Annotated in this window: 779 protein-coding genes, 29 tRNA genes, 13 pseudogenes and 1 riboswitch (2 of these 822 only partly in view); of the genes and pseudogenes, 379 read left to right on the top strand and 442 right to left on the bottom strand. The window is 44.8% G+C overall.

The features are described 5' to 3' along the window. The 3 genes from radA to ONT19_RS05225 all read left to right on the top strand — a co-directional run. Positions 1 to 1,450, top strand: the 3' portion of a protein-coding gene (gene radA, locus ONT19_RS05235; RefSeq protein ID WP_118080753.1) for a DNA repair protein RadA. It extends 35 nt beyond the left edge of the window; only the last 1,450 of its 1,485 coding nucleotides appear in the window; its start codon lies off the left edge, out of view; it ends in the stop codon at positions 1,448 to 1,450. 45 nt (positions 1,451 to 1,495) lie between these two features. Then, positions 1,496 to 2,149 (top strand): 7-cyano-7-deazaguanine synthase QueC, encoded by a 654-nt coding sequence (gene queC, locus ONT19_RS05230; protein WP_022121784.1) that lies wholly within the window; start codon positions 1,496 to 1,498, stop codon positions 2,147 to 2,149. 75 nt (positions 2,150 to 2,224) lie between these two features. Then, entirely contained in the window at positions 2,225 to 3,349 is a 1,125-nt protein-coding gene (locus tag ONT19_RS05225) for a redoxin domain-containing protein (protein ID WP_264953001.1), read from the top strand. 76 nt (positions 3,350 to 3,425) lie between these two features. Here ONT19_RS05225 and ONT19_RS05220 read toward each other — a convergent pair whose 3' ends face one another. The 5 genes from ONT19_RS05220 to ONT19_RS05200 all read right to left on the bottom strand — a co-directional run bounded on the left by ONT19_RS05220 (position 3,426) and on the right by ONT19_RS05200 (position 10,954). After that, positions 3,426 to 4,871, bottom strand: coding sequence for an HU family DNA-binding protein (locus ONT19_RS05220; RefSeq protein WP_264953002.1), 1,446 nt, complete (start codon positions 4,869 to 4,871; stop codon positions 3,426 to 3,428). After that, on the bottom strand, positions 4,868 to 5,158 hold the full coding sequence (locus ONT19_RS05215; RefSeq protein WP_006846479.1) for an HU family DNA-binding protein: 291 nt from the start codon (positions 5,156 to 5,158) through the stop codon (positions 4,868 to 4,870). Before ONT19_RS05215 ends, ONT19_RS05220 begins: the two co-directional genes overlap by 4 nt. 57 nt (positions 5,159 to 5,215) lie before the next feature. Beyond that, the gene (gene rimO / locus ONT19_RS05210) at positions 5,216 to 6,517 is read right to left on the bottom strand and encodes a 30S ribosomal protein S12 methylthiotransferase RimO (RefSeq protein ID WP_022121781.1); all 1,302 of its coding nucleotides are present in this window, start codon (positions 6,515 to 6,517) and stop codon (positions 5,216 to 5,218) included. Positions 6,518 to 6,520: 3 nt separating this feature from the next. Beyond that, positions 6,521 to 7,474 (bottom strand): signal recognition particle-docking protein FtsY, encoded by a 954-nt coding sequence (ftsY, locus tag ONT19_RS05205; protein ID WP_006846481.1) that lies wholly within the window; start codon positions 7,472 to 7,474, stop codon positions 6,521 to 6,523. 246 nt (positions 7,475 to 7,720) lie between these two features. After that, positions 7,721 to 10,954: a S41 family peptidase gene (locus ONT19_RS05200; protein WP_264953003.1), complete on the bottom strand. Its 3,234-nt coding sequence runs from the start codon at positions 10,952 to 10,954 to the stop codon at positions 7,721 to 7,723. Positions 10,955 to 11,204: 250 nt separating this feature from the next. Between ONT19_RS05200 and ONT19_RS05195 the strand changes: the two genes are divergently transcribed. Further along, a tRNA-Arg gene (locus ONT19_RS05195) sits at positions 11,205 to 11,279 on the top strand. Between the two features lie 310 nt (positions 11,280 to 11,589). Here the strand turns inward: ONT19_RS05195 and ONT19_RS05190 are convergent. The 6 genes from ONT19_RS05190 to ONT19_RS05165 all read right to left on the bottom strand — a co-directional run bounded on the left by ONT19_RS05190 (position 11,590) and on the right by ONT19_RS05165 (position 15,330). Further along, the gene (locus tag ONT19_RS05190; RefSeq protein WP_117693746.1) at positions 11,590 to 12,030 is read right to left on the bottom strand and encodes a ribonuclease H; all 441 of its coding nucleotides are present in this window, start codon (positions 12,028 to 12,030) and stop codon (positions 11,590 to 11,592) included. A gap of 2 nt (positions 12,031 to 12,032) precedes the next feature. Beyond that, the gene (locus ONT19_RS05185) at positions 12,033 to 12,713 is read right to left on the bottom strand and encodes a DNA alkylation repair protein (protein WP_234564508.1); all 681 of its coding nucleotides are present in this window, start codon (positions 12,711 to 12,713) and stop codon (positions 12,033 to 12,035) included. Beyond that, entirely contained in the window at positions 12,673 to 13,485 is an 813-nt protein-coding gene (locus tag ONT19_RS05180; protein WP_264953004.1) for a carboxymuconolactone decarboxylase family protein, read from the bottom strand. Before ONT19_RS05180 ends, ONT19_RS05185 begins: the two co-directional genes overlap by 41 nt. Positions 13,486 to 13,583: 98 nt before the next feature. After that, complete coding sequence (locus ONT19_RS05175) at positions 13,584 to 14,474, bottom strand: helix-turn-helix domain-containing protein (RefSeq protein ID WP_418326966.1); 891 nt, start codon at positions 14,472 to 14,474, stop codon at positions 13,584 to 13,586. 52 nt (positions 14,475 to 14,526) lie between these two features. After that, positions 14,527 to 15,087, bottom strand: a complete 561-nt coding sequence (locus ONT19_RS05170; RefSeq protein ID WP_117728334.1) for a GNAT family N-acetyltransferase — start codon at positions 15,085 to 15,087, stop codon at positions 14,527 to 14,529. Between the two features lie 144 nt (positions 15,088 to 15,231). Continuing rightward, a complete protein-coding gene (locus ONT19_RS05165) occupies positions 15,232 to 15,330 on the bottom strand; it encodes a DUF1294 domain-containing protein (protein WP_228113679.1) in 99 nt (32 codons plus the stop codon). A 319-nt stretch (positions 15,331 to 15,649) separates the two neighbouring features. Here ONT19_RS05165 and ONT19_RS05160 point away from each other — a divergent pair, with 319 nt between their 5' ends. The 6 genes from ONT19_RS05160 (at position 15,650) to ONT19_RS05135 (ending at position 19,563) form a co-directional block, all read left to right on the top strand. Further along, positions 15,650 to 16,150, top strand: coding sequence for a hypothetical protein (locus ONT19_RS05160; RefSeq protein WP_234564510.1), 501 nt, complete (start codon positions 15,650 to 15,652; stop codon positions 16,148 to 16,150). A gap of 5 nt (positions 16,151 to 16,155) precedes the next feature. Then, the gene (locus ONT19_RS05155; RefSeq protein WP_264953005.1) at positions 16,156 to 16,617 is read left to right on the top strand and encodes a hypothetical protein; all 462 of its coding nucleotides are present in this window, start codon (positions 16,156 to 16,158) and stop codon (positions 16,615 to 16,617) included. 78 nt (positions 16,618 to 16,695) lie between these two features. Next, entirely contained in the window at positions 16,696 to 17,967 is a 1,272-nt protein-coding gene (locus ONT19_RS05150) for an MBL fold metallo-hydrolase (RefSeq protein ID WP_264953006.1), read from the top strand. Positions 17,968 to 17,978: 11 nt separating this feature from the next. After that, complete coding sequence (locus ONT19_RS05145; protein ID WP_234564512.1) at positions 17,979 to 18,632, top strand: hypothetical protein; 654 nt, start codon at positions 17,979 to 17,981, stop codon at positions 18,630 to 18,632. After that, positions 18,629 to 19,222 (top strand): metallophosphatase domain-containing protein, encoded by a 594-nt coding sequence (locus ONT19_RS05140; protein ID WP_234564513.1) that lies wholly within the window; start codon positions 18,629 to 18,631, stop codon positions 19,220 to 19,222. The genes ONT19_RS05145 and ONT19_RS05140 overlap by 4 nt, the downstream gene beginning before the upstream one ends. Then, the gene (locus ONT19_RS05135) at positions 19,219 to 19,563 is read left to right on the top strand and encodes a hypothetical protein (RefSeq protein WP_234564514.1); all 345 of its coding nucleotides are present in this window, start codon (positions 19,219 to 19,221) and stop codon (positions 19,561 to 19,563) included. The genes ONT19_RS05140 and ONT19_RS05135 overlap by 4 nt, the downstream gene beginning before the upstream one ends. 10 nt (positions 19,564 to 19,573) lie before the next feature. Here the strand turns inward: ONT19_RS05135 and ONT19_RS05130 are convergent, their stop codons facing one another. The 10 genes from ONT19_RS05130 to ONT19_RS05080 all read right to left on the bottom strand — a co-directional run bounded on the left by ONT19_RS05130 (position 19,574) and on the right by ONT19_RS05080 (position 25,654). Beyond that, entirely contained in the window at positions 19,574 to 19,771 is a 198-nt protein-coding gene (locus ONT19_RS05130; RefSeq protein WP_118119579.1) for a hypothetical protein, read from the bottom strand. A 267-nt stretch (positions 19,772 to 20,038) separates the two neighbouring features. Further along, complete coding sequence (locus ONT19_RS05120) at positions 20,039 to 20,554, bottom strand: pyridoxamine 5'-phosphate oxidase family protein (protein WP_264953007.1); 516 nt, start codon at positions 20,552 to 20,554, stop codon at positions 20,039 to 20,041. Between the two features lie 2 nt (positions 20,555 to 20,556). Then, positions 20,557 to 21,225, bottom strand: a complete 669-nt coding sequence (locus ONT19_RS05115) for an AlkZ-related protein (protein WP_264953008.1) — start codon at positions 21,223 to 21,225, stop codon at positions 20,557 to 20,559. Between the two features lie 177 nt (positions 21,226 to 21,402). Further along, a complete protein-coding gene (locus tag ONT19_RS05110; RefSeq protein WP_117728317.1) occupies positions 21,403 to 22,233 on the bottom strand; it encodes a nucleotidyl transferase AbiEii/AbiGii toxin family protein in 831 nt (276 codons plus the stop codon). Further along, positions 22,230 to 22,856 carry a type IV toxin-antitoxin system AbiEi family antitoxin domain-containing protein gene (locus ONT19_RS05105; protein ID WP_264953009.1) on the bottom strand — a complete coding sequence of 209 codons (627 nt, stop codon included), beginning with the start codon at positions 22,854 to 22,856 and terminating at the stop codon, positions 22,230 to 22,232. The genes ONT19_RS05110 and ONT19_RS05105 overlap by 4 nt, the downstream gene beginning before the upstream one ends. 366 nt (positions 22,857 to 23,222) lie before the next feature. Next, positions 23,223 to 23,963 carry a YczE/YyaS/YitT family protein gene (locus ONT19_RS05100; protein WP_264953010.1) on the bottom strand — a complete coding sequence of 247 codons (741 nt, stop codon included), beginning with the start codon at positions 23,961 to 23,963 and terminating at the stop codon, positions 23,223 to 23,225. Beyond that, positions 23,964 to 24,203: a hypothetical protein gene (locus ONT19_RS05095; protein ID WP_134843386.1), complete on the bottom strand. Its 240-nt coding sequence runs from the start codon at positions 24,201 to 24,203 to the stop codon at positions 23,964 to 23,966. It abuts the gene before it with no gap. 14 nt (positions 24,204 to 24,217) lie between these two features. Beyond that, entirely contained in the window at positions 24,218 to 24,511 is a 294-nt protein-coding gene (locus ONT19_RS05090) for a DUF1294 domain-containing protein (protein ID WP_264953011.1), read from the bottom strand. A 40-nt stretch (positions 24,512 to 24,551) separates the two neighbouring features. Then, positions 24,552 to 24,851 (bottom strand): thioredoxin, encoded by a 300-nt coding sequence (gene trxA, locus ONT19_RS05085; RefSeq protein ID WP_264953012.1) that lies wholly within the window; start codon positions 24,849 to 24,851, stop codon positions 24,552 to 24,554. A gap of 2 nt (positions 24,852 to 24,853) precedes the next feature. After that, positions 24,854 to 25,654 carry a YqiA/YcfP family alpha/beta fold hydrolase gene (locus ONT19_RS05080; protein ID WP_264953013.1) on the bottom strand — a complete coding sequence of 267 codons (801 nt, stop codon included), beginning with the start codon at positions 25,652 to 25,654 and terminating at the stop codon, positions 24,854 to 24,856. Between the two features lie 365 nt (positions 25,655 to 26,019). Between ONT19_RS05080 and ONT19_RS05075 the strand changes: the two genes are divergently transcribed. The 3 genes from ONT19_RS05075 to ONT19_RS05065 are packed head-to-tail and all read left to right on the top strand — an operon-like array spanning position 26,020 to position 28,537. Beyond that, on the top strand, positions 26,020 to 26,991 hold the full coding sequence (locus tag ONT19_RS05075; protein ID WP_153138692.1) for a hypothetical protein: 972 nt from the start codon (positions 26,020 to 26,022) through the stop codon (positions 26,989 to 26,991). Continuing rightward, on the top strand, positions 26,985 to 27,761 hold the full coding sequence (locus ONT19_RS05070) for a hypothetical protein (RefSeq protein ID WP_153081696.1): 777 nt from the start codon (positions 26,985 to 26,987) through the stop codon (positions 27,759 to 27,761). The genes ONT19_RS05075 and ONT19_RS05070 overlap by 7 nt, the downstream gene beginning before the upstream one ends. A gap of 2 nt (positions 27,762 to 27,763) precedes the next feature. Beyond that, on the top strand, positions 27,764 to 28,537 hold the full coding sequence (locus ONT19_RS05065) for a metallophosphoesterase (RefSeq protein ID WP_153138688.1): 774 nt from the start codon (positions 27,764 to 27,766) through the stop codon (positions 28,535 to 28,537). A gap of 394 nt (positions 28,538 to 28,931) precedes the next feature. Here ONT19_RS05065 and ONT19_RS05060 read toward each other — a convergent pair whose 3' ends face one another. The 4 genes from ONT19_RS05060 to ONT19_RS05045 all read right to left on the bottom strand — a co-directional run bounded on the left by ONT19_RS05060 (position 28,932) and on the right by ONT19_RS05045 (position 32,368). Next, positions 28,932 to 29,021 carry a smalltalk protein gene (locus ONT19_RS05060; RefSeq protein ID WP_153082247.1) on the bottom strand — a complete coding sequence of 30 codons (90 nt, stop codon included), beginning with the start codon at positions 29,019 to 29,021 and terminating at the stop codon, positions 28,932 to 28,934. A gap of 91 nt (positions 29,022 to 29,112) precedes the next feature. Further along, positions 29,113 to 29,787, bottom strand: a complete 675-nt coding sequence (locus tag ONT19_RS05055; protein ID WP_264953014.1) for an HU family DNA-binding protein — start codon at positions 29,785 to 29,787, stop codon at positions 29,113 to 29,115. A 1,388-nt stretch (positions 29,788 to 31,175) separates the two neighbouring features. Continuing rightward, the gene (locus ONT19_RS05050; RefSeq protein WP_153084010.1) at positions 31,176 to 31,397 is read right to left on the bottom strand and encodes a hypothetical protein; all 222 of its coding nucleotides are present in this window, start codon (positions 31,395 to 31,397) and stop codon (positions 31,176 to 31,178) included. A gap of 155 nt (positions 31,398 to 31,552) precedes the next feature. Beyond that, positions 31,553 to 32,368: a helix-turn-helix domain-containing protein gene (locus tag ONT19_RS05045; protein ID WP_228113385.1), complete on the bottom strand. Its 816-nt coding sequence runs from the start codon at positions 32,366 to 32,368 to the stop codon at positions 31,553 to 31,555. Positions 32,369 to 32,513: 145 nt separating this feature from the next. On the opposite strand from ONT19_RS05045, the gene ONT19_RS05040 reads away from it, so the two are divergent. The 3 genes from ONT19_RS05040 to ONT19_RS05030 are packed head-to-tail and all read left to right on the top strand — an operon-like array spanning position 32,514 to position 34,991. Next, positions 32,514 to 33,161, top strand: coding sequence for a flavodoxin (locus ONT19_RS05040; RefSeq protein WP_153084011.1), 648 nt, complete (start codon positions 32,514 to 32,516; stop codon positions 33,159 to 33,161). Between the two features lie 42 nt (positions 33,162 to 33,203). Beyond that, complete coding sequence (locus tag ONT19_RS05035; RefSeq protein WP_153084012.1) at positions 33,204 to 34,049, top strand: SDR family oxidoreductase; 846 nt, start codon at positions 33,204 to 33,206, stop codon at positions 34,047 to 34,049. A 15-nt stretch (positions 34,050 to 34,064) separates the two neighbouring features. After that, positions 34,065 to 34,991, top strand: a complete 927-nt coding sequence (locus tag ONT19_RS05030; RefSeq protein WP_264953015.1) for an aldo/keto reductase — start codon at positions 34,065 to 34,067, stop codon at positions 34,989 to 34,991. A 107-nt stretch (positions 34,992 to 35,098) separates the two neighbouring features. Here the strand turns inward: ONT19_RS05030 and ONT19_RS05025 are convergent, their stop codons facing one another. Further along, positions 35,099 to 36,358 (bottom strand): AAA family ATPase, encoded by a 1,260-nt coding sequence (locus ONT19_RS05025; protein ID WP_264953016.1) that lies wholly within the window; start codon positions 36,356 to 36,358, stop codon positions 35,099 to 35,101. Between the two features lie 743 nt (positions 36,359 to 37,101). Here ONT19_RS05025 and ONT19_RS05020 point away from each other — a divergent pair. From ONT19_RS05020 to ONT19_RS04925, 20 genes are all read left to right on the top strand, one after another. Beyond that, on the top strand, positions 37,102 to 37,326 hold the full coding sequence (locus ONT19_RS05020) for a DUF3791 domain-containing protein (protein ID WP_264953017.1): 225 nt from the start codon (positions 37,102 to 37,104) through the stop codon (positions 37,324 to 37,326). A gap of 157 nt (positions 37,327 to 37,483) precedes the next feature. Beyond that, complete coding sequence (locus ONT19_RS05015; protein ID WP_264953018.1) at positions 37,484 to 37,711, top strand: ABC transporter; 228 nt, start codon at positions 37,484 to 37,486, stop codon at positions 37,709 to 37,711. 966 nt (positions 37,712 to 38,677) lie between these two features. Beyond that, positions 38,678 to 39,055 (top strand): single-stranded DNA-binding protein, encoded by a 378-nt coding sequence (locus ONT19_RS05010; RefSeq protein WP_264953019.1) that lies wholly within the window; start codon positions 38,678 to 38,680, stop codon positions 39,053 to 39,055. Positions 39,056 to 39,371: 316 nt separating this feature from the next. Next, positions 39,372 to 40,514: a metallophosphoesterase gene (locus tag ONT19_RS05005; protein WP_264953020.1), complete on the top strand. Its 1,143-nt coding sequence runs from the start codon at positions 39,372 to 39,374 to the stop codon at positions 40,512 to 40,514. Between the two features lie 330 nt (positions 40,515 to 40,844). After that, the gene (locus tag ONT19_RS05000; RefSeq protein WP_264953021.1) at positions 40,845 to 41,195 is read left to right on the top strand and encodes a hypothetical protein; all 351 of its coding nucleotides are present in this window, start codon (positions 40,845 to 40,847) and stop codon (positions 41,193 to 41,195) included. Between the two features lie 159 nt (positions 41,196 to 41,354). Then, a complete protein-coding gene (locus tag ONT19_RS04995) occupies positions 41,355 to 42,107 on the top strand; it encodes a ParA family protein (RefSeq protein ID WP_264953022.1) in 753 nt (250 codons plus the stop codon). 5 nt (positions 42,108 to 42,112) lie between these two features. Next, positions 42,113 to 42,457 (top strand): hypothetical protein, encoded by a 345-nt coding sequence (locus tag ONT19_RS04990; protein ID WP_264953023.1) that lies wholly within the window; start codon positions 42,113 to 42,115, stop codon positions 42,455 to 42,457. A gap of 140 nt (positions 42,458 to 42,597) precedes the next feature. Next, positions 42,598 to 43,104, top strand: coding sequence for a hypothetical protein (locus tag ONT19_RS04985; protein ID WP_264953024.1), 507 nt, complete (start codon positions 42,598 to 42,600; stop codon positions 43,102 to 43,104). A gap of 216 nt (positions 43,105 to 43,320) precedes the next feature. After that, on the top strand, positions 43,321 to 44,448 hold the full coding sequence (locus tag ONT19_RS04980) for an AAA family ATPase (protein WP_264953025.1): 1,128 nt from the start codon (positions 43,321 to 43,323) through the stop codon (positions 44,446 to 44,448). 4 nt (positions 44,449 to 44,452) lie between these two features. Next, the gene (locus tag ONT19_RS04975; RefSeq protein ID WP_118312294.1) at positions 44,453 to 45,007 is read left to right on the top strand and encodes an RloB family protein; all 555 of its coding nucleotides are present in this window, start codon (positions 44,453 to 44,455) and stop codon (positions 45,005 to 45,007) included. Between the two features lie 345 nt (positions 45,008 to 45,352). Then, positions 45,353 to 45,437, top strand: a tRNA-Ser gene (locus ONT19_RS04970). 6 nt (positions 45,438 to 45,443) lie between these two features. After that, a tRNA-Arg gene (locus ONT19_RS04965) sits at positions 45,444 to 45,518 on the top strand. Positions 45,519 to 45,525: 7 nt separating this feature from the next. Then, positions 45,526 to 45,611, top strand: a tRNA-Ser gene (locus tag ONT19_RS04960). 6 nt (positions 45,612 to 45,617) lie between these two features. Next, a tRNA-Gln gene (locus ONT19_RS04955) sits at positions 45,618 to 45,688 on the top strand. A 9-nt stretch (positions 45,689 to 45,697) separates the two neighbouring features. Beyond that, a tRNA-Phe gene (locus ONT19_RS04950) sits at positions 45,698 to 45,770 on the top strand. Positions 45,771 to 45,779: 9 nt separating this feature from the next. After that, positions 45,780 to 45,881: transfer RNA gene (locus ONT19_RS04945), tRNA-OTHER, on the top strand. A 7-nt stretch (positions 45,882 to 45,888) separates the two neighbouring features. Next, positions 45,889 to 45,959 (top strand) — tRNA-Pro (locus tag ONT19_RS04940). A 13-nt stretch (positions 45,960 to 45,972) separates the two neighbouring features. Continuing rightward, positions 45,973 to 46,044, top strand: a tRNA-Arg gene (locus tag ONT19_RS04935). Between the two features lie 5 nt (positions 46,045 to 46,049). After that, positions 46,050 to 46,122, top strand: a tRNA-His gene (locus ONT19_RS04930). A 5-nt stretch (positions 46,123 to 46,127) separates the two neighbouring features. Beyond that, positions 46,128 to 46,199 (top strand) — tRNA-Thr (locus ONT19_RS04925). Between the two features lie 244 nt (positions 46,200 to 46,443). Here ONT19_RS04925 and ONT19_RS04920 read toward each other — a convergent pair. Then, positions 46,444 to 46,723, bottom strand: a pseudogene (locus ONT19_RS04920) (hypothetical protein); the annotation flags it as partial. Positions 46,724 to 47,982: 1,259 nt separating this feature from the next. Between ONT19_RS04920 and ONT19_RS04915 the strand changes: the two are divergent. The 3 genes from ONT19_RS04915 to ONT19_RS04905 all read left to right on the top strand — a co-directional run bounded on the left by ONT19_RS04915 (position 47,983) and on the right by ONT19_RS04905 (position 49,499). Next, positions 47,983 to 48,360: a DUF2958 domain-containing protein gene (locus ONT19_RS04915; protein ID WP_264953027.1), complete on the top strand. Its 378-nt coding sequence runs from the start codon at positions 47,983 to 47,985 to the stop codon at positions 48,358 to 48,360. A 63-nt stretch (positions 48,361 to 48,423) separates the two neighbouring features. Further along, positions 48,424 to 49,005: a ribonucleotide-diphosphate reductase subunit alpha gene (locus ONT19_RS04910; RefSeq protein WP_203040482.1), complete on the top strand. Its 582-nt coding sequence runs from the start codon at positions 48,424 to 48,426 to the stop codon at positions 49,003 to 49,005. Beyond that, the gene (locus tag ONT19_RS04905; RefSeq protein ID WP_264953028.1) at positions 49,002 to 49,499 is read left to right on the top strand and encodes a DUF1273 domain-containing protein; all 498 of its coding nucleotides are present in this window, start codon (positions 49,002 to 49,004) and stop codon (positions 49,497 to 49,499) included. The genes ONT19_RS04910 and ONT19_RS04905 overlap by 4 nt, the downstream gene beginning before the upstream one ends. Before the next feature lie 214 nt (positions 49,500 to 49,713). On the opposite strand, the gene ONT19_RS04900 is transcribed toward ONT19_RS04905, so the two are convergent. The 3 genes from ONT19_RS04900 to ONT19_RS04890 are packed head-to-tail and all read right to left on the bottom strand — an operon-like array spanning position 49,714 to position 50,659. Continuing rightward, the gene (locus ONT19_RS04900; RefSeq protein WP_118141133.1) at positions 49,714 to 49,920 is read right to left on the bottom strand and encodes a DUF3791 domain-containing protein; all 207 of its coding nucleotides are present in this window, start codon (positions 49,918 to 49,920) and stop codon (positions 49,714 to 49,716) included. 2 nt (positions 49,921 to 49,922) lie between these two features. Next, positions 49,923 to 50,429, bottom strand: a complete 507-nt coding sequence (locus ONT19_RS04895) for a DUF3990 domain-containing protein (protein WP_118141131.1) — start codon at positions 50,427 to 50,429, stop codon at positions 49,923 to 49,925. Beyond that, positions 50,426 to 50,659 (bottom strand): DUF3791 domain-containing protein, encoded by a 234-nt coding sequence (locus ONT19_RS04890; protein ID WP_006846555.1) that lies wholly within the window; start codon positions 50,657 to 50,659, stop codon positions 50,426 to 50,428. Before ONT19_RS04890 ends, ONT19_RS04895 begins: the two co-directional genes overlap by 4 nt. 348 nt (positions 50,660 to 51,007) lie before the next feature. On the opposite strand from ONT19_RS04890, the gene ONT19_RS04885 reads away from it, so the two are divergent. From ONT19_RS04885 to tnpC (ONT19_RS04875), 3 genes are all read left to right on the top strand, one after another. Next, complete coding sequence (locus tag ONT19_RS04885; RefSeq protein ID WP_153087481.1) at positions 51,008 to 51,418, top strand: hypothetical protein; 411 nt, start codon at positions 51,008 to 51,010, stop codon at positions 51,416 to 51,418. Continuing rightward, positions 51,406 to 51,753: an IS66 family insertion sequence element accessory protein TnpB gene (tnpB, locus tag ONT19_RS04880; RefSeq protein WP_117588063.1), complete on the top strand. Its 348-nt coding sequence runs from the start codon at positions 51,406 to 51,408 to the stop codon at positions 51,751 to 51,753. Before ONT19_RS04885 ends, tnpB (ONT19_RS04880) begins: the two co-directional genes overlap by 13 nt. Before the next feature lie 100 nt (positions 51,754 to 51,853). Continuing rightward, positions 51,854 to 53,434 (top strand): IS66 family transposase, encoded by a 1,581-nt coding sequence (gene tnpC / locus ONT19_RS04875; RefSeq protein WP_264964876.1) that lies wholly within the window; start codon positions 51,854 to 51,856, stop codon positions 53,432 to 53,434. Positions 53,435 to 53,569: 135 nt separating this feature from the next. Here the strand turns inward: tnpC (ONT19_RS04875) and ONT19_RS04870 are convergent, their stop codons facing one another. From ONT19_RS04870 to ONT19_RS04825, 10 genes are all read right to left on the bottom strand, one after another. Beyond that, positions 53,570 to 54,775, bottom strand: a complete 1,206-nt coding sequence (locus ONT19_RS04870; protein ID WP_118082176.1) for an IS256 family transposase — start codon at positions 54,773 to 54,775, stop codon at positions 53,570 to 53,572. Between the two features lie 154 nt (positions 54,776 to 54,929). Beyond that, a complete protein-coding gene (locus ONT19_RS04865; protein ID WP_153081430.1) occupies positions 54,930 to 55,370 on the bottom strand; it encodes a ribonuclease H in 441 nt (146 codons plus the stop codon). A 13-nt stretch (positions 55,371 to 55,383) separates the two neighbouring features. Then, positions 55,384 to 55,947 carry a type IV toxin-antitoxin system AbiEi family antitoxin domain-containing protein gene (locus ONT19_RS04860; RefSeq protein ID WP_264953031.1) on the bottom strand — a complete coding sequence of 188 codons (564 nt, stop codon included), beginning with the start codon at positions 55,945 to 55,947 and terminating at the stop codon, positions 55,384 to 55,386. 122 nt (positions 55,948 to 56,069) lie between these two features. Then, positions 56,070 to 56,750, bottom strand: a complete 681-nt coding sequence (locus ONT19_RS04855) for a DNA alkylation repair protein (RefSeq protein ID WP_264953032.1) — start codon at positions 56,748 to 56,750, stop codon at positions 56,070 to 56,072. Between the two features lie 45 nt (positions 56,751 to 56,795). Beyond that, on the bottom strand, positions 56,796 to 57,311 hold the full coding sequence (locus tag ONT19_RS04850; RefSeq protein WP_264953033.1) for a pyridoxamine 5'-phosphate oxidase family protein: 516 nt from the start codon (positions 57,309 to 57,311) through the stop codon (positions 56,796 to 56,798). 169 nt (positions 57,312 to 57,480) lie between these two features. After that, positions 57,481 to 58,311, bottom strand: coding sequence for a nucleotidyl transferase AbiEii/AbiGii toxin family protein (locus ONT19_RS04845; RefSeq protein WP_117695759.1), 831 nt, complete (start codon positions 58,309 to 58,311; stop codon positions 57,481 to 57,483). Beyond that, complete coding sequence (locus tag ONT19_RS04840; RefSeq protein WP_094440158.1) at positions 58,308 to 58,934, bottom strand: type IV toxin-antitoxin system AbiEi family antitoxin domain-containing protein; 627 nt, start codon at positions 58,932 to 58,934, stop codon at positions 58,308 to 58,310. The genes ONT19_RS04845 and ONT19_RS04840 overlap by 4 nt, the downstream gene beginning before the upstream one ends. A 175-nt stretch (positions 58,935 to 59,109) precedes the next feature. Continuing rightward, entirely contained in the window at positions 59,110 to 59,487 is a 378-nt protein-coding gene (locus tag ONT19_RS04835) for a YccF domain-containing protein (RefSeq protein WP_264953034.1), read from the bottom strand. Between the two features lie 4 nt (positions 59,488 to 59,491). Next, positions 59,492 to 60,127 (bottom strand): HAD-IA family hydrolase, encoded by a 636-nt coding sequence (locus ONT19_RS04830; protein WP_264953035.1) that lies wholly within the window; start codon positions 60,125 to 60,127, stop codon positions 59,492 to 59,494. Between the two features lie 16 nt (positions 60,128 to 60,143). Beyond that, positions 60,144 to 60,947, bottom strand: a complete 804-nt coding sequence (locus tag ONT19_RS04825; RefSeq protein WP_264953036.1) for a YqiA/YcfP family alpha/beta fold hydrolase — start codon at positions 60,945 to 60,947, stop codon at positions 60,144 to 60,146. Positions 60,948 to 61,062: 115 nt separating this feature from the next. On the opposite strand from ONT19_RS04825, the gene ONT19_RS04820 reads away from it, so the two are divergent. Next, positions 61,063 to 61,233 (top strand): hypothetical protein, encoded by a 171-nt coding sequence (locus ONT19_RS04820; protein ID WP_264953037.1) that lies wholly within the window; start codon positions 61,063 to 61,065, stop codon positions 61,231 to 61,233. A gap of 110 nt (positions 61,234 to 61,343) precedes the next feature. Here ONT19_RS04820 and ONT19_RS04815 read toward each other — a convergent pair whose 3' ends face one another. Both ONT19_RS04815 and ONT19_RS04810 read right to left on the bottom strand, forming a co-directional pair. Next, the gene (locus ONT19_RS04815; protein WP_153082247.1) at positions 61,344 to 61,433 is read right to left on the bottom strand and encodes a smalltalk protein; all 90 of its coding nucleotides are present in this window, start codon (positions 61,431 to 61,433) and stop codon (positions 61,344 to 61,346) included. Positions 61,434 to 61,528: 95 nt separating this feature from the next. Continuing rightward, positions 61,529 to 62,203 (bottom strand): HU family DNA-binding protein, encoded by a 675-nt coding sequence (locus tag ONT19_RS04810; protein ID WP_119230337.1) that lies wholly within the window; start codon positions 62,201 to 62,203, stop codon positions 61,529 to 61,531. 1,137 nt (positions 62,204 to 63,340) lie between these two features. Between ONT19_RS04810 and ONT19_RS04805 the strand changes: the two genes are divergently transcribed. Next, a complete protein-coding gene (locus ONT19_RS04805; protein ID WP_264953038.1) occupies positions 63,341 to 63,481 on the top strand; it encodes an N-acetylmuramoyl-L-alanine amidase in 141 nt (46 codons plus the stop codon). Between the two features lie 266 nt (positions 63,482 to 63,747). Next, the gene (locus tag ONT19_RS04800) at positions 63,748 to 64,548 is read left to right on the top strand and encodes a KilA-N domain-containing protein (RefSeq protein WP_006846641.1); all 801 of its coding nucleotides are present in this window, start codon (positions 63,748 to 63,750) and stop codon (positions 64,546 to 64,548) included. A 101-nt stretch (positions 64,549 to 64,649) separates the two neighbouring features. Here the strand turns inward: ONT19_RS04800 and ONT19_RS04795 are convergent, their stop codons facing one another. Further along, the gene (locus tag ONT19_RS04795; protein WP_235305293.1) at positions 64,650 to 65,090 is read right to left on the bottom strand and encodes a hypothetical protein; all 441 of its coding nucleotides are present in this window, start codon (positions 65,088 to 65,090) and stop codon (positions 64,650 to 64,652) included. A gap of 380 nt (positions 65,091 to 65,470) precedes the next feature. Beyond that, positions 65,471 to 65,746 carry a hypothetical protein gene (locus ONT19_RS04790; protein WP_118141880.1) on the bottom strand — a complete coding sequence of 92 codons (276 nt, stop codon included), beginning with the start codon at positions 65,744 to 65,746 and terminating at the stop codon, positions 65,471 to 65,473. Between ONT19_RS04790 and ONT19_RS16300 the strand changes: the two are divergent. From ONT19_RS16300 to ONT19_RS04705, 16 genes and pseudogenes are all read left to right on the top strand, one after another. Next, a pseudogene (locus tag ONT19_RS16300) lies at positions 65,739 to 66,107 on the top strand (helix-turn-helix domain-containing protein); the annotation flags it as partial. The gene ONT19_RS04790 and the pseudogene ONT19_RS16300 sit on opposite strands and share 8 nt — an antisense overlap. Positions 66,108 to 66,432: 325 nt before the next feature. Beyond that, on the top strand, positions 66,433 to 66,642 hold the full coding sequence (locus tag ONT19_RS04780) for a hypothetical protein (protein WP_203069180.1): 210 nt from the start codon (positions 66,433 to 66,435) through the stop codon (positions 66,640 to 66,642). A gap of 218 nt (positions 66,643 to 66,860) precedes the next feature. Next, positions 66,861 to 67,283 (top strand): hypothetical protein, encoded by a 423-nt coding sequence (locus tag ONT19_RS04775; protein ID WP_264953039.1) that lies wholly within the window; start codon positions 66,861 to 66,863, stop codon positions 67,281 to 67,283. A gap of 563 nt (positions 67,284 to 67,846) precedes the next feature. Continuing rightward, entirely contained in the window at positions 67,847 to 68,209 is a 363-nt protein-coding gene (locus ONT19_RS04765; protein WP_238405602.1) for a hypothetical protein, read from the top strand. A 43-nt stretch (positions 68,210 to 68,252) separates the two neighbouring features. Next, positions 68,253 to 68,450 (top strand): hypothetical protein, encoded by a 198-nt coding sequence (locus tag ONT19_RS04760; RefSeq protein ID WP_203069174.1) that lies wholly within the window; start codon positions 68,253 to 68,255, stop codon positions 68,448 to 68,450. Positions 68,451 to 68,490: 40 nt separating this feature from the next. Continuing rightward, positions 68,491 to 69,114: an XAC2610-related protein gene (locus ONT19_RS04755; RefSeq protein WP_264953040.1), complete on the top strand. Its 624-nt coding sequence runs from the start codon at positions 68,491 to 68,493 to the stop codon at positions 69,112 to 69,114. After that, complete coding sequence (locus ONT19_RS04750; RefSeq protein ID WP_264953041.1) at positions 69,114 to 69,515, top strand: hypothetical protein; 402 nt, start codon at positions 69,114 to 69,116, stop codon at positions 69,513 to 69,515. Before ONT19_RS04755 ends, ONT19_RS04750 begins: the two co-directional genes overlap by 1 nt. Positions 69,516 to 69,550: 35 nt before the next feature. Then, positions 69,551 to 69,724 (top strand): annotated as a pseudogene (locus tag ONT19_RS04745) (recombinase family protein); the annotation flags it as partial. A gap of 35 nt (positions 69,725 to 69,759) precedes the next feature. Then, entirely contained in the window at positions 69,760 to 70,452 is a 693-nt protein-coding gene (locus tag ONT19_RS04740; protein WP_264953042.1) for an XAC2610-related protein, read from the top strand. 768 nt (positions 70,453 to 71,220) lie between these two features. Beyond that, positions 71,221 to 71,703 carry an energy transducer TonB gene (locus tag ONT19_RS04735; protein WP_264953043.1) on the top strand — a complete coding sequence of 161 codons (483 nt, stop codon included), beginning with the start codon at positions 71,221 to 71,223 and terminating at the stop codon, positions 71,701 to 71,703. Positions 71,704 to 71,784: 81 nt separating this feature from the next. Then, entirely contained in the window at positions 71,785 to 72,153 is a 369-nt protein-coding gene (locus ONT19_RS04730; RefSeq protein ID WP_264953044.1) for a hypothetical protein, read from the top strand. A gap of 329 nt (positions 72,154 to 72,482) precedes the next feature. Continuing rightward, the gene (locus ONT19_RS04725; protein WP_264953045.1) at positions 72,483 to 72,707 is read left to right on the top strand and encodes a hypothetical protein; all 225 of its coding nucleotides are present in this window, start codon (positions 72,483 to 72,485) and stop codon (positions 72,705 to 72,707) included. A 336-nt stretch (positions 72,708 to 73,043) separates the two neighbouring features. Beyond that, entirely contained in the window at positions 73,044 to 73,187 is a 144-nt protein-coding gene (locus ONT19_RS04720; RefSeq protein WP_182429251.1) for a hypothetical protein, read from the top strand. 424 nt (positions 73,188 to 73,611) lie between these two features. Next, a complete protein-coding gene (locus ONT19_RS04715; RefSeq protein WP_254953927.1) occupies positions 73,612 to 74,826 on the top strand; it encodes an ORF6N domain-containing protein in 1,215 nt (404 codons plus the stop codon). Positions 74,827 to 75,081: 255 nt separating this feature from the next. After that, the gene (locus ONT19_RS04710; protein WP_264953046.1) at positions 75,082 to 76,002 is read left to right on the top strand and encodes a hypothetical protein; all 921 of its coding nucleotides are present in this window, start codon (positions 75,082 to 75,084) and stop codon (positions 76,000 to 76,002) included. A 36-nt stretch (positions 76,003 to 76,038) separates the two neighbouring features. Beyond that, positions 76,039 to 76,220 (top strand): annotated as a pseudogene (locus ONT19_RS04705) (tyrosine-type recombinase/integrase); the annotation flags it as partial. 277 nt (positions 76,221 to 76,497) lie between these two features. Here the strand turns inward: ONT19_RS04705 and ONT19_RS04700 are convergent. The 5 genes and pseudogenes from ONT19_RS04700 to ONT19_RS04680 all read right to left on the bottom strand — a co-directional run. Continuing rightward, positions 76,498 to 77,568, bottom strand: coding sequence for a DUF6371 domain-containing protein (locus ONT19_RS04700; RefSeq protein ID WP_264953047.1), 1,071 nt, complete (start codon positions 77,566 to 77,568; stop codon positions 76,498 to 76,500). Between the two features lie 85 nt (positions 77,569 to 77,653). Continuing rightward, entirely contained in the window at positions 77,654 to 79,048 is a 1,395-nt protein-coding gene (locus ONT19_RS04695; RefSeq protein ID WP_118120312.1) for a YfjI family protein, read from the bottom strand. Between the two features lie 11 nt (positions 79,049 to 79,059). Then, the gene (locus ONT19_RS04690) at positions 79,060 to 79,428 is read right to left on the bottom strand and encodes a helix-turn-helix domain-containing protein (RefSeq protein WP_218413618.1); all 369 of its coding nucleotides are present in this window, start codon (positions 79,426 to 79,428) and stop codon (positions 79,060 to 79,062) included. A gap of 99 nt (positions 79,429 to 79,527) precedes the next feature. Beyond that, the gene (locus ONT19_RS04685) at positions 79,528 to 80,322 is read right to left on the bottom strand and encodes a hypothetical protein (protein WP_147347193.1); all 795 of its coding nucleotides are present in this window, start codon (positions 80,320 to 80,322) and stop codon (positions 79,528 to 79,530) included. A gap of 163 nt (positions 80,323 to 80,485) precedes the next feature. Then, positions 80,486 to 80,650: pseudogene (locus tag ONT19_RS04680) on the bottom strand (tyrosine-type recombinase/integrase); the annotation flags it as partial. 290 nt (positions 80,651 to 80,940) lie between these two features. Between ONT19_RS04680 and ONT19_RS04675 the strand changes: the two are divergent. The 5 genes from ONT19_RS04675 to ONT19_RS04655 all read left to right on the top strand — a co-directional run bounded on the left by ONT19_RS04675 (position 80,941) and on the right by ONT19_RS04655 (position 86,376). After that, a complete protein-coding gene (locus tag ONT19_RS04675) occupies positions 80,941 to 82,170 on the top strand; it encodes a site-specific integrase (protein ID WP_118355076.1) in 1,230 nt (409 codons plus the stop codon). Positions 82,171 to 82,201: 31 nt separating this feature from the next. Continuing rightward, positions 82,202 to 83,425 (top strand): site-specific integrase, encoded by a 1,224-nt coding sequence (locus ONT19_RS04670; protein WP_264953048.1) that lies wholly within the window; start codon positions 82,202 to 82,204, stop codon positions 83,423 to 83,425. Further along, entirely contained in the window at positions 83,422 to 83,784 is a 363-nt protein-coding gene (locus tag ONT19_RS04665; protein WP_119238501.1) for a hypothetical protein, read from the top strand. Before ONT19_RS04670 ends, ONT19_RS04665 begins: the two co-directional genes overlap by 4 nt. Positions 83,785 to 84,010: 226 nt before the next feature. Next, positions 84,011 to 85,063: a transposase gene (locus ONT19_RS04660; RefSeq protein ID WP_203069454.1), complete on the top strand. Its 1,053-nt coding sequence runs from the start codon at positions 84,011 to 84,013 to the stop codon at positions 85,061 to 85,063. Positions 85,064 to 85,329: 266 nt separating this feature from the next. Continuing rightward, complete coding sequence (locus tag ONT19_RS04655; protein ID WP_007896893.1) at positions 85,330 to 86,376, top strand: IS110 family transposase; 1,047 nt, start codon at positions 85,330 to 85,332, stop codon at positions 86,374 to 86,376. A gap of 396 nt (positions 86,377 to 86,772) precedes the next feature. Here ONT19_RS04655 and ONT19_RS04650 read toward each other — a convergent pair whose 3' ends face one another. Both ONT19_RS04650 and ONT19_RS04645 read right to left on the bottom strand, forming a co-directional pair. Then, positions 86,773 to 87,081, bottom strand: coding sequence for a helix-turn-helix domain-containing protein (locus ONT19_RS04650; protein WP_025066990.1), 309 nt, complete (start codon positions 87,079 to 87,081; stop codon positions 86,773 to 86,775). A gap of 74 nt (positions 87,082 to 87,155) precedes the next feature. Beyond that, the gene (locus ONT19_RS04645; RefSeq protein WP_008656559.1) at positions 87,156 to 87,467 is read right to left on the bottom strand and encodes a helix-turn-helix domain-containing protein; all 312 of its coding nucleotides are present in this window, start codon (positions 87,465 to 87,467) and stop codon (positions 87,156 to 87,158) included. Positions 87,468 to 87,864: 397 nt separating this feature from the next. On the opposite strand from ONT19_RS04645, the gene ONT19_RS04640 reads away from it, so the two are divergent. The 4 genes from ONT19_RS04640 (at position 87,865) to ONT19_RS04625 (ending at position 90,133) form a co-directional block, all read left to right on the top strand. Continuing rightward, complete coding sequence (locus tag ONT19_RS04640) at positions 87,865 to 88,347, top strand: DUF3408 domain-containing protein (protein ID WP_203055038.1); 483 nt, start codon at positions 87,865 to 87,867, stop codon at positions 88,345 to 88,347. A 184-nt stretch (positions 88,348 to 88,531) separates the two neighbouring features. Beyond that, a complete protein-coding gene (locus ONT19_RS04635; RefSeq protein WP_264952178.1) occupies positions 88,532 to 88,945 on the top strand; it encodes a MobC family plasmid mobilization relaxosome protein in 414 nt (137 codons plus the stop codon). Then, positions 88,942 to 89,892, top strand: a complete 951-nt coding sequence (locus tag ONT19_RS04630) for a relaxase/mobilization nuclease domain-containing protein (RefSeq protein WP_264952179.1) — start codon at positions 88,942 to 88,944, stop codon at positions 89,890 to 89,892. The genes ONT19_RS04635 and ONT19_RS04630 overlap by 4 nt, the downstream gene beginning before the upstream one ends. A 31-nt stretch (positions 89,893 to 89,923) precedes the next feature. Beyond that, complete coding sequence (locus ONT19_RS04625; RefSeq protein WP_117664386.1) at positions 89,924 to 90,133, top strand: hypothetical protein; 210 nt, start codon at positions 89,924 to 89,926, stop codon at positions 90,131 to 90,133. Between the two features lies 1 nt (position 90,134). On the opposite strand, the gene ONT19_RS04620 is transcribed toward ONT19_RS04625, so the two are convergent. The 13 genes from ONT19_RS04620 to rho all read right to left on the bottom strand — a co-directional run bounded on the left by ONT19_RS04620 (position 90,135) and on the right by rho (position 102,995). Further along, positions 90,135 to 90,593 (bottom strand): hypothetical protein, encoded by a 459-nt coding sequence (locus ONT19_RS04620; RefSeq protein ID WP_228115612.1) that lies wholly within the window; start codon positions 90,591 to 90,593, stop codon positions 90,135 to 90,137. A gap of 19 nt (positions 90,594 to 90,612) precedes the next feature. After that, the gene (locus ONT19_RS04615; protein WP_264952180.1) at positions 90,613 to 91,443 is read right to left on the bottom strand and encodes an immunoglobulin-like domain-containing protein; all 831 of its coding nucleotides are present in this window, start codon (positions 91,441 to 91,443) and stop codon (positions 90,613 to 90,615) included. A 144-nt stretch (positions 91,444 to 91,587) separates the two neighbouring features. Next, positions 91,588 to 92,208, bottom strand: coding sequence for a hypothetical protein (locus ONT19_RS04610; protein WP_134843831.1), 621 nt, complete (start codon positions 92,206 to 92,208; stop codon positions 91,588 to 91,590). Between the two features lie 400 nt (positions 92,209 to 92,608). Continuing rightward, positions 92,609 to 93,460, bottom strand: a complete 852-nt coding sequence (locus ONT19_RS04605) for a hypothetical protein (RefSeq protein WP_264952181.1) — start codon at positions 93,458 to 93,460, stop codon at positions 92,609 to 92,611. Positions 93,461 to 93,503: 43 nt separating this feature from the next. Next, positions 93,504 to 93,944: a hypothetical protein gene (locus ONT19_RS04600; RefSeq protein ID WP_187360506.1), complete on the bottom strand. Its 441-nt coding sequence runs from the start codon at positions 93,942 to 93,944 to the stop codon at positions 93,504 to 93,506. Between the two features lie 49 nt (positions 93,945 to 93,993). After that, on the bottom strand, positions 93,994 to 94,395 hold the full coding sequence (locus tag ONT19_RS04595; protein WP_254971841.1) for a hypothetical protein: 402 nt from the start codon (positions 94,393 to 94,395) through the stop codon (positions 93,994 to 93,996). 26 nt (positions 94,396 to 94,421) lie between these two features. Continuing rightward, positions 94,422 to 95,249, bottom strand: a complete 828-nt coding sequence (locus ONT19_RS04590; RefSeq protein ID WP_134844615.1) for a hypothetical protein — start codon at positions 95,247 to 95,249, stop codon at positions 94,422 to 94,424. After that, the gene (locus ONT19_RS04585; RefSeq protein ID WP_117662222.1) at positions 95,227 to 95,436 is read right to left on the bottom strand and encodes a helix-turn-helix domain-containing protein; all 210 of its coding nucleotides are present in this window, start codon (positions 95,434 to 95,436) and stop codon (positions 95,227 to 95,229) included. The genes ONT19_RS04590 and ONT19_RS04585 overlap by 23 nt, the downstream gene beginning before the upstream one ends. Positions 95,437 to 95,764: 328 nt before the next feature. Beyond that, a complete protein-coding gene (locus ONT19_RS04580) occupies positions 95,765 to 96,847 on the bottom strand; it encodes a site-specific integrase (protein WP_118119345.1) in 1,083 nt (360 codons plus the stop codon). Between the two features lie 124 nt (positions 96,848 to 96,971). Further along, on the bottom strand, positions 96,972 to 97,904 hold the full coding sequence (locus tag ONT19_RS04575) for a helix-turn-helix domain-containing protein (protein WP_264952182.1): 933 nt from the start codon (positions 97,902 to 97,904) through the stop codon (positions 96,972 to 96,974). Positions 97,905 to 98,214: 310 nt separating this feature from the next. Beyond that, positions 98,215 to 99,630: a tRNA uridine-5-carboxymethylaminomethyl(34) synthesis GTPase MnmE gene (gene mnmE / locus ONT19_RS04570; RefSeq protein ID WP_264952183.1), complete on the bottom strand. Its 1,416-nt coding sequence runs from the start codon at positions 99,628 to 99,630 to the stop codon at positions 98,215 to 98,217. 11 nt (positions 99,631 to 99,641) lie between these two features. Continuing rightward, complete coding sequence (locus tag ONT19_RS04565) at positions 99,642 to 100,514, bottom strand: nucleoside phosphorylase (protein ID WP_264952184.1); 873 nt, start codon at positions 100,512 to 100,514, stop codon at positions 99,642 to 99,644. 261 nt (positions 100,515 to 100,775) lie between these two features. Then, positions 100,776 to 102,995, bottom strand: coding sequence for a transcription termination factor Rho (rho, locus tag ONT19_RS04560; protein WP_264952185.1), 2,220 nt, complete (start codon positions 102,993 to 102,995; stop codon positions 100,776 to 100,778). 151 nt (positions 102,996 to 103,146) lie between these two features. Here rho and ONT19_RS04555 point away from each other — a divergent pair, with 151 nt between their 5' ends. From ONT19_RS04555 to ONT19_RS04530, 6 genes are all read left to right on the top strand, one after another. Then, complete coding sequence (locus tag ONT19_RS04555; RefSeq protein WP_264952186.1) at positions 103,147 to 104,967, top strand: ABC-F family ATP-binding cassette domain-containing protein; 1,821 nt, start codon at positions 103,147 to 103,149, stop codon at positions 104,965 to 104,967. A 90-nt stretch (positions 104,968 to 105,057) separates the two neighbouring features. Continuing rightward, positions 105,058 to 105,663, top strand: coding sequence for a ribosome biogenesis GTP-binding protein YihA/YsxC (yihA, locus tag ONT19_RS04550; protein WP_022120663.1), 606 nt, complete (start codon positions 105,058 to 105,060; stop codon positions 105,661 to 105,663). A 29-nt stretch (positions 105,664 to 105,692) separates the two neighbouring features. Then, entirely contained in the window at positions 105,693 to 106,676 is a 984-nt protein-coding gene (locus ONT19_RS04545; protein ID WP_022120662.1) for a Gfo/Idh/MocA family protein, read from the top strand. A gap of 156 nt (positions 106,677 to 106,832) precedes the next feature. Beyond that, positions 106,833 to 107,906: a DUF4421 domain-containing protein gene (locus ONT19_RS04540; RefSeq protein WP_218458678.1), complete on the top strand. Its 1,074-nt coding sequence runs from the start codon at positions 106,833 to 106,835 to the stop codon at positions 107,904 to 107,906. 18 nt (positions 107,907 to 107,924) lie between these two features. Beyond that, positions 107,925 to 108,785, top strand: coding sequence for a DUF1460 domain-containing protein (locus ONT19_RS04535; protein ID WP_264952187.1), 861 nt, complete (start codon positions 107,925 to 107,927; stop codon positions 108,783 to 108,785). 25 nt (positions 108,786 to 108,810) lie between these two features. After that, positions 108,811 to 109,347, top strand: coding sequence for a hypothetical protein (locus tag ONT19_RS04530; RefSeq protein WP_117694203.1), 537 nt, complete (start codon positions 108,811 to 108,813; stop codon positions 109,345 to 109,347). A 62-nt stretch (positions 109,348 to 109,409) separates the two neighbouring features. Here the strand turns inward: ONT19_RS04530 and ONT19_RS04525 are convergent, their stop codons facing one another. From ONT19_RS04525 to dnaN, 6 genes are all read right to left on the bottom strand, one after another. Then, positions 109,410 to 111,056 carry a tetratricopeptide repeat protein gene (locus tag ONT19_RS04525; RefSeq protein ID WP_264952188.1) on the bottom strand — a complete coding sequence of 549 codons (1,647 nt, stop codon included), beginning with the start codon at positions 111,054 to 111,056 and terminating at the stop codon, positions 109,410 to 109,412. A gap of 4 nt (positions 111,057 to 111,060) precedes the next feature. Next, the gene (gene recN, locus ONT19_RS04520) at positions 111,061 to 112,734 is read right to left on the bottom strand and encodes a DNA repair protein RecN (RefSeq protein WP_264952189.1); all 1,674 of its coding nucleotides are present in this window, start codon (positions 112,732 to 112,734) and stop codon (positions 111,061 to 111,063) included. A 98-nt stretch (positions 112,735 to 112,832) separates the two neighbouring features. Next, entirely contained in the window at positions 112,833 to 113,762 is a 930-nt protein-coding gene (locus ONT19_RS04515) for a DUF4835 family protein (protein WP_082231212.1), read from the bottom strand. Continuing rightward, on the bottom strand, positions 113,698 to 114,954 hold the full coding sequence (coaBC, locus tag ONT19_RS04510; protein ID WP_153082837.1) for a bifunctional phosphopantothenoylcysteine decarboxylase/phosphopantothenate--cysteine ligase CoaBC: 1,257 nt from the start codon (positions 114,952 to 114,954) through the stop codon (positions 113,698 to 113,700). Before coaBC ends, ONT19_RS04515 begins: the two co-directional genes overlap by 65 nt. Positions 114,955 to 115,033: 79 nt before the next feature. Next, on the bottom strand, positions 115,034 to 115,897 hold the full coding sequence (locus ONT19_RS04505) for a 3'-5' exonuclease (protein WP_117586197.1): 864 nt from the start codon (positions 115,895 to 115,897) through the stop codon (positions 115,034 to 115,036). A gap of 51 nt (positions 115,898 to 115,948) precedes the next feature. Then, entirely contained in the window at positions 115,949 to 117,076 is a 1,128-nt protein-coding gene (dnaN, locus tag ONT19_RS04500) for a DNA polymerase III subunit beta (protein ID WP_022120654.1), read from the bottom strand. Between the two features lie 210 nt (positions 117,077 to 117,286). Here dnaN and ONT19_RS04495 point away from each other — a divergent pair, with 210 nt between their 5' ends. Beyond that, complete coding sequence (locus tag ONT19_RS04495) at positions 117,287 to 117,733, top strand: DUF3127 domain-containing protein (protein ID WP_117727805.1); 447 nt, start codon at positions 117,287 to 117,289, stop codon at positions 117,731 to 117,733. Between the two features lie 113 nt (positions 117,734 to 117,846). Here ONT19_RS04495 and ONT19_RS04490 read toward each other — a convergent pair whose 3' ends face one another. From ONT19_RS04490 to ONT19_RS04480, 3 genes are all read right to left on the bottom strand, one after another. Next, entirely contained in the window at positions 117,847 to 119,022 is a 1,176-nt protein-coding gene (locus tag ONT19_RS04490) for an MFS transporter (RefSeq protein WP_228112362.1), read from the bottom strand. Between the two features lie 44 nt (positions 119,023 to 119,066). Further along, entirely contained in the window at positions 119,067 to 119,840 is a 774-nt protein-coding gene (nudC, locus tag ONT19_RS04485; RefSeq protein WP_264952190.1) for an NAD(+) diphosphatase, read from the bottom strand. Between the two features lie 64 nt (positions 119,841 to 119,904). Continuing rightward, on the bottom strand, positions 119,905 to 121,668 hold the full coding sequence (locus ONT19_RS04480) for a bifunctional metallophosphatase/5'-nucleotidase (protein ID WP_117727802.1): 1,764 nt from the start codon (positions 121,666 to 121,668) through the stop codon (positions 119,905 to 119,907). A gap of 148 nt (positions 121,669 to 121,816) precedes the next feature. Between ONT19_RS04480 and ONT19_RS04475 the strand changes: the two genes are divergently transcribed. Continuing rightward, entirely contained in the window at positions 121,817 to 122,632 is an 816-nt protein-coding gene (locus ONT19_RS04475) for a J domain-containing protein (RefSeq protein ID WP_254970787.1), read from the top strand. 127 nt (positions 122,633 to 122,759) lie between these two features. On the opposite strand, the gene ONT19_RS04470 is transcribed toward ONT19_RS04475, so the two are convergent. The 6 genes from ONT19_RS04470 to ONT19_RS04445 all read right to left on the bottom strand — a co-directional run bounded on the left by ONT19_RS04470 (position 122,760) and on the right by ONT19_RS04445 (position 129,785). Continuing rightward, the gene (locus ONT19_RS04470) at positions 122,760 to 124,088 is read right to left on the bottom strand and encodes a zinc ribbon domain-containing protein (RefSeq protein ID WP_264952191.1); all 1,329 of its coding nucleotides are present in this window, start codon (positions 124,086 to 124,088) and stop codon (positions 122,760 to 122,762) included. 116 nt (positions 124,089 to 124,204) lie between these two features. After that, the gene (locus ONT19_RS04465; protein ID WP_117694179.1) at positions 124,205 to 124,891 is read right to left on the bottom strand and encodes a glycoside hydrolase family 25 protein; all 687 of its coding nucleotides are present in this window, start codon (positions 124,889 to 124,891) and stop codon (positions 124,205 to 124,207) included. A gap of 116 nt (positions 124,892 to 125,007) precedes the next feature. Then, complete coding sequence (locus ONT19_RS04460) at positions 125,008 to 125,703, bottom strand: hypothetical protein (protein ID WP_117694176.1); 696 nt, start codon at positions 125,701 to 125,703, stop codon at positions 125,008 to 125,010. A gap of 100 nt (positions 125,704 to 125,803) precedes the next feature. Then, a complete protein-coding gene (locus ONT19_RS04455) occupies positions 125,804 to 127,114 on the bottom strand; it encodes a Na+/H+ antiporter NhaC family protein (RefSeq protein ID WP_006846596.1) in 1,311 nt (436 codons plus the stop codon). 19 nt (positions 127,115 to 127,133) lie between these two features. Next, positions 127,134 to 128,630, bottom strand: coding sequence for a UxaA family hydrolase (locus ONT19_RS04450; RefSeq protein WP_153085917.1), 1,497 nt, complete (start codon positions 128,628 to 128,630; stop codon positions 127,134 to 127,136). A 90-nt stretch (positions 128,631 to 128,720) separates the two neighbouring features. Continuing rightward, on the bottom strand, positions 128,721 to 129,785 hold the full coding sequence (locus ONT19_RS04445; RefSeq protein WP_117694166.1) for a LacI family DNA-binding transcriptional regulator: 1,065 nt from the start codon (positions 129,783 to 129,785) through the stop codon (positions 128,721 to 128,723). A 394-nt stretch (positions 129,786 to 130,179) separates the two neighbouring features. Here ONT19_RS04445 and ONT19_RS04440 point away from each other — a divergent pair, with 394 nt between their 5' ends. From ONT19_RS04440 to ONT19_RS04420, 5 genes are all read left to right on the top strand, one after another. Continuing rightward, positions 130,180 to 131,202, top strand: coding sequence for a PfkB family carbohydrate kinase (locus ONT19_RS04440; protein WP_203052902.1), 1,023 nt, complete (start codon positions 130,180 to 130,182; stop codon positions 131,200 to 131,202). 106 nt (positions 131,203 to 131,308) lie between these two features. Continuing rightward, entirely contained in the window at positions 131,309 to 131,980 is a 672-nt protein-coding gene (locus ONT19_RS04435; protein ID WP_022121226.1) for a bifunctional 4-hydroxy-2-oxoglutarate aldolase/2-dehydro-3-deoxy-phosphogluconate aldolase, read from the top strand. Positions 131,981 to 132,030: 50 nt separating this feature from the next. Continuing rightward, entirely contained in the window at positions 132,031 to 135,375 is a 3,345-nt protein-coding gene (locus ONT19_RS04430; protein ID WP_264953066.1) for a DUF5112 domain-containing protein, read from the top strand. 20 nt (positions 135,376 to 135,395) lie between these two features. Then, a complete protein-coding gene (locus ONT19_RS04425; protein WP_117694157.1) occupies positions 135,396 to 136,121 on the top strand; it encodes a DUF5932 domain-containing protein in 726 nt (241 codons plus the stop codon). 27 nt (positions 136,122 to 136,148) lie between these two features. Then, positions 136,149 to 136,736, top strand: coding sequence for an AbgT family transporter (locus ONT19_RS04420; RefSeq protein ID WP_264952192.1), 588 nt, complete (start codon positions 136,149 to 136,151; stop codon positions 136,734 to 136,736). A gap of 46 nt (positions 136,737 to 136,782) precedes the next feature. Here the strand turns inward: ONT19_RS04420 and ONT19_RS04415 are convergent, their stop codons facing one another. Further along, positions 136,783 to 137,334, bottom strand: coding sequence for a DNA-binding protein (locus ONT19_RS04415; protein WP_118065066.1), 552 nt, complete (start codon positions 137,332 to 137,334; stop codon positions 136,783 to 136,785). A gap of 260 nt (positions 137,335 to 137,594) precedes the next feature. Between ONT19_RS04415 and ONT19_RS04410 the strand changes: the two genes are divergently transcribed. Both ONT19_RS04410 and ONT19_RS04405 read left to right on the top strand, forming a co-directional pair. Further along, on the top strand, positions 137,595 to 137,942 hold the full coding sequence (locus tag ONT19_RS04410) for a helix-turn-helix domain-containing protein (RefSeq protein ID WP_118067409.1): 348 nt from the start codon (positions 137,595 to 137,597) through the stop codon (positions 137,940 to 137,942). Positions 137,943 to 137,947: 5 nt separating this feature from the next. Next, positions 137,948 to 138,901 (top strand): IS3 family transposase, encoded by a 954-nt coding sequence (locus ONT19_RS04405; protein WP_264952012.1) that lies wholly within the window; start codon positions 137,948 to 137,950, stop codon positions 138,899 to 138,901. A gap of 116 nt (positions 138,902 to 139,017) precedes the next feature. On the opposite strand, the gene ONT19_RS04400 is transcribed toward ONT19_RS04405, so the two are convergent. The 11 genes from ONT19_RS04400 to ONT19_RS04350 form a co-directional block, all read right to left on the bottom strand. Then, positions 139,018 to 139,215 carry a hypothetical protein gene (locus ONT19_RS04400; RefSeq protein WP_264952193.1) on the bottom strand — a complete coding sequence of 66 codons (198 nt, stop codon included), beginning with the start codon at positions 139,213 to 139,215 and terminating at the stop codon, positions 139,018 to 139,020. 303 nt (positions 139,216 to 139,518) lie between these two features. Next, on the bottom strand, positions 139,519 to 139,740 hold the full coding sequence (locus ONT19_RS04395; protein ID WP_118065070.1) for a DUF4248 domain-containing protein: 222 nt from the start codon (positions 139,738 to 139,740) through the stop codon (positions 139,519 to 139,521). 16 nt (positions 139,741 to 139,756) lie between these two features. After that, positions 139,757 to 140,851, bottom strand: coding sequence for a CHC2 zinc finger domain-containing protein (locus ONT19_RS04390; RefSeq protein WP_264952194.1), 1,095 nt, complete (start codon positions 140,849 to 140,851; stop codon positions 139,757 to 139,759). Continuing rightward, on the bottom strand, positions 140,848 to 142,293 hold the full coding sequence (locus ONT19_RS04385; RefSeq protein WP_264952195.1) for a hypothetical protein: 1,446 nt from the start codon (positions 142,291 to 142,293) through the stop codon (positions 140,848 to 140,850). The genes ONT19_RS04390 and ONT19_RS04385 overlap by 4 nt, the downstream gene beginning before the upstream one ends. A gap of 299 nt (positions 142,294 to 142,592) precedes the next feature. Beyond that, complete coding sequence (locus tag ONT19_RS04380; protein WP_264952196.1) at positions 142,593 to 142,988, bottom strand: hypothetical protein; 396 nt, start codon at positions 142,986 to 142,988, stop codon at positions 142,593 to 142,595. A 372-nt stretch (positions 142,989 to 143,360) separates the two neighbouring features. Next, positions 143,361 to 143,825: a hypothetical protein gene (locus tag ONT19_RS04375; protein WP_118152465.1), complete on the bottom strand. Its 465-nt coding sequence runs from the start codon at positions 143,823 to 143,825 to the stop codon at positions 143,361 to 143,363. A gap of 41 nt (positions 143,826 to 143,866) precedes the next feature. Continuing rightward, positions 143,867 to 145,258 carry a hypothetical protein gene (locus tag ONT19_RS04370; protein ID WP_264952197.1) on the bottom strand — a complete coding sequence of 464 codons (1,392 nt, stop codon included), beginning with the start codon at positions 145,256 to 145,258 and terminating at the stop codon, positions 143,867 to 143,869. A 181-nt stretch (positions 145,259 to 145,439) separates the two neighbouring features. Then, a complete protein-coding gene (locus ONT19_RS04365) occupies positions 145,440 to 145,640 on the bottom strand; it encodes a hypothetical protein (protein WP_264952198.1) in 201 nt (66 codons plus the stop codon). After that, positions 145,631 to 146,797 carry a hypothetical protein gene (locus ONT19_RS04360; RefSeq protein ID WP_264952199.1) on the bottom strand — a complete coding sequence of 389 codons (1,167 nt, stop codon included), beginning with the start codon at positions 146,795 to 146,797 and terminating at the stop codon, positions 145,631 to 145,633. The genes ONT19_RS04365 and ONT19_RS04360 overlap by 10 nt, the downstream gene beginning before the upstream one ends. Before the next feature lie 227 nt (positions 146,798 to 147,024). Next, positions 147,025 to 148,119 (bottom strand): 5-methylcytosine restriction system specificity protein McrC, encoded by a 1,095-nt coding sequence (locus tag ONT19_RS04355; protein ID WP_264952200.1) that lies wholly within the window; start codon positions 148,117 to 148,119, stop codon positions 147,025 to 147,027. A 1-nt stretch (position 148,120) separates the two neighbouring features. After that, entirely contained in the window at positions 148,121 to 149,317 is a 1,197-nt protein-coding gene (locus ONT19_RS04350) for an AAA family ATPase (protein WP_153114191.1), read from the bottom strand. A 175-nt stretch (positions 149,318 to 149,492) separates the two neighbouring features. Between ONT19_RS04350 and ONT19_RS04345 the strand changes: the two genes are divergently transcribed. Both ONT19_RS04345 and ONT19_RS04340 read left to right on the top strand, forming a co-directional pair. Then, complete coding sequence (locus ONT19_RS04345) at positions 149,493 to 149,726, top strand: hypothetical protein (protein WP_217744227.1); 234 nt, start codon at positions 149,493 to 149,495, stop codon at positions 149,724 to 149,726. Beyond that, positions 149,723 to 150,001, top strand: a complete 279-nt coding sequence (locus ONT19_RS04340; protein ID WP_264952201.1) for a hypothetical protein — start codon at positions 149,723 to 149,725, stop codon at positions 149,999 to 150,001. The genes ONT19_RS04345 and ONT19_RS04340 overlap by 4 nt, the downstream gene beginning before the upstream one ends. A gap of 99 nt (positions 150,002 to 150,100) precedes the next feature. Here the strand turns inward: ONT19_RS04340 and ONT19_RS04335 are convergent, their stop codons facing one another. The 5 genes from ONT19_RS04335 to ONT19_RS04315 all read right to left on the bottom strand — a co-directional run bounded on the left by ONT19_RS04335 (position 150,101) and on the right by ONT19_RS04315 (position 158,444). Beyond that, on the bottom strand, positions 150,101 to 151,867 hold the full coding sequence (locus ONT19_RS04335) for an ATP-binding protein (RefSeq protein WP_264952202.1): 1,767 nt from the start codon (positions 151,865 to 151,867) through the stop codon (positions 150,101 to 150,103). Between the two features lie 337 nt (positions 151,868 to 152,204). Then, complete coding sequence (locus tag ONT19_RS04330; RefSeq protein WP_264952203.1) at positions 152,205 to 153,485, bottom strand: TolC family protein; 1,281 nt, start codon at positions 153,483 to 153,485, stop codon at positions 152,205 to 152,207. 20 nt (positions 153,486 to 153,505) lie between these two features. Continuing rightward, positions 153,506 to 156,664 carry an efflux RND transporter permease subunit gene (locus tag ONT19_RS04325; protein WP_264952204.1) on the bottom strand — a complete coding sequence of 1,053 codons (3,159 nt, stop codon included), beginning with the start codon at positions 156,662 to 156,664 and terminating at the stop codon, positions 153,506 to 153,508. 50 nt (positions 156,665 to 156,714) lie between these two features. Next, the gene (locus tag ONT19_RS04320; protein WP_264952205.1) at positions 156,715 to 157,935 is read right to left on the bottom strand and encodes an efflux RND transporter periplasmic adaptor subunit; all 1,221 of its coding nucleotides are present in this window, start codon (positions 157,933 to 157,935) and stop codon (positions 156,715 to 156,717) included. 104 nt (positions 157,936 to 158,039) lie between these two features. Then, on the bottom strand, positions 158,040 to 158,444 hold the full coding sequence (locus ONT19_RS04315; protein ID WP_264952206.1) for a hypothetical protein: 405 nt from the start codon (positions 158,442 to 158,444) through the stop codon (positions 158,040 to 158,042). 195 nt (positions 158,445 to 158,639) lie between these two features. Here ONT19_RS04315 and ONT19_RS04310 point away from each other — a divergent pair, with 195 nt between their 5' ends. Next, the gene (locus tag ONT19_RS04310; protein WP_264952207.1) at positions 158,640 to 160,724 is read left to right on the top strand and encodes a protein-disulfide reductase DsbD family protein; all 2,085 of its coding nucleotides are present in this window, start codon (positions 158,640 to 158,642) and stop codon (positions 160,722 to 160,724) included. Positions 160,725 to 161,174: 450 nt separating this feature from the next. Here the strand turns inward: ONT19_RS04310 and ONT19_RS04305 are convergent, their stop codons facing one another. After that, complete coding sequence (locus ONT19_RS04305) at positions 161,175 to 162,782, bottom strand: OmpP1/FadL family transporter (protein WP_264952208.1); 1,608 nt, start codon at positions 162,780 to 162,782, stop codon at positions 161,175 to 161,177. 29 nt (positions 162,783 to 162,811) lie between these two features. Then, complete coding sequence (locus tag ONT19_RS04300) at positions 162,812 to 163,786, bottom strand: hypothetical protein (protein WP_264952209.1); 975 nt, start codon at positions 163,784 to 163,786, stop codon at positions 162,812 to 162,814. 282 nt (positions 163,787 to 164,068) lie between these two features. On the opposite strand from ONT19_RS04300, the gene prmA reads away from it, so the two are divergent. Continuing rightward, positions 164,069 to 164,941, top strand: a complete 873-nt coding sequence (gene prmA, locus ONT19_RS04295) for a 50S ribosomal protein L11 methyltransferase (protein WP_264952210.1) — start codon at positions 164,069 to 164,071, stop codon at positions 164,939 to 164,941. A 111-nt stretch (positions 164,942 to 165,052) separates the two neighbouring features. Here the strand turns inward: prmA and ONT19_RS04290 are convergent, their stop codons facing one another. Beyond that, positions 165,053 to 165,904, bottom strand: coding sequence for a glycoside hydrolase family 25 protein (locus ONT19_RS04290; RefSeq protein ID WP_118139723.1), 852 nt, complete (start codon positions 165,902 to 165,904; stop codon positions 165,053 to 165,055). A gap of 66 nt (positions 165,905 to 165,970) precedes the next feature. Next, complete coding sequence (locus ONT19_RS04285) at positions 165,971 to 167,620, bottom strand: diphosphate--fructose-6-phosphate 1-phosphotransferase (protein WP_144153154.1); 1,650 nt, start codon at positions 167,618 to 167,620, stop codon at positions 165,971 to 165,973. A gap of 194 nt (positions 167,621 to 167,814) precedes the next feature. Between ONT19_RS04285 and ONT19_RS04280 the strand changes: the two genes are divergently transcribed. The 5 genes and pseudogenes from ONT19_RS04280 to ONT19_RS04260 all read left to right on the top strand — a co-directional run. Continuing rightward, entirely contained in the window at positions 167,815 to 168,087 is a 273-nt protein-coding gene (locus ONT19_RS04280; protein WP_203068594.1) for a hypothetical protein, read from the top strand. Between the two features lie 42 nt (positions 168,088 to 168,129). Then, the gene (locus ONT19_RS04275) at positions 168,130 to 168,687 is read left to right on the top strand and encodes a 1-acyl-sn-glycerol-3-phosphate acyltransferase (RefSeq protein ID WP_022121200.1); all 558 of its coding nucleotides are present in this window, start codon (positions 168,130 to 168,132) and stop codon (positions 168,685 to 168,687) included. A gap of 90 nt (positions 168,688 to 168,777) precedes the next feature. Continuing rightward, entirely contained in the window at positions 168,778 to 171,426 is a 2,649-nt protein-coding gene (locus tag ONT19_RS04270) for a fibronectin type III domain-containing protein (protein ID WP_264952211.1), read from the top strand. 34 nt (positions 171,427 to 171,460) lie between these two features. Beyond that, entirely contained in the window at positions 171,461 to 171,802 is a 342-nt protein-coding gene (locus tag ONT19_RS04265; RefSeq protein ID WP_022121198.1) for a hypothetical protein, read from the top strand. A gap of 10 nt (positions 171,803 to 171,812) precedes the next feature. Continuing rightward, a pseudogene (locus tag ONT19_RS04260) lies at positions 171,813 to 173,874 on the top strand (YgiQ family radical SAM protein); the annotation flags it as partial. 436 nt (positions 173,875 to 174,310) lie between these two features. Here the strand turns inward: ONT19_RS04260 and hisC are convergent. The 3 genes from hisC to hisG form a co-directional block, all read right to left on the bottom strand. Further along, positions 174,311 to 175,345 (bottom strand): histidinol-phosphate transaminase, encoded by a 1,035-nt coding sequence (hisC, locus tag ONT19_RS04255; RefSeq protein WP_264952212.1) that lies wholly within the window; start codon positions 175,343 to 175,345, stop codon positions 174,311 to 174,313. Between the two features lie 50 nt (positions 175,346 to 175,395). Then, positions 175,396 to 176,682 carry a histidinol dehydrogenase gene (gene hisD, locus ONT19_RS04250; RefSeq protein ID WP_264952213.1) on the bottom strand — a complete coding sequence of 429 codons (1,287 nt, stop codon included), beginning with the start codon at positions 176,680 to 176,682 and terminating at the stop codon, positions 175,396 to 175,398. 94 nt (positions 176,683 to 176,776) lie between these two features. Next, a complete protein-coding gene (gene hisG / locus ONT19_RS04245; protein WP_118255556.1) occupies positions 176,777 to 177,628 on the bottom strand; it encodes an ATP phosphoribosyltransferase in 852 nt (283 codons plus the stop codon). A gap of 73 nt (positions 177,629 to 177,701) precedes the next feature. On the opposite strand from hisG, the gene ONT19_RS04240 reads away from it, so the two are divergent. Then, positions 177,702 to 178,994 carry a transglycosylase SLT domain-containing protein gene (locus tag ONT19_RS04240; protein ID WP_437183778.1) on the top strand — a complete coding sequence of 431 codons (1,293 nt, stop codon included), beginning with the start codon at positions 177,702 to 177,704 and terminating at the stop codon, positions 178,992 to 178,994. A 100-nt stretch (positions 178,995 to 179,094) separates the two neighbouring features. Here the strand turns inward: ONT19_RS04240 and tnpC (ONT19_RS04235) are convergent, their stop codons facing one another. The 3 genes from tnpC (ONT19_RS04235) to ONT19_RS04225 all read right to left on the bottom strand — a co-directional run bounded on the left by tnpC (ONT19_RS04235) (position 179,095) and on the right by ONT19_RS04225 (position 181,522). After that, positions 179,095 to 180,675, bottom strand: coding sequence for an IS66 family transposase (gene tnpC, locus ONT19_RS04235; RefSeq protein WP_264952447.1), 1,581 nt, complete (start codon positions 180,673 to 180,675; stop codon positions 179,095 to 179,097). Positions 180,676 to 180,776: 101 nt separating this feature from the next. After that, entirely contained in the window at positions 180,777 to 181,124 is a 348-nt protein-coding gene (gene tnpB / locus ONT19_RS04230; RefSeq protein ID WP_119236911.1) for an IS66 family insertion sequence element accessory protein TnpB, read from the bottom strand. Then, positions 181,112 to 181,522 carry a hypothetical protein gene (locus ONT19_RS04225; protein ID WP_144021577.1) on the bottom strand — a complete coding sequence of 137 codons (411 nt, stop codon included), beginning with the start codon at positions 181,520 to 181,522 and terminating at the stop codon, positions 181,112 to 181,114. Before ONT19_RS04225 ends, tnpB (ONT19_RS04230) begins: the two co-directional genes overlap by 13 nt. Before the next feature lie 1,120 nt (positions 181,523 to 182,642). Between ONT19_RS04225 and ONT19_RS04220 the strand changes: the two genes are divergently transcribed. The 4 genes from ONT19_RS04220 to ONT19_RS04205 all read left to right on the top strand — a co-directional run bounded on the left by ONT19_RS04220 (position 182,643) and on the right by ONT19_RS04205 (position 184,865). Continuing rightward, entirely contained in the window at positions 182,643 to 183,302 is a 660-nt protein-coding gene (locus ONT19_RS04220) for an HU family DNA-binding protein (RefSeq protein ID WP_264904091.1), read from the top strand. A 96-nt stretch (positions 183,303 to 183,398) separates the two neighbouring features. Beyond that, positions 183,399 to 183,494, top strand: coding sequence for a smalltalk protein (locus tag ONT19_RS04215; protein WP_153072405.1), 96 nt, complete (start codon positions 183,399 to 183,401; stop codon positions 183,492 to 183,494). Positions 183,495 to 183,764: 270 nt separating this feature from the next. Next, positions 183,765 to 184,157: a rhodanese-like domain-containing protein gene (locus tag ONT19_RS04210; RefSeq protein WP_215652734.1), complete on the top strand. Its 393-nt coding sequence runs from the start codon at positions 183,765 to 183,767 to the stop codon at positions 184,155 to 184,157. Between the two features lie 261 nt (positions 184,158 to 184,418). Beyond that, the gene (locus tag ONT19_RS04205) at positions 184,419 to 184,865 is read left to right on the top strand and encodes a PepSY-like domain-containing protein (protein WP_228112360.1); all 447 of its coding nucleotides are present in this window, start codon (positions 184,419 to 184,421) and stop codon (positions 184,863 to 184,865) included. Between the two features lie 164 nt (positions 184,866 to 185,029). Here ONT19_RS04205 and ONT19_RS04200 read toward each other — a convergent pair whose 3' ends face one another. Beyond that, entirely contained in the window at positions 185,030 to 185,383 is a 354-nt protein-coding gene (locus ONT19_RS04200) for a hypothetical protein (protein WP_118152866.1), read from the bottom strand. Between the two features lie 328 nt (positions 185,384 to 185,711). Between ONT19_RS04200 and ONT19_RS04195 the strand changes: the two genes are divergently transcribed. From ONT19_RS04195 to aroC, 3 genes are read left to right on the top strand one after another with little or no spacing between them, the layout of a single operon-like run. Further along, positions 185,712 to 185,996 carry a hypothetical protein gene (locus tag ONT19_RS04195; RefSeq protein WP_006846647.1) on the top strand — a complete coding sequence of 95 codons (285 nt, stop codon included), beginning with the start codon at positions 185,712 to 185,714 and terminating at the stop codon, positions 185,994 to 185,996. An 8-nt stretch (positions 185,997 to 186,004) separates the two neighbouring features. Then, on the top strand, positions 186,005 to 186,607 hold the full coding sequence (locus tag ONT19_RS04190) for an FKBP-type peptidyl-prolyl cis-trans isomerase (protein WP_153085523.1): 603 nt from the start codon (positions 186,005 to 186,007) through the stop codon (positions 186,605 to 186,607). A gap of 27 nt (positions 186,608 to 186,634) precedes the next feature. Next, entirely contained in the window at positions 186,635 to 187,759 is a 1,125-nt protein-coding gene (gene aroC / locus ONT19_RS04185) for a chorismate synthase (protein WP_153088991.1), read from the top strand. 68 nt (positions 187,760 to 187,827) lie between these two features. Here the strand turns inward: aroC and nth are convergent, their stop codons facing one another. The 3 genes from nth to ONT19_RS04170 are packed head-to-tail and all read right to left on the bottom strand — an operon-like array spanning position 187,828 to position 189,318. Then, positions 187,828 to 188,475 (bottom strand): endonuclease III, encoded by a 648-nt coding sequence (gene nth, locus ONT19_RS04180; protein WP_264952215.1) that lies wholly within the window; start codon positions 188,473 to 188,475, stop codon positions 187,828 to 187,830. A gap of 5 nt (positions 188,476 to 188,480) precedes the next feature. Then, positions 188,481 to 189,092, bottom strand: a complete 612-nt coding sequence (locus tag ONT19_RS04175; protein WP_040552750.1) for an OmpH family outer membrane protein — start codon at positions 189,090 to 189,092, stop codon at positions 188,481 to 188,483. A 31-nt stretch (positions 189,093 to 189,123) separates the two neighbouring features. Beyond that, complete coding sequence (locus ONT19_RS04170) at positions 189,124 to 189,318, bottom strand: hypothetical protein (RefSeq protein ID WP_006846653.1); 195 nt, start codon at positions 189,316 to 189,318, stop codon at positions 189,124 to 189,126. 120 nt (positions 189,319 to 189,438) lie between these two features. Between ONT19_RS04170 and ONT19_RS04165 the strand changes: the two genes are divergently transcribed. Next, the gene (locus ONT19_RS04165; protein WP_264952216.1) at positions 189,439 to 190,899 is read left to right on the top strand and encodes an aminoacyl-histidine dipeptidase; all 1,461 of its coding nucleotides are present in this window, start codon (positions 189,439 to 189,441) and stop codon (positions 190,897 to 190,899) included. Positions 190,900 to 190,965: 66 nt separating this feature from the next. After that, a complete protein-coding gene (locus tag ONT19_RS04160; RefSeq protein ID WP_254971053.1) occupies positions 190,966 to 191,352 on the top strand; it encodes a hypothetical protein in 387 nt (128 codons plus the stop codon). Positions 191,353 to 191,417: 65 nt separating this feature from the next. On the opposite strand, the gene ONT19_RS04155 is transcribed toward ONT19_RS04160, so the two are convergent. From ONT19_RS04155 to ONT19_RS04140, 4 genes are all read right to left on the bottom strand, one after another. After that, positions 191,418 to 191,942, bottom strand: a complete 525-nt coding sequence (locus tag ONT19_RS04155; protein WP_153093056.1) for an RNA polymerase sigma factor — start codon at positions 191,940 to 191,942, stop codon at positions 191,418 to 191,420. 205 nt (positions 191,943 to 192,147) lie between these two features. Continuing rightward, on the bottom strand, positions 192,148 to 194,205 hold the full coding sequence (htpG, locus tag ONT19_RS04150) for a molecular chaperone HtpG (protein WP_022120204.1): 2,058 nt from the start codon (positions 194,203 to 194,205) through the stop codon (positions 192,148 to 192,150). Between the two features lie 203 nt (positions 194,206 to 194,408). Further along, complete coding sequence (locus ONT19_RS04145) at positions 194,409 to 195,623, bottom strand: L-serine ammonia-lyase (protein WP_119238171.1); 1,215 nt, start codon at positions 195,621 to 195,623, stop codon at positions 194,409 to 194,411. Between the two features lie 85 nt (positions 195,624 to 195,708). Further along, on the bottom strand, positions 195,709 to 196,485 hold the full coding sequence (locus ONT19_RS04140) for a peptidylprolyl isomerase (protein WP_264952217.1): 777 nt from the start codon (positions 196,483 to 196,485) through the stop codon (positions 195,709 to 195,711). Between the two features lie 148 nt (positions 196,486 to 196,633). On the opposite strand from ONT19_RS04140, the gene ONT19_RS04135 reads away from it, so the two are divergent. Continuing rightward, on the top strand, positions 196,634 to 197,533 hold the full coding sequence (locus tag ONT19_RS04135) for a hypothetical protein (RefSeq protein WP_264952218.1): 900 nt from the start codon (positions 196,634 to 196,636) through the stop codon (positions 197,531 to 197,533). Between the two features lie 191 nt (positions 197,534 to 197,724). Here the strand turns inward: ONT19_RS04135 and ONT19_RS04130 are convergent, their stop codons facing one another. The 4 genes from ONT19_RS04130 to ONT19_RS04115 all read right to left on the bottom strand — a co-directional run bounded on the left by ONT19_RS04130 (position 197,725) and on the right by ONT19_RS04115 (position 201,312). Continuing rightward, positions 197,725 to 198,834, bottom strand: coding sequence for a UDP-N-acetyl glucosamine 2-epimerase (locus tag ONT19_RS04130; protein ID WP_022120200.1), 1,110 nt, complete (start codon positions 198,832 to 198,834; stop codon positions 197,725 to 197,727). 116 nt (positions 198,835 to 198,950) lie between these two features. Beyond that, positions 198,951 to 199,901 carry an SPFH domain-containing protein gene (locus ONT19_RS04125; RefSeq protein ID WP_117694779.1) on the bottom strand — a complete coding sequence of 317 codons (951 nt, stop codon included), beginning with the start codon at positions 199,899 to 199,901 and terminating at the stop codon, positions 198,951 to 198,953. A 47-nt stretch (positions 199,902 to 199,948) separates the two neighbouring features. Then, positions 199,949 to 200,398 (bottom strand): NfeD family protein, encoded by a 450-nt coding sequence (locus ONT19_RS04120; RefSeq protein WP_217314627.1) that lies wholly within the window; start codon positions 200,396 to 200,398, stop codon positions 199,949 to 199,951. A gap of 32 nt (positions 200,399 to 200,430) precedes the next feature. Then, positions 200,431 to 201,312, bottom strand: coding sequence for a M48 family metallopeptidase (locus ONT19_RS04115; protein ID WP_117694783.1), 882 nt, complete (start codon positions 201,310 to 201,312; stop codon positions 200,431 to 200,433). 309 nt (positions 201,313 to 201,621) lie between these two features. Here ONT19_RS04115 and ONT19_RS04110 point away from each other — a divergent pair, with 309 nt between their 5' ends. From ONT19_RS04110 to ligA, 3 genes are all read left to right on the top strand, one after another. Beyond that, the gene (locus ONT19_RS04110) at positions 201,622 to 202,926 is read left to right on the top strand and encodes a CobW family GTP-binding protein (RefSeq protein ID WP_264952219.1); all 1,305 of its coding nucleotides are present in this window, start codon (positions 201,622 to 201,624) and stop codon (positions 202,924 to 202,926) included. 173 nt (positions 202,927 to 203,099) lie between these two features. Continuing rightward, positions 203,100 to 203,630 carry a GNAT family N-acetyltransferase gene (locus ONT19_RS04105; RefSeq protein WP_117694785.1) on the top strand — a complete coding sequence of 177 codons (531 nt, stop codon included), beginning with the start codon at positions 203,100 to 203,102 and terminating at the stop codon, positions 203,628 to 203,630. A gap of 52 nt (positions 203,631 to 203,682) precedes the next feature. After that, entirely contained in the window at positions 203,683 to 205,653 is a 1,971-nt protein-coding gene (ligA, locus tag ONT19_RS04100) for an NAD-dependent DNA ligase LigA (protein WP_264952220.1), read from the top strand. A gap of 100 nt (positions 205,654 to 205,753) precedes the next feature. On the opposite strand, the gene ONT19_RS04095 is transcribed toward ligA, so the two are convergent. Both ONT19_RS04095 and ONT19_RS04090 read right to left on the bottom strand, forming a co-directional pair. Continuing rightward, complete coding sequence (locus tag ONT19_RS04095) at positions 205,754 to 207,046, bottom strand: serpin family protein (RefSeq protein WP_264952221.1); 1,293 nt, start codon at positions 207,044 to 207,046, stop codon at positions 205,754 to 205,756. A gap of 199 nt (positions 207,047 to 207,245) precedes the next feature. Next, positions 207,246 to 208,406 carry a hypothetical protein gene (locus ONT19_RS04090; protein ID WP_118415376.1) on the bottom strand — a complete coding sequence of 387 codons (1,161 nt, stop codon included), beginning with the start codon at positions 208,404 to 208,406 and terminating at the stop codon, positions 207,246 to 207,248. A gap of 168 nt (positions 208,407 to 208,574) precedes the next feature. Here ONT19_RS04090 and ONT19_RS04085 point away from each other — a divergent pair, with 168 nt between their 5' ends. From ONT19_RS04085 to ONT19_RS04075, 3 genes are all read left to right on the top strand, one after another. Beyond that, a complete protein-coding gene (locus ONT19_RS04085; protein ID WP_264912668.1) occupies positions 208,575 to 209,765 on the top strand; it encodes an ATP-binding protein in 1,191 nt (396 codons plus the stop codon). A gap of 262 nt (positions 209,766 to 210,027) precedes the next feature. Next, positions 210,028 to 213,606 (top strand): pyruvate:ferredoxin (flavodoxin) oxidoreductase, encoded by a 3,579-nt coding sequence (nifJ, locus tag ONT19_RS04080; protein WP_118190767.1) that lies wholly within the window; start codon positions 210,028 to 210,030, stop codon positions 213,604 to 213,606. Between the two features lie 1,216 nt (positions 213,607 to 214,822). Beyond that, complete coding sequence (locus ONT19_RS04075) at positions 214,823 to 216,460, top strand: ABC-F family ATP-binding cassette domain-containing protein (RefSeq protein WP_264952222.1); 1,638 nt, start codon at positions 214,823 to 214,825, stop codon at positions 216,458 to 216,460. Between the two features lie 155 nt (positions 216,461 to 216,615). Here ONT19_RS04075 and ONT19_RS04070 read toward each other — a convergent pair whose 3' ends face one another. The 14 genes from ONT19_RS04070 to ONT19_RS04005 form a co-directional block, all read right to left on the bottom strand. Next, positions 216,616 to 218,649, bottom strand: coding sequence for a M13 family metallopeptidase (locus ONT19_RS04070; RefSeq protein WP_264952223.1), 2,034 nt, complete (start codon positions 218,647 to 218,649; stop codon positions 216,616 to 216,618). A gap of 32 nt (positions 218,650 to 218,681) precedes the next feature. Next, positions 218,682 to 220,664: an ABC-F family ATP-binding cassette domain-containing protein gene (locus ONT19_RS04065; RefSeq protein WP_264952224.1), complete on the bottom strand. Its 1,983-nt coding sequence runs from the start codon at positions 220,662 to 220,664 to the stop codon at positions 218,682 to 218,684. A 53-nt stretch (positions 220,665 to 220,717) separates the two neighbouring features. Beyond that, positions 220,718 to 221,992, bottom strand: coding sequence for an S-adenosylmethionine:tRNA ribosyltransferase-isomerase (locus tag ONT19_RS04060; protein WP_264952225.1), 1,275 nt, complete (start codon positions 221,990 to 221,992; stop codon positions 220,718 to 220,720). Between the two features lie 33 nt (positions 221,993 to 222,025). Beyond that, positions 222,026 to 222,730, bottom strand: coding sequence for a phosphatase PAP2 family protein (locus ONT19_RS04055; RefSeq protein WP_022121984.1), 705 nt, complete (start codon positions 222,728 to 222,730; stop codon positions 222,026 to 222,028). Between the two features lie 30 nt (positions 222,731 to 222,760). Further along, complete coding sequence (locus ONT19_RS04050; protein ID WP_264952226.1) at positions 222,761 to 225,361, bottom strand: BatD family protein; 2,601 nt, start codon at positions 225,359 to 225,361, stop codon at positions 222,761 to 222,763. 38 nt (positions 225,362 to 225,399) lie between these two features. Further along, the gene (locus ONT19_RS04045) at positions 225,400 to 226,131 is read right to left on the bottom strand and encodes a tetratricopeptide repeat protein (RefSeq protein ID WP_264952227.1); all 732 of its coding nucleotides are present in this window, start codon (positions 226,129 to 226,131) and stop codon (positions 225,400 to 225,402) included. Between the two features lie 30 nt (positions 226,132 to 226,161). Then, complete coding sequence (locus ONT19_RS04040) at positions 226,162 to 227,199, bottom strand: vWA domain-containing protein (protein WP_022121981.1); 1,038 nt, start codon at positions 227,197 to 227,199, stop codon at positions 226,162 to 226,164. A 147-nt stretch (positions 227,200 to 227,346) separates the two neighbouring features. After that, complete coding sequence (locus tag ONT19_RS04035; protein WP_006846684.1) at positions 227,347 to 228,345, bottom strand: vWA domain-containing protein; 999 nt, start codon at positions 228,343 to 228,345, stop codon at positions 227,347 to 227,349. Between the two features lie 86 nt (positions 228,346 to 228,431). After that, entirely contained in the window at positions 228,432 to 229,508 is a 1,077-nt protein-coding gene (locus tag ONT19_RS04030) for a BatD family protein (RefSeq protein ID WP_264952228.1), read from the bottom strand. Between the two features lie 28 nt (positions 229,509 to 229,536). Beyond that, complete coding sequence (locus tag ONT19_RS04025; protein WP_006846686.1) at positions 229,537 to 230,406, bottom strand: DUF58 domain-containing protein; 870 nt, start codon at positions 230,404 to 230,406, stop codon at positions 229,537 to 229,539. Positions 230,407 to 230,474: 68 nt separating this feature from the next. Further along, entirely contained in the window at positions 230,475 to 231,470 is a 996-nt protein-coding gene (locus ONT19_RS04020) for an AAA family ATPase (protein WP_117586534.1), read from the bottom strand. Between the two features lie 188 nt (positions 231,471 to 231,658). Next, on the bottom strand, positions 231,659 to 232,879 hold the full coding sequence (locus ONT19_RS04015) for an MFS transporter (RefSeq protein ID WP_254971016.1): 1,221 nt from the start codon (positions 232,877 to 232,879) through the stop codon (positions 231,659 to 231,661). Positions 232,880 to 232,948: 69 nt separating this feature from the next. After that, a complete protein-coding gene (gene panB / locus ONT19_RS04010) occupies positions 232,949 to 233,767 on the bottom strand; it encodes a 3-methyl-2-oxobutanoate hydroxymethyltransferase (protein ID WP_022120572.1) in 819 nt (272 codons plus the stop codon). Between the two features lie 36 nt (positions 233,768 to 233,803). Further along, a complete protein-coding gene (locus tag ONT19_RS04005) occupies positions 233,804 to 234,487 on the bottom strand; it encodes an HAD family hydrolase (RefSeq protein WP_264952229.1) in 684 nt (227 codons plus the stop codon). Positions 234,488 to 234,672: 185 nt separating this feature from the next. Between ONT19_RS04005 and rsmG the strand changes: the two genes are divergently transcribed. From rsmG to ONT19_RS03980, 5 genes are read left to right on the top strand one after another with little or no spacing between them, the layout of a single operon-like run. Next, positions 234,673 to 235,299, top strand: coding sequence for a 16S rRNA (guanine(527)-N(7))-methyltransferase RsmG (rsmG, locus tag ONT19_RS04000; protein WP_040552760.1), 627 nt, complete (start codon positions 234,673 to 234,675; stop codon positions 235,297 to 235,299). 44 nt (positions 235,300 to 235,343) lie between these two features. Further along, positions 235,344 to 235,988, top strand: a complete 645-nt coding sequence (locus ONT19_RS03995; protein WP_264952230.1) for an MBL fold metallo-hydrolase — start codon at positions 235,344 to 235,346, stop codon at positions 235,986 to 235,988. A 39-nt stretch (positions 235,989 to 236,027) separates the two neighbouring features. Beyond that, positions 236,028 to 236,603 carry a crossover junction endodeoxyribonuclease RuvC gene (ruvC, locus tag ONT19_RS03990; protein ID WP_006846693.1) on the top strand — a complete coding sequence of 192 codons (576 nt, stop codon included), beginning with the start codon at positions 236,028 to 236,030 and terminating at the stop codon, positions 236,601 to 236,603. A 5-nt stretch (positions 236,604 to 236,608) separates the two neighbouring features. After that, positions 236,609 to 238,099 carry an ATP-binding cassette domain-containing protein gene (locus ONT19_RS03985; RefSeq protein ID WP_264952231.1) on the top strand — a complete coding sequence of 497 codons (1,491 nt, stop codon included), beginning with the start codon at positions 236,609 to 236,611 and terminating at the stop codon, positions 238,097 to 238,099. Positions 238,100 to 238,129: 30 nt separating this feature from the next. Next, on the top strand, positions 238,130 to 238,639 hold the full coding sequence (locus ONT19_RS03980; protein ID WP_117727923.1) for a hypothetical protein: 510 nt from the start codon (positions 238,130 to 238,132) through the stop codon (positions 238,637 to 238,639). Between the two features lie 67 nt (positions 238,640 to 238,706). Here ONT19_RS03980 and ONT19_RS03975 read toward each other — a convergent pair whose 3' ends face one another. The 5 genes from ONT19_RS03975 to ONT19_RS03955 all read right to left on the bottom strand — a co-directional run bounded on the left by ONT19_RS03975 (position 238,707) and on the right by ONT19_RS03955 (position 243,891). Continuing rightward, entirely contained in the window at positions 238,707 to 239,267 is a 561-nt protein-coding gene (locus tag ONT19_RS03975; protein ID WP_264952232.1) for a DUF5675 family protein, read from the bottom strand. A gap of 31 nt (positions 239,268 to 239,298) precedes the next feature. After that, complete coding sequence (locus tag ONT19_RS03970; RefSeq protein WP_264952233.1) at positions 239,299 to 241,878, bottom strand: hypothetical protein; 2,580 nt, start codon at positions 241,876 to 241,878, stop codon at positions 239,299 to 239,301. A gap of 126 nt (positions 241,879 to 242,004) precedes the next feature. Continuing rightward, entirely contained in the window at positions 242,005 to 242,394 is a 390-nt protein-coding gene (locus ONT19_RS03965; protein WP_117588149.1) for a hypothetical protein, read from the bottom strand. A 138-nt stretch (positions 242,395 to 242,532) separates the two neighbouring features. Next, complete coding sequence (locus ONT19_RS03960) at positions 242,533 to 243,129, bottom strand: hypothetical protein (RefSeq protein WP_264952234.1); 597 nt, start codon at positions 243,127 to 243,129, stop codon at positions 242,533 to 242,535. Positions 243,130 to 243,531: 402 nt separating this feature from the next. Beyond that, positions 243,532 to 243,891 carry a hypothetical protein gene (locus ONT19_RS03955; protein ID WP_264952235.1) on the bottom strand — a complete coding sequence of 120 codons (360 nt, stop codon included), beginning with the start codon at positions 243,889 to 243,891 and terminating at the stop codon, positions 243,532 to 243,534. Positions 243,892 to 244,257: 366 nt separating this feature from the next. On the opposite strand from ONT19_RS03955, the gene ONT19_RS03950 reads away from it, so the two are divergent. After that, positions 244,258 to 245,421 carry an IS4 family transposase gene (locus ONT19_RS03950; protein WP_203042184.1) on the top strand — a complete coding sequence of 388 codons (1,164 nt, stop codon included), beginning with the start codon at positions 244,258 to 244,260 and terminating at the stop codon, positions 245,419 to 245,421. Between the two features lie 69 nt (positions 245,422 to 245,490). On the opposite strand, the gene ONT19_RS03945 is transcribed toward ONT19_RS03950, so the two are convergent. From ONT19_RS03945 to ONT19_RS03905, 9 genes and pseudogenes are all read right to left on the bottom strand, one after another. Beyond that, positions 245,491 to 246,051, bottom strand: coding sequence for a hypothetical protein (locus ONT19_RS03945; protein WP_264952236.1), 561 nt, complete (start codon positions 246,049 to 246,051; stop codon positions 245,491 to 245,493). 247 nt (positions 246,052 to 246,298) lie between these two features. Next, positions 246,299 to 246,421 carry a hypothetical protein gene (locus ONT19_RS03940; protein WP_259323075.1) on the bottom strand — a complete coding sequence of 41 codons (123 nt, stop codon included), beginning with the start codon at positions 246,419 to 246,421 and terminating at the stop codon, positions 246,299 to 246,301. 528 nt (positions 246,422 to 246,949) lie between these two features. Further along, positions 246,950 to 247,414, bottom strand: coding sequence for a hypothetical protein (locus tag ONT19_RS03935; RefSeq protein WP_118192559.1), 465 nt, complete (start codon positions 247,412 to 247,414; stop codon positions 246,950 to 246,952). Beyond that, positions 247,401 to 247,589: a hypothetical protein gene (locus ONT19_RS03930; protein ID WP_264952237.1), complete on the bottom strand. Its 189-nt coding sequence runs from the start codon at positions 247,587 to 247,589 to the stop codon at positions 247,401 to 247,403. The genes ONT19_RS03935 and ONT19_RS03930 overlap by 14 nt, the downstream gene beginning before the upstream one ends. Before the next feature lie 1,033 nt (positions 247,590 to 248,622). Next, positions 248,623 to 248,745, bottom strand: a complete 123-nt coding sequence (locus tag ONT19_RS03925) for a hypothetical protein (RefSeq protein ID WP_264952238.1) — start codon at positions 248,743 to 248,745, stop codon at positions 248,623 to 248,625. 71 nt (positions 248,746 to 248,816) lie between these two features. Continuing rightward, entirely contained in the window at positions 248,817 to 249,224 is a 408-nt protein-coding gene (locus ONT19_RS03920; protein WP_264952239.1) for a hypothetical protein, read from the bottom strand. A gap of 31 nt (positions 249,225 to 249,255) precedes the next feature. Beyond that, positions 249,256 to 249,774, bottom strand: a complete 519-nt coding sequence (locus ONT19_RS03915) for a hypothetical protein (RefSeq protein ID WP_264952240.1) — start codon at positions 249,772 to 249,774, stop codon at positions 249,256 to 249,258. Between the two features lie 68 nt (positions 249,775 to 249,842). Further along, on the bottom strand, positions 249,843 to 250,148 hold the full coding sequence (locus ONT19_RS03910; protein WP_264952241.1) for a hypothetical protein: 306 nt from the start codon (positions 250,146 to 250,148) through the stop codon (positions 249,843 to 249,845). A 764-nt stretch (positions 250,149 to 250,912) separates the two neighbouring features. Continuing rightward, positions 250,913 to 251,209: pseudogene (locus tag ONT19_RS03905) on the bottom strand (ORF6N domain-containing protein); the annotation flags it as partial. A 408-nt stretch (positions 251,210 to 251,617) separates the two neighbouring features. On the opposite strand from ONT19_RS03905, the gene ONT19_RS03900 reads away from it, so the two are divergent. From ONT19_RS03900 to ONT19_RS03890, 3 genes are all read left to right on the top strand, one after another. After that, positions 251,618 to 252,769 (top strand): hypothetical protein, encoded by a 1,152-nt coding sequence (locus ONT19_RS03900; protein ID WP_264952242.1) that lies wholly within the window; start codon positions 251,618 to 251,620, stop codon positions 252,767 to 252,769. Positions 252,770 to 253,390: 621 nt separating this feature from the next. Next, on the top strand, positions 253,391 to 254,065 hold the full coding sequence (locus ONT19_RS03895) for a DNA-binding protein (RefSeq protein WP_437183779.1): 675 nt from the start codon (positions 253,391 to 253,393) through the stop codon (positions 254,063 to 254,065). Between the two features lie 96 nt (positions 254,066 to 254,161). Next, on the top strand, positions 254,162 to 254,257 hold the full coding sequence (locus ONT19_RS03890) for a smalltalk protein (protein WP_153072405.1): 96 nt from the start codon (positions 254,162 to 254,164) through the stop codon (positions 254,255 to 254,257). 318 nt (positions 254,258 to 254,575) lie between these two features. Here ONT19_RS03890 and ONT19_RS03885 read toward each other — a convergent pair whose 3' ends face one another. Beyond that, positions 254,576 to 255,562, bottom strand: coding sequence for an IS110 family transposase (locus tag ONT19_RS03885; protein ID WP_264963867.1), 987 nt, complete (start codon positions 255,560 to 255,562; stop codon positions 254,576 to 254,578). A gap of 471 nt (positions 255,563 to 256,033) precedes the next feature. On the opposite strand from ONT19_RS03885, the gene ONT19_RS03880 reads away from it, so the two are divergent. Continuing rightward, positions 256,034 to 257,062, top strand: coding sequence for a PDDEXK nuclease domain-containing protein (locus ONT19_RS03880; protein WP_264952244.1), 1,029 nt, complete (start codon positions 256,034 to 256,036; stop codon positions 257,060 to 257,062). Between the two features lie 62 nt (positions 257,063 to 257,124). Here the strand turns inward: ONT19_RS03880 and ONT19_RS03875 are convergent, their stop codons facing one another. Beyond that, entirely contained in the window at positions 257,125 to 258,225 is a 1,101-nt protein-coding gene (locus ONT19_RS03875; RefSeq protein ID WP_264952245.1) for an AAA family ATPase, read from the bottom strand. A gap of 225 nt (positions 258,226 to 258,450) precedes the next feature. On the opposite strand from ONT19_RS03875, the gene trxB reads away from it, so the two are divergent. The 11 genes from trxB to ONT19_RS03820 all read left to right on the top strand — a co-directional run bounded on the left by trxB (position 258,451) and on the right by ONT19_RS03820 (position 267,092). Next, positions 258,451 to 259,383 carry a thioredoxin-disulfide reductase gene (gene trxB, locus ONT19_RS03870; protein WP_203068938.1) on the top strand — a complete coding sequence of 311 codons (933 nt, stop codon included), beginning with the start codon at positions 258,451 to 258,453 and terminating at the stop codon, positions 259,381 to 259,383. 109 nt (positions 259,384 to 259,492) lie between these two features. Further along, a tRNA-Ser gene (locus ONT19_RS03865) sits at positions 259,493 to 259,581 on the top strand. Positions 259,582 to 259,634: 53 nt separating this feature from the next. Then, the gene (locus ONT19_RS03860; RefSeq protein WP_264952246.1) at positions 259,635 to 260,510 is read left to right on the top strand and encodes a DUF4468 domain-containing protein; all 876 of its coding nucleotides are present in this window, start codon (positions 259,635 to 259,637) and stop codon (positions 260,508 to 260,510) included. Between the two features lie 11 nt (positions 260,511 to 260,521). After that, entirely contained in the window at positions 260,522 to 260,872 is a 351-nt protein-coding gene (locus ONT19_RS03855; protein ID WP_264952247.1) for a mechanosensitive ion channel protein MscS, read from the top strand. Next, positions 260,872 to 263,223, top strand: a complete 2,352-nt coding sequence (locus ONT19_RS03850) for a putative porin (protein ID WP_264952248.1) — start codon at positions 260,872 to 260,874, stop codon at positions 263,221 to 263,223. The genes ONT19_RS03855 and ONT19_RS03850 overlap by 1 nt, the downstream gene beginning before the upstream one ends. 55 nt (positions 263,224 to 263,278) lie before the next feature. Further along, positions 263,279 to 264,196, top strand: coding sequence for a 1,4-dihydroxy-2-naphthoate octaprenyltransferase (menA, locus tag ONT19_RS03845; protein ID WP_264952249.1), 918 nt, complete (start codon positions 263,279 to 263,281; stop codon positions 264,194 to 264,196). 65 nt (positions 264,197 to 264,261) lie between these two features. After that, positions 264,262 to 264,891 (top strand): HD domain-containing protein, encoded by a 630-nt coding sequence (locus tag ONT19_RS03840; protein WP_117694903.1) that lies wholly within the window; start codon positions 264,262 to 264,264, stop codon positions 264,889 to 264,891. A gap of 524 nt (positions 264,892 to 265,415) precedes the next feature. Then, positions 265,416 to 265,502 (top strand) — tRNA-Ser (locus ONT19_RS03835). 28 nt (positions 265,503 to 265,530) lie between these two features. Further along, a tRNA-Glu gene (locus tag ONT19_RS03830) sits at positions 265,531 to 265,602 on the top strand. A 70-nt stretch (positions 265,603 to 265,672) separates the two neighbouring features. Continuing rightward, a tRNA-Glu gene (locus tag ONT19_RS03825) sits at positions 265,673 to 265,744 on the top strand. Positions 265,745 to 265,847: 103 nt separating this feature from the next. Beyond that, a complete protein-coding gene (locus ONT19_RS03820) occupies positions 265,848 to 267,092 on the top strand; it encodes a DUF5103 domain-containing protein (protein ID WP_264952250.1) in 1,245 nt (414 codons plus the stop codon). Positions 267,093 to 267,169: 77 nt separating this feature from the next. Here ONT19_RS03820 and ONT19_RS03815 read toward each other — a convergent pair whose 3' ends face one another. Genes ONT19_RS03815 through metA form a run of 4 tightly spaced genes read right to left on the bottom strand, consistent with a single transcriptional unit; the run spans position 267,170 to position 273,610 of the window. After that, positions 267,170 to 269,623: a TonB-dependent receptor gene (locus tag ONT19_RS03815; protein ID WP_264952251.1), complete on the bottom strand. Its 2,454-nt coding sequence runs from the start codon at positions 269,621 to 269,623 to the stop codon at positions 267,170 to 267,172. A 42-nt stretch (positions 269,624 to 269,665) separates the two neighbouring features. Next, positions 269,666 to 270,592 carry a zinc ribbon domain-containing protein gene (locus ONT19_RS03810; protein ID WP_264952252.1) on the bottom strand — a complete coding sequence of 309 codons (927 nt, stop codon included), beginning with the start codon at positions 270,590 to 270,592 and terminating at the stop codon, positions 269,666 to 269,668. Next, positions 270,593 to 272,656 (bottom strand): peptidase U32 family protein, encoded by a 2,064-nt coding sequence (locus tag ONT19_RS03805; RefSeq protein ID WP_264952253.1) that lies wholly within the window; start codon positions 272,654 to 272,656, stop codon positions 270,593 to 270,595. 36 nt (positions 272,657 to 272,692) lie between these two features. Continuing rightward, positions 272,693 to 273,610, bottom strand: a complete 918-nt coding sequence (gene metA, locus ONT19_RS03800) for a homoserine O-acetyltransferase MetA (protein WP_264952255.1) — start codon at positions 273,608 to 273,610, stop codon at positions 272,693 to 272,695. Positions 273,611 to 273,959: 349 nt separating this feature from the next. On the opposite strand from metA, the gene ONT19_RS03795 reads away from it, so the two are divergent. From ONT19_RS03795 to ONT19_RS03740, 12 genes are all read left to right on the top strand, one after another. Then, positions 273,960 to 275,294, top strand: coding sequence for a TolC family protein (locus tag ONT19_RS03795; protein WP_264952256.1), 1,335 nt, complete (start codon positions 273,960 to 273,962; stop codon positions 275,292 to 275,294). A gap of 66 nt (positions 275,295 to 275,360) precedes the next feature. Next, a complete protein-coding gene (locus ONT19_RS03790; RefSeq protein WP_153083121.1) occupies positions 275,361 to 276,542 on the top strand; it encodes an efflux RND transporter periplasmic adaptor subunit in 1,182 nt (393 codons plus the stop codon). Between the two features lie 11 nt (positions 276,543 to 276,553). Further along, entirely contained in the window at positions 276,554 to 277,330 is a 777-nt protein-coding gene (locus tag ONT19_RS03785; RefSeq protein ID WP_117694878.1) for an ABC transporter ATP-binding protein, read from the top strand. A gap of 105 nt (positions 277,331 to 277,435) precedes the next feature. Beyond that, positions 277,436 to 278,674: an ABC transporter permease gene (locus ONT19_RS03780; protein ID WP_264952257.1), complete on the top strand. Its 1,239-nt coding sequence runs from the start codon at positions 277,436 to 277,438 to the stop codon at positions 278,672 to 278,674. 174 nt (positions 278,675 to 278,848) lie between these two features. Continuing rightward, positions 278,849 to 279,592 carry a 3-deoxy-manno-octulosonate cytidylyltransferase gene (kdsB, locus tag ONT19_RS03775; RefSeq protein WP_264952258.1) on the top strand — a complete coding sequence of 248 codons (744 nt, stop codon included), beginning with the start codon at positions 278,849 to 278,851 and terminating at the stop codon, positions 279,590 to 279,592. 34 nt (positions 279,593 to 279,626) lie between these two features. Next, positions 279,627 to 280,976: a tRNA lysidine(34) synthetase TilS gene (tilS, locus tag ONT19_RS03770; protein ID WP_264952259.1), complete on the top strand. Its 1,350-nt coding sequence runs from the start codon at positions 279,627 to 279,629 to the stop codon at positions 280,974 to 280,976. Then, positions 280,973 to 282,643 carry a GH25 family lysozyme gene (locus ONT19_RS03765; protein WP_264952260.1) on the top strand — a complete coding sequence of 557 codons (1,671 nt, stop codon included), beginning with the start codon at positions 280,973 to 280,975 and terminating at the stop codon, positions 282,641 to 282,643. The genes tilS and ONT19_RS03765 overlap by 4 nt, the downstream gene beginning before the upstream one ends. Before the next feature lie 116 nt (positions 282,644 to 282,759). Continuing rightward, positions 282,760 to 283,632, top strand: a complete 873-nt coding sequence (locus ONT19_RS03760; RefSeq protein WP_006846722.1) for a sigma-70 family RNA polymerase sigma factor — start codon at positions 282,760 to 282,762, stop codon at positions 283,630 to 283,632. A gap of 64 nt (positions 283,633 to 283,696) precedes the next feature. Beyond that, on the top strand, positions 283,697 to 285,823 hold the full coding sequence (locus ONT19_RS03755; RefSeq protein WP_264952261.1) for a DUF5686 family protein: 2,127 nt from the start codon (positions 283,697 to 283,699) through the stop codon (positions 285,821 to 285,823). A gap of 71 nt (positions 285,824 to 285,894) precedes the next feature. Further along, on the top strand, positions 285,895 to 289,107 hold the full coding sequence (locus ONT19_RS03750; protein ID WP_264952262.1) for a UvrD-helicase domain-containing protein: 3,213 nt from the start codon (positions 285,895 to 285,897) through the stop codon (positions 289,105 to 289,107). Positions 289,108 to 289,183: 76 nt separating this feature from the next. Beyond that, entirely contained in the window at positions 289,184 to 292,171 is a 2,988-nt protein-coding gene (locus ONT19_RS03745; RefSeq protein WP_264952263.1) for a PD-(D/E)XK nuclease family protein, read from the top strand. Positions 292,172 to 292,273: 102 nt separating this feature from the next. Further along, positions 292,274 to 292,891: a sigma-70 family RNA polymerase sigma factor gene (locus ONT19_RS03740; protein WP_006846726.1), complete on the top strand. Its 618-nt coding sequence runs from the start codon at positions 292,274 to 292,276 to the stop codon at positions 292,889 to 292,891. 95 nt (positions 292,892 to 292,986) lie between these two features. On the opposite strand, the gene ONT19_RS03735 is transcribed toward ONT19_RS03740, so the two are convergent. Then, entirely contained in the window at positions 292,987 to 293,355 is a 369-nt protein-coding gene (locus tag ONT19_RS03735; RefSeq protein ID WP_228023599.1) for a helix-turn-helix domain-containing protein, read from the bottom strand. A 237-nt stretch (positions 293,356 to 293,592) separates the two neighbouring features. Between ONT19_RS03735 and ONT19_RS03730 the strand changes: the two genes are divergently transcribed. From ONT19_RS03730 to ONT19_RS03710, 5 genes are all read left to right on the top strand, one after another. Next, positions 293,593 to 295,503: an LTA synthase family protein gene (locus ONT19_RS03730; protein ID WP_264952264.1), complete on the top strand. Its 1,911-nt coding sequence runs from the start codon at positions 293,593 to 293,595 to the stop codon at positions 295,501 to 295,503. 70 nt (positions 295,504 to 295,573) lie between these two features. Continuing rightward, positions 295,574 to 296,272: a phosphatase PAP2 family protein gene (locus tag ONT19_RS03725; protein ID WP_264952265.1), complete on the top strand. Its 699-nt coding sequence runs from the start codon at positions 295,574 to 295,576 to the stop codon at positions 296,270 to 296,272. 77 nt (positions 296,273 to 296,349) lie between these two features. Next, positions 296,350 to 296,724, top strand: a complete 375-nt coding sequence (locus tag ONT19_RS03720) for a hypothetical protein (RefSeq protein ID WP_022121194.1) — start codon at positions 296,350 to 296,352, stop codon at positions 296,722 to 296,724. Positions 296,725 to 297,002: 278 nt separating this feature from the next. Continuing rightward, complete coding sequence (locus ONT19_RS03715) at positions 297,003 to 298,718, top strand: glutamine--tRNA ligase/YqeY domain fusion protein (protein WP_218458349.1); 1,716 nt, start codon at positions 297,003 to 297,005, stop codon at positions 298,716 to 298,718. 63 nt (positions 298,719 to 298,781) lie between these two features. Then, the gene (locus ONT19_RS03710) at positions 298,782 to 299,423 is read left to right on the top strand and encodes a DedA family protein (RefSeq protein WP_264952266.1); all 642 of its coding nucleotides are present in this window, start codon (positions 298,782 to 298,784) and stop codon (positions 299,421 to 299,423) included. A gap of 117 nt (positions 299,424 to 299,540) precedes the next feature. On the opposite strand, the gene ONT19_RS03705 is transcribed toward ONT19_RS03710, so the two are convergent. Both ONT19_RS03705 and ONT19_RS03700 read right to left on the bottom strand, forming a co-directional pair. Then, positions 299,541 to 301,103, bottom strand: coding sequence for an ATP-binding protein (locus ONT19_RS03705; RefSeq protein ID WP_264952267.1), 1,563 nt, complete (start codon positions 301,101 to 301,103; stop codon positions 299,541 to 299,543). A gap of 99 nt (positions 301,104 to 301,202) precedes the next feature. Beyond that, the gene (locus ONT19_RS03700) at positions 301,203 to 301,367 is read right to left on the bottom strand and encodes a hypothetical protein (protein WP_153083135.1); all 165 of its coding nucleotides are present in this window, start codon (positions 301,365 to 301,367) and stop codon (positions 301,203 to 301,205) included. Between the two features lie 419 nt (positions 301,368 to 301,786). Between ONT19_RS03700 and ONT19_RS03695 the strand changes: the two genes are divergently transcribed. From ONT19_RS03695 to ONT19_RS03675, 5 genes are all read left to right on the top strand, one after another. Continuing rightward, on the top strand, positions 301,787 to 302,557 hold the full coding sequence (locus ONT19_RS03695) for a hypothetical protein (protein ID WP_264952268.1): 771 nt from the start codon (positions 301,787 to 301,789) through the stop codon (positions 302,555 to 302,557). A 20-nt stretch (positions 302,558 to 302,577) separates the two neighbouring features. Further along, the gene (locus ONT19_RS03690; protein WP_264952269.1) at positions 302,578 to 303,471 is read left to right on the top strand and encodes a FimB/Mfa2 family fimbrial subunit; all 894 of its coding nucleotides are present in this window, start codon (positions 302,578 to 302,580) and stop codon (positions 303,469 to 303,471) included. A gap of 27 nt (positions 303,472 to 303,498) precedes the next feature. After that, positions 303,499 to 304,392, top strand: coding sequence for a fimbrillin family protein (locus ONT19_RS03685; RefSeq protein ID WP_264952270.1), 894 nt, complete (start codon positions 303,499 to 303,501; stop codon positions 304,390 to 304,392). 8 nt (positions 304,393 to 304,400) lie between these two features. Further along, complete coding sequence (locus ONT19_RS03680; RefSeq protein WP_264953069.1) at positions 304,401 to 306,182, top strand: fimbrillin family protein; 1,782 nt, start codon at positions 304,401 to 304,403, stop codon at positions 306,180 to 306,182. Positions 306,183 to 306,247: 65 nt separating this feature from the next. Then, on the top strand, positions 306,248 to 307,942 hold the full coding sequence (locus ONT19_RS03675) for a fimbrillin family protein (protein ID WP_264952271.1): 1,695 nt from the start codon (positions 306,248 to 306,250) through the stop codon (positions 307,940 to 307,942). Between the two features lie 122 nt (positions 307,943 to 308,064). On the opposite strand, the gene ONT19_RS03670 is transcribed toward ONT19_RS03675, so the two are convergent. The 5 genes from ONT19_RS03670 to ONT19_RS03650 all read right to left on the bottom strand — a co-directional run bounded on the left by ONT19_RS03670 (position 308,065) and on the right by ONT19_RS03650 (position 311,016). Beyond that, positions 308,065 to 308,616 (bottom strand): GNAT family N-acetyltransferase, encoded by a 552-nt coding sequence (locus tag ONT19_RS03670; RefSeq protein WP_117726893.1) that lies wholly within the window; start codon positions 308,614 to 308,616, stop codon positions 308,065 to 308,067. A 2-nt stretch (positions 308,617 to 308,618) separates the two neighbouring features. Then, entirely contained in the window at positions 308,619 to 308,771 is a 153-nt protein-coding gene (locus ONT19_RS03665) for a hypothetical protein (protein ID WP_181975234.1), read from the bottom strand. A 198-nt stretch (positions 308,772 to 308,969) separates the two neighbouring features. After that, positions 308,970 to 309,191, bottom strand: coding sequence for a hypothetical protein (locus ONT19_RS03660; RefSeq protein WP_264952272.1), 222 nt, complete (start codon positions 309,189 to 309,191; stop codon positions 308,970 to 308,972). A 66-nt stretch (positions 309,192 to 309,257) separates the two neighbouring features. Continuing rightward, positions 309,258 to 309,422 (bottom strand): hypothetical protein, encoded by a 165-nt coding sequence (locus ONT19_RS03655; protein WP_264952273.1) that lies wholly within the window; start codon positions 309,420 to 309,422, stop codon positions 309,258 to 309,260. After that, on the bottom strand, positions 309,415 to 311,016 hold the full coding sequence (locus ONT19_RS03650) for an ATP-binding protein (protein ID WP_264952274.1): 1,602 nt from the start codon (positions 311,014 to 311,016) through the stop codon (positions 309,415 to 309,417). Before ONT19_RS03650 ends, ONT19_RS03655 begins: the two co-directional genes overlap by 8 nt. A gap of 944 nt (positions 311,017 to 311,960) precedes the next feature. On the opposite strand from ONT19_RS03650, the gene ONT19_RS03645 reads away from it, so the two are divergent. The 5 genes and pseudogenes from ONT19_RS03645 to ONT19_RS16385 all read left to right on the top strand — a co-directional run. Next, positions 311,961 to 312,434 (top strand): hypothetical protein, encoded by a 474-nt coding sequence (locus tag ONT19_RS03645; protein ID WP_264952275.1) that lies wholly within the window; start codon positions 311,961 to 311,963, stop codon positions 312,432 to 312,434. Then, on the top strand, positions 312,431 to 314,746 hold the full coding sequence (locus ONT19_RS03640) for a BT4734/BF3469 family protein (protein ID WP_264952276.1): 2,316 nt from the start codon (positions 312,431 to 312,433) through the stop codon (positions 314,744 to 314,746). The genes ONT19_RS03645 and ONT19_RS03640 overlap by 4 nt, the downstream gene beginning before the upstream one ends. 144 nt (positions 314,747 to 314,890) lie before the next feature. Continuing rightward, positions 314,891 to 315,103 carry a DUF4248 domain-containing protein gene (locus ONT19_RS03635; protein WP_006846744.1) on the top strand — a complete coding sequence of 71 codons (213 nt, stop codon included), beginning with the start codon at positions 314,891 to 314,893 and terminating at the stop codon, positions 315,101 to 315,103. 184 nt (positions 315,104 to 315,287) lie between these two features. Further along, positions 315,288 to 315,656, top strand: a complete 369-nt coding sequence (locus ONT19_RS03630; RefSeq protein ID WP_119238579.1) for a DUF1016 N-terminal domain-containing protein — start codon at positions 315,288 to 315,290, stop codon at positions 315,654 to 315,656. Continuing rightward, positions 315,649 to 315,861, top strand: a pseudogene (locus ONT19_RS16385) (PDDEXK nuclease domain-containing protein); the annotation flags it as partial. The gene ONT19_RS03630 and the pseudogene ONT19_RS16385, both read left to right, overlap by 8 nt. Positions 315,862 to 316,037: 176 nt before the next feature. Here ONT19_RS16385 and ONT19_RS16295 read toward each other — a convergent pair. Together ONT19_RS16295 and ONT19_RS03620 are read right to left on the bottom strand one after the other, a co-directional pair. Then, a complete protein-coding gene (locus ONT19_RS16295; protein ID WP_367400510.1) occupies positions 316,038 to 316,127 on the bottom strand; it encodes a hypothetical protein in 90 nt (29 codons plus the stop codon). Positions 316,128 to 316,228: 101 nt separating this feature from the next. After that, positions 316,229 to 317,416 carry a clostripain-related cysteine peptidase gene (locus tag ONT19_RS03620; RefSeq protein WP_264952278.1) on the bottom strand — a complete coding sequence of 396 codons (1,188 nt, stop codon included), beginning with the start codon at positions 317,414 to 317,416 and terminating at the stop codon, positions 316,229 to 316,231. A gap of 664 nt (positions 317,417 to 318,080) precedes the next feature. Between ONT19_RS03620 and ONT19_RS03615 the strand changes: the two genes are divergently transcribed. The 3 genes from ONT19_RS03615 (at position 318,081) to ONT19_RS03605 (ending at position 320,449) form a co-directional block, all read left to right on the top strand. Further along, positions 318,081 to 319,037, top strand: coding sequence for an ORF6N domain-containing protein (locus ONT19_RS03615; RefSeq protein ID WP_264952279.1), 957 nt, complete (start codon positions 318,081 to 318,083; stop codon positions 319,035 to 319,037). A 53-nt stretch (positions 319,038 to 319,090) separates the two neighbouring features. Then, positions 319,091 to 319,780, top strand: coding sequence for a DUF4840 domain-containing protein (locus ONT19_RS03610; protein ID WP_264952280.1), 690 nt, complete (start codon positions 319,091 to 319,093; stop codon positions 319,778 to 319,780). A gap of 255 nt (positions 319,781 to 320,035) precedes the next feature. Continuing rightward, entirely contained in the window at positions 320,036 to 320,449 is a 414-nt protein-coding gene (locus ONT19_RS03605) for a hypothetical protein (protein WP_264952281.1), read from the top strand. A 165-nt stretch (positions 320,450 to 320,614) separates the two neighbouring features. Here ONT19_RS03605 and ONT19_RS03600 read toward each other — a convergent pair whose 3' ends face one another. Beyond that, positions 320,615 to 320,944 (bottom strand): helix-turn-helix transcriptional regulator, encoded by a 330-nt coding sequence (locus ONT19_RS03600; RefSeq protein ID WP_153081462.1) that lies wholly within the window; start codon positions 320,942 to 320,944, stop codon positions 320,615 to 320,617. Positions 320,945 to 321,191: 247 nt separating this feature from the next. Between ONT19_RS03600 and ONT19_RS03595 the strand changes: the two genes are divergently transcribed. The 3 genes from ONT19_RS03595 to ONT19_RS03585 all read left to right on the top strand — a co-directional run bounded on the left by ONT19_RS03595 (position 321,192) and on the right by ONT19_RS03585 (position 322,576). Then, entirely contained in the window at positions 321,192 to 321,746 is a 555-nt protein-coding gene (locus tag ONT19_RS03595; RefSeq protein WP_264952282.1) for a DNA-binding protein, read from the top strand. A gap of 286 nt (positions 321,747 to 322,032) precedes the next feature. Next, positions 322,033 to 322,122: a smalltalk protein gene (locus tag ONT19_RS03590; RefSeq protein ID WP_153081463.1), complete on the top strand. Its 90-nt coding sequence runs from the start codon at positions 322,033 to 322,035 to the stop codon at positions 322,120 to 322,122. Positions 322,123 to 322,138: 16 nt separating this feature from the next. Continuing rightward, complete coding sequence (locus ONT19_RS03585; protein ID WP_006846748.1) at positions 322,139 to 322,576, top strand: N-acetylmuramoyl-L-alanine amidase; 438 nt, start codon at positions 322,139 to 322,141, stop codon at positions 322,574 to 322,576. 103 nt (positions 322,577 to 322,679) lie between these two features. Here the strand turns inward: ONT19_RS03585 and ONT19_RS03580 are convergent, their stop codons facing one another. Both ONT19_RS03580 and ONT19_RS03575 read right to left on the bottom strand, forming a co-directional pair. Then, a complete protein-coding gene (locus tag ONT19_RS03580) occupies positions 322,680 to 324,308 on the bottom strand; it encodes an ATP-binding protein (RefSeq protein WP_264952283.1) in 1,629 nt (542 codons plus the stop codon). 196 nt (positions 324,309 to 324,504) lie between these two features. After that, the gene (locus ONT19_RS03575; RefSeq protein ID WP_006846749.1) at positions 324,505 to 325,404 is read right to left on the bottom strand and encodes a YitT family protein; all 900 of its coding nucleotides are present in this window, start codon (positions 325,402 to 325,404) and stop codon (positions 324,505 to 324,507) included. Positions 325,405 to 325,585: 181 nt separating this feature from the next. Between ONT19_RS03575 and ONT19_RS03570 the strand changes: the two genes are divergently transcribed. After that, on the top strand, positions 325,586 to 326,182 hold the full coding sequence (locus ONT19_RS03570) for a phosphoribosyltransferase (RefSeq protein ID WP_006846750.1): 597 nt from the start codon (positions 325,586 to 325,588) through the stop codon (positions 326,180 to 326,182). A gap of 63 nt (positions 326,183 to 326,245) precedes the next feature. Here the strand turns inward: ONT19_RS03570 and ONT19_RS03565 are convergent, their stop codons facing one another. From ONT19_RS03565 to dapA, 4 genes are all read right to left on the bottom strand, one after another. Further along, on the bottom strand, positions 326,246 to 327,562 hold the full coding sequence (locus ONT19_RS03565; RefSeq protein WP_264952284.1) for a YihY/virulence factor BrkB family protein: 1,317 nt from the start codon (positions 327,560 to 327,562) through the stop codon (positions 326,246 to 326,248). 105 nt (positions 327,563 to 327,667) lie between these two features. Continuing rightward, complete coding sequence (gene uxaC, locus ONT19_RS03560) at positions 327,668 to 329,071, bottom strand: glucuronate isomerase (RefSeq protein WP_117586887.1); 1,404 nt, start codon at positions 329,069 to 329,071, stop codon at positions 327,668 to 327,670. A 136-nt stretch (positions 329,072 to 329,207) separates the two neighbouring features. Further along, complete coding sequence (locus ONT19_RS03555; RefSeq protein WP_264952285.1) at positions 329,208 to 330,095, bottom strand: AraC family transcriptional regulator; 888 nt, start codon at positions 330,093 to 330,095, stop codon at positions 329,208 to 329,210. Between the two features lie 31 nt (positions 330,096 to 330,126). Further along, positions 330,127 to 331,014: a 4-hydroxy-tetrahydrodipicolinate synthase gene (gene dapA, locus ONT19_RS03550; RefSeq protein ID WP_153081476.1), complete on the bottom strand. Its 888-nt coding sequence runs from the start codon at positions 331,012 to 331,014 to the stop codon at positions 330,127 to 330,129. Positions 331,015 to 331,239: 225 nt separating this feature from the next. Between dapA and truA the strand changes: the two genes are divergently transcribed. After that, on the top strand, positions 331,240 to 331,983 hold the full coding sequence (truA, locus tag ONT19_RS03545) for a tRNA pseudouridine(38-40) synthase TruA (RefSeq protein ID WP_264952286.1): 744 nt from the start codon (positions 331,240 to 331,242) through the stop codon (positions 331,981 to 331,983). Between the two features lie 67 nt (positions 331,984 to 332,050). After that, positions 332,051 to 332,968, top strand: coding sequence for a DMT family transporter (locus ONT19_RS03540; RefSeq protein WP_117586885.1), 918 nt, complete (start codon positions 332,051 to 332,053; stop codon positions 332,966 to 332,968). 64 nt (positions 332,969 to 333,032) lie between these two features. On the opposite strand, the gene ONT19_RS03535 is transcribed toward ONT19_RS03540, so the two are convergent. The 11 genes from ONT19_RS03535 to ONT19_RS03485 all read right to left on the bottom strand — a co-directional run bounded on the left by ONT19_RS03535 (position 333,033) and on the right by ONT19_RS03485 (position 341,795). Beyond that, positions 333,033 to 335,060, bottom strand: a complete 2,028-nt coding sequence (locus ONT19_RS03535) for a M13 family metallopeptidase (RefSeq protein WP_264952287.1) — start codon at positions 335,058 to 335,060, stop codon at positions 333,033 to 333,035. Beyond that, positions 335,060 to 336,496, bottom strand: coding sequence for a sodium:solute symporter (locus ONT19_RS03530; RefSeq protein ID WP_117726904.1), 1,437 nt, complete (start codon positions 336,494 to 336,496; stop codon positions 335,060 to 335,062). The genes ONT19_RS03535 and ONT19_RS03530 overlap by 1 nt, the downstream gene beginning before the upstream one ends. 58 nt (positions 336,497 to 336,554) lie before the next feature. Next, positions 336,555 to 336,628: transfer RNA gene (locus ONT19_RS03525), tRNA-Asp, on the bottom strand. 41 nt (positions 336,629 to 336,669) lie between these two features. Then, positions 336,670 to 336,743 (bottom strand) — tRNA-Asp (locus tag ONT19_RS03520). Positions 336,744 to 336,778: 35 nt separating this feature from the next. Further along, positions 336,779 to 336,852, bottom strand: a tRNA-Asp gene (locus tag ONT19_RS03515). 99 nt (positions 336,853 to 336,951) lie between these two features. Beyond that, positions 336,952 to 337,461, bottom strand: a complete 510-nt coding sequence (locus ONT19_RS03510; RefSeq protein WP_153085512.1) for a GNAT family N-acetyltransferase — start codon at positions 337,459 to 337,461, stop codon at positions 336,952 to 336,954. 58 nt (positions 337,462 to 337,519) lie between these two features. Then, positions 337,520 to 338,632, bottom strand: a complete 1,113-nt coding sequence (locus ONT19_RS03505) for a glycosyltransferase family 2 protein (RefSeq protein ID WP_264952288.1) — start codon at positions 338,630 to 338,632, stop codon at positions 337,520 to 337,522. Between the two features lie 30 nt (positions 338,633 to 338,662). Beyond that, positions 338,663 to 339,097, bottom strand: coding sequence for a hypothetical protein (locus ONT19_RS03500; RefSeq protein WP_144155377.1), 435 nt, complete (start codon positions 339,095 to 339,097; stop codon positions 338,663 to 338,665). A gap of 14 nt (positions 339,098 to 339,111) precedes the next feature. Then, positions 339,112 to 339,723, bottom strand: a complete 612-nt coding sequence (gene recR, locus ONT19_RS03495; protein WP_006846762.1) for a recombination mediator RecR — start codon at positions 339,721 to 339,723, stop codon at positions 339,112 to 339,114. Positions 339,724 to 339,732: 9 nt separating this feature from the next. Continuing rightward, positions 339,733 to 340,224: a porin family protein gene (locus tag ONT19_RS03490; RefSeq protein WP_218487750.1), complete on the bottom strand. Its 492-nt coding sequence runs from the start codon at positions 340,222 to 340,224 to the stop codon at positions 339,733 to 339,735. 38 nt (positions 340,225 to 340,262) lie between these two features. Further along, a complete protein-coding gene (locus ONT19_RS03485; protein ID WP_264952289.1) occupies positions 340,263 to 341,795 on the bottom strand; it encodes a carbon starvation CstA family protein in 1,533 nt (510 codons plus the stop codon). A gap of 135 nt (positions 341,796 to 341,930) precedes the next feature. Here ONT19_RS03485 and ONT19_RS03480 point away from each other — a divergent pair, with 135 nt between their 5' ends. From ONT19_RS03480 to ONT19_RS03460, 5 genes are all read left to right on the top strand, one after another. Next, entirely contained in the window at positions 341,931 to 343,631 is a 1,701-nt protein-coding gene (locus ONT19_RS03480) for a glycoside hydrolase family 10 protein (protein WP_264952290.1), read from the top strand. A gap of 93 nt (positions 343,632 to 343,724) precedes the next feature. Next, positions 343,725 to 343,797 (top strand) — tRNA-Lys (locus ONT19_RS03475). A 15-nt stretch (positions 343,798 to 343,812) separates the two neighbouring features. After that, positions 343,813 to 343,886: transfer RNA gene (locus ONT19_RS03470), tRNA-Arg, on the top strand. 36 nt (positions 343,887 to 343,922) lie between these two features. After that, a tRNA-Arg gene (locus ONT19_RS03465) sits at positions 343,923 to 343,999 on the top strand. A gap of 10 nt (positions 344,000 to 344,009) precedes the next feature. Continuing rightward, a tRNA-Lys gene (locus ONT19_RS03460) sits at positions 344,010 to 344,082 on the top strand. Between the two features lie 211 nt (positions 344,083 to 344,293). On the opposite strand, the gene ONT19_RS03455 is transcribed toward ONT19_RS03460, so the two are convergent. After that, positions 344,294 to 344,443, bottom strand: coding sequence for a sulfate transporter (locus ONT19_RS03455; protein ID WP_117586877.1), 150 nt, complete (start codon positions 344,441 to 344,443; stop codon positions 344,294 to 344,296). 48 nt (positions 344,444 to 344,491) lie between these two features. Further along, on the bottom strand, positions 344,492 to 345,352 hold the full coding sequence (locus ONT19_RS03450) for an RluA family pseudouridine synthase (RefSeq protein ID WP_203054330.1): 861 nt from the start codon (positions 345,350 to 345,352) through the stop codon (positions 344,492 to 344,494). Positions 345,353 to 345,669: 317 nt separating this feature from the next. On the opposite strand from ONT19_RS03450, the gene ONT19_RS03445 reads away from it, so the two are divergent. The 16 genes from ONT19_RS03445 to rpiB all read left to right on the top strand — a co-directional run bounded on the left by ONT19_RS03445 (position 345,670) and on the right by rpiB (position 367,247). Beyond that, positions 345,670 to 347,286: an ABC-F family ATP-binding cassette domain-containing protein gene (locus ONT19_RS03445; RefSeq protein ID WP_118139545.1), complete on the top strand. Its 1,617-nt coding sequence runs from the start codon at positions 345,670 to 345,672 to the stop codon at positions 347,284 to 347,286. A gap of 140 nt (positions 347,287 to 347,426) precedes the next feature. Beyond that, positions 347,427 to 348,047 (top strand): nucleotide exchange factor GrpE, encoded by a 621-nt coding sequence (locus ONT19_RS03440; protein WP_022122109.1) that lies wholly within the window; start codon positions 347,427 to 347,429, stop codon positions 348,045 to 348,047. Between the two features lie 84 nt (positions 348,048 to 348,131). Continuing rightward, on the top strand, positions 348,132 to 349,295 hold the full coding sequence (gene dnaJ / locus ONT19_RS03435) for a molecular chaperone DnaJ (protein ID WP_022122110.1): 1,164 nt from the start codon (positions 348,132 to 348,134) through the stop codon (positions 349,293 to 349,295). Between the two features lie 100 nt (positions 349,296 to 349,395). After that, a complete protein-coding gene (locus ONT19_RS03430; protein WP_153081485.1) occupies positions 349,396 to 350,634 on the top strand; it encodes a bifunctional folylpolyglutamate synthase/dihydrofolate synthase in 1,239 nt (412 codons plus the stop codon). A 111-nt stretch (positions 350,635 to 350,745) separates the two neighbouring features. Beyond that, on the top strand, positions 350,746 to 351,831 hold the full coding sequence (locus ONT19_RS03425; RefSeq protein ID WP_006846772.1) for an aldose epimerase family protein: 1,086 nt from the start codon (positions 350,746 to 350,748) through the stop codon (positions 351,829 to 351,831). Positions 351,832 to 352,083: 252 nt separating this feature from the next. Next, positions 352,084 to 353,409 (top strand): MFS transporter, encoded by a 1,326-nt coding sequence (locus ONT19_RS03420; RefSeq protein WP_006846773.1) that lies wholly within the window; start codon positions 352,084 to 352,086, stop codon positions 353,407 to 353,409. Between the two features lie 96 nt (positions 353,410 to 353,505). Further along, entirely contained in the window at positions 353,506 to 354,666 is a 1,161-nt protein-coding gene (gene galK, locus ONT19_RS03415; RefSeq protein ID WP_022122112.1) for a galactokinase, read from the top strand. Positions 354,667 to 354,877: 211 nt separating this feature from the next. Beyond that, positions 354,878 to 356,065, top strand: a complete 1,188-nt coding sequence (locus tag ONT19_RS03410; protein WP_264952291.1) for an aldose epimerase family protein — start codon at positions 354,878 to 354,880, stop codon at positions 356,063 to 356,065. A 182-nt stretch (positions 356,066 to 356,247) separates the two neighbouring features. Beyond that, on the top strand, positions 356,248 to 357,972 hold the full coding sequence (locus ONT19_RS03405; RefSeq protein ID WP_218458369.1) for a sodium:solute symporter: 1,725 nt from the start codon (positions 356,248 to 356,250) through the stop codon (positions 357,970 to 357,972). 204 nt (positions 357,973 to 358,176) lie between these two features. Continuing rightward, entirely contained in the window at positions 358,177 to 358,857 is a 681-nt protein-coding gene (locus ONT19_RS03400) for an NUDIX hydrolase (protein WP_040552774.1), read from the top strand. 27 nt (positions 358,858 to 358,884) lie between these two features. Next, positions 358,885 to 359,583, top strand: a complete 699-nt coding sequence (locus ONT19_RS03395; RefSeq protein ID WP_006846778.1) for an L-ribulose-5-phosphate 4-epimerase — start codon at positions 358,885 to 358,887, stop codon at positions 359,581 to 359,583. Positions 359,584 to 359,649: 66 nt separating this feature from the next. Beyond that, on the top strand, positions 359,650 to 361,191 hold the full coding sequence (gene araA / locus ONT19_RS03390) for an L-arabinose isomerase (RefSeq protein ID WP_117693122.1): 1,542 nt from the start codon (positions 359,650 to 359,652) through the stop codon (positions 361,189 to 361,191). 81 nt (positions 361,192 to 361,272) lie between these two features. Beyond that, on the top strand, positions 361,273 to 362,865 hold the full coding sequence (locus tag ONT19_RS03385) for a xylulokinase (protein WP_264952292.1): 1,593 nt from the start codon (positions 361,273 to 361,275) through the stop codon (positions 362,863 to 362,865). Positions 362,866 to 362,944: 79 nt separating this feature from the next. After that, entirely contained in the window at positions 362,945 to 364,519 is a 1,575-nt protein-coding gene (locus tag ONT19_RS03380; protein WP_006846781.1) for an alpha-N-arabinofuranosidase, read from the top strand. Between the two features lie 106 nt (positions 364,520 to 364,625). Then, the gene (locus ONT19_RS03375; RefSeq protein ID WP_264952293.1) at positions 364,626 to 366,647 is read left to right on the top strand and encodes a transketolase family protein; all 2,022 of its coding nucleotides are present in this window, start codon (positions 364,626 to 364,628) and stop codon (positions 366,645 to 366,647) included. Positions 366,648 to 366,803: 156 nt separating this feature from the next. Then, entirely contained in the window at positions 366,804 to 367,247 is a 444-nt protein-coding gene (rpiB, locus tag ONT19_RS03370) for a ribose 5-phosphate isomerase B (protein WP_006846783.1), read from the top strand. A gap of 490 nt (positions 367,248 to 367,737) precedes the next feature. Here the strand turns inward: rpiB and ONT19_RS03365 are convergent, their stop codons facing one another. Both ONT19_RS03365 and gyrA read right to left on the bottom strand, forming a co-directional pair. Beyond that, entirely contained in the window at positions 367,738 to 368,946 is a 1,209-nt protein-coding gene (locus tag ONT19_RS03365) for a hypothetical protein (RefSeq protein WP_118065550.1), read from the bottom strand. A 54-nt stretch (positions 368,947 to 369,000) separates the two neighbouring features. Beyond that, complete coding sequence (gyrA, locus tag ONT19_RS03360) at positions 369,001 to 371,637, bottom strand: DNA gyrase subunit A (RefSeq protein WP_264952294.1); 2,637 nt, start codon at positions 371,635 to 371,637, stop codon at positions 369,001 to 369,003. 284 nt (positions 371,638 to 371,921) lie between these two features. Between gyrA and ONT19_RS03355 the strand changes: the two genes are divergently transcribed. The 10 genes from ONT19_RS03355 to ONT19_RS03310 all read left to right on the top strand — a co-directional run bounded on the left by ONT19_RS03355 (position 371,922) and on the right by ONT19_RS03310 (position 385,206). Next, a complete protein-coding gene (locus ONT19_RS03355; protein ID WP_264952295.1) occupies positions 371,922 to 374,600 on the top strand; it encodes an ATP-dependent Clp protease ATP-binding subunit in 2,679 nt (892 codons plus the stop codon). A 164-nt stretch (positions 374,601 to 374,764) separates the two neighbouring features. Next, positions 374,765 to 374,837, top strand: a tRNA-Thr gene (locus ONT19_RS03350). A 32-nt stretch (positions 374,838 to 374,869) separates the two neighbouring features. Next, positions 374,870 to 374,940: transfer RNA gene (locus ONT19_RS03345), tRNA-Gly, on the top strand. 129 nt (positions 374,941 to 375,069) lie between these two features. After that, positions 375,070 to 377,673, top strand: a complete 2,604-nt coding sequence (locus ONT19_RS03340) for an SLBB domain-containing protein (RefSeq protein WP_264952296.1) — start codon at positions 375,070 to 375,072, stop codon at positions 377,671 to 377,673. A 34-nt stretch (positions 377,674 to 377,707) separates the two neighbouring features. Next, positions 377,708 to 379,246 carry an ATP-binding protein gene (locus tag ONT19_RS03335; protein ID WP_264952297.1) on the top strand — a complete coding sequence of 513 codons (1,539 nt, stop codon included), beginning with the start codon at positions 377,708 to 377,710 and terminating at the stop codon, positions 379,244 to 379,246. A gap of 72 nt (positions 379,247 to 379,318) precedes the next feature. Further along, entirely contained in the window at positions 379,319 to 380,362 is a 1,044-nt protein-coding gene (locus ONT19_RS03330) for a chain-length determining protein (RefSeq protein WP_264952298.1), read from the top strand. A gap of 12 nt (positions 380,363 to 380,374) precedes the next feature. Beyond that, a complete protein-coding gene (locus ONT19_RS03325; protein WP_264952299.1) occupies positions 380,375 to 381,904 on the top strand; it encodes a lipopolysaccharide biosynthesis protein in 1,530 nt (509 codons plus the stop codon). Positions 381,905 to 381,907: 3 nt separating this feature from the next. Further along, a complete protein-coding gene (locus ONT19_RS03320; RefSeq protein ID WP_264952300.1) occupies positions 381,908 to 382,966 on the top strand; it encodes an EpsG family protein in 1,059 nt (352 codons plus the stop codon). Positions 382,967 to 383,000: 34 nt separating this feature from the next. After that, on the top strand, positions 383,001 to 384,149 hold the full coding sequence (locus ONT19_RS03315; RefSeq protein WP_264952301.1) for a glycoside hydrolase family 99-like domain-containing protein: 1,149 nt from the start codon (positions 383,001 to 383,003) through the stop codon (positions 384,147 to 384,149). A 7-nt stretch (positions 384,150 to 384,156) separates the two neighbouring features. Next, complete coding sequence (locus ONT19_RS03310; RefSeq protein WP_203068256.1) at positions 384,157 to 385,206, top strand: glycosyltransferase family 4 protein; 1,050 nt, start codon at positions 384,157 to 384,159, stop codon at positions 385,204 to 385,206. A 97-nt stretch (positions 385,207 to 385,303) separates the two neighbouring features. Here ONT19_RS03310 and ONT19_RS03305 read toward each other — a convergent pair whose 3' ends face one another. The 3 genes from ONT19_RS03305 to darT are packed head-to-tail and all read right to left on the bottom strand — an operon-like array spanning position 385,304 to position 387,955. Then, on the bottom strand, positions 385,304 to 386,209 hold the full coding sequence (locus ONT19_RS03305; RefSeq protein ID WP_203068255.1) for an ATP-grasp fold amidoligase family protein: 906 nt from the start codon (positions 386,207 to 386,209) through the stop codon (positions 385,304 to 385,306). A 37-nt stretch (positions 386,210 to 386,246) separates the two neighbouring features. Further along, positions 386,247 to 387,311, bottom strand: a complete 1,065-nt coding sequence (gene darG / locus ONT19_RS03300; RefSeq protein ID WP_118191185.1) for a type II toxin-antitoxin system antitoxin DNA ADP-ribosyl glycohydrolase DarG — start codon at positions 387,309 to 387,311, stop codon at positions 386,247 to 386,249. Between the two features lie 2 nt (positions 387,312 to 387,313). Beyond that, positions 387,314 to 387,955: a type II toxin-antitoxin system toxin DNA ADP-ribosyl transferase DarT gene (darT, locus tag ONT19_RS03295; RefSeq protein ID WP_264952302.1), complete on the bottom strand. Its 642-nt coding sequence runs from the start codon at positions 387,953 to 387,955 to the stop codon at positions 387,314 to 387,316. Positions 387,956 to 388,200: 245 nt separating this feature from the next. Between darT and ONT19_RS03290 the strand changes: the two genes are divergently transcribed. From ONT19_RS03290 to ONT19_RS03255, 8 genes are all read left to right on the top strand, one after another. Further along, positions 388,201 to 389,037, top strand: coding sequence for a glycosyltransferase family 2 protein (locus tag ONT19_RS03290; protein WP_264952303.1), 837 nt, complete (start codon positions 388,201 to 388,203; stop codon positions 389,035 to 389,037). A 34-nt stretch (positions 389,038 to 389,071) separates the two neighbouring features. Continuing rightward, positions 389,072 to 389,740, top strand: coding sequence for a sugar transferase (locus ONT19_RS03285; protein WP_264952304.1), 669 nt, complete (start codon positions 389,072 to 389,074; stop codon positions 389,738 to 389,740). A 344-nt stretch (positions 389,741 to 390,084) separates the two neighbouring features. Beyond that, complete coding sequence (locus tag ONT19_RS03280) at positions 390,085 to 390,432, top strand: helix-turn-helix domain-containing protein (protein ID WP_117695123.1); 348 nt, start codon at positions 390,085 to 390,087, stop codon at positions 390,430 to 390,432. 5 nt (positions 390,433 to 390,437) lie between these two features. Beyond that, the gene (locus ONT19_RS03275; RefSeq protein ID WP_117695121.1) at positions 390,438 to 391,391 is read left to right on the top strand and encodes an IS3 family transposase; all 954 of its coding nucleotides are present in this window, start codon (positions 390,438 to 390,440) and stop codon (positions 391,389 to 391,391) included. A gap of 178 nt (positions 391,392 to 391,569) precedes the next feature. After that, positions 391,570 to 392,007 carry a transposase gene (locus tag ONT19_RS03270; RefSeq protein WP_089543290.1) on the top strand — a complete coding sequence of 146 codons (438 nt, stop codon included), beginning with the start codon at positions 391,570 to 391,572 and terminating at the stop codon, positions 392,005 to 392,007. 2 nt (positions 392,008 to 392,009) lie between these two features. Continuing rightward, the gene (locus ONT19_RS03265; protein WP_153083943.1) at positions 392,010 to 392,912 is read left to right on the top strand and encodes an IS3 family transposase; all 903 of its coding nucleotides are present in this window, start codon (positions 392,010 to 392,012) and stop codon (positions 392,910 to 392,912) included. A gap of 379 nt (positions 392,913 to 393,291) precedes the next feature. Further along, a complete protein-coding gene (locus ONT19_RS03260; RefSeq protein WP_264952305.1) occupies positions 393,292 to 394,662 on the top strand; it encodes an ATP-binding protein in 1,371 nt (456 codons plus the stop codon). A gap of 801 nt (positions 394,663 to 395,463) precedes the next feature. Continuing rightward, positions 395,464 to 396,627 carry a DegT/DnrJ/EryC1/StrS family aminotransferase gene (locus ONT19_RS03255; protein WP_264952306.1) on the top strand — a complete coding sequence of 388 codons (1,164 nt, stop codon included), beginning with the start codon at positions 395,464 to 395,466 and terminating at the stop codon, positions 396,625 to 396,627. Here ONT19_RS03255 and ONT19_RS03250 read toward each other — a convergent pair. From ONT19_RS03250 to ONT19_RS03190, 13 genes are all read right to left on the bottom strand, one after another. Further along, the gene (locus ONT19_RS03250) at positions 396,624 to 397,349 is read right to left on the bottom strand and encodes a hypothetical protein (RefSeq protein ID WP_264952307.1); all 726 of its coding nucleotides are present in this window, start codon (positions 397,347 to 397,349) and stop codon (positions 396,624 to 396,626) included. The genes ONT19_RS03255 and ONT19_RS03250 overlap by 4 nt on opposite strands. Continuing rightward, positions 397,330 to 398,145 (bottom strand): metallophosphoesterase family protein, encoded by an 816-nt coding sequence (locus ONT19_RS03245; RefSeq protein ID WP_264952308.1) that lies wholly within the window; start codon positions 398,143 to 398,145, stop codon positions 397,330 to 397,332. Before ONT19_RS03245 ends, ONT19_RS03250 begins: the two co-directional genes overlap by 20 nt. 46 nt (positions 398,146 to 398,191) lie before the next feature. Continuing rightward, complete coding sequence (locus ONT19_RS03240; RefSeq protein WP_228121596.1) at positions 398,192 to 398,905, bottom strand: tetratricopeptide repeat protein; 714 nt, start codon at positions 398,903 to 398,905, stop codon at positions 398,192 to 398,194. A 241-nt stretch (positions 398,906 to 399,146) separates the two neighbouring features. Further along, positions 399,147 to 400,208, bottom strand: coding sequence for a 3-isopropylmalate dehydrogenase (leuB, locus tag ONT19_RS03235; RefSeq protein WP_264952309.1), 1,062 nt, complete (start codon positions 400,206 to 400,208; stop codon positions 399,147 to 399,149). 240 nt (positions 400,209 to 400,448) lie between these two features. Further along, positions 400,449 to 402,047, bottom strand: a complete 1,599-nt coding sequence (locus tag ONT19_RS03230) for an alpha-isopropylmalate synthase regulatory domain-containing protein (RefSeq protein WP_117693072.1) — start codon at positions 402,045 to 402,047, stop codon at positions 400,449 to 400,451. A 2-nt stretch (positions 402,048 to 402,049) separates the two neighbouring features. Then, a complete protein-coding gene (gene leuD, locus ONT19_RS03225) occupies positions 402,050 to 402,640 on the bottom strand; it encodes a 3-isopropylmalate dehydratase small subunit (RefSeq protein ID WP_006846819.1) in 591 nt (196 codons plus the stop codon). A 33-nt stretch (positions 402,641 to 402,673) separates the two neighbouring features. After that, positions 402,674 to 404,068 carry a 3-isopropylmalate dehydratase large subunit gene (leuC, locus tag ONT19_RS03220; RefSeq protein WP_264952310.1) on the bottom strand — a complete coding sequence of 465 codons (1,395 nt, stop codon included), beginning with the start codon at positions 404,066 to 404,068 and terminating at the stop codon, positions 402,674 to 402,676. A gap of 23 nt (positions 404,069 to 404,091) precedes the next feature. Further along, positions 404,092 to 405,594 carry a 2-isopropylmalate synthase gene (locus ONT19_RS03215; RefSeq protein WP_118066228.1) on the bottom strand — a complete coding sequence of 501 codons (1,503 nt, stop codon included), beginning with the start codon at positions 405,592 to 405,594 and terminating at the stop codon, positions 404,092 to 404,094. A 457-nt stretch (positions 405,595 to 406,051) separates the two neighbouring features. Next, the gene (gene dnaB / locus ONT19_RS03210; RefSeq protein WP_117693067.1) at positions 406,052 to 407,551 is read right to left on the bottom strand and encodes a replicative DNA helicase; all 1,500 of its coding nucleotides are present in this window, start codon (positions 407,549 to 407,551) and stop codon (positions 406,052 to 406,054) included. A 2-nt stretch (positions 407,552 to 407,553) separates the two neighbouring features. After that, positions 407,554 to 410,025, bottom strand: coding sequence for a hypothetical protein (locus ONT19_RS03205; RefSeq protein ID WP_264952311.1), 2,472 nt, complete (start codon positions 410,023 to 410,025; stop codon positions 407,554 to 407,556). A 7-nt stretch (positions 410,026 to 410,032) separates the two neighbouring features. Next, positions 410,033 to 410,944, bottom strand: a complete 912-nt coding sequence (locus tag ONT19_RS03200; protein WP_264952312.1) for an ABC transporter substrate-binding protein — start codon at positions 410,942 to 410,944, stop codon at positions 410,033 to 410,035. 21 nt (positions 410,945 to 410,965) lie between these two features. After that, positions 410,966 to 412,147, bottom strand: coding sequence for a class I SAM-dependent rRNA methyltransferase (locus ONT19_RS03195; RefSeq protein WP_022120962.1), 1,182 nt, complete (start codon positions 412,145 to 412,147; stop codon positions 410,966 to 410,968). A gap of 54 nt (positions 412,148 to 412,201) precedes the next feature. Next, positions 412,202 to 412,822, bottom strand: a complete 621-nt coding sequence (locus ONT19_RS03190) for a 3'-5' exonuclease (protein WP_118141596.1) — start codon at positions 412,820 to 412,822, stop codon at positions 412,202 to 412,204. Positions 412,823 to 412,932: 110 nt separating this feature from the next. On the opposite strand from ONT19_RS03190, the gene ONT19_RS03185 reads away from it, so the two are divergent. The 4 genes from ONT19_RS03185 (at position 412,933) to ONT19_RS03170 (ending at position 417,662) form a co-directional block, all read left to right on the top strand. Then, positions 412,933 to 415,560, top strand: coding sequence for an FtsK/SpoIIIE family DNA translocase (locus ONT19_RS03185; RefSeq protein ID WP_264952313.1), 2,628 nt, complete (start codon positions 412,933 to 412,935; stop codon positions 415,558 to 415,560). Positions 415,561 to 415,733: 173 nt separating this feature from the next. Then, positions 415,734 to 416,333: a LolA-like putative outer membrane lipoprotein chaperone gene (locus ONT19_RS03180; protein ID WP_264952314.1), complete on the top strand. Its 600-nt coding sequence runs from the start codon at positions 415,734 to 415,736 to the stop codon at positions 416,331 to 416,333. 272 nt (positions 416,334 to 416,605) lie between these two features. Beyond that, a complete protein-coding gene (locus tag ONT19_RS03175) occupies positions 416,606 to 417,055 on the top strand; it encodes a Fur family transcriptional regulator (protein ID WP_118141600.1) in 450 nt (149 codons plus the stop codon). A 46-nt stretch (positions 417,056 to 417,101) separates the two neighbouring features. Beyond that, positions 417,102 to 417,662 carry an NADH peroxidase gene (locus ONT19_RS03170; RefSeq protein WP_022120967.1) on the top strand — a complete coding sequence of 187 codons (561 nt, stop codon included), beginning with the start codon at positions 417,102 to 417,104 and terminating at the stop codon, positions 417,660 to 417,662. 131 nt (positions 417,663 to 417,793) lie between these two features. Here the strand turns inward: ONT19_RS03170 and ONT19_RS03165 are convergent, their stop codons facing one another. From ONT19_RS03165 to ONT19_RS03090, 16 genes and pseudogenes are all read right to left on the bottom strand, one after another. Continuing rightward, positions 417,794 to 419,428: a dipeptidase gene (locus ONT19_RS03165; RefSeq protein WP_437181463.1), complete on the bottom strand. Its 1,635-nt coding sequence runs from the start codon at positions 419,426 to 419,428 to the stop codon at positions 417,794 to 417,796. A gap of 117 nt (positions 419,429 to 419,545) precedes the next feature. Then, complete coding sequence (nadC, locus tag ONT19_RS03160) at positions 419,546 to 420,397, bottom strand: carboxylating nicotinate-nucleotide diphosphorylase (RefSeq protein WP_006846832.1); 852 nt, start codon at positions 420,395 to 420,397, stop codon at positions 419,546 to 419,548. 17 nt (positions 420,398 to 420,414) lie between these two features. Then, positions 420,415 to 420,639: a hypothetical protein gene (locus ONT19_RS03155; protein ID WP_117586629.1), complete on the bottom strand. Its 225-nt coding sequence runs from the start codon at positions 420,637 to 420,639 to the stop codon at positions 420,415 to 420,417. A gap of 16 nt (positions 420,640 to 420,655) precedes the next feature. Next, positions 420,656 to 421,615 carry a DUF4296 domain-containing protein gene (locus ONT19_RS03150; RefSeq protein ID WP_118141670.1) on the bottom strand — a complete coding sequence of 320 codons (960 nt, stop codon included), beginning with the start codon at positions 421,613 to 421,615 and terminating at the stop codon, positions 420,656 to 420,658. Between the two features lie 2 nt (positions 421,616 to 421,617). Then, positions 421,618 to 422,334, bottom strand: coding sequence for a lipoprotein signal peptidase (locus tag ONT19_RS03145; protein ID WP_118141672.1), 717 nt, complete (start codon positions 422,332 to 422,334; stop codon positions 421,618 to 421,620). Positions 422,335 to 422,337: 3 nt separating this feature from the next. Continuing rightward, a complete protein-coding gene (locus ONT19_RS03140) occupies positions 422,338 to 422,721 on the bottom strand; it encodes a TraR/DksA family transcriptional regulator (RefSeq protein WP_022120972.1) in 384 nt (127 codons plus the stop codon). A gap of 111 nt (positions 422,722 to 422,832) precedes the next feature. Then, entirely contained in the window at positions 422,833 to 426,444 is a 3,612-nt protein-coding gene (gene ileS, locus ONT19_RS03135; RefSeq protein ID WP_264952315.1) for an isoleucine--tRNA ligase, read from the bottom strand. A 224-nt stretch (positions 426,445 to 426,668) separates the two neighbouring features. Then, entirely contained in the window at positions 426,669 to 430,013 is a 3,345-nt protein-coding gene (locus ONT19_RS03130; protein WP_264952316.1) for an alpha-amylase family glycosyl hydrolase, read from the bottom strand. 290 nt (positions 430,014 to 430,303) lie between these two features. Beyond that, on the bottom strand, positions 430,304 to 431,431 hold the full coding sequence (locus ONT19_RS16290) for a starch-binding protein (RefSeq protein WP_264953070.1): 1,128 nt from the start codon (positions 431,429 to 431,431) through the stop codon (positions 430,304 to 430,306). A gap of 1,365 nt (positions 431,432 to 432,796) precedes the next feature. Further along, positions 432,797 to 433,423: pseudogene (locus tag ONT19_RS16285) on the bottom strand (alpha-amylase family glycosyl hydrolase); the annotation flags it as partial. A 15-nt stretch (positions 433,424 to 433,438) separates the two neighbouring features. Next, positions 433,439 to 433,621 carry a hypothetical protein gene (locus ONT19_RS03115; protein WP_264952317.1) on the bottom strand — a complete coding sequence of 61 codons (183 nt, stop codon included), beginning with the start codon at positions 433,619 to 433,621 and terminating at the stop codon, positions 433,439 to 433,441. Positions 433,622 to 433,948: 327 nt separating this feature from the next. Further along, complete coding sequence (locus ONT19_RS03110; protein ID WP_264952318.1) at positions 433,949 to 434,719, bottom strand: starch-binding protein; 771 nt, start codon at positions 434,717 to 434,719, stop codon at positions 433,949 to 433,951. Then, positions 434,655 to 437,306 (bottom strand): alpha-amylase family glycosyl hydrolase, encoded by a 2,652-nt coding sequence (locus tag ONT19_RS03105; RefSeq protein ID WP_264952319.1) that lies wholly within the window; start codon positions 437,304 to 437,306, stop codon positions 434,655 to 434,657. Before ONT19_RS03105 ends, ONT19_RS03110 begins: the two co-directional genes overlap by 65 nt. Before the next feature lie 223 nt (positions 437,307 to 437,529). Beyond that, positions 437,530 to 440,844, bottom strand: coding sequence for an alpha-amylase family glycosyl hydrolase (locus tag ONT19_RS03100; RefSeq protein WP_264952320.1), 3,315 nt, complete (start codon positions 440,842 to 440,844; stop codon positions 437,530 to 437,532). A gap of 325 nt (positions 440,845 to 441,169) precedes the next feature. Beyond that, a complete protein-coding gene (locus ONT19_RS03095; protein ID WP_264903910.1) occupies positions 441,170 to 443,164 on the bottom strand; it encodes an NAD(+) synthase in 1,995 nt (664 codons plus the stop codon). Positions 443,165 to 443,170: 6 nt separating this feature from the next. Beyond that, positions 443,171 to 444,310 (bottom strand): DUF2027 domain-containing protein, encoded by a 1,140-nt coding sequence (locus ONT19_RS03090; RefSeq protein ID WP_118141458.1) that lies wholly within the window; start codon positions 444,308 to 444,310, stop codon positions 443,171 to 443,173. Between the two features lie 177 nt (positions 444,311 to 444,487). Here ONT19_RS03090 and ispE point away from each other — a divergent pair, with 177 nt between their 5' ends. Further along, entirely contained in the window at positions 444,488 to 445,348 is an 861-nt protein-coding gene (ispE, locus tag ONT19_RS03085; RefSeq protein WP_264952321.1) for a 4-(cytidine 5'-diphospho)-2-C-methyl-D-erythritol kinase, read from the top strand. Between the two features lie 27 nt (positions 445,349 to 445,375). Beyond that, complete coding sequence (locus tag ONT19_RS03080; RefSeq protein WP_118141462.1) at positions 445,376 to 445,990, top strand: DNA alkylation repair protein; 615 nt, start codon at positions 445,376 to 445,378, stop codon at positions 445,988 to 445,990. A 147-nt stretch (positions 445,991 to 446,137) separates the two neighbouring features. Here the strand turns inward: ONT19_RS03080 and ONT19_RS03075 are convergent, their stop codons facing one another. Beyond that, entirely contained in the window at positions 446,138 to 446,638 is a 501-nt protein-coding gene (locus tag ONT19_RS03075) for an NUDIX hydrolase (RefSeq protein WP_264952322.1), read from the bottom strand. Between the two features lie 110 nt (positions 446,639 to 446,748). Next, positions 446,749 to 448,755 carry a dipeptidyl peptidase 3 gene (locus ONT19_RS03070; RefSeq protein WP_264952323.1) on the bottom strand — a complete coding sequence of 669 codons (2,007 nt, stop codon included), beginning with the start codon at positions 448,753 to 448,755 and terminating at the stop codon, positions 446,749 to 446,751. A 207-nt stretch (positions 448,756 to 448,962) separates the two neighbouring features. On the opposite strand from ONT19_RS03070, the gene recQ reads away from it, so the two are divergent. Further along, positions 448,963 to 450,825 (top strand): DNA helicase RecQ, encoded by a 1,863-nt coding sequence (gene recQ, locus ONT19_RS03065; protein ID WP_264952324.1) that lies wholly within the window; start codon positions 448,963 to 448,965, stop codon positions 450,823 to 450,825. A gap of 224 nt (positions 450,826 to 451,049) precedes the next feature. Here the strand turns inward: recQ and ONT19_RS03060 are convergent, their stop codons facing one another. The 17 genes from ONT19_RS03060 to ONT19_RS02980 all read right to left on the bottom strand — a co-directional run bounded on the left by ONT19_RS03060 (position 451,050) and on the right by ONT19_RS02980 (position 470,710). After that, on the bottom strand, positions 451,050 to 451,838 hold the full coding sequence (locus ONT19_RS03060) for a hypothetical protein (RefSeq protein WP_264903907.1): 789 nt from the start codon (positions 451,836 to 451,838) through the stop codon (positions 451,050 to 451,052). Beyond that, positions 451,819 to 453,150: an ATP-binding protein gene (locus ONT19_RS03055; protein ID WP_264903906.1), complete on the bottom strand. Its 1,332-nt coding sequence runs from the start codon at positions 453,148 to 453,150 to the stop codon at positions 451,819 to 451,821. The genes ONT19_RS03060 and ONT19_RS03055 overlap by 20 nt, the downstream gene beginning before the upstream one ends. A gap of 232 nt (positions 453,151 to 453,382) precedes the next feature. After that, positions 453,383 to 455,329 (bottom strand): polysaccharide biosynthesis protein, encoded by a 1,947-nt coding sequence (locus ONT19_RS03050; RefSeq protein ID WP_264903905.1) that lies wholly within the window; start codon positions 455,327 to 455,329, stop codon positions 453,383 to 453,385. A gap of 26 nt (positions 455,330 to 455,355) precedes the next feature. Then, a complete protein-coding gene (locus tag ONT19_RS03045) occupies positions 455,356 to 456,636 on the bottom strand; it encodes a DegT/DnrJ/EryC1/StrS family aminotransferase (RefSeq protein WP_264903904.1) in 1,281 nt (426 codons plus the stop codon). Between the two features lie 11 nt (positions 456,637 to 456,647). Beyond that, positions 456,648 to 457,301, bottom strand: a complete 654-nt coding sequence (locus ONT19_RS03040) for a sugar transferase (RefSeq protein ID WP_264903903.1) — start codon at positions 457,299 to 457,301, stop codon at positions 456,648 to 456,650. Between the two features lie 80 nt (positions 457,302 to 457,381). Continuing rightward, on the bottom strand, positions 457,382 to 459,280 hold the full coding sequence (locus ONT19_RS03035; protein WP_264952325.1) for a hypothetical protein: 1,899 nt from the start codon (positions 459,278 to 459,280) through the stop codon (positions 457,382 to 457,384). Positions 459,281 to 459,282: 2 nt separating this feature from the next. Continuing rightward, positions 459,283 to 460,107 carry a glycosyltransferase gene (locus ONT19_RS03030; RefSeq protein ID WP_264903901.1) on the bottom strand — a complete coding sequence of 275 codons (825 nt, stop codon included), beginning with the start codon at positions 460,105 to 460,107 and terminating at the stop codon, positions 459,283 to 459,285. 12 nt (positions 460,108 to 460,119) lie between these two features. After that, positions 460,120 to 461,415, bottom strand: coding sequence for a hypothetical protein (locus ONT19_RS03025; RefSeq protein WP_264963855.1), 1,296 nt, complete (start codon positions 461,413 to 461,415; stop codon positions 460,120 to 460,122). After that, on the bottom strand, positions 461,391 to 462,275 hold the full coding sequence (locus ONT19_RS03020; RefSeq protein ID WP_264903899.1) for an alpha-1,2-fucosyltransferase: 885 nt from the start codon (positions 462,273 to 462,275) through the stop codon (positions 461,391 to 461,393). The genes ONT19_RS03025 and ONT19_RS03020 overlap by 25 nt, the downstream gene beginning before the upstream one ends. A 205-nt stretch (positions 462,276 to 462,480) precedes the next feature. After that, positions 462,481 to 463,506, bottom strand: a complete 1,026-nt coding sequence (locus ONT19_RS03015) for a glycosyltransferase family 4 protein (protein ID WP_264906776.1) — start codon at positions 463,504 to 463,506, stop codon at positions 462,481 to 462,483. After that, the gene (locus ONT19_RS03010; protein ID WP_264903898.1) at positions 463,506 to 464,927 is read right to left on the bottom strand and encodes a lipopolysaccharide biosynthesis protein; all 1,422 of its coding nucleotides are present in this window, start codon (positions 464,925 to 464,927) and stop codon (positions 463,506 to 463,508) included. Before ONT19_RS03010 ends, ONT19_RS03015 begins: the two co-directional genes overlap by 1 nt. Continuing rightward, complete coding sequence (locus ONT19_RS03005) at positions 464,924 to 465,808, bottom strand: hypothetical protein (RefSeq protein WP_264952326.1); 885 nt, start codon at positions 465,806 to 465,808, stop codon at positions 464,924 to 464,926. Before ONT19_RS03005 ends, ONT19_RS03010 begins: the two co-directional genes overlap by 4 nt. After that, positions 465,808 to 467,013 carry an EpsG family protein gene (locus ONT19_RS03000; RefSeq protein WP_264952327.1) on the bottom strand — a complete coding sequence of 402 codons (1,206 nt, stop codon included), beginning with the start codon at positions 467,011 to 467,013 and terminating at the stop codon, positions 465,808 to 465,810. The genes ONT19_RS03005 and ONT19_RS03000 overlap by 1 nt, the downstream gene beginning before the upstream one ends. Positions 467,014 to 467,024: 11 nt before the next feature. Further along, positions 467,025 to 467,585: a serine O-acetyltransferase gene (locus tag ONT19_RS02995; RefSeq protein ID WP_264952328.1), complete on the bottom strand. Its 561-nt coding sequence runs from the start codon at positions 467,583 to 467,585 to the stop codon at positions 467,025 to 467,027. 14 nt (positions 467,586 to 467,599) lie between these two features. Continuing rightward, on the bottom strand, positions 467,600 to 468,667 hold the full coding sequence (locus ONT19_RS02990) for an NAD-dependent epimerase/dehydratase family protein (protein ID WP_264952329.1): 1,068 nt from the start codon (positions 468,665 to 468,667) through the stop codon (positions 467,600 to 467,602). 2 nt (positions 468,668 to 468,669) lie between these two features. Then, the gene (locus ONT19_RS02985) at positions 468,670 to 470,043 is read right to left on the bottom strand and encodes a UDP binding domain-containing protein (RefSeq protein WP_264952330.1); all 1,374 of its coding nucleotides are present in this window, start codon (positions 470,041 to 470,043) and stop codon (positions 468,670 to 468,672) included. Between the two features lie 403 nt (positions 470,044 to 470,446). Further along, positions 470,447 to 470,710, bottom strand: coding sequence for a hypothetical protein (locus ONT19_RS02980; protein ID WP_117692840.1), 264 nt, complete (start codon positions 470,708 to 470,710; stop codon positions 470,447 to 470,449). Between the two features lie 279 nt (positions 470,711 to 470,989). Between ONT19_RS02980 and ONT19_RS02975 the strand changes: the two genes are divergently transcribed. From ONT19_RS02975 to ONT19_RS02955, 5 genes are all read left to right on the top strand, one after another. Beyond that, on the top strand, positions 470,990 to 473,263 hold the full coding sequence (locus ONT19_RS02975; protein ID WP_264952331.1) for a BT4734/BF3469 family protein: 2,274 nt from the start codon (positions 470,990 to 470,992) through the stop codon (positions 473,261 to 473,263). A gap of 101 nt (positions 473,264 to 473,364) precedes the next feature. Further along, the gene (locus tag ONT19_RS02970; protein ID WP_117692838.1) at positions 473,365 to 473,574 is read left to right on the top strand and encodes a DUF4248 domain-containing protein; all 210 of its coding nucleotides are present in this window, start codon (positions 473,365 to 473,367) and stop codon (positions 473,572 to 473,574) included. 161 nt (positions 473,575 to 473,735) lie between these two features. Continuing rightward, positions 473,736 to 474,257 carry a DNA-binding protein gene (locus ONT19_RS02965; RefSeq protein ID WP_117692837.1) on the top strand — a complete coding sequence of 174 codons (522 nt, stop codon included), beginning with the start codon at positions 473,736 to 473,738 and terminating at the stop codon, positions 474,255 to 474,257. A 50-nt stretch (positions 474,258 to 474,307) separates the two neighbouring features. Continuing rightward, positions 474,308 to 474,820, top strand: a complete 513-nt coding sequence (locus ONT19_RS02960; protein ID WP_117692836.1) for an N-acetylmuramoyl-L-alanine amidase — start codon at positions 474,308 to 474,310, stop codon at positions 474,818 to 474,820. 70 nt (positions 474,821 to 474,890) lie between these two features. Further along, complete coding sequence (locus tag ONT19_RS02955; RefSeq protein ID WP_153073356.1) at positions 474,891 to 474,983, top strand: smalltalk protein; 93 nt, start codon at positions 474,891 to 474,893, stop codon at positions 474,981 to 474,983. A gap of 32 nt (positions 474,984 to 475,015) precedes the next feature. On the opposite strand, the gene ONT19_RS02950 is transcribed toward ONT19_RS02955, so the two are convergent. The 15 genes from ONT19_RS02950 to ONT19_RS02880 all read right to left on the bottom strand — a co-directional run bounded on the left by ONT19_RS02950 (position 475,016) and on the right by ONT19_RS02880 (position 490,479). Continuing rightward, complete coding sequence (locus ONT19_RS02950; RefSeq protein ID WP_220429005.1) at positions 475,016 to 475,732, bottom strand: tyrosine-protein phosphatase; 717 nt, start codon at positions 475,730 to 475,732, stop codon at positions 475,016 to 475,018. A gap of 34 nt (positions 475,733 to 475,766) precedes the next feature. Then, positions 475,767 to 478,259, bottom strand: a complete 2,493-nt coding sequence (locus ONT19_RS02945; RefSeq protein WP_264952332.1) for a GumC family protein — start codon at positions 478,257 to 478,259, stop codon at positions 475,767 to 475,769. 55 nt (positions 478,260 to 478,314) lie between these two features. Then, on the bottom strand, positions 478,315 to 479,112 hold the full coding sequence (locus tag ONT19_RS02940) for a polysaccharide biosynthesis/export family protein (RefSeq protein WP_264952333.1): 798 nt from the start codon (positions 479,110 to 479,112) through the stop codon (positions 478,315 to 478,317). A gap of 6 nt (positions 479,113 to 479,118) precedes the next feature. Further along, positions 479,119 to 479,778: a UpxY family transcription antiterminator gene (locus tag ONT19_RS02935; protein ID WP_264903886.1), complete on the bottom strand. Its 660-nt coding sequence runs from the start codon at positions 479,776 to 479,778 to the stop codon at positions 479,119 to 479,121. A 395-nt stretch (positions 479,779 to 480,173) separates the two neighbouring features. Continuing rightward, on the bottom strand, positions 480,174 to 481,148 hold the full coding sequence (locus tag ONT19_RS02930) for a F0F1 ATP synthase subunit gamma (protein WP_264952334.1): 975 nt from the start codon (positions 481,146 to 481,148) through the stop codon (positions 480,174 to 480,176). Between the two features lie 6 nt (positions 481,149 to 481,154). Then, positions 481,155 to 482,741, bottom strand: coding sequence for a F0F1 ATP synthase subunit alpha (atpA, locus tag ONT19_RS02925; RefSeq protein WP_117692831.1), 1,587 nt, complete (start codon positions 482,739 to 482,741; stop codon positions 481,155 to 481,157). A 23-nt stretch (positions 482,742 to 482,764) separates the two neighbouring features. Then, positions 482,765 to 483,301, bottom strand: coding sequence for a F0F1 ATP synthase subunit delta (locus tag ONT19_RS02920; protein WP_118066550.1), 537 nt, complete (start codon positions 483,299 to 483,301; stop codon positions 482,765 to 482,767). An 8-nt stretch (positions 483,302 to 483,309) separates the two neighbouring features. Continuing rightward, a complete protein-coding gene (gene atpF / locus ONT19_RS02915; RefSeq protein WP_264952335.1) occupies positions 483,310 to 483,810 on the bottom strand; it encodes a F0F1 ATP synthase subunit B in 501 nt (166 codons plus the stop codon). Between the two features lie 137 nt (positions 483,811 to 483,947). Next, a complete protein-coding gene (atpE, locus tag ONT19_RS02910) occupies positions 483,948 to 484,187 on the bottom strand; it encodes an ATP synthase F0 subunit C (protein WP_006846851.1) in 240 nt (79 codons plus the stop codon). Positions 484,188 to 484,267: 80 nt separating this feature from the next. Beyond that, complete coding sequence (atpB, locus tag ONT19_RS02905; RefSeq protein WP_264952336.1) at positions 484,268 to 485,377, bottom strand: F0F1 ATP synthase subunit A; 1,110 nt, start codon at positions 485,375 to 485,377, stop codon at positions 484,268 to 484,270. 48 nt (positions 485,378 to 485,425) lie between these two features. Next, positions 485,426 to 485,869 (bottom strand): hypothetical protein, encoded by a 444-nt coding sequence (locus ONT19_RS02900; RefSeq protein WP_117692825.1) that lies wholly within the window; start codon positions 485,867 to 485,869, stop codon positions 485,426 to 485,428. Positions 485,870 to 485,923: 54 nt separating this feature from the next. Next, positions 485,924 to 486,163, bottom strand: a complete 240-nt coding sequence (gene atpC, locus ONT19_RS02895; protein ID WP_022121941.1) for an ATP synthase F1 subunit epsilon — start codon at positions 486,161 to 486,163, stop codon at positions 485,924 to 485,926. Between the two features lie 18 nt (positions 486,164 to 486,181). Beyond that, positions 486,182 to 487,708 (bottom strand): F0F1 ATP synthase subunit beta, encoded by a 1,527-nt coding sequence (gene atpD / locus ONT19_RS02890; RefSeq protein WP_264952337.1) that lies wholly within the window; start codon positions 487,706 to 487,708, stop codon positions 486,182 to 486,184. A gap of 208 nt (positions 487,709 to 487,916) precedes the next feature. Further along, the gene (gene pfkA, locus ONT19_RS02885) at positions 487,917 to 488,894 is read right to left on the bottom strand and encodes a 6-phosphofructokinase (RefSeq protein ID WP_117692823.1); all 978 of its coding nucleotides are present in this window, start codon (positions 488,892 to 488,894) and stop codon (positions 487,917 to 487,919) included. Between the two features lie 136 nt (positions 488,895 to 489,030). Beyond that, positions 489,031 to 490,479, bottom strand: coding sequence for an SLC13 family permease (locus ONT19_RS02880; protein ID WP_264952338.1), 1,449 nt, complete (start codon positions 490,477 to 490,479; stop codon positions 489,031 to 489,033). A gap of 450 nt (positions 490,480 to 490,929) precedes the next feature. Here ONT19_RS02880 and rpsA point away from each other — a divergent pair, with 450 nt between their 5' ends. The 4 genes from rpsA to ONT19_RS02860 all read left to right on the top strand — a co-directional run bounded on the left by rpsA (position 490,930) and on the right by ONT19_RS02860 (position 496,759). Further along, positions 490,930 to 492,714, top strand: a complete 1,785-nt coding sequence (gene rpsA, locus ONT19_RS02875; protein WP_117586285.1) for a 30S ribosomal protein S1 — start codon at positions 490,930 to 490,932, stop codon at positions 492,712 to 492,714. 364 nt (positions 492,715 to 493,078) lie between these two features. After that, entirely contained in the window at positions 493,079 to 494,239 is a 1,161-nt protein-coding gene (locus tag ONT19_RS02870; RefSeq protein ID WP_264952339.1) for a PCMD domain-containing protein, read from the top strand. An 81-nt stretch (positions 494,240 to 494,320) separates the two neighbouring features. Beyond that, entirely contained in the window at positions 494,321 to 495,085 is a 765-nt protein-coding gene (locus tag ONT19_RS02865) for a porin family protein (RefSeq protein WP_117726964.1), read from the top strand. A gap of 84 nt (positions 495,086 to 495,169) precedes the next feature. Then, entirely contained in the window at positions 495,170 to 496,759 is a 1,590-nt protein-coding gene (locus ONT19_RS02860) for a calycin-like domain-containing protein (RefSeq protein ID WP_264952340.1), read from the top strand. A 220-nt stretch (positions 496,760 to 496,979) separates the two neighbouring features. On the opposite strand, the gene rplT is transcribed toward ONT19_RS02860, so the two are convergent. The 4 genes from rplT to thrS all read right to left on the bottom strand — a co-directional run bounded on the left by rplT (position 496,980) and on the right by thrS (position 500,422). Then, the gene (rplT, locus tag ONT19_RS02855; protein WP_006846863.1) at positions 496,980 to 497,324 is read right to left on the bottom strand and encodes a 50S ribosomal protein L20; all 345 of its coding nucleotides are present in this window, start codon (positions 497,322 to 497,324) and stop codon (positions 496,980 to 496,982) included. Positions 497,325 to 497,363: 39 nt separating this feature from the next. Beyond that, complete coding sequence (gene rpmI / locus ONT19_RS02850) at positions 497,364 to 497,561, bottom strand: 50S ribosomal protein L35 (RefSeq protein ID WP_006846865.1); 198 nt, start codon at positions 497,559 to 497,561, stop codon at positions 497,364 to 497,366. A gap of 77 nt (positions 497,562 to 497,638) precedes the next feature. Then, positions 497,639 to 498,325 carry a translation initiation factor IF-3 gene (infC, locus tag ONT19_RS02845; protein WP_117692814.1) on the bottom strand — a complete coding sequence of 229 codons (687 nt, stop codon included), beginning with the start codon at positions 498,323 to 498,325 and terminating at the stop codon, positions 497,639 to 497,641. Between the two features lie 144 nt (positions 498,326 to 498,469). Then, positions 498,470 to 500,422, bottom strand: coding sequence for a threonine--tRNA ligase (thrS, locus tag ONT19_RS02840; protein WP_264952341.1), 1,953 nt, complete (start codon positions 500,420 to 500,422; stop codon positions 498,470 to 498,472). A 285-nt stretch (positions 500,423 to 500,707) separates the two neighbouring features. On the opposite strand from thrS, the gene ONT19_RS02835 reads away from it, so the two are divergent. Next, positions 500,708 to 501,739 carry an asparaginase gene (locus ONT19_RS02835; RefSeq protein ID WP_117586279.1) on the top strand — a complete coding sequence of 344 codons (1,032 nt, stop codon included), beginning with the start codon at positions 500,708 to 500,710 and terminating at the stop codon, positions 501,737 to 501,739. Positions 501,740 to 502,407: 668 nt separating this feature from the next. On the opposite strand, the gene ONT19_RS02830 is transcribed toward ONT19_RS02835, so the two are convergent. Beyond that, the gene (locus tag ONT19_RS02830) at positions 502,408 to 503,985 is read right to left on the bottom strand and encodes a DUF4301 family protein (RefSeq protein ID WP_118151869.1); all 1,578 of its coding nucleotides are present in this window, start codon (positions 503,983 to 503,985) and stop codon (positions 502,408 to 502,410) included. A 674-nt stretch (positions 503,986 to 504,659) separates the two neighbouring features. Between ONT19_RS02830 and ONT19_RS02825 the strand changes: the two genes are divergently transcribed. Further along, positions 504,660 to 506,879, top strand: coding sequence for a RelA/SpoT family protein (locus tag ONT19_RS02825; protein WP_153093366.1), 2,220 nt, complete (start codon positions 504,660 to 504,662; stop codon positions 506,877 to 506,879). 59 nt (positions 506,880 to 506,938) lie between these two features. Here the strand turns inward: ONT19_RS02825 and ONT19_RS02820 are convergent, their stop codons facing one another. The 4 genes from ONT19_RS02820 to ONT19_RS02805 all read right to left on the bottom strand — a co-directional run bounded on the left by ONT19_RS02820 (position 506,939) and on the right by ONT19_RS02805 (position 510,500). Beyond that, on the bottom strand, positions 506,939 to 508,903 hold the full coding sequence (locus ONT19_RS02820; protein ID WP_264952342.1) for a tetratricopeptide repeat protein: 1,965 nt from the start codon (positions 508,901 to 508,903) through the stop codon (positions 506,939 to 506,941). Positions 508,904 to 509,007: 104 nt separating this feature from the next. Continuing rightward, on the bottom strand, positions 509,008 to 509,565 hold the full coding sequence (gene def / locus ONT19_RS02815) for a peptide deformylase (RefSeq protein WP_022121616.1): 558 nt from the start codon (positions 509,563 to 509,565) through the stop codon (positions 509,008 to 509,010). After that, complete coding sequence (gene ruvX, locus ONT19_RS02810; RefSeq protein ID WP_006846875.1) at positions 509,565 to 509,978, bottom strand: Holliday junction resolvase RuvX; 414 nt, start codon at positions 509,976 to 509,978, stop codon at positions 509,565 to 509,567. The genes def and ruvX overlap by 1 nt, the downstream gene beginning before the upstream one ends. 36 nt (positions 509,979 to 510,014) lie before the next feature. After that, positions 510,015 to 510,500 (bottom strand): SPOR domain-containing protein, encoded by a 486-nt coding sequence (locus tag ONT19_RS02805; protein ID WP_006846876.1) that lies wholly within the window; start codon positions 510,498 to 510,500, stop codon positions 510,015 to 510,017. A 263-nt stretch (positions 510,501 to 510,763) separates the two neighbouring features. On the opposite strand from ONT19_RS02805, the gene ONT19_RS02800 reads away from it, so the two are divergent. From ONT19_RS02800 to ONT19_RS02790, 3 genes are read left to right on the top strand one after another with little or no spacing between them, the layout of a single operon-like run. Continuing rightward, entirely contained in the window at positions 510,764 to 510,976 is a 213-nt protein-coding gene (locus ONT19_RS02800) for a YtxH domain-containing protein (protein ID WP_006846877.1), read from the top strand. A 15-nt stretch (positions 510,977 to 510,991) separates the two neighbouring features. Then, entirely contained in the window at positions 510,992 to 511,345 is a 354-nt protein-coding gene (locus ONT19_RS02795; protein ID WP_118065445.1) for a phage holin family protein, read from the top strand. A 15-nt stretch (positions 511,346 to 511,360) separates the two neighbouring features. Next, the gene (locus tag ONT19_RS02790) at positions 511,361 to 511,624 is read left to right on the top strand and encodes a hypothetical protein (protein ID WP_118065427.1); all 264 of its coding nucleotides are present in this window, start codon (positions 511,361 to 511,363) and stop codon (positions 511,622 to 511,624) included. 256 nt (positions 511,625 to 511,880) lie between these two features. Here the strand turns inward: ONT19_RS02790 and ONT19_RS02785 are convergent, their stop codons facing one another. From ONT19_RS02785 to ONT19_RS02775, 3 genes are read right to left on the bottom strand one after another with little or no spacing between them, the layout of a single operon-like run. Beyond that, positions 511,881 to 512,660 carry an MBL fold metallo-hydrolase gene (locus ONT19_RS02785; RefSeq protein WP_203068228.1) on the bottom strand — a complete coding sequence of 260 codons (780 nt, stop codon included), beginning with the start codon at positions 512,658 to 512,660 and terminating at the stop codon, positions 511,881 to 511,883. Positions 512,661 to 512,697: 37 nt separating this feature from the next. Beyond that, positions 512,698 to 513,753, bottom strand: coding sequence for a UDP-N-acetylmuramate dehydrogenase (gene murB / locus ONT19_RS02780; protein WP_264952343.1), 1,056 nt, complete (start codon positions 513,751 to 513,753; stop codon positions 512,698 to 512,700). Positions 513,754 to 513,785: 32 nt separating this feature from the next. Continuing rightward, entirely contained in the window at positions 513,786 to 514,643 is an 858-nt protein-coding gene (locus ONT19_RS02775) for a DUF4348 domain-containing protein (RefSeq protein ID WP_264952344.1), read from the bottom strand. Between the two features lie 114 nt (positions 514,644 to 514,757). On the opposite strand from ONT19_RS02775, the gene pheS reads away from it, so the two are divergent. The 10 genes from pheS to ONT19_RS02725 all read left to right on the top strand — a co-directional run bounded on the left by pheS (position 514,758) and on the right by ONT19_RS02725 (position 523,976). Continuing rightward, positions 514,758 to 515,798: a phenylalanine--tRNA ligase subunit alpha gene (pheS, locus tag ONT19_RS02770; RefSeq protein WP_118079092.1), complete on the top strand. Its 1,041-nt coding sequence runs from the start codon at positions 514,758 to 514,760 to the stop codon at positions 515,796 to 515,798. A gap of 32 nt (positions 515,799 to 515,830) precedes the next feature. After that, positions 515,831 to 516,409, top strand: a complete 579-nt coding sequence (locus ONT19_RS02765) for a DUF3332 domain-containing protein (protein WP_437183485.1) — start codon at positions 515,831 to 515,833, stop codon at positions 516,407 to 516,409. A gap of 785 nt (positions 516,410 to 517,194) precedes the next feature. Then, positions 517,195 to 519,606, top strand: a complete 2,412-nt coding sequence (locus ONT19_RS02760) for a TonB-dependent receptor (RefSeq protein WP_264952346.1) — start codon at positions 517,195 to 517,197, stop codon at positions 519,604 to 519,606. A gap of 177 nt (positions 519,607 to 519,783) precedes the next feature. Continuing rightward, positions 519,784 to 521,349, top strand: a complete 1,566-nt coding sequence (locus ONT19_RS02755; RefSeq protein WP_264952347.1) for an acyl-CoA carboxylase subunit beta — start codon at positions 519,784 to 519,786, stop codon at positions 521,347 to 521,349. A gap of 24 nt (positions 521,350 to 521,373) precedes the next feature. Further along, positions 521,374 to 521,523, top strand: a complete 150-nt coding sequence (locus ONT19_RS02750) for a hypothetical protein (protein WP_176425588.1) — start codon at positions 521,374 to 521,376, stop codon at positions 521,521 to 521,523. 10 nt (positions 521,524 to 521,533) lie between these two features. Then, on the top strand, positions 521,534 to 521,959 hold the full coding sequence (locus ONT19_RS02745) for a biotin/lipoyl-containing protein (RefSeq protein ID WP_264952348.1): 426 nt from the start codon (positions 521,534 to 521,536) through the stop codon (positions 521,957 to 521,959). Positions 521,960 to 522,143: 184 nt separating this feature from the next. Next, the gene (locus ONT19_RS02740) at positions 522,144 to 522,953 is read left to right on the top strand and encodes a HesA/MoeB/ThiF family protein (RefSeq protein ID WP_006846891.1); all 810 of its coding nucleotides are present in this window, start codon (positions 522,144 to 522,146) and stop codon (positions 522,951 to 522,953) included. A gap of 220 nt (positions 522,954 to 523,173) precedes the next feature. Then, a complete protein-coding gene (locus ONT19_RS02735) occupies positions 523,174 to 523,461 on the top strand; it encodes a hypothetical protein (protein ID WP_153079509.1) in 288 nt (95 codons plus the stop codon). Then, positions 523,449 to 523,778 carry a type II toxin-antitoxin system RelE/ParE family toxin gene (locus ONT19_RS02730; protein ID WP_117692777.1) on the top strand — a complete coding sequence of 110 codons (330 nt, stop codon included), beginning with the start codon at positions 523,449 to 523,451 and terminating at the stop codon, positions 523,776 to 523,778. The genes ONT19_RS02735 and ONT19_RS02730 overlap by 13 nt, the downstream gene beginning before the upstream one ends. A 12-nt stretch (positions 523,779 to 523,790) precedes the next feature. Further along, positions 523,791 to 523,976, top strand: coding sequence for a hypothetical protein (locus ONT19_RS02725; protein ID WP_264952349.1), 186 nt, complete (start codon positions 523,791 to 523,793; stop codon positions 523,974 to 523,976). 269 nt (positions 523,977 to 524,245) lie between these two features. Here the strand turns inward: ONT19_RS02725 and ONT19_RS02720 are convergent, their stop codons facing one another. The 4 genes from ONT19_RS02720 to ONT19_RS02705 are packed head-to-tail and all read right to left on the bottom strand — an operon-like array spanning position 524,246 to position 530,635. Further along, positions 524,246 to 525,478, bottom strand: coding sequence for a GIY-YIG nuclease family protein (locus ONT19_RS02720; RefSeq protein WP_264912559.1), 1,233 nt, complete (start codon positions 525,476 to 525,478; stop codon positions 524,246 to 524,248). Between the two features lie 33 nt (positions 525,479 to 525,511). After that, the gene (locus tag ONT19_RS02715; RefSeq protein WP_006846896.1) at positions 525,512 to 525,772 is read right to left on the bottom strand and encodes a hypothetical protein; all 261 of its coding nucleotides are present in this window, start codon (positions 525,770 to 525,772) and stop codon (positions 525,512 to 525,514) included. 45 nt (positions 525,773 to 525,817) lie between these two features. After that, positions 525,818 to 527,866: a DEAD/DEAH box helicase gene (locus ONT19_RS02710; RefSeq protein WP_264912558.1), complete on the bottom strand. Its 2,049-nt coding sequence runs from the start codon at positions 527,864 to 527,866 to the stop codon at positions 525,818 to 525,820. Positions 527,867 to 527,881: 15 nt separating this feature from the next. Further along, a complete protein-coding gene (locus ONT19_RS02705) occupies positions 527,882 to 530,635 on the bottom strand; it encodes a class I SAM-dependent DNA methyltransferase (protein ID WP_264952350.1) in 2,754 nt (917 codons plus the stop codon). Positions 530,636 to 531,253: 618 nt separating this feature from the next. On the opposite strand from ONT19_RS02705, the gene ONT19_RS02700 reads away from it, so the two are divergent. Next, positions 531,254 to 531,394, top strand: coding sequence for a hypothetical protein (locus tag ONT19_RS02700; protein ID WP_153073764.1), 141 nt, complete (start codon positions 531,254 to 531,256; stop codon positions 531,392 to 531,394). A gap of 249 nt (positions 531,395 to 531,643) precedes the next feature. Here the strand turns inward: ONT19_RS02700 and ONT19_RS02695 are convergent, their stop codons facing one another. The 5 genes from ONT19_RS02695 to ONT19_RS02675 all read right to left on the bottom strand — a co-directional run bounded on the left by ONT19_RS02695 (position 531,644) and on the right by ONT19_RS02675 (position 533,410). Next, positions 531,644 to 531,769: a hypothetical protein gene (locus tag ONT19_RS02695; RefSeq protein ID WP_256614020.1), complete on the bottom strand. Its 126-nt coding sequence runs from the start codon at positions 531,767 to 531,769 to the stop codon at positions 531,644 to 531,646. A gap of 30 nt (positions 531,770 to 531,799) precedes the next feature. Then, positions 531,800 to 531,934: a hypothetical protein gene (locus tag ONT19_RS02690; RefSeq protein ID WP_264952351.1), complete on the bottom strand. Its 135-nt coding sequence runs from the start codon at positions 531,932 to 531,934 to the stop codon at positions 531,800 to 531,802. A 29-nt stretch (positions 531,935 to 531,963) separates the two neighbouring features. Beyond that, positions 531,964 to 532,362 (bottom strand): HEPN domain-containing protein, encoded by a 399-nt coding sequence (locus tag ONT19_RS02685; protein WP_264952352.1) that lies wholly within the window; start codon positions 532,360 to 532,362, stop codon positions 531,964 to 531,966. Next, positions 532,356 to 532,694 (bottom strand): nucleotidyltransferase domain-containing protein, encoded by a 339-nt coding sequence (locus tag ONT19_RS02680; RefSeq protein WP_264952353.1) that lies wholly within the window; start codon positions 532,692 to 532,694, stop codon positions 532,356 to 532,358. Before ONT19_RS02680 ends, ONT19_RS02685 begins: the two co-directional genes overlap by 7 nt. A gap of 77 nt (positions 532,695 to 532,771) precedes the next feature. Beyond that, positions 532,772 to 533,410, bottom strand: a complete 639-nt coding sequence (locus ONT19_RS02675; protein ID WP_022120916.1) for an HU family DNA-binding protein — start codon at positions 533,408 to 533,410, stop codon at positions 532,772 to 532,774. Positions 533,411 to 533,848: 438 nt separating this feature from the next. Between ONT19_RS02675 and ONT19_RS02670 the strand changes: the two genes are divergently transcribed. Beyond that, the gene (locus ONT19_RS02670) at positions 533,849 to 535,156 is read left to right on the top strand and encodes an exonuclease SbcCD subunit D (protein WP_264952354.1); all 1,308 of its coding nucleotides are present in this window, start codon (positions 533,849 to 533,851) and stop codon (positions 535,154 to 535,156) included. After that, positions 535,153 to 538,608: an AAA family ATPase gene (locus ONT19_RS02665; RefSeq protein WP_264952355.1), complete on the top strand. Its 3,456-nt coding sequence runs from the start codon at positions 535,153 to 535,155 to the stop codon at positions 538,606 to 538,608. Before ONT19_RS02670 ends, ONT19_RS02665 begins: the two co-directional genes overlap by 4 nt. A 252-nt stretch (positions 538,609 to 538,860) precedes the next feature. Here the strand turns inward: ONT19_RS02665 and panD are convergent, their stop codons facing one another. Both panD and panC read right to left on the bottom strand, forming a co-directional pair. Continuing rightward, a complete protein-coding gene (gene panD / locus ONT19_RS02660; RefSeq protein WP_117692769.1) occupies positions 538,861 to 539,205 on the bottom strand; it encodes an aspartate 1-decarboxylase in 345 nt (114 codons plus the stop codon). 61 nt (positions 539,206 to 539,266) lie between these two features. After that, positions 539,267 to 540,118, bottom strand: a complete 852-nt coding sequence (gene panC, locus ONT19_RS02655) for a pantoate--beta-alanine ligase (RefSeq protein ID WP_264953071.1) — start codon at positions 540,116 to 540,118, stop codon at positions 539,267 to 539,269. A 174-nt stretch (positions 540,119 to 540,292) separates the two neighbouring features. Between panC and ONT19_RS02650 the strand changes: the two genes are divergently transcribed. Genes ONT19_RS02650 through ONT19_RS02640 form a run of 3 tightly spaced genes read left to right on the top strand, consistent with a single transcriptional unit; the run spans position 540,293 to position 542,810 of the window. Beyond that, positions 540,293 to 541,105, top strand: a complete 813-nt coding sequence (locus ONT19_RS02650) for a glycogen/starch synthase (protein WP_264952356.1) — start codon at positions 540,293 to 540,295, stop codon at positions 541,103 to 541,105. A 35-nt stretch (positions 541,106 to 541,140) separates the two neighbouring features. Continuing rightward, positions 541,141 to 542,628, top strand: a complete 1,488-nt coding sequence (locus ONT19_RS02645) for a DUF4270 domain-containing protein (RefSeq protein ID WP_264952357.1) — start codon at positions 541,141 to 541,143, stop codon at positions 542,626 to 542,628. Between the two features lie 35 nt (positions 542,629 to 542,663). After that, positions 542,664 to 542,810, top strand: coding sequence for a hypothetical protein (locus ONT19_RS02640; RefSeq protein ID WP_022120923.1), 147 nt, complete (start codon positions 542,664 to 542,666; stop codon positions 542,808 to 542,810). Positions 542,811 to 543,452: 642 nt separating this feature from the next. Here ONT19_RS02640 and ONT19_RS02635 read toward each other — a convergent pair. The 3 genes from ONT19_RS02635 to ONT19_RS02625 are packed head-to-tail and all read right to left on the bottom strand — an operon-like array spanning position 543,453 to position 547,491. After that, positions 543,453 to 545,987 (bottom strand): ATP-dependent helicase, encoded by a 2,535-nt coding sequence (locus ONT19_RS02635; protein ID WP_264952358.1) that lies wholly within the window; start codon positions 545,985 to 545,987, stop codon positions 543,453 to 543,455. Between the two features lie 43 nt (positions 545,988 to 546,030). Continuing rightward, positions 546,031 to 546,765 (bottom strand): monofunctional biosynthetic peptidoglycan transglycosylase, encoded by a 735-nt coding sequence (mtgA, locus tag ONT19_RS02630; protein ID WP_118140705.1) that lies wholly within the window; start codon positions 546,763 to 546,765, stop codon positions 546,031 to 546,033. 36 nt (positions 546,766 to 546,801) lie between these two features. Then, the gene (locus ONT19_RS02625; protein WP_119229376.1) at positions 546,802 to 547,491 is read right to left on the bottom strand and encodes an OmpA family protein; all 690 of its coding nucleotides are present in this window, start codon (positions 547,489 to 547,491) and stop codon (positions 546,802 to 546,804) included. 288 nt (positions 547,492 to 547,779) lie between these two features. On the opposite strand from ONT19_RS02625, the gene proS reads away from it, so the two are divergent. The 3 genes from proS (at position 547,780) to ONT19_RS02610 (ending at position 550,280) form a co-directional block, all read left to right on the top strand. Beyond that, positions 547,780 to 549,261 carry a proline--tRNA ligase gene (proS, locus tag ONT19_RS02620; protein ID WP_264952359.1) on the top strand — a complete coding sequence of 494 codons (1,482 nt, stop codon included), beginning with the start codon at positions 547,780 to 547,782 and terminating at the stop codon, positions 549,259 to 549,261. Between the two features lie 47 nt (positions 549,262 to 549,308). Beyond that, positions 549,309 to 549,731, top strand: a complete 423-nt coding sequence (locus ONT19_RS02615; protein WP_022120929.1) for a hypothetical protein — start codon at positions 549,309 to 549,311, stop codon at positions 549,729 to 549,731. Between the two features lie 156 nt (positions 549,732 to 549,887). After that, positions 549,888 to 550,280 (top strand): hypothetical protein, encoded by a 393-nt coding sequence (locus ONT19_RS02610; RefSeq protein WP_264952360.1) that lies wholly within the window; start codon positions 549,888 to 549,890, stop codon positions 550,278 to 550,280. 77 nt (positions 550,281 to 550,357) lie between these two features. On the opposite strand, the gene ONT19_RS02605 is transcribed toward ONT19_RS02610, so the two are convergent. From ONT19_RS02605 to ONT19_RS02580, 6 genes are all read right to left on the bottom strand, one after another. Continuing rightward, the gene (locus ONT19_RS02605; protein ID WP_181976423.1) at positions 550,358 to 551,221 is read right to left on the bottom strand and encodes a helix-turn-helix domain-containing protein; all 864 of its coding nucleotides are present in this window, start codon (positions 551,219 to 551,221) and stop codon (positions 550,358 to 550,360) included. 103 nt (positions 551,222 to 551,324) lie between these two features. Next, positions 551,325 to 553,019 carry an MFS transporter gene (locus ONT19_RS02600; protein WP_118416121.1) on the bottom strand — a complete coding sequence of 565 codons (1,695 nt, stop codon included), beginning with the start codon at positions 553,017 to 553,019 and terminating at the stop codon, positions 551,325 to 551,327. 29 nt (positions 553,020 to 553,048) lie between these two features. Then, a complete protein-coding gene (locus tag ONT19_RS02595; protein WP_118253515.1) occupies positions 553,049 to 554,161 on the bottom strand; it encodes an HlyD family secretion protein in 1,113 nt (370 codons plus the stop codon). Between the two features lie 98 nt (positions 554,162 to 554,259). After that, complete coding sequence (locus tag ONT19_RS02590; RefSeq protein ID WP_022120934.1) at positions 554,260 to 555,588, bottom strand: TolC family protein; 1,329 nt, start codon at positions 555,586 to 555,588, stop codon at positions 554,260 to 554,262. Between the two features lie 205 nt (positions 555,589 to 555,793). Next, on the bottom strand, positions 555,794 to 557,233 hold the full coding sequence (locus ONT19_RS02585) for an amidophosphoribosyltransferase (RefSeq protein WP_153082001.1): 1,440 nt from the start codon (positions 557,231 to 557,233) through the stop codon (positions 555,794 to 555,796). A 208-nt stretch (positions 557,234 to 557,441) separates the two neighbouring features. Continuing rightward, entirely contained in the window at positions 557,442 to 559,193 is a 1,752-nt protein-coding gene (locus tag ONT19_RS02580; RefSeq protein ID WP_022120938.1) for a phospho-sugar mutase, read from the bottom strand. 242 nt (positions 559,194 to 559,435) lie between these two features. Between ONT19_RS02580 and ONT19_RS02575 the strand changes: the two genes are divergently transcribed. From ONT19_RS02575 to uvrA (ONT19_RS02565), 3 genes are read left to right on the top strand one after another with little or no spacing between them, the layout of a single operon-like run. Then, positions 559,436 to 559,774, top strand: a complete 339-nt coding sequence (locus ONT19_RS02575) for a DUF4491 family protein (RefSeq protein ID WP_118189898.1) — start codon at positions 559,436 to 559,438, stop codon at positions 559,772 to 559,774. 18 nt (positions 559,775 to 559,792) lie between these two features. Next, positions 559,793 to 560,263 carry a 23S rRNA (pseudouridine(1915)-N(3))-methyltransferase RlmH gene (gene rlmH, locus ONT19_RS02570; RefSeq protein WP_006846932.1) on the top strand — a complete coding sequence of 157 codons (471 nt, stop codon included), beginning with the start codon at positions 559,793 to 559,795 and terminating at the stop codon, positions 560,261 to 560,263. Positions 560,264 to 560,297: 34 nt separating this feature from the next. Then, entirely contained in the window at positions 560,298 to 563,195 is a 2,898-nt protein-coding gene (uvrA, locus tag ONT19_RS02565) for an excinuclease ABC subunit UvrA (protein WP_264952361.1), read from the top strand. 265 nt (positions 563,196 to 563,460) lie between these two features. Here uvrA (ONT19_RS02565) and ONT19_RS02560 read toward each other — a convergent pair whose 3' ends face one another. Further along, the gene (locus tag ONT19_RS02560; protein WP_153087059.1) at positions 563,461 to 563,598 is read right to left on the bottom strand and encodes a hypothetical protein; all 138 of its coding nucleotides are present in this window, start codon (positions 563,596 to 563,598) and stop codon (positions 563,461 to 563,463) included. 180 nt (positions 563,599 to 563,778) lie between these two features. Between ONT19_RS02560 and ONT19_RS02555 the strand changes: the two genes are divergently transcribed. Continuing rightward, entirely contained in the window at positions 563,779 to 565,824 is a 2,046-nt protein-coding gene (locus ONT19_RS02555; protein WP_264952362.1) for a VapE domain-containing protein, read from the top strand. 350 nt (positions 565,825 to 566,174) lie between these two features. Further along, the gene (locus tag ONT19_RS02550) at positions 566,175 to 566,384 is read left to right on the top strand and encodes a DUF4248 domain-containing protein (protein WP_006846942.1); all 210 of its coding nucleotides are present in this window, start codon (positions 566,175 to 566,177) and stop codon (positions 566,382 to 566,384) included. Positions 566,385 to 566,681: 297 nt separating this feature from the next. Here ONT19_RS02550 and ONT19_RS02545 read toward each other — a convergent pair whose 3' ends face one another. The 3 genes and pseudogenes from ONT19_RS02545 to ONT19_RS02535 form a co-directional block, all read right to left on the bottom strand. Then, a complete protein-coding gene (locus ONT19_RS02545) occupies positions 566,682 to 567,263 on the bottom strand; it encodes an N-acetyltransferase (RefSeq protein ID WP_264952363.1) in 582 nt (193 codons plus the stop codon). Positions 567,264 to 567,285: 22 nt separating this feature from the next. Continuing rightward, positions 567,286 to 567,447, bottom strand: coding sequence for a hypothetical protein (locus tag ONT19_RS02540; protein WP_171479883.1), 162 nt, complete (start codon positions 567,445 to 567,447; stop codon positions 567,286 to 567,288). A gap of 133 nt (positions 567,448 to 567,580) precedes the next feature. Continuing rightward, positions 567,581 to 567,763 (bottom strand): annotated as a pseudogene (locus tag ONT19_RS02535) (RteC domain-containing protein); the annotation flags it as partial. 401 nt (positions 567,764 to 568,164) lie between these two features. On the opposite strand from ONT19_RS02535, the gene ONT19_RS02530 reads away from it, so the two are divergent. Continuing rightward, positions 568,165 to 569,310: a PDDEXK nuclease domain-containing protein gene (locus ONT19_RS02530; RefSeq protein ID WP_264952364.1), complete on the top strand. Its 1,146-nt coding sequence runs from the start codon at positions 568,165 to 568,167 to the stop codon at positions 569,308 to 569,310. A gap of 385 nt (positions 569,311 to 569,695) precedes the next feature. On the opposite strand, the gene ONT19_RS02525 is transcribed toward ONT19_RS02530, so the two are convergent. The 5 genes from ONT19_RS02525 to ONT19_RS02505 form a co-directional block, all read right to left on the bottom strand. Continuing rightward, positions 569,696 to 569,863, bottom strand: a complete 168-nt coding sequence (locus ONT19_RS02525; protein WP_264952365.1) for a hypothetical protein — start codon at positions 569,861 to 569,863, stop codon at positions 569,696 to 569,698. A 27-nt stretch (positions 569,864 to 569,890) separates the two neighbouring features. Beyond that, positions 569,891 to 572,428: a hypothetical protein gene (locus tag ONT19_RS02520; protein ID WP_264952366.1), complete on the bottom strand. Its 2,538-nt coding sequence runs from the start codon at positions 572,426 to 572,428 to the stop codon at positions 569,891 to 569,893. A 28-nt stretch (positions 572,429 to 572,456) separates the two neighbouring features. Beyond that, complete coding sequence (locus ONT19_RS02515) at positions 572,457 to 572,720, bottom strand: hypothetical protein (RefSeq protein ID WP_153093107.1); 264 nt, start codon at positions 572,718 to 572,720, stop codon at positions 572,457 to 572,459. 116 nt (positions 572,721 to 572,836) lie between these two features. After that, on the bottom strand, positions 572,837 to 574,006 hold the full coding sequence (locus ONT19_RS02510) for a helix-turn-helix domain-containing protein (RefSeq protein WP_264952367.1): 1,170 nt from the start codon (positions 574,004 to 574,006) through the stop codon (positions 572,837 to 572,839). Positions 574,007 to 574,011: 5 nt separating this feature from the next. Then, a complete protein-coding gene (locus ONT19_RS02505; RefSeq protein WP_437183484.1) occupies positions 574,012 to 575,664 on the bottom strand; it encodes an RNA-binding domain-containing protein in 1,653 nt (550 codons plus the stop codon). 490 nt (positions 575,665 to 576,154) lie between these two features. Between ONT19_RS02505 and ONT19_RS02500 the strand changes: the two genes are divergently transcribed. From ONT19_RS02500 to ONT19_RS02475, 6 genes are all read left to right on the top strand, one after another. Beyond that, positions 576,155 to 576,706 (top strand): DNA-binding protein, encoded by a 552-nt coding sequence (locus ONT19_RS02500; protein ID WP_117587305.1) that lies wholly within the window; start codon positions 576,155 to 576,157, stop codon positions 576,704 to 576,706. A gap of 215 nt (positions 576,707 to 576,921) precedes the next feature. Next, positions 576,922 to 577,014, top strand: a complete 93-nt coding sequence (locus tag ONT19_RS02495; RefSeq protein WP_167529916.1) for a smalltalk protein — start codon at positions 576,922 to 576,924, stop codon at positions 577,012 to 577,014. Between the two features lie 26 nt (positions 577,015 to 577,040). Beyond that, a complete protein-coding gene (locus ONT19_RS02490; RefSeq protein ID WP_022121070.1) occupies positions 577,041 to 577,475 on the top strand; it encodes an N-acetylmuramoyl-L-alanine amidase in 435 nt (144 codons plus the stop codon). 302 nt (positions 577,476 to 577,777) lie between these two features. After that, positions 577,778 to 578,161, top strand: coding sequence for a DUF1573 domain-containing protein (locus ONT19_RS02485; RefSeq protein WP_022122030.1), 384 nt, complete (start codon positions 577,778 to 577,780; stop codon positions 578,159 to 578,161). A gap of 29 nt (positions 578,162 to 578,190) precedes the next feature. Then, entirely contained in the window at positions 578,191 to 579,042 is an 852-nt protein-coding gene (locus tag ONT19_RS02480; RefSeq protein WP_264952368.1) for a ferredoxin family protein, read from the top strand. A gap of 22 nt (positions 579,043 to 579,064) precedes the next feature. Next, the gene (locus ONT19_RS02475; RefSeq protein WP_264952369.1) at positions 579,065 to 580,783 is read left to right on the top strand and encodes a M6 family metalloprotease domain-containing protein; all 1,719 of its coding nucleotides are present in this window, start codon (positions 579,065 to 579,067) and stop codon (positions 580,781 to 580,783) included. Between the two features lie 255 nt (positions 580,784 to 581,038). Here ONT19_RS02475 and ONT19_RS02470 read toward each other — a convergent pair whose 3' ends face one another. Together ONT19_RS02470 and ONT19_RS02465 are read right to left on the bottom strand one after the other, a co-directional pair. After that, the gene (locus ONT19_RS02470) at positions 581,039 to 581,710 is read right to left on the bottom strand and encodes a YggS family pyridoxal phosphate-dependent enzyme (RefSeq protein ID WP_264952370.1); all 672 of its coding nucleotides are present in this window, start codon (positions 581,708 to 581,710) and stop codon (positions 581,039 to 581,041) included. A 7-nt stretch (positions 581,711 to 581,717) separates the two neighbouring features. After that, complete coding sequence (locus ONT19_RS02465; RefSeq protein ID WP_203068793.1) at positions 581,718 to 582,218, bottom strand: DUF4494 domain-containing protein; 501 nt, start codon at positions 582,216 to 582,218, stop codon at positions 581,718 to 581,720. A gap of 263 nt (positions 582,219 to 582,481) precedes the next feature. Here ONT19_RS02465 and ONT19_RS02460 point away from each other — a divergent pair, with 263 nt between their 5' ends. From ONT19_RS02460 to ONT19_RS02445, 4 genes are all read left to right on the top strand, one after another. Then, a complete protein-coding gene (locus ONT19_RS02460) occupies positions 582,482 to 583,693 on the top strand; it encodes a pyridoxal phosphate-dependent aminotransferase (RefSeq protein ID WP_006846964.1) in 1,212 nt (403 codons plus the stop codon). A 134-nt stretch (positions 583,694 to 583,827) separates the two neighbouring features. Then, positions 583,828 to 585,075 carry an ABC transporter permease gene (locus ONT19_RS02455; RefSeq protein ID WP_264952371.1) on the top strand — a complete coding sequence of 416 codons (1,248 nt, stop codon included), beginning with the start codon at positions 583,828 to 583,830 and terminating at the stop codon, positions 585,073 to 585,075. 142 nt (positions 585,076 to 585,217) lie between these two features. Beyond that, on the top strand, positions 585,218 to 586,885 hold the full coding sequence (locus ONT19_RS02450; protein WP_264952372.1) for an AMP-binding protein: 1,668 nt from the start codon (positions 585,218 to 585,220) through the stop codon (positions 586,883 to 586,885). Between the two features lie 108 nt (positions 586,886 to 586,993). Next, positions 586,994 to 588,658, top strand: a complete 1,665-nt coding sequence (locus ONT19_RS02445) for an AMP-binding protein (protein WP_264952373.1) — start codon at positions 586,994 to 586,996, stop codon at positions 588,656 to 588,658. A 77-nt stretch (positions 588,659 to 588,735) separates the two neighbouring features. Here the strand turns inward: ONT19_RS02445 and ONT19_RS02440 are convergent, their stop codons facing one another. Together ONT19_RS02440 and lepA are read right to left on the bottom strand one after the other, a co-directional pair. Next, complete coding sequence (locus ONT19_RS02440) at positions 588,736 to 589,335, bottom strand: Crp/Fnr family transcriptional regulator (protein ID WP_117729167.1); 600 nt, start codon at positions 589,333 to 589,335, stop codon at positions 588,736 to 588,738. A 40-nt stretch (positions 589,336 to 589,375) separates the two neighbouring features. After that, on the bottom strand, positions 589,376 to 591,169 hold the full coding sequence (gene lepA / locus ONT19_RS02435; RefSeq protein WP_022120308.1) for a translation elongation factor 4: 1,794 nt from the start codon (positions 591,167 to 591,169) through the stop codon (positions 589,376 to 589,378). Positions 591,170 to 591,271: 102 nt separating this feature from the next. On the opposite strand from lepA, the gene ONT19_RS02430 reads away from it, so the two are divergent. Further along, positions 591,272 to 591,658, top strand: coding sequence for a hypothetical protein (locus ONT19_RS02430; protein ID WP_264952374.1), 387 nt, complete (start codon positions 591,272 to 591,274; stop codon positions 591,656 to 591,658). A 68-nt stretch (positions 591,659 to 591,726) separates the two neighbouring features. Here ONT19_RS02430 and ONT19_RS02425 read toward each other — a convergent pair whose 3' ends face one another. The 4 genes from ONT19_RS02425 to ONT19_RS02410 form a co-directional block, all read right to left on the bottom strand. Next, entirely contained in the window at positions 591,727 to 592,005 is a 279-nt protein-coding gene (locus ONT19_RS02425) for a TIGR03905 family TSCPD domain-containing protein (protein ID WP_006846971.1), read from the bottom strand. A gap of 5 nt (positions 592,006 to 592,010) precedes the next feature. Continuing rightward, on the bottom strand, positions 592,011 to 592,754 hold the full coding sequence (locus ONT19_RS02420) for a YebC/PmpR family DNA-binding transcriptional regulator (RefSeq protein WP_117587314.1): 744 nt from the start codon (positions 592,752 to 592,754) through the stop codon (positions 592,011 to 592,013). 71 nt (positions 592,755 to 592,825) lie between these two features. Next, positions 592,826 to 595,294: a phenylalanine--tRNA ligase subunit beta gene (pheT, locus tag ONT19_RS02415; RefSeq protein WP_264952375.1), complete on the bottom strand. Its 2,469-nt coding sequence runs from the start codon at positions 595,292 to 595,294 to the stop codon at positions 592,826 to 592,828. 175 nt (positions 595,295 to 595,469) lie between these two features. Next, positions 595,470 to 597,800 carry a penicillin-binding protein 1A gene (locus tag ONT19_RS02410; RefSeq protein ID WP_264952376.1) on the bottom strand — a complete coding sequence of 777 codons (2,331 nt, stop codon included), beginning with the start codon at positions 597,798 to 597,800 and terminating at the stop codon, positions 595,470 to 595,472. A gap of 115 nt (positions 597,801 to 597,915) precedes the next feature. On the opposite strand from ONT19_RS02410, the gene pyrB reads away from it, so the two are divergent. From pyrB to ONT19_RS02390, 4 genes are all read left to right on the top strand, one after another. Continuing rightward, positions 597,916 to 598,863, top strand: a complete 948-nt coding sequence (pyrB, locus tag ONT19_RS02405; protein WP_118062888.1) for an aspartate carbamoyltransferase — start codon at positions 597,916 to 597,918, stop codon at positions 598,861 to 598,863. Positions 598,864 to 599,052: 189 nt separating this feature from the next. After that, positions 599,053 to 599,517, top strand: a complete 465-nt coding sequence (gene pyrI, locus ONT19_RS02400) for an aspartate carbamoyltransferase regulatory subunit (protein WP_117587317.1) — start codon at positions 599,053 to 599,055, stop codon at positions 599,515 to 599,517. 132 nt (positions 599,518 to 599,649) lie between these two features. Beyond that, the gene (glyA, locus tag ONT19_RS02395; protein ID WP_119226701.1) at positions 599,650 to 600,930 is read left to right on the top strand and encodes a serine hydroxymethyltransferase; all 1,281 of its coding nucleotides are present in this window, start codon (positions 599,650 to 599,652) and stop codon (positions 600,928 to 600,930) included. Positions 600,931 to 601,020: 90 nt separating this feature from the next. Further along, positions 601,021 to 601,800 carry a DUF5020 family protein gene (locus ONT19_RS02390; RefSeq protein ID WP_260849523.1) on the top strand — a complete coding sequence of 260 codons (780 nt, stop codon included), beginning with the start codon at positions 601,021 to 601,023 and terminating at the stop codon, positions 601,798 to 601,800. A gap of 101 nt (positions 601,801 to 601,901) precedes the next feature. Here the strand turns inward: ONT19_RS02390 and ONT19_RS02385 are convergent, their stop codons facing one another. After that, positions 601,902 to 602,768 carry a DUF2807 domain-containing protein gene (locus ONT19_RS02385; RefSeq protein ID WP_264952377.1) on the bottom strand — a complete coding sequence of 289 codons (867 nt, stop codon included), beginning with the start codon at positions 602,766 to 602,768 and terminating at the stop codon, positions 601,902 to 601,904. A 266-nt stretch (positions 602,769 to 603,034) separates the two neighbouring features. On the opposite strand from ONT19_RS02385, the gene ONT19_RS02380 reads away from it, so the two are divergent. The 9 genes from ONT19_RS02380 to ONT19_RS02340 all read left to right on the top strand — a co-directional run bounded on the left by ONT19_RS02380 (position 603,035) and on the right by ONT19_RS02340 (position 617,837). Further along, positions 603,035 to 603,904: an Rpn family recombination-promoting nuclease/putative transposase gene (locus ONT19_RS02380; protein WP_264952378.1), complete on the top strand. Its 870-nt coding sequence runs from the start codon at positions 603,035 to 603,037 to the stop codon at positions 603,902 to 603,904. A 1,429-nt stretch (positions 603,905 to 605,333) separates the two neighbouring features. After that, positions 605,334 to 607,775: a hypothetical protein gene (locus ONT19_RS02375; RefSeq protein WP_264952379.1), complete on the top strand. Its 2,442-nt coding sequence runs from the start codon at positions 605,334 to 605,336 to the stop codon at positions 607,773 to 607,775. 127 nt (positions 607,776 to 607,902) lie between these two features. Continuing rightward, positions 607,903 to 610,410 carry a PQQ-like beta-propeller repeat protein gene (locus ONT19_RS02370; RefSeq protein WP_264952380.1) on the top strand — a complete coding sequence of 836 codons (2,508 nt, stop codon included), beginning with the start codon at positions 607,903 to 607,905 and terminating at the stop codon, positions 610,408 to 610,410. Positions 610,411 to 610,558: 148 nt separating this feature from the next. Beyond that, entirely contained in the window at positions 610,559 to 611,896 is a 1,338-nt protein-coding gene (locus tag ONT19_RS02365; RefSeq protein WP_264952381.1) for a hypothetical protein, read from the top strand. Between the two features lie 18 nt (positions 611,897 to 611,914). After that, the gene (locus ONT19_RS02360; protein ID WP_264907731.1) at positions 611,915 to 613,096 is read left to right on the top strand and encodes a multidrug transporter; all 1,182 of its coding nucleotides are present in this window, start codon (positions 611,915 to 611,917) and stop codon (positions 613,094 to 613,096) included. Between the two features lie 3 nt (positions 613,097 to 613,099). Beyond that, positions 613,100 to 614,719, top strand: a complete 1,620-nt coding sequence (locus ONT19_RS02355; RefSeq protein WP_264952382.1) for a hypothetical protein — start codon at positions 613,100 to 613,102, stop codon at positions 614,717 to 614,719. Positions 614,720 to 614,745: 26 nt separating this feature from the next. Next, positions 614,746 to 616,062 carry a glycosyltransferase family 2 protein gene (locus tag ONT19_RS02350; protein WP_119236536.1) on the top strand — a complete coding sequence of 439 codons (1,317 nt, stop codon included), beginning with the start codon at positions 614,746 to 614,748 and terminating at the stop codon, positions 616,060 to 616,062. A gap of 89 nt (positions 616,063 to 616,151) precedes the next feature. Beyond that, entirely contained in the window at positions 616,152 to 617,408 is a 1,257-nt protein-coding gene (locus tag ONT19_RS02345; protein WP_118085738.1) for a nucleotide sugar dehydrogenase, read from the top strand. A 45-nt stretch (positions 617,409 to 617,453) separates the two neighbouring features. Beyond that, positions 617,454 to 617,837: a response regulator gene (locus ONT19_RS02340; protein WP_117586483.1), complete on the top strand. Its 384-nt coding sequence runs from the start codon at positions 617,454 to 617,456 to the stop codon at positions 617,835 to 617,837. On the opposite strand, the gene pflA is transcribed toward ONT19_RS02340, so the two are convergent. From pflA to ONT19_RS02320, 4 genes are all read right to left on the bottom strand, one after another. Next, the gene (gene pflA / locus ONT19_RS02335; RefSeq protein ID WP_264964875.1) at positions 617,834 to 618,580 is read right to left on the bottom strand and encodes a pyruvate formate-lyase-activating protein; all 747 of its coding nucleotides are present in this window, start codon (positions 618,578 to 618,580) and stop codon (positions 617,834 to 617,836) included. The genes ONT19_RS02340 and pflA overlap by 4 nt on opposite strands. Before the next feature lie 205 nt (positions 618,581 to 618,785). Then, a complete protein-coding gene (locus tag ONT19_RS02330; RefSeq protein WP_117586485.1) occupies positions 618,786 to 619,013 on the bottom strand; it encodes a DUF6722 family protein in 228 nt (75 codons plus the stop codon). A gap of 160 nt (positions 619,014 to 619,173) precedes the next feature. Beyond that, positions 619,174 to 621,420: a formate C-acetyltransferase gene (gene pflB / locus ONT19_RS02325; protein WP_118253622.1), complete on the bottom strand. Its 2,247-nt coding sequence runs from the start codon at positions 621,418 to 621,420 to the stop codon at positions 619,174 to 619,176. A gap of 376 nt (positions 621,421 to 621,796) precedes the next feature. Beyond that, positions 621,797 to 622,486, bottom strand: a complete 690-nt coding sequence (locus ONT19_RS02320) for a thiamine phosphate synthase (protein WP_254973526.1) — start codon at positions 622,484 to 622,486, stop codon at positions 621,797 to 621,799. A gap of 198 nt (positions 622,487 to 622,684) precedes the next feature. Here ONT19_RS02320 and ONT19_RS02315 point away from each other — a divergent pair, with 198 nt between their 5' ends. Next, positions 622,685 to 624,349: a formate--tetrahydrofolate ligase gene (locus tag ONT19_RS02315; protein ID WP_264952384.1), complete on the top strand. Its 1,665-nt coding sequence runs from the start codon at positions 622,685 to 622,687 to the stop codon at positions 624,347 to 624,349. A 64-nt stretch (positions 624,350 to 624,413) separates the two neighbouring features. Here the strand turns inward: ONT19_RS02315 and ONT19_RS02310 are convergent, their stop codons facing one another. After that, positions 624,414 to 625,019 (bottom strand): epoxyqueuosine reductase QueH, encoded by a 606-nt coding sequence (locus ONT19_RS02310; protein ID WP_264952385.1) that lies wholly within the window; start codon positions 625,017 to 625,019, stop codon positions 624,414 to 624,416. 262 nt (positions 625,020 to 625,281) lie between these two features. Then, entirely contained in the window at positions 625,282 to 626,415 is a 1,134-nt protein-coding gene (locus ONT19_RS02305; protein WP_264952386.1) for a metallophosphoesterase, read from the bottom strand. A 194-nt stretch (positions 626,416 to 626,609) separates the two neighbouring features. On the opposite strand from ONT19_RS02305, the gene ONT19_RS02300 reads away from it, so the two are divergent. Then, the gene (locus ONT19_RS02300) at positions 626,610 to 627,923 is read left to right on the top strand and encodes a serine hydrolase domain-containing protein (protein ID WP_118151183.1); all 1,314 of its coding nucleotides are present in this window, start codon (positions 626,610 to 626,612) and stop codon (positions 627,921 to 627,923) included. A gap of 83 nt (positions 627,924 to 628,006) precedes the next feature. Here ONT19_RS02300 and ONT19_RS02295 read toward each other — a convergent pair whose 3' ends face one another. The 8 genes from ONT19_RS02295 to ONT19_RS02260 all read right to left on the bottom strand — a co-directional run bounded on the left by ONT19_RS02295 (position 628,007) and on the right by ONT19_RS02260 (position 641,256). Beyond that, on the bottom strand, positions 628,007 to 631,213 hold the full coding sequence (locus tag ONT19_RS02295) for a TonB-dependent receptor (protein WP_264952387.1): 3,207 nt from the start codon (positions 631,211 to 631,213) through the stop codon (positions 628,007 to 628,009). A 271-nt stretch (positions 631,214 to 631,484) separates the two neighbouring features. Continuing rightward, positions 631,485 to 634,817 (bottom strand): TonB-dependent receptor, encoded by a 3,333-nt coding sequence (locus ONT19_RS02290; RefSeq protein WP_264952388.1) that lies wholly within the window; start codon positions 634,815 to 634,817, stop codon positions 631,485 to 631,487. 279 nt (positions 634,818 to 635,096) lie between these two features. Next, a complete protein-coding gene (locus ONT19_RS02285) occupies positions 635,097 to 636,296 on the bottom strand; it encodes an ABC transporter permease (RefSeq protein ID WP_022121166.1) in 1,200 nt (399 codons plus the stop codon). After that, positions 636,293 to 636,937, bottom strand: a complete 645-nt coding sequence (locus ONT19_RS02280) for an ATP-binding cassette domain-containing protein (protein ID WP_144150513.1) — start codon at positions 636,935 to 636,937, stop codon at positions 636,293 to 636,295. Before ONT19_RS02280 ends, ONT19_RS02285 begins: the two co-directional genes overlap by 4 nt. Before the next feature lie 136 nt (positions 636,938 to 637,073). Next, positions 637,074 to 638,471: a DUF4836 family protein gene (locus tag ONT19_RS02275; RefSeq protein WP_200758453.1), complete on the bottom strand. Its 1,398-nt coding sequence runs from the start codon at positions 638,469 to 638,471 to the stop codon at positions 637,074 to 637,076. A gap of 14 nt (positions 638,472 to 638,485) precedes the next feature. Continuing rightward, on the bottom strand, positions 638,486 to 639,241 hold the full coding sequence (locus tag ONT19_RS02270; protein WP_118189867.1) for a 16S rRNA (uracil(1498)-N(3))-methyltransferase: 756 nt from the start codon (positions 639,239 to 639,241) through the stop codon (positions 638,486 to 638,488). A gap of 64 nt (positions 639,242 to 639,305) precedes the next feature. After that, positions 639,306 to 639,866, bottom strand: coding sequence for a UvrB/UvrC motif-containing protein (locus ONT19_RS02265; RefSeq protein ID WP_264952389.1), 561 nt, complete (start codon positions 639,864 to 639,866; stop codon positions 639,306 to 639,308). A gap of 88 nt (positions 639,867 to 639,954) precedes the next feature. Continuing rightward, positions 639,955 to 641,256, bottom strand: coding sequence for an MFS transporter (locus ONT19_RS02260; RefSeq protein WP_118139602.1), 1,302 nt, complete (start codon positions 641,254 to 641,256; stop codon positions 639,955 to 639,957). A 173-nt stretch (positions 641,257 to 641,429) separates the two neighbouring features. Here ONT19_RS02260 and ONT19_RS02255 point away from each other — a divergent pair, with 173 nt between their 5' ends. Continuing rightward, positions 641,430 to 641,963, top strand: a complete 534-nt coding sequence (locus tag ONT19_RS02255; protein WP_118416094.1) for a chromate transporter — start codon at positions 641,430 to 641,432, stop codon at positions 641,961 to 641,963. Positions 641,964 to 641,987: 24 nt separating this feature from the next. Beyond that, entirely contained in the window at positions 641,988 to 642,560 is a 573-nt protein-coding gene (locus tag ONT19_RS02250) for a chromate transporter (RefSeq protein WP_022121159.1), read from the top strand. 207 nt (positions 642,561 to 642,767) lie between these two features. Here ONT19_RS02250 and ONT19_RS02245 read toward each other — a convergent pair whose 3' ends face one another. The 3 genes from ONT19_RS02245 to ppdK all read right to left on the bottom strand — a co-directional run bounded on the left by ONT19_RS02245 (position 642,768) and on the right by ppdK (position 646,649). After that, on the bottom strand, positions 642,768 to 643,415 hold the full coding sequence (locus ONT19_RS02245) for a DUF3256 family protein (protein ID WP_181975245.1): 648 nt from the start codon (positions 643,413 to 643,415) through the stop codon (positions 642,768 to 642,770). Between the two features lie 111 nt (positions 643,416 to 643,526). Further along, on the bottom strand, positions 643,527 to 643,754 hold the full coding sequence (locus ONT19_RS02240) for a hypothetical protein (protein WP_217315205.1): 228 nt from the start codon (positions 643,752 to 643,754) through the stop codon (positions 643,527 to 643,529). A gap of 174 nt (positions 643,755 to 643,928) precedes the next feature. After that, positions 643,929 to 646,649: a pyruvate, phosphate dikinase gene (gene ppdK, locus ONT19_RS02235; RefSeq protein WP_264952390.1), complete on the bottom strand. Its 2,721-nt coding sequence runs from the start codon at positions 646,647 to 646,649 to the stop codon at positions 643,929 to 643,931. Positions 646,650 to 647,501: 852 nt separating this feature from the next. On the opposite strand from ppdK, the gene rlmD reads away from it, so the two are divergent. Then, on the top strand, positions 647,502 to 648,953 hold the full coding sequence (rlmD, locus tag ONT19_RS02230; RefSeq protein WP_264952392.1) for a 23S rRNA (uracil(1939)-C(5))-methyltransferase RlmD: 1,452 nt from the start codon (positions 647,502 to 647,504) through the stop codon (positions 648,951 to 648,953). Positions 648,954 to 648,978: 25 nt separating this feature from the next. Further along, positions 648,979 to 650,196: an OprO/OprP family phosphate-selective porin gene (locus ONT19_RS02225; RefSeq protein WP_264952393.1), complete on the top strand. Its 1,218-nt coding sequence runs from the start codon at positions 648,979 to 648,981 to the stop codon at positions 650,194 to 650,196. A gap of 68 nt (positions 650,197 to 650,264) precedes the next feature. Here the strand turns inward: ONT19_RS02225 and ONT19_RS02220 are convergent, their stop codons facing one another. Further along, positions 650,265 to 651,548 carry a DUF3078 domain-containing protein gene (locus tag ONT19_RS02220; protein ID WP_264952394.1) on the bottom strand — a complete coding sequence of 428 codons (1,284 nt, stop codon included), beginning with the start codon at positions 651,546 to 651,548 and terminating at the stop codon, positions 650,265 to 650,267. A 138-nt stretch (positions 651,549 to 651,686) separates the two neighbouring features. On the opposite strand from ONT19_RS02220, the gene ONT19_RS02215 reads away from it, so the two are divergent. From ONT19_RS02215 to ONT19_RS02195, 5 genes are all read left to right on the top strand, one after another. Then, positions 651,687 to 653,291, top strand: a complete 1,605-nt coding sequence (locus tag ONT19_RS02215; RefSeq protein ID WP_117727054.1) for a CTP synthase — start codon at positions 651,687 to 651,689, stop codon at positions 653,289 to 653,291. Positions 653,292 to 653,346: 55 nt separating this feature from the next. After that, positions 653,347 to 655,284, top strand: coding sequence for a membrane protein insertase YidC (yidC, locus tag ONT19_RS02210; RefSeq protein WP_203054961.1), 1,938 nt, complete (start codon positions 653,347 to 653,349; stop codon positions 655,282 to 655,284). A 219-nt stretch (positions 655,285 to 655,503) separates the two neighbouring features. After that, positions 655,504 to 655,710, top strand: coding sequence for a helix-turn-helix transcriptional regulator (locus ONT19_RS02205; protein WP_022111675.1), 207 nt, complete (start codon positions 655,504 to 655,506; stop codon positions 655,708 to 655,710). Between the two features lie 12 nt (positions 655,711 to 655,722). Continuing rightward, positions 655,723 to 656,091 carry a HipA N-terminal domain-containing protein gene (locus tag ONT19_RS02200; protein WP_118416100.1) on the top strand — a complete coding sequence of 123 codons (369 nt, stop codon included), beginning with the start codon at positions 655,723 to 655,725 and terminating at the stop codon, positions 656,089 to 656,091. Between the two features lie 3 nt (positions 656,092 to 656,094). Then, positions 656,095 to 657,036, top strand: coding sequence for a HipA domain-containing protein (locus tag ONT19_RS02195; protein ID WP_264952395.1), 942 nt, complete (start codon positions 656,095 to 656,097; stop codon positions 657,034 to 657,036). 130 nt (positions 657,037 to 657,166) lie between these two features. On the opposite strand, the gene ONT19_RS02190 is transcribed toward ONT19_RS02195, so the two are convergent. After that, entirely contained in the window at positions 657,167 to 658,630 is a 1,464-nt protein-coding gene (locus tag ONT19_RS02190; RefSeq protein WP_264952396.1) for a DUF1846 domain-containing protein, read from the bottom strand. A 198-nt stretch (positions 658,631 to 658,828) separates the two neighbouring features. On the opposite strand from ONT19_RS02190, the gene ONT19_RS02185 reads away from it, so the two are divergent. Both ONT19_RS02185 and ONT19_RS02180 read left to right on the top strand, forming a co-directional pair. Next, entirely contained in the window at positions 658,829 to 660,112 is a 1,284-nt protein-coding gene (locus ONT19_RS02185; RefSeq protein WP_022120665.1) for an O-acetylhomoserine aminocarboxypropyltransferase/cysteine synthase family protein, read from the top strand. 53 nt (positions 660,113 to 660,165) lie between these two features. Next, on the top strand, positions 660,166 to 662,328 hold the full coding sequence (locus ONT19_RS02180; RefSeq protein ID WP_264952397.1) for a S9 family peptidase: 2,163 nt from the start codon (positions 660,166 to 660,168) through the stop codon (positions 662,326 to 662,328). A 63-nt stretch (positions 662,329 to 662,391) separates the two neighbouring features. Here ONT19_RS02180 and ONT19_RS02175 read toward each other — a convergent pair whose 3' ends face one another. Further along, positions 662,392 to 663,918: a peptide MFS transporter gene (locus ONT19_RS02175; RefSeq protein WP_264952398.1), complete on the bottom strand. Its 1,527-nt coding sequence runs from the start codon at positions 663,916 to 663,918 to the stop codon at positions 662,392 to 662,394. Positions 663,919 to 664,220: 302 nt separating this feature from the next. On the opposite strand from ONT19_RS02175, the gene ONT19_RS02170 reads away from it, so the two are divergent. Then, positions 664,221 to 665,096 (top strand): sigma-70 family RNA polymerase sigma factor, encoded by an 876-nt coding sequence (locus ONT19_RS02170; protein ID WP_006847025.1) that lies wholly within the window; start codon positions 664,221 to 664,223, stop codon positions 665,094 to 665,096. A 167-nt stretch (positions 665,097 to 665,263) separates the two neighbouring features. Here ONT19_RS02170 and ONT19_RS02165 read toward each other — a convergent pair whose 3' ends face one another. The 4 genes from ONT19_RS02165 to ONT19_RS02150 form a co-directional block, all read right to left on the bottom strand. Continuing rightward, positions 665,264 to 665,938: a hypothetical protein gene (locus tag ONT19_RS02165; RefSeq protein ID WP_264952399.1), complete on the bottom strand. Its 675-nt coding sequence runs from the start codon at positions 665,936 to 665,938 to the stop codon at positions 665,264 to 665,266. A 42-nt stretch (positions 665,939 to 665,980) separates the two neighbouring features. Next, a complete protein-coding gene (locus ONT19_RS02160) occupies positions 665,981 to 667,357 on the bottom strand; it encodes an MFS transporter (RefSeq protein ID WP_264952400.1) in 1,377 nt (458 codons plus the stop codon). Between the two features lie 63 nt (positions 667,358 to 667,420). Next, on the bottom strand, positions 667,421 to 668,182 hold the full coding sequence (locus tag ONT19_RS02155; RefSeq protein WP_118190313.1) for a porin family protein: 762 nt from the start codon (positions 668,180 to 668,182) through the stop codon (positions 667,421 to 667,423). A 41-nt stretch (positions 668,183 to 668,223) separates the two neighbouring features. Next, positions 668,224 to 669,618: a PBP1 and LysM peptidoglycan-binding domain-containing protein gene (locus tag ONT19_RS02150; RefSeq protein WP_264952401.1), complete on the bottom strand. Its 1,395-nt coding sequence runs from the start codon at positions 669,616 to 669,618 to the stop codon at positions 668,224 to 668,226. Between the two features lie 239 nt (positions 669,619 to 669,857). On the opposite strand from ONT19_RS02150, the pseudogene ONT19_RS02145 reads away from it, so the two are divergent. After that, positions 669,858 to 670,166 (top strand): annotated as a pseudogene (locus tag ONT19_RS02145) (T9SS C-terminal target domain-containing protein); the annotation flags it as partial. Positions 670,167 to 670,193: 27 nt separating this feature from the next. Continuing rightward, positions 670,194 to 673,034: an excinuclease ABC subunit UvrA gene (gene uvrA, locus ONT19_RS02140; protein ID WP_264952402.1), complete on the top strand. Its 2,841-nt coding sequence runs from the start codon at positions 670,194 to 670,196 to the stop codon at positions 673,032 to 673,034. Positions 673,035 to 673,502: 468 nt separating this feature from the next. Here the strand turns inward: uvrA (ONT19_RS02140) and ONT19_RS02135 are convergent, their stop codons facing one another. The 24 genes from ONT19_RS02135 to ONT19_RS02020 form a co-directional block, all read right to left on the bottom strand. Continuing rightward, positions 673,503 to 673,673, bottom strand: coding sequence for a hypothetical protein (locus tag ONT19_RS02135; RefSeq protein ID WP_153092398.1), 171 nt, complete (start codon positions 673,671 to 673,673; stop codon positions 673,503 to 673,505). 25 nt (positions 673,674 to 673,698) lie between these two features. Beyond that, positions 673,699 to 674,118, bottom strand: a complete 420-nt coding sequence (locus tag ONT19_RS02130; protein WP_153092400.1) for a hypothetical protein — start codon at positions 674,116 to 674,118, stop codon at positions 673,699 to 673,701. A gap of 46 nt (positions 674,119 to 674,164) precedes the next feature. Further along, the gene (locus ONT19_RS02125) at positions 674,165 to 674,701 is read right to left on the bottom strand and encodes a hypothetical protein (protein WP_264952403.1); all 537 of its coding nucleotides are present in this window, start codon (positions 674,699 to 674,701) and stop codon (positions 674,165 to 674,167) included. A 2-nt stretch (positions 674,702 to 674,703) separates the two neighbouring features. Beyond that, positions 674,704 to 676,848 carry a DUF3450 domain-containing protein gene (locus ONT19_RS02120; RefSeq protein WP_264952404.1) on the bottom strand — a complete coding sequence of 715 codons (2,145 nt, stop codon included), beginning with the start codon at positions 676,846 to 676,848 and terminating at the stop codon, positions 674,704 to 674,706. Positions 676,849 to 676,850: 2 nt separating this feature from the next. Next, on the bottom strand, positions 676,851 to 677,063 hold the full coding sequence (locus ONT19_RS02115; protein ID WP_153092405.1) for a hypothetical protein: 213 nt from the start codon (positions 677,061 to 677,063) through the stop codon (positions 676,851 to 676,853). A 12-nt stretch (positions 677,064 to 677,075) separates the two neighbouring features. Beyond that, on the bottom strand, positions 677,076 to 679,250 hold the full coding sequence (locus ONT19_RS02110) for a DEAD/DEAH box helicase family protein (protein WP_264952405.1): 2,175 nt from the start codon (positions 679,248 to 679,250) through the stop codon (positions 677,076 to 677,078). 2 nt (positions 679,251 to 679,252) lie between these two features. Next, positions 679,253 to 682,072 (bottom strand): DNA-directed RNA polymerase subunit alpha C-terminal domain-containing protein, encoded by a 2,820-nt coding sequence (locus tag ONT19_RS02105; protein WP_153092409.1) that lies wholly within the window; start codon positions 682,070 to 682,072, stop codon positions 679,253 to 679,255. Continuing rightward, entirely contained in the window at positions 682,066 to 682,461 is a 396-nt protein-coding gene (locus ONT19_RS02100; protein ID WP_153092410.1) for a DndE family protein, read from the bottom strand. Before ONT19_RS02100 ends, ONT19_RS02105 begins: the two co-directional genes overlap by 7 nt. Further along, on the bottom strand, positions 682,461 to 684,581 hold the full coding sequence (locus ONT19_RS02095) for an AAA family ATPase (protein WP_264952406.1): 2,121 nt from the start codon (positions 684,579 to 684,581) through the stop codon (positions 682,461 to 682,463). Before ONT19_RS02095 ends, ONT19_RS02100 begins: the two co-directional genes overlap by 1 nt. Then, on the bottom strand, positions 684,568 to 685,926 hold the full coding sequence (dndC, locus tag ONT19_RS02090; protein ID WP_264952407.1) for a DNA phosphorothioation system sulfurtransferase DndC: 1,359 nt from the start codon (positions 685,924 to 685,926) through the stop codon (positions 684,568 to 684,570). The genes ONT19_RS02095 and dndC overlap by 14 nt, the downstream gene beginning before the upstream one ends. A 658-nt stretch (positions 685,927 to 686,584) precedes the next feature. Continuing rightward, the gene (locus tag ONT19_RS02085) at positions 686,585 to 687,088 is read right to left on the bottom strand and encodes a DUF6169 family protein (protein ID WP_264952408.1); all 504 of its coding nucleotides are present in this window, start codon (positions 687,086 to 687,088) and stop codon (positions 686,585 to 686,587) included. Beyond that, complete coding sequence (locus ONT19_RS02080) at positions 687,088 to 687,237, bottom strand: hypothetical protein (RefSeq protein WP_006847038.1); 150 nt, start codon at positions 687,235 to 687,237, stop codon at positions 687,088 to 687,090. Before ONT19_RS02080 ends, ONT19_RS02085 begins: the two co-directional genes overlap by 1 nt. Before the next feature lie 780 nt (positions 687,238 to 688,017). Next, positions 688,018 to 688,911 (bottom strand): YitT family protein, encoded by an 894-nt coding sequence (locus ONT19_RS02075; RefSeq protein WP_117587070.1) that lies wholly within the window; start codon positions 688,909 to 688,911, stop codon positions 688,018 to 688,020. Positions 688,912 to 689,059: 148 nt separating this feature from the next. Then, entirely contained in the window at positions 689,060 to 689,245 is a 186-nt protein-coding gene (locus ONT19_RS02070; RefSeq protein WP_006847041.1) for a DUF4250 domain-containing protein, read from the bottom strand. 153 nt (positions 689,246 to 689,398) lie between these two features. After that, entirely contained in the window at positions 689,399 to 690,850 is a 1,452-nt protein-coding gene (locus tag ONT19_RS02065) for an NADH-quinone oxidoreductase subunit N (RefSeq protein WP_118081960.1), read from the bottom strand. A 15-nt stretch (positions 690,851 to 690,865) separates the two neighbouring features. Further along, entirely contained in the window at positions 690,866 to 692,365 is a 1,500-nt protein-coding gene (locus ONT19_RS02060; protein WP_117692674.1) for a complex I subunit 4 family protein, read from the bottom strand. Between the two features lie 33 nt (positions 692,366 to 692,398). After that, the gene (gene nuoL, locus ONT19_RS02055) at positions 692,399 to 694,354 is read right to left on the bottom strand and encodes an NADH-quinone oxidoreductase subunit L (RefSeq protein WP_264952409.1); all 1,956 of its coding nucleotides are present in this window, start codon (positions 694,352 to 694,354) and stop codon (positions 692,399 to 692,401) included. 6 nt (positions 694,355 to 694,360) lie between these two features. Beyond that, on the bottom strand, positions 694,361 to 694,669 hold the full coding sequence (gene nuoK, locus ONT19_RS02050) for an NADH-quinone oxidoreductase subunit NuoK (RefSeq protein WP_006846356.1): 309 nt from the start codon (positions 694,667 to 694,669) through the stop codon (positions 694,361 to 694,363). Continuing rightward, positions 694,666 to 695,193 carry an NADH-quinone oxidoreductase subunit J family protein gene (locus ONT19_RS02045; RefSeq protein WP_117587066.1) on the bottom strand — a complete coding sequence of 176 codons (528 nt, stop codon included), beginning with the start codon at positions 695,191 to 695,193 and terminating at the stop codon, positions 694,666 to 694,668. Before ONT19_RS02045 ends, nuoK begins: the two co-directional genes overlap by 4 nt. 15 nt (positions 695,194 to 695,208) lie before the next feature. Next, complete coding sequence (locus ONT19_RS02040) at positions 695,209 to 695,739, bottom strand: NuoI/complex I 23 kDa subunit family protein (RefSeq protein ID WP_117692678.1); 531 nt, start codon at positions 695,737 to 695,739, stop codon at positions 695,209 to 695,211. A gap of 34 nt (positions 695,740 to 695,773) precedes the next feature. Then, positions 695,774 to 696,859, bottom strand: a complete 1,086-nt coding sequence (gene nuoH, locus ONT19_RS02035; RefSeq protein ID WP_117692680.1) for an NADH-quinone oxidoreductase subunit NuoH — start codon at positions 696,857 to 696,859, stop codon at positions 695,774 to 695,776. Between the two features lie 2 nt (positions 696,860 to 696,861). Next, complete coding sequence (locus ONT19_RS02030) at positions 696,862 to 698,433, bottom strand: NADH-quinone oxidoreductase subunit C (RefSeq protein ID WP_117727079.1); 1,572 nt, start codon at positions 698,431 to 698,433, stop codon at positions 696,862 to 696,864. Between the two features lie 19 nt (positions 698,434 to 698,452). After that, positions 698,453 to 699,178, bottom strand: a complete 726-nt coding sequence (locus tag ONT19_RS02025; protein WP_022120134.1) for an NADH-quinone oxidoreductase subunit B — start codon at positions 699,176 to 699,178, stop codon at positions 698,453 to 698,455. Next, complete coding sequence (locus ONT19_RS02020; protein ID WP_022120133.1) at positions 699,169 to 699,519, bottom strand: NADH-quinone oxidoreductase subunit A; 351 nt, start codon at positions 699,517 to 699,519, stop codon at positions 699,169 to 699,171. The genes ONT19_RS02025 and ONT19_RS02020 overlap by 10 nt, the downstream gene beginning before the upstream one ends. 155 nt (positions 699,520 to 699,674) lie before the next feature. On the opposite strand from ONT19_RS02020, the gene ONT19_RS02015 reads away from it, so the two are divergent. Beyond that, positions 699,675 to 699,947 (top strand): hypothetical protein, encoded by a 273-nt coding sequence (locus ONT19_RS02015; protein ID WP_118139176.1) that lies wholly within the window; start codon positions 699,675 to 699,677, stop codon positions 699,945 to 699,947. 617 nt (positions 699,948 to 700,564) lie between these two features. Here ONT19_RS02015 and ONT19_RS02010 read toward each other — a convergent pair. The 7 genes from ONT19_RS02010 to ONT19_RS01980 form a co-directional block, all read right to left on the bottom strand. Continuing rightward, positions 700,565 to 701,191 carry a deoxynucleoside kinase gene (locus ONT19_RS02010; RefSeq protein WP_117587062.1) on the bottom strand — a complete coding sequence of 209 codons (627 nt, stop codon included), beginning with the start codon at positions 701,189 to 701,191 and terminating at the stop codon, positions 700,565 to 700,567. Positions 701,192 to 701,227: 36 nt separating this feature from the next. Then, positions 701,228 to 701,845, bottom strand: coding sequence for a deoxynucleoside kinase (locus ONT19_RS02005; RefSeq protein WP_022121469.1), 618 nt, complete (start codon positions 701,843 to 701,845; stop codon positions 701,228 to 701,230). A 178-nt stretch (positions 701,846 to 702,023) separates the two neighbouring features. Continuing rightward, entirely contained in the window at positions 702,024 to 703,205 is a 1,182-nt protein-coding gene (locus ONT19_RS02000; RefSeq protein WP_181975246.1) for an AGE family epimerase/isomerase, read from the bottom strand. A gap of 41 nt (positions 703,206 to 703,246) precedes the next feature. Next, complete coding sequence (locus tag ONT19_RS01995) at positions 703,247 to 704,590, bottom strand: MFS transporter (RefSeq protein WP_118139177.1); 1,344 nt, start codon at positions 704,588 to 704,590, stop codon at positions 703,247 to 703,249. A gap of 124 nt (positions 704,591 to 704,714) precedes the next feature. Then, entirely contained in the window at positions 704,715 to 705,887 is a 1,173-nt protein-coding gene (locus tag ONT19_RS01990) for a glycoside hydrolase family 130 protein (protein ID WP_153112835.1), read from the bottom strand. Between the two features lie 116 nt (positions 705,888 to 706,003). Then, complete coding sequence (locus tag ONT19_RS01985; protein ID WP_264952410.1) at positions 706,004 to 707,164, bottom strand: glycoside hydrolase family 26 protein; 1,161 nt, start codon at positions 707,162 to 707,164, stop codon at positions 706,004 to 706,006. 4 nt (positions 707,165 to 707,168) lie between these two features. After that, complete coding sequence (locus ONT19_RS01980) at positions 707,169 to 708,458, bottom strand: acetylxylan esterase (RefSeq protein WP_264953073.1); 1,290 nt, start codon at positions 708,456 to 708,458, stop codon at positions 707,169 to 707,171. Positions 708,459 to 709,268: 810 nt separating this feature from the next. On the opposite strand from ONT19_RS01980, the gene ONT19_RS01975 reads away from it, so the two are divergent. Continuing rightward, positions 709,269 to 710,321, top strand: a complete 1,053-nt coding sequence (locus ONT19_RS01975; RefSeq protein ID WP_203069454.1) for a transposase — start codon at positions 709,269 to 709,271, stop codon at positions 710,319 to 710,321. 266 nt (positions 710,322 to 710,587) lie between these two features. Then, positions 710,588 to 711,634 carry an IS110 family transposase gene (locus ONT19_RS01970; RefSeq protein ID WP_007896893.1) on the top strand — a complete coding sequence of 349 codons (1,047 nt, stop codon included), beginning with the start codon at positions 710,588 to 710,590 and terminating at the stop codon, positions 711,632 to 711,634. Between the two features lie 340 nt (positions 711,635 to 711,974). Here ONT19_RS01970 and ONT19_RS01965 read toward each other — a convergent pair whose 3' ends face one another. The 8 genes from ONT19_RS01965 to ONT19_RS01930 form a co-directional block, all read right to left on the bottom strand. Beyond that, a complete protein-coding gene (locus tag ONT19_RS01965; protein ID WP_264952411.1) occupies positions 711,975 to 713,261 on the bottom strand; it encodes a glycoside hydrolase 5 family protein in 1,287 nt (428 codons plus the stop codon). Between the two features lie 142 nt (positions 713,262 to 713,403). Continuing rightward, the gene (locus tag ONT19_RS01960) at positions 713,404 to 714,717 is read right to left on the bottom strand and encodes a glycoside hydrolase family 5 protein (protein ID WP_264952412.1); all 1,314 of its coding nucleotides are present in this window, start codon (positions 714,715 to 714,717) and stop codon (positions 713,404 to 713,406) included. 216 nt (positions 714,718 to 714,933) lie between these two features. After that, positions 714,934 to 716,748, bottom strand: a complete 1,815-nt coding sequence (locus ONT19_RS01955; RefSeq protein ID WP_264952413.1) for a cellulase family glycosylhydrolase — start codon at positions 716,746 to 716,748, stop codon at positions 714,934 to 714,936. A 30-nt stretch (positions 716,749 to 716,778) separates the two neighbouring features. After that, positions 716,779 to 718,899 carry a hypothetical protein gene (locus ONT19_RS01950; protein WP_264952414.1) on the bottom strand — a complete coding sequence of 707 codons (2,121 nt, stop codon included), beginning with the start codon at positions 718,897 to 718,899 and terminating at the stop codon, positions 716,779 to 716,781. Between the two features lie 34 nt (positions 718,900 to 718,933). Further along, positions 718,934 to 720,835 (bottom strand): hypothetical protein, encoded by a 1,902-nt coding sequence (locus ONT19_RS01945; protein WP_264952415.1) that lies wholly within the window; start codon positions 720,833 to 720,835, stop codon positions 718,934 to 718,936. A 26-nt stretch (positions 720,836 to 720,861) separates the two neighbouring features. Next, the gene (locus tag ONT19_RS01940) at positions 720,862 to 722,562 is read right to left on the bottom strand and encodes a RagB/SusD family nutrient uptake outer membrane protein (protein WP_264952416.1); all 1,701 of its coding nucleotides are present in this window, start codon (positions 722,560 to 722,562) and stop codon (positions 720,862 to 720,864) included. An 18-nt stretch (positions 722,563 to 722,580) separates the two neighbouring features. After that, complete coding sequence (locus ONT19_RS01935; protein ID WP_264952417.1) at positions 722,581 to 725,754, bottom strand: SusC/RagA family TonB-linked outer membrane protein; 3,174 nt, start codon at positions 725,752 to 725,754, stop codon at positions 722,581 to 722,583. Positions 725,755 to 726,043: 289 nt separating this feature from the next. Next, a complete protein-coding gene (locus tag ONT19_RS01930; RefSeq protein WP_118065655.1) occupies positions 726,044 to 726,994 on the bottom strand; it encodes an ATPase in 951 nt (316 codons plus the stop codon). Between the two features lie 176 nt (positions 726,995 to 727,170). On the opposite strand from ONT19_RS01930, the gene ONT19_RS01925 reads away from it, so the two are divergent. The 5 genes from ONT19_RS01925 to ONT19_RS01905 all read left to right on the top strand — a co-directional run bounded on the left by ONT19_RS01925 (position 727,171) and on the right by ONT19_RS01905 (position 733,425). Further along, positions 727,171 to 729,531: a mechanosensitive ion channel family protein gene (locus ONT19_RS01925; RefSeq protein WP_264952419.1), complete on the top strand. Its 2,361-nt coding sequence runs from the start codon at positions 727,171 to 727,173 to the stop codon at positions 729,529 to 729,531. Between the two features lie 75 nt (positions 729,532 to 729,606). Then, positions 729,607 to 730,356: a 3-deoxy-8-phosphooctulonate synthase gene (kdsA, locus tag ONT19_RS01920; protein ID WP_117692122.1), complete on the top strand. Its 750-nt coding sequence runs from the start codon at positions 729,607 to 729,609 to the stop codon at positions 730,354 to 730,356. Between the two features lie 75 nt (positions 730,357 to 730,431). Next, a complete protein-coding gene (locus ONT19_RS01915) occupies positions 730,432 to 731,412 on the top strand; it encodes a KpsF/GutQ family sugar-phosphate isomerase (protein ID WP_117692157.1) in 981 nt (326 codons plus the stop codon). Positions 731,413 to 731,469: 57 nt separating this feature from the next. Next, complete coding sequence (gene cls, locus ONT19_RS01910; RefSeq protein WP_117727100.1) at positions 731,470 to 732,741, top strand: cardiolipin synthase; 1,272 nt, start codon at positions 731,470 to 731,472, stop codon at positions 732,739 to 732,741. Positions 732,742 to 732,807: 66 nt separating this feature from the next. Continuing rightward, on the top strand, positions 732,808 to 733,425 hold the full coding sequence (locus ONT19_RS01905) for a response regulator transcription factor (protein ID WP_264964874.1): 618 nt from the start codon (positions 732,808 to 732,810) through the stop codon (positions 733,423 to 733,425). A 132-nt stretch (positions 733,426 to 733,557) separates the two neighbouring features. Here the strand turns inward: ONT19_RS01905 and ONT19_RS01900 are convergent, their stop codons facing one another. After that, positions 733,558 to 734,514: a LuxR C-terminal-related transcriptional regulator gene (locus ONT19_RS01900; RefSeq protein ID WP_264952421.1), complete on the bottom strand. Its 957-nt coding sequence runs from the start codon at positions 734,512 to 734,514 to the stop codon at positions 733,558 to 733,560. 362 nt (positions 734,515 to 734,876) lie between these two features. Between ONT19_RS01900 and ONT19_RS01895 the strand changes: the two genes are divergently transcribed. The 6 genes from ONT19_RS01895 to ONT19_RS01870 all read left to right on the top strand — a co-directional run bounded on the left by ONT19_RS01895 (position 734,877) and on the right by ONT19_RS01870 (position 744,707). Continuing rightward, positions 734,877 to 736,172, top strand: a complete 1,296-nt coding sequence (locus ONT19_RS01895; RefSeq protein ID WP_264952422.1) for a hypothetical protein — start codon at positions 734,877 to 734,879, stop codon at positions 736,170 to 736,172. A 66-nt stretch (positions 736,173 to 736,238) separates the two neighbouring features. Continuing rightward, positions 736,239 to 737,567 carry an imelysin family protein gene (locus ONT19_RS01890; protein ID WP_153088440.1) on the top strand — a complete coding sequence of 443 codons (1,329 nt, stop codon included), beginning with the start codon at positions 736,239 to 736,241 and terminating at the stop codon, positions 737,565 to 737,567. Positions 737,568 to 737,683: 116 nt separating this feature from the next. After that, positions 737,684 to 739,486 carry a di-heme oxidoredictase family protein gene (locus tag ONT19_RS01885; protein ID WP_264952423.1) on the top strand — a complete coding sequence of 601 codons (1,803 nt, stop codon included), beginning with the start codon at positions 737,684 to 737,686 and terminating at the stop codon, positions 739,484 to 739,486. Positions 739,487 to 739,654: 168 nt separating this feature from the next. Then, positions 739,655 to 741,919, top strand: coding sequence for a cytochrome c biogenesis protein CcsA (gene ccsA / locus ONT19_RS01880; RefSeq protein ID WP_264952424.1), 2,265 nt, complete (start codon positions 739,655 to 739,657; stop codon positions 741,917 to 741,919). A gap of 296 nt (positions 741,920 to 742,215) precedes the next feature. Beyond that, positions 742,216 to 743,859, top strand: coding sequence for a hydroxylamine reductase (hcp, locus tag ONT19_RS01875; RefSeq protein WP_117727107.1), 1,644 nt, complete (start codon positions 742,216 to 742,218; stop codon positions 743,857 to 743,859). Positions 743,860 to 744,038: 179 nt separating this feature from the next. Next, entirely contained in the window at positions 744,039 to 744,707 is a 669-nt protein-coding gene (locus ONT19_RS01870) for a Crp/Fnr family transcriptional regulator (protein ID WP_264952425.1), read from the top strand. 208 nt (positions 744,708 to 744,915) lie between these two features. Here the strand turns inward: ONT19_RS01870 and ONT19_RS01865 are convergent, their stop codons facing one another. The 5 genes from ONT19_RS01865 to ONT19_RS01845 form a co-directional block, all read right to left on the bottom strand. After that, complete coding sequence (locus tag ONT19_RS01865; RefSeq protein ID WP_437183489.1) at positions 744,916 to 745,677, bottom strand: tRNA 2-thiocytidine biosynthesis TtcA family protein; 762 nt, start codon at positions 745,675 to 745,677, stop codon at positions 744,916 to 744,918. Between the two features lie 54 nt (positions 745,678 to 745,731). Continuing rightward, positions 745,732 to 747,267 carry a ribonuclease Y gene (gene rny, locus ONT19_RS01860; protein ID WP_117586134.1) on the bottom strand — a complete coding sequence of 512 codons (1,536 nt, stop codon included), beginning with the start codon at positions 747,265 to 747,267 and terminating at the stop codon, positions 745,732 to 745,734. Positions 747,268 to 747,295: 28 nt separating this feature from the next. After that, on the bottom strand, positions 747,296 to 747,595 hold the full coding sequence (locus tag ONT19_RS01855; protein ID WP_022120985.1) for a cell division protein ZapA: 300 nt from the start codon (positions 747,593 to 747,595) through the stop codon (positions 747,296 to 747,298). An 11-nt stretch (positions 747,596 to 747,606) separates the two neighbouring features. After that, the gene (locus tag ONT19_RS01850) at positions 747,607 to 747,900 is read right to left on the bottom strand and encodes a hypothetical protein (protein WP_022120986.1); all 294 of its coding nucleotides are present in this window, start codon (positions 747,898 to 747,900) and stop codon (positions 747,607 to 747,609) included. Between the two features lie 89 nt (positions 747,901 to 747,989). Then, positions 747,990 to 748,640: a hypothetical protein gene (locus ONT19_RS01845; RefSeq protein WP_006846432.1), complete on the bottom strand. Its 651-nt coding sequence runs from the start codon at positions 748,638 to 748,640 to the stop codon at positions 747,990 to 747,992. Between the two features lie 227 nt (positions 748,641 to 748,867). Here ONT19_RS01845 and rfbA point away from each other — a divergent pair, with 227 nt between their 5' ends. The 3 genes from rfbA (at position 748,868) to ONT19_RS01830 (ending at position 752,866) form a co-directional block, all read left to right on the top strand. After that, a complete protein-coding gene (gene rfbA / locus ONT19_RS01840) occupies positions 748,868 to 749,743 on the top strand; it encodes a glucose-1-phosphate thymidylyltransferase RfbA (RefSeq protein ID WP_264952427.1) in 876 nt (291 codons plus the stop codon). Positions 749,744 to 749,807: 64 nt separating this feature from the next. Further along, positions 749,808 to 752,354, top strand: a complete 2,547-nt coding sequence (locus ONT19_RS01835; protein ID WP_264952428.1) for a GumC family protein — start codon at positions 749,808 to 749,810, stop codon at positions 752,352 to 752,354. Positions 752,355 to 752,437: 83 nt separating this feature from the next. Then, a complete protein-coding gene (locus ONT19_RS01830) occupies positions 752,438 to 752,866 on the top strand; it encodes a BT0820 family HAD-type phosphatase (RefSeq protein WP_006846429.1) in 429 nt (142 codons plus the stop codon). A 143-nt stretch (positions 752,867 to 753,009) separates the two neighbouring features. Here ONT19_RS01830 and ONT19_RS01825 read toward each other — a convergent pair whose 3' ends face one another. The 4 genes from ONT19_RS01825 to ONT19_RS01810 form a co-directional block, all read right to left on the bottom strand. Next, a complete protein-coding gene (locus ONT19_RS01825; protein WP_203054770.1) occupies positions 753,010 to 755,160 on the bottom strand; it encodes a peptidylprolyl isomerase in 2,151 nt (716 codons plus the stop codon). A gap of 176 nt (positions 755,161 to 755,336) precedes the next feature. Beyond that, a complete protein-coding gene (locus ONT19_RS01820; protein WP_117727113.1) occupies positions 755,337 to 756,608 on the bottom strand; it encodes a hemolysin family protein in 1,272 nt (423 codons plus the stop codon). Between the two features lie 19 nt (positions 756,609 to 756,627). After that, positions 756,628 to 757,293: an LPS export ABC transporter periplasmic protein LptC gene (gene lptC / locus ONT19_RS01815; RefSeq protein WP_022120994.1), complete on the bottom strand. Its 666-nt coding sequence runs from the start codon at positions 757,291 to 757,293 to the stop codon at positions 756,628 to 756,630. A 43-nt stretch (positions 757,294 to 757,336) separates the two neighbouring features. Further along, positions 757,337 to 758,617, bottom strand: coding sequence for a hypothetical protein (locus tag ONT19_RS01810; protein WP_264952430.1), 1,281 nt, complete (start codon positions 758,615 to 758,617; stop codon positions 757,337 to 757,339). A 165-nt stretch (positions 758,618 to 758,782) separates the two neighbouring features. On the opposite strand from ONT19_RS01810, the gene ONT19_RS01805 reads away from it, so the two are divergent. The 4 genes from ONT19_RS01805 to feoB all read left to right on the top strand — a co-directional run bounded on the left by ONT19_RS01805 (position 758,783) and on the right by feoB (position 766,772). Beyond that, on the top strand, positions 758,783 to 760,060 hold the full coding sequence (locus tag ONT19_RS01805) for an Lnb N-terminal periplasmic domain-containing protein (RefSeq protein ID WP_234564548.1): 1,278 nt from the start codon (positions 758,783 to 758,785) through the stop codon (positions 760,058 to 760,060). A 67-nt stretch (positions 760,061 to 760,127) separates the two neighbouring features. After that, positions 760,128 to 760,487 (top strand): hypothetical protein, encoded by a 360-nt coding sequence (locus ONT19_RS01800; RefSeq protein ID WP_234564549.1) that lies wholly within the window; start codon positions 760,128 to 760,130, stop codon positions 760,485 to 760,487. A gap of 169 nt (positions 760,488 to 760,656) precedes the next feature. Beyond that, a complete protein-coding gene (gene secA, locus ONT19_RS01795; protein ID WP_022120998.1) occupies positions 760,657 to 763,995 on the top strand; it encodes a preprotein translocase subunit SecA in 3,339 nt (1,112 codons plus the stop codon). A gap of 245 nt (positions 763,996 to 764,240) precedes the next feature. Continuing rightward, positions 764,241 to 766,772 carry a ferrous iron transport protein B gene (feoB, locus tag ONT19_RS01790; protein ID WP_118065608.1) on the top strand — a complete coding sequence of 844 codons (2,532 nt, stop codon included), beginning with the start codon at positions 764,241 to 764,243 and terminating at the stop codon, positions 766,770 to 766,772. A gap of 276 nt (positions 766,773 to 767,048) precedes the next feature. Here feoB and ONT19_RS01785 read toward each other — a convergent pair whose 3' ends face one another. Beyond that, positions 767,049 to 768,209 carry an MFS transporter gene (locus ONT19_RS01785; protein WP_220431723.1) on the bottom strand — a complete coding sequence of 387 codons (1,161 nt, stop codon included), beginning with the start codon at positions 768,207 to 768,209 and terminating at the stop codon, positions 767,049 to 767,051. 171 nt (positions 768,210 to 768,380) lie between these two features. Between ONT19_RS01785 and ONT19_RS01780 the strand changes: the two genes are divergently transcribed. Next, positions 768,381 to 769,247, top strand: a complete 867-nt coding sequence (locus ONT19_RS01780; RefSeq protein ID WP_264952431.1) for an SGNH/GDSL hydrolase family protein — start codon at positions 768,381 to 768,383, stop codon at positions 769,245 to 769,247. A gap of 126 nt (positions 769,248 to 769,373) precedes the next feature. On the opposite strand, the gene ONT19_RS01775 is transcribed toward ONT19_RS01780, so the two are convergent. The 6 genes from ONT19_RS01775 to ONT19_RS01755 form a co-directional block, all read right to left on the bottom strand. Then, positions 769,374 to 771,617, bottom strand: coding sequence for a restriction endonuclease-like protein (locus ONT19_RS01775; protein WP_264952432.1), 2,244 nt, complete (start codon positions 771,615 to 771,617; stop codon positions 769,374 to 769,376). 5 nt (positions 771,618 to 771,622) lie between these two features. After that, on the bottom strand, positions 771,623 to 773,659 hold the full coding sequence (locus ONT19_RS01770) for an McrB family protein (protein ID WP_264952433.1): 2,037 nt from the start codon (positions 773,657 to 773,659) through the stop codon (positions 771,623 to 771,625). A gap of 7 nt (positions 773,660 to 773,666) precedes the next feature. After that, the gene (locus tag ONT19_RS01765; protein ID WP_264952434.1) at positions 773,667 to 774,713 is read right to left on the bottom strand and encodes a DNA cytosine methyltransferase; all 1,047 of its coding nucleotides are present in this window, start codon (positions 774,711 to 774,713) and stop codon (positions 773,667 to 773,669) included. Further along, the gene (locus tag ONT19_RS01760; protein WP_256625006.1) at positions 774,710 to 775,504 is read right to left on the bottom strand and encodes a DNA-methyltransferase; all 795 of its coding nucleotides are present in this window, start codon (positions 775,502 to 775,504) and stop codon (positions 774,710 to 774,712) included. The genes ONT19_RS01765 and ONT19_RS01760 overlap by 4 nt, the downstream gene beginning before the upstream one ends. A 591-nt stretch (positions 775,505 to 776,095) precedes the next feature. After that, positions 776,096 to 776,284, bottom strand: coding sequence for a hypothetical protein (locus tag ONT19_RS16280; protein ID WP_367383875.1), 189 nt, complete (start codon positions 776,282 to 776,284; stop codon positions 776,096 to 776,098). Between the two features lie 201 nt (positions 776,285 to 776,485). Next, on the bottom strand, positions 776,486 to 776,767 hold the full coding sequence (locus ONT19_RS01755; protein ID WP_264952435.1) for a hypothetical protein: 282 nt from the start codon (positions 776,765 to 776,767) through the stop codon (positions 776,486 to 776,488). Next, a riboswitch (SAM-I-IV-variant riboswitch) is annotated at positions 776,767 to 776,878 on the bottom strand. It overlaps the preceding gene by 1 nt. Before the next feature lie 296 nt (positions 776,879 to 777,174). Between ONT19_RS01755 and ONT19_RS01750 the strand changes: the two genes are divergently transcribed. Further along, complete coding sequence (locus ONT19_RS01750) at positions 777,175 to 778,338, top strand: AAA family ATPase (protein ID WP_153084465.1); 1,164 nt, start codon at positions 777,175 to 777,177, stop codon at positions 778,336 to 778,338. Between the two features lie 43 nt (positions 778,339 to 778,381). Beyond that, positions 778,382 to 778,795 carry a secondary thiamine-phosphate synthase enzyme YjbQ gene (locus ONT19_RS01745; protein ID WP_006846346.1) on the top strand — a complete coding sequence of 138 codons (414 nt, stop codon included), beginning with the start codon at positions 778,382 to 778,384 and terminating at the stop codon, positions 778,793 to 778,795. A gap of 52 nt (positions 778,796 to 778,847) precedes the next feature. Here ONT19_RS01745 and ONT19_RS01740 read toward each other — a convergent pair whose 3' ends face one another. Both ONT19_RS01740 and ONT19_RS01735 read right to left on the bottom strand, forming a co-directional pair. Continuing rightward, positions 778,848 to 780,173: an MFS transporter gene (locus ONT19_RS01740; RefSeq protein ID WP_119228742.1), complete on the bottom strand. Its 1,326-nt coding sequence runs from the start codon at positions 780,171 to 780,173 to the stop codon at positions 778,848 to 778,850. Between the two features lie 9 nt (positions 780,174 to 780,182). Next, the gene (locus tag ONT19_RS01735; RefSeq protein WP_264952436.1) at positions 780,183 to 783,965 is read right to left on the bottom strand and encodes a DUF4922 domain-containing protein; all 3,783 of its coding nucleotides are present in this window, start codon (positions 783,963 to 783,965) and stop codon (positions 780,183 to 780,185) included. A gap of 136 nt (positions 783,966 to 784,101) precedes the next feature. On the opposite strand from ONT19_RS01735, the gene rlmN reads away from it, so the two are divergent. The 9 genes from rlmN to ONT19_RS01690 all read left to right on the top strand — a co-directional run bounded on the left by rlmN (position 784,102) and on the right by ONT19_RS01690 (position 790,829). Beyond that, on the top strand, positions 784,102 to 785,169 hold the full coding sequence (gene rlmN / locus ONT19_RS01730) for a 23S rRNA (adenine(2503)-C(2))-methyltransferase RlmN (RefSeq protein WP_022121005.1): 1,068 nt from the start codon (positions 784,102 to 784,104) through the stop codon (positions 785,167 to 785,169). Positions 785,170 to 785,186: 17 nt separating this feature from the next. Further along, positions 785,187 to 786,122 (top strand): DUF4837 family protein, encoded by a 936-nt coding sequence (locus ONT19_RS01725; protein WP_264952437.1) that lies wholly within the window; start codon positions 785,187 to 785,189, stop codon positions 786,120 to 786,122. A gap of 8 nt (positions 786,123 to 786,130) precedes the next feature. Next, on the top strand, positions 786,131 to 787,228 hold the full coding sequence (locus tag ONT19_RS01720) for a PdxA family dehydrogenase (RefSeq protein ID WP_264952438.1): 1,098 nt from the start codon (positions 786,131 to 786,133) through the stop codon (positions 787,226 to 787,228). Between the two features lie 161 nt (positions 787,229 to 787,389). Beyond that, positions 787,390 to 788,718, top strand: coding sequence for a sigma-54 interaction domain-containing protein (locus ONT19_RS01715; protein WP_264952439.1), 1,329 nt, complete (start codon positions 787,390 to 787,392; stop codon positions 788,716 to 788,718). Then, complete coding sequence (locus ONT19_RS01710) at positions 788,715 to 789,236, top strand: LptE family protein (protein WP_006846339.1); 522 nt, start codon at positions 788,715 to 788,717, stop codon at positions 789,234 to 789,236. The genes ONT19_RS01715 and ONT19_RS01710 overlap by 4 nt, the downstream gene beginning before the upstream one ends. Before the next feature lie 117 nt (positions 789,237 to 789,353). Beyond that, positions 789,354 to 790,133, top strand: a complete 780-nt coding sequence (locus tag ONT19_RS01705) for a hypothetical protein (protein ID WP_022121009.1) — start codon at positions 789,354 to 789,356, stop codon at positions 790,131 to 790,133. Positions 790,134 to 790,169: 36 nt separating this feature from the next. Then, on the top strand, positions 790,170 to 790,565 hold the full coding sequence (gene secG, locus ONT19_RS01700; protein ID WP_006846337.1) for a preprotein translocase subunit SecG: 396 nt from the start codon (positions 790,170 to 790,172) through the stop codon (positions 790,563 to 790,565). A gap of 78 nt (positions 790,566 to 790,643) precedes the next feature. After that, positions 790,644 to 790,719: transfer RNA gene (locus ONT19_RS01695), tRNA-His, on the top strand. A gap of 34 nt (positions 790,720 to 790,753) precedes the next feature. Continuing rightward, positions 790,754 to 790,829: transfer RNA gene (locus ONT19_RS01690), tRNA-His, on the top strand. Between the two features lie 198 nt (positions 790,830 to 791,027). Here the strand turns inward: ONT19_RS01690 and ONT19_RS01685 are convergent. From ONT19_RS01685 to ONT19_RS01660, 6 genes are all read right to left on the bottom strand, one after another. Continuing rightward, the gene (locus ONT19_RS01685; RefSeq protein WP_118253812.1) at positions 791,028 to 791,600 is read right to left on the bottom strand and encodes an L-threonylcarbamoyladenylate synthase; all 573 of its coding nucleotides are present in this window, start codon (positions 791,598 to 791,600) and stop codon (positions 791,028 to 791,030) included. Positions 791,601 to 791,637: 37 nt separating this feature from the next. Next, positions 791,638 to 792,732 (bottom strand): methionyl-tRNA formyltransferase, encoded by a 1,095-nt coding sequence (fmt, locus tag ONT19_RS01680; RefSeq protein WP_215652391.1) that lies wholly within the window; start codon positions 792,730 to 792,732, stop codon positions 791,638 to 791,640. Between the two features lie 80 nt (positions 792,733 to 792,812). Then, positions 792,813 to 794,627, bottom strand: coding sequence for a chloride channel protein (locus ONT19_RS01675; protein ID WP_437183490.1), 1,815 nt, complete (start codon positions 794,625 to 794,627; stop codon positions 792,813 to 792,815). 15 nt (positions 794,628 to 794,642) lie between these two features. Then, positions 794,643 to 796,229: a peptide chain release factor 3 gene (locus ONT19_RS01670; protein ID WP_153094468.1), complete on the bottom strand. Its 1,587-nt coding sequence runs from the start codon at positions 796,227 to 796,229 to the stop codon at positions 794,643 to 794,645. Positions 796,230 to 796,287: 58 nt separating this feature from the next. Next, the gene (locus ONT19_RS01665) at positions 796,288 to 796,842 is read right to left on the bottom strand and encodes a DUF4924 family protein (protein WP_006846332.1); all 555 of its coding nucleotides are present in this window, start codon (positions 796,840 to 796,842) and stop codon (positions 796,288 to 796,290) included. 82 nt (positions 796,843 to 796,924) lie between these two features. Beyond that, positions 796,925 to 797,602 (bottom strand): LysE family translocator, encoded by a 678-nt coding sequence (locus ONT19_RS01660; RefSeq protein WP_118253816.1) that lies wholly within the window; start codon positions 797,600 to 797,602, stop codon positions 796,925 to 796,927. Positions 797,603 to 797,911: 309 nt separating this feature from the next. Here ONT19_RS01660 and ONT19_RS01655 point away from each other — a divergent pair, with 309 nt between their 5' ends. Next, positions 797,912 to 798,892 (top strand): ROK family protein, encoded by a 981-nt coding sequence (locus ONT19_RS01655; protein WP_118253817.1) that lies wholly within the window; start codon positions 797,912 to 797,914, stop codon positions 798,890 to 798,892. Between the two features lie 242 nt (positions 798,893 to 799,134). Here the strand turns inward: ONT19_RS01655 and ONT19_RS01650 are convergent, their stop codons facing one another. The 7 genes from ONT19_RS01650 to trpD all read right to left on the bottom strand — a co-directional run bounded on the left by ONT19_RS01650 (position 799,135) and on the right by trpD (position 805,863). Then, positions 799,135 to 799,701: an anthranilate synthase component II gene (locus ONT19_RS01650; RefSeq protein ID WP_118079021.1), complete on the bottom strand. Its 567-nt coding sequence runs from the start codon at positions 799,699 to 799,701 to the stop codon at positions 799,135 to 799,137. Positions 799,702 to 799,725: 24 nt separating this feature from the next. After that, positions 799,726 to 801,165, bottom strand: coding sequence for an anthranilate synthase component I family protein (locus tag ONT19_RS01645; protein WP_264952440.1), 1,440 nt, complete (start codon positions 801,163 to 801,165; stop codon positions 799,726 to 799,728). A 22-nt stretch (positions 801,166 to 801,187) separates the two neighbouring features. Next, a complete protein-coding gene (gene trpB, locus ONT19_RS01640) occupies positions 801,188 to 802,387 on the bottom strand; it encodes a tryptophan synthase subunit beta (RefSeq protein ID WP_264952441.1) in 1,200 nt (399 codons plus the stop codon). 77 nt (positions 802,388 to 802,464) lie between these two features. Continuing rightward, positions 802,465 to 803,241 carry a tryptophan synthase subunit alpha gene (gene trpA, locus ONT19_RS01635; RefSeq protein WP_118253821.1) on the bottom strand — a complete coding sequence of 259 codons (777 nt, stop codon included), beginning with the start codon at positions 803,239 to 803,241 and terminating at the stop codon, positions 802,465 to 802,467. Positions 803,242 to 803,269: 28 nt separating this feature from the next. Beyond that, positions 803,270 to 803,890, bottom strand: a complete 621-nt coding sequence (locus tag ONT19_RS01630) for a phosphoribosylanthranilate isomerase (protein WP_119237142.1) — start codon at positions 803,888 to 803,890, stop codon at positions 803,270 to 803,272. A gap of 5 nt (positions 803,891 to 803,895) precedes the next feature. Then, entirely contained in the window at positions 803,896 to 804,708 is an 813-nt protein-coding gene (trpC, locus tag ONT19_RS01625) for an indole-3-glycerol phosphate synthase TrpC (RefSeq protein WP_118151989.1), read from the bottom strand. Between the two features lie 150 nt (positions 804,709 to 804,858). After that, a complete protein-coding gene (gene trpD / locus ONT19_RS01620; protein WP_182429546.1) occupies positions 804,859 to 805,863 on the bottom strand; it encodes an anthranilate phosphoribosyltransferase in 1,005 nt (334 codons plus the stop codon). 574 nt (positions 805,864 to 806,437) lie between these two features. On the opposite strand from trpD, the gene ONT19_RS01615 reads away from it, so the two are divergent. Together ONT19_RS01615 and rpe are read left to right on the top strand one after the other, a co-directional pair. Next, the gene (locus ONT19_RS01615) at positions 806,438 to 806,566 is read left to right on the top strand and encodes a hypothetical protein (RefSeq protein ID WP_022120798.1); all 129 of its coding nucleotides are present in this window, start codon (positions 806,438 to 806,440) and stop codon (positions 806,564 to 806,566) included. A gap of 16 nt (positions 806,567 to 806,582) precedes the next feature. Then, entirely contained in the window at positions 806,583 to 807,236 is a 654-nt protein-coding gene (gene rpe, locus ONT19_RS01610; protein WP_117727141.1) for a ribulose-phosphate 3-epimerase, read from the top strand. Here rpe and ONT19_RS01605 read toward each other — a convergent pair. Next, positions 807,233 to 807,829, bottom strand: coding sequence for a sigma-70 family RNA polymerase sigma factor (locus ONT19_RS01605; RefSeq protein ID WP_118253824.1), 597 nt, complete (start codon positions 807,827 to 807,829; stop codon positions 807,233 to 807,235). The two genes, rpe and ONT19_RS01605, sit on opposite strands and share 4 nt — an antisense overlap. Positions 807,830 to 808,108: 279 nt before the next feature. Here ONT19_RS01605 and ONT19_RS01600 point away from each other — a divergent pair, with 279 nt between their 5' ends. Continuing rightward, positions 808,109 to 810,730, top strand: a complete 2,622-nt coding sequence (locus ONT19_RS01600; protein ID WP_264952442.1) for a glycoside hydrolase family 88 protein — start codon at positions 808,109 to 808,111, stop codon at positions 810,728 to 810,730. A gap of 112 nt (positions 810,731 to 810,842) precedes the next feature. Then, positions 810,843 to 812,660 carry a pectate lyase gene (locus ONT19_RS01595; RefSeq protein WP_264952443.1) on the top strand — a complete coding sequence of 606 codons (1,818 nt, stop codon included), beginning with the start codon at positions 810,843 to 810,845 and terminating at the stop codon, positions 812,658 to 812,660. 73 nt (positions 812,661 to 812,733) lie between these two features. Here the strand turns inward: ONT19_RS01595 and ONT19_RS01590 are convergent, their stop codons facing one another. From ONT19_RS01590 to ONT19_RS01565, 6 genes and pseudogenes are all read right to left on the bottom strand, one after another. Next, positions 812,734 to 813,363 carry a hypothetical protein gene (locus tag ONT19_RS01590; protein WP_153094465.1) on the bottom strand — a complete coding sequence of 210 codons (630 nt, stop codon included), beginning with the start codon at positions 813,361 to 813,363 and terminating at the stop codon, positions 812,734 to 812,736. A gap of 297 nt (positions 813,364 to 813,660) precedes the next feature. Further along, positions 813,661 to 813,936, bottom strand: a pseudogene (locus ONT19_RS01585) (IS4 family transposase); the annotation flags it as partial. Positions 813,937 to 814,062: 126 nt separating this feature from the next. Then, positions 814,063 to 815,094 carry a site-specific integrase gene (locus ONT19_RS01580; protein ID WP_264952112.1) on the bottom strand — a complete coding sequence of 344 codons (1,032 nt, stop codon included), beginning with the start codon at positions 815,092 to 815,094 and terminating at the stop codon, positions 814,063 to 814,065. Beyond that, the gene (locus ONT19_RS01575) at positions 815,078 to 816,082 is read right to left on the bottom strand and encodes a tyrosine-type recombinase/integrase (RefSeq protein WP_264952113.1); all 1,005 of its coding nucleotides are present in this window, start codon (positions 816,080 to 816,082) and stop codon (positions 815,078 to 815,080) included. Before ONT19_RS01575 ends, ONT19_RS01580 begins: the two co-directional genes overlap by 17 nt. Then, on the bottom strand, positions 816,075 to 817,283 hold the full coding sequence (locus tag ONT19_RS01570; RefSeq protein ID WP_264952114.1) for a site-specific integrase: 1,209 nt from the start codon (positions 817,281 to 817,283) through the stop codon (positions 816,075 to 816,077). The genes ONT19_RS01575 and ONT19_RS01570 overlap by 8 nt, the downstream gene beginning before the upstream one ends. 151 nt (positions 817,284 to 817,434) lie before the next feature. After that, on the bottom strand, positions 817,435 to 818,358 hold the full coding sequence (locus ONT19_RS01565) for an IS4 family transposase (RefSeq protein WP_264964873.1): 924 nt from the start codon (positions 818,356 to 818,358) through the stop codon (positions 817,435 to 817,437). Between the two features lie 164 nt (positions 818,359 to 818,522). On the opposite strand from ONT19_RS01565, the gene ONT19_RS01560 reads away from it, so the two are divergent. The 4 genes from ONT19_RS01560 to ONT19_RS01545 all read left to right on the top strand — a co-directional run bounded on the left by ONT19_RS01560 (position 818,523) and on the right by ONT19_RS01545 (position 829,307). After that, positions 818,523 to 821,942: an Ig-like domain-containing protein gene (locus tag ONT19_RS01560; protein WP_264952445.1), complete on the top strand. Its 3,420-nt coding sequence runs from the start codon at positions 818,523 to 818,525 to the stop codon at positions 821,940 to 821,942. A 433-nt stretch (positions 821,943 to 822,375) separates the two neighbouring features. Beyond that, the gene (locus ONT19_RS01555; protein ID WP_437183491.1) at positions 822,376 to 825,624 is read left to right on the top strand and encodes a SusC/RagA family TonB-linked outer membrane protein; all 3,249 of its coding nucleotides are present in this window, start codon (positions 822,376 to 822,378) and stop codon (positions 825,622 to 825,624) included. 19 nt (positions 825,625 to 825,643) lie between these two features. Then, positions 825,644 to 827,587 (top strand): RagB/SusD family nutrient uptake outer membrane protein, encoded by a 1,944-nt coding sequence (locus ONT19_RS01550; RefSeq protein ID WP_203055459.1) that lies wholly within the window; start codon positions 825,644 to 825,646, stop codon positions 827,585 to 827,587. Between the two features lie 28 nt (positions 827,588 to 827,615). Continuing rightward, entirely contained in the window at positions 827,616 to 829,307 is a 1,692-nt protein-coding gene (locus ONT19_RS01545; RefSeq protein WP_264952446.1) for a DUF5123 domain-containing protein, read from the top strand. A gap of 128 nt (positions 829,308 to 829,435) precedes the next feature. On the opposite strand, the pseudogene ONT19_RS01540 reads toward ONT19_RS01545, so the two are convergent. From ONT19_RS01540 to ONT19_RS01525, 4 genes and pseudogenes are all read right to left on the bottom strand, one after another. Then, positions 829,436 to 829,777: pseudogene (locus tag ONT19_RS01540) on the bottom strand (group II intron maturase-specific domain-containing protein); the annotation flags it as partial. 1,028 nt (positions 829,778 to 830,805) lie between these two features. Then, complete coding sequence (gene tnpC, locus ONT19_RS01535) at positions 830,806 to 832,386, bottom strand: IS66 family transposase (protein ID WP_264952447.1); 1,581 nt, start codon at positions 832,384 to 832,386, stop codon at positions 830,806 to 830,808. 100 nt (positions 832,387 to 832,486) lie between these two features. After that, complete coding sequence (gene tnpB, locus ONT19_RS01530; RefSeq protein ID WP_117588063.1) at positions 832,487 to 832,834, bottom strand: IS66 family insertion sequence element accessory protein TnpB; 348 nt, start codon at positions 832,832 to 832,834, stop codon at positions 832,487 to 832,489. Continuing rightward, positions 832,822 to 833,232: a hypothetical protein gene (locus ONT19_RS01525; RefSeq protein WP_264952448.1), complete on the bottom strand. Its 411-nt coding sequence runs from the start codon at positions 833,230 to 833,232 to the stop codon at positions 832,822 to 832,824. Before ONT19_RS01525 ends, tnpB (ONT19_RS01530) begins: the two co-directional genes overlap by 13 nt. A gap of 595 nt (positions 833,233 to 833,827) precedes the next feature. On the opposite strand from ONT19_RS01525, the gene ONT19_RS01520 reads away from it, so the two are divergent. From ONT19_RS01520 to ONT19_RS01505, 4 genes are all read left to right on the top strand, one after another. After that, the gene (locus tag ONT19_RS01520) at positions 833,828 to 837,103 is read left to right on the top strand and encodes a SusC/RagA family TonB-linked outer membrane protein (RefSeq protein ID WP_264952449.1); all 3,276 of its coding nucleotides are present in this window, start codon (positions 833,828 to 833,830) and stop codon (positions 837,101 to 837,103) included. A 24-nt stretch (positions 837,104 to 837,127) separates the two neighbouring features. Further along, positions 837,128 to 838,837 (top strand): RagB/SusD family nutrient uptake outer membrane protein, encoded by a 1,710-nt coding sequence (locus ONT19_RS01515; RefSeq protein ID WP_264952450.1) that lies wholly within the window; start codon positions 837,128 to 837,130, stop codon positions 838,835 to 838,837. A 242-nt stretch (positions 838,838 to 839,079) separates the two neighbouring features. Further along, positions 839,080 to 841,065, top strand: coding sequence for a glycoside hydrolase family 28 protein (locus ONT19_RS01510; protein WP_264952451.1), 1,986 nt, complete (start codon positions 839,080 to 839,082; stop codon positions 841,063 to 841,065). 21 nt (positions 841,066 to 841,086) lie between these two features. After that, positions 841,087 to 842,877, top strand: a complete 1,791-nt coding sequence (locus ONT19_RS01505; RefSeq protein WP_264952452.1) for a glycoside hydrolase family 43 protein — start codon at positions 841,087 to 841,089, stop codon at positions 842,875 to 842,877. Between the two features lie 112 nt (positions 842,878 to 842,989). Here the strand turns inward: ONT19_RS01505 and ONT19_RS01500 are convergent, their stop codons facing one another. From ONT19_RS01500 to ONT19_RS01490, 3 genes are read right to left on the bottom strand one after another with little or no spacing between them, the layout of a single operon-like run. After that, entirely contained in the window at positions 842,990 to 844,420 is a 1,431-nt protein-coding gene (locus ONT19_RS01500; RefSeq protein WP_264952453.1) for a glycoside hydrolase family 57 protein, read from the bottom strand. A 37-nt stretch (positions 844,421 to 844,457) separates the two neighbouring features. After that, a complete protein-coding gene (locus ONT19_RS01495) occupies positions 844,458 to 845,726 on the bottom strand; it encodes a glycosyltransferase family 4 protein (RefSeq protein WP_022121648.1) in 1,269 nt (422 codons plus the stop codon). Between the two features lie 18 nt (positions 845,727 to 845,744). After that, complete coding sequence (locus ONT19_RS01490; RefSeq protein WP_118190386.1) at positions 845,745 to 847,688, bottom strand: glycogen debranching enzyme N-terminal domain-containing protein; 1,944 nt, start codon at positions 847,686 to 847,688, stop codon at positions 845,745 to 845,747. A 212-nt stretch (positions 847,689 to 847,900) separates the two neighbouring features. On the opposite strand from ONT19_RS01490, the gene ONT19_RS01485 reads away from it, so the two are divergent. After that, positions 847,901 to 848,605, top strand: coding sequence for a Crp/Fnr family transcriptional regulator (locus tag ONT19_RS01485; RefSeq protein WP_118079039.1), 705 nt, complete (start codon positions 847,901 to 847,903; stop codon positions 848,603 to 848,605). 77 nt (positions 848,606 to 848,682) lie between these two features. On the opposite strand, the gene ONT19_RS01480 is transcribed toward ONT19_RS01485, so the two are convergent. From ONT19_RS01480 to ONT19_RS01465, 4 genes are all read right to left on the bottom strand, one after another. Beyond that, positions 848,683 to 849,612 carry a diacylglycerol/lipid kinase family protein gene (locus ONT19_RS01480; protein WP_022121645.1) on the bottom strand — a complete coding sequence of 310 codons (930 nt, stop codon included), beginning with the start codon at positions 849,610 to 849,612 and terminating at the stop codon, positions 848,683 to 848,685. A gap of 106 nt (positions 849,613 to 849,718) precedes the next feature. Next, positions 849,719 to 850,687, bottom strand: coding sequence for a tRNA (adenosine(37)-N6)-dimethylallyltransferase MiaA (gene miaA, locus ONT19_RS01475; RefSeq protein ID WP_022121644.1), 969 nt, complete (start codon positions 850,685 to 850,687; stop codon positions 849,719 to 849,721). Positions 850,688 to 850,820: 133 nt separating this feature from the next. Then, a complete protein-coding gene (gene gap / locus ONT19_RS01470) occupies positions 850,821 to 851,852 on the bottom strand; it encodes a type I glyceraldehyde-3-phosphate dehydrogenase (RefSeq protein ID WP_022121643.1) in 1,032 nt (343 codons plus the stop codon). A 12-nt stretch (positions 851,853 to 851,864) separates the two neighbouring features. After that, complete coding sequence (locus ONT19_RS01465) at positions 851,865 to 852,098, bottom strand: hypothetical protein (protein WP_264952454.1); 234 nt, start codon at positions 852,096 to 852,098, stop codon at positions 851,865 to 851,867. A 108-nt stretch (positions 852,099 to 852,206) separates the two neighbouring features. On the opposite strand from ONT19_RS01465, the gene mscL reads away from it, so the two are divergent. Next, positions 852,207 to 852,635, top strand: a complete 429-nt coding sequence (gene mscL, locus ONT19_RS01460; RefSeq protein ID WP_006846294.1) for a large-conductance mechanosensitive channel protein MscL — start codon at positions 852,207 to 852,209, stop codon at positions 852,633 to 852,635. A gap of 46 nt (positions 852,636 to 852,681) precedes the next feature. On the opposite strand, the gene guaA is transcribed toward mscL, so the two are convergent. From guaA to ONT19_RS01425, 7 genes are all read right to left on the bottom strand, one after another. Then, positions 852,682 to 854,292 (bottom strand): glutamine-hydrolyzing GMP synthase, encoded by a 1,611-nt coding sequence (gene guaA, locus ONT19_RS01455; protein ID WP_022121641.1) that lies wholly within the window; start codon positions 854,290 to 854,292, stop codon positions 852,682 to 852,684. An 81-nt stretch (positions 854,293 to 854,373) separates the two neighbouring features. Beyond that, entirely contained in the window at positions 854,374 to 855,117 is a 744-nt protein-coding gene (locus ONT19_RS01450; protein ID WP_264952455.1) for a nucleotidyltransferase family protein, read from the bottom strand. Between the two features lie 76 nt (positions 855,118 to 855,193). Then, the gene (locus ONT19_RS01445) at positions 855,194 to 856,738 is read right to left on the bottom strand and encodes a RapZ C-terminal domain-containing protein (RefSeq protein ID WP_118085972.1); all 1,545 of its coding nucleotides are present in this window, start codon (positions 856,736 to 856,738) and stop codon (positions 855,194 to 855,196) included. Further along, on the bottom strand, positions 856,722 to 856,937 hold the full coding sequence (locus ONT19_RS01440) for a hypothetical protein (RefSeq protein ID WP_006846290.1): 216 nt from the start codon (positions 856,935 to 856,937) through the stop codon (positions 856,722 to 856,724). Before ONT19_RS01440 ends, ONT19_RS01445 begins: the two co-directional genes overlap by 17 nt. A 365-nt stretch (positions 856,938 to 857,302) precedes the next feature. Beyond that, positions 857,303 to 858,931 carry a chaperonin GroEL gene (gene groL / locus ONT19_RS01435; RefSeq protein WP_006846289.1) on the bottom strand — a complete coding sequence of 543 codons (1,629 nt, stop codon included), beginning with the start codon at positions 858,929 to 858,931 and terminating at the stop codon, positions 857,303 to 857,305. 77 nt (positions 858,932 to 859,008) lie between these two features. After that, entirely contained in the window at positions 859,009 to 859,281 is a 273-nt protein-coding gene (locus tag ONT19_RS01430; protein ID WP_006846288.1) for a co-chaperone GroES, read from the bottom strand. A 150-nt stretch (positions 859,282 to 859,431) separates the two neighbouring features. Further along, positions 859,432 to 860,775 (bottom strand): sugar phosphate nucleotidyltransferase, encoded by a 1,344-nt coding sequence (locus ONT19_RS01425; protein WP_264952456.1) that lies wholly within the window; start codon positions 860,773 to 860,775, stop codon positions 859,432 to 859,434. A gap of 431 nt (positions 860,776 to 861,206) precedes the next feature. On the opposite strand from ONT19_RS01425, the gene ONT19_RS01420 reads away from it, so the two are divergent. Then, a complete protein-coding gene (locus ONT19_RS01420) occupies positions 861,207 to 862,634 on the top strand; it encodes an undecaprenyl-phosphate glucose phosphotransferase (RefSeq protein ID WP_182433071.1) in 1,428 nt (475 codons plus the stop codon). 371 nt (positions 862,635 to 863,005) lie between these two features. Here ONT19_RS01420 and ONT19_RS01415 read toward each other — a convergent pair whose 3' ends face one another. Further along, complete coding sequence (locus ONT19_RS01415) at positions 863,006 to 863,815, bottom strand: alpha/beta hydrolase (RefSeq protein WP_264952457.1); 810 nt, start codon at positions 863,813 to 863,815, stop codon at positions 863,006 to 863,008. A 265-nt stretch (positions 863,816 to 864,080) separates the two neighbouring features. Between ONT19_RS01415 and sppA the strand changes: the two genes are divergently transcribed. The 6 genes from sppA to ONT19_RS01385 all read left to right on the top strand — a co-directional run bounded on the left by sppA (position 864,081) and on the right by ONT19_RS01385 (position 870,657). Beyond that, entirely contained in the window at positions 864,081 to 865,865 is a 1,785-nt protein-coding gene (gene sppA / locus ONT19_RS01410) for a signal peptide peptidase SppA (protein WP_264952458.1), read from the top strand. A 64-nt stretch (positions 865,866 to 865,929) separates the two neighbouring features. Continuing rightward, positions 865,930 to 867,105 carry a tetraacyldisaccharide 4'-kinase gene (gene lpxK, locus ONT19_RS01405; RefSeq protein ID WP_117727747.1) on the top strand — a complete coding sequence of 392 codons (1,176 nt, stop codon included), beginning with the start codon at positions 865,930 to 865,932 and terminating at the stop codon, positions 867,103 to 867,105. Continuing rightward, positions 866,990 to 867,799, top strand: a complete 810-nt coding sequence (locus ONT19_RS01400) for a purine-nucleoside phosphorylase (protein ID WP_119226860.1) — start codon at positions 866,990 to 866,992, stop codon at positions 867,797 to 867,799. The genes lpxK and ONT19_RS01400 overlap by 116 nt, the downstream gene beginning before the upstream one ends. Before the next feature lie 23 nt (positions 867,800 to 867,822). Next, the gene (thiL, locus tag ONT19_RS01395; protein ID WP_040552461.1) at positions 867,823 to 868,935 is read left to right on the top strand and encodes a thiamine-phosphate kinase; all 1,113 of its coding nucleotides are present in this window, start codon (positions 867,823 to 867,825) and stop codon (positions 868,933 to 868,935) included. Positions 868,936 to 869,046: 111 nt separating this feature from the next. Next, positions 869,047 to 869,119: transfer RNA gene (locus ONT19_RS01390), tRNA-Phe, on the top strand. 134 nt (positions 869,120 to 869,253) lie between these two features. Continuing rightward, positions 869,254 to 870,657, top strand: a complete 1,404-nt coding sequence (locus tag ONT19_RS01385; RefSeq protein ID WP_117692003.1) for a glycoside hydrolase family 28 protein — start codon at positions 869,254 to 869,256, stop codon at positions 870,655 to 870,657. A 25-nt stretch (positions 870,658 to 870,682) separates the two neighbouring features. Here ONT19_RS01385 and tsaA read toward each other — a convergent pair whose 3' ends face one another. After that, on the bottom strand, positions 870,683 to 871,363 hold the full coding sequence (gene tsaA / locus ONT19_RS01380) for a tRNA (N6-threonylcarbamoyladenosine(37)-N6)-methyltransferase TrmO (protein ID WP_006846275.1): 681 nt from the start codon (positions 871,361 to 871,363) through the stop codon (positions 870,683 to 870,685). A gap of 111 nt (positions 871,364 to 871,474) precedes the next feature. Between tsaA and ONT19_RS01375 the strand changes: the two genes are divergently transcribed. From ONT19_RS01375 to ONT19_RS01295, 17 genes are all read left to right on the top strand, one after another. After that, positions 871,475 to 872,350 (top strand): FAD-dependent thymidylate synthase, encoded by an 876-nt coding sequence (locus ONT19_RS01375; RefSeq protein ID WP_022121629.1) that lies wholly within the window; start codon positions 871,475 to 871,477, stop codon positions 872,348 to 872,350. Between the two features lie 333 nt (positions 872,351 to 872,683). Then, a tRNA-Ser gene (locus ONT19_RS01370) sits at positions 872,684 to 872,768 on the top strand. 181 nt (positions 872,769 to 872,949) lie between these two features. Further along, on the top strand, positions 872,950 to 873,852 hold the full coding sequence (locus ONT19_RS01365; RefSeq protein ID WP_264952459.1) for a radical SAM/SPASM domain-containing protein: 903 nt from the start codon (positions 872,950 to 872,952) through the stop codon (positions 873,850 to 873,852). Between the two features lie 8 nt (positions 873,853 to 873,860). After that, positions 873,861 to 874,682: a bifunctional hydroxymethylpyrimidine kinase/phosphomethylpyrimidine kinase gene (gene thiD, locus ONT19_RS01360; RefSeq protein ID WP_264952460.1), complete on the top strand. Its 822-nt coding sequence runs from the start codon at positions 873,861 to 873,863 to the stop codon at positions 874,680 to 874,682. Between the two features lie 41 nt (positions 874,683 to 874,723). Further along, entirely contained in the window at positions 874,724 to 875,404 is a 681-nt protein-coding gene (locus ONT19_RS01355) for a thiamine phosphate synthase (protein ID WP_264952461.1), read from the top strand. 106 nt (positions 875,405 to 875,510) lie between these two features. Then, the gene (locus tag ONT19_RS01350) at positions 875,511 to 878,084 is read left to right on the top strand and encodes an endonuclease MutS2 (RefSeq protein WP_119226866.1); all 2,574 of its coding nucleotides are present in this window, start codon (positions 875,511 to 875,513) and stop codon (positions 878,082 to 878,084) included. A 192-nt stretch (positions 878,085 to 878,276) separates the two neighbouring features. Continuing rightward, positions 878,277 to 878,350: transfer RNA gene (locus ONT19_RS01345), tRNA-Thr, on the top strand. 208 nt (positions 878,351 to 878,558) lie between these two features. After that, positions 878,559 to 879,173 (top strand): DUF4199 domain-containing protein, encoded by a 615-nt coding sequence (locus ONT19_RS01340; RefSeq protein WP_264952462.1) that lies wholly within the window; start codon positions 878,559 to 878,561, stop codon positions 879,171 to 879,173. A gap of 35 nt (positions 879,174 to 879,208) precedes the next feature. After that, positions 879,209 to 880,180: a glycosyltransferase family 2 protein gene (locus tag ONT19_RS01335; protein ID WP_117691989.1), complete on the top strand. Its 972-nt coding sequence runs from the start codon at positions 879,209 to 879,211 to the stop codon at positions 880,178 to 880,180. Next, positions 880,168 to 880,647 carry a DUF6452 family protein gene (locus tag ONT19_RS01330; protein WP_118152946.1) on the top strand — a complete coding sequence of 160 codons (480 nt, stop codon included), beginning with the start codon at positions 880,168 to 880,170 and terminating at the stop codon, positions 880,645 to 880,647. Before ONT19_RS01335 ends, ONT19_RS01330 begins: the two co-directional genes overlap by 13 nt. Position 880,648: 1 nt before the next feature. Beyond that, on the top strand, positions 880,649 to 881,293 hold the full coding sequence (locus tag ONT19_RS01325) for a DUF6048 family protein (RefSeq protein WP_118254948.1): 645 nt from the start codon (positions 880,649 to 880,651) through the stop codon (positions 881,291 to 881,293). A 21-nt stretch (positions 881,294 to 881,314) separates the two neighbouring features. Next, on the top strand, positions 881,315 to 882,334 hold the full coding sequence (locus ONT19_RS01320) for an FAD:protein FMN transferase (protein ID WP_264952463.1): 1,020 nt from the start codon (positions 881,315 to 881,317) through the stop codon (positions 882,332 to 882,334). Between the two features lie 6 nt (positions 882,335 to 882,340). Then, a complete protein-coding gene (locus ONT19_RS01315) occupies positions 882,341 to 883,015 on the top strand; it encodes a Crp/Fnr family transcriptional regulator (RefSeq protein WP_264952464.1) in 675 nt (224 codons plus the stop codon). Between the two features lie 95 nt (positions 883,016 to 883,110). Next, positions 883,111 to 885,198 carry a M3 family metallopeptidase gene (locus ONT19_RS01310; RefSeq protein ID WP_264952465.1) on the top strand — a complete coding sequence of 696 codons (2,088 nt, stop codon included), beginning with the start codon at positions 883,111 to 883,113 and terminating at the stop codon, positions 885,196 to 885,198. Positions 885,199 to 885,202: 4 nt separating this feature from the next. Then, positions 885,203 to 885,655 carry a deoxycytidylate deaminase gene (locus ONT19_RS01305; protein ID WP_200757265.1) on the top strand — a complete coding sequence of 151 codons (453 nt, stop codon included), beginning with the start codon at positions 885,203 to 885,205 and terminating at the stop codon, positions 885,653 to 885,655. A 45-nt stretch (positions 885,656 to 885,700) separates the two neighbouring features. Beyond that, positions 885,701 to 887,428, top strand: a complete 1,728-nt coding sequence (locus ONT19_RS01300; protein ID WP_264952466.1) for a S41 family peptidase — start codon at positions 885,701 to 885,703, stop codon at positions 887,426 to 887,428. A 3-nt stretch (positions 887,429 to 887,431) separates the two neighbouring features. After that, positions 887,432 to 887,977 (top strand): 5-formyltetrahydrofolate cyclo-ligase, encoded by a 546-nt coding sequence (locus ONT19_RS01295; protein ID WP_117586694.1) that lies wholly within the window; start codon positions 887,432 to 887,434, stop codon positions 887,975 to 887,977. Positions 887,978 to 887,995: 18 nt separating this feature from the next. Here ONT19_RS01295 and ONT19_RS01290 read toward each other — a convergent pair whose 3' ends face one another. Further along, positions 887,996 to 888,286: a DUF721 domain-containing protein gene (locus ONT19_RS01290; protein WP_264952467.1), complete on the bottom strand. Its 291-nt coding sequence runs from the start codon at positions 888,284 to 888,286 to the stop codon at positions 887,996 to 887,998. Positions 888,287 to 888,290: 4 nt separating this feature from the next. After that, positions 888,291 to 889,388 (bottom strand): DNA replication/repair protein RecF, encoded by a 1,098-nt coding sequence (gene recF / locus ONT19_RS01285; protein WP_117691976.1) that lies wholly within the window; start codon positions 889,386 to 889,388, stop codon positions 888,291 to 888,293. A gap of 209 nt (positions 889,389 to 889,597) precedes the next feature. Between recF and ONT19_RS01280 the strand changes: the two genes are divergently transcribed. From ONT19_RS01280 to ONT19_RS01270, 3 genes are read left to right on the top strand one after another with little or no spacing between them, the layout of a single operon-like run. After that, the gene (locus ONT19_RS01280; protein WP_264952468.1) at positions 889,598 to 890,293 is read left to right on the top strand and encodes a tetratricopeptide repeat protein; all 696 of its coding nucleotides are present in this window, start codon (positions 889,598 to 889,600) and stop codon (positions 890,291 to 890,293) included. Positions 890,294 to 890,321: 28 nt separating this feature from the next. Then, a complete protein-coding gene (gene ribH, locus ONT19_RS01275) occupies positions 890,322 to 890,798 on the top strand; it encodes a 6,7-dimethyl-8-ribityllumazine synthase (RefSeq protein WP_006846254.1) in 477 nt (158 codons plus the stop codon). 56 nt (positions 890,799 to 890,854) lie between these two features. After that, entirely contained in the window at positions 890,855 to 891,235 is a 381-nt protein-coding gene (locus ONT19_RS01270; RefSeq protein WP_006846253.1) for a hypothetical protein, read from the top strand. A 166-nt stretch (positions 891,236 to 891,401) separates the two neighbouring features. Here ONT19_RS01270 and ONT19_RS01265 read toward each other — a convergent pair whose 3' ends face one another. Together ONT19_RS01265 and ONT19_RS01260 are read right to left on the bottom strand one after the other, a co-directional pair. Further along, complete coding sequence (locus tag ONT19_RS01265; protein WP_118192531.1) at positions 891,402 to 891,626, bottom strand: DUF4248 domain-containing protein; 225 nt, start codon at positions 891,624 to 891,626, stop codon at positions 891,402 to 891,404. Between the two features lie 14 nt (positions 891,627 to 891,640). After that, entirely contained in the window at positions 891,641 to 892,762 is a 1,122-nt protein-coding gene (locus ONT19_RS01260) for a replication initiation protein (protein WP_264952469.1), read from the bottom strand. A gap of 1,093 nt (positions 892,763 to 893,855) precedes the next feature. Here ONT19_RS01260 and ONT19_RS01255 point away from each other — a divergent pair. The 7 genes from ONT19_RS01255 (at position 893,856) to ONT19_RS01225 (ending at position 900,094) form a co-directional block, all read left to right on the top strand. Beyond that, entirely contained in the window at positions 893,856 to 894,440 is a 585-nt protein-coding gene (locus ONT19_RS01255) for an HU family DNA-binding protein (RefSeq protein ID WP_264952470.1), read from the top strand. Between the two features lie 25 nt (positions 894,441 to 894,465). Next, positions 894,466 to 894,570 carry a smalltalk protein gene (locus ONT19_RS01250; protein ID WP_181977238.1) on the top strand — a complete coding sequence of 35 codons (105 nt, stop codon included), beginning with the start codon at positions 894,466 to 894,468 and terminating at the stop codon, positions 894,568 to 894,570. Positions 894,571 to 894,580: 10 nt separating this feature from the next. Beyond that, positions 894,581 to 895,009: an N-acetylmuramoyl-L-alanine amidase gene (locus ONT19_RS01245; RefSeq protein ID WP_218435565.1), complete on the top strand. Its 429-nt coding sequence runs from the start codon at positions 894,581 to 894,583 to the stop codon at positions 895,007 to 895,009. A gap of 235 nt (positions 895,010 to 895,244) precedes the next feature. Further along, positions 895,245 to 896,156 (top strand): Rpn family recombination-promoting nuclease/putative transposase, encoded by a 912-nt coding sequence (locus ONT19_RS01240; RefSeq protein WP_264952471.1) that lies wholly within the window; start codon positions 895,245 to 895,247, stop codon positions 896,154 to 896,156. Between the two features lie 190 nt (positions 896,157 to 896,346). Then, positions 896,347 to 897,564, top strand: coding sequence for an ATP-binding protein (locus ONT19_RS01235; RefSeq protein ID WP_264952472.1), 1,218 nt, complete (start codon positions 896,347 to 896,349; stop codon positions 897,562 to 897,564). Between the two features lie 198 nt (positions 897,565 to 897,762). Next, entirely contained in the window at positions 897,763 to 898,686 is a 924-nt protein-coding gene (locus tag ONT19_RS01230; RefSeq protein ID WP_264952473.1) for an Rpn family recombination-promoting nuclease/putative transposase, read from the top strand. A 190-nt stretch (positions 898,687 to 898,876) separates the two neighbouring features. Beyond that, positions 898,877 to 900,094, top strand: a complete 1,218-nt coding sequence (locus ONT19_RS01225; protein ID WP_264952474.1) for an ATP-binding protein — start codon at positions 898,877 to 898,879, stop codon at positions 900,092 to 900,094. A gap of 85 nt (positions 900,095 to 900,179) precedes the next feature. On the opposite strand, the gene ONT19_RS01220 is transcribed toward ONT19_RS01225, so the two are convergent. Further along, positions 900,180 to 901,385, bottom strand: a complete 1,206-nt coding sequence (locus tag ONT19_RS01220; RefSeq protein ID WP_118082176.1) for an IS256 family transposase — start codon at positions 901,383 to 901,385, stop codon at positions 900,180 to 900,182. A gap of 437 nt (positions 901,386 to 901,822) precedes the next feature. Then, positions 901,823 to 901,966 carry a hypothetical protein gene (locus tag ONT19_RS01215; RefSeq protein WP_153082491.1) on the bottom strand — a complete coding sequence of 48 codons (144 nt, stop codon included), beginning with the start codon at positions 901,964 to 901,966 and terminating at the stop codon, positions 901,823 to 901,825. A 307-nt stretch (positions 901,967 to 902,273) separates the two neighbouring features. On the opposite strand from ONT19_RS01215, the gene ONT19_RS01210 reads away from it, so the two are divergent. Beyond that, positions 902,274 to 902,576: a hypothetical protein gene (locus ONT19_RS01210; protein WP_234564896.1), complete on the top strand. Its 303-nt coding sequence runs from the start codon at positions 902,274 to 902,276 to the stop codon at positions 902,574 to 902,576. 157 nt (positions 902,577 to 902,733) lie between these two features. Here ONT19_RS01210 and ONT19_RS01205 read toward each other — a convergent pair whose 3' ends face one another. The 8 genes from ONT19_RS01205 to ONT19_RS01170 form a co-directional block, all read right to left on the bottom strand. After that, positions 902,734 to 904,248 (bottom strand): fimbrillin family protein, encoded by a 1,515-nt coding sequence (locus ONT19_RS01205; protein WP_264952475.1) that lies wholly within the window; start codon positions 904,246 to 904,248, stop codon positions 902,734 to 902,736. Positions 904,249 to 904,259: 11 nt separating this feature from the next. Then, positions 904,260 to 905,249 (bottom strand): fimbrillin family protein, encoded by a 990-nt coding sequence (locus ONT19_RS01200; RefSeq protein WP_264952476.1) that lies wholly within the window; start codon positions 905,247 to 905,249, stop codon positions 904,260 to 904,262. A gap of 32 nt (positions 905,250 to 905,281) precedes the next feature. Next, positions 905,282 to 906,193 carry a fimbrillin family protein gene (locus ONT19_RS01195; protein WP_264952477.1) on the bottom strand — a complete coding sequence of 304 codons (912 nt, stop codon included), beginning with the start codon at positions 906,191 to 906,193 and terminating at the stop codon, positions 905,282 to 905,284. A gap of 61 nt (positions 906,194 to 906,254) precedes the next feature. Beyond that, positions 906,255 to 907,169 carry a FimB/Mfa2 family fimbrial subunit gene (locus ONT19_RS01190; RefSeq protein WP_264952478.1) on the bottom strand — a complete coding sequence of 305 codons (915 nt, stop codon included), beginning with the start codon at positions 907,167 to 907,169 and terminating at the stop codon, positions 906,255 to 906,257. A 20-nt stretch (positions 907,170 to 907,189) separates the two neighbouring features. Beyond that, the gene (locus ONT19_RS01185; protein ID WP_264952479.1) at positions 907,190 to 907,960 is read right to left on the bottom strand and encodes a hypothetical protein; all 771 of its coding nucleotides are present in this window, start codon (positions 907,958 to 907,960) and stop codon (positions 907,190 to 907,192) included. A 384-nt stretch (positions 907,961 to 908,344) separates the two neighbouring features. After that, the gene (locus ONT19_RS01180; RefSeq protein ID WP_153113849.1) at positions 908,345 to 908,914 is read right to left on the bottom strand and encodes a GNAT family N-acetyltransferase; all 570 of its coding nucleotides are present in this window, start codon (positions 908,912 to 908,914) and stop codon (positions 908,345 to 908,347) included. Continuing rightward, complete coding sequence (locus ONT19_RS01175; protein WP_153113850.1) at positions 908,911 to 909,066, bottom strand: hypothetical protein; 156 nt, start codon at positions 909,064 to 909,066, stop codon at positions 908,911 to 908,913. Before ONT19_RS01175 ends, ONT19_RS01180 begins: the two co-directional genes overlap by 4 nt. Before the next feature lie 328 nt (positions 909,067 to 909,394). Next, a complete protein-coding gene (locus tag ONT19_RS01170) occupies positions 909,395 to 909,973 on the bottom strand; it encodes a DUF4738 domain-containing protein (RefSeq protein ID WP_264952480.1) in 579 nt (192 codons plus the stop codon). 371 nt (positions 909,974 to 910,344) lie between these two features. On the opposite strand from ONT19_RS01170, the gene ONT19_RS01165 reads away from it, so the two are divergent. The 3 genes from ONT19_RS01165 to ONT19_RS01155 all read left to right on the top strand — a co-directional run bounded on the left by ONT19_RS01165 (position 910,345) and on the right by ONT19_RS01155 (position 913,061). Next, a complete protein-coding gene (locus ONT19_RS01165) occupies positions 910,345 to 911,016 on the top strand; it encodes a DUF4230 domain-containing protein (RefSeq protein WP_118152970.1) in 672 nt (223 codons plus the stop codon). A 17-nt stretch (positions 911,017 to 911,033) separates the two neighbouring features. Further along, positions 911,034 to 911,606, top strand: a complete 573-nt coding sequence (locus tag ONT19_RS01160; RefSeq protein WP_254969542.1) for a DUF4230 domain-containing protein — start codon at positions 911,034 to 911,036, stop codon at positions 911,604 to 911,606. A 78-nt stretch (positions 911,607 to 911,684) separates the two neighbouring features. After that, positions 911,685 to 913,061 (top strand): alanine/glycine:cation symporter family protein, encoded by a 1,377-nt coding sequence (locus tag ONT19_RS01155; protein WP_264952481.1) that lies wholly within the window; start codon positions 911,685 to 911,687, stop codon positions 913,059 to 913,061. Between the two features lie 247 nt (positions 913,062 to 913,308). On the opposite strand, the gene ONT19_RS01150 is transcribed toward ONT19_RS01155, so the two are convergent. The 4 genes from ONT19_RS01150 to ONT19_RS01135 all read right to left on the bottom strand — a co-directional run. Beyond that, positions 913,309 to 913,884, bottom strand: coding sequence for a GNAT family N-acetyltransferase (locus tag ONT19_RS01150; protein WP_022120562.1), 576 nt, complete (start codon positions 913,882 to 913,884; stop codon positions 913,309 to 913,311). A gap of 658 nt (positions 913,885 to 914,542) precedes the next feature. Next, positions 914,543 to 917,044: a glycoside hydrolase family 2 TIM barrel-domain containing protein gene (locus ONT19_RS01145; protein ID WP_264952482.1), complete on the bottom strand. Its 2,502-nt coding sequence runs from the start codon at positions 917,042 to 917,044 to the stop codon at positions 914,543 to 914,545. Position 917,045: 1 nt separating this feature from the next. Further along, positions 917,046 to 920,000, bottom strand: a complete 2,955-nt coding sequence (locus ONT19_RS01140; RefSeq protein WP_264952483.1) for a TIM-barrel domain-containing protein — start codon at positions 919,998 to 920,000, stop codon at positions 917,046 to 917,048. Between the two features lie 114 nt (positions 920,001 to 920,114). Beyond that, positions 920,115 to 922,746: the 3' portion of a hybrid sensor histidine kinase/response regulator transcription factor gene (locus ONT19_RS01135; RefSeq protein ID WP_264952484.1), read on the bottom strand. It continues 1,505 nt past the right edge of the window; the window shows 2,632 of its 4,137 coding nt (coding positions 1,506–4,137); its start codon lies off the right edge, out of view; it ends in the stop codon at positions 920,115 to 920,117.

Here is a 922,746-nt window from a genome sequence, read left to right as displayed (position 1 = left end):
TTGCGGACAGGAAAGTGCCAAATGGATGGGCAAATGTCCTAGCTGCGGACAATGGAATACATTTAAGGAAATTCGTATTGCTGCTGATTCCGGATCGCAGGCTGCGAAGAATGCCGGAATGACCATGCGTCATGGTGGGGCTGCCACGATGTTTGGCGGGCAGCACAGCGAGCATGACGCTGCGCCGATGAAGCTTCGCGATATTTCTGCGATTGATGAACCGCGCATCGATATGAGGGACGAGGAGCTGAACCGTGTGCTGGGTGGCGGAATGGTTCCTGGCAGCATCACGCTCTTGGGCGGTGAACCGGGAATCGGTAAGAGTACGCTCACCTTGCAGACCATTCTGAACATGACTGACCGCCGCATCCTGTATGTGAGCGGAGAGGAAAGTGCCCATCAGATTAAACTCCGTGCCGACCGGTTGGCTAAAGGACAGGCGATGCTCAGAGAGGGTTCTTCTGCGGACACACAGAAAACGGCTTCTCTTTCATCAGAAGGAGCCTTTGATCATATTACGGTTCTCTGCGAAACGCAGTTGGAGAAAATCTTCAGCCATATTCAGGAAGTGGCTCCACAGTTGATAGTTATAGATTCTATACAAACTATTGCTACGGAAGAAGTAGACAGTTCGCCGGGTTCTGTTTCCCAAGTTCGCGAGTGTGCAGCCTCCCTGCTCCGATTTGCCAAGACGAGTGGCATTCCGGTTATTCTGATAGGACATATTAATAAGGAGGGAACGCTTGCCGGACCAAAGATTCTAGAGCACATCGTAGATACGGTGATTCAGTTTGAGGGCGACCAGCATTACATGTACCGCATCTTGAGAAGCATCAAAAACCGATTCGGAAGTACTTCAGAGTTGGGAATCTATGAGATGATGCAAGGTGGACTCCGACAGGTGAGCAATCCTTCAGAGTTGCTGCTTACTGAAGATCATGACGGGCTTTCGGGTGTTGCCATCAGCGCAGCCATCGAGGGTGTCCGTCCGTTCCTGGTAGAGACGCAGGCTTTGGTTTCAACAGCTGCCTATGGAACTCCGCAGCGTTCGGCAACTGGTTTTGACCAGCGCCGTTTGAACATGCTCCTGGCGGTTCTAGAGAAACGTGTGGGGTTCAAACTGATGCAGAAGGACGTGTTCCTGAATATTGCCGGAGGATTGAGAGTAACCGATCCTGCCATGGACTTGAGTGTGTTGGCAGCCGTATTGAGCAGCAATGTTGACACACCTATCGAGCAAGGTTGGTGTATGGCGGGCGAGGTAGGTCTGAGCGGTGAAGTCCGTCCGGTGAGCCGTATCGAGCAGCGTATTGCTGAGGCCGAGAAACTCGGATTCCAGCACATCATCATTCCGAAGTACAACAATCATGGTTTCGACCATAAGAAATATAAGATAGAAATTCATCCCGTAAGGAAGGTGGAAGAAGCATTCCGCTGCCTGTTCGGGTGAAGTAAAAAGTAATCATACAGTTCAAAATTCAAAATTCAAAGTAAAATGAAGGATTCAGTAATCATTGTGAGCGGTGGCATGGATAGCATCACGCTGCTCTACGATAAGAAAGACGAGATTGCACTCGGCATTAGTTTTAACTATGGAAGTAATCATAACGAGCGTGAAATACCTTTTGCCAAGATGCATTGTGAGCGTTTGGGAATCAAGCATATTACGATTGATTTGGGTTTCATGCATCAGTATTTCAAAAGTTCTCTTCTTGAAGGTGCTGATGCGATTCCTGAAGGTCATTATGCTGCTGATAATATGAAGAGTACGGTGGTTCCTTTCCGTAATGGAATCATGCTGAGCATTGCCATCGGCATTGCAGAGAGTAATAATCTGAAGAAAGTTTTCATCGCTAACCATGGTGGCGATCATACGATTTACCCAGACTGCCGTCCGGAGTTTATCAAGGCGATAGATGAGGCTGCTGAAGCAGGAACGTTCGTTGATGTGCGCGTAGTGGCTCCTTATACGAATATTACCAAAGGGCAGATTGCTGAGATAGGTAAGAAGTTGGGCATTGACTATGCTGAAACCTGGAGCTGCTATAAGGGCGGAGAGAAGCATTGTGGCAAATGCGGAACCTGCGTTGAGCGCAAGGAGGCTTTGGCCGAGGCGGGTATTGAGGATACTACCGAGTATGAAGAATAAGGATGACGACGAACCAGGCGTTCTTCGTTCCCTATATATAATAAGGTGTAATCAGAATAAATATAATAAAAGAAAATGAAAACAGCGATTTTATCTGCGGCGTTGATGCTTGCATCAACTGTTGCGATGGCTCAGAAGAGCAACTTCCAGTTGAAGGTGGATTTGAAGAATTTCAATTCCGATTCTGTACTTGTTTACAAGGGCAGAAATGTTAAGATGGATACGGTTTTGGTGAAGAATGGCAAGTTTACCTATTCTGCAAACCTTGATAAGGCAGCCGGATACGTTTTCCTCTCACCTGAAACTTATCGTGGTGCAGGTCAGTTTATGTTCAACCTGCCTTGTGTTCCTGGCGAGAAGGCTGAAGTTAAGGGCGATGCAAAGACCCGCTTCGATATTTCGGGTTCTAAGTTCTATCAGCAGTATCATGAAGTAGATGTTCTGCTGGAGAATGCTAATAAGGAGTTGAGAGATTACGAAGCTTCCCTGAACCAGAGAATCAAGAATGGTGAAACCCAGCAGACTGTCATGGCAGAATATGAGCAGAAGGCTCCTGCCCTGCAAAAGGCAAAGGACGATAAGATTTTCGATTTCGTAAAACAGCATCCTGATTATGAGGCTTGTGCTACTATCTTAGAGCAGTTTGATGATGTCAGCAAGATGGAGAAACTGCTGGGCTTGCTCTCAGAGAATGTGAAGAACGGCAGAATGAAGGCTTTCTACCAGCCAATGATTGATATGGCTAAGAAGCGTGCTGAGGCTGAGGAGAAGGCTAAGAAGGTGCAGGCTGCCGGTGTTGAGGCTCCTGACTTTACGCTGAAGGATATTAAGGGAAATGATTTCAAACTTTCCAGCCTTCGCGGTAAGATTGTAGTTCTCGATTTCTGGGGTTCATGGTGCGGATGGTGCATCAAGGGAATGCCTAAGATGAAGGAGTATTACGAGAAGTACAAGGGTAAGTTTGAAATTCTTGGTGTAGATTGTAATGATACAGAGGCTAAGTGGAAGGCTGCTGTTGAGAAGCACCAGTTGCCATGGATTCATGTTTACAATCCGAAGGACAGCAAGGTTCTCAGCGACTATGCTGTTCAGGGTTTCCCTACAAAGATTGTGATTGATGCTAATGGTAAGATAATCAAGACTATCGTTGGCGAGGATCCTGCTTTCTACACTTTGCTTGATGAAGTGTTGGGCAAGTAATGTAACATCAAACAATGTCGCCCTGTAAGTGCAAAATTACATTTGCTCTTACAGGGCGTTTTTTTTGTTTGTATTTTTATTTCTTTTTCTTCTTCAATTCCAGTTTCGGAATCTTGATTTTCTGTCCGGCTTTTATGGTGCTTGTACCATTCAGGGCTTCTACGTAGCATTCCATGCCCGAACCTAAATAGCGGGTGCTGATCTGTTCGAGGGTCTGACCGGCGCCAACCGTAACGGTCTGGGCAACTCCTATGATTCGGTAAGCTCCCGTGCGTACGCGAGCATCCTTATCATACTGGGATGATGCTATTTTCGAAGTAGCCTTTTCTTCGGCTTTATCTTTAGCCTTTTCTTTTGCTTCAGCCTTAGCTTTTGCTTCAGTCTGCTTAGCTTTTTCAGCGCTAGCACTTTCCTCATCCGAATTTTCAGCCAGTTTTACTGCTTCTGCAGTTTTAGCCATACGGATGCTGTCTTCCATCGCTTTCTGGCGGAGTTTCTGTTCCTGAGAGAGTGGGGCGGCAGCTGGTTTGGCTGGGACTTTCTTGGCTGGAGCCTGGTGATACTGGTTTAGCTGCATGGCTAGATGATCGCGCTGGGCAGTCATCTGACCATAGTTGAAGGCAAACCATCCCATTCCGCCAATCAAAGCTACTACGATGAGACAGACTGCAACGACCAGATAGCGAGGAATAACAATATGATGAGAATTGGAAGGTTCTTCTTCCTCCTCCTCCTCTTCTTCTTCAGATTCATCTGATGCAGGTACTGCGGGTTCAACAACTGCTTTCAGGGCTTGCTGTTGCTGGGCTAATTCAAGCTTCTCTTGCTCCAGTCTTTCCTGCTCCAGTTTTTCCTGCTCCAGTCTTTCCTGCTCCAGTCTTTCTTGCTCAAGTTTCTCCTGCTCAAGTCTTTCCTGTTCCAGCCTTTCCTGCTCCAGTCTTTCCTGCTCTTGCTTTTCTTTCTGTATTCTTTCCTGCTCCAGTTGGGCTTGTTTTAATCTTTCCAGTTTAGCTTGTTCAATAGCAATTTGCTTTGCCAGTTCGTCTTCGGCTTCTTTTTCCTTTTCCTTTTCAGATCCGATTACGACAACCTCCGGATTTGGAGTTGCAGTTTTTTCTTCGTCCAGAAAATCGATTACTTGTGCAGGAGCATCTTCTGTCTGTTCTTCTCCAAACTTCTCATCTATTTCATCGAAATCTACGCCGTCATTTACCACCACCGTTTCAAATTGGGCGAATGGCTTGTTCACGATTTCTTTCAGGATGTTGTCAGGCGTGAAGGTGAGTTTGTCTCTACCTTCAATGGTGAAGCGCTCGCCCGTGTTCACATTGATGCTTTCACGGTCTTTCGTGGCCTGTACCTTAAAGGTACCCAGCCATTTTATCTTCACCTGCTTGTCGGCATCTAGTCCCTGGTTGCACACATCAAACATCTTCCGGATGAAGAGTTCTGCTTCCACCTGGCTCAGCCCGCTTTTATCTGCAAGCAGTTTTCCGAGTGTATTTAAACTGAATTTGCTCATTGCTCATCCCCTCCATTCTTTAGTTTTTCCTTGACCGAAGCAACCGGTCGGAAACCCAACACCAACTTAGGCGGCACCAGCTGGCGCTTCTTGGTAGTAGGATTAACCACCACTCGCTCCATGCGCTTCTTCACTTCGAAGGTGCCAAAATTGGGGATAGAGACAGCTTCTCCATCCTCAAACTCGGCAATCATAGCGTCTATCGCCTTGCGCACCAACTTCTGGGTGTCTTCCTGCGAATAGCCGGTTTGCTGAGCCAGTTCAGCGATGTATTCCTTATTGTTCATATTTATTTAATATGTAGTCAAAATTTCTAAAACTCCAGGCTATGGGAGAGAGAATGATTATTTCACCACCTTGCCATAGAGGTCAAATTCCTCGCTTGCAGTAATTTCTACCTGATAGAAACAACCCACGCGCAGACGCTTCTCATCGGCACGGATCAGAACCTCAGGGTCTACTTCCGGAGAGCAGAACTCTGTTCGTCCGATGTAGTAATCGCCTTCCTTGCGGTCGATGATAACGGTCATGGTTTTGCCCACCTTATCAGCCTCAATCTCAGAGCTGATGTCTTGCTGCAGAATCATCAGTTCGTCCAGTCGGCGCTGCTTTACCTCGGCAGGCACGTTATCTTCGTAGTGGGTGGCGCTGTAGGTTCCTTCTTCCTCAGAGTAGGCAAAGGCGCCCATGCGCTCAAATCTCTGTTCGCGTACAAAGTCGAGGAGCTCGTGGAAATCCTCATCTGTCTCGCCTGGGAAACCAACCATCAGCGTAGTGCGGATGTGAATGCCTGGCACGCGTTCGCGGATGGCCTTCAGCAGATTGATGGTTTCCTGCTTCGTTACGTGGCGGTGCATGCTGGTGAGCATGTGGTCGCTGATGTGCTGGAGGGCAATGTCGAGATATTTGCATACGTTTGGCTTCTCGCGCATCACGTCCAGAAGATCCATTGGGAACTGGTTTGGATAAGCGTAATGCAGGCGAATCCATTTCACGCCCGGAATGTCAGCCATCTCGCTGATGAGTTCGGTAATATGATGCTTGCCGTCAATATCTACACCGTAGTAGGTGAGTTCCTGAGCGATAATCTGAAACTCCTTCACGCCTTCTGCCACCAGTTCGCGCACCTCCTGCAGAATCTCTTCCTTCGGACGGGAAACGTGCTTGCCGGTGATGATAGGAATGGCGCAGTAGGCACAGTGGCGGTTGCAGCCCTCAGCTATCTTGATGTAGGCATAATGGCGCGGAGTGGTGAGATGACGCTGGCCGTTGCAGGATGAAACTTCCGCCTTGCCGAGTTCCTGCAGAAGCTGCTTGTAGTTGAATTTGCCGTAGAACTTATCCACTTCGGGCATTTCTTCTTCCAGTTCCTTCTGGTAGCGCTGCGAGAGGCAGCCCATTACGTAGAGCTTTCTGAGTCGGCCTTCTTCCTTAGCCTGGATAAACTCCAGGATGGTGTCGATGCTTTCCTGCTTTGCATCCTCGATGAATCCGCACGTATTGATGACGGCTATCTCGCCCTGAGGGCGCTTTGAATCGTGAACGCAATGGTAGCCGTTTGCCTCAAACTGCTTCATCAGCAACTCGCTGTCAACGAGGTTCTTCGAGCAGCCCAGGGTAATAATATCTATCTGATTTTTCTTCATTTTCTAATTTTTAAAGAGCGAGTCTACGAATTCTGTCTTGTTGAAGAGCTGCAGATCTTCCATACCTTCGCCTAGTCCGATGTATTTTACAGGCACCTTGAGCTGGTCGCTGATGCCGATTACAACGCCGCCCTTAGCGGTTCCGTCGAGCTTGGTGATGGCGAGCGAGGAGATGTTGGTAACGGCAGAGAACTGCTTAGCCTGCTCGAATGCATTCTGTCCGGTACTTCCGTCGAGCACGAGCATTACCTCGTCTGGTGCCTCAGGCATTACCTTCTTCATCACTTCCTTTATTTTCTTGAGCTCATTCATCAGGTTCACCTTGTTGTGCAGTCGGCCTGCCGTATCGATGAGCACCACGTCGGCGCCGTTTGCCTTGGCGCTCTGCAGGGTGTCGAACGCCACGCTTGCCGGGTCGCTTCCCATCTGCTGTTTCACTACAGGCACACCCACGCGCTCGCCCCAGATGCAAATCTGCTCTACGGCAGCGGCACGGAAGGTGTCGGCAGCTCCCAGAACAACCTTCTTGCCAGCCTTCTTAAACTGGTAAGCCAGCTTGCCGATGGTGGTTGTCTTGCCCACGCCGTTTACGCCTACTACGAGGATAACGTAAGGCTTATGGTCGGCAGGAAGTTCCCAGTCTGCCAGGTCATCGCTGTGATTCTCGGAGAGGAGAATGGCGATTTCCTCGCGCAGAATGCGATTGAGCTCGCTGGTTGAAACATATTTATCGCGGGCCACACGTTCTTCGATGCGGCGGATAATCTTGACCGTGGTTTCTACACCTACGTCTGAAGTGATGAGTACCTCTTCGAGATCGTCGAGCACATCATCATCGACGGTAGACTTTCCGGCAACGGCGCGCGCCAGTTTGCCAAACACACTCTCCTTGGTTTTTTCAAGTCCCTTATCGAGAGTTTCTTTCTTTTTGTTGCTGAATAATCCGAATAATCCCATAATCTTGTTTTTTATCTTCTGCAAAGATACTCATTTTTTTTTATTTTATGGCTTTTTCACTTGCTTTTTCGCCCTTTTCAAGAAAAAAAGTAAAGATTTAGAGGGTTTTATGTCATGACAGAAGGGTTTTCGCCGATAATGTGGGTTAATAAGGTTTAATAAATTAATGTTGTCTGCTACAAAAAACAATTCGCCCTGCAAAGGACAGAAGCGGTTTGGCTTCTGGACCCTTGCAGGGCGTTCTGTTTATTTCTTCATCATTTCCTTTACGGCTCTTTCGAGCTGGGTATCATGGCCATTGATGAAATCTTCTGGACTGTTGTAAACCTCGATGTCTGGGTTCAGCTGGGTATTCTCACCGAACACGCCACGCATGTCGCGGCAGCCTACCTGAGGAATACCGAATACCAGCGTGTTGTCCATCAGCGTTTCCCACCATACAGCTGTCATGGTTCCTGCTACTGGAGCACCGATCAGCTTGCCGATTCCGAGTTCCTTGTAAACCCATGGGAAACCATGACCGTTGCTGTAATCGTTCTCGCAGATCATGACGCAAGATGGCTTCACCCATTTGTTGAACGGATCGCGGCCAACTACCTTGCCGTGAGGCACAAACTCCTGATACTGCTTGCCGTTGAGTAGGGTGCAGAGATCATCGTGCAACCAGCCGCCACCATTATGGCGCTCGTCTACGATTACAGCGTCTCTGTTTCGGTTCTTGTCGCTCAGCAGTTCGCTGTAAACGGTGCGGAAACTCTCCGAATTCATCGCCTTAACGTGAACATAAGCGATGCGTCCGCCTGAAATGCTGTCAACGAAAGCGCGGTTGCGGTCTACCCATCGCTTGTAGAGCAGATTGTTGAGGTTGCCCTGAGAGATAGCCTTCACCGTAACCTCCAGCTTCTTGCCCTTGGCGTTTCTGATGCCGAGTCGTACATTCTTGCCAACCTTTCCGTCGAGCAATGGGAAGTAGTCCATTCCGGCTTTAATCTCCTCTCCGTCGATGCTCTCGATGATGCAGCCGGCTGTTACGCCCGTATTCTTCACATCGAAAGGACCACGCTTGATAATCTCCTGAATCTTCAGGCCGTCGCCCTGGTACTGAGGGTCGAAGAATACTCCCAGATTGGCGGTGGTAAGCGCGCTGTTCGAAGCGTAGTAGCGGGCTCCTGTATGCGAAGCGTTCAGCTCGCCAAGCATTTCGCTCAACATCTCCTGGAAGTCGAAATTGTTGTTGATGTAAGGCAGGAACTTCTCATAGGTCTTGCGGTAACCTTCCCAGTCAACACCATGAATCTTAGGGTCGTAGAACTTGTCTTTCACCTGTCGCCATACGTGGTCGAAGAGATACTGGCGCTCCTCGGCTGGCTTATAGTTGAAGTTAGCCTCAAAGCTGATGTTCTTGGTGCTGAATCCGCTCAGATCCACCTTCTTGATGCTGCTTCCGTTGCAGATGAAGAGGTTCTTCACATCCTTGTCAGTCTGCAAGTTGCCCTGGCCTACGCCCTTCATCACGAGCTTGGTAGAGCCGTCCTTCAGGTCGTGCTGCCAGAGGTCGTAATCATCCTCGAAGGCTGCCTGGTAGTAGAGCTTGTCGCCGTCTTTAGAGAGCACAGCATCGCCCATGTGCGAAGAGTTTGCGGTGAGGCGTACGATTCTGTCGCGGCAGTTTTCGATGTCCAGCTCCAGTGGCTTCACTTTTTCCACCTCTATCTTTCCGGTCTTCTTCTGCTTTTCGTCAGCCTTCTTTTTAGCCTCTTCCTTCTTCTCGTCTTCCTTCTTTTCCTTTTCGTCCTTGTTGGCGTCAGCCAGTTCTATTTCTTCCTTGCTCATGTTGAAGCGGTTGTAGGCGTCCAGGTCGAAGAACATGATGTAGGCGTCGTCTTCAGCTCCCCAGCTTCCATGACTGCGGTAGCCGGCTCTGTCGCTCTGGAAGAGCATTGCCTTGCCGTCGAGCACCCATTTGCCGTTGCTGTCGCTGTAGCCGGAATTGGTCAGGTTGTGAACCTCCTTGCCGTCAGCCTTTACCAGCGCAATATCCTGGTTGTTCCAGCCGCCGTTGCCGATATAGGTTGAAAGGAGCCATTTGCTGTCTGGTGACCATTCGAAAGCGATGTCTCCATCGCTGTAAGAGTAGACGTATTTCCCGTCGAGCACAGTGCGGATTTTCTTTGATTTCAGATTGACGATGCGAAGTGCAGCGCGGTCTTCGAAGAAAGCCACTTCCTTGCCGTCAGGAGAGTATTGCGGATACTGCGATGTAATGCCTGTTTTCACCAGCTGCTCTTCCTCGATATCGGTAGCGTAGGTGAAGTTCTTCTCTTTCTCGTTCTTGATCTTAGACTGGTAAATCTGCCATACGCCGTTGCGCTCGGCTGCATAGACCAGGGCTCTGCCGTCTGGCGAGAAACTCAGGTCGCGCTCCTGCTGCGGTGTGTCGGTAATGCGCTTGGTAGTGGTGTATTCTACAGAAGTTACGTATACGTCGCCATGCATCACGAAAGCCACTTCCTTGGCGTCTGGCGAAACGGAAATCTCTGTAGCTCCCCAGCTTTTAATCTGACGTACGAGGCTTGGAGCGTCATTATCTGTTGTAATGGAGATGTTCACCTTCTGAGGCTCTCCACCTTCTTTCACGGTGTAGATTTCGCCATCATATCCGTAGCAGAGCAGGTCGGTGCTGGATGCAGTGAGGAATCTTACCGGATTGCCTTTGTGGTGGGTAATCTGCTTGTCGCTTGAACTGTTGAGGCTGCGGCGGTAGATATTGAATGTGCCGTCCTGCTCGCTCAGATAGAAGAATGATTTCTCGTCTGATGTCCATACTGGCGTGCGGTCTTCGCCGGCAAAGGTAGTCTGCTTGGCAAACTTTCCGTTGCTCTTCAGCCAGATGTCGCGAGCGATAGGTGATTTCTGGTGTTTGCGCCAAGGGTCTTCGTATCCCTTTTTGTCGTGGTAGAGAATGTCGCCGTTCTTGGCGATGCTGATATCCTCCATGGTGAGGGTAGAGAAGAGTTCCGGTCTTCCGCCCTTGGTGCTTACCTTATATACTTGTGGGAATGTGTTGTCGCCGAAGATGATGCTCTGGGCTGTAGGCTGCAGACTGGCTGAGTAGAGCACATGGTCGTTGTCTGCAAAGGCGATAGGTGTTTCGCTGCCGCTGTTGGTAGTGAGTCGGGTAGGAGCACCGCCTTTTGCATCGATTACGAAGATGTCGAGACTTCCTTCGCGGTTAGACTGGAAGGCAATTTTTTTGCTGTCAGGGCTCCATACAGGGTGCGAATCGAAGGCTGCATGGGTTGTGAGCTGTCGTGCTTCACCGCCGTTGACAGAAACACTGTAGAGATCGCCTTTATAAGCGAAGGCGATGGTTGTGCCATCGGGTGAGATGGCTGGGTAGCGCATCCAGAGCGGATGATCTTCTGCGCTGGCAGAGAGTGCTGCCGAGAGCAGGGCTACTGAAAAGATTAACTTTTTCATTTGCGTATGTTTTATGTTTCAATATGCGTTATAAAAATCTCTTCTCTTTCGGGGTCAGAATGCTGTTTCTTGCTCCTAACGGATGCAAAGGTAGTGATTTTTTGCGATATTTAAGCATAAAAAAAGAAAAAAGTGAGAAAAAGTTTGGCGTATTCAAAAAATATATGTACCTTTGCAGCCGCAAATAAGAAAATGGCTAATAGATTGCCCAATGGCGCTGGTTAGACAATTTTGCGATTTGAAAAGTGTTGGTTCCGTAGCTCAGTTGGATTAGAGCAACAGCCTTCTAAGCTGTGGGTCTTGGGTTCGAACCCCAACGGAATCACTATAATAAGCAAAATGAAACTTATTTGTACAAAATTAGCATGGGAGAACAATGGTAGTAAGTTGCTTATTTATAGGCACTTACCTCTGTTGTTCTATTTTGTTTTTAAATATATTTTATCGTTTATTCCTCTTTTATGTACTCTTTTCGTAAATAGCTGTTAATCAATATGTTATGAATTTGGCGTATTGGAAAATCATCCATGTGTGTTACAAATGTGTTATCAAAAAGCGCTAATGTGTTACCAGAATAGAGAAGTTGAAATCCTTAATGACCGTGACCTTAATGACCGGAAAACGCCCCTAAACATTTATTTGTTTTTCTGATGAAACTCCTTCCTTGTCTTAGCCATTGCTTCCGTAGCCCTATCGTGGGTCTCTATCAGCAATGGACTCTTGTGATATTGCACAATCTTGACTCCGACAAAGTTGTGCCTTTTCTTTTCCTCGATGCATTGAACAATCAAGTCTGGATTGGCAGACTTTGAGGTTGGAGTCTTGTCAAAGTTCTGAATATAGGCGGCATTGGTCAGGAAGAGAATGTCGGAACCTTCCGGTATTTCCTGCATTACCTTCACCATGAGGGTTAGCATCATGCGGAACTCCGTGGTGTGCAAGTCGCTGATTACATCACGGCTGATGATGTTGCCGTTATGCTCAATCACAACGGCAGCACCACCAGCTCGCTCTTTATGACCATAATCACATGAGCCACCTATCCAAACGTAATATGTAGATGTATCTTGTGTCATAATTATTTTATCTTCAATGTCCGCAGATATTCCTTCTGCTCGGGCGTGATTCTGTAGCTCTCGATGGCCTTCTGGATGGTCTTGTTGTGCGTCCATGGAGCAAGGCGGCGTTGCTCGATGTAGGGAATCGTTGCGTCCCATTGCTTGGCAAGAGCCGTGGCGAAGAACCAGGCTATCATCATTTTTACGTAATACTCTTCGCTCCTTACTGATGCAGGAATTTCAAGATATTCTGCCTTGAAGTCTTTATCCAGGTAATAAGACATAAGTGTCTCTATTCCAAAGCGACAAGTATAAACGTGCGATGATTTACTCCAAGTCTTGATCTTTGCCAATAGTTCCTTCTTGTGTTTGGCAAACACCTTCGGAGACATGATGTCGCACACTGCCCAGTTGTCCACGAAAGGCAGGAAACTGTCTGTAAGACGAATGCATTCTTCGTAGTCCTTCACCTCGGAAATGAGGAGACCGTGAAGCATGTTCTCATCGTAGTATTCGTGAGGAAGCTGATGAAGGAAATCCTCGCAATCTGCTTCCTTTGTAAATTCTTTTGTGAACTTGCGAAGCACGGGCACACGAATGCCTATGAAACTTTCCATAGGCACTCCCGGTGTCAGTTTGGCCTGGAAAGCAGCATACTGCTTATCCTGCATGGCGAACAGTCTTTCTTGAAGTGAAGTCATAAATCTTATTGATATTTTTTATCTTGTTATATTCCTCATCGCTCACAGCCTCCTGCCACTCGTTGGAGCTGTTCTCGCCAGGTATTTCAAAGGCGAGGTGGGCAAACCAGCTGTCTTTTGCAGCACCATGCCAATGCTTCACGTTGGCAGGAATATGGATGACTGTGCCGGGGAGGATTTCCTGCGCAGGCTTTCCTTCTTCCTGATACCAGCCACGTCCGGCTACACCTACCAGCATTTGTCCGCCGCCCTTTGTGGCGTAGTGCGTATGCCAGTTGTTACGGCAACCAGGCTCAAAGGTTACGTTGAAGAAAGGTATCTGACTATCGGATATTTGTGCCAGATAACTGTTGCCCTTGAAGTACTTGGCATAAGCGGTGTTAGGCTCACCGATAGGGAAGATCATCTCGCGCTGGAATGCAGCCTTCGCATCGTCGCCTTTTACATCTTCGTTCCATACCTCCTTTGCCAGATTGAAGGCAGCCCAGGCCTTTGGCCAACCTGCGTAGAAGGCGATGTGGGTGATGATCTCTGCCGCTTCCGTGCGAGTAATTCCATTGTTCTTTGCTGACTGCAGGTGATATTTCAGCGAGCTGTCGGTGATTCCTTGACTGATGAGCGAAGTGATGGTTACCAAACTGCGGTCACGCAATGAAAGCAGGTCATTGCGGCTCCATACTTCTCCGAAGAGGATGTCGTCGTTGAGGTGAGCGAACTCTGGGGCAAACTCACCCAGTTGGGTGCGCCCTGCTGTCTGTACTATTTTCTTCATTGTATCATTTTTTTAATTCTTCTCCATATTTTCAAATTCTTCTCCAGGAAACATCTTCGATGTAAAAAAACAGTTATTCTATATATGCTTCATTATATTTAAGCAGTCTTGCGGTACTCGCTTGGAGTCTTTCCCGTCTGTGCCTTGAAAAAGCGGACGAAGTGCTGAGAATATTCAAAGCCGAGGCGCTGGCTGACTTGCGTAATGGTTAAGGTTTCATCTACAAGTAGTTGGCGGGCTGCAGAAAGCAGTCGGTCGTTGATCAGACTCTTTGCGGTTCTGCCAGTCTCTGTCTTGACTAATTCACCGAAATATTTAGGCGAATAGCAGCATTTGTCGGCAAAGTAGGCTACGGTAGGCAGCCCTTCATGCTCCGCTTTCCGGGCAATGTATTCATCGAGCAGAGAAATGAATTTCCTAACCACCGAATGGTTTATTTCCTCGCGTGTGATAAACTGGCGATCATAGAAGCGCAGACAATAGTTCAGCAGCAACTCGATGTTAGAAACGATGAGTTCACGCGAATGCCTATCTATAGGATGCTCGAGTTCCTGGCCAATCATTGAAAGCACGTCACGGAAGATATTAACCTCGGCAGCGGATAGATGTAGTGCTTCGTTGCTTGTATAGTCGAAGAACTCATAGCGGGAGATGTTCTTGCCAAGCTGGGTGCGGTTGAGCAACTCGGGATGGAAAGCCAATACCGTATATTTGGCAAACGGTACTCCTGGAATGGGTTCAACCTTAATCGACTGACCTGGAGCAAACGAGGTTACAGTCATTTCGTCAAAGTCATATTCTGTTCTGCCGTATGACAATTTGCAGCCCTTGTTTTCCTTCAGGAAGAGGGCGTAAAGTCCGTAGTGATGCACAGCCTCCTGAATAGGAGAGGTGTTCTCTACACGTGCAATGCTTACCAGAGGATGAAGTGTTTTCACCCCTATGAAGTCATTGAACTCCTGTATTGTATTAAAGAATAATTCCTTCATAATCCTATTCATTTTAAATTTTTGCAAAGATACGCACATTCTCCAAAAGAGCTTATACCTGGTTTTCGGAAGATTTTACCATTATCGGAGATTTATTCCATTCTTTGTACTTAAACACTTTAACCATATCCCTGTCGCCACCCACAAGCTGGCTACATTTATTCAACATACCAGTATCGACGAAACCGCATTTCTCCATGACTCTTCCTGATGCAGGATTTCCGGTGAAGTGGTCTGCCCAGATGTTTTTGAACTGCTTCTCGTGGATGCAGTAGTCGAGCATCAGCTTCAAGGCTTCGGTGCAGATTCCCTTGTTCCAATAAGGCTTTCCTACCCAGTAGCCCACCTCGCAGTCGTTTTCTCCGATAGGGATGTTGCTGTTTTCATGGGTGTAGTAGCCGATGCAGCCGATTGCCTCGCCAGTTTCTTTCAACACAATCGCCCAAGTCGTTTCATTATGGAAGAAAGTCCGGATTATCTCCCGACTTTCTTCTACAGACTTATGCGCCGGCCATCCAGCACGTGGTCCTACGTCAGGGTCGGAGGCGTACTTGAAGAGTGCCTCTGCATCTGATTCCTGCCAATAGCGAAGTAAAATTCTTTCTGTTTCCATCAGTTTATATCAATGTTTTGCTGTCTATTTATTATGTGTGCTTACCCCAGCCAGTCGGTAAAGATAAGTATACATTCGTGCACCTTCTCAAAGAATCTCCCTATCCGTTGCTTAATGCCCTTCCAATAAATCCCATTCATTGTATTACTCATATGCTTCGTTCTTTAATTTGAATTTCTTGTGCATTGTCTTATGGTGCCAGACTTTCATTCCCATCCATGCCCCGATGCTGCAAAAATACAAAAAATATTCAGAAAAGTGATTATATGGATGGATTTTGTTTGCAGGGCGAACTTGATTTAACCTTATTTATAAGCTAGAGAGGCATTGAGGGACAACTTGGGGACATCTTGAATAACCGGAAATCCTTAATGACCGGAAAAAAGCCCCTAATCATTATAGTTAAACTTTGTGAAATCCTTGCTCATTTCTTGTAAAAGTGTGCAGAAATAGAGACTTTTCGAAAATTATTACATTGGGATTATCGTATTATAGAAATATAAGGAGCACATGAAAAAGATGCTTCTTATGATATTGTAGAACTTAAAATACATAATGAACAATGAACAAAAAACAGAAACGCAAGGTGCAACTGCAACAGAGAACACTCAACGAGTCGTTGACATTCCAAACTATGTTTGGTGCAAAGCAGAAATTCGATTCCCTGACACCTGAAATCGAAACCCGAATAAAAGAGGAGTTGCTAGTATTTGCAAACTTGGGTATTGCTAAGGACCTAATGACATTGAGAGATGTAATGGATAAAGTAAAAGAACAATTAGGATACAGTGCTGAGCCTTCCAAGGGAATATTGGCTGGCAGCTATGTGGCATACTGCCTTGGGCTTGAACCTAGCAACCCAATGGTGACAGGCAAGGAAATCGAACCAAAAGATTTTCAAGTAACTCTTCCTTTAGGTCTCACCATCTGCTATGACAACGAGGTTAGAAATGAGGTGGTGAATTGGATGAAGGAGCACGGCTGTGAGTTTACCACCTATATGTCTCAGCCGATGCTGAAATTGGAGAATACGAGAGTCATTATACGAAGAGTATTGAAGTGAAATCAATGATAAGCAATATTGAAATAATAAAGGGTCTGATGAGGGAGTTTTATCAGACCCGTATGGTGGTAAGCATTGATAATGATGACTTTGAGTCCTTCTTTCTTACAAAAGGCAAACTTGTAGCCTTTGATTGTGAGGAGTTTGATTTATGGAATAAGCCATATAAATTGGTTTGCAAAATGACGCAAGATAAGCTTGAATCCTTGTGTGGGGGGCGTAAGATAGCTCGTGTACTCTTTCTTGTCTTCCAGCCAACTGGCCATGAATTGCAAATGACAGATATGGAAAGTTTGCATCTGGTAAGTAAGTCCTTTGAAACTGTAACGTGGGGAATAGGCTCTTGGCATGAGGATTCTGTGAGATTAGTAACCTTAGTTGAAGTTGTATCAGATGACCATTTGATGAATGAACAACAACTAAAGGAATTGTTGGGGGATAAGTTCTCCGAATTGTCTTTAATATGAAGGGGAAAAAAGATGGATTTAAGACAATATTTCTAATAAGTATACGTTTTTCTAATAACACAATGAAATTGAATGACGATGGCAAGATTTCAAACATATCTAAAAGATAGCGATGTTGTAGTTACGATTCATCGTGGAATAGACCAAATAGGTGGATGTATTACTGAAATATCAACGAAGACTTCTCGTGTCTTTGTGGATTTCGGTCAGAACTTGCCTGGTTGTACTGTTCCTACTACACCTGAGCAAGATGAAGCTCAGGTGCGTGACATCTTTGCGCAAAATGTTAAGCAGCACCAAGCGGTGTTATATACTCATGCACATGAAGATCATGTCGGCTTGTTTGACCTAATTCCTTGCGATGTGCCTCAATATATAGGAGTGGGAGGTCAAGAACTAATGCTTGCGAAGTATGACCTGTTGAAAATAGCTCATGAGCAAGAATGGAAAGATTCGGAAGAAAAAAGTAAGATATTGATAGATGATGAGCAGAAAATAAGGAAGATAAAAGATTTTCATATATGGGAGCGTACAGCACCGCATACTCGGCCAAAATCTTTTATGATAGGGGATATCCGTATCACTCCTTTTTTTAATAGCCATAGCATCTATGACTCCTATATGTTTCTTATCGAAGCTGACGGAAAACGCATATGGCATACTGGTGATTATCGTGACCATGGCTATCTTGGCAAAGGATTATATCCTACGCTTCATAGATATGCTTCTAATATAGACTTGCTTATCACAGAAGGAACTACACTGAAGCGTGGAGACCTTTGTATTCAAGAAAGTGAGGTGTCTAGACGTATGGCTTGTGTGATGAGTGCTTTCAAGTATGTGATAGTCTTGACTTCTGCCACGGATATTGAGAGATTGGCTAGTGTGAAAACGGCAGCTCTCAAAGCTCGTAAGGGACTATACTACACTGGTGGAATGATGGGCAGGGCGATGAGAATCTTTACACATCGAGAAGCAAAATCTTCAAAGGGCTTGTTTGCTTTTCACTTTAAGTATGTGGGGGAGGATGATCCTAAACTCGGTGAGATGCAAAAGAAAGGCTTTGTCTTGGTAACAGGGGCTAGCCATTTGGATTTTGTGAAGAAAATGTGTCAAGGATTATCTTCGTCAGAGGTTCTTCTCATCTATTCTGCTTGGGATGGTTATTACAAAGACCCATTGCAAGTAAAGCAAAATCCTGCTTACAGAGACTTTCGAGAGGCATTTCCCAATGTGGTGGATATTCATACCTCAGGACATGCTTCGAGAGAGTGCATCAAGAAAGTTATAGATATTGTTAAACCCAAGGAGGTCATCTGCATCCATAAGGAGGCTGGGGCTGAATTATAAACTTCATAATTGTGACAGACAGAGAACGTATAGAAAAAATTATTAAAGACACTTTTGATGTTATCCAAAAAGTGTATCATACGCAAAGAGAAGGGGATGGAAATCATAAAGATTTTTGTGAATCACAATCAAGAATTATCTTCCCCAAATACAGTGAGCAATATCGTGATAGTGAAACTCGCATCAGCGAGCAAGAGTTGAGATTTATATTTGTTGAGCAATTCAACAAGTATTGTGAAGCTAATCAGTGGAATGCATATTATTCTGTGGAAACCCCAACTGAAGAAAAATATGTTTTTAGTAAAGAGCATATAAAAGTTGTCCCATACAAAGCTGATGGAAAAGAAAAAACGGGACAGTCAGCCATGATAGACCTCAGTATCCACAATGATAAATTCGACAGAATTGCTCTTATCGAGTTCAAGGCTCTAAACCCAGAAGAGTCTGCCTTCGCCAAAGACTTCTGCAAGTTGAGTAATGAGCCTACTTGCCTAACCTTTTTTATCATGATAGTAAAAAGCCATGACAATGGAACTATCACAAATATCCATAAAAAAATTGAGTCAAAAGGCGCTGAAACAGAGTTTTATTGTTTTGACTTAGAAAAAGGAGAAGACATCTCTAAGAAAATAATAGATGGAATTTCCTCTTCCGAAAATAAATGAAGATACTTCACATTTCCGACACTCACAGCCAGCATCGTCAGCTGCAGGATCTTCCTGCAGCTGACGTGATAGTTCATTCCGGTGACTTCACGATGGTAGGAACTGAAGCCGAAGTTATCGACTTTATGGAATGGTTCTGTGCCTTGCCATACAAACACAAAGTTTTCATAGCAGGAAACCATGACGACTGTCTTTTCGGAGCCGATATCAATGGTCTGCCCGAAAACTGCCATTATCTTTATGGTAACGGTGTAACGATAGAAGGCATAAAGTTCTTCGGCATCCCGATGTTCGTGGAAGATGATATAAGTGGTAACTATACTAAAATGTTGGAGAACATTCCTTCCAATACCGACGTGCTTATCACTCATCAGCCACCCTATCTCATTATGGATGAAAGTGCAGGTTTACATTATGGCAGCAGAACATTGCTAGATGCAGTTAAACGCATCAAGCCGGAGGCTCATCTCTTCGGGCACATTCATAATGCCTATGGGATGAGCGAATGCAGCACTGTGTTGTTTTCCAATGCCTCGATTGTTACTGAGAATTATGAGTTTTGTAATCAACCAAATATGATCAATTTATGATTATTCCAAGAAAAGACAAGCCTTACTTTTACCCTCCCTTTTTTGACATTTCATGTTTCTGGCAAGAAAGCATAGGGCTTAGTCATAAGATCAGAGTTTATATTCCTTTTGAAACGACTATGACTTTCACGCCCTTTCTAGGTGTAATGGTTAACCGAAAGCAATTTGAATATTTTACGATAGAGGATAATCCGATGAGAAAACCTAATGCAAAGTTGCTTTCTGATGAAGATGCAGAGAGTGTGATTGCTTGGATAAAATTAAATCGTGTAGCTTTGCTCCAGCATTGGTACCAAGAGATTGGTACGGACACCCTTTGCTTCAGTTTGAAGAAAATTTGAAAAAATCATTTTAACCAATTACATTCCTCTTCCTCAGCAGCTCGCGAGCTTTGCCTGATATTTCCATGTCGTTGAGGGGATATCCCAGTCTCAAACACTCGAATATCGCTTCGGTCGCTATTTGCCTGTATTTTTTGCTCACGTTCATAAGATACTGCAGAGCTGTTTGACCGTTTACCAAATATATAGTCGATAATTTTTCTTCCATAATTCTCCATCCTAATGATTTTTATGCAAATGTTCAGATTCTCTTGCATTCGTTCCTTATGAACAGTCTTCGGGATGATGATTACATCGCTCTGCAACAGCCAGTGCAAGGCTACCTGTGCAGCAGTCTTGCCGTATTTCTCGCCTATCTGGGTGAGGGTAGGGTTGGATCAGGTTCCACCTGATAAACACCATAACCCAGTTGCGGCATTTCCACGCCATTGCTTAACTTTATCTTTACCATAATCAAAATGTTTTAAAAGTTCGTTTATTCCATTCTTCCATATTTCATCTCCACGCCTTCCTTATCATACTGCTTGCGCTTGCCGGTTGGTGGCTCAGTAAGTGTGATGCGAACTACAGCCGTGCGTGAAAGGGAACGGGCGATGCTCTCGTCGAAAGCATCCATGTGTTGAGGAAGGAAACGTTCACTGATTAGTCGGAGACCATGAATCTTCTCAGCATCCTCGGTCACGATTTCTGCCTTGCCGAATGCAATGGCTGATTTGAATTGCAGGGTGAAACTGCCGTCTTTCGGACCAACCGTAGGCGTACAACGGGTTACGGCTGAAAGGCAAACCTCAGGATGAGCCTTGATTGCCTCCAACTTCTTGCCTTCCAAGGCACCATGAAAATACCAGTTCACATCATCATCTGATGCGAGTGACAGGGGTAAACCATAAGGCTTGCCGTCTTCGTCAATGAAACTGACAGTTATATACGGAGCCTTGTGCATTACTTCCAATGCCCACCCACTATCCATTGCTCTTGATTCCTTTCTCATTTTTATCCTATTAATTTAATAATCTGTTTATCCGAAGCGTCAGGCAGGATTTCTTTCAGATGTTTGAAAATCTTCTGGTAAGATTCCTGGGGAGTACGGTTGCATTGGCAAGCCTCCCTGCCATAGAGATCTTCGGGAGTGTTGAGCAGCGACCATCCCCAGCCATATTCATGATTGTGCTTGTCACGAGGGTAGATGAAATCCTCGGTCACGATGTAAGTCGCCATTTCCAGTCGGGTGAGATAACCGTCAAACTTGCTTCTCATTCCCTTGCCGGTGAAACCGCAGGCTGCCCGAAGTTCTCTTGTGATGAGACTACCGGTAGATTGAAGCGTGCTGAGAATGGCTCCTTCTATCGATTCTTCATCTGGATGGGGGCATTTGCTTCTTCTGTAATTGCAGAAGTCCGGCCACCATTCCTGGCTGATGAATCCTGCTTTCTTGTTAAAGAACTTTCCGTACATACACGGCATTTCCTGCACAATCTCGCCCTTCCATTTCCATAGCGGCCAGTCCCAACCGCCTTCAGGAAGTCTTACGTAACCGCAGTCTTCCGCCACGATGTCTTCGGCAGAGAATCCTTCAATGCCACTATCAAGGAGAGGGAGGAAGCCGATCTGCTGAATCAGTTCCATCATGCCTGTTGCTGAATATATTTCTGGAAAATTCATGTTCATTTATTTTTATCCTTTGTACTTAAACACTTTAACCATATCCTTGTCACCACCCACAAGCTGGCTGCATCTGTTCAGCATTCCGGTGTCGGAGAAACCGCATTTCACCATGACCTTTCCTGATGTTGGGTTTCCGGTGAAATGATCTGCCCGGATGTTTTCTAAATGTTTCTTTCATTCAAATCTGATCATTTTTGCAAGTTCCATAAAATAGTCATTCGACCAAATATCTAACTCTTTGGGATTCCTGACAAAAGGCAACACATCTGCCTTTATTTGATTCATGTCTGCCATGGCAAGTCTTTCATTCAGTTTTTGAAGGAACGTCTCCTTGTCAAGCTCTTCGTGATTGAACTGCAAGGCTCTTTCGCACAAGTGAGTAAAGTCAAGAGGAACATTGTGGCGAACATACCATTCGAAGTCATACCAATCACGTCCCTTAACTCTGTTCTTCCAGGCACGATACACCAGTGCATGCATCTTTCCTGCAAAGAGGGCTGGCAAAGTGAAACATCGTGTCATGAAAGATTGGGGGAGCAGAAGCAACTTCTGTTCTGTTTGAAATTTCAAAGGAGGTTGAGTATCAACTTCAATCTTGATCTTGACAGATTTCTCAGTTTGGAATGTAATGTCATATACATCTGTGTTGTCTTTCAGAAAGGCAGACTCCACTTTTCCAAAGTTCTTTTTGTCCTTCTTTCTGATTTCAACCTCTCTACCCACCATAGCGAATTGGTCAATGATGGGCTGAAAATAATGTGTAAAATCAAAGTTTTCATTCGGAGCAAGCAGGGAAAAATCCATATCCTCAGAGAAACGATGCAATCCATGGAATATACGCAGACATGTTCCACCATAGAAAGCTGCCTCGTTGAAAAAGCCACCATTGTAAAGACCAGAAAGAATAATCTGCTGGTTGACCTCAAATATAGCATTGCGCTTTTGCAGCTCGGTCGTTATGTCATAGCTCGAAAGCATTTGATTGAATATCTCGTTTGTGTTCATTTCCTTAAATATTTAATTAGAGTTTCTATGGATTTAGACTTTTTTCCAACCTGAGCATATCGTTCAAATATACTTATGTCCATATTTCTGAAATCATCTATTTCCATTCGGATGTCCTCCTCCAGATAGTTCTCTACCTCCTTCTGGTAACGTAAATTAACCTTCGGAGAATTTGCGATTAAGTCACAGAGCGCTTTTTCTGGTGTTGCCATCAGAAAGGCGTAACTCTGCATGTTGATGCTTGTGATCCCTATAGAAAAGGCTTCTCTTGACATGTTCTTATACTCAAAACGCCCGACAGGAGTATCAAAACTACGGGAGTGCTTTAGTGTCATAGACTGAGTAGTGTAAACAGCTTCTGGTATTAATCCATAATAACGTAATGCTGTCTGCATTGACACATACGAAGGGGCATAAAGATGATTGGCTATCAGTTCTGTGGATAGAGCAACACGAGACACATTTGGGGCTACCACATAAAGCCCCTTCTTGAGTCGGATAATTTTATGAGCCGCCTCAAGACTGCGTACTTTCTGATTCCCTGCTTCAATATTTGTAAACAATGAAGCTATAGCTGAAGTACTGACGGGTATGTTACCTATATGTTCTAAATCCATTATCATGGTGCAAAAATAGTAAAAATTGGAATAGAAAACGAACTTTTATTTGTTTTTCTGTTCTATTTTTGACTATTTTAACAAGTCGCTTAGTCAGACCGTTAAACATTGATGCAGAAATCAGACTACATACTCCGAGTCTGAATAGTGCTCCTATTCCATAGCTTTCTCATTGCCCACATCAGAATTGCATCTTCGGCTGAGCCTTGCCAGATAGGATAATGTACTCCATCTGGTTCAAACAACTTCTTTTGAAGATGTGAACAGAGATTTATTTTTATCCTTTGTACTTAAACACTTTAACCATATCCTTGTCACCACCCACAAGCTAAAATTCTTTCTGTTTCCATTTTTATTCATATTTAGAAAAACTTACATCTGTTTTCTTATGTATCGGGCAAGACCGTAAACATATCTGCGGCAACCTGGACGATAGTGGAGCAGGCGGTCGAACCATGCAAGATGTTTGTTGAATAGGCGAACTGTAACACCTACATAGACCATGGCGAAGAGCGTTCCGATGCCCACGATCTCCCATTTCCATGTACCGAGAAGCAGGAAACAGAACAAGACGGCCAAGACCACGAGCGTGATGTCCACCCGAATCTTGGCGTTAGGGAAAGGCCAGCCGGTAACCTTGTGAATGGCGATGGAAATGCCCTCGCCAGGCATGGTTACTGAGCCGCACTTCACCTCCATGGCAATTCCGAAACCGAGAATGGTGCAACCGGCAATCTGCACAAGGGCATTGACCAGGATATTTCCTGAAACCATCCACTGTGTAAGCACCATATTGAGGTCTATGAACATTCCGAAGATAAAGCCGATAGCGAGCTGGAAGAGTTGTACCCACTCGAAGTTTCTTCTCAGAATCAGAATCTGCAGCACCACGAAGATCGCATTCATCATGATGGTGTAGCCGCCGATAGTCCATCCTGGGATGTAATCAAGCATCTTACCTGCCGAAGCCATCACGTAAGGGATGGTGGAAATAACGCTTGAACCTAACTGACTTCGCACACATGCTGCGACTCCGAAAGTCATTACATAGAGCGAAACGAGCAGCAGAATATGCTGCCATACAAAAGATATAACTTCTTCTTTCTTAATCATTTATATTATTTTCTTAATCAATTCGTTCAGTTTGTCCTCTCTGATAATCTTCGGCTGAGCCTTGCCAGCGAGAATGAGAATCTTTTTACCATTACGATAAATATGAAGCTGTCGTGAGCGAACCGCGGCAGTCAACTCCTCATCGTTCTGCATGGCTTGCCAGATAGGATAATATACTCCCTCAGGTTCAAACAACTTTTTTTGAAGATGCGAACAGAGGTTTGTTGTATCAATTGTCATTGCCATAATTTTCTTCAAACTATTTGTTTCCAAAGATTCATGTGCAAATACGCCATCAGCGCAATCTGTATCAGCAGAATGGCAGGAATGCCGTATTTGAATTTCTTGTGCATCGTCTTATGGTGCCAGACTTTCATTCCCATCCATGCCCCGATGCTTCCTCCAATGACAGCCAGCAATAAAAGCGTTACTTCCGGAATGCGCCATTTGGCTTTCTTTGCCTTGTACTTATCAATGCCGTACACGATGAATGCAACTGCATTGATAGCAAGGAGATAGTAGGCGAGGTAACTATGTAATGTATTCATGCTCATTTTCTTGTTGTTACTCCTTTATTCTTTTCATCTGTTATGTCAAGAATGGATCAAGCGTAGCCAGAAGTTCGGCTTTATCTACCACACCGCTTGTGCGCCACAATACTTCTCCGTTTCTGAAAAGCATCAGCGTAGGCACGGATTGGATGCGGTATTGGCTTGCTGTTACGCCGTACTTATCTACATCCACCTTGATGATTCGGATGCGGTCGTCCAATACACTCTTCACCTGCTGCAGAATGGGGTGCATCGCCTTGCAAGGTTGGCACCATGTAGCAAAGAAATCGACCAGAACAAGCTGGCCACTGTTTATTACATTATTAAATGTCTCCATAATTATCTGTCTATTTCCGTGAAACGATTAAAAGTTCTGCCGTCCCTCGTAACTTTCCCGAAGAACATATCTTCCGGTCTTACCCAATAGGCTTTGTCTCCATAGAGAGCCTGATAAACCACCATGCGCTCCTGAGTCTCGGAGTCGAAGGCAGAATGGATGAACTTGTATTTACCGCCCTTAAAGTGCTGGAAATATCTTTCTTCCTTTGCAGAAAACTCCATCAGCATTTTCTGGGCAAGGGGAGCGTACCAGGTCTTCACCTCCTGCTCTGTAGGCGTATGACCGCCTGGGAAATGGAAGGCTTGGTTGTAATGCTTCAGGAAGAGAGGGGAGAAGTGAGCCAGGGCGTCCTGCTCACCAAAAAGACCCCACACACGATCCTTATAATAGGGGTTGCAATGGTCAAACTGCACGGCTTCCAGCTCCGCAAACTCCTCTATCAGAGCCTCGTCAATCACAAGCCGCTGATTGCCGTCCCTTCTCGGAGCCTTGTATTCATGCTCGCCGATGCGCTCCTTCAGAAACTCCGTCATCATGAAATACGGATTGCCGAGCAAGGCAGGGATGCCCACCACAGGAGCCAGCATCTGGGCGAGGAAAGAGCCGCAGCTGTTGCCCAGAAGCAAGTCGGGCTGTTCCCGGTCGATGATGGAGCGAATCTCCTTCAGTGCCTCCTTGGGGTGCAAAGGGAGGTCGGGAGTCAGCACCACCGCCGTCCCTTCAAACGCCTCTTTCAAGGCTCTCGCCATCGGACAACTGCCCGTAGCGAAGAATCCGTGTAGGAATAATATCTTCTTCATGCTCTAATCATTTGATAATGATGCGCCTGTAATCTAGGAGGGTAAGCCATGCTCAAACCCCATGTTGGCGCATTTTATTTCTGCAAAAATACAAAAAATATTCAGAAAAGTGATTTTATGGATGGATTTTGTTGGCAGGGCGAACTTGATTTAACCTTATTTTATAAGATAGAGGGATATTTTGATAATCAGAAATCCTTAATGACCGGATTCATGAATATATGTACACATATACACCAAGGGGAGTTTGCTCGTGATGAGTAAACTCCCCTATAATTATCTTAAAAAATCTTATTTATTCTATAGAAAGTTTTGATATTCAGAATATAATCATTATATTTGCACGTAATATTAGTGGTGTTATTATGTGCAATATTAAATATTATATAGCTGAAACTGCTGCATATTTCGGCAACATGTTGGGCGAAAAAGTAGCTTTGGAACCAGCAGATAAAGATTTGCTGGAAGGAATCCCTATGAATGTTTCTTCCAGGTTCTCTTTTTATAAAGGATGTATTTGGGGGCAGCACATTTTGATGGCTTACCTAAAGGATGGTGACTCTGTGCCACCTGCCCAGTTGAAGAAACAATTGGATATTATAGGTCGACAGACACAGCTCGTCGTCGTATTAATCACTCCATCCATTTCATCTTATAATAAGGTAAGATTGGTGGCACAAAAAGTTAACTTTGTTATCCCCAACAGGCAAATGTTCCTGCCATCTCTTTTGCTTGACATCAAGCCAGACAGGAAGGTTGGCTTGGATTTGAAAGAAACCATTCCTCCCTTTGCCCAATGTTTGTTGCTTTATCATTTGCAGATTGAATCCATTGTTGGGACAACTGGTTATGGACTGAGCGATAAGTTTGGCGTTTCTTATGCGACCGCAAACAAATCATTGCGCTGGCTTGTCTCCAAAGATCTGATTAAGTTGGAAGGAACAAAGACCAAGACGGTGCAAATTGATATAAGCAATAGGGAACTTTGGAATAAAGCATTGCCAATGTTGGTTTCTCCGATTGAGCAGCTTTATTATACGGATGCAGTACTTGAAGGACAACAGATAAGTGGGGTGAATGCGCTGGCTTTCTACACGATGCTTAATGAAGAATCATGGCAGTGTTGGACTGTTACAAAGAAAGAGCTGAAAACTCTGGCCATCGTAACCGACAAGCAGTTCGGAGAAAATGAAATTCAAGTATGGAAGTATAACCCAAAAATGTTAAGTACTGAAGGAGTGGTTGATAAGCTTTCGCTTTATCTGTCATTGAAAGACAATGAAGATGAGCGAATACAAATAGAGTTAGAACGATTAATAAATGAAATGTCATGGTAAGAGGAATAGATACTTTCAAGGAGTTCTTCAAAGGTTTTGAGGACAATTATGTTATAATAGGTGGCACGGCATGCGAAATTCATGAGGATTTGTATGCTCAGGTACCTCGTGCTACTAAGGATATTGACATTATCTTAGTGGTTGAAGCTTTGTCGGCTGAGTTTGTTGCTAAATTCTGGGAGTTTGTAAAAAAAGGCAATTATGAGCAGCGAAACAAGGGTGTTAATGAGAATGTTGAGCCCAAACATGAATATTTCCGCTTCATGAAGCCTGCTAATTCTGCTTTCCCATATCAGGTTGAACTCTTCTCACGTAGTCTTGGCTTGATGAATTTCCCAGAGGAGGCTCGTATCACACCGATTCCAGTGGATGAAGACCTTTCAAGTTTATCGGCAATACTCATGGATGAAGACTATTATCGTTTCACGATAGAACATAGCTTGCAGGAAGATGGCGTGCATATCGCCAATATCGAGAGTCTTATCTGTTTGAAAAGCAAGGCTTTCTTGGATTTAAGTCAAAGAAAAGCTAAAGGTGAAAGTGTTGATAGCAAGCATATTGCAAAGCATAAGAAAGATGTCTTTCGTCTTGCAGCAATGCTTACTCCAGCAAGTAGATATGAACTGCCCGACATATTAAAAACAGATGTTAGTGACTTTTGTGATGCTATCATGCAGGATTTGCCAAATGCCGATTTCATCAAGTCTGCAGGTCTTGGCAATGTTACAAGCCTGCAGATTATAGAACAACTTAAGAAATCAATGTTGTAGTTATGGTTAAGATACAATATGCTTCAGATTTGCATCTGGAATTCATGGAGAATACCCTGTATTTGGAGACTCATCCTCTTCAGCCTGTTGCTGACATCCTGGTGTTGGCTGGAGATACTGGCTATTTAGGTGATGAAGGCTTTGTCAAGCATCCATTCTGGGATTGGGCTTCAGAGAATTTCAAGGAAGTAATAGTAATACCAGGTAATCATGAGTTTTATTTGGGTTATGACTTGGGGCAACTCTATGATGGATGGTGTATGCAAATTCGGCACAATATCAGATGCTATTATAATGCTGTAATACATCTTTCGGATGATACAGACCTCATCGTTTCTACACTATGGGGATATATAGAGCCGCAGGATGCTTTTTCAACCGAGCGCAGAGTAAATGATTTCTACCGTATTAAGGATTGTGGCGTTGTGATAAACAGTGAACGGTTTAATCAAGAGCATGCTAAGTGCCGCGCTTTCATAGAAAAGGCTGTTAGTGAAAGCCAGGCAGAGCATATTGTTGTGGCAACGCATCATGTTCCATCATTTCAACTGGTGTCTCCGGATTTTAAGGGAAGTCCGATAAACGGTGCTTTCACAGCAGAGCTGGGGAACTTCATTGCTTATAGCCGAATAGACTATTGGATTTATGGTCATTCTCATCGTAACATAGACAGGATAATAGGAAATACTCAATGTGTTTCGAATCAGCTTGGGTATGTGAATCATGGAGAATCTGAGTCTTTTGATTCAAAGAAATGTATTAATTTAATGCTTTAGTTGAGGCTCTACATTATATAGAGAAGCAATAGCGTCCGTACTGCGGACGCTATTGGCTTAAGCTCATAAAAAGACACTGCCCCTTCATGACACCCTTGGAAATTCGTAATTTGGCACTTAAGTTATACGTGTCGAATGGCATTCTGTTAGTTACCAGTGTATTCGCATTTTGCCCCCCAAAAAATCCTTAATGACCGAAAATGACCGTGACCTTAATGACCGGACCCTTTGGGGGGATTGAAAATGAAAATGACCCTTAATGACTTTGACCCTTCATGACCGGAATTCTCGGTAGAACGAAAACGGCCGCTCTCCTCATGATTTTTACTCAGAGGTGAGCGGTCTATTTTTATGGTTGAGTCTCCTTATTATAATAAGGTAGACTCCATGTTCTTTATCCCATGCAGCTCGTTACTCCGAGCGTAGTAGCGATAGCGGTCAGAATGCTGATGGCTATCTGCAGAATTGTTTTCCAAGTTTTCATTTTTTTTTGAATGTTGAATGTTGAATGTTGAATTTTTTGTGGGCGGACAGTCTGGGCTAGGGGCTAGCACCCTAGCCAGTCTATCCTTGGGCTATTCAAGGCCGTCGCCAGTATCGTCCTTGCCGGTAGTACCGCCGCCAGATTCAGAGCCTTGGCCGTCGCTGCCGGTCTGACCGGTGTTTGAACCACCTGGGGTAGAACCGCCTGGCGTATTATTCGGAGTGGTTGGGGCGTTGAGGTCAACGTTGGTCTTACCCTCCTTAATCGCCTTGATAACGGCTGCCTGAGCGCTGCGGCTGGCTACGAGGTTGAACTCGGCATCATCGCGAAGGTTCTTGAACTCCTGACCTGGCTCCCACTGAACCTTCACACCGGTGATGTTCTGTGCGGTGAACTTGTCAGCATCCTCAGCACCCTTCGAAGTGAGAAGGAGAGAGAAATCACCAAGATCGCCCAGACGAATCTTCTTGCCCTCAAGCAACATCTCACGCATGCAGTCTACGGCGATGTAGAGGATGGCGCTGATGTCAGCTCTCGAATAAACACTTCCATGAGAAGTGATGTGCTTGGCAAATTTCTCGATGGTCATGATGTCAGTGTACTGTGAGATGGCAAAAGCGTTCTGCTTCTCGGTCTTCACGAGTTCCAGGTCCTTTGGGTCAGGGGTCTTACCCTCCTTCTTTGCCTGGTTGATGCGTGACTTAGCCTGGTTGATTTCCAGAAGATTTGCGTTCACGCTACGCATTACGATGCTGTAATTAATCATAGTCGTTTGTAGTATGTTTAGAGTCCTTTGTTTTGCAACTCCCCAGAACGCCCCGTTTCTGCCGTTTTCGGGGTCTTCATTGATGACCGGCGTCTGCCATCATTTATAACCCGTGTTGGTCTTAATAGAAGACCCGAGCAAGGCACAAAAGGCTGTTCTTTCGATTGCCGGTGCAAAGATACAACATATTCGGACAGAATGCAAGCTTTCACCCTAACTTTCTATACTGAAAATGACGTAAGTGTCTGATAGATAATACTTTCTATCGTTTTTTGTCAGAACTTTATTGCAGAAACATAGCAAAACAGGAAAATACGCATTGAAGGTAGCTGAAGAAACGTGAAAAAGCGGTCATTAAGGTCAAGGTCATTAAGGTCATTAAGAAAATGGGAATCGGTCATTTTGAGCTATAGTATATATAAATATTATTTATATATACTATAGGAAAATGTTTTTCCCCCGAAACCTTAATGACCTTAATGACCTTGACCTTAATGACCGGATAGAATATTTCTGTTTTAAAGACTTGCAGTAAATAAGGTAACGTATCGTAATTAGTTGTTTATTACACATTTATACCAGTATATTAAAGTTGCTATTAATGTTTTTATGTATAAGTATAATCTACATTCTCTAGTGCCGGAAATGAGTTCTTGCATTGCTTTTTCTCCTCTCTTTACCTCATTCTACCCCTTATTTACCCCTCGAATTTGTCAAAAATACGTCAAGTCTGAGACAGATTTATGTCTGAGGAGGGGCATTTTTCATCCTTTGGAGAGGGGGTAAAACATCTTCCTAACCTCCATATTTTGCATTTTCCGTTAAATAACGTGATAAAATTCTTTGGTTTGCCTGCTTTTTATTATCTTTGCTAGTAATTAACAAATTATTGACGTATCAATAGTTCGGAAAGCTAGAAACTACATAACAACAATGCTGAGATGGAAATGGGTAATCTATTGTCATATAGCTATTTAGTATGTATATTTCGTGTGTAAAGTGAAGTCTGTATGTTGGGTTACGAATGGAATATATATTTACTTTTTAAATCATAGCGCTCGCTTTTTATGCATTCTCCCAATACCTGTTTTCAGCGATGAAAAACGGAAAAATTAGAGTTTCCTGATTACATAAACCCCTTTTTAGCCCATGAATAGCCGATTTTGCCCTTTAATTCATGCCCTCATTGAGCAGCTGAAGGAGGAATATCCATTAGCCACGATTCATGGTCATAATGAATTTGCCAACAAAGCCTGTCCCTGCTTTAATGTGAAATCTTTAAAAAGATTATTCCACAGTTGCTTTTTTCGATAATTTTAATCGCACCACTTCATGTATCTTCATGTTGCAATTTATTCAGATATAAATGTAATCCTTACTTCTATCAATTATTTGTCCGGCTCCAATTCCTCTATTGCGCAAATGGCTTGTAGCTCGACCTTTTTAATGTGAGGATAAGTCTTCTTATAATTATCTGTCACATCTTTAAAGATACTCTCACCGTCACTAAAGAATGTAGCCAAGACAACTTCTCTATAATCTTCGAAAGGCAACAAATGCCAAACTTCAGAATTATCAGCATTTTGTTGGATGTTAAGAACTTCCTCCATACGTATATTTCCTTCACTGTCAGTTATGGTAAGTCATCAGAAGAAGTTGCGGATACTTTACCTTTAGCTCCATTAACATTCACCTTGCTGCCACTAGGCAAGGACAATACGATAACATATGTGCTAAATAAACAGCAAACAAATAAGATCTCGTATTATTTCGGTTGAAGACTCTGCCGGTATTCGCTGGGGGACTGGCCAAGATGCTTGGTGCAGTAGCGGCTGAAGTAAGAGAGTGACGTGAAGTTCATCAGGTCGGCTATTTGGGTGAGGGACAGGCGTTCATCATTCAGATAGTCTTTCAATATAGGTATGGTGTGTCGGTCGATGTATGAGGTGACACTGTGTCCTGTCACGCGTTTGATGGTGGCGGAGAGATACTTTGGCGATACGTTTAGTCGCTCTGCATAGTAGTTCACATTACGTTCCGTTCGGCTAATGCCGGTAGAAAGTAGTGTCATCAGCTGTTTAACGATATAAGCTGTGCGGTCGGTATGGGGAACTGTGGATTCTTGTTGGGCATGGGCTTCGAATATGTCGTACATCATCGTCAGGCAGAGACTGCCCATCAGTTCGCGATAGAACTGTACATGGCTGTCGTCCTTGCGGTCACGAAGACGATGGAAGTCATCAAGCAGATGTCGTGCTTGTTCATTTGTCAGTTTGATAACGGGGTCTTGGTTCAGCGAGATACTGCCACCGATGCTGTAGTTGTTCGACGGCAGCAGGTTCTGAAGAAACTTATAATCAGCAGCAAACCATTCTACCTGCAAGTCATCATGTGCCGCCAGATTGCTGATACGGTCAGGCATCGGTATCACCACCATGTCGTTTTTGATAATGTGGTAGCAATGCTCGTTGAACACAAAACTTGCCTCACCTGCCAAGCAAAGCAGGTGCATGCAGGTGTGGCTCAACTCACGGGAATTCATCCCGTAGAAGTCTGTAGAATATTGAAAATCTGTACTCATATCTTGCTATTTTCTGCAAAAATACACTTTATTTTATAAATAAACGAACAATTTGTGCAAAAAGTGAAAATTGTGACGCAATTTATGAAAGTAAAGTACCTGAAAAACGTCGTAACTTTGTACCGTGAAATTTAAAAACGATAATATGGGTAAATCATTGAAACTGATACTTGCATCAGCTCTGTGTATGCTGGTTTCCACTGCATGCGGTGGAAACAGCAAGAAAGAGATTGCTGCGAATGAACAAACAACGACAAACGGGAAAACAGTTATGGCAAAAGACGGAAAGGCAATTGTAGTGTTCTTCTCGCATGCGGGAGACAACTACGCAGTAGGAAACATTGAGGTAGGTAACACGAAGATTGTGGCAGACTACATCACAGAAGTGACAGGTGCAGAGCAGTTTGAAATCGTTACCCACAAGTACGACGGCATGGCTTATACACCACTCATCAATCTGGCAAAGGAAGAAGTTAAAAACGGTGAGTTGCCTGAATATGAAGGCGACATCGACCTAAATAAATACGACACTGTGTTTATCGGTGGCCCCGTATGGTGGGGCACTTATCCTCAAGTAATGTTTACCTTCTTCAAGAAGCATGTTAATGACCTGAAGGGCAAGACCGTCATTCCTTTTACCACTCATGAAGGTTCTGGATTGGCCAACTGTGTAGAGGATGTGAAGGATGCATTCCCTGGTGCAGATGTTACAAAGGGATTCAGCATCTATGGCCACGAAGTGCGTACGGAAAAGAAAAAGGTCGAGAAGTGGTTGAATGGTTTAGGATATTAACGACAAAGATTCACGATTAAAAGAATAAAAGGAGAACAAATTATGATTTTCGACAGAAACGAACAGAAACAGGTAGTGGCACTATTGGGTGCCGGTAGTATGGGAACAGCCATTGTGCGCCGTATTGGTGCCGGTAAGAAGATTCTGTTGGGCGACATCAGCGAGAAGGCATTGGAACGTGTCGGTGACGATTTCCGCCGCTGTGGCTATGATGTAGAGACTTTGCAGGTAAATGCTTTGCAGAAGGAAAGCGTGGAGGCATTAGCAAGGAAGGCAGCAGAACTGGGCCCCGTGATGTACTTCATTGATACAGCAGGTGCATCGCCCAATCAGGCCAATCCTGAACACATCGTTAACCTCGATATGCTGGGCACTGGCTATGCCGTAGATGCCTTCGGAGAGGTAATGGCCGAGGGTGGTGCAGGACTAATCATTTCGAGTCAGGCAGCCTATATGTACCCCATCCCCAACGACATTGAACTGCAACTGGTGAACACTCCGACCGCTCAGCTGAAGGACGTGAAGTTCGTTCAGGAGGTGGCCATGCAGAACTCAGGCTTTGCCTACATGATTGCCAAGCGCATGAACCATCTGCAGGCACAACGCGCCGCAGCTACAAGTTGGAAGAAACGTCGTGCCCGTATCAACACCATCAGCCCTGGTGTCATCGTTACCCCGCTGGCTTACGATGAGTTCAATGCCAATGGTGAGGGCTATCAGCGCATGATTGATGCCTCTGCCGCCCAGCGCACAGGCACCAGCGACGAGATTGCCGAGGCAGCAGCCTTCCTGCTGGGAGAGCATGCCAAGTTTATTACAGGTACCGACCTGCTCATCGACGGTGGTGTCATCGCTGCTATCCGCATGGGTGAATATCAATTAGGATAAAGAACAAAGACAACAATGAAAAAGCTAATATTTAGTTTAATCGCATTGATGACAGCAATGGTTATGAACGGACAAGTGAAGCAGACGTATCTGACGTTGAACAATGGAATACAGATGCCACAATTCGGACTCGGAGTGTATAGCATTCCCGACGGTGACGAGACCTACAATTCTGTGATGACAGCGTTGAAGTGCGGCTACCGCCATATCGACACGGCACATGCCTATCAGAACGAACGTAGTTTGGGACGCGCTGTGAAGGACAGCGGCATTGACCGCTCCGAGATTTGGATTACAAGCAAGCTGTGGCCTAATGAGTACGGTGAGGGTAAGACACTGAAGGCCATCGACCGCATGTGCGGACGCTTGGGTGTTGACTATATTGACCTCGTGTATTTCCATCAGCCTGTTGGCGACTTCGTTGGAGGCTGGAAAGAAATGGAAAAGGCGCTAGAAAGCGGAAAGGTTCGTGCCATCGGCATTTCGAATTTCGACGTGAACGACAGCATCTGGAACTCCATCGTCGAGAACTGCCGTATCGTGCCGCAGATTGTACAGATTGAATGTCATCCCTATGCTCAGCGCGAGCACTGGCAGAAGATGGCTGCCAAGCACAACATCCAGATAGAGTGCTGGTTCCCACTGGGCGGACGTGAATCAAAGGGTGAACTGTTGCGCGACCCCGTCATCTGCGAGATTGCCAAGGCTCATGGCAAGAGTCCCGCACAGATCATCATTCGGTGGCACATGCAGATGGGCTTCTCGGTCATCCCTGGTGCCTCGAATCCTGACTATATCCAAGAAAACATCGAGACCTTCGACTTCGCCCTTTCCAACCACGAGATGGAGCGCATCCACCAGTTGAACAAGGAGAAACGCTACTTCAATATGTCGTATGAAGACCAGGTGAAATGGTTCTCACAATTCAATCCAACTGACTAATAAATCAGACGACAAAATACGTTGGAATCATTAAGAAAGGATAAACGAATCCGTAATTTGGGTATAACCAGATTGCGGATTTCTTTGTAATCTATAGCAGTCTGTATTTACCACTTCATGGCATCCTTAGGAAGCAACGGAATGGCTCCGTAGCGTCCTAATAGATATCCCTTGCGGACATCTTCACGAGGCTTGAATTCTGCCAAGGATGTAAGATGAGATGCTCCATCCTTTCCCTTCTCGACAAACCATACTTCGTCAGCTCTGATAAGGTCGAGGTTGAGCAGGTTACATTCATGGGTGGAGAAGATGAACTGAGTGTCTCTTCCTGACTCCAGTCCTGAGAAATAGCACTCTAAGATTTTCTGCGAGAGCATAGGGTGCATACTGCGGTCAATCTCATCGATGAGATAATCAACTTCATTTTGCTTCAAATCGATGAGCATTGGGATGAAGTCGAGCAATCGGATGCAGCCATCTGATTCTTCGCTCAGATCAAAAACAACCTCGGTGCCGGAAGTAAGATTCCGGTGAACAGCCTTCTGCTTGTAAATCTCATATCCTCCGTTGGCATTTACCTCGAAAAGAAGCATTTCGCCTCCAACTGTGGCAGCCATGCTGTACGCCTTGCCGTTCTTTGCCTTGCTGAGTATGTTGTCAAGTAAATCGGAAGATAAGTTCACATCCTCTTTCTTGATTTTGTACAGGCGCACGTCTGAAATGCCCGTGTTGAAGTAGGCAAGAAGCGAGCGAGTCGTTTCCTGCAGCTCGTCATTGTTTTCAGTAAGGAAAGAAATTCCCTGCAGGCGTGTGCTTGGGAAGATGATCTTCAATCCGTCTGCAAACCAGTTCTTGGCCATGCGTATGGTTTCAAGTCCCTTGCCGTTTCTGCGTACATACTCTGAAAGGAAGCTGGAATCAGAAGGTGTACTGTGGGCGATGAACTTCAGAAGCATGGATGTTTCTTCATTTCCATCCACCTTGCCAAACGTGAACTCGTTGCCATCTGCAGTAACCTTTCTTGTGAAAACTTCCTTGTCGGTACGGCTGTTGATTTCAAACAGCCATTCCTCCTTGATTCCTCCGACGGTGAACTCCATGCCATAGGCAAAGCACTTACCCTTGGTCTTGAACTCGATTTCTACCTTAGAGTTTTTCTCTTCGGTATCAGCAAGCTTGAAAGGTTCCACCTTGCTTTGCGGAAAGCTTCCATTGGCAATCTGCTGGAGCAGTGCAATGGCCTTGATAACGTTACTCTTTCCGGAAGCATTGGCTCCATAAACGATACCAGCCTTCAGAACAGAAATGTCATCACGCTTCTCTGCACGGGAAACGTGAGACGGATGGGCATTGCTCTTACCAGCCACAAAGCTGATTTGAGTCTCACCCTTGATGGAATATATATTTTCAATGTAGCTCTAAGTATCATAACAATGTCATTTTCTTATTAATACAGATGCAAAGATAAGCTTTTTCTTCGAAAAATGTGTTTGTTAATGTCGAATACTTGCAAGAGTATTGCGTGTTTAACACACGTTAGTATGCTTGTGGCTAAGTCTCTTATGTAATCGTTATGATTATGTTCTGGTGTTGTACTATAATAAATGTAAATAAACCTTGCAGATAAAAAGAGTTAGGTTGCTAGTTAAAAAAGGATAAATATAGGCGAGCATTTCAACCACGTGGTTGAAATGCTTAATTTTGTATTTGCTTGTGATTCTTTAAATTATGACTTTAGAGAATTGCCAAAATGGGCAACTTGTAGAAAAATTTGGATAGTTCAAACTGGAGGAAGCTATAGTGTTAAACATACCTCGTTGTTTAATAATTTCGATTTTAATGTCGATATGGATCTTACTTCATCTCTTTGGATCTGCATTTCCATAAAGCCATAGGGTGACTTGTTATTCGTTAAACGATTGAACTTTCATTAAATAGTAGAATATGTGTCAATGTTTAATCAAGTTCAATGTAAAATGGCTACGATTCAGACACTTATCGGTATTCTGGTGTGACATTTTTTCTTTTTATAAAAGAAAGTGCCGGAAAAAGTTGGTGATTTCGAAATATTTCATTATATTTGTAATTAAAAATTTTATAAGCGGAGAATATGGATTTGACTCATAATATAATTGAATACGTGAACTGCTGCGTTGGTGCTTTTGCGAATCGTTTTAAGCTTTCATTGGCAGATTCGTACGCCTATTTGCGTAGATTTGAAGGAATAGACTTCCTTATTGATTGCTATGCAGCTGAGCATACTCTTTCTATAGAGGATGCGGTGGAGGATATTGCCATATTGTGCCAAAAGAATGGAGGACGAATAGGTTGCTAAAATTATGTCATGGTAGCAATGTCGTGATAGATAAAATAGATTTATGAATGAAGATATTCAGTTTCAGATAGAATGCCTCTCTACAGAATTGGTTGAGATGCTGATGCAGAAGGTAAAATAATGGTAATTTTAGGAAGTAATTTGAAATTCAGAGAATATGGCAATCAAGGAAAAGAATGGAAATACGTTCCCTCATGAGCTATTCAAGGTTGGTGACTTAGTCACATTTCAATGGGATGATACGTTGAAGGAAGGCATTGTCTTAGTTGTAGATGCTTATGGGGCATTTGAATCTCCCAATATTCCTTCTTATGATATTATGGTAGAGAATGAGAATATGTTGTATAAGCATGTAAAATGCGATTTGGTAAAATCGAAAATCTAAAGATAATGTGTCGATAAGTCGTGGAAATCTATTGAAATACGATAGATTTCCACGGCTTATCGGTATGTTTTTTCAAATTCCATCCTAATATGGATGAGTTTCCCTCTCCATTTTGTATAACTATTCTTGCATTTCAGCAAGGAAAAATAGATTCTCCCAAAATCCTTAACTATATGTTAATAAACAAGTTTATTTCGGCATATATACATATATGGTTTTCTTAAACTTGTAAACTATCTGGTTTGAGTGGTTAGAAATCGGTAGAGGTTTACTATTTGAGTTTGAAAGTACATGTATAATACATGGGTAAACTTAAACCTTAAACTTGTATGCTGTATGCGCCGTAAGCTTTGCCTTGGCAGCTGCTCTTTAGCTGGTTCAAGGCTTTACCTTCTTCTCCTTGCTGAAATTTCGACGTTCTTCTCTTCAACTTCGCTTGTTGCCAGGAGATTTGGTTGAACTTGCCTCTTGTGTCAGGCATCATGCTTCTCTGATCAGCTTCCCTCTACATGCTGATGCTTACCCTTGGCAGTCATAGGCCTGATTGTTCTGTCCTTGGCTTAACCTTATTCATGTTCATGATGAAGTTTGAGTTTTCCTGCCAATCTCTTGAACTTATAAGCCATCTTGCGCAACCAGTTTGCTTGAACAACATTGAGGAGGAGGTTGCTTTCCTTTACCCAACCAACTGCAGATATTTTCTACTCATCCTTTTCATTCATATTTTTGGACGAAGCATCCACACTTACTTTTTCCGCTGCAAAGTTAGTGCAAGCCACATTTCTGCAAGTACCAGGTGCCTTATTCTCTGAATTTTTTCAAAAACTTTTCCGTCTGCTGCTCATCCAAAAAACTTTTCCTGCCCAAGGGTGAAATAATTCGATAATTCCTTGCTTCCTATGCTTCCCTTGCCAACTCTGATAGCACCGTAAAAAATAAATGTTTCACTTCTAAAAATATTGAATTATGAAAAAGATGGAAAATTCTTTCGCAGTAACTGGTTTCGTAGGTAAGGATGCAAGCATCCATCAGTTTACAACCGCAAGTGTAGCTCGCTTCTCACTGGCCATCAGCCGCAATGAGAAGAATGGCGATGAAAACTCTCGCATTTCCGCCTTCATGAATGTAGAGGCTTGGCGCAAGAACGAGAACACCTCTTCATTCGACCGCCTGGTCAAGGGAGCACTCCTCACAGTAGAGGGCTACTTCAAGCCAGAGGAATGGCAGGATGCCGAGGGAGTCAAGCACAACCGAGTGATTCTCGTAGCCACCAAGTTCTACGAAGCTGTAGAGAAGGAGAACGCTCCTGATTCTCAGCAGGGCAAGCCCCAGAAGGATAAGTAAATCCTTCTCTCCTCATAAAAGAGCGGCCTTCGGGTCGCTTTTTTGTGCTAATACTTCTATGTTATTTTAATCATTCTGCTTCATTTTAATACCCTATTAAAACGATGCAAAATTATAAAAAATGAACTGATAAAACCAAAGGTTTTTCGCTTTATAGTACCTTTCGCTCAGAAGAAAGGTTAAACAATGTGCAAAAACCAGATATTCTTTGAGATAAACATGGTTATTTCCAAATAAAAGAGTATTTTTGCACTTTACATAAATATACGTAAAATATAAGGATAGAGCCGTGATGCGGCTTAGCAATATAGTAATAATGAAATATATTTGGTTGATTATCTTTCTGATATTGCCGATAGTCGGTGTTCTTTATACCGCTTGGCGAATGTGGCATTTACTGCCTTTTTCCATTGCCATGAAATGGGTGGCAGTGGGAGTTTTAGTTATGTGGTTCAGTACCATATTCATCGCCTTTTCGGGAGCGTTAGAGAAAATGCCACTTTTTGCTGCAACTGCAGTTTATGAAGTGGGCTTTTCCTTTATCTTCATCCTGTTGTATCTGGTGATGCTGTTTCTCGTGCTCGACGTTGGCCGCCTTGTTCATATTGTGCCAAAAGCATGGCTTTTCGACAATGGTCATACATCCATCGGCATTTTTGCCGTCATGCTGCTGCTTTTCGGCTATGGCAACATACACTATAATAATAAGGTGAGAGAACAGATTGATATCAAGACCAATAAGGCTATCTGCTCAGATAAGAAGCGTACTAAGATAGTGCTCCTTAGCGATCTTCATCTTGGTTATCACAACCGCCGTTCTGACTTCAAGAAATGGGTGGACATGATCAATGCTGAGCAGCCCGACCTCATATTGATAGCTGGAGACATCATAGACAACAGCGTCCGTCCTTTGATGGAAGAGAACGTAGCTGAAGAGTTTCATCGACTGAAAGCCCCTGTCTATGCTTGTCTTGGCAACCATGAGTATTACAGCAACCAACCAAAGGCAAGGCGATTTTATCGTGAAGCAGGCATTACGTTGCTGCAGGATAGCGTGGCAAAGATAGGCAATCTGTGCATCATCGGCAGGGACGACCGCACGAATATGCAGCGCAAATCCCTAGCGATGATTATGGAAGAGGCAAGAAAGAAGGGCTTCATTTCTGACTTGCATCATGGAAAATATTCGAATGAGTTTCTCGTTCTTCTCGACCACCAGCCTTATCATTTGGAAGAAGCTGAACATGACGGCATTGACTTCCAGTTTAGTGGTCACACCCATCACGGACAGGTTTGGCCTGTCTCCTGGGTTACCGATGCATTATACGAGAAAGCCTATGGCTCACTTCAAAAGGGCAATACCCGATACTACATCAGTTCTGGCATGGGAATCTGGGGTGGAAAATTCCGCATAGGCACTCAGTCGGAGTATGTAGTGCTGACGATTGAACATAAGTAAAATATAAGATCTGTGTATTTATTAAGAGCGGCCTTCGGGTCGCTTTTTTTATGCCTATACTTTTCCTTGCTGAAAAGATTGTCCTGTTATAGGAGGATTTCATTCATCGACTTCTGGGAATCGGTAAGAATTCTGTTGCGAAGGTAACGGTTCTGTCTTATCTTTACAAGGTCAGGGCGCTGCTTTGCTGAAAAATCTCCACACCTATCGGGTAGTATTTTGCAGACAAAACCTTGTATAGATAGCCATAACACCTTCTGAATGCAACATAATTTTTAACCATCCCCGAAGTAGTTGATCTACGAAAGGGAGATAAAATCAGATGGCATTATGACAACAATGAAATCAATTCTCAGCCGACTTACCCAGGCGGTGAGCGGCACAGACAAGGAACTCTTCAGTGAGCAGGAATTGAACCAGTTTGCTTCATTCTATCTTGACAAGTGGGATGAAAACACAAGCGAGGACGTGGTGGCAGAGTCTTTCGTGGACTATTGGTGGAACACCGACAGGGCTTGCAGACGATGCTCGGAATGTGGCAAGCTGATGCATGAGGGTTATTGCGCAGACATGGGAGTAGCCTATTATTGCAGCAAAGACTGTCTGCATAGCGACTTCACAGATGAGGAATGGGCAGAGGAATGTGAATCCAACGACCAGAGTTATTATACAGAATGGTAATCCTGACGTTTCCCCTGACACTTTGGGTTGTTAGGGGAAGCGTGAAGGAACTCTCGCCAGATACCCGTACCTTTGTACACGTTAATACATGTAGCCACGTACACGTGGAGCCATGTACACATGAATACGTTAATACATATATACAAAAGATTTTATATTATGTCATTGAAAATCATTACATTCGCCAATCATAAAGGTGGTGTTTCGAAGACCACCTCTACAGCCTCCATCGGGGCTTGCATGGCACGTATGGGCAAGAAAGTCCTACTCATAGACCTTGACGGTCAGGCAAATCTTACCCTGTATTTTATCCCGAATGAAGATGAGGTGCAGGCAAGCATCTTTGACTCTCTGGTTGATGGCGCACCCCTGCCAGTGAAGCACATCAGGGAGAACCTCGACCTCGTTCCTTCCTCTCTCGAAATGGCAAGCGCAGAGATTGCCCTCACCAATCTCCTGGCAAGAGAACAACTGCTGAGCCGACTGCTCGAACCCGTGAAGCAGAACTATGACTACATTCTCATAGACTGTCCTCCATCTTTGGGAATCGTCACCACAAACGCTTTCCTCGCAGCTGATGAAATCATCGTTCCGATGACTCCAGAGCTTCTTCCTCTGAAAGGAATGAGAATGCTCGATTCCTTTGTCTCGACGTTGCAGCGAGTGAAGCCGAACCTCAGACTGGGAGGAGTCTTTATTGCCAGATTCAACCATCGCAAGTTGAACAAGGTGGTTGAGCAAGCCGTGAAGTCCCGTTATGAGACTATTACCATGCAGACTCGCATCCGTGAAAACATCGCCCTGGCAGAATCGGCAGGCAGCGGTCAGAGCATCTTTGAATACGACCCTCAGTCGAACGGAGCGAAGGACTATCAGGCATTGACAGAAGAAATTATCTCACGTAATCATTAAAGACTATGGCAAAGAAGAATATGGACATTCTGCTTGGCAACATTCTCGGTAAGGCTGCCATTCATCCGCAGGACAGATTTGACAAGTCTCCTGGGTGTTCTCAGGAGAAGCAGAACCCTGCTCCAAGCCCTCAGACAGAGAGCGATTCGCCCAATGATGAACCATGGCGACATTTCTCCTTTATCTGCTCAAAGGAACTCGTTGACAAGGTTCAGACCATCGCCCGAAAGGAAGGTTTCACCATCCGCTCGTTCATGGAATACGTCATGAAACAAGGCGTTGAAGCGTATGAGTCGAAATATGGTAAGGTCAAGAAAATCAGAACTAAAACCATTAGGGAAGTCATGTAGAAAATGTGGATGTGTAGCCATGTACACATGAATACATTGATACACGTACACGTTGATACATATAGACATATAGACGTTGATACATGTCCACATGTGGATATGAATACAATGAAATTAAATAACATCAAAAACGAAAAGTCATGAAAATGAAAAAGTATCTTTCAATCGCCATCCTTCTGATGATGATGGCTTCACCAGTAGTATTCACCTCTTGCGACAATGATGACCCGATGGAGGAGGTCGAGAGTCCGGAAACAAAACTGGACGTTTGGACAGAGCCTTACCATATCATGGGTGCAAATGTGGATGAGGCCAAGAGCTATATGGCTCAATCCATGAAGCGTTACCGCCAGGTAGCTGAGACTTCCGGCGACAACATCCAGTTGACCTTTATGACTGGGCAGGGTAGTGAAGGCGTTCTTTACAGTTTCTCCCGTCTTAACGGTTCTCTTTATTCTGTCATTGATACGGAGCGAAGTGTGAACCGTGGGCTTGTCATTGACTATCTGATGAAGTACTACACGCTTGTTTCTGCCGATGAAGCCAGCCTGCAGTACTGCTTCACCAACCAGGACAAATCCATGGTTATTACAACCATGAAGATTTCAGATTCCTATTTCAATGTGAACTATTCATTGGTTTATTGATAGAGAAAAATAATATTGCCACCATCAGAACTTCGTGCTCTGGTGGTGGTAGTTTTAGATGTCTGTGCGTGCTTGAAGGGGCATCCAGCTCTTTGTTGTGCTAAATAATAATAAAAATAACGTCTGATGAATATAAAAACAAGTTTTATTTCTTATATTTGCAATCAAATTACAAATATCGAGGTTAAAATGGTTTTAGAGATACGTATAAGCAATATGTTCTCGTTTCGTGACGAGGTGACTTTGGACTTGCAGGCTGCCAAGATTCAGACAAAGAAGGCAAGGGTGCTTGAAGGTAATCTGTTTTCTGTGGATGGAGAACAGATGTTGAAGAGCGTTGCCTTATTTGGAGCCAACGCTTCGGGTAAAAGCAATGTGATTAAAGCCATCAGAGCTTGTGTGAACATGGTTCGTTCATCACATAACTATAATGTTGACACCAGGTTTGCCATTTCACCTTTCAAGTTTGAGGATTATGCCAACAAGCCAAGCTCTTTCTACATCCGTTTCCTGCTGAATGGAGTAGAGTATGAGTATTCCTTCTCCTTTATGCATGATGAAATCATCACCGAGACTTTGTACTATTATCCGAATGGTCGCAAGTCGCTGGTATTCAGCCGTGATGAAAGCAGAGGAACAGAGAAGAAAGACATCTATGAGTTTAAGACTGTCATCAAGCGTCCTTTCGATGTAGCTGACAATACATCGAAGAAGACACTCTATATTTCTCGTGCCAGTCAGATGGACAGGGAAATAGCCCAAAAGATTTTCCTGTTCTTCTGTAATGACATCGTGCTTGATTATCAGGTGGCTAACATTGATTCTCTGGATAATTTGTTCAAGGAACGAAAGGAGAAGATGCTGGAGGTGTTGAGAACGGCAGATAGCGACATCATTGACTTCAAGATTCAGAACAATGCCATCACGACGTTTCATCGTACCAACCCTTCCGTTGCGTTTGATTTCGAGACGGAAGAGTCGGAGGGAACCAAGACATTGTTCCGAATGATGGTGAGGATGATTGGTATTATCCATGAAGGAAAGATGCTCCTTGTCGATGAGATAGATAACAGTCTCCATACCCAGCTGGTGGAATTTGTGATAGGTATGTTCAATCATAGCGACCATGCCCAGCTCATCTACACCACTCATAACACCCATTTGCTGAACACCGATTTCCAGCGAAGGGATCAGGTGTATTTCGTGAACAAGCGAGAGGATGGAAGCAGTGATTTGTATTCTCTGTTTGATTTCAAGGATTTCCGGGACACGCTGGATATGGAGAAGGCTTATCTGCAGGGACGCTTTGATGCTATTCCTTATATTTCGACTCTAACACTTTAGGATTATGGCAAGAGTACAAAGAACTTCTAAAGGGAAGACAATGAAGCCCAACTATTTCGTTTTTTGTGAGGGTGAAACAGAGGTCGCTTATGTTGAAATGCTGAGAGCGCATTATCGTCTTCCTATTCATATCATACCTAAGCGTACATTGCTTAATGTTACACCTGCTCTGATAAGTAGGTGCAAGGCTAATTATGTGGAGACAAAGCATGATATGACATTCTTGATGTATGATTTGGATGTGCCTTCTGTTCTTAGCAGATTACAGAAGATACCTGGGGCTATACTGCTTTGCTCCAATCCTTGTGTTGAATTATGGTTGCTGTTACATTATACAGACCAACGTGCTGAAATCGGAAGTGCCGATTGCGTATCTAAGTTGTCTGGATATATTAAGCAATACAAGAAAGGCAAGTTATCCATTGAGGATAAATTAAGTTTGATGGACAATGTTACGATTGCCAGTAAAAGGGCAAAAAAGTTGTCCCCATATAAGAATCCTTCAACTACAATTTATGAGTTGATAGAAGAACTTGATAAGTTGAAGGGTAAAAATTAAAGGTTAGAGTCGGCTTTGTTTATATATAAAGCCGACTTTAATCTATTTAGATATTCGTCTATTTTTCTTCCGTACATTCCGCACACAGTGTATTCGCAATTGGAATTAGTTATGGATTTCCCCCATTCCATATATTATTTCATTGTATTCATGTGGACGTGAATACATGTATATATGTATAGGTGTGTACATGAATACACATTCAAAAGCCGTAAAATGCCGAAAAAGAGACTCTTTAAAGCCTTTTTTCTGGAAAAATGCCCCAAAAACAACTTTTTTGAAACTTTTTTCTTGCTACGAAAAAAGACTTCACTTTCCCTTTCTACCTTTGCATCGTCAAAACAAGGAAGTATGGGTGAGCGGCTTAAACCAGCACACTGCTAACGTGCCGAACCGAAAGGTTCCGAAGGTTCGAATCCTTCTGCTTCCGCACATTGGCTCGTTAGCTCAGTTGGATCAGAGCACGACGCTACGAACGTCGGTGTCGGGAGTTCGAGTCTCTCACGAGTCACAATATTGGAGGTTTGGCAGAGTTGGTCTATTGCACCGGTCTTGAAAACCGGCAGGCGGCAACGTCTCAAAGGTTCGAATCCTTTAGCCTCCGCAAACTTGCCCTATCGCATAACGGTAGTGCGGCAGATTCTGGATCTGCAAGTGGTGGTTCGATTCCATCTGGGGCAACATCAGTAAGGAGCTTTGGCAGACTTGGTGTATGCGCGGGACTGAAAATCCCGAGAACGTGGTTCGACTCCACGAGGCTCCACTTTAAAATTCGGGAGTGCTCCAGTGGCAACGAGGGTGGACTGGAGTTCCTTGAGCTTGCGAAAAAATCCGCTGTCTGATGACTTCGTAGGTTCGAGTCCTACCTCCCGAACTCAACTTGCCCTATGGTATAATGGTAGCACAACGGGTTTGGGTCCTGTTAGCGAAGGTTCGATTCCTTCTGGGGCGACAAGTTAAAAAACAACTCCATGGTGTAATTGGTAGCATGCCAGATTTCGGTTCTGGAGGTGGTGGTTCGAATCCATCTGGAGTTTATATGGAGTTTGTAGCTCAGTTGGTAGAGTGCCAGATTGTGGCTCTGGTGGTCATGGGTTCGATCCCCATCAAACTCCCAAATGCTTCAATAGCACAGTGGTAGTGCAGCTCCCTTGTAATGAGCAGGTCGTAGGTCCGAATCCTACTTGAAGCTCTATATAAGAAAGGCTTCTCTTCAGGCAGTTTTGCTTGAAAAGAAGCCTTTCAACTTTCTTGTAAGACGATGTCTCGTTGATGTTCGTTCATAATTTTCCTCCTTTATCCTTACACAAAGTTCAGAATAGATTTGAGTCTATCCTGTACCTTGTTGAGCACCTGGATGGTGTCTTCGTTATTCTTATCCTTCTTGTTTTCAAGAAGAATGATAGCCTTCTTTATCAGCTTGCAGTCCTCTATGGATAAAGGCATTTCAGTGATAGAGTAGTCTGGATCAGCGTATCTGTAGTATATTCTATCATAAACCTCTATAGGAGCATTGTAGCCAAGTTTGTCAGATCTCATAATCTGTATGTCCATCTGAACAGTTCTGGCGCATACTCCTTTGGTGATTCCCTCCATGTCGTAGAGAGCATCGCTACATGCCTCCACGAGATCATCGAGAGTCCATCTTCTGTATCTGTTTCTTAAACAGTTGCCTATAGTTTTGTACCTTATTAAGGCATTCTTATTTGCTGGCATAGTTCTTTCATTTTAAGCGTAAAAAAATGGTTGGATTTCATCCAGCTTTTTCTCTTTATGTCAGAGCAGATGCAAGCATTTGGCTAAAATGAAAAAGTTGGATTCTCCCGGCAAGGAAACTCCAACTCTTTCGTATTATCTTTGTTCTCTGTGGGGCACGCTGCTACGATGCCCGATAGAAATAACTATGCGAATAATGATGTGGGAATCCTATACCGGCTGTATCTGATGTACTTGATGTATGTACATAACTATTCCGCTCAAAGCGTCGATAGCTCTGAACGAATGATTGTGATGTTATGTGCATATTTAAATTCATTTCCGTATAGGATTTTTATTGTATTTTACTTCTAAATTCTTTTAACGGGTGCAAAGATACAAAATTAGTGCGAAATCTTTTTGCGTAGCAGCAAAAAAATGGTATAAACATGCGTATTTTAACCTAAATGAGCTGTTCTTATAGTGATAATCGGCTGATTTTCCCTTTATAATGCTTCGCCCACACCATGAAGGATGCTACTGGAGTTCCACCTGATAGACTTTGCAGTTATGTCAGCAGAGCTTGACGTAAGTGCATAGTCCTTCAGTCGGAAGGTGCCCACGAAACGACATCCGGTTGCTTACAAACTGAGTAGGTGGGACGCAAGCGATTCCCACTTAATCAGTTTGCCACTACTGCATGTCCATTCGTCGAGAAGGGCACTGGCTCACAGCATCCTCCTTCATTTTCCCTCCCTTCCACCTTTTATAATATCCTGGTCTTCCTCTTTATAAGCATTCTGTCTTTCCTAAATAAATCTTTCGGCTTTCCTTCTTTATAATCTTTGCCCACGCCATAGTCCAGTAAGCATGAACAGTTTGCCAGGGTGTTGTTCTTTCGCAGGCCGATTTTATCGACTTACGAAGGAACAACACGCTGGCTTTTAAAACTGTTGATACTTGCTTGGACTATTCCCACCCAGCTTTTCTATCCCTGCAGTCATTCCCTGTTATACTTTTTCTTCTTACTGAAACCAGAAGGCTTTGATTCCGTATCGTCTTTGGGATTTCGGGATTCTTTTTCTGCAAAGTTATCGCGTATCTGGCAAATAGCAAGTCGTGATTCGGTAACAATCTTCCTTTTCCATGTAACATGCAAAAGAGTATTCTTCCCATCAGACTTGCCTTATTGCCTTGTACGCACTTTGAAAAGCAGAAAAAGCTTCCCGATCCCAAGTCCGAAAGGACTTAACGAAAGGGAGATAATAAATTTAGAGACTATGGCAAAAGATTTCAACAACCGCCTGATTACTCCAGAATTGGAGAAGGCAATGCAGGACTATCCGCTCTATTCCCAGGATAGCAAGAAGAAGGATGCAGTTTGCATCGCAGTGTTTTTCATCGGCAACGCTCGCTGGTACATTCTTGAAGGACAGCGAGAGAATGATGATTTTGTGCTCTTTGGCATCGTTGTAGGTTTGGCTGAGACTGAGTACAGCTACATTTCTGCCAATGAAATGGCAAGTGTGGAGTTGGACGCAACCAAGTTCGGACTCGGCAAGGTCAGAGTGGAGCAGAGAAAGCCATTCCAACCATGTCAGCTTTCTGAAATCATCGACAGAGAGTTGCGGTCTTTCCTCAACAGACTTTACGATTGAAACATTTTTCTCGGTTGGTAGTGGCTGATGGCTGCTACCTGCCAAGTAACAACAATTAAAGCTATGAACATGGTACAGGTTTACATCAAGGGACAGGAGGATAAGGAGTTGAGCAGCTTTTTGCGCTATTATCCGGTACGTATCAAGAACATCGGTATGGATGCTTTCTTCGACCGCCAGGTTATCTATGATTTCAAGGATGGTCGAAACCATGCTGATGTGGCGAAGTGCGTGGCAAAGATGCTTGTCAAGAAGTTTGGTCGCAAGGTTCGCAGCGTTGTCTTCTCTTGCGTTCCTGCAAGCAGCCAGGAGCGTAACGAGGCACGCAACAAGAATTTTTCTGAACTTGTCTGCAAGTTTTCAGGAGCAATCAACGGCTTTTCCCATGTCAAGGTTGTTGGCGAACGTACCGCAGTTCATGGCACAAAGGTCAAGAAGGAAGAGCGAGAAAAGCGCTTGAAGGAAAGGGATAATATTGAGGTGGATGCGAACTTCTTCAAAAACAAGATAGTCTGCATTTGGGACGATGTGGTTACTACTGGCACTTCATTCTGTGCCTACACCGCACAATTGGAACAAGTCGGGGCGCACGTAACAAACGGCATTTTCCTCGGCAAGACATCTTATAAATACGTACAACAATGAAAAGAAAGAATATGACAAAGTTTGACAAGGCTATTTCGGCAGCCTTTACAGGTCATCGCTTTTACAACTTCTCGCAGCAGGAGGTCATAAGAGAGCGATTGACCAAAGCCATCCTCGAAGCTTACGAGCATGGCATCAGTAATTTTATTTCGGGATTCGCCATCGGTATTGACTTGATGGCAGCCCAGACAGTGCAGTCGCTGAAACCTTCCTGCCCGGGAATGACGCTTACCGCAGCCATTCCTTTCAGAGGTCAGGCAGATAGGTTCAAGCCCGGCGATAGGATAGTTTATGATGAACTGATGGCTTCAGCAGATGAGGTGATCATCCTTTCAGAATACTATTACACTCGATGTTTTCTTGACCGAGACGAGTTCATGGTTGAGAATGCATCCCTCCTCATTGCCTTCTATGATGGGAGAGAGAAGGGTGGAACCTACTACACTTTCAAGAAAGCCAACTGTTTGGGCATTCCGGTTGTGAATATATATTGAATAACTCGCTAAATATCAAGCTTATGAATGAATTTGTTGACATCATCGTTATCTACGTCGTTCTCCGTGCCATCCTTGCTTTTCTGGGCGCATGGTGGCATGGAGACGGACGCAACGATTTCAGACGAGACCGATAAATTAGCCGGAAATGTAAAAAGTTACGGAGATAATTCATATTCTCCGTAACTTTTTACATAACCACTCACTTTTGGTCTTATTGAGTTTCTCTCAGTTCTTCTATGAGATTTTCAAGAATATAATCATCACTCATAAGCTGTAAACCATATTTGGGGTCAGACAGTTGCTGGTACACCTTAGTAGTGTAAAACAAGTTGAGTGCCCTTTCTGCATCAATATGCAGAGTTTCTGCCAGCATCATTATTATTCGGCTTTGTTTGCGCCATAATACAGAATCCCTCATAGTCAATCCTCCTTTTCTATTTGTTCTGACGAAATAAACGACAGATAGTTGTCAACAATCTCTTGGTTCAATATGCAGAGTTGATGATTTACAGCCTTGTATTTCAATTGTCCTAGGGCTTGCTCGGCTGTAATGACATTGTTCTCGTAGTCTTCTACTGTATCAATGACATTATCGTTGGCAACACCACCTTCCACGATGTCATACATGGTTTGCTTTGTACCTCCTTTGCGGCAATCTACAACATATTCCAGCCATTCAAGGTTGTAACTGTCGAAGATTTTAATGCGATAATCCTTATTCTTTACTGCGTCATAATCAAATGAATATATAGATAAAGTCGGTAGGGCGTTGCGTCCTTTTCTTTCAGCAATAGTTTTTGCCCATGAGGAAGCCTGTTGGCGCAATTTGGTAAGGTAGAAACCTTGCCCAAAGTCCACCTTCTTTCTTCCTAATTTTACAAGTGGTTTTCCAACTTGTATATAAGAGCCATGATATAGTGTAATCATACTTCTTTCTCCCAGTTTAATAATGTTTCACTAATGTCGTCTGCCACCCAGTCAAGGCTTTGCGTATGCAGGTCTTCATACCGTTTAATCAGCCTACGGTGAATCAGTCCCTGCTTCAGCAGGCGGTCGTGCATCTCCTTTCCGGAAATGCCCAGTTTCCGTGCTCCACTCTCTATTGCCATAACGGCGAAGTGAATATGTCTGTATGTATCGTTGTCTGTATATGCCATATTCTGTATTCCGTTAATTTTGTATTCATTATTGTTTCTTCATGCTCTAATCATTTGATAGATATGCGCCTGAATCTATGGTATAAGCCAAGTTAAACCCCATATTGGCACTATATATCTGCAAAAATACAAAAAATATTCAGAAAAGTGGTTTTATGAATGAATTTTGTTTGCAGGGCGAACTTGATTTAACCTTATTTATATGCTAGATAGGCATTGAGGGACAACTTGGGGGCATCTTGAATAACCAGAAATCCTTAATGACCTGTAAGCGGCTCCGCATTTATACCTTGCCCTTTATCGTAAAAGTTCTTACCTTTGCACCATAATTTTAAAAGCAACGAAATTATGAGAGCAACAGAACGTTATGAGAGGGCATGGAATGCCTTCCAGATTCATTTGAATCATAATCCAAAAGCCAGTTTGATTCCTTTTTTAAAGGAACGGCATGTAAGCCATCGCTCGATGCATAGATGGATGTCAGAGAAAGGTTATTCTGTTAGGTTAGCCAAACAACAGATTCGTCTGCTTCAGGCCGAAGCCCGTAAGGAATGTTCCGAAGCAACAGCCAAGGACACTGGGATGATGTTCCTTCCCATGGAAATGCCATCCGATTCCGTCTGTCCAGAGAACTATCTTTTCGGCATAACCTTAACCTTTCCCAATGGAACGATAGTTACCATCAAGAAAGGTAGTGCCAAATCAGTCATGCATCTGATGAAACTTTACGAGAAGGAGGACTTGCTATGTTTGGATTAAACGAAAACACCCAGTATTACGTCTGCCAGCGATATGTCCGAATGAACATGGGCATAAATGGCCTGTACCAGATTGTGAGGACGGAGATGGAGCTGCCGCCACTCGGTGGTGCCGTCTTCATCTTCTTCTCAAAGAATCGCCAGCAGGTAAAAATGCTAAAATGGGATGGCGACGGTTTCTTGCTGTATCAGAAGCGACTGGAGCGAGGAACCTTTGAATTACCATTCTTTGATCCCCAAAGCAAACAATGCAAAATGCCGTACAAGACGCTATCTGCCATCATGAGCGGAATTTGCCTGAAAAGTATGAGATATAGGAAACGGCTTAATCTATAGGCGCATAAGATTATATTTAATGAACTGTGTATCAGCAAGATAGAAAAATAAATATCTAAAAATCCTTGCATATCTCGATATTTTTTCGTACCTTTGCACTATGAAAAAGGACGAAATTATAGTACTTTTAAAGGAACAGCTTCAGCTTGCAAACGAGCAGCTTCAGCAAGCTAATGCTACGGTGAGTTCGTTGACTACACAGGTCAACGAACTCATTGAACGTATAAAGTCATTAGAAGAATTACTCGTCCAGAAAGGAATCGCCATTGACAAAGCGAATCGTCAGAACAAGGCACTCGGCAAGCTCGTTTCAGGCAAGAAGTCCGAACGTCAGGAAAAGAATCCACAAGATTCGATGACCCAGGAGGAATTTGACAAGAAGAAAACAGAGCAGGCCGAAAAGAGAAAGGCACGCAAAAACAACGGAGCCAAGCGTGACATGCATTACGAGATGAAAGAGGTGCATGTTACGATAGATCCTGTCATGGATGCAGAGTTTTTGAAGACGTTGCGTCTCTTCGGAACTCGTACCTGTATACGTTACAGCATGGAACCCATCAAATTCATCAAGACCGTGTATCACATCAACACTTATACTGATGGAAGTATCATGTATCCGGGGAAAACTCCGCCGGCTCTGTTGTTGAATTCTTCCTATTCACCTTCCTTTGCAGCAGGACTCCTGCAGATGCGATACATCTATTCCATGCCGGTAGAGCGAATTACCAAATACTTTGCCGACAATGGGTTTACGTTAAGGAAAGCTACGGCAAACAAGCTGATTGCCAGAAGTGCTGATGTACTGGAAAACTTCTATAAGGCTATCTGCCAAGTAGTGTTGCAGCAGGATTATGTCTCGGCAGACGAGACATACCATAAAGTGCTGTTAGCCAAGACAAAGCCTACAGACAAGGGGTCGAAGAAAGGCTACCTCTGGGCTGTAAGTGCGCCTGAACTGGGACTTGTCTTCTTCGTATATGAGGATGGTTCACGCTCTGAGCAGGTCATACTTAACGTATTCTCAGATTATAAAGGTACCATACAGAGTGATGCATATGCTCCTTACCGGAAACTGGAGTCGGATGCTTATCCTGACATTATGAGAATCGCCTGTCTACAGCATGTCAAGAGAGACTTCATCGACTGCGGCAAGGAAGACAAGGATGCTCAGGAAGTCGTAGATATCCTCAACAGATTTTATCGAGAAGACAAAAAACATAAGGTTGGGGTAAATGGATGGACCGTTGAAGGCCATCTAGCCTATCGGCAGTCATATGCACCGGACATTTTACAGGATTTATTGGAGAAACTGGAGGAAATATCTTCCAGGAAGGATTTGCTGCCCAAGTCTACCTTGGCGCAGGCGGTCGGTTATGCCCTTAATGAATATAATGCCATTTGTGACATCTTCAAAAGAGGTGATACGGCTCTCGATAACAACTATATTGAGAGAATCCAGAGGTACATATCACTATCAAGAAGAAACTCAATGTTCTTTGGTTCGCACGAAGGAGCAAGCCGGGCGGCTATCCTATATTCCATCGCCATCTCATGCAGGCTGAATGGCATTAATCTGTTTGAATACATATGCGACGTAATAGAAAAGACTGCAGAATGGCAACCCAATACCCCATTGAAAAAATATAGAGACTTACTTCCTGACCGATGGAAAAAGCAGTAACAGCATTAGTTTAATCAGCTGTTACTGCTTTTTTGGGGGGTGTAATTTAAACTGTGTCAAGGCTTGTTCTTAACTTTCATTCCCACTCCCTGCTGGGGGCATGCCCCCAGCAGGGAAGCCTTTTCGGCTGCAAAGTTACATAATTTTAAATCTATCTCCAAATTTTATTGCCAATTGTTGAGAAAGTTGTCCCCAATTTGCCAGTGGCATAGTCCATTTCTTACGGATGTTGCGGTAAGCTAAGTACACAAGCTTCTCCAAAGAATTATCCGTAGGAAAGACCCCTTTAGTCTTTGTGACCTTTCTTACCTGTCTGTGATACCCCTCAACCGTATTGGTCGTATAAATGAGTTTACGGATGGCTGGAGTATATTGGAAATACTCTGTCAGACGTTCCCAATTGTCACGCCATGACTTGATGACAATTGGGTACATCTCTCCCCACTTAGACTCTAACAGGTCTAAATTAGCAGCAGCGGAGTCTTTGTTTACTGCACCATATACTGTTCTTAAATCCTTGATAAACTCCTTTTGATGCTTACTGCCAACATACTTGATAGAATTGCGTATCTGATGGACAATACAGAGCTGCACAGAACTCTCAGGAAATACGCTTTGGATGGCATCTGGGAAGCCTTTGAGACCATCAATACAACAAATCAAGAGGTCTCGAACACCACGGTTCTGAAGATCCGTAAGAACTTCTAGCCAGAAGTTAGCTCCTTCACTCTTAGACACATACATACCTAACAGTTCTTTTTGGCCTTCCTTGTTGATACCAAGAATGTTGTAAATGGCTCGTGTGACAGCTCTGCCATTCTCATCCTTTACCTTATAATGGATAGCATCAAGCCAGCAAATGGCATATACAGGATCGAGCATGCGAGACTTCCAGGCGGTGATTTCGGGTAATACACGGTCTGTTATAGAGCTGATAGTATCGGCTGATAGAGTTGTGTTGAACTCACGCTCAAAGTAGCTGCTGATGTCACGTGTGCTGGTGCCCATGGCGTACATCTCAATAATCTGGTCTGCCATGCCATTGGCAAGAATAGTCTCACGCTTCTTTACGGTCTCAGGTTGGAAAGTTCCGTCTCGGTCACGAGGAGTCTCTATAGTGACCTCACCATATTTTGTTTGAACCTTCTTACTCATCTTACCATTACGACGGTTGCCGGAAGAGCGTTCCTCTTCACTTAAATGAGCGTCCATCTCACCTTCGAGAGCTGAGTTGAGAATACGCTCTAACAATGGAGCTAATGCTCCGTCCTTGCCAAATAAGGCTTCACCACTACGCAACTGCTGAGCTGCTTTCTTGTAATCAATTTCTAAGTTGTCCATAATATAAAAACTGTGTTAAACTACTTTTATTGTAGCTTGACACAGTTTAGTTTACACTCTCCTTTTTTTTGAATTATGCAAGGTATAAACGCGGAGACGCTTACAATGACCTTAATGACCGTGACCTTAATGACCGGAAAACGCCCCTAAACATTTACTTGTTTTTCTGATGAAACTCCTTCCTTGTCTTTGCCATTGCTTCCGTAGCCATGTTATGGGTTTCTATCAGCAATGGACTTTTGTGATATTGCACAATCTTGACTCCGACTGATTTGTGTCTTTTCTTTTCCTCGATGCATTGAATGATCAAGTCCGGATTAGCCGACTTTGATGTTGGAGTCTTGTCAAAATTCTGAATATAGGCAGCGTTGGTCAGGAAGAGAATATCAGAACCTTCCGGGATTTTCTGCATTACCTTCACCATGAGGGTTAGCATCATTCGGAACTCCGTGGTGTGTAGGTCGCTGATTACATCACGGCTGATGATGCTTCCATTGTTCTCAATCACAACGGCAGCACCACCAGCTCGCTCTTTATGGCCATAATCACATGAGCCACCTATCCAAACGTAATATGTAGAAGTATCTTGTGTCATAATTATTCTTTACTTACAGTTTCATTTGTAGATAAATTCCCAGGATGTTGCCAACACGCAATTGTCGGGCATAATCCATTAATTTACTGATATTTCTTCCTGGTCTGGAAAGATAGTTATCGATGATTTCAGAACAGACATCAATGCCCACCTTATTGCGGAACTTTACTGCATCGCATACGCATCGTTCTACATCATATACCTTTACCTTAAATCCATCTATGACTTTCTCCATCACGCCGATTTCAAGAATGTTGGAAGTATAGTGATGGAGCTCTATCTTTGGGAATGAAGGAACTTTTACTTTTCTATCCCTTTTGATAGCGACATGATAAGCTTGCGGCATGGATGTCGTAAGCTGATGGATATTCCAGGCAGACCAAAGGCAGAGGATTCCGCTGGGAACAATAGACTCAATATCAACCATACATGCTGACAATTGGTCTATGTTAGCATATACGCCACGGCAAACCTGAATCAGTTCACCTTGATGAACGGCTTCCAGCATCTTGTAGTAAGCTGTTCGTCCTTGTACTTTGACACTTGCAGATGATATGAATGAATTCTTTGTTTCCATAATTGTTCTCCTAATTTTGGTACAAAAGTACCACAAATATTGCTAAGTGTGGTAGTTTTGTACAGGATATTAAAAAGGCTCTTTCTCCAATGTATGGTTATTCGTTTTCTAAATTTTTCCTTTTATTTTATCTTCAACGTCCGTAGGTATTCCTTCTGCTCAGGCGAGATTCTGTAGCTCTCGATTGCTTTCTGGATGGTCTTGTTGTGCGTCCAGGGAGCAAGACGGTTTTGCTCGATGTAGGGAATCGTTGCGTCCCATTGCTTGGCAAGGGCTGTGGCAAAGAACCAGGCTATCATCATTTTTACGTAATACACTTCGCTCCTTGCTGATGCAGGAATTTCAAGATATTCTGCCTTGAAGTCTTTATCCAGGTAATGAGACATAAGTGTCTCTATTCCAAAGCGGCAAGTATAAATGTGTGACGATTTACTCCAAGTCTTGATCTTCGCCAACAGTTCCTCCTTGTGTTTGGCAAACACCTTCGGCGACATGATGTCGCAAACTGCCCAGTTGTCCACGAATGGCAGGAAGCTGTCTGTCAGACGAATGCATTCCTCGTAGTCCTTTACCTCGGAAATGAGGAGAGCGTGAAGCATATTCTCATCGTAGTATTCGTGAGGAAGCTGATGAAGGAATTCTTCGCATTCTGCCTCCTTTGTAAACTCTTTTGCGAACTTGCGAAGCACAGGCACACGAATGCCTATGAAACTTTCCATAGGCACTCCCGGTGTCAGTTTAGCCTGGAAAGCAGCATACTGCTTATCCTGCATGGCGAACAGTCTTTCTTGAAGTGAAGTCATAAATTCTTTGTTTTATAATGCAACATAGAAGGAGCAATTGCCTCTTTATTCCATTCTGCCATATTTCATTTCCACGCCTTCCTTATCATATTGTTTGCGCTTTCCGGTTGGAGGCTCAGTGAGCGTGATGCGAACAACAGCCGTGCGTGATAGGGAACGGGCGATGCTCTGGTCGAAAGCATCCATGTGTTGAGGAAGAAAGCGTTCACAGATTAGTCGGAGACCATGAATCTTCTCTGCTTCATCTGTCACGATTTCTGCCTTGCCGAATGCAATGGCTGATTTGAACTGCAGGGTGAAACTGCCGTCCTTCCGACCAACCGTAGGCGCACAACGTGTTACGGCTGAAAGGCAAACCTCGGGATGAGTCTTGATTGCCTCCAGCTTCTTGCCTTCCAAGGCACCATGAAAATACCAGTTCACATCATCATCAGATGCGAGCGAAAGAGGTAAACCGTAAGGATTGCCGTCTTCGTCAATAAAACTGACCGTTATATACGGAGCCTTGTGCATTACTTCCAATGCCCACTCACTATCCATTGCTCTTGATTTCTTTCTCATTTTTTTATCCTTTGTACTTAAATACTTTAACCATATCCTTGTCGCCACCCACAAGCTGGCTACATCTGTTCAGCATTCCGGTGTCAGAGAAACCGCATTTCACCATGACCTTTCCTGATGCTGAATTTCCGGTGAAATGATCTGTCCAGATATTTTCTAAATGTTTCTTTCATTCAAATCTGATCATTTTTGCAAGTTCCATAAAATAGTCATTCGACCAAATATCCAACTCTTTGGGATTCCTGACAAAAGGCAATACGTCTGCCTTTATTTGATTCATGTCTGCCGTGGCAAGTCTTTCATTCAGTTTTTGAAGGAACGTCTCCTTGTCAAGCTCTTCGTGATTGAACTGTAAGGCTCTTTCGCACAAGTGAGTAAAGTCAAGAGGAACATTGTGGCGAACATACCATTCGAAGTCATACCAATCACGTCCCTTGACTCTGTTCTTCCAGGCACGATACACCAGTGCATGCATCTTTCCTGCAAAGAGGGCTGGCAAAGTGAAACATCGTGTCATGAAAGATTGGGGGAGCAGAAGCAACTTCTGTTCTGTTTGGAATTTCAAAGGAGGTTGAGTATCAACTTCAATCTTGATCTTAACAGATTTCTCAGTTTGGAATGTAATATCATATACATCTGTGTTGTCTTTTAGAAAGGCAGACTCCACTTTGCCAAAGTTCTTTTTGTCCTTCTTTCTGATCTCAACCTCTCTACCCACCATAGCGAATTGGTCAATGATGGGCTGAAAATAATGTGTAAAATCAAAGTTTTCATTCGGAGCAAGCAGGGAAAAATCCATATCCTCAGAGAAACGCTGCAATCCATGGAATATACGCAGACATGTTCCACCATAGAAAGCTGCCTCGTTGAAAAAGCCACCATTGTAAAGACCAGAAAGAATAATCTGCTGGTTGACCTCAAAGATAGCATTGCGCTTTTGCAGTTCGGTCGTTATGTCATAGCTCGAAAGCATTTGATTGAATATCTCGTTTGTATTCATTTCCTTAAATATTTAATTAGAGTTTCTATGGATTTAGACTTTTTCCCAACCTGAGCATATCGCTCAAATATACTTATGTCCATATTTCTGAAATCATCTATTTCCATTCGGATGTCCTCCTCCAAATAGTTCTCTACATCCTTCAGGTAACGTAAATTAACCTTCGGAGAATTTGCGATTAAGTCACAGAGAGCTTTTTCTGGTGTTGCCATCAGAAAGGCGTAACTCTGCATATTGATGCTTGTAATCCCTATTGAAAAGGCTTCTCTTGACATGTTCTTATACTCAAAACGCCCGACAGGAGTATCAAAACTACGGGAGTGCTTTAGTGTCATAGACTGAGTAGTATAAACAGCTTCTGGTATTAATCCATAATAACGTAAGGCTGTCTGCATAGACACATACGAAGGTGCATAAAGATGATTGGCTATCAGTTCTGTGGATAGAGCAACACGAGACACATTTGGGGCTACCACATAAAGCCCCTTCTTGAGTCGGATAATTTTATGAGCCGCCTCAAGACTGCGTACTTTCTGATTCCCTGCTTCAATGTTAGTAAACAATGAAGCTATAGCTGAAGTACTGACTGGTATGTTACCTATATGTTCTAAATCCATTATCATGGTGCAAAAATAGTAAAATCTGGAATAGAAAACGAACTTTTATTTGTTTTTCTGTTCTATTTTTGACTATTTTAACAAGTCGCTTAGTCAGACCGTTAAACTTTGATGCAGAAATCAGACTACATACTCCGAGTCTGTTATGTACAAATACGTCATCTGCGCAATCTGTATCACTTTAAAATCCCAACTCCACATCCTTTCCGAATGGTGCGAGCGAAAGTCCGGCCATCTTGAAATGCTGTTTTCCCCAAGGAATGCCGATGATCGTTATACATAAGAGAAAGCCGAAGAACAGATGCATGATGCAAGCCCACAATCCCCCGAAAATCAGCCAGAGTAAATTCAGCAGAATACGAATGCAACCAGTTGGACTATTCGTTTCTCTTACTGTAGAGCCAAAAGGCCATAGGCAGAGCAGACCAATCTTGAATGTCTGTATTGCAAAGGGAATGCCGATGATGGTACATGCAAGAGCCAGACTTCCGGTGAAATAACCGATGGCAGCTTCGAGACCTCCGAAGAGCCACCAAAGTAAGTTTCCTATTATGCGCATAAGATTATTCTTTTATATTCTTGTTAATTTCTTGCCATTCCTGATGCTCTTCCAGATGATTGGTCTTTACCAGTACGCTCTGGAAACCAAATCGCTTGCCTGCCTCGGCATTCTCTGTGCGGTCATCGAAATAGAGCGTAGTGGCAGGATTCAATCCAGTCTGTTGCGTCATCTCTTCATAGATTTCGATAGATGGCTTTTCCTTTCGCATGGCGTATGAGAGGAACACTTCATCAAACAGTTCGTCTGTGGAATATCCCAGCTGATTCATCTGACTAACTGATTTCTGCCAAAGCGTATCGTTGATGTTGCTGAGTAGATAGACCTTATATTGCTTCCGAAGCTTGACCAATGCCTCCAGTCTTTCCACGGGCAGATTGCCACACAACTCTTCCAGGACTTTCTCAATATCCCCGGTTGTGGTTCCTTTGCGGCAAAGGCTCAGCATCTCTTGCAAAGTCTCAGCTTCCGCCACCAGACCATTAATATATTGGTGCATCAGTCTCTTGATTTTGCGGACATGGATTAGCCGCTTGAACGCCGTAACGCCCAGGCTCTCCATGGCTTTCACAACAGAGGCATCATCAATGTTCACGATGACACCTCCATAATCAAAAACGAGTGTTTCTATCTGTTTCATGCTCATTTTCCTGTTGTTAGAATTTATCTATTTCTGTGAAACGATTGAAAGTTCTGCCGTCCCTCGTAACTTTCCCGAAGAACATGTTTTCCGGTCTTACCCAATAGGCTTGGTCTCCATAGAGAGCCTGATAAACCACCATGCGCTCCTGGGTCTCGGAGTCGAAGGCTGAATGGATGAATTTGTATTTGCCGCCCTTAAAGTGCTGGAAATATCTTTCTTCCTTTGCCGAAAACTCCATCAGCATTTTCTGGGCAAGTGGAGCATACCAGGTCTTCACCTCCTGCTCAGTAGGCGTGTGACCACCAGGGAAATGGAAGGCTTGGTTGTAGTGCTGCAGGAAGAGAGGAGAGAAGTGAGCCAGGGTGTCCTGCTCACCAAAAAGTCCCCACACACGATCCTTATAATAGGGGTTGCAATGATCGAACTGCACGGCTTCCAGCTCCGCAAACTCCTCAATCAGCGCCTCGTCAATCACCAGCCGCTGATTTCCGTCCCTTCTCGGCGCCTTGTATTCATGCTCTCCGATTCGCTCCTTCAGAAACTCCGTCATCATGAAATACGGATTGCCGAGCAGGGCAGGAATGCCCACCACTGGAGCCAGCATCTGGGCGAGGAAAGAGCCGCAGCTGTTGCCCAGAAACAAGTCGGGCTGCTCCCGGTCGATGATGGAGCGAATCTCCTTCAGTGCCTCCTTGGGGTGCAAAGGGAGGTCGGGAGTCAACACCACCGCCGTCCCCTCAAACGCCTCTTTCAAGGCTCTCGCCATCGGACAGCTGCCCGTGGCGAAGAATCCGTGTAGGAATAATATCTTCTTCATGCTCTAATCATTTGATAATGATGCGCCTGTAATCTAGGAGGGTAAGCCATGCTCAACTCCCATATCAGCGCAATATATCTGCAAAAATACAAAAAATATTCAGAAAAGTGATTTTATGGATGGATTTTGTTGGCAGGGCGAACTTGATTTAACCTTATTTTATAAGATAGAGGGCTATTTTGATAATCTGAAATCCTTAATGACCTTAATGACCATGACCGGAAATGACCGGAATCTTTGGGGGGTGAAAATGATGATGACCCTTAATGACTTTGACCCTTCATGACCGGATTTTAGGTAGAAACAAAAAGACCGCTCTCCTCATAATGAGGTGAGCGGTCGATTTTCATTTTATGACTGAGTCTGCTTATAATAATAAGGTAGACTCCATGTTCTTTATCCCATGCAGCTCGTTACTCCGAGCGTAGTAGCGATAGCGGTCAGAATGCTGATGGCTATCTGCAGAATTGTTTTCCAAGTTTTCATTTTTTTGAATGTTGAATGTTGAGTGTTGAATGTTGACTTTTTGTGGGCGGATAGGCTGGGCTAGGGGCTAGCACCCTAGCCAGTCTATCCTTGGGCTATTCAAGGCCGTCGCCAGTATCGTCCTTGCCGGTAGTACCGCCGCCAGATTCAGAGCCTTGGCCGTCGCTGCCGGTCTGACCGGTGTTTGAACCACCTGGGGTAGAACCGCCTGGCGTATTATCCGGAGTAGTTGGGGCGTTGAGGTCAACGTTGGTCTTACCCTCCTTAATCGCCTTGATAACGGCTGCCTGAGCGCTGCGGCTGGCTACGAGGTTGAACTCGGCGTCATCGCGAAGGTTCTTAAACTCCTGACCTGGCTCCCACTGAACTTTCACACCGGTGATGTTCTGAGCGGTGAACTTGTCAGCATCCTCAGCACCCTTCGAGGTGAGAAGGAGAGAGAAATCACCGAGGTCGCCCAGACGAATCTTCTTGCCCTCAAGCAACATCTCACGCATGCAGTCTACGGCGATGTAGAGGATGGCGCTGATGTCAGCTCTCGAATAGACACTGCCATGAGAGGTGATGTGCTTGGCAAACTTCTCGATGGTCATGATGTCGGTGTACTGTGAGATGGCGAAAGCATTCTGCTTCTCGGTCTTCACGAGTTCCAGGTCCTTTGGGTCAGGGGTCTTACCCTCCTTCTTTGCCTGGTTGATGCGTGACTTAGCCTGGTTGATTTCCAGAAGATTTGCGTTCACGCTACGCATTACGATGCTGTAATTAATCATAGTCGTTTGTAGTATGTTTAGAGTCCTTTGTTTTGCAACTCCCCAGAACGCCCCGTTTCTGCCGTTTTCGGGGTCTTCATTGATGACCGGCGTCTGCCATCATTTATAACCCGTGTTGGTCTTAATAGAAGACCCGAGCAAGGCACAAAAGGCTGTTCTTTCGATTGCCGGTGCAAAGATACAACATTTTCGGGCAGAATGCAAGCTTTCACCCTAACTTTCTATGCGAGAAAGGCTATAAGTAGCTGTAATACAATAAGTTCTATTGATTTTCTATCTGAACTTTATTGCAAATAACAGAAAAACGCAGAAAAAATACAATGGAGAACAAAGAAAGGCAAAAGCGGTCATTTCCGGTCATGGTCATTTTCGGTCATTTTCAAAATGAGTTGGGTCATTTTGAGCTATAGTAAATATAAATATTATTTATATTATACTATAGATGACCTTTTCTCCCCCGAAACGAAAATGACCGGAAATGACCATGACCGAAAATGACCGGAATATAATCTTCATAGTGATGGGAGATAATAAATTGTTAGATGCGCTAAAGTGTTGGCTATTAATGTTATATATGATTTGTGTGTAGTCTTGCTATAATTGTGTATGTATAAAATAATCTACATTCATCAGGCTCATATTTGTACCTTATTGTTCTTCTTTTGCCCTTTTTCTACCTGTCATTTCTTCTATTTTTGTCAAAAATACCTACCTTTGGAGCATGGTTTCACGTCCGAGGAGGGACATTTTACACCCTTAGGAGAGGGGGTAAAACATCTTCCTAACCTCCATATTTTGCATTTTTCCGTTAAATAACGTGATAAAATTCTTGGGTTTGCCAACTTTTTATTATCTTTGCTAGCAATTAACAAATTATTGACGTAGCAATAGTCTGGAAAGCTAGAAACTACATAATAACAATACTAAGATGAAAAGATATAACTTATTGTTATATAACTATTTAATTTGTATATTTCGTGTATGAAGTAAAGTCTGTATGTTGGATTAAGGATGAAATATATATTTACATTGGAGATGCTTGAATCCGCTTTTTATGCATTCTCCCAATACCTGTTTTCAGCGATGAAAAACGGAAAAATTAGAGTTTTCTGATTACATAAACCCGTTTTTTAGCCCATGAATAGCCGATTTTGCCCTTTAATTCATGCCCTCATTGAGCAGCTGAATGAGGAATATCCATTAGCCACGATTCATGGGCACAATGAATTTGCCAACAAAGCCTGTCCCTGCTTTGATGTGAAGAAGGAGTGGGGCTAACAGATAGGGAACGCGCTGCGTTCCCTATTTATACTTATTTTCCGATGCAACATGTGAATGTTGCTGATAGTATAGCTCTCTCTTGGATTTTTGGCTAAATGATATGCTAAATAATAATAAAATTGCTGCAAAGTAAGTCTGTTTTCAAAATTTTCAATTATCTTTGCTGATAGCAATTAAAATAGATAAAAGATATTAATCGAATAAAAGTCGTGTTGGTTATCAATATGTAACCACCGATTTGTATTATCTAAAAACTAAGGATTATGGCAAAGATAAAAGTTGAAAATACAGAAATATCTGTTGTTAATGTTCAAAATGAGGATTATATCTCTCTGACAGATATGGCACATAGCCAAATGCAAGAGCATATTATTTTCAGATGGATGAGCCTCAAAAGTACAATAGAATACCTCGGTGAATGGGAAAAGCTATATAATCCGAATTTTAATTGTACCGAATTCGATACAATTAAAAATGCAGCAGGAAGCAACAACTTCGTACTTTCTGTAAAGGCATGGATTCAAAGAACAGGTGCAATAGGCATCATGGCAAAAGCTGGCCGATATGGTGGAACTTATGCTCATCGAGACATTGCGTACCACTTTGGAATGTGGATTAGTCCTCGTTTCCAACTTTTGTTGGTAAAAGAGTATCAACGTCTTAAAGCTGATGAGCAGAAACAATTGTCATGGTCTGCCAAGCGGGAACTATCAAAGATAAACTATCGCATTCACACGGATGCTATCAAAGTAAATCTCATTCCTGCGGAAGTGACTCGTGAGCAAGCTGCCATGAAATATGCTGATGAAGCGGATGTACTCAACATAGCCATGTTCGGCATGACTGCGAAACAATGGCGTGAGCAGAATCCCGACAAGAAAGGCAACATTCGTGACTATGCCAGTATTAATGAACTTATCTGTCTCTCAAATATGGAGAATCTCAACGCTGTATTTATCAATGATGGTATGGCGCAGTCTGAGCGACTTATCAAACTCAATCAGATTGCCATTCAGCAGATGAAAATTCTTGAAGATACAGGAGGAAGAAACTTATTAAAATAAAGATTAATTTGGCAATAAAGGATAAGGATGGAAATACGGTGGGATGCATTTTTTATCAGATGCATCCCCCTATGTAAATCCATATATTTCTTGTAGCGGCTTTAAACTTTGTCTTCTATCTTTGTGAATAGGCATTTCCCTTTTCTATAATCGTTGGGAGAAATTCTTTTTTTGTCATCAAATTCTAATTTATAGTCTTCAACATCCCATTCCCAAGCTTCTAGCATTACATAATGTTGGTCATATAGAATCCAAATGAGTTTATCCCAAAGATAATTCGTTGCTTTAGGAACCATTGTGACTTTACTTCCGGGCTTACCACTTGGTCTATTTGCTTTTACCTGGTATCTTTGATGATTAAAAACAAAATCTGCACCTTTACTTACTGCGGTTTTATCCTGCATGTAATCAGAATAATCACTTTCTGACATTCCAACTAACATCGCTGCATCAAATTCAGATATAACAGAAGTAATCTGTGGCGCAACACCATATTTTGATTGCCATTGCAAGGCAATCTCAACAAGTTTATCTCTTAACATAATAATCCATTTCTTGATATTTGCTATATATTAAAAAACAGCAAAATTATTTCCCGATGCAACATGTGGATGTTGCTGATAGTTAAGCTTTTATCTTTTAAACGGTACAACTACCCTTTTTACAAGTGCAGAGAAAATGAACAACAAATGTAATATGCTTATTCTCAGCCTGTTAGCGATAAAGTTGTACCGCTTCTTTTTAGCCTTTTTTGTAAGATTCTGGAAACAAATGCAATGCATTGTTTCTCTGCCTCTTCCGTTTCTTGTGTTACAGAACGCTTATCTGGTTGCAAAGATACAGATTTATATTGGATTAGTGCAAACGATTATCTTAAAAAATATTATTTTATTCCTTGTGTTATTTCATCAATACAGGCTTATTATCGTAGCCGTTCATCTTGTTTGTCACTATTGTCGTTCCAAATAACCTCTGGTTCATGTATAGTTTGCAATGGTACTTTAACAATAGAGTCAGAAGCCACTTTCTCATAGTCATTTGGTGAGTGATTGGTTTGCTCTACAAAGGTTTTAAAGAGAAAATTTCTTCCCATACCATTACCGAATATTACATCCAATGGTTCTCCTGTATCTTTCCATATTCTGACTCTTGCTGCAAAACCAAAATCAAATTTAACGGCACATTGTCTGCAACTCATTGACTGTGGCATTAACCTCTACATTCAAAAGGAACAGCTTATATTATTGGACGATGAAGGACATCCGTCCCTCTTTGCCCCGATAATGATAGCCACGCTTTCAACCTGTGCGCAATTGGAACGTGAAAATATCTCATTCCGATTGCAGTCAGGAAGGAAGCGGTATATAGAGAAAGGTGGAAAACTCGGACGCAATGTAGGCTCTGTAAAAACGGCAGAACAGATGAAAGCCGAATATAGGGAAGTTATTAGTTTGCTCCGCAAGGGGTATTCCATTCGGGATGTGGCGAAGTTAAGTGGAAGGGGCGTGAGTACGGTGCAACGAGTTAAGCGATTAATAAAAGTGCAATCACCGCAATAATACTATTGATTTTACGTTCTTTTCAAAGAAAGGGGTTTGTGCAATAGTGGCTTATAGGCTAACAGCACTACCTTTGAATGCTGTTAAATATGAAATGTTCAAAGTCGCAATTTGTGATTTTGGAAAAATGAATATAAATATGACAGATAAAATAGAAAAAAGGAGAGCAGCGAACTGTGTATATCACATAGGTGCATCCATTAAGGACTTAGTCAAAAAGCTGTTTGGTTTCTCCAAGATGGAGATATATAGTATTAAGGCGCATCGCCAGTAAACGTCCTTTGTTATTTGATCCAAAATAGAACACTTTAAAAACGGAGGTAGAATGAATAGATATTTCGACTCTTACGGTTCTGACCCACGCCGCATCCAGTATGCAGGTAGCGAGACTGATGGACTTTCTGTTGACTATAAGCAAAAATATGTTCAGCAGTTGCAGGTTATCAAGGATAATTATGCAACCTTTGATATGATGGCAGGCTATAAAGCTGGTGCATCGGGGCTGGAAATGGTCAGATGTAGAAAATGCTTTTGATATGTATCAATCACGCTCTATTCATGTTATTCAGCATGAGGGATTTTCAACTAAAAATGCTGAAAAATATGGGTATATGTTAGGAAGACATTCATTGCCTAAGCATGGTCGTGATAAAACTATCAATTTTGCCGCATTATTTTATTCTTTGTTTAGTCATTAAAGTTTTATGAGGATGGGAATTCCCATCCTCATAATTATAAAATCGAAAAATCAATATGAAAAAAGTAATATTTATAATTATTGTCATTATCTCAGTTTTATTACAATATTTTTTTGGTAAAACACGATTATACTATTATAATAGTTATAATTTGTTTTTATTAATAAATGAGAAGAATATCACAAATGGAGAACTAAAAATAAGCAAAAATATATTTAGTTTTAAAAACAAAATAGATTTTGGACATTACGGTGAATTGCCTATATTTTATATGGTACCTAAAAATGGACAAATATACATATGTGATTACCGTAATAATATAACGAAGATACATAGCGAAGATATTTACTTATATTATACAAAAAATGATGTAAAAACAAAACTGTCAGACAAGATAATCTATATAACCTGGGACGTGATACCTGTAATTTATGATGCAGAGAAGAAAACAATTTTAAATGTCCAAAGATTGTTATAGAGCTTTATTAAGAAGGGCGTACCTTCTATGTTTTTTCTTGTGGAATAATCATAGAAGGCACACCTTTTTTATCCTTTCTTCTTCAGAGTATAGTTCTTGCTATCCTCTCTTTTAGGTTCATTGTCAAATGAATCCAGCAAAATAACACTTTTATTCTCTCTCACCTTATAGAAAATGTTGTCACCACTCAAAGGATGCACAAGCATCAGGATATTGTAGTCAAGTATTTGAAAAGTTCCTCTTAACCTTTCCTGTTTGTTCTACTTTTCATTGTATGACTGTATCAACAAATAGGTACCATCAGCATTTAATGTGAGTGTTGTTTCAACATCAGGTGGTAACACTCCGTAATATGTTCCAACATTTGTGGTTAAAGCTACAATTCAATGCAATAAAATCAAATGTCTATCGTTCTTTAGATAAAACATAAAATAAAGACGTATGAAAGTATCAACAAAACAAGGCTATAAACCGCCTTAAAATTCGTCAGGGCTTATCAGAGGATATTTCCCTTGTATCTTTGAAAGTTTTTCCATATAAAATCCAAGCACTACGGGTTAGAGATGATTTATCCAGACGAGGAGAAGATTACCTATTCTTACAACCTCGGCGGTCAGCTTGAAAAGGTGCATGGCTACAAGTCATACGGCTACGACTATGTGAGCAAGATTGACTATGACAAGTTCGAGCAGCGCACATATTTGAAGTATTGCAATGGTGCGGAGACGTTCTACACCTACGTCCCACAGCGTCGCAGATTGCAGAACCTCACGGTGAACAGTGGTGGCAACGCCATTATGGACAATGCCTATACATACGATGCGGTGAGCAATGTGCTCAGCGTTGTAAATGGTACGTCAGTTCCACAAAGTGGCAAGGCTGGCGGAAAGATGGCGCATACCAATACATACTCTAACAGTAGCTAAGGCTCGGAATATTTCGACCAAGCTTACGCATGCAGGAGCTGTTTTGATAGGAGCTGATATACTCCTTTCAGGAGAGATTAAGCCTTCACATTTAATAAATGGAGCTATGCTTGGTGTTTCAACAACTGGTGTTGGAACTATTATTGCTGGAGTATGGTTTATAGCAGGCTATGGTACAATGAGAATTAATTATATTTTTACAGGAGAAGCTAAAGGCATAAGTGATATTTATCTTATATAAGAAAATTAACGCAATGAAATGATCAAAATATTTAAAGACAATGAAAAGAATTATCGATAGTACATTAGTAATACTTTCTTTGATGTTGATCTTCGGTTGCAAGGAAAGTAAGGTGGGGCAGGGAAACCCTACCAAAGACAGCATGTCTATTGACACCGATAGTGTGATTTCGGGCAAAGTCTTTAACAAGCAAGATATTGCATCGGAAGATACGCTTAACGCTGTTATAAGAACACAATCTCCCAAGTCCAAGGATTTCGATTTTGAAGTATTTATTATGCGAGGGGAGAAAACAGTACAAATTATACCTTTCTCTTATCCAAAGGACGATACTTTTGACCCAAATGGTGGCCGGAAGGATAGCTGTCTGATGACTGATGTGACGTTTGATGGCAATAAAGATCTGTTGGTATATTTGGGACAATTCGGAAATCAAGGTGTGGAATATTGGGATGCTTATGTCTGGAATGAAGTCAAGCAGAAGTTCTTGTTTGTTCCATCATTCCATGATATTCCCAATCCTACGCTTAACGAAAAAGAAAAGATTATTGAATCTTTCAGCCGTGGTTCTGCCGTTGATTATGAGTTTGGAAAATGGAAGTTCGAGAAAGGAGTGTTTGTACAAAAAGAACTTCTGTCACACCCTCCGAGAGAGTGTGAATAATGTTATTCTCCGTTCATCACCACTTCATGGCCTCCTTGGGAAGCAACAACTTCGTGCTTTCTCTAAAGGTATGGATTCAAAAAACAGACGCAACAAGTGATAAAAAGATAGAGAACGCAGTGCGTTCCCTATTTTCGTTTCTATTACTTGCCGATGCATACAGTGAAGGAAATACACGTATGGAGGGAGTTCTTAACATCCAACAAAATGCTGATAATACAGAAGTTTGGTATTTGTTGCCTTTCAAAGATTATAGAGAAGTTGTCTTGGCTACATTCTATAGTGACGGTGAGAGTATCTTTAAAGATGTGACAGATAATTATAAGAAGACTTATCCTCACATTAAAAAGGTTGAGCTACATGCCATTTGCGCAATAGAGGAATTGGAGCCGGACAAATAATTGATAGAAGTAAGTTACATTTATATCTGAATAAATTGCAACATTGTGGCATTAACCTCTACATTCAAAATGAACAGCTTATATTATTGGACGAAGAAGGACATCCGTCCCTCTTTGCCCCGATAATGATAGCCACACTTTCGACCTGTGCGCAATTGGAACGTGATAATATCTCATTCCGATTACAGTCAGGAAGGAAGCGGTTTGTATCTTTGTCGCAATAAAAATAAAAATAAAAAGAAGTATGAAAAAGATAGTTTTTATTCTACTCATTTTTTGTAGTTTTCTTGTAGTATGGGGATGCAATAAGAATAAAACGAAATGTGTTCCACAGAAAGAAGCAACTTCTGATTCTTCTATGAGAAGTAATGACGACACTCTAAGCCTTATGATAGAGCATGAGGTTGACGATGTTGATTATGGAGTGATTATAAAACGTGGCGACAAGACCATTCATCGCTTCGGATACAAATATCCTGAAGATGATGATCTTGTACCAAATGAAGAACGTATTGATAGTTGTCTGTTGACTGACTTGAATTTTGACGGTATAAAAGAAGATGTGCTGTTTTATTTGGGTAGCTTTGGTGCTTCTGGCACTGAACATTTTGATGCATATGTTTGGAATCCTAATACTGAGCATTATGACAAAATTGAAGAATTCAAAGATATTCCAAACCCCAAAATCAGCGACAAATACAAGTGTATTCTTTCAAGAGTGTATGTTTCTTCCGCAGAGAACGAATATGTAAAATATGTATGCACCAATGGACATCTCATTAAGGTTGCCGAATTGAGACAATATTGGAAAGGGAACATTTATCCAGAGCGAGACAGGGCTGTTTATGAAGAGCATTTTATTAAAGCTAATGTTTGGAAGAGAAACTTGAAACTAAATCAAATTAGCGATTTCTGGAAACCGGTCGTACCGTTTTGATTATATCCAATTGGAGTTGGTGGGGTCATATAAAAATAAAAGGAATTATGGGCAAATATCGCTTTCCATAATTCCTTTCTAATATTTTTTCTTTTTAATGAGTTGTAGATATTACCTTTTTCCCATTAATAATATATATGCGTCCGTTCTCTATGCTTGTTACCTTTTTTCCAGACAAATCATATATCTGTTCTTCCTTTTGTGGGCTTATAGTAATGTTATCGACTCCTGTTGTCGGGAAATCATCCGTTTAAGGGGTAAATACCGTACAACGAGTGAAGCGATTAATAAAAGTACAATCATAGCAATAAAACTATTGATTTTACGTTCTTTTCAAAGAAAGGGGTTGTGCAATAGTGGCTTAAAGGCTAAAAGCACTACCTTTGAATGCTGTTAAATATGGTAATGTTCAAAGTCACAATTTGTGATATTGGAAAAATGAATATAAATATGACAGATAAAATAGAAAAAAAGGAGAGCAGCGAACTGTGTATATCACATAGGTGCATCCATTAAGGACTTAGGCAAAAAGTGTTTTGGCTTCTCCAAGATGGCAACAAAATAGTTCAAAGAGCGAATCGCCCCACTTTGGGGCTATATTTAGGCTACAGGAGGCATTTTCACGTTGCATAAACAACTCGTTCGCCAACTGGTTGTCAGAGTTAGTTAACGCCGAGGATTGCATAAAGGCTTTCCAAGGCATATGTTTAATTCAAATTTAATCCACTTTTTAAAGTGGAGTCATAGATAAAATCATATAGAATAAAGATGAAGGAATTAGTGGGTATTATATTATTGACAGTTTTGGTAGTATTTGGTTCATGCAACTCCAATACTAATGTGTCTCTTGTGGGAACATCTCCGCAACTATTTGATGTATGCCAAGTAAGCACAGGTAATCCTGGCTATAGAAATAGAGAGTTGTTCATAAACGAATTGGAAAACAAGTGTAAATATCCTATTGAGTTTCAAAAAAATAATTTGGAAGCATACGTTGCTGTTGAATACAAGACTGACCAACGAGGATATATTGTAAAAAAAAGAGTGGTTATTTGCGACAATAAAAAATTCAAAAAGATAACAATGGAAATATTCAATCAAGTTAAAACTCTCAAAATAGCCACAACAGAGAAAATAGATACAATCTACTTCCAATACAAGATACAAGGTTCACCAACTTTAATCCATTCAAAAGTAGATGTAAAGATTATCGGCTATGGCTACAATAATAAATCAATTTTAATGAAGTAACTCGATTTGTCATAATTCACTACTGTCCAATAAAAAAGGCAATTCAAATTATAGAATATTATAAAAACAATAATAGTCGAAATGAACAGAAGAAAAAATAGATCCCAAAATAGGAAAAAAGGCATTTGCAGTAAAATTACTGCTGCAAATGTCTATTTTACAATTTGTGCATGTGTTCTTATTTATACCATTGCTATTCCTGTGTTAGCAATGATATTAGAACATTGCGGTGAACAAACTGAAGCGATAATAACATCAAACACATCAACATGGCTTCATAGATGGAGTGTAAGTTGCTATATGTATGAGTTTGGGTTAAATGGACAAATTTATACAGGAAACTCTTTAATAAAAGAGGGGGAGAGTGATAAAATAGGAACAAAAATTAAAATTTACTATTTTAAAAATTTCCCATCTTTTAACAGACCATTAAGTTATTATGATGATTAAGTTGTAAAAGCTAAAATAAAAATGAGGGTATGTTAGTTTTCATACCCTCATTTTATGATAGTTATAGTCAAATTGAAATGGTTTGAGGAAATCTTAAGGTTTCATGTTCGATGGATAAAACAGTTCATGAATAGCATATTAGAACAATTCTATGCAATAAAATCAAATGTCTATCGTTCTTTAGATAAAACATAAAATAAAGACGTATGAAAGTATCAACAAAACAAGGCTATAAACCGCCTTAAAATTCGTCAGGGCTTAACAGAGGATATTTCCCTTGTATCTTTGAAAGTTTTTCCATATAAAATCCAAGCACTACGGGGTTAGAGATGATTTATCCAGACGAGGAGAAGATTACTTACTCTTACAATCTCGGCGGTCAGCTTGAAAAGGTGCATGGCTATAAATCTTACGGCTACGACTATGAGAGCAAGATTGGCTACGACAAGTTTGAGCAGCGCACATATTTGAAGTATTGCAACGGTGCTGAGACGTTCTACACCGTAAGTTATCATGCTTACATACCTTTACTAAAATTTAAAATATTGTTATGAACAAAATGATAAAAATAATATCAAGCATAATTTGTTTTGTTTGCTTCGTCATTCATGATTGGATCGATTATTTTAATGGTTTTTTGTTTTTTTTGCCAAATCTTCCAGAATCATTAATATCTGAAAAAAAGTGGGAAAAAAGATTACGCAAATTAATCAAAAAATCATAACATTATGAATGTGAAATAACCAGTCTTTTTAGGGGATTTTGATTAGGGCACGAAAAACCGCAAAGAAATTTTTAGGTATCACTGAAAATTTCAAAAGAGTCCAAAGACAAAGCAATTCAACTTGTTCAGTTCTCCTTCAGGGCTGATGTGCAAGCGAGAGAGTCGTATGTACGACGATGAGTCAGCATGGCATAACAAGTTCTACAAGGAAGTAACCTCCAAGGTTGACGAAGACATTTTCAAACCGCTCTATACAACAGAGCGAGAGGATAATCGTGTCGGGTGTCCTCCTGAACGGGCTCCGTTATAAGTTCCAGCTATGGAATCCAAGCTAGCTCTGTTTCTCAAAACTGCCGTATATTCTTCAAACTTATCAGCACACCTGCCTCCAGCGTAATGAGGTTGGCGAACGAGTGTCGTCCCGAATGGTAGGAATAGGTAAGTCCGTTCTCTTTTCCACAAGCACATCGAAAGCCTTTTGGATGGAAAGCAACAACTGCTCGATGTACTTGTTGGTCTCCACGGCTTCCTTGCTCTTGTCCTCCTTTGGCTGCTTTAGAGCTTTATGTTAATAAAACTACAATCATAGCAATAAAACTATTAATTTTACGTTCTTTTCAAAGAAAGGGGTTGTGCAATAGTAGCTTAAAGGCTAAAAGCACTACCTTTGAATGCTGTTAAATATGGTAATGTTCAAAGTCACAATTTGTGATCTCAAAAATAAAGATAGAAATATGGCAGACATAACGGAAAAGACAGGAAACGGCGAACTGGTCACAAATCGTGACCAGTTGGTTGTTGTTGACAATATAGAGCCTCTAATAAAAGTAATTAGAGGACAGCAAGTTATGCTTGACCGTGACCTTGCCACACTTTATGGCGTTGAAACAAAGCGTCTTAATGAGCAAGTAAAGCGTAATATTAAACGATTTCCAGAAGATTTCATGTTTCAATTGACCAAGGACGAATGTTTAAGGTCGCAAATTGCGACCTTAAACGAAGGACGCGGACAACATTTGAAACACATGCCTTACGTATTTACTGAAAACGGAGTCGCTATGCTTAGTAGTGTTTTACGTTCTGACACTGCGATTGAGGTGAATATTCGAATAATGCGAGCTTTCACTTCAATGCGTTACTTTCTACAGAACAATGCCGAAGTGTTTCAGCGTCTCTCGACTATGGAATACCATCAATTGGAAATGCAACAACACTTGCAAGAATCCGACAAGCGCATAGACGAGGTGTTTCGCAGATTGGACGAGGGCAACGCAAAGCCGAAACAAGGTGTGTTCTACAGAACTATCTTTTGGAAAGGAACTAAACAAAAGTTAGTAATGAGATTTTGCGCGATATTAATACTTTCTGTGATTTCAATTCTAAACAGTTTGGAATTGAAATCACAGACTGTTGTAAACATTTTAAGTAATGGTTATAAGTTAGAGAGAAGTTTATTTCTACACGGGAAAAAAATCGGGGTATATAATAAAAAGGGTAGATTGATTAAATTGTCCACAGATGACAAAACGCGTCAAAAGATATTTTTAAATCAATCTAATAGCCTAACAGATTATGGAATAAAGCTAAAATATCCCGAGGTCATATATAAGGATGCATGTGTTATTGCTGATATTTTATCAAGTTATGACCCAAGCGAAATCTTGTCATTTACAAAGCCAATAGGGGAACAAAAAAAGATTTCTATACAAAATATCAATAAGTATTACACATATCTTGATGCCAGTGTTGACTATGTGTTAAGTATTGAAATTATAGTCAAGGATTGTCTTATTACTCAATATAGTTATACATATAAGCCAAACATGTCTGACGTCATTATTTCATATACATGTGTCTTTACTTATGATAAGAATAATAGGGTCGTAAAATTAAAAAAAGAATATAGGAAACACTATGAAACAATAGAATTCATATATGAAACCAAATAAGACATGTTTCTTGCCAAGTCATATTGTGACATAGGTAATTCACGAAGTTCATCCAGCATAGTGGCCCCGGATGGTGAGATTACCACCACATTCGAGTACGACGATCACATAGGAGCATCCATTAAGGACTTGGGCAAGAAGTGGTTTGGTTTCTCCAAGATGGAGATACTTACACCAGACGAATGGTGGAAAGGATCAATAGAGAGTAATCAATACGCAATATTTCAAGAATATAAATATTAAAAATTACGAATTATGAAAAAAATACCATCTATAATGATTGTAGTTTGGGGAATAGCGGTATTATGTACACTATTCTTGAGTTCATGCAAGCGACCAGAGGTTTTAGACAATAGTACTCTTGTAAATAGCGCAAGAAACGTGGCTTTGACCTTTGGTCCTGCGTATGTTCCATTTTTTAAAGAGGCTAACGTATCGGATGTTCAAGTTTTTAAAAAGAAGGATTACGGAGGAGACAGCCGCCCTCAAATAAGAAAACAGATAGGAAGAAAGTTCTATACTGTAACTTTTACATATGATAGTACTGCCGTTAAATTTGATTTCGGATTTGCAGCAAGAGTCAGAATATGGAAAGATACAGGGGAACCATTAGATGTTATATTTGGTAATGGTTGGGGAAGAAATTTTTTCTTTTTAAGTTTTAAGGAACAAACAGATCATTCTGCAAATGACTATGAGAAAGTGGCTTCTGACTCTATTGTTAAAGTTCCATTGCAAACTGTACATGAAACAGAGAACATTTGGAATTCCAATGCTGACAACAAACAAGACAGCCTATCAACGAGGGTTTTTCTAACAAATACAGAGAAAGAGAAAATAAAAGAATTGGCTTCACATGTTCCAGATAGCATAAGAAATCGTTTTGCAGTTTTAGTGGATAAATGGAATTTTGCAATAGACCATAATCCTAAGACACGATATAGTGCAAGCACATATTCATATGCAAAATTGCCTGAGTTCATTCCTCTCAAATCAATGGGAAAACAAATAGTTCCACTAATTATGGAACGAATGATAAACTCTTCCGATTTTTATTTTCTTGTTCTTTATGAAGCTGTTCTGGAAGGAAATGAAACGAATGACGATTCTAAGTTTAGCGAAAGCGAACAAATCAGAGCTATAAGGTGTGTAAATAAATGGCTGGAAAAACAATAATGGGCAAGTTCTTCTATTATAATTGAATCTACAAAGGACTACTATGTTCTCACGAACAACACAAAACCGACTGAGCCAAGAACGTATCGCAACTATTTTAACAAGCTATTGAGCAGTTGGATATTCCGCGATTAAAATTCCATGGGCTATGCCACAGTTTTGCTACTCGCTGTATTGAGAGTCATTGCGATTACAAGACTGTGAGTGTTCTTTTGGGGTTACCGTTAGAACGTTCTAACGTTTGTTCAAATGAATGATATACATATAAACATATATACAATACTTTCTGTCTATATATCAATACGACAATGAATCAGTACGTCAGTAAGTCATTATCATATTTGCAAATCAATACTTACCGATAGGTTGATTCTGATACTCGACTTTGGAGAGGTATCTACCGATAGGCAAGTGCTTTCGAGAGTAACTCGAAAGGTTTTGAGTAACTCAAAACATAACTTGCTATCGTCAGATACCTCGATTTTTCAAATCATCTCAGAGTCTGAAACCACGTTGCCTTTTAGGAGTGCGGAAACGTGGTTGAGGCTCGTCAACAATTTCGAGTTTGAAGACATCTATCAACTTCCGAATGGCAGGATTCTGTTTGATGAGGGCTTGAAGTTTTGCTTCTGCAGGCTTGATTTTGAGCAAATAATCAGCAATGTCCAAGCCTTTAGCTTTATCTTCTTCGCAGGCTTGATGCTCTAAAAAGTCGAAAAGTGTTGCACGGATGCCGAGAACTTGCATCATTGGCAGCTTGTCTTGCCAAACTGTTGTCGCTCCCAAATCAGGGAATAAGATCACATCTCTGTTTTTCAGAACAGATAGCGACTTCGTGTTAAAGCAACCATTCTTACCACCACTTGCTATCCATAAGAATTGAGGAAGATAGTAGGAGGCTATCAAAGCTGTCTTCTCACTTTCAACCAATGCTATGGGCTTGGTCTTGGCTACATTGATAAGATGTTCACCAAAAAAGCATTGACAGAGATTGAAATCCTTGTGGGGGATAAGCGAGTGTACCCATGAAACATGGTTGTATGGTTCTTTTACTCGCTTACCTGTCTCTGGATTATAGAGCATTACCTTACCAGTTCTTACCTTGCCTTGATTGTCAACTTGCCAAAATACCGTGGCACCAGTCCAGTGTTTGGAAGTTCCGACATGATATTTCTCCATCAAAGAAAGAGTAGCTGTTTCACCGAATTGAGAAGATAGAAACAAGAAAAGGTTGTTCGCCTCATAACATTTCAGAGAACTTCGCATGATGTTCTCGTCTATATAAGAAGTGGGTAATGGCTTCGGCATTTCTCTCTTCTTATATGAAATAGTATCATCCTTTGTGAATGTCTCATTCTTCTCGGGATTCTTCACAAAAAAATCCTTGGGAGTGAAGTGATAACCACAACTTTGCTCATGGTTGCAGCGCCCCACGTAAGGAGGAAACTCAATCTTCCCTTCTGTGTCAATATATCGAGCGAAGTTACGTTTCTTATGGCATTCTGGACATGTATGTCGGGTAGCGATGCCTTTGTATGGCTCTAATATGAATCTATGTGTACTCATTTCATTTCTTTTTTATGTGGCGGTTCTGTCGGTTTTGTCGCTTTTGGTATTGAAACCGTCAAAAGCGACAATTCCGACAATACCGTCACGAGTTAATCTTTGAATATTCCCCATGCTTCTCTTTGCGAAATAGGACTCCGATGTTATCATTCAGAAATCTTTCCAATGTCCTTGACTTCATGTCGTTCTCTTTGGCGACATCATGAGCTTGGGCAGTAGTGAATGTTGCAGGAAGATGGTTGACGATTGCTTGTTGTTGAGCTGTAAGCATATTCTCGTTGAGGATATTTTGTACTGATATGGCAGAGTTCTTGAAATAATCTGTCAATCGGATGGCTCGCTCTACACTCAGCAGGTCGATGGCTTCCTTATCACATTCTCCACACGTCCATCGTGCCAATTGAATAATCAGACAGAAACGGATGATGTATATCTCCAACTTGCAATAGATGCTGACAATGGTATCATTTGTTTCATTGTCGCATTGCTCGGAGAAATGATGCTGCCATTCATAGAGCCTTGCCTTAGCTTCTTCAGTGAATGATAAGACATGAGGCTCGATTTCCTGTTGCTCATTTATTGGACACTCCATATCAATAAGGTGTTGAATGATGGCTTGCCAATCTCGCTCTATATTATCGGGCAACTCTCGGTCACTCCATCTCGCTTTCTGCTGAAGGTTAGGCATGACGAACAAAATGCGATCGATAAAGCCGTTGCTGGAGCGTTCGCCTTTCGCCAACTCACTAAGTATCTTCTTTTGGATGGTTCCGATTACTGAGATATAGGGGCGTTTAATGAAAATGGAACTCTTGGAACTTCTTCTGTCTGATATGGTTGTCTTGGCGCTAAAGACAGATAGCCAGAACTGTTCCTCTGAACCATTGTTATAGCGGTTGAAGTTCTTGAACCATGCAGATAGCTCGTCTGTCCATAGGCACAAACCCCTCTTGTTCTGCGCATGAATATAGCTCAAGCCTTCTGGTGTGACATCAGAGACCAAGAAACGTTTGCGTACAGGTTCTTGCGGGAATCCATCCTCTCCATTTTCAATGCGTTCCTTGCGAGACATGCACATCTTTTCCTCAAACTTACTGTATTGCTCCTCGAACAACTTGTTTTGCTCATAGTCGTAATCGAGGAATGGCTTCATAGCGAAGCTAAGTGGGTGGCTCTTGTTGGCTCCTGGTCTTCCGATAAGAGCCATGTATAAGATAGGACTTTCAAGCCAACCTTGTTTCATCTGTGCCAAGTGCGTGTTGCCGATACCAACAGCCAATGCAGTGAGTATGGCTGCTGATATATAGTCGGTAGGAAAACTGTGGCATTCGTGTACCTCCTTGATGATTCTCTGAATCTTGGCAGGAAAGATGCTTACGGGAAACTGGCTTCCTGATAGGCGAGTACTCATATCAATAGCCTTATCCATGATAATCATTGGATTGATGGAAGTTTCCTTATTGTTATTTAAAGCTGTCATTTGGCATAGAGTTAAAAATTATACATTGACTTGGGTTTGCGCTTCATTCCTCCTTGCATGGCTTTTAGCATTTCAGAATGGTTCTGCTCCTTGGTAGCTTTTCGACCATTCTCAATCCATGCAAGCAGCTCATCCTTATAGAAGTATAGCTTCTTACCTTTTTTATAGGATGGCAGAATGCCATGGTTAACCAATCGATAAATGGTTGGCTTCGACTTCATTATAATAATAGCAGCCTCATCAATCTCAACCAATATATGGTTATTTGCTGATGATGTAGGTTGAAGTGCTGATACCATTTGCTTCAACTCGATAACTTGTTCTGTTAAATAAGATACCGCTTGTGGTAGCTTATCAAAGGTGATACTTTCATTTATCATATCTGTTCATTTTTTATTATTCGGGTACAAAGTAAATGAGTTATGTGATGGAGATAAATATCACTGAGATATAACCTCTGAATAACTGCTCAATGCTTATCAGCAACAATAATGTGTCTTGATTCCGCCTTGAACATCTAAGCTTGGTAGTAATTCTATGATGCAGGTACCTTCCATTCTTAACTTCCTTATAATAGTGGATATTTCCACATCAACCAATGCATCTGCAAAAACTTGTTTTATAAAGGTTGCTGTATCAATGCCTTTCTTCTTGAAAAGGTTTCCTATATTCCAAGCATAATGCATTAAGTCAATAGTACGAATAGCCTTGTCAACAATCAATGAATGATGTCTCATGTGTGTAGAGGCACAACACTGGAAAATAGCGATGTTGTCACAAAGTTGGTTCAAATGCTCCTCTTTCATGTAGGCAGCAAAAGTTCTTCTGGTATAATCGATAGCTGAGTTTAACAAGACCTTTTCCTTTTTGGCTTTGTCTTCCAATGCTTCCTGTCTCAACTGTTCATAGCTTGTAATACAAGAAGAGGCTTCATCTGCATAGACGAAAGTTACATCTTCCAGGTTTAGCTCTTCCCCCTCGTCATATGTATTTGTTTCATTGATGGCAATAGAAGACAGACGCTTTCTTTCTGTATTGTTTACTGTATTACAAAAGATATGCTTAAACCATGGGGCAAGCAATCGTACGATACTATCTAATGCATGGAGATAAACAACCATCAGTATGGTGGTTGAGATAACGAACGTCAAGTTGCAGCTAAAGGTGTCTACACCATATTGCATAGCTTCGTTGCGAACAAGTGCACCAATGATAGACATTGCACACAAAACCAATAAATGCTGTGTCAAAAATTCTTTTTTAAACTGTTTCATATTGCGTATTATTAATCATTTGTGGCGCAAAAATAGGAAAAACTGCAGAAACAGACACGTGAGTCACGCGTGACTCACGTAAAACTTTTAGGAGCCTTTAACTAAAAAGCCCGATATTGAACATTTTTTCAATATCGGGCACCATGAAATGAATGCAATGGTTTTATTTAAGAGAAATCTTATTTGCAGTCTCTCTTTTCTTTGCGTTCACGAGGTCGGCATATATCTGTGTTGTGCTTACATTCTTATGGGTAAGCATTTTCGAAACCGTGTAAATGTCTGTGCCTAAGGCGATTTGAATTGTTGCATATGAGTGCCGGCTCATGTGCACAATTTAAGCAAAAGCAACGGAAAGTGAATATGAGATAAATGAGCTGCAAGTGGTTGAGAATGAGCAATATTTCATAATTCTACCAATTGGCTGCAAAGCAAAGCCGAGCAGGATATTGAGTTATTTCAGTTACCAAACCGTTAGCGGTCAGTTACCGAAACCAACACTGCTAACGAGGTGAAAAACAAATAGTTTGTCACCAGTGTTTGTTGCACTGTTCTGCACAACTTTCAATGACGGAGAATGCTTACTGATTGATTATTTTTGCAAACTAAAAAAGTAAGCAGATGAAAGTTGAAAAATTCAAGGTGCTGCTCTACCTCAAAAAGAGCGGATTGGACAAGAACGGTAAGGCTCCCATCATGGGACGCATCACCCTCAACCGAACAATGGCGCAGTTCGGTTGCAAGTTGTCATGTACGCCAAAGTTATGGAATCCACGTGAGAGCAGACTTGACGGCAAGAGCAAGGAGGCAGTGGAAGTGAACGCCAAGATTGACAAGCTGTTGCTGGCAATAAACTCAGCCTACGAGTCACTTGTGGAGCGCAAGACGGATTTTGACGCAAAGGCGATAAAGGATCTGTTTCAATGCAGTGCAGACACTCAGATGACCTTGTTGAAGCAGCTTGACGCCATCATTGCGGACATTGAGTCAAGAATCGGCATCGACTACAAGAAAGGCACGCTCCCAAACTACCAGTACACTCGCCTGACATTGGTATTGTTCGTCAAGAAGCGTTATGGAACTGACGATGTGGCATTCGGTGAGCTTGACGAGCAGTTTATCCGTGAGTACATGGACTTTTGCTTGGACGAGAGAGGTCTTGCACTTGATACAGTCCGCCACTATCTCGCCATCTTGAAGAAGACCTGCCGAATAGCTTTCAAGGCAGGACACTCCGAGCGTTATCATTTCATGCACTTCAAGCTACCTCAAAAGAAAGAGAATCCACCAAAGGCATTGACACATGAGGACTTCCTGAAAATTCGTGACCTCGAAATACCAGAGCGAAGAAAATCGTTGGCTTTGACCCGTGACCTTTTTCTTTTCGCTTGCTATACAGGCACGGCTTATGCCGATACTGTTTCTATCACGGAAGAAAACCTCTTTCGTGATGAGGAGGGCAGCCTTTGGCTGAAATACCACAGAAAGAAGAACAAGATGCTTGCACGTGTGAAGTTACTGCCAGAGGCGCTTGCCATGTTGGAGAAATACAAAGACCCGACAAGACCTACTCTTTTACCGCCACAGGAATTTCGAGTGCTGAGAGGTAACATGAAAAGTCTCCGAGTACTATCTGGCATAAGTATGGATTTGGTCTATCATGTTGGACGGCACAGTTTCGCATCGCTCGTTACGCTCGAAGAAGGTGTTCCGATAGAGACTATCAGCAGAATGCTTGGTCACAACAACATTCAGACCACGCAAATCTATGCACGTGTCACCCCGAAAAAGCTATTTGAGGATATGGACAAGTTCATCGAAGCCAACAAGGACTTCAAGTTTGTCCTGTAATATTATCACAAAATAAGAAAGGAACATAACAATGAGAAGTACATACAAGCAGTTTTATTATATCAACCGTGGCAGAGTAAAGGCAGACGGAACCACATCTATATTTTGCCGTATCACGATTGACGGCAAAGTGTCAGCCATAGCAACAGGTCTTTACTGTGCTCCCGAAGAATGGGACACGAAAAAAGGTGAAGCCAAGAATGCAAGAGTGAACGGACAACTGCAAGCGTTCAGACTAAGAATTGACGAAGCCTACGAGCAGGCAACAAAGGAAAAGGGCATCGTTACCGCCGAGATCCTGAAGAATGTTATTGTTGATGCAAATACTATCCCGATGACATTGCTTGCCACTGGCGAGGAGGAGCGTGAACGCCTTAGGCTGCGCTCCATCCGTATTAACTCAACATCTTCTTATCGCCAATCTAAGACATCGCAGCTAAACTTGCGAGAGTTCATCGGGTTACGAGGAATGAATGACATTGCATTTGAAGATTTGACTGAGGAATTTGGCAAATCTTATAAATTGTTCTTGATTGGCAAAGGGTATAGTGCATCCAATACGAACCATAATCTCTGTTGGCTGCAACGCTTGGTTTATATTGCTGTTGACAGAGGTCTGCTGAAATTCAATCCATTGGAAGATGTCGGATATGAAAAGAAAGGCTCACCAAAGCGTAGACATATATCCAGAAATGACTTGCTGCTCATTATGGAGACTCCTATGGAGGATAAGGCTTTGGAGTTGGCACGAAGAATGTTTATTTTCTCCAGCCTTACAGGTTTGGCTTATGTCGATTTACGTAACCTGTATCCACACCATATCGGGATGACGGCAGACAGTAGAAAATACATCCGTGAGAAAAGAGCAAAGACCAACAACGAAGCGTTCATTCCCTTGCACCCGATAGCTGAACAAATAATGTCGCTATACAATACAGCGGATGATAGCAAACCTGTTTTCCCTCTTTCTTCACGTGATTCCATGTGGTTTGAATTTCATTCACTCGGTGTGGCTTTGGGTATCAATGAGAACCTTACCGCACATGTTGCAAGACATACATTCGGAGTAAACATGGTTACTTCGGGCATATCAATGGAAAGCATCGCCAAGATGATGGGGCATTCCAACCTGCGAAGCACCCAGGTCTATGCCGTCATCACCGATGACAAGATATCCAAGGACATGGACAAGCTGATGCAGCGCAGAGAAACAAAAGAAACTGACCAGAATAAAAATAAGGAGGACGGGAAATGAACAGAGGGATAATAACTATCAGCGAGAGCGGAACGGTATCCATGCCGACCGATACTGTATGGATGACCATGCAGGAGATTGCCGACATGTATAATGTATTCGGCTGCTATGTGCGCAAGGCTGTTAAGGCTATATTCAAGGATGGCATTCTGAAAGAGCAGGGTGTACGCCGTCATGTCAGGAAGAACGACCGCATCAGCTATGATGTGTATAGTCTTGAACTCGTCATTGCGGTAGCCTTCCGTATTGACAGCATTGAGAGCCGAGCCTTTCGGGAGTTCATCATGCAGTCCGTCATCGGCAGACAGACAAGCCGCACTAAACTGGTCTGTATCTTTACAGAGAATGCAATGGCGTAGACCTACCATAAAGCAACGTTCCTTGGAGGCTTTGCGCCTCCAGCCACTTGGGCGAACCACCGCAGTGTTTTTTTTACCTTTGCACCCAGGAATCAAGTTAGGATATTTGGTTAATGGGTGTTAAGGTGAACTATCTTTCTTTCAAGGTATGCCCTTTCTCATGTCATAGTCCTTATATAATCCAGCCAACTTTCTTGATTCCATTTAACTATTAAATGTCAAAATTATGGATAAAGAACTTTACATAGGCGTGGATGTCTCAAAGCAGACTCTCGACCTTGCTTATTATGACGGAGAAAGCATTGATTGGAAGAAAGCCCATATAAAGGTGAGCAACAACAATGCAGGTTTCAAGAAAATTGGTTCATGGGTGGCAAAGGTAAGCAAGGGGTTTGATATAGTCTTGTTCTGTATGGAATATACAGGACTTTACACCCAAAACTTTAGACTGTGGTTGGAAGAGAAACATTATATTTATAGGATGGTGGAACCTCGCAAGATGCATCGCTTTGAGCCAGACTTGGATGATGGACTGCGTTCGCTCGACCGCATCAAGACTGACGAGCTTGATTCTTTCCGCATAGCCATTTACTGTGAGCAGAACCACAGAAAGATTCTTCGCAACCCATCAAAACTTCCTCCTCCTGTATATTTTAAGTTGAAGAGGCTTTTGGCGGAACGCAAGCAGACAGTCAAGCAGTCAGTCCTTTACAAGCAGCAGCTTCATGATATATGTGCGTATGACACAGATTTGTCTGTGGAACGTAAGAATGGGCAACTTAAAACGCTCAATGATGCACTTAAAGGCATAGACAATGAAATTGACATGTACATAAAAGAAGATGCGGACATCAGCAAGAACTTTTCCCTGCTGACATCAATACCTGGTATTGGGCGTGTTGTCGCACTTGAAACCATTGTCTTGACCGAAAACTTCATGGCAATAGATAACCCACGTAAATACGCTTGCTATATTGGTGTCGCTCCTTTCAAGAAAGAATCTGGTACATCTGTGAGAAAAGGCTCGTCAGTCTCTAAGAAAGGTTTTAAACAGGCAAAGGCAGATTTGTCCATTGCCTGTTTGGTTTGCATGCAGCACATTCCGAACATCAGAGATTACTGGGAACGCAAGAGAAAGGAGAAATGCAGTGGAATAGTGTTTAATGCAATCAAGTTTAAGATGATACTCCGTATGTTTGCCGTTATAAAACGAGGTACTCCGTATGTGGAGACGGACAATTATCGAAATGGGAAAAACAAGCAACCAGGAGTGAACTAACAGTGTTTTAAGACCATCACTATACCATGATAGAGTCTCTTGGTTGCTTTTGGCACTACCTTTGCGAGGAATCCTCAAAAGGAAGGAACTCCAGACAGAGGTAGTGAACTTTTTAATCTTAGGCAAAGCCCTTTCCCTTGATATAGTCTCCTCTGCCCGAAATGTCAGACTCAGTGCCTTTTAGGGAATTAGCTGTCCGTCCCAGCTTTTAAAAGATTTGGCTTATCCTGACATAGAGAGTTCCTTTCGTAAAGCGGTGCAAAGATATGAAAAATAAATCATTTGTAGGCATTGACATCTCTAAAAATGTCATAGATGTATCTATATTTCGTGAGGATACCAACATCAAAATGTTCCCTCATGAGGTGTTCAACAACACTCGCAAGGGATTTGGCGATATGTGCTCATGGCTCAAAAAGAGCCGTGTGGTACTTTCCCAAGCCCTGTTTGGCATGGAATTTACAGGTTGCTACTCCTTGGACTTGGAAAAATTCCTCACGTCCAAGAATTACTCTTTCTGTATGCTTAGTACACGTATAGTAAAACATCATCCTATGGGGACAATAGATAAGCGAGACAAGAATGACTCTGCAAAGATAGCTGACTTCCTCTATCGTTATGATGGCACGGAATGTGCCAAGCCATACAAGTTGCCAAGCAAGGCTATGCAACAATTGAAGCAACTTGTCAATGAGCGTAAGTTCCTTGTGGAGCAACGGACAAACTTTATGAACCGAATGCAGATGTTTGAAACGAAAGAGGATTCTGCCATGTATGAGAGCTACATTAAAAAACTCAATCATGACATTGAGAAGATAGATCAGGAAGAGTGTGAATTAATGTCCAAGGAGGAAGATGTCTTTGACACTTTTCAGAATCTGTTGACGATACCAGGAATTGGTTTTGTCAATGCAACAAACATAATTGCCATCACACGAAACTTTACCGCTTTTGACACAGCTCGGCAATATGCGAGATATGTTGGCGTAGCTCCATGCAGTCACACTTCTGGTACCAGTGTGAAATGGCGTGCCCGACCTTCCGCACACTGTAACGGTCAAGTGAAAGCTGACCTGTCTATGGCGGCATTGAGAGCTGTTGAGTACGATGTGGAAATGCAAATGTTTTATAATCGAAAGTTAGGAGGCAGAAAAGATTCTGATACTAAGCGTAAGGCATTGAATGCCGTCAAGTTTAAGCTCATTTGCAGAATGTTTGCCATAGGCAAGCAAAAGAGAAAATGGGAAGTGTTGAACACCTCTGACGACAGAAAGAACTTACATATTGAAAAGTCCAAAGCAAGTGAACTATGACAATGTACCATTGTCTCTTATAGTCTTGTGAGGACAGATACGGATAACTAATTAGGAATCGAGCAAAAAGCTATTAAAAGAAAGAGTTCCGTATCGTTTTTTTTTTGTAACAGAAAAGTCAAAAAATGTCTTCTTCTGCTACAGGGGTAGGTATGACTATATGCTTTCTGGGGGCTATTTTGCTTATTTTAACACAAAAAAGCTCTCAAAAATTTGGTGATGTCTTAGGAATCATGGTATTAGATTTTATACAGACCATACGGAGAACACTCGGCAAACACGACCAACTCGGTATAGCCAATAAAACGAGGCGACAACCTATAACAGCCACGCTCGGTAAGTTATACGTTGTCGCCTTGTTCATTTCACCCCACTCATCAAGGACATGCATTTCTCCTACAAGCCCTTCATTCTGTACGCCTCACGATAGTTAGCCATCAGAATCTTCTGAATGTCGGACTCGCGGTAGAGTATCTTTCCGCCAAGCTGGATATACGGGATGACACCGTTGTTTCGGTAGTCCTGCAGGGTTCTTCGGCTCAGTTGCAGCCTGGCACAAAGCTCCTTGTCCGTCATGAAGCGCTCACCGTCAAGCATGGGGCGGTAGTTCATCACGGCACGTTCAAAATTGTCAACCATTCGGTTGAGGTGGTTCACGATGTGGTTCATCCACTCGCTGTTTCTTGTCATTACTTCATTGCTCATAGTTTTATTGTTGATACTTACGTTACTCGGTTTACTTGCTGCATTGGATAAAGTGGCTGTTGTATATTGACAGCCTAACCTGTGCGCTTGCGAAAGCGCATGTCCTTTTTCTTGTCCTCCACTACTGCTACGATAGCCATCACGTCCTCCGGCTTGTAGTAGGTCTTGTGGCTGATTTGCGTATAAGCCAAAGTTCCGTTGTCCCGAAGCGTCTGCACTGTCCGTGGGCAGATGTTGAGCGTCTGACACACGTCCTGCGTGTCGAGCCACTTGTTCATGGTCTTGTCCTCACTGCGCTCACGGATTCTGTCCATGCGCTTCACGAAGTTCTCCAACTGGGCATCAAGATAGTTGAATGCCTCTTCCTCGAATACGATGAATCCCATACTTTTCTTTTTTCTAAGTTAATACTATGTTATATGTCGCAAAGCTCCACGCATATGCTGTGCTCCACGTTTGTGAGTGCAAAGATAAGGCACGGCAATCTAAAAACAAGCGTTTTCAATTTCTGTGGCAGTATGTTGCCGGGGTTTGCCGACTTCAACGCCAAAAACAACAAGAAAAACTTGCACGACTGCAACGAATACATGAACTATGATGAGTTGAGAAATACGTTGAAGTTCTCACAACTATCTCGGTATGCAAATAAGCAAGCCACAACTAAATTGCCACGTTACACCCAATCAGTTGCATGGCTGCACTCAGTACACTTACTTTGCACCCGACAATCGGTCAATGGTGCAAACCGTGACCACTATACTAACAAATAAAACAGCATAAGCTATGGCAAGAACAAAAGATGCAGTCTTGGCTCCTGAGCAAAAGGAGCTGATGGAAAAAGAGTATTTGGATTTTGTTAAACCCTCTACGTATGGCAACAAAGCCAATCCAAGTAGTTGTGATTCTCTCTATGATGATGTAGAGAACCCAGAGTTGAGAGCAATTGTAGAGAAAGTTGCTGCAACAACTCCCTATAGAGAGGAAACATCAACGAACGAGGCTCAATCGCCACCGAATCCGCAGAAGCGCATCAGTGGCAAGCAGCGCAAGGCGACATTGGAGGAGTATCAGCAGACCTTCCTCCAGGTTCCAAGGATTGACGACCGCAAGCCAGTCTTCGTCAGTTCCGATGTACGAGACCGTCTTGATCGTGTCGTCCGCATCCTCGGAGGGAGACGCATGAGCGTATCGGGCATCATCGAGAACATCGTGCGCCACCACCTAAGCCTTTATGAAGAGGACTTCGAGGCTTGGCGCAAATTGTGAGAATTAAGGTCTGCGACCTTGGACGTGGATAGCTGAAAGGCTGTAGTTCCAACTAACGTGTTCTGAGAGGGAGCGAGGTTATGTTTTGGGAACCCCAAAACGCCTCGCTCCACCATGAGGGTGGAGGAATTTTGCTCCCGATGGTCGCAGAAAGTGAGTGTACCAACTGTAAACAGTGTATAGAATGACAAGCATACATGAACAGGACAAGAAAAAGGACGGAAGACCGCCCACAGGCAGGGTTCGCAAGCTGTCGAAGTCTGTTACGGTGAAGTTCTCGAAGCCAAGCTACGAGGCATTGAAACTGAGGGCAAGAAAAGCCAATCGCAAGTTGGCGGAGTATATCCGTGAGTCAGCCTTGAATGGCGAGGTGGTCAGCGGACACAATGCAGAGACGGTAGCCATTGCCAAGAACCTCATCGGTATGGCGAACAACCTCAACCAACTTGCCAAGCTGTCGCATCAGAGAGGTTTCCATGAAACCCATGTATATGTGGTGGACTTGTTGAGAAGATTAAAAGAAATCCTTGGCGAGTATCGCCAAGCAAGTCCAAAATCGAAGCCATGCGGAATAGGCAGAAAGGAGGATGCTACATGATAGGCAAGCTAAAGAAGGGCAGCTCATTTGCTGGTTGCATCCGCTATGTTACAGGCAAGGACGAGGCGAAAATCCTTGCCTCTGATGGTGTGTTACTCGGCACGAATACCGAGATGACGCAAAGTTTCGAGCTACAAAGGCAACTAAATCCAAGGATTAAGAAGCCTGTGGGGCACATAGCTTTGAGCTTCAAGCCCGAGGACAAGCCACGTTTGACGAATGAATTCATGGCTAAGATAGCCCTTGAATACATGCAGATGATGGGGATAAAAGATACTCAATTCATCATCGTAAGGCATCACAACACCGACAATCCACATTGTCATATCGTGTATAACCGCATCAATAACGAGGGCAAGCTCATATCAGACAGGAATGATTACAGGCGTAATGAGCAAGTGACCAAGGCTCTTAAATCCAAGTATGGGCTTACTTACGGAACTGACAAGAGCAAGACTAATACTCGCAAGTTACGCAATGCTGAGCGTGCCAAATATGAGATTCACAATGCAGTCAAGGATGCCTTGAAAGTCGTAGAAAATTGGCATAAGTTCAAGAATGAACTTGCAAAGCGAGGTGTTCACTTGGAGTTAGTCTATAAGGACAAGGAGAGAACCAAGGTGCAAGGTATCCGTTTCTGCAAGGATGGATATAGTTTCAAGGGGACACAGATTAGCCGAGACTATAGCTTTGGCAAACTGAATGCGAGATTTGAGGGAATGGAGAAACACGTTTCATCAAGAGACAACTCTACTCTGCAATACGAGCAAGGCCATCACAAGAGCAACGATGAGCCATCCATGTCGGATAGCAGCCAAGACCTTTGGTACGGCATTTCTTCCATTGGACTTTTTGCTCCAGCTAATGCTCAGACCTTTGAGTCATTCCCAGAGGATGAATCAGCCAAGAAGAAAAAGAAGAAACGCAGAAGAGGCTTTAGCCTTTGATGCAAGTTACAAACCAAACAACATCAGAAATATGAAAGAAGAAATATTGGAAGCCATCTACGGCACAGTTGAGAGATTGGAGCAGAAAGTCGATGAACTTTCTGCTTCACCAAAGAACGCAGGAGCGGAAACAGTTCTTAGCCCTGCAAGTGTTGACACAAGCAAACTTGAAAAAGCCATCCTTTCTGTGCTGTACAAAAATTCCGTGGAAACGCAATTCGTTCCACGGAATTTTCCTTAAGTTATTTTATCGTATCTCCATAATCAGCTTCCTCTTCTTCCTGTAAATATAAGCATATTACATTAAGATAATCTACAATTTCCTTGTGTGTTAAATTTAACTTTTTAATACAAGAGCAGAATTCCATAATAACACCTTCTGGATTATAGTCCCCTCGGCTATTAAAGATGAAAATTTTCTCTCTCTTATAGACAAAAATTTGTCTTGGAAAATGTGGTCCCATGCCTTTGAAAGCATATATTCCATCCACAAAATTATAATTATTAGGAGAGATGAGGTTTACAACATTTTTACTTGCATTTGTATATTTATCTTCATAGTTATTTTCTATTTGTTCCGCTATACTATCAGGTAAGCACACACTTTTTAGTGAATCTAAGCATTGTCCCTTAATTGATATGTAAGGAACAATGCTACAGATAAAACATAATAGGATTTTATTGATTATCGTTATTTTCATTGTTATTTCTTAATTTACCTCACAAAGTTACACCATAAAAACGGCAATTCTCCGATTTTGTTTCTCTCAACTCAAAGGTTGCCATAAGCAGCACCTTATTGCCATCTATGTTATCTTCGTAGAAGAAGCGATAGACGCCTGGTTTGTTGGGAAGAATATCGGGAAAAAGATGGGCAGTAATGGTGCCGCTTTGACCATCGTTTAAAACATGACCGATGGCCGTGAACAAGCAATCGGTGGGCACAACAAACCAATTGCCATCCGCTCCTTGGGCTGTGATGCTATAGGCATCGCCATACACAAATTCCTCGCCACTATGGTTGGTAATCGTGAATCTGATTTCCGTGGTGCCCAATGGATAGGAAGGCTTCTCCGCCTTGAGGGAGATGCCTTGGTAGGTGCTCACGCCTTCCCTGTTGTCGATGATAGGGTCCAACTTGCCCTCAAACCTGATGGCGGGCGAGTTGTAAATCTGCCTACGAAACTCCAGCTGCTTCTCCTTCGTGTTCCAACGGAGCGCAACATCAATGGAGTTGGATCCCATTCCAAATCCAACAACATTTCGCAAGGCCGGGGTCTTGTCTTCCGACAGGAACTTCCGCTCAAGTATCCGCATAATGGCGTTCAGTTCCCTATGCGAATATTTACGCGCCGAAGCCTTGCGATAGGTTCTCTTCTTGCTCTTGACAACTCTCTTTTTGCTAATGGCAACCCTCTTTTTGCCAACAGTTGCCACTTTCTTTTGCTGAATGGCCATTGATGGGTTGCAAGCAGCACAAGTGGTTTGCATTGAAAGGAACATTGTCAATCCTAATATTATTGCATTGAGGAGTTTTGGCTTCAGTCTCATAGTTATCAGCAATTAATAATTTAACATGTAGAGATATGAACTCTTATAGTATATTTCTTTTCAAGGATGAAAATAATTGTCATAAGGAAAAATCACTTTGCCTTATGACAATTATACACAGTTAGAATACTTAAAACAGATATTCTATTTCAACAGACTATCAAAAGTCCTTATTAACGAAATAGGATCTTTATAAAATTCTTTCGTATCTAAATTAGACACAGTTTCTTTCATCACAGGATATGGCTTAAATACAATTTTAAGCAACATTTTCGCACCAATACTACTTCCCATACAATAACCCTTTGCCACATCTTCATTCTTTACCTTAAAATAGAAAACATAGTTTGTGCCTTCCAAATGTAATGTTTTGGTATTTGTTATTGTTGAGATATAGTGTATATAGGCAGACACATTTTCCCCTTCATACACAGGTTTGAGGAATATCGGAGTTTTGTATGGTTTTGGATTTTTGTTCCAAACGCTTGGCAATGATTTTTGCGCCATAAGCGGAACGAACTTTATCCACTTTTTAGATTTTGAATCGTAGTACTTAATGCTCTTTATCTCTGTAGATTTGTATTCTTTCTTTTCTTTAGAGTTGGAATCTTTAGTAACAACGACATCACCATCATCAAGCATAAATAAAGTTTTTGTGACTCCCTTAACCACATTTCCGTTGTTTAAGGTAATTTCAACATTGTCCTGTGCTTGTACCATTACACACAACAAGAGGGCAAGAAACATAAAAAATAGTCTTTTCATACTCATGTTATTTTACGGTTTGACTTAATATCACAAAAATACTATTTTTTTCTTTGCTATCCAGAAAAAACACATTTTTTAACTTATTTATCCGTGCAAATAGTAATATTTAACGCTTGAAACGAAAAATGGTTTATGGAAACTGTTATCTGTTATCTGTTATTTGTTATCTGTACAGCAAAAAAAATCGTTTTTGGAAACTGTCAACTGTAACGCTTGGGGATGATGTTATTGACCTGTCATGTGACATTTTACTCTTGTATAGACTACACCCTTTATCCAAGTCTTCAAAAGAGACATTTGAGATAGTGTTACTTATAAGAAGTTTTTTAACTCGTAGAGAACAAACAGTTGCCCCGGAATCTTTCAAATAAAATAGCTCCTCACCGTTCTCCAATGATTATGATTCGCATAAATCCTTGTATTTCTCCCAATAGGCATCGAATTCCTCTTTGCTAACCAACATATTGGTTTCTATCGAATACAAGTCATATTGCAGGATGATGGACATCGGAGGATTGTGTTTGATGAAATCTTCTGGAAAGCAACCATCTATTTCGACATTAGCTACGCAATAGTTGCCATCCGCAGAAATTGTAATAGCCCTTGATACTCTCACGCAATCAAACTCGCCATAGCAAACCGTGTCGAACACCTTTATCTTGAAATAGAACTTGTATATCAATATTCTATTGTTGCATGGAAGTTGTTTTCTCAGACGGATGCACAAATGAGCCAAGGACAACAAAAAACTTTTCTTGGCATCCTTTGGAGACATTATCAGCGTGAAGTACTTGCCAAGCTGACCTACGGAATGCACTTCAACTTCTGTTTCTGGGGCTTCCTTGGAGACAAGTATCTTGACTTCATTCACCGCCTTGCTCCAAATCTCGACGTAATCAGGAAAAATAAGGTAATAGTAGCTGCTGAAAAAGAACTCCTTCGTCTCAGGCTTGTACTGTATGAAGAAGTTGGCAGAATCAAAAGATTCGGTAAACTTTTCTTCGTGCATGATGTAAGAATCATCGGGCGACTTCTCACAAACCGTACTAAGCATCTTGACTCGCCTCTTGAACCATATTTTGTATCTTTTGGCAAAGAGAACAAAAGCAATCGAGACAACAGCCCAAACGCCAAGTACGACAACACCGATAATATCCGAGCAGATATGAGTGATGACACCTATGCCATATATGATGACAATGCACCATAAAACGACCATTCCAAGTTTAGACATTATTTTTTCTATCATAAAGCTATTCGTTTTTGTGGTTTTTTGAATCCACGATTTTCTGTTATCTATGATACAGGCAGTGCCCTTTTCTGTAGTCTTCGGGAGATAATCTTTTTTTGTTTTCAAACGCCATTTTATAGTCTTTCATATACCATTCCCATGCTTCTTGCATTACATAGTCCTTGTCATATAATATCCAAATTAACCTGTCCCATTCGTAGTTCGAGGCTTTGGGAACCATCGTTACTTTACTTCCTTTTTTACCGCTTGGGCGATTGGCTTTTACTTGATACCTTATATTTCTATAAACGAAATCCGTCCCTTTGGCAACAGCAGTTTTATCTCTCATGTAATCAGAGTATTCTTTTTCTGACATACCAACCAACATTGCTGCATCATATTCAGAAATGGAACTTGTAATAGACGGTGCAACTCCAAAACTTGCTTGCCATTGCAAAGCAATATCTACAAGTTTATCTCTTAGCATTATTTTTTCTTCCATAGTCGTGAAAAATTGAATTTACGAATTTGCAGTTCACAGAAAGTGAATATTAATGTCTATTTTTCTTTTTGTTGGCATTTTTATTTGCCTCTAACCAAAGCAGGAAAGACAACAGGAAACATATAAGAGCAACATATTTTCCTCTATTTATTCCCGAATCACGACAAAAGACTCTATCAAGTTTCTCATCGTAGAAGAACGTGGTGTTGTTAAACCCAAGCTGTAAACTGTCACTCTTGTTTATGACAGTATCGTATTTTTTACCTTGGTAAATAATGTCTGCCGATGGGTGATGTCTTGAGCCACTTCGCAAATCCAAATTTATTATCTCACAAGCGATATTGCTTTGTGTTGTAGAGATTTTAGTTTCTCTATCAGATACTATAAACATATATGCAGTAAAAAGTCCGACAGCTATGTTTATCATAGCCACAACTATTTTTCTTCCCATAGCTTTCCTTATTTGTCCTTGCGGATTTATAAATTATTGCATTGTTCCATGAGAATTTTATCTATCATAGAACATTTCTTGAAAAAGGGATATGTATGATAAAAGTCCTTCGGGTCAATGGAGTCAGAATCTTGCTCCATCATCCATGCCGAAACGATTAAGACCATCATTTCGTAGTTCGCCTTTTCTTTCTGCCGTGGAGACAATCGTTTCAATGCTTTCCGAAGCCCTTCTATCTTTTGGGGATATTTCCGCAACATTCGGCTTAATCCTTCAGAAAGGGTCTCGTCATACGTCTCATCGGTATGCGACAAGCAATGCCTTATCACCAATATGTAGTCCTGCTCTTCGGAATGTTCTTGGGCAAAGAAATCACCATCTATGATTCGGCTGAGAAATAGGCTGTCGGTATTCGTTTCTTTCTTGCCTTTCAATTCTATCCTTCTTATGCTTTTGTCACAGAAAAGGACTCCATCAGTAGAAGCGTTTAGTGGATAGATATAACATTTTTCTCGCCCTCTTTTAAACAAGTATTTTATATCATAGAAGATTTCGCCAGTCACAGTTAGCGTATCAGCCTCTAATGAAGCAAAGTAAAATTCTTCGATTTTATTTTTGCCAAGTGCTTTGTTACTTTTGGAGATTTCCAATGTGCCAGTGGTGTCATTATCAAATGTAAGTTTTACAGATATTGTTGTGTCAGAAAGTTTCACATCTCCGACATAACAACATATACCTTTTCCAAAAGTAGCTGATTGACATCCCATACTGCATAGAAACAGTATGGTGATGCTTGTCAAAATGATAGCTTTTCTTCTTCCCATAATCACTTTAAACATTACGTTCTTTTTCATTCGTAATAAGTTCTTTCATATCCACAGACAGTAATTGTGCAATTTCAAGAAGTGTGGTAAGGTTAGGTTGAGAGCGGTTGCATACGTAAGCATTGACCGTACTGAAACTTCTTCCCAACTTCTTTGCAAGCCATGTTTGGCTTATCCCTTTGTCCTCTAAGACTGCTCTTATGCGATTTAACTTCATCTTTTTATCGTTTTTATGCTACAAAAATAACGTTTTATTTTGATAATCCATCCAAATCCCTTGAATATCTGCTGTATTCCGTCGTAATTTAGACAAAATAGAAATATAATCTGCAAAAATGGAACTAAGCAATTGATTTCCCAATATGGGAAGATACATATATGCGTTTATGAATATGTTCTTTTTGCCATACTCTTAAAATGACATTACATGAAAATTACTGTTGGTAACTACTCTTTTACCTTTGCAAAGACTAATCTTAATATTTTGTAAAATCACAGCATAAAATGTTGTTTTTCAGAAATTAGATTTAACTTTGCACTCGAAATCAAAGCGTTCTTTGTATATTGCAAAGTTGTGAAAGAAAAAGAATATAGCTCGTTTCTAAATCGTTAGCAGTCACATTCTTTAAAATACTCAACTCGCTGATATTCAATAAATAAAAGAATTTACTGTGACTCAAGCAATGGAATGAAAATGGCTTGGTGATTCCTGCCTTCTTCAACCATGCTTTAAGGGGATGGTTAATCATGCTGCGCTTCAATCCCTTGAACACGATACCCGTGCTTGGTTCACCACATAGTTCGTATGCCTCGTTGCTGATAGGCAAGGTTGCCTCGGTCTGAGTTTTCTGGGTACGAATACGCAAGCAATAGCCTTGGTCGGGAGCTATCTCGAAGTCTTCCCAACGCAATTTTAAGATGTCGCTGATTCGCAATCCAGTGAGGCAAGCAAAGAGGGAGGCAGACTTCAGTACAGGTATATCGCAAGGTGTAGCTGCCAACTGCTTTACTTCATCGAGGGTAAGAAACTCCTTCTTTACATCTTGTGGCTCAATCTTGTCCAGATAGTCATTGATGTTCTCACGAAGCCACTTGTCACGATAGGCGATTTTTAAGAGACCACGGAAAGTAGAGTAGTAACCTGCTGCAGAGTTGAGAGATACCTTTTGTTTTGTTCGATTCAACTGATTTGCATTCAGAAGATACTCTCTGAACTTTTTGCAAAGTTCCACTGTCACATCCCCAAATGTACAATGACCTTGAACAAATTTGAAGAAATGCTTGTAGACACATGTCCACTTGTCATCTTTCTTATGTGTCATCTTCTCAAAGTATGCCAAAAAATCAGCTTTCTGTCGTGTTTTGTCCAAAAAACCAAATTCTTCGTTGATGAGTGATTGGGTTCTGATACAACGGATGGCCTCTGCTTTGTTGAGCATATCTGTATTAAACTCACGTTCCATCTCATTCTTTGGATGAGCATAGATATAGATACCTAAATATTCCCTGCGACTCATTTGCATAGTCTCAGGGTTGCGTACTGGTGGATAGAAATCCAAATAAAGAGAAATACGGTCGTTTTTAATCGCTCTTTGGCGAAGAGAAACTCTTGTACATGTATTTACCATGATGTTTACTTTTTATAATGTGATACTTATGTTTCATATATGATCCCGTATTAAGAGATCTTTGAAATCGATTGCAAAATAATAGAGTTATGTAATGGGGTACAACTTAACCTTTTGAAAACCGCTAAATAACCTTAGGCTTGCCGATAGCTTTCTCTAAATCTCGCTTGGAAATCTTGATATACTTGCCAATCTTCACCTTTTCAATAGCGAATTTCTTGATACGCTTATAGATCTGGTCCTGACTTAAACCATACAACTTCATGGCCTCCGGTATTGTATAATAAAGTTGGTCTTCTACGGATTCACCTTTTGCCAATTGTACATGACGCTTGGAATACAGAACATTGTTACCTTCCATTTTTCTTGGAATAGCATTGTGACTAACGAAACTATATACGGCCGTTTTCGTCATACAATATTTCTGTTGAATGTCCATAACAGTCATCCATTCACTGATGGTTGGATCTGGAGACAGGTGTGCAAAATAATCATCCACCTCTTTCTTGTTCCAATATACTCTTCCTTGTATGGATATTCTTGAAATCTTGACTTTCTTGACTATCTCATAGATGGCGGTCTCGTAAGTGTTGTGGACTTCTGCAATTTCCTTGGCAGAGTAATATTCTGGAACAGGTAGCTCTCGGTTTGCATGAACAGCTTCTTTTGAAGCACTTTTTTTTGTGGTGTATGGCAAACTATCAACAAGATAATCTATATCTCGCTTTCTGATTAAAGATAAACGAGAAGTAATCTTGGATGCTCGCAACTTACCACTATACACCATATTATATATGGTCTGTCTGCTTAGTCCCAAAAGTATAGCGACCTCTTGAATAGTGAGGTATTCTTTCATGAGGATTTCAGACATGGATTTCTCGGAAGCTTTTCGGTGGCTCATTGTCTCAGCCATCTTTACTTTCTCCTCACGCCTTGCTGCCTTATAGGCATAACTGTTGCATTGCTTGGAGCAATAACGAGTTGTGGATTTTGATGCATAGAAGCTCTTACCACAATACTCGCAAATTTTTAGAATTCTTTCTTTGCTTGCTGTCATTTGTACGCTTTTTATACATTTTTACTTAATTTATTGTAGAAAAAGTCGTCTGTCATTACTCCGTTTATTTTCAATAGTCTTATATCATCGTCCATCATTGTCCAAAACTCTCGGCAATCTTGCACTCATTTGCCAAAAATGGAATCTCAAATTATTACTTTTGAAAAGTGGAGGTACAAGAGCGGTACAAAAAGGTGCTAAAAAAACCTTACCATTGATTATAACCAATAGTAAGGCTAAAAAGAAAGGTGCTCAAAATGAGCACCTTAACTATCATTTGTTATCGATATTAATCGTTGTTTATCACGACTTATTTTCCGATGCAAAAGTGCTTGAAGATATTATTTAGCGTTTCCTGGCTACTGATCTGTCCGCCAGTGATTTCACCCAATTCTTCCAATACCATTTTCAGGTCTTCGGCGATGATGTCGCCGCTCATGCCCATTTCCATCGACTCCAATACTCGGGAGAGGGAATCATGGGCACGGAGAAGGGCCTCGTAATGGCGGGCACTCGTTATGATGACGTCGTTCTCGGTAATCTCAGGAATATCAGCGGCTCTTACTAATGCCTGCTCCAGGGATGAAACGTTCTCGCCCGTGCGGGCACTGATGAAAAGTGGGGATTCTGCTTCAGTGGATTCTGATTCACTGGAATCTGAGCCACAGGAATGGGTGAATTTATCGAACGCAAGTTTATCATTCTCAAGTTTATCCATCTTATTAAATACCACCAGCAGCTTCTTGCCCTGGTTCTTCAGCTTCATCTCCTCGATTTCTGAGGCTGACGGCTGCTCATCTAATAGCCAGATTACTATCTTCGCCTCTTCCATCTTCTGGAAAGTGCGCTCTATTCCGATGTTTTCTACCACATCATCCGTCTTGCGGATTCCGGCTGTGTCAATAAAGCGGAAGGTGATTCCGTCGATGAGGGTGGTGTCTTCGATTACATCTCGGGTGGTTCCATGAATGTCGCTCACGATTGCCTTCTCCTCGTGGAGCAGACGGTTGAGCAGGGTGCTCTTGCCCACATTCGTCTTGCCTACGATGGCTACGGCTACTCCCTGCTTTAGGGCATTGCCGGTTTCGAAGGAGTGGGCGAGGGTGGTAATCTTGTGATTGATTTCTTCGGCTAGTGCCTGGAGTTCGCTGCGGTCGGCAAACTCCAGTTCTTCGTGGTCGCTGAAGTCGAGCTCCAACTCAAGGAGCGAAGTCATCTTTAATAATTTTTCGCGCAGCAGGGAGAGTTCGTTGCTGAAATGACCCTTCAGTTGGCTGAGCGCCATCTTGTGGGTTGCCTTGTTGGTAGAGGCGATGAGATCAGCTACGGCTTCTGCCTGAGAGAGGTCCATCTTTCCGTTGAGATAGGCACGACGGGTGTATTCGCCCGGTTCTGCCTGGCGACATCCTACCTCTGTAAAGCGATGGAGAACCTGCTGAAGAATGTATCGGCTGCCATGACAGGAAATCTCGGTGGAGTTCTCGCCTGTATAACTGTGGGGTGCACGGAACACGCTCACCAGTACATCATCGATGGTGTTGCCATCCTTATCCTTGATTTCGCCATAATGCAGAGTGTAGGGCTTGGCTTCTTCCAGGGATTTGCCGTTGGCAGACTGGAAGATTTTGTCGGTGATGGTAATGGCGTTAGAGCCACTGAGTCGGATGATTCCGATGGCACCGCCGGCTGGGGTTGCCAGGGCGCAGATACATTCTTCTTGATTCATTTTTTTATTGTTTAAATTCTATCTAATACAACCTTGATGAGATTGCCGATGGTGCTCTTGTAGCCGGTGTTGGCGCTGAGGGCACGGCGGTTGGCGATGACCATGCAGCAGGTTAATGCCTTATGACCGAGGAGAAGGGAAAGACCGGCGAGGGCAGAACTCTCCATCTCGAAGTTGTTGACGCGCAGACCGTTATACTCGAATGCTTCAATCTTCTGATTAAGTTCCGGGTCGGCAAGTGGGGCACGGAGTTCGCGGCCCTGAGGTCCGTAGAAACCGCCACAGGCTATGGTGATTCCGCGTACCATATCATCGCCGGCTATCTGGTTGAGCAGTTCCTGATTGTTGTCTACACAGTATGGGTTGCCAATCTGGTCGTTCCATTTTACCTGGCGCTTGAATTCTGCCTCTGTTTCGAGGTCGCAGATTTCGTTGCGACGGGCATAGAAGTTGATGAGTCCGTCAAAACCGATGCTCTTCTGCGAGGCTACGAAGGTTCCGGCAGGGCAGTTGAGCTGCAGGCCGCCGCAGGTTCCGATGCGCACGAGGGTGAGCGTGGTGTGCTCGGGTTTCTCGGTGCGGGTTTTGAAATCGATGTTCTTCAGCGCATCGAGCTCGTTGACTACGATATCGATATTATCGCATCCTATTCCGGTGCTCTGCACGGTGATTCGCTTGCCTTTATATGTGCCGGTGATGGCGTGGAATTCCCGACTTGAAACTTCGCATTCCTTCTCATCGAAATGGGAGGCTACGAGGGCTACGCGACCTGGGTCGCCAACGAGGATTACTTTATCAGCCACTTGTTCCGGGCGTAGATGAAGGTGGAAGCAGCTTCCGTCTTCATTGATAATCAATTCAGATTCTGCAAAATATTTGCTCATGGTTCTTTTGATTTTAAGTTATACATTATTTATATTGGGGCTTTGCGCCCCTCTGTGTTTAAGATTAGCAAAGATACGAATAAAAAATGAAATGGAATATTTTTTTAATGATTTTAAACAGTAAAAAAGCACGAAGGGCAAATCCCGAAAATGGAACTTGCCCTTCTCTTTCAAATCTCTCTTCTTTTATATCTAGTAAAGACTGCCGATGAACGGAGCCTTTTGCCGGATATTCAGATATGGTTAAACCCGGATGAGGGGTTATGAATTCATAGAGAGCAGGAACTCGTCGTTGTTGCGAGTATGCTGCATATTCTTGTGGATGGTGCTCATCGCCTCGATAGCGTTCATATCTGACAGATACTTGCGCAGAATCCACATGCGGTCGAGCGTTGTCTTGTCCTGCAGCAGATCGTCGCGACGGGTAGACGAAGAAATGAGGTTGACAGCAGGGAAGATGCGCTTGTTGCTGAGTGAGCGGTCGAGCTGCAACTCCATGTTGCCGGTTCCCTTGAACTCCTCGAAGATGACTTCATCCATCTTACTACCTGTATCGATGAGGGCAGTAGCGATGATGGTGAGCGAACCGCCGCCTTCGATGTTACGCGCAGCACCGAAGAAACGCTTAGGCTTCTGGAGGGCGTTTGCATCTACACCACCGGTAAGCACCTTACCAGATGCAGGAGCTGTGGTGTTGTAGGCACGGGCGAGACGGGTGATGGAATCGAGGAAGATGACAACATCGTGTCCGCATTCTACCATTCTCTTAGCCTTCTCGAGCACGATTCCGGCAATCTTGACATGGCGCTCTGCTGGCTCGTCGAAGGTAGAGGCGATAACCTCTGCATTCACGGTGCGTGCCATGTCGGTAACCTCCTCAGGACGCTCGTCGATGAGCAGCATCATGAGGTAAGCCTCAGGATGGTTGGCTGCGATGGCGTTGGCAATATCCTTCATGAGGATGGTCTTACCGGTCTTAGGCTGAGCCACGATGAGCGCACGCTGACCCTTACCGATTGGCGAGAAGAGGTCTACGATGCGGGTGCTGAGATTGGTGGTGCGGCGGTCGCCACAGAGATTGAACTTCTCATCAGGGAAGAGTGGGGTGAGGTGCTCGAAAGGAACACGGTCACGAACCTCTGACGGGTCACGGCCATTGATCTTGATGATGCTGGTGAGCGGGAAGTATTTCTCGCCCTCGTGAGGCGGACGCACCTTGCACTCGATGACATCGCCAGTCTTCAGACCGAACTTCTTGACGAAGCTGGATGCTACATAAACATCGTCCGGTGAAGAAAGGTAATTGTAATCGCTGCTGCGCAGGAATCCGTAGCCCTCTGAAATCACTTCGAGCACACCGTTGGATTTCACGAGATTGCTGAAATCGTAAGCTGGTGCTTCCTGCTTGTTCTTGGCTGCAGGGGCAGCAGCAGGTGTGTGCTGGTGAGAAGTCTGTGGAGTGGTAGGACGGTCGAAGATGTCGACAGTAGGAATGGCAGCCTGGTCTTCGATAGGAATGTCGACTACCGGGATGAAATCGGTTCCATCGCCCGGATCACCCTTCCAGGTTCCGTCTGCATCGAGTTCTACCTTCATACCTTCAGTATAGTGGATAGGAGCTGACTCCTGTTTCTTATCGTTTGCAGTTTTTTCAGTAGCTTCTTCCTTTGCCTCCTCAGCTGGAGCCGGAGCTGCTGCCGGAGCTGGAGCTGCTGCTGCGTTCTGTGCATTCATCTTAGCCTGGAGCATCGCCTGCAAATCGCCGCTGATGTCAGCGCTCTCAGCGTTTCCTGCAGAGAACTGCTCTTCAGGAACGGCAGCTTGCTCAGGTGCTGCCTGCTCAGGAGCAGTCTGCTGGTTATCGGCTGTTGCCTCTTCCGGCTGTTCTGCCTCAGTAGCAGCCTGCTGGTTAGCCGTCTCCTGTGCATCTTTCGCCATCTGCGCTTCTATCTCGGCTTTTACCGCCTGATGCTTTCTGATGGCAGCTGCTCTGGCTTCTGCAATGGCTTCGAGTTCAGCCTTGCTTCTTCTGCCGCGGTGTTTCGGGAAGTTGGCAAGTACCTGAGCCTCGATGTCTTCGCCTGATTGGTTTAGAGTCTGCTTCTGGGCAGATGATTGTAAACTCTGCTCTGCCGGGCTGAACTGGATTTCTTCCTCAACCGCTGGGGCTGGGGCAGTTTCGTTCATAGCCTGAGGAGCAGTCTCGCCGCCGTTAGGACCCAATACCTGGTTCTTCTGCACGTCGAAATTCTCTCCTTCATTACCGTGTACGGAATAAACACGGTCTTCTTTCTTGGTTGCAATGCGGGTGCGCTTGCGCTTAGGGGCTGCTTCAGAAGCTGGCTGTTCTGCCTGGGCGTCGAGAATGGCGTAGACGATAGTTCCCTTGTTATCGCTCTTCTTTACCTTGGCTCCAAGTTCCTTGGCAATGTCCTTCAACTGAATGACACTCTTTGCTTGTAATTCTTCTTTGCTATACATATATTATATATTGTATATTAATGATTTTCTTTCTGAAATGTCGCGTTTCTGAATGGAAACACGGTATTGATTGATAAATTCGTGTGCAAAGATAATTAAAAAATTTGTTTCTGCCAAATATTTTGCCTATCTTTGCACAAAAAAAATAAAAATGGCTAGTCAAATACCCTATTTAGACGTTCAAAACCTCACCAAACGCTTTGGTGCACAGGTTCTTTTTGATAATATTTCCTTCTCTATCGCTGAAGGACAGAAAGTGGGACTCGTGGCGAGAAACGGCACGGGAAAGTCTACGCTCATGTCGGTGCTGATGGATAAAGAGGGACACGAGAGCGGAGACATCATCTACCGACGCGACTTGAAGGTGGGCTATCTGGAGCAGTCGCCGCAGTTTGATCCGGAGGAAAGTGTGCTGCAGGCATGCTTCAATCATGAGGATGATCCGGAGAAGGTGCTGAAGGCGAAACAGATTCTCACACAGCTGCACATTACCAACCTGGAACAGCCGATGGGACAGCTCAGCGGCGGACAGCAGAAGCGAGTGGCGCTGGCGAATGTGCTGATTACGGAACCCGACTTCCTGATGCTGGACGAGCCGACCAACCACCTGGACCTGGAGATGATAGAGTGGCTGGAAGGTTATCTGAACCGCGGCAACAAGACCATCTTCATGGTAACGCACGACCGATTCTTCCTGGACAAGGTGTGCAATACGATTCTGGAACTAGACGACCGCACCATCTACACCTACCGCGGCAATTATGCCTACTATCTGGAGAAGAGGCAGGAGAGAATGGACAATCTGAGAGCCGAAATTCAGCACTCGAAGAATCTCTACCGCAGGGAACTTGACTGGATGCGCCGCCAGCCTCAGGCGCGCGGACACAAGGCAAAATACCGCGAGGATGCTTTCTACGAGCTGGAGAAGGTGGCGAAGCAGCGCATAGAAGACAGGCAGGTAAGCCTGAAGGCTTCTACCGTTTATATAGGTTCGAAGATTTTTGAATGCCAGTATGTGAGCAAGGCTTTCGACGACAGGGGACAGAAGAAGGTGATTCTCGACAACTTCTACTACAACTTTGCCCGCTTCGAGAAGATGGGTATTGTGGGTAATAACGGAACGGGAAAATCGACCTTCATCAAGATGCTGCTGGGCGAGGTTCAGCCCGACAGCGGCAAGTTTGACATCGGCGAGACGGTTCGCTTCGGCTATTTCTCGCAGGAGGGACTGAAATTCCGTGAAGACCAGAAGGTGATTGACGTGATTACGGAGATTGCCGATTACATAGATCTGGGCGGCAAGCACATGACGGCTTCGCAGTTTCTGCAGTTCTTCCTCTTTACGCCCGAGGAGCAGCACAACTACGTTTACAAGCTGAGCGGCGGCGAGAAACGCAAGCTCTACCTCTGTACGGTGCTGATGAGAAATCCGAACTTCCTGGTGCTGGACGAGCCGACTAACGACCTCGACATCCAGACGCTGCAGGTGTTGGAAGAATATCTTCAGGATTTTGCGGGTTGCGTCATCGTGGTGAGCCACGACCGCTATTTTATGGACAAGGTAGTAGACCATCTGCTTGTTTTCAAGGGCGAAGGCGAAATACAGGATTTCCCTGGCAACTATACGCAGTACAGGGAATGGAGCCGGATGCAGGCGAAGGACGAGGCGGAACAGGCGAAACCGGCAAAGAGCGGAAATGCAACGGCAGAAAGTGACGGAGCAGGCACGGCCAAGCGCGACGCCAACTTTGAGAACAAGCGCAAGATGAGCTACAAGGAGAAGCGCGAATATGAGCAGCTGACCCAGGAAATAGACGCGCTGACCGAGGAACAGAAGAAGCTGGAAGAGGAACTCTGCAGCGGAAATCTATCGGTTGAGGAACTGACGGAGAAAAGCAAGCGCCTGCCTGAAATCAAGGATGAACTTGATGAGAAGGAAATGAGATGGCTGGAACTGGCTGAAATGCTCTAGACTTTGAACTTTGAGCGTTGAACATTGAACTTTATGATTAGTTGATGTGCGGCCGTTAATAATAAACATTTATAAAAGAAAATAGAAAGAATGGAAATTAAGAAATCAGAATTTACAATATCGGCTCCACGAGTGAGCATGTGTCCGAAAGATACGAAGGCTGAATATGCTTTCATCGGCAGAAGTAATGTGGGAAAATCGAGCCTCATCAATATGCTCTGCAACCACAAAGGTTTGGCTAAGACTTCAGCCACACCGGGTAAGACGCTGCTTATCAACCACTTCATCATCAACAACGAATGGTATCTGGTTGACCTTCCTGGCTATGGTTTCGCCAAGCGTTCGAAGACCGTACAGAAGCAGCTGGAACAAATGATAAGCAGTTATATTCTGCAGCGCCAGCAGTTGGCTAATGTCTTTGTGCTCATCGACGTGCGCCACGACCAGCAGAAGATAGACCGCGAGTTTGTAGACTGGCTGGGCGAGAGCGGCGTTCCTTTCTGCATCGTCTTTACCAAGGCCGACAAGTTGGGTCCGGTCAAGGCTCGCATGAATGCGGAGAAATGGATGCATGCGCTGGAAGACCGCTGGGAAGCACTTCCACCTTATTTCATTACCAGTAGTGAAAAGAAGATGGGACGCGACGAGGTGCTCGACTATATTGACGAAATCAACAAATCGCTCGCCGGAGAATAATCTTTCGGGAGAGAATAAACCAATAGAGAATGAAACAGATTAATTGGGGATTTATCGGCTGCGGAGAAGTAACCGAAAAGAAAAGCGGACCGGCTTTCAACGAAGTGGAGGGTTCGCAGGTGGTGGCTGTGATGAGCCGAAGCGAGAACAAGGCACGCAGCTATGCTGAGCGCCATCATGTGCGCAAATGGTACACGGATGCATCGGAATTGATAGAAGATCCCGATGTGAATGCTGTTTACATCGCCACGCCACCTTCTTCTCACGCCACCTTCGCTATCATGGCGATGCGTGCGGGCAAACCCTGCTATATAGAGAAACCGCTGGCAGCGAGCTACAACGACTGCATCCGCATCAACCGCATCAGCGAGCAGACGGGTGTTCCCTGCTTTGTAGCTTACTATCGCCGTTATCTTCCTTACTTCCAGAAGGTAAAGGAGATTATCGAGAGCGGAACCATCGGTAACGTGGTGAATGTTCAGGTGCGCTTCTCGGTTCCTCCGCGCGATCTCGACTTTCAGAGCGGCAAGGAAATGCCTTGGCGACTGCAGCCGGATATTGCGGGCGGCGGCTATTTCTACGACCTGGCTCCTCATCAGATAGATTTGCTCCAGAATCTGTTTGGTGTGATTACCCGTGCGCACGGCTATCCTGCCAACAGAGCGCATCTTTATCAGGCTGAAGATACGCTCTCGGCGTGCTTCTTCTTTGAGAGCGGAATTCCGGGCAGCGGAAGCTGGTGCTTCGTGGGACATGAGAGTGCGAAGGAAGACTGCATCGAGGTGATTGGCGAGAAAGGTTCGCTCTCATTCTCGGTGTTCACTTACCAGCCGATAGAAGTGATTACGAGCGAAGGAAAGAACTTGATTACGGTTCCGAATCCGCCTTATGTGCAGCTGCCGCTCATCAAGAGTGTGATTCAGCATCTGCAGGGAATAGGAAAATGCGACTGCACCAGCGTTTCGGCTACGGCTGTCAACTGGGTGCTGGACCGAGTATTGTGGAAGAACTGATTTTTTTACAAAATCATCATCAGGATTAGAGCGTAAGTTATGAAGAGATGTTTCTGTATAGTAGGATTTATCTGTTCCCTCGCCTGCACTTCGGCAAGGGCTGGGGAGCCCGTGGATTCTACCATGCTGGGAACGCTCTTCAACAAGACTATGTTCATGTCCAATTCCCAGGACAGCCTCGTGAAAGAGCGCCATCGCAAAACCTTCTTCCATCAGGTGGGAGATGTGTTCACCCGGTTCTTCAGAGAATTCAACAGTACGGATTCGGCTTATATCGAAGACCAGCATTACAATTATACGGTGATGCTGCAGAACACCAATACCTACGAGGAATATACGCTCAGGAACAGCGAAGGACAGAGCATTTCCTTCTCGCCTGATCCTTCTTACCGCCTGGGGCCTTATCTGGGCTGGCGATGGGTGTTTCTGGGTTATACGTTCGACCTGAAACACATTAATTTCAGGAATAACCACACTAATAAAAAGGAGTTTGACCTGAGCCTCTACAGCAGTCTGCTGGGAATAGACCTGTTCTGGCGACAGACGGGAAATGACTATCATGTTCTGCGGATGAATCTGGGTGAGCACATCGATTGTGACCCTATCCGCAAGGCTCCTTTCGACGGTTTCAAATCGAGCATCAAGGGATTCAATCTTTATTACATCTTCAACCATCGCCGCTTCTCTTATCCTGCCGCCTATTCGCAGAGTACGGTGCAGCGGAGAAGTGCCGGTTCCATGCTTCTGGGAATCGGTTACACGGAGCATGAACTGGAGGTGAACTGGGATAAACTGACCAATCTTGTAGATGAACGGCTGAACAAAAATCTGACAAACGGGGGAACTCCGGAAGCCAAGATAGACAGTTCGCTGATGTTCAGCAAGGTGAAATACAGCGATGTGAACGTAACCTGCGGCTATGCTTACAACTGGGTTTTCGCCAAGAACTGGCTCTTCAACGCTTCGCTCTCGGTAGGTGTGGCTTACAACAGCTCGAAATCGGATAATGAAAGGGAACATCTGGACATTACCAACTTCAGTTTCAAGAATGTGAACCTGGATGGAATAGGCCGCTTCGGTATTGTGTGGAACAACACGCATTGGTACGCGGGCGCCAGCACCATCATCCATTCCTACAACTATAAGAAAAAACAGTTTTCTACCAACAATTCGTTTGGCTCACTCAATATTTATGTGGGTGTGAACTTCGGCAGGAAACGTCATCATTAACATATTAAAAGAGAAGAGATGAAAATATTTACGAAAATGGCAGCTGTCGTGCTGGCTTGCGTGCTGGCTGTTCCGGGAGAAGCCAGGGTGAATGTTGTTTATCAGCGGCAGGACAGTCTGCGGATTGTAGAACTGCTGCAGCAGGCAAGGGCGATGAAGAAGAAACCAGCCAGTTGGATGCTCTGGTTTGGCAAGCAGATGGCGGGCGTTCCTTATGTGGGCGGCACGTTGGACCGGACGAAGGAAGAGGTGCTCATCGTGAACACCCGTGAGCTGGACTGCACCACATACGTAGAGATGGTTACGGCGCTCACCCTGTGCGCCAAGAAGAACGAGACTTCTTTCTTGGCTTTCTGTGAACATCTCCGAAATGTGCGTTATGTGAACGGAGAGATTTCCTATGTGAAGCGCCAGCATTATTTCACGATTTGGATGGATGCAAACGAGCGCGAGGGAATCGTGAAGAATATTGCGCCCAATCCTCCTTTCTCGGCCGTTCAGACCGTGAACATCAACTTGATGAGTACGCATGTTTCGAGCTATAAGATGCTTAAGGCTCATCCGGAATGGAAATCGGGAATCAGAAAATTGGAACAGAGTGTGAACGGCAAGCGTTACCGTTATGTTCCGAAGGGCAAGATTGCCAACACGGCAGTTTTCCGCAACGCTATTCACGATGGTGACATTATCGCCATCATTACCAACAAGAAGGGGCTCGACACGACCCACATCGGTATTGCTTCCTGGCACAAAGACGGATTGCATCTGCTCAATGCCAGCAGCATTCACAAGAAGGTGATTGATGAACCCATGACACTTTATACTTACATGCACAAACATCCGGTTCAGATAGGAATCAGGGTTTGCAGAGTTCAGTAAAAAAATATTAGAAAAGAAAAGATAAATGGAAGAGAAAAAGAATTTTGAAGCGATCTTCAAGGAAGATCTTTATCAATATCTGCTGGGTATTGATAAGGTAGATGCTCATTTGCCGGAAGCTCCGGATTTGGAAGAGCTGTGGCAGAAAGTAGGCGAGAGTTATCTGCCTGATGCGATTCGCGAGTTTGCCAAATATCCTACGGTTTCATTGGGTTGGATCATGTATGTAGGAATGGCGCTTGCCAAGTATTGGGATGAGGATTGGGAACTCTACAGCAAGGTAGAGAATCATTATGAATATCTTCGTGACAGAATAGATTTCGACCACATGGACGATTACATCTGCGAAAAGGTTCTGCTGCTGAATGAGGAAGCGCATAAGGCTGTTACGAATGTGGTTGCAGAATGTGCTTCGCGCTCTTACAGCAAGCTGATTCATCTGAATCTGCAGCCTGGAAGCGAGGAAGCCTTCCGGGGGTTCGTTGCCGCCCTTCACCAGATGTTCCTCATGGGAATAGCCGTAGAGCTAAAAATGCTGGGTTACCACATGACTAAAATGTAAAAGAAAGTCCGTAGGCGTTCTGTTAAAATGCCTACGGACTTTCTTACTTATTACTAAAATAATTACTTCATTTTCTTGAGATATTCTCCAGCGCGGGAATCGCCGAGTTCCTGGGCTTTCTTCAGGTTCTTGATGGCCTCTTCCTTATTTCCTTTCTCCTTCTGGAGCAGACCTAAGAGAAGGTAGCCGTCAGCATATTCAGGAGCTAACTCTATGCAATGGGTGGCTGCGCTGATTCCTTCATCATAACGCTTTACACGCAAGTCAAGACTTGCCCATTCTGCAAAATATGTAGGCTCTTTAGGAGCCAGGTAACAGGTGCGGGCAATATCAAGCAGGGCTGGCTGCCACATGCGTAACTTGGTTTCGCATTGGTAACGGGTGTAGAAGAAGGCTGGCGAAACAGGACGGGCAATGGAATCGTACATATTATAATCCTGAATAGCGCGGCGGAATTCACCCTGCTCCTTCAGAAATTCTGCACGAGCCAGATAGTAATTCGCAACCATTCCGGTCTTGCTTCCAACGCTTACCGCACTATCGAGCAAAACTTCAATCTCCTTGGCAGGAGCCTTGAGATTCTTCTTAGCCTGGGCAGCCTCAAAATAGAGTTCGCCGCTGAGAAGTGAAGTATTGGTCAAATCCATGAAAGTATCGTAAGCTTTCTGATACTCACCCTTTACAAAATTAATCTGCGCTTCCTGATGGCGGTAAATAGGCTGAGCCTTGATTTCGTATGCCTTCTGAGCCTCAGCTATGGCCTTGTTAAGCGTCCAGTCCTTATAAACAGAATCGCCCTTGTAAATAATCTTCTGATAAATCAGGTCGGCATAGTTGGAATGAGCCTCATCCTTGGCAGCCGATTTCTTAATGCTTTCTTCCATCAGTTTGGCAGCTGCATCATATTCTGCCTTATCCGTCAGATAAGCGGCTTTCTCCTTGTAACCGAAGGCTGAAGTAGGGAATTTGCTGATAAACTCATCGCTATATTTCGCATACTCATCAGCTGTAGTCTGGCCTTTCTTCAGAGTCATCATCGTCATCGCTTCGTTCTCTGTATCAGGAAGAGCTGTACGGATGGTGGTTTCGCGAAGGGCTGCATCAAGACTCGAAAGACCGGTTACCTTCAGTTGCTTGGCGTAGTTGGCGTCGATGGCCGTAACCTGTCCATTGCTGTGCATCAGACCGATGACCTGGCCGTTCTTGTTGGCAAACGGACAACCTACTGCATTTTCGGGAGCACTATTCGAGAAGATGTAATAGTTGTACGTAGTCTTGAACTTCTCTACGCTGCTGATATCCTCCTGCTGGTAAGCCGGCTTCTTGATAGAATAAGGAACCAGCCAGACCTTGTCGCCAGCAGCCGATTCCTTGGTTGCAATAGGGGCTGCAACTGTAGAGGCGTTGATACGGAATTTAGCCACATCGTAGAGCTCGTCGGCTCCCATGATAGCCTCAACAGGAATCGATTTGCCGGAAGCGTCAACAACGCTTGCCTTTACAGCTCCGACAAATGGCTTAAAGGTGCTGATAGCCGTTCCCTTGTTGTCGATAAAAACACCTTGGGTAGAGGCGATAATGTCGCCTTTCTGATTGAAAGTAGTCAAGGTGAAAACGCTCTTAGCCAGTTTCTGGACCGAACCCGGCTGGGCATAGAGGGACGATGCTCCGAGCATCAGTCCCATCATGATCATATTTATTTTTTTCATAATCTTATTTGTGTTGCTTGTGTTTATTGAGCAACTCCTTAGCATTTGCCAGGGCAGCAGGCGTAATGTCGCTTCCGCTGAGCATCTGGGCGATTTCTTCTATACGCTGCTGCTCGTTGAGTTCCTTCATGTGAGAAAGAGTTCCCTCTTCGGTTTCTTCCTTCAGAACCTTGTAATGATGGGTTCCCATGGAAGCAATCTGCGGCAGGTGGGTGATGGAAATAACCTGGCGGTTCAGGTTGCCCATCTCTGTCATGATTTCCGCCATCTTTTCAGCAATCTTACCGCTTACTCCCGTGTCGATTTCATCAAAGATGATGGTTGGCAGTTTTACGGCGCCGCTGATCATGGCCTTCAGAGAAAGCATGACGCGGGCAATTTCTCCACCGGAAGCAACCTGGCTGACCGGCTGGAGAAGCGTGCTCTTGTTGGCGCTGAACAGGAAATTGACCTTGTCAACACCATCAGAACTGAGCGGCTTGGCGGAGAATGAAATTTCGAAGCGGACGTTTGGAATTCCCAGAGGAATGAGACGTTTCTTCATTTCTTCTTCTATCTTTCTTGCCGATTTCGTTCGGATGGCAGTCAGTTCGCTAGCTTGCTTTTCAGCCTTGACAAGCAGAAGGCCAACTTGCTTTTCCAGCTCTTCTATGTCTTCATCTCCATTATCGATGTGCTGCAACTGTTCGTTGATTCGCTCGCGAGTGTCGATGAGTTCTTCTACATTTTCCACATGGAATTTCTGCTGGAGCGAGTAGAGCTGGTCAAGCCGGGAATTGATGGTTTCAAGCCGGTTCGGGTCAAACTCTATATTGTCAACGCTTCCGCTTATTTCCTGGGCAATATCCTTGAGTTCTATATAGCTGCTCTGCATTCGTTCAGCCACCTCCTTCACATCCGGATAAACCTCCTTGATGTTGTCAATCTGCTGGGCTGCATTCTTCAGTTTGTCAAGAATGCTGCCGTCTTCGCCCGAGAGTGCATTATCTGCTTCATAGAGCGCAGTCTTGATGTCTTCAGAATGGCTCAGGGTTTCTGCTTCCTGTTCCAGTTGCTCAAGTTCGCCTTCCTGCAGGTTTGCATCATCCAGTTCCTTAAACTGGAAGCGCATGAATTCCTCGTTCTCCCTGTTCTTTGCGATTTCCGCTTTCAGGTCTTCCAGCTGTTGCTTAGCCTTTTTATAGTTCTTGTATTCGGCAAGATAAGCCTTCTTCTGCTTTTCATCGTGGGCAATAATGTCGACCACGCTGAGCTGGAAGTCTTCCTTCTGCAGTAGGAGGTTCTGGTGCTGCGAATGAATATCGACGAGCTGTTCGCCCAGTTCTCTCATCTTGCTCAGGGGGACGGGCGTGTCGTTGATGAAGGCACGGCTTTTTCCGGCAGCTGTCAGTTCGCGGCGGATGATGGTGTCTTCTGCATCATAATCAATATCGTTAGCATCGAAGAAATCCTGCATTCCGTATTTTGACAGGTCGAAGTGGGCTTCTATCACGCATCGGTCTCTTCCTGCCTTGATGGCCTTGCTGTCAGCACGGTTGCCCAGTAGCAGTCCGATGGCTCCGAGAATGATGCTCTTTCCGGCACCCGTCTCGCCCGTGATGACTGAGAATCCTGGATAAAGAGGAATGTCCAACTCGTCAATCAACGTGAAATTCTTGATGTATAATTGCTTGAGCATAATTTCTTATCTTATTGTTTTTAAGGAACTTAACCTTTCTAGGAAGATTCTTTGCTTTATCATTCGAGAAGTTGCCTCGAATCATTCTGCATGTAGCCTTATTCCTTGATTTTGTCCCAATATGAGTTTTGAGAAGGATTGATGGAGAAGAGCAGCTCATAAATGCTTTCTTTCTCTTTCTGAGTGCCATGTTTCTGATAGATGTTAGCAAGCTCGTCCTTCTTATAGTCGGTCCAGATTTGTGGCAGCAGACTGAGCGGTCTGTCCGTACGTGCCTTCTTCAGATCCTGGAGCAGGGTGTTGGTGATTTCAGTTCTGCCACGTTCCACATTATTCGCCATTTCATCGAGCCCTTTTCTGTAATAGTTGTATTGCAGCATTCTGAAAGGTTCCATGGCTCCGTCGAGATAATCGGAAATGATGGCGAACCGGTTTCTGTTATCACTAAACGCTTTCCAGCCCGGAAAATCAAGATTCTGGGCGTTGTTGGTGAGGTTCATGCAACGTTGCAGAATGTCCTCCCCACCTTTAGGCGCAAAACTGTCAAGATCTAAACCGATGATGAGGTAAGCATAGTAGGCGAGCAAAGCCGTTAGCTGGTTGTCAATCCGCTCTTCGGTAAACTCCAGCTGGTCGAACTCGGCAAACTTGAACGTGAAGTTTTCATCCACATTATTATATAAGGTGGACGTATAGGCTGAATTGTAGACGGGACGGTTGGCCTGGATGAGCGCCTTGCAGGTAAAGATATTCTGGTCTTTATCATACTTGCTTACCGTGATATTGAAGTTGCACACGATGCGCTCGTTCTTCCTGAATTGAAGATTCGTCCATTGCCTGTCGTTCACAAACTGCTCAAGAGTTTGCTGCAGATTATCGAATACCCGGTTTTCCGTGCCCTGAATCTGTGCATGGTTGATGGTAATCTTAGCCTGCAACTCCTGAGCGGCTGATGTGATGGGACTACAAGAGATGAGCCAGCTCGTTGATAATGTCGCGAGCCACTTCAGTTTTCGGTTTCTTCTCATATTCTTTCTTACCCTCTTCAGAAATAATCGTTATCTGGTTATCATCCGTACGGAATGTGGTTCCCGGATTGCGAGTAGAGTTAAGCACGATGAAATCGGCATTTTTCTTTTTGCGTTTTTTCTGTGCATTAGCCTCTTCATCGTTGGTTTCCAGGGCGAAAGCCACAATTCGCTGATGTTTTTGTTTCATTTTGCCAAGGGCTGCGGCAATATCGTGAGTAGGGACGAGGCGGAGTTCCAGATCATCTTTCTCGCGCTTGATTTTCCTGTCAGCAATCTCGCTTGGCTTGAAATCAGCAACAGCAGCACAGAGAATGGCTGCATCGGTAGAGGCAAAAGCTTTAGTGGCTGCCTGATACATTTCCTCGCAACTTTCTACATCGATGCGATGAATGGCTTCGGAACAGCTGAGCGAAACCGGACCTGCAACCAGCGTAACCTCAGCACCACGACGGCAGCACTCTTCAGCAAGGGCAAAGCCCATTTTGCCGGAAGAATAATTGCCGATGAAACGTACCGGGTCAATCTTTTCGTAAGTTGGTCCGGCTGTAATCATGATCTTCTTGCCTTTCAAATCGAGCTTATCGCTTTCTTTTTCCTTGCAGTTTTCTGATGCAGCTTCAGCGGTCTCTGCATTCTGCTGAGCCTGTTCATCGAAGAATCTGTCGAGGCATTCTACGATAATATCAGGTTCTTCCATGCGTCCCTTTCCTTCCAGTCCGCTTGCCAGGAATCCCACTTCGGGTTCTATGATGTGATTTCCATAGCCCAGAAGTGTTTTCATGTTGGCTTGGGTAGAAGGATGCTTATACATGTCGAGGTCCATGGCTGGAGCGATGAAAACAGGCGCTTTCATCGACAGATAGGTTGTGATGAGCATGTTGTCAGCAATTCCGTGAGCCATCTTTCCCATGGTAGAGGCTGTGCAAGGAGCGATGAGCATGGCGTCGGCCCACAGACCCAAGTCTACGTGCGAATTCCAGGTTCCATCGCGCTGCGAGAAGAATTCGCTTACCACAGGCTTATGCGTAAGAGCCGAAAGGGTGATGGGAGTGATGAACTCCTTTCCTGCAGGCGTAATGACCACCTGCACTTCGGCTCCGCGCTTGATGAGACCTCGTATGATGAGGCAAGACTTGTAGGCTGCAATAGAGCCCGTAATGCCCAATACGATTTTCTTTCCTTTTAACATGAATTTTTCTAACTGTTAAGAAATAAATCCGAATTTCGCAAGGTTTGTTCTTCAACTGCTTGCGAAAGTCCGGTAACAATTATTTTCCCATTCTCTTGTTGAATTCACGAAGGCGGATGCGGGTAAGCACCTGCTTGGTATTGTTGGTGAAATCGCTTCCCAAGACCCATGTAAAATAACCCGGGTCTTTGGTCAGAATCTCAGCCACATCCCATCCTTTGTATTTTCCGAAGTTGAATACTTCGTGCTTCAAAGGATTTCCGTTCTCATCGTTTACAACGTTGCCCTGGGCGTCTTTTACCTCTTCCCAAACGATGCGTCCGGCGAAATCTACATTATCCTTTTGCTTAGAGAAATCGGCAAGTTCATCCATGTTGTTGTTGAGCACGCGCTCAGGTTCATCCTGCACGCCTGGAGCATACTTGTCGAGCTCGCCCATGAGCACGCGGTAAGTAGCCTCTGTATCCTGATCTGCACGATGAGCTTCGAAATCTTCCTCCATCTTTCTGCCGCAATAGAACTTGTAGGCAGCAGCCAGGTTACGGCGTTCCATCTTCATGAAGATGGTCTGCGCATCGATGAGACGGCACTTGTTGAAATCGAAGTCGATTCCAGCACGCAGGAATTCTTCTGCGAGCATCGGTACATCGAAGTGGTTGGAATTGTAGCCTGCGAAATCGCAACCTGTAAATTCCTTCTCTAATGTGGCAGCCAGCTGCTTGAAGGTTGGCGCATCTTTTACATCTTCGTTGCTGATGCCTGTAAGGGCAACTACTTCTGCAGGAATCTCCTTGCAAGGATTTACGAAGAGGTTCTTGCGGTCTTCAGTTCCATCAGGCATTACCTTGATGTAAGAAATCTGTATAATACGATCCTTGATCATGTCAAGACCCGTTGTCTCCAGGTCGAACACGATCAGAGGCTTTGTCAAATTGAGTTTCATTTTTGTAGAAATACTTTTCTTTTTGTTGTTTCAGAGAAAGCCCGTGCTCCTTTAGTCGTTAAGGAGCATAGGCATGATGAGCATCAGAATATCTTCGTTCTCTGGCTGTTCTGCTGGTACGATGATTCCGGCACGGCTTGGGTCTGCCAGCTGGATGATGATGTTGTCGCTGGTAAGATTGCTCAGGATTTCCATCAGACTGCTTCCCTTGAAGCCGATGCTGATAGGTGAGCCGTTGTATTCGCAAGACAACTGTTCCTTTGCAGATGTTGAGAAGTCAATATCCTCAGAAGAAACCTCGAATCGACCTGACTCGATGTGGAAACGGATGAGCTGGCTGCTCTCGCTTGCAAATGGCAATACGCGGCGCAAAGCACTCTGCAAGCCTCTGCGGTCTACTGTAACCTCGTTAGGGTTGTTTGGAATAACAGAGTTGTAGTTAGGGTAGCGGCCATCAATCAGTCTGCATCTCATAACGCCGTCAGTAAACTGGATTTCTGCGCTTCGGTCATCAAACTTGATGATAGCGTCGTCGCCGTCCTTGCTCAGAATGTTCTTCAGCAGAGAAGCTGGCTTCTTAGGCAAGTTGAATGCTGAAGGAGATTCGCTCTTGATAGTGAAGTTCTTGCTGCGAACCAGCTTGTGACCATCGCTTGCTACGATAGCGAGAGCATCTGCTGTCAGGTCGAAGTAAATACCGTTCATGACAGGGCGCAACTCATCGTTGGCTGTAGCGAAGAGCGAGCGTGAAATGTTGTTGATCAGCATTTCTGTAGGCAAAGAAACGGTGGTGCAAGCATCGTTCATGCTCTGTGTGCGAGGATATTCCTCTGCGCTCTGACCTGTGAAGTTGTAAAGACCGTTCTGGTAAACAATCTTGATGGCAACGGCTTCTCCGGCAGCATCTACATCGAAGTGAAGAGGCTGCTCAGGCAGTTCCTTCAGCGCATCGAGGATAACGCGGTTAGGCACACAAAACTCACCTTCTCCATCGTGGTCGGTAAGAGCGAGTGTACTCTTGATGACATTATCACTATCGCTAGCCGTGATGCTCATTTCACCGTTAGCAACTTGGAAAAGGAAACAATCGAGGATTGGCAACGAATTCTTGCTTCCAATCACTTTTGCGAGCATGTTGAGCTTGCTGCTCAATGCAGAACTTGATACTGTAAATCTCATGAGTATTTTATTTAAATTTTATTTTGTTTTCTGTTTCACCTTAATTTAATTAGGCAATATCACCTAATTGAGCACAAAAATACAAAAAATATCGCTGATAAGCAAAAATAATTGGAGAAAAGTTCTAGTTTTTGAACTATTTTTAGTAATTTCGCAGTCAGAAAGAAAAAAACACCCTTTAAACAAAGGAAAAACTTTAAATATTATCATATGGAATTACAAGGAAAGGTTATTGCCGTTTTGCCTGAAAGAAGCGGCGTCTCTGCAAGAGGAGAGTGGAAAGCTCAGTCGTTCGTAATTGAAACCCACGAGCAGTATCCAAAGAAATTGTGCTTTGATGTTTTCGGAGCAGACCGTCTGGCTCAGTTCAACATTCAGAGTGGTGAGGAACTCCTGGTTTCTTTCGATATTGATGCTCACGAGTATCAGGGCCGTTGGTTCAACAGCATCCGTGCCTGGAACATCCAGCGTGTTGACCCTAACGCCGTAGCTGGTGCTATGGGCGGAATGCAGCCAGGTGCGTTTCCTCCAGTAGGTGCTCCTGTAGCTCCTGCTCAGCCAGCAGCTCCTGCTAATGGCGCAACTGCAGCATTCCCTCCAGTTCAGCCTGCAGCTCCTGCAGCAGAGGGTGGTAGCGCAGATGATCTTCCTTTCTAAAAACAGAAAAGTAAGATAAAAATAAGAGCACTTCGCCTGAGACTTTCTTCTGTCTCGGATGAAGTGCTCTTTTTTTTATTCGTAATCTTATATTTCTCTTTATCAACTGTTTTCTATTCTCTGCGTCTCTTCTCAAAGAATTGTTTCGAAGCGGCAAAGAAGAGGAGAACGGAAGCTGCATTTTCTATAGCAACCATCCAGAATGTTCCGTTGTAACCGAAATGTTCTGCCACAACTCCGCCTAGCAGACAGCCGATTCCGAAGCCCAAATCCCAACCTGTAAGAATGCTGCTGTTTGCCGTTCCACGCTGGTTGTGACGAGCTACATTAATGAACATGTTGAGAAAGGCTGGGTAAAGATGACCGTTGCCCAGGCCGATAAGACAAGCCGAAAGATAATAGGCTACCGGGTGCTTGACGGCAACAAAGATGATGAAACCAACAAGCGAAAGCAGCATTCCTTCGGCCGCATTCTGGGTAAGTTTGCCCTGGCTCAAGGCTTTTCTGCCTTGCAGTCTTGAGAGGAACAGACCCATGGAAAGAAGGGCGAAATAAGTGCCCGTTCCACCCGTAATTCCGAGTTCCTCCTTGCTGTAGATTGCAAGATAATTGCTCAGAACGCCCCAGCAGAAACCGAACATGGCGATGTTGATGGCAAGGAGCCAGGCACGCGTCAGGAAGAAGCGGTCGAGAGAAAGCTTCTCCTTGTTCTTAACGATTTCCTTTTCGGGGAGGCGGATGGTTCCTGCAATCACAACTGAGGCTATCGCCACGATGAAAGCTATCCAGAAGAGAATCATGTAACTGTCTACCGCATTATGGAGATAGATTCCGATGGATGGAGCAATTGCCATGGCAAAATTGTTGCTCAGTCCGTAGAGTCCGATTCCTTCATTTCTCCTACTTGCCGGAAGAACGTCGATGGCGCAGGTGCTGTTGGCAACCGTTACGGCTCCGAATGGACCTCCGTGCAGGGTTCTGCAGATGGCAAACATCAGGATGGTGCTGGCTGCAATATAGCCGGCAAAGAAGATTGCGAAGGCCGAGAGACAGACCATCAGAACCTTCTTGCGCGAAAAGCTGTCAACCACATATCCGCTGAACGGACGAATGATGAGGGCGGCAACCGTATAGCCGCTCAGCACAATTCCAATCACATCTTTCGTGGCTCCAAAATTTTCGCTCAGATAGAGAGGGAGCAAAGGTGTGAGCAGATAGAAGGCGAAATACAACAGAAAGTTGGTAGTCATCACCTTGATGTAGTTTGCATTCCAAAGTTTCTCTTTCATCATTTTTTAGAGTTTATCCCCACTTTTAGAGTTTGTCCTCATTATTAGAGTTTGTCCGCCAGCCAGGCGTCGATGAGTTTTCGGGCGATGGAAAGTTTCTCTGGGAGAATAGGGAGATTCTCTTTCGTGAACCATTTACCACGAGAGAGTTCTTCCTTCTGAAGATGAATTTCTCCATCTACATATTCTGCCGAGAAGCCAATCATCAGACCGCTTGGATAAGGCCAAGGCTGGGAGCCGAAATATTTCAAGTTCTTGATAGTCAGACCGGTTTCTTCCATTACTTCACGATGAACCGCCTCTTCCAGATTCTCGCCAGTCTCTACGAAACCAGCCACGAGACTGTCGAAATTTCCCTTGAAATTGCGAGCGTGTACCAGCAAAACCTGATCATCTTTCTTAATCAGAACGATGATGGCTGTGGCAAGCGAAGGCCAGACCTGTTTGCCGCATTCTGTACATTTCTTACTGATGTCGGTTGCCATTTTCATCGGAGCTCCGCACACGCCGCAGAATTGGGTATTCATATTCCAATAGTTGAGTTCCTGACACTTTCCTGCTTTCTGGTAAAGGGCAGGAGAGAGTTTGTAGAAACTAGGGCGCAAGCCGCACATTTCGTACTTCGGATTGCCGGTAACGGGCTCAGAAATGGTGAAGGTCTTCACCTCTGTTCCGTCTTCCATCGGAGTAATGTTGAGAATGTGAGTCCAAGGCTTTGTTGGGATTGGACTCTCTTCTGAACAAGGAATCGTATAGGTTCCGTCTTCTTTCTTTTCGAGCAAGAGATCAGTCTTGCAAAATATAAACCAATACTTCATTCTTTATTTTGAACTTATTTACTTTGAACTTTTTAATATGCTTTTCCAGAAGCGTTTCGAGGTGCTATTTCTTCTTACCGAACAGCAATTCGAAATCGCGCTGGGCAGCAGGCTTGGTCCATGCTTCCGGCACAAACTTCCAGTTGTTGTTTGGTTTTGCATCAACCGTTCCCATCTTTTCAATTTCTTCCATCAGATAGTAGCGCTGGTCGAGCTTGCTGCGGTAGATGATTCGGCTGTCAAGACTGTCTTTCGGGATTCCGGCACCCTTGGTAAGGAGTTCGCCGCCGCCATTTCCACGATAGCTGTTAACGGCTACCTTGTACCATTTTTTCTCATCGAAAGGTTCGCCGTTGCTCATGCGTAGAATCTTCACCTTCTCGCCATCTGGCTTCGTTACGTCAACTTCGTAATCGATTCCCGCAGCACTATCAAAGTTGAACGAGAGATTCTTGAAACCGAGGCGTTGCTGGTCGCCAACGGTCTTCTCATCGAGCAGCAGGAGATGGTCGTCCGGGCTCTTCATGGTGTTCACCCAGAGGTCGTAACTCATTTCCAGATGCTTTCTGATTTCTTCGCCCGTCATGCGCATTACGTAGAGCTGGTTCTCATATTTATAGAGATTGAACATGTCGCTCACGTAGATTGGGCCGGCTTTCAGAACCGCGTTGAACTGAAGGGGAGCGTTGAACGAAATGTCGGCTTTTGTAATCTGCAACTGGAGGTTGAGGATGAAATCGTTGAAGGCAGAACTGCCGAAGAACTGGTCGCGGCTGTAGATGGTAGTCTTGAAGTTGCCAATCTGCTTGCCCACATATTTCTTTACTTCTGCAATCTGAGGTTCGAAAGTCTTCATGAAATCCTCGTCGATAGGACAATCTGTCACATCCACAATCTTGCCTGTCACCTTTTTGTCAGTTACTACCAGCTGCTTCTTTCCGTTCACCTTTTTCTTGTTGAGGGTGAGGGTTATTTCAGCATCAGCCACGCTAATGGCGTTGTTGGCAGGATCCAGGCAAACCACCTGCTTTCCATCAGTATTGGTTACGGTTTCGTTGTCGCGCGTATGGTCGTGGCCGAAGAGAATGAGGTCGAAGCCCGGCACTTCTTTTGCCACCTTGATAGAGGCGTCTTCATCATATTCGGCAGTCTGAATGCCTCCGTCTTTTCCGCTGTGGAAGAGGCCGATGATAACATCCGGTTTTTCATTTTCCTGGAGATACTTCACCCATTTGCGGGCGTTTGTTACCATATTTTCAAATTTCAGTCCGCTCCAGAGATTCTCCGTGAGCCAGTTTGGAATGGCAGGAGTAATCATTCCCAAGACAGCCACCTTCACGCCTTCGCGGTTCAGGATGAGATAAGGCTTAACGTATGGCTCGCCTGTAGAAGTGCTGATGATGTTGGAACCAAGAACTGGGCAGTTGAGTTCTTTTATCCATTTGTCGTAAACTGGATGACCCGTTTCAACATCATGATTGCCAAACACTTGCGCATCATACTTCATGTAGTTGACCACATCGGCAGCCACGTTTCTAGCCTCTGTGTTTACATAATTATAATAATAACAGGTAGGCTGTCCCTGCAGAATATCGCCATTTTCCAAGAGGATGAGGTTATCCTTGTAGTCTTTTCGCAAATTATTGACGTAGGAAGAAACGCGCGCCAAGGTTCCTGCTTTTGGCTTACGGTTGATGAAATCGTAAGGGAAGAAAGAGCCGTGCACATCGCTTGTCTCTATCACTCTCAGTTTTACGGTACGTTGTTGTGCCATCGCTTGTGAATTGAAAGTTAGCGCCAGAAGAAGCGCAGCAAATAATTGTTTCATATTAATTAATGTATATCTTTTGAGTAATGAAAGCCCATCAGTTGAGCTCTGTTTCTTATTTTCTCTGCAAAAGTACAAAAAAGAACTTAAATAGGCATACTTTTTGTTGGATATTTTTTAAAAACTAAAAAATAGGAGGTTTTATAATATGGCATTTGTTGATTATTACAAGATTCTCGGCGTAGACAAGAACATTCCGCAGAAGGATGTGAGAGCTGCGTATCGTAAACGTGCAAAACAGTTTCACCCAGATTTGCACCCTAACGACCCGAAGGCGAAGGCTAAGTTCCAGGCGCTGAACGAGGCGTATGAGGTGATTTCTGACCCAGATAAGCGTGCTAAATACGACCAGTATGGCGAACAATGGAAGAATGCTGATGCATTCGGCGGTTTCGGCGGAGCTGGTGGCGCAGGCGGTTCCGGAAGCTATGGTGGAGCCGGTGGAAATCCATTCGAGGGTTTCGACTTCAGCCAGTTTGGCGGAGGCGGAGGTTTCTCCAGCTTCTTCGAAAATCTCTTCGGAGGTCGTGGCAGAAGCCAGCAGTCTGCTGATGGATTCGGTTCCGGCAATTTTGGCGGTTTTAATGGTTCTGACGGTTATGGTAGCGGCTTTAATGGGGCTGGCTACGGAGCTGGTGCTGATTTCGGTACTGGTGGTTGTGGCGGCGGTTGCGGCCAGAATGGTCGTGCCAATAACGGCGAAATGAACATGAATGTGAATATCGACCTTTATACGGCTCTGCTGGGCGGCGAAGGAATCATTAAATTGAGTAATGGTTCTAAAATCAAACTGAAGATTAAGCCGGAAACGCAGAATGGCACGAAGGTTCGTGTTCGCGGAAAAGGATACGACCGAGGTGACGGAACCTTTGGCGACCTGATGATTACTTACAACGTGAAGTTGCCAACCGGGTTGAATGATAAGCAGAAAGATTTGCTCCGTCAGATGAAGGATGCAAAGTAATTTCTAAAAGAAGGGAACGGGTTCTCGGACATGAGACCTTTCCCGAAACATGAAGGTAAAAAGAAACGCCCTGCAAGAAGGGAACATTCAGAAATGATGTTCCTGATCTTGCAGGGCGTTTTTTATTCTATTCTGCGGCATTAATCTTCGACATGTTGAACGCAGAAACCTTGCCGTCTGGCGAAACGGTTGCGTTGATTTTGAAATGGTTGGTTTTCTTAGTACCGTCGGTAAGCTGAACTTCCTCACGTGCTGAGAACTGAACCTGATATTCATAATCTTCGTCACCCACCTCGCGCTTCTTAATCTTATAATCGTTTGTGAGGAACCAGTTCAGGTTGGTCACATCTTCCTTATAAAGCTTATTCATAAAGGTAACAACATCTGCCTTGGTAGCAGAATTCTTACCCAGAAGCGAAGAGAGAATGTCCTCGCATGAAGCCTGCAAACCATCAGCATCGCGGGTATTGATGCTTTGGAAGAAATGGCGGAACAGACTGCTTACCATATCTTTCTCTTCTGGCTGCAAATCTCTGCTCTTGGCTTTCTTCATCGCATTCTCAGCCTCTTCGATATGCGAACCGTTAGCATGAGCGGCTAGATAAGCCTGATAAGCTTCCACATTATCAGCATTCTTGGCCACATTCCAGTCGATGGAATCTATCTTGTTCAAAACCTCCTGCTTGTGCGGACTGTCTGGGTATTTGTCGAGATAAGCCTGCAGGGCCTCTTTCGAACCGCTTACTACGGCGTTGGTCCAGTCCTGATCGGTCTGTTTCAGAAGTTCGAGGTGAGCCATGATGGAATCACGATGCGCCTCGTCAGCATCTTTGTAAGTATCTAGGTAACTCTGCAGAACCATCGGGTCGCTACTCTGCATCGCATACTCGTAAGCTTCCAGTTCCTTATTCTTATTGGCACTATCATAGAAATAGTAGAAAATGCCACAAACGAGGAAGGCGAAAATCAGAGAGATGATGATGACGCCACGGTTGCTTTTTTTCTTTTCCTGGGTTCCCTCGCCGTTTCCGCCGTTCTGAGAATTAGATTGCTGTGGGCGAACCGGAGGAACGGGTGGAGTAGGAGGTGTTGTTGTTCTGACAGGTGTCTGAGGACGAGCCTGCTGCCTGAGAGCGTCCTGTCTGAGAGCGTCCTGACGGCGGATTTCTTCTTGTCTGATTGCATTCTGTCTGGCTGCGTTTTCTGCTTCTTGCTGCTGAGCCATAGAAGCCTGGCTGGCAGGAGTCTGCTGGCTCATTCCTGTCGGAGGCGTCATTCTTGTGAGCGAAGGATTCAGCTCATGGCAGTTAGGACACATTTCCAGGTTGCTGAAATAAATCTCGCCACAATTTGGGCATTTGGTAATTTTGCCTGCTATTTCTACTCCGCAACTAGGGCAGGTAGGTGCTTTATCGCTAATTTGGCGTCCGCATTCCGGACATTTTATAATTGCCATAATTCTATTTTGTGTTTATTAATTTACTTATATAATTCATGCTTCTCTACTTCCAGACCTTATCCACTCTTTACCTTGAAGCTAATCATCAAGTTCCAAGTTCAAGGTTTAAAGTACTATCGATGTCTGAATCTGATTTCTCTGAGCTTGTGGCGCCCCATGAAACGGCTTTTGTCAACATAGCCGTTTATTCCGTTGAGTCTGCCCTTACCCGTATATTGCCACATTTCGAAATCTCTACCATCGCGCAATACAGGGATGCGCTTCGTATACTGGGCAATCATCAGCTTGTAGCTGTCGAGCTTGCCCAGAAGATAGTTGTCATAGAAATTGGCTCCCGTATAGATGAGGGGTTTCTGCTTGTATGCTTTCTCTACGAGATGCAGAAACTTAAAGAGCGAATCGCAGAATTCTTCTGTATTCATGCCGCTTTTCGTCTCCACATCAATCATAGGCAAGAGGTCCTGATCTCCCGGACGGCATTGGGCCATGAAATTTTCCAGCTGCGTCTGCTGTGGGATGCGGGGTCTGTAGAAATGATAAGAACCTACTTTCATTCCGTAGCGATGAGCCAGGTCGATATTCTTCTTGTATTTGCTGTCGATGTTGGTTCCTCCCTCGGTAGCTTTCAGATAAACGTAAGCCATCTTAGAGTTGTCGCCCACGGTTTCCCAGAACACGTTGCCCTGATAATGACTCAAGTCGATGCCGTGAACGTGCCGACAAGTGTCTTCGCATTGCACCTGGGCATGGGCTCCCAAGGCAATAATGGATGCTATAATAGAGATAAATAACTTTTTCATAGATGCAAAGATACGAAAATCAGATGAAAATCGTACTACTAAGAGATTAATTTTATAGATATTTTACTCTTCGTCCTGATGAATCCCAGATTAACCCCTTCAATCCTTACTGAAATTTACTCTTCAATCTCAGATAATGACCGGAAGAAATTGTTCATGAAATTGCTCATGGTTTCTATCGGAGCGTATTGCAGATAGCGCATGCTGCGGCGCAGATTCTTGCGCATGGTTCCACCCGTGGTGCGTACAAAGCCGCTGCTGGTCTGCTCAAACTGAATGGCCTGCTGGTCCATGATATTATAGTAGAGCGAACGGAGCGTCAGCTTGTAGGCGCCTCTTTCTATGTGATGAACGAACGGGATTTCGTCCTGCTCAAAATCGAAGAAGGTGATGAGCACGCTTCCTTCCAGCTGGGCGATGCGCTGGATGCGGAGCTTGGCAAGCCACTTCTCCAGTTTCACGAAATCTACCTTGTCGCCTCGGGTTCTCAGGTAGTCTCCCAACTGGATGATTCCTCTGAGATTGATTCCGTTAGCCAGCATTCCATTTACGTTTGCCACGATGATGCGCAGCAGATAAATGGTCTCTATAGAGGTATCGATGGCGTGGCGTTCATCTTCCTGAATCTTGTTGAGCCGTCGGTTCAGAAAACTGTTGTTCATCTTCACCTCTCCGGCAGGAACATCATTCACATTCTTGAGCATCTGAGCTATCTTTTTCTTCTTAAAGGTAGTCATCGGTTCCATTTCTTCCTTGATGCCGAAGTTGTCGGCACGGAGCTTAGTAAAAAGGTTGCGCTGAAGAAAATTCATATGCCTTGTTCTTATTAATAGTCAATAATAAAGTTTTGTTCTTCCTGTCAAGAAATCTCTAACGCAGAAGGAGACCCTCCTCTGATTTTGAGAAGTCTTCCTAACTGTATCTCTTAGGATAGCGCAAGAGGATGGCCAGCAGGGCTGCCACACCTATCGCCAGCGGATAGTAGAGATAAGGAAGAATGTCCATCGGACTGAGATTGGCCAGACCGGCTGCCAGGAGCATCTGCACGCCATAAGGAATCAATCCCTGAACCATGCATGAGAAGGTGTCGAGAATGCTGGCTGCCTTGCGGTTGTCTACGCCAAACCGGTCGCCTATCTTTTTCGAAATATTTCCTACTGTCAGAATCGCTACCGTATTATTTGCCGTACAGATGTTTACCATCGAAACGAGGGCGGCGATAGAAAGTTCGGCTCCACGCTTGCTGTTTACGTGGGCTGTAATCTTGTTGATGATGAAATCGATTCCGCCGTTTTCGCGGATGATTTCGAGCATACCACCTGCCATCATGGCGATGATAATGAGTTCGCCCATGCCGATAATGCCGTTGCCCATGGCTGAGAACCAGCCAAAGAGGTCGTAGCTTCCGGAGGCACCCAGAAGATGACTGCCTATGCCGATGGCGCCACAGAGTAGGGTGCCCAGAGTGAGAACAGCCATTACATTCATGCCGGCAATAGCGGTAACGAGGACGGTGAGGTAAGGCAATACTTTCATGTATTCTACCTCGTTGATGTGGGTTGGGGCCTGAAGACCGACTCCCATGACAGAATAGGCGATGAGTACGAGTACGGCGGCCGGAACCACAATCATGGAGTTGACCTTGAACTTATCACTCATCTTACAGTTCTGCGTCTGCGTAGCAACAACAGTCGTATCGGAGATGAACGAGAGGTTGTCGCCGAAATAAGCGCCACCTACGATGATGGCGGTCATCATGCCTACGTTAGCATCCATCGAGTGGGCCAGTCCGGCGGCTATTGGAACCAGAGCCACTACGGTTCCCACACTTGTTCCGATAGATACGGAGATAAAGCAGGCAGCCAGAAAGAGTCCTGGCAGAATCATGCTGGCTGGCAGGATGCTGAGCGCCAGGTTGACGGTTGCATCAACGGCTCCCATCGCCTTGGCTGATGCGGCAAACGAGCCAGCCAGCACGTAAATCCAGAGCATGAGCATCAGGTTGTTGGCGCCGGCACCCTTGCTGTATGTGTCCACTCGTTTCCTGACAGGCATTCCGCCGGAAATAGCCACGGCATAAATGCTCGAAATCATGAACGCTACTGTGAGCGAGAGGCTGGTGTCCTGATGGCTGCTGTCTACCGAATATACGGTAAAAGCCACGATGAGGACAATCAGCAAAAATAATGGCGACAACGCCAGCAAACCTTTTTTATTACTCATACTTCTTTTTTCTTCTTAATTAAAGAGTTACTCCATTCTTGAAGATGGAGATTTCACGATAGCCATTATACTCGTTGCGAGCCTCCTCGCCACTTGCTACGGCTATAATCTTATCAATAAACTTGCTTACCAAGTCTTTCATTTCTACACCTTCTACCAGAGCGCCGGCGTTGAAGTCAATCCAGTTTGGCTTGTTCTTTGCCAGATTGCTGTTGGTAGAAATCTTCATCGTTGGCACGAAGGTTCCGAATGGGGTTCCGCGACCTGTGGTGAAGAGAACGAGCTGGCAACCTGCTGAAGCCAGAGCTGTGGCTGCTACAAGGTCGTTACCCGGAGCTGAAAGCAGGTTCAAACCGGTTGTCTCCAGACGGTCGCCATACTGGAGCACGCCGCTTACCGGAGCACGACCGCACTTCTGGGTACAACCCAAAGCCTTATCTTCGAGGGTTGAGATACCACCTGCCTTGTTACCTGGAGAAGGGTTCTCGCCAACTGGTTCACCATGGCTCAGGAAGTACTCCTTGAAGTCGTTAATCAGGTGAACGGTCTTGTCGAAGAGTTCCTTATTTTCGCAACGGTTCATCAGAATGGTTTCTGCGCCAAACATTTCCGGTACCTCTGTCAGGATGCTTGTACCGCCCTGAGCTACGAGCCAGTCGCTGAATTCACCTACCAACGGGTTGGCTGTAATTCCGCTGAAGCCGTCAGAACCGCCACACTTCAAACCTACGCGCAGTTTGCTTACCGGAACTTCCTCGCGCTTGTCTTCCTTAGCCTGGGCATAGAGGTTGCGCAGAATCTTCATACCTTCCTCTAGCTCATCGCCTTCAACCTTCTGTGTTACAAGAAGTTTGATGCGGTCGTGATCATAGTCACCGAGCATCTTCATGAAATCATCTGGCTGGTTGTTCTCGCAGCCGAGAGAGAGAACGAGCACGGCACCTGCGTTTGGATGCAGACAGATATCGCGAAGCACCTTGCGGGTATTCTCATGGTCGCCCGAGAGCTGTGAGCAACCGAAGTTGTGGTGCCATGCGTGGATGGCGTCGATGCCTTCGCAGCCTGTTTCTTTCTTGAGGAGTTCTACCAGTTTCTCAGCCACGCCGTTAACGCAGCCCACGGTAGGAACTACCCATACTTCGTTTCTTACGCCTACTTCGCCATTCTTGCGAACGTAGCCCATGAAGGTGCGGTTTTCCTTAGCGATGTTCAGCTGCTCGTTAACCGGGTTATAGGTATATTCGAGCGTACCGGCAAGATTGGTCTTGAGGTTGTTCTCGTTTACCCATTCGCCCGCCTTGAGACCGGTCTTTGCATGACCGATAGGGTAGCCATACTTCAGGATATCTGTACCCTCGGCAGCATCGTTGATGAGCACCTTGTGTCCTGCAGGAGTATCCTGCAATAATGTGATGGTCTTGCCATCTACTTCAATCGTTTCACCCTTCTTCATAGGGCGCAAGCAAACCACTACCGAGTCGGCAGGGTTAATCTTGATAAAACTTGATTGTTCCATACGTAGTCTGTTTTTTATTTATTGTTTATAATTTATAATGTTCCTGTAAGAATATTCTTCCATGCGGAAACCCTGTTCTGCCCGATAGCCTTAGAGCTGGGTTCTGCGATAGAAATCTACGTTTTCCTTCATCAGCAGCTCGATAGGCATATAGTTTACCGGCGTAACTTTCTTCTTCAGCACGATGGCCTGGAAGAGCGTGTCTACGCAGGAGTAACCCTGCATGTAGGCGTGCTGGGCGATGAGGAAGGAAATGCTTCCTTCGCGCAGACAGCGGGCGTTTTTCTCTACCATATCATAGCCCATGATCTGAACGTCGCGGCGGTTGGTCTTCAGCAGGAAGTCGCCCACGATGTGCGCCTTCGAAGTCATGGTGATGCAATGGTGGATGTTCGGATGCACGGCAAAGAACTTCTCCAGCATTTTGACGAATTCAGCACGTGTGCCGCTCAACGGCAGGTCGAGCAAGGTAATCTTCACGTTAGGGAAGTGGTCGTGCATGTAATGGCGGAATCCTACCTCTCGGTTGTCCTGCTGCTTGCTGACCACTCTTCCGTCTTTGGTCTGCCTCATGAGCAGGATTTCATCTTCCTTTGCTGCAAGCATCATCAGCATCTTGGCTGCGAAGAAACCGGAACAGAACGAATCCTGGCCGAAGAAAGAGAGCGGACGCAGATCGGGCATGTAGGAGTCGAGCAGGATGAATGGGATGCTTTTGTGGTGCAACGCCTCGGTAAACTCGCGGGTTACATCGAGCGATGAAGGCACCACTATGACTCCTTCCGGACTGGCCTCAAGAATCTTGTTGCCTTCTTCGCGGAACGATTCCTCGCTGGAACGCTCATAGAAACGAATCTCTACATCGATATGGAAGTCACGTCGGGTATCTTCACATTTTCTTGCGCCTTCCTCTATCTCCTCCCAGTAAGCCTCCGATTCGTGTTTCGGAATCAGCAGGTAGAAGGTATAGGATTTGTTGTAAGCCAGAGCGCTGGCGTACACATTAGGCTGGTAATTCATTTCCTTGAGGGCTTTCTCGACCTTGTCGCGTGCAGTTTTCGACACGTTAGGACGGTCGTGCAGAACTCGGTCTACGGTTCCAACGGATACGCCAGCTCTCTCGGCAATATCCTTGATTCTGATTTTTTCGGCCATTGTTTTTTAGCATTACGGGTCTGGTTGCCTCGCGTGTACTTATTATATAAGGAGCCTCTCCTGGGGGCTACGATAGATAAAACGTCGCAGGTACTTCCTAGCTGTGCACAGACCACAATTAGTATTAAGCAATTCTGTTGTGTGCGACCACAAGTACGAATTTTGCCGCAAATATACAACATTTTTTTGAATTGTGCGAAGACACAGCAACTTTTTTGCACGAAAAACAAAAAAAAATGCGATTTTATTTCGTTATTCGAGAAATTATGGTTATTTTTGCCCTCGAAATTGAACGACAACTGATAATTGAACTTCATTTCTCTACTGAAAAGTGGAATTTAATTTGTTACTCATAACAAACAAAATAAAAACAAAAAAATTAAAACTATCAAACATGGCAAAAATTGTAACATTAGGCGAGATCATGCTTCGTTTATCACCAGAAGGCAATGATCGTTTCATTCAGAGTGAATCACTTCGCATCATCCCTGGTGGTGGTGAGGCTAACGTAGCTGTAAGCTTGGCTAACTATGGTCATGATGCTTACTTCGTATCTAAGCTCCCTAAGCACGAGATCGGTCAGATTGCTGTCAACGGTCTCCGTCGTTACGGCGTTAACACAGAGTTCATCGCTCGTGGTGGCGACCGCGTAGGTCTCTACTATGCCGAGACTGGTGCTTCTATGCGCCCATCCAAGGTAATCTACGACCGTGCACACAGCGCAATTGCTGAGGCTGACCCATCTGATTTCGATTTCGACAAGATTATGGAGGGTGCCCAGTGGTTCCATTGGAGCGGTATTACTCCAGCTATTAGCGACAAGGCTGCTGAGCTTACCAAGTTGGCTTGTGAGGCTGCTAAGCGTCACGGCGTAACTGTTTCTGTTGACCTCAACTTCCGCAAGAAGCTCTGGACTTCAGAGAAGGCTATCTCTGTTATGCGTCCTCTGATGAAGTATGTTGATGTTTGTATCGGTAATGAGGAAGATGCTCAGCTCTGCCTGGGCTTCAAGCCAGATGCTGACGTAGAGGGCGGTAAGACTGATGCTGAGGGTTACTACGGAATCTTCAAGGGCATGATGAAGGAGTTCGGATTCAAGTATGTTGTTTCTACTCTCCGCGAATCTCTCTCTGCTACACATAACGGCTGGAAGGCTCTTATCTATGATGGTAAGGAGTTCTATCAGAGCAAGCACTACGACATCAACCCTATCATCGACCGCGTTGGTGGTGGCGACTCTTTCTCTGGTGGTCTGATCCACGGTCTTCTTACTAAGGAGACTCAGGGCGAGGCTCTTGAGTTTGCAGTAGCTGCTTCTGCTTTGAAGCATACTATCCCTGGCGACTTCAACCTGGTATCTGTTGACGAGGTAGAGAGCCTGGCTGGAGGTAACGCTAATGGTCGAGTTCAGAGATAATTATAGTTTAAAGTTTATAGTTGATAGTTGATAGTTTATAGGCAGTCTTGCTTACGGCGTAGCTCTTATAAACTATAAACTATTCATTATTAATTCATATAAGATAATGGCAAAGTTTAGCAAAATGCAGGTTATGGCAGCCATGAAAGAGACTGGTATGGTACCTGTTTTCTTCAATAAGGATGTTGAAATCTGCAAGAACGTCATCAAGGCTTGTTACGAGGGTGGCGTACGTGTTTTCGAGTTTACTAACCGTGGTGACTTCGCTCACGAGATTTTCGGAGAGTTGGTAAAGTGGGCCGACAAGGCTTGTCCTGAGATGATCTTGGGTGCAGGTACAGTTGTTGATGCCGGTACAGCTTCTCTGTATCTCCAGCTCGGCGCTAACTTCATCGTAGGTCCTAACTTCAACCCAGAGATTGCTCCAGTTTGCAACCGTCGTTTGGTTCCTTATTCACCAGGTTGCGGTTCTGTAACTGAAATAAATAATGCTCAGGCTGCCGGTTGCGACGTAACCAAGGTATTCCCAGCAGGTAACGTAGGCGGTCCTTCATTCGTCAAGAACGTAATGGCACCTTTGCGTTGGAGCAACATCATGGTAACAGGTGCGGTAGAGCCAACAGAGGAGAATCTTACTCCTTGGATCAAGGCTGGCGTTCTCTGTGTAGGTATGGGCTCTAAGCTCTTCCCTAAGGAGACTGTTGCTGCTGGCGACTGGGCTGCCATCACAGCCAAGTGTCAGGAGGCTCTCGGATACATCGCGAAGGCTCGCGCTTAATTTAGAGACTATTTTTCATCTAGATGCAAATTTCAGCATCCTTTTTTTCCATGTCGCCATCATCAGTTCTGGTGGTGGCGACACTTTTTCTTTCAGCTTGTTCTCCTGCGAATAAGGCTAGGGTAGATGAGCTGAACGAGCAATCCTATGCTTATCATTATCGTAACCTCGATTCTACTAAAGTGCTGGCTGAGAGGGCTTTGAAGCTTTCAGAAAATTATTCCTCAGGCCGTGCTGAAGCCTATAACAACCTTGCTTTCGTCTGTATAGCCAAGATGGATTACAAGGGTGCCAAGGGATGGCTGAGGAAAGTTGAAGAGGAGAGCGATAATCAGATAGAACTCGCTATTGCCGATGTTCAGAACATGCGACTCTGCCAGAGAGAATCGCACAACAAAGATTTTTATGCTTATCGCGAAAAGGCGATGAGGCGTTTGCGCAGAATTCGCGAAGAGGTGAATTCCATGCCCCCGAGGGAAAGCAAACGCGTGATTTATGCGAAATCTGAATTCAGTATTGTTGCCGCCACCTATTTTTATTATGTGGGCTTAGACGAGCCGATGCTTCAGGAGCTTAACCGTCTGGACCCAGATGAGCTGGAACAGGATTCGGCACAATATCTCAACTATCTTTATAATATAGGTTCGGGCGGAGCTATTGTCAAGGGAACCGAAAACGAAATCAATCAGGCGGAATTCGACCGGCTGATCAGCTGCTACATGTTGGCTAGCGACCCTGCCCATCCTTATCCTTACTGGCAGGCTAACGCCCTGCAGTCTATTAGCGAGCACCTCAGAAAAGGAGAGGTGAGCGAATTCCTCATACGCAACAACCTGCCTGCCTTCCAGTATCTCAACATCGAGCAGATGCCAAACAATCTGCTGGCAGGCAACTTTGCCCAGCGTGCCCTCAACATTTTTTCGAGCTACGGAGATGTTTATCAGACTGCCGGAGCCAACCGTACGCTGGCTGAATGTTTCTGGGATATCCATGATTATTCTTCGGCGCTCGACTGCCTGAATCATGCCCTGAACGACAACAAGGCGATAGAGCAGGCACCCGACCTCGTAGCGTCGATACGTGAAAGACTCTGCCTGGTTTATTCGGCTATAGATGATAAGCAGCAGAGCGATTACAACCGCAATATCTATCTGGATTTGCAGGACCGTTCGCGTCAGGATCGCCAGCTGGAGGCACGTGCCGCGGCACTCGACGAGAACGCCCAGCAGCTCAACCTGATGATTGCTGCTGTGGTGGCGATGATTGTGCTCGTGGTGGTTCTGCTCTACGTTTTCGACCACATGAAGCGCAAGAAGATGAAGAACCAGTCGATGGATGAACTGCTTGCACCTTTGCGTGAGTGGAGCGAGAATAATACTAAGAAAATCAACGAATTAAAAGATAAGCAGGAGGAGGTTCAGGATGAACTGAACGTAACCCGACTGCATATCGAAGAAAACAAGAAACGCAATCTGGAACAAAGGGCTAAGATTTCGCTCGTAAATAGCATTACGCCTTTCATCGACCGCATGATTCACGAGGTAAACCGACTCGCCGAAGGGGGCGAAAGCGATGAGGTGCGGCAGGAACGTTACCAGTATATCGCCGAACTCACAGATAAGATTAACCAATATAATAACGTGCTTACGGAGTGGATTCAGATGCGCCAGGGCTCACTCAACCTGCGTATCGAAAGTTTCCCGCTCCAGCAGCTTTTCGATATTGTAAGCAAGGGAAAGATGAGCTTCCAGATGCAGGGCGTGAAACTCGATGTAGAACCTACAGATGCCGTGGTCAAGGCCGACCGCATCCTTACGCTCTTCATGATCAATACCATAGCCGATAATGCCTGCAAGTTTACACCCGAAGGCGGAAAGGTAACCATTAGCGCCAAGGTTTCTGACTTCGTGGAAATCAGCATCTCAGATACCGGAAAGGGTATGGACGAGGAGCAGCTGGCGCATGTCTTCGACCGGACCTATACGGGCGGTCACGGCTTCGGACTGCTCAACTGCAAGGGCATCATCGAGAAATATAAGAAGGTGAGTTCGCTCTTTGCCGGCTGCCAGATCAAGGCAGAAAGCAAGTTGGGCGAGGGGAGCCGCTTCAGTTTCCGTCTGCCTAAGGGCATCGCCCGCCGAACCCATCAGCTTCTGAGCATCATCATGCTCTTCGTGCTGCTGTCGGTTTCGGTCCAGCCTTGCGAGGCTAAGAAGACCAACGGCATCCGTCAGCGCCACAATCATCTCAAGACGAACGTAGATGCCAATCTCCAGCGTGCCGACGATTTTGCAGATAGTGCCTACTTCAGCAATATCAACCGTACCTACCAGCGCACCCTGGCTTTTGCCGATTCTTCGCGCCATTATCTCAACGCGTTCTATCTATCGAAGTATCCCGACGGCAAGTATCTCATGGTGGCTCATCCGGAGGTGGGAATGGCGGCAGAACTCTCCTGGATACGCTCCGGACTGCCAACCAATTATCACGTCATCCTGGACCTGAGAAACGAGTGTGCCGTGGCTGCCCTGGCGTTGCACCAATGGTCGCTCTACCAGAGCAACAACAAGGTTTATACCCAGCTGTTCCGCGAGATAAGTGCCGATAATACGCTCGATAATTACGTGCACACGATGCAGCAGAGCGAGAACTCGAAGACCGTGGCCGTGGTGCTGCTCATCCTGTTGCTGCTGCAGTTGCCGCTGGCTTATTATCTGCTCTATTACCGCCACGTGCTGAGCTACCGGTTTGCCATGATTGAGCAGACCAAGGCTAAGCGTACCGACGAGGCTGAGCAGGAATCCCTGAAACTGGAGCTGATGACCGATGAGCTGCATAGGGCTGAATATGAGAACGATAAGCTTCATATCTCCAATTCCGTGCTCGACAACTGTCTGTCTACGCTCAAGCACGAAACGATGTATTATCCGTCGCGCATCCGCCAGCTTATCGATTCGCAGCCCGATGATGTAGATTCGCTCAAGGAACTGGTAGCTTATTATAAATCGCTCTATTCTCTGCTCAGCGCCCAGGCGATGGAGCAGGTAGAAGGCAACATCAAGGCGGATGATTTCCTGAACCGCTATCTTGTTTCTCTGATGCGCGGCAATTCCAAGGATTACCATACCGGAGTGGCTGAGATTCCGGGTTCTGCCTACGTGAGATATTGGATTGACCAGCAGGATGTGGCCTATGATGCTGCGCTCCATGCCCAGCTCTTCACCCCTCTGACGGGCGATTTGCGCTATCTCCTGTGCCGTCAGATTGTGAGGGAACTGGGCGAGATTACCAATCTGCGCGGCTGCGGCATCAAGGCTTGCCAGGGCGATAAGGGTTGCCTCAGGATAGAGGCCGTGCTGCCGGCACGCATCAAATGGAAAAGTTTAAAATCATAAGAAAATAAAAATATCAGAAAATGGAAAATTTTAAAGTCATCATAGTAGAAGACGTGCCCCTGGAACTGAAGGGCACAGAGGGTATCTTCAAGAATGATATTCCAGAGGCTGAAATCATCGGTACTGCCGAGAGCGAAATAGCCTATTGGAAACTCATCAAGCAGCAGTTGCCCGATCTGGTTCTGCTCGACCTCGGTCTGGGCGGTTCCACCACGGTAGGCGTAGAAATCTGCCGTCAGACCAAGGAGAAGTATCCTGACGTGAAGGTGCTCATCTTTACAGGAGAAATTCTGAACGAGAAACTCTGGGTAGATGTGCTTGATGCGGGCTGCGACGGCATCATTCTGAAGAGTGGCGAACTCCTTACGCGTGGCGATGTGGCGAGCTGCATGGGCGGTAAGAAACTGGTGTTCAACCAGCCTATCCTTCAGAAGATAGTAGACCGTTTCAAGCGGAGCGTAAACAGCCAACTGATGCGTCAGGAGGCTCTGGTGAATTATGAGATTGATGAGTATGACGAGCGTTTCCTGCGCCATCTTGCGCTGGGCTATACCAAGGAGCAGATTACCAACCTGCGCGGAATGCCTTTCGGCGTAAAGAGTCTGGAGAAGCGACAGGCAGAACTGGTTCAGAAACTCTTCCCTGACGGCAACCACGGCATGGGCATCAACGCCACCCGCCTGGTGGTAAAAGCCTGCGAGCTCCGCATCCTCGATATCGACCATCTGCAGGCAGATGAAGAATAACTCGTTTCAATAAGCGCTTTTTAAAAAATGTATAAGAAAGTATTGGCCTATCTGGCATTATCGTTGGGAATAGCCGAAGTAGTGGTGATTCTGGTTTCGTGGCTGCTTACAGCTGCGATGCCCGAGTCGTTCACCCATTCGCTTACCAGCCCCGAGGGCATCCGCTGGTTTATGGGCCATTTTGTAGACCATCTCACCTCAGTATGGCTCGTATGGCTGGTGCTCATCAGCATCACCATCGGGGTGGTAAAGCAGAGTAGGGTGCTCCATTTCGACCATACCCAGTATCGCCAGCGCACGGCCTTGCGCCTGATGCTCATAGAGTTGTGCATCTCTGCGGGTATCATGCTGGCGCTCACCCTCTTGCCCCATGCCATTCTGCTGAATGCCGTAGGAACCCTCTTTCCGGGTCCGTTCACGCATAGTCTCATTCCGTACATCTGTTTCTCGGTCATGGTGATGGGCATGAGTTACGGCATCATGAGCGAGAGCATCAAGGGCATCAGTCAGGTTTATGATGCGATGAATCAAGGCATCCGCCTCCTGTCGCCCTGCTTTCTTTTCTACATTCTCGTGATGCAGCTCTATACAGCCATCCTCTATGTAATGGAGTAAGATAAAAGCCCCCGATGCTCGTTTCCTTGCATCAGGGGCTCTTTTTTTACTCCAAACCGTCGCCCTCATTACCGCCGGTGGTTCCGCCGCCTTCAGTATTTCCGCCGCCCTGAGTGTTATCCGAACCGCCGCCACCTGGGTTATTGTCTGGGTCTTCCACATCACCCTTATCGTCGGAAGTAACGTTTTTCACCACCTTGCCGTTGCGGTCGTAACAGGTAATCTGGATGGAGGTTTCCTGCAGCTCGCGCTTGATGTCAACGCTTGGGGTGAAGATAACACGGCGGTTGGTAATCAGACTGGTAGCCACTTCGCCTACGGTAGGCACACTCTTGGCTCTTACGCCGAATCGCATGGTTCCCAATCCCGGAACGGCTACGGAATGGCCTTCGGTACACCACGCCTTGATAACCTCGCCTGCTGCATCCCAGCAAACCTGCATCACGCCCACGCTAACGCCGCTTCTGATGGCAGCCTCCTTGATAACCTTGCTCTCTGAGAGCTTGTTGTAAAGTTCGGTACCGAGGATGAATCTGTACTGACCCTTCATTTCGCCTACTTGGATAAGGGTCTCCTTTGCTTTCAAATTAATTGCCATAATCTCAATAAATTTTAATGGTGAATACTATAAACTATTAACTATCAACTCTAAACTACCTGATGGTGATGGTTGGCACGTAGTTGCTGCCCCTCAAAAAGTAGACACAGAAAGGTGGAAAACTGATGGAAAATGATTACCTTTGCAAGCAGATAGAGTTGTGTGCCCTGTAGAGAGGGCGTAGCCCGAACGTAAGGGCACACAACTTGCCGAAGCACGGTTATCTTATCGTCAAGTATTCACCAGAAAGGAAACTTTTTATGGCAAAGCATTTAAATCCATTGGAAAAGGAGTTCTTGATTCGTAAGTTCAAGGGAAACTCCAAAGTTAAGCTCGGTGATTTCTGCAGGGCAAACAATGTCTCGGAAACTTCTTTTAAGAAGTGGCTGAAGCAATATGAAGAAGCAGGCATAGAGGGGTTGGCTCGTGCTGATGCTGAGATTGGGAACATACTTCCTGAGGGCATTGACAAAACCAAGGAGGGGTATAAGCGAGAAATCCTACGCTTGCGTATTGAGAATGAACGGCTCAAAAAAAAATATCTGGTGAGGCAGAACGAGGATGGGCAAACGGAGTATGTTCGTTTAAAAATGAAGAGTTCAAAATAGTGGACATGCTATCGCACGAGTATCCTGTCAAGGATATCTGCAAGATGATGGGAGTAAGTCGGTCGGGGTATTACAAGTGGCTTAGAAGAGAGCCTTCATCCCGTGAGATCAATCGTGAGTTCATGGTGGGTGTGGTTGAGGACATACACTCGGAACACCCAACACATGGCTACAGGTGGGTGGCGGCGTACATAAGAATCAATTTACAGTTGAGTATCAGCGACAATTTCTCTTATAAATGCTTCCAATATCTTGGTATTCAGTCACAAACGAGACACAAGATACATTACAAACCACGTAAGGTAAAGGATAAGTACCCCAACCTCATTTATTCCACGTGGGACACGGTAGACAGACCTCGACAAGTTATCGTCTCTGACATGACAGTCATCAAATACTCTTGGTTCTTCTTTGAGTTGACCATGTATTTCGATGTCTTTACGAAAGAAATCCTAACGTGGCATGTGGCTGAGAGACGTGGACATAGAGACCAGTACATTGATGGGCTAAATGATGTCATCAACCTGTTGAAGGGCACAGATGAGCCAACTGTTCTTCATACGGACCAAGGTAGCGTGTATGCTTCACTCGCCTATAATGAGCTGATAAAGGACACGTTGATTGTGAGGTCTATGTCCAGGGCAGGAAAGCCTACAGACAACCCTGTGAACGAATCCCTCAACGGATGGATAAAAGAGGAATTGTTCATAGACTTCAAGATTGAGACATGTAATTCAAGAGAGGAGTTCGAGGAGGCCTTGGACGCATACGTGGATTATTACAATGAGAAAAGACCATGTTGTGCTATCGGCTATGATACGCCAAATAATTACAGGAAGAGGTTTTATAAAGGGGAGCTTCCAAGAAAGGACACTTTTGGGAAGCGAGAGGCTAATGCTACACCGAAGTTCGTCACAGAACGGAAGAAAATGGCTGGAAATGAGAAAAATAAAGAATAATGTTCACTTTTATAAAGAAAAACTTGCAAATATGGATGAGATTGTCTACTTTTGCAAATGAAAAGGAACGAAATTTGATAGATATGTGTACTTTTAAAAATATAAATAATTAATAATCATTTTTTGTGTCCACTTTGGGGAACTGCTACATAGTAGGTAGAATCTACTTTGGTGGAGATGTTGTTCTCCTGATGTTGCCGCTGGTTCTTTCCGATTACGAGTCCTGCCGTGCAGGAGCTGGATAGGAAGGTGACGATGGCTGAGCAAATCGCCACGATGAGATACCGGATGAATGCCTTCATGTTCTGGTTCATGATTTTTTCTGCCCCCTGCTAAGTTTCGCTAGCGAAACGACTCGTTTCGAGGCTTGGAGTCTTGTTTTCATTACTTTTGTTTTCTTCTGAAAAGCCTTGCCGTGAGAGAATCGTGGTTGTTCTCTTGTTTTCCTGTGCTTCCTCGTTCTCTTCTTCAGGCCTTTTAATTTTCCCAATTAGGGAGATATTTTTCTCCAACTGGGCAAGTGATTTTGCGCGCTTTCTGAATCACGATGCAAAGATACGAAATCCCGATTTATCAGGTGTGCGATAGCGTGCGATACCATGCGATATCGGAACATTTTATCCCGGTTCCCCGAGGTTATCGAAAATAGCCTTCACCTGCTTGGGCGTGAACGACTTGCAAGTCTTTTCATACCCCATCTCCTGCAATTCATCCCAGAGCGGTTGGCAACGCCGAATCCAACTCATAAGATGATTCACGGCCGTGCGTGGCATACTCTCAGGAAAGTACATCAGTCCCAGTTCCTTCTTCGTATACGTGCGGTTTATAAAATCTTCCATAATCTTAATTTTTTAATCATTTGTTTATCGGCTCCTTGCTCCCGGAAGTTGCAGCAGCCCCTAAAAGATAGTATTCGCTGAAATCCTTACAGCCCGGTGGCAACTGATGGTGAACCAGCTGGGGGAGCATCTCCCTGAGTTGCATGAAGAGGCTTTCGCCCGGCACATCCTGATCAGGAAACATATGGAATTCCACCTGATACAGTCTTCCGATATCCGTCAGCAGCTGCTTATCCTCGGGCTTGAGAAGCGTGGCAGAAGGGATGGCAATCGCCTTATGTCCGGCAGAAAGCATCGCCCAGCAGTCGCTACATCCCTCTGTAATAAACAGCCTCTCGCCCGGTTTTAGTCTCTTCACAACCGGCAGGTTATAGATGCTGCATCTTGCGCCGTAAGGGAACCGGAAGCGGGGAGCATCCTGCTCCTTTTCTTCGCCCGGACTTTTTTCTTCAGAAGAAACATTCCCCTCAGAAGAACAACCTCCCGATGAAGATTTTTTCTTCTTGTAATCCAGGTTCCGGTTCTGGATTCCTATAAGCCGCCTATCGGTATCGAAGTAAGGAATCTGCAGCCAGTTGATGCCCTTCTTATCCGTCCATGAAGTCAGTCTACACCAGTTCACCACTCTCCAGTCAATCTTCCTCTCCTCGAAGAGAAATCTCCGAGCTGCCTGGTTGAGCCAGGGATGCTCAAAGAATCTCGCATACCTGCTTGCATCGAAGGAAGATTTCCCCGAATTATCACCCGAAGAAGAATCACCGGATGAAGAGCCCGAAGAAGCCCCTCTGCCCGAAGACCCCCCAAAGGAAAAGTTTTTCCCCGAAGAAGAATCCTCCTCCAGCTGAATCTGATGTTCCCCAGCGAGCCATCGGCAAGCCGACGGGAAATCCTTCCCCAGGTATCTCATCGCCAGGTCGATGGTGCCGATAGAACTCCTCATGCAGACATAGCATCTGCAGCTGTTCTTGATCTTGTTGAACGTAAGGCTGGCGTGGTGGTCGTCATGGAAGGGGCAGAGCGCCTTATGGTGCTCTACCTTCATCCCCATCTCTTTCGCGACCTTCTCTATCGGAAGCTCGCGCAGTTTCTGAATCTCATATTTCTCCATCATATCCCTTTCCCTTTCTTTTTCTTGGCATCAGCAGCCATCTCCTTCTGCCCGTCATCAGCCTCTTCCTTCTTTCTTCTAGAGCCGCCACTCTTGCCCCCGTTCCGAGCGATTCCATCGCTCGTCCCGCTTCCAGTCAAGTACTCCTCAGTCTTAGTATAAAGCCCCGTTTCTGCCGAAAAGGTGATAAACTTGCGGAACACCCATTTCCTGATTTGCCCCTTCGTGCCATCTTTCGATTTCCCCAGCTGCAAGCGGAGCGATTCCAGCTGCGCCTCGTTGAAAGGGTTTGGCAGGTCGTCAAGCAGGTTCTTAGGTCCTCTTCGCTGCGCCTCGCTTACCGAGTCAGCATCCTGGTTCAGCAGGTCGGCGAATAGCTGCATCTTGCTCCAGATATCATGATAAACCAGCCACTCCACAAGCTCACCCATCGCCTTCGTCCAAGTCTGGTCGTTCAGCACCCAGAGCAGGCAGCCCGCCTTCCATGCCGACACGATGGAGCGCTTTGAGATATCCCACAGCACATCATCATCCGTCAAGTCAGCAAGCGTAGCCATATCTGCCGCCAGACGGTCGGTAAGCGAGTTCAGAGGCTTGATGATAAACCGTCCCTTACAGATGCTGAGTTTCACCAGATACTCATCCAGCTTTTCAAAGAAACCGGCATCATATTCACCCTGTCTTGGGATCTTTCCCACTCGCGCCTGGCGCGCCTTATAAGAGAATACCATTCGGCCGAAAGTACCATTGAAGAGCTCGTTCTTGTAAAACTTGCGGGCTGCAAATGGGGTAGAAGAGAGCGTGAGATTGGCTCGCAGAACCGGATTACCTGTTATGCCGTCTGCCGTTGCTCTCAGAGCTCCGGCTCGCTGGCGGTCGTAGATATTGCGCAGCATCTGAGATATCTGCTTATGTCCGCCACACATCCGGTCCGCCATCTCCACCTCGGGCAGATTGAGGTATTGCGTTCTCTCGCCCAACTTCTCGCATCCCATGGCATTCTGGATGAAGGCGGCGTTGGTGACATCTGAGGGTGGAAACCAGAAACTCACATCCGGACGTGCTGGTTTCTCCTTGTTGGCAGACTTCGTTTTCATCTGTCTCTGCCATTCCACAAGCTTATCAAGTTCCTTTTCATCATGTTCACGGAAGTTGTGACAGATAGCTTCCACGATGTTGGACAGTTGTCCCTTATTACAGCCCGAATCGGCCACGAGATTGGCCATCATGCCACATAATTCCTTCCAACTGAGGTCGGGATATTGAAATTTCGCCTCACTTACCTGCGCTCCGAGTATCGGAAAGAGCATCGGAACTAAGGGCTCATGCATGTCTTTTGATACCTGAGAGAGCAAAAGTTGCACACATTCGGTGCCTTTTCCCAGCTTTGGCATCGTCGGAGCGGTTGAAATTGTGATATTATACTTCAAATTTTTTGTCTTCATTTCTTCTTAATTTATTGATTATGAGCTTTTTAGAGAGAAGTGGAGTTGGGAGGAGCGTTCCAGTTCCAGTTGTTCCAATTAATTTTTTGAGCGTTCCATTCCACCTTCTTATATATATAACTATCTATATATTAAGTAGTTATAGAGTCTCTATAAAGGGATATTGTCCTATGAAAACCTATTTGGAACAATTGGAACAACTGGAACAACTGGAACGCTTGCCCGAAAATCACTTCAGTTTTAATCCTGTTACCAGCCTCCCCAAAGTCCCCATTTCCTCTAGAAAGCCTCAACTCCGTTTATCTGTCATCACTCTTGCCGCTAATGATGCGCAGCTCGTTGGCGGCACCCTGGCAGAAGTCCTGGAAGGTGAAACGCTCTGAGAACTGCGGGCGGTTGAAGGTAGGGTAGAGCGTACCGTCTTTCTTCCGGTTCACGTTGATGTACGTTCCCAAATACACGTGCGGATTTCTCTGCTCCACCTTCTGCAGTTTCTTCTCCTGGTCATTCTGTACAAAGGTGAAGTGATCTTCTCCATCGTGCGTAATAGCTCCATCCAGATACTCGCCAACAGCCATGCGCCCTGGCTCCTTAGTCATCAACTTGAGGTCGATACCCAATTCTGTGTTTGGGTAGAATCCCTTTCCTGCCTTACCTGAACTTTCGTTCATATTGCCATTTAATACTATATTCATTTTTACTTGAGTATTAAATAAGCCTCTCTGGTACGATGACGTTCGAAGAGGTTTCCCCATCATCTTTTCTAGTACCATCATTCCCCATTTTGTGATTTGCAACTCGCCTGATGGGTAGTCATCTTGTTATCAGATGACGGGTGCAAAAGTAAGAAGAAAAAGCCTGGCACAGATGCTTTTCCAAAGTGCCGTCTCTAAAGTTCTCTGAATTTCTCCGATTTTCTCTGTTTTTCTCTGATATTCTCTCTACGTATAGTCGCATTTTTGACTTAGGGGTACAAAAAAGCGACCGATACCTGAACAAAAATCAAGTATCGGTCGCTATCAGAAGATATAAATCTCTATCAGGAAAGCACTAGTCGCTATCGGCTTCTAGTCCTTATTATAATATTTACAGAAAGTCTTGTATCCGAACCCTCCTTTCTCAATCGGCATACCCATTCGTATCAATTCTTCATGGGCATTTTTTGTGTTTTGTGGCAGCAGCACCTTGCCCTCCTTTTTCAGTATGTTCAGTCTCTTACAGATTTCCTGTACGTCAAATTGCTTTACCAGTCTCTCCACCTCTTTATGCACTTTCCATCCTTCGTCTTCATCGAGTGCAGGATGCACAAAATGGAAGAGTTCCTTCTGAAAACCTTCTCCTGCAGCTTCATTGGTTTCACTAGCTTTTTCTGTCACCTCTGCCTCGTAATTCTCCTCCGTCACCTCTGTTTCTTCTGCAAAAAAATCCTTTGCAATCTTCATCATCTGCTGTGCAGACAGATTGCCCTGGATAGTCAGTTCTTTGTGCTGGTTGTTGTAAATAACATTGCCTGCATAATAATTATTACTCATATTTCTTCCTTTTTTTATATTCTTGTAATATTTTTGTATGTCTATAAATCTGATGGCAGCAGAGCAGAATTCCCTTCTTCCTGGTGGTCAAGATGCAGATGCTTACTATGAACATCAAATGTAGAATCTCCTGCATGATAGTGCTCTGCCTGAATCGTAGGCTTCTTTGCCACCTCTTTTAAAGCCTTCGTCTGTTCCTTGATGGCATTAATCTGTATACCTTCTCTTGCCTCTTCTGAAAGGAAACGCTCAGTCATATTGTCAACCCGAAGTTTATACTCTGGGGGTAAATATGAAATCTCGTGATAGATGAATCTCTGCAAAACCTCAACATCTTCTCGTCTGACTAGAGTTTGGCTGTACTTGATGATTTTATCAATAAGGTAGTCTTCCTCCTGGCTTGTTAGAGATGGGGTAGGAGCAAAGCTGTTTGTTGGCAGCCCCAAACGCATGCGCAGACGGTCTCTAATCACGAAAGCGGTAAGCAATTGGCGATACTTATCTAATGGAATGCGTGTGTAGTGAGCGCGTATGAGCATGGCTATCTTATCATCATTGGAATAAGGAGCCAATGCCGGAATATTGGAAAGTTCTGTCTCTATATCTTCCAACCATGACATCATTTTCAAATTATCTGGTTTATGACAGTCGGCACCTTTTAAGTGCAACCAGTCATGCCATGCCCTTTCTGCTTCATGGGTGGATAGTAGATGGGGGAGCCAACTTTTGCGGAGCTTCTTCTGGCGACCTTCATTGCATAAACCGCTCAATAAGTGTTCTAGTTCATTCGCCATATAGCGCATCTTGTCGCCCTTTTTTGCTTCCATAGCTTTTATGACATTCTCTATTCCCTCCTTCGCTTCGTACCATAGAGCGTATTTTCCCATTGTTATTAAAGTCTCTGTGTATTCCTGAAGCTCCTCTTCTTCATCAGAAGTTAACGTCTCATGTCTCTGAATATCCATCATCATCATCGTAGCATCTTCTACGCATAAAAACTCCTCTGTCATAGGAAATAAAGGCAGGGGCGGCTCCCATTCTTTCCAATGGTCTTTATGCAAGATGGGCACAATTGGAGTAGAATCAGTTTCTGCTTCAACAAAAAAATAGCCCTCTGCAGAAATTATAACCTCCTTAACCCGAGCGCGGAAATAACCCCGTCCGCTGGTTGTCAATGCAGCCTGAGCCAATGATTTATATTCTTCTCTATTACGTACATAGCCTGCCTTCCGACTCGCAAAGCGCGCAACAAAAGCTTCTTCATCAGTTTCGTTAGTAGGTTCGGGTTTTACCGAAACATAGGGGTGCTTTCTGTCCAGCATGGTCAGAAATTCTATTGTTTTTTGTTGTTCTTGTGCAGTCATATCCTCACCTTTTACGTGGTTAGAATTTACTGCATATTGTACCCCAACTATTTTTATTAAATCTCCCATTGTTTGGTTTTTAGATTTTTGGAAAGCTGAATTTTGTTATTACGGCCGTCCAGAGTACAAAGTTACAAAATTAATTCCTATTAGCATTAAAATGTAACATTTTTAACATTATTCGTAATAAAAAATCTAGATTTCGCCTTTTTTTGTGCAGCTTTTAATAAAGAAGCTCCTGTTCTCCTTCCTATTTTCCACTCTTTCCTTCGCCTCCAATCTCTCCTCTCTCGCTCCCAATCTTTCCTCTCTCGCTCCCAATCTTTCCTCTCTCGCCTCCCAATCTTTCCTCTCTCGCCTCCGTTCCAAGCGATTCCATCGCTTGTCCCCCTTCATCCTCTCTTTTCCATCCAGCCTCCTCTCCAAGCGCCTCCATTTTCCCTATCTCCATTCCGCAATCCTTTCCGCCATCTCATTCAGTTCCAGGCATTGTTCCCTGGTAATAGTCTTCTTCTCCATATGGTAATCCCAGGGGCTAATTTGCAGCAGCAGCCCCTCAGAGCAGGCATAAAAACTCTCCCCGCAAGGCTTATACAACCTCGGGAACCCGTTCTCCCTCAAGAGCACAATACGGTACCCCCGGTTCATAGCCTCGCGCAAAACCTCCTTCTCCTTAGTCGAGATAGCAGCACTCACCAGCACGCCACCACGTTCTCCGCAAGCCAGCCATTCCTCGCGCAAGCGCCTCAAATCCTCCTCAGAATACCGGCGATGTACAACGACCGCCACCTTATCAGGAATATCGAGCAAGAAATAGTTGCCCACCATCTGGCATCTGCGACCCGCCACCTCTTTATTCTGCATCACGGTAAAAAGCCCCGGGTTCATCCTCTTCACCATCAGTCTTCTCGGGTTATCATCCAAGTATTTCTTCCATCCCTCCAGTTGTCTCTCATGCAGCAGAACCTTGTCATTATACCCCAATTCAAAGAGTCCCTTCCTTGGTGCCGTATTCATCCCATAAATCCTCCAGTAAGCCTTGTTGCATCCCATCTTAAACCCCTTTATCACCATTCCCAGCGAACCCATCTCTTTCTCTCTTTTCGCCGTCATCCCAATCGAGCCCGCCTCATTCTCTCCAGTCTGAGCCAAGTTAGCCCCTCCAGCCAGAGCCAAGTTAGCCCCTCCAGCCAGAGCCAAGTTAGCCCCTCCAGTCAGAGCCAAGTTAGCCCCTTTAGTTTGAGCTAAGTTAGCTTCTTTGGTCAAAGCCGAAGCCTGTCCCCCTCGAGCCTCCGTTCCAAGCGATTCCATCGCTTGTCCCCCTCTCAAGTCCTCCTTCACCCTCACAATCAGGTGAATATGATCAGGCATGATGCAAACCCTCCAAACCTCCACCTGGGGGTAATATTTATGAATCTTCGGAATCTCCTCCTTCGCGATGGCAATCCCAAGTTCAGAAAGCATCACTTTCGGCGCATCACCATCCCCAGGACAGGCATCCACCCGTCCCCACAGTTTCCCCAGCAGAGGCATGCGTCCCTCCACCACAAGCGTCAGCATATAAGTACCCCTTCCATGGTAATCATGCCATGGGCTTCTGCGTTTCATGGAGTGCTGGGTTTCATGCACCCTCAATCCTCTAGCTATAGCTTCATCTCTATCCATAATAAAATAAGTAAAAAGTAAATAATTAAAGCTCCCGCCCCCGTTTCTCCTGCAAGCCCGCCCCTTCAGCAAAGAAGCAAAGAAGCAAAGAAGGGAGCAGTCCCCCTGTCACCCCCGTTCCAAGCGATTCCATCGCTTGTCCCTCATCGCTTGTCCTTCATCGCCAATCTTCACCATTCATCCCTGCCTTCTCTCTTCACTATCTCCTTCACCCGTTCCTCTATTTTCCTCCAAGGTTGCCCCAGGTTTACCGTCCTCACAAAGATGCGATGCCCCGTCTCCTTATATCTATAAGAAAAGTCGAAATCCTCATCCACGGTAGGGTAGACCAAAGCTCCGCAAGCATTCATAGTATGCGGCTTGCTCCGGTCTTCCTGGTTCATCACGTAAGAAAGAATCTGCGAGAGATGGTCCCTGCGAACCTTCTCCCTGCCGCCAAACTTCGAAACCAGCGCCTCGCGGTAAAACTTGGCATCAAGAATAAGCTTCTCCTGCGTATTCGGATTGAAAAGCGTCACGTCGGTTTCCATCATCGGTAGAGCCTCGCCAGCCTCCTTAAACATCATCCCGAAAGGTGAAAGCTGGAAATCAATATATTCCCGATGCACCTCAGGATACTCATCCCGGCAATTCAGCTTGCAGAAATTCATGAGGAATCGCTCAAAGATGCAGTTCATCCGGAAATCATCCTCCGTGAAATCCAAAAACTCCAGTCTGCCATCCTTATCCTTGCAGGGAAGGGTAGAGTCCCAAATCAACCGGCAGATATTAAGAACCAGCTTATAAAACCCGCTAAGCCTATGCTGAAGAAGCCGCCCCAGCAAACCTTCAGTAACATGAATTTCCTCAATATGAGGAAATTTTGCCAAAGTCTTTCGCAACCTGGCTCTGATATCCTCATCAATTCCCTCTATCCTCATCAGTCTCTTCAAGGTAGAAAAGATAACCCGGTTGATGACTACATCCTGCGTAAGCTCATCTACCTGGCAGATGGTTCTGCCTTTTAGCTGCTTACCGCTTTTCAAAGTCTCAGCAAGATTCAGCTTGCCGCGAACGCCCTCCACTTCCTGCTCCTCAAACCGATACGCTCTCAAAAGTCCTTGGCGCAAAAGCCTATCGCAGGCGTTGAGCAAAACCATGGACAATAGGTTCTCCAGCGAATGGCATTTCTCGCCATCCACCTTCACCCAGTCAAGCTGGTCGCTTACGCCCCAGGCATAACAGAGCAGATAATACAGATTTTCAATTGGAATTTTCTGTTGCATTTCAGAACTTCAGTTTGTTGCAGATTAACTCATATTTATCCTCATCATCAAAGCAGATTTCACGAAGATACGGAAACAATTCATACTCACAGATATCGTTCCACCAGACAGAAAAATCTTCACAACCCTCTGCCTGACAGAAATAACTGTGCCCGATTTCCAGCCCTCGGTCGATGGTAGAAATTACCTCGTTGGCAGATTTTACCTTGCTCACAACCAGTTCCGCATTCTTCTGACTGATGCCTTTTTCTTCCAAAAAATTGATGAAGGCTTCGTTGAATTCCGGCTTGATAGGGCAGAAGCGGAACCGGCGCCGCAGGGCGTAATCTACGATGGCTAGCGAGCGGTCGGCCGTGTTCATGCAGCCTATCAGATAAACATTCTCGGGCACAAAGAAACGTTCGTCATCTTCGTTGCTGTAGGTAAGCTTGATGGCATACTGCTTCTTGCGCTTGTCGGCCTCTATCAGCATCATCAGCTCACCCAGAATCTTGCTGATGTTTCCTCGGTTTATCTCGTCGATGATGAAGACAAACTGCTGGTCCGGCGAACGTCTTGCCTTGCTGCAGAAGTCAAAGAAAATGCCATTCCTCCGTTCAAAGCCACCCTCCTCAGAAGGGCGGATGCCCTGCACGAAATCCTCATAGCTGTAGGATTGATGAAACTGCACCATCTCGATATTCTCATCCTTCACAAAGCCAATCAGCTGATAGGCTATCTTTCTGGCCAGAAAGGTTTTGCCCACACCAGGTGCTCCCTCTAGGATGATGTTCTTCTTTGCCTTCAGCAGGGAAACAATCTTCTTGAATTGGCTGGCGCCGATGAATGGCTTATCTGGGTCTTTATCAAACTCGTAAACAGGTTTGCCTTTCAGACCTTCGCAGAAGTTCAGAAATTCGATGTATTTTCTTACGTGGCATCTCAGGCTTGTCATTTGGTGCCTCTTGCCGTAGTCCAGTTCTTCGTCTATTCTGCCAGTCAGGAGTTTGCTCACTTCTGTGGCATCCTCTGCTTTCTTGATTTCCAATACCGAGTTTACCCCGCAAGCCTCTTTCGCTACCTTGCAGATAACCTTGTTTGAGCCTACGCTGGCATAGCCACCGGGCTTGGTTTTGTCTATTTTCAGAAATTCCAGAAAGGCTTCCTTTACCTGTTCCTGGCTTTTCCCTTCTAATTTAAAAATATTCTTATCTGCCATATTTATTGTCTTATTTATAAGTTGTTTTGTAATTATATTTTTAGTTGGATCTAAGAAGATCTAAATCCCATGGGTATCGATCTAAGAAGATCTAATTGATTTGTTCATTTCGATAGGATCATCTATCTTTGCAACGTGTTTGATAATTATATTGTAGAATTTAACAACGAAAATTATGGAAAAACAATGGATTTCAACTATTGAGCTGCTTAACTATCTGAAGGAACATCCTAATAAGGAGAAAGAATGCAGACTCAGTTTGGGCTATGGCCTAGGTTCCACCCATTATTGGTATTGGGACCCCAAGACAAACATGTTCATGCACTCCCGTGACTGGGATTTTGAGCCTTATACCGCAAGTCAAGTGGTTAAATGGTACGGGGAAGGCAAATGGAAGATTGAGCAATGAATCATCACGTAACCATGGCGTTGCTTCTTGTTGGGGAGCTTCGCAAGCGGGATTTATTGGAAGACGTAATTCTAGCAAATGACATTGGTAATCTTCGGGTTTGCACGCATTGCGGGAAGTTGATGAATGAGGGATGGACGTGTGTAGATTCTCCTTATTGTTCGGATAAGTGCTTGCTGGCTGATAATCCAGACCTTGATTTGGATAATCTGGCAAAAATGACAGAACAGGAACTGGATGCGTCTGAAATTTTCTGGACAGCATGGGAAGGCTGATAGTCTTCTCGAATTCTATTAGAGTGGGGGTGAACAAAAAGTTCATCCCCTTATTTGTTTTTTCTGCCATAAATCCTGATTTTACATTGCCCTTTCTCTTTATTCCACCTCCTCGCACATCGCCATCTCTGCGCCACGATAAATAACAACGAGCTGATGAAGCTTCGTTCTCTTTACTGATTCGCGCACGATGTCGCTATCGGCGTAGCGCCTTACCTGAGCAGAGGCTTCCTCGAAGAGATGGTTCAACTGCTCATCGCTGGTGCCCGGCTTACAATATTTCAGCTCCACGATGTAGGAATCTTCCATGTCCTTATAAATGTTGCAGAGGGGTAGGAGGAATATGTCGGCATAACCGCCATCGTTGTCAAGTTCTGAGATGGGACGGTAGAACTTGCATTGGCTCGTCATCGCCAGGGTGAAACCATGAACGTAGGCCTCGCCCTTCTGCTTGTCGCGCTGGGAAGAGAAGCGCTTCAGGCAATCGGCTATGTAGGCGAAGTAGGGCTTGAATGTGCCTTCGTAGGCAAGCTTGCTCTCCAGTTGGGTCTTGTCGTATTGCTCAAATGTGAGGTCATTCTCCTTATAGGTATCCAGCAGATAGGTGTACATCTGGTCTCGTACCACCTCGTTGGGAACCACAAAGCGGGTGTTGCCCTGGTAGGTGCCGCCTATCGTTACCATGCCGAAATAGAAGAGCAGACTCAGAAAATTGTCCGGGTCGTTGATGCGCTCGGCGGGGAAATTCTCCATCAGGGTTCCCGTGGTGAATCCCTTGGTTACAATATCCTGTATGATGCTGGCATCGTGGGCAAACTCCTTGTCATGGCGGATGAGCATGCGAATCTTATCGTAGTCGATACGGATGTTGGTTTCCAACATGCTATCAGGAATATCATAATCGTTGCGAATGTAATTGTCCACAAAATTGAGCACCATCACGGAGTTGTACATGGTTGTCTTGCCATATCTTCTGATGCTGAAACAATAATTATCATACCATGGTTTCATCACTTCTATCAGCTCATCCACACTATGGCGGAATGGCAGCACGCTGGCGTAATAGGCCAGCATTTCGCGCACTTCATCCTCGGTGAATCCCACCATCTCGTTGAACTCCGGAGACAGGGAATAGTTGGTGCCGATGTTGAAACCGCTGGTCAGATCATCCATGGTTACGGGACTTACTCCTGTAACAAAAACTCTGCCCAATGAATCGCCTGCGGCTCCCTTGATGGTATCGAAGAAATGGCGGAGATATCCCTCGCCGTGAGTCTGCTCGCGGTATCGGGTTTCATGCTCCTTGTGGGCAAGAATCTGATTGGTAAAATGGTCGTATTCGTCGATGAAGAGATAAATCTTCAAGCCAGCTTCAGCACATTTGTCGCATAGAAATCCCAATTGGGCAACGGCATCTTCCTTTTGGTTCATCTCTTCCTTTGTGTGCGGTGGCAAAAGGTGGGCGTATCTGCTGCAGAAGGAATTGAACTTGTTGTTGCAATGGGCATCAAGTCCTTTTTTATAATTATCCAATCCTGCTGAAATCATGGCAAAATTCAGGTGAAGGATGAGATAGCTGTTGCGTTCAGGGGTAGGATTCTCTCCGATGTAAAGCTTGCCGAAGAGGCTTTCAAACTTATCCTTCTTGTTGATGTCGTAATAGTTTTCGAGCATGGAGAGGGTAAGGCTCTTGCCGAAACGGCGAGGGCGAATGAAGAAGAAATACATGTTAGATTCTTCTATTTTCTCTATGAATGGGGTCTTGTCAACATAGTAACAATCTCTTTCCATTACATCCTCAAAGTTCTGCATTCCGTAAGGGATGCGCTTGCGATAGATTCGCTTTTGTCTTTCTATTTTTGCCATAATCGAAACCAACTTTTTGTTTTTATGCCGCAAAGTTAAGATTATTATTTGGAATAAGCAAAGTTTTCGGGGCTTTTTCTTGGTGGTTTATCGAAAATTACTCTCTTTTTTATTTTCCTCTTTTTAATTCTAACCGGTATTATGATAAATAGACGTTATGAGAAAAAGAAAGAGGTGAAATTCGGAGCCTGAAGATGGAAACGGTTCACCCCTTTCTGAGTATATCTTTTTTGAGTAACTCTTTTCTGAGCATTTCTTTCTGATCTTTTCTTTTTATTCTGAGATGAATCCTGATTTCAATATTATGAAAGCTTGGGGTTCATCTCAGAACAGAATCCTACATTATGCCCGTAAGACGCTGGATGGCGATGACTGCCTGATTGTATTCATTAATCGCATCGGCATGCTTCATCAGAACATCGATGGTTTCCTCGATGGCATTCACGTATTCAATATACGAAATTTCGCCATTTTCATATTCTATCGCACTCAACTTCGAAATTTGCGCAGAATGTGCCTGGTTGTTCTGCTCGTAATATTTCAGACGGTTGGATGCTGCCTGCAGGCGCTTCGTACAGAGACGGTAATCACGCTCTTTCTCTGTCTGCTCCTGACGCATTTCGATTTCAGCCAATTCGCGGTCTTTCTGAGCTGCCTTGACCTTTGCCTTCGTAGAACCATAAAACAAAGGAATGCCTACGCCAATCTCGAAACCGAAGAAATTGCCCTCGGCAAATCTTGAACGGTCTATGTTGTATGGATTCCAACTGGAAATGACACATTGGGTGCGCAAAGATAAGGATAAACTCGGAGCAAAACCCGTCTTGGCTGCCTTGATTTCCTTATCGAGAGCGATGAGCTTATCCTGCTGGTAAAGACCGTCGGCAGACTGCTGATAATTATAGGTATTGAGATTCTGGGCTGCGATGGCCGTGAGATTCTCTTCTGCCGGTTTTATGGGCTCCTGCGTGTTGAGCTGCGTCATGAGGTCGATTTGCAGACGCTCGATTTCGCTCTTTACATCTGCCATTTCCAGACGGTTTTCGTTGCATTTGCGGTCGGCTGAGAGATATTCCAGCTGGCGGCTCTCTCCTGCCTTGTAACGCATTTCTGCAATCTGGCTGTAACGCTCTAATACTGAGTCGATTCGCTCCAATATCTGGAGTCTGTGAGTCTGATAAAGCATCTGATAATAGGTGTTGGCGATTTCAGCCTTCAGTTGCTGGCTAACCACGTTCAGGCGACTCTTTTCTGCCTGGGTTTCAGCCTTCAGCTGGTTGCGGCGTGAGGCGTAGACGGTAGGAAAATCGAGGCTCTGGGTAAAGGTAAATCCGTTGTCCGATTCGCCACCCGTAGCAGGGTTTTGAGAGAAAGCGACCTCGGTTTTATCCAGTTCCCAAGCCGTGCCTTGCATCACCTGCGCACGCTCTACCGACTTCTTTCCTGCCTGCATCTGAAGGTTCTGTCGGGCAGCCAAATCGAAACATTCCTGCAGGGTAACTTTCCTGCCCGCAATATGAGCATCAAAATGCTGGGCTCCGACTGTGGCTGGCAGCAGGAGCAGGATGGCGGAAAAGCAAGCCACCACCCTATTCTTTATTATCTTTTTTCTGTTCATTATTTTCATATCTTGAAATCTTACTTTTTCGTAAACATCTTATAGATGGCTGGCAGAACCAGAAGCGTAAGGAGCGTGCTGGTAATGAGACCGCCTATTACAACCGTAGCTAAAGGACGCTGGACTTCTGCTCCGTCGCCATGGGATAATGCCATCGGGAGGAAACCCATAGAAGCTACCAGGGCCGTCATCAGAACCGGACGGAGACGAATCATACAACTGTCAATAATTCTGTTCTGAATAACAGCCGCCAAACTTGCGTCATTCTCCTCAGGAACCGCTGCCGCCTGCTTCTGTATCTGGTTCATCTGACCTATCAGCACGATGCCGTTGAGAACCGCCACGCCAAAGAGGGCGATGAAACCTACGCCCGCCGAAATGCTGAAAGGCATTCCGCGCAACCAAAGCGCCCAGACGCCACCTATCGCAGCAAGCGGAATGGCGGAGAACACGAAGAGGGATTCGCGCAGATTCTTAACCGTAGCGTAGAGCAGCAGCAGAATGATGATGAGCGCTACCGGAACCACGATTATCAGGCGCTGGGTGGCACTCTGAAGATTCTGAAACTCGCCACCATAATTATAATAGTAGCCCTCAGGCAGCTTCAGCTTCTCATCAAGGATGGACTGAATATCCTTCACGGTACTCTGCACGTCCCTACCCTTCACGTTGAAACCTACGTAGATGCGGCGGGCACCATTCTCATGAGAAACCTGAGCAGGAGCCGGTTCGTAAACCACATCAGCCAACTGAGAAAGCGGAATACTCTCGCCACCAGCCAGCGGAATACGGAGCGACTGAAGCGACTGGAAGTTGCGCTCCTTAGGGTCAAGACGCAGAACGATGTCAAACTTTTTATCGCCTTCGTACACAGCTCCAGCCGTAGCGCCCGCAAAGTTAGTTTCAAGAATGCGGTTGATTTCGTCAACAGTTACCCCATAAGCCGCCATGCGTTCATGGTTGTATTTTACCTGAATCTGAGGCAATCCGGAAACCTCTTCCACGAAGATTCCACTCACGCCCGGCACATTCTTTATCATTCTTGAAACCTTATCAGCCTGCTGGGTAAGCACATCGAGATTGTCGCCAAAAATCTTAACCGCTACATCCTGCTTGATGCCCGTAAGCAACTCGTTGTTACGCATCTGGATAGGCTGCGAAATCTCAGCTTCCAAGCCCGGAATCGTCTTCAGGGTTTCTTCCATCTTCTCCATCAGTTCGGCGGTAGTTTCTGCCGAAGTCCATTCAGCTTTCGGCTTGAGCGCCACCATGATGTCGGCCCTTTCTACCGGCATCGGATCGGTAGGAATCTCGGCGCTACCTATGCGGCTCACCACCTGCTTGATTTCAGGATATTCAGCCTTCAGAAGTTTCTCAGCCTTGGAGCAGCTCTCTACCATCTGCGAGAGCGAAGTGCCCTGCGACATGCTCATTTCTACCGCAAAATCGCCCTCTTCCAGACTCGGAATGAATTCGCCACCCAGGAAATGGAAGGCTACTGCGCTCATGCAGAAGAGCGAAACGGCGCCGGTAATCACATCCTTATATCGCGCCAAGACCCATTCCAGAACCGGTCGATACCAGCCCTGAAGTTTCTCTATCATTCTGTCGCTAAAGGTTTTACGCACATGTCCCTTCTTGCTCAGGAAGAGCGCACTCGCCATCGGAACATAGGTGAGCGAGAGGATGAAGGCACCCAGGATGGCGAAGAAAACGGTAAGCGCCATCGGACGGAACATCTTGCCCTCGATGCCCACAAGCGTCATCAGCGGAATGTAAACTATCATGATGATGATTTCGCCAAATGCCGCACTCTTGCGGATGCGCGAAGCGGAATCATGAACCTCCTCATCCATCTCTGCCTGAGAAAAACGGATGGGAGTATCGGCAGAATTTCTCGCCGTCCGCTCAATACTCTTCACGCCCAGATGGGCCACAACAGCCTCTACGATAATGACGGCAGAATCGACTATCATACCGAAATCGATGGCTCCGAGCGACATCAGATTGCCGTCGATTCCGAAGGTCTTCATCATGCCGAAAGCAAAGAGCATGCTGAGCGGAATGACGCTCGCCACAACCAGTCCGGCACGCCAGTTGCCCAGGAAAATAATCAGCACGAAGATGACGATGAGTCCGCCTTCAGTCAGGTTTCGGGCGATGGTTCCCTCTACTCGGTCAACCAGGTGGGTTCGGTCGATAAACGGCTCGATAACCACGCCCTCGGGCAGAGATTTCTGAATCTGCTCTATGCGCAGCTTCACATTCCTGATAACCTCCTGAAAGTTTTCGCCCTTCAGCATGATGGCTATTCCGGCAACCACTTCGCCCTCGCCATTTCGGGTAACGGCTCCGAAACGGGTGGCATGACCCAGCTGAACCTTCGCCACATCACCTATCTTAATAGGAGTGCCGTTTACGGTCTTCACGGCGATATTTGCCACATCTTCCAGACTCTTCACCACGCCTATGCCGCGGATGAAATACTGGTTGGAATTTTCCTCTATGTAACTTCCGCCCGTGTTGGCGTTATTCTTTTCGAGCGCATCAAACACCTCGCTCACAGTCAGATTGCTGGCGTTGAGCTTATCCGTATTGATGGCCACCTCATATTGCTTCACATAGCCTCCCCAGCCGCTCACTTCAGCCACGCCCGGGGTTCCCGAGAGCTGTTTTCTCACAATCCAGTCCTGGATGGTTCGCAGCTGGGTGAGCGAATATTTGTGCTCGTAGCCCTTCTCGGCGCGCACGGTATAATGGTAAATCTCGCCCAGTCCTGTAGCAATCGGTCCCATCTCGGTTTCCACATTTTTGGGCAAATCTTTCTCCACCTGGGTCAGCATCTGGCTCACCTGCGAACGTACCCAGTAGATATCTGCATCATCATCAAAAACGAGGGTGATGACCGAGAGTCCGCTTCGCGAGATGCTTCTGCGCTCCTTGAGTTCGGGGATGTTGGCGAGCGCCATTTCTACCGGAGTAGTTACGTATTGCTCCACCTCCTGCGCTCCGAGCGAAGGCGCCTGGGTGATAACCTGCACCTGATTGTCGGTAATATCCGGCGTAGAATCGAAAGGAAGATGGATGAGCGAAACGATGCCCCAGATGACGAGGGCTATCGTGAAAACTCCCACCACCAGCTTGTGGCGAATGGAGTAAGTAATCAGTTTCTGAAACATAATCTGTTTTTCTTTAAAAAGCTCTTTATTGATGAAAAGCTCACCTTATATTAATGCTCATCCGCATGTTCGCCCGTGAGCGAAGCCAGATAATATGCATTTTCTGTCACAATCTTCTTGCCCTCCTGCTTCAGATGTTTGCAGAGTTTTACCTCGGTATAAGCTCCATCCGAAACGCCCGTAATAACCTCGTGGCGGGAGAAGCTGTACTCGCCCTTCTCTGGCTTGCCGTTCAGAGCGAAGACAAACTGCTTGCCGTCGGTACTGACGATGGCCTTGGAAGGAAGGGCGATGCACGACTGGCTGCCCGTAGCTATCTTGCCGCTTACGTACATTCCGTCGAAGAGTCGGGCTGAGCCGTGAACTCCGCTGGTTTTAAGAGACTGCGCATCTATTTTTACATGAACAGCAACTGATTTCGAATTATCGTTAAAGTATTGGTTTAAACCAGAGACATGTCCGACGAGCTTGATGCCCGGCTGATTGGTAAGCGAGAGATAAACCTTATCGCCCGGCTTTACCTTCTGCAAATCTTTCTCGAAAATGTTCAAATCGCACTCTATCGCCTGGTTGTTCTGAATCTTCAAGAGCGGAGTCTGCATGTCGGCAAAGCTGCCCAAGCTGGCTGTAATCTGCGAAACCGTACCCGCAATCGGAGCACGCAAAGGGAAGGCTGTGGTAAACTTGCCCCTGGCTACGGCGGCGGTAGAAATGCCCATCTGGGCAAGCTGCTTGCCGATGCCGATGAGGTTGGCGTGGGCCACATGATACTCCTTAGCTGCCTGCTGCGCATTCTTCTTGACGCCAGCTCCGGCCTTGTTCAGCAGTTTCTGTCGCTCCAGGTCGGCAAGTGCCAGTTCGCACTCCTTGCTGGCAGAAAAATATTCGCGTTGCAGACTGACCACATCTGTATTTTCGACCAGCGCCACCACCTGTCCGCGCTTCACATTCTGTCCTTCCTTCACGTAGATAGCCTTCACCACGCCACCCATGAGCGAAGCCACATCGCCCTTGTTCTGGGCGCGCAAAACGAGCTGACCGTTGGCTGCAATCGTAGCATCCATCACGCGGTCAACCGCCTCGCCCATCATCAGATCTACAGCATCTACCTGTTTCTGAGAGAGCGGAATATTGTCAAAATCCACCTCTTCATGTTCATGCTCATGTCCGTGTTCGGCAGCATGAGCCTCTGCTCCGGCGTGGTTTGAGAAAAAGGTGAAACCACACCAGGCTAAGATTGCCGCAACGGCAACCACCAATATTCTTTTCATTTTTTCTTCTTTTTATTGATTAATAATTTCGGGTGCAAAAGTACGCACTTTTCCCTGCAACCCGGTTGCAAAAGCTGCATCCTGGTTGCTCTAACTGCAGAAAATCAACAAAAAGAAGGAGGTCCTCGCCTATTGATGGCCGTTTCATCAACACAAGGAAGGCTGGCTGCAAACTGCTGCCAACGCACGCAAATAATCGACGAGGTAGGGATAAACAAATACTCAGAAGAAAGCACGGAAAGAAGATGGTTACCATCGAAAAGCTGCTTCTGGATGTTCTTCACAATCTTGCCGTTGGTTACAAAATGGTGCATCTGATGCACGCGGCAACCATCGTTTTCATTCTCATGATGCTCAGTATGCTCATCGTTGAGCTTACCATCCTGCTGGCAACGTTCTACAACCATACATATACGCCCCATGTGATGATGATGCATCACCACCGTAGAGAGCAGCACACTCATCGTGGCCACCAGGAGGCTGAATAAGTATAGTTTCTTCTTTGCCATTTTATTCTGTTTCCAATTTTACGATTGCTTTCATTCTGCCCGCAAAATTACATTAAAAGTACGAAACAGCCAAGTAAAACTGAGAAAATTAGCATTTTTTCTTAAAAAAATTAAAACCGAGTACCCTTAAAGCCATCTGAATACGTAATATGATTAGTTTTTAGTAACTTTGCAACATAAAATTAAAAAATAGAAATGAAAAAAGTATTTTTAATCTTTCAATTACTCCTTGTAGTAATGCTGGCTCAGGCGCAGATGATGAACCCTGTGAAGTTCACCAGCTCGCTGAAAACAGACGGAAGTGCTGTGGCCGAAATCGTGTTTAGCGGAAAAATCCAACCGGGATGGCACGTCTACTCTACCGGTTTGGGTGGCGACGGTCCGATTTCCGCTTCGTTCAACGTAAACAAGCTTGAAGGAGCTGAGCTCGTAGGAAAACTTCAGCCACGCGGCAGAGAGATTGCAAAGTTCGACCCTCTCTTCGAGATGAAACTCCGTTATTTTGAAGGTAGCGTTACCTTTGTACAGAAGGTGAAGTTTACCCAACCAAATTATCATATTGATGCCTATCTTGAGTATGGCGCCTGCAACGACCAGAACTGCCTGCCACCAAGCGAGGCTGGTTTTAAGCAGAGTGGCAAATCACCAGCCGTTGATGCTCCTGCAGCTGGGGCTAAAGATGCTCTGAATGCAAAGGCGATTGATCCTGCCCTTGCAGCCAAGATGAAGGCCGATTCGCTTGCCAAGGCCGCAGCCCTGGCTCAGACCGATAGTGCTACTCAGCCCGTAGATTCCGCAGCTTTGGCATCTGCTATGGAAAATCTGAACGTCAAGGACTTATGGAAACCGGTTGTTAAAGAACTTCAGGCATTTGGCGGAGCTAATGATATCGCCAACCATTCGCTCTTCTACATTTTCTTCATCGGTTTCGTGGGCGGTCTGCTTGCGCTCGTCATGCCTTGCATCTGGCCTATCATCCCGATGACCGTAAGTTTCTTCCTGAAGCGTGCTAAGAACGATAAGAAGAAAGGTATCCGCGATGCGATTACTTATGGTTTGAGCATCGTAGTCATCTATCTGTTTTTGGGTCTTGCCGTAACAGCCATCGCAGGTCCTAGCACCTTGAATGCGCTCAGCACAAGTGCCGTTTTCAACATCATCCTCTTCCTCCTGCTTGCCGTTTTCGCCTTCTCGTTCTTCGGTTGGTTCGAAATCAAATTGCCTGACAGTTGGGGAAATGCGGTAGACAACAAGGCTTCCAGCACCACGGGTATGATTTCTATCTTCCTGATGGCTTTCACCCTGGTATTGGTCAGCTTCTCATGTACAGCTCCTATCATCGGTTTGCTGCTGGTTCAGACCGTTACCTCCGGCGACTGGCTCGCTCCTACCGTGGGAATGTTCGGTTTTGCGCTTGCTCTGGCGCTCCCATTCACCCTCTTCGCCCTCTTCCCATCATGGTTGAAGTCGGCTCCTAAGTCGGGTTCGTGGATGGAGACCATCAAGATTGTGCTCGGCTTCATCGAGCTTGCCTTCTCTCTGAAGTTCCTCTCTGTAGCCGATCTGGCTTACGGCTGGCACATCATGGACCGCGAGGTATTCCTCTCTCTCTGGATTGTCATCTTCGGTCTGTTGGGTCTCTATCTCATCGGCAAGCTGAAGTTCCAGGTTGATGCAATCGGGGGCGACATCAACAAGCCTATGCCTGTAGCCTGCATCATGTTGGGTCTCTGTTCTTTGGCATTCTCGGTTTACATGATTCCGGGCCTCTGGGGCGCTCCTTGCAAGGCTGTGAGCGCATTTGCTCCACCTATTAATACACAGGACTTTAACCTCAACACCAAGACCGTAGAGCCTGCTTACAAGGATTATGAGTTGGGAATGGCTGCTGCCAAGGCTTCCGGCAAACCGGTATTGCTTGATTTCACGGGTTATGGCTGTGTAAACTGCCGCAAGATGGAGGCTTCTGTCTGGACAGATCCATCGGTTGCCGATAAGCTGACAAAGGATTATGTTCTCATCTCACTTTATGTAGATGACAAGACTCCTCTTGCTGAGCCTATGGAGGTAACGTTTAATGGCGAGAAGCGCACCCTACGAACCGTTGGCGACAAGTGGAGTTATCTGCAGACAAGCAAGTTTGGAGCTAATGCCCAGCCATTCTATGTGGCTATTGACAACGATGGCAATCCTCTTGCAGCAGCCTTCAGTTTCAAAGAAGATGTTAGTGCTTATCTCGACTTCCTGAACAAGGGTCTGGATAATTACAGAAACAAATAATATATGATTTAATAGTTCAAATAAGGCCGGTATTGGTTCATTTAAGTAGATTTATGAAGGATAAATTTTAATAGATTAGTTTATTCAAGGTAGATTTATTTAGGATAGTTACTTCCCCCGACAGGTATGGTTTCCAAGCCATCCTGTTGGGGGATTTTTTTTGTAAAGGCACAAAAAAATAGGGCCTGTTTCACAACAGACCCTAAACATACTTACTAAAACTAAATTAACCACTAAAAAAACTAATATTTTTAAATCCTAGAAAATAAGGTGAATAACACCTTTAATCTAAAAACCTAATCTATGACACGAAATCATCCCGATTTCTTGATTGCAAAGGTAGGATTTTTATATGAAACCGCCAAACTTTTTCCCAACTTTTTTTCTAAGAGTGGGCTTTTTTATCGGGATTTCACATTATTTAATCAATAACTCCCCTACCTTCACATTTTAGAACCTATAGCCAACGGTCATCAGTAACTGGTGGCGTTTGTTGTCAACCTTGGTTGCATTAACAGAGCAGCCCATATCCGTAAAACTTTCGAATGGATAGAAATCTCCCTTTTGAGAAGAATACTGATAAGCCACATCTATAGCCAAATTCTGGTAATTGAAACCTACACCTAAAGTAAAACGGTTTGTCGCCTTCCAGTTGGTATAATCAGCAGAAGAAGCGATGTAAACGCCATTACTATCAAATGTCTGATCGCGCAAAGCATTATCCTTGTACATTGGCGATACATAATTATAACCTAATCGGATTGACAACATGTCAACAGGCTTAATCTCTGCACCTAACTTCAAGGTACTTACACCTTGCAGGTTCAATTGAGTATCGTGATTCATAGCCTCATCACTACTACTGCTCTCATAATAGTCTCCCCAATAGGAATCATAATAACCACCATCCTTCACACGGTTGTCCATATGATCGTACCAGGCATATTCATAAGTTGCACCAAGTGCCAGATAATTTCCTATAGTATGACCCAAGCTGGCGCCCACTTTCCATGGTGTATTAAGCCGGAAATCATAATCTATACTCTGTCCCCTACTACCCTTGACATAACAAGGCTGCTGACTTCCATCTTTTTCCTCATAGGTAGCAGGATCATTATTCCCCGAAATAGTAATATCATTATCACCACTAACTGTGAGATCATAGAAGATAGGGCTATTGAAATAAGCACCAATACGGAAAGGAGAATCCTTGACTGGACGGAAGATAACACCCGCCTTCACATCAAATCCTGTTCCAGTAATCTTCAACTGCTCAAATGAATCCATTATATTTCCATCAACGAAGTCTTCAGAATAAAGAGAATTGCTGTTGTAGTGAACATCATGAAGTCCGACTGTCAAACCAAGCCAAACCTGATTATTAAGCGAGCCACTAATGTTGAAATCATAGGTGCCAATATAACCATGCTGATACTGACCAAACAAATACTTATCAGCCTCAGCATAAGCCAAACCACCATCAGTAGGAACAGTAAACAAACCAGGCTGATAGTTTCCGGAATTATCCTTATATCCACCAAGGTTGGCGTCCTGACTGGTCCACCCCGCATACCCCTTGAAATTCTTAGCTGCGGTTATCTTATTAAGAGAAACATCCTTCAATGCTCCGGCAGCATTCAGAATCTGTCCAAAGTCGGCACTCTTATGATAATTGAAAGCCAGATTCAGCCAATTGGTACCTTTGTTTTTCGGACTCCATACGATACCCACCTGGTCAAAGGTAGGATGACTCTTTTTACCATTAAAAGTAATACGAGCATCATTATACTCCGTATAATTCTCTGCATCTGTCTGGGCGATAACTCCTGCAGTAAGAGTTATTTGGCTTTTACGGAAAAGACCAATACCTGCAGGGTTACTGCTGATAGTGGAAATATCGGCGCCCAAAGCTTCCATAGCACCACCCATACCCACATAGCGGGCAGTACCTGTAAGCTGGGGTGCAGCCAACTTAGCGTCCTGATAGGTTTCTTGCGCAGCAGCAGTCATGCTAGCCATGAGCATACTGGCAAAGAATATATGTTTTAATTTATTCATAATCTTAAATACTAATTGTTATTATCAATTTATCTTCTTCCTCCGAAGCTGCCGCCACCAGAGTGACCACCGCCGCCTCCGAAGCTACCGCCACCGGAACGGCCGCTACCGCTGAAGCTGCCACCTCCGAAATTACCGCTACTGTTACTAAAGCCAGAATTACTACGACTACCCCAAGAAGAGTTATTATTAAAGTTGCCAGTATTCTGACGCTGGCCAAAGCTACGGTTAGAACCACTACGGCGTGAATAAGTATTACGGTTATTACCGCCAACACCTGTATACTGGTGATTAGAACCATCAATACGACCTGGGTTGTTATAGCGAATGTTGCCAGCAAATCCACCATAGCTAACATGCCCGATTACCGGACCTCCCCAATACCAAGGATTGTAGTAGCCGCCCCAGCCATAATACCAAGGGTCATACCAGCCGCAGTAACCATAATACCAAGGATCGTACCAAGGGTCGAACCAAGGATCATACCAGCCGGCATAATAGCCGTAGCGCCAAGGATTGTGCCAGCCCCACATGCGGCTGCGCCAGTAGTAAGGACCGTAACCATAATAATCGTAGAACCATGGATCATAGAATCCGTCCCATCGGCTCATCTCGCGTGTGCGTACGAAATCCTCATCCCTGTCAGCATACTTCTGGGCGAAGTAAGCATCATCATAAATGCTGTCTGGCGCCACACCCTTGCCCACATGGAACTGGATAATGTCGTTGCCCAGGGAATCTTTCCCTACATTCTCATAATGGCTGAAGATTCTGCCGCCTCGATTGTATTCATCTACCGAACGGTCGCTTCCGCTCCAAAACAGCCGATAAACACTATCTCTACGTGCCCGCTGTTCAGCATACTGGCGCTGGAGCAGAGCCCGTCTTTCAGCCTTTTCTTTGGCCTCCTTCTTCGGATTGAAGTAGAGGTCATCGTCCTGTGCCATCGAAGTGAGTGGCATCGCAGCTGCGATAAGGACTGCAAGAAGATACTTTCTTTTCATATTCTGTTCTCCTATTTATTTTTTCTCTTTTCTTTCTTCTATTTTTCTCATCCCGAATCATCATCAATCATCAGGAAGAAGGCTCCAGAAAGAGCCCTTTTCTGATTATATAATAATCTGGATGCAAAAATATTGCTTATCTTTATGCAAAAATACAGAATTTCCCTAAATAATTGTAGGTTTTCCCCTATTTTTTTATAATTTTGCAGAAGATTTAAAACAAATCTAGCTTTTTTGAACATTCGAAGGCGTTTTTAGACAAGAAATTAATACAAATTAAATATGAAATATTTAGTAGCAACATTCACTATTGAAACGACTGCCGACTTGATGCAGGCCTCTCAGGATCTGCTTGCCGATGGTGCAGCCGAAGCCGGATTTGAATCTTTTGAGGAAACAGAAACCGGAATGGAAGCGTATGTGCAGAAAGAACTCTTCGACAAGGAGATGCTGGATGCCTATATTGCTGATTTCCCTATCGGGGATGCGAAAATTACCTACGTGGTGAAAGATGCAGAAGACAAGGATTGGAATCAGGAATGGGAAGAACAGGGATTCGAACCAATTTATGTGGACAACCAGGTGGTGATTTACGATGCGAAACATCCCGAACTCTATCCCGATACGAGCAACAGACCCGACATGATAGAAATAGGTATTGAGGCGAAACTGGCGTTCGGAACAGGAAACCACGAAACCACACGCATGATCATTTCGCAGCTGCTCCACATGCCTATCAGAACCAAGCGCATCCTGGATTGCGGAACGGGTACGGGAATCCTTGCCCTTACCTGCTCAAAACTCGGAGCGAAAGACGTGGTAGGCTACGATATTGACGAATGGAGCGTGGAAAATGCCAAGCATAATGCCGTGCTTAACGGCGTAACTAACATGGAAGTACTCTTTGGCAACAGTCAGGTAATCAACCACATCAGCGGCGTTTTCGACCTGGTTCTAGCCAATATCAACCGTAACATTCTGCTCAACGACATGCGCGCTTTCCGTAGCGTGATGAACATCGGCGGAACCCTGGTTCTGAGCGGCTTCTACGAAGAAGATATTCCTGTACTCCTGGAGAAAGCAGAAGAACTGGGAATGCATGAAATAAACAGACAGATTGACAACAATTGGGCCTGCCTTGTTTTAGGTTCATAAAGATTCTTTTCTGATTCTAAACATTCAGAACGAAAAATCTGAAATCAGAAATATCAGATTGGAACATACGAATAAAGGTTGGATTTTCGCATATTGCCAAAAGTCCAACCTTTATTCCATGAATTTCTTCTCATTATTATTGCTTCCTATGCAGAGCTGCTTGAGCTCATAATAACTGCCGTTGTAAATATTGAAATCTACGTAGCCTTTAATGCCCGGCAACTTGCCCACATCCGTATGCTGCCAGAACTTCCATTTGCCCTTATACTGAACCTTGTCAACATAATAGTGGGCTATCCAGTAAGGATAATCATCGAAGACAGGCGCACTCAGATATTGCTCCTTGAATTTATAATAGGTGTAGATGATAGGTTTAACATGATACTTATCCTCTACTATATGCAGCCAGGTAAGCACATCACGCTGGAAATCCTCCACACTCTTATCTGCCGGCTTATGTTCTATATCCAGTACCGGAGGCAAATCGCCATCCGTAAGATGAACCTGGTCTAGGAAATAATAAGCCTGTTCTCGGGCTGTCGACTTATTGCTCCAGAAATGATAAACACCCCGGATGAAACCGAAATCGCGAGCCTGATTAAAGTTCTCGCGGAAATTCTCATCGAGCCGTGAAGAACCCTCCGTACTCTTGATGATGACGAAGCGCACAGGACAACCCTTGATCATCGCATTCTTGAGCTGTTCCCAGTCTATCTTGCCCTGATAATGCGAAATATCGATTCCATGAATCTCGTAACCTTCAGGATATTCAGCATCGCCATAAAGCGCACGCCAGCGGAAACCAGTTGGACCTACAAAGAAATGATAGAACAGAAAGACATAGAGCACGATAACCGCCGTTCCGCCTATCCACCACGCCCAACGGGGATAGCGTTGCAAAAAAGAAGACGAACGCCTTCTACCACGGGAGCCGCCACGCCGAGGAGTTTTCTTTCTCGCCATGGCACTCTTTTTCTGTGAAGAAGCCGTTCGTCTTGTTGACATATAAAAAAATATTTATTCTATTTTTTACTTAGCCTGCTCCAACTGGAGAGTCTTTGTGGTCTGGTCGCAAACCTCAGAAGGACCCCAGTACTGGATAGGACCTGGATAAACGTAAGCTGTTTCCTTAGCCCACTCATCGCGCTTAGAAGCGAAGAACTTGAATGGAGCACCATCCAGCTCAACGAGAGCCTTGCGGATAACTGGCTTGTTAGCACCATTACGACGCTCGATGTTCATCATCATAGTGATTGGCACACCACCTGCAATCCACTCTGCTGCAGGAGCAGTTGTGTTCTTGATGATTGACATGTAACCGGTCTTGCCGTTAGCGATAAGGCGTGAAGCGTTGAAACCGAGTGAGTAGCAGTAGTCAGCATCGTAGTTAGAAGGAGCTGCGCAACGTCCCTCGTAACCGAAGAAGTGGTGCTGTGCAGAGAACTTACCTACGTACTTACCCTCCTTCTTCCATGCAGCCAACTTCTCAGCTACCATGCGAGAAAGCAACTTCTCTGTCTCGATGAGAGAAACCTGTACGTTTCCGTGAGGGTCGCGGTCGAGGCAAAGCTGGCGAGCTACGTCAGCTGGCAAAGACTCCAATACTGCGAGGTTGTCCTTAGCGATGGCACCCTTAACGAATGCAATCTGCTCCTCAGCACTTGCAAACTCACGGCTCTCGCCTGTTGCAGGGTCTGTAAGAACCTCGTTCAATTCTGCGATAAGCTTCTTGATAGCTGGGATGAACTCGATCAAGCCTTCTGGGATGAGAACAGTACCGAAGTTGTTGCCCTCAGCAGCACGGTTAGCTACTGCAGTTGCAATATAAGTAACCACATCATCGAGTGACATTTCCTTAGCCTCTACCTCCTCAGAAATCAAGCAGATGTTTGGCTGAGTCTGGAGAGCGCACTCAAGAGCGATGTGAGATGCTGAACGACCCATCAGCTTGATGAAGTGCCAGTACTTACGTGCTGAGTTACAGTCGCGCTCGATGTTACCGATGAGTTCAGAATATGTCTTGCAGGCTGTATCGAAACCGAAAGAAGTCTCAATCTGCTCGTTCTTCAAGTCGCCGTCGATAGTCTTAGGGCAACCGATTACCTGTACGCCATACTTCTTGGCAGCATAGTATTCTGCGAGAACGCAAGCGTTGGTATTTGAGTCGTCACCACCGATGATGACAAGTGCCTTGATGCCGAGTTCACGAAGAATCTCAATACCCTTCTCAAACTGGTCTTCCTTCTCAAGCTTGGTACGACCGGAACCGATGATGTCGAAACCACCAGTATTGCGGTATTCGTCCATGAGTTCAGAAGTAATCTCCATGTACTTATGGTCAACGAGACCACCAGGACCGAGGATGAAACCGTAGAGCTTGTTAGCTGGGTTGAGAGACTTCACACCGTCGAAAAGACCAGAAATCACGTTGTGACCGCCAGGAGCCTGACCACCTGAGAGGATAACACCTACGTTGAAAGCAGGAAGTTCCTTAGCCTCGCCTGCCTCGAATGTAATAACAGGCATTCCATAAGTGTTAGGGAACAACGCCTTGATTTCATCCTGATTACCTACTGACTGTGTTGCTGCACCTTCAACTGCCTTTACTGGGCCCTGGAGAGCCTTAGGCAATTTTGGCTGATAAGCAGCTCTTGCAATCTGCAATGCACTTTTTTCCATAATTCGTTTTTATTTTAATTAGTTGAAACTTCAAAAACATCTGCAAAAATAACTCTTTTCTGCGAGATACGGAAAGAAAAATGCTAAAAATGCGTTAATAGATACATTTTTTCCCAAAAAATGATGTTATTTCAAAGAAAATGATTATCTTTGAGCGATATTTTTAATTATTCATTAATTAGGAGAAAAGAATTATGGCTAATAAAAGAGATTTAAAGCGCACGATCAACTACATTACAAGCGAACTTTTCGCCGAAACAGTAGCTGCATCTTTGTATAACGGTAAGCCTACACAGGAAGATGTGGATGGCATTCTTTCAGCTATCGTCATGATCAACGGCGATTACATCAGCCGCGTGTCTCACCCGGAACCGGGAATCAAGAAGGGTGAATATTATAAAAAGCTCATAGGCGACTTCAACAAGCAGATGAGCGAAATCATCGACCAGATTTCAAACCTGGCATAATCCTTTTATCATCAGAATCAGAAAATACACCTATTTATATATATGGTAAAAGGAATTTGTCAATGGATATTGTATAAGCGCTTGGGCTATAAGAAAATCATCACCCAGGAGCTTCCTGAAAAGTATATTATCTGCATGGCTCCGCACACCAGCAACTGGGACCTGATTCTGGGCCAGCTCTTTGCCCATGCTGAGGGAATCAAATGTAATTTCCTCATGAAAAAGGAATGGTTCTTCTGGCCGCTAGGTCCTATCTTCAGAAAGATGGGAGGTATTCCTGTGTGGAGAAGCAAACATACTAGCATGACGGATAATCTGGCTGCTGAAGCGGATAAGCGGAAGGCTTTCGGACTGTGCATTACGCCCGAAGGTACCCGCTCGCTCAACCCGGAATGGAAAAAGGGATTCTATTTCATAGCCCTCAAGGCGCATCTGCCTATCCATCTCTATGGGCTTGACTATGAGAAGAAGGTTATCCAATGCACCCGGCAGATTATCCCGTCAGGAGATGTTGACAAAGACATGCGTGAAATCAAGTTGTACTTCAAGGATTTCAAAGGAAAGAAACCGGAGAAGTTCACAATCGGAAATATTGATTAAACGTTAGAAGATAACGGTTTAGTCAGCTATTAAAGAAGGAGTATTCGTATAGTGAAACACCAAAACATAACATATTGTTTGATAAGCAGTTTGCTGTTAGCCGCTGGAGCTTCGCTTCAGGCTAACGGCAAATCGTTTTTTCCTACCTACGAAGAGGCTAACAGCGGCGCATGGCAAGGCATAGATTATGATGGCGACCCATGGGTGTTTAATGTTTCCCGCCCTTATTTCGTTACGGCAGGACTACAGAACAGGCACCTTTCGCTATGGGCCTCGCACGGACGGTATTATTATGCCGACAGAGATGTATGGAAATGGCAACGCCCTAACCTGTTTTGCACAAACGAAGATCTCTTTACCCAAACCATCGTAGTGCCCTACCTCATCCCGATGCTCCAGAATGCGGGAGCCATCGTCTTCACGCCCCGCGAAAGAGACTGGCAGACGAACGAAATCGTCATCGATAATGATGATGCTGTCAAGTCGGTTTATTATTTCGAAAAGGAGGGGAGCAAGCGATGGAAAAACTGCGATTCGCTCGGTTTTGCCAACTGCTCCCGACTGAAAGATGGGGAAAATCCGTTCCGCATGGGAACCGTGAGACAGGCGAAGGCTACCAAGCGCAAGAAAACCAGCCAGGTAAGCTACCAGCCCCGTTTCAAGGAAGCCGGCAAATACGCAGTCTACGTAAGTTACCAGTCGCTCCCCAAGAGCGTGAGCGATGCAAGATACATCGTTTATCACAAGGGCGAAGCCACGGAGTTTTCCGTTAACCAGCGCATGGGCGGAGGCACCTGGGTTTACCTGGGCACCTTCGATTTCGACAAGGGCTGCAACGAGTTCAACCGCGTGGTCTGCACCAACAAGGCTTCACGCCGTGGAGTAGTAACTACAGATGCTGTCCGCTTTGGCGGCGGCATGGGAAACATAGAGCGTGGCGGTTACACCAGCGGATTGCCCCGTTGCCTGGAAGGAGCCAGATACTACGCCCAATGGGCAGGTGCTCCTTATAAGGTTTATGGAGGCAGAAAGGGAGAAAATGATTACGCCGACGACATCAACACCCGTTCGCTGATGACCAACTGGCTGGGCGGCGGTTCGGTTTACATGCCTGCCAAAAATGGCAAGCACGTGCCTATAGAACTCTCGCTGGCACTTCATAGTGATGCGGGTTACAATAAGGACGGAAAATCTACCTTTGGAGCCCTTGCTATCTGCACCACAGATTATAACGACGGAATGCTGAACAGCGGAATCTCAAGATTCACATCCAAGGATTTCGCCAGGGCTCTACGCGATAATCTCGTTACGGATCTGACGGCTCAGTTCGGAGAATTCGGCAAACGCTACCTATGGGACAGAAACTATTCTGAAACCCGTCTGCCGGAAGTTCCGTCGGCTATTCTCGAAATGCTTTCGCATCAGAATTTCCCTGACATGAGAATTGCTCAGGATCCGCTCGGAAAGTTCTATATCGCACGCTCCATCTACAAAACTATCCTGCGCTTCGTAAACAGCAATCATGGAACCCGATACGTGGTCCAGCCGCTGGCTCCGCAGAACTTCAGCGTTACGCAGAACCAAGGTGTTGCCCTACTCTCATGGACTGCCCAGCTGGACAAGACGGAACCATCTGCCCGCCCTACTTCTTACATTATCTATAAGGCTGAGGGACAAGGCGGTTTTGACAACGGAACCATCGTGAACACCACCCGCTGCCAGATGCAGCTGGAACCGGGCAAGCTTTATCATTTCAAGGTGGCTGCGGTTAATGCGGGAGGAGAAAGTTTCACCACCGAAACCCTCTCTGTGCTCTATAATCCTGCTGCCAGCAAGTCTGTGCTCATCGTAAACAATTTCCATCGCCTTGCCTCTCCGCAGGTCGTGGATGATGAGGAAAAGCAAGGATTCGACCTCAATCAGGATCCGGGCGTAAGCTACGGACTGACGGCGGGATGGAGCGGCAAGCAGCAGGTGTTCGACAGAAGCAGAATGGGCAACGAAACCAGTTTCGGACTCGGTTTCAGCGGCAACGAAATGATTGGCAAGTTTGTGGCAGGCAACGACTTCAACTATGTTCAGGCGCACGCTACAAGTATTGCGGCTTCGGGCAAATATAATATTTCCAGCTGTTCGAGCGAAGTCATCGCCAGCGGCAGGGTTCAGATGAAGAACTATCAGGCAGTTGACTTCATCAACGGATTGGAGCGCCATGACGGCTATACTCACACCTTCTTCAAGTCGTTCACGCCTGCCCTGCAGAACAGCATCAGGCAATACGCCAGCCAAGGCGGCAGAATCCTGATAAGCGGTTCTTACACCGGAAGCGACATGCAGACTGAAGAGGAACAGGCGTTCCTGAGCGATATTCTGAAACTCAGCTATGAGCCTACAGGTTCTACGGCCATCACCAGGGACATCAATCCCGAAGATTCAACCGTAACAGAACGAGACAGTATTGTCTACACTTCGCCTAACGTCAAGGGTTTAGGTCTGCAGTTCAGCTATTATAACGAGCTGAATGCCCAGCATTATGCGGCAACCCATCCCGAGATATTGAAACCGGTTGGCAATTACGCCTTCACGGCGATGCAATACGATACGGGAACGAGTGCGGCTGTTGCCTACAAGAGCACAACTTACCGTAGCTTCGTCATGGGATTCCCGCTGGAATGCATCATCGACGAAAGAACCCGCACCAGCGTGTTGCTCGGCATTCTCAAATTTCTGACAGATTAAATTAAAAGTAAAACAGATAAAAAATTTTAAGCTTATGTATAAGATTCAAGCCAACCAGTCTGGCACTCGCTCTATCGAAGTGAGCGACCAGCATTTAGAGACCATCGAAAAGTATCAGTTACTCCGCAACCTCGTAGACAGCAACGGCATTATCGACGAGGAAGTGCTCGATAAACTGAAATTCAATGTGCGTTCACTCCTCGAGAGCAGCGACATCAAGGATAAGGAGTTGCTCGATCTCTGTCTCGACGTCATCTACAATCAGAACATGAAGGCGCTCGGTCTTCACAACCTCGTTCTGCTCTACGTAGACTGGAAAGACAAGAAGCAGGCTGAGGCTGCAGCAGATGCAGAACCAGACGCAGTAAATGATTAAAAAATATTGAATGGATTATAAGTTAACAGATTTCTTACCTACCACCAAGAAAGAATGCGAGTTGCGCGGATGGGACGAACTCGACGTCATCCTCTTTTCAGGAGATGCTTACGTTGACCACCCATCCTTCGGCCCTGCCATCCTCGGACGAATACTGGAAGCCAACGGCTATCGGGTAGCCATCGTTCCCCAGCCCGACTGGCACGGCGATTTCCGAGACTTCAAGAAACTCGGTCGCCCTCGCCTCTTCTTTGGTGTTTCTCCGGGCGCCATGGACTCGATGGTGAACCGCTACACGGCCAACCGCCGCATGCGTAGCGAGGACGCTTTCAGTCCCGACTCCCGCCACGACATGCGCCCCGACTATCCATCTATCGTCTATACGCAGATACTGAAGAAACTCTTTCCCGACGTACCTGTAGCACTAGGCGGTATTGAGGCTTCGTTGCGCCGCATCAGCCACTACGACTATTGGAAAGACGAGCTCCGCAAGTGCATTCTCTGCGATTCGGGCGCCGACCTCATTCTCTACGGAATGGGCGAACGTTCTATCGTTGAACTGGCCAATGCCTTTGCAGAAGGCAAGACGCTTAGCCAAATCCACGAAATGCCGCAGGTGGTTTTCTACTGCAAGGAAAGTGAGATTCCGGGCGGTTTCAAGGACGATGACATCATCCTCCACAGCCACGAAGAATGTCTCCACAACAAGAAGGGACAGGCTGAGAACGTGCGCCATCTGGAGGAAGAAGCCAACAAGATGCATGCTCAGCGCATGATTCAGGAAGTTGACGGCAAATATGTAGTGGTGAATCCGCCTTTCCCGCTGATGACTACCGCGGAACTGGATGCGGCTTTCGACCTGCCTTATACGCGTTTGCCTCATCCTAAATACAAGGGCAAGACCATTCCTGCCTACGAGATGATCAAGTTCTCCGTGAACCTTCATCGTGGCTGTTTCGGCGGCTGTTCTTTCTGCACCATTTCTGCCCATCAGGGTAAATTCGTGGTTTGCCGCAGCAAGGAGAGCATTCTGAAGGAGGTGAAGAAAATCATCCAGATGCCTGATTTCAAGGGCTATCTGAGCGATTTGGGCGGTCCTTCTGCCAACATGTACGGAATGCACGGCAAGAATCAGAAAGCCTGCGAAGTGTGCAAGCGCCCGTCGTGTGTAAACCCTCAGATTTGTCCGAACCTCAATACCGACCACAGCAAGCTTCTGGAGATTTATCATGCTGTAGATGCTTTGCCGGGAATCAAGAAGAGTTTCATTGGTAGTGGTGTGCGTTACGACCTTCTGCTGCATAAGAGCAAGGACGAAAAGGTGAATCAGGCGGCTAGAGAATACACGCGCGAACTGATTACCAAGCACGTAAGCGGCCGACTGAAGGTGGCTCCTGAACATACGAGTCCGGAGGTCTTGAAGTTCATGCGCAAGCCATCGTTCGACCTCTTCTACGAGTTCAAGCGCATCTTCGACAAGATCAACAAGGAAGAAGGTCTGAACCAGCAGATCATTCCTTACTTCATCAGTTCGCATCCGGGCTGTCATGAAGAAGACATGGCCGAACTTGCCGTCATTACGAAGGGACTGGACTTCCATCTGGAGCAGGTGCAGGATTTCACCCCTACTCCTATGACCATTTCTACCGAGACCTGGTACACGGGTTACGATCCTTACACCCTGGAGCCGGTCTTCAGCGCCAAGACTCAAAAAGAGAAGCTTGCCCAGCGCATGTTCTTCTTCTGGTACAAGCCTGAAGAGCGCCGCGCCATCGAGAGTGAACTTCGCCGGATAGGCAGAGCCGACCTCATCGACAAACTCTACGACAGGAAGAGCATGGGTGGCAGTTTCAAGGGTAAGAAGACGCATTATGACGATAAGGCGATAGGCTCTACATACGATAATCCAGGTGTAGGAAAAGGTGCTAAAGGCAAGCGTGGAGCTGGCAGAAATGCATCTGAACCGAATGCAGGAAAAAGCCGTGGCAGAAATGCTTCTGACCGCTTTGCCCCAAAGGGATATGGCAATGTGGGTTGCTATGATGAGGAGAAATACCTGAATAACGGAAAATCTCTAAAATCAGGTAAGCCTTCGAATGCCAACATCCGTGATGCCGTAGCAGCGGCCCGAGCCGAGCTGAGAAATCAGAAAGACCAGGGTGCCGGCTTCTTCAAGGACAAGAAGAAAAAGAGTTTCAACCCTAATTTCGACAATGACAACCATAACCGCAAGAACCGCTACAACAGCGGGGATAAGAACGAACGCGGCGGTCGTGGAAATCAAGGTCGTGGAAATCAAGGAAGAAATGAAGGTAGAGGCAGAAGAAGATAAATGTCAGCAATACGCCCTGAAAGGGCAAAAACTCCTAGCCCAGGGCAACACCCTGGGTTTAGAATGTGAGATACTAAAGTCGCCCTGTAAGGGCAAAAGCTTTAAATATATGAAGCTTTTGCCTTACAGGGCGACTTGGTTGTTAATATATAGACCCAGGGCGTGTTGCTTAAATGCTAGTACTGTCTCAAAGCACCGAGTAATTCAGCATTCTCGCTCTTGTTTCCTATCGTAATTCTCAGACAGTTGCCACACAACTGAACCTTGTTGCGGTTTCTTACGATAATGCCTTGTGCCACCAGATAATTATAGATGGCGTTGGCGTCGGTCATTTTAGCCAGGAAGAAGTTTGCATCAGTAGGATAAACCTTCTCGCAGATAGGCAGATCCAGGAATGCAGCCATTACCTTAGAACGCTCCTGCAGGATGTTCTTCACCCATTCGTCAACCTTCAGCGGATTCTTCATCACTTCCAGCGCATGCTCCTGAGTAAGCAGATTGACGTTATAAGGATATTTCACCTTATTAAATAGGTCAACAATCTCCTTGCTCGCAAATGCCATTCCCAAACGGAGGGCTGCACAGCCCCATGCCTTACTCATGGTGTTGAGCACAATCATGTTGGGAAATCTGTCGAGCACGCTGCGGAATGTGCGCTCCGAAGAGAAATCGGCGTAGGCTTCGTCGATAATGACAATACCCTGGAATTTCTGCAACACGTCTACGATTGCCTCGCGGTTGATGTGATTGCCCGTAGGATTGTTTGGACTGCAGAACCAGATAACCTTTGTCTGTTCATCGCAGGCTGCCAGCAGTTTTCCGGCAGAAATCTGATAGTTTTCATCGAGCAGCACAGAACGATACTCCACATCGTTGATGTCTGCACAAACTTCATACATTCCGTAAGTAGGTGCAATCGCTACTACATTATCCTTGCCCGGGCGGCAGAATACACGGTAAACCAAATCGATGGCCTCGTCGGAACCGTTGCCCAAGAAGATTTTCTCTTCAGCCACCCCCTTAATCTTGCTGATCTGCTTCTTCAGTTCAACCTGCAGCGGATCAGGATAGCGATTGTAAGGGTCATTATATGGATTTTCGTTGGCGTCGAGGAAGACGCGGGCATTTCTGCCTGCAAACTCCGTACGGGCGCAACTGTAAGGTGCCAGATTCCAGATGTTCTCTCGGCACAAATCTTTCAATTCTTTCATTTTTCTATCAAAAACTATTAAGAAGTATTTTTACAACTTCCCATTTCACCCTATTGTTTCAAACTGTTCACTCTCAGTCTCATCGCATTGGCATGAGCTTCCAATTGCTCATTTTCCGCCATGGTCACTACAGCATTTCCAATGTTACGAATACCTTCTTCTGTAAGATGCTGGAAGGTGATTTTGCGATTATAACTGTCCAGGTTCACTCCGTTGTAAGCCAAAGCATAACCATGGGTTGGCAAGGTATGGTTCGTACCGCTTGCATAGTCGCCTGCACTTTCGCACGCATAGTTTCCGAGGAATACACTACCTGCATTCACAACTTTTTCTGCCAGCTGCTCGTAATCGGCTGTGGCGATAATCAGATGCTCCGGTGCATAAGTATTGCAGAGGTCGATTGCCTCCTCTTCGGTCTTCACGAGGATAAACTTAGAGTTGTCTAACGAGGTCTGTGCCATCTCCTTACGTGGCAAACGTTCAAGCTGTACTTCAACTTCATTCTTTACATCATCCAGCACCTTTTCAGATGTAGTAATGAAGAAAACCTGAGAATCGAAACCATGTTCAGTCTGCGACAACAGGTCGGCAGCAGCAAACACAGGGTTGGCTGTTTCGTCGGCAATAAGACAAACTTCAGACGGACCGGCAGGCATGTCTATAGCCACATCGTGCAGGGAAACCTGCTGCTTGGCAGCCATGACAAACTGGTTGCCCGGACCGAAAATCTTATAAACCTTAGGCACGCTCTCCGTACCGTAAGCCATGGCTCCGATAGCCTGAACGCCACCCGCCTTAAAGATCTTGCTTACGCCCGCAATCTTTGCCGCCATGAGGATAGCCGGGTTCACCTTGCCCTCTTTATTAGGAGGAGTACACAGTACTATTTCTTTACATCCCGCAATCTTGGCAGGAGTAGCCAGCATCAGAACGGTGCTAAAGAGAGGAGCAGTACCTCCCGGGATATACAATCCCACCTTCTCTATAGCCACACTCTTCTGCCAGCAGGTTACACCAGGGCAAGTTTCAACCTTTACACCTTCAAACTTCTGGCTATGATGGAATGCGGCAATGTTATGATGGGCGAGGTGCAAAGCGTCTTTCAGTTCTTGAGAAACCATTTTCTCTGCCTCTTCGATTTCAGCTTCAGTCACAGCCAAAGAATCGAGATGGGCATGATCAAACTTCTCCTCGTAACGCTTCACGGCTTCGTCGCCATGGTTTTTCACATCGTCGAGTACACCATGTACGGTCGCATTCAGCTGCGAAACATCCAGGTGTGGGCGTTTTACAATCTCGCTCCATTCCTCCTTTGCAGGATACTTTATTACCTTCATTCCTATTATTAATGTTTAATTATTAATGTTTAATGTTTGGTTTTTAACGCATAATGTCTCTAAATAAACATTACACATAAAACACTACACATTATTACAATATCATCTTTTCGATTGGTGTTACCAGGATGCCCTGTGCACCGAGTTCCTTCAACTTGCCTATGATTTCCCAGAAACGCTTCTCGTCGAGCACGGTGTGGATAGAGCACCATTCCTCATCAGCCAACGGGATAATTGTAGGACTCTTGATGCCTGGCAATACTTCTGTAATCTCCTGAATCTTTTCCTTAGGAGCATTCATCATCACGTACTTCTTGTCCTGTGCAGAACGTACAGCCTCGAAGCGGAACAGCATCTCGTTCAGAATCTCATGCTTCTCCTCGTCCATGTTCCAGTTGCCGATGAGCAGAGCCTCGCTCTTCATCACCACCTCAACCTCAGCAAGATTGTTGCTGACCAGAGTAGAACCTGAACTTACAATATCGAAAATACCGTCAGCCAAACCGATGCCCGGACTGATTTCTACAGAACCCGTAATGACATGGATGTCGGCATTGATATTATTCTTCTTCATAAACTTGCGCAGGATATTAGGGTAAGAAGTAGCAATCTTCTTGCCGTTGAACCATTGCAATCCCGGATAATCAATCTTCTTAGGAATGGCGAGGCTCAGGCGGCACTTGCTGAAACCCAGACGGTCAATAATCTGCGCATTCTCTCCACGCTCTACAAACTCGTTCTCGCCCACGATACCGATATCTGCCACACCAGAGGCTACGCTCTGAGGAATGTCATCATCACGAAGGTAGAGAACTTCGAGAGGAAAGTTGCTTGACTGCACCAGGAGGGTGCGTTTAGAGGCGCTTACTTTGATGTCAGCCTCTGCTAAAAGATTCATGGTGTCGTCGAAAAGACGACCCTTACTTTGTACTGCTATTCGTAACATATTTCTATATTTTGTTTGAAAAACATTGCAAAAGTACATATTTTTATTAGAATAAACAAATAATTTCTCACTTATGTGCAAAATATTTCGTACTTTTGCAGCTGAAATGAAGAATAAAGGATATTTATACGCATTATATGCACTATTTTTGCTCGCTGCCTGTGCCGACAAGAAACCGCAGCAGGAGCTTACGCCATGGGGAACTCCTGTAGGCGAAATGGAGCATGCTGACAACTCTGATGGGGCTGATGGTGATGAAAAGAAACCAGCTTCAACCAGCAAGGGGCTTTCGCTCGAAGATATTCAGGCCAATGGTGAGCTCATCATGCTTACCGTTAACGGCCCTACTACCTATTATGATTACCGCAGCCACGGAATGGGACTGCAATATCTGCTCTGCGAGAAGTTTGCCCAGCAGATCGGCGTGTCGTTACGCGTAGAAGAATGTAAGGATACGGCTGAAATGGTACGCAAACTGGAGAAGGGAGAAGGTGATGTGATTGCCGTGCCCCTACCCCGAAAACAGACCAGAGGCAACCTGCTGTTCTGTGGTGTTACGCCCGACAGTACCCGAACCCAATGGGCTGTGCAGAACGGTAACAAGAGTCTTGCCGACACCCTGAACGGCTGGTTTAAGCCTAAGCTGATTGCTCAGGTCAAGCAGGAAGAATCGTGGCTGCTTTCTTCTGCCAGCGTGCGCCGCCACATTTATTCACCATTTCTGAACCGTTCTAAGGGTGTTATTTCCCGCTACGACCACCTCTTCCAGCGCTATAGCGGAACGGCTCGCATGGACTGGCGTCTGATGGCTGCCCAATGTTATCAGGAGAGCTGTTTTGACCCGAATGCGAAGTCATGGGCTGGAGCTTGCGGACTGATGCAGATTATGCCAGGCACGGCTGCCCATCTGGGTTTGCCGATGAGCATGATTCATGAACCTGAGGCGAATGTGGCTGCGGCAGCCAGATATATGGCGGAACTGCAGGGGCATTTCTCTGACGTGGGCGACCCGTCCCAGCGCATGCTTTTTGCCCTTGCTTCTTATAATGGTGGCTATTTCCACATCAGAGATGCGATGGCGCTGGCTCGCAAACATGGTCAGAATCCGCACAATTGGGGCGTAATTCGCAATTATATTCTGCGCCTTTCTCAACCGGCTTATTACACAGACCCGGTGGTGAAATACGGTTACATGCGAGGCACGGAGACGGTAGATTATGTGGATAGAATCAGAGCCCGCTGGGGTGAATACAGCGGTGGTTCAGGCTTCCATGAGAGTCTTCGTGGCAGCGGTATGGGCAGCGGTTCCTTCCATGGAGCCCCTGTTAAATCTAAGCGCCACTACCAAAATAAGTATCATATATAATATAAATAGGTACTGAAAACGATGAGGAAAGGTAAGCGTCTCCGCGTTTATACCTTGCATAATTCAAAAAAAGCAGTAACAGCTGATTAAACAAATGCTGTTACTGCTTTTTCCATCGGTCAGGAAGTAAGTCTCTATATTTTTCTAATGGGGTATTGGGTTGCCATTCTACAGTCTTTTCTATTACGTCGCATATGTATTCAAACAGATTAATGCCATTCAGCCTGCATGAGATTGCGATAGAATATAGGATAGCCGCCCGGCTTGCTCCTTCGTGCGAACCAAAGAACATTGAGTTTCTTCTTGATAGTGATATGTACCTCTGGATTCTCTCAATGTAGTTGTTATCGAGAGCCGTATCACCTCTTTTGAAGATGTCACAAATGGCATTATATTCATTAAGGGCATAGCCGACCGCCTGCGCCAAGGTAGACTTGGGCAGCAAATCTTTCCTGGAAGATATTTCCTCCAGTTTCTCCAATAAATCCTGCAAAATGTCCGGTGCATATGACTGCCGATAGGCTAGATGGTCTTCAACGGTCCATCCATTTACCCCAACCTTATGTTTTTTGTCTTCTCGATAAAATCTGTTGAGGATATCTACGACCTCCTGAGCATCCTTGTCTTCCTTGCCGCAGTCGATGAAATCTCTCTTGACATGCTGCAGGCAGGCGATTCTCATAATGTCAGGATAAGCATCCGACTCCAGTTTCCGGTAAGGAGCATATGCATCACTCTGTATGGTACCTTTATAATCAGAGAATATGTTAAGTATGACCTGCTCAGAGCGTGATCCATCCTCATATACGAAGAAGACAAGTCCCAGTTTAGGCGCACTTACAGCCCAGAAGTAGCCTTTCTTCGAACCCTTGTCCGTAGGCTTTGTCTTGGCTAACAGCACTTTATGGTATGTCTCGTCTGCCGAGACATAATCCTGCTGCAACACTACTTGGCAGATAGCCTTATAGAAGTTTTCCAGTACATCGGCACTTCTGGCAATCAGTTTGTTTGCCGTGGCTTTCCTTAACGTAAACCCATTGTCGGCAAAGTATTTGATGATTCGCTCTACCGGCATGGAATAGATGTATCGCATCTGCAGGAGTCCTGCTGCAAAGGAAGGTGAATAGGAAGAATTCAACAACAGAGCCGGCGGAGTTTTCCCCGGATACATGATACTTCCATCAGTATAAGTGTTGATGTGATACACGGTCTTGATGAATTTGATGGGTTCCATGCTGTAACGTATACAGGTACGAGTTCCGAAGAGACGCAACGTCTTCAAAAACTCTGCATCCATGACAGGATCTATCGTAACATGCACCTCTTTCATCTCGTAATGCATGTCACGCTTGGCTCCGTTGTTTTTGCGTGCCTTTCTCTTTTCGGCCTGCTCTTCTTTCTTCTTGTCAAATTCCTCCTGGGTCATCGAGTCTTGTGGATTCTTTTCCTGACGTTCGGACTTCTTGCCTGAAACGAGCTTGCCGAGTGCCTTGTTCTGACGATTCGCTTTGTCAATGGCGATTCCTTTCTGGACGAGTAATTCTTCTAATGACTTTATACGTTCAATGAGTTCGTTGACCTGTGTAGTCAACGAACTCACCGTAGCATTAGCTTGCTGAAGCTGTTCGTTTGCAAGCTGAAGCTGTTCCTTTAAAAGTACTATAATTTCGTCCTTTTTCATAGTGCAAAGGTACGAAAAAATATCGAGATATGCAAGTGTTTTCAGATATTTATTCTTATTATCTTGCTGATATACAATACGTTAAATATAGCATAGCAAAGCTATAAGTTAAGCCTCTTTCTATATTTCATGCTTTTTAGGCAAATTCCGCTCATGATGGCCGATAGCGTCTTGTACGGCATTTTGCATTGTTTGCTTTGGGGATCAAAGAATGGTAATTCAAAGGTTCCTCGCTCCAGTCGCTTCTGATACAGCAAGAAACCGTCGCCATCCCATTTTAGCATTTTTACCTGCTGGCGATTCTTTGAGAAGAAGATGAAGACGGCACCACCGAGTGGCGGCAGCTCCATCTCCGTCCTCACAATCTGGTACAGGCCATTTATGCCCATGTTCATTCGGACATATCGCTGGCAGACGTAATACTGGGTGTTTTCGTTTAATCCAAACATAGCAAGTCCTCCTTCTCGTAAAGTTTCATCAGATGCATGACTGATTTGGCACTACCTTTCTTGATGGTGACTATCGTTCCATTGGGAAAGGTTAAGGTTATGCCGAAAAGATAATTTTCCGGGCAGACGGAATCGGATGGCATTTCCATGGGAAGGAACATCATCCCAGTGTCCTTGGCTGTTGCTTCGGAACATTCCTTACGGGCTTCGGCCTGAAGCAGACGAATCTGTTGTTTGGCTAACCTAACAGAATAACCTTTCTCTGACATCCATCTATGCATCGAGCGATGGTTTACATGCCGTTCCTTTAAAAAAGGAATCAAACTGGCTTTTGGATTATGATTCAAATGAATCTGGAAGGCATTCCATGCCCTCTCATAACGTTCTGTTGCTCTCATAATTGCGTTGCTTTTAAAATTATATGGTGCAAAGGTAAGAACTTTTACGATAAAGGGAAAGGTATAAACGCGGAGCCGCTTACGAGGAAAGGTATATTTGGGGCTCAATTTACTCTGATTTCTTGCAAAATTTGGAGATAAGAGCCCCAAATATACCAAATAACGGGGATGTGAGTTTGCGTTCTTTTATAGGGCGTTTTTGTTGTTTTGTAAAGAAAAATACAAGATACTAAAATGTCGTTATATCATCTCCTACAACGATTAAAAGGAGTGTTTATATATATGTATGTATAATATCCTTACTACAGAAAATAGTAACGGAAATGATGCGAAAATCCGCATTTTTTTTGCGTTTTAGAAGATAAGATGCAAAAATTAGGGGGTTAGGAAGGTATTTTACCCCCTCTTCTAAGGGTAAAAAATGCCCCTCCTTGGACATAAAAACAGCCTCTGACACAATATATTTTGACAAAATGCAACAGAAAACAAGGATAAAAATGTAGAATCGAACAACATATCAACTAACTAAAGCGACTTAATATGTAGATAATCATTATACATAAAATATTAGAGTAGGAATACAACAAAATACACATAACGCGCTAACAACCAACACATTCAGACATACACAAAGAAACCATGTCAGGTAAAACTCACAAGTTCATCTAGCGGTCATTAATGCCCGGTCATTTTCGGTCATTAAGGTTTTCGGGGTGCGAAAAAGAGAGCTATAATATATATTAAATTTTTTAATATATATTATAGGGGCTAAATGACCGGAAGTGATTTTTCTTAATGACCGATAATGACCGGTCACTAATGACCGGATGCAGCCCGTTGCCATGACTCTCTTCACCTACTCTCGAAAGGCTCCATTTCACAAGATTCCGGAAAACTGAATTCAAGTTGCCGGAAAAGTATTGCTTCCTACAGCGCTTTTTCGTACCTTTGCACCAGCAATCGAAAGAAAGCTATTTTGTACCTAAAGGCGGTCATCTATGAAGACCGAGACAGGGAACAAAAGATGACAGGCGCCGGTCATCAATGAAGACTCTGAAAAGGACAAGAAAAAGCATCTGGGAAATTGTGATTAAATAAACTCTTTAAAGCATAACATAGTATGATTAATTACAGCATCGTAATGCGTAGCGTGAACGCAAATCTTCTGGAAATCAACCAGGCTAAGTCACGCATCAACCAGGCAAAGAAGGAGGGTAAGACCCCTGACCCAAAGGACCTGGAACTCGTGAAGACCGAGAAGCAGAACGCTTTCGCCATCTCACAGTACACTGACATCATGACCATCGAGAAGTTTGCCAAGCACATCACTTCACATGGCAGTGTTTATTCGAGAGCCGACATCAGCGCCATCCTTTACATCGCCGTAGACTGCATGCGTGAGATGTTGCTCGAGGGCAAGAAAATCCGTTTGGGCGATCTCGGTGATTTCTCTCTCCTTCTCACTTCGAAGGGTGCCGAGGATGCCGACAAGTTCACCGCACAGAACATCACCGGCGTGAAGGTGCAGTGGGAGCCTGGTCAGGAGTTTAAGAACCTTCGCGATGACGCCGAGTTCAACCTCGTAGCCAGCCGCAGTGCTCAGGCAGCCGTTATCAAGGCGATTAAGGAGGGTAAGACCAACGTTGACCTCAACGCCCCAACCACTCCGGATAATACGCCAGGTGGTTCAAGCACCGGTCAGACCGGCAGCGAAGGCCAAGGCTCAGAATCAGGCGGCGGTACTACCGGCAAGGACGATACTGGCGACGGCCTTGAATAGCCAAAGGATAAACTGGCTAGGGTGCTAGCCCCTAGTCCAGCCTATTCGCCCCACAAAAAAGTAAACATAAAACACTAAACTTTAAACACTAAAAAGATGAAAGCGAACACTTGGAAAACAATTCTTCAGATAGCCATCAGCATTCTGACCGCTATCGCTACTACGCTCGGAGTAACGAGCTGCATGGGATAAAGAACAAAAACGACCGCTCACCTCAATATGAGGAGAGCGGTCATTTTCGGTCACGGTCATTTTCGGTCATTAAGGATTTCAGATTATCAAAATATCCCTCTATCGTATAAAATAAGGTTAAATCGAGTTCGCCCAGCCAACAAAATCCATCCATATCATCAACTTTCTGAATATTTTTTGTATTTTTGCAGATATATTGCAAGAATGTAGGGGGTTGAGCATGGCTTATCCTCCTAGATTATAGGCGCATAATTATTAAAAGATTAGAGAATGAAGAAAATATTTATCATGAGCATTATAACCATGCTATCAAGCCTGTATTCTTGTCAGGCGCAAAATAAGGACTATAAGAGTCTGTCGGCAGATGACTATGAGAAAGCCATCGCTGACACCGCAGTAATCCGTCTCGACGTACGAACCGCAGAGGAGTTTGCCAATGGGCATATTCGGGGCGCAATCAACATTGACGTACTGAAATCAGACTTCGAGCAGAAGGCCGCTGCCACTCTTCCCAAAAGCAAGACTATCGCCGTGAACTGCCGAAGCGGCAAGCGAAGCAAAAATGCCGCAGCTATATTGACAAAGAACGGCTATCAGGTAATAGAACTCGATTCCGGCTTTATTGGCTGGCAGGCAGCAGGAAAAGAAATCGTAAAGGAGTAAATTGAAATAATCTGATGGAAACAGAAAGATTTTTTCTCCGCTAACGTGAAGCATTGGCACGGTGCTGCAAAAGACAGCTGATAAGCAGTATGCTGCTTTCTAAGCCAAACTTGGGTCGTCAGCCCGTACTTGAACCACATGCAAAAGTTCAGCAAAGAAGATAGAGTTAAACCTTCAGGCACGATTTGCGTCTAATTCTTAAGTGATGGCGTTAAAGCACTCATCACAACTTAGTTATTATAATTTTAAAATTTGTAGCGTATGAAAAGAATTTTGCGAATTTTGATGATTGCCATCTGCTGCATGGTTTCATGCAATATGGTGGCGAATGCGGGCAACGACAAACCTATCTCTGTAAATGCACTTCCTGCCAAGGCTCAGACCTTACTCAGCCAGCATTTCAATGGTCAGAAGGTGATGCTTGCTACCATTGAGTCGGGCGTTGTGAGCAGAAGCTACGACGTGGTTCTGCAGAATGGCACGAAGCTGGAGTTCGACAAAAAGGGAAATCTTACAGAGATTGACTGCAAGCAGGCCACCGTGCCAGACCAGCTGATTCCGCAAGCCATCAAGAATTACCTGATGGCTAATTATGCAGGACAATCGGTGAAAAAGATAGAAATGAACAAGAATGAATACGAGGTAGAACTGGCTAACGGATTGGATTTGACCTTCAACAAGCATTTCCAATTAATAGATATTGACTGATTATCAAGTTAACTGAACTTTCGCATATCAGGAAGCTAAGTTTAGCAAATAGTTTAAGTACGGACTGAAGGCCCAAAAGCAAAAAAGAATCCCAGTCAGGATAAAACCTTGACTGGGATTCTTATTTTAAATCTCTCTCTTATTTTTCTCATATAAAAAGATGATTACTTCAAACCACGGTTGATAAGGGTTGTGTTGAGAAGCATCACGTACTTACGATACTGACTGTTGTTCAAGATAACGTGCATGTACTTGAGATCCTTCAAAACTGCCTTGTCAATCATTGCAGAACGTTCCTCACCCTTTGCTGTTGCAGCATTCATCATGTCTGCGGTGAAGTTCTTGTGTACATCAGCTACAGCCTCTACCTGGTCGATGTTCAAGCTCAAAGCATCTGCCAAGCTAGACATCTTTACATTCATGTTGTAAGCTGCTGTTGCATTTGTCTCCTCTTCTGCTGCGAAAGTAGCTGTTGCCATTGCAAACATAGCTACTGCTAATACCATAATCTTCTTCATAATCTTTTTACCTTTCTTTACTTTGTGAGTCCTGCACATCCGTAGACGCCGGCTCTGTTAAACATTATCCTATAGTCTTTTTCTTTAAGACGCTGCAAAGATAAGAACTTTTCTCTGTGTGCGCAAACATTTCTTGGGATATTTTCAGTTTTCCGCCTATTTCTTGACTTAAATCAACAACAACACACCGAAATAGGCATCAGAACGTTAGAGATATTACATTTTCTCTATCATTTTGTAATATCATCGAAAAAAAAGCCCTTTTTCTTCGTTTATACCAATTATTATTTGTACCTTTGCAAAAGATTCAACCTATAAAACAAGCAAAATGGTACAGGAAAATCATATAGACAAGGCACTCGCCTTTATGGAAAGTCTCGAGAAACTGGGCAACCAGCTCAAGGCGGCTGAGGAACACCAGAAGCAGCTCATCGCCCGAATGCTGGATCTCAAGAAAGAGAATCTGACCGACGGCGAGGAATATGCTGAACTCTCGCAGAAGAGCAAAAGTCTGCAGGACATCATCGACAAATGGCGCCCTATCTATCTGGAGCGCATGGAGATGGTAAAGAGCGTAAGCATTCAGAAAAGAAAAAGAAATAATAAAAAATAAATATAGAAATGGAAACAAACAACAAAAACAAGTTTATTGTAGTTTCATACGCACTGTATGATGTAACTAATGGTGACAACGGCGAGGAAATGCTCATCGAGCGCACAACCGACGAGCGTCCGTTCATCTTCATCAGCGGTATGGGTGTTACCCTGCCAGCTTTCGAAGAGAAGGTGGTAGACCTGGCTAAGGGTGATGAGTTCGACTTCCAGCTGGACCCAGAGCAGGCTTACGGACAGCACTATGATGAGCGCGTACTGGAGCTCGACAAGCAGATTTTTACCATCAACGGCCAGTTTGATGCACAGCACGTACAGGTAGGCGCTATCATCCCATTGCAGAACGAGGATGGCAACCACTTCAACGCAGTCGTGAAGAACATCAGCGATACAAAGGTAACCTGCGACCTGAACCACCCATTGGCTGGCTTGAAGCTCAACTTCTGCGGCCAGATTCTCGAGAGCCGCGAGGCTACTGCTGAGGAGATTGCCAAGATGGCTCAGATGATCAGCGGCGAAGGTGGCGGCTGCTCAGGTGGCTGCGACAACTGCGGCGGCGACTGCAAGGATGGCAACTGCGAGGGTGGTTGCGAAGGCGGCTGCAACAAGTAATAAACACCTTTATAATATATTGAGGTAATGAGGAATACATTTGGCAATCTTTTCACTCTCACTACGTTTGGAGAGAGTCATGGAATAGCTGTAGGAGGCGTTATTGACGGATTTCCTGCAGGCATAGAAATCGACATGGACTTTATCCAGAGCGAGCTGAACCGCCGACGCCCAGGACAGAGCCACATCACTACGGCCAGAAAGGAAGCTGACAAGGTAGAGTTTCTGAGTGGTGTGTTCGAAGGCAAATCAACAGGAACCCCTATCGGCTTTGAGGTGCGTAACCAGAACCAGCATTCTCAGGACTATGAGAACATGCGCTGTCTCTTCCGCCCTTCTCACGCAGATTTCACCTATCACGAGAAGTATGGCGTACGCGATCATCGTGGCGGCGGCCGTTCTTCAGCCCGCATCACCATTGCCCGATGCGTAGGCGGAGCTTTGGCTAAACTTGCCTTGCGACAGTTGGGCATCAGCATCACGGCCTATACATCGCAGGTGGGCAGCATCGCGCTGGAGAAAGATTATCATCTGTATGACCTTAACACCATAGAAGATAATCCGGTGCGCTGTCCTGACCAGCGGAAGGCGAAGGAGATGGAAGATCTCATCGCCCAGGTTAAGGCCGACGGCGATACGATTGGTGGAATCATCACTTGCGTCATCAAGGGTTGCCCGGTAGGATTGGGCGAGCCTGAATTTGGCAAGCTTCATGCCCAACTGGGTGCTGCCATGCTTGGCATTAACGCCGTGAAGGGTTTTGAATATGGTGAGGGATTTGCCGGAGTTACTGCCCGCGGAAGTGAGCAGAATGATGTCTTTATCCCGAAGGCTGATGCTGCAGAGACGCCAGCTGATGCTGCTGTGAATCAGGATGTTGCTGCCCGTATTACAACAAAGAGCAATCATAGCGGAGGAATACAGGGCGGTTTGAGCAATGGTCAGGACATCTATTTCCGTGTTGCCTTTAAGCCAATTGCTACTCTGCTGATGGAGCAGAATACGGTAGATTTGGAAGGAAATGCCACCACGCTGACTGCCCGCGGCCGTCATGATCCTTGCGTTTTGCCAAGAGCCGTGCCAGTGGTTGAAGCCATGGCAGCCATGGTGATTCTGGATAATTATCTCTTGAATAAAACAATAAAACTTTAATTAGTGATTAATTGGTAGTGATTAGTGATAAACAAACTAATCACTACTAACTAATAACTAATCACTACCTAAAGCTTACTGTCCTTTAATAGTTTTGGGCAATATTCATTAAAAAAGCATTTATCGCAGAGCGGTTTCGTACTCTTGCAAATATATCTGCCATGCAGCAGAATCCAATGATGCGCATTCGGAATATCCTCTGCCGGAATGTGATTCATCAGATAATCTTCTACTTTTCGGGGTGTATCTGCCGTTTTCGGCACCAACCCCATACGATGACTCACACGGTAAACATGCGTATCCACCGCCATCGTAGCATGACCGAACCATACGGCACGAATCACATTCGCCGTCTTGCGCCCCACTCCTGCCAACTTCTCCAAATCATCCGCAGCCTCAGGCACCTCACCTCCGAACATCTCAACCAGCTGGCGAGACATTTCAGCAAGATGCTTCGCCTTGGCATTCGGATAACTCACCGAGCTGATCAACTCATAAATATCTTCCTCGCTCGCCTGTGACATGTGCTGCGCATCAGGATAACGGGCAAAGAGAGCAGGCGTAACCATGTTGATGCGTTTGTCGGTGCATTGCGCAGAAAGCAAGGTAGCCACCAGAAGCTGAAATGCGCTACCGAACTGCAACTCGGTAGTTACATTCGGCAGCGCACTTCTGAAATGATTCAATATAAAATCGTATCTTTCCTTACGAAGCATTTCTCTTACTTTTTAGCAGGAGCAGCCTCCTCTTTCTTCAGCTTACCCTTGTAAGCCTTGTTCAAGCCGGAAATCACCTCTTTTGTAATATCGTAAGCCTTGTCTGCATAGAGCAGGTTATCGCCGCTCTTAGAGAAGATGATGCTGTACTTCTTGTCCTTGTTGTAGCGGGCAAGATAGTTGGCAATGCTGTCGTGGAGCGCCTTGTTGTACTTCTCCTGCTCAGCAGCAAACTCGTTGCTCAAGCGCTGCTGCAAGCCCTGCAGGTCGTTGTTCTGCTTCTGCAGTCCAGCCTGGATAGCCTCAGCCTGCTCACGGGTGTAAGCATTCTGCTGAATCTTCTGCTGGAAGTTGGCTGCTGCAGCCTGGAGCTGCTGGCCCTTCTGCGCAATAGTAGCCTGAATGTTCTGACCCTTCTTCTCCAAGATAGAAGAATACTCCTTAGCAAAGGTATACTGAGTCATGATAGAGTCTACCTCTACATAAGCAATCTTCAATTCAGCAGGAGCCTTGCTCTCTGACTTAGCCTCTACCTGAGGCTGAGATTTGTTGCATGATGCCAATGACAGGGCAGCAACAGCTGCAATTGCCACTGAACTCAAAATGTTCTTTCTCATTTTTTCTATCATATTATATTATTACTATTTTCTAATAAGCCTTGTTGGCTTCTCTTGCCTCGCGGTCCTGATCCACCACACAATGAATGCCCTGCTTGCGCAAGCCCGGATTGTCGTGCACATGCTGGGAAGAGAACTTGCCGTTCTTCTTAAAAATCAACTTTACGCAAAATAATGCCATGCAGATAGCAATTATTAACACGCTTAATAACATTAATTTTATCATTTTTATTACCTTTGCAGTGCCTTAGTGCACTTTTGGGTGCAAAGGTACTATTTTTTTGGGAATAACCAAAACAAAATAGCAGAAATAAATGTTTTATCAAAACAAAATAATAGAAAATAAATGAATAAAAGTGAATTGAAGCCTGCTCTCGTGTTCGAGCAGTTCGCAAAAATCAACGAAATACCTCGTCCTTCCAAGCACGAGGAGAACATGATTGAGTTTTTGAAATCTTTCGGTGAGGCTCATCAGCTCGAAACGCTGGTAGATGAAACCGGTAATGTGCTCATCCGCAAAGCTGCCACTCCAGGCTACGAGCATGCTGAAACCATCATCCTGCAGAGTCACATGGATATGGTTTGCGATAAACTGGTAGATGTTGATTTCGATTTCCACAAAGACGCCATCCAGACTTACGTTGACGGAGAATGGCTTAAGGCAAAAGGCACTACATTGGGTGCTGACGACGGTATAGGCTGCGCCATCGAGCTGGCTATCCTGGCAAGCAACGATATTGAGCATGGTCCTATCGAGTGCGTCTTTACACGTGATGAGGAAACCGGACTGACCGGTGCTCACGGTATGAAGGCGGGCTTTATGACCGGAAAGATGCTCATCAATCTTGACTCAGAGGATGAGGGCGAAATCTTCGTATCCTGCGCCGGTGGTCAGACAACCCATGCCACTTTCCACTTCTCACGCGAAGAGGCTCCTGCGGGTTATTTCTTCATGGAAGCTTCGCTGAAGGGTCTCAATGGTGGTCACTCGGGCGATGACATCAACAAGAAGCGCGCCAATGCCATCAAGATTCTTGCCCGCTTCCTCTTCCTCGAAAATGAGAAACTGGATGGAAGTCTGCGCCTCGTAAGCTTCAACAGCGGAAAAATGCACAATGCGATTCCTCGCGACGGAAAAATTGTTTTCGCCGTCAAGAATGCTGATAAGGAACAGGTTCGTGCCGACTGGAACATCTTTGCATCAGAAGTAGAAGATGAATTCCATGTAACCGAACAGGCTATGCAGTTCAACATGAGCAGCACCGATGCTGCACCTGTCATCGAGAAAGCTGTAGCTGACAAGTTCGTAATGGCTCTCCAGGCTGTAGACAACGGTCCGCTTACTACCTGTCAGGATGAGGCGATTGCCTGGATGGTAGAAACCTCAAGCAATGTGGCAAGCGTGATGACCGATGAAAGCAGCATCAACATCGTAGCTTCTCAGCGAAGTAACGTGATGAGCAATCTGGCGAACATGACCAACACCGTAAAGGCAGCCTTCCTTCTGGCTGGCGCCGAGGTAACTGTAGGCGACAAGTATCCTGCCTGGAAGATGCGCGCCAACAGCGAGCTTACCGACCTGGCTGTGAAGGCTTACGAAAAGCTCTTCGGCAAAAAGCCATTGGTAAAGGGTATTCATGCCGGTTTGGAGTGTGGTCTTTTCTCAGAGCGATATCCTGAGCTCGATATGGTAAGTTTCGGCCCTACCCTTCGCAATGTTCACACCCCAGACGAGGCTCTTCTCATTCCTACTGTGGAGATGGTTTGGGACCACTTGCTGGAGATTCTCCGCAGCGTGGCTAAATAAGCAAGCGTGCTAATAAAACGACGAGTTTCATAAAAGCAGCGCGGCTTAATAAAAAAGAAGATGTCTATGATAAAGAAAATGATGTTTGTCATGGTTTCAGGACTTGTGCTGATGTTCACCTCGTGTGGCGATCAGCACAAGGCTCAATCTCTGGTCAAGGATTTTCTTAATGAAAACCTCGTTGATCAGGACTGCAGCTATGAGCGTTTCTCCCGCCTCACTCCTACCGCCATGATCAGTTTCGGCCAGATGAAGGAGATGCGACAAAATGTCAGCAAACTGCCTTACGTCAAGAAGAATATTGATTATAATGATGCAGCTTATCCTGACACCTTATTATATTTAAGGGCTACATACAAGCTGACCAACCATCAGGGCGAGAAGCAGGAAGTAACCCAAACCTTTTATCTTGATAAAGGTTTGACAAGAGTAATCGGGTTTAAGGAAAACTAAAAAAACAGTTTAGAATTGCCTTTCAGCAAGGCAGTAAGAATAAACAGAAAGAGTTGACTAGCATTTTAACTAGCCAACTCTTTTTTCATATAATCTCTTATTTCTTTTCTAGCCAGAGTCAGACGGTTCTCAGCCGCTTTATATCCGAGGTTCAGACTTTGGGCAATCTCGCTCACCTGCATTCCTTCGAAAAGGTTCAGGCGGTAAACCTTGCTTCTCTTCTCCGTGAGCCGGGCAATGCCACGCTCCAGAATCTCGTTGATCTGCTGGGCAGAGAAAACAGATTCGCCATCAACATCATATCTTCCCATCCAGTCGGTAGCTCCCAGAAAGTGTTCATACTCCTCAATCTTATGCTTGCGACGGTAATAATCGATAATCAGATTCTTGGCAATGGTGTATACAAAACAAGGTAAAGTAACAGGCGTAATCATCTTATCGCCTCGAAGTAATCGCACAAAAGTATTCTGCACGATGTCTTCAGCCTCGTCTGCCGGAAGCGAACGGGACATGACATACAACTTCAACTCGTTGTAGTGTTCAGAGTAATAATCAGCAATAATGCTGTAATTTGAATTTGTTTGTTCCATGATGGCGATTTTTTTAATCATGTTTTTCGTTTATCGATATTGCAAAGGTAATAAAAAAAAGGAAAGCCACCAAAGGAAAGCGAAAAAAAAATGTGCTAAATGTTCGTTTTGAAACATTTAGCACATATGATAGAAACAATTTGTAACATGAAATGTTACGCATCGCAAAGTTTTATTTCTTAATTCAAACCCTTTACAGGTTGGATTACTTGATCATGTCAACGCTTCTCTTGAGGAATGCGTCGAGCGAAGCACCCTTCAACATACCATTCTGAAGCAGGGCGAGGTCGATGAGCTGGTGAACAATGTTGTTGTTCTTAGCATAACCCGAGATGATTTCGTTGCGCTTAGCCTTCTCATCGCTGATGGCCTTCTCTGTGTTGTGAACATCATCCTTCTCCTGCTGGGTAATCTCTTCAGGCTTCTTCTTGTTCTGCTCCTGATGGAGTACGGCAAGGCGAGCTTCCTGACCCTTGATTTCTGCAAGGATTGGCTTCAATGTTTCAGCAGTGTTGGCCTCAGCATCTTCCAATACCTTCTTTACCAGAGCATGGTCTGAGTTCAGTACGATGTTGTAGCTGTCTGGCATCTGACCGTAGAAGTTCATGCCTGCCTGGAACTGGCTCATCGCCTTCATACGGCGCATGTACTCGTTCTGAGTGATGAGCACTGGCTGGTTCTGTTCGCCCAAAGCCTGAATCTCAACAAAGAATTCTGTCTTGTCAAGTTGAGGCATCTGAGAGCGGAATACTTCTGTCAAGTTGTCAGACTGCTCTTTGCTCAAATCGGTCTTCTTAGCATCTTCCTTTACGATGAGGCGGTCGATGATGTCGGCGTCAACACGTGTAAAGCGGCTCTTCTCCAACTTCTGCTCCAGCATGTTTACCATCGGCGTATCGAGCTGACCTTCCATCAGGAGTACAGAATAGCCCTTCTGCTTGGCAGCTTCGATGTAAGAATACTGCTCTTCCTTATTGTTGGCATAGAGATAAACCAGGTTGCCGTCCTTATCGGTCTGGTTGTCCTTAATCAGCGTCTTGTACTCCTCGAAAGTAAAGTACTTGCCCTCAACATCTTTCAGAAGTGCAAAGTCCTTTGCGCGCTCGTAGAAATCTTCCTGAGAGAGCATTCCGTAGTTGATGAAAATCTTGAGATCATCCCATTTCTCTTCAAACTCCTTGCGGTTCTCCTTGAAGATAGAGTTCAAACGATCGGCTACCTTCTTGGTGATGTAGGTAGAAATTTTCTTCACGTTGCTGTCGCTCTGCAGGTAGCTGCGGCTAACGTTCAGCGGAATGTCCGGTGAATCGATTACACCATGAAGCAATGTGAGGAATTCTGGTACAATGCCTTCTACCTGGTCGGTTACGAACACCTGGTTGCAATAGAGCTGAATCTTGTTGCGCTGCATGTCGATGCTGCTCTTGATGCGTGGGAAGTAGAGAATACCCGTGAGATTGAATGGGAAGTCTACATTCAGATGAATCCAGAACAACGGGTCGTCCTGCATTGGATAAAGGGTGTGATAGAACTTCTTGTAGTCCTCATCCTTCAAGGTGCTAGGAGTCTTGGTCCAGAGAGGCTCCACATTATTAATAATGTTATCCTCATCTGTCTCCACATTCTTGCCGTCCTTCCACTCGGTCTTCTTGCCGAAGGCTACAGGCACTGCCATAAACTTGCAGTACTTGTTCAGAAGCTCCTCAATCTTGCTCTTCTGCAGGAATTCCTTGCAATCATCAGCAATATGGAGGATGATGTCTGAACCACGCTCAGCCTTGTCAGCATCTTCGATTTCGAAAGCAGGTGAACCATCGCAGCTCCACTTTACTGCCTTGCTTCCCTCTTTGTAGCTCTTAGTGATGATTTCTACCTTGCTGGCTACCATGAAAGAAGAATAGAAGCCGAGACCGAAGTGGCCGATGATGGCGTTGGCATTCTCCTTATACTTGTCGAGGAAGTCGGTTACGCCAGAGAATGCAATCTGGTTGATATATTTATCGATTTCCTCCTCAGTCATACCTATACCATGGTCGCTGATAGTCAGGGTTCCAGCCTTCTCATCGAGAGAGACACGAACGGTTGTGTCGCCTATCTCGCCCTTGAAATCGCCCTGAGCTGCAAGAGTCTTCAACTTCTGTGTAGCATCTACGGCGTTTGAAACCATCTCACGGAGGAAGATGTCGTGATCTGAATATAAGAATTTCTTGATGACAGGGAAAATGTTCTCTGTCGTTACACCAATATTACCTTTCTGTGCCATAATATAAAATGTTTTTATTCGTATTTACTATTTAATATTTGGCAAGGGGGCTTACAAATAGCGTGCCAAAATATAAGAAAGGTCTGAAAGCCCCATACACATCACGCCCTGCAAGGGCAAAGCTTCGTTGCATCAAGGTATAATCAAAGCTTTTTACTCTTACAGGGCGTGTAGAGTTCACTTTCGGAAACTGAATCTCATGGTTAAATGTCTCTTGGGAATCCCTTTGCCAAACCGCCTTCGCTTGTTTCCTTGTAAAGCGAAGGTAGGTCATGACCCGTCTGTCGCATTACTTCAACAACACGGTCGAAAGATACGGTATGATGGCCATCTGAGAAGGAAGCGTAGAGGTCTGCATCCAAAGCTCGGGCGGCAGCAAAGGCATTTCGCTCGATGCAAGGAATCTGAACCAGTCCGCAAACTGGGTCGCAGGTCATTCCAAGATGATGCTCCAATCCCATTTCGGCAGCATATTCTACCTGAGCCGGACTGCCTCCGAAAAGCTGACAGGCTGCAGCCGAAGCCATGGCGCAGGCAACACCTACCTCGCCCTGGCAACCTACATCAGCACCGCTGATAGAAGCATTCTGCTTTACGATGTTGCCCACCAATCCGGCTGTAGCCAAGGCTCTCAAGATGCGCTGTTCACTCATATCATGAGAAGTAAACATGTGGTAGAGTACAGCTGGCAATACACCACAGGCGCCACAGGTAGGAGCTGTAACGATTGTGCCACCCGAAGCATTCTCTTCGCTCACAGCCAGCGCATAAGCATAAACCAAGCCGCGGCTCTGCAGGGAAGCACGGTAACCCTTCGCCTTTATATAATAGGTGGCAGCCTTACGCTGTAGCTTCAGCGGACCAGGCAAAACACCTTCATGATCCAAACCATTTCTGATGCTCTGCTTCATCGTTTGCCAAACCATGTCGAGATAATCCCAGATATCTTCCGATTCGCATTTCTCAACATACTCCCAGAATGAGCGTCCGTTATCATAGCACCATTGCTTGATGTCGGCGAGCTTGTTCAGATCATAAACATCCTTGGCGCCCAGCTCTTCGTTGCCGGCAGTACCATCTGATATGGCTCCACCACCAATACTGTAAACGGTCCATTCATCAATAACATCGCCGTTCAGATCCTTGCCCACAAATTTCATTCCGTTGGGATGATAAGGCAGGAAAGTCTGTGGCTGCCAGATAATATTCACAGTTTTATGAGGTCTGAGCACTTCTTCTATTGCCACATCAGTCATGTGCCCTTTACCTGTAGCAGCCAGACTTCCATAGAGGGTTACTTCATAATAAGAAGCGTTAGGGCAACGCTCCAGAAAAAGTTTGGCAGCACGCTGAGGCCCCATCGTATGACTGCTCGATGGTCCCTTACCTATTCTATATAATTCCTTTAATGACTTCATTTTTCTCGTAATTAATATTTTTACTTATCGATTTTTCCCTTTTAATGGGCTCAGTTACTTATTTCTTCAGTTTACCATCCGAAAGTTACTTCATCTGCTTGGCTTTCAGGATGATGACATCCGTGAGAGGCCTGTCGTTGTTTGCCTTATCGGTAGCCACATTCTGAATCTTATCAACCACATCCATGCCTTCAAGCACCTCTCCGAACACGGTGTAGCCGTTGTCAAGGTGAGGAACACCACCATGCTTGATGTAGCCCTTCTGCAACTGTTCTGAAGGAATGGCGTAATACTTGCCTTCCCGTTTCAGTTTTTCTACATAATATTCCATCTGCCGTGGAGAAAAATTTCTGCCCCAGGTGATGTAGAAATCAGTAGGCGCCGAAGCTTTGGTTGGATTTTCATCATCTCCTTCGCGAGCAGCACAGAGCTGTCCGCGCTTATGATAATATTTAGGATAGATGATTTCTGCCGGAACCGTATAGTTTACATCAAACTTCTGCGGCTTTTCCATGTTCACCTTTCTGCATGAATAATCGCCACCCTGAATCATGAAATTCTTGATGACACGCTGAAAGATGCAACCGTCATAATAGCCCGAATTGACAAGTTTCAGGAAATTATCCCGATGCTTGGGAGTATCGTTGTAGAGAGCCACGAGAATGTTGCCCATCGATGTTTCCAGCAACACCTGAGGGCAAGTTGGATCGTGCGGTGTTTCCCAGTCGAGCAGAGAATCGGGCTTAGACGCCACAACTTTTCCGGCTGGTTCTGATGTGTTCTGATTGCCTTCACTCTGAGCGAATGTCGTAACAGGCACCGTAAGAAGAGCGAGTGTCAATAATCTGATGATCTTCTTCATATTTTTGTATAATTTTACATCTATTTATGTTATCGGATGCAAAGATAATGATTTTATTCTAAAAAAATAATTTTTTATGCGGGAAAAGTTACTTTGTTTCATACATTCTTCATATCTTTGCAGCAGAAGACAGAAAATGCAATCAATTATGAAGAAAAAAACATATATTATCATCGCTTTTTGCACTTTCCTCACTACAGAAACAAGTGCACAGCAACAGGTAAGCTTCGGACCATTGCACAGTCCGGACAGTCCGCGCGAAGAATGGTTGCTGCCTGGCGATACGGTTTACCAGGCAGGAAAACCTATGATTTATCAGGGAAAACCGGTGAAGAATGCATATATGACTCCTGCCAGACTATCAGATAAAAGAGAAACTCTCGGCAAAAACGGATTGCTGGGTGATACTTTGCTAGACAGCACCTATTATAATAATCCCATCTCCAACCTTACCAACAGCTTGAGTTATCCGTTGGGCTATGGCTGGGGGCTGCACAAGGGATTGAATCTCTCGGTAGACCTTTCTGCCTTTGCCACATTCGGCAAGAATGTGCCTCACAGAGGCGGTTTCACCCAGACCATCGATGCAACCTACCTAACGCCACTCACCAAAGACAACAAACTCTGGTTGGCTCTGGGCACTTATATCAACAACGTAAACTATGGTGGAGACAGTTATCATGACGGTGGAGTCTACGGCATTCTGGGCTACCAGTTTAATGAGCATTGGGAGGCTTACGTTTACGGTCAGCTTAGTGTAGCCAACAATTACAATTCTCTCTACGGCCGTTATGGCGATGGTCCCTACGGTTATTCGCCTTGGGGCTACGGAATGTATCCTTGGGGTATGGGAAGAGGAATCATGCCGGGTGGTTACGGAATGGGAGTACCTGGCGCCAACGTTTTAGGAGCCGGTGTAAGATACACTAATTCCAAAAAGACTTTCTCTATCGGTTTAAACGTAGAAGGAGTATGGTATGATAATAAGACGCCGTCCTATTTCAAGCAATACGACTATCCTGTGCCAAAAGCGCCTGAAAAAGATTAAGGAAAAGGATGGTTTTAAGTTAAGAAAAAGATAAAAGATAGCTTTGGCTTAAGAAAAAGACAAAGCATAAAAAGAAAGAGGTTCACTATTCAATATAACGATATTGAAGTGAACCTCTAAGTTTATTCTGAAAAGAATCAGTTTACATAGCATCATCTCTCTCCATGAGATTATACCTATGAGTTTAGATTCTATTCAGCGAGAATCTGGACTATTCTTTCTGCTGAGCGGCCATCCCATCTGTCAGGAATGCCCGCTTTCTTCCATTCACCCTTCAGAAGTTTCTGCATAGATTGCTTCAGTAACTCCGGATCTTCAGCAACCAGTTCGTTTGTACCCACCTTTACAGTTTCAATATGCTCAGTATAGCTGTTGAGCGTAATGCAAGGAACCCCATTGAAGGTAGCTTCTTCAGCCACATTACCCGAATCGGTAATCACACCTTTGGCGTGAGCTGTTAGATAAGCAAACGACAGATAATCGAGCGGCTGAACCACCTGGATTCCACTCTGATGATTACTCTCTTCCTGATAAGCCTTGAATGCGAGCACGAAGCCCAAGGCTTTGCCTCGAAGCGGAGCAATCACCTTCACTCCAGCCTGGCGCGCCTCTTCATCTATGACAGAAATGAGCGATTTCATCTCATCAATGTTATTGACGATGGCCTTGCGGTTCAGGGTCAAAACCATATATTCGCCTTCTTTCAGATGAAACTCGTCCATGACTTCAGGACGCTGCATTTTAGACTGAAGGAAGCGGATGTTGTCGATAAGCACATTTCCTACCATATAAACCTTAGACAATTCTGCACCTTCCTTGTTGGCGATGCTGTTGTTTGAAATGCCAGCGGTAAAGAGAATATCTGACAAGCCATCAATCACCAGACGGTTGATTTCCTTTGGCATGGTAATGTCAAAACTGCGGGTTCCGGCTGCAATATGAGCAAGCTGCACACCCTGCTTCTTGGTGACAATTGCCACAGCCATGGTTGAAGCCAGATCATCAACCACAATGACAACATCTGTAGCATTCTGCTGCAGATAGCGCTCAAACTGACCCATCACCTGTCCGGTAAGTTCGTTCATGTTTGGACAGTCTACGCCGAGATAAGCATCCGGTTTCTGAATGCCTAAGTCATCGAAAAGAGAAGATTCCAAAGTCGGATCATCCTCTTTTCCTGTGTAAACCAACTGATAGCTGATTTCGTTACCAGCTTCCTGAGCATTACGAATTGCTCTAATTACGGGCGCAACCTTGATAAAGTTAGGTCTTGCACCTGCAACGATACAGATTTTCTTCATTTTTATCCTGTTTTATATTTTTACTTACTGAAGTTACAGTTTACTGATATTCAGAGTGCTTTATTTTTTTGAGCCAATCTTGAGCCTAAGGGCATTATCCATTGACTCAGAGGTCTTTATCCCTTGAAAAGATCTTTGATTCCTCCGATAGAACCCAAGAGATTGGTTGCCTCGTATGGCAGATAAACCACCTTATTATCCTTACCCTGTGCTACTTCCTGCATCATGCTGATGTATTTCTGGGCCAGGAGATAGTTGGCTGGATTCGTACTCTGTCCTACAGCTTCCGTAATCTTCTGAATGGCAATAGCCTCGGCCTCAGCCTTACGGATGCGGGCAGTAGCCTCACCTTCTGCATTCAGGATAGCCTGCTGTTTGGCAGCCTCAGCCTTGTTCACGATGGCAGCCTTCTCACCTTCTGAGAGCAGGCGCTGCTTTTCCTTCTCACCTTCAGAAGTCAGGATAGTAGCACGCTTGTTGCGTTCAGCCTGCATCTGCTTTTCCATCGCCTGGAGCACACTCTCAGGAGGTGTAATATCCTGCAATTCTACTCGGTTTACCTTGATTCCCCACTTATTGGTTGCATCATCCAAAACTGCACGGAGTTTGGTGTTAATTGTATCGCGGGAGGTAAGAGTCTGGTCAAGTTCCATCTCACCTATTATATTACGCAAGGTGGTTTGCGTCAGTTTCTCTATGGCGTTTGGCAGATTGTTGATTTCATACACACTCTTGAATGGGTCCACAATCTGGAAATAGAGCAACGCATTTATCTGCATCTGGATATTATCCTTAGTGATTACGTTCTGACGGTCGAAGTCATAAACCTGTTCACGAAGGTCGATGCTGTTTGTATAAACGTATCTTCCGTTTCTCATAGACACAATATCCTTGGCATGGTCAATGAAAGGAATGATGACATTAATACCCGGCTTGAGCGTGGCAAAATATCGTCCGAGACGCTCTATGATTTTCGTCTCACTTTGAGGGATGATGACGATGGTTTTCTTAACCACTACGAGTGCAAGTGCTACTAGAGCCACCAGCACATAAATTCCTATGTTCATGATGTTTATACGATTAAGTGAATAATGTTGATTCAAAATTTTCCTACTTAAACTTTTTCTACCTTGAGGATGATAGATTCGTGACCTAAGATTCGAACCTTATCGCCTACAGCAAGCGGTTCGGCAAGATGCGGAGCTTCCGCTTTCCAATCATCTCCATCCAGTTTCACTCTACCATATCCTCCGGCAGGAATCATCTCGGTCACTTCCCCTATCTGTCCTGCCAGCGCATCGGCATTACTGCGGCGGTCTTCCCCACCCTTGTGTAGCGATTTCAGCAGATGCGGACGAACCAGCCAGATGCTAAGCATAGAGCAGATAGCCCAAACCACTACCTGCACCCAGAAAGGTGCTCCTACTAATGCCACAGGAATGCTGATAAGCGCCCCAATGGCAAAACAAGTAACATAGAAATCGCCCGAAGACAACTCTAAGATGAGGCAGATGAACATCACCGATGTCCATATCAGCCAAAGGTTATGAGATAAATACTCCATACTTAACTGTTTTAGTTTGATTCTTCTAATCCTTATCTCCTGCGGGTTGTAGTCTTCTTTCTGGTTGTAGAAGTCTTGCTCGTAGAACCTACCTTAAAAGTTGTCTGAGGTTTATAATACTTCAGTGCGGTAGGCATTTCCTTCTGCAAGGCAGCAATACGCTTGGCGTCTGAAGGGTGATCACTGAAAATATCACTCTGATTGCTGCTTGAGCCCTGCGACATTCTCTTCCAGAAAGGAATGGCCTGCTGAGGATCGTAACCAGCCATGGCAGCGAAGATAAGCCCCATGTAATCTGCCTCGGTTTCATTATCACGTGAATACTTCAGATTGCGGAATGAGAAATACTGTCCGGCAACTGCACTTGCCACATTACCTACACCATTACCTACTGTCTGGTTCAATACAGTTCCCAGGATGCTTGTACCGGTTTGCTGATTCTGCTGTTTGGTGAGCTGCTCAGCACTATGTTTAGCCACAGCATGAGCTATTTCGTGACCCAAAACGATTGCCAAACCGGTTTCATTCTGAGTATAAGGCAAAAGTCCTTCATAAACCACGATTTTACCGCCAGGCATACAGAATGCATTGGCAGACTTATCTTGTACCAGGTTGAATTCCCATGAATAATTCTTCACGTCGGCTTCAAATCCATTCTGCTTCAAATAGAGTTCAACAGCATTGGCAAGTCTTTTTCCTACCCGCTGAACCATCGCCGTATTGGCTGCATTGGTCGACTTCTTGGCAGAAGCCATGTACTTTGTGTATTCCTGATTAGACAGACTGAGAACCTGCTCATCGGATACAGAGATGCGATGAGTGCGACCGGTCAGAGGCACCGTCTGAGTAGTGCCGCAAGATGACAGCGCAAGGACTGCCACAACTGTCAGAACTAAAACCTTAAACTTTTTCATCTTAACTTATGTATATTAAACATGTTTATTCATTAAGTTAATGTGCTGTTTGAAACACATTTTCTCTGCAAATATACTATTTCTAGTTGAAACCACCAAAGAAAAATGAGAAAAACATGAAATATAACCTAAAAATAACACAAGATAACTGACAAAAAGGGGTGTACAAAAAAAAGATGGCAAAAAAATAAGGTGTGGCACAATCTTTGCAGTTTCGCAAAACCGTCAGACTGCCAGATGACAGCTGCCCGAGAAAGCAGCATTATCAGCAGACTGGGTTTAAGAAGTATAACATTAAAATATTTTAATATGAACACAAAGAAGGAAGTGCCTGTATTGCTCTTGACAGGCTACCTGGGTAGTGGAAAGACAACCCTTCTCAACAAGATTTTAGCTAACGAAAAAGGTATTAAGTTTGCCGTCATCGTCAACGATATTGGTGAAGTCAATATTGATGCAGCCCTAATAGAAAAAGGTGGCGTAGTAGGTCAGAAAGATGATTCGCTCGTTTCTCTCCAGAATGGTTGCATCTGCTGCACATTGAAGATGGACCTGGTAGAACAGCTCAAGGAAATTGTAGACATGAAGCGTTTCGATTACATTGTCATCGAGGCTTCCGGAATCTGCGAGCCTGCTCCTATAGCACAGACCATCTGCTCTATCCCATCCCTCGGTCCTCAGTACATCGAGAATGGTATTCTGCGTCTTGACAGCATCGTTACCGTAGTAGATGCTTTGCGCATGAAGGATGAATTCTCCAACGGCAGCGACCTGATGAAGAAGAATATGGATGAGGAAGATCTAGCTTCGCTCGTCATCCAGCAGATTGAGTTCTGCAACATCATTCTTCTGAACAAGGCTGCAGAGGTTGAACCTAAGGAACTGGAGCACCTGAAGCAGATTATCCGCGCCATCCAGCCTAAGGCAGAAATCTTTGAATGCAACTATGGTGACGTTGACTTGAATCTGATTGTCAACACCAAGAAGTTTGATTGGGAAACCGTATCCACTTCAGCCGGTTGGATTCAGGAGATTGAATCAGAAAGAAACGAAGAGCATGAAGAAGATGATGAAGAAGAAGCACATGAACATCATCACCATCATGGCGAGGAAGACGAACATGAGCATCATCATCATGACCACGATGAGCATGACCACGACCACGACCACGATGAGCATGAGCATCATCACCATCATCATCACCACGATCATGACCATGATCATGAAGGCGGAGAAGTTGAGGAATACGGAATCGGTACATTTGTCTACTACCGCCGCAAACCTTTCGACCTGGGCCTCTTCGATGATTTCGTAGCAAGAAAATGGCCTAGAGACGTGGTTCGCGCCAAGGGAATCTGCTATTTCGATGATGAGCGCGACATGTGCTACGTGTTCGAACAGGCTGGCAAGCAGAAGACTGTAAAGCAGGCTGGCCAATGGTTGGCTACCATGCCGAAAGACGAACTCGCCCAGGTCTTGATGAATAACCCTCAGCTGCAGAAGGAATGGGATCAGGAATTGGGCGACCGCATGATAAAAATCGTATTCATCGGTCAGCATATCAAGGAACAGAAAGATGCTATCATTGCTGAGCTCGACAAGTGTTTGGCGTAGAATCTTATTCACCCGGCTTCCTAGCAAAAAGCAAAGGAAAAATAGCTCAAAATGAGCAGAAAACAAGAAAAACGGAGGAAAACGAACAAAAAAGTGAAGTTTTTCCTCCGTTTTTTAGTTTAATTCGTTTTTTTTTGTTAATTTTGCACCCGAATAATAAAAGCGTAATTAATATGAAGACAAACTTCAGACAGGCGTATATTAAGGACTTTGCTGCTTGCTGGAAAGTCATCGACCAGGCTCGCCAAAGTATGATAGAATCGGGACGTCACCAATGGACTGAGGAATATCCATCAGAAAAAGACATCAGAAAAGACATAGAAAATGGCAACGCCTTCGTTCTGACAGTAAACGAAGAGGTGGTTGTCTATGGAGCAGTCATATTGAATGGTGAACCCAAATATAAGAAATTAGTAGGCAACTGGATTACCGATGGCGATTATTATGTAATACATCGCTTTGCCACGTTGCCTAGTTTCCAGCGTGAAGGTTTGGCGCGTATTTTCATCAGTAAGGTGAACAGCATGTGCGAGGTAGAAAAAATACCTAGCATCAAGGTTGACACCAACTTTGACAATACGCCGATGATTAACCTTCTGTCTTCGATGGGTTTCTGCATCTGCGGACGTGTAAACTATGGAGGAAACAGAGGTCAGCGTTTCGCCTTTGAAAAACTCTCCATAGCCATGGAACCTGCAGAATAATTTCTGGCCATCGAAAAACACAACATTTTATTAACATCCTCAAACATTCATTATGGAAGAGAAACTATTGCAGATGAAGAGCTTGGTTGAAAGACTCAACCAAGCTTCGGATAGTTATTATAACGGAAAAGGCGAACTCATGACCGACTATGAGTGGGACGCCCTTTTCGACCAGCTCAAGAGATTGGAAGAGGAAACAGGCGAAATTCTGCCTGACTCCCCTACTAATCGCGTGTCAGAAGATTCTATCGTAGGAAAGAAAGAGGAGCATGAATTTGCCGCCCTCTCTCTGGCAAAGACCAAACAGGTTAGTGATCTTGTAAAATGGGCAGAAGACCGCCCTATCTGGATTTCATGGAAACTGGACGGACTGACCCTCGTAGTAACCTATGACGGCGGAAAACTCACCAAAATCGTTACCCGCGGTAACGGACACATCGGCACCAACATTACCCACTTGGCTCCAGCCATTTCAGGCATTCCTGCTACCATTTCAGAGAAAGGACATCTTGTAGTTAGAGGAGAAGCCGTCATTTCGTATTCTGATTTCGAACAGTTCATCATCGAAAGCGAAGGCGATTACGCCAATCCACGAAACCTCGCTTCAGGCTCACTCACGCTGAAGGATATTGATGAGGTGAAGCAGCGCCACATCCAATGGATTCCGTTCACCCTGGTTTATACTGAGCGGGAACTTACCTCATGGGGCGAACGCATGCAGATGCTGAAAGACCTGGGGATGAATCCTGTAGAACGTGAGCGTATTGACCACCCTACCACAGAAAATATCCAGCTGGAAATAGACAAGTTTACGGAGAAGGTGACAAGCAAGAAGAATCCTTTCCCGGTAGACGGACTGGTGATTTGCTACGATGATACGGCTTATGCAGCTACCGGTTCGGTTACAGGCCACCACGCTACGAGGGCAGGATTTGCCTTCAAATGGCAAGACGAACATGCTGACACCGTACTCGACCACATCGAATGGTCGTGCGCAGCCAGCACCATCACGCCTGTAGCTGTTTTCAAACCGGTAGAACTTGAAGGAACCACCGTGCAGCGTGCCTCGCTCTGCAATGTAAGCGAATGCGAACGTCTGGGCATTGGCGACAAGGGAACCAGACTGCAGGTCATCAAGGCCAATAAGATTATCCCGAAGGTAATCAATATTACAGAGGTTGTGGGGAGTTTTGTCATTCCCGCCGAATGTCCGGTTTGCCATGCGCCATCCGTAGTGCGCGAGAGCGAGAGCGGCACCAAGACTCTCCATTGCACCAATGCAGCCTGCCCAGCCAAACAACTTAAGAAATTTGCACGCTTCGTCAGCAAGGAAGGAATCAATATTGACGGAATCTCAGAACAGACTGTCTGGAAATTCATCAATCATGGTTTTATCAGGGAATATGCAGATTTCTACAAACTGAAGAATTATGCGTTCGAGATTTCCTGTTTCGAAGGATTTGGCAAGAAGAGCGTAAGCAATCTTCTGGAGAGTGTAGAGAAAAGCCGCCATACTGATGGCCGTCATCTGCTCTACGCCTTGAATATTCCGCTCTGCGGCGGCGATGTGGCTAAAAAACTGCTCAGCCGTTACAAGGTAAAGGAACTGATAGAAACGGCGCGCCTGAGCATGTTCGATGATGAGTTTGCAAGCATTGATGGCATTGGACCTGAAAAGAGTGCCAAATTTATCGCCTGGTTCAAGGATGATGTTCATTTCCAGCATGTGCAGCATCTGCTGTCCGAGCTAATTATCGAGGAGCAGGAGCCTGTAGAAACGGGAAATAAATGCCAGGGGCTGACTTTCGTCGTAACGGGAGATGTGCATCATTACAAGAACCGCAACGAGCTGAAGGCTTATATTGAAAGCCAGGGCGGCAAGGTTACGGGAAGTGTGAGCAAGAGTACTAACTTCCTGATTAACAACGATGCTGCTTCGCAGAGTTCGAAGAACAAAAAAGCCCATGAACTCAATATTCCAATCATTACTGAGGATGAGTTCATAGAAAAGTTTCAGGAGTAAACAAGTGAATTAAGCGAAATAAAAAAAGCGAAAGCCAGATTCCGGATTACGGACTTGGCTTTCGCTTTTCTAGTTTTAAGAACCTGCAAATTCTCTGTTATTATTCTCCCAGGAACTGACCCATGAAGAGAATGGCGCCACTATTACGTTCCGTAATGAAATAAACGAATGGACGGTTGGCATGAAATTCTACACGCTTCATCTCGTTAGGACCCAGTGAGGTCAGCATCACAGCAGCTGTTACGGCAGCAGCCTTTGTTCCACGCTCGCTTACCTCAATCTTTGCCTTCTGCAACATCTTCGATACGTAGAAGCTGCCATTGGCAAAACGGCTGAAATCTGCCGTGCCTGGCTGGAAGATGCTTGGAGCTCCCAATTTACTGATAATCTGGTTGAGCGACAAATCCATCTCTGTGGTAAACTTAGGGAATTTTAAATCTACCTGGCAACGGTCCATGTCATTACTCAACTTCTGAAGTTTATCTGCATCCATCTCCTTCATCACCTCACTGATGCTCTTGCCAGCCTTAGGAAGAAGAACGGTCATCTGATAACTTCCATTTCCGTATGGCAGCTCTACAGCCTGCAACATATCATTTTCTGTATAGGCAAACTTCTTGTTCAGGTGCATCATGTTCACCTTCTTAATATCGCGGGTGTAACCGCTGAAGTTCTCGAGGTGGGTATTCTTCGCATCAAACTTCTCCTGCCAGATTCCATTAAAATAAATAGCATTCAGGAGGTAAGAAACGGCTGCTGGGTCTACCTGGTCGATGATGCTAGGAATCATGCCTTTAGTCTGCTTTTTGCACCAGTCATTAATGCGAGTGGCAGATTTAGGAGAGGTAAAGTCCATGCTCTCCACGCCAGCCTGATAAGAATCGGCCACGGTACGAGCGAAATCGCTGTTCAATGTGAAATTCTTGTTGATAGCGATAAAGTTGGCAATATTTACGGTTGTCTGCTTGTCGAGCTTGCCAGCCGAAAGCATCAGCGCCTTATAACAGTCGTTGAGTTCCTTCACACTCACGCCCTCGCAACCGATTGCCTTCAGAATCTCCTGCTGAGTCTTGCCGTCGGCACCATTTGCAAGCATTCCCATCAGATAGGCGATGCTCATTGGCGAAACCACCTCAGAATCCATGCCGCTGATCTGCTGATAGAGTCTGAAAGCGAAATCGTTGTTCTTCTTCACAATATTCTGCTGAGCCTCTGAGAGGATAAGATAACTCTCGTCCATTTCCTCATCTGCTGACGGATGGGCAGCCTCTGCCTCCGTTATCTTCTCTGCCTTTGTTGCGTTCTCATTCTGTGCATTCTTGCTAGTGCTGCAAGAAGTCATTGCCATTGCAGCTGAAGCTAAAATAGCTGCACTAAATACTTTCTTGTTCATATTTCTCTAATTTATTAGTTCATTTTAATGACTCAACGCTCCTGAACCAAAAGGGACTGTTCCTCTTTAAAAGGCAGTTCCCGAATCGGAATCTGAATCGTGAGATCTGAAGATAAAATGAAAAATCGGCTAATCCTTGCACGGGAAAAGCCGATTTTACTATTTCTTAACAAAAAATATCTATGTTCTTAACAAAAAATCAATGCAGCGGTGCCTCTTCCGAAGGTCTGCCAGGCTTTATTCTGAGATGATATCTGTTTCCATCATATTCCACGCGCATGATGTTCGTCCTGTTGGTCTTCATCTCATCGCTCGAATTAGCCACAAGATGTTCGTATAGATCGATTGCCACATGACCCATCGTTCTGCGCAGATTGATTTCGATGCAAGGAACCACGCCCAGACCGGTTCTGTTTACGTCCTCACCTTCCTGATTCAGCACAGCCTCGCAGAATTCATCCTTCTCCCCTTTCGTGCAGATCATCATGTCAACGCCGAACGGACCACTGTAAATATCCTTCAGCGCCGGCTCCATTACCTCGATGATGCGCTGTCTGATTCCGGCAAGCTGAGCCTCGCTAATGAGCGGTTTCATCATTTCCACCTTATCATCTTCAGAGCAGAGCACATTGCCCGAATAGGCATTCTTGATCGTATCGAATAGCGAAAGACCGCGATAGAGCGCCTTGCCATCTTTCATTTCAAACTCCATGGCGAAATCTCTCACCTTATTATATAGAGGTTCTACGGTTACGCCGCCCTGATGATAAATCATGTTTGCCACCCATCTTTCGAAGGTAGGATAATCTCCGGCTGTTCTGAAGTCCTCAGCACTCACATATTTCACTCCCCTCCCACTACTGCTCCAGGGAGCCTTGACAACAGCTTTGCCGTGCTGGAGAATGAGTTCTTTGACGCGGGCCGTCTCAGTAACATATTCCACGCCTCGCTGCAGATGAAGGGCAGCCCATTGCCTGCTGCTCACCTCGCGTACCTTATTTAATACAGCATCAGTCGGCAACATAATCTCCGGCATTCCCAAACGCTCCAACTCACCTTTCAGCGACAGGTTCCATCCCCAGGGATGAACACTGTCCAGAAATTCAGTCTTGAGCAGATGCTTCAGCTGAGGCTTGGTGATGAATTCAACCTTGCTGTTCAGTTCAGCCCCAAAATGGCGCACCCTGTTCTTCGCAAAATCAATATCATCCACAAGTACGAGGTCGCCCTCTTCCGCCCAAAGAGCCGGAATGAAAGCAAGATCACTTCTAAGTTGTCTACCCGCATGAGGCGCGGTGAACTGTTTCAGATTTGCAGCCAAAGCCAAATCATGTTCTGGATTGAAAATATGTAATTTCATGGTGCAAAGATATAAAGAAAAGTGCAAAAAAGGGCAGAAAAACCCCATTTTTACTTAGACAAGTGCTAAATAATGAAAAAAAAGTTACTTTTTGCTATCTAGAGTTTGCAAATTAGAAATATTTAATTACCTTTGCATCGTAAAAACAATTAGAAACGATATAAACTCATGGAAGAAGCATTCTTCAGAACACATACATACCTCGTAGAGCATACGGACGCACCGGTAAGACGCACTCTGATGGACGAAATCGACTGGAGCGACCGTTTGATTGGCATAAAGGGAACACGCGGTGTAGGAAAGTCTACATTCCTCCTTCAATATGCCAAGGAGCACTTTGGCCCTACAGACCGCAAGTGCCTGTATGTGAATATGAACAATTTCTATTTTCAAAGCAGAGGAATCGCAGATTTTGCAGGTGACTTTGTTCGCCACGGCGGCAGAACCCTTCTCATCGACCAGGTCTTCAAGCAGTCGGACTGGAGCAAGGAGCTGCGCAAATGCTACGACCTCTATCCAGAGTTAAGAATCGTGTTCACAGGTTCCAGCGTGATGAGACTGAAGGAAGAGAATCCTGAGCTCAATGGAATCGTGAAAAGCTATAATTTGCGAGGCTTCTCTTTCAGAGAGTTTATCAACCTGCAGACTGGCAACAGTTTCCAGCCATATACACTCGATGAAATCTTGCGCAATCACGAGCACATCATCAAGCAGATACTGCCCAAGGTGAGCCCGATGAAATACTTCCAGGACTACTTGCATCATGGATTCTATCCATTCTTCCTGGAGAACCGCAACTTCACAGAGAATCTACTAAAGACAATGAACATGATGACCGAGGTAGACATCCTCCTCATCAAGCAAATCGAACTGAAATATCTCACCAAGATCAAGCGGCTCTTCTATCAGCTAGCTGTAGAAGGTGCCAAGGCTCCCAACGTGAGCCAGCTTGCCGAAGAGATCAACACCAGTAGAGCTACGGTAATGAACTACATCAAGTATCTTGCTGATGCGCGACTCATCAACATGATTTACCCTAACGGGCAGGAGTTCCCAAAGAAACCATCCAAGGTGATGATGCACAACTCCAACCTGATGTACGCCATCTATCCTATCAAGATAGACAAGCAGGAGGTAATGGAAACATTCTTCGTCAACTCGGTCTGGAAAGACCACAAGGTAAGCCAGACCGGCAAGGACCACTACTTCATTGTAGACGGTGAGAAGAAGTTCAGAATCTGCGATGCGCAATCTCCAAACAAGGTGCGCAACAATCCCGACATCATCTACGCCCGATACAATACCGAGGTAGGCAAGGACAACAGGATTCCGTTATGGCTTCTGGGTTTCCTATATTAGGGAATGTTGAATGTGGAGTGTTGAATGTTGAATTGCCTAACGGCATCAGCATGAAGACACATAAGGGCGCAAGCCTAACTCAACACTCAACATTTATTAAGGAATGTTGAATGTGGAGTGTTGAATGTTGAATTGCCTAACGGCACCAGCATGAAGACACATAAGGGCGCAAGCCTAACTCAACACTCAACATTAGAATAAGAACATTAGAATAAGAATGAATTAAATACAAAACATTTTTAATATTTTATCTAAAAGTAAAATGGCTAAAGAGAAAAAATTTATCACTTGTGATGGTAACACAGCTGCCGCACACGTAAGCTACATGTTTACTGAGGTTGCTGCTATCTACCCTATTACTCCATCATCACCAATGGCGGAGCATGTAGATGAATGGGCTGCCAAAGGTCGTAAGAACCTTTTCGGTCAGCGAGTTTCTATCCAGGAAATGGAATCAGAGGCTGGTGCTGCCGGTGCAGTTCACGGTTCTCTCCAGGCTGGTGCCTTGACTTCAACTTACACTGCTTCTCAGGGTTTGTTGTTGATGATTCCTAACATGTACAAGATTGCTGGTGAGTTGCTCCCTTGCGTGTTCAACGTATCAGCTCGTACATTGGCTTCTCACTCACTTTGTATCTTCGGTGACCACCAGGACGTAATGGCTTGCCGCCAGACAGGTTTCGCTATGTTCTGCTCAGGTTCTGTTCAGGAGGTTATGGACCTCTCTGCAGTTCCTCACTTGGCTACATTGGAGACAAAGGTTCCTTTCATTAACTTCTTCGACGGTTTCCGTACTTCTCACGAGTACCACAAGATCGAGGAGATGGATATGGAAGACATCCGTCCATTGGTTAAGGAAGAGTTCATCGAGGACTTCCGTAACCGTGCTTTGACTCCTGAGCGTCCTGTTACTCGCGGTACTGCTGAGAACCCAGAGACATTCTTCACTCACCGTGAGGCTTGCAACACTTACTACGATGCAATCCCTGAGGTAGTAGAGAAGTACTGCCAGGAGATGACTAAGATTACTGGCCGTGAGTACCACCTCTTCAACTACTATGGTGCTGAGGATGCTGAGAACATCATCATCCTGATGGGTTCTGCTACAGAGCCAGCTCGCGAGGCTATCGACTACTTGAACAAGCAGGGCAAGAAGGTTGGTATGGTTGCAGTTCACCTCTTCCGTCCATTCTCTGTTGACTTCTTGAAGAAGACTATCCCAGCTACAGTTAAGCGTATCGCTGTTCTCGACCGTACTAAGGAGCCAGGTGCAGAGGGTGAGCCATTGTACCTCGACGTTAAGTCAGCTCTCTACGACGACGAGCGCAAGCCATTGATCGTTGGCGGTCGTTATGGTCTCGGTTCTTCTGATACAACTCCAGCTAAGATTGTTGCTGTATTCAAGAACCTCGAGTTGCCACAGCCAAAGAACCACTTCACTGTAGGTATCGTTGATGACGTTACATTCACTTCTCTCCCAGAAGAGGAGGAAATCCCAATGGGTGGCGACGACTTGTTCGAGGCTAAGTTCTACGGTTTGGGTGCTGACGGTACTGTTGGTGCTAACAAGAACTCAGTTCAGATTATCGGTAACAATACCAACAAGTATTGCCAGGCATACTTCTCTTACGATTCTAAGAAGTCTGGTGGTTTCACCTGCTCTCACTTGCGTTTCGGCGACAGCCCTATCCACAGTGCTTATCAGGTAAATACTCCTAACTTCGTAGCTTGCCACGTACAGGCTTACCTCCACATGTACGATGTAACACGTGGTTTGCGTAAGAACGGTTTCTTCCTGTTGAACACTATCTTCGACGGCGAGGAGTTGGTTAACTTCATCCCTAACAAGGTAAAGCGTTACTTCGCTCAGAACAACATCACTGTTTACTATATCAACGCAACTAAGATTGCTCAGGAGATTGGTCTCGGTAACCGTACCAACACCATCCTCCAGTCTGCATTCTTCCGTATCACAAAGGTTATTCCTTTGGATCTCGCTGTAGAGCAGATGAAGGCATTCATCGTTAAGTCTTACTCTAAGAAGGGTCAGGACGTTGTTGACAAGAACTTCGGCGCTGTTGACCGTGGTGGTGAGTACAAGCAGTTGGCAGTAGATCCAGCTTGGGCTAACCTCGCTGACGATGAGGCTAAGGAGGATAACGCTCCAGCATTCGTTAAGGAGCTCGTTCGTCCTATCAACGGCCAGGCAGGTGACCTCTTGAAGGTTTCTGACTTCGTTAAGCACAACACAGTTGACGGTACATGGCAGAACGGTACTGCAGCATTCGAGAAGCGTGGTGTTGAGGCATTCGTACCAGTATGGAACGTAGAGAACTGTATCCAGTGTAACAAGTGTTCATTCGTTTGTCCTCACGCAGCTATCCGTCCATTCGTATTGACCGATGAGGAGCTCGCAGGCATCGAGGGTCTCCAGACTCAGGATGTTAAGGCACCTAAGGCTTTGGCTGGAATGCACTTCCGCATCGAGACTTCAGTACTCGACTGTCTGGGTTGTGGTAACTGTGCTGACGTCTGCCCAGGTAAGAAGGGTGAGAAGGCGTTGACAATGGTTCCATTCAACGTAGACGCAGAGGATATGGTCAAGGAAGCAGCTAACTGGGAGTACCTCGTACACAAGGTAGCTTCTAAGCAGGATCTCGTAGACATCAAGCAGAGCCCTAAGAATTCTCAGTTCGCTCAGCCATTGTTCGAGTTCTCTGGTGCTTGCTCTGGTTGTGGTGAGACTCCATACGTTAAGTTGATTTCTCAGCTCTTCGGTGATCGTCAGATGATTGCTAACGCTACTGGTTGTTCTTCTATCTACTCAGCTTCTATCCCATCTACTCCATATACAAAGAACGCTAAGGGTCAGGGTCCTGCATTCGACAACTCATTGTTCGAGGACTTCTGCGAGTTCGGTCTCGGTATGGTAATGGGTAACAAGAAGATGAAGGAGCGCATCGCTCACTTGCTCGAAGAGGCTAAGGCTCAGGAGCATGTTCCTGCTGAGTTCGTAGCTGCTGCTGACAAGTGGATGGCTAACATGAACGATTCTGAGGGTTCTAAGGAGGCTGCTGCAGAGTTGAAGCCTCTCATCGCTGCCGGCGCTGAGAAGGGTTGCCCTATCTGCAAGGAGCTCAAGACTTTGGATCACTACCTCGTTAAGCGTTCACAGTGGATCATCGGTGGTGATGGTGCTTCTTATGATATCGGTTACGGTGGTCTCGACCACGTATTGGCTTCTGGTGAGGATGTTAACATCCTGGTACTCGATACTGAGGTTTACTCTAACACTGGTGGTCAGTCTTCTAAGTCTACTCCACTCGGTGCTATCGCACAGTTCGCTGCTCAGGGTAAGCGTATCCGCAAGAAGGATCTCGGTTTGATGCAGACTACATACGGTTACATCTACGTAGCTCAGGTAGCTATGGGTGCTGACAATGCTCAGACATTGAAGGCTATCCGCGAGGCTGAGGCTTATCCAGGTCCATCACTCATCATCGCTTACGCACCATGTATCAACCACGGTTTGAAGCGTAAGGGCGGTATGGGTCGTTCACAGCACGAGGAAGAGTTGGCTGTTGAGTGCGGTTACTGGCACTTGTGGCGTTACAACCCACTGTTGGCTGATGAGGGTAAGAACCCATTCACACTCGACTCTAAGGCTCCTAACTGGGAGAACTTCCGCGACTTCCTGCTCGGTGAGGTTCGTTACCTCTCTGTACAGAAGGCATTCCCTAAGGAGGCTGATGAGCTCTTCTCTCAGGCAGAGAAGATGGCTAAGCTCCGTTACCAGACTTACGTTCGTAAGAGCCAGGAGGACTGGAGCGAGCAGATCTAATCTAGCGAGATTTCAATAGGTTAAATATATCATCTCCGAAGACCTTGGTTGCGTTCTGCAATCAAGGTCTTTTTTGTTTAAAAATGCTCCATAATCATGTAAAAATTTGAAATAAGTGATGAAACATAGGGAAAAATCGTGATTTTGAGATTGGGTTCATTAGGGGCAATTCAGAATTGTTTTGTAAAGAAAACAGAATATTCAGATGTGGTATAAGACGGGCTGAAAGCCCAAAAGCTCTTAGCCCAGGGCGTATTGGGTAATTTCAACCGTACAGATCGAACAATTACGGATTTTTAATCCGCTAAAAGAAACGGAGCAAGAAACGCAATCAGTCTGAGTAATGTAAATTATCCTTACCTACCCAAAACAGAAACCAAAAGAGGCAAAAATCAGTGCTTTTTAGTGATTTTTCGAATGAAAAACGCAAAATAAGAGGGTTAGAAAGGTGTTTTACCTCCTCTACAAAGGGTGAATAATGCCCATCCTCGGACTTCAAAACCCTTTCGATTTTAGATATTTTTGACCGAAACAAAAGGTAAATAGAGGACATTAGAGTACAAATAAGGCAATAATCATATAGTGACAGATATAGATTAGGTTACACCAATACTATTGAAGTAATTCTATATATAAATTCCGTATCGTGCTAACAATTAACACTTTAGCATATCTCACCTTTCATCATTTCACATAGTCTCAAATATTATAATCCGGTCATTTCCGGTCATGGTCATTTTCGGTCATTTTTATTTCGGGGGAGAAAATGGTCACCTATAGTATAATATAAATAATATTTATATTTACTATAGCTCAAAATGACCAAACTCTTTTTTGAAAATGACCGAAAATGACCATGACCGAAAATGACCGCTTGCCACTCTGGTTCTCAATGCCCCCATTCACCCCCATTTACATTAACCTGTAATAAAGTTCAGCTAAAAAGCCAATAGAAATCAGTATCAATCAATCACTTACACTACTTCTCTGAAAGAAAGTCAGGGTAAAAGCTTGCATTCTGCCCAAAAATGTTGTATCTTTGCACCGGCAATCGAAAGAACAGCCTTTTGTGCCTTGCTCAGGTCTTCTATTAAGACCAGCACGGGTCATAAATGATGGCAGGCGCTGGTCATCAATGAAGACCCGAAAACGGCAGGAACGGGGCATTCTGGGGAGTTGCTTAAAGAAACAAAAATTTGAACAAGAAGAAAATAATATGATTACAGTTGATGGATTGACCGTAGAATTTGGCGGCACCACCCTATTCAAAGACATTTCCTTCCAGATCAACGAGAAGGACCGTATAGCCCTGATGGGAAAGAATGGCGCAGGAAAGAGCACATTGCTTAAGATCATCGCCGGTGTGAGAAATGCTACTCGTGGCACCGTTTCCGCTCCCAAGGATTGCGTCATCGCCTATCTGCCTCAGCATCTGATGACCGAAGACGGCAGAACCGTATTCGAGGAAACCTGTCAGGCGTTTGCCCATCTGCACGAAATGCAGGCTGAGATTGACCGCATCAACAACGAGCTCACCACCCGTACCGATTACGACAGCGATGATTACATGCAGCTCATTGAGAAAGTATCCTCTCTCTCAGAGAAATTCTACGCTATCGACATGACTCATTTCGAGGAAGATGTAGAGAAGACGCTGCTCGGTCTCGGTTTCGAGCGCTCTGATTTCAACCGCCCTACAAGCGAGTTTTCGGGAGGATGGAGAATGAGGATTGAGCTGGCAAAACTGCTCTTGAAATCGCCAGACGTACTGCTGCTCGATGAGCCAACCAATCATCTCGACATCGAATCTATCGGCTGGCTCGAAGACTTCATCATCAACAGTTCGAAAGCAGTAGTTGTCATCAGCCACGACCGAAAATTCGTTGACGACATTACAACAAGAACCATCGAAGTAACCATGGGCCGCATCTACGACTACAAAGCCACTTACAGCCAATATCTGGAACTGCGCAAGGAACGCCGCGAACAGCAGATGAAGAAATATGAGGAACAGCAGAAGATGATTGCTGAAACCAAGGACTTTATAGAACGCTTCAAAGGCACTTATTCTAAAACCTTCCAGGTGCAGAGCCGCGTGAAGATGCTAGAGAAACTGGAACTTATCGAAGTGGATGAAGAAGATACAAGTCGCCTTCGACTCAAGTTCCCGCCGAGCCCACGAAGCGGTGCTTATCCGGTTCAGATGAGCGATGTGGCGATGTCGTTTGATAACAAGAAGATTTTCAGCGGCGTAAATCTTACCGTAGAAAGAGGCGACAAGATTGCTTTCGTGGGTAGAAACGGAGAGGGTAAGTCAACGCTTGTGAAATGTATCATGGGTCAGCTTCAGAACGAAGGAAAATTGGAATTGGGACATAATGTGCAGATAGGTTATTTCGCCCAGAACCAGGCTTCTCTGCTCGATGGCGAACTTACCGTATTCCAGACCATTGATGATGTTGCCAAAGGTGAAATCCGCAACAAGATACGCGATTTGCTGGGAGCATTCATGTTTGGCGGAGAGGATTCTACCAAGAAGGTGAAAGTATTGTCGGGAGGTGAGCGCACCCGCCTTGCCATTCTCAAACTGCTGCTGGAGCCGGTGAATCTGCTGATTCTCGATGAGCCTACCAACCACCTCGACCTGAAGACCAAGGATGTGCTGAAACAGGCCTTGCTCGATTTCGACGGAACGCTCATCGTGGTTAGTCACGACCGCGATTTCCTCGATGGTCTTGTCAGCAAGGTTTATGAGTTCGGTCATGGTCGCGTCCGCGAACATCTCTGCGGCATTTACGAATTCCTGGAATCGAAGAAGATGGAAAATCTTCAGGAACTGGAGAAGAAACAATAACCCCCTATTCTATTGTTTTCTTATCAAAAAATATTTCAAGCATAAAACAAAAAGTCCTGATGTTTCAAACAAACGAAACATCAGGACTTTATTTTTTCTATCTATTCAGAAAACCATTCCCGAAAAATTCTATTCGGAAAAATTTCCTTCCGGATTTACCAAAGCTCCAGGCGCTGGTTCTTAGGAATGAACAGCTTGTCACCCTGCTTTACACCAAATGCCTCATACCATGCATCGATGTGAGGAAGCGCACCATCAACACGCCACTTGCCGAGAGAATGAGGATCATCCTTTACGCGGTTGCGGATTTCCTTATCAGTAATGTTCTGTCCCCAAACACCTGCATAGGCGAGGAAGAAACGCTGGTCAGGAGTGAAACCATCCTTGTTCTTCAATGGCTTCTTGGCTGTAGCATTCTTGAAGGCATTGTATGAAACCATCAAACCACCATGGTCGGCAAGGTTCTCGCCGAGGGTGAAACGGCCGTTGGCATTCAGATCAGGCAACACCTTGATGTTGCTGAAGAAATCAGCATACATATCAGCACGCTTGTTGAAACCTTCTGCATCTTCAGCTGTCCACCAGTCCTTCAGATTACCGCTAGCATCATACTGACGACCCTGATCATCGAATCCGTGAGTCATCTCATGGCCGATTACTACGCCGATAGCACCATAGTTGAATGCTGCATCAGCCTTAGGATCGAAGAAAGGATACTGGAGAATACCGGCTGGGAAGCAGATCTCGTTGGTAGTAGGATTATAGTAAGCGTTCACGGTCTGAGGAGTCATGTACCACTCATCCTTATCTACTGGCTTTCCTGCCTTCTTTGCAATCTCCTTATCGTTGGCAAACTTGCGGCAAGCCAATACGTTCTCATAATAGCTCTTGGATGGGTCGATGCTGAGCTTGCTGAAATCAGTCCACTTGTTAGGATAACCAATCTTTACATAGAACTTGTCGAGCTTGTTGTGAGCAGCTTTCTTTGTAGCATCGCTCATCCAGTTCTGAGCATCGATACGCTGACCGAGGCTGATCTGAAGATTCTTCACGAGTGTCTCCATCATCTTCTTAGAGCTTTCTGGGAAGTAGCGCTTGCAGTAGATGTGACCGAGCGCCTCGCCCAACTGAGCCTCTACCTGAGTAGTAGCACGCTTCCAAAGAGGATAATCCTCCTTACGGCCACTCATAGTCTTGCCGAAGAATTCGAAACGGGCTTCGCGAATCTCATCGCTGAGGTAAGAAGCAGAACTACTGATGATGTCCCACTCCATCAAAGCCTTCAATGTGCCTGCACATTCTGCAGCTGCCACCTTGTCATAACCGGCGAAGAAAGCAGGCTGACCTACGATCATCTCCTTGAGATTTTCGCTCTTGATTCCCTCGGCGTTGGCAAGTGCCTCGAGAGGAATGTTAGGATAATTCTCCTTGAATTCTGCCAAGGTCATCTTGTTGTAGTTGGCCTGAGGATCACGAAGTTCGGTACGGCTCTTTGAGAAAGTAGCGAGCGTTGTTTCGTGAAGGAATACGGCAGAAGCCTTCTTGGCAGCTTCATCAGCAGAGAAACCATAGAGCTGGAACATCTTGATGAGGTAAGTCTTATAAGCCTCACGGATAGCTACAGTTGCAGCATCGTTGTTGAGGTAATAATCCTTGGCACCGAGAGTAAGACCGCCCTGCATCAGGATGTAGATGTTCATGGCTACGTTCTTCTCATCGGCATCGAAACCTGAGACATAGCCCAAACCGAGACCCATCCATGCATACTTAACCTGAAGCTTCTGAAGCTCCTCCTTGGTCTTGGCAGCTTCAATCTCATCCAACAGAGGCTTTACTGGAGCGATTCCAGCCTTGTTGCGGCTGTCAACATCCATAGAGAGTTTGTAGAAATCAGACAATTTCTGCTCGATGGTTCCAGCCTTATAAGTCTTCTTCTGGAGTTCAGAAAGAATGGAGTTGACGCGCTTGTTGTTGTTCTCAGCCAGCTGGTCAAAACTGCCATAACGGCTGTAAGCGGCAGGAAGAGGATTGTTCTTCTGCCATCCACCTGTAGCAAACTGATAGAAACTGTCTGCTGGCTTCACTGTCTGGTCGAGATTGCTCATGACAAGACCCGATTTGTTCTGAGCATCAGCGCCTAATGGCAGAGCTGCGATCAGCATCATCGGTAAGATCATTTTCATTTTCATTTTCTTCTCTTTATTTTATATTAATGTTACTGTTATTTCGAAACTTCTTCCAATTCTTCCGAAAGGAGCATCCAGCGCTCGTTCTCCTCATCGAGACCCTTCATGAGTTCGGTGTATTCTGTCACGAGTTCCATGTTGGTTGCATTTTCCGGTTTCATCAGGAGTTCATCAATCTCCTTCTTTCTCGCTTCCAGCTTCTCTATCTTCGCTTCACATTCCTTCACGGCTTTCTCAGCCTTACGGATCTTCTTCTGCTGTTCCTTATGTTCAGCGTAGCTCTGCTTGCCGGATGTGGCAGAGGCAAGACTGTCGGCTGTAGAACCTGATGCGACAGAAGAGCCGGAAGTATTGGCAGAAGGCGAACCGGCAGAAGCCATGCTCTGGTTGGCAAGAGCCTGATTGATGTTCTCGGCATTATGGGCACGAAGATAATCGTAAATACCACCAAGATGCTCACGAACCTTGCCGCCGCCAAACTCATAAACCTTATCTACCAGACCATCGAGGAATTCACGGTCGTGGCTCACGATGATGGCTGTTCCATCGAAAGCCTTGATGGCTTCTTTCAGCACATCCTTCGACTGCATGTCGAGGTGATTGGTAGGCTCATCGAGAATGAGGAGATTCACCGGTTCGAGCAGGAGCTTGATCATCGCCAGTCGGCTGCGTTCTCCTCCACTCAGAACCTTGACAAACTTCTCAGAAGTCTCGCCGCCAAACATGAAGGCGCCCAGGAGATCGTTCACCTTCAGACGCATTTCACCTGTTGCCACATTGTCGATAGTCTGGAAGATGGTAAGATTCTCATCCAAGAGCTGCGCCTGATTCTGGGCGAAATAACCAATCTGCACATTATGACCAATCTTGAGAGTTCCGGTGAAAGGAATCTCACCCATGATACATTTTACCAGGGTAGACTTACCCTCGCCGTTCTTACCCACGAAAGCCACCTTCTCGCCACGCTTGATGGTAAAGGTAACATGGTCGAAGACGGTGTGTGCGCCGTAATCCTTGCGCACCTCATCGCAGATGATAGGATAATCGCCACTTCTGAGACAAGGAGGGAATTTGAGGTGCATCTGCTTGTTGTCAACCTCATCCACCTCGATAGGCACGATTTTCTCGAGCTGCTTGATTCTGCTCTGCACCTGAACCGCCTTGGTAGGCTTGTAGCGGAATCGCTCGATGAAATCCTTGATGTCGGCAATTTCCTTCTGCTGGTTTTCGTAGGCACGGAGCTGCTGCTCGCGGCGTTCAGCACGCAATACAACATACTCATCGTATTTCACCTTATAGTCTTCTACCCTTCCGCAAGTAATTTCGAGGGTACGGTTAGTTACATTGTTGATGAAAGCACGGTCGTGGCTCACCAGAACCACAGCCTTGGCACTCTGCGCCAGGAACTGCTCCAACCACTGGATACTTTCAATATCAAGGTGGTTGGTAGGCTCATCGAGGAGCAGTACATCAGGCTTCTGCAACAGAATCTTGGCTAGTTCGATACGCATTCGCCAACCGCCGGAAAACTCCTTGGTTGGGCGCTCGAAATCATCGCGCGTAAAGCCAAGACCGCTCAAGGTACGCTCTATCTCAGCCTCATAGTTTTCGCCACCCATCATCATGTTGCGTTCATGTTCCTGGGTAAACTTCTCTACGAGCTGAGCATAGCTTTCGCTCTCATAGTCGGTGCGGTCGGCCATTTCCTGCTGCATCTTGTCCAGACGCGCCTTCATCTCGGTATTATGGGCGAAAGCCTTGCGGGTTTCCTCTTTCACGGTCGTATCGTCCTGCAGTTTCATCACCTGTGGCAGATAGCCGATAGTGGTTTCGTTAGGAATAGCCACAACGCCAGCAGTAGGTTTCTGCAAACCGCAGAGAATCTTGAGCATCGTAGATTTTCCGGCACCATTCTTACCCACCAGGGCAATGCGGTCGCGGTCGTTGATAACGAAACTTACATCATGAAAGAGAGGCTTGACGCCAAACTCTACTTTCAGTCCTTCTACTGAAATCATCTATTTTTAATTTATAATTTACAATTAATAATTTATAGCTTTCCTAACTCCTTTTACGGAATGAGCAGGGATGAATCTCCATAGCTCAGGAAACGGAAATCATGCGAAAGAGCATAATCGTAAACCTTCTTCCAGTCGCCCTTGAGGAAAGCACTCACCAGGAGCAGGAGTGTGCTCTGAGGCTGATGGAAATTGGTGACCAGCATCTTCACAATCTTATACTGATAGCCAGGAGCTATGATAATCTGCGTGCTGGAATGGAGAGCCTCCAAGCCGTTGCGGTCCAGATAATCGATGATTGCCTGGATAGCCTGCATCGGAGTGATTCCATCTACCAGATTGCCATCTTCAGAAAGCTCGTAAGGATCCCACTGTTTTACGTGCAGATCTTCTTCATTTGCCTCAGGATGCTTCAGCAGATGAACGCCCATGTAATAGAGGCTTTCGATGGTACGGACGCTGGTGGTTCCTACGGCAATGACCCGGCACTCGTGCTTGATGAGTTTTTCCAGACTGCGGCGATGAACAACAATGTATTCCGTATGCATCTGATGGCCTTCGATTTCAAGACTCTTCACCGGTTTGAATGTGCCGGCTCCTACATGCAGGGTTACTTCTTCGCGGTCGATTCCATGCGCATCAAGATCCTTGAGAACCGCATCGGTAAAATGGAGTCCGGCAGTTGGAGCAGCCACACTTCCCTTGATTTTAGAATAAACCGTCTGATAGGTGGTCTTGTCGCTCTCCTCTGTCTTGCGGTTGAGATATGGAGGAATAGGCAACTCGCCTACTGCTTCGAGAATCTCAGCGAAAGACACCTTGTCGTTGTCCCAATCGAAGTCAACCCAATAGTTGGTTCCTCCACCTTTTGCAACCATTTTCTGCGCCTCAGAACCGAGAGCATCTCCGCGTCGCATAGTGGCGTTGAGCGTAAGCTTGTGGCCCTTGATTTCGAAATCACGCTTCAGGCTTCCCTCTTTCCATTTCTTCAGATTACCGATCATGCAGAGCCAGGAACAATGTCCGGTGGTCTGGAACATGAGTTCATAATCAGTAGGTTCTGCAGGCTCCATCAAGAAAACCTCAATAAGCGCACCTGTTTCCTTGCGGAAGTGCAGACGCGCTTGTATCACCTTGGTATTGTTGAATATCATCAAGGCTCCTTGAGGGAGATATGTGGGAAGATGATGAAAAACATCATCACTTACCTCGCCGTGCTTATAGACCAGCAGTTTGCTGTGGTCGCGCTGGGCGATAGGAAATTTTGCGATGCGCTCATCCGGTAAATCATAATTATAATCACTAATCTTAATGTGTTTTGTATCCATTATTTATTTTACTTTTGAACTTTTATTTCTGTACTAAAGATAAGCCATCTGACAGGTGGCATAAAACACAACCATAATAAGGGTAAATATCACTACGGTCATGATTTTATCTACATCATCATAGTCGTAACCCGTACTCGTATACTGGTTGGAAATATACTTAATCTTTGGGGAGATGCGGTAATACATCCTGATGTAGATAAGATAAACGACAACTCCCACCACAGCTCCGATAGCCAGACCGCAAAGAATGTCGACCGGATAATGAACACCCAGGTAAAGACGGGTCCAACAGTTCACGAGCGACCATAATAACAGGGTCCACGTAACCAGTTTGCTGCGGATAAGCAACGAGAAGAAGATGGCTAACGAAAGCGTATTGGCTGCATGAGCCGAACAGAAGCTGAAACTCTTGAGGCGCATATTGTCAACCACCTGAACCGTATACTTGAACATCGGGTCGCTGGAAGGTCTGCATCTTTCAGCCAGCGGTTTGATGATTCCATCCACCAGTCCATCAGCCAGAAAGATACAGAGCACCGCTCCTCCTACCACGAGCGCAATCTGGCCCATCATCTCGTTGTTTCTTATCACAACAACGAAGAGGACGATATAAAGCGGAATCCATGTCCAGCCCGACGTAAGCGCCATCGCCATCTGATCGAGCCAGACATTCTCGCTGCCGTTAAACACATGCAACAGCTGCATGTCAAAATCTTGTATCCTACTAAAATCCATTCTCTTTATTTTAATCAGATTTTATCTTAATCAGATTTCCTCAATTGCCTTGGTTTCAATCCAGCCTTCTCTGCCGTCTCCTACCTTGATTTCACGCCAGCCTTTCATCGCCTTATCGGTAATGTCAACGCGGGTTCCTTCATGCAGCAGGAAGAGGTCAACGCTCGTCTTGGCTGGAGTCTTCTTCACATTGACAGAAGGAGCAATGATGATGGCTCCCGTACGATTGATGAGCATCTGCCGCTGCTGGTAAGCAAAGAGATTGCTCAGCAGGAAGACTGCCACGAAGAAGATTCCACCGAAGAAACCAATCTTGCGCAAAACGATATGCGAACCGAAGAGATAAACCAAGACCAGAACCAGCGCCATGATGATGGCTATGATGCCTGTCTTAGCCCAACAGTCAACACTCGTAAAGTTAACCAGCGCCTTCCACCAGGTTACGAAGAACATCTCGCTTTCCGGCGTAATCTTATCGATGGTCTTGCTACGTGCAAACTGCAGGTTGAAACTGATGTCTTCATCGCCTGGCGAGAGCAGATGGGCACGCTCATAATTGAGCACAGCCTTGGTAATATTGTCTGTACGGTAATAAGCATTGCCCAAGTTATAGTAAACTTCGGCAGAAACACCATAGTTGTTCAATATTTCCTCATAGTCGCGTATGGCCTGCTGATAGTTACCTTTCTGATATTCCGTATCAGCATTGTTCTTGGTTACAGCGCCTGCAGAAACCGAGCAGCCCAACAGCATCATGATCATCAAGACGAAAGAATATCCGGTTGCACTCTTCTTACGCTGCTTACGCGTTGCATTGATAGCATTTTCTATATCCATAATAGCAGTCATTGCTGATTCGAATGTACGGTTCATATTGCCGGCAGGGTCGCCCGGCGCATAGCGTTCAAACTCACATTCATCGAGCGCAGTTGTAAACTTCTCAATAGTTCTCTCCTCTACACAATGTTTTTCGAGCATAGCCTGAATGTTTTCACGTGAGAGCTTTTCGGCAGGCATGTTGAGCTTGTAGCTTACATAGCCCCACAAAGCACGGAGCACTTCATCGTAGAATTCTTCCTGCTTGCCACCGAGCATCAGCAGATGAGCCTTCTTCAGGCGCTTGGTTGCTATCTTGTTTGCCTTGTTGGAACGGACCTTCACCAAGTCGGCATTCTCGAGAGCACGGCGGCGGAAAACAATGAGCAGGGCAAAGAAGGCTGCCAATGGAACCAGCAGACTGGTCCAGTAGCCGAAGCTTCCGTAGAACATATCGTCAATATCATGGAGCTTAGACTTGCCCAGTTTCAGCGCATGAATGTCCTTATCCTTGTTGCTGAAATCTGAGGTTTCATTGTCTGAAGTTCCATCGCCCTTATCTACATTCAGCGTAAACGGCTGGGTCTTAATTGTCTTGTACTTGTTAGCCGAAGTATCATAATAGGTGAATTCTACCGCAGGAATGGTATAATTTCCCTGATTACGAGGCACAGCCAGGAAGTCATAAATCATATTGCCTTCTACGCCATTGGCTGTAAGGCGGGTCTTGTCTGTCACCTTCGCATCGTACTTGTCAAAATCCTTAGGGAAGGTAATGACAGGCTGCTTGAGCAACTTCAGGTTTCCGATTCCTCCTACCACGACACGAATGGTGATAGGTTCGCCAGCCTTTACTTCCTTCTTGTCGATGGAAGCAGTAATATTGAATTTACCTACACCGCCCGAGAAGTTGGCAGGGCGCTGAGGCAATGGATCAACCTGAATTTTCACACTAGGAGCTATAATATCTTTCTTTACTTCAACATAGCCGGAGCCACCATTGAAGAAAGCTTCCATCGGGTCAACATTTCTGTTCTGCTGAACTACGATTCCCTTGAAGGTAATGGCAGGAATGGTGAGGCTTCCCGTCATCTGCGGATACATGACATACTGGCTCCATGTAACACATCGGTAAGGTCGGCCGTTTACGGTTTCAGTATGGAAGCTCTTCTGCTGAGGCAGCGGAACTTCCTGGTTGTGGAATCCCTTCAGGTCAGGCATCTTGCCTTCCAACTGAGTAAGGTCTACCTGCGTGTAAACCTTATAAGTAAGGAGCACCGGTTCCTGTTCATGAACACGTCGCTTGTTGGCTGTAACCTTGATGAAGAGGTCTCTGCCTGATATTCTTGATCCGGCAGTTCGCATACGTGGTTCATTATAATCATTCTGTCCGTGCATGGAAGGTGCACCGTTGTTGCGTGCAGCATGGCCAGAAACCGTAATCTTAACCGGATGGGAAGAGAGTTTCTTACCATTTACGATGGCATGAGAGGCACCAATGCCAAAGGTTCCGTTCTTAGCTGCGTAGAGCGTATAGGTAATGGTTACCGATGATGAAGAGGAAGTATGTCCATTGATCATCTGATAACTGGACTGCGATGAGGTGTAAGGACCTGCGATTACCTCAAGTCCTTCTCCTACTCCGCCCAGGCGGAATTCCTCAACATCACGTGTATTGATGGTATAGGCCACACGGAAGTTTTCTCCCGCCGCCACGTGTGTTGGTGCCGACACACTGATATGCTGGGCTTTCAGCTGCAAACTGAAGCCCAGAAGCATTGCCCATATAATAATAAACCAACCTATATGTTTCATGTTCTAAATCTATTATGCTCGTTGTATTATTTTACTTTTTACCAGTTTTTCTCATATTGCTTGCGGCGAGGCTGGCTCATCGCTTTCTGCATCTTGCGCTTCGTATCCTTCTCCTGCTGGATGGCAGCGTTCAAGAGTTGTTCAGCATTATCTTTGCTCATCTTGTCCTGATTGTTCTGATTCTGCTGATTGTTCTTATTCTGGTTGTTCTTATTTTTGTCGTTCTTGTTCTTGTCTTTATTCTGATCTTTGTTCTGATCCTTATTCTGCTTGTCTTTGTTCTTGTTTTTATTCTTATTGTTCTTATTCTTATCGTTCTGCTTGTTCTGCTTCTGGTTTTTAAGCAGTTTCTTGCAGAGGGCAAGATTATATCGGGTTGCATTGTCCTGCGGATTGCAGCGCAGGGCGTTCTCATAACATCCTATGGCCTGCGCATATTGCTGATGCTGCTGCATGACCACACCCATGTTGTGGTAACTTCTGGCGCGTCGCATCTTGTTCGTTTCCAGTTTCGAAGCATTCTCAAACTGTATCATTGCCATCGAATCCTTCTGCTGCATCATCAGGGCGCAACCCAGATTATAGACAGCCTGCGCATTCTTCTGGTTCTTGGAGATAGCCTTGCGATATTGCGTTTCGGCTGCAGCCCACTTCTGTTTATGATAGGCGCGGTTTCCCTGGCGGATGAAGTTGCGGTCGTTCTGCGCTCCCACCTTCGCCAAGCCCAGCACCATCAGGGCAAAAACCAATATATATCTTAAATATCTCATTCTTATTATATAATAATGTATAAACGTTTATCAGAAAGGCTTCTTGATGTCTTTCTTAAAAAACTTGATGTTTCTGAGCAGAGGATTCTTTACCTCCAGCAGACAGATTTCGATGATAAGCAACAGGATGACAAGAATACCTACAGCCTGGAACTGTTCATCATAAGCGCTGTAAACCACACTCGTTACATCGCCTTTCTGCAATTTGGCAATATCATCATTCAATGCTCTTTCCGCATCGCTGGTATTATCTACATGAATGTACTGACCCTTGCCTGCCTGGGCAAGCTCCTTGCACATCTGCTCATTCAGAGCGGTCATTACGGTGTTGCCCGCATTGTCCTTCAGATAAGAGCCGTCGCCCATAGGGATTGGCGCTCCCTTGGTGTTACCTATGCCCAGGATAAAGACATTGATTCCTTTCTTGTTGGCAGCAGCTGCAGCCTCCTGTGCGCCAGGCTCATGGTTTTCGCCATCAGTAATTACGATGATGGCTCTGCCTACATTCTCCTGCTGGGTGAAACTCTTGGAAGCCAAATCGATGGCTGCTCCGATATTGGTTCCCTGGGTCTGGATAAGACCAGGGGTTATGTTCTGGAGAAACATTTTTGCCGAAACATAATCGGTGGTGATTGGCAACTGCACGAAAGCATCGCCTGCAAAGACGATGAGTCCGATTTTGTCGTTGTTAAAGTTGTCGACCAGATTTTCGATAAGCATCTTACTCTTGTCCAAACGGGATGGAACCACGTCCTGACAGAGCATGGAATTTGAAATATCGAGGCAGATGATGGTTTCAATACCATGTCGCTTATCGTGAGAAATCTTGCTGCCCATCTGCGGGCGAGCTACCATCACGATGAGAAGCGCCAAGGCTGCGAGCATCAGCACAAACTTAACTGTAGGGCGATATTTGGAGATGTTGGGCATGAGCTGTTTCAGAAGTTCCGGATCGCCGAGCTTCTTCAGTTTAGCCTTTCTTCTTCTCCATCCTATCAGTCTGATCAGAATCAGTACTGGTATAATCCACAACAGCCAGAGAAATATAGGATCTTCAAATCTTAACATTTTCTATTCTAATTATATCTTCTATTCGATTATCCGATAATCAGTAAAATATCTCCGATAACTGGTAAAATATCTCCGAAAGATAGCAGAATATCTCCGAAGGATAGCGGAATATCTCCGATAATCAGTAATGGCTCAGTATCCGGATTACGGAATTCTTCTGAACCAGGTGATGCGGAGCAGGATTTCTACCAGCAATACCAGGAGAGCTGCCAGGGCGAATGGCTGATAAGCTTCATAGCGCTTAGCAAAGTGCTTGACATTAAACTTGGTTTTCTCCAGTTTATCAATGTCTCTGTAAATCTTCTTCAGCTCATTATTATTCGTAGCGCGATAGAAATTACCATCGGTTGTCTGCGCAATGTCGCTCAGCGTCTTCGTATCTATCTCTACCGGAATGTTGACGTACTGTACTCCTCCTGCCACAGGCATTGGATAAGGAGCCACCTTGTTGGTTCCTACACCGATGGTGTAAACGCGGATTCCGTAGCTTTTGGCAATCTCGGCTGCGGTCATTGGCGAGATTTCGCCCATGTTGTTACTGCCGTCGGTAAGAAGAATCACAACCTTCGATTTTGACTTAGAATCCTTCAGGCGGCTCACGGCATTGGCGAGTCCCATTCCCACTGCAGTACCATCGTCAATCAGTCCCCGGGCGGCAATATCCGTACGGGTTGCCTGCAAGAGGCGCAACAGACTGGCATGATCGGTTGTCATCGGACACTGGGTGAAGGCTTCACCTGCAAAGATAGTCAGACCGATGTTGTCGTTCGGTCTTCCCGAGATGAATTCTGTTGCCACATCCTTAGCCGCTTCCATTCGGTTCGGTCTCAAATCTTCGGCAAGCATAGAGGTGGAAACGTCCATTGCCAACATAATGTCAATGCCTTCTACCGTCTTGTTGTCCCAAGCTGTATGCGTCTGCGGACGAGCCATCGCACAGACGATGAGCACGAAACAGATGCATCTCAGCACCATTGGCAGATGGATGAGACGCACACGCAGGCTCTTCGGAGCATATTGATACTTTTTCGTGTCGCTCATGCGCATGGTTGGCGCATTCTTCTTCCTGTAGAGGAAATACCATAATATATAAGGTATCAGCAACAGGAGCAACAGAAAATAGCCTTTACTTGCAAATTCCATTTCTATATTTTTCTATTTATAGCCAGGCAAAGAGTTTCGGAATAAACCGCTTTGCCCAGCGAAACGTTTCATAAGAACACCCTGCTTTACATCAGCAGCATGGCTGACTGATAAATGATGTAACCCAACAGAGCCAAACCTACGATGGCTCCTATCCAAAGGAGCGACTTGATGAGGCGGCGCTGAGATTGCGTCTTCTGCTCTTCATTGGTCAGTTGTGGAACCACCTTTTCTTCAGTAGGTTTCTCATCTGTTTTGGTCTGGTCGATGAAGTTGATGGCATTCACCAGGTTTGCGTCGTTCTCATTCACCAGGGTTTCATATTTGGCAAACTTCACGAGATCGGCAGTCTGGAAGAGTTCCTTCAGTTCATCAATCATCTTCTGGTCACCTGCTTCGCGCAAACGTTCGATGATTTCCATACTGGTCATTTCCATCGCATTGAATCCGAAACGGCTCACGATATATTCTCTCAGCGTATTGGTAAGCTGGGTGTAGTAAGCCTTCTGTGTTTCCTGATTCTCAACGTGCTGCTGCTTGATGACGTTGATTTGATTCAGCGCCTTTTCATGAGCCGGAACACGTTTTACAATGCGGATATGGGTGATAATCGGCTTATTGTTCTTCAGTCTGTTGCGCAGATAAAGCCATAAGCCACAGAGAATTAACAGCAATAGGCTCAACCAGAACTGCGCGCTCCATTCGCTCCAGGAGAAAGGATTATCCTGAACATCCTTAGGCGGATAGAACTGGTTGGGATGAACCGTATCTACGGGCACGGTGAGCACCTTCAGCGCAAGCTGGTTGCCATGACAGTTCTTGCCGTTTACCTTCACATTGAGCGCAGGAATCGCATACACCTTTTCATCAAACGATGTCAGCGTATAGTCGCGGCTCACCACCATGCGGTCGTCGCCTATGTGCGAAGTGTCGCCTTTACTCTGCTCTACCACTTCCACTCCCGGCGTAATTTGCTGCTGCGGCTTGAAAGATGGCAGTTCCACCTTATCGCCCTGCTTTACCGAAGCCTTCAGATGCAGCACAGTCTGCTGTCCTATCAGTATCTGCAGCGAGTCGATGCGTTGCTCTACCTGCTGGGCTTGAGCTAAGCCTGAGCACCCCAGGAGAGCGAGCGACAATATGATATTCTTTACTTTAAACATAGTTTCTTTACTTTGAGCTTTCGGTTTATCAGCCCCTCTGCTTGAAAAGCATCAGGAGCGCCTTAGAGAAGTCCTCGTTGGTGGCAATCGAAGTCCAGTCGACCTTGCTTTTGGCAAAGTCGGTTTTCAGATTTTCCTGCTGCATCAGCCATTGCTGTGTATGGGCCATTCGCAGTTTCTTCGAACTTGTATCAATATACATTTCATGTCCGGTTTCTGCATCCATCACCTTGAGCAGTCCTACGTCAGGCAGCACTTTGGCACGCGGGTCGTAAACCTGGATAGCTACTACATCATGCTTCTGGTTGGCAATCTGCAGCTGATGCTGGAAATCCTTATGATCGTAGAAGTCGCTGATTACGAAAGCTGTGCAGTGGCGTTTCATCACGCGGGTGAAATATTCCAGGGCGCAACCGATGTCGGTACGCTGGCTTTGCGGCTGGAAGTTGAGCATTTCTCTGATGATATAGAGAATATGCTTTCTTCCTTTCTTAGGCGGAATGTACTTCTCTATACGATCAGAGAAGAAGATGACACCTATCTTGTCATTGTTCTGGATGGCACTGAAGGCGAGTGTGGCAGCAATCTCAGTAGCCAGATCGCGCTTCATCTGCTTCATCGTACCGAAATCGAGCGACCCGCTGACGTCTACGAGCAGCATCACCGTCAGTTCCCTTTCCTCTTCAAACACCTTGACGTAAGGCTTATGAAAGCGGGCGGTCACGTTCCAGTCGATGTCTCTCACATCATCGCCATACTGATATTCGCGCACCTCGGCAAAGGCCATTCCCCTACCCTTGAAGGCAGAATGATACTGACCTGCGAAGATGTTCTGACTCAGTCCGCGAGTCTTGATTTCTATCTTCCGAACCTTTTTTAAGATATCTTGTGTATCCAAAATCCTAAACTATTAACTATAAACTATCAACTGTTAACTATAAACTGTTAACTATAAACTGTTAACGATCAAGGCACTTCCACCTTATTAATGATGCGGCTTACGATTTCCTCGCTTGTCACATTGCTTGCCTCAGCCTCGTAAGAAAGGCCGATACGATGGCGCATTACGTCATGGGCTACAGCTCTCACATCCTCAGGAATCACATAGCCGCGATGCTTGATAAACGCATAGGCTCTGGCTGCCTTGGCAAGAGAGATGCTGGCACGAGGACTGCCGCCGAAGGTAATCATATCTTTCAGCTCTCCCAGTCCGTAGCGCTCAGGATAACGTGAAGCAAAGACGATATCGGCAATATACTGCTCAATCTTCTCATCGAGATAAACCTCGTTTACAATCTTGCGGGCCTTCAGAATCTCCTCGGCAGATGTTACAGGTGTAACCTCAGGAAGTCCGCCCTGAATATTCTCGCGGATGATGAGTTTCTCCTCTTCCAGTGTAGGATAATCGATGATTACCTTCAGCAGGAAACGGTCTACCTGTGCTTCAGGCAACTGATAGGTTCCTTCCTGCTCGATAGGGTTCTGTGTAGCCATTACCAGGAACGGACTAGGCAGTTTGAAGGTTTCATCGCCAATGGTAACCTGATGTTCCTGCATGGCTTCGAGCAGCGCACTCTGCACCTTGGCTGGGGCACGGTTAATCTCATCTGCCAAAACGAAATTGGCGAAGACAGGACCGCGCTTTACATGGAAAGCCTCATCTTTCTGTGAATAAATCTGAGTACCCACCACATCGGCAGGCAACAGATCAGGAGTAAACTGAATGCGGCTATAGTCGGAGCTGATAAGCTGTGACAATGTCTTGATTGCAAGTGTCTTCGCCAGTCCAGGTACACCCTCAAGCAGGATATGACCATCAGAGAGAAGACCGATAAGAAGGCAATCTACGAGGTGTTTCTGACCTACGATTACCTTATTCATGCCCATTACCAGATTGGTAACAAACTGACTTTGTTGTTCTATCCGGATATTCAATTCGCGGATATCAATAGCTTCTGCCATAATTCTATATTTTTACGTTTAATTTCTTAATTCAAACAATATATTTCCAAAACTAAACGCAAAAGTACTCAAATTAAGCCACAAAAGCGAAAAAACCTATCTAAATAATATTAAAAATGTTTCATAAAAGCTATTTTTAGGTTCTTTTAAAGAATAGCTTTTATGAAACAAACGAGATTTCAAATATTTTATCTGTTTTTATGCTTCATGTACCAAGGATGAACCAAGAAATTGTACACCAGCAACGATACGATTGTAAAAAGAAGCGCATAGTGCAACATCCCTGATTCAATCATATTATATACAGGATGATCTACGTCAAAATGCGCTCTCGCCGGAAGATTATGGAACAGGAATCCGAGACCGAGTCCCAAGCTCAATCCCAACTCCCAAGCCAGGAAGAATGAGTTCACGCTCGTGCCGCGCTGGCAATGTTTGGCAAGTTTGATATAGAAGAGCAGAAAACGGCTTCCGATGATTCCCAAGCTGAAACCCAGCAAGGTTGGAACCACGATTTCTACAGCAAACTCCTGACTTCCGAACGAAATCAATTCAGCAGAAGCCAACAATATCAGACCTACGATTATCTGACTCTTCAGATCTGCATCAGCAAAGACAAACTTTTCTGCCAGAAACGCCAAGACCAATCCTCCGAAAATCATCAGAAAGTTACCAGTAGAATGAGGCACAGAAAAGTATAATCCCGCAGAAAAAGTAATCAGGATGATGTTGATAAACAGTGGAGTTCCCTGTGGCAGATAGAAGCGGTCGAGGCTGAAAGCCTTAATTCCTTCTGCAGGTGCCTTAAAAGGAAACTTGGCGCGAGAAACCAGCACGAAGGCTCCCAAAGCCAGCAACGAAGCCGTAGGGAAAACATAGGCCATGCCGAAATAGTTGTAAACAAAATATGCCACCAAGGGGCCTATGGCTATCGAAAAGCGGGCAAACCAGGAGGTAATATAATTAGCCTCGGTGCGCTGGAACGACTCGCAGGAATCAATAACCAGCGTACTGGCAAGCGACATCTGAGCCAGCCCCAGAAATGCTCCCAACAGGAAACGGACCGCCAGGAGAATCTCAAAAGGAAACCTGATGTTCCAGAACGTATCCAGATAGTAAAGAACCGAAAGGCAAACAACCACACCTAAAATGGAAAGCTGACAGACCATATTCCTGCGGTAGCGCTGCACCAGATAAGAGCAGAAGCCGCCAAACAGGAAAAGTCCAAAGCCGTATGCAAGAAGCACACACCCTATCTGCCACATCTGATACTTCTCCTGAATCAGGAAATAAGGAATGGCAAAAACGAGCATGTACACACTCGACATCAGCAAGAGGTTGGCAAAGCATAACCGCCAGAAGTCCTTGTGCCACAGCTTGATATGTACTGGTGTATTTTGTGTATCCATTATTCTAAACTCTTTTATGAATCTATCGTATTTATACTCTCTTACACTTCGCTAAAAAGAGAGTTAATGTTAATAACTCTCTTCAGCGCTAGGATAATCTACGGTCTTCACCGCATCAATATAAGCCTTCACACCCTTGGTCATTTCCTCGCCTACCTGAGCAAAGTGGCGCAGGAACTTAGGCTTGAAGCCCTGTGTCATTCCGAGTGCATCAGCATAAACCAGCACCTGTCCGTCGCAGCCGTTACCAGCACCTATTCCTATAGTTACAGCCTTCACCTTCTTGCTCACTTCTGCAGCAAGTTTAGCAGGAACCTTCTCCAGCACGATGGCAAAGCAGCCAGCTTCGTCCAGCGCAATGGCGTCGCTGATAAGTTTCTGTGCCTCAGCCTCTTCCTTGGCACGAATGCCATAACCGCCAAACTTATTAACGCTCTGCGGGGTAAGTCCGAGATGACCATGAACAGGAATACCTGCATTAACCAGCGCCTTAACCGTGTCGCAAATTTCTACGCCGCCTTCCAGTTTCAGAGCGTCTACACCCGTTTCCTTCATCATGCGGCAAGCATTGCGCAGCGCCTCTTCCTTGCTGATCTGATAGCTGCCGAAAGGCATGTCGCAAACCACGAAAGCATGCTGGCAGGCACGTGCCACGCTGCGGGCGTGATAAATCATCTGGTCTACGGTAATCGGCAATGTGTCTGCATTTCCTGCCATCACATTGCTGGCCGAATCACCTATTAATATAGAGTCAATTCCTGCAGCATCTATAATTCCGGCTGTTGTAAAGTCGTATGCTGTCAGCATGGTTACTTTCTCGCCAGCCTTCTTCATTTCTGCGAAGGTCTTGGTGGTAATTTTCTTCTTGTCAGTAGATAAATATCCCATTTTTTATTTTGATTTATTTATTGTTCTGCGTTGAATCTATTTCGCATCATCCACGATGCGCTGCAAATCAGCATAGCCGAAGCCTCTGTAATCATCTATCACATAGTCGGATAGCGGTTGGATGGCTTCTCTGCTGTTCGTTGTGGCAAGACCTAGGGTAAAGGCTCCTGAGGCTCTCACTGCCTTCAGTCCGTTGAAGCTGTCTTCCAGTCCTACACAGTCCTCCGGTTCCACACCGAAATAGGCTGCACCTTTCAGATAGCAGTCTGGATGAGGCTTGCTCTCGGCGAAATCCTCGCTTGTCAGCACGCGGTCGAAATAAGCCTTGAATTCCGGGTGACGTTCATAAACATTCAGCATCTTCTGAATGTTGCTGCTCGTTACCACTGCGCATTTTACGCCATGCTGCTTCAAGTCGCTGATGAAGTCTTCGAACCCTGCAATATATTCATACTGCATGGTCTTTTCAAACTCATCCAGTCGGGCTGTAATCTTAGCCTGTTCCTCCTTTGCGCCTGTAAAACCTTCGATGTGGGCGAAGACGGCTTCATCGGTGAAATACTTGTCGTAAATCTGAACCAGAGTCTGTCCTTTGATGCGATATTCGAAATCGGGCATTTCCGGATGATACTCCCTGCCTATCATTCCCCAGAAGATGGAGTACTGTGATTCTGTATCGAAAACCACGCCATCCAGATCGAAGAGTGCTGCTTTTATCATATTTTCTTGTCTGTTTTTATCTATTTTTGCTTAAATTATATTGAAAACGGGTGCAAAGTTACGCAAAAATCTTAATATACGAGCATAATCTGACAGATTTTGATGTTTTTATTACGTGTTTTCCGATTTTTTACACTACCTTTGCAGAAAAATCAGTAGAAATAAAGAAGAATACATATAATTATATGATAGAAATAATAGAGAAATACTTCCCGAACCTCACGGAAGAGCAGAAAAAGCAGTTCGAGGCACTCGATGCATTATACCGCGACTGGAACAGCAAGATCAATGTCATCAGCCGCAAGGACATCGATAATCTGTACGAGCACCACGTGCTCCATTCTCTGGCAATAGCCAAGGCCATCCATTTCCGTCCGGGTACGGAGATTCTCGATTTCGGCTGCGGCGGAGGTTTCCCGGGCATTCCGCTCGCCATCCTCTTCCCTGAATGCAAGTTCAAGCTGATAGATGGAACGGGCAAGAAAATAAGAGTCTGCAACGAGGTGGCTACGGCCATCAATCTGCAGAATCTCAAGGCTGAACACCTGCGCGGAGAGGACGAAAAAGGCAAGTACGATTTCGTGGTAAGCCGTGCGGTAATGCAACTTCCTGACCTGATGAAGATTATCAAGAAAAACTTTAAGCAGAAAGGGCAAAACGCTCTGCCTAACGGACTTCTGTGTCTGAAGGGCGGTAATCTGAAAGAAGAACTGAAGCAATACTTCAAGATTTCAGAAATCACTCCGCTCAGCACTTTCTTCGATGAAGAATGGTTCAGTCAGGACAAGCAACTGGTTTACGTTCCGGCGTAGTAGAAGTGAAGAGTGAAAAGTTATCATAAAGTTCAAAGTAAGAAATGTTACATATAGAAAGATTTCAAGTAAACATGTTACAGGAAAACTGCTACGTGGTGAGCGATGAGACCAAGGAATGCGTCATCATCGATTGCGGCGCCTTCTATCCGGAAGAGCGCACGGCTATTACACAATATATTAAGGAGAACCAGCTCAAGCCTGTTCACCTGCTCGTAACCCATGGTCATCTTGACCATAACTTCGGCAACAACACCATCTATCAGGAGTTCAGACTGAAACCTGAAGTATCGGCAGCTGATGAAAACCTGATGAAGGGACTCGCCAAGCAGGCAGAAACCTTCTATCAGATGCAACTCGATTACCAGTTTCCGCCTATTGGCAGATTCTTCGAAGATGAAGAGGTCATCAGGTTCGGCAACCACGAGTTCCAGGTCATCGCCACTCCGGGCCACAGCAGCGGTTCCGTCACCTTCTATTGCGAGGCAGAGCACGTAGCCTTCACCGGCGACACCCTCTTCCACAACTCTATCGGCAGAACCGATTTCCCTGGAGGCAGTATGTTCCGCATCATCAACAGTCTGCGCCATCTCGGTCAGTTGCCTGACGAAACCCAGGTTCTCCCAGGTCATGGCGAATACACCAGCATAGGCGAAGAGCTCGCTCACAATCCTTATATGGACCGCTAGAACAAGCGTCTTTTTAAAAAGTCAGGAGATTTATTTGTGATGATCAAGAAATCGAATACAGAGAAGATTATTCTCGGCATTGACCCCGGAACCAACGTGATGGGCTATGGCGTAATCCGCATCATCGGCAACAAGGCAGAACTGGTGGTGATGGGCGTCATCGACATGCGCAAAGAGAGCGATCCCTATCTCCGGCTGGGCAAGATCTTCGACCGCGTAACCGGCATCATCGACAGCTATCTGCCCGATGAGATGGCCATCGAAGCCCCCTTCTTCGGCAAGAACGTGCAGTCGATGCTCAAGCTGGGCAGAGCGCAGGGAGTAGCCATCGCAGCCGCCATTCATCACAGCGTTCCTATCCACGAATATGCACCGCTCAAAATCAAGATGGCCATTACAGGACAGGGACAGGCTTCGAAGGAACAGGTGGCGGGAATGCTGCAGCGACTGCTCCATATTCAGCAAGACGAAATGCCGAAGTTCATGGACGCTACCGATGCACTGGGGGCAGCCTACTGCCACTTTCTGCAGATGAACCGCCCCGAGACCGACGCCAAGCATTACAGCAGCTGGAAAGACTTTGCAACAAAGAATCAGAGTAGAATAAAAAAATAAGAGAGATGCAAAAGATTATTAGCATTAAAAATGGTGTTACCCGTATGCCTGAATGGCGTATGGCAGAACCCGTAAACTTCGAGGCGTGCGATGGTGAACACATCGCTATCGTAGGTCCGAACGGTGGAGGAAAATCAATGTTTGTCGACATCATCGTAGGTCGCCACCCACTCCTGATGCACGACCCTGATTACGATTTCTCACCTAGTCAGAAAACAATGGTGAGCGACAACATCAAGTATATTACCTTCCGCGACACCTACGGAGGCGATAACGACCGCACTTATTTCCTGCAGCAGCGCTGGAACCAGCTCGAGATAGACGAAAACACGCCTATCGTAAAAGACAAGCTAGAAGAAGCCTACCAGATGGCCGGTGAAGACACTCCGGAGCGCAGAGCCCTGCAGCAGCACATCTACAAACTCTTCCACATGCAGCACCTGATGGACAAATACACCATCCTGCTCTCAAGTGGCGAGCTCCGCAAGTTCAAACTTGCCTCTACCCTCTTCTCAGAGCCTCGCGTGCTCATCATGGACAATCCGTTTATCGGACTCGATGCAGAAACCCGCGACCAGCTCAAGGAACTGCTCAAAACCCTCTCTTCTGAGCGAGCCCTGCAGATTATCCTCGTACTGAGCAAGAGCGATGATATTCCCGATTTCATCACCCACGTGGTAGAAGTGAAGGATATGAAGGTTCAGCCTAAGGTAACCCTCGCCGAATATCTTGCCGGCAGAGAATCCGTGCCTGCCCATGTGCTGAGCCCGGAGCTGGAACAGGCCATAGTAGACCAGCCTTACAGCGACCGCGAATATCACACCCAGGAAGTGGTGAAGATGAACAAGGTGCGCATACAGTATGGCGAGCGAATCATCCTCAACGACCTCGACTGGACCGTAATGAACGGCGAGCGATGGGCTTTGAGCGGACAAAACGGAGCCGGAAAGAGTACACTTCTCAGTCTGGTCTGTGCCGATAATCCGCAGAGTTATGCCTGCGACATTACCCTCTTCGACAACCCTCGAGGCAGCGGCGAAAGCATCTGGGACATCAAGAAGCACATCGGCTACGTATCGCCAGAGCTTCACCGCTCTTACCAGCGCGACCTGCCAGCCATCCGCATTGTGGCAAGCGGCCTGATGGATTCCGTAGGCCTCTATGTAAAGCCGAAGGAAGAAGATATGGACAAGTGCCGCTTCTGGATGAAAGTATTCGGATTGGAAGGTCTTGAAGACCGTGGTTTCCTGAAGCTCTCCAGCGGCGAACAGCGCCTCGTTCTCCTGGCACGTGCCTTTGTCAAGGACCCGGAACTGCTGATTCTCGATGAACCGCTCCACGGGCTCGACAACCGCAACCGCCGTCTTGTAAAAGACGTCATCGAAGCCTTCTGCCGCCGCCAGAACAAAACCATGATCATGGTAACGCATTATAAGGAAGAATTGCCAGCGTGCATTGACCACAGCATCTTCCTCTTGCGCCACACCAACGATTAAAAAAAATTGATAATTAATAATTTCAGAAAGATGAGATACATAATATTATTATTTGCGCTCACCCTCAGCATAGCTAAGGCAAGCGCCCAGGATGTATTAAACGAGGTGCTCCGCACTTCTGATGCGATCATCAACGACACCACGAAGAGCATGGACGAGCGTCGTACAGCCCTCTTCAAGTTTGATGCGATGACCTACATGCGCAGCAAGATTCTGCCACCGTATGTTATGCTCGACAAGAATCTGAGCAAGGACACCTTGAACGTAAAGGTTCGCTATCTCAACGAGCAGGCCTACGCCATGAGCGTATATATTACGCTCTACCAGAAGCGATTGAAAGAGGCTTCTAAAAAGAATAAGCCGCTCGTAACTCAGTTTTTCAAGCAGGCAACCATCGACCACAAGGCATTTAAGGATGAAGATACAGAGTTTACCCTGGCTTATTACAACACCCCGGATGTTCCTACTCCTTTCTGCCTCGACTGCGATTGGGTTTCAACCTTGGCATTTATCCGCAGCATCGACTGGTCAAAGCTTTAAGAACGTTTTCAGTCAGAAAAATATAAAGACAGATTAGCAGCATCCCTTATGCAGGGATGCTGTTTGTCTATAGGATGGTTATCCAGATACTTTCGTCTCGGTCGCGCGCCGCTGTCATGGCGTTGATAAGCCGCTGCAGCCAGATACGGGAGTTCACCACCATGCCCTCGAACTTGTTCTCCCCCACAAGGATGCAGCCTTGCGTATCGTCAGGATAATTGCCTGCATGGATGCGGATGCCCTCGAAATTCGGCACGCCCAACAGCAATGGCAGCCAACGCTTGAATCTTGGCGAATACGATATAACCACTGGATAAGTACCCTCCGGAATGGCAGTATGTCCAGGTACCTTACGCGCCTTCACGCCGCTCTTGCGGCTATAGCGGGCATCCACTTCCTCTGGCTTTAGCTTGATGCCCAGCAGATTACGCCATGTAGGCTCCATGGTATCGCAGAGATATGTATCTTTGGACAACAGCTGGCAGTCAAAGGTATGAATCAATTTGCACTTGTCGTCTTTCTTCTTACCGGGCAGCGAGTTACGATTTACGCTTGCATCGGTCAGCAGATAGAGTCTGCCGATGGTATAAGTTCCTTTTTTAGCTATACGCTTTAATACTATTTCCATTTGCTTGAATGTTATGTGTTAAGTTTGAAAACTATTTTGCGTTGAAACATCTCAGGTCGAGTCCGTCGGAACGGAATAATAGCTTCTTAAAACTGAATAACTGAATACTGAACACCTTTCCGCCTTGCTTTCCGTCAGCTCCGTCGGCATTTACTCCCTTCGGAGGAATTTTCTCGATATAATGACGGTTCACCCAGTTTCTCAGCATCGTCGCCGTACCCTTCTTTCCGAAGTCGTTATGTAGGCGCACCATCTCAGCCTGCGTGTAGGTAAAGGTGTCTGGCAATTGCTGCAGCAGGTTGGCAGGTCCTCGCTTGCTCGATTTCTCTCCTACCTCATTAGCCTTGGCTATGCCTGCACCAAAGAAAATCATCTTGCACCACAGGTCGTAGCTCTCGCTCCATCTGATGAACTCTTCTATTTCGGGTTCCCATTTGCAGCCGTTTGCCACGTATAGCACGCAAGCCTTGAGGAAGGCAATAACGTTGCCACGGAAGGAGAGATTCTCGAACACCCTGTTTTGCGACATGCGCGAAAAGTCGGCGTTCTCATCCTTCAACTTTTCTGCCAGGTCGGAAGCCTCAGCACAGTCAATCCTACCCGACGCCTTGCACAGATTCTCTATGTACGGTCTGAGCGCCTCTCTGAAGGCATCGTCGTATTCGCCGTATACTGGCATTTCGGCACCGATTTCCCGCTCCGGGATGGTACAGAAGTTGATGCGGCTGATAGGTCCGTCAGTGAGCACCTTTGAGAAATATCGCTGCCCCAGCTGGACGGTGGTCGATGCATTCCAGTTGAACCGGATGGTGATGCGCTCGGTGATACTCGATGTGCCCACGCGGGTCTGGCCGTATGAGTTGCCTGGATCAAAGGCAAGACACATGATTTTGAACTGCTGGTTGCCCTGTCCCTTGAGGGCGTCGAACTGATCTATCTCGTTGAGCGTTGTATAGAGGAAATGTTCCTGAGCCTCAGCCGTGCGCATCACGAATGCCGGGTTGGTCATATCGGCATCTATCTCCTGGATGATGAGGTTTTCCGGACGCTTGCGCTTATCCTTGTTGGCACCCTTACGTGTCACCTCCTCTTTCCATTCCTTCTCCCGTTGCAGGTTCTCACGGTCGCGCTGTCTGATGTCCTCCATAATCATGTTGATGGGCATCTGCACACAGTTCTTGCCTGCACCTGTGCCCGCCAGCAGACAGCACATCAGGGTGGCCTCGTGCTCCACATTGTCGATATACCTGAAGGTGGTCTTACAGAGGTGTGTAGCAAGTGGCGGGAAGATGGCGTGTGCCACGGCTGGCTTGTATACGTCCGGTGTCTTCGATAACAGCAGCTCCACGAGTTTGGGAAGATGTTCGGGCATCGGAGGTGGAGCTAATTTATCATCTTCCGCATTGGAATCCGTGCCGCCTTCGGAACCCACAGAACTTGCGGATTTGAATGCCACGGCATCCTTCTGGGATGACTTCTCAGCCTGAGCATTGATGCGGATTACGGCTTGCGACATCGGCTTCGAACTGTCGCCATATTTCGCATAAAAATCGTGGATGAGCTGCTGGCAGTCACGCTCCTGCGAAAAGGCAGGCATCTTCTGCGCCACCACCGCCTTCAGTTCGTCTTCAGGCATCACTCTCGATGCGCCTGCGCTCATGATAGCCAGGAGCGATGAGTGGCGCGAGCCTGGGGTGTTGATGTCTACGTCCTTCAGACCTGCCGCATTGCGGAAGAGGTCGAAGGCTGCTAGGTTCTTGACGGTTGCCTCTGCCCCAGCATCCTGATGAGCTCCAGCAGGGCTGAGATGAGCAGCATGAGCAGCATTGCTATCACAAGGTTGGGCAGGCTGAATAGCAGAGCCAGCAGAAACAGCGTGATGGCTGTCAGAGCCCGAAAGTCGATGGTCTTGAACATGGTCTTTACTTTGAACTTGGAAATTTGAACTTTGAACTTTATGATTACTATTAACTTTTAACTGTAAACTATTAACTTTCCCAGCCCGTCCGTCGATTGTAAGTCCACGGTCCAGGTAGGCTTGTCTGCGCCTCTTCAGCTCTTCCTGCGGCAACACCTCGTACCAATGGGGCGAGCGATAGATTTCCGACTCCTTGTCGGTGACGAAGAGCATGCGTTCTGGCGTGATGCAGCTCTCGTCGTAGGGCACGCCCAGCGCCTCGCAATAGGCTCGCTGCGTCTCCTCGATAGTCATGCCGACGGGCATGCGGATGTCGATGTGCAACTTCTTGCGGGCTGAGTACTCCAGGTGCAGCAGGGCTCCCTTCCAGATGGTGTCGCTGCAGTTCAGCTCACGTGCTTTCTCCATCGCCTTGTCCACATAATTCTTATCGTCCACATCGATGGTGGTCTGGAAGAGGAAGCTTTCGGGCACAGCGTTCTTCTGCGAGCGTCTGTTGTCCCGGAACTGGTAGTAGTGTGCGCAGCGGAAGGGCAACTGCTTCTTCAGTTCATCGTTACCCCCACGGATGGCAGCTACCAGGTCTGCCATCCAGGGATAAGCGATGGTCTTGTCGTAGACCGAGAGTGGCTGGGAGCTTACGCTCCCCTTATTGCCATTCTTGTACGGATTATATGCTATAATATGTTCCATCGTTTTTTTGAATGTTGAGTGTTGATTGTTGAATGTTGAGTGTTGAATGTTGAATGTTGAATTTTATGTTGAATGTTGAATTGCCTAACGGTCGCAAGGGCGCTAGCCTAATTCAACATTCAACACTCAACATTCAACATTATCTTTGAATCCGGCAATCAGTTCCTTGTGCTCTACCTTGAGGTAGCGCAGCATGTCCTGCTTGTCCAGGTCACGGCTGAAGGTATAGTTTACCTGTACCGTGCGCTTGGTGGTGCGCACCACGGCATGCTTGGTCTTGAAGATTTCCTCGAAAAGCTTCTCGCCCGTACGTTCATAAGGCTTGAAGTCGAACTCATCGCCACCCTTCTCGCCAGAGCATACCATTCTGCCAGGTATCACCTTAGGCTGTTCGCAGATAACCTCGGTATCGTTCCATGGCGCCTTGCGGAAGGCGATGGTACCGTTTTCTTCACTGATGATGGCTCCGTCCACCTTCTGGGCGTTGAGGAGCTGCTTCTTTGCTGCTTGTTTCATAATCGTAACAACTTGTTTAAAAGATGAATAATGCCCGCAACCAGACTTTACTTGTCTGATTACGGGTGCAAAGATAAGGCAAAAACACCTATGGGAAAAATAGGAAAAATAGGATTAATATTTGTCCCATAAAAAAAATCATCTATGGGCAAAGAAATCAGCCACTTTATCATCCATTTCTTGATTTTTCATGTCCTCACAATGATTGAAGACATTGTAGAACGATTTTATCGTAACTTCTTTTCGTATATGGCAATCATCGGTAAGAAATCGATAAATGGCATTGGCACTGACGATATGCTGCGGTGCCAGGATGCCCTTCCTTCTCCAATATCTGATAAACGCAAATATTGCGATATTCATTGGTGAAGACTTGCTCGCACTGGTAGACATAGAATTTAGGCCATTTAGGGTGAGAAATTCTATAAATAAAGAGGCTTGCTCAGCGGTCGTCTCTTCATCTTTTAAAGAAGATGCTTCATCAGACACAAAAAGGTATTCTCTTTTTCGGCCAATTTTGGAACCATTTTTCAATGGTTTCTTATTCCTTTGCTCCATGTATTCATTATAGCCATCCAGTGTGTCGATATAGGCATCAAGCCTAGGAAGCTCAGCTTCAACCAAATGATTGTCTATTCTATTAAAGGTCTCCAAGAAGCGACGTAATACGAGTACATCATGATAATCTCTTTCCTGCATGGCAACATCTACCAGTAAGTGTACGTGTCTGCTCATATCCATAGGAGGGAACGCCTCAAATTGTAAGTATACTCAATATACTTGCTGTTGCCATTCAATTGAATGACCACGCGAAAAAGGCCGAATCGCCCATACTTCAGTATCAAGCGCACGAGCTTGATAATAAATCTCCCCATAATTCGAAATTTATAGTAGTTAGTATTTAAGTTCTTTGTCGCTCGTTCCTTAGTAGAGGACGTCAGAATTTGTTTGCGCTAACAATTTTGCTGGTACAAGCAAATGCCAGGAGAGCTATAAGGGAATACACCCTTAGGGGACAGTTGGTCTCCGATTTCATCATATTTTACTTTCTTTTTTTATAGGTATTTATTTATAGATTAGAATTAGCCTCAAAATGAGTTCGCTAACACATAGTGAGGCGGAAAAACTCACTTATATTTACTTCATAAAAGCCAGCAAGTCCTTTCCCTTATGCATAAGGTTGAGAACCACTGCGGCTTGCATTCCGTAAATTTTCTTATATACCACATAGGCATGGAGGTGGGCATTGAAGGGTCTTGGGTTATCAGTTGCGCCATTGCCCTTGCACTTATCTATGATACGACGATGGTGGTCCCAAGGAATAAGAAAAAGCAATTTGAAATCGTCCGCAGCTTGCGGACAATTTGCCTGTAATGGTGCATAGAGCTTATAAAAGTAGCCATTGGTGGCACATGACGCTTTGAGGCGATAGCTGTAGAACCGGTCGCAATTTGCGACCAGTTCTCCTTTATCTTGATGTTCTATATTATCTGCCATATTTCTATCTTTATTTTTGAGATCACAAATTGTGACTTTGAACATTACCATATTTAACAGTATTCAAAGGTAGTGCTTTTAGCCTTTAAGCCACTATTGCACAACCCCTTTTTGAAAAGAACGTAAAATTAATAGTATTATTGCGATGATTGTAGTTTTATTAACATAAAGCTCTAAAGCAGCCAAAGCCCTGTACGCATTGTATATGATATTGTCTGTTTTTTATTTAATAAAGTGTCTCACTACTGTCCAATAAAAAAAGGGCAATTCGATCTTTGAAACAGTTGAATTATAGTCTTTTATGCAGTATTTTGCAATGAAACGGACTTGATTTTGTAACTTTGCAGCCAAAAAGAATTGGCTACTATGTTTCAAGACAAATATGTTTTCGCTCAACTTACTGCATTTCTGAATAGAACTCAGTTCAACAACTACGTACGCAAGTATGATGGCAACCGATACGTGAAACACTTCACTTGCTGGAACCAGCTTCTTGCAATGATGTTTGGGCAACTGAGCAATCGTGAGAGTTTACGTGACTTGATAGTTGCATTGGAAGCTCATCGAGCTAAGCAATATCATCTGGGACTTGGACGTAATACTATCGTAAAAGCAACTCTTGCTTATGCCAATCAGACTCGTGATTACAGGATTTTCGAAGACTTTGCATTCTATATGATGAAGGAAGCTTGCAAAAAGCGAGAAACCAACATTTTGAATATACCAGGAAAGAAGTATGCTTTTGATTCGACAACTATTCCGTTGTGTCTTGCAACTTTTCCATGGGCAAAGTTCAGAAGTAAGAAAGGAGGAGTTAAAGCACATGTCTTATATGACGTAGAAGCACAAGTTCCAGCTTTCTATACTGTGACCACAGCATCAAAGCATGATTCTACAGCAATGTCTTCAATTACGTATGAACCAAACAGTTACTACATTTTCGATAGGGCTTATGATACTTTCAAGGAACTTTATAAGATTCATCTTACAGGTTCCTACTATGTAGTCAGAGCCAAAACGAACTTGAAGTACAAAATGGTAAAATGGAAGCGAAGAATGCCAAAGAATGTACTAACTGATGCTGAAGTAAAACTAACAGGATATCTTTCCGAAAAGAAGTATCCTGAATCATTCAGATTCATTCGATACTACGATGAAGAAGATGATCGTGAGTTTACTTTTCTGACGAATGCAAAGCATCTTTCAGCGTTGGATGTCGCGAATCTATATAAAAAAAGATGGTTGGTTGAGCTATTTTTCAAATGGCTAAAGCAGCATCTTAAGATAAAGAGATTCTGGGGCACAACGAAGAATGCTGTACGCATACAGATTAGTGTTGCCATTATCACTTATTGTCTCGTGGCTATTGTGCACCATGATATGCAACTGAAACGCTCGACATATGAAGTTTTGCAGATTCTAAGCATTTCATTGACGGACAAAACCCACCTAAGAGATCTATTTGATAAGACTATTTTCAACGATGTCAAAGAACTCGATTATCCCCTTTTTAAGGGACTATTTGATTAATTAATTAACGTGTCCAATTTTTATTGGACACTAATGAAAGTGTCTATTTCACTACAGAACCTAAACTCTTTAATTAAAATAAACGAGAATTTTATAAGATTCTTTCCTTTTGCTATCTTTACTTGCATTTATATCTTTATATCCATTTGGTATTCCGTATTTTTTAATACCGTAATCATAAAATAAATCATTCATTGACATATTATTGTAATAGTTTGAATTACATTTTAATAAATATGCCACTTTATCACTTATTTTATATAACTCATATCTACCATGCTTTTTAATCCAACAAATGTTACCTTTAGCATTTATACATAATTTCATACCATGAATGTCTACATATATTATTGGACTATCATTCGTATAACACCTAGAAGTGTCACGTTTTGCATATTTGATTTTTTGAGAAACTTGCTCAATCACATACTTTTTGACAAATAAAGTGTCATCGTATTTCGTATTCTCGCTAAATTTTTCGATGTCCTCACACTCTAATTGCCGATATGTGTCAATATTACCAGTAAAATAGAATATGGAAACTTTCTTTTCTGGCACATTTTGACGATAACGGCAACTAACAAATGTAATAAACAACAATATATATATAAAGAATTTATATTTAAGCATAATATATAATCAAAAAAGAGTAAATTATAAAATATATTATGTCATTGGTATCCACTATCAAGCAGATGCCAATGACAATTTCAATAACGTACAACCGAGGGAAACTTTACTACCTAAACCTCTTTTGGCAATCCGTATTTTGAGGATTTTGTGGATATAGGACTTGTTGTCTTATAATTTCTACCTCGATGATTACGCCTAAGAGCTTCATGATTAGACTTTGCTGTTTTTGCTTCACTACCAGTTATTACACGTCTTTCTTCTTTGTTATCATATTGAGCATCATGAATGACTTGTAACCATGCACCTTCTCAAGCTGACCGCCGAGGTTGTAAGAATAGGTAATCTTCTCCTCGTCTGGATAAATCATCTCTAACCCGTAGTGCTTGGATTTTATATGGAAAAACTTTCAAAGATACAAGGGAAATATCCTCTGATAAGCCCTGACGAATTTTAAGGCGGTTTATAGCCTTGTTTTGTTGATACTTTCATACGTCTTTATTTTATGTTTTATCTAAAGAACGATAGACATTTGAAATTATTGTATGGAATTGCTGTATTAATCAAAAAACGCACAATAATATGTCTATCAATGTTTTTCTATTGTCTCACCAAGCAGAGACAGCTTGGCAATGTGCATGTTCAAGTCGTACATGCTTTTCCGCCAAAGGTGCGTCTCTGCGTTTCTACTCTCCATTCTACTCCTGTCGCGCCATTCAAATAGGCCGATTACTATGGTACATCCTACGACGAAGGTGACAATCGTTATGCAAAAAATCCATCCATCGGCAGACATGCCCAGTCTGTTTCTTGCGTTCCATTTTATTGCTGATTATAATAAATCCGTGGATAAACAATAATCCACGGATTTCTATTCTTTGTCAATTCAATGAATTTCTTATATTCCATTGAAACCAGTAAGGGTCTCGTCTTTTTTTATTTCATACAAATACGTGTACCCTGTTGGAATATTATAATTTATAAATACACATTTTTTTTTATGTCTTATAGCCTTTGCGTAACTCGGAGATTTATCGTCAAATAATGTAGTCTTAAAACTATAGTACATATTTTTTATTGGTGCGCCAAACACAAAGAGATATGTATGATTGTTAAAATCAAGTTTATTTGTATCAATAATGGCTTCTACTTTTATTGCATTGTTAATTAATTTTATATTTGACAAAAACTCTTCTTTTGTATTTGCAAATTTATAAGCATCTGGATAAAATGGAGTTTTAGGTATCGGAAGCTTGTAACAAGCACTATACTTAATATAATGCTTGTTACAAATAATAAAAGATAGTCCAAAGACTATTACTACAAAACATAATTTCATATAAAGCATCCTATCTTTTGCCATTTCTCTCTCTTCTTAATGGATTATTTGAAATGTTATTGCGCTCCTCAACGAAAACCTCACCGAAAGGAACATACTCGATATGCTGCACCACCTCGCCGTCCACATAGTCGTTGTTGTCCTCGCCGTTGTACGGCACTGCAAAGGTTACCTCCTTTTTTTCTATTTTATCTGTCATATTTATATTCATTTTTCCAAAATCACAAATTGTGACTTTGAACATTACCATATTTAACAGCATTCAAAGGTAGTGCTTTTAGCCTTTAAGCCACTATTGCACAACCCCTTTTTGAAAAGAACGTAAAATTAATAGTTTTATTGCTGTGATTGTAGTTTTATTAACTCACCCTGAAAGGGATATGCATAGTGTGTTGTATGCATTCCCTTCCAGGGTGATTTTTTATGGTTCATCCAGAAATTCGATGATTTCTGCTACTTGTTGCCGGGTGTAGAAGTGGAAAAACTATACTGAACAAAATGCAAATAAACTGCATTAATCTATAACAGTGATAGCATGACACAGTTTAGCTTACACTCTCTTAATTTCTAGGTTGTACTATATATTTGAAAATGCAATCAAAAACTCCAGCCAAGAAAAATTCTATGAGTTTTTGATTGCATTTTTTATAGAACGCTTACAGCATATTATATATAATACCTCTCAAGGCAAAAGGTTTTATTAAAAACTTTACCAAAAGAGAATATGTTATAATTCCCCAAACTATGGATAATGGAAGAACCACGAAAAAACACCAATCAGGAATCTTATAATTATAACAATTCCCTTCGAATTTTTTATTTATCAACCATATCTTTTTGTTAGGGAAAAATCTTAAATAAGAGTATATTAATATCATTAGTAGATAAATGGATAACAAATATCCATCATTTCTATGGTATGAATCCCTTAATAGTTCGCACAAAAATAATGCGAATGGGAAAAAGAGAAACGCAAAGACCATTGCCATATACAATGGGCTAAGAAACTTTGCGGACTCTCTTTTTTTGTTATAAGCCCAATATACTCTATAAAATATATAATCTATCATATTTCCATTCTAATAATACACCATTATCTATATCATAACGCTCTTCAATGGCAGCATCGAGGTGTTAGCCTTTAAGCCACTATTGCACAACCCCTTTTTGAAAAGAACGTAAAATTAATAGTATTATTGCGGTGATTGCACTTTTATTAATCGCTTCACTCGTTACACCGTACTCACACTCTTACCACTCAGCTTCGCCACATCCCGAATGGAGTATCTCTTGCTGAGCAAATCTATTAGCTGCCCATACATCGGTTGTCCGCTAAAATGTGTACCTATGTTCATAATTACTTGAATTAATAGTAACAAGAAACAAGGTAACTAAAAGAGCTAAATTCCAAGCAGGTGCATTACGGTTATGGCTCTAATTGATTATCTATGATGTTAAACGTGTCTGTTGATTCTACCCCTCTATTTACTATATTATATTCCATAGGGAATATGATTTCTTTGGCTGTAACAATAATAGGTCGTGGAGTACTATAATCGAACCAATAATATTTTCCTGTTTCTATGTTTGTTAGTTTTTGCGCATAACACCACGGACCAAACTCTTTTATTATCAATTTATAATGTCCTGTTAAGTCTATCAAATCAGGATGACAGCCAAAAGAATCAACAGGCACATTTCTTAGTGTGTCTTGAACATTCATGTCCAAATCTTCGAGACACATCTTAGTGGTAGTTGTACGGTTTTCAAAGGTACAATTACCAAGAACTATCATTATTGTTAAAAGTACAAAAGCTAATTTAATCTGTTTCATTTGTTTATTCTCATTCTACAATTTTTATTGTTTATTCCATAGCTACCTTATCCTTTTTCAAAGCTAATCTTTCACTTAAGATTTCCTTGACATACTTGGCGAGAAGTTGACTATTGTCTTTTACATCAAATTCCATAAGGCTCTGTTCATGACAAGGAGTCATTCCTCTACCATCATCAGCTTGTTGCCAAAGTTCTAAATGAATTATGCCTGTTTGAACATTCAACTTTACTATGCAAGCCACGGATTGTTGATAGTAACTTTTCAACGAACGTTCTTTAATAAACTTCAGATAAGCGGATGTGGAATTTATTGAAGTTCGTATAACCATACTACTTTTACCCAAACAGAAAAATATCGCATTGGCCAATTCTTCCTCGGATGCTGTAGCAGGAAGAAAGATAATTGGTTTATCTTCTACTTGGCATCCCTCAAAAATCCGATAGAGAGTTATCACCTTGAAACCTTTTGATGAAAAGGAAATGCAACAAGACTTTTTTCTATGGGAATAGAGAAGTTTGCAAAGCCAAAATTTTATTCTTTTACACATAAACATAGTGAATTCATATTTCTCCTTCCGAAGTTTATTTGTAGCAAAGTTGAAATTTGCAAGATATATTATTTGAAATCATTTTCACAAGGCGCATTATAATTACATGTTAATCGCCATCCATCTTCCAATAAAGATAACACCTCTTGAGATACAAAGATGTTATTTTTCCTGGTAAAACATTTATTCATAGCTCTCAATATTTCTTTATAGATTTGCATGGCTTCGATTGAGCTATCAGTAAAGACTGCAACACGACCTGCGATTAAAACATTTTCTGCATTGTCGTATATTCCTCCAGTACTTAGCTCAACACCTGTGGGATTAGATGCAAGATCTACGATGTAATGAAAAGAACCATTTCTTTGTTTCACAATTCTATACTTCACCTCATTATTTAAGGGGAGCACCATGTATCTATTATCCAAAGAAATCCAATTGGCATAGCCTGTATGACCAAGTTTAGAAAAATTTGATATGGTGTTTTCTCTTCTTATCGTCTCCTATTTAAATGCCCCCAGCAGGGTATATTCTATTGGAATTCTTATTTCAACCATAGACATCATCTTGACTATATCTGATTTTGTCAGAAAGAATATTTGCTGCTTACTTTTCATCCGTCCATCATTCATCAGCCTTTTATCCCCTTTCCTATTTTGTACAAACAGGACATATAATCCACCAACAAATAAAATAAAGAAACTTATAATTCTCAAATAATAACCTATCGTCAACGTAAAATGGTGTATATTCCCCCAAGTGTCAGTTTCTGTTCTTGGACAAATAATCAAAAGGCTACTCAATATTATGGTGATGCAAATCCACAATACGAAGTGTTTTCTATTTCCCTTTATTAGATGTCTTATAGCAACAATGTATGTTATGTTTGAAAACCATGCTAAAGAATATATTTTCGTAAATATTCCCGGAAATACGAAACAACACCAGCCAAAGAACAAGTTGAAAAGGCCATCACCATAACAGAGATTAGTTGCTTCATCATAATAATATGGTACGAACCCACAGGTTATAAGATAGCACAAAAAACTAAGTGTTATCACGCTTTTCTTTAATATGCGAGTATTCAATATTTTCATATACTATTCTATCTTTACAAGTAAGTTCTTTGTTGTTTCCGAATATTAACCTCAATAGCTGTTTGTGAACGGAGAACACTACTAAGCATTGCCACGCCTTGTTCTGTAAAAGCATACGGCATATATTTGAGGTGTTGACCTTGTTTTTCGTTTAAGGTCACAATTTGTGACCTTAAACATTCTTCCTTTGTCAATTGAAACCGAAAGTCATTAGGAAAGCGTTCAACATTGCGTTTTACAGCCTGATTGAGAACTTTAGCTTCTACCCCATATTGCATTGCTAAATCTTTATCAAGCATAACTTGTTGCCCTCTAATTACTTTTATTAGAGGTTCGATATTACCTGCGAGTTCATGGTTATCGCATTTTGTAACATCTATTTTGGACTGGTCGCAAATTGCGACTGTTTCTTTTTTATCTATTTTGTTTGCCATATTTCTATTATTTTTGAGATCACAAATTGTGACCTTAAACGTGTTGTTACTTATTATTGCATTCAAAGGTAGTGCTTTTAGCCTTTAAGCTACTATTGCACAACCCCTTTCTTTGAAAAGAACGTAAAATTAATAGTATTATTGCGTTGATTGTACTTTTATTAATCGCTTCACTCGTTGCACCGTACTTACTGTTAAACTTGTGTTAACTTTACAGTTTTTTTTAGGAGCTTGGCTTTTTTTACAAAAAAAATCGTAAATTTGCAGCGAGAAATAATAACTTGAAGAATAAACAACATAAAAAATGAACTAATGAAGAAAATCTCGTTGATAGTGATGAGCTGCATAATAGCTTGCGGACTGCTCGCCAACCACGGCATCGTGAAGAGCGGAGAAATGTCGCCTAAGGTAGAGGACACGGTATCGATTGCCAAGAAAATCACTGATAGTCAATGGCTATCGAACAACTCCGACACGTTGGAAGTGGACACAGCTGGCGAAGACTCGGTGGTGAATGTGGTGGCCTACTTCTGCAAGGGCGACACCTGCGAATACTGGATATATGAGAATGAGTGGAAGGTGGACGGCAAGGACACGGTGAAGACGCTCGGCGTATCCACCCAGGTGCGCCTCGTGGTAAACGATTCCACCAGCAAGGGCTATAAGATGAGCTACACCTTCCTGGACGTAAAGGCCGATTCGGTGGGCGACAACTTCCGGGACAAGATGATGGCCATGGTAGCGGAGCGCACCGCCAAGAGCGTGATAGGCACCACCATCAACTTTGAGACCGATGAATACGGTCGCATCACCAAGATTACCAATCTCTCGCAAATCAAGAAGCAGGCAAAGGCTCTCTTCAAGGCGAGTATGAAGGACATCGCCTCCATGCCCATCATGCAGGCAATGAAGAAGGCGATAGGTCTTGACTTCATGAAGATAGGCAACCAGGCTAACACCGACGAGCTTGTGGAGGACTACCTGGAGGAGCTGAAACTGCTCTTCGCCTACCACGGAGGCCAATATGCCGTGGGCGAGCATCACGAGCACGAAGATGCCACCAAGGATAGCTACGCCAACGACACTTATATCAATGCCAGCCTAGAGAAGAATGGCAACTACACAATCTCCTGCGAGGTGGTCAGCGTGATACCAAAGGAGACCGTGAAGGAGGTGATGGGCGGACTGATGGGTACCTTCATGATGGAAGGACTGAAGGGCAAGAAGACCGAGGACGGCAAGGATCATGATGGCGACATCAAGGACTTGGACGACGAGTTTAAGAAGGAGATAGACAAGGCAGTTGACCAAGATGCCCAGACCTCGGAGTATCTCAGTGTGACCTGCTTTGAGGATGGCTGGCCTAGCAGCGTGTTGAAGCAAAATAAAAATGTGATGGCTGGCCGTGGCAAGCTGAAGCAGAAACTCATCGAGGCTTGCCGATTCGCACAGCGCGAGAAATGATGAACTATTTCGACCTGTACTGATTGAATACAAATACCCCTTGCGGAGTAAATTAATTAGTGCCTAAAGGATGTTCAGTATTCAGTATTCAGTTTTTCTCGCGATAGTTACCTTTTTCATGGTTATAAATTGTAAGTAATTATTTTATATTATATATATATATATATATTATTATATATATAATATACTATCTTTACAGAGAGTGGTAACAACAGCGAAAAAAACTGAATACTGAATACTGAACACGTTTCCTGTAAATAGGTTATTACTTTGTAATATGCTGATTTATACAGCAAAAACACAGCTTCTATACCGCGAAAACATAGAGATGCGCCACATGAAACATAGAGTTTGTATTTAGAACCAACTTTCAAATTGTAAGTTTGCTGAAAATCGCTCCTTATCACATGTCTAAATTTGGTAGATACCAGATTTATTCGTATCTTTGCACCAGCAATCGAAGGAAATGCCTTAGGTGCCTGAAGGCGGTCTTCTATTAAGACCAACACGGGTCATAAATGATGGCAGGCGCCGGTCATCAATGAAGACCCCGAAAACGGCAGGAACGGGGCGTTCTGGGGAGTTGCAAAACAAAGGACTCTAAACATACTACAAACGACTATGATTAATTACAGCATCGTAATGCGTAGCGTGAACGCAAATCTTCTGGAAATCAACCAGGCTAAGTCACGCATCAACCAGGCAAAGAAGGAGGGTACAACCCCTGACCCAAAGGACCTGGAACTCGTGAAGACTGAGAAGCAGAACGCTTTCGCCATCTCACAGTACACCGACATCATGACCATCGAGAAGTTTGCCAAGCACATCACCTCTCATGGTACTGTTTATTCGAGAGCTGACATCAGCGCCATCCTCTACATCGCCGTAGACTGCATGCGTGAGATGTTGCTTGAGGGCAAGAAAATCCGTCTGGGCGATCTTGGTGATTTCTCTCTCCTTCTCACCTCGAAGGGTGCTGAGGATGCTGACAAGTTCACCTCGCAGAACATCACCGGCGTAAAGGTTCAGTGGGAGCCTGGTCAGGAGTTCAAGAACCTTCGCGATGACGCCGAGTTCAACCTCGTAGCCAGCCGCAGTGCTCAGGCTGCCGTTATCAAGGCGATTAAGGAGGGTAAGACCAACGTTGACCTCAACGCGCCAACTACTCCGGATAATACGCCTGGCGGTTCTACCCCTGGTGGTTCAAACACCGGTCAGACGGGCAGCGACGGACAAGGCTCTGAATCAGGCGGCGGTACTACCGGCAAGGACGATACTGGCGACGGACTTGAATAGACCAAGGATAGACTGGCTAGGGTGCTAGCCCCTAGCCCAGCCTATCCGCCCCACAAAAAATTCAACATTCAACACTCAACATTCAACACTAAAAAGATGAAAGCGAACACTTGGAAAACAATTCTTCAGATAGCCATCAGCATTCTGACCGCTATCGCTACTACGCTCGGAGTAACGAGCTGCATGGGATAAAAAAAAACTGAGAAATCCGGTCATTAAGGTCATGGTCATTAAGGTCATTAAGGATTTCCAAAGAAAGTTAAAGGGAAACGAGTAAAAAATCATCATTTTTTTGCTCATTTTCCTTTTTTTTTATTATCTTTGCCTTAAAATTAATAATTGAACTTTCGTATGTGGTTCAAGTACGGGCTGAAGGCCCAAAAGGTCAGAAGCAGCACGCCCTGAAAGGGCAGAAGCTCCTAGCCCAGGGCATCGCCCTGGGTATAGTAGCAGTCAGCAAGGCGCCCTGTTTTACTCTAATTGAGCAAGCTTTGAGCGTATTTTTTAACGTTAATTATATTTAACGACCCTTGGGTCTTGCCTAATGAAGTTTGCGTCATAGTATTCACCTTTTTCCACGAGGGTGAATATGATCCTTAGCAACTTGTTTGCTATGGCATTTAGTACATAATGACGCGGCTTTTTATCTATTAAAGTACGTCTCTCGTAATACAGTTTAATCTCCTTGTTGTGCAATCTGGCGCTTTCTGCGCAGATGTACAACAAGGTCTTTGACCGTCTATTACCAATCTTGGATATATGTGCTCCCTTGTCCATTTTCCCCGATGATTTTTCGTATGGCGCAGTTCCTGCATAAGCAGCATATTGGCGCGCTGTAGTTATTTTTGTGAAATTCTCTGTTTTTACCAATAGTTCTACTGCGGTAATCAGCCCAACTCCATCGACACTTTTAACAAGTTCATAGTTGTGGCGAATGCTCACATGTCCATTTATGACTTTCAACATTTCTTTTTCCGTCTCTGCAATTTCCGTGTCCAACATCTCTTTGATGCGGTCCATGCTTCGCTTGACGGCAAGACTTCTGATAGGACGACAATCCTCGCTCTTGTCGGCTGTTATTAGCTGCTTACGCTGTTCTACAAGCATTTCCCGGTGGCGTGCCAATTGACGAAGCTCATATAGAGCCTCTTCTGGAAACGTCTTGTATTTCAGCTTATCAGGATATCTCTCTCCAAAATCTCTGAGCAGTGCACAATCCAGGACATCCGTCTTGGCACGGTCAGGGGTAGCTCTATATCTATGGATGACATATCCACCCACAAAGGCAATCTTTACATTGCTATCCATGCAGCACTTCAAGAGAGTATCACCATAAACTCCGGTATGCTCAGCAACCAATACAGCATCGCTTGGAAGGGTTTCTAAAAACCTTCCGATACTCTTAAAATTGTTCTTTACAACCTTATGTGAAGGGTGGTTTGATACTTTTTTTGATGTCAAGTCGAAAAAACTTACGTCAAATTTCTCTTTTGCCAAATCTATTCCGTATATTTGCATATTGAATAAAGTTTTTAATAAGAAGGGTGCTCCGTTCTGAGCGGCTACAACTATACTACGAGTCCTGTCTTGTTCTACACAAGCAGGCTAATTTACTCTCAAGCTTCTGCTCAGAAAATATCCAGTTCCCCAAACAGGGCTAAGCCTTTACTATGCTAGAAAGGGCACAGGGTTAACGCTGGATATGGAGTATTCTTCTTTTTTTATTGTACTTATCTAATTTTCTGCAAAGTTAACAAAAGTTTGCAGATATAAAGATTTTTACCTCTTTATTTTTCCAAGTGCAAATATAATAGTAAGGGCAAAAGCTTTGTGATTTTTGCCTGGGGTTTTAAAGCTTTTGCCCTTACAGGGCGACAGGTTTGCGTCCGTAATTACCCAGGGCGATGCCCTGGGCTAGGAGCTTCTGCCCTTTCAGGGCGTGTGGCTAGGGGCTTCAGCCCTTTACCTTTGCTTTACCCTTCGGCCAGCGATTTTCAATTCCCTTCGGCCGGTGACCGTTGGTTCAGGGCGTATCAATCTATCAACGAAACCCTGATACGCTCAAACTGGGAAATTGGCAAACGTATTGTTGAAGAAGAGCAGCTTGGCAAGCAGCGTGCTGATTATGGAATACAGCTCATCAAGTCTATATCTCAGCAGTTGACAACAGAGTTCGGCTCCGGCTATGGTGTTCGTAACCTTGCCTATTTCAAACAATTATACCAATATTTTCCTGATTGGGAGATTTTGCACGCGCGCGTGCAAAATCTTACTTGGACTCATCTAAAGAGTATTCTAAGAGTTACAGATTCAGAAGCTCGTCTATGGTATTTAAAGGAATCGTCAGAGCAAATGTGGAGCACAAGAACCCTCGACCGCAATGTTGCCTCACAATACTATTATCGACTCCTGCAAACCAGCAATGAGCACAAAGATGAGGTAGAGAACGAGATGAAAACCCTTACAAAAGGATACGCAGACTCACCTGCCATGTTCATCAAGTCGCCAATGGTGACAGAATTCTTGGGCTTATCCCGAGACATGAGCTTCTCGGAAAGCGAACTGGAGAGTGCCATCATCACCCATCTTCAGAAATTTCTGATGGAGATGGGCAAAGGCTATGCCTTCGTAGAGCGACAGCAGCACATCATCACCGATACCCAGGACTACTACATAGACCTGGTATTCTACAATTACCTGATGAAATGTTTTGTACTGATCGACCTGAAGACGACCAAGATCACCCATCAGGACGTAGGACAAATGGATATGTATGTAAGAATGTATGATGAACTGAAACGCACGGAAGGCGACAATCCGACCATCGGCATACTACTCTGTTCGGAAACCAGCCAGGATATCGCAAGATTTTCCATTTTGCACGACAGCAAGCAATTATTTGCTTCAAAATATCTTACATATCTTCCTACAGAACAGCAACTTAAGGAAGAAATAGAAAAGCAGAAAGAAATATTTAGATTACAACATATAAGATGACTTTGTAAAAAGTTACGGAGAATATGAATTATCTCCGTAACTTTTTACATTTTCGGCTGATTTTACCGCTTCAGCGCTATGTTATAATTATAATATTTGCTGTTGCCCGTAATATCCTCCAGCACCTGAATGAAAGGAGGAAACTTCACACTCTCGTTGGCTGAAATGCCGCGGGTTTCAAGAATCATCAGGTCGGAAACCGGCTCAAGAAACTCGTCGAGCTCGAAATACTGGCCCTTCCAGATGAAACTCTTGCGATGCTTATGAATGCGCTGGCGGTAAGGATCTGCCTGCTGAAGCATACTCTCGTAAAGATTGGCATTGATCTGTCGCTCGGTCTCAATCTGCTCATTGTCTGAAAGGCGCTTCTTGGTGGTGTGAACATACACATACTTGCCTCCCTCGAAACCGCGACGGCGAAGACGGATTTCGCTGCCCGGCTCACCCGAAAGATAAGTCTGAACAATATCGCTGTCTATCGCATTAGGAACCTCGCCCGTCAGCTTCACGATATATTTTCGCTCCTCCTCTATCGGCTGCGGAATGGCAAGCACATTACTTATCTCCTTGAGCACACGGTTCAGCTTGTTGTTGAAATCTTCGTGGTTATTGATTACCCTGAGATGAGGATGACCCTTCCATGCAGAAACAATCTTCTTGTCCAACTCTCGCGCTATCTTCAGTCCTTCTTCATCGGCCTTCTCCAGGCGCTGCGCATTGTTGGCTGTAGTATAAAACTGCTCGGCACCATCAGCAGCACTCACCAGATGCAGCACAGCATCATAGCGGTCGCGAAGCTGGGCATCTGTATACCCCTCTTCCGAGATGATGCGGTGCCAGAAATCGGGAGTGAGATAGGTTGAAATATCCATCGTACCACGATCGCAGACGATGATGACCGGCTGCTGCAATGTTTCAGCCATACGCAGGAAACTGTCTTCCAGGTTGATCTGAGTCTGGAAAGTAGCCTTCTCGCCCTCGAAGAAAAAATCCTTGTTGGAGGTGAGATAATTCATGCCCGCCTGGGTGAACATGGTTGGAACCTCGGGAATGGTAAAAACCTTATAGCCGAGACTGGAGAAATGTTCAATCACCTTAACCATAGCGGTAGTCTTGCCTGCACAAGGTCCACCCGTCAGTACAATCTTCTTAATCTGATTCATATATCAAGTAAATATTTTTCGTTTCTTCTAATTGATGTTCATTCCGGAGCATCTTATTTTCGGGTGCAAAGATAACAATAATTCTTCAAACGAAAGCAATAATTTATGCAAGAAAAGAAAAATATTGTATTTTTATTTTGATTTCTCATTGTTTTGATGTACCTTTGCAAAGGAAATGGCTCATTTCGAGCCATCAGAAACAAAAATATAACTATAAGATAAAAAATGGAAAAGATAAAGACATTAATTATAGGTAGCGGTCCTGCAGGATATACGGCTGCCATTTATGCCGGCAGAGCCAACCTGCAGCCAGTACTCTATTCAGGTATGCAGCCGGGCGGCCAGCTCACCATCACCACAGAGGTAGAAAACTTTCCGGGTTATCCTAACGGCGTAGACGGAACGCAGATGATGATGGACATGAAGGAACAGGCAGCCCGATTCGGAGCCGAAATGAGAGACGGAAGCATCGTGAAGGCAGATTTCAGCTCACGCCCATTCCATCTTACAGATGACCGCGACAACGAGATTGAGGCAGAAACCGTGATCATCGCCACAGGTGCATCTGCCAAATATCTGGGTCTTGCCGATGAAGAGAAATATCGCGGACAGGGCGTTTCAGCCTGCGCTACCTGTGACGGATTCTTCTACCGCAAGCGCACCGTAGCCGTAGTGGGCGGTGGCGATACTGCCTGCGAAGAGGCTATGTATCTATCCGGACTTGCCAAGAAGGTTTACATGATTGTGCGCAAGCCTTATCTCCGTGCTTCAGAAATCATGCAGCAGCGTGTAAAGAACAAGGAGAACATCGAGATTCTGTTCGAAACCAATACGCTGGGGCTCTTCGGCGAGAACGGTGTAGAAGGTGCTCATCTCGTGCGCCACAAGGGCGAAGCCAACGAAGAGAAGTTTGACATCAGCATCGACGGATTCTTCCTGGCTATCGGACATAAGCCTAACACCGACCTCTTCAAGGGGCAGATAGATCTCGACGAGCAGGGCTTCATCAAAGTAGTGCCAGGTACTGCCACCACCAACATTCCGGGTGTTTTCGCAGCAGGCGATGTGGCCGACCCAATCTACCGCCAGGGTGTTGTTGCCGCAGGCTCGGGAGCCAAGGCTGCCATCGAGGCCGACAGATTCCTGCAGCAACAGTAAAAACTATAGTATAAAATCCTATAAAGCGGGGTTAATATAGTTAAAAAATAACAGCAATATTTTGTCAGATGCAAAAAATGTATTACTTTTGCATCTGATAAAATAAAAAGGAAGATTGGCAGAGTGACCGAATGCGCTGGACTCGAAATCCGGTATACCCTCTTCCGGGTATCGGGGGTTTGAATCCCTCATCTTCCGCTAAGTTCCCCTACAGGAACCGTCATTTTTTAGTTTTATAAAAACAACTCGACATGAAAAAAATCATCATCCCCATATTTATGCTCCTCCCGCTGATGACTGCACAGGCCCAAACCGTGCTGACTGAAGAGCAGCAGCAGTTGGAACAGGCACAGAAACAGTTGGAAGCTGCCAAGAAGGCACTGGAAGTGGCTAAGATTAAAGCACAGGCTGCCAAACTGAAGGCTCAGGCCGACAGCATCAACGCTGCAAGCGCCAAGGCGGAAGCAAAGAAGGCCCATGCTACTGAGCCAGAACCAGTTGTTGTAAAGGAGCCAACCACATCAACCACGGGATGGGCGATTCCTGTTGCCGTAGCCGCTAAGCCAAAGGAGGCTGCCAAGCCTGCCAACAAGCTGGCAAATGGCACAACAGCCAAAGTGGATATGAAATATCTGGCAGGCGCCATCACATATAATGATGAAAACAAGATAGAATTCACGCTCGATACGGATGCTAACGGAAAAACTGCCAAGCAGATTTACGACATCGTATTAAAATACATGAGTGAACTGACACAGAACGACCAGAACATAGCAAGCCGGGTAGCACTGGTAAACGATGCTGAACACGTCATCGCCAACACGATGGACGAATGGCTCGTCTTCAGCCAGTCATTCATCTCGCTCGACCGCACGGAATTCAAATATCAGCTGATAGCCAAGATTTCAGACAATCATCTGAATCTCTCGCTCTGCCGCATCATCTACAACTACGAGGAAGGAAGAAGCACCGGTTTCAAGGAACCTGCAGAAGAGGTAATCAGCGACAAGATTGCGCTCAACAAGAAGCAGAACGACCTGGCTAAGATCTTCGGAAAGTTCCGCAGATGCACCATCGACCGCAAGGACCAGATATTCGCAGAGTTAACTGCATTAGTAAAACAATAACTTGAAGAAAAATGGATAATCAGAATACAGATAACAAGATACAACAGAACGAGGCACAGCAGCCTGCAAACGCTACAGCCCAGCCTGCAGCTGAGCAGGGCGCAGAACAGACTGAACAGAAGCAGCCTACCAGCTACGCCGTAAGACCTCAGCACCGCCGGCTCCGCCCATTGGCCTACAGCGACCAGAACAATATGCTGAAGGTGCGCAACTATCTCAACATCGCCTTCATGCTGCTCGCCATCGTGGGGGTAATACTCTGGACCCAGCTGGAAGAAAGCCGCAATATCGCCTACATCGTACTCATCGTGGGTGTAGTGCTCAAGATTGCCGAAGTATGTATCCGACTATTTAAGAAATAATGAAGAAGAAGAAAATTATATTCTCATCACTCCTATTTTGTGCTGCAACCCTCCCGGTTGCGGCACAAAACGATTTTAACTATAACGAAGATTCGCAGTTCCGTCCTCAAACCAACCGCAAGGTGAACACCGATTCACTGGGCTCAGACAAGGAGATTCCGAAAGGCATCAGGGTATGGACCGTAGACGAACGCTTCGGCGACACAAAGGCTGCGGTAGTAGACACCTTGCAGCACATGTACATGAACTCAACCTTTACGGAAGGACTGAGAGGCGAATACAATACCCTCGGAAACATGGGTACTGCCCGACTGAACCGAATCTTCATCGACCGCCGCAACACGCAGGGCAACTTCATCTTTACAGAGCCCTACGATTATATCGTAAATCCGGTAAGCGACTTCCACTTCACCAACACCTACTCACCTATCACCAACATAACGCTGAACAGCTGCGGCGACAAGGTGACGGGAGAAGACGACTTCAAGGCCATGTTTGCAGTAAATGCCAACAAAAGGCTAGGCGCCGGTTTCAGATTCGACTACAAGTATGGCAGAGGATATTATAACGCCCAGAGTACCAGCCACTTTAAATACACCATGTGGGCTTCTTACCTGGGCGACCGCTATCAGGCACACTTCCTCTTCAGTACCAATCATGAGAAAATGACCGAGAACGGCGGTATTACCAACGATGATTACATCAAGCATCCGGAAATCTATACCGAATCGTTTGCCACCAATGAAATTCCTACCGTTCTGGAACAGAACTGGAACCGACTGGACAACCAGCACATCTTCTTTACCCACCGCTACAACATAGGTTTCAGCCGCAAGGTAAAGATGACCGAAGAAGAAATCAAGGCAAAGAAATTTGCCATAGCTTCGAAAAAGGAAAATGCTGAAGAGGAAGCGAAGGAAGAAGCCAGAAAGAAAGCCAAGGAACAAGGCAAGAAATTTGATGAGAAAGCCTACGACAAACAGCAGGGTGCTAAATTCACCGGCCGTCCTGACGGAGCCAAGATTGCAGGCGATGAACCGGCTAAAGACTCAGCCGCAAAGGACATCAGGAACGACAGTACCCGAATCGCAGTAAACGGAAAAGCTGCTGCCGACAGTCTGCTTGCCGTCCAGAAGAAAAATGCCGAAGACTCGCTTTTCTACAAGAGCGAATATGTTCCGGTAACGAGTTTCATCCATACGGTAAAGTTTGACAACTATCGCCGTATTTACGAAGCTTATCAGACCCCAGCCGACTATTATCTGAATGAATATTACGATGCAGGCAGGCTGACCGGCGACTCCATCTACGACCAGACCAAGCACTGGCACATGAAGAATACCTTCGCCATTGCCATGCTTGAAGGTTTCAATAAATGGGCAAAGGCAGGCTTGAAGGCTTTCGCCAGCTACGACCTCCGTCACTATGAACTGCCAACCATGGAAGGCGGTTTCGAAAAATACAACGAGCATGTGCTGAGCGTAGGCGGACAGCTGAGCAAGCAGGAAGGCAAGACACTCCACTACAATGCCGTAGCAGAAATAGGACTGACGGGTGTAGACGCCGGAACCCTTGCCATAGATGGTAATGTAGACGTGAACATCCCATTCCTGGGCGACACGCTTCAGGTAAGAGGCGATGCTTTCTTCCATAGAGAAACCCCATCGTTCTATTACCGCAACTATCACGCCCGCCATCTGTGGTGGGAGAATGATCTCGACAAGACCATCCATACCCGCATCATGGGTACGCTCTCCTTCCCTAAGACACGCACCAAGCTGAGAGTGGCTGTAGATGAAATCAAGAACTACACCTACTTCTCGCAGAGCTATGACATTACAGAAGAAGGTTTGCGAACAGGAGTCATGGTAACACCGATGCAGGAAAGCGGAGGAATCAACCTGCTGACAGCACAACTGGAACAGAACTTCAGACTGGGCATTCTGAACTGGGAAAACCAGTTTACCTACCAGCACTCAAGCAAGGAGAGTGTTCTGCCAGTACCAGCCTTCAATGCCTACACCAACCTCTACATCAAGTTCAAGGTAGTAAAGGTGCTGAACGTAGACCTGGGTGCTGACATGCGCTACTTTACAAGCTATGAAGCTCCCGACTATTCACCTTATATGGGACAGTATACGGTACAGGGCAACGGCGAGAACAACGTAAAGATAGGCAACTATCCTATCGTCAATGTTTACGCCAACGTTCACATCAAGCACACCCGTTTCTTCGTAATGATGAGCCATATCAATGCAGGACAGGGCGACAAGAACTACTTCTTCGCTCCTCATTATCCGATGAACGAGAGAGTGTTCCGTATTGGAGTAAGTTGGAACTTCTTCAATTAATCTTTCTGATTTTCCTTAAGAATTTCAGGAGATTCAATTTTAATCTTTTTAGAATATGATAGAAACAAATTCTATAAAAGCATGGTATCTAGCCGCTCGCCCGAAGACTCTGACGGCGGCGGCTGTTCCTGTTTTATTGGGTATTGCGCTGGCTTATAAAGACGCTCAGCAGATACAGACATTGCCAGCCCTACTCTGCCTGCTCTTTGCATGGGTGATGCAGATAGACAGCAATCTGGTGAATGATTATTTCGACTTCAAACATGGTAATGACGACGAAACCCGGCTGGGACCGAAACGTGCCTGCGCTGAAGGCTGGATTACATTGGGAGCCATGAAATGGGGAATCATCCTCACTACTCTTCAGGGCTGCGCCATAGGGCTTCCGCTGGTTCTTTTCGGTGGTTGGGAAATGGTCATTGTAGGCATCTGTTGCGTAGTCTTCTGTTTCCTCTATACTACCTGTCTCAGCTATCTGGGCATGGGCGATATTCTGGTGCTGCTCTTCTTCGGCATTGTACCCGTATGCTGCACATACTATCTCGTAATGCCCGAAACCATGCAGGGAGTAAGCCTGGAAGCGGTTCTCGTATCTGTAGCCTGCGGACTGGTAGTTGATACGCTGCTTATTCTGAACAATTACCGCGATCATGACAACGACCTGAGAGCCGGCAAGAAGACCCTTGTGGTTCACATAGGAAAGAAGAATGCCGAGCGGTTATACTGCGCATTGGGCAATCTGGGCATCCTTACCATAATAGGTGTAACCATCTGCGAAGTATTTCAGCATGAAGCCAGCAGCATGTTCCTGCCGTTTGCAGCACTCTATATCATTCTGCACAACAGAACCTATATGGAGATGAAAAAGATAGGCGAAGGCAGAGAACTGAACAGAATTCTGGGCAAAACAGCTCTGAACATCTTCTGTTTCGGCATTGTATCATCCCTGATCATCATCGGAATGGCGAATTGAACAATAATAAACTAATAATAATGTACGCGCGTACCTTATTATATAAATAAAGTGGAGGAATATCTATGAAGCAACAGGTAAATCTCGAAATCATGGACTTTGTGGAGAAACAGATTCTCCCCAAATATAATGCTTTTGGCGAAAGTCATGGACTCAGACATGTTACCCGAGTCATCAGAAACTCTCTGAAACTGGTTCCGGTAACCGGAGCCGACATCGATATGGTGTATGTAATAGCCGCTTACCACGACCTGGGGATGAGCGGTCCGCGTGCCATTCACCACATCACCAGCGGTAAGATTCTGCAGGCAGATGCAAGACTGAAGCGCTGGTTCAATAAAGAGCAGATTAAAATCATGAAAGAAGCCGTTGAGGACCATCGGGCTTCATCTAGCCGTCAGCCTCGCAGCATCTATGGCAAGATTGTGGCAGAAGCCGATCGCGACATTGACGTTCACGAGATATTTCTGCGCGCCATACAGTATGGCAAAGAAAACAATCCAGCTGATGACAAGGAGCAGCAATGGGAGCGGTTCAGCCAGCACATGGACGAGAAATATTCAAGAAACGGATACATCAGGTTATGGATTCCCAACTCCCCTAACGAGAAAGCGCTCAACGAACTGCGCAATATTATAGAGGACAAAACAGAGTTGAGAAAATATTTCGAAAAAATATTCGAAGAAAACAGCTAAAACATTTGGTAGTTTCAAAATATTGCATTATCTTTGCATTATCAAATAATGACTAAGATGATTGCACCATAGCATCGTGATGATGCCGGGGTGCTAGAAGGAATAAGGGTCGTTTCGGTTCGATCGGGATACTCATCAAATTACACTATTGAAACCGAGAGGACATACTCTTGCTCATGGCGGGCCACATAAACTGCAGCAGGCAGGTAAGCTGAAAAGCCGGTGGATTACAAAGGCGGAGGACTCTCAAATGTTTATACATTCGGAGTTTCATCACATCATCGAGCGGCCCTTTCTTTTACAAGAGGCGGATTTCTGAGAAAGAAATCCGCCTCTGCTCGTTTTAGGAATGAAAGCACTCATCATACTGAAAGAAAACAACCCCTGATAATGTGGGAGTTACAAAGAAAATGCATTTTTATCGAAAAAAAGTTGCAAAAAGATTTGGTAGAATCAGAAAAAAGTAGTACCTTTGCACTCGCATTTAAGAACGATGCTTGGTTGATTCGGTTAAGAATCCGACTGGAAGGTTGGGTGAGTGGCTGAAACCAGCAGTTTGCTAAACTGCCGTGCGGGTTACCGTACCGGGGGTTCGAATCCCCCACCTTCCGCAAGCTATCGTACGAAAAATGTACCGTTGGTCGATTCATCTAATGGTTAGGATACAAGATTCTCAATCTTGGCATAGGGGTTCGATTCCCCTATCGACTACATGTGTTTTTCATGGTATTAGATTTATAAAGTCTCTATAAGTCGGGAGACCAATAGAGATTTTTTGAATGGTCGATTCATCTAATGGTTAGGATACAAGATTCTCAATCTTGGCATAGGGGTTCGATTCCCCTATCGACTACAAAAGTGTTTTCATGTATTAATTTAGATTGTTTAAGCTTGCATTTAGTTCTTTATCAAAAGGCTACTGCAAGTTATTTTTTTATATATACGTACGAAGCCATATGAAACAATTATACACTATCATCTCCCTTCTCTTTCTGTTTACCCATACTGCCTGGGCGCAGCAGCACGAGATATTCAACCAGCGCATCAGAACCCTACAGGTTGTAGGCGGAACTAACTGGCTATCGCTCCCAGTTTCGTCACTGGGCGGAGAACCTATCCATATCGATTTTGACGACATGACGCACGATTATCATCGGTACAGCTACAAGATTGAACATTGTGATGCAAACTGGAACGTATCTGCTTCGCTCTTTGAAAGCGACTATATGAGAGGCTTCAACGGCAATCAGATTATAGAAGATGTAGAGCAATCCATCAACACCAATCATCCTTACACTCATTATCATCTGGCAATTCCCAATGCCGACTGCCAACTTGCCATGAGCGGCAACTACAGACTGACGGTTTATGACGACAATGCTGAAAACGAGGAAGAAGGCAAAATGTTTACAGCCTGCTGGATGATTACAGAGCCTCAGCCATTGGTTAAACTGAAGTTAGAAGCTACTTCTACAACAGATATAGATATCCAGAAAGCCCATCAGCAACTGAAAATGGAACTGGATCACAGCCAGCTGAGAATCACTCATCCCAACCAGCTGAACATCGTAGTGCTTCAGAACGGAAGATGGGACAATGCTGTCATCAATCCTAAACCCGACTACCTGAGTGCGGGCAAAATGAGTTGGCAGCATGTAAGAGCTCTGATTTTCGATGCGGGCAACGAATACAGAAAGTTTGAATTTCTGGACACCGACCATCCAACCATGGGAATAGACGCCATAGATTGGGATGGAAGCGACTATCAGGTAAAGGTAATGACTGACAGCCCTCGCCCCAATTACGTTTACGATGAAGCTGCCAAAGGTTCGTTTTATATCCGCAACAGCGACAACGTAGAAAACAACAACACCTGCGAATATGCACAGATTCACTTTACCCTGAAAGCTCCAAAACTGCCAGGCGATGTTTATCTGAACGCAGATTGGACCTACGGCCGTTTCCTCCCCGAATACCGGATGGAATATGATGAAATGACGAAAACCTATCACGCACGTCTCTTCATGAAGCAAGGTTATTACAGTTATCAGTATCTCATGAAGATGGAGGACGGAAGCATCAGGCTGCTCCCATCAGAAGGAAATTTCTACCAGACCCAGAACAAATACAATGTACTGGTTTACTATCGGGCTCAGAGCGACCGCACCGACCGGCTGGTAGGATATGGAGAATTAAAATAAAGGAAGGAAATAAATGAGATTAAAAAGAAAAGGAGTTCTAGCATTTCAGAATGCCGAAACTCCTTTTCTTTTTAATCCTAAAAGTGGAATTTCAGATCAACACCACATTGGAAAGGATTGCCACGCTGGGCAAAATACAGTTTCTTTCCTGTTGCTGCATTATCAACAGCAAAGGTATTATAATTAGTATCTGTGAGGTTCTTTCCCCAGATACTGATGCTCATCTTGCTGAAATCAATATCACAATGCGCACCCATCACGAAATACATCTTCTGGCTGTAGGTATTGGCATTATCCCAATAAGTCTTGCCCTGCGCATTCATGTTCAATCCGAAGGTAAACTGTCCTAAATGATAGTCAGCCATGGCTGCTATCGTATGCTGAGGAACATAAGGAACCTTCTTGTCCTTATAATTCACAGCCTTATCACCCTCGCCATCAGTATATTCATCAAATACGGCGCGTGTAAAGCCATAGTTTACACCCCAATCAAAAGCACCGTCGAAAGCCTGACCCTTGAGCGCGGCTTCAATACCACAACTGTGACTCTTACCTGCATTAACCATCATTCGGCCAAAGCCATAGGTTCCTGCCATCACAGAGAGTTGCTGATTGCGAACCTGCATATAGAAGGCACTCAAATCGAAATGAAGACGATGATCAAAAAGATTGAGATGCGTTCCAACCTCATAATTCCATGAGGTTTCCGGTTTAAAGGCAATAGTCTGGTTCACTCTATCATAATCTTCATCGGTATGAGGAACGTCATAATTGCCTCGCATCGCATGCTGACGGTTAGCATTCAGTTCGGTCTGCAAGATGTCACTGAACATCTGGATATTATAACCGCCTGCACGATAGCCCTTGCTCACCGTAGCATAGACATTGCTCCCCTGCTCATCAAGCTTGTAACTTAATCCAAATTTTGGCAGGAGCTGGTTGTAATCATCACTCGTTTTGCGGTCGAGCATTGAACGCAAAGTATAAGTGGCCTCCTTGCCCATCACATTAGCTGTCATCGCCATATAAGCATAAGTATCGTAATGAATACTTGTATGCATGAAATCGTAACGCAAGCCAAGCGTTGCTTTCAGACGGGAAGAAAGATCAAACGTACTCTCGTGATAGAGACCCAAATTACTCTGAGGAGTATGGAACAAACCCGGAGCTCCCATGCTCGCCGCCATGCTGATGCCGCCCGCCTTCTCTATCGCGACCGTAGCCATCGCATTAGCCGCAGCTTCTAGCATTCCCTTACTCATCATCTGCTTCACCATCAAAGAATGGATGGCGGAATACATCTGCTGCTGGATAACGTTACTGATAGGCTTCGTCAATTCTGAACCGAATTTTACAGGACCATTTGTCTTCAACCACACATGGGAGAAGAATGCACCCTGTGTAAGATGCCAGAAGCCGAAGAAAGGCTGACGGCTCTTAAATGTGAACTCCTGAGTGATAGAATTCTGCAACTGGTCTTGCTGCAAGCTCAAATAATCTCCAGGAAGATAATCCTGATCCATCTTCATATTGTCATCCAGGAACTGATAGCTGGTAGTAGAAGCAAAATCCCATTTCGCTCCTTCATGACGAAGATTGACACCCGAAAGCAGCATGTTGCGGCGATAAAGCCCCGGGAACGTAGTATTTGGCAATGAAGCCTTACCACTGTTCAAATCAAGTTGACCATAAGGAAATGCATGCTGATAGACAAATTGGTAATTGGCCAGCAAATCCATGCTCCATCCTCTTTCAAAACGGAACTTAAGATTGAACTTACCGCCAGCCTCATCATAATTGTCGGCATAATCGCTGGTTCCTGCACGATGGAAGAATCCCTTCTGTCCATCATAAAAAGCAGCTACCCCTAATCCGATACGAGGTGAAAGCTTCATATAATGAGCCGCTTCTACATTACGGTAGAAATGAGAACCCAATCCCAGATTAACGTAGGTGCCCCTGCTATCATAAGCATCGCGGGAATAGATGCGCACCAAACCACCTTCAGAGTTCTGACCATAGAGTGTTCCCTGTGGACCTCGGAGAATATCTATACGACTAGTCTGATAATGGTGAAGATTGAAAGCTGCCTTGCTCAACACTGGAATTCCGTCAAGATAAATTCCTACAGCCGGACTGTTGATACGACTTCCAATGCCGCGCACATACATGGCATTGGTAAAACGCGAGCCATAGTTGGGCATTACAAAATTAGGAACATAGCAGGAAAGTTCACGCAAATCGCGAGAACCCAGTCGCTGCATCTGATAAGAACCGAAGGAAGTGCTGCTGAGAGGCTGTTGACGAAGACGGAAATTCTCCTTAGGCTGCGAAACAACCACAACTTCATCAATGTCATAAACTCGGCTGCTATCAGCCAGCAAGCCGTTAGCTTCTGTAAACTTTTCACTCGTACCCAATGACAAGTCAGAGCAAGTAGCCCTTTCGTTATCCGCAGCACTAGCCTGCAATGCTACCGCTGCCAAACCTATGCATACGCTCTTTTTACTATAAAATACTATTCTTTTCATAACGGGTGCAAAGGTACATATTTTTTCCTGCACCCCCTATCCTTATTTATGAGGAAACAGATAAACCCGTATGGCAAACCATATATAGGCTACGAGTAGCAAATAACCTATATAATATAAGGTAGTGACACTGAAAATGATGTAATCAATGGCGCAAACACCCACTAAACCACCCAGATACAGAACTGCATCGCCTGCCGGCAAACGGTGTTTCACCTCATCAACACAAGCCAATCCTACTATCAATATCGCCCAGACGGTAGCCAGGAAGAAGCCCAATATCGGCGGTACGGCAAAAGGATTGAGCGTAGGATGAAAATAAAAATGACGCCATACTTCTGGCAAAAACAGCTGAATGGTTGCATAGAAGGTTGCTGATATCGAAACAATAAGCACCAACGCTGTTGGATATGGGGAATCTATATCATTGAAGTGAACCAGTTTACCATTGCTATGGAATATCCTGCGAATGGTATAGGCTACAGCTATGATGATAATGATAACCAGGAAGATGAGCAAGTGAGTATTGCTGAAGGTCATGATGAACTCCGAAATAGGATCATCGGGAACAACCTTCGGCAGCAGACGGGACTCACGGGTCCAGCCAAACTGATTATCTTCAGTAGCCAACTGCACCCAAACTGAATCTATAGAATCCTGAGGAACCATACGGATATCCGTAACCACCAGCAGGCGGTTCTTTCGGACGGCGAAGGAGTCGATAGGCAAATTGCTCAAAAACTCTTCAGGCTGTTGTGCAATCAATTCCAGGGAATCCTTGAATACCAGAAAATTGAATTTGTTAGTATAATGATGGGTAGTAGAAAACGAAATGGAATCGAGTTGTTTATTGCTGTACTCTACCATAGCTGCATGCATCTGGTGATGAGCACGGCGATGATAACAACTGCTAAACATCAAGAGGATGCCCAGCATACAAAGAATCTGTATCGTCCATTTCTTTTTCATTTATTTCTCACTATATAAGTTCATCTGACATTCATTGCACGCAAACTCCAGACGGAAGCGGCGACCATCACCCAACTGCAGGAAGAGAGGCTCTCTCCAGGTTGGTTTCTTGCCTCCACGCTTCACACAGTAGCCCAACGAATAGCGGATACAATGACGGCACTGCATCAGGAGCGATTCTCCCTTTTCGTTGGTATACTTAGGTTGCATACTTCGGTTTGCCTTGTCTTTTTCTATATTCTCATCATATTCTTCCTGGGTCTTAGCATCCCATGCAGAAGGAATATTCTTACCCAACTCAAATGCCGGAACTACTGGCGACAGACCATGAATCTGATAAAAATCTCTTGCATCATAGTTAGCTATATTATAGAGATATCCCCATTTTCCGTATTCCGGCTGCCAAGTAAATTCCTCTTTCGTAAGTCGGTGTTCACCGGGCTGACTGAATCCAAAACCATTGTTGAACAAGGTTCTATCCCATCCACCCCACAACGACTTATCAAGCTGTTTCTGATTTGCCTTGGTAAGTTCATCTATCAATTCACGCCGGATAGCAGTGAGAATACTGTTCGGAACAAAGTATGTCTCCATTCCCTTCAGAAGTTCTACCTGGTAAGCTTCGTAAATCGTATCGCCCAGTTTGCTCATCTGGGCCTTTATATTTTCGCCCTGTGGGCGTTTCGCCTTTTCGAGCTTCAATTCTTTAAACACCTCAGCCACCTGATAAATCAAGCCTCCATCAGCCTCTATCGTCTTCATGATGTTGACAACAGCCTTTACCCCCTGCGGCTCTTCCCTGAACTCATTACCCATCACAGGCTCCATTGCTATGACAATATAGATTTTACGTTCAGCAGACTTACGAGCCAGCAAAGCCTCGAAAGCCCGATCGTTATTACGATAAAGAGCCATGCCCGGACGCAAATGTTCAGGCATTCCAAACGGATAGAGGCGATTGCCCTCTACTCTGTTCACACGAAAGCCTTCCAACTCACGGTCATCATTGATAAAACACAGTCCATCGCCATTTTTAAAGCTGGCTACTGTGGCTACGTTGAAAGAAATATTGCCACGTATCTCCTTAACCTTACCCACAAACTCGCCGATAGCTTTCGGTGTATCGAAAGAAGCAATATCCGGCTGTCGCCCATTCAGGAAATAATGGGTAAAGCCACGATTGAAAGTCTTCTTCAGATTAGGTGTAAAATTATATTGAACATGTCCCACCGATGCACGGCGATACTTACGCGGTTCAGCTTTTACGATTGCATCGAGTTGACTGCTATAGGCAGCCACCACATTCTTGACGTAGTTGATATCTTTTAATCTTCCTTCTATCTTGAACGAAGTAGCTCCAGCATCAGCAAGATCCTTAAGATGATCAAGCTGACAAAGATCCTTGAGCGACAACAGATAACGCTGATGTTCAATCTCCTGACCATTGGAATCAAGCAGATCAAACTTCATACGACAGAACTGTGCACATTCTCCACGATTGGCAGAACGCCCGAAACACTTCTCAGAAGCATAACATACACCCGAATAGCTTACGCAGAGCGCTCCATGTACAAAGACCTCTATTTCTCTATCAGGAATCGCCTGATGTATCGCCTTGATTTCATCGAGCGAAAGCTCACGAGCCAGAACAACCCGTTTGAAACCTAACGTGGTAAGCCAATACGCCTTTTCTGGAGTTCTTACATCACACTGGGTACTGGAATGCAATTCTCTACTCCACAAATTCTGCGCTCTCACCTCAGTAAGCACACCCATATCCTGCAGCAAAAGTGCATCAACACCAATCTCATCAAGTTGCTGGATCATCTTAAGCGTATCCAACATCTCATCCTGATAGATGATAGTATTCACTGTAACATGAACCTTTGCTCCAAACTGATGAGCATAATCACACAACTGTCTGATATCTTCCAGCGAATTGCCTGCTGCTGCTCGTGCACCAAAACGAGGTGCACCAATATATACGGCATCTGCACCATGATCAATGGCAGCAATACCACATTCCAAGTTCTTGGCCGGCGCCAATAATTCTAATGTTTGCATAAGAAATCAATATCGAAATCAACCGACTCCTTCAAATTAACTGATTTCGTCAATATTGTAAGGAGTCTCCTGATAAACATAATAGTTGATCCAATTACTATAGAAGAGGTTGGCATGAGCACGCCATGTCACCAGAGGTTCTTCGTTCGGATCGTCATGATAATAATAATTTTTTGGCAGTTCTACATCATCACGCTTGCCCATATCACGCTTATATTCCTTATCCAGCGTGTTTGGCGCATACTCAAGATGACCCGTCACAAAGAATTCGCGGCCGTTTCTGGCCATCACAATGCTGACACCGCTTTCAGGCGATTCGGCAATGATGTTAAGTCCTGGCACTTTTTCAATATCCTCACGTCTTACCTCCGTATGGCGACTATGAGGCATGTTAAAGACATCATCGAAACCGCGGAAGATTGGCTGAGACAAATCGAGAGGCTTCTGCTTAAAAATACCAAACATCTTCTTCTCTAAAGGATACTTAGGAACACCATAGAAATGATAAAGACCAGCCTGGGCACCCCAGCAGATATAGAGTGTTGAAGTAACATGGGTACGGGCCCAATCAAAAATCTCTTTGATTTCAGGCCAATATTCTACCTCCTCATAAGCCATCGTTTCGATAGGAGCACCGGTAACTATCATTCCATCAAACTTCTGTTTGGAAAGTTCCTGAAAATCCTTGTAGAACATCATCATGTGCTCTATTGGAGTATTCTTTGGCGTGTGACTTTTCAACTTCATAAAATAAACCTCTAACTGAAGAGGAGTATTCGACAGAAGACGAACGAGATCTGTCTCGGTCGTAATCTTGAGGGGCATCAAATTGAGCACACAGATTTTCAACGGACGAATCTCCTGTTTATGCGCACGACTTTCGTCCATTACGAATATATTCTCATGCTTCAACAGTTCGATAGCTGGAAGCTTATCTGGTAATCTTAACGGCATTTATTTTATTCCTTTCTTAAATTTTTCTGCAAAGTTACACAATTTCAGCGAAGATAACGAAAGAAGAAACATTTTTTTGAGAAATATAAATAAATTAATGTGGAAAAGCAAAAGAAATCTTTCACTATGAAAAGGATTGTTAAAGATAAATGAGAATATTAAACCTATCATCACGTTTTTAATCAAAAACACATATCAGTTGCAACTTTATAGGCGACGCTTACGTCAAAGCTAAAAATGATGTATCCTATTAAGATTTGCAATTATGGAAAGTAAGAACATTAATCCACATTTAATCAGAACAGATGCAAAGAGTTCTGTAAAAATGAAAACAAAAAGTAAAAAGAGTATGAACGCAAGTTTAAAAAACATGGCGGTAGCGCTGTTCATCATGTCGGCTCCTATCGCTGTACAAGCTAAGCAATGGTCACTGCAGGATTGTATCAGTTACGCACTGGCTAACAACATTCAACTGCAGAAGACTCAACTCACAAAAGCTTCAGCTCAGGAGGACTATCTGCAATCAAAGTCAGCGCTTCTGCCATCGCTTTCTGCCAGCACCAATCAAAGTGTAAGCTATACGCCTTGGGTTTCTAATGGAATCAGCGGAGAAGGTTTCAGCAAAGCTTCCATCGACAAGGTATATTACAATGGCAGCTATAGCGTGATGGGCAATTACACGATTTGGAACGGAAACAAAAACAGAAATCAGGTGAAACTGAACAAGCTGGCAAAGGAAGCGGCACAACTCGATTCGACAGCACAAGCCCTCAACCTGCAAGAACAGATAGCTCAACTTTACGTACAGATACTCTACTCTACAGAGGCTATCAGCGTAAACAAAGAAAGTTATCAGTCGAGTGTTCAAAACGAAGAGCGTGGTAAGGAAATGGTAAAAATTGGCAAGATGAGCCAAGCAGACTTAGCACAACTTACAGCACAGAGAGCACAAGATGAGTTTAACATCGTGCAGGCTGAAAGTAACGTTAAAAACTATAAACGACAGTTGAAGGAACTCCTGCAGATTACCAGTGAAGAAGCTTTCGACATCGCTATTCCAAGCACAACTGACCAGATGGCTCTGGCCTCTATCCCAGGAATGAACAGTGTCTATACAGCTGCGCTTCAGAATCGCCCTGAGTTTTTGAGCTATCAAAACAAACTCGACCAGAACGATCTGAACATCAAGATTGCAAAGGCAGGAAAGTTGCCAACCATCAGCGCAAATGCAGGAGCTACGACCAGCACCACATCCATGAACAAAAACGGTTGGGGCAGTCAGATGAAAACCAACTTCAGCATGGGTGGTGGAATCGGTGTCAGTATTCCTCTCTTTGATAACCGACAGACCAAGACTTCTGTCAATAAAGCACTCATTCAGCGTGAAAGCATCTTGCTCGATATAAAGAATGAGCAAACTAAGCTCTACTCTACTATCGAAAACTATTGGTTGCAGGCTAATACAAACCAAAGCCAGTTTAAGGCTGCCAAGGTGAGCAGCGAGAGTGCCCAAACAAGCTACGATCTGTTAAGTGAGCAGTTTAAACTGGGATTAAAGAACATCGTAGAATTGAGAACTGGCAAAGATAATCTTCTGAAGGCTAAGCAGAACGAACTTCAGGCAAAGTATCTTACCATTCTGAATATCAACATGTTGAAATTCTACCAAAACGGCAGAATCTAAAGAGAAAGATTGGTATTAACATCCGAAAACAAATTGCAAATCATTAATAGGTATACATACATTTTTATGAAAAAACTTAGAATCAGCAAAATCTGGATTGCCATGATTGTGGTAATCATCGTAGCTGTGGCAGCATGGCTGTTCTCTGGAAGTAAAAACGAAGAGCAAATAGACTTCAAGCAGGAAGCTGTAACCACACAAACATTGCAGAATAGTGTAACTGCAACCGGTACTATTGAAGCAGTAACTTCTGTAACGGTTGGTACACAGGTGAGTGGTATTGTAAACAAACTTTATGTTGATTACAATTCGCAGGTAAAAAAAGGTGAAGTCATAGCTGAGCTCGACAAAACCAACCTGATGAGCGAGTTAAATACTGCCAAAGCTAACCTGGCAAGTGCGCAAAGCAGTTTGAACTATCAGAGTGCAAACATGAGCCGCTACCAGACCCTCTATAAGAAAGGTTTGGTAAGTGCTGACGATTATGAAAATGCGCTTCTCACCTATCGCCAGGCGAAAGAGCAAGTAGCTTCGGCCAAGGAAAATGTACAGAAAGCCCAAACCAACCTGAGCTATGCTACAATTACATCGCCAATAGATGGAACTGTCATATCAAAAAGCGTAGAGGAAGGACAGACCGTAGCAGCAAGCTTCAACACACCAGAGCTCTTTACTATCGCTAAAGATCTGACCAACATGCAGGTGATTGCAAATGTTGACGAGGCAGATATAGGCGGTGTAAAAGAAGGCGACCGCGTTAATTTTACAGTAGATGCTTATCCTGACGATGTATTCCAGGGAACAGTAAAACAGGTTCGTCTGGAAGCTACTACAACAAACAATGTAGTCACTTACGAGGTTGTCATCTCTGCACCCAACGCAGATCTCAAGTTAAAACCAGGACTGACTGCAAATGTTACCATCTTTACACAAGAACGAGCTGGTATTCTTGCCGTTGCCAACAAAGCACTCCGCTTTACTCCAACCAAGGAAACAGTGGGAAAGAATATCAAGATTGTTGACTGCAAAGGAAAAAACAAAGTTTGGACTCTTGCTAACAATACCCTTACAGCTCATTCTGTAACCATCGGTCAGAGCGACGGTATACATACTGAAATTATCAAGGGTTTGAAGAAGGGACAGAAGATTGTAACTGAAATCATAGTTAATACCCCTGAAGAGAATGAGGAGCCTCAACAAAGTCAAGGTTTGATTAGCGGTCCTGGACCTAGAGGAAAGAAAAAATAAAAAATAAGAGTATGGCAAACGACAATATTCAAGCAAACAGCGAAAAGAAAGTTGTGATAGAACTCGACAATGTTCGTCGCGACTTTCTTGTGGGTGAGGAAACTGTCCACGCCCTAAAAGGTGTAAGCTTTAAAATATACGAAGGTGAGTTTGTTACCATCATGGGTAAATCAGGATCAGGTAAATCTACCCTGCTGAACCAGCTAGGTTGTCTCGATACCCCATCCAGTGGCGAATACTATCTGGATGGAGTAAGCGTACGAAAGATGTCACGTAATGATCGCGCCATTCTTAGAAACCGAAAGATTGGATTCATCTTCCAGAACTACAATCTTCTACCGAAGACTACAAGTGTAGAAAATGTAGAACTTCCACTGATGTACAACCCGAGCGTAAGCGCAGAAGAACGAAAGCAACGTGCTATCGAATCGCTGAAAGCTGTTGGTTTAGGAGAACGGCTCTATCATAAGAGTAATCAGATGTCTGGAGGACAGATGCAGCGTGTAGCCATAGCCCGTGCGTTGGTCAACAACCCCGCTGTGATACTTGCTGATGAAGCAACGGGTAATCTCGACACCAGAACCAGTTTCGAGATTCTGGTACTCTTCCAAAAACTTTATGCTGAAGGAAGAACCATCATCTTCGTTACCCACAACCCAGACATTGCAAATTATTCGAGTCGTAATATCGAACTGCGTGATGGTCACATCATCAGCGACACCTATAACGAACATATTCTCTCGGCAGCCGAAGGTCTGGCAGCCTTGCCGGCCAACACGGACGAATAAGTTTTCAATGTTAAGTGTTGAATGTTAAATTACTTAGCATCCAATAGCAAACGAAGTTTTCACTTAACACTTAACATTTTAACATTTAACATTACAACAAGTAAAATGAATTATCAGAATCTTTTCAAAATAGCCATCCGCGCCATTGCTGCCAACAAAATGCGCTCTTTCCTTACCGCACTTGGCATCATCATCGGTATTGCTGCGGTTATTACCATGCTTGCCATCGGACAAGGAAGTAAAGCCAGCATCAAGGCAAACATCGCAGAGATGGGATCAAACATGATTATGATTTCACCAGGTGCAGACATGCGTGGCGGTGTGAGACAGGATGCTTCGTCAATGGAGACGCTGAAGCAAGCCGACTATCAGAGCATCAAAGACGAATGTAATTATATCTCAGCTATTTCTCCTACTGTAAACAGTTCCGGACAGTGGATCTACGGAAACAACAACACCCAAAGTTCCATTTATGGTGTAAACCAAGACTATCTTTCCATCCGACAACTGAAAGTGGCAGATGGAGAAATGTTTACTGATACAGACATTAAGGCTGCATCTAAAGTTTGTATTTTGGGACAGACAGTAGTTGACTATCTTTTCCCTGATGGCAGTGATCCTATCGGTAAGGTTGTGCGATTTAACAGCATTCCATTCAGAGTAATCGGTGTCTTGAAGAAGAAAGGTTACAATAGTATGGGTATGGACCAGGATGATTTGGTACTTGCCCCCTATACAACAGTAATGAAGCGAATTATGGCACAAACCTATTTAGGAGGCATCGTCTGCTCAGCTATCACCGAAGAGGCTTCTCAACCTGCCCAAGATCAGATTACAGAAATATTGCGACGCAACCACAAATTGAAAGACGCAACAGATACTACTGAAGCAGATGAAGATGACTACAATATCCGCTCTCAAGAGGAAATTTCAAGCATGATGAATTCTACCATGTCTACAATCACCATCCTGCTCGGATCCGTGGCTGGAATCTCGCTGCTGGTAGGCGGCATCGGAATCATGAACATCATGTATGTATCTGTAACAGAGCGCACCCGCGAAATAGGTCTTCGAATGAGTGTGGGCGCACGAGGTATTGATATTTTGAACCAGTTTCTGATAGAAGCTATCTTACTTTCTGTAACTGGCGGTATTATAGGAGTGATATTGGGAGTTAGTTTATCGCTCAGTCTGAACTCTTTCTTCCATATAGCCACCCAAATAGAGCCTTGGAGCATTATTATGAGTTTTGCAGTCTGTACATTTACTGGCGTTTTCTTTGGATGGTATCCTGCAAAGAAGGCAGCAAGGCTCGACCCTATCGAGGCTATCAGATACGAATAAAAAAATTGGGAGAACATTAAATATTCTCTGAGGTTTTTCAAAAAAAACAAAAAGTTTTTTGGTGAATACAAAATAAAGTTGTACTTTTGCGTCTGCGGAAGTGCAACTTTTTTTTATTTGAAGTTAAACGAATCGCATGAATTGAATAGTAAACAGGTTTAAATATAGAAGATTATGAAATTTATAGGAATTATTCCAGCAAGATACGCATCAACACGTTTCCCGGGAAAGCCACTTGCCATGTTAGATGGCAAACCAGTGATACAGCATGTTTATGAGAAAGTAGCAAGTTGTCTAGAAGCAGCCTATGTTGCAACAGACGATGAGCGAATTTTCAATGCTGTAGAAGCATTTGGCGGTAAAGCTGTTATGACGCGCAAGGATCATAAGAGCGGTACTGACCGCATAGAAGAAGCTATCGAAAAAATTGGTGGAGACTGGGATGTCATTGTCAATGTTCAAGGAGATGAACCTTTTGTTGACAAGAGTCAATTGGAAACCATCTGCCAGTGTTTTGATGACCCAACAACCCAAATTGCCACTTTAGGAAAAGCTTTTACCAGTATGGAAGCTGTAAAAAATCCTAATAGTCCAAAGATTGTTGTAGACAATCAAGGCTTTGCTATGTATTTCTCTCGCAGCATGATTCCATACGTAAGAGGAAAGGAAGAGGAAGAATGGCTCAAGAGTTTTCCTTATCTGAAACATTTGGGCATCTATGCTTACCGCAAAGAAGTTTTAAAAGAGGTAACCAAACTGCCACAAAGCTCACTAGAAATAGCAGAGAGCCTGGAACAACTTCGATGGCTGCAGAATGGCTACAAGATAAAAGTTGGTACTACAGATGTAGAAACTGTAGGCATCGACACGCCAGAAGATTTGCAGCGGGCAGAAGACTTTTTGAAAAACAGAAAGTAATAAGAAACATCATATACTTTTAAAGTATCACAGAATGAACAAAATTGAAAATATCGTCAAAAAATATATTATTCACCATGGTATGTTCAAGTGGCAAACACCATATATCGTTGCCTTGTCCGGAGGAGCCGATAGCGTTGCCCTATTGCTTATCTTGAAAAATATAGGACTGAATATTTCTGCTGCGCACTGTAACTTTCACCTTCGCGGCGAAGAGAGTGACAGAGACGAGCAATTTTGTGTAAATCTGTGCCAACAACAGGGAATCAGTTTGTCTCGAATCCATTTTGATACTTATGCTTATGCCCATTTGCACAAGGTAAGTATCGAAATGGCTGCACGCAACTTACGCTACAACTATTTTGCCCAATTAGTAAAAGACTTGCATGCAGGAGGCATTTGTGTGGCCCATCATCGCGATGACAATGTAGAAACTTTACTTCTGAATCTGTTAAGAGGATCTGGAGTAGACGGATTAGCAGGCATCGCCCCCAAAAACGGAAATATTCTGCGCCCTCTTCTCTGCATCAGCCGACAGGATATATTACAATACCTAAAAGAAAAAAAGCAAGATTTTGTCACAGATTCAACAAATTTGGAAGACGATGCTTTAAGAAATAAAATTCGCCATCATGTAGTACCTCTTTTAGAAAGTATCAACCCGGCAGCAAGTGAAAATATCGCTCTCACAGCCAAATACATACGCCAAGCGAAAAGAATACTTGAGAGCATGGATAGCATCAGTACAACCGACTCTAATAGGAAAGTTATATATATCCCTAAAGTATCTGTCATGAATGCTCCAAGTCCGGAATTCATACTCCATAAAGAATTAGGCAGATATGGTTTTCATGGCAATGTCATTGATGACATCTGTGAAAGCCTCTTCAGTCAGGATCGTGGTGTCGGTAAAATCTGGAAAAACGAAGACTATATGATAGTCATCGACAGAGAACAGCTATTGATCTCTAACATAAAAGACTTGAATAACATTCAGGAGCAAAGAGCGTTCCGACTGCCAGAAGAAGGCATTTACAACATGGACGAAGGAACCCAAATCAAGATAAGAATCTTCTCGCATATGGGTGACTTCATGCCAAGCAAAGAATCGCAATGTATCACTTTGGATGCTGAAAAAGTCAGTTTCCCCCTCACCTATCGACTGGTAAAAGAAGGCGATAGATTTCAACCTTTCGGCATGAAGGGTAGCAAACTGTTGAGTGACTATATGACCGATAGGAAATTTGACTATATACAAAAGAAGACACAGCATGTATTAACTGATAGTAAAGGTGAAATCATCTGGCTTATCGGCGAACGTACGTCCGAAAAAACAAAGATTACCGAAGCCACCAAGAAAATATTGGAGGTCATCATCAAATGAAAAAGAAAATATTATATATCACAAGTTTAGTTTTCATTCTGCTGGCTGTCGCCAGCACATGGAGCTATTATTGTCTGAACCCATCAAGTGATAGAGTAAACAAGGCAAAAGCAAACATAAAAGTATACAGTCACTACGAATTAATTCAAAATGGAAAAACAATACTCCGGTTCGACGAAGACACTACGACACTGGCTGCCAACTTTATGAACCGTTGGGCGTTGATTCCTTCATGTGAAGGAAGACTTGCCGCCTGCTACAACAACAGCATCAGCCGGAATCACTATCTTGGCAAAGATGCGGATAGCATCTTTAAAGAGAAAGTTGATTCTTTAGACAGTTTGTATAGAGACTCCAAATGGAAAGTTGGAGAACTGAACTATTATATTCACTCTCATTCTGTTCTGGATGCAGGCTACAACTTTATTTGCGCTTATACCCAACACGAACTGGAACTACGCGATTCTGCCAAGAAACTGATTGATTCCCTGAAACATGTACAGAAAAAGGGACATTTCAAGTTGAAACGCTCCATTTCATATCAAGCCTATTATAAAGACGAGAACGGAAAATGGAAGAGTCAGGCATGCAAACTCATCAAAGCAATGAATAGAGAAACTGCACAAGGAAGCCGCACATTCCAACTTTTCTCAGAAACAACTCCTGAAGGGGTTAAAGCTATTTCACCTCAACTTGCAGCATCTTTAGCAACAGCTCATGGAGTCACACTTCGTCGCTCTATTGATTATACCCTCTTACCTGATTCTCTAGGATATTATCGGGGTACAACCGACAGTATCTATCGACCAAACGGTCATGGATGCTGGCAAGGATACGATGGAACCTATTATGAAGGTTACTGGAAAAACGGGAAACGTGAAGGATTCGGATTCAGCATTGCTCCCAAGAAGCCTTTACGAATAGGCGAATGGAAAAATGACCGCTATAAAGGCGAAAGACTCGTATATACATCGGAACGTATTTATGGCATTGATCTGAGCAAATACCAGCATGGAAAAGGCAGAAAAAAATATGCTATCAATTGGAACCGTTTACGCATTACACATCTTGGCCGCCTCAGCAAAAAGACAGTTTCAGGTACAGTAAACTTCCCTATTCGCTTCATCTATATCAAGAGTACAGAAGGTAAATCGCTGTTAAATCCATATTATAGAAAAGATTATCGTGATGCAAAAGCACATGGTTACAAGGTTGGAACCTATCACTTCTTTACCACCATAACACCTGCTGCCGAACAAGCACGACACTTTCTGAAACACAGTATCATTAGGAAAGGCGATTTTCCTCCTGTTCTTGATGTTGAACCGCTTCCTAGTCAAATCAAGAAAATGGGAGGGGCTGGAGTTTTGTTTGCACGCATTAGAACTTGGCTTAGAATTGTAGAAAGAACAACTGGTGTTAAGCCTATTCTTTACATCAGCCAAACTTTCGTAAATCGCTATCTGCCAAAGGCTCCCGATCTGAAACATAACTACCAGGTTTGGATTGCACGATATGGAGAGTATAAACCAGACATCCGATTGGTATATTGGCAACTCTGCCCCGACGGAAGAGTAGCAGGAATACATGGAGAGGTAGACATCAACGTGTTTAACGGATACGATGACGCTTTTCAAAGTTTTGTTAAGAACAAGACCGTAAAATAACCTTTAAATGAGTAAGTTAGGTTAATTACGTTAAAGTAAGTTATAATTCTAGTCGTGTATCAATATTTTTATTATCTTTGCGCCAATTGTGCAATGTGTAACTAAGAGGAAAGATAATGAGACAGCTTAAGATACAAAAGAGTATAACCAATCGTAATAGTGAAGCCCTCGACAAATATCTTGTAGAGATAGGTAGAGCCCCTATGGTTTCTATTGATGAAGAAATAGAATTGGCTCAAGCTATCCGCAAGGGAGGTAGAGCTGGCGAAAGAGCAAAAAATAAGTTGATTGAAGCCAACTTACGTTTTGTGGTGTCGGTAGCAAAACAATATCAGCACCAGGGACTCACCTTGACAGACTTGATTGACGAAGGAAACATCGGACTCATCAAAGCTGCAGAACGCTTCGACGAAACACGGGGGTTCAAATTTATCTCATACGCTGTATGGTGGATTCGTCAGAGTATTTTACAGGCAATAGCAGAGCAAAGCCGAATTGTTCGACTTCCTCTCAACCAGGTAGGATCACTCAATAAGGTAAACCAGGAAATTAATAAGTTTGAGCAGGAAAACCAACGTCGTCCAAGCGTTGAAGAACTTGCTGCCAGAACGGGTGTTGACGAGGACAAGATTTCTCAGAGCATGGCTGCCAGTGGTCATCATGTAAGCATCGATGCTCCATTTAGTGATGACGATGACAACTCTATGGCAGATGTAATGGCAAGCGGAGACGATGCCAGAACAGACAAGCAGGTTGACCATGAAAGTATGGCACAAGACCTAAGACAGGTTTTAAAAGTTTGCCTCAAGGATCGCGAACTGAAAATTATCTGCGCATGCTACGGAATTGGGGAAACCGAAAAGGGGCTCGAGGAAATTGGTGATAAAATGGGGCTGACCCGTGAGCGAGTTCGCCAAATAAGAGAAAAAAGCATCACCAAACTGAGAGAATCCGGGAAGATAGGAATCCTTATGAAATATCTTGGTTAGGAAAGCTGCTGTCCAAAATATTTAGCATAGTTTTTCTGCCAAGTAACATCTTAACTCATAATAGATGAAGAAATATCAAACACACATCATTTTGACGATTATCTTCTGCATGATGGCTTTTGCAGCAAATGCAAGAAGAATGTCACCGAGAGACACCTTTAGTGACTCGGTGATGTGTTTGGTATTTAAATATTCACAATCTGTTGACACAACAGGTAGAGCTGAGCACAAAAGTTATGCCTACACTAAATTTCAAATCAAAACAAACAAACGTAATGCAACGCTCATGCTAGTACCGACAATGTATGCGGTGGCTCATGGCGGTGGCAGAAGATTCATCAGCGAGTATTATAACCAAATGACGCTAGACGCAAATGGCAGACCAGTTGCCAAGCGTTTGCTGAACATAAGCACCATTCCGCATAGAAGCAACACATTGTCATCTGTTTTGAAATACATGACTCCAACGGTATATGGAGAAACACTTTTCGAAACTAATATTCTTTCTCCTTTCCACTATAAGAATCGCAGATATTATAAATATGCCGTCACCCAATTACCATTCGGCAAAGCTCAAGTCTACGTATATCCACGTCTCAAAAACACCCAAGTTATTGAAGCACGTGCCATTGTTGATTCCCAAAGCGGAAAGATAAGCATGGTAGACTTTGAGGGCGAATATGATATGACCCGTTTCTATATCTCTATTATTATGGGTAAAGACGGATTTGGTTCACTTTCTCCTGCAAGGTGCAGCATGAGAGCCAACTTCAGTTTTATGGGTAACAAGATAACGGGCATGTATACAACTGTATACGGACTGCCGAAAATATTAAGTGATTCACTCAATAATGTTGCCGACACTGCATTAATGGCAAAAGTGCGCCCTATTGAGTTAAACCAAGATGAGGCTGACATATACAGAAAATTCTACGAAAAAAGGAAACAAATAACAGATTCCTTGAATAACATCATACCAGAGAAAAACTTTGCAAAAGACATACTTTGGGATGTTATAGGTGACAATGTATTAAACAGGATTTCTCAAGGATTCGGAAAGCAAAATCAGGGCTACTTCCGTATCAGTCCTATTCTCAACCCACTCTATATGGGATACTCCGAGCGAAAAGGAATTGTATACAAGTTTGACCTGAAGGGAGGCTACAGGTTTACAGAAAATCTGGAATTGGGGCTTCGCTTTAAAGGAGGTTACAGTATGAAACAACACAGATTTTATTTCAATATACCATTGACATTCAACTATAACCCGAAGCACAATGGATATCTGAAGTTAGAAATCGGTAATGGTAATAGAATATCGAATAATCGTGTTGCACGAAAGATGTTAGGCATCAGCAAACCTGAAGATAACGATTTTCTATATCCACTATTCTCAGAATATCCAGGATTGTCATTACCGGAAATTTCAACAGATATTGATGCTAATAACAGGAAACTGACAGAGTTTAAAGATGATTATCTTCGTCTTACTAACCACTGGAGTTTCAACGACTATGTCGGTTTTGAGATTGGCTTGGTTTCACATCAACGAAAAGCTGTAGTAGAAAGTTTCTATAAACTGTTTAATTATCCAAGCAAATATGTGTCAGTAGCACCAGCTGTAGCTTTAGAACTCTTACCATGGGGTAAGAAAGGCTCCATCTTTAAAATAGACTATGAAAAGGGATGGAAAAACCTACTAGGTTCAAACATAGACTACGAACGGGTTGAAGCAGATGCACAAACTATTTTTCAAGCATCACGCCGTCAATCATATACTATAAGGTTAGGAGCTGGCTTTTATACCCGCAAAGGTGATCATTGGGACTTCGTTGACTATACCAATTTCCATGACGTCAATATTCCTGGAGGCTGGAATGATAGCTGGAGTGGAGAATTCGAATTACTGCCATCCCAATGGTATAATGCCAGTGATTATTACGTTCGCGGAAATTTCACTTATGAAGCTCCCATGATTGCAACTGCATGGCTCCCCCTGATTGGGAAATATATAGAAGCAGAGCGTCTGTATGTAAGCAGTCTTGTTGTAAACCATTTACACCCATATACAGAATGGGGATATGGAGTAACAACAAGAGCTATTACATTAGGATTCTTTGCAGCCTTCAAAAACACGAAGTTTAATGGCATAGGCTGTCGCTTCGGTTTTGAACTATTTAGAGATTGGTAATATTCATACAAGCATGGATAAAACATGATTTCTAGGGCACAATATCAATAACATCATAAAAAAATCAAAATATGAGTTCACAACTAACTGTTTATAAAGCAAGTGCAGGATCTGGTAAAACATTTACTTTGGCTCGCGAGTATATGACACTCGTGATAGCTAATCCTGCTTCCTACAGAACCATTCTTGCAGTAACCTTCACCAACAAAGCTACTGAAGAAATGAAAATGCGTATCTTAGGAAAATTATACGAAATTGCACACGGACTACCAGAAGCAAACGATTATGTAAATCAAATACAGCAGGCTTTACCGTATCTTTCATCCAAACAAATTCAGAAAAATGCAGAATCAGCACTGCATTTGCTCATACATAATTATAACTATTTCCGGGTTATGACCATCGATACGTTCTTTCAGAGTGTATTGAGAAATCTAGCACGTGAACTTGATCTGACTGCCAATTTACGGATAGAACTCAATGACTATCAAATAGAACAGCATGCCGTTGATGAACTTATAGAAAGTCTTGAAGATACCGATCGTCTACTTTTCTGGATTATGGATTATATCAAAGAAAATATTGATGATGATAAGAGTTGGAATGTCATAGGACAGATCAAGAAATTCGGTGAGAACATATTCAAGGATTATTACAAAGCTCATTCCGACAAGTTGACAGAATTGATGGAACAAGAAGATTTCTTCAAGGATTTTACCGACCGAATGAAGAAAATGCGCAATAAGGCAAAAGAGCAGCTTAAAGAAATTGCTGCTACTTTTTTCGATTCCCTTGAAGAAGAAGGTTTTACGTCAGACGACTTAGCTGGAAAAACGAGAGGTATTTGGAGCTATTTCAACAAGCTGAAAAATGGCAAATACAGTGATGATGATCTACATAATGATACTTTCTGTAAATGTCGGGAAAGTCCGGAAGCATGGGTCAAAAAATCTGATGTAAAAAATTGTACTGATATCTTCAATTATGTAGAATCGGTACTCTACCCTATTCTGCTGTTTGCAGAAGATAATCGTCCAAGACTCACCCGAATCTTCAAAAGTACCGATCTGACCATAAAGCATCTTAATCAGCTCCGCCTTTTGGGAAGCATAGATAAAAAAGTCAGGGAGATGAACAGAGAGGCAAACCGATTCCTTTTGAGCGATACTCAGACCTTGCTCAACTCACTGATAAAGGATAGCGATTCGCCATTCATCTTTGAAAAGATTGGCACTCAACTCGACCATATAATGATTGACGAGTTTCAAGATACTAGCACCATCCAATGGAAGAACTTTAAAGTGCTGCTCGAAGAAACCATGAGTAGAGAAGATGCAGGTAACCTCATTGTTGGTGACGTAAAACAAAGTATTTACAGATGGCGATCCGGCGATTGGAGACTGCTCAATAATATTGATAAAGAATTTAATAAAAGCGCGAAAAAAGTAAGCATAGAAACTTTGGGTACCAACTACCGCTCTGATAGAAACATCATTGAGTTTAATAATGCTTTTTTCACAGAAGCAGTAAAATTGGAGATTGAAGACCTGAAAGATAAATGTCCTGAGGAATGTAAACAGCTGGAAAGCGCATATAGCGATGTCTGCCAGCAAGTACCAGACCACCATTCTAATCCTAATGGTTCTATCAGTATTCAGCTCCTGGGCGGTGAAAATATTGAAGACAGAATGATGCAAACCACATTGGACACTGTAGACAAGTTGGTTGAAAGAGGTGTTCCTTGCAACAAAATAGCAATCCTGGTAAGAAGCAACCGCAACATACAGGACATTGCTGAGTATTTTATGAACCATTCCGACTATCCGTTGGTTTCAGATGAGGCATTCAGGCTGGATGCCTCCCAAGCAGTATGCACATTGGTTAACGCTCTCTACATACTGGTACACCCAAATGACAATATTGCATTAGCAACTCTCAACAAGTTTTGTGACACGTATTCTGTAGCTGGAAATATGCCGGAACAACTTTTGACCAATCGTTCTGAGTATCTGGAAATGCCACTGTTCGATCTCACAGAACGCCTTTTTGCAGAACTTAAACTTGGCGAAATAAAAGACATGATCAAGCAAACTGCCTACATTTGTACTTTTTATGATTGCTTAAGTAAATATCTCACAGATAACAGTAGTGATATCACAGGATTTCTGAAAGAGTGGGATAACCGTATTCACGAAAAAAGCATTCATAGCGATGGCGATGGAGGTATCAGATTCCTTACTATACATAAGAGTAAGGGACTGGAATACGATCATGTTATCATGCCTTACTGTGACTGGCAACTAGAAAAAGCCAACACTATCTGGTGCACACCGCAAGAAGCTCCATACAACGAGCTTCCACTGGTACCTATAGATTTCAGTGCTAAACTGATGAAGCAAAGTATATATGAAGCAGATTATAATCATGAACATCTGCAAAACATAGTCGACAATTTGAATCTGCTTTATGTAGCCTTCACACGTGCCAGTCATAACCTGATTGTAATTGGCAAACGAGCTAATAGTGCATATCGTTCTGCCATTATCGAATCTGTACTCGACAAGGTAGCCAGCCGACTTGAAGCTAATGATGTAAAGATGGAGTTAACAGGAATAGGTTCTGATGCCAAAACAGATGACATTTCTTTCTGCTATAATGAAATATATGTACCTGATTCTTCCAAGAAATCAAACGAGAAGAAGGATACAAACGTGCTCTCAGCCTATTCTCAACCTTTAGAAATTAAAATAAATGTTACGCCTGAAATGCCAGAATTCAGACAGAGTAACCAGAGCCGTGACTTTATAAAGCGTGATGAAACAGAAGAACAACAGAAGTTTTATATCAAAATGGGTACCATTTTGCACAACCTCTTTTCTACAATCCGCACGGTTGATGATATTGATGGAGCCCTGAAACAGTTGGAGTTAGACGGACTTTTATACGATCAAGACCTCACACCAGAGAAAATAAAGGAGATGATCAGGAAAAGACTTGAATCACCAAAGGTCGCAAAATGGTTTGATAAGGAACTGACCATACTAAATGAATGTTCTATCCTGACAGTTGAAAATGGAAAAGTGGCAGAATACCGTCCAGACCGCGTGATGCAAAACTCAAGAAAAGAAACCATCGTGGTAGACTTCAAATTCGGTAAACAGAAAGTAGAACACCATGAACAGGTTAGAAAATACATCGGCTTGTTAAAAAGTATGGGACATCACCGAGTAAAAGGTTATCTATGGTATGTATACCCTAACAGAATAGTTGAAGTAATAAAATAATATGGTTCTATTGCCCCTTTCCAAAAAGTAGGGCAACATAAAGAACAGTTGCAAACATTGAAAAGTCCATTAAGATATGAAAGCATTTTTAAAATATGTAGCAAGAGATATTCTCGAGAAATACGGAAACAATCTCAGCGACATTGCCGTCGTGTTTCCAAATAAACGCGCCGCTCTTTTCCTCAACGAGAGTCTGGCCCGTTTGACTGATCACCCTATCTGGTCGCCATCTTACATAACTATCAGCGACCTTTTTCGCAAACATAGCACATTGAAAGTTGGAGACCCAATCAAACTTGTTTGCGATTTACATAAAACATTCGTAGCCTGCACTGGTATTGATGAGACCCTAGACCATTTTTATGGATGGGGACAACTTCTTATCACAGATTTTGACGATATTGATAAAAACATGGCAGAAGCAGAAAAACTCTTTGCCAATCTTAGCAATATACATGAACTTGATGACATCTCATATCTTACAGAAGAACAGAAAACGCTGATTAAGAAATTTTTCAGCAATTTCAACGATGATCACAACTCAGAACTCAAAAAGAGATTTCTACAATTATGGAGCCATTTTCTTGATATCTATAAGCAGTTCAACATGCGTCTTGAAGAACAAGGATTGGCTTATGAGGGGGCTCTATACAGGAAAGTTGTAAATGATGAAAATATCAAATTCCAACACAAGAAATATCTCTTTGTCGGTTTTAATATGATGCAAGTAGTAGAACGGAAACTCTGCGACCGCTTGATGAAAGAGGGTAAAGCACATTTCTATTGGGACTACGATGACTATTATATGCAAAACAATCATGAGGCAGGTCACTACATTCGTGAATATCTCAAATATTATCCTAACGAATTGAATGATATGCCTCCTCAGGATCTTCGTGAAATTTATCATAACTTTGATAACAATAAAGACATTACATACATATCGACATCTACAGAAAACATTCAGGCCCGTTATGTAAACCAATGGCTTAAAGAAAAGAAACGCTATAAATATGGAAAAAAAGTGGCTATAGTATTAGCCGATGAAGGATTGTTGCAAAGTGTAATACATAGTCTTCCTACAAACGAAGACATCAAGTCGTTGCCAGATTATTCTGAGAACGACAAGTTAGCATATAATATAACATTGGGTTATCCGCTTCAACAGACACCATTCTACAGTTTGCTGCAACAGCTCATCAAGTTGCAGGGCGTAGGTCACCCCAAACATAGTAATAACTATCGCTTACATAATGTGCTCATGGTGCTCCGTCATCCATACACACGCTATATTTCTCAAAACTATAGCAAACTCTTGAGCGCTCTTGACGAGCAGAAGCAGTTCTATCCTACCCGCCAATTCCTAAGCATGGATGGTGATGAAGGTTTGTCACTGCTTTTCAAAGATTTGGATGAGACTGCAACAGAAAATGAATACAACTTGAGACTCATCCAGTATCTGCTGGATATTTTGAAGACAATAGGTGTGAATAGCAAAGAACAGGACGATCCTTTATTCCAGGAATCGCTCTTCAGAACTTATACCTTATTAAACCGTCTGCAAGAACTCATCCAGACAGGAGACTTAGCAGTAGACAGCATCACTCTGGAACGACTCATCCAACAGCTCATCCAGTCAACAAGTATTCCTTTCCATGGTGAACCTGCAGAAGGAATACAGGTAATGGGTGTATTGGAAACTCGAAATCTGGATTTCGAGCATATCTTAGTACTCTCATGCAACGAAGGGAAACTGCCGAAAGGCGTGAACGATGCTTCATTTATTCCCTATTCATTGAGAAAGGCATACGGCTTGACTACGGTAGATAACAAAGTAGCCATATACGCCTATTATTTTCACAGTCTGCTCCAACGCTCACACGACATCACTTTATGTTACAATAACGCAACAGAAGATGGCCAATCGGGTGAGATGAGCCGTTTTATGCTACAACTCCTGGTAGAAAGCCATCATGACATCGAGCGCTTTTCTTTGGTTGCAGGACAAAACACACTGCGTCCTACTTATGAACCAATAGAGAAAAAACTGCATACGCTCAGCCAGCTCAAGAATTTGAAAATGCTTACGCCAACATTTTTGAATACCTATTTGAGATGTGAAAAGCAATTCTACTATAAATATGTAGAAGGACTGATTGAGCCAGATGAAATGGATGAGGACGAAGTAGACAACAAAGTATTTGGAAATATATTCCATCGTGCAGCAGAACTGTTCTATCTGGGATTAGCAAGCAGCGATGCTCTGACAACCGACGGTAAAGGAGAACTCAAACTGACTCGTCCTATCGTTGTATCAAAAGAGCAATTAGAGCAAGCCTTAAAAGATGAATCGCTTGTTTATCGACTGGTAGATCAGGCGTTCAGAGAAGAACTCTTTAAAGTTAGCGCTGCAGGGTATCGTCCAAAATATAATGGTCTGCAACTGATCAATAAAGAAGTAATAGCAAGATATATCCGGCAACTTGTCACGATAGATATGCGCCAGGCTCCATTCACCATACTCGGATTAGAGCTGGTTGTAAAAACAGACGTCGAAGTAGAAACAAGTATCGGCAATTTATCTCTGTCAATAGGAGGTTTTATCGACCGACTGGACGCTGTTGCAGCTAACGGTAATGCAAATGGCAATAATCTTGCAGAACGAATCCGCGTAATAGACTATAAAACAGGACGTATTTCAACAACACGTCCAAGAGAACTGAGCGAAGTGTTTGATCCATCCATGCTCAACAAGCATACAGATTATTATTTACAATCTATGCTCTACTCGATTATTGTAAGCCACAACAGGAATCTGAATCCGGCTCAAGAGCCCGTATCTCCAGGCTTGTTGTTTATACAAAATGCAGGAGCAGAAGATTATGATCCGACATTAAAAATGGGCAAGGAACTCATCAGTAGCATAGATGTATACGAAGAAGAGTTTATGAAACAACTGAAAGTTCTCATCGCCAACATCTTTGACAAGGACCAACCATTCCGGCCTACAGATGATAAGCATCGTTGCGAATACTGTCCATACGCAGCTTTATGCAAATCATAGAAACATATATAATATGTGGAAACCAAAATGATTGGTTAAAATGCGCAAAATACTTGCTTTTTTGAATTATTCTATGTATATTTGCAAAAAGAATTATTGAGTATGACAGAAAAAGAAATAAACAAGATAGTTAGTGAGAACTTAAACTATGTAAAATCAGTAGCCAACCAGTATAAAGGTAAAGGCGTTGAGTTTGATGACTTGGTTAGCGAAGGAACGCTGGCAATGCTTATGGCAGCCAGAAAGTTCCAAGCCGACCGGGGCACCGATTTTGTGGCTTATGCCGGTCCATTCGTTCACAAGGCTATATCACAGGCCATCGATAAACAATCAGGACTTTATCGTTTACCGAAAGACCAGAAGAAATTTGCCCCAAGAAACGCAGACAAGGCTGTATCTGTAGATGCGCCACTAAGCGCAAACAATCCGTATACCCTATTAGACATATTAAACGATCCGGATGTAAAGATTGCAGATGATACCCTGAATATAGAAATGATGAAGAAAAAGATGGCAGAAAGCATTGCAGATTTATTGCCACGAGAGAAAGAAATCATCACCAAATTCTATGGTATAGGTGTTCCTAAAGAAACGATGGCTGAAATTGCTGAAGATATGGGGCTCAAACGCGAGCGAGTTCGCCAGATACGAAATCTGACCATACGCAGATTGAACAGGAGTATCCGCCACCAGGCATTGAGAAACTACTTCAAGAGGTAACTCGCAATAGTTTGTAAAAACAAAAAGGAGGGTGAATCATTAACTTTTGATACACCCTCCTTTTTGTTTCATGTTCTAGTTATTAACAATTAAACTTACTCCAATCCCTTAAAATGATTAGCACGATATTGACGAGGAGTAACGCCTATTCGCTTGAAGAAATTAGCATAGAAACTCTGACGAGTATTGAAACCAGCCATTTCGCTGATACCTTCTACACTCATTCTTGCATAACGCTTATCGGTAAGTAAAGACATAGCATCGTTTACTCGATAATCATTCACCAACTCGGCATAATTCTTATGAAATCGAGTTGCGCATACAGCAGAAATATAGCGAGAGTTAGTATTCAAATCCTCTGCAAGTTTCTTGGAACTATAGTCTGGGTCCTTGTACTTTCTTTCAGTAACAAGAACACGGATTATCTCGTCGCGAAGGCGGTCCTTAGTTTCTTCACTCAGCATAGATTGATATCTTGCTATTTTTTCTTTTTTAGGTTGAATATTGTACTTAGCCATAGTTATGTTATAAAATTTATTACAACAAAGGTACGACTTTTATTTAGAACGACCAAATTTTTTCTCACTTTTTTGAAAAATAAACACAAAAAAGTCGTTTATATGAAATAAAATGGTTATTTTTGCATTAATTTTCAAGCTCAAAGCCGAGTATATCATAATTATTAGTCAAGAAGCATAGATATGAAGCAAATATTGTGGTTTATAAAAACGTATTTTACGTTTGTCATTTTGTTCAGTATTCAGAAACCATTTTTCATGATATTGGAAAAGGCTTCTGCTACACAACCTATCGATAATATCTGGAGCGAAATGCCTACAGTGATGTGGTACGGTTTATCACTCGACCTCTCTATGGCTGGTTACCTCACCGCACTACCGGGTTTGTTGCTCATCGCAATGATTTGGTTTCGTAAGGAGATTATACGTCCCATTCTGAATGCTTATTATATACTGGCATCTTTCCTGGTTTCCATTACATTCGTACTGAATGCAGGATTATATCCATATTGGAACTTCCCGCTAGATAGCACTCCATTATATTATTTCTTTACTTCGCCAAAGGATGCACTTGCAAGTGTTGGAGGGCTTTACATCTTTTTTGCTCTCCTCATCACTATGCTGCTTACCATAGCCGTCTGGTTCGCACTCCGCATGCCTCATACCCAGAAGCGCTATTCCAGCAGATACAGCAACTATGGTTTTGGAGATTTCGGCAGTGGTCGCAGAACGCGCTACTCTGACATAGAGCATCATCGTATGCGCCATTCTCTTATTCTGTTGCTGCTTACTGCCCTTCTCTTCATCCCTATCAGAGGAGGATTTACTGTATCTACAACAAATACAGGAAAGGCATATTTCAGCCAAAATGCGTTTTTGAATCATGCTGCCGTCAATCCGATGTTCAGCCTGTTTGAATCACTGACCCATCAGGAAGATTTTGCATCGCAATACCGATACATGTCAGAAGAAGAAGCTAACAAGCTCTTTGCTCAAATGGTAAGTTCAAGCGACCAGAACACCTACCCGCTCCTGAATGAAGAAGCTCGGAAAAACGGAAAGCCGGATATACTTATTATTATTATGGAAAGCTTTGCCAACGACATCATGCCTTCCGTCGGAACACATAAAGACGTAGCGGTCTGCTTGGACTCAATAGCCAAAAAGGGAATTTTCTTCCCAAGATTCTATTCCAACACTTTCCGCACGGATCGTGGTCTGGTTGCTGTTTTGAGCGGTTATCCTGCACAACCTACAACCAGCATCATGCGCTACCCGGCAAAATCTGCACAATTACCATCATTGGCACGTTCATTGGCTAAAGCAAAGCATTACGGCAATGCATATTATTATGGTGGTGATGTTGATTTTGCCAACCAACGCTCTTGGCTGGTTTCCCAGGGCTATGAGAGAATCATTTCAGATAGTGATTTCCCTATAGAAGACAAATTGAGCAAATGGGGAGTACACGATCATATCGTAGCCAACCGGCTGCTTGCAGACCTCAGGAAAGAACAGAATGCCAAACAGCCTATGCTGAGAGTATTCCAGACATCAAGCAGTCATGAGCCATTCGATGTACCATATAGCAGACTGAAAGACAAGCGTTTAAATGCATTTGCTTACACTGATAGTGTCATAGGTCATCTTCTGCGTGAATACAGCAAATTGCCTAGATGGAAAAATACTTTGGTATTACTCGTTGCCGATCATGTTGGCGCATACAAAGAACATCTTGACAACTTTGACCGCAGCCGCTATCAGATTCCACTTATCATGACCGGTGGAGCAATAGCTCGCCCAATGAATGTTAAGCTCATAGGAAGTCAGCATGATATAGCAGCTACACTGCTCGGACAATTAGGCATTCCTCACAAAGACTTCTTGTTCAGCAAGAATATGTTGAGTGATGCTACTCCTAAATTTGCATTCTTTGATGTACCCGATGCTTTCGGCATGGTATCAGAGGAGAACTCTATCATCTACGACAATAAATCCAAAAAGGTTGTTTATGATAAAGGCAAAAAAGGTTATAACCTGAAGCGAGGCATGGCTTATCTACAGAAGTTGTACGATGACTTGAGTGCAAAATAGCCCAAACGACAGGGCAACAGATTATCAGAAACAAGAAAGCGAACATTACAGAATTTCATAAAGAAAGACTATGATAGAATTACTTCATCAAATAGAACAGATTGATACGCAGATTTTTCTGTTTTTCAATGGTTTTCACAACGTGTATTGGGATTACTTCATGATGATTTTCTCAGACCGTTTTGTATGGGTTCCGTTCTATGCCAGTTTTATCTTTGTACTGCTAAAGAATTTTCCTGTCAAGGTTGTGATGAGCACTATAGTTGTCATCACTCTGATTATCTTGTTTTCAGACCAGACTGCATCAGGAATTCTGAAGCCATTAGTAGCAAGAATGCGTCCCAGCAATCCTGATAATCCTATCAGTCCGATGGTACATGTTGTTCAAGGATATCGGGGTGGCAGATATGGTTTCCCATCTTCTCATGCAGCCAATGCATGGAGCATGGCCTTCTTTGCACAATATCTGGTTCGCCGGAGCAAACTCACGATATTCTTATGCCTATGGGCATTGATAACCAGTTATTCCCGAATGTATCTCGGTGTACACTATTTTGGCGACATCCTGATTGGTACCCTCATTGGTTTTCTCTATGCCACCTTATATTATTATATATTTCAGTATTTTTTAAGGAAGCATACCGAACGTTTTAAGACCAACCACGACATCAGATTTGCAAGCGTCCCTATCATTACGGGGCTCGTTTCTATTTGGGTAATCATTTGTACCAGTGGAATACTATCATTCTATAGCATACCACTGAGATAAACAAATGTATAAAAAGAGTTAGCTTATAAAAACGGTTTAGATTATACATTATTATTAACATATAAAATTTAAAGATTATGAAGAAATTATCAATTCTTGCATTTGCTATGGGCCTGATAGCTTTCACAGCATGTTCTGAGAAAAAGGCACCAGCACCAGCTCAGGCAGAACAGACTGTTGTAACCGATTCTGCATTTCAGGCTGCCGCAGCCGGTGAATATAAGAGCGCAGATGGTGAGCGTAGTGTAACTTTGAACAGTGATTTCTCTGTTAAAGTAAAAGGCCTTAACAAGGAATTTTACAAGTGGGAATTGCCAGCTAAGCCAGAAGGTAAAGCAGCTGTGATTATCCTGAGCCGCAAGGGTCTCGATGCCGATGTTCAGGAGCAGGCAACACTCGATACAGAAGAAGGTTCAATCATTATTAAGAACGAAACATTCCGCAAAAAGTAATAGAATATGAACCTGGTATAAAAAGCAGAACGCCCTCGCTTCACAGCGAAGGCGTTCTTTTTGGTATTAGTTTCATTTAAGGTAAAAAGATTGTATTCAGGATAACGATGCAAAGATAGACATATTTTTCGAAACGAACGAATCTTTTTATATGTTTAAAAACATATTTTGTGAATTATTGCTCCCAAAACAAAATTATCTGCCAGATAATTTCGGTACTTACAATTAAATTTGTATCTTTGCACCATAAATTTAAAAATTATTCTTTTTATTGAATTATGGCAATTAATGAAGAAAACAATTTGGAAGAGAAGAAAAGTATCTCTTTCGTAGAACAGTTAGTTGAGGAAGACCTCAAAGAAGGCAAAAACGGAGGACGAATCCAGACTCGTTTTCCGCCAGAGCCTAATGGTTATCTGCATATCGGCCATGCCAAAGCTATCTGCATGGACTTTGGTGTTGCAGAGAAATATAATGGTGTTTGCAATCTTCGTTTTGATGACACTAACCCTAGCAAGGAAAACAATGAATATGTAGAGAATATTCTTCAAGACATCCAGTGGCTCGGTTTCAAGTGGGGCAATATCTACTATGCTTCTGACTACTTTGAGAAGCTTTGGGATTTTGCTGTCTGGATGATCAAGAAGGGCAATGCATATATAGATGAACAAACTGCTGAAGAAATAGCACAGCAGAAGGGTACTCCTACCTCTCCGGGTACTGCTAGTCCATACCGTGATCGCCCAATCGAAGAAAGCCTTGCTTTGTTTGAGAAGATGAATACTCCTGAGGCCGTAGAAGGCAGCATGGTTCTTCGCGCAAAACTCGATATGGCGAATCCAAACATGCATTTCCGCGATCCTATCATGTATCGTATCATCCAAACTCCTCATCACCGTACAGGAACAAAATGGCATGCATATCCTATGTATGATTTCGCTCACGGACAGAGTGACTACTTTGAAGGGGTAACCCACTCTATCTGTACATTGGAATTTGTACCTCACCGTCCGCTTTACGATAAGTTCATCGACTTCTTGAAGGAGAAGGACGGAACTGCAGATGTATTAAACGACAATCGTCCACGTCAGATTGAGTTCAACCGATTGAACCTCACTTATACAGTAATGAGCAAGCGTAAGCTTCACCAGCTGGTTGATGAGAAACTGGTTATCGGATGGGACGACCCACGTATGCCTACTCTTTGCGGAATGCGCCGTCGCGGTTACTCTCCTGAGAGTATTCGTATGTTTATCGACAGTATCGGTTATACTAAGTTCGATGCTCTCAACGATATGGCCTTACTCGAAGCATCTGTTAGAGAAGACTTGAACAAGAAAGCATGTCGTGTGAGTGCAGTACTTGATCCTGTAAAACTCGTAATTACCAACTATCCGGAAGGTGAAACAGAGGAAATGGAAGCAATCAATAATCCGGAAAATGAAGCTGATGGCACACACACCATCACATTCTCTAAGAATCTCTGGATAGAGCGTGCTGACTTTATGGAAGATGCTCCTAAAAAATTCTTCCGAATGACTCCGGGTAAAGAAGTTCGTCTGAAGAATGCTTACATCGTTAAGTGCACAGGATGCACAAAGGACGAAAATGGCGTTATCACTGAGATTCAGGCTGAATACGATCCTATCAGTAAGAGCGGCATGGAAGGTGCCAACCGTAAGGTTAAGGGTACATTGCATTGGGTATCAGCTGATCACTGCGTAAAGGCAGAGGTGCGCGAATACGACCGTCTCTTTATGGTAGAAAATCCATCTGCTGATGAGCGTGATTTCCACGAGTTGCTCAACCCAGACAGTTTCCACGACTATCCTAATTGCTATGTTGAGGAATATGCAGCCAGCAAGAAGCCAGGTGAATATCTCCAGTTCCAGCGTATCGGTTATTTCATGGCCGATCTTGATTCTACTGCAGAAAAACCAGTATTCAACAAAACCGTTGGTTTGAAGGATACATGGGCAAAACAGAATAAATAAATCACCTATATCTGTCTCAGTTTCAACAGCTGAGACAGATATTATTCAGATTCAAGATAACAAATGAATACAGCAGAGCTTTTTCTTTGGATACTCGACAATTTAAATTACTGGGTAGTAGCCCTTTTCATGGCTATCGAGAGTTCATTCATCCCATTCCCATCAGAGGTGGTTGTTCCACCTGCAGCATGGAAAGCCATGGATCCTGATAGCGGAATGTCGTTTATCCTAGTCATCGTATTTGCCACCATTGGTGCCAATATCGGTGCACTTATCAACTATTATTTAGCCAAATGGGTAGGTCGTCCTATCATCTACCGTTTTGCCGACAGCCGCATCGGACATATGTGCCTGATAGACCGCCAAAAGGTAGAAGTTGCAGAAGAGTATTTCCGCAAGCATGGAGCCGCATCCACTATTTTTGGGCGCCTGGTACCAGCTGTTCGCCAGTTAATCAGCATTCCAGCCGGTTTGGCAGGTATGCATGTAGGCAAATTCCTGCTCTATACCACAATCGGTGCTGGCATCTGGAATACTGTTTTAGCAACCATCGGTTGGGGTATTTACCGATATACAGACTATAAAACAACTCAAGATGTATATCAGCAGGCATTAAAGTATAGTCATGAGCTCGGTTACATCATCTTGGCTCTAGCCGTTGTTATTGTAGCTTTCCTTGTATACAAGGGGCTCAAGAAGAAATAAGAAACTATCCCCCATCCTGCTTCCTCAAGCAGGATGGGGGATTTTTTCTTTCGTATAATTACTTATCTATCTTGTATAGCATTTCATCATGGCAAAACAAGGTTGGATTCAAGTAACCTATTTCTTGATAATCCAATCACCTATCGTCCGCTGTGTGCTGTCATAATTTACGCCAATCTTAAACAGGCGCTTACCATCGGCAGAATATGGAATCAGATATCCCTTTTCATCTATCTGTCTGATAGCTTCCTCGGCTGAGCCATCATATTTCAACTCGAAAACAAATACGGCATCAGGCATATACACCACGGCATCAGCCCTGCCTATCGCACTATCCTCCTCTACCCTCATGTGTGCTCCCATCAGGTTAAAGATAAGATAGAACACCGTCTGGAAATCCCGTTCACTCTTGTTACTCAATCGGTTGGAGATGCTGGCAAGATAAGCCTTCAGGCGCACCATTGCTCCCTCAACGTCTGCCTCATAGAGCTTTTCCAGGAAATCACCTACCAGACTGTTATTATCCAGTGATATTGGCGAGAGATAGTTGGGTGCAAGACTCTTGAGCATGCCAATCTTAACCTCTCTGTTAGGATATTCCAGTGTATAGCGTTGCAGCATCGGGTTATACTTCTTGATGGTGAGATAACCACTCTGATAGAGCAACGGAAGCGCAGAAGTCATCATTTCCGGCGAAACATCAAAGTCATCCACATCACATGATTTCTTCTCTATATCCATCACATTGACGTGATACTTCTGCAGCGTCTTGATAAGATAAGTCGGCGTACCCGAGCCAAACCAGTAAGGAGCAATCTTTCGTGCATTCAGCGCCTTTACCAGACTGAACGGATTGAAAACATCCTCTGATTTCTCACTGAAATGATAGCCGTCGTAGAATCTTGTCAGCTCTGCCAGGCACTCCTCATACGTCATACCCAAGTCTTCTCCCAATGCCTCTATATCCGGTTTCATCTGAGTGGTAAGTTCCTTCTTGCTGATACCGCAGATAGCCGAATACTGGTCGAACATACTGATGTTATCGAGGTTATTCAGTTCGCTGAAGATGCTGAGCTGCGAGAACTTGGTGATACCCGTGATGAAGGTAAACTCCAAGTATGGGTCGAGCATCTTGATGGGACTATAGAAGTTCTGCATGATGAGGCGCAGCGGTTTCAAATTTTCCTTTTCATGCACTACATCCAGCAAAGGGGCATCATATTCATCAATGATAATCACTACCTTCTTACCTGTCTGCTTGTATGCTTCTTTCACCAGGTCTTTCAAACGGAGGTTAGCGTCCACCTGATGCGTCTTATATCCCCAAATTGTCTCCTGCTCTTCAAGCATATCAGCCAGGTATCTTTCCAGCTGCTCCACTCCCATGTGCTTGGCGCCGCTCAGGTCGAAATGCAGCACAGGGTGCTTCACCCAATCCTTCTCATAATCAGCAATGGCCAATCCCTCAAAAAGTTCTTTCCTTCCCTCGAAATAGGCCTGGAGGGTAGATGCAAAGAGCGACTTTCCGAATCGTCTTGGACGACTCAGAAAAACATACTTCATTTTTTTCTCTCGAAAATCCACGATGTATTGGGTCTTATCTATATAGAGATAATTACCCTCTCTGATATTCGAGAATGTCTGTATTCCTACAGGATAGAAATTTACCATTTTTGCCATATTCCTACATGCTTTACGTTTTGCGCTGCTAAGTTACGAATATTTTTTTGAATAGGAAAATTTTGGGAGAGATATTTTTCACAATTATCTTTTGCACTATTAAATTAATAATTGCTTGGCAGAAACTTCTACTACCCCGCCATTTCCGTCACTAATGACAACAGGACGATTGTATAAAGCCTTTTCTACCAACATATCATGCTGAGCTTCAACTAAACCTGATTCAACTTTGTTGATAAAGCCCTCAATCTCACTTTCACTCATAATCCTTAATTATTTTAAATTTAACAATATCCTTAATCTTTGTTGGAATAAGATCTGGTTGCTAAAGTAGTTTTAAATTCTTTTGGATGCAAATATACTGCAAAATCTTGATAACGCCAAATATTTGAATGAAATTAACATCATTATTGGCTAATAACTGAACTTTCGCATATCAGGAGTTAAAGGAGTTAAGGAAGTTAAGGAGTTAAGACAATAGAGTCTGGAAACGTTAAAAAATACAAACAAGGTGTCGCATTGCCCACGAAGGAGACACCTAAAAACAAAAAATCATACCTAAAAAAACAAATATTACCCCCCACTTTCAAATAAAAACCTTATCTTTGCACCAGGATTTTTACAATCTGTATCATGAAGGATTTAAAATATTGTAAATTATAATCAAAACATAATAGATTAATATGAGAAATTATTTAACTGGAAAAGAACGATTACTGGTTGCAGCACTTGCTTTAATTCTTCCATTTTCTTTCGCAAAAGCAGAAGCAAGAGAAGATGGAAAGACCGGTCAGCAAGGCTGGTATGTAGGAGTAGAGGGTGGAATGCCTTTCGGCTTCTCTACTTTCTCAAGTTTCGGACACGACAAGACGCATCCCGGTTGGGCTGCTGGCTTATATGGGGGCTATCGTTTCAACTCCATCTTCTCGGCTGAGTTATCTGCCAAGTATGGAGAAATGAACTTGTCGGCACAAGACTGCTGCGTAGAACGTAACTATTGGTTGGGTAGCGACGGTGTGCGTTACAAGGCTGGTGTCTTAGGCATGGATAGTTGGGAGTATGCCAATCTGAAAAGCCATGTCTCTATGGGACAATATGGAGCCAGCGTAAATATCAACCTCCTTGGGTTGTTCCCTCAAACAGCTGACAGCCGATGGGATTTGGCAGTATCACCTCATATTTATGCAGTAACGACCAAGGCTGATATTCAGACTATAGCCGATGATGCCAAAGTGATAAAAGGTTCTACCAACTGGCATTTGGGTTATGGTGCAGACTTGCAGGTTGGTTATCAACTGACCTCATGCCTGAAATTGGGTATCTATTCCGGTTTGACTCGTCTTACTGGCGAACGTATGGATGGAATGCCGGAATATCAGCATAAGAACAACTTCTTGTGGGAAAGTGGCATAAGATTAGGAATCAACTTGCCTTTTACCAATCATCATCCGTAACTCCTAAAACAAGATAGAGAATGAAAGCAAAAAGAAGATTTAATATTTGGTTATGGGTGCTGTTATGCGTCCCATGCCTGTTGACAAGTTGCGACCATGATGTTCATGATGACAAGGAAGAAAGCGGCTTGTCGGTATCGCTCACTTGGGCTGATGAAGCCGACCAAGGTACGGAAGTGAAGGATGTGAAACTCTGGATATTCAATGCCGATGACGGTTCGCTTGTAGAGGAAAAACAATATGGCGGTGCACAGGAGGTGGCAAGCCAACGCTTCCAACTCCCGGAAGGAACCTATCGCATCCTGACTACCACCAACCTAACAAAACCGTTCTTTATCAGCGAACAGACCCGGTCTTTGACCAACTGGAACAATATTCTGATAGGTTTGACCAATCCTAAAGATGTGAAGCATAATGCCTATTTCGGAGTTGCCGATGTGAAGATAGATAACAAGGAAGGCAGCTATGTGGTGCAAACCCCTTTAAAGAGCGTGCTTGCCGAACTGACCATCATCATCGAGAACATACCGAAAGGCACAGAGATGAGTGGCAAGGCTTTGGATTGTGCCTGGTGCCTGTTCCCAACACTGAAGAACAGTGATGGAGACTACGGTTTGCCGAGCATAGAGCCAGCGGAAGTGGAACTCCCTACCCTCCTGGCTACGGAATCAACCCTAAAATCGGAAGTCATCCGACTGATGCCAACCATACAGGGAAGCCCCGCCTCTCATGTTTATCTCCGCCTCTTGCTGCCTAACGGGACCTTGCAGGAGTTTGACATCACTGCTCCTAAGATGAATGTTGGTGGAAAGTATGAACTAAGGTTCAAGTACGAAGAAATGCAGCCGAAGATGAATCTGCAAACGGGCATCAATGACTGGAATGACCTCAACAAAGAAGTAACAATCAAATAAAATAATAACTTTTAAAATATTTATAATATGAAAAAGATGATTAAGTTTTTCGCACTTGCACTCTTGGCTGGTGCAATGGTTTCATGCAATACAGAAGATACAGCTTCTACAACACCAAATGGTAAGGTAGCCGTACAGTTTACTGGTGGTATCAGCGTAAACACCCGTGCTTCGGGTTTAGCCTGGGCTGATGGTGACATGATCGGTATCTTCATGACTGGAGCAAATCAGACTCTCTCGGCAGATGCAATCAAAGAGGGTGTTGACAATGTTTGCTATCAGACAGATGGAAGTGTTGCCTTTTCACCAATTTCTGGAGGTAAGACCATTTACTATCCTATTGATGGTGATGTGGACTTCTATTCTTACTATCCATATACTACGGTAAGCAATTACAAGGTGGCACTCAATGTGACCAACCAAGGGAGTCTGGAAGCTATCGACTTCATGTATGCCAAGACGACAGGATACAACAAAGCTAATCCACAGGTAGAGTTGAAATTCAACCATATGTTGAGTAAATTGGTTCTGAATGTTCAGGCAGGTAATGGTTTGACGCAAGACGATCTCAATAAATTGACGGTCACCATTAAAGACCAGAACACCACAGCCACTTTCAATCTGGCAGATGGCGTAATCTCCGGCGAAGGTAATCCTGACAACATCCAGATGAAAGCTGTCCAAGTCGGTAAGAGATACGAAGCCATTCTGCTTCCAACGGCATCAAAGATCAGAGAAATAGAGTTTGAATTGAACAATGGTTTTGATGCTCCGTTCGTCTGGAAAATGGACCAAGAACTCAAGGGCGGTAATTTGTACAATTACACCACCGTGAAGCTGACCCGAAGCACTGTAGATATGATGGGAACAATCCAATCTTGGAACGAGGTAAAAAACAACAATGAGAATATAGCTGATTGACAGATATGATGAAGATAAGATTTCTTGCACTTGCAGCGCTCGCCCTCTTACTGGGCGCCTGCACACAGGACGAACTGGCTGACGGTAGCCGTCTGTCCAAAGAGGAATATCCAATAGTCATCCATGCCACCGGACTGTCCGTGGAGGCAACGCCATCAACCCGTACCACCGTGGACGGCGACTGGGTGGGCGTCACTTCCGTGGCACTCAAGATTGGCGATGCGGTAAAGGAATACACCGTTACGGCTACGGATGCCGACGGATACAAGAGCGCCACGCTCTCACGCGAGAACGACCCGTACTACTGGACCAGCCGCAACCCGATTACCGTATCGGCATGGTGGCCCTTGGATAATGCAGACATCACACAGATGCCTGTCGTGAAGGTGGCAGAAGACCAGAGCATATTGGCTGACTTCCAGAACAGCGACTTCATCTCCGCCGAAAACCAGACGGTGAAATTTGACGACCCGACACTTGGATTTACCCACCGCACGGCACGCGTGGCAGTCGAACTGAAGCCCGGCACGGGATTCACGAGCGTTGCCGGTGCCACGGTGAGCCTCGTGAGCCTGTCCGCCGATAACGGCAACCCGACAGCCATCAAGACCTACAACGCAAGCGGCAACACCTACGAGGCACTGACCGCTCCGCAGACCGTTGCGGCAGGCAAGCAGTTCGTCAAGGTGGAACTCGGCGGCGGAACCTTCTACTTCCGCCCGCAGAACAACGTCGTGCTGGCAGCGGGCAACCGCTATACCTACATCGTCAAGGTGAACGCCACCGGTCTGACGTTAGAGGGTTGCACCATCGGCGACTGGGCTGACGGCGGCGGCGAGAGTGGCGCAGCCGAGTTGGGCTACATCTACAATAGCAACACCAAGACCTACACGGTCTATAACGCCGACGGCCTACTGGCATGGAACGAAGCCGCACAAAAAGACAGATCGATAAATTGCACCCTCACCGCCGACATCGACCTCACGGGCAAAGGCTGGACGCCGATAGGCACTGACTACGACAACTCATACACCGGCACCTTCGACGGCGGCGGCCATACCATCATGGGGCTGACCGTTACGACAAATGACCAATATGCGGGTCTGTTCGGCTATCTCGGTGATGCCGGTACGGTGAAGAATGTGGTGATGGATGGCATACAGATAACATGCAATCGCAGGTTGGGCTCTGCCGGCGGCGTGGCAGGATTTAGCAGGGGAGGCACCATTGAAAACTGCTCGGTGTCGGGCAGCGTCAGCGGCACGATGCGCGCCGGCGGTGTGGTGGGTGTTCAATGGGAGGCTTCCATCACCGGATGCAGCTCCTCGGCCACAGTGAAGGGATTAGCCTATGTCGGCGGCGTGGCAGGTGAGACGAATTCGGGTGCCACCATGGCCGCTTGCTATGCCACAGGCAACGTGACCATAGAAATAGACCCCATAAATACTATCCTTGGCGGCGGTCTGGTGGGATTCAACGCAGGAAGCAGCGTCCTTGCCTGCTATGCCACGGGCAACGTAACCAGTACGGGTAGTAGCACTGGCAGAATTGATATCGGCGGCTTTTTGGGAAATAACTACACCACCGTGACCGCCTGCTATTGGAAGAACAATCATGAACAAGGCATCGGCTACAATAAGGAAGGCACCGTCACCGAAGTCACGAAGGTGGACGGCTCTGTCGTTACCTGGCAGAAAGCCGTTGATGCCATGAACACCGCCTTGCAGAACGCAGGCTCAGAGTGGCGTTACGAACTTAAAGGAGCATTGCCTACCTTGAGGAAGCAGTAAACCGTTGCGGGCGGAAAAGTTCCGTCCGCAACGGAAAGAACCAGAGTAATAAAATAACAGATATTATGAGGATAAGATTTTTTGCACTTGCAGCGCTCGCCCTCTTATTGGGCGCCTGCACACAGGACGAAGCGGGCTTCCTGCCGGAAGGGGCGGAAGGCACATCCATCGTCTTCACCGCCACGGGGCTGAACCCCGCTGCGACAGCCACCGCCGGCACCCGTGCCCCAGTGGATGGCAATTGGGAGGGTGTGCAGAGCGTGGCAGTCCTGATGGACGGCACGGTGAAGGCATACGACGTAACGCCCTCCACCGCCGACCCCACCAGCGCCACGCTGACCTCCACCGACCCGTACTACTGGACCAACCACAACGACATCACCGTCACAGCGTGGTGGCCCTACACCGCTGGCGAGACAACCCCACCTGCGGTAAAGGTAAAAGCCAACCAAAGTGCCCAGAAGGACTTTGAGGGCAGTGACCTCATCGTAGCCGACGGACAGACGGTGACTTACGGTAGCCCCACGCTTCGCTTCACCCACCGCACGGCGCGGGTAACCATCGTTTTGACGGACTACACCGAGGGGCTGGCATCCGTGCAGCTGACGGGTCTCTCCACCGAAGGCGACAACCCGGATATAATCGTCCCGTATGACAAGGGTAGCAACACCTACACCGCCCTCGTAGCCCCGCAAAGTGTGGCAGCTGGCAAGGCCTTCATTACCTGCACCTTCACCAACGGCAAGGTCTTCGTCTATAAGATGAAGAATGCTGCCGACTGGCAGGCGGGCGGTGAATATACCTACACCGTCTCCCTCGCTGCGGCAAAAGGCTATATCATAGAGGACGACGGCAGCTACACCGTGACCTCCGCCGACGGCCTGATGAATATAGCCGAATTAGTGAACGGAGGTAAGAGCAACATTAACATTACCCTCGACACTGACATTGACCTCACAGGCAAAGGCTGGACGCCGATAGGCACAAGCTTCGATAACTCATACAAAGGCACCTTCGACGGTGGCGGCCATACCATTACGGGGCTGACCTTTACGACAAATGACGAATATGCGGGTCTGTTCGGCTGGCTCAATAGAGCTGGTACGGTGAAGAACGTGGTGATGGAGGGCGTACAGATAACAAGCAATCAAATATATGGCGGCAGTATTGGCGGCGTGGTAGGATATAGCTGGGGCACCATTGAAAACTGCTCGGTGTCGGGCAGCATCAGCGGCACGGTGTATGTCGGCGGTGTGGTGGGTGCTCAAATAGGCGGTTCCATCACCGGATGCAGTTCCTCTGCCACAGTGAAGGGAACGGTCGATGTCGGCGGCGTGGCAGGTCAGACGAATTCGAGTGCCACCCTGACCGCTTGCTATGCCACAGGCAACGTGATCATAGAAATGGACCCCAAAAAGAATATCGCTGGCGGCAGTCTGGTGGGAATGAACGCAGGAAGCAGCCTCCTTGCCTGCTATGCCACGGGCAACGTAACCAGTACGGGTAGTAGCACTGGCTATGTACATATCGGCGGCTTTTTGGGAAATAACTACGCCAACGTGATGACCGCCTGCTATTGGAAGAACAATCATGAACAAGGCATCGGCTACAATAGGGAAAGCACCGAAGTCACGAAGGTGGACGGCTCTGTCGTTACCTGGCAGAAAGCCGTTGATGCCATGAACACCGCCTTGCAGAACGCAGGCTCAAAGTGGCGTTACGAACTTAAAGGAGCATTGCCTACCTTGAGGAAGCAGTAAGCTGTTGCGGGCGGAAATGTTCCGCCCGCAACGAACATTAAACGACAAGGGTCTATATGCCACGATGAAAAGGTGGCAGTTTGCAGGATGGGGGATTTCTGTAAATACAAACTATATATTATCTACAAAGACATCATTTTAAGATCATAATATAATAATCTTGTATGTGTCGCATCTTCATCATTTTTAGTAAGCTCTAAGAAGCTATTCTTTAAATAGAAAGGTATCGCCTCTATGTATGCATCAACAGTTATAAATCTACAACCCGTTTTATTGTCTTTGGCAAAATATCCTTTGATAAAATTCAGAAGTTTTGTCCCAAGATGCAGCTTTCGTGCATTTTCATCAACAGCTAATCTACATATTTTTACTGCAGGATAGCTTTTGAGACGTTTTGAGTTTTTAAAGCGTCTTTTAAACCTGTTGAACTCAGTGTTGTTCTCAAACTCTGTTAAGGAGATTTTATCATTTGCTAAACTGAAGTATGCAAGGATTACACCATTATTGTCTTCAATAACGTAAGTCACAGCTAGCATCTCTCCACGATACAACTGTGACTCATTTAGAATGAAGTCATTTAAGTCTTCATCCCCACAGTTAAAATTAGATATTCTGTCATTAATATCTAATCGTCGAATCTTTAACGGTTCGCAAATGTCTTTATTATCGTTCATAATCAATTTGCGAATAAACTCATGATATAATTATAGTCACGATTGATTTCTTCTATCTTCTCGTGGCTCTCCTTTGGAGGATTCTTCATCCTTGCCTCAAATACTCTGGCATCTTCACCATAGAGTATAGGCGTTTCTTTTATAGGTCTTGCCATATTTAATTATTTTAAAGTTCAACATCTAATTTCGCTGCAAAATTACGCTTTTTTCCTGAAACGACCAAATAAAAAGCGGGAAAACTGGCTGATAGACATTCATAAATCTCTCTATCACATAAAGCAAATCCCCCATCCTGCTTTCTCAAGCCGGATGGGGGATTTCTGTTTATCTGTTATCATCTCTTAAATAATATCTTATTTCAATTTTTCTATTTGTTCCTGGGTAAGACCGGAATACTTCATAATCAGATTGATGTCAATGCCATCAGCAAGCATGTTCCTGGCAATATCCAAGGCTTTCTGGTTCATACCCTCAGCTATACCTTCACGCTTGGCAGTGTCTACGGAATTCTTGATGTCGCGATATGCCATCTTGCTGGCTTCAAAGCTGATGTATCTTTCTTCTACCTGCTTCATAATCATCTGTTTTAAAAATCCATGCCACAAAGGGCGACTCTGGTTAAAAGAATGATAAAACCTTTTCTAATTTAATAATTGCTTGGCAGAAACTTCTACTACCCCGCCATTTCCGTCACTAATGACCACAGGACGATTGTATAAAGCCTTTTCTACCAACATATCATGCTGAGCTTCAACTAAGCCTGATTCAACTTTGTTGATAAAGCCCTTAATCTCACTTTCACTCATAATCCTTAATTCTTTTAAATTTAACTTCCTTCCAATCAACCAGTCCCTTTCCCATATCATCCAGTTCTATGGCAAGGGCAATTACCTTGCGCTTATCAGCCTTGAAAGGTTCGGCATACTGTTTGGCTTTCATCTGCTCTGTGGCTGCATCCACACCACCATTATTGCTCAGTTTCAACTCCAGCACATAGATGAAATTGGTGTTTTCTACCACCATATCAATCCTGCCCGTAGCAATCATCTTTTCTACTTCTACCCGGCAGCCGATAGCATAGAAGATGGTGCTCATAATCAGTCGGTAGCGCTCCTCCATATCCATGCTGGCAAGCTTCTTGTTGCTGTAAGGCACATCCGCAATAAGCGCCTTCAGGCATTTCATGGCTTCGGGAAGATTGCCAAGGCTGAGGTGAACATTCAGAAATGCCTGGGTAGATTGAAGGTCATTATTCTTGCGCATGGCAAGCGTTGGCAACACGATTTCATTCAAGGCTTGCCGAACCTCGAAGTTAGGAATGCCAAGAAGATAAGTTCCGTTTATGTAACCCTTAATCGTGAGATAGCCCGACTGATAGAGAAACAGCTCTGCTCCACCGCCTGTTACGTCAGAAGTTTCTATGATTGTGTCCAACAGGGCACTATGATCAAAATCCTTCAAACGAATTTCCATGTCATCCACAAACTTAGGAAGCAGCGAGGTTGCACCCGATGAAGCCCAGTAGTTCCTCAGTTTAGAATCAGCGAGTGCATTGATAAGACTGAATGGATTGAAGACATCAACCATATTTTCATGGCTGAAATGATAGCCATCATAATAAGCAGTCAATTGCACTACGGCTTCATCGAAAGTCCATCCCTTACTTGCTGCCAACTTGTTGATTTCCGGTTTGAAATCACGTAAGACTTCTTCCTTCGTGATACCGCAGAGAGCCACATACTCAGAATCAAAGCTGATATTGCTCAGATTATTGAGTACAGAGAAAAGAGAAATCTGCGTAAACTTGGTGATGCCAGTGATGAAGACAAACTTTTCGTATTTATCATCTGCCTTGAGAATGGCAAAAACTTCACGATAAACAGCGGTACATGCTTCGTGATAAGGAGTCTTCCAGGAATGCTGCAATGGAGAATCGTATTCATCGATGAGGATGGCAACCTGCTGTCCGGTTTGCTCATACGCCCCCACGATTATTGCATTGAAGCGGTCGGCAAGTTTGGCGGTTGGCTTAGGTGTAATACCATATTCCTCCTCTAATCTGTCGAAAGTGATGTCGAGATAAGAGCGCAATGTTTCCGGTTCTGCACCTGCACGACTCATATCGAGTCTGATGACAGGACGCTTCACCCATTCTGTCTCCAGCTGCATGATCTTCAACCCCTCAAAGAGTTCCTTCTTACCCATGAAGTAGGCTTCGAGCGTATCGACCAGCACAGATTTACCAAAGCGGCGTGGGCGGCTCAGGTAATTATACGTTTTGTTTCTGTTGGCAAGTTGCCAGATGATATCTGTCTTGTCAACATAAAGATATCCATCCTTTCTGATTTTCTCAAAAGACTGGATGCCTACAGGTAATTTTCTATCATTTATCTCTACCATAATTCCTAATCTTTGTTTTCCAATTGCAAATTTACGATTATTTTCCGAAACCGCCATACTTTTCTCATCTTTTTTGCACTTTCTTACTGAACTTTCGCATGGGGGGAAGTTAGATGGAAGTTAGAGGGAAGTTAAGGGACAAATGTCCTGCATTTTAAGCTAGAAGACTATTGTCTCTTAACTTCCCGAACGACCGTAGGGAGTGATAACTTCTTTAACTTCAATAAATTCCCACACTGGCGAAACTTGAATAACTCCTTAAAATTCGTTAACTTCTGAACTTGCGAAACCAGAATCTAATATGCAAAACTTCAAGTTTTCTGCGTTAATATTTGTTTAAAAACCAGTCCTTTTTCGGTATCGTTAACTTCTTTTATCTGATAATTGTTTAACACAACATAAGACGGGATTCACTACCCCACTCGCTTTTTCAAAGATTTCAGCGGTAAGAAAAGAGAAAAAAATGGACCTCTAAAAAATGGCACCCCTTTCGGAACCAAAAATAAACGCTTAAAATATGTAAAAACGGGCTGAATTCTTAAAATATGTTTATAAAAAGCGAAAAACACCCTTCACCACCCTTCACCCGTAACTATTTGACACACAAAACCTTAAATAAAAAGGTGAAGGGTGAAGGTTTGAAAACTCTTTTTTATATATACGCGCGGCAAGGGAAAAAATCCGTTTTTTCATTTTTCTGACTATCCGGTTTTTCCAAAAATCCTAAAAAAAAGAATATAATATAAGATTTAAAATATACCCTTCACCCTTCACCTCGTCACTTTTCCGATGTTTCGCTTCTTCACTACTTCTTCTTCAAAATACCCCAACAAAAATGGGCGCAGAAATGCCGCGTTAAAAAGTTTAACCTAGGTTATTCTTTGTAAAAAGTGAGGGCTATAGCCTTCACTTCCAATGTGCAGCTTTTTGTGTAACTTCGCAGCATGGAAAATAATAACGTAACAAAACAAGAAGTGCTGAAATTTTCAGCAGAAATGGAAGAAGAAGCCAGCATAAAACTGGCTATCGCCAAAGTATGTGACGTAAATGTCACAGACATCAGAATAGTAATGGGTGGACGCGACACAATATCGGAAAAGATAAAAAAAAAGATAATCACTCCTGAAATCCTCTACGCAATGGATAAAGCCATTATATCCATTCTCATAAAAATGGATCTGGAGGATGCCTGCAATGGTACGACCTGGGAATATGAAGGAAACATCCACGGAAAAACCAGATTCTGGTATTACTGCGATGAAGTGAGCAAATGGATACTGCACAAAGGTTCGGTATACTGGGACGACCTCAGCAATAGTTTGAGCAACTGGAAAAATATCCTATCCTACAATTCTGTTGCGATGAAAAAGGCGGAATTAAACCAAAAATTCAAACTCATAAAACCCCAAAAGAAATGAAAGAAAACAAACCCACAAACGAGACCGGGAATAACCCGGAAACAGAACAGGAGAAAGAGGTCTTGCCCTCTTTTTTCCAGACTCTGAAGACCTCTACCAGCAAGCCTCTCCCCAACAGAGAGGTGCTGGAGTACAACATCATGCATTCAGCACCGGTGAAAACCAATACCGAAGGCTACAGGTCGATGACGAAGGTGGACAAGAGAACGGCAGAGGACATCAAGCACAGGCTGCCCTGCATCACTCCCAGCGTGCAGCTCAAGGGAAGCTCCAAGAAGCTGACTGACTTCAGGAAGGAAACCTATTGGCTGATGCTCGATTATGACGACGTGCCCCCCAAAAACATCGAGGCACTCAGGCAGAAAGCCCGGAAAATCCCCTTCACCATGATCTTCTACATCACCGTCTCGGGCAAGGGATTCCGCATCCTGCTCAGATATATGCGGCCTGAAGGATGCAATCTCACTGCCACCGAACTCCACCAGGTCGCCATCAGGAAAGCCATGAGCATGTACGACAAACTGCTGGGTATCAGCAGCGACAAACAATGCCAGGACATGGTGAGAAGCTGCGGACTGGCTTACGACCCCGAGGCTTACTTCAACTGGAATGCCGAAGTTCTCCCCATCACCCGGGAGGAGGTGGAGAACTTCGAAAAAGCTACAAAGCAACAGGAGGAACAGAACAGGAAAAGGCAGACGGAGGCTGAAAAACCCAGAAAGAAAAGCCCTCGAAAACAGGAAGACGAGGCACCACCCAAAACGCTCACTACCGAAGAGATTCTGCAGTATGTAGACAAACTGGAAGAAAGCTGGGAGGAGCGGTTTGAGGAGCATCATCACAACAGCTACGTAGTGAGATACGCCACATTCTGCCTCTGTTTCGGAGCCGAAAAGGAGGAGGCTGTGAAACACATGGCAGATAAGTTTGGCGGCGAATATGCCGATACCGAACGGGTGGCACGAGAGATTTACAAGCATACCGAGCGGCTGGGAACCTGGAAGATAAGACAGCAGGGAGATGATGAGCAGAAACGTTATACCAGCATGAGAGCACTGCTGGGATGGCTGGGAGCCCGATATGAAATGCACCACAACACGCTGAGCAACCAGTATGAAGTGCGCGCCATCAACACCGGAGAGAAACTCTATCTCGACTGGACCGAAGTGGATACCCGGGTGAGCAATTCCCTGTTCGTGAAGATGGAACTGGATAACATCTGCACCACCCAGAAAAAGCTGGATACGGTAATCAGAAGTAACTTCAGCCCCGAATTCAACCCCATGGAGGAATATCTGAAGAGTCTGCCGAAATGGGACCGAAAGACTGACTATATCGCTGAATTAGCCCATCGGGTAACCGTGATGCAGACAGGCGGTTACCGCCATACGGAGGAGGATTTTGCCTATGCCTTCAGGAAATGGCTGGTCAACATGGTGGTTTGCTGGGTTCGGCCCGATGTCACCAACCAGTCTATCATGGTTTTCGTAGGCAAGGGCGGCATCTTCAAGACCACGTTTTTCGACCATCTTCTGCCGCCCCATCTGCGCAAGTATTTCGCCAACGATTCTACGGGCGACTACAAGAACAAGGATTTCCTGCAGATGTGTGCCAGCAAGGCGATAGTGTGTCTCGATGAGTTCAGCTGTCTGCGCGGCAAGAACCTGGATTCCTTCAAGAGCAACATCACGAAGCGCAACATCAGCATGCGAATCCCTTATGCCGAGTGGGACTGCATCTTGCAGAACAATGCGGGGTTCTGTGCCACGAGCAATGAGATTCATATCATCGATGATGACGAGAACCGCCGTTTCCTCATCTGGCGCATCGAGAAGATCAAGAGTCCCATCGACTTCCCCTTCAATTACGAGGGCATCTATTCCCAGGCTGTGGCACTGGCTCAGGAGGTGATAGAGAAGCGCCGGAGGGGTGAGCCCTGCGACTGGGTTTACTGGTTTACGAAGGAGGAGAACGAGGAGATTCAGCACCACAATCTTTATTTCCGTGTAAACAACTATATAGCCGAGCGCATCAACAAGTTCTACCGTGTTCCTGATGCCGATACGCCGTCCGAGTTCTGCAAGTTTGTTACGGCGAGTGATGTGATGGAGCGCATCTGCACGAACCCCGCCTTTCGCCAGTCGATGTCGAACAAGGATATTTCGATGTTCATGGAGGCGCTGGGATTCAAGAAGATTCACCGCAAGACGGGCAACGGCTGGAAGGTGATAGAGATGCGTCCTGACGAGATAGAGAACAACCAGAAGATGGATGGCAGCGAGAATATTCCGCCCGGGGATCTCCCATTTTAGGAAATTCTGCTTCGGAGATATTTTTTTATCTTTCGGAGATATTTCCGTATCTTTCGGAGGGATTTTCTTATGATTCGGAGAGATTTTATTCTACCAGGCAGAAGAAAGAAGCAACTGACAAAAACAGACTAAAAAGAACAAATTATGATAGAAGACAGAAGTTACGGGAAGGCAGAGCTCGCCATGCTCTACTTTCCCACCGCTACCCCCAGGGTAGCGCTCAACCGGTTGGTGAGATGGATCAACCGGTGTCCCGAGCTCAAGCAGAGCCTCTGTTCGGGCTACGCCGGCAAGTTTTCCCACTTCTACACCCGGCAACAAGTAGCAGAAATCATCGAATTTCTGGATGAACCATAAAAAATCACCCTGGAAGGGAATGCATACAACACACAATGCATATCCCTTCCAGGGTGAGTTTAATAAAACTACAATCACAGCAATAAAACTATTAATTTTACGTTCTTTTCAAAAAAAGGATTGTGCAATAGTGACTTAAAGGCTAAAAGCACTACCTTTGTAAATAATATCAAAACAGAGTATAATGGAAGAAAACAATATAACAGTAGATAAAGCTGTCCAAACCATAAAAGGGGCAATTTTGCGAGCTCAAGCACAGGCGAGCCAGTCAAGTAATGCCATACAGTTGTCTTTATATTATGGTATAGGGCGTTATGTGTCTATCAATTTACAGCAAGCACATTGGGGCGCAAAAGCTCTTGATACTATTAGTGAGAGATTGCAGCGTGAATTGCCAGGATTAAGAGGCTTTTCTTCAGGCAACTTGAAGAAAATGCGTATCTTCTATGAGGAATGGCAATGCCTTTCAATTGGTTCGCCATTGGCGAACCAATTACAACAGCTTGAAAATAAGATAGAAGAAGGTATTGAAATAGGAGAAAAATATGCCTAACAATTTTCCGAAAGCGATACCAGACATTAAGCAATCAATGAAAACAATATCAATGTTTAAGGATGAATATTTGCTTGATTTCATCAATACTGAAAATTTGGGACTGGAGATTGAGGACATTGACGAACGTGTAGTTGAGCAGGAAATTGTAAGAAACATGCGCGATTTCATTCTTCAATTCGGAAAGGATTTTATCTTTATGGGTAACCAGTATCGTGACGACTATGTGAGCAAGATAGGCTATGACAAGTTTGAGCAGCGCACATACTTGAAGTATTGCTACGGTGCTGAGACCTTCTACACTTACGACCCACAGCGTCGCAGATTGCAGAACCTCACGGTGAATAGTGGTGGAAACACCATCATGGATAACGCCTACACTTACGATGCCAATTCCAAATAAATAAAAAAATAAACATTCCCACCAAAAGAAATTGCAGCCAAGTCACGAGAACCTATTTGTCCAACCATTACAGTATCTGACAGTTGGACAAAAAACAAGCCTAATTGAGATATAATTAGAGGATTTGATAATTTTAATATAGACTTTATCGAATCCCAATTCATACAAATTAATGGGTGGCATTATACCATCGTGTATATATTTTTGGATTTGAAAGTCTATTACTACTAGGATCAGAAGTAGTAATACCAGAATAATGATTAATGGGCAATATTCCTTTAAAAGCAGAATAGTATTGTGGAGTATGACATTTGAATAATATTGTTTTCCTCAATTGATTTGAAAATTCATCAAGAAGCACTCTATCATTACAAATCTTATTAATATAGTCTTCAAAATCAAAGAAAATAGTCGGAGTATATCCATCCATTACCTGGATACTATTTGCTGATATATTATTATTTGGATTTTCGATATTAATTCTTTTCACAATATTTGCCAATTGTTCTAATTCTTGACAATTCGTAACGGCTGCTGTACCATATGGATATGTATATTGACTATAAAACTCATAAAATGCTTGTATAACTCCCTCATAATCAACATTTCCTATAAGATATTTCCCACATTCATGATATGGGAATCCATATGCCATTACTTCAGTGGGACTAGCTATTAAATATTTCGTGACATCTTTTAAATCATATGCAACCTCGATTGAAGACATATAGCAATCATCAAATAGTATATATTCCATAGTAATTCCGGACTCTAAAATTGCTTGAGCCAAGACAGACGTTTCTATTTGATATTCCTGTGTTAATCCACCGAAATATCTTGTCATTGGGCCATTATTTACATTATAATGAAATATCTCTTGAGTTTCATTGGATTTTGTATGAATTACTGGCAACCATCCCATTCCATGGCAGCCGATAATTAATCCATATTTCTTTCCAGGCGCATATTTTTTTATAGCCTTCAATATATTAGAAATACCCTCTTGCGAAGTAAATCTTTGATTGTCATAAGTTCTAATATTCTCAACGATACAACTTCCATTATCATACTTTAATTCCATGAGATCCGCAGTATTTGGCGTTGTAGCTAAACAGACCATGACTCGTGCATTTTGTGAGCCTCTTTCTTCTATACTTTTAGAAAAATCTTTTATGTTTTGTTGAAAATAAGGTAACAAATTTGAACTCCAAGGGAAAAACATTATGACTGTTTGTTCATTTTCTTCCTTTGGAGCAACAATTTCTTCTTCACTCGAACATGAAATCACGATAGTCAGTGAGGCCAACGTGATAAATATGAATATTATATGTAATAATTTATTTTTACTTATGCTCATTGCTTAACACATTTTTATTTCAAAGTTAGTGATTTTTTTGCCAACAATAGCTATTTTGTGTTATTTTTTACGATATTTTTTATCTTATTCACCTATATTAATTTAAACTGACTTGTATCGTTTTAAACGAATCATTTTGAATTGCCTAGCAACAAAGCCTCAGATTGCCTCAATCCAAGGAATATTCGTCTCGTAACCCATATCAAAATCAATTTCTATTTTCATTGAAGTATTAATAGTTTTTGAGTATCTATTTGTTCTCCTGTCGTTATAATTTATGTTGTATATCCAACTTACAAAATGCCCCATTGAGTCCACAAATCTTACGGGAAGCAGGCGGATTCTGTCAGTGCAAAGGTAATGTTTTTATTTCAATCCGGTATCACGGCAGAGGTGATTTTTGGTTGTTTATGCAAGAATAATTCGGAATATGTAAAATAAACGGTAAAATATCTGTTGTATTGGCGATTGGACTTACCGTGCAACGAGTTAAGCGATTAATAAAAGTACAATCACCGCAATAATACTATTGATTTTACGTTCTTTTCAAAGAAAGGGTTGTGCAATAGTGGCTTAAAGGCTAAAAGCACTACCTTTGAATTCAATAATAAGCAACAACAGGTTTAAGGTCACAATTTGTGACCTTAAAAATAAAGATAGAAATATGGCAGATAATATAGAACATCAAGATAAAGGAGAACTGGTCGCAAATTGCGACCAGTTACAAAATGATGAAGTCGTAGTTACCACTCCTGTAGAAAGTCGAATAATGTCTATTCGTGGAAAGCAGATTATGATAGACAGAGACTTGGCTGAACTTTATGGAGTGGAAACCAGGGTGTTAAATCAAGCTGTAAAACGTAATATGGAGAGATTTCCTGAACGTTTTCGTTTTCAACTGACTAAGGAAGAAATGAATGAACTGGTCACAAATTGTGATCGGTTCAATAGTTTGAAGCACTCAACAGTTCGTTCATATGCTTTCACGGAGCAAGGAGTGGCTATGCTCTCCACTGTTCTTAGAAGTGAAACCGCAATTCGTGTAAGCATACGAATTATGGATGCATTTGTTGCAATGAGACGTTTCATGGTGACAAATGCAGAAGTTTTCCAACGTCTTTCAACAATGGAGTACCATCAACTGGAAATGCAGCAACATCAGCAAGAAACAGACAAGCGCATAGACGAGGTGTTTCGCAGATTGGACGAGGGCAATGCAAAGCCGAAACAAGGTGTGTTCTACAATGGTCAAATTTATGATGCCTATACTTTCGTGTCCGACTTGATTAAGAGTGCGAAGAAACGTATTGTCCTTATCGACAACTATGTTGACGAGACTGTACTGACATTGCTCGATAAAAGAGATAATAACGTGTCTACAATCATCTATACTCAGCAGATAAGCCGTCAGTTCCAACTCGACATAGACCGTCATAATGCTCAATATGCACCGATTGATGTTGAAACATTCCGTTTATCACATGACCGCTTCCTTTGTATAGACGATGATGTATATCACATAGGTGCATCCATTAAGGACTTAGGCAAAAAGTGGTTTGGTTTCTCCAAGATGGAGATACTTACACCAGATGAATTGGTAGAACGAATCAATAGAGGATAATACTTACGAAAATTTCAAGAAAAAGAACTTAATACATAAATATAAAGTAAGTAATGAAAAAGATATCAATGGTCATTGTGGCGATTTCAGCCATGATTAGTTTAAGCGGATGCCATGAGGATCCTACTTATGTGGATTCTTACTTCCAGCGTCAAAGTGTAATTGAGGAGCTGAGTAATGAGCTTAAAGGACAATACAGCAGTATATTCATTCCTGTAATCTATAATGCATCGCAAGAACAGTTGGATTATAAAAGTTTATGGAAGGGTGAGGTCACAGAAAATGGTCAACCTATCATCCACTACACTTTTGGAGGGTACGAAAACCGGACTGTCACCTTACAGCAAATCCCAATCAGCTGGATAAGTTTTGTTATAAAAGATACTAAATTGGCAGAAGCAGTCAAGTTGTTGCCAGATTATGATATTTCGATACCTTATTCTTTTGCAAGCTCTGACGAAGAAACAGGAGAAGCGAGCAAAATGGGGAAAATCATATATAGCGATAGCAAAGTACCTGTGACTCTGAACTATGGCGGAAAGCAGCATCTTGTGCTTTTCAACTTTAAATGTCCTTCGCAATTTGTTTTTGATGCAGACAAGCGTCCTATCTCTCCAGGAAGGATCCAACTGGAACTCAAATCTATTATTGTTGACAATGTAATTGTCCAAGAAATTGATGGCTATTCAGGAGAAGAGTACTTTCTTAGTATTATGGGCAAAACAGATCCAATCTCGAAATGAATGAGACGAACTGGCGGTATCAACTATAGGCAATGTGGAATCATGGGTATTGGGCTATCGAAGCTAATGCAAACAATTTATTTATGATGAAGAGTTTGTTTTCTCTAAGATGGAGATACTTACACCAGACGAATTGGTAGAACGAATCAATAGAGGATAATACTTACTTTAGTAGATCAACGAGATATGTCCTTTGATGATGCAAAGTCCGTAATTACACAATCCATTATAACACTATTATAAAATCATAAGAATATGAAGATTAAAACATTATTTAAGACAATTTTTTGCGCAGGATTAGTTTTAACTCTTGTTTTGTATCTATGCCATTTATACGGCAACTATATAGAAAAAACACAGGAGCCTATTACTGGTTATACATATAATGGATTTGAGGAAAAAAGTAACTATAAGAGTTCAAATACAATTCTTATAACTTATAAATCAAAACAATATGCATTACATACGGGAGATCGAATTTTGGACAAGATAAAGTCAGGGTATTTTCCTAAATTATACTATTCTTCAAAAACTGATTATCTTTTTTTTGAAGGAGATTACTTACCTGTGGGTTATGCCCAAGCTGCTTTAATTTTCACGTTCATCTTTTCAGGTATCGGAACTTTAATCTGGAGGAAACAACTTGATGATGATATTAGTAAAATGTAAAAGTATCCAAGGACTATATTGTTTATTGAAGCGGAATCTCTCCTAATCCGCCTTTCAATAAAGTATTTGTCTTGTGCTATAAAAACTCATCACCCTGAAAGGGAATGCATACAACACATTATGCATATCCCTTCCAGGGTGAGTTTATTATAGGAATTCTTTGATTTAAAATGCTACACGATTTCTTGTAAACTTATCAAGAAAAGTTCGAACCATGCCTTTATTATCGCTCTTATCTAAATCTTCTTCATAAGCAGATTGCAAAGAAAGCCAAAAAGAAGCAGGAATGCCCAAAAAACGTTCTAAAGAAGAAGCTATCTCAGGACTTAAACATAACGTTCCATTCAAAAGTTTATCTAATTCAAACTCTTCAAGCCCTATTTTATGAGCAAAGTCAGAAATTGGAAGGCTGCGAGCTTCCAATTCCTCCTTCAAAATACAACCAGGACTAACCGGCTGGAAAGGACGCGGATTAATATTATTTCTTGTTTCCATAATGCGAATCGTCTAATTACGGCAAAAATACGCTAAATACCTGATACAACCAAGACTTTTTTCGATTTTAACATAAAAAATACCACTTTTTTCAACCTTTTTTTCCCGAATCCCTGCAAATCGCACAAATCGCATAGTTGGGGGTTCGGGAATGTTGTATCTTTGTATCGTCAATCAGAGAGGTTGATGCAGCAACGGTCTCGGCGGAGACACTGACTGCTTTTACTAAAACTAAATTTTTAAAAGTATGATTCTCATCAAATTAGCGAAGAACAAGAACAAGACAATCAAGGAAGCGTATGGCAAGTATTATGCGCGACCAGTAGTGACAGAAACCATCGGTATCGATGAACTCGCCGAACACATGGCGAGCCACAACACCCCGTTCTCGAAGGGTGCCATCAAGGGCCTTCTCACCGATATGGTGAGCTGTGTGAAGGAGCTCGTGCTCCAGAACAAGGCAGTGAAGATAGACAACCTTGCCATCTTCTCCATCGGCATCATCAACAAGATGGGAGCCGCCAGCATCAAGGAGTGGAGCCTCGCCAAGTTTGTAGAAGGCTACCGCCTCAGAGCACGTGCTACCGGCAAGCTCAGCAACACCCAGCTCTCTCTCGATGCCAACGCCAAGAACGCCATGGATCTCCTCAACTCTAGCGAGAGCGCTGCAGGCGATACCACCACTGGCGATAACACACAGGGCGGCGGAACCACTGGGGGCGGCGGTACATCACAAGGCGGCGGCACATCACAAGGCGGCAGCACCGACGGAACAGGCGACATCGGAGACGGCCTGGAGTAGTGATCCGTCTCTCAAATATGCGAAACGACAGAAGAAGGAAGGAGTGAACTGACCGGCGACAGGGATATTCCGAAGGCACAAAGCGGCTGGTTTTCATCCTGACGATTACGGATAAACAGCAAATCATAATGACCCAAGAACCTGCCTTTTACGGGTATCCGGGCTGGCAGTTCCTCCCCCGCCCTTCTTCTTCCAGAAACGCTTACTGAAACTAAATTTCAACCACTAAAACAAGCATGTGACTATCATTATCCACTTAGTATTAATCATTAAAAAACAAAGCAAAATGAAAAAAGTAAATTGGAAAAACATCATCAACTTCCTCATCACGGTATTAACAGCTGTAGCCAGCTCATTCTGTGTACAGAACTGCTAAAAGAAGGGAGGTTGCCATGACACAGAAACATCGTAGCATTTCACTCATCGTGATCCACTGTTCTGCCACGAGAGTGACTCAGGATTTCACATTCGAGCAGTTGGAGGCCTGCCATCTTGCCCGCGGTTTCAAGAGTATCGGCTATCATTATTACATCACGAAGGATGGTGTGGTATATCCGGGTCGTCCGGAGTCTGAGGTAGGAGCCCATGCCCGTCATTACAATGCCCACAGCATCGGCATCTGTTATGAGGGAGGTCTCGACAAGAACGGCAAGCCTGCCGATACGCGTACTCCAGCCCAGAATCAGGCTCTGTATTCGCTTCTGGAGAGCCTCTGCCTCTCCTATCCAGATGCAGAGATACTGGGCCACCGCGATTTGCCGAACGTTCACAAAGACTGTCCGTCGTTTGATGTCAAGCGATGGCTGAAGTTGGTAGATTTCCACATCTAGCCGAATTTCGGAAAGGAGTTCATCATATTTATTTTTTTAAGTTAATTCAAGCCCCACAGGTAATTCCTGTGGGGCTTTTTCTGTTTCATCGGCGTTATATGGACTATTTATCTGAAAAATCACTGAGCTTTCGCAAGTTTTTGCCCTTAGACTTCCAGTCGTCAATCGTCCCCGTCTTAGACGAGAAGTTGCAGCCTATCAGGTAAATCGTTCTGTTGTCTGTAGCATACTCACGGGCATATCCTTTTTCCTCGATTTGTTTCAAGGCTTCAGTCGCTGACCCATCACGCTTAAATTCGAAGATATACACAAACATTGGGGTCTCAATAATGCAATCAACCCGTCCTTCACTTTGCTCCTTTTCTATTAGAACGGTAAAACTGCTTATCATGCGAATCACCAGATAGAAGGTATATTGAAAGTATCGCTCTTTTTCCCGCTCGTCATCTTTACGACGTTGGCTATAGGGTATACTGGCGAAGAAGGAAGTGAGTAGTTTCTCCAATTTGTCACAATCTCCCATCTTCATCGTATTAACGACTTCTACGACCCAAGCGTCAGGCGATTCCTTGGGCTTCAGATAGTTGGCAGCCACCATGGTTACGAAACCAGCTTTTACTTCATCGTTTGGAAAATCCAAGAGATAAGAATCGGTATCCATGTTCCAATCCTTAATGGTGAGATAACCACTCTGGTAAATCATTGGCAATGGAGCCTCTGTATCCGCCTTGTAATCTATAAAACTGCTGGTAGGATAAAATTTCCCTGTCAGTTCATTGAGGTTTTCGTCGAAGTGAGCTAATAAGCGGACCAGATAAGTAGGTGAACCTGTACGGAACCAGAAATCACTCAGGATTTTCTTGCTCAGTGAGTTCAAGATACTGAAAGGATTGTAGATGTCGAGCATGCTTGGGCTGAAATGGTAACCGTCATATTTGCGCTTGAGCCGATATTTCATCTCATCCTCAGACACTTTATATCTTGCAGCCATTGCCTTGATTTGCTCATCAAAGACAGAATACAGTTCCTCTTCCGTGATGCCGCAAAGAGCCTCGTAGCGGTCGTCCATGCTGATGTCATCTGGTTGGTTGAAACCACTGAATACGCTTACTTGCGAGAACTTGGTAACACCTGTCAACAGCACGAATTTCAAATCTCTGTCAGCAGCCTTGAAGACACTGTAGAAACCTTTCATAATCTCGCGATGTCGGTCTTCCAGCAAACGTTCGTTGCCTTCAGAATCGAAGGTCTTTAACCCTGTGTCTAAAACATCCAATAAAGGTTTGTCATATTCATCAATCAGGACAACGGCGCCAAGTCCTGTCTTTTCGTGAGCAGCTTTCAAAACAGCCATAAATCTGTCTCCCAAGGTGTTGGCCAATGGGTTTCTGCCATAATTCAGTTCTTGGGTTTCAACAAAAGTCTGCAAGGTTTTTTCCAATTCGCCTGCCTGTGTGAAGTTCTTGCCGTTGAAATCTATATGAAAAACAGGATATTGCTTCCATTCTTTTTCTAACTGTTCGATGGCAAGTCCTTTAAACAATTCTTTTTTTCCTTGGAAGTAGCATTCCAGGGTAGAAATCAACAACGACTTTCCGAATCGTCTTGGACGACTCAGAAAATATATTTTCCCATTATGCACTAAATCATAGAGGAGCTTGGTCTTGTCGAGATAAACATAACCGCCATCTATAATTTCACTAAAGTTTTGTATACCTATAGGATATTTCATATTGTTGCTTTTTATTGAATTTTTGGCAAAGTTACGAAAAAAGTTGGTATCTGCAAAATAATGCGGAATAAAATGTCTTTATTTTCAGATAATCTCTCAAATATGCGCAACGACAGAAGAATAATAAGTGTTATCCATAGAAAATTACTAAAAAAGGGTGTGTCATGCAGTTATGACACACCCTTTTTCTGTTTATCTATTTCTTCTTCGGCAAACCTATCTTCTTGCCTACCTTGAAACGGTCGAAACCTTCGCCATAAACACCGATGACGGCACTCTGGCTGACAAAGGCGGTAGGATCTATCTCGTCGATGAGACGGAATATCTTCTGAGACTCACGCTGACGCGCCAATACAAACAGCATGTGGACATCCTTGCCACTGTAACAGCCATGACCATCCATCACCGTACAACCTCGGTCGGCAGCGGTATTGATGGCTGCACTGAGCTCCAGATATTTGTCGCTGATGATGAAGAACTGAACCGAACGGCGCAACGCATTCACCACATGATCTACACAGAGCGACTGCACAAAGAGGCAGACATAACCGTAAATCACCATCTCCCAATCACGCAATACCAGATAAGAACTGGTGATGATACACAGGTCGCAAATCATGATGGCATGACCCAGGGAAATGTTCCAATACTTGTTGATCATCGCCGCTACGGTATCAGAACCACCCGTAGAACCATTGCAGGAAAGACCCAGACCGGCACTGCTGCCCATGAAGAACGCACCGATGACCGTTGCCATGAACGGCTGGTCGTGAAGCAGCGGCGTCATGCCTACCGTATGCGTCTCTATCAGACGGGTAGTTAAGGCAAAGATACCAACACCATAGATGGTCTTCAGACAGAACTTATAGCCCAGAATGCGGAATGCGATGAGAAGCAGGAACACATTGAGCGCCAGATAAGATACAGATGCCGGGATGCCAAATCCCCAGTAAAGGATAGAAGCGATACCTCCTACACCACCCATCGTGATATGATTGGGAAGCAGGAAGATGTTCAAACCGATACTACCTTCTATCATCGCCAGGGCAATGATAACGTAGTCGCGGATTTCATGAAGTTTTGTTTTTCTCGTCATAAAAATATACGTATTTCTTAAAATGCGGTGCAAAGGTACTAAAAAATAAGTAAAAAAAGGGCAGCTACGTGAAATATTACTTAAAAAACAAATCTTTTTTATAAAACCGGCACCTTAATTCGAAAAGATTTCCTATTTTTGCAGAAACTATGCATTATTAATAATCAAAAATTTCTAGTCTATGGCTAATTACGAAAATGAAATCAACTCATGGCCAGTTCTGAAAAACGGACTGCACTACAAATGGCTTGTCGACTACGCTGCATTCAGCGCCTTCGGTACTTTTGAGCTCACAGCAGAGGAATGGGAAAAACGCGACCTTATCGTCAACTTTAAAGGTAACTCTGAGCTCACTACGGAGATGGACCATCAGGAAGCCCTGAAGAAGGCTATCGAAATGGTATCAGACAAGCTGAAGAGTCTTTTGGGCGAAGAGGCAGCACAGTTTACCCTGGTCTGCATTCCGGCAGCTCTTGAGGCGCATACCAAGCGCCGTTTCAAGGAGTTCAGCGAGGAGATATGCAAGGCTACGGGCATGACCAACGCCTACCCTGCCTTCAGCTACACGCATGATGTAGATGAAGATGGCGATCCTGTAGATGAACTCCATATCGACGAGGCTTTCTTCCAGGGCAAAAAGATTATTCTCTTTGATGACATCATCGCATCCGGCAATTCGGTAGCCAAGTTTGCCGACCAGCTGGAGGGATATGGTGCCAAGGTTGAACTGGCGCTAGCACTGGGAAAAAAGATTTCTGACGGATATGACCAGAAATAAGATACTATAAATTAATAGTTTTTTAGGCACGGATTACACGTGCCTAAAAAACACCGTTTATTATCAGAAAGCGATTTGCTTTCCCTTTTCTATGAACTCTGCATTCACGATATCGATATCCTTCCACATCGCCATATCCGACTCCAAGGCGGCCAGGCTTGAGATATCCTCGCCATAACTGAAGAGGCGCTCTATCATCACACCATAGGTAAGATGCTCTATCTTCTCTATCGGATGAAGAACTACCGATTCCTCAAAACTGCTTTTCTTACCATTCCGGATTTCTACCAGCAAACGGGCACGTAACAGTTCCTTAACCGACTGGTTGACAATCTGTTGATGTATCTTCGTTAAATCATGAATTTCTTTCGGAGTATACGCCTGTTCGCCCTGATTGAACCGACGACATACCAGATGCATCACTACCCCACAGACCTTGATGCGCTGCACCAGTTTCAGGTGATCGTACTGCAAATCACCATCATAATAATGGATGTTCTGGTTGGTATGGCAAAGCAAGGCGCCAAACACTACGATAGCCCACGAAATCTGAAGCCATAACAGGAAAAGCGGAATGGCTGCCAGCGAACCATAGATGACATTGTAGCTGGACAGAAAAACCTGCAGATAGATATATCCATACTGAAGTGCCGTCATGCAGACACCCGCCAGGAACGATGGAACCAGAGTACTGCGAACCCGGATATAGGTATTCGGGATGACATAATAGCAGAACACGAAGAACAGGAACATCGGAACAAAAGCCGCCAGATGAAGGATGAACGAAGGAATGGTATCACCGATATCCGCTATCCTGTCTACATTATCCACCATATTCACCGTCCATACATTGATGCTGGAAGCAAAGAGTATCAGCAGTCCCAGACCAAACAGAATGGTAGGATATTCGGTAACAATCTGCTTCCACGAACGCTCGCCCGTATGCCAGATGTCATCGAAGGTAAGCTCTATCTTCTGCATCAGCGAAACGATGGTATAGAGAAACATCACGATACCCGTACCGATGATATAGTTGCTCTGCGTATTCTCGATATAATTGTGTACAAAGTTAACGATGGTCTGCGCTACAACGGGCTGTGCCTCGAAGGTGGTAGAGAGCCAGGATTCGAGCAGAGAGACATAGCCGAAACCACGGGCTATGACAAACATCATAGCCATGAAAGGTATCAGAGCCATGAAGGAGGCAAAAGTCAAGGCAGCCACATCCCTGGCCCACATATCCTTGAGATAGAAGATGCGACCGGCAAGCATACCCATCTTGATCCAAGACTTGAGTCTGCCCCGGAAGTCTTTGATATTAGAAGAATTGAACTCCCTGATATCTTCGTAAAAACCTAGTATTCTGTCTATTACCCCCATAAGCTTAAAGTATTGGTTTCACGATAAAACATCAAATCCCTCCACAACACCACCAGGATGCCGTGAAGGGATTTGTCTTAGTATAAATTGCTACAGTTCTATGGATTAATAGAACTTGAAGTAGTTGCGAGCATTGTTGTAAGAGATATCCTCTACCATACGAGAGAGGCTCTCCATGTCGTTAGGAAGCAAGCCCTTCTCTACATCATTGCCGAGGAGGTTGCAGAGCAAACGACGGAAGTACTCGTGACGTGGGTAGCTGAGGAATGAACGTGAGTCGGTCAACATACCTACGAAACGGCTCAGGAGACCCAATACAGAGAGTGCGTTCATCTGGCGGGTCATACCATCGAGCTGATCGTTGAACCACCAGCCAGAACCAAACTGGATCTTACCTGGGCAAGAACCATCCTGGAAGTTACCGAGCATGGTAGCGATAACCTCGTTGGCGCATGGGTTCAAAGTATAGAGGATAGTACGTGTGAGCTTACCCTCCATGTTGAGCTCATTAAGGAAGCTGCTCATAGCCTTGGCTGTAGTGAACTCACCGATAGAATCGAAACCGGTATCAGCACCGAGCTTGTTGTACATCAGTGTATTGTTGTCGCGGATAGCACCATAGTGGTACTGCTGTGTCCAGTCGGCAGCGTGATCCATCTCAGCGCAAACCTTGAGGAATGCATGCTTGTACTGACGGATTTCGAGAGCAGAAAGCTGCTGGCCACGCATAGCCTTAGCAAAGATAGTCTCAATCTGAGAATCTGTGTATGGCTCATCGTAGAACTCCTCGATACCGTGGTCGCTCAACTTACAGCCGTTCTCAGTAAAGAAGTCGTGACGCTTCTGCAAAGCATCAACCATATCCTGGAATGTAACGAGGTTAACACCTGCTACCTCACCGAGCTTGTTCATATAGTCAGCGAAATCTGGCTTCTCGATGTTCATAGCCTTGTCAGGACGCCAAGCAGGAATCATCTTGATTTCGAATCCGCTCTCACGTGTCTGCTTGTGGTAACGCAGGTCATCGATTGGGTCGTCTGTAGTACAAACGCACTCTACGTTATAATGACGCATCAAGCCACGAGCGCTGAATTCAGGCAACTGCAACTTCTCGTTACACTCATCGTAGATTTCACGGGCTGTCTTAGGGCTGAGCTGCTTATCGATACCGAAAGCAGTCTTGAGCTCCAGATGAGTCCAGTGATAGAGAGGGTTACGGAAAGTATAAGGCACTGTTTCAGCCCACTTCTCGAACTTCTCCCAGTCGCTAGTATCAGTACCTGTGCAGAAGCGCTCATCTACACCGTTGGTACGCATAGCACGCCACTTGTAGTGGTCGCCGCCGAGCCAAAGTTCTGTAATACTCTTAAACTTGTGATCATTGGCTACCATCTCAGGGATGAGGTGGCAGTGATAATCGATAATTGGCATTTTAGCCGCATGATTGTGGAAAAGATCCTGTGCAGTCTTCGTGTCGAGCAGGAAGTTTTCATCCATAAATTGCTTCATAATTCGTTATCGTAGTTTTTAAATGTTTATTTATACATTTCAAATTGTAGCGCAAAGATACAACAAATATCGGAAAAAAGAATCGTTTAAGCGAAATATTTTTGATAATTTCACTTAAACGATTACGTAGGCTGTATTATACAATGATTCTTGTCTTATGATAGCTTTCACGGAACTCGCTTGGCGAGCATCCTTTCTTTTTCTTGAAGATGCGGTTGAAGTTGCTGAGATTGTTGAATCCGCAATCAAAGCCTATCTCGCTGATACTCTTGGCGGTATCTACCAGCATGCGGGCAGCATAACCCAGCCGCAGGTCGATGATATACTCAGAGATATTTCTGCCGGTATGGAGCTTGAAGAAACGGCTGAACGCACTGCTGCTCATGCCTGCCAGCGAGGCAAGCTCCGGCAGACGGAGTTCATCCATATAGTTCTTGGAGATGAAATTCTTCACCTTCAGGATGCGCCGGCTATCGTCTTCTACCTTTACCTTGGCATAACTGCTGGAAGCCAGGGTGCGGGCATTTTCGCAGCGTGACAGTTCGTAGAGAATGGTCAGGAACTGCTGTACGGCATAGAAACCGTCTTTTACGGAACTTAAAGTATCGAGCAATCCGTATACCTTCATGATTGCCTGCAACGGGAATGAGAGTCCCTTCTTCGCTTCCTGCATCATACGGGTAATGCTGGCGTAGGGATTTCTTCCGAAGAGCGTTTCATCACTCATGGAGAAATCAAACTGGACGGTAATCTCACGGATGTCATCGCTGTGGCATTCGTTCTGCTCCCATACATGCTCCAGATCGGGCGATGTGATGAGACAGAGATCATAATCGCCTATCACCTCCTGCGAATCTCCAACGATTCTTCTTACTCCCTTTGCATTCTCAACAAAGTTCAACTCGTACACCGAATGGTTATGGATAGGATAAGTAAACTCCTTCTTGTGTCGGTCTGCAATATAGAGCACATCCTTACCCATCAGCGGTGTTATCTCGTGTATGATTCTTCTATCATCTACCATGGTACTAAATGATTAATAACTAATCACTATTTTAGATATTCAAAGTCTTCAGAATGTCGCTCATCTTCTGCTTGGTTGCGATACGGGTAGGAACCAGAGGCAGACGGAGCTCGTTCTCGATGAAGCCCATGTCATTGAGCAGCGCCTTTACGCCGGCAGGGTTACCGTCAACGAAAAGCAGACTGTAGAGCTCGGTAAAAGAATGATGAATCTTACGGGCTGGCTCATATTCGCCACGGAACTCGAGACGGATCATACGGCTGAAAGCCTTAGGCAGGGCATTGCCGATAACAGAGATAACGCCGGCAGCACCACTGGCAATCATTGAGAAGGTAAGCGCATCATCGCCGCTGATAACATCAAAATTATCAGGCTTGTTCTTGATAATCTCATCTACCTGCTCCAGGCTGCCACTAGCCTCCTTCACGGCTACCACATTAGGGAAGTCGCGGGCGATACGGCAGGTTGTTTCAGGCTTCATGTTGACACCGGTTCTGCCAGGAACATTGTAGAGCACGATAGGCAGCGGACTAACCTGGGCAATGGCCTTGAAGTGCTGATAGAGACCTTCCTGAGAAGGTTTGTTGTAGTAAGGACAGATACTGAGGATGCCATCGATGCCACTCCAGTCTGAGTTCTTGATTTCTTCAACGACAGCAGCAGTATTATTACCGCCACAATATTTCAATATCTTGATGCGACCCTTGTTCACGTCTTTCACCAATTCTGTGATTTTATCTTTCTCTTCCTGTGTAAGACATGGAGCCTCACCAGTTGTGGCAAGGATGCAAAGGAAGTCTGCACCATTGTCAATTTGAAACTCTACCAATCGCTTGAGCGACTGATAATCAACCGAGCCATCGGTGTTGAAAGGAGTAATAAGGGCAACACCTAAACCCTTGAATATGTTCTGTGCCATAATCTATAATATCAAAAACGTTGGCAAAAGTACACAATTATTGTCAATTTGCAAAATAAAATTGAACTTTTCTTTCAAGATTGTACCATTTTTGAAAAAAATCTGTATTATTATACCATATTTCACGTTTTTTTAGTAACTTTGCACCCGAATTAAGCAAAGAACGTAGAACAAATCAAAGCTCAAAGTTCATAGCAAATAAAACAAAAAAGTTCAAAGATCATCATGAGATATTTCATATTCTTCGGTTACGACGGCACCAACTACCACGGCTGGCAGATTCAGCCCAATGCCAATTCGGTGCAGCAGGAGTTGCAGCGCGCCCTCTCCATACTTATGAGAAAGGAAATGGAGGTGGTGGGAGCAGGAAGGACCGATACCGGCGTACATGCACGACACATGGCAGCCCACTTCGATACCGACAGGATTCCGATGGAACCCGACCAGCTGGTATACCGTCTGAACCGCATCCTGCCCCGCGACATCGCCGTATACGAAGTAAGGGAGGTAGCCCCAGAGATGCATGCCCGTTTCTCTGCCATCTCGCGCACATACCATTATTATATACATACGCAGAAGGATCCGTTTGAGCGCCATTATTCACTGCAGATGAACTATCCCCTGAATTTCGAAAAGATGAACGAGGCGGCTCAGCATTTTCTGCATCACGAAGACTATGCGGCATTCTGCAAGGCGGGTGGCGACAACAAGACTACCATCTGCCATGTAACAGCCGCCCGATGGATACAGACCTCTCCTACCACCTGGTATTTTGAGATTACCGCCAACCGTTTCCTGAGAAACATGGTGAGAGCCGTAGTGGGTACACTCATCGATGTAGGCAGAGAAAAGATTACGATGGAACAGTTTCTCGATATCCTGCACAACGGAAGCCGCAGCGATGCAGGCGAAAGCATGCCGGGTAACGCATTGTTCCTGGAAGAGGTGGGGTATGATTTCAAAGATTAAATGATTAGAAACACAAGGGCGCGAGCCTCATTCAACATTCAACATTCAACATTTAACATTCATAAAAATGTGGTTAGTATTAGCATTTCTCTCAGCAGCGCTGCTGGGATTTTATGATGCCTTCAAGAAGAAGGCACTTTCAGGTAACGCAGTGATTCCCGTGCTCTTTCTGAACACGCTCTTCTCATCGCTCATCTTCCTGCCGTTCATCGTGATGAGCTATACAGGAAATTCGCTGGATGGAACGATGTTTCATGTAGCAGAAGGCGGATGGGAAGTTCACAAGTACATCGTGCTCAAGAGTTTCATCGTATTGAGCAGCTGGATCTTCGGTTATTTCGGCATGAAACACCTGCCGCTCACCATCGTGGGACCTATCAACGCCACCCGACCGGTAATGACCCTCGTAGGTGCCCTGCTGGTTTATGGCGAGGTACTGAATCTGTATCAGTGGATTGGTGTCATCCTTGCCATCATCTCCTTTGCCATGCTTTCGCGCAGCGGCAAGAAAGAGGGTATCGACTTCAAGCACAACAAATGGATTTACTTCATCGTGCTGGCTGCCGTTCTCGGTGCAATAAGCGGTCTCTACGACAAGTATCTGATGGCTCCACCAGAGAATGGTGGTGTAGGATTAGACAGAATGATTGTGCAGAGCTGGTACAACATCTACCAGTGTTTCCTCATGGGAGCCATGCTGCTGATGATATGGTGGCCTACCAAGAAGAACTCTACCCCATTCCACTGGCACTGGAGTATCATCTTCATCAGTATCTTCCTTTCGGCAGCCGACTTCGTTTATTTCTATGCTCTGAGTCTGCCTGGCGCCATGATCAGTATCGTGAGTATGATTCGCCGCGGTTCGGTTATCGTCAGCTTCCTCTTCGGTGCAGCCATCTTCCATGAGAAGAATCTCAAGGCGAAGTTCGTAGATCTGCTCCTCGTTCTGCTCGGTATGCTCTTCCTGTACTTCGGAACCAAGTAATGATTAGATAAAAAAAAGTCTTGCAAGCATGTAGCCTGCAAGACTTTTTTTATGTTCTATGTTTTTACCAGATATGTGCACGCTTGTTCTTAGGAACAAAGAGCTTGTCGCCCTTCTTGATGTTGAATGCCTTATACCATGAATCCACCATTGGGAGGGCACCGTTTACACGAGCCTCGTTTGGAGAGTGAACATCCACGGTCATCAGATACTGCAGGTACTCAGGACGGGCATTGCCTGCCCATACACGTGCCCATGCCAGGAAGAAGCGCTGTTCTGGAGTAAATTCATCCTTCACACCCAACTTCTCTGTCTTCATCACATTCTGAAGTGCACGGAAAGCGATGTTCAAACCACCATTGTCACCGATGTTCTCACCCAGGGTCATCTGGCCGTTTACCTTCTTGCCAGCCAACTCAATCTGGTTGAAGTGGTCAACCAGGATCTTGGTGCGAGACTCGAAGTTCTTCTTGTCAGCAGCAGTCCACCAGTTGTTCTGGTTTCCGGTCTTGTCAAACTGGCTGCCCTGATCGTCAAAGCCATGACTCATCTCATGACCGATTACAGCACCGATACCACCATAGTTCATCGCATCATCGGCTGTTGGGTCGAAGAATGGAGGCTGGAGAATAGCTGCAGGGAAGCAGATCTCGTTGGTAGTTGGGTTATAATAAGCATTGATAGTCTGAGGAGTCATTCCCCACTCTGTCTTATCTACCGGCTTATTCACCTTGCGGGCGATTTCATCCTTGGTAAAGAACTCAGAGATATTTGCCATATTCTCGTAGAGAGAAAGGCTGTCATCTACCTGCAATCCGCTATAGTCCTTCCACTTGTCAGGATAGCCGATCTTGATGATAAAGTTCTCCAGCTTATCCTTAGCCTGTGCCTTGGTAGCAGCACTCATCCATGTAGCCTCGTCGATGCGCTGTGAAAGCGCAGTCTGGAGATTGTGAACCAGTTCGAGCATACGCTTCTTGCTGCTCTCCGGGAAGTACTTCTCTACGTAAATCTTTCCGATAGCCTCGCCCAACACACCGCTCACGGTACTTACGGCACGCTTCCAGCGAGGACGATCCTGCTGAACACCGCTCATTACCTTGCTCAACTCAAAGGATACGGCACGGAAATCATCGCTCAATACGCTGGTTGCACCAGAAATCACCTTGATCTCTGCGTATGTCTTCAGATCATCCAGAGAGGTCTCTGCGAGAATCTTCTCAACCTCGTGGATTGGTTCAGGCTGACCCACGCAAATTTCCTTGAAAGCAGGGAAACCGGATGCCAGGAACACATTGCCCCAGTCGATGCCAGGATAATCGAGCACGAGCTGGTTGTAGGTCATCTTGTGATAGTTCTTGTCGATGTCGCGGAGCTGTACCTGGCTATAGCTTGCCTTAGCGATGCGGGTCTCGATAGCCATCACAGCCTCCATCTTCTTCTGGGCGGTAGCCTCGTCGTTGCCTACCATCTGGAAGAGCTTCTTCATATAAGCCTTGTATGCATCACGAATCTTCTTGGTCTGCTCGTCATCGTTTACATAGTAATCGCGTACACCAAGACCGAGACCACTCTGGTCTACCTCAACGAGGTTGTTGGCGGCATCACGAAGGTCGGCGCCCACACCGATGCCATACATCATGGTACCCTCGCCACGTAAATCGAGCTGAGCGGTAACGAGCTGATACTCTCTGCGGTCCTTGATGGCTGCTATGCGGTCGAGAGTTGGCTTGATAGGTGCCCATCCCTCCTTGTTCAGGCGAACGCTGTCCATACGGAGGTTGTAGAGCGAACCGATCTTCTGTCCGAGTGACCCCTTCTGCTGTGGCTTGGAAGCATATTCAAGGATGATGTCCTGGATGCGCTTCTGGTTCTGCTCAAAGAGGTCGGTGAAAGCACCATTGTCGGTATGCTCGGCATCGAGTGGATGATTCTTCATCCAGTTGCCTGCGGCATAGCGATAGAAATCATTACCCGGCTTGATGGTCAAGTCCATGTTGGTCTTGTCAATACCGGAGCCCAACTTCTCCTGCTGGGCAAAAGCAGTTGTTGCACTGAGCAACAATGCTGCGAATAATACTTTTGTTCTCATTATTGTTTGTATTTAACTGTTTCTTTTTTTATAAGGGCGAGACCTGCAAATGTCAGGGCGCCATTCAGCATCAGAAGCTCATAGCCGAACTTATAGCCCACATACTGCGAGGTAAGGGTATCGATGGCGAAGCAGATGAGCGGACTGGCGATGCAGACCCATGGCGACCAGCGGTCGTTTACCTGACGCTTGGTGAGCAGACTGAAGGCAAACAAACCCAACAGCGGACCGTAAGTATAAGAGCAGAGGATGTAGATGGCATCTATCACGCTCGTAGAATTAATCGCCTTGAAAGCAATGATGAAGAGCATGAAGACGAAAGCCACCAGCAGATGCATACGCTTGCGGAGCTTCATATCCTCTTTCCTGCCCAATATATCCACACAGAGACTCGTAGTAATGGCGGTCAAAGCAGAATCGGCACTGGAGAAACTTGCCGCCACAATGCCAATGGTAAACAAGACCACCACCAGGTTTCCCATCGCCCCCGAAGCCGCAAACATCGGCAACAGATCATCAGGAGCATCAGGCAAAGCCACTCCCTGTTTCTGAGCCAGCATCACCAGCAACACACCCAGACTCAGGAAAAGCAGATTGGCAGGCACAAAGGCAAAACCATAGCTGCAAACATCCTTCTGGGCCTCACGGAGCGACTTGCAGGTAAGATTCTTCTGCATCATGTCCTGATCAAGACCGGTCATCACAATCACTACAAAGACACCGCTGAGGAACTGTTTCCAGAAATTCTGTTTCGACATCCAGTCATCAAAGACAAAAATACGGGAATGACTGTCGTGAGCAATCGCAGTAATCGCTTCGGAAGGAGTCATGCCCAACGCCGACATCACCTGACAGATAATGAGGATGAGCGCCGCAAACATACAGAGCGTCTGAAAGGTATCCGTCCACACCAGCGTCTTGATGCCACCCTTGCGCGTATAAAGCCAGATAAGCAGTACCATGACAGGAACCGTGACCCAGAACGGAACACCAATCCCATCGAGCACGAAACGCTGCAAGAGGATACAGACGACAAAGAAACGGACCGCCGCACCCGTCATCTTAGACAAGAGGAAGAATGAAGCTCCAGTCTTATACGAACGTTCCCCCAACCGCTGCTGCAGATAACCGTAAATCGTAGTGAGATTATACCGGTAATAGATAGGAAGCAAAAGAAAGGCAACCAGGAAATAACCCAGGATGAAACCGATGCACATCTGAAGGTAGGTCATATCCGTTCTCATCACCATGCCCGGCACACTGACAAAAGTGATGCCCGAAATAGACGCACCCACCATACCGAAAGCAACCATATACCAAGGCGAACGGCGGTTGGCACGATAGAAAGTTTCATTACTTGCCATTTTACGGGCAGTAAGATGACTGAAGAGCAGTAGCACACAGAAGTATGCCAGAACTGTGATAACGATAGCCATATTCTCTTAGATTAATATAAAAACAAAAAACCTCCGAGATCACTCTCGAAGGTTTCTGCGGTGCGTACGAGACTCGAACTCGTGACCTCCTGCGTGACAGGCAGGCATTCTAACCAACTGAACTAACGCACCATTATTATTATGGAGGAGTCGAAATGTTCAAATGAAATTAGCGGTGCGTACGAGACTCGAACTCGTGACCTCCTGCGTGACAGGCAGGCATTCTAACCAACTGAACTAACGCACCAAACTATTTTGGCAAACCTGCAAGATGATTTTGAGCGGTGCGTACGAGACTCGAACTCGTGACCTCCTGCGTGACAGGCAGGCATTCTAACCAACTGAACTAACGCACCAATCATGAAATCAAATTGAATGGCTTAGCGCTCATTTTTCATTTGCGAGTGCAAAGGTACTACTTTTTTTTGGTTCTACCAAATTTTTATGCAACTTTTTTACAGAAAATATTGAAAAAACATCGCATCCTCATATCCAACTGGGCTACAAAGCCATTGTTTCAGAACATTATTCCCCTCAAATCCAACAGATTGCAGCATTTTAGCCGCTTTTTGGTTTCTGATACCTACAATAGCATAAATCTGCTGAAGATGAAGTACATTCCGAGCATATTGCAACAAGCGTGACACAGAAGCCTTCGCGTAACCCTGCCCCTGAAACTCCTTTTTGATGACAATTCCGAGTTCGGCACGGTGATGACGGGGATCAAAATCTGTAAGATCCAGAATGCCCACCTGCTCATTCTGCTCATTCTCTACAATCAGGCGCACCTGATTGTCTACATAAATATCTGCCGAAGCACTGGTTATATAGTCGAGCAGCACCCGGCGCGAATATGGAACATTGGAAACACCCAGTTCCCAAAGCCGATCATCATTCTCTATCTGGTAGAGAAAATCAAGATCTTCCAACTCTAAAGCCCGTAATCGAATATTCGGTTCTTTCATAAACTACACTTATTAATAATGTACGCGCGTACCTTATAATATAGAAATAAATCTATCCTTATAAATAACCAAATTCATCCTTATCCATCACCTCCCTATCCGTAATCACCTTACCGATGTCCTTCGTATAGGTAGCCAGTTTGATATTCTCGTCAGACCGCTGCGCAAGCTGATGCAGCATCTCTTCATAGCTCATCTCGTCAGCATCAAACAATACCTGGTTTGACAGGTCGACATGAGAAGGAGAAAAGAATCCCAGACTCTTTCTGATTCTCGCAGTCATCATCTGCGTAAAAGCTACAGAGGCACGGGCATAGATGGCAAATTTGATAGGAATACTCAAGAGATGCGACATGCCCGAATAATGTTTACGGAAGAAGATAAGCATCGCCTCGTAAAACACATGAACATAGCGGAAACTCGACTTCTGAGTACTTTCACCTTTGTAATGCAGGATATCTACAGGCAGATAATAGTTCTGATAACCACCCTTCAAGATACGGTAAGAAAGATCAATATCCTCGCCATACATAAAGAAATCCTCATCCAGCAACCCCACCTTCAGCAAGGCTTCACGACGAATCATACAGAAAGCACCGCTCACAACCTCTATCTTTGCCGGCTTATCCCATGGAAGATAACCCATGTAATAATGACCGAAACTGTGATGCTGAGGAAACCGGCTGCACAACCCCATCATCTTATAGAAAGCCACCATCGGAGAAGGCAATCCTCTCCTACTCTCAGGAGCTGGTTTGCCATTGGCTCCCAACATCCTTACACCCAGAGCACCGGCATCAGGATGAGAACGCATAAAACTGACAGCATCCTTGAGAACATGCTCGCCGATAATGGTATCCGGATTCAGCAAAAGAACCAGATCACTCTCGCTCTTGCGGATAGCAAGATTGTTGGCACGGGCAAATCCGTTATTATGCGTACAGGCTACAACATGGAGATTAGGATATCGGGAAGCCGGGAAACACTGTTCGAGATATTCAATCGTTCCATCCTGAGAATGATTATCAATCACGATAATCTCTGCCGTATCGCCACTTGCATCACCCTGCTGCCCACACTCCAACACGCCGATAGCTTTCTCTACCGAACGCAGACACTGGGCAAGATAGTACTTCACATTATAGCTTACTATGACAACACTGAGTTTCATACCGAATATCAAATATTAGATACTGAGAGTTTAACCTTCCGCCTCTGTAGTTTCGTCCTCACATCTTCCGACAGAAGGATAAACAAAGAAGAGACAGAGAAAAAGGATGATAGCCATATATCCAAAAGCAGGCGCCATCGTCTGATAATACATAAACGTATTGATCAGCATTGGCAAGCAGAGCATATTCAGACGGGCAGTACCCAGAGGAAGAAGTGCATCTCCCTTACGGGTTACCAACTGACGGTGAATAGCCTTGAAACTGAAGAGTTTGAGCGCCAAAGGAATAACGGCAATGGTAAGAAACTCCATCGCTACGGTTATCACATAGACCAACGTGACATCCCCTGCCAGATTAGTAGGTTCCAGAATCTCTGTCTCATAGAGCAAGACCAGCAGGAATCCTACCAACAGGACAAAGAGGAAATTGGTCATCAATATTCGTTGTACTTGTTTGATTTTCATTTTGTTGTCTTTTGTTATTGTCCAAATGGAGTTCTGTTCAGAATACTCCGTCCGAGGGTAACCTCATCTGTATACTCCAATTCATCACCCACCGAGATACCACGGGCGATAACAGAGAGTTTAACAGGATAATCAGCAAGTTTACGGGAGATATAGAAGTTGGTAGTATCACCCTCCATCGTACTGCTGAGAGCAAAAATCACCTCCTTCACCCCACCTTCAGCCACACGCTGAACCAGCGATTCTATCTCTATATCCGAAGGACCGATACCATCCATCGGCGAAATGATGCCGCCCAAGACATGATAGAGTCCGTGAAACTGCTGCGTGTTTTCTATCGCCAGTACATCCTGCACATTCTCGACGACACAGATGGTAGAAGCATCGCGCCGGGAATCAGAACAGATCGGACAGACATCAGTATCGCTGATATTATGACAAACTCTGCAGTATTTCACTTCACGCCGCATCCTGGAAATGGTATCAGCAAAGAGTTCCACATCCTCACTCTTACGCTTGAGCATAAAAAGTACAAGGCGCAAAGCTGTTTTGCGCCCTATACCTGGCAATTTAGAAAACTCCGCCACTGCCTTTTCCAACAAAGTCGAAGAAAACTGTTGTTGCATCTTAGGAGTTTAGAGATAAATACCAATACCCAGTTTCAAACCTACAGTAGAATAATCTACATGCTTCTTGAAACTCTGATCGTAGTAGATAGCTGGCTCGATGGTAACCGACTTGCCGAGGAAGAAAGCATAACCTACCTCTACCCCTGGCATGAAATCATTATAACCTCCGGAATGAGCCAACTTTACGCCGCCACCCAGATACAGACCATTCTGCTCGATATAATAACGAGCCTGGGCACCGACAGAGAAATAATCCTTCACGCCTTCAAGACCAGAATGATTATATTCTACCTGCCCCAACAGCATCCAATCGTCTTCTACGAAGTATCCTGCCTTAGCCTGAATACCGAGATTGAGGTCCTGAGAGCCATTATAACTCAAGTTTAAGCCCGTCATCGACGCACCGATATACTGTTTTCCACTTTCAAACTGAGCATGGGCAGTTGTCGAAACGACAAGTGCCAATGCTGCAATAGCTAATTTTTTCATTCGTATCATATAAATTTACGTATATTGATTAATACTTATATATAAATCTATTGTTTCTTCTGATAACTGCGATACCAACCCAGGAACCATACCAAGGCAATCACCAGAATGATGACACTGCCCGTATAAGCCAGGCTCTCACCCAAAGCCAAAGCTGTTGGCGAAATGAGCAGGAAGGTTGAGCATATCACGGTCATAAACAAGGCAGGAACCAGCGTCATCACAAAAGGCTTCTTCTGCTGTACCAGATAAACCGTCAATGTCCAGAGAGTGAACACAGAAAGCGTCTGGTTAGCCCAGCCGAAATACTGCCAGATGATATTGAAACCATCAGGATTCTCCATCTGCCAAACCAGAATGCCCACCGTTAGAGCAAACAACGGAACGCAGATATAAAGACGCTTGCGCATAGAGCGCTGCTCCAAACCGATAAACTCGGCGATAATCAGACGGGCACTTCTCAAAGCCGTATCGCCACTGGTAATAGGCGCTGCAACAACACCCAGCAGAGCCAGGATTCCACCAGCCACACCCAACCAGCTGGAACATACTATCTTCACAACGGTAGGCGCATCGAAGTTCTGGATAAGCGACTTGCCGCCATCAAACTGAGCGATAAACTGCTGAGCCACCTCAGGACTTACGCATTCACGCCATCCACCATAGTAGAAGAAATACATGGAAACCGTAGCCCATATCAAGGCAACAACACCTTCTGTAATCATGGCTCCATAGAAAATAGGGCGACCCATCTTCTCATTCTTCATGCATCGGGCCATGAGCGGACTCTGCGTAGCATGGAAACCACTGATGGCACCACAGGCTATCGTGATAAAGAGGCAAGGGAAAATCGGACTCTTCTGTACAAAAGACTCCGTTCCCAACCAAGCCGGATTCTCATTGAGATTGCAACTCTGCAAATTGCTCCAGAGTTCAGGCAATGTAGGCCACTTCACAAAGAGACCTATCATCAGAGCACCCGCCATAAAGAGAAGCGAGAAGGCAAAGAGCGGATAAACCTTACCGATAATCTTATCGATAGGAAGTAATGTAGCAATGACGTAATAAACGAAAATCACCACAATCCAAAACATCTGGCTGCCCCAGAATGCATCCGTATTACAAATGCCACTCATAATGATAGCCGGACTGTATACAAACACAGCTCCCACCATCATCAGCAAAAGTACCGAAAAGACCAACATCACTTTCTTGGTGCGTCCACCCAAATACTTACCTACCAATTCCGGCAAACCAGCTCCACCGTTACGGATACTGAGCATACCGCTCATGTAATCATGCATGGCTCCAGCGAAGATACACCCGAAGATAATCCACAGATAAGCCACCGGTCCGTACCAGGCACCCATAATGGCACCGAAGATAGGACCCGTTCCTGCAATGTTGAGGAACTGAATCATGAAGATTTTCCAACTAGGCAGTACCATAAAGTCGACCCCATCGGCTTTGGTCACTGCAGGCGTAGGGCGGTCATCAGGACCGAACACATGCGCCACAAACTTTCCATAAAGAAGGTAACCCAATACAAGGGCGACCAAACTAATAACGAAACTGACCATTTTTCTTTTATTGCTTAAAATTTTCTCTCTTTTCGGTGCAAAATGCACTTTATTTTAATATTTCAACCGCAAAAGTAATATTTTTATTTGAAATAAAAAAAAATATTGGTATCTTTGTTGCCAAATTGTAAGATTATGAAGAGATTTAAGATATTTTTTATCGTTTTATGCTCTGTTTTGGCCGCAAAAGCCCAGAGTATCGTGTTCAATAACCAGGTGCCGAAACATGAAGTAAGAGCTGTATGGCTGACAACCATAGGAGGTATCGACTGGCCACACTCTTATGCCCAGTCTTCTTATTCTGCCGAAAAGCAGAAAAAGGAGCTTACGGATATACTGGACCGGTTACAGCAGGCTAAAATCAATACCGTACTGATACAGACCCGCGTAAGAGGTACCATGATTTATCCGTCGGCATACGAACCTTGGGATGGATGTCTGTCAGGATTTCCGGGCAGAAGTCCGGGCTATGATGCCCTGCAGTTTGCCATCGACGAATGCCATAAGCGCGGTATGGAACTGCATGCCTGGGTGGTAACCATCCCTGTAGGAAAATGGAACGCACTCGGCTGCAAAACCCTCCGACAGAAGATGCCGAAACTCATCAAGAAGATTGGAGCCGACGGATACATGGATCCGGAAAACAGTCGGACTGGTGATTATCTGGCAAACATCTGCAGGGAAATTACACATAAATATAATGTAGACGGTATTCACCTCGACTACATCCGTTACCCTGAAACCTGGAACATCAAAGTGAGCCGGGAACAGGGACGCCGGTATATCACCAACATCGTAAGAAAGATTCACGATGCAGTGAAGGCTGAAAAACCTTGGGTAAAAATGAGCTGCTCACCTGTAGGAAAGTCTGATGACTTGAGCAGATACCGGAGCTTTGGCTGGAATGCATACACGAAGGTCTGCCAGGATGCACAGGGCTGGCTCAAGAGCGGTCTGATGGACGAGCTCTTCCCTATGATGTATTTCAAGAACGAACACTTCTATCCGTTTGCCATCGACTGGCAGGAACAGAGCCATGGAAAGATTGTGGTTCCAGGACTGGGCATCTACTTTCTTGATCCGAAAGAAGGAAAGTGGAACATCAATGACGTGACGGCAGAAATGTATCACATCCGAAACCTCGGAATGGGATATGCATTCTTCAGAAACAAGTTCCTCCTGGACAACAAACAGGGTATTCTCGACTTTACCCAACGTTTCAATCCATACCCTTCATTGGTTCCGCCGATGACTTGGGCAAGCAAGAACCAACCGGAACAGCCACAACAATTATCGGTAATCACCACCGATAACAAGGTATCAGTTTCCTGGAGCAATCCTTCAAACTATACGGATGGCACTAAAATCGCAACCCCTTATATATATAATAATGTATACGCGAGCAAGAAATATCCGGTTGACATCACCGATGCACGCAACCTGGTTGCCGCACGAATCATAGGAAATTCGTTCAAAATAGAAAATCCTGATGCAAAACGTCTGTTTGTTGCCGTAACTTCAATGGACGGATATGGCATAGAAAGCCAGCCAACCCAAGAAAAAGAGGAAGAGATTCAACTTTTTGCCCAAAGCACAGGAGCTGCGAAATTACTCGAATGTGACGGAAAGAAGGTATATCTAGCAGAAACCACCAAAAATCTCATTTTTGACGTTCTGATGGTCGAAACCCTGCAAGGATGCGATATTCTGTACCTCCATGCAAAAGATAACACGCTAGATGTTAGAAACTTAAAGGAGGGTATCTACCGCGTGGTAAGCATCAACAAGAAGGGGTATAGACATACGTTAGGAACCTTCAAGATGAAGAAAAATTGATTTTTTTCGAAAAAAGTTGCGAAAAAATTTGGTGGAATCAAAAAATAGTAGTACCTTTGCACTCGCAATTCAGAAATGAGGCTTTTAAATGTTGCACCCTTAGCTCAGTTGGTAGAGCAACTGACTCTTAATCAGTGGGTCTAGGGTTCGAATCCCTAAGGGTGTACGAAAGATAAGAATTGGCTCCGTAGCTCAACTGAATAGAGCACTTGACTACGGATCAAGAGGTTCAAGGTTTGAATCCTTGCGGAGTCACTCTCCTATCAAAGCTTCACTGAAACAAATGGTTTTGGCTCCGTAGCTCAACTGAATAGAGCACTTGACTACGGATCAAGAGGTTCAAGGTTTGAATCCTTGCGGAGTCACCAACTAATAGTTGCACCCTTAGCTCAGTTGGTAGAGCAACTGACTCTTAATCAGTGGGTCTAGGGTTCGAATCCCTAAGGGTGTACAAAAAAGAGCATTTCTTAACAGAAATGCTCTTTTTTGTTTTATATTTCTCCATACCATTTCATATCACCTTTATATATCACTTTATATCTCTTGAAATATCACTATAAAAAAGTTGCAGCCATCCAAAGTTTACACCCAGACAACCGCAACCAATTTACCAATCAAAAATATCTAAAATCTTATCCCGCCATCATTACACAACTCTACTATCAACAGAAGAGCCAGTAAAGAACTGCCAGCACGGCTACCATAACAACAGCTACCATTGCTTTAATCATGCAGGTAGCCACTTTCTTTAAGACAAACAGTCCTACAACAAGGACTACCAATGCCAGCGCATAATATCCAAAATCATTCATATCACATTATTATATAGTATAAACTACCAATCAGCATTCATCACCCTATTAACGATCATTCTTTAATGCCCTGCGGAATTCAGCCGGTATCGGAGTTTCAAATTCCATAGGCTGATGCGTTACGGGATGATAGAAACACAGCACATAGGCATGCAGGCACAAGCGCTGGCATGGATCATCACCATTACCATACTTGATGTCACCACACACCGGATGCCCCATATCGGCTGTATGAACACGAATCTGATTCTTACGGCCCGTTTCGAGTTTGAACTCCACCAGAGAATGAGCCGTTGTACGCTCTAATGTATGGAAATGGGTAACAGCATACTTGCCGCCATTATCCGTATCACTGCTGTAAGTAATGTAAGCCTTGTTATCTTTCAGCCAGTTAGCAACAGTACCTTCATCTTCTTCCATCTCTCCGGAAACCAGAGCCACATATCTGCGGTCGTACACATTATGATGCCAATCATCCTCCAAAGCCAGTTCCGTCTGCTTATCCTTGGCATAAATCATCAAGCCCGAAGTATCACGGTCAAGTCGGTGTACTACATGCGCCTGGCAATTCTGGCGAGTCTTATGGAAATAATCATCAAGCACCGTTTTCACATTCAGAGTAGAATGACCGGCAGCCATACTCAATATACCGATGTTTTTCTCGACAACAATCAGATATCTGTCTTCATAAACAATCTTAAGGTATCTGCTTTTAAATACCTCCTGATTCTTCTTTGTCTTGCTCACACTCACCTTCATACCTGGTTTCAGGGCATAATCAAACTGGGTAATGGTTTTGCCATTTACCTTGATTCCCCTACCCTGCAGAGTCTGCTTCACCTTAGTCTTGCTAGGTCCCTTCACATTCTCCATCAGCCATTCCAGCAACGGAGCAGGTTTTTCTACCATGTAATGCTCATATTCATTTGGGTTTCCGTAGCCATAAGCATTATTGGTATGCTTATTAAAATTTCCTTTTCTATTTTGTTGTCTCATATTGTTACCGATATCATTTTCTTAACATGAAAAACACAGAATCAATACTGCATTTTCTCCGTTTCAGCCTACAAAAGTAAGACTTTTCTGCAAAATAACAAAAAGCCACCATGTTTTTAACTAAAAATTAGTAACTTTTGCCAATAAATCATTGTGTTTCAAATATTTTTTTGTAATTTTGCAGCTGAATTAAAGATATAATCAGAATAAAAGATATTTAGGAACAAATAATGATTACAGTACAAAATCTTGCGATCCAATTCGGAAAGAGAGTGCTTTACAAGGATGTAAACCTCAAGTTCACTCATGGTAATATTTATGGTATCATCGGTGCTAACGGTGCCGGAAAATCTACTTTCCTCCGCGCTATCAGCGGCGACCTTGAACCAAACAAGGGTACAGTAGAAATGGGACCAGGCGAGCGACTTTCTGTCTTGGAACAGGACCACTTCAAATATGACGATTTCCGCGTGATGGATACCGTTCTGATGGGTCATCAGCCATTATGGGAAAACATGAAGGAGCGCGAGCGCCTCTATGCTAAGCCAGAGATGACAGAAGAAGATGGTAACCTCGCTGCTGAGCTGGAGCTCAAGTTTGCAGAAATGAATGGTTGGGAGGCTGAAAGCAATGCCGCACAACTTCTGCAGAACCTCGGCGTAAAGGAAGACCGTCACGACAAACTCGTAGGTGAACTCTCTAATACAGAGAAGGTGCGCGTGATGCTGGCAAAGGCACTCTTCGGCAACCCAGACAACCTCCTTCTCGATGAGCCTACCAACGACCTCGACCTCGACACAGTTGAGTGGTTGGAAGACTATCTCAGCAACATTGAACAGACCGTACTCGTAGTATCTCACGACCGTCACTTCCTCGATGCTGTAAGTACCCAGACCGTAGATATCGACTTCGGTAAGATTACTATGTTTGCAGGTAACTACTCTTTCTGGTACGAGAGTTCTCAGTTGGCTCTCCGCCAGGCTCAGAACCAGAAGATGAAGGCAGAAGAGAAGAAGAAGCAGTTGGAAGAATTCATCCGCCGATTCTCAGCTAACGTTGCCAAGAGTAAGCAGACAACATCCCGCAAGAAGATGCTGGAGAAGCTGAACGTCGAAGAAATCCGTCCATCAAGCCGTAAATACCCAGGCATCATCTTCCAGATGGACCGTGAGCCAGGTAACCAGATTCTGGAGGTAGAGGGACTGAAAGCATGCGACGAAGACGGAACAGTGCTCTTCGACCATGTAAACTTCAACATAGAAAAGGGCGAGAAGGTAGTATTCCTCTCTCACAACCCTAAGGCGATGACCGCACTCTTCGAAATCATCAACGGCAACCGAAAGGCTGACGCAGGTGACTACAAGTGGGGTGTTACTATCACAACAGCTTATCTCCCACTCGATAATACAGAATTCTTCCAGAGCGACAAGAATCTGGTAGACTGGTTGAGCCAGTATGGTCCAGGTAACGAAGTTGCCATGAAGGGCTACCTCGGAAGAATGCTCTTCAGCGGCGAAGAAGTACTGAAAAAGGTAAATGTCCTCTCCGGAGGTGAGAAGATGAGATGTATGATTGCACGCATGCAGTTGCAGAACGCCAACTGCCTGATTCTTGATACACCAACCAACCACTTGGACCTGGAGAGTATTCAGGCATTCAACAACAATCTGGTAGGTTTCAAGGGCAATATCCTCTTCTCTAGCCACGACCACGAATTCATCAACACCGTGGCAAACCGCATCATCGAGCTCACTCCATCAGGCACCATCGACAAGCTCATGTCTTATGATGAGTATATCTACGATGAAACTATCAAGGAGCAGAAGGCTAAGATGTACGGATTCTAAACAAAAAGTTATTCTGCTGTTAAACAGCAACCACAAATTATCTTATAATTTAATAGTGCCAATTCGATGAGAATCGGGTTGGCACACTTTTTGTCAAACAACCAATAACAAGAATTATCATGTTTAAAAAATTTAAGACTATGTCAAAAGAAAAAGAAATCAATATAGAGGACGGAAACGTTCAGGAGACTGTTCAGAATGAAAATAATGAGCAGACAACTCAAAATGAAAATACTGAGGAAAATCAGAATACTGACAACAAGGCAGAAGAAGGTGACAACAATACAGACGCTGCTGACAAGAAGGCAGAAGAGATTGATCCTTTAACAAAAGCACAGCAAGAGGTAGAGGAACTCAAGAAACAGTTACTCTATAAGACTGCTGAGTTTGAGAATTACCGCAAGCGTACCCTCAAAGAGAAAGCAGAACTGATTTTGAATGGCGGCGAGAAGACTGTAGCTGCTATTCTGCCTATTCTCGACGACTTTGAGCGTGCCATCGCTGACAAGAGCGAAGACCCTAAGGCTATCAAGGAAGGTGTCCAGATGATTTTCAACAAGTTCGTAAAGACACTCGAAGGTCTTGGCGTAAAGAAGATTGAAACCAACGACAAGGATTTCGATGTAGATTTCCACGAGGCTATTGCTATGGTTCCGGGAATGGGCGATGACAAGAAGGGAAAGATCATTGACTGCGTCCAGACTGGTTATACGATGAACGACAAGGTGATTCGCCATGCCAAGGTAGCTGTAGGTCAGTAAGAAAGAAATATCAAGAATTATTTTTCAAAATCCAGAACATTCTATTAGAATTCTGTAAGAAAATTCAATATTTGAAATAAGCAAATGGCTAAGAGAGACTATTATGAGGTGCTGGGCGTAGACAAGTCGGCATCAGAAGACGAAATAAAGAAGGCGTATCGAAAGATAGCCATCAAGTATCATCCAGACCGCAACCCTGGCAACAAAGAGGCGGAAGAGAAATTCAAGGAAGCTGCCGAAGCTTACGAAGTTCTCCACGATGCCCAGAAGCGCCAGCAGTATGACCAGTTTGGTTTCGACGGCCCACAAGGTGGATTCGGCGGATTTGGCGGTGGTGCCAGCATGGACATGAACGACATCTTCTCTATGTTTGGAGATATCTTTGGCGGACACGGCGGTTTCAGCGGCTTTGGTGGCGGCGGATTCGGTGGCGGCTCACAGAAGCGGGTTTACCAGGGTGGCGACCTTCGCGTAAGAGTAAAACTGACTCTCCAAGAGGCAGCAACAGGTGTTACCAAGCGCTTCAAGATTCGCAAGGATGTAACTTGCTCTGCATGTCACGGAACAGGTTGCGAAGGTGGTGCCCAGCCAGAAACATGTCCGGAATGTCATGGAAGCGGCTATGTCTTAAAAACGGTACGCAGCATGTTCGGCATGATGCAAACTCAGGCTGCATGTACAAAGTGTGGCGGTGAGGGAACTATCATCAAGAACAAATGTAAGGAATGCGGTGGCGACGGAATCGTGAAGGGCGAGGAACTCGTAGAAATCAATATCCCTGCAGGTGTCGACAACGATATGGTTGTTACCGTTGAAGGAAAGGGTAACCAAGGCAAGCACAATGGTCTCTACGGAAACCTACAGGTAATGGTAAGCGTAGAAAAGAACGATGATTTCGAGCGTGTTGGTCAGGACTTATACCATAATCTTGTTCTTGACTTTGCAACTGCCACTTTGGGTGGCGAGGTAGAAGTCCCTACCTTGGATGGTAAGACGAAGATCAAAATAGAACCAGGCACACAACCAGGCAAACAGATCCGTTTGCGTGGCAAAGGAATGCCGGCTATTCAGGGATATGGTTATGGCCGTGGTGATATTATCGTCAATATTACCGTTTTCATCCCTACCTCTCTGACAAAAGAAGAAAAGGATCTTGTTGTGAAATTCAAGGAATGCGATAATTTCAAAGCAGATAATGCAGAGAAGAAATCTCTCTTTGAAAGTTTCAAGAATCTCTTTAAAAAATAAACAGTAAAGAGCAATCCCCGAAGAGGGCGAACTATCTTCGAAAGAACGGTTCGCTCTTTTCGGGGATTATCTGTATATATAATAAGGTATAACATATAACATGAATTATCAAGAAACTGTTGAATATCTTTTCACCAGCACGCCGGTTTTTGAAAAGATTGGAGCCAAGGCATACAAACCTGGGCTTGATACGATGTATAAAATGGATGAACACTTCGGGCATCCTCATAACCAATATAAATGTATCCACATTGCAGGAACCAACGGAAAAGGTTCATCATCCCATACCCTTGCTGCAATCCTGCAGAGCCAGGGCTATAAGGTCGGCCTGTTCACATCTCCACATCTTGTAGATTTCAGAGAACGCATTCGCGTAAATGGTGAGATGGTAAGCGAAGAGTATGTAATCGACTTTGTAGAAAACAACCGGAAATTCTTCGAACCGCTACATCCATCGTTCTTTGAACTGACCACCATGATGGCATTTCAGTATTTTGCAGAACAAAAGGTAGACTTTGCCGTCATCGAAGTTGGATTGGGAGGAAGACTGGATAGTACCAACATCATCACTCCTATCCTATCCGTTATCACGAACATCAGTTTTGACCACACCCAATTCCTCGGGAATACACTCGGCGAGATTGCAGGCGAAAAGGCAGGTATCATCAAGCCACAGATTCCTGTCGTTATTGGCGAATGGAACGAAGAGACCCAACCTGTATTCATCAAGAAAGCCCATGAGCAGAATTCTCCTATCCATTTTGCACATGCAACTGACGCAGACACGAACTTCGAACTGAAAGGCAACTATCAGAAAAAGAACTTCTGCACCATATCCGCAGCCGTAGAATGCCTGAAGGAAGAAGGAATAGAAATCAAAGATGAAAGCATAAAGAACGGCTTCGAACATGTATGCGAGCTGACAGGCTTACGTGGCAGATGGGAAAAACTCAACGAACACCCTCTCACCATCTGTGATACGGGACATAACCTTGCCGGATGGGAGTATCTGGAGCCTCAGATTGCATCCGTCAAAGCCGATACGAAACATATTGTCTTCGGAATGGTTGATGACAAAGATGTAGAGCATGTAATGGGACTATTAGAAAAGTTGCCAAAAGAAAGCACGATTTTCTATTGGACACAGCCATCAACCAAAAGAGCGATTCCTGTAGACAAATTATACGGATACGCACAAAAGCACGGCTTAAACGGAACATGCTATCAAACTATCGCACAGGCATTTAACAAAGCAAAAGCAAACGCAAAAAAAGATGATTTTATCTTTATTGGCGGATCAAGTTACGTCGTTGCCGATTTGCTATCAGAATCATTTTAGGATTTTTTAAATCAAAAAGTTCATAAAATATTTGTAATACTCATTTTTTTTTAGTTACTTTGCAGTACATTACTTAAACCAAAGTAAGGTAACTAAAAAAAGTGAGATATTATGAATACAGAACCAGCAAATAAGTGTGGTTTGAAAAGAGAAGATTTTCAGACCACAGTGAATGGCAAGAAGACTGATCTCTTCGTGTTAAGAAACAAGCAAGGCAACGAAGTTGCAGTGACTAACTATGGTGGAGCAGTCGTAGCCATCATGATGCCTGACAAGGATGGCAACTATGCCAACCTCATCCAGGGTCATGACAACATACAGGACGTCATCAACTCACCAGAGCCATTCTTGAGTGTGCTCATCGGTCGTTATGGCAACCGTATTAAAGAAGGCAAGTTCATACTTCACGGCAAGGAGTATCACTTGGCATGCAACGATGGTCCCAACCACCTGCATGGTGGACCTACAGGTTTCCACACCAAAGTTTGGGATGCAACCCGCATGAGTGATAGCGCTGTCGTGTTGAAATACACGAGCCCTTATGGTGAAGAAGGCTTCACTGGTGAGTTGACAGTTTGGGTAGCTTACACATTGACCGACGACAATGAGTTCGTTATCAAGTATCAGGCTACAACCAACAAGACAACCATCTGCAACCTGACACATCACGCTTTCTTCTCAATCCAGGGTATTGCTAATCCTACCCCAACAGTTGACAATATCATCTGTGAGGTAAACGCAAACTACTATCTCCCTATTGATAAGTATTCTATCCCTACAGGTGAGATTTTGAAGGTTGAGGGCACACCATTCGATTTCCGTACACCAAAGCCAATTGGTCAGGACATCAATGCAGACAACGAGCAGATCAAGAATGGTCAGGGCTATGACCACAACTATGTATTGAACAAGACAGAAGAAGGTGAGTTGAGTTTTGCTGCCCGTATAAAAGACCCTGTAAGCTGCCGTACCATGGAGGTTTATACCACAGAACCAGGTTTGCAGATGTACACAGGTAATTTCCTTGCAGGTATCTCAGGACAGTTTGGTGCAACATTCCCACGTCGCAGTGCAGTCTGCTTCGAGGCACAGAAGTTCCCAGACACTCCAAATCACACCTATTTCCCAAGTTGCAGATTAAATCCAGGTGAAACATACACCCAGAAGACAATCTATAAGTTTGGAATTGACAAATAAATCAGAATAAATCATGGAGCAGGTACTCTAAACAGCACTTGCTCCATTTTCGCGCTTGAATGACAAAACTCATCCAGCGCGACAACAATCTTAAAGAGAAGTCTTAACGTCTTTAAAGAAGAAACAACCTCTTAGAAGAAAAGAGTAGCAACCTCTTTACCATAAAAGAGAATCAATAACCTCTTCAAAAAGAGTATAAACAAGCTTTTCGCAAATAATAATAACAAATAACAATATCAACTATCAAAAAAAATGGAAAACCAAAGTAAAAATGGCAATATCATCGCCATTATCACGATGATGTTCCTCTACGCCATGATTTCGTTCGTAACGAATTTGGCTGCTCCTATCGGAGTTATTTGGAAAAATGTATTCGCTGACAGCGGAAGTGCTAACATGATCGGTATGTTGGGTAACGCCATGAACTTCTTGGCTTACCTCTTCATGGGTATCCCTGCAGGTAAGTTGCTCACCAAGATCGGTTACAAGAAGACAGCCCTCACCGGTATCGCTACCGGATTCGTAGGCGTGCTCATCCAGTTCCTTTCAGGTAAGTTCGGTGCCGACATCTCAGGCTTCGCCGTTTACCTCTTCGGTGCGTTCATCTCAGGTTTCGCAGTTTGTATTTTGAATACTGTTGTAAACCCAATGTTGAACCTCATCGGTGGTGGTGGTAACCGCGGTAACCAGTTGAACCTCATCGGTGGTACATTGAACAGTTTATCCGGAACTTTAACCCCAATGCTCGTAGGTGCCCTTATCGGTACAGTTACTGCTAACACCAAAATGGTAGATGTGAACCTCGTGCTTTACATTGCCCTTGCCGTATTCGCAGCAGCATTCGTTATCTTGAACTTCATCCCTATCCAGGATCCAGAGATGGGTAAGACTACAGACAAGACTGTATTCGAGCATTCACCATGGGCTTTTCGCCACTTCAACCTCGGCGTTATCGCAATCTTCGTTTATGTAGGTGTTGAGGTAGGCATTCCTGGAACATTGAACTTCTACATTTCTGATACAACAGCAAATGGTGGTGGTTTCATCAATGGTACAGCCTTGGCAAATGCAGCAGCTATCGGTGGTTTCGTTGCAGGTACATACTGGCTTCTGATGCTGGTTGGTCGTCTTTGCTCCAGTTTTATTGCTGACAAGGTATCTAGCCGCATGATGATGATGATTGCCAATGGTGCAGGTATGATCTTTATCGTCCTCGCCGTACTTCTCGGCAAGTCAACAACAGTAGAAATGCCTGTATTTACAGGTACATCATTCCAGATGGTTACAGTGCCTATCGCTGCCATGTTCCTGGTACTCTGCGGTCTCTGCACTTCTATCATGTGGTCTTCTATCTTCAACCTTGCTACTGAGGGTCTTGGCAAGTATACAGCCCAGGCTTCAGGTATTTTCATGATGATGGTAGTAGGTGGCGGATTGATGCCATTGGTACAGAACTTCATCGCAGACAACGCTGGCTATATGGCTAGTTACATTGTGCCTCTCATCTGTATGGCATACATGTTCTTCTATGCTGTAGCTGGTTGCAAGAACATCAACAAGGATATTCCTGTTGATTAAAAACACGAAATAAATTAGCCCTAAGGCATATATAGTCTTAGGGCTAAATCATATAATCAAATCTTTAGTAACAACACAACAAAAACTTAACTAATTATGGATATTGAAAAAGTAAGAAGCCGATTCATCAAGCATTTCGATGGTAAAACAGGTAACATCTACATGTCACCAGGTCGTATTAACTTGATTGGTGAGCATACCGATTATAATGGTGGATTTGTTTTCCCAGGTGCAGTAGATAAGGGTATCATGGCAGAAATCCGTCCTAACGGAACAGATACCGTCATGCTCTACTCTATCGACTTGAAGGACCGTGTAGAATTCAAGGTTAATGATCCTGAAGGTCCTCGCGCTTCATGGGCACGTTACATCTATGGTGTTTGCCAGGAGATGAAGGCATTGGGCGTTGACGTAAAGGGTTTCAATGCAGCATTCTATGGTGATGTGCCTCTCGGTGCTGGTATGTCTTCATCTGCTGCTCTTGAAAGCTGTTTTGCTTTTGCTTTGAACGACCTCTTTGGTGACAACAAGGTTTCTAAATGGGATCTCGTTCTCGCAGGCCAGGCTACTGAGCACAAGTATGTAGGTGTTAACTGCGGTATCATGGACCAGTTTGCTTCTGTTTTCGGCAAGGAAGGTAAGTTGATGCGCCTCGATTGCAACAGCCGCGAATTTGAATACTTCCCATTCGAGCCTAAGGGCTATAAACTCTGCCTGGTAAACTCTAAGGTAAAGCACGAGTTGGCAGGTTCTCCATACAACGACCGTCGCAACTCTTGCGAAAATGTTGTTAAGCACATTGCAGCAAAGCACCCAGAAGCTAAGTTCGAAACTCTCCGTGATTGCACATGGGAACAGTTGGAAGAGGTTCGCGCTGAGGTAGGCGAAGAGGATTACAGCCGCGCTCACTTCGTATTGGGCGAGAAGGACCGCGTATTGGCAGTCTGCGATGCTCTTGAGAAGGGTGACTACGAGACAGTAGGTCAGAAGATGTACGAGACTCACCACGGCTTGAGCAAGGAATACGAGGTAAGCTGCGAGGAACTCGACTTCTTAAACGATGTTGCTAAGGAGAACGGTGTTACTGGTAGCCGTATCATGGGCGGTGGCTTCGGTGGCTGCACTATCAACCTGGTAAAGGACGATATCTACGACAAGTTCGTTGAGGACGTGACAGCTAAGTTCACAGCCAAATATGGTCATGCTCCAGAGATTTACCCTGTAATCATCTCTGAGGGTTCTCACAAGGTTTGCTAATATATACATTATATATAATATAAGGAACTGCAGTTAGTATTTGCTAACTGCAGTTTTTTTTGTTCCAAATAAGGCAAAAACAGGCGTTTTCATACAAATAGTGTTAAAAAGACACTTTAGAAGAAAAAAAGTTAGGAAAAACGCTTGCAGATTCGAAATAAAATTGTAATTTTACACCCAAAATGAATAGACAATAAAAAACAGCCTAAAAATGAGTACATTTAAGACCCTATTTATGGGAGTTGGTTTTGCGGCTATCGCTACCCTCTCAGCTTGTTCATCAAGCAGCAATGCAAGTCTCACACAATCTGGTTTGAATCCAGCAGATTTCGATTCAACAGTATTGGGCAAGAAGACTGAGTTAGTAACTCTCAAGAATGCAAACGGCATGGAAGTTTGCCTCACCAATTATGGTGGACGTGTCGTTTCCATTTCCGTTCCAAACAAGGACGGAAAGCCAACAGATGTGGTTCTTGGTTACGATAATATCCATCAGTATGCTGACACCCTTAACTCTCCTTCAGATTATGGTTCTTCTGTAGGACGTTATGCCAACCGTATCAAGGATGCTAAACTTTCACTTGCTGGTTCAACATACCAGTTGAAGGCAAATGATAATGGCAACTGCCTGCATGGTGGTGGGGCTACAGGATGGTTGAACCAGGTTTACGACATTACAGAGAAGAACGACTCATCCGTTACCTTCACTATCAATGCGAAGGATGGCGAGAATGGTTTCCCTGGCAACGTAACAGCAACAGCTAAATACACAGTCAAGAGTAACAACACACTCGACATCGAGTTTGGCGCTACAACAGACAAAGAGACCGTTGTCAATATGACCAACCACAGTTACTTCAACTTGAATGGCGATCCATCTAAGGAAGGTTTCGATCAGGTAATGTACATCAATGCAGATAAGTTCACTCCTGCAGATTCACTTTACATCCCAACTGGTGAAATCAAGAGTGTCGAGGGAACCCCTATGGATTTCCGTAAACCTGCAGAAATCGGCAAGAAGGTTGATTATAACTTTGATCAGATTAAGAATGCCACAGGTTACGACCACAACTGGTGCTTGAACACATATAAGAATGGTAAGGGCGATGACAAAACAGTTTGCGCAAGCCTCTACTCACCAAAGAGCGGTATCCTTCTTGAAGTATTTACCAACGAGCCAGGAATTCAGGTTTACACCGGTAACTTCCAAGGCACAGGTATTGCCTGCAAGCATGGCATCAAGTATCCTAAACATGTAAGCGTTTGCTTCGAGAGCCAGAAATATCCTGATTCTCCAACCAAGATTGCTCAGGGTGTAAAGGATTGGACAGATGCCACATTGAAGCCAGGAGAGAAATACTATTCTCACCTCGCTTACAAATTCAGCGTTAAAAAGTAAGCGTAAGTTAGTTTAAAAGTTAGCGAACCGGCGGATAAAGTCCGCCGGAACAGCTAAAATCCAACAAGAAGTTTTTGCAATGAAAAAAAACGAAATGTGCTGGATAAGAAACTAACATAATAAGCATCCAATAAAAGAAAAGAATAAACAAATAATAATAAACAAACAATCTTATAGTAATTATGAATTGGAATTCAACAGAATTCGTATGGCTTGATTGGGCTATACTCGCCATTGGAGTTATCGGCGTAATTTGGGCTGTCTGGCACGCAATCGTGAAAGACAGAAAGGCTCAGAAAGGTGAAGACTCTTCTGCCTACCTCTTCGGTAAGGGTGAGCCATGGTATGTAATCGGTATGGCTATTTTTGCTGCCAACATTGGTTCTGAGCACCTCGTTGGTTTGGCTGGTACAGGTGCCAAGAGTGGTGTCGGTATGGCACACTGGGAGATGCAGGGTTGGATGATCCTCATCTTGGGTTGGTTGTTCGTACCTTTCTACCAGTTGCTCATCAACAAGATGGGTAAGATCATCACCATGCCAGACTTCCTGAAGTTCCGCTATACCCAGCGCACAGGTTCATGGCTCTCTATCATCACCCTCGTAGCTTACATCCTTACTAAGGTGAGCGTTACAGCCCTTACAGGTGGTATTTTCTTCGAGTATCTCTGGGGCTTGAACTTCTGGGCAGGTGCTATCGGTTTGATTATCCTCACCACCATCTTCACCGTATTCGGTGGTATGAAGGGTGTGATGACATTGTCAACTATCCAGACTCCTATCCTCGTCATCGGTTCTTTCCTCGTACTCTTCCTCGGTCTCTCTACCCTCGGCGGTGGCAGCATCTCTGCAGGTTGGGCCGACATGATGGATTACTGCGGAAAGCTGAACAACGGCTACGGTACAACTCACATGTTCCACTGGGAGGCAGGTGACTCTATGTATCAGGAGTATCCTGGTTTCGTAGTATTTATCGGTGCAACCATCATCGGTTTCTGGTACTGGTGTACAGACCAGCACATCGTTCAGCGTGTATTGGGTCAGGTTCCTGGCGAGAGCAACGTAGAGGTTATGAAGCGTGCCCGCCGCGGTACTATCGCAGCCGGTTTCTTCAAGGTACTCCCTTGCTTCATGTTCCTCATTCCAGGTATGATTGCAGCCGCTTTGGCTCAGAAGGGTGCCATCCAGATGAACGAGACTGATGCAGCCTTCGCCATCATGGTAAAGACCGTTCTTCCTGCAGGTATCAAGGGTATCGTAACCATCGGTTTCATCTGCGCACTCGTTGCTTCATTGGCAGCATTCTTCAATAGCTGTGCTACCCTCTTCACCGAGGACTTCTACAAACCATTGAAGAAGGGCATGTCTGAGGCTCACTACGTACTCGTTGGCCGTATCGCTACCGTAGTAGTTGTAGTTCTCGGTTTCGCATGGTTGCCAATCATGATGAAGATGGATACATTGTACAACTATCTCCAGGGTATCCAGTCACTTCTGGCTCCAGCCATGGTAGCCGTATTTGCAATGGGTATCTTCTTTAAGAAGATTACTCCAAAGGCAGGTGAATACACCATGATTACCGGTTTCCTCATCGGTATGCTCCGCCTCGTTACCAACGTCATCACTGATACAGGTAAGGCTACAATGGATGGTGCATTCTGGGATTACACCGCATGGTTCTGGCAGACTAACTGGCTCGTATTCGAGTGCTGGTTGCTCGTATTCCTCATCATCTTCATGGTAGTAGTGAGCTGCTTCACTCCAGCCCCAAGCAAGGAGCAGGTAGAGGCAATCACCTTCACATCCGACTTCAAGAAGTCTATCCGTGAGAGCTGGGGTGCCTTCGATATCATTGGTACACTCGTAGTAATCGGTCTCTGCGCTGCATTCTACGCATACTTCTGGTAAAATATTATTCACGTCAGGAGTAAGAAGTGAGGAGTCTGGAATTTTCTCAAAGATCAGACAAAACTGTTTCTGTTGAAAAAATCCGCGATCCTTTCTTCTCCTTCTTACTCCTTGATTTTCCTCTCGAAGCTGCTCTATGAAGAGCAAGTAAAAGAACCCAACTATACATACATTGAATCATTACATCAAAACAGCAGAAAGACCATGACCCAGTTTTATAATGAATACTCCAAAGTATTAGTATCCGTCGATTGTATCATTTTCGGTTTCGACGGTAGTAACCTCCAGGTACTGATAGGTAAACGCAAGATGGACCCGGGAAGAGGCGAATGGTCACTCTATGGTGGTTTCGTTGGCGCAACAGAAAATCTCGAAGATGCAGCTAACAGAGTCATCCTGGAACTTACTGGAATGAAAAACCTCTATATAAGACAAGTAGGAGCTTTCGGCCGCATCGACCGTGACCCAGGTGAGCGAGTTATCTCTATCGCCTATTGCACTCTCATCAATGTGAAAGACTATGATGACAGCCTCCGTGTAGAACACGGATTGGAATGGGTTAGTCTGAACGAACTTCCAGAACTTTACTCAGACCACAAACTCATGATCCGCAACGCTATCGCACAGATACGCCGCCGCATCAATCATGAGCCATTAAGCTTCAAACTCCTCCCAGACCTCTTTACGCTGACACAGCTTCAGCATGTATTCGAGGCAGTAATAGGCGAAGAGATTGATAAGCGCAACTTCCGCAAACGCGTGAAGGATATCGACTTCATCGAGAAAACAGAACTCATCGATAAAGTCAACTCGAAACGAGGCGCCGCCCTCTACCGCTTCAACAAGAAAGCATACGAGGAAGACCCATCGTTCAACTTGAAATAGAATAAACAACTTAAAACAAAAGATATTATGTTAGAAGAATTAAAAGAAAAAGTGTTCAAGGCAAACCTTGATCTCGTTAAGCACAACCTCGTGCTCTTTACATGGGGTAATGTGAGTGGCATCGACCGCGAGAAAGGTCTGGTTGTCATCAAGCCATCTGGCGTCGATTATGACACCATGAAGGCTAGCGATATGGTAGTGGTAGACTTGGAAACAGGTAAGGTAGTAGAAGGCGATCTGAATCCATCATCTGATACACCAACCCACTTGGTTCTCTACCGCGCATTCCCAGAGTTGGGTGGCGTAGTTCATACTCACTCTACTTATGCTACCGCTTGGGCACAGGCTGGCTTGGACATCCCTAACATTGGTACAACTCATGCTGATTACTTCCACGATTGCATCCCTTGCACTGATGCGATGACAGAGGACATGATGGCAGAATATGAGCACAACACAGGTGTTGTCATCGTTGACCGTTTCAAGAAAGATAACATCAACCCAGTTCATACTCCTGGCGTATTGGTTAAGAACCATGGTCCTTTTACATGGGGTAAGGATGCTGACCAGGCTGTTTATCACGCAGTAGTAGCTGAACAGGTGGCAAAGATGGCTTTCATCTCATTCTCAGTTAATCCAAATACCACCATGAACCCATTGCTCGTAGAGAAGCACTTCAACCGCAAGCACGGCCCTAACGCTTACTACGGACAGAAAAAGCACTAATTAAAGGGTATCTCAAATAAAGATATTAAATCACATTAACAATAACAATTAATAAAACAAACAATCATGATTAAAGCATTTGAAAATTTAGAGGTATGGTTTGTAACTGGTGCACAGCTTCTTTACGGAGGCGAAACAGTTAAGATAGTTGATGGTCACTCAAAGGACATGGTAGATGGTCTGAACAACAGTGGCATCATCCCAATCAAGGTAGTTTACAAGGGCACAGCTAACTCTTCTGCAGAAGTAGAGGCTGTCATGAAGGCTGCCAACAACGATGAGAAGTGCGTAGGTATCATCACATGGATGCACACCTTCTCTCCAGCTAAGATGTGGATTAAGGGCTTGCAGGCTCTCGAGAAGCCTCTCCTCCACTTCCACACTCAGTACAATGCAGAACTCCCTTGGGATTCTATCGATATGGATTTCATGAACCTCAACCAGTCAGCCCACGGCGACATCGAGTTCGGTCATATCTGCACCCGTATGCGCATCCCTAGAAAGGTAGTTGTAGGTTACTGGAAGAGCGAAGAGGCTCAGAAGCAGATTGCAACATGGGCTCGCGTAGCTGCAGGTGTTGCTGATGCTCACAACGTACGCTGCCTGATGTTCGGTATGAACATGAACAACGTTGCCGTAACAGATGGCGACCGTGTAGAGTTCGAGCAGCGCTTGGGTTACCATGTAGATTACTACCCAGTATCTTCACTCATGGAGTACTACAAGAAGGTAACTGATGCAGAAGCTGATGCTCTCGTTGAGGAGTACAAGAAGGAGTACACCATCAAGATTGATGAGTCTGGCGAGGAAGTATATTGGGAGAAGGTGAAGAACGCAGCTAAGGCTGAGATCGCTCTCCGTCGCGTATTGAAGGATGAGAACGCAGTAGCATTCACAACCAACTTCGATGACCTCGGCGATGCTGACATCGATGATCCAAACTTCTGCGGTTTCGACCAGATTCCTGGTTTGGCTTCACAGCGCCTGATGGCAGAAGGTTATGGTTTCGGTGCTGAGGGTGACTGGAAGACAGCTTGCCTCTACCGCACACTCTGGGTAATGAACCAGGGCTTGGAGAAGGGTTGCTCATTCCTCGAGGACTACACACTCAACTTCGCTGCCGACCGCACATCTAGCCTCCAGAGCCACATGCTCGAGGTTTGCCCATTGATCGCAACAGACAAGCCAAAGCTCGAGGTTCACTTCCTCGGCATCGGTATCCGCAAGCAGCAGACTGCCCGTTTGGTATTCACATCTAAGACAGGTAAGGGTGTTAAGGCAACTGTAGTTGACCTCGGCAACCGTTTCCGTCTCATCGCAAGTGAGGTAGAGTGCATCGAGCCAAAGGCAATGCCTAAGCTCCCTGTAGCTTCAGCTCTCTGGGTTCCACAGCCAACCTTCGAGATTGGTGCAGGTGCTTGGATCCTTGCTGGTGGTACTCACCACAGTGCATTCTCTTACGATATCACTGCTGAGTACTGGGAAGACTTCTGCGAGATTCTCGGTATTGAGTTCGTCAACATCGACAAGAACACAACAATCAGCAGCTTCAAGCAGCAGCTCCGCAACAACGAGATTTACTACATGCTCAACAAGGCATTGCGATAATTAAAGTAAAGAGTGAAGAACGAAGAGTGAAGAATTCCATTGCTTTTCTCTTTGTTCCTTATATTAAAGAAAGAATCAATAATGAGCGCAAAAACTATTATAGAATCCGGTAAGGCCATTCTCGGTATCGAGTTTGGCTCTACCCGAATCAAGGCTGTCTTGATCGACACCGACAACAACCCTATCGCACAGGGTAGCTTTGAGTGGGAAAACCAGTTGGTTGATGGTCTCTGGACTTACAGCATCGACACAATCTGGAAAGGTTTGCAGGATTGTTATGCCGACCTCCGCAAGAACGTGGAGGCTGAGTACGACTGCGAAATCAAGCAGTTGGCTGCCATCGGTATTTCTGCGATGATGCATGGCTATATGGCTTTCGGTAAGGATGAGAACATTCTCGTTCCTTTCCGCACCTGGCGTAACACCAATACAGCCAAGGCTGCAGCTGAACTTTCAGAGCTCTTCCACTTCAACATCCCATTGCGTTGGAGTATCTCTCACGTATATCAGGCTATCCTGAATGGTGAGGACCACATCAACAAGATTGACTTCCTTACAACTCTCGCCGGTTATATCCACTGGCAGCTCACAGGCAAGAAGGTTTTGGGCGTAGGCGATGCATCAGGTATGCTCCCTATCGACTCTAACACCAACAACTACGATGCAGAGATGGTAGCTAAGTTCGATAAGCTCATCGAGCCTAAGAACCTGGGCTGGAAGATTCTCGACATTCTCCCTGAGGTACTGAACGCAGGCGAAGATGCTGGCGTATTGACCGAGGAAGGTGCAAAGAAGCTCGACCCATCAGGCACACTCCAGGCAGGCACCCCACTCTGTCCTCCAGAAGGTGATGCAGGTACTGGTATGGTAGCTACCAACGCTGTACGTCAGCGCACAGGTAACGTCAGTGCAGGTACATCTTCTTTCTCCATGATTGTATTGGAGAAAGCCTTGAGCCAACCTTACGAAGTCATTGATATGGTGACTACTCCAGACGGAAGCCCTGTAGCAATGGTTCACTGCAACAACTGTACTTCCGACCTCAATGCATGGGTAGGTTTGTTCAAGCAATATCAGGAGTTGCTCGGTGTACCTGTGGATATGAACGAGATATTCGGCAAACTCTACAACCACGCTCTCGAAGGCGATGCTGATTGCGGTGGTTTGATTGCTTACAACTATATCTCTGGTGAGCCTGTAACCGGTTTGGCAGAAGGTCGCCCAATGTTCGTACGTTCAGCCAACGACCACTTTAACCTCGCCAACTTCATGCGTGCCAACCTCTATGCTTCAGTAGCTGTATTGAAGATTGGTAACGATGTATTGTTCAAGGACGAGAAGGTACAGGTAGACCGCATCACCGGTCATGGCGGTTTGTTCAAGACCAAGGGTGTAGGTCAGCGCATCCTCGCTGCAGCCATCAACTCCCCTATCTCTGTGATGGAGACAGCAGGCGAAGGTGGTGCATGGGGTATCGCCCTGCTCGCAGGTTATCTCGTTAACAACGATGAGAAGTTGAGCCTGGCAGATTATCTCGACAAGAAGGTATTTGCAGGCAATACTGGTGTAGAGATTGCACCTACTGCCGAAGATGTAGCCGGTTTTGATAAGTACATCGAAACTTACAAGGCTGGTCTTGCTATCGAAAAGGCAGCAGTTGAGAACAAAAAGTAAATAAACGATAAATACGTTTGTGGGGATTTCTCCTCCACAAACGTATTATACTTAAAATCGACAACAATTAATAAGAACAATGATGAAGAAACTTTTCGCTACCACATTGCTTTCAACAGCAGTTGCATTCTCAGCACAAGCTCAGGATGTAACAGGAACAATCCATGCCAACCAAGGAACACAGAAAATCAACAAAGAGATTTATGGCCAGTTTGCCGAGCATCTCGGAAGTTGTATCTATGGTGGTCTTTGGGTAGGTCCTGATTCTAAGATTCCTAACACTCAGGGTTACCGCAACGACGTGCTCCAAGCCCTCAAGGACCTGAAAGTGCCTGTATTAAGATGGCCTGGAGGATGCTTCGCTGACGAGTATCACTGGATGGATGGTATCGGTCCACGTGAAAAGCGACCAAAGATGCAGAACAACAACTGGGGTGGAACCATTGAGGACAACTCTTTCGGTACACACGAGTTTCTGAATCTCTGCGAGATGTTGGGTTGCGAGCCTTACATCAGCGGTAACGTGGGTTCCGGCACTGTTGAGGAATTGGCAAAGTGGGTGGAATATATGACCAGCGATGGAGATACTCCTATGGCAAAACTCCGCCGACAGAACGGCCGCGACAAGGCATGGAAGGTAAAATACCTCGGTGTTGGTAACGAAAGTTGGGGCTGCGGTGGCAACATGCGTCCTGAATATTATTCAGATCTTTTCCGCCGCTACTCTGTTTATTGCCGCAACTATGACGGGAACCAGCTCTATAAGATTGCATCTGGAGCGAGCGATTACGATTACAACTGGACTAAGGTATTGATGGACCGTATCGGCAACCGTGCCAACGCCATCTCTCTACATTATTATACAGTAACAGGTTGGACAGGCAGCAAGGGTTCTGCCACCAAGTTCAACAATGAGGATTACTACTGGACCATGGGCAAGGCGCTCGGCATAGAAGATGTCATCAAGAAGCACGAGGCTATCATGGACAAGGCTGATCCAAAGAAGCAGGTAGCCCTCCTCGTTGACGAATGGGGAACCTGGTGGGATGAGGAGCCTGGCACTATCAAGGGCCACCTCTATCAGCAGAACTGTATGCGCGATGCCTTCGTTGCAGCACTCTCGCTGAATGTATTCCACCGCCATACAGAGCGTGTGAAGATGACCAATATCGCACAGATTGTCAACGTACTCCAGTCAATGATCCTGACAGATACAAAGGGAACAGGTCACATGGTTCTGACTCCAACCTATCATGTATTCAACATGTACAAGGACTTCCAGGAGGCAACCTATCTCCCAATGGATGTAAAGTGCGACTCTATGGATGTTCGCGGCGATGATCACGCAAGAGATGGAAGAAAGATTCCATTGGTATCTACTTCAGCAGCCAAGAAGGCAGATGGAACCATTGTGGTTGCTCTTGCCAATGTCAGTCTTGACAAGGCTCAGCAGGTAGAGTTTAATCTGGATGGGGCAGCTGCTCCAAAAACTGTAACAGGACAGATTCTTTCCTGCAACAAGGTGAGCGATTACAACGACTTCGCACACCCGGATGTAGTGAAGCCTGCAGTTTTTAAGGATGCAAAAGTAAAGAAAAACACCCTTAAGGTAAAAATTCCTGCAAAATCTATCGTAGTTTTGAAAATAAAATAGTATCTTTGAAGGCGAAAAAAGGAAGTATCCTTCTTTTGAGTAGCCTTCAGAGCTAGAAAAACAAGAATATTTCAGCAGAAATAACAACAATAATTAATATAAAATTATGAACGACATTAAAGTAATGAATCATGCAGCTGATAACATCCGTATCTTGGCTGCTTCAATGGTAGAAAAGGCAAATTCCGGTCACCCAGGTGGTGCTATGGGTGGTTCTGACTTCATCAACGTACTCTTTGCTGAGTACCTGGTTTATGATCCAGCAGATCCAACATGGACAGGCCGCGACCGCTTCTTCCTCGACCCAGGTCACATGAGCCCTATGCTCTATGCAGGTTTGGCTATGCGCGGTTTCTTCTCTATGGAAGACCTCAAGCAGTTCCGCCAGTGGGGTTCTGTAACTCCTGGTCACCCAGAGCTCGACCTTCAGCGTGGTATCGAGAACTCATCTGGTCCTCTCGGTCAGGGTCATGCCCTCGCAGCTGGTGCAGCTGTTGCAGAGAAGTTCCTCGAAGCTCGTCTGGGTTCAACCATGATGCAGCACAAGATCTACGCATACATCTCTGATGGTGCTGTAGAAGAAGAGATTTCTCAGGGTGTTGGTCGTATCGCCGGTAACCTCGGACTGAACAACCTCATCATGTTCTACGATTCTAACGACATCCAGCTCTCTACTGAGTGTGGCGTTGTAATGAACGAGGATACAGAGATGAAGTACAAGGCTTGGGGCTGGAATGTCATCAAGATTAACGGTAACGACGTAGCTCAGATTCGTGAGGCGCTCGATGCTGCCCAGAAGGAGCAGGATCGCCCTACCCTCATCATCGGTAAGACCGTAATGGGTAAGGGTGCTCTCCGCGCAGACGGCACAAGCTACGAGGCTTGCATCAATACTCACGGCGCTCCTCTCGGTGGCGATGCTTACGTTAATACAATCAAGCACTTGGGTGGTGATCCTGAGAATGCATTCGTTATCTTCGACGATGTAAAAGAAATCTACGCTAAGCGTGCTGAGGAGTTGAAGAAGATCGTAGCTGAGCGCAAGGCTGCAGAGGCTGAGTGGCGCAAGGCTAACCCTGAGAAGGCTGCCCAGATGGATGAGTGGTTCAGCGGCAAGGCTCCTAAGGTAGACTGGAGCAAGGTTGAGCAGAAGGCTGGTTCAGCTACACGTGCAGCATCTGCTGCTTGTCTCGGTGTTTTGGCAGAGCAGGTTCCTAACATGATCTGTGCTTCTGCTGACCTTTCTAACTCTGATAAGACTGATGGCTTCTTGAAGAAGACCAAGAGCATCGTTCGCGGTGACTTCTCTGGTGCTTTCTTCCAGGCTGGTGTTGCAGAGTTGACTATGGCTGATATGTGTATCGGTATGATGCTCCACGGTGGTGTGGTTGCAGCAATGGGTACATTCTTCGTATTCTCTGATTATATGAAGCCAGCTGTACGTATCGCAGCCCTGATGCAGGTTCCAGTGAAGTTCATCTGGACTCACGATGCATTCCGCGTTGGTGAGGATGGACCTACTCACGAGCCAGTTGAGCAGGAGGCACAGATTCGCCTCATGGAGAAGTTAAAGAACCACGCAGGTAAGGACAGCGTTCGCGTATTCCGTCCAGCTGATGCTGACGAAACTACAGTTTGCTGGAAGCTCGCTATGGAGAATGTTGAGACTCCTACAGCTTTGATCTTCTCTCGCCAGGGCATCGCCAAGTTGCCAGAGGGAACAGACTATGAGCAGGCTGCTAAGGGTGCTTACATCGTAGCAGGCAGCGACGAGAATCCAGACGTTATCTTGGTAGCTAGCGGTTCTGAGGTTTCTACATTGGAGGCTGGTTGCGATGCTTTGCGTGCCGACGGCATCAAGGTTCGCGTGGTAAGTGCTCCATCAGAGGGCTTGTTCCGCGGACAGAGCAAGGAATATCAGGAGAGCGTATTGCCAAAGAACGCTAAGATCTTCGGTATGACTGCCGGTCTTCCTGTAACACTCCAGGGTCTCGTAGGCGCTAATGGTAAGGTTTGGGGTATGGAGAGCTTCGGTTTCTCAGCTCCTTACAAGGTACTTGATGAGAAGCTCGGTTACACAGGCGAGAACGTTTACAAGCAGGTAAAGGCTTTCTTGGCTGAAGCTTAATTAGCATAAACTAAACAGGAGTTGGAAGCTGGAGTTGGAGATTTTGCCGGATGGCAGATTTCCATTTCCGGCATCCGACTCCTTTCACTCTTTTAATATTAACCTTGTGAAGGATAAGGGTTTACACCGGTTTCTTCACTTAAAAACTTAAGTATTATGGAAGTAAAGACAGTTGGTATTGCATGCGATCACGCAGGTTTTCCATTGAAGCAATTTGTATTGGAATATTTGGAAAAGAAGGGTTATCCTGTAAAGGATTATGGTACATACAGCGATGCGAGTGTAGACTATCCTGACTTCGGTCATGCTCTTGCTAAAGGCATTGAGAGCGGCGAAGTATATCCAGGCATCGGCATTTGCGGCAGCGGCGAAGGTATCGCCATGACATTGAATAAGCATCAGGGTGTACGTGCCGGATTGGCATGGTGCAAGGAGATTGCTCATTTGGTTCGTCAGCACAACGATGCCAACGTATTGGTACTTCCAGGTCGTTTCGTAGACAACAAGACCGCCGAGGCTATTCTCGACGAGTTCTTTGCCACAACATTCGAGGGTGGCCGTCACGAGCGTCGCGTCAAGAAGATTCCTGTTCAGCAGTAAAGTTCTGAATGGATAAAAAAGAATTAAGGCTGAGTCATCGCATGATGGCTCAGCCTATTTTTATGAAAGACGGACATACCAAGAAGATTTTTACGACACATGAACAACTTCAATAAATGCACACAAGCGTAAGATACAATCGCAGAATACGGAAGAAGTTGTCGGAAAAGACAGATGAAGTTGGCGGAAAAGATAGTATAGGTTATCGGAGAAGTTAACTCCGTAGGCCGCACAACAGCTGTTGTGCATGCGTAGACCAGCTGATATGCGCTCGCACAACACCTGTTGTGCATGCGTAGACCAGCTGATGGGCGCCTACAGCAAACCAACATTACTCGCTGATGTTTTTATCAATCATTTTGCCACAAAAAACACAGTCCTATTTGTTATCTTACCGGAACAACCCAATGTCAAAGAAACAAAAAAAAAGGGATGCCACACTAGATGACATCCCCCTATGAGAATCAAATACTTATTTGAAGCTTAAACTTTACTTGCTCTCAGCCTCAGCCTGCTTGGTTTCTGCTGCGTTAGGACCATAGTAGCCATAGTAAGCCTGGTAACGGGTGTAACCCCAGTTAGCCTGAGCCTTCTCTGGATCGAGCTGCTTAGCCTTGTCGAGAACCTTGATAGCCTCCTGGTAAACAACCTTGCGGCCGTTAGGATCCTGCAAGTTACCAGCCTTGCTGTTGTAGCAAGCACCCAGATAAGTAAGAACAACTACGTTATCCTCCTTTGCAGCAAGAGCCTGCTTCAAACACTTGATAGCGTTGTCTGCATCGTTCTTCTGGATATACATCATACCCTTGTTGGCAAGAGCTACGAAGTTGTTAGGGTTCTTTGCGATAGCATTGTCCAAAAGCTCAGCCTGCTCCTTCTCCATCTTCAATGAAGAGTACATAGAGTTCAAACCATCGAGAACAACCTCATTGGTCTCGTCCTTTGCAAAGATATCCTTGAGCTTGTTAACATAGGCAAGAGAATCCTCGTGAGTCTTCAAGCCGTCCTTCATCACATAGAGCTTGAGGTTGAGGGCATCCTTAGCCTCCTTCTCACTCTTCATAGCGATGTCGCAATACTTCTCGCAACGGGCAGCATCCTTAGCCTGGTATGCATAACGGGCTGCAAAGAGAGCAACCTGACCGATATAGTCCTTCTCGCTATCCTTCTGCTTCTGGTCTACAGAAGCGAAGAGAGGCTCATTGTCTGTATCGAGGAATGCACCCCAATACTTCAATACCTCATCAGCCTTATTGTTCTGGGCTGCTGTCTGACCCGCATTAACGAGCTGAACACGAGCACCCCATACACGGCTAGCGTTGTTGTTAAACTTAGGAGCAACCTTACCCTTAGCGTTAGGAAGCTGGTCGTACTTGTAGCACTCAATGGCATTGATCAATGCATTGTAAGCGCCCTCAGACATAGCAGCCTCGTCAACCGGGTCGTTTTTCTTCATGATCTGATTGGTCTGCTGGATGCTCTGCTGGTCGTTGAACTGCTTCATAGCGAGATCAACGAGCTTGTTGTAAGCCTTGGCCTTCTCTGCATCGTTAGCCATCTGACCCAAATTCTGCTTAACCAAAGCCTCAGCCTCGGCATAAGACTTAGCCTTCATGACAGCCTTGAGAGCGTCACTGTCGCCTGCGAATGCTGATGTGGCACCTAGTACCATCATTGCAGCTACTAAAAACTTTTTCATTTTTCTTAATGAGTTTAAAAGTTGTTGTTATTTATTTTTTACGCGTCTTTTCTTTTATTCGAAATCTACGTTGCCCGAATCGGTATCCTCTGCTTCAGATGCTTCGTCAGCGAGATGAGCCTCAGCCTCGGCAGCCTCTTCGGCAGTCTTGGCACCTACGGTATCATTCTCTATCTCCTCGCTCTTCTTAGCCCAGGCAGAACGGCTCTCCTCTTCGACAGAAGCCTCGAGCTCAGAACTCATCACCTTGCATACGCTGGCAATGACATCATTCTTCTTGGCAAGGTTGATGAGGCGTACACCCTGGGTAGCACGGCCCATGACACGGCAATCGGCTACAGCAAGACGAATCACGATACCACTCTGATTGATAATCATGAGGTCGTTATCATCGGTTACGTTCTTGATAGCTACCAGTCGACCGGTCTTATCGGTAATATTCAGTGTCTTCACACCCTTACCGCCACGCTTGGTAACGCGGTAATCGAGTACATCAGAACGCTTACCATAACCCTGCTCGCTCACTACCATCACGGTTTCCTTCTCAGGATCGTTGACAACAATCATACCTACTACGGCATCATTACCCTCATCAAGGCGCATACCACGAACACCGGTAGACGTACGGCCCATTGTACGAATCTCGTTCTCGTCAAAACGGACAGCACGACCATTGCGGTTGGCAATAATCAGCTCGTTATGACCATTTGTCAGACGAACATCTACCACCTCATCGCCCTCTACGATGTTGATAGCAATCACACCGTTGGCACGTGGACGGGAATATGCCTCCAGACAGGTCTTCTTCACGGTACCGTTCTTGGTAGCGAAGACTACGTAATGGCTGTTGATGAACTCAGCGTCATTCAAGCCTTTGAGGCGGAGGAATGCATTCACCTGGTCATCGCTCTCGATGTTGAGGAGGTTCTGGATGGCACGGCCCTTAGAGTTGCGGTCGCCCTCAGGAATCTCGTAACACTTTAACCAGTAGCAGCGGCCCTTCTTGGTGAAGAACAGCATGGTCTGGTGCATGGTAGCAGGATAGATATACTCGGTGAAGTCCTTATCACGTGTACGGGCTCCCTTAGAACCTACTCCACCACGAGCCTGCTCACGGAACTCTGACAATGGGGTGCGCTTGATATATCCGAGATGACTCACGGTGATAACCACTGGGTCGTTTGGATAGAAGTCTTCTGGGTTGAACTCATGGTCATCTGGTTTGATCATGGTACGACGTGCATCACCATACTTTTCCTTCACCTCGTTGAGTTCGTCCTTCATTACCTTCTTGCAGAGCTCAGGATCGTTCAAGATCTGATTCAAGTAGTCGATAGTCGTCATTAACTCGTTGAATTCATTGTGCAACTGCTCCAGACGCAAGCCTGTCAACTGGCTGAGGCGCATATCCACGATGGCCTTACTCTGAAGTTCATCGAGTTCGAAGCGCTTCTCCAAGTTGCGCTGAGCATCAGATGGAGTCTTGCTGGCTCTGATAATATGTACCACCTCGTCGATGTTGTCGCAGGCAATGATCAAGCCCTCGAGAATATGAGCACGTTCCTGAGCCTTCTTCAGTTCGAACTGGGTGCGGCGGATCGTAACATCATGACGATGCTCTACGAAATACTTCACACACTCCTTCAAGCTCAAAAGACGTGGACGACCATTAACAAGAGCGATGCAATTCACTGAGAATGAACTCTGAAGAGCTGTCAGCTTAAAGAGTTTGTTCAGAAGAACATTAGCATTGGCATCACGCTTCACATCAACAACGATACGCATACCCTGACGGCCAGACTCATCGTTTACGTTAGCGATGCCATCTACTCTGCCTTCCTTGGCAAGGTCAGCAATAGCCATCACGAGCTGCTCCTTGTTAACACCATAAGGAATCTCGGTGATAACAATCTTATCATGGTTTTCACTACTTTCAATCTCGGCAGTGGCACGAACCACGATTCTGCCTCGACCCGTTTCGTATGCATCCTTCACACCCTGTATACCATAGATGGTAGCACCGGTTGGGAAGTCAGGAGCAGGGATATACTGCATCAATCCGTCGGTGTCGATGTCAGGATTATCGATATATGCACAGCAACCGTCAATTACCTCACCCAGGTTGTGGGTAGGTATATTGGTAGCCATACCTACTGCAATACCGTTACCACCATTTACCAGAAGATTAGGAATCTTGGTAGGCATCACGGTAGGTTCCTGCAGGGTATCATCGAAGTTGTTGGTCATATCAACCGTTTCCTTGTCAAGGTCATCCATGATATGCTCACCCATCTTGGAGAGGCGGCACTCTGTATAACGCATGGCAGCAGGAGAGTCACCGTCAACAGAACCGAAGTTACCCTGTCCGTCAATCAAGGTATAACGCATGTTCCACTCCTGTCCCATACGCACCAGAGCGCCGTAAACAGAAAAGTCACCGTGAGGGTGATACTTACCGAGCACCTCACCAACAACACGCGCACATTTCTTATAAGGTTTGTCACTGGTGTTTCCAATGCCGAGCATACCGTAAAGAATACGGCGGTGCACAGGCTTGAAACCATCGCGTACATCAGGGAGGGCACGAGCCACGATAACTGACATCGAATAATCGATGTAGCTCGACTTCATCTCCTCCTCAATGTTGATCTTCATGATTCTATCATGATCCATTGTCTGATTTTCGTCCATTTCTTATATTAATGTATTATTGTTTATTCGTTACTTTCAAAACGTCTGTTTTCCATCCGGAAATCGCGTTTAAGGGCATTTCCTTGCGTTCTAAGCCGTTTTACCCTTTTGAAATTCCCGACAAAGATACAAAAAAAAATGATACTAAAACGCTTTAGAGGCGAAAAATCGCATTATTTTAGCATTATTTGTATTTTAACAATGCAAAAAAGTTGGCATATCATTTGCTATTTTTGAAAATAATGTGTACTTTTGCACTGAGATATTTAAAAATATAAGCAAATATGATAAATCCGTTTTCACATATACAGGACATACTGAACAGAAGTAGCAAAGAAGCAGCACGCACCTTGGGAAGTGAAATCAGCGTGGAGCATCTGATGCTGAGTCTGATCAGCCAGAACGACAGCGATGTCAACAAGCTCCTGAAGGGCGCAGACATCAGTCCGATGGCTTTCAGCGGAGTCCTTAACAGCAAACTGGAAAAGCGTGTGGAAGAAACTCCTGCCGATAACGTGAAGGAGAATAGCCACATCCCATTCAGCCAGATAACAGACAGCATTATCAGAGACTCTATCCGCGAGGCAAACAACTACGAGCACTCCAAGATTGTAGAGCCAAGACATCTGCTGCTTGCCATCTTGAGAAATGACAAGAACCCTGTAGCCAACTGGCTGAGTCAACTGGGCTTAAGCTACGACCGTGCCATCGAAATGCTCTATCCTACTGACAAGGATGATGAGCAGAAGACAGAAGAGCCGAAGGATTTCAAAATGGAACCCCAAACACCAGATTCAGAAATCCCTGATGCTGACAGGCAGGAGGAAGCAGAGAACCTGGAGATGGCTGGTGGAATAGAAACAGAAGATGACTACAACGAGCAGAACGACATGATGGAAACTGACGAAGAGCCATTCGATATGGAAAAGGACCAGAACCCGATGAGACTGTCTACCCGTTCAAATGGAACTCCGCGCAAAAAGAGCAGCACCCCTACCATCGACAAATTCAGTTTCGACCTGACTAAGGCTGCAGCCGATGGAAAACTGGATCCTGTCGTGGGCAGAGAGAAGGAGATTCAGCGTGTGCTCGAGATTCTGGGTCGCAGAAAGAAGAACAACCCAGTATTAATAGGTGAACCGGGCGTAGGAAAGAGTGCCATCGTAGAAGGACTGGCACAGCTCATCAACAACCAGGAAACATCGCCTATGTTCTTCAACAAGCGTCTGATAAGTCTCGACCTGACTGCCATCGTTGCAGGAACCAAATTCCGCGGACAGTTTGAAGAGCGCATCAAGAATGTCATCAAGGAACTGGAGAACCATCCGGAAATCATCATCTTCATAGATGAGATTCATACCATGATAGGCGCCGGTTCCGGTGAAGGAAGCATGGATGCTGCCAACATTCTGAAACCAGCCCTGGCAAGAGGTGTCATCCAGTGTATCGGTGCCACCACGCTCGACGAGTATCGCAAGAGTATCGAGAAAGACGGAGCCCTGGAGCGCCGTTTCCAGAAGGTTATCGTTGAACCGACAACACGCGAAGAGACCCTGCTGATACTGCACAACATCAAGGAACATTACGAGAAGCATCACTGTGTGAGATATACAGACGAGGCTCTCGAGACATGTGTCAAACTGACAGAGCGCTATATCACCGACCGCCACTTCCCAGACAAGGCTATCGACGTGATAGATGAAGCCGGCTCGCGCGTACATATTAATAATGCAAGTGTTCCTGCTCCATATATCAAGCTGGAAAAAGAACTGAAAAAGATAATCAGCAAGAAGCAGCAGGCTGTAGCAAACCAGAACTTCGAGATGGCAGCCTCATGCAGAGATGCCCAGACCAAGATCGAGAAAGAGATTGAGGACATGAAGGCGCAATGGCAGCAGGGAGAGATTGGCGAATATGTTGAGGTGACAGCCGAAGACATTGCCAACGTTATCAGCATGATGACCGGCATACCGGCCCAACGTATGGCAGAGGGTGAAAGCAAACGTCTGAAAAATCTGGAACACAACCTGAAGCACAAGGTGATTGCTCAGGATAATGCCATCAACAAGATGGTAAAGACCATTCTGAGGAACCGTGTAGGCTTGCGCGACCCTAACCATCCTATTGGCGTATTCATGTTCCTGGGTCCTACAGGTGTAGGTAAGACCTATCTTGCCCAGAAACTTGCCGAGGAAATGTTTGGCTCGAAAGATTCACTCATCAGAATAGACATGAGCGAATTCTCCGAGAGTTTCAACACCTCACGTCTGGTAGGTGCACCTCCAGGATACGTAGGCTATAACGAAGGTGGACAGCTGACCGAAAAGGTACGCCGCAAACCATACAGCATCGTATTGCTCGACGAAATCGAGAAAGCCAACAGCAAGGTATTCAACCTGCTCTTACAGGTACTCGACGAAGGCAGACTTACCGATGGCAACGGCCGACTCATCGACTTCCGCAACACCATCATCATCATGACCTCTAATGCAGGAACCCGCCAGCTGAAAGATTTCGGCAGAGGCGTTGGCTTTACTTCTGCAGGTATAAAAGGCGGATTGGCGATGGATGAGAAAGACAAGGAGTATGCCCGCAGCATCGTCCAGAAGAGTCTGAGCAAGCAGTTTGCTCCAGAGTTCCTGAACCGCCTCGATGACATCATCACCTTCGACCAGTTGGATCTCAATGCCATCAAGCGCATCATCGACCTCGACCTGGAAGGACTGGTCAAGAGAATAGAAGAACTGGGATACCATTTCCAGATTACCGAAAAGGCAAAGGAGATGGTAGCTAAGAAGGGATACGATGTACAGTTTGGTGCCCGCCCACTCCGCCGCGCCATCCAGACCTACATCGAAGATTCCGTTTGCGAGATGTTACTAGATGGCACAATGAAGCCAGGCGACACCATCTCGGTAGGCAAAAATTCGAAAAAAGAAGAATTGACATTCAAGAAACTATAATCTGAAGAGGGACTATCCACTGGCGATAGTCCCTCTTTTATTATGAACCCGGTATAGCAACCAACGAACTTTAGTTAATAAGAGTTAACCACGAGAAAAGTTTAGGCAATAATTTCTTATTTCAAAAAATATTCATTACCTTTGCATCTGCTTTAGGGCAAAAAGCCATGATGGCTCAGTTGGTAGAGCAACGCATTCGTAATGCGTGGGTCGCGGGTTCGAGTCCCGCTCGTGGCTCTTTCTTGTGAAAGGAGTTAGTATTTTCCTTCGCGAGATTAGCACATCGGTAGTGCACGGGCTTCCCAAGCCTGTGAGGCGGGTTCGACTCCCGTATCTCGCTCAGAACATCAGCAAACCCAGGGTTCAGCCCTGGGTTTCTTGTTTTATTAACATCTTTTCAATCTTCTACTACAACAAAATAACTCATTTCGAGTTATTATATAAATTAAACTAAGATAAAAGAATAATAATGAAGAAACATATCATACTTGTACTGGCGCTCGTCCTGTCTTCAGGACCACTTTTCGCACAGAGTTCACACATGACCGATGATCAGGTCATGAGCTTTGTAGTGAAAGAACATGAGCGTGGCACATCCAACTCACAGATTGTTACCAAACTGATGCAGCAGGGCGTAGACATCTCCCAGATTCGACGTGTACGCAATAAGTATCAGAAGATGTCGCAGCAGAACGAGCTCTACAGCACAACCGCTGCAGGAAATGCAGGCAACAAGAGAATGCGAACCAACAATGGTAAACAAAGAGAAGATTACCAGGACAAGGATAATGAGAAGCAGGTTTCAACCTATAGCAATTATCGCATCCAGAGCAAGCAGAACGACAGCTACTATTCATCTTATGATGAGAATAATCCTGACTATGCTAACTTCAGCAAGGAGATGAACGCCCTGGTACCCGATACAGCTACCATGGTAAAACAGATGCAGGCTGAGCTCGGCATCAAGCGCAACAAGGTATTCGGCCGCGACATTTTCAATAACAAGGATCTCAGTTTCGAGCCAAATATGAACATCGCTACCCCACAGAACTATCGTCTGGGACCTGGCGATGCGGTTATCATAGATATCTATGGCGCCTCTCAGAAAACCATCGAGAGCACCGTTTCGCCAGATGGTGAGGTAACCATCGAGGGTTATGGACCAGTCAGCGTTTCAGGCTTGACCGTAGCTCAGGCTAATGCCCGCCTGCGCAATACCGTGGGCAGCAGATACCGTTCAAGCCGCATCAAGCTTACCGTAGGACAGACCAAGACCATCATGGTAAACGTGATGGGCGAGGTTAAGATTCCGGGCACCTATACCCTCTCAGCCTTCGCTACCGTATTCCATGCACTCTACATGGCTGGCGGAACCAACGATCTGGGTACATTGCGCAACATCAAGGTTTACAGACATAATAAACTGGTAACGGTTGTTGATATCTACGACTATATTCTGAACGGCAAACTGACGGGTAATGTCCGCCTTGCCGACAACGATGTCATCGTAGTAGGTCCATACGATTGTCTCGTAACCATCGCCGGAAAGGTTAAGCGCCCGATGATTTACGAAATGAAGAAGAACGAGAGTGTCAATTCCCTTCTGAAGTATTCCGGTGGTTTTACAGGCGATGCCTACAAGAAATCAGTAAGACTGAACCGCAAGACAGGCAGAGAACATGCCGTATATAATGTAGGGGAGTTCGACTTCTCAAGTTTCCGCATCGATGACGGCGACTCAATCAGCGTAGACAGCATCCTGCCACGCTACGCCAACACCGTAGAGGTGAAAGGAGCCGTATTCCGTCCGGGCATGTACAATCTCGGCGAAGAAATCAACAGCGTACGCACCCTTGTAGAGCATGCCGAAGGATTAACAGAGGAAGCCTTCACCAACCGTGCCGTAATGCACCGCATGAAGTCAGACCGCTCACTCGAAGTAGTAAGTGTAGACATTGCCGGCATCATGAACGGCAAGACTCCAGATATCCCATTGAAGGAAAACGATGTTCTCTTCATCCCTACCCGACAGGAAAAGATTGTAGAGCGCACCCTCACCATCCGTGGCGAAGTGCAGTATCCAGGCGTCTATCAATATGCCGACAATGAGACCCTCGAAGACTTCGTTCTTCAGGCAGGCGGTTTAACCGACAAGGCTTCAACAGTTAATGTAATGGTAAGCCGTAGAGTAATGGATGCCAAGGCTTTACGTCCAGATAGCGTTATCGCCAAGACCTACACCCTATCTCTCAAAGACGGCTTCGTTATCGACGGCACTCCTGGCTTCAAGCTGATGCCATTTGATGAAGTAATGATTCGTCAGAGTCCGGCGTATGTAGAGCAGCAGAACGTATCAATTACCGGTGAAGTGATGTTTGCCGGTCTCTATACATTAGACCATCGCAACGCCCGTTTGAGTGAACTCTTCAAGAAGGCAGGTGGAGCTACCGACCAGGCATATCTCAAGGGAGCCCGCATCATCCGCAAAGCCAACGAACAAGAGAAGCAGCGCATGGAGGCAGTATTGAAGATGCAGCGCGAAGAGATGCAGAAAAACCTTCTGCAGCTTGCCGCCAGCAGCAACAATTCCAGTGCACTCACCCAGAGCTCAAAGGATGTAGAGCGCACCAACATAGAGAAGTTCAACGTACCTAGCGAATACCCTGTAGGTATCGACCTTCCAGAAGCACTGGCGAACCCAGGCAGTGATGCCGACATCATCTTACGAGAGGGCGACCGTCTGGTCATTCCTCAGTACAATGGTACGGTAAAGATCAATGGTGCCGTAATGTTTGCTAACACGGTAGCCTACGAAAAGGGCAAAAAGGCAAGCTATTACATCGACCAGGCAGGTGGTTTTGCCTCAGATGCATTAAAGAGCAAGGCATACATCATCTATATGAATGGCAAGGTAGCCAAGCTCTCTCATGGTGCCAAAGTGCAGCCAGGCAGCGAGATTGTCGTCCCAGCCAAGCTGAAGCGCAAGATGAGTACCGCCGAAATGATGAGTATGGGAAGCAGCATGAGCAGCATCGCCGCCATGATTGCTACGATTGCTAATATGAGTAAGTAAGAATAATCAAACCCTATAAAAAAGGAGTCATTTTATGAAATATCCTATAGGAATACAAGATTTCGAAAAGCTACGTACAAATGGATATTCGTATGTAGATAAGAGCCGATTCGTGTACAAGTTGGCGACAGAGGGAGAATACTATTTCCTCAGTCGTCCACGCCGATTCGGAAAGAGTCTCTTTCTGTCTACTTTGGAAGCATACTTCCAGGGTAAGAAGGAACTCTTCGAGGGCTTAGCCATATATGACTTGGAAACAGATTGGAAGAAATATCCTATCTTCCATATTGATCTCAACACAGCCAACTTTCGAGAGAAAGACAGCCTGTATATGGTGCTTAATGACTACCTCACAACTTGGGAAAGCAAATATGGAGCCCGTGAGTCAGAAGCCACACTTGCCCTTCGTTTCAAGGGTGTGATAGCAAGAGCTGCGGAGAAAGAAGGATGTGGTGTCGTAATACTTATTGATGAATACGACAAGCCTATACTTCAGACCCTGCGCGACCCAAAGTTACAGGCAGAACACCGTGCACAGCTGAAAGCATTCTATTCTGTATTGAAGACACAAGACCGATATATCAAGTTTGCATTCCTCACAGGTGTAATCAAGTTTGGCAAGGTTAGCGTGTTCAGCGACCTCAACAACCTGACGGATATCTCGATGGACCACCGCTATATTAGCATCTGCGGAATGACAGAGAAGGAACTGCTTACGAATTTCAAGGAAGGTATCAACGAATTAGCCGAAGCCAATGGCGATACAGAAGAAGCCACAATAGCAAAACTGAAGGCAAGATACGACGGATATCATTTCGAGGAAAATACAGTAGGCATCTATAACCCATTCAGCGTACTGAACACTTTGTCAAGACTTCGCTATAAAGACTACTGGTTTGAGACTGGCACACCAACATTTCTAGTTGACTTGCTGAAAATGCACAACTATCGTTTGCCAGACATGACAAAGGAAAGGGTATCAGACGATGTAATCAACAGCGTGGATTCGCTGTCAACCAATCCGATACCTGTGATATACCAGAGTGGTTATCTCACTATCAAAGGCTATGACGAAAGGTTTAAGAAATATCTGCTAGGCTTCCCGAACAAAGAGGTGGAAGAAGGTTTCCTTAACTTCCTCCTACCGTTATACTGTTCTGCAGGTGATCGTTCCGCCTTTATGGTCGATGAGTTTGTGAAGGATGTTGAAGCAGGACATGTTGAACAATTTATGAATCGGCTTACCGCTTTCTTTGCGGACAACAGCTATCAGGTAGCAGGCGAAGCAGAACTTTACTTCCAAAATGCCCTATATCTCATTTTTAAGATTATGGGATTCCACACACAGGTAGAAATACCGACAAGTGAAGGCAGGATGGACGTTCTCATTCAAACTTCCGACTACATCTACATCATCGAATGCAAATTAGATGGAAGCGCCGAAGAAGCTCTGCATCAGATAGAAGTCAAAAACTATGCAGCTCCTTTCGCTATGGATAAGCGAACAGTTGTCAAGCTAGGCATCAACTTCTCCAGCAAGACAAGAGGAGTTGAGAGTTGGAAGCAGGGATAAGTTAGCAGCATCGCCGCCATGATTGCTACGATTGCTAATATAAGTAAGTAAGAAATTGATTACAAAGCAAAAATGGAAAATAATAATAATAACCTTGAGGTAATTGATCTCAGAATCATTATAAAGAAGATATGGGCTAAGAGAAAGCTATACTATATCGTATTACCTATAGTATTTGTACTCTCTTGCGCATATATTCTTTGTATACCTCGTACATACACATCAAGTCTGAGTTTAGCACCTGAGGTAAACAACAGTTCAAATATTGGTGGTACACTTGGCTCGTTGGCCTCTTCTTTTGGTATTGACCTTGGAAATATGGAGACTACTGACGCCATTAACCCGATGCTCTACCCTGACTTGATGGAAGACAATGGTTTCGTAGTTGGATTATTTGATATCAAGGTAACAACAGAAGACGGAAGCGTAAAATGCAGTTATTACGATTATCTGACTAAACATCAAGAGTATACTTTCTGGGCAAAGGGATTTGGTTACATCAAAAAACTCTTTCAAGAGAAGAAAGCAACAGGAGTTTCTAAAAAGATCAATCCTTACATGCTTTCAAAGAAACAAGATGATGTAGCATCAGCCATCCGTAAGAACATCACAATCAATATTGACAAGAAAACTGCCGTTATCACCATTTCTACAGAGGCTCAAGACCCACTGATTTGCAAGACTATTGCAGATTCCGTAAAAGAGCGTCTTCAGGTATATATCACAAACTACCGAACCCGCAAAGCTCGTGTAGACGAACAATACTATAAGACCCTCATGACTGAAGCAAAGCATGAGTACGAAAAAGCTCGCCAAAGATATGGTTCATACGCTGATGCCAATACTGATGTGCAATTGGCTAGTTTGCAATCAAAGCAAGATGATATGGAAAACGATATGCAGCTAAAGTATAATGCTTATAGTGCAATGGTAACACAATATCAGGCAGCCAAAGCAAAAGTACAAGAACGCACGCCAGCCTTTACTGTCGTAAAAGGAGCTGCAGTGCCAATAAAAGCAGCCAAGCCAAAGCGTATGCTATTTGTACTTGGAATGTGTTTCTTGGCAATAATCATACTAGGTATTTATAGCATTAGGGACTTGATTATTAAATAAACTCCTATAAATATGGAAAAAATAAATAAGCTTAAACGTATAACACAAAATACGCTTATGCTATTTGTTCGCATATTGATTTTGACTATAGTCAACCTATATGCTGTACGTTTATTACTTAGAGGACTAGGTGCTTGCGATTACGGAATCTATAACGCCGTAGCAGGTGTTGTCACATTAAGTTCCTGCTTAATTCCCGTATTTTCCCAGGCAATACAGAGATTTTACTCCTATCTTTCAGGAAAGGGAGAAACGGAAAAACAACAAACAGTATTCTCTGTTAGTACAAATGTAGTAATATGTTTCTGTATCATATTGTTTCTGATATTTGAGACTGCAGGTATTTGGATGCTTAACTCGCAGATGATGATACCAGAAAATCGTCTTTATTCTGCTAACATCGCATTCCAATTTGCCATGTTCTCCTTCTTCTTCACCCTGCTTCAAATTCCATATACAGCAGCAATTTATGCTCATGAAGAAATGGGAATATATGCATTGGTTTCCTGCTTAGACTGTGTTTTAAAACTCTTGGCAGCATTTCTTATAGGAATAACAGCTATTGACAATCTCGTTTTCTATTCAATAAGTCTTAGCATCATTGCCATAATCGTATTTACTACATATATGGCATATGCAAAGAAGCACTATACAGAATGCAGATATACTTTTATTAAAAGTAAGTCAAAATACAAAAAGCTGCTTTCATTTACAGGGTGGTCTATGCTAGGATCAATGGCAGGAGTAGGACTTATTCAGGGCAGTGCTATCCTCCTCAACATATTCTTCGGGCCGCTTGTAAATGCAGCTTTCGCCATAGCTATCAGCATATACAATGCAACGTTATCATTGGCAAACAGTATAGTTCTTGCATTTAGAGCACCAATGATAAAAGCCTATGCCGCAAATGAAACACAAACGCTTGACGTGATGTTTGGCATCAGTAACAAATGCATCCTATACCTTTTAGTTGCAATAGCTATTCCTATTTTTACAGAAATGGAACAAGTGCTCACTATCTGGCTCGGTTCACCAACAGTTGAAGCTATAACGTTTGCACGCATAATTCTTATATACACCGTTTGTCTTGCTATCAGCAGTCCAATAACGACAATTATACAAGCAACCGGAAATGTCAAGTTCTATTACATCTGTACAGATAGTATGACTTTAATGCACTTGCCCCTAGCCTATATGATGCTGAAATGGGGCATGCCTTCGTACAGTGTACTACTTTCTATGTTGAGTGTTATCATTATAGCTCATTTCATAAGGATCGTAATACTGAAGAGAAGCCATGAGTCATTCAAATTAAGGACTTACTTACAGGAGTTTCTATTACGCGGCTTAGTAATAACAGTTATAAGCTATTTGGCTACTAGTACATTCAGAACTTATATTGATAATGACATCATTCGACTTTTAATAGTTTTCATGGTATCACCAATGATAACCATCATACTCTTTGCAGTATTTGGAACAAACAGTTCTGAACGGCATCAAATAACAAAGATTGCAATGAATTTCATAAAGAGAAAATAAAAAATGGCATATATTATCATATCTCTCTTCATACTTGCAGGCTTATGTGCCCTTATAGAATCGCACTTTCAAGACAATGAGAAGAATAAGCTGATGCTTTTTTTTCTCGTTTCTTTGGTATTGACGGCAGGATTGAGAGAAGTTGGTCTAGATCCTGATTCCGAGAACTACGAAATGGTATATAGGAACTACTATTCTGTGACAGCAACAGAAAATACGGAGTTCACTTATCTCCTATTGTCTGCATTCTTCAATCTATTCACAAATGACGTGCATATATTGTTCATCTTATATGCCATCATGGGAGTTGGGCTGAAATTACTTGCAATACGCAAGACAACAGATTTTACCTTTCTATCACTTGCCATCTACATCAGTTTCTATTTCTGCGTTCATGAGATGACCCAAATCAGAACAGGTGTTCTATCGGGAATGTTCTTACTCTCACTAACGCTGATAGCTGAAGGAAAGCGAAAATGGGCACTTTTCTTGATCTTGGCAGGTTCATGCTTCCATGTTTCAGGACTTGCACTTATTCCTCTGCTCTTACTTAACAACAAAGAGCTAAAAGGCAAAAGAAAGATTTTTTGGTGCTGCGTCATTCCAACCGGATATGCTATTTACTTTATCGGCGTTGGTGTGATGATTATGCTCGACATACCGTTTATAGGTGCTAAATTGGCGAATTATCAACAGGCAGAAGATACAGGGCAATCAATGGCCGGAGTAAACGTATTCGGTCCGCTGTACTTGTTAAACATTATTATATACTTCTATCTCATGTATTTTTCAAAAACGGTAACAGAATACAATAGGTACTTTCCTATTATAATCAAAATATTTGCATTAGGAATTCTCGCTTATGCATCACTCTCATTAATTCCAGTTATTGCTGAAAGAATCAGTTTACTGCTTAGAGTTGTAGGAATATTTCTGTTTCCTTGCATTGCATGCACTATAAGACCAAGATGGTTAGGAATTACAATAGTGCTATTGCTAGGACTCATATATATAAACTATGGTTTGAACTATATTGATTTCCAATTTATCTGGAAAGTATAATTATAATAACAGAAAATTAAATAATAAAGAAAATATGAAACCAAGAATTATAGCATTGTATTTACCCCAGTTCCACCCTATCCCTGAAAACGATGAGTGGTGGGGCAAGGGATTCACAGAATGGACCAACGTAGTAAAGGCCAAGCCTTTATTTAAAGGACATTATCAGCCTCACCTACCAGCTGATTTAGGCTTCTATGATTTACGTTTGTCTGAGGTGAGAGAGCAGCAGGCAGAACTGGCCAGAGCAGCAGGTATCGAAGGCTTTTGCTATTACCATTATTGGTTTGGCAATGGAAAACAATTGCTAGAGCGCCCATTTAACGAGGTGCTTGCTTCTGGAAAGCCAGATTTCCCATTCTGTATCTGCTGGGCTAACCATGATTGGACCAACAAGACATGGGTTAAAGGTAAAAGCATTCGCAGGGATTCCATGATTATGAAGATGGAGTATTCCACAGAGGATCATATAGCCCACTTCAATGCCCTGTTGCCTGCTTTCCGCGACAAGAGATATATTACGGTTGACGGTAAACCTCTATTTGCTATTTACCAACCTAAAGCTATACCTAACGTGAAGCAGTTCATCGAACTCTGGCAGAAGATGGCAAAAGAGAATGGCTTAAAAGGTATTCATTTCGTGGGCTATACCACCAACTCATCAGGACGTTCAGCAAAGGACGGCAAGCTGTCGCTTTGGGCTACAGATGAGGCAGCCGAACACTATCAGTCGGTACTTGATTTGGGATTTGACGCAGTGCTGCCATCAGGACTTGCCAGAGCACAGTCGATGAGCAAGGGAAAACTGAGAATGCTATTCTATTTCTTGACAAAGAACAGTTTCTTGCCAACCTCTAATATCTGCGACTACAGCGACGTAATGAAACATTACTATGTTGAAGAGGATACATGGGAGAATGTTTATCCGTCACTGTTGCCACAATGGGACCGCACGCCAAGAGCCGGAGTTGCTACCAACCCTCTGATTAATGCAACACCAGAAAAGTTCCAGAAGACAATAGAAGAGGCTATAGGACTTATTAAACATAAGTCACCTGAACACCAAATTCTATTCCTTAAGGCATGGAACGAATGGGGCGAAGGCGATTACGTAGAACCAGATGACCGTTTCGGCCATGGATGGTTAAATGCGATAAGAAATGCGTTGAACACATGTAAATAATAAGATTATGGAGAAGATACTATTTATCGGAGATTGTGGAAACTTCAAAAATACGTCAAATGGAGTTTACGCCAAGAACATTCAGTTGTTCAACCGACTAAAAGAGGTATTTGTGACGCTGAAACACGTTAACACCAACAACTGGAAGAAAAATCCTTCTGTCCTGTTGAATGTTCTCCGTTCTATCTGGCAATATAGAAAGAAAGATATTATCATATCTTTAAACACCTATAGTTCATACAAACTGATAAAGATAGTGAAGAGGCTGTTTCCGTCAATCCGTTTGAACTATTTCGTCATAGGTGGAATACTCCCTAACTTCATCTCCCAACTGGAGATGAAGCAAAGGGAATGCTACTCCATTGTCAAGTGGTTTATGGTAGAAAGTCAAGAAATGAAACGCAAGATGGAGCTTTTGGGATATAAGAATGTTATCCACATTCCTAACTTCAAGAAGATCGCATACATTCCTGAAAAAAGCACAGAAACTTCTGTACCCTTCCGATTTGTATTCTTGTCGAGAATCATCCCTGAAAAAGGATGCGACCTCATCATGGAAGCTACAAGAAGAATAAACAAAGAAATCGGGGAAGACAAATTCCTTGTGCATTTCTATGGAAAGATAGATGATTCCTACGAGTCTCAATTTCTCAAAATCATCAACGAGATTCCAAATGCAGAATACAAAGGTTTCCTCAATCTTGCAGATGTTTCAAACTACGATGTTTTGGCAAGTTACTCTGCAATGTTATTTCCTACATTCTGGAAGGGCGAAGGCTTCCCTGGCATCCTGATTGATGCCATGATTGCAGGAACACCAGTTATCGCTTCCGAATGGGGTTACAACACCGAAATAATTGAAAATGGCACAACTGGTATTATTATCAAAAGCAAAAATGTAGATGAGTTGGCTAATGCTATGAATTCATTTATCTGCAACCATTCAAAGGTAGCAGAGATGACCCGACATTGCAGAATACAGGCGATGGAATATGATACTGCTAAAGTGTTGAACAAAGATCTTTTTGCAAAAATACTAAAGAAAGAAATTGAATAGACTAAAGATTTTAACTACTATTATCTAAGGTAGTGCGCCCATATTATCTAATGGTGTTATAATAAATAATAATACTTTCAGTACAAACTTTCCCATGCTAGCATCTGCCAGCATAGGAAAGATTTATTTTTTCTCCCATATCATTCAACGCTTCCTGCGTGAAATAATTCATCATACCTCCCAGCGAAGTAAAGGTAAGTTCCCCAAAATAGATTTTACCTTCTATATCATAGAAATCTACTCTAACCTGCGGGAAAGGCTTTGCTAGTATTCTGGCATACTCTATCATAGATTCCAAATTCTCCGGACGTTTCAAACCACTTTTTCTAATATTATAATGCTTAGTTATTGCAAGCAAGTCGGAACGATCCTTCCAATCCAAATCATAACATGCAATTTCAGCCTCTCCTCCACTCTTACGGTTAGATATCACCAAAAAAGCATAAGGTTCTCCATTAAAGCACCAAAGTTTATAGTCCACAATAGACTTTTCACCTTCAGGAATAGGTAACAATTCCTCTGCAAACACAAGAGGTGTGATGGAATTATAATGTGGCTCAGCTGATAAAGCACCAATATTCTTTTGTTTCAACCAGCCAGCGGCCTTATCCTTTAATGACTTCATGTCAGATGCTGACATTTTTTTCTTATCACAAATCGCTATATTAGTTCCTTTTCCATCGCCATTGTTAGACTTGAGCATGAAAGCATCAGGAAGTTCATCAAAACAAATATCTGGAACCTTGTCCCATACTGCATACAATTTGGTAAGTATACTTTCCAAACCACACTCCTTAACATAGTCTCTTACCAATACCTTATCTGCCAACCGACTCCACAACGTTGTATCTGTATACAACTTCTGATACAAGATTTTTTCGTTCAAATCGTGAGGATTTTTAAGATTTGGCAGTCGCTTGAACCTTATCAAATATCGCAACTTCACAACTGCAACAGGAAAATTCACCAATATTGCAGCCAATATTTTTTTAATATATTCCATATCTATTTCTTTTGATAAATTCTTATCCAATCAAATATTATTTTTCAATCGTATATAGATGATTTAACACAAGACGGACATACTCTTCGTTATTAAATAAATACTTTTTGCGTTCACTCCATTGATTAATATGCAGAACCACCAGTTCAAATACTTCTTGAGGTTTCATTATCAGCCACTCCTTAAGATCTTCATTATTATGCAATATAAAATCAACGGTTGACAATAGCTCCAGAAGATAATTGGAATAATAACCAGAGAGGAAACTTGCCGTCTTCTTACAAATATCCTCATAAGGTTTATTCTCTTCGTTTGCCAAGAATTCCTGAACATCTCTGAATGTATCAGGTGACAACCAGATAGGATCAAATGGCTTTTGTTCCATCTGTCCTACACCTTTTAGATAACTTCCGTTCAGGTAATGAAGAACAAATCTTACCTTGCCAGAATAAGGACCATAATAATATTGTCTAAATTGTAACTTCAAGCTATCCGCAGCTCCAAATTTTTGCAGGAAATATGCCAACTTTTCTGCAGCAAATTCAGATGCGAACTCACCTTCTGAAACCAAAGAACAGAGCATATATAACAACATGGCTCTTGCCGGAGTCAATTTTACTCGTTCTGATTTCATCAACTCTATAATTGCTTCGTTTGGTTCATAAAGAATAATTTCACAATTTAAATCAGACAGTTGACTGATAATCATCTGTTTTACGATATTCCAATCCAAGCCACCATTATGACTACCCAATGGTGGAATAGCTATAGACTCAATATGATATTCAAGAATCTTATCTTTCAAATCTTTGAGCCCCATCTCTATATAGGAATATTCAGAGGGTTTTCTCCAGGTCGTTTTTGTTGGAAAGTTTACGATGATTTTATTAATCCCATATACATTCTGTTCTTGGGTTATGAACATTGAACCAATGCGAACAAGTTTATCTTTACATGCCTTTCTGTAGAGAATATAATTATTAGGGTAAGCCTCCTTAAATTGCAAGGCTATACCTTTACCCATCACTCCCACTGTGTTTACAGTATTGACAAGTGCTTGAGCTGTACTTTCCAATAAATTGCCTTTTATAAATCTTATCATATCTAATAATAATATTCCGGTTTCACAATAATCTTATCTTTAGGAATCCCATAAGAAATCATTTTTTCTAATGCTTTCTCACTATAAACAAGGAATCCTACTATAAATTGAGGCGGAATTTCATCCTTAAATAATAGCTCGGCCTCTTTTTTTCGTTTTCTATCGTCCCATGGAGATTGATTGAACCAATAGGTTGCATAAACATCTTCTATCTTGACCAAACTATCCAATCGTTGCAAATCAGACTTGGAATAGAATTTACTCATATTATTCAATGCATGGCCATCTGTAAAAACGCAATGTAAATCACTATTAATTACATCCTCTATTCGTATTACGCAATAGACTATCTCATCAGGTTCTTTCTTTGTCAATATACCATTACCATTCTGAATATTATATAACATGGGTGACCTGGGACCAAAATAGAAAGGAATAAATTCTGAAAGGAAAGACCCATCTGGTAGTTGCTTCGTTGAACGGGCATCCATAACAGACATATCCCCTATTGGCACAAAACTATCACTTGCAAAAGGTGAATCATTATGTACCAAACCATATTTCATAACATGAGGCATGTTATCTATATGGAGAATTCTAAAAGCATACCTAATATGCTTCTTAAAACTTGCTTTATCTTCCAAAACTAAATTTGATTCTAAATCAATGCAAATATACGTTTTTTATTTGAAACATACAAATATAGTTTGGTCTATTCAATAAAAATTAGTATTTTTTGATATTGTTTTAAATCCTAAAAATTGAAAATCAACTATTATATACGTTCCTATTAAGTACTTATTTCTCTACCATTTAAATTCAGAACAGATATCGGGCATGCGAAACACAATAAAAAGCAAAGGAGAACGTTATCTAAAAAAATTAGAATATGAAAAAAATAGGTAAATATAAAATGAAAGAAGACTTAGTATCAGTCATCATGCCTACTTATAATGCCGGCAAATTTCTTGCTGACAGCATTCAATGTATACTGAGGCAAACATACGAAAATCTGGAGCTTATTATAACTGACGATGCATCTACTGATAAAGATACCATTAAGATTCTGAAGGAATTTGCCCAAGCAGACAAGAGAGTAAAAATAGAACTACTCTCAGAAAACCATGGACCGGGATATGTCCGAAACGCATGTATCAAAAGAGCAGAAGGAAGATACATCGCATTCTGTGATTGCGACGACAGATGGATTCCAGAGAAACTGGAAATCCAAATCAATTACATGTCAGAAAAGAAGTGCGCTCTCTGCTGTGCAACTTATCTTATATGCAATTCCAACTATGAGGCCACAGGCATCAATATTCCGCCACGCCGCATCACGTATAAAATGATAAAACGTGACAATAAAATCGGATGTCTCACAGCTATCTATGATACAAAAGCTTTGGGGAAGAAATACTATATGCCTACTATCCGCAAAAGACAGGATTGGGCTATGTTTATTCAGATTCTTCAACAATGCAAAATATGCTACGCTTATACCAAAAAGCCTCTAGCCTACTATTGTGTAAGAAAGAATTCAGTTTCCAGAAAAAAAATGCAACTCATTCACTACAACGTAGCTGTATACGAAACCATACTGAAATTCAGTAAGTTAAAAGCATATTTATACTTCTTTCTGCTGTTTCTTCCAAGCTATGGTTGCAAAATTCTAAAAAGAAAAATCGATTCTAGACAATATATGCGCTCACCAAACGTTTTAAAATAAAACATAATAGAACAAAATGAATAGAGTGCAACTAATGAATTTTACAAATATTCCTTTCGGAATAGAATTTAATAACAACGTTGTAGAAAGACGTTTCATTGCCGATGGCATGAATGTTTTTGAAAGAAACGTAAAACGGGCGGGAGACTGTCTATTAGCTATCAGTGGCTTAATAGTTTTCTCACCATTATTTGCTGTATGCTATTTTCTCGTAAAAAGAGAAGATAATGGACCTGCTATCTTTAAACAAGAAAGAATCGGCCGATTCGGCAAACCTTTCTACATATATAAATTCAGAAGCATGAGAGTGGATGCAGAAAAAGATGGTCCTCAGCTCTTCAAGCACAATCAAGAAACTCGCCTGACTCATATTGGAGCATTCCTTAGGAGACATCACCTCGATGAACTTCCTCAGCTTTGGAATGTTGTAAAGGGCGATATGGCGTTTATCGGTCCTCGCCCTGAACGTAAATTCTATATCGACCAGATTATGGAGCATGATCCTCGATATATTTATCTGTATCAGATTCGTCCAGGAGTAACTTCTTATGCCACCTTATATAATGGATATACGGATACGATGCCGAAGATGTTGAGAAGACTAAGTCTTGACCTCTTCTACCTGGAGCACAGATCCTGGTGGTTTGATGCCAAGATTCTGTCCAAAACTATGATGAACATCCTGTTTGGCAAAATATTCTAATGATTAACTGCTGATGCAATAAAGGGGTGAATACTTTTTATATAGTGTATTCACCCCTTTATTGTACCTTCTTCCTAAATAAATCCTTATTTACCTGTTGGGAAGAATCGGGGCACCTGCATAAACCTGTGTTTAGACAATAGCATAAACCTGTGTTTAGACAGTGAATGCTGCCCCTCAAAAAGTAGACACAGAAAGGTGGAAAACTGATGGAAAATGATTACCTTTGCAAGCAGATAGAGTTGTGTGCCCTGTAGAGAGGGCGTAGCCCGAACGTAAGGGCACACAACTTGCCGAAGCACGGTTATCTTATCGTCAAGTATTCACCAGAAAGGAAACTTTTTATGGCAAAGCATTTAAATCCATTGGAAAAGGAGTTCTTGATTCGTAAGTTCAAGGGAAACTCCAAAGTTAAGCTCAGTGATTTCTGCAGGGCAAACAATGTCTCGGAAACTTCTTTTAAGAAGTGGCTGAAGCAATATGAAGAAGCAGGCATAGAGGGGTTGGCTCGTGCTGATGCTGAGATTGGGAACATACTTCCTGAGGGCATTGACAAAACCAAGGAGGGGTATAAGCGAGAAATCCTACGCTTGCGTATTGAGAATGAACGGCTCAAAAAAAAATATCTGGTGAGGCAGAACGAGGATGGGCAAACGGAGTATGTTCGTTTAAAAATGAAGAGTTCAAAATAGTGGACATGCTATCGCACGAGTATCCTGTCAAGGATATCTGCAAGATGATGGGAGTAAGTCGGTCGGGGTATTACAAGTGGCTTAGAAGAGAGCCTTCATCCCGTGAGATCAATCGTGAGTTCATGGTGGGTGTGGTTGAGGACATACACTCGGAACACCCAACACATGGCTACAGGTGGGTGGCGGCGTACATAAGAATCAATTTACAGTTGAGTATCAGCGACAATTTCTCTTATAAATGCTTCCAATATCTTGGTATTCAGTCACAAACGAGACACAAGATACATTACAAACCACGTAAGGTAAAGGATAAGTACCCCAACCTCATTTATTCCACGTGGGACACGGTAGACAGACCTCGACAAGTTATCGTCTCTGACATGACAGTCATCAAATACTCTTGGTTCTTCTTTGAGTTGACCATGTATTTCGATGTCTTTACGAAAGAAATCCTAACGTGGCATGTGGCTGAGAGACGTGGACATAGAGACCAGTACATTGATGGGCTAAATGATGTCATCAACCTGTTGAAGGGCACAGATGAGCCAACTGTTCTTCATACGGACCAAGGTAGCGTGTATGCTTCACTCGCCTATAATGAGCTGATAAAGGACACGTTGATTGTGAGGTCTATGTCCAGGGCAGGAAAGCCTACAGACAACCCTGTGAACGAATCCCTCAACGGATGGATAAAAGAGGAATTGTTCATAGACTTCAAGATTGAGACATGTAATTCAAGAAAGGAGTTCGAGGAGGCCTTGGACGCATACGTGGATTATTACAATGAGAAAAGACCATGTTATGCTATCGGCTATGATACGCCAAATAATTACAGGAAGAGGTTTTATAAAGGGGAGCTTCCAAGAAAGGACACTTTTGGGAAGCGAGAGGCTAATGCAACACCGAAGTTCGTCACAGAACGGAAGAAAATGGCTGGAAATGAGAAAAATAAAGAATAATGTTCACTTTTATAAAGAAAAACTTGCAAATATGGATGAGATTGTCTACTTTTGCAAATGAAAAGGAACGAAATTTGATAGATATGTGTACTTTTAAAAATATAAATAATTAATAATCATTTTTTGTGTCTGTACTTCCCTGAAAAAGGTTGTCACTTAGGAACAAACAGAAGTGACAATGAAACGTAAGACAAGAATTGAACGTGTGTATAATGAGGACACAGGTTGGTTTGAGACCCGTGAGGTAGAGTTGAATAGCTACTCTTTTACAGATGATGATCGTATCATGATAGTTCGAGAGTATATGGAGAGTGGGCTCCCAGCAGAAGAAATCATCAAGAAATACTATATAAGCAGTCGTACAGTGCTATTTTCTTGGATGGATAAGTTCTTAAATGAAAAAGATTTGTTATCTTTGCCGCCAGAAGACCAAAACCGTGACGATATGGCAAAGACAACAAATGAACAGTTGAAAGAGAAAGATGCTGAGATTAAGCGTCTCCGCAAGGCTTTGGAGTTAGAGAAGCTTCGCTCTAAGGCATTCTCCACCATGATTGATCTCGCAGAAGAAACCTTCAATATTCCTGTGAGAAAAAAATCTGGTACCAAACAGTAAGCTTGCTCCGCACAGAGTGCCAGAGCCAAGGTTTAGGCACTCTATGCGGGCTGTTTGGTTTCACCCGGCAAGCATATAATAAGCGCAATGTCTCTGACGGCTTTGCTGAAGAGGCCATTGAGTCTATCATCATTGAAAAGGCACGTGAGTATCGTAAGTCGAATCCTGGCTTAGGAGCTGCAAAGTTGCATGCCATATTGAAACAGATGTTTGAGGATACAGGCTGCTTCCCTGGTCGTGACGCATTTATTGAGATGCTGCGTAAGCATGGACTCATGGTACGTATAAAGCGCCGTAGGCGCTATAAGACAACAGATTCCGACCATAATTATCGCAAATACCCAAACCTGATTAAGGGAGTAGTTCCTACCCATCCGAACCAGATTTGGGCAAGTGACATCACCTATGTTGAAACCAATGAAGGTGTGTGCTATCTCTCGCTTATAACAGACCTGTATTCCCATAAAATCGTTGGATGGGCTGTTGGTCCAACATTAGAAACAGTATATCCATTAGAAGCGCTTAAAATGGCATATAAAAGCATTGATGAAGAAACTGCAAAAGGACTCATTCATCACTCTGACAGAGGAAGCCAGTATTGCAGTCAGAATTATGTATCTATCCTAAAAAGTCATGGCTCACAAATAAGTATGACTCAAACAGGAGATCCTTTGGAGAATGCTATAGCAGAACGTGCAAACGGCATTTTAAAAACAGAATGGCTTTATAGAATGACAATTCCTACTCGTAAAGTATGTAAGAAGGAACTGACCAGGATTATTGCGTTTTATAACGACGAAAGACCGCATATGAGTATCGGTAATCAAACACCATCAGTTGCACATACTCAAGTGGGGCCACAGCAGAAAATGTGGAAAAATCCTTGGGAAAATTCTTCTAATTAGTTGAAAATGTGTATCTTTGCATTTGAAAGAATATCATCACCGTAACCTTTCTAGGGATAGCTCCTTAAAAAGAGTAACCTAGTTAGGTATAATGGGTATTCGCTGACAACCCATATAGTGATAAAATTAAAAATGCGTAACCCATTTAGTGATAAGAAAAATAGATAGTAACAAATTTAGTTTAACCATCCTAAAGGTGACAACTTTTTCACGTATAAGACAGTCCACTTTGGGGAACTGCTACAGAATACTGATTATTTGTCGGAATTTAGCATTTTAACACAATTTATTTGTCGGAATTTAGCATTTTAGTACAATTTATTTGTCGGATTTCAATATTTTTATTATTTTTGCAGCTGATAATCAAATAATTAAGAAGATGCAAGAATATATCAGTAGAAATATCGACAAAGAACTTATCGCTTGGAAAGACGATTCCATGCGCAAACCACTCTTGCTCCGAGGTGCTAGACAGGTAGGAAAATCATCTGCAGTCAGACACTTTGGAAAAGAATTCAAGTATTTTGCAGAGGTCAACTTTGAACGTCACAAGGCTATCAAGACCTTCTTTCAAGGAGATATCGACGTTCACATGATAACACAAAAAATCAGCAACTATATCAAGGTTCCTATGATTGCTGGCAAAACCTTGCTCTTCTTTGACGAGATACAAGAATGCCCTGAAGCCATCATGGCATTACGATTTTTCAAGGAAGAGTATCCTGAACTTCATGTGATAGCCGCAGGGTCATTACTAGAATTTACTCTCGAAGAACTCCCAACATTCGGAGTCGGTAGAATCCATTCCCTATTCATGTATCCAATGACATTTGATGAATTTCTTGTAGCCAACAATGAAGAGGGACTTATCAGCATGCGCAATGAATCCGACAGCCAACATCCTTTGGATACAGCTTTCCATGAGAAACTCATCGAGTACTTCCGTATCTATCTGTTGGTTGGTGGCATGCCAGAGAGTGTACTTGCATGGATCAAGACGCACGATTTCAACCGTTGCAGAAACATACAAGAAGACATCATCTTGACCTACGAAGATGACTTCGGTAAATATAAAAAGCGTGTCAATCCCGATTTACTTCGCACCACCATGCGTGGCATTTGCCATCAAGCAGGCGAAAAGCTCTCATTCACTACCATTTCTAAAGATTACAGAAGTTCACAAATTAGAGAAGCCATCCGATTACTGTCTCTCGCAGGTATTGTAACGCCAGTGGTTGCCACTTCAGGCAATGGCATTCCACTTGACGCAGAAGCTAACGAGAAAAGCATGAAGATTCTTTTCCTCGACCCAGGTTTGCTGTTGGCAGTTCTTCAACTGGAAGGCGATTTATCACAGCAGTTGATAGAGCTGATTATGACAGGAACTCCTCAGGAACTGGTCAACAAAGGAGGCATGACCGAGATGGTTGCAGGATTGGAAATCTTGCGCAACAAACCTTGCATCCAACGCCAAAAAATGTTCTATTGGGAGAAGACAGGCAATAGCATTGCCGAAATCGACTATCTTGAGATTCACCTTCTCAAGATTACTCCTATAGAGATCAAATCGGGTACACAAGGAGGCATGAAGAGTCTTTGGCTATTTATGAGAGAAAAACATCTCACCGAAGCATTCCGCTGTTCATTGGAAAACTTCGGGGAGTTTGAATACATAGACAAAAAGGATGACAATGCCATCAGACACGTCTCCATCCTCCCTCTCTATGCCTTAGCATTAATGAGAAAATAATTCGAATTACCTGCAAAAGCATGTGGCTATGCACAAATTCTAGTGAATCACATCCACACGCTTTTGCAGGTGCCCCTGAATTACGGGGCATAAGTCCCTGACTTTCATATCGTAAGTAACTGACTTTTGCATCGTAAGTCTTTGATTTCCGTCTCGGAAGCAACCGACTTCTGGATGACAGGATGACACTGGTGACAGTGATTTCTGAAGATTTACTCTCGCGCGGGCAGGCAGGAACTTTCGGCCTGATTTTAGAAGAATTTGGAGTTGGAAGACACCTTGTCTAACTGTTGGGAAGAATCATACCCAACATAGCATATTGACTATATATTGATGGTAACCATTTTTATAGAGAGCATATCGAATCAAAACTATGATGAACAACCTGTTTGGCAAAATATTTTAGACATCGAACGCTGTGAAAGGGAAAAAGACGGTTTCGTGACAGTTTTTCCATTTCACAGCTTTTTATTTGGCATTATTTATATAAAACTCTGTTTTCTCATACAAATAGAAAAGACTCCGCAAAGGGTTTTAAAAACTTTTTTTTAAGTTGATGGTAATTTTGTTGCCATTTTATTTTTTTGTTTCATTTTTTTTTAGTACCTTTGCAAACGTTATCCTGAATACAATCTTTTTACCTTAAAGAAAACTAATACCTATTGAATGTAGAGCAGTTGTCTGAGAAGATAGCTGCTCTTGTCTTTTTTATACCTCCCCATATAATAAATACCGCAAAACATCCGTTTTTATTTATAGAAACAAGTCTTATCACTTGTATAAATCATCACAGAAGAAACAATGGAAACAGAAGTAAAGAAGATACCTTATCTCGATCTGAAGGCTATCAATGAGCCTTACGAGAAGGAGATAAAGGATGCTATCAACAAGGTGGTCAACAGCGGATGGTATCTGCAAGGTGAAACCGTAAAAAGGTTTGAGAAATCGTATGCACAGTTTATCGGTACAGAATACTGCATCAGCTGCGCTAATGGGACGGATGCGCTCAAACTGATGCTGATGGGCGAACTGGCTATCGGAAAGTTGCAGAAAGGTGATGAGGTGATTGTGCCTGCCAACACTTATTTCGCTACCGTACTTGCCATCAGCAGCGTAGGACTGACACCTGTATTGGTGGATGCCAATATCGATACATTACAGATAGATGACCAACTGATAGAAGCCCGAATCACACCGAAGACCAAAGCCATCATGATTGTTCATCTCTATGGCAAACTGGCATGGACTCCAAAGATTGCTGAAATCTGCAAGAAGCATCATCTCTTGCTTTTCGAAGACAATGCGCAGGGATTCGGATGCTCCACTACTCTATCTGACTCTTCTGAAAAACCACCGAAAAGAAGATATACCGGAAATCTTTCGGATGCTGCCGCCCACAGTTTTTATCCTAGCAAAAATCTGGGAGCATTGGGAGATGCGGGAGCTGTAACTACCAATAACAGGGAATTGGCGGAAGCCATCATGTCACTACACGAATATGGAAAGATAGAAGACGGCATCTTCAGATACCAGGGCGTCAACTCGCGCATGGATGAGATTCAGGCTGCGGTACTGAATGTGAAACTGCAATATCCTGAGAACGAACAGAAAGCGAGATACAGACAGGTACAGCTATATCTGGAGCATCTGGATGACAGCATCAAGGACAGATGCATCGCTGCGAAACTCATCTCTCCTGCTCATGAAAATGTTTTCCACGTCTTCCCTTTCCTTACCCCGAAGCGAGACCAACTGAAAGCTTTCCTGGCTGAGAATGGGGTCGGCACAAAGATTCATTACTTCCGCCCACCCTATCTGCAGCCATGCTATCCGGAAATGAATCATCTGGAATTTCCGGTAGCCAAGAGAATAGCTGACGAAGAACTGAGTCTGCCTTGCAACTCATCGCTCAACGATGAAGATATCATCAGAGTAAGCAAACTCATCAACCAGTTTTTGGTTTAAAGGTACTGCACCTTGGCACCGATAGAGAGGCCGAAGACATCCCAGAAACCGGCATTGCCGTTACGGTAGAAACGCATAAAGTAGATATCCGTTGTACCCAACTCATAGAAGAACGTAATACTCTTGATACGCTTACGTTTATTGTGCGGAATATCATACTTAAAACGTTCACCCAAGGCGATATTAGGACGGACTCTGGTAGAGAACGGATAGTAGCCGCTTTCATACTTGGTAGGCTGCTTTGTCCAGAAATCATGTCCGAACACCGTATTGAAATACAGACTGCACTCCAGCGGTTCAAACCACCAGCCCTTACCGATATTGCGACGCCAAGGAATGAAATTCTCCTTGAGCGTCATGGTTAACTTCTCATCGTCAGAACTGAACTTCGGGATGTAGCCAAACAAGAACTGCGTTTCCCACTGGCGGCGCTTACCATATTCCCATCCGATACCCAGCGAAACAATACCCATATTACCACAGGTCTGAATGATACCACTAGTAGGTATCAGCAAATTCCAATGCTTACGGTAGCGCATAATGCGGCGGTCATATCGGGTCAGTTTGCCATCCGCCAACACCAGCGTATCATGAACGATACTATCCGTCAGTTCCAACTCCTCACTTTTCCCGGTAACCTCATCGGCAGCATGAACCTGTACAGAACCTGCAGCAAGCAAAGCTCCCAGAATGAATATATGCTTAAAACTCAATAATTTCATAACGATAACCTTTTGGAGTAATGGTGAATATATAGTACTGATGCTTAGCGGCATTAGCCACCTGATAATAGATGATGCCATCGCCATAAATGTCATTTTGCTCGGTATGATGACCATGACCGTAAAGACAGCACATCAAACCAGGAAACTGATGGGTATAAAAATTGAAGACCTTAGCCACATTATTATTAAACTGTTCTGAATAAGGACCTGCATGCATGCAGACAATGGTACGCGAAAAGTCATCTGCATCTGCCTTAACCTGCTCTTCCATGAAATCGAAATTAGGTACAGGGCGGGAATAGTCGAACTCAATAGCATTGGTATTGAGGCAGACAAACTTTACCTTACCGGCAATGAAACTGAAATCCGGATTACCAAAGATTTTCTCATAAGCCTGGTTACCTGTTCCCAAACAGTCATGATTACCCAGCAGAGCCACGAAAGGTATCTTCAACTTCTGAAGATGGTCACGGGTCCACTGAAACTCACGGGTAGCACCAAAGTCGGTAAGGTCTCCACAATGAATCACGAAATCGAGGGAATCACTGCGGCGATTGATATCATTAACCTCACTCTTCAAATCATCCAACCACTGGTGCGAATCGCTGATCATAGCAAAACGGATTGTATCTTTCGACTTTACTGCAGCCTCAATCTTCTGAATATTGGTAACATTCAGATTTCTATCGCCGTCGATTTGCACATCATACGGATGAACATCGAAGACGGTATCGCAGGATGCCACCATACAGAGACAACAGGCAGCCAGGATATAGGGAATAATTTTATGCATTCTTGTCATATTAATCATTAAAACTCCTTTTTATAACTCTGAAATACTACTTTTTCTTCTTTTTCAACCTTGCATAGAAACCTTGCAACCTGCCTGGCTGACAACCGGCATCGAGCAATTTCTTCAAATCACGATAGGCTTCGTCTTTTCTTCCAAGCAGAATCAGGATGTCTACATGATTGAAAGCAAAATCCTCATTACCGGCATCCAACTCCATCGCCTTGGCGTAATCAAACTCTGCCAGCTCAAGCATACCCCTCTCCTTCTCCATGCCACCTCTTGCAGCATAAGCCATCGCACTGTCAGGGTATTGCTCTATCAGACTGTTAATGCCATCGTAAGCCTCGGTATAATGCTTATCTTTCTCATTGAGCAAAGCCAGACCGAGTTGCGCCTGGAAGTTGCCAGGAACAAGTACCAGAAGATTCTGATAATCGAGACGCGCAAAGTTATAACGGAGCAACTTCTCATTGACAAAGGCACGATAGAACAAACCGGCGATATTGGTATTGTTCAGAAAGAGTACCTTATCAAGATCATCCTTGGCATATTGCCATTGCTCCAACTGGATATTCCAAGCAGCCTTTTTCAGTCGCAGATCGATACTGTCGGGATGATATGCAAGCACTTCTGTAGCCTTGGAGAGTGAATCGCGCAAGGCTTTATTCTGAGCAGCACGTGCCTTGTCGGCATCTACGTTCTGCGCAGATACAGACAAAGAAACCATCGATGCCAATAATAATGTATAAAAACTTTTCATGGTGCAAAGTTAAGAAGACTTTTGCAAACTGCCAAATAAAAAACTATAAAACTTATTTGAGTTTACAAAAAGAACTAAATTTCAGAAAGACAGGACAATCAACAAGAAAAGAAGGTGTGTCATAAGCCACTTCCCATACGCCCTGAAAGGGCAGAAGCTCTTAGCCCGTCTTCGGCTGCCATTGTTTAAACTTATGACACACCCTCTTTTATCATCAAGCGCCGAAAAATCCATTTACAGATTAAGCATTCTTAATCCAGTTAACGATCCATGCGCCAACCTCAGTTGTGCCATAGTGAGCACCACCCTCTACCTGAATTTCAGGTGTGCGGACATTGGCATCGAGAGAAGCATCTACTGCCTTGCGGATCAAGGCGCCCTCCTCGTTCAAGCCGAAGTGCTCCAACAACATAGCTGCAGAAAGAATCTGAGCTACTGGGTTAGCCAGGTTCTTGCCAGCTGCCTGTGGCCATGAACCATGAACAGGCTCGAACAATGGTGTGTGCTCACCGAGAGAGCTGGATGGCTGCAAGCCCATAGAACCGGTGATGCAAGAAGTCTCATCGGTCAGGATATCGCCGAAGGTATTCTCTGTAACGATAACATCGAAGAATGTAGGCTCAGTCAATACGCGCATAGAAGCGTTGTCGATGAACATATAATCGGTGTTTACCTCAGGATACTGTGGCTCCATCTCCTTGGCAATCTGACGCCAGAGACGAGAAGATGCCAATACGTTTGCCTTATCTACTACTGTCAAGTGCTTGTTGCGCTTCATGGCAAACTCGAAAGCTACCTTCAGGATGCGCTCAATCTCAGGACGGGTATAGATATCAGTATCGTATGCCTTATCGTTATCCTGATACTTCTCACCGAAGTACATACCGCCAGTCAACTCGCGGATAACTACGAAGTCAGCACCCTTCAGGAGTTCATCCTTCAATGGTGACTTGTGGAGCAGGCAATCGAATGTGGCTACTGGGCGAACATTGGCGAAGAGGCCCAACTTCTTACGCATAGCGAGCAAGCCCTGCTCAGGACGAACCTTGGCTGTAGGGTTGTTGTCGAAACGTGGGTCACCAACGGCTGCGAAGAGTACAGCATCAGCATCCATACAAGTCTTGAAGGTCTCCTCTGGGAATGGATCACCTACCTTGTCGATAGCGTGAGCGCCGCAGATAGCCTCGTTGTAAGTAAACTCGTGGTTGAACTTCTCTGCAATGGCCTGCATAACTGCTACGCCCTGCTTCATAATCTCTGGTCCGATACCATCACCGGCGAGAACTGCAATGTTTAATTTCATCTTATCTGATTTTTTAATTGTTTATTTTTTGAATGATTAAAGCTTTTGCCCTTACAGGGCGCATTGCTAAATGCTACCTTATACCCAGGGTGTTACCCTGGGCTACGAGCTTCTGCCCCTTCAGGGCGTGCTGCTGAATAGAAACCTTCGGAGATATTTTCGTAACCTTCGAAGATATTTTTATATCCTTCGGAGATATTTTCGTAACCTTCGGAGATATTTTCATAATCTTCGGAGATATTATTCCATATCCAGATTTCGAGGCGAAACAGCCTGATCATCGCTCTTATCTGCCTCGTACATATTAATCATCTTCAGCGTTGCCTTGATAGCAGCTTCTGTCTGGTCAGCATCCAAGCCTCGGGTACGCCAGATACGGTCACCTTCACGCCAGGTAATGACGGTCTGAACGAGGGCATCGGTACGGCCACCAGGTGGGATGGTTACCTGATAGTTGTCGAGCTTAGGGAAGGTCTTGCCGAGCTTCACCTTATAGATATTGCGGAGGGCTTTCACGAAAGCATCATACTGACCATCACCTGAGCTCTGGTCTTCATACTCCTTGCCATCGATTTCTACCTTTACACTGGCGATAGGCTTCAAACCGTATGAGGTTGATACCATGTAACTTACCAGTTTCACCTTATCCTCTGGAGCTCCATGCTTCAATACATCACTCACGATGTATGGCAGGTCGTCCTGAGTTACCAGTTCCTTGCGGTCACCGAGTTCTGTGATTCGCTTGGTCACCGCCTTGGTCTGCTCCGGAGTCAACTCCAATCCCAGTTCGTTGAGGTTCTGGATGATGTTCGCCTTACCGGAATTCTTACCCAACGCATACTCACGATGTCTGCCGAAACGCTCTGGTACCAAGTCGTTGCAATAAAGCTTGTCCTTGTTGTCACCATCGGCATGCACACCAGCTACCTGGGTAAAGACGTTGTCTCCTACTACCGGAGTATTCGGAGCCACGGCAATGCCACTATATCCTTCAACCAATCGGGAAATATCGTTCAGACGGTCTTCCTTAATATTGGTCTTTGCCTCGAACATATCCTTCAGAATCACCTGAACACTTGCCAATGGTGCATTGCCACAACGCTCACCCAGACCATTCACGGTAACGTGAAGACCCTTGGCGCCGCTCAATACGGCAGCGAGCGAGTTGCTCACCGCCAAATCGTAGTCGTTATGGGCATGGAAGTCGAAGTGAGATTTCGGATAACGGCGAACCATCTGGCGCATATACTCCACACACTGCAATGGGTTCAGAATACCCAAAGTATCAGGAAGAAGGAAGCGCTTGATAGGCAGTTTTACCAACTCATCCATCATCATGAAGAGATAGTCACGACTGTCACGCATACCGCTCGACCAGTCCTCCAAGTAGAGATTCACGGTGAATCCCTTGCTCAAAGCATAGTCGATGGTCTGCTTGATATGAGCGAGATGCTCCTCAGGCGACATCTTGAGTTGCTGGGTGCAGTGCTTGTAGCTACCCTTAGCCAAGAGGTTGATGACATGACCGCCGCATTCAGCAATCCAATCCACACTCTTGTTGTTATCCACGAATCCCAATACCTCAACGGAATCCAGTTTACCTATAGTTTTGGCATAACGGCAAATTCGAGCGACAGCATCCTTTTCACCTTCTGACACACGCGCTGAAGCCACCTCAATGCGATCTACATTGATGTCGTGCAACAGCATTCTTGCTATCATCAACTTCTCGTGAGGAAGGAAACTGACACCATTGGTCTGCTCGCCGTCGCGCAGCGTGCAGTCCATGATCTCAATCTCCTTGATGCGGGAATTATCTCTCTTTGCGTTAACGTTCATAATTACTTGTTTTTAGCTTCCCAAGCCTCAACCTTGTCGCGGTTCTGAACGAGGAAGTCTACATCGTCCAAACCATTCTCCAAACAGTGTTTCTTGTAACCGTTGATTTCGAAGTGCTCGCTCTTGCCGGTAGCAAGATTGGTCACGGTCTGGTTAGGAAGATCTACCTTCACCTCTGTCTTGTGATCCTTGTCGATGCTCTCGAAGAGTTCCTTCAGGAATTCCTCGCTTACTACTACTGGCAATACAAGGTTGTTCAATTCGTTGTTCTTGTGGATATCAGCGAAGAAAGAGCTGATGACTACACGGAAGCCTGCACCTGCGATAGCCCAGGCAGCGTGCTCACGGGAAGAACCGGAGCCGAAGTTCTTGCCAGCTACGAGGATGACACCACTGTAAGAAGGGTCGTTCATCACGAAGTCTGGCTTTGGAGTTCCGTCGGCATTGTAGCGCCAGTCGCGGAAGAGGTTATCGCCCATGCCCTCTTTATCGATGGCCTTGAGGAAACGGGCTGGGATGATCTGGTCTGTATCTACATTCTCCAAAGGAAGAGGAATGCAGCTTGATGTAATTACATTGAATTTCTGTTTCATTTCAATTTTTCATTTAACATTGAACACTTAACATTACATAAACTCTCTTGGGTCGGTAATCTTACCTGTAATAGCGGCAGCAGCTGCTACGTATGGACTGGCAAGGATGGTGCGGGAACCTGGTCCCTGACGACCCTCGAAGTTACGGTTGGATGTACTTACAGAGTACTTGCCTGCAGGAATCTTATCATCGTTCATTGCCAGGCAGGCAGAGCATCCAGGCTGACGGATTTCGAAGCCGGCAGCCTCAACAATCTTATCAATTCCCTCTTCACGTATTTGTTTATCAACCAACCATGAACCTGGTACAAGCAAAGCAGTTACGCCATCTGCCTTCTTCTTTCCTTTAACAAGAGAAGCGAAAGCACGGAAGTCTTCAATACGTCCATTGGTACATGCGCCCAAGAATACATAATCGATAGGATGACCCTCGAGTTTCTCGCCTGGCTGAAAGCCCATGTAGTTGAGGCTCTTCTTGAAACCAGCCTGCTCTTCCTCAGGAATCTCATCAAGCGTTGGGATGCTTTCGGTGATGCCGATACCCATACCTGGGTTGGTACCATAGGTGATACGTGGTTCGATATCCTTTGCCTCGAAAGTCAACTCTTTGTCGAAGACTGCATCATCTCCACTCTTCAAGGTCTTCCAGTAAGCCACAGCCTTGTCCCACTCTTCACCCTTAGGTGCATATTCACGACCCTTGATGTACTCGAATGTGGTCTCATCAGGAGCTACGAAACCACCACGGGCACCCATCTCAATAGAGAGGTTACAGAGGGTAAGACGACCTTCCATAGACATATCCTTCACTACATCGCCACTGTACTCAACGAAGTAACCGGTAGCACCTGAAGTAGTGAGCTGGCTCATCAGATAGAGAGCAACGTCCTTGGCAGTAACGCCCTTGCTGAGCTTACCGTTGATGCTGATACGCATAGACTTTGGCTTGCTCTGGAGAATACATTGTGAAGCCATCACCATCTCAACCTCAGAAGTACCGATACCGAAAGCTACGGCACCCATGGCACCATGGGTAGAAGTATGAGAGTCGCCACAGACGATGGTCATACCAGGAAGAGAAATACCCTTCTCAGGACCTACTACGTGGATGATACCATTGTCCTTGGTGTTCATGGCAAAGTGAGTTACGCCGAAATCAGCAGTATTCTTTGCCAAGGTATCTACCTGCTTTTTTGAGATAGGATCCTCAATTGGTTTATCCTGATCGTGGGTTGGAGTATTGTGGTCAGGCATACAGAAAATCTGGTCTGGACGGAACATCTTGAGTCCGCGTGCTCGCATACCAGCGAATGCCTGAGGTGATGTTACTTCGTGACAGTAGAGACGGTCGATGTAAAGCTGAGTAGGACCGTCCGGAACAATCTGGACAACGTGCTTGTCCCAAATCTTGTCGAATAATGTATTCATAATATCTTTTGTTATATATATGTTTATCTAATCTTAAACTTGTTAATACAATCAATGTAAGCCTCAACAGAAGCCGTAACGATGTCGGTATCTGCACCGAAGCCATAATATACATGACCATCGTATTCCACCTGCATGTGAACCTTGCCCACATCGTCAGAGCCCTTGTCGATTGCCTGGATAGTGAACTCCTTGAGATTCATCTCCTTGGTGATGATCTTCTTGAGAGCATTGATAGCAGCATCTACCGGACCGTTACCAGATGATGCAGCCTCAAACTTCTGACCTGCAATATCAAGACCGATACTTGCCACGCTCTTCACGCCCTTACCTGTAGTAACCTGCAACCAGTCGAGCTGAACACCATGCTTATCAGCAGAATCAGCACCAGCAAGCATCAAAACATCCTCATCGGTAACTTCCTTCTTCTTATCAGCCAGTTGGAGGAACTTCTTGTAAATCTTGTCGAGCTTCTCCTCATCATTAATCTCTACACCATTGACATGGAGACGGTACTTCAATGCAGCACGACCAGAACGGGCTGTCAGAACGATAGCATTGTCATCCAATCCAACTTCCTTAGGATCAATGATTTCGTAAGTCTGGACATTCTTCAAGACACCATCCTGATGGATACCAGAAGAATGAGCAAATGCATTGCGACCCACGATAGCCTTGTTTGGCTGAACAGGCATATTCATCAGGCTGCTCACCATGCGTGAGGTAGGAATAATCTTGGTGGTATTGATGTTGGTATCAATATTGATATGCTTGTGACACTTCAGAATCATGGCAATCTCTTCGAGCGAAGTATTACCTGCACGCTCACCGATACCATTGATGGTAACCTCAACCTGGCGTGCACCATTCAAAACACCCTGCAGGGTATTGGCAGTTGCCATACCGAGGTCGTTATGACAGTGGGTAGAAAGGCGTGCCTTGTCAATGCCATCAACATGCTCCATGAGATACTTGATTTTGTCACCATATTCATCAGGCAGACAATAACCTGTAGTATCAGGAATGTTCACTACAGTAGCACCCGCCTTGACAACAGCCTCTACGACACGAGCCAGATACTCATTATCGGTACGGCCTGCATCCTCAGCATAGAACTCAACGTCCTCAACATACTTTTTAGCATACTTGACAGCAGCTACAGCACGTTCGATGATTTCCTCGCGGGTAGAATTGAACTTATACTTGATATGACTGTCGCTGGTACCGATACCGGTATGGATTCTCTTATGCTTGGCATACTGCAAAGCCTCAGCAGCACAATCAATATCTTTTTCTACGGCACGGGTAAGTGCACAAATAGTAGGCCAGGTTACAGCCTTAGAGATTTCTACCACTGAATTGAAGTCGCCCGGACTTGATATTGGAAATCCAGCCTCAATTACATCCACGCCCAACTGCTCCAGTTGCTTTGCCACCTGAATCTTCTCAACTGTGTTCAACTGACATCCCGGAACCTGTTCGCCATCGCGGAGGGTCGTGTCGAAAATGTATAATCTGTCACTCATATCTTTAAAATTTTAAATTTACACCTTATAATATATATAAGAGCTACACATTCAGAACGCACTACGTTTATATAGCAATCCGTGCAGAAGCATCAGATAAAGTAAAAAGCCTTCCCCCACTCCATAGACGGAAGTGTAGAAAGGCTTTTAATATCTTATGCGATGAACTATACGCACACCTTATCACTTCCGCCCACAAACTGCAGTCGAAGTCGAATAATAATGCTTGTAATGTTCAACGATGTTGTTCTCATATCTATCTTATTATGTTATATTCTTAAATTCGCATGCAAAGATAACACTTTTATTTGATACTAGCAAACAATTTATAACTTTTTTAATAGAAATGATAACAAATTCCTATATCCTTATAGTTTTTTCACCCAAAAACGTTAATTCTGTGCTAGAATTTGGCGAAAAAGCCAGTTTGTGAGTGAAAAATTGACAAACTCTAACCTTAGAAAGGCAGATTCTCTGCAGGCGGCGGTGGTAGCGGACTACCATCCTGCCCTCCGCCATTCATCCTAGAGCCTACAATCTCACCACCTTCTTCGACAGGTGCTGCTGCAGCATCCTGCGGATCCTGGAATCGGGTAAATTCTCCACGGAAGTTCAGGAGAACATCTCCAACAGAGCCCTTACGGTGCTTGGCAATGATAATCTGTGCCATACCATGAAGGTCATTACCCTTTTCATCCTGATAGATATGATAATATTCCGGGCGGTGAACGAAAAGCACCATATCGGCATCCTGCTCGATGGCACCGGATTCACGGAGGTCACTTAACTGAGGTCGCTTTCCTTCCAAACCCTCACGGTTCTCTACATTACGGGAGAGCTGCGAAAGAGCAAGCACAGGAATATTCAGTTCTTTGGCAATACCTTTGAGCGAACGGGAGATGGTAGATACCTCCTCCTGACGGCTACCAAACTTCATACCATTGGCATTCATCAGCTGGAGATAGTCGATCATCAACAGTTTAACACCCTTTTCCCTTACCAGTCGGCGCGCCTTGGTACGGAGTTCGAAAACAGAAAGACCAGGCGTATCATCAATATAAATAGGTGCACCTGTCAGTTTTCTCAGTTTTTTATCCAACCGTTCCCATTCTGGCTGTTCCAATTGTCCGTTCAGTATTTTTTTACCCGAAATCTCGCAAACATTCGAGATGAGTCGGTTCACCAACTGAACGTTATTCATTTCCAGAGAGAAGAATCCGATAGGCACATCATAATCTACCGCCACATTCTTGGCAATACTCAATGCAAAGGAAGTCTTACCCATGGCAGGACGACCGGCGATAATCACAAGGTCGGACGGTTGCCAACCTGATGTTATATCATCCAACCCACGATAACCCGTAGGAATACCGGTAAGACCACCCGAGTTCTGAGCAGCGCGCTGCAAGATGGCAACGGCCTCCTTTACAACCGGATCAATCTGTGTATAATCCTGCTTCATATTGTTCTGCGAAAGCTGGAAGAGTTCACCTTCAGCTTTCTGCATCAGTTCATCCACATCCACACCTTCTTCATACGCCATCGTCTCGATGTCGCCGGCATAATGAATCAGCTGACGCTGCATATATTTCTGCGCCAGGATACGGGCATGCGACTCTACATGGGCAGCCGAAGCCATGCCTGCAGAAATATCCATGAGATATTGTGCTCCTCCCACCTTATCCAGTTCGCCAGTCTTGGCTAACTGATCGGCAAGAGTCATGATATCCACAGGCCGTTCCTCCATGTTCATCACCTGGATAGCCTGATATATTCTCTTATGACGCGGGTCATAAAAAGTATCCGGCTTGAGCAACTCCGACACCACCGAAAAGGCATCAGAATCTATCATCAAGGCACCCAGTACCGCCTGCTCCACATTCACAGCCTGCGGCTGCAAATGGGCGTAGGTTGGATCTATCTGTACCTTATTCTTATTTTTATTATTCTCCGCCATCTTTATTGTTTTTTCCTTTCCTCGAAAACTTTTTTTGTTATAAATTCCAATTCTATAGGCGCAATACCACGATTATCGAGCCAATCTCCCATCTCGAGCAGGCCGAGTGCATCTATATCTTCCTTAGGGGAAAAAGCTGCATGACCAGATGCTTCATCCAAAAATCTGATAGCTGCAGATCCTCCCTTTTTCACGAGAACGCAGAGTCCATAATAGAAAAATTTCATAGACTCCCATCTGTGGTCTTGTGGCTTGGAAACTTTGTTCACCATCGCAGATAACATTTTCATGAACATGCGTTCCTTATCATCCTTATCCATATCTGTCATGTCAGAATTCAATATTTCCCTGATTTCATTATCATCACTATTTTGCAGATAAGGTTCTATTAAAGCCATTGCATGGTCAATGTTTTTATCGCCTTCCGATTCTGAAAAGAGCAAAGAGAAAGCCAGTCTGCATTCAACCTGTTCTTCCTTAGGATACTGTTCATCCATCTGGAAAGCCCATTCCAAAGCCTCTTTATAATGATGGAGTTTCAATAAGAGATCGGTCTTTTTCAGCTTGAGTTTAAACTGCTTACTCTCATCTGATTCTTCTTTAATCAAGCAATTCAATGATATTAAAGCCGCCGGGTCTTTTATCTCCTCTTCTATTTCTAATTTCAACTCCGTGGCAGCCTTATAAGTTGGGCTTGTTTTCTTAATCACATAGAGATGTTCAAGCGCTTCATCATATTTTTCCTCCGATTTGTATGCCAATGCAAGCATCATATGCTCTTCGTCGGTATATTTTTCCAGATTACGCAAAATCTTGCTAACAAAGGCATAGTCACCTCTTTTAGCAGAGAAACGGGCCAGCGACAGGCGATACTTGTCATATTCCGGTTTAGCAAACAGTCCCGTAGTAAAGAAAGGAATTTCCTTCTGCACTTCGAAAGGATTATCAAATGCCTTCCTCATTGGAGAGAGAGTATAGAATCGGTAGAGGTCCTGCACATAGCGATGACGAACCCTAACTGCACGTTTCTTCTTTTCCTCTTCTGAGAGATTCTCTTCATGTTCCATTACCGAATCAAGCAGTGTGACATTTTCAGAATCCTTTGCTTCTGTAGAATCAGTCTCATCCTCTACTGGCTCTTCGGTATTCTGCTCTTTTTCCACCTCATCTTCTTCGTCATAAAAAACAGGACCAGACACCATATTTTCCGGGGTAACATCCAATGATTCAATAAATTCCTTAGATGTATTATTCAATGAAAGAATGATGCTATACAGATCGGTATCACACATAGAGGCGCCTCTCAAGAGATTGTTGATGAAATTGCGATGCTGTTTCATCGTAGCCCGAACATTCTTGAGCGTAGAATTACGGACATAGAAAGGAACAAACCAATTATAGAGTGAATGGAAATGACCGAAGCTCTTCTGGTTGGCAAACTGATGATAATAGACATCAACTCCTATATCTTCTGAATTCAACATATAGTCGAAGGCTCCCTTAAGGGCATCATCAGGATTCTCCCCATCTGCTGAGAAGCAATTAAGTCCCAATTCACCCGTTTGGTCTATCTTTTCGGCCAAATCCTGAGTAAAAGAAGTGAACATGGTCTTCACCACGGAATGCATCATCTCCTTGCTATCCTTTTTACTGGTAAGACATAGACGCATCTGGCGTTGGAGATCAACACAGGCTGCCAAAAAATCATCGTCCATGATCAAGCCAGCAGCAGAATCCCAATATTTCTGTTTTTCACCCGAATTGGTTATTGCACAGAAAACGAAACCCACCAAAGCTCGCTGACGAACACTGCATGTACTGTCGTCAGACTTGATTAAGCGCATCAAGACTGCAAGTCTAGAGGCATCCATGAATACAGAGCATGACAATGAAACAGCCGAAACTATCATATTGATGGTGTATGGATCTACCAAATCGGAAGCGATGATATCAAGAATATTCTTGACAAAATCATCATTCCAGTCTTCAGTTGTCAAAATATAAGAAAACACCATATTGCGATAGGCATTAAGCTGCTCTTGTATCTTTTGTCTTTCCTCGTCTATCTGTTCTTCAGACAAGTCTACCTTCAAATTTAGCATAGCTTCATCTGTAGCAAATTTCTCAAAGGTTTCCTGTACCTCATCAAAACTTTTCAGATTCTGAGCTCTTTTGTTAAGTGCAACAAACGTAGGCTCATTTGCCAAAATCCAAGCGTGACGCACTTTACCAAAGAACTTATCAGTATCAAGATCTAAAGTTTGAGCAAGATTATAAAGCTCTCGGTGTTTAAGCTTGCCATCTATATAATCATGATATAAAGCATCATATCTTTTTTCAATTTCCGCAATTTCAGGCTGACACGATTCGAGCCCCACTTCCTGGTCAATTATCTTGCGAATAGCCTCAATTCTGGATATAGTAGTGACATTTTCATGCGAAAACTTTGTCCAGCTAAAATCTTCTCTTTTCATAAGCCGCTTATTTTTGTGCTACAGCCAGGTCACGACGTCTTGGTTCCATAGCGTGTTCATATTTAAGTTTTGGAAGATTACTGATGGTTTTAGCATCGGCACCCGTATATTTTGTGATGATACTTGCATAATGCTGTACCCCACGACTGTTTATGCTATCAACAGCAATATTATACGCCTTGATAAACTTGGCAACTTGGTCTTTACGGCGCGGCTCTGAAAGTATTTTCTTGCGGAAAGCCACAACACCTAACTGCAAGTTCTTATCTCTGCTGTCAAAGAGTTTTACATGCTGTTCAAGTCGGGCTTTGGTAGCTTGAGGTTCTGGCAGCAACATGGCATCCATCTCGTTGTTAAGCAACATACGCAGACGGATGTTCAAATCGTTGATTTGAACCTTATAAGCATCATATTTAGGCTTACCGCTATCGATTGCTAAAGTAGCCAGATAATCAGTTGCAGAGTAGCGGGTCATTGCCACCATCTTATCTGACAGTTGTTTCAGTTCGGATATACGCGAACGCTTATTGGTGATAAACTGCCAATAAAGATTGGTAGAAATAGGGTACGTCAAAGCAGTACCCCGTTTCTCTATATGATGAGCACGAATCAGATCGGTCACGGCTCCCTCTACGCGCTTGCGCTCGATAGCAGTATCACAATCCATTTGTGCAGTATATCTACGCAAATGCACGTCTACACCTTGCTGCTCGAAGATACTGTCATCACATGCCAGAAAGATTGGCAGGCAGTCCATTGTTGGCATCACCGCTATCTTCAGCGCAGCACGGTCTAGGCTATCCAATCTAGCCTTTTCCTTCTTGCTCAAGCGATGACGTTCTGCTTCCGACTTGCCACATCCTGCAAATCCTATAGCCAGCAAGAGCATCAAGGCTGCAAACGTTTTGAACTTATTCATTATCAATCCTTTAATCATTTGTTATTCTACATAGAGAACCAATCCCTTCAAATATTCACCTTCCGGATGATAAATATTGATAGGATGGTCGGCAGGCTGATGCAACTGGTGCAAGATGCGAACCTTTCTTCCAGCCTGCGCTGCAGCAGTAAACACAGCATTGCGGAACTGATCCTTCGTAACCACCTGAGAGCAACTGAAGGTAAAAAGGATGCCGCCCTTCTTAATACGCTGCAAGCCCTTTACGTTCAGGCGGGTATAGCCCTTCAACGCATTGCGCAAAGCCGCACGGTGCTTGGCAAAAGCAGGAGGATCAAGAACAATCAGATCATACTGCTGGTCATGTTCATCAAGATACTTGAAGGCATCTTCGCAGATAGCCTCATGGCGTGCATCTCCAGGGAAATTGAGCGCAATATTCTCATTGGTCAATTCTATCGCCTTGGCACTGCTGTCTACGGAGTGAACAGCCTTAGCCTCTCCTCTCATCGCATAAACTGAAAAACCGCCGGTATAGCAGAACATGTTGAGCACGCTCTTACCCTTGGCATAATGCTCGAGCAGCGAACGGTTCTCACGCTGATCTACGAAGAAACCCGTTTTCTGACCACGCAACCAGTCGATATGGAATTTCAGTCCATTCTCTACAGCTACATCGTCAGCATCACCTCCCAGTATAAAGCCATTTTCCTGTCTGAGGTCAGCCTTATACGGTAAGGTTGTCTCACTCTTATAGTAGATATTCTCCAGTGCTTCGCCCATCACCTTCTTCAAGGCTTTGGCTATCTCCATGCGGCAAACATGCATACCCACACTGTGAGCCTGCATGACAGCAGTAGGACCATAGCAGTCGATAACAAGTCCCGGCAAGTTATCACCCTCACCATGAACCAAGCGATAAGTAGTATTGGATGAATTACCGGCAATACCCAAAGCGAGTCTCATCTTATATGCCGAATCCAATCTGGCACACCAGTACTCCTCATCAATCTCAATATCTCTAAAAGAAAGAACACGTACAGCGATAGAACCGATCTGATAATGACCTATAGCAATGAATTCACCACTACGGGTAAACACTCTCACAATGTCGCCCTCCTCTATGCCCTCATCCATTGCCTGGATAGCACCCGAGAAGATCCATGGATGAAAACGCTTGAGCGATTCTTCCTTACCTTTCTTTAAATATACGCTTTTATACATATTTATATATGAAGTTTCTTACGATTATCAATTTCTATTCCTTACCACCTTGTATCATGCCCTGAGTTCATCGAGCTCGTAATCGCCTGTAGCAGACAAACGCTTGAATTCCTCATACAGATTAATGCAGCACCAGGCATCTGTAGCTGCATAGAGAGCCTGCGATTCCTTCAAATCGCTAGCCTCCCAATTGCTCAACCGTTGCGCCTTGCTGATTTTCTGGTGAAACAGGTTAGCATACAGTTTCTGCAGACTCATATCTGCGATACCAAAGTTCTTAGCAACATCCTGCAACTCGATAAAGTAGCCAGCCTTAAAAGCAGCTCGCTTATGGAGCTGCAGCAAGTCATCGTGCCAGGAAAGTCCTACTTTTGGCACGGTGGTATCTTCGAGCAAGCGAATGATGGCAGGAGTCATGCCCGTATGATGCAGGCGGAAGAGATAACAAGTATCATGTGTACTCACCTGCAACAACGAAACATGGTAAGCCTGACCACGCTTGAATGATGGGCGCGTTTCTGTATCCACACCCAGTATATAATGGCTAAGTAGGTCATTAACAGCCGCTTCTGTATCTTCAGGCTTGTCAACGACTACGATTTTGCCAGGAAACAAAGCTCTTGGCAAATTCGTGATTGCCGCCTTGTCGAAACTAGTGAAAATAATCTTCATTATGCTTTTTATTCTTTACAAGTTGCAAAATTAGAAAAAAAAGATGAGAAAAAGAATTGTTTTCTCAATTATTTTCGCTAATTTTGCAGATAAATTATTCAAAAATATATAAAATGGCTAAAAAAAGAACTGAAAAAAAGACCAAAACCTTTAGCGAAGCTATTGGTTTACAGTATATTTTCAACAATACTATCACCGACTTTTTCATTGGATTAGCCTTGGTAGTCATTGCTGTGGTTATCATCATCGCTATGATCTCCTTTCTCAACACAGGAGCCAATGACCAGAGTTTGCTCGAAAATCTGAAGCCGGGCGAATGGACCAACACGGAAAAACTGTTTCAGAACTACTGCGGATCCTGGGGAGCCATTGTATCCTATTGGCTCATTGCCATCAATTTCGGATTTCCAGCCTTCATGCTCCCATTCTTTGTCATTATGGTGGGATTGCAGATGATGCATGCCTACAAGCTGAACCTGTGGAAATGGTTCTTCTGCATGATTGTGGTCATGCTATGGATGTCGGTAACCTTTGCCAAGTTCATCGCACCTATCATGCCAAGCCTCACATTCAATCCGGGCGGAAAGCACGGACTCTTTGTCGTGCAGAATCTGGAGAACATCATGGGGCCTCCAGGACTTACTGCCATTCTTTTCTTCGTGGCGGTAGCATTCCTCACCTATCTCACCACTGAAACCATTACGGTAATCAGAAAAGCACTCAACCCTATCGGTTATATATCAAATAAGGTGAAATTTGAGATTACTAACCATGGAAAGAACAGGAAAGATACGGAAGCTATCGACGAGGTATACGCCAGCGCAGCATATGGTGCTGGCACAGAGGATGAGAAAGAAGAATATAAGGAAGAAGAACCTGCCAAAGTCATCGACCTGAATCTGGATCCGGACCAGACTTTCGCAACCCCAGACACACCTTCTACGTCTGTTGAGCCAGAGGCAGACGGACAGGAAGCTACAGGAACAGAAGGTGATACAGATAAAGATGAAACCATCGCTATAGCCAACGGCACGCAGAACGAGAATATGTCACTCATTGCACGTCAGCGCGAACTCCGTACAAAACGGGCTGAACAGGAAGCATTGGAAAAGCAAGCTGCCGAGGCAGCTGCAGCTTCTGAGCATATAGGTATGGACATCTCTGTAGCCACAGCCGATGAGAAGGCTACAGGCAACACCTTGAGCAATGCAGAAGTACTGAATACTCCGATCAATCCGAAGGAGCCGTTCACCAGATATAAATATCCGGTACTCAATCTTCTGAAGAAGTATGAGGATGACGGCGTATCCATCGATGAGGAAGAGCAGCGCGCCAACAAAAACCGCATCATCGAGGTGCTGGGCAACTTTGGCGTACAGATCAAAACCATCCGTGCTACGGTTGGTCCTACCATCACACTCTACGAAATCCAGCCTGCAGAAGGCGTACGTATCTCTAAGATCAAGAATCTGGAAGATGACATCGCCTTGAGTCTGGCAGCTCTCGGCATCCGTATCATCGCTCCTATCCCAGGTAAGGGAACCATCGGTATTGAGGTACCTAACGCAAAGGCAAACATCGTTAGTATGGAAAGTACTTTAAACTCAAAGAAATTCCAAGAAACCAAGATGGAGTTGCCTATCGCTTTGGGTAAGACTATTACCAACGAAGTGTTTATGGTTGATTTGGCAAAGATTCCTCACCTGCTTGTTGCGGGTGCTACCGGACAGGGTAAATCTGTAGGTTTGAATGCCATCATCACCTCTTTATTATACAAGAAACATCCAAACGAACTCAAACTGGTTCTCATCGACCCTAAGAAGGTGGAGTTTAGCGTCTACTCCCGTATTGCCAATAAGTTTATGGCTGCGGTTCCTGATGAGGAAGAACCTATCATAACCGATGTAACCAAGGTGGTTAGAACCCTGAACAGTCTGTGTGTACTGATGGATAGCCGTTACGACTTGCTCAAAAAGGCAGGAGCCCGTAACATCAAAGAATACAACCAGAAGTATATCAACCACAAGTTGAAGTTGACTGATGGACATGAGTATATGCCATACATCGTGGTGATTATAGATGAGTTCGGTGATCTGATCATGACAGCCGGCAAGGAAGTAGAACTTCCTATTGCCCGTATCGCCCAGCTGGCACGTGCCGTGGGTATCCACATGATTATTGCCACCCAGCGTCCTACAACCAGCATCATCACGGGTAATATCAAGGCTAACTTCCCTGGCCGTATCGCCTTTAAGGTTACATCTGCCATCGACTCAAAGACCATCCTTGACCGTACAGGAGCCAACCAGCTGATTGGTCGTGGTGATATGCTCTATCTCTGCGGCAACGAACCTGTACGTGTACAGTGCGCCTTTGTTGATACACCTGAAATCGAGCGCATCAACGAGTATATCTGCGAACAGCCTGGTCCTATCGAACCTATGGAGTTGCCAGAACCAGCTAATGATGAAGGAAGCGCAGGTGGAAGCGGCAGCATCAGTGCCCGCGAACTGGATCCGTTCTTCGAAGAGGCAGCCCATGCGATTGTTCTTTCGCAGCAGGGTTCTACCAGCATGATACAGCGCCGGTTCAGTATCGGCTATAACCGTGCAGGACGACTGATGGACCAGATGGAAGCTGCAGGCATCGTAGGTGCAGCACAGGGCAGCAAGCCTCGTGAGGTACTGATACAGGATGAAAACCAGCTTAATAATCTGTTAATGGCACTTCGAAACTCTTAATTTTAGTAAAGAACTAAGGGTATGAAAGAAGATAATATTGGAAAAGGTTAAATTATTAAACCCTGAAGCCGTGAAAACGTCTAAGAGAGAAAAGACGTTTTTACGGCTTTATGATAGAGTATGAAATTTTAGAAAATATAACATAGAATTTTAAAAGAAAGGAAAAGATAAAAATGAAAAAGATTTTAGCATTGGCTTTCGTTGCAATGATGAGCATCGGAGCCATGGCGCAGACTGCGCAACAGGTACTTGATAAGACCGCTGCCGTTATTGGCAACAAAGGTGGAGCTAGCGCCAACTTCAAGATGAGCAGTTCTAAGTATGGATCAGCAAGCGGCAGTATTGCCATCAAAGGCAACAAGTTTAACGCCCGTACCCCGCAAGCCATCGTCTGGTTCAACGGCAAGACCCAGTGGACTTATCTAAAGAAAACCAACGAGGTGAATGTCAGCACCCCTACACAGGCTCAGCAGATGTCCATGAACCCTTATACCTTTATTAATATATATAAGACTGGTTATAAGTCAACGCTCAAGACAGCAGGCAGTAACTATGTAGTACATCTCGTTGCCAATAACCAGAAACGTTCTGTAGCCGAAATGTATATCACCATCAACAAAAAGACACATATTCCATCAGTTGTCAAGATGCGACAGGGCAATACCTGGAGTACTATCACGGTAAGTAACTTCAGAGCCAAGAGCGTTTCTAACAGCACATTCAATTTCAACAGCAAGGAATGTCCAGGAGCTGAAGTCATCGACCTGAGATAATCGCCTGAAACATCGTATAAAGTTTATTTTCAAATAAGATTCCCCGCCACAACACTCCGGTAGCGTGACGGGGAATTACTTTTTCCAAAAGGGTTTTAGTATCAATAATTTCCAAAAGCGAATCATAGACTCTCCCTTTTTGCACAACAAATCTTAAAACTACTATGCAATTGTAAAATATTCAAAAATACTTTGGAATATTTGCAAAAATATTTGGCAGATACAAAAGAATTGCTTATCTTTGCATCAACAAATTATAAAAACAAGTAATTATGAAGCAGACAGAAGCCTATCAAAGACTCGTGGAGAAAGGTATCCGACCATCACTCCAGCGTATTGCCATTATGGATTGGCTCATCAAGCATCCCACTCATCCAACTATCGAGGATGTGTACAAAGGATTAGCCGAGAGTATCCCAACATTGAGCAAGACAACCGTTTACAACACACTCAGAATGTTGAGTGAGCACAATGCGGCTCAGATGATCACAATCGATGAACATCGCGTATGTTATGATGGAAATATTAAAAGCCACGTTCATTTCTATTGCAGAAATTGTGGCAAGGTAATTGACTTTTTCGGCGAACCAGCTCCAAAAGTGGAACCAGGAAAGGAAATTGAAGGAAACATCATATTGGAAGAACAGCTCTACTACAGAGGAATCTGTGCAGAATGCGCTAAAAAAGGCGTAAAGTCGCCTCTCACAGAGACTGTTCACTAATTCAAAAAAACAATAATTATACAACAACATTTAAAACAAAAGCATTATGAAGAAAAAGTTTATTTGCACCGTTTGCGGTTACATTTACGAAGGTACAGAAGCACCAGAGAAGTGCCCTATCTGCAAGGCTCCAGCCAGCAAGTTCAAAGAGATGGAAGATGCAGTAGATGACGATATGACATTTGCTACCGTTCACGTTCTCGGTCAGGCATATAAGGACGGCGTTAATGAAGACGTTATCAAGGGTTTGAAGGACCATTTCAATGGTGAGTGTGGCGAGGTAGGTATGTATCTTGCTATGGCACGCCAGGCAGATCGTGAAGGCTATCCAGAAATTGCAGAGGCTTACAAACGTTATGCCTATGAGGAGGCTGATCACGCTTCTCGTTTTGCAGAACTTCTCGGTGAGGTATTGGGTGATACCAAGAGCAATCTCGAGGCTCGTATTGCAGCAGAGAAGGGTGCTTGTGAGGATAAGTTCCGCATTGCCAAGCTTGCTAAGGAGCAGGGTTCAGATGCTATCCACGATACCGTTCATGAGATGGCTAAGGATGAAGCCCGCCACTGTGCAGGTTTTGCAGGTCTCTACAAGAGATACTTCAAGTAATAGATTTTAAAAGACATAACTTTAAAAATTATAATACGGTTATTTAGTATTGTAAGTCAAGAAAACAGGAAAGCCGATTCTTGTATAGTAATATACTTGAATCGGCTTTCTTTATGTGATGATAAATATTGTTACTTTGTTTCAGGAACCAGGAACTTGTCTCCTGTTTGCTTCATAAGTTCCTTGGCATATTTCTCAGGATACCCAGGACGAACTGGGGTTGCACCTAATCCATAAGGAGTCTTCTCGAAACTGCCATCTTTTTTGGTTGGCTTGATAATCATGTCATTATACTTCACTACCATAAACTGGAAGAGCTGTTGCCAACGCACCAACATCTGCTGTGCCTTCTCAATACCATAATCATTGAGATACTTGACTGCAGCCTGTGGATTCTGTGCATACAGTTCCTGAGCCTTAGCCTCAACACCTGGCTGTGCAGCAAAATAGCTGTTATCCAGACTATCACGCACCTCCTTCAAAGTTGGGAACATCTGGCTGTAACGAGGATAAACCATATTGCTGGTCATATTGCACACCCAGTAAGCATTCTTGAAACTGAAGTTTACAGCATCTGCTCCCGGTGTGTTATAACACTCAGGACGAACTGTAGAAGAACAGTACATTGGTGTGAACGCTACCATATTGGCATCATCATTACCAAACCAAAGAACACCGCCAATCTCTCTAGGCATCCATGAACGCATCTGGCTAACAAAAACAAAACCAGTCTGCTGGGTGCTGACCGGACGTTCGTTGAAGCACTGCTTTCCATCCACCTTAAACATCAATGGAGTTGGCCTGTAAGGCATCTGCCAGATACCACCTCCGATATCAGTGCCATCAGCAACAGAAAGAGGTGTACCCTCATAATGGTCACGCATGCAAGCCTCAACATCAGCAACACTCACCTTCTTGTTTGGAACCACCCAGAGAGGCATATCCTTCGCATTAGGATCCTTACCCAAAGCCCAATCAAGATAAGGACTCATATCATAGAAATGATTCAAGAGAGCCCAAGCACGTGCATCGCAGAAACGACGTCCTGAGAAATCAGGCTTAGCATATGCCATTTTCCATGAGAAATCAGCATCCTTGCCCTGATACCATCCCTTACTGCGAGCAAAAGAAACGACATCCTTGGCATACATCACGTTTTTCTTATCCTTCATATTGAACTTGCCGATGCGACTCTGGTTAGCATGTGCACAAACTGCATTGTCAGGAATACGGAGAGCTACCCAAACCACGCCCTTAGAGCCTGGTCCCTTGCCCATCATCTCCATAATCCAAGCTTCGTTCGGATCACAGATGGTAAAGGTCTCGCCTTCTGAATTATAGCCGTAAGTATTAGCGAGGGTGGTCATCACTTTGATAGCCTCACGTGCCGATTTACTGCGCTGGAGAGCTACATAGATGAGTGAACCATAGTCCATGATACCGGTAGAATCAGCCATTTCCTCACGTCCACCATAAGTAGTTTCACCGATGGTGACCTGCCATTCATTGATATTGCCAATCACATTATAAGTCTCGGCAGCCTCCGGAATCTCACCATGATATTTATTGGTATCCCAATCGTAAATCTTACGCATCTCGCCCTTAGCATGCTTACCGGCAGGAAAATGACAGAGATTTTGGAACATACCATAATCATCGGCACTATATGAACACATCACAGATCCATCAACCGATGCTTTTTTTCCTACTATAAAGTTGGTACATGCCTCAGCCTCAGAGACACTGCCCAACATAGCCACAGCCATTATGGCTGAAGCAAAAATCTTATTCATAAAATATACCTTAATTTATATATACAAAGTTTATATATACAAAAAGAGAAGAGCATTTGAATTCTTCACTCTTCCCTCTTCATTCTTTACTTATTCGCAAGCCTTGAAACTCATATCCAAGCCCTTCACACTATGTGTCAAGGCACCAACAGAGATGAAATCAACTCCCTGCTCTGCATAATCGCGGATGGTATCGTAAGTGATACCGCCAGAAGACTCAGTCTCATACTTACCTGCGATGATGTCTACTGCCTTCTTAGTATCAGGCACAGAGAAGTTATCTAGCATGATACGATTTACACCACCATGTTTCAATACCTGGTCAAGTTCATCGAAACTGCGAACCTCGATTTCAATCTTCAGGTCGAGGCCCTTCTCCTTCAGATAAGCATGGCAACGGTCGATAGCATTGTCGATGCCACCGGCGAAATCGATATGGTTATCTTTCAAGAGAATCATATCAAAAAGACCGATACGGTGGTTCATACCACCACCAATCTTCACAGCCTGCTTCTCCAACATGCGAAGACCTGGAGTTGTCTTACGGGTATCAAGGATATGAGTCTTTGTACCCTCAAGACGCTTTACATACTTAGCAGTCATGGTAGCAATGCCACTCATACGCTGCATGATATTGAGCATCAAACGCTCTGTCTGGAGCAAAGAACGGGTCTTACCCTCTACAATCATTGCAATGTCACCCTTCTTAACATGGGTTCCATCCTGAAGCAACACTTCTACCTTCATGGTAGGATCGAAACGTGCAAATACCTTCTTTGCCATTTCAACACCTGCCAACACGCCATCTTCCTTGATAAGCAAGTGGCTCTTACCCATGGCGTCTTCTGGGATACAACACAAAGTTGTGTGGTCGCCATCACCGATATCCTCAGCAAATGCCAAGTCTATCAACTTGTCTTCTAATTGATCTACGCTTAACATATTATTAATGTTTATGTTTAATGTTTATTGATTACTTTTCCGTTCCACAGGGCACGGAGGATGCCTTCCTCATCGCGTTCCACCCGGATTTCGCCGCCTAACCATTCGGTCATCGGCAACTCCTCGCGAAACTCGAAGTAGTTCACCACCCTGCCCTCTTGTATTTCTACCACAGCCTGCTGCAATATCGAGCCATCCGGCAATATCACCTGATGGGCTCCGCATCTTCTCATTTCAGCCATATCTTAAACATCCAGACTAATTACTCCTCATCTGAATAGGTTTATCAGGCATAGGAACCGGTGCACTGGTCGGAGGCGCCAAAGCTCCATCCGGACGTGCTGGAACACTCGGACCTGGTATACGGGTCTTACGAGCAGTATCTATTTTTGCCGAATCAGAAGATGCTGCAGAAGAAGAAACCGGTGCCACCTTTTTAGGATGCATACGGATGAGACGAATCTTATTGACAAACATCAGTTTAAGAGTCGTCAAAGAACCGGCATCAGAACTGAAGCCACCCTCATTCAACATAAAGTACCCCTTTATACATTTGACTCCAAGGCTATCATTATCAGCGAGTTCTACACTATAGTGCTGAGCACTCTGAATATGAATTACAGTCTGTGCCACACTATCGTTTTTGAACTGAACAGCCAGCAAAGCGATACCATCACGCATACCATCCTGGAAGATAAACTGCGATTCGAAATCAAGACGGAACCGGTCACCCTTATGGAAAGCAGTATCAGCTTCAATTTTAAAACTGCGACTGTTGAAGCCCTCATCAGGCGAGAATACCATCGAAGTAGCATCCTTCCAGATATTGGCAGTATCGCCAACAGCAGTAAGATTGTCAAAATCACTATTTCCTGCACTGTTTCCACCCAATGCAACAGCCTCTTTATCCAATCTTTCAGCCAAATCCTTATACACATCATGCAGCAATTCAGTATGGCGCATATAATAAACCATCGAACTGTCAAAGTCTGCCGAGGTGACATCATGTTTCTTCAGTACAGCCTCGCGATAAGCCAGACTATTCTTCTCACTACCACCGTCTTCGCTCTGCGCCATAGCAAGAGCGATGTGATAATCGAAGAGAATATCCGTCATCTTTCCTTTAGAGAGCACATCTCTTGGCAGCGAAGGCTTGCAAGAAGCGAAGGCTGCACAAAAGGTTACTATCCAACAGAGATAAAGAAAAGCTTTCTTCATGATTACTTGTCCTCCTTATTTTCTTGAGATTGAGACTTTATCTTTTCTTCAGCAGTTTCAATAAAAGAAGTATCTTTAACCTTCTTCTCCTTATCACCACCTCCGAGAGCTTCCAGTTCTTTTCTACAGAAAAGCAAGAGAGAAATGATGCCGACTGATACACAGGAATCTGCAAAATTGAATACAGGATCGAAGAATGTACCATGCTGTCCACCCCAGAAAGGGAACCATTCAGGCCATGTATAGGTGAAGAACGGAAAGCGGAACATATCAACCACCTTGCCCATGAGCACGGGTGCATACCCCTCGCCGAAAGGCACAAGATAAGATACATAATAAGGTGAAGCACCGGTGAAGATAAGTCCGTAGAAGATGGAATCAATCATATTGCCGATTGCACCCGTCAGAACCAGCGCCACCAAAATGATGTATAACAAGCGATAGGTACCACGCTTAATGATGCGATGCAGATAAATGCTCAACGCACAGATGGCTACCAGGCGCAACAGACTTAGCCAGAACTTGCCGATAAACGACATACCCCAAGCCATTCCGTTGTTCTCAACAAATTCGATATAAAACCAATCAGTAACACGAACAGACTCGCCAAGGCAAAAATGGGTCTTGATGTACACCTTGATAATCTGATCGATAACAAGAAGCACAACCACCATTGCCGTGACGAGCCATCCGTATTTAATTTTACTTGTTTTCTCCATTTATTACTTTTTTCTAGCCTCCTTAGAAGCTACACTCAAAGTGGCATGAGGTACAGCACGCAAACGCTCCTTAGGAATCAACTCACCAGTTTCGCGGTCAATACCATAGGTCTTGTTCTGGATACGAACCAAAGCTGCTTCCAATCCCTTGATGAACTTCTGCTGACGCTGAGCCATCTGGATGATTTCTTCCTTGCTTTGTGCTTCACTACCCTCTTCAAGAGCCTTGTAGGTTGGTGATGTATCTACCACATCATTACTGTCTGAGTGGTTCAGCTGAGCCATGCAATCATGATAAGTCTGCTTTGCCACCTTCAATTTCTCATCAATGATAGCGCGGAACTCCTCGAGCTCCTGATCGCTATAACGTAGTTTTTCGTTAGCCATAGATGTTATCTATTATGTTATTTGTTAATGTTTTTAGGAAATAAGGGCTAGAAAGTTAGAAGCAAGCAGTTTGGAAATGCTCCTAACTTCTAACTCCTAACTCCTAACTATTTAATTCTTCTCTACGAGAATGTTTAACTTAAAGTCATCAAACTCGGTCTCAACACCTGCGTTGTCGCCGATTTCGATGCTGTCTGCCAATACCTGACCCTTGATGTAGTCGGCGAATGCCTCGATGGCTGCGTCAGTCTCCTCATTAGGAGCCACAGTTACGTTGATGCGGTCGGTAATCTCCAGACCGGTCTCCTTGCGGAGGTTCTGGATACGGTTGATCAACTCACGAGCCATACCCTCCTTCTTCAATTCAGGAGTCAACTCTACCTCAAGCGCTACGGTCAGATTGCCCTCGTTAGAAACGAGCCATCCTGGAATATCCTCAGAGATAATCTCCACGTCGGCTACCTCTACCACGGCTTCCTGTCCGTCGATATTCAATGTGATGTTGCCTGCCTTCTCGAAGGCTGCAATCTGGTCCTGATCGAGTGCTGCCATCTGGGCTGCAACACCCTTCATCAGCTTGCCGAACTTCTTACCCATCACTCTAAAGTTACACTTCACCTTCTTTACGAGAATGCCCTGACCCTCAATGAAGTTAACCTCCTTCACGTTCACCTCGTTCTTCAACAGTCCTGCTACTGCCTCGATGTGTGCCTTCTGTACATCATCTACTGCAGGAATCATGATCTGCTGGAGTGGCTGACGAACCTTGATGTTCACCTTGCGACGCAATGCCAATACCATAGAAGTAATCTTCTGGGCGATGGCCATACGCTCCTCCAGGTCGGCATCGATAGCAGCTTCATCAGCTACTGGGAACTTATCGAGATGTACGCTCTCCAACTCGCCGCCCAAGTCGTGATACAACTCGTCTGCATAGAATGGAGCGAATGGTGCCAGCAGCTTAGCCACTGTCATCAGGCAGGTATAGAGAGTCTGGTAAGCACTCAGCTTATCCTCGCTCATCTCCTTACCCCAGAAACGTTTACGGTTCAGACGAACGTACCAGTTAGAGAGGTCATCGTTGACGAATGCATCGATGAGACGGCCTGCGCGGGTTGGATCATAGCCAGCCAACTCTCTGTCAACGCCCTTGATGAGGGTATTGAGTGAAGAGAGAATCCAGCGGTCAATCTCTGGGCGCTTCTCGAATGGCACCTGAGCAGCCTCTGCATCGAAACCATCTACATTAGCATAGAGGGCGAAGAAGCTGTAGGTATTATATAAGGTACCGAAGAACTTACGGCGGGTCTCGTCCACACCATTAGGGTCGAACTTGAGGTTGTCCCAAGGCTCGCTGTTGGTCATCATATAGAAACGAACAGGATCGGCACCATACTTGTCAATCATCTCGAATGGGTTAGTCACGTTACCCACGTGCTTACTCATCTTGTTACCCTTGGCATCGAGAACGAGACCAGAAGAGATTACGTTCTTGAAGGCTACGCTATCGAATACCATGGTAGCGATGGCGTGCAGGGTGAAGAACCATCCACGGGTCTGATCCACGCCCTCATTGATGAAGTCGGCTGGATAGAACTTAGGAGGAATAGCATATCCCTCATAGGTGCTGTGGATGAGTGCATCGCGGTCTGCCTCTGTGCCACGGGCCATCTCACCCTCGAATGGGTAGTGGAGCTGGGCGTAAGGCATTGAACCAGAATCGAACCAAACGTCGATGAGGTCGCTCTCACGATACATTGGCTTGCCCTCCTCGTTAACCAATACAATCTTGTCAACGTATGGACGGTGGAGGTCAATCTTATCATAGTTCTCCTGACTGTAGTCGCCAGGAACGAAACCATTCTCCTTCAATGGGTTGCTCTGCATGATACCGGCAGCCACAGACTTCTCGATTTCAGCATAGAGTTCCTCAAGACTGCCGATACACTTCTCGCCACGGTTCTCGTCACGCCAGATTGGCAATGGAGTACCCCAGAAGCGGGAACGTGAAAGGTTCCAGTCGTTCAGGTTTTCGAGCCAGTTGCCGAAACGGCCAGTACCGGTGCTCTCAGGCTGCCAGTTGATGGTCTTGTTGAGTTCTACCATGCGCTCCTTGCGGGCTGTATCCTTGATAAACCAGCTATCCAATGGATAATAGAGGATAGGCTTGTCGGTACGCCAGCAGTGAGGATAGTTGTGCACGTGCTTCTCGCTCTTGAAAGCCTTGCCCTCCTGCTTCAGTTCGTAGCAGAGTACGATGTTCAGGTCTTCAGCCTTATCAGAAGCCTTCTTGTCCCAAACACCATCCACATTAAACTGTGGGTCGTAGGCATTCTTCACGTAGTCGCCTGCGTGATGAGCGTATGCCTCCTTGTTGACGCAAGCGCTTACGAAGTTGTCATCGAGGTCTTCGATGAGATAGAACTTACCCTGCAAGTCAACCATTGGGCGGGTCTCACCCTTCTTATTAATAAGGTAGAGGGCTGGGATGTTGGCATCCTTAGCCACCTTGGCATCATCGGCACCGAATGTAGGAGCGATGTGCACGATACCTGTACCGTCATCGGTAGTAACGTAGTCGCCGAGGATTACGCGGAAAGCCTCACTCTCCATCTCGACGAACTGATCGCGACCATCCTCAGAAGCGAACACCTTCTCAGGATGAGCAGCAGCATATTCTGTAACGAAAGCCGGTGCGAAGAGATCAACCTTCTCGCATGGCTTTACCCATGGCAGGAGCTGCTCGTAGTGCATGCCTTCGAGGTCTGTACCCTTCATGTGGTCGATAATGCGCCATGGGCACTGCTTCTTCTCCTTGTCGAATGGCAGGAGATCGCCCTCCTTGCACTCCTGGTCTGCCTTCAGATATGAACCTACCAGCGCCTCAGCCATCACGAGTGTCATAGGCTCGCCATTGTAGAGGTTGTAAGTCTCGATGGCTACATAGTCGATCTTAGGACCCACACAGAGAGCCACGTTTGATGGCAAAGTCCAAGGTGTAGTGGTCCATGCGATGAAGTATGGCTTGCCCCACTTGGTCCACTCAGCCTTAGGATCCTTGATGAGGAACTGGGCTGTGGTGGTGAGGTCCTTTACATCGCGATAGCATCCAGGCTGGTTCAACTCGTGAGAGCTCAAACCTGTACCTGCGCCTGGAGAGTATGGCTGGATGGTGTAACCCTTGTAGAGCAGACCCTTGTTGTAGAGCTGCTTGAGGAGCCACCAGAGAGTCTCGATATACTTGTTATCGTAGGTGATATAAGGATGATCGAGATCTACGAAGTAACCCATCTTCTCGGTCAACTCGCGCCACTCAGCGGTGAACTTCATCACGTTCTCGCGGCACTTGTGGTTGTAATCCTCTGTAGAGATATACTTCTCTGAAGCCTTGTTGTCGATATCCTTCTTGGTGATGCCGAGTTCCTTCTCGACACCGAGTTCAACAGGGAGTCCGTGGGTATCCCATCCCGCCTTGCGGTGAACCTGGAATCCCTTCATCGTCTTGTATCTGTTGAATGTATCCTTGATACTACGTGCCAACACGTGGTGAATACCCGGGTGGCCATTAGCTGATGGAGGTCCCTCGAAGAAGATAAACTGAGGGCAGCCTTCACGCTCGTCGATAGACTTGTGGAAGATATCATTTTTCTCCCACGCTGCTAGTACGTCATTGTTTGTCTGAGTCAAATTCAGACCGTTGTGCTCGGCAAATTTCTTAGCCATATTATCTATTTTATTTTTATATTGTTTTTACTTTTGGGCGCAAAGTTACAAAAAAAAAAGGGTTTACCCAAAATCTTTAATATATTTTCTACTTATATATACAAAAAAGACTCCTAAATGACTGAAAAATTGCTCTTTTCAAGTCATTTAGGAGTACTTAAACCTAAAATAAATGAAATATGATAAACTAAATGTTTCTAAAAGTAATGGCGGCTAACCATTGACTACTTGATAACAAACTTCTTGCCATTGCAGATATACATACCTGGAGCCAGAACGTATTCTGCATCAGAAACCTTGTTTACTTCGGCTACCTTCACACCATTGATAGAGTAAATCTTCAACTTAGCTGGAGCCTTCTTGCTACCTACTTGGTTGATACCTGTTGAGACAGACTCATTGGTCTTACCGGCAAAGTTATAAACTGCACCGTTTTCGAATTTCAAATCCTTTGTCTGCTGACCACTGCCGTTGCTGAAGATGATCATGGTAGGAGCAGTTGTCAAATCGCCATCATACTTCCACATCCAAACATCAAGACCATTCTTCTTCATGTTAGTCTTGGTACAGCTTACACCTGGCCAGTTACCACCGGTAAAGTTGTCTGTATTATTCCAAGCCCAGCAATCTACCTGACTCCAATCTGAAGGAGCGAGGAAGTAAGCGAAGATACCTGTTGGAGTAGGAATAACTACCTCTTTAATCTTGTTGAAGGTAGCAGTACCTGTCTTTTCTACACCTTCTGCATTAGTTGCGCTCCAAGTTACAATCTTGCTCTCGCCTTCCATCATGTCAGCACCGAGTGTGAATGTAGCAGCCTTACCAGGGGTAAGAGCGATCTGCTCACCATTACCGATCTTGTACCAACCACTCTTGGCATTGCTGCTCAATGTTGCTGTTACGGAAACAGTCTTCTCGAAGTCACCACCATTAGGACTCAAAGTAACCTTGGCTGCAGTATTGACAGGAGCGTCAATCTTCTGAGCATTTGCACCGCCGTCATACTTCAGGTAGATATCACCTGTGATACCAGTGATGTCACCAGACTGTGCACCGCTATTATTATTCAAGATGACATTGAAGGTCTCAACACCATCAAAAGCGCAAGTCCAGTACTTTTCGCCATTGATTTCTTCAGACTCTGTCATCTTTGTACCAGGCCATGCACCTGTCAACTCCTTAACAGAAGAACCTTTTGACCAAGCATAGATAAAAGGAGCATTTTCTGCCTGTACGTAAACCGTGATAGAAGCATTAGGGTCCACCTTCTTGAAGGTCAAGCTACCGCTCTTTACTTTACCGTCCTGGGCCTCTGCGCTCCACTCAATAGTCTTGGTGTCGCCAAAGTTCATACCTTCGCCAATGGTAAGGTTCTCACTCACACCAGGAGTCAAGTTCACCTTATCCTGACCTTGTATCTGATACCAACCAGACTTAGCGTCTTCAGAGAGAGTAACTGTCAGGTTAATAGTCTCAGTACGGAATGATCCACCAGCCTGTGAGAATGAAACGCTTGCTGGCTGAATAGGACCCTGCTCGTTCCAAATTGTACCAGCCTCCTCATTACCATCATAGTCTTGACCGTCCAGAGACTTAGCTGTAGTATCGTAGATGAAAGCACCATCCTCACCGATCTTACCACCCTTCCAGTCCTTTACGAGAACACGGAGCTGACCCTGAGTAGCAGGAGCTTCAACATCGATAGAAGGACCTTCATAAGTCTTACCAGTTACCACGTCGGTATAAGTACCAGCAGGGCAATCTGTGAATGAAGCACCACCATTGAGGGCTACGAGAACGTAGCTATCCTTGTAAGCACGCTTGAAAGCGATACCATTCTTACCTGTTGCCTTACAACCATCTGTTGTCCACTGACCCTTACGGAGAGCAGGAACAGCCTGACGGATCTTGTTCAAACGGATGAGGTGCTGAGCAACATCGTGATTCAAAGAAGCAGCTACGTTACCTGTAGCCTTATACTCACCGAAGTCTGTTGCTGTGACATCACCTGTGATATAACCACCGAAGTAAGCACGACCAGTATCAGAAAGAGGACCGTTAGGACCTGGGTCGATTCTTACACCACGACGGAAACCAACCTCTGAACCATAGTAGATACATGGAATACCACGGAAGGTAAACAAGAGAGAGAGGTTCTCAGCCCACTGAGCATCTGTACCACCGAAACGGTTGAGATCGTTAGGGCCTGGACTGTAGTCATGGCTGTCAATATATACTACATTATATGTAGCATCATTATAGAGTTCGTCTTCCGCTGAAAGACGGAATGCATCTTTAGCTGTATTGTAGCTATAGTGCATTGGGAAGTCGATGACATTGAAACCACTTGCCTCAGAATAGTCTGGCTCATGCCATGCACCATTGATCATCTTAGCATTTTCGCTCTTCTTGTCACCAAATGTTTCCTTACCGCAGAGTGCCTGAGGACCGATAGGACCAGAACCCTCTGGCAATACCTGACTGTCCCAGAAGCTTTGGCTTCCATCCCACTGGTTCATCAAAGACTCATCAGACTTCCATGTATAGAAGTAGCAAGAAAGATTGGCCTGGCCTCTATAGGTTGCTTCGTGACCACGGGTACAAACCTCACCATACATAAAGAAAGGAGCCTTGTTCAATCGCTTATTCTCGTACTGCTTACCGAGGGCAGCAAACTGAGGAATGAACTGATGGTTGAAAGTGAGTCGTGAGATGTGACCAGATGTATCGATACGGAAACCATCCACACCCATCTTGATGAACTGACCATAGCACTTCACGAGATAATCTGCCACCGCGTCGTTCTCTGTATTGAGGTCAACACAGTCACCAGCAATCTGCCCCCACCAACGGGATGGATCATCCCAACCGAACTGACCATAATGATGCCAGTAGTTGTGAATATCCTGGTTCTGACCATTCATATTCTTCATCATGGTAAGACGACGCTGGTATTGATCCTTTGGAAGGATGGTCAGGTAGTCACTACCCAAAGTTTCTGTAGGGGTCATACAAGCATCGATGTAAGCTTGGTTGCGAAGTTGTGTGTTACGATCGAACAGCTTGCAGAGCTTCTCCTCACCGAAGTTACCAGTGTGGTTGAGCACGATATCGAGGATAATCTTGATACCCTTTTTGTGAGCCTTGTCGATGAGTTCCTGGAACATCACGTCACCACTCTTACCATCACTGCTCTGATAGCGGCAGTCAACATGCTGGAAATCCATGGCATGATAGCCGTGGTAGTCATAACCGGATGCGTTCTGTACGACAGGAGTAATCCAGATGGCTGTGAAACCAAGAGCCTTGATATAGTCGAGCTTATCAATGACACCCTGGAAGTCGCCTCGCCAGCAAGGGTCTTTTGTTTCAATCTGCGCTGCCTGGTTGTCCCAGCAGAGCACATTGTTTTTAGGATCTCCATCGTAGAAACGGGTGGTGATCATGAAATAGATACTTTCGTCTCGGAAGTCAGTACGATCGCTGGTAAACGTGTCCGTAGCCATCGTCTGCATAGAGACCAACATGAGCATAAGAACCGCCCATAATTTTGCGGCAAGTTTTTTCATAATGAAATTGTTAAGTTTAAAATTGAATAGTTGAATAATTACACCGCAAAATTACGAATTCTTTTTATAAATACTATAAGATAATTCACTTTTCTATTGTTTCTTCTGTGCAATCGATTTCGCAGCAACAAAGAAAAAGAGGCTGAATTTCGCAATACGGATATTTGCAAAATTCAGCCTCATTCAGAGGATATTATGTACATAAACTGCTAACCGCACGGGGACAAACTCACACTACCCGCTTACAGAGCAGGCGAAGTGCTTGTTTAAGTCCCAAAGTAGCGGTAAGTTTATTTGATAACAAACTTCTTGCCATTGCAGATATACATACCTGGAGCCAGAACGTATTCTGCATCAGAAACCTTGTTTACTTCGGCTACCTTCACACCATTGATAGAGTAAATCTTCAACTTAGCAGGAGCCTTCTTGCTACCTACCTGGTTGATACCTGTTGAGACAGACTCATTGGTCTTACCGTTGCGGTCATAGACTGCACCGTTTACGAAATCGAAATTACCAGTCTGGTTGTTACCATTACCATTATTGTTGAAGATAATCTTAGCAGGAAGTTCAGTCTTATCACCATCATACTTCCACATCCAGATATCCAAACCATTCTTCTTCTCACCAGTCTTGGTACAAGCTACACCAGGCCATTCACCAGCATATTTGTCACCATCAGTCCAAACATAAGCGTGAACATCAGTCCAGTCTGAAGGAGCGAGGAAGTAAGCGAAGATACCTGTTGGAGTAGGAATTACAACCTCTTTCTGCTTGTTGAAGGTAGCAGAACCTGTCTTGGTTTCATTGTCAGCATTAGTTGCACTCCAAGTTACAGTCTTGCTCTCGCCTTCCAGCATATCGTCACCGAGAGTGAAGGTAGTAGCCTTACCAGGAGTAAGAGCTACCTGCTCGCCATCGCCAATCTTATACCAACCGCTCTTGGCATTGTTGCTCAATGTGGCAGTTACGGAGATAGTCTTCTGGAAGTCACCACCGTTAGGACTCAAAGTAACCTTGGCAGTAGCAACTGTATTGACAGGAGCGTCAATCTTCTTGGCACTTCTACTACCATCATACTCCAAGTAGGTATCACCTGTAATACCAGAGATTTCACCAGACTGAGCACCGCTACCATTATTCAATATTACATTGAAGCTCTCAACGTTATCGAAATCATAAGTCCAGTATTTAGCACCATCAATCTCCACAGGACCATCCATTACCTTACCAGGCCATTCACCTGTCAGATTTTTGCCGCCAGTTATCCAAGCGTGGATGTAAGGAGCCTTGTCTGCCTTTACATATACGGTGATAGCTGCGTTAGGATCTACCTTGGTATAAGTAACCTTACCAGTCTTCTCGCCTTCAGAGCTTGTAGCGCTCCAAGTCACAGTCTTGGTCTGATTGAAGTTCATGTCGTCACCGATAGTGAAGGTAGCAGGCTTACCAGGGGTCAAAGCTACCTTGTCCTGTCCCTCAATCTGGTACCAACCAGACAAAGCATCTTCTGAGAGTTCAGCAGTAACTGTTACCGTATTGGTGCGGAAACTTCCACCAGCTGGAGAAAGAGAAACGCTTACTGGCTGAAGAGGAGTCTCGTCAACCCAAGTTGTACCAGCCTCTTCATTACCATCATAGTCCTGACCACTCTTATGCTGAGCAGTAGAAGCATAGATAAAAGCACCATCATCAATGAGCTTGCCACCCTTCCAGTCTTTCACGAGTACGCGAACCTGACCCTGATTACTAGGAGCATCAACGGTGATAGTAGGACCTGTGTAAGTCTTGCCTGTTACCAAGTCTGTATAAGTACCAGCTGGGCAATCTGTAAAGGTAGCACCACCATTGAGGGCTACGAGTGCATAGCTGTCCTTGTAAGCACGCTTGAAAGCGATACCGCCGTTAGCAGCACAACCCTCGTCTGTCCACTGACCCTTACGGAGAGCAGGAACAGCCTGACGAATCTTGTTCAGACGGATGAGGTGCTGAGCCAAATCATGATTCAATGTAGCTTCCACGTTACCAGAAGCCTTGTATTCACCGAAGTCTGATGCTTCTACATCACCTGTGATATAACCACCGAAGTAAGCACGACCAGTGTTAGAAAGAGGACCATTAGGACCTTTGTCAATCACAGAACCACGACGGAAACCTACCTCAGAACCATAATAGAGACATGGGATTCCACGGAAGGTAAACATCAGAGAGAGATTCTCAGCCCACTGAGCATCACTACCAGAGAAACGGATACCATCACTTGGCTGAGGACCGTAGTCATGACTATCTACATATACCACATTGAAAGTAGCATCATTGTATTTCATATCACCAGACTTAGCCAAGCCGTATGCACTTCCTGCACTAGAGAAGTTGTAGTGCAATGGGAAGTCGATTACATTGAAACCGCTTGACTGAGAATAGTCTGGTTCATGCCATGCACCATTCAGCATAAAGGTATTGTTGCTTTCTGGAGAATCCGCGTTATCCTTCTCGCAGAGAGGCATCAGCTTAGCATCATAACCTGTACCACTGTCATAGATTTCCTGAGTGTCCCAGTATGACTGGCTGCCATCAAAGCCATCCATCAGATCCTTTGGAGCCTTCCATGTATAATAATAAGGTGAAAGGTTGTCCTGACCACGGTACTGCACACTACCGAAACGGGCACAAACCTCACCATACATGAAGAATGGAGCCTTGTTCAATCGCTTGTCCTCGTACTGCTTACCGAGGGCAGCAAACTGAGGAATGAACTGCTTGCAGAAGGTAAGACGTGAGATGTGACCAGATGTATCAATACGGAAACCATCGACACCCATCTTGATAAAGTTGCCATAGCACTTGACAAGATAATCAGCCACTGTATTATTCTCAGTATTGAGGTCCACACAGTCACCTGCAATCTGAGCCCACCAACGATTAGGCAAGTCCCAGTTGAAGTTACCGAAATGGTGCCAGTAGTTGTGAGTATCATGATTCTGACCATCGGTATTCTTCATCATGGCAAGACGACGCTGATACTGATAACCAGGCAGAAGACCTGGATAGTCACTACCCAATGTTTCCAAATTAGGAATCATACAAGCATTGATGTCTGCCTGGTTACGAAGACGAGTATCACGGTCGAACTCCTTGCAAAAATGCTCCTCACCGAAGTTACCGGTGTGGTTGAGCACGATATCGAGGATAATCTTGATACCCTTGGCGTGAGCCTTGTCGATGAGCTCCTGGAACATCACGTCACCACTCTTTTTGCCGTCACCACTCTGATAGCGGCAGTCTACCTTGGAGAAATCCGAAGCATGATAGCCGTGGTAGTCATAACCGGATGCATTCTGTACGACAGGAGTAATCCAGATGGCAGTGAAACCAAGCGCCTTGATATAGTCAAGCTTGTCAATGACACCCTGGAAGTCACCTCGTCAACAAGGGTCCTTGGTACTCTTCTGTGCTTCCTGGTTGTCCCAGCAGAGCACGTTATTAGAGGGATCACCATCGTAAAAACGAGTGGTCATCATGAAATAGATACTTTCGTCTCGAAAGTCAGTACGATTAGATGTGAAGACATCCGTCGCCATCGTCTGCATAGAGACCAACATGAGCATAAGAACCGCCCATAATTTTGCGGCAAGTTTTTTCATAATGAAATTGTTAAGTTTAAAATTGAATAGTTGAATAATTACACCGCAAAATTACGAATTCTTTTTATAAATACTATAAAACAATTCACTTTTCTATTGTTTTTTCTGTGCAATCGTTTTCGCAATAACAAAGAAAAAAGAGGCTGAATTTCGCAAAACGGATATTTGCAAAAATCAGCCCCATTCAGAGGATATCATGTACATAAACTGCTAACCGCACGGGGACAAACTCACACTACCCGCTTACAAAGCAGGCGAAGTGCTTGTTTAAGTCCCAAAGTAGCGGTAAGTTTATTTGATAACAAACTTTTTGCCATTGCAGATATACATACCTGGAGCCAGAACGTATTCTGCATCAGAAACCTTGTTTACTTCGGCTACCTTCACACCATTGATAGAGTAAATCTTCAACTTAGCAGGAGCCTTCTTGCTACCTACCTGGTTGATACCTGTTGAGACAGACTCATTGGTCTTACCGGCAAGGTTATAAACTGCACCGTTTTCGAATTTCAAATCCTTTGTCTGCTGACCACCGCCGTTGTTGAAGATGATCATAGTAGGAGCAGTTGTCAAATCGCCATCATACTTCCACATCCAGACATCCAAACCATTCTTCTTCATGCCAGTCTTGGTACAGCTTACACCTGGCCAGTTACCACCAGTAAAGTTGTCTGTATCATTCCAAGCCCAGCTGTCTACCTGACTCCAGTCTGAAGGAGCGAGGAAGTAAGCGAAGATACCTGTTGGAGTAGGAATAACTACCTCTTTAATCTTGTTGAAGGTTGAAGAACCTGTCTTGGTTGTACCATCAGCATTGGTTGCACTCCAAGTTACAGTCTTGCTCTCGCCTTCCATCATGTCAGCACCGAGTGTGAATGTAGCAGCCTTACCAGGAGTAAGATTTACCTGCACACCATCACCGATCTTATACCAACCGCTCTTAGCATTGCTGCTCAGCGTTGCAGTTACAGTGATTGTCTTCTCAAATTCACCACCGTTAAGGGCTGAAAGCCACCTTAGCAGCAGCTGTCGAATTTGCAGGAGCAGAAATCTTCTTGGCACTTTTACCACCGTCATACTCCAAGTAGGTATCACTTGTAATACCAGTGATGTCACCAGACTGATCACCGCTACCATTATTCAATATTACATTGAAGCTCTCAACGTTATCGAAATCATAAGTCCAGTATTTAGCACCATCAATCTCCTCAGGACCCTTCATCACCTTACCAGGCCATGCACCTGTCAGATTCTTACCGCCAACACCTGGCGTCCAAGCGTGGATGTAAGGAGCCTTGTCAGCCTTCACCATGACCACGATAGATGCGTTAGGATCAACCTTAGTATATGTTACCTGACCAGTTTTCTCCTTGCCTTCAGAGTTTGTTACACTCCAAGTCACTGTCTTGGTGTCCTTGAAGTTCATGTCTTCACCGATAGTGAAGGTAACAGACTTACCAGGGGTCAAATCTACCTTGTCCTGTCCCTCTATCTGATACCATGCTGATGTAGCATCTTCTGAGACCTCAGCGGTAACAGTTACCGTATTGGTGCGGAAATTTCCGCCAGCTGGAGAAAGAGAAACGCTTACAGGCGGAAGAGGAGCCTCGTCAACCCAAGTTGTACCAGCCTCTTCATTGCCATCATAGGTCTGATCACCCTTATGCTGAGCAGCAGTTTCGTAGATGAAAGCACCATCATCAATGAGCTTGCCACCAGTCCAGTCTTTCACGAGTACGCGAACCTGACCCTGATTATGAGGAGCATCAACGGTGATAGTAGAACCTGTGTAAGTCTTGCCTGTTACCAAGTCTGTATAAGTACCAGCTGGGCAATCTGTGAAAGTAGCACCACCATTGAGGGCTACGAGTGCATAACTGTCCTTATAAGCACGCTTGAAGGCGAAACCACCCTTGGCAGGAGTACAACCATCGTCAGTCCACTGACCCTTACGGAGAGCAGGAACAGCCTGACGAATCTTGTTCAGACGGATGAGGTGCTGAGCGACATCATGATTCAATGAAGCAGCCACATTACCAGAAGCCTTGTATTCACCGAAGTCTGATGCTTCTACATCACCTGTGATATAACCACCGAAGTAAGCACGACCAGTTTCAGAAAGAGGACCATTAGGACCTCTGTCAATCACAACATCGCGACGGAAACCTACCTCAGAACCATAATAGAGACATGGGATTCCACGGAAGGTGAACATCAGAGAGAGATTCTCTGCCCACTGAGCGTCTGAGCCGCCAAAACGAGACCCTGACCCAGGACCATAGTCGTGACTGTCTACATATACCACATTATAGGTAGCGTCATTATATTTCATATCAACAGACTTAGCCAAACGGTATGCGGTGGCAGCATTACCGAAGTTGTAGTGCAATGGGAAGTCGATCACATTGAAACCGCTTGACTGAGAATAATCTGGCTCATGCCATGCGCCATTCAGCATAAAGGTATTGTTGCTTTCTGGAGAATTCGCTTTATCTTTCTCGCAGAGAGGCATCAGCTTATCATCATAACCTGTACCACGGTCATAGATTTCCTGAGTGTCCCAATATGACTGGCTGCCATCAAACTGATCCATCAAGTTCTGTGGAGCCTGCCATGTATAATAATAAGGTGAAAGATTGTCCTGACCACGGTACTGCACATCACTGTAACGGGAACAAACCTCACCATACATGAAGAATGGAGCCTTGTTCAATCGCTTGTTCTCATACTTCTTACCGAGGGCAGCAAACTGAGGAATGAACTGCTTGCAGAAGGTAAGACGTGAGATGTGACCGGATGTATCAATACGGAAGCCATCGACACCCATCTTGATAAAATTGCCATAGCAGTTGATAAGATATTCAGCCACTGTATTATTCTCAGTATTGAGGTCCACACAGTCACCTGCAATCTGAGCCCACCAGCGGTTTGGCTCATCCCAGTTGAAGTTACCGAAATGGTGCCAGTAGTTGTGTGGATCATGATTCTGACCATCGGTATTCTTCATCAGGGCAAGACGACGCTGATACTGAGCAGCAGGCAAAAGACTTGGATAGTCACTACCTAATGTTTCGGGATTAGGAATCATACAAGCATTGATGTCTGCCTGGTTACGAAGACGTGTATCACGGTCGAACTCCTTGCAGAGCTTCTCCTCACCGAAGTTACCGGAGTGGTTGAGCACGATATCGAGGATAATCTTGATACCCTTGGCGTGAGCCTTGTCGATGAGTTCCTGGAACATCACGTCACCACTCTTTTTACCGTCACCACTCTGATAGCGGCAATCTACCTTGGAGAAATCCGAAGCATGATAGCCGTGGTAGTCATAACCGGACGCATTCTGTACGACAGGTGTAATCCAGATGGCAGTGAAACCTAACGCCTTGATGTAGTCGAGCTTGTCGATGACACCCTGGAAGTCACCTCGCCAACAAGGGTCCTTGGTACTCATCTGTGCTTCCTGGTTGTCCCAGCAGAGCACATTGTTTTTAGGATCTCCATCGTAGAAACGCGTGGTGATCATGAAGTAAATACTTTCATCTCGGAAATCTGTACGATTAACCGTGAAGTTGTCAGTCGCCATCGCATTAGACGAGGCAAGCAGCAGCAGCATCGCTGCAAAGAGCTTCTTCTTGAACTTTCTCATAAAAAATTTTTGAATTAAGTTAAGACATTTAGTTAAATTTTATTCCACTTACAAAATTAATCATAATAAATGATGATAACAAATAAATAAAGCAACTTCCGCTCATTTTTCCGTGCAATCGATTGCGTTAATAAGTAAAATAAACAAACACAAACGATTATACGAAAAAAATACGCAAGTTTTCATCTGAAAACTTGCGTATCTAAAAGAGAAAAGAAATTTATTACTTGATTACGTACTTCTTGCCACTGCAAACATAGACACCTGGAGCGAGGATGTACTCAGCATCTGCCATGCTGCCTACCTCAGCTACCTTCACACCATTGATAGAGTAAATCTTCAACTTAGCAGGAGCCTTCTTGCTACCTACCTGGTTGATGCCTGTTGAGACAGACTCATTGGTCTTACCGTCACGGTTATAGACTGCACCGTTTACGAAATCGAAATTACCAGTCTGGTTGTTACCATTACCATTATTGTTAAAGATAATCTTAGCAGGAAGTTCAGTCTTATCACCATCATACTTCCACATCCAAATATCCAAACCATTCTTCTTCTCACCAGTCTTGGTACAAGCTACACCTGGCCATCCACCAGCATATTCGCCACCACCATCAGTCCAAACATAAGCGTGAACATCAGTCCAGTCTGAAGGAGCGAGGAAGTAAGCGAAGATACCTGTTGGAGTAGGAATTACAACCTCTTTCTTCTTGTTGAAGGTAGCAGTACCTGTCTTTTCCACACCTTCTGCATTAGTTGCGCTCCAAGTTACAATCTTGCTCTCGCCTTCCAGCATATCTTCACCGAGGGTGAATGTAGCAGCCTTACCAGGGGTAAGAGCCACCTGCTCGCCATCACCAATCTTATACCAACCGCTCTTGGCATTGTTGCTGAGGGTTGCTGCTACGGTAACAGTCTTCTCGAAGTCACCACCATTAGGACTCAAAGTAACCTTGGCTGTTGTGTTGACAGGAGCATCGAGCGTCTTGACATTTGAACCACCGTCATACTCCAAGTAGATATCGCCTGTGATACCAGTGATGTCACTTGACTGCTTGTCATTACCATTATTCAGAATCACATTGAAGCTCTCTACTCCATCGAAAGTCTTGTACCAGTAGTTGACACCACCAATCTCTTCAGGACCATCCATGGTATTTCCGTGCCATGCACCAGTCAACTCTTTAGCAGGTTTGCCAGGAACCCAAGCATAGATAGTTGGAGCATTGTCTGCCTTTACATATACGGTGATAGATGCGTTAGGATCCACCTTGGTGAAGGATACAGAACCATTCTTCTCACTCTTGTCGTTCTTAGCATACCATGTTACAGTCTTGCTCTGCTTGAAGTTCATGTCTTCACCGATAGTGAATGTCTTGGTCTCGCCAGGAGCCAACTCTTCCTTGTCCTTACCTTCTACCTGGAACCAACCAGAAGTTGCCTTACCGCTAAGGCTTACCTCTACAGTAACAGTATTGGTGCGGAAAGTACCACCATTCTGAGAGAACTTCAAACCAAACTCATTAGTCTGTGGCTCAACCCATGTTGTACCATCTTCCTCATGACCATCATAAGCCTGATCAGCCTCTGACTTAGACTTAGGAGCCTCATTATAGATGAAAGGACCATCCTCACCTATCTGACCGCCCTTCCAGTCCTTCACGAGAACACGGAGCTGACCCTGAGTAGCAGGAGCATCAACGGTGATAGTAGAACCTGTGTAAGTCTTGCCTGTTACCACGTCGGTATAAGTACCATCAGGGCAATCTGTGAATGTTGCACCACCATTGATGGCTACGAGTGCATAGCTATCATCCTTGTAAGCACGCTTGAAGGCGATACCCTTACCAGCAGGAGTACAACCCTCGTCGGTCCACTGACCCTTACGCAAAGCAGGAACAGCCTGACGAATCTTGTTCAGGCGGATGAGGTGCTGAGCTACATCATGATTCAAAGTTGCAGCCACATTACCTGTTGCCTTGTAGTCACCGAAATCCTTGGCTGTTACATCACCTGTGAGGTAACCACCGAAGTAAGCACGACCAGTTTCTGAAAGAGGACCGTGAGGACCTCTGTCAATCGGAGCACCGCGACGGAAACCAACCTCAGAACCATAATAGAGACATGGAATACCACGGAAGGTAAACATCAGAGAGAGATTCTCTGCCCACTGAGCATCATCACCAGAGAAACGGAATTGGTCGTTGGTTTGCTGAGGACCGTAGTCGTGGCTATCTACATATACTACATTATAGGTAGCATCATTATATCTCTTGTCACCTGACTTTGCCAAACCGTATGCGGCGGCAGCATTACCGAAGTTGTAGTGCAATGGGAAGTCGATCACATGGAAACCGCTTGCCTGAGAATAGTCTGGCTCATGCCACTTACCATTCACCATAAAGGTATTGTCGCTTGTTGGTGTTGGGGCATTGTCTGACTCACAGAGAGCCATCTGATGGTCATCCACACCTGTACCGCCATTGGCTTTATCAAAGAGTACCTGTGTATCCCAGTAAGACTGGCTGCCATCCCATTTGTCGAGCAAATCCTTTGGAGCCTGCCATGTGTAATAATAGCAAGAGAGGTTATCCTGACCACGGTATGTGACATCACTGTAACGGGCGCAAACCTCACCATACATAAAGAAAGGTGCCTGGTTCAATCGCTTGTCCTTATACTTCTCACCAAGAGCTGTAAACTGAGGAATGAACTGCTTGCAGAATGTCAAACGTGAGATGTGACCGGATGTATCGATACGGAAACCATCTACACCCATCTTGATGAAGCTGCCGTAGCACTTTACGAGATAATCTGCTACGTAGTCGTTCTCGGTATTCAGGTCAACGCAGTCACCTGCAATCTGAGCCCACCAGCGGTTAGGATAATCCCAGTTGAAGTCACCAAAGTGGTGCCAGTAGTTGTGAACATCCTCGTTCTTACCACGGACGTTCTTCAACAAGCCAAGACGACGCTGATACTGCTCATAAGGGACACTTGTAAGGTAGTCGGAACCCAACTTCTCCTCGTTAGGAATCATACAAGCATTGATGAGTGCCTGAGTTTCCAAGTCGGTATTACGGTCAAACTCCTTGCAGAGTGTCTGCTCACCGAAGTTACCGGTGTGGTTGAGCACGATGTCGAGGATAATCTTGATACCCTTTTCGTGAGCCTTGTTAATGAGTTCCTGGAACATGGCGTCACCGTCCTTGCTACCATCGCTGTTCTGATAACGGCAGTCTACATGCTGGAAATCCATGGCATGATAGCCGTGGTAGTCGTAACCGGATGCGTTCTGCACTACTGGTGTAATCCAGATGGCTGTAAAACCAAGCGCCTTGATGTAGTCGAGTTTGTCGATGACACCCTGGAAGTCGCCTCGCCAGCAAGGGTCTTTTGTTTTGATCTGCTCTGACTGGTTGTCCCAGCAGAGCACATTGTTTCCTGTGTCACCATCGTAGAAACGCGTGGTCATCATAAAATAGATACTTTCGTCTCGGAAGTCAGTACGATTGCTAGTAAACGTGTCTGTAGCCATCGTCTGCATGGAGACTAACATGAGTATTAAAACCGCCCATAATTTTGCGGCAAGTTTTTTCATAATGAAATTGTTAAGTTTAAAATTGAATAGTTGAATAATTACACCGCAAAATTACAAACTATTTCTATCCGCCCAACAAGATATTTCACTTTTCTGCTGATATTTTTGTGCAATCGATTTCACAAATATTAAGAAAAAGAGGCTGGATTCTGTAAACCAAATATTTACAAAATCCAGCCCCTTTAAGAGTATATAGTTAATATAACGGGCGCGCCAGAAAATAGTAAAGAATATTGTATTTTTGGCTTGTCCGAAATCAAATTCAGAGGTTTTCAGCCTCTTGCAACCAAATGGCTGAAGCTGCATCACTAGGCATACGCCAGTCGCCACGAGGGCTGAGGCTTACGCTACCTACTTTCGGGCCATCTGGCAGACAGCTGCGCTTGAACTGCTGATTGAAGAAACGGCGCACGAAGGTCTTCAGCCACTTTTTGATAGTTTCCTCATCATAGCTGTCAGGATCATTATCACTGATCTTTACACGCTCCAGTTCGGAATCAATAAATGCCTTCTTTGCCAACATGTAAATCTTGGAAGGACGGAAACCGAAACGAAGGAAATAGTAGAGGAAGAAATCATGCAGTTCGTATGGTCCCACCAAATCTTCCGTCTTCTGCTTGATATTTCCATTCTCATCTGCCGGAATCAACTCTGGACTGATAGGAGTATCGATGATATCACGAAGTGTGATGCGGCTCTGTTCGTCTACCCCACTCTCTGCAACATGATTTACGAGATGTCGGATCAGGGTTTTAGGAATGCTGGCATTCACGCCATACATGCTCATGTGGTCACCATTATAGGTAGCCCATCCTAATGCCAACTCTGAAAGGTCGCCGGTACCGATAACCATACCACCCATCTTATTGGCTAAATCCATCAGGATCTGGGTACGTTCACGAGCCTGGGAATTCTCGTAAGTCACATCATGCACACTGGCATCCTGACCGATGTCCTCAAAGTGCTGGGTTACAGCCTTGGCGATGCTGATTTCCTTAATGGTAATACCAAGACTCTGCATCAGCGAAATAGCATTATTGTAGGTTCTGTCTGTGGTTCCGAATCCCGGCATAGTGACACCTACGATACCCTTTCGGTTCATTTTGAGTTTATCAAAAGCTTTTACACAAACGAGTAAGGCCAGCGTAGAATCCAAACCGCCGCTAATACCGATTACTACGGTCTTGGCATGGGTATGAACGATACGCTTGGCTAGTCCCATGAGCTGGATATTGAAAATCTCCTCGCAAGAGGCATTCATATCGCTGCTGGTAGGAATAAACGGATGAGGATTCACCTCACGTTCCAACACAAAATCGCGTTCATTCTCGGTTGGTTCTGCTTCGATATTACGGATATTGAACTGACCGCCGAGAACAGAATACTTAATATTGCGCTGGGCATTTACATAAGTAGAATTTGTACGACGCTCAGAGCGGAGTTTCTCTACATCTATCTGCGAGATAACCATCTGCGGTTCAATAGAGAAACGTTCACTCTGTGAAAGTAAAACTCCATTCTCATAAATCAGGGCATTTCCACCATAAACCACATCCTGCGTACTCTCACCGAATCCGCAGGAACTGTAGATATATCCGGTCATGGTACGGGCACTCTGCTGGCTGAGCAGACTCTTCAGATAATGATGTTTTCCGATGAGTTCGTCGCTTGCAGAAAGATTGAAAATCAGGTCTGCTCCTGCTAGCGCCAGTTTGTTGCTAGGAGGAGCCGGAGCCCATACATCTTCGCAGATTTCCACACCAAACTGTACGCCATCGAAAGTTTGAAAAATCTGAACATCAGGCGTCAGTTTCACCTTATGTCCGGCATAACGGACTTCGCAATCTCTCAGGTCCTGAGCCGAGGCAAACCAGCGTTTCTCATAAAACTCGCTGTAGTTTGGAAGATATGTCTTCGGTACAATACCGAGAATCTGTCCATGCTGGATAACGATACCACAATTGAGCAACAAGTCGCCCGCTATCACCGGCGCACCCACGATAGAGATGACATCGAGTTTGCGTGTGAAATCGAGCAACATCATCACCGCCTGCTCAGATGATTCGAGAAGCATCTGCTGGCGGAAGAGATCCTGACAGGAATAGCCCGTAACCGAGAGTTCCGGAAATGTAATGATCTCTACACCCTTTCCCTCAGCCAGCGCTATCTGTTCCTCTATCTGCTGGGTATTGAAAATGACATCACCCACCTTTACGGCAGGGATGGCACTAGCTACCTTAATAAATCCGTACTTCATAATAAATTACTTAATTGTTACCTGTGTAGCACCATAGCCATACTCCTGGAAAGAAGCATCCTGATAGGTGCAACTCTTATAGCGATAGTTCAACTCATGAATGAGAGTCTGGCGCAACACACCTTCACCCTTTCCATGAATAAAGATAATTTTCTGTCCCTTCTTTTTCTTATATTCCTCCATGGTCTTCTTGAAGATATCCATCTGATAATGAAGAATATCGGCAGAATTCATTCCAGCAGTTGTTTCAAGCACTTCATCCGCATGAAGATCTATCACAAGGGTACCATCATCCTTCTTGCTCTTCTTCTTGCTGGTGTTGGCGACAACCTTCTCATCCTTATACATCTGCTCTTTCAGACGCTTGGAATCGATAACCAGCGGACGGGCTATTTCATCGTTCTCTACAATCGTAAAGAGATAGGCTGGAGTCTCGAAAAAATCATTCTCCTCGAAAAGATGAAGTTTGTAGAATTTCACGGGATCGAGACGGAACTGAACATCTGTTGCCGGCTTCAGGAGAAATGGCTTGTCCTTCTTGTAAGCTATCATCTGGATGGCGATATGCTCCATCTCGTTCAGAGCCTCACGACCGAATTCCTCGATGAAGAGTTTGGTGTTCGGTTCTATTTCTCCCTCTGCTTTCAGAGTCCATGCATTTCCCTCAGCCACGAGATAGGTATAGTGGAGATAGTAGTTGCTGTCATTCACCATATAGGTCTCGAAACGGGTATTGGTAACGTCCTTGATGTTGATAGGTACAAAGGCGAGATAAGCACTGAGTTTGTTGCCACCCGTACGTTCCTCAACCGGTTTCACAAAGGTTATCTCACGGTCGGCAGCATCATATTCCTCTACATCCATATCCACGTCATCGTGATCATTCAAGATGGCCTTGATACTCCGGCTGTCCTGATGCAGTTCGGTATTGGCATGCTCCTCAGCCTTCTGCTGCGCATCCATCTTAGCCGAAATCATCTTGCCCATGGAGTATTCATCCTGCTCCACCACAACCACCTCGTTGATAGGCATCGGAATCTCAAAACCATCCTCATCCTCAACGAGCACAATATTTTTACCTTGGAAGCCGGCAACCTTTCCGCCACCCACTTCGCTCAAGAATCTGACTTTATCTCCTTTTTTCATAATCTATTAATAATTTGTAATTGCAAAGATACAAAAGATATAGCAAAACAGGGCTTATTTTAATATTTTTAATGCTACTGATAAAAATAATCCTGTAAAAGATGCACCATGTTAGATATTTTTCCGTATCTTTGCAAAGAAAAAGAAATAGTAACGAACCCTTTAAACTGAAAAGTTATGATTACATTTCCTTGCGCCAAGATCAATCTTGGTTTAAATATAGTTAGCAAGCGGAAAGATGGATACCACAATCTTGAAACGGTGTTCTACCCTATTCCGCTGACCGATGCACTTGAAATCAAGCTCATGGGCGATGAATTTCCTAGCGATGTTCCTTGTGATCTGAAGATTACAGGTAACGCAGTGGATTGCGACGAACAGAACAATCTCGTTGTAAAAGCTTATAATCTCCTGGCTGCCGACTTCAGGATTCCACGCATCCATGCTCACCTGGTGAAGCGTATTCCTTCGCAGGCTGGTTTGGGTGGCGGTTCTGCCGATGCAGCCTTCATGATCCGTTTGCTTGACGAGCGTTTCCGCCTCAATATCGGTAATCCGGAGATGGAAAGATACGCTGCCAAGCTGGGCGCAGACTGCGCCTACTTCATTTCTGCTGACCCCGAGGATGGTGACACTGCTTGCTATGCAGAAGGCATCGGCGAAGAACTGATGCCGGTAAGTGGTCCTGGTGATAATCTGAGGGGCTATCATCTGGTTGTGGTGAAGCGCGATGACATTGCCGTCAGCACCAAAGAGGCTTATGCAGCCATCACCCCACAGGCTCCAGCCAAATGTTGCCGCGACATTGTACGCCAGCCTATCGAGACTTGGAAAGAGGAACTTGTCAACGATTTTGAGGCACCTATCTTCAAGATGCACCCGGAACTGGCTGAAATCAAACTGAAACTTTACAACCTTGGCGCCGTATATGCAGCGATGAGTGGTAGCGGAAGTGCCATCTTCGGTATCTTCAAGCATAAACCTGCAAATATAGAGGAACAGTTCGAAGGAATGTTCTGTAAAATAATGAAACTTTAATTTAGTTAATAGTTTACTCAAAATATAATGAACGAAGAAACACATCAGAAACTGATGACTATCAAGCGAAGCTTCCGCTTGCTGATGAACGGTCCGGGATCGCAATCTATGCGCGATAAGGGACTGGGATATAAACTGAATTGGGGCGTACCATTCTATGAACTGAAAAAGATGGCTGAGGAATATGGTAAAGACTATGACCTCGCCATCGAACTGTGGAAGGAAGATATCCGGGAGTGCAAGATTCTGGCTACACTCATCATGCCTGCCGATAAGATGCTTCCGGAAATCACAGATTTATGGATGGAACAGGTACAGAGCCAGGAGATGGCAGAGATGCTTGCCTTCAACCTTTTGCAGCACGTAGATTATGCGCCTGTCATCGCCTACCAGTGGATAGCGAGTGATAAGCCGCTCTATGAGATTGCCGGTTTCCAGCTCCTTGCCCGTCTTTTTGCCAATGGAAAAGAGCCTAACGAGCGTGGCATCAACGAATTCCTGGATCAGGCTGCCGCAGCATTGCAGGGTGACAACATGGGAATAAAACATGCTGCCTCTAATGCGGTTCTCCGTTTCTGCGACTTCGGTGAAGATTTCGAGAAAATTGCAAGAGGCGCACTCAAGGGTATCTACGAGATTTAACGCTTCTGCAGATGCAGTCAGAAACAGGCCACGACCCTGCTGAAAATATGTCCCGACGTAGCATTTGCTGCGTCCCGACATACAAAAAAATACGTCCCGATGCAGCAAATGCTACGTCGGGACGTATTTTTATGGCTAATTTCAGCGTTACATGAAATACTTCTGGTATTCGTTTTCGAAGTTCGGAGTGAAAACACCCTTGCCGATGTTTTCGCTGATTTCATCCTTGGTCCAGAATCTGCCACCGGCCAATTCTTCCTGGCTCGGTTTCACCTCGCCATCATATACACAGCAATGTACATAAACCAGTTCCTTTTCCCGCTGACTCTCAAAGACATAATGCCCAAGAGATTCCGGTTCAAAATCGGTGATGCCCAATTCTTCCCTTACCTCGCGATGCAAAGCCTGACTCACACTTTCGCCTAAATCAACATGACCGCCGCAGGCTGTATCCCATTTATCCGGCTGGATATCCTTCCAGGCTGGACGATGCTGCAGATACAGATCACCCCGGCTGTTGAATACATGCAGATGAACAACCGGATGCAAGATCTTGCTTCCGTCATGGGCATGACCGCGGGTAACAGCGCCCAGGATGTTGCCCATTTCATCTACTATCGGAAATTCCTCGTTCTTATTATCTATCATCGTTTTTTTTAAAAGTTTATAGTTAACAGTTTATAGCGGCTTCGCCGTATAGCATGGTTGCCGTATAGCAAGATTGCCCTATAAACTATCAACTCTTAACTATTAACTTTCTAAAGCGTTCCGTATTCATCAGAGTAGCGCAACATCTGGTCGACATAGCTCTCCTCATAATCCAATACCACGTCTGTAATTTCGCCTTCTTCATCCATCTCCAGCGTCATCTTCGGATTGATGAATCCCTTGTATGGAGCGAGATTCAGTTTCTTGTATCTTGCCAGTATCTCGCGATGCAATTCCGGATCGATATTCACGGCATACTTCTCTACCAACAGGCGGGCAGCCTCGAAATCGCCCTCACTCTTGATGCGCTGAATTTCAGCAAGCAACTCACCGAAGAGATGGCGGAGCTTGGCATAATCATTAATCTTCACATAAGTCTTCGTCGTAATGATATTGCCCTCACTGTCCTTCAAAGCATCCTCGGCAGAAGCATAGTTCATATCCATCTTCACCAGTTCCACAGCACCCTCGGCATGTTCCATCACCCACCAGGCTATCAGCGCACGGTTGCGCATGTGGGCTTCCTCTATCTTGTCGCCTTCCTTGATGCGGATGGTCTGGGTGAGCAGACCGTTCATCAGATAACCGAAATACTGAGCCTTGTATGCCTCATCATTCGGAGTCAGACCCAGTTCTACCAATTTATGGTCGGCTACATAATAGAGTCCGAAAAGATCGGCTCTCGCCTCTTCTATCGTACTGCCATACGCCTTCAGTGCATCAGGGTCGGTACCAGGCAAGAGCTGTCCACTACCATGTCCCAGACACTCATGCAGGTCGGTATGCAGATCATCTGTAATATCCTCGTACTGATTCATCAGACTGATGGTATCCTCGTCGATAACGAATTCATCGCGGAAACCATTGCCTTGAGCTGCCTTGTTATATGCCTCGGTCAGATTACCGATGGTCACACTCTTAGAACCATATTCCTGACGGATCCAGTTGGCATTCGGAAGATTGATGCCGATGGCAGAAGCAGGATACTCTTCACCACCCAACATCGCCGCACAGATGACATTGGCAGTAACACCCTTCACCTCCGGCTTGCGGAAACGTGGGTCTACAGGAGAATGATCTTCAAACCACTGGGCATTCTGACTGATGGTCTGGGTGCGCTTCGTTGCTTCAAGATCTTTATATTCTACGATGCCTTCCCAAGTACCTTTCAGTCCGAGCGGATCGCCATACACTTCGATAAATCCGTTGATGAAATCAATCATTCCCTCGTGCTGCTGCACCCAGGCAATGCTGTAACGGTCGAAATCCTTCAGATCGCCTGTACGGTAATACTTCACCAGGAGATCGATGAGATGTTTCTGTTCCTCATTTTCTGCATATTTCTGAGCACGGAGCAACCATGAAACAATCTCCTTGATAGCTGCGCCATAGAGGCCGTCTTCTGTCCATTTCAGCTCCACCAGTTCACCATTACGCTTGGTCAGTTTAGAGTTCAGTCCATACGAAGGTGCCTGTTCGTTGCCCTCTTCCTTCATCCTGGCATAGAAACGTTCTACTTCTGCCTGAGAAACATTCTCATAGAAATTGCAGGCTGAAGTCTGCACCAGATCCTCGCCATCCGTCTGATTCACGCGCTTAGGCATGACTTCCGGATTGAAGATGACAGGCACCAGAATGCCCAACAGGTCTTCCTTGCTCTGTCCCTTGGAAAGAGGCAGGTATTCATCGGCTACAGCCCCAACCATCTCATAGAAAGATTCCTCTGAAAATCCTGGCACAAACTTTTCACATCCATAGTGATGATGGATGCCGCTGGCAAACCAGACACGTTTCAGATAAACTTCGAAAGCCTTGAAATCTTCGCTTTCTCGATTACCCTCGTAATGACGGTATACAGCCTCCAGGGTTTTACGGATGCGCAGATTGTATTTGCCCTGCTGGTCGAAGGTAATATCTCGTCCCAAGAGGGTTGCCTTCGACAAGCAATAAATATAAATTTTCTGTGTGAGCGACAGGTTTTCGAAACCCTTCAGCTCATAACGGAGCATCTGGATATCGGCAAATCGCTCTTGAGTGTTTACATTACATTTTGCCATTTTTATCTGTTTTTACCATGCAAAAGTAATACATTTTTTCCACATACCAAACTTTTCCTCCTGTTTTTCGCTCTTTGCAAAGTTTTTTACTTGAAATATGCACTTTTTCTTGGAGAAAACTTTTATTTATGCAGATTATTCATTACCTTTGCATGAAAAACAAAACAAAAACATGCTGGTAAAGGCATAAATCATAAAACGGCAATCATGCAGATAAACGAGATATTAAAAAGCTATTTTGGATACGACTCCTTCCGCCCCAACCAAGAGGCGATTATCAGAGAGGTAATGCAGGGACACGACTGTCTGGTTCTCATGCCGACAGGTGGTGGAAAGAGTCTGTGCTACCAGGTTCCCGCATTAGCTATGGAAGGTACGGCTGTGGTCATTTCACCGCTCATCAGTCTGATGCACGACCAGGTGGAGGCGCTCAAGGCAAACGGTATCCCGGCAGAGGCACTGAACAGCGGAAACGACACGACCGATGAACTCATCATCCGACGCCGATGCGAGAAGGGAGAACTGAAACTTCTTTATGTTTCGCCCGAAAAACTCATCAGCGAGATACCTTATTTATTCAGCAACATCAAGATTTCGCTCTTTGCCGTTGACGAGGCCCACTGCATCAGCCAGTGGGGACACGATTTCCGTCCGGAGTATTCGCAACTCGGTATGCTGCACGAGAATTTCCGCAATGTCCCGGTGATGGCGCTCACAGCCACAGCCGACAAGATAACGCGCGAAGATATCATACGCCAGCTTCATCTCAATGGGCAGACGTTCGTAAGCAGTTTCGACCGCCCCAACCTCTCCCTCACCGTAAGACAGGAGAGCACCAAAAAGGCAAAGCTCCAATACATCACCCGCTTCATCAGTAATCATCAGGAAGAAGCAGGCATCATCTACTGTCTCTCCCGCAAGAACACCGAAATGGTAGCTCAGGAACTTATCGATCTGGGTATCAATGCCGCAGCCTATCACGCCGGAATGACTGCCCAGACCAGAGCATCAGTACAGGAGCGGTTCAAGATGGACCAGATTCAGGTGGTATGTGCTACCATCGCTTTCGGAATGGGCATCGACAAGAGTAATGTGCGCTGGGTAATCCACTATAATATGCCTAAAAGCATCGAGAGTTTCTATCAGGAAATAGGTAGAGCCGGAAGAGATGGAGCACCATCAGATACCGTGCTGTTCTATTCGATGGCCGACATTATCACCCTCCGTTCTTTCTGTGAAGAAAGCGGACAGCGTGATGTGAACATGGAGAAACTGCGCCGCATGGAGGAATATGCCGAATCGAGAGTATGCCGACGACGCATTCTGCTGAATTATTTTGGCGAGACATCATCCTGCAACTGCGGCAACTGTGATGTTTGCAAGAATCCTCCACGCACCTTCGACGGCACCATCAGAGCCCAGAAAGCCCTGAGTGCCGTGGTCCGTTCGGGTGAGCATATTGCAGTAGGTACCTGCATCGAGATTCTGAGAGGCATGCATTCTTCTGCAGTTGTGAAAAACAAATACAACGAGATGAAAACCTTCGGTGTGGGCAGGGATACAACATCTAAAGACTGGAATGCTTATCTGCTGCAGATGCTGCAGATGGGATTCTTCGAGATTGCCTACAACAACCACAACTACATGAAGGTTACCGATTTAGGCTGGAAGGTACTGAAGGGAGAACATCATGTTTCGCTGGCTTATATCGAAGAAGACGATAAAGCCACCCGCCCACAGAAAACGGTACGCAACAGGAAGGGCGCCATCGCCCAGCCGGGAAATCTCATTCCTGAGGTGCATGCCGAACGTGTCATCTTCCAGGAAGACTCGAAAGGCGTGGAAGACAAAGGACTCTTTGAACACCTCAGAAAGATACGCAAGAACCTTGCCGACGAACAGGGTTATCCTCCATATATCGTACTCAGCGACAAGAGCCTTCATGAACTCGCAAGAATGAAACCTACCACCAAGAATGCCATGAGTCTGATCAGTGGTATCGGAGAATTCAAGCTCAATAAATATGGCGATACCTTCATCAAGGCTATCAGGAAATATACAGGACTATAACAGAAATTTTCTGCATTTTCAGCTTGTCTTGCCACTCATCTTGAAGGCGTCGGCATAGTGCTTTGCGTCTATCTGGGCGAGAGCCTCCTCGGCACTCTTGTTGAACTTCAAAATCCCCGAAACAACCAAGCATTTCTACGATTTTAACAAAAAAAACAATCCCGGCCCAGAGATTCCTTTTTGAATCTCCGAGCCGGGAATAGCATATATTAAAATATAGAGAATTAAATTTCATCTAAATTAAAAACTGGATAATCCTCTGCGTAAATACTAAAACTTAAGAGATCATCATCTGTCATTTCCTGCTTATGAGACTTCAGTTTCTCCCATACTTCTGAGATGAGACTAGCTATCAGAGTTGCCTCTTCTGCGATGTAAGAATACTTATAATAAGCTTTTGCCCACCATTGAAGACTTTTATAAATCTGTTGCCAAGATTTATTCTCCAACATCTTTGCAAAGTCAGCCTTGCCTTTTACAAAATCGTTGATTGACTGATAAGGCAAATCTTCTGGAGCGAGATAGGCCTTGCAAAACATCTTGGGACTCATTACCACCCACTCCTTTTTTGAGACATTGGAATACCTTTTAGAGAACATCCAACGAATCGCTTGTTGATACAGCAATTCATTAAAAACAAATATTGCCTTGTCAGAAACTAGACAAACAGCAGGATTCAACAGTTCAAGAGTATGCGATACTTTACGATTCAAGCTAGCAGTCTCTAGTCCATCAGTCGATTTATACCCCAACCTCAACTCAACCATTAGCAACTTACCGGTAGTCTTACGGTTATTTTCGTAATCAGCGATGCCTATTACCGCATCCATTGTAGCTTGCTTTTGCCCGCCACAAATCATTGTCTCATAGGTATCCATGTCCAAACATTCTATTCGCTCGTCAAAAAAATTATCTTTATAATCCCTTTTACAAACGTCACTTAGTAGCGCCCCAGCTTTTTCATAAATGGGGTGCGACTCTACACACCCATTATCAAAGATCTGTATCGCCATATTGCTGAATCCTTTCCAATGCTATATTGAACGAATTGAAGATAGGCTCGATGTCACTGCCGAGAGGCTTAAAAGCATATTGAAACCCATCATCATCCACACTCTGAGCTAAATAGAAGTTTGTTTCATCCAAGATTTGTTCCTTTTTGGCTATTGCCTTGATGGCAGCGACAAAGTCAGGATTATGACTCGCCAAGACTATTTTCACTCCCAATGACTTACGGATAAGAATCAATAATCTAGCAAAGACAACAATCCACTGAGGGTGCAAATGAACTTCCGGCTCATCTATCATAAGAACCGTCTTGTCATCCAAATGACCATTCTTTATCAACTGGAAAAGATAGGCAAACGACTTCATACCAGTAGCGATTTTATCCAAAGGAAGCAACAGCTTGCCATCCTTGCGCTCATAATACATTTCTTTATTGCCCAACAAACTGTCAGAAACATTAATTTTTCCATTTAGAATTTCTGATATGCGATATAGCAACCGTATGTTTTGCTTATTATGGCAACCATTTTCCTCTAGCATTAATTTTCTTAATCTTTGCCAAAACACATTCTTTAGGAAGTCATCCAAGCCGAAAGCCATTGGAGTGTCTATGTAAATCGCTTTGTCCAGATTAAAGAGAGAGCCTAATCTCCCATCAGATATAATGTTGACCCCTTCCTCTTGCAAGGAGATTTTAAAAGGAACCATCTCATCTTCATATAGATATGTATGAAGAAAAGACAAGACATCTGTCAAGGAGCGATCCTCGCTTTTATACAATACCTCTTGCTGCATTTTATCTACCTGTAGGCTTATCAACTCAGCAAAAGTTTGAGCATTCCTAGCCTTTTCCTCACCATCCAAATTCTGATTCAAGAAATTAAGAACTCTGTCTTTTCGTTGTTCTTGAACATTCTCGGCATTCAAGAATTTATCCAGTTGTAAGGCAAATTCACCTATAAACAAATGTAGCTTACCAGAGTATTCGCCTATTGAGTCTAATGAGAAATTATCATCGAGTTTTAAATCGTCAACAGATTGCAAAATATTCTGTCCATTGTTAATGCCTCTATGTAGTTCCCACATTTCCCTGATGGCACGACTGACATTTTGCAGCAATGAATTTATTTCTGTTTTATATCCTTTAACCAGATAGGAGTCAAAGTCCGTAGCAATATCTATCATATAATACAACCATTTAGATATAGTACTCTTACCACATCCATTTGGCCCTGCCAACACGGTGATACCATCTATCAGGATATCAGCCTCCTTGATAGCATGATAGCTACATATAGAAAAACGATACTTGCTCATTTATTCAATCATTTATAATTATTTTCGCAAAGGTACAACTATTATATGAAAACACCTAAGATTTCATAGTTTTTAACACGAAAAGCCATCACACTTTCCCCCATGCAGCCACGCCCCCATCCACCACCTTCACAAACGCAAAAATCCCGACCCAGAGATTCCTTTTTGAATCTCAGAGCCGGGATCTCTTATTCCTATCTACCAGCTTATCTTTCCGAAGCTTGGTATTCCGTTATTTATCCAATGCCTGATATTTAGAATGCTGACTCTTGTACTCAGGAACGATTCGCTTCATCATACCCACGATTTTCATATCATCAAAGGTCTGGGCTATGCATGACAGTTCGTCCAGTTCCTTGCATACATCGGCATAGTCATACTCACGCACCTTCGCAATCTTGATTTTCTTGTGGAAGGTAGGGAGCGTCACTTCCTTGTCGTTGAGCACCTCCTCGTACAGTTTCTCACCATCACGAAGACCGGTAAACTTGATTTCAATATTCTTAGCACCGCTCAACTTAATCATGCGCTTAGCCAAATCCACAATCTTCACAGGCTGTCCCATGTCGAACACGAAAATCTCACCGCCATTTCCCATTGTACCAGCCTCCAAAACCAGTTTGCAAGCCTCAGGTATCAACATGAAGAAGCGGATGATGTCGGGATGCGTCACCGTCACAGGACCGCCGTTTTTAATCTGCTCCTTGAAGAGTGGAATCACCGAACCATTACTACCCAACACGTTACCAAAACGAGTAGTAACAAACTGCGTCACAGCCTTCACAGGCATACCAGCGTCATCCAGACAAGCATCAGCATAAATCTTTCCCTCCTTGATAGCCTTGTCCAGACTCTGCACATAGATTTCGCAGATACGCTTCGAACAGCCCATCACGTTGGTAGGGTTCACCGCCTTATCGGTGGAAATCATCACAAACTTCCTCACGCCATACTTCACGCTCAAGTCGGCTATCACCCTCGTGCCATCCACATTGTTTTGGATGCTCTCGCTCGGATTGTCCTCCATCATCGGCACATGCTTGTAGGCTGCGGCGTGGAATACGTAGTCAGGCCTGTGTTCACGGAAGATTTTCTCCATCCTAGGCTTGTTCTGTATGCTCGCCATCAAGGTGAACGCCTCGATTTGCGGAAAATTCTTCGCCATCATCAGACGCACGTCATGCAATGGAGTCTCAGCCTGATCCACCAAGATGAGTTCATTCGGCTGATAGATGGCAATCTGTCTCACCATCTCACTACCAATGCTACCAGCTGCACCCGTTATCAGGATACGCTTACCAGACAGCAGATTACCCACAGCCTTCATATCAACCTCAATCTTCTCACGAGGCAGAAGATCCTCGATGTCCACTTCCTTAATTTGCGAATGCGAGAAGTTGGTCTTGCCATCCCATTCCTGCGCACCCGCCAACACGAAGAGTTTGATGTCGTTATCTACCAGGCTGTTAATCATCTCCGTATTCTTGCGCAGTTCCTCACTCTTCAAAGGAGAAACCAGCAAAGCATCAGCATTCTCCTTCTTCATTTCATCCACCAGATGCGCATCGTTGCGGAATATCTCCACGCCCATCATATACTTGCCCTTTCCATTCACGGTATCACTCACGAATCCCTTCAGGACAAATCGAGAAGGTTTGGTGCTGCGAATCATCTTCGCCAACCCAACGCCTCCACTGTGCGTACCATAGATAAACACACGTGTCGCCTTGCCCGTATGCATCGAGTCGTATAACATTTTTACAACCACACGCAAAGCCGTCATCATCAGAGTAGCGATGAGGAAGGTAAAGAACAGTTCACGTATACGCACTGGCTCCAACCATCTATCCACATGAACGTAATATCGGGCTATGGCAATGATAACGAAGCCGATGGCATTGGCAGATGCGATACGACTCAAATCCACAAACGAAGAGTAGCGGATGATAGCCTGGTAAGTGTGCATCAGCCGGATGCCTATCAGATAGGCAATGAGATAGACGCATAGCGTACCCAGCAGCGGCCAGAAGTTATTTGTCAGTTCGCTGCCCCCATGATCCAAATAATAGCATAATACACCTGAAAACAAAAGGATCAGACAGTCGAGGATAAGCACACACCAGTAAGGAAGGGCATTTTTAGTAAAATACCATTCTCTAAGTTTTGAAATAAATTTCATAAAGAGTTTCTCTAAGTCTCGTTGTTTTAGTACTCAATAGCTTCCTTGATGCACTCCACAATATAGCGCACATCATCATCGCTCACCATAGGACCGGCAGGCAAACACATACCAATCTTGAAGATAGCCTCGCTCACGCCATTCACATAAGCAGGAGCATCCTGATATACAGGCTGCTTGTGCATCGGTTTCCACACAGGGCGAGCCTCAATCTTCTTCGAAAGCATGAACACACGCATCGCCTCCACGTTCTCGTTAGGCTGGCAGTCGGTAGTAGGCGAATCCACCACATGAATCACGCCAGCGGCACCACCCACGGCAGTCTTCACCACCTCCTTGTAAGCATTCTCCTGCCCCTTGACTTTCAGTTTATCATCCAGCACGATGGTGCAGAGCCAGAAGTTAGAATCATAGTCAGCATTAGGCGCCTCATGCAGCGTGATGCCCTCCACACCTTTCAACAGTTCCTTGTAGAGTTGCTGCACGTGCTTGTGGTGAGCAATATGGTCTTCGAGCACCGTCATCTGCCCCCTTCCTATGCCAGCGCACACGTTGCTCATTCGGTAGTTGTAGCCGATGGCGGTATGTTGGTAGTAAGGATAGGAGTCGCGAGCCTGCGTGGCATACCACATGATTTGGTTCTTGTCCTCCGCATTGCGGCATATCAAGGCACCGCCTCCCGAGGTGGTAATCATCTTGTTGCCGTTGAAACTCAGCACGCCAAACTTACCGAAAGTGCCCAGCACCTGTCCTTTGTAGCGTGATCCGAATCCCTCAGCGGCATCCTCCACCACAGGAATACCATACTTGTCGGCTATCGCCATGATGCGGTCGCAGTCGTAAGGCATGCCATAGAGAGCCACTGGCACGATAGCCTTCGGATACTTACCCGTCTTCTCCTTGCGGTCGATGATGGCTTTTTCCAGCAGATCAGGATCCATGTTCCATGTGTTTGGTTCCGAGTCGATGAATATAGGCGTAGCACCAAGATAAGTAATAGGATGAGAAGAAGCACAGAAAGTAAAACTCTGTACGCAAACCTCATCACCAGGACCTACACCGCAAGCCAGCAAACCCAAGTGAACAGCAGCAGTACCAGCGCTCAGCGCCACCACCTCACGAGACAACTCAGAGCCATCGCTGTTCTTAGAAACGAAAGTTTTCAAGTCGTCCTCGAATCCGTTCACGTTAGGTCCCAGCGGCACCACCCAGTTGGTATCGAAAGCCTCCTTCACGTATTTCTGTTCCATACCCTCCTCGCTCATGTGGGCGAGGCACAAGTAAATCGTTTTTCTTTCCTTATCCATAGTAATATCTTTTATATTGTTTCTCCAGCATATTTCATTTTCTTTCCCAGCACCGTACAAAAAATCATCTGTATGTCCTTGCAGAAAGAATAATGCTCATAATAATACCTATTGATACGTACCTTGTCGGGGTAAATCACCTGGTCGTTATACTCCACGGCAATATCTTGCGCCGCACGATGGTCTCCCTCCAGTTGCCTCTTGGCTACATAATCTGAGATCATCTCGTCCTCCAGTCGGTATTTCAAGGTAGCGGGTCCCGTGATACCAGGACGGAGTTTAAGCACCACCCTGTCATCGCCCTTCAACTGGTCTGCGTAGCCTGGCACGTCTGGGCGAGGTCCCACGAAACTCATGTTACCAACAAGTACATCCCATAACTCGGGCAGTTCATCCAACTTATAGTGTCTCAACTTAGCCCCCAAAGGCGTGATGCGATTGTCGCCTGCCACCGAAACCGACGAGCCATTGTGCTTCACTGTCATGGAGCGAAACTTATGGCAGGTGAACAGCTTGCCATTCTTCCCCACCCTCTTCTGACAGAAGAAAGCAGGACCACCTGGCATTTTCACACGAATCAATATAGCCACGACCAGCAAAACCGGCCATAGCACCATCAGACCAACCAATGCCATCAGTCGGTCAAATATCCATTTCATAATCATATTTTCCTTTTTAAATATTTTCTAGGGCAAAGACATAACCGGCATTTATCCGAAACCACCGAGCATTTCCTTGCTTGTAACTATTGTGGGAGATAGTCCACTCCATGAATAATGCAGTCTGAAAAAACAAAGAATCGCTTTTTTATCCTCACTTTCCAATAAGCCAAGGACAGCAACCGTTCTTTATACTGTAGCAATTTCACCAAAGAGCACACCTCGAAAGATGTGTTTTCCCTTTTAGGTTTTGCCTTATTTTCAGCAGCTTTCAAGGCTTGCTCAAAAAGATAATCTCTAAGAGCTATATCAATTGCTAAATTATTTAGTTCACCTTTCTTCGCATACTCTAGTCTGACAAAACGGCGAAAATACTTCAAAGAGAAAACTACCTTGAAACTCTCTGCGAAATAAGCTACTTTGTCAGTCGTGTCATTCACTTGAATGCTTGTCTTTACAACAATTTGATTAGTACGTGGTTCTATCTCGTATATTGGAATATCAAAATGAAAGGTTAAATCGTGAAGTTCTTCTATTGGAATTGCTTCGCCATGATATTGGCAATAAAAATCTACTTTCACCCTGTTGACAATAATACCTTCGGAAGTAAAAGCAGGGAAAGACACCGCTTCTTCATCATCTTTCTTTACTTGAGCTTCCACGAACACATCGTCATTTCCATCTTTCAGTATGATTCGGGGATTGGGAAACTCTATTGTCATATCAATCCATGGAGCAGCCCGATGCCAGTCCCATCCATCTTGCAAATTCAGTGACTGTATCATGAATCTATCCAAGAGGAATTTCCAATGTTCTACAAGACTTCCATCCCATTTAAACTTTCCCCTATCAACATCCACGAATGGCATCACAAACAGATAGACAACATCATAAATCCAAAGGATACCTGTACAATAAGGTCCATCCTCTTCTTTGTTGAAACAAACATCCAGTGCAGGTTGTTTATAAAATAGTCTTTCTTTTGAACTGCCAAAAATAATGCTAGGTAAGACATCAGAAGACCAGATTTCCTCTGAACGCAACCACTTGATGGTATTTGTAAAATGGCATAGCCTGTCTGATGGCATTAAATCTATCACCATTTTAGCCAAAGCCTTATATATCCCCTCGTTCGTGACGTTAGCCTTATGATGCAAACGATACCCAAAAGGCTTGTCGATATTTATATGGAGGGCTTCAATAGGTTCTTTTTTCAGATAGAGCACAGCATCCCCATTCTCATCAGGATGCAACGCAAAGTTATCTCCAATCACATGAGGAGATTTTGTCGAATTCTTTCGAGCTATATGGAAGATACATCTTCTCACATCCATCAGATGCAAGAAATGATCCTCTACAGCATTCAACTTATGATTGCAGGCATCGCACTCTTCGTAACATACGAGCAATTTATTACCCAATGAGTCTTGGATAGCATGAGCTACATCCTTGTATTTACCAGGATCTGTACAACCGCAAAATCTACACTTTCTCTTACTCTTATCTGGCTCACCCACAGCGACCTTTATTCCGTCAAAGCCATAGCCATATACATCAAAAAAACGTTCAACTTCAAAGTAATTATGATAATGTTGATTGTGATACATAGCTAACTCAACGTATGAAGTCGACGAGATTCTGAGTTCATCTATAGCCAATCTCCTATCGCTCCATTTTGCCGTGCCTGCATCGAAGACAAAAAATCGTTCATTTTCTGCCAGACCATTAGCACTGATGAACATCGTTAGCTTACGTATCTCACGATGGTTTGCATCATATTTGCTTTGCAACACATGCAGTGCATCCCTTGTCTTCTGAGTATTGAGGAGTACCACGCCACAAGAATTGACAAAGCGTTCAATCTCGCAATCATGAGTTAGAGTTCTCCTGATGTCATCAATAAATGACTCCTGCTCATCCTTATCAGAAAAGAAAGGATTAAGTCTTGCGTTCCGAGAATATATGTAGAGTCTTAACGTTGCCATAATCACCTTAAATAACGATAACAAAGTTTTTTCACCCATGCTGGAGAAATCTGCATTAAGAAAGTAGCATAGGCATAAAGATATGACATTACCCCATATTTTAATCCTCGATTCACTTCCAACCTATCAGCAAGTTGTCTCATTGCAAGATTCCATCCATTGCGACGTTTACGAAACAAATCATTAGTCACTCGGAATTGCAAAACTACATCAGGGACGTTAGCCATTTTGCACCCTGCCATCAGTCCATCCAACCAAAGCATCGTATCTTGATTCTTTGGATGATCTGCACGATATGCACCTTTTAACTTTTCAAAGAAACTATATCTGAACAAAACCGCAGGATGTGCCAGCGGATTACGCTTCTCGAAGAAGTTCACACATTCTTGATGAGTTAAGGGATAAATTATCGTTTTTCCACGAGAAATAGATTGTTTATCCATTTCTTCAATAGCACCTCCCACAACATCAATATCTTTATGAGACTCCATATAAGACATTTGTTTTTGCAAACGACTAGACAACATAACATCATCAGCATCCATACGTGCTAAATAGTCAAAGCCTTGTACATGAGCGATAGCTATCAAGTCATTCAGGACACAAGCTAACCCTCGATTTTTGGGGAACCAACACACCTCTACATCGCCTCGCTTATCCATTTCTTGGAGATAAGTTTTTGTAGCATAAGGAACCTCCCCATCAACACCTACAAAAATCTTATAGTTATGAAAAGTTTGAGAAAAGACACTATTAAGTGAGAGCTTAAAATATTCCAAACTATCGTTTTTATATATCGGCAGAAGAACCGCCACACATTTTTTCATACAAACGGCTTATTAAATTGATACCACATATAACCCTCGATGTCCTTCAAATACGCTATCAAAACATATCGCCTTTCCGTCTTGTCTCCAACGCGGATGTAAATCACAACGAGTATCATTGTCATATTTAAAAGGAGAAAAAACTTTTACTATAGTTTTCACACTTTCCCCTGTCGTATCTGTATCATAGCCCAATTTTAATTCTTGGACTCGACATCTACTTGGATAAGTGTCAAATATAACTAGATTATTATCTGTAGGACAATAACTAGGATGACCATCATTACTTAATTGTGGCCATAAATGCGTATATTCTTGTGTTTTGTCCTTCATCAAATAATAGCCTGGGCCATCTGACTTTTTACGTTCAAATGCAATTATCTCCTGGTCATTTTTCCAGAAACAATGGCTAACCATATCATCATCACTCAATAGATACATATCTGTTCCATCTATATTGCAAGTAATCAAACGAGTATATTTTCTTTGTCCACAAAACCAACGATACAATACCATAAAGCGTTTTCCATTAGGCGAAATCATCAAATGGTTCACTTTATGAACAGAGCCTTTTTCTTGCATTTCATGGCGTGGTTGAAATCCAGAGAAATCTGTATATTTTAGCAAATCAACAACTTCACCAGTTTCCAAGTTCATCCTCCAAATAGCAGCAGTATCTGGAAGAGCAATGCCTTTAGTTTTTTCAGGAAGAGCAGCATATCCATATCCCAATCGCAAGTTATGCAAACGAGAAAAATCCAAGGATAACGCAGTTTTACCATCCGATGACACCGTATAACATGGCAAAGGCAATATTCGTTCTTCACCTGTAACGATATCCAAGATTACAGAGCAATACTTACCATTACGCATATCATTATACAAAATACGAGATTTAAAATCTGGACCAAGCCATTGCGCCATACAACCTTGCTGAACATTCCACGTATGAGTAGTTGCGATTTTTCTCACCCCATTATTGACGTCAGTATCGATCAGCAATATATCTGCAGTCCCTTTCGGGTCAGGTTCGCTCCAAGTATTAATCGCCCTCATACAAATCAAATAGCGCATACTTGCATCCCATGGCGACTTATCGTAATAACCAAAAAAGTACTCTTTATCGTCATTTGGCGAAACCTTTTCGATGTTCCCCTCTGATTTTATCTTCTTACTCACAGTATAACATCCTAACTGATATGCACGTTTGATGTATTTCTTCACACCAGGAACTTTGTTCAACTGATAATTAATTTTTTGCTCTAAACTCATACCGTTTAATTCTATATATTCTTCATTAATTTCCAATCTGGCATTTGCGGTTTATCCGTCAAACCTTGTCGATGCATCCATTCAAAAGGAGCAATAACAATTTTACCAGCATGCCCATTTAGCCACGCTGCCCACCAACTAAAAGAGCTATGAGCTATTATATTATGTTTACACATTGACATTAATTGCATGTCAACATAAGCCTTTTCAGCTGAATTTCCTGAGACCAACGTTACAGTATCACATAATGGTACAATATGCTCATTACACCAATCAATATCATTAGAAAATATAAAGAAATGAGGATTAGCAACATTATTTTTTATATATGATATTGCATTGCTATAATAAGGCACATCACATATACCAGCATATTCATCCTCCAACAAATAATCTCCTCTTCTTATATGTATAGAAACACTATTGGTTGATTCCACCAAATTAGCGATTTGTAAATTTTCGCCTTGAAGCTTGTCTTTAAAGGAAAAAGCATTACGAATATCAACCTCTATGTCTTCGAAGTAGTTGAAATTTTGCCAGCTTCCCTCAAAATAGCAATTACCCTTTATTGCATTTATATCGTGACTCCAATCAGTAAACAATCTTGGCTCGATGTACTCAGACTTCCGATGTGGGAAAACTCTTCTCACAAGCCGTGAGAGTTTATAATTTGGAACAAAATATGATACCTTCATTAAGTCAACAGATGAAGCAACATCCAAGAGTTTCAAGCCAAAAACTCGTTCTAATTCATATCCATTGTGTAATGGGTAACCTTTAAAATGAGACAAATCAATTTTAATAGCCTCATGAGGAAATTTGGATTTTAGACCTAAAGCAAATGCATACTGGAACATTTGGTTACCTAATCCCCCTATTATATTTACAATTTTCATTTTTTTGCTTATAATTTGCCAAGAAGAACCTTGGCTGTGATTTTATTTTTCTTCAAACCTTCTACGATGCAGAACGTCAGAAACAAGCATAACACAAAACTAAGACCAACAATAACAGCATCGCTACCTGAAGGCAATAGTATTCTCACTCCACTTACGACCCATCCCTTGAGTGAATCGGCCCAAAGTAAACGTTTGCTTTGTATCATTTTTCAAAGATTCTGTTCAATTTTTCCTTATTTAACACCTTGTCTATGTCATATTTGCATACCTCCTTTTGAACAGCCATAGACATAATCGGTATTCTTGAAGGGTTTTCTATAAATTCAAGCATTGTTGATTTCAAACTATCGACATCTTTTGGCTTTATGAGCACACCTAATGAAGAGTTTGAAATAACATCTGGATTTGCATGGAAATCTGAAGCTATCACGGGAAGACCAGCCTTGAAAGCATCAATCAACACACCTGGAAATCCCTCGCCCTCAAAATATGTAGGGAATACCATCACGTCATATTCAGAAAGTTGTCTCAATCCCTCTTTCGACTTCAAGTTTAAAAAGCCACCATACGACATGTAATCACAATCCAAGGTGTCAAAATATCCCTGTGAATATGTATTTGTTTGCGAACCGTAAAAAGTCACTAAAAATTTCTTGCCATATTCTTCATACAATTTTCTGGATGCATCTATGAGCAAGCCAACACCTTTCTCCTCTATCAAACGTCCTAAAAATACGAACTTAATGCCCCCAGTTGGGCGATTTCTTTTCGCAGGCAACTCTCCTATCGGCTTAAAGTTAGGCAAGACTTCTACATTGCTCAGCCCCACATTGTTAAGCTGAACCTTCATGTAATGTCCCTGTACTAAAATCTTATGAAATGATTTTAATACAGAGACATTATTCAAATGCCCCTCTACTTTTTTTCCCAAGTCTCCTCCTATAACAAAGTAAATGACTTGTCTATGAACATGCAAGATTTTCAAGATCTTGCCTAACCACAAAGCACCACGCCCAGAGATAGACAACACGCATTTACACTTATAAAGAATTACATAAACGAGAGCAGACAACAAACAGACAATAGAACTCTTGTTCCAAGTATCAAAGAACCTCACGTCATAATACTTTTTAAGATGTGCCAACAACAATTGATTTTTGGCTTGCGCCCCACCACCAGTGGGAGGTTCTCCATATTGAATGGAAGCAATAAAAAGCAACTTTTCCATCAAGATTTGATTAATAAATAACTATATTTGATTTTCTCTTTACGAACTAATGCCAGAATAGTCAAAGAAACGACATAGACCAAAGAAAACAGTAACATACTTGCAAACAGATTATAAGCAAGAATCATAAAAACAGAGGTCAGTATTTCCATGCAAATTACAAACCTATCCAATTTAACGTTCAAATAACGATATAGATAAAACTGACACAAATAACTTCTCAACATGATACTAACCAACATACCCATAACAAGCATATTAATACAATTCACCACATTCGAAGACAGATAATAAAAGAATACAGCAAACAGCACTGAAGCCAAATTGATTTTCAACAATACAATTTGCTTTCTGAACGTCTTGAAATAGGTACCGAAAACCAATACCATCCGCGTCTCAAAAAGAGCTATAGGACATAAAATCATCAAATAGCTCAGGCTGTCCACATACTTTGGTATCCAAGTCTTTATTATCAATGACAGAGGAACGAAGCCGATAAAGCAAACCATCGCAAAGAGTCCTATAACAAAAGTTAGCATATCCAACATCTGCCTTTGTTTATCCTTTTCCATCCTACAAAGGTACGGAAACAAAACTAACCCTATCTGTGAAATGAATGTCAAAACGAACATAGACAAAGATACTGCAAACGATATCTTGGCAAAAACAGAAATACCCCAATTATGCTCTACAAAGAAACGACCAGAGCCTATGATGAAGGTACTCAACAAATTGGAAATTGTCAACGATATTCCCACTATCATATTTCCACATGTAGCACGTAGATTATTTCTGACAAACAAATTGGATGTGACTGTGAAATCGAAGAATCTCCCAAAGCAAGTGGAAACAAATGCTAAGGCTATGAAACGGGCACAAAGATAAGAGAAAATAACATTGACAAATGAATCTTTGTTAAAGAGAACCAGAAACACAAACAAAAGCCCCAAGAAGGTCACCTTGTCTATTACAACAGTCTTGGAATAATAACGCATTTTATCGGTTGCCATCAAGACAAACGACAACAACTTATATACATTCTCAATAATGATATAAACACCGAGGAAATAAAAAACAACCTGATAAGCGCCTTTCAGAAACAGGTACGAATATAGAGCAACCAATAAGGCTATGACCATTTGAAGAAACGACACCAACAGCAATTGGGGATAATACTGTTTCCTGTTGATTTCGGAAAACTTCTTACCGCCCAAAGCCAAATATATACCATCGCTAAAGCCGAAATGAAGAAGCCCTACATAACTACTACACAAGAAGAAATATTGCCAATAACCAAATTGTTCGATTCCTAAAATTTTTGGAAGCAATAAAGATGTAACTAGCCCACAACACAAGGATACAACTTGTGAAAACACGGCATAAGAAGAAGTCTTAAGGAAACTCTTTTTATTTGAATTCATAAACTTAACATTCTATTCAACCAACTTGCCATTTTATACTTCTCAACGATAGCGTCACTTAATTTTACATAAGGAGATTGAATAAAAGCCTTAAAACCAGATTCATCATCCTTACCTAGAATAAATATATTATGAGAATTGTAAAAATCGTAATTGACAATATGTTGGTTGTTGGTGACTAATTTCTTCTCATAAAACATAGATTCAAAAGCTCTCAAAGAAATTCCTTCTTGTCCTTCCTGAAGAATCTCAATAACAGAATTGCTTGCTTGAACATTTTTGCATACTACATTATAATCAATATGCCAAGAATATCTTCTGCTAAACAAAGCCTTACGGTTATTAACTAAAATAATTCTCGACTGTAATCGGTTCTTCCTATATAAACTTGCAACTTTATAAAGCTTTTCTCTTCTCCCCTTATCTTGCCCTATGAAAAGCCCATCCCATTTAGTTGTTAATACGTCTTCTGTTAATACGTTTTTGAAATAAAATGAACCTACATAAATGAATCCAGCGCAAGCAGCATCTTTTTTTGAAAAAGTCGCTTTAATCCACCTTTCACTTAATCTAGAATGAGCTTTAGACTCGCAGAGTGGATTCCAAGAATAAAATATTAATCTTGCAGTTGGACTACAAACTCTTTCTATACGTCTCGCTACCTCGTCATAATTCTTTCTTGTGTCAAATAGAATGATAACATCCATTTGTTGGATCACATTTTCCAAATTAGGATTATCTTCCAAATATAATTTATGTGTAAACAAGCTAAGAAGTCTCTTCCATATAGGTGGAGACAAGAAACTCGAAACGCAACTCACCTGACTGATTTGTGTATATTTAGCAAAGCTAAAATCTACTAACAATACATGCTGTTTCATTATTCGTGCTTTAATCGATTTAAACGCTCTTGATAATAAATATTCTTTCTATGGTTTAACTCATCATAAGGAATATCATCAAAAATTGAGTAATATGGGTAATATCTTTGATAAAAATAATAACCATGAGAAGTGGAACTTACCCAATCAGAAACATCTCTAGCCTGATGTTTTACCACACCAAATATAAAATTAGCATATAAGGCAAAAATTAATATTTTCTTCGCTCCATAGTGGTTCCAGATAAAATCACCCAATAATATTAAATAATATATCTGAAAGTAATTTACAAAACGAGTGGAAAAAATAGGTAGAAAAAGTCCTAAGATCTGTGTCAGCAAATAAAACTTCGCTCCTACAATAACTGTCGCAGACATACAGTTATTAGCAGTCTCATACTGTTTCACTAAATAAGCTACTAATAAAACTATTAAACAAGATCTAACACTACCAAAAATCGTTGCTCTTTTCATTTGAGAATATTCCTCAAAAGAATCTGAAAAAAATGGCAAGAAACTTCCTACAATATGTTTAAGCAAAAAACTACTAAAAATAAAACCAATAATCAACAGAATTAGAAGTTGTTTATAATTAATAGTTGATGCAGAATACCTATACAAAAAAGGAATTACCAATAACACTATACCAGACTTGTGAAAAGACAGAGCAAGTAAACTCCAAGAAAAATATTGTACCCATTTTTTTTCTTTATAATGATTCATTGCCAGTAAACCACAGCTCAGACTGAGTGACTCTCTTAAAATCTCGCAGTTGAAATAAAGCATTGTCGCAACTACATAGAAGAATATTACAGTAAAACGATACTGACAATACTTGCTAACTATGTAGAATATAACTCCATTAACTAATATTGCATGAAATATTTGGAATGAATAGAAATTAGAATTGATGGTTTTACAAAAACTGTTGGTTATATACCACATAGGAGCATACTTGGCGTGCAAAAAGTCAAATTTAGAAAGTCCTTCCAGAAAAGGAATCTTTTTCCACATATCCATATAACCGATTGTATCGCCACCAACATAATTTCTCAGTCCCAAGAACAACACGACCACAATATAAAGAAAAAAGTAATATCCTTTATATGTATTCCCTCTCTCATAACTGTTCCCGTAATTCCACAATTTATAATCACAAGCATATACGGGAAATAGAAACAATAATATAAGAATTAAATAAATCATTTGCTACTTTATCAAACGGTTTTCCTATCCTTAAATCCTTTGTGGGAAATAATTCGAGCAGGAACACCTGCCAATACGACATTCTCTTCATCAAAAGACTTAGTAACTACAGCATTAGCACCAACTATAGTATGGTTTCCAAGATGAACTCCTATTAAGATTTTTGCGCCAGCTCCAAGGTAACAATGTTGCCCCCCCCAGACCTTATCGGAGACATTAACACCATTCTGAATGACACAATTATCTCCAAAACGAACGGTACCATTCACTACAATAGCACCATAATGAGGAATATATAAACCTTTGCCAAAGGTGTTAGGAGGTATAGAGATTCCAGTTAAAACACTAAGATTCCTAAACTTGTAACGATACCATAAGAGTAATATTTTGGACAATTTTCCTTGTCTACAATTGGTAAGATATTCTATCTTTCTCATATACTTTAAGTAACGCCATGTCTTATTAAAAAACAAAGACAAACCGGAAATATGGTTTGCCCTTCTATCCGCATCTAAATATATTTTTAAATCTTGTTTTGAAGCAATCATAAAAATCACATAATTAGTGTTCAATGAATATATTTATTTTAACTAAATTTTCTCACATAATATCTCTTGTACCACTGTGCAAACGCCCTAAGTCCCTCTCTAAGCGACGTATCTGGCTTATACCCAAAGTCTTGATCCAATGGTGTAGTATCAGCGTAGGTTACAGGCACATCACCAGGCTGCATTGGTACAAGTTCCTTATGCGCCTCGAAGTCATAATCCTTAGGAAGCACACCAGCACGAATCAACTCTTTCTGTAAAATCGTAACGAAATCTAAAAGATTCTCTGGGTGACTGTTACCTATATTATATACCTTGTATGGAGGGATAGGCAGACCATCCTCACCATTCTGTTTCTCCGGCGCATGCTGCATCACTCTTACGATGCCCTCTACAATATCATCTATATAAGTGAAATCACGCTTGCAGTTTCCATAATTGAAAATCTTGATGGTTTCACCATTCACCAGTTTATTGGTAAAACCAAAGTATGCCATATCTGGACGACCAGCAGGACCATAAACGGTGAAGAAACGCAAACCAGTGCTTGGGATATTATAAAGCTTAGAGTAAGCATGAGCCATCAGCTCGTTGCTCTTCTTGGTAGCTGCATACAGACTTACAGGATTATCCACCTTATCATCAGTAGAATAAGGAACTTTTTTGTTACTACCATAAACAGATGAAGAAGAAGCATAAACCAAATGCTCTACCTCATGATGACGGCAAGCCTCCAGAATGTTATAGAATCCTATCAGATTGCTCTGGATATAAGCATCTGGATTGGTGATGCTATAGCGCACACCTGCCTGAGCTGCTAAGTTGACTACTAAAGAGATTTTATTTTCAGAGAAAATCTTCTCTACAGCTTCCTTGTTGGCAATGGAGTCATGAACGAATGTCCAATCCTTACCTAAAGCTTCAATCTCCTTCAATCGCTCATACTTGATGTTCACATCATAATAATCGGTAATGCTATCGATACCGATTACCTTGATGTTCTTAGCATCATTAAAAAGGCGCTTTACAAGATTGCTTCCGATGAATCCTGCCGCACCTGTCACCAAGATGGTCTTACCATCTAGACTAATATTATAATCTACCATAACTAGTCTCTTCTAAATATATCTCGTGTATATACCTTATCTTTTACATCATCCAAACAAGCATCATAGCGGTTGGCAATGATGGCTTGGCTCTGAGCCTTGAATGCTGCCATATCGTTCACCACCTTACTACCGAAGAAGGTGCTGCCATCTTCCAATGTTGGCTCAAAGACGATTACCTCTGCACCCTTTGCCTTGATTCGCTTCATAATACCCTGGATGGCAGACTGGCGGAAGTTATCACTGTTACTCTTCATCGTCAAGCGATAAACTCCTATCACACACTTATGCTCCTTTCCTGCATCATAGCTACTATTCTCATTATAATAACCTGCCTTTCTGAGCACGGCATCTGCAATATAGTCTTTTCTTGTACGGTTACTTTCAACGATTGCCTCTATCAGGTTCTCTGGAACATCGGCATAGTTTGCCAGAAGCTGCTTGGTATCCTTTGGCAAGCAATAACCACCATATCCGAAACTTGGGTTATTGTAATGGGTTCCAATACGTGGGTCAAGACCTATGCCATCAATGATTGCCTTGGTATCCAAGCCCTTGACCTCTGCGTATGTATCCAACTCATTGAAGTAACTTACTCTTAGGGCAAGATAGGTATTGGCGAAGAGCTTGACGGCTTCTGCTTCCTTCATGCCCATAAACAAACAAGGGATGCCCTTGTTTTCTAATGTTGAATGTTGAGTGTTAAGTGTTGAATTGCCTACGGACTGTGATGCGATAGCGCCTTCAACAAGAAGTTGAGAGAAGGTCTTGGCAGCTTCCTTCATCATCTCGACATTGGTTACAGTCTTGATTGCCTCGTTTTCTTCTGCGAACTCAGGGCGCTCGATAATCTTTGGATAACCAACGATAATGCGGCTTGGATAAAGATTATCATAGAGTGCCTTACTCTCTCGGAGGAACTCCGGGGAGAAAAGGAGATTGAATTGCTTCACTCCCTTCTTAGCATACTTCTGATATAGGCTTCGAGTGTAACCTACTGGGATGGTACTCTTGATTACCATCACTGCATCGGGATTCACCTCCAGGACCAAGTCGATAACTTCTTCTACATGAGTGGTGTCGAAGAAGTTCTTCACTGGGTCGTAGTTCGTTGGTGCTGCAATGACTACGAAGTCTGCATCTTTATAAGCTGACTTGCCGTCCAAGGTTGCTGTGAGATGCAGAGGTTTCTCTGCCAGATATTTTTCGATATACTCATCTTGTATCGGTGATATATGATGATTCAGTTTATCTACTTTCTCGGGAATTACATCTACTGCTGTTACCTCATGATGTTGGGATAAAAGCGTAGCAATACTGAGTCCTACGTAACCGGTTCCGGCTACGGCAATTTTTAATTGATTAAAATTACGCATTGTTTTAAGTTCTTGAATAATAAGCATCCTGAGCCTCTTTCGGGACTTACTTCCCGAATGAGAACTACAGGATGCGTTGTGGGTGATTATGTAGCGCCCACACTACTAAGCTACTTTTCGCTGTATAATCTTTTGTTATAAAGCATCCTGAATCTTGGGGAGGATAGCTTTTTCTCTCGTAGAAATCAGGATGCCATAGTGAGGAGGGAATGCCTTTTCCCCTCTCAAAGTATTTTTGGGTGGGTGTGAAGGGGGTGTATAAGAACTTTTGTATATACATCGTGCGCAAAAGATAAAGAGAAAGGGTATCAGATAGTTATGCCTTCTTTTTAACACTCTTTTCACGCTAAAGTTCATATACCCCCTTCACACTTCACGCTTTGTTTGCTAATCTAAAAATCGCTCATTTCGGCGACAATGGTTCCAACAACCCGTCAATCAGACGAAGCAGCTCGTCTCTGTGAGCCTCGCCAACCAACGACTCCATCCAACGTATCGCGCCCCAGTAGTCGTCGATGGAAACAACACGGTCCATCGTCTCCAGACTCTTGGTGTACGCATCAGACAGCCGGAACTCCTTGCGGATGGCTGACTTGGTGGAAGCCCAATGCTTCTCCTCCTCAGTAAGACCACCCTCAAAACGGTCTTCCTTCAGTTCTTCACGCATAGCCCAGAACACGTTGTGGACTAAAAGATTAAAACACTTGTGGACAGGAATCATGCCCGTCTGTAGTCGTAGGAATCCTTGATTCCCATGACTTCACTTTTGATTCTTTTGAAAAACATTTTAAATAAATTTATGATATGTTCCAAAATCGGAACTTTTTGATTTCAATGCCAAATTTTATGCTTAGCTTTGCAGCGGAATCTATATGATTCAATTTTAATACAACTTCTAATCATTTGCTTAAAAATGACAAAAACAGAACAAGAACAAAGACAAGAAATGGTATTACCATCTTTCTTCTATGCTATCGCCTCCAGCGAAAGCAGACAACTCATCAGTCTTGATGAACTGCAGCGAATCATCACCCTCGACGCCATGACCCAGGCGCGTACCGAAGACTACCGCAAGAACATGCGCATCAGCAGCGAGCTCGCTCATCAAACCAAGGTGATGATGCCAGGCATCACTACCTCCGTGCTCATGGACGGACGGGGCAAGGAACTGCGCAACGTGGTAAAGACCACCCAGATGATCGCCGTGGATATCGACAAGATTCCTGCAGAAAAGATGAAGGAGGTCGTACAGAAGGCGGACGCCGACCCTCACACCATGATGAGGTTCATCACCGTGAGCCAACGGGGTCTGCGCATCATCTCCAGATACCTGCCCATAGATGACGACGAGGTGACCGCACTGGAACTTTTCGATGTGATCATACGCAAGGCGATGAGCTATTACAGTAAGTTGCTAGGCGTGCCTGCCGACGAGCAATGCGTAGACATCACCCGGATGTGCGGACTCGCCCACGACCCTACCGCCTACTTCCATTGGGACGCAGAGCCTTTCGGCCTGGACACCCACGACCTGAAGGCGCTCTACACCAAGAAGGCCAACGAGGCGAAATATGCCAAACGTGCCAGCAAGCGCAAGCGAAACAGCCAGAAGATGGTGGCACTGGGCAAGGGGGTTCCCTCGATGGACGAGGCAGCGCAGCACATACTGAACCTGCTCGACACGTGGGGCTACAAGTTTGAGAGCGGTGCCCACAACGAGTATGTGCTCCACTTCGGCAAGGTGTGCGTGCGCTATGGCATAGACAAGGAAGAGGCAATGACCTACGCCAAGAGCAACTTCAGCTCCGACTATCCCGATGCTGACAGCGTGATGAAATCATGCTACAAGCACACCGAGAAGCTAGGCACCTGGCACTTCTACCGCAAAGGCGAGGGCTTCTCGGGTAAGCCGACTGTCAAGGTAATCAAGCAGTGGCTCTCGATGAGATACGAGTTTCACCACAATGAGGTGACGGGATTTCACGAGGTGCTGAGTCGCGATATAATCAAAGGCAAATACCATAAGTGGACCCGCATCGACGACAACATAGAGAACACCATCTGGACCCAGATGGACGAGATGGGACTCGAAGTGACCACCATCAAGTTGCACGCCATCATCAACAGCGATTTCAGCGAGCCTTGGGATCCCTTCGACGAATATCTCAGGAGTCTGCCCAAATGGGACGGAAAGACCGACTACATCGACGAGCTTGCCAACCGGGTAACCATCAACTATTGCCCTGGCTACCACCACTCGCAGGAAGAGTTCAGATACTTCTTCAAGAAATGGCTCGTATCGATGGTGGTGGCATGGGTATCACCGAGAGTGGTGAGCCAGACCATCCTGATATTCATCGGGAGGGGTGGCATCAACAAAACCACATTCTTCTATTATATCCTGCCGCCATGCCTGCGCCAGTACTTCATCAACGAGTCAACCGCCAACTATACCGACAAGGACTTCATGGAGGCTTTCTCAAGCAAGGCACTCATATGCCTCGACGAACTGGAGTCTACCTTCGGCAAGGGGCTGAGCGCCCTCAAGAGCAACGTCACCAAGCTGGTGTTCTCCATCCGCCGCCCCTACGACAAGTACCGTTCGGAACTGCTGCACCGTGGTGCCCTCTGTGGCACCAGCAACAGCATACAGATCATCACCGACGAGGAGAACCGCCGCTACTCACCATGGTTCGTAGACAATATCGAGAGCCCTAGGGAGACACCCATCGACTACCAGCACGTCTATGCCCAGGCTGTAGCTCTGGGACAAGAGGTAACCAATCGGGTGAAAAACCAAGAAGAGGGTTGGGTATACTGGCTCACCACCGTCGACATCGACGTGATGAGGGAGCACAACGGCATGTTCATGGTTTCCAACTTCATGGAAGACCAGATACTGCGCTTCTACAAGGTGCCGAAATCAGACACCGCCCCTCAATATGTAAAGTTCCGCTATTCATCGGAAATCATGGAGCGCATAGGCGGAAGTCCTGCCCTGAGCCGCAACATGAGTCACCAGAATCTGAGTGCCGTGATGCAGCGACTGGGCTTCAAGAAGGTACACCGCGCCAAAGGCAACGGATGGCTCGTAATAGAGAAGAATCCGGGAGAAATCAACACCGAGGCGATCTGCAGTCCAAACGAATGCGCAGAAACGTACTTGAAACCGTACAGAACCATAGCTACGCATAGCCAGAATGGTTCTGACCAACAATAAGCAGCATTCTGGCAAGTGCTAACCAGCATTGCCAGCAACGCTAAGTATCATCAAGAGAAACGCTAAGTATTATTACCGCGATTCATAAAAGTCAAATCTATATGAAAATCAAGATATACAAAAAATTCGAGCTTGCCAAGCTCTACTTTCCGGAGCAGTCGAAACACGTGGCACTAAACCACCTGATGCGAATGGTAAACCACTGTCCGCCTCTGCTTGAAGCCTTGCGAAGAGAGGGCTACGAACGGTTGGCGAAGACCTTCACCATGCGCCAGACGCTGCTCATCTATGAGTATCTGGGCGAGCCATAATACTGAGTTTTCCTGTTTTATGCCCCATCGTATCCCTATCTCACCCCTATCGTACAGAAGCCTCTTATGAAAGTAGTATCTTTGCAACCGTAAACAAGAAACAAGCACTGCGCAGCGCTTTAATACATGAAACACGAACCATAAAACAATTTATTAGCCTTATGATTGAGTACGATTTAAAGAAGAACAACAACAAGAAGAACGTGAAGGCTTATGGCAAGTACTACGCCAAGCCCCACATTAGTGAAACTGTAGATCTCGATGAGCTCGCCGACCACATGCATGGTCACAACTCTCCATTCTCAGCCGGGACCATCAAGGGCATCCTCATCGATGCCGTGACCCACATCAAGGAGCTCCTGCTCATGGGCAAGAATGTAAAGCTCGACAACCTCGCCATCTTCTACATCAGCATCAAGAACAAGATGGGTGCAGAGAACGCCGACGACTTCACCGTATCTAAGAACATCGAAGGAGTAAGAATGAAAGCCCGCGCCACGGGCGACTTCCGCTCTGTGAATCTCAACCTCGACGCCAACTTGAAGAAGTATGGTGCTAAGAAAAAGAAGTCTTCGACCACCACCGACACCGAAACAACTACGCCATCGGGAGATACAGGCAAGAGCGACTCTGGCTCTACCACTAACCCAGGCAGCAGTTCGGAAGGCGATGGACTTGAGTAACCGGGGATTGCAAATCCCCTTAACAAGTTTTTAAAATCAATTGACCGAAAATGACACAAGATCGATTTCCGATGACGATTGGCGGCGAGGAGGTGCTCAATGAGCATCTCCTGCTCGCCTACACAGAGAACGGCGAGATGATGGACTCACCTCTGAGCGTCCGTTTTCTCGTAATTCATTGCTCGGCAACACGTGCCGACCGTAACTACACCGACAAGCAACTGATGCGCGACCACAAGAAGCGTGGATTCCGCACCGTGGGCTACCACTTCTATGTCCACAAGGACGGAAGCATCACGCAGTTCAGAAAGCTGCTGGAGGTGGGCTCACATGCCCGCCCATACAACCGCTGCTCCATCGGCATCTGCTACGAGGGCGGGCTGGATGACGAGGGTCGTCCTGCCGACACCCTTACCCGTGCCCAGTATGACGCAATGTGGAATCTGCTGCGCAAGCTCAAGATCACGTTCCCACAGGCTAAGATTGTGGGGCATCGTGACTTGCCGGGCACCACCCCGAAGGCATGCCCTTGCTTCGATGCAGCGAAAAAATTTCCACTTTAATGCTTAATGTTGAATGTTGAGTGTTGAGTGTTGAATGTTGAGTGTTGAATTTTTAATTTTAATTTGAACTATGAAGAAAGAAACCATCAAGAAGGTGATCAATTTCATCATCACCGTACTTACCGCCGTAGCTAGCGCATTCTGCGTACAGAGCTGCCAGTAAAATTCCCAGTAATCAAACCTTAAGTTCTAATTCTACCAGTATTGCCAGAAGATGCCGAGGCGGTGCATGTCGGAGCCCACCATGTCGTACATATCTTGCTTCATGAGCCACTTGCATCGTTTCTGCACCTTCTTGCCATACTGTCCATCTATCGAGAACACATTTCGCTGGAACTTTATGCCCATCAACTTGAGCTTCTCGTAATCGCGCTTCTCCATGTAGAGGTAGCGCTCAGGATGGGCAAGCACGGGCGTGTAGCCCTTGTTCTTGATGCGCTCCAGGAGGGCATGGAAATTCATCGGGGCAGAGAAGATGCTCGTCTCCACCAACAGGAGTTTGCCATCCTCGCCCAGCGGCAACAGGTCGTTTGCCTTCAGGCGCTTTTCGAAGAGCGCATCTAGCATATTTTCGGCTGCGAGATGCAGCCGGAGCATTTTTCTGTCAGCAGGGTTTCGCTCAGCGAAGTCCTGCTGATATTGTTTTTGGAAGTTCGCAAATACTTGGCGCAAATGGGTGGTCTCGTTGGGTACGTCTTCCATAATATGAGGCGTAAACCAGACATCCCTCATGCCTGCGCCTTCGTAAAGGCACAACATTTCCAACGACTTCTTTACCTCTTGAAATCCGTCGTCCACGCCGGGCAGGATGTGGCAGTGCCAGTCGATGCCGCCGGGGAGTCTCTCTGATGGTGCTTTCTTGATTGCCGTCGGATTGCAAATCCAACGGAACGCCTCACGGAATATATTCATATTTTTCTATTCTTTTATCCTATTTTCTACTTTCCTATTTTTGCCCCCCATTCTTGTCGGAGCCGTAGTGGTAGCCGTAGCCATAGCCATAGTGATAGCCATAGCGATAGTAGTGGCCGTAGCGGCCGCCCTGAGCCTTGGTTCCGTTCAGAATGAGTGACATATTCTTGAATTTCTTATCCTTGTAGAGCTGCTCGATGTCGCCCAGCATACTGCGCTGCATCAAGCCCGAGCGTACCACGAAGATGGTGCGGTCGGTAAATTTCTCTATAATCTGGGTATCTGCCACGATTTCCACAGGTGGACAGTCGATGAACACATAATCGTACTCACCCCTGATCTGCTTGATTATCTTCTCCAGACGGTCGGTGAAGAGGAGCTCCGTAGGGTTAGGCGGCATGGTACCGATAGGCAGCACGTCGAAACCCTTCACCAGTCCATACTCCTCGCCATGGCAGATGATGCCCTCCAGGTCATCGGTTCTGCCGTTGAGATAGTCGCTGAGTCCCTCGCCAGGGCTGCCCACGAGCATGGATATGGAACCATGGCGGAGGTCACCATCGATGACGAGTACCTTCTTCTCCTTGATGGCGAACGACATGGCGATGTTGGCTGCCAGGTGACTCTTGCCCGAGCCTGGGTTGAAAGACGTAAGGATGATGACGTTCTGCTCAGGATGGGTACCTATCATGAACTCCAGGTTAGTGCGCAGCACGCGGAACGCCTCGTTCACGATGTCGCGCTTGCCTGCCTTCACCACAATCTGTCGCGTCTCCTTCGGCTTCTTCCAGAACTGGATGCGCTGCAGAAGAGTTGGTCTGTTCTTGCGACTGATGCAGTATGGTATCTCACCGAGGAATGGTATGGTGATGTTCTTGAGGTCGTTTCTGCCCCTCACCGTCGTGTTCATGTTCTCACGGATAAAGATGACTACCACAGGTATCAGGAATCCGAGAACGAAAGCCACGAGGATGATGTTGCGGCGCACAGGCTGCACGGGCTTGATGTCGCCCGTAGGAGGGGTGATGATGCGCGTGTTGTAGGCGGTGAAAGCCTTGGAAAGCTCGTTTTCCTCTCTCTTCTGCAAGAGGAAGAGGTAGAGCGCCTCCTTCACCTTCTGCTGGCGACCCACCGTTTGCAGGTACTTTGCCTGGCTAGGGTTGCTGGCTATCTGGCTGGTGGTCTGCGCCTCGTTTGCCTGCAGGTTGCCAAGCTGCGAGTTGAGTGTCACCACGAAGTTGTCGATACTGGTTACGATGCTATGGCGCATGGAGGCGAGGCTCTGGTCATAGTCAGCCACCAATGGGTTCTGCTCGCTGGAGTTAGCCACCAGGTTGTTGCGCTCCAGCTGCTGCTTGTTGTATTCGGTAATCTGCTGCTCAATGCCCGGGCTGTTGATGCCGATATTGGCTGGCAGGAGCTGGTTCTTGCCCACCTTGCCCGTCAGGAAGTCGCGCAGGTAGCGTGCCATGGAGAGGCGTGAGTTCAGCTCGAGTATCTGCTTGTCTACGTCGCCGCTCTTCTGCATGTATTGCTGTGCGGCGGTCTCTACGTCGGGCAGCAGATTGCGGCTCTTGAACGAGGAGATGTCATTGTCTACGTCGCCCAGTTCTCGCTCGATGACGCCCAGGCGCTCGGTGATGAAATGGGAGGTGGAGACGGTCATCTGGTTCTTGTCCTCTATCCAGTTCTTGCGGTATACGGAGATGATAGTGTTCAGCACGTCCTCGGCGCGCTGGGTGAGCTGGTCCTTATAGGTCAGGTCGATGACTGTTGCCTTCTCCTCGCTGATGCTTGCCGAGAGCGACGCCTTGATATGGTCGGTCATGGCATAGAGGTTGGTGCGGGTCACATGCAGTTTCCTGCTCTCATGTCCATTGACGAAGGCTGAATAGCCCGGTGCCTGGTCTACGCATACATAGCCCATCGCCGTGCGGACGGTCTGGCCCAGCTTGCCCTGTACCTCCTCGTCCGATTCCACTTCGTTTCCAGCCTTGTCGGTGCCACTCACATGTACGATGGAAAACAGGTTGCCATGCTTTACCTCTACATCCAAATTAGCGCTCTGCATATCGTTCAAGCTATAGAAACGAACGGTTACAGGCAGCGTTCTGCCATAGAGAGCCACAGGATGGAAGGTACCGTCTTCACTGTAGTTTACGTCGAGTTTAAGCTGCTTGCCTGCCTCCAGCAAGACGGCTGGCGACTGAATGGCAATCAACTCGTTGTTGACGTTCGACTTGCCTCCCGAGAGTCCCATGTCGGAGAACATACTGGCCACATCGCTGTTGATGCTCTGGCTCTTGCCGTCTTCCTTGATGAGGATGGATGCCGTGCGCTGATAGACACCCGGCGTGGAGAGGAGGTAATAAGTGGCTATGCCCAGGGTGACGACGAGCGAGATAACAAACCATCGCCAGCGCACAAGGCACAGATACATTAAGTCTTGCAGACGAATGAAGTCTTCTGCCTGCTGGGGGCGACGACCCGAAGCATTCTGCATCGTCGCTTGATTATTCTGAATCATTGTTTGAATGTTGAGTGTTGAATGTTGAGTGGTGAGTGTTCACTCTACTCTTACATTATTTCTTGATAAGTACTGCCACGCTGGTGGCAAGTGAGGCAAGGCTAATCCAGAAGCCCGTGCTCCTGACATTGTTGCCATTGACCGTGCTCTGGCGAGCCTTGGTCTCGTTGGGGCTGATGTAAACCACGTCGTTCTGCTGCAGGTAATATACCGGACTGTTGAACACGCTGTTTCCCGAGCAGAGATTGATCTTGTATATCTTCTGGTGGCCGTTTTCCTGGCGCAACACCATCACGTCTTCGCGGGTGCCATAGATGGTCAGGTCGCCCGCCTTGCTAAGGGCATCGAGAATAGTCACTTTCTCGTCCTCGATTTCATACTGTCCAGGGCGTGCCACCTCACCAATCACCGAATAGTGGAGATTTGTCAGGCTGACGGTCACCACGGGATCCTTCACCAAGTTGCGCTCCACGAGAACTTTCTTGATTTCCTCGGCAATCTGCTCTCGGGTACGACCTGCCACATGCAGGGTGCCCAGCACAGGAAAGTCGATGTTGCCCTTGCTGTCTACCGTATAATAATAGGCATCCTTGGCGATGGACGACGTAGAGTAGCTGGTGGCGGTTCCCGTAAGGTTGAAGAGCTGTGTGATCTGTGGATCCTTGCTCTTCACGCCGATGTAGAGTTTATCTGTTGGCTTGGCGGTAATCACCGCACTTTTCAGATTGATTAGCGTGTCAGGATTTTGGTTAAAATCCTGGAAATAAGCTATTTGTCGTGGGGTTCCACAAGCTGACAGGACAAGAAGTCCCGTACAAAAAGCTCCAGAAAGCAATGAATTACGATATTTCATATGATTTTATATTTTTTCTAGAAAACATCTTGGTATATAGGTGGTGGCGACGGCACAGATTCCCTCTATCATAACGATGAGCCGATGGTCGCCATTGATGCGCTTGATTTCGCCCTCCAGACCTTTGAACCTGCCGTCGATGACCCTGACACGTTCACCTTTCTTCCAGTTGAAGGCTCCATCCTCGAAATATTCCAGCCCCTCCTGATCGCCCGACGATACCATCATGAACATCTGCATCTGTCGGTTGGGAATGGCGATGGGCTGTGGGTCGAAGTCCACCAGCTGGCGATATAGCCTTGCCTTGCCACACAGTTCCCGCTCCAGGCATAGCGCCTGTCGCTTGTTGCTGCGCATGAAGAAAAGCGAGGGTATGAGTGGGCGCTCCACCACAATCTTCTTGCCTTGGCTGTTTACATGTCTCTCTTTTACGAAGGGGGCGTAATATTCCATCACATCGCCCATCATATCTTCGGGGAATGTGTTTTTCATCTGGTCAGGATCCTTAAGCACGTTGTTGAACAGGTTGAACAAGTCCCGGCAAAGCGCCTCTTTGTTCATGAACACGCGCATGGCATACCATGATGCCTCTGTCTTGGCTGGTTCGCCAAGAGTCTCGGCTTGTATGCTTAGAGAATGATTGATATCTTTTATTGAATTGTCCATTCTTTCATTTTAAGTATTCTTATACAGACACATTTTCTCTTCCCCCTTATGTCGAAACGAGTCGTCACAAGCAGCAAGGAGATTGAGACAGTATACTTCTCGTAAAGCTTCTGTCGTTCGGAGCAACCCTGATCCAGGCGATGCTGTACCCGCAATCCCATTTGGGTAACTAAGCCTCATATTTCCTGGTTTAGTTCTCAAACGCGCCGCAAAGTTAACAAAAAAAAAAAAACGAAAGAATGTTAGCGCAACTTTAGCTAAAATTAGTTTTTTTAACCGTTTTCCTAATATATGTTAATTTTACTATTTTATTTGCATACAAAACATAAAATCGGGGTAAATCTCTTTCAATAAGTGATTTACCCCGATTAAACATTATACAGATGGAAGGAAACTTAGTTGTTTACGCTACCTCCCACAATATCAAGCAATTCATTGGTAATGGCCTGTTGACGACTCTTGTTGTACTGCAAGTTGAGTTCGCGCAAGAGTTCATCGGCATTATCCGTAGCGGTCTGCATGGCCACCATTCTGGCAGCATGCTCACTCGCCTGGCTATCCAGCAACGCTGTATAAATCATCAGACGAAGCTGCTTAGGAATCAAGACTCCCAAAACAGTCTCCAAGTCTGGCTCTACTATGAAGTCATCATTCAGAGGTTTTGCCTCAGAACTCTGGCGTCCGTCAGCTTCAGCCTGCTTTTGGCGCAGATATTCCTGAGCCTTTGCCGTAGCCACATTAGAGGTAAGGTCACGATCGTTGTCCACTCCTATCGACTCAGTGCTGAGGTCAATAGGCAAGAAAGTCTTGCGGGTCAGAATCTGTGAACCGGCACTCTTAAAGTGATGATAAATCATCTCCACCTTATCGAGCTCACCAGCAGCATACTGCTTGGCAAGTGAATGGGCGATATCTGCACAGGCGCTGGCATGAGGATGATCGGCAAGATCATTAAAGTTACCGCCAATCTTCAAACCCAGTTTCTGTGCCTTCTCTGCCACTTTTCGTCCGATAGGATATACCGTGATGTCGTCAATGCCTTGAGCCTTATACTCGTCCACCGCATGCATCATCATCTTGATAACGTTGGAATTGAATCCACCACACAAGCTGCTGTTAGAACTGTATACCACAAGAGCTACACGCTTGATCTCCTTGTGCTCCAACTGCAACGGATGGTCGACATTCGGAGTACTTACCAGGAAACTCTTGAGGATATGTTCCAGCATATTTCCATAAGGCAGCATATTCTGGATAGCTACCTGAGCATGATGCAACTTACTGGAAGCCACCATCTTCATCGCACTCGTAATCTTACGGGTACTGTTAACGCTGGCTATGCGAGTTTTAATCTCTTTTAATGACGGCATAGGCTATTACGCTTTATATTGTCCTGCAACATTAGCCATGGTCTCCTCGACTGCCTTAATGGCATCGTCGGTGAGTTTACCATCGCCCAAAGTCTCAATCACATCAGCGTGCTGGCTGCGCATAGCATCGAGGAACTGATCCTGACAGTCGCGAACCTTATCCATTGGCACGTCGTGCATCAATCCGTGAACACCACAGTAGAGAATAGCTACCTGCTCGCCTACCGGCATTGGGCGGTACTGAGGCTGAACCAGCAACTGGTCGTTCTTACGGCCACGGTCCAGAGTCATTGCTGTTACGGCATCCATATCGCTAGAGAACTTAGAGAAGGCCTCCAACTCACGATACTGAGCCATATCAATCTTCAGTGTACCAGCCACCTTCTTCATACTCTTGATCTGGGCAGAACCACCTACACGAGATACGGAGATACCTACGTTGATCGCTGGACGGAAGCCCTGGTTGAAGAGGTCGGTCTCAAGGAAGATCTGACCGTCGGTGATGGAAATCACGTTGGTTGGGATGTATGCTGATACGTCACCTGCCTGTGTTTCGATGATAGGAAGGGCTGTCAAAGAACCACCACCCTTAACGTGACCCTTCATGCACTCTGGAAGGTCGTTCATCTGCTCGGCTACCTCCTGCTGGTCGTTGATACGAGCGGCACGCTCCAACAGACGAGAGTGGAGATAGAACACATCACCAGGATAAGCCTCACGTCCTGATGGACGGCGGAGGATCAGAGATACCTCACGGTAAGCCACAGCCTGCTTACTCAAGTCATCGTATACTACGAGAGCTGAGTAACCGCGGTCGCGGAAGTACTCACCGATAGCTGCACCGGCAAATGGTGCGTAATACTGCATGGCTGCAGGATCGGCAGCGGTAGCACTTACGATGATGGTATATGGCAGGGCGCCATGCTCCTTGAGGTTCTGTACCAATGCTGCAACAGTAGATGCTTTCTGACCGATAGCTACATAGATACAATATACTGGCTTGCCAGCCTCATAGAAACTCTTCTGGTTGATGATGGTATCCACTGCGATGGCAGTCTTACCGGTCTGACGGTCACCGATGATCAACTCACGCTGTCCACGACCGATAGGAATCATAGAGTCTACCGCCTTCAAACCAGTCTGAAGAGGTTCCTTTACTGGCTGACGATAGATTACACCAGGTGCCTTACGATCCAAAGGCATCTCGAAAGAATCGGTGAGGTCGATGTCACCCAGACCATCAATAGCCTGACCCAGAGGGTTTACGACACGTCCGAGGAAGTTGTCGTTTACGCGGATAGAAGCAATACGGTGTGTACGCTTCACGCTCTGTCCCTCCTTGATGCCAGCTGTAGGACCTAAGAGGACACAACCTACATTGTCTTCCTCCAAGTTCATGACGATAGCCATGGTTCCATTCTCAAACTCAAGAAGTTCATTAGCCTCGGCATTACGCAGACCATAGATACGAGCCACGCCATCGCTGACGGTAAGCACAGTACCCACCTCGTCAAACTGCTGAGAGCCATTAACCTCCTGGAGCTGCTGCTGAAGAACCTCAGACACCTCACTTGGTTTAATTTTATCTGACATTTTGTTATTTACTTTAATTATTTTTACTTTTTGAGCTGTGTCAGAATGTTGTTGAGCTTAGTCTTTACGCTCGCATCCATTCTGTAAGTATCATACTCAAGGATGAAACCGCCAATCAGTTCAGGGTTCACCTCGGTCTTGAACTCCACAGTACCTTTCGTTCTCTGCTCCACCATCTTGCGCATCTTGTCCTCCGTAGAGGCGTCAACGGCAGTGGCGGTGATCAGCTTACCGCGGATGATGTTCTTCTGTTTCCTGTAAAGAGTGATATACGAAGCAGCCATGAATTGCAGGGTGCTCTCCCTATCCTCTTTCAAGACGAGAGCGATAAACTTCTTGCTCAGTTCCGTAGGCTTCTTGCCCAGGGCTGTGATGAGAAGTGCCTCTTTCTTGTCTTTGGAAAGCATAGGGTTGTCTATCGTAAATCTCAGTTCAGGCACGTCGATGTAGCTCTTAAAGAGCGTCTGCATCTCCTGGTAGACCTGATCTTCGAGCTTCATGCCGAGTGCAGCCTTGATGAGGGCACGGGCATAACGCACCGATATTACACCTATATCCATAAGCTTTACTATTTGTTGTCAGAAGAAACCTCGTCCAGCAGTCGATTTATCATATCCATCTGTGCCTTGTCGTCAGAGAGCTTAGCCTTGAGCACCTTCTCTGCAATCTGAACAGAGAGTTCGGCTACCTGGCCGCGGATTTCACGAATGGCGTTCTGCTTCTCGGTCTCAATCTGCTTCTTGGCATCAGAGAGGAGACGTGCGCCTTCTTCGCGTGCTTTATCCTGTGCTTTCTCTACAATGGCATCGCGGGTTTCGGCAGCCTCCTTGAGGAGGGCAGCCTGCTTCTCGCGAGCTTCCTGCAAGATGGATTCACCTTCTTTTTGGATATTGGCAAGCTTCTCGTTGGCTTCGTGAGCCTTCTTCAGACTTTCATCGATGAAAGCCTTGCGCGCTATCACCATACCAATGATGGCTGGGAAGCCAAACTTGGCAAGGATGACAAAGACGATGATGAAGACCAGCGTCATCCAGAAAAGCAAACCGCTATCAGGAATTAATAAATCCATATATACTGGTTAAAGTTTTACTTAAACGTTTTATTTTAACTAACTCTAGAATCATCTCTATCATGCCCCGGAAAGACATCAGGCTGATGCCTGAGACTTCCTTTTATCGGGGCAGATGATAGTGACAGATGAGATGATTACATAACGATTGCCAGGATGGCGATGATGACAGCGAAGAACGCAACACCCTCAACCAACGCAGCTGCAATAATCATAGAAGAACGGAGGTCGCCCATCTTCTCTGGCTGACGAGCCATAGCGTCCATAGCCTGGCCACCAATGCGACCGATACCAATACCTGCGCCAATAGCGGCCAAACCTGCACCTACTGCGGCACCCAACTTTGCAATCTCTGCTGCTAATAAAAGTGATAACATAATCTTAATAATTTAAGTTGTTTATATTTTCTTTGTTTATTATCTGAAAGAAATTAGATCCGTAATCTATAATCTATAAACTACTTCACTACCTCTGGCTCAGCCTCATGAGACTTTACATGAGCCAGCGAGATGAATACTGCACTCAGCATGGTGAATACCAATGCCTGAATGTAGCTTACCAATACTTCGAGGAGCATCATAAAGGCGCTCATCGCAACACTTACTATTGTCATACCCGTACCTGCCACATAGTTGGCGATAGCATTCTCACTGATGTTGAACATGATGAAAATGATAGCCGCAAACGAAAGTGCGATGGCGTGACCCGCCATCATGTTGGCGAAGAGTCGGATAATCAGAGCCAGCGGTTTCGTAAAGATTCCGAAGAGCTCGATGAATGGCATCAGTGGCACTGGCACCTTCAACCAGGTTGGTACCTCCGGCCAGAAGATATCCTTCCAGTATTCCTTGGTACCGGTGAAGTTGGTGATCAGGAATGTCGTTACACCGAAGAATACGGTGCAGGCGATATTACCCGTCAGGTTACCACCACCTGGAGGGAATGGTACGATACCCATGATGTTGGCAACGAAGATGAAGAAGAAGCAAGTAAGCAACCATGGTGCGTACTTTGGCGCCTCCTTACCGAGCGTAGCCTTGATCACATCCTCATATACTGACATGACGAACATGTGCATCAGTCCTACAAATCCCTTAGGTGCCGGATCATCTATCTTGTGCTTCTTGCACCAGCGAGCTGGAATCAGAATACAAACCAACAGGATGATAGCATCGATGAAGAGCACGCAAACGGTCTTCGTGATGGAGATGTCGAGAGGACGAACCTCCTGGCCTCCCACCTTCTCTACTATCTTGTTGGGATTCGTCTGTGCATCACCGTTCTTGATCACCAGATTATAAGGTCCGGGACGGTCGCCGTTGGCGTCTCTTTCTTCAGAGAATTCGCTGCTGCAGAACACGTGCCAGCCCGAAGTGGTGTTAACGATGATTGGCAGATGAATCACTACGGGATGATCTCCCACCTTGGTGATATGCCATTCATAAGAATCCTTGATATGACCCCACAATATCTCTTTCACATCGATGTTCTCCTTAGCCGATACCTGCAGAGGTGCCAGCGTGAAGAGCAGCATCGCCATCAAAAGGAATTGCTTGAGATGTTTCATATTCTTTAATTCTTACTTTTGTTTATTAATTATTTGTTTCAGAACCGCTTATGAAAGACGGTTCTTTTTCTCTACCCGAGCGAAGTAGATGCAGTCGAACACGAGAAGTACGACATAGAAAAGGGCGAAGATGGCGGTAAAGCCCAGAATATTCTGCTTGTCGCATACCAGCACATAGATGAGGAACACCAATGTACCGGCTACCATCTTGATGACCAGCGCCGCCATGTAGAACTTGGCGAGATTGGCTGGCGATGACTTTGCAACAGCCTTCCATGCTTCACCATAAGCAGTACTTGCAACGAGTGAGAATATCGCACTCACTACCAGCGGGTTAACAACCTGGGCTATCATATCATCACATTGAGCAGATAATCTGCAGGCAAAGAGCACGGCAAGAGCCACTGCTGCTGTAAGCCACAAAGAAATCTGCTTATACCTGATGCTCGCCTGTCTGATAGTCTGCAAGCGCAACTTTTCGTCTTTTTCCATTATTCTTTTTTATCAATATAGCTGTCAACTATTAACTGTCAACTATTAACTAAATTATACTTCTACACAAAGGCTTACTTCGTTTTTCTTACATTCCACGAATCCGCCCTTGATGTTCATTACCTGCTTGCCTTCCTTGGTAGTGTATTCCACCTTGCCCACTTCGAGCGAAGAGATGATAGGCGCGTGATCCTTGAGAATCTCGAACGAGCCGAGGGTTCCCGGAACCAGTACGCTCTCTACCTCACCCTGGAAGACTACTTTCTCAGGAGATACTATCTTTAGCTGTAACATAAGCCGTGGATTTAAAGATTACGCCTGTGCTGCTGCGAGCAACTGCTTAGCCTTCTCCTTGGCATCCTCAATAGTACCTACGTTGAGGAATGCCTGCTCTGGCAGGTCATCTACCTCACCGTCGAGGATGGCGTTGAAGCCATTGATAGTCTCTTCAATAGGAACCATCACACCCTTCAAACCGGTGAACTGCTCTGCTACGGTGAATGGCTGGCTCAGGAAACGCTGTACCCGGCGTGCACGGTTCACGGTCAACTTATCCTCATCAGAGAGCTCATCCATACCGAGGATGGCGATGATATCCTGCAACTCGTTATAACGCTGCAACAACTGCTTTACTCGCTGTGCACAATCGTAGTGCGCCTTGCCCACAATCAGCGGGTCGAGGATACGAGAGGTAGAACCCAGCGGGTCTACGGCAGGATAGATACCGAGAGATGCAATCTTACGGGAAAGCTCAGTGGTAGCATCCAGGTGAGTAAAGGTGGTAGCTGGAGCAGGGTCGGTCAAGTCATCGGCAGGCACATAAACGGCCTGTACTGAGGTGATGGAACCATTCTTGGTAGAAGTGATTCGCTCCTGCATGGCACCCATCTCAGAAGCCAACGTTGGCTGATAACCTACGGCTGATGGCATACGACCCAACAGCGCAGATACCTCAGAACCAGCCTGGGTGAAACGGAAGATGTTATCGATGAAGAACATAATATCTGCTGCCTCACCATTCTTACCTCCGTGATCACGGAACTCCTCAGCTACGGTCAAACCAGAGAGAGCTACAGAAGCACGTGCCCCAGGTGGCTCATTCATCTGACCATATACCAGGGTAGCCTGACTCTTGGCAAGTTCCTCAGGATCGACAAGTGAGAGATCCCACTTACCTTCTTCCATAGCTTTACGGAACTTCTCGCCATACTTGATAACACCAGACTCGAGCATATCTCGAATCAAGTCGTTACCCTCGCGAGTACGCTCACCTACACCAGCGAATACAGAGTAACCGTTGTGTCCCTTGGCAATGTTGTTGATCAACTCCATGATGAGCACCGTCTTACCTACACCGGCACCACCGAAAAGACCAATCTTACCACCCTTCATGTAAGGCTCAAGCAGGTCAATCACCTTAATACCGGTAGCAAGCATCTCCTTGTGAGTAGAAAGTTCGTCAAACTTCGGAGCCTCACGGTGGATAGGATAAGCACCCTTCATGTCCAATTCATTCATACCATCAATAGGCTGTCCGATGACATTCATCATACGGCCCTTGATCTGCTCTCCGGCTGGCATCTGGATTGGGTTACCTGTAGGGATAACCTCCAAGCCGCGCTGCAAGCCGTCAGTATTATCCATAGCGACACAGCGAACCGTATCCTCACCGATGTGCTGCTGCACCTCGATGACAAGCTCGCGTCCGTCTGGACGTTTTACCTTCAGAGCTTCATAAATTTTAGGAAGCACCTTCTCTGGATTCTCGCCCTTTGTATCGAAGTAAACGTCGATAACAGGACCGATAATCTGAGAGATACGTCCGTTAATTTGTGACATAAGCTTATTAGTTTAAATGTTATATATATTTATATTATTCTTGGCTGCAAAAGTAACAACAATTTATGGAAACCACAAATTAATTAAAAGTTTTATTCGGCTTTTATACCTTATTAAACCATTTTTAGTTCCCTTTAAACCATTTTCCTATGCAAAAGCAAGAAGTCAGGAGTCCAAACTCCCCTCTTCTTACTCCAATCTCTATAAATTAGATACTCAACTCGTCCAAAACCTTGATCAGTTTACGGTCGAATGGCTTATCTGAGCGGATGGCCTCAGAAAGTGGCACGTATACCACCTCGTTGTTGCGTACACCAATCATCACATTGCGCTGTCCCTGCATGATAGCCTCGATGGCACCACAACCGGTACGGCTCGCAAGAATACGGTCACGGGCTGATGGACGACCACCACGCTGCAAGTGACCCAGGATGGATACACGTACATCAAACTCAGGGAACTCCTTACGCACACGGTCGGCATAATAAAGAGCACCGCACTTAGGACTCTCTGACACGATGACGATACAGCTCTTCTTAGACTTACGGATACCACGCTCCATGAATTGAGCCAACTGGTCTACGTCGGTAGAATCCTCTGGAATGATAGCTGCCTCTGCTCCACTGGCGATAGCTGAGTTCTGCGCCAGAAAACCGGCATCACGACCCATCACCTCGATAAAGAAGATACGCTCGTGGCTCTGCGCAGTATCACGGATGCGGTCTACACATTCTACGATGGTATTCATCGTAGTATCATAACCGATTGTATTGTCGGTACCATAAAGGTCATTATCAATTGTTCCTGGCAATCCGATGCAGCATACATCAAACTCACGTGCGAAATTCATCGCACCTGTCAGCGAACCGTTACCGCCAATCACGACAAGCGCATCTATTTCCTCTTTCTGAATCGTTTCAAATGCCTTCTGACGACCTTCCTCGGTCATGAATTCCTTAGAACGGGCTGTCTTCAGCATCGTACCACCTGTGCCGATGATACCGCTTACATTCTCAGTAGAAAAGGTTTTAATTTCATCATTGATGAGACCATCGTAACCACGATAGATACCTTTCACAGTGAAACCGTTGTAGATAGCCGAACGGGTAACCGCACGGATAGCAGCATTCATACCTGGAGCATCTCCTCCAGATGTTAAAATTCCAATAGTCTTAATCTTTGCCATAACTATACCTTATTATATTATATATATCTTTAATGTTAGTTTATTATCCTCTCAGGATGATGTTTTTCATCCATTACCCCTACATATATAGTAGGGATCCAAGGGTATACCCCTTGCTTTGTTTGGGCTTATCGATTTAAATAATTAGGTTTGCGGCACCAGCCACCAGGATATGGGAGAGCCAAAGGATAGCAAGTCCGATGACGCCACCCATCATAGCTTTCCAGCCAATATTGCGGAAATACCATCCCATGTGCATACGTTCCATCTTCATCAGGGCAAGACCGCTGATTGTACCGATACCAAGAACGTTACCACCAGCCATTACGCAATATGCTATCATCTGCCAGTAGATACCATTAGTATGATAATCAGTAAGCATGCTGAATGAAGGATCATTCACATTTGCCAAATCATGAAGGGAGAAAAAGTTCATGGCTGTAGCAAAGTTGTCAAGTACAGTACTGATGATACCAGCCAAGACACCATGCAGCAACACGCCAGGATGCTTATCATCCATACCGACAGAGTTGAGAAAAGCAGCAAAATCGTCAAAAGCGCCGGTCTCCTTCACCACTCCGATGGCAAGCATGATACCCATCACGAAGAGAATCATCTGGACGACTCCGTATTGTAACACTCTAGGAGTGCGACGGTCAGCCATCGCATCCATATTCATTAGTTTACGGTTAAATATCTCGTTCACAATCCAGAGTACACCCAATACGCAGAGCGCACCGAGGAAAGGACTTAATTTCGTAATATTATGGAAGGTAGGGATAAACCACAATCCACCGATGCCCACAAAGAGCATCAGCAAGCGCTGCCATACATTGAGACGGGTATCATCCCCGCGGTATGGCATAGCAATCCATTCTGTCTCTACTCTTTCCGGCAGCATTCGCTGCATCATCACCAACGGTATGAGCCAGGCAGCAAGACATGGCAGCAGAAGCGACAGGAAATAATGGGTAGCCGTTACAGCACCCATATTCCACATTACCAGTCCTTCCGGATTTCCGATAACGGTAAGAGCTCCGCCACAGTTGGCAGAAAGCAGAATGGCACCTCCATACACCATGCGCTGACGACGGTTTGGAATTACCCCATGCATCATCGTAAGCATCATCACTGTTGTAGTAAGATTATCGAGATTTGCCGAGATAACAAAGGTTACGGCAGCGAGAATCCATAGCATTTTCTTGGCGCTTCGGGTACGTAACAACTGGCGTATAAAATCGAAGCATCCGTTGTTATTGAGAATTTCAACTATCGTCATAGTGGCAAGCAGGAAGAGTACGATTTCTGCTGCTCTGCCCACATAAGGAAGGAAGATGTTACGGGCAATAAAATACTTCACCGTTGTACTGGTGGATTCTATCTCGTTCCACATTCCGAGATTCAGATAGCGTGAATAATCAGAAGAGTGTTCACTGGTCACGAAGTCCATACCGAAACAGATATAGAGAACCCATCCTACCGTTCCAGCAAAGATGGCTACGGCAGCACGGTTCACCTTGGTAATATTCTCGGTTGCAATGAGAATATATGCCAGTATCAGTATGGCAAGGATGACTAGTGTCATATCATTATTTTATTATATTCATTACATTTTGAACGCAAAGGTAACAATTATTTTGTTATCGCCAACATTTCGGTGTCTTTTTTTAATGAATTTAACTCATTTTCATACAAATGAAAATTTCGCCCGTTTTTTTCTTTCGCCATTATTTTTCTTCCCTCTTCATTTTCATCATAGAATCAGATGAAAACACGGATAACAGAGAAGAACATCACAGGAAGAAATATCGAGGAGGAAGTTATCAGAATATGAAAAGGTTAAGCGTATATATATATTATGTATTTCTCCGAAGGAACCCACTAAAAACAGCGATTTTAGTTAAATATTACTAACAAAAAGAAGAAAGTCAAGAGTAAATGCCTGTAACTCAAAGAAAATGAGTAATTTTGCGCCCGATTTATACAATTCACATAAAGTCAAACTTTATTAATTTTAATTTTTTAATTATTTTTTATGTCAGATTTAAAGAACGTAAAGCCATTGGACGACTTCAATTGGGATGAGTTTGAGAATGGCACAAGCGCAAACGTCAGCAAAACAGACCTCGAGAAGGCCTATGACGAAACTCTTAACAAGGTAACAGAACACCAGGTTGTAGAGGGTACAGTAATCTCTGTAGACAAGAAAGAGGTTATCGTAAACATCGGTTACAAGAGCGATGGTATTATCCCTGCTTCTGAATTCCGTTACAACCCAGACCTCAAGGTAGGCGACAAGGTTGAGGTTTATGTAGAGAACCAGGAGGACGTAAAGGGTCAGTTGGTACTCTCTCACAAGAAGGCTCGCCTCAGCAAGTCTTGGGAGCGTGTTAATGCAGCTCTCGAGAACGAGGAAGTTATCCAGGGTTACATCAAGTGCCGCACTAAGGGCGGTATGATCGTTGACGTTTTCGGTATCGAAGCTTTCTTGCCAGGAAGCCAGATCGACGTTCACCCTATACGCGACTACGACGTATTCGTAGGCAAGACAATGGAGTTCAAGGTTGTAAAGATCAACCAGGAGTTCCGCAATGTCGTTGTATCTCACAAGGCTCTCATCGAGCAGGAGCTCGAGCAGCAGCGTAAGGAGATCATCGGCAAGCTCGAGAAGGGTCAGATCCTCGAGGGTACCGTTAAGAACATCACTACTTACGGTGTATTCGTTGACCTCGGCGGTGTTGACGGTTTGATCCACATCACAGACCTCTCTTGGGGCCGCGTAAGCGATCCACACGAGGTTGTATCTCTCGACCAGAAGATCAACGTTGTTATCCTCGACTTCGATGAGGAGAAGAAGCGTATCGCTCTCGGTTTGAAGCAGCTCACTCCACATCCATGGGATGCTCTCGATGAGAACCTCAAGGTAGGTGACCACGTTAAGGGTAAGGTAGTGGTTATGGCTGACTACGGTGCATTCGTTGAGATTGCTCCAGGTGTAGAGGGCTTGATCCACGTATCTGAGATGTCTTGGAGCCAGCACTTGCGTTCTGCTCAGGACTTCATGAAGGTAGGTGACGAGGTAGAGGCAGTTATCCTGACTCTCGACCGCGCTGAGCGCAAGATGAGCCTTGGTATCAAGCAGCTCAAGGAAGATCCATGGGAGGCTATCGAGGCTAAGTATCCTGTTGGCAGCAAGCACACAGCTAAGGTTCGCAACTTCACTAACTTCGGTATCTTCGTAGAGCTTGAGGAAGGTGTTGATGGTTTGATCCACATCTCTGACCTCTCTTGGACTAAGAAGGTTAAGCACCCATCTGAGTTCACTTCTGTAGGCGCTTCTATCGATGTAGTAGTTCTCGAAATCGATAAGGAGAACCGTCGCTTGAGCCTCGGCCACAAGCAGTTGGAGAAGAACCCATGGGATGAGTATGAGGCAATCTACACTCCAGGTTCTGTTCACCAGGGTACTATCACTGAGTTGATGGACAAGGGTGCTGTTGTAGCTCTCGCTGAGGGTGGTGAAGGTTTCGCTACTCCTAAGCACCTCACTAAGGAGGACGGCGCAATGGCTAAGAAGGGCGAGACTCTCGACTTCAAGGTTATCGAGTTCGTTAAGGAGACAAAGCGCATCATCCTCTCTCACTCTCGTACATTCGAGGAGGGTAACGAGCCTGTTGCTAAGCCAGCTCACAAGCGTGCAAACGGCGGTCGCAAGAACAACAACGAGACAGCTATGATCAACAACGTTGCTGCTAGCACATCACTCGGTGATATCGATGCACTCGCTAAGTTGAAGGCTCAGATGGAGGGCAAGGCTTAATCTTAAACAGATCAGGCTTTTGCTATTCATTAGCTAAATAACATTCAGGGGACTGAAATTTCAGTAATGAGATTTCAGTCCCCTTTTTTATTATGTGTTTTTAAAAAAAAACTATCAAGTGATACCTACCAACTCCAGTAACTCTACTCCATTAATTCATGTTCTAAAACCGCTAATTCATGGCATTTTTCTAGCAAAACATGTCGAAAAACACAAAAACATTTGGTAGTTTCAAGTTTTCTGTTTATCTTTGCAACCGATAAAGCAATAATTTATATAAGCTAGAGAAATCATTCTCTCAAGAATTATCTGAAAAGAAAGAGAAGCGATTCTCCAGATTACAAAAGGAATAAAAGTTCAAGATATGAAACAGTCTAGATTTATAGTAGCCGCTCTATCAATGAGTTGTATCACTACCCTCTCCTCCTGCTTTAAGGAAGAACCGCTCAATGCCGAATGCGACATCGAGCAGGCTTTCGTTGCTACCAACGGACAGTGGGAAAACTGTTTCCTCAACGCCACTGATACGCTCAAGAACGTGATGTCAACAGATCAGGAAATCAGCTTCCTCGTGAAATGTGGCACCGACCTCAGCCACTTCGCTCCGAAGTTCAACCTCACTCCTGGCGCTACCCTATCACCTGCCAACGGTTCAGAACAGGACTTCACCAACGGTCCGGTCATCTATACCGTAACATCAGAAGACGGCAGCTGGAAACGCCAATATAAAGTGAGATTCACCTTCCCACCCATCATCTACGAAGAGATGAAGTACGATTTTGAAAACTACTTCCTCAACGAAAACAAGCCTATACACAGATATTATGTATGGAGCGACAAGAACGATGATGGTACGCTCGCCAACAACTGGGCCACCGGAAACCCGGGCTTCAACATGAGCAAGGGTTCGGCAAAACCGGATGAATACCCTACCGTGCCCGTGAAAGAAGGCTACGACGGCGCCTGCGTGAAACTCACCACCTGCGACACCGGAAGCTTCGGTTCGATGGCCAAGATGCCTATTGCTGCCGGCAACCTCTTTATCGGTAAGTTCGATGCCACACAGGCACTGAAGGATGCCATGAAGGCTACCCAGTTTGGCGTGCCGGTAAGTTTCAAGCCTACCAGATTCAGCGGCTACTACAAATACAAGCGTGGCGATGTGTTCACCAACCGCCAGAAGAAGGTGGTGGAAGGCAAGAAAGACTACGGCACCATCTATGCCGTGTTCTACGACAACCACGACGAGGAGGGCAACAGCGTCGTGCTCTATGGCGACAACGTGCAGACCAGTCCACAGGTAGTGGCACTCGCCATCGTGCCTGATATCGACGACACACCAGAGTGGACCCACTTCGACATCGACTTCATCTACAAGAAGGAGGTGGATGCACAGAAGCTGAAGAACATGGGCTACAGCATGGCCATCGTCAGTTCATCGAGCGTAGAAGGCGCCTCGTTCATGGGAGCCATCGGAAGCACCCTGTGGGTTGACAAATTCCGCATCACCTGCGAAAAAGAATAAGAAGATTCAACAGGAAGATTCTTAAAGAAGATTCAACAAGAAGATATAGAGAAGATTTACAAAAAAAAAGAAGACAAGACAATGAAAAAGTCATTCATTATATCAGCCGCAGCCCTATCCCTCTTTGCCCTTCAGGCACGGGGAGAGAAGTTGGGAGAACTGCTCCACCACTTCACCTACCAGGCGCGCATCGGCTACAATCTGGGTGGCACTGCCCCTATCGGCATGCCTGCCACCATCCGCACCCTGCACAGCTATTCGCTGCGCCCTAACCTGCTGCTCGGCATCGACGCCCACTATCCCCTGGACAACAAGTGGGGCCTGATGTTCGGTCTCCACTTCGAAGGCAAGGGAATGAAGACGGATGCGGGAGTGAAGAACTACCACATGACTATGGTGAAAGGTGGTGAGCAGCTGGAGGGCATGTTCACGGGCAACGTGATAACTAAGGTTGACCAAAGCCTTGCAACCATCCCAGTACAAGCCACTTACGACGTCACCGAGAAGCTTCGCCTGAAGCTGGGTCCTTACTTCTCTTATGTCACCGCACATAAGTTTGAGGGCAATGCCTACGACGGTTATCTGCGACAGGGCGACCCTACGGGACCTAAGATTGAGCTGGGCCATGAGGACGGAGAGCGTGGCGAATACGACTTCTCAAGCGATATGCGCAACTGGCAGTTTGGCATCGATGTGGGTGCCGACTGGTATTTCTCGAAGCGCTGGGGTGCCTACGTGGGCCTTACCTGGGGCTTGACGGAGGTATTCAAGAAAGATTTCCACGTGATAGAGCAACCGATGTATCCTATCTACGGCACCATCGGACTGAGCTATCAGCTGAAATAAGGAAATCTGCTCCAGAATATCTTATATATAATAATGTATAGGAGAGAAAAATCAATTATATCATAATAAAAGAAAGGAAAACTTATGAAGAAAATTTTTACTTTAGTAGCAGCAGCACTCTGCTCTATGTCGATGATGGCAAAGGACTACACCTGCCCTCTCGTGGTTAACATGATGGGAACGGACATGCCAGTGGGCGACGTAAAGGTGAACGTAGATGAGCAGGGAGAAGGCAAATATACCATGAGTCTGCTCAACTTTGACATGAACGGCATAATGCCAGTGGGCAACATCGTTATCAAGGACGTAGAGGCAACTAAGTGTGGCAACGTCACCATGCTCAATGCAGCAAAGGACATCCTGATTACAGCTGGCGACAAGAAAGATGCAGAAGGCAATGCACAGGAATGGATGGGGCCAAGTCTCGGCAACGTGAGCATCATCTTCAAGGGAGAACTGAAGGGCGACAATTTCAACGCCTATCTCAATATTCCATTGGCTGGCGGCATGATTGTCGGCGTGAAACTCGGCAAGAATTGCAATGAGATGGGTCAGTTGCCAAACGCCGGTTTCGAGAAATTCCACGAGGCATCTTACAACGACGCCAAGAGTCAGGAGCCTAACGGATGGCACTCATTCATGAGTTCTACCGGCAGCATGGCAAGCAGGGTTTCAGCAGCTGTACATACCTATGCATCTTCTGAGGTGCGCGAGAACGCAGCAGAAGACAACAAGCAGTGTGTAAAGATTGTTTCAACTCCAGTGAAGGTGGGTACATTGGTTGTGGCTTCTGCCAACGGTACCATCACCACCGGCCGCTTGAAGGCTGGCAGCATGACTGCATCAAGCAAGGACAACTGCTCATTCCTGGATTTCAGCTCAACAGATGTTGATGCCAACGGCGATCCATTCTATGCAGTGCTCAACAACAAACCTGATTCCATGAAGGTATGGGTGAAGTTCAAGGCTGGCGACGGCAACAAGAATCCTAAGGCTACCATCAGCGCCCTCTTGACCAACGGCGAGTATGCTCAGGACCCAGAGGACAAGAAGCATGCAGCCAACATCATCGGTCGTGCCAACAACTCTTCTATCGAGAGCAAGGACGAGTGGCAGGAGATTACCATCCCATTCACCTACGATAATAAGAATGAGATGCCTAAGGCTGCCCTGGTTACCATGTCAACCTGCGCTGTGCCAAGCGGCGGCAGCAAGAGCGAGACCAACCCAGACGTATTGTATGTGGACGATGTAGAAATGGTTTACAATGCTGATATAAAGAAGGTTACCATGGATGGTGAGGACATTACAAATAAGTTTGATGAAGCTGGTGGATTGGAGATTGAAGGCTACAATAAGGCTTTGGATATCAACAACTTCCAATTGGAGGCTATCGGTGCCGGTGCCTACGTTACCAAGAAGATTACCGCTGATAGTTTTGATACCTTCGTAAGCTTCACCGTTACTTCCAACGACCTGAAGAATTGCGTAACCCGCACCATCACCCTCAAGGGCTATACCACTGGCATCAAGAACGTTGAGACCCTCACCCTGCCAAACGGCGTGAAGGCCATCTACAACATGGCAGGTCAGCAGGTTACAGACATGCAGAGTGGTCAGGTTTACATCGTGAAGTACACCAATGGTGAAACCAAGAAGATGATTAAGAAGTAAATGAAAAATCCCCAGCCATCAAATGAATGATAGCTGGGGATTTTTTGTTCATAGCTGGTTCAACAAGGCTTGTGGGCTATCATCCTGTTTTCCAGGCAAAAAAAAAGATTGCATCAGCGGAAATACTTCCACCCAATGCAATCTTCAGTTTTCTTTAATCTAGAGGCTAAACACTTTCTTACGAGAAAAATTCACGAAAGAAAAGAGCCTAGCGTCGGATTTACTTCACCTTTGCAACGATAGCCTTGAAAGCCTCAGGGTTGTTTACAGCGAGGTCAGCGAGAACCTTACGGTTGATCTCGATACCAGCCTTGTGAAGAGCACCCATCAACTGGCTGTAGCTCATACCATCGAGGCGAGCAGCAGCGTTGATACGCTGGATCCACAATGCGCGGAATGTGCGCTTCTTGTTACGACGATCGCGATAAGCGTAGGTAAGACCCTTCTCCCAAGTGTTCTTAGCTACTGTCCATACATTCTTGCGAGCTCCATAGTAACCCTTAGTGAGCTTCAAGATTCTTGTTCTTTTTGCTTTTGATGCAACGTGATTTACTGATCTTGGCATAATTTTTTTTCTTTAAAAGTTCGACTAAAAAGTTAATAATTAACGGAGGCAGAGCAAGTCGCGAACCTGCTTCAAGTTTGAACGGTCTACGAGAGTCTCACCAAGGAGATTTCTCTTCTGCTTCTTTGTCTTCTTAGTCAAGATGTGACTGTGAAAAGCGTGATGACGCTTAATCTTACCTGTACCGGTGAAACGGAATCTCTTCTTTGCGCCGGAATTAGTCTTTACTTTTGGCATTTTTACTTTTAATTTTAAATTGTTATTTATTATAGCGATGGCAACGCATATACCAGGGCGTTACGCATCTTTTTTTCTTAATCCTCTGTTCCTTCTGCGAGTTTCTTCAGGGCATCGCCGCCTTTAGCATTGGCGAGCAAGCCATTCTTCTCAGCATTAGCAGCGCGCTCTGCATCTGCAGCAGCCTTAGCTTCAGCCTCTCGCTTCTCACGGTCCATCTTCTGCTGGCTCTTCTTTGCAGTACCAGCCTTCTTAGGACTCATGTAGAGGAACATCTTCTTACCTTCGAGCTTTGGCATCTGCTCTACCTTTCCGTACTCTTCCAAATCATTGGCGAAACGGAGAAGAAGAACCTCACCCTGCTCCTTGAAGAGAATTGAGCGACCACGGAAGAAAACGTATGCACGAACCTTGTTACCCTCGTTGAGGAACTCCATAGCGTGCTTGAGCTTGAACTGATAGTCGTGCTCATCGGTCTGAGGTCCGAAACGGATTTCCTTGGTCTCCACCTTTACCTGCTTCTGCTTCATTTCCTTTGCATGTTTCTTCTGCTGGTAAAGGAATTTAGAATAGTCAACTATACGGCAAACGGGTGGTTGCGCATTAGGAGATATCTCGACTAAGTCAAGCTCTTGCTGACGAGCCAACTCCAACGCCTTACGTGCTGGCATCACTTCTGCTCCACCATCACTCACTACTCTCACGTCGCGTGCACGAATCTGTTCGTTTACGCGGTACTGATTTTTCATTTTGTCATTTTTCATTAACTATTCGATATATTCTTTTTTGTCTTTTTGATTAAACGGCTGCAAAGTTACGATTATTTTGTGAAACTACCAAATTTTCAGTGGGTTATTTTAAAAAAATCCGCAGATTTCCAAAGAAACCTGCGGATTTATATCTTATTTTTACTCTTCAGCGGCCTTCAATTGCTCTGCAACCTCGGCATTGATGCGCTGAGCGAACTCTTCCATGCTCATGGTAGCCTGTTCGCCACCACCCTGCTTACGCATAGATACCAAGCCCTCGGCACTCTCCTTCTCACCAACGATGACCATGTAAGGAACACGCTTCAACTCGTTGTCGCGAATCTTGCGGCCAATCTTCTCGTTACGGTCATCAACCAAAGCACGTACACCCTGCTTGTCAAAGTACTGACGTACCTTCTGGGCATAATCGTTGAACTTCTCAGAGATAGGAAGAATTGCAACCTGATCTGGAGTCAACCACAATGGGAAGTGACCGGCGGTATGCTCGATGAGAACGGCTGTGAATCGCTCCAATGAACCGAATGGTGCACGGTGAATCATCACAGGAGTCTTCTTAGAGTTATCCTCGGCTGTATACTCCAACTTGAAACGCTCTGGCAAGTTGTAGTCCACCTGGATGGTACCCAACTGCCAACGACGACCGATGGCATCCTTTACCATGAAGTCGAGCTTAGGACCATAGAAGGCAGCCTCGCCAACCTCCTCGCGTGTCTCAAGGCCCTTCTCCTTGCAAGCCTCGCGGATAGCGTTCTCGCTCTCTTCCCAAATCTCATCAGAACCGATATACTTTTCTGTATCCTTAGGATCGCGGAGAGAAATCTGTGCCTCGTAGTTCTCAAAACCGAAGATCTTGAATACTTTCAGGATTACGTCGATTACATTCTCGAACTCAGCCTTTACCTGCTCTGGACGAACGAAAATGTGGGCATCATCCTGTGTAAATGTACGAACACGAGTCAAACCATGGAGCTCACCGCTCTTCTCATAGCGGAACACGGTACCGAACTCTGCAATACGCAAAGGAAGATCCTTGTAAGAACGAGGCTTGCGAGCGTAGACCTCGCAGTGGTGAGGACAGTTCATTGGCTTGAGCATATACTCCTCATCCTCCTCCGGTGTCTGGATAGGCTGGAATGCATCCTTGCCATAGTGAGCATAGTGACCAGATGTTACATAGAGACTCTTGCCACCGATACCTGGGCAGATAACCTCCTGATAGTTGTAAGGCTTCAGGAGAGAACGAAGCAACTCCTGCAGACGCAGGCGGAGCTGTGTACCCTTTGGCAACCAGATAGGAAGACCCTTACCTACACGCTCTGAGAACATGAAGAGTTCCATCTCCTTACCGATCTTACGGTGGTCACGCTTCTTAGCCTCTTCGAGAATTACCAAGTACTCATCGAGCATCTTCTTCTTAGGGAAGCTGATACCGTAGATACGGGTCATCTGCTCGCGCTTGGCATCACCACGCCAGAATGCACCAGCCACACTTGTAATCTTCACAGCCTTGATAAGGCCAGTGTTCATCAAGTGAGGACCACGACAGAGGTCGGTGAAATTGCCCTGGGTATATGTGGTGATGGTACCATCCTCCAAGTCCTGCTCAATATGCTCGCACTTGTAAGTCTGACCGTCAGCCTTGAACTCAGCGAGAGCATCAGCCTTAGCCACCTCCTTGCGAACCACAGGTTCGTTCTTTTTGGCAAGTTCCATCATCTTAGCCTCAATCTTGGCGAAATCATTCTCTGAGATCACCTGACCCTCGGCTGGCATCACGTCGTAGAAGAAACCACTCTCTACGGCTGGACCGAAACCGAACTGGATGCCTGGGTAAAGCTCCTGAAGAGCCTCAGCCAACAAGTGGGCAGATGTATGCCAGAATGTGTGCTTACCCTGCTCATCCTCAAACTTGTAGAGTTCTACATTTGCATCCTCATCGATAGGACGGTTCAACTCTACTGTCTCACCATTAACACCGCAAGATACAACGTTGCGAGCGAGAGCCGGTGAGATGCTCTCGGCGATTTGTAAGCCAGTTACGCCCTGTTCATACTCACGAACAGATCCGTCTGGGAATGTGATTTTTACCATAACAACTTAGTATTTTTATTAAATCGTCTGCAAAAGTACGATTTCTTTTTGTAACAAGCGAATAAAAATGCATTTATTTTGCTAAACTTTGCTAACACCTCTTTATATTAAGGGCTTTTAAGACCGAAAATGCTGAGATATTGAAGTTTTCATCTGCTTTTCTACCAATATTTCGTAACACTTTGTAAAATTCAGATACATTTTTAGCCAATAAGTTTTGGAGAAACAAATATTTTCATTATCTTTGCATCCGATAACGTGACAAAATGTAAAGAAACATAGAAAATGGCAAAACCAAAGATTCTCATCATCTATACCGGTGGTACCATCGGTATGGGAAAGGACCCGATGACAGGTGTACTGGAACCTCTTGATTTCAATCACCTCGTTTCTTCCATGCCCGAATTCAAGCTCATTCAGGCAGAAATCGATGTGCGAAAATTCGACCCACCTATCGATTCCAGCGACATGGATCCAATGCGCTGGGCAGAAATCGTAAGCATGATATCCAACAACTACAACGACTATGACGGATTCGTAATCCTTCATGGCACTGACACAATGGCTTACACTTCATCTGCCTTGTCCTTCATGCTTGAGAATCTGACCAAGCCTGTAATATTGACAGGTAGCCAGCTGCCTATCGGTGAATTGCGAACCGACGGCAAGGAGAATCTGATGACAGCCATAGAGATTGCTTCTGCCAAGAATGCTGAAGGACGCCCTATGGTGCCCGAGGTATGCATCTTTTTCAACGGCAAGCTGATTCGCGGTAACCGTGCCATCAAGATCAATGCCGAGGGATTTCATGCTTTCGAATCATTCAACTACCCTCACCTCTGCGATGTAGGAATCAATTTCCAATATCACGACCATCACATTCTTACGCCGGATTACAGAAAGCCAATGGTTCCACACCTGAAGCTCGATCCGAACGTCATCGTGTTCAGTCTCTTCCCGGGTATCCAGGATAACATTGTGCGCCACGTGATGGAATCACCAGACCTCCGCGGCATCGTGATGCGTACTTTCGGTTCAGGCAATGCTCCTCACACGCCATGGATCATGCGTCTTCTGGATCAGGCTGCCCATCGCGGAGTAAACATCGTGAATATCAGCCAATGTCTTACGGGCAGTGTAGAGATGGAACGCTACGGAGCCGGCTTCCAGTTGAAAGCAGCTCATGTGATAAGCGGATACGATTCTACGGTAGAGGCTATGGTCACCAAGATGATGTATCTGCAGGGAAGATATGCAGATAACAAAAAGGTAAGAGAAAAACTGACAGAATCTCTGGCGGGCGAAATCTCTATATAGTATAAGGTGAAATCTTCATCCATATAATGAAGCAATAAAGTAAATGACAAACTTGCGATAGTGTACACGATTAAACTACAGATTGGCAAACTGTCATTTACTTGCTCATTATGAGGTATTTAGCGAAAACAAACAAAAATATTCTACTAAAACAGAATAGTATTGCAGGAAATATGCAGAAAACTTTTAAAGAAGGTTAAATATCGACAGATTTTTAGCAAAAAAACTTGTTGCATATCATTTTTTGTGTAACTTTGCAGCGTAGAAAAAAGTAAAAGATCAGTATCCTTATTAGATACCAATCCGTAATATAAATTAATAAATCAACAAAACCTACAAATTATGAACATTAACAAGGTAAAGGAGTATGGTGAGTTCGTAGAAATTGCGGCTCCTGTAGAAAGAACAACAGCTGAAGAGTATCCAACAGTATTAGGCGGAGAAATTTGGTACAACTAAGAACTTCCTGCTAAGGATTCCTATCCTTTGTATCAGATAGTTTTCCTTTAGCAGAACAGAAGCAAAAGGCTATTTTTATTTGATTCAAAACATCTTATAATTTTTAGCAGACACATTATTAGCTCAATGATAAAGGCTCAATCCTCGAATAAAATCGGGAACTGAGCCTTTATTGTGTTTATATCTTACCATCGAGATATACGGAATTATTAGTGCTTACCACAGCAGCCGCCCTCTCCGTGATGATGCTCGTGCTTGATGCCGCCCTCTACAGCCTGATGCTGGTCGCGGAGCAGATCGTTCACGGTCTTCACTGGGTTGAATGTACCGAGAGGAACCTCTACGAATACTGTATTCCAGTCACTCATCGCACCATTCCAGAGACCTGGCAACTCGAGTGCCTTCAAATCCTTACCATTCTTACTCTTGCTAGAGATGAAACCGGTAGATGGATCAACGAACTTAGGAAGATCGAAGGCATTGCCCTGGTAATCCTTGGTAGCACAGACGAGGTCTACTGGATTGAAGTGAGTACCCTCGGTAAACATCTTCATATACTCCTCGTTATTCTTGTCAATCTGAGAGCTCTCCAAAATCTGAAGACTTACGGTACCATCCTGGTTATAAGTAAGGAATGGACCACCACCAGGCTCGCCTACGTTCTTAACAACACCGCAGACACGCATAGGACGGTTCAACTTCTTACGCAGATAGATAACCAGTTCGGCATCCTCCAGCTCCTTGATATCAGCCTTGCGGCAGCAGAGGTCGCGCTGAACGAAGCGGATAATCTCCTCCAGCTTCTCATGGTTGTACTGACCGGAATCTAAAACCTTCAGATAATTGAAAGCCTGCTTCTGCAGAGTAACCAATACACCTGCAATCACCTGCTTCCAGGTAACAGTCTCAGCCTTCAGGCGATCAGGAACCACATTGTCAATATTCTTGATGAATACCACATCAGCATCAATCTCGTTGAGGTTCTCGATGAGTGCGCCATGACCGCCCGGACGGAACAGCAAAGAGCCATCCTCGTTACGGAAAGGAGTATTGTCTGGATTGGCAGCGATGGTATCGGTGCTAGGCTTTTGCTCTGAGAATGAGATGTTATACTTGATGCCGTAACGCTGTGCATACTTATCTACCTTCTCGGCTACCATCTGCTTGAAGAGTTCCAGGTGGTCGTGAGAAACGGTGAAATGAACGTTTGCCTCGCCGTTGCTGCTTGCATAGAGCGCAGCCTCAACCAGGTGCTCCTCCATTGGAGTGCGAACCTCGTCCTCATACTCGTGGAACTGGAGCAATCCCTTAGGCAACTGTCCGTAGTTCAATCCCTCTGGCTTGAGGAGATTAGCCACAACAGCCTTGTAATCGCCATTCTTGATAAGGCACATGATACCCTTCTCGTTGTTTACATGGCACTTATCACAGAGTGCCTTGCGGAAAGCAAACTTCTTGATATTCTCGAAGAATTGTTTTTCGAAGTCAGTAGTAGGAACATCGTATGGAGCATCGAGGAATGCAAACATGTTCTTGAACATGCGGCTTGCCGCACCTGAAGCAGGTACGAACTTCACAATCTTGTGACCCTCAGCCTTGTAGTCGTTCCACGCCTTCTCGTAGTCCTCTACTTCCTGAGTTGTAGGAGCCATGATACCCTTACCGATGGCAGCCGCACCCTCGAGTTTGAGGAATGGGAAGCCATTCTTGATTTGTTCCAACTGGTGTTCAATCTGCTGCTCGGAGATACCGCGAGCAGAGATTTGGTTTAGATCTTGCTGATTCATAATACCATATTTATGTTAAATTTACACTATATGTGCTACAAAGATAATAGTTTTTTCTGATAATCAGAAATATTTCCGCTTTTTTTTGTACCTTTGCATTGAAAATTTAACGAAGTAGGCGTTTTTTAACGCCGAATCGCCATTGTTTGTCAAATTTAAAATAGAATATTGCGACATGGTTAGTAAATTATCAAAAGAGCACGACAGAAGGTCGGGGCTATCACATTACCTCTATGGGGTATCTACATTATTTTTAAGTGGTGTAGGAATTGGCGGTTTATCGCCATTAGTAACAAACCAAGAATTGAACATATACAATTTACTTTGTTTGTTCATTGGAACGCTATCTGCAATTATCATTGCATATTGCGCTAATAGAATTATGAAGTATAACGATAAATAATATTATTATGGATGGATTAATGTTTATTTTTTCGCTGGGGCTAATTATTAGCAGCAGCTTTGCCATCTGGCTCAACACAAAATCAGGTCAGAAGTGGATAGACAGTTTATAACATATAATATAAGTATTATGGAAGGATTTGCTTTAGTAATGTGTATAGGAGCTGTTATTGGTATGAGTTTAGCCATTTGGAGCTACACCAAATCTGGTCAGAAATGGATAGACGAGTTATAACAACTCAATAATATATCATCAGCAGGAGGGAACGACAATGAACGAAACACCTTTTAAATTCACATCCGAAGAAAAAGAGCAGACACTCCAGATACTGGAGCGCCTGAGAACCGCCGTGGGCGATACATTCAAGCCAGGCGATGAGCAGCATCTGCGTGAAGACATACAGCATGCCTTCATCAACCATCAGATTAAGCGCAATGTCTTCGGAATGAACCCAATACTCGCTGCCCTGCAAACCGCAGAAATCGCAGTAAACGAGATAGGTCTGAAACGAGATGGCATCATCGCCATCCTGATGCAGACCAGCGTCATCGATGGCTATCAGACCATCGAAGAGATACAGAAGAAATACGGAGATAGCGTAGCCCACATTATCAGTGGTCTGCTTCGCATCCACGATTTATATAAGCGCAACCCTATCATAGAGAGCGAGAACTTCAGAAATCTGCTTATCTCATTCTCTGAGGATATGCGCGTCATCCTCATCATGATTGCCGACCGCGTGAATGTGATGAGACAGATACGCGATACCAAACAGGAAGAGGCAAAGCATGAAGTAAGCGAAGAGGCAAGCTACCTCTATGCCCCACTCGCCCACAAACTGGGACTCTACAAACTGAAGAGCGAACTGGAAGACCTCAGTCTGAAGTATCTAGAGCACGATGCCTACTATATGATAAAGGACAAGCTGAACGCCACCAAGGCTTCGCGCGATGCCTATATCGCCCGCTTCATCCAGCCAATCCAGGAAAAGCTCGATGCTGCCGGTCTGAAATATCACATGAAAGGCCGCACCAAGAGTATCCACTCCATCTGGCAGAAGATGAAAAAGCAGAAGTGCGCCTTCGAGGGTGTATACGATCTCTTTGCCATCCGTATTATCCTCGATGCACCAAGAGAGAAAGAGTATATGCAGTGCTGGCAGACCTTTGCCCTCATCACCGACATGTATCAGCCAAACCCAAAGCGTATGCGCGACTGGCTCAGCGTGCCTAAGAGCAACGGTTATGAAAGTCTGCATACCACCGTACTGGGTCCTGAAAACAAATGGGTAGAGGTACAGATCAGAACCGAACGCATGGACGATATTGCAGAGCACGGACTTGCTGCCCACTGGCGCTACAAGGGTATCAAGCAGGGAGAAGGCGGTATTGACGAATGGCTTGCCAATATCCGTGCTGCCCTGGAAAGCAACGATGATCTGCAGCTGATGGACCAGTTTACCACCGACCTGAAGGAAGACGAAGTATACGTGTTCACTCCAAAGGGCGACCTGCTGAACTTCCAGAAGGGAGCCACGGTACTCGACTTTGCCTACTATATCCACTCCCGCATCGGCAATACCTGTGTGGGCGGAAAGATTAACGGAAGAGCCGTCACCTTCCGACAGGAACTACATTCGGGAGATCAGGTAGAAATCCTCACACAGAGCAACCAGAAGCCACGCCGCGAATGGCTCAACATCGTGCAGACATCCAAGGCTAAGGCCAAGATTCGTCTAGCGCTGAAGGAAACCCAGAAGAAGGACGGCCTCTATGCCAAGGAACTTCTGGAGCGCCGATTCAAGAACAGGAAACTGGATATTGATGAGAGCATTATGGCGCGCATCATCAAGAAAATGGGATATAAGGAGAACTCAGACTTCTATAAGGATGTAGCCGAGGAGAAAATCGACGTGAACAGCATCATCGAGAGATACATAGAGGAGCGCGATCACGACCTGAACCTCGCCAATACCAACAAGCCTGCAGAAAGTGCAGAGAATTTCGAGTTTGAGAATCCTACCGAGGAACTGATGAAGCAGAGCGACGATGTGCTGGTTATCGATGAGCACCTCAAGGGCATCGATTTCGAACTGGCTCATTGCTGCCACCCTATCTACGGCGACCCAATCTTCGGATTCGTTACCATCAGCAAGGGTATCAAGGTACATCGCATGGATTGTCCTAACGCCAAGGAACTACGCCGCCGTTTCGGTTACCGCATCGTGAAGGCGAAATGGAGCGGCAAGGGAACATCCAAGTATGCCATCACGCTCCGCATCATCGGAAACGACGATATCGGTATCGTGAGCAACATCACCAACATTATTTCCAAGGAAGATAAACTCATCATGCGAGGCATCAACATCTCTTCCAAAGATGGTCTCTTCTCAGGCAATGTTACCGTAATGATTGATGATGCCGGCAAAACTGATGCACTCATCAAGAAACTGAGCGCCGTGAAGGGCGTTAAGCAGGTAACGAGAATATAAAACCGGAATACAGAAATACAGAAAAAAAAATCCCGCAGAGAAAATCTGCGGGATTTTTTTTATTTCGACTTATTCAAGCGCTTGATCACAGAATAAGCATCATACAAACCAAGTTCTCCTGCCTTTGAAAGATCCTGGATGGCAGTCTGCTTATTGCCACTCTTGGCTCGTGCTATACCTCTATTATAATAAGCCTCTGCAAGGCGGTTATCAATTCTCAAGGCAATGGTATAATCATCTATTGCCTTTGATAGTTCGTTTCTGCCTGCATGAAGATTACCTCTATTATAATAGATGTAAGCATTGTTGCTGTTCTGACGGATGGCATCACTGAAATCAGCCTCAGCAGAATGGATGTTCAGAACACCCTTGCCCTCGGCCTTGTTAAATTCATCCATCTCAGCCTGGCAGACTGCACGCTGCCAGTAAGCCAAAGAGTTCTTGTCATCGAGCGAGATATAATAGGTGAAATCACTGATGGCAGCCTCAAAATCACGAAGTACACTATGAGCGATGGCCCTGCGCATCAGGAGACGTTTTCTGGTTTCATTATCGCTCGCCACACTCAACTCCGCCGAAAGTTTATCAATCATCGAGAATATCTTCATAGAACCATTCTCATCGAGCTGCTCCTTACTGCAAACAATATAAACCTTGTCTGCCTTGGTATGCTGATTGAGCGCATCAACCTCCTTGTCATAAGCCTGAACTCCATTTACATTCTGATTGTTTGGGAAATAAGAGAGCTGATACATCGGCAGGAAGGCAGTTTCTACCTGACGGTTCTGAACCTTACCACGATACTCGCTCTTATAGTTGTGTTCATACTTCGGTTCGTCATCTACTACCAGCGAAGCAAACTTATTCGGGTCAACCTCAGAACGCTTACGCATCTCCTTCTTGGTCTTTGCGCTCCATCTCGGCTGGATTCCGATATGCTTGTTCATCTGCGCCTTGAAGATACGGAATTCATCCATCTCTGCCTTGGCTGTCATACCCAGGCGTCGGTAACAGCTGGCACGGTTAGACAAACCGGTCCAGAAGTTAGGGAACTGGTTGATAACCATAGTATAATCCCTGATGGCTGCTCTCAGATTACCGGTCTTGTCATGCAATAGAGCTCGGTTGAAGATAGCCATGAAGTTCTGGGGTTCCATCTTGATAATGAAGTCGAAATCGGTGATAGCCCGGTTATCATCACCCAACTGTACACGCATCAGTCCTCTATTATAATGAGCCAGGAAATTGTTCGGATCCAGCTCAAGGGCATTGTCATAATCGCTCATCGCCCCCCTGAGGTTATTCAGATTGATACGCGCCAAAGCACGGTTAATGTAACTGTTCACATTGTTAGGTTTGAAATGCAGACTCTTGGTCAATGCCTCATCAGCCGTTTTCCATTCCTTTCTAGCCAGCGCCATATAGGCACGCGTAGTCCAGGCATCCCCATCATACGGATTGAGCTGCAGACTCTTGTCTAGCCATTTCTCAGCCTGCACAGTATCTTTCTGATGCAGATACACTTCAGCCTTGAGCGAATAAGCATTCGACCAGTCTTTCCATTTTCCCACGATGGTATCCAGTTCCTGCTGCGCCGCCTCATACTTTTTGTTTTCCATCTGGCAGATAGCCCGGTTGAACCAGTAATTTCGGTTGCGCGGTTCCAGTCTGATAGCCTCGTTATAGTCAGCTATCGCATCATCAAACCTGTTTTGTCTGATGCGACAGATGGCTCTCAGGTCATAAATATCATTGATATAGGGATTGAGATGCAACGCCTCGCTGGCATCACTTTCGGCACCCGTAAAGTCATCCAGATTAAATTTTGCCACACTGCGGTAATACCAAGGCTCATACAGATAAGGCTTGGCACCGATAGCCAGATTAAAATACTTGATTGAAAGGACGAAATCCTCATAATACAATGCACTCCGACCGGCCGTAACAAGTCGGTCTACACGATATTGGGCAGAAGTCGACATGGCGCCCATTACCATAAAAAGAACTAAGAGAATCTTCTTCATCTGTTCGTAACTCTCTGAAATAAAACCTATTGAATGTAGAATAAAAAAATATAGTAAGCCCAATCGTCACGATTACCATGAAGCTTACTATATTTTCGGAAGAACTATCGACGTATCTTAGTACGATAGGCAGCACGGAAATTGCCCTTGATGATACTCTTGAGCTTTCCTGCTATCATGTTCTTGCGAAGAGGAGACACACGGTCAACAAACATTGTACCCTCCAAATGGTCGAATTCATGCTGCATCACGCGAGCCAGATATCCCCCTATCCACTCATCATGTTCATTAAAATCCTCATCCATATACTTTACATGGATGCGTGTAGGACGAACCACCTTCTCATTGATACCAGGAATAGAAAGACATCCCTCTTCAGAAGAGTCGGTATTTTCCTCATCGCGCTCTAGGATATGGGCATTGATGAAAGCATGACGGAATCCTTTATACTCGGGGAAATCCTCGCTGAGCACATCCAGGTCGATAACAACGAGGCGGATAGGCAAGCCAATCTGAGGTGCAGCCAGTCCGATGCCGTTGCTGGAATCAAGGGTTTCGTACATATTATTAATCAACACCTTGAGATCTGGATAATCAGGTGTAATATCTTCAGCCACTTTTCTCAGCACTGGCTGACCATAAATATAAATCGGTAAAATCATTATCTTCTTGATTGCAAATAATCCTGTAATATGATGGTAGCACTTATCTCGTCTACCAATCCTTTATTTTCTTTTCTCACTTTCTTCTTTACACCTCCATCTATCATGGCTCTATGTGCCAGAACTGATGTAAATCTCTCGTCATAATATTCAATTGGAATTTCAGGATGAGCCTTTCGCCAACGGTTGTAGAAGTTTTCTACTCTTGCCAGGTTTTCACTTGGCTGCCCGTTAGGTTGCATCGGTTTTCCGATAACAATGCGCTCCACCTGTTCTTTCTGAATATAAGTTTCGATATAAGTGAAAAGTTCATGTGTAGAAACTGTGGCCAACCCATTGGCAATAATCTGCAATGGGTCGGTCACAGCCAGTCCGGTACGTTTTTTACCGTAATCTATAGATAAAATTCGCATTAATCTACGGATATCTTATCCTTATATAATATCAGATTACTTCTTAAGGAGTAACCAAGCATCAGGATACTTACCAGCGCGAAGCTGATTGCGGCTCTTGACAGCAGCAGCCTTATCAGCAAATGTAGAAGCTACCACGCGATACATGTTACGCTCTGTGTTCAGGGCGATCTGAGCATCGTAGCCAGCGCTCTTCAATGTACTAGCCAATCCCTCAGCGTTAGCCTTGAGAGAGAAAGAACCAACTACTACGCTATAGCTTGACAAGCCAGAACCAGAGATGAGAGAAACATCCTCAGAACGAACAGTAGCATTATCAACTTCTGTCTGCTCATCAGAAGGAGCCTGAGTCTCGAGAGGAGCTACAACTGGTTCCTGAGCAACAGGAGCCTGAGCAGCCTGCTGTTCCTGCTGCTGAGCCTTCTCATATGCCTTCTTGTATGCACTTTCCTTAGATGTACCACAACTTGCGAGCGCCAAAACTGCGCACATACCCATGCTTAATACTGTAATTTTCTTCATAATTCTTATTCGTTTTATTGTTTATTATTGTTGTTCATTCAATATAAATTTCGCGTTATGCGTTTTTTACTCTGCGAAAATACAAAAAAATGCCCGAAAAACGAAGAATATGCCGCCTAAAGTTTGTTAAATAAGGCTATTAAAACATTTTTAATGAAAAATTAAGGCTAAAAGGCTTGTTTTTTAAAGAGAATTTAGTATATTTGCATTGTCAAATGAAAATGACAAGAAGATAATCGTTTAACGTTTAAAATTTATAGCATATGAAAACATTAGGTTACATTGGTGCTTTCCTCGGCGGTGCTATCGCTGGTACAGCACTCGGTTTGATTTTCGCTCCTGAGAAGGGTGAGGATACACGTAGTAAGATTGCAGGTGCAGTAGACGATTTCTGCAAGAAGCACGACATCAAGTTGAGCCGTAAGGACGTTGATGATCTGGTTGACGATATCAAGGACGCAGCTCCTGAGGTTTAATCATCACCTATCATGATGTTCTCTAACGATAAAAATGTAGAAACTATCGGGCAGCTCATTGAGGTGCTTAAACATTACATCGGGCTTCAGAGCGAATATCTGAAGCTCGATGTTGTGGATAAGGTGGTACGCCTGCTTACAGTCATCACCATGACGGTGGTACTCCTGGGCTTACTTACGCTTACCCTCATTTACCTATCCTTTGGCGCTGCTTTTGCATTGGCAGACTTAATAGGTAGTCTGACTTTCGGATTCTGCATTGTTGCTGCAGTATACCTATTTATATTAATATTATTTGTAATTTTCCGCCATAAGTGGATCGAGAGACCATTGGTCAGATTTCTGGCAAGCCTCTTAATGGAAAAATAACCTCCTTTTCGCAACATGACAAATCATTCAGAAATCACAGAATATAATTCCTTAAATGATATACGACTCAAAAAAGAGACGATACGCAAGGAAATTGATGCCGATGATGCCAAGATTCAGACTTTATGGAACTCGCTTTTCACAAAACCTGAAATCCTGTCACGCAATGCGAGTCCTAGCAAGCGACTGCAGAGTTTGCTGCAGGTGGGAGCAGGAGCATTCGACGGTGCACTGTTGGCTTGGAAACTTTACCGGAGATTCAAACCTCGGAAGAGATGAACCATATACCGTTTTGGGGAAAGGAAAGATGCCTTGGAAAAAGGTATTTTTTAGTCACCCAAAAGGGGATAAAAACAAAAAAGGGTCGCCGCTGCGACCCCAATACCTTGTTAACCTTAAATCTAATACTATGAAAAACACACATGCAAATATAGAAATAATCTATGATACTCGCAAATTTTTCTTAGTAAAAGATCTATTATTTTAATTTAATTAACTTTTACCGACCTGTTTTTAAGCCTTTTTCGGTAAAAGTTCATCTATTTCCTACATATATCTCCATTCCATCGAAGCCAAATTCAAAGCCTTCGGGCAGCCTTTTATTCGCCTCATCATGAAAACCTATCTGATGAGTCACATGGATAAAATAAGTATGTTTTGCTCCTATCCTGCGCGACACCTCAATAGCATCAGATACAAGCTGATGGCTGTGATGTGTTTTCTCAAATCTGAGTGCGTTAATTACGAGTGTTTCCACACCATCCAAATAAGCATATTCTTCATCACCCATAGATTTCATATCAGTAATATAGGCAAACTTACCAAACCGATAGCCGAGAATAGGCATCTTATCGTGCATCACACGGATAGGAACAAACTCAATATCCCCTATCTGATAATGCTCATGCGGATGAATGGTATGCAATTTGAGTTTAGGAGCTCCAGGATATAGCTTTTCTGCAGCCTTCGGAAAGCAGTAAGGCATCGTATGAGGAAGCCCCGCAGTAACGATTTCATCGCCATAGATATTGATATCACCAAAGATACAGAAAGGGCGCAAATCATCAATACCACCAACATGGTCGTAATGGATATGCGTAACCAGGACGCCATCTATCTTCCTGAAAGGCACACGCAACAACTGCTGTCGGATATCAGGTCCGGCATCTATCAGAATACGGTTATTCTCCGTTTCTATCATTGCCGCACTGCGCAATCTTTTATCATGCGGATCCGTACTTCGGCACACTTCACAGTTACACCCCAGCGAAGGAACCCCGCCCGATGTGCCTGTACCTAATAAAGTTACCTTCATTAATTATCAAATATTTTTCTGAAAACAAACGAATTCTTCACTTCACATTCACCTCCGGATGAATCTCTATACCAAACTTCTGCTTCACATCCTCCTGGATGGTCTCACAGAGTTTTACGATTTCCTCGCCCGTAGCACCGCCACGATTCACTAGCACCAGTGCCTGCTTATCATGTACACCGGCCCGTCCCAGACTCTTTCCCTTCCAGCCACACTGATCAATCATCCAGCCAGCCGGAATCTTTTCATGAGAATCATCGATTGTATAATGAGGCATACCCGGATAAAGAGCAGCCAGTTCTTCGTACTTAGCCTTCTCTACAATAGGATTCATAAAGAAACTGCCTGCATTACCCAACACCTTAGGATCAGGCAATTTTGCCTCTCTAATTTCTATGATGACATCACGAAGCTGCTGGGCTGTAGGCTCAGCAATACGCTTAGCCTCGAGCGCAGAACGGATATTACCATAATCCAGATCCGGACGGAAGGTCTTCTGCAAACGGTAAATCACATGCGTCACCAGATACTTATCCTTCCACTCATGCTTAAATTTACTCTGACGGTAGCTATACTTACAGTCAGCATTATCAAACACCACTACTCTGCCCGTAGCTATCTCAACCGCTTCCACCTTATATATAATATCCTTAGCTTCCACACCATAGGCACCGATATTCTGAACCGCACTGGCACCTACTTCACCCGGAATAATACTCAGATTCTCCGCTCCATGATAACCATGCTCCACGGCATAAGCTACCACATCATCAAACACCTCGCCACTACCACAGGAAAGGAATACACAATCAGGATTGCACAAAGCATCATCCCCCTCTGCAGCTGCCAAAGTCTTGTTGTCTAGAACCTCAATACCCATAATAGCCGAATGGAGTACTGTACCTGCATAATCACCGGTCAGCAAGAGATTACTACCACCGCCCAAAATGAGCAGCGGCTGATCAGCCTCTGTCAGCAAGCCCACTATCTGTCGGGCTTCCTCAACCGATTCATACTCTAGAAATCTGCTGCATTTAGCATCAATCCCGAATGTATTGTGAGCCAAAAGGCCATAGTTACGAATATCTTTCATATCTGGTAAAACTATTACTACTAACTAAAAAGCTACATATTCAGCTTGATCAGTTCCCATTTTCCTCCAATCTTTTTGAAAGTAAGAGAGGTTTCCATACCATTGGCAATACCACGAATCACGAAGATTTTCTGGTTGCTTTCGGTATATTTCTGACCATAGATTATATTGTAAATCATGCCGTGAGGCAGTTGAGGCGCAAAGGCAGGCCATGTTTCCGGTTCTATATCGCCTGTCATCGTACTGAAATCATCATCAGGATCAGGACCGGTAAACTTCACCGGATTATGGATGTGGCGAGCCTGGAAAGCGGTATCAGTAGCAAAATGGCCGTAAAACTTCAGGAAATCGGCATTATTATTCTGATACATAGGCTTGTAGCAGATGCTAGTCATCATCCACTGACCATTGATGCGATTAAACACAAACTGCTGAACAGTCTTTCTACTATAGAACACCTTTTCTATTACTGCATGATCGATAGTAGTATCCTTCATCAGTTTCATCTGTTTCTGATTATCAAAAATCAGCGTGTAATAATCCTGGCGCATGAAGAAATGCTCCATCTTCCAATGTTTTTTTTCTATCTTCTTGGTCAGTTTCTTACCGTGATATACCGGCAGCGGGAAGACAATACGACTTTTCTGCAACTTTCTGTTAGCTGCAAAATTAAACACGAAATCATCAAAAAGCTCGTCAGCCGCCTTTGGCATCGGAGTCTCCTCTATCAGCTGTTCTGTAGAGTCCATCGCTTGGGTGTCGGCAATCACCGTATCAGATGAAGTCGAATCAATGGCAGGCGCAGGCTTCTTGTCTGTGCATCCCACAGACGTGAAACAAACGATGGTAAGCACCGCCATTAACACCGTTAATAAACAGAGTTTTTTCATAAACCTATTAAATTTCTCAAATTTTCCATGCAAAAGTACAACTTTCTTTTGAATTATTTCATCTTTTAAGCAAAAAATGTTATCTTTGCAGTCAAAAAAGATAAAAATATAGATATGTTATTAGAAAAAATAGACGAACTCTTGAAAGAAGTGAGCACTTTGACTGCCCAAAACGCAGAAGAAGTAGAGCAGCTTCGAATCAAGTATCTGAGCAAGAAGGGCGAGATTAACGCCCTTATGGCCGACTTCCGCACAGTGCCAGCCGACCAGAAGAAAGAGGTTGGTGTAAAAATCAACGAACTGAAGAACGCAGCCCTTGAGAAGATCAACGGACTGAAGGAGCAGATGGAAGAAGCCGAGGCATCAAGCGATGATATCGACTTGACCCGTACCGCCTACCCTGTAGCACTCGGTACCCGCCATCCACTCACCGTAGTGAAGAATCAGATTATCGACATTTTCGCTCGCATGGGCTTTACCCTTTTCCAGGGTCCTGAGGTAGATGACGACAAGCACGTATTTACGATGCTCAACTTTGCTGCCGACCACCCTGCCCGCGATATGCAGGACACCTTCTTTATTGAGAAGACCAACTCTGACGATGTTACCAAGAATGTGCTTCTCCGCAGCCATACTTCAGGCGACGAGGCTCATTATATGGAAACCCATGAGCCACCTATCCGTGTACTCTGCCCAGGCCGCGTTTACCGTAACGAGGCTATCAGCGCCCGCGCTCACTGTTTCTTCCATCAGGTAGAAGGTCTCTATGTAGATAAGAACGTAAGTTTCACCGACCTCAAGCAGGTGCTCCTTACCTTTGCACGTGAAATGTTTGGTGCAGATACTAAGATTCGTCTCCGTCCTAGCTACTTCCCATTCACAGAGCCTAGTGCAGAGATGGATATTTCCTGCAACATCTGTGGCGGTAAGGGTTGCAACTTCTGCAAGCATACCGGATGGGTTGAGATTTTAGGTTGCGGTATGGTTGACCCTCATGATCTTGAGGCTTGCGGTATCGACAGCAATGTCTATACTGGTTATGCCTTCGGTATGGGTGTTGAGCGTATCACCAACTTGAAATATCGCGTGAGCGACCTTCGTCTCTTCTCAGAGAACGACACTCGTTTCTTGCGCGAGTTTGAGTCTGCGAAGTAAAAGATTCTCAACATATTAATTAATTTATGATTATGAAGAAAAAATTAACTAAACCTGTCATCGCAGTCCTGTTGGGCGCATTGACATTCAGTTCTTGCATCGGCTCATTTGGTCTGACAAATTCCGTACTCGACTGGAACAAGAGAGCAACTGACAACAAGTTTGTAAACGAGATTATCTTCGTGCTGATTTCTCCAGCTTACGCAGTGTGCTCATTTGCAGACCTTCTCGTTCTCAACTCTATCGAGTTCTGGACAGGCAACAAAGTCATTGGCCAGGTAGGAACTACTAAGGACGTAATGGGCAAGGATGGTCGCATGTATGCCATCAAGACATTGAAGAATGGCTACGAGATTACCGACCCAGATGGTGAGAAATCATATTTTGTGTTCGACAAGAAGCACAAGAGTTGGTCATACAGCAAGGATGGCGATATCCGTGAGCTTTTCAGCTTCAACGAGGATGGCAGCATCCAGGCTTGCTTGCCAAGTGGCGAGAAGATCAACGTCCCAGCAGATGCCAATGGTTTATACCAGGTTCGCATGGCTATGAATGATGGTTTGTTCTATGCATTCAACAAGAAAATAATCATAACAATTCCAGTCCGATAAAAGAGCTCTTTTATCGGGCTTTTTTATCATCCCCTTTCTCTTTTCCTAAGCAAGTTCATATTTCTCCGTTCCCAACCAAACTCTCCATAAAATGTCCAAATGCAAAAAAGTGTTTAATACAAAACAAGAAAGTGCCTTCACCACCCTTCACCCGTAACTCTCTGATCATCAAAAGAATCGCCAAAAAGGTGAAGGGTGAAGGTTTGAAAACTCTTTTTTATATATACGCGTGAAGGGTAAGGGTAAAAACCGAAAAAAAGACCCTAGGGTCAAAAATCGGAAAAACCCTAAAATAAAGAATATAATATAAAGATTAAAAATACACCCTTCACCTTCACCTCACAAAAATCACATCGAAAATCCTGTTCTGCATGCAACAGAAAATCATCTGCAGCAATCTGTGCCGGGATATATAATCAGGAGACAATTCTCTTTCGGAGATATCATTTTATCCTTCGGAGATATTTTCCTATTTATCGGAGATATTATTTTATCCTTCGGAGATAATTTTCTATTCTTCGGAAATATTTCTTCGAATTTCAAGATAAGGCATAAAAATATAATTTTCGCCAACTTTATTTCCCGAATCCACACAATTGTCACAAATCGCATAGCTATGAAACAGAAAAGAATGTATCTTTGCAGCATCAATCATAAAGGTTGATGTAGATATGGTCTCGTCATGACTGCCAAATCGGGCTGACGCAAATGCATTACAACCAGTGACATTCATCAAAACTTGCAACCATCTACAATATTTTTCAGTTTTTCTCGTTAATAAAAGTATGAAAAATAGATTATTGATACTCACAATATGCCTCATCGCAACCATTAAGATGATGGCGCAGGAGTTTACCCTTCACGGCAAAGTGGTAGACGAGAACAACCAGCCACTGGAGTTTGCCATCGTTTCGGTGGCTAGCCAGGGAAAGACTGCCGTTACTTCGCTCAAGGGAGACTATAGCCTCAAACTGCATTCTGCAGACAGCGTGGTAGTCAAATTCTCATATATCGGCTTCAAGACAAAAACAAAAGTGCTGAGAAGACCGCGAGGAAAACAAACCCTGCAGGTGGTACTTCGCGAAGCATCCACAGCCCTCGATGAGGTGAATATCAAGGGAGAGAAAATACAGTCGGATCAGATACAGGAACTGAAGACTAAGGACATGAAGATGACGCCTTCTGCCAACGGAAATGGGGTGGAAAGTCTGGTTCAGCAACAGGCTGGCGTGAGTACCCATAACGAACTCTCTTCGCAATACAATGTGCGTGGCGGTGCCTTCGATGAGAACTCCGTATACATCAACAACGTAGAAGTATTCCGCCCATTCCTGGTTCGCAGCGGACAGCAGGAAGGCCTCTCCGTCATCAACCCTTATATGGTAGATAAAATCGGTTTCTCAACCGGAGGATACGCTGCCAAATACGGAGACAAGATGAGTTCGGCTCTCGACATCACCTACAAAACCCTGAAAGCAAAAAGCAAGAAGCCGGTGGTTGAAGGCAGTCTGGCTGCCAGTCTGCTGGGCGCTGACGCATACATCGGGCTGGGAACCCAGAAACTTTCATGGCTCAACAGCGTGCGCTACAAAACTACCTCTTACCTGCTCGGTTCGATGGAAACCAAAGGCGAATACAAGCCAAACTATCTTGACTATCAGACCTATCTGAGTTACCAGCCCAACAAACGCTGGAAACTCGACTTCATAGGCTACATCTCTGATAATCACTACAACTTCGAACCGGAAGACCGAGAAACGAAGTTCGGAACAATGGAAAACGTAAAGAACTTCAGAGTATATTTTGACGGTCAGGAAAAAGACCGCTTCCTCACCTACTTCGGTACACTCGGCATTACCCGACAGTTTACCGCCAACACCAGTCTCTCGCTTCTGGGCAGTGCTTTCTATACCAAGGAACAGGAGAAATATGACATTCAGGGACAATATTGGCTCGACGAAACCGAGACTTCAGAAAACCTGGGTGTAGGTACCTATTTCGAACATGCCCGAAACTATCTTACGGCTCGCGTGATGAGCGCCAAACTGATGCTCAAACACAAGGTGAAGAAACATCAGATGGAGGCCGCAGTAAGTCTGAAGCGTGAACATATCGAGGAGAATTCAGTAGAATATGAGATGCGCGATTCCGCAGGATACAGTATTCCTCACAATGGCAAAGACCTCTATATGGTTTATTCACTGAAGGCTCGCAACGAACTGAATGCCAACCGAATGGAAGCTTACATCCAGGACACCTACCGTTTTTCGGGAGGAAGAGCCGACAGTACCGGGAACGGACAGACACATTACACCCTGAACTATGGTATCAGAATGAGTCATTGGAACTTCAACAGAGAAACCATCGTGAGTCCTCGTCTGTCGCTCGCCATCATACCAGCCAACCACGAGAATACAACACTCCGTTTTGCGGCAGGTCTGTATTATCAGGCTCCATTCTTCAAGGAATTGAGAGATACATCTACGGTGAACGGCATAACCATCGCATCGCTGAACGAGAAAATCAAGAGTCAGCGAAGCATCCACTTCATCGCCGGCTACGACTATAGGTTCAAGCTAGGAGACCAACGCTATAAATTCTCTGCCGAAGCCTATTACAAGGCTTTGGGCAATCTGGTTCCTTATTCTGTAAGTAACGTGAAGGTAGTTTATTACGGACAGAACGAATGCAGCGGTCATGCGGCAGGACTCGACTTCAAACTCTACGGAGAATTTGTTCCGGGTACCGATTCCTGGCTCAGTCTTTCGCTCATGGATACCAAGATGAAACTGGGCGGCAAGAGCATCCCTTTGCCTACCGACCAGCGCTATGCCGTAAACCTCTTCTTCACCGATTATTTCCCGGGCAGCAAGAAGTGGCGCATGTCTTTGAAACTCGCCTTTGCCGATGGTCTTCCTTTTGCAGCACCCCACAGAGAGCTGGAAACCAACAGTTTCCGTGCCACCGCCTATCGCCGTGCAGATATCGGTATGAGCTATCAGCTGCTCGACAACAGCCGCCGGGAGAAGAAGACCTTCCTGAAGAATGTGATGCTGGGGGTAGATTGTCTCAACCTCTTCGGCATAGACAACGTAAACAGCTATTACTGGGTGACAGATGTAACCAGTCAGCAATACGCCGTACCTAATTATCTTACCGGCAGACAGCTCAATGCCCGCATTCTTTTGGAATTTTAGGACCAAATAATAGTGATTTTTCACATTATTCTAAATATTTAACCGTAGATAGTTCGCTATCTGCGGTTTTTTTCGTATCTTTGCGCCCGAATTATGCGATGACGGTTCGTCCGTTCATTCCATGGATTCAGGAAACCATTCTATAAAGAATAAAGAAATAATACATAATAATCAATTATGAGCAAACAAGTAGAAAAGATTAAGGAGCTGATCGCTAAGCGCGAACAGGCTCGTCTTGGCGGTGGCGAGAAGGCCATCGAGAAGCAGCATGCACGTGGCAAATATACCGCTCGTGAGCGTATCGAAATGTTGGTAGATGCCGGCAGTTTCGAGGAGTATGATATGTTCAAGTTGCATCGTTGCACTAACTTTGGCATGGAGAAGAAGCAGTACCTCGGTGATGGTGTTGTAGCCGGTAGCGCTACTATAGCTGGCCGTCTGGTTTACGTATATGCTCAGGACTTCACCGTAAATGGTGGTTCACTCTCTGAGACTATGGCACAGAAGATCTGCAAGGTAATGGATATGGCTATGACTATGGGTGCACCTGTTATCTGCATGAACGACTCTGGTGGTGCTCGTATTCAGGAAGGTATCTGCGCCCTCGCTGGTTATGGTGAGATTTTCGAGCGCAACATCCTCGCTTCTGGTGTCATCCCACAGATTTCTGCTATCATGGGCCCTTGCGCCGGTGGTGCCGTTTACTCTCCAGCTTTGACCGACTTCATCATCATGAAGGAGCAGACTTCTTACATGTTCCTGACTGGTCCTAAGGTTGTCAAGACCGTAACTGGTGAGGACATCGATGCAGAGCACCTCGGTGGTGCATCTGTTCACGCAACCAAGAGTGGTGTTACCCACTTCGCTGCTAAGGCAGAGGAAGAGGCTATCGAGATGATCAAGAGCCTTCTCTCTTACATCCCTAGCAACAATACAGAAGAGGCTCCACGCGTAGAGTGCACAGACCCTATCGACCGCATGGACGATACTCTGAACGAGATTATCCCAGACGATCCAAACCAGGCATACGATATGTATAAGGTGATCGGTGCTGTAACCGATAACGGTGAGTTCTTCGAGGTTCAGCCTAAGTTCGCCAAGAACATCATTACAGGTTTCGCCCGCTTCAATGGTCAGAGCGTTGGTATCGTAGCCAACCAGCCAGCAGCTTACGCAGGTGTACTCGATGTAAACGCTAGCCGCAAGGCAGCACGCTTCGTCCGTTTCTGCGATGCCTTCAATATTCCTATCGTATCTCTCGTTGACGTACCAGGATTCTTGCCAGGTACAGGTCAGGAGTACAACGCTGTCATCCTCCACGGTGCACAGTTGCTCTACGCTTACGGCGAGGCTACCGTGCCAAAGATTACTATCACATTGCGTAAGAGCTATGGTGGTAGCCACATCGTGATGGGTTGCAAGCAGTTGCGTGCCGACTTGAACTTCGCTTGGCCATCTTCAGAGATTGCTGTAATGGGTGCCAGCGGTGCCGTTGCCGTTCTCTGTGGTAAGGAAGCTAAGGCTAAGAAGGAAGCTGGCGAGGATGTAAAGGCATTCCTGGCTGAGAAGGAGCAGGAGTATACTGACAAGTTTGCTAATCCATATCAGGCAGCTCAGTATGGTTACATCGATGATGTCATCGAGCCACGTAACACCCGTTTCCGCATCTGCCGTGGTTTGGCTCAGCTCGCTACCAAGCGTCAGAGCTTGCCAGCTAAGAAGCATGGCTGTATGCCAATGTAATGATACAATTAAACATTAGAATAAATGGATAAGAATATTTATGCTGCAATTGCCATGGCACTCTATGAGTACCAGGGCAATAACGTACACGACAAGGAGCCTGGCATCATCACTATCAAGCCACGTCAGACGATGTGGAACGCCAAGTTCTTGAGTTTAACAGCTAAACCATAATGTAATAGAAATGAAAGAGTTTAAATATACAATTGACGGAAAAGAATACAAGGTTCAGATTGACGCTGTTGAGGGTAACATCGCAAGCGTGAACGTGAATGGCGAAGCATACAAGGTTGAGATGGAACAGGAGGCTGAGCCAGAGAAGAAGAAGGTTGTGCTCGGTCAGCCAGCAGCTGCATCTGATGATGTTGAGGCTACTCCAGCAGCCAATGTAAATACAGCCAATGCTGTAAAGGCTCCTCTCCCTGGTACTATCACCAGCATCGAGGTAGCTGTTGGTCAGGAGGTAAAGGCAGGTGATACTGTTGTCGTTCTCGAGGCTATGAAGATGCAGAACAACATCGAGGCTGAGAAGGATGGCAAGGTTACAGCTATCTGCGTAAAACCTGGTCAGGCTGTGCTTGAAGAGGATGCACTCGTAGTTATCGAGTAAATCAAGAATTAGAGAATTATGAATCCAGCAGATTCGGGAATTTATAATTCGGAAATTCATATAAAGAATATCAAAGGTCGCAAGCTGTTAATTGTTTGCGACCTTTTTCTATACTGCTGTATGAGCATAAACTGCTATACAAAGTAATTTTTTACTAAAGAAAAAAGACATAAAGTACTATAAAATGATAGATTTAACAGAAGAACAGATAGAAAGATACAGCCGCCACATCCTCCTTCAGGATGTAGGCCTCGAGGGGCAGGAAAAGCTCCTCAATGCCAAGGTGCTCATCATTGGTGCCGGAGGATTGGGTTCCCCAGTTGCCCTCTACCTCGCTGCGGCTGGCGTGGGACATATCGGTATCGTGGATGCCGATGTGGTTGACCTCAGCAACCTGCAACGACAGGTCATCCACCAGACAAAGGACTTGAACACCCCTAAGGTGGAAAGCGCCAAGGAGAAGATGATTGCCATCAATCCTGATGTGGAGGTAACAACCTACCATACCTTCCTCGCCTCAGACAATGCCGAGGAAATCATCAAGCCATGGGATTTCGTCATTGATTGCACCGACAACTTCCCGGTGAAGTTCCTCATCAATGATGCCTGTGTGCGACTGGGCAAGGCATTCTCGCATGGCGGCATCCTGAGATTCCAGGGGCAGACCTTCACCCATCTTCCAGGCACGGCTTGTTACCGTTGTTTCTTCAAGGAGCCACCTCCAGCAGGCACTGTTCCTACCAGTAGCCAGGCAGGAGTCCTTGGTGCCATCGCTGGTATGCTCGGAACCATCCAGGCTGCCGAGGCGTTGAAGTACTTCCTCGGTGTGGGCGAACTGCTCACCGACCGATTGCTCACCTTCGATGCCAAGACGATGAACTTCCGCACCATCAAGGTAAAGAAGCGTGCATCCTGCGAAATCTGCGGCGACCACCCTACCATCGATCATCTCATCGACTATGAGCAGGCTGCGTGTGATTTGAAACACCACTAAGATTTAGTGATTATTTTCGAATAAACACATATAACAAAAAGCAAAGTCACAATACCCAGCTCTATCAGCTAGATATTGTGACTTTTTTTCAGAACCGACCCAAAGCCCAACAAAGAACAAAAACCTTGATTATAAGATACTTTATAAAACATTTCTCCCATTTTTCTTGCATGATTCAGATAATAATCGTATTTTTGCAGCAGATAAAATACGCAAGCTTATGAAAGAGAAAAGATATACATTGCCAGAAGAGCAGAAAGATGCAGCTTTCGCAGCAGAGCCAGCACCAGCCTATCACGGAAATGCCGCCATAGCACTTCCCGAGGATGAATGTGCAGAAGAAGATATTGACTGGAACAAGATTCCTGTTGGCTGGCATCCGGCTAATGAAGAAGAAGCCGTGGCTAGGATTGAAGCTATTGAGGCGGAGTATGAAAGGACAGGCATTAGCTATAGTGTAGAAGAGTTTTTCAATAAACTAAACGAAGAACGAACATGGCTAAAGTAACACTACGCAATAGCTTTCTTCAAATTTATAAAGAAACAACCGACTATAGTTATCAAAACTTTGGTCGACTTTGCGTTCAAAGATTTGACGAAAGCTTGCAAGCAATAATAAACAGACTTTGCAAACATCCTCTTTCTTCACCCAAAGAGCCATTGCTTAAGCGATTCCACCGCCCTTACCATAGTGCTATCATCAAGGAAAATTGGAAGATTATCTATCGATACGATGAAGCCAACGACCTCGTCATTTTCGTAGATTTATGGGATATGAGAAGAAGCCCCAGATATCTGATTAGACAATTCAAAAGAAAACTATAAAGGAAAGAGCTTATGAAGGAGAAAAGATATACATTACAAGAAGAGCAGCCGATTCCAGTTGGCTGGCATCCGGTCAATGAAGAAGAAGCCGTGGCTAGGATTGAAGCTATTGAGGAAGAGTATGAGAATGGGCAATATATTGATGCTGAAGAATTTGAAAAAGAACTAACGGCACAATACCCGTGGCTAGAAGATTGAAGCGTTCTATCAGTATAGAAGATTTTAGAAAGAACTGCAAGAAGAAGCTGAAATCGCTGTTCTTGACAAAGAATGGAATTTAACCTATAATGCTCTTCGGGGATAAAGATACTTTCTGATTTTTTTGCAGGTGGTCACTAAACTTAACGCCCTGCAAATCAACAGAAAGTATTCCGTCAGGCGTTCCGACGGATTTGCAATCCGCGTTAAAAAAGGTTCGACCTATCAAAGCCGGGGGATTTGCAATCCCCCTACCCTATTTCTATGTTTTATTTATTTTCCTTTCCTCTTATCACCTCCAATACCTTTCCGAGATGATAAGTTACCAAGCCATCCTCATAGGTAGTATCCAATACCTGAACCACGGCACTATCCCTATCCGAATGATAACCCACATAAAACCTTATCGCATCAAAACGACGGAGATAACGCTTGCCATCAGCCTCATCAATATAAGTATATTTGTTAAGCGTGGTCTGCTTCAGCGAACGGTACTCCTCGGTCTTCACACCAGATACAATCTCCTCGAAATACTGTTTCTCAATAATCAGCGTCAAAACCTTCAAGCCCGACAGATTTAACTGCGATGGCTTTTTCTCTATTCGCTGCTCCAGACATTGCTGTTCCTTATTGTAGGAAAAGTAGATGATAGTGCCATTCATGATTTTCTGAATGATACTGTCGATGATTTCCAGCGGAACCTGATACCATTCCGTAGCCTCATGCATCTCTCCCTTATCATCAGCCACCCTGAAACGGAAGTTCACCGTCTGCAACACCTGATGCACCAGGTCCTCAAACTTCTGGGAGTGCATGTTCACTATCTTGTAAGTGCTTACTATCTCTACAGGTGCCATCAGATAAGTAGGCTCGTGCTCGGCATTTGCCACACGTTCCTCTACCCGATTCGTAGAGAAACCTATTTTATATAGATTCTTGATGTTACGAATTTCCGGATTCTCAGATTTCGAACGAAGCACGTAGATATAACCCGTCACCTGGTCTTCCTGCTTCACATCCTCAGGATTGAAGAAATGGGCATCTGTTTCCTCCAAAATTTCGGTGATGGCATAACCACTTGCCACCACATTCTTGCGAAGTGTCTGGAGATAGATATCCGACTCCGTACCATTTTCATAGATACAGCGGGTTCTGCCATCGGGCAAACCATTAGTACCCTTTTTCTTCTCAATAATCTCATATAACAAAACCATCTGACCATCTACAAGATAATAGCGTCCAGCCAATAAGCTCGTCGTCTTCGAGATTCTCTGCAACTGTCGCTTCCCGGTCTTCAAATCCTGATGCACCTGTTCGAAGAGCAGCTTAAACTGTGCGAAATTCTCACACAGTTTTCTTTGCGCCACATGGTCGGGCACATCCTTCTTCTGAGCCATCACGCCTTTCATGTCGGCAGGCACATCGAAAAGTTTTGCCTCCTGATAGGAAACATCCATCAAAGGGTCGCTGAATATATCTTCTAATTCTTTATCAATATCCATATCACTATATATAATAAGGTGAAAAACTATAGCCTATCCCAACAGATGATACTCATCATACTGTCTGAGGCTATCTGTTGCCTTGGTCCGCAGAGCCTTGAGCGATGCAGCAAGCAACTTTTCTTTCAAGCCACCATCTGCTGTAGGTTCGCTACCATGCTCTGCCACCCACTTGTTGATTTCAAGCAATTTCTGTGCCAGCCTGTCATCGGGCGTCGGCGCCTTCGGTTTCGGACGTACATCCGCCAACAAGGGGTCATCAAATATCTCTAATAATTCTTCTGGCCAATCCATCTTTTGAAATGTTGAATGTTAAATGTTGAATTATAAATGCCCAAATTACTTTTCCGGCTCATATTCCAAGCCTCTCATTTTTCTTATTTTCAAGTTCTTGATTTTCTGGAAGGCAGCTGCCAGTTCTCTCACCTTTGGGTCTGGGTCATTGATGTCTGGTCGTTGTTCATTGTGCTCTTCCACCCATTTTCTGTACGGCCCCTTGAAGAGGATGATGGCTTGTTCCAGGGTCATATCAAACTTCTGTTCCGCTATCGTGTCTTGGATAATCTTCAAGGTCGATTTGTCGATATTCTTCGAAAGCATCTCGTAAGCACGCTGGAACGGATTGATGGAATCAATCAGATTGATATTCAACTGGTTGATATTGATCATACGATTTGCCAACTTGATAAGGCGATTGCCTTCTGACTCCTTCTCCTCGTCGTTCTTCGAAGCATCGAAATCGATAGGATTTCCCTTATCATCCACCACTTCGCCACCTTTTACTAGGGTATCAAGCAGCAGGCGCTGGCGAACTTCTTCCACTTCGTCCTCGCTCAAATCCGGATACTTTTCACGAATCACTTTCGGAATGAGCGCTTTGGTGATGGTTTCAGCCGTAGTACTTCCGCTGATGGCTTTCACCACCAGTTCGTCTTGTAAGATAGAAGCCTTCAAATCATCCAACTGCTCCTCTACAATCATCTTCGTCTTCTCGCTCGACAAAGGTTTCAAGCCCTCTATCACCAGGGTACGGGCATCCAGCGGACTACCCTCATCACTATCCACATCCTTCACCGTCTTGAAATGCCAACTAGGCGCCATCACCTGCTCCATCAGAAGCGAAGCCGTAATGGCTTTCAGAAAGTCGTTCACCGCCACCTTCACATCGGGCTGATTGGCATCAGGCATTCCTATCATGTTCACAAACTTTGCCGTCTCCTTGCCTTCGCAATCACGGGTACATCTTCCGATAATCTGCACCACTTCGGTCAGCGAACCACGCACGCCGATGGTCAGACATTCCTCACACCATTGCCAGTCGAAACCTTCCTTGGCAGTACCCAGAGCGATGATAATATCTACATCATCACGCTTCTTTATCCGCTGCAAATATCCCTGCACCAGGTTGCGAGTCTCGGCGTGGTCTTCCACCAGATCGGCAACCTTCAGCAGTCTGCCGTCCTTTGTTCTGATGTGATAGATGCCGCCATTGTTGTAATCCCGTTCCTCTACCTTACCGATAATCTTGATGATTTCATCCACCTCCGTATATTTGCCCAAACCGCTGGATGCACGGGAGTTGACACTCGGAATATGAATGATGGTCTTCTTGGTAGTATCCAGCACCTCGGCGATATGGTCGAGATAACTGCCGTGATAGAAGTGATAGCCCAGGACGAGGTCCTTGAGATAGCGATAACCGTTGAGTTGCTGATAATAGTTGTAGGTTACTGGGAAGAAACGGGCCTCATCCTCTGCCCTCAATACCGGAACGCCATCGCCACGGAAGTAACTGCCCGTCATGGCAACAATATGACCGGTGGAATTATTCATCACCCGGCGCACAATATCGCCCAGTCCGCTGTTCACATCAGCACTAGTATGATGGAACTCATCTATCGCCAAGAGGCAATCATTAAACTCCTCGTCACTTATTTCCTTCATGCCGTTTCTTAGTGTGGCATGGGCGCAAACCAGGATATTGTTTTTATATTGATGGAAGAAATTTTTAAAGCGTACCGCCTTAACTTTCTCGTCGGTAGAATCGCAAAGATTATTATCGCAAAGATTATACTGTTGCGCCACCCTCCAATCGGCGAAGAAGCCATACTTCATCAGGTCGGTGTTTTGGAAAGAGCGGCCGATACTCTTTTCCGGTACAGCCACTACTACCTTCTTGATGCCCTGATTCTTCAGCTTATCCAGGGCGATGAACATCAAGGCGCGACTCTTGCCAGATGCCGGTGGCGCCTTGATAAGCAGAAAGCGATGGTTGCGGGCTTCGTAAGCCTTGGCTTGCATCTCTCGCATACCGAGTTCATTCGTATTACTCGATTTACCCGTTTGCTGATACGAAATATCAACGATATTATCATTTATCTTGTCCATAAGCCATTCAATTTATTACTTGTTAGCTGTCATTTTCTCATAGAGTTTGAAGAGGCATTCCAATCGAGCCTCATCATTTGGGAACGGAGCATCAGGATAGCAGCTTTCTACGATGGCATCCAGTTCCTCATGTGCTGCACGCAAATCCTCCGGCATCTTTTCCGGGTCGTAAAGATCAGCAAGCGTCTTCTCTGGATAGTTTTCACGAGCCAGAAGCACATTCGTTGCCGCCTCTTCTATCTCGGACTTCTTTGTGTCGGAGATGGATGGGAAGGGGAAAGTGTTGTAAACAACACTTGCGGAATAAGCAAAACGCATTTCCAATCTTCCACAAACAGCCTTCATCCAAACTGAATGAATCAATGAAGTAAGCACTCCAAATACATAAATCGGCGCATCAGGTATCATTTGGGAATTTGTATTAGCTATCACTGTAGAATCAATATAAGCCATTGGAATATATTGCCTTTTTTCTGAAGAAACTACTGGTAACATCAAGTATTCCATATCAGGTTGCCTATCCTCAGTAAATAAATGTGGCTTTAAAGCCCATTTTCTTGTAAGTTCCTTAGTACTATTACTTCGAATATTTGCCACATTCTTTAATCGAACAATAAGTTTATCACAAGATGACATTATATCTTCTGGACATTCTTTTAGCCATAAACAATAACGCAACTTACCATTTATCAAATCATCGGCTCCCATATATTGTCTTATATATGGAGCCAACTTTTGGTTTTCCAATACAAATTCATTACGTTCTTCTTTATCCATAAGTAAAAAGCCTCCATCAGTAGGCTGACTTCCTTTACGCATAATTGGCAATTCAGAAAGCGGACTAGTACGATGTTCTACTATAACATTAGGGGCATCTAACAAATAATAATTAATGTTATTTACTTTTTTACATTTATCCGCATAAATGTACTTATTTTTAGTTGAATTCCAACCTAAACTAATAATAACACATGTTACTCCAGCATTATATTTTGCATTATTACTCCATTTAAATGGCAGATAACAAAAATCAATACAAACATCATCCTTTGAAATTTGCGGCCAAAGAGCAGCCACTTGTTCTCCTTGACATATAGAATTTGTACTAACAAAAGCATATTTAGCTTTTGAGCCTTTCACGTATTTAGCTCCAAGAACAAACCAACAAGAAATATAATCTAAAGTTCTACGACATTTGTTATCCGGCATTACAAAATCTACATCTTCTTTTTGACTAATCGTTTGCCATTTTGTTCCCAAATACGGCGGATTACCAAATACAAACACTTCTTCATCCTTGGTATGTGGGCATACTACCTCCCAATCCATTCTACAGGCATTACCACATTTTAACTGGTTGATATTATGCAAAGGCAAGGCAGCAACATTCACACCGAAATCGGCGTGAAACTTGTTGTTCATCTGATGCTCGGCAAGCCAAAGGGAAAGCATGGCTACCTCATGAGGGAAGTCGAGAAGCTCTATTCCGTAGAATTGATCCAAGTGGATGCAAGAACCATCTATGAAGTCTATCATCAGCTCAGGCTGGCACTTCTTGCGAAGATGCAAGATATCCATCTCCAATAAGCGCAACTGCTTATAGGTGATAATCAAGAAGTTGCCACTTCCACACGCTGGATCGAAGAACTTCATCTTACTCATACGCAACAGCAAGCGGTCGCACCCCCTGACAATAGGCTTGCATTCCGCCACAAACTGATTGATGGACAATACGCTCATGTCATACAGGTTTTTCTTCAGATCGTAAAAGTCCGTCAACTTCTTGTATTCGGCACGCAAATCATCCATAAAGAGCGGATTGATAACCTTCATGATATTAGGCACACTGGTGTAATGCATACCCTCCTTGGCACGCACATCAGGATTCACCACCGCCTGAATCATACTACCGAAAATATCCGGATTGATGTCCTTCCAATCCAAGTCTCCGCATTCGATGACAATCTTTCTAGCCTTATAACCCATCTTTGGGATAGGAATGTCAGAGGCAAAAAGACCGCCATTCACGTAAGGAAACTGATTGATTTCCTTGGTAAGTTCTTCCGAACGCTCCTTGTTTGGCACATTCATCACCTGGAATGCCTGACCTAGCATCTCGCCGAGATCGGAACCATCTTCCTTGGTAAATTGCTTGATAAAGTTGGTAAAGAGATTTTCGGCAAAGATACCTGTGTCTTCGGCAAAGAAACAGAAGAGCAGGCGGGTAATGAAGATATTGAGGTCGTGCAAGTCGTCATCACTATTATATTCGTTATAAGCACGAATCTCATCATGCAGTTTGGCAAGTTTCTCAGCAGCCTTCACATCGGCAGGGTTTTCTGCCGTAGTGTGTACTCGCTCTACGTTCATCAAAGGATAGAAGAAGCCAAAGTCGCTGTGCATCTTGACAAGTTTCTGCTCGTAAGTATCATTCTCACGAGTATCATAAGCAAGGAGGGTTTCACCATCGCTCACCGCAATAATCTTTGGTGCAGCCTTCTTTACCTGAGCATCGGTCTTCAATGCCTCCAACCTGGTGGTAAGATGCAAAGTATCTACAGCCTGATAGCAGAACAAGCCTTTGATAAGCAAGCCGTCGAATGTCTTCAAGACACCCTTTCCTTCCTTGTATCTCGACACATCCTTTTCGCTTTTACCAAAAGCCTTCAGTATCTCATAGCCAACCTCAGAGGCTGGCACCACTTTAGTTTTAAACGATTCCAATCGGGATTCGATTTCCTTATAGCTGAGTTGCAGTTTCTTTGCCATAACTTCCGTTGCCGATGGGAGCATAGCAAAGCCTTGCCATCCTATTACTCCACCGATTCCCGAAAGCAGAAACCATCTGATTTTAAAAGATTATTTTGATTCTAGTCCAGCCTCATCGCAAGATAAGGAATAGGATAACTGATTAGCTATCAAAAAGGAAGGCGTAGGGAATCTATCACTCGCATAATCCTTGCCTTTCAGGAACCTCGCATGAACCCAGGGAACAAGGAAAAGAAGCAACAGATGCCTACGCCTAACGGGTATATATATGATAGCACAGAGCGTACCCCTTCAGACGAAGGGGCACACCTATGCCATGTGTATATACACAGTGGGTAGACGCCCACTGCTGTCTTCATCTGATTCCCATTTGAAATTTGCGAGGTTTCGAAAGGTCAGAAGAAAACGTAGAGAACGTCTTTCTTAATTATGATAGGCCAAGCCATGGATTTTTACCTAGCCAGCGACTCATCGCCAGCCATCCACAACAAGACAACTGCAAAAGTACGAAAAAGAATTGGCTTCACAAAATTTTAGGTCTTTTTTCTTGCATATCTCATTTACTTTTCTTATCTTTGCCACCAAATTAATAACAATAACATTAAAAAGGAGGTTATTATGCAAGCAACAAAGAACAATACAAAGGAGGAAACCATCAGAAAGTTTAAACAACTCCTAAAACATAAAGAGGAAATGCTCGAAAGAGCAAAACAATATGATGGCATTGACATTTATGCTAAAACAGAAATCCACTATTAGATGAAATCAAAGCTGATTTCGAAAGTCGGCAAATGATTTAAAAGAGAAATAGTTTCTTGCAAATCTCAATAAAATTGGTTATAAAGCAGCATATATTCAAGGCTTTTGCCCTTACAGGGCGCAGGGATACAACATCTTAATACCCAGGGTGTTGCCCTGGGCTAGGAGCTTTTGGGCCTTCAGCCCGTGCTTGAACCACATGAAAAAGTTCAATGATTTTCTTCTTAACCAGGCATTTTATACTCATGTCTAAGCTTCCAGATAGTTCATCATATCCTCCAATGTATCGAAGTTCTTGACATTCCCCTCCTTTACATTGAGAATAGCCTTATCTAACTCTGATTGTAACTTTTTCTTTTGTAATGTTGCATTCATAATACGATTAAACAATTAAGTTTGATACATTTATTCAGAATAAGGCGTTCTCATATGCTCATGCTTCCATTGCTCAATAGTATTTTCATCTATCAAGCCCTTATCCCACAATTCATCTGCGGCATCTATTGCTTTTTGCGCAAAATAACGGCTATCTTTCGTCATAATACTATCATTTTAAATATTTACACATGTTACTTATGAGTAATCAACGCTTCCATATCTTTGATAAAATTCTCTACTTTCTCAAAATACGGCAAGACCTCTTCTTCTGTAGCATCAAAGGTATCATCATAATCACCAGACTGCCGAAGTTCATATAGACGAGAGAACAACTTTCCATAAGTGCGATCCAACAAACCTGTAGCAATAAATTTCTCTCCAACTAAATGTATTACACTGGCATGAGTCTTTGCAGTAAAGCCCTTGTCAAGTAACAAAGCAGAAGCCATATGGAATACAGTATAATACAAACGATTTCCCGTCAAATTCCAATACTTCAATTTTGCCACACCCTTAGCCTCATCAAAACTCTTATAAGCTTTTTCTATCCTGTAGTGTACAAGATCTCTACGTTGTTGACCCTCTAGCATAGCATCACCCCTTCCTCTTCTACATTATTATAAAAGGGACTACCCTTTTTGCTGTTCCAATCCTTCATCGAATACACTATCGGGTGAATCATCTGATTGATTTGCCATCCCAATTCCCAAAGAGGATAGGTGTAATTATCATGATCCTGCTCTTCTATCTTATCCTTATTCAGAAGCACAAGGATGTCCCAGTCGGAATCTGCTTTAGCATCCCTTCTAGCCCTTGACCCGAAAAGGATAACCTTGGCATCTTTCGGCATAATCGACTCCGCTTTCTTCTGAATCGACTTGAGTACCTCATCTTCAAGATGTTCCCTTGTTATTGTCGTCATAACACTATCATTTAAATTACACCGCAAAAATACGAAAAAGAATTGAAACCAACAAATATTCTGAAAGATATTTGCATTTATTCTTTCCTCTTTACCCAAACCTTATGGCTGCCGCGGCCTAGTGAATCTATCGGCGAAGATTTATCACAGGTCAGCTCCTTCAGTTCCATAGAGGCAGCAGTACGGCTCAGGTTGTTGATGGAGGCATAATCGCCTAGGGTGAGGACTCCGTTCTTCTCTATCACCTCCAGGGCTCGGGCGATGCGCTCTTCCCTGGAATAGAGCTGCTTACGGATAACCTTTACACCACCCATATCACGCTCCAGGTCACGGTCGGTTTCACGCTTCACATCCTTGATAAACTCAGGAGACGCCTTGAAGTTGATGTCCTTCACGCCCACCTTGCGATACGTCATCTTATCATCTGGATTCAGAATTTCCCTAGGCTTCTCATCCTCGAAAGCGAGGGAGAGGGAGAAGGTGCCGAAACCTTCCAGATTCACGTTGTACCCCATGGAGAGCATGTCTGTCAGCATATCAACCACATCGGTCAATACAGCCTCCGTGGTACTTTCCGAAATACCGCGATGGTAGTTCTGCATCATCTTGACGAACTCTTTTCGGGATAGTGTACGGTTGGTCACCATCTTGGGATAAACTCTGCGCTTGCCATCATAGCGCATATCCCCCATTTCCTGCAATTTGTACTTAGCCATATCAGTTTCCTTTCCTACTTTAGTTTATCAGTATTTCTTATTGCAACAGCCTTTACATCCTATAGTATTTATTGTTATACTTAAGAAGAAAAGACCACAAACCTAGGAAGAAAAGTATTTTATCCTAGGAGAAATCTCCGTTCATAGACATTGAACCGACATTCAAAGTCTATGAACCGCCGTTCAAAGACACTGAACGGACATTCAATGTTTATGAACGAAGATTTCTACCTTGCAAAGATACAACTTTATCAGATATAAAACAAGACTTTTCCTGAATATCTTTACTTTTCCGGCCATAATTCTTCGTTTTTTGAGCTTATTTCTTTGCGTATCCCAAATAATTGTGTTAACTTTGTAGTCAGATTGCAAGCCAAAGGTCAAAGGATTGCAAGCCAAAGACAAAGAAAAAGACTAAGATTAGACATTCTTATGAGTATGAAGATATTAGCAACCAGCGACTGGCATCTGGGCAACCTGTTTCACGGCAACGACCGTCTGCCGGAACACAAGCATTTCCTGAAATGGCTCCTGGAACAAATCGCTGGACAAAAGCCCGATGCTCTCCTCATCGCAGGAGACATCTTTGATAACGGAAATCCATCGGCAGCGGCACAGACCGTTTATTACGAGTTTCTTGCCGATGCTACCCAACTGTGCCCTAACATGCAGGTCATCATTACCGCCGGCAACCACGATTCCGCCAGCCGACTGGAGGCTCCCCGTCCGCTGCTCACCCGATACCACGTGGAAATAAGAGGAAACGTAAGGAAAATCTGGAAGCAGGGAGAAAGCGAGGACGATGATAAAACCGGCGGACATTGGATTTATTCCTTCGATGACCTCATCATCCCCGTAACCAACGAGGCAGGAGAAGAAGTCATCATCCTCGCCGTACCTTTCCTAAGAAGCGATGTGGTGCAGAACGCCAGTTACTCGCAGGGAGTCAACGACTTTCTGAGAGAACTGACGGCTGAGGCTCGACAGAAATACCCGGGCAGAAAGTGCATCATGATGGCACACATGTACGCCAAGGGTTCGGATATCGCCAAAAAGGATGCGAGCGAGAAAATCATCATAGGTGGACAGGAGGAAGTGGACTTGGAAGGATGGAACGATCATCCCGACTATATGACTTGCGGACACATCCACAAGCGGCAACATATCTGGAACACCGACTGGGCAAGATATACGGGAAGTATCCTCCCGATGTCGTTTGCCGAGAAAGACTACACCCACGGCATCGACCTCATCACCATAGAACACGGAGAAGAGTATGAAGGAAAGGAAACCGGCAAGAGTAAGGAATGGAAAGTAGATTTCCTGGAATACAAGCCTCAGCACGCCCTCCGCATCCTGCCCGAAGATGAGGAAGAGCTGACCTTCAAGAAATGGCAGAAGCTCATCAATTCTGAACTTTCAGAGAGAACAGACGGCGAACTGAGCGACCACTTCGACTACGTGATGCTGAAGGTGAAACAGGAGAAACTATCGAGCGATGACATCAAGGAACTGGAGAAACTCGTCAACGAAAAGGATGCCGTGCTCTGCAAGATCCAGCGCATCATCCCGCAACTGGACCTCTCCACCATCCAGGGTTCCCAGCACATCACCAGCATAGAAGACATCATCAACCGTCCTCCGCTCGATACGCTGAAAGAAGCCTTCGCCATCAGACACAACGCTCCGATGAACGAAAGACAAGAGAAAATGTTATCCGATTTATTAACGACATCATCATTATGAAATTCCTACAACTCGAAATACTCAACCTCGCTTCGCTTGACAAACAGGGTGGCGAGGTCATCAACTTTGAAGAAGGTGCCTTAGGCGAGAGTACCATCTTCAGCATCGTAGGTCCGACGGGCAGTGGCAAGTCTACCCTACTCGATGCTATCTGCCTTGCCCTCTACAACCGCGCCCCTCGCTACCCCAGGAAGAAAGGAGACAAGAACCAGAACATCGAGATTTTCGGAGCTGCCGATGCCAGCGAAAGTAACCGTCTGGCTCCTACCGACAGCCGAAACATCCTGACACGTGGCAAGAAAGAAGGCTACAGCAAACTCACCTTCCTTGCCAACAACGGTAGCATCTACCGCGCAGAATGGCACGTCAGATTCCAGAGAGTGCGCTACGAGAACGCCAAGACTGCACTTTATAAAATCACGAGAAACGGAGAAGAGATAACGGAGGAAGCTGCCGACTGGAACGAGCTGCCGAACATCATCGGACTCGACTACGACCAGTTTCTCCGTACCGTACTCATCGCCCAAGGCTCGTTTGCCAACTTCCTGACAGCAAAGGAAAACGAGCGGTACGAACTCCTGGAAAAACTCATCGGATGCGAGGAAACTTATACGAACATCGCTACTGAAATCAAGAAGGCGAAAGACCAGGCGACGGATGCCTACAACCAGATGGCAGCATCGGTAGAAGCCGTTAAACAGAACCTGCTGAACGATGAAGAACTTGCCCATCTGAAGGAGGAAATCGCCCGGTTGGAAAAGGCTGAGAAGGAACTCGACAGCCAGTTGCAAGCCATTTCGAAAGACCTGCAATGGTTTGAGGAAAACGAAAAGCAAATCAAGCAAATCACTATCTGCCAGTCAGATATGGAGCAAGCAGCAGATGCCATTAAAGCGATGCAAGCCCAGATTCTCCGTCTGCAGTTGCACGATGAAGTACAGCCAGCCGTCAACCTGCTGCAGGAAGTAGAGCGACATACGCAAAGCATCCACGAGCAGGAAGAAAACATTCTGAAAGCGGAAGCAAACATCAAAAGTCAAGAGTCTGCCATCAGCGAAAGCGAGAAAACTCTCACCAGTCTGAAGGAAGCTGTAAGCAAGGCACAGGAACAGTTGGAAAAGGCCCTGCCGGTCATCGCTGAAGCAAGGGCGCTGAAAACAAAAATGGAAGCGGCTATGCCGAATCTGAAAGAAAAGAAAGAGGCATTGGAGTTGGCGCAGAAAGAGAATCTAACTGCCCAGAAAGACGTGGAGGAGAACGCCCGAAACATCCAAAAATGGGAAGCAGAAACGGAGAAAGCGAACCTTGCCCTCAAAACGACCAAGGAAGAGATTGCCAAGCAGAAACAGGTTCTGCACGAAGCGACGCAAGCCGCAGAACAGGCTTGGGAGACGGAAAGAAATAAGACTGCCGGACAGAACATAGAGGAACTGCAGAACAGCAAGACTGTAGCTGACAGGAAACTACAGGATGTCCAGCAAGCCATCAAGGTTGTGGCTCATCTCGATACTGCCACAACAGAAAAGCAGAAGAATGAGGAGCGAATCCAGGTCTTGGGCAAGAGAAACGCAGAGATAGATGAAGCGCTGGGCAAGTTGACCATCGAGGCGCTGACCCAAAAGACCCTAACGCTGAGAAATGCCTATACCCTCATGGTGAGCGAGAAATGGGAGATTCATCGTGCCAACCTGACCGAAGGCAAACCTTGTCCGCTCTGTGGCAGCACGACCCATCCTTATCATACCGACAACAGACAGTTTGAGGAAGCCACCACGGAACTCTCTCAACTTCTGAAAGCCAAGGAGGATCTGCTGAAACTGCAGCAGAAAGAGGAGAAGAATCTTTCCGGCGAAAGAAAACAGAACGACGGCGAAGTACAGACGCTCCAGAAACAACAGGAAAAGCTGTCGGGAGAAATAGCAACTTACGAAGAGGATTGGAAGGCGCTCATCGCCCAGTATCCAAAGATTCCGAAGGCAGAGGCAGAACTGAAATCGCTCTTGCCTATCTATGAAAACAAGGCGAAAGATGCGAGCAGCAAACTCAGCCTGTTTAACAAGATTCAGAAAGAGATAGAACGGCTGACCCAACTCAAGGACAAGGCTGTGAAGGATGAAGCTGCGTATGAAAGCAAGGCTTCTACTATACAGAATAAAGCCCAAGAAAACACATCAACCTGCACCACAAAACTAGCTGAGCAAAAAGTACTTACCATCAACCTTGCTTCGCAGCAAAAGAGCAAGGAGGAGGCTTACGGGAAAGCCCTTCAGGCATGGAATAGTACCAAGAAGGAAATGGAGGAATGGCAGGAGAAATACAAGCAGATTCTGAATGGAGAAGAGCCCGATGCGGCAGAACAAAGACTGACAGCAGCAAAGGATGAGGCTACGAAAGCAGCTGATACTCAGAACGAGAACATCAACAAACTGAAGGCAGAACTCGCCAACAGTAAAGGTTCGCATCAAACCATGCTGTCTCAGAACAAGACGATGAAAGAGAATCTGCAAGCGAAGGAAAAGGAACTCGACCTTTGGATTGAGGAATATAACAAGCAGCTTGAAGAAAAGAGCATCGAAGGAAATGACTCCGAAGAGAAAGGCATCGAGGAAAGAAGTATCGAGCCAAGCCTTATCGACCGAAATACCATCCGGGAGATGCTTCACTCTGCCGAAGACTGGAACGCTATCCGACGGGAAAAGGACGAAAAGGAGAAAGCCGTGGCTTCAACAACTGCTCTTTACCAGAGTGCAGAAAAGGCGCATCAGCAGCACTTGGAACATCAGCCTGCCCAAACCCGTGATGCTCTCTTAGCCATTCAGCAGGAGTATCAGGAGAGAAGCCAGCGCAACGAACTGATTGCTGCCAAAGCCAGGATGCAGAACCATCAGGAAGCCGTGAAGCAGTTGGGTGACAAGGCTGAGGCTCTGAATCTCGTAACACAGGAAAAGGACGACTGGACAGCCATTACGGATGCCATCGGAGCAGACGGCAAAACGCTGCGCAAGATAGCCCAATGCTATACGCTCAGTTTCCTGATAGCGCACGCCAACCAGGAAATCAGAAAGTTCAACAGCCGTTACGAACTGCAACAGGTAAAGCATTCGCTGGGCATCCGAGTCATCGACCACGACCGTGCCGACGATATCCGAGACACCACCTCCCTATCAGGTGGCGAAACCTTCATCGTAAGTCTCGGTCTCGCCTTGGGCCTGTCGGCATTATCCTCCCGCAACATCTCCTTCGAGAACCTGTTCATCGATGAAGGCTTCGGAACCCTCGACCCCGATACCCTAGCCACCGTCATCGACTCCCTCGCCATGCTGCAAAGTTCGCAAGGCAAGAAGGTGGGCGTCATCAGTCATACCGACACGATGAGCGAGCGCATCACCACCCAGATAAGGATTATCAAGAATGGCAACTCCGGCAGCAGCCATATCGAGATCTATCCGTAGCCCATCGTAATTATACCTTCATAAAATAGTAATTACACCATTATATATAGGGTATACATACATTATCCATCCGTGAACAGGGCATCACCATCGATGTGGCTTACCGCTATTTCGCCACACCGAAACGCAAGTTTATCGTCCCAAAACAAATATGCGTTCCTACGGATTCATCTATCCACAGGAACGCATATTCTTTATGATTATCATACGAGATAATCATTCTTTAAACAATTCTATATCATCATACGATATTTAAACCTTATTTCCCTCTTTAGGGAAAACCACGGTAGGCTTGAAGGTCTTAGCCTCCTCAAAGTCCATCAGGGCATAAGCGATGATGATAACGGTATCTCCCACCTGCACCTTGCGGGCTGCAGCACCGTTCAGGCAAATACAACCGCTGCCACGCTCACCCTTGATAATATAGGTCTCCAAGCGCTCACCATTGTTGTTGTCTACAATCTGAACCTTCTCGCCTGCTATCAGATTAGCAGCGTCCATCAAGTCCTCATCGATGGTGATGCTACCCATATAATTCAGGTTAGCCTCAGTTACGGTCACACAATGGAGCTTACTCTTCAATACTTCTATCTGCATTGTTCTGTTATTACTTGATCTGTTACGGATTAAACTTAATAAAGAATATCTATCGAGGAATTTATCCTTTATACTTGATATGGTCGATGAGACGGATAGGAGTCTTACCGCAATAAACGGTGATGCAACCTACCACGTATGCACTATCCTCCCATGAAGACACATCCTGCAGGCTGTCGCCATCCACAATCTGGAAATATTCTACCTCCAGACCCTCTACAGCATTGATGTCGGCAACCACCTTATCGTGAGTTTCCTGTACGGTATGAGTCTTGGCATACTCTACACTCTCCTTCAGGGCCTTATAGATGTTTGGCGCAATGGCATGCTCATCAGGAGCCAGCAAAGTATTACGGCTGCTCTTAGCCAAACCATCCTCATCACGGACAATAGGGCACTCAACAATCTGCACATCGCTGTTGATGTACTTCACGAGCTGCTTGATGACAGCAATCTGCTGCCAATCCTTCTCACCGAAATAAGCACGGGTTGGTCGAACGATATAGAAAAGACGGCTCACTACCTGACATACACCATTGAAATGACCCGGACGCTTGGCACCCTCCATCACGGTAGAAACAGGTGGAAACTCAAAGTGGCGTGTATCTGGTGTAGGATACATCTCCTTCACCGATGGTGCAAACACATAGTCTGCACCACAAGCCTCCAAGAGCTTGCAGTCAGCATCGAGGGTACGAGGATAGCGATCCAAGTCACCCTGATCATTAAACTGTGTAGGATTCAGGAACACAGAAACCACAGTCACGCCATTTTCCTTCACACTGCGCTTAACAAGAGAGGCGTGACCCTCATGCAGCGCACCCATAGTTGGCACAAGGCCGATTTCCTTTCCCTCCTTACGACACATGAAGAGTTCGTTCTGGAGGTCAACAATCTTATTGAATACTTTCATCGTCATAATCTGTTTTCGGGTGCAAAATAACAACTTTTTTCTCAAATGAGAAAGAAAAAACCTAAAAATATGCGAATTATTGCCGAAAATAATGAATTTCGGAGAAAAAATGCCCCTATTTGAAGTTTTTTTTGTACCTTTGCACGTAATTCGTAAGAATAAAATTTAAATTTTATGGCAAAAAAAGTATTATTTATCAATCAGGAGATCGACCCATACGTAGCCGAGTCTCACATGTCTATCATGGGACGCGAACTGCCTCAGAAGATGCAGGAAGCAGGTTTTGAGATCCGCACCTTCATGCCTAAGTGGGGCACCATCAACGAGCGTCGCGGACAATTGCACGAGGTCATTCGCCTGTCTGGTATGAACCTTATCATCGATGAGACAGACCATCCGCTGATCATCAAGGTTGCATCTATACCAACAACACGACAGCAGATTTATTTCATCGATAATGATGACTATTTCAAGAGCCGTCAGATGGGCACCGATGAAAACGGAAAGGAATATGCCGACAACGGAGAAAGAGCTATCTTCTTTGCACGTGGTGTATTGGAAACCGTCAAGAAGCTCCGCTGGCAGCCTGATGTGATCGTCTGCCAGGGTTGGGCTAGCGCAGTAGTGCCATTCTATGTAAAGACAGCCTACAGCGAAGAGCCTTCATTTGCTGAATCAAAGGTAATTACCGCTCTCTATACCAACGAACTCAAGGGTGAACTGGGTACCAACTTCAAACGTTGCGTTGCCTTCCGCGATGCCAAGCCTGAACTGCTCGACGGCTATCAGGACGACTTCGACTTCATTGAGCTCGGCAAACTCGCCATCGACTATAGCGACGGTGTGGTAGAAGGTGAAGAAGAAGCTACCCAGATTCTCTTTGATTATGCGAAGGAGAAGAACAAGCCTGTACTGACTTATCCGGGAGAAGATATTCAGGAGCCATACGCAGACTTCATCAACAAGGTTTGTCCTGACGCAGAATAAAATTCCGACAACAGAGACACATACATACAAGGATAATGAAAATTTTAAGACTCTTAACAGTATTAGTAATAGCAGCGCTTACTTTCGCTGCATGTGATGATACCACCGAGGGAATCGGTGGTAGCATCACTAATAAGATAGACAACATTAACATTTCTAACTCAGCGTTCAATGTTACCACAAAGTCTATAGTAGCAGATTCCGTATTGAGCCGCAACAACACGGGACTCATCGGAAAGATGAAAGACCCGGAAACCGGCAACTATGTAAAGGGCGACTACATGACCCAGTTGAGCGTATTGCCTACTTTCGATGTAGATACACTCGATTACATCAAGCAGGCAAACAAGGGTTCTATCGAAGCAGACTCATGCTATCTCCTGGTTTCATACAATGCCAGCTATGGTGATACAATCGCCCCAATGAAGGTGACAGCCTATGAGATGACAAAGCCGATGGCAGAAGATAAGGAGTATTACTCTAATTATGATGCCTTCAAGGAAGGCTGGGTAAGGGAAAGCAACGAGCATTGGAGCAGTAATTACAACTTGAGCAATACATCAGATGTCAAGAACTTCAAGATTTACTTGAATAAGGAGTATAAGAAAGATGGTAAGAGATACAAGAACTATGGCTCTTACATCATGCAAACATACGCTGAACATCCTGAGTACTTCAAGACCAACTACAAGTTCCTGCACAACGTCTGCCCTGGCTTCTATATCAAGAACGTAGGCGGTACGGGTAACATGGCTAAGATCTGGAATACAGAGCTTATCTTCTACTGGACCCGCCACAAGACCATCAAGGCAAAGGACGGCGTTACAGACAGTACAGCTGTAAGCATCGGATACAACCGTTTCGATGGTACAGAAGAGGTATTGCAGCTCAACAAGATTGAGAACGATACCAAGAACTTGGAGCAGTTGGCAAGTCAGGATCAGAAGAAATGTACTTATCTCAAGTCACCGGCAGGTATCTTCACCGAAGTTACCCTCCCTATCGAAGATATCATGAAGGGACATGAGAAGGATACGCTCAACACAGCTACCATCTCTTTCCCACGACTCAACAATGAAAACGAAGACAACCCATACAACTTTGCTACACCAAGCACCATCCTGATGGTTCAGAAAGACAGTTTGCAGTCGTTCTTCGAAAAGAGCAAGTTGGCTGACAACCGTACTTCTTATACGGCAAGCTACAGCAGTACCGGCACCTACAAGAATGCCTATACATTCCAGAATATCGCCAATCTGGTTTCTGCCATGTATAAGAACAAGGGCAAGGGGGAAAACTGGAATAAAGTAGTGCTGGTTCCTGTAAACGTCATCACAACCACACAGGGCTATACTACCGTCATCTCCAAGATTAATCACGATATGTCACTCGCTTCTACGCGACTCATCGTGGGTACGGATGATCCTGACAAGGATTATACCACAGACAAGAAGACTGGCAAGAAGGTGGCATCTGGTCCGATCCGAATCAAGGTGATTTACAGTAAGTTTAAAGAAGAATAAGCATTCATAACGTAAAGTAAAAAAGGAAACGAAACATGGCAGATAATTTTTTGGAGCGTCATCGCGAAGAATACGAAATACGCAAGGCTGCATGGCTCAAGAAAAAGAAACTATTCATGAAGTCAGGCAAGAAACAGAAGCCCCAAACACAGATGCCACGTCCTGAAGACGAAGCGTTATAAACACGACAATATTCAGAATCCTGAGAAAGAGGGTGTATCATAAAGCATTTGATTGTTTATGATACACCCTCTTTAACTTTGCCGGTTAATCCTTAAAAACCGCCGCATAAGTACAATAAAAGCCATTTAATACAAAATAAAGCAAAATTAATTTGGAGTTTACCCATTTTTTTTATATCTTTGCATTGTGAACTTAAACGTATTAAATATTAAATAAACAAAAAGCAATAAAATAAAAATAATCAAGATATTAGTAGAGATACTGGTCTATGGGTTTAACTTTTCTAAGAACTTGCATTTTAGGATACAAGATATTTGCAGGATACAAGTTACTTGCAATATATGAGATACTTGGTTTATGTTTATAGATAACGGAGAATTTAATCTCTTAAAGTATTTGTTTTTAAGTTTAAACAAAAATGCTAAAGTTAGATGTTAGTAATATAAGTCCCCGTAGTGACCGTGAGGCTACTGCGGGGACGCTTTTTCAATTTATAGTATATAGAAACAAAAAGGGCAAGACCAGAGATGGTCTTGCCCAATCTATTTTTATAACTCTTTATCTATATTATAAGATTCTACCTGTAAGAGAGAACTTCAAAACAGGATAAACCTATAAATATAAACATCAGACTACTGAACTTAATCTACTACCGTAAACTTGGCATATTTCAGCAGAAGCTGTTTGGTGCCAGAATGAACGAACTCAACCGTAGCCTTCGTATTCTCACCAGTACCTTCAATCTTCAATACCGTTCCCCGTCCAAAACGCTGATGTTCAATCTTCATTCCCTCCTGCAAACCGCAAGAAGAACTGCCAGCAGATGAAGCTGTAGAAGAAGAAACTGATGCTGCAGAAGATCCAGTACCGCGAGAAGCAGGATGAGAAGAATGCGTCTCCATGTAACGCTTCGCTGCATTCAGCGCTCTAACAGACTTGAAATTGCCTTCAGAGAGAGATGAGCGTCCGGAAACAGACGAGCGTCCGGAAGTACGTGAAGTCTCTGGTTCATCATCAAAGAGAGAAGGCTTAGGATCTGCTACAAACTGCGATGCTACCGGTTTGGAATTCTGATACCTGCTACTGTATCTAGGCAGCTCAGCATCCTCCCACGGTCTGCGAGGACGTTGCGCTCTCGCCCACTCCGGCTGGTCAGACATAGAGCCAAACAAGCTTCCACCAGCCTCATCCTGGCAATCAATCAACTTGCCGTCAATCTCATCGATAAACCGACTCGGATTATCAAACTCCATCTTGCCATATCGCCAGCGGTTCTTGGCGTTCGTCAGGATACAATGTTTCTCAGCTCGCGTAATGGCTACGTAAAGCAATCTCCGTTCCTCCTCCAGTTCTCTGAGCGAAGCAGCTGAAAGCGGACTTGGGAAGATATTCTCTTCCAAACCAACCACGAATACCGTAGGAAACTCCAGACCCTTGGCTGCATGAACCGTCATCAGAGATACACGAGGTTCATCCTTATCACCATCGCTGTCAGCATCGGTAAGCAGCGCCACATCCTGCAGATAATCCTGCAGGAAGAGTTCATCGAACCTACCCTCTTCACGGCGTTCCTCCACAAAAGCCGACATACCGCTCAAGAATTCCTCCAGGTTCTCCTGACGTGCCAGATCATCGGCATCCTTGCCCGACATGATATCCTGACTGATACCACTCTCCTTGATAATGGCATCACCCAATTCATAGACATCCGTAGTTTGAGCCCGTTCGATAAACGAAGAAATGAGCAATCTGAAGGTTTCCAGCTTGTTCATCGTACCCTTGTTAACCGCCAGTCCATACCGCTCAGGGGCACCGATTACCTCCCAGAAACTCACCTGGTTCTGATGGGCACAGTCAGCAATCTTCAGCACCGTAGTAGCACCTATTCCACGTGCAGGATAGTTGATGATACGCTTGATAGCCTCTTCATCATCCGGATTCGCCACCAGACGGAAATATGCAATAATATCCTTAATTTCCTTACGCTGGTAGAAACTCAGTCCGCCATAAATGCGATAAGGAATACCCTGCTTTCTGAACTCCTCCTCGAAGCTGCGGCTCTGGGCATTGGTGCGGTAGAGAATGGCAAAATCACTATACTGGCAGCCATCCTCGCGCCGGATACGCTTCACGTCCTTCGCTACAATCGCCGCCTCTTCCTTGTCGCTGTAAGCAGGCTTATACTGAATCTTCTCACCCTTCGCATTCTCGCTAAACACATCCTTAGGAATCTGGTTGCGGTTATGCTTGATCAGACTGTTAGCCGCCTCAACGATGGTCTGGGTAGAGCGGTAGTTCTGTTCCAATTTGAAGAGACGCGCATAGTTACCATTTTCTGCAGGAAAATCTCTAGTGAAAGACAATATATTATCGATATTAGCTCCTCTAAAACTATAAATACTTTGAGAATCATCTCCTACAGCACATATGGCTTTCTCTTCCATTACATTATAGAGCAAAGTAAGTATTTTTTTCTGAACATAATTTGTATCTTGATACTCATCTACCATTATGTACTTAAAAATTTTACCATACTTTTTCAATACATCATTTCTTTCTACAAAAAGCCGATAAGTATAAACTAACAAATCATCAAAATCCATTGCATTCGCCAACTTACAGCGTTGTACATATTCTCGATATATCTTAGCAATTTCGGGCATACCAGCTCGTTTATTTTGGCTAAAGATATCAGAATCGCTTTCATATGAATCAACTCCAATCAGTTGATTTTTTGCCATAGAAATCCTTGCATGAACAACTGCAGGCTTGTAAGTTTTTTCACTCAAGCCCATCTCCTTAACAATAGATTTCAATAAAGAACGAGAGTCTGCTTCATCATAAATTGTAAAATCTGAAGTAAAGCCTATCTTATCAGACTCAACACGCAATATTCTAGCAAAGACACTATGAAAAGTACCCATATATTTCTGTCTGATATAAAATGTTTCACCAAACATTTTACGAATACGTTCAACCATTTCTCTTGCTGCCTTATTAGTAAAAGTAAGCACTAATAAGGAATAAAGATCTTTACCCTGTCTCAGGAGATAAGCTATCTTATAAGTAAGCACACGCGTTTTACCCGAACCTGCACCGGCTATCACCAGCGAAGGTCCGTCAATATATTCTACCGCAGCACGCTGCGCTTCGTTCAAGTCTTTCAGTAAATCCATGAATCAATATTTACCAGATTTTTCACTCTTCATTCTTCACTCTTCACTTCCCCCTATATCCTCCCACAGCCGTGCCCGGGTCGAAATCTTCGCCCTCACGAGGGAAGGTAGGGATAAATCTCATCTGATGTTCTATCTGTCGCTGGCGCTTCTTCATATAAGCGCTAGGATGCAGCGAACTGAATTTGCGCGGATTAGGAAGTGTAGCTGCTATCAGCGCACACTCGCCACGAAACAGATCTTTCGCTTTCTTGTCGAAATGATATTCTGCAACCGCATCCACACCATAGATACCCGGTCCCATCTCAATGCTGTTGAGATAAACCTCCATGATGCGCTGCTTGCTCCACATCATTTCGATGAGGAAGGTAAAGTAGACCTCAAATCCCTTGCGGGTCCATGAACGGCCAGGCCACAGGAAGACATTCTTAGCGGTCTGCTGACTGATGGTACTGGCTCCATGCACCTTTCCACCACGTGCATTATTCTTCGCCGCACTCTCGATGGCATTGAAGTCGAAACCGTGATGCTTCAGGAATCTCGCATCTTCGCTCGCCATCACCGCCACAGGCATGTGAGGCGAAATCTTATCCATCGAAACCCAATGATGATGCAGGGTAATACTCTCTCCATCAGCTACTTGCTGGAAGCATCGGATAAACATCAGAGGAGTGACATATACAGGAATGAACCTATATGCCACTACAGCAAGAATGGTGGTACTGAAAAACAGCACCACCACCCATTTTACTATATTCTTGATTTTATTCAAAATCATCTATTTATTTTTTCCCTTCCGGGAGCATGAAAGTTATTACTTCAATGTACCGTTGTTGGCTGCGTTAACCATAGCCTGGCTAGCATACATGTAAACCTCTACACGACGGTTCTGGGCACAAGCAGCAGTAGTATTCACTACAGGGTTAGCAGAACCAAAACCCTGAACATTCTTTACCTGACGGCTGGTAACACCGCAAGAAGCAAGATAGTTGTAAACTGCCTCAGCACGCTTCTGGCTCAAAGGCAAGTTGATACCATCATTACCTGTAGCATCAGTATAACCCTGGATAGAAACCTCGCAGTCGGTATTGTTCTTCAATACACCGGCAAACTGAGCCAAATCAGTCTTTGCGCTGCTGCTGAGAGTAGAACCGTTAGTTGGGAAGAGGATACCAGAAGCAAATGTTACCTTAACGGCAGACAAGCCATTGGCATCTGTTACAGTCTCAACCTGTGCATTCTTCACCCGTTCAGCCTCAGCCTTCACCTTATCCATGTGTTTTCCGATGAGGTTACCAGCACCGCCACCAACTGCTGCACCGATAGCAGCACCTACGAGAGCACCTGTACCACGATGGCTATTGTTGAGCAATCCACCTACGATAGCACCCAGAGCAGCACCAGAACCGGCACCTACTGCTGTACCAGTCTTCTGATTGGTTCCACAACTTGAGAAAAGCAAGCACAAAGAGAGGCCTGCAACTGCAAAATTAGTCTTTTTCATTTTAAAATCTCCTATATTTATGTTATTTAATTGCAAAGATAACTCTTTTTTCTCCATAATGGAGAGTTTTCTAATATTTTTTTGTATTTTTGCATGCAAATTTAAGGGTATTTGTCGAAATAGAGCTAGGAAATCACCTATTTGGGGGTGGAAAATCCCTAAAAGTAGGATTTCAGACACCTGCAGACAGATGAACTGCCGGCAGCAGATGATGAAGGGGCTCATGCTTATACCTTAATATATAAATAACAGAAGAAATAAAATACAAAATAAATAGAAAAAAGCAATATGGCTAAAGAACTCAAGAATTTAACCAAGCGCGCTGACAACTACAGTCAGTGGTACAATGATTTGGTAGTAAAGGCTGATCTCGCTGAGTTGTCACCAGTTCGTGGTTGTATGATTATCAAACCATACGGTTACGCTATCTGGGAGAAGATGCAGCAGCAGCTCGACAAGATGTTTAAGCAGACAGGTGTACAGAACGCATACTTCCCTCTCCTCATCCCGAAGAGTTTCTTCTCTCGTGAGGCTGAGCACGTGGCAGGTTTCGCCAAGGAGTGTGCCGTAGTTACCCACTACCGCCTCCGTTCTACAGAGGATGGCAAAGAGGTTGAGGTTGATCCTAACGCAAAGCTCGATGAGGAGCTCATCATCCGTCCTACTTCTGAGACCATCATCTGGAACACCTATAAGAACTGGATTCATTCATGGCGTGATCTCCCTATCCTCTGCAACCAGTGGTGTAACGTAATGCGTTGGGAGATGCGTACCCGTCCGTTCCTCCGTACTTCTGAGTTCCTCTGGCAGGAGGGTCATACAGCTCATGCCACTAAGGAAGAGGCTGAGGCAAAGGCTCAGGAGATGCTCAAGGTTTACGCTGATTTTGCTGAAAACTACATGGGTGTTCCTGTATTGCAGGGTGTGAAGAGTGAGACTGAGCGTTTCGCAGGTGCTCTCAACACTTATACCATCGAGGCAATGATGCAGGATGGCAAGGCTCTCCAGAGCGGTACTTCTCACTTCCTGGGTCAGAACTTCGCCAAGAGTTTCGATGTTACCTACTTGAACAAGGAGAACAAGCCTGAATATGTATGGGCTACTTCATGGGGTGTTTCTACCCGACTGATGGGTGCCCTCATCATGGTTCATAGCGATGACAACGGTCTGGTATTGCCTCCAAAGCTGGCTCCTATCCAGGTGGTTATCGTTCCTATCAACAAGGGCGACGAGCAGTTGGCTCAGATTACTGCTAAGTTGCAGCCTGTCATCGACCAGCTCCGCGAGTTGGGCATCACCGTGAAGTATGATGACAACCCAGCCAAGCGTCCTGGATTCAAGTTCGCTGACTATGAGTTGAAGGGTGTTCCTGTTCGTCTGGCTATGGGTGGCCGTGACTTGGAGAACAACACCATCGAGATTATGCGCCGTGATACCTTGGAGAAGGAGAACGTAAGCTTCGACGGCATCGTAGAGCGCGTAAAGAATATGTTGGAAGACATCCAGAAGAATATCTTCGAGAAGGCTCGTGCTTACCATGATGCTCACGTTTACGAGTGCGACAACTACGAGGAGTTCAAGGAGCGTGTGAAGGACGGTGGTTTCTTCCTCTGCCATTGGGATGGTACAGCCGAGACCGAGGCTAAGATCAAGGAGGAGACTCAGGCTACCATCCGTTGCGTGCCTTTCGCTTACGAGCAGACTCCAGGTGTAGATATGGTAAGCGGCAAGCCAGCCGTAGCCCGTGTCATCATCGCAAGAAGCTATTAATCATCCCCGGTGTCAGGAAATTCTCCTGACACCATAATATATTTAATATGAGGCAGTTGATACTATACATCCTTTTTCTGGTGTCCATGGTCTTCTCAGGCTATGGAGAGGTATCTGCTGCCTCTATTTCTTTTACTCCCGAGGATTCTTATACCGAAGATGCAAGCCATAAGAAAGATGGTTTGACAAAGGTTGAGTATGACAAGAGCCAGCCTGAGGCACAGCTTGAAAACGCCTCACAGCTTGCTTACCGCATCTGTAGCAGCCGTCCGCAGCGCTTATTGCCAAGTGGCAACATGCACAACAGTCAGACTGCCAGTAGATTGCTGACAAATAGAATCCGTTATTTATCATCCCTTTTATCAGCTATAGAAGGTGGCATGGAGCCTTTCCGACAGGAAACTGCCCCAATCCACTTTGATGTCGCCAGCAAGTATTATGTCATTTGCCTGCGGCGTCTGCTCTGTTAGTGCTTATTCTTTTCTCTTTTTAAAATTTCATATAGGTTTATCGCATCTTTCCTAAGATTTGCGATAAGACTGGTTACACCCCTATTCAAAACAAAAAACAGTTCAATATATATTATTTTTCAAGAATTAAGAATAAGCAAATAACAGTATAAAATTATGGCAAAGATTAATCATTTAGAGATGGGTGCTGATGTTATGGCACTCCAGGATGTACAGGTAAAGAAAGGTTTCTTGGGTTTGACAGTCAAACTCATCTATCAACCTACCAACAGTGTGATTAAGATAAAAGAGAAGGAATATTCTGCAGAGGATGGAAGAAAGCTTGAGAACATCCTCAGCGCAGCCCCAAAGGATGTAGAAACAGCGATCAGCAACTTCCCTGTTTCTGCCATCAGCATGGGTAATATGAAGTTACAGGCTTGCATCTCTGACGACCACCAGTTTGTTGCCACACAGCTCCTTGCCTTCAAGGATTTCGGTTACAAGCCAGTTACAGAGATGAAGACCTATACAGGAAAGACAGCCGAGGCTTTCGCTCAGTTGTTTTAGTTATATCACAGTTTCGGGACAGAGGACAGCACAATTTCTCTGTCCCTTTTTTATTTTATAGTTATAGGATGAAATCTTTATTTGAAAGAAGGCGGTTCATTCCCCTCTTCCCAATTGCGGTAATGCTTAGGCGAAAGACCGGTATGTTTCTTGAAGAAGGTTCCGAAGGCTGAAGCATTGGGAAAACTGAGTTCATTGGCTATCTGCTGTATCGTCTTCGTGGTGTTCTTCATCAGATAGATACTGCGACGGATCATCGCCTTGAAAAGCAACTGCTGGACCGTCTGACCGCAAACCGACTTGACCAGTACCGACAGATATTTCGGTGTAAGACAGAGTTCATCTGCATAGAAAGCCACACTGCGCTCACGCATATAGTTCTTCTCTATCAGAAGCACCAGCGACTCAAAGATGGCAATCTTCCGTTCCATCTCCTTGCCGGCAGCCTTGAACGATGCCGAGAAGATGCTGCACAAACGGTACGTAACAGCCATCAGTAACAGTTTCTGCTCATGCACACAATAGGCATCCAGTTCACCACTCTTCTCTTTTTCCAGCTCCAGTTTCCTCAGCATCAGGGCATAAGAAGTGAGCATATCCTCATAACCCGTCGTCCTGACATGGCAGGGTTTGGGATAAATCGTAGCATAAAGACGCATGGTAACCACGGTATTGCCCAACATGTGACGAATCTGTTCGGCACGGTAAAAAAGAAGGGTATATTTAAGGTTCTTGCCTGTTTCCTGCACATGAAACATCACTCCTTTGGAGAGGAAAACGGTTTCACCCTCAGATGCAACAAAGGATGTTCCGTCTACGCAGAAACGGAACATCCCCTGATGACAGATTACAATTCCGACATAGTCGGAGTAGAAAGGCTGCATCAACAGCTGAGGAAACTCATGAGCCTCATATATGATGATATTATCTGTTATTTTCATGATGAATATGGGTCTGTTATCTTCAGATTTAACTGCGAAGATAACAAAAATATCCATTCATCAGATGAGCAGCCTGTATCTTTTATGATATTTTAGCACTCCCCTACCTTCTTCCCAGGGATTTCACATCTACATTCTTCAGCAGATACTCACGCGTCAGTTCCCCGATATTGCGCTTGCGCCAAGGGAGAACGAGCATCAGTCCGGCACACAGCAGGCAGCCGTAGAAGGTCCAGCCGGCCATCTCCTTGATACTCACCAGCGTGGCCTGTACCTGTACCTTTCCCTTCGTACTCATGGCAGCCATATTCTGCGCCTCGGTTACACTCTTGCCCTGATATTGCATGCCTCTCACCGTCTGGTCGTAAGTCTTCGCCGTCTCGATGCTCGTGCGGTCGTAATCCTGGGCAAAGCGGGTTACATAATACTGCTGTCTGTGCTGAAGCACATTGGTATAGAGCGCCGAGCCGATGCAAGGGGCAATGACCATACGAACGGTAAGCATGATGCAAACCCAGGTTGACATGAAGCGGTAAGGCATGCGCTGGTTGGCTATCGTGGAGATGAGCGAATAGAGCAGCATCATTCCCGTAGAACGGATGATGATAGGCCATTTCATACGCTCATACATACCGTCGTTCTGTACCTCGAAATACATGTACAGCGCATAGGCTCCAATAAAGAGGAAACCCAGACAGTACATCCACTTCAGGTGAACATTCTTGGCTCGGGCGATGACTGCGAATATCAGTCCCACGGTGTAGCCCACCATCACCCAGTTGCCCAAGGTGGCGTTCTGCCAGTTGTCTATCTTCATGCTCACATTGGTGAACACGTTGACAAACATGGCGCTCGAATTGCAGACCATCAGCAGGAAGAAGAGCAGGATGCCGTAGTTGATGACTCTGAGCTGGAACACCTCCATGATGAAATAAGGTGAACGCCGCGTCTTCTCCAGATAGATGAACAGGGCGGTAAAGATAAGACAGACCACCGAAGAGAAACGGATGGTTGGATCATCAAACCAGTCGAGCGTCTTGCCGAATACCATGACATAAGCAAATGAACAGAGCATGATACTGAACACCGTAACATTGCCAAACTTCGACATCGTTATCGGGAACTTAGGCATCGGATACTCATGGTAAGGCATGGTGAAGAACACGATGATGATGCCTGCCAGCATGAATGCCATCATGAAATGATAAACATACTGCCACTCATAGGCATAGGCAAGCCATGCCGTTAGCCAGGTTCCCAACTGTCCGATAATCATGAAGAAGAGATAGATGACCGGCTGCGAAACCATCTTCTCCGAATCTACCGCATCCCATGCTTCCTCGGTAGTAGGCTCGCATCCCGGCGTGATATTCCTCGTAGCCTCTATTCCGAAACCATATCTGATGAGCACGAAGAGGTGCGCCATCAGCAGCGTCTGGCGGACAAAACCCATCAGCAGACTGCACAGTCCGAGTATGAACAGCGAGTCGGTCTGGGCACACACGAAACTGAGGATAAAGAGAATGGAGAAGCCCACAATGCACATCATTTTCTCTCTACGGATGCACACCAGTTCATAGAAGAACGGCGAGAAAGCCGCCATTCCTATAGAGGTGCAGAACCCGGCAAAGGCGATGTATTCCGACTGGATGCCGAGCCCGCTCATCATCTCACCGCTGTTGGCAGAATAGACACCACTCATCGTAATCATCGGCACGAAGAGGATGATCATGAAGATGATGCCGAGCGGTTTGGGCACCCAATCATAAAACGGATAATTCTTATATTCTTCTTCCATATATTACTTCATTTCCATCTAGCTGTTTTTTACTTTCTCTCAGCCTTGACAACCACCATCATGCCGGCAGCAAGATGCTCATTATCCTCTTTGCTGAGGTTGTTGAAATCGATTCTTACAGGCACACGCTGCTGAATCTTGACAAAGTTGCCAGCAGAATTGTCTGTAGGTACCAGCGAATATTTCGAACCGGTAGCACCAGAAATGGCGGTCACCGTACCCTCAAATTCCTTGTTACTGATGGCATCTACGGTCATACGCACCTTCTGTCCTACATAGAGATTCTCTATCTGGGTTTCCTTATAGTTGGCAATCACCCATTTGTTGTTGGTTGGAATGATGTAGGTAATGGTGGTTCCTGCATTCACCATCTGTCCCTCCTCGATAGAGCGGCGACCCAGTTTACCATCACAAGGAGCCACTACCACACAGTAAGAGAGATTCAGCTTTGCCATCTCTACGGCTGCCTCGGCACGCTCGATGGAGGCAGCCACATTCTGCTTGCGGGTAGTTACCTCGTTTACTCCCTTATAGGCAGCAGCCTGCTGCTTCTTTACCCCTTCGAGTTTCTTCCTAGTAGCAGCATATTCTACCTCCAACTGTTCGAGTTGGATAGGAGTAGCCGCCTTCTTTTCTACCAGGTTGCGATAGCGTTCGCAGTCCTTGGCAAGTTTGGCAAGTCGTACATTTATTTCATCGATAGATGCCTGATAGATAGAAGCTGATGTCTCGGTGGTCTGCTCTGTAGCGTTGATGACATTGGCTCCTGCCTTGGCATCCTTGAGGGCTGCTTCAGCCTCCATCAGACGGATACGATACTCCCGGTCGTCGAGCACAAGGAGGGTATCTCCCTTGTGTACTTCCTGATGTTCTCTGAAGCATACCTTGGCGATATAGCCGGATGCACGGAGATTAACCGGTGAGATATATTGCTCTATCTGAGCATCATTGCTCGTTTCGTTAGAGTTATAATCGAGGAAGAGGCATACGATTTTCCAGAGTCCGAAAGCCAGAATAGCAACACCTATCAGGCTGGCGATAATCTGTCTTACGCGCTGCTTCTTCAGTTTCTTCCTGGTTTCTTCGTGAGATACCTGTGTAGCCTCTGCTGTTTCTACATTTTTATTTTCGTTCTGTTCCATAGTTTTATTGTAATTTGGAATCAGGGAATATGAAGTAAAGTTTTTTACATCCCGTTTTCCTGTTTATATTTTATTTCTTAATGATTTATTCTTCTCCGTTATTTAGCAACCGAAATCTGGTTGAGCTGTCCAGTCAACTTGAGCAGCGAGAGATTGGCAACTTTATAGCGATAGTAGGCTGTGAGATAATTGTTCATTGCCTCGCTCATACGCATCTCGTCCTGCAGCACCGCTGTCATCGAAGCCACCCCCTCCTTATACTGGTCGGCTGTTACGTTGTAAACATCCTGCGCCATGGTATAATTATCAAACTGCTTCTTGTAGTTGCGCTGACTGTTGTTCACCTCGCTCACCGCATTCATATAGTTTGCCTGCAGTCCCTTCAGGGCGTCCTCGTAACCGATGCGTGCATTCTCCTCCTCTATCTTCGCCTTTCTGATTTTAGAACGCTTTTCAAAACCATCGAATACAGGCACTCTCAGTTGAATGCCCAGACCATTGGAACCATACCAGTGGTTTGACTCGCCCGAATGAATCCAGTGATCTATCCTATCGGTAAAGGCAGAATACATCAGGTTTCCGGTCAGCGAGAGCGATGGCAGATAGCCGTCCTTGGCTAGTTTGGTCTGCTTCTGGGTGAGCAGTTTCTTCTGTTCCAGCAACTGGAGTTCGTAGAGTCCCGTATCCAGTCCGTCAGCCTTCACCATCTCAATCTTTCCCGGATCTACGGCTGTCACCTTCATCTCCTTCTCGGCAGGATAATCTATCACATACTTGAGCATGGTATACTGCTGTTCGAGCATGGCGATGGCGTTATCGCGCTGCACGGTGAGGTTCTCGATATTGAGATTCACTCGCTTCAGATCTACCTCCAGACTCATCTGGTTATCATAGAAAGCCTGGGTGATGTTTCTGAGTTCTACCAGTCGCTTGATATTGTCATCCGTCAGACGAATCTGCTCAGATGTGTTCTGCGCCATGTAATACATCTTGGCAGTCTGCACGATGAGGTCTTCACGCGCCTTCTCATAAGAGAGTTGGTTGAGTTTATCGGCAATCTTGGTGATATCGATGGCGGTAAGAATCATCTGGTTATACAGCGGCATCTGCAATTGTACACCCGCCGAAGCATTATACTGCAACGTCTTGGTTACATTATAAGGCTTGCCGTAAGCCGAGCCGTCGGTAACCGAAACAGGCGGCGTAAAGTTGTCGTTGAGCTGTGCCACCGCATTGATTTGCGGATAGAGTTTAGCCTGATTTTCGCTGATAGCGTACTTTCCCTTAGCTATTTCGTTTCGGCTGCTCTGGAGCGACAGGTTGTTATCCACTGCCATCTGCAGGCACTGGCTGAGCGTAAGCGTCTCCTGTGCGCCAAGAGTATGGAAAGCTCCGAGCGCGAAACATAAGATGATTATTTTCTTCATATCTTCTTAATGATTTCTATTGATTTACGTTTCATTTATTATCTGGATGCAAAGGTACAGCTTTTCGGTGATAAAAGACTATTCACATCTTATCACAATATGTTCAAAATTTCCGAAAATAACAATAAAAATAGGTCTAGCAACACCGCGCTAAGCGGGATCACTAGACCTATCTTCTTATCTATCAAGAACTTATATTCTTATTTTAGTCTTCATCAGCAAACTCATTCAGAGTATATGCGCTGCTGCCATCAAAGCAATGGGTACATACCTGGCACTTTGGAAGACCGATGGCCTCTACCAGCTGCTCGATGGTGTTGAACTTCAGGGAAGTCAAGCCCAACTGGCTGGCAATCTCATCTACCATCTTCTGATACTCAGGAGAACCGGTGGTAGCGTATTTCTCAAGATTCTTGTTGGCATCGCCCTCAAACTTCTCGATGATGCGACGGGTAATCAGCTCCATATCACTCTTGGAAGAAGTGAAGTTGATGAACGGACAACCGTATACCAATGGAGGACACGCTATGCGCATGTGGCACTCCTTCAAGCCTGCCTGGTCGAAAAGCACCTTCACATTGTCGCGAAGCTGGGTACCACGCACGATACTGTCATCGCAGAACAACACACGCTTGCCCTTCAGCATCGCCTTGTTAGGAATCAGCTTCATCTTGGCTACCAATGAACGCATGCTCTGGTTGCTAGGAGTAAAGCTGCGAGGCCATGTAGGAGTATACTTGGCAATACAGCGCTGGTAAGGCACACCCTTGCCGGCAGCATAACCCATCGCCATACCCGTACCCGAATCAGGAATACCGCTGCAGCAGTCTACCTCCACATCATCGGTCTTGGCGAGATTGAAGCCGTTGGTGAAACGCGCCTCTTCTACATTCTTGCCCTCGTAGGTAGATGTAGGGAATCCGTAGTAAACCCAGAGGAAAGAGCAAACCTGCATCTTCTTGTTGGCAGGTCGGATCTGCTCCATGCCATCAGCTTTAATCTTCACGATTTCGCCTGGTCCTACCTCATATGCTGTTTCATAATCAAGGTTAGGAAACGAGGTGGTTTCGCTGGAAGCCGCATAGGCACCTTCCTTCTTGCCGATGATGATTGGAGTACGTCCCCAACTGTCACGCGCACAGATGATGCCATCCTCGGTAAGGATCATCATGGTGCAGGAACCTTTGATGTGATGGAAAACGTTTTCGATACCTTCTCTGAAGGTTTTGCCCTGAATAATAAGCAGAGCCACCAACTCAGTAGGATTGGTACTACCCGAAGACATCTCTGCAAAGTGCATGTTCTTTTCGAGCAGAAGCTGAGTAAGTTCATCCTTGTTTACTATCTTAGCTACGGTGCAAATGGCAAAGCGGCCAAGATGAGAGTTCATGATGAGTGGCTGGGCATCTGTATCGCTAATCACGCCGATGCCCGATGTAGCTCCTTCAAACTTGTTGAGTGTAGGTTCAAACTTCGTTCTGAAGTATGAACTTTCCAGATTGTGGATAGAGCGCACGAAGCCCTTCTCACTACTGTAGGTTGCCAAACCGCCCCGGCGTGTGCCGAGATGTGAGTTGTAATCTGTGCCGTAAAAGAGATCAGCGACACAGCTTTTCTTGGAAATAGTTCCGAAAATGCCTCCCATAAGAGTATAATTATATGTTATAATTTTGTAATATGGGTGCAAAGGTAAATAAAAATCAGAAAATATGCAAGTCTTTTTGCTTTTTTTCTATAAAAACATGATAATGAGGGTAATTTGCTACCCTATTTCGAGAAGAATAAACGGCTACTGAAACGAAAAGCGCTCCGGCAATAATTACCGGAGCGCCATGATATGATTTCCTATGAAATTAATCCAACTTCAGGCTCTTTTTGATAGCCTCGATCTTATCCATTGCAGCAGCTGTGCAGCGGTTGTAGCAGCCAGCGCACTTGAATGAAGGATCCTTTACCTCAATATAGAACTTAATCTTAGGCTCTGTACCTGATGGACGGACACTTACCTTGGTGTTGTCGTCGCAGAACCACTGGAGTACATTGCTTGTAGCAGGCATGTCGAGCTTCTCTACGCTGCCGTCAGCATGCTTAACCTCCAGGCTCTGATAGTCCTTCCAGGTTACCACCTTGCTGCCACCCAACTCCTGTGGAGGGTTGGCACGGAAGTCTGCCATCATCTGCTTAATCTCGTCAGCACCAGTCTTACCTGGGCGAACTACGTTTACAGTAAACTCCTTGCTGAAGCCATACTCTGCATAAATCTGCATCAGGAGGTCGTAGAGAGTCTTGCCCTGATCCTTAGCCCATGCTGCAATCTCGCAGATGAGACAGATAGATGCAGGAGCATCCTTATCGCGTACCTTATCGTATGGCAAGAAGCCGAAGCTCTCCTCACCACCACCGATGTACTGCTGCTTGCCCTCAGAGATAGCAATCTCGCGTGCAATCCACTTGAAACCGGTGTAGCAGTCGCGCAACTCTACGTTGTTCTTCTTGGCAATCTCAGCGATAACTTCTGTTGTTACGATGGTCTTTACGAGGAAGTCTGTTGGCTTCAACTTGCCCAACTTCTTCTTGTTCTCGATGATGTAGTAGCAGAACATCATGGCTGTCTGGTTACCATTGATGATCATCCACTCGCCCTTGTCGTCGCGGCAAACGATAGCCAGACGGTCAGCATCTGGGTCAGTAGCTACAACGAGGTCAGCGTTCAACTTGGTACCGAGCTTCATACCGAGGGTCATAGCCTCTGCATTCTCTGGGTTAGGAGAAACCACTGTTGGGAAGTTACCATCTACAACCATCTGCTCAGGAACTACATTGATGTTCTGGAAGCCCCAAGAACGCAGACAGAGAGGAACGATGACACGACCTGTACCGTGCATAGCTGAATAAACGATGTTGAGGTCTTTCTGACGGTTGATGACATCCTGGTCAATCATAGCAGAATGAACGGCTGTCATGTAGTCGTAATCCATCTCACCACCGATAATCTTGATCTTATCCCAGTTAGCCTCAAACTTCACCTGGTCGATAGTAACCTTGTTTACCTCCTCGATGATACCTGTATCGTGTGGAGCCAGAACCTGAGCACCGTCGCTCCAGTAAGCCTTGTAACCGTTGTACTCCTTAGGGTTGTGAGAAGCTGTTACGTTTACACCAGCCTTTGCACCGAGCTCGCGGATAGCGAAAGAAATCTCTGGTGTAGGACGGAGGCTCTCGAAGAGATAAGCCTTGATGCCATTGGCAGAGAAGATGGCAGCTACGGTCTCAGCGAAGAGACGGGAGTTGTTACGGCAGTCGTGACCTACCACTACAGAAAGGTTCTCCTCACCTGGGAAAGCCTTGAGGATGTAGTTAGCAAAGCCCTGTGTAGCCATACCAACGATATACTTGTTCATGCGGTTGGTACCTGCGCCCATGATACCGCGCAAACCACCAGTACCGAACTCCAAGTTCTGATAGAATGCATCAACGAGAGCAGACTTGTCCTCTGCGTCGAGCATTGCCTTTACTTCCTTACGGGTTTCTTCGTCAAAAGCAGGTGTGAGCCACTGCTGTGCTCTTTCTTCACACTGCTTGATCAATTCTGCGTTATTAGCCATAGTTTGATTATATTATGTAATTAATTAATTCTTATCGAGAAGGATGTGCACGAAAACAATGCATAATTTCTCTATTTGCGTACAAAGTTATATAAAAATTTTGATAAACCAAGCAAGAATGAAGTTTTTTTTGTATTTTTGCACTTTGAAATGGAATTGAAAATAGAATAAGGCTATTATTTAGCAATATTGTATTGGTAAGATAACAAAAGTTGAATGAACAAAATATAAAACAATAGAATATGGAAGTATATTACACGGGCGTCATCATCGCCGTATCCACCTTTTTAATAATAGGTATCTTTCACCCTATCGTCATGAAGACGGAATATTATACGGGCACCCGCTATTGGTGGGTTTTCCTCGTTGCAGGCATCATCTGCATCGGAGCTGCCTTCCTGGTTGCCAACGTGCTCTTCTCTGCCATACTGGGCGTAGTAGGTGCTTCATGCCTTTGGAGCATCGGTGAACTCTTCGAACAGAGACAACGCTGCGAGAAAGGCTGGTTCCCGAAGAATCCGAAAAGGATAGGAACAGGATATTACAGGGACGAAGCGAAGAGTAAACATGAAAGTGTATAGCAAGAAAACGCCAACGAAATGAAGACAGAACTCATTCTGGTCGGAAAGACCGTAAACAAGCATTTCATTGCGGGCATCAAGGATTATGCTGAACGCATCACCCATTATATGCCTTTCAACATAACAACCATTCCTGAGCTCAAGAACACCAAGAGTCTCAGCGAACAGCAGCAGAAGGAACGGGAAGGAGAACTGATTCTGAAACTCCTCCAGCCTTCGGATACCGTGGTGCTGATGGATGAACATGGACAGGAATTCCGAAGCATCGAATTTGCCAAATGGATAGAGCGCAAGCAGGCCACGGCAAGAAGGCTCGTCTTTGTCATCGGCGGTCCTTACGGCTTTTCACAGTCAGTCTACGACCGCGCCAACGAGAAGATCTCCCTCTCCAAGATGACCTTCTCGCATCAGATGGTGCGCCTTATCTTTACCGAGGCGCTCTATCGCGCATGTACTATTATAAAAGGTGAACCTTACCACCACGAATAAAGGTAAAAGGGTAAAAAAGTAAAAAGGTAAAAAAATGGGGAAAGATAAATATATAGAAATAAAAGGGGCAAGAGCCAACAACCTCAAGAATATCGATGTGAAGATACCTCAAGGCAAGTTTGTTGCCATTACGGGTGTCTCCGGATCGGGAAAATCATCGTTGGCTTTTGATACCTTATATGCTGAGGGCCAGCGCCGCTATGTGGAGTCGCTCTCTTCATACGCTCGCCAGTTTCTGGGACGTATGAGCAAACCGGAATGTGATTTCATCAAGGGATTGCCACCTGCCATCGCCATCGAACAGAAGGTGATTTCGCGCAACCCACGATCTACCGTGGGCACCAACACCGAAATCTACGAATACCTGCGACTGCTCTACGCACGCATCGGAAAAACCTATTCGCCTATCAGCGGACAGGAGGTGAAACGCCATACTACCGAAGATGTACTCGCCTGCACCCGACAGTATTCCCAGGGCACCAGGTTTGTCATCCTCGCCCCTATCCACGTCATCGAAGGGCGCAGTCTGGGCAAACAGCTGGAGATGTACAACCAGGAAGGTTACGCGCGTATATATATAAAAGGTGAATTCGTGCGCATCGAAGACTTCATGGAGCAGGCGGATAAGGAACTGCTGGAATTAAGCGGCGATAAACTGAGAAAGAGAATGCAGCAGAAGGATGAAGAAATCTTCCTGGTCATCGACCGTGCTTCGGTAAGCGATGAGAAGGATGATATCAGCCGACTGATGGATTCTGCCGAAACTGCCTTCTATGAGGGAGATGGAGCCTGCCGCCTCGTCTTCCTGCCAAGCAATATCTGCTACGACTTCTCTACCCGGTTCGAAGCTGACGGCATGCAGTTTGAAGAGCCTACCGACAATATGTTTGCCTTCAATTCTCCTCTCGGAGCCTGCCCTACCTGCGAAGGTTTCGGCAGCATAATAGGCATCGACGAGAAACTCGTCATCCCGAACACTTCGATGAGCGTATATGACGGATGTGTGGTTTGCTGGCGAGGCGAAAAGATGGGTATGTGGCTCAAGGAATTCATCCGCAGAGCTGCAGAATACGACTTCCCTATCTTCAAGCCTTATTTCGAACTGACTCAGCAGCAGAAGGACTGGCTGTGGCACGGTCTGCCTGGCGAAAAGAAACGTAAACAGCAGGAAAGGGTGAGCATCGATGAGTTCTTCAGAATGGTAAAGGAGAACCAGTACAAGATACAATACCGCGTGATGCTGAGTCGATTCCGTGGAAAGACGATTTGTCCTGATTGCCATGGTACCCGACTCAAGAAGGAAGCCAACTATGTGAAGATTGGCGGAAAGAGCATCACCGAACTGGTTGAGATGTCGATTGTGAACCTGAGCGAATGGTTCAGGAAACTGGAACTCTCTGAGCATGAGAAGGAAATCAGCAAGCGTCTGCTCACCGAAATCACCCACCGCCTGCAGTTCCTCCTGGATGTTGGTCTGGGTTATCTTACGCTCAACCGACTCTCCAACACCCTCTCCGGCGGTGAGAGTCAGCGCATCAACCTGACCACCAACCTGGGCTCATCGCTCGTGGGTAGCGTATATATCCTCGACGAACCTAGTATCGGACTCCATAGCCGCGATACCGCCCGACTGATTAAGGTGCTGAAAGAACTGCAGCAACTGGGCAATACGGTGGTTGTGGTAGAACACGACGAAGAGATTATGCGGGCAGCCGACTATCTCATCGATATCGGTCCCGATGCCGGCAGACTGGGCGGAAGAGTGGTCTACGCCGGTCCGTCATCAGAATATTCAACCACCGATAAGGCTGAACAGGAAAAGCTGCTGGCTGAATATCCGGAGAGTTATACCATCAAGTACCTGACCCACAACGAGGAGATAAAGGCGCCAACGAGCCACCGTGCCTGGAACCAGTATATCGAAATCAAGGGAGCCCGGATGAACAATCTGCGCGGCATCGACGTTAAGATACCGCTCAACGTATTCACCTGTGTAACCGGTGTATCAGGCTCAGGCAAGAGTTCGCTCATCAAGGGAATCCTCTATCCTGCCATGCGTCGCCGTCTGGACCTCGTAGCAGATGCACCAGGCGAATATACATCGATGGAAGGCGACTGGAAGAGCATCCATCATGTAGAGTTTGTTGACCAGAACCCTATCGGAAAGAGTACCCGCAGCAACCCTGCCACTTATCTGAAGGCGTACGATGCGATACGTGCCCTCTTTGCCAACCAACCACTGGCTAAGCAGATGGGATTCACGCCCCAGTACTTCTCTTTCAATACCGAAGGCGGAAGATGCGAGGAATGTAAGGGTGCGGGATATGTTACCATCGAGATGCAGTTTATGGCAGACCTCACGCTGACCTGCGAGGCTTGTAAGGGCAAGCGGTTCAAGCACGATATCCTGGAGGTTCGCTATGGCGGAAAAGACGTCAATGATGTGCTGAACATGACGGTAAACGAGGCCATTGAGTTCTTCAGCGATGAAAAGTTGCAGCGCAACGAGGGCGACTTCGACAACTGCCGCATCATCGTAAACCGCCTGAAACCGCTTCAGGATGTGGGTCTGGGTTACATCAAGCTCGGTCAGAACTCAAGTTCGCTTTCGGGTGGTGAGAATCAGCGTGTAAAGCTCGCCTTCTTCATAGGTAAGGAAGAACAGGAGCCTACGCTCTTCATCTTCGACGAGCCTACCACGGGTCTTCACTTCCACGACATCAAGCGCCTGCTCCATGCCTTCTATGCCCTGATAGAAAGGGGCCATTCGCTGGTAGTGATAGAGCACAATCTGGATGTCATCAAGTGTGCCGACTATATCATCGACCTCGGTCCTGAAGGCGGCGATAAAGGCGGTAATCTCGTTGTTGCCGGAACTCCGGAAGAAGTAGCTGCCTGCAAGGCAAGCCTTACCGGAAAGTTCTTGCGTTAAATTGAAGTTTCAGGGCGTATTGGGTAATTCCACCCGCACAGTGTGAAAATACGATATTAGTGGAATCCGACAACCGCCGGATTCCACTTTTTAATTTAAAAAATCCAATTCAAAAGAATTATTTGTAAAAAAAGTAACCATCATCGAAGGCTGCTTCGATAAGGCGTTGCTTCACTCGGGCGTATTCTGCCGAGTCTTCGATAAAGTACCGAAGAGCAGAAACAATCCTCACATAAACACTGAGCCGATAATCGCCCTTACCCTTTTAGATTGCAAAAATGTTTTCCTTATGCATCCCAGCATAATACATCAGATCAGAACCAGATACATGATGGTTCTTCATCACTTCACTCAGAACAACACCGAAACGGCTGTTGTCTGCATTAAATTTTTCAATTTTCATCTTAAAAAATTTTAAATTATTGAATATATTTATTTACAAGTTCCCACTACGGGAACTCTTTTTTATTTTCTTTTTAGTATCTTTGCATCGTGTAAAACAGATTCAACAATCTGCTTACCTATAAGGAAACGAATAACCGATACATATATTGTATAAACAATATAATATTTTTAGGAGATTATGAACATAACAACATTCAGCAACATGGCCAGCAAGATTCCTTCACCTGGCCAGTTGGAAGGCCTGGTAACCTTCATGAAGGAAGATGAGAAACTCAGGTTTTTCACCGAGTCTTACCGGAAAACGGGGAATAAGTCGTACAAGCACGATGCACCCCTCTCCGCCGTAGCCTGCATCTTCGAAGGCGGAAAAGGCAAGGACAACATCCGGAGTCTCACACATCTGTCACTGGTTGACTTCGACCACATCACAGAAAAACCGGATGACGGCACCCTGCGCTCGCTCAAAGAGAGAATCTGCCACGATGCCCACACCCTGCTCTGCTACGTTACCATGAGCGGCAACGGACTGCGCGTCATCTACCGCTATGAAGGCGAGGATTATCCCGCCGCCTTCGCCATGGGAAACGACTACTACGCGCATCTCATCGGCAAGGAAAGCGATCCGCTCTGCAAGAACATCACAAGGCTCAGCGGACTCGCCTACGACCCCGAAGTCTATTTCAATCCCGAAGCCACAGCCTTCAGCGCCGAGGAAATCAGCCATTTCCATTCCGCTACGCTCAAGACCGCCCAGAAGAAAAAGAAACAGGAACGCATCGCCGACTACTATGAGCAGATCGTCAAACCCAAGCTGGAAAACGAAAAGATCAGGTACGAACCCGGCAACCATAATCAGTATGTGATGCGGGTGGGCTACATGATGGCCAAGAAACGGTACGACAGGAAAGAAGCCACCCAGTGGGCTATCAGGCAGTTTCCCGAATACGACGACGTAGAACAGGTGTTCAAATCGTGCTACGACAACACCACTCACCCACAGAAGGCGAGGGCTGAAACCGGAAAGATTCCCTATGCCACCGTAGATGAAATCAAAGACTTCCTCGACGGACATATCAAACTCCGCTTCAACCTCATCACCCTGCGCTACGAGTATCTGAAGGGGAAATGGCGAATCCTCCAGGACCGCGATCTGAATACGCAATGGAGTAACATGTCGCTAACCGCAAGGGTGAGCAAGAGCGACATGATCAATGTCATCGAGAGCGACTATACTCCGCCCTACAATCCCTTCACCGATTATCTGGAGAATCTCCCACCCTGGCAGGAAGGCGACAAGGACTATATAGCCGAACTCGCTGCCACGGTAAAGATGAAGGGCACCCCCGTGATGCCCTTCTGTGAAGCCCTCAGGAAATGGCTCGTGGCGATGATAGCAGGATGGATAGACGAAGGTGCCGTCAACAATGTCATCCTGGTGTTCATCGGCAGACAGGGCGCCTACAAGACCACCTGGTTCAACTATCTCCTGCCGCCGGAACTGAAGCAATACTTCTATACGAAGGCGAATGCCAGGCGCATGACGAAGGATGATATCATCGCACTTTCGCAGTATGCACTCATCTGTTATGAAGAGCTCGACACGATGAGTCCATCGGAACTGAACCAGCTGAAGGCTGTGGTAACGATGCAGTATACCAACGAAAGGGCGGCATACGGCCATTATGCCGAGCAGCGCAAGCATATCAACACCTTCTGCGGCACGGGCAACAATCCCGAGTTTTTGAGCGACCCTACCGGTAACCGTCGCTGGCTGCCTTACGAGATAGAGAGCATCCTCTCGCCCCGTGAGCATCCGTTCAATTACGAAGGTATCTACGCCCAGGCTTACGCCCTCTACAAGAGTGATTTCCGCTATTGGTTCACCGATGAGGAGATAGAAAAGCAGAACCGGCACAACCGCGCTTTTGAGGCGCCCAGACTGGAACAGGAACTTGTGGATCTCTACTTCCGAAAGCCAACGGAGGCGGAGACAGGGGAGTTCGTGTCCATAGCCAGAGCGATGCAGATCATCAGTTGCAACATATCCCAGAAGCTGAGCAGCACCAAGTTGGGCAGAGCTTTCAATGATCTCGGATTCGAAAAGATGCGCACCACCCACAACCGTGGTTACAGGGCGATTATACGTACTGCCGAGGAAATCAAGGCATACCAGGTATCCCTCTGCATCAACTCGCCGCAATCCGATGATGATGCCCCGTTCTAGCCGTTCCCAAGCCATCGGCTCCCCTGGTCAGATTATGACACTATGACACTTATGACACTAGTTTTTCAACTTTTCGCCTCGCACGCGGGCAGGCAGGAACTTTCGGCCTGATTTTTCCTGCCTGCCCGCGCGAGAGCAAATCTTCAGAATTCACTGTCATAAGTGTCATGTGTCATAGCAAAGCCGGTTACTTCCGAATCGGAAACCAAAGACTTACGATGAAAAAGTCAGAGACTTACGATACAAAAGTCAGAGACTTACGATGTAAAAGTCAGTTACTTACGATGCAAAAGTCAGTAGCTTATGAACCGCAACTCATTCATTAACCCTCATAAAAATCAAACAAAACTATGGATTTAAGAAGTTATACCAAGCAAGAGCTAGCTCTCCTGTATTTTCCCGATGCTACTCCAGCAGTAGCCAGTGCTCACCTGATGCGATGGATCCAGCGCATCCCCGACCTTCTCCAGAAGCTCGCCGCCACCGGTTACGGCAAGAACTGCAAGGAGTTCACCCCGATGCAAGTCTCCTACATCCTCTACTTCCTCGGTGAGCCCTAACCCTGTTCCGCCTCATCTGAAAATGAAGCAACTAATTGTTGCTCAAATATTTGGAATTATCGTTCAGAAAGATTATCTTTGTGAACGATAATAATAAAGCATAACATGATGGAATATAATAACGAAGAAGCTAAGATACTTCTACCTGAAGACATCATGCAATAGGAAAAAGGGTCTATACACCCTCTTGTCGAGGTGTATAGACCCTTGGAACTATAGCACTTCTTAGCTTATCAAGAGTATATTGATTGCAGCCGATTGCTTTAATTTCCTTTAAATTAGGGCATCTTTTATTTGTTATTTTGTGCGAAGATAAATCAAATCAAAGTACATCAGTCGTGTCTTCATCGGCTCTATCGGAGTTATTGGCTCTAGACCTTTGTTATGCAAAAAGGTCCATTCTTCCTCATCTGACGAAAACAAGAACTTGAAACCATTTCGTTGATAATATTCAAACACTTTCGAATGGTTGACGGCATCAACAATGACATATCGGCATCCTGTTTTATTCAATGGGTCTATAAACCATGATTTGATGAAATCCAACAATTCATCTCCCACATGATGCCCACTGAACAAATCGCTTACTGCCAACTGTCCAACCAACACTGCTGGATACTGCGGTCTTCGCTTGGCATTCGGAATCTTTCTATTAAGCTTATTCCGAAGGTTTGAAGGAAGTGAATCTACTTTTACACTCGAATTAGCAACTGTAAATGCGCAGACTATTTCAGATGTATCTGGTTTAACAAAACAATATGATTTTCCAAGCAACTGATAGGCATAGTCAGCATAGTCTTGGGTGAAGAACTCTGTTATGTCCTCATCCTTACAAGTGAAGCCTTTGCATTGCTGCAAGACTTCCTCTGTCAGTTCCATAAAATCACATTGCTCTAACATTTTAAATGTACAGTTTTGAACGTTTTAATATAGCACGTGCCTTGGCTACTTGCTTGGAGAAGTCAATGGAGCCACGCTTTTCCAATGCCTCATCAGCTGCTTCAACGAAACGAGCTGCTGCCTCACCATGAAGGACAGGTATTGTTTTAATTTCTATTGCCATAATCTTCTTGTTTTTAATGTTATGTACTTATTTAATTTGCAAAATTATGCTTTTATTTTCACTTTACCAAACTTTTTGTTAACTTTCTGTTGAATTTCTACGAAAAAAATCCAAATACCAACTTCATGCCATTTTAACGTCTCATTCTTTTCAATTCACCATCCTTTCGCATTTTGTCGTTCAACTTCTCCTGCATTCTGTCTAGGAAGTAAGTACGGCTATGGTTTTTGCTTCCTCTGATGTCGGTATAGAAACGATAGCAGCCCTTGGCTTTGATGCCATGAAGCTCCTGTACCTCCTGGATGACAGGTACCAGAAAGGAATGGAAGAAGGTATGGAAAAAGGCAGAGCTGAAGGCATGGAAGAAGGCATGTCCCAGCGAAGCCTTGAAATTGCCAGGAAGATGTGCTGGCAAAGGGTATGGCAAGAACTGCAAGGAGTTCACCCCGATGCAAGTCTCCTACATCCTCTACTTCCTCGGTGAACCCTAACCCAGTTCCGCCTCATCTGAAAATGAGCCAACAAAAGGAGAACAAGGATATTAACAGCATTCTTGCAAAGACTTCAAAAAAACATTTTCGCGAAAAAAAACGGTTATTCTTGTAGGTTTCACAAAATAATCGTATATTTGCAGAAAAATAAATGAATGGCGTATGAGACAGATAGAAGAAAGCATTTTTTTATTTGTATCTAAAGCTATTGTAAAGGAACAAAAATATGAACAAACCGATAAACATTTTAGATAAAGATTATTTGAAATGGGTCAAGGAACTCTGTAAGCGTTATCGCCAGAGCCAGATAAAGGCTGCGGTAAAGGTGAATACAGAAATGCTCAAGTTCTATTGGAGTTTGGGCAGAGATATTGTTGCCTTAAAAGCAGAGACACGTTGGGGCAGTAAGTTCTTCAAAAATCTTAGTAGAGATTTGAAAGAAGCAAATCCTTTGGCAACTTGCTTTTCACCGAAGAATCTTCTTTATATGAAGAATTTCTATTGCATGTATCTACCATACACAGAAATTGGTCAGCAAGTTGCTGACCAATTGGAAAGGGATGCCAATTTGCCTCAACTTGGAATAAAAAATAACACCACGAAAATTGGTCAGCAAGTTGCTGACCAAGTGGAAAAAGATATTTTCTCAACTCCTTGGGGGCATCACATGCTGTTGATTGACAAATTCCTAACAGAGCCACAGAAGGCTTTGTTCTATATACACCAAACAGTAGTAAACGGCTGGAGCAGGAATGTCCTTCACAATTACATAGACTCGTCTCTGTATGAGCGACAAGGGAAAGCTTTGAGCAATTTTACCCGCACATTACCTGAGGTCGGCAGCGATTTGGCACAAGAAATCACAAGAGACCCATACAACTTTGCTTTCACTGGAATCACCAAACCATATAATGAGCGCATTCTTAAAGATGCTTTGCTCAACAATATCACCAAATTCCTAACAGAACTTGGTACAGGTTTTGCCTACGTAGGCAAGGAATATCGCTTGCAGATTGGAGAGAAAGAGAACTTTATCGACTTGCTCTTTTATAATTTGAACTTGTCATGCTACATAGTTCTGGAAGTCAAGATAGGTTCATTCACCTTTGCTGATGTCGGGCAACTTGGTGGTTATGTAGTAGCTTGTAACCACCTTCTTCGCAAAGAGGGGCGTGACAATCCTACTATAGGTTTACTTATTTGCAAGGAGAAAGACCGTATCCAGGCACAATATGCCCTGGAATCAAGCAGCCAACCCATAGCTATTTCTGAGTACGATCTAGAAAAATTCTATCCTGAAAAATTGGAAGGAACTATGCCGACGATAGAGGAATGGGAAGCTAAGTTGGGGGGTAGCATTGAACACGAATAATATAGAATTATTCAAGTTTTGCAAGTTTAGCCCCACACGCCCTGGGCTAGGAGCTTCTGCCCCTTGCAAATACTACTTAATGATTCCGATTAATAATTAAATAACAATAACAGGCAACTAATTGTTGCTCAAATATTTGGAATTATCGTTCAGAAAGATTATCTTTGTGAACGATAATAATAAAGCATAACATGATGGAATATAATAACGAAGAAGCTAAGATACTTCTACCTGAAGACATCATACAATAGGAAAAAGGGGCTATATGCTTATCCAAAAGATAGCATATAGCCCAAGCGTTTTTGATTGAGAACTACGATTAATATAACTTTACCAGACTCTAGTGTCTCCCATATGGATTGGGAATTCTTTACTATTTCATTTTCTACTCAGGGTTTCTACAATAGTCATCACCTTTGTGAAATGGAATCTGGTCATACAAATCTCCTGAGGCTTCCTCTGGACGTGCATAATTAGAAGATGCAGACAAGATGCTGGCAGCCTCTATCTGATAGCTGCGCATCTCTGGTTTCATATAATTTTTCTTTGTCATACTTATCAATTTATTAATGGGTTCATTTTACTTTACATACTTCTTACCATCCTTGATGTAGATACCACTCGTAGGCTCTACGCTAAGCTTGCGTCCCTGCAAGTCGTAGATGCCTTGACGAGAAGATGATACATCCTCCGTGTCGGTCTTGACATAGATGCCATCAATGCCTGTGGTCTCATCACCACCAATTACGTGGATGGCGATACGGCTCAACTGGACAGATGGATTCAGCTCGCTACCTGTTCTGTCACTGGCGTAGAGATACCATCTCTGTGGATTAAGCTTCGTATCACTTCCTGCCTTCCACAGTGCACCTTCGTTAATTACAAAGTCACTTGTAGTATCAAAGCCTGTCTTTGCATTGAGAGTACCCAAGAACTGATAGTAGCGGGTAACGCTAGCACAATCGATTTTCTTATCAGCAGCAGCGGCAAACGATGTTGCTGAGAAATGTATTGTCTTAGCTTCAGCTGTTGCAGGAGCCTGTTTCATGCGAATGAGGCAAGGGGTAAGGGCTGGTATGGTGGCTCCATTTGTCACTGGCTTTACCTCCAACACAGTATTAAAGCTGCCATCCTTCTGCTCAAACTCATGGAAGTTGTTGATGGTTGCCATCTCATACTCATCAGACAACTGACTGCAGTCAATAGAGAATGGCACATAAACCGCTTGCCACTTATTATGGCTAAATGAGCGGTTATATTCCAAATCCGTCACAGTAAACTCAGCCTTATTATCGTATGCCGTAGCATCATTCAATGTGAATTTATCAACAGTGAATGCAGTTGCGTCACCATTAGGCTGAGCCGCTACGCTGGCATCACTTGTGGCAAAATATTCGTTATGCCCACAGTTTCTGGTACATCCCTTCTGATAGATGTGCTTACTGTCATTGAAGGTTACTTCACCTGACATGTTATGTCCAAGGGCTGGCAATGTCTGTGTATAGGCATTGCTAAAAACAGCCTTGTTATTGAAGGCATAAGAAGTCTTATAGTACTTATGACCATCTTCTGTACAAGTAGCCGCTTCATCGTTATGCTCTGCATCATGCTCCACAGTCATTTGCGGTGTTTCGGTCTTTCCACATACCTTGCAAGTATAAATTACAGCCACCGAAGGTACTTGTGTCTTATCCTCAGCTTCCGTCCAAGTATATTCACCAGCCTCATAGCTCAAGTCATGGTTACCATTCGCCTCGTCTTCAGCCTCAGCGTTGTAAGCTACAGAATGCTGATTGGCAACCGTATTACTAAAGAAACGATCTTTTTCACCATGATGATAAGCTTCATAGACTGTATTCTCCCCAGTTGAAGTCAAGACAGGATATGCATCGCCATTCTCACCCAACTTCTGATACCATGCCAAGGTGCTTCCTTCGGTAGGAGCAGATGTGGAACCATTCAGCAGCCATGCCACCTCGCCGCTCTTTATCTGCTGCTTGGTGAAAGCCTTGACCACGTCAGCTTCTTCCTTTCCGTCGTCGAAAGTCAGACTTCCTTCACCAACTATTTTGATGTTATCAGAAGAGTTGTTCAGCAATGCTTCCTTGTTGTAAGCTACAATGCCCTTTGCGGTTAGTGTACCACCCTCTACATAACCTATAATGATTCCTGAATTGCCGTTTGTCTTCGTCACATCTCCATAACTGAACACATTCTGGATACTGGTATTTTGCATCATTATTCCTGCTATGCCACCGGCATAGCACCCTGTAATCTTGCCATAGTTGGCACAATCTTCGATACTTGTTCCATAAGCAAGACCTATGATTCCACTAACATAATAGCTATTAGCATTGTTTTCAACGGTTCCATAATTGGTGCAGCGCTTGATGTTTATTTTAGAGCTATTACCTGCAATTCCGCCAACATAATCCGTGCCATTGACGCTGGAGTGATTTTCGCAGTTTTCGAGATTTATTTCGGCATTTCCAACAATACCGCCAGTATTATCTTGTCCTATTACAGTACAATTGTTTGTGGTTTTAATACCCTTTATATGTGATGGAGAATCCCCGTATGCATATCCTGCCAAGATACCGGTGCAATCTGTCTTCTTATTTGTTGTGCTCACATTCTCCACCTTGGCATTGTCAAAGATAAGGTCTTGGATAGTCGCACCATCAGTAGTAAAGCCGAAAAATCCCACATTTTTTTGTGCTGTCTTGATATAGAGGTTGGAGATGGTGTGTCCCTGACCGTCCATATTTCCCTCCCAACGATTAGAGTAATTGCCTATCGGAATCCAGCTCAAGAGTTCCTTTCCGTCTTCTGCCGCATGACAGTAGTTCTTTAGGTCGATATCCGCAGTCAGCATGGCAGATGCTGAAGGGTGAGTAGTTCCAGCTGCTTTGCCATCGTCCACGATAGTTCCGTTCACATAGTCGCGGAACCAGGCAAGTTCGGCAGCTGTGGATATCAGAAAAGGTTTGTTTACTGTGCCATTACCACTGGCAGGCCGCTTCGTTGTTTGTGCCCATGCCCCCCCATAAGGCATGAGGATAGCCATCACGAGCAGCAGCATCGTGAATAGCCTGTTTCTTTGTTTTTTGTTATTCATATCTGTAAATTATTATTATTATACTTTCTTACATATTTTCTCTCATTGCCATCAGATATACAGTAAATCCCAGGATGATGACGAAAGTCTGTCCGAGAAACAGATAGATATAGAATCTTTCTCTCTTGATGAAATCACAGAAGCTGTAGCGAGCCTTGTAGTTTTCATCAAGATATATCCTGTAGTCTTGAACCATGGCATAGCCCATGACTATGGCGAACAACAGAAGACACAATGCCACTATAAAAATAGCCTGTTCCTCTTTCATGAAAGTTTCTATTATATTTTCCATGGTGCAAAGATAGTGTTTTTCTTCGGAAAAAGGTGTCTACTTCCCCCACTTAGGTGTCTACTTCCTACAAAATAGGTGTCTACTTGGTGGGGGAAGTAGACACCTAAGGCGTGATTTTATTGTATTTTCGCTCTCCAGACAGTTGGAGAGCAACCTTCTTTCTCTTTGAATATGCGATAGAGATAGGAGCGTGAAGAGAAGCCACATTCGGCAGAAATGATGTCGTTGTTGTAGTCGGGATAGTCGAGCATCATCTTCTTTGCTGCCTCGAAACGTACCTCGGCAAGCCAGATGCGGAAGGTGGAATTAAGGCATGATGTGAAGTAGCGTGATAACTCGTTCTTGGAAATGTTCAGCGAGCGTGACAGGGTGAACATGTTTACTGTGGTGTCTTTGTAGCCCAAATCAGCACACCACTTGTCGAGCTTCTCCTTGATGAACATCTGACGCTCCTGAGAAAACGACTGTAAGTTTTCTTTACCGTCTGCAAGTTCTGCATCCTGCCCATTGGAGCTTTCCAAAGATACCCACCCCATTTCAGTTTCTTCATCTGCTATGGTTGCACATTCTTCAGCCTCATTGTCTAAGAGTTCCTCGGTAGGAACGAAATTGTAGCCCAATGCCACGAAACTCAGGTTGAAGAAAAGGATAGTGAGCAGAGCCAACGGACCTATTATATATAATAAGGTGGTAGAGAGGATGACGAAAGGCATGGTAAGGGTAGAGAAGAACAGGGCGAAGACACTGGCTCGGGCATATCGCACGTAGGGCAGCATGTCGCCACCTGTCATCAGCTCTAACATTTTCTTGCGTTTCCGCATCTCAATCATAATCATATAGATGCAATACGCTACGTTTGTGCCGAACAATACGAGCATCGCATAGAGCCAGTTGCCAATGTTAAGACTTCCGCTATTGCTGTAGCCTATGCAGAAAACTGCTATGATGGCGGCATAAATGCAAGCGCAGACGATGTTCATCTTTCGGCGGTTGGCATGGGTCGCCTCAATGTTGTATATGCCCATGGCGATAGTAGTGATGCATGGGGTATAGACAAGAATGTTGAAAATAGCTCCCAAGTCATCGCTTTTCGCACGAAAACCCAAGCGCATCTGCAAGAGATATTGTATGGCAAGTCCCGTCATACCTGCAAGTATCATCCAGCGTGACCACTCATAGCGTCGGTTGGTCCACTTCATGTGCAGGTGGGTGATGCCGAGGATAAGGGCATTGATGAGCATGAAGATGAAACATGCGAACTGAAGGAAATATAAAGAGTCTATCATTCTTACTATTTTATTGTTACTTTCTTGTATTTCTGATTGCTTGCCGTAGGATTTTCAGGGTTGGTCATCTGCAAATATCCTGCTGCAACAAGGGAGGTGATGTAACGTTCACGGTTCTTGGAATGCATGCTGACTCCAATTCTGTCAAGTATCTCTTTGGTGGTTCGAGGAACAGAACAGAAATTTACTATGTCCCTTTGCTTGTTAGACAATGACACTTTTGGAGTGTCAGAGTGTCTAAGTCGAGTGTCTAAGTCGTTCTCGGAAGTGTCTAAGTCGGTGCCAGAGTGTCTAAGTCGAGTGTATAAGTCGTTCTCGGAAGTGTCTAAGTCGGTGCCAGAGTGTCTAAGTCGAGTGTCAGAGTCTTGGACTTGGTTACTTTTTTCTTCGACTTGGTTACCGACTTGGTTACTTTCCCCCTCGACTTGGTTACTTTCTTCTCTCCAAACCGTGATGACAAATTCCTGTGCCTTGTCATTATTCATAAACGTGACATTGATATCTTCGTCCAGTGCACGAGTGATGCCGCTACCAACACCAGTGTATGGCAGCAAGTATATAGCATTGTTAAAAAGGAACATATTGCGAGGCATAGAGGTTCCTGCCTTGATGTCATCAATAGTGAGTCCGTTAGGCAATGCACCAGGACTGTGAATCTCAACACGATTGTCGAAAATGAAAATGCGAACAGGGGCTTTCATGTTCAACGAGCGATGTACAAGGCTGTTTACCGTGAACTCAACCAAGCTTGTGTAAGGTATTTCCAACTTACCCATGCTGTTGAATTCATCTCCAACCTGCACATTATGCAGATTACGAGTGAAGAAATCCATGATCGTGTCATATTGATGAAGCAGGTTTCCCTCCATATCCGCATCATTCACCTTGTCACGGAATATCTTGCTGCCGACACTGTTGCCTGCAAAACAAATACACTTGGCTGTCATCATTGGCATCCAGCGCTGGGTGTATTTGCCAAACAGAAGCATGGCAGCAACGGTCAGTGAACCATCAGGACGGATAAATCGCAGATTGCGAAGTATCTTCTCACAGTCATGCCCCTTAGCGATGGCAGAGCATATCATATCAAGTGATGCTTCATTAAAAGCGTCACCTGTCAAGCCTTTCTTTTCCAACACTCTATCAAAACGGTTGCCCAAAAACTGCTTGATGGTCGTTGCATCAAGGTCGTTGACAGTTGCATCCCTAACACCAGCCTCGTCTGGTGCAAAACTACCGCAGTCGGTCATCATTTCTGCAAGTTCAGCATTGTCGAACACTTTACGCTTGTCGGCACCATTCTTCACCCATACGATTCCCTTGTTGTCATGATAAGGCTTGTTGAGTCCTTCCTTCACAGTAGCAACAACCAAGTTTCCATCCTCAACTTCTATAGTATCTATCTTTATCAGAATGGATGGCACTACGTTTTCTGAAGCAATGTCACTCAACAAGTTGGTTGTTTCTTGTACCTCAGAATACGACAAGGCATTGGTTTCTCCGGTCTTATCCTTTATACCAACTACCAATTTGCCACCATGTGAATTACTGAACGCCACTAACTCACAGGCAATATCGTATTTGTCGAGAATGCGTTCCTTGAACTGCACACCCGACACCTCGCCAGCCTTTATCTGTTTCAATATATCGTTCATCATTCTTTGATACATTCTTTGTTCAACAAATCGTTTACATCCACTTTCAGCAAATCTGAAATACGCTTGCAAAAGTACGAAAATAATTTCAGAAAAAGGTAAAATATTCTCAAAACATTTACGAAAACATGCAAATAATTGATTGAACTTTCGCATGTGGTTCAAGTACGGGCTGAAGGCCCAAAAGAGGGTGTGTCATAAATCAACAGCTCGCAAGTCCGTATACGGACTTATACCACAGCACCTTCTGCACTGTTAGAGCGTGTGGAGCTTACTTGCGAAAGTTCAGTGGGCTTATAAACTCCCCCCAAAAAAGAATCTATGAAAAAGTATGAAAAAACATGAGCAAGTATGAGCAACTGTGAGTTGACCCCTCACCGATTTCGTATCTTTGCATTGTGGTTCAGAGATAACATCTCATACCACCAAGAGGCAATGCGCAGCGCCCCCTACTACACAAACACAATTTATTAACCTTAAAAATGAAGACACTATGATTCTGTACACATTGAAGAAGTATGTCAACGAGAAGTTGAGCGCCGCTTACGGCAAGTTTTTCGCCTACCCTGTAATCACCCAGACCTATGGTCTTGATGAACTCGCAGAGCACATGGAAAGTCACAACACACCGTTCTCAAAGGGAGCCATCAAGGGTATGCTCACCGACATGGTGAGCTGCGTAAGAGAACTGGTTCTGCAGGGTATCGCCGTGAAGATTCCCGACCTCGCCATTTTCAGCATCGGCATCAAGAACAAGGAAGGTGCTGCCTCCGAGAAGGAGTTCAGTATCACCAAGAACATTGCCGGACTGAAGCTCCGTGCCCGTGGCACCGGTGAGTTCAAGGCAAACAGTCTGAACCTCGATGCATCCCTGAAGAAGGCTACAGCCGTAACAGGAGATGTTACTCCACCAGACGGCGGCAAGGATAACACAGGCGATACCACCCAGGGTGGCGGCACAAACCAGGGTGGCGACTCAACACAGACTGGCGGATCAGGCAACACCGAGAGCAGCGGCTCCGATGGTAGCGACGGCCTGGAGTAACCCCCTCGCCAGTAGATGAAGAAAGAAGGTTTTAGACAGGATGCAGTCCGGGATTCGGCTATAGCACCCCCGGCTATTCATAAATATAGCAAGCATCATTGAAACACGCGCTATCAAGCCCATCTGCTCATCCTGTCAGCCTTCCTTCTCCAGTATCGCCCGGATATAGGAAATCCGAGCCCCCAATCCATTTATTAACCTTAAATCAAATGAAAATGAAAAGAGAAACACTCAAGAAAATTCTGAATTTCGTCATTACCGTTCTCACCGCCGTAGCCTCTGCCTTTTGTGTGCAGAGCTGCCAGTAGTATCAACCCTTTAAAGATTCAGCACTATGAAAAACACAAGAAAAATATCACTTATTGTCATTCACTGTTCTGCCACCCGCGTCACGCAGGACTTCACCTTCGAAAAGCTCGAAGCCTGTCATTTAGCCCGTGGTTTCCGCAGCATCGGTTATCACTATTACATCACGAAAGACGGCGTCATCTACCCCGGACGTCCCGAGTCAGAAATCGGCGCCCACGCCCGCCATTTCAATGCACACAGTATCGGCATCTGTTACGAAGGCGGTCTCGACGCCGACGGCAATCCGGCAGATACCCGTACGAAGGCTCAGAAGCAGTCGCTCCAGAATCTCCTGACGAGTCTGTGCGTAGACTATCCCGAAGCCGAGATCCTAGGTCATCGTGATCTCCCGAACGTCCACAAGTCCTGTCCCTGCTTCAGTGTTCAGGCTTGGCTGAATGAAATCAAATTCCACATTTAGCCCCCTATTCTGTTGATATTGTTCATACTTTATTATTTTTTCTACGCTCTCCCCCAATCTTAAGTGATTAAGGTTGGGGGACTTTTTGTTCCGGAATCTGCAAACGTCTTCATAATGAGGAGTATTGCGCCCCCACTTTTCCACTGAAAAGAAGGCTGTAACATGAAATATAAGGCATAATTGTTTTAAATAATGTAAAAAAGTAACGTAATACTAAACTTTATATGTACTTTTGCATCCAATTAAATAAAAATAAGAAACAAATTAAAGAGAAAATATAAAAAAGAAGAAAGGATATGAAGATGAAAAGAATCATATTGACACTCACTATGCTGGTGGCTCTTGTAGCTACTGCATCTGCTCAGGCAGAGATTAAGTTCGACAAACTGATACACAACTTCGGTTCGTTCGAAGAGTCAAACCCGGTACAGAAGGCTACCTTTACCTTCACCAATGTGGGCAACAAGCCTTTGATTATCAACCAGGCTATTGCCAGCTGCGGCTGTACCATACCTTCTTACACCAAGAAGCCTATCGCTCCAGGCGAGAAGGGACAGATTAGTGTTACCTATAACGGCAAGGGCATGTTCCCTGGTCATTTCAAGAAGAGCATCACCGTCCGTTCTAACGGCAATGTAGAAATGTCACGTCTTTATATAGAAGGTGTTATGACAGAAAAGAAATAATCTAGCTCAATACATATTTAAAAGTAAGCATGATTTTCTATTTCTCCGGAACTGGAAATACCAAGTGGGCAGCAGCCAGACTGGCAGCGGCTACACACGAAGACTTGATTCCTATCGCCCCTTATATGCGGGCGGATGATTCAAGCCACAATATAGCCGAGCCGTTTATTCTGAAAGAGAATGAACGGCTCGGATTCGTTTTCCCCGTACATGGCTGGAGAGTTCCACGCCTTGTAAGGGAGTTTATCAGGAAGATGAAGATACTGAGAGAAACTTCTGATGCTACTGCTAAAGACAAGAAGACGTTCAGGGAACATCCTTTCGCCTATTGCGTCTGTACTGCAGGCGACAGCATCGGACTCACCATCGAAAACCTCAACAATACGATTGCGCTGAATGCATCGCTTCAGGCATTGGGCATCACGGAGGTTTCTGCTTCCTACTCGCTCATCATGCCGGAATCTTATGTGGGACTTCCTTTCATGGATGTTGATCCGAAGGAGCGCGAAGTTCATAAGAAATCGAAATCGGCACAGGAACTGGCGGCTATCTGCGAAGAGATATTCGACAGGAAAGAGGGCGTGAACCGTCTGGTAAAAGGTCCTATCCCCTGGTTCTTCACCAAGGTTGTGGGCGGATTCTTTGAGAAGGTGCTCATCACCGACAAGCGGTTTCATGTGGAGAAAGACAAGTGCGTGAAGTGTGGCATCTGTGCCAACGTCTGTCCTGTAGGCGATATCAAGGGCGGTCATGGAGAATATCCGGAATGGCTGCATCACAAGGATTGCCTCACCTGCTTCACCTGCTATCACCATTGTCCGCATCACGCCATCGAGTTTGGACGCCAGACTCAGAAGAAAGGGCAATACTTTTATAAATAAACCCCATCTACCCTAACTGTTTATGAAGAAGACAATCATCTCTCTGGCGCTCGCCTTCCTGGGCATCGCCAATCTCTATGCCGTAAAGGCTAAACCGGGCATCGCCAAGATTATGCTGGCTGATGGAACCATGGCATGTGCTACCCTGCATGGCGACGAAACCTTCCACTACTACATGCTGCTGGACGGTACGCCCATGCGGGAAACCCAAGACGGAAAATACGAAAAGATAACTGCCGAAGAGCTGAACACCCGAAAGACCCGTGCTTTCTCTTCAGAGAATCTTACAAGAGCATCAGAAATAGGCACATGGAGCCCAAGCTATTTCCCTCATAAGGGAAGTCCGAAGGCATTGGTACTCCTAGTGCAGTTTCAGGATGTGAAGTTCAAGAGTAAGGATCCGGTTGCAACATTCAACCATTACCTTAACGGAAAAAAAGGAGAAGCTATGCCTGAGGCTGATAAAGAAGTGTTTATCACCAACGAGACTTACTGCCAGAACTACGGCAGCGTACAGCAGTATTTCGCTGACATGAGCGATAACCAGTTTATACCACAGTTTGATGTAGTGGGTCCTGTTACGGTAAGCAAGAATTCTGCTTATTATGGCAAGAACGGAGTTGACGACGGAAGTGACACCAACTATCCTCAGATGATTAAGGAAGCCTGCCAGCAGGTAAACGCCAAGGTTAACTTTGCCGATTACGACAGCGACGGCGACGGATATGTAGACCTCGTATATGTAATCTATGCCGGCTATTCTGAAAGCATCTCAGGTAATTCAAGCGATTGCCTCTGGCCGAAATCGGGTACCGTAGGAGTGGGAACCTATGACGGGAAAACAGTATGCCGATTCGGCATCAACAACGAGCTGAACAATACGCCTGCAGATACCAAAAACGGCAAATACTACATCAATGGTATCGGTCTCTTCTGTCATGAGTTTTCGCATACCCTCGGTTTGCCAGACATCTATCCTACCAACGGCATCACAGACCATAACCAGAGTCCTGAATATTGGGACGTCATGGATATGGGCAGTTATCAGGCTGACGGCTACCAGCCTATCCCTTATTCACCATGGGAGAAGAGCATCGTAGGACGGAAACAGCCTATCCTCCTTTCGGATACCGAGGCGCAGCAGATAAAGCTGGAACCATACGACAAGGCATCGGATGCATACAAGATTATAGCCAACAGCCAGGGCGAATACCTGCTGCTGCAGAATATCAGAAACGAGGGATGGTACAAGGAGGCTCTGGGTTACGGATTGCTGGTATGGCGCATCGACTACGATGACAAGACTTCGGTTAATCTGTTTGATAATCCCAACAACACGACAGGTAAGCCAAGGGTCATGATTGTTCCTGCAGACGGAATGGTATACAACAGCTATAACAAGAAAGTTAGCGATGCTGATATTATAACGAGTCTTCAGAACGACCCGTTCCCAACCTACAAGGCGGGCTCTGCTACAGAGTATGAGGTGAACTGTCTGACCAGTATCACCCTGAACAACAGTGTTGATACGAGTCATCCGCTCTACAACATCACAAAGGATGAAGCAACCGGTCTGGTAACCTTCGATTATCTCAAGAACTTCTCTCCTACCGGAATCTCTTCGGTCATCATCGGTAAAGACAGCCCGACAGCCTATTTTGATCTGGAAGGCAGAAAGGTTGCCGTTCCACAAAAGGGCAAGATTTACATCACCAGCAAGGGACAGAAGATAATATACTAATATACTGAACTTTCGCATGTGGTTCAAGAACGGGCTGAAGGCCCAAAAGCTCCTAGCCCAGGGCATCGCCCTGGGTATAATGGCAATCAGCAAGACGCCCTGTAAGGGCAAAAGCTTTGTACATTGCACAGTATTTTAAAGCTTTTGCCCTTACAGGGCGACAAGTTTGTGTCCGTAATTACCCAGGGCGATGCCCTGGGCTAAGAGCTTCTGCCCTTTCAGGGCGTGTGGAGCTTATTTGCGAAACTTGAGATTTTAATATATTCTAGGACCGAAGATGGTGGTACCTACACGAACCATCGTGCTGCCGTGCTTGACGGCAATATGATAATCGTGACTCATACCCCAGCTGCGCTCGCAGAAAGCATCATCATCGGCAAAGTATCTGGCTTTTACCTCATCGAAGAACCGGGCAGCCTCATCAAACTCCTGAGCTATCTGCTGCTCATCATCCGTATTAGATGCCATCATCATGATGCCACAAATCTGCACATGCTTCATCTCCCGCCATTCGCCAGCCTCCAGAAGTTCACGGCAAGCATCAAGAGAAAGACCCGATTTGGTATCTTCCTCTGCCAGATGAAGTTCCAGAAGAACCTTCACCACACGATCGTGCTTGGCAGCCTGCTTCTCAATCTCCTTGAGAAGTTTCAGACTGTCTACCGACTCAATCATCGAGATATAAGGTGCGATATACTTCACCTTATTAGTCTGCAGATGACCGATGAAGTGCCATTCAATGTCCTCAGGGAGCGAAGGCACCTTCTTGGCGAGTTCCTGCTCATGACTCTCGCCGAAGATACGCTGTCCTTCAGCATAAGCCTCCTCGATATACTCGTTGGGATGGAACTTGCTGATGGCAACGAGACGGACACCGGCAGGCAAGCTGCCCAGCACCTCATGGAGATTTCCTTTTACATCATACATAGTTCAATTATTTTTGCTCCTCGTATTCAGGCACATCATTCTTCTCCTCTTTCTTCTCGTTAGGAACATGGTGCTCGAATACATCCATCAGTTTGGTTTCGTTCAAACCAATTACATCATAATCTATCATGGTCTTGCCCATCACCTCATCAATATAACGGAGGGCACGGGCGAGAGACTTAGCCTGAACAAGATAAGTAACATTGCTGCGCTTCTCCTTCTCACTCTTTTCATCAATTGTGATGAACTGGAGTTTAGCCTTATACCACTTATCATCATCATCCACATCGCTGAAGAAGATTTCGCCGTAGCCAGCCTTACCGATACCGCTCACCTTCAACTCGCCGCTTACATAAACCGACATCTCATCGATGATGGCGCTCTCAGCCTCGGTAAAGCTCAAAGCATCTACTACGTATGCTTCAGAAACAACCTTTTCTGAACCATCCTCCATTGTCTTCTGATATTTCACTTTGGTCTCAAACCATGTACTTGTTCTACTTCTCATATTTTTTCTTCTTACTTATTTTAATTAATTAGTATAATCTTATAACATTTCTTGAAATTAAGTGCAAAGTTATAAAAAAGAAAGCAAAGAGCGACATATTTAAAGAGTTTTTAATCAAAAAATAAAATTTAACCGAAAGTTATTCTCAATTCTCATCTAATTTTCTTATCTTTGCAGCCGAATAGCGTAAATTGAAAAGACCAGAAGGTCATAGAATTCAATTTTCGACACGGATAATTAATAGAAAGAAACAATATTTTAAGATGCCAGAAATATCTGTACGCGGTCTTGAAATGCCAGAGTCACCTATCAGAAAGTTGGCTCCTCTGGCTGCCGCAGCAAAAAAACGTGGAGTAAAGGTATATCACCTCAACATCGGTCAGCCTGACCTTCCAACTCCTCAATGTGGCCTAGATGCCTTGAAGCATATAGACCGCACGGTCTTGGAGTATTCTCCAAGTCAGGGCTATCTCAGCTATCGCGAGAAGCTTGTAGATTACTATAAGAAATTCAACATCAACGTAACTGCCGATGATATCATCATTACATCGGGAGGTTCTGAGGCTGTACTCTTCTCTTTCATGAGCTGCCTCAACCCTGGCGACGAGATTATCGTACCAGAACCTGCTTACGCTAACTATATGGCGTTTGCCATCTCGGCGGGTGCCAAGATCCGTACCATCGCCACAACGATAGAAGAAGGTTTCTCCCTGCCTAAGGTGGAGAAGTTTGAGGAGCTGATCAATGAGCGCACACGTGCCATTCTGATTTGTAATCCTAACAACCCTACGGGCTATCTCTATACCCGCAGAGAGATGAATCAGATTCGTGACCTGGTGAAGAAGTACGACCTCTATCTCTTCTCTGATGAGGTTTACCGTGAGTATATCTATACCGGCAGTCCTTATATCAGTGCGATGCACCTGGAAGGCATCGAGCAGAACACGGTTCTCATCGATTCTGTTTCGAAGCGTTACAGTGAGTGCGGTATCCGTGTAGGTGCCCTCATCACCAAGAATGCTGAAATCCGCAAGGCGGTGATGAAGTTCTGCCAGGCCCGTCTCTCTCCTCCACTGATTGGTCAGATTGTAGCCGAAGCTTCTCTGGATGCTCCAGAAGAGTACTACCGCGATGTATACGATGAGTATGTAGAGCGCCGTAAGTGCCTGATAGACGGCTTGAACCGTATTCCTGGCGTATACTCTCCTATTCCTATGGGAGCCTTCTATACCGTAGCCAAACTGCCTATCGATGATTCTGAAAAGTTCTGCCGCTGGTGTCTGGAGGAATTCAACTACGAGGGCGAAACCATCATGATGGCTCCAGCCTCTGGTTTCTATACGACTCCGGGAGCCGGTCACAATCAGGTTCGTGTAGCTTACGTCTTGAAGAAACACGATCTGGAGCGTGCCCTGGTGGTTCTGGGTAAGGCACTTGAGGCTTATCCGGGAAGAGTGGAAGACGAAGGACTATAATAATGTTGAATGTTGAGTGTTGAATGTTGAGTTGCCTAACGGACACAAAGATTAAATTAACTATCAACATTCAACACTCAACATTCAACATTCAACATTCAACACTCAACACTCAACATTCAACATTACAAAAGATGAATTTTCCTCTATTTATAGCAAAGAGATTATATAGCGATCAGGGCGATAAACGTAAAGTTTCTCGCCCTGCTATTCATATAGCCACTGCAGGTGTTGCTATCGGACTCGCCATTATGATTATGTCGGTATGCGTAGTGCTCGGATTCAAGCATACCATACGCGACAAGGTAATAGGATTCGGAAGCCATATACAGGTGGCAGACTTCATGACGCTGCAGCAGCAAAACCAGTATCCGGTGGTCATGAACGACTCGATGGTCAACGTACTGAAAAAGATACCTGGCGTAAAACATGTGCAGAAATTTGCCATGAAAGAGGGAATCCTGAAGACGGACAGCGATTTCCTGGGCGTCATGTTCAAAGGTGTAGGACCTGATTTCGATTCTACCTTTATCCATCAGAACATGATAGAAGGCAGTATCCCTAAGTTTGATGACAAAGCGAGCCATAACCAGATTCTCATCTCACAGCTGATGGCTGATAAGCTGAAGCTGAAGACGGGAGAACGCATCTTTGCCTACTTCTTTGATGGCAACGGAGTGCGTATGCGCCGCTTCACCATCAAGGGTATCTATCAGACCAACCTGAAGAAGTATGATGAGGTAATGGTATACACCGACCTCTATACTGCCGTGAAGCTGAACGGATGGGAAGAAGACCAGGCGAGCGGTGCAGAACTGACCGTTAACGACTTCAACAAGCTCAACGAGACTGAAGATTATATTATTAATAAGGTGAACCGCACGGTAGATCACTATGGCGAAACCTACAGCAGTTCTACCATCAAGGACCTGAATCCAAACATCTTCCAATGGCTGAGTCTGATGGATCTGAATGTCTGGATTATTCTCGGTCTGATGCTGATAGTAGCCGGCGTCACCATGATCAGCGGTCTGCTCATCATCATTCTGGAACGCACCTCCATGATAGGCGTAATGAAGGCATTGGGTGCCCGCAACAAGACCATCCGCCACACCTTCCTGTGGTTTGCCGTCTTCATCATCGGCAAGGGTATGCTTCTGGGCAATGCCATCGCCCTCGGCATTCTTACCCTCCAGTACTTTACAGGCATCCTCAAACTCGATGCACAGACCTATTATGTAAGTACCGTTCCGGTAGAATTCAACTGGCTTGCCATCATAGCCCTGAACATTGCTACGCTGCTGATATGCATCTTCATGCTCGTAGCACCAAGCTACCTGATTTCTCATATCCATCCAGCCAAATCAATGAGATATGAGTAAAATACAGTCTATAACACCACAATATGTAGACTAAAAAGGAAAAAAAATAATTATTTTATATAGTTTTTGAAAATAGTGCACATTTTATTTTGCAGTGTGCACTATTTTCATTATCTTTGCACAAAATTTTGTAAATTGTGCAATGAATTCAATACCAAGTTTTAACTCGTATATTGAGAACAGCATTATCAAGAATTGGAATCTGGATGCGCTCACCGATTACAAGGGCGCAACCCTCCAATATCACGATATTGCCAGAAAGATTGAGAAGCTACACATCCTGTTCGAAAACAGCGATGTAAAGAAGGGCGACAAGATTGCCGTCTGCGGAAGAAATAGTAGCCAGTGGGCAGTAGCCTTCCTGGCCATTATTACATACGGAGCTATTGTCGTACCTATACAGAACGAATTTAAGCCTGAGCAGATTCACAACATCGTGAACCACAGCGAAAGCAAACTTCTGTTCGTTGGTGACGTGGTAGCTACAGAGATAACACCAGAGGAGATGCCTTCGCTGGAAGGAATCATCTATCTTCCGGACAATTCGCTTGTCATCTCGCGCTCTGAGAAACTGACTTATGCGCGCGAGAACCTCAATGCAATGTTCGGACACAGATATCCTAAGTATTTCAGACCAGAACACGTGAAGTATCACGTAGACGATCCAGAAGAACTGGCAATGATCAACTATACCAGTGGAACTACCGGTTTCTCAAAAGGTGTGATGCTCCCATACAGAGCACTTTGGGGTAATCTCGACTACCTCATCGATTCAGTGAAACCTAAGATAGGTAAGAACTGCAACATCCTTTCTACCCTTCCGATGGCTCACATGTATGGACTCATGACAGAATTTCTCTTCAATATAGTATTGGGTAACCATATCTTCTTCCTTACCCGTCTGCCGAGCCCAACGCTCATCTCAGAGGCGTTGTCAGAAACCAAGCCAGACATCCTCTATGCGGTGCCGCTTGTAGTAGACAAGATTGTAAGAAAGGAAGTATTCCCACATATCCAAACCAACCGTGCACGACTGCTGATGAACATGCCTGTCATCAATAAGCGCATCAAGGAGAAGGTTCGCGAGTTTGTATTGAGAAAGTTTGGCGAACGTCCTTACGAGGTTGTTGTGGGTGGTGCTCCGCTCAACAAGGAGATAGAGAACTTCTTCATCAGCGTAGGTTTCCCTATCGCAATGGGATATGGTACCACTGAGACTGCTCCACTTATCACCTTTGCCCATCAGGACAACTATGTGGCAGGAAGCTGTGGTGTTGCCGTGAAGCACATGGAGGTAAAGGTTTTGAGCGATGACCCGGAGAACGTAGCCGGTGAACTGGTTTGCCGCGGCATCAATGTGATGAAGGGCTATTACAAGAACCAGGAGGCAACAGATGCCGTAATAGATAAAGACGGATGGTTCCATACAGGCGACCTGGCAACGATGGACGCCGACGGACATATCTTCATAAGAGGCAGAAGCAAGAACATGCTGCTGGGACCTAACGGACAGAACATCTATCCGGAAGAGATTGAGGACAAGCTCAACTCCATGGCTATGGTCAACGAGAGCATCGTAATACAGAGCGATGACAAGCTGGTAGCTCTAGTTCATCCGGATATGGAAGAAGTTAACAACCTCGGCTTTACAGACGAAGACCTGGAGAACATCATGGAGCAGAACCGCAAGGAACTGAACATGCAGATACCTAGCTTCGCAAAGGTGTCACGCATCAAACTTCATAATCAGGAATTTGAAAAGACAGCCAAGAAGTCTATCAAGCGTTACCTCTATCAGAACGCAATCTAGAGACAGGCCCTATCTGCTGACAGACCATCAGCAGATAAGGTCTATCATCAGCAAACGGACTTCAGTACGAGAAAAATATAAAAAAGCAAATCGTTAAATAACAAGAATATGGAGATTCCAAGTTTTAACGCACTAATCCAAAAGAGCATCGTAGACCATTGGGATATGGATGCTCTGACAGACTACAAGGGAGCAACCTTGCAGTACCATGATGTAGCACGCAAAATTGAGAAGCTACACATCATGTTTGAGAACTCTGGTGTAGTAAAGGGCGACAAGATAGCACTTTGCGGTCGAAATAGCGCAAACTGGGCTGTAGCATTCCTTGCTACCCTTACCTATGGTGCCATTGCCGTACCTATCCTGCATGAATTCATGCCAGACCAGATTCACAACATCGTAAACCACAGCGATGCCAAACTGCTCTTTGTGGGTGATGTTGTAGCTACACAGATTGATGCAACGAAGATGCCAGGTCTTGAAGGCATCATCTATATACCGGATTATTCACTTGTCGTTTCACGTACCGACAAGTTGACTTATGCGCGCGAACACCTCAACGAGATGTTCGGTATCAAGTATCCTAAGTACTTCCGCAAAAACCATGTCAACTACTATATGGAACAGAATCCGGATGAGTTGGCTATGATCAACTATACCAGCGGAACTACCGGTTTCTCCAAGGGAGTAATGGTTCCATACCGTGCACTCTGGGGCAATGCAGATTTTGCTGAGGACGTACTGGGTAAGAAGATCAAGCCGGGAGATTCTATCATCAGTATCCTGCCGATGGCCCACATGTACGGCATGGCGTTTGAATTTATCTTCGAATTCATCAAGGGCTGCCACATCTTCTATCTCACCCGCATCCCTAGTCCAGCCATCATTGCCGAGGCATTCGGCCGCATCAAGCCAGCCGTCATTATATCTGTACCTCTGGTTATCGAGAAGATTATCCGCAAGAAGGTATTCCCTAAGATCCAGAACAACCGCATGCGTATGCTGCTCCACATGCCTGTAATCAGCAAGAAGGTGAAGGAGAAGATATGCGACCAGGTATCCAATGCCTTCGGTGGCAACTTCTACGAGGTGATTATCGGTGGTGCAGCCTTTAACCAGGAAGTGGAAAGTTTCCTCCATAGCGTAGGTTTCAAATATACCGTGGGATATGGCGCAACAGAATGTGCCCCTATCATCTGCTACGAGGATTACAAAAACTTCGTACCGGGCTCTTGCGGTAAGGCTGCCCTCCACATGATGGTCCGCATCGATAGTCCTGATCCTGAGAATGTACCGGGCGAAATCCTTGCCAAGGGTCCTAACGTAATGTTGGGTTACTATAAGAATGAGGAAGCTACCAAGCAGACCATTGACGAGAACGGATGGTATCATACAGGCGATCTCGGAACCATGGATGGTGACGGCAACGTCTTCATCAAGGGTCGTAGCAAGAACATGCTGCTCGGCGCAAACGGTCAGAATATCTACCCTGAGGAGATTGAGGATAAGCTCAACTCTTTGGCTCTGGTAGCGGAAAGCGTGGTTGTACAGAAGGGCAACAAGCTCATTGCTCTGGTTCACCCAGACTATGATGAAGCTCAGACCCTGAATCTCGGTACCAACGAACTGGCAGATGTCATGGAGCAGAACCGCCAGGAACTCAACACCATGATTCCTGCTTACAGCAAAGTATCAGAAATACGTATACATGAAGATGAGTTTGAAAAGACTCCTAAGAAGAGCATCAAGCGATTCCTCTATACGGCAGAGTAAAGCAAGAACCTGTATTATGAAATAAAAAATGGTGTGACTTCGGTTTTGAAGTCACACCATTTTTTATAAGTTATAAATTATAATAAAGTATTCGAGCGGATTCTGGACAGCGTTTCCGGAGTCATCTGCAGATAACTTGCGATATAGGTGAGCGGAGCACGCAGAACCACCTGTGGGCTCATTTCGCACAGGCGCTTATATTTATTAGGTGCCGACTCAAATCGCATCAGATCGGCATGAATCTGAGACTGAATCAAACTCTCTTCCAATATTTTACGATAAAGCATCTGGATATTAACATTACGCATAGCAGCCGCCTCCAGCTTCTTCTTCGGTAGCATATACACCAGCGTAGGCTCCAAAGCTTCCACCTGCAGGTGAGTAGGCTCTTCCTTAAAGAGGCTCTCAATGCACATAAAGATGGTATGATCCACACCCAGATGTTCGGTCACCTCCTTGCCATTCTTAAAGTAAAATTGGCGCACCAATCCCTTCTCGATGTACGAGATACCCATGCACTGTTCACCTTCAGGCAAGATCATCTCGCCCTTGGCATACTTGATAGGCTCAAGGATATCTTCCACAACATCGAGCTCATCATAAGTCATCGTACTATATTTACGCGCCAATTCGCGCGCAATATCACGCTTAGGGGTAATTACTTTAAAGTCTGCCATAATACTTAACCTCCTTTTCCATTATACTTATATTAAATCATTAGTCGAGTTTGAGCACAGCAAGGAAGGCCTTCTGTGGAACTTCCACATTACCAATCTGCTTCATGCGCTTCTTACCCTTCTTCTGCTTCTCCAGCAACTTGCGCTTACGGCTTACGTCACCACCATAACATTTGGCAGTAACATCCTTGCGCACCTGCTTAACAGTCTCACGTGCCACGATCTTGGCACCGATAGCTGCCTGGATAGCAATATCGAACTGCTGACGAGGTATCAGGTCCTTCAACTTCTCGCACATTCTGCGGCCGAAGCTCACAGAGTTATCGCGGTGAGTCAAAGTACTCAATGCATCTACAGGCTCTCCATTCAACAGGATATCGAGTTTCACCAGGTCGGAATGACGGAATGAATCGATATGATAGTCGAACGAAGCATATCCCTTGGAGATACTCTTCAGCTTGTCATAGAAGTCGATGACGATTTCTCCCAACGGCAACATGAAGTGGAGCTCAACACGGTTTCCACTCACATATTCCTGGTTGATGAGTTCGCCTCGTTTGTCCAGACAGAGTTTCATGATAGGTCCAATATAATTGGTTGCCGTAATGATGGTTGCCCGGATATATGGTTCCTCAATATGGTCTATCAGCGTTGGGTCTGGCAATCCGGAAGGATTGTGAACTTCTTTCACACCGCCCTGCTTGTCGTATACCATATAAGATACGTTAGGTACGGTAGTGATGACATCCATATTAAACTCACGGTCCAGTCTCTCCTGTACGATTTCCATGTGGAGCAAACCGAGGAATCCGCAACGGAAACCGAAGCCCAAAGCCACAGAACTCTCTGGCGAGAAAGTCAATGAAGCATCATTGAGCTGCAGTTTTTCGAGCGATGCCCGCAGATTCTCGTAATCGCTAGGATCGATAGGATAAACACCGGCGAAGACCATAGGTTTCACTTCCTGGAAACCCGCAATCGCCTTGTCACAAGGACGGGCGATATGGGTAATGGTATCACCCACCTTAACCTCGGTAGCATTCTTGATACCCGAGATGATATAACCTACCTCACCGGTACCCAATTCCTGGCGTGGAATCATATCCATCTTCAATACACCGATTTCATCAGCATCATATTCCATGCCGGTATTGAAGAACTTCACCTTATCTCCCTTACGGATCACGCCATTCTCTATCTTGAAATAGGCGATGATGCCGCGGAAAGAGTTGAATACAGAGTCGAAAATCAAAGCCTGAAGCGGTGCCTTCTCGTCTCCTACCGGAGCAGGAACACGATTAACGACAGCTTCCAATATATCTTCGACACCTTCACCGGTCTTACCTGAAGCACGGAGAATATCCTCATGCTTACAACCGATCAGGTCTACTATTTCATCTTCTACCTCATCAGGCATAGCTGAAGGCATATCTATCTTATTGATTACCGGAATAATCTCCAGGTCGTGCTCGATAGCCATATAGAGGTTTGAAATGGTCTGTGCCTGAACGCCTTGAGTGGCATCAACAACCAGCAGTGCTCCCTCGCAAGCAGCGATGGAACGGGAAACTTCGTATGAGAAGTCAACATGTCCCGGAGTGTCGATAAGATTCAGGATATAGGTCTGTCCATCCTTTGCCTTATATTCCATTTGGATAGCGTGACTCTTGATTGTGATACCACGTTCTCTTTCCAAATCCATATCATCAAGCATCTGTCCTTCAGTTATCTTGATGGTCTGAGTCTTCTCCAGAAGTCGGTCTGCCAAGGTACTTTTACCATGGTCTATATGTGCAATAATGCAGAAATTTCTTATTTTATTTATATTCTCCATATAATTTTTCTCTCTTTAGAGTGCAAAGATAGTATTTTTTTTCGTATCTTTGCACAAAATATTGAAAATAATAGAGATTTTTAGATAAAAAGTAGAAAAATCATGAAGAAAAAGTTGATTTACATCGGTATTTTTGCTTCTTTGCTCGTTTCTTGTACAGAAAGTCTGGAGGACAAAGCGGCTCGTGAAGCCAAGGAATATACAGAAAAATACTGTCCTACTCCATACGTCAACGACGCCAGGACTGACAGTGCTGCATTTGATAAAACCAAGAAGATGTATACGTACTACATCTCTTTGAGAAACAAGGCGGATAACAAGCAGGCGATTGATGCCAACAAGGAAAAACTCCATAAGATTCAGAAGGAAGCCCTGGACAACAACCCTGGTCTGAAGAAATATAAGGAAGAGCATTTCACCTTCCGTTTCGTATATCATTCGGCTAAGAACCCGAAGGAGGTATTGCTGGATGATATCTTCAAGTATTAGAAAAGACACGGAGTACTAGTAGTAAAAAGGCACGGATTACTAGCTAGTAATCCGTGCCTAAAACACTATTAATATCCCATTTCCTGCAAAGCTGTCGCCAACTGGTCTGGACAGCTTGTAGGCTTATTGCCACAAGTGATACCCTTCAGTCGGGCGATGACCTCCTTTGCCTTCATGCCCTTAATCAAAGCACAAACACCCTTGGTATTGCCATCGCAGCCTCCAATGAACTGGGCATCCTGCACATTTCCATCTTCATCTATACTGATGCAGATGTATTTTGAGCAGGTGCCATGAGTCTGATAAGTTACCTTCTGCAACTTATCCTGTTTGTCTTGCTGCAACATAATGCTTATTCTGCGTCTGCAGGAATTTCTGGCTTCATGTTGGTGTATACAGTCTGAACATCGTCAAACTCTTCCAACTTCTCAACCATCTTGTCGATAGTTTCGCGCTCCTCAGGAGTTACATCCTTCAAATCGTTAGGGATGTAAGTGAACTCAGCACCAGTTACTTCGAAACCCTCAGCCTCCAGGTGCTTCTGAATTTCACCGAAGCTTGTAGGAGCACCATAGATAGTGATTTCGTTGTTCTCCTCATCCTCATCAAACTCATCTTCTACGCCGTAGTCGATCAGGTCGAGAATCATCTCATCCATATCCAGACCTTCCTTCTTCTTGAATGTGAACACAGCCTTGTGGTCGAAGAGGAAAGACAGAGAACCTGTTGTACCCAAGTTTCCGCTGAACTTGTTGAAGATAGAACGAACGTCAGCAACAGTACGTGTAGTGTTGTCTGTCAGAGTATCAACGAAGACAGCCACTCCGTGAGGGCCATATCCCTCGTATGTTACTTCCTTGTAATCGCTGGTATCCTTGCCACAAGCGTTCTTGATGGCACGAGCGATGTTATCCTTAGGCATGTTCTCACGCTTACAGTTAGCGATGATAGCACGCAATGTTGGGTTGTTCTCTGGTTCCGGACCGCCTGCCTTTACAGCGATAGCAATCTGCTTACCCAACTTAGTAAATGTCTTGGCCATGTGGCCCCATCTTTTCAGCTTTGTAGCTTTACGATATTCAAATGCTCTTCCCATTGGAATAAAATTTTAAATGTTTATCGTTTGTTTATAATATTATCTTAATTCTGCATTGAGCACCTTCTGCATTATCTCAATTCTGCATTGAGCTTGCTTGTAAGGTTGGCTATGAGCTTCTTCATGATAGCATCTATCTGCTTGTCATTCAGAGTCTTCTCCTCATCCTGCAGGATGAAGTTAACGGCATAACTCTTCTTGCCCTCTGGCAAATGCTCACCCTCATAAACATCGAAGAGAACAACGCTCTTCAGAAGTTTCTTCTCTGTCTGGTGGGCAATCTGCTCAATCTGAGCGAACTCTACATTCTTGTCTACGAGCAATGCAAGGTCGCGGCTCACTGAAGGATACTTGCTGATGTCGGTGTAAGTAAGGTTCACCTTCTTCACTGCCTTCATCAGGTTATCCCAGTGGATATCGGCATAGAATACATCCTGCTCAATATCGAATGCTTTCTTCAACTTCAGGCTCAGGATACCCAGTTCGACCAACACCTTACCGGCACGGGTCTCGTAACTTACGCCCTTAGAGAAGATGTTATTGTCGCTGTGCTTGATAACCACGTTGTTCTGTGGCATACCTACACGACGGAGAACATTCTCAACCACAGCCTTCAGCTCGTAGATGCTGCTCTGCTCATCAGCATGAGCCCAACTGCCCTCTACGCGCTTACCGGTGATGAAGAGTGACATGTGAGCCTCCTGAGAGTAAGCCTTGATAGGACTCTCCTCGCTCCACTTCTCCTTATTATATATATAGGTGTTACCCACCTCGAAGAACTTCAGGTTCTGGCTCTTATGGTTGATGTTGCGAACCACACTCTCCAAACCACCGAACAGCATCGTCTGGCGCATCACACCGAGATCAGCACTCAATGGGTTCATCACCTTCACGGTTGTCTCGTTAGGATACTTGTTGAGGTCGAAGTCGGTATAGTAGCTAGCCTTGCTCAGAGAGTTGTTGAGAATCTCCATGAAGCCCTCACCTACCAACTGCTCTGCCACGAGGTTCTGGCTGTGATAAGCCTTGTCCTCATCGCCCTGAACAGTCAGGGAGCTCTTCAACTGGGTAGGAATCTCCACATTATTATATCCGTAGATACGGAGAATATCCTCTACTACGTCGCAAGGACGCTGAACGTCTACACGATAAGCAGGAACCAGGAGGTCGATGCCCTCAGCATCCTCCTTCACAATCTTCATCTCAAGAGATGTGGCAATGTTCTTGATGGTCTCAGCACCAATCTCCTTACCGATGAGGCGATGCGCATACTCATAGTTCAGGCGAACTGGGAAATCCTGCATTGGCTCTGGATATACATCCTTGATCTGCATGGAAATCTTGCCGCCTGCCAACTGCTTGCAGAGGATAGCAGCCTGCTTCAATGCATAAATCTGTCCGTTTGGATCTACACCACGCTCAAAACGGTAGCTGGCATCTGTGCTCAAACCATGACGGCGAGCGCTCTTGCGGATCCATGTAGGATGGAAGTAAGCACTCTCTAAGACTACATCCTTGGTTGTCTCGTAAGTACCAGAACCCTTACCGCCGAAGATACCGGCGATACACATAGGCTCCTCAGCATTGCAGATGCTCAGGTCGTGCTCACCCAAGGTATGCTCCTCGCCATCGAGAGTAACAAACTTGGTGCCCTCTGGCTGGGTACGAACTACAATCTTATGACCGGTAACCATGTCTGCATCGAAGCAGTGCAATGGCTGGCCGTATGCCATCATGATATAGTTGGTAATATCCACGATATTGTTGATAGGGCGCAAGCCGATGATGTTCAGCTTATCCTGCAACCACTTAGGACTTTCCTTCACCTCACAACCGGTGATGCTTACACAGGCATAACGCTTGCAAGCCTCAGTATTTTGGATTTCAACATCGATAGGAAAATCTTCGTTGTCTACCACAAACTCATCGCAAGTTGGGCGATGCAAGCTTGTCTTGTAGCCATTTTGCTTCAACCAGGCATACAGGTCGCGGGCTACACCCCAATGACCGAGCGCATCAGCACGGTTGGCTGTGATATCAATCTCGATGAGCCAGTCGCTCTCCAGATGGTAATATTCAGCAGCAGGCTGACCTACCGGAGCATCTTCAGGGAGTACGATGATGCCGTCGTGAGAGGTACCTACACCAATCTCATCCTCAGCACAAATCATACCCAGACTCTCTACACCACGGAGCTTGCTCTTCTTAATGGTAAAACTCTGGTCGCCATCGTAAAGCACGCAGCCCAAATCAGCCACGATAACCTTCTGACCTGCAGCAACGTTAGGAGCACCACAGACAATCTGCTGAGGTTCGCCCTTACCCAAGTCAACGGTTGTAACATGGAGGTGATCACTATTAGGATGCTCCTCGCATGTCAATACTTTACCCACATAGAGACCTTTCAGTCCGCCCTTGACAGACTGAACTTCTTCCAAAGCGTCAACTTCGAGTCCGCAAGAGGTCAACGCGTCCGCAGTCTCCTGTGGTGTCAAATCGAAATCGACGTATTCTTTAAGCCATTTGTATGAAACGTTCATTATAATGATTTTTTATTTTATTTCTATTTTGAAAAACCCGAAGAAACATCATTCGGGCTATGCATGTTCTAAAACTCTGCAAAAATACAAAAAAAAATGCATATAAACAAATAACATTCGCCATTTTTGCACTATTTAAAATAAATACATGCAAAAATGGCGAATGCCTTGGTTTTTATTCGAAAACTTCGTCGATACTGCCAGCTCCTACTTCCTCAAAGTCATCCTGTTCGGCAGCCTTGCGGGAACAAGGATTGTAGTCTTCCGGCAAATCGAACTTGATAGCAGGACTGATACCCAGCGACGGGTCGGCATAAACCTTCTTCATGAATATCGCCCAGATAGGCAAAGCCATGGTAGCACCCTGACCCATACTCATGGAATCGAAGTGAATATCACGCTCCTCACCACCTACCCAGCAGCCACTTACGAGCTGTGGAGTAAAGCCGATAAACCAACCATCACTGTTGTTATTGGTAGTACCGGTCTTGGCACCAATCTGTCCTTCCAGGTTATAACGGTAACGCAGTCTTCCTGCCGTACCATTATCCACTACGCCCATCAGCATGGTGAGCATCTTCATGGCATTATCGGCACTGATCACCTCGTTCATACGTGGCTGGAAGGTAGCAATCGTATTACCTTCATTATCCTCGATGCGGCTTACAAACATTGGAGCAGTACGGATGCCGTGGTTGGCAAATACGGTATAAGCGCTCACCATCTCGCTGACACTTACCTCACATGGTCCCAGACAGAGACTCATGGATGCATGGATATCAGGATTGTTGATGCCGAAGTCGCGCAACATCTGTACGAACTGCTGCGGATTGAGCTTACTCATCAGATAAGCACTCACCCAGTTGCTACTCTGTGCCAATCCCCAACTCAGCGGAACCATCTGTCCGGCACGTGAATGGTTGGCATTGCGAGGTGTCCACGGACGACCTGCCACCATATAGGTCTGCTGACGGTTAGGCGCCAAATCGCAAGGCTGGAAGCCGTTAGACATCGCCAGACTGTAAAGAAATGGCTTGATGGTAGAACCCACCTGCCGGCGTCCCAGACTCACCATGTCATACATGAAATGAGTATAATCCAATCCACCCACATACGCCTTCACAGCACCCGTCTTAGGATCCATGCTCATAAAACCGCTACGCAGAAAACTCTTGTAATAACGGATAGAATCGAGCGGACTCATCAGCGTATCAATATCACCATGATAGGTAAATACGGTCATCTCCTGCTTCTTGCGGAATGCCGCCTTGATTTCATCCTCAGAATATCCCGCAGCCTTCATCGTACGGTAACGCTCACTCTGGGTGATACTGCGGTTCAGTATACTCTTAATCTGTTTCGGTGTCAGTTTATCGCTGTATGGCGAGCTTGGTTTGCGGGCTATCTCTGCACTGAAGCGAGGCTGCAGATAGCGGGCTACATGCTGATACATAGCCTCTTCCGCATACTGCTGTATACGGCTATCGATAGTTGTAAACACCTTCAGTCCATCACTGTATACATTATATGGCGAACCATCCTTCTTATAGTTCTTGTTGCACCATCCATAGAGCGGATCATTCTCCCACTGGATAGAATCCACCACAAACTGGGCACGGTTCCAAGAAGGATAATCACTACGCTCCGGACGCTTAGCCATCATATACTGGCGAAGGAACTCACGCAGATAAGTAGCCGAACCATCCTTATGGTCGGTACGGTGGAAATTGAGTGTCAGCGGCTCAGCAGCATACTGGCTATACTCGCCCCGGCTCAGATACCCCGCCTTCACCATCTGCGAAAGAACCACATTTCTGCGCTCCCTCGCTCTCTCCGGATAGCGAACCGGATTGAAGAGCGACGGATTCTTGCACAGTCCGATGAGCGTTGCCGACTCACAGAGGGTCAGATTCTTCGGTTCCTTATTAAAATAGGTATTGGCCGCCGTCTTGATTCCTACAGCATTGTGCAGGAAATCGAAGTAATTGAGATAGAGAGCCAGAATCTCCTCTTTGGTATAATAGCGTTCCAGCTTCACCGCAATCACCCACTCTATCGGCTTCTGCAACAATCGTTCCATCGTACTGCCTGCCTTCTCAGAATAAAGCTGCTTGGCGAGCTGCTGCGTGATGGTACTTCCACCACCCGCATTAGTCTGTCCCAGGATACCACGCTTGACGATGGCACGTCCCAGTGCACGGAAGTCGATACCTGAATGCTCATAGAATCGCTCATCCTCAGTAGCCACCAGCGCCTTAATTAAATAAGGTGACATCTTCTTGTAAGGAATCACGATACGGTTCTCCTTATTCAGGTTCCACGTACCAAGCACCTTGCCATCGGCAGAGTAAACCTGGGTGGCAAATCTGTTGATAGGATTCTGCAGATCCTCGATGTCGGGCATGTAGCCAATCATTCCAAACCAGATGGCAACAAAGGCAAGAATTACCATGAGTATTCCAGTGCCGAAAACAGCCCATAAAATATGTATAAATCGCTTTCTCATCACTATTTCTTTAAATATTTGTGCAAAATTACATAAAAGTTTTGACTTATCGCACATAAATCAGATTTTTTATGTAACTTTGTGGGCGATTTTAGAACATTCAATCAAATTTCAAATGGAAAAACATAATTTTGTGACCATTGCAGACCTTTCCAAGGAGAAAATCATGTACCTCCTGGAAATGGCGCAAGAGTTCGAAAAGCACCCGAACAGGGAGTTGTTGAAGGGAAAGGTCGTAGCGACCCTTTTCTTCGAGCCATCTACTCGTACCCAACTCAGTTTCCAAACCGCTGCCAACCGTCTTGGCGCCCGTGTCATTGGTTTCTCTGATGCCAAGACATCCAGTACCACCAAGGGTGAGACCCTCAAGGATACCATCCTGATGGTAAGCAACTATGCCGATGTAATCGCCATGCGCCATTTCATCGAGGGAGCAGCCCAGTATGCCAGTGAGGTAGCACCAGTGCCTATCGTAAATGCAGGCGACGGCGCTCACATGCATCCTTCACAGTGCCTGCTCGACCTCTACTCTATATACAAGACCCAGGGTACCCTGGAGAACTTGAACATCTATCTTGTGGGTGACCTCAAATATGGCCGCACCGTTCACTCACTTATCACAGCTATGCGCCACTTCAATCCAACCTTCCATTTCATCGCACCTAAGGAACTCGCCATGCCAGAAGAGTATAAACTCTACTGCAAGGAGCACAACATCAAATATGTTGAGCACGAGGACTTTAACGAAGATGTGATTGCAGGTGCCGACATCCTCTACATGACCCGTGTACAGAAGGAGCGTTTCAGCGACCTGATGGAGTATGAACGCGTAAAGAACGTGTATATCCTGAAGCGCGACATGCTCTGCAAGGCGAAGGAAAACATGAAGATTATGCATCCGCTGCCACGCGTGAACGAGATTGCTTACGATGTAGATGATGATCCACATGCATACTATATCCAGCAGGCTCAGAACGGCCTCTATGCACGTGAGGCTATCTTCTGCCACTGCCTCGGCATTTCGCTCGATGATGTGAAGAACGATAAAAGCATAATTGAATAATGTTGAATGTTGAATAATGTTGAATGTTGAATGTTGAATGTTAAGTTGCCTAACGGACACCTAACATGGCCCTCAAGGGCGCAAGCCTCACTCAACACTCAACATTCAACACTCAACATTCAACACTCAACACTCAACACTCAACATTCAACACTCAACATTCAACACTCAACATTAAAAAAAAAAGAGATGGGAAATAATAAAAGTCAATTAGTGGTTGCGGCTATCGAGAACGGTACCGTAATCGACCATATACCAGCCGAAAAGACCTACCAGGTAGTAAATCTGCTCCAGTTGGAGAAGATGGAGACTCCTGTTACTATCGGCTACAACCTGCCAAGCAAGAAGATTGGCAAGAAGGGCATCATCAAGGTTGCCAACAAGTATTTTACCGATGAGGAAATCAACCGACTCTCCGTCGTTGCGCCTAACATCGGACTAAGTATCATCAAAGACTACGAAATTGTAGAGAAGAAGACCGTCAAGACTCCTGATACGCTGAAGGGCATCGTAAAGTGCAACAACCCTAAGTGCATCACCAACAACGAGCCTATGCAGACCCTCTTCCATACCGTAGACAAAGTGCTCGGTATCGTACGTTGCCACTACTGCGACAAAGAGCAGCAATTGGGCAAAGTAGAGCTCTGCAAGTAATAAAAACAGGTAGTTTATAACAAAAAGTAAGCAATACCACTCAAAATATTACGATTTATTTGGTAGTTTGAGAGATATTGCTTATTTTTGCATTCGATTTCATTAAACATCAACCATAAAAAGTAAAGGGAAATGGTAAAAGATCAAGAGATTTTCGACTTAATCGAAAGAGAACATCAGCGCCAGCTGAAGGGTATGGAGCTTATCGCTTCTGAGAATTTCGTGAGTGACGAGGTGATGAACGCTATGGGTTCTTACCTTACTAACAAGTATGCCGAGGGTCTGCCAGGCAAGCGTTATTATGGTGGATGCCAGGTAGTAGACATCGTAGAGAACCTCGCCATCGAGCGCGTAAAGAAGGTGTTCGGTGCTGAGTATGCCAACGTACAGCCTCACTCTGGTGCGCAGGCTAACGCTGCCGTTCTGCTTGCCGTATTGAAGCCAGGTGATACCTTCATGGGGTTGAACCTCGACCACGGCGGCCACCTCTCTCATGGTAGCCACGTCAATACATCCGGTATCCTCTACAACCCTATCGGCTACAACCTGAACAAGGAGACAGGCCGTGTAGACTACGACGAGATGGAGAAACTGGCTCTTGAGCACAAACCAAAACTGATTATCGGTGGTGGTAGCGCTTATAGCCGCGAGTGGGATTATGCCCGCATGCGCAAGATTGCCGATGAGGTAGGCGCTCTCCTCATGATCGATATGGCTCACCCTGCAGGTCTGATTGCAGCCGGTCTGCTCGACAACCCATTGAAGTATGCGCACATCGTTACTTCTACTACTCACAAGACCCTCCGTGGTCCTCGTGGCGGTATCATTCTGATGGGCAAGGATTTTGACAACCCATGGGGCTTGACTACCAAGAAGGGCGAGGTTAAGAAGATGAGCATGCTCTTGAATTCTGCCGTATTCCCAGGTGAGCAGGGTGGTCCGCTGGAGCACGTCATCGCTGCCAAGGCAGTAGCCTTCAATGAGAATCTGCAGCCTTCATGGAAGGAGTATGCTACTCAGGTAAAGAAGAATGCTGCCGTACTCGCAGATGACCTCATCGGTCGCGGATTCGGTATTGTGAGCGGTGGTACAGACAACCATTCTATGCTCGTAGACCTCCGAAGTAAATATCCAGATCTTACAGGTAAAGTCGCTGAGAATGCGCTGGTTGCAGCCGACATCACAGTCAACAAGAACATGGTTCCATTCGACAGCCGTTCTGCCTTCCAGACATCAGGTATCCGCCTGGGTACAGCAGCCATGACCACACGTGGCGCCAAGGAAGATATGATGCACCTCATTGCCGAACTCATCGAAGAGGTTCTGAATGCTCCTGAGGACGAGAAGGTCATTGCCCGTGTTCGCGAAAAGGTGAATGCTACAATGAAGGATTACCCTCTCTTTGCATACTAATCGTTACGGATAAATATAATTACAAACTGCGGGCCTTCCGTCCGCAGTTTTTTGTTTCATTTAATAAATAATAAAGAAAAGAAAAAATTTATGAAAAAGATGAAAAGTCTACTGCTCATGGCACTTGCGTTGCTCCCTGCGAGCAAAACTTTAGCACAGACCAACGCCCAAGTTTTCTACGACTTCGGCAGTGACCGCAAGTTTGTTACCCTCACACTCGAAATGTTCAAGCAGGACAAATGGGGTAACACCTATTTCTTTGTAGACCACGACTTCAATTACGACAAAATGGACACCAGCAGTCCAAACGTGGCACAGGGTGGAACCTATACTGAGATTTCACGTGCATTGAACTTCTGGCAGAACAGCCCAATGAAGAACTGGAGCCTCCACGTAGAGTACAATGGTGGTATTACCAAGAACTACCCTATCAACAATGCCTGGCTCTTCGGTGTGGAGTATTTCATGCACGACAAGAGTTTCAAGAACACCTTGACACTCCAGGCACTCTACAAGACTATCCGCAAGACCGACCAGAACGTGCCAATGCAGTTTACTGCTGTTTGGGGATGCAAAGACATCTTTGGATTAAAGGGATTGAACTTTAGCGGTTTCGCAGATTTCTGGTGGGAGGACCACAGTTCTTTCAAGGATAAGGATGGCAACCTGAAGCTCGACAAGGATGGCAACATCGATTACAAAGCTGAGCACACCGTCTTCACTACTGAGCCACAGCTCTGGTACAATGTAGGCCAGCACTTCGGCTGCGAGAACCTGAGCGTAGGTAGCGAGGTAGAAATCAGCCACAACTTCGGCAGCAATGCCGGCTGGATGGTTCGCCCTTGCCTCGGTGTAAAGTGGGACTTCTAATTACGATTTTTCTTAGCTGCGGAAAATTTTCAAAAATTCATTTTAAAAATTTTCCGCACTAATTCTTAACCACTATATTTTCTGTTTTTCAACAACTCACGTTACTTTCTTACTGTCAATCCGCCATCAGAAATTCCTCCGATTCCGCCTTTTTTCTTATTGTACTGACGGGTTACACCGCTCAAGTTAACTCCGCCAACACCCTCGGATGTAGCGTTTACACTTTGGCAGTCAACTTTGGCTTTCACGCTGCCCACGCCGTCGTTCTTGATAATCAGACTGCCGCCCTTAAACATTCCCAGATTAACAGAGCCTACGCCCTCATTATCCAGTTTCACACTTCCCATCTCAATCTTAGAGATTTTCACCGAGCCTACGCCTTCGTTATCAATGTTCATATCATCTCCAGCCACATCATCGATATTTACCGAGCCAACACCCTCGTTGGTTATCTCCAGTTTGTTGGCAAGAATCTTCCCAATCTTGACAGAGCCTACACCCTCGTTATCGATTTTCAGGCGGTCGCTATTAATCGTCTTGGCATAGAATGAACCTACGCCTTCCTGTGCAATCTTCACCAGGTCAGGACTGGTGATATAAATCTTGAGTCTATTCTTTTCAGAGTTACACGCGGCAGGCGCTTTGAGCTTTCCGGTGAGTCCGATTTTCACCTCGCCGTCACGATAAACCACCTTGAGCTTCTCCTTGAGCTTCTGTACGAACTCAGCATCCTTGATGGCAGAGTAATCCAATCGAACGCTGCATTCATCGCCATTGTTCTGGGTATAATAAACGCTGGCAATCACATCCACGTCGATCGCCTTGAAAGGCTTCTCGGTCAAATCACCCTGCGTAAAGTTGAGACTTCCCTTCATTTCACTGGCTGAAGATCCCATACTGCAAGAACTCAAGCCCATTGGGGCAAAGAATAAAGCGGCAGCCACCGCCCAAATACCAAATTTCTTCATACTCATATCTAATTTTATGTTTCTAAATACGTGATATACCGAATACCTTTCTGTTTCAGTATTCTGATGGTTAGACGTAAGAAGATACATAAAGGTTGCAGGATAAGAGAAAAAAAATGCAGAAATAATTGCCTAAAAATTTGGAAGTTACAAATTTTCAGCGTATCTTTGCAGAAGATTGTACGGCGCTCGGCAATTCGAAAGCAAGCTTTCATTGCACTCACTGACATAATCTTTGCAAAAGTATTAATTTAAATGAATCGCGTATGAAACAGGTAGAAGAAAGATACATCAGCTTGCTGACCGACTTCGGTTTCAAGCGAATTTTTGGAACAGCGATGAACAAGGATTTGCTCATTTGCTTCCTCAACAGCTTGTTTAATGGCAGACAGGTTGTGAAGGACGTATCGTATCTGAATCCGGAGCACGTCGGAGATGTATATACCGACCGCAGAGCCATCTTTGATGTATATTGCGAGGGCGAAAACGGCGAGAAGTTCATCGTAGAAATGCAGAATGCGTACCAGACGTATTTCAAGGATCGCGCCCTTTTCTACTCTACTTTCCCGATTCGCGAACAGGCACCCAAGGGGAATGAATGGGATTTCAAACTCAATCATATCTATACCGTTGCCCTGCTCAACTTCAACATGAACGAGGATGCTTTCGACAAGGAGAAAATCCGCCATCATGTGCAGTTATGCGACACAGCTACCCACAAAGTATTTTACGACAAGCTCGAATATATCTATGTAGAGATTTCTAAGTTCAACAAACCCCTGGAAGAACTGGATACGCTCTACGAGAAGTGGCTCTATGCTCTGAAGAACCTCTATAAGCTTACCCAGCGCCCTAAAGAGCTGTGCGACAAAGTCTTCGACCGTCTCTTCGAGGAAGCCGAAATAGCCAAGTTCACTCCGCAGGAAATGAGGGAGTACGAAACCAGCAAGATGGCATATCGCGACATCAAGAATTCCGTAGACACCGCCAAGCGTGAAGGTATAGCCGAAGGCATGGAAAAAAGAAGTCTTGAGATTGCCAGAAAGATGCTGGCAAAGGGCATAGATGAAGCGACGGTAAAGGAAATAACCGGGCTGTCGGCGGAACATACACTGCAGCTAAAAGCAGAAATATAGATTACTTACTGAACTTTCGCATGTGGTTCAAGTACGGGCTGAAGGCCCAAAAGCTCCTAGCCCAGGGCATCGCCCTGGGTATAATAGCAATCAGCAAGGCGCCCTGTAAGGGCAAAAGCTTTGTTATTACCTGGTACTTGAAAGCTTTTGCCCTTACAGGGCGACAGGCTTGCGTCCTTGATTACCCAGGGCGCTGCCCTGGGCTAGGAGCTTCTGCCCTTTCAGGGCGAGTGGAGCCAACTGGCGAAAATTCAGTAACGGAAAATTTGCAGCAGGCTTTAAAAGATTAGAATTATGATTTCAGAAAAAGAACTACCTTCACCTCGTCACCACAACACATATCCATCATCGTATTCCCAACATTTGTTTTCCTGGTTTACTGAACGACCGTAGAGAGTGATAACTTCTTTAACTTCCCTTAACTTCCCCAGATACGAAAGTTCAATCAAATATGCGAAACTTCAAGATTTCTGCGTTAATATTTGTTTTAAAATCAGTCCTTTTTCGGTATCGTTAACTTCTTTTATCTGATAATTGTTTAACACAACATAAGACGGGATACCCTACCCCACTCGCTTTTCAAAGATTTCAGCGGTAAGAAAAGAGAAAAAATGGGACCCTAAAAAAAAGGCACCTCTTTCGGAACCAAAAAAAAACGCTTAAAATATGTAAAAGCGGGCCAAATTCTTAAAATATGTTTATAAAAAGCGAAAAACACCCTTCACCACCCTTCACCCGTAACTATTTGACACACAAAACGTTAAATAAAAAGGTGAAGGGTGAAGGTTTGAAAACTCTTTTTTATATATACGCGCGGCAAGAGAAAAAATCCGTTTTTTCATTTTTCTGACTTTCCGGTTTTTCCAAAAATCCTAAAAAAAGAATATATATATAAGATTTAAAATATACCCTTCACCCTTCACCTCGCCACCACAACACATATCCATCATCGTATTCCCAACATTTGTTTTCCTGGTTTATTCTTCGGAAATATCACACTATCTTTCGGAGAAATTTTCGTATTCTTCGGAGATATTCTGCTATCTTTCGGAGATATTCTCATATTCTTCGGAGATATTTTGCTATCTTTCGGAGTAATTTTCGTGTTATTGATTTCAGAGATAGTTATCATTCGACAAGTGGAAGAGCCAATTCGTTACCGCCCACCCCAAGCTAACCTCGTGACCATCAGAGCGAAAAACAACAGATTAACTTTATTTAACAAAAAAAACAACTGATTATGAAAAAATTACATTAAATTTGCAACCGTCTAACAGCTCCACTCCACTTGTAAGTGTACGCAAGATGATGATAGTCAAACTACCAAAACGATAGTCGAACTACCAAAAAAACCAACGAGCTGAAGGACAAGAATATAAGTAAATGGTATTAATCAGAAACTGAAAGTACAATTTAAACTTAAATAGATATGAAAGTATTCAATTCTAAACTTGCTGCCATCGGTTTGGCAGCATTCGTATTCGCATCATGTAGCGACAACACAAGTGATCCTACAGGCAATCAATCTCCAGCTAAGGTAGATGCCACAACTCTCGACCTCACTAACAGCGGAGAGTCTCTGTTTTCTAGCGTCATCAATTACAAGAACACGACAGCTAACGCTCGCAAGTTCTTCGGCACAAGAGCTGCCAGTGACGCAAATTTCGTAACAGACCTCAACAAGGACGAAGAGAGCACTATACCTGTGCAGCCTGCTACAGCTACTCAGGCTTTAGGTAACGACAACCTGGAAAACGGCATTTTCTACTTAAAGAAATCTGCTGGCAATTGTGACTTTACCAAGAACACTATCAAGAATGCAACTATCTTCGTAAATGGAGGTGCAAAATTGATATATTCTGCAAACACTTTCGAAAATGCAAAAATCGTTGTAAAGCAGGGCGGTTCCCTGATTTTCAAGGGCACTGGTTCAATGATCAAGCAGGGAGTTACTGTCTATAACGAACTTGGTTATGTCAAGACTGAAGACCCTGCAGCAGACATCGTCATCGAAGGTAATCTGTATTCATCTTGGCGAGGTATTACCAGCGGCCTTGATGAAAATGGCAACGCTGTTGAAAAGAAGGAACTCAAGTCCGGTTTAGGACAGCTTACAGCAGACAAGACAAGTCCTACACAGAAAATCACCTTCAAGGCTGGTTCAAAGGCATGTATCATCGGTTCTATCCGTGGTACAGAAGTAAACGTTGAAGAAGGTGCCAATATATACGCATCAGCTCACGTTTGGAATGCTACTACTGTTAACATCAATGGTAACCTGCAAATCGGCGGTTTCCTGAAGACAGCAGATCTGAACCTCAACACAAATGGTTATCTGAAGGCTGGCGACAACAGCGCAATCAAGGTTACCAATATATTGACCATGAATGCCGGTTCACAGATTGATGCCGACTACATCAATGTTACCTTGAACGAAAAGGATACCCACAAGAAGGTAACTAAGGTAGGTGAAGCACAGCTCATCCTGAAGGGTGCCTGCAAGATCAACATTGCGGACAAGGGCGTTATCAATGTTAACAAGCTTATCTCTTATAACGATGCAAAAGGCCAAATCAGCCTGGAAAAAGCTGGCGGTTTAGCTATTGTTAAGGCAGACGAGTTCCACAACGATGGTGCAGAAAACATCCAGGCATTCGATACTCCTGCAGAAGGTGCTACCTTCCTGTTCCAGTTCACAAAATGCTTTAATGGCGAGAACCAGATTCCTACAGCAGAGGATCTTGACATCGCAGCATCATACCTCGATTACGACAAGGCTACCTCTGGCAAATTAGTTGAGCTGAAGGATGCCGATAACGAGCATTACGGTTATGAGTTAACAGCAACAACAGAAAGTTTGAGCATCAAGCCAAAACTGGATTTGTTCTCTGCAGCTGGAGTTAAAGAGAATACCCTCTCTGCAACATCTATCCAGGCTGCTAACGACAAGTTGTATGTTACATACCACACTCAGGGCAATGACAAAAACCACATGGGTGGCGGATTGGAAGTTGCTCATATCGACGGCAAATCACTTATTCTCGATGAGGCAGTAACAGCTCAGGGAGGATTGGATGTAAACTATGGTATGATTGACGGCAGCCGCTTCTATGTTGCAGCAACAACCTACAAGGAAGGTGCATTCTTGGGTTATGTACAACTGGCAAATGGATTGATGGGTAAGAGCCAACTCGTTACCTACCCTATTGATAAGACTAATCCAAACAATGGCATTGATGCCAATAGCGTAGTTAAGTATAAAGATAACTTCGTTTTGGCAACAAACAAGGGTTATCAGGTTTACAACTCTACATTCACCCTGCGTACTCCACACCTCACAACAAATGACGTGAAGTTCGTAGCTGTTGGCAATGACAAACTCTATGGTTTGGAGGCAAATGGTACAACTACTGGTACTGTCAACATCTTCGACAACATTAATCTGGAAAATCCACAGAGCTATACCACAGAAGGTAAAGTGGGTGTTGTTGATGGTAAAAACACCATCGCTGTAGATGGTACAAACCTTTACGTATGTCAGGGTGACGGCGGACTTGTTCGCTACGATGCAAATGGCCATGGTACAGTATTATTCGATGCTCCTGTAGGCGAAAGCAACAAGATTATCGGTCGCGTAAACGGTGTTGCTGTAGATTCAAAATACATCTATGTAGCATGTGGTGGTTACGGTCTCGTAGTATTGGACAAGACCAAGGCTAAGGGTGAGAATGTTGTTGCCCGTCGCCGTGCCTTCTATGATGGCAAGGAGAGCTACAACTCAGCTAACTACGTAACCTTATATAATGGTTACATCTGTGTAGCTTACGGTCGCAGCCGTGTTCAGATCTTCAAGTTGGTAAATACAAAGTAATCAACTAAATAATTCTTTTCTCCCACACTCACCAAAAGAGTGTGGGAGAATTAAATCTTTAAGAGCTAGGAATATAGCCAAAAAAGATCAAAACTTTTAATACCAAAACGACAAAAGAAAGATTAACATGAAACATCATTTTACAAAACTTGTTACTTTCTCTTTCGCAGCAATGCTCCTGGCATCTTGTAGCGATTCTAATGACAACCCTTTAGTTCCAAACCCTGGTGAAGTCACAAAAAACATAATAGGTGAAGAAGTGACATCCATCACCGACCCTCAGGAATTAGCAGGTAGCGTTATCAACTACAAAGCGAAAGCAGCAACAAGAGCTGCTGGCGCAACTACAGCTAACCTAAGCGACGTCTACGGAATGCCTAGCTTGCCTAGCCATGACGGAGCTATCGAAATCAAGAATAACGATGGATGTAAGGGACTGGATGGTTCCAAGACCTACATCATCAAGAAAGGCACCAAAATAAGCAGCGAGCTCAACCTGAATGGAGCCACCCTGTTTATCGAAGGCGAACTGTCCACAAAAAATATATGGGGATGTTCTACCTGGGTCAACGGTGCTAACAAAAAAGGAAAAATCTACATCCTCGAAGGAGGAACATTACATATAGACAACAATAATACTGCACTCTTCCAGAATTCAGGAATTTATTGCTACAATTATGGTGGAACTCTGAAAAAAGAGGGCACCAACATGTATCTGGAAAAAGGGGATGCCTACTTTACTACCGGAAACATTGAAGTAAAAAATGAACTGAAAGTTCAAGGATTGCTTTATGTGGGCGGCGATGCCAACGTAGGTAAACTAGCAACTGAGTCTGATGCCAAAATCAATATTCAAGGCGATTTGCTTGGTACAGAAAACCAGGATATACAGATAGACGGCTGCATCATGAACATCAACGGAAAGGCAAAAGCCAACAAGCTGACCATTCAAGGTTCAGCTCCAAAGCTTTATGCTTGCTCCTTTGAAGTTACAGACAAGACAGTCCTCAATCCAAATGGAGCAGAGTTACACATCAACAATCTGAAGACAGGAGCTATCGACCAGTGTGCAGGAAGTACTATTTATCTGGTAAACAACAGCGTTATCGACTGCAAGGGTACTTACGAGAATGCAAACAATGGTCACAATCAATATAATCCATCCGGTGAGAGTAAAATTATTCTCCAAGGAGATAATGCAAATGCCATCTTCAGAGCAGCAGAGGTGAAATACAACGGAAACAATGATGCCGGCAATATTCTTATTGCTCCGGGAACCTACGCATATTTCTCAACCTGCTATATCTTCCGGACTAGCGGAAGCGGAGGCGTAATCTATATGGACTGCGACAAGTTTACCAACAATAGTAAATCGGCAACTTATACTTATGCTCCAGGTCTTTCAGACTGTACGAAGAGATATGAAATGTATAATAACCCAGTTGTCCCAACATCATGTGACGGCACGACACCAGACCCTACACCAACTCCAAACCCAGAACCGGGCAAGAAGATTGATGTGATTACGGTTATAGATTATACAAATCATACACACGATATCTCTGCTACATGTATTCAGCCATACAATGACAAACTATACATGTCGTACCACACCAACGAAGAGAACCAGAAAGTTCCAAACAAGAAGACTGGCGGTTGTATTGAAGTGTTTAAAACAGAAAACAACCAGACAACCATGTTGCAATATCTGCAGGATAAGAAGGAACTCTACGACTTCAACCACCTCATGGTAGACGGCAAAGACGCAACAAAATACGTTTATATTGCAGGTCACTCAACCAATGGTGGTATGATGGGTAGAATTGCATTAGATAGCAACGGACTTCTCAATACAGAAGTAAAGGACATCGATGAGACTACCACGTTGAACCCTCTCACCATCGTAGATTGGGAACACGAAGGTTTGGAAAAATCTGACGAGAACTGCATCGTAAGAGACGGAAACAAACTGATGGTGGCATCTACCAGGGGATACGGAGTATATGATGCAAACACGCTGGATTTAATCGGCAAGAAAGAAACGCCAGGCAAGGCTAAGCACATCGCACAGAACAACCAGTATATTGTTACACTCCACTACAACAACGAAGTAGGAAGTGACGATGAGGCTGTAAGTGGTACACTACAGGTCTTCCCATTAGGTGCCGACATTCTTACAGCAACACCAGCAAGAACTATCAACGTAAGCAGCATAGCTCCTAACGACGGTAAGAACACTATAGCTATCGATGGTAACCACATCTACGTTTGCCGAAGTGCCAAGGGATTGTCTTGCTACGATCTTACCACTGGCAAAGAAGTGTGGAACTGGGGAGCTCCGCTCACTGCTAACACCAAGGTTCCACAGGGATATGCAAATGGTGTAACATACGATGCCAATTACATCTACCTGGCTTGCGGAAGTTATGGACTGGTAGTTCTTGACAAGAACAAAATGGAAAACGGCAAACCTGTAAAGGTTGTCAAGAAGAGAGCTGAAGCAGGAATGTCTGCCAACTATGTCACACTGGATGGAGGTTATATCTATGTGGCATATGGTAAGAGCCGACTCCGTGTCATGAAGCTCATTGATGGTGCCGCATCTGGAAATAATACCAATTATGGCACAAAGTAAGTGATTTATCAAATATAAGAAACACGAGATGAATGCAGCTGCAACAGCTCGCAGCTGCATTCATCGTGTTTAATAACTCATTATGAAGCGAAAAATAATACTATACTCAACTACAGTTCTGCTCCTTCTCATGGCAGCACAAAGTGCTATGGCTCAGACGAAAGGCAAAAAGCCGAATAGTTTCAGCCCTAAGATGCTTGTATATGAGAACCTGAAGAACAATAATGTACTGAGACACTTTAAACAGCGCTTCGCACAACTCGACACTCTCATCAAAAACCCTATATGGGTGAAAGCACCAGTCATAGAACTGGGACTCAATAAACAGCATCACGCTGATATCAACAAGACCGACTCTCTGTTCTGGTCGAAAACTGCACATGAGCACCTAGCGCTCAACAGACACAACGGTCTGGAAGTGACCGGACAGGTTTATGCCCGACCTGACGCGTACTTCGATTCTGATGAAGACGACGCAAAAGAGGTATCAAAATATAAGATGAAGGTTCAAGCCGAACTGGGTTGGAACATCATCAACTCGAAGTTCTACCAAGGCAAGGAGAAAAGAACAAAAATTGCTCTTGCCAATGAACTCGACCGCTTGCAAATAAAAAAGCGCCAAACTGCAGACATCTATGAAAAGGCAGCCGAAGAGCTGACCGAACAATATAATTTCTATATCGGTACTGTCATAGCACACAGACTGGACAACCTCGACATCATGAACGAAGCGTACCAGTTTATGCTGGAAAAAGACCGAATCAGCAACGACAAGATGCTGAAAGTGATGAACGAAAAGCTGGAGGCTGAATATGACATCTCCGTGCTCTGCACAGACAGAGATATCAGCAACAAGCCTATCTACCGCATCAAACCAACCAAGATCATGGTAGACACGACAGCCCTCTGGAACCATCTGAACCAGGAAAGTCTGGATGCACGCATCATGATGGTGAAAGAACAGATTGCTGACAACGACAGCAAGCTGACCAACTATTTAAGCACTACCCGACTCACACCATTCGCAAGATGGTCGAGCTACTGGCAGAGCAACAACAAGATTTCGAACAATGCCGACGTGGGCGTGAGATTCACCATTCCTATCTGGAACGAAACGCCACGCAAACGACAGGCACTGGAGACCCAGAAGGAAATCATACGCAGCAGCCGCGGTACCGATGTGAAGGAAATAAAACAGTCGGTAGGCATCCTGCTCAAGAAGATAGACAACCTGAACAAGGCTATAGCCACAGAGGCTTTCCATATAGACCAGACCGGCAAATATATCGAAATGCGGCGGTTTGCCTACCTGAACCAGAAGCAGGGATACAACTATCTGATGCGTATGGACGAATATACGGGACTCCTGGAAAGTATGGAGCGTATGTACAAACTGATGCAGAACCGCGCACTCGCTATCATCAATATCGAGAAAGCCGTGAGCATCTATGACAACAACAACATCTTCAAAGAAATAGAACTTTGAATGTAAGGAAACCAGAATATGAATGAATTCCAATATAATGGCACGCCACAAGAACAGGCGATGGCAGACTTGCTAAAGACGCAGGGTCACCGCCTTGCCAGACAGCAGATTATCTTTGCCCTGATCTTCCTGTTGGTTATCGTGCTTGCCGCCTACTATATTGTCACTCGTATGATATGGGCAACCTTCGACGGTTATATAACCCTCGATGAAAACCATATCAGTGCCGTTGACGACATCTATATCCTTAAGGTGAACAAAGAAATGGGTGAAGTGGTACATAAGGGAGATACGCTCTACTCTTATGTACTGCTAGGTAATATTGTGAACCAATACGACCCGAACATTCTGCCTTCAGCCGTAAAGGAGACTCACGACATGGAGGTACAGGCTAAACTCGCCCAGCAGGAGATTCCGGTGCTGCGTACCCGACTTGCCGAACTGAGAAAACAGAAAGCATCTGAAAGTTCGGACATCTACTACGGTCTTACCGACAACACCAAGCGAAATGAACTGGATGCCGAGATTGCCGAGGTAGAAGAAGAACTGAGAAAGCAGGCTAACAAGGTGGAAATCTACGCACAGGCTAAGAACACCACCTATAACTTCATGAGCCGTAGAGGAGCCGGCAGAGCAAATGCTTCCATGCCTTACTCCAACACTAGCATATACAACCCTGGTCTGATACACTACTGCTGTGCACCAGCCGATGCCTACATCTCAAAAATCAATGTGAGCGACAAGACACTGGTGTTCAAAAGCGAGGAGGTGATGGTTATCCAGCATACCGACTATGCAGACTGTCATCTGGGCGTAATCGCATACGTACCAAACGACATGGTGAAGTATATGGAAAGCCCTGACGATGCAGACATCATCATCAACAAAGACCTGGAACTGCAGGCTAAGTTGCAGATGGTAGGTCTGAGAGTAGAGGAAATACCAAAGCATCTGCAGAGTAACTTCTCGCATGATGCCAACGCAGTGGTTGCCGTCTTCACCCTGAACCCGAACCAGAGAGTTCCGGCATGGGTAATGAGCAACAGACTGCCGGTAAGAATAAGAGTGAACAAGATTGGTGCCATGCTCGATCCGAAGCCGCTGCCGATGTACACCGTCCCAGTGGGCAAGAACGAAAACGTGAAGCGAAGCAACATGATTTCGAGCGACACCAATAATCATCAAGAACAAAAGAAATAAAGAATGATTGGACTTAGAAGAAACAAACGTGGAGATATGGTGCTCACCATCGATAGCTATATAGATATCGACTCGACACCGGACATCCAGCCCGACTACTTCGATTGTATTTACATCAATACGAAGAGTGAGCGTGCATTCCATGCTATACTGTTTGGAGCCAGTCCAATCTTATCGTGGAAATGTAGCTACAAACCGATATTCGCCAATACGGCGTTATCGGGAAAGGAACAGATCATCGACTATATCGTCGATGCCTATGTGAGCGACATGAACAATGAGAAGGTATACGAGATTATAGACAAAATCAAGCTGGCAAGACAGAAGTTTGGTGTAAAAAGCGAAACAAGCCGTCCTACACAGCCTAACCAGCTCTTTGCCAATATTCTGAGATACCTGCTCTCAAGAGACCAGCGAATCATGGGACACCGACTGCTGGAGAAATCGTCTTTGGGATATATCAACCCAATCTTCGAACACTATCACAGTATGGGTCTCTTCCATCTCAACGAGATGTTCATGTTCATCGACACTATGGTGGAGTTCGGATCACTGCGCATTCACCGCTTCCTGCTCAAGGAGCACCTCTGCCCTAAGTGCAACCACTCTCACCTTCTCTATACTGAGTGCTGTCCGAAGTGCGGAAGTTCGAACCTGAAGATACAGAACATCATCCACCACTTCAGCTGCGCCAACGTATCGCCGGAAAGCAGCTACAATGTGGGCGGTATGCTCATCTGTCCGAAGTGTCACAAGAAACTTCGCCACATCGGTGTTGACTATGACAGACCAGCCGTGGTATATACCTGCAACGACTGCGAGAACTCGTTTACCTCGCCTATCACCAAGTCAACCTGCTGCTACTGCCAGAGCACCTATCCGGTAAACGCCCTGGTGCCACGAGACGTTGAGGACTTCGAGATAACAGAAGAAGGAATCAGAGCACTGACCAGCGGCAACATCATGTTCAACAGCATGGTGAACATCTATGATAACTTCATGGAATATTACCTGCTGATAAACCGACTGCGACGCCAGCTGATGGAAACCTACCGCAAGGATGAACTCTCGGTCATGGTAGGCAAGATATGGATTATAGATGAAAACAAGGATACCGTAAAGATAAAGGAAAGCATACAGGGCAAGCTCTGTAGAATCTTCTCCAATCACAAGGTGTCTTACAACAACAATATCTTCTACGTATCCTCTACCCTCTATGAGCATGAAGAAACGGTAGAAGAGGCTCAGCAGAAACTGAGCAAGGAGATGTCGGTAGCCATCAGAAAGGTGGCCAACTCGATAGAACCGGACGAGATTATCTGCAGCATGCTGGAAACCAAGGCGAAGACCATCGCCAACAACTATGACGAGTTCTTCAACAAACTGCAATATGTGGATATGACTCCAGACGACTACTGCCGCTACTCAGAGGAACCTCTGATGAAGGAAGAAGAGAAATTGGTGCAGCCGCAGGAAGAGCTGCTTGATACGGAGCCGAAGGAAGATGAAAACGACAAGATACAGAAACGCATCGTGCTCTACAAGAAACTCGTTGCCATCCTTGTCACCATCGCAGGTATACTCATAATCATGGCCCTCTTGGCGCTCACCGTGCTGAGATAAGCCATCAAGAAGAAAGGGAAAAGCGTATGTTTAGCATAGCAGAACATCTGAACGATTTCTTCGACTGGATCAGCACGCTATCGTTTAGCAGTATCGTGAATACCTACTGGTTTCTCTTCTTCATCGAGATGCCAAGATATTATATCCTGGAATATCTCGTAATCGGAAACCGACTGATGAAGAGAAACCAGATAGATAAAGAGAAAGAATATGCCAAGTACTTCCTGTACCGCGAAAATCCGCTTATCAGCATCCTCGTACCGGGAAAGAACGAAGGCAAACATATATTCAAAATGGTGAACTCGCTGGCTGAGCAAACCTACCGCAACTACGAAATCATCGTGGTAGACGATGGTAGCGACGACGACACCAAACTGATTTGTAACGACCTCTACCGAGCCGGGTATATCACCCACTACCTGAGGTTGGATACAAGAGGCGGTAAAGCTGCCGCCAGCAACTATGGAGCCCAGATGGCAAAAGGCAAATACATCGTATGTCTGGATGCCGACTCTTCGCTCGACCGTGATGCACTGGAGAAGATTCTACTCCCCTTCTACATCGACGGAATGGTAAAAGGCGTAGGAGGATGCGTGAAGGTACGCAACTACAAGGAAACCATCTGCTCATCGCTGCAGGCTTTCGAATACCTGAAGCGAATACAGGTGGGACGTATCGTAACCAGCGAACTGGGTATCTACCACATCATTTCGGGAGCATTTGGAGCCTTCGAAAGAAAGACGCTGAAGGAAGTGGGCTATTGGGACATAGGACCGGGACTGGACGGTGACCTGACACAGAAGATCCGCAAAGCCGGATATAAAGTGAAATTTGCCGAAGATGCCATCTGTATGACCAATGTGCCTACCAAATGGTACAAGCTGTATCATCAGCGCATCAGATGGTCGCGCTCGTTCGTGAGATTCCGTCTACGCAAGCATGCCGACATTCTGTTGCCTACCAAGAACTGGAGTATCCTTAACTGGTTATCCAACATGGAGAGTGTGGTTTTCGACTGCTTCCTCAATTTTCTGTGGTTGTGGTACATCATCAAGCTCGCCATCACGTTTAACACGCACATCATCGAGGTGCTGGCGCTGGGCTACTTTATCAGAGTATGCTTCTCGCAGCTTGCCTTCCTCCTTGTACTGATGGTTTCAGAAAGAAAGAAAGACGTGTGGTTCCTTTACAGATATCTGCCACTGATGTCGCCTTATACAGGTTATTTCCTGCGTATCGCCCGTCTGTCGGCTCATCTGCAAGAATTCTTCTTCCGCCGTTCTTACAAGGACGCATGGAACCCTGAGAAGACTTCGCGCTATGCTCAGCTTGAAGGAATCTAAAAGATCCGAGTTACTTGCTGTAACGTACATACAGCAGGGAGCTCCCAATAAAAGAAATAACATAATAAAACATAAACAGAATATAGTATATGATAAACAAGTCTTTTGAGTTTAAGATTGGAGTAATAGGATTAGGGTATGTTGGTACTCCACTGGCATGCTTATTCTCAAAGAAATACGATACATGGGGTTATGACATCAAAGCTGAGAAGGTAGCCAAGTTAGCCAAAAGCACGATGGAAGACAACAGACCTGTATCCAAAGCTTTGGAACAGGGACTGAAACTGACCAGCAATATTGATGACCTGAAGAAGTGTAACGTGTATATCATCGCTGTACCGACACCGGTTAACAAATCGAACAAGCCAGACATCAGTTGCGTGCGCAATGCAACTGCTGAGGTTGGCAAGATTCTGAAAGAAGGTGATATCGTAGTCTACGAGAGTACCGTTTACCCAGGTCTGACAGAAGAGGTTTGTGCCCCATTACTGGCATCTACATCAGGATTGAAATTGAACCAGAGTTTCTTTGTAGGCTTCTCGCCAGAGCGCATCAATCCGGGCGATACGGTTCATACCATCGAGAACATCGTGAAGGTTACCAGCGGTTCTACACCCGAAGCAGCAGCTATCATCGACAGCCTCTATGCTTCAGTACTTACCCATGGCACCTACAAGGCGAAGAGTATCAGAATAGCAGAGGCATGTAAACTGATGGAGAACTGCCAGAGAGACATACAGATAGCCTTCTTCAACGAGATGGAAAAGATTTTCGACAAGATGAACATCAACATTGAAGACGTAACGGCGGCAGCTAGCACAAAATGGAACTTCGTGCCAGCTACTCCAGGACTCGTTGGCGGCCACTGCATCGCGGTAGACCCATACTACCTGATTAACAAGGCACAGGAGGTTGACGTGGTACCATCGCTGCTCTCTACAGCCCGCGAGGTTAATGAGCAGATGGCGGTATGGATGGCAGGAAAGATAAAGAATGCATCTGAAAACAGAAAGTTCAAGGCTCCGGAGACTAACGTGCTGATTCTCGGCTTCTCGTTCAAGCCAGACAGCGATGATATCAGAAACACAAAAGTAGCCGATCTCTATATCAACCTGGTAGGAGCAGGTTACAAAACCACACTCTACGATCCATTGGTAGATGTAGAGGAAGTAAAAGAAGAATATAACATCAAGGTGACAGATGATCCTAAAGTTCTGGAAAAAGAGTATCAGATTGTGGTAATCGGTACTCATCACAAGATGTTCGACAGTATCGACATGAACAATCTAATCACTGATAAAGGATTCATGTGCGACATCTACGGCATTCACAAGCCAAGAAACTAGACCTTCAAGATCGGAAAGAACCTACATAAAATAGACCAGTGAAAAATGGAAAAGAACAAAGTGCTAATCGTCGATGATATTTCAGAAAATATTGAAACTATCTCTGAAATGATAAAGGACTTTGACATCGACGTGAAAACTGCAAATGGCGGAAAAGAAGCCATTGAACTGATTGACACATTCAAGCCGCACGTGATACTGCTCGACTTGATGATGCCACATGTAAATGGGTGGGACGTAATAGACCATGTACGCTCTAAATACTCGAAAAGTGAAATGGTCATCATCGTGGTTTCCCTGTTAAGCAACAAGGATAATGTGGATGAATGCTACGAGCTTGGAGTAAACGACTACATCACAAAGCCTATCATCAAAGCCCGTCTCACCAGTTCGCTAGACGCTCATCTAAGCAGTCTTGCAAGAGGCTAAAGTGCCTCTTGCAAGATTGCTTCTGCATGAGTTATACGATTACTAGTAGGAGGATCTATGCCTTCCAACGGGTAGGCAATACCTAGTTTCTCATACTTGTAGATACCCATCGTATGATAAGGTAAGACATCTATACGCTCAATATTAGAGAGTGTTGAGAGGAAATCGCGCAACTGATAGAGGTATTCATCCTTGTCGGTAATACCTGGAATCAGGACGTGACGAATCCATACTGGTTTGTGTATCTCGCTTAAATATCGTGCACAATCCAGTATGTTTACATTAGAATGGCGGGTGAGTTTACGATGCTCTTCATCGTTGATATGCTTGATATCAAGAAGAACAGTATCTGTGACGGTCATCAGACGCTCGAATTTATCGGAGAAAGCACCCTCTTTCCTAAATGGTTGCGCTGATGTATCAAGACAAGTGTTGATGCCACGCTGATGGGCTTTCTCGAAAAGTTCGATGAGAAAGTCTATCTGCATCAGGGCTTCTCCACCACTTACAGTAATACCGCCCTTGTCTCCCCAATAACTTTTGAATCTCTCTGCCTTATCCAACAGGTCATCGGCACTCCACTCCTCTCCCACTCCCATCTTCCATGAATCCGGGTTATGGCAGAACTGGCAGCGCATGGGGCAACCCTGCAGGAAAATCAAAAACCTAATGCCTGGTCCATCTACAGAACCAAAGCTCTCTATGCTGTGAACAAAACCCTTATGCATTCTTTCGAAGATCATATATTCCCCACAATGCAAAAAGACTCATAAATAAGGCTATAACACCTAAAAAAAGAAATACACCCATATTATTTTATCTTTTTAGAAATGATTAAAAACAAGAAGCCCACTTAAGCCTGCATTTTACGATAATCAATATATGCCCATAGGGTAAACCCACCTGCAAGCAAAGCAAAAAATCCCATAAATACCAATAGTTCCATATTTATTTTCCTTTCTTTTTGTTATCTTTAGACATCAATATTAAAAAGAATCCACATACAGCAAGAAACAAAGTTATTAGAGCACCAAAAACTAAAAGTTTCCCTGTATCGATATCCTTCTTCATAATACTTGCCAGGATGATACCACCAAATATCAGTTTGGCTAAATCCAAGCAAAATTTTCCTCCCTCACTCCAAAGAGTTGTTTTTTGTTCTATATTAAATTTCATACCGCAAAGATAGTAAATTTATCAATATCTTGCTCTATTTTGCAGTTAAATAAGCTAAAATGCCCGCTAAATATCCTCGGAAAGAAAATCTAGCGGGCAATCTATATGTTACAAAGAGACAAGAGAAATCTTCACTCTTCCCTCTTCATTCTTCACTTCCTTAGAGTCTCTCGTGAGCCTGACGAGCGATTACGTCGAGCTGCTGCTCACGTGTCAAGTCGATGAACTTAACTGCGTAACCACTTACACGGATGGTGAAGTTCTGGTACTCTTCCTTCTCTGGGTGCTCCATAGCATCCTTGAGCTTGTCGATACCGAATACGTTCACGTTCAGGTGGTGAGAACCCTGGTTGAAGTAACCATCCAATACACCTACCAATGTCTGGGCACGCTCCTCATCGTTGTGACCGAGAGCACCTGGACTGATGGTCTGAGTATTAGAGATACCATCAAGAGCATACTCGTATGGCAACTTAGCTACTGAGTTCAATGAAGCCAAAAGACCGTTCTTCTCTGCACCGTAAGATGGGTTAGCACCTGGAGCCAATGGAGCACCGGCTGGACGACCATCAGGCATGTTGCTGGTGTACTTACCGTATACTACATTTGATGTGATAGTCAGGATAGATGTAGTAGGCTCAGAATTGCGGTATGTATGATGCTTCTTGATCATGTTCATGAAGGTCTTGAGCAACCATACTGCAATCTCATCAGCACGCTCATCATCGTTACCGTAACGTGGGAAGTCGCCCTCGGTCTTGAAGCTGAGAGGGAAACCGGTCTCATCACGGACGATGTTTACCTTGGCATACTTGATAGCTGAGATAGAATCAACCACGTGGCTGAAACCAGCAATACCTGTAGCAAAAGTACGACGAACATCTGTATCGATGAGCGCCAACTCTGCTGCCTCGTAGAAGTACTTATCGTGCATGTAGTGGATGAGGTTCAATGTCTTCACATAAACGCCAGCCAACCAGTCCATCATATCCATGAAACGTGGCATGAACTCCTCGTATGTCAACACATCACCCTCAACGGCGCGATACTTAGGACCGCACTGCTCACGTGTCTTTGAATCAACACCGCCAGATACAGCGTAGGTCAAGCACTTAGCCAAGTTGGCACGGGCACCGAAGAACTGCATCTCCTTACCTGTCTGTGTAGCAGATACACAGCAGCAGATGCTATAGTCGTCACCCCAAACTGGGCGCATTACATCGTCGTTCTCATACTGGATAGAGCTTGTCTTTACAGAGATGAGAGAAGCGTAGTGCTTGAATGCCTTTGGCAAGCGAGAGCTATAGAGTACAGTGAGGTTTGGCTCTGGTGAAGGACCCATGTTCTCCAATGTGTGGAGGAAACGGAAGTCGTTCTTGGTAACCATTGAGCGGCCATCCTGCCCCATACCACCTACCTCGAGAGTAGCCCAAACTGGGTCGCCGGTGAAGAGCTCGTTGTAAGAAGGGATACGGGCGAACTTAACCATACGGAACTTCATTACCAAGTGGTCGATGAGCTCCTGAGCCTCATCCTCGGTAAGAGTACCCTCGTTCAAGTCGCGCTGGATATAGATGTCGAGGAATGTAGAGATACGGCCTACAGACATCGCAGCACCATTCTGAGTCTTCACAGCTCCGAGGTAACCGAAGTACAACCACTGAACAGCCTCACGAGCGTTTTTGGCAGGCTGAGAGATGTCGTAACCATACAACTGAGCCATCTCCTTCAAGCCCTTGAGCGCCTTAATCTGCATAGCAACCTCTTCACGAAGACGGATAACTTCGTCAATCATCTCACGGTCGCCCATGTTAGCGAGGTCGTTCTTCTTCTCCTCGATGAGGAAGTCGATACCATAGAGGGCTACACGACGGTAGTCACCTACGATACGTCCACGACCATAAGTATCAGGAAGACCGGTAAGAATGTGGTTATGGCGAACGAGCTTCATCTCTGGAGTATAAGCATCGAATACGCCATCATTATGAGTTTTGCAATACTTGTGGAAGATTTCGTGGAGCTTCTCAGATGGCTGATAGCCATATGTTGTACAAGCCTGCTCCGCCATCTTGATACCACCGTAAGGCATGAAGGCACGCTTCAAAGGCTTATCGGTCTGCAGACCAACTACCTTCTCCAAATCCTTTGTACCTTCACCGATATAAGCAGCACCGTAAGCTGTCAATCCTGAAACGATTTCTGTTTCCATATCAAGCACACCACCCTTGGCGCGCTCCTCCTTCTGGAGTTCCTTCAACATACCCCAAAGGGTGTTAGTTGCCTGAGTTGGTTCTGCAAGGAACGACTCATCGCCGTCATAACAAGTGTAGTTGTTCTGAATGAAATCACGAAGATTCACTTCACTCTGCCACATGTTTCCTTTGAAACCTCTCCATTCTGTTTTCATCATTTTAATACTTTTTTTTTATAAAGTTAATAATTATATATTTTGCACACACTATCTATTTTGAGTTGGTTTTACACCTATTATATATAGTAAAATAAAAAAGCCCGAACACGTTTGTGCCCGGGTTTTTAAGCACCTTTATCTGAAGGTGCGTATATCATGATGTTCTCGTTCTTTCCGACAGCATCTGTTTTTCCTATATTTCCTAAGTCAATTCCCACTATTAATTTCATGTCTTTTAAATTCTATTATTTGTAATAGCCTTGCAACAGTTTTGCAATGCGAGTGCAAAGTTACAACAATAAAATGAGAAAAGAGAAGAAAACCTGAACTTTCTTCTCTTTTCTATGCAAAATCATCATTTATGAGTATCATTCTACTGATTCTCAAAGAAATGATTGAAATTTTCGAGACATAATCCGAAGCACTTCTCATGAATCTGACGCGTCATGGTAACAGGGTTCTCCGCATTCAGGATGGTACCGCTCATTGCCACACCGATGCCCAATTCTGCAAGCGGATCTATATCGTCTGGAGTCAAGCCTCCGATGGCTACCATAGGCAGAGAGATTTTATTCTCCCTCATCTGCTCAATAATCTGGCGATAACCTTCTATACCCAACACCGGAGAGAGTTTCTCCTTGGTAGTAGTATAGCGGAACGGACCGCAACCGATATAGTCAGCCCCCTGTTCATGCAAACGACGAATATCATCAAATGTATTGGCTGTTCCTCCAATAATGAATTCATCACCCAGGAGCTTACGTGCCTCATCAACCGGCATATCATTCTTTCCAAGATGTACACCATCTATCTGTAACTTCTTCACCAGTTCTACACGGTCGTCGAGGATAAAGGTTGCACCGGCACCCTCGCAAGCCAACTTTAACTTACGGGCTATAGGCTCTACCTCTTCATCGGTAGCCCCCTTCATGCGAAGCTGAACCCAATCACATCCTCCGATAAGTGCCAGATAGGCTCCTTCGAGATAAGAGAAGCGCTCGTTCTGATGCGTGATAAACTGAAAGCTCGTCTGAAAATGAGCTAATGCTAAAGACTTGTTCATACGTACTATAAAATATAAATTCGCTTGCAAAGGTACTACATTCACACGACAAAATCCTACAATTTACCTTTTTTAAACTTCGTCATTTGGAAATGGGGAAAGTCTTCCTTTTTTTATTTTGTTTTTTTATACTTTCTTATTTTAATATATGAATACTTTTCCGTACCTTTGCACTCAAAATACAAAACATTACTTTTTATGTTGACAGATATTGAAATAGCTAAATCAGTAAAAATGCGCCCTATCAATGAAGTGGCAGCAGAACTTGGAATCCATGAAGACCAAGTGGAAAACTACGGCCGTTACATCGCTAAGATTACTACGGACAAGATTGACACCAACAAGTTTAAGAATCACCATCTCATCCTTGTGACAGCTATCAGCCCTACAAAGGCTGGTAATGGTAAGACTACGGTATCTGTAGGTCTCGCCCTGGGTATGCAGAAGATTGGCAAGAAGGCTGTAGTAGCACTTCGCGAACCATCTCTGGGTCCTTGCTTCGGCATGAAGGGTGGCGCAGCAGGTGGCGGTTATGCCCAGGTTTTGCCTATGGATAAGATCAACCTCCATTTCACTGGCGATTTCCATGCCATCACAGAGGCCAACAACATGATCTCTGCCCTTCTGGACAATTACCGTTTCCAGCACGAAGCAGAGGGTTTCAAACTCAAGAAGATTCTTTGGCGTCGCGTCATGGATGTGAACGATAGAGGTTTGCGCCGCATCATCACCGGTATAGGAGATAAGAACGGCATCGAGACAGAGTCTGGTTTCGATATTACGCCAGCTTCTGAAATTATGGCTATCATGTGTTTCGCAACAAGTATCGATGATCTTCGTCGCCGTATCGATAATATCCTCCTGGGCATCACCGAGGACGACAAGCCATTTACCGTAAAGGATATGGGTGTAGGTGGCAGTATCGTAGCTCTCCTTCTCGATGCTTTGAAGCCAAATCTGGTTCAGACAACAGAGGGTACACCAGCATTTGTTCATTGCGGTCCTTTTGCCAACATTGCTCATGGCTGCAATTCCGTCATGGCTACTGCTGCTGCTCTTGAGTATGGCGACTATGCTATTACAGAGGCAGGATTCGGTGCAGATCTCGGTGCAGAGAAATTCTATGACATCAAATGCCGCAAGACAGGTTTGCAACCAGACCTCACTGTTCTCGTTGTTACCCTCCAGGCGTTGAAGATGCATGGTGGTGTAGCTCTGGAAGATATCAAGAAACCAAACATCGCTGGTATGGAAGCCGGTTACTGGAACCTCGACAAGCACGTAAAGAACCTGCAGAGCTTTGGTCAGACTGTAGTGATTGCATTCAATAAGTTTGCAACCGATACAGATGAAGAAATTGAAGTATTGCGCAAGCATTGCGAGGAGATGGGTTGCGGTTTCGCAGTAAACAGCGCCTTTGCCGAAGGTGGAAACGGTGCCATTGAACTTGCCAACCTCGTAGTAAAGACCATTGATGAGCGTCCATCAGCCCCTCTCTATTTTGCTTACGATGATAACGATAGCGTTGAGGAGAAGATAGAAAAGGTTGCATTCAATCTTTACGGAGCAGGCAGCGTGACATTGAGCGATTCTGCCAAGTCAATGATTGAAGAGATCAAGAAGCTGGGTGCTGAAAAGTTCCCTATCTGTATTGCCAAGACTCAGTACAGTTTCTCTACCGATGCCAAGGCATACGGTCCTACAGAAGGTTTCGAACTCCACGTTCGCGACATCACCGTAAATATGGGTGCCGAGATGGTTGTAGTCATCGCTGGTCCTATCATGCGTATGCCGGGCTTACCAAAGAGCCCACAGGCTGAGCGCATTGATGTAGTAAACGGTGAGATTACAGGTCTTTCTTAAGCACTACAGATTTCACAGATTCTTATAAAAAAAGCCCAGGGCGTGATGTCCTGGGCTTTTTCATTTATCTCATACTGAATTCGCAACCACAATATAACTGATTATAGAATTCATTGATTCTCAAGAGTTCACCTCGGCGATTCTGCAAACCGCCCTTCCGCCAATTCATATCCCACCATTCTACATCAGGATAAGCCTCAACGGCAAGATGACCGGCAGTATCTATCTGTTTGATATTCTTCCAGCGCGAAGATGCCAACGTGGTAGTAAGAAGGTGAAATCCATGCTCCTGTGCATACTTGGCTGCATGAGAGAGGCGGAACTGAAAGCAGACAGAACAACGGCTGCCACGCTCGGGCTCACCCTCTAAACCCTTGATAACAGAAAGCCACTCCTGATGATCATACTCATCCTCTACATAAGGTACATTCTGGGCCTCCAGAAATCGTTTCAGTTCATGTTTGCGTACATCATACTCCTGCTGAGGATAGATATTGCTGTTACTGAAATATACAGTAGGCTTCATACCATTATGAAGCATACATTCTACGATAGCCGCCGAACAAGGTGCACAACAAGCATGCAACAAGACAGCCTGACCTTCAGCCTTGCTTCCATCCGGGAGAGTAAGTTTTACGTATTTATATTGTTCTTCTACAGGAATCTTCATTGTTTTCAATGTTAAATATAAAATTTAAAATGTGAACAGCTACTTCTGATGTGAAGTATTTTCGCCTTGCTTCAAAAAAACAAATGGAGTACAATCTCACGACACCCCCCATTTGCCCAAATATATGCGAAAACTAGTGCAAAGGTACAACATTTATTCGAACCACCAAATTTTTAACACGTTTTTTTCATCACAATGGTTCAAACAGCTAATATTTAACTATGTTTTAACACTTAAACACCAGTTTCTTTATCTTTAAGAACTATAAATCACGTTTCAGCGTGATAACTGTCAGTTCAGGCCATGCGCCTAGGCGGAAAGGGAAAGAACCACCAATACCCGATGATACATAGAGCATCTGCTCACCAATGCGGTAAGCTCCGCCCCACTCTTTGAAAGCCATGCGGGCAGGCGTCCATTTACCTATTTTCAATTGTCCGGCATGCGTATGTCCCGCCAGAGTAAGTTGTATCTTCTTACCAACTACTTCTCTGCGCCAATGGTGAGGATCATGACTCAAGAGGATTTTAAACATATCTGGATTCAACCCCTTCATCGCTTTCTTCAGATTACTGCGATTGGTGAAAGGAGGCTGACCGGGATTCTCTACGCCTATTACAGCGATAGATGCCATACCATGACTCACCACATGATGTTCGTTCATCAGCTGATGCCACCCCAGATTTTCCTGATAACCATAGAGCATACGGCGGTTTCTCTTCAAAGCGCCGATAGAATGATTGTTGCCATATTCACAATAATCATGATTTCCCCAGATAGAATAGATGCCATCTGACGCATGAAGCTGCCCCAGCGTATCCAGATAAGGCTCCACTTCGCTGGCTTGGTTATTGACCAGATCGCCCGTAAAGAGAATCATATCGGGTTCTTCATTGTTGGTCGCATCCACCACCTTCTGCACGAAATCATTGCCGGGAGGAAACGAACCGAGATGAAAGTCGGTAATCTGTACCAGACGGTAACCATCAAAATAAGGTGGCAAATCGGGCGAGGTAAAGGTAATATGTTTCAGTTCTAACCGCTTCCAACCCTCTATAAAGCCGAAGGCAAACCACCCCATTACACCCAAAGCAGGAATCAGAGCAAAGAACCAAGGAAGAAATGCATCGAACAGGATAAAGACAACCTTAGGGAATGCCGAGAAAAGTATGGTAGTAAAGAGTACACGGACTGACAACTTATGGAAGAACCCCATCTGCAACCCCACTTCGGCAAGAACAAGTAACAACGAGGGAACCCACCATAAGATGGCTAGCAGCAAAGGCCACTCACTCACCCCGATGTGCCAAAGCCAGAAGTCGGGCAGGAATGCCAGAACCGACATGACTACTATATAGAATATGGATCTTAATACCTTTTTTAATACCTTCTTCATTGTTTTTCTTTATAACTGGGTACAAAGGTACGATAATTCATAGACAATACAAAATAAATTTAAATATATTTTCAATGTTTTGTTATTTGAGAAGATTGCATTATCTTTGCATAAGATTTGCTGCACTCGGCAATCTGAAAGTAAACTTTCATTGCACTCGATTGCAAAATCTTTGCATAGAAAAATTAAATAAAATGGCACGACGACTAAGAAAAAAACGCATAGCAATCATATTGCTTACCTTTACAGCAATCGTAGGATGGACTACACACAGCTGTGTATCTCGCTGTACATCAGCATCAGACAAGAACAAGGCGGCAGATTCGCTCCCTAAGGTTCATATCAACGATTCCATCTCAAATGCCCTGACAGAGGGGAAGGAATATCATGAGATGGACTCGGTAATAGAAAGGTATCTCAAGAGATGGGAAATCAATGGAGCCCAACTCGTCATCACCCGCAACGACTCACTACTCTATGCCCGCGGATTCGGAATGGCGGATAAGGAACGAGGCATCAGAATGGAGCCTAACATGCTGATGCGCTTCGCCTCGGTATCGAAACTGATTACAGCCGTAGGTATCATGAAGTTGCAGGAGATGAAGAAACTCAAACTGAACGAGAAGGTGTTTGGCGAAAAGGGAATCCTGCGCGATACCGTTTACAACAACAGTATCAAGGACAAGCGATATTACGATATCACCGTAGAACAGTTGCTGCGCCATCAGGCAGGTTTCAACAATTATGCCGGCGACCCGGTATCTTCCACCCGCTACATCATGATGCAGAACCATCTCAAAACGCCACCTGATCACCCTACTCTGCTCAAGATTCTCTTGAAGCGCCACTTGGGTTATACTCCTGGCGAAGGCAAATGCTACAGTAATCTGGGCTACATGATTCTCTCCATGATTATAGAAAAGAAGAGCGGAATGAAATATGAAAACTTCATGCAGAAGTATGTGCTCCAGCCTGCCGGATGCTACGACATGCACATTGCCGGCACTTACTTAAAGGACCGCCGCCCCAACGAGACGAAGTACTACATGCACCAGGGCAGCATTCCTGTGTATGAATACAACAACAGTGGACGACTGGTAGAGAAATGCTATGGCGATACCGACCTCCCTCGCCTTTCAGGTGCAGGTGCCTGGTGTGGTTCGACTGCAGAGTTGAGCCGCTTTATTGCCAGCATCGATGGTTTGCCACATGTCAAGGATATCCTCAGCAAGAAGAGCATCGAGTTTATGACGCGCGAGCAGGCTGACCACCAATATTCTATCGGCTGGAACTATACACCAAAGAGCAACAAACCATGGATTCGTACCGGTTCGCTGGCAGGCACATCAGCCATCGTCCTGAAATATCCGGATAACCAATGCTGGATTCTCATTACGAATACATCTACATGGAAAGGCCACGGTTTCTCTAACGATACTATGGCTTTCTTCGAGAAACTGAGAAAGAAATACATGGCAAACATGCCAAAGAAAGACTTGTTCTTATAAAACCAGAAAGAGGGTGAATCATTTACTTATGATTCACCCTCTTTTTATATTAATGATATGTTGTCTGAAAAGATAATTATACTTTAGAATGTATACTTCAAACCAACCTGGCCACGCCAGCGGCTGTAGTATGAGCTAGGATACTTGAGAGGCATATCTGATGGGTTAGCGAACTGGAATACACCATCACCCTTGTACGTGATTGGAGAAACAAACTCGCTGTTATAACCACTACTGAAGGTACGGCCCCAATCCTTGTTCAGGAGGTTAGCCACGTTCATGATATCCAAAGTCAGTTCCAAAGCATGTACATACTTGCCTGTACGGATTCCAAACTTCTGACCGAAGTGGAAATCGAAATGACTCTCGAATGGCAAGTTATCACCATAACGCTCGAAGTACTCACCACGATGATCCTTCACATAACGAGTAGTAGCAAGCCACTGCTTCAAATTAGCACGCTGCTGCTCAGCAGTATAAGCATCAGTACCCAAGAACTGCATTTGGTCTACCTGCGCATCTGTAGGGATGAAAATCAAGTCATTACTTGTACCATTATCTCCGTTGATATCTCCACTATAAACGAGAGAGTAAGGAGAACCGCTCTGACCCTGGTAGATAAGACCTACTGTAGTGGTAAACAACTTGTTGGTTCCCCAGTTGAAGTGATAGAAAGCAGAAGCCTTCACTGTATGAGGCACATTATAACCACTATTAGCCAACTCTGGGTTGTTTGAGAAGCGATAAGTATGAGTATTACGCCAGTTGCTCTGAGCAACAGATGAGGTCATACTGCTTACAGACTCTGAGTGAGTGAATGTATAAGATGCATTCAGATCAAGACCGAACGCAAAGTGCTTAGCTGCAGACAAAGACAGGCTGTAACTGTAGCCCTTGCTTGTATTATACATTGCATAGATGTTGGTAAACGACTTAGCATCTGCCACCTTTGTATAAACAGGACGGTTATCCCAGTTCATGTAAGAGGTCTGAGACAAGGTCTTACCAGACTCCTCATAAGCCAAGTTCTTGTAATAAACATCATTCAGACTCTTGCTGAAGATACCCTCAGCAGTCCATTCGATACCCAGGAGATTGAAATCGAAACCAAGGTTAACACGCATAGTCTGAGTGAACTTGAAATCCTTGTCAAACACATTGATCAGCTGGCTACCGGTAGCCTTCAGATTATCTGCATTCAGAGTCTGCTTGTTAGGATCCATGATGAGCTGCACAGCAGAATTATTTTTTGCAGAGTAAGAAGATGTCTGCACACCAGTATTCGTAAAGTTGTTGCTCAACCAGACGAAAGGAATACGACCAGTGAATACACCGATACCTCCACGAAGGATATATTTGCGGTTCTTCTCAATATCCCAACGGAAACCTACACGAGGGCTCCACATTGGTGTACTGGCAAGTTTCTGATTGGTCTTGAAACCATATCCCTTACCTGCTGCCCACTCATTGAATTTAGCATTCTCGGTAGGAGTATCAAAGAACAGAGGCATATCCATACGGAGACCATAGGTGAGCTGGAAGCTGTCTGTCACATCCCACTTGTCCTGTACATAGAAGCCCAACTGAGCTGCACTAAACTCTGGTGCCCAACGAGGATTACCGGTAACCTCAACATTAGCCTGTGTAAAGTAGAAGTTCTTGATATACTTACCATCACCTCCCAAGCCATCAGCTCCACAACCAGTATAATAATTCAGGAAATCGTCTGGAGTATCAAAATAATAGCATCCATAGAGATTCTGAAGGAAGAGGTTAGAGAACTTATAAAGCTCGTTATGTGTACCGAATGTCAGTGTATGATTACCCTTGTACCATGTAAAGTTATCTTCGAGGGTATAAATGTCCTGATTCAATCCATTAGCCATTGAGGAATATTCATTACCGATATTCATGGTACCATTTCCTACCTTATAGATAGTGATAGATGGTGCTGGCTGACCAGAAGTACGCTCATCACGAACACGAACATAAGATACACGTGCCTCATTGCTCAGGTTTGGAGAGATGCGGCTCTGCAACTCTGCTGAGAAAGAATGAGTTTTAGATTTGAAATCATACAAGTGGTCGGTAGTATTCAATGTAGCAATACCACCCAGACCAAGCGTCTGCTTAGCATCAACATAACTCCAACGTACAGAGAACTTGTTGAACTCGTTGATATTCCAATCCAACTTCAAACCAGCTTTCTGGCTCTTCACGTTCTTATCTTTATCTGCCCATGAAGTTGCATAATCATAACCCTGACGGTTAGCCAAGTCATAAATCTTAGACATCAAGTCCTTAGCCAAATCCGGATTAAACTTAACATCTGGAGAATCGATGGTATACTGAGTTGGGTACGACTTTTCTGAATTCTCATAGTTTGCGAAGAAGAAGAGTTTGTTCTTGATGATTGGACCACCGAGCGTAAATCCGAACAAAGTTTCCTTCTCATCATCATAAGGCTGAGCATAGGTACCATCCATATTCTTATAATGACGACCAACCAAATCCTGGTTGTTCCCATAGAAATAGCCACTTCCATGGAAGTCATTGGTACCGCTCTTGGTTACCGCGTTGATGGCACCACCGGTAAAACCACCCTGGCGAACATCGAAAGGAGCGATATTTACCTGAATCTGGTCAATAGTCTCCATAGAAACAGGCTGAGATCCTGCCTGACCACCATTACTGCCATTAGCAGTAAGACCGAACACGTCGTTATTCATCACACCATCAATCTGGAATGAATTATAACGGTTGTTCATACCGGCGAATGACATAGAGCCAGACTGTCCGTTTGTAGTAAGCTGTGGATTCAGGCGAGCCACATCCGCAATACTGTGCGAGATAGAAGGCATATCAGCTATCTGCTGAGCATTGATACTCATGGCCGCACCGGTCTTCGTACCATTCAGACCAGCCTTACCCGAAACAACAACCTCCTGAAGCTGCTTGGCATCTTCCTGAAGAGAGCAAGAGAGATTTTGGCTTTCACCCAAGTTCAGACTGACATTGTTGAAAACCTTGTCCTTATATCCGATATAAGAGATACTTACCTTGTAAGGACCACCTGGACGCATACCCTGAATAGTATAGCGACCATCTACATTTGTTACAGCACGATACACAGTACCAGATGGCTGGTGTGTAGCAGTAACTGTAGCCCCAATAACGGTTTCGCCATTGGAAGAAATCTTACCACTAATGCCCGAAGTGGTAATCTGAGCCATTGCCGAAGTCACCACGAAGGCGAGCATAGCCAGAAGTAGTTGCAATCTTTTCTGCATGTTGTTTAGATTCTTTTGTGAATAAATAAAGAGAGAACCGCGCACCTCGTACCGTGTGCATTCACTCTTATAAACAAATATGTTGCAAATATAAACATTATTTTTGAAACAACAAGCAAAAAACAGAGAAAAATGATAGAATATACAAAAAAGATGCAAATAAACGAAAAAAAGATGCACTTCCCTCGAAAAAGAGAAGTGCATCGGAATGATATTATACTAATGTATAGTACGATAGTCTACACAGATTCTGATTTCCAGAACTCACCCATTAATTGAAAATGTAACGGATAGAGAACTGGATAGAATAGGTAGAGTTGAAGCTTGTGTAGTTGGTGAATGTCTTGGTCAAAGCCTCAGAACCATTACGCTGGAACTGGAAAGACTCTTTCTTAGAGTCATACTTCAACAAAGAACTGTTAACAACCTTCTTGTAAAGACCCCAGCTGCTATTAAGCAAGTTTGCCAGGTTCTTGATATCAACTCCAAACTGCAATGTATTGCGCTGACCAGCTACATTCATGTAGAAGTTCTGTGCAAACTTGAAGTCCAGCTGATGATGCCAAGGCATCTTGGCTCCACCACGCTCAGCATACTTACCCTTGCGTCCCTTCAGGTAAGAATCCTGATTGATATAGTTCCAGAAATCATCCTTCTGCTGTTCTGCTGTATAAGTCTGCTTCTGCTTTTTAGCATCAGTATAAATATAGTCAGAGAAGTTCCAGGCATCAAGCGCCTCACGACTTGCAGGAACATAAAGCAAACTGTAAGAACCCTTATAATCGTTCACTACATTACCAGCAAATGTATATGAGAATCTTGTTGCAGCATATGGATCATAGCCAAAATTAGTTCCCTCATATACCAAACCAACCATTGTACCGAAATGCTTAGCATAATCCTTAGAATAGCTGGCAGTAATCAGCAAACGGTTAGGAGCAACATAGTTTGCAAAACCGATTTCCTTATCATTATTGGCATTCACAGAATAACGGTTGTTCTTATAGGCAGAAGTTACCTGGTCGCCAACACCGTCACCGTATGATTTCGCCTGTGCCATGGTATAAGAAGCCGAGAGGTCGAGACCAAAGTCAAACTTCTTTGCCAAAGAGAATGTCAAAGATTCATAATGTGCCTTGTGACCAGCATTTGTAATCAAATATGGTGTCACCGATTTATTTGAACATGTAAGATAATGACGAGTATCCTCTGGACTCAAAGTAATGGTCTGCTTTCCATCCCAGTAATAGTTCTGAGTGGTAACAACAGATGGGTTGAAATCACGGCTATAGATTCCCTCAACAGAGAAATTGATATCGTATGGCAACTTCACGTCAACAGCCAGAGATGACTTCCATGTTGCATTCATCTTCAAATCCTTATCGATGATGGTTGGAGTCGGAGGTGCAGCATTTGGCTCCTTAGGCAGAGATAAGCCGCTGTCAGACAACTGCTCTGCAACAGTAGGATAGAACTTAGAAATCTCACCAAAAGTAGGAAGTGATTTAGCATCACCCTGAATATAGGAGTACTGATACTGACCACAACCCGAATTAGACACAGCAGAAACGAGCCATACGAAAGGCAAACGACCGATAAAGTATCCGGTACCACCACGGAGTACGACCTTCTGATTGCCGAGAACATCCCAGTTGAAACCTACACGAGGAGAAACTGTGACAGGAGCATCAGGCAACTGATCTGTTGTATAGCTTACTTCAGAACCATCAGCCATCTTGAACTTCAGGTCAGCAAACTTAGCATTATAATTGTTCTTCAACTCAGGATAGAAAGGAGCCTCCATACGGATACCGGCAGTCATGCGGAATCTGTCAGAGAAGTTAATCTGATCCTGTACATACGCAGAGAACTGATTATACTTCATTTTAGCATGGAAAGGTTCTGTACCATTGAACGGATAGGTAATACCATAGGCAAAAGGCTGACCTCCAGCCATGAATTCATCTAATGAATTATAAACATAGTAACCATTCATGGCAGCACCGAATCCATTCAGAGCCTCATTGGTTTCATACTGAACACCAGCCAGGAAATTGTGCTTTCCAATCATGAAAGAAGCCTCATCGGTGGCAACGAAAGTCTTCACCTGAGCTAAGTTTCCGGCAGTAAAGACATCAGGACCGAATGAGAGATAATCTGAGCCGTTCTGCAAAATATCTACTGTAGGGAACACACCACCTGTGTAAGAACGAGGCTCATCCTGAAAAGAGTATGTCAAACGTAAAGCATTGTTGACGATGCCCCACTTTGAGTTCCATTCTGCAGCAAAAGAGGTAAAGTTGCGGTCTTTGCAATAACGCGCACTTTCAAAATACATCGCTGAATTAGAAGTACGATTACCCTTGCCTGCAGAAATTCCTTCACCTCCCAAATAGAGTGCGTTGGTTGTGAATGGACTGGTTGAAGAAGAAGGAGCATTAGAATCCTTTGAATGTGAACGAGAGAAACGGAAATTCAACTTGTTTGTCTCATTGATATTCCAATCCAAACGTGCCAAAATCTTGTAGGCAGGAGTATCCAATGAATAGCCCTGATAACGGCCTGGGTTATATCCATACTTGCTGGAAAGGAAATTTGTCAATGTACTGATATCACCTACTGTAGGGCGATGTACTGTACCAGAAGAGAAGTTCCATGCATCGTTTTCTGAAGCACGAGCCACAGCCGAAGGGCCAGCAGCCATCTGAACTTCATATTCACCATTTACGAAGAAGAACAACTTATCCTTGATGATAGGACCACCAACAGTTGCACCCCAAGTAGTAGTATGAGACTGAAGACGGGTCAACTCGTAATCATCCACCTTGTTACCTTTAAGATGAGAATTGGTAGTATACATATAAGCAGAACCCTTATACTGATTGGTACCGCTCTTGGTAACTGCATTAATAGCACCACCAGTGAAACCACTCATACGGACATCAAAAGGAGATGAAGATACAGATATCTGATCCAATGCATCAAGTGAGATTGGTGAGCCATTACCAGGAAGGTTAGAACCGATACCAAAAGCATTGTTGAATGCTGCACCATCTACAGTTACATAGCTTTGACGGAAGTTACCACCACCAACAGAGAAACCACCTACGGTAGAAGCCTGTGGGGTCAACTTCAAGAGGTCGTTCATGCTACGAGATACGGTAGGAATTGCCTCAATGTGTGTTGCATCAATACTTGTTGTTGCACCAGCACGGTCGGTGCGCATGTTGTTGTTACGATTGGCTACAACTACCACGTCTTCCAACTGAGCAGCATCCTCAGCCAAAGTCTCGTTCAAGACTGTGTTTTGACCAAGAGAAAGAGAAATGCCCTTTACCTGCTTGTTCTTGTAACCCACGTAGGTTACTTCCAGAACATAAGGTCCACCCGGGCGCATACCCTGAATAGAATAACGACCATCCATGTTGGTCACTGCACGATAGACTGTACCAGAAGGTTGGTGAACAGCCTTGATTGTTGCGCCAATGACGTCTTCGCCATTAGCTGTAATTTTACCACTAACGCTAGATGTTGTAATCTGCGCCATGGCTGTGGTTACCATAAAGGCCAGCAAAGCCACTAATAAATGCAATCTTTTCTGCATACCTTTTATTATATAAAATTATTAAAACTTGGGGATATGCCCCCCTCTTATATTGTTATCGGTTGCAAAAGTAATAAAAAAATTGCTTTTATTTGTTACATCTGCATTAAAAATGATGTTTTATAACATAAAAAAAATCTGCGTTAAGCAAATAACGCAGATTTCCTTTAATTTGTTATTTATAACGGGGGTTTGCTTATAGTTTTTTCGGGGCTAAAAGCGGGGGACTGAGCTTTTATGACAGGCGATGGAATCGCCTGGAACGGAGGCTAGGCGCTCTTACTCCTTTCGCTGCCAAATGCTCATCACCTTGCGACGGATGGCTACGATGTTCAGGATAGAAACTATCAGGAACAGGAACAGACCTAGGGCGATGGCTGGGAGCATGGTGCCCTCGTCGATATCAGGGAAGAGGGTTTCGATGAAGCCCATGTAGTAATCGCGGAGGAAGAAGAGGATGATCCACGCGATGATGAGTACCACGATGTTCAGCGCAATGGTGAGCACCTGATATGGTTTTGCTACATTGTTCGGACTGTAACCTATCAGAAGAAGATTCTCTAACTTAGAAGAATTCTTCTGAACCAACAGATAGATGCTGAGCATCAGAATGTAGAAGCTCAAGACAGAGATAACCAAACCGATAATCATCACCATCGATACCATCATACGAAGGAAATAGGTAGTCTTCTCTGCATCCAGCTTGTCTGTCTCTACCTCATAACCGTTATCATCCAGGTATTTGGTGATGTTCTCGTCTCCCGGGTTTCCTACCTCTACAATGAGGCGGTTGGGATCGCTCTTCTGGTTTGGAGCGAATTCCTGGTTACTCCAGTCCATGAAAGCCTGTGGAACGAGGATGGTGTTGAGTCGCGAAGAGAAACCGATAACCTTTCCTTTGAACTGCTCTTTCTTGCCGCCAGCCTGAATCTGGATATTGAAATCGATCATGCCCATCAGTCCATCGCTGATTTTAGGGAGCGAATGACTCTGGGCGAAACCGAAGTTATACATATTAATATAGGTACGCGGGAGGATGATTGGCACCTCCTGAGTTCCCGGCGTATATTTCCAGTCCTTGAGTGGCACATCAACAAAACCGTCAGGCACACTCTCGAAGAAGAGTTCGCTGTTCAGAACGTTCACGCCGTTTACACCCATCTGGGCATCTACCTTATATTCAGTAGAGGTGAATTTTCCAATCTTCTTTACAAACTTCTGGTCGCCGATTTCATCGATTTCAGAACCCGAGAAGGTATTGGAACGGCCGCTGATGGTATTTCCCATACCTATCTTCTTGCTCATGATGAGGTAGTCGGCTTTCATGAAACTGTCTTGCTGAGTGAAGACAGGCAGCACGTCTTTATAAAACTGAAAGCCGAAAAGAACGATGAGCATACCGAAGAGATTAGCGAAGGCAAAGCCCGCAAACTGAGGTATGCTGATATGCTGACGCAATAATTTCCAAACCAAATTCATAATCTAAATATATGTTCATAGTTTAAGTCCATGTGCTTACCGATACTGGTTACGATGACGCCAGCCCCCTGCTCCTTCGCTTCGGTCATCATGATATCTGCCATGATGCGCGAATTGTTGTCGTCGAGGTGACTGATAGGCTCATCAGCCAGAATGAAGTCGAAAGGCTGACAGAGCGCACGCATCATTGCCACACGCTGCTGCTGTCCGAACGACATTCTGCCGATTTTGGCATCTACCTTATCAGCAATACCGAGCATATCAAACCATTTAAGTATCTGCTCACGCGTCTTGAATCCGGTTATTTTGTTCTTGATTTCTACATTCTCCAGGGCAGTAAGCTCAGGGAAGAGACGGAGTTCCTGAAAGAGATGGCTGATATGCTTTTTGCGCATCTCTACCCAGTCTTTCACCTTATAGTTGGCGGTAACATCATTGTCGAACATCACGCTTCCGCTGTAGTCGTGACGATAGCCGAGCACATAGCTGCAGAAAGTACTCTTTCCGCTGCCACTCTCTGCCTCGATAAGATAAAGATGACCTTTCTCGAAGGTAACATCCTGCTTCCATATCTCCGAATCCAGGTCGTTGCGCTGGGCAAAAACCTGTGGGAGAACGGAATGAAGCTGAATCTTTTCCACTTTTTTTTATGTTTAATGTTTAATCTTTTACCTTTAAAATTAGGACTTTTTTGGGGGACTAGCGATAGAATCGCTAGGAACGGGGGCGCAGAGAGAGAGGGGGGGGGGGTAAGGTTCTTTTTACCCTTTTACCTTTTTACCCTTTTACCTTTAAAGTATAGACCACCGAAGTAAGATTTCCGAAGACTGGGGTGAGCAGACCGGTTACGGTAGAGATGGCATCATCCTTGCCCGAGCCGTCACTACCAGAACTCTTAGCGAGATTGATGACCATTGCCAGTTTCTGACCGACGATGAGTTTCTGAATCTTTGCATCTATCGGATGATTACTTGGTTTCACGGCATATTGCGCCATCAGCTGGTCGCTTCCGCTAAAGAACTGCTTGTCATCCGTCACACCGAAATAGAACGAGGTCTTGCCATCGGTATAGAAGTAAGCATTCTTGCCCCAATTGGCTATCTTCGCACCAGCCGGACATGAAGTTTTCCAATAATCAACATCGCCCAACCACTTGGCATGCGACAGTTTAGCAGCCATCGTCATCTGCATATTGTTATCTGTAAGCGAAGGCATCACGATAGCCATATCCCCATCCACACTACGGATGATATTATCCATGTCGATGGCCTGGTTGATACCCATCAGGAGGGTCTGAAGGCTGCGGTTGCTCTGCATCATCGGCAGGAACTGCTCGCCCTTTACGTTCATGAAGATACCCGCCAGGGCATCAGCAGGCATCGACTTAACGTAGCTGCCTTTAATCGGACGATAGGTTTGAGCCGCCTTCTTCAGGGCCTCATCTATTTCTTTATTAAAGGAGAAGGTTTCTCCCTTCACCTGCAGGATACCGTCTTTCACGTCCATCTCAGCAGCAATCACTACCTGCGAAGGGTCGGTATCTTTAGGAGTGCCAAGGGTAAACGGAGCTACGAACTTCTCCGGCAGCGCCTGAGCCTGAGCCACCATAGCCATAGGCGAAGTGATGGTTTCCAGACGTTCAAACATAGGCGATGCGGTAATACCTTCGTCCTCATCAGCCTTCAGATATTTCACCATCTGCTGCTGGAGCTGGGCCTGCGCATCGGCTACAACCGGTCCCATAACGAGGAGTGCCTGATCAGAAAAGCCGACCAGCCACGAATTTTTCAATACAGAGAAATGAAAGCCTTTGCGCTCCTTCACCTCTGTAGCGATATGCTGTTTGGCAAGCGAAGCAAGCCAGTCTTCTACATCGCCCTCATCGCTCACCTTGGCACAAAGTCCGAGGTTGCCATCAGCACTCTCAAAGAGAAAAATCTTCTCTGAGATGTCGATGCCACACTTCGATGCATCCTCAACGTGCAGCAGAGACTTGAGCATTCCCGCCTTGTCTTCATCGCTTTTGCCGGATGCCATCTGCTGCATGTCAACAGAGATGAGCGCAGTACTTTTCTTTGGAATGGCATTGAGATAGTCAGTGCCCGAGCATGAGCTCAGCAATCCCAATACGACAGCCAAGCACATGAACATCAAACTCTTATACAATCTTTTCATCACACTAGTTAATATTATAAAGCTCTTGCCAAATGGCACATGTTGACAGCCACCAATCCTGCTGTTTCCGTACGGAGGCGACTGGTGCCAAGCGAAACACTCTCATATCCGTTTTCCAGGGCCAGTCTCACCTCATCGATAGAGAAATCGCCCTCAGGTCCTACCAGCACGGTGATGTCATCGGCACCCTCCTGGGCTGCTCCGGCAGAATCATCAGCTGGGCATGACTTGGAAATCTCGGCAAAAAAGTCTTTCTTTTCTATCTCCTCATAACAATGGCAGATAAACTTTCTGCCATTGCGGGGAGCCGTAATAAAATCTTTAAAGTTCTGCAGTTCGTTGACCACAGGTTTCCAAGCCTTGTGGCTCTGCTTGACGGCAGAAACCACAATCTTGTCTATGCGGTCTATGCGGATGACCTTGCGTTCAGAGAACTTACAGTTGAGGAAAGAGATTTCATCGAAGCCGATTTCCGTAGCCTTCTCTGCCATCCATTCAATGCGGTCCATCATCTTTGTCGGGGCGATGGCCAGGTGAATGTGTCCGCGCCAGGCAGGCTGCTGCGGCATAACCTCCTTCACCTCATAGATGCACCGTTTGTTGGTAGCCAGCGAAACTTCTGCACGGTAGAACACCCCCTTGCCATCCATCAGGAACAATTCGTCCCCCGCCTGGATACGCAAAACCCTGAGTGCATGAGTAGCCTCTTCCTGAGGCAGTTCTGTCTGTGTAGCCGCATCTGGCACATAGAAAAATCTAACTTCTTTCATTTCCTTTTATTGTTACTTTTTCTTCTTAATTTTCTGTTATTCCGTAAGAATATCCTTTAATTATTCACTTTTTTTTGCCTTTGCGGTGCTCTATCTCATCGCGAATGGCTGAGGCTGTTTCGTAATCTTCTTCATTAATGGCACAATCCAATGCTTTTTCGAGCATCTGGTCTGGCAAAGCCGAAATAGGTACCGCACAAGAAGCCGAACTCATATCATTTTTATTAAAAGGAGTAGAAATTTCCTTTATAACCAGCTCTGTTGTATACATTTCTATATCTGCAGCCACAGACAACAACACAGCCTGGTCAGTCTTGATGCTCATACGTTCATTTGTGATTTTATTCACAAGAGTAGCATATACTCCCCTCTCTGGCGTAGCATCGAATTCGAGATAGAAATCGTCTACATTTTGCCTGTCAAATAGTGTCCAAAGTACAGAGATCACATCATTTTTAAAATCAGAAGTTTTCGAATTACATGCCTTCAGCTGCTCTGCTACATATTCATTAGTCATAATAGACAAAGCTCTTTTTTCGGATTCGTCTACCAAACTAATAATACATGTCCCGGAAGCTTCCGCAATGCCAAAGCAGGCAGCGAGTTTAAGTTTGTACAACATCATTATGTACCCTTTCTTTATTTAAATTTATTTATATTCTTACGTAACATTCTGTTTTTACTCTCGCGTTGAGTATGACACTTTTTCTTCCTTATTTCTGTTCTTTCTTCGGACGGAAGAGGACAGCAAAGGCTACTGCTACCACGAGCGCATAACCGGCAAAGATGAACCAGCAGGTTTTCCAGTCACCCATCAGGTAGCCATCATCTGTCCAGTGGCAGTAATGGTTGATGACCATACCTGCAAGAATGGTTCCGATAGATGCTCCCAGACCGTTGGTCATCAGCATGAACAGTCCCTGAGCCGATGCTCTTACCTTCACATCACATTTCTGGTCTACAAACAGACCGCCCGACACATTGAAGAAGTCGAAGGCTACACCGTAAACGATGCATGAGAGGATGAAGAAGGTAACACCCGGGAATGCAGGATTGCCCAATCCGAAGAAACCGAATCGCAAAACCCATGCCAACATGGCGATGAGCATCACAACCTTGATGCCATAACGCTTCAGGAAGAACGGAATGAGAAGGATGCAGAGCGCCTCGGCCACCTGAGAGATGGATACCAGGAGCGTAGCATTGTTAGCTGCAAAAGTATCGAGCATCGCAGGATCGCCCTTGAAACTGGTAATGAACGGAGTGGCATAGCCATTGGTTACCTGCAGACTCATACCGAGCATGCAAGAGAAGATGAAGAACATCGCCATCTCGCGGCTCTTGAAGAGTTTGAAGGCATCGAAACCCCATGTCTCTACCCAGCTCTTTGTCTCTTTCTTCACGATAGGACAGGCTGGCAATGAGAAGCAATAGAGGAAGAGAAGGATGCTGAGCACTCCCGATACCAGGAACTGATAGTGGGTATACTGGAACTTATGGGCGTTCTCGCTCAACAGGAACGAGAATGAACCGTTGTCCCAGGTAGCACAGTTCACAATCCACATCGTGAGGATGAAGCCCACGGTTCCGAACACACGGATTGGCGGAAAAGCCTTCACGGTGTCGAGCCCGTTGCTCTTCAATATACTGAATGCCGAAGTATTTGACAATGCCAATGTAGGCATATAGAAAGCCACGCTGAAGGTGTAAACGGCAATAAACATTGCCTCATTAGGAGTCTGACTAGCCTGTCCCATACCGAACAGACCTATCATGGCTGCTCCTGCCAAAAGGTGACAATAGCCCAAAAGACGTTGCGGCTGGATATACTTATCTGCCACAATGCCCATCAATGTAGGCATAAAAATAGATACGATTCCCTGGATGGTATAGAACCAGGAAATCTCGGCACCCATCCCAGCCTTGCCGAGATAGTTGCCCATAGACGTGAGATAAGCTCCCCAAACTGCAAACTCCAGGAAGTTCATCACTGCTAGGCGTACTTTCAGATTCATAGTTTAATGTCTTTTTATTATAAAATATTAGCTGCAAAGATACAAATTTTCGGGTAAAAAGCACACGATTTTGAAGATTATCCGCATGAAAGCTAGCATATTTAACAAATTATGTGTATTTTTGCAGCCGATTTCAACAGATATAAGAGAAAAGTAATATAGAAACAACAGATATGTTAGTAAAATTTTTCCTCACGTGCAATAAAATCGGGGCTTTCACGCTAGGCGGAGGCTACGCCATGATACCAATCATGGAACAGGAATTTGTAGACAAGAACAAGTGGATGGACAAACAGGAGTTCATGGATATCATGGTAGTGGCTCAGACCACTCCGGGCATCTTCGCCATCGACATGGCGAGTCATATCGGCTATAAGCTGAAGGGAGTCTGGGGAGGCATTGTGGGTGCCATAGGCATAGCCCTGCCTTCTATCATCGCCATTCTCATCATCGCCATGTTCTTCCAGCATTTCAAGGACAATTATTGGGTGGGTAAGTTCTTCATGGGTGTGCGCCCTGCCGTGGTAGCGCTCATTGCTGCGCCTTGCTTCAAGATGGCAAAGACGGCAAACATCAACCGCTACAACATCTGGATTCCCGTTGTCTGCTGTCTGCTGATTGCAGCTTTCGGTATCTCCCCTATCTACATCATCATTGCTGCCGGCGTGCTGGGCTGGCTTTATGGAAAGTTTATAGTTAAAAGTTAATAGTTTACAGTTTACAGAAAAGATATGCTATTTCTAAAGTTATTTCTGATATTTACCAAGATTGGTACATTTAATTTTGGTGGCGGATATGCGATGCTTTCGCTCATCCATAACGAGACGGTAGTGAAGAACCATTGGCTTACCAATGCTGAGTTTACGGATATTGTGGCTATCAGCCAGTCTACACCGGGACCTATCGGCATCAACTGTGCCACCTACGTAGGTTATACCGCCTGCCTTCACGACGGCTATCCTACCTGGGCAGCCTGTCTGGGTTCGGTATTGGCTTCGCTCTCCATCATGTGGCTGCCTTTTATCATCATGATTCTCATCAGCCGCTATCTGATTACGCACAAGGATTCTAAAATCGTAAAGGATATCTTTGCGGGACTCCGCCCTGCCATCATCGGACTGATAGCTGCTGCCGCCGTTCTCCTGATGAATAAAGAGAACTTCGGATCACCAACCGACAATCCGTTTGTCTTCGGAGCAAGCATCGTGCTGTTTCTGGCTGCTTTCTACTTCACAAAATTCAGAAAGACCAACCCTATCCTGCTGCTTTTCATCTGCGGTATCATCGGAATGGTTATCTTCTAAACATCGCCCTGCGGTCTGAACCAACGGCCTCCAGCCGATGGGTAAGACAAGGGGCTGATGCCTTCAGATAGGGACAAAAAAAAATTGATTGTCTCACGACAACCAATCTTTTATTAACCTTAATAATCTAATACCATGAAAAACACGATGCAAAGGTACAAATAATCTTGTAACCTACAATAGTTTATAGCAAAAAACTTCAAGGATTTAACTCTCCTTAAAAGTTTCACCGTTCCAATTAAACTTTCTTTGCACTTTTATTGCATTTACAGCCTTCTTATCGTCAGCAGACACGAAAGGTAAAGCCAAGCGCACTACGAGGCTGTTTTCATGTTGCAGGAGCAGAGCACTCACGATTTTGAGTTCAATTTTCCCCTTGAGTTCCTCAAACTTAGCCTCGCTCATCGTATCGGGTTTGGCAACAAGACCGGAAGCCAGTTGCTGCAAAGATTTTCCATCGAAAATCCTGCTAGCATCCTGCTCCTGCCAATCCTGATTAAAGAGATAGAGTTCACTCTCCTTCTCTACTCCGGCAAAAGTCTTCACCACGCAAAGCAGCGAATCGCCGTTAGCCAATGGCAGTTTCTTCATCTGCAAAGTAGCGCTCTTACTCGTTCTCAACTGGGCGAAATCAGCAGTCAGCGTATCCATCACACTCGTTTCGCCTAAAAGATTCTTCACTTCCGCCTTCACTCCCATCTCCTGCAGCTCAGTAAATTCCAACCGCAGGTTGTGGTTGAGATAAGGCACAACAGAATCGGGCATCGAAACCAGCAAGTCCTTCATCGACTTGGCTTCCATGCCCAAGCTTGCCATCATCAGGCAAGCGCATAATATATATTTTATCTTCTTCATCACTACAATTCCTTCGACCACTTCTTTCCCCAAGGAGTAAAGAGCCATGCAAGAAAGGCCAATGCTACTATTGAGCACACGGCAAAAGTTAAAGCTAATGTATTCATATATTTATCTTTTAGAAATTAACAAACCTATTATAAATAAAATGACAGTTAAGAAGATACCCCAAAATATCGCCCAGTAAGAATCTTCCTGATTGGTCTGAACTATACCAAACAGAGCCGCCATCCCACCTAATACCATTACAGTAAAAGTGGATTTACTCATATCAAAGAAATACTTCACTACTGTTTCTCTGACAAACTTTGCCTTTTCCTTTTCTTCTTTTGCTGCCATATTTCTCTATTTTCCGACAAAATTACGGAAAATAAATGTAACTTGCAAATGATTTGCTCATTTTCTTTCGAAATTTAACCTAAAAAAGACGAAAAAGAGGAAAGCGCTTCATTACGAAACACTTTCCTCTAATTATCTAATCATTAATCGTACAATCTTTTTTTCAGAAGAGAATTACTCCTCTACAGCAGCCTGCGCCGCAGCAAGTCTGGCGATAGGCACGCGGAATGGAGAGCATGAAGCATAGTTCATACCGACCTTAGCGCAGAACTTAACAGATGAAGGCTCACCACCATGCTCACCGCAGATACCTGTGCGCAGGTTAGGACGGGTAGCACGACCATTCTCTACAGCCATCTTGATGAGCTGACCAACACCCTCCTGGTCGAGAACCTGGAATGGGTCAACCTTCAAGATCTTCTTCTCCATGTAGGCAGGGAGGAAGGAAGCAATGTCATCACGAGAATAACCGAAGGTCATCTGTGTCAAGTCGTTAGTACCGAATGAGAAGTACTGAGCCTCCTCTGCAATCTGACCTGCTGTAAGGGCAGCACGAGGAATCTCAATCATAGTACCAATCTCGAACTCAACCTCTACGCCATACTCAGCGAATACCTCCTTAGAAGTAGCGAGGATGATAGCCTTCTGTTGCTTGAGCTCCTGAACGGTACCGATGAGCGGAACCATGATTTCAGGACATGGGTTGTAACCCTCCTTCTTCAACTCGCAAGCTGCACCGAGGATGGCACGGGTCTGCATGGCTGTAATCTCTGGGAATGTGATACCGAGACGGCAACCGCGATGACCGAGCATAGGGTTGTTCTCTGCCAGAGAGTTTACACGCTTCTGGATTTCCTCTACGCTTACGCCCATCTCCTTAGCCATGGTCTGCTGACCAGCCAAATCGTGAGGTACGAACTCGTGGAGAGGTGGATCGAGCAAGCGGATGTTCACGTGGCAGCCATCCATTGCCTTGAGAATTCCATAGAAGTCAGCCTTCTGATATGGGAGGAGCTTGGCAAGTGCCTTCTCACGACCCTCAACAGAGGCTGCCAGAATCATCTCACGCATAGCTACAATCTTCTGATCATCGAAGAACATGTGCTCTGTACGTGTCAGACCGATACCCTTGGCACCGAATGCACGGGCTACCTCAGCATCGTGTGGAGTATCCGCATTGGTACGGATTTCCATCTTTGTATATTTGTCGCAGAGGTCCATCAGCTCCTTGAAGTCGCCTGAAAGTTCTGCAGCCTTTGTCTCAATCTGTCCTGCGTAAACCTGACCTGTAGTACCGTTCAGAGAGATGTAATCACCCTCCTTGTACACAACGCCTTCAATCTCTACAGTCTTAGTCTTGTAGTCAACGTTGATAGAGCCGGCGCCTGATACACAGCACTTACCCATACCACGGGCTACAACGGCAGCGTGAGAAGTCATACCACCACGAGCGGTAAGGATACCCTCGGCAGCCGACATACCAGCGAGGTCTTCAGGAGAAGTCTCGATACGAACCATGATGACCTTCTTGCCGTCCTCATGCCACTCCTGAGCATCGTCAGCGTGGAATACAATCTGACCGCAGGCAGCACCTGGAGATGCAGGGAGACCCTGTGTGATGACCTTAGCCTTAGAGAGAGCCAGCTTATCGAATACAGGATGCAAAAGTTCATCAAGTTTCTGAGGCTCACAGCGCAGGATAGCAGTCTTCTCATCAATCATACCCTCGTGGAGGAGATCCATGGCAATCTTCACCATAGCTGTACCTGTACGCTTACCATTACGAGTCTGGAGGAACCAGAGTTTGCCTTCCTGTACGGTGAACTCCATATCCTGCATATCGTGATAGTGGTGCTCCAGCTTATCCTGCAGCGCGTCGAGTTCCTTATAAAGTTCAGGCATAGCCTCTTCCATAGAAGGATACTTGGCAGCACGCTCCTCTTCAGAGATACCTACACGCTCAGCCCAGCGCTGAGAACCAATCTTTGTAATCTGCTGTGGAGTACGGATACCGGCTACCACGTCCTCACCCTGTGCATTGATAAGATACTCACCATTGAAGAGATTCTCACCATTACCAGCGTCACGTGAGAAGCAAACACCTGTAGCAGATGTATCGCCCATGTTACCGAAGACCATCGCCATGACAGATACGGCAGTACCCCACTCATCAGGAATACCTTCCATCTTGCGGTAGAGGATAGCACGCTCGTTCATCCAAGAACGGAATACAGCGCAGATAGCGCCCCAGAGCTGATCGATTGGGTTGGTAGGGAAATCCTGACCGGTCTGCTCCTTGATGGCAGCCTTGAAGAGTTCAACGAGCTTCTTGAGCGACTCTACAGAGAGGTCCTTGTCAAGTGTAACGCCCTGCTCTTCCTTCACCTTTTCGATGATAGCCTCAAATGGGTCGATATCTTCCTTGTTTACAGGCTTCAATCCCATAACGACGTCACCGTACATCTGTACGAAACGGCGATATGAATCGTATACGAAATGAGGGTTACCGGTCTTCTTGACCAATCCCTCAGCTACTTCGTCATTCAAACCGAGGTTGAGGATGGTATCCATCATACCAGGCATAGATGCACGAGCACCTGAGCGTACTGATACGAGGAGTGGATTCTCTACAGAACCGAACTTGCTGTTCATCAATGCCTCAGTATGAGCCACAGCAGCCTTCACTTCGTCCTGAAGAAGTTCTTTGATTTTTTCCTCACCCACTTCATAATATTCATTACAAGTGTCTGTTGTAATGGTGAAACCTGGAGGAACAGGTACACCAATCAGGTTCATTTCGGCAAGGTTTGCGCCTTTACCACCAAGTACTTCTCGCATTTGGGCATTGCCTTCTGCTTTTCCGTTTCCGAATGTATAAACTCTTTTTTCGTTCATAATTGTTATAGGTATAATATTTTATTCCGTTTAACGTTGTTAATTATTAATTGTAATGCAAAGATACGATTTTTATTTGATACTACCAAACTTTTATACGCTTTTTTGCTATCCCGAGATTACATTTTATACTGTTGACGCACACACGGGCAGAAAATTAACAATCCCGAATACGATAGAAAGATATTTGACGAATCTGAAAGTGCGTCTCTCGGGATTGCAGCCTGCATTCTGATGTTTTTTACCTCCCTGCCGATGCATCTGAAACTGCGTCACGACGTAGCGATGGCTACGTCCCGACGCAGCGCCAGACACGTCGCGACGTAGAAACGGCTGCGTCGGGACGCAATTTAAAGGTAAAAGGATTGTGAGGCGATAACAAAAGTAACAAAAGTAACAGGTGACTTCTGATGTAAAAATGTGAATGTGAATGTGAATTTGAAATGTAAGTGAAGAAAAAAGAATGCATGTAATGATATAATATCATTTAATTCCAATATAATAAGGTACGCGCGTACGTACAATTGTAATATATACTATCAAAAATCATCAATAAACAGCCTCGACAAAAGGATACACATGACAGTCCGTTTTCTTCACTTACATTTCAAATTCACATTCACATTCACATTTCATCCCTTTACAACCACCGAATATTACCTGTTACTTCTGTTACTTTTGTTATCGCCTGATAATCTTTTTACTTTTTTACCTTTTTACCTTTAAACGCCTTTTTACTTTTTTACCTTTAATCGCCTTTTTATCTTTACTCGCAAATAATTTGGGACAACTCTTGCATTTCTCATAAAATTGCAGTATCTTTGCACCCATAAAAAAATACAAAACATTATTATGGCAAGAAAACGTAAACCATTACCTCTGTTAGAGAACATCACCATCGAGGCAGTAGCAGCCGAGGGTAAGTGCATCACACGCGTAGATGAACAGGTCATCTTCGTACCTTTCTGTGTGCCAGGAGATGTTGTCGACTTGCAGGTAGTAAAGAAGAAACATAAGTATTGCGAAGCCAAGGTGGTTCGCTTCATCAAGAAGAGCGAGGTGCGACAGGAGCCTATGTGCGAGCACTTCGGCATCTGCGGCGGATGCAAATGGCAGAACCTGCCTTACGAGGAGCAGATCAAGGCAAAGCAGAAACAGGTGGAAGACCAGCTCACTCGCATCGGAAAGATTGAACTCCCTGAGTTCCGCCCTATCATGGGCAGCGTGAAGACTCAGGAGTACCGCAACAAGATAGAGTTCGGATGCAGCAACAAGCGATGGTTCACCGCCGAGGAACTGGCTCAGCTCCCTCAGAAAGAGGATGATACCGTAACATCGCTCAAGGAGCGCCACGCCCAGAACGCCATCGGTTTCCATATCACCGGAGCCTTCGACAAGATTTATCCTATCAGGAAGTGCTGGCTGATGGATGACCTCTGCAACGAGATCCGCAACTTCGTATTCGAATATGCTGATTCTCACAACTATACCTTCTACGATCTCCGTGAGCAGCACGGTTTGCTCCGCAACATGATGATCCGCAATTCGAACACCGGAGAGTGGATGCTCGTCTTCCAGTTCCACTACGATGAGGAGGGCGATGAGCAGAGAGCATTGGAGCTGATGCAGCAGGTGGCTGACAAGTTCCCTCAGATAACATCGCTCATGTATGTAGACAACCAGAAGGGAAACGATACCATCAACGACCTGGAACTCAGCCTCTTCAAGGGCAACGACCATATCTACGAACTGATGGAAGACCTGAAGTTCAAGGTGGGTCCGAAGAGTTTCTACCAGACCAATACCGAGCAGGCTTACCACCTCTACTGCGTGGCCCGCGAGTTTGCCAACCTTACCGGAGATGAGCTGGTTTACGACCTCTATACCGGCACCGGAACCATCGCCAACTTCGTGGCTCACAAGGCAAAAAAGGTAATCGGTATCGAGTACGTGCCAGAGGCCATAGAGGATGCCAAGGTGAATTCTCAGGTGAACAACATCGAGAACACCCTCTTCTATGCAGGCGACATGAAGGATATCCTGACCAACGATTTCATCGCACAGCACGGTCGACCTGACGTCATCATCACCGACCCACCACGTGCCGGAATGCACCCAGACGTAATAAACGTCATCCTGAATGCAGCACCAAAGCGCATCGTATACGTAAGCTGCAACCCGGCAACCCAGGCTCGCGACCTGCAGCTGATGGATGCGGAGTATAAGGTAGCTGCCGTACAGCCGGTGGATATGTTCCCTCATACCCCTCACGTAGAGAACGTGGTATTGCTCGAAAAGAGATAAACCTAGAAATCAAAATAGAAACAAGATGAAGAAAACCATCATCATGGCGCTCATGGCTGCAGTTTCGGTCTCAGCCAGCGCCCAGCAGAAGCAGACCATCGAAATACCATCATGGTTGAGCAACGTGAAATTGTCGGGGTATGGAATGACCCAGTATCAGTACAGCGGACAGAAAGATGCTGAATCCAACTCATTCAACATCCGTATGGCGCGTATCTCTCTCGAAGGTCGCATAGCAGGCGACTTCTACTGGAAGACTCAGATTCAGTTCAACGGCAACACCTCTACCCTCGGTTCCAGTCCGAGAATGGTGGATCTGTTTGCAGAATGGCAGAAATATGAATACTTCAAGGTGAAGATCGGTCAGTTCAAGAACCCGTTCACCTTTGAGAATCCGATGCACCCTATCGACCAGGGCTTCATGGGATATTCACAGAACGTGAGCAAGCTGGCCGGTTTCAGCGACCGTGCCGGAGAACATGCATCCAACGGCCGTGACATCGGTCTTCAGTTCCAGGGCGATTTCCTCAAGAATGCCAACGGCAGAAACCTGCTGCACTATCAGATTGGTGTATTCAACGGACAGGGAACCAATACCAAGGACGTTGACCAGCAGAAGAATGTGATTGGTGGTGTATGGGTAATGCCTGTAAGCGGCATGCGCATCGGTGCCTTCGGATGGACCGGTTCTTATGCAAGAAAGGGAACATGGAACGATGATGAACAGGGAAACATCATCTACGAAAAAGATGCTGCTGGAAATTCCGTTCTTGACAAGGATGGAAAACCTGTAAAAGAGACTTTCAGCGGTACCCGCAGCCTGAACCAGAACCGCTACGCCTTCTCTTTCGAATATAAGAAAGACGGCTGGACCGTACGTTCTGAGTATATCCACTCTACTGGCAAGGCTTTTGCCAAGAGCATCACCAACTTCAACGATGCCAACGCCAAGGACTGCAATCTGAATGCAAAAATCGGCGACAAGGCACAGGGTGTATATGGATTGGTTATCGCTCCTCTGGCACAACTCCCAAAGAACAGCCGAATCGACATCAAGACACGTTACGACATGTATCAGCCTAACGGCAAGAGCAACATGCAGAGGACCCAGTATGAGGCAGGTTTGAACTTCCACATCGGCAAGCGAATCTCTATCTTTACCGAGTATGCGCTCATCAATGACAAGACACTCGCGAAGCATAATTACTCCATGGCAGATGCCGAGGTTTGCTTCCGATTCTAACAGATACAACAAAGGCTCGCTCCTCAACAGGAACGAGCCTTTATTGTGTTTACTGCCAACACCTTATCCTAGAACGAATAAGAGAAACCTACTGACATGAATTCCTTAAACTGCCAATAGCTATCATCATCCTTGCGCTTCACACCATCGTCGAAACGCGGATAGAGGAAGATGTTGGTAGAAATATAGCGGTTAAACTGGAAGGTAATGGTGTTTTCCCACTCTATTTCAGCACGCTTGTAAGTGGTGTATCCCCAGAGACGGGTCTTCCACTTGATATTATCCGCTATCTGCCACGACAGGTCGAAGGTACACTCAGAACCGTAATCGGTCATGCCATGCTTCCCCTCATCCAGTCCGTACCGCGTAGCCAGCGACGCTCTGCCCACATACTTCCAGTTGAAAGCCAGAGGAGCCAGATGGGCACTACCCTTCAGGCGGTGATTGAACCAGTCTACATTATAATCCATACCGACAGAGAGGTTCAGATTGAATGGCGAGAAGAAATCGGAATAAACCGTCTTGTCATTACTCTTGTAACCATGCGTAAACTGAGTCTGGCCAATCAGCTGGATGGTATAATACCACTTCCTGGAAGCCTGCAGACCGAGTTTTCCGGTGTATCGTATCATATCATCGCTCGTTTTCAGCGTATGAACCGTATCACCCTTCGAAGTCTGATAACCCAGGCGCATCTCCACCTTATTATCCCATTTCACCTTCTGCTTGTTATTGTAGTTGGCAAACATCGTCACTCTTCCGAGCACCGAATAATTGCTCTCACCACCCTTATACCAGTTGTCAGAAACATAGTTTTGCAGGAACTGCAGATAATAATCGCCACCTATGGTCCAGAAGTTAGGACGGGTGATGACGATATCCATCGGCGCCGCATCCACCTCAATCGCCTTCGGAGCCACCTGCTCTACGATATCAGGATGATTCTTCTTCGGTTTGCTCTGCGCAGCCAGCGGTGCTCCCACATCCTTGAGATGAGACTCAGTATTGCGCACCAGGTCGGGACGCTTGAGATATACCTCCATCAGCGTCTGGTCGAGCATCGTTCCGAGCGAATCCTTCACCCCATCCTGAGGCTTGAGTCGCAACATGCGGGCTGCCGGCCCATGATAGAAGGTGAGCGGCGTAAAGAGCTGGGCATATCTGCTATCCCCGGAATCCATCTTCATGGAATCGATGCGCTGACGGCACATCAAGAGCGAGTCAGCATAGATTTCAGCCAACCTGTTCTTCGATGCCTCTTCGGGCTCCACCTTCTTCAATTTGCGCTGGGCAGAAACAGGTGTCAGAACCGAAAGGAACGCAAGAACGAGTAATCCAAATTTTATTTTCATACCTTAATTTTATAAATTTGGGCACAAAGGTAATAAATAATTCATAAATCTATGCCCTTTATTAGGAATATTTTTGCTCATTTCACAAAAATGTCGTAACTTTGCAGCCAAATTATTCTAATTTAAATTATAAATATCGTGGCTGAAACAAAGTACATCTTCGTAACTGGTGGTGTGGTTTCTTCTTTGGGTAAAGGAATCATATCTTCATCCATCGGTAAACTTCTTCAAGCAAGAGGTTACAACATTACTATCCAAAAGTTTGACCCATACATCAACATCGACCCGGGTACGCTGAACCCGTATGAGCATGGTGAGTGCTACGTAACGGTAGATGGTATGGAGACCGACCTCGACCTCGGACACTACGAGCGATTCACCGGCATTCAAACTACAAAAGCGAATTCTCTCACCACTGGTCGTATCTACAAGGCAGTCATCGACAAGGAGCGTCGTGGCGATTATCTCGGCAAAACCATCCAGGTGGTGCCTCACATCACCGACGAGATCAAGCGCAACGTGAAGTTGCTCGGCAAGAAGTATCACTATGACTTCGTGATTACCGAGATTGGCGGAACTATCGGCGACATCGAGAGTGCCCCATACATGGAAGCTATCCGACAGCTGAAATGGGAGCTGGGCAAGAACGCCATCAACGTTCACCTTACCTATGTGCCTTATCTGAAGGCAGCAGGCGAGTTGAAGACAAAGCCTACCCAGCACTCCGTGAAGGAACTGCAGAGCGTAGGTATTCAGCCTGATATCCTGATTCTCCGCACCGAGAAACATCTCGAAGAGGGAATCATGAAGAAGGTAGCCAGCTTCTGTAACGTAGACTTGGACTGCGTGATTCAGAGCGAAGACCTTCCTAGCATCTACGAGGTGCCTGTAAACATGCAGAACCAGGGCCTCGACACCGCCATCCTCCGCAAGATGGGCGAGCCTATCGGCGAGACACCAGCGCTGGGTCCTTGGAGAACTTTCCTCGACCGCAGAAACAAGGCTACAGAGGTGGTAAACATCGGTCTCGTAGGCAAGTACGACCTGCAGGATGCATACAAGAGTATCCGCGAGAGTCTCTCGCATGCCGGTACCTACAACGACCACAAGGTGAAGATTACCTTCATCAATTCAGAATATCTCACAGAAGAGAACGTGGCAGAACAGCTGAAGGGACAGGACGGTATCGTCATCTGCCCAGGCTTCGGCCAGCGAGGCATCGAGGGCAAGATTATCGCCGCCCACTATACCCGCACCCACGACATCCCTACCTTCGGCATCTGCCTGGGTATGCAGATGATGGTCATCGAGTTTGCCCGCAACGTATTGGGCTACAAGGATGCCAACTCACGCGAGATGGACGAGAAGACTCCACACAATGTCATCGACATCATGGAGGAGCAGAAGAACATATCAAACATGGGTGGAACCATGCGTCTCGGCGCTTACGAGTGTGTACTGAAACAGGGTTCACGCGTGTTCAATATCTACAAGAAGGAGCATATTCAGGAACGCCATCGCCACCGCTATGAGTTCAACAACGAGTTCCAGCAGGAATTCGAGAAGAACGGCATGATGTGCGTAGGCAGAAACCCTGAGAGCGACCTGGTAGAAATCGTAGAAATCCCAGGCATGAAGTGGTACGTAGGTACACAGTATCATCCTGAATACCAGAGTACGGTGCTGAAACCACATCCACTTTTCATGGATTTCGTAAAGACAGCAATAGAAAACAAAAAGTAAATATTAGGAGTTAAAGGAGTGATCCCCTTTACTCCTTTAATTTCAAATTTTAAAAATGAACAAGAACAACATTATCGGTTTCCTCCTGATTGCCGTAGTGCTGATTGGCTTTAGCTGGTATAACCAGCCATCTGCCGAAGAACAGAGAACGGCATTCGTTCAGGACTCCATCGCCAAGGCTAAACATGCCGAGATGGAAAAGGCCAGCAAGGCTGCCGCTGTTAAGCGCCAGGCTGATGCCAAAGCAAAGGTTGAGGCAGACTCAACCGCCCTCTTCTATTCGGCACTCAAAGGCCAGGCTAAGAAGATTGTATTGAAAAACGAGAAGGTAGAATTAACACTCAACACCAAGGGTGCTACTGTAGAGAAGGCTGTCATCAAGGGCTATGTGGGACACAACCTGCAGGTGAAAGACGGTTCGGCTGATGCCAAGGACGTAACCCTCTTCGACGGTAACGACCAGAGCCTCAAGTTCATGCTCGAGGCTAAGGAAGCCAACATCATCACCAGCGATCTCTACTTCACTCCATCCAACGTGACCGACAAGTCTGTAACCATGACCGCTGTGGCTGGTGAAGGCAAGACGCTCACCCTGACTTATACATTGGGCAATGACTACATGCTGCACATGAGCCTTCAGGCAAATGGCATGGCGGGTCTGTTCTCACCTAATTATAATAAGATGGATGTTGACTGGAGCGACAAGGCACGCCAGCAGGAACGTGGTTTCATGTTCGAAAACCGTTACACTACCCTCACCTACCATAATGCAGAAGGCGGTACCGACCACCTCAACGAGGGTAGCGAGAAGATTGACGAGAAGATAGAAGAAACCATCGACTGGGTATCGTTCAAGAACCAGTTCTTCTCTGCCATCATCGTAGCAAAGGATAACTTCGAGAAGGATGCCTTCATGACCTCTATCCCTCAGGAGAAGGGTTCGGGCTATCTGAAGCAGTTCCAGGCTAAGATGAAGACAGCTTTCGACCCAACCGGTAAGAAGGCATCTGAGTTTGAGTTCTACTTCGGTCCTAACGACTTCCAGATTCTGAAGAATACCGAGAAGGAAAGTACCTTTGGCAAGGACTTGGAATTCCAGAAGCTCGTATATCTGGGATGGCCTATCATCCGCTGGATCAACCGTTTCTTCACACTCTACGTATTCGACTGGTTGAGCAACGTGTTCCCAATGGGTATCGTATTGATTCTCATCACCTTGCTCCTCAAGCTCATCACCTACCCTATGGTAAAGAAGAGCTACATGAGTTCAGCCAAGATGCGCGTACTGAAACCAAAACTCGAAGCTGCTACAGCTCAGTATAACAAGCCTGAGGACCAGATGCAGAAGCAGCAGGCAATGATGGCGGAATATGCCAAGTATGGTGTAAGCCCATTATCCGGTTGCTTGCCTATGCTGATTCAGATGCCGGTTTGGGTTGCGATGTTCAACTTCGTGCCTAATGCCATCCAGCTTCGTGGTGAGAAGTTCCTGTGGATGAACGACTTGAGTACCTTCGACCCAATCTTCGAATGGAACACCAACATCTGGCTGATTGGCGACCACTTGAGTTTGACCTGTATCCTGTTCTGTGTAGCCAACCTGTTGTACTCTTGGATGACCATGCGTCAGCAGCGCGACCAGATGGTAGGTCAGCAGGCAGAGCAGATGAAGATGATGCAGTGGATGATGTATCTCATGCCATTGATGTTCTTCTTCATGTTCAATGACTACTCAGCCGGTCTGAACTTCTACTACTTCATCTCATTGTTCTTCAGCGCCGCTATCATGTGGACCCTGCGCAAGACTACCGACGACGAGAAACTCCTCGCCATCCTTGAGAAGCGCTATCAGGAGAACAAGAACAACCCTAAGAAGGCAAGCGGCCTGATGGCAAGAATGCAGGCTCTCCAGGAGATGCAGCGCAAGCAGCAGGAAGAGATGATGCGCAAGCAGGCAGAACTGAACGAGAAGAAAAATAATCTCGGAAAATAAAGATTACCAGATAAAAATGAAAGCGTAATGGATTACCTGAAAAAGGGGTTCATTACGCTTTTTTTGTCCCCGAAAAGGTATAATTTGTTAAATGATATTATAAATTATACCTTTTCGGTGGTATTTTCATTTTTTATTCGTATATTTGCCCCCGAAAGGGTATAATATAATGTTGTCCCATATATAATATTACCCGATAGGGTATAAAACAAGAAGAATATGAGCAATACATTATCATCATACGTCAAGGAAATGCGCAAGCAATTCGGATTGACGCAAGTAGATCTGGCAGCGAAATCGGGCGTAGGACTCAGATTCGTAAGAGAACTGGAACAGGGAAAGGAAACATTGCGACTCGATAAAGTAAATCAGGTCCTCCTCCTGTTCGGTCAGGAAATAGGCCCCGTTCCTATCAAAAAAGAATAAAAATAAAATATCATGAAACAAGGAAAAATATATCTCTACGACCAATACGTAGGTCTGCTGACGGAAGACGAGACAGGCTTTACCTTCGCCTATGATTCAGATTATCTGGCATCGGATGGTGCGGAAGCCGTAAGTCTGACGCTTCCCTTATCCGATGAGCCCTACCACGATACCGTACTGTTCCCATTCTTCGATGGATTAATCCCCGAAGGCTGGCTGCTGAACATTGCAGAAAGCAGTTGGAAAATCAACCAGCGCGACAGAATGTCGCTCCTCCTTGCCTGCTGCAAGGATTGCATCGGAGCAGTAAGCGTGATTCCTACAAACGAATCTCCAGCAGAAGAAACGAATGGTTCATCCCAAAAACAGAAAGGAGAATAAGATATGGAGAAATGTCTATATTGTTATAAACCGCTCAAACCTGGTCAGGTAGATTACCATCCCGCCTGCGCACGCAAGCTCTTCGGCACCAAGGAAGCCCCTGTCCTACCCTACGTTAGAAAGGAAATTGGCGACCTGGCAAAACAGGTAGTGCGTGCCCAGACCACCCTCACCGGTGTGCAGGCGAAGCTCTCGCTCGATGTAAATCCGGGCGGAAAGAACGAACCATCCCGTTTCACCATCGTAGGTCTTTGGGGAAAATATATCCTCAAGCCACAAACCGACCGCTACCGCTGTCTACCGGAAATAGAAGACCTCACGATGCATCTCGCCGAAGCCGCCAAGATAGCTGTGGTTCCCCACGGACTGATTCGCTTTGCCGATGGTGAACTCTGTTATATCACCCGGAGAATAGACCGACTGGATGATGGACAAAAGGTACCGATGGAAGATATGTGTCAGCTGTCAGAGCGCCTTACCGAATACAAATATAAAGGTTCCTACGAGCAGATAGCCAGACTCATCAAGAAGTATTCATCGTTCTCGCAGCTCGACCTCGTGAACTATTGGGAAGTGGTCATCTTCTCATGGATTACGGGCAACGCTGACATGCACCTCAAGAACTTCTCGCTCTACAACAACCGCAAGTTGGGTTATGGCTTAACTCCAGCCTACGACCTCCTCTGCACGAAGATTGTGATGCCAGAAGATACCGAGGAACTCGCCCTGACGCTCAACGGAAGAAAGAGAAAGATTCAGAAATCTGATTTCGTCAAGGTAATGACCGCCTCGGGCCTCAGCGACAAGGTAATCAACAACATCGCCAAAAAGTTCCGCCGATCCATCGTGAAATGGCTCGACCTGATAGAAGCCTCCTTCCTGCCAGACAGCATGAAGAAGGAATACAAGAAACTGATTCTCAGCAGAGTTATGGCATTAAGATAATGTTTCTGTATAAAATAAAAACAAACACCCCCGAAAAGGTATAATTAATCAATCTACGAGATTAACTATAACTTTTCGAGGGTATATTGTTTAAAGCAAATTTGCTTCTTCAATAGTATCCAACCCAAATTTACTTCTTCAATACCGGCTCGCAGGTGATATCCACACCGAGCTTCTTGAAGATTTTCTGGTCTACATCACTCAGCATCACGGTGCAATGAGCCTGACATCCGCGAAGCTTAGGCAACTGCTCCAATGCCTTCTTGCAGTTCTCATCATTCTCTGAAAGAACAGAAAGAGCTACCAAAACCTCATCCGTATGAAGACGAGGATTGTGACCACCGAGATAATTCACCTTGGTATGCTGGATAGGCTCAATCATCGACTGAGGAATCAGCTTCAATTCATGGTCGATGCCTGCCAACTGCTTGGTAACATTCAGGAGCAAGGCGGCACTACAGCCCAGCAACTCGCTGCTATGACCGCAGATAATGGTACCATCCTCCAACTCAATGGCAGAAGAGGTATGACCCGTCTCCTTCTTATGATTCTTGGCAGCTACCGTCACCTTGCGGTAATCAGTAGTAATCTTAGCCTGATTGAAGAGCATCTGAATCTTATTGATCTCATCTTCATTGCAAGCACCAGCCGCCAACTTGTTGGTAGCCGCATAGTAACGGCGGACAATCTCATTCTTGGATGCCTCGCAGCAAGCCTCATCATCAGAGATACAGAAACCTACCATGTTCACACCCATATCCGTAGGCGACTTGTATGGATTGCTACCATAGATACCCTCGAACAGCGCATTGAGCACAGGATAAATCTCTACATCACGGTTATAGTTGATGGCTATCTTGTTGTAAGCCTCCAGATGGAACGGGTCAATCATATTCACATCGTTCAGATCGGCAGTAGCAGCCTCGTATGCGATGTTCACAGGATGCTTCAATGGGAGATTCCACACAGGGAATGTCTCAAACTTGGCATAGCCGGCATGCACACCACGCTTGTTCTCATTATAAAGCTGACTCAGGCAAACCGCCATCTTACCGCTACCAGGACCCGGCGCAGTAACAATAACCAGCGGACGCTCTGTTTCAACATAATCGTTCTGACCGAAGCCCTCGTCAGAGGCAATCAGACTCACGTTATGAGGATAGCCCTCGATGAGATAATGGCAGTAAGTCTTGATGCCCTCGCGCTCCAGACGCTGTTTGAAGGCGATGGCGGCAGGCTGGCCATTATAATGAGTGATGACAACAGAACCCACCATGAAACCACGGTTTTGGAACTCACCACGAAGGCGCAACACGTCCTCATCGTATGTAATGCCCAAGTCGGCACGCTTCTTGTTCTTCTCTATATCGGCTGCACTAATCACGATAACAATCTCGATGCTATCGCTGATTTTCTGGAACATGCGCAGTTTGCTGTCAGGCTGGAAACCCGGCAAAACTCTGCTGGCATGATGATCGTCAAAAAGTTTACCGCCCAATTCGAGGTAAAGCTTTCCGTCAAACTGTGAGATTCTCTCCTTGATGTGTTCTGACTGAATCTTCAGATACTTCTCGTTATCAAAACCTATCTTCATACTACTTTAAATAAAACTATATCGCTATTATTTTGCAAATTTGACTGCAAAAGTACAAAAAAAACTGGCTATAGAACAATGTTTTACGCAAATTATTCTTAATTCTCAAGGATTTGCCGTATCTTTGCATCTTGCAATGGGCAGCATAACATGTCATATCGCAAAAACATGAAGTTTAAAAGAAAACATAACCGACAAATGAAAAAGAATTTACGTACCGCCTCTATCTGCGTGCAGGGAGGCTATGAGCCAAAGAACGGCGAACCGATTGAAGTGCCAATTTATCAAAGCACTACTTTCAAGTATGACAACTCTGAGGAGATGGCTATGCTCTTCGACCTGAAGAAGGAAGGCTACTTCTATACCCGTCTCCAGAACCCTACCAACGATGTTGTGGCTAAGAAGATTGCCGAACTCGAAGGTGGCGTGGGAGCCGTATTAACCAGCAGCGGTCAGGCTGCCAACTTCTATGCAGTATTCAACATCTGCGAAGCGGGCGACCATATCGTTACATCTAATGAGATTTATGGTGGTACCTTCAATCTCTTCGGCGTAACCCTGAAGAAACTCGGCATTGAGTGTACTTTCGTGAATCCGAACGATAGCGAAGAAGAAATCCAGAAGGCTTTCCGCCCTAACACCAAGGTTGTTTTCGGCGAAACCATCAGCAACCCGGGCTGCGCAGTACTCGACATCGAGAAGTTTGCACGCATTGCTCACAAGAATGGGGTGCCTCTCATCGTTGACAACACCTTCGCTACGCCTATCAACTGCCGCCCATTCGAATGGGGTGCCGACATCGTTACCCACAGTACCACCAAGTATATGGATGGTACCGCTTCACAGGTAGGTGGCGTTGTAGTAGACAGCGGCAACTTCGACTGGATGGCTCATGCTGATAAGTTCCCAGGTCTCTGCACACCGGATGACAGCTACCATGGTCTGACCTATGTGAAGGCTTTCGGCAAGATGGGTTACACCACCAAACTCGTAGCTCAGCTGATGCGCGATCTCGGCAGCATCCCTGCCCCAATGAATTCGTTCATCCTCAACCTCGGTCTTCAGAGTCTCCACCTCCGTATGCGCCAACATTGTGCAAATGCACAGAAGGTGGCAGAGTTCCTGCAGAACGATGAGCGTGTGGCTTGGGTTCATTATAGCGGTCTGGAGGGCGATGAGTATCATGCGCTTGCCCAGAAGTATATGCCAAACGGCACCTGCGGTGTTATTGCCTTCGGATTGAAGGGAGACCGCGAGACAGCCATCAAGTTTATGGATTCTCTCGACATGATCAACATCGTAACCCATGTAGCCGATGCCCGCACCTGTGTGCTCCATCCAGCCAGTCACACCCATCGCCAGCTCAGCGAAGAGCAGCTGAAGGAAGCAGGTGTTGCGCCAGATCTGATTCGCCTCTCTGTAGGTATCGAAGATGTAGAAGACATCCTCGATGATATCAAGCAGGCTTTGGATCAGATTTAAGACAAATAGGATACATAACAACAAAGCAACATTATAACAGTAAAATTAGAAACATGATTAAAGCTATGATTTTAGCTGCTGCGGCTCTCACGATGGGCACAGCAGCTGATGCACAGACTATGATTCAGAAAAATGACATCAAGGTAGAAAACCACCTGATGACTCCTGAGGCTCTCTGGGCAATGGGACGTATCGGTGGCGCCGAAGCTTCGCCTAACGGCAAGCAGGTTGTGTACCAGGTGGGTTACTACAGTGTAAAGGAGAACAAGGGTCATCAGATGCTCTTCATCATGGATGCCAACGGCAAGAACCAGAAGGCATTGACCACGGATGCAAAGAGCGAAACAGATGCTGCCTGGATTCAGGGCGGACAGAAGATTGCCTTCATCCGCGACGGACAGCTCTGGAGCATGAACCCTGACGGTACAGGCAGAAAGCAGCTCACCAACGACAAGTTGGGCATCCAGGGCTTCCGCTTCTCTCCTGACGGCAAGAAGGTGATTCTCATCAAGGAACTCCCTTACCACGGAACCATCAAGAAGAATCCTTCTGATCTTCCATTGGCTACCGGCCGTCTCGTAACTGATATGAACTATCGCCACTGGGACCACTACGTAGAGAGCCTTCTCCATCCTTTCGTGGCTGATGTGGCTGAAGACGGTACCATCAATGCCGGCGAAGACATCCTGAAGGATGAACCATTCGAGTGCCCTATGGCTCCATTCGGTGGTATCGAGCAGCTGGCATGGAGTCCGGATTCCAAGACCATCGCCTATACCTGCCGTAAGAAGGAGGGCGTTCAGTATGCCATCTCTACCGACTCTGATATCTACCTATATAATATAGGTACGCGCGAGACAAAGAACCTCTGCAAGGAGGCTGGCTATGTAGAGCCTAAGATTGATGCTACCAAGAGCATGAAGAACCAGGCTGTCAACGCTCCTGAGAATCTGAAGAACAATCCGGGTTACGACGTGAACCCTCAGTTCTCTGCTGACGGCAAGTACATCGCTTGGCAGAGCATGGCTCGCGATGGCTACGAGAGCGACCGCAACCGCCTCTGTGTTTACGAACTCGCTACCGGCAAGAAGAACTATGTATCAGAGAAGTTCGACTCTAACGTAGAGGGCTTCGTATGGAACAAGGACAACAAGAGCCTCAGCTTCATCGGTGTATGGCACGGAACCCTGAACCTCTATCAGGCTAACTTCAAGGGCGAAGTGAAGCAGATTACCAACGAGTGGGCTGACTACGGAAGCATCTCGCTTGCCAACAACGGCAACAAGCTTCTTGCTACCAAGGCTAGCATGAGTCATCCTACTGATATCTACATCGTAACTCCAGGCAAGGATGCCAAGAGTACCAAGGTAGAGCAGATTACCCGCGAGAACGACCATATTCTGAACCAGTTGAATCTGGGTAAGTGTGAGCAGCGCTGGGTAAAGACTACCGACGGCAAGCAGATGCTGGTATGGATCATGTTGCCATCTAATTTCGATGCCAACAAGAAGTATCCTACCCTTCTCTTCTGCGAGGGTGGTCCTCAGAGTCCGGTAAGCCAGTTCTGGAGCTACCGCTGGAACATCCAGATCATGGCAGCCAACGGCTATGTAGTCGTATTGCCAAACCGCCGCGGTCTCCCTGGTTTCGGAAGCGCATGGAACGAAGAGATTTCTGGCGACTGGACAGGCCAGTGCATGAACGATTATCTTTCAGCTATTGATGATGCTGCCAACAATCTTCCTTACGTAGACAAGGATCGTCTGGGTTGTGTAGGTGCCAGCTTCGGTGGTTTCTCAGTATACTATCTCGCCGGTCATCACAACAAGCGTTTCAAGGCATTCCTCTCTCACGATGGTGCTTTCAACCTGGAGAGCATGTACACCGATACAGAGGAGGCTTGGTTCTCTAACTGGGAATACGAGGATGCTTACTGGAACAAGGACCAGAGTGCCAACGCCAAGAAGACTTACGAGAACAGTCCTCATAAGTTTGTAGACAAGTGGGATACTCCAATCCTCTGCATCCACGGCGAAAAGGATTACCGTATCAATGCCAACCAGGGCATGGGCGCCTTCAATGCAGCCCGCATGCGTGGCATTCCAGCCGAGCTCCTCATCTATCCTGATGAGAACCACTGGGTATTGAAGCCACAGAACGGCGTGCTCTGGCAGCGCACCTTCTTCGGCTGGTTAGACAAGTGGTTGAAGAAATAACATATAAAAAGGCTTGCTTCGAAAAATGAAGCAAGCCTTTTTTATATATTATAATTCTAAGATTTAGCTTACGCGATTCAACTTCTTGATGATAGAGAAGATGAAGAGAGCTGAAACCAGACAAATACCTGCGAGAACACCCCAGATGGCAATGAGGTTGAAGTTCTGCCCCCACATGATGCCAGGAATCATAACCAACTGGTTACCGATGGCTGTTGCACCAAACCAGAGACCCATCATCAAACCAGCATACTTTGGAGGAGCTACCTTCGATACAAATGAAATACCGATTGGAGAAAGCAGAAGCTCTGCGAATGTAAGGATGAGGTATGTAGAGATGAGGAGGTTAGCACTTACACGTGTACCCTCTGTAGCAGGATCGCCCTGTGTCAAAGGAAGCTCCAAACCCATAGAACCTACAGCCATCCATACAAAACCGAGAGCTGCAACGAGCATACCCAAGCCAATCTTCTCTGGCGATGTAGGCTCCTTGCCAATCTTGTGAAGCCATGAGAACAAAGCAACGCTCACTGGTGTCAATGCCACTACATAGCATGGGTTGAACTGCTGGAAGATAGGAGCCTCAACATCTACGGCACCTTCAAGGTTGCTGTACTTGTAGAAGAGGAAAGCGATGGCAGCAACGATGACGCCAAGAGAGATGCCCTTACCCTTGCCAGTCTTGCTCTGTGCCAGACCGAAACAACCGTAAACCACGAAGATGCAGGCTACGAGGTTGGTAACATCGAACGCCATTGACTGCAGACCCTCTGAAGTCTTCTGTGTATAATCGCGGGCAAAGAGTGTCAATGTATTACCGTTCTGATGGAAAGCCATCCAGAAGAAGATAACCACAGCGAATACGAGACAGAGGCAGATGATGCGCTCCTTGGTCTCAGCCTTAGAAAGTTCATTTGTCTCCTTAGCAGAAGTCTTATCATCCTTACTCTTGGTCTCTGAAGCAAGAACATGCTTGTATGTAAAGCTGAAGGCATAATAGATAGCGATACTGAAAATCAGTGAAGCACAAGCCACGGCGAATGCGAAGTGGTATGAATCTTCCACCGACACGCTCAGGCTCTCCTGCGCCCACTTCATAATCTTGATGGCAGCAGTAGGAGCAAACATAGCACCGATGTTGATAGCCATATAGAAGAGCGAGAAACCGGAATCACGGTTGCTGGCATACTGTGGCTCGTCGTAGAGACGGCCTACCATCACCTGCAGATTACCTTTGAACAAGCCAGTACCCAAAGCGATGAGGATAAGTGAAATGCCCATGGCAGCAATGGCAACGGTGTCCTTGCCAAGAGGAAGTGAGAGAACAAGATAGCCGATGAACATGATGAAGATACCTGTTGTAACCATACGTCCAAAGCCAAACTTGTCGGCTGCGATACCACCGATGATAGGAAGGAAATAAACCATCATCAGGAATGTAGAGTAAATAGTACTTGCCAATCCGGTTTCAAAACCGAAGTTGGCCTGCAAATAAAGCAAGAATACAGCAAGCATGGTGTAATAGCCGAAACGCTCACCCGTGTTTGCCAAAGCTAAGGCCCACAGACCTTTTGGTTGATTCTCAAACATAATTTTTTGTTTTGTTGTTATTTTATTATTTAGTTATTCTTTTCTCGCAATTTTTGTGCAAAGATACATAAATTATTCCATATTTCAAACTTATTGCACCAAAAAGCGCACTTCACATAGCATTTTTCTACTAGGAACCGGCTAAAATTCTAAAAAACAGACAAATCAGATTAAAAAAATCCGTTTATATTACAACGTAATTGCATTTTTTTTCGTACCTTTGCACCCCGAAACCATGAGGAGGTTTCGGGATACACAAAAATACTTCAAAAAATTCTAAATAGAAAGGTAAAAGGATATTTATGAGACAACTTAAGATTAGTAAGAGTATAACCAACCGTTCCAGTGAAGCACTCGACAAGTACTTGGTGGAGATTGGTAGAGAGCCTATGGTCTCTATCGATGAAGAAATCGAACTTGCCCAGAAGATTCGCAAAGGCGGTCGTGAGGGAGAACGTGCCAAGGAGAAATTGGTAAAAGCAAACCTTCGTTTCGTTGTATCTGTTGCTAAGCAATATCAGCACCAAGGTCTTTCTCTTACCGACCTCATCGACGAGGGTAACATCGGTTTGGTAAAGGCTGCTGAAAAGTTTGACGAGACCCGCGGCTTTAAGTTTATCTCATACGCCGTATGGTGGATTCGTCAGAGCATCCTGCAGGCTATTGCCGAGCAGAGCCGTATCGTTCGCCTGCCTTTGAACCAGGTAGGTGCATTGAGTAAGATTAGTGCAGAAATCAGTAAGTTTGAGCAGGAGAACCAGCGCAAACCTTCTGTTGCTGAGCTCGCTCAAATCACAAAGATGGAAGAAAGCAAAATCGACCAGACTATCAAGGCAGATAATCACCACATGAGTATCGATGCTCCATTCGGTAGCGATGATGATGACAATGCGATGGTCGACGTGATGGCTTCGGGTGATGACAGCCGTACCGACAAGGGTGTTGACTTCGAGTCTATGGCGAGCGAGCTTGACCGCGTTCTCAACTCTGTATTGAAAGACCGTGAACGCAAGATTCTGTGCTACTGCTATGGTATCGGTTGCCACGAGAAGGGTTTGGAGGAAATCGGCAGCGAGTTCAACCTTACCCGTGAGCGTGTTCGCCAGATTCGCGAAAAGAGTATCATCAAGCTCCGTGATAGCGGTAAGATCAAAATCTTGATGAAGTACTTGGGATAAGTTAAGTGAAGAGTGAAGAATTCTTTTGCTTTTCTTCACTAGGTTTTGAAGACGAGAGAAAAATAGATAAAACCAAGTTGCTCATAGCAACGAAAGTAAAAAGGGGCAATCAGTTGGTTCATCCCAATCTGATTGTCCTTTCTCTATTAACTATAAACTGTTAACTATTAACTATTAACAAAGTTTCCAAACTTATCAATAAAGCCACTGGTACCTTCACGGGATGCTTCGAAGTAAGGATATTCATCACGCAAGCAAATTTCGTCGTAAAGGAAATCCGCCACTACCGTATCGTTACCATCCGGCATTACCAGTCCCATCTTGCCATTCTTCTCAGCTATTACCGGCATGATGCTCAAGTCATCATTATAAATGTAGCAGGTGCGCAAGAAATCATAAGTTGGCGAGAGTAAGATGTTGCCTTGATGATCTTTCATACCGAACTTTCCATCCTGCTCAAATACTTCATGATATTGAATGTATTTCGCCTTGATGCGCTGGTAATAGAAAACCATCTTGCGCTTATCGTTGACAAAATCCAGCATATACTGGAAGGTGTCACAATAGTTGGCTACCGAACGGACCAGAATCATCTTCAAGTCAAGACCATCCAATGCTTTTCTGTTCAGATCAATATACTTGGCTATCGCCTTCTCCTTCTCTGGTACAGAGAGGCTGGCTAGCCTTTCCTCAAATTTCAACATAGCTTGCTTGGTACCCGACATACCCTTGATATACCGGTGTATCTGTCTGCCCATCTCAGAACATACAAACTTGTCAATCTCCTGCTGCTCTATCGGGTCAGCATAGTCCTTAATCAATGATTCAGGTGTCGCATTCATGGTTATTTCCTTTCTTTTAAAAATTATACTTTCACTCTTCACTTATTTCACATTAGGCTTCTGCAATCCATATCCCTTTCTCTTATCTTCAAACAAGAGGAGGAAAGAGATGATAATAGCAATCACACCGAAGGCTGCAAAGATAGTCATCGTCTGGGTATAGTCGATAACACCATCAGTACCCGTGTTAGCCTGGTTCACCTTTCCAATCCATACTGGAATGAGAGCTAGTCCGATGTTCTGGATATAGAAGATAAGGGCGTATGCAGTTCCTAAGAGTTTCATTGGGATAATCTTTGGCACAGATGGCCACATGGCTGATGGTACCAGTCCAAATGCGATGCCCAGGATGAGCATCAGCACGATGGCAAGCACCCATGAGTTGATTGGCAGGGCAAACATGACGTGCACAAAGGTCAGGAGGCAACTGCCGATAATCATCAGCGTAGCACCCTTGCCATACTTATCGTATATACTACCGAAGAGCGGTGTGAGGAAGATGGTACCGAAAGGCAACATCGCAGGAATCAGGCCTGCCAAATTAGCATCCACACCATACTTGAAAATCATCAGTTTGGTGGCAAACTTCAGGAATGGGAATACACCGGCATAGAACATCAGGCAAAGGAATGCCACATACCAGAAACCTGTTGTCTTGAACAAACCGCCCAAGTCTGAAAACTTGAAACCTTCTTCCGGTTCTGTAGCTACAGCTGCTGCAGAAGCATCCTCCTTCTTGTCCATCACACAATAAACCAGATAAACCAGTACACCAGCGCAAAGCAATACTGCACCTAAAGCAACAGAAGCAGAAACACCGCCCATCGCCTTGGCAAAAGGAAGAGAAGCACTCAGAGCTGCAGCAGTTCCCAAACGAGCCGTAGCTACCTGTACACCCATTGCCAGAGCCAACTCATGGCCCGTAAACCACTTCACGATAACCTTGCTCACTGTGATACCGCATATCTCGCATCCTACACCATAGAAGGCAAAGCCAAGTGCAGCTATCACTACCTGTGTACTATAAGTACCGAAGAATGGTACAGCAACCATTCCGTCAAACTCATGACCTAAAGCATACCACTTCAACAAGGCTCCACCAAACATCAGGACGGTAGAAAGGATACCAGTGAAACGGATGCCAAACTTATCGAGGATAAGACCACCGAAGAAGAGAAGCAGGAGGAACACATTGAAGTATCCGTAAGCTCCAGAGAAGAAGCCGTACTCATCCGAATTCCATCCGAGTCCGAGACCATTCTCTGCTCCCTTGGCTGCTGTCAAGAGAGGCTCCAGTGGAGACATCACATCTGTAAAAAAGTAACCGAACATCATCGTGATACTCACGATGAGGAGGGCGGTCCAGCGAGCTGACTTAGAGTCGCTCAATTTCATCTGCATTTTTTCTGTTGTACTCATTTTTTTTCAAAACATAAATGATAAACCCGTTATCATTATTTATTATCAATTATTAATTATCATCTATTTCCGTTTCACGTTCTTCGTTCTGGTGATATCAAAGAGATAAGAGAGTTTCAGAACAATCTGTCCGTAGTTACTCTTTCCGAAATAATCACGCTTAGAAGCACCGTAGATATTTCCCAGACCATAGTAGTATCGGGCTTCGGCAAGGAAATGCCCCACCTTCGGAATACTGTATTCAGCACCCAGACCCAGGGCGATACCATAATCGAGCTTGTTCTTGACTGCCATCGTATCCTGAGCCACCACCGGACTTACACGGTTATTGTCGGTTGCCGGCATGTGCTCTACCGAGAAGTTGGTCTTCTGCGAATCACTCAGATAGAGACCAAACTGCGGACCGGCATTCACGAAGATATTCAGTCCTCTTGTCTCCCTACCCCATGCCAGATGCGCAAAGATTGGCACCTGAATATAGTTGATGGTACGCTTGTAAGCCATCGCCTCTTTGGTTTCGGTGATAATCACCGGATTATTCTCCATATCCAGGATATCCTCTTCCCATCCTGCCTGCGAATAGTTTACCTCGGCATAGATAGAACAGATGGTCTTGAAATATTTCTCACAGGTATATCTCATCGAGAAACCGCCCGTCAGTCCACCGTGCTGTTTCTGCTGTACCTCGGGTGTGAATCCTACGCTACTCATCATATAGCCCCCATTAAAACCGATGGCGAAATCATTACGATGCTCCCCTATCTGTGCCGAAACTGGAATTCCGAAGATGAGCATCAGAATCAGCAGCCCAATATTTCTATTCATTATCAACTATAAATTGTAAACTATAAATTGTAAACTATAAACTAGTACTTCACCGCCTCTATCTGATGATTAAAGGTATAGTGAATCAACTGGAAACTCTTGTTCTTGTATCCTCCTCTACTGGTCTTCTCGAAACGGAGTGGAGTCTGCACAGGCTGGTAAGTCATCTGCTGGCGCTCACCTGTAAAGTTCTTGCCATATCTCTTGACGCCCTGAATCAGATACATTCCGTGATCGAAACCGGTGATGGCGAATCTTGGCTGTGCCACCATCATAGGCTGATGGAACCATCGCTCATAACGGCTCTCAAGCGCCTTGGTCTGTGCTGAGTTCGGGTTATAATAGAAGGTGGAAGGGATATAAGTATCATACTTATAGAATCTTTCCAGATTATACTTGGCATACATCAGCCATTCAGTATAGCCGAAGAGCGAAATAGCTGCACCCGGATACTTCGCATCAAATTCGTCGAGTTTGTTCAATACCTGAGTCAACTGTGGCGAACGTCCCGTATTCAGGATAATCACATTCTGCTTGGAAGGCATGAAAGCCTTGGCAAACTGATCGATACTTGAATTCACATTGGTGATGCTATAATTGATTTTCCTGCGTTCCAGTTCCTTGCGCAGACCGAACGTAAAGTTGCCCTTTCTCGAAGTAGAATCATTGCAGTCTACAAAGATAGGATGCACATTGGTAAATCGGCTCAGGAATGCCTTGATGGTCGCATCATTCAGCGCATCATCGCTCTGATAAACCTGGAAAATCTCTTTGTTTCTTTCTACATCATCTCCGCTGATAGAGAACGGAATCACCATTTTGATGCCGTAGGTCTTGCAGAAGTTGGTCAGCGGAGCCACCTGCTTGGTATAAAGTGGACCAAAGATGATGTCACATTGGTTAGCACCCTCCTGCAAGAGTGTATTCCGGATATCAGCATCAATAGGAACGTTCCAGGCATGCACATCGATATCGGCGCCCTGCTGCTTCAGGGTTTCGCAAGCCAGCAGCAAACCGCGGTAATACTCCACCATTCGCTTGCCGTCGCCATCAACATTATGCAAAGGTAACATCACGCCTACCTTTACCGCATTTCTGGCAACAGCAGCCTTTGAGGTTGCCGGAGCTGTAGCAGTTTTCTGAACCGTTGCCCCATTCCCCGACTTCTGACCGTTCACCTGATTAGGATTCTTCTGGTCTTTGGTGTATGGAATAAAGAGCGTAGCTCCCTTCTGCAGCATGTATCCCTCACGCTTCATCTCCGGATTGGCATCCATCAGTTCAGGAAGGCTCAATCCATATTTGTTGGCGATACCAAAGATGGTATCTTTCTTCTTAACCGTGTAAATGTCGCGCCATTTTACAGTCTGCGCGCCAATGCTGACACTGAGCAGAAGCCCAACGAGCAGCAGGAAATATCTCATTTTTTGTCTCATATCACAAGATTTTTTTAACGATATCTTCAAATATTTCATGTTTTCATCTGCAAAAATACAAAAAATCTTGCATCTGACGCAATATCTCTCATCTTTTTATTATCTTTGCACAAATTATTTTAGAAATGAGACGAAAAATAGCATTACTTTGCATCATGTTGCCACTTTTGACGTGTCAATTACACGCTCAGGAAGTCAACGACGACGAGGAGGACAACACAGAAGAGACGACCAAGGTCAGTTCTCTTCTCATGCCGAATGCCTTCTCTCCAAATGGCGATGGCATCAACGACATCTACAAGCCCAAGGATGGTTACCGGAACATTGAGGAGTTCCACGCCTATATATATAATAGGTGGGGACAGAAACTCTATGAATGGACCGACCCTGCCACGGGATGGGATGGCACCTACCGCGGAAAACCGGTCAAGGAGGGTGTCTACTTCTGTCTCGTCAAGGCGAAGGGGGCAGATGGCGTGGTGTATAACATCAAACGTGATGTCAACCTGCTCAGAGGTTATACCGAAGAGCAGAACAGTAACTATTAGGCAAACAGCAATTAGCAGAATTGGAATATGAATTCAGAAGAAAAGATAAATGTATGGGGCGCACGGGTCCACAACCTCAAGAACATAGATGTGGAGATTCCGCGTGATTCCCTCACCGTGATTACCGGACTCTCGGGTTCGGGCAAGAGTTCACTGGCCTTCGACACCATCTTTGCCGAAGGTCAGCGCAGATATATCGAAACATTCTCTGCCTATGCCCGCAACTTCCTGGGTAATATGGAACGCCCGGATGTTGATAAGATTACGGGATTGAGTCCGGTCATCAGCATAGAACAGAAAACCACCAACAAGAATCCCCGCTCTACCGTGGGCACTACCACCGAGATTTACGACTATCTCCGTCTGCTCTATGCCCGCGCCGGTACTGCATACAGCTATCAGAGTGGCGAGGAGATGATGAAATATACCGAGGAACAGGTCATCGACATGATTCTCAGCGATTATAAGGGCAAGGCTATCTTCCTGCTCGCTCCCCTCGTACGCCAGCGCAAGGGTCATTATCGCGAACTCTTCGAAAGCATGCGCAGAAAGGGGTATCTCTACGTGCGACTCGACGGCAACATCCTCGAAATCGTTCCCAATATGAAAACCGACCGCTACAAGAACCACAATATAGAAGCTGTGGTCGATAAACTGGTGGTGAAGGAAGAAGATGAGGAACGTATCCGCAAGAGTGTGGCAACGGCTATGAAACAGGGCGACGGCATGGTAATGGTTCTTGAGAAAGGTGCCAAGGAGGCCAAGACATACTCCAAGCGTCTCATGGACCCTGTAACGGGTATTGCCTACCAGGATCCAGCTCCTAACATGTTCTCCTTCAACTCTCCCGAAGGTGCCTGTCCGCATTGCAAGGGCCTGGGAAAGGTGAACCAGATTGATATCAAGAAGGTAATTCCCGATGATAGACTCAGCATCCATGAAGGCGGCATCGCTCCGCTCGGAAAATACAAGAACCAGATGATTTTCTGGCAGATAGAATCATTGCTCAGCAAGTATGACCTCAACCTGAAGACACCTATCTGTGAGATTCCGGGCGATGCCATGCAGGAAATTCTTTATGGTTCGCTCGAAAACGTGAAGATAGAAAAGGAAAAGGTGCATACCTCTACCGACTATTTCTGCGCCTACGATGGCATCATCGACTACCTGCAGAAGGTGATGGAAGATGACGAGAGTGCGGCGGGCAAGAAATGGGCCGACCAGTTTATCTCTACCATCGAATGTCCTGAATGCCATGGTTTGCGACTCAAAAAGGAATCGCTCTCTTTCAAAATCTGGGATAAGAATATATCCGAAGTAGCCAGTCTTGACATCGATGAACTGCGCGATTGGCTCGAAGAAGTGGAACAGCATCTGCCTTCGATGAAAGCGAAGGTGGCTCATGAAATCATCAAGGAGTTGCGCTCACGCGTTACCTTCCTCCTCGATGTGGGACTCAATTATCTCTCGCTCAACCGCCAGTCGGCTTCTCTCTCGGGTGGCGAGAGCCAGCGCATCCGTCTGGCTACTCAGATTGGTAGCCAGCTGGTCAATGTACTCTATATCCTCGATGAGCCGAGCATCGGTCTGCACCAGCGCGACAACGAACGTCTGCTCAACAGTCTGAAGGAACTTCGCGACCTGGGCAATACCGTTATTGTGGTGGAGCACGATGAAGATATGATGCGGGCTGCCGACTGGATTGTAGATATCGGTCCGAAGGCGGGACGCAAGGGAGGTGAAGTTGTCTTCCAGGGCACTCCCCAGGAGATGCTCAAGACCGATACCATCACCGCCCAGTATCTCAACGGCAAGATGGCTATTGAGGTACCTGCCCTCCGCAGAGAAGGCAACGGCAAGCATATCACCATTCACGGAGCTACGGGCAACAACCTCAAGGGGGTGGATGTTGATTTTCCACTCGGCAAACTCATTGTCGTAACGGGTGTCAGCGGCTCAGGCAAATCTACTCTCATCAACGAGACCCTCCAGCCTATCCTCTCGCAGCATTTCTACCGTTCGCTCAAGAAACCGATGCCATACGAGAGCATCGAAGGTATCGAGAATATCGACAAGGTAGTGAATGTAGACCAGAGTCCTATTGGCAGAACGCCTCGCAGCAATCCAGCTACCTACACAGGCGTGTTCAGCGATATCCGCTCACTCTTCGTAGGACTTCCCGAAGCAAAGATCCGCGGTTACAAGCCGGGCAGATTCTCCTTCAATGTGAAAGGTGGAAGATGCGAGGAATGTAAGGGTAACGGATATAAGACCATCGAAATGAACTTCCTGCCGGATGTCTACGTACCTTGTGAGGTATGCCACGGCAAACGCTACAACCGCGAGACGCTGGAGGTAAGATACAAGGGAAAGAGCATCGCCGATGTTCTCGACATGACCATCAACCAGGCGGTAGATTTCTTCGAGAATGTTCCTCAGATACTGCAGAAGATCAAGGCATTACAGAATGTAGGACTCGGATACATCAGGTTAGGACAGAGTTCCACTACCCTCTCTGGCGGTGAAAGTCAGCGCGTAAAACTGGCTACCGAACTCTCGAAGCGTGATACGGGCAAGACGCTCTATATTCTCGATGAACCGACAACCGGTCTGCATTTCGAAGACATCCGCATCCTGATGGATGTACTCCAAAAACTGGTAGACCGTGGCAATACGGTCATTATCATCGAGCACAATCTCGATGTCATCAAACTCGCCGACTGGCTCATCGACATGGGTCCGGAAGGTGGACGAGGCGGCGGTCAGCTCCTCTTTGCCGGTACACCAGAAGAAATGGTGAAGCAGCAAAAGGGGTATACCTACAAGTTCCTCGCCCCTTTACTGAAAAAATCAGGGAAACCTGAATAAATCAGGATAGGAACGAAGGCTGTGACAGAAGAAAAAATTCCCCAACCTACTTTCTTAAGCGGGTTGGGGAATTTTTATTTCAGTATAGATATCAGTAACAACCATACTTGACATGGGATGGGCGTCCAAAAAGACTGCTACCCTTTCATCTTTACAAACATCAAAGGCCCAATCCTTGTTAAGGAGGAAGATATGGATGCTTATATCAGAAACCACGAAGATGACTTCATCGGCCAAGCCGAGGAATCCTTGCCAATCAAATCCTGCAGAAGATTATTTGAATTATTCGGCATAGATACCGACTGGCTTGAATTATAACATACCGCCAAAATACATGATATATGAATGTACTTTGACGGAACCGCTCTCGGACTAGAAGAGAGTGGAATAGTCGCAATTCTATTTTCTGTGTTATCTCCCTATACTACGAACTTCATATACGCCGCATAGGGAGCTTTCCGTTTACCATCATGCCCGATAAGCACAGATGTAAATAATCTGCGTACCCTCGCATTCCAGCTCACCATTGGCGAAAGCCATCCTTGCCTGATACTCCGCTGCCGTTTCGTCCATCGCTTGAACATAAGTAGTCAGCGACTCGCCCAATTCTGTCGATATATCTACATAAAAATAGGCCATAAGTTTTCTTTTCTACTTTTCTTTATTAGTATTCATATTTTTCCCAATCTTCCCCATATTGTTCTATGAGATATTTATACCACCCATCATAAAACAGTTCTTCAACATTATCTACATAACGTTCAAGAACATTCCAATGACTACCAGAAGAATACGGTCCATCAAATTCTTCCTTACCAAAATACTTTTCGTCTATTTCGATGTCATCAGCTTGACTATCGCCATATAGTGCTTCAGATACCACGTCACAAAAGCTATCATTAAGCCATACAGGATTAGGCCGACCATCTTTCAAGCAAATTCCATCTTTATTCAAATCGGCAAAACATATGCCTGATTCATAACCAGCCTTTACAATGGCTTTATCAAAAATATGCTTTTTCAACGAATTACAGCAATCGCTATTAAAATCATCTGCCATATCACCTTTATAAATGTCTTTCATTTGGGCGGAATGCTTATTGATTCATTCCACCCATTTTACAATTTACTTACTTCTCTACTACATCCAAGGTTTTCTGATTATAGCTTGGCAGTTCACTCAGAATATCTACAAAAACAAAGGGGGATGAAAATATATAATTTTCATTATCCCACTTGTCTTGCAGATACATGAAACCTCTATTAGCATAAGCCTCCATCTCACGAACCAACATCGTGATAAAATTACTTACATGTTCCTCAGAACCATTCTCCAAAGAAAGCCAACCAAAAGAGAATTTTTCAAACTTCTCACTTCGATTAAACAATGTAATTAAAATAAAATCTCTTATCGGTGTTGGTTTCCAATTAGCTAATGGTGCAAATTCCGTTTTTTCATCGTCTGACTTCAAATACACCTTCTCACCCAAGCGAAGTCCTATGATATAGGCATACATAAAAGTCTGATAGAATGCCCCAAAGGTTGAGAAATCACCCTTACCCGTCACATCCCCTTTCGATGAGATTCTCTCTATCAAAGGTTTAAACTTTGTATTGTATCTCGGCTTGCGATTACAAATCGCATCTCTAAACTCTTGATGATTCATAATTAATACTTATAGCATTTATGAGTTGTTACTAAACCTGTTGTATCCGCTTTTTCCTCGATAACATTCACATAGAATGTACCACGAATCTGTCCTTTGTTCATTTTGTCAAGGATTCTACGCCCAAACGGTGTCAGCAAATCATCCGCATTAGGATCGTACAATTCCTTAATCATTATGATACTCTGACTGAACACTTCTGGTGCCACAGCAAAGAAATTATTGATGAAATTTTCACCAAACTCAGAAAATGGTGCATCTGAAATAAAAGGATAATCAAACATCTTCTCATCCCCTATCTTTGAAGAAATTACAGCCATGACAATAGCTAACTGCTTCATTCTTTGGAAACCAGTTCCCAATCCGGTTATCTCACCATTGTTCACATCACGTATTGTAACATTTACGATATCATGATCTCTTTGGAAATCCAAAATTCCACCAGAAGACTGATTGCCAGAAGTCAGTGCTTTATATTTTTCATTGGCATTTTGCGCTAAAGTCTCAATCGTTCTGCCAAATATGTCATCTTTAGTCTCTTCGATGACTGTATTGATTTTTGCTAACACCTGGGCAAACTCCTCATACTTTTCTACATCGGCAGCTTTCTTATATGAAGATAACTTTTGATTGTTTGCAGCCAATGCATCTTCCATCTTTGCTACCATTTTATTTTTTCCGTTTATTTCATTTTCTTTTGCTGTTATAACGGAATTTACTCGACGATAATCGGCAACGATATTTCTATCGTTGTATTCTGAATTATCAGCATTACCACCTGCATTATTCAGTTCCGTAAAGATATCATTCTTCTTTTCCTCCAATTCATCCAAGTTATCTTTCATTTTATCCAAACGTACCTTTACGTCTTCAATTTTGGAGCCTAAACGTGGAATACTCATCAAGTAAGAACTTGCTGATTTCTGCAACATGCCATAGAAATCCTTAAAATCATTACGTGTGGTGCTGATTTTCTTTGGTCTGTCAAGAATCATCTTAATATGGTTCCAGGCATCAGAGCCTTTATGTGCTCTCTGCCCGCAAACTTCACAAACCTCAGTCTTCAACATTCTTTCTAAAGATGATGTATCCGGTGATCCCTCTGGCAACATAATCACCAAAGCCCCATCATCATTCATACGCGCCACCTCACCGATATGTTTTTCTCGTTTGGCGTCAAATGTTTCCAGTTCATCTTGCATCCCCATCAACAGCCATGGATTCTCTTCATCAAAAAGACTCTTTGTTATAGACATTTCTATGTCATCTATATTCTTCTTTGTATCTTTTATTGCAATCGTATTTGCTTCCAATTTAGAACGAATCCCTACACGCTTATTTGAATTACTTATGTAAGCATCAAGCTCCTCTTTTTTTCTCTTTGCCGCATTAAGTTCATCTTTTGCAGCCTCTATTTCCTCTTTGAGTTTCTCTATATTCTGTACAAAAGTAGTTCTTTTTGCTTTTTCTCTTTGCTTAGCGGTATCGTTCTTCGAGTTTTCCGAATCTTTTGTTTGATATAAAGAGTCTGCCATTTTTGCCATCTTACGAGAAGTGTCACAAATCCCCTTTAATATCGAGATTCCAGCCAACGTATCTATCGTATCAGACAAAGCCTTTTTAGAGGACAAATCTACCAAACGATCCATTGACTCACCTTGCAGCAATGCATAATTACGAATAGACAAAGGTATAAACACCTTGTTGATTATGTCCATCTGCTCATCTTTGTCGAATACAGGTGTATCGGCATTATTCTCTTTTTTAAAAACACTCATCATTGATGGCGTATGAAGCAGTTCACCATCTGAAGTTGAAAATTTTGAATACTTCTCTACAGTGTACTCCACATCTGCATTTGTGAATATCACTCTAAAACCGACCTTGAAAAGAAGGTCTTCCGCCTTAGCCTTTCCAGAAGCCATTTTTACAAGAGATTCATTTGCATCGACGAAAGCCTTGATATCAGAATCATACACCTGGTCACGCAACATCCACATAAAGCCATTATAAAACTTAGATTTGCCCATATTATTATCGGCATTTACTATGTTTATACCAGCCTTAAATTGGTATTCATTAGCTTCATAACTTCCATAGTAATTATAGAAGTTTTCAAAAGCTACAGATTTGATAATTGTTCCCATAATTATAAGTCATACAACTTTTTAATGTTCTTAAATATATTATCATCAGACGTGTGTCTTACTTGTCCTTCGATAATCGCACGCACAACAGCAACTTCCTTTTTATGATTAACTTCTTCGCTATCCATATCAAGAAAGTTGTTCCCTGACTCTCCCAACAATTTTCTCATTCCAGGAGATTTCATGATTTCATAAAAAATATCTTTTCCATTCATAATGATTATATTTTATTGTTCAACATCTTCAAACAATTCACTCCAAACTATACCAAAATGTTGCGCCACATTACTCAGCACCTCATAAGCTCCATTATTAGCATAGCAGTTTATTGCCAACGAAGCGAAATATGCCACTCGTTTGAGTTCTGCTTTCACTTGATTTCGCTCCATACTCGAATTACATTCTACCCGATTTACGGTAGATGGAATAACCACCATATCATAAATGTAGCTGAAAGTTTTCTCGGCATGAGTTCTCAACAGCCTTCCTCGTCTTTGGATAAACTCCCTTGGATTTCCTGTACTCGATGTAAAGATCCCACATTCTGCACGTGGCACATCAACCCCTTCGTCCAAACACTTCATAGCAAACAACACATCTATCGTTCCTTGTCCAAACGCCTTTAGCAGCGTTGCCCTTTTATCTTTACTATCAGTCCCGATAAATGTATTACAACGCTTATTGGGATATAATGCTTTTGTCTCATCAAGTAATTTCTGAATAAAACTTATATTTTCATATTCTTCCTCAGAATCACTATGTTCATAGTTTCCCTGAGGAGCATACACAAATGCATATCTTAGTTTTTCTTCACCAATCTCTTGAAGTATCTCACGAAACACCCTTATCTTATCTTGGCATTTATGGATGATTCGTTTTCTATTCATCAACAACTTTTCTGCTTCCTGTTTATTTTTAAACAGGCATTTCTCTGAGTCCCATAGCAATGCCAACTTACGAGTTATCATAGAATAAAGAGCCATCTCGTCATCATTAAGATAGACTATATGTGGAAAATAGTAATACTTACATAATCTTTCCTCAGCAATAGCCTTGCTCATTGGAAACGAGAAAACATAAGGACGTTCATCAGCAAAAAAATTAGCAATTTGTCTTGTACCATCCTCATCATAAATACGCTCAGGAGTAGCAGAAAGAGCTATGCGCTTTGTTATCGTTAATTCCTTAAAACAAGCTTTAACTCTTCTACCACCAATATTATGAGCCTCGTCTGCTATCAATAGCATTGTATCGGACATTTTTGACAACATGGACTGGAAATCCCTGTTCACAAAAGAATCATAAGTCGATACTATACAAAAATCAACATGTCCACCTCTTTGAATTTTGCGAACATTTTCCAACATTTCCTTTCTCCATGAAGCATTTAAAGAAGATATACCCAGTATCTTTCTAAAGCCGAAAGCCTTCAACTCTTCCTTCCATTGTTCTACGAGGTCAAGAGTTGGCACTAATATCAACAAATGATAATAGCCATCTACTTGATATTCATGTAAAGCACAATTCAAGGAAGTTACCGTTTTTCCTGTACCTGTCGCCATAGCAAATATACCTTTTTTGCCATTAGTTATCCAGGCTTGATAAGCTTCTTCTTGATAAGGTCTTGCTCCTTCTTTGTATTTTATTGGGAAATGCGGAACTTTTGTTGTCCTAACAGCATTCTCTCTTTGCCAAGCATCGACAAATTCCTTTTCTCTCTTTAATAGTTGTTCTGGATCCTTTCCTGAGTATGTGCAAACAATCTCATTACAAAATTCCTTTGCTTCATATACATGGACATTCTCGCAGTTTCCATTCCACACTTTTAAGAAATGCGCCTCCATATTGTCAACCTTATCCATACTATCCTTTCCCATCCAGGAGCAAGTACACTCTATCGTCTCTAAATTATCCAGCAAGGCATTGGCGGTCATATTCATCGAACCACAAAAATAGATCTTATTTCCATATTCATCTGTAAATATTCCATACTTTTCATGTGGCAAGCCACCTTTGACAAAAACTATGACTTTGACATTAATTCTCTGAGATTGAATCAGATATGCAAGGCATTGGAAGAAATGCTCATCTCTCTGACTAAAAGTCTTCTGCATTTCCAATAAAGAGCTAGCCAACCTTTTGTCAAAATAGTCATCATACTTTCCCTTAAAAAGTCCATAGTCCTCCTCAGACATATACTGGTTAATATAGAGGTTCATCTTTCCACCATTAACGATGAATTGTGCCATACCATTTGCCAACACATGAAAACTTGCTGAGCTAAAATAGCCCAACCCCAAGTCTAACCTCAAACTATTCTTCAACGCAAGCGAGCAAAACTCCGCAGGTTTATGCTCATCTATTTGTGAATAGCTATAATGAAATATCTTATCTGCCAGCATAACTATAAAATTTTACATAAATATAAATACACTTTTTCTTCATTTTCTGATAGTTCACCATCAACAAACTGTTTTTGAGCCTTAGCAAACCATTCTGACAAAGACTTTTCTCGTTCAATATAGCAAGATGGTCTTCTGTCATGCTCCTGCACAAACTCTCGATACTGATTAAAGGAGGAAAACCACCTTACTTCCCTCTTGTCTGTTGGCAAATACCAGTAAGAATCTTGAATTCTCTTGATTTCATTTTGCTGAACATCATTTAGAGAATCACTGCTCTTATTCCGAAGCCACCATTGGCGTAGATTTATCTCAGAATTGTCTTCTGATGAAGCAAATGGAAAATGCTTTTTCTGTATCAAGAAACATTCCATCTCTTTAACCCGCTCTTTAAATTCAATAGACTGCGCATAAAGATGTTCATCGGGATAAGATTTATCTGCCAATCCAAAATACCCATTATCAAATTGTCGAAACTGAGAACCGCTATACATCGTTGAACGAATACTATTCTCTGTTGTATCTCGATAACGCAACACATACCCAACTATGTCATGCACTGGCTTAGGCTCGTCAAATTTTTCTAAAAATTGTACTATTATTTCACGCACACTTCCGAGTTTTATATGTTCCCATTCAGTTAATGCCACCAGATTATCCACACCAACCATACATAAGCGAGCATCGGAGTTCACAATTCCTCGTATACTTGCTGGGGATTTATACTTAAAAGAGTATTTGGTTTGCAAGATGTCATACAGCTCATCCACTGTCATTGGTTCATACTTTTCTGTTAAAACACGAAACAACACATCTGCCGCCGTCAAGGTTTTATGTCCCTGTATCAAAAAATGAAGCTCTTCATCTGGAATCAGTCCATATTCCCGCATCAGAATTTCAGAAACAACAGTACCGACCGCTTCAACTTCAGAACTTTCAAACATATTCCAAGATGACATAAAGAAATCCAGCAAAAGCTCTTCGGCAGTTTGACATATTTGTTCTTCGGCATCATGTTCCTCGAAATAACGTTCCAAGGTACAACGCATATCATCAAAGTCAAAAGCCTCAACTAACTCTTTTTTTACCACAAAGCTATTATTCCAAGAAGACTTAGATCGAGTATTCATATCGTATGGTCTATTACCAACGACACAATACTGTCCATCAAAGATTCTCAACATTATCAACAAGCCTATAGAAACTGTAAGATTACAATTCTCTTGTTTCAACATTTCTTCTACGGAGCTTGATTTTATAACAACTTCATTTTTAAATTTATCCGTAAGATAAGCCCAATCTTCTGTCTGGGACACAACCTTATAGTAATACAAATTATCACACTTTTTGGGTTTTATTTCTCTATACATATACCCAATTCCCTTTGTACATATTTGGCGAACTCGTTCACGAGTCAAATTACACTTCTCAGCAATTTGTTCCAATGTCAACGGTATTCCCCCTTTTAACATAGGCATAAGATAATTCAAGAATTGAATTTTATTATTATATTTCAGCTCTTCTTTTAGTATATTTTCTACTATATGAAACATCGGAAGTGACCCTCTTTCTGAATAAAAATCACAAGCATACTCATCTACAAAATTACCATATTTGGACTTCATCAACAACAAACTTTTTTCTTCTTCAGAAAAGTCATGTCCTATTATTTCATCTATATATGATTGAAATCCATCTACGAAGTCCTGTATTTCACCTGCCGTCTTTCGACCTATCTTACTCAAGTGCTTTATATCCTTATGAGAATGCATAAAGTCTTCTATGAAATCACCTTCATAACTGCAGATTCCATTCCTTGCACGTACGCTTAATGAAGAAGTTTGTAGAAGTTCATCATATTTTGCTACAATCAGTTGATATTTATCCTCACCAGCAATTTCTTTCAATGTATGTTTTTTTACTTTTTGGACATTTTTCTCTTCTATTTCACAGGCTTTTACAATCTGAGAATCTTGACAAGACCTAATCACATAATCTATCAAGCTTTGCTTTACATTTTCTAGTTCAAAATAAGACTTCTTTCCAAAATTTCTTATAGTCAGCAATTTTACTTGTGAAGCAAACAAATAATTTACATAAAAATTACGAATGCCAATATTACGAATGCAATTTATGGTCCTTGAGCTAAACTCTTGCGACATTATAAATGCTTCATAAGGAACAAATTGCTCCTTATTCAAACTATACAAAAATTGAATATATTTTCCATAACTAAGTTCTTTATTTTGTTCTGACAAGGCATTACTTTCAATAACAATTCGGTCTTTGCCCACAAAGCCTGTTCCCCCTTCTGTACCTTGATTACCATCCACTTCATTTGCAGAACAACTATCAACGAATGCAACATCATCTTGGTTTACAAGTCTTGCTTGATATGCCAGTCTAAAACGATTCACAAAGCGCACCACATCAGTATAGTTATGAATTGAGACTGCATAACTTTCCCTCAGCATTTCTCGTGAACAAAAAGCATAATCAGTAATAAATCGCTTTTTCCCCAATTGGACGATGAAAGCATTCGCATTCATCAATGCTACGACATCATTCAGTACCTGCATGACAACACCTTTGTTTTCTTCCAAATCTCTATCAGCTTCTTCCAAAAGAGCTATCGTCAAAGCAATCTCCTCATCAAGAAATAGTTTCTTAATTTCATATTGACACTCTTCAGGAAAAGTATCCAAATTTTCTATCGGAAAATTACCTATTGTACCATATTCTTTTACTGCATGGTAAGTCTCAGAGGATATGTAACCCACAGTCAATAATCTCAAAAATGATATGTTATGCGCCTTTAGCATATTGCTTCCAATCCAAGATGAATTTTATCAAACAAATAATCATAACCCACAAGATTAGGATTGTCCTTAACATCCTGCATGATTTTTTCCAAGCCGTCATCCAAATGCAGTTTGAAATAGTGTGGCAAGTCCTTATCCGACATACGTATTTGGTAATATTTACACATCAAAGCGGCATACATGGGATACATATTTCCAAACAACACGCTCTTAGAATATTCCTTACCTCCAGAATCCTTTGTATCTGTTGGAAGAAAACGTGTCCCCTTCTGCAAAGAATATACAATAGCTATTCTTGCTATAACATTCTCCGCACCCAGCCCGAACTTGCGAGTCAATACAGTTACCACTTCTTTGTTTTTTGCACTTGTTTTTATCTGATTGAACATTATGATGCCTCCTCTATAAAACTATCAATACTTACTTCCTCTAAATAAGAATGAATTGTATCATTTTTTATCAAATAGGTAGAGTTAACCAATGGCTTCATTACCTCATATTCTTCCGCAGTCAGTTCCTTGTACAGTAATGGGAACAATATCACCTGCTTAGATATTTGAGGATAGAATTCCGTTATTATTTTTGAAGCATGACTCTTGTCAAACTTCTGCAAAGGACTGTCTATGAACACAGGAAATTGTATCCCGCTCTCATCAACCAAAGCCTGCAATATAGAAGTGGCATAAAGCTGCTGTTCACCTTTTGACAACGAATCTTTGTGAATCTCAACACCTTCTACAGAAAAAAGACTAATGTCCATATCATCGCCCTCTATCTGCACTTCAACCTTTCCTATAAAGTCTTCCTTATGCATCAAACTATTCAGAATAGCCTTGATTCGTCTTTCCAAAGAAAATTTCTTCTCTTGTTTCAAAGAAACCAAAAAGGCAGACAATTCTCTTATAAGTTGTTCTGCCAATTTATCCTTTCTTTCAGAGCTATCATCCAAGCTAACAACCTTACTGAGTTCACTTATTTGCTTTGTTGCAGTAGCCATCTTTTGAGTTAAGACGCCAAAGCTTTCTTTACATTGCCTTATTTCTTGCTCTTTATTCTGTATTTCGATTTCTACTTCATTTTTAGCTTTTCTTACCTCTTTTATCAACTCATCCTTTTCTTTAGACTGGATATTGGACAATCGGCGAGAGTTTCTTTCGAGAATCAGCTTGTTTTTCTTATAATCATCTGCCAAATGTTCGAACTCAATCTTATAAGTTGTTGTTACATAGCTATAAATAGCCATAAACTCCTCATAATCCTCATCGTTCATGGTCAACAACGGCTGTTCATCACTAGCTTCTTTTCTATATTTTGACAATATGTTTTGTATTTGCTGCTGGAGCTGTAACAAAACATCTGCATCCATAGAAATACCATTAACCATCAACAATAAATCTGATGTAATATCTGAAACTATAGAATTGGTACTTAGCAAATTCACATTAGCCTTATTTTGCAGATAATCTTTCTCCAACTCAACCTTTGTATCTTTAAACAAAGTTCCTGCCATGGCAAATGGAGCATAATCTATAAATTGCTTCAATTGCTTTTTATATTCTTCATTCTTCTTCTTGGTCAGTCCGATAACTTCCTCTATCTTTTTGATTTCTTGAATAGTAGCCCCATTTCCCTCTCTCATCAAGCGCAACTGCAACTCCTCATTTTTCTTATGAAGATTTTGAAGTTCTGCTTCTATCTTATCCGACAATTTACCATTATCCGCTATTGTCTGCAGCAACTGTTTTTTTTCATCCAACAAAGTCATAAGGCGATTTCTATTCGCCGCATCAGAAGACTTTTTCCTAAAGCGAAGACGCATATTCTCTAAATTCCTTTTCAAATCTTCATACTTGCGAACGCCAAGCACCTCATTATAAGCAGATCCCAATCTACGGCGCTCGGTCGTCGTACTAGTCTCTGCCAAAGCAACGATTTGCTCAGAATCAAAAAAGAAAAAACGTGCGATGTCTTTATTCAAGATAAAATCATTGATAAAGACATCGGGGCCTATCTCTTTTGTAAGCTCATTCTTAATCCCATCTATAAATATATCTACAGATTCTGACTCAAGCAAATAATCGAATGAACGAACTATACGAATAGACGTACATGGCAAAGATGGTATTACGACCTCTGCAAAATCAATAGTAACAGAATATGTTGAAATTTCACGAACATACTCTGTATCAGTCGTATATCCATGCTTTTTTATTTCCGCCACAACGTTTGCATCAAGTTCTTCAAACTTGCCTCGAACATCATGATTAAAATTACCTTTCAAGAATTCCTTATAGCCAGTCTTAACAATATCTTTACGAACCTCAGCCTCAACCTCTGTTATCAAACGACCATAAAGACACCAAATTAGAGAATGAAGAAACGTGGTTTTACCAAATCCATTTTCCCCAGAAATAAGGTAAATATTTTTCCCATTCTTCGCTTTAAACTCTATCTCGTTTACTCCTTGATAAAGCCTATAATTATTTAATCTTATTTTACTTATGATCATTTTCGTTCTCCTTTATAAATGAAGTAAGGCGTGCCTCCATATCTGTAGACAAACCATATTTACGCATTAGCAATACTTTACTTTTTTGCAATGCCAACAACTCCTGTATCAATTTATAGTGAGCAGGATTTTCCTGACAAGCTTTTTCTAGCAACAGTCTTTCTCCCAATCCTATCGAAGTATTTGGAAGGTTATACCCATACACCTCATTATATATATCATTTACAGTTGTCGAAAAGTTTCCATCTCGATACCAAATAACTTGAATCGCAATCAACTCTTGGTTTGTTATCAAGTCAATACTTGCCCGATGGTCTTGCGTATCTTTTTGCACAGTAAGCAATTCTCTCAGAAGCTGGATTCTATACTCCATTGTATAGTTACCCATATTGTGCCCCGTCTCATCCACCGCACGTTGCCCATTTCTACGAGTTTCACAACGATATTCCGAGACATTTCTATTGTTTACCAAGCTGTCACGAAAATCCAACAATGGCTTCATCCATGCTATACCGTTTTTGATTAAAGATGTCATAGACTTGTCTTCTTTTACAACTGTACAAATCCAGCATCCAAAACGACTTTGTCCACAACTTCTATGACTATCATCTGTTACAACAGTAGGGCATTCATAATCATCTGCCGAAGCATCCAAGTAGATTTGAAACAAAATTTGGTTATCAAATCCCCATGGAGATGGTATTGTGTTTATTATCCACCACACTTCTTCCAACATCAATTCTTTGATTGGTGCATATGTAAAGGTATTTGGATTTAGTGGATGCTTTGAAAGTCTATGTCCTTTTATCTCATGCCGTTTGATGGAACGCTCTCGCTGTTGGCTCTCTGATAAACGAGTACCAACTAACACGATTGCTTCTCCATCTGCAGCGACTTGGTCTGTAATGAACTTTGATGTCGGTTTTATTTTCATTTTTTCCGTGCAAAAACGGAAAGAATTATTAGGCACAGGGTAACCTTTGCCTATAACACAACACCAAAAAGAATCTTCTAGCTCAGGAGTTGTCGTTGCAACAGAGATTGGAAGTTGTTGTTCTTTGGCAGCACGCTTTATTTTATCCAACACCTTTACAACATACTCTTCGATAACAGGATTCTCCACCATCGTATCGTTGCAAACGACATAAATATTTCTCTTTAGTTTTATCCCTTCATCTTTAAGTTCGGTTAAAGCTAGCCATGTAAGTGTAAGCAGAACGGTAGAGTCTTTACCACCAGAAAAACCGATTATCCAAGGACGCACACATCTGTCTTCCTCAAGATACTGGTCCTTGAGTTCATCTATTATATTTCGTACTCTCTGTGATTTAATTTCTGCTTTCATTACAGTTCCTCAGAAACCAACTGTCTCATTTTTATTCTGATGAACCCCAAACCAGAAGATTACATGTTCTTATTGTTAGACTCCTACAAAATGGAAAACGTGGGATTCTTCCTCGCCCATCTCCAAACGTAGGCCTTCGCATTGCCCAAACTATCGAGACGGACAATGCAGAAAGCCCACGCTATGGTATATAATGATTCCACATACGAATATATCATCATATAATACCAATGCATCTAGCAATGGTACATATACGATAATTCGCAGTAAGATATAATACACCCACCGTGAGCATTCATCCATTGCCACACCTGCTGATAGTTTGTAAAGTTGCGAAGTTTACGTTTGAGCAGATGAGCGTAAGCAAACGCTCTATTCCATAAAAGTCACACCCACCCGCTCAGTCCTTTGGGCTTTCTGCGGTAGAATGCAATTGCAAAAATAATAATTATTTCTGAAATACGTGCGCTAATCTTAGATTATTTTTGTATTTTTGCAGGAAATGACGTTAAACCCATAAAAATACAGTAGATTATGACTACATATCTCAGATTCTGCTATTGTTGATGGTAATATAAAAACAACATGAAATGGATTATAAAGATGTCGCAAACTTAAGCTGACGACATTTTTTAATCTATTTCTTAATTTTAAAAAGCTAATCAGGCTTACCATTTAACAAAGTTATCGTATTAGTAAACTCTGACACTAAATCATTAAATCGAGGATTATCTCTTCGAATAATCAATGCTGCATAATTCTCATTCTCCTCTTCATCGTAAACAATTTGAGGAAGAAAAAGAAAATTATCATGCTCTGCATAAACAGAAAACCAAAAACTAAATAAACGGCTTCTCATTTTCTGCATTCCATCGCCTGTTTCACATATGTATAACAAAGCAGCTTGATTTTTACGAAAAAAATCATCTACAATACACATTACAGTATCTCTAACTTTTGGGTCTCGTGGTGACTTGATTCCTTCATAATTTGTCAACGCAAACTGATACGACTCACCGCTTTGAAGTAATTCGTCTTCTTCAAAAGCAACACTAAAACTTACCCCAAAGTCACTAACAAACTTGAACAAGCCTGTTGAAACATCCAATTCTACCAAATAGGGAGAATTGGCATTTATTCTATCTAAAGCTAATTCTTTCATTACAAGACATTAAATCTCACAGGCTCCTCGCCTGTACGTAATTTGTAGTCTTCATAAAGCATCTTCTGCATCTTGTCAACCATGGCTTTCTTTGTGGCCTTGGCAGATTTCCAACGTCTAAGCGCCTCTTCTCTTGTTAATTTATTCATATCCAATCCTCCATTATTAAATTATGAGCATCCCAAATGTCCGCTCTTTCTAAATTTCATTCTACCAGATAAAGCATTCAAGAACTACTATCGGGAAGAATACGACTGCAAAGATACGGATTATTTTTGAAACTAAAGCATTTTTATCCTAATAAAATGCAGATTAATTTTATTTTAGCAACACGGCTGCAAAGAAACAGTATCTGAAAGAGTGTAGTGAGAAAATCGTGAGGGATAACCCCAAATCGTGATGGATAGCGTGAGGGATATTTCCGTTTTTGAAGTATCTATCACGCTATTCAAGTATCTGTATATTAACATATTAAAATGTATGATACATTCAAATCGTGATGGATGATAGATGATTACATAAAATTAGTTCATATGAAGGCTGCGCTGGGTTACTGATATTACTGCATCGGGTAACTGATATGGCTGCATCGGGGTACAGATATTACTGCATCGGGGTACAGATATTACTGCGTCGGGTCACAGATATTACTGCGTCGGGTTACAGATATTACTGCATCGGGGTACAGATATTACTGCGTAAGCTAACGGAGACGTATCTGTAAGCTTATCGAGACGTCTGCATCAGCTAACTGAGACGTCTGAACTCGCTTACTGAAATACTTGAATTGTCTTACTGAAATACTTGAGTTGCTACCCTTCCACTGGACTTACCGAACCCAGACTTGCTCTTTTGGTAAAGTGAGGGTGTGTCATAAGTTTATGATTCACCCTCTTGACTTTTCCTGATGCACAAAAAAGCACGGAATATTAAACTCCGTGCTCTTTTTTGCTTTTATATTTAATCTTGTCAAAACCTTCACCATACACACCGATAACGGCACTCTGACTGACAAAGGCATGGGGATCAATCTCGCTGATAAGACGGAAGATAGCAGGAGCCTGACGCTGCTTGGCTAACACGAAAAGCATCTTCACATCCTGACCGGAATAAAAACCGCTGGCATTCACCACCGTTACTCCCCTATCAGCATCTACATTGATGCGCTTGCCTATCTCCTCATACTTCTGGGAAATGATAAAGAACTGTACGCTTCGTCTTCTGCTGTTTACCACCTGGTCGATGCAGAATGCCTGAACGCAAAGAACTACATAACCATATAACACCTTCTCCCAATCGTGTACCACCAGATAGCTGGAACTGATGATGAAGATGTCACATATCATAATCACTCTACCTAGAGAAATGTCGCGATACTTGTTGACGATGGCTGCGATGATATCCGTACCACCCGTACTTCCACCAACCGAGAAACCGAGTCCGATTCCGCAGCCACAGAAAACGGCACCCAGGAAAGCAGCCCATAAAGGTTGGTTTTCCAAAAGATGAACATCACCTAAACGGCTAGAGAAGAAAGAGGTCAGGATGGTTACCACGATAACGGCATAAACAGTCTTGACACAGAACTTTGCTCCCAAAATCTTGAACGCACATATTAACAAGGTGGCGTTGACGATAAAATACGGAATTTGCACAGGGCAACCGGTTGCCCAATAGATAATACTGGAGATACCAGGAAGTCCGCTTGCTGTTACATTGGTTGGCAAGAGGAACACGTTCCATCCAATAGCGTAGGATATCATACCTATCGCAATCAAAACATAGTCTTGTACAGACTTCCACAAGGGTCGAGGAGGAGTCATAATTAATTAATAATTTATATTTTTTAAAAGCTTTTGCCCTTACAGGGCGTTTTTTTAATGCAATTATATTTACCCAGGGCGTTGCCCTGGGCTAGGAGCTTCTGCCCTTACGGGGCGTGCTGACTATACATTTCTGGGCGTGTGGGTTTTACCAGAATTTCTTCTGCTGCTCTGACCACTCAAAACCTTGGGTAGCCATTTGGGCTTCTAATGCCGCACGGTTCACATTGAAGTGATTACAAATCTCATCGAGTGTTTCAAACTCGTGGTCACGAAGCAGGAAGTTGATGGCGCTTACGAGCATCGGAACATCATTCATTGGTAACTTATCCATCCTTTTTATATTGATTAATTAATATTTATTATTGATTACTTGAGGCACCATGCCTCTTTCGGGGTGCAAAATTACTGCAAAATTCAGACAATACCAAAAAAAATCCCAGCAATCTTTTACCGATTGCTGGGATTTTTATAAATTATTGATGATTTACGCATTCACTGCAACTGAAATCCAGTCGAAGACGAATGAGCAAATACCGAATGCTACGATACCTACGGTGCAGATTGCAAGCGCCAACTTGGTTGAGCATGCGCTCTGGAAAGTAGGAAGCGGATTATCGCTGTGCTTGATGAACATAGCCTTCACGATGAGCAGGTAGTAGTACAAGCTGATAACTGTGTTTACCAACGCGATGAATACTACGCCGTATGCCCAGGCTCCCAATGTGGTGTGGATGTCGTGTGTACCAACTGCTGCCATGAACACGAAGAACTTCGAGAACATACCAGCGAATGGAGGAATACCACCCAATGAGAACAATGCCAAGGTCATCAGGAATGCCAGACGTGGGTTGGTCTTGTACAAACCATTGTAGCTGTCCATCTGAACTGTACCGTTGTTGTGCTCCTCAATAGATGAGATGATGGTGAAGACGCTCAGGTTGGCTACTACGTAAATCAATACATAGTAAGTCAGGGCGCTCACGCTCATCGCTGAGTTACCTACCACAGCCAACATGATGTAACCTGCCTGAGAGATAGAAGAGAAAGCCATGAAACGCTTCAGGTCGCTCTGACGGATGGCAAACAGGTTAGCGATAGTGATAGAAAGTACAATCACGATGTAAAGCAATACGGTCCAGTACTCTACCATTGGCTGGAACACCTTCATGAGGATAGCACAGAGAGTAAACGCTGCAGCACCCTTAGATACTACTGACAAGTAACCTGTAACAGTAGTTGGTGCACCCTGGTATGAATCGGCTGTCCAGAAGTGGAAAGGAACCAAGGAAATCTTGAAACCGAGACCACTGAAGAAGAATACCATACCGGCGATGGTCAATGGTGAAGCTGAAATAACCTTTGCTACATCATCGAAGTACAAAGTACCACAAGCAGCATAGAGCAGAGAGATACCATAGATCATCACACCACTTGAGAAAGTAGCGGTAAGGATGAACTTAGCACCTGCCTCAGCAGAATTGTGACGGTACTTATCGAATGCTACCAAGCAAGCCATTGGCACAGATGCCATTTCGAGACCGAGGAAGAACAGGAGGAAGTGGTTGGCACTAACCATCATGTTCATACCGAGCAAGGTAGAGATAATCAGCATATAGAACTCACCCTCCTTGAAGGCAGTGTCCTTGCGGCTCAACCACTCCTTAGCCTGTACCATCACGATGAGGGTACCCAGCGCCAGGATAGTCTTCAAGACACCGGCAGCAGGACCTGTTGTGTACATGCCGCCAAATGCCTCTGTGGCTTCTGTTGGGAAGATATTGATGGCAATGTGAGCCACCATCAAGAGACATACCAGAGGATTGAACCACTTACGGTCTGCGCTCTTGGAACTGCAGAAGTCAGCAATGAAAGTGATCAACAGAACTACCATCAGGGTAGCTTCTGGAATCATATTTAAAAATTGACTGTAATTCATTTCTTCTGATATTTATTACATGATTACACTAAAGATAGGACCTACAGCGTCCATGATAATCTCCTCTGCCCAAAGTGGGAACATACCGAGACCTGCAACGCAGGCGATAAGACCTGCTACAGCGATACGCTCGTCCCAGGTAGCATCGTGAAGCTTCTCCAACTTTGGATTAGGAACCTTCTGATAAAGGATCTTACCAACACAACGCAGAATGTAAACCGCTGTTACTACGATTGAGGTACATGCGATGATGGTACATACGCGATGGAATGTATCTGCATTCTGGAAAGAACCTACGAAGATGGTCATCTCGGCTACGAAACCTGAGAAACCTGGCAAACCGAGGTTAGCCAAACCAGCTACTGCATAACCTACTGAGAGGAATGGGATAATCTTCATCAAACCACCCAGATAACGTACGTCACGTGTACCAGCCTGATGATAAATCATACCGATAACGGCGAAGAAGAGGGCGGTCATCAAACCGTGAGACAACATCTGGAGGATTGCACCAGTAGCGGCTGTCTCGGTCATCATACAGAGAGCGAAGAGCACCATACCACAGTGAGATACTGATGAGTAAGCGTTGATGTACTTCAAGTCGGTCTGTACACATGCTGACAAAGCACCATATACGATAGAGATGGTAGTCAGTACGAGGAACACCTTGATCCAGAATCCGTGAGTAGCAGCTGGCAAGAGGAACATAGCGATACGGAAGCAACCGTAACCACCAAGCTTCATCAATACACCGGCGTGCAACATAGATACGGCTGTTGGCGCACTGGCGTGACCATCAGGAGACCATGTGTGGAATGGGAACAGCGCACCAAGGATACCGAAACCGATGAAGAGCAATGGGAAGAACACGTTCTGCACGCTCTCTGGAATCGCATGAGCACCATTGGTATGGTGAGCGATATCGAGGATTTCGAAGGTCTGAGCACCACTGTAGAAGTAGATACCCAGGATACCGATAACCAAAAGGGCTGAACCACCCATCAACATCAAAGTCAACTTCATGGCTGAATACTCCTTTGCACCACTACCCCATACACCGATGAGGAGGTACATAGGAATCAGCGCAACCTCATAGAACATGAACATGGTGAACATGTCGATAGAGATGAAGAAGCCATATACACCGATGCTCAGGAGTGTGAACCAGAGGAAGTATTCCTTCTTCATTGGTTCCATCTGCCAAGAAGCAAATGTACCGGTGAACACGATGATAGAAGTCAGGAGAATCATCACCACTGAGATACCATCCACACCGAGTGAATAGTTAATGTGCAATGGTTCAAACCAAGGCACACAGTAGGTGAAGAGCATCGGAGCTTGGTCGGCTGGCATTGTCTCACGAGCTTCGAGAAATGCAAACACCAAATAGATGGAGAGGCCGAGCAATACGCTGGCACCTGCTACCATCACACCACGAACCTGCTTGTCGTTGCGTGCCAACCAGAGGCCGAGCAACATCAGGAGTGGTACTATGACGAATATACTTAAATTCATTTCTTTTCTATTTACTTAATTGTGAGACTTTCATTAAAATAGTGCGAGCAGGCACAATGTCAATGCTACGGTACCGGTGAGGAACCAGATAGCATAGCTGCGAACATCACCACTCTGCCATGGGCGGATGGTTTCACCTGCCTCCTGTGTACCCCAAGCCATGAAGTTGAAGGTACCATCGATAACGCGACGGTCGAACCATGCGATTGGCTTTGAGAAGCAACCGAAGACAATCTTGTGGGTGAAGAACTGCCAAGCATCGTCGATATAGAAACGGTTCAACGCTGCCTTGTGCAACTTAGGCATCTTCTTAGCCAAAGCGTCTGCCAATGGAGTCTTCTTAGGAGCATACATGTAAGTAGCCAGACCGATACCGATGATAGCAACAATCACAGATGTAGTTGCCACACTCATGTCGATATGGATATCGTAGCTCTGACCTGTAGCAGATACGAAGTGACCGAATGGAATCAGACCACAGAGACAAGAGATGATGGCGAGGAATACCAATGGACCCCACATCACGAAAGGAACCTCCTGTGGCTTGCGACGGTTCTCAGGATCAAGCTCATAGTAGCTCTGTCCCCAGAAGATTACGTAGTAGAGACGGAACATGTAGAATGCAGTCATACCGGCAACCACTGTCATGAACCAGCCCATGAATGGAGAGAACTGGAAGCAAGCTGAGATAATCTCATCCTTTGACCAGAAACCTGCGAATGGAGGAATACCTGCAATCGCCAAGCAACCGATGAGGAAGCAGATGTTGGTAATAGGCATGTACTTGTGCAAACCGCCCATGTACTCCTTGAAGTTGCTGCCGATGATGACGATGATGGCACCAGAGCAGAGGAAGAGCAATGCCTTGAACATAGCGTGGGTAAACAGGTGGAAGATACCAGCCATGTAACCCAAACCACCGTGGTGGTTATCTACTGCGAAGCAGACGCCGAGAGCTACGAGCATGTAGGCAATCTGAGAGATAGTAGAGAAAGCCAGACCACGCTTGATATCACGCTGGCAGCAAGCTACGGCTGCTGCATAGAATGCGGTGAAGGCTGCAATGTAAGCTACATAGTGAAGAGTCTCAGGAGCATACTGTACCCAGATTGGGAAGAGGCTGGCTACCTGATATACACCGGCTACAACCATGGTAGCGGCGTGGATCAACGCAGAAACAGGAGTTGGACCCTCCATCGCATCTGGCAACCAGATGTGCAATGGGAACATCGCACTCTTACCGGCACCACCGATGAACATGAGGAACAACGCTGTTGGCATTACCCAAGCAGCACCTGCCAAAGCTGAGTTCAACTCTGGCTGAGCATTCAAGTCATAGTTGAAGGTTCCTACATAGAAGCTGTAGAACAGGATACCGATGAGGAAGAAGAGGTCAGCGAAACGGGTTACGATGAACGCCTTCTTGCTGGCATGAACTGCAGCATGCTTTGGATAGTAGAAACCGATGAGCAGGTATGAGCAAACACCCACCAACTCCCAGAACAGATACATCTGGAAGATGTTGGTAGCTACTACCAGGCCCAACATTGACATGGTGAAGAGGCTCAGGTAAGCGTAGAAACGCTGCATACCCTTCTCATATTCCTCAACCTTGTAGTTCTCATCACGCTCTGCCATATAGCCGAAGCTGTAGATGTGAACCATGAAGCTGACGGTGGTAATCACGATGAGCATCAATACAGAGATTGGGCTCAGGCGGAAACCGATGTTGAAGGTGAGCAACTCAGTAAACTTCAACCATGTGAAATTAAATACGGTAACAGTTGGGTACATACCTGTTGAGGCATCACGACCCACTGCAAAGAAGTACTCGTATGCTGTATAGACAGACATCGCGAATACACAGCCCATCAATACGGTACCGATGAGTGCTGCTACCGGTCTTTTCATCTTCATACCCACAAGTCCCAGAACCAGGAAGCTCAGGAATGGCAGAAGAAGTATCAAAAATGCATAATTGTATTCCATTGTCTTTTAGAATTTCATGTTTTCAATACTGTTCACCTGGTCACTGTGATAGTTGCGGTAAACGTTGATAATAATAGCGAGTGCTACGGCTGTCTCGGCTGCTGCTACTCCGATAGAGAACAATGTGAAGAAGAAACCTTCCAACTGTCCTGGAAAGAGGATGCGGTTGAACACAGCGAAGTTCAGGTCGGCTGCATTCAATACAAGCTCGATGGAGATGAGCATGGCAACGAGGTTACGGCGTGTACAGAAGCCATAGACTCCGATGAAGAACAAGAGTGCTGAGAGCACGAAGAAATATTGTACTGGAATCATTTCTTATCCTCCTTTCTTGCGATTAAGATACCACCGATGATACATGCCAACAGGAATACAGAGATAAACTCGAATGGCAATACATAGCCATACTTGTCAGCACCTACCAGTGCAGAACCTACCTGGTCCATTGGCACCTCGGTGTCGGCTACGGTTGCAGCCATATCAATAAAGTGATTCTTCAACACGATGACTGCCAAGGTTACGAAACCAACGAGGCAGACGAGTGCGCGACCTACAACCTTGCTACCCTTGACATGCTCCAAAAGACCCTGGAGGGTACGCTTTGATACCAACTGGATAGCGAAGACATAAAGCATGGTGATACCACCGGCATATACAGAAATCTGAGCTGCACCCAGATAAGTATAGTCGAGCAGGAAGAACATGCCTGCTACACCGAAGAGTACGAACAACAGGAAGGTTGCCGCACGCATGATGCGCTTGGTGAACACGCACATGATGGCTGAGCCAAGGATGACTACTGCCAAGATGACGAACATAAATAAATTTGCTGTTATCATTGTCTAAAGTCCTCCTTACTTAGTCTTGGTGTTAAACTTACCGATTTCCAATGGAGCACCACCATCGATGAGGTTAGGAAGGCTTCCGCCCTTATAAACCTCCTTGTCAAGGTGCATCACCAACTTGTTGCGGTCGAAGACTGCATTCTCGAAATCGTTGACAAACTTGATTGCACCGAAGTTACATGCGTTGACACAGAGCTCGCAGAACATGCAGTCGCCCAAGTCGTACTGGTAATCTACCAGCTTGCGCTTCTTCTTGCCTGTCTCTGGGTCCTCCACCATCTCGGTCTGAATCTTGATGGTATCGTTAGGGCATGACTTCTCACACAATGTACAACCCACACACTTGTAAGCCTCGTTCTCATCACGAACAAAGACCAGGCGACCACGGAAACGTGGAGAGATGTGGAGTGTAGTCTTGCGGTTCTCAGGATACTGCTCTGTGCTCTTTGGTGTGAAGTACTCCTTCATGGTAGTCTTCATACCGATAGCGAGGGTTTTCAAACCCGCAGCAATACCGCCGAAATATGAATTGTTAGACATACTTTCTTATTATTATAATAATGTGTATTAAAGATTATCCGTGGAATCCGAATGCTACGCATACTGTCATCAAGATCAGGATGACCAGTGACAATGGCATCAGATACTTCCACTCCAACTTCAGAATCTGGTCGATACGGAGACGTGGGAATGTCCAACGTACCCACATCAGGAGCCATACCACCGCGAAGGTCTTACCGAAGAACCAGATGAAACCTGGGATGAGGTTCATCAGATTGTCGAAGCCCTCGATACCGATGTTCAATGGCGCCCAACCACCGAGGAATACGGTAGAAGCAATACCAGAAATCACGAAGAGGTTGAGGTACTCTGCCAGGTAGTAGAAACCGAAGCCCATACCTGAATACTCAGTGTGGTAACCAGCGGTCAACTCACTCTCAGCCTCAGCCAAGTCGAAAGGACCACGGTTAGCCTCAGCATTACCTGCTACGAGGAATACCAGGAAAGCCAGGATAGCTGGCACATGGCCCTTGATAATCAACCAGTTCCAAGCACCAGTCTGTGCCTCTACGATACCGCTTACCTGCATGGTGCCGGTAAGAACTACTGCAGAAATCAGACAGAGACCGAGAGACATCTCATAAGAAATCATCTGTACGGCACCACGCATGGCAGATACCACAGAGTACTTGTTGTTAGATGCCCAACCTGCGAGGAACACACCCAGCACGCCGATAGAACTTACGGCTGTGATGAGGAATACACCTACGTTGAAGTCAAGAATATGAGCTCCCTTGTTCCATGGAAGGAATGAGAAAGTACCTACAGAGGCAATGATCACGAGGAATGGTGCTATGTAGTAGAGCAGCTTGTCGGCTCTATCTACAGCGAAGATCTCCTTGATCAACATCTTGAGCACGTCGGCGAATACCTGGAAGATACCCCAAGGACCTACACGCATAGGGCCAAGACGGCACTGGAAGTAGGCACACACCTTACGCTCCATGAAGATAAGTACGATAGCGATGAGGGCGTATGCTGTCAAAATACAGATACCCACGAGCACGCACTCAATCAGAATCGACAGGAAGTCGCCCAGACCCAAGGTCTGGCGAAGCAGATTGTCGATGAATGTTGTTACTATACTAAAATCAAACATAATTATCTATCAATATCAGGGATTACGAAATCGATTGCTGCACCTGTAGTGATGAGGTCGGCGATCTTCTGACCACGGAGCATTGGATCCAAGGCTCCTGTGAGTGAGAGACCCATCGGACGCATCTTCATACGGTATGGACTCTTGTCACCCTTTGAGTCGAGATATACACCAAACTCGCCGCTGGCACCCTCTACAGAGAAGTACCACTGTCCCTCTGGAACCTTGATGATTGGCTTCTGCTTGATGTAGTACTCACCCTCTGGAATGTTGTCAATCAACTGCTCGATGATGTCCAAGCTCTGATACAACTCCTGGATGTGTACATAGTAACGATCCATAGAATCGCAACCGGTAAGGGTGATTTCCTTCCACTCTACCTTGTCGTACATATCGTATGGATGACGCTTGCGGGTATCGTTCTTCCAACCTGATGCACGACCAGCAGGACCGGTTACGGCATAGTTGATACAATCCTCATAGTTCATTGGACCTACACCTTCGAGACGGTTGTGGGTAATCACGTTGTCGCCGAATACGTCGAGGTACTCCTGAATCATCGGACGGAGATACTTGCAGAGGGTCTTCACATTCTGAACGAAGTTAGGGTCGATATCTGCCTGCAGACCACCGATACGGTAGTAGTTCTGGATCAGACGGCCACCGGTTGTCTCCTCCATCACGTTCAATACGTGCTCACGGTCGCGCATACAGTAAAGGAATGCGGTCAAGGCACCCAAGTCCTGTGCGGTACAGCCGAGGTACAACAAGTGTGAGTCGATACGCTGCAACTCATCCATGATGGTACGGATGTAGCGGATGCGGTCTGAGAGTTCAATACCCATAGCCTCCTCGATAACGCCTACCAGAGCGTGGCGGTGCATCATCGCAGAAAGATAGTTCAGACGGTCGGTCAATGCCAAGGTCTGAGGATAGGTCATGTTCTCCCACATCTTCTCGATACCACGGTGGATATAACCGAGGTGTGGATAGATACGCTTCACGGTCTCACCATCGATAACGGTCTGCAAGCGGAGCACACCGTGGGTAGATGGGTGGTTAGGACCGATGTTGACCACATAGTCATCCTCGTCGAAGCGACGCTTCTCTGTAGCAACGAGATGTCCATCCTCGCTCAAGGAATACTCCATGGTGAAGTCATCCTCTGGCTCATCAGTACAAGGGAACTTGTTTGCCTCAGGACTCATATCGAAGTCCTTGCGCAATGGATAGCCCTGGAAATCGGTACGGAGGAAGAGACGACGCATATCTGGGTGACCCAGGAACTTGATGCCGACAAAATCGAAGACTTCACGCTCCAGGAGGTCAGCTACCTTCCAAAGGTTAATAACTGTAGGAATCACATCACTGCCATCCACCTTCTTGGCGATGGTCTTTACTGAGCAGCGCTCGTTGGTCTGAGTATTCTCGAGAATATAGATACATCCGAGACCTTCCTCACCGAAGTCTTCACCGATGATGGTAACAAGGTAGTCGAAATGCTTCTCGTTCTTCAACTTCGCCATTTCAGAGGCGAAATTATCAAAACTCAATTCAATATTATTCAGTTTCATGTTCTTATACCTTATTATATTAATCAGTTAGACCTTTCTGAGGGTCGAAATCCTCAGGTACTTCAGTTACGATGATAGGCTCCTTGTGTCCGAGCTTCTCGCTGTCAGAGAGGTTCTCGTTGCTCAAGCCGCGAAGACCACCCTTGCTCATAGAGAGTTCCTTCTCATCCTGAGACATCTTGTGGTTGGCACCACCGAAGAATTTCTCAACCTTTACCTTACGCTGCAACTGCATCATACCATAAAGGATAGCCTCAGGGCGTGGAGGACAACCAGGGATATAAACATCCACAGGAACCAACTCGCTGATACCACGAACCACATTGTAGCTCTTCTTGAACGGACCACCAGAGATGGCGCATCCACCTACAGCTACCACATACTTAGGCTCAGCCATTTCATCGTACAAACGTTTGAAAACAGGTGCCATCTTATTGGTAATAGTACCGGCACACATGATCAAGTCAGCCTGACGTGGAGAGTTACGGGTTACCTCGAAACCGAAACGTGAGAAGTCGTAACGCGCACAACCTACAGCCATGAACTCGATACCACAGCAAGAAGTACCGAAGGTCAAAGACCAGAGTGAGTTACTGCGTCCCCAGTTGATGGCAGCATCGAGCGAACCGACTACCACGTTAGCACCACCCTCATTGAGCTCCTGCGCAATCTTTTCGAGGGTATCATTGTCCTTAAACTCGTCGTAAGGAATACTCTTGATAGAGGCTCTTTTGTTTACTTCCATTCCAATGCTCCTTTCCGCCAAGCATAAGCAAGGCCAAATACCAATACCAACAGGAAGAACCCGATGCTCACGAGAGCCATAGATCCAAACTGCTTAACTACGACTGCCCATGGGTAAAGCAATACTGTCTCGATGTCAAACATCAGGAAAAGGATGGCGAAGAGGTAGTAGCCGATGTGTGATGGCAACCATGAGCTGCCACGAGTCGGAATACCGCACTCAAAAGGTTCACCCTTTACCGGATTGTATGAACGAGGACCGATCAACTTCGCGATGACATAAGCAGCCACCACCAAGGTTACAGCCGTCAGCAAAACGGTGATAAATAGTGTAAAGTTCATAAATTTGTTATAACGTTATTTTATATAAATGCTTCTAAGCGGCTGCAAAGGTAACACTTTTTTCTGAAAGAGCACATTTTTTTATGGTTTAATTTGCATCCAAAGTGAAAAAACTCAAAAAACAGCCTGATTTCATCAGTTAACAGACAGACTTAATGGTGGATCAGAAACGGAGAAAACGAGCGTATTTTGTAGCAAAAAGGAACAGAGCAGTAGGAATTTTTACCCAAAAATTCATCCGCTTCGACATTGTTTCCGGCACAACTTTCATCGCCTCTCCTACCCTGTATAAGAAGGATGAGAAAGAGATTATCTATAATCTCAATGGCCAGCAAGTAGATAAGACCTCTGCTCAAGGCGGCATCTTCATCTCCCGCCAAAAAGGAAAGTTCTATAAAGCATCCGGCTCTTCCGGGGGAAGAAGATAGTTCTGCTGGCGTATTCAGATGTTTGAATAAGCAAAAGATTATGATTGAATAAGCGTATTCAGATGTTTGAATAAGCGAAAGGATATGATTGAATAAGCGAAAGAAGACGTTTCTTTGGGTTCAAAGAGACGTCTCTTTTAGTTTTAGGAGACTGCTTCTCGAGTTGAAGGAGACTGCTTCTCGAAGGTTGCCACTAGGCTCAGCAGACCTGCCGAGCCTAGTCAGCAGCTCTGCCGACTGCAGTCAGCAGGTCTGCCGAGCCTAGTGACAACACCTTTTAATCGTACAACTACAACCCTTATAGTCGTACAACCATACACCCTATAGTCGTACAACTATAAACCTTTTAGTTGTACAACCATAAACCCTTTAGTTGTACAACCATAAACCTTTTAGTTGTACAACCATATACCTTTTAGTTGTACAACCATATACCTTTTAGCTGTACAACCATAAAACGCAACCCCGCCAGGCGTTTCTCCTTTGACGCCTAGCGGGGTTGCGCTTTTTACCTTTATGATAAGGACTTGGGGGACTAGCGATGGAATCGCTAGGAACGGGGGGGGCGAAAGGGGTTAAGGTTCTTTTTACCTTTTTACCCTTTTACTTTTTTACTTTTAAACCTCCTTTTCAGCAAACAGGCCGAAGAGCTCAGCATCTATCAGGTCAGTAACCTTCCGGAAGTCTTCCGGATTCTCTCCGAACTCCAGATTATCACCATCGATGATGATGAGGCGACCTTTATAATCCTTGATCCAATCCTCATAACGCTTGTTCAAACCCTGGAGGTAATCGATGCGGATGCTCTTCTCGAAATCGCGGCCACGCTTCTCGATATGCTTCACGAGCGTAGGAATGCTGCTCTTGATATATATCATCAGGTCAGGGAGTTTCACCAGACTGATCATCAGATCGAAGAGATCGGTATAGTTTTTGAAATCCCTGTCGCTCATCATACCGATATCGTGAAGATTAGGCGCAAAGATACGCGCATCCTCGAAGATGGTTCTATCCTGTACGATGGTCTGCTCTGAACGTGAAATCTCCACAACATCATGGAATCGCTTGTTCAGGAAGTAAATCTGAAGATTAAACGACCAACGTTCCATATCCTTATAATAATCAGCCAGATATGGATTATTATCTACCGGCTCGAAATTAGCTTTCCAGCCATATCTCTTGGCAAGCATCTTGGTTAATGTTGTCTTGCCGCTACCTATATTTCCTGCTATTGCTATATGCATCTTTGGTAATGTTAAATGTTGAATGTTGAATTGGGCTTAAGAGAACAGCCCGAAGAGCTTGGCATCTATCTTATCTACGATTTCACCAAACTGCTTGGGATTGTGCTCGAAATCGAGATTATCAACTTCTACGATAAGCACCTTGCCCTTATACTTGTTCATGATGAAATCTTCGTAAAGATTGTTGATACCTTCCAGATAATCCAAAGGCATCTTCTGCTCATAATCACGGCCGCGCTTCTGGATATTCTTCACGAGGTGAGGAACTGAAGAACGGAGATATATCATCAGTTCAGGCATCTCCACCACTTCCATCATCGACTCGAAAAGCTCCATATAAGTCTCGTAGTCGCGCTGGTCCATGTTGCCCATCTTCCGGTTGTTGGCCGCAAAGACATAAACACCCTCAAAGATGGTGCGGTCCTGGATAACCGTCTCTTTACTGTGTTGGATTTCCAGCAGATTCTTGAATCGCTGCTTCAGATAGAACACCTCCATATTGAGAGCCCATCGCGAGATATCCTTGTAATAGTCATCGATATAGGGGTTTTCAGCCACGGGCTCCAAGTACTGTTTCCATCCATAATGTTTAGAAAGCATCTTGGTGAGTGTTGTCTTGCCACTACCGATATTTCCTGCTATTGCTATATACATTTATTTTTAATGTTTAATGTTTAATGTTGAATGTTGAATTTTTGATGCGATACCACCCTCAATTCTACATTGGCTGCAAAAGTACAATAAAAAATCGGGATAAACAAAAAAATCCAAGCAAATATATGATTTGCTTGGATTTTTGTATTCTATTCCTGCCTTGCAGGGAATCTGTATGTTAATAGTCACGTTCGATGAGTTCGAGACACATACGGGAATTGTGGTAAGGACATTTCCAGAAACCCGCCTTATCATCCTCCTTGTTCACCGTACCATCTTCCAGGATAGCCCAGTGCCACTCACCGTTCTTGGCATCCAGCAGATGCTTGGCTACATAGTTCCAGCAGGAGATGGCAACCAGAAGATTCTCTTCGGTACGGAAATACTGATAGAGGTCGATATGTCCGATGATGTTCTCGCACTGCACCCACCACTGGCGCTGGAGATCATACTTATCTCCATCTTTCCAATGCTCATAAACCATACTGCCATCCGAACGTAAGCCTTCATCTGCTGCATCGGCTATACGACGGATGATGCGCTCTATCTTATGCAGCAATATCTTATCGTCCAAAACCAGCGCGGTTTCGTGGAGCAGCCAGGACGCCTCAATATCATGACCATAGCTCTCGATGTTGCGCTTGCCCTCCCACTCGTCATTGAAGAAGAGGTCGAGATGATAAGTCTCCTCGTTCAGAAGCTTATCGGTGAAGATGTCGAGCAGATTACGAATGCTCTTCTCCAGTTCCGGAGTCTTCCATACACGATAAAGATTGGTATATGGCTCGATGATATGCAGATGGGTATTCATCGTACGGGAACCATTCTCATCCTTATCAGAGAGACGCATGTCTGCAATCGGATTCCACTCACGGGTCAATGCCTCGATATATCCGTTGTTCTTGGCATCAAAGGCATGCTTCTCGATGTCATGATACAGAGAGATGGCGATATCCAACGCCTCCTTGTCGCCTGTTGCACGGGCATACTCCGAGAAACCATAGATGGCAAAGCCGATGGCGTAAGTCTGCTTCTTGGTATCGAGCGGATTACCCTGATAATCAACACTCCAGTAGATGCCGCCATATTCCCTGTCGAGGAAATAATCGCGCACATAATCCTTGGCACGGGTGGCAGCCTCAAGATACTCCGGCTTCTTCAAGACACGATAGGCAGCAGAAAACGCCCAGAGGATACGGGCATTCATCACTGCTCCCTTCTCGGCTACAGGATGTACCTGGTCGTTACCGTCTACACGTCCGTAAAAGCCACCGTTTTCTTCATCTTTCACTTTCGTTAGCCAATAGCTGAGGATGTTGTTCTCCAGAACATCCCGCATCGTTTCTTTAAGATTTTCCATTTTTCCTTTTTTAATAGTGATTATTAGTTATGTTAAAACAATTATTTGCGGATAGGGAACTTCCAGGCAAGCACCATCAGCAGGAAGGCGATGACGGCTGGGAAGAGTGAGAACAATGACCATACCATCGTAAGCACAGAATCGGTGACGCTGGCTGGGTCGATCATCGTATTACCCATCTTATCTGTTATCATGTTGGCACCTGCCCAGCCCAGGAAGAGGGCGATGAGAGAACCGGAAATGGCGGTACCAAACTTCTGACTCATCGTACCGGAAGAGAAGATAAGACCTGTAGCTGATGTTCCGAAATGCTCGGTATGGTAGTCGGCTACATCGGCATACATAGACCACATCAATGGCGAATAGATACCGATACCCATAGAGGTAAGGATAACGATGGCTATCATCACCCAGATATAAGACGGATTCATCGGGATGAAGAAGAAGACAACCGAGAGTACCAGACAGAGAGTTGCAGCCCAGAAGAATGCCATGCGCTTGCTGCCTACCAGACGGGTGAACCAAGGAGATACACCACCGAAAATCATACAGGTTACTTCACCGAATGCCATGAAAACGGTATAGTTGATAATCAATCCCTCGATGGTTACATTGCCATGCAGACAGTAATCAAACATATAGCCAGCAACGGCATAGCGGAATCCGTTGAAGAAGTTGGTACACACGGCGATGGCTGTCATATAGAGCCAAGCCTTGTTGTGAACGAGGTCGGCAAACTGCTGGAAAGAGAACTTCTCAGCGCGCTTCGGCTTCAGACGTTCCTTGGTCAGGAGTCCGCAAGCCAATGTCATCACAGCTGCAATAATACCGAGCACGGCACCAATGACAGCATACTGATGAGCGGCAGAACCACCTACCATTTTCTGGAGATAAGGGAAAGAAAGCAGGGTAACGAATCCCATGGCATAAGCACCTACCATACGGAAAGAAGAGAACTGGTTCTTCTCATCATCATCCTCGGTCATCACACCGAGCAATGAGCCGTAAGGCACATTCACCATGGTATATACCGCCATCATCAGCAGATAGAGGGCGTAAGCATAGATTCGCTTGCCCACAGGACCGAAGTCTGGAGTATAGAGCAAGAGGGCGAATATCAATCCGAAAGGAATGGCACCATAGATGAGCCAAGGACGGTAGGTACCGAAACGGCTCTGAGTACGGTCGGCAAGAGTACCCATCAGCGGATCAGTAACCACATCGAACATGCGGGCTACGAGCATCAGTACTGCCGCATCCGCAAACGAGAGTCCGAAGACATTTGTAAAAAACAGAGGAAAAGCGATAGACATCACCTTCCATACAATACCACCCGCAGCGGCATCACCCAATGCATAAGCTATTTTTTCTTTTAAACGAGCCATTTTTTTTTAATGTTGAATGTTGAGTGTTGAATGTTGAATGTTACTAAAAAAGGGATTCGCCCCTTATCCATATTCAATAATACGGATGAGGAGTACGAATCCCTACAATCTTAATACCTGAAACTTATTTACTTAAAGTCTGTTTATTCTTTGCTACCAAAGCCTTGATCTTCTCTACAGAGAACTGAGTACGATAATCATCCTTTGGTGTATTCATGCAGTAGTCTACCAATCGGTCGATGGTAGAAGTTGCCACATGCATGCGGGTATCAGAAGAAGCATAGTAGATGAATACCTTGCCATCCTCATCTGCAATCCAACCATTGGCAAAGACTACGTTCATTACATCACCGATATACTCAGGACCTTCCGGTACGAGGAGATATCCACCTGGTTCTGCAATCACCTTTGTAGGATCCTCAAGAGAAGTCATGTACATATAGAGCACATAGCGGAGACCGCTGGCACAGCCACGAACACCGTGAGCCAGATGCAACCAGCCCTTATCAGTCTTGATAGGATGAGGACCCTCACCGTTCTTCACCTCCTGGATGGTATGATAGTGACGGGCATTGATGATCTTCTCTTCCTTGATTTCGGCATGAGTGATATCATCAACAAGAGCCCAACCGATACCACCACCAGAACCTGTATCGATGAAACCATCCTGTGGACGGGTATAGAAAGCATACTTGCCATCAACGAACTCCGGATGGAGAACCACATTGCGCTGCTGGCTCTTGGTCTTCAAGTCAGGAAGGCGCTCCCAGTTTACCAGGTCCTTGGTACGGGCAATGGCTGCTGTAGCAGTAGCAGCACTGAGGTCTCCAGGCTGTGCATCATCATGACGCTCTGCACAGAACACGCCATAGATGTAGCCATCCTCATGAGCTGTGAGTCGCATATCATAGATGTTGGTAGCAGGAACAACATCCTCCGGCATGGTGATAGGCTCATCCCAGAAACGGAAGTTGTCAACACCATTAGGACTCTCTGCTACGGCAAAGAAACTCTTGCGGTCAGCACCCTCCACACGTACAACGAGGAGATACTTGCCGTTCCACTTGATGGCACCCGAATTGAGCGTAGCATTCATCATGATGCGCTGCATGAGATACGGATTGCTCTTCTCATCGAAGTCGTAACGCCACTCTAATGGAGTATGTTCTGCGGTGAGGATTGGGTTCTTATACTTTTCATAGATACCATTTCCCCACTCTACCGGTTCATTCTTACGGCTCAACAATTCCTCATGATGAGCGCGGAGTGCTTTCACTTTGTCTTGAAATGTAGTCATATTTTATTTTATATTAATGTTGAGTGTTGAATGTTGAATGTTGAATGTTGAATGTTGAGTATAAAATGCACATTGAACTAATGCCAATTCAACATTCAACATTCAACATTCAACATTTATTTAACCTTTAAAACATCTTTGGCAAAGAGGACTTTCTTTTCCTTCTTGAACTTCTTGAAGTCCTCGACGATATCCCCGTCACCGACTCCAGGGAGGTAAGCCTCTTCCTGAGGTTTATCCCAGGCATTACGCCAGAAGAGTACATAACTCAACTGATACTTCTGAAGTACAGGCCAAAGGGTTTGGGTAAACCAGTCCTTCTTGCTGGCGATACCTCGGCAACCCGTTTCGGTGAGGGCAGGAATCTTGCCAACCTTCCTGGCTGCTTCCATCAGCACATCGAGCGTAGCAGCAAGGTTCTGCTGATAGTTGGCATCGCTGTTGTCGAACTCGTAGACATCAACACCCAGCATATCCACATACTTTTCTCCCGGGAATCGCTCCAGGAATTTTTCTACCGTCTTCTCGTCGCTGAGATTTGGTGACCAAGCCCAAACGATGTTATTGCACCCTGCTTTAGTAAGTATATTTAGGGTTTTTACGTATAATTGGTTATATTGTACAGGTGTGCAACTGCTAGCTCCCCACCAGAACCATCCGCCATTCATTTCATGCCATGGTCGGAAGATGACAGGAACCAGTTTACCATCGTTTGTCTTCAAAGAAAGGATGAAATCGGAAACCTTCTTGAGCCATCCGTCGAACTTCTGTTGCTGGGCGCCTCCATCCAGAATAGCAGCTACAGCATCACCTTTCGGATCCCAGGCATTCTCGCCAGTAACCGGATTCCAAGGATGCCAACTCAAAGTAACGATGCCTCCTCTCTCATTTTGGGCAATGATTTCTTTTCGCATACGATCGAAAGACACGCCATCGAGGTTTTCCTTGCTGTCCAACTCTATTTTTCCAAGATCGAAACCCATCACAGCAGGATAATCACCTGTAGTGAGGAGTACATCGCTCTTTCCTTCATCCCATTTCCAAGTAGTACCATACATCGGATCATCCTGATGTCCGAGCATGATTCCCTTGTTCAGTAATTTCTGCAGTCTGACCTTCAGTTGCTCTGCCGGAGTATTGCAACATTGCTTTTTACCCTTGCAGCTGGAAGTATTGGCAGTCTGGACTGATGCGCCCGTAACGCCATCAACCTGTGCCATTGCTCCTTGCATCGCCATGAGGCAAGCTGCACCAATCAAAATTCTTTTTCCTATCATATATCTATTTCTTTAATTGCTGAATAATCCAAGCCTGCCATTCATCCCACTGCTCCTGATACCAGTAATGACCGGTCATCTGGTACAGACTCAAGGTCTTAGGCGCTTTTACCGAATTATAAAGTCCGTAAGACGATGTTGGGGGAACCACCTCATCATTATAACCGAAACTGTACCAGCCAGGAACGGTGATGCGACGGGCGAAGTTGACGCCATCATAATAGCGTGCACCTTCGAGTCTTGCCTTTTCCAAATCCGTAAGTTTCTGCTCTTTCCATGCAGCCCCCTGCGCCTTATCTTCCTTATAGAAGTAGTGAGGCCAGCCACCTGCAACTCCGTGAATTTCAGCCTCATAATCACACATAGCATCATGAACAGGAGCCAGGAAAGTGATTCGCTTATCGAGAGCTGCCACAGCGATGGAAAGGAATCCACCCTGTGATGAACCCGTTACACCGATAGTCTTTCCGTTCCACTCAGGAAGAGAAGCAATATAATCCACACCACGGACAGCACCGGTTACCACCCGTCTGTAAGCATTGCGATAAGGATTCTCGAGATTGGTATCCCAGTAACCTTTCAGCTCGCCATTGGCAAGATCATCATAAATTTTCTGCTGCATGGTAACAGGAACACCGTGAATACCGATTTCCAGTACGATGCATTCAGCAGGAGCCGTATAAGTATCGCCGGCATAAGGGCGTACACCCGCACCAGGTACACGGAGCAAAGCCGGATACTTACCTTCTTTTACCGGTACACTCAGGATGCCATACATCTTAGAGCCCCATCGGTTGTTGTTATAACTGATTTCATATACATTCTTATCCTTGGTACAACGCTCAGGCAGAAGCACCTTGGTAGGATTGAGGTCATTCTGTCTTGCCTCATCCAGTGCCTTCTTCCAGAAAGCATCGAAATCCTTAGGTTCCTGTGCGAAAGGCTGAATCTTCTCCGGAGAGAAACCTGCCGTGCAAAGTCCCTCGTAATCCTTTCCATCAACATGAGCGATAACCTTGAGGCGGTAGAAGCCCGGTCTGTTCAGACTGCCGCACCATTTCATGGTTCCGTCTTTAAGAGTGGTACTTTTCTTCACCTCCGGAAACATTGCCGGTCCGGCTTCATAATCTACCTTCACCTGATTGAGTAGCGTACCGCTCTTTCTCACATTCACCGTAAAGTTAGCCTTCTCGCCTACCCGGTAATTCCAGTCCTGATGGTCAGGAGTTACCGTTACCACGATGTTGTTACCTCTGATTTGTGCGCTGAGGCTTGAAGTCCCCAGCACACTCATCAGAACACCTATAATTATTAACCTAAAAACATTTGCTATACGATGATTCATATTGTCGTTGGTAATCTTGTTAGTTAAACATTCTGTTTTACGGTTGCAAAGTTAGGCATAATTTCCGATATATCCGTGTATTATTTTGCTGAATAAACATACTTTGTTGCAAAGGCAGAAAAATATTCGGAAATATCTGAAAAAAGAAATAAGAATTGACGCACATCAAGTCAGAAAAAGCAAAGGAAACAACAAAACACACACTCTATTTAACTCAAGAATTGACCGAAAACAACCAAAGATCAATTAACAAAGCACAAAAGGTTATGACAATTCATATAATAAATAATGTACGCGAACCTTATATATAATAGACAAATAATAGAATAATCAATATAAATCAACCATCAAGTAAATAAATTGTAACGCTAACACTTAATCTTTAATAAATATGACGAAAATTACATTTTATTTTCAATAAAGCAGAAAAGTATTAGTAATCAGCAAAATATGTACAAGCTATTTTGCAAAAAATAGCTATCTTTGCAGCAGATTTACAAAACAGCCTAAAGGTTTAGAATAAACAATATAAAACAAATAAACATAATCACAACAATGGAAAAAGTAAATGCAACCTAGAGCTAGCCTCTAGCCCTTTCTTCTCTTTTACCTTTGCACCCAGGAATCAAGTTAGGATATTTGGTTAATGGGTGTTAAGGTGAACTATCTTTCTTTCAAGGTATGCCCTTTCTCATGTCATAGTCCTTATATAATCCAGCCAACTTTCTTGATTCCATTTAACTATTAAATGTCAAAATTATGGATAAAGAACTTTACATAGGCGTGGATGTCTCAAAGCAGACTCTCGACCTTGCTTATTATGACGGAGAAAGCATTGATTGGAAGAAAGCCCATATAAAGGTGAGCAACAACAATGCAGGTTTCAAGAAAATTGGTTCATGGGTGGCAAAGGTAAGCAAGGGGTTTGATATAGTCTTGTTCTGTATGGAATATACAGGACTTTACACCCAAAACTTTAGACTGTGGTTGGAAGAGAAACATTATATTTATAGGATGGTGGAACCTCGCAAGATGCATCGCTTTGAGCCAGACTTGGATGATGGACTGCGTTCGCTCGACCGCATCAAGACTGACGAGCTTGATTCTTTCCGCATAGCCATTTACTGTGAGCAGAACCACAGAAAGATTCTTCGCAACCCATCAAAACTTCCTCCTCCTGTATATTTTAAGTTGAAGAGGCTTTTGGCGGAACGCAAGCAGACAGTCAAGCAGTCAGTCCTTTACAAGCAGCAGCTTCATGATATATGTGCGTATGACACAGATTTGTCTGTGGAACGTAAGAATGGGCAACTTAAAACGCTCAATGATGCACTTAAAGGCATAGACAATGAAATTGACATGTACATAAAAGAAGATGCGGACATCAGCAAGAACTTTTCCCTGCTGACATCAATACCTGGTATTGGGCGTGTTGTCGCACTTGAAACCATTGTCTTGACCGAAAACTTCATGGCAATAGATAACCCACGTAAATACGCTTGCTATATTGGTGTCGCTCCTTTCAAGAAAGAATCTGGTACATCTGTGAGAAAAGGCTCGTCAGTCTCTAAGAAAGGTTTTAAACAGGCAAAGGCAGATTTGTCCATTGCCTGTTTGGTTTGCATGCAGCACATTCCGAACATCAGAGATTACTGGGAACGCAAGAGAAAGGAGAAATGCAGTGGAATAGTGTTTAATGCAATCAAGTTTAAGATGATACTCCGTATGTTTGCCGTTATAAAACGAGGTACTCCGTATGTGGAGACGGACAATTATCGAAATGGGAAAAACAAGCAACCAGGAGTGAACTAACAGTGTTTTAAGACCATCACTATACCATGATAGAGTCTCTTGGTTGCTTTTGGCACTACCTTTGCGAGGAATCCTCAAAAGGAAGGAACTCCAGACAGAGGTAGTGAACTTTTTAATCTTAGGCAAAGCCCTTTCCCTTGATATAGTCTCCTCTGCCCGAAATGTCAGACTCAGTGCCTTTTAGGGAATTAGCTGTCCGTCCCAGCTTTTAAAAGATTTGGCTTATCCTGACATAGAGAGTTCCTTTCGTAAAGCGGTGCAAAGATATGAAAAATAAATCATTTGTAGGCATTGACATCTCTAAAAATGTCATAGATGTATCTATATTTCGTGAGGATACCAACATCAAAATGTTCCCTCATGAGGTGTTCAACAACACTCGCAAGGGATTTGGCGATATGTGCTCATGGCTCAAAAAGAGCCGTGTGGTACTTTCCCAAGCCCTGTTTGGCATGGAATTTACAGGTTGCTACTCCTTGGACTTGGAAAAATTCCTCACGTCCAAGAATTACTCTTTCTGTATGCTTAGTACACGTATAGTAAAACATCATCCTATGGGGACAATAGATAAGCGAGACAAGAATGACTCTGCAAAGATAGCTGACTTCCTCTATCGTTATGATGGCACGGAATGTGCCAAGCCATACAAGTTGCCAAGCAAGGCTATGCAACAATTGAAGCAACTTGTCAATGAGCGTAAGTTCCTTGTGGAGCAACGGACAAACTTTATGAACCGAATGCAGATGTTTGAAACGAAAGAGGATTCTGCCATGTATGAGAGCTACATTAAAAAACTCAATCATGACATTGAGAAGATAGATCAGGAAGAGTGTGAATTAATGTCCAAGGAGGAAGATGTCTTTGACACTTTTCAGAATCTGTTGACGATACCAGGAATTGGTTTTGTCAATGCAACAAACATAATTGCCATCACACGAAACTTTACCGCTTTTGACACAGCTCGGCAATATGCGAGATATGTTGGCGTAGCTCCATGCAGTCACACTTCTGGTACCAGTGTGAAATGGCGTGCCCGACCTTCCGCACACTGTAACGGTCAAGTGAAAGCTGACCTGTCTATGGCGGCATTGAGAGCTGTTGAGTACGATGTGGAAATGCAAATGTTTTATAATCGAAAGTTAGGAGGCAGAAAAGATTCTGATACTAAGCGTAAGGCATTGAATGCCGTCAAGTTTAAGCTCATTTGCAGAATGTTTGCCATAGGCAAGCAAAAGAGAAAATGGGAAGTGTTGAACACCTCTGACGACAGAAAGAACTTACATATTGAAAAGTCCAAAGCAAGTGAACTATGACAATGTACCATTGTCTCTTATAGTCTTGTGAGGACAGATACGGATAACTAATTAGGAATCGAGCAAAAAGCTATTAAAAGAAAGAGTTCCGTATCGTTTTTTTTTTGTAACAGAAAAGTCAAAAAATGTCTTCTTCTGCTACAGGGGTAGGTATGACTATATGCTTTCTGGGGGCTATTTTGCTTATTTTAACACAAAAAAGCTCTCAAAAATTTGGTGATGTCTTAGGAATCTTTTACGAAAAAAACATAAAAGTATTATTATAAAAAGTCAAACAAAAAAAGGGTGCACCATGAACTGATGGTACACCCTCCTAAAACAACTAACAATTTCACTAAACTTATAACTTACCAATCTTCTTCATTCTGTCTACCTGCGTCTTTACTACATCCAATGTAGATTTATCGGTAGAAAAAACGGAGTTCAGACCTTGCGCTTCCTGAGCAGGATCACCGGTGTAGTCATCACCTACCTGCCACTGCTCATGCTTAGGATTGGCAAAGCCGCCCCATCCCCAGAAGTTACAACCGGCAAAGTAACCGCCAGATGCAGCATTGTCGCCAACAAGACTGAACACATACTTGTAGTATCCATCGCGTGCTTCTGTTGTTGAAGAAGTTGAGAAAGAGAAACCATCACGAGGATAGCCGAACTCCTCCATCACCAATGGCTTCCTGATACGTCCGCATACCTCAAGATGTTCATCAATATACTCCTTGGTGTTCTGGCAGGAAATTTGCAAATCTTCCAGCAAATGGTCTTTTCTAGCCCAACTCCAGTTGTATGGCCAAAGATGAATGTTGCAATAATCCACATTCTTGTCGGCACAGATCCGTTCCCAACAGTTCAGTTCTCCTTCACATCCCCATTTACCTTCGCTACCGATAGAAATCAGATGATTCTTATCGAGCGAACGGATCAGCTTGCTCGCTTCACCCAGCCACTTTTCGAAAGCAGGCAACTGCTCTTTGCTGAAAGCACGAGGCTCATTACCTATCTGCCATGACATGATGGCCGGGTCATCCTTATACTTCTTCTTTGTATATCTGTTGGTTCTCGTAAGTATGAATTTCACATAATCATAGAAAAGCTGATGCGCCTTTTCGCAGGATGCATATTTGGCGACGAAGTTCATGAAGGCAGGATATCCATCTTCGTTAGGACGGGGAGCCTGACCCAAACCAGCCTGCTCCAGGTAATAGCCATAACCGCCACTCCATTCCCAGGAATTGTTCAGGTAGAGCACGGCCAGCATCTTGCGTTTGCCCATCTCCATCAGAAGATAGTCAAGACCTGCAAGAATCGTATCGTTATAAACGCCCGGAGCTTCCTGCAGCGTCGGCTCAACTTTGGTCTTCACTCCTCGCTTTCCATCAGAGCCCACCAGGATGCGGAGATTATCAATGCCCATCTCCTTCATCTTATCGAGTTCCCTACAGAGACGCTCGCGGTTGCCGCCCTGTCCTTCTGAACCGAGGATGGCACCATACCAGAAATTGGTACCTACATAATAATAAGGTTTACCATCACGAACGAAATGTCCGTCCTTCACCTGCACAAAGTTCGACTTCGCTGAGATATTGCATGTAGCCAATGCCATCATCAAAAAAACAAATATCTTCTTCATTTATTTATTTAAGTTTACAGTTTAAAGATTCATTTTCGGTTGCAAAGATACTAAATAAGGGCAAAAAAGCATGATACTTTTTTGCCCTTTCTACATATAAATCTAAACTATGCTTATTTATTATTGCTTTTTCTGCTTTTTTCTAAGGTTTCGGATAGATTTTCAGGTAATCTTCCATCCCTTCGGCTGCTCCCTGCATCACACCTTTAAATATATAGGAGTCGGAAACTACCTGCTTCTTTCTGTCGAAGATGGTCATGTGAGGAAGAGGCTGCACATTGATATCCCAGACGTATGGGATAAGACCTGCCTTCATCATTTCGGCAGTCACAGCACCATACCATGCCATCATACTCTCATTATGCTTCTCCTGATTACCACCGAAGAGAGAGGCATCCTTACGGTTGGCACCATATTCGCCGATGACTACCGGATAGCCCAGATCTACAAACTTCTGTTTCATCTTCATCACCTGATTGGTGATATGCTGGTAGGCATCCACGTTCTTATTATTATACCAGATGGTGTTTACGGTTCGCCCCTGGTCATCGGCAGGCGCATGTCCTTTCCAATAAAGAGCCACCTTGCCCCAATCGGCATCTTTGTCCATCAAGGTAAATATATAAGGATCATAGAAATGAACCTCTGCCATCAGACGGTTCTTCGCATTATCTTTCAGACGAGTAATGTCGTAAGAATCCTTGGCAGCCAAATCAATCTCGGTCTTTGGAGTCTGTACGATGAGCACACGGCTGGCATTATTACCACCGGTAGCACGGACGGCATCGATAAACACCTGTTCGTACACCAGGAGACGGTCGGCAAACTCCTTACTATCAGGAGCCAGCATGTCGCCTTGAACCTGCGGACTGGCGCCTCCCACTCCCGGTTCGTTGAGGGCAGCAAAGAGGACCCGCTGGTCATACGCCTTGAATTCCTTTGCTATATTCGTCCACAGCTTGCGGAACATCTCCTTATATTCTGTCACATTCGCCCCACTGGTAAAGGCATCATGCTCCATCCATCCGCCATCCCAGTGTTCGTTGATGATGACACAGAGACCGGCATTGAGACCATAGTTTACGATTTCCTTGATTCGTTTCATCCAGACAGAATCTATGGTCATATTCTCCTTATCCGCAAGATGTCCAGCCACCCAGGATGTAGGAATGCGAAGACTGTTGAACCCCTGCTGTTTCAAACTCCGGATATAACTCTCAGTAGTCTTATCATTCTGCCATGAAGTTTCCGACTTCAGTCCAGCCTGATTGGTAAAGACATCATTCCAGTCGCACGCCTCCATCGTATTACCCAGGTTGACTCCTGGAGCCATATAGTGAGCCAGTTCGGTAGCCGTGAGTTTCATTTTCGAGATACGACCATCCATTGATTTAACCTGTGCGCCAGCCCAAGCGAAATGAGCAGCAGCCAATATAATCATAACTATCTTCTTCATATATCAATCTAACGTATTATCGGGTTTTGAAGTTATCATGTTGCAAAGATAGCGAAAAAACTGTAGCGTGAATGTATACTTTTGATAAAAGGATAGGTATATTATGTTAGGATGTACGATATTTGCACAAAAAAAGGACGCACATCAGAGAAAGATTCCCCTAATATGCGCCCACACCTACTTTATATCAAACCTAAAGACTTAATATCTCGTTTTTTATTTAGCAGGCCACTTTGCTGCAGCAACAGCAGCCTGGATACTCTCAAGCATATTAGCATTGCTAACACTTGCACCAGCACGGTTGAAGATGGTCATGCTAGGAAGACCGCTATTGGTATCCCATGCCATTGGAACACAACCATTATTGATAGCACTAGTTACAACAGCCTTGTAATAGTCCTTAACTGATGCATCATGAACAGCATCCTTACCGATGGCCAGACGCTGGTTGGCACCAAACTCACCAATCAACACTGGATAACCCTTGTCGAAGAAGTTGGTCTTCATCTTCTTCATCTGAGCCTCTACATACTCCTCGTTGTATTTAGCATCAGCTGTACGACCAGCCTCAGAACCATTGGTATTGTTCTTGCCCCAATAGAGATAGTACTTGCCCCAATCCTTGTCTTCACTCAAATCAGTAAACTGATATGGATCATAGAAGTGAACCTCTACCATCAATCGGTCGGTAGCAGAATCCTTAATCTTAGACATGTAGTTGTTGGCTACAAATTTATCGATATCGGTATTAGGGCCCTGAACTATCAGAACTCGCTTGGCATTGTTGCCACCTGTGGCACGAACCGCCTCAATGAAAGTCTGCTCATATTCAGCAATTCTATTGGCCAAATCCGCAGTGCCCAGCAATGCATTGGCATCACCGCCACCCACACCAGGCTCATTCATACCGGCAAAGATAAGACGCTCGTCATAATTCTTGAAACTATTGGCTATCTGAGTCCAAATCTTGGTGAGTTTTGCCTTGGTAGCATCCACATCAGTAGCAGCAGTGAAGCCATCATGCTCAATCCATCCACCATCCCAATGCTGGTTGATGATGACATAGAGATTGTTCTTGATGCAGTAATCTACCACCTCGTGAACACGGGTCAGCCAATCGGCATCGATGGTGCAAGCCTCAGCATCTGTGATGTGCCCCATCACCCAAGAACAAGGAATACGGACGCTCTTGAAACCGGAAGCCTTCACCAGGTCGATGAGCTGCTGAGTAGTCTTTGCCGACTGCCAAAAAGTTTCAGAACCGATACCGGCATTCTTCCAGTTATTGGCAGCATTTCCTGCCTCCATCGTATTACCCAGATTCCAACCCGGATACATCAAGGCAGCAATATCCATAGCAGTCTTGCTCATATCACCAGTAGTAGTACCCTGCTCCTGGTTAATGGTAACAGCTTCTGTGATGGAAGTACTGTCGTTTACCACCATGGTATAGCTGATGGTTGCCGAACGGGCATTGCTGATGTTGGCAGCCACCGAATAGTTGCGGGTGTATTCCACCATATTGGCACGAGAAGTAATCTCACTCACCCAGTCATTGCTGATTACCTGAGAATAACTTGCATTTGCCTTCAGGGTTACAGTAACCTGACCACCGGCAGCCCCCACATTCATGGTTTTACCTGATGATATGAGCAGTCCCTCGGTAGAGTTCTGGCTCACGGTGATAGTCTTGGTATCAGAACCAGCCGCTACGGTGATAGTTGCCGAACGGTCATCATTGGCAGTATTTGCCTCTGCCTTGATGAGGAAATGATGGGTAATACTAGAAGAGCCAGCCACTGGAGTTACAGCCAACCAAGCCGCTTCGGTAGAAACCGTTGGTACCTGAGCCGCCTTGACATATAAATCAGTCTCACCACCATTCTTCGTAAACGCCATATCAGAACGGGAAACCACGAAGTCCTTAGAGAGTCCTTCACCGCCTCCGATGGTATCCTCATCAGAACAAGCTGAGAAACTGACCATGGCAAAAGCCATGATCAGAAACGATAAAATTGTTATTTTCTTCATATTCATAGAATATCAAAATAATACGTATGATTACTTACTTGGAGTCAAGACATGATTAATCTTAACCTTAACCTGAGTAGGATCAACCAGGTCTTTCCACAAATCGTAGAGTTCGATGGACCAAACCACTGCACCCGAGCACTTATCTACCAAAGAAGCGGAAACTTCGTAGGTGCCATCGCCCTTCACATAAGTGCGACCGAATTCAGAACCGCCCCAGTAGCTAGGATACCAGCTAGGTGTGGCATAAGAAAGTTCTGTCTTGTAGTTCTTGGAAGCAGAATCCTTCAGGTTGCCGTCGATACCTGTGATGGTGAAGTTGACAATCAGATTACCAGTGAATGACAAGGCTGAAGCATCCACTCCATTTGCCTTGGTATTACCATACTCATTGTAGATTTCAATGCGACCGTCTGTGCCCTTGCCATCCTTGTTGACGAACTCTGTCTTGGAGAAATCCATAGAGAATTCAGGATCCACATCAAACTTGATGCTCACAATCTCTGCAGTAATCTTGGATGCATCGATGGCATCAGCTGCCAGATTGTTGATATCCACACAGAATACCGCTGCACCTTCTGCCTCGGCACCACCTGTCTCCATCCAAACCGTATAGAGACCATCGCCAGTAACGTTGGCATCATACTTGGAATTATCAAAGGCTGACCAGCGACTTGGATCCCAAGAAGCATCACCATATTCCAAACCAGCCACATGACTGCCCGCACCTTCCTTCATGTTATCTGTCAAACCAGAAAGACGGAAAGTAACCACCATGTTCTTGGTAAACTTAATCTGAGCCTGGTTGATGCCAGGATTGCTGCCCGTAGAACCATACTGGTTGAAAATCTCGATACGGATTCTACCATTATTCTCAAGGTCACCGACAACCAATTTGGAATTATCAACCTTCAACTCAGGTGACATACGAACAGGACGAATCGCCAAGCCCAGGTTGCGGGCCGAAACACCAGATGAAGCAGTACCATTGCTCAGATTGAGCGTCTGGCTATAATCCGTAGCGATGCTATAGTTATTGCCGCTCCAATACAAGCCCTGGTTGCCCTCACCTACCTTGGCAGTTCCATTGCGGTAACCGGTGTAAGGCATAAAGATGCTGTTGCCATTGGCTGCAATAAATCTGATACCCTTCACGCCCTTCACCTCAACTTCTGTCTGAGTGGTATTGGCAATCAACTCACTCATCTGATCAGCTGTAGGAGTAGAACTGCGCATCAAGGCACCCGCATCCACGTTCACCTTCTTCAAGATATCCTTATCCGTACCGGCGATATCTTCCACTGTATTGTAATCGATGAGATAAGTACTCTGATTCACACCAGTCAAATCACCATAGCCCAGAAGGGTACCTGTCTCTTCCTCTGATTCTGCACCCAGGTTGCATTTAGCCCAAAGGATGCTCAAACCCAAGTCAACATATTCCATTGTCTGAGCAGGAGTGGTAAAGCTCTTGGTCTCACCATAGACAAAACCATCGCCCAACTCAAAATATGATGTATAATAGTAAGTAGTTCCAGGAAGCAAACCTTCCACACGTTGACTGATGGTCTTGGCACTGGCAGAGATTGGATAATCGATACCATTCTCTACATCCGCCTCAGAGGTTGAAATCTTGAAACCGTAGTTCATCTGGGTCTCTCCCTCTATCAGGATGCCTTCCAAGCCATTGGCTGTAGCACTCAGGGTAGCCTTTGTAGCCGTAACATCCGTGGCTCCGGCTGTAGCAATCTGGGCATCGGTAGCCACGAAGCTCTTCACCTCACCAAACTTGGTTACTATGCCCTGTAACTGTACGTAAGTGGCATAATAATAGGTATTACCCTTGGTCAATCCCGAGAGAGTGGCGGTTACATTACCTTCGGCATCAATCACGCCAGGCTGCTTGGAGCCGGCTGTGGTAGGATCGGGGTTGGTACCGTAAACAACACCCACCGCATAGGCACCGGCATCCTGCTTACTCAAGTCCAAGACCTTGCCGCTGACTACTGCCGAAATAGCAGTAACAGAAGCATCACCCGTCTCAATGGTGCTAATTACATTTCCTGTGGCTGCAGAGTAGTCATCATCGCTACAGGAAGAGAGCGAGCAAAGACCGGCCATCAGCAGCATCACACCTGCTAAATATTTCATTTTCATAATCTAATCCACATTAAAGTTTCTAATCTTATTTACCCTCTGAAGGTGTCACTACAGGAGCACCTGTATCCATCTTCACGGTGATAACCACTTCGATGCTTGAAGAACACTTGAAGTCGGTAAACTCGTTTTTGCCGGAATCAAACTTGAAGCATGCGGCAGGTCCCCATGGGTTCAATACATAACGACGGAAGGAGTTGGTACTTGGGTCGTCATCTGTATATCCTCTTGGGATGAGTGTATCATCAAAATCAACACTCTTGCCATCTACCTTGATGCTCTTGATGGTGATATCGCAGTTTGGATTGTCCTTCAGAATCTTGTTGACGTCGATGTAGAGAAGATATGGATTGCTCTCTGCACCCTCAAACTTCAAGGAATAGTCGCCATCGCCTGTGATGAACACATTGGAGCTCATATAGTTGGAGGTACCGCCATCGTGGGTCCAGCCCCAACCGGAGTTGTTGAAGAAGAGGTTTGCCTTATACTTAGGACCTGATGCAGAACTTGCGCTCTGGGCTACCCAGTGGTATGCCTGATACTGATAGAGATTGCCCTGGTCATCAAGACACTGGCTACCGAGCCACAAATCCTTCAGATGTCCGGTATAGTCATCCTTGCTGACTTTCAGAATACGTAGGGTGTTGTCGGCATTGGCATGCATGTTGTAATTGCCCGTTGCAGAAAGCTGGGTATTTCCGAAGCCCTTGTCGAAAGTGAATACGCCTTCATCGTTCAAGGTATATTTACCGGAAACCTGACTTCCATCAGGAGCGGTATAGATATAACTCTTTGACTCGCTGTTCATCACGAGGGTTGCATCCTCGATACCACTGGCTGCTGTAAGCTGAATGCCCTTGGCACTACCGTCGAGGTTGCAATAGTCAAACTGCCGTCCCTCTTCATTATCAGGGTTAGCCAACTTGTAGGTGATTTCCTTATTGGTCTTCTGCTCTACCCAGTCGCGCCAGTCAGTCATCAGCGTTGGCTTCACCTGGGTGTTCTCTGGCGCGGAAGGAGTCCAATTGTCCCAGTATTCCTCTGAAACGAAGTTGTAGCAAAGCAAGCACTTGCCCTCATCAGAATTGTCTCGAACTGTTGCTATCTGCAAACGGTCGTCGTCAAGTCCCATCAGCTTCAGTCCGCTACGCCAGTTGGTAGCAACCTGGTCATGTCCCGAATTGTGGAGCAGTTCCGCATCCGAGAAGGTGATGGTATGATTGTCTGTATCCAGCATGTAAGTACCCTTAAGGGTCTCACCTGTCTCAGCATTATATACGGTGACATGGGCACCGCCAATCAGGTCGAACTCCATATAACCATAGTCCATAGCCGACATCACCCAGGAGTTGTCTGCGATACCAGGAGTCCAGTTCCAATGGTCGCCGGCTGCAGCGGTCTGTCCCATCATGCAGGTACTCCAGTCATCATCCATACCCCAGAATCCGAGCGGACCTCCCCAGAGGTCTGAATGCTTGGTGATGACATTGGCATCAATATCCAACTTCCATCGCTTCGATTTGCCTACACCGCCACTCAGATAGGTCCACAGAGGATCGGTAACGAATTCGGCACAGAAATCATCTACCTTGAATTCGGCGTAGGGTCCCCAGAGGAAACCGCCGCGGGTTTCAACACCGATACGTGCCTGATAGGTACCATTGAAAGGAATCTTCAGGCTCACCTCATCCTGCTGGAAACGTCCCTGAGGCGTATCAAAGACCACCGAATAGCTCGATGGCAACAGACTCTTGAACTTGACGATATTAGGATTGCTTTCGTCGTGAGTAATCGTGAAGGCGATGTTCTCAGCCAAATCCTCAGAAGACAAGTTCTTATCGCCCAGACCAAACTCGTCTGGAGAGCAGCTCGCCATGACGAGAATCATGACAGCTGCCAAAAGCGAATATATTTTATTTATAATCTTCATAAAACCAATACTTTAAAAAGTTAGAATTACCAACCTGGATTCTGCTTCAGGAGACCATGAGAAAGTCCGATCTCGGTGATAGGAATCTGAATCAAACCACGTTTCTTGATGATATTCTCGGCACTGATGGATACGGTGGTTTTCTCGCCGCCATCCTTCACTTCCCAGGAACCGGCAATCTCCTTGGCTGCCTGCTCCACGCCCTGACGGAGCTGATCCCAATAACGGATTCCCTCGAAGGCAAACTCAAGCTTGCGCTCTTTCAGGATGTTCTCCTTGGTGGCTGTCTGCTGAGAATAGTTGCCACTCAGGGTAGTGCCATCATCCTCGGTATAAGCACGCTTGCGAACCTGGTCGAAGTAAGACTGGGCATTAGGACTGCCCAACTCTGCTGCCATCAACAGGACATCAGCGTAACGGACGAGGACCCAATCCTGGAACTGACTGATTTGGAAATCGCCTGCCCCCACTGTTTCTGTGTAATGCTGCAACTTGCCATCACCAGCAGTTTCGTGCTTAGACAAAGGAGTATATTTCTTCACGAAATATCCGGTGTATTCACGCTGGTCGGCAAGATAGGTATTCTCGTAATCCTTCAACTGTGAAGCATCGATGATAGAGGCTGAACGGCGGGTATCACCCGTAGCGTAGGCTGAAGCAATGGATGGTGTAACAGTGCATGCACCCCAACCCTGGCCATAGCCTTCGTAAACCAGACTACCGGTACGCATTCCTATCATCACCTGGAAACGGTTACCATCATTGTTGCCATTATAGTCGGCTGTGTAGTTGAACTTCATCGAGAGTATGGTCTCTGGGTTTCCAGGACCAGCCCAGGAAGAGTTCTCATGTGCCCAAAGTCCTACGTGGCCACCGCTCTTGTCATCAGCAGAAGCTGGCCACAAATCCCTGAATCGAGGTACCAGACTGAACTCGCCACTGGCGATGATATCCTCGCAGGCAGCCAGTGCATCCGCCTTGGTCAAGCCCAGCTGATCAGGCTCCTTGCCATAATAGCCACTATAAAAGAGGTACGCGCGAGCCAGAATTGCCTCGGCACCATACTTGGTGATATGTCCATCGTTGGTAGCCGCATCCTTCTTAGGATAGGCATTGGCAGGAATATGCTCGATGGCATACTTCAAATCTCTGAATACCAGACTATATACAGAGTCAGGAGCAGCCTGAGGAACCACTTCGCTGGTAGCATGTTCCAGCAACGGAATATTCTCCCAAAGGCGAAGCATATCGAAATAGCACAAGGCACGAAGGGCATGAGCCTCACCCAAATAAGTGTTCTTTGCATTCTCATCATCCCAGGTAATGCCTTCACCCTTATCGATAAACTCATTGCAGCGGAAGATGGCTGCATAATAGCTCTTCCACAAGGTTTCGTGCATATCGGTATAAGACGGTGCCTGATTCATGTCGAAACGGTCGAGAATCTGCGTGTTGCGGCCATCGGTGTTACCCGTACCGCCAAAGCACTCATCACTCATCGTCTCGGTCAACTGATAGACGGTGAACGAAGGACCATCTGAAACGGTACGCTGCCAACCATCGTAGCAGGCATAGAGCGAGCGAAGTCCATCTTCCTGACTCTTATAGAAATTGCCGGAATTTGATTCTGTCTTGGAAGCCACATCCAGCCAACTGTCGCTGCAAGATGCCAGACCTCCCATAGCCAAAATACCCAAAGCGGCTATCTTTATTTTATTTGTCTTCATAATGATATCTCCTTTAAATTAGAACTTAAGATTCAAACCTACCATGAAGGTACGTGGACGTGGATAGTAACCCAAATCTACGCCTGATGCCCAACTATTGACACCATAACCGATTTCTGGGTCCATGCCGTCATACTTGGTAAAGGTAAACGCATTCTGAACCTGGAAGTACAAACGGGCCTGAGATACGAACTTCTGATGAAGCAGCTTGGCAAAATCATAACCTAAGGTGATGTTGCTGATTCTCAGGAAGTCACCATCCTGGATAAAGAGGTCGGAGAACTGATAGTTCACATTGGTCTCTGTTACACGTGGATATTTGTTGGATGTTCCCTCACCTGTCCAGCGCTGCAGAATAGCTGAAGTGTAGTTGGCAGTCTTGGCACCTACATTGCGGTAGCTCTGAACGATGTCGTTGCCTACAGAACCGTTGGCGGTTACAGAGAAGTCGAGTCCCTTGTAGCCGAAACCGAGTGAGAAACCATAGGTAAAGTCTGGCATACCATTGCCCAGGTTTACCTTGTCGGCATCATTGATGGTACCATCGTGGTTGACATCGTAATACTTTACATCGCCAGGTTTTACAGAAGACCCCTGAAGTACGCCATTGCCTGCCGCTACCCACTCGTTGATTTCTTTCTGGTTCTGGAAGATACCAGCGGTCTTGTAACCCCAGAAGTAACCGATTGGTTCGCCATTGCTGCAACGGTAGAACTCGGTAGAGTTATCATAGAGCTGACCATTACCATCGGTACCATGAATGATACCATCGGATGTAGGGATGCTTCCCACCTTATTCTTATTATAGGCACCGTTGACATTCACATAGTAGTTGAAATCTCTACCAATGTTGTCGTTCCAGCCCAAACCGATTTCTATACCGGTATTCTCTACGTCACCTCCATTGAAATAAGGGGCTCCCGTACCGGCTGTGCCTGGGATAGGCTTAACCAGCAACCAGTCTTTGGTGGTCTTCTTATACCAGTCGATGTTGACATTCAGCTTGCCCAGGAGACGCAAATCCAAACCGAAGTCCAACTGCTCTGAAGTTTCCCACTTCACATTCTCGTTAGACAGACGGCTTTCGTAAGCACCATAGTAATTTGACTGTCCGTCAGCACCCAAAGCCGTACCGAAGTTATAGTAAGCGCCCGATGTTGAGATAGGAGAAATAAACATCAGGTCGCCAATATTCTGGTTACCAACCTGTCCCCAGCTTGCACGCACCTTGGCATAATCAAGCACCTTGAGCAGAGGCTTCACCCATTTTTCATTGGTTACAATCCAACCGGCAGAAACAGAAGGGAAGTAGCCCCAGCGGTTGCCACGGGCAAACTTAGAAGAAGCATCGGCACGCAGGGTAGCTGTTGCCATATAGGTTTCCTTCCAGTTCCAGCTTACACGACCAAAGTAGCTCACCATGCGCTGTGACAGAGAAGGAGCACCGTTGGCACCCAGACCATCGGTAGCGGTGGCAGCGGTACCATTGCTTACATAAGCATGGTTCCAGTCGGCAAAGCCACTCTTCAGGGTGGCATTGGATGCACTTACGCCTACGCCATCAAAGCGCCAGGACTCCATACCTGCCAAGGCTGTGAAGCTATGATCCTTTACCTTGAAGTCGTAAGACAGGGTGTTGGTCCAGGTCAACTGCCAGTTATGTCCCATATTCTGGTTCACACTGGTACGGTTGGCTGTGTTGTAGCTATAGATAGAGAACTGATAGAGAGGAGTAAACGAACGGTAATCGCTTGCATAATATTCGTAACCTACTACGGTGCGATACTTCAAGTTCTTGATAGGCTCAATCTCCGCATACACATTACCGGTGAAACGGGCTGCATTCGTCTGATTGTTATTGTTCGTCATCATCAAGCCGTATGGGTTGCCATCGGCATTATACCAGTCGCTGTTACTGGTATCATTAAAAGGAGAATCATACTTGTTGTTGTCGCTATACACAGGCGACAATGGAGAGGTATTGAAGGCACTGCGCAGAGAGTTGTTGTAAGCATTGCCCACACCGATACCCGAATTTTGGGTATAGATGAAACTGATCTGCTCACCCACCTTCAACCAGTCCTTCACCTTCCAGTCGGAATTGACACGGAAGTTGTAACGTTCATAATTGCTGACGTCCTTGCCGCCAACAATACCCTCCTGGTTCATATAACCCAGCGTCATGGCATAATTGGCAGTCTTGCTACCGCCATTTACACCTATATTATATGAAGAAGTCTTGGCATTCTTCACAAACATCTGATCTACCCAGTCGGTATCAATCAAATCGCCATTGGCATCATAGATACTCTTGTACTTGCTCCAGTCGTAGGCATTCTTGCCCGAGTTGATGGCAGCCTCATCCAGAATAGCCATATACTCCCTAGCATTGAGCATATCAATGCTGCGTGGCTTGTTCTGCCAACCCACATATCCGTCGAAGCTAACCACGGCACGGCCTTCCTTACCACCCTTGGTAGTAATCAGAACAACACCATTGGCCGACTGCGAACCATAGATGGCAGCCGATGCCGCATCCTTCAGCACATCAATGCTTTCGATATCTGCTGGATTCAGAGAAGCGATGTCACCACGTACACCATCAATGATGTAAAGCGGATCAGAACCACTCACGGTACCCATACCACGGATGTTTACCTTCAAACCGGAACCCGGCTGACCGGATGTTGAGATGATGCTCATACCAGGAGTCTGTCCCTGGAGCGCCTGAAGCGGATTGGAAGTGTTCAACTTGGCGATGTCATCACCCTTCACGTTGATGTTGGCACCCGTCACCAGCTTTTTCTTCTGAACACCGTAACCTACTACGACAACTTCATCAAGTGACTGTTTGTCTTCATTTAAGGTTACGTTGATTGTCGAACCTGTAACTTTAATCTTTTGGGTGATAAAGCCCAGATACGAAACTTCGAGAGTTTGTCCATTCTTTGCTTCAATGGTAAAGTTACCATCCAGGTCAGTAACGGCACCCGTCTTTGTACCCTGCACCATGACACTTGCACCAATCAATGGTTCATTGTCACTGCCAGAGATGACAGTACCCTTAACCGTCTGAGCATTGAGGACACCCGCTCCGATTCCTAACATTGCCTGGAACACCAACATGATGGCTACCAGAGCAACTTTGCAGAGCATGTGGCTCTGCGAGAATTTCTGAGATGTTTTTCTCATAATTACTTTAGGTTTAAATTAATAATTGTTGCTTCTAGGTTTAATATAGGCCTATGTAACATAGGTCGAATATTGCCTTTATATAAATAAGGTATAAGCCTCGGTTATGAGGATTGCCTCGATTTATCGTTGTTTGCATTTACTTTTTCGGGGACAAAGATAGATAAAAAACAGACACAATAGGGTATGTTTTGGTTAATCAATTACGTATAAAATGTTGCGCAACCTACATTTTTTAACGAAAAAGCACCAAAATGTAGCATAAAATACATTTTGGTGCAAAAATTGCTTAATTAATATGATATTTTATCAACCCCGGCATCGGAGCTTTCAAAATCTGGGAAATCTTGAGATGAAACTCATCCTCCATCACATTTCTCAAAGGTGATTCAAAGTAATGAGCTATGCTTCCAACAAAACCAAGCATCGGGATTTCTTCTTCCAAGGATGAATGCCAGGCCTTCATGCCAGGCTCCAACTGACTTATATCTTCGGTGCTCGCCTTGACATATTTAATATAAGGTGTGAGATTCTTTGCATAGAACTGATTGAAGCTCTCCAATATCATACGATAGAGAGCCATCGCTTCATTCAGTTCGTCAGTCCCGTTCTCATGTTTCTCACCTTCTGCTATCTGTTCTGAGATAAAAGGACAGATGGAAGCAAGGAAGCGATTGGCAAGCGGCTGTCTGTACACCTTATTAATAATAGTAGGATAATCCAAACCCGACCAGGCAAGATATTTATTCTTTAGCGATACAGGCAATGTGCCCTTGAAGATACCATTGAGGAAAAGTTTGCCGATTACTGCCCCACTACCCTCATCGCCCAGGATATATCCCAACGGAGGCGTGTTCATCACAATCTTCTCTCCATCGTAAAGACAACTGTTGGCACCGGTTCCCAAAATACAGGCGATACCCGGTTTCTTGCCAAAGAGGGCACGGGCTGCTCCCAGCATATCACCTTCTGCCTCAACCTTGGCTTCGGGAAAAGACTGCTGCAAGAGTGATTTCATGCGAGACTTCATCGCCTCGGTTACTCCACTGCCATAAAAGAAAACCTCCTGAGGCTGCTCTGACAGAACAAGTTCCTTACACAATACATCCAATATCTCGGCATCACTCTGATGAATCGGACTGATGCCCTGCGTCTTACAGGTAACCATCACGTTACCCTGTTCATCAACCAGAGCCCAATCGGTCTTGGTGCTGCCACTATCTGCTATGAGTATCTTCATATTCCAATCAGATTAATTAACGTATCCTTTGACGTTGCAAATGTAATCAATTTATATGAAAAATGCAAAAGATAACCCTAAAAATCGAACGTAAAGGTGCTAATATATCAAAAAAGGCGATTTTCTCTTTGCTTTTTCACGAATTATTAATAACTTTGCAGTCAAATTTACTAAATATGAAGAAGAGACTATACATCATAATTCTGCTGATGGTGGCATTCGTACTGCCAAGCAACGCAGTGCTCAAGGAAGCCAACCTGGACACAACGCTCTATATGCTGCGTACAGAATTGACCAACTATCACATAGACTTGGAGAAACAGAACCAAACTGCCAAGGCTCAACAGCTGGCTGTGATTCAGGAGCTCATCAGTATTGTGAAACAGGCTGACCAGAACTCCATCATGCTCTATTCGCAGCGCAATGGGTATATTTTCGACATGACGTATGCCTGTCATGAGGCTACAGAGCAGTTTAAGAAGTTTAAGTCGAAGGCTGTTCCTTTCCGCCAGATGATCAAGAAGAACAATGTTGAGGTGGCGCGTTTCGATTCACTCATCAACTATCTCTACGGCATGAACACCATGTTTCTCAGCGAAGAAGCACAGGTGAACCGAAACGTTGACCTGACTCTGGCTGTCAATATCCGCCGCCAGCTGGTAGAGAAACAGAAACAGCTGCAAGCCTATGTGCAGGCTTACGACAGAACCGACCGTAAGCTACAGGCACTCAACGACTATGCCAACCGCAGATACGAAGATATCCAGAACAGCATCTTCAATAATGGAGGCGACAACTATCTGCGTATACTCCGCAATATCAGCATGAACTATAAGGAGGCGAAGACGTCTGTAACCGAGAAATACAAGCCCGTACCAGGCATGATGTCACAATGGGATGTACGTATCATCTTCATCCTCTTCGGTATCATCATCTTCTGGGGTCTCATCTCCATCTTCCTCAATCTCTTTACCATCCGCATCGTAATTACCCAACTCATGAAGCATGGTATGTTCGAGAACAGAAAGGAAAGTTTTATGGCAAAACGTCCATGCCTTATCATGGCTATGACAGTAGTAACCTTCGCTGTTATTCTCGGTATCGTAAGAATGACGGTTACCCAGAACTTCGTGATTATGGCAAGCCAGCTGCTGGTAGAATATTCCTGGCTGGTTGGCGTCATCCTGGTATCTATCTTGCTACGTGTAGACAACGATAAGATTAAGAATACCTTCCGTATCTATTCGCCATTGATGCTGGTAGGTTTCATCGTTATCGTGTTCCGTATCATCCTGATACCAAACGACCTGGTAAACCTCATCTTTCCACCAGTCCTCCTGCTCTGCGATCTCTGGCAGTGGAATGTGATAGGCAGAAAACACAATCAGGTATTGCGTACCGACAAGACATACGCATTCATATCGCTTGCCGTATTCGGAGTAAGTACCATTTTTGCCTGGATAGGTTTCACACTGCTTGCCGTCCAGCTTATCATCTGGTGGACCATGCAGCTTACCTGCGTGCTTACCATCACCTGTTGCGAAGGATGGCTCAGCGTATATGCCAAGCGTAAAAAACTGGCAGACAAGGCGATTACCGACAAATGGCTGTATCGCTTTATCTATAAGGTATTGCTCCCTATTTCAGGTGTACTCTCGTTCATCATCTCTATCTATTGGGCTGCAGATGTATTCAACATGAGTGATACGACATGGGAGATATTCAACAAGGATTACATCAAGACCAGCAACTTCACTGCATCGCTTTTCAGTATTTCAGAGGTAGCTTGTCTGTACTTCCTGTTCAACTACATCAACATTACTTCTGTAGATTTCATGCGTCATCACTTCGAGAAAGCAGACCCGGCGTCGGCTGCTTCAAAGATTGTGATGTTCAAGAACGTGATGCAGGTGATTATCTGGGGTATCTGGCTGATGATAGCCTTGAATGTGTTCCAGGTTGGTAAATCATGGCTGCTTGCTATCTTTGCCGGCTTATCAACCGGTCTGGGTTTTGCATCAAAGGATATTCTTGAGAACATCTACTACGGCATCTCTCTGATGATGGGCCGTGTGAAGGTGGGTGATTATATCATCTGTGACGGCACCCGTGGTAAGGTGAGCAGTATCAGTTATACCTCTACGATGCTGGAGGCTACCGACGGTTCGGTCATAGCCTTCCAGAACTCGCAGCTCTTCTCCAAAAACTACAAGAACATGACCAAGAATCATGGTTATGAGCTGGATATTCTGGAGGTAGGTATTGCTTATGGCAGCAATGTGAAGGAAGTGAAACAGATTCTCATCAATGCCCTGATGAAACTGGATTGTATCTATCAGGACAAAGGTGTGAAGGTGTTACTGAAGAGTTTCGATGACAGCTGTATCACACTCAGAATTGTGGTATGGGTGAACGTGCTTACCCAAGCCATCGACGATGCCACCATCATGGAGTGCATCTACGATACGCTCAACGATCATAACATCGAGATTCCGTTCCCACAGCGTGAAATTACAATTAAACAAGTTAATAATTAACAGTTTGTAGTTTACAGTTAATAGCAGGTTTACTCCCTATTAACTATAAACTATCAACTATAAACTATAAAAAATATGGCAACATTCATAGCAGGTCCTTGCGTCATCGAGTCAATGGAACTATTGGAAACAGTAGCGCAGGAACTCGTCCGCATCAACGAAAAGTTAGGAACTAAAATCATATTCAAGGCTTCATTCGACAAAGCCAACCGTACCAGCATCCACTCTTTCCGTGGTCCAGGACTGGAGAAAGGACTCCAGATGCTGGGAGATATCAGAGAGAAGTACAACCTTCAGGTTACAACAGATATTCATGAGAGTTATCAGGCTTCAGCAGCAGGCGAAGTTTGTGATATTCTCCAGATTCCAGCCTTCCTCTGCCGACAGACCGACCTTCTGGTTTCTGCAGCCAAGACTGGTAAAACCGTCAACATCAAGAAGGCACAGTTCCTGAGCGGTAGAGATATGAAATATCCTGTAGAAAAAGCATTGGAGAGCGGTGCCAAGGAAGTTTGGCTCACAGAACGCGGCAACTGTTTCGGCTATAACAATCTCGTGGTAGATTTCAGAAACATCCCTGACATGAAGGAGATTGTGCCAAATGTCATCATGGACTGTACCCATAGCGTTCAGCGCCCGAGTGCAGGTGACGGCAAGACCGTAGGCGACCGCAAGTTCGTACCAGCAATGGCAAAGGCGGCTAAAGCTTTCGGAGCTACCGGCTACTTCTTTGAAGTACATCCTGACCCAGACCAGGGCAAGAGCGATGCAGCCAATATGCTGGAATTAAACAAGTTGGAATCACTTATCCAGGAACTCCTTTAAGTGAAAAGTGAAGAACGAAGAATGAAGAAACAACGTTCGGCGTACGAATGGAAAGCCAATTCAAATGATTTAGAAATGACCGATAAAAATAACAATATAGATGATAAGATTGTTCGCGGTTATGGCGAACAGGCTCTTAGAGACGAGGCGCAGGCCATCCTCGACCAGATACCTTATCTGGACGACAACTTTGAGAAAGCTGTAGACATGATGTATCATTGCCAAGGCAAGATTATCGTTACAGGTGTGGGCAAGAGTGGACACGTAGGTGCCAAGATTGCCGCTACACTTGCCTCTACAGGCACACCAGCCTTCTACATCAATCCACTGGATGTCTATCACGGCGACTTAGGTGTGATGACCGACAAGGATGTGGTTCTGGCACTGAGTAACAGCGGTCAGACCGATGAACTGCTTCGTTTCATCCCGATGGTACTCCACATGAATATTCCTATCATTTCCATCACCGGAAATCCAGATTCTCTGCTGGCAAAATACTCCAACCATCATATCACCGTAAAGGTAAAGAAGGAGGCTTGTCCGCTGAACCTCGCCCCTACCAGCAGTACTACTGCAGCATTGGCTATGGGTGATGCACTGGCTATCGCCCTGATGCAGGTACGCCACTTCAAGCCTCGTGACTTTGCACAGTTCCATCCTGGTGGAGAATTAGGCAAACGACTGCTGACCACAGCAGAAGATGTGATGCGCAGCGATGATATGCCTATCATTCCTAAGGAAATGCACCTGGGCGAGGCTATCATCCACGTAAGCAAGGGCAAACTGGGATTGGGTATCTCATTGGATGAAGACAACCACGTTATCGGACTTATTACCGATGGTGATATCCGACGCGCCATGGAGAAATGGCAGGCAGAATTCTTTAACAAGACTGTAAGCGACATCATGACCACCACTCCGAAAATGGTGACTCCGAAGACGAAGATTTCGGAGATTCAGCGCATCATGCACAAGTATAAGGTGCATACGGTACTGGTTGTAGACAAGGATAATCATCTGAAAGGTATCGTAGACCACTATGCCTGCATGGTGTGATTTTAATTAACAATTTATAATTAATAATTTATAGCAAATAGATTATTAGGAGTTGACATGAGACTCAGAGAGATAATAACAACGATAACACTGATGCTGGTCAGTTCGCTGTGCAGCGCACAGACCAGCGATTCACTGATTGTAAATCAGCTTCGTGGGAAAGGTGTGAGTTTTTCTCACGATAATTCCGTGACCCTACTGATGAATGGTCAGGAAAAGTTTGATGATATGTTCCAGGCAATCCGACAGGCTAAACATAGTGTACACCTGGAATACTTTAACTTTCGCAACGACAGCATCGCCTCCCTCCTCTTCGACCTGCTAGCTCAGAAAGTCAAGGAGGGTGTGAAGGTGAGAGCCTTATATGATGGTTTCGGAAACTCTTCCAACAATAAGCCTCTTCGAAAGAGACATCTCAAGAAAATCCGTGCCAATGGTATAGAGATTTATGAATACAAGCCCCTGAAGTTTCCATGGGTACATGCAATCTTCAACCGTGATCACCGTAAAATCGTTGTCATCGATGGGCAGATAGCCTATACGGGCGGTATGAACGTAGCCGATTACTATATAAAAGGTACGAAGGTTGTAGGAGAATGGCACGATATGCACTGTCGCATCGATGGCAGTGAGGTAAATACCCTGCAGAAGATATTCCTCAAAATGTGGAATAAGGTGAGCGGACAGAATGTGCACAGCACTGAGTTCTGGAGATATAAGAAGAAGGATTATCTGGTAGAGAATCTCAAGCCAGATACGACAGCAACAGCCTACAGAAAGATGGTCGGCATCATCAACCGCGAACCGCATATTACAAAAGATATCATCCGATATTTTTATGTGAATGCCATCAATGATGCACAGGACAGCATCAAGATTATCAGCCCCTACTTTACCTTGAGTCATAAACTTAAAAAGGCATTGAAGAATGCAGTGAAAAGAGGAGTAAAGGTAGAAATCATGCTCTCTACCAAGAGCGACATTCCGCTGACTCCTGACTGTGGTTTCTATAATGCGCACAAGCTGATGAAGGCAGGATGCAATGTTTGGATGTACACACGGGGCTTCCACCATACCAAGATTATCATGGTAGACGGCAAGTTCTGTACCGTGGGCAGTGCCAATCTCAATGCCCGAAGCCTGCGCTGGGACTATGAAGAGAATGCAGTGATTGTGGATTCTTGTACTACCCAACAACTGGTACAGCTCTTTGATGGGGAAAAGAAAGACAGTTTCTTACTCAATGAGAAGAACTGGAGAGAATGGCGTACGGGCTGGCAAAGATTCAAAGGATGGTTTGCCGCAAAGGTACTCACTCCATTCTTGTAAAAACAAGATATAAGTATAACCCAACTATCACTAGCAGAAGTAAAATAAACAGAGATGAATGAAGAAATGATGAAATCCATGGCTGGCAAACAGATGCCGGAAATGGCAATAGTAGAGAGCAATACACTCGCCGCAATGGGACTCAGACAACTGCTTGAGTCGGTGATGCCCATGATGAAAATCTCGACCTTCGGTTCGTTCCGTCAGTACGAGGCAAACAATCCAGACCACTTTGTTCATAGCTTTGTATCTATGCACATTGTACTGGAACACCGTTACTTCTTCACACAGGGCAACAGGAACCGCCACGTGATCGTTCTAACACCCAGCAACGATCCCAATTCGCAACTTGCAGAATTTCATTGTCTCTGCGTCAATGTACCAGAAGGATACCTGATAAAAGAGCTTCTCAACCTGCAGCATTCCGGTCATCCTCATGGCGAGCATATCCCTGCCATGCCCCCTGTCACTCAGGAAAAAGTTCTGTCGGATAGAGAAATAGAGGTATTATCTCTGGTAGCACAAGGGAAAATCAACAAAGAGATAGCCGACCAACTCTGTATCGGACTGACTACTGTGATTACCCATCGCAAGAAAATACAGGAAAAACTGGGATTAAAAAGTGTGTCTTCACTCACCATTTATGCTGTGATGCATGGTTTTGTTGACATCAATATGATCTAGCCTTCACCATAAATAGTGATGCAGAATCATCACATACCTAAATATAATGATAGCGCCTTCCCCTCATGTGAGAGGAAGGCGCTATCATTTTAGAAAAAATAACATTATTTAAACTGATATTCCACAGATAAACTACAGCTTTACAGAAGAAATATCAACCAAATTGTTCACGATGGCATAAATTGTAAGACCTGCAGGAGAGTGAATCTGAAGCTTTCGGGCGATGTTTCTGCGGTGGGTAATCACCGTGTTGATGGAGATATAAAGGTGATCGGCAATCTCCTTGTTGGTCATTCCCTGAACCAAAGCAACAATCACATCTTTCTCACGGTCGCTCAACTGTTCGTCACTCATCGGAGTCTGATTAATCATGCTCGAAATCTTGGCACTCACATCATTCTGCTTCAGTTTACGCTCTGCATTTCTTACTGCAGGAATAAAGATTTCTTCCTCTACCTCAGAGTGATGGGTGAGCCATTCCTCATTATTATATATATCATAAAGAGTGGCGCTGAGCTGATTATTATGCAAGCCATCAGAAGGCAAATACTTGATGATGATGCTCTTCAACTCTTTTAACTTCATATCTACCTGAGCATGGTGCTTCGAGAAGGTTTCTATATCAAAGTTTGCATTGGCATTACCATCGATAAGTGCCTGAACATAAGGGAATACCATCTTTTCTTCATACCGCATATGATTAGTGATACTATGGGCATAATCATCATAAAGCTTGAGGATAAGGCGTGCCAGATTATCCTTTTCATCCAAAGCCTCAACGAGTTCCTTACGGATGAAAGGCAACTGGAAATCAATATAATAGACATGGGATGCCTTGAGATAATGCAATAAGGTCGGTAACGACAAACGGTCGGCATTGTCATACTCCTTGTAACCATTAATTGTAAAGTTTACCACAGCCAGAAATGTATAAGTATCCACATTCTGCTCGTCGCAAACTTCGCGCACAGTTTTATCACCAAAGCCCAGGTTGATGCCGAAGCTGCCCAGGCTCTGCAAGATGTTGTAATTGTCTCTAATGATGCTGATCATCTTGTCGTCAGCTTCATACATCTTCTGATTTTTCATCTTCTTTTATCCTTAAATGAAAACATCCTTGTATCAAGAACATTCATAATGTTTCTATTTCGGGTGCAAATATACAAAAAAGTTTCGAAACTCGCAATACCTAGAAATGGGGATGCCGCAGTTTACCGATTTTTAGGTATTGCAAGATATTTTAAAACTCCGTACCTTTGCACCCGAAATCGAGAAAGAGCGCGGTGATGATTGCCACTCCCGAGCGGCAGAGCTGCGTAATTCCTTATCATGCCTCATGGCTTTAAGGAGATACTAGGCCTCTAAAGTGTCGAGACCGCAAGCAGATATCCGCGCTCTTTTCTTTATTATATTAAGGATAATACGATAACAATAATTTCAAAATATTAAAGATGAACAGTTTAAGAATTGGATTGATGTCCGCTGCCCTGGTTGCCGGTTTGGCAACGGCAAGTGCACAAACTGTGGCTGCAGACAGCGTGATGCAGCACGTGAATGGCAAGCGCCTCAGCGTGGGTGGTTATGGCGAGGTTGCCATGAGCCGCAACTTCTACAGCGACGCTGGCAAACGCTACTCTAACGCTACTGCTTATAAGAACGCTCCTGACCACGGACGCTTCGACATTCCTCATGCAGTAATCTACTTGGGTTACGACTTCGGAAAGGGATGGACCATGGGTACTGAGATTGAATTTGAACACGGAGGTACCGGACAGTCTATCGAATACGAGGCTGAGGAAGCTATCGAGTACGAGCAGGAAGTGGAGAAAGGTGGAGAGGTAGAACTGGAACAGTTCTGGATTCAGAAGTCTTTCGGCAGAGCTGCCAACATCAAGATGGGTCACATCGTAGTACCTGTGGGTCTGACCAATGCCTATCATGAGCCATTAAACTTCTTTACTGTTTATCGTCCAGAAGGCGAAAACACTATCCTTCCTTGCACATGGCACCAGACTGGTATCAGTTTCTGGGGAAAGAGCGGTAAGTTCCGCTACGAGGCACAGTTTCTGGCAGGTTTGAACGCCTACCGTTTCAGTCGCAGCAACTGGATTCAAGGCGGTGCCAAGAGTCCATACGAGTTTGAGGTAGCCAACAAATATGCCGTTGCTGCCCGTGTAGATAACTACAGTATTCCTGGTCTGCGCATCGGACTGAGCGGTTACTACGGCAAGGCGATGGGCAACACCACCCCACAGGATACCCAACACAAAAACATCAAGGGAAACGTATATGTAGGTGCCTTCGACTTCACCTACAACAAGTACAACTGGAAGATTAGAGGCAACGTGGATTATGGCTATGTAAGCGATGCTACAGCCATTACCAGCATTGTATATCCTGGTACGGCTAACGTCAAGCCTAATGAATCAGGCAGCGGCAAATACTTCGGCAGTCATGCCATCGCTACCATGGTGGAAGCAGGCTATGATGTCTTCTCTCAGATTTCCAAGTTGCGTGAAAACAACCAGAAGCTGTATGTGTTCGGTCATTTCGAGTATTACGATTCATCCGTTCACAATACCACCGCCAAGTGGACCAACCGCAAAATTGTGGCAGCAGGTATCAACTACTTCCCTCTCCCACAAATCTGTGTGAAAGCTGAATACAACCAGCGCATCTTCCACTCTAAGTACAACAATGAGCCAGCCGTGAACATCGGCATCGCTTATCAGGGCTTCTTCCTCTAATCCAGGTGAAAAGAGCCGTTTCATAGAATAATAATTATCATATTCAAACATAAAAAACAAAGAAACATGAAAAAGATTTTCCAGAAGGCATTCTTGTTCGTAGCAACAATGACCTTATCTTTGGGTTTCGCTTCTTGTAGCGATGATGATGGCCCAGTAACAGAGGGTAACGTAGTTCCAGCAACAGAATTATCAGCAGTTGCCAACACTTATGTAAACGACATTATCAATCCTACCTACAAGGATTTGAGAGACAACGCTAAGGTTCTGAAGGATGCATGCGACAAGGCATACGCCAACGCCAAGGCTGGCAACTTGAGCGATGCAGATATCACCGATGCCTGCGAGGCTTTCAAGAACGCTCGTCGTGAATGGGAGCGCAGTGAGGCATTCCTCTATGGTGCAGCAGCCAACAACGAGATTGACCCACACATCGACTCATGGCCACTCGACCACGACCAGATGGTAGAGGCACTCAACAACCAGAACATCATCGCCGGAATCCAGGGTTCAAACCCAGCTCAGTTTATCTATACCGAGAACAAGAACTTCGACTCTGTAATCGGTTTCCACGGATTGGAGTTCGTACTCTTCCGTAATGGAGCCGCACGTACTGCAGCCATGCTGAACAACAACGAGACAGAAGAGGGCATGACCACCGTAAAGGGTATCGACGAGTTGGCATTTGCTGCCGCTGTAGCTGGCGACATCTACAACATGACTTCACTCCTCCAGTATGGTTGGAATGGTGATGCAACCCTCGGTTCTTGGTTGACAACCAATTGCAAGTGGGTGGTTGATGGTCTTGCTGGTCTGGAGGAGAGTGCTGGTGCCCTTTCTTCTGCAGGTATCGGTTACGGTCAGTTCTTCCTCAATGCCACAGGCGACAAGGCTTGGTTCCCTACATGGCAGGAGACCTTGGAGAATGTATTCGTAGGCGGCTGCTCAAGCATCTGCCAGGAGGTTTACACCCAGAAGCTGGGTCAGGCTTACCGTGTAGCTACCGGTCATGGCGGTACAACAGAGGATGGCGAAGCTGAATCTCGCGACTACATTGAGTCACCATACAGCAAGCGTTCATTCATCGACTATCAGGACAACATCTACTCTATCAAGAACTCTCTCTATGGTACACGTCATGTAACTGCTACAACTCCTGTTGCTAATTCATTGATGACTATCATGAAGAAGTACAACTACAGTGGCTACAACGCATTGAATACAGCTCTTGATGAGGCTATCGCAGCATTGGAGTCTGCCAAGAAGAGCGGTATCGCCTTCGTGGATGATCCAGCCAATGCTCAGGTAAAGACTTGCATCGACAAGATCAACACCCTGGACGACGAGTTGAACAATGCGGGTGCCTGGTTCCGCGCCTTGAAGGTTTCCAAGTAATTTATCCATTACAGCAGAAACAACAGGAATAAAGGATTACGTAGCTTTGCTTTCTTCAATAGAAGCGAAGCTACGTCATTTGGGTTAAATATAATATATCACAAAGAAAATACATTATGAATAAGAATTTTAAGAATTACGCCTACCTGTCGTTCGCCCTGGCTTTGGCTACGACAATGGCTAGCTGTTCTGACGATGACAACAAAGTTGAAATTCAGGAAACAGATGCCGCATACGTAGGTAAGGAAGTGGGTAACTTTACTGCAGATGAGTGGTATCCAGGTGGTAAGCTGGGGACAACAGAGAACACTGGTTCCAGCAGTTACTCTGACCAGACCCCTGCCGTAGATAACGATCCAGAACTCTTCAAGCAGTTCTTTATCGGCGAGCAGATATTCGAGCGCCAGTATTCATGGAACACCGGTGCCTTCAAGGGCTTGGGTCCTGCTTCTGTACGCTCATCTTGCTTTGACTGCCACCCAGAGTATGGTCATGGCAAGCGCAAGGCACAGTATGAAACCCGCTATGGTAACGGTAATGGTTATCTGCTCGTAGTTTATCATCCTGTAGATGGTGCCAACAGCAATGATGGTGGCTATGTAGCTGAGGTTACAGGTATGCCTCAGACACAAGCACAGTCTCCATTCTTGCCACCTATCGATGAGAGCAAAATCAATATGAGTTGGGAGCACGTCAACAAGATGGAAACAGAAGAGATACCATCCATGCAGTTCCCTGATGGCGAAAAGTTTGATTTGATTTATCCTGAGATTTCTATCCCTAAGAGTGCCTTCAACACCAGTCCTACTCCATACGAAACCGGCAATGGTACAGTAGCTGTAAGATTGGAATCTACCATCGGTATTGGTGGTACAGGACTGGTAGATGCCATTCCTAACGAAGCTATCAAGGCACAGTATGCATCAGAGGCATCTTACTTCAAGAAAGCTGGACTTGACGTAAAAGAATACATCAATCCATCATTTTGGGATGCCGACAAGAATGACTTTACCGACGGAGCATACTATACAACATTTGGTAGAGATAGCAAATACGCTATTGGTGGCGTGCATGCAGATGGCAGCACATTCGATCCAAACACCTCTGAATTGAACAAAAAGATTGTCAAGCGCTTCACTTATGCCTTGACCCGTGGTAGTTTACAGGATGGTCCTGGTGCTAACGCTATCTGGAACATCACCAATGTTACCCGTCAGGATCGTCCTTGCCTCTATACCACGACCCCTTGGGCAAAGGCAATGTCAGAGAATACGGATGTGATTGCAGCCATCAAGAAGGACCCTACCTCTCCATATTATGCAGATGGTACTGACGAGGGAATCAAGGAAGCAGTAGTAAACCTGTTGGATCCAAAAACCAACCAGTTTGACAACCAATGGCACAACTTCAAGCCTGAACAGAGCATGGACGATTTCTATGCCTTCATGGTATGGCACCGTGGTCTTGCCGTGCCTCGTGCCCGCAACCTGAACGATCCTCAGGTACAGGAGGGTAAGAAGCTCTTCATGAATTGGGGATGCGCCAGCTGTCACAAGCCAACATGGAAGACTGGCGATGACAACTACGTAACATCCAAGTATCTCGCAGACAAGAAGTTGCCTCGTTATCAGAACCAGACCATCCATCCATATTCTGACTTCGTTCAGCACAAGCTCTATATGATGAACGACATCCACGGATCATGGTGCCGCACCACTCCACTCTGGGGTCGTGGCTTGAGCTATCTGAACACAGGTGCAGAAGACCGCTTGCACGACTGTCGTGCCCGCAACGAGGTGGAAGCCATCATGTGGCACTGCTACAGCAAGAAGAGTCATGCCTATAATTCAGCTATGAACTTCTACAAGGCATCGAAGAGCGATCGTGATGCAGTGGTTAAGTTCCTGCGTTCTATCTAATCATAAGATATTACAAGAAGAAACAAAAATAAGAAAAGCTGCCAGGCTATCAAAAGCATTTGGCAGCTTTTTTTTATCAGAACCTCTAAATATACGTATAAAATCTTGCTCGTCTCCGAATAATATCGTAATTTTGCAGCGGAAATTCTATCAAGATTCCAACTAAGTATGGTTAAAAAGATTATATTCATTCTTTACATCCTTGTGCTCGTATGCATGGCTGCCGCCACCATCGTGGAAAAAAGCCAGGGCACGGATTATGCCCATGCCCACTACTATGGGGCATGGTGGTTCATTCTTATCTGGGCAGTACTCGCTGCCCTAGGTGCGTTCTATATCATCAAAAGAAAAGTGAAGTGCGCTTCTACGCTGGCACTCCATCTCTCCTTCATCATCATCCTTGCCGGGGCATTGCTCACACATATATCGGCTAAACGGGGCATGATTCATCTGCGCATCGGTCAGCCTACAGATACTTATATGGCTCAGGATGAAGAGCAGGGTATGAAGGAAGAGAAACTCCCTTTCTCGCTCTGCCTAAAGAAGTTTGAAGCGAAGATGCATGATGGTACCAACGCTGTGGCTGACTATTCTTCAAAATTCACCGTAACGGATGGGGATGATAAGAGCGAAGGCAAAGTTTCGATGAACAACATCTATTCCCACCGGTCTTACCGTCTTTATCAGTCATCTTACGATGAAGACGGCAAGGGAAGCGTGCTCGCTATCAATGCCGATCCATACGGCATACCAGTCACCTATACTGGCTATGCGCTGCTCTTCATCTCCCTCGTATGGATGCTCTTCGACCCAAAGGGCGGTTATCACAAACTACTGAAGAGTCCTTTGCTCAAGAAGGGAGCCTTGATAACAGCACTCATCCTCAGCATGGGCAATATACAGACACTGCATGCAGAATCTGCAACAGGCAATCTCCAAAATGCTGTATTGCCAAAGGAAACTGCAGAGAAGTTTGGCGAGCTTCATATTCTCTACAACGACCGCATCTGTCAGGTACAGACCTTTGCCCTCGATTTCTGCAAGAAGATATATGGAGCCAGGAGCTATCAGGGATTGACTGCAGAACAGGTACTCTCTGGTTGGGTGTTCTATGGAAATACTTGGGCAAACGAGCCTTTCATCAAGATCAAGAGCGGAGAAATGAAAACAGCGATGAATCTGCCAGACTATGCTTCGCTCAATACTTTCTTCAATCGTGAAATGGGTGGCTATACCATCGGACAGTATGTTCAGGAATACTACAATGGGCAGCAGGACAAGTTCCATCAGCAAGCCGCCGATATCGATGGCAAGATACAAATCATCATGGAGTTGCGAGAAGGTATCTCATTGAAAGTTCTTCCTTACACCTTCACCAAGAATGTGAAAGCTACCAAGGATCATCCTTTCATCAAGGCGGGTACTACCACGTGGTTTTCACCGGTGGATAAGTTGCCGCAAGCCGTAGAGCAGCAGCATGCGCTCTATATCAGGAATGTATTCTCTCTGCTGAATGGTGATGTAAAGGCAGGAAATATCAGCCGTGTAAATGAGTTCTTCGTCAAGATGAAGAAATATCAGGAGGTAAGTAGTGGTAACTCGCTGCCAACAAATACCCAGTATAAGGCAGAACGCATCAATAATGCCTTTCCTTTTGCCACCATTCTCTTCATGGCAAACCTCACATTGGGCTTCATTGCCCTCTTCTACACCATCTATCGCATGACTAAGAAGAGAGAAGTGAAGGTCCTAGACATCGCCTTGCCAATCCTTTTGGTTGTATCATTCTTGGCACTGACCTTCGGTTTGGTATTGAGATGGATTATCAGTGGCAATGTGCCGATGTCGAATGGCTATGAGAGTATGCTCACCGTGGCATGGTTTGTGATGCTGATAGCCATCTTCATGCAGTTCAGAATCCGACTGGTGATGGTATTCGGCTTCTTGCTCTCAGGTTTCTTCCTGCTTGTTAGTCATATCAACCAGATGGATCCTGCCATTGGACAGATGATGCCTGTACTGAATAGTCCTCTTCTGAGTATGCACGTAAGCATCATTATGATGAGCTATGCTCTGTTATCATTGACATTTATCTGCGGCATCATGGGCATCTGCATGCGCTCTCATGGCGAAGAACTCCAGGCATTGAGCCGTGTGTTCCTCTACCCTGCCCTCACCTGCATGGGATTTGGTATCTTTATCGGTGCTATCTGGGCTAACGTGAGCTGGGGCAACTACTGGAGTTGGGACAGCAAGGAGACTTGGGCGCTCATCACCTTTATGATTTATGCCGTAGTAGTGCATACGCAGAGTCTGCCGGTTTTCCGCAAGCCGCTGGTGTATCACATCTACATCACCCTAGCCTTCCTGAGTATCGCCATGACATACTTCGGCGTGAACTATTTCCTCACGGGTATGCACTCTTATGCATAGCCCATCAGAAGACAGAATATATTTAGTCTTAAGGCAAAATTTATTTTCCCTTAAGGCTAATTTTATTTTCCCTTAAGGATAAATATATGATAGTGTTGACATCAATCTAATCATCATGCTCTTCAAGAAGGGAGAAATCCATTCCCCCACACTCTTTTTATGTTTTTTTAATATCCTACGGTCACAATTGTTACCGTAGGATTATTTTTAAAGCCGTAATTTTGCAGCCGGAAACCAGGAATGGCAGATTGCCGCCTGGAAGAAAACATTAAAATAACTCATTAATTTATAGCAATATGGCAGAAAACAAGATGTTCTGTTTCCAGTGTCAGGAAACAGCTAAGGGTACAGGCTGTACCATCAAGGGTGTTTGCGGTAAGGAGGCTACAACTTCCAAGTGGCAGGATCTGTTGCTCAGCGTGGTTCGTGGCATAGGAACCATACAGCATAGCATAGGCGAAGAACCGACACCAGAGGTAACCCATTTCCTCACGGATGCACTCTTCACCACCATTACCAACGCCAACTTCAACGACCAGGATATCCTACAAAAGGTAGATAAGGGCATCGTACTGAAGAAACAGCTGCTGCAAAAGGCAGCAAGCATGAATATCCACCTCCCTGCCTATCAGGAGGTAATCTGGGGTGGCGAGAAGACAGACTATGAGGCAGAGGGCGCCCGTGAATCCGTGCTCCGCCACGAGAATGCAGATATCCGCTCGCTCAAGGAACTCACCATGCTCGGTCTGAAGGGTATGGCAGCATACTACGAGCACGCAGCCCATCTGGGAGAAGAGAACAGCGAGATTATCAGCTTTATCTGCCGTGCTCTCGCCACCATCAGCAACCCTGATGCTGATATGAACACGCTGCTGGGCGTGGTGCTCGAAACAGGAAAGTACGGCGTGGATGTGATGGCACTCCTCGACAAGGCCAACACCCAGGCATACGGTAATCCGGAACTCACCAGAGTGAACATCGGCACAGGCAGCAATCCGGGCATCCTCATCTCCGGTCACGACCTGAAGGATATCGAAGATCTCCTCATCCAGACCGAAGGCACGGGCATCGACGTCTATACACATGGCGAGATGCTTCCTGCCCACTACTATCCGCAGCTCAAGAAGTACAAGCATCTGGTGGGCAACTACGGCAATGCGTGGTGGAAACAGAAGGAAGAATTCGAGAGCTTCAACGGTCCTGTAGTCTTCACCACCAACTGCATCGTACCGCCATCGCCATCGGCAGGCTACAGGAACCGCGTCTTCACCACCAACTCTACCGGTTTCCCTGGCTGGAAGCATATCCAGGCGGGTGCCGACGGGCACAAGGACTTCTCCGAGGTGATTGCGCTTGCCAAGACCTGCCAGCCACCTAGGGAGATAGAGACAGGCGAGATCATCGGCGGTTTTGCGCATGCTCAGGTCTTTGCCCTGGCAGACAAGATAGTAGAAGCTGTAAAGAGCGGAGCCATCCGCAAGTTTGTGGTGATGAGTGGCTGCGATGGCAGAATGAAGAGCCGCAACTACTACGAGGAGTTTGCCAAGGCGCTGCCTCAGGATGTAGTGATACTCACCAGCGGCTGTGCCAAGTTCAAGTACAACAAGCTCAATCTGGGCGACATCAACGGCATTCCTCGTGTGCTGGATGCCGGTCAGTGCAACGACTCCTATTCCTGGGCGGTTGTGGCATTGAAGCTGAAGGAGATCTTTGGAGCCAGCGACATCAACGAACTTCCTATCTTCTTCAATATTGCCTGGTACGAGCAGAAGGCTGTCATCGTACTTCTTGCCCTGCTGCATCTGGGCGTAAAGAACATCCATCTGGGTCCTACGCTCCCAGCCTTCTGTTCACCAGCCGTACTGAAGGTTCTGGTAGATACCTTTGGCATTGCCGGAAACGGAACGGTAGAAGAGGACATCAAAAAATATATAGGATAAGAACAGCAGCTACTGAGTTAAGGGAGAATCTGTAAAACTCGGGGAAAAATCAAAAGATAAGTTTTCATGTTTAAAAGGCACTTTGCAATAACACTCTAGATAGTGTTGCAAAGTGCCTTATTTTTTGAGCAAACAATAAATCGGAGGAAAATGCGTTATTGAATATAAAACTTAAATGTATGAAAGAATCAATATTCGTTACCTTGCAGAAATGCACGGTGTTTGAGGGGTTTACTCCAGAGGAAATCAGAGAGGCACTGTCGATGGTAAGCTACCGGATGGTGGAGCTTGCTGCCAGGAAAACCTATGTGCTGGCAGGAATGCCCTGCAGATATGCCGACATCATTGTCGAGGGGGAGATGATAGCCCGCATGTCGGGATTGTCGGGCAAGCAGGCTCAGATAGAGCGGTTGGGCGAATCGATGTTGATAGCCCCTGCCTATATCTTCGCACATAATAACGAGATGCCCGTAAGCGTGGAGACAAGCAAGAAGACCACCCTCCTGCGCATGAGGCCTTCGGAACTGAAACTGCTAATAGATACTGATGAGCGCATACGCTGGAACTTCATCCAGCACCTGTCAAGGATAGATATCTTCCTTTCGCAGAAAATGCGCATGCTCTCCCTTTTCTCCGTCAAGGAGAAGGTGGCGCAATACCTCATCAAGATGGCTACCGAACAGCAGAGCAGAACCATCCGGCTGGATGTCAGCCGACAGGAAATGGCAGATATCTTCGGCATCCAGAAGTTCTCGCTCCTCCGCTGCCTCTCCGAATTCGAGGAGAAGGGTGCCATCAGGATTGAGGGCAAGACCATCACCATACTCAACTCGGATGACATGAAATAAGAAGTAAGAATGAGAAAGCCTTGGAAATTGCCAAGAACATGCTTGCCGATGGTGTTGACATCAATCTAATCAAGAAGTATTCCGGTCTAACCCAGGAACAAATACAATAGGCTTCGATGGCAAATGAAGCCTATTACATTGTACAACGAAAGTAGTTGCATGTGCTCATGCAACTACTTTCGTTTTTTATTGCTTTTTCTACTATATTTTATTCCATAAAGACAGAGCGCCAAAGACTATAGCGCGCCTCTGGGTTCAACTGCTCCAAATGATGGAAGACGGCTTGCATATCCGAACGGCGGGTAGTCTCTTCGTAAGGACACAACGCCTTCTGCTTAGTGAAATGCAACTCTTCTGCTACCTGCCGGATATCCGCCTCATGTACGAGACAGAGCGGGCGGATAATGGTAAGCGGATAATATTTCAGAGGAAGACTGGGCTGCATGGTGGAATGCGAACCCTCGAAGGTGATGTTCATCAGCAGGGTAACGAGGATATCATCCATGTGATGTCCCAGAGCTATCTTATTGAACCCGTGGCTTACCGCGAACTCGAAGAGCGTCTTGCGACGGTTCCAGGCACAGAGGAAGCAACGGGTCTTACGGGGATCGGTTGATTCATCGAACGAACTATGAAGGATATGGAGCTTGATGCCATTCTCTGCACAGAAATCCTGCAGATAAGAGCGGTCGGTTTCGTAAGGAATGTTATCCATGATGATATGAGCCGCCTCCACTTCGATATGCGGCTTATAGATACGGGCACGCTGAGCCAGCAAACGGACAAGTTCCAATGAATCCTTGCCTCCACTCAAGGCAATAAGAATACGGTCCCCATCCTCCAAAAGATGATAGTCAACACATCCTTTATTGAATCGCTTTAATACTTTCTGTTCTGCTTTCATCATATTCTGAAAAGGGAAAAGAAAAGCCGCACCCTTTTTCCAGAGTACGGCTTTATCAAGATACATCTCTCTACCTTGCAGAAGAGAAACGACAATTTAAACTTCAAATATAATTCTATCTTACTTAGCGTAAGCTACGCTACGAGTTTCACGAATCACAGTAATCTTAACCTGACCAGGATAAGTCATCTCATTCTGAATCTTGGTTGCGATTTCATCAGAAAGCTTGATGCTCTCTTCATCGTTCATCTTATCCGCACCCACGATGACACGGAGTTCACGACCTGCCTGGATAGCGTAAGTCTTGGTTACGCCAGGATAACTCATGGCGATAGCTTCAAGATCGTTCAAACGCTTGATATAAGCCTCTACAATTTCACGACGAGCACCAGGACGAGCACCAGAGATAGCATCACAAACCTGTACGATAGGAGCCAATAACGTGTTCATCTCCATCTCATCATGGTGAGCACCGATGGCATTGCAGATATCTGGTTTCTCCTTATACTTCTCAGCAATCTTGGCACCATACAATGCGTGTGGCAATTCACTCTCCTCATCAGGCACCTTACCAATATCGTGCAAGAGACCGGCACGCTTAGCCTTCTTAGGATTCAATCCCAATTCTGAAGCCATAACCGCACAGAGGTTAGCTGTTTCACGAGCATGCTGCAAGAGGTTCTGACCATAAGAAGAACGGTACTTCATCTTACCGATGATACGAATCAACTCTGGGTGCAGACCATGGATACCGAGGTCGATAGCTGTACGCTTACCAGTTTCGATAATTTCATTATCCAACTGTTTCTTCACCTTGGCTACCACCTCCTCGATACGGGCTGGGTGGATACGTCCATCAGCTACCAACTGATGGAGAGCCAGACGGCAAACCTCACGACGAACAGGGTCGAAGGCTGAGATAACGATTGCCTCTGGAGTATCATCCACTACGATTTCTACACCAGTTGCAGCTTCCAAGGCACGGATGTTACGGCCTTCACGACCGATAATACGTCCCTTCACCTCATCATTATCAATATGGAAAACGCTGACAGAGTTCTCAATAGCTGTTTCAGTAGCAACACGCTGGATTGTCTGAATCACAATCTTCTTAGCCTGCTGGTTAGCATTGAGTTTGGCATCATCCATAATCTCATTCACATAGCTTGCAGCATCGAGTTTAGCCTGATCTTTCAGACTCTCAATCAATCTCTGCTTAGCCTCTTCAGCACTCAGACCAGAAAGTTCTTCCAGTTTAGCCTGCTCCTGTTTCTGCATCTTATCAAGTTCCTGCTGCTTGACAGACAAGAGTTTCTTCTCGTTGTCAACACGCTGCTGATACTGATCAATCTCCATCTTGCGTCGACCGAGGTCTTCCTGACGCTGATTGAGAGAAATCTCGCGCTGTTTCAGCTTATTCTCATTCTGCTGGATGCGAGAATTACGCTGCTGCACTTCTTTTTCGAGTTCCGCCTTCTTGTTGAGGAATTTCTCCTTCACTTCCAAAAGCTTCTTCTCTTTTACTACTTCTGCCTCTTTGTTGGCAGCTTCTATCATTTCATTATATTTTCCCTTAATGACATAACGGAAAATGAAATACCCTGCAGCACCGCCGATAACAAGCGCCACCAAGGCTGCTATAATAGTTACTATCATTATATTATATATATGTTTATTAATATTCTTATTTCAAAGCGTCTTCAATCTCGGAGGTAAGCTTCTCAAGAATATCATCATAAGGTTTCGTATCATTCCGATCCGATTCCTTCTCATATCTCAATGCCACATCTATGAGCGCCATATACAGGATTTCCTTATCGCTCTTTCTGCCTTTGAAAATCTTGGTATATGAGTTTACAATATCATCTATCAGCTTAGCTGATTTACGATAATACTCCTCGTCTTCCCTAGGTATTCTTACCGAAAGATCTGTATCATAGACGTGTAATCGTATGAGTAATTTATCTTGTTCTTGTTCTGCCATCGTTCCGATTTTTACTTTTCACCCAATAGTGTGATACACTTATTGACATCTCTGATGAGCTTGGCGATGCGCTTCTGAGTAGCTTCCATATCATTGTCAGAAATCGTCATCATCTTCGCCATCTTCAAGCTGTCGTAATCACTCTGCGCTTGAGCCAACTTTTCCTCCAATGCCTTGATTTTGGCATCGCGCTCATCCACCATCGCATAGAGTTCAGCATTCTCCTGCTTGACCTCGTCAAACTTAAGAATCATCTGCCTTACTCTTGTGGCAAACGTATTAATTGTTTTCTCATTTGCACTCATGACTATTATTTTTGGCTACAAATTTAAGAGAATTATTTGAATAAAACAAATATTCTGCTATTTTTTTTTCATTTTGGGCGCAACATTTGTTACTTTCCCATCTTCTGCTTTGCCTTTTCTACGTCTTCATCTGATGGACGTGGCTCTTTTTTGGCAAGCATCAATACCTGGAAGGTAAAGTCGGTTACCCATTGCTGGCTGAACGCCAAGCGCTTGTTGAACTGGCGCAACTGAAGCACGGTTTTCAGCACACTGGCATCAGAGAAATCATTCTTAGTGAAGATATCTTCTACAGTTTTAGCAGTCAGCTTGTAAAGTGAATTCTTCATGAAGCTAGGCAAACGGAGTTTGAACTTCATCAGATTACCCATCAGCATCATCAGATCCTGCGTAAAGTTCTGGAACTGGATAAGATATACATTGACATCCTGCAGTTTGTGGCAGTTCTTACGGATACTGGAATCTATTTCCTTGAAGAAGGCATCATCCGTATCATAGATATTCTTCATCATTTTCTTCACCTGTGCTTTTTCGCCAATCCCCAGACGATTGTTGACCGTCGGAACATGCAGACTTGTCTTGAAGACACGCAAGTCTGGCAACATGGCCAAATTGGTGATACCTAACTGAGAAGCAAGTGCAGCCTGAAAGTATACACGGACCAAGGTCATGTAATCTTCCATTCCACCTACCTTTTTATCGTCGTCCTTACGACCGAATAGTTTAGCAAAAATTCCCATTCCTTTATTATTTTATTTTCTATATCTATTTAAATTGTTCTGCAAAAATACAATAAAATCAGTAAATACCCAAATCAAAGCGACGTTTTTTATATAAAAAGGTGCTTTTTTTATCAAAAAATGCATTTTTATGGCTTATGATTTCACTCATTCAACTTTTTTTAGTAACTTTGCCGCGTTTTTAAGATAAGACTATTCAACTTTATTATATTAGAAATAGAGAAGATATGAAAGGAATCGTATTAGCGGGAGGTTCGGGTACAAGACTTTACCCTATTACCAAAGGTATCAGTAAGCAATTGATACCAATTTTTGATAAGCCAATGATATACTACCCTGTTTCCGTGCTAATGTTGGCAGGAATCAAGGAGATTTTGATTATATCTACCCCATTCGACTTGCCTGGTTTCAAACGTCTGTTAGGCGACGGAAGTGAATTGGGTGTACACTTCGAATATGCAGAACAGCCATCACCCGATGGTCTGGCTCAAGCCTTCATCATTGGCGAGAAGTTTATCGGTAATGATACAGCCTGTCTGGTTTTGGGTGATAACATTTTCTATGGAGCCGGTTTTACGGGTTTACTCAAGGAAAGCGTAAAAGCTGCAGAAGAAGGACTGGCAAGCGTATTTGGCTATTATGTCAACGATCCGGAAAGATATGGTGTGGCAGAGTTTGATGAAAACGGCAACTGCCTGAGCATAGAAGAAAAACCGGAAATGCCTAAGAGCAACTATGCGGTTGTAGGACTCTATTTCTATCCAAACAGCGTGGTGCATGTGGCTAAGAACATCAAGCCTAGCGCAAGAGGTGAGTTGGAAATAACAACAGTTAACCAGCACTATCTGACAGAAAAGGCTCTGAAAGTAAGAACCTTACAGCGCGGTTTCGCCTGGCTTGACACCGGCACCCACGATAGCCTTTCGGAAGCCAGTACCTTTATAGAAGTCATCGAAAAGAGACAGGGTCTGAAAGTGGCATGTCTGGAAGAAATCGCATTCAAACAAGGATGGATTGACAAAGAACAGTTGCTGAAACTTGCCCAACCGATGCTCAAAAACGGTTATGGACAGTATCTGAAAGAACTAGCAGCAAGCAGATAGCACAGATTCTATCATTTATCTTATACGAATATAAAAAGGTGTAAACACAATAGAACATAAAATAATGGAAGAAACAAAGAACTTTGATTTGGGACGTGATCAAGAGCAGGAAGAGAAGTCATCTATTGACTTCCAGCTGATTTATTCTACTCTTATCCTCAACTGGAAATGGTTCGTTCTATCACTCATTGTATGTTTGGGATTGGGATATCTCTACATACGTCATGCAAGACCGCAATATCAGGCAACCGCTAAGGTACTGATAAAGGATGACGACCAGAGAAAGAACAGAGGAATGGGTAACAGCATGATTCAGAATGCTGCAAACCTCGGTTTTATTTCAAACTCAAACGGTATAGACAATGAGATTGAAATTCTTTCGGCTCAAGACTTGGCTAACCAGGCTGTAGTAGACATGAAATGCTACGTGAACTATTACCATAAAGGAACCTTCAGGGATCAGTTAGTCTATAAAGAGCAGGAAGTCAGCGTTGACTTAGACCTGGCTCATCTCAAGAAACTGAATGCTCCTATCAAGCTTCTTATAGAGAAAACTGGCAGCCAGTATCAGGTAACAGGTTCATACTACATACCTATAGATGCCTTTTCCTATCAGAAGGATCCTGTAAAGATTGAAAAGACTTTAGCTGGTCTGCCAGCAAGCATCAATACACGTGTAGGAACCCTCTACTTCACTCAGAACGGCAAATACGCATTAAAAGACGGTGAGAGTCTGAAGGTGATTATCGTGTCACCAGAAATGGCGGCTAAGGGCTATACAAAAGCACTGACTGTCAGCCAGACTTCAAAGACTACAACCATAGCCGAACTGGTGATGAAAGATGAAGATCCTCAGCGCAGCATCGACTATCTGAGAACTCTGGTAAATGTTTATAACCGCCAGGCCAACGAGGACAAGAATGAAATTTCTTTCCGCACAGAACAGTTCATCAACCAGCGTCTGGAGAAGATCAACAACGAACTGGGCAATACAGAAGGCCAGCTCGAAAGCTACAAGAAGCGTAACAATGTTGTAGAGATGAAGCTCAACGCAACAGCTGCCATCGCTAACTCAGACACATACGCCCAGAAACTCCAGGAGGCCAACACACAGGTTGAACTTCTGAATGAGCTTGGCAAATACATGAACGAACCTGGCAACAGATATCAGCCTATCCCATCAAACGTAGGTCTGACTGATGAAAGTTCAACAGAACTCATCAACCAGTACAACAAAATAGCCCTGGATCGCAACAACGCTTTGCATGCAGCCAGCGAGACTTCTCCTACAATAACTCCTCTGACCGCACAGTTGGATGCACTCACAACATCTATCAAACGTGCCATGAGACAAGCTAAGCTAGGTATGGAAATCCAGCGTAACAGCATTGCCAAACAAGCTGCCATGTATGCCAACCAAATAGGTAACTCGCCAGAGCAAGAGCGAGTTCTTACACAGATTGGTCGCCAGCAGGAAGTAAAATCTGGTCTTTACCTGATGCTTCTTCAGAAACGTGAGGAAAACTCCATTTCACTAGCAGCAACGGCAGACAAGGGTAAGGTTATCGATGCTCCTTCATTAGAAGGAAAGGTTAGTAGTCCTAAGAATCCTATCATTATGCTGATAGCACTGGTACTGGGTATTGCAATCCCTGCCGGCATCCTCTTCCTGAGAGAATTCTTCAAGTACAAGATTGAGGGACATGAAGACGTGATGAAACTCACTCAGATACCTGTCATTGCCGATATTCCTGTGGCAAGCGACGCTGCCAAGAAGGAAGGAAAGGCAGACATTGTGGTTCACCAGAATGTAAACAACCTGATGGAGGAGATTTTCCGTGGCCTGCGTACCAATATTCAGTTTATGCTGAAAGAAGGTGAGAAGGTGATGATGTTTACCTCTTCTACATCAGGTGAAGGTAAAACATTCGTGGCATCCAATATCGGTATCTCGCTCGCCTTGCTGGGCAAGAAGGTTATCATGGTAGGTCTGGATATCCGCAAGCCACGTCTGGCAGAGCTCTTTGAGATTGACAACCACCATAATGGTATCACCAATCTGATTATACACGACCATAATACATGGGATGACATTCAGAAACAGATTCTCTCTTCGGGTGTCAACAGTAAACTCGACCTCCTTATGGCTGGTCCCGTTCCTCCTAACCCAGGAGAGTTAGTAACCAGAGCAAGCCTTGACGACATTATCAGTCAGTTGAAGGAACATTACGACTATGTTATCCTCGATACGGCTCCTGTAGGTCTTGTAAACGACAGTTTGCAGCTTGGACGTCTGGCTAATCTCTGTGTATACGTCTGCCGCGCAGATTATACTCCAAAGGCTAGTTTCGGCATGATCAATGGTTTGAAAGCCGAGAATAAATTGCCTAACATGTGCTTAGTACTCAATGGCGTCGACCTCTCTAAGAAGAAGCACAGCTTCTATTATGGTGTCGGTAAGTACGGCAAATATGGTAAATATGGCAACTATGGTTCTTATGGATCATACGGCAAGTATGGCAAATATGGAACTTACGGCCAGTATGGCAGCTATGGCAACTATAGCAACAGCCACTATGGCAATGCCAACGACAACAGTATCAAGAAGTAATCAAGAACATACATACAACAAAGAAAAGAGTCTTTCTATCCAGATAGGAAGACTCTTTTAGATTTTAAAAACATTAAGACTATATGGCAACAATTGCAGTAGATTTTGATGGTACAATCGTAACCCACGAGTACCCGAAGATTGGTACAGAGCTACCTTTCGCCACAGAAACATTAAAGATGTTGATTAGAGACCACCACAAGCTTATTCTATGGAGCGTACGCGAAGGAAAACTCCTGGACGAGGCAGTAGAATGGTGTAGAGAAAGAGGAGTTGAATTCTGGGCTGTAAACAAGGATTATCCTGAAGAGAGTCTGGAGAACAACAATCACTTCTCCCGCAAGCTCAAAGCCGACTGGTTCATTGACGACCGAGGTATCGGCGGTTTGCCTGATTGGGGGGAGATTTATCAGATTATCACCAACCATACCAGTTATCGCAGAGTACTGAAACAGAAGTTCGGCGAACAGCAGGAAGCTCCTAAAAAGAAGCATTGGTGGAGCCGCGGATAAAGTGATTCTCCAAAAGGATATCCTAGTAAATACGATAAACGATATCCTGATAGATAAAATAAAAGATATCCCAATAAATAAAAAAGGTGTATTGCTCATTGGCAATACACCTTTTTTTATTGGGATAAATCTAAGAGTCTGAATTAGAAGAACAAGTAGCGGTTATCTACTACATGAGCGTTCAGATAAAGCTCATTCATGAAGTTACCTGCATACTGCATAGCCTTCTGGCGGCACTTCTGCTCGTATGTCTTGTCATCGAACTTAACAGGACGATTAGTCTTGTTAGTAACCTGGAAGAGATAAACACCAGCGTTACCCTTCACAGCATGAGCAGAGAAAGCACCCTTCTTAGTACCTGCAACAGCACCAGAGAGAGCTGGCTCGCTAGCGCCAGTAGCTGCGATGAATACAGGAGCAGCGAAAGTAATCTGGTTTACAGAAGAAACCTTACCACCCTTAGCCTTAGCAGCTGCGATGTTCTTAACACCATTCAACTTAGCCTCAATCATCTCAGCCTTCTTATCCTTGAGCACCTCTGCCTTAACAGTCTCCTTGACAACTGCATCATTCAAATCACGATAACCGATATGATGAATCTTATCAAGAACCACAACCAACAGGTGGTTGTTGTCACCACACTCATAGAGAGGTGAAATCTCACCTTCCTTGCTATCGAAGATCCACTTCAAAGCCTCGCGTGTAGAATGGATGTTTGCTACATAGTGAACAGAAGTTGTAATATCCTTCAAGTCCTGAACCTTGTAACCTTCCTTAGCTGCATTCTTCAAGAGATCCTCTGACTTAGGATTAGCACTTACGAAACTAGAGAACTTGTTGTAAGCAGTACGGTAAGTACCCTGAGAGAAGTCGATAGGCTTCTTGATAACGGCAGCGGTATACTTGCTGACCATTGCCTTGCGGTCGAGAACCTGAAGAACTACATATCCCTGACCCAACTGAAGCTGGTTCAAAGAGTTAACTGCTGCAGTATTCAATGTATTGATGAATGTCTTGTTGTCCTTATCCATAGACTGGGCATACTCATACTGCTTAGTAGTCATCCAAGCCTTGTCACCAGTCTGACCATACTTCTTAGCGATAGCCTCGAAATCAGCACCACCGGCAATAGCGCCCTGAATAGAATCTGCCTTAGTCTTAGCCTCAGCTACTGAGTTAGCAGCAACCTGGATAACACGATACTGTACTGAATCTGGCAATTCCTGCTTAGCTACCAACTTAACGATGTTCAATGTATTGTCACCGGCATTAGCCTTAACAGCAGAAGTAGAACCTACAGCCATAGAATCAAGCTGAGCAGCGATATCACGTGGGAAAGCATCCTTTGAAACAGGAATACCAAGATATGCTACAGTAGAAGCTGACTTACGTACAACCTCTGTAGGATCTGCAGCAGCAGCCAACTGTGAGTGATAACCTGCAAATTCCTTGTTAAGAGCAGCACGGTCTGCATTTGAAGCCTGAACCTCGATATCTACAAACTTGATGTCACGGCTCTCAACAGGCTGCTTGAAGCGTGCCTTGATCTCATCATACTTAGCCTTCAGATCGCTTTCAGAAATCTTTACCTTATCATCCTGGATGTCAGAGTAAGGGAAAGCAGCCAACTGAATCAGGCTCTCTTCATTCTCCTCCTTGAAAGCCATCTTTGCCTCTACAGGGTTTGACAGGAAGCAACCGGCGAGAAGAGCCTGATACTTCTGAGCCAAAATCTGCTGGCGGAGAGTCTTCTCGATGAATGACCAGTAGTTGTAAATCTTGGTATACTGATCCATCATCTGTGCGTTAGCAGATGGGTTAGCCTTCTGTGCCTTGTAGTCTGCCAAGAACTTCTGGAGAGAAGATGCATCGAAACGACCTGTCTGCTGATTAACGAAAGGAGTCTGCTGAAGCATAGGGTTAGTACCTGTCTTCAAGATGTCCTGAAGCTCTGCGTCGGTCACAGTAAGACCCAACTTGCTAGCTTCCTTAGCGATAATCTGGTTCTGGATGTAGGTATTCCATACCATATCCTTCACCTGATTCATCTGCTCTTCAGGAAGATTTTCCTGACCCTGTTGCATTTTAATAACTTCTGAATACTCATCAACGAGCTTCTGGAAATCCTGCACGCTGATTTTTTCGCCCAAAACCTCACCAATCTGCTGGCGCTCATTATTCTTTGCTGAATCGCAAGAGCGGAAAGCTTCCTCGGCAATAAAGGCGAAAAGGCCGAAACTGATGATACAAACCAGTATCACGCCTCTTTTTCTAATTGTTCCTAATGCTGCCATTACGTTTTAATTATTATTATTATTTTTATTTTTTCCTAAGTTTAGATTGAACCACTTTTGATGCTAGTAGCCAATTGTCTGCAAAAATACAAAAATAATACGAGAAAAGGGAATTTTTTGCTATCTTTTTTGACTATTACCTCAAAAAAAGCAAAAAATTCCCTTTTCCTGCTCAGCTATTTGATGATGTGGAGTTTAACAAGCTCTATTTTACGGGATGTTGACTTGATAATCTTGAACTCAAAGTTATCAAACTTAATCACCTCGTTGAGTTTAGGAAAACTCTGATATTCATGCAATATCAAACCGCCTACAGTCATATATTCATCACTTTCCGGCAGTTCAAGACCAAACATATCGTTCACCTTGTCAATCTCCAGTCGTGCAGAAAGGAGATAGTCACCATCATCGGTTTTCTTAGCTACATATTTGGCTGAGTCGTGCTCATCTTCTATATCACCGAAGATTTCCTCCACGATATCCTCCAGACTCACCAAACCGCTAGTACCTCCAAACTCATCAACAACGATACCCAAAGACTTCTTCTGCTGCAAAAAAGTCTGCATCAGTTTCTGTGCCTGCATCGTTTCAGGCACAAAAGGAAGTGTACGGATATGATCCTGCCAACGTGAAGGATGATGGAACAGTTCGGAACTGTGAATATATCCCGCAATATGGTCTATATCCTCTTCATATACTATGATTTTCGAATTACCGCTCTCTATGAATTTCTGCTGCAGTTCTTCGAGAGAAGTATCCATTTCAACTGCCTGAATCTCCGTACGGGGCACCATACAGTCGCGTACTTTAGTATCAGAGAAATCAAGGGCATTCTGGAATATCTTCACCTCATCATTAATTTCATCTTCATTGGTAGCGTTATCGATACTTGACTGCACAAGATAATCAAGGTCTACCTTAGAAAAGCCTTCATCTGTCCCCTCTGCATCCATCTTCATACCCACCAGACGCAGCAGGCACTTACTCAAGAAAGTACTGAACTTGCTGATAGGCCACAATACCACATAGCACAGATAAGCTATCGGACTGAAGATAGAAAGCAAGCGGTTCGGATTAGACTTGAAAAGCGTCTTTGGCAGAAACTCACCTGTAAAGAGTACTATCAGCGTAGACAGAATGGTATCTGCAGGCACCGTAAAGGCTGCATCAAAACCTGCGAAAATCGTATTGTCAAAAAGACGGGCTATCAGAATACCATAAACAACAAGGGCTATATTGTTGCCCACGAGCATAGTACTGACAAAGCCATTCGGATGATTATAAAACAAAGATAACAGTCGTTGCGTAAGGCCGTTTTTCTCCTTATCCATCTCCGCCAACATACGGTTAGAAGAGACGAAGGCAATCTCCATTCCGCTGAAGAATGCTGAGAAGACCATCGTAATGAGAATGCCTACGACTAAACTCATATCCACCTGTTCATTCATTATATCTTTTTCTTTTTAATTAGTGCATGATAGGAATCGTAGTGGCTCTGACAGGTGTAGCAGGCTGACGGAAGTTATTCTTGACAGAATCAGGCTGGCTGCTCAAAGTATCGGCAGCACCACCACCTCCTGTCAGGTCTCCCTTTTCAAAGCTACCCTTCGAATTGCTCACATAATAGCGCGTCATCTTTTCATCACTCCAGAAATGAGAACCCTGTAACGTTCTTTCAGGAGTAACAAGTTTACTGAATACGTTACTTGACAATTCGTGCTTATTCTGATCCCAGGTAAGTTGCTCACTATTGAAGCGCAAACCATCTTTGGTCAGGATACTCACCCTACCATAAAGTTTCCATATCTTCTGCTGATCATAATAATAAGCTGTATCACACTGGATATAACTATTAATATGGAATTTCTCATCAAACTGCTCCAGCAAAAGTCCCTTATCAAAGATCCACAAAGATGGATTCTTGCTGGTATTCACCTCCCACCGTTCTGTTACGATGCGATATTTCATAACTCCCGAGTCGCTTACCAATGTATTTACACCATACGACGTCATCATCGCCACCGAGTCTTGCGGACGGATGGCGGGCGCAGTATGTTCTACCTGGTTCTGGCAACCAGCCAAAATCAGGAACATCAGGATACCGACAACATAAGAGCCTTTTATTCTATACATTATTATATAGAGATTCTATACATTATTATATATAAGTGGAAGATTAATCCATCTTCCACTTCTTAAACCAATCCTCGTTGAATGTGAATCCGATATTAATACGGAAAGAATTTTCCTTAATCAGATCCTTAGCCGAACTCTTCACCCACTGACCGCTGATATTCAGCATAGAGCGGTTGTTATAAGAGTTCATGATAGGAATACCGAAACCGGCACTTACAGAGATTTCCTTCGGACCATCAACACCATTCATCTTATAATAAGGTGTGGCGTAGCTGGCACCTACACGATACTGAACACGCTTGAAGAAAGCACGGCTGCGCTCTCCATAGCAATACTGGGCACCGAGATTGAACTTGCTTCTATCCTTGTAGATACCATTTTTCAAGGCGTAGTTGGTTCCATCGAAACTAGGATACCCCAAGCTACCCCACTTCTGCAGACTATAATCAAAGCCAACCTTCCACTGGTTGTTATGATTCCACATCACACCCGCACCAATCATAGTAGGCAACTCGTAAGCCTTGCCGATAGAGTAAGCGGTGGTATCGGTAACACCGTTCTGGGTATCATTAGAAATGATTTTCATATCAGCAGAAGCTCCCAGACCATGTCCTGGTGAGAAGGTGACACCTACGGTAGCCCAATCTTTCTTTGAGAACTGATGGGTATACTGTACACCGAAATCAACCTTATAGCTGTTCACCTGCATAGAATAGTAGCGGGTGAGGGTCTTGTAATAAGAATTGCTGTAGCTGTTTGATACACTTCTGTCTATACTACCCCAGAGATATGAGAAGTTGGCACCTACGGCCAAGCCCCTGACCGGTTCCCAACCAGCACCGATGTATGCCTGATGCAAACCACCATCGCCTGAATAAGTATTAGTATAGTAAGCTTCCTTGTCAGCATTCACCCATTCTGATGCAGAATAATTATAGCCCACATTGGTAAAAGGAATGATACCGAAGCTCATACCTACATGTGGCAGCAAGCGGAAGCCTGCAACAACATACTCAAAATTTGAGTTGTTGGCATTCTTCTTCACACCATTCTCTTCAAAATTTGTCACCTGACCAGAGATACCGGCATCAAGGATGAAAGTCATAGAATCAATCGAAGCATAAGATGCAGGGTTGAGATAGTTTACCTGATTATGCTCATGAAAGCCAAGACCGACTCCATTCATACCGCGATTAAAACCAGAAGTCTGGTCTGACAAGATGCCAAGACCATACTGGCTGTATGGCGAATTAGTACCACTTTGGGCATTAACCATAAGGGCTGAACCCAACAATAGGGTTGCTAAAAAAAGCTTTCTCATTCTTTAATAATCATTCAAAATTATATTCAGAGTGCAAAAGTATTAAAAAAAATCTAGAAAAAAGAAGGATAATTGAAAATAATAAGGTATTTTTGCATCGTGAAACGTTTTAAGCATATTTTTAGTGCCATTTTAGCAGTAATTTTAATCAATTTAACTACTGAAGTGGCTGCACAGGATTTTTCAAGAGACAAGGACTCTGATATTTCTGTGCAGAACAGTCGTGTCAATGAAGAAGCTACTGCGTGGCTTGATTCTGTTGACATTTCTCTCCTGACTTGCGGACCAGGCCAGGAGGTGTGGTCGTATTATGGACATACCGCTCTCCGCATCCAGAACAAAGCTATGGGAACGGATGTTGCCGTCAACTGGGGTATGTTTAGTTTTAACCAAAGTTGCTTTGTACTCCGTTTTGTTTTCGGACTCACCGATTACCAGATCGGCATCTACCCGATGAGCGACTTCATTGCCGAATATGCACATGAAGGTAGATGGGTAAGACAGCAGCGCCTCCGTCTCTCCCGTACAGAGAAACTGGGAATTCTGAGAAGCATCGACAAGAATGCACAGCCGGAGAACCGCGTATACCGCTACAATTTCTTCTATGATAATTGTACGACCCGGGCACGCGAGATGATTCTCTCCAACATTGGAAACCAGAGTACCAACTTTAAAGATATCCCTACCCCTTCTACCTACAGGGAAGAGATTCACAAGCTCAACGGACAGCACCGCTGGGCAAGATTCGGCAATGACCTCCTTTTGGGTTGTCAGGCAGACCGCCCTATCACACAAAGAGAATGGGAATTCTTGCCAGACAATCTGAGCAAAGACTTTGCCACAGAAGGAAGAACCGACTTTATTGATGCATCTCAGACTGCAGACGGCAAGACCAATGCAACAAGTGCCAGCGGCTATATCACTCTGGTAGATGAAACATCCGATATCATCCCAGCCCAGGCACAAATAACAGACGATGCTCCTGTTACACCACAAATGATAGCCATAGCTCTGGCAATCATCATCATAGGAACAACGGTAAGAGAATGTGTAAAAAAGAAAAACTACTGGTGGTTTGATGCCATCCTGCTTGTCCTGACAGGATTACCGGGACTGATTCTCTTTACCATGATCTTCTCGCAGCATCCTACTGTACAGATAAATTTCCAGATTCTGATACTGAATCCGCTCAACCTCATCTTTGCCTGGAAGACTGTCAAGAGGATGAAAGCATGTCGTCAGTATTGGTATTTCGAACTCCTGGGATGGCTTCTGCTCATAGCCCTGTTCATGCAGATATGGCAGAACTATGCTGAGGGTATGAGTATTTTGGCACTTTCTTTGCTAGCGAGATACTGCGTCAAGTCGACCATGATGGATTTAAGTCCAAACAATTACGGTCTACAGAAGCATATCGTAAAGAAATTCAGAAAGAATAAATAGACATTAAAATATACGTAAGGAAACGATTGGCGCAACATCGTTTCCGAACAGAAGAAGACAAACAACAATGATGGTAAACAGATATATCACAGCCCTTTTGGTTGTCCTGGCGGCAACCGGCATGGAGGCGCAGACTTATCAGCAGGCGCTGAAGTTTGCGCTTACGGATATATCCTACGATGAATTCATCCAGCAACCGGAGGCGAAGGCATTGGAGGAGGACATTCTCTGCGTGCTCAAAGCCATCAAAGCGGCATCAGAAGATGAGAGCATCGCAACGCATCATCCTATCCTGTCGGCAACACTTGCCGCCAATTCTTCTGACATTCTGACAGGCATTCATTCACATATTTATTATGATTCCCCTACGGAGCATAGATACAAAGTTCCGTATGGGAGTATTGTTATTCGAGGTCCAAACTGCTGATTTTATGCTTTCTGTAAGCAAAACTCAGAAGATTTGCCATAAAAACAGGTAATAATTGGCAATTCCTTGCAGATTTACAGATATTTTTAGTAAATTTGCAAGCTAGTAATAAACAACAGGAGATTTTACTCCCAAACATCATCGAATAATAATAAAAAATAAATATACAATGAACTTTAACAAAATTCTCCAGTCATTGTTTGGCAACAAGTCAACTCGCGATATGAAGTTGATCCAGCCAATCGTAGAAAAGATCAAGGCAGAGTATCCTAAGATGCAGGCCTTAAGCAATGACGAACTTCGTGCAAAAACAAAAGAACTTCAGAAGTACGTACAGGAGTACGCCAAGGAAGAGAAGGCTAAGATTGCTGAACTCAAGGCTAAAATTGAAGACACTCCTATCGATGAGCGTGAAGGTATCTTCAACCAGATCGACAAGTTAGAGCAGGAAGCACTCGACAAGTATGAGGAAGCCCTCAACGAGGTTTTGCCTCAGGTTTTCGCTATCGTTAAGGATACTGCTCGCCGTTTCGCTGAGAACGAGGAAACAATAGTTACTGCTACCGACTTCGACCGCGAGTTGGCTTCTAATCCAGCTAACGACTTCGTTACCATCGATGGCGACAAGGCTATCTATCACAACCACTGGACAGCCGGCGGTAATGATATGAAGTGGGAAATGATTCACTACGATGTACAGCTCTTCGGTGGTGTTGTTCTCCATCAGGGTAAGATTGCCGAGATGGCTACCGGTGAGGGTAAGACCCTTGTAGGTACAACACCTATCTTCCTGAATGCCTTGACTGGCAATGGTGTTCACGTCGTTACCGTGAACGACTATTTGGCTAAGCGTGACTCTGAGTGGATGGGACCTCTCTATATGTTCCACGGTCTCTCTGTAGATTGTATCGACAAGCACCGTCCTAATTCCGACGAGCGTCGCAAGGCATACCTGGCAGATATCACCTTCGGTACCAACAACGAGTTCGGTTTCGATTATCTTCGCGATAACATGGCTACCAACCCAGCCGACCTGGTACAGCGCCAGCACAACTACGCCATCGTCGATGAGGTCGACTCAGTATTGATTGATGATGCCCGTACCCCATTGATCATCTCTGGTCCTATTCCTAAGGGCGACGACCAGATGTTTGAGCAGTATCAGCCATTGGTTGAGAAACTTTATGAGGTACAGCGCAAGCAGGCTACAGAATTGCTCGCCGAGGCTAAGCAGAAGATTAACGAAGGTACAAAAGCTAAGAATCAGGAACTCCTTGATGAAGGCTTCCTCGCACTCTTCCGTTCTTACAAGGCATTGCCTAAGAACAAGCCATTGATCAAGTATCTTTCTGAGGAAGGTATCAAAGCTGGTCTGCTGAAGACCGAGGAGTACTACATGGCAAACAACAACCGTGAGATGCCTAAGGCTACTGAGCCATTGTACTTCGTAGTAGACGAGAAAATGAATTCTGCCGACCTTACCGATAAGGGAACCGACTGGTTGGCTAAGCAGGTAAACGACAAGGAACTCTTCGTATTGCCTGATATCACAACAGAAATGAGTGAACTCGAGGCACGTACAGACCTTACCGACCAGGAGCGTCTTGACAAGAAAGACGAGATGCTGGCTCACTATGGTGTACAGAGCGAACGTGTTCACACCTTGCAGCAGCTCCTGAAGGGTTACACCATGTTCAATAAGGACGACGAATATGTTGTCATGGACGGACAGGTGAAGATTGTGGATGAGCAGACAGGACGTATCATGGAAGGCCGTCGCTGGAGCGATGGTTTGCACCAGGCTATTGAAGCTAAGGAGCACGTAAAGGTAGAGGCTGCTACACAGACCTTTGCTACCATCACACTTCAGAACTACTTCCGTATGTACCACAAACTCGCAGGTATGACCGGTACAGCAAGTACAGAGTCAGGTGAGTTCTGGGATATCTACAAACTCGATGTTGTTGAGATTCCAACCAACCGCCCTATCCAGCGTAAGGACTTGGATGACCGTGTATACAAGACTGCCCGCGAGAAATATCGTGCAGTTATCGACGAAATCGAGGAAACACGTAATGCTGGCCGCCCAGTCTTGGTAGGTACAACATCTGTCGAGATTTCTGAGTTGTTGAGCAAGATGTTGAAGATGCGCAACATTCCTCATAATGTATTGAACGCTAAGCTGCACCAGCAGGAGGCTCAGATTGTAGCCGAGGCAGGTCGCTCAGTAAACGGTAAGGGTGCCGTAACCATCGCTACCAACATGGCAGGTCGTGGTACCGATATCAAGCTGACTCCTGAGGTAAAGGCTGCAGGTGGTCTTGCCATCATCGGTACAGAACGTCATGAGAGCCGCCGTGTAGACCGTCAGCTCCGTGGTCGTGCCGGTCGTCAGGGTGACCCAGGTTCTTCTGTATTCTATGTATCATTGGAGGATAAGCTGATGCGTCTGTTCGCTTCAGAGCGTATCGCCAAGGTTATGGATCGTCTCGGTTTCGAGGATGGCGAGCGTATCGAGAGCCCAATGATCAGCAAGAGCATCGAGCGTGCTCAGCGCAAGGTTGAGGAAAACAACTTCGGTATCCGTAAACACCTCTTGGAGTATGATGACGTGATGAACCGTCAGCGTACCGTTATCTACGAGAAGCGTCGCCACGCCCTCATGGGTGAGCGTATCGGTATGGATATTGCCAACATCATCTGGGACCGCGTATTGAACATCGTCAACAACAACGACTTCTTCGGTGCCAAGGAAGAGTTCCTGAAAGTTCTCGCTATGGAGATTCCATTCAACGAGGATGAGTATGAGAACGGCAGACGTGAGGATTTGGCAGAGCGTGCTTTCCAGGAGGCTATGGCTACATTCAAGCGTAAGACAGACCGCATCCAGGCTACAGCTATGCCTATCATCAAGCAGGTATACGAAAACCAGGGTGCTATATACGAGCGCATCATGGTGCCTATCACAGACGGCAAGCGCATGTACAATATTCCTTGCAACCTCAAGGAGGCATACGAGAGCGAGGCTAAGAACGTAGTTAAGGAGTTTGAGAAGAGCGTTGTTCTCCAGATTATCGATGACGACTGGAAGGAGAACCTCCGCAAGCTCGACGAACTGAAGCACTCTGTACAGAATGCAAGCTACGAGCAGAAGGATCCTCTCCTCATCTTTAAGTTGGAGAGTGCCAAGGTTTGGGATGCCATGATCAATGACATGTACGACCGTATTGCAAGTATCCTGATGCGTGGTCAGATTCCAGTAATGGAGCAAGAGCAGCCAGTTCAGGAGGCAGCTCCTGAGCAGCACACTCAGCAGAACTATGTAGAAAGCAAGGTAGATTTGGATGCAGAGCGTGAGGCACAGGAGGCAGCTGCTAACCAGGATACCCGAGAGGGCGCACAGGTAAACCGCACTCCTTACCGTGCAGAGCACATGCCACGTCCTAACGACCCATGTCCATGCGGAAGCGGCAAGAAGTTTAAGAACTGCCACGGCAGAAACCTGTAATCACAGAAAATGATGATGCTCTTATATATATAATAAGGTATAAGAACATCCATCATCAGAAATAATGATAAGAATACCTAGATTTGATGATACTCTCATCATTTCTAGGTATTTTTGTTTTAAAACTACATTATTGCTACCAAGTTGCAAAAAATTATTAGTATTTTTGCAGTCGAAAAGAAAAAAGAGCTGACCATGAGGTCATGCCCCAAAGAAAAGAACAAGATTAAAACAAGGAAAGATATATGAAATTATCAGAACTTAAAACAGGTGAAAGCGCCGTTATCGTCAAGGTATCAGGACACGGTGGCTTCAGAAAGAGAGTCATCGAGATGGGATTCATCAAAGGCAAGAAGGTAGATGTACTCCTTAACGCCCCACTCCAGGACCCTGTAAAATACAAGATCATGGGCTATGAAGTTTCTCTCCGCCACAGCGAAGCCGACCATATCGAGGTGGTTTCCATTGATGAAGCCAAGAACGATGCAAAGCTCAGCAAGGCGGAAGAAGAAGACCGCCAACAGGTAATTAACTCAAAAGTAATAGATTCCAACGATAGCGACGAGCAGGCGCTCGGCGACAAGATGCTCGTAGCTGAAAGAAAAGACAATGCCAGCAACGAAGCCCTGGCTGAACAGGAAGCAGAAAGACTCCACCGCGTCATCAACGTGGCACTGGTAGGAAATCCAAACTGCGGTAAGACTTCCCTCTTCAACTTTGCTTCGGGTGCTCACGAACGCGTAGGAAACTATAGCGGTGTAACCGTGGATGCGAAAGTAGGTGAAGCCAATTTCAACGGCTACCACTTCAATCTGGTAGATTTGCCGGGTACCTATTCCCTCTCGGCTTATTCGCCAGAAGAACTCTATGTGCGCAAGCAGCTCATCGAGCATACGCCGGATATCGTCATCAACGTCATCGACACCAGCAACCTGGAGCGCAATCTCTATCTCACCACACAATTGATAGATATGCACATCCGCATGGTCTGCGCCCTCAATATGTTTGATGAAACCGAGAAGCGTGGCGATAACATCGACTACGACAAACTGGGCGAACTCTTTGGTATCTCGATGATTCCTACCGTCTTCACCAATGGCCGAGGCGTAGATAAGCTCTTCGAGACCATCATCGAACTCTACGAAGGCAAGGAAGATTCCAGCGCTCACTATCGCCATATCCACATCAACCACGGACATGAGATAGAACATGGTATCGAGCATATCCAGAAATATCTGAAGGCAGATGATTCCATCCGCCAGCGCTACTCTACCCGATACCTCTCTATCAAGTTGTTGGAGAATGATAAGCACGCCGAGGAATACGTAAGTCATCTGAAATCGGCCAAGGAAATTTTCGCAGCCCGTGACGAGGCAGCCAAGCGTGTGAAGGAAGAGACCCTGGAGGATAGCGAAACCGCCATCATGGATGCCAAATACGGTTTTATCCATGGCGCATTGCAGGAAGCAGGCTATGAACCGGGCAAGGCGAAGGATACCTATCAGGTAACCCACCTCATCGACAGAATCCTGACCAATAAATATGTAGGCTTCCCTATCTTCGTCCTCCTGCTGTTCATCATGTTCTCAGCCACCTTCGTTCTGGGCGAGATTCCTAAGGGATGGATTGAGGACGGCGTAGCATGGCTGGGCGAGTTCATCAGTAATACGATGCCGGACGGACCTGTAAAGGATATGCTGGTAGATGGTGTGATTGGTGGTGTAGGTGCCGTGATCGTGTTCCTGCCACAGATTCTGATTCTGTATTTCTTCATTTCTTATATGGAGGATTCGGGATATATGGCTCGTGCAGCCTTCATCATGGATAAGCTGATGCACAAGATGGGCCTGCATGGCAAGTCATTCATCCCGCTGATTATGGGATTCGGATGTAACGTACCTGCGGTGATGGCAACGAGAACCATCGAGAGTCACCGTTCGCGTCTGATTACGATGCTGATATTGCCATTGATGAGCTGTTCGGCTCGTCTGCCAATCTACATCATGGTCATCGGAACATTCTTTGCCATCCAATACCGTTCGCTCATCATGGTATCGCTCTATCTCATCGGCATCTTCCTAGCCGTGATATTGAGCCGCATCTTTGCCAGTTTCGTGGTGAAGGGCGAAGATACCCCGTTCGTAATGGAGTTGCCTCCTTACCGCTTCCCTACCTGGAAGGCGATAGGCCGCCATACCTGGGAGAAGGGTAAGCAGTACTTGAAGAAGATGGGTGGTATCATCCTTGTGGCAAGTATCATCGTATGGGCTTTGGGGTATTTTCCTCATAATGAAGAACTTGATAACCAGGCCCAGCAGGAGCAAAGCTATATCGGCAGAATCGGTAAGACCATCGAGCCTATCTTTACCCCACAGGGATTCGACTGGAAACTGGATGTGGGCTTGGTTTCCGGTGTGGGTGCCAAGGAGATTGTAGCCTCAACAATGGGCGTGCTCTACAGCAACAACGACAGTTTCTCTGATGATCAGGATTACAACGATGAAGACGGAAAATACGAGGTTTTGAAGAAACAGATGACTTCAGACCTGAAGAAGACCTACGGTTACAGCGATGCCGAGGCAGCAGCGAAGGCAACGCTCACCGCCTACTGTTTCCTCCTCTTTGTATTGCTCTACTTCCCTTGCATCGCCACAATCGCTGCCATCAAGGGCGAGACGGGCAGTTGGAAATGGGCAGGCTTCGCCGCCGGCTACACCACGCTCCTGGCATGGGTAGTATCAGCCCTGGTCTTCCAGATAGGATGTTTGTTTATCTAATCAAGGTGTCTGCTTTAAGAAAACAAACAAAGAGAGCGCACAACACCTGAACGACAGCCGCACAACAGCTGAGCGACGCTTGCACAACACCTGTTGTGCAAGCGCACATCAGCTGTTGTGCGGCTTACTATATAATATATCCAGAAGACTTATTCTATATATCTGAAAGACTTCAAGTAACTGTTTGGAAGATTTTAGTCATATACTAGAACGTTATCAGTCATATACCTGAACGACATCAATCATATCATTAGAAGACATCAACCGTTTCCTTATTCAGGATAATCTCTTTCCTACCTTTGCGGCAACAAACGCTATCATCAGACCCAGGCAGGCGGCAATGCTGATGGCAATGCGGAGACCGGTAGCCTCAGCAAGCCATCCGATAACCGGAGGACCTACAAGGAAACCGAAGAAGCTGATGCTTGAAACGATGGTAATAGCGATGCTCGCCTTGATGGTTCCCAATTTTCCGGCGATACTGTAACAGATAGGAACCGACGAAGAGATGCCGAAACCTACCAGCAGGAAACCCAAGGTGGCAGGAATGAGATAAGGCAAGGCAGCAGCCAGCCACAAACCGCCCAATATCAAACCACCACAAACCTTCAATACTCTGGCTGGGCCGTATTTCGTAACAAACCCATCAGCCATGAATCTACCCAACGTCATCGCACCCATACCAGCCACATAGCCCGCACGGATAAAAGCCTCATCGGGTTTTACTACTGATGAAAAATATACGCTACTCCAATCGTAAACGGTACCTTCACAGAACATGCCTGCAAATCCCATCAGTCCCAAAAGGAACAGAATCGGGTCGATGGTCTTGAAAGAGAACTTCGGAACATCCTCCTCTTCTGCTTTCGCCATGGCATCATTAATCAGAAAGCGGAAACCGACAGCAACGATGAGAATACTCAGAGCCAGGATAGTTCCAAAGTGGACATCTATCGGGAGCAAAGTGTTGGCAAAGATGGCACCGATGATACCACCGGAGAATCCACCCAGACTCCACAGACCATGAAACGACGACATGATGTTGCGCCCATACATCTTCTCTACCAGACATGCCTGCGTATTGGTGGCAATGTTCATCAGATTCGCCATCATTCCGAAAGCAATAAGACTCAAAATCAGATGAAAAACCGTAGTACTGCTACCGATGCAGAAAAGAACCAGAACATAGAGCACCTCAGAGAGAACCAGCATCTTCTTGCTGCCAAATCTACTCACCAGGATACCCGAGAAAGCCATCATCAGAAGTTGGCCGATAGGAATGGCGAAAAGCACCGTTCCCAACTGACCGTTGCTCAGATGCAACATCTGTTTTACATCCGGAATACGGCTTGCCCAACTGGCAAACACGACTCCCGGAACAAAATAATAAGCCGCAACCGCCACTCGCTTGCGCGCCAAATCACTTAAATTACTCAAACTGACTGTCATCCTTAATAATATACCTATTATAAATACTCATTTCTATTAGCGGCTGCAAAATTACAAAAAAAAACAGAAAAAGACTGATATTTGAACAATAAATGTTGCGCCGTTTGAGATTTTTGCCGTACCTTTGCACTCAGAAAAAGAATTAAAAACAAACTAGCAATGAAGAAACAAACAATGATTACCCTGGCACTCACCTTGACTTTGGCAATGCCAACCCTACCCGCCTTCGCCCAGAAGGCGATGAGCAAGAAAGAAATCGCCGAAAAAGAAAAGGCATTCAAGAACCTTCAGCATCCCTGGAAGGGAAAGAAAGTGGCTTACTTCGGCGACTCCATCACAGACCCAAGAATCAAAGCATCAAAAGTAAAATACTGGGGATTCCTGCAGGATTGGCTCGGCATCACCCCTTACGTTTATGGTGTGAGCGGCAGGCAGTGGAACGATATTCCCCGTCAGGCAGACCAACTGCAGAAGGAACATGGCGATGATTTTGATGCCATCCTCATCTTTATGGGTACCAATGATTATAACAATGGTGTGCCTATCGGCGAATGGTACACGGAGACTTTCGACAGTGTGAGAGTAGCCCGCCACAAGCCAAGCGAAATGGTACAGCGCCGCCACCGCCACTTCTGTATGGACAAGAATACATTGAAAGGCCGCATCAACATCGCCATGTCGAAGCTGAAGCAGATGTATCCTACCAAGCAAATCGTGGTGATGACTCCTGTGCATCGTGCTCTCTTTGCCAGTGGTGACAAGAACATCCAGCCAGATGAGATGTACGAGAATGCGCGTGGCATCTTCTTCGATGAATACGTGAAAGCTATCAAGGAAACAGGCAATGTCTGGGCAGTTCCGGTCATCGACCTCAACTCCCTTTCCGGTCTCTTCCCTCTTTACGATGCTGGTGCGCAGATGTTTAACAAACCGGATACCGACCGTCTTCATCCAAACGATGCCGGCCACTCCCGCATGGCAAAGACCATCATGCAGCAGCTATCTGCATTGCCTTGCGTCTTCTAGAAATCCGTGGCAATAGGTGGCAATAGGTGACAATAAGAATACGTCTTATTGCCACCCATTTCTTTCTGTGTATCAATTACTTACAATCTGCGTGGCAGATGTGACAATAAAATAGAAAAACTTTTTCTATATACGCGATGAAACATAACCATCAATATCGCTAAATGTCGTATCCAGAAACGTCAGGTCTTTCATTTGCAAGACATCAATCATACGATATTCCTTATACAACTGGCGAGAAAAACGAAGTTCAAAGGCCAAACGCAAATCATCTGTTGCATCAGCCCCTTCATCCTGCTTTGCCTCTTTACCCGTAATGGTTCTCATTCTTACAATCTCATACACATCACGAATCCCCTTACCCTTAATATATGGCAAGAAATAATGAAGATCCTGCAATGCTATGGTTGACGGGAACTTGGCACCCGTATAATATAAGGTGGCAGATTGATTCAAGAAACTCTTTTCGTACCCACGCCGATGACTCGGACGAACCACACCAACCAACACCCGATTATCCACTTCCATTACAGTACCCTTCTGCGGAATCACATGTTGCACAGTATCCTTCGCCTTCGTTTCTATCAGTTCCCGGATAAAACCTTCAAGCAACTTTCTGTTTTCGTTATCGTTCGGACGAAGCGGAAAAGCACCTATGTTCACCTCCTTAATAGTCTGATAGAACTTTGAAACCTCCACATCAGCCGGTTCACCATCACCAGGAAAAAGAATGTATCCACCAATCACTTCCTTCTTTAACGGAGCCTCAACATAATCTCGATAATAAATGGCATCACGATAACGATGCATCTGATTGATGGCATCATCCGGCGGCACATCTACTCCACTCGCATTCTTGCTGGCTATCCGATATTTCGCATCGAAGAGATAAGTCATCTTCATATCTTTCTGCAGATCATTCTTGGTAAGCTGCAAGACAATATCCGGCTTCTGAGGTACTGTTGGTACTATCAGATTCTGCATTCCAATACTATCGTTGGTCTGCTCCGTACTTTTCGGATTATATACCAATTCGGCAAGTTCTACCCCATCTTTTCTAAAGAGAATACGAGAATGCTCTCCCTTACCCAACTCCCAGGTAAACAGACCATTCAGTTCCATTCGATTGCGATGTTCCACATCATCCTGATCCAGATTCAACTCCTTCTTTACTATGTGGCTCACCTCTATGAAACACCATATTTCATAAAGCGTGGCGATGTCCTTGGATTGCAACCGATAGATGCCTTCATTTAGAGAGTAAGCCTTACGGAGCAAATTCCAAGTACGATAAACCTGACTATATCCCGTAGCTTTCTGAAGAACCATACTTTCCTGGTTCAACCCCTTGAAACGCCCAACGGTTCGGAAGAAAGAATTTTTCCTTAACCGATTCAGGGAAACATAAGTTGCCTGAAGTTCTTGCTTAGTAGCATCAGAGACCTCCTTAACCTGCTCTATACGAGTTTTTAAGAGTTCATACTTACTCGTAATCTGCGATAAAGCAAATTTCAGAAATCGATTTTCCTGGGTATCATTCGACTCTATTTTTTCGGTGATACGATAAAGATGAGCGGGTTCTTTGCGATGCTCAGCTATTTCATTTTCAAGAGACATAGGAATCCGCCGCAACTTATCAGCCCGCAGATAAGTTTCCCTGCCATGCAAGCGATGACGTGGTCGGTCGATAATGTGCCGACAAGCCTCCAAGAACTTCTTTTGTTCACAAGCAAAGATACTCCACCATATAATCTCTGGCGTTTCTCCCTGTTTATCAGGAGCAAAGCTATGATAGGTCCGTTTTAGAAAATCAAGCGAGAGCATCCGATACTCTTGCTCAATATCCTCTACAATTTTCTTCCAATGAGAATGATAATCCAGTTTGGTACTCAACACCTCGAAGGAGAATGAAAACTTTCTTTTGATGAGCTCAGAAGATACACCATCTGATTTCTTTCTCTTGACAATATAATCAAAACAGATTTCAGAACGTCCTATCTCATTGCCGAAATTCAGAAAGCCAGCCAACATACCATGACGGAAACTGAACCTGTCGTTATCATTCTGCAAGATGGAACCAAAATGTGCATCTACAATCTTGGCATCATTCTTTTCCTCAAACTCCACCCATATCGGATAGTCTGCATTATCAAAGAATATGGCAGGAGCAGAAGAATCTTTTAATATAACCTTAGAAGTGGATTGGTCATTCAAATACCGCTCCACCAGTTCAACACCATCCGACCAGGAATATGTGGAGGAAAGTTTGTCTTCCCCCACATTCCTCTTCGCTTTATCCCAAATAGCATCAAACTTGGTGCATTCTATGGTCATCACAAAGTCGTGATGCTTGATTCTTAAAAGTTCCATTACCGTTAACTCCAAAAACTAGTATAACCAGAACTAAGTTTCTTTTCCATTTCATCCAATTTAGCCAGAGAAACAGAACTATCTCTCATGTTTTCCGGCAACATCTTCGAAACAACTTCCTTTAAAGAAGCAAGCAACTCCGCCTTTACCTTCTCCTCATCGCCTTCTATTCTAGATAGGATTTTCATAGAAGTAATTTCATCCAAAGCACGGGCCACGACTTCATTTTGCGTCATTTCCAAACCTTGGCTATTTTTACGATAAGGCAAATTATTGACCACATAGAGCAGGAACTCGTTACGGGTTCGATAAGCTATCTTAAAAGGTGTACCTTCCAATACTGCATTGATTTCCTGTAAGTACTGTATCGCCTGGTTGCAAACCTCCTGGTTTTCCTTATACACGTCAACACCCTCCACCTTATCTCCTACCAAGTCTTCAAAGTTGAGTTTTCCTATCTGTTCGTGTCGGGAAGTTAATCCACCATATAAATCCACCTCATTCATTTCGATGGTCATGGCTCTGTCGAGTACTTTTCGGGAGAAAGAAAAGGTTGTTTCGTCCATATTGACGGTTCCCACGATAATGAGGTTCTGGGGGATTGTAATACCTTTATCTATGAACTGCTGTTTTAAAATATCCTTTTGACCATCAGAACAATCTACCAAAAGTTCATCTATCAGTTTTTTATACCAAGCCTTAGGAACGAATTCTGCATGTTCACCATTCCTTTCTTTTTCAAATTCAGGCTTGAGAATTGGGTCTGTCACAACCTTACCTGTTTCATTGCGCTTTCGAGATTCCACAACACTCAGATATTCTGCAAAATACTGTTCAACAGGAGCCAGGTTCATTTCATCTAAACATAAGAAATATGGGGTACTTTCATTCTCCCATGCTCGCACTACAAACTTCAAAAAGTCACCAGCAATAAACGTTGGTTCATCTCCAAGTCTGCTTACATACCCAATAAGTTCAGAAGAGTCGTGCCAATTAGGCTTCACCTGTATCATCTCAAAGTTCTTTGGCTTATGATCCTTATATTCAGGAGAATCAACATCCCAACAAGCACGAGCCAATTCACGAACGATTCTACTTTTTCCAGTACCAGAAATACCTGCCAAAAGAAGGAAAGGCTTCGACTTAATGGCCGTGATATAAGGACGATAAGTTTGGTTGATTTCACTTTGAGTGACCGGTGGCTTTTGATTATCAACTTGTCCAGGCAATTGTCTTACTAGCAAATCCAAAGATGTAGAAAACATAGGAGCCTTCCATTTCAAATTCTCCAGATTATCAGCACTATAAACTCCTTTACCTTTCACAATATCAGGCAACATATTCTCGCCAATATAAGAATTCAGTACCCTCAACGGTCCAACAGTCTCACCACTTTTAAACAACGCACTATCGCCATTCTCTAAAACCTTGCAAATATTCTCCAGATTAAAAACAACTTCTGCTCCATCAGGCTTTTTGATCTTATAGCAGCAATCAATAATAAACGTAGAAAGAATTGATTTCAATCCATCTTCGAACTTATCACCACACTCTTCACCATTCAACCAATTATTCAGCAATGAGTCTGTATATTCAGCCTGCATAGATAAATAAGCATCAAGGACTAGCATTTTGTCAGAAAAAGCAATCAACTTATTGTAACGATTCGCACCTGTTCGTTCTTGTTTTCCATTCTCTACAAAATCTATTTTTCCCAAATGTAAAAACAATTCCAATCCCACCTGTAATGCCTCACACTGAGACTTAAATAATGGAGATTGATTTATTCTATCTTGCAAATTAGGCAATTGTGGAAACTGCTCATTAATGCGCACCAACAATTTCTTACTCAAACAAATTGCAATATTATCCCCAACATTCACTTCTTCAGAAAAAAGGACTTTAGAAGGATTTGCACATGACTTATAAATGATATACAAAGAAGCCAAAAGTTGCTTGAAAGAATTCAAGGAAGATTTGATTCCCAATCTGAGATTAGGATTTTCTCTATAAATCAATGATGAAGGAAAAACATCTGCCATAATTGTTCTATTTTTCGTTGTTTATAATAACTTCAGCTATAGCCTTTGCCAATAAAGGAGGCACAGCATTTCCTACTTGCTTCATTTGACAGGTTCTATTACCATAGAATCGGAAAGTATCAGGAAAAGATTGTATTCTCGCTGCTTCTCTAATAGTAAGACACCTATCTAATACAGGATGAGTAAACCTGCCAGAGGAAGGCGTATCAAACCTCGTGGTTATTGTTGGAGCAATCCCATTTTCCAATAATCTGCACCAAGTACCACTATAAATAGACTTAGTCAGCAATTCCTTTGGCAAGACTTCCTTTCCTTTTCCTTTAGGAATCATTTTCAATCTGTCTAAAGCAGACTTCGAATGCTTGGTTGCCACATGATTATAAAGGACTTGCGCACCTGCACGAAGTTTCTTTTGATAAGAAGATATTGCAGGTTTATCATAATCACGCTCATCAACACCTTCTCCCGATGCAATGAAAGGTAAATCGTAAATGGCATCCTTAACCGTAGTCTGAATATCAAGAGGTTCAGGTAATTTCACCTCTAGCTTATTCAACTCGCCCAAGAAGATTGCTCGCCTTCTATCTTGTGGAACCCCATAATCTTTTGCACACAGTACACCACAAGTTACAACATAACCAAGTTCCTCAAAAGACTTTATTATTTGGTCTTTAAAATACCCATTTGATGTCGTAATAATATTAGGCACATTCTCTAAAACAAAGTACTTCGGTTTGAACTCAGCCACAAATTTCACGAATTGTTTAAATAAGAAATTTCGTGGATCATCTAAACTTAACCGCTTACCCTTTTGAGAGAAGCCCTGACATGGTGGACCACCAATAATCACATCTATATGAGGATGCTTTTGATGTAACAGAACAACATCAACATTACATATATCATCTGCTATCACATCCGTATCGGTATTATTTTTCTTATAAGAAGCAGCTATATCTTTATCATACTCAATAGCAAAAGCAACATCAAACCCTGCCATTCTAAAACCTTCTGACATACCACCAACGCCAGCAAACAGATCACCTATTATCATAAGACTTCCTTTATTCGTTTTAAAGATAAATTAAAGTATTCTTCATTCAACTCTATTCCTATAAAATTCCTATTAAGTTTGGCAGACGCAACACCTGTTGTACCACTACCCATAAAAGGATCAAGAACAACGTCACCTCTATTAGAAAGTATATTCACGAAATGTTCTATTAACGCCAATGGTTTTTGAGTAGGATGCTTACCCATTTTTCTTTCTTTCGTACTTATCGTACTTGTTTCTACGAAATCATGAATAGCTTTACCTTCGTTATTAAATGTACCTGTTGTTGCATCATTGACCATATAAACCCAAGGTTCAGTTGAATTTATAAACTGCAAGTTCATATTTCTTGGCAAAGGATTCGTCTTATGCCAAACACCTACTGTTTTATAATAAAAGCCATGTTTCTGAGCTAAGTTTATGATAGTCTCGACTTTAATGATAGACATAAAGACAATCAACGAGCCACGCTTTTTCAAGACACGATTGCATTCATGAAAAAGCATGTCCATTTGCTGAGTCCATTCCACAAAGTCTAGGTCATCCCAACCTGATGCAGCAAAATGACCATCTCGAAGCTTATTCATATTTGTACCACGCTTTTTCATGAATAAGCCCAAATTATAGGGTGGATCCGTTATTATTAAATCCACAGAATCTGTTGGCAACTGACATAAACACTCGATAGCATCACCTTGCTTCAAAAGTATCTTTCCATCAATTCCCAAGAAACCTTTTATCTCTTGTAAATCTTCCATTCTGCACTGAATAAAAAATCCAATACTAGCCATACTTACAACATTCAGTTGCAAGTACACATATAGGAATAGTGACAGAGAATGGAAAAGTCAAACACAGACAATAGAACCATACGCTGCCGCTATAGAAAACTATGAGCGTTGAACTTTATTCTGGAAGTACGAGCCACAAGCAAAAAATACCTGAGAGCATGATACAAAAGAAGCGTGAGCTTCACTTATCATACTCTCAGGCATTTGGCGTGGCCCGTAAAACCGATAAGTTCCGCCCACGCTATAGCGCAGGCGTTCACTTAATCTCGGTTTTACATCTTTTAATCGCCAAATTTCGAGAGTATTCCGAATATCGTAAACGCTTTGTATATTAATATGTTATATATCTAAAGTTTATTCTTTCTGTTTCTTATTTTTCTATTTTATTTGTTCAACTTATGTTACAAGGGAACGAAGCCGAAGGCACCGACACCCTATTCGATGGCAAAGGTACGAAAAATAATCGAGACTTCCAAATATCAAGGAAGATTTTCCAATCGGTGATTGGAAAAAATTCTGTCTTGCTATTCATCCTCAGCACCCAATTCCTTGGCAATTTTCAGCGACTTTCTGATTTGCTCCATCAAGACTTTACGAGAAGGAAGTTCCGTCATGTATTGGGCGACCTTGATTCCCGCCTTGTCGAGTTGGAGAAGTTCGATTTGTTCCCCATCTACCAGAAGACGACATTGTCAGATAGAACTCTACAGCTAAAGGATCTTTTACCGGAAGAACCTCTATTATATGCGACCATGTCAATTGGGTCGCAAGTTGCGACACAATTTGTTCTTTTGGTATTTATCCGATGCCTGTGAGATTCGGAGGCATCTATGTGCCATACGCTACCTTATTCAGGGCTGGAGCCAAGAGGTGGAAACCTGCAACCCTTCATCGAGGAATTCAAGTCATAAGCTCCCACAGATTTGGCTTTCCCTTCGTCCGCCGATTTTCAATTCACAGATTCACACAGATGGGGCTTGATTAGTAGTAATCAATGCCTCGTTTCTCGCACTCTCCTCGCAGGGCAGCGAGGAAGTAGCTGCGCTCGCTGCCCCAACCACGAACCTTGCGCTCGTGATCTATGGTCTGCTTCAAGCGCTCATCGCTGTATGCAGCAAAGCGGGCAGCATACTCTGAAATTCTTGACTCGGCATAACCTGCATCAACAGTTGATGACTCGGCATTAACTGCCTTAATTGTTGAAGACTCGGCATTAGCTGCCATTACATTCTCATTGTTCTTTAAATCTGAATTTGGATTCATAAAGATAATTATTTTAAGTTGTTAAACACTTACACATTCTTTTACCACCGTGGTTATCTCTATGCGAAACTCGGTTGGTGTGCCGCAACTGGGCAACTCTTAATGCTTGATTTCGGGTGCAAAAGTACATCATTATTCTAAAACCACCAAATTTTTTCGGGATTATTTTTCTTGTTTTTTTCCTTCTTCTAAAGAAGAAGATTTTCGGGGAAGCAAATAGCAAGAAAATACCCGACTTGATTAGAAGAGATATACTCGACTTGATTGAAGGAGATTCCCTTAAATGGTTAAACTTTCCTATATTTGCATTATAATAGTATTATAATAATAAAATTATAATTATCTTTGCACCATGATTATCAGAAAGATATAAGACTATTCAAAGACAATAAAGAAGATAATATACAATGATAGAGAATCCGTTTATTCTGCGAGGATACATATCCGACGCTTACTTCTGTGATAGAGAAAAGGAAACCATCGACTTGATAAGAGAAATCAAGAATGGCAATAATATCACCCTGATTGCACCTAGAAGAATCGGCAAGACAGGGTTGGTGCAGCACGTCTATGCCCAGGAAGGCATCAAGGATAAATACTATACATTTCTTGTAGATATTTATGCCACAAAAACCCTAGCCGACTTCATTCAGGAACTAGGCAGAAGTATTCTGCAAAGTCTGAAACCTAAAGGCACCAAAGTAGTGGAACATTTTCTTAACTGCCTCCACTCACTCCGTTCATCCATCAGCTTCGATATGAATGGTGTACCTTCGTGGGGAGTAGATTTGGGAGAAATCACCAGTCCAACCACAACGCTCGATGAAATTTTCCTTTATCTAGAGAGCGCAGATAAGCCTTGCATCGTGGCCATTGATGAATTCCAAACCATCAGCAGCTATAGAGAAGCTAATGTGGAAGCCATACTGCGCACCTACATCCAGCACTGCCATAATGCCAGTTTCATCTTTGCCGGATCTCAGCGCAATATGATGTCGGAAATATTCTTGAGCCATGCCCGTCCTTTCTACCAGAGCACCTCCATAAAAACACTGAAAGCTATTGATCGAGAGGTGTATGCCGACTTCGCTACTCGTCTTTTCGAGGAAAGACAGAAGCATATCAAACGAGAAACCATTTATCGAATATACGACCGTTTTGACGGCATCACCTGGTATCTGCAAAGGATGCTCAATAAGATTTTCTCGCTCACGGAAAAGGCTGATGACAAGATGATGGAAAAGGCTGATGACAAGACGAGGGAACTGGCTGATGATAAGATGATGGAACTGGCGCTCAACTCGATTATAGACGAAAGTGCTTTTGCCTATGAAGCCCTCCTTTTCCAGTTGCCAGCCAAGCAAAAGGAACTTCTCTTAGCCATCTGCAACGCTGGCAAGGCTCAAAACATCATGTCATCGGCATTCATCAAGAAGCACAATCTTCCTTCCGCCAGTTTTGTACAAGGTGGTATCAAGGGATTATTGGAGAAAGATTTTGTTACGGAGACGGATGGAACTTACGAACTATACGATAAGTTCTTCGGTGAATGGCTGAAGAAGGAATTATAAAGTATAAAGATAGAAGTATAAGAATATAAAAACAAAGAATGATATGATACAGCAAGTAGAATTTTCATTGCGTCCGCTTCCTCGCGGCTTTCACCTCGTAACCAACGAGGTGATGAGGAACCTGCCAGCGCTGCCTAAGACAGGGATTCTGAATCTCTTCGTAAGACATACCAGTTGCGGATTGTCGCTGAACGAGAACTTCGACCCAGATGTGAGACATGACTTGAAGGGTATCTTCGAAAGACTGGTTCCGGATGGCGACCCAAGATACCTGCACCAGGATGAAGGACCGACGGATATGTCGGCCCATGCCAAATCGAGCATGGTGGGTGTATCGCTCACCATTCCTATTACCAATGGCAGACTGAACCTTGGCACATGGCAGGGGATCTACCTCTGCGAATTCAGAGAGGGAGGCGGAAGCCGACACCTCATCGCAACGATTATCGGGGAATAAAGATAAAAACGAGGATGTTCGCACATCCTCGTTTTTACGTTAACATAATCATTTATTCTATCGCGTCCAATTCCGCTTCATCCTCTTCCTTCTCCTCTTTCTTTCCGAAATTAGGATCAATCTTCAGGAAAGCAGTAACCAGGAAGGTGATGGCGCAACATGCCATCACGATGATGAAGAACATGCGGTAACCTACCATATCCTTCAGATATCCAGAAACCATGCCCGGCAGCATCAATCCGAGATAGGAGATACCCGTACAGATGGAATAATGGGAGGTCTTGAACTTTCCCTGACTGTAGAACAGCATGTAGAGGGTAAGAACCGTGAAGCCCAGACCATAACCCAACTGCTCGACAAAAAGACAGCTGGAAACCACGATGAGGTTGCTGTTGAGCGAGTAACTCAGATAGATGTAAACCACATCAGGCAAGGTGATGGCGCAAACCAGAGGCCAGAGCCATTTCTTCATTCCATCCCTGCTCACCAGAATACCACCAAGAATTCCACCCAGCAGCAAACCTATCAATCCCACAGTACCGTTGGCAAAGCCATATTCCTGAGGTGACAAGCCCAGTCCACCCTGCGAATTAGGACGGAGGATGAAGGTCTTGGTCATGGTGTTCAGAAGCGCTTCAGGGAATCGGTAGAGTAAGAGAAAGAGCATCACACAGACGGTTTCACCCAATCCGAACTTCACGAAGAAGGTGCGGAACATGTTCTTCAGTTCATGAGCCACTTCACCCACCGTTCTGTCGGTCTGCACATCATCCTTCGGGCGAGGCATGAAGCGGCTGTGGTAGAGCCACAAACCGATGAAGATACCTGCCAGTCCGTAAAAGATAAGCGCCCATGAGAAGCGAATCTGGTTGCGGAAGAGAACCTGAAGCACACCTGCCAGCATCACCAGAAAACCATTCACAAAGATGATGGCGAGGCGGTAGAAGGTGTTTCTCAAGCCCACAAACTTGGTCTGCGTGTGCTCATCCAGCTCAATCATATAGAAACCATCTGCCGAAATGTCGTGGGTGGCACTACAGAAAGCGATGAGGAAGAAGAAGCACATCGTTGCCTGGAACCAGAAGGCGGTAGGCAGCGAGAAGGCGATGCCGGCAAGGGCAGCTCCGATGAGAGCCTGCATGGTGAGCACCCACCAGCGCTTAGTCTTCAGCAAATCTATGAACGGACTCCACAAGGGTTTGATGACCCAGGGAAGGGCGAGCCATCCGGTATAGAGACCCACCTCAGCATCGGTCAGCCCCAACTGCATGTACATCACCACAGAGAGGGCGGTTACGATGACGTTGGGGAGTCCTTCGGCAAAATAGAGGGTCGGAATCCATGCCCATGGACTCCGACTGTTTTTCTTTGTTACCATTTTACATCACTATTTATAAAGTTTCTTGATTTCAGCACCCTGATAGTAGTGCAGCAGGATGGCATCATAATGATAACCCTGCTCGCCCATCACGGCAGCACCAATCTGGCAGAGGCCTACTCCGTGCCCCCAACCGGCTCCGATGAGTTCGAAACGCTGAGGCACTCCCTGCTCATCCTTATCATACTTATCCACCACGAAGGCTGAACTCAGCAGATGACTGTCGCTCAGCGTACGGCGGATTTCGAGTTCCTTACCGATGGTAAAGGTCTTCTCTGTTCCGATGATCTGGAGTTTGCTGATTCTTCCACTCTTTCCGCGCTCCACGGCCTTCATGTCAAGGATGGCACCCAGGTCCATCTTCAGTTTGTCGGCGATGAGCTGCTGCAACTTCTCCTGGCTGAGCGTTTCCTTCCAGCGGTAGAAATTGACGGTTTCCTGATCATAGTCGTTGAGCACTTCTGACAGGATTTTCTTGTCCTGCGTGTTGCAGAAAGCTGGCGGATTAAAGCGGATCCATTTCTCAGCCTCCTCCTCATTGGTCAGATTAGGCAGTGTATGTTCCACGCCCAGGGCGATGTCGCGAACCGCCGTGAGATAAGTCTTCGGCGTGTCCTCCCAGCAATACTGGAATTCCTCGGTTATTCCGCCGCAGCATTTCGAGAATCTTGCATCGCAGATTTCTTCGCCGTCCATCAGAATCTGTCCCTTGGTCTGGCGGATGGCTTCAGCTACATGGGGCGATGTTTCCTTGGTGATACCCTGGTAGCGCTGGCAGTGGTCGTCGGCACATACATCAAAGAGGGTGTGGTCTTCGCGGTCGTACCAGCGAATGAGCGTATCTTCCTTCTTGGTGAAGGAGAAGAAGTTGTTGCCGCTCTCAGCCACCTCTCGGCGCTTCTTCATCTGTGCCAGGAGCCATGAACGGGAGATGACGGCGTGCGCCTTCAGGAGTTCGAGACTCGAAGTGGCACTCATCTCACTGCTGATGACGCTCTCCAGATATTTCTCTACAGGCAACTCATTGATTGCCACAATCTTATCCGATTCTACCACAAAGCGGAGCGTGCCCAGGAAGGTTTGGGTTTCCTTGCGCTCCCAGTGGAAATTGACACCGATGGTTACGTCGCTCAGCGAAAACGAGGCGTCGGCACTCTGCGGATGGAAGGTGAGCTGGCTGTACTGGTTGCCGTTCCAGAGCACACCGCCCTCAGAGAATTCTACCACCTGTTCGCCCAGCACCTTTTCGCCCTTGGCAAGATAAGGTTTGTTGAGCGAGAAATGAATCTTCTGCGCACTCACGATGCCCACCGTTACGTCGGGCTGCTTACCTTTATTATATAAGGTGGAAGAGGCTTCGGCTGCATCCTCAGCATCCTTAGATGCCTTCAGTTTGGCGATGATGGCGTTCATCTTTTCTTCCGAAACGCCACATTCCTGCAGCAGCGAGAGTGCCTTCTCCTCGGTCAGCTTGCGGAAATCTTCCTCACGAGGGGTGATGATGAGTCCGCTCATGTCCAGGGCTCCCGGCGAAACTACAAACTGGGCGTCGCCTTCGGCAAAATAGGCTTCCGGACGGTGCTTTTCTCTCGGAATGACCACGCTGATGAATTCCTCGCCCTTGCGCCAGGAGATGATGTTCATCATCGGTTCGGTTTCATCGCCACGCTGAGGCATTGCCTTGTAGAGACGGCGGAAGAGGGCCTCATCGCTCTCAGCACTCTTCGAGATGATGACGAAGGCGGGAACGATGAAGTCGCGAACCACTGAGATTTTCTCCTCATCATTGAGAGAGATGATGTCGGTCAGGTTGCGGGAGAGACGCTGCCAGTTGGTCTGAAGAGGAAGGATGCCGTTGGTTCCTGCCTGGAAATGAAGATGGTCTGGAGCCGATGCACCACACTTCGGACCATTGTAGAACACCATCAGGTCGCTGTGCAGACTGATGAAGCGGTGCATCTCGCCGTAGTTCTTGTAGATGAGCTGAGGCTGATGCTTGCGTGCCGGAATGGTGAAGTGGACTGGCAGAATCGGGAACGGATTCACCAGAAGATGGAATTTCTCGTCTATCTGCTTCGACATCTGTTCCTTAGGACGGTTCTTGTCACAAAGGAAACAAGGGCGCTCGCCCAGGGTTTTCTTATCTATCTTGGCGCCCGTACTTACGATGCGGGCTGGGTTCCACTGCAGTTTCAGCTGGTCGGAGAACTGGCGGGTTTCTACATGCTTGAGGTCGCGGAAGCGATGGCGCGCATCGGTCCAAACCTCCAGCTGACGGTTGAAGAAACGCGAGATGCTACTGTCCTCCATAATGTCGGCCTTGCCCTGCAGCATGTGCTGGCGTGCCTTCAGTTCCATGGTGCGCAGGCGGTCCTTATACAGGTTGTTGGCGTTCACCTTCTCTACGCTGAGGGCAGCATCGCTGTTACCTCCCCAGCGGCGGCAGAGGTAGAGTTCGTCGTAGATTCTGCCGATGCGGTAACGGCGCGAAAATGCCAAGCCGAGCGCATAATCCTCACCATACGAGGTGTTAGGAAACTGGATCTGTCTGACCAGCGGAGTGAAAAAGGCGCGCGGAGCACCCAATCCGTTGATACGCAGCGCATTGTTGCATCCGTTTTCATCGGTCCACTCCTTGTGGTCTATCAGTCCCGGTGGCAGGGTGTTGAGGTCGAAGTCGCACATGCGGTATGAGCCGATAATCATGGCTGCCTTCTGCTTGTAGAAGGCATCTACTATCTTCTGGAGTGTCTTTGGTGAAGAATAGAGGTCATCGCTGTCAAGCTGTACGGCAAACTTTCCGCAGAAACTGCTGTTGATGGCTTCGTTCCAGCATCCGCCTATTCCCAGGTCGGTTCTCTCCGGCACAATCTGTATCAGGTTGTCGGCTTTAAGTTCATCCAGTATTTCGCCGGTGCGGTCGGTAGAATGGTTGTTCACTACGATGACGTTAAACTTGAAGTTGGCCTTCTGTCCCAGCGCACTCTTCACGGCATCAGCCACCGTCTTTTCGCGGTTGAAGACGGGGATGATGACAGATGCCTCGTATTCAAAATCCTGTTCACCGAAGTCGGGCTGGCGGTAGAAGGTGGTGTCTATCAGGGCGCCCACCTTGCCCAGATGCTGGGTGCATGCCTTTTCCATCTCAATCTGCACCTCGCGGTTGCGCGGGTTTACATAGTCAAACTGCTTCTCGCCGCTCTTACGGGTGTCGAGTTCGGCTTCTGAATAGAGGAACTCGTTGAGATGGAAGATTTCACCCACGCGGCTCAGATAGAGACGGAGGTCATAGAGGGCGGCAAACTGATACTCTTCGCGGTCGGGTTGGGCGATGTAGTCGGCCAGCGCCTGTGCCTTGATGCACCAGAGGCTTCCAAAGTCGAAGTCATCTCGCAAAGAACCTGACTGGTAGTCAATTACCGGATGTTTCTCCATTTTGCCTTCCACCATCTTGTAGTGGTCGGCGTAAACCATGACGGCATCCGTATCATCTGCCACTCTGAGGAATCGCTCCAGCGTGTTGTTTCCCCATCCTATGGTGGTGTGGCGGGTACAGATCATTACGTAGTCGGCATCTGTATTTTCAGCGATGCTGACAATGGTGTTACTGCTTTCCAGGCGGTCGGTGATGACAAACGTACATCCTTCGGGCACCTGATGATGAGCGGCAAAATCAGCACTCACCAGGAAGTGGATATGCTGTACAGTCTTGTACTCATGAAGCACCGACAAGGCATTCTGCGCATCGTCGATGTATTCGCAAGGCAAGAAAAGGTCTATTTTTTCTCTCATTTTCTTACGTTATTTTTGTTCACTTCAGCCCTTTTCGGGGGGCTAAATCTGTGTTTTTTATCTTTATTTTATCTTATTATATTAAAATATGTGGCAAAGATACTAATTTTTCGGCAAAAAACACTATCTTTGCAGTATGAATAATGAAAAAAAATATCTTTTGGGCCTTACACTTGCCGAATTGAAGCAGGTGGCAAAGGACTTAGGCATGCCCGCCTTCACCGGTGGGCAGATGGCGAAGTGGCTCTATGAGCAGCATGTGAAGAGCATTGACGAGATGACCAACATCTCGAAGGCGAACCGTGCCAAACTCGCTGCCGAATACGAAATAGGATGCTTCGGATATTCCGATGCACAACATTCGGTGGATGGTACCATCAAGTACCTCTTCCCTACCCGGAGCGGCAAATTTGTCGAGACGGTTTACATCCCCGACAAAGACCGCGCCACGCTGTGCGTTTCTTCGCAGGTGGGATGCAAGATGAACTGCCTGTTCTGCCAGACCGGCAAGCAGGGGTTTGAGGGCAGCTTGCCTGCAGGCGACATTCTGAACCAGATTTACTCGCTGCCGGAGGTGGACAAGCTTACCAACATCGTGTTCATGGGTCAGGGCGAGCCGATGGATAATCTCGACAATGTGCTGCGCGCCACAGAGATTCTCACCGCCGACTACGGCTGGGCATGGAGCCCGAAGCGCATCACGGTAAGTTCGGTGGGCGTGAAGAACAAACTGAAGCGGTTCCTGGAAGAGAGCGACTGCCATGTGGCCATCAGCATGCACGACCCTATCCCTTCTGAGCGCGCAGAACTGATGCCTGCCGAAAGGGGCATGGGCATTGAGCAGGTAGTAGAACTGCTGAGGAACTATGATTTCTCTCATCAACGCCGCCTGAGTTTCGAATACATCGTCTTTAAGGGCGTAAACGACAGTATGCAGCATGCCAAGGCCATCATCAAACTGGTGAAGGGACTTGACTGCCGCTTCAACCTGATCCGTTTCCACCAAATTCCAGACATTCCTCTGCAAGGTGTGGATGATGAGAAGATGGAGCAGTTCCGTGATTACCTCACCCAGCATGGTGTCTTCACCACCATCCGTGCCAGCCGCGGCCAGGACATCTACGCCGCCTGCGGTCTGCTCAGCACCTCGAAGAAAATCGGAGAAATCCGTGAGCACGAGGATGAAGAGAAGATGAATAAGTAAGGAAAGGTGGGGGAAAAATGGTTAGAGAATCTTTAAAGATCCTACTTGCCGGCTGTCTTTTGTTCCTTTTTCTGGCAAGTTGCAGCCTGGGAGGAGGAAAAAACAGAAAACAGCCCAAGAGCACAGGACAGCCTTACGAGGTGGTGCTCGAGGGAGATACCGACAGCATCGTTACGAAGATACTGACGGAAGAGGTGCCTGCCCTGCCCCAACCCGAACCGCTCTGCCGGCTCATCCAGGTTAAGAAGGGCAAGATCCACGGCAGCTACCTGCTCGCAAGAACTCGCATCGTAGTGAACATCCCGGCAGCGGAATTCTCAGTCAGGCTGAGCCGCAACGAGAATGCCTCACCGCAGACCGTCATCCGCATCTCTGCCCGCTCGCTGCAGCAACTCAGAGAGAAACTCAACCCCGAGAAACTGCGCCAGCTCGTAGATGAGACTGAACTGGAGCACCTCGCCTCCATCATCTCCACCAACCCGAGCAAGCAGAACCGCGAGATGCAGCAGCTGGTAAAGAAGAACTTCGGCATCAGCATGATCATCCCTGCCGAAATGCAGGCCAGCAAGAAGGCGAAGAACTTCATCTGGATTTCAAACAACGCCAGTTCGGGCATGAAGAACCTCATCCTCATGAAAGTGAAGAGGGAAGAACGAAGAGGGAAAGCCAATTCTGATGCTTTTCCTGCTCAAGAGAAGCAGCAGATTGACAGCATGCTCCGCACAAACATGCCCGGCGAAACCGACAGCATGTACATGATAATCCCGGTCCTTTCTGAAAAAGGACTCTGGGAGATGAAGGACGATGCCATGGGAGGCCCCTACGTGATGAGGCGCATCCGCCTGAGAAAAACGGGGGATGAAATCATCATCATCGGCTTCGTCTATGCGCCCGAAATGAAAAAGAAAATATTAATCAAGCAGCTAGAAGCTGCGATTTCTACTATAAAATAAAACGATAAATGGACAGCAAAAAGATTAGAGTGGCCATCACTCACGGAGATACCAACGGTATCGGATACGAACTCATTTTTAAGGCATTCAGTGAGCCAGAGATGTTGGAGTATTGTACCCCTATCATCTACGGTTCGCCTAAAGTAGCAGCTTATTACCGCAAGGCGATGAATCTGCCTGCCCAGTTCTCCATCATCCAGAAAGCAGAAGATGCTGAAGATGGAAGAATCAACCTCCTGCCAGCCGTAGACGAGGAGGTAAAGGTTGACATGGGCATGCCTACTCAGAAATCGGGTACGGCAGCCATCAAGGCACTAGACCGAGCCATGACCGACTACCGCGACGAGCTCTTCGACGTGCTCGTTACCGCACCGGTAAACAACCAGAACGCACAATTTGAGGGCTTCCAGTTCAAGGGCCACAAGGAATACATTGAAACTTGCCTGGGCGAAGGTGCCAAGGGCCTTTCCATCCTCTGCGGCGGCGACCTTCGCATCGCATCCGTAACCGGAAAGACTCCGCTCAAGGACGTGCCGGCAGCTATCACCCAGGAGCTCATCATCGAGAAGGTGAAGCAGATGCACACATCACTGAAGCGAGACTTCATGATTACCAACCCGCGCATCGCCGTGCTCGCCCTGAATCCTAGCAACAACGGTGAGGAGAGCTGCGGACCAGAGGAAGCCAGCATCATCATCCCAGCCATTGACCAGCTTGCCGAGCAGAAAATACAAGCTTTTGGTCCTTACCCTGCTGACGAGTTCTTCGGCAACGGCCATTTCGTAGAGTTCGACGGCATCATGGCCATGTATCATGATCAGGCTACTACCCCGTTCCATTCTCTCTACACCGAGGATGGCGTACTCTTTACTGCCGGTCTGCCACTCGTGCACACCGCCGCCAACACCACTCCTAGCTACAGCATCACGGGCTGCAACGAAGCCGATGCAATCTCCTTCCGCCATGCCATCTACTTGGCGCTGGATGCCTTCTGCAACCGCGAAGACTATGATGAGGCCTACGAGAATCCACTGCCTAAACTCTACCACGAGAAGCGTGACGAGAGCGAGAAGGTAAGATTCTCCATCCCTAAGAAAAAGGGATAAGAGAAAGATTCCCTATTCCCGAGAAAAAGCGGAATAAAGAAAGATTCGGGAGGGCAGATGACGCAAAAAAGGCAAATCTGCCCTGTAATCAGACCTCCCGAACGTTAAAATTTAAAAAAAATGCAGATAATTCAGAAAAAATGAGTAATTTTGGCAGCTAAATGGATACTTCCGAACTACAAAAGATAAAACAACGCTACAATATCGTCGGTAACAGCGACGGATTGAACCATGCGCTCGACGTAGCCCTACAGGTAGCGCCGACCGATCTCTCCGTGCTCATCATCGGCGAGAGCGGTGTGGGTAAGGAAATCATTCCAAGGGTGATTCACGACAATTCGCCACGCCGCAGAGAGAAATATTTCGCCATCAACTGTGGAAGCATTCCGGAGGGAACCATTGACAGCGAACTCTTCGGACATGAGAAGGGTTCCTTCACTGGAGCCATAGGCGAAAGCGAAGGATACTTCGGTATTGCCAACAAGGGTACCATCTTCCTCGACGAGGTGGGCGAACTCCCGATACAGACGCAGGCAAGACTGCTGCGCGTGCTCGAGACGGGAGAATACATCCGCGTGGGTGGAACTGAGATAAGGAAAACGGATGTCCGCATCGTGGCAGCCACCAACGTAAACATGCGCAAGGCTGTGAGCGAAGGCCGCTTTCGCGAGGACCTCTACTACCGCCTCAACACCATCCCGATACAGATGCCTGCATTGAGAGAGCGTGGCGACGACATTCTCCTGCTCTTCCGCCTCTTCGCCATGCAGATGGCCGAAAAATACAGTCTGCCTAAGATTTCACTCTCAGATGAGGCCAAGCAGATCATGCTGAAATACAAGTGGCCGGGAAATGTGAGACAGCTCAAGAACATTACCGAACAGATGTCAGTGCTGAGCCGAGAAAGAGAAATCGATGCACAGACCCTCACCCAGTTTATTCCGAGAGATGAGGAGTCTACACAGCTCGCCACCATACAGAAGGATGGCAAGGACGACCATAGCTACGCCAGCGAGCGCGAACTGCTATACAAGATTCTCTACGAACTGAGGGGCAACGTGAGCGACCTGAGACGTGAGATGAACAGCCTGCGCAAGCAACTCGATGAGACACGCCAGTTGGGCGGTACAGGCGGATATGTTTCTCCGGTTCAGCCGAATACCCAGGTAGCTCCAGTATCATCCGTATCTCCGGTTTCATCGGTTTCTCCGGTTACTTCCGTACCTCCGATTACCGATCTCGACGAGCTACAACACATCCGTCAGGAAATAGCTACAGGAGGCATTAGGGGCACTTACAAACCCGAAGCCGAGGATGCTGAAATTGAGGAGATCAAGGAAGAAAACGAGAATCTGAACCTCAGCGACCTTAGCAAGCAGATGATAGAAAAGGCATTGGAGAGAAACAACGGAAACCGCAAGAAAGCGGCAGAAGAACTGGGAATCTCCGACAGAACTCTGTACAGAAAGATTAACAAATATAAGTTATGAAGCATATACGCGCGTACCTATATATAATAGGAGTCACACTGATGGTGGCGGTCATGGCAGCATGCTCCGTGAGCTACAAGTTCAACGGTGCCAGCATCGACTACACCAAAACCAAGACCATACAGATAGCCGACTTCCCTATCAGAAGTTCGTATGTGTGGGGTCCGATGGGTCCGATGTTCAACAACGAACTCAAGGATAAGTTTGCCAGCAACACCCAGCTCATACAGGTGTCACGCAACGGAGACCTGAAGATAGAGGGCGAAATCACCCAATATTCTCAGCGCAACAAGTCGGTTAGTTCTGAGGGATACTCAGCACAGACCGAGCTCAGTATCACCGTAAACGTACGTTTCACCAACACCAAGAACCATGCCGAGGACTTTGAAAAGCAGTTTACATCTGCCAAGACCTACGACACCACTCAGAGCCTTGCCTCGGTGCAGGAAGAACTGGTAACCCAGATTATCAAAGACCTGGTAGACCAGATATTCAACGCTACGGTAGCTAACTGGTAAAGTAAGTGAAGAACGAAAAGTGAAGAGTGAAGAATTCAACGGCTTTACTAATCATAAAGTTCAAAATTCAATGTTCAAAGTTCAAAGTAAAATAAAGTAAAGTAAAGTAAAAATATCGTGGAATTAAGCAGATTGATACAACACCCGGAGGAAATGAACCGAGAGACGCTCTACGACTTGCGCGCCCTCTTGGCCTTATATCCGTATTATCAGACGGCACGCCTGCTGATGTTGAAGAATCTGTACCTGCTCCACGACCCGAGTTTCGACGAAGAACTGCGCCGTGCAGCCATCTACATCACCGACCGTAAGATTATCTTCGAGATGGTAGAGGCAGCCCACTATCAGATAAAAAACGCCCCTGAAGAGGCTGAATCCAACAAGCAGCAAGGCGTAAGAGGAATAGGAGCAGAAAAACACGGGGACCGTACTAGTGACCTCATCGACCACTTCCTGGGATCCATTCCTATGGAAGAAGACGAAGAAGAGAAGAAGGAGAAACGTAAGCCTACACCTGCTGACGCGGCTGTAGACTATGTGGCTTATCTCATGGAGACCGAAGACCAGCAGGAGCCAGAAGATACTTCGCGCACCATGAGTCTCATCGACGACTTTATGGAGGATGGCGGTTTCAAACTGCCTAAAATCCAGCAGGACGAAGATTACAAACCAGAATTTACTCCCGAACTTCAGACCGATTCCGGCAAGGATGGCGAAGAGGAAAACAGCGGTGTATTCACCGAAACCCTCGCCCGCATCTACATCAAGCAGGGCAAGTATCAGAGGGCTTACGAAATCATCAGCCGCCTGCATCAGCAGCATCCTGACAAGAACGGATATTATGTTGACCAGCTCAGATTCCTTGAGAAACTGATGCTGAACAGCAAGAAGAAATAAAGAAGAATAATAAATAAATAAAACTAGTTTTAAAAAATGGCTTACACATTATTAGTAGTATTAATCGTCCTGGTAGCTATCCTGATGATTTTCATCGTGCTCATCCAGGAATCAAAGGGAGGTGGACTTGCAAGTAACTTCTCTTCAACCAACTCAATCATGGGTGTTCGCAAGACCACTGACATTGTTGAGAAATTAACATGGGGCCTCGCTGCAGCCTTGGTTGTCATCAGCGTGGCATGTGCTTATGTAGCCCCTCAGGCAGCTGGCGAAAGCAGTGTTTTGGAGGGAGCCACTCAGGAGCAGACCGCTCTTCCTGCTATGCCAGGTGCTAGCAAGGATGCAGCAGCAGGTGCTCAGAAGGCTGTTCCTGCAGCTGGTGCAGATGCCCAGAAGGCAGCTCCAGTTGTTCCAACAAGCCCTGCAAAATAAAAAATAAGAAAAAAGGTACGAAAAAATTTGGTAGAACCATTTTTTTTTCGTACCTTTGCACCCGCTTAACAAGAATATGGTGGACGTAGTTCAGTTGGTTAGAGCGTCAGATTGTGGTTCTGAATGTCGTGGGTTCGAGTCCCACCTTCCACCCAACTATTTTTGAAAAAGCAAAACATAACCAATATGGTGGACGTAGTTCAGTTGGTTAGAGCGTCAGATTGTGGTTCTGAATGTCGTGGGTTCGAGTCCCACCTTCCACCCAAGATAAACCCTGCAAGATTCTTTCTTGCAGGGTTTCTTGTTATATATCCGTATTGAGCGGAAATTCTTTTTTGTCATATAAACGAATTGCAATAGTACTTCTTTAAGTATATTATAGACTGAAAACATACAAAAAAGCCTGCTAAGGGAAGAAAATATCCCTCTAGCAGGCATTTCATATAAGGATGAATTGAAAACTTATCTGATTACTTTCACTTCACCATCCTTAGCAATCTTAACGATGCTGGAAGGCTGATGAGGTTTATGCTCCTGACGACGGCTCCAGCAAACATAATCTACAGCATTGAGGATTTCCTCGGAGATGTCGCGATAATTCTGTGCAGCAGGCTCACCACTCACATTAGCACTTGTACTTACAATAGGCTTCTGAAAACGGTAACAGAGTTGTTTGGAGAAAGGCTCATAGGTTATACGCATCGCCAGACTTCCATCCTCTGCTACCAGATTATTAGCCACACCACTCGCATCATCAAGAATAACCGTAGTAGGCTTTACAGGCATGGCAGCATCGATGAAATCCCATGCCACCTGTGGCACATTGCGGAAATAACGCGCCATGCGGTCAGCAGAATCAATCAGGCAGATAAGCGCCTTAGAATCGTCACGTTTCTTTATTTCATAAACTTTCTTTACCGCTTCAGGGTTGGTGGCGTCGCATCCTATGCCCCATACGGTATCTGTAGGATAGAGTATCACTCCACCCTTTCGCATGCACTCTACAGCACGCTTGATGTCTTCATCTACAGTCATAATACTATAAAACTAAAAATCAAAAATCTTTTGAATCTTAAAAATCGTCACTAACATCTTTCTTCAAACACTCATAATAAGCTATGTCCTTCATACCATTGAGAAAAGCAGAAGCATCCATGCGTTTCTTGCCACTGAGCTGCAACTCCTGAATAATGAGCCATTCGTCAAGGCAGGCTACTTGTAACGACTTCCCCTCAACGCGGAGCGATCCCACAGGCGCATCACCACGCTTCATACATGAAAGACGGGTAGAAAATATCTTAAGTACCTGAATTTTCTGTGTACTCTGCTTATGGGATGGATGAGCAGTAGGCTCAGGGAACCTCACGTAATCATCATCGCCCTTAGGATCGTCAAAGAATACTACTGTCTCCTTCTTCTTAATTTCAGTCCATGCACCAGGGTATGGAGAAAGACCGCGGATGAAATCATACACCTGCTTGGCAGGCTTGTGGAAGTCGATGCGGCAAGTATCCTTGAAGATTTTCGGAGCCGGCTTAAGTTCGGCACCCTGTCCTATCATTTCGCTCTGAGGAATGGAACCGATATTGCCATCGGCAGCGATGAGCGCATCAATGGTTTCCAGCGCCAATTCAGCACCAAGATGCATCAACCCGTCATAAACATACTCCACATTTGCCGTCTCCGGAATAGGAAAACGTTTCTGCAGGATGATGCGACCGGTATCAATATCGTGGTCGAGGAAGAAGGTGGTAACACCCGTCTCCTTCTCGCCATTAATCACTGCCCAGTTGATAGGCGCCGCACCGCGATACTGCGGAAGGAGGGCTGCATGTACATTAAATGTACCATATTTCGGCATCGCCCAAACCACCTCTGGCAGCATGCGGAAAGCAACTACCACCTGCAAGTCAGCCTGATAAGAACGCAACTGCTCCACAAAGTCAGGGTCCTTCATCTTTACAGGCTGCAGCACCGGTAAACCATGCTCTACGGCATATTGCTTAACCTGCGAAGGTTGCAGCGTATCCTGATGTCTGCCCACCGGTTTATCAGGCTGGGTAACCACAGCCACCACGTTATAACCGCCCTCTACCAGGCACTTGAGGGATTCTACCGCAAACTCCGGTGTTCCCATGAAAACAATTCTCAAATCCTTCTTCTCCATAAAACAGTAATATTTTAAAATAAAACCAGCAAAGCCGTTGAATGCTTCACTCATCGTTCTTCACTCTTCACTTAAAACTCCTACTCTGCCGACATATCCGCTACAATCTGCCTGTACATGGAATAGATTCTAGTACGGCTGATGTAACCCTTAAGTACGCCTGCCACATCAACCACTGGCAGTTGGGCGGCATCGGTTTTATCAAATTTCTGCATCACCTCGTCCATACTGTCATGTTCGGTAAGAACGGCAGCAGGCTGCATCATCAGCTGACGCACGGTGAAATGCTGATACAGTTCGGTGCGGAAGATGATGTGGCGAATCTTCGTAATATCTATTACTCCCAACAGCACACCCGCCTGATCCAAAACAGGCAGAAAGTTGTTGTTACTGCGACTTATCTCACTCACCAGCTTGCTCATCGGCAGATCCGAACCTACTGGATGATAGTCTTTCTCAATGATATCCTGCATGCCCAGCAGGGTGAGCGCAGCCTTGTCAATATGGTGGGTGAGCAGCTTGCCCTCTCTAGCCAGACGCAGGGCGTAGATGCTGTGACTCTCGAAGATGCTGATGGTGAGCAGCGAAGAGATGCACACTATCATCAGCGGCATGAAGAGCTGGTAGCCGCCCGTGAGTTCGGCGATGAGGAAGATGCCCGTAAGCGGTGCATGCATCACGCCCGTAATGAGGCCCGCCATCCCCATCAGTGTAAAGTTCTGCTCAGGAACATAGACACCTACCTGATTCACATTCCAAAGGCGCGCAAAGAGGAAACCGGCAAAACCTCCGATAATGAGCGAAGGAGCAAAGGTACCACCGCATCCGCCACTACCATTGGTGGCCGAGGTGGCAAAAACCTTGGTAAAGGTTACCAAGGCGATATAGAGGATGAGCAGCTGGTTGTGCCCGTAGAAGAGCGAACGGCTCATCACCTGCCCCCAGTCTTCCACATTCTGTCCCTTCAGCAGCACGTTGACTGCCGTATAGCCTTCGCCATAGAGCGAAGGGAAGAGGAAGATGAGCGAACTCAGAATCAGTCCGCCAAACAGCAGCTTTACGTATGGATAAGGCGAAAGCTTGGCAAAGAAGCCCTCGCATGCCGACATGGTGCGCATGAAATAAAGGCTCACCAAACCGCAAAAGATGCCCAATAACAAGCAGGCAGGCACGCGGTCGAGCGCCCACGGATTGGTAAGCGTAAAATCGAAAAGGCTCTTGGAGCCCATCAGGATGTAGGTAAAGCAAGTAGCTGTTACACAACTGATAAGGATAGGCAGCAAGGAAGCCATGCTCAAGTCTACCATCAGCACCTCAAGCGTAAACACGAGTCCGGCAATAGGCGCCTTAAAGATTCCAGCAATGGCTGCAGAGGCGCCACAGCCCACCAGCAGAATCATGGTTTTCTTGTCCATGCGGAAGATTTGTCCCAGGTTTGAGCCGATGGCCGAACCCGTGAGCACAATAGGAGCCTCGGCTCCCACGGAACCACCGAAACCGATGGTGATACCTGATGCCACCACCGATGACCAGCAGTTGTGGGCCTTGAGCTTGGAATTTTTGGTAGAGATGGCGTAAAGCACACGGGTGATACCGTGGGAAATATTATCTCTGACCACATATTTAATAAAGAGCATGGTGAGGTAAATGCCCACAATCGGGAAGAGCAGGAAGAGCAGGTTATAGGTGCCCTTGTTAAATCCCGAAGTGAGCAGCAACTGTATTTCGTGCACAATGCCGTGCAGGAAATATCCTGCCACCGACGCCAGAAGGCCGATGATAAAAGCCAGGATAAGGGTCATCTGGCGGTCAGAAATATGTTTTTTCTGCCAATCCACCATCTTACTGACCCATCCCTCTTTCTGCCCGTTGTAATCTAGAATTTCTTCATCCATCTTTTTTACATTGATTTAGAATTCCGATGTGAAATGGAACTTGATGTGTTCAAAATCCTGCTGCGCCATGCTCAACACGTAGCCCGAATCGGCAAGAAAGACATCGCGCCCCTCAATATCCTTGGCCATGTACTGGTACTTGCGCTTCTTGAAGTTCTCGAGTTCCTTCTCGTCATCTGCCTCTATCCAGCAAGCCTTGTGAAGATGCACGGGCTCCCAGCGGCACTTGGCGTTGTACTCGTTCTCCAGGCGGTACTGGATAACCTCGAACTGCAGCTGACCAACCGTGCCCACGATGCGGCGGCCGTTGAACTGGTTGACGAAGAGCTGCGCCACACCCTCGTTCATGAGCTGCTCCAATCCCTTCTGGAACTGCTTGCTCTTCATCGGGTCATCATTCTCGATGTACTTGAAAAGGAGTGGAGAGAAGCTTGGCAAACCGCGAAAATGCATCTTCTCTCCCTCCGTCAACGTATCTCCTATCTTGAAAATACCGTTGTCTGGCAAACCTACAATGTCACCCGGATAAGCCTCGTCAATGGTACTCTTGCGCTGTGCCATGAACTGGGTAGGCGAAGAGAAACGCACGTTCTTATCCAAGCGCACGTGGTAATATGGCTGATTTCTCACAAATTTGCCCGAGCATATCTTACAGAAAGCGATGCAGGAGCGGTGGTTTGGATCAATATTGGCTGTAATTTTGAAGATGAAACCACTGAACTTAGGTTCTTCAGGCTTCACCAGTCGCTCATCTGCCTGGGTGGGTCTAGGAGATGGAGCAATATGAACAAAACAGTCGAGGAGTTCCTGAACACCAAAATTGTTCAGTGCCGAACCGAAGAACACAGGTGCTACTTCGGCCGAACGGTAGGTTTCTTCCTCAAACTTAGGGTAAACACCATCTACCAGTTCCAGTTCCTCACGCAGTTGTGCAGCCTCACGTTCACCAACCCGCTCGTCGAGTTCTGAACTTTGGATGTCTACCTCTACCTTCTCGGTAACTCGCTGTTTGTTAGGGGTAAAGAGGTTCAGCTGATGCTCGTAGATGTTGTAAACACCCTTGAAACGGGCGCCCTGACCGATAGGCCAACTCAGCGGGCGAACCTTGATTTTGAGCTCTTCTTCCAACTCGTCAAGCACATCAAACGGGTCGCGTCCCTCACGGTCCATCTTGTTGATGAAGATGATTACCGGGGTATTTCTCATGCGGCACACCTCCATGAGTTTACGGGTCTGTGCCTCCACACCCTTGGCAGAGTCAACCACGATGATGGCTGAATCTACGGCTGTAAGTGTGCGGTAGGTATCCTCGCAGAAGTCCTGGTGACCTGGAGTATCCAGGATATTCACCTTATAAGGTTCTCCCTCCTGTCCGGCAGGGAGATAATCAAATTCCATTACAGATGTAGATACCGAGATACCACGCTGTTTCTCAATATCCATCCAGTCAGAAGTCGCAGTTTTGCGAATCTTGTTATTCTTTACAGCACCTGCCACCTGAATCTGTCCACCGAAAAGCAGAAACTTCTCGGTCAATGTTGTCTTACCAGCATCCGGGTGAGAGATAATGGCAAATGTTCTTCTTCTTTCTATTTCGTTCATCCTGTTGTAAATATATAATAATGTATATTCTTAAAAAGTAATCACTAATAACTAATCCCTACATGTCGTCATCATCAAACTTGAGTCCCTCGGTTCGGTCTTTGATGTAATAATCGCTGAGCAGACCTATGAAAACGGTTATCTCCTTGATGGCCCTTTCGGTTTCGGGCGTAATTTCCTTCTTCTGCAGGCGCAGCATCATCACACCATAGAGAGCATCGAGGCAGGTTTCAATCTCGTTGAGATCCTTGTCGCCCCGCTGGCGCAGCTCTACGATGAAAGGCAGCACCTTGTAATATTCGGCATTGTAGATAGGAAACTTGGTGCTCTGCAGCAGCATGCCGTGCAGATCAATGACGTCCTTCAGTATCACCTTATTAATATTAAGGTGTCCTCCCTCGCGCTTTCCCTCCTCGTTCATCATGCGAATCAGGTTGCCAAACCAGTCGAGTTCTTCCTCGCGCTGCTCGGGTGTAAAGTCGAACCGGTCTACATAATTCTTTTTGATGACAGGCAGCGAGCATCCGTAAGCTCGGATGATGTCCTCAATCTGCCACATATATAATAAGTATTCTGCGATACTTTTCTTTCTTAATTCTTGTGCTACAAACATAAACTTTGAACTGTTAACTTTTGAACTTTATGCTTTGCCTTCTTCTGATTGAAGGGGTGTTTAAAAACCTGTTTAAGGACTTTTAAAATTCCGGCAGATGATACAGATTGAAAATCGTGCCGAAGAGAGCGATGATGGAGAAGATGATGACCACGCTGCCTATTACCTTATTGATAATGACGATGCCGTTGGTATCAAACTTATTCCTAATCTTGTCGACGAGCCAGGTGAGTCCGAACCACCACAGCAGGGCTCCGAAGACGATGCTGAGATACCCTACTCCCATTTCTACCGGCATATCCGGTACGACGAAAGCAAACTGCGCGAAGGTGGCCATGAAGAGGAACACGATGAGCGGATTGGAGAGTGTTACGAGGAACGCCGTGATGCCATTGTGCATCAGGGTACCCTGCTTGTTGCTCGACTTGTGCATGTTCTTCATCGGATCGCTCTTGAAGCAGTAGATTCCGAATACGAGGAGCATCAGACTGCCGAAAATCTGAAGATAGAACTTGTTCTCGGAGTTGCTCACAAAATCCATCACAAAACTCATGCCCAAGCCTGTAAACAGAGCATATACAATGTCGCTGCATGCGGCACCCACACCTGTTACAAACCCATACCAGCGACCCTTGTTGAGTGTACGCTGGATGCAAAGGATGCCTACCGGACCCATAGGGGCTGAGGCAAGAACACCGATGACAATTCCTTTGAATATGAAGTCAAGGATGTTTATCTCAATTGGAAATGCTAAATTCATCTTAGTATCGTTACAATTTCTAACAGTCGGCAAAGTTACAAAATTTTGGGCACAAAGCACAATTTTTTCGCCTAAAAGTTCATTTTATATCCGTTTTTTATATTTTCGGGCACGGATTACACGGATTACGCGGATGTTCTGCATGAATATAAACAGGATTTAGGGCAACAGAGAAACTTCGGACAGCAAATCGTCTAGCAGAAAAAAAGAAAATTAAAATTTTTTATATTTAAAAATAAACGAGATTCAAAAGTTTTCAGTATCTTTGCCGAGAAATAAAATAATTCTAACTAATTTTAAATAATTAACATGACAGATAATACACTTAAACCGTACGTAATAGGCCTTGACCTCGGCGGTACAAATTCAGTTTTCGGCATCGTAGATGCTCGCGGAGAGATCAAAGCAACAACTGCCATCAAGACAGGCGGTTACGGAAAAGTTGAAGACTATGTAAAGGCAGCCGTAGAAGCTCTCCAGCCTATCATTGATACGGTAGGCGGGATTGACAAGATTAAGGCAATGGGTATCGGTGCGCCAAACGCAAACTATTATAATGGAACCATTGAATTCGCTCCAAATCTTCCTTGGGCACACGACGGAGTGGTACCATTGGCCGACTTGTTCAGCAAAGCCCTCGGCGGCTTGCCTGTAGGTATGACCAATGATGCCAACGCTGCTGCGCTCGGCGAGATGACATACGGTGTAGCAAGAGGCATGAAAAACTTCATCGACGTTACGCTCGGTACAGGCGTTGGCTCTGGTATCGTCATCAACGGACAGATGGTTTACGGCTGCGACGGATTCGCAGGCGAATTGGGTCACGTTACCATGGTACGTGGCAAAGAGGGCCGTACCTGCGGATGTGGCCGTACAGGATGTCTCGAAGCTTACTGCTCTGCCACTGGTGTGGCTCGCACAGCACGCGAGTTCCTCGAGAAGAGCGATGAGCCTTCATTGCTCCGCGAGATGAACCCTGAGGATATTACATCTTATGATGTGAGCGTTGCTGCAGGCAAGGGCGACAAGCTGGCACTGCGTGTATACGAGTTTACCGGCAAGATGCTCGGTGAGGCTTGTGCTGATTTCGCAGCCTTCTCTTCACCAGAGGCTTTCGTCTTCTTCGGTGGTCTGACCAAGGCTGGCGACCTCATCATGAAACCTATCCAGAAGGCTTATGATGAGCACGTGCTCCGCACCTTCAAGGGTAAGGCTAAATTCCTTGTTTCTACCCTTGATGGTAGTTCTGCTGCCGTACTCGGTGCGAGTGCTGTGGCTTGGGATATGTAAATATTTTTAAAGATTAAGAAGGTTATTAGAGACCTTTCCTTTATTGGGAAAGGTACTCTTTCAGGTTAGATTCCACTCGTGAAACTCGTGAGAGGATTGTAGCAAGAATTAAAATTGTTAATTGTAAAAGCCTGGCACTCGAGAGAGCGTCAGGCTTTGCTTTTTCTTATCATAAAACAAAAAAAACTCAACAACCACCATGCGGTCATGGTGGTCATTAAAGTAATTGGTCATTAAGGTCATTAAGCTTTTTCCAACCAGTTTCTCACCATCTTCTTGCCGTCTGGCGTCAGCACGCTTTCCGGATGAAACTGTATACCATGAATATCATAGTTCTTATGCTTCAGACCCATGATGCAACCATCATCGCTTACGGCCGTAACGTCCAGGCAGTCAGGGAATCCCGAGCGGTCTACCACCCAAGAGTGGTATCTGCCAATCTCTATGCGCTTGTCCAACCCGTCGAAAATAACATCGTTGCCAAACTGGGTGCAAGGGGTTGCCACTCCATGATACACCTCAGAAAGATTGGTAAGCTTGGCTCCAAACGCCTCGCCTATGGCCTGATGACCCAGACATACGCCCAGCATCGGCTTGCGGCCTGCATACTTGCGGATAACATCCATCAGCAGTCCCGCCTCCGACGGAATGCCCGGACCCGGACTCAGAATGATCTTGTCGAAGCGCTCCAGCTCCGGCAACTGGAACTGGTCGTTGCGGAACACCGTAACGTCAGCTCCCAACTCCTTTACCAGATGGGCCAGATTATAGGTAAAGGAATCGTAATTATCAATGATTACTACTTTCATCTTTTGTCAATGTTAAATGTTAAATTAGAGCTTCTCTGCAATGTGAATCGCCTTGGTCAGCGCACCGAGCTTGTTGTTACACTCTTCTAGCTCATACTCATCATTGCTCTTTGCCACTACTCCACTACCCGCCTGGAACCAGAGTTCGCCGTTTCGGCTAATGAAGGTACGTATCACGATGGCCTGATTCAGGTCGCCGTTCAGACCGATGAAACCGATACAGCCACCATAGGCACCGCGGTTGTGAGGCTCCAGCTCTGATATAATCTGCATCGCTCTCACCTTAGGCGCACCGCTCAGCGTGCCGGCAGGGAAGGTATCAATAAACTCCTTGATGTGGTCGGCATACTCATCCAACACTCCGCTCACACGGCTCACGAGATGGATAACATGACTGTAGAACTGCATGTCCTTGTAGAAATCTACTTTCACCCCATGACAGTTGCGGCTCAGATCATTGCGCGCCAGGTCTACCAGCATCACGTGCTCGGCATTCTCCTTCGGGTCGTTGCGCAGGAATTCGGCAGCCTTGCGGTCCTGCTCCATATCTCCTGTGCGTCGGGTGGTTCCGGCAATCGGGTCAATGAACGCCTTGTTGCCCACGATGCGGTTATGGGTTTCAGGCGAAGAACCGAAGATGCGGAAACCGCCGAAGTCGAAATAGAAGAGGTAAGGCGAAGGGTTGATGCTGCGTAACGCACGGTAGAGTTTGAAATCATCGCCCTCATATTTCTGTACGAAGCGGCGGCTCACCACAATCTGGAATACATCTCCGCGCAGGCAGTGCTGTATGCATCGGCGTATGTTTGCCTTGTGCTCCTCATCGGTGAGCGTAGAGGTGGTTTCGTCCACCGGGTGGAAATCATAAGGTTTCACATTGGCCTTGTTCACCGCCTTGAGCAGTTCATCGAGCTCTGGAAGTGAAGAGTGAGGATCTTCACTTTCCTGGAGCGCAATGAACTCCATGGTGTTGTTGAAATGGTCGAAGACGATGATGTCCTTATACATGATGTAATAGATGTCGGGCGCATCATTCTTCTCCATGGTGGTATCCTTGACAGGGATGTTCTCAAAATATCTCACCGCATTGAAGGTGGTGAATCCGTAGAGTCCGCAGAACTCCTTGCTCTCGCCCTCTACATGGAAGGAAGAGATGAAGTCGTTGATACTCTTTGAGATGGCGAGTTTGCACTCCTCACCCTGACCGGCACCGAAGGCCGGAAGCTGCTCTTTCTCTACTCTTCCGTCGGGATAGGTCTTGATGACCTCACCATGACTCACGGCGATGCTTGCCAGCGGATGCACACCGATGAAGGAGCGCGAATTCTCGGAGCCATGATAGTCGGAACTCTCCATCAGAGCCGACTGCGGATAAATATCTCTCAGTCGCATGTAGACTCCTACCGGCGTATAGAGGTCGGCGAGAATCTTGCGGGTAACTGTCTTGTAACTAAACTTTGCCATTTTAAAAATTAAATCTTTGCTATTAGAAGTTTCCGTACTCTCCCGCCATTTCCTTGTGCGCGAGATAGGTTTCTACATCCTTGTCGCCACGGCCTGATACGGTGAGCACCACCACATCATCCTTCTTGAACTTCATCTTCTTCAGGGCTGCCACGGCGTGCGCACTCTCAATAGCCGGAATGATGCCCTCCATGCGGGTGAGCTCGTAACCGGCGTAGATAGCCTCATCGTCCTTGATGGCGAGCACATGACTCCTGCCCGATGTGGCAAGGTCGGCGTGCATAGGGCCGATGCCCGGATAGTCGAGACCGGCACTGATGGTAAAGGCTTCCTCTATCTGTCCGTCCTCGGTCTGCATCACAAGGGTGCGTGCACCGTGGATGATGCCTTCTGTACCGCAGTGCATGGTGGCAGCGGTGTAGTCGGTATCTATTCCGTGACCGGCAGCCTCAGCCAGGTAAATCTTCACGCGGTCATCATCAATGTAGTGGTAGATGGTTCCGGCAGCGTTGCTTCCGCCACCCACACAGGCGATGAGGTAATCAGGATAGTCGCGGCCATTCTTCTCCTCAAGCTGCCATTTCAGTTCTTCAGAGATTACGCTCTGCATCTTGGCAACAATGTCTGGATAAGGGTGCGGACCCATGGTAGAACCTACGATATAGAAGGTATCCTGTGGGTGGCAGCACCAGTCACGTATGGCCTCAGAGCAGGCATCGCTCAAGGTCATATTGCCGGTGCGCACAGGGTTCACCTTGGCTCCCAGCATCTTCATACGCTCTACGTTGGTATGCTGGCGTTCCACATCGGTGGCACCCATGAAAATTTCGCACTTCATGTTCATCAGGGCGCATACCGTAGCTGTAGCCACACCGTGCTGTCCGGCTCCGGTTTCGGCAATGATGCGGGTCTTGCCCATCTTCTTGGCCATGAGAATCTGACCGATGGTGTTGTTAATTTTGTGTGCACCGGTATGGTTCAGGTCCTCGCGCTTCAGATAGAGCTGGCATCCGTACTTCTCGCTCATGCGCTTGGCATAATAAAGAGGTGAAGGACGGCCCACATAATCTTTGAGCAGCGCACGGTATTCCTTCTTGAACTCCTCGCTCTCAATGATTGGCTTGTAAGCCTGCTGCAACTCGGTTACACATTTATATAATATCTCAGGAACATACGCTCCTCCGAATTTTCCAAAAAATCCTTTTTCGTCAACTTGATACATAATACTTAGTTTATAATTTATTATTTATAGTTTATAGAGCAAGCCTGCTATACGGCGAAGCCGCTGTTAACTATCAACTACTTTTCGAGGCACTCAAAAAGCCCATCTAAAGCCTTATCCGGATCACCGGTTTCATTGAGCAGGGTTACAAACTTGCTGCCGATGATGGCTCCCGCCGCATTATCCTGCGCACTGGTAAGGGTCTGCTTGTTGCTGATGCCGAAACCTATCATGCGTGGATTGCGCAGATTCATGCTGTTGATGTGGTTGAAATAAGCCAGCTTGGCATCGCCGAAACTGCTCTGGGCGCCCGTGATGCTTGCCGAACTGACCATGTAGATGAATCCATCGGTATGCTCATCGATGAAACGGATGCGCTCCTCGCTGGTTTCTGGCGTAATCATCATGATGACACGGATGTCATACTTGTCGGCTATGGGTTTTACCACCTTCAGATAATCATCAAAGGGAAGGTCTGGGATGATGGTGCCGCTCACTCCACTCTCTACGCAGCTCTTGAAGAAAGCCTCAATGCCGTAGTGCATGATTGGGTTCAGATAACCCATCAGCACGAGTGGAAGCTGCACTTCATCCTTGATTTCCTTCAGCTGGGCGAAGAGTTTCTTCACCGTCATTCCGTTCTTCAGAGCCACGGTTCCGGCACTCTGGATAACAGGACCATCAGCCAACGGATCACTGAAAGGGATTCCTACCTCAATCATATCTATCCCCTTGCGCTCCATCGCCTTAATTACATCACCGGTACCTTCCAAAGTTGGGCATCCGGCGCAGAAATACAAGCTCAAAAGCTTGCGGTCTTTATTGTTTGCAAATAATGCATTTATCTTATTCATTTTTTTACTTTTTTATTTTTTTACCTTTTTACTTTTTTACCTTTAAAAGGAATTCCTTGAGTTTCTCTACATCCTTCAGTCCCGGTTCTATCTCAAACCTGGAATTGAGGTCGATTCCTACGCATCGGGGATGATGGAAAGACAGGATACGGGAAGCATCTTCCGGACCTATGCCGCCACTCAACAGGAATGGAACATCGCCATCATATTCATCCAGTACCTGCCAGTCAAACTGCTGACCACTTCCGCCCACTGTCTTACATTTGGTGTCGAAAAGGAAGTAGTCAACAGCGCCTACATACTCCTTATATTTCAGAATGTCCCCGGCAGTGGAAACACTAATGGCTTTGATTATCTTCATATTCCCCTTTGCTGCACGCAGCTGCTCACACAGTTCCCTGCTCTCACTTCCATGCATCTGCACCGCATTCAGAGAGAATGAATGAATCTTATCCAACATATTGGAAATGGAATCATTCACGAAGACTCCCACTCGGCACACATTGCGGTCAGCATCAGAGCGAGCCAGCACATGACTGGCATACCGTGGAGACTTAGGATAAAAGATAAATCCCATCATATCAACGCCGAGTTGCGCAACCTGCTTTACATTACCAGGTTCACGCATTCCACAAACCTTTACTAACATTTTCTTTATTGTTTCAACTGCTTAATAAACTCTTGAAGCGCCACGCCCGGGTCAGCCTGTTTCATGAACTGTTCGCCCATCAGGAAACCTCTGAAGCCGCCTTCTTCTCTCAACCGGAGAACCGTCTGCGGGTTGGAGATGCCACTCTCGCTCACCCTGCACACATCCTTCGGAAGTTTCTCTGCCAATCTGAAGCTGTTCTCCACATCAGTAAAGAAGGTTCCGAGATTTCGGTTGTTGATGCCGTACATATCCGGTTCCAGTTCAGCATACTCGAAGTCGCGCTCATTATGCATCTCGAGCAGTACCTCCATGCCCAGCTGGTGTGCCATGTTCATGAGTTGCTTACACTCCTCCTTGGTCAGGCAGGCCGCAATGAGCAGCACGGCAGAAGCTCCGCAGTATCTCGCCTGCAGCAGCTGGTATTCCTCTACCACGAAGTTCTTATATAAGATAGGTAGGGTAACGCCCACATGGCGCGCCTCCTGAATATACTCATCATATCCTCCGAAGTAATCAATGTCGGTGAGGATGCTGAGCGCCGAGGCTCCGTTCTGCTGGTAGGCGAGCGGGATGATGCTCGGCTTACCTTCCTGTTTGATCCAGCCCTTAGAAGGCGATTTGCGCTTGAATTCAGCAATGATTCCCGTTTCCGAGTTCATCAGCGACTCCTTCATGCTTCCGCCCGGCACCTTTCCCCCATCTTCCTGCATTTTCTGCTCGGTGAGGGTTATCATCTGCCGTGGCTGGATAAAGCGCTTACGCTGCTCAATCTCTATTCTTTTATGAGCCACAATTTCCTCTAAAATATCAGCCATTTTTTTCGTTTTTTTATTTAAGATAAAGACTTGGGGAACCAGCGATGGAATCGCTGGGAACGGGGGGGGAGGGGGGGGGAACAAAGGGGTTAAGGCTCTTTTTACCTTTTTACCCTTTTACCTTTTTACTTTTAAAAGCCCTTTTTACCTTTAACTGTTGATCTCTACGAATTTCTTGAAGGTAGCGAGCGCCTTACCCGAGTCAATGCTCTCTCTTGCTATCTCCACACATTCCTCTATGCTCTTCTGTCCCTTCTCCATTACCTGGATGCCGAAGGCTGCATTGGCGAGAACGATGTTCTTCTGGGCTGGGAGGGCACGGTTTTCAAGTACTGCATCAAAGATGTCCTTAGCCTCTTCCTCGGTTGCTCCGCCTCGCACCTCTTCCGGTTTGGCTATCTCGAAACCGAGACCCTGAGGCTTGAAGATCTTCTCATAGTTGTTGGTGGTTACCTTGAAGTCGCCGGTGAGTGAAATTTCATCATATCCGTCGATGCTGTTAACAATGCCGAAATCAATGCCTAGTTTCTGGTAAACCTGATTGTAAAGGCGCATCTGGTCGAGATTGGCTACACCCAGCAACTGGCACTTAGGCTGACTAGGATTAACAAGAGGACCTAACAGGTTGAACACGGTAGGAAACTGCAAAGCCTTGCGGATAGGACCTACAAACTTCATTGCCTTGGCGAAGAGCTGGGCATGAAGATAAACGATGCCTGCCTCGTTGATGCTGCGGTTCAGCTTGTCTATATCATCGGTAAACTGGACACCGTGGTTCTTGATGACGTTGCTAGCACCGCTCACCGAAGTAGCCGCATAGTTGCCGTGCTTTGCCACCTTGTAACCCGCACCCGCAATGACGAAGCAGGAAGTAGTAGAAATGTTAAAGGTGTTCTTGCGGTCGCCACCGGTTCCCACCACGTCAATGTAGCGGTCGCAATCCAGGATGGCTGGCACGCCTGTGGCAAGAATTCCGTCACGGAAACCGAGCAGTTCATCTACCGTTACGCCTCTCATCTGCAAACCGGTGAGCAGGGCTGTAATCTGTTCCTCAGGAAAATCACTCTTAGTGATTCCTACAATGATGTCTCGGGTTTCCTCACGGGAAAGTTCCTCATGGTTCAACATTCTGTTCAAAATGTCCTTCATTTCCATAATTAATATCTCCTATATTTTTTGTTTTTATTTTTCGTTGTAAAAGAAAAGGGGCCTGTCGTAAGTTACGGCAGACCCCTAGTATATTATGTTGTTCACATCCACATACAGCGTCTCGACTCACGACTTCTGGAATCTTGAGTTACGCCACCACCATGATGTAGATACGAATGTATTCATATTGCTTTTTCTTTTAATTGTTTGTTACTACCAAAAACGAGGCGTTTCTTTCTTTTTAACGAAAAGATTCTCCTTCGTTCTTCATTTCTACCGCAAAAGTACAGTTTTTCTTTTAAACTACAAACTTTTTGTCGAGAAATTTTAAGATTTAACACTATTTTATCATCCAGCGCCCCTTTTTCTCCACTTTCGTCTCACGTTTTCTCCACTATACCTTATTATATATAGGGAGAAAGAAAAAGAAAAAATATTTCGCCTGAATGTAATAAATTTCCCAATACGCCGTTATTTATTTAGAGAACAGGTTACGGAAAGAGGAAAACTCATCCTCAAGACATGCCCGTTCTAAAAACAAATAACAAGAAGTATTATTCAAATAAAAAGATTCACGCCTATGAAGCAAGTATTTACACCAAAGAAAATGAGACCTTCGGCTCAGACCATCTACTTCATCAAGCAGATAGCCTACTCCTATCATACCATGGTGCAAAATGGGAAGCTAAAGGTGTGCTATCCTAACTAAAAGAAGAAGAAGAAAGATGAAAACAATGGTATCCCCTTCATTGCTCTCAGCCAACTTCATTGACCTGAAGAGTGATATAGAGATGATTAACAAGAGTGAGGCCGACTGGCTCCACCTCGATGTGATGGATGGTGTCTTCGTGCCCAACATCTCGTTCGGCTTCCCTGTGATAGAAGCCGTGAGCAAGGTGTGCACCAAGCCCCTCGATGTTCACTTTATGATACAGCACCCGGAAAATTACATTGAGCAGACTGCCAAGCTCGGTGCCATGATGATGAACGTGCACTACGAGGCCTGCACCCATCTGCACCGCACCATCCAGCAGATTCATGCAGCAGGCATGAAGGCAGGAGTTACCCTCAACCCTTCTACCCCGGTATGTGTACTAGAAGACATCATCTGCGATGTAGACATGGTACTTTTGATGAGCGTTAACCCAGGCTTCGGCGGACAGAAATTCATCGAGAACACCATCAAGAAGATAGGCCGTCTGCGCCAGCTCATCAAAGAGAGCGGAAGCCAGGCACTCATCGAGGTAGATGGCGGCGTGCAGGCAGAAACTGCTCCAAGACTGGTGAAAGCCGGAGTAGACGTGCTGGTAAGCGGAAGTTATGTGTTCAAGAGCACAGACCCTTATGCTACCATCCATGCCCTGAAAGAACTCCACTAATCAAGATTCAGATAGATATTGTGCTCCTTAGCCATCTTGCGGAGGTTAAGGAGCGCATAACGCATTCTTCCTAGACTCGTATTGATGCTCACATTGGTACACTCGGCTATATCCTTGAAAGACATCTGCTGATAATAACGCATATAAACCACCTCGCGTTGTGGAGCCGGCAGAAAGTCTACCAGTTTCTTCACATCACGGAGCACCTGTTTGCGTACCATCTCCTGCTCAGCACAGTCTGCCTGAAAATCTTCGCCTCGCAGACAGGAAAGATCATTGTCGTTCCCCTGTTCAACCATGCGGAATACACACTGACTGCGATAACCGTCGATGATGACATTATGCGCTATACGCATTAACCACGAAATAAATTTGCCAGAACAGGAATACTGGCCAGCATGCAAACGACTGATAGCCTTTACGAATGTCTCCTGGAAGATATCATTCGCCAGATCCTCATCGTGAACCACGAAAAGGATGTAAGAGAACAGTTTCACCTCGTTGCGTGAAAGCAACAGGTCAAAGGCTCTGTTGTCGCCCCCGACATAAGCCAGGGCCAACTCTTCGTCTGTCATATTATTGAGTTTTCTCATTTTCTTAATCTTATTTATTAAGTAAATGTCTATCCAATAGGCTACCCAGTATTTATTGCGTTAATAATGTTAAATATCGTTGCAAAGATAACAATTTATTTTGAAAACACCAAACTTTTTTGCAAAAACATTTAATTTTAACATTACCAGTACCTGTTTTCCAAATAAAATTCGTAACTTTGCACCGATGTGTTAAACATCAAACCCAAACAAACGAATAAACAGATTCATACAAATAAATAAATAAATACAAATAATCATAAAACTAGAACAAAGACAATGAAGAAATTCTTTAAGACCTTACTCGTTGCCCTGCTTCTCATCCCAGCCTGCGCTTGGGCCGACGGATGGAACGATGATGAATATCAGCGCATTGAACAGAGCATACAGTTGCCTAATATCAAGCAGGCAACCAAGAAGTATGTAATTTCTGCCTATGGAGCCAAGCAGAACGCTTCGGCTGCACAGAACCAGAAGGCAATCAACAAACTCATCGCCCTCGTCTCTAAGAAAGGTGGCGGTACCATCGTCATACCGAAGGGTACCTGGCGCACAGGAGCCATTGAGATGAAGAGCTTCGTAGAACTGAACCTCGAAGAAGGTGCCGTACTGCAGTTTGCCTTTGAGCCAAAACTCTATCCGCTGGTTCGCACCGCATGGGAAGGATTGGCATGCTGGAACTACTCTCCATGCATCTACGCCTACAAGGTTTCCGACATCGCCATTACCGGTAAAGGTACCATCGACGGAGGCGGCAACAATGATACATGGTGGCAGTGGAACGGCAATCCTTACTTCGGATACAAGGAGGGCGTAACCAAGGAACACCAGAAGATGGGCTCCCGCGCCAGACTGCAGAAAATGGCAGAAGACGGTGTGCCTTTCGATGAGCGCAAGTTCGGTATGGGACAGGGTCTCCGCCCTCAGCTCGTCAACTTCGTACGCTCTGAGCGCATTCTCATCAAGGACGTAAAGATGATCAACTCGCCTTTCTGGGTGATGCACCCTCTGCTCTGCAAGGACATCACGGTAGACGGCGTAACCGTTTGGAACGAAGGACCTAACGGAGACGGATGCGACCCTGAGGCATGCGAGAATGTACTCATCCAGAACTGTATCTTCCACACCGGCGACGACTGCATCGCCATTAAGAGCGGACGAAACAACGACGGACGTCTCTGGAACAAGCCATCCAAGAACATCATCATCCGCAACTGCCGCATGGAAGACGGACACGGTGGCGTAGTCATCGGTTCTGAGATTTCAGGCGGATGCGAGAATGTATACGCCGAGAACTGCGAGATGGACTCTCCTCATCTGGAACGCATCCTCCGCATCAAGACCAACAACTGCCGCGGCGGACTCATCCAGAACATCCACATGCGCAAGGTTACCGTAGGACAGTGTAAGGAAGCCGTGCTCAAAATCAACCTCGACTATGAGCCAAGAGAGGCTTGCTACCGCGGATTTGAACCTACCGTGCGCAACGTGAGCATGGAAGATGTTACCTGCCAGAAGAGCAACTACGGTGTGCTCATCATCGGTGGAAACAAGGTAGAAAACGTATACGACATCCATGTAAAGAACTGTAAGTTCGACGGTGTAGTGAAGCAGCCTACCAAGGTTACCGGCAAGACAAGAAACGTGAAGTTCGACAACCTCACAATCAACGGTTCCCTGGTTCTCAACAAGGAAGACCGTCCTTACCAGACCTACTCAGAGTGGCTCACCCACAGCGAGATGCAGCGCGTGCCTCAGTCTTACCTGCTCGACTTCAGCACTAAGCCAAAGTGGAGCTACGTAATGGGCATTGAGATGGAAGGTATGCTCGACACCTACCTCCATTACAAAGGCGGAAAGAGCACCTTCAAGGGAGCTGATGCCGATGCCAACAACGAGGCAATCATCAACTACCTGAAAGAATATCCTGCCAAGATGATTGACGAAAAGGGAAACATCACAGGCTACAAATATGAGGATTTCAACCTCGACAATGTGCGCACCGCGAAGTTCATCCTCCGCATGCACAACCTCTTCCCTAGCAAGAGCAGCAAACTGGCGCTAAAGACACTCTTCAAACAGCTTCAGAACCAGCCTCGCACCAAGGAAGGCGTTTACTGGCACAAGGCTATTTACGCCAACCAGGTATGGCTCGACGGCATCTTCATGGGTCTGCCTTTCTACTGCAACTACGCCGTACAGAACCTCAAGCCTAAGAAGGCGAAGAAGATTCTCGACGATGCGGTAGACCAGATTGTGAAGACCGACCTGCGTACCTACGATGAGAAGACCCAACTCTGGAAGCATGCATGGGACGAAACCCACAGCCAGTTCTGGGCAAACAAGGAAGACGGAAAGAGCCAGCATACCTGGGCAAGAGCCCTCGGATGGTACGTCATGGCGATGACCGAATGCCTCGATGCCATGCCTAAAGATTATGCTCGCCGCGGCGAAATCATCACCTTATTAAATAAGGCAATGAAGAGCGTGGTGAAATATCAGGATAAGAAGACGGGTGTATGGTACGATGTGATGGACGTAAAGGATCCTCGCAACTACCTCGAGAGCACCGCTTCAAGCATGTTTGCCTATGTTCTCCTCAAGGGTTACCGCAAGGGATACCTCGGCAAGGAATATCAGAAAGCAGGTATCAAGGCTTATGAGGGAATCCTGAACAACTTCATCCAGGTAAATCCTGACAAGACCATCAGCCTTACCCGCTGCTGTGCTGTCAGCGGACTCGGTCCTGGCCCTGGTCCATACGTCAAAAAGCCAAACTTCAAGCGCGACGGAAGTTTCGACTATTACATGAGCGAACCTATCCGCGACAATGATGCCAAGGGCGTAGGTCCTTTCATCTGGGCTAGTTTGGAAATGGAAATCCAGGGACTGAATAAGTAAAACTTAATTAATAGTTTAAAGTTAATAGTTTACAGCGGCTTCGCCGTATAACAAGATTGCCCTATAAACTATTAACTCTAAACTGTAAACTGAATTTAAAGAATTCTCACCGATGGAAAAGAAAATATTCACAACAATGGCAGCAGCACTCATGAGTGCTGCTGCTTTGGCACAAACTCCAGCCTTTCCGGGCGCAGAAGGTCACGGAAGATATGTAACCGGCGGAAGAGGCGGAAAAGTAGTACACGTAACCAATCTCAATGACAGCGGAACAGGTTCTTTCAGAGAGGCTGTCAAAACGGGAAAGAGAATCATCGTCTTCGATGTGGCTGGCGTCATCGCCCTGAAGTCTGAGCTCAAGATAGGTGACAACATCACCATCCTCGGACAGACTGCCCCATCTCCGGGCATCACCCTCAGATATTACACCGTTCAACCGGGCAACAACAACATCATCCGTTTCCTCCGCATACGCCGCGGAGAGGAGAAGGATATCAATGACGGTGCGGATGCTACCTGGCAGCGCAACAAGACCGGCATCATCTTCGACCACTGTTCCTTCAGCTGGAGTATCGATGAGGTGGCTTCATTCTACGACAACAACAATTTCACCATGCAGTGGTGTACCGTTGCCGAGAGTCTCACCAATCCGGGCCACTCTAAGGGAGCACATGGTTACGGAGGCATCTGGGGCGGTAAGCTCGCCAGCTTCCACCACAACTTCGTAGGCCATCTCATGAACCGCGGTCCCCGTTTCAATGGCGCAAGATACGGATGGACAGGCTACACCAGCAACAAAGATTACGATACATATCAGTGGAAGAACACCGTGCAGGCAGAAAACGTAGACTTCCGCAACTGCGTGATGTATAACGCACAGGGTACCTGCTACGGAGGTCCGGGCGGCGGACAGATCAACATCGTGAACAATTACTACAAGGCTGGACCAAGCCACAGTTTAAAAAGTACAACCCTGAACGGCCTCAAGGTAAGCGTAAGCTCCGGCAAGGAACGTGGAAACCAGGACCGTATCACGCAAGTAACCGTATCAACAAGTGGAAATTCTGACAAGAATCATCCTGAGTTCTACGGCATGACCAGCCGTTACTTCATCAACGGAAACACCACCGAAACCACCAAGGGTTCTGTTACCAAGAACAAGGACTGGAAGGGTGTGATATACGATGATGGAACCTATACTTATAATGGCGAGGAATATTCTGCTGACAAAAAGAATTTCTACGGAGATACCGTAGCCCACCAAACCATCAGTGGTGTTTCTTGTGTCAAGATCAAGATGGACGCTGCTGCTCCAACAGGAGAAGTTACCACCCACTCTGCTGCCGAAGCATTCAATAAAGTACTGACATACAGCGGAGCTTCGCTCTACCGCGATGAGATTGATGCGCGCTACATGGAAGAGGCAAAGACAGGTACAGCCAAGTATAAGGGAAGCATTACCCAATCACCTGGCATCATCGACAAGGTTTCAGATGTAAACGGCTACACCGGGGCAAACTTCGGCACCGCTTCTCGCCCTGTCGACTTCGACACCGATAAGGACGGCATTCCTGATGCATGGGAGACTGCCAACGGCTTAGATCCAAACGATGCTTCAGATGCCCTTACCTACTCACTTGACAGCAAGGAGTACTACACCAACCTTGAGGTTTACGCCAATTCGCTGGTTGAGGACATCATGAAGCAGGGCAATGCTGATGCAGAGAACAAGGTAGATGAATACTATCCTGCATGGAAGAATCCTACAGGCATCTCGCAGATCATCACCTCCAATCCCAGTGAATTAGCCGAAGTAAAGTATTACAGTCTCAACGGCACCCTCCTTTCTGCTCCTCAAAAAGGCATCAACATCCGCAAGATGCTGTTTCAGAACGGAAAGACCGTAGTGGATAAGGTAATAAAGGAATAAAACTTCTTATAAAACAAAAAGGGCATCCCCTCGTTTGGGAATGCCCTTTTGTTTTATAAGTTTATACAATCTGTTACTTTACATACTTCTTACCGTTCTTGATAATCAAGCCCTTTGCAGAAGAAGAAACCTCCTGACCAGCCATATTGTAGGTCTTACCATTCTTCTTGGCTGCGGCAGCGTTTACTGAAGAGATGCCGGTGCTAGTACCCAAAGCAAACTTAAAACCGAACACATCCATTTTACTGCCTTCAGTATATGCGTAATACTTTACACCTGCTTTTACAGGAAAATCTGTCTTAAGATAAACAGATTTACCTGATGTTTCAGGAATAGACTCTACAACCTTATTACCATCTTGATCTACAAAATGCTGAGTCTTATTCTTGTTCAGTTTATAACAGAAAGTGACAACACCGTCTTTTGTTGCTTCAAAAGCTACATAAGCACCAGATGAAGGAACCATATTTGAAACAGAAGCATTTGAACTACCAGTTACTTTGTAATCCATTCCTTCAAACTTACCATCTACTTTTTTATTATCTTTCCAAGTATCCTCTCCCCAAGTCATTGTAATATTAGGAACAGAAATGATTTTAGAACCACCTTCAGGAATTTCGCCATCAGAAACAGCATAAACGCCCTGTGCATTAACACTTGCAGCCAAAGCTACAGCTGCGATAAGAGTAAAGAATTTCTTCATAATCGTTTATTTTTAAGTTTATAAATTAAATTTAGTTGATGAATAACTGTATTGCAGTTTAATTCATTTGCTAGTTTATTTCGGTGGCAAAAATAATAAATCATTTTGAGAAATGAAGAAAAACATGAACCAAAACGAACTAAATCTACGAAAACGATTACGTAACTTTTGCACCGAAACCGAAACGAAAATACCTTAAATAAAAATAATAAGTGTATTTTTGCAACAACAAACTTAAAAATGTAAACTGAAAATAAAAATCATTAGTGTCCCGTTAAAATTGGGACGAGTTTAATATTAATCAAATAGCCCCGGAATGAGGGGACCAAATTGCTCTTTGACATCATTGGAATAAGTCTTATCGAACAGTTCCCTGAGCGGTGTTTTGTCCGTCAATGATATGCTGAGGATTTGCAAGACCTCGTAGGTCGAGCGTTTCAACTTCATATCGTGCTGGACAATCGCCACAAGGCAGTAGGCAGTAATAGCAGCCGCTATCTGTATTCTGACTGCGTTCTCGGTAGTTCCCCAGAACTTTTTGATCTTGAGGTGCTGCTTGAGCCACTTGAAGTAATTATGAGAAGCTTTACATAATTACTTTTATGACAAGAATAACATTATGAGAAGTGAATGGAAAAGTATTATTGAAGATCAGAACTTTAGGAGAATGCTTCTCCGTTCGACTTCTCATAATGATAACTATTTCTTCAGACCTCTGAGCCAATCTCTGAGATTTTTATTGTTTTCCCAAGATTTATCAGCCTCTCGGTTAGGTGTGAGATCTGTATACGCCTTTTCGAACGCCTCACGTTTTGCTTTAGAGTCTGCACGAGCATAAATGTCCGTTGTTTGAATAGAGACATGTCCTAGCAAATCTCTAATATAAATAAGGTTGACTCCAGCCTGTAGAAGATGCATAGCTCGACTATGACGTATAGAGTGACAACTAATCCTTTGCGGAATAAGTTCTGGAGACACCTTCCTTGCCATGTTTGCATAAGTACAAAGAATGTATGTGATACCCTCACGCGTTAGCTTTTCATTTCTGCCATTATAGAAAAGTGGAGACGCAGCTTTGTTGCAATCGTTAAGATGATTCTCTTCCATATATTCACATAGAATTGACACCTGTTCCTTTACAAGCGGTACTATTCGTGCTTTGCGTCCTTTTCCGAACAGACGTATGGTATATGGCTCATGGGTTATGCGCACACTATCCACAGTAAGATCTGCTATTTCAGAGACTCTTGCTCCCGTATCATACATTAGTGAGAGTAAAGCGAGATTTCTTCGGCCTCTCCAAGTTGATGTATCAGGCTGAGCCAGCAACAACTTGATACCTTCTATTGTCAGGTAGTTAAGTGTTGTCCCTGATGTTTTTATGGCTTTAATAGTTAGGATCTTTTGCCATTCTTCTATCATTTCTATGACGCTATATTGCAAGTAATGACAAAAAGAATGAATGGCAGCAAGCCGATAGTTACGTGTCGCTGCAGAGCATTTTCGCTTGTTAAGTAGCCATTCGAGATACTCGGTTACACTTACTCTCGTGAGATGTTTCAATTGCAATTTTTCAACTGTGATTCCTTTAATATCTTTCATGAAGTCAATAAATTGTACAAATGCATCTCTATAGGAGGATATGGTGTTAGGGCTTACATTACGCTCATGAGGCAGGTATTCTACCAGAAAGCGGCTTAAATGTTTGGCAAAGTCAGTCGTCGTAGTCATAGGCTTTACATATCTTTGGATAGACAAAAGCGTTGATTTCAGAACATTGCTCTTCCAATTCTGGATACATGTTGCATGTGAGGCGAACATACTGCTCTGTCGCTTTCAGCGAGTGATGTCCCAGGCATGTTGAGAGAATTGGCAAACTGGCATACAAGTCCATTCCTTTGTGCCCCATCTGTACAAGAGCATGTACTGCATTCGTATGTCGCAGGTCGTGAACGCGTGGTCCATGATGATTCCCCTTATGGGGAATTCCGCATGTGTCCAGCAATTTGCGCAGATGCTGATATACACTATTAGCCTTGATGCTAGTCCCGTCCGATTTTACAAACAAAAAACCATTTCCTGCAGCTATGTCTTTGATGGGCATATTGTTTCTATACTCCATATAAGATGTAAGTACCGTCTTCATCGACTCACATAAAGGTACGATCCTTTCACTTCCGTTCTTGGTTTTATCTAAGCGAATGTAACCTTCATCCAGATGAACATGTTTGTTGCGGATGGAAAGAGCCTCAGATATACGCATTCCTGTACTATATAGTAAACGAAGAAGAGCTGGCATGGCTATGAGAGCTGTACCCATGCGTATGTCATATAGTCTATATTCGTCCGCTGCAGAAAAGATTGCGCCAATCTGCTCCTTTGTGAATATATACGGAGTAAAATCAGACTTCGGTTGCTTGGGCATTCGTGGAATGAAGCATACACAGCCACACCTGCACATCAGTCTTGTCAATTGACACCATACGGAACATTTGGAATATAAAGTTCTGTCACAGTCCGCCACACGTGTAGCTCTCCACTTTTTGAAGAACACCTCTTTGATATGAGGATCCTTTAGGCACTCTGCATTGGCAAAGTCGTCAATCTCTTTCAATATCCATCTGGTACGCAACGCACTGATTCCTGCAGATATTTTAATGTCAAGAAGATGATTCATATATGAGGCTAACACGCTGGAATATTTAAATTGCTCAGCCATAGAACGCACCTCCTCTCTGTTTGTAAAAGGCATCTGGAACTGGCGGTACAGGAATGGCACACTCTATCAAAGACTTTATGTCAATCTTAAGATAAGTGAGAGTTGTTTCCGTACTGCGATGCCCTAGCGATTCGGATATGACAGGTAACGTCGTGCCTTTCTCAAGCATGACGCTTGCAAGAGAATGACGTAGAGAATGTGGACCATGATGCTTGGCCGATACATCTATTCCGGATTTACAGATGATGTTGTTTATTGCAGAGCATACCATACTTTTGGTTGCTGGCACATAAGGTGCCTTGCAAGAAAGAAATACATTCTGTGAAACTGTCTGAGGTCTTCCATGCTGCAAGTAATCTATGATGGCATTACCAACATCCGCAAGCAATGGCAACTCTATGACCTTTCCGGTCTTATGCATCACAAGGGTTAGTACATTGTTGTCCCAGTCTATATTAGAGAACTGTAGGTTGGCTATGTCCGAAGCTCGCAACCCCAAACGTGATGCAAGTAATAACATTGCATAGTTTCTCTTGCCAACGCCGCTGCTTCTATTCACGGAGTTCTCTACTATATTTACCTCTGCTGCTGTGTAAAACGAAGGAATACGCTCTTTCTTGCGCAGCTTATATGTGTCAAACAGACCATCAAACCTTCCATCTACAATATGCTCCGCTTTCCAGAAACGAAAGAGGACACGCAGGGCAGAAACTATGTTTACCTTGTTGGTCGGATGGGACGAGACAAACGACAAGATGTGTTTATCCGCAATCTCGGACACACTGTTGACACCACTGAGATTGAGATGAGTTAAGAACTCGCTTAGATACAAACGATAGTCATTTATAGTCACCAGACTTCTACGAAGAGAAGTAAGATGGATGATGAGTTTTTCCATCTCCATGCCAATCTTCCCATCGAGGGTATGGAAAACAGGAGTGAAACAACGCTTACGTATAAGCCCTAACGAAAGCATATCGTCAAGGACTTGAATACTGCGAATCATTTCACGCTCCTGGTGACGAATCTCACCATAATGATGACAGGTTGACAGGAACTCTTCACCAATAGAAGGGGAATAATTCTCAATGTCGTGAGCCGACATGTAGTGGACGATGCCTTTACGCCATAGACATTTATACACAGATATTCTATTCTCTGTGTAACAATGGTCTTCAAAGTACTTGATGCATCGATCCATTAGGACTTGAATCTTTACTTCTTGCATAATATATAATATTTAGTTTTGGGGCTTATGCCCTATACTGTAATATAACGTTATGAGAAGTATTTATGATAAGTTTTTGCTGTAAAATTCATATAATCAACAATTTTTCACAGGTCAAATCTGTCTAACTTGACATAATGATATTCTTGTCATAAAAGAACAGCTCTATCTGCCAACGGTTCTTGTAGAGGTCGGCTATCTGCTGGGCTGTCAAGTCCATCGCATTAGTCAGGAACATGAACTCACGGTCTTGCTCCTCATCGTAGTATCTGACGAGTCGGAGATTATCGGGATAGTCCTTGCGGCTGTTATAGACAGTCAGTTCAATCTCAGCGTCAGAGAGTATGTTCTTGGGCATCCGCCGCTTCCACTTGACACATTTGTACTGCAAGTTCGTCTTGGCTCTGACAACGAAGCAAGACTCCATCCGCTGTATGCGGAAAAGCTCCTTGAAGTTGTTGTAACCACGGTCGAAGATGTAGTAAGCACCTGTCTCATAAGGAATTTCTGGCATGGCCTTGGAATCATGGACTGAGGCAGTGGTGATGTGATAGAAGGCTGGTACTTGTACCTCTAGGTCATATAGAACATGAACCTTGACACCACCTTTCTTCTTGCGGAACTTAGCCCACCAGAACACCGACAGACAGAGCGGTATCGTCGTTGAATCAAACGCATAGACCTTGCCACCGAGTTTGAAGATGTCTGCTGCCCGATTCCGTCTCGCCTGCTCCATCATGTAGAAGGCAAACTCCTCAAAGATGCGGTAGTCGCGGTTCTGATTGACAGTCGCCAGTGTAGTCTTGGCAATGGGCTTGCGTCCTAAGCCGAGATGAAAACACTTTGACTGATGGGCTTCCAATGCCACAATCAGGTCTCGCAGACTCTCACGGTTACTGAGTTGACCGAACATCAGCGCAAGGAGTTGATTCCAGCAGGTGAGATGCTTGACATACTTGTCACCATCGTACTTGCGAGCAAGGTAATTGAAGTGATTTCTGTCAAGGAATGCTATCAATTGGGAGAAAACGAACTTATCTTTGAACATACGCAGCCGTGTATTTGGCTGCAAAGTTACGAATTCAAGTCCGTTGACTCTAGAAACTGCTCATAAAAGACTTATTTTCAACGATTTCAAAGAACGATTAGTCCACTTTAACGGGACGGTAGTGAATAAAAATAATAAGTACAACAACCTAAAAAGGCAAACAAATGAAAAAGGATCTACTCAGATTTGGGCTCTCACTCATAGCCCTGTTTGTTATGGTAGTGGCAAATGCGCAAACCTACCAAAACGAAGAAGCTAGCGTTTCATGGCCGTTTAATGACGACAACTACGCTACGCAGTACACTAAATCACCAGAAAATGGTTTCAGTCTGGTTTCCGTAAACACCGGTGACTTGAAGTATTCTCTCAAGACATCACAGACTACAAAAGACAAAGACGGAAACAAGATGGTCATGGCTGGTTTCGGTCCTGTTGGCACAACAAAAGCCGTAGAATGGACCGTAAAACCAAGCAAGGGTCTCACATTCACCCCAACATCTATCAGTACCTACGTAAACCGATTCGGTACAGATGCAGAAAATGGAGTAACCGTAACCGCCAAACTTAGCGACGGAACTTCTGTAGACTTGGGTAATTTCACGGCATTAAGAGAGAACAAGACAACAGAGACTGACAAATATAAGGATCACGAAAACCTGACCAACCATATCGTCATCCAGCTCACTGCCGAGCAGCAAGCCCAACTGACATCAGCTGAAGGCTTCACGCTAAGTTGCACCGTCGGCGTTGGCTCTAATAAGCAGCAAGGCTTTGCCGATGTACACATCAATGGTCTCTTGAACGGAACCGTTCAGCAGGTTGAACAGTACACCCTGTCGGCTGCCGTTTCAACCATAGGAGCAGGAACAGTCAAAGTATCTCCTGCAGGAACCGTATTTGATGCAGAGACATCAATCACCGTAACAGCAACAAAGAATTTCGGCTACAAGTTTGTCAACTGGACAGATGCCAACAACCAGGTGGTATCTACAGATGAAGCATACACCTTCTCTATCTCAACCAACACAGCATTGAAGGCAAACTTTGAGAAGATAAACACCTACGCTTTGAATTACAAGGTTGAAGGTGGAGCAAAAGACTATATGATAAGTGCCTCTCCTGTCCCAACCGTTGTTGAAGGAAAGAACATGTATGAAGAGGGAACAGAGGTAACTCTCACAGCCAACAGCAACGACATCCTCACCTTCACCAACTGGAATGATGGTGAAACAGGAGCTGAACGCAAAATAAATATGAACGCCGACCAGTCATTCACAGCAGCATATTCTTCAAAAGACTTCATCGCAGGCTGGGACTTCTATAAGGAAGCCAAATCTGGTCGAGCAGCAGACTTCGCTGCAGAAGACAACGATGCAGACCAGCTCATCTTGCGTGATGCTGACGGGAACGCATACAGTTGGCTCGACAAGAGCAACAGCGCAGGCGGCTACGAAGGAAAGAATGCTGCAGTAAACTGGACCACAGTCAGCACAAAGCCACTGGGTGAGACCTACTGGCAGACCAAGATCAACGCAACAGCCTTTACCGACATCAAGGTAAAGAGCAGCATGCTCTACAATTATAACGCATACGAAACATATAATGTAGAATACTCTCTCAACGGAACCGACTGGACCAAAGTAGGTGCCATCAATATGCCAGGAGCCAAAGCCTGGACAGACGGAGAGTTCACTCTCCCATCCGATGCCAACAACAAGGCAGAAGTATACATCCGCTGGATTGCCGACAAGACTTCTTCTATCAAGGGAGCAACAGGCAACAACGACGGAATTGCAATAGCAGGTATCTATATCACAGGTACTGCCCAGCTCGTAAACGACGGCAAGGCACCTGTACTCGTAAACACCGTACCAGCAGAAGGCGCAACCAACGCATCTGCCAACGGCAAGATTGTACTGACTTTTGATGAGAAGGTAAAACTCACCGGCAACGCAGCCGCTACACTCGGCACACAAAAGATTGAAGGAGCCGTATCCGGCAAGACCATCACCTTTGCATACAAAGGTTTGAACTACGCTACGGCTTATACCTTCACACTCGCTGCAGGCTCGGTAGCCGACCTGACAGACAATGCTACAGACCAGGCAATCGTTCTGAACTTCACTACCAAGACCAAGCCAGCTGTAACCAAGGCACTCTACGACTTCATCGTCCCAACCGACGGCGGCTTCAAGGCAGCACTTGCAGCAGCAGCCAAGCGCACAGATACCAGCAAGCGTTTCCGCATCTTCATCAAGCAGGGCGACTACAAGATTCCTGCTGACGAAAACAGCAAGGTAACTGGCGGTGACGGTAAGAGTTATGCCAACCCAACCACCTATATGAATACGCCAAACGTATCTATCATCGGTGAGGGCATGGACAACACCTCTCTGACCAACACCATTCCTGATGCAGAATATAAGAACGCGAATCAGAAAAACCCAGCCAACGTATTGGAAGGTATCGGCAAGGGCGACGTACTCTGCCTGCAGAAGGAAGCTACGGGTACCTACTTCCAGGATCTGAAGATGTACAGCAGCATGGGCGACGACAAGGGTCGCGACATCGTACTCAACGACCAGAGCAACAAGACCATCTGCAAGAACGTAAACCTCTGGGCTTACCAGGATACCTACGTATCAAACAACCAGAATGGTAAATTCTACTTTGAAGATGGAATCCTTCGTGGTCGTACCGACTACCTTTGCGGTAAGGGTGACGTATATTATAATAATGTAGAACTCTGGATTTGCGAAAAGGGAGGCTACCTCGCCGTTCCTTCTCAACCAAAGAAGTATGGCTACATCTTCAAAGACTGTACCATCAAGGATGCTACTGAGGCAAAAGACCTGAATGGTAACTACACCTTAGGTCGTCCATGGGGCAAGGGAACACCTATCGCGCTCTACATTGACACCAAGATGGAAGCCATCCCTTCAGCAGCAGGATGGGATGAAATGAGTGGCGGATATCCTAAGCGTTTCGCAGAGTACAACTCTACCACATCAACAGGTAGTACAGTTGACCTCAAGGACAGAAAGAAAGTTTATGATGCCTACGACTCAAAGAATGGTGACAATTATGTAAACCGTCGCAATGAAACAGCAGAAAGTCCTATCCTCGCAGCAGAGGAAGCTGCGTTCTACACTGTTGAAAACATAATGGGTCAGGATGATGACTGGGATCCTACAGCAGCCACCGAGCAGGCTTCAGCTCCAACCAACGTAAAGTTGAACGGCACAACCCTCGCTTGGGACAATAACGACTACGCGCTTCTCTGGGCAGTATGCAAGAACGGCAAGGTAGTAGACTTCACCATCACTCCTAGCTATATCGTTGATGACGCCTCTGCAACATGGAGCGTACGTGCAGCCAACGAGATGGGCGGTTTGAGCGAAGCTACAGTTGTTGGTCAGGGCACCGGTATCCGCAACATCGCCACAGCTACAGCAGCAGTCATCAAGACCGCCATCTATGCAGCCGACGGCACCCAACTCTCAAATCTTCAGAAGGGTATCAACATCATTGTGAAGATCCTGGCAGATGGCAGCAAGAAGACAAGCAAGGTCATCGTAAAGTAAAGAAACAGAGACCATAAGTAATTAGATTGACAGATAACATTCGGAGTGCAATATCCCCATCCTCTTTCAGAAGGGTGCCGGATATTGCACTTTTTTGTTCCCTCAGCTTCTGAAACAGCAGAAACAGGAACTGAGAAAACAGACCGTCGAAATGAAAAAAACAGAGTATTTACGAAAAAATCTGTAAACGTTTACGTAATTTTTTACCCCCAATATACCTATATTCTCATATTTTTTATATACTTTTGCAACAAGAAAACCAAGACTTAGCTATCGCTACGCTTCTAGGTTGCCCCACCGGAGCCTTCGGGTTCCAAGAGGAACATCCCTTCAGCAAGCATCTGCTCAGAACTGGAATTCTACTTAAAAACATTAAATAAAAAACATTAGAATATTAGTAATTTAGAATAAGTTTTATCTAAACCTAAAGTGTATGTCTGGTAATTATAGAAAAAAGAAAATTGCTTTGGCAGGCGCACTGATGTTCGTAGTAACAAGTGTATCTGCACAAACAGTAAAAGGCGTTGTTACTGACAATACGGGCGAGCCAATCATCGGTGCATCTGTCATGGAGGTAGGTGTAGCGGGCAATGGTGGCGTGACCGACATTGACGGTAACTTCACAGTAAACTTAAAAGGCAAAAGCAAGAAACTGAAGATTTCATACATTGGTATGAAAGCTAAGGAAGTAAGCGTTGCAGGTAAAGAAACTATCGATGTAAAGCTTGAGGATGACAACACCACCCTCAACGACGTAGTTGTAATCGGCTATGGTACTGTTAGAAAGAAAGACCTCACAGGTTCTGTATCTTCTATCAGCGACAAGCAGATTGCCAACATTCCTGTTTCTAACGTAAGCGAGGCGATGACCGGTAAGATGGCTGGTGTAAACATCACCACCACTGAGGGTTCACCAGATGCTGACGTGAAGATTCGTGTGCGTGGTGGTGGTTCTCTTTCACAGGACAACTCTCCTCTCTACATCGTAGACGGTTTCCCTGTTAGCTCTATCAGCGATATCGCTCCTAGCGAAATCCAGAGCATCGACGTATTGAAGGATGCTTCCTCTACAGCTATCTATGGTGCCCGTGGTGCCAATGGTGTTATCATCGTTACAACCAAGAGCGGTTCTGAGGGTAAGACTCAGGTAAACTTCAATGCTTCTCTCGGCTACAAGAAGGTTTCTAAGTTGGTGAAGACTATGTCTCCATACGACTATGCATACTATCAGTATGAGTTGGGTAGCACTGACTATGGTAACTACAACGATCTCGATATCTGGAAGTCTATCGAAGGACGTGACTATCAGGATGAGGTATTCGGCCGTACAGGTAACCAGAAACAGTATAACGTGAACGTAAGCGGTGGTACCAAGGACCTGAAATACAACATCGGTTTCTCTCACAACGACGAGAAGAGCATCATGCAGGGTTCTGGCTATGCCAAGAACAATGTAAACGCCAAGATTAATGCCAACCTGAACAAGTGGTTGTCTCTCGACTTCAATGGACGTATGGCTTTCACAAAGCTGGACGGTTTGAATGGTGGTGCTGATACCAACGAGTCAAGTGCAGCAAACTCAGTTGTTGCCAACACCGTAAGATGGAACCCGGTAGAGCCTCTCTCCAGCGCATCGGACGAGGATGAGGAGAACAGCACATCAACACGCCGTAACCCAACAGAGCGTATCACCGATACCTATAAGTATCAGGAGCGTTTCCAGCAGAACTACAATGTAGGCTTAAACTGGAAGCCATTCAAGAACATCACATTCCGTTCTGAGTTCGGCTATGGTTGGAAGTACAACAATACCGAACAGGTTTGGGGTTCTAATGCAACTACCAACTCTAAGTATGGTTACAACGGTCAGCCACAGGCACAGTTCGTACGCTTGGAGAACAAGAACTGGCGTAACGCAAATACATTGACTTACGACAACAAGAAGCTTTTCCATGGTCGTGACCACATCAATGTATTGGTAGGTCAGGAGTGGAGCAGCAGCCAGGACGTAACCCGCACCAACACTTCTGTAGCCTTCCCTACTTCATTCACATTGAACGAGGTATTGGCAAACACAGCAGCAGGTACAGCACTTCCAAACGAAGGTAATATCAAGGCAGAGGAGAACATTCTCTCTTACTTCGGCCGTATCAACTATACACTCAACGACAAGTATCTGGCTACCATTACCGTTCGTGCCGATGGTTCCAGTAAGTTTGGCAAGGACAACCGTTGGGGTATCTTCCCATCAGCAGCCTTGGCTTGGCGTATATCTGACGAGGAGTTCCTGAAGGGTGCTTCCAGCTGGCTTTCTAACTTGAAGGCCCGTCTGAGCTTCGGTACAGCAGGTAACAACCGTATCAACTCTGGTTTGCTGACTACCACCTACTCAATGGCAGACAACACTTCAAAGGCTCCATTCTTCGATGAGAACAGAGTTTCTATGCTTGAGCATGGAAAATATCTCTATAATCCAGACTTGAAGTGGGAAACCACAGTGACCCGTAACTTCGGTATCGACTACGGTTTCTTCAATGGACGCATCAGCGGTACATTGGACTTCTACTGGAATACAACCAAGGACCTCTTGATGCAAAGTATCGTTCCTGCCAACACAGGTTACTCTTACCAGTTCCAGAACTTCGGTAAGACCTCTAACAAGGGTGTTGAGCTGGCGCTCAACGCAGTAATAGTAGACAAGAAGAACTTTGGTTTGAACTTCAACTTCAACGTATCTTACAACAAGAACAAGATTGACGAGTTGAACATGGAGAACCCATGGCAGAGTTCTAATTGGAGTGGTTCTACCATTGCCAAGTACGAAGACTTCCGCGTAGAGCAAGGCGGTCGCCTCGGTGAGCTTTGGGGCTACAAGAGCAATGGTTTCTACACCGTGTATGATGCCGCAACAGGCAAGGGTGACTTGGTATTGAAAGCCAACGGCACTTGGGCACTGGCAGAAGGCGTAAAGGACAACAGCTACAAGCTCTTCGGCGGTAACCTCTATCCAGGCGTTGCTAAGGTAGAAGTTGATGAGAATGGTGATGCTTTGAAGCAGCGTCTGGGCAACACCGTACCTACCACAACAGGTGGTTTCGGCTTTGATGGTCACGTTGGTAACTTCGACTTCAACCTGTTCTTCAACTACTCATTGGGCAATAAGCTGGTAAACGGTACCAAGCTTGCCAACTCATTCTACGCAGGTTCAGCCAAGAACTATAACCTTGTAGATGATTTCAACGTAGGCAACCGTTATACATGGATTGACCCAGCCAACGGTGAGAACATTGGTCGTCCATCAGCTAATCTGATTACACAATACGGTGGCGTAGAGAATGTAATGAACCGCTTGAACGAAATCAATGCCAACGCCAATATCTACAATCCAGCAGGCGTATCAACCATGCAGCTCATCAGCTATGCTGTAGAAGATGCATCATTCCTGCGCCTGCAGAACGTAACAGTGGGTTACACTCTGCCAAAGAAGTGGGTAAACAAGTGCTACATCCAGAATGTACGCATCTACTTCACAGGTTACAACCTGCTTTGCTTCACCAACTACTCAGGCTACGATCCAGAGGTTGATACAAGTTCTAAGAGGAACCCAATGACCCCAGGTATCGACTATGCAGCTTATCCAAAGAGCCGCACCTTCGTAGGTGGTATTAATGTTACATTCTAAAATTTATAAGATCATAACAATGAACAAGATATTATATGCATTTGCATTGGCAGGCGTATTAGGATTGTCTTCATGCTCAGACTTTCTGGATCAGACATCTCCATCAGAGATGACTGCTGAGAATACCTACGCCTCACCTTATTATACCAATCTTCGCGTCAATAAGCTCTATGGTGGCATGGGACAGGACCGTACCTACGCACAGGACTTGTCTATCGTATGGAACCTGAACAGCGACTGCGAATTGATTGACGGTCTTGGAAGCAATGCTACCAATACCTCAAACGAGCGTGGTAACATGAACTACAATATGGACCCAGGATGGAGCAAGATTAGCGGTGTATGGGATGCTGAGTATGGTATCATCGAGGATGCCAACCAGATTATCGAGGGAATCCGCAGTAGCGCCACATTAAAAGCTGGCGGTGCTAACCAGAAGTCGATGGAACGCAGCCTCGGCGAAGCGCTCACCATCCGTGCCATGGTTTACTTCGACCTAGTTCGTATTTTTGGTGATATTCCGTTCAAGAGAGAAGCATCAAAGTCTGACCTGAGCAACGCTTACCTGGAGAAGACCGACCGCGACGTAATCATGGATTCCCTGATGAACGACCTGGATGAGGCTATCAAGTATCTGCCATGGGCAGACCAGGTATCAGGCTATACCACAGAGCGCACAACCAAGGGTTATGCTCACGCACTCCTGGCACAGATTGCCATGACCCGTGCAGGATATGTAATTCGCGAGAAGGCTAAAGACGGATATGAGACTGCATCTTACAGCGATGCAACCTATCCAACACAACGCCCAGGTGCTGCCGACCGCAAGGCTCTCTACGAGCGTGCCCTGAAGCACTGGTCTGCTATCATCAACGACAATACTCACAATCTCAACCCATCTTTCGAGAACGAGTGGTACTTGATTAACCAGCTCTCTCTCGACAAGACTTACCACGAGAACCTCTTCGAGATTCCTTTCGGTGAGAACGTAACTGGTGAGTTGGGTTACACTGTAGGTGTCCGCCTGAGTGGTGTTACAACAGAATATGGCTATGGCAACTCATCTGGTAAGATGAAGGTTACTGCACCTCTGCTCTATTCTTACGACAAGAAGGATACACGCCGTGACATCACTTGCGCCAACTTTGAAATCAAGCAGGATGGCAGCAACACCATAGAGAGCATGATCAAGAATGCTCCTTTCGGTATATATGTAGGAAAGTGGGATGCCCGCAAAATGAACAACACCTGGTTGCAGAACAACCTGAAGGCTACAGCTAAGCACACTACAGGTATCAACCCTGTAAAGATGCGCTATGCTCAGGTATTGCTCTACTATGCAGAGTGCATGAACGAGTTGGCTGGCAACCCAGATGCCAACTACGAAGGTTCTGCCAATGGTATGACTGCCCGCCAGGCTTTGGAAGCTGTACATACCCGTGCCTTCAACAAGGCTGACAAGGACGAGGCAAAGGCATACATAAACAATATCCCTTCTGACAAGGACGCATTCTTCAATGCTCTCGTTCAGGAGAATATGTGGGAGTTTGCAGGTGAAGGTATCCGCAAGTACGACTTGATCCGCTGGAACCTCTTGGTAGAAAAAATCAACGAGTTCAAGCAGACTTATCTGAATGAGCTTGCAGATGGTACTTACCAGGAGACCATTTACTTCAACTATCTGGATGAGAAGAAGACAAAGATTGACTTCTCTAGCGTAACATGGTATGGTATTCCTGACGGAAAGACACCTGCTGACTACGCTGGCAGCATCGACTCATTCGGCGCAGCTAAGTTGGATTCTGGTTCAGATACACAGGTTGACGTAAACCTGCCATCTATCAGCAGCGGTTTGGTTGGCGATAACGTAGCAGTGAAGAACCGCTATCTCATGCCAATCGCTTCTACAACCATCTCTGCAACCAACGGTAAGATTCACAACTCTTATGGTTATGCAGACTAATTCATCTTTAATCAAAAAAGAAAAGAAAATGAAGAGCATTAAAAACATATTGGGCACAGCATCTATGATAGCATTGACTCTGTCGGCTACATCTTGTACCGATGGCAATGACTGGGACGTAGATGGCAGCCTGTCAAGATTGTTCGGTCTCAACGGTGACAAAATCACCGTTGAAACTGCCGAAACATCAGCTACGGTTACATTCTCTGCCTTCACATCAAAAACAGTTCCTTCACCAGAGTACTATGTATTCGAGGTAAGCAAGGATTCTCTTTACGAAGGTGTTGAGAATGCTAACATCATCAAGTTCGGAGAAGATAAGACCTTGACTTCTTCTCCAGTAGTTCTCTCTGGTCTCGATGGCGACAGCAAGTACTACATGCGTGTAAAGGCTATGTCTTCTACTGTTAATGAGTCTAAATGGGTTTACTACAAGGATGGTTCATCTTTCAAGACAAAGGCAGAGCAAATCTTCAACAATGTAGAGGCAACCGACCTCTTCGAGGATCACGTGAACTTGAGCTGGACTCCAGGTGCTGATGTTACTCACATCACTTATGCTAACGCTAACGATGCAGAGAACATCCAGACTATCAATTTGACAGATGAGGAAAAGGCAGCTGGTAAATATACTCTTGCTGGCTTACAGCCAACAAGCACTTATACCATCACTATCTATAAGAATGACGTAAAGCGCGGCCAGTTGCAGATTACAACTCCTGCAGCCATGCCAGCAGCTGACTATAAGTATTCTCTTGCCAGCGATGTAACAGTCATCTCACAGACTCTCATCGAGGAGATAGCAGAAAAGGCTAAGGCTGCTGCAGGTAACGAGACAAACTATAGCGCAACCATCGGTATCCCAGCCGGTGCCAAGGTAGCTCTCTACGGCACAAATGATACAGACGGTGGCAAGACCAACGTAACCATCCCAGACGGAATGTCTGTTACATTCTTCGGTTTGGCAGGAGGCGAGACGCCAACCGTCACCCTCGACAAGAACTTCGATATTGCAGGTTCTCATGCATTCATCAAGTTCCAAAACGTGAAATTGGAAGAGAATGGTGCTGGCTACTTCATCAACCAGAGCAAGGCTTGTACCGTAAGCGAGTTCACTTTGGAGGATTGCGAGGTTAGCAATATCAAAAATTCATTCTTCCGTTTCCAGAAAAGTGATGCGAAGTCTGTCGGCAAACTTACCTTGAAGAATAGTATCTTCACCAACCTCTGTGCAGGTTATGGTTTCATCAACATTGATGCAGGCAGCGGTGCAGGTCATCTCGACAACGTAAAGATTGACGGCTGTACATTCAACAGCATCTGTGTAACGGGTAAGGTATTCATCTACAGCAATAATACAGATATGCAGGATATCACCATCAAGAACAGCACATTCTACAACTGTAATGGTAACGGTCAGTTCTTCGTTGACTTCGGCAAAGATGCCAAATTTGGACCAAACACATTCACAATTGAAGGCTGTATCTTCGGTAAAAGCGCAGATGAGGCAACCAACAAAAACATCAGAAGCAAGACTCCAGCTACTGTATCCAACAGCTTCAGAACAACAGACTTCTTCAAGGTGATTAAGGGCGTAACTGAAACAGAATTCAGCTCTGAGCAGTTATTCACTGACCCAGCCAATGGCAACTTCACCATCAAGGCTGGTACTTTGAAGGAAAAGGCTGGTGACCCACGTTGGTATGTAGTAGAGGATTAATCCATAAGGATTAACATCTCATATAAAATCGAGTAGGAGGTAAACACTAATCATAGGTGTTTATCTCCTACTTTCGTGTTTACCGACCTCTCACACCACCGTACGTGCCGTTCGGCATACGGCGGTTCCTATTTGGGATACCATTCGAGATACGCCCCCATTAAAGTAGCATACCCAGCCCTACATAGATTCTCATTTGTTATAGCTCTATGCAGTATGTGGCTATCAGCTATTCGCCAATAGCCCTTGCGAGTATTACCCCATTCGTATGCTTTGTATTTATTAATACCACATTTAATGAGGTTTGCCACTTTTGTCTTGGGTTTCTTCCAAGCTTTCCATATACACATGCGGATTCTACGTCTTAACCATTCGTCTGTTTTACGTAAAAGACTTTTCATATCGGCAAGATGATAATAACCAACCCATCCTCTTATGTATTCTTTCAGTTTTTGCTTTCTCTTGGCATATTTATCCACGGTCATATGCCTTGTATGAAGTTTCTGTTCGTTAGGTCAGATATTTGTCGCCGGCTTCCTTCAGATTCCACCTCGCGATGGACACCCTTGCCTTTGACTATGCAATTCCCGCTATTAGGGCTTGCTCGGGACTTTCACCCGTTAGACAATGCTCATACCGAGCGTACTAAATGAAGTGCAATGCCCCATCGGGCGTTGCACTTTTTTTGTTTATCTCCCTCTCTCCTACCACACACAAAAACTTTTTTAGCTAATTTCTTGGAAGTTACGAAAGAAAAGCGTATCTTTGCAGCGAGAGTAGATAAGGAAGAGTGTACTACGTTTTTAGATTGTTGGATTGTATAACTTCAATCAAACTATATTTAAAAGAAGTGCAACGCCCAGTGTGGGCATTGCACTTTTTTATTCTGTTCAATCATGACACTATGTCAAATAGTATTGAACAACATAAAATATTGAACAAAAAGTTCGTTCGTTTAAGTTTTGTTCATTATCTTTGCTGTGTTCAATAAAATTGAACATAACTGATATGTTGAACAAATAATAAAAATAGGTGTTGCCACTAGGCTCGGCAGGTGTGCTGACTGCAGTCGGCAGACCTGCCGAGCCTAGTGGCAACCTTCGAGAAGCTGTCTCCTTCAACCTAAGAAACTATCTCTTTAAACTAAAAGAGACGTCTCCTTGAACCCAAAGAAACGTCTCCTTTTGCTTATTTAATCACATTCTTTCGTATGAACTTGCGCTATGAAGTGTATGAACTTGCGCAATGACGTACATGGTTTCATAAGCTTACTTCAAAGGCCGAATTTATTGAAAGAAAAGTTTTTTTCTTCAAATTTAATACCACAATTACCACGCTTGCTATAACACCCTGATTATGAGTGAATAACGCGTGGTAATAAGGGGTATTTCCATTACCACTTATTACCACCTATTACCACGCCCCTATGTAAGCGGCTCCGCGTTTATACCTTGCATAATTCAAAAAAAAGCAGTAACAGCTGATTAAACAAATGCTGTTACTGCTTTTTCCATCGGTCAGGAAGTAAGTCTCTATATTTTTCTAATGGGGTATTGGGTTGCCATTCTACAGTCTTTTCTATTACGTCGCATATGTATTCAAACAGATTAATGCCATTCAGCCTGCATGAGATTGCGATAGAATATAGGATAGCCGCCCGGCTTGCTCCTTCGTGCGAACCAAAGAACATTGAGTTTCTTCTTGATAGTGATATGTACCTCTGGATTCTCTCAATGTAGTTGTTATCGAGAGCCGTATCACCTCTTTTGAAGATGTCACAAATGGCATTATATTCATTAAGGGCATAGCCGACCGCCTGCGCCAAGGTAGACTTGGGCAGCAAATCTTTCCTGGAAGATATTTCCTCCAGTTTCTCCAATAAATCCTGCAAAATGTCCGGTGCATATGACTGCCGATAGGCTAGATGGTCTTCAACGGTCCATCCATTTACCCCAACCTTATGTTTTTTGTCTTCTCGATAAAATCTGTTGAGGATATCTACGACCTCCTGAGCATCCTTGTCTTCCTTGCCGCAGTCGATGAAATCTCTCTTGACATGCTGCAGGCAGGCGATTCTCATAATGTCAGGATAAGCATCCGACTCCAGTTTCCGGTAAGGAGCATATGCATCACTCTGTATGGTACCTTTATAATCAGAGAATATGTTAAGTATGACCTGCTCAGAGCGTGATCCATCCTCATATACGAAGAAGACAAGTCCCAGTTTAGGCGCACTTACAGCCCAGAAGTAGCCTTTCTTCGAACCCTTGTCCGTAGGCTTTGTCTTGGCTAACAGCACTTTATGGTATGTCTCGTCTGCCGAGACATAATCCTGCTGCAACACTACTTGGCAGATAGCCTTATAGAAGTTTTCCAGTACATCGGCACTTCTGGCAATCAGTTTGTTTGCCGTGGCTTTCCTTAACGTAAACCCATTGTCGGCAAAGTATTTGATGATTCGCTCTACCGGCATGGAATAGATGTATCGCATCTGCAGGAGTCCTGCTGCAAAGGAAGGTGAATAGGAAGAATTCAACAACAGAGCCGGCGGAGTTTTCCCCGGATACATGATACTTCCATCAGTATAAGTGTTGATGTGATACACGGTCTTGATGAATTTGATGGGTTCCATGCTGTAACGTATACAGGTACGAGTTCCGAAGAGACGCAACGTCTTCAAAAACTCTGCATCCATGACAGGATCTATCGTAACATGCACCTCTTTCATCTCGTAATGCATGTCACGCTTGGCTCCGTTGTTTTTGCGTGCCTTTCTCTTTTCGGCCTGCTCTTCTTTCTTCTTGTCAAATTCCTCCTGGGTCATCGAGTCTTGTGGATTCTTTTCCTGACGTTCGGACTTCTTGCCTGAAACGAGCTTGCCGAGTGCCTTGTTCTGACGATTCGCTTTGTCAATGGCGATTCCTTTCTGGACGAGTAATTCTTCTAATGACTTTATACGTTCAATGAGTTCGTTGACCTGTGTAGTCAACGAACTCACCGTAGCATTAGCTTGCTGAAGCTGTTCGTTTGCAAGCTGAAGCTGTTCCTTTAAAAGTACTATAATTTCGTCCTTTTTCATAGTGCAAAGGTACGAAAAAATATCGAGATATGCAAGGATTTTTAGATATTTATTTTTCTATCTTGTTGATACACAGTTCATTAAATATAATCTTATGCGCCTATAGATTAAGCCGTTTCCTATATCTCATACTTTTCAGGCAAATTCCGCTCATGATGGCAGATAGCGTCTTGTACGGCATTTTGCATTGTTTGCTTTGGGGATCAAAGAATGGTAATTCAAAGGTTCCTCGCTCCAGTCGCTTCTGATACAGCAAGAAACCGTCGCCATCCCATTTTAGCATTTTTACCTGCTGGCGATTCTTTGAGAAGAAGATGAAGACGGCACCACCGAGTGGCGGCAGCTCCATCTCCGTCCTCACAATCTGGTACAGGCCATTTATGCCCATGTTCATTCGGACATATCGCTGGCAGACGTAATACTGGGTGTTTTCGTTTAATCCAAACATAGCAAGTCCTCCTTCTCGTAAAGTTTCATCAGATGCATGACTGATTTGGCACTACCTTTCTTGATGGTGACTATCGTTCCATTGGGAAAGGTTAAGGTTATGCCGAAAAGATAATTTTCCGGGCAGACGGAATCGGATGGCATTTCTATGGGAAGGAACATCATCCCAGTGTCCTTGGCTGTTGCTTCGGAACATTCCTTACGGGCTTCGGCCTGAAGCAGACGAATCTGTTGTTTGGCTAACCTAACAGAATAACCTTTCTCTGACATCCATCTATGCATCGAGCGATGGTTTACATGCCGTTCCTTTAAAAAAGGAATCAAACTGGCTTTTGGATTATGATTCAAATGAATCTGGAAGGCATTCCATGCCCTCTCATAACGTTCTGTTGCTCTCATAATTGCGTTGCTTTTAAAATTATATGGTGCAAAGGTAAGAACTTTTACGATAAAGGGAAAGGTATAAACGCGGAGCCGCTTACGCCCCTATGGTAAGCGGATCCGCTTACCTAGGGCTGCTGAAATTACGTCACGACGTAGCATCTGATGCGTCACGACGTAGCAATCGGCGCGTCGCGACGCAGCGAGAGATACGTCGCGACGTAATTCCGGCTACCTCCTGCCCCCATCAAGAAAGCCTCACTTGAGCTTCAAAAAAGCCTCTTTAACCGTTCAAGTAAGCCTCACTTGAACTTCAAATAAGCCTCAGTTAAACGTTACGTAAGGCTCACTTGCCAGCCCGAACCAACACGTCAAAAAGCTATATTGTAGAAGAAACACTAGTGAAAACGTTTACGTTAGATTTTTCATTAATTTTATCCGCCTTTTGATAATTTTCACTACTTTTGTAGCAGAAATCTAAAGATTATTATCAAAAATCTAAGATTCCTTATGATCTATAGAGAATCAAACACGACTACAACTAATCGCTAGTAAGTTCAATTAGACCAAAACTTAACAAGATATAATAATAACCTACAAAACAAACATCGTTATGTATCAACAACTGAAACGTGCCAGCATGGCACTGACCTTGAGTTCGGTTTGTTTCCTCGCCTTTGCGCAGAAAACAATCCAAGGTACCGTTAAGGATGCTAATGGCGAACCAATGATTGGTGTAACCATTACTGACCAGAATGGTAAGGCAGGTGGCATCACCGACCTTGACGGTAAGTTTACCATCCAGAACGCTGACCCTAATGCGGTCTTGACTTTCAGCTACATCGGCTGCAAGCCTAAGAAAGTGAAAGTAGGAAGTCAGAAAACATGGAACATCGTACTTGAAGATGACAATGAAGCCCTTGACGAGGTCGTTGTCGTTGGTTATGGTACTATGCGCAAACGCGACGTAACTGGTTCTATCGCATCTGTCAACTCAGAAAAGATAGCCGCTCGTGGTACAACCAATCTTGCAGAGTCTCTGCAGGGTTCTGTTCCAGGTGTCAACATCACCCAGTCTAGTAGCCGCGCAGGTGCAGGCTTCAATATTCAGGTTCGTGGACAGGCTTCTATCAACAAGCAGGCACAGCCATTGTATGTTATCGATGGTGTAGTTTGCGACAACATGGACTTCCTCAATCCTGATGATATCGACCGCATCGACGTATTGAAAGATGCATCTTCTACCGCCATCTATGGTTCCCGTGCCTCTGCCGGTGTCATCATGATTACCACCAAGGGCAGCAAGGGTGCAGACAAGGCACAGAAGGCAACCATCTCTTATGACGGATATTATGGTATCAAGAAGTTGGCGCGCATGCCTGAGTTTATGGATGCCAACGAGTTTATGGATTACCGATTTGCCAGATATACCACGCTTGATGGAAAGAGCTACGATGGTTCTAGCCGCAAAGGTGTAGATGCTGATGGACATCCACATTACATCATCAAGAATACCGACTTGAATTCTGCCTTCCTGACCCGCAAGGGAGCAACCAGCTACAAAGACTCCAAACTTTATGACCTGATGATGGATCCAAGTTTCGATGGTTACGACTGGAAGAAGCTGGTTAGCCGTACAGCTGCCCAGCAGAACCACTTTATCAGTGCTGCCGGTGCTACAGACAAGGTAAGCTACCGTGTAGGTATGGGTTATCAGGGCGAGGAGAACGTGTTCAAAGGCAACGACTATGAGCGTTTCAACTTCAAGGGAGCAATGGATGCCAAGCTCTCCAAGATATTCGAGGCAGGTTTCTCTACCAACATGTCAATGAGCCGCACCCAGGATGTATGTACTGATGGTACTTATTCTCCATACGTGAATGCATTCTATTTTAACCCATTCGTATCTCCAACAGATGCAGATGGCAACCTGATTCCTAACCCGGGAGCAAAGGCAGCCTTTGGTTCAGATGCACAGTTTACATCTACATATAACCCCCTCATCGATTTGAATGACGGCAACTATACCAATGAGACCAAGATGTACCGACTGATGGGTAACTTCTACCTGCGTGCCAACATCATCAAGGGATTGAAGTTTACAACCACCTTCTCTCCTAACTACTCTCACAAGCGCCAGGGCATCTTCTATGCAACAGGTCTGAACGAGGGTAACGACGTAGGTTCAACTTACTACCAGAAGAACAAGACAAACTTCGGATCCGTTGCCAATACAACCCGTGTAGACTGGACGTGGGACAACCAGTTTGACTACAACCGCACATTTGGTGACCACACCGTTGGTGCCATGGCACTGTTCTCACTGTACAAGAGTAACACAGAATATCAGTACGAAGAAGGCAAGGGTATCGCCAGCGACCATACTACATTTCACAACCTGGGAACAGCCAGCGGCGACAAAACCCTCTCAAGTTCTTATACTGAGTCATCATTGGAGTCATTTGCTTTCCGTGCCAACTATTCCTACAAGGGCCGTTACATGGCTACAGCTACACTCCGTACCGATGGCAGTTCACGCTTCGCAGACGGCAACCGATGGGGCTGGTTCCCTTCTGTAGCTGCAGCATGGCGTATCTCTGATGAAGCTTGGATGAAGCAGTTCAACAACTGGTTAGACAATGCTAAACTCCGTCTGTCATACGGTGTTACCGGTAACAACAATGTGGGTGACTATGTAACTATCGCTTCTGCTACAGGTCCATCTTATGTAACCATAGATGGCAAAGAGGTACAGGGTTATCATCCTAACGGATTGGTAAATACAGAACTCATCTGGGAGAAGGTAAAGGAATTTGATGTAGGTCTCGACCTGAGTTTCCTGAAAAACCGCATCAATGTAACAGCCGACTTCTATAACCGTCTTTCTGATGGTCAGATTATGTCACGTTCAGTGCCTATCGAAACTGGTGAGAAGACTTCAACCTTCAATGTAGGTTCTGTCCAGAACAGAGGTATAGAACTCGGTTTGAACTTTAACATCATCAACAAGAAAGACTTCTCCTGGAGTGCGAACATAAACTTCGCCCGCAACTGGAACAAGATTAAGGAGTTGAGTAATGGTAAGGTTGATGAGGTAGCCAACAACTGGTTTATCGGCGAGCCACTGAATGTACTCCGTGACTATACCCATACCGATGTCATCACCGACAAGGGTGTAACCATGCACACCATGAATGGTGACAAGCACTATACCCTGAAGGAATTCTACGAGAAGTATGGCACTAAGTATAAGTGGTATGAAGGTCAGGTAGCCGTAAACGACTGGAACGATGACGGTAAGATTGACGACAACGATAAGCAGATTTATGGTTGTACCGATCCACGCTGGACCGGTAGTTTCACTACCAATGTTTACTTCAAGGGCTTCGACTTCTCTATCATGTTCTATACAAAGAGCGGATTCTGGTCACGCAGCTACTTCCATGAGAAGTATATGAAGTATGGCGACCGTGGTAATGCCCACATGCAACTGGACTACTACATACCAAAGGGAGCACCAATCATCGATCATGCAACAGGTGAGATTACAACCGCCACAGAGACCCACTACGGAAAGTATCCTTATCCAAACAACAGCGATACTTCGATGGGTGGTTACTTCGGTGACAAGGGTTCAGCCAAGGGAGAAGGTTTCCAGTATCAGAAGACCTCTTTCACCAAGGTTAAGAACATTACCCTGGGTTACACATTGCCTAAGAGCGTAGTAAACAAGGCAGGTATCAGAAATCTCCGTGTTTATGTAAACGTTCTGAACCCATTCTGCTTCACCAACTACAAGGGCTTCGACCCAGAGTGGGCATCACAGAATCTGCAGAATGGCGGTCCATCATCTGTAACCTACCAGTTTGGTGTAAATCTTAAGTTCTAATCTCATTAAATGAAGTAAACAATTATGAAAAAGATATTATATAGCGTAGCATTGGCGGCCTGCTGCATGGGAACCATGACAAGTTGCAGCGACTTCCTGGATGCTAGCAACAAGTCGAATGTAACTGATAAACAGACTTTTGCGACAAAAGAGGGATTTAACAACCTCGTCAATGATGCCTATCAGCGTCTGCAAGACATCTATGCGGCACCTCTGTTCACCAGCTGTTTCTCAGCAGGTACAGATATGTATGCTGATGCCCGCAACAAGATGAACGAGCCATTGAATACTTACGAGACCTTGACTCCTGAAAATACGGATATCAAGAATCTCTATACTTACCTCTATTCAGGTATCCGTGCTGCCAACTCTGTGTCATATTATGCACAGACAGCCCAAGTTGATGAAAAGACTAAGGGGCAGCTTGTAGGCGAAGCCCGTGTATTGGCAGCCTACGAGTATTATCTCCTGGTAAACAACTTCGGTGGTGTCCCTATCATGAAGGACTTCCTCACCACAGCAGACACAGGATATCCTAAGTCTTCTGCTGCAGATGTATATGCCTATATCATCAGCGAACTCGAAGATGTTATCAGCAAGAATGTGCTCCAAGCTTCTACAGCTACCAAGGGGGGCGGCAGAATCAGCCAGGAAACAGCCAAGGCTATCCTTGCCAAAACCTACCTTTCGGCAGCATGGGACCTCAACAAGCAAGACTACTTCTCCAAGGCAGCAGCTCTTGCCGATGAGGTGATTGCAGGCAGAAAACTGACTACCCCATTTGCCGAGCTCTGGAAGGCAGACGGATCGGGCGATGACAACGAAGAGTTCCTTTGGGATGTAGAATATGATTTGGCTACAGCCAACAATACAACATCAGGTGGTACAGAATGGAGCGACTACTACTGCAACTATCTGGGTGGTGCCGAGGATCCTATCAAAGCTACCACTTCCAGTTATGTACCAACTCTCTATGCCTTGCATTGCTTCCAGAAAGGCGACCTGCGTTACGATGCTACCTTTATGAAGGAATTGCCAGATATGAACAAGGGAAATGCTGCAGGTACCGGCTACTGGACATGGTATAAGAATGGTGAGAGCCTAAAGGGTTATCCTGTAGTTCGTTACTATTCTGCATGGTATGAGACCGATGCCGACTTTGCTGCATGGAAGGCTAAAGACCCAGCCAACAGAGCAAACACCTATCGCATTCCGATGGATTCACAAACCAAGGAGGCACAGAATATGGATGGCAAGGATATGGAATATTACGACAACCAGCAGTTGGTATATGCTTCAAGTCCTTGCAAGAAGTTTGATGACAGCCATACTGCTTCTAACCAGAAGAACACCTGCTATCGCGACATCCATATCATCACTTTGCCAGAGATGTATCTCGTAGCAGCTGAGGCTTATCTGAAGGCTGGTGATAATCCTAAGGCATTGGCACGACTCAATGAGGTTCACCAGCGCGCTGGTCTTTCTGCACTTACAGGAACTATCACTATCGATGACATCCTTGATGAGAATGTATGCGAGAACTTCGGTAATGAGGCACGCTGGATGGATCTTCGCAGAACACAGACCCTGGTAACACGTTGCACCAAGTATAACCATGAGATGGGAGACAAGGCTGCCCAGTATATCGGCAAGAAGCTTCTTCGCCCTATCCCACAGGCTGCAATTGATGCCAATGACCAACTGACATTAGCCGACCAGAATCCTGGTTACTAATCAAAGTCATTATGTTGATAAGAAAACCTATCAGGACATACGTTAATCATTAGGTTTAAGACCGTATCCTAGGGAGATAATTCCTGATGGATACGGTCTTTCTTTTGGTTCTATCGGCAAGGTATACGTAATCGTTTTCGTACTTTTTCATTCACAATCTGCATGTGATAAGCAAAAATGTCGTAACTTTGCAGAAAATCTTATAGAAAAGAAAATAATAAAATAAATAAACCTAAGAAGAAATGAAGAAATCAATCATTAAGACAGTCGTGCTTGCTGCGCTCATGGCTCTGCCAATGTTCACTAAAGCACAAACTTTCGCTGGTATCACAGCCGAGCAGAACGCACAGAACACTCCTGAAGGATGGACTGCCGTAGAACTGCCACAGTTGCCTGCCATCACATCAGCCAACACCTACAACATCAAGGACTATGGTGCCTCTACATCTGCTGCAGATAATACCGAGGCTATCCAGAAAGCTCTTGATGCAGTTCCTTCAACAGGTGGTATGGTCGTGATTCCTGCCGGTACCTGGATGTTTGGTAGTACAGATCAGATGACAAGCAAGACCGAGGTACTCAGCATCAAGTCAAAGACTGTGCTCCACCTTTGCGCAGGAGCGACTCTGAAACTCGTTGAATATGGTAAGGCACCTAACAACAAAACGCTCTTTATCGGTTGTAAGAACAAGAACCAGAGCGACATCGTTATAGAGGGCGAAGGTGAAACTTCTATTATCGATGGTCAGGGAACCCGCTGGTGGCAGGCTCGCGACAATAAGGAGACCTTCAATCCAGGAGCCATGATCCGCTTCGAGAAAGGCAGCCGATTCCTGATTCGAAATCTCAAGGTCCAGAATACTCCGGGTGTCAACATTACCTTGAGTAACAGCAATGGAGCCAACAATGGTACTGTTCATGATGTAACCATCTATAACCCTTCTTCAGAAACCAAGACAGAACAGCCTTCTCATAACACAGACGGTATCTCTATCTGGGGACACCACATGAACATCTATAACTGCAACATCAGTACAGGTGATGATAATGTAGTTTGCGATGACAATGCACAGTATATCCATGTCTGGAACTGCGACTTCGGAACGGGTCATGGTGCTTCTATCGGTAGTTTCACCAAGAACATCAAGCATATATGGTTCGACAACATCAACATGAACGGCACTACAGCAGGTATCCGCATGAAGACGGGTATCAACAGTGACGGTACGCTGCGTGGCGGTGGCGAGGAGGACTGGAAGTTCACCAACTTCACCATGACCAAGGTTAAGAACCCATTCTCTATCGACTGCTACTACGATAAGAACTACAACAGTGACCCTGCCGTAGATAAGGCAAACGCAAGAACTTTGGATAGCACTACCCCAACCTACAACGGCATTCTTCTCCAGAACGTGAAGACTACAGATGTCTGCGAAGGTAACGCTATCTTCCTGATTGGCCGCCCTGAGAGCCACATCAAGAACGTGACTCTCGACAACGTACAGATTTCTGCAAAAAAGGGTATCGATATCCGCTTCGTAGATAATCTCGTGTTCAAGAACAACTCTAAGATTACCGTCAGCAGCGGTTCTATCTGGCTCAAGAAGTTTGATTCTACTTGGACAGACGAGTGTGGTGCTACATCTACAGGTTCAACCGTTACTGATACAAAGGGACCTTTCACTTTGAACTCAAAGACTTTAACGGATAAGACAGCCGGTTCATTCAGCAATGGATTCGCTATCAGCAACGAGAAGGGAAAATCATACGATATTGGTTCTGGTACTACTTATATCAAGTTTAGCGCCAACCAATACACCATTATCATTCCTGATGGTGTAAAGATTACCAAGATGGATATTGAGGGCCGTAACAACTATGATACTGCTGATGCCTATATCGGTGAGATCAACGGTACAAGCTATGATGCTGACACCTATATTTTCCCGATGGACAAGAGCGTGAAGAACTATACGGTGGAGTTTAATTCACCTGTAGAGCACACGCTTACTTTCACTCCAAAGGTAAAGCAGTGCATCCTGCAGTTCACTCTCTATACAGAGACTTCTACAGGCATTCAGCCAATTGCTGCCATCGCCAAGGTAGACAATAACAACATTTACGACCTCAGCGGTCGCATGGTAAAGCTCAATGCCAAGGCAGAAGACCTGCAAGGTCTCAAAAAAGGGATCTATATCTACAACAACAAGAAATACGTAGCTAAATAATTCATTTAAACATCGGTAACAATGAAAATAAAATCTCATTCACTCCTATGCGTTCTCGCAACCATCGCTTTGAGTTCTCCGCTCACAGCGATGGGGATAAACGCCCAGAAGGCAACATCAAAGACATGGAATCCGAACCTGAAGAACGGAATGTACCGCAACCCGGTTATTGACGCTGACTACTCAGACCCAGACGTATGCCGTGTGGGCAATGACTACTATATGACCTCCTCTTCCTTCCAGTGTTTCCCAGGCTTGCAGATTCTGCACAGCACCGACCTGGTAAACTGGGAGATTATCGGTGCAGCCCTACTCGATGACTATCCTGTATTGCCTGAATACCAGGGAACCGAACTGGATTGGCGCAAGAAGGTTCAGCATGGCAACTATGTGTGGGCACCCTCTATACGCTATCACGACGGATGGTTCTATATCTACTGTGGTGATCCAGACCAGGGACTCTTCATGACCAAGACACAAGATCCACGCGGTCCTTGGGAACCTATCACCTGGGTGATGAAGGAAAAAGGTCTTATCGACTGCTGCCCTCTTTGGGATGAAGACGGCAAGGCTTATCTTTCGCATGGATGCGCCGGTTCAAGAGCCGGTATCAAGTCAGTGCTCTTCGTAGCTCCGATGTCACCTGACGGCACCAAGGTGATTGGTCCTTCACGCATCGTATATGATGGGCATGAAGACCAGCCAACCATCGAGGGAACCAAATTCTACAAGCGCAACGGATATTATTATATCATGAGTCCTGCGGGCGGAGTGAAGTATGGCTGGCAGGTAGAACTGCGTTCCAAGAATCCATTTGGTCCTTACGAGGAATATGTAGGTATGGCACAGGGAAAGAATAAGAAGGTAAACGGCCCTCACCAGGGTGCATGGGTAGATACCCAGAACGGCGAAGACTGGTTCCTCCACTTCCAGGACAAACACGCTTATGGTCGTGTGGTTCATCTGCAACCCGCCAAATGGGTAAACGACTGGCTCGTTATCGGAGACGACAAGGATGGCGATGGCTGCGGAGATCCTGTTCAGCAATGGAAGAAGCCAAACCTGCCATCAAGCGGTAACTTCCAGCCTAAGGAATCGGATGATTTCAACAGCGTAGATTTAGGTCTGCAATGGCAGTGGAACGGTCCTTACAGTCAGTACTGGTACTTCTGTGATGCCAAGAACTCCAAGTTGCGTCTCTATGGCGTGCAGCAGGCAGAAGATGTAAAGAACCTGTATGATTTGCCAAACCTCCTGCTCCAGAAACTCCCTACCGAGAACTTTACTGCTACTGCCAAGGTGAAGTTCATACCTAACCGCACCGAGGCTTACAAGGAGAAAGATAAGGTACTGGGCGAAAGCGCCGGCATGATCATGCAAGGCATGGACTATGCGGCACTCAAGTTTGTTGATACCAAGGAAGAGGGGGTTGTATTGCAATATGTAACCTGCGAGAAGGCTGAGAAGGGAAAGGCTGAGAAGGTGGTAAAGCAAGTGGCCATCAAGACCAGCAAGCTGCCTCAACCTTACACCGTGAAGTATGCCGTAGATGATATTCCTTCTTCCCGCATCGCTACCCAGGATGTATGGCTTCGCGTGAAGGTTCATAGCGAAGGCATCGCCAACCAGATACAGGCTATCGCTGAATGGAGCTACAGTCTGGATGGTAAGAAATTCACCAAGATAGGCAATCCCTTCACTGTGCGTGAAGGCAAGTGGATTGGTGCCAAGCTCGGTTTCTTCAACACCCGCACAGCCAAAAAGAACGATGCAGCCTTCTTCGACGTAGACTGGATTCATTTCGAAAAATAACGCTTTCCAGCTAACACGTTATTTCAGAGAATATTTTGGGAAACAAAAAAATCCCCCTCATTGCAAATCAATGCAGCGAGGGGGATTAATCTTTATGAGTAATCTAAAAATTCTAATCTTTCTTTTCTTCTGTAGGCTCTGCCTTTGTTGCTTTCTTGGCAGGAGTCTTCTTGGCTGCAGACTTAGCTGCGGCCTTCTTGGCAGGAGCCTTAGTAGCCTTTTCACCACGCAGTTTATCAGTTTCCTTCTCTATCTTTTCAATCTTAGCCTGAAGACGGACAATCTCCTTGTCCTTCATCTCAAGCTCTTCATCCTGATTCTTGATGGTAGTAAGCAGGCCCTCAAGCTGATCGTTATCAACATCAGCAGGATAGAGGTCGTTTACTCGGGTGATGAAGTCGCCAAGAATGTTCATATAGTTAGTGAAAGCATCGAAAGGACTTGAATAGATACCTCTGTCAAGACCCACATTGCTTGGCTTGGTAGTCATGAAGCGGAAGTTGTTGCTTGCCTGCAGGTAATCCCAGTCCTGATTGATACGTGGATCGTTGGCGATACGTACACGGTCTGCCACACTGTAAAGCTTGTTGAAAGCCTCACGCTGCATCGGGTTACCCAACCACGAACTTACATCACGCTCCTCGTCTACCCAACTCAAGGTATCAGGCACATTCACCTCGCCTACCGACTTGATCTTCTTGCAGATTTCTGAAGGTGTTGAGAAGGTGATGCCACGGTCCTTGGCACACTGAGGCAGTGCCTTCATAAACTCGAGGATGTTGCTTGACAGAGGCTGGGCAATACCAAGAGCAGAAAGCACCATGAAGATATTGATAACCTGCTCCTCCTCTGGGAAGGCAGCAATCTGGTTCATATAGTTGTCGGCAAAGAGTGGATAACCGTCCCAATCGCTGTTGCTGAAGCGCAGAGAGATATCATCGCTCAGGTTCACATCGCGCAAAAGGAGCTTCAACTTAGGGTTCAGGGCGCAATGGTAAACATAGTGAGGAGACTTCCAGCCGAGCACGTGCTTGGCACCCTCGGTGAGCATACCAATGAATCCCATGTTGGCAACATCGTTACCGATATCATCGCTGTAGATGAGCGAAGAGTTGCGCAATACGGTAGGCTTCTTACCAAAATATTCCTCTATCTTGGTGCACTGGCGCATCACCTCATCCTTGAAACTTGCCTCATTAACCAGAGAAGCAAGTCCGTGAGAGTAAGGCTCAGCCAGGAACTCTACACAACCCGTATTGTTGAGCTGCTGAAGCTTCTCCAGTACCTGAGGAGCATGAAGTTCCAACTGCTCCATACCCACACCCGAAAGCGAGAAAGCTACCTTGAAATACTTGCCGTTCTTTTCAATCATCTCCTGAAGGGCATTCAAGGCTGGCATATAAGAGCGCTCAGCAATCTCGTTGATGCTACGGTCGTTCTCGTAGTCATCATAGTAATAATGGTCGGTACCGATGTCGAAGAAGCGGTAGCGTTTCAGATGGGTAATCTGATGTATCTCGAAATATAAACAAATTGTTTTCATAATTATTAATTATTATTTTTTAATTATTAACTGCCCATTACTTCCACCCTAAGGTCTTGAGGTACAGGTCTTTGATGCGGGCTCCCACTTTCTCCCAGGTAATCTGGTCTACTTCTTTCTTGCCTTCCTCTGAGAGATAATCGAAAAGACTCTCGTTGTGACAGATGCTGTAGATGGCATCGGCAAGGGCATGGATATCCCAGTAGTCTACCTTGATACAGTTGGACAGGATTTCTCCACATCCACTCTGCTTGGAGATAATGGTTGGTGTGCCGCACTGCATAGCTTCCAAAGGTGAGATACCGAACGGCTCGCTCACAGATGGCATCACGTAGACATCACTGTCTTTCAGACATTCATAAACCTGTTTGCCGCGCATAAAGCCAGGGAAGTGGAACCGGTCGGCAATGCCTCTTTCGGCAGCGAGATAAATCATCTGATCCATCATATCGCCCGAACCTGCCATACAGAAACGCACATTGCGGGTACGGTGCAATACCATGTTGGCAGCCTCAACGAAATATTCAGGTCCCTTCTGCATGGTAAGACGTCCCAGGAAGGTTACTACCTTCTCCTTGCCCTTATGATTTGGGCGTGGAATATCCTGCCACTCCTGCTTCAATGGATATACGGCATTGTGCATGGCGAAACACTTGCGTGGATCCTGGTGATACTGGTGAATCACCGTCTGGCGGGTCAGTTCGGATACACACATGATGCAGTCGGCATTATCCATACCGTCTTTCTCGATAGCGTAAACGGTAGGGTTCACCTTTCCACGGCTACGGTCGAAATCAGTAGCATGAACGTGGATGCACAATGGTTTGCCACTCACGCGCTTGGCATGAATTCCGGCTGGGAATGTAAGCCAGTCGTGAGCATGGATAATATCAAATTCCTCAGAACGGGCTACAACTCCGGCAATGATGCTATAGTTGTTGATCTCGTCATGAAGATTTGACGGATAACCACCGGCAAAGTCCATACAGCCGAGGTCATTTACATGCATATAATTAAAATCGGCATAGATGTGGTCACGGTAGCGGAAATAATCGTCCGGATTCATGATATTGCCTACGCGCTGCTGCACATAGTCGTGATTTACATCTCGCCAGGCGATAGGCACACTGTTCATTGCCACAATCTTGCAGGCACTGCGGTCCTCATCACCGAAAGGATGAGGCAGACACAATGTGATATCAACATCGCCCTGGGCATGAAGTCCCTGGGAGATACCAAAGTTGGCAGTTGCCAAACCACCAAATACGTGAGGAGGATACTCCCATCCAAACATTAAAACTTTCATATAGCAGTCCTCCTATTATTAATATTGATATTTTTCAAGTAACTCGAGCGCACGCAGAATCTCAGCCACATTCATGGCGAAAGAGATGGCACCACGACCTGCGAATGGAGGGTTTCCATCGAAGAGTTCACTGATGGTACCGAGACAGTGGGAAGACATTTCGTCCTCATAACCTACCATCTGGCGTTCGATAAAGCTCAAACGGGTACGCTTATAGAGTTTCAGACTTGCCTCCATATAGAAGCCACCGAGCCATGGCCATGCCGTACCCTGATGGTAAGCATAGTCGCGCTGGGTCTGCGGACCTACATAAACAGGATTATATCCACCGCTCTTTGGCGAGAGTGAACGCAATCCCTTAGGAGTAAGGAGTTCGCGTGTACAGATATCAAGAACCTGCTTCTTCTGGTCTTGCGACAATGGAGAATAGTCGAAAGCCACTGCAAATATCATGTTCGGGCGAACGCTCCAGTCCATCATATTTCCATCAACATAATCGTAGAGATAGCCATATTCATTGAGGAAGGTATCGAGGAACGCCTGCTTGGTCAGCTCAGCCTGAGCCAGGAGTTTCTGCTGGCTGTCTTCTTCGCCTACTGTTGCAGCAAGAGAAGCACAGAAACACAAAGCGTTATACCACAAAGCATTAAACTCTACGATATATCCGGTACGTGGAACCACTGGTCTGCCGTTGGCAGTAGAGTTCATCCAGGTAACAGCCTTGTCCTTACCATCGGTATAGAGCAATCCGTTCTCTTCGAGCTTCAGGTTCGGATGCTTGTTATCCTGGATAAAGCTGATAACATCCTTGATAAACTGTCCATACTTCTTGAAGCATTCTTCCTTGCTGGTTTCCTTGGCATACTGCTGCAAAGCCCAGACAGCCCACAATGGCACGTCAGGCTGCTCTATCTCAGCAATATGAACGCTGACCGGCTTGCCTTCCATAAACTCGTAGTATCCCTTCATGGCAGTCTTCATCACCAGTTCGAAGTAGTCATCTTCCTCGATAGAGAGGGTGAGACCCGGAAGAGCGATGAATGTATCGCGGGCACGGCACTTGAACCAAGGGTAACCTGCCAGGATATAACGGTCATCGTTCTTTTCACGACGATGGAACTGATGAGCTGCATTGACCAGACAGTGGAAGAAATTGTCACGAGGCGAACGCTCATCCACTTCCTTGTCGAAGAGCTTCTTCAGGCTGACCGCCTTGATTTCTGAGGTAGAAGCAGCAAAGACGATGGTTTCGCCTTTCTTGATATCCATTTCAAAATAGCCAGGAACATAGAGGTCTTCGTTAGAAGCATAACCTCTCTCCTGCTCCTTCGGATATTCCACGCCACGATACCAATCTGGACAGAATTTAAACTCGTTCTTCTTGGAGAACTGCATATAGAGATCAGGATAACCTGCATACATACAGGTCTTGATGCCATGATCTACCTCAGCATAATCACGAGATGCGGTAGCATTCTCATGAGTAAACTGACGGACACTGCGGAAAGCCAAGAATGGACGGAAACGAAGGGTTGTAGCCGAATGGCCGTCTACCAGCGTATAGCGAATCAGAATGCGATTCTCATAATGCTGGAATACAACTTCCTTTTTCAGGATAACACCACCTACGCGATAAAGGGTAGTTGGCACTTTATCACAATCAAACTCACGAATGTACTTGTGGCCCATCGGACTATAGTTGTTGCCCTGGTACTTGTGCAAGCCGAGATTAAACTCAGCGCCATGCTGAATTACTGTAACATCCAGCGAACTCAAGAGCACATGATTCTCATCGTCCAGTTCTGGAACCGGCACGACAAGTAATCCGTGATACTTGCGGGTATTACAGTCTACAATCGTTGAGCACGAATATGCACCCGAGCGATTTGTTCTCAACAACTCCTTAGGCAACGACTCTTGAAGATTCGTCATAAGGGCCTTTTCGAATTTTAGATAACTCATAGATCTATATTAAGGTTCTATATTTTTGTTGACTAAATTAATTGCTTTCAAAGGTAACACTTTTTTGTGGTATAACAAAGTTTTTTGTATGCCATTTTTAGAAAAAATTGCCTTTTTATGTTTTAAAACATATTTTTAGACAAAAATGCTTGATTATTTCAAGAAAAAGCATTACTTTTGCACTCAGTTTTCAGTTTAAAAGATTTGTACACATGGCAGCTAGAGGAAAATACGATAAAGAAAATATAGCAATGCTGATTGCTAAGCTATGGGGAGGCATCACTGATGACCAGTTCGATTTACTGAAAGAACATCTGGAAATCAAGAAGTATAAGAAGAACGAAATCATCTACAAGAACGAGGGTACTCCCGAATATGCACTATGTCTCATAGCGGGAAAAGTGAAGATATACAAAGAAGGTATCGGTGGCAAGAGCCAGATTATCCGTGTTATCAAACCGATTGAGTTCTTTGGTTTCAGAGCCTATTTTGCAGATGAGATATACAAGACGGCAGCCATGTCGCTGGAAAACTGCGTCGTTGCCCAGTTCCCGCTGGCAGTTCTCATGAAACTGATCTCCAAGAGTTTCAACATCGGCTTCTTCTTTATCAAATATCTCAGTGTGGAAATAGGTAAATCGGACGACCGTACCGTGAACCTCACCCAGAAACATATCCGTGCCCGACTTGCCGAGGGACTGATATTTCTGAAAGACTCTTATGGGTTAGAAAAAGACGGAAAAACTCTTGACATCCGATTGAGTCGTGAAGATCTGGCAAATCTCTGTAATATGACAACGAGCAATGCCATCCGTACGCTCTCAGCCTTTACGGCAGAAGAACTCATCAATACAGAAGGAAGAAAAATCAAAATCTTACAGGAAGAAGAAATCATAAAAATAGCAGAACTCGGATAAAGTTCTGCTATTTTTTATTTATATGTTTTACATTATACGTTTTTCTTGATACATTTCCCTTATTACGGGCATACTGGTTATACGGGTATCAGGAAGTTGATAACCTCCTGAATTACAGTAATCTGGAATGGGCCTACCGGTGTATTCATCAATCTGCCATCAATACCTATCAGGGCATGCTGGGCATCGAGCACCTCTACCTCTCGGGTACGGTAAGGATGCACACTCTTATGGTTGAGGAACTTACCTTTCACAAAAAGATAGATTCCCTCGAAAAGCTGGGTTGTCTTAGGATGAGATACCACCGACACATCGAGCAGTCCGTTATATGGCACAGCATTCGGAGTCTGTCCATATCCTGTTCCATTGCCTATACACATCGTCATCACTCTACGCTTGATAACATCCGAATTGATTTTCACATGCATCTTATAGTCCAGACGCTGGAATATCATCAGGATGAAGGAACAGAGAAACGACAGGGTACGTGAACCGAAGATATGATGGGTTTTTCGTCTCAGGTTCATGATGGCGGCAATGAGTCCGATATTGATACAGTTGAGGAAATAGCGACGGCATTTCTCCCCCTTCTTATTCACATAGCGGATACAACCGAGGTCAATCTTTCTGATACGACGTTTTTTCAGCGACGCCACCGTCTTCTCGATATCGCTGTCGCTGAATCCCCAGAAGTGGGCAAAGTCGTTCATCAGTCCGTTAGGAATAACACCCAGTGCCACCTCTTCTCTTTCTTTCGGATCTATTTGCATCAGACAGTTTACGGCATCATTGAGCGCAGAATCTCCACCAACGATGACAATGGTCTTATAACCATTGTTGATAAACATTCTGATGAGCCGTTCTACGCTCTTCTGATTCTCGCTCTGCACAAAGTCGTAATCCACGCCCTGCTGCTTGAGCACCTTCTCTATTTTTTCCCAGCGCTTGTTACTTCGCCAGCCTCCTCTAGGGCAATAAAGCAGCCCCCATTTATTCTCGTTTACCATTGTCTCTTCTTTGTAATTTGAAAGTTGTAGAAATATCACTTCCGCCTAGCCACCATTGCATCCGATTCCATCGGATGCCAGCCCTAGCCAGATTCCAGACCGCAGCCTAGCTCCTCATCAGCTCCAAAACCGTCTCCACCTTTTTCTCCATTGGCTGCAATGCATCTACCCAATGGATAGTAAAGCCTCTACGCTCCATACCTCTGAACCACGTCATCTGCCTTTTGGCAAACTGATGGATTGCTATTTCCAGACCGCGATACATCTCATCGTATGAAGTCTTACCGATTACATATTCTGTAATAAACTTATATTCCAAACCATAATAGATGAGATTTTCGGCAGGAATACCACGATCTAGCAGTCCCTTGATTTCATCTACCATTCCCTCATCCAATCGCTGTTTCAGTCTCCGTGAAATTTTCTCCCTTCTTGCGTCCCGGTCTATGCTGACACCGATAATCAGCGAATCAACCGCAGGGAGTTCACGTTCGGGCATCGGATGCTCCAGATTATAGCTTTCAATCTCTATCGCCCGGATAGCTCGCTGTGCTGTATCCACGTCTGTGCGATTGTGCATATTAGAACCCGTTTTCGCCTTCAGCTCTTTCAGTATCAGCGTAAGTTCCTCTAAACTCTTATGAGCCAATGATTCACGGAGTTCCGGGTTCTGCGGAACAGGTGAGAGATGATAACCTTTCAGCACCGACTCAATATAGAGTCCTGTACCTCCACATAATATCGGAAATGCCCCTCTCTTCTGAATATCCTGATAGGCATCATAAAAATCCTGCTGATATTCAAAGAGATTATATTTCGTACCAGGCTCACAGATGTCAATAAGGTGATAAGGTATCTGCTTGCCATGAATAGTATAGTCAGCCAGATCCTTACCCGTACCTATATCCATGCCGCGATATACCTGCCGGCTGTCAGCACTAATGATTTCAGCGCCCTTGGCAGGGGTACCCGACAAATGGGCACCCAGGCTATTGATCCTGGCTGCAAGAGCGGCAGCAAGACTCGTCTTACCACTCGCCGTAGGTCCCAATATGGTTATCATCGAATATTTCATGCCGCAAAGTTAAATGAAATTATTGAGAAAACAAAATAAAATGAAAAGAAATTCTCACTTATAAAAACAAAAAGCCGTCCAGCATTGAAAAAATGCTGGACGGCCATATACTTAATCGTTAAGAGGCAACGAATTAACCGTTGTGCTTCTTCATGATCTTGATCAACTCAACAACCTTGTGTGAGTAACCAATCTCGTTGTCATACCAAGAAACAACCTTAACGAAGTTGTCTGTCAAATAAACACCTGCGTTAGCGTCGAAGATAGATGTCAAAGCGCAACCCAAGAAGTCAGAAGAAACAACAGCATCCTCTGTGTAACCGAGTACACCCTTCAACTCACCCTCAGAAGCAGCCTTCATAGCAGCGCAGATAGCCTCCTTAGAAGCAGGCTTCTTCAAGTTAACTGTCAAGTCAACAACAGATACGTCCAAAGTAGGAACACGCATAGAGATACCTGTCAACTTACCGTTCAACTCAGGGATAACCTTACCTACAGCCTTAGCAGCACCTGTAGAAGAAGGGATGATGTTGCCAGCAGCTGCACGGCCACCGCGCCAGTCCTTCATAGATGGACCGTCAACAGTCTTCTGTGTAGCAGTTGTAGAGTGAACAGTTGTCATCAAACCTGTCTCGATACCGAAGTTATCGTTCAATACCTTAGCGATAGGAGCCAAGCAGTTTGTTGTACAAGAAGCGTTAGAAACGATCTTCTGACCATTGTACTTGTCAGTGTTAACACCGCAAACGAACATATCAGCCTGGTTACCGTTAGCGTCAGCCTTAGAAGGAGCAGAAAGTACTACATACTTAGCACCAGCCTTCAAGTGCTTCTCAGCCTTGTCGTAAGCGAGGAAGAGACCTGTAGACTCAACTACGTACTCAGCACCAACCTCATCCCACTTCAAGTTCTCAGGATCACGCTCAGCAGTAACACGGATGTGGTTACCGTTAACGATCAACTCGCTCTTCTCAACGTCAGCCTCGATAGTACCGTCGAAATGACCGTGCATTGTATCATACTTCAACATGTAAGCCATGTAATCAACTGGGCACAAGTCATTGATAGCTACTACCTGTACTTCCTTTGCGTTCTCAGCCTCAACTGTAGAACGGAATACGAAACGACCGATACGGCCAAATCCGTTAATACCAATCTTAATCATTGTTCTTAATATTTAAATTAAAAGTTTAATAAAAATTACTTTTTTAACTGCTTTCAAGCGTTCATCCGATGCTGAAACATTCAAAATTTTACGCCCTAGAGCATTTTTTCTTCTTTTCGAGCGCAAAGTTACTAATTTTTTTCTAACTTTGCAACCAGAATGAGTATTAAATAAGTTAAAAAAGAATAGTAGAGCTTTAATATTGGCATTATTTTCACTCATTACATGCCATACTGACAACTCCATATTGCAAAAAGCAAAGAAAAAACTCAGCATTCTATACCTTATTATATATATAAGAAAAGAGAAAAAGAAAAACAATCAAACTATAGTTATAATTAAAAAGATAAAAGTATGAGTAAATTTTTGAATGAATTCAAGGAATTCGCCATGCGTGGCAATGTGCTCGACATGGCTGTCGGTGTTATCATCGGTGGTGCCTTTGGCAAAATCGTGAGCTCCGTTGTTGATGACGTCATCATGCCTCCTATAGGATGGCTGATTGGCGGCGTGAATTTCGCCGACCTCAAATTCACCCTACCTACTGTCAATGTAGGAGGTGAGGAACTGAAGGCGGCTACCATCAACTACGGTAACTTCCTCCAGACCTGTTTCGACTTCCTCATCGTTGCCTTCTGTATCTTCATGCTCATCAAGGTGGTGAACAAGATTTCCAAGAAGAAGGAAGAGGAAAAACCGGCAGAAGCTCCTAAGGATCCGGAGCCAAGCAATGAAGAAAAACTCCTCATGGAAATACGTGATCTCCTGAAGAACCAGAAATAAGAATAAAAAAAAGTCGCCCTCTTTGAAGGCGACTTTTTTATTCTGTTTATTCCCACTCAATTGTCGAAGGTGGTTTTGAAGAGATGTCATAACATACACGATTTACACCCTTCACCTTATTAATAATCTCATTACTTACCTTAGCCATGAAATCATAAGGAAGATGTGCCCAGTCAGCAGTCATCGCATCAGTACTGGTTACAGCACGCAAGGCAACCGGGTGCTCGTATGTACGCTCATCACCCATCACACCTACTGAACGGACAGTAGAAAGCAATACGGTACCAGCCTGCCAGATCTGATCGTAGAGAGAAACCTCGATCTCGCCATTCTGCATGTCAGCAGGAACACCGGCAGCCAGGACGCGACGAGCTTCCTCACCACTCAACTTCACCTTATACTCACGCAAGCCACGGATATAGATATCGTCAGCATCCTGAAGGATACGTACCTTCTCAGGAGTGATATCGCCCAAGATACGGACAGCCAAACCAGGACCTGGGAATGGGTGACGAGTAATCAGGTGCTCTGGCATACCCATAGAGCGACCTACACGGCGAACCTCATCCTTGAACAGCCACTTCAAAGGCTCACACAACTGAAGGTTCATCTCCTTAGGAAGACCACCTACGTTGTGATGACTCTTGATCACCTTACCGGTGATATTCAAGCTCTCGATACGGTCAGGATAGATGGTACCCTGAGCCAACCACTTGGCACCAGTCTGCTTTTTAGCCTCAGCATTGAAAACCTCCACGAAGTCGCGGCCGATAATCTTACGCTTCTTCTCAGGGTCAGTAACACCAGCCAGGTCAGCAAAGAACTTCTCTGATGCATCCACGCCGATTACATTCAAGCCCAAACACTTGTAGTCTTCCATCACGTCACGGAACTCATTCTTGCGCAACATACCATGATCTACGAAGATACAGGTAAGGTTCTTGCCGATAGCCTTGTTCAGGAGAACGGCAGCCACACTGGAGTCAACACCGCCAGAAAGACCGAGGATAACCTTATCGTCGCCCAACTGTTCCTTCAACTCAGCAACTGTTGTCTCAACAAAAGAGTCAGCACTCCAGTCCTGCTTACTTCCGCAGATATCAACCACGAAGTTCTTCAAGAGCTGTGTACCCTGCAAAGAGTGGAACACCTCTGGGTGGAACTGTACTGCCCATACAGGCTGTTTGGTAGAAGCATAAGCAGCATACTTCACATTAGCAGTAGAAGCGATGCACTTGTAATCATCAGGGATAGCAGTGATGGTATCACCATGGCTCATCCAAACCTGAGAGTTCTCGATGAATCCCTTGAACAAAGGATTCTCCTTATCGAAATGCTCCAAGTTGGCACGACCATACTCACGGCTGTCAGCAGCCTCCACCTTACCGCCCTGGGCGTAAGAAAGGAACTGAGCACCGTAGCAGATGCCGAGTACAGGAATGCGGCCGATAAACTGGCTCAGATCTACCTTGAAAGCTTCCGGATCATGAACGGAATAAGGGCTACCGCTCAAGATGACACCAATGACTGATGGGTCATCCTTTGGAAACTTGTTGTAAGGCATGATCTCGCAGAAGGTATCGAGTTCACGGACACGACGGCCGATGAGCTGTGTGGTCTGTGAACCGAAATCCAAAATAATAATCTTCTGTTGCATAATATCTAATTTTAATTTACAGTTTACAATTTATAGTTTATAGTAATCTTGCTATACGGCATAGCCGCTATTAACTATAAACTAATTACCTAACGATTTCAGGAATGCTTCCGCCTCTTTCAGCGTCTCCTGCTTTCCCACATCCATCAGCTTGAGGTCGTTCTTTACATATCCCTCTATGCGCACCTTGTCGCAATGCTTCAGATAGAAGTCCATGATAGGGAACTTGTCCGGTTCCTCCTCCATCAATGGAAAGAGCGATGGGGCAACCATGTGGATGCCCGAGAAAGCATACATCTTATAATCTTTGGGATTAAGATCAGGATAAGGACTCTTTACCTCGCCCGTTTCTATATTCGTCCATCCCACCAGTCGCATGCTGTCATCAAAGAGCAGATAGCGCTTGGTCTTGCGTTCGCTCACCATCAGGCGGGCAGCAATCATATCCCTGCTCTCCATCTGGTAGAATTTCTTCAGATCTACATTACTCAGAATATCCACGTTGTGGATAAGAATAGGCTCTGACTGGTTGAAGAGCGGCCATGCTTTCCGGATACCTCCACCCGTTTCGAGCAGCTTTTCACTCTCATCACTGATACGGATGTCCATACCGAAGTTGTCATGTGCTCTGAGATAATCGATAATTTGTTGGGAGAAATGATGCACGTTCACTACAATGCGAGTGAAACCGGCATCCTTCAACTGAAAGATGACACGTTTGAGCAAAGGTTCTCCCCCGACACTTACCAGAGCCTTCGGAATGCGGTCGGTAAGTGGCTTAAGGCGAGTGCCCAAACCTGCTGCGAATATCATTGCTTGCATCATTGCTAAATAGCTATTTTTAAATGTGCGTGCAAATTTACTAACTTTTTGCGAGATAGCCAAATTTGCACGCTATTTTCTATTGTTTTGCCGGCAAAACCTGTTCAATATGCTGTTCACGATGACAAATCTGCACTTCTACACCAAACTTCCGGTGAATATGTTCGGCAAGATGCTGCGCAGAATACACACTGCGATGCTGACCGCCTGTACATCCGAAACAGAACATCAGAGAGGTGAAACCACGCTGCATGTAGCGGTTTACATGATGGTCGGCAAGTGCATAGACATGATCCAGGAACTTCAATATCTCACCATCATCCTCCAGGAATCGGATAACAGGCTCATCCAGACCCGTCAACTTCTTATAAGGTTCGTATCTGCCAGGGTTATGGGTACTTCTGCAGTCGAAGACATAACCTCCACCATTGCCCGACGGATCCTCTGGAATGCCCTTACGGAAAGAAAAACTATACACTCTTACCACCAGCGGTCCCTTACCATCATATTTAGAATAGGTGGCAGGTCCGTCCTGCGGATGCGCACGATAGATATTGTTGTCGGTAGTCTTATAGCCGTCTGCACGACTCAGCGCCACACTCTCTATCACCTTGAACTGTGGCAATTCGGTCAGTCTTCTCAACATATCCATCATATAAGGATAAGGGAACACCTTGTCACCCATCTTCAGAAGATCTCGCAGATTCTGGATAGCTGGCGGAATACTGTCGATGAAATGTTTCTTGCGTTCGAAATAGCCGCGGAATCCGTAGGCGCCCAAAACCTGTAAGGTACGGAAGAGTACAAAAAGACTCAACCGGTTTACAAAATGGCGCACCGATGGTACCTCGGTATAATGCTTCAATGACTGGTAGTATTCCCAAACCAGTTCTCTGCGCAGTTTGAACGGATACTTAGCAGATGCCTGCCAGAGGAATGAGGCGAGATCATAATAGAACGGTCCTTTTCTACCACCCTGAAAATCAATAAAGTATGGATTTCCCTTATCATCCAGCATGATATTGCGCGCCTGAAAATCGCGATAAAGGAAACAATCCATCGGTTCTGATGTCAGATCCTTGGCAAAAAGCCGGAAGTTGGCTTCGAGCTTCAGTTCGTGAAAATCCAAATCGGTAGGCTTCAGGAAACAATACTTGAAGTAGTTGAGGTCAAAGAGTACACTGTCTACATCGAATTCTGGCTGCGGATAGCAGTTCTGCCAATCCAATCCTCTAGCACCGCGAATCTGGATATTCGGAAGTTCACGAATGGTTTTCTTAAGGAGTTCCTTCTCTTTCTGATTGTAACGTCCGCCCGCATCTCGTCCGCCCTTGATGGCATCGAAAAGCGAAGTACCGCCAAGGTCTGTCTGAAGATAGCAGAGTTCATCATCGCTCACCGCCAGAATCTGGGGAACAGGCAACTGTCTGAGCTGGAAATGCTGAGCCAGATATACAAAGGCATGATCCTCATCACGACTGGTTCCTATCACACCAATTACCGTATCACCATCATGCCCAATGATACGGAAATACTGCCGGTTACTCCCCTGCCCTGCCAATTTTATGACATCAGCCGGTTCTTCACCCGCCCATTTCTTATATAGATCAATCAGCTTTTCCATCATTATTCAGTTTACGTCGTTTCCGATCATCATCAATCTTCTGTGCGAAGTTATCTCCGATAAAGAGAAGCAATAAGATACCCAGCGTAGTAAGGAACGAGTTTGTAGTAGTCATTCCCAACTCTGCCTTTGTAATATAAATGAGTCCTCCGATAACAATCAGAAAGACCACTGCTTTTTTCCAATCAATATTGTTCATGCTATGAATTTTCTATTATGCTGCAAAATTACACAATTAAATTGAGAAAACAAAATAAAAACAAAAAAAAATCGGATGTCTCACGACAACCGATTTCCAAAAACAAACTACTTAAAAACTAATCTACTAAAACAAATCAAAAAAATATCTTTGCCATCCCTCAGGATGATACTTTCTTTTATTTACGATGCAAAGTTACAAAAAAAGATTATTCGAACCAAATAATTTTGCTATTTTTTGCATCTTTATGACTAAAAAAACAAAAAAATAGGGATAATTCGCTGAGAATCACCCCTATTTGATATTTTCGCTTTGCAAACTCGCAGTCTTACGATGTGCTTTGTTTGCTCAAATTATTCATCTTATTACATCATACCACCCATACCAGGTGCTGCAGCTGGTGCAGCTGGTGCAGGCTCTGGTTTGTCAACCAACACACACTCTGTTGTCAGGAACAAGCCTGCGATAGAAGCAGCATTCTCCAAAGCTACACGCTCTACCTTGGCAGGATCTACGATACCAGCCTGACGCATATCTTCGTAAACGTCCTTGCGGGCATTGTAACCGAAGTCACCCTCGCCCTCGCGTACCTTATTTACTACTACTGAACCCTCGCCACCGGCATTGGCAACAATCTGACGGAGAGGCTCCTCAATAGCACGCTCTACGATACGGATACCTGTTGTCTCGTCAGCGTTATCACCCTTCATATCCTTCAATGCCTCGAGAGCACGGATATAAGTAGTTCCACCACCAGCAACGATACCTTCCTCGATAGCGGCACGGGTAGCGCAGAGTGCATCGTCAACACGATCCTTCTTCTCCTTCATCTCAACCTCAGAGTTGGCACCTACATAAAGGACAGCTACACCACCGGCGAGCTTAGCCAGACGCTCCTGAAGTTTCTCCTTATCATATGAAGACTTAGTATTCTCAATTTCGTTCTTGATCTGAGCTACGCGATCCTGGATATTAGCCTTCTCGCCATGACCATTAACGATAGTTGTATTGTCCTTGTTGACGGTAACCTTGTCTGCTGAACCCAGCATATCCAAAGTTGCCTGCTCCAACTTCAAGCCTTTCTCCTCAGAGATAACAACACCGCCTGTCAATACTGCGATATCCTCCAGCATAGCCTTGCGACGGTCGCCGAAGCCAGGAGCCTTCACAGCACAAATCTTCAAACCGCCACGCAAACGGTTAACTACCAAAGTAGTCAAAGCCTCAGAATCAACATCCTCAGCGATAACCAACAAAGGACGACCACTCTCAGCAGCAGGCTGGAGAATTGGCAAGAACTCCTTCAAGTTAGAAATCTTCTTATCATAAAGAAGGATGTATGGGTTATCCATTACACACTCCATCTTGTCTGCATCAGTCATGAAGTAACCGCTCAAATAACCACGGTCAAACTGCATACCCTCAACAACACCGATGTTGGTATCACGGCTCTTGCTCTCCTCGATAGTAATGACACCATCCTTTGAAACCTTGCGCATTGCGTCAGCCAAGAGCTTACCAATCTCTGCATCGTTGTTGGCAGAAACTGTAGCCACCTGCTCAATCTTATCGTAGTTGTCATCTACCTGTTCAGCATGCTCCTTGATGAAGGCAACAACAGCAGCTACAGCCTTGTCGATACCGCGCTTCAAGTCCATTGGGTTTGCACCTGCAGTAACGTTCTTCAAGCCCTCTGTTACGATAGCCTGAGTCAGGATAGTAGCAGTTGTTGTACCATCACCGGCATCATCACCAGTCTTGCTAGCAACGCTCTTAACAAGTTGAGCACCAGTATTTTCGAATTTATTCTCCAACTCTACTTCCTTAGCTACGGTAACACCATCTTTAGTAATCTGAGGAGCACCAAACTTCTTTTCGATTACCACGTTGCGGCCCTTAGGACCGAGAGTTACCTTTACTGCATTTGCCAACTGATCAACACCCTTCTTCAAGAGGTCGCGGGCATCCATATTATATTTAATATCTTTAGCCATAATCTATTCTTTCTAATAATGTTTAAATAAATATCTGCAAAAAGTTTTTTATCTTTTTACTTTTTTACCTTTAAGAATTACTCTTCTACTACAGCGAGTACATCGCTCTGACGCATCATGATATATTTAGTACCATCGAATTCGAGTTCTGTGCCAGCGTACTTACCATAGAGTACGGTATCACCTTCTTTGAGAATCATCTCTTCGTCTTTCGTACCCTTACCTGTAGCAACGACCTTACCGCGCTGTGGTTTCTCTTTTGCTGTATCAGGGATAATAATTCCACCTACTTTTTCTTCAGCTGGTGCAGGAAGTACCAGCACTCTGTCTGCTAATGGTTTAATGTTCATGATTCTATAATATTTTAATTGTTATACATTTATTTTGCCAACAGGTATTGCTACCCGTCACCCCGCCAGTATACGAAAAACGTGCCAAAGCATCCATACTGACACTTTGACACGTTTAAATACTGACATTATATCACAAAAACTTGTGTTTTATTTCATTTTCCATTGATAATCGAATCTTTCAATATCCTCCTCAACCAGTGGATTACCATTCTGAACTTCGATGAAAGTCAGCTGTGTAATCGCCTTGATGGCATGATAATGCTCCAGAGGAATCACCACGGTATCACCAGCCTTCACATGTTTCTCCTCACCATCAAGTACAAAGATGCCCTCACCTTCTACGAATGTCCACACCTCAGAACGATGGTGATGAAGCTGATAACTGATATTCTTACCTGGCTTCAAGGTAATACTCTTGGTGAGCGAATGATTGCCGTCAGCATACTCAGAATCGTCAATCACCCGATAAGTACCCCACCTTCTTTCCTCATACATCGGACGCGGAGTAAGATGTTCTACCGCCTTCTTGATGTCCTCGGAATATTTCTTTGCACAGACGAAGATGCCATCAGGACTCGCTGCAACAACTGCATCCTTCAAGCCATCCACATACAGAGGCAACTGGAGTTCGTTGATGACATGCGTATTCTCGCAATGACTTCCCATCACCGCATTACCGATGCTGGCATGGTGCAGCTCATCAGTGAGTGTATTCCAAGTACCCAGGTCCTTCCATTCACCATTAAACGGTACTACCGCTACCGATTCAGCCTTCTCCGCCACCTCGTAGTCGAAAGAGATTTTTGGAAATTCGCTATATCTTGCACGAGTATCTTCAAAGTTCTCACTCTGCATATACTTACGTACAATCTGCATCATATAGCCCAAACGGAAAGCGAAGACACCACCATTCCAGTAAGCACCCTCCTCCAGGAGTTTCTCTGCTGTAGGCACATCCGGTTTCTCGGTAAATCTCTTCACTATCTGAAACTTCTCTCCTTCAGCAAAAGGAACCACATAACCATATTTTGCACTTGGATAAGTAGGTTTGATACCCATCAGCACGAGGTCGGCGACGTTTTTCTCCACACATTCCACCATACGGGCTATGGTATGGAAATATTCCAACTCGGTATAAGGATCACAAGGCATAATAACCACAACCTCGTCATCCTCACATTTCTTCTTCAGTTTCAGATAACTTGCAGCTAAAGCGATAGCAGGGAAAGTATCACGCCTCTCCGGTTCGGTAACCACAGAAACCCGCTCTCCCAGCTGGTTCTGGATGATATCCAGCTGACTGGCGTTTGTAGCAAGCGTAATATCGTTGGTCAGATTTGCTTCCTGAGCCTGACGTACCACGCGCTGAACCATACTTTCCATCTCCCCATTCTCCTTTTCGAGCAATGGCAAGAACTGTTTGCTTCTAGCATTATTGCTAAGTGGCCAGAGCCTTTTACCCGAGCCACCCGATAATAAAATTAATTGCATATTATTACTATCTAAATCGTTTATTGTTCATACTTAAGATTTCACAAATTAACAATGAGAGACTGCATCACATCAGGAGTTTACTCCCTGTACCAACAGGTCTCAAAGAAGAATCATCCGTGATAATCCGGCTGCAAAAGTACGTTTTTCTTTTGAGACCACCAAGCAATTTCTAAAAAAACTACCTATTTATATAAAAATACCTAGATATGCGCAAGAAAGTAAAAAGGAAGAAAAACCATCATTTAAACAGATTAAAAACAAGAAAAGCTGGTTCAAGTTGGTTCAAGTTGGTTTATTTCGATATTTTTTTGCTGATTTATTTCCGATTTTCAACTATTATTATTACCTTTGCGACCAAATATCATTTAAGCATACCTCAAATAACTTAAAAAGATATATAAATATAGGAGTATAAAAAACATAAGCAAATGACGAACAAGCATTATAAAGGAAATGAAATGATAAGGAGACTGGTGATAGGTGCCGATTTCGTTATTCTCAACATCGTACTGTTGTTCTATACCCAATATGGTCAAGAACTCATACCTGCGTATTTCGACAAAGCAACAAAGATTACCTTTTTTGTTGCCAATGCTGCCTTGTTCCTAGGCGAATACTTCTATTCCACCATCATTCATGTCAGAAAGATCGGGTTCCTACAGGTTACAAAGCGTACTTTATATCTGGCTGCAGCAACAACATTCTGTTTCTTTACCTTCTCAAGACTACTCGGTCACGGGGGAAAGATGTTCTCCTTCAGCATTATCTTCGGCATAACATTCTATCTGTCTCTCATCATAAGCCGACTCTGCGAACTCAAATTACTAAAGTATTTCCGCTCTAAGGGCCGCAACTCACGCACCGTCGTCTTTGTAGGTAACGATCCTGCCGTGAGCGAGATGTACAAGACGATGACAGAAGATCCCTCGGCAGGTTATATCGTAAAAGGATATTATGCAGATGAAGACATCACAGATAATCCGGAAGGGTTGAAAAGAATAGGAAACATGAAACAGCTCAAAGAGATTATCTCTTCTACCATGAATGATACCATCAATGGTGAACCTTCCAATATTGACGAGGTTTTCTGCTGCCTGTCGCATAAAGATCCTGAAATCATCAATATCATACACTTCTGTGATAAGAATGTGATACACTTCTACTACCTGCCACGTGTGTTTGGTGAGTACAAATTGCATCTTGATGCCCAGAATTTTATGGGAAGGACGGTATATTCAAACCGCATAGAACCCCTAACAAGCATGTCAAACCGCATTATCAAGCGTAGCTTCGACATCGTGGTGAGCGGGCTTGCATGTTTGTGCGTTCTACCATTCATTCCATTCATAGCTCTCATCATCAAGATTCAGAGTCCTGGTCCAATTTTCTTCAAACAGGCAAGAACGGGTCTGAATGGTGATACCTTCTACTGTCTTAAATTCCGTTCCATGCATGTGAACAAGGATGCAGACAAGGCACAGGCAACAAAGAACGACCCACGTAAATTTGCTTTCGGCAACTTTATGAGAAAGACGAACATAGATGAGTTTCCTCAATTCTTCAATGTTCTTAAGGGAGACATGAGTATTGTGGGTCCGCGCCCTCACATGCTGCATCATACAGAGGTGTATGGAAGCCTGATAGATAAGTATATGGTTCGCCACTTCTCCAAGCCGGGTATCACAGGTTGGGCTCAGGTTACCGGGTTCCGTGGTGAGACTAAGGAGCTCTGGCAGATGGAGGAACGTATCCGCCGTGATATCTGGTATATAGAGAACTGGTCGTTCTGGCTTGATATCAAGATTATCTTCATGACAGCCAAGAGCATTATCTGCCCTGACAAGAATGCTTATTAGGAGTCTATAACTTATTAGGAGTCTATAAAAAGAAAAAAGAGGATGTGCCATAAGTTTGGAAAATAGTTGGCGCACACCAGTTGGTCACCGCATGCACATCAGCTGTTGTGCAAGCGCATATCAGCTGTTATGCAAGCGCACAACAGCTGTTGTGCGACCGGAGATACTAACTGTCTCAACAACATATACTAGCTCTTCCAACAACATATACTAGATATACTAGCTTTTCCAACAACATATACTAGCTCTTTCAACAATATATACTAGCTCTTTCAATAACATATCCTAGTTTTTCCAACAACAAGAAGAGGGTGTATCATTAACTTATGACACACCCTCTTTTTAGGTATTCTCTTTACTTATTACTTAGATTACTTAGACGGAAGCCTGTTGAGCCAACAGGTAAGGTCATTCAACATTTGGTCGTGATACGGGAAGCCATGAGCGGCATCGCGGAACCCCCATCCATGTCCGGCAGTCGGATAGATGTGCATGGTACACTCGTTGCCCGCCTTGCTCATGGCAGAATAATAGGCTACGCCATTGGTTACAGGAGGAACAACCTTATCATCAAAAGACATCAGTATGATGGCACGAGGGGTAAGATTAGGACGAACAGCCTTGTCGTTAGACCACTCTTCTACCAGTTTCTTATTGGTATTACGCTCTTCACCCAAGAAATTCACACATGATCCCTTATGAGAGATACGCTCATCCATTGAAATCACCGGATAGAAAAGAATCGAGAAATCAGGTCGCACAGCCGCCTCAGCATGAGTACTGATGGAAGAAGCCAAATGACCACCGGCAGAAAATCCCATGATACCGACATCTTCCTTGTTTATTTTCCATACTGCAGAACTGTCACGAACGGTACGCATCGCCTGATAGGCATCACTCAACGGAATATTGCGGTTTCCCTTAGGCATACGGTATTTCAAGACAAAGAAAGCGATACCCTGTTTGTTGAAATATTCTGCCCACTGATGCCCCTCATGGTCCATCGCAAGATGAGAATACCCACCTCCAGGACAATCTACTACGGCTCTTCCTGAAGGATTCTTAGGAAGATAACAGGTGAGTTCACTCTGTCCATCGCTACTGTTCTTCAATACGAACTTGCGAGCGGTGGATTGCGCTGATGCTGATATTGCTGTCAGCATCAGAAGAAAAAAAATCATTGCCTTTTTCATTTTTTCTGTTTTGTTTTGTTGTTTATATCTTTATTCTGTTTTGCTAAGATAATGCAAAGATAGGCATTTTTTCGTTAACCCTATGTTATTTTTTCTTCTTTTTTTGGTGTTTTTGTTCCAATCGCTTTGATTATTGGTTCTTTTTTGCTATATTTGCAGAAAAATTGCTGTAAACGGCAATCGGAGAAAACATCTCTCTTCTGCCGCTGGCATTTATTTAGGAGTCTCACTTATAAAATATTGACATAGAATAATGAAGGATTTTTTCAAGAACGTGGCAGCCACTATCGTAGGACTGTTTGCCTTCGGGCTGATTATGACCATCCTGGGTTTCATCTGTATCATCGGAATGGTGGCATCGAGCAACAGTAAACCGGCACTGAAAGACAATGCGGTGATGGTGATGAAACTACAAGGACAGATTGAAGACCGTACTGAAGACAACTGGCTCGGCGAACTGACAGGCGAGCAGTTTAACAACATAGGCATGAACAGGATTCTCTCTTCTATCCGCAAGGCAAAGAATGAGGATAAAGTGAAGGGCATCTATCTGGAAACAGGTATCTTGGAGACAGATTATGCCACTTTGCAGGAAATCAGAAATGCACTTGCCGATTTCAAGAAGAGCGGCAAATGGATTATCGCATATGGTGATGCTCTCTCACAGGGTGGATATTATCTGGCTTCGGTTGCCAACAAGGTATATGTAAACCCAGAAGGCAATGTGGACTGGCATGGTATTGCATCGCAGCCACAATATATCAAAGATGTAGCAGCCAAATTTGGCGTTCACTTTACGGTAGTGAAGGTAGGCAAATACAAAAGCTATACTGAAACATACACCGAAGACAAAATGTCGGATGCCAACAGAGAGCAGGTTTCACGCTATATTAGTGGACTCTGGCTACAGATGTTGGGAGATGTGAGCAAAAGCAGAAACATCAGCAAGGATTCACTGAACCGCTATGCTGACGGGCTGATGGTGTTTGATGATACCAAGCTACTGAAATCTCGAAAGATGGTAGATGGATTCTGCTATTATGATGAAATCAGAGACGTGGTAAAGAAACAGTTAGGACTGAAGGCAGACGAGACCATCAATCAGGTTGACTATAACGACGTAGATATGACTATAGACGACTCGAATCTGATGAGCGAAGAGATTGCCGTATACTACTGTCAGGGGTCCATTGTCAGGATGGAGACTCCTAGCATCTATGATTCTGAGCAACAGATAGTAAGTACAAAGGTCATCAAGGACCTTCAGGAACTTGCAGATAACAGTCAGGTAAAGGCCGTAGTTCTGCGTATCAATTCGGGCGGTGGCGATGCCTATGCTTCGGAACAGATCTGGAGAGCAGTTAAAGAATTAAATAAAAAGAAGCCGGTAGTGGTTTCGATGGGTGGTATGGCAGCATCGGGTGCTTATTATATGAGTATGGGTGCCCAATATATCATGGCACAACCTACAACATTGACCGGCAGCATCGGTATCTTTGGAGCCCTGCCAGATTTCAGTGACCTGATGACAAAGAAGTTAGGCTTCAAGTATGATGAAGTGAAGACCAACCGCAACAGTACCTATGCCTCTGCAGGCATGTCACGCCCATGGAGTGCAGAAGAGATTGCCAGCATGCAAAACTATGTGAACCGTGGATATAGCCTCTTCCGCAATCGTGTGGCTGAGGGCAGAAAAATGAGTACCGAACAGGTTGAGAAGATTGCTCAAGGAAGAGTATGGCTGGGTACAGACGCCAAGAAGATCAAGTTAATTGATGGATTCGGCGGCTTGAGCGACGCCATCGACAAGGCTGCAGAATTGGCTCATCTCAGCAGTTATCAGGCGGTAGAATATCCGGCATTGGCTGGATGGATGGAACAGTTGCTGGATATGGCGGGCGGAAACAAGGGAACATATCTCGACGAACAGTTGCGTCTGGCATTGGGTGATCTCTACCAGCCATTCATCATGATACGCAATATGAAGGAGAAAGAGCCTATACAGGCTGCACTTCCTTACGTACTGAACATACAATAACATTTATAATAAGGTATGCGTACATTAATATATAGACATACCGGTTAAGAGAAAGGAAACAGACATGAGAACAGAAGGCGATCTTATCAAGATCAACGACTGGCTGCTACCACTGAGTTGGATTTATGGCGGCATGGTCAGATTTCGCAATTGGCTCTTCGATATCGGACTGAAAAAGAGTCAGTCATTCTCAATCCCGATCATTTCTGTGGGTAACATCACGGTGGGCGGATCGGGCAAGACTCCCCATGTGGAGTATCTGATACGCTTGTTGCACGACAAGGTAAAGATAGCTGTGCTATCACGTGGTTACAAAAGAAAGACCAGTGGCTATGTGCTGGCAGATAAAGATACGACAATGTCAGAGATTGGCGATGAACCCTTCCAGATGCACAGCAAGTTTGACGATATCTACGTAGCCGTAGACGCTAAGCGTGTGAGAGGAATCGAAAAGTTGCAGAATGAAGAACCGACCAAGGATGTAGATGTTGTATTACTGGATGATGCCTTTCAGCATCGCTATGTGAAGCCAGGTATCAACATTCTGCTGGTAGATTACCACCGTCTGATCATCTATGACAAGATGTTGCCAGCAGGAAGACTGAGAGAACCTCTAAGCGGTAAGAACCGTGCAGACATTGTGATTATCACTAAATGTCCAAAGGACCTGAAGCCAATGGAATTTCGAGTACTCACCAAGGCTATGGACCTTTACCCTTTCCAGAAGCTCTACTTCACCTGCATCAACTATGATACGCCAAAGGGAGTTTTCGAAGACCAGCAGATAGCCAAGGAGGAGTTGAAAAACTACCATGCTCTGCTGGTTACTGGTATCGCATCGCCTAAGCAGATGGAACACGACCTGAAGCCAATGGTCAAGAGTATGCAGTCGCTGAGTTTCGGTGATCACCATCGCTTCAAGAATAAAGACATCACACGCATCAACGAGGCGTTTGAACAGATGCCAGAACCCCGTCTGATTATCACGACAGAGAAAGATGCCGTGAGACTAAAAGAGACAGAGGGACTCTATGAAATAGTTAAGAAAAGCATATACGAACTGCCTATCAAGGTAAGTTTCATGCTGGAACAAGAAGATAATTTTAACGACAAAATCATTAGCTATGTACGAAAAAATTCAAGAAACAGCATCCTGGCTAAAAGAAAGGATGACAACAAGTCCGAAGACAGCAATCATACTGGGAACCGGTCTCGGACAATTAGCTTCAGAAATAACTGACAGTTATGAATTTCCATATAGTGAAATACCAAACTTCCCAGTATCTACCGTTCAAGGTCATGCAGGCAAACTGATTTTCGGTAAGTTAGGAGGTAAAGATATCATGGCTATGGAAGGAAGATTCCATTACTATGAAGGATATGACATGAAGGCTGTAACCTTCCCAGAACGTGTGATGTACGAGTTGGGCATTGAAACCCTCTTTGTAAGCAACGCTTCGGGCGGTATGAATCCGGAATTCCAGATTGGAGACCTGATGATTATCGATGATCACATCAACTTCTTCCCAGAACATCCATTGCGCGGAAAGAACTTCCCTACCGGTCCACGTTTCCCGGATATGCACGAAGCATACGACAAGAAACTCCGCGACCTTGCCGACGATATCGCTAAGGAGAAGGGAATTGATGCAAAGCATGGTGTATATGTTGGCGTTCAGGGACCTACCTTCGAGACACCGGCAGAGTATCGCATGTATCGTATATTGGGTGGTGACGCTGTAGGTATGAGTACTGTACCTGAAGTGATTGTTGCCCGCCATTGCGGAATCAAGGTTTTCGGCATCAGCATCATCACCGATCTTGGCGGTTTCGATGTACCTGTAGAAGTCAGTCATGAGGAAGTGCAGATTGCAGCCAATGCCGCACAGCCTAAGATGACAGAGATTATGCGAGAAATCATCCGCAGATCATAAGTATAAATTATAAACTATTATTTATTTTGGATATCTCAAAGTTAGGTGAATTCGGTCTTATAAACCATCTCACCAAAGGTTATGAAAAGAAAAACGAGTCTACAGTTTATGGTGTAGGCGACGATTGTGCCGTGATGCATTATCCTGACAAGGAGGTGCTCATGACTACAGATATGCTGATGGAGGGCGTACATTTCGACCTTACCTATATTGACATGGTTCACTTGGGTTACAAGAGTGCAATGGTAAACATCAGTGATATCTTTGCTATGAACGGAACCCCACGTCAGATGGTAGTAAGCATAGCATTGAGTAAACGATTCAAAGTAGAAGACATTGATGAATTCTATAAGGGTCTTCGAATGGCATGTGACAAATGGGGAGTAGATATCGTGGGAGGTGATACTACCTCTTCACTCACCGGTTTAGCCATCAGTATTACTTGTATCGGAGAAGCAGCAAAAGAAGAAATCGTATACCGCAACGGAGCCAAGGAAACAGACCTGATCTGTGTGTCGGGCGACTTGGGCGGTGCCTATATGGGACTTCAACTGCTGGAACGCGAAAAGGCTGTATACTACGGACAGATAGAAGATATCCGAAAGAAGATGGCTGAGGCTAAAGCAAATGGTGATAACGAGAAACTGGCTCTTCTGAACAGAGACTTAGAGAATATGCGCAACTTCCAGCCAGATTTCGCCGGCAAGGAATATCTCTTGGAAAGACAACTGCAGCCTGAGGCACGCGGAGATGTGATAGCACAACTGCGTGAGGCAGGTATCCGTCCTACCGCCATGATGGATGTGAGCGATGGTCTGAGCAGTGAACTGATGCACATCTGCGAACAGAGTCATTGCGGATGCAGAGTATATGAGAAGAACATACCTATCGACTACCAGACAGCCGTGCAGGCAGAAGAATTCAATATGAACCTTACCACCTGTGCTATGAATGGTGGCGAAGATTATGAACTTCTCTTTACCGTACCTATCGGTGACCACGAGAAGATTGAGACTATGGAGGGTGTAAGGCAGATTGGCTACATCACCAAAGAAAATCTGGGCAAGTTCCTCATTACCAGAGACGGACAGGAATTTGAACTGAAAGCACAAGGTTGGAATCCGCTGAAAGATTAATTTCAAACAACGCGGTATTTAGTTAATAAACATTAAGCAAGAGAAAATATTTCGTTTTCTCTTGCTCAATTAAAATATTTATTGTACCTTTGCAACCGCAAAAAGCAAGATGGTGCCATAGCTCAGTTGGTAGAGCAAAGGACTGAAAATCCTTGTGTCCCCGGTTCGATTCCTGGTGGTACCACTCCTCCTTTCATAAAAGGCGGTTACTAACTGTGGTTAGGGCCGTCTTTTTTTTATATCCACACCTTAAGGTAACAGATATTACAAACAAGACAAAGTATAGAATTTATTAAACAAACTAAACTTAAAAAGCTTATGAAGAAGATTTTAATAGCTTTATTGGTCTGTTTCTCATTTGTGACAGCCAATGCCAAAGATTACAGTAAGTATTATCAGAACTTACCAGTTCAGATGCAGCAACCAACATTGCCTAGCATCCCAGACAATCATGTCAGTATCTTAGAATGTGGCGGTAATGGAGACGGACTCACCATGAATACCCAGGCATTTGCCAAAGCCATCAGCAAACTGAACAAGATGGGCGGCGGTCATCTTAATGTGCCTGCAGGTATCTACCTCACCGGTCTCATCTCACTGAAGGACAATATTGACCTGCATCTGGAAAAGAATGCCATCATCGTTCTTTCAGAAGACAAGAACGACCATTTCAAGATAGACGAGACTACGGGAAAGAAAGAAAACCGTGCAACTCCAGCCATCAATGCCAGCAAGAGAAAAAATATTTCTATCACAGGCGAGGGCACCATTGACGGAAACGGAGAATGGTGGAGACCGGTAAAGCGCAGTAAGGTTAGTGACGTAGAATGGAAAGAATTCCAGGCTATGGGCGGAACTCTTAATGAAAAAGGTGACATCTGGTATCCATTCAATCTGAAACATCAACCTAACGTGGCAGAGAATATGGATACACAGGAGAAAACCCGAACACACATGATCAGATTCACCAGTTGCGAGAATGTGCTCGTACAGGGTGTTACACTTCTGAACAGCCCTAAGTTTCACATCATCCCTACCCGATGCAAGAATGTGACTATCGACGGAATCACCGTAAAATGTCCATGGAATGCCCAGAACGGTGATGCGATTGATATCTCAAGCTGTAAGGATGTACTCATCGTAAACAATGTGATTGATGCAGGTGATGATGGTATCTGCATGAAGGGTGGCGCAGGCGCAGCAGGTGTGGCAGCAGGTCCTTGTGAAAACATCAATATCCAGGACAACACCGTATACCATGCCCATGGAGGTTTTGTTATCGGCAGCGAGTTCTCTGGCGGCATGAAGAATATTGTTGTTCGCAACAATACTTTCCAGGGAACAGATACCGGTTTACGCTTTAAAAGTGCAGTGAAGAGAGGTGGAACATCAGAGAACATCTATATCGACCATATCTACATGACCGATATCAAGGATGCAGCCATCACCTTTGAGACCACTTATTTTGACAACCATGTAGGTGCCCAGAAGCAGACAACTCCCGTAAAGCAGGAATTCCTGCCAAACTTTCAGGATATCCACATGAGCAACATCTACGTACGAGGTTGCGAAACAGGTATTGAAGCACATGGTGCAGAAGGTATGGTACACGATATCACCATCAAGAACTCCAATATCTTCTACACCAAGGAAGCCAAGAATATCGATGCTGCCTGCAAAATTCTGTTGGAAAACGTACGTTTTGAAAGTTTCGCAAAGTAAATTTTCTACTCAACATTCAAGAAGTCTACTTGACAACAGTAAGCGTATGATCGCAAACCGTGAAATGAATATCAAGACCCTCATAAGGCATTCCATAGACCTTATGAGGGTCTTTCTGGTAATGCGGACGGGGATCTTGGGCAAGTACCTCTTTCAATATTTCAATCTTTTCTGCATTCAATCCCTGCAGACGCAGATGCCTGTCTACATCTTCAGAAATCTCTACATCAAGTTTCTGCCATTTGCGGTCATCAACAAAACCGCTCCTTGCCCCAGGATGAGAATCGGCATACACCACATACGGCTTGATGTCAAATATCGGTGTTTTGTCCATAAGATCAGCTCCCTTAACATGAATGACAGGACCATGAGGAGTCTCCCATTCGATATGAGAAATTTTTACCGATGAAAGACCTATATTATTGGGACGGAAAGGACTTCGAGTGGCAAAGACACCCACTTTCTCATTGCCTCCCAACACAGGAGGACGAACAACCGGACTGTGCGCTTTGTGCCTATTGGCAGAAAATTCCCAAATCAGCCAAAGATAATCAAAGCCCTCCATGCCACGCAGCGCATCAGGGTTACGAAATTCGGGTTCAAAAACAATCTGTCCTTCCAGTTCTGCTACCAATCCAGCCTGTTTGGGGATGCCAAACTTACTACTGAAGGGAGAACGAAAATATGCTATTGGTTTTATCTCCATATTTACTAATTATTACACCTTAATTATATATAAGACGAAAAAAGGCATGAATTATTTTGCCGTATGCACAAAATAATGTACCTTTGCAGACAGAACAAAAAACAAAAAGAAATGAAAATACAAAGACCATCGTATGAAATCTGGTTACAGAAACCAGGTGAGCTCGGTATCTACCAGCAGATAGAACGAGCAGGAAGAGTATGCTATAAAAGTGAGAATAATACCACTGTGAATTCTGCCAAACCTTTCGTGGATCGGATGGTGCAGAGTGAACACTTTGCCATGCTGGAACATGGAACCGTGTATCTGGTATGCAAACATGGAGAGTTGCCGCTTTATACCCACAACAAGTTCTCACGTCTGAAAACTTTAGACGGCAAAGACTATATTACAACCAATCTCCGAGTATTGGCAGAAAACAAGGCGATGGATGATTTGAAATACCTCAGCAACTATGAAGAAGGTAAGCACGAACTCCGTATTACCGTTCATTTTACTACTCAGATTTCCATAACCCGAGAATATAACCGTCATCGTGCCAACTCTATGGCAGAGCAGAGTACCCGATACTGCAACTATTCGAAGAATAAGTTTGATAACGAGATTACCATCAACCTGCCTACATGGGTAGAAGCAGAAGGCTTCGATGGTTCACAAGATCCCAGCGACTACCGAATAGAAGATATGTGTGCTGACATTGCAGAAGGAAGAACTGCTGAATGGAGTAAACTCACTACTTGGATATTCGCCAATCAGGCTGCCGAATATGCCTACATGAAACTGATAGAGGCAGGTTGCAAACCACAGGAAGCACGAGCCATCCTACCATTGGACTGCAACACAGAACTGGTTCATACCGCTTTCGTGAGTGACTGGAAACATTTCTTCGACCTTCGCGCATTAGGTACTACCGGTGCACCACATCCTGATGCCAAGATTTTAGCCTTGCCACTGATGGAAGAGTTTAAGCAGAAAGGTTACCTATAAGGTTTAAAAAATATTAAAGCACCCTTTCAAAATACAGATTTTCTATTCTTTTGACATAACGAATAGATATATTTTGTATTTTTGCAGTGTGTTTTTCATAGTATTAGATTTAAGGTTATCAAGATTGGGGCTACGGCGGTAGCCCTTTTTTATTGTCTTTTTCAGCCTTACCTCTCTATTTTTTGCCGATTTTGTCACTTATTAGCCCCCAAAACGCATTTTTTTGAAGAAAAACAAAAAAAAGTTGGCAAAAAATTTGGTGGAACCAGAAAATAGTAGTACCTTTGCAACCGCTTAAGAAAACCAAGCTATAGTCATCCAGACTAAAACAATGGAGAGATGGTAGAGTGGTCGATTACAACGGTCTTGAAAACCGTCGTACCGAGAGGTACCGGGGGTTCGAATCCCTCTCTCTCCGCAAGAGCCTTCTGAAAGAAATTTCAGAAGGCTTTTTTATTTTTCATATCTGTATATTTCCTTCATATTCATTCACTATCCACGACAAGAAGACTTCAAATGCAAAATTATGCTATATTATTTGGTCATATCAAAGAAAACATGTAACTTTGCTAAAAAGTAAGCTATATGCAAGAAAAGACATGACAATGATAGATCGCTGTTACATAGAAATCACTAATACATGTAATCTCAACTGCCACTTCTGTCCAAAACATACAAGGAAGAAAAGACAGTTGAGTGCTGAGGAATTCGACCTGCTCACCGACAAGATACGCGGGAAGGTCTGTTTCCTATATTTCCACATTATGGGCGAACCCCTACTACACCCTCTTCTACCCGAGTTTATCAATATGGCAAGAGAGAAAGGTTTCAAAACCGTACTTACATCCAACGGCACTCTGCTACCCAAAGCTATGGATCTCCTTGACACACTTCCCCACAAAATACAGCTCTCGCTCCACTCACACGAGAGTAATGCCAAGGGAGAGCTTGCCAGTTACATGAACGAGGTGATGACTTTTTCAACCCAAGCAGCAGAGAAAGGAACCTGCATAGTTCTCAGACTCTGGAACCAAGGAGGAAAAGACCGGGAAAATGAAGAAGTAATGGAGCACATCGAAAAATTTGTTCCCAAACCCTGGAAAGAACGACCTGACGGTTACAGACTTGCCAATAATCTCTATCTGGAGTTTGACAGAAAATTCGAATGGCCCAACTTTGATAACCATATCGAAGAAAAGAAAATGATAAAAGGAAATCAGAAATCAGGTATCAGAGAAGAAAAAAGAGAAGTTTTCTGTAAAGCCCTACTCAAACAGATAGGCGTATTGGCAGACGGAACATTGGTACCCTGCTGTTTGGACCACAACGGAGATGTAGCACTTGGGAACCTGCTTGAACAATCGCTGGAAGAAATTCTGGCTTCACCCCGTGCCCAAGCCATGATAGAAGGTTTCAAGCACCATCAAGCCACAGAACATCTCTGTGAGACCTGTGAATCAGCCCTGGTAAGAAACAGTTTTAGAGGAAAAGCAAGAAGTTAATAGGAATTATGAAATATTATACAGCAATGACAATAGCTGGATCTGACAGTTGCGGAGGAGCCGGCGTACAAGCTGACATCAAGACAATGTCAGCACTAGGCGTATATGCCGCATCGGCCATTACAGCCATTACCGTACAGAACACCCTGGGAGTTTATGCCATCCAAGACATCAACCCCGAAATAGTAAAGGGCCAGATAGAAGCTGTGATGGACGACATCCACCCAGATGCCATCAAAGTAGGTATGGTGAACGACCGTGCCACCATCCAAGCAATCGCAGAAACCCTGAAGAGATACCAAGGGGAATACCAGCATCTTATCATAGACCCAGTGATGGTTTCCACCAGTGGTTGCAGACTCATGCAGGAGGACGCTCTCAGCATTTTCATACAGGAGTTATTACCACTAGCTACCCTGCTAACACCTAACATCCCGGAAGCAGAGATACTGGCAGGTATGAAGATACAGAATAAGGAAGACATCCAGAACGCAGCTTTAGCCATCAGTAAGTTAGGCTGCAAATATGTACTCATCAAAGGCGGCCATTTCCAGGGAGCAGAAAAGATTGATTACCTCTTCGAAGACGGAAAACCTATTACCAGTTATCGAGGCATTAGCGTAAACACACGCAATACCCACGGTACAGGTTGTACCCTATCCTCAGCCATCACTTCTTATCTGGCAAGAGAAATGGATATGAATACAGCTATCACCATGGCAAAGACCTATCTTTCAGGCGCAATTCTGGCAGGAAAAGATGTACAGATAGGAAAAGGTCATGGTCCGGTGAATCATTTCTATGAACCCAAGGCACTGTTTACCAAATAACAGCCAACACCTTTATATAAACAAATAAAGTCACAACGAATATGAAATGGATAGTAATCACTCTGCCCGATTTTATAGAGAATGAATCAACCTATATCAACCAACTCTTTAAAGCAGGTATAGACCTGCTACATCTGCGCAAACCAGAATCAAATATAGAGGAATGTAAGCGACTGATACAGGAAATCGACAAGAAATGGCATAAAAAGATCGTAGTACACGATCACTTCGAACTTTGTCAGGAATTTCATCTTCATGGTATTCATCTTAACAGCAGAAACCACGAGATTCCAGAAGGCTTTCAAGGAAGCATCTCACAATCCTGCCATAGTTTTAAGGAAGTAGAACAAGCTCTCCAGACTATATCACCCAAGAACAAAGACGAAAAGAGTGCGATTCTCAAGCCTGCCTGCCATTATGTTTTCCTCAGTCCAATCTTTGACAGCATTTCAAAGAAAGGCTACAAACATTCCTTCTCTAACAAAGACTTAGAGGAAGCAGGCATCAATGGAATCATCAATGAGCGAGTAGTCGCATTGGGAGGTGTCACCCCTGAATATATTCCACAATTGAGAGCATGGAACTTTGGTGGAGCTGCTTTTTTAGGCGACGTCTGGAACAGAAGAACTGATGCAAAATGGACGGAATATCTTGCCGTAATTAAGCAGAAACTTACACCCGGAAATGCTAAGAATACGCTTAACAGTTCAAACATTTGGTAGAGGGAAATACACTACTTTCTAATAAGACAGGCCGAATCTCAACAATAAAAATAAAAAAATGCTTTTTTATTTTGTATTGTCTTCGATTTGCACTACCTTTGCACCCATGATATATCCAGATAATTTTGAAAATAAGATAGGATTCAATGAAATCCGCAAGATGCTGCGCGAAAGATGCCTCTCTCCACTCGGAAAGGAACAGGTAGACAAGATGGCATTCAGCAGCGATGCAGAACAAGTTAACGAATGGCTCATGCAGGTGCGTGAGTTCCGCAGACTGATGGAGGAAGTAGAAGACTTTCCCCTACAATATTTCTATGATGTAAGGGAGAGCATCCTCCGTATCCGTGTAGAAAACAGTCACCTGGAGGAGGACGAGCTGTTTGACTTGCGACGTTCACTATCTACCATAGCAGATATGGTAAAGATACTGAATCACAGCGATGACGATGACGAGCCGGAAGACGGATGGAAAAGAGAGAAAAAGTATCCCTACCCAGCCCTACATCGCCTTTCGCAGGATGTAGTTACTTTTCCACAACTGATTCAGCGCATCGACCAGATACTTGACAAATTCGGCAAGATAAGAGATAATGCAACCCCTGAACTTCTTCAGATTCGCAGAGAACTGGCAAAGACAGAGGGCAGCATCTCACGTACCTTATATAGTATATTGCGCTCGGCACAAAGTGAAGGCATCGTAGAAAAAGACGTAACCCCTACCCTGCGTGACGGCAGACTGGTTATTCCCGTCATCCCTACTCTGAAGCGCAAAATCAAAGGTATCGTACACGATGAGAGTGCCACAGGTAAAACAGTCTTTATAGAACCTACCGAGGTGGTAGAGGCAAACAACCGTGTACGTGAACTGGAGGGTGAAGAGAGAAAAGAAATCATCCGCATCCTCACCGACTTCACCAACAAGGTACGCCCATACTCCAAAGAAATTCTGGACAGTTACCGCTTTCTTGCCATCATTGACCTGATACAAGCCAAGCAAAAACTGGCTGATATCTTCAAAGCCATAGAACCCGAGGTAGAAGACCACCCACACATAGACTGGACCCGTGCGATACACCCATTATTGCAGCTATCTCTACAGAAAAAAAACGAGAAAGTAGTTCCGTTGGATATCATGCTTACACAGGACAAACGCATTCTTATCATCTCCGGTCCAAATGCAGGCGGCAAATCTGTCTGTCTGAAAACCGTCGGATTATTACAGTATATGCTACAATGCGGTTTGAGCATCCCTGTAAGTGAGCGTTCAAAGACAGGTGTTTTCCAAAACATCATGATTGATATCGGTGACGAACAGAGTCTGGAGAATGACTTGAGTACCTACTCGTCTCATCTTCTGAACATGAAGAATATGATGAAGGCAGCCAATGGAGAGACCATCATTCTGATAGATGAGTTTGGTACAGGTACAGAGCCAGGAATCGGTGGTGCTATCGCCGAAGCTGTACTCGACAAGTTCTGCAAGCAGCAAGCTTATGGTGTGATTACCACCCACTATCAGAACCTGAAGCATTTTGCCGACAGCCATGAAGGAGTGGTTAACGGCGCCATGCTCTACGACCGCCATGAGATGAAAGCCCTCTTCCAATTAGCTATCGGCAGACCAGGTTCTTCTTTCGCTATCGAAATTGCAAGAAAGATAGGATTACCCGAAGAAGTAATCAAGGAAGCTTCAGATATCGTTGGTTCTGAATACATTCAAAGCGACAAGTATCTTCAGGATATAGTTCGTGACAAGCGATATTGGGAAAACAAACGCCAGAATATCCATCAGCGTGAAAAAGACATGGAGAAAACAATCTCCAAGTACGAAAACGACATAGAGGATATTGAGCGAAGCAGAAAGGCTATTCTCAAAAAGGCAAAAGAAGAAGCCGCAGAACTTCTGAAAGAAAGTAACAAGAGAATCGAAAACGCCATCCGGGAAATCAAAGAAAGCCAGGCTGAAAAAGAAGAAACCCGCCGAATCCGTCAGGAACTTGATACCTTCAAGCAAGAGGTTCAGGAAATTGATACCAAGGAGACCGATGACAAAATTGCCCGCAAGATAGCCCAGATTCAACAACGCAAAGAGCGCCATGCCAAGCGCCAGGCTGAAAAGAAAGAGAATCAGGAGAAGGCTGCAGCTGCACTGAGGAATGCACAGAACAAGACTCAAGCAGATAGTAAACGTGATATTCAGATTGGCGATACGGTGCGCATCAAGGGACTGACTACTGTCGGAAAGATAGAAAACATTACTGGAGATACAGCAACTGCCGTATTTGGAGGAATGAGAACCAAGATGCGCCTGAACCGTCTGGAGCATGCCACAACTCCTGTTGAAAATGCAGACAAAACTGAAGAGCGCAAGGAAAATCTGGCTTCATACGGTATCAGTAAGGAAACCAGAAAGACCATTGACTCACATAAATCCAACTTCCACCAGGATCTGGACGTTCGCGGAATGCGAGGCGATGAAGCACTTAATGCGGTACAATACTTCATCGATGATGCTATCCTGGTAGGAATGCCAAGAGTCAGAATCCTTCACGGAAAGGGAAATGGTATCCTAAGACAGCTCATTCGCCAATATCTGAGTAGTGTGCCTAATGTGACCCATTATGCAGATGAACACGTACAATTTGGCGGATCAGGCATTACGGTAGTTGATTTTTAGCAAACAAACGTTAAACAACTGAAGTTTTTCGGCAAAACATTTGGCGGGTTCAAAGAAAAACCGTACCTTTGCACCCGCTTAAAAATTGAGACGGACAAGTCTCATACGACCAGCTCCCTCGGAATCCCCCAGGATGGGAACATAGCAAGGGTACTTGGTTGTAGCGGTGCGATATGAATCGCTTGTCCACCCGCCTCTTTAGCTCAGTTGGCCAGAGCACGTGATTTGTAATCTCGGGGTCGTTGGTTCGAATCCGACAAGAGGCTCAAAAAGGAATCTTCTTTTGGAAGGTTCCTTTTTTTTATTTACATACATTTTACTTCTATATTTCATAACATTACAGTTGAAACCTCTATTTCACGAGGATTTATCTTTAATTATATATAAATATTTCCACCCTTTACACCTTATATAATAAAAAAGTTGTATTTTTGCAAATTGATATGTTACATCCGTAGAAATACAATAAAAACAATGAATACAGAAAATAACGAGAATCAGGAAGAAAAGAAGACAAGCCAGCAAATGCATAAGGTTAAAACGATTATCATCGACACAGGCAAGATAAGACAAACCAAAGCATTCGCCCGGCAAGATGGTGCCATCCTCGGAGCTGTCTGGATTGTCAGTTTCATATGTACCATGCTGGCAGTAGACCCGCAATACCAGATGCTGGGATTCATTTCCAACATTCTCATCATAGCAACCCCATTTGTTGTGGCCAAGCGACTGAAGGCATTCCGTGACTATGCAAGAGACGGACATATCTCTTTCCGTCATGCATTCTACTATTGCATCCAGACATTCTTCAATGCAACCCTTCTGCTTACCCTTGTGCAATATCTTTGGTTCCGTTTTATGGATACGGGTCTATTCATGAACCAACTGCAAACCAACTATCAGATAGTAGCACAAGCGTATCAGTTAACTGCAGAGGAATCTAAAACCCTTCTTGATGCCGTCAGTATGATGAAACCGATAGCCTGGGCTTCCATGTTTATGATTACCGACCTGGTAGCAGGTGCTGTACTCAGTCCGATTATTGCTGCTGTAATGGCAAAGAAGGATAAACAACAGCATACAAAATAACAATAAATAAGAAACAAACAGATAAATACAAGATAATGGATATTTCAGTAATAATTCCTCTTTTCAATGAGGAAGAGTCGTTACCAGAGCTCTTCGCCTGGATAAAGCGAGTAATGGACTCAAACGATTTTACTTATGAAGTCATCTTTGTGAACGACGGTTCTACCGACCGTTCATGGAACGTCATAGAAGAACTTGCTGAGAAGAACGAGCAAGTGAAGGGTATCAAATTCCGCAGAAATTATGGAAAGAGCCCAGCACTCTTCTGTGGTTTCAAAGAAGCGCAGGGCGATGTTGTCATCACCATGGATGCCGATCTGCAGGATTCTCCAGACGAGATTCCGGGACTCTACCAGATGATTAAGAAAGAGGGATACGACCTCGTGTCAGGTTACAAGCAGAACCGTAAAGAAGGAGATCCTCTGAGCAAGACCATCCCTACCAAACTCTTCAATGCTACTGCACGCAAAGTAAGCGGCATACACAATCTGCACGACTTCAACTGCGGTCTGAAAGCTTATCGCCTCGACGTAGTTAAGAATATCGAGGTATATGGTGAGATGCATCGTTATATCCCATATCTAGCCAAGAATGCAGGTTTTGCCAAGATAGGCGAAAAGCCTGTTCATCATCAGGCAAGAAAGTTCGGTAAATCAAAGTTCATGGGATGGAACCGCTTTGTAAATGGTTATCTTGACCTGATGACTCTCTGGTTCCTTAGCAATTTTGGCAAAAAGCCAATGCACGTATTCGGCTTCCTGGGTAGCGTCGTATTCTTCATAGCCTTCCTATCGCTCATCGGCTTAGGTATAGACAAGGCCATCGACCTGCACAACGGCATCTACGGACATCTCATTACCGATTCACCTTACTTCTTCATTGCTCTTGTAGCAATGGTTTTGGGTAGCCAGCTGTTCCTTGCCGGATTCCTGGGCGACCTTATCAGCCGCCAGAACCCAAACCGTAACGATTATCAAATAGAAAAAGAAATAAGATGCGGAAAATAATACCTTTCGTCGTTTTCATGGTTCTGGCCATGATGGGATGTACATCTCTCGACTGCCCACTCAACAATACTGTATATACCAAATACAAGTTGATGGGCGACAATAAGACGCTAAAAGACACGCTAACGATTTCTACGAAAAAGATAGCAGGAACAGATAGTGTGCTGATCAATAAGGATGTAAACGTAGACAGTTTCAGTCTGCCTATGAGTTACAGCCTGGATGAAGACGTATTGTTTTTCGAGATACATACCCTATCGAAGCAAGTATTCAAGGACACCGTGACTGTATCAAAGGAAAACCGCTCTCATTTTGAGTCGGTAGACTGCAGTCCATCGTTCTTCCATACGATAACCGATGTTAAGACTACTCACAATTATATTGACTCAATAGTCATCAATCAAAAAGAGGTAAATTATGATGCATCCAAAGCACATTTCTACATATATTTTGGCAGCCGCAACTAGTATGCTATCCCTATTTGCTGTTCTCCCCTGTCAGGCCCAAAGCAAGAAGAAGATCATAGAGCAGCAGCCTGATACCATACCTTTTTTTAGAGGTATGGCTGTGGGAGTTGACCTGATAGGTCCCGTACAGTTGATGGTTAGCGACTATGGGCAGTACGAAGCATCTCTCCGTATCAATCTGAAAGACAAGTATTATCCTGTTTTCGAATTGGGTTATGGAAAGGCAGATGCCAGCGATGAGGCAACCAAAATCACCTACAAGACCAGCGCTCCCTATTTCAGATTAGGTGTAGACTGGAATCTTCTGAAGAACAAACACGACGACTACCGTCTGTTTGGCGGTTTCCGTTATGCCTGCACCTATTATGAATATGACCTGAGCGCCCCACCCGTTACAGACCCGGTATGGGGCGGCGAAACGCCCTATGGAGGTAACGGCATTTCCTGCAACTATCATTGGCTGGAAGGCGTAATAGGTATTGATGCCAAAATCTGGGGTCCCGTCCGTATGGGTTGGAGTTTCAGATACAAACGCCGCCTCTTCAAGAACGATGGAGAATTAGGCAACACCTGGTATGTGCCAGGCTACGGTAAGCAGGGAGGTTCACGCCTTGGCGGAACATTCAATGTAACCCTAGAGATTTAAAGACTTCATAATGTGTAAAGAATGAATAAAAAGAAACTTATCTGGCAAATTCCATTTCTGTTGATACTTATCGTTGGTACCATCGTTATCATACGCCAGCAGCATAATACGCCCTATCAGAAAGATACCGGCTTTATCTTTGGCACCATCTATCACATTACCTATCAGAGTGATACCAACTACCAGCAAGAGATAGAAACAGAACTCAAGAAGGTAGACCAATCCTTGTCTCCTTTCAATAAGACCTCTGTCATCACACAGGTAAACCAAGGTAAAGATATCGAAGTAGACGAAATGTTTACCGAAGTATTCCGCATGGCAGAAAGCATCTCAAAAGAAACCAATGGAGCCTTTGATATCACGGTTGCCCCAATGGTAAACCTCTGGGGCTTTGGATTCAAGCAGGGGGTACCTCCTACGAAAGCCAAGATAGACAGTATCAAAACGCTGGTTGGTTATGAGAAAGTAGCCTTGGAAAAGGGACGCATCATCAAGCAAAATCCTAAGATCATGCTTGACTGTTCTGCTATCGCCAAAGGATATGGCAGCGACATTGTTGCCAGATTCCTGAAAAAGAAAGGTATCAGCAACTTTATGGTTGAGATTGGTGGAGAAATCGTAGTAAACGGTGTTAGCGAGAAACAAGTGCCTTGGCATATTGGTATCAACAAGCCAACTGACGATTCTACCAATACGAGTCAGGAAATTCAGGATGTACTTGATATTACCGACATAGCCATGGCTACGAGTGGTAACTACAGAAACTTCTATTATAAAAACGGCAAGAAGTATGCACATACCATAGACCCAAAAACAGGCTATCCTGTACAGCATAACATCTTATCTGCAACGGTTTTAGCCAAGAACTGTGCTACAGCCGATGCCTATGCTACCTCGTTTATGGTAATGGGAATGGAGGGCGCAAAACAGATTCTGAAAAATCATCCGGACCTCTGTGCATATCTCATCTATGCTGACGAGAAAGGACAAAACAAGATATGGTATTCACCGTCTCTCAAAAACAAGATATTAAATAAATAAACTTACATGTCAACCAATAGACTATACGACAGTTTATTATCACTCCCATTATTCCTGGGAATGACTTGCTATGACTTCCAAAATGTAGCTGGTAAAACCCGTTTTGACTTTCAAAAACTGGAAGCGGGTGAAACTATAGTTGAAGAAGGCACCAGTTGTACACGTCTATATTATTTAATCAGTGGAGATATTAAGGTGATAACCCAGGCAGATGACTACGGCTATCAGGTAGAAGAAGACATTTCGGCACCGGAATCATTCCAGCTGGAACGACTTTTCGGTCTTACCCAGCGTTTCACCCACACTTATGTGGCAAAGAACAACTGCAGCATCATGTCAGTCAGCAAGCAAGAGATCATGAAGTTATCCGATGAATATGAAATATTCCGCATCAATCTTCTGAACTTGGTCTGCACCCAATCCCAGAAGAACAACCGCAGACTGTTCAGAGTTCCTGCCAAGACACTGAGTGAGCGCCTGATCCGTTTCTTCGAGAGCCACAGCGTCCGCCCGGCAGGCGAGAAAATCTTTCATATCAAGATGACCCGTTTAGCAGAAGAGATGAATGTAAAGCGCATCTATGTATCCAAAGCCCTCAACGAACTACAGGCAGAAGGACTTATCCAGCTAGAACGAGGCAGAATCTATATCCCTGCACTGGAAAATCTCATCAAACGCTAAAGAAAGTATAACGACCGATAAATATAAGTTAAAAACGTTTATTATCAAGGCAATAACGCATTTTTTTGCTAACTTTGCAGCTAAAAAGTAACAATATGCAAGACAATAAAATACAAAATAGAACCAACCCATTCTTCGTGCCTTACAATACACCGCACGATACAGTACCATTCGAACGAATCCGTCTCGAAGATTATGAACCAGCATTCATGGAGGGAATCCGCCGTGATGACGAGGCTACAGACAAGATTGTAAACGATCCGGCAGAACCAACCTTTGAGAATACCATTGCAAGAGTTGATACCGAAAAGGGCGAACACTATTACGACCTCTTGAGCCGTGTATCTAACGTTTTCTCTTGCATGATGAGTGCTGAAACCTGCGATGAGATGGAAGAGATTGCGCAGAAGATGAGTCCGATTCTCACCAAGCACGCAAATGACATCACGCTGAACAAGAAACTCTTCGAGCGCATCAAGTTCGTTCACGATCATCCAAACAGAGAACTGACTCCTGAAGAGAAGATGCTTCTGGACACCAGCTATGACGGATTCGTACGCAGCGGTGCACTCTTAGATGAAGAAGGCAAAGAGAAACTTCGCGAACTTACAGAAGAAGCCAGTATGCTCACTCTGCAGTTCTCACAGAATCTCTTAAAAGAAAACAAGGCATTTACGCTCCATATCACAGACGAAGCTCAGCTCGACGGACTTCCAGAAACAGCAAAAGCTGCCGCTGCGCATACCGCCAAAGAGCAGGAAAAAGAAGGCTGGATCTTCACACTCGATTATCCAAGTTATTCTCCATTTATGACCTACTCTACCCAGCGTGAGCTCCGCAAACAGATGTATATGGCACGCAATACGGTATGTACCCATGATAATGAGCAGAACAACCTGGAAATCTGCAAACGACTGGTAAACCTGCGCAGAGAGCTCGCCCAGTTGCTCGGTTTCGAAACCTATGCCGACTATGTTCTTCGTCATCGTATGGCAAGCAATACAGAACATGTATATAAACTTCTCAACGACCTGATAGATGCTTATAAGCCAACGGCAGAAAAGGAAGTGAAAGAAGTGGAAGCCCTTGCCAAGAAGCTGGAAGGTCAAGATTTCGAAATGAAGCCATGGGATTTCGGCTTCTATTCTCATAAACTCCAGATGGAGAAATATAATCTCGATGCAGAAATGCTTCGCCCTTATTTCCAGCTGGACAAAGTGATAGACGGTGTGTTCGGCCTCGCCAACAAACTTTATGGCATCACCTTTAAGGAGAACAAAGAGATACCGGTATACCACCCAGACGTCAAGGCATACGAGGTATTTGATAAAGACGGAAGCTATCTGGCTGTATTCTATGCCGACTTCTTCCCTCGCAAGGGTAAGCAAGGAGGTGCCTGGATGACAGAATTCCAGGGCCAGTGGATAGACCATAAGGGCAACAACATACGTCCTCACGTAAGTGTGGTAATGAACTTTACCAAGCCAACAGAGGAAAAGCCTGCTCTCTTGACATTAGGAGAAGTAGAAACCTTCCTCCATGAGTTTGGTCACAGTCTTCACGGCATGTTTGCCAATACCCGCTTCGAGAGTCTTTCGGGAACCAACGTATGGTGGGACTTCGTAGAATTGCCATCACAGTTTATGGAGAATTATGCAATAGAGAAAGATTTTCTCCGTACATTTGCCTTCCACTATCAGACAGGTGAACCATTGCCAGATGAACTCATAGAGCGCATCGTGAAGAGTCGCAACTTCATGACAGCCTACGGTTGCTTGCGCCAGGTAAGTTTCGGATTGCTTGACATGGCATACTACACCCAAAAGAAAGAATTTACTGCCGACATCATGCCTTATGAAAGGGAAGCCTGGAAAAAGACGATGATATTGCCACAGTTGCAGGAAACCTGCATGACCGTACAGTTCTCACACATCATGGCAGGAGGTTATGCCGCAGGATATTATAGCTACAAATGGGCAGAAGTATTGGATGCTGATGCTTTCAGTGTATTCAAGAAGAATGGAATCTTCGACCAGAAGACTGCTCAAAGTTTCCGTGACAACGTACTCTCTAAGGGTGGAACAGAGCATCCTATGGTTCTCTACAAACGGTTCCGTGGACAAGAGCCAACCATCGATGCACTGCTGGAACGTAACGAAATCAAGGTACAAAATAAAGGATAAGAGGATGGCAAACGAACTTTCCAAACAAACCAAGCTCGACCTTCGCTATTTGCGAATGGCACGTATATGGGCTGAAAACAGCTATTGCAAACGCCGACAGGTAGGTGCACTGGTTGTAAAAGATAAAATGATTATCAGTGATGGCTACAACGGTACACCGAGCGGATTTGAAAATGTCTGTGAGGATAACAACGTAACCAAGCCATACGTTCTCCATGCGGAGGCTAATGCTATTACGAAATTGGCTCGCAGCAGCAATAACAGTGAGGGAAGTACGCTTTACGTCACCGCCTCTCCATGTATAGAATGTGCCAAACTGATTATACAGTCGGGCATCAAGCGTGTTGTATATGCAGAGAAATACCGTCTGGACGATGGTATCAAACTGATGCAACGAGCAGGAATCAAGGTAGAATACCTCAATCCTGATGAAAAGACATCTTCTTCAGAAGATTAGAGATAAGATAGATAAAACGTTAGTAAAAAGAGAATTGTTATGAACATGAGTAAGAATAAGACCAACCGCTTTATGCCATTCATCATGGCATTCTGTGTTGTGATAGGTATTATCATCGGAACATTCTTTTCCAACCATTTCTCTGGAAATCGCCTCAACGTTATCAATAGTGGAAGCAACCGTCTGAACAACCTGCTCCATCTTATTGATGACCAATATGTAGATGCCGTGAACATCGACTCGCTGGTAGATAAGGCAATTCCACAGATTTTAGCAGAACTGGATCCACATTCCGTATATATCAGTGCTAAAGACGCTGCTCAGGCCACCGACGATCTGAAAGGCTCGTTCTCGGGTGTAGGCGTAGAGTTTGTCATCCGCCAAGATACGATACATATACAGAATGTGATACAGAATGGACCTGCCGAGAAAGCCGGACTTTTGGCAGGAGATAAGATTGTAGCCGTAGACGGCAAACCTTTTGTTGGCAAGATTGTAACCAACCAAGAGGCTATGCATCGCCTGAAGGGTCCAAAGGATACCAAGGTGAAAATCGGAGTTATACGATATGGAAGCAAGAAGGTTCAGACCTTTACCGTAACCCGAGGTGAAATACCGACAAAGAGTGTTACAGCAGCTTACATGCTAAACGACAAAACTGGCTATATCCGTATCAAGAACTTTGGCGAGAACACCTATCCGGAAATGCTGATTGCCCTGGCCAAACTCTCACAGCAGGGATTCACCAACCTCTGTATTGACCTTCGTGATAACTCAGGAGGTTACCTGACGGCTGCAGTAAACATGGCAAACGAATTCTTGCCAGACAAGAAGCTCATCGTTTACACACAGGGACGCAAATCGCCTAGACATAACTATATGAGTGACGGTAAGGGTGCCTACCAGAAGATTCCGATGGTAGTTCTCATCAATGAAGGTTCTGCATCATCTGCAGAAATCTTTGCGGGTGCCATGCAGGATAATGACCGTGCTACCATCATCGGACGACGCTCGTTTGGTAAGGGACTGGTTCAGCAACAGATAGAATTCCCTGACCACAGCCTCATCCGTCTGACCATTGCGCGCTACTATACTCCTTCAGGAAGATGCATCCAGAAGCCATATACGCTGGGAGATGACAAGGATTATGAGCAAGACTTGCTTGACAGATACCAGCACGGAGAGTTCTTCTCACAGGATAGCATCAAGCATACAGGACCGGCTTATCATACAGGTAACGGCCGTATTGTCTATGGCGGAGGTGGCATCACCCCAGACATCTTTGTTCCTGAAGATACGCTCGGCATGACATCCTATTTCAAGGAGGCCAGTCTGAGTGGTCTCATCTTGCAGTTTGCCTTCACTTATACAGACGATAACCGTCCGAAGTTGAACAACTTCAAGGAGATGATGGAACTTGCCGATTATCTTGACAGTCAGGACATGGTTGAAAAGTTTGCCAGCTATGCTGATAAACGTGGTTTGAAACGTAGAAATCTTTTAATCAAGAAATCACACAAACTGTTAGACCGTGTCATCGACAGCCGTATCATCTACAATATGTTGGACGAGCAGGCATGGACCCAGTACATCAATCTTGATGACCCAGTCATCAAAAAGACGCTGGATGTATTTGAGAACCATGCAGCATTTCCAAAGAAACCAGAGCCAGCCAAAAAAGGCGCTGCGAAGAAAGAAAAGATAGCTATGGCGAATACGCCCTACAACTATTCTTCCTTACACCATAATAATTGTATGATAGCAAATGCTTAAGGCATGGACAAGAAAGAATTAAGAAAAATCATAAAAGACAGAAAGCGACAGTATTCCTCAAGACAACTTGAGGAACTGTCGCTTTCTGTATTATCACGTTTAGATTCCAACCCGCATCTTCAGAATGCCCAAACCATACTGATGTACTATTCGCTTCCTGATGAAGTGGACACCCATCATTATATAGACCAACTTGTTTCCAGGGGAAAACGGGTGATACTGCCCGTTGTGCTGGACGATACGAATATGGAACTGAGAGAATATTCCGGAGTTCAAGACCTGAAGGAAGGAGCCTATCATATACTTGAACCGAAAGGTAAGATTTATCCGGAAGAGAAATATCCTGAGATAGAACTTGCCGTAATCCCAGGTATGAGTTTCGATATGAAAGGCAACCGGTTAGGAAGAGGAAAAGGCTATTACGACAGATTTCTTGCCCAGATTCCACATGCATACAAAATAGGCATCTGTTTCGACTTCCAGAAAATCAAAGAGGAAGGACTCCTTCCTGTTACCCCTACAGATATATGCATGGACGAAATCATATAGCATATAGAGCGGGGAATATCAATAAAAGCGTATATCTGCAATAACCTGTGCACCAACCTGTTCATTCAAACGGCGAACAAGAGTAGCACGGCTCATCGTGAGGTCAGCCCTCAATGCAGCATTCTCTATCTTTACATAGAGAGTCTGGTTCTTGATAAACTTATCACCACAATATGCAGCAATATTATCCCCTACCACAGAATCCCAACTCATTATCAGGCGTTTCTGCTGTAAAGGAGTCTCCAAGCCTTCCTTTCTCAGAAATTCAGGCAAGAGTTCTGCTATTGACTTAACTTTTCTTCTAAACATATTCTTACTTTATTATTTCCCCATTCTCTACATAGAATATCGTATGATCTCCCTGCATGTTCTGGAGAATCTTATCCAAATGATCACGGTTCGTATCCGTGATAAAAATCTGGCCGAAATGGTCACCGGCAACCAGTTTCACAATAGCCTCAACCCGCTGTGCATCCAACTTATCGAAGATATCATCTAAGAGGAGCAAAGGAAGTGTATTGGAACTCGTGCGCTGCAGGAAAGTAAATTGAGCCAGTTTCAGGGCAATCACGAAAGTTTTGTTCTGTCCCTGACTTCCCTCTCTCTTCATCGGATAATCACCCAGCAAAAACTCCAGATCATCACGGTGAACACCATGCAGAGAATACCCTACAGCACGATCCTTAAACCGGTCGCGCTGGATAACATCCAGCAAAGGACCTCTCTGGCAATGAGAAACATAGTGAAGACGGACCTGCTCCTTATCACCCGAAATCTGCTGATAAATCTGCTGAAACAGCGGAACCAGTTCGTCAACGAAAGCCTGCCGTTTCCGGTACAGCAATTCACCATTACTCGCCATCTGCTGTTCCCAAAGTTCCAGCAGCGTAATATCAGGCTCCTCCTCCATTTTCAGCAAAGCATTTCTCTGTTGCAAAGCCTTATTATAGTTGGATAAAGCCTCTATATAAGAGTAATCATACTGAGAGATGACCACATCCATCAGTTTTCTGCGCTCTTCACTTCCCCCTTCTATCAGAGAAACATCAGATGGAGAAACCAGAATCAGAGGGATAAGCCCAATATGTTGCGAAAGACGCTTATACTCCTTCTTGTTTCTCTTGAAATGCTTCTTGGTACCCCGTTTCATGCCACAGTAAACATTCTCTATCTCCCCCTTATCGTTATCATAATTTCCCTCCAGCATAAAGAAAGGCTCATCATGAGTAATAATCTGGGAATCGATAGAATTATAGGCACTCCTACAGAAAGAGAGATAGTAGATGGCATCAAGGAAATTAGTCTTTCCCATGCCATTATGTCCTATCAGACAATTGATTTTGGGCGACAACTCCAGATTGGCGCTCTTTATATTTTTAAAGTTAATAATGGAAATATTCTTTAAAATCATAGTCTCTTTTCTGCTTTTATAGTGCAAAGTTAGCAGAAAAAGAGGAAAAAACAAAAAAAATAGGCTAGAAATTTCAATAATTGAATAAAATTGAGTAAATTTGCAGAAGTTTAGCGGCATTCCACAATTTGAAAGCTAACTTTCTATTGAACAGATTGCCCCAAAACCAGAAACGAAAAAGTATAGAATAATAAAAAAGCAAAATAAAAATGGCAAACAACAACGTACAGGCTCAGGAAACAGAGAGCCTAAACATTCGTGAGGCCTTCTTCTTGAAGTACAAGAAGGCAATTATCATTGCAGTAGTAGCTATCATTGTTATCATTGCAGGTGTATTCGGTTATGTATCTCAGATCTCAGGTCCTCGTGAGGACAAGGCTAGCACTATGCTTGCTAAGGGTCAGACCTACTTTGCTAACCAGATGTATGAGCAGGCATTGAAGGGTGATGGCGCTGGCTATGTAGGTTTTACTAAGATTGCTGACGAATACAGCAGCACAGATGCAGGTAACCTGGCAAACCTCTATGCAGGTCTTTGCTATGCAAACCTCGGCAAATGGGCAGAAGCTCAGAAGAGTCTGGAAGCTTTCTCTTCAGAAGACGACCAGATGATCAGTCCTGCTGCTGAAGCTGCCTTAGGTGATGCTTATGCGCATCTCAACCAGCTCGACAAGGCTGTAGATGCTTTCAAGAAGGCTGCTTCTATGGCTGACAGCAAGGCCGAAGATGGTACAAACAACAGTCTTTCTCCTACATTCATGATCAAGGCTGGCGAGATTCTCGAAAGCCAGGGTAAGAAAGACGAAGCTTTGAAGCTTTATCAGGATGCTAAGAAGAAGTATGTTAACGCTATGCTCGTACAGAGTGGCGAAATCGACAAGTACATCGAGCGCGCTTCTAACTAATCTGTACTGATAACTATTCGAAATCAATATGGCAACAGCACTTCATAATTTATCTGAATACGACTTTACTAAAATACCAGACGCCAGTAACATGTGCTTTGGTATCGTTGTAGCAGAATGGAATCCTGAGATAACGGGCGCTTTGCTCGACGGAGCAGTAAAAACACTCGAAAAACATGGAGCACTCACTGAGAACATCCATGTGAAAACTGTTCCAGGCAGCTTTGAGCTTATCTATGGAGCCCATCAAATGGTTTTGAATGGCGGCTATGATGCAGTCATCATTTTAGGTAGTGTGATACGTGGTGAAACTCCTCACTTCGATTACATCTGCGAGGGTGTTACCTACGGTATTGCCCGTCTGAATGCTACTCAGGAAATTCCTGTTATCTATGGTCTCTTGACTACCAACGATCTGCAGCAGGCTAAGGATCGTAGCGGCGGTAAGTTGGGTAACAAGGGTGATGAGTGTGCTATAGATGCTATCAAGATGGCTAAGTTCTAGTCTTCACAACGAGAGTTGATAAACTGAATGTTATATATATAATAAGGTATAAGCATATGAAACTCTACCAGCTATTGCAGTCGTTTGAATTTGAAGAGATTTTTCCGACAGTCAATGTGATGTTTCCAAATGCACAGTTGCATCGCGATATTTTTGAAAAAGCATTCGATATGCTTTGCAATATCCAACCTATCACATCCAAAAAGGTTATCAAGTTTGAACTGATGGAAGATCCTGACTCAAATGATATGTTTGTTGGAGCAAATGATAGCTGTTTCCAGTCCACATGGGATGTATGCCTGGGAAAGGAAGTCAAAAAGGGCAAAGGCGCTGATCTCAATGATGTAGAACTGGCAGCCAACTGCTTACTCAATGTCCTTTTCATCGGACGTCATCCTCAAGGATTTGACAAGGACTACAAAAAGTTATTGAAATAAACTATCTTTAAAGGGTAAAAGGGTAAAAAGGTAAAAAAGCCTACCCCCCTTCGTGCCCCCGTCCCCAGCGATTCCATCGCTGGTCCCCTAAAAAAAAGGTAAAAAGAGCACCCTAGCTTACATTCCGCTAGGCTCTTTTTACCTTTTTACCTTTTCAACATTCTCTTTATGCCCCCGGCTCGCCCAGATATTCGAAGATGGTGGATACCTGGCGGGGAGGGAAATACTGGCTACGCTTCTGGTAGCCTAAACGTTGCAGCTCGTTCCAGAGAGGCACACAACGCTTGATCCATTCCATGATATGACGGCGCGCTGTCGCCCCGTCGGTTGTGTCGGGAAAATAGAGCAGACCGAGTTCGGTCTTGCTGTACATACGTTGGGGATAATTCATAAGCTTTATTTTTTTTACAATCCTTCTACACCATGATCCTTAAAGAAACCTACCATGGCTGTGGTCATATAGCCACCCGTGTTCATCTTCTTGTTCGAACGCCTGCAGTTGGCTATGTAATAATCCTTTCGCAGGAAGAAGTCTTCTAGGTCGCCAATCATATCTAACCTGAGATAGCCGCTCAACTGCTCAGCCTTCTTCTCGCTCACATCATAATTGCATTGCAGCCGGAGTTTCAGTTTGCTCCGCTGCCCTCTCAGTTCGCTGCTCACTTCTGCACCCTCCGCAGTTTCGCCAGAAGTGCGACGGTCGTGCAGGGTAAAGGTGATGTGCTCGGGCAGGTGATGCTTCACTTTTTCACCCTCTTCCAGAAAGAAAGGCTTATAGGTAAGATACTGGTCTATGACGTGGTTCCGGTAAAGGCGCTTGAGGTCTTTGCAGGCGAAAGCCAGACATTTTCTGTCCAGTTCCGACCAGGTCTTGTAGTAATCTTCCTTGCCATGCATCAGTTGCTGGATATGCGCCGTTTTGCTGATGGTGAATCCCTTTACAGCCCAGCAGTTCATGATGAGATATAACTTGATGCTCGATGCACTGCGGCATTGGTTGATGGCATTGAGGTCGATACGGCTGACTCCCTTGTCGTAATTGTAGAAAAACCGCATCACGTTGTTGTCGAAGCGGAATTTTACCAACCAGTTCTTGTGCCGGTCTTGGTATATCTCACTCTTGAACAGGCATGAAAATTTCCGGTAGTAGGTCTGGTCGCCCTGCTTGAACGGCAGCTGGATGGGCTTGGATTCTATACGCTGGATGGCATCGCGCAATTGCGCATAATGGGGAGCTCCATAAGAAAACTCAGACAGTTTCATGGTGACATCCGTGTGGCCTGCAGCTCTCTGTTCTACCGTGAAATTACTAAAGGTCTGGGGAGTTACGTGATAAGGGATAACATAGCCCAAGATGGCTTTCTGGGCATGCTTGATAATCTGTAGAACGATTTTGAGTTCTACCACAGAATAGTTCTGGTAAGACAATCCCTGTACGCCAAGGATGGTTATCAGTTGTTTCTCTTGTTGATTTGTCTGAGGGAAGGACTGCTGTCCGCCCGGAGGCTGTTGATTTCGTTGTTCCATATTCGTTTTTCTGTTTAAATCGTTAGTGGCCTACCGATTGGGGCAAGTCTTGGTTAATGTTTATTGAAAACCGGCATGGAATTGGAGTAAGGAAAACAAATAAGATAAAACGATCTATCCGCATGGGTAGATTTCTGCCGTTCATTCTTACTTACAAACGTTCCTTACTTCGCATCCATGCCGATAAATCATAATCAAATTTATCAGGCATAGAATGCCCTGTAAGGATTACCGTTTGTTCACTCACCTTTCGGGGCAGAAAATCCTACTCAATGAGCTATGTTCTAATCCTTAACCGAAAGCATATCCCGGTGTCCTTCATCGGGAGAAGAATCGCATTCTCCGCGCTTTCATGTTGCAAAAGTAATATTTATTTCAGACTTATGCAAATTTTTGAAGAGAAAAAATGCATTTTAATAGCTGATTTGTTGAAAAAAAAATCTTTTACCTCCCGTATTACGTATAGTGTAAAAGATGTAAATGTATATATATAATATACTTGGTATAGTGTAGGGAAGAAAAAATAGCTCCTAACTATCTGATATTCAATATCTTCTATTTTTAGGATTCGCCCTGGTAGTCATTCGGGCATCTCTGAAGGCATATTATTCGCCCTGATGGTACCTATTATTGGCTCTGGTAGTCATCAAAAAAGGTTAATTCGCCCTGATAGTTATTGAGCACTCAAATGAGGTAAACAAATGATGTTCTTCCGTTTACCAACTGATGTGGCTGAGCTGGGTTAAGGATATGGCTGCACTGGGTTACGCAGACGGCTGGATTCGCTTACTCAGACGGCTGGACTCGCTGATTGAGCCACTTGAGTAATCTGACAAAGCCACTTGAGTAAGCTGATTGAGCCACTTGAGTAAGTTAACTGAGCCACTTGAGTAAGTTAACTGAGCCACTTGAATATTCTGCAGCATACGCTTGCGTGCAAAAGTATACATAATTGAGCCAAATAGAGCACAACTGGTACTTATCGTACCAAAGTGGACAAGTGGGGCACCGCCGATGTTGTATCTTTGTATCAGCATTCGGGAAGAGACCGGTGCACAACATGATTATTCACAATTTTAAAATTTTATGTATTATGGCAATTAATTACAGTTTAGTAAAGCTTGCGTCAAAATTTGGTGACAAAGCAGGAGTTCCTCTTTTCTACGCCCGTGCTCAGATGAAAGACTCCATTTCGCTCAAGAAGTTCGCGAAGTTGATCTCTATGCAGACCACTGTATCCTATGCGGATGTAACAGCCGTTCTGGTCAGTATGCAGGAGAACATGATCATCGAGTTGCAGCGAGGCAACCAGATTGATTTCGGCGAGTTGGGCAAGTTCCGCCTCCAGCTTACCAGTGAGGGTGCTGCAACCGCAGCCGAATTTAAGAGCGACATCAACATCAAGGGTGTGAACATCCAGTTTATCCCGGGCAGCGATCTTGCTAACATCTTCGTAGGTATGGAGTTTGAGCAGGTTGCATCACGTGCCGTACAGAAGGCTGCCCTCAAGGCTGAGAAGGAGGGTGCCAAGACTCTCGACATTGAGGAGGCTAAGAAAAAGCCTGCCAAGGACAATGCTTCTTCAGGCGGCGATACCACGGGTGGCAACACCTCTGGCGAACAGACTGGCGGAACAGGTAGCACTGGCAACGGTGACACAGGAGACGGATTAGAATAATTAACCTTTTAAAACAGAATAGATTATGACAGAAAAGAACAAGCAGAAATGGAATGAGATTATCAAGTTTGCAGTAACCGTACTGACAGCTCTCCTCGGGGCGTTGGGCGTTTCGGCAGGTGGACTTTAGAAGGATGCCTATGAGAGATATCGATATGATAGTTGTGCATTGCAGCGGTAGCCGCTGCGATCACCGTTATACGATGAAGATGCTGCGCTACGACCATGTTCATAACAACGGCTGGACTGACATCGGCTACCATTTCTACATCACGCTGGATGGAGTGGTTCATGCCTGTCGCCCGGTAGAGCGTATGGGCTCTCATGCCCTCGGTTACAATGCGCACAGCATAGGCATCTGTTACGAGGGTGGTCTTTCGCCATCGGGCTGCATCAGCGACACCCGCACTCCTAAGCAGAAGGAGTCGATGAAGCATCTGATTCAGGATCTTCACCACCGTTTCCCGGGCATCCGTACCATCCTGGGGCATCGCGATTTGCCTGGCGTTCAGAAAGCCTGTCCGTGTTTTGATGCCACGAAGCTCCAGTACCTCCTGGATGCTTCCTGATTCTCTTCCATTAAGAGGGTTTTTCAAGAGCAGAATCCCTCTGATTTTATTTAACAAGTTAGGGCGCATCCCAATCCGATGCGCCCTTTTTCTTTGTCGTCATATTTCTTTCATTCAACACTCAACATTTACCTCTCAACATTCACCATTCTCTAACTTTTTCCGAAACTTTTCCTAGAAAACTCTTGCGGGTTTGAAAATAAAGTCGTAACTTTGCGCTAGCATTTTAATATAGATGATTATGAAGCAGGTAGAAGAAAGATACATCAGCTTGTTGACCGACTTCGGTTTCAAGCGAATTTTTGGAACAGCGATGAACAAGGATTTGCTCATTTGCTTTCTCAACAGCTTGTTTAATGGCAAACAGGTTGTGAAGGACGTGTCGTATCTGAACCCGGAGCATGTGGGAGATGTATATACCGACCGCAGAGCCATCTTTGATGTATATTGTGAGGGCGAAAACGGCGAGAAGTTCATCGTAGAAATGCAGAATGCCTACCAGACGTATTTCAAGGATCGTGCCCTTTTCTACTCAACCTTCCCTATCCGTGAACAGGCACCAAAGGGGAATGAATGGGATTTCAAGCTCAATCATGTCTATACCGTAGCCCTGCTCAACTTCAGCATGAACGAGGACGCATTCGACAAGGAGAAAATCCGCCATCATGTGCAGTTGTGCGACACAGCTACCCATAAAGTATTTTACGACAAACTAGAATATATCTATGTAGAGATTTCCAAGTTCAACAAATCCCTGGAAGAATTGGATACACTCTACGAGAAGTGGCTCTATGCACTGAAGAATCTCTATAAGCTTACCCAGCGCCCTAAAGAACTGTGCGATAAAGTCTTCGACCGTCTCTTTGAGGAAGCCGAGATAGCCAAGTTTACTCCGCAGGAAATGAGGGAGTACGAGACCAGCAAGATGGCATATCGCGACATCAAGAATTCCGTAGACACTGCTAAGCGTGAAGGTATAGAAATAGGCATGAAGCAAGGCAGAGAAGAAGGCAGAGCTGAAGGCATGAACCTGCGAAGCCTTGAGATTGCCAGAAAGATGCTGGCAAAGGGTATGGATGAAGCGTCTATCATGGATATGACGGGGCTGACGGCAGAGGAGATAAAGCTGCTGAAAGCGGAGATGTAGATTACGAATATCACCATATAATCAAGGGTCTATACGCCATCTGTTCATCGTGGCATATAGACCCTTGTCGCTTCCCGTGAGGCGCAATGTGTACCAAACCTGTTAATTATAAGTAATAAAAACAAAAAATCTATCGTTTTTGTTACTTATGTGAAACAAAAAGAGTATCTTTGTGAGTAGTTTTACTCGTATGAAACAAAAAATATTAGAAAGACTAGGGTATTCCAATCGTATCGAACGCATGTTTGGACGTGGAATGATGATTGCATTGACGGGCCAGAGGCGTGTCGGCAAGAGTTGTGTGATGCGGCGAATTTATAATCAAATCGCTGAGAATGAAGAAAATCACGTTATCTATATAGATAAGGAGAAAACCTCATTTGATATGATAGCCAACTATCAGGATCTGGAGGCTTATGTAGCAGCCAACATCGTTGAGGGTAAGGAAAACTATCTGTTTATTGATGAGGTGCAGGAGATTTCTGATTTCGAGAAAGCACTCCTCAGTATCCAATCGGATGATACCTGCCAGATTATGATTACCGGCAGCAACGCCAAAATGCTTTCGGGCGAACTGGCAACTCGCCTGAGAGGCAGATATATTGCTTATCGCATTAGAGGACTCTGCTATGAAGAGTTCCTGACGTTCCATGAACTGAAGGATGATGATGCTTCCTTGAACCTGTATCTGCAGTATGGCGGGCTCCCTCAGTTGCGCAGTTTTGGATTGGAAAATACGGATTTGGTAGAAGATTATCTTGACAATGTGTATAATACGATAGTACTTCGTGATATCATAGAGCGAGAAAACATCAGAAACATACCATTGTTGCGAACGCTGCTGAAGTTTGTGAGCGATAATATCGGTAAACAATTCTCAGCAACGAGTATTGTAAAATTTCTGAAAAGCCAGAACACCGAAACGTCTGCCAAGATGATTCTCACGTATTTGGAGTATTTAAGCAATGCTTTTATTATCGATCGAGTTAACAGATACGACATTCATGGCAAGCGACTTTTCGAGTTAGGCGACAAGTTCTATTTCGAAGACCTGGGAATCAGGAATCATATTATAGGTGGCAACAGGCGTTTTGATATCGAAAAGGTGATGGAAAACGCTGTATATATCCATTTGTGCAGGATGGGGTATAAAGTATATGTTGGTCAGATGTATAAGGCTGAGATTGATTTTGTTGCCGAGAAAGCGGATAGTGTGGCGTATGTGCAAGTTACCTATCTGCTGGCTTCTGAGGAAACGGTAGAGCGTGAATTCGGCAATTTGAAATTGATAAAAGACAGTCATCCCAAATACGTGATTTCTATGGATAGGCTTTACAGTCAAACCAATATTGATGGCATTAAGCACATTCATCTGCGAGATTTTCTGAAAATGACTACTTTGGTTTGATGCCAGGTAGATTATGAATATCACCATATAATCAAGGGTCTATACGCCACCTTTTCATCGTGGCATATAGACCCTTCAACACTCAACATTCAACACTCAACATTCAACAATCTCTTACTTTTTCAGCAACTTTTCCCTAAAATCTCTTGCGGGTTTGAAAATAAAGTCGTAACTTTGCGGCATGGATTTTTAATACAGATGATTATGAAGCAGGTAGAAGAAAGATATATCAGCTTGCTGACCGACTTCGGTTTCAAGCGAATTTTTGGAACAGCGATGAACAAGGATTTGCTCATTTGCTTCCTCAACAGCTTGTTTAATGGCAGACAGGTTGTGAAGGACGTGTCGTATCTGAATCCAGAACACGTAGGAGATGTCTATACCGACCGCAGAGCCATCTTTGATGTATATTGTGAGGGCGAAAACGGCGAGAAGTTCATCGTAGAAATGCAGAATGCCTACCAGACGTATTTCAAGGATCGCGCCCTCTTCTACTCCACCTTCCCTATCCGAGAACAGGCGCCCAAGGGGAATGAGTGGGATTTCAAACTCAATCATATCTATACCGTAGCCCTGCTCAACTTCAGCATGAACGAGGATGCATTCGACAAGGAGAAAATCCGCCATCATGTACAGTTGTGCGACACTGCTACCCACAAAGTATTTTACGACAAACTCGAATATATCTATGTAGAGATTTCCAAGTTCAACAAAACCCTGGAAGAACTGGATACGCTCTACGAGAAGTGGCTCTATGCACTGAAGAACCTCTATAAACTTACCCAGCGCCCTAAAGAGCTGTGCGATAAAGTCTTCGACCGTCTCTTTGAGGAAGCCGAAATAGCCAAGTTTACACCGCAGGAAATGAGGGAGTACGAGACAAGCAAGATGGCATATCGCGACATCAAGAATTCCGTAGACACCGCTAAGCGTGAAGGTATAGAAATAGGCATGGCGAAAGGCATGGAAAAAGGCAGAGCTGAAGGCATAGAAGAAGGCATGAACCAGCGAAGCCTTGAGATTGCCAGAAAGATGCTGGCAAAGGGTATGGATGAAGCGTCTATCATGGATATGACGGGGCTGACGGCAGAGGAGATAAAGCTGCTGAAAGCGGAGATGTAGATTACGAATATCACCATATAATCAAGGGTCTATACGCCATCTGTTCATCGTGGCATATAGACCCTTGTCGTTTCCCGTGAGGTGCAATGTGTACCAAACCTGTTAATTATAAGTAATAAAAACAAAAAATCTATCGTTTTTGTTACTTATACGAAACAAAAAGAGCATCTTTGCGAAAAGTTTTACTCGTATGAAACAAAAAATATTAGAAAGACTAGGGTATTCCAACCGTATCGAACGCATGTTAGGACGTGGAATGATGATTGCATTGACGGGCCAGAGGCGTGTCGGCAAGAGTTGTGTGATGCGGCGAATTTATAATCACATCGCTGAGAATGAAGAAAATCACGTTATCTATATAGATAAGGAGAAAACCTCATTTGATATGATAGCCAACTATCAGGATCTGGAGGCTTATGTAGCAGCCAACATCGTTGAGGGTAAGGAAAACTATCTGTTTATCGATGAGGTGCAGGAGATTTCTGATTTCGAGAAAGCACTCCTCAGTATCCAATCGGATGATACCTGCCAGATTATGATTACCGGCAGCAACGCCAAGATGCTTTCGGGCGAACTGGCAACTCGCCTGAGAGGCAGATATATTGCTTATCGCATTAGAGGACTCTGCTATGAAGAGTTCCTGACGTTCCATGAACTGAAGGATGATGATGCTTCCTTGAACCTGTATCTGCAGTATGGCGGGCTCCCTCAGTTGCGCAGTTTAGGATTGGAAAATACGGATTTGGTAGAAGATTATCTTGACAATGTGTATAATACGATAGTACTTCGTGATATCATAGAGCGAGAAAACATCAGAAACATACCATTGTTGCGAACGCTGCTGAAGTTTGTGAGCGATAATATCGGTAAACAATTCTCAGCAACGAGTATTGTAAAATTTCTGAAAAGCCAGAACACCGAAACGTCTGCCAAGATGATTCTCACGTATTTGGAGTATTTAAGCAATGCTTTTATTATCGATCGAGTTAACAGATACGACATTCATGGCAAGCGACTTTTCGAGTTAGGCGACAAGTTCTATTTCGAAGACCTGGGAATCAGGAATCATATTATAGGTGGCAACAGGCGTTTTGATATCGAAAAGGTGATGGAGAACGCTGTATATATCCATTTGTGCAGGATGGGGTATAAAGTATATGTTGGTCAGATGTATAAGGCTGAGATTGATTTTGTTGCCGAGAAAGCGGATAGTGTGGCGTATGTGCAAGTTACCTATCTGCTGGCTTCTGAGGAAACGGTAGAGCGTGAATTCGGCAATTTGAAATTGATAAAAGACAGTCATCCCAAATACGTGATTTCTATGGATAGGCTTTATGGTCAAACCAATATTGATGGCATTAAGCACATTCATCTGCGAGATTTTCTGAAAATGGGGGGTGTAATTTAAACTGTGTCAAGGCTTGTTCTTAACTTTCATTCCCACTCCCTGCTGGGGGCATGCCCCCAGCAGGGAAGCCTTTTCGGCTGCAAAGTTACATAATTTTAAATCTATCTCCAAATTTTATTGCCAATTGTTGAGAAAGTTGTCCCCAATTTGCCAGTGGCATAGTCCATTTCTTACGGATGTTGCGGTAAGCTAAGTACACAAGCTTCTCCAAAGAATTATCCGTAGGAAAGACCCCTTTAGTCTTTGTGACCTTTCTTACCTGTCTGTGATACCCCTCAACCGTATTGGTCGTATAAATGAGTTTACGGATGGCTGGAGTATATTGGAAATACTCTGTCAGACGTTCCCAATTGTCACGCCATGACTTGATGACAATTGGGTACATCTCTCCCCACTTAGACTCTAACAGGTCTAAATTAGCAGCAGCGGAGTCTTTGTTTACTGCACCATATACTGTTCTTAAATCCTTGATAAACTCCTTTTGATGCTTACTGCCAACATACTTGATAGAATTGCGTATCTGATGGACAATACAGAGCTGCACAGAACTCTCAGGAAATACGCTTTGGATGGCATCTGGGAAGCCTTTGAGACCATCAATACAACAAATCAAGAGGTCTCGAACACCACGGTTCTGAAGATCCGTAAGAACTTCTAGCCAGAAGTTAGCTCCTTCACTCTTAGACACATACATACCTAACAGTTCTTTTTGGCCTTCCTTGTTGATACCAAGAATGTTGTAAATGGCTCGTGTGACAGCTCTGCCATTCTCATCCTTTACCTTATAATGGATAGCATCAAGCCAGCAAATGGCATATACAGGATCGAGCATGCGAGACTTCCAGGCGGTGATTTCGGGTAATACACGGTCTGTTATAGAGCTGATAGTATCGGCTGATAGAGTTGTGTTGAACTCACGCTCAAAGTAGCTGCTGATGTCACGTGTGCTGGTGCCCATGGCGTACATCTCAATAATCTGGTCTGCCATGCCATTGGCAAGAATAGTCTCACGCTTCTTTACGGTCTCAGGTTGGAAAGTTCCGTCTCGGTCACGAGGAGTCTCTATAGTGACCTCACCATATTTTGTTTGAACCTTCTTACTCATCTTACCATTACGACGGTTGCCGGAAGAGCGTTCCTCTTCACTTAAATGAGCGTCCATCTCACCTTCGAGAGCTGAGTTGAGAATACGCTCTAACAATGGAGCTAATGCTCCGTCCTTGCCAAATAAGGCTTCACCACTACGCAACTGCTGAGCTGCTTTCTTGTAATCAATTTCTAAGTTGTCCATAATATAAAAACTGTGTTAAACTACTTTTATTGTAGCTTGACACAGTTTAGTTTACACTCTCTGAAAATGACTACTTTGGTTTGATGCCAGGTAGATTACGAATATCACCATATAATTTAGGGTCTATATGCCACCTTTTCATCGTGGCATATAGACCCTTGCCAACCAAGTTAATTGCAGATTTACTATATTATTCGAGATTTGTAAGAAAGAATTCCTCTATAATACATTGTATAGTTGCTTTAACTTTAGAATCGTTAGGAGAATTCTTCTTGTTTTCATTGAGAATGCCGAATTCATACGCTTTTTCATCCTCCCAAATATTATTGTTTTCTACATATTCTATTCGATACTGAACACCATAATCTGTTAAGAACTTATATGATCCATTATCTATCCAGACCTTATAAGGAGAATGAAAATTGAGGCGAGTTAAGTTAAAGGCATGCATAACAGTCTGCAGCCTCCTCTCGTGCTTTAGCAAAGTCTATTTGAGCCTTTGCTTCCATTTCTTTTTTACGTCTAACCATATCTCGTAATACAGCAATTGCTTCTTCACGAGTTTTAATTTTTAAAGCCATACTTATTCATTTTAAAGTTCTACTTCTTGTTGGTTGCAAAGATAAGCTTTTATTTTGAAAGTGCAAAGAAAACGGGAGAAAAGTTTCGGGAAAATTTGGATTCCCGTATTTTAAAAGATAAAAGATAGCCATTCCATGCCACAAATGAAGGGTCTATACGCCACCTGTTCATCGTGGCATATAGACCCTTGTCCTGTCACATAAGAAACGCAATCTCTTACTTTTTCATAAACTTTTCCCAGAAATCTCTTGCAGATATGAAAATAAAACCGTATCTTTGCGGCATGGATTTTTAATACAGATGATTATGAAGCAGGTAGAAGAAAGATATATCAGCTTTGAGACCAGCAAGATGGCATATCGCGACATCAAGAATTTCGTTGACACCGCCAAGCGTGAAGGTATAGCTGAGGGTAAGGAAATTGGTATGAAGGAAGGTATGGAAAAAGGTATGGAGAAAGGTAGAGAAGAAGGCAGAGCTGAAGGCATGAACCTGCGAAGCCTTGAGATTGCCAGAAAGATGCTGGCAAAGGGTATGGATGAAGCGTCTATCATGGATATGACGGGGCTGACAGCAGAGGAGATAAAGCTGCTGAAAGCGGAGATGTAGATTACGAATATCACCATATAATTTAGGGCCTATATGCCACCTGTTCATCGTGGCATATAGACCCTTGTCGTTTCCCGTGAGGTGCGGGGGGATATGTTTGCTGGGCAACTTATACTCCTGCCCAGCTTAGGAGTCGATATGTAAATCTCGTTTTAACTTACTGTAAAGTCACAGACTTGAATTGTCTTCCCAAAAAAATATTTTTCGTATAATCATCAGTAGACTTATAATCCTCCTCGGTAGAGTACCAATTATTTCGATTCTCCATCTGTTTCTGCGATTCAGACAAGACCAAATCAACATTTTCTGTATTCAAACCAAAAAAGGCTTCGCTATCATCCCCCAAATTCACATTTGTAAGAGCTCCCAATGCAATCTTCTTCAATCCTTTACAACCCTTAAAAACTTGACATCCTAGCACTGATACGTTTGGAGCATATATTTCCTCCAACTTATCACAAGATGCAAATGCCCACATGCTAAATTCTGTAGCATCTGGTAAAGTAATTGACTTCAACTTATTACAATGATTAATAAAATTATCTAAGCCTGTTTGGAAGGAAGTAATACCCTTCAGTGTTAAATTGACACTTCCATCAGTGGTTGTTTTTAGAGCATCTCTAATCGCAGCAGATAGCTCGCTACTATTGTTGTAACTATTCAATGTTAATTCTATATCAGTTTTATTTGCAGCCAAAGCATCTGCAATCGTCTTTTTAACAAACGACACATCGTCTAAAGCCTCGCCACCAGGAATCGCTTCACCAGTTTTCCAATCAGATACTGTAATTTTATCTACAACAAGTTCGTCCTTACCAATCTTTAAAAAGTACTCGTAGCTACTACCAGCTTCTGTACCTGTATGTGGAATGCGCCTAACTTCAAATTCTTGCTCACCTGTGCCATCAGGCTTTGCCACCTTTACTGTCATGAAAAGCAAATAATTATACATATCCGACACTGGCATTGTCGGAGTAATAAGCGCATAAAACTTACCATCAGTGTGTTTGTACGCTTTCACACTAACATCTTTTGAATCAGCGGGAACAACTTCACCATTGGAATATCCATTTGTATTAGGATGGATTGTTACTTCTGTCAGTTCCAACCCTTCATCCATCGTGTCTCCCCAAACATTAACATCTCTTAGGCCGACAACGATGCGCACCATTTTGCGCTCCATTTCCAAGTTCACGCCATCATTATCGGAACTACGCTTGCGGCTACCACTAAATGTCATATAATCACCCAAAGCCAAGTCCGCTAAGCTATTGTATGCAGTAGGTAGTGTGAAGTCTGTAAAAGAAGCATCATTAGCATTTGCAGGATAAAAAGCCTTAAAATTCATCTCGTTACTATTCCAAACTAAGTGCAGACCTTTTTCTTTTGGACTCCAACTGGTACCATCATAAGAATAAATAACGGCATCTTGGTTATCTGCAACAACAGAAATGGCATCGCCTTCATTAAACTTTGCTTGCTCAACTTCACTACCCAATGGATTGGAGCGAGAAATAAAGCCACCTGTAGCTTCATTACTTCCCACTTGGGCTGTAATGTGAACAGCATCCGAATCTTTAAGATAGCTATTTGACAAGCCATCATCTTGGCTACACGCAACAACAGATAGAGAAGCTGCAGCCACCAATATGTATTTATTTATAATTTTCATACTTCTAGTCATTAAAAGGTTTCTATATCCGACTTGTTGTCCACTTTTTCATTATTTTCGTTTTTGTGTTTTGTATTCCAAGCCTTAGATGTAACTTCTACAAGATTAGCCTGATCTTTTCCTGCCGTCAGTTGCAATGTGTATTGAGTGCCTTCTTTCAATTTAACAGCAGCATCACTGTACCAACGATAAGTTTTGCCTAAAACATTAAATTCAACACCAAAGTTTCCTGCCTCAACAGTCTGTGGAGCTAAAATCACCTCATAACAAACTTTCGCTTTAGGGGAATCATCCGTAGGCTTGGTGTAACCCGCAAGATATGGTATAATTGGCTCTGCAGAAGCGTCATCACTAACAAACGAATGTCCATCTGACCATTTTACTTTTCTCTTAGTTCCTACAATCTGCATGTCTTTGACAGGATTTTGCTCCTCTTCATATTGACTACCCAAAGTCAACTCTAGTGAGAGTTTTGACATTTGATGTTCCAATTTTAACTCAATAGCCTTAACCTCCATATTTTTATCTTTGTTTAAGGCATACAAATGGTCACTTGCCTTGACACTGGCATCTAAGCTTTGGTCTGCCAGAACCTCTAATTCTATAGATTTAATCTGGTTTCCGCTTTCATCCAGTTCGTATCCAGGAAATGTAGTAGAATAGAGATCGCAAGTTATATTATATCCTGCTCGAAGTAATTGAACCGTTTCAGTCTTGTTTTCAGCATTATAAGCAACCCATTGGCCATTTTCCAGTTTCATGACAACATCATACCAATATTTTTTTTGCTCTTTAAGCCCCTGTCTTATCTTAAGATAGAATTGGTTAGGTACGCTATTAGCATCATATCCTGCACGTGTTTTCATACCTGCTACAGATGCATTAATCTGCAACGGAGTATCTTTCAATGTATCTATAGCAGGAGTCAATTCTCCTTCACTTGAGCAGCTAACGAATCCAAGAGCCATTGCTGCTGCCACTAATATTTTATTTATCTTCATGACTTTATAATTTTAAATATTATACAAATCTTTTAATCTGTTTGCGCTTCACCACCATTGATGTTTTCTCCTTCGCCCCAATCAGCGATGCTTACATTGCCAAGAGTAATCTCGTCACGACCTACAATGAGATTTACTACCGTATATTTGCCACCCTCCAGTTTGATATCAGTAGGATGAGTGTAGACATATTGCTTGCCATTTATATTAACAGCAATCTTGGTAATGCCTGATTGTGGTATCATGATAGACTCATATTTTTCATTTTCCTTGATTACAGGGATACTGATGTCGGTGCGAGCAGCATCTGTAGCTACAGTTACAGTCTTGGTCAAGAGATTGACAGAGGCATCAGATGCGGCATTCTTAACAACAAGGCTCTCTACGGTAGGCTTACCACCAAACTGATTGCGATATTGTATATTGACTATCACCTTCGACATCACATGAGTAAACGCTAATGGCACCGTTTGCTGTTCATCGGCATTATAGGATATGCCATCTTTGTTGACTGCCACCAAAAGGTCGCTATCCTCCTGTTTCGTAACATCAAGCTTATATTCGCTAGCTGTAAAATCGGATATTACTGCTGTAGGATAGACACCGATGAAATAATGCTTGTCACGGTTGTTCTTCCAAAGCATCTGTGGAGTGGATATCCATGAACCGTTAGTCAACTTATTGATGGCGTTATTCACCACTCGCTCGCTTGTCTCAGGGGCTACAGTTGGGGCACCTGTCCAGGCATACACACTGATTTCATCACCCTCCTCAAAGGTTTGAGCGCCATTCGCATCTGTGGCAACACGGGTCATATTGCCGATACTGGTAGAAACGGTGATATACTTGGAGGTCTCGCCTCCGATACCATTCTCGTTGTCTGAACAGCTGCCTAATGTCAAAGCCATTGCCATCAGAGCAAAGAGATAAGTCTTCTTTTTCATTGTCTTTTACTATTTTATATTTATATTCTTGTTTTGATTCTTGCTTAAATGATAGAGCCGCTTAATCTTCTGGATTCAAGATTTCGCCTCGATACACCCAGCCTTCTGTCCAATCATCTATCTTCGTGCTCGTAAGATACATGTAAGGTTTCATCTCCTCAAATTCCAAGTTTATCTTGTACTTGCCGCCAGATTTCATGACGGGTGCTTCGATGTCGTAGTTGCTAACTACTCCCCCAGGAGAAATCAGTTGGATAAACAACTTGGTGGTATGTAAACCGTTGGCTGTCGGCATCAAGCGTAATGTTTCCGTTTTTAAAGTTTCGCCAGGCACTGCGATTCTCAAAGGTATATCACACTCTTCCTTGGTATAGCTTGCCGTCCCGAACGTTCCATCCTCATTCTTTTGCAGGGGCAGGAGTCCGGTTGCCACATTCAGAACCTTGCCTATCATTGCAAAATTGTCAGGAACTCCTTTAATGAAGATGGTCAATTCTGCAAGTATATGGCGCATTTCATTTTTGGTTATGTAGTTGACATTTGATTTGTCTATACCGATGTCCGTGACACCATAATAGGCATGGTCGGGAGAGGCACTTGGATTGGACAATCCAAACATGAGTTGGTTCATGTTGAGGGTTGCCCTTGTAGCCTCACCGATAAAAAACGGTTCTATAAGGTTGGTGGCAGCCAGAATCTGATAATGCCCTACAGGAAGAGCAAAACGTTGGCTTGCCACCTCCTTAGTACTACCATCATGTTTTTCCTCTACAAGCGAACCGTCATCGGCATTGAATATCCAGAGCTTCACGTCATTCACTTCCGTACCTTGATCGGCTTCATCTGCCCAAGTGAACGATACTGACAAGCCACCTTCTTCCTCGTCATTATGAACATCATGGTCGCAACTTGCCAAGAGGCATGGGACACATAACAGCACCCATAACCAAATATTAAATCTTCTTTTTGCTTTCATTCTCTATCTTGTTTTAGGAGTTACGGATGATGATTGGTAAAAGGCAAGTTGATTCCTAATCTTATGCCACTTTCCCACAAGAAGTTGTTCTTATGCTGATATTCTGGCATTCCGTCCATACGTTCGCCAGTAAGACGAGTCAAACCGGAATAGATACCCAATTTCAGACATGAGGTCAGTTGATAACCAACCTGCAAGTCTGCACCATAACCCAAATGCCAGTTGGTAGAACCTTTCATTACCTTAGCATCATCGGCTATAGTACGGATGTCAGCCTTGGTAGTTACTGCATATATATGAGGTGAAACAGCCAAATCCCATCGGCTGTTAGCTGTTTGATGGAACAGTCCAAGGAGATGAACGTTCACTCTTGCCCCATATCTGCCCATCCTGACCTGGCTTTTCAGCTGTGCATATTGCCAGCTGTCCATGCCCAGGACACTTGCCTTGTAGAGCACACCGTCGCTACCCAACCAATAGTTACGTTCTACGCAGCAGTCTTGTGCCGACAAGTTCATTTCTCCATACTTGGCAGATAATTCTGCCGAGAATACGGAGTTGAAACGATAGCCGCCATATAAGCCAGCAGCCCAACCGAGGTGCGTCTTGTCATGTCCGAAGCTTGAGAAAGTAGAGAAACCGAAAGGCATTCCACCCTCTACTCCTATATACCAGCCTTGCTGCCCCGTCTTTCCATCTTCTTTTACTTCTGCTTTCGCAAAAGAAAAAGGAAGAATAAAAGCAAGCAATGCGACCAGCAATCTTTCTTTTCCAGTTAAGTAATTTCTCATATTGATCTTTTTTTTATAGAAAATATACTGTCTTTTTCCAAAGAGCAACATACTTTTTTCTTAGTTAAAACTTTCTTCATATCTATTATGTTTTGATTATAATTTACAATATTTTAAATCCTTCATGATACAGATTGTAAAAAACCTGGTGCAAAGTTAAGGCTTTTTTTGAAAGTGGAGGGGGTAATATTTGTTTTTTCAGGTATGATTTTTTGATTTTAGGTGTCTCATTCGTGAGCAATGCGACACCTTGTTAGTATTCTTTAACGTTTTCAGACTCTATTCAAGCCCAGAATCTGTGTAAATCTTTAGCCGGCACCAGCGCGTAACGGAATTGAAAATCGCTGGCCGAAGGGTAAAGCAAAGGTAAAGGGCATAGGGGGATCATTCTTTCGGCCAAATTGTTTTGTACATTGGCCAAACATCCATTTGTGGAACAGGAGTCAATTTTGCAAATTGATTCTTTTCATAGAAACCTACTGCGCTATAATTAGAGGTATGCCAAGCTCTTACTGTCAAGAAGACGCAACCAGCATATCTTTGGTTTCTAGCCATCGAAGCTATTTCTTCAATTAAGGCTGAACCTAGATGTAAGCTTTGAAATTTTTTATCAATAGCTAAGTAGGCAATTTCTAAAGCGGGATAAGTATATTTTTGTTCGAATTGTTCTCGGAAAGTTTCTTTTACCGCAGGTAAATCGGTTCCTGCTGCACCTATACGCATATCATCAAAATCATCTGAATCTATGTCAACGGAGTCGAATGCTAAGGCGAAAATAGCAACAATCGTGTTATTCGCTTTTAAGCGGACACAAAATGTCTTACAATAATGACTCTCTTCACAATCTTGTAAGTGATTATGAAGAAAGTCATCCATTTTGTCTTTTCCTGTATAGAAATTTATCAACTCATCAAAGTCTGATAAAAGTTCTATTTTGTATTCTTCTAAATTCATTCTAAATTCCACTCAAATTTATATGGATAATTTGATGTCTTTGTGGCATCATCTTTCTTTGCTTTTGCACCGATGGATGCAAGAGCGGCTTTACGAACAGCTTGTGCGTATTTGCCTTTAGCTAAAACTTTTGGTGCATTTATTCCTAACATAATTATATCATTTAAATGTTTGTGATGCAAACGAGCGCAATGAAAGCTTGCTTTCAAATTGCCGAGGGCAGCTTTTCTTTTGCAAAATTAAGCAATATTTCTGTAACTTCCAAATATTTAGCAGGTTATTTTGTTCTTTTTAGTATTAAAACGCATATTAAAAGCTTTTGGGCCTTCAGCCCGTACTTAAACCACATGCGAAAGTTCTGTCTATATTTGTCGGAATCTCCAAATGTTTTCTAAGAAATCTGCTTATCAAGCATGGAATTTAATCCAAAAAGTTCTAATTGCCATAAATTTCTCATTATGAGTCAACGGAAGAACCGCTTTATACCCCATCTTCTTCCTCTTCTTCCTCTTCAGCAGAAGCGTTGGTATCCAACTTCTCATCCTTTGATATAGAGATACTACCCATTCGGGAAATCTTAAGTACCAGAGGTACACATTCATCGCTGGTAACATCAGGCGACCCAACACTTGCTGCGAAGTAAAGATAATCACCTTCTGCTTTTACATACACAATACCGAGCAAAGCACCCATGTCCTGTGTATGTTTGTCAATATAGGATGTGAAATCTTTCTTTGTGAAAGTACGGCTAAAGAATTCAGAACCATCGCTTCTCAATACCTTAACCGAAATTCTGTTATCATAATACTTGGTATTTTCGTCCAACTGGAGAACCGGAAGTTCCTTGTCAGAACTACGCTTCACCACCACTTTATAATGGGAACCAACCCAGTCAGCCTCTCTGGTCTGCTCATAATCACTCATTTTCTGAGTAGCTTTGTTCACAACCTTAGCCACCGGTTTAGGAGCAATAATGATATTACTCTTCTTCTTTTCTGTACAAGCCGTCAAGCTAGAAATAGCCAAAAGACCTATTAATATATAATCAATTCGTTTCATTCCGTTATTTTTTCTTACTGCAAAAGTACATTTTTCTTTTGAAATAGCCAAAGAAAAGGACCGAAATCTACATTCTTACACAAAATCAGATGCAAAAAGGCGCCTACTTTCACAAGCAGACGCCTTAACATACCTAAATACTAACTAATAAATTTCCTATTGAATCTTACACGATATAATAAAAGTTCAGTTTATGAATTCTAATCGTAACTTTGACGAAAAGAAAATGAAAAGGTTTAATCAAGATATAAAAAAAAGTGCTTTTTCTGCTTTTTTTTTCATTTCTTAGCAAAAGAACATCAAAAAAAACGATTTTGTTTTGTTTTTCGAACAATTTGCCGTACCTTTGCAGCATAATAAAGACATTTAGTATGAAAAAGAGGTTAATATTTATCATTTCTGTATTTTTTGCCTTCATTTCATGTTCGCATCAGCAAACAGAAAAGAAGGAGCAAGTCATCGACACAATACCTGTGATGGTGATGCAGATACAGAAATGCAATCGCTTATATACAGCAGAAGCTCATGTTCATAAGATTATAACACATGATGACCAGCTCAATCTAAAGGGCTCACTGTTCAAGAAAGACTTTAATATTCATGTTCCCGGCTCAAACCGCAAGGTGGCCATTCCGATGGATGCGACATTAAAAGCTTATGTAGACTTTTCAGGATTCTCTGCTAAGAACGTTAACCGACAAGGCGACAAGATAGAAATCATCTTACCAGACCCAAAAGTGATGCTCACCAGCAGTAAAATCAATCATGAAGGTGTAAGACAATTCGTTTCACTCACCAGAAAGAACTACAGTGATGCAGAACTGTCACAATTCGAACAACAAGGCAGGGAAAGTATCATTCGCGATATCCCGAACCTAGATATTCTTGAGCAGGCACGCCAAAGTGCAGCAAACACCCTGATTCCGATGCTACAGGACATGGGATTCGCAGAAGAGAATATCAAAATCAGTTTCAGGAAGAAATTCACTTTCAATGATCTGAAGACTCTTCTGGATAAGACAACTATCGAAAAGAATCACTAAGCGAGGAGAACAATGATATGAAAAGAATACAAATCATCGTACTATTAGCACTGATCCTTATTCTGGGTGGAGCCTTCTATTGGCTCACCAAAGACAACGAGGTCAGCGTGGTACAGGAAGATAAGACAACCCTCTCACCCACTCAGGTAGAAAGCATCGAGAATATCGGTCAATGGGAATTTCTATCTGTAAGTGATGAAGAACTGATAGATACTATACGCCGTGGCTTTTTTGGCGACGACCAACTGGTACGTATCTATTACGGAACATTGCGCTTGGGTATCGATATGAAGGATGTTAAAAAAGGATGGCTACAAGCCAACCAGGACAGCATCGTATGCACTTTACCTCCTATCAAACTGCTAGACCATAACTTCATTGACGAAGCGAAGACCAAGAGTTTCTTTGAAGAAGGCAAATGGACAGGCAGCGACAGACAGGCTATGTATGAGCGTGCTTATCAAGCCATGAAGAAACGTTGCTTAAACCGCACCAATATCTATACTGCACAGGCGAATGCCAAGACTCAGTTTAGAGAGATGCTGAAAGCAATGGGATTCAAAAACGTAAAGATAGAATTTGAGAAATAACAAGGTTATAATACACAAGTAACTGCGTTATCAGGTATAAAAAATATAGATATAAGATAAACATAAAATTTTTAAGAGATGGATGCAATAAACGATTTTTTCACCGCATTTAGTTCATTCCTCTGGGGATGGCCTATGATTATCCTGCTGTTGGGAACCCACATCTTTCTGACCATCCGCTTGCGCTTTCCACAACGCAAGATTTTCAAGGCAATCAAACTGTCTGTAAAGAAAGACAAGAATGCCACAGGAGATGTTTCACAGTTCGGAGCACTGGCAACAGCACTGGCAGCTACAATTGGTACCGGTAACATCATCGGTGTGGCTACAGCTATCGCTCTTGGCGGACCAGGAGCCGTACTCTGGTGCTGGTTAACCGGTGTCTTTGGTATTTCTACCAAATATGCCGAAGGATTACTCGCCGTAAAATATCGCGTAAAGACCAAGCGAGGCACGATGTTGGGTGGTCCTATGTATGCCCTGGAAAAAGGATTGGGCTGGAAATGGCTTGCAGTCCTGTTCGCCCTCTTTGCCGCATTGGCATCATTCGGAATCGGCAGCACGGTACAGGCAAATGCCATCTCTACCCTGGTAGAAAACCAATACGGCATTTCTCCATACATTACTGGAACCATCGTTACGGCTTTAGGAGCAGCTGTGATTCTTGGAGGCGTGAAAAGTATCTCCAAGGTTTGTGGCATGCTGGTACCTTTCATGGCACTCTTTTATGTATTAGGCTGCATCTACATCCTCTGTGTAAATCATGCTTATTTATTGCCTGCCCTCCACGTAATCTTTGACTCTGCATTCACAACTAAGGCTGCAGGTGGCGGCTTCGCTGGAAGTACCGTGATGATTGCAGCCCGCTATGGTATAGCCCGCGGATTGTTCTCTAACGAAAGTGGTCTGGGTTCGGCACCCATCGTTGCTGCAGCAGCCCAAACCCGTAACCCTGTGCGTCAGGCATTGGTTTCATCTACCGGTACCTTTTGGGATACTGTCATCATCTGTGCCCTTACAGGTCTCGTCATCACCTCAAGTATCATAGCATATCCAGACATTGACTACCATAACGGAGCAGCACTCACCAAGGCTGCCTTCAGTAAGATTCCATATATCGGAGCTCCGATATTGACCATCGGACTGGCAACATTTGCATTCAGTACGACATTGGGATGGAGTTATTATGGAGAACGGTGTGTAGAATATCTGAAAGGCAAAAAGTGGATGCTCTGTTTCCGCATAGTCTATATTGCTACTATCTTCCTGGGTAGTGTTATCAGTCTGGGACTGGTTTGGAACATTGCCGACTGCATGAATGCCCTGATGGCCATACCAAACCTTATCTCCTTGCTCTGCCTGAGTGGTATCATAGTGCATGAAACCAGAAAGTATCTGTGGAGAGACCAGTTAGATAAAGACATGGACGAAAAAGAAATAGAGGAATTAGAATAAAAGATACAGAAAGAAAATATCCTGAATGGGAGTAAAAATACAAAAGCTCGGTATTGCATCACTGCAGACCGAGCTTTTATTATTAAATCAACAAAAACTAATAAAATATCTTTTCTAAAAACCAAAAAACCTATTCGTTATGAACTTATGGTGCAAAGATACTACCGTTTGCGCAATAAACAGCACATTTTCTGTTGATTTCTATACTTTTTATTGGGCAAACGTTTGCACAGTTTGCCCTATCAGATTACAATTTATACTGAAGATGTTTCATTGCATGACCACCCCAAGTGGTATCATTGACATATTGGAAACCAACCTTCGTATAGAGACGCTCCGCTTTCGGATTGCCTTTATCACAAAGCAAACCTACAGCAGGAAGTCCTAATTCTCTTGCGCGAGAGATAGCAGCATCCAACAGTTTAGATGCAATACCTTTTCCACGGTATTGGTTAGAAACTGCCAAACTATCCAAATAGAACTCACCTTCCTCAGTTTCAAGCTCCATAGCCGAATAGTCTATTCCAAAAGCCACGATCGCAGCCTCAATAAAGCGCTTACGTAATCTTTTGACGTCAGCACCATCGTATGCAACCAAGATGCCAACAAGAATGCCATCAGTAGACATAGCAACCAATGTATTCTTATAACTATACTGACTGTCCTCCATCTCTACAAGTTTAGTCATCATACGGTGAAAATCAACCAATGTATGCTGAGGACCAGCAAAATTTTGGCAACACTGCGCATTCATCGCCTCCATGATAAGCGATGCGATATGCGAAGCCTTGTCTGGCGTAGCCTGTTCTATTTGAATTTTCATTATACTATTTTTTGTTTATTGTTTTATTATTGTTATTTCTTTCATGCTCCAGCATCGTGAGGAAATTCTACAAAGATTACTTTTTTCATGATTGCAGATTGGGTTTGATGCCTTATCGTTTACAAAGTTACGTATATTTTTTGATAAGAGCAAGTTTTTTATATTTTTTATTCGAAAAAGTTTTTTTATTCGAAAAAAAGATGTATCTTTGCCGCAGGTTTTGAAGCTAAATTTCTATTACTAGCATAATAGAGATACCCAAATTCCTTGGGTCCCAATGCTTCAAAACCTTTTTCGTTTTTAAGAGCGAAAAAAGAGGGTGTGTCATAAATCAGGATAATAGTTGGTGTATAACAGTTGACTACCGCATGCACAACAGGTGTTGTGCATGCGCATATCAGCTGTTATGCAAGCGCACAACAGCTGTTGTGCGACCGAAGATACTGACTGTCTCAACAACATATCCTATCTCTTTCTACAACTTATTCTATCTCTTTCAACAACATACCCTATCTCTTTCAGCAACATATCCTATCTCTTCCAGCAACATAACCCATATTTACCAACGACAAGAAGAGGGTGAATCATAAACTTATGACACATCCTCTTCTTCGCAATATAAATCCTTAATGTTTTGTTTTTCAGAATATTACTACAATCACAGAGCTACAGAAGCATCCTTTAAGTCTACTGCTTGTGCCTTGAGGGTTCCCTTTCCTTTTATCACAACGACACATTTTCCGAAGAATGCCTTGCGATGTGAATCGGTGAAACGCTCCAAAGAAGTCTGACAACCATTATCAGTTCCCAGAATTTTTGGTGCATTCGGGATATTCTGCTCACTTGCCCCTTGTTCAGCGGAGACAGAGAAGAAAATCTGGTTATCTGCGTTCGGACAGAGATTGCCGTCTTTATCTACTACATTCACCTCGACAAAGGTGGTCGGATCAGAAGAGCCAAAAGCCTGACAGCCCTGATAAGTCTTCTTCAACACAAGATGATGAGGAGCTCCTGCTGTCTTTATGACCTGCTCTCTAAGAACTTTGCCATTCTTTCTGGCTACAACCTTTACTTCTCCCGGTTCAAAGTTTACGCGCCACATCACATGATATTCAGTACTCTTTCTGAAAGCATCGCCTTCGTTCTTTGCACCATAGACAGTCTTCTTACGGATACCCTGACTCTTGCCATTGATAAAGAGTTCTACCTCATCGGCATGATTATAATAACACCACATGTCGATGGTCTGTCCCGGCAGCCAGTTCCAATGAGGGAAGAGATGAAGCACATCTTTCTGAGTCCACTCACTCTGATACATATAATAGCTGTCTTTTGGAAGACCCGCCAAATCGATAATGCCAAAATAACTGCTACGGGCAGGATAAGCATAAGGAGTAGGTTCGCCGATATAATCGAAACCGGTCCAGATAAACTGTCCGCCCACAAAGTCGTTGTGCTTCACCACATCCCAGGTTTCTTCGTGGGTACTACTCCATGAGGCATGGAAATTATCATAAGCCGAACACATAAACGAAGGATCGGTATAAGGCAACCACCATTCCTTTGGCGCAGTATAAATACTGTCGCTAGGCATCATATAGTAGCCACGAGTCTGCAAGGCTGAAACACTCTCCGACAGAATGAAAGGCTTGCCAGGGAAATTCTTTGGCACATCCTTCACCCACTGATGGTGATAATTGAAACCTATAACATCAATAGCCCCACTCTTAAAGAGATGATTCTTCGGGTCGGGCTCATTGCAGCCAGCAGTAACAGGGCGTGTGCTCCAAGGATCATACTCCTTCACGATTTTTGCCAGATGCTGGGTAAGAAGCGAATTGACACTCAGTTCATCGCTATGTGCCAAAGTTGAAGCATCATGACCGGCATTCAGAATCAGGTTAGCCTGCTCCAGACTGAGCGTATCAGCAGCCGCATCCGACCATTGTTCGAGAACTTCATTACCGATACTCCACATGATGATACTTGGATGATTACGGTCGCGCTTGATGAGATCAGACAGGTCTTTCTTATGCCATTCATCGAAGAAACGGGCATAATCACCATTCGATTTCTTGCGGCGCCACATATCAAAACTCTCGTCCATCACGAGGAAGCCCATCGAATCGCACATGTTCAGGAGTTCTGGTGCCGGAGGATTATGACTGCTTCGGATAGCGTTCACGCCCATATCGCGAAGGATGGTAAGCTTACGGTGCATCGCATCTTCATTGACAGCAGCACCCAGGCAACCGAAATCATGATGCTCACAGACACCATTTATCTTGAGATTCTTGCCATTGAGGAAGAAGCCCTTCCTTGCATCAAACTTCACGTCACGGAAACCGGCAGTTGTCGTAGCAACATCCACTACCTTCCCATTTACTAACAGCTCGCTCTTGACAGTATAGAGATATCCCTTTCCGATGTCCCAGAGATGCGGATCCTTCACCTTGAGTTTCTGTTCCTGAACACCCTGACTCTTGGCTACAATCTTTCCGGCAGCATCATAGATGGTGTTACGGACAGAGAGTTTCATCTTATTACCGGAAGCAGCGAAATCCACCTTCACCCTGACATCACCCTGTGGAGAAGTTGCTACATACTGTCCCCATTGGGGAATATAAGCAGTTTTCATGGTTTTGGTGAGCCAAACATGGCGGTAAATACCGCAACCGGAATACCAGCGACTGTTAGGCTGGTCGCTGTTGTCTACCTTCACCGCAATGACATTATCACCCTTCTTATTAATATAAGGTGTAAGATCATACTCGAATGTACTGTATCCGTAAGGGCGGGTTCCGAGTTTATGACCATTGATATACACGGTAGAATTCATATATACTCCATCAAAGGTGATGGTAAACCGGTCATACTTTTCCTTCGGATTCACCGAGAAGTGCTTACGGTACCATCCGATGCCCCCCGGCAATGCACCACCACCGGCTCCCGAAGGATTCGAAGGAGAGAAATCGCCCTCTATCGCCCAATCGTGAGGAAGATTCAAACTTCGCCAATGTCGGTCTGAATAATCAGACTTTGACATTCCGGCACTATCTGCTAAAGTGAAAAGCCAGCCTTTATCAAAAGACTGGCGATCACGGGCGCTCAACGACTGAGCGCCCAATAGAAAGATTGCTAAAGCAAATATCTTCTTCATATTACTTCAGTTTTACAGTAACTGCCTTACCAGCATACTTCACCATCTTGCCCTTAGGCGCCTTGGCGAGGCTGATGCCCTGCTGGTTGTTATCACTAACAAGTACGATATTGAAGCGACGCTTCTGTAGCATACCGTCGAAAGAACCCTTACGGGCAGCAATAGTAACGGTCTTCTGAGCATCATTATACTTGAAGTCGATCATAGCATACTTACCCTTCTCGTAGTTGTAGTTGGTTCCCTCATCCTCATAGAGTGTATAAGAACCGTCCTTGCCTGCATAGACATAGAGGTCGATGAGCTCAGCCTTCTTCTGATCGCTCCACTCCATCTCTGGACCCACAGGAAGAATAGAACCCTCTGGAACAAAGACTGGAATCTTATCGAAAGGCGCATCAGCTACGATTGTCTGTCCACCGGCATAGTGCTTACCGGTATAGAAATCATACCAGCCCTTCTGCTTAGGAAGATAAACATTGCGGCTGTACTTCTGATACTCGCCTACAGGACAAGCCATGAGAGCAGGACCGAACATCCACTGATCCTTGATGTCGTAAACATTATCATCGCCGTTGAAGTCCATTACCAATCCACGCATCATCGTATAGTCCTTGAAATGAACCATACCAGCCATACTATAGAGGTAAGGCATCAGACGGTAACGGAGTTTATCGTAAGCCACGATGGTCTTGTAAGCAGGATGATCTGCCGGAGCAATGTTCCAGACCTCACGGGTAGGCCACTGGCCATGAGTACGATAAAGAGGTACGAAGCAACCGAACTGGTTCCAACGCGCCTGCAACTCGCGCCATTCCTTCAAGTCAGCATTTTCCTTACCGGTCTTATCGAACTCCTGCTGGGCAGCCACATAACGGTTTTCTACACAGAAACCACCCTGGTCCATTCCCCAGAAAGGAAGACCTGCCATAGAATAGTTCAAACCGGCTGTCATCTGGGCACGCATATCTTCCCAACGGGTAGCAATGTCACCAGACCAGGTAGCCGTACTGTAGCGCTGCTCACCGGCAAAGCCCGAACGGGTCAGAAGGAAGACACGCTGGTTAGGGTTCACGCTGCGCTGTCCGTTATAGATAGCATCAGCATTCACGATGCTGTAAGCATTGAAATATTCGGTAGATGTACCGAGGGCTGTAGGACCTGATAGGGCCTTACGATACCACATCGGGGTACAGTCGCGAACGTTTGGTTCAGATGCATCCATCCACCATGCATCGATTCCGAACTTATACTTGGTATAAAGATTCTCGTCCATCTGGCGCCAGAACATCTTGCGGGCACCATCAGAATAGGCATCATAGAATGAACCGCGGAAGCCGAGCCAGTCGTGAATATCATCCTTGATAGCCTGATGATACATCCAACCCTTGCTGTCGAGTTCCTTATAGTTCTTGACTGTATCATAGAACTTAGGCCATACGGAAATCATGAAGCGGCCATTCATCGCATGTACGCTGTCGAGCATCGCCTGTGGGTTTGGATAGCGGGCAGCCTCAAACTCATGACTTCCCCATGAATCCAGCTTCCAGTAGTTCCAATCCTGAACGATATTGTCTACAGGAATATGCAGGTCGCGGAACTTCTTCAGGTTGTCCTCGATGTCCTTGCTGCTCTGATAGCGCTCACGGCTCTGCCAGAAACCGAGGGTCCACTTAGGATAAAGCGAAGCCTTGCCGGTAAGCGTACGGTAACCGGAAATCACCTCATCGAGATTCTGACCGGCAATGAAATAATAGTCCATATCCGGCGACATTTCACTCCAGATGCTCAACTGGTTCTTCTCTGCCTCAGAACGAGGAGCTGCTACGCGAAGACCGCAGTAAGAAACATCACCATCTGGCTGCCACTCGATACGGATAGGAGTCTTTACGCCTTTCTTGATTGGAGTTTCAAACTTATAAGAGTTCGGATTCCATGCTGTACGCCAGCGCTCAGGCACAACCAGTTTGCCATCGATATAAATCTTCATGTAACCGGCATAATAGAGGATAAACTGATAGAAGCTGTTGGTTGGAGCCTCTACATAACCCTCGTAAACCACCTTGGAACCATTCAGCGCGAAGCCCTTTGGCAGGTTCAGAATACCGCCCTTATCTGTCTTGTTGCAAATTTCAGAAGTCTCAGGCATTGCATACTCAAAGTAAATGCTATCTTCGCCTCGAACAATCTTCTTACCGTTCTTGTCTACATAAGTACCTGTCAGCTGACCTTCCTTTCCATCTTTATCATAGAGTTTGAAGGCACGGTTGAGCTGGAGATAATCTTCCGGATTACCCCAACGGCAATAAGAATAAGAATCCCAGAGGATGCCGTAGTTTTTATTAGAGATGACGAAAGGCACACTCACCTTGGTATTATACTGGAAGAGGTCTTCGTTCTTACCCTTCATGTTGAGTTCCTCACTCTGATGCTGACCAAGACCATAGAACGCCTCGTTATCAGGAGAGTTGAAGAGCGCACGCCATGACCATCCGTGCTTCTGTGCTTCAGGAACCTTGGCAATATCTACACCGATTTCACGGTCAGGCACAGTGAACGGCTTGAAAGTCTTTCCGCCCTGAGCAACCTCATTGAGAAGGACATTGTCTTTCAGGTCATAGAAAGTAATCTGACCCGTAGCCTCGTTCATGACAGCACGCATGGCTGCAGTGGTAATGATGAGATTGTCTCCCTGCTCTTCCACCTTATACTTTGCCTTGCTGTTTTGAGGCACAATAATCAGACTCTGTTTATTACGGAAACTCTGTTCGGCTGTAGCCTGAACACGGATAATCTTATCGCTCACCACCTGGAGGCGAATCTGACTAGGACCAAAATTCTGGTGTTGCTTCAACTGAACAGTGAGATAATTACCATTCTGGTTGAAACCGGCTGCCTGCATGCCTGTGGCACTCATCAGCAGCACTGCTGAAATCAATAATGTTTTAGTTAGTCTCATTTTATACGTTTAAAGGAAAGTTTAAAAATCTGCGGCAAAGATACGAGAAAATTCCCGTATCTTTGTGCGCAAATGTTATCTGTATGTGTATAAAATGTTAATCAGATGCGTAAACTACTCTGATTCTGACAGATTTTTACGATATTGAGACGGCGTAACGCCATACGCGTCTTGGAAGTATTTAGTGAAATAACGCGGATTATTGAATCCCACCTTATAGGCTATTTCACTGATGTTCAAGTCGCCCGAGCGGAGCAGATGCTCTGCAAATTTGATACGCTTGGTTCTGAGATACTCAGAAGGTGTAATACCCGTCAGCGAAATCATGCGTTTATATAATTGTACGCGTGAAATGCTAAGATGAGTACTCAGCGATTCTACCGATGTTTCAGGATTGCTCATATTGTCGCGGATATAAGCATTCACCTCATCGATAAATTTGCGGTCGGCCTCTGTTATTACATATTCTGTGCTCACATTCTTGCGTTTCTTCAAGAGGTTCAGAATACAGAGATTCAACATATCAATATCGAATGGTTTGGCAATATACTCGTCAGCACCACACTTCAGACTTTCCTTACGTTGCTCATCTCCCATACGGGCTGAGAGCATGATGAAAGGTATGGCTGTTGTTTCGTCATTGTCCTTACACATCCGGCAGAGTTCGTTACCATCCATCACAGGCATCATCACGTCGCTCAGAATGATGTCTGGACGACGGTCGATGATCTTGTTCCAGGCATCCTGACCATTGACAGCCTCAACAACCGTATAGTCTGTCAATACTTCGTTCATAAACTCACGGAAGTCCTCACTGTCGTCAACGAGAAGCACTACCGGCTTCTTGATCATCGATTCTCCAGGCTGATGCGCATGTTTACTCATTCCGTAGAGAACGTTCTTACCTGCATCCGGATCCTCATCAGTAGCCTGATGCACCGTGGTTATGATAGGTGCTGCACGCAGAGATCCGAGATGTGCCGTAGAATTAGAGGTGGTACTGCTCTCTATCGGAAGGTCTACCATAAAGATGGTTCCTCCGCTTGGATTATCTGTAACATCCACCTTACCGCCATGCAGTTCGGCAAACTTCTTTACCAGGTTCAAACCTATTCCGCTACCACCCTGCGGCTGCATTTCAGTACCATTAACCTGATAGAAGCGCTCAAACACATGTTCCTTCTCCTTATCGCTGATGCCCTTGCCAGTATCAGATACTGAGATGCGGAGCATATCCGAATCCTTGTCTCCTACACGCTGGCGGAATGCAACACTCAGAGAAACGGTGATAAATCCTCCATCTGGCGTAAACTTATAGGCATTGCTCAAGAGGTTATTCACGATTTTTCCTACCTTATCAGCATCAAACGACATCTGCAGACTAGGCATCGTAGAATCGAAGGCAAGCGTTACTTTGCTGTTTGCCAAAGTACGGAACGAAGTACAGATATTGTCAACGAAGCTCACAATGTCGATATGCGACAGGGTAAGTTTCTCCTTGTTCTGGTCAATCTTGCGGAAGTCGAGAATCTGGTTTACAAGATTGAGCAAACGGGTAGCATTGCGATGAATCATCTCCAGCTTTCTGCGTTTACTTTCATCTCTTTCTTCTCTGATCATATTGACCAGCGGCGAGATAATCAGGGTAAGCGGAGTACGGAGTTCGTGGCTCACATTGGTAAAGAAGTTGAGTTTGAGTTCATTCAACTCCTTAGTCTTCTTTATACTGTCTTCCTTGCTCTGGAGTTCGAATTTTACACGTTGCTTTTCGAGCATGCGTTTACGATAGAGATAGAAAGCTACACCTATTAATATAATATATACTATGAACGCCCATATAGAGAGATAGAAAGGCGGGTGAATATGAATCTTGAGCGTGCTCACCTCTTCGCTCACACTACCATCAGCATTCACCACCTTTGCCTCCAGGACATAGCTGCCTGAAGAGAGATTGGTAAAGGTAGCCTCCGGACGTCCCTCCGGTGTCAGCATCCATTTGTCATCAAGTCCCTTCATGCGATAGAGGAAACGGCAGCGTGCCGGAATACTTACCTGGTCGGAAGCCAGCTGTATGGTAAACGCCTTGTCCTTATAGCTGAGATCCAGTTCCGGGTTGGTATCCAACGATTTAGCCAGAGGCACTCTTCCTTCAAACTCCTCACCAGCCTTGAGCGGATGATCGAAGAGTACGAAACCGCTAAACAAGACTTTTGCATGTTTCTGAGCAGGAAGGATCTTGGCAGGATTGATGATATTAATACCATCCTGACCGCCGATGGCGATGGCTCCATTTCTCATCAGACAGGCAGAACGCTGGTTAAACTGGCGGCTCTGCAAGCCATCGAGCGAATTGAAACTAATCATCGTAATGTCCCATTTGCCCTGATTGTTCTTGGTCAGCGTAACACGGGTAACGATAAATTCAGAAACCAGCCAGATGTTATGCTGCTTATCTTCGAGCACCATACAGCCTACCGTGCCCTGCGTACCATTGAGGTCATTGATTGACTCCAACTGTCCTGAAGCCTCATCATACATGGTGACACCCGCAGGCGAAGCCATCCACAAGATGCCTCGGCTATCCTTCATCATGTAATTCAGGGAAGGACTAGGGAAAGGCTGTCCGTCCTTGGTTGTATTCACATTGGTTACCTTTCGGGTTCCGAAATTAAAGATAGAATAATTCTGCGAATGACCTATCAGAATTTCATCTTTATTCGGCAGGAAGAGCGAGTTGATAAAATCG

Source organism: Segatella copri, assembly GCF_026015625.1.
GTDB lineage: Bacteria > Bacteroidota > Bacteroidia > Bacteroidales > Bacteroidaceae > Prevotella > Prevotella copri_H.
The sequence above is the reverse complement of the archived record's forward strand: the minus strand, read 5'-3'. Positions and strand labels throughout refer to the sequence as shown.

Coding starts and splice junctions, on each gene's coding strand:
- ONT19_RS03285 (WP_264952304.1), top strand. CDS start 389,072: ATGAATTTTACAAATATTCCTTTCGGAATAGAATTTAATAACAACGTT.
- yidC (WP_203054961.1), top strand. CDS start 653,347: ATGAACAAGAACAACATTATCGGTTTCCTCCTGATTGCCGTAGTGCTG.
- ONT19_RS04635 (WP_264952178.1), top strand. CDS start 88,532: ATGACAAGCATACATGAACAGGACAAGAAAAAGGACGGAAGACCGCCC.
- hisG (WP_118255556.1), bottom strand. CDS start 177,628: ATGTTACGAATAGCAGTACAAAGTAAGGGTCGTCTTTTCGACGACACC.
- ONT19_RS04505 (WP_117586197.1), bottom strand. CDS start 115,897: ATGAAACTCAATTTGACAAAGCCTCTGATCGTGTTCGACCTGGAGACA.
- ONT19_RS01930 (WP_118065655.1), bottom strand. CDS start 726,994: ATGAAGATACTCATAGCAGATAGTGGCAGCACCAAGACCGATTGGGCT.
- ONT19_RS02200 (WP_118416100.1), top strand. CDS start 655,723: ATGAAACAAGGAAAAATATATCTCTACGACCAATACGTAGGTCTGCTG.
- ONT19_RS03290 (WP_264952303.1), top strand. CDS start 388,201: ATGAAAAAAATAGGTAAATATAAAATGAAAGAAGACTTAGTATCAGTC.
- ONT19_RS03375 (WP_264952293.1), top strand. CDS start 364,626: ATGAACGACATTAAAGTAATGAATCATGCAGCTGATAACATCCGTATC.
- ONT19_RS04420 (WP_264952192.1), top strand. CDS start 136,149: ATGTATAAGAAAGTATTGGCCTATCTGGCATTATCGTTGGGAATAGCC.
- ONT19_RS01315 (WP_264952464.1), top strand. CDS start 882,341: ATGTCAACCAATAGACTATACGACAGTTTATTATCACTCCCATTATTC.
- ONT19_RS02460 (WP_006846964.1), top strand. CDS start 582,482: ATGCCAGAAATATCTGTACGCGGTCTTGAAATGCCAGAGTCACCTATC.
- ONT19_RS02095 (WP_264952406.1), bottom strand. CDS start 684,581: ATGATCATAAGTAAAATAAGATTAAATAATTATAGGCTTTATCAAGGA.
- ONT19_RS02695 (WP_256614020.1), bottom strand. CDS start 531,769: ATGAATGCAACATTACAAAAGAAAAAGTTACAATCAGAGTTAGATAAG.
- ONT19_RS03325 (WP_264952299.1), top strand. CDS start 380,375: ATGGAAAAAATAAATAAGCTTAAACGTATAACACAAAATACGCTTATG.
- ONT19_RS03675 (WP_264952271.1), top strand. CDS start 306,248: ATGAGGATAAGATTTTTTGCACTTGCAGCGCTCGCCCTCTTATTGGGC.
- ONT19_RS03790 (WP_153083121.1), top strand. CDS start 275,361: ATGAAAAAACTTAGAATCAGCAAAATCTGGATTGCCATGATTGTGGTA.
- ONT19_RS04345 (WP_217744227.1), top strand. CDS start 149,493: ATGGAAAAACAATGGATTTCAACTATTGAGCTGCTTAACTATCTGAAG.
- pyrI (WP_117587317.1), top strand. CDS start 599,053: ATGGGAAATAATAAAAGTCAATTAGTGGTTGCGGCTATCGAGAACGGT.
- ONT19_RS03730 (WP_264952264.1), top strand. CDS start 293,593: ATGAAGCAAATATTGTGGTTTATAAAAACGTATTTTACGTTTGTCATT.
- atpA (WP_117692831.1), bottom strand. CDS start 482,741: ATGTCAGATAAAATTAAACCAAGTGAGGTGTCTGAGGTTCTTCAGCAG.
- ONT19_RS01525 (WP_264952448.1), bottom strand. CDS start 833,232: ATGAGAGCAACAGAACGTTATGAGAGGGCATGGAATGCCTTCCAGATT.
- tilS (WP_264952259.1), top strand. CDS start 279,627: ATGAACAAAATTGAAAATATCGTCAAAAAATATATTATTCACCATGGT.
- ONT19_RS01750 (WP_153084465.1), top strand. CDS start 777,175: ATGATAGAGAATCCGTTTATTCTGCGAGGATACATATCCGACGCTTAC.
- ONT19_RS02285 (WP_022121166.1), bottom strand. CDS start 636,296: ATGAATTTGGTTTGGAAATTATTGCGTCAGCATATCAGCATACCTCAG.
- ONT19_RS02010 (WP_117587062.1), bottom strand. CDS start 701,191: ATGCATATAGCAATAGCAGGAAATATAGGTAGCGGCAAGACAACATTA.
- ONT19_RS04585 (WP_117662222.1), bottom strand. CDS start 95,436: ATGAAGTTAAATCGCATAAGAGCAGTCTTAGAGGACAAAGGGATAAGC.
- ONT19_RS03535 (WP_264952287.1), bottom strand. CDS start 335,060: ATGAGAACAAAAGTATTATTCGCAGCATTGTTGCTCAGTGCAACAACT.
- ispE (WP_264952321.1), top strand. CDS start 444,488: ATGATTACATTTCCTTGCGCCAAGATCAATCTTGGTTTAAATATAGTT.
- rlmH (WP_006846932.1), top strand. CDS start 559,793: ATGAAGACAGAACTCATTCTGGTCGGAAAGACCGTAAACAAGCATTTC.
- ONT19_RS04645 (WP_008656559.1), bottom strand. CDS start 87,467: ATGGGATTCATCGTATTCGAGGAAGAGGCATTCAACTATCTTGATGCC.
- ONT19_RS01165 (WP_118152970.1), top strand. CDS start 910,345: ATGAAAAAGAGGTTAATATTTATCATTTCTGTATTTTTTGCCTTCATT.
- ONT19_RS04995 (WP_264953022.1), top strand. CDS start 41,355: ATGTCATTGAAAATCATTACATTCGCCAATCATAAAGGTGGTGTTTCG.
- trpD (WP_182429546.1), bottom strand. CDS start 805,863: ATGGAAATGAAGGACATTTTGAACAGAATGTTGAACCATGAGGAACTT.
- lptC (WP_022120994.1), bottom strand. CDS start 757,293: ATGTATAGAATAAAAGGCTCTTATGTTGTCGGTATCCTGATGTTCCTG.
- ONT19_RS04850 (WP_264953033.1), bottom strand. CDS start 57,311: ATGAGAAAGAAATCAAGAGCAATGGATAGTGAGTGGGCATTGGAAGTA.
- ONT19_RS04860 (WP_264953031.1), bottom strand. CDS start 55,947: ATGGAAACAAAGAATTCATTCATATCATCTGCAAGTGTCAAAGTACAA.
- ONT19_RS03145 (WP_118141672.1), bottom strand. CDS start 422,334: ATGGAGAAAACAAGTAAAATTAAATACGGATGGCTCGTCACGGCAATG.
- ONT19_RS04710 (WP_264953046.1), top strand. CDS start 75,082: ATGAAAAAAATACCATCTATAATGATTGTAGTTTGGGGAATAGCGGTA.
- ONT19_RS02540 (WP_171479883.1), bottom strand. CDS start 567,447: ATGGCAATAGAAATTAAAACAATACCTGTCCTTCATGGTGAGGCAGCA.
- ONT19_RS04160 (WP_254971053.1), top strand. CDS start 190,966: ATGATAAAGAAAATGATGTTTGTCATGGTTTCAGGACTTGTGCTGATG.
- ONT19_RS01710 (WP_006846339.1), top strand. CDS start 788,715: ATGAAGCATATACGCGCGTACCTATATATAATAGGAGTCACACTGATG.
- ribH (WP_006846254.1), top strand. CDS start 890,322: ATGGCAACAGCACTTCATAATTTATCTGAATACGACTTTACTAAAATA.
- ONT19_RS01480 (WP_022121645.1), bottom strand. CDS start 849,612: ATGGTAAACGAGAATAAATGGGGGCTGCTTTATTGCCCTAGAGGAGGC.
- ONT19_RS01150 (WP_022120562.1), bottom strand. CDS start 913,884: ATGAAAATTCAAATAGAACAGGCTACGCCAGACAAGGCTTCGCATATC.
- ONT19_RS01220 (WP_118082176.1), bottom strand. CDS start 901,385: ATGGACAACTTAGAAATTGATTACAAGAAAGCAGCTCAGCAGTTGCGT.
- ONT19_RS03740 (WP_006846726.1), top strand. CDS start 292,274: ATGACAGAAAAAGAAATAAACAAGATAGTTAGTGAGAACTTAAACTAT.
- ONT19_RS02165 (WP_264952399.1), bottom strand. CDS start 665,938: ATGAATGCGACACCTGAATCATTGATTAAGGACTATGCTGACCCGATA.
- ONT19_RS02340 (WP_117586483.1), top strand. CDS start 617,454: ATGGAAAAGAACAAAGTGCTAATCGTCGATGATATTTCAGAAAATATT.
- rpmI (WP_006846865.1), bottom strand. CDS start 497,561: ATGCCAAAAGTAAAGACTAATTCCGGCGCAAAGAAGAGATTCCGTTTC.
- ONT19_RS04370 (WP_264952197.1), bottom strand. CDS start 145,258: ATGGGAGATTTAATAAAAATAGTTGGGGTACAATATGCAGTAAATTCT.
- ONT19_RS01555 (WP_437183491.1), top strand. CDS start 822,376: ATGTCTGGTAATTATAGAAAAAAGAAAATTGCTTTGGCAGGCGCACTG.
- ONT19_RS04195 (WP_006846647.1), top strand. CDS start 185,712: ATGGTACAGGAAAATCATATAGACAAGGCACTCGCCTTTATGGAAAGT.
- ONT19_RS01430 (WP_006846288.1), bottom strand. CDS start 859,281: ATGAACATTAAACCATTAGCAGACAGAGTGCTGGTACTTCCTGCACCA.
- secA (WP_022120998.1), top strand. CDS start 760,657: ATGAACTTTAACAAAATTCTCCAGTCATTGTTTGGCAACAAGTCAACT.
- ONT19_RS01765 (WP_264952434.1), bottom strand. CDS start 774,713: ATGATAATAGGTGATCTGTTTGCTGGCGTTGGTGGTATGTCAGAAGGT.
- ONT19_RS03985 (WP_264952231.1), top strand. CDS start 236,609: ATGCAAAAGATTATTAGCATTAAAAATGGTGTTACCCGTATGCCTGAA.
- ONT19_RS05200 (WP_264953003.1), bottom strand. CDS start 10,954: ATGAAAAAGTTAATCTTTTCAGTAGCCCTGCTCTCGGCAGCACTCTCT.
- ONT19_RS02485 (WP_022122030.1), top strand. CDS start 577,778: ATGAAAAGAATCATATTGACACTCACTATGCTGGTGGCTCTTGTAGCT.
- ruvX (WP_006846875.1), bottom strand. CDS start 509,978: ATGCGAATTTTATCTATAGATTACGGTAAAAAACGTACCGGACTGGCT.
- ONT19_RS04465 (WP_117694179.1), bottom strand. CDS start 124,891: ATGAAAAAGTTATTTATCTCTATTATAGCATCCATTATTGCCTTGGGA.
- ONT19_RS05185 (WP_234564508.1), bottom strand. CDS start 12,713: ATGACTTCACTTCAAGAAAGACTGTTCGCCATGCAGGATAAGCAGTAT.
- ONT19_RS03315 (WP_264952301.1), top strand. CDS start 383,001: ATGAAACCAAGAATTATAGCATTGTATTTACCCCAGTTCCACCCTATC.
- ONT19_RS04565 (WP_264952184.1), bottom strand. CDS start 100,514: ATGAGCAAATATTTTGCAGAATCTGAATTGATTATCAATGAAGACGGA.
- uvrA (WP_264952402.1), top strand. CDS start 670,194: ATGAATTCAGAAGAAAAGATAAATGTATGGGGCGCACGGGTCCACAAC.
- ONT19_RS04215 (WP_153072405.1), top strand. CDS start 183,399: ATGAAAGCGAACACTTGGAAAACAATTCTTCAGATAGCCATCAGCATT.
- ONT19_RS02180 (WP_264952397.1), top strand. CDS start 660,166: ATGATTAAAGCTATGATTTTAGCTGCTGCGGCTCTCACGATGGGCACA.
- ONT19_RS01770 (WP_264952433.1), bottom strand. CDS start 773,659: ATGGCAGATGTTTTTCCTTCATCATTGATTTATAGAGAAAATCCTAAT.
- ONT19_RS05065 (WP_153138688.1), top strand. CDS start 27,764: ATGGTTAAGATACAATATGCTTCAGATTTGCATCTGGAATTCATGGAG.
- ONT19_RS03500 (WP_144155377.1), bottom strand. CDS start 339,097: ATGAAAATCAAACAAGTACAACGAATATTGATGACCAATTTCCTCTTT.
- ONT19_RS02110 (WP_264952405.1), bottom strand. CDS start 679,250: ATGCTGGCAGATAAGATATTTCATTATAGCTATTCACAAATAGATGAG.
- ONT19_RS04910 (WP_203040482.1), top strand. CDS start 48,424: ATGAACATGGTACAGGTTTACATCAAGGGACAGGAGGATAAGGAGTTG.
- ONT19_RS04980 (WP_264953025.1), top strand. CDS start 43,321: ATGTTCTCGTTTCGTGACGAGGTGACTTTGGACTTGCAGGCTGCCAAG.
- ONT19_RS03815 (WP_264952251.1), bottom strand. CDS start 269,623: ATGAAAAGAATAGTATTTTATAGTAAAAAGAGCGTATGCATAGGTTTG.
- ONT19_RS04455 (WP_006846596.1), bottom strand. CDS start 127,114: ATGAGTAATAAAAAAGGTTTGCTGGCGTTGTCGCCATTATTTTTGCTG.
- ONT19_RS01675 (WP_437183490.1), bottom strand. CDS start 794,627: ATGGATGAAGAAATTCTAGATTACAACGGGCAGAAAGAGGGATGGGTC.
- ONT19_RS03400 (WP_040552774.1), top strand. CDS start 358,177: ATGACCCAGTTTTATAATGAATACTCCAAAGTATTAGTATCCGTCGAT.
- ONT19_RS02300 (WP_118151183.1), top strand. CDS start 626,610: ATGGCACGACGACTAAGAAAAAAACGCATAGCAATCATATTGCTTACC.
- ONT19_RS03715 (WP_218458349.1), top strand. CDS start 297,003: ATGGCAATTAATGAAGAAAACAATTTGGAAGAGAAGAAAAGTATCTCT.
- ONT19_RS04800 (WP_006846641.1), top strand. CDS start 63,748: ATGGCAAAGATAAAAGTTGAAAATACAGAAATATCTGTTGTTAATGTT.
- ONT19_RS05170 (WP_117728334.1), bottom strand. CDS start 15,087: ATGGAAACAGAAAGAATTTTACTTCGCTATTGGCAGGAATCAGATGCA.
- ONT19_RS02975 (WP_264952331.1), top strand. CDS start 470,990: ATGGTATTACCATCTTTCTTCTATGCTATCGCCTCCAGCGAAAGCAGA.
- ONT19_RS02510 (WP_264952367.1), bottom strand. CDS start 574,006: ATGATAGACTCTTTATATTTCCTTCAGTTCGCATGTTTCATCTTCATG.
- ONT19_RS03010 (WP_264903898.1), bottom strand. CDS start 464,927: ATGAATTCAAATAAAAAGAGTTTCCTTAAGACTTCTTCTTATGCCGTG.
- ONT19_RS03090 (WP_118141458.1), bottom strand. CDS start 444,310: ATGAAAAAAGGAGATAAAGTCAGATTCTTGAGCGAAGTGGGTGGCGGA.
- ONT19_RS02275 (WP_200758453.1), bottom strand. CDS start 638,471: ATGAAAAGATTGTATAAGAGTTTGATGTTCATGTGCTTGGCTGTCGTA.
- ONT19_RS03635 (WP_006846744.1), top strand. CDS start 314,891: ATGATAGAAGACAGAAGTTACGGGAAGGCAGAGCTCGCCATGCTCTAC.
- ONT19_RS01280 (WP_264952468.1), top strand. CDS start 889,598: ATGGCAAACAACAACGTACAGGCTCAGGAAACAGAGAGCCTAAACATT.
- ONT19_RS04140 (WP_264952217.1), bottom strand. CDS start 196,485: ATGAAGAAGATCATCAGATTATTGACACTCGCTCTTCTTACGGTGCCT.
- truA (WP_264952286.1), top strand. CDS start 331,240: ATGAGATATTTCATATTCTTCGGTTACGACGGCACCAACTACCACGGC.
- ONT19_RS03200 (WP_264952312.1), bottom strand. CDS start 410,944: ATGAATAAGTTCAAAACGTTTGCAGCCTTGATGCTCTTGCTGGCTATA.
- ONT19_RS02075 (WP_117587070.1), bottom strand. CDS start 688,911: ATGACTCCTCCTCGACCCTTGTGGAAGTCTGTACAAGACTATGTTTTG.
- ONT19_RS02680 (WP_264952353.1), bottom strand. CDS start 532,694: ATGACGACAATAACAAGGGAACATCTTGAAGATGAGGTACTCAAGTCG.
- ONT19_RS02640 (WP_022120923.1), top strand. CDS start 542,664: ATGGCAGATAATTTTTTGGAGCGTCATCGCGAAGAATACGAAATACGC.
- ONT19_RS04825 (WP_264953036.1), bottom strand. CDS start 60,947: ATGAAGAAGATATTATTCCTACACGGATTCTTCGCCACGGGCAGCTGT.
- ONT19_RS01960 (WP_264952412.1), bottom strand. CDS start 714,717: ATGAAGAAGATAGTTATGATTATATTGGCTGCTGCTCATTTCGCTTGG.
- ONT19_RS02580 (WP_022120938.1), bottom strand. CDS start 559,193: ATGGCTAATAACGCAGAATTGATCAAGCAGTGTGAAGAAAGAGCACAG.
- ONT19_RS02560 (WP_153087059.1), bottom strand. CDS start 563,598: ATGAAAATTGAAAAATTTAATGCAGACAACAGCCGTTTCGGTGTTGTT.
- ONT19_RS04075 (WP_264952222.1), top strand. CDS start 214,823: ATGATTACAGTTGATGGATTGACCGTAGAATTTGGCGGCACCACCCTA.
- ONT19_RS04660 (WP_203069454.1), top strand. CDS start 84,011: ATGGATAAAGAACTTTACATAGGCGTGGATGTCTCAAAGCAGACTCTC.
- ONT19_RS01310 (WP_264952465.1), top strand. CDS start 883,111: ATGCAAGACAATAAAATACAAAATAGAACCAACCCATTCTTCGTGCCT.
- ONT19_RS05020 (WP_264953017.1), top strand. CDS start 37,102: ATGGATTTGACTCATAATATAATTGAATACGTGAACTGCTGCGTTGGT.
- thrS (WP_264952341.1), bottom strand. CDS start 500,422: ATGGTAAAAATCACATTCCCAGACGGATCTGTTCGTGAGTATGAACAG.
- ONT19_RS04055 (WP_022121984.1), bottom strand. CDS start 222,730: ATGGATTTTAGTAGGATACAAGATTTTGACATGCAGCTGTTGCATGTG.
- ONT19_RS04720 (WP_182429251.1), top strand. CDS start 73,044: ATGTACGACGATGAGTCAGCATGGCATAACAAGTTCTACAAGGAAGTA.
- ONT19_RS03975 (WP_264952232.1), bottom strand. CDS start 239,267: ATGGAAATAGTATTAAAGCGTATAGCTAAAAAAGGAACTTATACCATC.
- ONT19_RS02410 (WP_264952376.1), bottom strand. CDS start 597,800: ATGAGAAAGCGATTTATACATATTTTATGGGCTGTTTTCGGCACTGGA.
- glyA (WP_119226701.1), top strand. CDS start 599,650: ATGGTAAAAGATCAAGAGATTTTCGACTTAATCGAAAGAGAACATCAG.
- ONT19_RS01995 (WP_118139177.1), bottom strand. CDS start 704,590: ATGGCTCGTTTAAAAGAAAAAATAGCTTATGCATTGGGTGATGCCGCT.
- ONT19_RS02750 (WP_176425588.1), top strand. CDS start 521,374: ATGGATAAGAATATTTATGCTGCAATTGCCATGGCACTCTATGAGTAC.
- ONT19_RS05045 (WP_228113385.1), bottom strand. CDS start 32,368: ATGAGTACAGATTTTCAATATTCTACAGACTTCTACGGGATGAATTCC.
- ONT19_RS01290 (WP_264952467.1), bottom strand. CDS start 888,286: ATGTTTAGAAGAAAAGTTAAGTCAATAGCAGAACTCTTGCCTGAATTT.
- ONT19_RS03505 (WP_264952288.1), bottom strand. CDS start 338,632: ATGAAACTCAGTGTTGTCATAGTAAGCTATAATGTGAAGTACTATCTT.
- trpC (WP_118151989.1), bottom strand. CDS start 804,708: ATGGCTGATATTTTAGAGGAAATTGTGGCTCATAAAAGAATAGAGATT.
- ONT19_RS02715 (WP_006846896.1), bottom strand. CDS start 525,772: ATGGATTGGCCAGAAGAATTATTAGAGATATTTGATGACCCCTTGTTG.
- infC (WP_117692814.1), bottom strand. CDS start 498,325: ATGAAAAATGACAAAATGAAAAATCAGTACCGCGTAAACGAACAGATT.
- ONT19_RS02430 (WP_264952374.1), top strand. CDS start 591,272: ATGAAGAAAAAGTTGATTTACATCGGTATTTTTGCTTCTTTGCTCGTT.
- ONT19_RS03180 (WP_264952314.1), top strand. CDS start 415,734: ATGAAAAAGATTTTAGCATTGGCTTTCGTTGCAATGATGAGCATCGGA.
- ONT19_RS01490 (WP_118190386.1), bottom strand. CDS start 847,688: ATGAGTTATCTAAAATTCGAAAAGGCCCTTATGACGAATCTTCAAGAG.
- ONT19_RS04625 (WP_117664386.1), top strand. CDS start 89,924: ATGAAAGAAGAAATATTGGAAGCCATCTACGGCACAGTTGAGAGATTG.
- ONT19_RS04775 (WP_264953039.1), top strand. CDS start 66,861: ATGAAAAAAGTAATATTTATAATTATTGTCATTATCTCAGTTTTATTA.
- ONT19_RS04305 (WP_264952208.1), bottom strand. CDS start 162,782: ATGAATAAATTAAAACATATATTCTTTGCCAGTATGCTCATGGCTAGC.
- ONT19_RS01560 (WP_264952445.1), top strand. CDS start 818,523: ATGAAAAAGGATCTACTCAGATTTGGGCTCTCACTCATAGCCCTGTTT.
- atpF (WP_264952335.1), bottom strand. CDS start 483,810: ATGGATTTATTAATTCCTGATAGCGGTTTGCTTTTCTGGATGACGCTG.
- ONT19_RS03045 (WP_264903904.1), bottom strand. CDS start 456,636: ATGGATAAGGAAAGAAAAACGATTTACTTGTGCCTCGCCCACATGAGC.
- gap (WP_022121643.1), bottom strand. CDS start 851,852: ATGATTAAGATTGGTATTAACGGATTTGGCCGTATCGGTCGTTTCGTA.
- ONT19_RS02465 (WP_203068793.1), bottom strand. CDS start 582,218: ATGAGAAGTAGAACAAGTACATGGTTTGAGACCAAAGTGAAATATCAG.
- pflA (WP_264964875.1), bottom strand. CDS start 618,580: ATGATCTTCGAAAGAATGCATAAGGGTTTTGTTCACAGCATAGAGAGC.
- ONT19_RS05055 (WP_264953014.1), bottom strand. CDS start 29,787: ATGATTAATTACAGCATCGTAATGCGTAGCGTGAACGCAAATCTTCTG.
- ONT19_RS03080 (WP_118141462.1), top strand. CDS start 445,376: ATGAACGAAGAAACACATCAGAAACTGATGACTATCAAGCGAAGCTTC.
- ONT19_RS03840 (WP_117694903.1), top strand. CDS start 264,262: ATGAAGCAACAGGTAAATCTCGAAATCATGGACTTTGTGGAGAAACAG.
- ONT19_RS03425 (WP_006846772.1), top strand. CDS start 350,746: ATGAATACAGAACCAGCAAATAAGTGTGGTTTGAAAAGAGAAGATTTT.
- ONT19_RS02380 (WP_264952378.1), top strand. CDS start 603,035: ATGAAACAGGTAGAAGAAAGATACATCAGCTTGCTGACCGACTTCGGT.
- ONT19_RS02690 (WP_264952351.1), bottom strand. CDS start 531,934: ATGACGAAAGATAGCCGTTATTTTGCGCAAAAAGCAATAGATGCCGCA.
- ONT19_RS01985 (WP_264952410.1), bottom strand. CDS start 707,164: ATGATAGGAAAAAGAATTTTGATTGGTGCAGCTTGCCTCATGGCGATG.
- ONT19_RS02255 (WP_118416094.1), top strand. CDS start 641,430: ATGTTAGTAAAATTTTTCCTCACGTGCAATAAAATCGGGGCTTTCACG.
- ONT19_RS03020 (WP_264903899.1), bottom strand. CDS start 462,275: ATGAAAATTGTAAATATAATAGGGGGATTAGGTAACCAAATGTTCCAG.
- ONT19_RS01650 (WP_118079021.1), bottom strand. CDS start 799,701: ATGAAAGTAGTAATCATTGATAATTACGATTCCTTTACCTATAATCTG.
- ONT19_RS02240 (WP_217315205.1), bottom strand. CDS start 643,754: ATGGCAGCAAAAGAAGAAAAGGAAAAGGCAAAGTTTGTCAGAGAAACA.
- ONT19_RS04290 (WP_118139723.1), bottom strand. CDS start 165,904: ATGGCGAGAAAGAAAACTCCTCGGCGTGGCGGCTCCCGTGGTAGAAGG.
- groL (WP_006846289.1), bottom strand. CDS start 858,931: ATGGCTAAAGATATTAAATATAATATGGATGCCCGCGACCTCTTGAAG.
- ONT19_RS04895 (WP_118141131.1), bottom strand. CDS start 50,429: ATGATTACACTATATCATGGCTCTTATATACAAGTTGGAAAACCACTT.
- metA (WP_264952255.1), bottom strand. CDS start 273,610: ATGCCGTTAAGATTACCAGATAAGCTTCCAGCTATCGAACTGTTGAAG.
- ONT19_RS04005 (WP_264952229.1), bottom strand. CDS start 234,487: ATGATAAAAGCAGCACTCTTCGATCTGGATGGCGTGGTTTTCGATACA.
- ONT19_RS03050 (WP_264903905.1), bottom strand. CDS start 455,329: ATGAAATTTATTTCAAAACTTAGAGAATGGTATTTTACTAAAAATGCC.
- atpE (WP_006846851.1), bottom strand. CDS start 484,187: ATGTTATCACTTTTATTAGCAGCAGAGATTGCAAAGTTGGGTGCCGCA.
- ONT19_RS03095 (WP_264903910.1), bottom strand. CDS start 443,164: ATGAAGTACGGATTTATTAAGGTAGCTAGTGCCATCCCTGCCGTAAAG.
- ONT19_RS02860 (WP_264952340.1), top strand. CDS start 495,170: ATGAAGAAAATTTTTACTTTAGTAGCAGCAGCACTCTGCTCTATGTCG.
- tsaA (WP_006846275.1), bottom strand. CDS start 871,363: ATGGAGATAAAACCAATAGCATATTTTCGTTCTCCCTTCAGTAGTAAG.
- ONT19_RS03070 (WP_264952323.1), bottom strand. CDS start 448,755: ATGGCAAAATGTAATGTAAACACTCAAGAGCGATTTGCCGATATCCAG.
- ONT19_RS01945 (WP_264952415.1), bottom strand. CDS start 720,835: ATGAAGATTATAAATAAAATATATTCGCTTTTGGCAGCTGTCATGATT.
- ONT19_RS04155 (WP_153093056.1), bottom strand. CDS start 191,942: ATGGAACAAACAAATTCAAATTACAGCATTATTGCTGATTATTACTCT.
- ONT19_RS05095 (WP_134843386.1), bottom strand. CDS start 24,203: ATGACAATTGATACAACAAACCTCTGTTCGCATCTTCAAAAAAAGTTG.
- ONT19_RS01830 (WP_006846429.1), top strand. CDS start 752,438: ATGGCAACAATTGCAGTAGATTTTGATGGTACAATCGTAACCCACGAG.
- ONT19_RS02755 (WP_264952347.1), top strand. CDS start 519,784: ATGAGCAAACAAGTAGAAAAGATTAAGGAGCTGATCGCTAAGCGCGAA.
- ONT19_RS02800 (WP_006846877.1), top strand. CDS start 510,764: ATGAAAACATTAGGTTACATTGGTGCTTTCCTCGGCGGTGCTATCGCT.
- ONT19_RS03980 (WP_117727923.1), top strand. CDS start 238,130: ATGAGATACATAATATTATTATTTGCGCTCACCCTCAGCATAGCTAAG.
- ONT19_RS01780 (WP_264952431.1), top strand. CDS start 768,381: ATGAAGAAACAAACAATGATTACCCTGGCACTCACCTTGACTTTGGCA.
- ONT19_RS01590 (WP_153094465.1), bottom strand. CDS start 813,363: ATGAAGAAATTCTTTACTCTTATCGCAGCTGTAGCTTTGGCTGCAAGT.
- ONT19_RS01565 (WP_264964873.1), bottom strand. CDS start 818,358: ATGTTCAAAGATAAGTTCGTTTTCTCCCAATTGATAGCATTCCTTGAC.
- ONT19_RS04335 (WP_264952202.1), bottom strand. CDS start 151,867: ATGGCAAAAATAGAAAGACAAAAGCGAATCTATCGCAAGCGCATCCCT.
- ONT19_RS02740 (WP_006846891.1), top strand. CDS start 522,144: ATGATAGATTTAACAGAAGAACAGATAGAAAGATACAGCCGCCACATC.
- ONT19_RS04205 (WP_228112360.1), top strand. CDS start 184,419: ATGAAAAGAATTTTGCGAATTTTGATGATTGCCATCTGCTGCATGGTT.
- ONT19_RS04915 (WP_264953027.1), top strand. CDS start 47,983: ATGGCAAAAGATTTCAACAACCGCCTGATTACTCCAGAATTGGAGAAG.
- ONT19_RS03930 (WP_264952237.1), bottom strand. CDS start 247,589: ATGACAGATAAAATAGAAAAAAAGGAGGTAACCTTTGCAGTGCCGTAC.
- ONT19_RS02185 (WP_022120665.1), top strand. CDS start 658,829: ATGAAAAAGAATTTACGTACCGCCTCTATCTGCGTGCAGGGAGGCTAT.
- kdsA (WP_117692122.1), top strand. CDS start 729,607: ATGGCAACATTCATAGCAGGTCCTTGCGTCATCGAGTCAATGGAACTA.
- ONT19_RS03260 (WP_264952305.1), top strand. CDS start 393,292: ATGCAAGAATATATCAGTAGAAATATCGACAAAGAACTTATCGCTTGG.
- ONT19_RS03490 (WP_218487750.1), bottom strand. CDS start 340,224: ATGATACGAATGAAAAAATTAGCTATTGCAGCATTGGCACTTGTCGTT.
- ONT19_RS04665 (WP_119238501.1), top strand. CDS start 83,422: ATGAACAGAGGGATAATAACTATCAGCGAGAGCGGAACGGTATCCATG.
- ONT19_RS01175 (WP_153113850.1), bottom strand. CDS start 909,066: ATGTTAGGAATAAATGCACCAAAAGTTTTAGCTAAAGGCAAATACGCA.
- ONT19_RS02455 (WP_264952371.1), top strand. CDS start 583,828: ATGAATTTTCCTCTATTTATAGCAAAGAGATTATATAGCGATCAGGGC.
- ONT19_RS03530 (WP_117726904.1), bottom strand. CDS start 336,496: ATGGCTATCGTTATCACAGTTCTGGCATACTTCTGTGTGCTACTGCTC.
- ONT19_RS02595 (WP_118253515.1), bottom strand. CDS start 554,161: ATGGAACAGAACGAAAATAAAAATGTAGAAACAGCAGAGGCTACACAG.
- ONT19_RS04470 (WP_264952191.1), bottom strand. CDS start 124,088: ATGGCAATTATAAAATGTCCGGAATGCGGACGCCAAATTAGCGATAAA.
- ONT19_RS02450 (WP_264952372.1), top strand. CDS start 585,218: ATGAATTCAATACCAAGTTTTAACTCGTATATTGAGAACAGCATTATC.
- ONT19_RS04730 (WP_264953044.1), top strand. CDS start 71,785: ATGAACAGAAGAAAAAATAGATCCCAAAATAGGAAAAAAGGCATTTGC.
- ONT19_RS04200 (WP_118152866.1), bottom strand. CDS start 185,383: ATGAAGAAGATTATGGTATTAGCAGTAGCTATGTTTGCAATGGCAACA.
- ONT19_RS04715 (WP_254953927.1), top strand. CDS start 73,612: ATGGCAGACATAACGGAAAAGACAGGAAACGGCGAACTGGTCACAAAT.
- ONT19_RS01160 (WP_254969542.1), top strand. CDS start 911,034: ATGAAAAGAATACAAATCATCGTACTATTAGCACTGATCCTTATTCTG.
- ONT19_RS03640 (WP_264952276.1), top strand. CDS start 312,431: ATGAAAGAAAACAAACCCACAAACGAGACCGGGAATAACCCGGAAACA.
- ONT19_RS02345 (WP_118085738.1), top strand. CDS start 616,152: ATGATAAACAAGTCTTTTGAGTTTAAGATTGGAGTAATAGGATTAGGG.
- ONT19_RS05115 (WP_264953008.1), bottom strand. CDS start 21,225: ATGAATTTTCCAGAAATATATTCAGCAACAGGCATGATGGAACTGATT.
- ONT19_RS02155 (WP_118190313.1), bottom strand. CDS start 668,182: ATGAATAGAAATATTGGGCTGCTGATTCTGATGCTCATCTTCGGAATT.
- ONT19_RS03410 (WP_264952291.1), top strand. CDS start 354,878: ATGAGTACATTTAAGACCCTATTTATGGGAGTTGGTTTTGCGGCTATC.
- ONT19_RS02765 (WP_437183485.1), top strand. CDS start 515,831: ATGAAGAAAAAATTAACTAAACCTGTCATCGCAGTCCTGTTGGGCGCA.
- ONT19_RS04405 (WP_264952012.1), top strand. CDS start 137,948: ATGCTATCGCACGAGTATCCTGTCAAGGATATCTGCAAGATGATGGGA.
- ONT19_RS03655 (WP_264952273.1), bottom strand. CDS start 309,422: ATGAGTGAAAGTGAGATTAAGGGCTTTATCAACAAAGTTGAATCAGGC.
- ONT19_RS02015 (WP_118139176.1), top strand. CDS start 699,675: ATGGTGGATCAGAAACGGAGAAAACGAGCGTATTTTGTAGCAAAAAGG.
- ONT19_RS02295 (WP_264952387.1), bottom strand. CDS start 631,213: ATGCAGAAAAGATTGCAACTACTTCTGGCTATGCTCGCCTTCGTGGTG.
- ONT19_RS03240 (WP_228121596.1), bottom strand. CDS start 398,905: ATGAAAAGTTTTTATACATTATTATTGGCATCGATGGTTTCTTTGTCT.
- ONT19_RS03720 (WP_022121194.1), top strand. CDS start 296,350: ATGAAGAAATTATCAATTCTTGCATTTGCTATGGGCCTGATAGCTTTC.
- ONT19_RS03860 (WP_264952246.1), top strand. CDS start 259,635: ATGAAAAAAATCATCATCCCCATATTTATGCTCCTCCCGCTGATGACT.
- ONT19_RS03685 (WP_264952270.1), top strand. CDS start 303,499: ATGAAAAAGATGATTAAGTTTTTCGCACTTGCACTCTTGGCTGGTGCA.
- rpsA (WP_117586285.1), top strand. CDS start 490,930: ATGTCAGATTTAAAGAACGTAAAGCCATTGGACGACTTCAATTGGGAT.
- ONT19_RS02305 (WP_264952386.1), bottom strand. CDS start 626,415: ATGAAGAAGGTATTAAAAAAGGTATTAAGATCCATATTCTATATAGTA.
- ONT19_RS04105 (WP_117694785.1), top strand. CDS start 203,100: ATGAAGACAAACTTCAGACAGGCGTATATTAAGGACTTTGCTGCTTGC.
- araA (WP_117693122.1), top strand. CDS start 359,650: ATGATTAAAGCATTTGAAAATTTAGAGGTATGGTTTGTAACTGGTGCA.
- ONT19_RS01305 (WP_200757265.1), top strand. CDS start 885,203: ATGGCAAACGAACTTTCCAAACAAACCAAGCTCGACCTTCGCTATTTG.
- ONT19_RS02020 (WP_022120133.1), bottom strand. CDS start 699,519: ATGAACTTTACACTATTTATCACCGTTTTGCTGACGGCTGTAACCTTG.
- ileS (WP_264952315.1), bottom strand. CDS start 426,444: ATGGCTAAGAAATTTGCCGAGCACAACGGTCTGAATTTGACTCAGACA.
- ONT19_RS02060 (WP_117692674.1), bottom strand. CDS start 692,365: ATGAATTTAAGTATATTCGTCATAGTACCACTCCTGATGTTGCTCGGC.
- ONT19_RS01605 (WP_118253824.1), bottom strand. CDS start 807,829: ATGAGAAAACTCAATAATATGACAGACGAAGAGTTGGCCCTGGCTTAT.
- ONT19_RS01320 (WP_264952463.1), top strand. CDS start 881,315: ATGAATAAAAAGAAACTTATCTGGCAAATTCCATTTCTGTTGATACTT.
- ONT19_RS03995 (WP_264952230.1), top strand. CDS start 235,344: ATGTTACATATAGAAAGATTTCAAGTAAACATGTTACAGGAAAACTGC.
- ONT19_RS01715 (WP_264952439.1), top strand. CDS start 787,390: ATGGATACTTCCGAACTACAAAAGATAAAACAACGCTACAATATCGTC.
- ONT19_RS04410 (WP_118067409.1), top strand. CDS start 137,595: ATGGCAAAGCATTTAAATCCATTGGAAAAGGAGTTCTTGATTCGTAAG.
- ONT19_RS01670 (WP_153094468.1), bottom strand. CDS start 796,229: ATGAACGAAATAGAAAGAAGAAGAACATTTGCCATTATCTCTCACCCG.
- ONT19_RS04240 (WP_437183778.1), top strand. CDS start 177,702: ATGTGCAAAATATTTCGTACTTTTGCAGCTGAAATGAAGAATAAAGGA.
- ONT19_RS04430 (WP_264953066.1), top strand. CDS start 132,031: ATGTCGCCATCATCAGTTCTGGTGGTGGCGACACTTTTTCTTTCAGCT.
- ONT19_RS02795 (WP_118065445.1), top strand. CDS start 510,992: ATGTTCTCTAACGATAAAAATGTAGAAACTATCGGGCAGCTCATTGAG.
- ONT19_RS03950 (WP_203042184.1), top strand. CDS start 244,258: ATGTTTCAAGACAAATATGTTTTCGCTCAACTTACTGCATTTCTGAAT.
- ONT19_RS03680 (WP_264953069.1), top strand. CDS start 304,401: ATGAAGATAAGATTTCTTGCACTTGCAGCGCTCGCCCTCTTACTGGGC.
- ONT19_RS02160 (WP_264952400.1), bottom strand. CDS start 667,357: ATGAGTACAACAGAAAAAATGCAGATGAAATTGAGCGACTCTAAGTCA.
- ONT19_RS02710 (WP_264912558.1), bottom strand. CDS start 527,866: ATGGACAAGATAAATGATAATATCGTTGATATTTCGTATCAGCAAACG.
- ONT19_RS01325 (WP_118254948.1), top strand. CDS start 880,649: ATGCTATCCCTATTTGCTGTTCTCCCCTGTCAGGCCCAAAGCAAGAAG.
- ONT19_RS01570 (WP_264952114.1), bottom strand. CDS start 817,283: ATGGATCGATGCATCAAGTACTTTGAAGACCATTGTTACACAGAGAAT.
- ONT19_RS05140 (WP_234564513.1), top strand. CDS start 18,629: ATGAAGATACTTCACATTTCCGACACTCACAGCCAGCATCGTCAGCTG.
- ONT19_RS01685 (WP_118253812.1), bottom strand. CDS start 791,600: ATGACTGTAGATGAAGACATCAAGCGTGCTGTAGAGTGCATGCGAAAG.
- ONT19_RS01545 (WP_264952446.1), top strand. CDS start 827,616: ATGAAGAGCATTAAAAACATATTGGGCACAGCATCTATGATAGCATTG.
- ONT19_RS04285 (WP_144153154.1), bottom strand. CDS start 167,620: ATGGAAAAAAGTGCATTGCAGATTGCAAGAGCTGCTTATCAGCCAAAA.
- ONT19_RS03855 (WP_264952247.1), top strand. CDS start 260,522: ATGGATAATCAGAATACAGATAACAAGATACAACAGAACGAGGCACAG.
- ONT19_RS04310 (WP_264952207.1), top strand. CDS start 158,640: ATGAAAAAAGTATTTTTAATCTTTCAATTACTCCTTGTAGTAATGCTG.
- ONT19_RS01375 (WP_022121629.1), top strand. CDS start 871,475: ATGAAAATACAAAGACCATCGTATGAAATCTGGTTACAGAAACCAGGT.
- ONT19_RS01595 (WP_264952443.1), top strand. CDS start 810,843: ATGGAAAAGAAAATATTCACAACAATGGCAGCAGCACTCATGAGTGCT.
- ONT19_RS01835 (WP_264952428.1), top strand. CDS start 749,808: ATGGAAGAAACAAAGAACTTTGATTTGGGACGTGATCAAGAGCAGGAA.
- ONT19_RS02520 (WP_264952366.1), bottom strand. CDS start 572,428: ATGAATAACAAAAAACAAAGAAACAGGCTATTCACGATGCTGCTGCTC.
- ONT19_RS04030 (WP_264952228.1), bottom strand. CDS start 229,508: ATGTTTAAAGTAAAGAATATCATATTGTCGCTCGCTCTCCTGGGGTGC.
- trxB (WP_203068938.1), top strand. CDS start 258,451: ATGGAAAAGATAAAGACATTAATTATAGGTAGCGGTCCTGCAGGATAT.
- ONT19_RS04070 (WP_264952223.1), bottom strand. CDS start 218,649: ATGAAAATGAAAATGATCTTACCGATGATGCTGATCGCAGCTCTGCCA.
- ONT19_RS04820 (WP_264953037.1), top strand. CDS start 61,063: ATGGATGGATTTTGTTGGCAGGGCGAACTTGATTTAACCTTATTTTAT.
- ONT19_RS03700 (WP_153083135.1), bottom strand. CDS start 301,367: ATGAGTGAAAGTGAGATTGAGGGCTTTATCAACAAAGTTGAATCAGGT.
- ONT19_RS04325 (WP_264952204.1), bottom strand. CDS start 156,664: ATGTTTCAGAAACTGATTACTTACTCCATTCGCCACAAGCTGGTGGTG.
- ONT19_RS03600 (WP_153081462.1), bottom strand. CDS start 320,944: ATGGAAACAAGAAATAATATTAATCCGCGTCCTTTCCAGCCGGTTAGT.
- ONT19_RS04135 (WP_264952218.1), top strand. CDS start 196,634: ATGAAGAAAAAAACATATATTATCATCGCTTTTTGCACTTTCCTCACT.
- ONT19_RS05135 (WP_234564514.1), top strand. CDS start 19,219: ATGATTATTCCAAGAAAAGACAAGCCTTACTTTTACCCTCCCTTTTTT.
- ONT19_RS02625 (WP_119229376.1), bottom strand. CDS start 547,491: ATGAAAAAGACTAATTTTGCAGTTGCAGGCCTCTCTTTGTGCTTGCTT.
- ONT19_RS01965 (WP_264952411.1), bottom strand. CDS start 713,261: ATGAAGAAGATATTTGTTTTTTTGATGATGGCATTGGCTACATGCAAT.
- uxaC (WP_117586887.1), bottom strand. CDS start 329,071: ATGAAGCAATTTATGGATGAAAACTTCCTGCTCGACACGAAGACTGCA.
- ONT19_RS03935 (WP_118192559.1), bottom strand. CDS start 247,414: ATGGCAAAAGATAGGATGCTTTATATGAAATTATGTTTTGTAGTAATA.
- ONT19_RS04525 (WP_264952188.1), bottom strand. CDS start 111,056: ATGAAAAAAATAAATATGATCATGATGGGACTGATGCTCGGAGCATCG.
- ONT19_RS03925 (WP_264952238.1), bottom strand. CDS start 248,745: ATGAACATAGGTACACATTTTAGCGGACAACCGATGTATGGGCAGCTA.
- ONT19_RS04400 (WP_264952193.1), bottom strand. CDS start 139,215: ATGAACCAGAACATGAAGGCATTCATCCGGTATCTCATCGTGGCGATT.
- ONT19_RS02190 (WP_264952396.1), bottom strand. CDS start 658,630: ATGAAGATAGGTTTTGATAACGAGAAGTATCTGAAGATTCAGTCAGAA.
- ONT19_RS03480 (WP_264952290.1), top strand. CDS start 341,931: ATGAAGAGATTTAAGATATTTTTTATCGTTTTATGCTCTGTTTTGGCC.
- ONT19_RS02385 (WP_264952377.1), bottom strand. CDS start 602,768: ATGAAGAAATTTGGTATTTGGGCGGTGGCTGCCGCTTTATTCTTTGCC.
- ONT19_RS04885 (WP_153087481.1), top strand. CDS start 51,008: ATGAGAGCAACAGAACGTTATGAGAGGGCATGGAATGCCTTCCAGATT.
- ONT19_RS05180 (WP_264953004.1), bottom strand. CDS start 13,485: ATGAAGAAAATAGTACAGACAGCAGGGCGCACCCAACTGGGTGAGTTT.
- ONT19_RS01235 (WP_264952472.1), top strand. CDS start 896,347: ATGAAACAAAAAATATTAGAAAGACTAGGGTATTCCAATCGTATCGAA.
- ONT19_RS02030 (WP_117727079.1), bottom strand. CDS start 698,433: ATGAAACTGAATAATATTGAATTGAGTTTTGATAATTTCGCCTCTGAA.
- ONT19_RS01520 (WP_264952449.1), top strand. CDS start 833,828: ATGTATCAACAACTGAAACGTGCCAGCATGGCACTGACCTTGAGTTCG.
- ONT19_RS02175 (WP_264952398.1), bottom strand. CDS start 663,918: ATGTTTGAGAATCAACCAAAAGGTCTGTGGGCCTTAGCTTTGGCAAAC.
- ONT19_RS04225 (WP_144021577.1), bottom strand. CDS start 181,522: ATGAGAGCAACAGAACGTTATGAGAGGGCATGGAATGCCTTCCAGATT.
- ONT19_RS02985 (WP_264952330.1), bottom strand. CDS start 470,043: ATGCGTAATTTTAATCAATTAAAAATTGCCGTAGCCGGAACCGGTTAC.
- ONT19_RS03805 (WP_264952253.1), bottom strand. CDS start 272,656: ATGCAAACATTAGAATTATTGGCGCCGGCCAAGAACTTGGAATGTGGT.
- ONT19_RS03055 (WP_264903906.1), bottom strand. CDS start 453,150: ATGAGCAAGTATCGTTTTTCTATATGTAGCTATCATGCTATCAAGGAG.
- ONT19_RS03205 (WP_264952311.1), bottom strand. CDS start 410,025: ATGAAAAGAGAAGATTTTAGCTGGACAAAGTTTTCGCATGAAAATGTC.
- ONT19_RS02080 (WP_006847038.1), bottom strand. CDS start 687,237: ATGAATAAATTAACAAGAGAAGAGGCGCTTAGACGTTGGAAATCTGCC.
- rlmD (WP_264952392.1), top strand. CDS start 647,502: ATGGCAAGAAAACGTAAACCATTACCTCTGTTAGAGAACATCACCATC.
- ONT19_RS03335 (WP_264952297.1), top strand. CDS start 377,708: ATGAAATATCCTATAGGAATACAAGATTTCGAAAAGCTACGTACAAAT.
- ONT19_RS04905 (WP_264953028.1), top strand. CDS start 49,002: ATGAAAAGAAAGAATATGACAAAGTTTGACAAGGCTATTTCGGCAGCC.
- ONT19_RS02505 (WP_437183484.1), bottom strand. CDS start 575,664: ATGATGAACGATATATTGAAACAGATAAAGGCTGGCGAGGTGTCGGGT.
- ONT19_RS03155 (WP_117586629.1), bottom strand. CDS start 420,639: ATGGCTGAAATGAGAAGATGCGGAGCCCATCAGGTGATATTGCCGGAT.
- ONT19_RS03330 (WP_264952298.1), top strand. CDS start 379,319: ATGGAAAATAATAATAATAACCTTGAGGTAATTGATCTCAGAATCATT.
- ONT19_RS03005 (WP_264952326.1), bottom strand. CDS start 465,808: ATGAAACAGCATGTATTGTTAGTAGATTTTAGCTTTGCTAAATATACA.
- ONT19_RS03645 (WP_264952275.1), top strand. CDS start 311,961: ATGGAAAATAATAACGTAACAAAACAAGAAGTGCTGAAATTTTCAGCA.
- ONT19_RS04315 (WP_264952206.1), bottom strand. CDS start 158,444: ATGGCAAAGAAGAAACTATACTTATTCAGCCTCCTGGTGGCCACGATG.
- ONT19_RS02135 (WP_153092398.1), bottom strand. CDS start 673,673: ATGGCCTATTTTTATGTAGATATATCGACAGAATTGGGCGAGTCGCTG.
- ONT19_RS01755 (WP_264952435.1), bottom strand. CDS start 776,767: ATGAATCCAAATTCAGATTTAAAGAACAATGAGAATGTAATGGCAGCT.
- ftsY (WP_006846481.1), bottom strand. CDS start 7,474: ATGGGATTATTCGGATTATTCAGCAACAAAAAGAAAGAAACTCTCGAT.
- ONT19_RS01365 (WP_264952459.1), top strand. CDS start 872,950: ATGACAATGATAGATCGCTGTTACATAGAAATCACTAATACATGTAAT.
- ONT19_RS04280 (WP_203068594.1), top strand. CDS start 167,815: ATGGCTAATAAAAGAGATTTAAAGCGCACGATCAACTACATTACAAGC.
- ONT19_RS04620 (WP_228115612.1), bottom strand. CDS start 90,593: ATGAAAATAACGATAATCAATAAAATCCTATTATGTTTTATCTGTAGC.
- ONT19_RS02880 (WP_264952338.1), bottom strand. CDS start 490,479: ATGACACTAGTCATCCTTGCCATACTGATACTGGCATATATTCTCATT.
- leuC (WP_264952310.1), bottom strand. CDS start 404,068: ATGAATACATTATTCGACAAGATTTGGGACAAGCACGTTGTCCAGATT.
- ONT19_RS01185 (WP_264952479.1), bottom strand. CDS start 907,960: ATGAGAAATTACTTAACTGGAAAAGAAAGATTGCTGGTCGCATTGCTT.
- ONT19_RS02735 (WP_153079509.1), top strand. CDS start 523,174: ATGAAAGAGAAAAGATATACATTGCCAGAAGAGCAGAAAGATGCAGCT.
- tnpC (WP_264964876.1), top strand. CDS start 51,854: ATGAAAAAGGACGAAATTATAGTACTTTTAAAGGAACAGCTTCAGCTT.
- ONT19_RS04815 (WP_153082247.1), bottom strand. CDS start 61,433: ATGAAAACTTGGAAAACAATTCTGCAGATAGCCATCAGCATTCTGACC.
- ONT19_RS03215 (WP_118066228.1), bottom strand. CDS start 405,594: ATGAGTGACAGATTATACATTTTCGACACGACCCTCCGCGATGGCGAA.
- ONT19_RS04060 (WP_264952225.1), bottom strand. CDS start 221,992: ATGGATACAAAACACATTAAGATTAGTGATTATAATTATGATTTACCG.
- recQ (WP_264952324.1), top strand. CDS start 448,963: ATGCAGATAAACGAGATATTAAAAAGCTATTTTGGATACGACTCCTTC.
- ONT19_RS05215 (WP_006846479.1), bottom strand. CDS start 5,158: ATGAACAATAAGGAATACATCGCTGAACTGGCTCAGCAAACCGGCTAT.
- tnpB (WP_117588063.1), top strand. CDS start 51,406: ATGTTTGGATTAAACGAAAACACCCAGTATTACGTCTGCCAGCGATAT.
- ONT19_RS03540 (WP_117586885.1), top strand. CDS start 332,051: ATGTGGTTAGTATTAGCATTTCTCTCAGCAGCGCTGCTGGGATTTTAT.
- ONT19_RS04595 (WP_254971841.1), bottom strand. CDS start 94,395: ATGGGAAGAAAAATAGTTGTGGCTATGATAAACATAGCTGTCGGACTT.
- nuoK (WP_006846356.1), bottom strand. CDS start 694,669: ATGATTCCAGTACAATATTTCTTCGTGCTCTCAGCACTCTTGTTCTTC.
- queC (WP_022121784.1), top strand. CDS start 1,496: ATGAAGGATTCAGTAATCATTGTGAGCGGTGGCATGGATAGCATCACG.
- ONT19_RS01265 (WP_118192531.1), bottom strand. CDS start 891,626: ATGAATTATCCCCAACGTATGTACAGCAAGACCGAACTCGGTCTGCTC.
- ONT19_RS04540 (WP_218458678.1), top strand. CDS start 106,833: ATGTCCAATTCCCAGGACAGCCTCGTGAAAGAGCGCCATCGCAAAACC.
- ONT19_RS02545 (WP_264952363.1), bottom strand. CDS start 567,263: ATGGAACTGACAGAGGAAGTCTTGCAGCAATGCAAAGGCTTCACTTGT.
- ONT19_RS01615 (WP_022120798.1), top strand. CDS start 806,438: ATGAAGCAAGTATTTACACCAAAGAAAATGAGACCTTCGGCTCAGACC.
- ONT19_RS04695 (WP_118120312.1), bottom strand. CDS start 79,048: ATGACAGCTTTAAATAACAATAAGGAAACTTCCATCAATCCAATGATT.
- ONT19_RS04480 (WP_117727802.1), bottom strand. CDS start 121,668: ATGAAACAATTATTTGCTGCGCTTCTTCTGGCGCTAACTTTCAATTCA.
- ONT19_RS04330 (WP_264952203.1), bottom strand. CDS start 153,485: ATGAACAGAAAAAAGATAATAAAGAATAGGGTGGTGGCTTGCTTTTCC.
- dapA (WP_153081476.1), bottom strand. CDS start 331,014: ATGGCACAGAACATATTCAAGGGTTTAGGTGTTGCCCTTATTACTCCT.
- ONT19_RS02115 (WP_153092405.1), bottom strand. CDS start 677,063: ATGAATGGAAAAGATATTTTTTATGAAATCATGAAATCTCCTGGAATG.
- ONT19_RS02355 (WP_264952382.1), top strand. CDS start 613,100: ATGATTGGACTTAGAAGAAACAAACGTGGAGATATGGTGCTCACCATC.
- ONT19_RS01870 (WP_264952425.1), top strand. CDS start 744,039: ATGAAAGAATCAATATTCGTTACCTTGCAGAAATGCACGGTGTTTGAG.
- ONT19_RS02935 (WP_264903886.1), bottom strand. CDS start 479,778: ATGGACAATTCAATAAAAGATATCAATCATTCTCTAAGCATACAAGCC.
- ONT19_RS02525 (WP_264952365.1), bottom strand. CDS start 569,863: ATGACAAAGAAAAATTATATGAAACCAGAGATGCGCAGCTATCAGATA.
- ONT19_RS03735 (WP_228023599.1), bottom strand. CDS start 293,355: ATGCTGAGTGAAGAAACTAAGGACCGCCTTCGCGACGAGATAATCCGT.
- ONT19_RS04755 (WP_264953040.1), top strand. CDS start 68,491: ATGAAAAGAATTATCGATAGTACATTAGTAATACTTTCTTTGATGTTG.
- ONT19_RS02585 (WP_153082001.1), bottom strand. CDS start 557,233: ATGGGAGGCATTTTCGGAACTATTTCCAAGAAAAGCTGTGTCGCTGAT.
- ONT19_RS01575 (WP_264952113.1), bottom strand. CDS start 816,082: ATGGCTGAGCAATTTAAATATTCCAGCGTGTTAGCCTCATATATGAAT.
- ONT19_RS02330 (WP_117586485.1), bottom strand. CDS start 619,013: ATGAAATTTAATATAGAACAAAAAACAACTCTTTGGAGTGAGGGAGGA.
- ONT19_RS04555 (WP_264952186.1), top strand. CDS start 103,147: ATGGCTAGTCAAATACCCTATTTAGACGTTCAAAACCTCACCAAACGC.
- ONT19_RS03920 (WP_264952239.1), bottom strand. CDS start 249,224: ATGAAACAGATTAAATTAGCTTTTGTACTTTTAACAATAATGATAGTT.
- fmt (WP_215652391.1), bottom strand. CDS start 792,732: ATGGAGAAGAAGGATTTGAGAATTGTTTTCATGGGAACACCGGAGTTT.
- ONT19_RS04220 (WP_264904091.1), top strand. CDS start 182,643: ATGATTAATTACAGCATCGTAATGCGTAGCGTGAACGCAAATCTTCTG.
- ONT19_RS03965 (WP_117588149.1), bottom strand. CDS start 242,394: ATGAAACAAGCAGCAAAGAAGCAGCTCCTCAACGCCCAGAAGGTGGAC.
- ONT19_RS02250 (WP_022121159.1), top strand. CDS start 641,988: ATGCTATTTCTAAAGTTATTTCTGATATTTACCAAGATTGGTACATTT.
- ONT19_RS04605 (WP_264952181.1), bottom strand. CDS start 93,460: ATGATAGAAAAAATAATGTCTAAACTTGGAATGGTCGTTTTATGGTGC.
- ONT19_RS02370 (WP_264952380.1), top strand. CDS start 607,903: ATGAAACATCATTTTACAAAACTTGTTACTTTCTCTTTCGCAGCAATG.
- ONT19_RS02665 (WP_264952355.1), top strand. CDS start 535,153: ATGAAATTCCTACAACTCGAAATACTCAACCTCGCTTCGCTTGACAAA.
- ONT19_RS03750 (WP_264952262.1), top strand. CDS start 285,895: ATGAGTTCACAACTAACTGTTTATAAAGCAAGTGCAGGATCTGGTAAA.
- ONT19_RS01240 (WP_264952471.1), top strand. CDS start 895,245: ATGATTATGAAGCAGGTAGAAGAAAGATACATCAGCTTGTTGACCGAC.
- ONT19_RS02990 (WP_264952329.1), bottom strand. CDS start 468,667: ATGGTAGATTATAATATTAGTCTAGATGGTAAGACCATCTTGGTGACA.
- ONT19_RS03015 (WP_264906776.1), bottom strand. CDS start 463,506: ATGGAAAAGTTGCTTTTTATTGCTTCCATTCAATATGGAGAACCTCCC.
- ONT19_RS04375 (WP_118152465.1), bottom strand. CDS start 143,825: ATGAGTAATAATTATTATGCAGGCAATGTTATTTACAACAACCAGCAC.
- ONT19_RS01205 (WP_264952475.1), bottom strand. CDS start 904,248: ATGAAAATTATAAATAAATACATATTGGTGGCTGCAGCTTCTCTATCT.
- ONT19_RS01210 (WP_234564896.1), top strand. CDS start 902,274: ATGAAGCAGGTAGAAGAAAGATATATCAGCTTTGAGACCAGCAAGATG.
- ONT19_RS01905 (WP_264964874.1), top strand. CDS start 732,808: ATGATGAAATCCATGGCTGGCAAACAGATGCCGGAAATGGCAATAGTA.
- ONT19_RS04615 (WP_264952180.1), bottom strand. CDS start 91,443: ATGAGACTGAAGCCAAAACTCCTCAATGCAATAATATTAGGATTGACA.
- ONT19_RS02195 (WP_264952395.1), top strand. CDS start 656,095: ATGGAGAAATGTCTATATTGTTATAAACCGCTCAAACCTGGTCAGGTA.
- ONT19_RS03270 (WP_089543290.1), top strand. CDS start 391,570: ATGAAACGTAAGACAAGAATTGAACGTGTGTATAATGAGGACACAGGT.
- def (WP_022121616.1), bottom strand. CDS start 509,565: ATGATTTTACCGATTTATATTTATGGTCAGCCAGTGCTGAGAAAAGTG.
- ONT19_RS03850 (WP_264952248.1), top strand. CDS start 260,872: ATGAAGAAGAAGAAAATTATATTCTCATCACTCCTATTTTGTGCTGCA.
- ONT19_RS02775 (WP_264952344.1), bottom strand. CDS start 514,643: ATGAAAAAACTCTGTTTATTAACGGTGTTAATGGCGGTGCTTACCATC.
- ONT19_RS01505 (WP_264952452.1), top strand. CDS start 841,087: ATGAAAATAAAATCTCATTCACTCCTATGCGTTCTCGCAACCATCGCT.
- ONT19_RS02600 (WP_118416121.1), bottom strand. CDS start 553,019: ATGGAAGAAGAATATAAGAATTATCCGTTTTATGATTGGGTGCCCAAA.
- ONT19_RS03765 (WP_264952260.1), top strand. CDS start 280,973: ATGAAAAAGAAAATATTATATATCACAAGTTTAGTTTTCATTCTGCTG.
- ONT19_RS04865 (WP_153081430.1), bottom strand. CDS start 55,370: ATGACACAAGATACTTCTACATATTACGTTTGGATAGGTGGCTCATGT.
- ONT19_RS01215 (WP_153082491.1), bottom strand. CDS start 901,966: ATGGCTTTAAAAATTAAAACTCGTGAAGAAGCAATTGCTGTATTACGA.
- ONT19_RS01825 (WP_203054770.1), bottom strand. CDS start 755,160: ATGGCAGCATTAGGAACAATTAGAAAAAGAGGCGTGATACTGGTTTGT.
- mnmE (WP_264952183.1), bottom strand. CDS start 99,630: ATGAATCAAGAAGAATGTATCTGCGCCCTGGCAACCCCAGCCGGCGGT.
- ONT19_RS01895 (WP_264952422.1), top strand. CDS start 734,877: ATGAACAGTTTAAGAATTGGATTGATGTCCGCTGCCCTGGTTGCCGGT.
- ONT19_RS04350 (WP_153114191.1), bottom strand. CDS start 149,317: ATGGCAGATAAGAATATTTTTAAATTAGAAGGGAAAAGCCAGGAACAG.
- ONT19_RS02645 (WP_264952357.1), top strand. CDS start 541,141: ATGAAAATTTTAAGACTCTTAACAGTATTAGTAATAGCAGCGCTTACT.
- ONT19_RS02900 (WP_117692825.1), bottom strand. CDS start 485,869: ATGGAAAAAGACGAAAAGTTGCGCTTGCAGACTATCAGACAGGCGAGC.
- ONT19_RS03970 (WP_264952233.1), bottom strand. CDS start 241,878: ATGGAACATATTATAGCATATAATCCGTACAAGAATGGCAATAAGGGG.
- ONT19_RS03275 (WP_117695121.1), top strand. CDS start 390,438: ATGCTATCGCACGAGTATCCTGTCAAGGATATCTGCAAGATGATGGGA.
- ONT19_RS16295 (WP_367400510.1), bottom strand. CDS start 316,127: ATGGTTGGACAAATAGGTTCTCGTGACTTGGCTGCAATTTCTTTTGGT.
- gyrA (WP_264952294.1), bottom strand. CDS start 371,637: ATGGACGAAAATCAGACAATGGATCATGATAGAATCATGAAGATCAAC.
- ONT19_RS04460 (WP_117694176.1), bottom strand. CDS start 125,703: ATGAATTTTCTTCAGCGCAACCTTTTTACTAAGCTCCGTGCCGACAAC.
- ONT19_RS05150 (WP_264953006.1), top strand. CDS start 16,696: ATGGCAAGATTTCAAACATATCTAAAAGATAGCGATGTTGTAGTTACG.
- ONT19_RS03030 (WP_264903901.1), bottom strand. CDS start 460,107: ATGAAAAAATGTGTGGCGGTTCTTCTGCCGATATATAAAAACGATAGT.
- ONT19_RS03510 (WP_153085512.1), bottom strand. CDS start 337,461: ATGAAAGAACCGAATATTCGATTACGGGCTTTAGAGTTGGAAGATCTT.
- ONT19_RS02930 (WP_264952334.1), bottom strand. CDS start 481,148: ATGCCGTCATTAAAAGAGATTAAAACTCGCATAGCCAGCGTTAACAGT.
- nudC (WP_264952190.1), bottom strand. CDS start 119,840: ATGAAGTATTGGTTTATATTTTGCAAGACTGATCTCTTGCTCGAAAAG.
- ONT19_RS03780 (WP_264952257.1), top strand. CDS start 277,436: ATGAATTATCAGAATCTTTTCAAAATAGCCATCCGCGCCATTGCTGCC.
- ONT19_RS01465 (WP_264952454.1), bottom strand. CDS start 852,098: ATGGAGTTGTCAGTATGGCATGTAATGAGTGAAAATAATGCCAATATT.
- ONT19_RS04360 (WP_264952199.1), bottom strand. CDS start 146,797: ATGAAACGCAGAAGCCCATGGCATGATTACCATGGAAGGGGTACTTAT.
- ONT19_RS01665 (WP_006846332.1), bottom strand. CDS start 796,842: ATGTTTGTAGCACAAGAATTAAGAAAGAAAAGTATCGCAGAATACTTA.
- ONT19_RS02220 (WP_264952394.1), bottom strand. CDS start 651,548: ATGAAAATAAAATTTGGATTACTCGTTCTTGCGTTCCTTTCGGTTCTG.
- ONT19_RS01300 (WP_264952466.1), top strand. CDS start 885,701: ATGAGTAAGAATAAGACCAACCGCTTTATGCCATTCATCATGGCATTC.
- ONT19_RS03580 (WP_264952283.1), bottom strand. CDS start 324,308: ATGAAATATCCTATAGGTATACAAAACTTTAGTGAAATTATAGATGGC.
- ONT19_RS02610 (WP_264952360.1), top strand. CDS start 549,888: ATGGCAAAGATTAATCATTTAGAGATGGGTGCTGATGTTATGGCACTC.
- ONT19_RS04835 (WP_264953034.1), bottom strand. CDS start 59,487: ATGCGCATAATAGGAAACTTACTTTGGTGGCTCTTCGGAGGTCTCGAA.
- ONT19_RS04900 (WP_118141133.1), bottom strand. CDS start 49,920: ATGAGGGATTCTGTATTATGGCGCAAACAAAGCCGAATAATAATGATG.
- ONT19_RS01935 (WP_264952417.1), bottom strand. CDS start 725,754: ATGAGAAAAACATCTCAGAAATTCTCGCAGAGCCACATGCTCTGCAAA.
- ONT19_RS01725 (WP_264952437.1), top strand. CDS start 785,187: ATGGTTAGAGAATCTTTAAAGATCCTACTTGCCGGCTGTCTTTTGTTC.
- ONT19_RS04385 (WP_264952195.1), bottom strand. CDS start 142,293: ATGAAGACAAAAAATTTGAAGTATAATATCACAATTTCAACCGCTCCG.
- ONT19_RS05005 (WP_264953020.1), top strand. CDS start 39,372: ATGAAATATATTTGGTTGATTATCTTTCTGATATTGCCGATAGTCGGT.
- ONT19_RS03650 (WP_264952274.1), bottom strand. CDS start 311,016: ATGGTAGAGATAAATGATAGAAAATTACCTGTAGGCATCCAGTCTTTT.
- ONT19_RS02700 (WP_153073764.1), top strand. CDS start 531,254: ATGCAAGCAACAAAGAACAATACAAAGGAGGAAACCATCAGAAAGTTT.
- ONT19_RS04065 (WP_264952224.1), bottom strand. CDS start 220,664: ATGATTTCAGTAGAAGGACTGAAAGTAGAGTTTGGCGTCAAGCCTCTC.
- ONT19_RS01495 (WP_022121648.1), bottom strand. CDS start 845,726: ATGAAAGTTTTAATGTTTGGATGGGAGTATCCTCCTCACGTATTTGGT.
- ONT19_RS03170 (WP_022120967.1), top strand. CDS start 417,102: ATGAAGAAAAAGTTTATTTGCACCGTTTGCGGTTACATTTACGAAGGT.
- ONT19_RS01550 (WP_203055459.1), top strand. CDS start 825,644: ATGAACAAGATATTATATGCATTTGCATTGGCAGGCGTATTAGGATTG.
- ONT19_RS02290 (WP_264952388.1), bottom strand. CDS start 634,817: ATGCAGAAAAGATTGCATTTATTAGTGGCTTTGCTGGCCTTTATGGTA.
- menA (WP_264952249.1), top strand. CDS start 263,279: ATGATAGAAACAAATTCTATAAAAGCATGGTATCTAGCCGCTCGCCCG.
- ONT19_RS05110 (WP_117728317.1), bottom strand. CDS start 22,233: ATGAACACAAACGAGATATTCAATCAAATGCTTTCGAGCTATGACATA.
- pheS (WP_118079092.1), top strand. CDS start 514,758: ATGTTATTAGAAAAAATAGACGAACTCTTGAAAGAAGTGAGCACTTTG.
- ONT19_RS02920 (WP_118066550.1), bottom strand. CDS start 483,301: ATGGATATAGGTGTAATATCGGTGCGTTATGCCCGTGCCCTCATCAAG.
- ONT19_RS03255 (WP_264952306.1), top strand. CDS start 395,464: ATGGAAACAGAAGTAAAGAAGATACCTTATCTCGATCTGAAGGCTATC.
- ONT19_RS02105 (WP_153092409.1), bottom strand. CDS start 682,072: ATGCTAAAGGCGCATAACATATCATTTTTGAGATTATTGACTGTGGGT.
- ONT19_RS04735 (WP_264953043.1), top strand. CDS start 71,221: ATGAAGGAATTAGTGGGTATTATATTATTGACAGTTTTGGTAGTATTT.
- ONT19_RS03445 (WP_118139545.1), top strand. CDS start 345,670: ATGATTACAGTACAAAATCTTGCGATCCAATTCGGAAAGAGAGTGCTT.
- ONT19_RS03570 (WP_006846750.1), top strand. CDS start 325,586: ATGGCTAATTACGAAAATGAAATCAACTCATGGCCAGTTCTGAAAAAC.
- ONT19_RS01355 (WP_264952461.1), top strand. CDS start 874,724: ATGAAATGGATAGTAATCACTCTGCCCGATTTTATAGAGAATGAATCA.
- recR (WP_006846762.1), bottom strand. CDS start 339,723: ATGCAACAACAGTTTTCTTCGACTTTGTTGGAAAAGGCAGTGGCGGAG.
- ONT19_RS04790 (WP_118141880.1), bottom strand. CDS start 65,746: ATGAGTTGCAGACAATGTGCCGTTAAATTTGATTTTGGTTTTGCAGCA.
- dndC (WP_264952407.1), bottom strand. CDS start 685,926: ATGAAAGCAGAAATTAAATCACAGAGAGTACGAAATATAATAGATGAA.
- ONT19_RS03695 (WP_264952268.1), top strand. CDS start 301,787: ATGAGAAATTATTTAACTGGAAAAGAACGATTACTGGTTGCAGCACTT.
- ONT19_RS03115 (WP_264952317.1), bottom strand. CDS start 433,621: ATGCTCATGTTGGTCTCTATGCAGACGATGGCGACGGATGTCTTCACA.
- ONT19_RS02515 (WP_153093107.1), bottom strand. CDS start 572,720: ATGGAAAATATAATAGAAACTTTCATGAAAGAGGAACAGGCTATTTTT.
- ONT19_RS01445 (WP_118085972.1), bottom strand. CDS start 856,738: ATGGAAAAGCTGATTGATCTATATAAGAAATGGGCGGGTGAAGAACCG.
- ONT19_RS04190 (WP_153085523.1), top strand. CDS start 186,005: ATGGAAACAAACAACAAAAACAAGTTTATTGTAGTTTCATACGCACTG.
- ONT19_RS04530 (WP_117694203.1), top strand. CDS start 108,811: ATGGAAGAGAAAAAGAATTTTGAAGCGATCTTCAAGGAAGATCTTTAT.
- ONT19_RS03340 (WP_264952296.1), top strand. CDS start 375,070: ATGAAGAAACATATCATACTTGTACTGGCGCTCGTCCTGTCTTCAGGA.
- ONT19_RS03595 (WP_264952282.1), top strand. CDS start 321,192: ATGATTCTCATCAAATTAGCGAAGAACAAGAACAAGACAATCAAGGAA.
- ONT19_RS01195 (WP_264952477.1), bottom strand. CDS start 906,193: ATGAAAAAGAAGACTTATCTCTTTGCTCTGATGGCAATGGCTTTGACA.
- ONT19_RS01225 (WP_264952474.1), top strand. CDS start 898,877: ATGAAACAAAAAATATTAGAAAGACTAGGGTATTCCAACCGTATCGAA.
- ONT19_RS02350 (WP_119236536.1), top strand. CDS start 614,746: ATGTTTAGCATAGCAGAACATCTGAACGATTTCTTCGACTGGATCAGC.
- ONT19_RS01260 (WP_264952469.1), bottom strand. CDS start 892,762: ATGGAACAACGAAATCAACAGCCTCCGGGCGGACAGCAGTCCTTCCCT.
- ONT19_RS01450 (WP_264952455.1), bottom strand. CDS start 855,117: ATGATGCAAGCAATGATATTCGCAGCAGGTTTGGGCACTCGCCTTAAG.
- ONT19_RS04675 (WP_118355076.1), top strand. CDS start 80,941: ATGAAAGTTGAAAAATTCAAGGTGCTGCTCTACCTCAAAAAGAGCGGA.
- ONT19_RS02420 (WP_117587314.1), bottom strand. CDS start 592,754: ATGGGAAGAGCATTTGAATATCGTAAAGCTACAAAGCTGAAAAGATGG.
- ONT19_RS03395 (WP_006846778.1), top strand. CDS start 358,885: ATGTTAGAAGAATTAAAAGAAAAAGTGTTCAAGGCAAACCTTGATCTC.
- ONT19_RS01270 (WP_006846253.1), top strand. CDS start 890,855: ATGAAACTCTACCAGCTATTGCAGTCGTTTGAATTTGAAGAGATTTTT.
- ONT19_RS01425 (WP_264952456.1), bottom strand. CDS start 860,775: ATGCAATTAATTTTATTATCGGGTGGCTCGGGTAAAAGGCTCTGGCCA.
- ONT19_RS01385 (WP_117692003.1), top strand. CDS start 869,254: ATGAAGAAGATTTTAATAGCTTTATTGGTCTGTTTCTCATTTGTGACA.
- ONT19_RS03660 (WP_264952272.1), bottom strand. CDS start 309,191: ATGAAGCAGGTAGAAGAAAGATACATCAGCTTTGAAGCCAGCAAGATG.
- ONT19_RS02675 (WP_022120916.1), bottom strand. CDS start 533,410: ATGGCTAAGTACAAATTGCAGGAAATGGGGGATATGCGCTATGATGGC.
- ONT19_RS01200 (WP_264952476.1), bottom strand. CDS start 905,249: ATGAAGATAAATAAAATATTAGTGGCAGCAGCAATGGCTCTTGGATTC.
- hisD (WP_264952213.1), bottom strand. CDS start 176,682: ATGAAGGTAATAAAGTATCCTGCAAAGGAGGAATGGAGCGAGATTGTA.
- ONT19_RS01740 (WP_119228742.1), bottom strand. CDS start 780,173: ATGGTAACAAAGAAAAACAGTCGGAGTCCATGGGCATGGATTCCGACC.
- ONT19_RS04035 (WP_006846684.1), bottom strand. CDS start 228,345: ATGGAATTTGCAAGTAAAGGCTATTTTCTGTTGCTCCTGTTGCTGATA.
- ONT19_RS04115 (WP_117694783.1), bottom strand. CDS start 201,312: ATGAAAAAGTTTAAGGTTTTAGTTCTGACAGTTGTGGCAGTCCTTGCG.
- ONT19_RS02760 (WP_264952346.1), top strand. CDS start 517,195: ATGAAAAATAGATTATTGATACTCACAATATGCCTCATCGCAACCATT.
- ONT19_RS04145 (WP_119238171.1), bottom strand. CDS start 195,623: ATGAAGTCATTAAAGGAATTATATAGAATAGGTAAGGGACCATCGAGC.
- ONT19_RS04670 (WP_264953048.1), top strand. CDS start 82,202: ATGAGAAGTACATACAAGCAGTTTTATTATATCAACCGTGGCAGAGTA.
- ONT19_RS02685 (WP_264952352.1), bottom strand. CDS start 532,362: ATGCTAGAGGGTCAACAACGTAGAGATCTTGTACACTACAGGATAGAA.
- ONT19_RS04870 (WP_118082176.1), bottom strand. CDS start 54,775: ATGGACAACTTAGAAATTGATTACAAGAAAGCAGCTCAGCAGTTGCGT.
- ONT19_RS05155 (WP_264953005.1), top strand. CDS start 16,156: ATGATAAGCAATATTGAAATAATAAAGGGTCTGATGAGGGAGTTTTAT.
- nifJ (WP_118190767.1), top strand. CDS start 210,028: ATGGCTAAAGAGAAAAAATTTATCACTTGTGATGGTAACACAGCTGCC.
- ONT19_RS03040 (WP_264903903.1), bottom strand. CDS start 457,301: ATGATTATGAAATGGATATTTGACCGACTGATGGCATTGGTTGGTCTG.
- ONT19_RS04840 (WP_094440158.1), bottom strand. CDS start 58,934: ATGATAATGGATTTAGAACATATAGGTAACATACCAGTCAGTACTTCA.
- sppA (WP_264952458.1), top strand. CDS start 864,081: ATGAAGGATTTTTTCAAGAACGTGGCAGCCACTATCGTAGGACTGTTT.
- ONT19_RS01955 (WP_264952413.1), bottom strand. CDS start 716,748: ATGAAGAAAATAACAATTTTATCGTTTCTGATCATGGCTTTTGCCATG.
- tnpB (WP_119236911.1), bottom strand. CDS start 181,124: ATGTTTGGATTAAACGAAAACACCCAGTATTACGTCTGCCAGCGATAT.
- ONT19_RS04395 (WP_118065070.1), bottom strand. CDS start 139,740: ATGGAAGATTTTATAAACCGCACGTATACGAAGAAGGAACTGGGACTG.
- ONT19_RS02490 (WP_022121070.1), top strand. CDS start 577,041: ATGAAAAACACAAGAAAAATATCACTTATTGTCATTCACTGTTCTGCC.
- ONT19_RS01720 (WP_264952438.1), top strand. CDS start 786,131: ATGGACAGCAAAAAGATTAGAGTGGCCATCACTCACGGAGATACCAAC.
- ONT19_RS02070 (WP_006847041.1), bottom strand. CDS start 689,245: ATGGATAAGTTACCAATGAATGATGTTCCGATGCTCGTAAGCGCCATC.
- trxA (WP_264953012.1), bottom strand. CDS start 24,851: ATGGAGACATTTAATAATGTAATAAACAGTGGCCAGCTTGTTCTGGTC.
- ONT19_RS02950 (WP_220429005.1), bottom strand. CDS start 475,732: ATGAATATATTCCGTGAGGCGTTCCGTTGGATTTGCAATCCGACGGCA.
- ONT19_RS02225 (WP_264952393.1), top strand. CDS start 648,979: ATGAAGAAAACCATCATCATGGCGCTCATGGCTGCAGTTTCGGTCTCA.
- ONT19_RS01865 (WP_437183489.1), bottom strand. CDS start 745,677: ATGTATCTTGATAAAGCCGTACTCTGGAAAAAGGGTGCGGCTTTTCTT.
- ONT19_RS04545 (WP_022120662.1), top strand. CDS start 105,693: ATGAAACAGATTAATTGGGGATTTATCGGCTGCGGAGAAGTAACCGAA.
- ONT19_RS01850 (WP_022120986.1), bottom strand. CDS start 747,900: ATGAGTGCAAATGAGAAAACAATTAATACGTTTGCCACAAGAGTAAGG.
- pflB (WP_118253622.1), bottom strand. CDS start 621,420: ATGAAAACAGAATGGAGAGGTTTCAAAGGAAACATGTGGCAGAGTGAA.
- ONT19_RS02790 (WP_118065427.1), top strand. CDS start 511,361: ATGACAAATCATTCAGAAATCACAGAATATAATTCCTTAAATGATATA.
- ONT19_RS04320 (WP_264952205.1), bottom strand. CDS start 157,935: ATGAAAAGAATATTGGTGGTTGCCGTTGCGGCAATCTTAGCCTGGTGT.
- ONT19_RS03355 (WP_264952295.1), top strand. CDS start 371,922: ATGATAAATCCGTTTTCACATATACAGGACATACTGAACAGAAGTAGC.
- ONT19_RS04085 (WP_264912668.1), top strand. CDS start 208,575: ATGGAAGAAGCATTCTTCAGAACACATACATACCTCGTAGAGCATACG.
- ONT19_RS04275 (WP_022121200.1), top strand. CDS start 168,130: ATGGTAAAAGGAATTTGTCAATGGATATTGTATAAGCGCTTGGGCTAT.
- ONT19_RS02270 (WP_118189867.1), bottom strand. CDS start 639,241: ATGAAAGAAGTTAGATTTTTCTATGTGCCAGATGCGGCTACACAGACA.
- recF (WP_117691976.1), bottom strand. CDS start 889,388: ATGATTTTAAAGAATATTTCCATTATTAACTTTAAAAATATAAAGAGC.
- guaA (WP_022121641.1), bottom strand. CDS start 854,292: ATGCAACAGAAGATTATTATTTTGGATTTCGGTTCACAGACCACACAG.
- ONT19_RS03760 (WP_006846722.1), top strand. CDS start 282,760: ATGAGACAGCTTAAGATACAAAAGAGTATAACCAATCGTAATAGTGAA.
- ONT19_RS01255 (WP_264952470.1), top strand. CDS start 893,856: ATGGCAATTAATTACAGTTTAGTAAAGCTTGCGTCAAAATTTGGTGAC.
- ONT19_RS04175 (WP_040552750.1), bottom strand. CDS start 189,092: ATGAGAAAGAACATTTTGAGTTCAGTGGCAATTGCAGCTGTTGCTGCC.
- ONT19_RS01230 (WP_264952473.1), top strand. CDS start 897,763: ATGATTATGAAGCAGGTAGAAGAAAGATATATCAGCTTGCTGACCGAC.
- ONT19_RS01760 (WP_256625006.1), bottom strand. CDS start 775,504: ATGGCTAGTATTGGATTTTTTATTCAGTGCAGAATGGAAGATTTACAA.
- rlmN (WP_022121005.1), top strand. CDS start 784,102: ATGAATAATGAAAAAAAATATCTTTTGGGCCTTACACTTGCCGAATTG.
- recN (WP_264952189.1), bottom strand. CDS start 112,734: ATGCTCAAGCAATTATACATCAAGAATTTCACGTTGATTGACGAGTTG.
- ONT19_RS03130 (WP_264952316.1), bottom strand. CDS start 430,013: ATGAAAAAACTTGCCGCAAAATTATGGGCGGTTCTTATGCTCATGTTG.
- ONT19_RS02425 (WP_006846971.1), bottom strand. CDS start 592,005: ATGTTGCAGCAAGACAAACAGGATAAGTTGCAGAAGGTAACTTATCAG.
- rplT (WP_006846863.1), bottom strand. CDS start 497,324: ATGCCAAGATCAGTAAATCACGTTGCATCAAAAGCAAAAAGAACAAGA.
- ONT19_RS01845 (WP_006846432.1), bottom strand. CDS start 748,640: ATGGGAATTTTTGCTAAACTATTCGGTCGTAAGGACGACGATAAAAAG.
- ONT19_RS02045 (WP_117587066.1), bottom strand. CDS start 695,193: ATGATAACAGCAAATTTATTTATGTTCGTCATCTTGGCAGTAGTCATC.
- ONT19_RS03960 (WP_264952234.1), bottom strand. CDS start 243,129: ATGAGCAGACACGTACACTTACTGGTAGATGTTGCCATGCAGGAAAGA.
- ONT19_RS04515 (WP_082231212.1), bottom strand. CDS start 113,762: ATGAGAAGAAACCGAAAACTGAAGTGGCTCGCGACATTATCAACGAGC.
- atpB (WP_264952336.1), bottom strand. CDS start 485,377: ATGAAACATCTCAAGCAATTCCTTTTGATGGCGATGCTGCTCTTCACG.
- ONT19_RS03945 (WP_264952236.1), bottom strand. CDS start 246,051: ATGCTTAAATATAAATTCTTTATATATATATTGTTGTTTATTACATTT.
- ONT19_RS03665 (WP_181975234.1), bottom strand. CDS start 308,771: ATGGCAAGACCTATAAAAGAAACGCCTATACTCTATGGTGAAGATGCC.
- ONT19_RS05000 (WP_264953021.1), top strand. CDS start 40,845: ATGACAACAATGAAATCAATTCTCAGCCGACTTACCCAGGCGGTGAGC.
- ONT19_RS04435 (WP_022121226.1), top strand. CDS start 131,309: ATGGCAAAGTTTAGCAAAATGCAGGTTATGGCAGCCATGAAAGAGACT.
- ONT19_RS04390 (WP_264952194.1), bottom strand. CDS start 140,851: ATGATGGAGAAATATGAGATTCAGAAACTGCGCGAGCTTCCGATAGAG.
- ONT19_RS04795 (WP_235305293.1), bottom strand. CDS start 65,090: ATGTTAAGAGATAAACTTGTTGAGATTGCCTTGCAATGGCAATCAAAA.
- trpB (WP_264952441.1), bottom strand. CDS start 802,387: ATGTATCAAGTTGACGAAAAAGGATTTTTTGGAAAATTCGGAGGAGCG.
- ONT19_RS02635 (WP_264952358.1), bottom strand. CDS start 545,987: ATGGATTTACTGAAAGACTTGAACGAAGCGCAGCGTGCTGCGGTAGAA.
- ONT19_RS01885 (WP_264952423.1), top strand. CDS start 737,684: ATGAATAAGAATTTTAAGAATTACGCCTACCTGTCGTTCGCCCTGGCT.
- ONT19_RS03305 (WP_203068255.1), bottom strand. CDS start 386,209: ATGGAATATATTAAAAAAATATTGGCTGCAATATTGGTGAATTTTCCT.
- panD (WP_117692769.1), bottom strand. CDS start 539,205: ATGCAGATAGAAGTATTGAAGAGTAAGCTCCATTGTGTGACCGTAACT.
- ONT19_RS02205 (WP_022111675.1), top strand. CDS start 655,504: ATGAGCAATACATTATCATCATACGTCAAGGAAATGCGCAAGCAATTC.
- ONT19_RS04300 (WP_264952209.1), bottom strand. CDS start 163,786: ATGAAAAGAAAGTATCTTCTTGCAGTCCTTATCGCAGCTGCGATGCCA.
- ONT19_RS01190 (WP_264952478.1), bottom strand. CDS start 907,169: ATGAAAGCAAAAAGAAGATTTAATATTTGGTTATGGGTGCTGTTATGT.
- ONT19_RS03440 (WP_022122109.1), top strand. CDS start 347,427: ATGTCAAAAGAAAAAGAAATCAATATAGAGGACGGAAACGTTCAGGAG.
- trpA (WP_118253821.1), bottom strand. CDS start 803,241: ATGAATAAGATAAATGCATTATTTGCAAACAATAAAGACCGCAAGCTT.
- ONT19_RS03250 (WP_264952307.1), bottom strand. CDS start 397,349: ATGAAATTATTGAGTTTTAAGCATATATTCATTCTGGGAGCTTTGCTT.
- ONT19_RS03035 (WP_264952325.1), bottom strand. CDS start 459,280: ATGGCAACGTTAAGACTCTACATATATTCTCGGAACGCAAGACTTAAT.
- rimO (WP_022121781.1), bottom strand. CDS start 6,517: ATGAAGAAAAATCAGATAGATATTATTACCCTGGGCTGCTCGAAGAAC.
- ONT19_RS05075 (WP_153138692.1), top strand. CDS start 26,020: ATGTGCAATATTAAATATTATATAGCTGAAACTGCTGCATATTTCGGC.
- ONT19_RS02360 (WP_264907731.1), top strand. CDS start 611,915: ATGAATGAATTCCAATATAATGGCACGCCACAAGAACAGGCGATGGCA.
- ONT19_RS04020 (WP_117586534.1), bottom strand. CDS start 231,470: ATGGCAGAAGCTATTGATATCCGCGAATTGAATATCCGGATAGAACAA.
- ONT19_RS04780 (WP_203069180.1), top strand. CDS start 66,433: ATGAATAGATATTTCGACTCTTACGGTTCTGACCCACGCCGCATCCAG.
- ONT19_RS02150 (WP_264952401.1), bottom strand. CDS start 669,618: ATGAGACAAAAAATGAGATATTTCCTGCTGCTCGTTGGGCTTCTGCTC.
- ONT19_RS01900 (WP_264952421.1), bottom strand. CDS start 734,514: ATGAAAAATCAGAAGATGTATGAAGCTGACGACAAGATGATCAGCATC.
- ONT19_RS03585 (WP_006846748.1), top strand. CDS start 322,139: ATGACACAGAAACATCGTAGCATTTCACTCATCGTGATCCACTGTTCT.
- ONT19_RS05050 (WP_153084010.1), bottom strand. CDS start 31,397: ATGGAGGAAGTTCTTAACATCCAACAAAATGCTGATAATTCTGAAGTT.
- nuoH (WP_117692680.1), bottom strand. CDS start 696,859: ATGTTTGATTTTAGTATAGTAACAACATTCATCGACAATCTGCTTCGC.
- htpG (WP_022120204.1), bottom strand. CDS start 194,205: ATGGCACAGAAAGGTAATATTGGTGTAACGACAGAGAACATTTTCCCT.
- ONT19_RS01915 (WP_117692157.1), top strand. CDS start 730,432: ATGACCGATAAAAATAACAATATAGATGATAAGATTGTTCGCGGTTAT.
- ONT19_RS04265 (WP_022121198.1), top strand. CDS start 171,461: ATGTATAAGATTCAAGCCAACCAGTCTGGCACTCGCTCTATCGAAGTG.
- ONT19_RS02170 (WP_006847025.1), top strand. CDS start 664,221: ATGAGACAACTTAAGATTAGTAAGAGTATAACCAACCGTTCCAGTGAA.
- ONT19_RS02530 (WP_264952364.1), top strand. CDS start 568,165: ATGAACAAACCGATAAACATTTTAGATAAAGATTATTTGAAATGGGTC.
- rpiB (WP_006846783.1), top strand. CDS start 366,804: ATGGAAGTAAAGACAGTTGGTATTGCATGCGATCACGCAGGTTTTCCA.
- ONT19_RS04655 (WP_007896893.1), top strand. CDS start 85,330: ATGAAAAATAAATCATTTGTAGGCATTGACATCTCTAAAAATGTCATA.
- rsmG (WP_040552760.1), top strand. CDS start 234,673: ATGATAGAAATAATAGAGAAATACTTCCCGAACCTCACGGAAGAGCAG.
- ONT19_RS04090 (WP_118415376.1), bottom strand. CDS start 208,406: ATGAAATTACATATTTTCAATCCAGAACATGATTTGGCTTTGGCTGCA.
- ONT19_RS04685 (WP_147347193.1), bottom strand. CDS start 80,322: ATGAAACAGTTTAAAAAAGAATTTTTGACACAGCATTTATTGGTTTTG.
- ONT19_RS01810 (WP_264952430.1), bottom strand. CDS start 758,617: ATGAGAAAGCTTTTTTTAGCAACCCTATTGTTGGGTTCAGCCCTTATG.
- ONT19_RS04630 (WP_264952179.1), top strand. CDS start 88,942: ATGATAGGCAAGCTAAAGAAGGGCAGCTCATTTGCTGGTTGCATCCGC.
- rpe (WP_117727141.1), top strand. CDS start 806,583: ATGAAAACAATGGTATCCCCTTCATTGCTCTCAGCCAACTTCATTGAC.
- ONT19_RS02720 (WP_264912559.1), bottom strand. CDS start 525,478: ATGGATATTGATAAAGAATTAGAAGATATATTCAGCGACCCTTTGATG.
- ONT19_RS01295 (WP_117586694.1), top strand. CDS start 887,432: ATGGACAAGAAAGAATTAAGAAAAATCATAAAAGACAGAAAGCGACAG.
- secG (WP_006846337.1), top strand. CDS start 790,170: ATGGCTTACACATTATTAGTAGTATTAATCGTCCTGGTAGCTATCCTG.
- ONT19_RS04830 (WP_264953035.1), bottom strand. CDS start 60,127: ATGAAACAGATAGAAACACTCGTTTTTGATTATGGAGGTGTCATCGTG.
- ONT19_RS01580 (WP_264952112.1), bottom strand. CDS start 815,094: ATGACTACGACGACTGACTTTGCCAAACATTTAAGCCGCTTTCTGGTA.
- ONT19_RS01980 (WP_264953073.1), bottom strand. CDS start 708,458: ATGAGTGTGCTGGGGACTTCAAGCCTCAGCGCACAAATCAGAGGTAAC.
- ONT19_RS02615 (WP_022120929.1), top strand. CDS start 549,309: ATGAGGCAGTTGATACTATACATCCTTTTTCTGGTGTCCATGGTCTTC.
- ONT19_RS01140 (WP_264952483.1), bottom strand. CDS start 920,000: ATGAGACTAACTAAAACATTATTGATTTCAGCAGTGCTGCTGATGAGT.
- ONT19_RS03590 (WP_153081463.1), top strand. CDS start 322,033: ATGAAAAAAGTAAATTGGAAAAACATCATCAACTTCCTCATCACGGTA.
- ONT19_RS04165 (WP_264952216.1), top strand. CDS start 189,439: ATGAATAAAAGTGAATTGAAGCCTGCTCTCGTGTTCGAGCAGTTCGCA.
- ONT19_RS02865 (WP_117726964.1), top strand. CDS start 494,321: ATGAAAAAGTCATTCATTATATCAGCCGCAGCCCTATCCCTCTTTGCC.
- ONT19_RS01655 (WP_118253817.1), top strand. CDS start 797,912: ATGACAGATAATACACTTAAACCGTACGTAATAGGCCTTGACCTCGGC.
- ONT19_RS01990 (WP_153112835.1), bottom strand. CDS start 705,887: ATGACTACATTTCAAGACAAAGTGAAAGCACTCCGCGCTCATCATGAG.
- ONT19_RS02475 (WP_264952369.1), top strand. CDS start 579,065: ATGAAGAAGACAATCATCTCTCTGGCGCTCGCCTTCCTGGGCATCGCC.
- nuoL (WP_264952409.1), bottom strand. CDS start 694,354: ATGGAATACAATTATGCATTTTTGATACTTCTTCTGCCATTCCTGAGC.
- ONT19_RS04440 (WP_203052902.1), top strand. CDS start 130,180: ATGGCAAAAATTGTAACATTAGGCGAGATCATGCTTCGTTTATCACCA.
- ONT19_RS03185 (WP_264952313.1), top strand. CDS start 412,933: ATGGCTAAAAAAAGAACTGAAAAAAAGACCAAAACCTTTAGCGAAGCT.
- ONT19_RS04425 (WP_117694157.1), top strand. CDS start 135,396: ATGGAAAATTTTAAAGTCATCATAGTAGAAGACGTGCCCCTGGAACTG.
- ONT19_RS01440 (WP_006846290.1), bottom strand. CDS start 856,937: ATGAACAATATTGATTGGAAAAAAGCAGTGGTCTTTCTGATTGTTATC.
- ONT19_RS03620 (WP_264952278.1), bottom strand. CDS start 317,416: ATGAGCATAAGTAAAAATAAATTATTACATATAATATTCATATTTATC.
- ONT19_RS03795 (WP_264952256.1), top strand. CDS start 273,960: ATGAACGCAAGTTTAAAAAACATGGCGGTAGCGCTGTTCATCATGTCG.
- ONT19_RS03785 (WP_117694878.1), top strand. CDS start 276,554: ATGGCAAACGACAATATTCAAGCAAACAGCGAAAAGAAAGTTGTGATA.
- leuD (WP_006846819.1), bottom strand. CDS start 402,640: ATGAAACAGAAATTCAATGTAATTACATCAAGCTGCATTCCTCTTCCT.
- ONT19_RS03955 (WP_264952235.1), bottom strand. CDS start 243,891: ATGGCAGATAATATAGAACATCAAGATAAAGGAGAACTGGTCGCAAAT.
- aroC (WP_153088991.1), top strand. CDS start 186,635: ATGAGGAATACATTTGGCAATCTTTTCACTCTCACTACGTTTGGAGAG.
- ONT19_RS02705 (WP_264952350.1), bottom strand. CDS start 530,635: ATGGCAAAGAAACTGCAACTCAGCTATAAGGAAATCGAATCCCGATTG.
- atpC (WP_022121941.1), bottom strand. CDS start 486,163: ATGTTACAGCTAAAGATAGTATCTCCTGAGAAAGTAGTCTTCCAGGGT.
- ONT19_RS01245 (WP_218435565.1), top strand. CDS start 894,581: ATGAGAGATATCGATATGATAGTTGTGCATTGCAGCGGTAGCCGCTGC.
- ONT19_RS03405 (WP_218458369.1), top strand. CDS start 356,248: ATGAATTGGAATTCAACAGAATTCGTATGGCTTGATTGGGCTATACTC.
- ONT19_RS01250 (WP_181977238.1), top strand. CDS start 894,466: ATGACAGAAAAGAACAAGCAGAAATGGAATGAGATTATCAAGTTTGCA.
- ONT19_RS02245 (WP_181975245.1), bottom strand. CDS start 643,415: ATGAAGAAGATAAAATATATATTATGCGCTTGCCTGATGATGGCAAGC.
- ONT19_RS03230 (WP_117693072.1), bottom strand. CDS start 402,047: ATGAACGTTAACGCAAAGAGAGATAATTCCCGCATCAAGGAGATTGAG.
- prmA (WP_264952210.1), top strand. CDS start 164,069: ATGAAATATTTAGTAGCAACATTCACTATTGAAACGACTGCCGACTTG.
- leuB (WP_264952309.1), bottom strand. CDS start 400,208: ATGAAATTAAACATTGCAGTTCTCGCCGGTGATGGTATCGGACCAGAG.
- ONT19_RS01415 (WP_264952457.1), bottom strand. CDS start 863,815: ATGATTTTTTTTCTTCTGATGCTGACAGCAATATCAGCATCAGCGCAA.
- ONT19_RS02100 (WP_153092410.1), bottom strand. CDS start 682,461: ATGTTCAATCAGATAAAAACAAGTGCAAAAAACAAAGAAGTGGTAACT.
- hcp (WP_117727107.1), top strand. CDS start 742,216: ATGGCAGAAAACAAGATGTTCTGTTTCCAGTGTCAGGAAACAGCTAAG.
- ONT19_RS04535 (WP_264952187.1), top strand. CDS start 107,925: ATGAAAATATTTACGAAAATGGCAGCTGTCGTGCTGGCTTGCGTGCTG.
- ONT19_RS04045 (WP_264952227.1), bottom strand. CDS start 226,131: ATGAGATATTTAAGATATATATTGGTTTTTGCCCTGATGGTGCTGGGC.
- ONT19_RS01155 (WP_264952481.1), top strand. CDS start 911,685: ATGGATGCAATAAACGATTTTTTCACCGCATTTAGTTCATTCCTCTGG.
- rho (WP_264952185.1), bottom strand. CDS start 102,995: ATGTATAGCAAAGAAGAATTACAAGCAAAGAGTGTCATTCAGTTGAAG.
- ONT19_RS02440 (WP_117729167.1), bottom strand. CDS start 589,335: ATGGCAGACTTTAAAGTAATTACCCCTAAGCGTGATATTGCGCGCGAA.
- ONT19_RS01600 (WP_264952442.1), top strand. CDS start 808,109: ATGAAGAAATTCTTTAAGACCTTACTCGTTGCCCTGCTTCTCATCCCA.
- ONT19_RS04610 (WP_134843831.1), bottom strand. CDS start 92,208: ATGAAAAGACTATTTTTTATGTTTCTTGCCCTCTTGTTGTGTGTAATG.
- ONT19_RS02000 (WP_181975246.1), bottom strand. CDS start 703,205: ATGGAAAATCTTAAAGAAACGATGCGGGATGTTCTGGAGAACAACATC.
- ONT19_RS03890 (WP_153072405.1), top strand. CDS start 254,162: ATGAAAGCGAACACTTGGAAAACAATTCTTCAGATAGCCATCAGCATT.
- ONT19_RS01775 (WP_264952432.1), bottom strand. CDS start 771,617: ATGGAACTTTTAAGAATCAAGCATCACGACTTTGTGATGACCATAGAA.
- ONT19_RS01970 (WP_007896893.1), top strand. CDS start 710,588: ATGAAAAATAAATCATTTGTAGGCATTGACATCTCTAAAAATGTCATA.
- dnaJ (WP_022122110.1), top strand. CDS start 348,132: ATGGCTAAGAGAGACTATTATGAGGTGCTGGGCGTAGACAAGTCGGCA.
- dnaB (WP_117693067.1), bottom strand. CDS start 407,551: ATGGCGGAGAATAATAAAAATAAGAATAAGGTACAGATAGATCCAACC.
- ONT19_RS04690 (WP_218413618.1), bottom strand. CDS start 79,428: ATGATAAATGAAAGTATCACCTTTGATAAGCTACCACAAGCGGTATCT.
- ligA (WP_264952220.1), top strand. CDS start 203,683: ATGGAAGAGAAACTATTGCAGATGAAGAGCTTGGTTGAAAGACTCAAC.
- ONT19_RS04750 (WP_264953041.1), top strand. CDS start 69,114: ATGTTATTCTCCGTTCATCACCACTTCATGGCCTCCTTGGGAAGCAAC.
- ONT19_RS04975 (WP_118312294.1), top strand. CDS start 44,453: ATGGCAAGAGTACAAAGAACTTCTAAAGGGAAGACAATGAAGCCCAAC.
- ppdK (WP_264952390.1), bottom strand. CDS start 646,649: ATGAACGAAAAAAGAGTTTATACATTCGGAAACGGAAAAGCAGAAGGC.
- ONT19_RS01330 (WP_118152946.1), top strand. CDS start 880,168: ATGCGGAAAATAATACCTTTCGTCGTTTTCATGGTTCTGGCCATGATG.
- miaA (WP_022121644.1), bottom strand. CDS start 850,687: ATGAAATATTCGATGATAACCATATTGGGACCTACGGCGAGTGGTAAG.
- ONT19_RS04380 (WP_264952196.1), bottom strand. CDS start 142,988: ATGAATATAGTATTAAATGGCAATATGAACGAAAGTTCAGGTAAGGCA.
- ONT19_RS03725 (WP_264952265.1), top strand. CDS start 295,574: ATGATAGAATTACTTCATCAAATAGAACAGATTGATACGCAGATTTTT.
- ONT19_RS01340 (WP_264952462.1), top strand. CDS start 878,559: ATGAATACAGAAAATAACGAGAATCAGGAAGAAAAGAAGACAAGCCAG.
- ONT19_RS04340 (WP_264952201.1), top strand. CDS start 149,723: ATGAATCATCACGTAACCATGGCGTTGCTTCTTGTTGGGGAGCTTCGC.
- ONT19_RS04130 (WP_022120200.1), bottom strand. CDS start 198,834: ATGAAGAAAATCTGTATCGTTGCAGGTGCAAGACCTAACTTTATCAAG.
- ONT19_RS02445 (WP_264952373.1), top strand. CDS start 586,994: ATGGAGATTCCAAGTTTTAACGCACTAATCCAAAAGAGCATCGTAGAC.
- lpxK (WP_117727747.1), top strand. CDS start 865,930: ATGAGAACAGAAGGCGATCTTATCAAGATCAACGACTGGCTGCTACCA.
- rfbA (WP_264952427.1), top strand. CDS start 748,868: ATGAAAGGAATCGTATTAGCGGGAGGTTCGGGTACAAGACTTTACCCT.
- ONT19_RS02085 (WP_264952408.1), bottom strand. CDS start 687,088: ATGAAAGAATTAGCTTTAGATAGAATAAATGCCAATTCTCCCTATTTG.
- ONT19_RS02870 (WP_264952339.1), top strand. CDS start 493,079: ATGAAACAGTCTAGATTTATAGTAGCCGCTCTATCAATGAGTTGTATC.
- ONT19_RS04575 (WP_264952182.1), bottom strand. CDS start 97,904: ATGACAGCAAGCAAAGAAAGAATTCTAAAAATTTGCGAGTATTGTGGT.
- ONT19_RS03075 (WP_264952322.1), bottom strand. CDS start 446,638: ATGATAGATAATAAGAACGAGGAATTTCCGATAGTAGATGAAATGGGC.
- galK (WP_022122112.1), top strand. CDS start 353,506: ATGGATATTGAAAAAGTAAGAAGCCGATTCATCAAGCATTTCGATGGT.
- ONT19_RS02590 (WP_022120934.1), bottom strand. CDS start 555,588: ATGAAGAAAATAATCATCTTATGTTTCGCGCTCGGAGCTTTCCATACT.
- ONT19_RS01735 (WP_264952436.1), bottom strand. CDS start 783,965: ATGAGAGAAAAAATAGACCTTTTCTTGCCTTGCGAATACATCGACGAT.
- ONT19_RS02955 (WP_153073356.1), top strand. CDS start 474,891: ATGAAGAAAGAAACCATCAAGAAGGTGATCAATTTCATCATCACCGTA.
- ONT19_RS04990 (WP_264953023.1), top strand. CDS start 42,113: ATGGCAAAGAAGAATATGGACATTCTGCTTGGCAACATTCTCGGTAAG.
- ONT19_RS02650 (WP_264952356.1), top strand. CDS start 540,293: ATGGCAAAAAAAGTATTATTTATCAATCAGGAGATCGACCCATACGTA.
- panC (WP_264953071.1), bottom strand. CDS start 540,118: ATGAAAGTATTCAATAAGATTGTTGACCTCCAGAACGAACTCTTCATG.
- ONT19_RS02940 (WP_264952333.1), bottom strand. CDS start 479,112: ATGAAATATCGTAATTCATTGCTTTCTGGAGCTTTTTGTACGGGACTT.
- ONT19_RS03670 (WP_117726893.1), bottom strand. CDS start 308,616: ATGAACGATAATAAAGACATTTGCGAACCGTTAAAGATTCGACGATTA.
- ONT19_RS03310 (WP_203068256.1), top strand. CDS start 384,157: ATGGAGAAGATACTATTTATCGGAGATTGTGGAAACTTCAAAAATACG.
- ONT19_RS05015 (WP_264953018.1), top strand. CDS start 37,484: ATGGCAATCAAGGAAAAGAATGGAAATACGTTCCCTCATGAGCTATTC.
- ONT19_RS05090 (WP_264953011.1), bottom strand. CDS start 24,511: ATGAATACATTACATAGTTACCTCGCCTACTATCTCCTTGCTATCAAT.
- ONT19_RS04600 (WP_187360506.1), bottom strand. CDS start 93,944: ATGGAAGAAAAAATAATGCTAAGAGATAAACTTGTAGATATTGCTTTG.
- ONT19_RS03755 (WP_264952261.1), top strand. CDS start 283,697: ATGAAGAAATATCAAACACACATCATTTTGACGATTATCTTCTGCATG.
- ONT19_RS04495 (WP_117727805.1), top strand. CDS start 117,287: ATGGAATTACAAGGAAAGGTTATTGCCGTTTTGCCTGAAAGAAGCGGC.
- ONT19_RS05225 (WP_264953001.1), top strand. CDS start 2,225: ATGAAAACAGCGATTTTATCTGCGGCGTTGATGCTTGCATCAACTGTT.
- ONT19_RS01350 (WP_119226866.1), top strand. CDS start 875,511: ATGATATATCCAGATAATTTTGAAAATAAGATAGGATTCAATGAAATC.
- panB (WP_022120572.1), bottom strand. CDS start 233,767: ATGGGATATTTATCTACTGACAAGAAGAAAATTACCACCAAGACCTTC.
- ONT19_RS01890 (WP_153088440.1), top strand. CDS start 736,239: ATGAAAAAGATTTTCCAGAAGGCATTCTTGTTCGTAGCAACAATGACC.
- ONT19_RS03140 (WP_022120972.1), bottom strand. CDS start 422,721: ATGGCTAACGAAAAACTACGTTATAGCGATCAGGAGCTCGAGGAGTTC.
- ONT19_RS04050 (WP_264952226.1), bottom strand. CDS start 225,361: ATGAAACATATAGGTTGGTTTATTATTATATGGGCAATGCTTCTGGGC.
- ONT19_RS02315 (WP_264952384.1), top strand. CDS start 622,685: ATGTTGACAGATATTGAAATAGCTAAATCAGTAAAAATGCGCCCTATC.
- murB (WP_264952343.1), bottom strand. CDS start 513,753: ATGAAAGATATTCGTAACTATGGCCTTTTGGCTCACAATACATTCGGG.
- kdsB (WP_264952258.1), top strand. CDS start 278,849: ATGAAATTTATAGGAATTATTCCAGCAAGATACGCATCAACACGTTTC.
- ruvC (WP_006846693.1), top strand. CDS start 236,028: ATGATCAAGAAATCGAATACAGAGAAGATTATTCTCGGCATTGACCCC.
- ONT19_RS01485 (WP_118079039.1), top strand. CDS start 847,901: ATGGCAGCTAGAGGAAAATACGATAAAGAAAATATAGCAATGCTGATT.
- ONT19_RS03245 (WP_264952308.1), bottom strand. CDS start 398,145: ATGCATAAAATTATTCCCTATATCCTGGCTGCCTGTTGTCTCTGTATG.
- ONT19_RS05130 (WP_118119579.1), bottom strand. CDS start 19,771: ATGGAAGAAAAATTATCGACTATATATTTGGTAAACGGTCAAACAGCT.
- ONT19_RS02265 (WP_264952389.1), bottom strand. CDS start 639,866: ATGATGTTGTACAAACTTAAACTCGCTGCCTGCTTTGGCATTGCGGAA.
- ONT19_RS01400 (WP_119226860.1), top strand. CDS start 866,990: ATGTACGAAAAAATTCAAGAAACAGCATCCTGGCTAAAAGAAAGGATG.
- ONT19_RS05175 (WP_418326966.1), bottom strand. CDS start 14,474: ATGAAGGAATTATTCTTTAATACAATACAGGAGTTCAATGACTTCATA.
- ONT19_RS03450 (WP_203054330.1), bottom strand. CDS start 345,352: ATGGTAGAAAAACCTGCTCCGTTGCTGGAATGGCTGATGGAGAATGTG.
- ONT19_RS04095 (WP_264952221.1), bottom strand. CDS start 207,046: ATGAACAAGAAAGTATTTAGTGCAGCTATTTTAGCTTCAGCTGCAATG.
- ONT19_RS01500 (WP_264952453.1), bottom strand. CDS start 844,420: ATGAAAACAATTTGTTTATATTTCGAGATACATCAGATTACCCATCTG.
- ONT19_RS02320 (WP_254973526.1), bottom strand. CDS start 622,486: ATGAACAAGTCTTTAGCATTAGCTCATTTTCAGACGAGCTTTCAGTTT.
- ONT19_RS02945 (WP_264952332.1), bottom strand. CDS start 478,259: ATGATTCAGAATAATCAAGCGACGATGCAGAATGCTTCGGGTCGTCGC.
- ONT19_RS02555 (WP_264952362.1), top strand. CDS start 563,779: ATGAACATAACAACATTCAGCAACATGGCCAGCAAGATTCCTTCACCT.
- darG (WP_118191185.1), bottom strand. CDS start 387,311: ATGATAAGATTTATAAAAGGCAATTTATTGGAAAGTACAGCTCAAGCA.
- ONT19_RS03705 (WP_264952267.1), bottom strand. CDS start 301,103: ATGGCAAAAATGGTAAATTTCTATCCTGTAGGAATACAGACATTCTCG.
- ONT19_RS04650 (WP_025066990.1), bottom strand. CDS start 87,081: ATGAGCAATGAAGTAATGACAAGAAACAGCGAGTGGATGAACCACATC.
- ONT19_RS04490 (WP_228112362.1), bottom strand. CDS start 119,022: ATGAAAGAGAAACTTTGGAATGCAAACTACATCAAGGTGATGACTACC.
- ONT19_RS03690 (WP_264952269.1), top strand. CDS start 302,578: ATGAAAGCAAAAAGAAGATTTAATATTTGGTTATGGGTGCTGTTATGC.
- ONT19_RS04640 (WP_203055038.1), top strand. CDS start 87,865: ATGGCAAGAACAAAAGATGCAGTCTTGGCTCCTGAGCAAAAGGAGCTG.
- ONT19_RS04725 (WP_264953045.1), top strand. CDS start 72,483: ATGATTTATCCAGACGAGGAGAAGATTACTTACTCTTACAATCTCGGC.
- ONT19_RS04805 (WP_264953038.1), top strand. CDS start 63,341: ATGAATAGCCGATTTTGCCCTTTAATTCATGCCCTCATTGAGCAGCTG.
- ONT19_RS03100 (WP_264952320.1), bottom strand. CDS start 440,844: ATGGCTACAGACACGTTTACTAGCAATCGTACTGACTTCCGAGACGAA.
- ONT19_RS01510 (WP_264952451.1), top strand. CDS start 839,080: ATGAAGAAATCAATCATTAAGACAGTCGTGCTTGCTGCGCTCATGGCT.
- ONT19_RS05220 (WP_264953002.1), bottom strand. CDS start 4,871: ATGAGCAAATTCAGTTTAAATACACTCGGAAAACTGCTTGCAGATAAA.
- ONT19_RS01800 (WP_234564549.1), top strand. CDS start 760,128: ATGATGGTAAACAGATATATCACAGCCCTTTTGGTTGTCCTGGCGGCA.
- ONT19_RS04580 (WP_118119345.1), bottom strand. CDS start 96,847: ATGGTAAATACATGTACAAGAGTTTCTCTTCGCCAAAGAGCGATTAAA.
- ONT19_RS02825 (WP_153093366.1), top strand. CDS start 504,660: ATGAACGAAACACCTTTTAAATTCACATCCGAAGAAAAAGAGCAGACA.
- nadC (WP_006846832.1), bottom strand. CDS start 420,397: ATGTTAAGCGTAGATCAATTAGAAGACAAGTTGATAGACTTGGCATTT.
- cls (WP_117727100.1), top strand. CDS start 731,470: ATGAGACTCAGAGAGATAATAACAACGATAACACTGATGCTGGTCAGT.
- ONT19_RS02575 (WP_118189898.1), top strand. CDS start 559,436: ATGGAAGTATATTACACGGGCGTCATCATCGCCGTATCCACCTTTTTA.
- ONT19_RS03280 (WP_117695123.1), top strand. CDS start 390,085: ATGGCAAAGCATTTAAATCCATTGGAAAAGGAGTTCTTGATTCGTAAG.
- ONT19_RS03610 (WP_264952280.1), top strand. CDS start 319,091: ATGAAAAAGATATCAATGGTCATTGTGGCGATTTCAGCCATGATTAGT.
- ONT19_RS05120 (WP_264953007.1), bottom strand. CDS start 20,554: ATGAGAAAGGAATCAAGAGCAATGGATAGTGGGTGGGCATTGGAAGTA.
- ONT19_RS02390 (WP_260849523.1), top strand. CDS start 601,021: ATGAAAAAGATGAAAAGTCTACTGCTCATGGCACTTGCGTTGCTCCCT.
- ONT19_RS05190 (WP_117693746.1), bottom strand. CDS start 12,030: ATGACACAAGATACATCTACATATTACGTTTGGATAGGTGGCTCATGT.
- ONT19_RS04210 (WP_215652734.1), top strand. CDS start 183,765: ATGAAGAAAATATTTATCATGAGCATTATAACCATGCTATCAAGCCTG.
- ONT19_RS02670 (WP_264952354.1), top strand. CDS start 533,849: ATGAAGATATTAGCAACCAGCGACTGGCATCTGGGCAACCTGTTTCAC.
- ONT19_RS01335 (WP_117691989.1), top strand. CDS start 879,209: ATGGATATTTCAGTAATAATTCCTCTTTTCAATGAGGAAGAGTCGTTA.
- ONT19_RS03165 (WP_437181463.1), bottom strand. CDS start 419,428: ATGGCTGTGGCTATGTTGGGCAGTGTCTCTGAGGCTGAGGCATGTACC.
- ONT19_RS03385 (WP_264952292.1), top strand. CDS start 361,273: ATGAGCGCAAAAACTATTATAGAATCCGGTAAGGCCATTCTCGGTATC.
- ONT19_RS03175 (WP_118141600.1), top strand. CDS start 416,606: ATGAAGCAGACAGAAGCCTATCAAAGACTCGTGGAGAAAGGTATCCGA.
- ONT19_RS03430 (WP_153081485.1), top strand. CDS start 349,396: ATGAATTATCAAGAAACTGTTGAATATCTTTTCACCAGCACGCCGGTT.
- ONT19_RS02785 (WP_203068228.1), bottom strand. CDS start 512,660: ATGAAGGTAACTTTATTAGGTACAGGCACATCGGGCGGGGTTCCTTCG.
- ONT19_RS05070 (WP_153081696.1), top strand. CDS start 26,985: ATGGTAAGAGGAATAGATACTTTCAAGGAGTTCTTCAAAGGTTTTGAG.
- ONT19_RS05060 (WP_153082247.1), bottom strand. CDS start 29,021: ATGAAAACTTGGAAAACAATTCTGCAGATAGCCATCAGCATTCTGACC.
- ONT19_RS03455 (WP_117586877.1), bottom strand. CDS start 344,443: ATGAATGATTTTGGATATTATGCGCTGGCATTGGTAGTCCTTGTTGTA.
- ONT19_RS01180 (WP_153113849.1), bottom strand. CDS start 908,914: ATGAATTTAGAAGAATACAAAATAGAACTTTTATCAGACTTTGATGAG.
- coaBC (WP_153082837.1), bottom strand. CDS start 114,954: ATGTTAAAAGGAAAGAAAATCGTATTGGGCATTACGGGCTCTATTGCA.
- ONT19_RS04110 (WP_264952219.1), top strand. CDS start 201,622: ATGAACACAAAGAAGGAAGTGCCTGTATTGCTCTTGACAGGCTACCTG.
- ONT19_RS03875 (WP_264952245.1), bottom strand. CDS start 258,225: ATGAATCAGATTAAGAAGATTGTACTGACGGGTGGACCTTGTGCAGGC.
- ONT19_RS02965 (WP_117692837.1), top strand. CDS start 473,736: ATGATTGAGTACGATTTAAAGAAGAACAACAACAAGAAGAACGTGAAG.
- ONT19_RS04170 (WP_006846653.1), bottom strand. CDS start 189,318: ATGATAAAATTAATGTTATTAAGCGTGTTAATAATTGCTATCTGCATG.
- ONT19_RS01170 (WP_264952480.1), bottom strand. CDS start 909,973: ATGAAACGAATTGATTATATATTAATAGGTCTTTTGGCTATTTCTAGC.
- ONT19_RS02480 (WP_264952368.1), top strand. CDS start 578,191: ATGATTTTCTATTTCTCCGGAACTGGAAATACCAAGTGGGCAGCAGCC.
- ONT19_RS02830 (WP_118151869.1), bottom strand. CDS start 503,985: ATGAATCAGCAAGATCTAAACCAAATCTCTGCTCGCGGTATCTCCGAG.
- ONT19_RS02835 (WP_117586279.1), top strand. CDS start 500,708: ATGGCAAAACCAAAGATTCTCATCATCTATACCGGTGGTACCATCGGT.
- ONT19_RS03105 (WP_264952319.1), bottom strand. CDS start 437,306: ATGAGAAAGTTCAAGAAGAAGCTCTTTGCAGCGATGCTGCTGCTGCTT.
- ONT19_RS04355 (WP_264952200.1), bottom strand. CDS start 148,119: ATGCAACAGAAAATTCCAATTGAAAATCTGTATTATCTGCTCTGTTAT.
- ONT19_RS04365 (WP_264952198.1), bottom strand. CDS start 145,640: ATGGAGATAGGGAAAATGGAGGCGCTTGGAGAGGAGGCTGGATGGAAA.
- ONT19_RS03485 (WP_264952289.1), bottom strand. CDS start 341,795: ATGGTCAGTTTCGTTATTAGTTTGGTCGCCCTTGTATTGGGTTACCTT.
- ONT19_RS01645 (WP_264952440.1), bottom strand. CDS start 801,165: ATGGCAAAGTTTAGTTACAAGACAGTTACCCGCAAGATTCTCGCCGAC.
- ONT19_RS01855 (WP_022120985.1), bottom strand. CDS start 747,595: ATGGCAGAACAAGAACAAGATAAATTACTCATACGATTACACGTCTAT.
- thiD (WP_264952460.1), top strand. CDS start 873,861: ATGAAATATTATACAGCAATGACAATAGCTGGATCTGACAGTTGCGGA.
- ONT19_RS05100 (WP_264953010.1), bottom strand. CDS start 23,963: ATGATTAAGAAAGAAGAAGTTATATCTTTTGTATGGCAGCATATTCTG.
- ONT19_RS05105 (WP_264953009.1), bottom strand. CDS start 22,856: ATGATAATGGATTTAGAACATATAGGTAACATACCCGTCAGTACTTCA.
- ONT19_RS04810 (WP_119230337.1), bottom strand. CDS start 62,203: ATGATTAATTACAGCATCGTAATGCGTAGCGTGAACGCAAATCTTCTG.
- ONT19_RS05160 (WP_234564510.1), top strand. CDS start 15,650: ATGAACAAAAAACAGAAACGCAAGGTGCAACTGCAACAGAGAACACTC.
- ONT19_RS02260 (WP_118139602.1), bottom strand. CDS start 641,256: ATGAATCTGAAAGTACGCCTAGCAGTGATGAACTTCCTGGAGTTTGCA.
- ONT19_RS02040 (WP_117692678.1), bottom strand. CDS start 695,739: ATGTCTAACAATTCATATTTCGGCGGTATTGCTGCGGGTTTGAAAACC.
- feoB (WP_118065608.1), top strand. CDS start 764,241: ATGAAATTATCAGAACTTAAAACAGGTGAAAGCGCCGTTATCGTCAAG.
- ONT19_RS03820 (WP_264952250.1), top strand. CDS start 265,848: ATGAAACAATTATACACTATCATCTCCCTTCTCTTTCTGTTTACCCAT.
- ONT19_RS02375 (WP_264952379.1), top strand. CDS start 605,334: ATGAAAGTATTCAATTCTAAACTTGCTGCCATCGGTTTGGCAGCATTC.
- atpD (WP_264952337.1), bottom strand. CDS start 487,708: ATGTCACAAATTAACGGACGTATCTCTCAGATTATCGGTCCTGTTATC.
- ONT19_RS02805 (WP_006846876.1), bottom strand. CDS start 510,500: ATGAAGAAAATTACAGTATTAAGCATGGGTATGTGCGCAGTTTTGGCG.
- ONT19_RS03895 (WP_437183779.1), top strand. CDS start 253,391: ATGATTAATTACAGCATCGTAATGCGTAGCGTGAACGCAAATCTTCTG.
- ONT19_RS01420 (WP_182433071.1), top strand. CDS start 861,207: ATGACGAACAAGCATTATAAAGGAAATGAAATGATAAGGAGACTGGTG.
- ONT19_RS01660 (WP_118253816.1), bottom strand. CDS start 797,602: ATGAATTTAGCATTTCCAATTGAGATAAACATCCTTGACTTCATATTC.
- uvrA (WP_264952361.1), top strand. CDS start 560,298: ATGGGGAAAGATAAATATATAGAAATAAAAGGGGCAAGAGCCAACAAC.
- ONT19_RS05040 (WP_153084011.1), top strand. CDS start 32,514: ATGGGTAAATCATTGAAACTGATACTTGCATCAGCTCTGTGTATGCTG.
- pfkA (WP_117692823.1), bottom strand. CDS start 488,894: ATGGCAAAGATTAAGACTATTGGAATTTTAACATCTGGAGGAGATGCT.
- pyrB (WP_118062888.1), top strand. CDS start 597,916: ATGGAAAAACATAATTTTGTGACCATTGCAGACCTTTCCAAGGAGAAA.
- ONT19_RS01950 (WP_264952414.1), bottom strand. CDS start 718,899: ATGAAATATTTAGCAGGTGTGATGCTGCTGATGGCCGGTCTTTGCTCG.
- ONT19_RS02065 (WP_118081960.1), bottom strand. CDS start 690,850: ATGAATTACAGTCAATTTTTAAATATGATTCCAGAAGCTACCCTGATG.
- ONT19_RS02725 (WP_264952349.1), top strand. CDS start 523,791: ATGAAGGAGAAAAGATATACATTACAAGAAGAGCAGCCGATTCCAGTT.
- ONT19_RS04450 (WP_153085917.1), bottom strand. CDS start 128,630: ATGGAACAATCAAGTTTTATCAAGATTAACCCTGCCGACTCGGTAGTG.
- ONT19_RS02605 (WP_181976423.1), bottom strand. CDS start 551,221: ATGAAAATAACAGATAATATCATCATATATGAGGCTCATGAGTTTCCT.
- ONT19_RS02310 (WP_264952385.1), bottom strand. CDS start 625,019: ATGAAGATTCCTGTAGAAGAACAATATAAATACGTAAAACTTACTCTC.
- ONT19_RS03060 (WP_264903907.1), bottom strand. CDS start 451,838: ATGGCGATACAGATCTTTGATAATGGGTGTGTAGAGTCGCACCCCATT.
- ONT19_RS04985 (WP_264953024.1), top strand. CDS start 42,598: ATGAAAATGAAAAAGTATCTTTCAATCGCCATCCTTCTGATGATGATG.
- ONT19_RS01940 (WP_264952416.1), bottom strand. CDS start 722,562: ATGAAGACAAATAAAATAAAGATAGCCGCTTTGGGTATTTTGGCTATG.
- ONT19_RS05010 (WP_264953019.1), top strand. CDS start 38,678: ATGAAAAAGATGGAAAATTCTTTCGCAGTAACTGGTTTCGTAGGTAAG.
- ONT19_RS03420 (WP_006846773.1), top strand. CDS start 352,084: ATGGAAAACCAAAGTAAAAATGGCAATATCATCGCCATTATCACGATG.
- ONT19_RS01820 (WP_117727113.1), bottom strand. CDS start 756,608: ATGAATGAACAGGTGGATATGAGTTTAGTCGTAGGCATTCTCATTACG.
- ONT19_RS04445 (WP_117694166.1), bottom strand. CDS start 129,785: ATGGCCGAAAAAATCAGAATCAAGGATATTGCCGAGAGAGCTGGCGTA.
- ONT19_RS03615 (WP_264952279.1), top strand. CDS start 318,081: ATGGCAGATAATATAGAACATCAAGATAAAGGAGAACTGGTCGCAAAT.
- ONT19_RS02745 (WP_264952348.1), top strand. CDS start 521,534: ATGAAAGAGTTTAAATATACAATTGACGGAAAAGAATACAAGGTTCAG.
- ONT19_RS02730 (WP_117692777.1), top strand. CDS start 523,449: ATGGCTAAAGTAACACTACGCAATAGCTTTCTTCAAATTTATAAAGAA.
- mtgA (WP_118140705.1), bottom strand. CDS start 546,765: ATGATTTTGAATAAAATCAAGAATATAGTAAAATGGGTGGTGGTGCTG.
- nth (WP_264952215.1), bottom strand. CDS start 188,475: ATGCTTCGTAAGGAAAGATACGATTTTATATTGAATCATTTCAGAAGT.
- ONT19_RS04700 (WP_264953047.1), bottom strand. CDS start 77,568: ATGAGTACACATAGATTCATATTAGAGCCATACAAAGGCATCGCTACC.
- ONT19_RS02025 (WP_022120134.1), bottom strand. CDS start 699,178: ATGGAAGTAAACAAAAGAGCCTCTATCAAGAGTATTCCTTACGACGAG.
- ONT19_RS05080 (WP_264953013.1), bottom strand. CDS start 25,654: ATGAAGAAGATATTATTCCTACACGGATTCTTCGCTACGGGCAGTTGT.
- ONT19_RS03900 (WP_264952242.1), top strand. CDS start 251,618: ATGAAGAAAATCTCGTTGATAGTGATGAGCTGCATAATAGCTTGCGGA.
- ONT19_RS03710 (WP_264952266.1), top strand. CDS start 298,782: ATGAATACAGCAGAGCTTTTTCTTTGGATACTCGACAATTTAAATTAC.
- ONT19_RS02550 (WP_006846942.1), top strand. CDS start 566,175: ATGGATTTAAGAAGTTATACCAAGCAAGAGCTAGCTCTCCTGTATTTT.
- rny (WP_117586134.1), bottom strand. CDS start 747,267: ATGATAGTAACTATTATAGCAGCCTTGGTGGCGCTTGTTATCGGCGGT.
- dnaN (WP_022120654.1), bottom strand. CDS start 117,076: ATGAGATTTACAGTATCAAGTTCTGCATTGAGCAGCAAGCTCAACATG.
- ONT19_RS02130 (WP_153092400.1), bottom strand. CDS start 674,118: ATGAAAGACATTTATAAAGGTGATATGGCAGATGATTTTAATAGCGAT.
- ONT19_RS04125 (WP_117694779.1), bottom strand. CDS start 199,901: ATGAACATAGGAATTTATGTGCTGGTGGCTCTAGTAGCACTTGCACTC.
- yihA (WP_022120663.1), top strand. CDS start 105,058: ATGGAAATTAAGAAATCAGAATTTACAATATCGGCTCCACGAGTGAGC.
- ONT19_RS03630 (WP_119238579.1), top strand. CDS start 315,288: ATGGAAGAAAACAATATAACAGTAGATAAAGCTGTCCAAACCATAAAA.
- ONT19_RS04015 (WP_254971016.1), bottom strand. CDS start 232,879: ATGGATACACAAAATACACCAGTACATATCAAGCTGTGGCACAAGGAC.
- ONT19_RS03195 (WP_022120962.1), bottom strand. CDS start 412,147: ATGTATAAAAGCGTATATTTAAAGAAAGGTAAGGAAGAATCGCTCAAG.
- ONT19_RS01925 (WP_264952419.1), top strand. CDS start 727,171: ATGAAGAAGAGACTATACATCATAATTCTGCTGATGGTGGCATTCGTA.
- ONT19_RS05035 (WP_153084012.1), top strand. CDS start 33,204: ATGATTTTCGACAGAAACGAACAGAAACAGGTAGTGGCACTATTGGGT.
- ONT19_RS02470 (WP_264952370.1), bottom strand. CDS start 581,710: ATGTATGATGTAAAAGGAAATCTCCATGAGGTGCTGGGCAGCTTGCCT.
- pheT (WP_264952375.1), bottom strand. CDS start 595,294: ATGAACGTTTCATACAAATGGCTTAAAGAATACGTCGATTTCGATTTG.
- tnpC (WP_264952447.1), bottom strand. CDS start 180,675: ATGAAAAAGGACGAAATTATAGTACTTTTAAAGGAACAGCTTCAGCTT.
- ONT19_RS03365 (WP_118065550.1), bottom strand. CDS start 368,946: ATGAAAAAGTTTTTAGTAGCTGCAATGATGGTACTAGGTGCCACATCA.
- ONT19_RS02500 (WP_117587305.1), top strand. CDS start 576,155: ATGATTCTGTACACATTGAAGAAGTATGTCAACGAGAAGTTGAGCGCC.
- ONT19_RS03915 (WP_264952240.1), bottom strand. CDS start 249,774: ATGTGTAAAAGAATAAAATTTTGGCTTTGCAAACTTCTCTATTCCCAT.
- ONT19_RS02960 (WP_117692836.1), top strand. CDS start 474,308: ATGACACAAGATCGATTTCCGATGACGATTGGCGGCGAGGAGGTGCTC.
- ONT19_RS03555 (WP_264952285.1), bottom strand. CDS start 330,095: ATGGTAGATGATAGAAGAATCATACACGAGATAACACCGCTGATGGGT.
- ONT19_RS01145 (WP_264952482.1), bottom strand. CDS start 917,044: ATGAAGAAGATATTTGCTTTAGCAATCTTTCTATTGGGCGCTCAGTCG.
- ONT19_RS16290 (WP_264953070.1), bottom strand. CDS start 431,431: ATGAACTTCAATCAGACCAAGACTGTGACTTGGAGCGCTACAAGCTCT.
- ONT19_RS02820 (WP_264952342.1), bottom strand. CDS start 508,903: ATGAAGAAGATTCTCTTAGTTCTTTTTATGGTAATGGGCGCCATGTCG.
- ONT19_RS04845 (WP_117695759.1), bottom strand. CDS start 58,311: ATGAATACAAACGAGATATTCAATCAAATGCTTTCGAGCTATGACATA.
- ONT19_RS03150 (WP_118141670.1), bottom strand. CDS start 421,615: ATGAAGAAAGCTTTTCTTTATCTCTGTTGGATAGTAACCTTTTGTGCA.
- hisC (WP_264952212.1), bottom strand. CDS start 175,345: ATGAAAGAATTGAAAGATTTGTGCCGAGAGAACATCTGGAATCTGGCA.
- ONT19_RS02365 (WP_264952381.1), top strand. CDS start 610,559: ATGGCTCAGACGAAAGGCAAAAAGCCGAATAGTTTCAGCCCTAAGATG.
- ONT19_RS03605 (WP_264952281.1), top strand. CDS start 320,036: ATGAAGATTAAAACATTATTTAAGACAATTTTTTGCGCAGGATTAGTT.
- ONT19_RS02120 (WP_264952404.1), bottom strand. CDS start 676,848: ATGGGAACAATTATCAAATCTGTAGCTTTTGAAAACTTCTATAATTAC.
- tnpB (WP_117588063.1), bottom strand. CDS start 832,834: ATGTTTGGATTAAACGAAAACACCCAGTATTACGTCTGCCAGCGATAT.
- ONT19_RS03745 (WP_264952263.1), top strand. CDS start 289,184: ATGAAAGCATTTTTAAAATATGTAGCAAGAGATATTCTCGAGAAATAC.
- ONT19_RS03320 (WP_264952300.1), top strand. CDS start 381,908: ATGGCATATATTATCATATCTCTCTTCATACTTGCAGGCTTATGTGCC.
- ONT19_RS02980 (WP_117692840.1), bottom strand. CDS start 470,710: ATGCGTGAAGAACTGAAGGAAGACCGTTTTGAGGGTGGTCTTACTGAG.
- ONT19_RS02005 (WP_022121469.1), bottom strand. CDS start 701,845: ATGTATATAGCAATAGCAGGAAATATCGGTAGTGGCAAGACAACACTC.
- ccsA (WP_264952424.1), top strand. CDS start 739,655: ATGGTTAAAAAGATTATATTCATTCTTTACATCCTTGTGCTCGTATGC.
- ONT19_RS01515 (WP_264952450.1), top strand. CDS start 837,128: ATGAAAAAGATATTATATAGCGTAGCATTGGCGGCCTGCTGCATGGGA.
- ONT19_RS05030 (WP_264953015.1), top strand. CDS start 34,065: ATGAAAAAGCTAATATTTAGTTTAATCGCATTGATGACAGCAATGGTT.
- mscL (WP_006846294.1), top strand. CDS start 852,207: ATGAGTAAATTTTTGAATGAATTCAAGGAATTCGCCATGCGTGGCAAT.
- tnpC (WP_264952447.1), bottom strand. CDS start 832,386: ATGAAAAAGGACGAAATTATAGTACTTTTAAAGGAACAGCTTCAGCTT.
- ONT19_RS02970 (WP_117692838.1), top strand. CDS start 473,365: ATGAAAATCAAGATATACAAAAAATTCGAGCTTGCCAAGCTCTACTTT.
- ONT19_RS01745 (WP_006846346.1), top strand. CDS start 778,382: ATGATACAGCAAGTAGAATTTTCATTGCGTCCGCTTCCTCGCGGCTTT.
- ONT19_RS03565 (WP_264952284.1), bottom strand. CDS start 327,562: ATGGGGGTAATAGACAGAATACTAGGTTTTTACGAAGATATCAGGGAG.
- ONT19_RS04590 (WP_134844615.1), bottom strand. CDS start 95,249: ATGAAAAAGAACGTAATGTTTAAAGTGATTATGGGAAGAAGAAAAGCT.
- ONT19_RS03380 (WP_006846781.1), top strand. CDS start 362,945: ATGATGAAGAAACTTTTCGCTACCACATTGCTTTCAACAGCAGTTGCA.
- ONT19_RS04765 (WP_238405602.1), top strand. CDS start 67,847: ATGATTTATCCAGACGAGGAGAAGATTACCTATTCTTACAACCTCGGC.
- ONT19_RS03810 (WP_264952252.1), bottom strand. CDS start 270,592: ATGAAAAAGAAATGGACGATACAGATTCTTTGTATGCTGGGCATCCTC.
- ONT19_RS02125 (WP_264952403.1), bottom strand. CDS start 674,701: ATGAATCATCAAGAGTTTAGAGATGCGATTTGTAATCGCAAGCCGAGA.
- ONT19_RS04120 (WP_217314627.1), bottom strand. CDS start 200,398: ATGGAGTATTTATCTCATAACCTTTGGCTGATATGGACATCGGTGATG.
- lepA (WP_022120308.1), bottom strand. CDS start 591,169: ATGGAGAATATAAATAAAATAAGAAATTTCTGCATTATTGCACATATA.
- ONT19_RS04475 (WP_254970787.1), top strand. CDS start 121,817: ATGGCATTTGTTGATTATTACAAGATTCTCGGCGTAGACAAGAACATT.
- ONT19_RS02495 (WP_167529916.1), top strand. CDS start 576,922: ATGAAAAGAGAAACACTCAAGAAAATTCTGAATTTCGTCATTACCGTT.
- ONT19_RS01975 (WP_203069454.1), top strand. CDS start 709,269: ATGGATAAAGAACTTTACATAGGCGTGGATGTCTCAAAGCAGACTCTC.
- ONT19_RS04040 (WP_022121981.1), bottom strand. CDS start 227,199: ATGTTAAGATTTGAAGATCCTATATTTCTCTGGCTGTTGTGGATTATA.
- ONT19_RS03575 (WP_006846749.1), bottom strand. CDS start 325,404: ATGACGAGAAAAACAAAACTTCATGAAATCCGCGACTACGTTATCATT.
- ONT19_RS04415 (WP_118065066.1), bottom strand. CDS start 137,334: ATGGCAATTAATTTGAAAGCAAAGGAGACCCTTATCCAAGTAGGCGAA.
- proS (WP_264952359.1), top strand. CDS start 547,780: ATGGCTAAAGAACTCAAGAATTTAACCAAGCGCGCTGACAACTACAGT.
- ONT19_RS03000 (WP_264952327.1), bottom strand. CDS start 467,013: ATGATTTATTTAATTCTTATATTATTGTTTCTATTTCCCGTATATGCT.
- ONT19_RS03940 (WP_259323075.1), bottom strand. CDS start 246,421: ATGATTTATCCAGACGAGGAGAAGATTACCTATTCTTACAACCTCGGC.
- ONT19_RS04740 (WP_264953042.1), top strand. CDS start 69,760: ATGAAAAAGATAGTTTTTATTCTACTCATTTTTTGTAGTTTTCTTGTA.
- ONT19_RS04890 (WP_006846555.1), bottom strand. CDS start 50,659: ATGGCATATACAGACAACGATACATACAGACATATTCACTTCGCCGTT.
- ONT19_RS01630 (WP_119237142.1), bottom strand. CDS start 803,890: ATGTTAGTAAAGGTTTGTGGAATGCGTGAACCTGGTAATGTAAAGCAG.
- ONT19_RS04855 (WP_264953032.1), bottom strand. CDS start 56,750: ATGACTTCACTTCAAGAAAGACTGTTCGCCATGCAGGATAAGCAGTAT.